Below are 922746 nucleotides of genomic sequence, written 5' to 3'. Positions count from 1 at the left end.
GCCCTCGGGCCGGCCGCCGACCACCAGGCCGGAGACCACCTCGTCCCGGCCGGTCATCTCGCCGAGCGCCCGCAGGTGCACCGCCAGCAGGTACGCCTTCACCGGCACCCCGGCCGCGCGGGCGGCCCCGGTGACCTGGTCGGTGACGGCCGCCTCCAGCGGCACCCGCCGGGTGACGGTGATCCGGGGGGCCGGGCCACCGAGCAGCAGCGGCGGTGCCGCCCCGGCGCCGTCCAGCCAGTACCGGCGGGCGGCCGGGTCGGCGAGGGCGGCCCGCTCGGCGGCCACGTAGGCGCGGAACGGCAACGCCGCCGGGGCCGGCGCGGACCGGCCAGCGCGGCGACGCTCGTGGTCGGCCAGCAGGGCGCGGACGAACGCCTCCAGGCTCCAGCCGTCGAGGACGGCGTGGTGCTCGGCGACGACCAGGGTGAACCCGTCGGCGCCCTCGTCGAGGGCGTACAGCCGGACCAACGGCGGGCGGGCCACGTCGAACGGCCGGGTCCGCTCGGTCTCGACCAGGGCGTCGACCCGGGCCCGCCGGGTCTCCTCGTCGGCCCCGGCCAGGTCGTGCACCGGCACCTCGACCGGCACGTCGGCGTGCACCAGTTGCAGCGGCTCGGCGTACCCGCCGGGGGCGAAGCCGGTGCGCAGCACCGGGTGCGCGGCCACCAGGGCGGCGAACGCGGCCCGCAGCGCGTCGGCGTCGAGCGGCGCGTCGACCCGGTGCGCGGTGACGTTGTGGTACGTCGCGGGGTCGCCGGTCAGCTCGCAGTGGTAGAGCATGCCCTGTTGCAGCGCCGTCATCGGGTACGCGTCGACCACCCCGGCCGGCAGCCGGTCCCGGTCGGCGGCGGCCAGCAGCGCGAACGCGCCGGTGTCGGGCTGCTCCCCGGCGGGCTGGCCGGCGGCGTCGGCCGCCCCGGCGTCCGGGTCGGCGAGGCTGATCTCGCCGTGCGTGACCAGCTCCCGGATCGACTGGTGGACGAAGATGTCCCGCAGCCGGAACGACAGGCCCCGCCGGTTGGCCGCGACCTGCATCTGGATGCTGCGGATCGAGTCGCCACCGAGGGCGAAGAAGCTCTCGGTCACCCCGACCGACGGCACGCCGAGCACCTCCCGCCACGCCTCGACGAGGATCTCCTCGGCCCGGTTGGCGGGGGCCACCTGCGGGCCGGTGGGCCGGCGGCCCGGCTCGGGGGCCGGTAGGGCGGCCCGGTCGAGCTTGCCGTTGCCGGTCAGCGGCAGCGCGTCGAGGACCACCACGGCGGCCGGGACCAGGTGCGCCGGCAGCCGGTCGGCCAGCCACCCGGCGAGCCGGTCCGCCAGCGGCTCGCCGCCGGCCGGTTCGGGGGCGGTGACCACCGGGCGGGGGTCGTCGGCGTACTCGGGACGCACGGCGTGCAGGGTGTACCGGTCGGTGCCGACGAGCAGGTCGTCCTGGCGGGTGACCACGTCGAAGCCGCGCTCCTCGAAGAAGGAGATCAGCTCGTCGAGGCGGCCCTCGGTGACGGTGCCGACGCCGTCGTGCACCTCCATCGCGACCTGGGCGACCAGCGGCCAGTGCCGCTCGTGCAGGCCGGCGAGCACGTCCGCCTCGGCCCGCTGCACGTCGATCTTCAGCAGGTCGATGCGCTCGGGGGCCACCTCGTCGATCACGTCGGACAGCGGCCGGACGTCCACCGTCAGCGTGTCCCCGGCGAACCGCTCCTGGAGCAGCTCGTCGACCCGGTCGAGCAGGGCGTCCCGGTCGGCCTCGCCCCGGTCCCGCTCGTTGGTCAGGAACCGCTTGATGACGGCCCGCTCGGCGTCCGGGTCGGCGTACTCGGCGTGGCCGGACATCATGGCGTAGCCCGGGTAGTAGGTGAAGCTCACCTGCCCGGGGCCGGCGGCGAGCCCGTACGGGTGCACGCTGGCCGGGACGCCGAAGGCGGCCACGTTGCGGCGCAGCACGTCGGCCACCGACGGCACCGGCTCGAACGCGTGGATGGTGGCGTCCGGGCAGACGGCGTGCACGAACAGGGAGAACATGCCGATGTTCGCGCCGACGTCGAAGACCGTGGCGCCGTGGCGCAGCACCACCCCGTCGCGCAGGTACACCTGCTGGACGAAGATCTCGTCGTACAGGTAGCGGGTCTCGTGCGGGTTGATCCCGACGACCCGGTCCACGTCGACCGTCGCGCCCGCGTCGGCCGGGGTGACGTAGCCGACCAGCCGGGTGCCGTGCCCGTCGTCGTCGCGGGCCACCACGGCGGCGTCGGCGACCCCGGGGTGCTGGCGCAGTGCGGCGGCGACCTCCCCCGGTTCGATCCGGAAACCGTTGACCTTGACCTGGTCGTCGAGCCGGCCCAGGTACGCCAGCCGCCCGTCGGCGTCGAAGCGCACCCGGTCGCCGGTGCGGTAGACCCGCTCGGCGCGACCCGACGGCAGGGGCACCGTGCCGAACCGGCGGGTGGTGGCCTCCGGGTCGCCGAGGTAGCCGTCGGCGAGCTGGGGGCCGGTGAGGCACAGCTCGCCGGCCACCCCGGGCGGCACCGGGCGGAGCTGCCCGTCGAGCACCCACGCCCCCACCCCGGGCAGCGGCCGGCCGATGGTCGGCGCGACCCCGGCGGTGATCTCGGCGGTGGTGGCGTCCACGGTGCACTCGGTCGGGCCGTACAGGTTGACCGCGCGCACCCCGGGCAGCCCGGCGAGGGCGTCCCACAGGTCGGGTGCGATCGCCTCGCCGCCGAGCAGCAGCAGCCCCGGCAGCCGGGTCCGGCCGGTGGCCACCCCGTCGGCGGCGAGCAGGATGCGAAGCTGCGACGGGGTCAGGTCGAGCACGTCGACCCGGTTCTCCGCGAGCACGGCGGCCAGCTCGGCGCCGTCGCGGCGGGCCTCCTCCGGCACCAGGTACAGGGTTCGGCCGTGGCCGAGCTGGACGAGCTGCTTGATCGAGGCGTCGAAGGTCAGCGGGGCGTTCACCGCGACCCGCGCCCCGGCCGGGGTGCCGGCGTGCACGGTGCGTTCCAGGGCGTGCGCCAGGTGGGCGGCGGCGCCGTGCGAGACCTGCACCGGGCGCGGGGCCCCGGTGGAGCCGGAGGTGAAGATGACGTACGCGGGGTCGGCCGGCCGGGGGGCGGGCACGGCGGCGGTGGCGGCGGTGGCCGCCAGCTCGGCGACGCCCACGGCCGGCACGTCCCCGACGGCCCGGTCGCCGAGCACGAGGCCGGCGTCGACCGCGCGGACCAGGCCGGCGAGCCGCCGCGCCGGGGCGGCCGGGTCCAGCGGCACGTACACCGCGCCGGCCCGCAGCACGCCGAGGAACGCGACCACGGTGTCCCGGGACCGGGTGGCCAGCACGCCGACCCGCCGGCCGCCGTGCAGGCCGCGCTCGACCAGGCCGGCGGCGACCCCGGCGGACAGTTCGCGCAGCTCCCCGAAGGTGTACGCCCCGTCGGCGGCGACCACCGCCTCGGCGTCCGGGTCGGCGGCGGCGAGCCCGTCGTCGAGCAGCTCGGCGAGGGTGCGGGTGGGCGCGTCGGACGCGCTGCCGGCGGCCTCGACCAGCCAGCCCGCCTCGGCCGCGCCGAGCAGGGCCAGCGGGGCGCCGTCGGTCAGCGCCCCGGGCAGCGTGCCGAGGACGGCGAGCAGCCCGTCGCGCAGCGCCCGGCCGCCGGTCACCCGCAGGGTCACCGCGTCCGGGCCGCACACGGCGGTCAGGTGCGGGCCGGCGGGCGGCGGTGGGACGGCGACGTCCACGGCGGTGGCGCCGAGGCCGGCCAGGGTCGACGGGTCGACGGCCGGCACGGCGGCGAAGCAGGCCACCGCGTCGGAGTCGACGCCGATCGGCTCCAGCAGGTGGAACGTCTCCTCGGCCGGGCGCTCCGCGCCGCGTACCTCGTCGAGGAGCTGCTTGGGCGCGGCCGGCAGGGGCAGGCCGAGCCGGACCGGCGCGTAGCCGCCCAGCGGCCCGACCACGGCGGCGGTCCCGTCGGCGTGCCGGCCGTCGGTCCACCGGGCGAGCACCAGCTCGGCGTCGTCGGCCCCGGCGGGCGGCTCGGCCCGGCGGGACAGGGTCAGCGCCCACGCGGCGAGCAGCAGGCTGGGCACCCCCACCCCGGCGGCCTCGGCGGCGGCGGCCAGCGGGGCGAGCGGCACATCCGTCTCCGTCGGCCCGTCGTCGGCGTCGCCGTGCGGGGCGACCAGCCGGGCGGCCGGCGCGGCGGGCGGCGCCGAGGGCTGCGCCTCCTGGCGTTCGCCGAGCTGCCACTCGGAGACGTCGAGGAACTGCAACCCGTCCGGGTCGTCGGCGCGGGGCTGCCCGGCGTACGCGGCGGCCAGGTCGGCCAGCACCAGCCGCAGGCTCGCCGGGTCGGCGAGCAGCGGGGTGGCTGCCAGCTCAAGGGTGTCGTCGGTGAGGGTCACCGACAGCTCGCCGGCCGCGCCGACGGTGACCGACCGGGCGTCGTCGACGTCCTGCAACGGCACCCGCAGGCCGGGGTGGTGCACCAGGGTCAGCCGCAGCGCCTCGTGCCGGGCGACCACCGCGTCCACGGCGGCCTGTAGGCGCGCGGCGTCCAGCGGCCGGTCCAGGCGGACCCGGGCCCGGACCAGCTCCCGCGCGCCGGTGTAGGCGAGCCGCTGGACCGGGGAGAGTCGGTAACCGTTCACACCACGCTCCGGTTGACGTAGAGGTCGGACATGGCGACCAGGATCTGCCGGTCGCCGGAGAAGGGCTCCCGGCCGTGGGTGGCGAGGAAGTTGTCCACCACCAGGACGTCGCCGCGCTGCCACGGGACGGAGACGGCGTGCTCGCGGTACAGGTCGCGGATGCCGGCGACCACCTCGTCGTCGATCGGGCTGCCGTCGCCGTGGTACGCGTTGCGGGGCAGCCCCTCCGGGCCGTACTCGCGCAGCAGGGCGGCGGCGACCTCGGCCGGCAGGTTCGAGGAGTGGAACAGGTGGGCGTGGTTGAACCACACCGTCTCGCCGGTGCGCGGGTGGGTGGCGGTGGCCTGCCGGCGGGCTCGGGTGCGCAGCCCGTCGTCGCCGAGCCAGGTGAACTCGGTCGCCGACGCGGCGCAGTACGCCTCGACCTCGGCCCGGTCGGTGGTCTGGAACGCCTCCTGCCAGGGCAGGTCCAGGTGCGGGCCGTAGTTGCGCACGTAGCACAGGCCGTCGCGGCCGAACCGCTCGCGCACCTGCGCCGGGATCCGGGGGGTCACCACCCGCTCGCTGGCCAGCGGGGTGGCCCCGCCGTCACCGGTGGCCGGCTGGGCACACCAGAAGTACAGGTGGGTCGGCCAGTTGTGCGAGTACGACATCTCGTGGTGCAGCGGGATCCACTGCTCGGCGTTGAACTCGGTGGAGGTGAACACCCGGTCGGCGACCTCGTGGCGGGGGGCGGCCCGCTCCAGGTAGCCGAGCAGGTCCGGGGTGACGGCGCGGGCGGCGCGGCTGAAGTCGTCGGCGGTGCCCACCTCGAAGCCACGGAAGAAGACCGCGCCGTACGAGTCGAGGTCGCGCAGCAGCTCGTCGCGGCGACCGGCGAGCCAGCCGGCGAGGTCGAGGTCCGGAACGGTGGCCTCGACCAGCAGCACGAACGTGTCGTCGACCAGCACCCGGCGGGTGACCGGCTCGGTGGCTGCGGAGGTCGCGCCGCGGCGGCGCGGTCCCGGCCCACTCACGACCGGTCCCCCGGCGTCGCCCCGCCCGCCGGGACGGACGCTGCCCCGGGCACGGGCGCGGCCCCGGGGGCCGACGCGGCCTCGGGGGCGGCGAACGGGTCGGACATCGCGGTGAGGATCCGCCGGGGCGGGGTGAACGGCTCCCGGCCGTGCGCGGCGAGCATGTTCTCCACCAGCAGCACGTCCCCGCGCCGCCACGGGAACGACCGGGTCTCCGCCGCGTAGGCGGCGCGCAGCTCGGCGAGCACGTCGTCGCCGATCGGGGTGCCGTCGCCGTACGCGGTCTGGTACGGCAGGTCCTCCTCGGCCAGCGCCCGGCGCAGCCCGGCGCTGACCTCCTCGGGCAGCGAGGTGACGTGGAAGAACAACGCGTGGTTGAACCAGGTGCGCTCCCCGGTGACCGGGTGCTCGCGCACCGCCGGGCGGACCTGCCGGGTGCGTAGCTGCTCGTCGCCGACCCACCGCACCTCGATCGCCGACCGGGCGCAGTACGCCTCGACCTCGGCGCGGCTGTCGGTCTGGAACGCGGTCTGCCAGGACAGGCTGATCCCGGGCAGGTAGTTGCGCTGGTAGCTGACCCCGCCCCGGCGCTCGAACTCGGCGACGGTGGCCGGGCGCAGCCGGGCCAGCACCCGCCGGCTGTCCGCCAGCGGGGTGCGCCCGCCCGCGGCCGGCTCGGTCTCGCAGAAGAACACGATCCGCAGCGGCCAGTTCAGCGTGTACGACTGCTCGTTGTGCAGCACGATCGGCTGGTCGGCGGGGTGCTCGGTGGAGGTGTAGACGCCCTCGGTCACCTCGCTGCGCGGCGAGGAGCGTTCGCCGTAGCTGAGCACGTCGCCGGAGAGGGCGGCCATCGCGGCGCGGAAGTCGGCGGCGTCGGCCACGGCGAAGCCCCGCAACAGCACGGCGGCGTGCCGGCGGGCCAGCTCGTCGACGGTGGCCCGGTTGTCGGCCAGCCAGGTCGCCAGGTCCAGGTCGGGCAGGTTGGCCTGGACGAGGACCGGCAGCGGGCCGCCGGGCCAGTCGGGACGCACGTCGACCAGGGCTCGTTCCCGGTTGCGGCGCGGGATCACCGGCGCCGACCGGAGCTGCTCAGTCATCTCTCGTTCCCCCAGGGGTCGTCGACACACTCGGCGAGGCGGCGCTGCGGGTCGGTGGCCGCCCGGCGCAGCACCTCGGTGAAGCGGCGGTGCCACGCGGTGACGCGCCCGCCGTCGAACAGGTCGGTGCGGTAGGTCCAGAGCGCTTCCAGGCCGCCCCGCCGCTCGTCCAGCCAGAGGGTCAGGTCCAGCCGGGCGGCGTCCGGCGCGAGTTCCACGCCGGCGAAGTCCAGCCCCCAGGATCCGGTCCAGGTCGCCGCCGGGGCGTTCTGCACGCCGAAGGCGACCTGGACGAGGGGGTTGCGGCGCGGGTGGCGGGCCGGGCGCAGCCGTTCCACCACGGCGTCGAACGGCACGTCCTGGCGGGCGGCGGCGGCCAGGGCGGCGTCGCGGGCCTCGGCGAGCAGGTCGGCGAAGGACCGGCCCGGCGCGGGGCGCAGCCGCAACGGCATGGTGTTGACGAAGCAGCCGATGCTCTCCTCGGCCGGCACGCTGGTCCGGCCGGCGAAGGCGGTGCCGACGAGCAGGTCGGTGCGCCCGGTCCCCACGCCGAGCAGGGTGGCGAAGGCGGCCAGGCCGACCATGTAGAGGCTGGCCCGGTGCGCCCGGGCGAGCCGCCGGACGGCGTCGGCGGTGGCGGGGTCGACCGGGACGCGCAGGCTGGCGCCGTCGGACCGGTCCAGGGCCCCCGCGCCCCGCCCTGCGGTCGGCTGCCCGGCGTCGGGGGTGGCCGGGCCGGCCGCGAGGGCGAGCAGGGTGGGCGCGCCGCGCAGCCCGGCGACGACCTCGTCGAGGGCCCGGCGGCCGGCCGGACCGGCCAGCCAGTCCCGCTGGGCCAGCGCGAAGCCGGCCGGGCCGGGCGCGGGGTGGGCCGGCCACGGGGGCCGGGGCCGGGTGACCCGCACGGCCGCCTCACGCTCGCTGTCGTAGCAGCGGCCGAGGTCACGGACCAGGACGCTGAACGACCAGTCGTCGCAGACGATGTGGTGGGCGACCAGCAGCAGCGCGAAGCGCCGCCGCCCGTCGCCGACCAGGTGGGCGCGCAGCAGCGGCCCGGCGGCCAGGTCCATCGGGATGCGGGCGCTGGTCGCGGCGATCCGGGCGACCCGCTCGGCCAGCGGCATGCCCGGCTGGGGCACCTCGATGACCAGCTCCACCTGCGGGTCGTCGTGCACCCGCTGGACCGGGCCGGCGGCGGAGCCGAGGAAGACGGTACGCAGCGCGGGGTGCCGGGCGACCACCCGGCGCAGGGCCCGGGCCAGCGCCGCCCGGTCGACGGGCCCGCGCAGCTCGACCACGTAGGACACCAGGTACGAGGTGTCGGTGGGGTCGAGCTGGTGCAGGAACCACAGCCGGCGCTGCGCCGCCGACAGCGGGGCGTCCGTGTCCCCCGTCGGCCCGGCGGCCGGCCCGTCCCCGGCGGCGGCGGCCGATCCGGCGGCGGCCCGGCCGGCGGCTGTGGTGGGGCCGGTCGCCGGTCCGTCCCCCGCCGGCCGGGCCCTCGTGGACACCGGCCGCTCCCCCGCGTCGGCGGGGCGGCGGGAGGCCGGCGGCCGGGCCGCGAGATGGGCGGCGAGGGCGGCCACCGTGGGGTGGTCGAAGAGCGCGGCCGGCGGCACCGGCACGCCGGTGACGGCGGTGAGCCGGGCCGCGCACCGCACCGCCAGCAGGGAGTCGCCGCCCAGGTCGAAGAAGTCGGCGGCCGACCCGGTGACCGGCACGCCGAGCACGTCGCGCCACACGGCGGCCACCTCGCCGGTCCGGGCACCGGCGGGATCGCGGCCGGGAGAGGGCGGGGCCACGTCGGGATCGGCCCAGGCCGGCGCGGGCAGCGCCGCCCGGTCGGTCTTGCCGCTCGGCGTGGTGGGCATCCGGTCCAGCCAGACCACCGCGGTCGGCACCATGGGGGCGGGCAGCCGCTCGCGCAGCCGGGCCGGCACGTCGTCGCGGCGCCGGCCGACCAGGTAGCCGACCAGCACCGGGTCGCCGCTCGGCCCGGTGCGCACCGCGGCGGCGGCCTCGCGTACGCCGGGCAGGGCGGCGAGGGCCGCGCCGACCTCGCCCAGCTCGATCCGGTGCCCGCGCAGCTTCACCTGGTCGTCGAGGCGGCCGAGGAACTCCAGTTGCCCGTCGGGGCGCAGCCGCACCCGGTCCCCGGTGCGGTACATCCGGTCGCCCGGGCGGAACGGGTCGTCGAGGAAGCGGGCCGCGGTCTCCTCGGGGCGGCCGAGGTAGCCCCGGGCCAGGCCGGCGCCGGCCAGGTACAACTCGCCGGGGGCGCCGGACGGCACGGGCACGCCGCCGGCGTCGAGCACGTACGTCCGGGTGTGCGGCAGCGGCCGGCCGATCGGCGGCGCTGTCCCGTCGGCGGTGATCTCCGCCCAGGTCGAGTAGGTGGTGTCCTCGGACGGGCCGTACAGGTTGAGCAGCCGGCGTACCCCGGGGCGGGCCAGGACCCGGGCGGCGAGGGCGGCGGTCAGCGGCTCGCCGGCCAGGCAGACGGTGCGCACGCCGGCCGGCAGGGCGTCGGCGGCGAGCAGTTCGCTCATCGCCGACGGGACGGTGTTGACCAGGGTGACCGGCAGCCGGGCGGCGTCCGGCGCGGCGAGCGCGAGGACGGTGTCGACCAGCACGACCCGCCCGCCCCAGCAGAGCGGCCCGAAGATCTCGAAGATCGACAGGTCGAAGCAGACGCTGGTGGCGGCGAGCATGCCGCCGAGTTCCTCGTCGGCGAAGGCGGACCGGGCCCAGTGCATGAGCACCGACGCGGAGCGGTGCTCGACGGCCACGCCCTTGGGGCGGCCGGTGGAGCCGGAGGTGTAGATCACGTAGGCCAGGTCGGACGGGTCGGCCGCGGCGTCGGGGCGGCCGGCGGGCTGGTCGGCGAGGTCGATGGCGTCCAGCGGCAGCGCCGCGTCGCCGAACCGGTCGGCGAGGCCGGAGCGGGTGAGCACCACCCGGGCGCCGGAGTCCTCGGTCATGAACGCCACCCGGGCCGGCGGGTACGCCGGGTCGAGCGGGACGTACGCCGCGCCGGCCTTGAGCACGGCGAGCAGCGCGACGACCAGGTCGACGTCGCGGGTGAGGCAGACCCCGACCCGGTCCTGCCCGGCGACGCCGCGGGCGAGCAGGGCCCGGGCCAGCCGGTTGGCCGCCTCGTCCAGTTGACGGTAGGTCAGCGAGCGGTCGCCGTGGCGCACCGCCTCCGCGTCGGGGGTCCGTTCCACCTGGGACTCGACCATCCGGTGCAGGCAGTCGACGATGACCGGGGTGCCGGAGGCGCGGGGGGTGGTGGACCGACGGACCGGTCCGGTGGGCCGGACGGAGGTGGTCACTCCCGCCCGCGATTCGTCGTACGCATGCAGCCAGACACCGAACGCCCCCCAAGGATCGTGACGGTACGTGTGCTCCGGATGACCCCTCGGCAGGTCAGCGCCTCGAGCCCTTCACGCTCTGCTACCTAAAGCGATCAATCGATCGCTCTCCGCTGAGAGATTCCACGAGCATCGACGGCACTGCCAAGAGCCCTCCCGAAATACGGGACGGTGGTGGCGAAACCCGGAACGAGCGTGCTCAGCCGCGCGCTCGGGCCGCCGGTCGCCCCCGACGCGTCCACCAGCGCCGATGCCCGCCCGCACGGCCTCCCGCCCGTCGCCGGCCGGTCCGGTCCTGTCGGGAAGACGCCATCGGCCCTGGGACCGCAATCACACCGGGCGGCGACGCCCCCAGGGCCGACGACCTGCGGGGAGGCACTGCGGGAGGCATACGACATGACGGATACGCCGCCGGGCGTGACCCGCGCCGGCCGTCCTCGCGGGACGGCGGGAACCGGCGGCGCGACGGTCGGATACCTGTCCGGGTCCGATGCCCGTCAGGTCGCCGCCGGAGGCGCGACGGCGGTGGACCGGCTGCGCCACTCGTCGGCCAGCACCGACCAGACCTCGAGGTCGACACGCCGGGCGGGCCCCGCGTACACCTGCCGCAGGGTGCCGTCGCGGCGCATGCCGAGCCGCCGCGCGACGGCGAGGCTGCGGACGTTGTCGGCGTTGGTGCGCCACTCCACCCGGTGCACGCCCCGCCGCCCCACCGCCCAGTCGACGATGACGCCGACCGCCCGGGTGACCAGGCCGCGCCCCTCCGCGGCCGGCTCCAGCCAGCAGCCCACCTCGCACACCCCGAGCACGGCGTCGAACGTCACGAACATCACCCCGCCGACCAGCACCCCGTCGAGCCAGATCCCCCAGATGCCCCCGGCGTCGCGGGCCCACAGGTCGGCGTAGCGTTGCAGCACCGCCCGGGCCGACGGCAGGTCGGTGGCCACGAAGGACGCGCCCACCCACGGCGCGATGTGCTCCCGGGCCCGGTCCAGGTTGCGCAGGAACTCCTCGGCCCGCCACGGCTCCAGCGGGCGCAGCTCGGCGTCGGCGGTCAGGGCGCGGGCGAACACCGGGCCTCCCGGGGTGGCGGACGTCAGGGGACCCGGGTAGCAGACCACAGACTGATCGCAATCGGCCACCCCGCCTCGGGTTCGACGGAACACCGACGTCGCCCTTCCCGGCAGGCGGCGGAACCGACCGGCCCGGGGCCGAGGTGCCGGCCGCCCGGACCGGGGGCGGCCCGGACGCCGACCCGCACCCGGCCGGGCGGGCGGGGCGGGGCGGGGCTGCCGGTCGGCGGGGCCGCGGGCGGACGGCTCAGTCGCGCAGCAGGTCGGCGTGGGCGGCGCGGAGCCGGGCCAGGGCCGGGTCGCTGCCGGGGACGACCCGGCGGTCGAGCTCGGCCCAGACCTCGGCGAGCGCCTCCGTGAGGGTCCGCAGCTCGGCTTCGTGCCGCCGGCTGCTCTGCCGGTGCAGCTCGTCGAGGCGGCGGGCCCACCCGGCGGTCACCGTGGCGAGCCGGTCGGCGTCGGCCCGGGCCTGCGCCGCCGTGCGGGCGGCGCAGGCGGGCACGATCGCGGCGATCGGGCGAGGGTCGCCGTCGCGGGTGACCAGCGTGACGGTGTCGGTCAGCTCGGCCATCGCGATGAGCTGGGTCAGTCGGGTGCGGGCCTCACGCAACGGCAGGGCACGCGGCGGGGTGGGCTCGTGGGCCAGGGCGGGGGCAGCCATGCGTCCATGCTGACGGCGGGGTACGACAATAAATGTCCGGCGACCGTCCACGGTGGCCCCGACCGGCCCTCTGGTCAGTCGACCAGGTACCGGGCGGGGACCGCGTCGGTCAGCCAGACCCCGTTGGCGCTGCGGTGGAAGACGTGCCCGTCCCGGGCCATCGCCGCCGCGTCGACGGTGAGCACCACGACCTGACCGCCGCGCCGCGCGCCGACCCGCCGGGCGGTCTCGACGTCCGGCGACAGGTGGACGTGGTGACGGCCGCCCCGGTCCAGCCCCGTCGCCCGGATCGAGTCGAGGGCGGCGGCGCCGGTGCCGTGGTGCAGCCGGTCGGGCGGCACGGCCGGCGGCAACCCGAGGTCCACCGGGATCGAGTGCCCCTGGTTGGCCCGGATCCGCTCGACCCCGTCGGGGCCACGCTCCACCGCGAAGCGCTGCTTGTCGTTGCCGGCGACCACCGCGTCGAGTTCGGCCCGGCCGGTCCGCAGGGCGGCGAGCAGGTCGTCGACGGGAACCCACCCCGCGCCGTCCGGCGCGAGGCCGAGGCGGTACGGCTCGTGCCGCAGCGCCCGGGAGATCCGCTTGCTCAGCTTGACCATGGCTCGGTGATCCACCCGGGCATTGTGGCGTCACCACCGCGCCGCCGCACGGAATTTCCGGGCGTCCGGCGGCAACGTGGACCCGGACCGGTGACGACGCGGCACCGGGAAGGGAGCGGCACCGCGCCGCCGGGCCGGGGCGACGGACCCGGCCCCAGAGGAAAAGGCGGTACGGGCGGCGGACGGGCTGCTAGCCTCTCGCGTTGACGCGGAACCACCACCGGGAGGCCGACCGTGCCCAGGGAGACCGGACGCACCCTCGTCGCGTCGAACAAGAAGGCCCGGCACGACTACACCATCCTCAAGACGTACGAGGCGGGGCTGGTGCTCGTCGGCACCGAGGTGAAGTCGCTGCGGGCCGGGCGGGTGTCGCTGGTCGACGCCTTCGCCCAGGAACACGACGGCGAGCTGCTACTACACGGCCTGCACATCGCCGAGTACGGCTTCGGCACCTGGACCAACCACCAGCCCCGCCGCACCCGCAAGCTGCTGCTGCACCGCGTCGAGATCGACCGGATCCTCGACCGGACGCGCGAGGGCGGGCTCACCCTGGTGCCGCTGTCGCTGTACTTCGCCGACGGCTGGGCCAAGGTCGAGCTGGCCCTGGCCAAGGGCCGCAAGTCGTACGACAAGCGGCAGGCGATCGCCGAGCGGGACGCCAACCGGGAGATCGCCCGCGAGTTCGGCCGCCGGCTCAAGGGCGCCCGCACCCGCCGCGACTGACCCGGCCCGGGCGACGCCGACCTGGGCGCGGTGGTATCAACGAACCGGAGTCGGCGGAGGAGGGGCCGTGCAGAGCTTCACCCGTACGTTCGTCCGAAACCTCGTGATCTTCACCGTCTGCGGGCTGGCGGGGCCGGTCTTCCTCGTCGTGGGTGCCCTCGGCGTCAGCGACGTCGGCTGGGGCGAGCAAGGCGTCCCGCTGGCCTTCCTCCTCACCGGCCTGGTGCTCACCCTCGCGATCCCGGTCGGCGCCTTCCTGTTCACCCGGGCGCACTACCGGGTGATCAACGACCGCGACATGGTGTACGACGCGCACCGGCGCGACGACGACAGCTTCGCCATGTGGACCCCCACCGCCCGGATCCCGATCCAGGACGGCCGGTTGGCCACGGCCGAGGTCCGCGAGGCGACGCTCGTGTCGTACGGCCAGGACTGGGAGGCGACGTACCAGAGCTACGGCGGCGACCTCGACCCCGACGAGCCCAAGCCGCGCATCCGGCTCAGGCTGTGGGTTCACCCCGAGGGCGGCGAGCCGTTCGAGTCGACGGCCACGTGGCGGGTGCCGGCCCTGTGCCTGGCGGCCGTCACCGCGGGACGACTCGTCGCCGTCACCCACCCGGGCGTCCCCGCGGAGTTCGGCATCGACTGGCCGCGCAGCGCCCTGCTGTCGGGCGCCCGGGCCTGCAAGCTGGTCGGTCTCGACGGCCGGCGCGTCGACCTGACCGGGCACCCGGATCTCCTCCTGGAGCAGATGAGAACCGCGAGGGCCACCGGCCGGATCGCCCTGGACGGCGACACGATCGACCTGCGACGCATCGACCCCGCCGCGGCGACGCGGCTCCAGAGCCTGGTCGAGCGGGCCGCAACCGGTCGACCGCAGCCCGAGCCGGTGCCGGACGGCAGGGCCAGGTGGGTGATCGACCGCCTGCCCGGAGCGGAGGGGGCGTTCGGCGGTGTCGACCGCCGGTGGGCGCGCCACGGCGGGCAGCTCGTCCGGGGCCGGTTCCTGGAGCTGCGGGGCACGGACACCTTCCAGTACGAGGGCCCGGTGCTGGAGACCGTCCTGCGGATCTTCCCGGCCGACGGCGGCACTCCGTTCGACGTCCGGAAGAAGCTGACGGTGCCGATCAACTACCTCGCGCTGCTGCACCGGACGAAGCAGCTCGTCGTGCAGGTCGGCGGGGACCGCCGGTCGTACGAGATCGACTGGGAACGCACCAACCTCGCCGCCGGGGTCAGCCCCGCCGTCGTGATCGGTCCCGACGGCCGGCAGTTCGACCTGACCGGACGGTTCGACCCCCTGCTGGCGATCATGCGGCTGCTGGTGACCCACCGCGTGGGCGTCCCCGGCACCGTGCTGGACCTGCGCGACCGCCGTCCCTCCGGCGCGGCGGCGCAGGTCATGGACGTGATCCGACGCACCCCGCTGAGCCTTCGATCGGGCTGACCCGAGGCTCGCGCTGCGAGCGGAGGACTCGAACCTCCATCGCCCGTTCCAGAGACGGGTGTGCTGCCCATTGCACCAGCTCGCAAGGGTCCCGGCCGGCGCCGGAGAGGGCGCCGGCCGGGCCGTCTCAACCCTTGACGCAGACCACCTGCTTGAGGTGGGCGACCACCTCGACCAGGTCCTCCTGCTGCGCCATCACCTCCGTGATGTCCTTGTACGCGGCGGGGATCTCGTCGACCACCCCCGCGTCCTTGCGGCACTCCACCCCGGCGGTCTGCCGCGCCAGGTCGGCCGTGCTGTACGTCCGCTTCGCCTGCCCGCGCGACATCCGCCGCCCGGCCCCGTGCGAGGCGGAGCAGTACGCGTCCGGGTTCCCCTTCCCGCGCACGATGTACGACCCGGTGCCCATCGAGCCGGGGATGATGCCGAGGTCCCCGGCGCCGGCCCGGATCGCGCCCTTGCGAGTGACCAGCACGTCCACCCCGCCGTACGTCTCCTCGGCGACGTAGTTGTGATGGCACGAGATCGGCTCCTCGAAGCGGACCTGCGGGAACTCGTCGCGGACCACGTTGCACAGCAGGGCCAGCATCACCGCCCGGTTGCGGCGGGCGTACTCCTGCGCCCACCACAGGTCCCGCCGGTACGCCTCCATCTCCGGCGTGCCGGCGAGGAAGACCGCCAGGTCCCGGTCGGGCAGCTCGGCGTTGTGCGGCAGCCGCCGCGCGATGCCGATGTGCCGCTCCGCCAGCTCCTTGCCGATGTTGCGCGACCCGGAGTGCAGCATCAGCCAGACCCGGCCGGCGTCCTGGCCGTCCTGCCCCAGGCAGACCTCGATGAAGTGGTTGCCACCGCCGAGGGTGCCCATCTGCTGCCGGGCCCGGGTCTCAAGCTGGGCCACCCGCTTGTCGAGGGTGCCGAAGCGCCCCCAGAAGTCGGTCCAGCCGCGCTGCTCCAGCCCGCGTACCCGGCGCGGGTCGACCGCGTCGTCGCGCCTGGCGAAGCCGACCGGGATGGTCGCCTCGATCGCGGACCGCAGCCCGGCGAGGTCGTCGGGCAGGTCGGCGGCGGTGAGCGAGGTCCGCACCGCCGACATGCCGCAGCCGATGTCCACGCCGACGGCCGCCGGGGAGACCGCCTGCCGCATCGCGATCACCGAGCCGACGGTGGCGCCCTTGCCGAAGTGGACATCGGGCATCACGGCGACGCCCTCGACCCAGGGCAGCGCGCCGATGTTGCGCAGCTGCCGGGCGGCCTGCTCCTCGATGGCGTACGGGTCGGTCCAGACCCGGACGGGCGCGCGGGTGCCCGCAAGCGGGGTGAATGCCATCGTGTTCTCCTTGTTCGTTCTCGTCTTTCGCGGAGCGGCTGGCCGGATTCGAACCGGCGATCTTCACCGTGGCGGGGTGACGCGCTGCCGGGCTGCGCTACAACCGCGAGGCCGACCCACCGGTGGCGGGACGGACGTGGGCGATACGTTCTGGCCGGCGGGCGGGCACCGGGGACGAAAAAGCCGCCCGGTCCCGGATTCGGGATGGGCGGCTGCGCGTGTCGCGCTGGCGCTATCCGCGCCACCACCCGAGTTGTCGGCGCTGCAACCGGCCGAGGGTCTGCCCGCCGGTGAGCAGCGGGGCACCGCCGCGCGGCGCTGGCCGCGAGGACGTGGTGCGTTTGCGCTGCGACACGGCATGCTCCCTGGATCAGCTCGGGTTGACCTTGCTCGATGACCGTAGGCGAGGGCCCACGGTGGCCGCAATGGATATTCGGCCGCCCCGGGAGAGAGCGGGCGAACCGGCGAACGAACCCGGCTCCTCTTGAGCGGGCGCGGCCAGGAGAGCGCACTACTCCTGGCCGCAGGCGCCCATTCCGCCGGCCCTACCGACGGTGACATCTCAGCACAGCCGGGATGAGTACGTCCGACGCCGCGGAGGTGGCGGCCCTCGGCGCGGTCGGGGTGGCGGTCAGGCCAGGGCGCGGTCCTCGCCGACCGGCTCGGTCACGTGGTCGAGGAAGGGAAAGCGGGCACGCAGCTCGGCGAGCCCCACGCCGGCACGCCAGGCGTCGGCGATCCGCACGACCTGGTCCAGGTCGGTGGTGTCGCCGTCGGCCCGGGACCCGTCCGATCCGGCCATGTCGATCATGAAGTAGCGGGCCTGGGACCCCAGCCCCACGCAGATCGTCCCCCGCTCGGAGGTCAGCTCGGCGCAGGTGAACCGGCTCCGCCCCTGCTCGGGAGCCTTGATCCGGCCCACGTCCACCTGACACCGGGTGGCGGTCAGGGCCAGCGCGGACGCGAGCCCACCCAGCTCGACCAGGTCGGGGTAGAGGCGCACACCCAGGGCCGTCGACACGTCGCTCATCACTGACTCCCACTTCCCTGTGACAGATCCAGCAGCGCGGACGTTACAGCCTGGTAAAGCTTTGATCTAGCCTCATGCACGCCCCAGGGCAAAAACACTCCTCCGTGGCCGGTCCCGATTGCGACGCCGCGGCGGACCGGGACGCCGCAGCGCCAGCCGCAGGACGCCGGTCCGCGCCGCGTAGCATCCACGCCCATGGCGCTGATCCGCTGCGACTTCCACTCCGAGGCGCTGGGCATGGGCACCTCGATGACCGTGCTCCTGCCCGACCCGGCCGGCTCCGGGATCGGCCTGGCCGGGCGCGCGCCGGCCGGTGACCCGCCCGTGCTGTACCTGCTGCACGGCCTCAGCGACGACGACACCGTCTGGACCCGGCGCACCGCCATCGAGCGGTACGTCGCGCCGCTCGGCCTGGCCGTGGTGATGCCGCAGGCCGGCCGCAGCTTCTACACCGACGGGGAGCACGGCAACCGGTACTGGACCTTCCTCAGCGCCGAACTGCCCGAGCTCTGCCGGTCGTTCTTCCGGCTCTCCGAGCGGCGCGAGGACACCTTCGTCGCCGGCCTGTCGATGGGCGGATACGGCGCGGTCAAGTGGGCGCTGCGCGCCCCGGGCCGGTTCGCGGCGGCAGCGAGTCTCTCCGGGGCGCTGGACTTCGCGCAGCGGCGTGACCACCCGACCAGCCCGGTGGACCCGGCCGTGTGGCACCCCGTCTTCGGCGACCGGCACGTCCCGGGCAGCGACGACGACACGATCGCGCTGCTGGAGCGCGCCGGGGACGACCTACCGGCGCTGTACGTGGCCTGCGGCACCGAGGACTTCCTGTTCGACGACAACACCCGGTTCGTCGAGACGGCGCGGCGGCGCGGCGTGCCGCTGACCGTGGACTTCTCCCCCGGCGCCCACGACTGGGCGTACTGGGACGCGAAGATCCGCGACGTGCTGGCCTGGCTGCCGCTGCGCCCGCCCAGCGGGGCGTGACGACCGGGTCCCGCAGCTGCTGCTGGGAAACGGCCCTGGCGGGGCCGGCGTCGTCCAGGAGTTCCGGGTAGCCACTCGACCGGGCGCGGCGGGGGGTCAGACGCCGACCGAGCCGTCGACGGCCTCGCGCAGGAGGTCGGCGTGGCCGTTGTGCCGGGCGTACTCGTGCATCATGTGCAGCATCACCAGGCGCAGCGACACGTCCTCGCCCCAGCGGGGGTTGTGGGCGACGACGGCCAGCGACTCGGCCTCCCGCTCGATGCGCCGGGCGTGTTCGACCTCCCGCCGCCACGCCTCGAACGCCTCGGAGCCGCTGGCGGTGCGGGCGTCGTACGCCTCCTGGTAGTCGCCGGTCGCCGACCAGACCAGCGGCACGTCCTCGCCGCCGATCACCCGGCGGAACCAGGTGCGCTCCACCTCGGCCATGTGCCGGAGCAGGCCGAGCAGGCTCAGCGTGGACGGCGGGCACGCCTGCCGGCGCAGTTCCCCGTCGGTGAGACCCTCGCACTTCATGGCCAAGGTGGCGCGGTGGAAGTCCAGGAACGCGCGCAGCATCTCGCGCTCGTCGGCGATCAGGGGCGGGCCGATCCGCTCGGTGGTCATGTCCGGGTCCTCTCGGGTCGCCGACGGCCCGGTCCCCGGGTCGGCGGAGCGGAGGCCGCCGAGGGGCGATGCTCGCCGGGCGAGCCTAGCGCCGGGGCCGCCGCCGGCGGGCGGGCAGGGCCCGCCGGGTCAGCGGGACGGGCGGGCCACGGGAAAATCGAAGTACGTCTCGGGGTACGGCTCGTCGTCGTACCGGTAGTGCCACCACTCACGCGGATAGTTGGTGAACCCGCCGTCGACCATCAGCCGCTTCAGCAGTTCGCGGTTGTCCCGGGCGGCTCCGGTGACCCGACCGTCGGCGGTGTGGGCGCGCGGGTCGAAGCAGTCGAAGCCGGTGCCCATGTCGACGCCGTTGTCCGGGAAGCGGTCGTCCTTCGGTGCGGTGCAGGCGACCAGGGGCTCGCCGGGGACGTAGGGACGTTGGCCGGGCGGCGGGTCGACGACCAGGGTCAGGTCGACGGTGCTGCCCCGGCTGTGCGCGGTGGGCGCGCCGAGGTAGCCCTCGGCGAACAGCCGCGACTTCGCCACCCCGGGGTAGAACTCGGCCTTCGCCTGCTCCTCGCCGGGACGCTTCGCCCAGGCCACGAAGTCGTCCACGGCGCGTTGCGGGCGGTAGCAGTCGTACACCTTGAGGCGGTGACCCGTGGCGCGGGCGGCCTGCTGCACCCGGCGCAGCGCCTCGGCGGCGGGCCGGGTGAGCAGGCACAGGGGCTCCCGGTAGCCGGCGATCGGCCGGCCGACGAAATTGTGCGCGGTGGCGTACCGGATGTCGGAACCGATGGTCGAGTCGATGTCGGACAGGACCACGAACCCGGCCGGCGGGGGCGGGGCGGGCGCGGGCCGCTCCGGCGCGGAACAACCCGCCAACAGCAGCGCGCCCCCGGCACCCACCCGCCCTGCGGCGGTGATCAAGAGGTTTACGTCAGGTCTGAGCCAGAATCCTGACGTAAACCTCTTGATCGACCCGCGATGGGAGCCCTCCGCCGCCATTTGTCCGTTCTAGCAGCATCAGGCACGGTTCATGGCGGACCGGTGGATTACGCTCCGGGGTGGGGTTGGCCGGGTGTCACAGCCGGCGGGCCGCCCGGCAGATCTCCACCGGCAGCGCGGGCGCGCCGTCGACCGGGGCCGGGTCCTCGGCCGTGGGGGCGATCCCGCCGGCGGCGATCCGGTCCAGGGTGGCCAGGCCGGCGGCGTCCACCTCGCCGAAGACGGTGTAGTTGGGGCGCAGCGCCGAGTTGGCGTACACCAGGAAGAACTGGCTGCCGTTGGTGTCCGGGCCGGCGTTGGCCATGGCCAGCACGCCCCGGGCGTACACCTTGCGCACGCCCGTCGGGTCCGTCGGCGCGGGCGGCAGGTCGGTGGGCAGCTCGTCGGCGTACCGGTAGCCCGGCCCGCCCGCCCCGGTGCCCGACGGGTCGCCGCACTGGAGCACGCTGAGCGTCGGGTACGCGGTGAGCCGGTGGCACGACGTACGGTCGTAGAACCGGTGCCGGACCAGGTGCAGGAAGCTCTGCACGGTGCAGGGCGCCTGCTCGCGGTCCAGGGTCAGGCCGATCGGGCCCTGGTTCGTCCGCAGCGTGACCCGTACGGTGCCGTGACCCGGCGTCCGGCGGGGGTCGGGTGGCAGCGGGACGGGCCGGGCGGCCGGCTCGTCCGGCGTCTCGGTGTACGCGCACGGGCCGGGGGTCGTCCTCGGCGGCGCGGCGGCGGCCGGGACAGCGGTGGCCGGAGCGGCCACGGCGGCCACGCCGCTGCCGCCGACCAGGGTGGTGGCGAGCAGCGCGACACCGGTGAGGCGGGACAGCGTACGCGTTCTGGGGGGATGGGCCGGGAACAGTGGGACCGGCTGCCGACGGGATGACCTCGACACGGGGCGTCCTCCTGGGCTGGTGACTCCAGAAAGATCGCAGTCTATGGATCCGGCGGTCCTCCTGTCGACGGCGACACGCGCCCACCCGACGCGGCCGACCGCGGGGACGTGCCGGCGAGCCAGACGCCGGCCACGATGGCGGCCACCGCCAGCGCCAGCACGACGATCCGCGGACCGCCCAGGGTGACGGCCTCCCGGAACGCGGTCACCCCGAGCACGACGCTCACCACCGGGTCGGCGAGGGTGAGCGCGGTCAACGGGGCGGCGATCCGGCCGCTCTGGTAGGCGCTCTGGTTGATGATCAGACCCGCCAGCGCGACCAGGGCCGCGGCGGGCAGCAGCGGATCGACGAGGAGGGCGCCGATGTCCCCGTGGAAGCCGGCGGCCAGCGCCTTGACGAGGGCGGCGGCGACGCCGTACAGGATGCCTGCGGCGAGGCCGAGCAGCGCGCCCCGGGTCGCCCCGGCCACCACCGCCGACAGCGCCAGCGCGACCGCGACGACCCCGCCCGTCCCGAGGGCCACCGCCCACCAGGCGTGCGCCGTCGGCGCCGGGACGCCCGCGCGGGGCTCGGCGGCGGCCAGGAGCACCGCCAGGCCCAGCAGCCCCGCCGTCGCGCCGAGCAGGTCCCGCCGTCCCACCCGCCGCCGGCTCCAGCCGGCCTCGACGAGGATCGCCAGGAACAGGCCGCTGGCCATCAGCGGCTGGACGAGCGTCAGCGGCCCGAACCGCAGGGCGAGCGCCTGGAGCCCCGCCCCGGCGACGTCGGGCGCCCAGCCGAGCCGCCACAGGCGGGTCCGCAGCAGCCTCAGCAGCAGCCGGGGGTCCAGCGCGGCATGCCGCCGCTGGCGTTTCGCCGCGCGCTGGTGCATCACCGTGGACACCGCGAAGCAGGACGCGGCGGCCAGGGCGCAGGCCACGGCCAGGATCGTCACACCGGGTCCCAGTGCTCGCCGAGCGGGCCCACGACCCACCCCCGGCGGCGGCACTCCGCCAGCAGCCGGGGCAGGGCGGCGAGGCTCGCCCGCCAGGCGCCGGGGGCGGTGGCGCTGTCCGCGTCGTGCAGCAGGACGGTGCCGCCGCCGGCCAGCCCGGCGGTGACGGTGCCGAAGACCGAGTCGGCGCTCGCCGTCGCCGTCCAGTCCCGGCCCCAGCAGGTCCACAGCACCGGCGCCAGCCCCAGCCGCGCGCTCGCCACCAGCGCCGGCCCGGTCAGCACCCCGTACGGTGGGCGGAAGAAGCGTGGGGGACGGCCGCTGGTGGCCTCGACGAGCGCGCGGGCCCGGGCCAGGTCCCGGTAGGTGGCCAGCGGGCCCCGGCGCAGCAGGGCGCGGTGGGTCCAGCCGTGGACGGCCACCTCGTGTCCCCCGGCGGCGATCTCCCCGGCCAGCCGGGGCGACCGGGCGAGCATCGTGCCCAGCAGGAAGAAGGTGGCCCGCACCCGGTGCTCCGCGAGCACGTCGAGGAACCGGGGGGTGGACTCGGGGTCGGGCCCGTCGTCGAAGGTCAGGGCGATCCGCCGTGGCTCGCCCGCCCCGGCGAGCCGGGGGAACAGCCGGCGACGCACCGCCGGCACCGCGGTGACCGACGGGGCGAGCTGGGCGGTGGCGAGCGCGACGGTGGCCGCGCCGACCAGCGCGGTGGACCGCCTTCGCGGCGGCCGTCCGGCGGGGGCGATCACCGCCGGCCCGTCCAGCGGATCGACGGCAGGACCGTGGCCAGCACCGCGACCGCCTCACCCACCGCGTCCAGCACCGACCTGCGGCGGTACGCCTCAGACGCGGCGACGGCCGACGGCCGGGCAGCCACCTCGGCTACCAGCCCGGCGGGGTCGGCACAGCGGGTCATCCCCCCGTCGGCGGACTCCAGGCCGGACGTGGACAGCACCCGGCGCAGGTGGTCGGCGGACGGTGCCAGCCGGGTCAGGCCGACTTCGGCCAGGATCGCGGCATTTGCCCGGCCATGACCCGGTATAGGGCGATAGGTGACCACGGGCAGTCCGCAGCTCAGCGCCTCCTGGCAGGTCAGCCCGCCCGCGTTCTCCACCACCACGTCGACGGCCCGCATCAGCGTGGGCATGTCGTCGACCCAGCCGAGGGCGTGCTGAGTGAACCGCCGCAGCCGCTGGCGCAGGGTTTCGTTGCGCCCGCAGACGACCACGGTACGCACGCCCTCGACGGCACCAACGTCCGCGACCGTCGCCTCGATGTCGCCCACCCCCCACGCCCCGGCGACGACGAGCGCCAACCGGCCCCGCTCCGGCAGGCCGAAACGCCGTCGCGCCTCGCTGCGGCTCGTCCCCGTGGCCGCCTGGAAGGCGATCGACACCAGCGGCTGGACCGTCCGGACGTCGAGGTCGGGGCCGGCCGTGCGGGGGCGGGCGTGCCGCAGGGCGCAGTAGACGTCGACGCCCGGCGCGACCCAGGTGGGGTGGATGACGAAGTCGGTGACGTAGGTGACCAGCGGGACGGCCAGCCCGCCGCTGCGACGCAGCGGCCCGAAGAGCTGGTTCGCGAACGGGTACGTGGTGACGACCGCCCGGGTGCGTGGCGGGACCGCCCGCCGGGCCCGGCCGCGCAGCGGCGTGAGCGCCCCCCGCAGCACGGCGACCACCAGCCGGGACCGGCCGGTGACGGCGAACAGCGCATCGTAGCCCCACGGAGCCCAGCGCAGGACGCCCCGGTACGCCTCCCGACACATCCACCGCACCGGGCGCGGCAGCAGGTCGAGGAAGTTCACCCGGTCCACGACGAAACCCTGGTCGGCGAGCCGGCGCGTCAGTTCAGCGGCGGCCGTGTCGTGGCCGGCGCCGACATCGGCCGACACCACGACGATCCGCCCCCGGTGCTCCGCGGTCACCGCCCGCGCTTACCCACCCGACGCGGGTTGACTCCCCCGGGCCGGGCGGACACCGCCCGGCGCCCGGGCCGCCTACTGGTGGTGTCGGCGGCGGGGACTCAGGCGCGGTGGCGTCGGCGCCGCAGGAGCGCCGTGGTGAACAGCGCGGCCACGACGACGGCAGCGGCGGCAGCCCCCACGACCACCGGCCACGACGCGGTCAGGCCGGGGCGGGCGACCCGGTCGGCGGCCACCGCCCGGGGCTCGGGCGTGGCCGCCGGGCCGACCGCCTCGGACGCCGACGGCGAGCCGTTCGCGGCCGTCTCCCCCGGGGAGACGAGGCGGCCCACCGAGGCGTCCCGGGGCAGCGAGAAGCCCCAGTCCAGCAGCGTGGCGCCCTGTTCCCAGCCGCGCATCGGGCTGGGCTCGGCCCCGACCAGGGTGACCACCAGCCGGCGTCCGCCGCGCTGCGCCGCCCCGACGTAGGTGTGCCGGGCGTAGTCGGTGAAGCCGGTCTTGCCGCCCAGCGCCCCGGGATAGCGGTAGATGAGCTGGTTCTCGTTCTGGATCTGGAAGCCCTTCTCCCGTAGCGCCGGCTGGGCGGGGATCCGGGTGCTCTCGGTCAGCGCGTACCGGCGGAAGGTGGGGTCGGCGAAGCAGACCCGGGCGATCAGCGCCAGGTCGTACACGCTGGTGAACTGGCCGGGGCCGTCCAGGCCGGAGGGGGTGACGGCGTGGGTCTGCAGGGCGCCGAGGCGCGCCGCCTCGGCGTTCATCGCCCGGACCCCGCCGGCCGCCCCGTCCGCGCCGCCGACGAGCCGGGCCAGCACGTTGGCGGCCTCGTTGCCGGACTGGAGCAGCAGCCCGAGGAAGACCGTCTCGACGGTGTAGCGACCGCCCTCCAGCAGGCCCACGGCGGAGCTGCCCGGGGCGATGTCGAGGTCGGCGTGGGTGACCGTCACCACCTGCTTCGGGTCCAGCCTCGGCAGCGCGGTCGCGGTCAGCAGCAGCTTCTGCACGCTGGCCGGGGTGGCGTACTCGTGCGGGCCGCAGCCGCCGAGCACCGTGCCGGTGTCCAGGTCGGCGACCAGCCAGGAGGTCGCGGTGACCGCCGGCGGGGCGGGCACGCCGGCCGGCACGACGAGGCCCGGGGTGGCCAGCGCGACGCCGCCCACCGCCTGCTGCCCGGGCACCGACGGCGGGGGCGTCGGCTTCGCCGAGCGCGGCACCTTCGGCGCCACCGCCCTCGGGCAGGGCACGGTCGCGGCGGCCCGGCCGGCCGGGGCGGCGCGGGCCGGGACGGCCGTCCCGACGCCGGCGAGCAGGACAGCGGCAGCGGCGGCCAGCACCGGGGCTCTCATGCCAGCACCATAACGGGCAGGATCCGGCGTCGTCGGGAGGCGCGGTCGTCCGGCGGACCGCGCCACCCGCCCTGCACCCGGCAGGGCGGCGACGATCGGGAACGGGTAGCCGCCCGTCGCAGCGCGACCGCCCGCAGCCGCCGTCCCGCTCGCCGCTCCGCCACGACGTCCGCCGCACTGCTGGCGTGCCGTTTGAGACTTCCCGGCGCTTCCACCGCCGGTGACACGGGAAACGTCGCGGGAAGCCTCAACGGGCACGTCAATGAGACAATTGAATCGGCCAGGCCCCCAAGCAGCAACCGGGCAGGGTTCCCCCTGCCCACGATCGCCCGAAGGGTACGCATGCAGCAGGCAACTCGGACCGTCGCCGACAACCACGACATGATCGAGGTACGTGGTGCCCGGGAGAACAACCTCGCGTCCGTCTCGGTGGACATCCCCAAGCGCCGCCTCACCGTCTTCACCGGCGTCTCCGGCTCCGGCAAGTCCTCGCTCGTCTTCGGCACCATCGCCGCCGAGTCGCAGCGGATGATCAACGAGACCTACAGCGCCTTCCTCCAGTCGTTCATGCCCAGCCTGGCCCGGCCGGACGTCGACTCGCTGCGCAACCTCAGCGCCGCGATCATCGTCGACCAGGAGCGGATGGGGGCGAACTCGCGCTCCACGGTGGGCACCGCCACCGACGCGTACGCCATGCTGCGCATCGTGTTCAGCCGGCTCGGGCAGCCACACGTCGGGGCGGCCGGCGCGTTCAGCTTCAACCTCCCCGAGGGGATGTGCCCCACCTGCGAGGGGCTGGGCCGGGTCTCCGACCTCGACGTGCGCGAACTCGTCGACGTCGAGCGGTCGCTCAACGACGGGGCGATCACGGTGCCGAACTTCGCGGTCGACTCCTGGTACTGGCAGTCCTTCGTCGCCTCGGGCCTGTTCGACCCCGACGTCAAGCTCCAGGACTACACGCCCCGGCAGTGGCAGGACTTCCTCCACAAGCCGGCCACCAAGATGAAGGTCGGCGGCGGCAACCTCACGTACGAGGGCCTGGTCGTCAAGGTCCGCCGGCTGTACCTGAGCAAGGACAAGGAGCCGGCCCAGCCGCACATCAGGGCGTTCGTCGAGCGGGCCGTCACGTTCACGACCTGCGCCGACTGCGACGGCGCCCGACTCAACCGGGCCGCCCTGTCCTCCCGGATCGCCGGCCGCAACATCGCCGAGTGCTCCGCGATGCAGATCAGCGACCTGGCCGGGTTCGTCCGGGGCGTCACCGACCCGTCCGTGGCGCCGCTGGTGGCCAACCTGCGCGACCTGCTGGACTCGCTCGTCGAGATCGGCCTGGGCTACCTCAGCCTGGACCGGGAGTCGGGCACCCTGTCCGGGGGCGAGGCGCAGCGGGTGAAGATGGTCCGGCACCTCGGCTCCAGCCTCACCGACGTCACGTACGTCTTCGACGAGCCGACCGTCGGGCTGCACCCGCACGACATCGCCCGGATGAACGGCCTGCTGCTGCGGCTGCGCGACAAGGGCAACACCGTGCTCGTGGTGGAGCACAAGCCGGAGACCATCGCGATCGCCGACCACGTGGTCGACCTCGGCCCGGGAGCCGGCCCGGACGGCGGCCGGGTCTGCTACCACGGAGACGTCGCCGGGCTGCGTCGCTGCGACACCCTGACCGGCCGGCACCTGGACCACCGGGCCAGCCTGCGCGAGCAGGTCCGCCCGCCCACCGGGCAGCTGCCGATCCGCGGCGCCGACCTGCACAACCTGCGCGACGTCGACGTCGACGTGCCGCTCGGGGTGCTCACGGTGGTGACCGGCGTCGCCGGCTCCGGCAAGAGCTCGCTGATCCACGGCTCGCTCCCCCGCCGTGCCGGGGTGGTGGTGGTCGACCAGTCGGCGATCCGCGGCTCCCGGCGCAGCAACCCGGCCACGTACACCGGTCTGCTCGACCCGGTCCGGGCCGCCTTCGCGAAGGCCAACGGGGTCAAGCCGGCGCTGTTCAGCGCCAACTCCGAGGGCGCCTGCCCGGCCTGCAAGGGCATCGGGGTGATCTACACGGACCTGGCCATGACGGCCGGGGTCGCCTCGACGTGCGAGCAGTGCGAGGGCCGCCGGTTCACCCCGAAGGTGCTCACGTACACCCTGCGGGGGAAGAACATCAGCGAGGTCCTCGCCATGTCGGTGACCGAGGCCCGGGACTTCTTCCCCGGCGGGCCGGCCCGGTCGGTGCTGGACCGCCTCGCCGACGTGGGTTTGAGCTACCTCAGCCTCGGCCAGCCGCTGACCACCCTCTCCGGGGGCGAGCGGCAGCGGCTCAAGCTCGCCATCCACATGGGCGAGAAGGCGCACACCTACGTGCTGGACGAGCCGACCACCGGCCTGCACCTGGCCGACGTCGACAACCTGCTGGCCCTGCTGGACCGCCTGGTGGACGCCGGCAACACGGTGGTGGTGATCGAGCACCACCAGGCGGTGATGGCGCACGCCGACTGGATCATCGACCTCGGTCCGGGCGCCGGCCACGACGGCGGCCGGGTCGTCTTCACCGGCACCCCGGCCGACCTGGTGGCGCACGGCGACACCCTGACCGCCACCCACCTGCGGGAGTACGTCGCCCACTGAGGACCGGGCCGGGTCCAGCACGCCCACGGTGGACCCGGCCCGTCCTCGACCTACCCGCGAGCGCACCGGCCGTCGCCGGGTCCTGCCAAGCCCGGTGCCCTCACCACCCGCAACCTATCGGCGGCCGGCGCGTGCCACCGTTCCGATCCGGTTGACGGCCGCGCCGAGGGCCTGCCGCGCCGCGTCGAGTTCCTGTATCGACGAAAGGAGAAGCTGACCGTTGTCCTCGTCGGCGGCGCGTGCACAGTCCTGGGCACTCTGCTCAAGCTGGGTGATGAACGTCCGCCAGTAGGACTGGGCCTCCGGGTCGGGGATGCGGAAGTAGGCGCGGGCGTCCCGCGCGACCCCGTCGAGGTCCAGGCAGTGGGAGCGCACGACGGAGCTGTCGAGCTTGGGCTTCCCGGAAGCGTCGGGCGTGGGCGCCGCCAGATATTCCGCGAAACCTTTCGATTCGGTCAGGAACCGCTCCAGGAGGTCGCGCCCGCCGTACTGCATCCAGGCGGACACCTGTCTCATCCTGACCTCGGCGGACGCCACCTGTTGGTCGGCGGCGCCCATCCGTTGCGGGGCACTGGCGTCGAATCCCGTCGAACGCTTGGGTGCGGGGTGCGTGACCTCCAGCGCGATGGCTGCCAGCGTTGCGGCGCACAGCACGCCCACACCGACGCGGCGGATGACCAGTCCGCCCCGTCGGGTAACCCGCGACGGTACGTCCGCCGTACGTCGCGCCGTCGAGCGTCGCGCCGCGCGGACTGCCGATACCCCCGCCGTCGCCACCACCGCGGCGATCACGGCGAGTACGGGGCCGGCCTTCAGCACGAACGGGATCTCCTGCCACAGCGCGCCGGCGGGGTGCCGGTCACAGGTCGCCCGGATCGTGCCGAGCAGCCCGAGGCATCCGTCCAGGGAGGCGAGGACCAGCACTCCGGCGGCACCCACCACGATCGCGGTCTGGGCGGCGATGAGCGCCAAGATCAGCCGAAAACGGCTCGCCGACACGCTCGCGACGACGGCGGCGACCATGGCCGCCGCCACGAGGGCCACGAGCACCCAGGCGAGGTAGGTCCAGACGTGGAGGACGCCGCGCTGCCCGGGCAGCGGTTGCCAGGCGTGCAGGTAGGCCAGCACGGCCACGACGGCGACCCAGCATGCCGCCGCCCCGGTCAGCAGGCCCGGCAGCAGCGTCCGCCGCAGCGGCGGCAGAGCACCCCCGGCCGCCTGCGCGTCGTCGACGGCACCGGCCGAGGCGCCGGCCGCCGAGGCGCCGGCCGGGCGGACCGTCCAGGCCAACAGCGGTACGACCCACAGGGCGGCGAGCGCCAACAGTTCGAGAGGGCGGGTGGGCAGGGTGTACAGCAGCGATCCCACCATGGCGAGCACGGACAGGGCGACGCCGTGTTCCGCGATGTCGCCGGGCGCCCGCCCCTGCTCCAGCAGTTGGCGCAGTCCCGCGCTGTCGAACGGCCACCCGTACGCGAAGAGCACGCCGTTGAGCCGCCACCACCCGAACCACGACGACAGCAGCAGACCCGCGGCCGTCAGGGTCAGGACCATGACCAGGCGGTTCGTCCGCCCCTGCCACACCCCGGCCCACAGCTGGGCGCACTGCGCGGTCCACCACGCGAACACCACTCCCACGAGCACGACCAGCAGCAGGACCTCCGGCCGGGTGGGCAGCCACTGGAGAAGCGCGAGGTCACTGATGACCACGTTGCTCGTCGCCATCCCGGCGCCCAGCCACAGCCCTGCCCGCACCCCGGAGGGCACGGCCCGCGCGGTCAGCACGGCATGGGTGACCGCCCGCCACAACACGATGCCCACCGAGCCGGTGACCAGGACCGCCGCGACGAGCGTCATCGCCTGCAGCGCCCAATCCTCGGTAAGGTCACGCGCTCCCAGGATGTCGGCGGCCTGGAAGGTGAACAGCGAGGTGGCGACCCCGGTCAGGAACATCGGCAGTGCCCGTACGCCGAACAGCGCCGCGGGATCCGCCAGCGCGTCCCGACGCAGATCCCAGCGCGGATGGGTCCGCCACAGTTCGACGAAGCGGCCGACGATCCGCCTCAGCCTGCCCCCGACCCGATCCGGTGCCGGGACCGCCCACGCTCGGGGCGCAGCACCCCAGCGCACGGCGGCGAGGTCGGCGTAGACCTCACGGCTGCGCAACACGTCCGACCGGGCCAGGTGGACCAGTCCGACCAGGACGACGGTGAGCAGGAACCCTCGGACGAACATGGGCAGCTCACCGACGAGGAACGGCGATCGCAGGGCGTTGACGAACATGGTTGTGTAGATCGCCAGGTAGGGCAGGAGCACCATGCCGACGAACACCCGCCACAGGGCGACGGTGAGGTAGGTGATCGTGACGTCGCCGTTGCGGATGTGGGCCAGCTCGTGCAGGAGCACCGCCCGGAAGCTGTCGGGGTCGGTGGTCCTGCGGGCGAGCAGGCCACCGTGCAGGCACATCGTCGGCCGGCGGTTGCGGCCGAAGACCACCGCGCCGGTCGAGGCCGCCCCCGGATCCACGACGACCCGCGGCACACGTGCCAGGCCCGCCGCCGCCGCCAGGTCCGCCAACGCGCGCAGGACCTCACCGTCCTGGTCGACCGCGGCCAGCGGGACGACCCGACCGCGCCGTGCCTTCCAGGCCGGCAGGCCGAGGAACAGTACGCCGGCGGCGACCAGCAGCCCGGCCGGCCAGGCAAGGCTCCACCAGCCCGGCACCGACTCGTAGCGGGCCACGCAGGCATCGAAGGCGTCCCCCTGGTCGAGGACGGCGGCGATGGCCGTCAGATCGCTGCTCCGGCTGGGATCCACGCCTGCGGCAAGTGAGCAGCCGTTACCGGACGAGTCACTGAACGTCCAGAGCGTGCTGTCCATCATCGATGAGCTGGCCACCACCAGCAGGGCGATCAGCAACACGAAGCGCAGGGTCGTGCCTGCGGCCACCACCCGCTCCGCGGCCCGCGCATGGGGAGTTTCGGTCACGCTGCCGTCCCCCCGTGCCCGCCACCGTCCGGGCCCGTCGCATCCCGGCAGGGCTCCTCCGGCGCGATCGTCGATGGTGGATTTCTCACGGCGGCACCTCCACACACCACGGTCCGACATGTATACCGGTTGAGCCAGGCATTGACTGTCGGCAATCCGCACAGCCCGGAGCCCGAACGGGCGCGCGAGCCCTCACCAGCGCCGGGACGCACCCCTCGGCGCGGCGGCGGTCAGCGCGGCACCCGTCGCACCCAGCGCCGCTGCCAGGGCGTCTCCACCGCCTGCGGGTGGTAGTGCTCGCGCACCCACGACACCGCCCGATCGGCCGGCAGCCCGTCGAGCACGGCGAGCGCCGCCAGCGCCGTGCCCGTCCGGCCGATCCCGCCCCGGCAGGCCACCTCCACCCGCTCCCCCGCGTACGACCGACGCAACGCCTCCCGCAGCGCGTCCAGCGCGTCGGCCCGGTCGAGCGGCACCAGGAAGTCGGGCCAGCGGATCCGCCGGTGCGCCCACGCCGGAGCCGGGCCCGGCGCGAGCAACAGCGCGAAGTCGGCGGGCGAGGCCGGATCACCGATCCGGCGTCCGCGCACCGCCGATCCGCCCGGCAGTACGACCACCCCGGCGCTGCCGGCCCATCCCGTCACCTCGTCCATGACCCCCATTCTCCAACCGGCCGGAAGGGTCCCCGGCCAGACGGGACGAAGGGGAGCAGACCGGACTGGCCGGGCGGGACCGGGCAAGATGACCGGCTCGGTGGCGCCGACAACGGGGTTTCCAGGGCGCCGGCCACCGCCATGTCGCCCGCCCACAGTTGATCGAGGCAGAGCGACGCGCGCGGGCACGGCGACGGCTCCGACGGGCGGGGACCACCGAACGACCCCGACCAGGCGTTACCCTGACACCATGCAGGGCGTAGCCTCCCCCACCTCGACCGGCGTGGCCTTCCTGGCCCGCCCGGGCCGCCCGGCCGTCGTCACCCCCACCCTGGCCGAGCTGACCGGCCCCACCCGGGGGGTCGTCGAGCTGCCCGTACACCTGATGTGGAACGCCAACCGCAGCTTCGACCTCGGCGATCCGGACGACCTGCTCTGGATGTACGAGAACGTGTTGCGCGAGACCACCCACGCGGGCGAGCTGCGGGAGCTGGTCAACGGTCACCTGCTGCGCCAGGTCTGGCCGATGCTCAACCTTCCGCGTGGGGTCCGCGCGGCGTGGGAGCACCGCCACCGGGTCCTACGGGGCGACGGGGCCCTGCGGGCGGCGTGAGCGACGCCGCCCCGCTCGACGAGTTCTACCGCGAGGTCGCCCGGGTGGCGCTGTCGGCCGCCGGCCGGCACCGGTTCGTCCTCGGCGGCGGCGTCGCGTGGGCCGCGCACGGGCTGGTCTCCCGCCCCACCGAGGACGTGGACCTGTTCGCCGACGTGGAGGGGGCCGCCGCCGCGGCGGCGGCCGGGGTGCGTACGGCGTTGGAGCACGCGGGCTTCGTGGTGGCCGACGCCGATCCGGACAGCGACCTCGCGGAGCTGTTCGCCGGGTTCGACCGGGACATGAAGGACTTCGTGGTGAGCCGGGGACCACGGCAGATCCGGCTGAGCCTGGGCCGGCTCGACCGGTACCGCAGCCCGGTGGTGATGGACCTCGGGCCGGTGATGGACGTGCGGGACCTGGTGGCGAACAAGACGGCGGCGCTGGTCAACCGGCGGGAGGTCCGGGACTTCATCGACGTGGCCGCAGCCGTCGAGCACTATCCGGTGGCGGAGCTGCTCGCCCTGGCCCGGCAGCTCGATTCCGCGCTGGACCCGGTGGACGTCCGGGCCGCGGGCCGCTACCTGGACCGCCTGCCGGACCGGCGGTTCGCCCGGTACGGGCTGGACGCGACGCAGGTGGCCCGGCTGCGGGCCCGGCTGGCCGGCTGGCCCCGCTGAGGTCCGGCACCGCCGCACACCGGCCGGCGGCCGACCCGCCGGGCGGGGCCCGGGGTCGGGACCCCGGCGGTGGCCGGCGTGTTACGCCCAGGTGGCCCGTGCCGCTGGCCGGGTGAAACATCTCGGGCCGCTGTGGCAGGAGTGACGCGGCCTCGTTATGGTGCGCAACGGCGCCTACGAGGCGCGCCCACCCCCACGGAAAGGCACCTAATGACCTCCTCCTCCGGCGCGTCGCGCCGCCAGGTGCTGGCCGTCGCCGCCGCCGCCGCGACCGCACCCCTGATCGCGGGCACGCCCGCGCGGGCGGCCGGGTCGAAGGGCCCGAAGACCTGGGACCTGACGATCCTGGGCACCTCGGACACCCACGGCAACGTCTACAACTGGGACTACTACCAGGACGCCGAGTACGACGACAGCAAGCACAACGACGTCGGCGTCGCGAAGCTGGCCACCCTGGTCAACCAGATCCGGGCCGAGCGCAGGGGCAAGGCGACCCTGGTCCTCGACTCCGGCGACACCATCCAGGGCACGCCGCTGGCCACGTACTACGCGAAGCAGGAGCCGATCACCACCACCGGTGAGACGCACCCGATGGCCAACGCGATGAACATCCTGAGGTACGACGCGGTGACGCTGGGCAACCACGAGTTCAACTACGGCCTGCCCCTGCTGGCCAAGTGGATCAAGCAGCTCGGGTTCCCGGCCCTCGCCGCGAACGCGGTCAACGAGGCGACCGGCAAGCCGGCGTACCTGCCGTACGTGATCAAGGAGGTCCGGCTCGGCGGGCCCGGCGCGCCGAAGCTGAAGGTCGGCATCCTCGGCCTGACCAACCCGGGCGTGGCGATCTGGGACAAGTCCAACGTCGAGGGCAAGCTGGTCTTCGCCGACATGGTGCAGACGGCCGCCAAGTGGGTGCCGGTCATGCGGGCGCGCGGCGCCGACGTCGTCATCGTCTCCGCGCACGGCGGCGACAGCGGCACCTCCAGCTACGGCCCGGAGCTGCCGAACGAGAACCCGTGCACGATGATCGCCGAGCAGGTCCCCGGCATCGACGCGATCCTCTTCGGCCACGCGCACAACGAGGTCGTCGAGAAGTTCGTGACGAACCCGAGGACCGGCGCTCAGGTGCTGCTCTCCGAGCCGTCCAAGTGGGGTCAGCGGCTGACCCGGATGGACTTCACCCTCACCCGGGAGCGGGGCTGCTGGAAGGTGGCCAGCAAGCACGCCACCATGCTGAACACCAACACGGTGGTCGAGGACCCGGCGGTGCTCGCGGCCGTGCGCGGCCAGCACACCAAGACCGTCACGTACGTCAACACGGTGGTCGCCCAGTCGACCGTGGAGCTGTCGGCGGCCAGGTCGCGGTACCAGGACACCCCGATCCTGGACTTCATCAACCACGTCCAGACCGAGGTCGTCACGGACGCGCTGGCCGGCACCGCGTACGCGGGGCTGCCGGTGCTGTCGATCGCGGCGCCGTTCAGCCGCACCGCCGTCTTCCCCGCCGGTGACGTGCGCATCCGCGACGTGGCCGGGCTGTACGTCTTCGACAACACCCTGGAGGCGGTGGTCCTCACCGGCGCCGAGGTGCGGGCCTACCTGGAGTACTCGGCGAAGTACTTCACCACCCTCGCAGTCGGCGCGCCGGTCGACCCGGCGACGATCAGCGACCCGGCCGTCCCGGACTACAACTACGACGTCTTCTCGGGGCTGGACTACGACATCGACATCAGCAGGCCGGTCGGCCAGCGGATCACCCGCCTGGTCCTGCCCGGCGCCGGCACCCCGGTCGCCGACGACGCGCGGTTCGTGGTCGCGGTGAACAACTACCGGCGCAGCGGCGGCGGCAACTTCCCCGGGATCGTGAAGACCCAGGTCTACAACGCGCAGCAGGAGATCCGCCAGCTCCTGATCGACTGGGCGCAGTCCCGGGGCACCATCGACCCGGCCGAGTTCTACGTGCCGAACTGGAAGCTGGTGCGCGAGGGCGTGCCGGTCTTCTGATCCTGGTCCCGCGACGGGCCGTGGGGGGTGACCATCCGCGGCCCGTCGCGGCATCCGGGCCGCCGGATCAGCCGGTGCCGGGACCGAGACGCAGGATCACCCCGCAACTCGCGCCGGCCGGCCCGGGCGAACACAGATCACCGGGTCAGGACGGCAGCCGGGCGGACCTGGCGGGCCGGCGGCAGCCGGTCCAGCAGCGCCAGCGCCGCCCGCACCGGCGCCCGGTTCAGCGTCTCGTCGAAGCTCGCCCGCCCCTGACAGAACCGGACGAACATCCGCCACCCGGCCGGGGTGGCCAGCAGCGCGTGGAAGACGTCCGGCCGGCGGGCGAACACGTCCAGCAGCCGGTGACCGGCCCGCATAGACGGCACCAGGTCCCGGTCGACGGCACGCGGATAGTCGTCCAACTCGCCTTCGACGACCGCCGCGCCGGCCAGCGCGCCGGAGCGCAGCGCGTAGCTGATCCCCTCCCGGCTCCACGGCTCCAGCAGGCCGGCCGCGTCCCCGGCCACCAGCACCCGGCCGCGGCGCAGCGGCGAGTCGTCGGCGCGGCACCGGGTCAGGTGCCCGGAGTCGTGCTCCGGGGTCGCCCCGGACAGGCCCAGCCGGTCGACGAAGTCACGCAGGTACTCCCGGGTCCGCTCCCCCTCGCCCCGGCCGGCGATCACCCCGACGGTGAGCCGGTCGCCCTTCGGGAACACCCACGCGTACGAGCCGGGGATCGCCCCCCAGTCCAGCAGCAGCCGGCCGCGCCACCGGCGCTGCTCCTCCTCGGGCACCGGAAGCTCCAGTTCCAGCCCCAGGTCCACCTGCCGGTACCGGACGCCGACGTGCCGCGCGGTCACCCCGGAGGAACCGTCCGCGCCGATCACCGTACGGGCCCGCACGGTGTCGCCGTCGGCGAGCCGCAGGCGTACCTCGTCGGGGTCCTGCTCCAGGGCGCGGACGGCGACCCGCTCGCGCACCTCGGCCCCGGCGGCGACCGCCGCGGCGCGCAGCCGGTCGTCGAACTCGTCGCGGCGCACCATCGCCACCAGGTGCCCGCCGACGTGCCGGCGGGTGAACTCGCGTCGCCCGTCCCGGGTGAACGTCACCCGGTCCACCCGGTCGTGCGCCGGCACGTCGATCCGGTCACCGACCGCCGCGAGGGAGGTGCCGATCAGGCCACCCCCACAGGTCTTGTACCGGGGGTGTGCGGCCCGCTCGACGACCAGGGTGCGCAGCCCGGCGCGCGCCGCGACGTGGGCGGCGGAGAGCCCGGCGGGGCCGCCACCGACGACAGCGAGGTCCCAGATGATCACGGATGCAGCCTAGGGTACGGCCCGGCGGAAAGCCGGGCGGCGCAGCGGGTACAGGCCGGCGGGAACCCCACGATCGGGCGGGCATCAACGGCGGGGCGGCGGGTAACCGCGCAGCGCAGTCCCGCCCCCCAGCCGGGCGGTCACGCTGAGGAGGAAGTCATGCAGCAGGTACGGCTGACGGACGTCGAGGAGCGGGTCTACCAGGCGGTGGCCGCGCTGGAGGCCCGTGGGCAGGTCCCCTATCCCGACATGATCGCGCAGGAGTCCGGGTTGCCCCAGGACCAGATCCACGCGCCGCTGCACATGCTGACCGAGAAGAACCTCCTGCACCGGGAGGACTCCCCCATGGCGGGGCTGGACTTCGGCCCGCGCTGGTGCGCCCGCCAGATGGCGTGAACCGCCGCGAGGCGTCGGTTTGCCCCCGGGGGGCCCGGGTAGCGGTCAGGGATGCGTGATCGACGGCCGACGGGGGACACCACCATGAGCCCAGGGCGGCCGGACCGGCCGGCGGACGTGGCCGGCGGGACCGGCAACGCCGACAACCGGCGGCGCTGGCAGGCTCTCGGGGTCGGCCTGGTCGCCGCCTTCATGACGCTGCTCGACGTGAGCATCGTCAACGTCGCCGTGCCGTCCATCGACCGGGCGCTCGGCGCGACCCCGAGCGACCTGCAGTGGATCCTGTCCGGGTACGCGCTCACCTTCGGCCTGATGCTGGTGCCGGCCGGACGGTTCGGCGACGCCCGGGGCCGCCGCAACGCGTTCGTCCTGGGGATCGCCCTGTTCACGCTGACCAGCGCCCTTGCCGGGCTGGCCCGCTCGCCCGGGTGGCTGATCGCCGCCCGACTGGTGCAGGGCGCTGCCGCCGGCATCGTCAACCCGCAGGTCACCGGCCTGATCCAGCAGTTGTTCCGGGGCCCCGAGCGGGGCCGGCCGTTCGGCCTGCTCGGCGCCACGATCGGCATCTCCACCGCCGTCGGCCCACTGCTGGGCGGGCTGCTGATCGAGGCGGGCGGCGAACAGCACGGCTGGCGGTGGGTCTTCTTCGTCAACGTACCGGTCGGGATCGTCGCGGTGCTGCTCGGCTGGCGGCTGCTGCCCGGCCGGCCGGCCGGCGCGGCCCGGCACCGGCTCGACCCGGTCGGGGTGCTGCTGCTCGGCGTCGGCGTGGTGCTCCTGCTGCTGCCGCTGGTCCAGCGGGAACAGTGGCGCAGCCCGTGGAAGTGGGCGCTGATCCCCGCCGGGCTGGTCGTGCTCGCCGGCTTCGGCCTCTGGGAGCGGTGGTACGCCCGGCACGAGACGCCGCTGTTCGACCTCGGGCTGTTCAGGTTCCGGTCGTACACCCTGGGGTCGCTGATCGCGACGGTCTACTTCGGCGGCTTCACCGCGATCTTCTTCGTCTTCACCCTGTACCTACAGATCGGCCTCGGCTACAGCGCGCTGGTGGCCGGCCTGGCCATCACGCCGTTCGCCCTCGGCTCGGCCGTCGCGTCCGCGCTGGGCGGGCGGATCGTCAACCGGTACGGCCGCCCACTGGTCGCCGTGGGCCTGCTCGTCGTGGTCCTCGGCCTCGGCGCGGTGGTGGTCGTGCTGCGCGGCGGCCCGCACGGGTCGGTGCCCGTGCTCACGGCGGCGCCGTTGCTGATCGCCGGGCTGGGCAGCGGCCTGGTCATCACCCCGAACCAGACCCTCACCCTGTCCCAGGTGCCGGTGGCGCAGGCGGGCGGGGGCGCGGGGATGCTCCAGACCGGCCAGCGGATCGGCGCCGCCGCCGGCATCGCGGCGGTCGGCGCGGTCTTCTTCTCGTCCCTGGCGGGCGCGGGCGGAAACTGGTCGACGGCGTTCCGGAACGCGCTGCTGCTGGCGGCCGGCATCATCGTGCTCGCCCTGATCGCCGCCCTGATCGACATTCACCGCAGCCGCCGGGCCCCCACGCCCACCACCCAGCACTGACCACCCCGCCGCAGGCCCACCCACCGGCAACGCCCCTTCCCCGAAGCGCAGACGCCGCTGGCCGGTCCCCGGGGTGTCGGGGACCGGCCAGCGACCTCTTCAGCGGTACGGGTCAGCTGTTCCAGTGTTCGGCGACGAGGTCGGCGGCCTGCTGTTCCCACTGCGCGTACGCGTCGGGGTACGCCGACACCTGCACCGTCTGCGCGGCCTCGGTCAGCGGCATGTCCCGCCACCCGTCGACCTGCTTGAGGCCCTTGAGGAACGCCAGGGTCGAGTGCTCGGGGTCGGTGATCTGCTCCGGCGAACCCCAGCCGCTGGAGGGGCGCTGCTGGAACAGGCCCAGGGAGTCGTGGTCGTTGCGGTCGCCCAGGTGGCCCAGGTTCTCCAGCTTCGACTCCTGCAACGCGGTGCCGACCGAGATGACGGCGGCGCGCTCGTCCAGGCCGGCCTTCTTCGTCGCGGCGATGATCGCCTTGACGTTGGCGGTCTGCTCACCGTCAAGCGTGATACGCGACTGCTCGCCCCGCACGCCGTGCGGGATCAGCTTGCCCTTGTCCACGCCCGGCTTGTCCACACCCGGCTTGTCGGCCTGCACGGCGACAGCGACGGGCTTGGCATCAACGGCAGTCGGGCTGGTGGTGGTGTGGTGCAGGGGACCGGCGGCCAGACCACCGGCGAACGCGAGACCAGCGATACCGAGAACGCTCTTACGCATGATCGTGTTCATGGGGGTGACTCCAATTCGGGGGTCGACACACCAACACCCCACGGGGGCAGGGCGGGCATGTGAGCACCACGTCGAGGCGCCCAAGAAGATCAAAAAGGGGGAGATCCATCCGGCACCGGCCTGCGAAGGCTCGTGGCGCCGGGTCCAGATGTAACGACCGACAGCCGGCCCGCATTCCATCCCGGTCAGCAGCACACCGCTACTCGATCGTCCGCCATGTGTAACGCCCCCACCCACCCCCATGTTCCACCCCCGCCATGCCCCCGCTCACACCCCCACCCCCGGCCTCTCGCGGTGATCAAGAGGTTTGCGTCGGCATCCGGGCACAAACCTGACGCAAACCTCTTGATCACCGCCGCCGAAGGCGGACGGACGGCGCGGGGGAGGTGCGGCCGGGGGTGGTGCGGACCGGCGGGGTGCGGGTGGGGTTTGTGGGGGCGGTGGGGCGTGTCCGGCGGGCAAGGCGGGGCGCGGACGGGTGGGGCCCGCCGTGCCCGGCGCAGGGATCAAGCCTGACCGCCCGGAGCCGGGCACGGCGGGCCCCACCCCCACCGCAACCACCCGACAACGCCGAGCCACACTCCCACCACCACTCTCAGCCGACGACGGCGAAGCCCGACCGGCGACGGCGCAGCACCGCCGACGCCGGCGAGCCACAGCCCACGACGGCGCAGCACAGCGACGACGGGCAAGCTGCGTGACGGTGCCCGCCGGGGTACAACCCGGCGGGCACCGTCACGCGGTAGCTCGGGCACTGCCCGGCTCAGGGACGGTCAGCGCGTCGACCCCATGCCGAAGCGGTGCCGACGACGCCAGGCCAGCCCGCCGAGCATCAGCACCACACCGGCACCGACCAGCCCACCACCGACGGCCAGTGGCGTGCTGATGTTGCCACCGGTCACGGGCAGCCCGCCGTTGTGCGGTGGCTTGTGGGTCGGCGTCGGCTGGTGGCGTGCGAGCACGGTCAGGGTCGCGGTGGCCGTCCTGCCCGTGCTGAGACCGACGGCCGTGAACGTGAGTCGGCCGGTGACGCTCGGCGTGTAGGGAACGGAGTATTCCCCCGCCGCGTCGGCCTGCGCCGTGAACTGCATCGGCGCCGCCGCCTGGTAGGCCACCGGAGCCATCGCGACGGTGCTGCCGTCGCTGCGGCGGGCCGGTGCCTGACCGGGCAGGCCGGCGGCGAGCGGCGACACCGACACGGTGAGCTCGACGGTCTCGTTCGGCCCGAACCCGGCACCGGTCAGGGTGACGGTCTGACCGATGACGATCGTTGACGGGTCGATCGTCAGCGCCGGGGGCTGCGGCGGGTACGGTGACGGCTGTTGTGGGCCGGACGGCGACGGTGTCGGCTGCGGCTGCGCCGCCCCCGCCGCGGTCGGCGCGGCCACGACGGCAAGGCCGACCGTGAGCGCCATGATGATGCGGGATAGCCGCATGATTGGTTCCCTCCTACTGGTCACAGTGTGGTGCGGACTTAACTTGGGTGGTCCATGGGGTGGCGGTCGGGGTGAGCCAGAGGTCGGCGTCGCCGATGCCGGTCCTGCCGGTCAGCACGTCGACCTCGAGGGTCCGGGTGGCGCCGGGGCGCACCTCGACGTTGGCGATGACGACCTGTCGCCGCCGTTCGACGCCGCTGCCGACCCGCAGGTCGGCTCCGTCGAGCCGGCTGGCGAGCACCGCGCCGCCGGCCGGGCTGTAGACGGAGACCAGGGTGCGGGCCGTGTAGGGGTCCCCAGCCAGGCCCAGGCCGAGGACGGAGGGGGAGAGCCCCTTGGCGGGGGCGGTCGAGTGGAGCGTGAAGCTCAGTCGTAGCTGCCGGCGGCCGTCGGGGCGGCACTCCCCCACGGCCAGCGTCGCCGACGGCCGCAGGTAGTAACCGAGCTTCGCGCCGCTGCCGTCGTTGAGAAACACGCCGACGGTGGGCGTGGTCTCCTGCTCGGGCAGCACCCCGCCCAACCGGTTGCCGGCGATGATCCGCTGCTCGGCCGGGTGGGCGCTCCAGAACAGGATCCGCCGCTCGTCCATGGCACGGTCCAGTGCGGACAGCAACGCCCGGGGGTTCACCTCCCGGGTGAAGAAGGTGCCGAACACCGCCGCCGCGGAGGCCGCGAAGAACTCGTCCTGCCCGGCCTGGTCCAGCCGCTGGTACGTGTCGGAGAGCAGGGTGTGCACCACCTTGTCGCCGACCAGGGTGGCGTTGCCCGGCACGGGCACCGGTCCGGTGGCCTTGAGCAGGTACGACAGCACCACCGGGTCGACCGCGAGCACCCCGTCGACCGTGCTGCCGCTGCGCTTGCGGTACATCTCCCGGAAGAGCGCGGCGGCGGTCGGGAAGTGCGGGGTCAGGTTGACGTCCGCCGGGTACGTCCCGACCAGGTCGGTGTAGAGGTTGCGGACCTCGGCGCTCACCTTCGCGGACAGGTCGAAGTGGCCCAGGCTGCTGGCGGCGGCCTGGGCGCCCATCCGGAGCCGGCCGTCCTCGGCCCGGATGACCGCGTACGCGCCGAACATGCCGCCGGTGGCGCGCAGTTCCGCCGGGTTCTGCGACACCAGCAGGTAGCTGCGCGGCCCGTCCGCGCCGAGCAGGGTCGGCAGCAGGCGGGCGGCCTGGTCGGCGGCCCGGGTCAGCGCGGCCAGCCGGCCGATCTCGGCGCGCAGGTCGGTCACGGCCTGCCGGACCTGGTCGACCAGTCCGGCGCTGGGCACGGCGGCAAGTCGGGCGTTGGTGCGCCGGACGACCTCGTCGGTGTCGGTGAGCTGGGCCGAGACGGCCCGGAGCCGGTTGACGTCCAGCCGTCCCTTGCCGGGCAGCAGGGTGGACAGGTCGGTGCGCAGCAGGGCGGGGAACGCGTCCCGGGCGAGTTCGTCGACGGCCACCGCGATCTCGCGGACCGCGGCGAGGTCGTCCCCGGCGTACGGTGCGTGCCGCCCGACCCACCAGCCCGGGTCGCCGGTGGCGGCGCGGGCGGCGGCGGCCTGCTCCTGGAGCGCGGCGAGGGTGCGGTGCGCCCGGTCGGCGTCGGCGCCGACCACCTCGGTGCTGAGCTGCCGCGCCAGCCCGGCGGCGTTGAGCAGGTGGGCCCGGGCCTGCCAGCCGCGGAAGCCGACCCAGCCGCCGCCCAGCAGGACGAGCGACCCGACGATCAGGCCGGTGAGCAGGACGCGGCGCACCCGCGCCCTGGTGCGCCGTCGGGATCTTCGCCGACGACGGTGGGGCCGCACACTGTCGCTCACACCTGCTCCCGTCAACAAAGCGGACAGAAATGACGATTCATCATTTTCTAGCACGCATCGTACAAGTCATGTCGGAGTATCGCGGTTTTTCAGGCCTGGAGTCGCGTACGAGGACTTTCCTCCGGCGAGTCCGAATCGCCGCGTCGCGCGACGACCTCGTGCAGCAACTCCTCGACCCGGTCCACCCCGCCGCGCGTGGACATGTCACGCAGGTAGGCCTCCCGGCCGCGCCGCCCCATCTCCAACCGCGCCGGGGGCGGGATGGTGGCGGCCAGCCAGAACCGGTCGGCCAGGGTGGCCCAGTCCTCCGGCGGGCAGGACAGCCCGGCCCGGGCCCGTTCCACGATCTCCACGGTGTCGCCCCCGGCGGAGGCCACCACCGGCGAGGCGGAGCTGAACGCCGCCTGGAGCTTGCCGGGGACGCTCCCGCGCAGCTCCGGCAGATCACGCAGCATCAATAGCTGGTAGTCCGCGGCGGCGTACAGGTCGGACATCTCCAGCGGCGACCGACGCGCGACGAACCGGACGTTGCGGGCCCCCAACTCCTCGGCGAGCCCCCGGACCCGCCCCTCGTCGGGGCCCGAGCCGACCAGGACCAAATCCATCGTGCCGCGCAGCGGGGCGGCGGCCCGGACCGCCGTCTCCAGGCCCTGCCGGGCGCCGATGGTGCCGGCGTACATCACCGCGCAGCGGCCGTCGCCCCGGACCAGCCGGCGGGCCTCCCTGGTCGGCTCGGCGGGGCGGAACAGCCGCTCGTCGGTCCAGTTGAGCACCACCCGCACCCGGTCCGCGTCGGCGCCACCGGCGACCACCAGGTCACGCATGGCGGGGGCGGCGACCGCGACCAGGTCGGCGCGGCGGTAGAGCCGACGGGTGGCCGCGGCGAGCCGGCCGGCCCAGGGACGGGCCACCTCCGCCGGCCCGGGCAGCTCCGGATACACGTCCTGGACGTGCAGCAGCGTCGGAACCCCACCCAGCAGGCGCAGCAGCCCGACCGCGGCGAAGGTCGCCGGCGGTAGCTGGTGGACGTACAGGGCGTCGACGCCGGCAAGCTGCCCCCGGCCGATCGTCCCGGCGCTGGCGGCGAAGGACAGCCAGCTCGCCATCCGGGCCCGGACGGAGGCGTCCCCACCGGTCCACCGCGGCACCCGGCGCACGGTCAGCCGCTCACTGCGGCTCTCGTAGCGCCACCGCTGCCGCCAGCCCGGATAGGCGTGGCCGCCCGGGTAGTCGGGAAAGCCGGTCAGCACGCGGACCTCGTGGCCGCGGGCGGCCAGCTCCTCCGCCAGGCTGCCGGGGATGAACGCCGGCTCCGGCGGGAAGTGGTACGCCAGGATGCCGATCCTCACCGGACACCCCCGCCCCGAAGGTCACCTTCCGGCGCGGCGCGGACACCCTGCGCGGTGTCGCCCGCGTACGATGCCGGCAGCGCGCCGCCCACCGGTGCCGCCTCGGCCCACACCGTCGCGGCACGGGGCCGTCCCGGCACCGCGAGGGCGCCGGGCCGCCGCGCGACCACACCGCTGGGAGAGTCTCCGATGGCCGACCGGATCCTGTTCGTCTGCCACGCCAACCTGTGCCGCTCGCCGATGGCCGAGTACCTGGCCGGTTGGCTGCTGGCGAAGCTGCCGGTCGAAGTGGCCAGCGCCGGCACGGCCGCCGTGGACGGCCGGCCGATGCATCCGTACGCGGCGCAGGTGGCCGCCGGGACCGGGCGGGATCCGGCGGCCTTCCGCAGCCGGGCGCTGACCGCCGGCCAGTTGGCCGACGCCGCGCTGGTGCTGACCGCGACCCGCCGCCAGCGGGCGGCCTGTGTGTCCCTGGCCCCCGCCGCGCTGCACCGCACCTTCACCCTGCGCCAGTTCGGTCGGCTCGCCGGGCTGGCCGACGCGCCGGACACCACGGACGCCGGGGCGCTGCGCGCGGCGACGCGGGCGGCGGCCCAGGCCCGGGGGAGATTGCAGCCGACCACCCCGGCCGAGGACGACCTCGGCGACCCGATCGGTGGCACGCCGATGGACTTCCGGCGCTGCGCGCGGGAGATCGAGCGGTCGTTGACACCGGTCGCGGCGCTCATCGACGCAGCCGGGTGAGTTCCTGCGTCGGGTCGGCGGTCTGCTCCTGACCGAAGAACCCGTTGCTGTTGGCGGTCGCCGGGGGGGCCGTCCGCTCGGCCGGGGCGGCGTGCGCGGGGGCTACGTCGATCCGGTAGCTCTCGTACTGGTCGGTCTCGGCGCGGCCGAGCTTGGCCATGTTGAGCACGCAGCCGAGCAGCCGGACGGAGACCGACTGGAGCGCCTGCGCGGCGGCGGCGACCTGGCCGCGGTCGGTGCGCCCGTACCGGCTGACCACCAGTGCCCCGTCGGCCTGGACGGCCACCACGACGCCGTCGGTGACGGTCCGCAGCGGGGCGGTGTCGATGACGACGATGTCCGCCGACTCCCGCAGCACCAGCAGCAGGTCCGCCATCGCCTTTGAGCCGAGCAGCTCGCTGGGGTTGGGCGGGACCGATCCGGCGGGCAGCACCAGCAGCGACCTGTCGCCCCACCGCTGCACCACGTCGCCGACGCTGACGTCGCCCAGCAGCACGTCGGTCAGCCCGACACTCGCCTCCAGGTTCAGGTACTCGGCCACCTTCGGGCGGCGCAGGTCGGCGTCGACCAGCGCGACCCGCCAGCCGGCCTCGGCGAGCGCGATGGCCAGGTTGCAGGAGAGGGTGGTCTTCCCCTCCCCCTGCAGCGCGCTGGTCACGGCGATAACCCGGGCCGGTTCGTGGACGTCGACGAAGCGCAGGTTCGTCCGCAGCTTGCGGACCGCCTCGGCGCGGGGCGAGTTGGCCGCGTCCCCGACGATCAGCGGCGCGGTGCGCGCGACGGGGTCGAACGGGATCTCACCGAGCAGCGGGCTGCCGGTGGCGCGCTGGAGGCCGACCGCGTCGCGCAGCCGGGTGTCGAACCGGGTCCGGAGCACGGCCAGACCGAGGCCGGCGAGCAGGCCGGCGAGCGCGCCGACGGAGAGGTTGAGCGCCGGCCTGGGCGACACCGGGGCGGAGCCGACCCGGGGTCCGCTGATCACCTCCACCTTGATCGGGGCGGCCCCTCCCCCGGCAGGGGTCTCCACCGCCTTGACCAGCTCGACGAACTGGGTGGAGACCGCCTCGGTCAGCCGCAGCGCCCGCGTCGCGTCGGTGTCGGTGACGGTGCCGCGCAGCAGGACGGTGTCGGGGATGGTGCTGGCGTTGATCCTGGCCTGCACCTCCTCCGCCGTGAGCCCCAGCGGGTTCTTCGCCACGACGCTCTGCGCCAGCCGGTCGCTCTCCAGCAGGTCGGCGTACGACTTGACGCGCTGCTGCATGAAGATGCCGCCCTGGTACGCCTCGCTGACCCCCTGGTTGGGGACGGTGACGAAGTAGGTCACCGAGGCGACGTACCGGGGCTTCGTCTGGACCGTGACCAGCGCGGCCACGCCGAGGCTCACCATGACGACGAGCAGGACCAACCACCAGCTACGTCGAACGGCCCGGAGGTAATCGCGAACGTCCATCAGCCGGGAAGCCCCCGTCCGGTCCGTGTGGTCGACATGTCAAGCACAAGAGCTCCTCAGCAGTCACGGGGCGGTCACCGGCTCCGACAGCCCCACCCAGCGCATTCGGTTCCACCGACTGTAGAGGAGGTAAGCGGTCGAAATACCACAAACAGCCCATTCAGCGAGGCATCGCCATTTAATGGGGCCACATGCATCGCCGAATCGTTCGGAACAACTGCCCCGCGACCCGGGAAGTGACGTGGCGGACGGCCGACGGGGCCGCCAGGCGGCACCGCCGGGGCCGACCCGGGGCAGGCCGGTGACCATCCCCGGCCGTGGCGCGCCCGCTCCCCCGGGTACGGCGACGGGGCGGCGGGCCACCGCCGCCGCCCCGCATCGGTGGACTCAGCGACGGCGCTCGGCCGGCTCGTCCTCCTCGGCCGGCCCGGTCTCCTCGGCCGGCTCGGTCTCCTCGCTCACCGCTTCGCTGAACGGTTCGGTGAGGTCGTCGCCCGGGACGGCCACCTGCTCGGCGAGGTCCTGCTCGTCGGGCCGGCCGCCGGGCTGCGGCTCGGGCGCGGTGGCCTCACCGGCGAAACCGTACTCGTTGGGTTCGTCGTGCCGACTCATACCGTCATCCTCCCGCTTTATCCGGATTTGCCCTTGGCGCCCACGGTAGGCCGTGATCGTCTTCGGCGCAGCGCGACCGCCACCAGGGCGACCAGTCCGGTCGCCCTGGTGGCGGATCTTCTGCCACCTCACCCCGGGCCGTTACCCGCCCCGGCAGGCGGTAGTCGGGGCTCAGTTGAGCGCGGCGACGGCCTCGAAGATGAGCCAGAGACCGCAGATGGCGAAGAGCACCGCCGCGCCGTACCGGATGGCGCGCTCCGGCAGGTGCCGGCCGAGCATCCGGCCGACGACGATCGCCAGCGCGTCTGCGGCCACCATGCCGATCGTCGAGCCCAGCCAGGTGCCGAACCAGCCGTACTTGGTGGCCAGGGTGATGGTGGCCAGCATCGTCTTGTCGCCCAGTTCGGCGAGGAAGAACGCGACGCCGACGGCGACGACGGCGGACTTGCTGCTCCGCTCGGCCTTGCGCTTCTCCTCCTCGGTGAGCTTGTCGCCGCGCAGCGTCCACGCGCCGAAGCCGAGGAACGCGAGGCCGGCGATGAGGGAGATCCAGCCGGTGGGCAGGGCGGCGCCCAGCCCGTAACCGATGGCCACCGAGGCCAGGTGGACGAGGGCGGTGGCGATCGTGATGCCGATCAGCACCGGGACCGTCTTGAACCGCGTGGCGAACGTCAGCGCCATGAGCTGGGACTTGTCGCCCAGCTCGGCGACGAAGATGACGCCGAAGCTGACGACCAGCGCGACGAGGAAACCTTCCATGACACCCTTCCCGATGGTGCCGGGCCGGGGTGTGGGGCGCCCTCGACCCGGCCGTTGTGCACAGCCTGGGTCGAAGGTCTCGCCCGCCCCACCTCAGGTGGGGCCGCGTGGCCGGATGCGGAACGCACCAGTGTGTCGACCACGACATTGGGGGCTACTCCCCTTCGCCCCGCCAGCCTAGCCGATCGGCGTGGCCGGGCCCGACGCGGGTGGACGGCGGCACCCGCGTCGGGCCCGGCCGCGTCACCCGCGCCGGGCCGGCGGGAGCGGCTCAGTCGGCGCGGGCCAGGGTGACGCCGAACCGGCCGTCGGCGTCGGTCCAGAACTCGTGGGCGGTGAAGCCGGCGGCGGCCAGCTCCGCCGCGATCCCCTCCGGGCGGAACTTCGCCGACACCTCGGTGCGCAGTTCCTCCCCCGCCGCGAACGCCACGTCCAGGTCGAGCACCCGGACCCGGTGCGGACGATCGGCGCGCAGCCGCATCTCGATCCACTCCCGCTCCGGGTCCCAGAGCGCGACGTGGGTGAACGCCTCCGGGTCGAAGTCGGCGTCCAGCTCCCGGTTGATCACCCGCAGCACGTTGCGGTTGAACTCGGCGGTCACCCCGGCCGCGTCGTCGTACGCGGGAACGATCACCGCCGGGTCCTTGACCAGGTCGGTGCCCAGGAGCAGCCAGTCGCCGGGCTCCAGGGCCGCGCGCATGGCGGCGAGGAATCCGGCCCGCTCGGCGGGGAGCAGGTTGCCGATCGTGCCGCCGAGGAAGATCACCAGTCGGCGCCCACCGGCGGGCAGCCGGTCGAGGTGCCGGGTGAAGTCCCCGACGATGCCGCGTACCCGCAGCCCGGGGTAGTCGGCGGCGATCTGCTCCGTGGACTGGCGCAGGGCGCTGACCGAGACGTCCAGCGGCACGAAGGTGCCCAGCCCGCCACGGCGGGTGAAGGCGTCCAGCAGCAGCCGGGTCTTCTCCGACGAGCCGGAGCCCAGCTCGATCAGGGTCTTCGCCCCGGTCAGCTCGGCGATCTCGCCGGCCCGCTCGGCCAGCACGGAACGCTCGGCCCGGGTCGGGTAGTACTCCGGCAGCCGGGTGATCTCCTCGAACAACTCGCTGCCCCGGGCGTCGTAGAACCACTTGGGCGGCAGCCACTTCGGCGCCGCCGTCAGCCCGGTCCGTACGTCCTCCCGCAGCCCGCGGCCGAGGTCCTGCTCCTCCAGGTAGATCTCCAACGGTTCCGCGCTCATCAGGTGTCCCTCCGTCACTCGTGTCGTGTCCCACCTGCCGCCCGGTCGGCGGTCCACCCGCCGGGCAGGGCGTCGATCCGCGCCCCAGCGGCCGTGGCCACCACCAGCCGCCCCTCCGGCACCGCCTGCCAGCCGGGCTCGTCGTCGTGCGGTTCCGAGGCCAGCAGCACCGCGCCCGGGCTGCGCCGCAGCGACAGCGCGTGACCGGCGACGCTGGCCACGACGGTCTGCCCGTCGGTGAGCAGCAGGTTGAGCCGGGATCCGGGCGCCACCGCCGCGACCTGCGTCACCGTGCCGGCGACCGCCCGTGCCGGGTCGTCCCCGGCGCGCAGCCGGTGCCGGACCAGGGCCCAGAGCAGCGCGGCGTCGGTCGGCGCGTCGAGGGTGAGCAGGTCGCGGACGGGCAGCCGGCCGGCGAGCCCGGTCACCGCGTCGGGCCAGCCGCGGACCACCCCGTTGTGGCTGAACAGCCACGGTCCCTCCGCGAACGGGGCGGCGGCCGTGTCGAGCACGGGCATGCCGACGGTGGCCGACCGGACGGCGGCCAGCACCGCGCCGCTGGTGGTGGCCGCGGCCAGCTCCGGCAGCGTCACGTCGCTCCAGATCGGCGTGCCCCGCCGATAGCGCACCGGCTCGCCGCCACCGGGCGGGTACCAGCCGACGCCGAAGCCGTCGGCGTTGACCGTCCCGCCGCCGCGCATGTCCCGGGGCGCCCAGGACTGCCGCGCCAGCGAGTGCGGCGGGTCGTACAGCAGGGCGCGCAGGCTCACCGGCGGCCCGACGTACGCCAGGTGCCGGCACATCAGGCGGCCCCGCCGCAAGGGTGCGCGGCGCCGGACGGCCGGGGCGCGGCGGCCACCGGGTGCGGTGTCACCGGGGCGACTCGTCCGGCCGGGCGTCGCGGGCGCAGCGGAAGCCGCTGAAGATCTGCCGCCGGATCGGGTAGTCCCAGTTGCGGAACGTCCCCCGGCAGGCGGCCCGGTCGGTGCCGAACGATCCGCCGCGCAGCACCCGGTGGTCGTCGCCGAAGAACACCTCCGAGTACTCCCGATAGGGGAACGCGGCGAACCCGGGGTGCCCCCGGAAGGCGCTGGCGGTCCACTCCCACACGTCGCCGACGAGCTGGTGCACCCCCAGCGGCGACGCGCCCGCCGGGTACGCGCCCACCGGCGCCGGCCACAGGTGCCGCTGCCCGAGGTTGGCGTGCTCGGCGGTCGGTTCCTCGTCGCCCCACGGGTAGCGGCGGGACCGGTCGGTGGCCGGGTCCCAGCGGGCGGCCTTCTCCCACTCGGCCTCGGTGGGCAGCCGCTTGCCGGCCCACGCGGCGTACGCCTGCGCCTCGTACCAGCAGACGTGCACCACCGGCTCGTCGGCGCGCACGGGGGACCACCGGCCGAACCGCCGGTACGCCCACCCGTCGCCGTCGCGCCGCCAGTGCAGCGGGGCGGTCAGCCCGGCCTCGGTGCGGTGCCGCCAGCCGGCCTCGCTCCACCAGCGCGGATCGTCGTAGCCGCCGTCGGCGATGAACTCGGCGTACCGGCCGTTGCCGACCGGGGCCGCGTCGATGACGTACGCGGGCAGGTGGACGGTGTGCGCGGGGCGTTCGTTGTCCAGCGCCCACGGATCGGTGGAGGTGCCCATGGTGAACCCGCCGGCCGGGACGAGGACCTCGTCGGCGACCCGGGCGCGCGGCTCCGGCGGGGGCGGGGCGTGCAGGGCCGGCGGGCCGAGGCGCAGCTGGTGGGTGGCGAGCATGGTCTCGTCGTGCTGCTGCTCGTGCTGGACGATCATGCCGAAGGCGAACCCGTCGGCGACCAGCGGCCGGTCGGTGAACGGCACCCGGTCGAGCAGGTCGTGCACCTTGTCCCGGACGGCGGCGAGGTAGGCGCGGGCCTCGGCGGGCGGCAACAGCGGCAGCGCCGGGCGGTCCCGGCGTGGCTGCTTGAACGCGTCGTACAGGTCGTCGATGTCCCGCCGGACGGGCTCGTGCCCGCCGACGTCCCGGACCAGCCAGAGTTCCTCCTGGTTACCGACGTGGGCGAGGTCCCACACCAGCGGGGACATGAGCGGCGAGTGCTGGCGCATCAGGTCGGCGTCGTCGACCGCCTCGGTGAGCAGGGCGGTGCGCGCCCGGGTGCGCTCCAGCTCGGCGGCGATCCGGTCGCGCAGCCGCTGCGTGCCGAGTTCGTGGATGGTGGTCACCTCGGTCCCCTCTCCGTGGCGGCCAGTCGCCGCCGTAGTGCGCGGGTGGTCTCGTCGTGCAGCGGGGCGGGCAGGTCGAGCCGGGGCAGGGCCGCCAGCGCCAGGTCGAGCAGGCCGGCGGCGGCGCGCGCCAGCGGGGGGTCGGCCAGCCCGTGCCGGGCCGCGGCGTCCCACCGGTCGGCCACCGGCGCGGCGACGCCCGCGGCGCGGGCCACCGTGGCGGGGTCGGCGAAGAGCGCGGCCAGCACGGCCAGCGGGAGCCGCCAGTCCGACCCGGGCTGGGCGTCCAGGTAGCGGATCTCCAGGTAGCCCCGGGGCCGGACGACCGGGAACAGGGTGCTCAGGTGGTAGTCCAGGTCGTCGGTGGTGGGCGGGCGGGGCAGCGCCCCGGCGAGCCAGTCACCGAAGGTCACCCCCGCCGGCGGGGTCCAGTCGGCGGCGTCGCCGCGCAGGCAGAGCAGCGGTGCGGCCAGCGCGTACGCCGTCCAGGCCGGCACCGGGTCGGCGTCGGGCCGGGCCGGGGACCAGACCGGCCGGGTGCGGGCGGGGTCGATGGCCAGCCAGGCCGCCATCCGGGCGGACGCCCAGCCGGTGCGCCGCCCGGCGTGCCGGCCGGCGGTGGCGAACGCGGCGAGCAGCGGCGGGCCGATCGCGTGCGCAGCCGCCCAGCGGGCCGCCACCTGGGCCGGCTCGCCGGCGTCGAGGCAGACCTGGAGGCCGGCGGTGCTGTACATCATGGTCCGGCCGGCCGGCCCACCCTGGTCGAAAACGCAGCGCATGGCGCGGTAGCGCGGGGTGTCAACGACCGGGCGCGGTGCCCGGAACGGGTCGATGCCGGTGCGGCCGAGGACCAGGCCGGCGGCCCGGAGCAGGTCGGTGAGCTGGGCGATGTCGGCGTCGGTGGCCTCGATCAGCGCGGCGACCGAGGGTCGCGGCGGGGTGGATATCTCAAGCTGGCCGCCGGGCTCCACGGTCACGGCGCTGCCGTGCCGGAGCGGTGCGGCGGGGCTGGAGTCGTCGATGGTGACGGGGCTGTGTGGCCCCAGCGCCGCCAGCAGCCGCCCCCGGTCGACGGGGAGGGCGGGGTCGGCGGCGTCGTGCACGGTCCATTCCAGTTCGACGCCGGTGTGGGTGGGTGGGCCGGTCTTGAAGCAGATCCGGGCGATGTGCCGGGCGGCGTCGGCCGCCTCCCCCAACAGGGTGTTCCGGTCCAGCTCTGGTGATGTCACCACGAGACGATTCCTCCCGCGCTGGTCGACTGACGATCGCCCCGGGCCGTGCGTGACCGTGACCGGTCGGACGTCCGCGGTGCCACCATCCTCTGTCTAGCAGACGAAATCCGCTCGCCTTGCTGTAACAGGTGTTTCGTCCCGGTCGGGTGCCCGGGGGCCGCCGACCCAGGTCAGGACGGGAGCGTCGCCCCGCCCGGGGTCTCGCCGGTCACGGCCTACGCCCCGTCTCTGTCGGGCCGGCCGGGGTAGCCGGGATGGCCGGTGGGGGCCGGCCGGAATCCGCCCGGGACAGCAGGTCCCGGCAGAAGTTCTCCACCTCGGCGGCCCCGCCGGCGGCGGCGACCAGGGGCGCGAAGCCGGGCTTCGCCAGCGCCCGCTCCCGCTGGACGGCCGACTTGGCCAGGTACGCCCGGCACAGCCCGGGCAGTTGGACGCCGGCACCCGAGTGTCCCGGGCCGGTGGTCCGGCCGGGGGCGCGGGTGTCGGCGCTCGACGCCCCGGGCCGCGCCGGGGTGGACGGGCCGACGTCGCCCGGCGTGGCGGTCGGGGCGGGGGACCTGCCGGGGTCGGATCGGGTGGGGCGGGGGGTGACGGGACCGGAGTCGGTGGGGCTGACCGGCGCGGTGGACGGCGCCGGCGGGGGCGCCGGTTCCTCCGTCCGGTCCAGGGTGCCCGCCGCGACGGCGACGCCCGCGGTGGCGGTGGCGGCCAGCGTGCCGATCCAGGCGACCGCGCCGACGGTGAGCCGACGCCGGCGGGGCGCCTGCGCCGGGGTCGGCGCCGGGGCCGCCCGGGCGGCCCGGAAGGCCGCCAGCGCCGCCTCCTCCCCGGCCAGCTCGCCGGGGCGGGTCGGTCCGGCCGCGGCGGCGAGCAGGCGGGCAAGCGGATCCCGGTCGGGACGGCCGAGGCCGGCGGTGTCCTCGCGGCCAGCGGCCGGACCCGGTCGGGACGCCGCGGCATCCCGGGCGGCGCGGGCCGCGTCGAGGAGCCGGTCCGACTCGGACCGGTCGGCGGGGCCCTGCCCGGGGCGGTCGGGTTGACGGAAGGTCATCGGTTTCCCCTCACGTCACCGTCCGCCGGCCCGACGTGCGGCGTGCCGGACGCCGACCGGTCCGCCCGGGGACGGGGCGGGGTGGCGGACGGCACCGCGGTCGGGGGCGGATCGTGACGTTGCACGAGTGCGGCGAGCCGACGCAGGCCGCGGTGGGCGGCCGTGCGTACCGCGCCGGCCCGGCGGCCCAGCACCCGGCCGGCGGTCTCGGCGTCCAGGCCGATCACCGCGCGCAGCAGCACCGCCTCGGCCTCCCGGGGCGGCAGGGTGGCGATCAGTTCGAGCGCGGCCTCGGTGCCGAGCGTCTCGCCGGCCCGCTCGGCCGTGTCGGCGTCACCGGCCAGGTCGCTGAGCGCTTGCACCGGCACCGGCACCGAGGGCCGCCGGCGCTGGCGGCGCAGATGGTCCATGGCCCGGTTCCGGGCGATGGTGACGGTCCAGGCGCGGAACTCCCCGCCGGTGAAGGTGGGCAGGTCGCGGGAGATCTGCAACCACGTCTCGGAGGCGACGTCCTCCGCCTCGGCCCCGACCAGCGCGGTCAGGTAGCGCAGCAGGCCGGGCTGGAGGCGACGGTAGAGGAACCGGAAGGCCTCCTCGTCGCCGGCCTGCGCCGCGACGACCGCCTCGTTCAGCTCACCGGCCATGGCTCCGCCGTTCCCGTCGCCCGGTCCTCGAAGACCGGCACGCACCGACCGCCGCGCACGCGACGCCGACCCGGTCCGGCGGCCGGACCTCCTCCCGCACCATCAGCCCCCCGCTGACCAGATCACGCCCGACGCCGGTACGGCGCGGACGACATGTCGGGCGCAGCACGTGGCGCAGCCGTCAGCGGACGTTCCGCGCAACCGCCGCCGGTCCCGAGCCGGGCTAACGCTAGGAGTGGGGGGTCGGGGGGACAAGTCACCGACCGCCGGAAAAAGAGTGAGAATTATCAACCCGCGCACCCGGCGAGTCGCCGTAACACATCGGGGCCGGGCCGCGCCCGCGCCCGCCCGCGCAAGGGGCAGGCGGCCGGGTGATCCAGTTCACGCAGGCCACGACCCGTCCGACCAGATCGCGTGACCGGCTGTCGCGGACCGGTCACAGGATATCCGGTGCTGCGGGCCGCCCACCGCCCGGCCGCCACGAAGGGCCCGTCCGACTGGGCCGGATCACGAGAAGTACTCCGCGCCGGCTCTGGGTACGGTAGTGCCGTGCTGTCTTCGGGAGTCGTACTCAGCGGTCGGTACCGCCTGGACGACCGTGTCGCCACCGGCGGCATGGGTGACGTCTGGCGTGCCACGGACCAGATCCTCGGCCGCCAGGTCGCGGTGAAGGTCCTGCTCCCGGCGCTGGTCTCCGACCCCGACTTCATCGCCCGGTTCCGGGCCGAGGCGCGGATCATGGCAGCCCTGCGGCACCCGGGCATCGTGCAGGTCTACGACTGCGGCGAGGACGACCTGCCCGACGGCGGGCGGGCCGACTACCTGGTCATGGAGTTCGTCGAGGGCCAGCCGTTGTCCCGGCGGATCGAGGCGGCCGGGCAACTCGACGTCGCCGAGACCATGTCGATCGTCGCCCAGGCGGCGCAGGCGCTGCACGCGGCACACGACGGCGGCATCGTGCACCGCGACGTCAAGCCGAGCAACCTGCTGGTGCAGGAGGACGGCACCGTCGTCCTGGTCGACTTCGGGGTGGCCCGGTCGGTCAACGTCACGAGCATCACCAGCGCCAACGCGGTGCCGGGCACCGCGCTCTACATGGCTCCCGAGCAGGCGGCCGGCCGGCCGGTCTCCGGGGCCACCGACATCTACGCGCTCGGCGCGGTGGCGTACTGCTGCCTGACCGGCGGGCCGCCGTTCACCGGTGACAACCCGTTGCAGGTGGCCGTCCGGCACCTCGACGACGAGCCGCCGGAGTTGCCGCGGGAGATCCCGGCGCCGGTGCGGGACCTGGTGGGCCGGGCGCTGGCGAAGGACCCGGCCGAGCGGTTCGCCACCGGAGCGGCGATGGCCGAGGCGGCGCGGGCCACCATCGCGGACGGCTCGGCGCCGACCAGCACCGTGCCGGTCCCGCTGCGCGGGGCCGCCGGCGTCGGCGTCGCCCCGGGCGCCAGCGGCACCACCCGCGACGACCTGCCACCGGTGCTGCGGCCCACCCCCTCCGCCGCCCGGCGCGGCGGGCGGCGCGGCACCCTGTTGGGCGCGATCGCGGCGGTGCTGGTGGCGCTGGCCGGCCTCGCCGCGGCCCTGGGCGCGGCGCAGAACGCGGACGCCCCCGCGACGAATTACCGGCCGACCGCCCCGGCGGCCGTGCCGACGCCGGGCGGCGACTCGGCCGCCACCGAGGAGGCCGCGGTCGACGGGGGTCGCACCGACCGGCCGGGCCCGGTCCGCTCCTCGGCCCCGGCCAGCGCCACGGCGACCCCGCAGCCGAGCGAGTCGGCCGCCCCGGGGTCGACCACGGCGAGCACGCCGACCGGCCCACCGCCGACCACGGCGAACACGCCGACCGACCCACCGCCGACCACGGCGAGCACGCCGGCGGAGCCGCCCGCCGGGAACGGGAACGGCTGACCCCACGCACCGACCGACCCCGGTCCGGATCGCCCGATCCGGCCGGGGTCGCGGCTTTCCCACTGGCCCCGTCATCCCCAAATCGGACTTTAAACGCAGATGCTCCCTTACGCTGACGAGGAGGCACGTTCCGTCGTCTACGGGAGCACGGGTGAGCGTTGAGAAGTTGGTCGTCATCGGCCAGGGGTACGTCGGCCTGCCGCTGGCCGTGCGGGCGGTCGAGGCGGGGCTGGACGTCGTCGGCCTCGACGTCGACGCCGACCGGGTCAAGCGGCTCGCCGCCGGCGAGTCCTTCGTCGAGGACATCCCGACGGACCGGCTCGGCCGGGCGCTGGGCAGCGGCCGGTACCGGCCGAGCACGGAGTACACCGAGGCCGAGGGCTTCGACGTCTGCGTGATCACCGTGCCCACCCCGCTGCGCGACGGCGTCCCCGACCTGAGCTTCGTCGAGCAGGCCGGGGTCGGCATCGGCCCGTACGTGCGGCCGGGCTGCGTGGTGGTCCTGGAGTCGACCACCTACCCGGGCACCACGGAGGAGCTGCTCCGGCCGCTGCTGGAGTCGGCCAGCGGGCTGACCAGCCCCGGCGACTTCCACCTCGGCTACAGCCCCGAGCGGATCGACCCCGGCAACCCCACCTGGAAGCTGGAGAACACCCCGAAGGTGGTCTCCGGGGTGGACGCGGCGTCCCGCGACCGGGTCGACGCGTTCTACCGGCGGCTGGTCGAGCGGACCGTGCCGGTGGACTCCACCCGGGTCGCCGAGCTGACCAAGCTGATCGAGAACACCTTCCGCCAGGTGAACATCGCGCTGATCAACGAGCTGACGATGCTCAGCCACCACCTCGACATCGACGTCTGGCAGGCGATCGAGGCGGCCGAGACCAAACCGTTCGGGTTCATGCCGTTCCGCCCCGGGCCGGGGGTCGGCGGGCACTGCCTGCCGATCGACCCGTGCTACCTGTCCTGGCAGGTCAAGCGGCGGCTGGGGCGGCAGTTCCGGTTCATCGAGCTGGCCAACGACGTCAACCACGAGATGCCCGAACACGTCACCCAACGGATCATGGGCGGGCTGAACCGGGCCGGCCGGGCGGTCAGCGGGGCCCGGCTGCTGCTGCTCGGGCTGGCGTACAAGCCGAACACCGGGGACATGCGGGACTCCCCCGCCGTCGACGTCGCGCGCCGCCTCCAGGCCCTCGGCGCCGACGTGCGCGCCGTCGAGCCGTACGCCGAGCCGCACCACGTCCCCGCCGGGGTGACCGTGGTCGGGCTGACCGAGCACGAGCTCCGCGCGGCCGACGCGGTGGTCGTGGTCACCGACCACGACTGCCTCGACTACGACCTGGTGGTGCGGCACGCCCGGTACGTCTTCGACACCCGCAACCGGTGCCACGGCCCGACCGTCGAGCGGCTCTGAGCAACGGACCGCGAGTGGTCCCCGCCCGCAGGCGGGGACCACTCGTCGTCACTCCGCGCCGAGGGACTCCACGACCGGCCGGGCCAGGGCCCGGCGGGCCGGCAGCACGGACGCGGCCAGCGCGGCGAGCACCGCCACCGCGAGGATCAACCCGAGCTGCCCCCACGGCAGCACCAGGGTGAAGTCGCCGCCGACGCGGGCGAACACCGCCATCGCCCCGGCGCTGACCCCGGTGCCGAGGAGCACCCCGAGCACCGCGCCGACCAGCGCCATCAGCACCGCCTCGACGGCGAGCATGGCCCGCATCCGACCCCGGGTCAGCCCGACCGCGCGCAGCACGGCGTTCTCCCGGGTCCGCTCCACCACGGACAGGCTCAGCGTGTTCGCGACCCCGACCAGCGCGATCACCACGGCCAGGCCGAGCAGCGCCGTGACGAACGCCAGCAGCATGTCGATCGTTCCGGTGAGCATCTTCTTGTACGCCGCCTGGTCCATCAGGTTGACCGTCGGGTAGCGGGTCACCACCGACTCGACGGCCTCCCGGGCCCGCTCGGCGGACACCCCGGAGGCCGGTTCGATCTCGACGAGGTAGCCGCGCTCGGCCGGGAACAGCCGGGCGAAGTCGGCGTCGGCCACGTCGACCACGTGGCCGACCGGGACCGGGCTGCCGGCCAGCGCCGGCCCGTCGGCGTCGACGACGGCGGCCACGGTGAACGGCCGCCCGGCCAGGGTGACGGTGTCGCCGACCGCCCAGCCCTTTGCCCGGGCCAGCTCCCGGTGCACCAGCACCCGGCCCGGCCCGAGCCGGCCCACGTCGCCGGCGTCGACCGCGCTCAGGGTGCGCCCGACCAGCGCCGGGTGGGCGGCGCGCAGCTCGATGCCGCCGGTGACCCGGCTGCGCTGCTCGTGCACGACGCCCAGCTCGGAGCGGGCGGCCAGCTCGCCGGCCAGCGTCGATGGCAGGTCCCCGCCGATGCCGGTGACCAGGAAGTCCACCCCGATCTGCTGGTCCACGGCCCGCTCGATCCCGGTCTTGACGCTGCGCGCGCCGACCACGAACGCGGACACCAGGCCGATGCCGATGACCAGGGCGGTGGCGGTGGCGGCGATCCGGCGCGGGTTGCGCACGGCGTTCGCCACCGCCAGCCCGGCGGTCGCCCCGAGCAGCAGGCGCGCCGGCACACCGAGCACCCGCACCAGCGCCGGGACCAGCACCGGGCCGAACAGCACGATGCCGAAGAAGGTGAACACCCCGCCGGCCGCGACCAGCGGCACCTGGCCGACCATCCCGGCCGCCACCAGCGCCGCCACCCCCGCGCCGAAGACGAGCGCGCCGGCGGCCAGCCGGACCCGGCCGGCCCGGCGGGTGGTCTGCACCGCCGCGTCGGTGAGCGCGGCCACCGGGGCGACCCGGGTACCCCGCCAGGCCGGCACGGCGGCGGCCCCGACGGTGAGCGCCGTGCCGAGCAGCAGACAGGTCAGCACGGCCTGCGCGGTGACCGCGAGCCCGCCACCGGAGACGGGCACGTCGAACGCGGACATCAACGCGTCCATCCCGACGGCGAGGCCGGTGCCGGCCGCCACCCCGAGGGCCGAGGCGGCCACCCCGGTCACCGCCGCCTCCAGCAGCGTCGCCCGGAACACCTGCCCCCGGGTCGCGCCGACCAGCCGCAGCAGGGCGGTGCGCCGGGTGCGCTGGGCGAGCACGATGGCGAAGGTGTTGGCGATGACGAACCCCGCCACCACCACGGCCACCGCGGCGAAGGTGAGCAGGCCCAGGTTGAACTGCTCCAGGTCATGCACGGCGTCGTCGACGGCGACGTCGAGGATCTCCTGCCGGTCCCGCACGGTCACGCCGGGACCGGTCACCGCCGCCACCCGGTCGACCAGCTCCGCAGCCGGCACGCCGGGCTCGGCGGCCACCATGATCCGCCCGTAGCCCTGCATCGCCGTGACGGCGAGGGCGTCGGAACCGGCGAGGCCGATGAACGGCCCGCCGACGTCCCGGGAGGTGCCGGCCACGTCGACCGTGCCGACCAGGGTGTACGGGCGGGCCGAGCCCCCGCTGCCGCCCACGCCGACCGGCCCGCCGAGGGTGAATCCCTCCTCGGCCACCGTCGGCGCGTCGAGGACCAGCTCGCCGGGTCGCTGCGGCAGCCGCCCGGCCACCACGTCGTACGACTGGAGGGCCGCCTCGGTGGGGATCGCGGCGAGGACGGCGAAGCCGAGCACGGGCCGGCCGTCCGAGCCGACCACTCCGGCGGTGCCGGTCAGCTCCCCGGCGGCGGCGCGCACCCCGTCGACCGCGCGCACCTTCTCCACCAGGGCGGGCGGGATCGGGTCCCGGTCGGCGTACACGGCGAGGTCGGTGTGCCGGTCGAAGACGCCGGCCCGGTCGTACGCGCCCTGCTTCATCCCGTCGGTGAAGATCAGGGTGCCGGCGACGAACGCGACGCCGAGCACCACGGCCAGCGCGGAGAGCAGCAGCCGCAGGGCGTCGGCGCGCATGGTGCGCAGGGTCAGCCGGATCACCGCCGCCCCACCGCCCCGGCGCCGGCCGGGGCCGGGTCGAGGTGGGCGAGGGCGTCGAGGACCGCCTCGGCGGTCGGCGCGGCCAGCTCGCGGACCAGCCGGCCGTCGGCGAGGAACACCACCCGGTCGGCGTGGCTGGCCGCGACGGGATCGTGGGTCACCATCACCACGGTCTGGCCGAGGGTGTCCACGGCCTCGCGGAGCAGCCGCAGCACCTCCGCGCCCGAGCGGGAGTCGAGGTTGCCGGTGGGCTCGTCGGCGAAGACCACCCACGGCTTGGTGATCAGGGCGCGGGCGACGGCGACGCGCTGCTGCTGGCCGCCGGACAGCTCGGCGGGCCGGTGCCGCAGCCGGTCGGTCAGCCCGACGGCGGCGACCACCTGGCGCAGCCAGCCCGGGTCGGGGCGGCGGCCGGCGATGGCCAGCGGCAGCACGATGTTCTCCTCGGCCGTCAGGGCGGGCAGCAGGTTGAACTTCTGGAACACGAAGCCGACCCGGTCCCGCCGCAGCAGGGTGAGCCGCTTGTCGTCGAGCCGGCCGGTGTCGGCGTCGCCGATGCGCACCGTCCCCGCGCTGGGCCGGTCGAGGCCGGCGAGGCAGTGCATCAGGGTGGACTTGCCGGAGCCGGACGGTCCCATGATGGCGGTGAACCGGCCGGCGGCGAAGTCGACGTCGACGCCGTCGAGGGCGACGACCCGGGCCTGGCCGGAGCCATACTCCTTGCGCAGGCCCCGGGCGGTGACCGCGACGCCGGCGGCGGCGAAGGCGGGAGGTGGTACGGACACGTGATGCTCCCCGTGCGGACGGTGGCTGGGACGCCTCCGACGCTATGGGCGGCGGGCACCCGCCCGCGTCCACCCGCGCGCTCGACCTGCGTGCCCCCGGAGATGCCCGAAGTCCGGTGGCCCGTACGACCTGGGTCGTACCCGCTGTCAGCCGCCGGGGGTGACCAGGCCGCTCTCGTAGGCCAGGACCACGGCCTGCACCCGGTCGCGGAGCTGGAGCTTGGCCAGGATCCGCCCGACGTGGGTCTTCACGGTCGCCTCGGCGACGTGCACCCGGCCGGCGATCTCCGCGTTGGACAGGCCCTGTGCGACCAGCAGCAGGATCTCCCGCTCCCGCTCGGTGAGCTGGGCCAGCCGGGGGTCCCCGGCCGGGCCGGGCCCGAGCTGGCCGGCGAACCGGTCCAGCAGCCGACGGGTGATCGACGGGGCGACGACCGAGTCGCCCTCGGCCACCACCCGGATCGCGGCCAGCAGTTCCTCCGGCGGGACGTTCTTCAGCAGGAAGCCGCTGGCCCCGGCCTGGAGGGCGGCGAACGCGTCGGCCTCGGTGTCGAAGGTGGTCAGCACCAGCACCCGGGGGCCGCCGGGGCGGCCGGCGCAGATCCGCCGGGTGGCCTCCACGCCGTCCATGGTCGGCATCCGGATGTCCATCACCACCACGTCGGCCTCGACCCGGCCGAGCACCCGCAGCGCGTCGGCGCCGTCGATCGCCTCGCCGACCACGGTCAGGTCGGGCTGGGAGTCCAGCACCATCCGGAACCCCGCCCGCACCAGGGCCTGGTCGTCCACGACCACCACGCGTACCGTCATGCCGCCACCTCCGTCCCGGTGCTCGACGGTAGCGGCAGCCGAACCTCGACCTGCCACCCCCCGGCCAGCCTCGGCCCGGCGGTGAGGCTGCCGTCGTACACCGTCACCCGCTCGCGCATGCCGACCAGGCCGTGGCCGCCGGAGGGCGCGGGCCGGACCGGCGGACGGCCGCGCCCGTCGTCGACGGCCCGGACCGCGACGGCGTCGGGGGTGTGGTCGAGGCTCAGCGTGACCGTCGCGCCGACCCCGGCGTGCTTGAGGGCGTTGGTCAGGGCCTCCTGCACCACCCGGTACACGGTCAGCTCCAGGCCGGGCGGCAGCGCCGGGGGCTCGCCGGTGACCCGCCAGTCGATGCGCAGCCCGGCGGCCCGGAACCGGTCCAGCAGTTCGGGCAGCTCCACCAGCGCCGGCCGCCGGTGGGTCGGCTCCCCCGACAGGCCCGAGGCCCCGACGCCGTCCGGCCCGGCCGCCACGGCGGGAGCCGCCGCCGGCTCGGGCGCGCTCGTCTCCCGCAGTACGCCCACCAGGCGCCGCATCTCCTCCAGCGCCTGCCGGCCGGTGTCGGCGACCACCCGGACCGCCTCCCGGGCGGTCTCCGGGTCCCGGTCGAACATGTACCGCGCCCCGTCGGCCTGCACGATCATCACGGCCATGCTGTGCGCCACCACGTCGTGCAGCTCGCGGGCGATCCTGGTGCGCTCCTCGGCCACCGCGGCCCGCGCCTCGGCCTCCCGCTCGCGTTCCAGGGTGGTGGCCCGCTCCTCCAGGCTGACCACGTAGAGCCGGCGGGTACGCACGTTCAGCCCCATCAGCCAGACCGCGCCGGTGACCAGGGCGAACCAGATCGCCGTGGCCCACCAGGCGACGGTGCCCTCGATCTGGAGGGCGCCCAGCACCACCCCGACGGCGGCGACGATCCCGGCGACGATGCCGTCGCGCAGCTTCTCCGCGTACTTGACCACGCTGTAGAGGGCGATCAGCACGGCGACGTCGAAGGCCAGCGGCCCCCAGCCGGCGACCACCTGGACCAGGGCGAGCACCGCGACCACCGCCGTCACCGCCGACGGGTGGGTACGCCGGAACAGCAGCACCACGGCCATCGCCGCGCCGACTCCGGTGGCCCACCAGCCGCCCCGCTGGTTGACCGCGCCGGCGAGACCGAAGAGCACCACGAAGCCGGAGACCGCCACGTCGAAGGCCACGCTGCGCAGCGGCCGGCCGAACAGTGTCCGTTTCACGGTCACCCAGCGTACGGGCCGGCGCGGGGTCGGCCGGGCCCGACCGGCCGGGGCGCGGTGGGCGCAGACGTGTGGGTGTACAGGAGCCGCGTCCGCCGCCGTTGATACGAACCCGCGCATGATTCTTCGATTCGTGTTCCCCCGTATCCGGGATTTACCACCTCCCCGGCAAATGCGGACGCCTTTTGAGCAATCGACATTCTTGAGTGTTCCGCTGTTTGTGGCCGCTGCCCTACAGTAATCGAGCGGGGCAGCCGGGAACATCAGGAACTGCCCGGACCCCACCGACCCGTCGAAAGGGAATCAGCATGAAGATCGCACGCACACGTCCGCGTCCGCGCGTGGCGCGGGTGCTGTTCGGCGCCGTACTGACCGCCATCATGGCGTTCTCCGTGGGCGGCACCGCTGCGGGCGCCGTGGAGCGCAGCGGAGACTTCGGCACTATGGCCCGCACCGACGTCTACATGAAGGACATCGCGAGCGACACCGGATACGAGCCGCACGGTGCCATCTACTCGTCGTTCTTCAACAGCCCCGACATCAAGCTCTGCCCCTACGGGATCGAGTGCGCGGCGCACACCAATCCGGTCGTCGGGTCGACCAGTTACATTTTCGTGAACCTGCGGAACAACGGCCCGTACGGTTCCGGAATCAGCAACGGCACGCTGCGCGCGTACTACACCACCTCTGGCGGCGGCGCGAACTGGCCGGCCCACTGGACGCCGATCGGCTCGAAGACCCTGCCGGTCGCCCCGGGGGTCACCACGACGTCGATCGCGTGGGACAACGTGCCCTCCCTCGGGCACTTCTGCCTCCTGCTGCGCTGGGAGTCGGCGACCGACCCGATGCTGTTCGAGGGCACCTCGTCGTCCATCAACACGCAGTACAACAACAACATCGCCTGGAAGAACGCCAACACCGTCCCGGCGTTCAGCCCCGGCTCGGTCTCGGTCCGGCCGTACGCCCTGGCGAACGCCCTGGCCGTGCCGGCCAAGTACGACCTCGCGTTCCGGCCGCTGGGCGAGCCGGTGCCGGGTGCCAAGATCGTGGCCGACCTCGGTCCCGAAATGTTCGCGCGGTGGCGGGCGGCGGGTGCGCCCGGTGAGGGCATCCAGGTGGTCGGCAACACCTCGGTACAGATCGTCGACCCGTACAAGGCGCAGATCAGGGACCTGCTGATCAACCCGAACGAGCGGCCGGTGCTGTCGCTGAGCTTCTCGACGGGCCAGACGCTGCAGAAGCCCTACACCCTCCAGGTCGTCCAGGTCGGGCCGGCCCAGGAGATCGGTGAGAAGTACGACGTCGGCGGGGTGGACTACACCTTCGATCCCAAGCGCTGACGAGAGAGACGATGGGCCGGGCGCCGGGAATCGCATCCCACGGCACCCGGCCCACCGGCGTGCCGTCGTCGGTGGGCCCCAGCCCCGACTCCGCCGGTGCGCCGGAGACCCAGGGCGCGCGGGCCGAGATCCTCCAGGGTCTACGGCAGGGTGACCGGGAGGCGGTACTGGCGCTCCGTTCCCATGGCCGTGCGCAGGTGGACCTCACCGGTGCGCAGGCCGTAGGTGACCGACCAGCGGGTGTGACCCTGCCGGACGTCGTTGAGCAGTTCCAGCGCCGCCCGGGCGTCGACCACCCCGCCGGCCTTGGTCAGCCCGGCGGCGAGCACCCCGTAGCGGTGGTCGGTGCGCCGGCGCTCCTCGGGTACGCCGACCACCGGCACGTTGGTCAGCACCTGCCAGTTCCCCTGCCCCTTGCCGACCCGCATCGCGCCGTCGACGAACTCGACCACGGCGGAGGCCCCGGTGGCGTCGGCGAGCAGGTAGTGCAACGGCGGCCCGCCCTCGAAGTCGAGGTTGTGCCGCTTGAAGACGGCGACGGCCTCGTCGACCGTGGCGGCCTGGTCGAGCACCAGCCGCAGGATGCGTACCGAGCCGACGGTGGACCTGCCCGCCGCTGGCCGGGCGGTGGCGGCGTCGTCGGCGGCCAGCCCGACGGCGAGCCCGCGCTCGTTCATCCCGTCGAAGGGCAGCAGGGGCGCGTCGAGCAGCCGGCGGTCCCCCGTCGGGTCGGCGCCGACGCCGAGGTAGGACATGTCGACCAGGGAGACCGTGGCGTACCCGTCCGGTGGGTCGGTGCGCAGCACCAGGGCCGGGTTGGCGGTCCAGTCGAAGTTGCGGGCGAACAGCGGCCGGCTCCGGTCGCCCCAGGCGGCGAAAAGCGAGCAGCCGAACGGGCTGGGCGGCGCGGCGTCGGTGCCCACGGTCGGGTCGTAGTCGCCGACGAAGGTCATCTCCCACATCGGCAGGTCGTCGACCTTGCGCAGGCTGGCCAGGGTCTGCTCGGCCTCGGCCGCGCTCTGCCGGGACCCGGACGGTGGGCCGGTCGACGGGCCGGCGGGCGTCGGCCCGGCGGCGGTGGGCTCGGGGCCGGAGCAGGCGGTGACGGCGAGCAGCAGGGCCAGGCTGGCGCCGAAGAAGGTCCTACGCATGATGCCTGAACGCTAGGTCAGCCATCGACCGTTGTCCACCATGCCGGCGGGAGCCCGCCGGACGGCGGCGGAAGTGCCTGGTCACAGGGCTGCGCCGAGCCGCCGGCGGGGCGCTGTGCGAGGATCGGCCGCCGTGGACCCTGCGGCGGGGTACGGGGCGGGCCCGGCGGGCGACCAGCAGCGGTCAGCCGACCGGCGTGTGGCGCGTGGCGCGCGGGCCGACCAACCGGCGGACCACCGGCGCGGCGTTCCACTTCGCCGCCCCGACCAGGTCCCGGGCGTGCTCCAGCATCGTGTAGTCCGGCCTGGCCAGCCCGGCGGCGACGGCCCGGTCCAGGTCGTTGCCGCACCTGCTGAGCACGCTGTCGAAGTCCCGCCGGACGGGTTCGAGCAGGTGGTAGCCGAACGAGCGGTGCAGCCGGGCGAACAGCGGCTTGTAGAGCCGGGCCCGCTCGTGCAGGCCCGACGAGTACGACATCGGGTTCTTCGGTCGACGCAGCACGTAGTCGGGCAGCACGTCGGCGAACGCCCGCCGCACGATCCACTTCTCCCGCCCCTCGCGCAGCTTCAGCTCCAGCGGCAGCCGCATCGCCAGCTCCACCACGCGCAGGTCGAGGAACGGCACCCGCGCCTCCACCCCGTGGCCCATGCTGGCCCGGTCCACCCGCTGCAACTCCGTACGGCAGAGGTTGCGGATCCGGTGCAGGAAGAGCCGGCGGGCCCGCTCGGGGCCGACCTGGTGGTACATCGGGTAGCCGCCGAACAGCTCGTCGGAGCCGTCCCCGGTGAGCACCACCTTCACCCCGAGGTCGCGGAGCCGACGGAAGATCGGCACCGAGACCACCGCGTTGATGATGTCCCCGTACTCGGTCAGCTCCGAGATCCGGATGGCCTCCCGCACCTCGGCGAGCCGGACGTCGCGGGGGCGCAGCTCGACCACCTCGTGCGGCACCCCCAGGTCGGCGGCGAGCCGCCGGGCGTACGCCACGTCCGGGCTCTCCGGAACGCCGATGGTGACCGCCACGCAGTCCGGGTGCATCTGGTGGGCGTGCACCAGGGCCAGGGAGCTGTCCAGCCCGCCGGAGAGCACCACGCCGAGGGGCAGGTCGGTGTCCACCCGCATCCGGATGCTGTCGGTGAGGGCGGCCCGGACGAGCAGGGCGGCCTCGTCCGGGTCGTCCACCACCGGCAGCCCCTCGCCCAGGGTCAGCAGGTCCACGTACGGGCGCAGCCGGACGTCGTCGCCCGGTTCGACCCAGCCGTGGTGCCCGGGGGGCACCTCGCCCACCGGCGCGCCGTGCCCCACGAGGGCCTTGACCTCGCTGGCCAGGTGCAGGCAGCCGGGCACCCGGGACCAGTACAGCGGCTTGACCCCGAGCGGGTCACGGGCCAGGTAGGCCCGCCCGGTGGCCCGCTCGACAACGACGAACGCGTACTCGCCGCGCAGCCGCCGCACCGCCTCCTCACCCCAGGCCAGGAACGCGGCGAGCAGCACCTCGGTGTCGCTCTCGGTGTCCATCGGGTGGCCGAGTCGCGTCAGCTCCGCCCGCAACTCGTGGTGGTTGAAGACCTCGCCGTTGTAGCAGAGCAGGAACCGTCCGTCGGCGGAGAGCCGGGGCTGCACGGCCCGGTCCCGGTCGACGATCCGCAGCCGGCGGGTGCCGGCGAGCAGTCCGGCCTCCCGGTGGGTCTCGGTCACCTCGCCGCGCGGGGCGAGGACGGCCAGCATCCGGCGGAAGGTGGCCGGGTCGGCCTGTGGGCCGATGCTCAACGCGATGCCGCACACGGCTCAGACCCCCATCTCGGCCTCGTACACCCGGCGGAACCGCAGCCGGGCGGCGGGCGCGAGGCACAGGTGCCAGGCCTGTCCCTCGTCGACCACGTTGAGCTCGCCGGCCTGTTGCCGGGCGAGCAGCAGGCCGGCGAGTGCGTCCCGGGCGCCGAACCGCTCGAACCAGGCCAGCTCCACGTCGGCGGCGTAGCCGAGGCAGTGCCCGCTGGGCACCATCGCGGCGTAGCCGAGGCGGCGTAGCTGGTGCTGGTGCGCGGCGCTGCGGACCAGGCTGGTCACCCACAGCGGCGGGGTGCCGGGCGGGGCGGTTCGGGCGAACTCGCGGCCGATGTCGTTGAGCAGGCCGACCACCTCGCGCCGGGCCCGGCGGAACTTCAGCCCGGCGGTGCGCGGCCGGGCGTCCGGCAGCAGCAGGCGGCACACCGCCCGCACGCCCCGGCCGACGACGGTGGCGGGCTGCTCCTGGTACCGGAAGCGGAGCAGGTCGCGGCGGCGCAGCCACTCCAGGTCGACCAGGTCGGCGCTGGCGTTCACCTCCGCGTCGGTCATGAAGGTGGGCGCGTCGCGCCACCACAGCACGTCGATGCGGGAGAGCAGGTAGATCCGGACCAGGGTGGTCAGGTCGGTGGCGGAGCTGCGCCGGTTGGGCTGGTAGCGGGCCATCTCCAGCAGCAGCGTCTCCCGGGCGCCGATGAGACCCTGCGGGGTGGCGTCGAGCACCGCGGCGATCGCCGGCTCGCGCAGGCGCTCGTCGAGCAGCACCTGTCGGGCCCCCGCCGACTCGGGTTCGGCCAGGGCACCGACCTCGATCAGCAGCTCCGCCACGGCCGCCCGGTAGGCGGCGAGGTCGGGGGCGGTGGGCGGGGCCGGCCGGCGAGCCACCCCCCGGGGCACCCGCCGGGCCGGCGTGGCGGACGCGACGGGCGGGCCGGGCTGGGGGCCGGGGCTTCGGCTGGGCACTCGCATGGTCGGGTCCTCTCTCCCGGCACGACACCGTGTCAGTTGACCTAAAAACACCGTAATCGTGAAAACTAGGGTAGGCCCGAACAATCCTCTTATATCCCCCCGAAGGGCGAGGATCACCACCTAACGGCGAGCACGGCTTGCGGGCCGGCTCCAGCCGGAACAGGGGAACCGGTCCTGCGGGCGAGGGTGGACGCTCCCGCCCGCGGCTGCCCCGCGACCAGCCCGGCCGCCACCCTCCCCGGATCGGGCTGGTGGCGCAGGGTCCGCGCCGCGCCGCCCCACCATCGCCGAGTTCGACCACCTGCGCGGCTACCGCTGACCGGGTGGAGCAGGACGGCCGGGGTGGGTGCGGCACCCCGGCCGTCCGCCCGGGCCTCGATTCCCAGCGGAAGAGGCCCTTGTCCCAGTTTCGCCGAACGCAGCCGTTCGCGCAGCCCCCTCCGGGGACTACAGAGCCGAACGGTTACGGATCGTTGCCCGGTAGGCAGGCGTCGACGGCGAGACCGAGCGCCGCGCGCCAACCAGCACCGCGCCCCCTCCGGCGCTCTCCCCGTCGCCGGCGAGCCGGTGACGGCGACCGGACGGACCGCCTCGCGGGGTGGTGCGACCGACGGTTGTGCCGGTCGCCGGAGCGGGCCGCGAGGGGTGATGAAAAGCTTGTGGCATGACCGCCGCACCGACACCGATCGACCCCACCACCCCCGGCAGCACCGACGAGGCGAACGCCTTCGCGGATCTCGGGTTGCGCGCCGAACTGCTCGGCGCCCTCTCCGCGCTCGGCTACGAGGAGCCGACGCCGATCCAGCGGGAGGCCATCCCTCCCCTGCTGGCCGGCCAGGATCTGCTGGGCCAGGCGGCCACCGGCACAGGCAAGACCGCCGCCTTCGCCCTGCCGCTGTTGCAGCGCATGCCGGACGACCGCTCCGGCGGAGACCCGGTGGCGCTGGTGCTGGTGCCCACCCGGGAGCTGGCGGTGCAGGTCTCCGAGGCGTTCCACCGGTACGGCAAGGACCTCGGCACCCGGGTGCTGCCGATCTACGGCGGGCAGCCGATCGGCCGGCAGCTTCGCGCCCTGGACCTGGGCGTGGACGTGGTGGTGGCCACCCCGGGGCGGGCGCTGGACCACATCGCCCGGGGCACCCTGCGGCTGGGCGAGCTGGCCACGGTGGTCCTCGACGAGGCCGACGAGATGCTCGACATGGGCTTCGCCGAGGACATCGAGGCGATCCTGGAGCACGCCCCGGCACAGCGGCAGACGGTGCTGTTCTCGGCGACCATGCCGTCGCGCATCGACGGGATGGCCCGCCAGCACCTGACCGACCCGGTGCGCATCCAGATCGGCCGGGAGCAGCCGGTGGCCGGCGAGGCGCCCCTGGTGCGGCAGAGCGCGTACATCGTGGCGCGGGCGCACAAGCCGGCGGCGCTGGGCCGGGTGCTGGACGTGGAGTCGCCGACCGCGGCGATCGTGTTCTGCCGCAGCCGCGAGGAGGTGGACCGACTCACCGAGACGATGAACGGCCGGGGCTACCGGGCCGAGGCGCTGCACGGCGGGATGAGCCAGGAGCAGCGGGACCGGGTGATGGGGCGGCTGCGCGCCGGCACCGCCGACCTGCTGGTGGCCACCGACGTGGCCGCCCGGGGTCTGGACGTCGAGCAGCTCACCCACGTGGTCAACTACGACGTGCCGTCGGCCCCGGAGTCGTACGTGCACCGGATCGGCCGGGTGGGCCGGGCCGGCCGCGAGGGCGTGGCGATCACCCTCGCCGAGCCGCGCGAGCACCGGATGCTCAAGACCATCGAGCGGGTGACCGGGCAACGGATCGCGATCGACAAGATCCCCACGGCGGCCGACCTGCGCACCCGGCGGCTGGAGCTGACCCAGGCGGCGCTGCGGGAGTCGCTGCTGGAGGACGACCTGGACCCGTTCCGGGTGATCGTGGAGTCGCTGTCGGACGAGTTCGACCTGGTGGAGGTCGCCCTCGCCGCGGTGAAGCTCGCCCACGAGGCCGCCTCGCCGGGCTCGGACGACGAGGAGGAGATCCCCCAGGTCGCGGTCCGTCCGCAGCGGGAGAGCCGCCCGGGGTACGAGGGTCGGGGCGGCGACCGCCGGCCGGCCCGGCCCCGGACGGGGGGCACCACGCAGGTGTTCATCGGGCTGGGCCGGCGCGCCGGGGTGCGCCCGCAGGACCTGGTGGGGGCGATCACCGGGGAGACCCGGATCAGCGGCCGGGACATCGGCTCGATCGAGATCGCCGACCGGTTCTCGCTGGTGGAGGTCCCGAACGGGGTGGCCGACGAGGTGATCGCCGGGCTGCGCGGCAGCACCATCAAGGGCCGCAAGACGACCGTACGCCGCGACCGCGACCGCCCCTGACCTCCTGACCGACTCGACGTCGATGGCCTCGCGGTTGTCCCGGTCCGGGATCCCGCACGGCCACCGACGTCGAGTCGCCCCCGCGCGACGCGGTCGCCCGGGGCAGCTCGGCACGCGTACGGGTCAGCACGCGTAGTTCTCAGGCGGCCGACAGGGTGGGACCGGTGAGGGTGTCGGCGTCGGCCGGGCGCAGTGCCAGGGCGAGCACGTCGGCGACGTCGGCGAGGGTGTGCACGGTCAGCGCCTTCCGTACCTCGGTGGGCAGGTCGTCCAGGTCCGGCTCGTTGCGGGCCGGAATGATCACCTCGGTCAGGCCGGCCCGGTGGGCGGCGAGCAGCTTCTGCTTCACCCCGCCGATGGGCAGCACCCGACCGGAGAGCGTCACCTCGCCGGTCATCCCGAACTCGGGCCGCACCGGCCGGCCGGTCACCAGCGAGGCCAGCGCCGTCACCATCGTGATGCCGGCGCTCGGCCCGTCCTTGGGCACCGCGCCCGCCGGGACGTGCAGGTGGATCCGCCGCCCGGCGAGGGCGTTCGGGTCGATGCCGAGCCGGCGTCCGTTGGAGCGCAGGTACGACAGCGCGATGTGCGCGGACTCCTTCATCACGTCGCCAAGCTGGCCGGTCAGCGTCAGCCCGGGCTCGCCCTGCATGCTGGTGGCCTCGATGAAGAGCACGTCCCCGCCCGCGCCGGTGACCGCGAGGCCGGTGGCCACGCCGGGCACCGCCGTCCGCTCCGCCGACTCCGGGGTGAACCTGGGCCGGCCCAGGTAGCGGGCCAGGTTGTCGGTCTCCACCCGCACCGGCGCCGGGTCGGTCGCCAGGGCGACCGCGACCTTGCGAAGGATCTTGGCCAGGGCCCGCTCCAACTGCCGGACACCGGCCTCCCGGGTGTACTCCCCCGCGATCCGCGCGAGGGCGTCGTCGGTGACGGTGGCCTCCTCGGCGGTCAGTCCGGCCCGCTCCCGCTGCCGGGGCAGCAGGTGGTCCCGGGCGATGGCGACCTTCTCGTCCTCGGTGTAGCCGTCCAGGGTGACCAGCTCCATCCGGTCCAGCAGCGGGCCGGGGATGCTCTCCACCACGTTGGCGGTGGCCAGGAACAGCACGTCGGACAGGTCGAGGTCGACCTCCAGGTAGTGGTCGCGGAAGGTGTGGTTCTGCGCCGGGTCGAGCACCTCCAACAGGGCGGCGGCCGGGTCGCCGGCGTAGCCGACGGCCAGCTTGTCGACCTCGTCGAGGAGCACCACCGGGTTCATCGAGCCGGCCTCGCGCAGCGCGCGGACGATCCGGCCGGGCAGCGCGCCGACGTACGTGCGGCGGTGGCCGCGGATCTCCGCCTCGTCGCGGACGCCGCCCAGGGAGACCCGGACGAAGCTGCGGCCGAGCGCCCGGGCCACGGACTCGCCGAGGCTGGTCTTGCCGACGCCGGGAGGGCCGGCGAGGGCGAGCACGGCTCCGGAGCCGCGCCCGCCGACCACGCCGAGGTTGCGCTCGGCCCGGCGGTTGCGCACCGCGAGGTACTCCAGGATGCGGTCCTTCACGTCGGCCAGGCCGGCGTGGTCGGCGTCGAGCACGGCGCGGGCCGCGGCCAGGTCGGTGTTGTCCTCGGTACGCGTGGCCCACGGCATCTCCAGCACCGTGTCCAGCCAGGTACGGATCCAGCCCGCCTCCGGGGATGCGTCGCTGGCCCGCTCCAGCTTGCCGACCTCGCGCATCGCCGCCTCGCGGACCTTCTCGGGCAGTTCGGCGGACTCGACCCGGGCCCGGTAGTCGGCGGAGCCGTCCGGCTCGTCCTCGCCGAGCTCCTTGCGGATGGCGGCGAGCTGCTGGCGGAGCAGGAACTCCCGCTGGGACCTCTCCAGTCCCTCGCGGACGTCGCTGTTGATCTGCTCGGTGACCTCCTGCTCGGCCAGGTGCTCCTTCACCCAGCCGACGAGCAGCTCCAGCCGGGCGACGACGTCCGGCGCGGCGAGCAGCTCGGTCTTCTGCGCCAGCGTGAGCCAGGGCGCGTAGCCGGCCGCGTCGGCCAGCTCGGAGAGGTCGGTCATCCGCTCCATGGCGTCGATGACCTGCCACGCCCCGCGCTGTTGGAGCACTGACGTCATCAGGGCGCGGTACTCGCGGGCGAGTTCCCGGGCCCGGCCGGCGGGGACGGGTTCGTGCAGTTCGGTCGCCTCGACCCAGAGGGCGGCACCGGGTCCGGGGACGCCGGAGCCGATCCGGGCGCGGGACAGGCCCCGGACCACGGCGGCCGGCTCGCCGCTGGGCAGCCGGCCCACCTTCTCGATGGTGGCGACCGTGCCGACGGGGCCGTACTCGCCGTCGATGCGGGGCACGGCGGAAGTACCGGAAGAGTTGCCATCGAACACCTGCTATCGCGTTGAGTTGAGCCTGACTCACTCAAGTAACAAAGCGTGCCCCTTGTTCCGTGGTGTGATCCAGGCCACCCTTCACGGTCGCTCCGACGCCGTGGAGATCGCGGGGAACCACCCGGCCCCACGGGTCGGCGCACCGGATGACGGGTGGCGGACCGAATCAGACGGCCACCCGCACGGGCCCCGGACCTGCCCAACCATGCGAGCGGCACTGGCAAATTCCACCGGTCGAGCGGGATTCCATCCCGCAGAACTCGACTCGCCGAATGCGGAACGGGGCATATTCTTGCGGAATTGCCAGTTGATAGGTCAAACTCTTAGCACACCCCGCCCCACACAAGGAGTAATTGGCGATGGCTCGGAAAGTAATCACCGTTCTGACTGACGACCTCGACGGCGGGAAGGCGGATCGCACCGTCGAGTTCAGCCTGGACGGCGTGGCGTACACCATCGATGTCTCCGACGAGAACGCCGGCACCCTGCGCAAAGCACTCGACCCCTACATCAACGCCGGCCGGCGCATCGGTCGGGGGCCGGTCGAGACCGGCCGGGCCCCCCGCCGCCCCGGCAGGGCCCAGGTCTCCGGAATGGACCGCGAGCAGAACCGGGCCATCCGGGAATGGGCCACCAACAACGGCTACGAGATTTCCGACCGCGGGCGCATCCCGGTGTCGGTCGTCGAGGCCTACAAGAACCGCTGAGCCTGCGGCGGGCCGCGATCCGGGGATCCCGGGTCGCGCGGTGGAGGCCGGCGCCCGCCGGCCCCTTTCCGGTCGCATTTCCCACGACACCGCCAGCCGGTGCCGGACCGCACCCCGACTCGGCCGAACCGCGACTCGGCCGGGTCAGCGCACCCGGCGCACCAACGGGCGGCCTGGGCCGGGCACATCCGGCCCTACGGGGGCCGCCGGTCGACGCCCGCCCCGCCGAACCGCCTCCGGGTTCGGCGGCTGGCGGGTGCTGCCGAGTATCCGGCAGGCCGCTGGACGGCACGCACGAGGCGGCGGCGCGGGTGGTCGTCCGCCGGTCCCGGGCGGACGAGATCTGCGTCACGGCGACGATTCCGCCGAAGACCGCGAGCGGGCCGACAACGGCCGGCAGCCGCTTGCTCCGCGCGATACCGGATGACCCGCCCGCCCGTGTGGACCTGCGCATCGAATTGCTCTCCTTCTCGATCCGGTAGCAGACAGGTGAGCCCACCGGACCGACGAATTCGGGTGGAACGCCTCGGCGACGATCACTGCGACGTCCGGTCGCATGGCGATGGCCGACGGTGCCCTTTCCGCACCGCCGTCCGCGCCGGCGGCGGGGTTGGGGGAAGATTCCCGTCCATTCCCGCTGGAGTACGGAGCCGGGACGGCGAGGGTTCCACCCGGATATGGGAATTCTGCGGCGACGGCCGCCCCGTGAACGGTGATCGGCAGGGGCGGGCGGTCGCGCTGCCGGCGGCCGGGCCAAAGGGTGTCGGTCCACCCGGAGGAGGCCGGTGGACGGCCCGTTCCGAGAGGCGTCAGTCCACGCAGAGGTGGTCGAATCCGAAGCCATTCCGCATTTCGTCGCGGCGCGCCCCCAGCCGACGGATGTCCCCGTCGAGCTGCTCGCGGGCCACCAGTTCCGGCTCGCCGCCGTCGAGGCCGCGCAGCCGCTCACCCACCGCCACGGCCGCGAGGTCCTCGGCGAGCCGCCCCGGGTCCACGCCGCAGGAGATGCGGTGTTCCCACACCCGCACCCGTTCCACCAGACACCGGCCAGGACGCACCTCGACCCAGCTCCAGCCCTCGGCCGGGCCGTCCGCCCAGCGTACGTGCAGGCCCCGGACGATCGGGTCGACCAGCCGCCGGGAGACGTACGCCTCGACGGCTGCCGCCCGGGCCAGGGCGCCCAGGTCGTTCACGTGCCCGCTGCGCCCGTCGGGCAGCCGGCCGACGATGTCCCGGAAGGCGACCGGCGTGACGTCGTTCGGTTCGGTGTGCCCCGGGTCCGGCCGGACGGCGTCGGCGTAGGCGCGCGCGTCGATGACGTACTCGACGATCCGCCGGCCGTGGTCGGCGGCGCGCAGGGTGGGCGAGGCGATCCGCAGCACCGCCAGGCCGACCGCCGCGCACACCGCGTCCTTCATCCGCTCGGCGCGCTGGGCCGCCGACCCGGGCGGCACCGGCGGCCCGACCTCGACGGCGAACAGCGGGCGGCCGGTGGAGGCGGCGCACACCACGTGGTCGAAGCCCTCCCGGCCGGCCGAGCTCCACTGGTGGCCGGTGACACCCGGCGGGCGACCGTACAGCAGCTCGCTGAGCCGCCGGGCGGCGTACACCGCCTGATCGCCCCGGACGAGGACCGGGCCACGGCCGGTCGACGCCGCGACGGGGCGCAGCAGGGAGCCGTCGTCACTACCGGTGCTCGTCATCCGCCTGTCCATCCGTCGGGCCGTCGACCGGGCCGAGTCTAGGCCGTCGATCATGGTTCCCACCTCGCCGGTGCCGCCGATGATCGTGTTCTCTAGGCTCATCGGGTGCCGCACAGTGGACGGGCCCCGGAGATTCTGACCAAGCGCAGCCTCGTCGCCGTCTCCCACGCCATCGAAAGCGCCGCCCTGGCCACCACCGAGGACGGGCCGCTGGTGCTGGTCGCGCTCTTCCAGCGGATGCCGTACTTCGACCGGGAACGGGCGGTCTACGAGCAGATCGCCGCCTCGGGCGCGGTGACGGTGGTGGGCGTGGTCGGTCAGCGCCCCACGGGGCTCCCCGCCGGCGTGCACGGGGTGGCCCTGGAGGAGACCGAGGACCTGGCCCGGGAGTGGAGCGTGGTCGCGTTGACCCCCCGGTTCGGCGCGGCGCTGGTCGCGTACGACCGGGCGGAGGTGGAGCCGGCGGCCACGCTGGAGTCCGGCCGGCTCTTCGACGGCCGGTGGGGGTTCCGCCGCGACGAGGCGCTGCACGAGGTCCTGCGGCTACGCGACCGGCTCGCCGACCGGCTTCCCGGCGCGGCCCGCGCGGCGGTGGACGACGTGCTGGCCCGGGTCCGCGATCTGCCCGCGACGCCCGGCGAGGCGCGCGGCGAGGCGGCGCTGCGGCTGATGTTCTCCCGCGCCGGGCGGGCGGCCCGGGCCCGCTGGACGGTCGGGTCGGGGCCGGGCGACCGCAGCCGGGGCACCGGGGCGGGAGCCGCCGAGGGCGTCGCCCCGCTGCTGGACGAGTCGGGGATGCGGCGGTGGACGGGCGCGGACGGGATCACCGCGTCGGGCACGCTGCCGGTGGCGCTGATCGGCGTCCGGGTGGACGAGCCGGCCGGCGCGCCGGAGCGCTTCGGCCGGCGCAGCGCGGCCCGCGAGGCGCAGGCGGTGATCGGGGCGGTCACCGCGCCGCTGCGCCCGGTGGACCGGGCCGTACGCCTGTCGGACCAGGAGTACCTGCTGATCCTGCCGGCGCTGACCGAGGAGCAGGCGGTGACGGTGGCCGGTCAGCTACACGAGGCGGTCGGCGGCCTGGCCCGGTCGTACCCGTTCGTCGCGTTCGCGGTGCACGCGGCGGTCACCGTGACGGCCCGGCGGCCGCTGCCCGTGGCCGACGTCCGGCACGCCGTCGGGTGGGCCGCCCGGGAGGGCGTGCCGGTGGCCCGGCTGGCCCCCGAGACGGCCGAGGCGCCGGTCGGGTGACCGCGGGCCGGCGCCCGACCCGCGATCCCCGCACGGCGGCGGGTCGCCCGCTCAGCGCCAGACCACCACCTCGGAGAGGGGTTTGCGCGTCACGGCGGGCACCGTCGCCCGCTCCGCCGGATAGCCGACGGGGACGAGCAGGTTGCCCCGCTCCTCGGGCGGGCGGTCGAGCAGCTCGTTGAGGAAGCGCATCGGGCTGGGGGTGTGGGTCAGGGTGGCCAGGCCCGCCTGGTGCAGGGCGGCGAGGAGGAAGCCGACCGCGATGCCCACCGACTCCTTGACGTAGTACGGCCGAGGCGTCCCCGGGCCGCGGTGCACCTCGAACACGACGATCACCGCGGGCGCGACCTCCAGGAAGGGCTTGCTCGCGTCGGTGCCGAGCGGGGCGAGCGCGGCCAGCCACTCCTCCGACGCGCGCCGCTCGTAGAAGAGCTGCTCCTCGGCCTCGGCGGCGACCCGCAGCCGCCGCTTCACCGCCGGGTCGGTGACCACCACGAACCGCCAGGGTTGCCGGTTCGCCCCGCTGGGCGCGGACGCGGCGGCCCGCAGGGCCTGCTCCAGCACCCCGGCCGGAATCGGCCGGTCGCTGAACTCGCGCACGGTCCGTCGGGAGATCATCGTCTGCGCGAAGTCGCGGACCCGGGGCAACGCCGCCTCGGGCGGCACGCCGTACTCGGGCGCCGGACGCATGGGAGGTGTTCCAAGGTCGTTGGGCACCGATCCATTGTGGTTCCCGACGGCGAAACCGGCTACCGGGAGAATTGGCGGACCGCGCCGTCGGGCATGATCGGCGGGGGCGCCCAATCGGTCGCCCGGGGCGAAGGGGGTACGGGGCGTGCGGGTGGTGTCCCTGGTGCCGTCGCTGACCGAGGCGGTGGCGGTGACCGCGCCACGGCTGCTGGTCGGCGCGACGGACTACTGCACCCATCCGGCCGGGCTGGACGTGGCCCGGGTCGGCGGCAGCAAGTACCCCGACCTCGACCGGGTGCGCGCGCTGCGGCCGGACCTCGTGCTGCTCAACGTCGAGGAGAACCGGAAGGCCGACGCGGAGGCGCTGCGCGCGGCCGGGGTGCCGGTGCGGGTCACCTACCCCCGTACGGTGCCCGAGGCACTGCGGGAGCTGGCGGACCTGCTCGCCGCGCTCGGCGTACCCGACGATCCGGGCTGGTTGCGGGCGGCCCGGCGGGCCTGGGCGGCGTCCGAGCCGGCACCCACCCGGCGGGCGGTCGTGCCGGTGTGGCGCCGGCCGTGGGTGGTGCTCGGTTCCGACACCTTCGCCGGCGACGTGCTGCGCCGCCTCGGGGTCGCCAACGCCTACGCCGCGCACCCCGAGCGTTACCCCCGCCCGGAGCTGGCCGAGCTGCGGAGCCGGGAACCGGACCTGGTGGTGCTGCCGGACGAGCCGTACCGGTTCACGGCCGACGACGGCCCGGAGGCGTTCCCCGGCACCCCCTGCGCGCTGCTCTCCGGCCGGCACCTCACCTGGTACGGCCCGTCACTGGCCGAGGCGCCCGCGCTGCTGGCCGGGCAGCTCGACCGGTCGGTGGTCCACCCCGGCTGACCCGCCGCGGACCGGCCGCCGGGGTGACCGCCGCCCGGGTGAATCGGGGCCGAAGGTCCCGGTCGGAAGCGGACCCATCGGCCCTGACCGGGACGCCGGTGCCGATGTCCAATGGAATTGCCACCGGGAAGCGCGGTGCGAGGCACAGGAAGGGACGTGGAGACCATGGCCGCGACGATCGAACGGACCACCGCCGGCACCGCCGCTCCGGCGGGCGGGACCACCCGGACGACCGAGACCACCCGAGAGCGGGCCACCCGGTACGTCCTGGCCGGAATCCGGATCGCCCTGGGTTGGACCTTCCTCTGGGCCTTTTTGGACAAGATGTTCGGCCTCGGCCACGGGACCGCGGCGAAGGACGCCTGGATCAACGGGGGCAGCCCCACCAAGGGCTTCCTGGCCTTCGGCACGGCCGGCCCGTTCAAGGGGTTCTACACCGGGATCGCCGGCGCGGCCTGGGCGGACTGGCTGTTCATGGCCGGCTTGGCCGCCATCGGCGTGGCCCTGCTGCTCGGCATCGGGATGCGGATCGCCGCCGTCGCCGGTGGCCTGCTGCTGGTGATGATGTGGACGGCCGTCCTGCCCCCCGCGAACAACCCCTTCATGGACGACCACCTCATCTACGCCGCGGTCCTGGTGGTCCTCGCCCTGGTCGGCGCGGGCGACACCCTCGGCCTCGGCCGGACCTGGAAGCGGCTGCCCCTCGTCCAGCAGTACGCCTGGCTGAGGTAGTCGAGCGAGCACCGGCCCCAGCGGGCGCCACCCTCCCCGGTGGCGCCCGCCGCCGTGTGCGCACGGCAGGCCCGGGACCGCCGGGCATCGGCAGATCACGATCCGGCAGGATCGACGGCGACCGCAGTAGCCCGCACCGAGCAGGAGGCGTACGCCATGGACAAGCCCGAGGTTGGCCCGATCGAGGGCGCGCCGCCCGCCGATCTCGTCATCGAGGACCTCACGGTCGGCGAGGGCCCGGAAGCCCAGCCCGGTCAGCGGGCCACCGTGCACTACGTGGGGGTGGCCCACTCGACGGGGCGCGAGTTCGACGCGTCCTGGAACCACGGCGAGCCGTTCGAGTTCCCGCTGGGCGGCGGGAGGGTCATCGCCGGCTGGGACCGGGGCGTGGTCGGCATGCGCGTCGGCGGCCGGCGCAAGCTCACGATTCCGCCGCACCTCGGATACGGCAACCAGGGCGCCGGCGGCCTCATCAAGCCGGGCGAGACCCTGGTGTTCGTCGTCGACCTGCTCGGCGTGCGCTGACCCGGGCGGGGCCGTCGGCCGGTGCCGGCGGCCCCGCCCGGCGGCAGGTCGTCAGACAGGGGCAGGTCGTCAGACACAGGCCAGCATGGGCGCGGAGGACGCCGTCGCCACGGGCACGAGCGACCCCAGGGCGCGGGCCAACGACCCCGGCACGGCCGGCTCCGGTGGGGTCACCGTCGACTCCGCAACGGCCGGCGGCTGCGGCGCGGCGGGCAGGTCGGAACCGGCCTGCGACGGCACCAGCGAGGCGGCATTCGGCGGGATTAGCGAGGCGGCGAACGGCCGAACGGGACCGACCGACGCAACCTCGGGTGCGCCGGGCCGAGGGGTCTGCGGCACCAGCCCGACCGACGGGATCACGGGCGCGCCGCGCCGACGGGCGCGCGGCGGCAGGGCCGCGACGGCGACTCGCTCGACGATGGACGAATCATCCCCCGCCGGGGCGGGGACGAGCGGCGCCAGCACGCGCGGCGCCGTCGAGGGCGGGGCCGCAGCGGTGCCGGACCGGACCGGGATGACGCGGTCCAGGCCGGTGACGTGCAGCACCCGGGCGACCATCGGGGCCGGGTCGACGAGCACCAGCTCCCCACCGCGGGCGCGGACCCGTCGGTGTGCGGCGACCAGCGCCCGGACCCCGGCCGCGGAGAGCAGCCGGACGCCCGAGAGGTCGAGCCGCAGCAGCGGCCGGGCCGGGGCGGCCCACAGCGCGGCGCGCAGCAGACCGACGGTGGCGATGTCGACCTCGCCGGTCGCCCGCATCTCCACCGCGTGGTCTCCCACGCTGACCTGCACGTGGAACCGATCGCTGCGCTGCTCCATGCCCACGAATCTAGCCCCACCCCCCGACAATTCCGCCCTGCCGAGGAGTGAGTCCGGGTACACCCAGGGTCGGACCCCGAGTCGCTCGGGGTCCACCCTGAGCAGGAGCTGCGGCAACGCCGGGCACGCCCGGCGGACCCGGGCCGACCCGGTACGGCCGGCGCCGACCCGGGCGTGGTCCCGGCGACCGCCGGGGGCGCGGGCGGGGGCCTGCGCGACACGCGCTGCGGCGGGGGCGGGCCGGCGGCGCGGGGGGTGACAATGACCCGATGGTCGTACCCCGCCCGCGCGCGCCCCGACCCATCCGGCCCGTCCGCGAGCCGGCCACCGTGCCGCCCCCGCTGACCGGGCCGTGGGCGGCCACCGACCTGCGGCTCGACGACGCGGAGCTGCTGCCGCTGGCCGAGGGCGCGCACGGCCCCGAGGACGTCGTGGTCGACCCGGACGGCCGGGTGGTCAGCGGCGACGAGGACGGCCGGCTCTGGTGGTGGCCGGCGGACGCGCCCGCGGGCACCCGTTCCCGGCTGCTGACCGAGACCGGGGGCCGGCCGCTCGGCATCGAACTCGACCCGCGCGACGGCAGTCTCGTCGTCTGCGACGCCTACCGGGGGCTGCTGCGGGTCACCCCGGACGGGGCGGTACGGGAGCTGACGGGCACCGCGCCGCCGGTGCACCTGGCCAACAACGCCACCGTCGCCCGGGACGGCACGGTTTTCTTCACCGACTCCTCCGACCGGTTCCCGCTCTCGCACTGGAAGCACGACCTGCTCGAACACCGACCCAACGGGCGGGTGCTGGCGTACCACCCGGGCACCGGGCGCACCGAGGTGGTGGCGAGCGGGCTCTACTTCCCCAACGGGGTCGCACTCACCCCGGACGAGTCCGCGCTGATTCTGGTGGAGACGACCACCCACCGGTTGCTGCGGGTCGACCTGCCCGGCGGGACGGCCACCGTCCTGGCGGACCTGCCGGCGTACCCGGACAACCTGTCCGCGGTCGGCGACGGGACGTACTGGGTCGCCCTGCCCAGCCCTCGGCTGCCCGCCGTGGAGCGGCTGCTGCCGCACCCGCGCCTGCGGCAGTTCGTGGCGCTGCTGCCCGACGCGGTCCGGCCGCAGCCGCGCCGCTACGGGCTGGTCGCGCTGGTCGACGGCGCGGGCACGGTGCTGCGTACCCTGCACGGTCCGCGCGGCGACTACTGGATGATCACCGGCGTACGTCAGCACGGCGACCGGCTCTGGCTCGGCAGCCTGACCGGCTCGGGCGTAGCCCGGGTGCCGCTCGGCTAGGACCGGGGCGGTGGCGCCCCGCGATGTGCGGGGTGTTGCGGGTTTTCGGCGCTCCGATGCCACAACATCCCGCACATCGTGATGATCTTGGGCGTGCTCTGCGGCCTGCGCCGCGTCCCCCGCGGTCCACGCCGGGGTCAGAGCCAGCCGGAGCGGCAGGTACCCGGTGAGGACGGCGACCGGTCCGCCACCGTGCGGTGGCGGACCGGTCCGGCGGTCGTTCCTCCCGTGGTCAGCCGCCGCTGGCGGAGGGGGCCGGCGCGGGTGAGCTGCCGCCGGCCACCGCGCCGGGGTGCGGCGCCGTGTGCGGGCTGGGCTTCAGCCCGGCCGGTACGGGCAGCGCGCTGCCCTTGGCGAACTCGTCCCAGTCGACGTTCCAGGCCGTCCAGCCGTTGCCGGCCTGTAGCGGCACCTCGGTGCCCTTGACGGTCACCAGGTCGCCGACCTGGGTGATCCCCATCAGCCAGTCGGCCGCCGTGGCGGAGACGTTGGCGCAGCCGTGGGAGACGTTGGTGTAGCCCTGGTCACCCTCGGACCACGGCGCCGAGTGGATGAACTCGCCGCCCCAGGTGAGTCGCTGCGCGTCGTCGACGTCGACCACGTACCCGCCGTCGGGCTCGCCGCGGGTGTCGAACGTCGTCCGCTCGTGCTTCTCCATGATCACCATCTTGCCGCTGGAGCTGGGCGTGCTCGGCTTGCCGAGGCTGACCGGGATCCGGCGGACCAGCTTGCCGTCCTGGAACACCGACATCTGCTTGGTGGCGTTGTCGATGTCCACCGCGACCTGCCGCCCGATCTTCGAGGTGGCCTTGCGGTCGGCGTCACCCACCAGCGCCTTGCCGATCGGCATCCCCTCCAGCGCCGCCCGGACGCTGATCGCGGTGCCCGGCCGCCAGAAGTCGGGCGCCCGGTAGTACACCTGGCTGCCGTCCTCCAGCCACGACCAGGTGCCCGGCTGCGGCGGGTCGGTCCTGACGAACAGCCGTTTCTGCACCTCCGCCCGCGCCTCCTTCGGCACGCCCGGCTCGAAGGCCACCGTCACCGGCATCGCGGTGCCGTACGTCTGGTTGCCCGCGAAGTAGAGAGTGCTGGTGATCGCCGGCTTCGTCGGCTTCGCCGCCGTGGTGAAGGTGGTCTTGCGGGTGGCGGTCCGGCCCCGGTCACCGGTCACCGTCACCTCGGCGGTGTACGTCCGCCCCTTCGCCAGGGTCTCGCCGGGCACCCAGCTCGACCCGTCCTCCCGGGGCTCGCCGCCCACCTGCCGGCCCTTGTCGTCGGTCAGCCGGACGGCACTGACCTTCCCGTTCGTCACGCTGGTGCCGACCTCGGCGCTGACCGGGACGTCCCGGGCCCGGTCGGCTGGCGTCAGCTCGACCGCGGGTGGTGGCGTCCCTCCCCCGGCCTCCCCGCCGCGTTCGGCGGTGCACCCGCCCAGGACCAGCGGTGTGGCTGCGACGGTCACCGCCAATAGCTTCAATCGCCGCCTCGTGTTCATATTCCGCACCCCATTCCCATTTCCCCCTTGGCCACATTCTGTACGGCGCAACGGGAGGCGCGGCGCAGCTTTCCAGGAATTACGTGAAGCAATTGTCGGCAGTTTCGGCGGAACCGGGGCGAAAGTGTTCCAGCCACCCCGGAAAGGCCCGGTGTCACGGTTCGGCCGATCCACCCCGGACGACCGTTTCGCCCCGGCCTGCACCCGGCCGGAAACCGTCCATCGCGGTCAGCGGTCCCAGTCCTGGTCGCCGTGGTTACGGTCCCACCGGCCGCCAACCGGCGGGGTGTCCAGCCGGGTGGCCGCCACGGCGTTGCCGGCCAGGTCGTTGTCCTCCACCCGGCAGGCGACGAAACTGCCCCGCTCGGTGATCCACAGACCGTGGGTCTGGGTCCGCCTGTCGTGGTTGTCCCAGACCCGGTTGCCCCGGACGGTGGCGGAGTCGAACGCCGCGTTGACCGTGATCCCGGCCCGGCACTGCGGCGCCACCGCCAGCTCGTACGCGGTGCCGGGCAGGGGGGTGTCGCCGCTCCACGCGCTGTGGGCGTCGGGGCGGACCGGGGCGAGGGTGAGTTCGTTGCCGTCGTTCGCGGCGACCACGGCGACCCGCCGGCCCACCCGGAGCACCTTGCCCCGGTGCCCGTCGTGCGGCCAGTCCGCCGTCCGGTCGACCAGCGACCGGTCGCTGTAGCGGACGGACTCCCCACTGCCCCGGTACTCGTCGGCGCACTGCCGGCCGTTGTTGCGGATCCGGTTGTTGAGCAGCACGGCGTCGGTCATCGGGCGGTCGATCCGGATGCCGTCCAGGCCGTTGCCCCAGAAGTCGTTGCTGTCGATAACCACGTCCATGGCCGTTCCCCGGTAGCCGTGTCCCAGGTCGTGCTCGTGGTACCCGTACGCCCCGTTCCCGCTGATCCGGTTGCCCCGGATCGTGTACGGCCCGGGGGTGTTGCCCATGCTGATGCCGTCGCGGATGTTGCCGTCGATGACGCAGTCGGTCAGCAGGCCGCCCCGCCCGGCGATGCCGGACGTCCCCTGCGCGGAGACGTCGTAGCCGGCCTCCAGGTTGCCGATCATGGTGCAGGCGGAGACGACCAGCCCGTCGGCGCCCCAGTCGGAGATGCCGAACCGGTTGCCCTGGCTGTGGCAGCCGATGATCCGGTAGCCGCGCGGCGTCGGCCAGGAGGGCTTCTGCAACTCCAGGAAGATGCCGTTGGTCCCGTTGCCCAGGGTGGTGCAGTTGGCGATGGTGAGCCGCTCCACGGTGCCCCAGCCGCCGATGCCGACGCCGATCCCGGCGCCGCCCATCTCCTCGCCGTTGTCCAGTCGGCCGCAGCCGACCACCACCACCCCCTCGATCAGGCTGTCCTGGAGGAAGTCGCAGCCGAGCCCCGTCGCGGCGGTGTGGTGGATGTAGAGGTTGCGGAACGTCCCGCGCACCACGTACTGGAGGCCGAGCCCCTTGGCCAGGTAGTTGTACTCGGCCATGCCCACCCCGGAGCCGTCGATCTCGAAGTCGGCGAAGGTGCAGTCGGCGATGTGCCGGTCGCGGTCGGCGCCGTGCTGGACCGTGGTCCAGTAGGCCAGCGGCGTCGGCTCGGCGCGGTTGCCCTCGTTGCTCAGCAGGAAGCGGGTCGCGCTCGGACCGGCCCCGATCAGCGACACCCCGCTGCGCCACACCGTGCCCGCGTCCCGGATGGAGTAGATACCGGGCGGGCAGTAGATCACCCGGGCCCGCCCGTCGGCGGCGTACCCGTCACCGAGGCGGTCCACCAGCGCGGACAGCGCGGGTTGGTCGTTGGTCACCCCGTCACCGCGCAGCCCGTACTCGGTGGCGTCACAGTGCAGCGGCGCTCCGGCGACGGCGGGACGGCGGTCCCGGACGGCGACGGGCAGTCCCTGGAACGGCACTCCACTCTCCTCTCGGACGGCGAACGGCGGGCGGTGCACGGCCGCGGCTCGCACGCGGACCGCCACGGACGACCGGGGACGGCCATCGGCAGCGCCGATTTCCCGGCCACCGCTCCGGAAAACGGAATGGCGCTGCTGCCGCCTTGGCGCCCCGGTCGAATCGTGCTCGATTCGGGAAACAGTTCCCTCAGTGCGTCCGAGTGGCCATTCTTGCCCCGATCGAGCACGATCTTCCGCGCCGGGACAGATCGGCGGAATTGTCGGGGCAATGCGCCGACGGGGGCTCGACACCCGTTTTCGCCGGAAAGGACGTCCTCGAACCGGGCGAGGCAGTTCGCGACGGGCGCGCCGAATGCGGTGACCGACGGCATCGGGTGCGTCCCGGCCGCCAGGGCGGCCGGAGACGCACCCGATGGGCGCGGACGCCGACCCCGTCCGGTTCGGGCGGGGTCGGCGCGGTCAGACGTTCGCCACCAGCAGGGCGGGCTGCTCGACGCAGTCGGCGACGTGCCGCAGGAAGCCGCCGGCCACCCCGCCGTCGCAGACCCGGTGGTCGAAGGTGAGGCTGAGCTGGGTCACCTTCCGCACCGCGAGCTGCCCGTCGACCACCCACGGCTTGTCCACGATCCGCCCCACTCCGAGCAGCGCCGCCTCGGGATGGTTGATGATCGGGGTGGAGCCGTCGACGCCGAACACCCCGTAGTTGTTGAGGGTGAAGGTGCCGCCGGTGAGGCGGGCCGGGGGCAGGGCGCCGGCCCGGGCCGCCGCGGTGGTCTCGGCGAGGGCCACGGACAGCTCCCGGGTGGTGAGCCGCTGGGCGTCGCGCAGGACCGGGACGAGCAGGCCCCGGTCGGTCTGCGCGGCGATGCCCAGGTGCACCCCGCGGGACTGGACGATCCGTTGCCCCTCGGTGTCCACCTGCGCGTTGAGCTGTGGGAACCGGCGCAAGCCGGTGAGGCAGATCCGGGCCAGCAGGGCCAGAATGCTCACCGGCTGGTCCGGCGTCGCGGCGTTGATCGCCCGCCGGGTCTCGACCAGCGCGGTGGCGTCCGCGTCGACCCAGATGGTCACCTCGGGGATCTCCCGCCGGCTGCGGGAGAGCTTGTCGGCGATCGCCCTGCGGATGCCGGTGAGCGGGATGATCAGGTCCTCGTCGGCCGGCCGGTCCGGCACCGGGGCGAGCCGGGGGGCCGGGGCGGCGAGCGCCGCCTCGACGTCGGCCCGGCGGACCACCCCGCCGGGGCCGGTGCCGCGCAGGGAGGCCGGGTCGATACCGTGCTCGCGGGCCAGCCTCCGGACGATCGGCGAGATGACCAGCGCCGGCCGCGGCCCGGTGCCCGCCGCCGGGGCGAGCGCGGGAGCCACGGCCGGGTGGGCCCGCACGGGGGGCGACGCCGGGGCGACGGCTACGGGGTCCGGGGCGGGCGCCGGGGCCTCGGCGGGGGTGGCCGCCGACGGTTCCGGGGCGACCGCGAGGCGGGGGCGGCGTCGCCGCCGGCCCGTCCCGCCGTGCCCCGTGCCGTACCCGATGAGGACGTTGCCGGAGCCGGCGCGCTCCTCCTCCCGGTAGGTGGCGTGCCCGGCCGGCTCGCCGCCGTCGCCGTCGGGCGGCGCGATGGTGATCAGTGGCTGGCCAACCGGGCGCGTCTCGCCGGCCGCGCCGTGCAGGGCCACGACCCGACCGGCGTACGGGCAGGGCACGTCCACGACCGCCTTGGCGGTCTCCACCTCGACGACGGTCTGGTCCACGGTCACGGTGTCGCCCACGGCGACCCGCCACTCGACGATCTCCGCCTCGGCCAGTCCCTCGCCCAGGTCCGGCAGGAGGAAGACCTGGGTACGGTCGACGGTGGTCATGCCGCGCTGCCCTGGGCCAGCCAGCGCGGGTCGGGCTGGTCGTCCCACTGGAGCCGGGCCACCGTGTCGAGCACCCGGTCCACCCCGGGCAGGTGGGTGTGTTCCAGCATCGGCGCCGGGTACGGGATGTCCAGCCCGCTGACCCGTAGCACCGGGGCGTGCAGGGCGTGGAAGCAGCGTTCCTGCACCCGGGCGGCGATCTCGGCGCCGACGCCGGCGAAGCCCTGCGCCTCCTGGATCACCACGCACCGGCCGGTCCGGCGCACCGAGGCGGTGATGGTGGCGTCGTCGAGCGGGACGATGGTGCGCACGTCCACCACCTCCAGGTCCCAGCCCTCCTCGCGGGCGGCCTCGGCGGCCTCCAGGGCGACCGGCACCGCCGGCCCGTACGCCACCAGGGTGGCGTCGCGGCCGGGGCGGCGCACGACGGCCCGGCCGAACGGCTCGGTGCGGGTGGGCAGCTCGGCCTCCGCGCTGGAGAAGTAGAGCCTCTTCGGCTCCATGAAGACCACCGGGTCGGGGTCGGCGATCGCCTCGCGCAGCAGCGAGTACGCGTCGTCGACGGTCGCCGGGGTGACCACCTTCAGGCCCGGGGTGTGCGCGTAGTACGCCTCGGACGAGTCGCAGTGGTGCTCGACCCCGCCGATACCGCCCGCGTACGGCACCCGGATGACCATGGGAACGCTGAGCGCGCCCCGGGTGCGGTTGCGCAGCTTGGCCACGTGCGAGGCGATCTGCTCGAACGCCGGGTACGCGAACGCGTCGAACTGCATCTCCACCACCGGCCGCATCCCGGACATCGCCAGGCCGACGGCGAAGCCGACGATGCCGGCCTCGGCGAGCGGGGTGTCGAAGCAGCGCTTGTCGCCGAACCGGGCCTGGAGCCCGTCGGTGATCCGGAAGACGCCGCCGAGCTTGCCGACGTCCTCGCCGAAGACGAGCACCCGGTCGTCGGAGGCCAGCGCGTCGGCGAGCGCCGCGTTGAGCGCCTTCGCCATGGTGGTGGCGGCCATCAGCGCCCGTCCTCGGGCTCGGCGGCGGCGGCCAGCTCGGTGCGGACCAGCTCGCGCTGCTCGACGAGCTGCGGGGTCGGCTCGGCGTAGACGTGGTCGAAGAGGCTGAGCGGGTCGACCGCCGGCTGGGCGTTCATCCGCGCGCGCAGGTCGGCGGCGTACGCCTCGGCCTCGTCGGCGATCGCGGCGACGGCGGCGTCGTCGAGCGCCCCCCGGGTACGCAGGTACGCCTCCAGCCGGGCGACCGGGTCGCGGTCGCGCCAGGTGTCGACCTCGGCGGCGTCGCGGTAGCGGGTGGCGTCGTCGGCGTTGGTGTGCGGCTCCATCCGGTAGGTGTGCGCCTCGACCAGGAACGGCCCCTGGCCGGAGCGGGCGTGCTCGACCGCGCGGGTCAGCACGGCGAGCACGGCCACCGGGTCGTTGCCGTCGACCTGCTCGCTGGGCACGCCGTACCCGACCCCCTTGTACGCCAGCGACGGCGCGGCGGTCTGCCGGGACAGCGGGACGCTGATGGCGTACTTGTTGTTCTGCACGAAGAACACGACGGGGGCCTTGAACACGGCGGCGAAGTTGACGCCCTCGTGGAAGTCGCCCTCGCTGGTGGCGCCGTCGCCGACGAAGGCCAGCGCGACGGTGTCCCGCCCCTGGTGGGCCTCCCCGTAGGCGAGCCCGGCGGCGTGCACGCACTGGGTCGCGAGGGGGGTGCACTGCGGGGCGGTGTGCCGCTGCGCGGGGTCGTACCCGCAGTGCCAGTCGCCGCGCAGCAGGGTGAGCACCTCGACGGGGTCGATGCCCCGGGAGACCAGCGCCATCGACTCGCGGTAGGTGGGGAAGACCCAGTCGGTGTCGCGGACGGCGAGCACGGCGCCGACCTGGCAGGCCTCCTGGCCCCGCGCGGACGGGTAGACGGCGAGCCGGCCCTGCTTGGTCAGGGCGGTGGCCTGGGTGTCGAACCGGCGGCCGACCACCATCCGGCGGTACAGCTCGCGCAGCGCCTTTACGGGCGGCTCGGGGTAGTCGGCGCGGGCCGGCAGCGGGGTGCCGTCGGGGTCGAGCAGCCGCACCGGCTCGGGCTGCGGCAGCAGGGCGGCGGCCGGGTCGGTCGTCGCCTGCTCGCCGGCGGGGGCCTTGGTGGGCTTCTTCTTGGCCGGCGGGCGGGTGCGCGGGGATGCCCTGCGGACCGCCTGGGGTGTGGTCGTCACGGCGGGGACCTCCTGGACGTGTGGTGGCCCTATGCTCCTGCTGTTGGATGATTGACTCAAGATCCATGATGAACGTGGGACGAACGGCACCGGGAAGGGCGGGAAGTGAGCCAGGAGACAAATCCGGAGCTGGGCGGGGCGCGCGGGGCGGGACGTTCGGCCGGGCCGTTGGACGAGGTCGACCGGCGCATCCTCGACGAGCTGGTCCGCGACGGCCGGATCTCCATCCGCACCCTCGCCGAGCGGGTGCACGTCTCCCGCACCAACGCGTACGCGCGGGTGGAGCGGCTGCTGCGCGACGGCGTGATCACCGGGTTCCGGGCCCGGGTCGCGCCGGAGCCAGCCGGGCTGGGCACCTCGGCGTACATCGCGCTGACCATCCAGCAGAACACCTGGCGGGAGGTGTCAGCGGAGCTGGCCCGGGTGCGCTACATCGAGCACGCGGCCCTGCTCGGCGGCGAGCACGACGTCCTCGCGCTGGTCCGGGCACCGGACAACGCCACCCTGCGGGACGTGGTGCTGGGCCGGGTGCAGAGCATCTCCGGGGTGCTGTCGACCCGGACCTGGCTGGTCTTCGAGGAGTTCGACGGCGCGCAGAGCCCCTGGGAGTGAGCCGCGCCCACCGGTTCCGCCACGCAGAGCCGGCCCGGGCGGTGGCTCGCTGGGCGGCCGGCCCGGCCGGGCGGTGGCTCAGCGTTCCGGCGGGGCCTCCAGGCCCTCCCGGTCGGCCAGCTCCAGCAGCGGCTCCAGGGAGAACCGTTGCCCGTCCAGCCCGGCGTGCGGGTCGCCGCGCTCGGCGAACCGGGCCGGCACACCGACCACGTCGAAGTCCTCCGGGCGGGCGTCGTCCAGCTCCGACCAGTCCAGCGGCGCGGAGACCAGGGCCTGCGGGGTGGGCCGGATCGAGTACGCCGAGGCCATGGTGTGGTCCCGGGACATCTGGTTGTAGTCGACGAAGACCGGTCGGTCCCGCTGGTCGCGCCACCAGGTGGTGGTGACCAGTTCCGGCAGCCGGCGCTGCATCTCGCGGCCGAGCGCCAGCACCGCCCGGCGGCAGTCGGCGAAGCTCCACCGCGGCTCGATCGACAGGTAGACGTGCAGGCCGCGCCCGCCGGTGGTCTTCGGGTACCCGGTCAGGCCCAGCTCGGCGAGGAAGGCCCGGACCTCGTGGGCGACCGGCACCACCTGGTCGAAACCGACCCCGGGCATCGGGTCGAGGTCGATGCGGAGCTGGTCGGGGCGCTCCACGTCGGCGGCGGTGACCGGCCACGGGTGGAACCGCAGGGTGCCCAGGTTGGCCGCCCAGACCACCACGGCCAGCTCGCTCGGCGCGACCTCGTCGGCCGTCCGCCCGCTGGGAAAGGTGAGGTGCGCGGTGCGGACCCAGTCGGGCGCGCCGGCCGGCAGCCGCTTCTGGTAGAACGCGTCACCCCGGTTGTCCTGCCGGGTGCCGATCCGCGCGCCCTCGAAGACGCCCTTCGGCCAGCGCTCCAGCATGGTCGGGCGGTCGCGCAGCGCGCGCAGGATCCCGTCGCCCACGGCGAGGAAGTAACGCACCACGTCCAGCTTGGTCAGGCCGCGCTCCGGGAAATACGGCTTGTCGGGGCTGGAGACGCGCACGACCCGCTCCCCGACCCGGATTTCCTGCGCCGCCGTCGCCATGCCTGACACCGTACGACGTGGCACCGACACGCGAGGGCGGGTCGGTGTCACCCGACCCCGGCGGGTCGGCCCACGATCAGGGCTTGCGGGCCACGCAGCCGTACTGCGGGACGGTGACCGGCTCCTCCCCGTCGGCCGGCCGCCATCGCGCGCAGGACACCAGGCCCGGGTCGAGCAGCTCCAGGCCGTCGAGGAACCGGGCGATCTCCGCTGCGGTGCGGGACCGGATCGGCGGGGCGGCGTTCTCGTTCCAGAACTTCATGGCCGGCACGTTCGCCTCGCCGCCCAGCTCGACGGTGGGGTGGGTGAGCGCCAGGAAGCTACCCCGCGGCATCACGTCCATCAGCCGGTGGACTATCGCCACGGCCTCCTCGGTGTCGAGCACGAAGTTGAGGATGCCCAGCATCATCACCGCCACCGGCCGGTCGAGGTCCAGCGTCCGGGCGGCGCCGGCCAGGACCGACGCCGGGTCGTGGACGTCGGCCTCCAGGTAGTCGGTGGCCCCCTCGGCGGAGCTGGTCAGCAGGGCCCGGGCGTGCACCAGCACCATCGGGTCGTTGTCGACGTAGACGATCCGGGAGTCCGGCGCGACGGCCTGCGCGACCTGGTGGGTGTTGTCGGCGCTCGGCAGGCCGGTGCCGATGTCGAGGAACTGCCGCACGCCCGCCTCGCCCGCCAGGTGCCGCACCGCGCGGGCGAGGAAGCGCCGGTCCGCCCGGGCGACCTCCTGGATGACCGGGAACATGGTGCGGACGTGCTCGCCGACCCGGCGGTCCGGCTCGAAGTTGTCCTTGCCGCCGAGCCAGTAGTTCCACACCCGGGCGTTGTGCGCCACCGACGTGTCGATGCGCTCGGCCCGTTCCCCGTCGCGGACCCCGACGTCGCCGGTCTCTGACACGAAAACTCCTCGGCTGTCGCTGATGTCCGGTCAGCGTAGCCGAGCCCGTCGCCGCGCCGCGCCGCGGCCGGACGCCCCTGGCCGCCCGCGAGGCGGCCACGCACCACCCGACCGCGGGTCCGAACAGGACGGTGAACAGGCAGGGCTTCCCAGCGGTCGGCCGGGGGGGGGATCCGGACGGTCAGGCAGGCAGGCAGGTGTGGACGGTCAGGACAGCAGCAGCACGCCGACGGCCATCAGCGGCAGCGAGACGAACAGGAAGATGCCGACCCCGGTGAGCACCCGGCCGCCGCCCGCGTCCTCGCGCTCCGGGGCGAGCCCGAACGTCGCCCGGGCCGGCAGCATGCCGATCCGGCTCAGCGTCAGGTCGCCGGTCAGCCCGAGCAGGGTGCCGACCACGATGAGCGCGATGCCGAACCGGAAGACGAAGGCGCCCCCGCTGACCGCCGTCCACACGCCCGCCACCGCGCTGACCGCCACGAGCGCGATGACGAACAGCACGAGTGCCTCCCGCAGCCCCCTGACCACCGTCATCGCTCGCTGCCCCCTCCGGACGGCCGGTCGCCGGCCTCGCATCGTCACCCCGCGCCGCCGGGCCCGCCAGCGACGCCGGTGACATTCTGCCGGTCCGGCGCCCCTCGCGCTGCCCCTGTCCTGTCCACCCTGGCCCGGGAGCGCCGGCTACGGTCCCCGCCGGCGGGGACCGGCCCGCCTGACAGTCTTTGTCTGGCCGGACGGAGGTTTGTCACGCCGCGACGAAATTCCTACGCTGGTGCTTCGGAAAGCGGGCGCCCCGTCCGCCCCCCGCCGGGACGCGCCTCCACCAGTGGCGCGGAGCCGGCGGGAACAGCCCCTGGGAGTCTGTGTGAAGAACCTCCGTCGCAAGACCCTGGCCGCCGCGTCCACCATGACGCTCGGCGTCGGTCTCGCCCTCACCGGCGGATCGGCCCCCGCGGTGGCCGCCGGCCCGGACACCACCTACCTGGTCATCGCCCCACAGGGAAGCAAGGCCGACCGGGCTGCCGCCCGGGTGGCCGCCGCCAACGGCACCGTGGTGGTCCGCTACGACCAGATCGGCGTGCTCGTCGCCCGATCCGCCAACCCGAACTTCGCCACGGACGTGAAGGGCGCCGGCGTCGAGGCGGCGGCCTCCACCGCCGGGCTCGGCACCGCCCTCGAAGAGGGCGAGACCGTGGAGGTGCCGGCGGCCGAGGTCGTCAACGCCACGGGCGACCCGACCGCCGAGCCGATGTACGGCCAGCAGTGGGACATGCCGATGATCGGCGTCCCGCAGGCCCACGCGGTCAACAACGGCCGACCGAACGTCGTCGTCGGCGTGCTGGACAGCGGCATCTCCAGCAGCCACCCCGACCTGGCCGGCCAGATCGCCAAGGACAAGAGCGCGTCCTGCGTCGGCGGTGTCGCCGACACCACCGAGGCGGCCTGGAACCCGACCTCCTCCGACCACGGCACCCACGTAGCCGGCACCATCGCCGCCGCCGTCAACGGTGTCGGCGTCACCGGTGTCGCCCCGGGCGTCAAGGTCGCCGCCGTCAAGGTGGTGAACAACGACGGCTTCATCTACCCGGAGGCCGCGGTCTGCGGGTTCATCTGGGCCGCCGAGCACGGCATGCAGCTCACCAACAACAGCTACTTCGTCGACCCGTGGGAGCTGAACTGCCGCAACGACCCGCGTCAGCGTCCGGCGTGGACCGCGATCCACCGGGCCATCCGCTACTCGCAGAGCAAGGGCGTGCTGAACGTGTCGTCCGCGGGTAACTCGAACTACAACCTCGCGGGCAAGGTCACCGACGACGGCAGCCCGAACAACGGGACGCCCGAGACTCGCCCGGACCTGGGCAACGAGTGCCGCGTCCTGCCGGCCGAGGTGCCGGGCGTGGTGACGGTGTCGGCGGTCGGCCCGACCGGGCAGAAGAGCTACTACTCGTCGTACGGCAGGGGCGTCGTCGAGGTGACGGCCCCGGGCGGCGACACCCGGTTCCGCACCCAGGGCGCCCAGTCGACCATCGCCGACGCCATCCTGTCCACCACCTTCAACACGGCGACCAAGACCAACGGTTGGGGTTACAAGCAGGGCACCTCGATGTCCTCCCCGCACGCGACCGGCGTCGCCGCCCTGGCGCTGTCGGCCCACCCGAGGATGGGGCCGGTGCAGCTGACGTTGTTCCTCCAGCTCACGGCGGTGGCACAGGCGTGTCCGGCGGGTGCGGTGTACAACCCGGTGCCGCTGATGGCGGCCGGCCCGCACGCGTACGACGCGACCTGCTCCGGCGGGAAGTCCTACAACGCGTTCTACGGTTCGGGCATGGTCAACGCGTACAACGTGGTGAAGTGACCGCCTGACCGCACGACCAGTGGTGGGGCCCGGCGCGCACGCGCCGGGCCCCACCCGTACGGTCACCGGGTCAGGCCGACCACCGTCGCCAGGTACGCCACCCCGGCCGGCGCCGGGCCGCCGCGCGCCACGTCGGCGATCACCGTACGCGCCACCGGCCGACACCGGACCTCGGCCGGCGCGGTCCGGTCGGCGTCGACCAGGGCCCGGCCGGCCCGCAGCAGGTCACCGACGTGCAGGTACGCCCGCGCGGCGTCCACCAGGTGCGCGGCCCGGTGCTCGACCGGCAGCCGCCCCCAGGTGCTCCGGCCGGTGGCCCGCTCGTGCCGGGTGACCGCCTCGCCGCCGTCGCCCAGGGCGACCGCTGCCGCCACCCGGGCCAACTCGACCGACGTGGGCCCGAAGCTGGTCCGGTGGTGGTCGTGGCCGTCGCCGACCCGCTCGGCGATCTCGGCCGCCCGGTCGGCCAACTCCCCCACGCTCCGCGCGTCGCCGCAGGAGGCGGCGGCAAGGGCGGCCTCCACCAGCAGCGTCCCGCACAGGGCGAGTTCCTGCGGCGGGGCGTCGGACGGCACCGGGGACGCGAACCGGTGTGCGGCGGCAAGTGTCGCCGTCATCGCCAACCCGCCCCGCCCCGACGCGCGCAACGCCTGCCCGAGCGGGATGGCGGCGACCGCCGCCAGCAGCGGGTCATCGCCCGCCACCGCCATCGCCCGGTCGGCGGCCAGCCACGCCACGTCGGCCTCTCCGAGCTTCACCAGCACCGACGCGGTGAGCCGGTACGCCTGCACCAGCAGATCCGCCCCGTCGTCGGCCGGGGCGGCAGCGCGGGCGCGCTGGACGTCGCCGAGCAGGCCCGGAAGCGCCCGCACCAACTGTGGATAGCCCGCGTGCTGGTACGTCAACCAGGCGTGCTCCACCCGGCGGCGCAGCTCACCCCTCGGCGGCCGTGTTCCGGGGCCGGTCCGGCAGGTGTCGTAGCGGGCCAGCGCCGCCCGAAGCCCGTCCAGCCCCTCGACGGCACCGGCCGCCCCTGCCGGCCGGGCACCCCCGCCGACCAGGACCGACGTGTCCACCCGGAGGACCTCGGCGACATCCTGGACGACGGAGAACCGGTCGAGCGTGCGGACGCCCCGCTCGACCTTGTCCACCCAACTCTTCGACTTGCCCAGCCGGTCGGCGAGCATCTGCTGGGTCATTCCGCGCCGGGCCCGCCACCGCGCGACCCGCCGACCTATCGGCAGGTCATCGCTGGTCACGACGCCACCGCCGGTCCGGCACCGCCCTGGTGGTGTCGTCCACCGGCACCCGGTCCGCCTCGGCCTGCTCCAACAGCCGCCGCTTCGCCGCCTCCCGCTCGGCGGCCTCGGCCTGCTCACTCCGGCTCGGCACCGGATCGTCACCGCGCACCTGCATCCCCACCTCCGTTGGCAGGGGCGCGGCGGCAAGCTCGTGGAAGGACCGTCACCGCCGCGCCCGGACAATGGGCGCGACGGCGACCATCCCGCTGCCGTTGGAGATGCACATCGCGCCCACTACGCAGGGTATGGCAGCGACTACCCGGCGACCGTCACCCGCTGTGTGACTACCCCGCTGCGGGGCACCTCAGATCACCCCCACCCGCTCGGCCAGGCCACGAAGGTCGGGCCGCGTCGTGGGCGTCTCCCGCACCAGCAACTCACGTACCGTCGCGCGCATCACGAGGTTCAGGCGGGAGTCCTCCGGAGACTCCCGGTCCGCCCTACCGAGCATGTGGACGGCGGCAAGATCCTCCCGGCGGATCGCGTACGCCCGCCCCAACTGAAGGTAGTGCGAGTAACGCCGCTCCACGCTGGAAAGGTCCCCCACGTCAACGCGCTCGGCCAACCGCAGCGCCTCGCCCGTCCGGGACAGCTCCAGGGTTACGGCAGCGCGGTGAATTCCCACGTTCGCCGGGCCGAAGAAGGTGCGGTGGTACGTCGTCTCTCCGGTGATCGCCGCCAGCCGGGCAGCGTCCTCGATCGCCTCCAACGCGCGCCGCTCGTCGCGCAGCCGTGCCCGCTGCACAGCCAGCAGCAGCCGCAGCGAGCCGGCGAGCGCCATGCCCGCCGGGCCACCACCGCTGGCCGCTTCCACATCTCGGATCGCGTCCTCACACATGCGAGCAGACTCTTCGGTGTGGCCTCTGTTGCTGAGCACCTGGGCAAGGTTCCAACCCGCTGCCGCCCGGTAGGCCGGATCGTCTGCGGCATGCGCCGCAGCCATCGCCCGGTCGGCGGCAAGGTACGCCACATCGGCGGCGCCCACCCGCTTCCCGAACGAGCGGACCAGCAGATAGATGTCAGCGGCGGCTCGCTCGGCATCGCGTCGCACCGCCCCGCTGGATGCGGTGAGTGTGGCCCGGGTGGTGAGGATCAGGTCTGCCAGCAGAGGTGCGGTCCGGCTGTATCGGTGCGGGCTGCCGGTCCAGGTGTCCCAGGCCCAGTTGATCGACCGACGCAGCGCGGCGATGTCCACCGGCCCGTCGAGCGTGGGAGCGTAGGCGTGCAGGGCGGCACGTACCGGCTGGACGGACTCGTGCTCGGCCTGCTCGTCCGGAAGCTGCCCGACGGGCATTCCCGTGAGTCGGTACAGGTCACGCACCCGCAGAATGCGAGCGATCTCGATCCAGTCGCCCAACGTGTTGACCGACCGCTCGCCGGATTCCCACTTACGCCATGCTGACACCGTCACGCCCTTGAGCTGCGCGGCGACCTCCTGGGTGAGCCCCGCTCGCTGACGGTAGAGCTTGATGCGCTGACCGGGGGACATTCCCGAGCTGGCGACCGGATCCATCAGGCACTCCAGGGTAGAGGGCTGGACGGCGGTCCCGCCGGTCGCTACCAAGGCCGGCAGGTTCCCACATCGGACGGTACACCTCGCCGAATGTCGGAGAGTAACGCCATACGTTCAAGAAGTAGATGAGTTGACCTTCTCGACGGCGACACGTGCCCGACGGTTGCTAGGGTCGCGCGGGTGACCGGTCTCCAGCGGCTCGACGCCCACCACGCCGCCGCGCTGCTCCGCTTCGAGCGGGAGAACCGGGCGTACTTCGCCCGGTCCGTGCCGGACCGGGGCGACGACTACTTCGCCGGCTTCGCCGCGCGGCACGCGGAGCTGCTCGCGGAGCAGGCCGCCGGGCTGCACCACTTCCACGTCCTGGTCGACGAGGACGGGGCCGTGCTGGGCCGGTTCAACCTGGTCGACGTCGCCGACGGCGGCGCGGAGCTGGGCTTCCGGGTGGCCGAGCGGGCGGCCGGGCGGGGCGTGGCGACGGACGGCGTGCGCCGCGTGGTCGAGCTGGCCCGTGCCGGGTACGGGCTGCGCCGGCTGGTCGCGTCGGCCGCGCTGGACAACGCCGGTTCGCTCGGGGTGCTGCGGCGCACCGGTTTCGTCCCGGCCGGCGAGGTGCTGCTCGACGGGCGGCCCGGGCTTCGGCACGTCCGGGAGCTGGGGGCCTGACGCGGGGCCGACGCGCCCGCGTCGCCCTCCCGGCGCCGGTTCGCCCTTCACGTCCTCGCGTCGGTGCGACAGGATGCGGAGATGCTTCCGATGCCGCGCGCGCTCCTGCTCGACTTCGGCGGCGTCCTCGCGGACGCCCCGCCCGGCTTCACGATCCCACCCGAACTGGTCCGGCGGCTGGTCGAGCTGGCCGGGGGCGCACGGTCGGCGGAGGAGGTCACCCGGGACCTGAGCGCCGCGTCCAGGGCGTACGCGCGGTGGCGGGACGACGTGGGCAACCGCGAGCGGTCGATGGAGTTGCCCCACGCGCGGGTGTGGGCCGAGTTCCTGACCCCCGACTGGCCGGCCCCGGCGCGGGAGGCCGTCGAGCGGGAGGCCACCCCGCTGGCGTACCTGTGGACGCGGCGGCCGGAGTGGGCCGTTCGTCCCGGCATCCCCGAGGTGCTGGCCGCTGCCGCGCGCGCCGGCCTGCCGATGGCGATCGTCAGCAACACCCTCTGCGGCGCCGCGCACCGGGACTTCCTGCGCGGGGTCGGCCTCGACGGGCGGTTCGCGGCGCAGTTCTACAGCGACGAGGCCGGGCCGCGCAAGCCGAACCCGGAGCTGGCCCGCCTCGCCGCGCGGGCCGTCGCCGTGCCGGTCGGCGACTGTTGGTTCGTCGGCGACAGCGTGCACCGGGACATCGTGTGCGCCCGGCGGGCCGGGGTGGGCGCGGCGGTGCTGATGCGCTCGCCGCGCACCGACGGGGAGCCCCCGCTACCGGGATTCGCCCCGGACGCCGTGGTCGACGACGGTCACGGCCTGCTCGCGCTGCTGCGGGACGCCGAGGCGGTCGCCCCGGCCGGGTGACGGCGTTTCCGCAGCTCATGTCGTTGCCGGACCAGCCGGCCGAGGAGGTCAGCCGGGCGGGGGCGGGGGGAGGATCTGGCGGAGCTGGCCGGGTGGGGTGGCGCGGGGGCGCCACTCGCGCGGGTAGCCCACCGACACCTCCTCGAAGCGCACCCCGTCGTGCCAGGTGGTACGGGGGATGTGCAGGTGGCCGTAGACGGCCGCGACGGCGTCGTAGCGCAGGTGCCAGTCGGCGGTGGCGTCGGTGCCGCACCACTGGGCGAAGATCGGATAGCGCAGGACCCGGGTCGGCTCGCGCACCAGCGGCCAGTGGCTGACCAGCACCGTCGGCAACGCCGGGTCGCGGGCGTCGAGCCGCCGGGCGGTCTCGGCGACCCGGGCCGCGCACCACGCCTGCCGGCTCGGGTACGGGTCGGGGTGCAGCAGGAACTCGTCGGTGCAGACGATCCCGGTGGCGTACGCCTCGGCGAGCGCCTCCTCGCGGGTGTCCAGCCCCTCGGGCCGCCAGCCGTAGTCGTACAGCAGGAACAGCGGCGCGACCAGCGCCGGCCCGCCGGGGCCCCGCCACACCGGGTACGGGTCCTCCGGGGTGAGCACGCCCAGGTCGCGGCAGACCCGGACGAGGTGCCGGTAGCGGGCCTCACCGCGCAGGGTGACCGGGTCGGCCGGGGGCGTCCACAGCTCGTGGTTGCCGGGCACCCAGACCACCCTGGCGAAGCGGCGGGCGAGCACGCCGAGGGCCCATTCGACGTCGGCCACACTGTCGCCCACGTCGCCCGCGACCAGCAGCCAGTCGGCCGGCGAACCGGGCCGCAGGCCCTCGACGATGGCGCGATTCTCCGCGTACCCCACGTGCAGGTCACTGATGGCGAGCAGCGCGCCGTCGTCCTCCCCCACCCGTCGATCCTACGGGAGGCCACCCCGCCCCGGCAGGCGCGGCGACGACGAGGGCGGGTGCTCGGCGCAGGGGTCACGGAGGTCGACCGGGGCGGCGGGGGCGGACCGGGTACGATCAGCACGGGCCGTGACTGGCGCGTGGGGATGGACAACCATCGGGAAGCGGTCCCGTCATGAGGACGTCTGCCGAGCGCCTGGGCCTTCCGCACGTCACCAGGAGGTCTCATGCCGTCGCCGAATGCCGAGTCCACCGCCTTCCGCAGCGCCCTTGAGGTGATCCGCGCCGTCGAGCCCCGGGTCGCCGACGCGATCGGGGCGGAGCTGGCCGACCAGCGCGAGTCGCTCAAGCTGATCGCCAGCGAGAACTACGCCTCCCCCGCCACGCTGCTGGCGATGGGCAACTGGTTCAGCGACAAGTACGCCGAGGGCACCGTCGGCCGCCGGTTCTACGCCGGCTGCCAGAACGTCGACACGGTCGAGGCGCTCGCCGCCGAGCACGCCAAGGAGCTGTTCGGCGCCGCGCACGCGTACGTGCAGCCGCACTCCGGCATCGACGCCAACCTGGTGGCGTTCTGGGCGGTGCTGGCCGACCGGGTCGAGGCGCCGGCGCTGAAGAAGGCCCAGGTACGGCAGGTCAACGACCTGACCGAGCAGGACTGGTTCACGCTGCGCCGGGAGCTGGGCAACCAGCGGATGCTCGGCATGTCCCTGGACGCGGGCGGGCACCTCACCCACGGCTTCCGGCCGAACATCTCCGGCAAGATGTTCGACCAGCGCAGCTACGGCACCGACCCGGTGACCGGGCTGGTCGACTACGACAAGGTCGCCGAGGCGGCCCGCGAGTTCAAGCCGATGATCCTGGTAGCCGGTTACTCCGCGTACCCGCGCAAGGTGAACTTCCGGATCATGCGGGAGATCGCCGACTCGGTCGGCGCGACGTTCATGGTCGACATGGCGCACTTCGCCGGCCTGGTGGCGGGCAAGGTCTTCACCGGGGACTTCGACCCGGTGCCGCACGCGCACATCGTCACCACCACCACCCACAAGTCGCTGCGCGGCCCGCGCGGCGGCATGGTGCTCTGCGGCCCGGAGCTGGCCGACCAGGTGGACCGGGGCTGCCCGATGGTGCTCGGCGGCCCGCTGCCGCACGTGATGGCTGCCAAGGCCGTCGCGCTGGCCGAGGCCCGCCGCCCCGACTTCGCCGGCTATGCCCAGCGGGTCGTCGACAACGCCCAGGCCCTCGCCGAGGGGCTGCTGCGCCGGGGCGCGAAGCTGGTCACCGGCGGCACCGACAACCACCTGGTGCTGATCGACGTCGCCGGGTACGGGCTGACCGGCCGGCAGGCCGAGCAGGCGCTGCTCGACTCGGGCATCGTCACCAACCGGAACTCCGTCCCGCAGGACCCGAACGGCGCCTGGTACACCTCGGGCATCCGGATCGGCACCCCGGCGCTGACCACCCGGGGCCTGGGCGTCGCCGAGATGGACGCCACCGCCGAGCTGATCCACACCGTGCTCGGCCGGACCACCCCCGGCTCGAACGCCGACGGCACCCCCTCGAAGGCCAAGTACGTCCTCGACCCGGCGCTGGCCGACAAGGTCAGCCGCCAGGCCACCGACCTCCTGTCGGCCTTCCCCCTCTACCCCTCGATCACCCTGGCCTGACCCACCCGACGGTCGGTGATCAAGAGGTTTGCGTCAGCGGCAGGGGCCGATCCTGACGCAAACCTCCTGATCATCGGGGCGGAGGGCCGGGGGGCTGGGGGTGTTTAGGGCAGGGGGCGCTTGAGGTGGTAGCGGTGCACCTCGGTGCTGCCCTGGATGTTGTTCACGTCCTCGGCGGCGGAGACCAACTCCCAGCCGTCCCGGCCGGCCCGGTTGAGGTGGGCGATCGCTGTGTCGCCGTACGCGGTGATGTCGGAGCGGGACCCGTCCGGGCCGTACCAGACGAACGAGACGTGGAAATTGCGTCCCTGCCCCTGGTAGCGGCGGACCAACAGCGCGTACTCCCATGCGACCATGTGGTCCATTATGGCCGGTGCGCCCGGATGACGGACGCACGGGGGGTGGCGGAACGACGACAGTACGGGGTCAGGCCAACCCCGCCCCGGCCGGCGTCCGGGCCAACTCGTCGGCGATCAGCGCGGCGAGACGGTCCAGGCCGACGTCGATCTGCGCGCAGGTGACGGCGCTGATCGACAGCCGCAGCGCGGCCACCGGGGCGGTGTCGTCGTAGAAGTGCGCCATCGGGGTCCACAGCACGCCGTACTCCTGCGCCGAGCGGCGCAGCAGCGCGTCGTCGACGGGGAACGGGACCGTCAGCACCGCGAAGAACCCGCCGGCCGGGACGTTCCAGGACACCGGGGAGGGCGCTGGAAAGCGCCGCGCCAGGCCCGCCACCAGGTGACGCAGATTGCGGGCGTACGCGGCGCGCTCCCGGGCGTTCGCCGCGACCAGGCTGCCCCCGTGGGCGAGCAGCGCGCCCCCGACCATCGCCTGGGCGATCGCCGAGGTGTTCACCGTGACCATGCTCTTGATCTTCGCGAGCTGGTCGGCGAACGGCCCGACCGTTCCGTCGGAGTCCCGGACCCGCTGGTCGGCCACCAGGTAGCCGACGCGGGCCCCGGGCAGCACGGTCTTGGCGAACGAGCCGAGGTAGACCACCCGCCGGCCGGTGTCCAGGGCCTTGAGCGTCGGCACCCGCTGCGCGCCGTCGGCGTGGAACAGCCCGTACGGGTTGTCCTCGATCAGCAGCAGGTCCTCCTCCGCGGCGAGGTCGAGCAGCCGCCGCCGGTCGGCCAGGTCGATGCTGGTCCCCGACGGGTTGGCGAAGTCCGGCATCACGTAGCAGGCGCGCGGGCGCAGCCCTTCGGCGCGGGCCCGGCGCACCTGCGCGCGCAGGTCGGTCAGGTCGATCCCGGTCGGGCCGCCGACGACCGGGCGCACCGGCAGGTCCACCAGCCGGGCCGCACCGGTGAGGCCCACGTACGTCGGGGCGACCGCGAGCAGCACGTCCCGGGGGCCGGCGCGCAGCGCCCGCAGCACCAGCAGCATCGCCTCCTGGCAGCCGACGGTCACCACGATCGACTCCGGGTCGACGGTGATCCGCTCGTCGACGGCGAGGTTGCGGGCCACCAGGTCGTGGATGATCCCCTTGGTCCGGCCGTACTGGAACAGGGTGCGGTGCACCTGCTCCGGGCCGTACCCGAGGTCGTCGACCAGGTGCGCCCGGAAGGTCTCCAGGTGCCGGTGCAGGTCGGCGACGTCGAAGAACTCCTCGTACGGCCGGCCGGCGGCCAGTGACACCGCCGCCGGGTACCGGTGGGCCACCTCGTTGAGGAAGTTCATCGAGTTCAGCGCCGGATCGTCCACCGCCGGGTGCAGGTCCGCGACGTCCAGGTCCACGTCCAGGGCCGGGTCCACCGGTCGTCCACCGTCCACGTCTCTCAGCCTCCCGTGATCGTCCGCAGGTCGCGGGCCTCGGCCGGGTCGGCACACCCGGCGAGGGTCAGCGCGTCGCGCAGCTCGGCGGCGAGCAGCGCGAACGCGGCGTCGGCGCCGGCCCGCCCGGCGACGGCCAGCGCCCACAGCAGCGGCCGGCCGACCAGCACCCCCGACGCGCCGAGCGCCAGGGCGCGCAGCACGTCGACACCGCCGCTGATCGCCCCGTCGACCAGCACCTCGCACCGGTCGCCGACGGCGGCGAGCGCCTCCGGCAGCACGGTGATCCCGGCCGGGGCCCCGTCGAGCTGCCGCCCGCCGTGGTTGGACACCACCACCGCGTCCGCGCCCGCGTCGGCGGCGAGCACCGCGTCGCGGGGGTCGAGGATGCCCTTGACCACCAGCGGCAGGTCGGTCTGCCCCCGCAGCCAACCGATGTCGGACCAGGTCAGGGCGGTGGCGAAGGCGGCGCTGGTGTGCCGGGCGACGGCGGAGGCGCCGGGGGTGCCGGCGTGCGCGAGGTCGTCGCGGCTGCCGGGGAGGTTGGCCGCGGCCACCTCCGGCGGCAGGGCGAAGCCGTTGCGCACGTCGCGCAGCCGGGGGCCGAGGATCGGCACGTCGACGGTGACCATGAGGGCGGTGCAGCCGGCCCGGTGCGCCCGGTCCACCAGCTCCCGCACCATCCCCCGGTCGCGCAGCCAGTAGAGCTGGAACCAGACCGGGCCGCCGGCCGCCGCGATCTGCTCGATGGTGGCGCTGCTCAGCGTGCTGGCCACGTAGGGCACCCCGGCCGCGTGCGCCGCCGCCGCGAGCGCCGGCTCGCCGTCGGGGTGCACCAGCCGCTGGTACGCCATCGGCGCCACCGCCACCGGCAGGGCCTGCGGCCGGCCGAGCAGCGGGGCGTCGGTGCGGGGCCGGTCGACGCCGCGCAGCATCCGGGGCAGCACGGCGATCCGGTCCAGCGCGGCCCGGTTCGCCGCGAGGGCGGTCTCGCTGCCGCTGCCGCCGGCCACGAAGTCGTACACCTCGGGCGGGAGGACGTCGCGGGCCAGGGCGGCGAAGTCGGCGAGGCTCGCCGCGAACGGCGCTCCGCCCGGCCCGGGGGCGACCGGCTCCCCCGGACCGGCGGGCGCGGGACGGGGCGGGGCCAGGTCAGCCATCGACGGCACCCGCGTCGGCGGGGACCGCCGGGGCGGTCCCGAGCCGCCCGCGCAGGAACGCGGCGGCCCGGTCCTGGGCCCGCCGGCCCGCGTCGAACACGCCCGGCATGGCGAAGAACCCGTGGATCATCCCGTCGTAGCGGGCCAGCTCGACCGGCACCCCGGCATCGCGCAGCCGGGACGCGTACCGCTCCCCCTCGTCGCGCAGCGGGTCGTACTCGGCGGTCACGACCAGGGCCGGCGGCAGGCCGGTCAGGTCCTCGGCGAGCAGCGGCGAGGCGAGCGGGTCCTCGGCGGTGGCGGGGTCGGGCAGGTAGTGCCCCCGGTACCAGGCCACCGAGTGCCGGTTGAACAGCAGCGGGTCCTGCTCGCCGGCCGGCTCGTCCCGCCCGCGCTGGTCGGTGTTCGGGTAGACCAGCAGTTGGGCGGCGAGCGTCGGCCCGCCCGCGTCCCGGGCCAGCAGGGTGACGGCGGCGGCCAGGTTGCCGCCGGCGCTGTCCCCGCCGACGGCCAGCCGGTCCGGGTCGACCCCGAACTCGTCGGCGTGCCCGGCGAGCCAGCGCACGGCGGCGTGGCAGTCGTGCACGGCCGCCGGGAACGGGTGCTCGGGGGCCAGCCGGTAGCCGACGGTCACCACCTGGCAGCCGGCGGCGTTGGCCAGCCGGCGGCAGATCCCGTCGGCGGTGTCGACGCTGCCCAGCGTCCAGCCACCGCCGAAGAAGTAGACCAGCGTGGGCAGCCGGCCCGACCCGGCCGGCCGGTGGACGCGGACCGGGAGGTCCCCGGCGGGGCCGGGGACGACCGAGTCGCGCACCTCGCGCACCGGCTCGACGTCGCCGCCGCCGGCCCGGATCGCGGCCAGGTCGGCGGCGCGGGCCTCGGCGAGGGACTGGGTGTACAACGGCGTGACGCCGGCCGCCGCGCGGGCGGCCCGGTACGCGATCACCTGCGGGTCCAGTGGCATGCCGGTCTCCTAACCGCCGGTCGTGACGAACAGTTTGTCGATACCGCGCAGGAACAGGCTGCCGCTGTAGACGGGCGTCTGGGTGATCCGCAGCTCGGGGAGGCGGGAGAAGAGCCGGGGCAGGGCCAGCCGGCCCTCCAGGCGGGACACCGCCGCGCCGAGGCAGAAGTGCAGGCCGACGCCGAAGGCCAGCGACGGTGGTCCGGCCCGGCGCGGGTCGAACCGGTCGGGGTCGGGGAAGCGGGACGGGTCCCGGTTCGCGGCGGCGATCAGCAGCATCACGTTCTCGCCCTCGGCCACCGGGACGCCGTGCAGGACCGTGTCCCGGGGCGCGGCCCGGGCCAGGAAGTGCACGGGGCTCTGCATCCGCAGCACCTCGTCGACGCAGCCCCGGGTCAGCTCGTCGTCGCCGGGCAGGGCGGTGGTCACCTCGGGGTGGTCGAGCAGCAGTGGCAGTCCGTTGCTGAACATGTAGACGGTGGTGACGAAGCTGGCGTTGAAGAGCACGATCAGGTTGCTGATCAGCTCCTCCTCGGTGAGGTCCACGTCGCCGGAGTCGAGCGCCTCGACCAGGCCGCTGATCAGGTCCTCGCCGGGGGTGCGGCGGCGGTCGGCGATCAGCTCGCGGTAGTAGGCGCGCAGCTCGGCGGCGGCGGTGTTGGCCCTGGCCAGCCGCTCCGGGGTCGCCCCGGCCACGTCCAGGAAGTCGTCGATCCAGTCCACCCGCTCTCGGTACCAGGCCAGGTCGGCCTCGGGCAGGCCGATGAACTCGGCCATCACCAGCGCGGGCATCGGGTACGCGAAGTCGGCCACGAAGTCGACCTCGGCCCCGCCGGCGCCGGCCTCGGCCATCCGGTCCAGCAGCGTGTCGGTCACCCGGGCGATCACCGGTTCCAGGGCACCCAGCCGGCGCGGGGTGAACGTCTTGGCGAACACCGCCCGCATCCGGGTGTGGTCCGGCGGGTTGATGAACATCATGGAGGACTCGAAGGTGCGCAGGATCTCGTGCTGCTCCCAGCCCGGCGGGGATTGCTTGCTCCACTCCGGATCGCGCAGCACCTGGTCGACCAGGTCGTACCCGCCGGCGACCGCGGTGACGCTGCTGTGCTCGGCGCGGTTCGGGATCTTATGGATGGGGCCCAGCTCGTGCAGGGCCGCGTAGAAGGGGTACGGGTCTTGCCGGCCCTGGTCGCTGTACAGGCCGGCGAGCAGCTCTTGGACGTCCATGGTGGTGCTTCCTCCCCAGGAATCAGCTGACGGGGCGGCGGGAGGATCACCCCCCGCCGCCCCGCCGGTGTCACAGACCGAGCAGGCGCAGCGGCACCGCGTCGGCGATCGCCTGGTTGCCCAGGTCGTTCGGGTGGATGTGGTCACCCGAGTCGTACGCCGGGAGCAGGCGGCTCGGCTGGGCCGGGTCGCGCAGCACCCGGTCGAAGTCGAGGACCCCGTCGAACTCCCGGCTGCCACGCAGGTACGCGTTGACCGCCTGGCGGGTGGCCTCCTTCTCCGGCGTCCACACCCCCTCGACGCCATGCCCCTCGTACGGGGTCAGCGTGGCCACCAGGCTGGTCAGGCCGCGGGCCTTGACCTGCTGGTTGATCTGCCGCAGCGAGGCGATGATGTTCTCGGCGGAGTCGCCGGACATCCAGATGTCGTTGATGCCCAGGTGGGTGACGACGGTCTGCACGCCGGTCTGCGGGAAGACGTCCTCGTTGAGCCGGGCCAGGCCGTTGGGGCCCAGCTCGTAGTAGCCGGGGAAGCCGCCCGTGCCGGGCTCGGTGCCCTCGTGGTTGAGCCGGTTGCCGGCCAGGCTGAGGTTGAGCACACCCGGGGTGCGCACCTCGGGACGGCCGTCGATCAGCCGGTCGGCGAGCAGGTCCGGCCAGCGCTTGTTGGCGTTGACCGAGCTGCCGTTGCCGTCGGCGATCGAGTCGCCGAGCACCACCACCGAGCCGGGGCTCTGCCGCCGCTGCACGTCCACCCCGGACAGGAACATCCAGCAGCAGTCGGGGCGGGTGGTGAAGCCGGCGCCCCCGGCGGCACCGGTGAGGTCGGTGGCGCCGATGAAGGTGGTCTGCCGGGACTGGCCGTGGAAGGTGACCGGCCCGGTCAGCACCGGGAAGTACAGCGTGACGACCAGGTCCTCCTGGTCACCGACCGGGAAGTCGATCGGGTCGCTGAGCAGCTCGGCGCCCCGGTTCATGGTGACCGACGTGGAACCGTTGAACTTCAGCTCCCGCACGCTGGCGGCGGTGACGTCCGACAGGTCCGTCGGGGTCGAGGTGTCCGGCCGGGCGACCGTGGCCCGGCCGACCTTCACGGCCTGCTCGCCGTAGACGTTGCTGAGTCGGATGCGTAGCCGCGGGCCGCCCACGGTGGTGTGCACGATCATCCGGATGCTGTGGTTGTTCAGGCCGGTGTTGGTCAGGCCGGCCGAGTTGCCCCGGGTCACCGCGGCGGCCCAGCTACCCGCCCACACGGGGTCGCCGCGGCGCTCCCCGTTGTCCGGGCCGGCGGTGGCCACCACGGCCGGGGCCCCCACGACCAGTGCCGTGGCCACGGCGGCGATCATCTGCCACCTCTTCGGGGCTTTTGTCAAGTGCCATCTTTTCGGGGTCGCCATTGAACCTCCATGTTGGCCCAGGGTCGTCCACTGACGACAGCCGCCTGGACGATGGTCCAGAAACCTAGCCGCGCCCCTGACAGGCGTCAATCAACCTGATCGACAAGATCAAATGACATCGAGGTGCGGCGGGACACCGATCGGCCCTGTGCCGGGCGGGTCCGCGCGGCCTAGGCTCGAAGGCGGCGGCGGCGCGGTCGCCGATGCGTCCCACCGTCGCCGCGTCCTGGCCCTGAGCTGCCCGGACGCCGCTCGCGGCCGGTCGTCGCGGGTGCCCCGCCGGGTCGCCACCGACCGCCGCCCAGAAGCTGATGGGGGCTGGCGATGACTGACGGTTCCGACCGACCGTCCACCTACGTGCACGAGGCGCTGGAGCTGTTCGCCGGCTTCGGTGACCGGGAGGCACTGGTGGGCGGCGGACGCCGATACTCCTATGTGGACGTCGCCGCCGAGGTGCGCGGCATGGCCGGCGCGCTCGCCCGGGGCGGGGTCCGGCCCGGCGGCGCGGTGCTGGTGATGCTCGGCAACGCGGTGGAGGGTCCGCTGCTCCAACTCGCCCTGCACCTGCTGGGCTGCCGGACGATGTGGATCGCCCCGGTCACCTCCCGCCGCGAGGTCGACGACTTCGTCCGGCTGTCGCGCCCCGAGGCGTTCGTCTACGACGCCCGCACCGGCGGCGGGTTGGGCGCGGAGATCGCCGCTGGGCTGGCCGGCGTACCGGTGCTCTGCCTCGGCCCGGGCGGCGCGGGCCCGGACCTGACCGCCGCCGACCGGGACGCGGCGGCCGGGCTGCCCGGCGACGTGCCGGAGCCGGAGTCGTTCCTCCAGACCAGCGGCACCACCGGCACCCCGAAGCTGGTGCACCACCGGGAGAGCTTCTACCGGCAGATCCTCGCCCTGGCCGCGGGCTTCCGCGCCGCCGGGGTCCCCCTGCTGCGGCACCTGTCCCACTCGCCGATGTGGCTGGCCAGCGGGCAGATCACCACGCTGGTCAACCTCTTCAGCGGGGGCGTGCTGTTCCTGCGCGAACAGTGGGACCCGGCGACGTTCATCGCCACCGTCGGCCGGGAGCGGATCAACTCGACGTTCGTCACCCCGCCGATGCTCTACGAGGTGCTCGACCATCCCGACTGCGACGGCGCGGACTTCTCCGCGATGTTCATGTTCAACGTGGGCGCCGGGCCCGCCGCGCCCGCCCGGCTGCGGCAGGCGATCGCGCGCTTCGGCCCGTGCCTGCGCATCGTGTACGGCCTCAGCGAGGCCGTCGTGATCACCGCCCAGCCGGGGCTGACCGAGGACCCGGAGCACCCGGAGCGGCTGCGCTCCTGCGGGAAGCCGTACGGTGACGTGGCCGTGGAGATCCGGGACGCCGACGGCGCGGTGCTGCCGCCGGGCACCGACGGCGAGGTGTGGGTACGCACGAAACTGAGCTTCGTCGGCTACCACGGCCAGCCCGAGCTGACCGCCGACACCCTGGTCGACGGCTGGGTGCGTACCCGCGACATCGGCCACCTGGACGCCGACGGGTACCTCTACCTCGTCGACCGGCTCCAGGATCGGATCCTCACCCGGCAGCGGAGCTGGCCGATCTACTCCCGGCCGATCGAGGACGTGCTGGCCGGTCACCCGCAGGTGCGCGCCGCCGCCGTGATCGGGGTGCCCGACGAGGTGGCCGGCGAGCTGCCGCACGCGTACGTGGTGCCGGCGCCCGGGGCGACGGTGACCGGGGCGGAGCTGATCGAGCTGGTCACCGCCGAGCTGAGCGAGACGTGGGCGCCGGGTGCGGTGGAGTTCGTCGACGCGCTGCCGCTCAACCGCTCGGCGAAGGTGGACAAGCGGGCGCTGCGCGACCGGTACGCCGCCGGCAGCCCCGCCGATCCCGTCGGCAGCCCCGCGTGACGACCGACGCCGCGCCCGAGCCCACGGTACGGGCCGACGCCGCACGGAAGGCGGACGTGCCGGACGACGCCGTACGACGGCCCGGGGTGAAGGGTCCCCGACCGCCCGGGGTGGTCGCCGCCCGGCGAGAGCTGATCACCCTGGTCGCCGCCGACCTGATCTCCAACCTGGGCAGCCGCATCTCGGTCATCGCCATCCCCTGGCTGGTGCTGACCACCACCGGCAGCCCGGCGAAGATGGGCATCGTCGCGGCGGCGGAGTTCCTGCCGTACATGCTCTCCAGCTCCCTGGCCACGCCGTGGGCGGACCGGTTCGGGGTACGACGTACCTCCATCTTCGTGGACGCCGCGAGCGCGGCGGCCATGGCGGTGGTGGCGATGACCCCGTTCCTCGGCTTCTGGGCGCTGGTCGCCCTGGTCGCGGTGGCCGGCGGGCTGCGGGGCATCGGCGACCGGGTCAAGCACGTGATGTTCCGGCCGGCGGCGCAGCGCGCCGGGGTGGAGCTGATCCGGCTCACCTCCGCCTACGACGGGCTGGCCCGGGGGGTCACCCTGTTCGGGGCGGTGATCGGCGGCCTGCTCATCGACTGGGTCGGGGTGACCCGGGCCATCTGGATCGACGCGGGCAGCTTCGCGCTCTGCGCGCTGCTGGTCGGGGTGCTCGTGCGCCCGCCGGCCGCCGACGCGCCGGCCGCGCCCCGGGAGAGCTACTTCCGGGCGCTGCGCACCGGCTTCGCCTACCTGCGCACCGACCGGGTGCTGCTGGCCATGCTGCTGGTGGTCTCCGCGCTGAACATGATGGCCGCCGCCAACACCGCCGTGTGGATCCCGGTCTGGATCCGCGACGTGCTCGGCGACCCGGCCGGCTTCGGCCTGGTGCTGGGCGTGTTCGGCGCCGGGGCGCTGCTGGGCAACGTGGCGTTCACGATGTTCGGCCCCCGGCTGCCCCGGACGCTCGTCTTCGCCGTCGGCGCGGCGCTCAGCGGCGCGCCCCGGCTGTTGACCATGGCGGTCACCGACCACCTGGTGGTGGTGCTGGTGGTGACGTTCCTGTCCGGGATCGGGATCGCCGCGGTCAACCCGCTGCTCGGCGCGGCGCTCTACGAACGGGTGCCGGACGCGTTGCAGACCCGGGTGCTCGGCATCGCCGGCTCGCTGGCGTTCGTCGGGCTGCCGGTCGGGGCGCTGCTGGGCGGCTGGTCGGTGGCCGCGCTGGGGCTCAAACCGGCGCTGCTGGTGATGGCGGTGGTGTGCGCCGCGTTGACCGTGGGGCCGCTGCTCGCCGGCCCGCTGCGGGCGGGCCGGTCGCGGCCCCGGTCGGCCCCGGCGGTCTGACCGCCGGCTCCCGGGTCGGCTCGCCCCCGTCGGCTCGCCCCGGCCGGCGACGTGATCCTCGACGGTCGTGGTGTCGACGCCCGCCCGGGGGTCGGCTAGCGTGCCGATCATGCCGTCGAGCCTGACCGAAGCGACCGATCCACACTGCCTGCGCGCCGGGGAGAGCGCGCGGCTGTTGGCCGACCACCCGTGGCGGCGGTTCGTGGTGCTCGGCGACAGCGTCGCCGAGGGGCTGTGCGAGCCGGTCCACGGGTACCCGGACGTGCAGTGGGCCGACCGGATCGCCGCCGAGCTGGACGCGGTCCGGCCCGGGCTGGCGTACCGGAACCTGGGGCTGCGCGGGCTGCGGGCGCACGAGGTCCGCGCGGCGCAACTCGGCCCGGCGGTGGAGTTCGGCCCGGACCTGGCGCTCGTGGTGTGCGGAGGCAACGACGCGTTCCGCCAGGGGTACGACGCGGACGCCGTCGACGCCGAGCTGGCCGCGATCGTCGCCGGCCTCCGGGCGGCCGGGGCGGACGTGGTCACGGTGGGCATGTTCGACGTGTCGCACAGCCCGGCGGTGCCCGCGCGGCTGCGGGAGGGCCTGGGCGAGCGGATGCGCCGGCTGTCGGCGCACACCCGTGCGCTGGGCGAGCGGCTGGGCACCCTGCACGTGCACCTGACCGACCACCCGGCGGTGGCCGACCCGGGCCTGTACAGCGGCGACGGCCGGCACGGCAGCGCCCGCAGCGACGCCATCGCCGCTGCCGAGACCATCCGCCGCCTCGGCGCCCACCTGGCCGCGACCGCCCCGCGCTGAGGACGGCGCGACCGGTCCCCGCGCGGCACACCGGGTGCGGTTGTTGTCTCGGGGCCGCAACAACCGCACCCGGGGCCGGTGGCGATCCTCAGTCGGTGAGCAGGACGCCCGTGAGCAGCACGCCGCGGGCGAGGTTGAGCACGCTCTCGCAGCCGGGGAAGCCGACCCGGGCCAGGGCGCCGGAGCCCTGCCGGCCGAACAGGTACGGGGCGAGGCTGTACGGGACGTCGGTGGTGACCGTCTCCCCCGTCTCCATCCGGACGAAGTCCATCGCCACCCGGTCGGCCGGCATGTACTCCTGGAGGATGTAGCCGCCCTCGTCGATGGCGGCGCGCAGTCCCTCCTCCCAGGCCTGCGCGTCGGTCTCCCGACCGAGGAGCACCCCGATGCCGGCGGACCCGTCGGCGGGCTTGGCCACCAGGTCGTGCTGGTCGGCCAGGGCCCGGGGCAGCTCGGCGGCGGTGAGCGCGCTGGTGCGCGGGACGTACCGGCGGATCAGCGCCTGGTCGGCCTCGGGCAGGGTGTCGACATCCTCCCAGAGCCAGGCGAAGTTGATCTTGTTGCCGAGCAGCCAGGCGGCGGAGCTGACGAACATCGGCAGGGTGCCGGCCGCGAGGGCGCCGGCCACCGCGTCCAGGCCGGCGCTGGGGTGGACCCGGTTGGGCACGAAGAGCCGGAACAGGCCGTCCACCGGGGCTCCCTCGACGACGAGCCGGCCGTCCTCGTCCAGGGTCGACAACTTGAGCTGCGCGATGACCAGGTCGATGCCGAAGTGCCGGGCCCGGTCGGCCAGCGGGGAGAGGATCCTGATGAAGTCGTCCGGGGTCTCCAGGCCGGGGTAGTCGGCGTCGAAGTCCAGCAGCAGCGCCACCCGGGCCCCGTCGGCCAGGGCCAGCTCGTCCCGGATCGCCACGAACCGCTGGTCCAGCAGGGACGGGGCGGGCCGCACCGGCAGCCCGTCGAGGATGCCCTGGTCCTGGTAGATCTTCGCGTACCGGTAGACCACCGTGTCGGCGTCGAAGCCGCCGCCGAGGCTGCTGTCGATGTTGTACTCGACGAACTTCGGCACCCCGCCGGAGATCAGCACGTCCGGCCGGTACGCGGCCAGCAGCGCCTCGGACAGCTCCTCGTCCTCGTCGAGCAGCTTCGTCTCCTCCGCCGGCACGCCGAGCAGCCGGGTCAGCTCCCCGGCGGTGCGGGCGCGCCGCTGGCACGCCTCCAGGATGAGCTGGGCGAGCCGGTCGCAGACCTCGTTCAGCTCGCGGAAGGCGTCCGCCGGCATGACCGGCGGGCGGGCCAGCCGCCACGTCTGGTTGTACGTCGCGCAGCCGTAGAAGACCTCCTTCCAGGCGGCGGCACCGGCGGTCACCATCGCCGCACGGGTCGACTCCGGCAGGTCGTTCCACGCCTGGTCCAGCCGGGGCCAGGGGTAGTTCGGATCGATCATCATCCCTCCTTGAGGGTGAGTTGGATGGCGGCGGTGAGCTGCTCGCGGCCGGGCTGCACGGCCCGGTCCAGCGCCGGGGCGAAGGGCAGCACCGCGCCGTCGGGGCGGGTGACCCGCCGGGGCGGCGCGAGCAGCCGCACCCGTTCGACCACGGTCGCGATGATCTCCCCGGCGATGCCGCAGGACCGGTTGGAGTCGTCGACCACGACCAGCCGGCCGGTGCGGGCCACGGATTCGGTGAGCCCGTCCCAGTCGAACGGGTAGAGCGTGCGGGGGTCGAAGACCTCCACGGACACCTGTCCGGCCAGCTCGTCGGCGACGGCGAGCGCGTCGTGCACCAGGTGCCCCACCGCGACCACGGTGACGTCGGCACCGGGGCGGTGCACCCGCCCCTTGCCGATCGGCACCGGGGCCAGGGTGGCGAAGTCCACGTCGGCGCGCACGTCCATCGCCCCGGCCGGGGCGAACAGCACCACCGGGTCGACGTGCCGGATCGCCGAGACCAGCAGCCCGTACGCGTCGGCCGGGGTGGCCGGGACGAGGGTGGTCACCCCGACGTGGGCGAACAGGCTGTACGGGTGGTCGGAGTGCTGCCCCGCCCACCCCGTCCGCGAGCCGGAGCCCGGGACCAGGTAGGTCACCGGCACCGCGCACTGCCCACCGGTCATCAGCGGGAACTTGTGCGCGTGGTTGACGATCTGCTCGAAGACCAGGAACAGCAGGGACGGAATCTGGAACTCCACCACCGGGCGCAGCCCGGCCAGGGCCGCCCCGGTGGCGAAGCTGGTGAACGCCTGCTCCGACAGCGGGGTGTCCAGCACCCGCTCCGGCCCGAACTTCTTCAGCAGCCCGGCGGTGACGTTCGAGGCGGCCACCCGGATGTCCTCGCCGAGCAGGAAGACCGACTCGTCGCGGGCCATCTCGTCGGCGAGCGCCCGGGTGAGCGCCTTGCGGTACGACAGCCGTGGCATCAGCCACCTCCCGTCCGGGCGACCAGCCCGCTGGCGTACAGGTGCTCCAGCGCGCCGGCCGGGTCGGGCTCGGGGCTGGCCAGGGCGAACTCCACCGCCGCGTCGAGGGTGGCCTCGACCTCGGCGTCGACGGCGGCCCGGTCGGCGTCGGCCAACCGGCCGCCCTGGATGTCGACCGGGTCCCGGGACCGGCCCCGGGCCACCTCCTCGGGCGCGCGGTAGTCGAGGCGTACCGCGTGCTCGAAGGTGTGGTGGGCGTCGAACCGGTAGGTGCGGGCCTCGATCAGCTCCGGCCCGCCGCCGGCCCGCATCCGGTCGACGGCGGCGGCAGTGGCCTCGCGTACCGTCTCGGGGTCCTGGCCGTCGACGACGGCGGCCGGCATGCCGAACGCCTCGGCCCGGCCGCCGATGGTGCCGGCCACCGCGCCGTCGACGGGCATGGTGGTGGCGTAGCCGTTGTTCTCGCAGACGAACAGCACCGGCACCCGCCAGAGCGCGGCCAGGTTGAACGCCTCCAGCAGCATCCCCTCGTTGACCGCGCCGTCGCCGAAGAAGGTCGCCCCGACGACGTCGTCGCCGCGGCGCCGCCGGGCCCACACCGCTCCGGTGAGGATCGCCCCGGCGGCGCCGACGATGGCGTTGGCGCCGAGCACCCCGACGCCGAGGTCGGCGGCGTGCATGGAGCCGCCCCGGCCCCGGTTGAGCCCGGTGACCCGGCCCAGCAGCTCGGCGAGCATCCGGGCCGGGTCGGCGCCCTTGGCGAGCACGTGGCCGTGCCCGCGGTGGGTGCCGGTCACCAGGTCGTCGGCGCGCAGCGCGGCGCAGACCCCGGCGGCGATCCCCTCCTGACCGAGGTACGGGTGGATGCCGCCGACGATCGCACCGGAGCGGACCAGCTCGATCGCCCGCTCCTCGAACCGGCGGATCAGCCGTACCGTCCGGTAGAGCCGGACGGGATCGGAGCGGGTCACGCCGGGCGCCCCTCCTTGATCGCGTTGAGGATGTCGTCCCAGAGCTGCGCCCGGGCGGCGAGCGCCATGTTGACCGTGTCGGCGCACTCCTGCCACTTGGTGTCGTCGTCGCCGCACAGGTCGGCCAGCATCTGCATGGCCATCGGGGTGTGCTGCTCCCCGTCGACCTCGATGTGCCGCTCCAGGTAGTCGACGAACTTGTGCAGCTTCTGGCTGCGCTCGTTGACCGCGACGACCTGGGTGAACATGTCGGGGATCAGGTCCTCCCGGCCGAACGCGAACGCCGCCGCCTGGCAGTGCACCGGGGTCGAGTCGATGATCTTCCAGGTGGTGCCGGCGAACGCCGCGGACGGGGCGGGCACGCCGGCCCCCACCAGCGCCTCGGTCACCGACGTGCCGTCGCGCAGCAGGTCGATCAGGGCGTCCACGGCGGTGGTGGAGGCACCGGCCTCGGCCATGCCCTGCACGTACAGCTCGAAGTGGCTGATGTAGCCCTCGCCGAGCTCGTCGCTCTCCTCGACCATCACGATGTCGTTGATCAGCCGGCGGCTGCCGGTGGGCCCGGTGGGGATCCACGGCACCGTCACGCAGGTGAGCTGCCGCTGCAACGACTTCAGCAGGGACATGAAGTCCCAGACCGCGAAGACGTGGTGCTCCATGAAGGTGACCAGCGCCTCGTGGGTGTCCAGGTTCGCGTACAGCGGGTGCTTGACCACCACGTCGCGGCGGTCGCTCACCGCCTGCTCCAGCCGCTCGATGCCCGGGTGCGTCTTGCCCCAGTCGTACCGTGACATTTTGTTCAGCCTCCCTGTTGGGCGCGGTCGCGCCAGATCACCGGGCAGTATTCGGGGTCCGCGTAGTCCGGCCGCCCGTCGTCGGTGCGACGGACCAGCACGTCGTGGTTGTACGCGGCGAGGGCGCCGTCGGAGAGCGGGAACTCCCGGTAGGCGTTCGGGCCGTCCTGCAGGTGCAGCGAGATGGCCCGGCGGGGACGGCCGCTGACGTTCGCGCCGCTGCCGTGGTAGGTGCGGCAGTGGTGGAAGCTCACATGTCCCTTGGGGATCACCATGGGGACCTTGCGGATCTCCGCCCCGTTGTGGGCGGCGTTCTCGGCCAGCATCTCCTCGAGCTGGCTGCGGTCGCGCTCGGCGAAGTGCCGCACGACGGTGTCGTCGGCGCCGATCTCCTTCCACCGGTGCGACCCGTCGACCATGGTGATGGTGCCCATCTCCTCGCCGCAGTCGTGGAACGGGATGAACGCGGTGAGCATCTCCTCCGACGACGAGGACGACCAGTAGTGCTTGTCGAAGTGCCAGGGCACGATGTTCGACGGCTCGCCGGAGATCGGCGGCTTGTAGATCAGCGTGGACTGGAACACCCGGATCTCGTCGGCCCTGGCCAGCCGGGCGGCGACCGCGCCGAGCAGCGGCTTGCGCAGGATCGCGGCGATCCCGTCGTGCTCGTAGTGGACGTAGTCGTTGTGCCGCTGCACCGGGCCCTTCGACGGGTCCCAGTACGCCAGCTTCGGCGGGCGCACCGGCAGGGTGCGGTCCCGCTCGCCGTCGTAGTAGCGGTCGGTGGCCGCCACCAGGGCGTCCACCTCGTCGTCGGTGAACACCTTCTTCGACAGGTACCAGCCGTGCTCGGCGAAGAACCGCACGTCGGACTCGGACGGCAGCAGCGCCTCCTCCTCGGCGGTCAACGCCGGCTGAAGGTCGACGGTCGTCACGCTCCCACCCCCTGTGCTGTCGCCGTGGCGGCCAGCTCTCGTTCCTTGGCCTCGTAGAGGGCCTTGATGTTGCCGCTGCCGAAGGTCAGCGCCCCACGCCGCTCGATCAGTTCGAGGAAGAGCGTGCGGCGCACGTGCATGGATTCGGTGAAGATCTGCAGGAGCTGGCCGCCGTGGTCGCGGTCGACCAGGATGCTCAGCTCGCGCAGCCGGTCCAGCGGCGCGTCGACCGGGCCGACCCGCCGTTCCAGGTCGTCGTAGTAGGCGCCGGGGGTGCCGGCGAAGCGGACCCCCCGCCCGCGCAAGGTGCCGACCGCCGTGACGATGTCGTCGGTGCGCAGCCCCAGGTGCTGCACCCCGGCCCCGGCGTGCTCGGCGAGGAACGCGTCGATCTGCCCCGGCCGGTGACTGCGGTCCGGCTCCAGCAGCACCAGGGTGACCTGCCCGGACGGGCTCTGTACCACCGTGGAGTTCATCGCCTGGCCGGCGACCTCGACGTGCTCGGTGAAGATCTGCGCGAAGCCGAAGACCCGCTCGTAGTGGGCGACGGTCTCCGCGAGCTGCCCCGGCGGCACGCAGATGGCCAGGTGGTCGATCTCGGCGAGCAGGCCGTCGTCCCCGCCGGTCGGCGGGTCCATCTCGATGGCCCCGGGCAGGAACTCGCGCCGGTCGCCCCGGCGCTGCACCAGCCGGTGCAGCACGTCGCCGAAGCCCCCCACCTCGGCGGTCACCACCTCGGCGTCCGCGCCGGTGAAGGTGGTCGGTGGGGTCACCGGCGTCGCCCCGCGGGCCACCAGCTCGGCGTACGCCCCGGCGGCGTCGTCGACCTCCAGCGCCACCACCGCGATGCCGTCGCCGTGCCGCTGCACGTACGTCGACGCCGGGTGCTGCGCGGTCAGCCCGGAGGTGAGCACCATCCGGATGTCGGCCTGGCCCAGCAGCAGCGAACGCTGCCCGGCCAGCCCGGTCTCCGGGCCGCCCTGCCCGCGTAGCCGGAACCCGACGGCGGTGCCGAAGTAGAAGGCGGCCTGCCGGGCGTCCCCCACGTAGAGTTCGATGTGATCTATAGAACGGATGTCCATTTTCCAGCCCTTCCCCATGTCCCCCCGTGACTGCCGCCCGGGCGGCGCACCGCCCGGAGTGGAACGAGCGATCACCTCCCCGGGCCGGCGACGCGCGCACCCGCACCGGTGCCGCGTCGCAGTAGCAGGCTGACGTTCTGGCCGCCGAACCCGAACGAGTTGGTCAGCGCGTGCTCCGGGGCGGCCACCCTCGGTTCCTTGCTGATGTGGTCGGCGGGGCAGGCCGGGTCCGGGTCGTCGAGGTTCCAGGTCGGGGGCAGCAGCCCCCGACCCAGCGCCAGCGCCGTGGCCGCGGCCTCCAGCACGCCGGACGCGCCGAGCAGGTGCCCGGTGAGCGCCTTGGTGGAGCTGACCGGCACCCCGCCGTCGCCGAACACCGCGGTCAGCGCGGCGGTCTCGGCGATGTCGCCGAGCTTGGTGGCCGTGCCGTGCGCGTTGACGTAGCCGATGTCGCCGGCCGTCACGCCCCCGCTGGCCAGGGCGCGGCGCATGCACTCCGCCGCCCCGGACCCGTCCGGCCGGGGCGCGGTCGGGTGGTACGCGTCGGTGTTCGCCCCGTAGCCGGCCACCTCGGCGTACCCGGTGACGCCCCGGGCGGCGGCGTGCTCGGCGCGTTCCAGCACCAGCAGCGCCGCCCCCTCGGCGAGCACGAAGCCGTTGCGCCGGGCGTCGAACGGCCGGCTCGCCTCGGCCGGGTCGGCCCAGCCCCGCGCCAGCGCCCGGGCGTTGCCGAAGGTGTCGGCGAAGGTGGGGAACAGCGGGGCCTCGCTGGCCCCGCAGACCACCACGTCGGCCTCCCCGGCCCGGATCAGCCGGACCGCGTCGGCCACCGACTGCGCGCCGGAGGCGCAGGCGGTGCCGACCGACGAGCTGTAGCCCCGGATGCCGTGGGCGATGGCGATCCGCGCCGCCGGCATGTTCGGCAGGATCCCGGTGAGCAGGTACGGGCTGACCGCCGCCCGCCCCCGGGCGGCCCGGGCCAGCACCTGGGTCTCCAGGGTGGACATCCCGCCGACCCCGCCGACGATCACCCCGATCCGGTCGGGGTCGACGTCGCGGCCCACCTCGATGCCGGCGTCGGCGAGCGCGTCGGCGGCGGCGAGCAGGGCGAGCACCACGATCCGGTCGAGCACCCGGGTCTCCGGGCCGGACGCCACCGTGCGCGGGTCGATGTCCGGCAGCAGCCCGGCCGCCTCCAGGGACTCCCGGGCGGGGTGGTCGTCGGCCGGTCGGGTCAGCCCGGACCGGCCGGTGAGCAGGGCGTCGAAGGTCTCCGCGACGCCCCGGCCGACCGGCGTGAACAGGCCCATCCCGGTGATGACGGCGGTCATGACGGTGACTCGGTCAGGTAGCGCTCACGAAGCGCGACCTTGCGCACCTTGCCGGTCACGGTGACCGGGATGTCCTCCGAGCGCACCGGCACCACCCGGCGCAGGGTGGCCCCGACGTCGGAGCCCAGCGCGGCGCGCACCGCGTCAGTGCGGTCGGCGTCCGGGTCGGCCCCGGCGGCCAGCTCCAGCAGCACGTCGGTGACGACCCGGTCGGCCTCGGCGACGATGACCACGGTGCAGTCGGTGACGTCGGGGCAGGCGGCGAGGACCCGCTCCTCGGACAGCGCGGTGAAGAACCGTCGGCCGTCACCGACCTCGACGGAGTCGACCGCCCGGTCCATGTGGTAGTACCGGCCCTCGTCGTCGGCGTACACCAGGTCGCCGGTGAGGTACCAGCCGCGCAGCCGGAACCGGTACGTGGTGGCCGAGTCGTTCCAGTAGCCCCGGAACAGCGACGGTGAGTCGATGCCGAGGTAGCCGACCTGGCCCGGGGGCAGCTCGTTGCCCTCGGCGTCGAGCACCGCGACCTTGGTGAACCGGTATGGGCGGCCCACGCAGCGGCCGTACTGGTTCGTCTCGCGGGTGTGGGTGATGTGGAACATCGAGTGGCCCATCTCGCTGGAGCCGAGGCCGTCGATGAAGACGGACCCGGGCACCCGGGTCACCCCGTGGCGGGTGACGGTGTCCCGGGAGCCGACCGCGACGAGCCGACGCACGTGCGGCTCGTGCGAGCAGTCGCCGGTGTTGAACCACAGCCGCACCGAGTCCAGGTCGTAACCGGACAGGTCGAACCGGGCCAGCTCCGCCCAGGTGACGGAGAACCCGAACACCCCGTCCGGCCGCCACCGCTGGATGGCGTCGAGCACCCGCTCCCCGCCCTGCTCGGACAGCAGGAACATCTCCGCCCGGTTGCCCAGCGCCTGGTTGACCATCAGCACGGTCGCGGTGTGCGGGGCGGGCAGCGCGTTGAGGATGCGGCCGGTGCCCTGCGCCTGCGGCATGGACAGCAGGTGCCGGGTGGCGGCGAAGAGGCTGCTGTGCGAGTGCAGCACCGCCTTCGGCACGCCGGTGGTGCCGGAGGTGTGGGTGATGACGACCGGGTCGTCCTGGTGGTGCCGGTAGTGGGCCGGGGCGGCGGCCGGGTCGCCGGCGCCGGCCTCGGCGGGGGTGCCGAGCAGCGGCGCGCCGAGGTCGTGGCCGGCCAGCAGCTCGGTGTGCGCGGCGTCGGCGAGCACGCCCGCGCCGCGCAGCCGGCGGATGTACTCGGCGGCGATCTCCGGGCGCAGCCTGCCGTTCATCAGCGCCGGGATCGCGCCGATCCGGGCCAGCGCCAGGAAGCTGAGCACCATGTCGGCGGCGGCGGTGGCCCAGACGGCGACCGGGTCGCGCGGCTTGACGCCCCGGGCGTGCAGCCAGGCCGCCCGGGCGGCGACCCGCTCGTCGAGCTGCCCCAGCGTCAGCGGGTGCTCGGCCGGGTGAGCGTCGACCGGCGTGTCGAAGGTCAGCCCCGGGCCGTCCGGGTCGGCGCCGTGCGCCAGCACCCGGGCCAGCACGTTGCCGGCGCCCAGTTCGGTGTCGGCGGCCAGCACGCCGCGCATTCCCCTGGTCCTCATCGTGTGTCTCCTCCCCCCAGCAGCACCGCGACGGCCCGGGTCCCGGGCGCCCCGCCCGGCTCCCCGGCCCGGACGCCCGCACCGGCGTCGTCGGCTGCCTGCTCGATCATGATCAACAAGGTCTCGTCGGCGTCGCCGTCGTGGCACAGCAGTTCCGCCTCGGCCGTGCCCTCGGCCAGCGGGTCCCCGGTCGGAGCCACGCAGACCACCGGGCCGCCCAGCCCCCAGCGCGCGGCGACGTGGCCGGCGACGCTGTTCGGCACGGACTGGAAGAAGAACAGCGGTCCGGGTCGCCCGCCCGCGGCGACCGCGGCGTGCAGGTGCTCGGCGCTGGCCCGGTCCCCGGCGGCGCTGACCAGCACCACGGCGGTCCGGACGCCGACCGGCTCCGGGGCCGGCCGCTCGCCGTGCCGCCGGGCGAGGCACCGGTCGGCGACGGCAGCCACGACCGGGCTGAACGCCGAGTGCACGAACCCGGGCAGGGTCGGCGGCGCGCCGTCGCCCGGCTCGGGCCAGCGGGCCTGCGCGAGCACCCGCAGGCCGGCGGCGGTCGCACCCGCGCCGGCCCGGTCGGGCTCCCCGGTCACGCCGCACCCACCAGCAGCGCGGTGTTGGCGCCGCCGAACGCGGAGTTGAGGCTCAGCGCGTAGCCGGTGGCGGCCGGGCGCGGCGCGTCGCGGATGACGTCCAGCGGGCACGCCTCGTCCGGGCCGAGCCAGCCGGCGTTGACCGGCAGCTTCCCGTGCCGCACCGCGAGCACGGTCACCACCAGCTCCAGCAGCCCGGACGCCTCCAGCGCGTGCCCGTGCAGCGCCTTCGTGGAGCTGACCGGCACCCGGCCGGCGTGCTCGCCCCAGGCCAGCCGCAGGGCCGCCGCCTCGGCGGCGTCGCTGTATCCGGTTCCGGTGGCGTTGGCGTTGACGTAGCCGATCTGCTCCGGGTCGAGCCCGGCCCGGCGCAGGGCCGCGCCGACCGCCCGGGCCAGCCCGCGCCCCTGCGGGTCGGGCTGGCAGGGGTGGTGGGCGTCGCCGGCCCGTCCCCAGCCGAGCACCGCGGCCAGCGTCGGCGCGTCCCGCCGCCGGGCCGCCTCGGCCGACTCCAGCACCACGGCGGCCACCCCGTCGCCGAGCAGCAGCCCGCGCCGGCCGGCGCTGAACGGGCGCACCGCGCCGTCGGTCGCCAGCGCCCGGCCGGCGTCGAACAGCGCGTACTGGTCGGGCTCGACCAGGTAGCCGGCGGCGACGACGACCCGGTCGACGTCGCCTCGGCCGATCAGCGCGGCGGCGTCGGCCACCGCCGTGGACGCCGACACGCAGGCGCTGGTGTAGACCCGGGGGGCGCCGGCCAGTCCGCACCGGCGGGCCAGTTCCCCGGCCAGCGCCGGCACGCCCGCCCCGCCGTGCGCGGCGAGCAGCAGCGGCGCGCCGGCCCGGGCACCGGCGTCGAGCCGGGCCGCCGCGCAGGCGACGTCCACCGCCTCGGCCAGTTCGTCGGGCAGGGCGCCGGTCTCCGGCAGGGTGGCCGCCACGCCGACCCGGCGGGCCGTGGTGTCGAAGCGGCCGACCGGCCGGAACGCCGGGGTGCCGGCGAGCACCCCGGCGAGTTGCGCCTCGGCTCCCCTGCCGAGCGCGCTGAGCGCGTGGACGCCGGTGATCCGTACGCCGGGCCGCTCAGCCATCTGCGGGAGCGGTCAGGCAGGTGTGGAACACCGCCAGGGCGTCGTCGACCGTCCGGATGCCGGCGAGCTGGTCGTCGGTGAGGTCGAGCTGGCGGTCGTAGCGCTGCTCGACGAGGTGGACCAGCCAGGCGAGTTCCATCGAGCCCACCCGGTCGGACACCTGGTCGACCGGTTTCGCGCTCATCTCGGCGAGCATCGTCAGCAGGTCAGCTCGCCCCAGGTCGGGCTGACCGGACATCAGGAGTTGCCGTCGGCCGACGCGGCGACGCGGTCGGCGATCATCGTGGTGAACTCGCCGACCGTCATCAGGGCCAGCTTCTCGGACTCGTCGTCGGCGAACTTCAGGCCGTAGCGGTCCTCGACCCGCACGGCCAGGTCGGCCAGGGCCAGCGACTCCAGGTCGACGCCGGCGGGGCCGAGGGTGGTGTCGTCGTCGATGTCGTCGACGTCGTAGTTCATGTCGGTGAGCTGCTCGATGACGAAGGCACGGACCTCGTCGCGCATGGTTAACCTCTTTCCGTGAGCCAGTCAGCGGTGCCCGGTCGGGACACCGTGTACGTGTGGTTCGGCCGTACCACCGGCGGTCGGCCGGAGGCGGCCCGGCGGCTGTTGCGGCGCGTGGGTGGCACGCTGCTCGGCCGGGCGGAGGCGGAGATCCGGGTGGGGCGCGACGCCGCCGGGCGGCCGTTCGTCCGCGCCGGTGACGCGGCCGAACTGCCGGTCAGCGTGAGTCACGCCGGCGACGCCGTGGTGGTCGCTGCCCGCCGCGCGGGCCCGGTCGGGATCGACGTGGAGGCCCGCCGGGAGCTGCCCGCGGTGGCACTGGCCCGTCGCTGGTACGCCCCGGCGGAGGCCGCCTGGCTGGCCGGCCGGCCCGCCGAGCGGCGTGCCGAGGCGTTCCTGCTGCTCTGGACGGCCAAGGAGGCGGTCGGCAAGGCGCTCGGCCGGGGGCTGCGCGACGGCGGCCTGGGCCGGCCGATGCCCCTGCCCGGCGGGCCGGGCGAACTGCTGCGCCCGGTTCCCGGGCCGGGCGGGCTGCGGGTCGGCCATCCCCGGCTGGCCGGCGACACCGCCGGTGACCCGGCCGGCGGCGCGTCCCGGACCGGCGGCCCGACGCTGTTCGACGCTGCGGCGGGGCGCGGCGCTCTGCTGCTGGCGGTGGCGGTCGACGGGCCGGTCGACGGGGTCGAGATCATCACGGACTGATTGATCAGTCAGGGTCGGGGACGCGACGGCGGGCCGCCGGAGCGGGCCGGTCACGGCGTCGCCGCCCGCAGCGCCTGGGTCGAACGGACCAGCTTGCCCGTGGTGGTGCGGGGCAGCCGGTCGAGCAGGTGCAGGGTGCGGGGCCGCTTGTAGCCCGCGAGCCGCTCGGCGATCAGCCTCTCCAGCACCTCCTCCGACAGCGGCCCGTCCGGCTGCACGTACGCGGTGATGCCGTCGTCGTAGACCACCACGGCGGCGTCGACCCCGGGCAGCCCGGCGAGGGTCGCCTCGACCTCGGTGAGGTCGACCTTCATCCCACCGACGGACACCTGGGAGTCGAGCCGGCCGCGCACGGTCACCAGACCGGTGTCCGGATCGACGGTGCCGGCGTCGCGGGTGTGCAGCCAGCCGTCGGACCAGCGGTCCGGGTCGGAGAGCCCGACGTAGGGCGACTCCGCGCAGCTCACCCACAGCTCGCCGGCGGCGGACTCACGCACCTCGATGCCGGGGGCGGGGACGATCGACGGGCGGTGCCGCCCGTGCAGATCGGTGCCGATCACCCCGACCTCGGTCATCCCGTACATGTTGCCCAGCGGCACCCCGAACCGGTCGGTGAACGCGGCGGCGACGGCGGCCGGGACCAGCTCGCCGCCGGTGGTCATCCGCTTGAGCTGCGGCAGCGGCCCGGTCCGCCGGGTGGAGGCCAGCAGTCCGATGTGGAACGGGACGCCGAGCACGGTGGCGGGGCTGTCGTCGGCGGCGACGGCGGCGAGCACCGCGTCGCCGCTGAGCCGGTCCGGCGGGACCAGCGTGATCCGGGCGTGCAGGCCGTAGAGCAGTCCACCGACGAGGCCCAGCACGTGCACCATGGACGGCAGCAGGATGATCCGCTCCCCGGGCAGCGCGACCCCGTCGATCCGGGTGTAGCGGCGCACCTCGGCGACGAGCGAGGCGGCGTGGCGGCCGATCACCTTGGACGGTCCGGTGGAGCCGGAGCTGAGCTGGATCACCGCGTGCGGGCTGCCGGCCGGCCGGTCCGAGTAGGGGGTCACGCCCTCGGTCACGTCGACGAAGATCTTCAGCGCGCCGGCGCCGCTGCGCACCGGGGTCACCACGACCTGCGGGGTGAGCCGCTCCAGGGCGCGCTCCACCTCGTGGTCGGTGAGCCGGTGGTCCAGCAGGATGGCCTGCGCGCCGCTGCGCCAGGTGGCCAGCAGGTTCACCACGTACGCCAGCGACGGCGGCAGGCGCAGCGCGGCGGCCCCGCCGGGACGCAGCCCGGCCCCGGCGAGCCGGGCCTGGGCCTCGCCGACCAGCCGGCGCAGGGTGCCCCGGTCCACCGGGTCGGGCAGCCGGAAACAAACGTCGGTCGACGGGCCGGCCAACAACACTTCGTCAACCCAGGCAGCGTCGTCTACTGTAGATTCTTCTGCCGAACGATCCATACTCACTGTGGTCTACCGCCCAGCATCGAAAAGGGCACAACGGCCCAATGTGGTGCGTCTTTCGGGGTGCTGACGGAACACTACGGCAGCCGCCGAGACCATTACTAGATGCGAATGGCTAGATCAAAAAGGTCGGCCGGCCCGATTGCCGGTCGGCCGGTTCGGGGGGCAGGATCGGCCGCGACACGGCGGCCGGCGGCAGCCTGCCCGCGTACGCCCAGCGTCCGGCGGGGGCGCGAGCCTGCCCGCCGGTAAGCGGTCCCACCGGGGCGGCAGCCTGCCCGGCCCCGGCCCCGGCCCCGTGGCGACGCGGACCCGGCATGATGGTCGGAGGGCCGCCGACGGCCCGGCACCTGCCGATCGACCGACGGGAACGGGTTGACCGTGGACGAAACGCGCCGCATCCCGATCGAGGCCGCTCTGGTCCGCCTCTGGAAGGGTCCTGGTCGACCAGATCAGCGACGTGGCGATGAGCGCGGACTGGAGCACGGTCGCCGTCACCACGCGGGACCGGACCGGCGACAACGCCCGGGTGAGCGTCCTGGACACCGCCTCGCTGCGCCCGAAGGGCCCGGTGATCGACCTGCGGCCGGAGGAACGGAACGGGGCCGTCGCCCTGGACGCGACCGGGTCGACCCTGGTGCTGTCCTGGCGACGCGACGTGCTCAGCGCCACCGCCAGCGACATCCGGAACCTGTCCACCAGCTACACCCCCGAGGTGAGCGTGTGGTCGCTGCCCGACGGGGCGCGCTCCGGCGAGCACCGCACCCACTCCGGCGAGTGGCGGGCGGCGGTGCCCCTGGGTCGGGGCCCGGACGGGCCGGTGGCGGTGCTGGACAACAGCACGATCGGCGTCGCCCTGCCGGCGGCCGGGAAGCCGCCGCCGCTGCGCCGGCTGGCGCAGACCGACACGCGCCACCATTCCGTCGACGACGTGCTGGACCGGCTCTGCGGGCTGCTGGCCGACCCGAACACCGACGACGCCGTACGCGAACTCGTGCCGGACGACGCCCACCAGGGAAAGCTGTGCCCGAGCTGAGGCGGGGCCGGTCTCGGCCACGCCCTCCGGCCCGTCCCGCGCGGGCTCCGATCACGCCAGAGCGGGCGTCTGCGCGTAGACCAGGAAGCGCAGCGACAACTCCTCCTCGCTGAAGCACTCGCGTAACGGCTGGACCAGGTCCCGGTGCTGCACGCTGCGCTCCCACGCCTCGAACGCGGCCAGGTTGACCCACTCGCTGGTGATCAACCACTGCTCCGGGTCGGCGGCCGAGCGGCACACCTGGTCCACCAGGTGCCCCGGCGTCCCCTCGGCGACCAGGTGCCGGATCGACTGGTACGCGCGGAGGAAGTCCCCCGTGCGCTCGTCCGGCACCCGGACCAGGAACACCACCCGGGCCCGCTGTTCGATCATCCGTCCGCTCCTCTCGTCACGCCGGGCTCGGCCGCCCGGCGGGGTTGTGGTGCCGGGCGGCCCGCCGCGCCGCGCAGCACCAGCGCGCTGTTGAAACCGTCGAACCCGCGGGCGCCGACGAGCGCCACCCGGGAGGCGGGCCGGCGCGGCTCGCGCAGGAAGTCCAGGTCGCAGCCGTCGGCGGGGCGGTCCGGGCCGGCGGAGGCGGGCAGCGTGTCGTGCGCGAAGGCGAGCAGCGCCGTGGCCACGTCCAGCGCCGCCCCGCCCTGGTGGGCCCGGCCGGTCAGCGGCTTCTGGGTGGTCACCGGGACTGGACGCGCCCCGAACACCGCGCGCAGCGCGTCGGCCTCGGCCCGGTCGTGGCGGGGGGTGCCCAGCGCGTCGGGCAGCACCACGTCCACGTCGTCCGGGGCGACCCCGGCCCGGTCCAGGGCCAGCCGCATCGCCCGGGCGTACTGGGCGGGGTCGCCCGCGGAGTCGGGGCCGGTGTGCGCGGCATCGTGGGTGGCCCCCCACCCGGTGACCTCCCCGTAGACCCGCGCGCCCCGGGCCAGGGCGTGCCCCAGTTCCTCCACCACGAACACCGCCCCGCCCTCCGCCGGGACGTACCCGGTGGCGTCGGCGTCGAAGGGCCGGTACGCCCGCCGCGGGTCGGCCTCCGTGCTGAGCAGCCCGGAACGTAGCTGGCAGGCCAGCGCGTACGGGCTCAGTGGGCACTCGGTGGCCCCGGCGATCACCACCGGGGTGCCCCGGCGCACGGTGCGCACCGCGTGCGCGAGGCTGTCCAGCCCGCCGGCGGACTCGCTGACCAGCACCCCGCAGGGGCCCTTGAACTGGTGGTGGATGGAGAGCTGCCCGACGCTGGCCGCGTAGAACCAGGCGATCGACTGGTAGGCCCCGACGGTGCGCGACGGGCCGCCCCAGAGCCGTTGCAGCTCCCGCTGGCCGAACAGGTTCCCGCCGGAGGAACTGGCCAGGGTGACCGCGTACCCGTACGGATCGGGGGCCCGCTCGGGCAGCCCGGCGTCGGCCAGCGCCAGCCGGGTGGCCGCGAACCCCAGGTGGGTCCACCGGTCGGTCTGCACCAACCGGCGGTTGTCCGCCCAGGTCAGCGCCTCGAAGCCGGGCACCTCACCGGCGAGCCGGGTGGGGTAGGTCGCCGGGTCGAACAGGGTGATCGGGCCGGTGCGCCGGGTCCGCGTGGACACCGTGGACCAGTGCGCGTCTGCGCCGACTCCGCTCGGGGCGACCACCCCGATGCCGGTGACCACCGCCCGGGCGGTCACCCGGCCACCGCCGGTGACAGCCGGCGGAACAGCATCGCCGACTGGAAGCCGCCGAAGCCGCTGCCCACCGACAGCGCCACGTCCACCGGCAGCTCCCGCGCCACGTTCGGCACGTAGTCCAGGTCGCACTCCGGGTCGCGGGTGCTCCAGTTGGCCGTCGGCGGCACCACCCCGTACTCGACGGCCAGGGCGCAGGCGGCCATCTCGATGGAGCCGATCGCGCCGAGCGAGTGCCCCACCATCGACTTGATGGAGCTAATCGGCACCCGGTGGGCGGCCTCGCCGAGGGCCCGTTTGAACGCCGCCGTCTCGTGCCGGTCGTTCTGCCGGGTGCCCGAGCCGTGCGCGCTGATGTAGGAGACCTGCGAGGTGTTCAGCCGGGCCTGCTTCAGGGTGGCCGAGATGGCCAGCCCCATCTCCAGCCCGTCCGGGCGCAGCCCGGTCATGTGGTAGCCGTTGCTGCGGCTGGCGTACCCGGCCAGCTCGCAGTAGACGTGCGCGCCCCGGCGGCGGGCGTGCCCGTACTCCTCCAGCACCAGCACCGCCGCGCCCTCGGCGAGGACGAACCCGTGCCGGTCGGCGTCGAACGGGCGCGAGGCGTGCGCCGGGTCGTCGTTGTCGGGGCTGGTCGCCTTGATCGCGTCGAAGGAGGCGACGGTGACCGGGGAGATCGGCGAGTCGGCCGCCCCGGCCAGCACGATGTCGGCCTCGCCGTCGGCGATGAGCTGGTGGGCGTACCCGATGGCGTCGATGCCGGAGGTGCAGCCGGTGGAGATCACCTGCGCCGGGCCGTGCAGCCCGTGCCGGCAGGCCACGTCGGCGGCCAGGCTGCTGGGGATCAGGGCCTGGTACAGGTACGGCCCGCCGCGCGCGTGGTCGACGAGCCAGCGGCTGCCGGAGTCGCTGACGGCGACGTACTCCTGTTCCAGCGCCATGGTGCCGCCGACGGCGGTGCCGAGCACCACCCCGGCGCGGTCCCGCTCGGCATCGGTCAGCTCCAGCCCGCTGTCGGCGACCGCCTCGATCGAGCACGCGAGGGCGAACTGCACGTACCGGTCGGCACGGCGCCGCTCGGCCTCGGTGAGCCCGGCGGCGACCGGGTCGAAGTCGCACTCGGCGGCGATCCGGGAGCGGAACGGCGACGGGTCGAAGAAACTGATCCGCCGCGTCGCCGTCCGCCCCTCGGTGATCGTCTTCCAGAACCGGTCCCGGGTCACGCCGCCCGGGGCGACCACCCCGATGCCGGTCACCACCGTGCGGCGCGCGGTCACGACACGCCCCGCTGTTCGACCAGTTCGGTGTCGACGTGGCCGAGCTCCGGGCGGGGCGCGAGCGGGCCCAGGTGGAACACCACCTCGGCCGGCTCGGTGCCGGTGTTGCGCAGCCGGTGGCGGACGTTGACCGGCACGAACAGGGACTCACCGGCGGCCAGCGGCACCGGCCGGCCGTCCAGGTCGACGGTGATCGCCCCGCGCGTCACGTACAGGAACTCCTCGCTGTAGGGGTGGTAGTGCTCGGCGATCCGCTCCCCCGGGGCCAGCACCGCCACCCCCATGAACCCGGAGGTGCTGCCGACCGTCTTCGGGCCGAGCAGCACCCGCAGCTCGCCGCCGCGGCGCCGGTCGGCCGGCACGTCCCGGCCGGCGACGGGCCGGTGCGCCGGTGTGCCCGCCGTGGTCCGCTGGTCGGTGGTCTCACTCATCGTCGCCTCCCGTGCTGGTGGAGCGGGTTCCGGCCGCCCGCTCGATCCGTTCCTTGATCACCGCGAGCTGGACCCGGCTGTTGGCGTTGATCCGCGCGGTCATCCCGGCGTTGTCCAACGGCGCCTGCGGGCGCATCGCGAAGTCCTGCACCCAGGTCATCCGGGTGCCGTCGGGCTCGGTGTCGTAGTGCCAGCGGATCCGCATGTACTCGAACGGGCCGGTCTCCACCCGGTGCGCCCGCACCTCGCGGTTCTCCCAGTCGGTGGTGCGTTCGCTGACCCAGCTCCACACCGTGCCGTTCTCGTCCGGGTGCATGGTCAGCCGGAACCGGACGGTGCGACCGTCACGTTCGAGGATGTCCACCGCGGCGTACTCGGTGAACAGGTCCGGCCAGTTCGCCACGTCGTTGGTCAGCTTCCAGACCAGCGGCAGGGGCGCGGCGATGACGATGCTGTTCTCGGTGTGCCCGGGCGGGTCGGTCTCCCGGGCGACCAGGTCGGCGACGGCGTCGATGCTCAGCCGCCCGGCCTCCTCCGGGATGCGCACCCGGTAGCGGTCGGCGAGCACGGCCGACAGTTCGAGCAGGGCGAGCGAGTCCATGCCGAGGTCCTCCAGGGACGCGGCCGGTTCCCGGGCCGCGGCCTCGGCGTCCAGGCCACAGTGCGCCACCAGGATGTCGGTGATCTCGGCGGTCAACGGTCGCCCGTGCGTGACGGTCATCAGTTTCTCCTCTGGTCGGGGCCGGACGGCGCGGCGCCGTCGGCGACGGCGGTGGCGACGGCGGGTGTTCCCCCACCGGCCGGTGCGGCGGGGGCACCCGGAACGCGCGGGCGGAGCCCGGCCGGGGCCACGGTCGCGGTGCCCCCGGCTCGCGGGACTCCGGTCGCGGCGGCGTGGGTGCCGGCGCCGGTGGTGGCACCCGCTGCGGGCGCGGCGCCGTCGGCTCCCCGGGCGGGGGCGCCGGTTGCCGTGGCGCCGCCGGCCGGATCGGCGGCGCACAGCAGCCGCTCGACCAGGCCGGTCGAGTAGCGACCCGCGCGGAAGGCGGCGTCGTCGAGCACCCGCCGGACGAAGGGGATGGTGGTCCGCACGCCCGGCCCGCCGATGTCGAACTCGTCGAGCGCCCGGTCCAGGCGGTCCAGCGCCAGCCCCCGCTCCGGCGCCCACACGGCGACCTTGGCCAGCAGGGAGTCGTAGTGGGGGCCGACGACGTAGCCGGGTCGGCCGTGGGTGTCCACCCGGGTGAACGGCCCCCCGGGCGGGTGGAACCGGTCCAGCCGGCCGGGGGTGGGCGCGAACCCGCGGTCCGGGTCCTCCACGTTGACCCGGCACTCCACCGCGACCCCGTGCGGGCGGACGTCGGACTGCCGCAGCCGCAGCGGCGTCCCGGCGGCGATGTGCAACTGCTCGTGCACCAGGTCGATCCCGGTGATCATCTCGGTGACCGGGTGCTCCACCTGGATCCGGCAGTTGATCTCCAGGAAGTGGAACCGGTCGGCGTCGTCCACCAGGAACTCGACCGTGCCGGCGCCGGTGAAGCCGACCTCCAGCACACCCCGCAACGCGGTCCGCGCGATGCTGTCCGCGACGGCCGCCGGCAGCGACGGGGCGGGCGCCTCCTCCACCAGCTTCTGGTGCCGCCGCTGCACCGAGCAGTCCCGGGTGCCCAGGTGCACGCCGTTGCCGTCGCCGTCGCAGAGCACCTGCACCTCGACGTGCCGCGCGTCGGTCAGGTACCGCTCGACGTACACCCGGTCGTCGCCGAAGGCGGCCTGGGCGGCGGCCCGGGTCCGCGCGTACGCCCGGGGCAGGTCGCCCGGGGTGCGTACCACGGTCATGCCGCGCCCGCCGCCGCCGGCGGCGGCCTTCACGATCACCGGGTAGCCGACCTCGGCGGCGACCTCGACGGCCCGCTGCGCCGTCGGCAGGGTCTCCACGCTGCCCGGGGGCAGCGGCAGCCCGGCCCGGCGCATCCACGCCCGCGCGGTGGCCTTGTCCGCCAGCGCGGACATCACGTGCGGCGGCGGGCCGATGAACGTGAGTCCGTTGTCGGCGCAGATCTCGGCGAAGTCGGCGTCCTCGGAGAGGAACCCGTAGCCCGGGTGCACGGCCTGCGCCCCGGTGCGCCGGGCCGCCTCGACGATCGCCGCCGCGTTGAGGTAGCTGCGCCGGGCGTCCGCCGGCCCGATCCGGACCGCCTCGTCGGCCAGCCGCACGACCGCGGAGTCGGCGTCGGCGCTGGAGTAGACGGCCACCGTGCGCACGCCCAGCTCCCGGCAGGCCCGCAGCACCCGCAGCGCGATCTCGCCCCGGTTGGCGATCAGTACCTTCTCGAACATCTCCCCACCCGACCTAGGCTGGTTCCAGCGCGACCAGCGGCTGGTCGTACTCCACCGGCGCCGCGTCGTCGGCGAGCACCGCCGTCACCCGGCCGGCCCGGTCGGCCGTGACCTCGTTCATCAGCTTCATCGCCTCGACGATCCCCACCACCTGACCGGCGCGGACCAGGTCCCCGACCGCGACGAACGGCGCGGCGCCGGGTTCCGGCGCGCGGTAGAACGTGCCGACGACCGGCGACCGCACGACGGCGCGGTCGGTCTCCCCGCCCTGCGGCGCGGGCTCGGCGCGCGGGGCGGGCGGGACGGACGTCCGCTCCACCGTCCCGTGCCACTCCACCTCCAGGGCGGCCTGCCCGCTGCTCAGCCGCACCCGGCGCACCGGGCCGGCCAGCTCGGCGACGAGGTCCCGGGCGTGCCGGCGCAGCCCCGCCAGCACCACGTCGTCGGGCATCGCCTCGGCGCTCACCGGGTGCCCCCCACCGTGACGCCCAGGCTGCCGGACCGGGCCGCGCCGTACCGGCGGAACCGCTGCCGGCGGCGGCGTACCAACGTCGCGGGCGGCACGTCGAGCAGCGGGGCCAGGTTCGCCAGCACCGCACGGCGCAGCAGTTCCCCGGCGGCCTCCGGGTCCGCGTGGGCCGCCGGCGCCGGCTCCGCCACGATGTCGTCGGCGATGCCGAGCGCGCACAGGTCCGGCGCCGTCAGCCGCAGCGCCCGGGCCGCCTGCGGGGCCGCGGAGCTGTCCGGCCAGAGGATCGCGGCACACCCCTCGGGGCTGATCACCGAGTAGACCGCGTGCTGGAGCATCAGCACCCGGTCGGCGACCGCGAGGGCCAGCGCCCCACCACTGCCGCCCTCGCCGGTGACCACCGCGACCACCGGCACCGGCAGGCTGCTCAGGGTGAGGATGTTCTCGGCGATGGCCGCCGCCTGCCCCTGCTCCTCGGCACGTATCCCGGGGTCCGCCCCGGGGGTGTCGACGAGGGTGACCACCGGCAGGCCCAGCCGGGCGGCGAGCCGCATCAGCCGCAGCGCCTTGCGGTGCCCGGCGGGGCTGGCCATCCCGAAGTTGCGGGCGACGAGTTCGGCGGTGTTGTGCCCCTTCTGGTGGCCGATGACCATCACGTGCCGGTCGCCGAGCCGGGCCAGCCCGCCGACCACGGCCGGGCAGTCGGCGCCCAGCCGGTCGCCGTGCAGCTCGACGAAGCCGTCGAACGCGGTGCCGAGGTAGTCCAGGGTGGTCGGTCGGCCCGGGTGGCGGGCCGTCCGCACCGTGTCCCACGGATCGCCCGCGCCGGCCAGGTCCCCGTCGACCCGACCCTCGTCGACCCGACCTGCCGGCGCGCCGGCGAGCCGGCCAGCCGGCGCGTCTGCCCCGGCGCGGCCGGACGGCATCTCGCTCGTGGCCCGGCCCGCCGTGACGGCGAGCCCGACACGGACGTGGCCGGCCGGCCCGGCGGCGGGCTGGCGGAGCACCAACTGCCCGGCCTCCGGCCGGCACACCGGCCGCCGGTCCGTCGCCCGCCGCTCCGCGCGGGCGCAGTGGGCCGCCGCGAGCAGCGCCAGCAGCCGCGCCCGCAGGGACCGCCGCTGCACCACCATGTCGACCTGGCCGTGCCGCAGCAGGAACTCGGCGGTCTGGAACCCCTCGGGCAGGGCCCGCCGGGTGATCTGGCGGATCACCCGGGGGCCGGCGAAGCCCATCCGCGCGCCGCTCTCGGCCAGCACCACGTCGGTGTTGGTGGCGAACGACGCCGCCACGCCCCCGTACGTCGGGTCGGTCAGCACGCTCACCGTCAGCAGCCCCGCCTCGCGCAGCGCCGCCACCGCCTGGCTCACCGTGGCCATCTGCATCAGCGACAGGGCGCCCTCCTGCATCCGCGCCCCGCCGGAGGCGGTGACCAGCACCAACGGGACGCCGTCGGCCAGCGCCCGCTCGGCGGCACGGGTGATCAGCTCGCCGACCACGCAGCCCAGGCTGCCGCCGAGGAACCGGAAGTCCATCACCGCCAGCGCCACCGGGTGGCCCCCGATCGTGGCCGTGCCGCAGACCACGGCCTCGGTCAGGCCGGTGCCGGACCGGGCCGCCACCAGCCGGTGCGGGTACGGCAGCACGTCGACGAAACCGATCGGGTCCACATCGTCCGGACGGTCCGGCAGGACGACGAAGGAGGACGGGTCCACCAGCTGACGCAGCCGCTCCGGCGCGCCGAGCCGGACGTGCGAGCCGCACTCCGGGCAGACGTCCAGGTTGCGCCGCAGCCGCTTGCGGTAGAGCAGGGCGGCGCACCCGTCGCAGCGCGACCAGAGTTGCTCGCCGCGACCGACCGTGGCGGTCACGACCGCCGCCCGGCTGCCGGGTCCCCGCGGTGGCAGCAGCCCGCCACCGGTGCCCGCCCCGGCCGCCCGGTCTCCCCCGGCCGGACCTGGCGGTCGTACGGCGGGCACGGCGACCGGTGCCGGCCCTCGGCCGGGCGCGGCAGCTCCGTCGCGCCGGGCCCGGCGAAGACCCTGGCGCACTGCTCGACGGTGGTCGGGACCACCTGGGCGACGATCATCGAATGATCCATGGACGTGCCTCCCTAGGGCGCGTGGCGGGCGTGGCCTGGCCCGTCCGTCACGCGGGACGACTGCCGTCACGGTGCGCGTGCCACCGTCACGGCGGCGTCACCACCGAACGCCGACCGGACACGATCTGTGGTGACGATGCGTTGATGCAAGCTGTGAACAATCCATGCCGGACCTTTGAGCCACCTGACGGTGGCGACAAGTTTTCGCAGTTGAGAAGCTGTCAACCAGGCGGCACGGCTCCAACCTTCCCAGACACCATGTTGACTCACCGTAATCGGTAGGGTTAACCTCCGAGAGGGCCAGCCCGGCGGTCGCGGCGCTCGGCCCGGTGCCTTGTGGAGCCACCGGCGACAGTGGCGTCCCGGGTACGCCGCGCCGGGACACACGACAGTCCGGACGAGGTCCGGTGCAGGGGGTGCCGCCGTGACCGCTGATCCGCCCACGCCGACCAGGCAGGACGATCCCTCCCCATCGGTCTCGCTGCACCTGCTCGGCGGCTTCCGCCTGCTGCACGACGGGACCCCGGTCGTCGTGCCCCGCGGGCTGCAACGGGTCCTCGCGCTGATCGGGCTGCGCCCCGGCGCAACCCGCAGCCACCTCGCCGGCCTGCTCTGGCCCGAGGCGCCCGAGGAGCGCGCCCTGTCCTCCCTGCGGACCGCGCTCTGGCGGCTGCGCCAGGACCCGTGCTGCCCGCTGGTCACCACCGGTGACACCGCACGCCTGCACCCCCGCGTCCGGCTCGACGTCGACGAGCTGACCACCACCGCCGCCCGGGTGCGCGACGGCGACGACCCGGGCACCACCAGCGCCGCCCGCACCGCCGGCCGGCACGACCTGCTGCCCGGCTGGTACGACGACTGGGTGCTGCTGGACCGGGAACGGCTGCGCCAGCTACGGCTGCACATGCTGGAACAGATGGCCCGCAACCACATCGCGGCGGGCCGGCACGGGGAGGCTCTGGAGGCCGCGCTGGAGGCGATGGCGGCGGAACCACTGCGCGAGACCCCGCACCGGCTGGTGGTCCGCATCCACCTCGCCGAGGGCAACGTGTTCGAGGCCGTGCACGCCTTCTACGCCTACCGCGACATGCTGCTGCGGGAGCTGCGCCTGGAGCCGTCCCCGGCGATGTCCGCCCTGCTGCACGACACGCTGGCGCCGATCCGGCAGGCCACCCGGCCGGCCGCGCCCGAGCCGCGCCGCGAGCCGGCCCCCCGCACCGGCCCCCGCCCGCGCTGACCCGTCACCACTTGCGCACGGACCGTGACGGCAACGTGACAGGACGGCCGGCAGGGTGGGCGGCAACGGTGCACATGGTCACCCGACCGTGATCCAGGAGCACCACCGGCGGGAGGGGTCCCATGAGTCGTCTACTGATCGTCAGCCGAATCATCCCCGGCGCGGAAGGCCGGGTGGCGCAGATCTTCGCCGAAGCCGACGCGACGGAGCTGCCGGGCCTCACCGGGGTCCGGCACCGCTCCCTGTACTGCCTGCACGACCTGTGCGTACACCTGATGGAGACCGAGGACGTCGACCCCGACGCCCTGGCCGAGGCGCGCAACCACCCGCTGTACCTCCAGGTCAACGAGCGGCTCTCCGCGCACACCTCGCCGTACCTGCCGACGTGGCGCTCACCGCGCGACGCGATGGCCGGCTGCTTCTACAACTGGGACGCCACCCCGTCGGTCAGCACCACCCGCACGGCCGGCTGACCCGGAGCCGGCCCCGTGTCCGCCAAGGGTCCACACGTACTGGTCATCGGGGCCGGCACCGGCGGCCTGTGCCTGGCCCACGGGCTGCGCCGGGCCGGCCTCTCCGTCTCGGTGTACGAACGACACACCACCCGCGCCGACGGGCTGCTCGGCTACCGCGTCGGCATCAGCCCCTCCGGCAGCAGGGCGCTGCGCGAGTGCCTGCCGCCGGAGCTGTTCGACACCTTCGTCGTCACCTGCGCCCGCGCCCCCCGCTACTTCAACGTCATCACCGAGCGACTGCGCCAGACCGCGTCGTTCGAGCTGCGACCGGACACCGACCCGGTCGACACCGAACGCTCCGTCGCCCGGATGACCCTGCGCCAGGTGCTGCTCACCGGCCTGGAGGACGTCGTCCACTTCGGCCGGACGTTCACCCGGTACGAACAACGCGACGACGGCACCGTCACCGCCCACTTCGCCGACGGCAGCAGCGCCACCGGCGACCTGCTGGTGGCCGCGGACGGCACGCACTCCGCGGTCCGCCGCCAGTACCTGCCGCACGCCGCCAGCCGGGACGCCGGGACGATCAACATCGCCACCCGGATCCCACTGACCGAGCACACCCGCGAGCTGATCCCGCAGCGCCTCCAGCAGGGCATCTCGCTGATCTTCGGCGCCGGTGGAATGATGGGTGTGCTGCACGTGATGGAGTTCAAGTGGGACCGCCACGGCGAGATCAAGCCCGGGGTCGGCGCCGCCGACACCGCGCTGTTGCGCCGCTGGCCGGGCCTGCGCCACGACACCACCCGCGACAACATCAACCTCATCGTGTGGAGCGCCACCCGCCGGTTCCCCGCCGACATCATGCGGCGGCGGGGCGGCGAACTGGTCGAGGTCGCCCAGGAACTCACCCGCGGCTGGCATCCGCGACTGCGCGAGCTGCTGGCCCGCTGCGACCCGGGCAGCGCCCTGCCGGTCAAGGTGTCCACCGCCGAGCCGGTCGCACCGTGGAAGAGCAGCACCGTCACCCTGCTCGGCGACGCGATCCACAGCATGACCCCGGGCCGTGGGGTCGGCGCGAACACCGCCCTGCGCGACGCCGCCCTGCTCACCCGGCAGATCAGGCTGGCGGCCTCCGGCGACAAGACCCTGGTGCAGGCCGTCGCCGACTACGAGGCCGAGATGATCCCGTACGGCTTCGCCCGGGTCGCCGAATCGTTGCGCAGCAGCGGCACCAGCGGCGACGACGCGCTGTACCGGCCGGTGATCGGCCGGCTCGCGCTGCTCGGGGCACGAAGCTACTTCGGCGTGAGCAGCCGGGTGCCCGCGCTGCGCCGCAGGTTCGTCGACGACTTCTACACCTACCGCGGCGAGGCCGACTGAACCAGCCGGCGTGGCCCCGGCACCGCCTGGCGGTGCCGGGGCCACCCGCCGTCCGGAGCCGTCCCGGTGCCCCCGATGGACGCCGGCGACGGCGGGGCGGGCGCCGCCCGGCGACGCGGGCGGTACGCGACGCCCGCGCACCACGTTCGGTAACCCCACCGCCACCCCCGGTGCAAAACACCCCACAAGTGCTGTAACCGCACGGACCTCCCTGTCGCCGGCCCGGCGCGTGTGCGAAGCTGCGACGGATTTTTCTCGCGACTTTTCACCAATCACGCTCACAAGAGGGAGGTTTGCCGTGCCGTCGACTTTCGGGCAATGGCTGATCGTGATCCTGGCACTGCTGCTGGGTGCGGCGGCCGGATGGGTGCTACGCGGCCGGCAGGACGCGCCGGCCACCGGTACGCCCATCGTGGCGGGCGACCCCGTCGCCGGGGTGGCCGTGGTGTCCGGCCCGGCCGCCGAGGCCACCGTCGACGCGCACCGGCCGGAGGCGACCGTCGCCCCGGCCGTGGCCCCGGCCGCCGTGGTCGACCGCCCCGCTCCGGAGACCGCCGACGCGACCCGGCCGGGCGCGGTCCTCGACGACAGCGACCCGACCGTCTTCGCCGACGACAACGCAACGCCGAAGACCGACCTGTCCGCCGGCGAGGCCCGGACGGACGACGAGGCCAGCCCGGCCGTGCCGACCACCCCGGCCCGCGCCGAGGCGGCCCCGGTCGAGGACATCCCGGTCGAGTCCGTCCCCGCGGCAGCCGCCACGGTCGAGACCACGGCTGCGGAGGCGGCTCCGGCCGAGACCGCCCCCACCGAGACCGCCCCCACCGAGACCGCCCCCACCGAGACCGTTCCCGCCGTGACCACGCCCGCCGAGGTCGGTGCCGAGGAGGTCGTTCCGGCCGAGGCCGTTCCCGTCGCGGCTCCCGCGGCTGAGGAGGCTCCGGCTCCCGCGGCTGAGGAGCCGCTGGTTCCGGCGGTTGAAGAGGCCCCGGTCCCGGCAGCCGCCAAGCCCGTCGTGCCGGCACCCCGGGCCGCCGCCGACGACGCCGAGCCGGCCCACGCTGTTCCCGGCGACGCCGCCGAGACGCCCGCCGCCGAGACGCCCGCTGCCGAGGCCCGGGACGACGTCGAATCCCGGGACGACGTCGACGGGTCCAGCCCGTCGACCCCCGACGCGGCCCCCGTTCCCGCGCCGGCAGCCGGGGCCGGAACCGCCGACGACTTCCGGCGCATCCAGGGCATCGGCCCGAAGATGGCCACCGCGCTCCAGGCGGCCGGCATCCGCACCTACCAACAGCTCGCCGACCTGGACGAGGCGGCGCTGCGGGACACCATCCGCGCCGCCGGCCTCCGCGCGGCGCCGGCCCTGGCCAGCTGGCCCCAGCAGGCCAAGGTGCTCGCGGGCGCCCCGGCCGAGGCCGACCGGGTCCTCCCCGCGCCGGTCGGTGCCGACGACGCGTCCTGACCTGCGACGCCGGGCGGTGGCTCCACGCGGGGCCGCCGGCCGGCGCGGCGCCGGCCGGCGGCCGTCAGCACCCCGGCCGACGGCGCGCTGGTTTCCGACACCATGTTCAGCCTCAGTCAGCCGGAGGCGGCGCAACCTGGCCGCCTCCGGCTGACGGTCACCGCGGGCCCCGGCAACGGTCGGCCCGGCCACTGACCGAACTCGGACACCCCTCCCACCGGGTCTGCCTCGGACGCCGTTTAGCCGATCGTCGCGGGTGGGTACAACGGGCTCACCTCGACCCACCACAACCCGGGAGGAAGCCATGCGGCGTGGCCCGTCGATTTTGGGAATCATCCTTGTCATCTGGCTCGTCATCGGCGCGATCGCCGCAGGCCAGCGTGGCTACTACAAAGGCGACGACACCAACTGCGCCGAGGCGGGCACCATCCTGGTGACCATCGTGGCCGGCCCGCTGAACTACATCGGCGCCAACCCGAAGGTCGACTGCGAGCTTCCCGAACCGTCCAAGTAGACCCGCCGTGTCCGGCCCGCGCCCCACCCCGGGGACGCGGGCCGTCGCATGTCCGCCCGTCCCCCCGGCCCGCCGTCAGCCGCCGACGTGGATGCCCGGACGGCGGGACGGGTCCGGTTCGGACTTGCGGATGATCTCCCGCACCACGGGCGGGGTGTCGCCACGGCCGAGGATCAGGTACCGCAGCAGGTGGGCGATGGGGTTCCCCTCGGACCACTCGAAGTGGGCGTGCGGGCGCACCCCGGTGGCGTCGCGCAACGCGAGCAGGATCGCCGCGATCGCGTTCGGCACGGCGGGGCTCGCCGCCCGCAGCACCCGGTATCCGCCGGCCTCCACCCCGTGCACCCGCAGCACCCGGCTGAACTCCGACGGGTCGACCACGTCGATCTCCAGGAACAGCACGTCGGCGGCTCCCGGGACCGGGTTCATGCCGCGCTGCGCGCGTTCCTTGACCCGGTACTCCTTGACCGCGCCGCTGTCGCGCCTGTTGGCGATCAGGTGCAGCCGGCCGTCGTGGGCCAGGGACTCGGCGACGAACCGGCGGGCAGCGTCGTCGAACTCGATCCGCTCGGCGCGCAGCTCGGTGGTGCGGGTGACCCGGGAGATCAGCGAGACGGCGACGATGCCGGCCACGAACATGCCGGAGATGGCGATCCCGTCCGGCTTCTCGATCACGTTCTCGGTCAGGGCGTAGATCAGCACCGCCGTGAGCACGGCGAAGCCGGCCGCGGCGGTCCGCTGGCGGGCGCGGGCCGCCGCGATGGTCACCGCCACCGCGCCGGAGACCATCATCGCCAGGATGCCGGTGGCGTACGCGCCGGCCTGGGCGTTGACGTCGGCGCGGAACGCGACGGTGATGGCGATGCTGATCAGCGTGTAGACGATCACCACCGGGCGCACCGCCCGGCCCCACTCCGGGGCCATCCCGTACGAGGGCAGGTAGCGCGGCACGATGTTGATCAGGCCGGCCATCGCGGAGGCGCCGGCGAACCAGAGGATCAGCACGCTGCTGACGTCGTAGACGGTGCCGAACCCCTCACCGAGGCGCTCGTGGGCCAGCCAGGCCAGCGCCCGCCCGTTGGCCGCGCCGCCGGGCTGGAACTCCCGCGCCGGGATCAGCACGGTGGTGACGAAGGTGGTGCCGACCAGGTACACCGACATGATCAGCGCAGCGGTGGCGAGCAGCCGGCGGGTGTTGCGGATCCGGGCGGCCAGGCGCCGGGCGGCGTCCGGGCCGTTCCCGCGTACCAGCGGCATCATGCTCACCCCGGTCTCGAAGCCGGAGAGTCCCAGCACCAGCAGCGGGAAGGCCAGCACCGCCGGGCCGACCACGTCGGCGAACCCGGTGCCCCGGGCGGTCAGCGCGGTGGCCCAGTCGCCCACCGTGCCCGGGTCGGCGGCGATCTGCGCCAGCCCCGCCACGACGATCACCGCGTTCAGCCCGAGGAACACCACGACCAGCGGGATGGCCACGGTCACCGCCTCGCTGAACCCCATCAGGAACACCCCGCCCAGGACGAGCAGCAGCACCACGGTCACCGTCACCGCCGCAAGGGCGCCGTGCGGGGCGGACGCCGGCAGGTACGGGTTCTCCAACAGGTGGACGGTGGCGTCGGCGGCCGACAGGGTGATCGTGATGATCCACGAGGTGGCGACGAAGCCGAGCAGGACGAGGACGAAGATCTTGCCGCGCCAGAACGGCAGCAGCCGCTCCAGCATCGCCACCGAGCCCTGCCCGTGCGGGCTCTCCCCGGCGACCCGCCGGTACATCGGCAGCATCCCGAACAGGGTCAGCGCCACGATCAGCAGCGTGGCCAGCGGGGACAACGCCCCGGCGGCGAGCGCCGCGATGCCGGGGAGGTACGACAGGGTGGAGAAGTAGTCCACCCCGGTCAGGCACATCACCTGCCACCAGGAGTGGGTCTTCGCCTGCGCCTCCCCGGTCTCCGGCCCGACCGGCTGCACCAGGTGCTGGAACAGCCAGCGGCGCAGCGGGCCCGCGGGCTCCTCCCGGGGGGCGGGACGCTCGACGCACGCCGGGATGGCCCCCGGGCCGGGGCCGCCGTGCCCGCCCAGGCGCGGGTCCCGGGCGGCCCGCGCGGCCGGGCTCGGCTCCCGGCCGCCCCGATCCGACCGACCCGGGTCCCGGCCGGCGTCCCCGTCGCCCGACGGGCCCCGGGGCTCGCGAGGGCTCCGGCCCGGGGCCGGCGCACGCCGGTGCTCCCGGCCCCGCCTCGGCCGCGCGCCGTCCCACCGCTCCGCCATGCCACGCCACCCCTCCACGCCCTGCTCCGACGGTAGGCGGTGCCGGCGGCGCCGCCCGCCGGAACGGTGAGGAAGGCCGGCGCAACGGCGCGGCGGACCCGGCGGGTACGTGCCGGCGGGACCGTCGACCTCGCCCGGGGACGTACTCCAGCACCCGGTGGCCCCGGTCGTCGCGGCCCAGCGGGCGGGGCCACCGGGAACCCGGCACCGCACGGGTGGGTCAGCAGCGCGTCGACCGTGTCGGCCCACGGTCCGGCCGGGCGCCGGAGGGTGTCGCCGACCCGGTCGACCCCGGCGGTGGCGTTGCCGGGCAGGGGTTCGCCGGTCGTCATCCCGCCATCCGGCCCGGGACATGGGGATGCCCCCGCGCTCCCCCCGGCAGCGCGGGGACCCCCCGTCCCGGCTACTGCAGGAACGCCCCGAGGGGCGACAGCAGCAGCCGGCCGAGCGCGGCGGCGTTGTCGTCCAGCCGTTCGCGCTCACACTCGCGGGCCTCCGGATCGTGCCGGCAGCGCCAGATCTTCTGCGCGTTGCGCCAGGCCACGTTCCGGGTGTACTCCACCAACTCGCCCTGGTACCAGTCGTCGATGTCGCCGTTGAGCATGTCGATCATGAGCTGCCAGTTGTCCAGGTAGCCCCGGCGCAGCTCCGGGATCCGCTCCGCGAAGATCTGGTTGATCTCCAGGTAGTCGTGGTGCTGCTCGCTGCCGTCGACCGGCTCGGACTCCAGGCTGTCGAACGTGGTCACCAGGGCGAACGGCAGGTCGTAGTTGATGTGGGCGTTCACCCCGGCCGCCGCCGAGGGCAGTGGCCGGGCGTCCGGGCCGCGCATCCGCCGGAACAGGCACGACCAGGCCCGCGGCGTGACCGGGCTCGACTCGGTCCAGTACCGCAGCGCGTCGAAGTAGCGGGCGGCGAACTCCACGTCGAGCCGGGCCAGGAAGACCGGGTCGGCGAAGCGGTCGTCGTACAGGCCGTTGAGCACGCTGGTGGTGATGGTCAGGTAGAGCTCGTTGAAGTCCGCGAGGGGACAGCTCCGCTCCAGCGGAGGCAGCCGGACCAGCAGGTCCTGGAGCTTGGTGAGGTGGTCGACCACCGCCGGCACGTCCGCCGGGTGGTCGGCCAGCAGGCCGACGATGTCCTGGTGTACGGGGCCCCAGACCGGTTCGTCCATGTCTCCTCCACTGTGGTCCGGGGCACCCCCCCGTGCCGCCGACGTCGGAGCACAGCCTTTCAGCCGGGACCGTGCGGCGGATCAGTAGAACGACGTATACGCAACCGACCGACGTACGTCGGCGCCTACTCGGGACGGTTGCGTAGGAAGATCGCGCTGGCCTGCACCCGGGTACGGACCTGGAGCTTGTCGAAGATGTGCGAGACGTGCACGCCGATGGTCCGCTCGCTGATGAACAGCCGCTGGCCGATCTCCTTGTTGGTCAGCCCCTCGGCCACCGCGGCGAGGACCTCGCGCTCCCGGGCGGTGAGCGCCGCCAACTCGGTGCCGGCCGGCTCGGCGTCGGCCGGGGACCGGCCCTCGACCGAGGTGCCGTGCGCCTCCAGCGGCACCCGGGCCCGGCTGGCCAGGGTACGGATCTCGGTGCTCAGCGGCACCGCGCCGAGGCCCTGGGCCACCTGGTACGCCTGGCGCAGCAGCTTGCCGGCGGTCGCCGTACGGCTGCGCCGGGCCAGCAGCGCCTCCGCCTGCCGCAGCCGCGAGTACGCCGCCGGGTACGGGTGGTGGCGCCGCTCCCACTCGGTCACCGAGCGCGCCCACAGCGCCGGGTCGCTGTTCCCGTCCAGGCGGCTCAGCTCGGCGTCGCACAGCGCCAGGAACCCGTCGACCACGTCGCGCACCGAGCGGACGGCGTGCTCGCTCTTGCGGGCCACCCGCTCGGCCACCTCGCGCAGCCGGCGTACCGCCGTCCGGTCGACCGGCACCGTGCGGGACGCGTACGCCTCGGCCTCGGCCCGCAGCCCGTGCCAGACCAGCGCGGCGAGGATGCCCACGTCGTCGGAGCGGCTCTCGGTCAGGCCCCGCTGCACCGCCTGGCGGGCCAGGTCGTGCCGGCCCTGCCACATCGCCAGGCCGGCACGCAGGGTGAGCAGCGGGATGACGTGCCGGGCGCCGCCGCCGGCCAGCACCGTGGCGACCGCCTCCAGGTCCCGGTCGGCGGCCTCGATGTCGCCGTAGCCCACCCAGAGCCGGCAGCGGGCCAGCAGCAGCTCCACGGCGTCCGCGCCGGAGGGGCGGTGCCGCAGCGCCGCCGCGACCACCTTCTCCGCCTCGGCCCACTGCCCGACCCGGAACAGCCCGTTGGTGGCGATGGCCAGCAGCCGGGTCTCGTACGTGCGGCCCAGCCCCAGCTCGGCGACCCGCTCGGCGCCCCGGCGGGCCACCACGACGCCCTCCTCCAGGATGTTCAGCGGGCCGGTGAGCAGCTCCGCCAGGTGCAGGTACGCGCACGCCACGTCCTCCGGGCGGCCGGACCGCTCGGCGGTGGCCAGGGCCTCGCGCATGACCGCCAGCCCGGCGTCCGGGTCCTCCAGGTACGCCTCGCTGAACCCCAGCGCCATGCTGGCCAGAACGACCTCGGAGACCGACCCGTCGACCTCGGCGGCCAGCTCCAGGGCCTCCCGGGCCCGGTCGCCGGCGTCGGCGTACCGGCCCAGGTGCAGCAACAGCTCGGCCAGGTGCGCGGCGGCGGCGGCCCGCTCCCGGGAGGTGCAGTCAGCCGCCGCGAGGGCCCGCCGGTACTCCGCCTCCGCCGGGGCGGACCGGCCGGCCGCGGCCAGGTAGCGGGCCCGACGGATGTGCAGCGCGCAGACCGGGGGCGCGCCGTCGGCGGTGGCCAGCTCCTCCAGCAGGGCCAGCGCCCGGGCGTGCTCGCCGCAGTGGTGCGCCGCTTCGGCGGCGTGCCGCAGCAGGTCCGCGCGGTCGACGTCGAGACTGCCGTCCACCACAGACGTCCCGGTGGCCGGGGCGTCGGCCAGTTGGAGGGCCACCGACCAGTGCCGGTGGGCCTCGGCGTAGCCGTGCAGCCGCTCCGCCTCCCCAGCGGCGGCCACCGCCGCCGGCAGGGCGCGGGCGGGCTCGCCGGCCAGCCGCCAGTGGTGCGCCAGCCGGGCCTGGTGCAGCTCCGCCGGAACCGAGGTCAGCGCCTCCGCGTACCGGCGGTGCAGGGCCGACCGCTCGGCGGGCAGCAGTTCGTGGGCCAGCACCTCGGCGACCAACCGGTGCCGCAGCCGGTACCCGTCGTCGTCGCCGACCAGCAACCGGTGCGCCACCGCCGCCCGGACCGCATCGATCAGCTCCTCCTCCGGCAACCGGGTCACCTCGGCCAGCAACCAGTGCGCCACCGGCTCCACCCCGACGGCCACCGCGTGCACCACCGCGTGCGCGGGCTCGGGCAGGGCGTCCACCCGGGCCAGGAACACCTCCCGCAGGGTGTCCGACAGCCCGTCCCGGCCCTCGCGCAGGTCCCGCGCCAACTCCTCGACCACGAACGGGTTGCCGCCGCTGCGCTGCCACACCGACTCCGCCGTCTCCGCGCCCAGCGGCCCGCCCACGATCTCCGCCGCCAACCGCTCGGTGTCCGCCCGGCCCAGCGGGGCCAGGTCGAGCACCCGCACCGACCGCAGCCGGCGCAGCTCGGTCAGCACCCGGCGCAGCGGGTGCGCGCCCTGCAACGACTCGGCCCGCACCGCCGCCAACACCGACAGTTGCAGGTCGCCCAGCCCGGCGAGCAGGTAGAGCAGCAACTGCCGGGTGCTCCGGTCGACCCACTGAAGGTCATCGAGCACGAGCACCAGCGGCCGGCCCTGGGCCACCAGGTGCAGCCCCCGCGACACCCGCTCCAGCAGGGCCCCCGCGCCGTCCGGGCCGCCGGTCTCCTCGGCGAACATCTGCAACAGCCCGCGCACCGCCGACGCCGTCCGGGCGTGCGAGGCGGTCAGGTCCGCGTCGAACCGGCGCAGCGCCTGCAACAGGGGGTGCAGCGGGGAGGCGTCGCCGATGTCGAGGCACGCGCCGGTGAGCACCAGTGCGCCGGCCGCACGCAGCCCGTCGCCCACCTCACGCAACAGCCGGGTCTTGCCCACCCCGCTCTCGCCCGTGAGGAAGACCGCCGCCGTCTGTCCCGGCCCGACGTCGTCGAGCAGCGCGGACCGCAGCGTCGCCACCTGGCCGGCACGGCCGACGAGCGGCGCGGTGTCCACATCGCTGGCCATGGCTCGCAGCCTAGTCACAGGTCCCCGGACCGTTCTACGGGTCTTTGCCGCCACTCGTACGCCTCGCGTCGACATTGCGACTAAAGGTTGCGGGGGGCCGACATACGTCGTTCTGCCGATCCCCCGACCTACCGGTGGTGGGAGTCTCCTGGGGTCGTCAGGCACCAAACGGGGGGAAGGACGGTGCGATGCCAATGTCCACGATCGTCACGGGAGCGCAGGTCACGGCACCGGCGGACTGGCCCGTGCCGGAGGAGCGGCGGACGGTCAGCGTGCTCTTCGCCGACATCGTCGGCTCGACCGCGCTGGTCGACCGGCTGGACCCGGAGGAGGTCCGGGCCCTGCAACGCGCGTACTTCGACACCGTCGCCGGGGTGCTGGCCCGGTGGGGCGGCGTGGTCGAGAAGTACGTCGGCGACGCCGTGATGGCCCTGTTCGGGGCCCGGGAGTCCGACGGCTTCGACGCGTACCGGGCGGTGCGGGCCGGGCTGGAGATCCAGCGCGCGCTGGACGGGCGGACGCTGCCCGGCGTGGCGGCCCTGCGCACCCGGGTCGGGGTCGCCACCGGCGAGGCGCTGGTGGACGTCGCCGCGGTGCGCGACGGCGCACACGGCACGGCCAGCGGCGCGGTGATCACCGCCGCCGCCCGCCTCCAGGAGCACGCACCGCCCGGCGCCGTCGTCGTCTGCGCGGCCACCCGGCGCGCCACCGCCGGCCTGATCACCTACCGCGCGCTGCCCCCGCTGACCGTCGCCGGCAAGCCCCGGCCGATGGACGTCTCGATCGCCGCCGGCCCGGCCCGCCCCGAGCAGGTCGGCCACCGTGGCCGGCTGGTCGGCCGGCGCCGCCCGCTGGCCACCGCACGGGACCAGGTGCTGCGGGCGGTACGCGAACGCAACCCGCGCTGGGTGTCGCTGGTCGGCCCGGACGGCAGCGGGCGCAGCCGGATGCTGCACGAGCTGCGCCAGGCCGTCGGCGCCGTCGACGGGACCCCGGTGCGCTGGTGCGTGGTCGCCTGCCCGCCGTGCCCGCAGCGACCGGTCGGACCCGTGGCCGACCTGCTGCGCGCGTTCGCCGGCGTACGCGCCGAGGACCCGCCGGCCACCGTCCGCCGGCGGCTGCTGGCGGCGGTGGACGGCCTGGTGCCGCCGGTGCGGGCGCTGTCCACGGCCGTGGCCCTGGAAGGGTTGCTGGACGGGTCGTTCCCGGCCGGCGCGGTGGTCTGGCAGTGGCTGCTGCTGCGTCAGGCCGCCGTGCAGCCCCTGGTGGTGGCGGTGGACGACCTGGACCGCGCCGCCCCGACGGTGACCCGGTTCCTGCGCGGCCTGTTCGCGGCGGCCGTCGCGCGGGGGCTGCCGCTGGCGGTGGTGACCACCCACCGTCCGGAGCGGGCCGACACCCGGCCGGGGCCGGCCGACCGGCGCACCGAGGTGCCGCTGCCGCCGCTGTCCCAGGTGGAGACCGGACGGCTGCTGCGCCAACTACTCGCCCGGGCCGGCCGGCCGACGGCGCTGGCGGCGCGGCTGCTGCCCCTGGTCGGCGGCCTGCCCGGGGCAGCCGAGGCGTACGCGCGGCGGGTCACCGAGGGGGCGGACCCGGCGGCGGCGCTGCCGGACCGGGTGCGCGCGAGCGCCGGCGTCCGGCTGGACGCCTGCGACGGCGCGGAGCGGGCCGCGACGATGGTGGTCGCCGCCCTGGGGCCGGCGGTCCCCGCCGCGACGGTGGACCGGGCGGTCGGCTGGGCGCCGGGGCGGGCCGAGCCGGTCCTGCGCCGGCTCGCCGGGCGCGGCCTGCTGCGGCGCGCCGCCCAGGGCGGCTGGTCCGTCGCCGATCCGGCGCTGCGCCGGGTCGCGCACGACCGGCTGCCCAGGTCGGTACGGACCGAGATCGCCCGGCGGGCCGACCGGGCGGTCCCGGCCGGGCCGCACCTGGCGTCTCGGCCGGTCGGCGCGGCTGGGCGGGCCGAGGCGGTCCCGGGTCACCCGACGGGCCCGGCGCGACCGGCCAGCGGGGCACCTGTCCACCCGATCGGCGCGCCCCCGCCCCGCCGTCGGGGCGGCCCGCCGGTGCGGACGGGGCGGTCGCCAGCCGCCCGGCTGGTCCGCACCGCGCTGCCCGGCCCCGCCGTGGCTGCCCGCCCCGCGCCCGCCGGCCCGGCCCTGGATACGCCGCGGTCCTCGCCCGCCGGCCCGCCCAGGGGTCCACGCCTCACGATCGCCGGCCCGCGCGGCGCGGCGGGGACTTCGCGGCTCGCGGTCGCCGGTCCACCCGCCCCGGCCGTCGGCCCCCGCCGCGCGGTCGCCGGTCCGCCCGGCACGACCGGGGGCCCACACCTCTCGGTCGCCGACTCGCCAGCGCCCTGTTCCCGCGCGTCGGGCGGCCCGGCGACGCCGGCCGGCCGGCCGGCGCGGGAGATCCGGCGCGAACCGGGGGACGGCCGGCCGGCCCGGCCCGATCGGCCCGGTCCCGGCGACGCCGGCCCGCCCCAGGACCGCTGGGCGCCGGTCGTCCGTCTGCGGGAGCGGGCGCTGGTGCCGGCGGCGCCCGACGGGGCAGCCAGGTCGGCGGATCCGGTGGACCGGACGGGAAGCGCCGACCGGACCGGTGCCGGGCCGGGCGACGGGGCGACGACCGCGCCGGGCGCCCCCGGGCGCACGACGACCGGCGCGGCGACGACCGGACGGACCGCAACCGGCACGGCTCCGGCCGGTGGCGCGGCGACCGTCCGGACGACGATGCGCCGGACACCGACCGGACAGGCGGCGGCCGGACGGACGACGGTTCGGACCGTGGCGACGGGCCCGACGGGGGCAGGCCGCCCGGCCCCGGGGACCGGCCCGGCTCACCTGGCGGTGGCGGCCTGAGGAAGTGTTGCGCAACCGATCGACCACCTGAGGTCATCGATCCCGGAAGCCCTGGCACCGGGAAGAGGACGTTCGGCTGGGTGGCCCGCTGTCGCCGGCTGTGCCGGGACCACCCGAGTCGGTCACCGCCACCGATCCGTCCCGGGCGTCAGCGACCGTCGAGGAAGGCGAGCACGCGTTCCCAGGTCAGCTCGGCGGCGGCCGGGTCGTGATCAGGGACGCCCGGGTCGGTGAAGAGGTGACCCGGGCCCGGGTAGCGGTACACCGAGAGGTCGGCGCCGGCGGCGGTCATCGCCCGCTGCCACGCGTCGACCTCGTCCTGCGGCTCGTACTCGTCGGGATCGGCGAGGTGCAGTTGCACCGGCAGGCCGGGCCGGACCGTCTCCGGCGGGCCGGCGATGCCGTGCAGCAGGAGCAGGGCGGCGGCGTCGGGGCGCTCGGCGAGCAGTTCGGCGGCCACCCAGACGCCGAAGGAGAAGCCGGCCAGGACCGTGTCGGGCGGCAGGTCGGCCACGGCAACCCGGGCCCGGTCGAGCACGGTCTGCTTGCCGACCTTGTCGAGCAGGGCGAACCCCGCCTCGACGGTGTCGGCGGCGGGCTCCCCGTACAGGTCGGGGGTGACGACCCGGTGCCCGGCGGCGCGGAGCCGGTCGGCGGCGGCCAGCACCGCCGGGCGCAGGCCGTAGACGGAGTGGAACAGCGCGATCTGACTCATCCCACCATCCTGACCCACGGGTCCGACATCCACCGACGGTGGGCGCTGCCCGCCGGCCCGGTGGGAGGCGTCAGCCCCGCCCGCCGCCCTCGGCGAGGGTACGGCTGCGGCCACGAAGCCCGGCGACCACCTCGCCGCCGTCACGAGTGACGGTGACGGGCCGGGGCCGAGCTGGAGCGTCCGCAGCTCGGCCACGCCGGCCCGCTCCACCGGTTCGAGTTCCTCGGGACGGGGGTCCGGTCCTGCGCAGCGCCTCCTGCGACGACGGTGGCGCGGCCGGCGGTCGCGCCGGGCGACCCGCATACCGTACGCCCGTACCGGTTGTTCCAGCAGGTGGACGCCGGGGCGACCCGCCCGGCGTGGACACCCGAGGGTCCCACTCCGTCACGCACCGGGATCGCACAATGGCGCGGAGTTACCGACTCTTGAGAGGAGCGCCCGATGACGAGCAGCGGAGTCCGCCACGAGGCATCCCCGTCCGCCCCTGCGGCCGTCCCCCGGGTGCCGCCGGCCACCCGCCGGGAGGACCTGGTCACCGTCCTGTTCGGCGCGTGCCTGACGGCCGGGGCGATGTCCGACGGTTGGGCGCACAGCAACATCGTCGAGACCATCGAGGGCTTCTTCACCCCGTGGCACGGCCTGCTCTACGCGGGTTTCGCCGCCACTGCGGCGTGGACGTTCTGGCTGGCGTACCAGCGGCGCGACGCGGCGCCCCGGTGGTGGCGGGACGGCTTCCCGGCCGGCTACCGGGTCGGCGCGATCGGCGCGGTCACCTTCCTGCTCGCCGGCCTGGCCGACCTGGCCTGGCACGAGGCCCTCGGGGTGGAGGTGGGCCTGGACGCCGCGTTCAGCCCGAGTCACCTGCTGCTGGACGCGTCGGCGGTGCTGCTGCTGACCAGCCCGCTGCGGTCCTGGTGGGCCAGCGGGGAGCAGGGCGGACGGTCGGCGACGGGGGTGGCGTCGCTGGCCCTGGGCGTGATGGCGCCGTCGATCCTGCTCACCTACGCGTCGGCGTTCCTCATCCTCGCGCCGACCCGCGCGATCGGTGCCGTCGGGACGCAGCAGACGGCGGTCCTCGGCGTCGACGCGTACCTGATCACCACACTGGTGCTGGTCGGGCCGTTCCTGCTCGCCCACCGGCGGCGGGCCACCCCGGGCGCGGGCGCGGCGCTGGCGGCCGGGGTGGCGCTGTTCGACATGGTGATGCACGAGTTCCCGATGCCGCAGGTGTGGGCCGCACTCGGGGCGGTCTGCGGCGCGGGCCTCGCCGACCTGCTGCTGCTCCGGCTGGACGCCGTCCGCGGGCGCGACGCCGCGCTGCGGCTGCCGGCCGCCGGCGCCCTGCTCGCCGGGCTGGTGGTCGCCGGGCACCTGGCGGGGCTCGCGCTGGCCGCCGGGATCGGCTGGACCCCGGAGGTGACCACCGGCGTTGTCACCCTCGCCGCGCTCCTCGGGGCCCTGCTCGGCGGCCTGGCCGCCCGGCCAACCCCGGCCGAGGTGCCCCGGCCGGGGCCGGCCGGTCCCGCCCCGGCGGGACCGGAGGCCGCCGCCCCCGGTGCGCCGGCCCCGGCGGACTCGACCCGCTGACGCCGACGGGCCGCCCACTGGACGCCACCCCGCCGGCCCGTCCCCGCCCGGACGGACCCAGGGCCAGGCCGACCCAGGGCCAGGCCGACCCAGGGCCAGGCCGACACAGGCCGGTCAGACGGTGAGCAGCGTCTTGCCGACCGTCGCCCGCTCCTCGATGGCCCGGTGCGCGTCGGCCGCCCGGTCCAGCGGGAACGTCTGCCCCACCAGCGGCGCCAGCCGGCCGGCGGCGGCGGCGTCCAGCGCCGCCAACAGGTGCCGCCGGCGGGCCGGCGCCGAGGCGGCCCGCAGTTCCACGATGCCGGTGGTCGCCACGCCCCGCTCCCGGGCCGACGCCGGGTCGGGCGCGGCGAAGCCACCGGCCGGCGCGCCGTAGGCACAGGCCCGACCGCCGGGCAGGATCAGGTCGAACGCGGCCCGGCCGTACTCCCCGCCGGCGCCGTCGAACAGCACGTCGAGGCCGCCGAGGCCGGCGCGCACCTGGTCGGTCCACCCCGGCTCGGAGTAGTCCACGACCTCCTCGGCCCCGAGCCGGCGCAGCGCGTCCCGCTTGACCGGCCCGCGGGCCGCCGCCACCACCCGGGCGCCCGCGGCGCGGGCAGCCTGGACCAGCACCGCACCCACTCCCCCGCCGGCGGCGGTGACCAGCACCCGCTCACCGGTCCGGACGCCCCCGACGAGGTCGAGCACGGCGAACGCGGTGGCCCCGTCGTGCAGCAGGGCCGCCGCGTCGCGCAGCGACACCACCGGCGGCACGGCGAGCAGACCGTCGACCGGCACGAGGGCCCGATCTAGGTAGCCGCCGCCCGGCCCGGTCCGCCCGACCACCCGCCGGCCGACCCAGCCGGGGTCGACGCCCTCACCCACCGCGGCGACCGTCCCGGCCACCCCGGCCCCCGGCCGGTACGGTGGCTGGGTCGGGAACCACGCGCCGGCCCGCCCCCCGCGGATCGCCGTATCGATCCACAGCACGTCCGCGAAGGCCACCTCGACCACCGCGTCACCCGGACCCGGCGTCGGGTCGGGTGCGTCGATCAGGGTCAGCGCCTCCGGCCCGCCGAACCGGGTCACCTCGATCACTCGCATGCCGTACCTCCAGGTCGCTCGCCGTCCACGACAGCCTCTGAGGTGAAGCATGGTTGAGGTCAACCCCCGATTGATCGACACGGTGTCAGTGACATCGGGGCATCTCGACGGCCTGATGCCGCCTTGTCATGGACCTGGAGTCGATCAGGGCGAAGCCACCAGCGCGGCGGGACCGGCGGGGCGACGTCCCGGCGGGGCGACGTCCCGGCGCGGGGATGAACCACCACCGCACCGGGACGCCTCGCCGGCCATCCGGCCGATCATCGCCCCGCCATCATCCTGCAATTGCCAATAGTTGGCAACAAGGTCTGGACGAACCCCGGACAGGTAACTAGCCTGCTCGTCATGACTCCTTACATCACCGAGGCGGCGGACCAGCTCGCCGCAACGGCGGCGGCCTTCCAGGAAAGCTGGGACCAGCAGCAGGAGGCGTTCCTGCCGGACCGGGAGGAACGCTTCGCCGCCATGCTCGACGCCGTCGACGCGGTCACCGACGCGGACGCGCCGCGCCTGCTCGACCTCGCCGGAGGCACCGGCACCATCTCCCTGCGGGCGCTGGCCCGTTTCCCCCGGGCCGAGGTGACCCTGGTCGACCTCGACCCGGCGCTGCTGGCCCTGGCCGGCGCGTCGCTGGGCGACCGGGCGAGCGTGCTGGTCGCCGACCTGGGCCGCCCCGACTGGACCGACCGGCTGCCGCACCGCGACTACGACGCGGTGCTCACCGCCACCGCCCTGCACTGGCTGCCCGCCGGCCGGCTCACCGACCTCTACGGCGAGATCCGCGACCTGCTGCGTCCGGGCGGGCTCTTCGTCAACGCCGACCGGATGCCCGACGACGCGCTGCCGGGGCTGACCGACAAGCTGACCGCCCGGGCCCGCGAGCGCCGGGCCGCCCGGTACGCCGCCGGCGCGGCCCTGTCCTGGTCCGACTGGTGGGAGCGGGCCGGCGCGGACCCGGTGCTCGGCCCACTGGTCGCGCGGCGCCAGGAGATCTACCCGACCGGACACAGTCCCGACTGGAACCCCCCGGTCTCCTGGCACCTCGACACGTTGGCCGCCGCAGGCTTCACCGAGGTCGGCACGCTGTGGCGGGGCGGCGCCGACGCGGCGGTGGCCGCCGTCCGCTGACCGGACCCGCCACCGGCGCGGCGGCCAGCCCGCCCCGGACCGCCCGGCCCACCACACCGGCGGCCCGGACTCCACCATTGACCGGTACGCGGCTACCGGGTACCCGCCGCCACGGCCGGGACTGCCCCGACGCCCCGGGCCGACCACGCCACGCACCGGCGGGCGGGGCCGGCCCGGGGGCCAGGGCTGGTGCCGACCGGGCGACCAGAGGCTGGTGCCGACCCGGGGGCCGGTGGGCCCGCCGGCGGTAGGCTCGTCCCGGCGGAGGCACGAGGGGCCGCCGTCGGGGCGGCCGTCGGGCAGCCGCGAGGTCACCCGCGACGGATTCCCGCCGGTGACGGCCGTGCTGGTGGGAGGACGAGGTGACCGGAGCGGAACCACGCCGGCTCGACCCCGACGTCGACCTGCGCGTACCCGGGGACCGGGGCGAGCTGCGGGTGCACCCGGCGGCGGCGCTCGCCGTGATCGCGGCGGGGGGTGTGCTCGGCGCGCTGGCCCGCGCGGGGCTCCAGGCCGCGTTCCCGCACCGGCCCACCGGCTTCCCGTGGGCGACGTTCACCGTCAACGTGACGGGGTGCCTGCTGATCGGGGCGTTGATGGCGGTGGTCACCGCCGGGCGGACCCGGCCGCTCACCCGGCCCTTCCTCGGCGTCGGCGTGCTGGGTGGGTTCACCACCTTCTCCACGTACGCGGTCGACGTGCGGCTGGCCGTGGCCGCCGGGGCGGCCGGCACCGCGCTGGCGTACCTGCTCGCCACCCTGGTGGCGGCGCTGGTCGCGGTGTGGCTCGGCGACGCCGCCGCCAGCCGGTTCCTGGGCCGCGCGGGCCGCGCCGCCCCGGCGGTGACGTCCGGCGGGCGGCCGGGGGCGGGTGGTTCCCGGGCGGCGGGTGGGCCGGCCCCGGCCGGGCCGGCCCGTACGGATCGGAGGGACCGGTGACCGTCCTGCTGATCGCCCTCGGCGCGGCCGTCGGGGCGCCGCTGCGCTACCTCACCGACCGGGCCGTGCAGTCCCGGCGCGGCTCGTCGTTCCCGTGGGGCACCCTGACCGTGAACGTGCTCGGCTCGCTGCTGCTCGGCGCCCTGGTCGCCGTGCCGGTCGGGCCGGCCGTCGCCGCGCTGCTCGGCACCGGCTTCTGCGGCGCGCTCACCACGTACTCGACCTTCGGCTACGAGACGCTGCGGCTGGCCCGCGACGGTTCCCGGTGGCGTGCCCTGGCCAACGCGCTGGTCAGCGTGGCCGCCGCGCTGGCCGCGGCGTCGCTCGGCTACGCGGTGACCCGCGCGCTGCGCGGCTGACCCGCCCCGGCCGAGGCGCCGGTGTCCGTGGGGGCGACGCGACCGTCGACGAGCGGCGGCGGGCCCGCCGTGTCTCCCCGTCCGACGGGCCCCGGGCCCGGGCCGGTCGTCGGGAGGGCCGCCCGTTGCGCCACGGGGCGGACGGGCGGCCCGTCCCGGTCAGCCCAGGGCGACGACCGGGCCGACCACGAAGACCGCCGGGGGCCGGATGTCCGCCCGGACCGCCAGCGCGCCCAGCTCGTCCAACCGGGAGGTCAGCGTCCGCTGGGTCGGGTGCCCCGCGTCCTGGACGACCAGCGCCGGGGTGTCCGGGGCCCGGCCGTGCTCGACCAGCACGGCGGCGATCTTGGAGATCGTGTCGACGGCCATGAGCAGCACGAGGGTGCCCCGGGCCCGGCCCAGCGCGGTCCAGTCCACCAGCGAGCCCGGGTCCCCCGGAGGCAGGTGACCGGAGACCACGGTGACGTCGTGCGCGACCCCCCGGTGGGTGACCGGCACGCCGGCCAGGGCGGGCGCGGCGACGGCGCTGCTCACCCCGGGGACGACGACCGTCTCCACCCCGGCCGCCGCGCAGGCCTGGACCTCCTCGTGGCCCCGGCCGAAGACGTACGGGTCGCCGCCCTTGAGCCGGACCACCCGGCGGCCGGCACGGGCGTGCGCGACGAGGGCGTCGTTGATGGCGTCCTGCCCCATCGACGGTCCCCGGGGGACCTTCGCCGCGTCCACCACCAGCACCCCGGGGTGCAACCCGGCCAGCAGGCCGCGCGGGGCGAGCCGGTCGGCGACCACCACGTCCGCGGCGTCGAGCAGCGCCCTGCCGCGTACGGTGATCAGGTCGTCGGGGCCGGGCCCGCCGCCGACGATGGCGACCTGCCCCGGCCGCAGGCCCCCCACCCGGTGCCGGCCGCGGCCGTCCTGCCCGTGCCCGTGGCCGTCGCCAGGACCGTGCCCGTGCTGGTGGCCGTGGTCGTGCTGGTGCCCGTGGCCGTGGTGGTGGTCGTGGTCGGGGCCGTGGCCGTGGTGACCGCCGACCGGGTCGTCGGGGTGGTCGTGCGGGGTCTGCGGCCGGCCCACCTTGTCGACGAAGCCGGGCAGCGCCACCCGGTACGCGCAGGTGTCGCAGTTCATCCGGATGTCCCCGCGCAGCGCCTCGGCGTGCCGCTGGAGCACGAGGTCGGCGAGGGCGTCGCAGTCGCCGATCAGGTCGGCGACCCGCACGTCGAGGTCGGGGTGGGCGGCGGCGAACCCGGCCGTCTGGGCGACGATCCGGTCCGGCAGCACCCCGGCGAACAGGAAGTACGGTGCGACGACGATCCGCCGCGCACCGAGCCGGCGCAGCCGGTCCAGCACGGCCGGCACCGACGGCTCGGCCAGCGAGACGAACCCCGGCTCGACGCCGGCGTAGCCGCGCCCCTCCCAGAGCAGCCGGGCCACCTTGGCGACCTCGGCGTTGGCGTCCGGGTCGGTGGAGCCCCGGCCGATCAGCGCCACCCAGGTCCCGGCCCGGTCGGCCCCGGCCAGCACGGCGTCGATCCGCTGCGCCAGCGCGTCGTGCAGCAGCGGGTGCGGGCCGAGCGGCCGGCCGTAGGCGTACCCGAACCCGGGGAAGCGCTGCTTCTCCCGGGCCAGCGCGGCCGGGATGTCGCCCTTGCCGTGGCCGGCGGCGGCGAGCACGAGGGGCAGCGCAACGAGCCGGCGGTGCCCCCGGTCGACCAGCGCGCCGACCGCGTCGGTCAGCGGCGGCCGGGACAGCTCGATGAACCCGCCCTCGACGTCGGCTACGGCGTCCCGGTGGCGGATCCGCTCGACCAACGCGGCGAACTGGGCGACCCCGGCGGCGCTGCGGGTGCCGTGCCCGACGATCAGCAGCGGGGTGCGGGCATCCCGGGTCGGCGTCATGGCTTCTCCTCAAGGTAGAGCAGGGCGTTGAGGGCGGCGGCGGCGACCGCGGAGCCGCCCTTCTCGCCGATGTTGGAGACCGCGGGCAGGCCGCTGGCCCGCAGCGCGGCCTTGGACTCGGCGGCGCCGACGAAGCCGACCGGCAGCCCCACCACGAGCGCCGGCCGGGCGGCCAGGTCGATCAGCTCGAACAGGGCGGTGGGCGCGCAGCCGACCACCCACACCGCGCCGGCACCGACCCGGTCGTACGCCAGCCGGGCAGCCGCCGCCGAGCGGGTGATCCCCGCCGCCCGGGCCAGCCCGGCGGCGGCCGGCTCGGCGATCGGGCAGACCAGTTCCAGGCCGGCGCGGGTGATCCCGGCGGCGACCATCGCCACGTCGGTGACGACGGGCGCCCCTGCCCGCAGGGCGGCCAGCCCGCCGGCCAGGGCCGCCTCGTCGCAGACCAGGTCGGTGACGTAGTCGAGGTCGGCGCTGGCGTGCACCACCCGTTCGGTGACGGCCCGGGTCAGCGGCGGCAGGCCGGTCAGGTCCACCCGGGAGCGCAGGATCGCGTACGACTGCTGCTCGATCGGGTGTACCGCGCGGCTCACCGGGACTCCCCCGTCGCGCCGGCAACCGTCGCACCGGCAGCCGTCGCACCGGCAGCCGTCGGCCCGGCCGGGTTCGCGGCGGTCCCGCCGAGCAGCGCCGTCAGCGCCGGGCCGGCCAGGTGGTGGCGCGCCGGGGGCGCGACGCTGACCGCGGTCGAACTCATCGGGCTCCTCCGGATCGTCTCGGGTTCGGTGACACGGATCGCGTCCACCGGGCAGATCTCCAGGCACTCCAGGCAGCCGGTGCACCGGTCGGCGCGGACCAGCAGCCCGGCCGGCGTCGGCCGGATCGCGTGCGTCGGGCAGGTCAGCAGGCAGGCGCCGCACCCCTGGCAGGGGCCGATCGCCACGGGCGCGACGGTCGGGTCGGTCACCTGCGCCACCGGTAGCCGCGCGGGGTGACCATCCGGCCGGCGACGACCCGGGTCTGGGTGCTGCCGACCACCACCACGCTGTACATGTCGACCACGGCCGGGTCGAGCGTGGCCAGGGTGGCCAGGTGCACCCGTTCGCCGGGCCGGCTGGCGTTGCGCACCACCCCGACCGGGGTGTCCGGCGGGCGGTGCGCGGCGAAGGTCTTCAGGGCGGCGGCGAGCTGCCAGTCCCGGGCCCGGCTGCGCGGGTTGTACAGCAGCGCCACGAAGTCCCCCTCGGCCGCGGCGGCCACCCGCCGCTCGATGACCTCCCAGGGGGTGTGCAGGTCCGACAGGCTCAGGTAGGCGTGGTCGTGGCCGAGCGGGGCGCCGAGCAGCGCCGACGCGGCGAGCGCGGCGGTCACCCCGGGCACCCCGACCACGTCGATCCGGTCGTCGGCGTGTTCCAGGGCGGGGCTGGCCATCGCGTACACCCCGGCGTCGCCGGAGCCGACCAGCGCCACGGCATACCCGGCGGCGGCCTCGGTGACGGCGGCGCGGGCCCGTTCCTCCTCCGCGCCGAGGCCGCTGGCCAGCACCCGGCTGCCGGGGCGCAGCAGGTCGCGCACCTGCTCGACGTACTGGTCGAGGCCGACGACCACGGCGGCCCGGCGCAGCTCGGCGACCGCCCGCGGGGTGCGCAGGTCGGCCGCGCCGGGGCCGAGGCCGACGATCGCCAGCCGGCCGCGCGGCGCGTGCCGGGCCACCGCGACCGTGGCCATCGCCGACGCGGTCTTCGGCGCGACCAGCGCCGCGTCGCAACGCCGGCCGGGCTCGCCGAGCAGCGCGGCGGCCTCCGCGACGCTCGGCGTGCCGACCGCCGCGCGCACCACCTCGCTGGGGTGCGGCACCTCGACCTCCGCCAGGTCCGCCGCCGGATGCGTCACCAGGGGTACGCCCAGCGCGTCGGCGGTCGACCGGATGCCCGCCTCGTCGGCCTTGATGTCGGCGCTGGCCAGGCAGCGGACGCTGGCGGGGCTCAGCCCGGCGGCGGCGAGCACCCGGTCCAGCAGGTCGCGCACCTCGGCGGCGGGCACGCCCCGGCTGCCGCCGACGCCGACCACCAGCGACGGGGGCCGCAGCACTGCGGTGCGCCCGTCGAGCGGCACCACCCGGTCGGTGACCAGCAGCCGGGGCCCGTCGGCGGGAGCGTCGGGACGGACGGTCTCCGGCAGAGCGGGCAGCGGCCACACCGCGTCGGCGACCAGCCGCACCGGCTCGCCGTCGAGGATCGCCCGGCTCACCGCGGCGAGGGCCCCCTCGACCGGCCAACCGAGGGTGTCCAGGCCGGGCAGGCCGACCGCGTCGGTGGCGGTGGTGACCACCGGCCGGGCGTCGAGCAGCGCGCCGACGTCGGCGGCGAGGGCGTTGGCGCCCCCGGCGTGCCCGCCGAGCAGCGCCACGGCGTGCCGGGCGGCCTCGTCGACCACCACGACGGCCGGGTCGGCGTGCTTGTCGCGCAGCAGCGGCGCGAGGACGCGGACCACCGCGCCGGTGGCGAGGAACGCCACCACCGCGTCGTACCCGGTGAACGCGGCGCGCAGCGCGTCGGCGGCGGTGCCGGCCTCGACGAGGCGGGCGTTCGGCCAGGCGGCGGCGACGGTCCGGGCGTGCCGGCGGCCGGCGGCGGTGGCGGCGACGAGTCCGATGCGGGGCATCTGCGCTCCTGGGCTGGCGGGTGGCGGTTCGGAAGCGGGCGGGTGGCGGTTCGGCGGCGGTGGGCGGCCCGGCGGGCGCGCGGCGGCGGCTGTCACGGGCGGTCCCCGGTGAGGACGAGAACCGGGTTGGTGGCGGCCAGCCGGACCGATCCGCCGGGCAGGTCGGCCAGCCGGGCGGCGGAGAGCTGTACGCCCTCGGCGCGGTAGCCGTGCTCGCGCAGCAGGCCCAGCGCGGGGGCCACCCGGTCCAGCGCGGCGAGGGTCGCCACCACCCGGGCGGGCCGGCGGGCCGCCACGGCGGCGAGCACGTCGAGGCCGCCGCCGCCGACGAAGGCGGCATCGGGGTCGGGCAGCCCGGCCAGCGCGACCGGGGCCGCCCCGGCGACCACCCGGACGTCCACCCGGTACGCGGCGGCGTTGCGCCGGACCAGGTCCACGGCGTCCGGGTCGCGCTCGACGGCGATCACGGCCGCGCCGAGCAGCGCGCACTCGATCCCGACCGAGCCGCTGCCCGCGCCGACGTCCCAGACGAGCCGGCCGAGGCGGGGACGCAGCCGGGCCACGGCGAGGGCCCGCACCTCCGCCTTGGTGATCATCGAGTCGCGGTGGGCGTACCCGGCCTCGGGCAGCGCCCAGCCGCCGGCCGGCGCGGCGGCCGGCTGGTTGTCGGCGCGCACCGCCCCGACCTCGTCCGGGTCGGTGGCGAGGCAGAGCAGCACGTGCGGGTCGGCCCAGGCGGTGGCGGCGGCCCGCTCCGGGGTGGTCTCGACGACCCGTTCGGCCGGGGTGCCGAGGTGCTCGGCGACGACCAGCCGGCGGCGCCAGCCGACCAGCCCCGCCCCGAGTTCGGCGGCCCCGGCGCCGGGGGCGGTGAGCACGGCGACCGCCGGCAGGGCGCGGACGGCGTTGAGCGCGGGCCGCAGGTCCCGGCCGTGCGCGCTGACCACCGCCGCACCGTCCCAGGGCAGGCCGGCGCGGGCGAACGCGGCGGCCACGCTGGACACGGCGGGCAGCACCCGCACCGGCAGTCCCTCGACGCGCAGCCGGCGGACGATGCCGAACAACCCCGGGTCCCCGCTGGCCAGCACCACCGCCGGCAGGCCGGCGGCCACGGCGGCGGCGAGCCGGTCCAGCGCGGGCGCGAGCGGGCCGAGGGTCACCGTGGCGCAGTCGTCGGGCAGTGCGGCGCAGGCGAGGTGCCGGGCCGCGCCGACGGCCAGCCGGGCCCCGGCCAGCGCGGCGAGGGCGGAGGGATGCGGCGGCGCGCCGGCCGCGTCCACCCCGACGACGGTCACCGGGGCCGCGGCCGGACGGCCGGCGGCGGCCGGGTCGGCGGCGCGGGTCACGCGGCCCACCGGCCGGAGGAGGCGACCATGTTGTCCCCGGCGAAGTCCACCATCGCCACGTCGACGGCGACGCGGTGCCCGGCGAAGCGCAGCAGTACCTGGCGGACCCGGTGGCAGAGCAGGTCCCCGGCGGGACGGAGCAGCCCGGCGGCCTCCCACAGCTCGTACGCGTGCCGCCCGGTGTTCGCCGCCGCCACCTCGGCCACCAGCGCCGGGTCCCCGCCGGCCTCGGCCGTGACCGCGCCGAGCAGGGACAGGTCCACCTTGGACCGGGTGTAGTGGGTCATCAGCACGCCGGCGGCGAGCTTGGCCAGCTTGCCGGCCATCCCGACGAAGGCCACCCCGGTCATCCCGTCGCCGACGGCGGCGGTGACCGCCGCGCCGGTGAAGTCGCCGACCTCGACGAAGCAGACCTCGGGCAGCTCGGGCAGGAGCGCGCGGGCGGCCCGCTCGGTGCGCCCGCCGGTGCACAGCACCACGGTCCGCTCCCCCTGCGCGGCCATCACGTGCACCGCCTGCACCACGCTGGCCCGCCAGGACGCCGTCGAGAAGGGCCGGACGATCCCGGTGGTGCCGAGGATGGAGATGCCGCCGAGGATGCCCAGCCGCCGGTTGGTGGTCTTGCGGGCCATCACCTCGCCGCCGGGGACGCTGATCACCACCCGGATGCCGACCTCGGTCAGGTCGACCACCTCGGCGACTGCCTGGCCGATCATGCGGCGCGGGGTTTCGTTGATCGCCGGCCCGCCGACGGCGAGCCCCAGGCCCGGCCTGGTGACCGTGCCCACGCCCGGGCCGCCGGCGAGGTCGAGGCCCGGCTCGTCGCGCCAGCCGACGGTGGCCGTGAGGTGCGCGCCGTGGGTCACGTCCGGGTCGTCGCCGGCGTCCTTGACCACCACCGCCTCGGCGCGCGCCCCGGGCAGCCGGGCGAAGTCGCACCGCTGAACGGCGAAGACCACCCGGCGGCCGGCGGGCAGGCCGATCTCGACCTCCCGCTGCGGCACGCCGGTGACCAGCGCGGTCACCGCGGCCTTGGCCGCCGCGGTGGCGCACGCGCCGGTCGTCCAGCCGGTGCGCAACGCCCGGGGCCGGACCTTCGCGGTGCGCGGCAGGTCCGGCTCACGCAGCTCCGGCTCGGGGTACGTCATCCGGCCCGCTCCGGGCCGGCGGGCTCCCCCGGCGCGGCGGGCTGCCCCGGCTCGGCGGGCTGCCCCAGCGCGGCGGCGCTCCCGCCCGGCCGGGCCTCGCCCGCGTCCGGTCGGCCGGGGTCGCCGCCGGGGCGGGCCGGGATCTCGGCCGTACCGGTCGCGCCCTCGCGGCGGCGGCGCAGCTCCGCCCGGGCGGCCGGCTCGGCCCGGCGGAAGGTGTGGAAGTGCCCCGGGTGGTAGAGGTGCGACCGGGTGCCGGTGGCGGCCAGCGCCGGCCCGACCAGGAACAGGGTGTGCTTCCAGAGCCGGTGCTCCTTGACGGTCGCCTCCAGCGTGCCGACGGTGCAGCGCACCACCAGCTCGTCCGGCCAGGTCGCCTGGTACGCCACCACCGCCGGGGTGTCCGCCGGGTAGCCGCCGGCCAGCAGCTCGGCCTGGACCTGCCCGGAGCGGGCGGCGGAGAGGAACAGCGCCATGGTGGTGCCGTGCCGGGCGAAGTCGCGGACCCGCTCACCCGCCGGCATCGGCGTCTTCCCGCCCTCCAGCCGGGTGAGGATCACCGACTGGGCGACCTCGGGTACGGTCAGCTCCCGGCCCACGAGCGCGGCGACGGCGGTGAACGAGGACACGCCGGGGACGATCTCGACGGCCAGGCCGAGGGCCCGGCACAGGTCGAGCTGCTCCTGCACCGCGCCCCACAGCGCCGGGTCGCCGGAGTGGATCCGGGCCACGGTCAGCCCCTGCGCGGCGGCCCGCTCGTAGAGCGGGCGCACCCCCTCCATCGGGAGCTGGGACGAGTCGACGATCTCGGCGTCGGGGCGGGCGTGGGCGAGCACGTCGGCGTGCACCAGGCTGGCCGCCCAGACCACCACGTCGGCCGCGCCGACGACCCGGGCGGCGCGCAGGGTGAGCAGGTCCGCCGCGCCCGGGCCGGCCCCGACGAACCACACCTTGCCCCTGGTCGTCGCCCCGGTGCTGTCCGGGTTCGCCACGCTGGTCACAGTTTTCCTCCTCGGCGGTCCCGGCGGGCCGGGACGAGCAGCGTCGACAGGTACGGCAGGTCGGTCTCGTCGGGGCGCACCGGCCCGATCCGCTCGCCGGGCAGGCCGAGCCCCCGGCCGAGCACCGCGTCGCCGAGGCGGCCCTGCCGGCGCAGCTCCCCGACCAGCTCGGGGTGCCGCCGCCAGCCCTTGTACGCGACCACGGTCCCCGGGCCGGCGAGCGCGTCGGCGAACAGCACCGGCCCGGCGGTGGCCGGCAGCAGGGTCAGCGGCTCGCGTCCCTCGCAGAGCACGGTGCCGCTGCGGGCGGCGAGGTCCTGCATGGCGGTGATCCCGGGAACGGTGCCGACCGTGACCGCCGGCCGCAGCGCGCGCACGCCCTGGGCCAGGTAGCCGAAGGTGGAGTAGACGTTGGGGTCGCCGATGGTGGCGAACGCGACCCGGGTCGCCCCGGCGTCGAACGCGTCCACCACGGCGCGGGCGGCGGCGTCCCAGGCCGCGCGGCGGCGGGCGGTGATGCCACCCCGGTCGTCGAGGGCGAACGGCAGCCGTCGCACCCGGGCAGCGTCCACGTACGACCGGACGGTCGCCTCGGCCCGCCCGCCGCCGTCGGCCACCCCCGGGTCGTCCCCGGTCCCGGCGGGGCCGGCCGGGGCGTCGGTCCGGTGCGCCATCACCGGTACGAAGACCACGTCGGCCGCCCCGAGCACCCGGACCGCCTTCACGGTCAGCAGCTCCGGGTCGCCCGGCCCGACGCCGACCCCGGTCAGCGCCGGCCGGCCCGGGTCCGCGGGGTCGGGCGGGGGGCTCACCGGCACGCCTCGACCAGGCGGCGGGCGGCGGCCGGTTGGCCGGCCCAGTGGGTGTGCAGGTAGGAGGCGTGCACCCGGCCGTCGACGAAGCCGTGCGCCGCGCCGTCCCAGCGCCAGGCCGGGATGTCGCCGTGGCCGGGGTCGGTGACGGTGCGGTGGAACTCGTGTCCGCGTACCGGCTCGCCGGCCCGGGTGACCGGGGAGTCGGCGGCGGCCACGGCGTCCCGGTAGCCGAGGGTGAGCCGGCCGGTCATCCGGGCGGTCAGGTCCAGCCGCCCGCACATCGGCGTCCCGTCCAGGGAACGGCCCAGGTAGAGCAGGCCGGCGCACTCGGCGACGACCGGCCCGTCGAAGGCGGCCAGCTCGGCGCGGAGCGCCGCGTTGCCGGCGAGGGCGTCGGCGTGCGCCTCGGGGAAGCCACCGCCGATCACCACGGCCCGGGTGCCGGCCGGCAGGCCGGGGTCGCGCAGCGGGTCGAACGGGGCCACGGTCGCGCCGGCCGCGGCGAGGAGTTCGGCCGTCTCGGCGTACGAGAAGGTGAAGGCCGGGCCGGCGGCCACCGCGACGGTCGGGGCGGTGGTCGTGGCCGGACCGCCGACGGCCGCGACCGGGTCCCAGGCCGGCGCGGTCAGCGGACCGGCGGTGCGGGCCAGGGCGAGCACCGCGTCGAGGTCCACGGTGGCGGCGACCAGGTCGGCGAGGGCGGCCACGATCGCCACGGACTCCGGGGCACGCTCGGCGACCGGGACGAGGCCGAGGTGCCGCGACGGGGCGGTGACCTCGACGGCTCGGCTGACCGCCCCGAGCACCGGCACGCCCACCTCGGCGAGCGCGGCGCGCAGCAGGCTCTCGTGCCGGGGCGAGCCGACCCGGTTGAGGATCACCCCGCCGATCCGCACGGCCGGGTCGAAGGCGCGCATGCCGAGCACCAGCGCGGCGGCGGAGCGCCCCTGGGCCGTGGTGTCGAGCACCAGCACCACGGGGGCGTCGACGAGCGCGGCGACGTGCGCGGTGGAGGCGTACCCCCGGCGGCCGACCGCGCCGTCGTGCAGGCCCATCACCCCCTCGACCACGGCGACGTCGGCGGGGGTCGGGACGGTGGCGCCGTGCCGCAGCAGCGCCGCGACCCGCTCCTCGCCGACCAGCCAGGGATCGAGGTTGCGGCCGGGCCGGCCGGCGGCGAGCCCGTGGTAGCCGGGATCGATGTAGTCGGGGCCGACCTTGTGCGGGCTGACGGTCAGGCCGCGGCGGCGCAGCGCGCCGAGCAGCCCGGTGGCCACGGTGGTCTTGCCGTGCCCGCTGGCCGGCGCGGCCACCACGATCCGGGGCAGCGCCCACGGCCCGCCCGGATCCGGCGGCCGGGTGGCGGTCGAAGCGGACGCGGGCGGCCGGGGACTGTCGGCGGCTGTCGGGGTCACCACTCGATGCCCTTCTGGCCCTTCTGGCCGGCGTCCATCGGGTGCTTGACCTTGGTCAGCTCGGCGACCAGGTCGGCGGCCTCGACCAGCCGGGGGTCGGCGTCCCGACCGGTGATCACCACGTGTTGGAAGCCGGGCCGGGCGGCCAGCGTGTCGACCACCTCGGCGACGTCGACCCAGCCCCACTTCATCGGGTAGGTGAACTCGTCGAGCACGTACAGGCCGTACCGCTGGGCGGCGAGGTCGCGTTGGATCTGCCGCCAGCCCTCCAAGGCGTCGGCGGCGTGGTCGGCCTCGCCGCCGCGCTGGATCCAGGACCAGCCCTCGCCCATCTTGTGCCAGGCCACCGGGGCACCCTGGCCGGTGCGCTCGTGCACCTCGCCGAGGGCGCGGAAGGCGTTCTCCTCCCCCACCCGCCACTTGGCGCTCTTGACGAACTGGAACACCCCGATCGACAGGCCGGCGGTCCAGGCGCGCAGCGCCAGCCCGAACGCGGCGGTCGACTTCCCCTTCATCTGCCCGGTGTGGACGATCGTCAACGGCCGATGCCGCCGCTGCCGCGTGGTCAACCCGTCGACGGGCACGTGCGAAGGCTTCCCCTGTGGCATCAGCGAACGCTCCTGTCCTGATGGTTCTCCGCGATCTTGCGGTTGCGGCCCCCGGGAACACCGCTTTCGTCCCTTTCGCCCGCCCCCAGCGGGCAAGATCGCGCAGAACGGGTGGGGTGGGGGGTGGCGAGGTGGGTCAGGAGGGGGGTGGAGGTGACGTCGGTCAGGGGGTGGTGGTCCGCGGCCAGGTGGGTGGCGAGGCGGCGGGCCAGGTGCAGGCGGACCGGGCCGGACTCGCAGTCGACGACCACGCAGGGGGCGCCGGTCGCGGCGAGCACCGCCGCCGCCCGGGCGGCCCGGTCCAGCGGGCGGTGCCCGGCGGTGGCCCGGCCGTCGGTGAGCACCAGCACCAGCGGCCGGCGGCGCGGGTCGCGCAGCCGCTCCACCCGCAGCAGGTCGGCGGCGGCGAGCAGGCCCTCGGCGAGCGGGGTACGCCCGCCGGTGGGCAGCTCGGCCAGCCGGGCGGAGGCGGCGAGCACGGACGAGGTGGCCGGCAGCAGGGTCTGCGCGCCGGCGTCCCGGAAGGCGACCACGGCGACCTTGTCCCGCCGCTGGTAGGCGTCGGTGAGCAGGGCCAGGACGGCCCCCTTGACGGCGGACATCCGCTGCTGGGCGCCCATCGAGCCGCTGGCGTCGACCACGAACAGCACGAGGTTGCCCTCGCGTCCCTCGCGGACCGCCTCGCGCAGGTCGGCCGGGCGTAGCCGCAGCGGGCCGCCGCGGCGTCCCCGGGCCGGCTGGTGCGGGGCGGCGGCCCGGATCGTCGCGGGCAGGTGCAGGGCGCCGGCCCGGCCCGCGAGCGGGGTCCGCGCCCCGGTGGTGCGGCCCCGGCCGGTGCGGGCCCGGGACCGCCGGCCGGGCACCCCGTCGCCCACGCCGGGCGCGGTGAACAGCCGGGCCTTCAACCCCGTTCGGGGTACGGCCACCGGCTGCCCGCCCGCCGAGGGCTCGCCGGGCCGACCGGGTCCGCCGGGGCGCGCGTCGGCGTGGTCGCCGGCACGGGCCGGGCCACCGCCGTCGCCGGCCGGCGCGGCGTCGCCCCGCTCGCCGGTTGCCGTGCCGCCGCCACCGGCCGGCGCGGCGTCGCCACCCACCGGGCCGGCGGGTCCCGGTCCCCCGGCGTGCTCGCGGCGCGGGTCGCCGTCGGCGGGCCGGTCGTCGTCCGGTCCGCCCCCGTCGCGGCCACCGCCACCGGGGCCGCCACCCGCCGGATCACCGGGGCCGCCCGGGCCGCCACCGGTCGGGCCGCCGGGGCCGCCGTCGTCAGTCGGGCCGCCGGGCGGGTCGGGGTCGTCGTCGCCGGCCCGCTGCAACGCCTCGTCGAGGCGCTTCTCGTCCAGCCCCGGCGTGTCGAACGGGTCCCGGCGGCGCCGGTGCGGCAGGGCGAGCCGGGCGGCCACCCGGACGTCCTCGGCGGTCACCACGGTCCGGTCCTGCCAGGCGGCGTGCGCCATCGCGGCCCGGGCGGTGACAATGTCGGCGCGCATCCCGTCGACGTCGAACGCGGCGCACACCTCGGCGATCTGCCGCAGCGCGGCGTCGGGCAGCAGCACCCGGTCGAGCCGGGCCCGGGCGGCGGCGACCCGGCGGGCCACCCGCGCGTCGTCGTCGGCCCAGCGGGCGGCGAACCCCGCCGGGTCGGCGTCGGCAGCGAGCCTGCGGCGGACCACCTCCACCCGCACCGCCGGGTCCCGGCTGGCGTTCACCTCGACGGTGAGCCCGAACCGGTCCAGTAGCTGGGGCCGCAGCTCCCCCTCCTCCGGGTTCATCGTGCCGACCAGCAGGAACCGGGCGGCGTGGCTGACCGAGACGCCCTCCCGCTCGACGTGGCTGCGGCCCATCGCGGCGGCGTCGAGGAGCAGGTCGACGAGGTGGTCGTGGAGCAGGTTGACCTCGTCGACGTAGAGCACCCCCCGGTGGGCGGCGGCGAGCAGGCCGGGCTCGAAGGCGCGTACCCCCTCGGCGAGGGCCTTCTCCAGGTCGAGCGAGCCGACCACCCGGTCCTCGGCGGCGCCGACGGGCAGCTCGACCAGTCGGGCCGGGCGGCGCTCCGCCGCCGGGGGGGCGGGGTGCGGGCCGTCGGGGCAGCCGGGGTCGGCGTCGGCCGGGTCACAGCCGAACCGGCAGCCGGCGACGTGCTCGACGGGCGGCAGCAGCGCGGCGAGGGCCCGCACGGCGGTGGACTTCGCGGTGCCCTTCTCGCCCCGCACGAGCACCCCGCCGATGGCCGGGGAGACGGCGTTGAGCAGCAGGGCGAGACGCATGTCGTCCATGCCGAGGACGGCGGAGAACGGGAACGTGGTCACTGTGCTGCCACCTCCGTTCGCGACTGCGGGGCTCGCAAACCCAGCTCACTCCTCGCGCTCATTGCCGGTCCTCCAGGTCGCCCTCACTGGTCAGGTACGTCTCACGGAGCCGGTCGAGGGTGGCCGGCTCCGGCTCGGCCCACAGCCCCCGGTCGGCGGCCTCCAGCAGCCGCTCGGTGATGCCGCGCAGCGCCCACGGGTTCGACCGCTCCAGGAAGTCCCGTGTCTCGGGGTCGAAGACGTACGCGGCGGCGAGGTGCTCGTACATCCAGTCGTCGACGACGCCGGCGGTGGCGTCGTAGCCGAACAGGTAGTCCACGGTGGCGGCCAGCTCGAACGCGCCCTTGTAGCCGTGCCGGCGCATCGCGGCGATCCACCTCGGATTGACCACCCGGGCCCGGAACACCCGCCGGGTCTCCTCGCCGAGGGTGCGGGTGCGCACGTCGTGCGGCATCGCCGAGTCCCCCACGTACGCGGCCGGGGCGGCCCCGGTGAGGTGGCGGACCATCGCCACCATCCCGCCGTGGTACTGGAAGTAGTCGTCGGAGTCGACGATGTCGTGCTCGCGGGTGTCCTGGTTCTTCACCGCCACCGCGATCCGGGCGAAGGAGCGTTCCATGTCGGCGCGGGCCTCCCGGCCGTCCAGCCCGGGGCCGTAGGCGTAGCCGCCCCAGACGGCGTACACCTCGGCGAGGTCGGCGTCGGTGCGCCAGTTCCGGGCGTCGATCAGTGGCAGCAGCCCCGCGCCGTACGCGCCGGGCTTGGAGCCGAAGATCCGGGCGGTGGAGCGCCGCTCGTCGCCGTGCTCGGCCAGGTCGGCGGCGACGTGCGCGGCGACGTAGTTGCCCTCGGCGGGCTCGTCGAGCGCGGCGACCCGGCGGACCGCGTCGTCGATCAGGGTCACCACGTGCGGGAACGCGTCGCGGAAGAACCCGGAGATGCGGACGGTGACGTCGACCCGGGGGCGGCCCAGCTCCGCCAGCGGCACCACCTCGACGCCGGTGACCCGCCGGGAACGGTCGTCCCAGGTGGGGCGGCACCCGAGCAGGGCGAGCACCTCGGCGATGTCGTCGCCCTGGGTGCGCATCGCGCTGGTGCCCCAGACGGTGAGCCCGACCGAACGCGGGTAGCCTCCGGTGTCGGCGACGTGCCGGGCCAGCAGCGAGTCCGCCAGGGCCACGCCGACGTCCCAGGCGTTGCGGGACGGGATGGCCTTCGGGTCGACGGAGTAGAAGTTCCGGCCGGTGGGCAGCACGTTGACCAGGCCCCGGGTGGGCGAGCCGGACGGCCCGGGCGGGACGAACCGGCCGTCGAGCGCGGCGAGCACCCGGTCGATCTCGTCGGTGGTCCGGTCGAGGCGGGGCACCACCTCGCGGGCGGCGAAGCGCAACACGTCGGCGGCGTCCGGGACGCTGCGGCCGACGACCTCCGCGACGATGGCGTCGACCTTGCCGGCGTCCCAGCCGAGGGTCTCCATGCCGACGACGAGCCGGCGGGCCAGCCCCTCGATCAGGTCGACGGCGTCGGCGGCGGTGCCGGCCGGGCCGTCGACCGCCTCGGTGAGCGCCGCCGGCACGGCGATCCGCTCGCCCGGCGCGGCGAGCAACGCCTGCTCGTCGAGGCCGTACGCGGCGGCGAGGGCCTGGCGCAGGCCGGGCAGGGCGCGCACGCCGCCCCACACCTGCGGGGCGCGCAGCACGGCGAGGACCAGGTTGACCCGGGCCTCCCCGGCGGGGGCGCCGCCGAGGACGTGCAGGCCGTCGCGGATCTGCACGTCCTTGACCTCGCACAGGTAGCCGTCGAGGTGCAGCACGAAGTCGTCGAAGTCGTCGGCGGCCGGCATGTCGTCGGTGTGCAGGTCGTGGTGCAGCTCGGCGGCGCGGACCAGGTCCCAGATCTGCGCCCGCACGACCGGCACCTTGACCGGGTCGAGGGCCTGCACCGTGGCGTACTCGTCGAGGAGCTGTTCCAGCTTCGCCAGGTCGCCGTACGTCTCGGCGCGGGCCATCGGCGGGACGAGGTGGTCGACGACGACGGCGTGGGCGCGGCGCTTGGCCTGGGTGCCCTCGCCGGGGTCGTTGACGATGAACGGGTACACCAGCGGCAGGTCGCCGAGGACGGCGTCCGGGGCGCAGTCGGCGGCCAGTCCGAGCCCCTTGCCGGGCAGCCACTCCAGGGTGCCGTGCTTGCCCAGGTGCACCACGGCGTCCGCGCCGAACCCGCCGTCGACGGCGGGCGCGGCCAGCCACCGGTACGCGGCCAGGTAGTGGTGGCTGGGCGGCAGGTCCGGGTCGTGGTAGATGGCGATCGGGTTCTCGCCGAAGCCGCGCGGCGGCTGGATCATCAGCAGCACGTTGCCCAGCCGCAGCCCGGCCAGCACGACGTGCCCGTCGTCGGTGTACAGCTCGCCCGGCGGCTCCCCCCAGTGCGCCACGATCCGCTCACGCAGCCCGGCGGGGAGCCGGTCGAACCAGCGCCGGTACGCCTGCGCGGGCACCCGGGCGTCGGCGGCGGCGAGCTGCTCGGGGGTGAGCCACTCGACGTCGTGCCCGCCGGCGGCGATCAGGGCGTGGATGAGGGCGTCCCCGTCGTCGGGGACGGGCCGGTCGCCGAGGTGGTAGCCGGCGTCGGCGAGGGCGGCGAGCAGCCGCACCGCCGAGGCGGGGGTGTCCAGACCGACGGCGTTGCCGACCCGGGAGTGCTTCGTCGGGTACGAGCTGAGCACCACGGCGACCCGCTTGTCGGCGTTGGGCACGTGCCGCAGCCGGGCCTGGCGCACCGCGATCCCGGCGACCCGGGCGGCCCGCTCCGGGTCGGGCTCGTAGACCGACAGCCCGTCGGCGTCGATCCGCTTGAACGAGAACGGCACGGTGACGATCCGGCCGTCGAACTCGGGGATGGCCACCTGCATCGCGGCGTCCAGCGGGGACAATCCGGCGTCGCTGCCGGCCCACTGGTCACGGGTGCTGGTCAGGCAGAGCGCCTGCACGACGGGCACGTCCAGGGCGGCGAGCGCGCCGACGTCCCAGGCGTCCTCGTCGCCCCCGCCGGAGGCGTCGGCGGCGACCGTGCCGCCGGCGGCGAGCACGGTGACGACCAGGGCGTCGCAGCGGGCGAACAGGTCCAGGGGCCCGGTGCCGGCGGCCAGCCCGCGCAGCGAGCCGCAGAAGATCGGCAACGGGGTCCCGCCGGCCGCGTCGACGGCGTGGGCGAGGGCGTCGACGAAGGCGGTGTTCCCGGCCAGGGCGTGCGCCCGGTAGAACACGATGCCGACGACCGGCCGGCCGGGCGTCGGGGGGCGGTCGCCGTGGATCCCGTACGCCGGGGTGGGGGCGGGCGGGGCGAAACCCTCGCCGGTGAGCAGCACCGTGTCGGAGAGGAACCGGGCCAGCTCGGCGAGGTTCTCCGGCCCGCCCTCGACCAGGTAGGACAGCGCCTGGGTGGCCGCGCCGGAGGCCACCGTGGAGGCCGCCATCAGCTCCGCGTCGGGCACCGCCTCGCCACCGAGGGCCACCGCCGGCACGCCGGAGGCGAGCACCGCGGCGAGGCCGTCCGGCCACGCCTGCCGGCCGCCGAGCAGCCGTACGACGGCCAGGTCGACGCCGTCGAGCAGCGCCGGCACCGCGTCGGCGGCGACCCGCGCGGGGTTGGCCAGCCGGTAGTCGGCGCCGCTGGCCCGGGCGGCGAGCAGGTCGGTGTCGGCGGTGGACAGCAGCAGGATGCGCACGAGATGCTCCGGACAGTGACGCCCGGGGTGGCGGTTCGGCCGTTCCGGGCAGCGGGTGGGCGCGGGCTCAGCGGGCACGGCGGGCCGGGAGCCGGTTCATCGGCGACGGCCGGTGAGCCGGGGGCGCGGCAGGGTACGCGCTGCGGGAGATCAGCGGTGCGCGGCGCCGGGATCCCCGGCGGACGGCGCGGCGGGCAGCACGCGGACGCCCGGCGGCGCGGCGCGGCGACGCCCGACGGTCGGCCCGGCGGTGAGCGCCCGGGCGCCGGGCCGAGCCGGCGGGGCGGCCAGGTGGGCGGCGGCCAGCCGGGCGACGCGGCGGCCGGCCGCTCCGGCGGCGGGTGGTCGGCCGGCGCCCGGCGCGGCGGCGCGGCGGCCGGCGGGCGCGGTGCCCCGCGCCGACCTATGGCGACGATGGTCGTCGATGTGCGAGACGCGACGCGTCATCGGGTCCTCCTCGGGTGTCCACGCCCTGGGGTCGTCCCGACGGCCGAAGTATCCTGGCTTCCGGATCGACGCTCACCCCCGGCCTTCCAACCGCAGACACACGGCCGTGGCGCTCGAGGGGGGATCGCTCCCCGGTGACAGTGGCGGGACCGCGCCGGAATCGCACCGGCTTCCTTCACTGCCGTCAGGCCGCGAATGCTGCCACACCGGCCCACTGCCGGTCAACGCCGCCCCTCCCGTCACCGGACACCCCCGACGCATTGACATATGTCAATTCTTATTCCCCTCGGCGGAATGCCTTTGAGTGGCGTCGGTCCATGGCTGTCGTCGGTTCTGCGGCGCGTTCACCGCCCTGCCCCCCGACCGGTCCGCCCGGCCCGCGCCGGGTGCCGGGCGGGCCGGGCCGCCGGTCGCCGACGGGCCGCCGGACAGGGGCGCTGACCTGCTGTTTCCACCCGGACTCGGCAGGCGTCGGGCGACGCGGGCGACACCGCCGGCGGCCGGCCGCGACGGTGGCAAGGCACCGTCCGGCGTCGATCGGCGCGCAATGCCGGGACCCACCCGATCGGCGTGGGCCGGCCCGCCGGTCCGGCGCGGCTCCGCACCGGCGAGGCGGGCCCGGCACCCCCCGGGACGACGCCGACGAGCCCGGCGGTGTGATCGCCGACGCGCGGCGGGGGTTCCGGGTCCCGACGGGGCGGGTGCCTGCCCGCCGGGCCGGGTCCGGGTTCAGCGCGCCCGACGCTCCGGGTGCGCCCGGTTCCAGGCCCGCATCCGCTCCGGGTACCCGGTGCGCGCGGCCTCGTACAGCGGCACCGCGTGCCGCCGGGCGATCTTCGCCGCCGCCCGGGGCGAACCGGTCCGCCGCCGGATCCACTCCCCGTCGTGGGCGATCGCCATCACGGTGGTGTCGGTCGCGGTGGTCTCCGGCTCGAGGTAGAACTCCACCCCCCGGCGGCTGGCCACGAACGCCTCCAGGGCGGCGAGGTCGTCCGGGGTCGCCTCCCGGTCGAGTTTCGTCGGGGTCCCGTCGACGGCGCGCTGTCGCCGGCTGAACCAGCCCATGCCCGGCTCCTCTCCTCGGCGTCCCCCCAGTGGAGCACCCCCGCCTGGCAACCTGCTGGGCGCGGGGTGGGAGGAACCTGACCACGGGGCCGGTGGGCCACCCCGCGCCCGGTGACGGCGTGGCGGGCGACGACCGCGGCCCGGCGGCGGGAGCGGCGGTACGACGGCCGCCCGGCGCCCTCCGGCACCGGGCCGCACCCCACGGGGCGAGCCGGGGCGGATCAGCCGGTGGGCCGCGAGCCGGCCAGCGGCCGGGTCACCGGGACCAGGGCGAGCGCGGGCAGCAGCAGGAGCGGCACCACGATCAGGGCGCGCAGCGTGCCCACCTGGTCGCCGAGCAGGCCGAGCAGCGGCGGACCGCCGAGGAACGCGGAGTAGCCGATCACCCCGACGACGCTGACCCGGGCCGGCGCCCGGTCCTCGTCGTCCGCGGCGGCGCTCAGCCCCACCGGGAAGCCGAGCGACGCGCCGAGACCCCACAGCGCGACCCCGACGATCGCGACCGGCCCGGAGCCCGCCAGCACCGCGAGGGTGGCGCCGACCCCCGCGCACAGGATCGTGCCGAGCAGCACCGGCACCCGGCCCCAGCGGTCGAGCGCCACCGTTCCGGCGGTGCGGCCGATGGTCATGCCGACCACGAAGACGCCGAAGACGGCGGCCCCGGCGGCCTCGCTCAGCCCGTACCCGTCGACGAACGCCACCGCCAGCCAGTCGTTGGCGCTGCCCTCGGTGAACGCCATCACCAGCACCAGCAGGCCGATGAGCAGGGTGCGCGGCTCCCGCCAGGCGGCGAGCAGCGAGCCGCGGCGCGCGGCGGCGTCGTCGCGGGCGGACGCCGGGTCGGCGTCACGGGCGGCCAGGAAGGAACGGGCCCCGAGCAGGGTGCCGGCGAGCACGACCGCCGCCAGCACCGTCAGGTGCGCGGCGATCGGCACCCCGACCCGGGCGGCCCCCGCGCCGAGGCCCGCGCCGGCCACCGAGCCGAGGCTCCACGCCGCGTGGAACCGAGGCAGGATCGTCCGGCCCAGCCGCCGTTCGACGGCCGTCCCCTCGATGTTCATCGCCACGTCGCAGGTGCCGGAGCCGTAGCCGAAGAGGAACAGGCCGACGGCGACGCCGGGCAGGAACCCGGCGAACCCGGCGGACATCCCGGCCACCGTCATCCCGCCCGCCACCAGCAGGACGCTGACCGCCACCGTCCGGGTCGCGCCGAGGCGCTGGGTGACCAGCCCGGCGGTCGGCATCGCCAGCAGCGCGCCCACGGACATGGCGAGCAGCAGCAGCCCGAGCCGCCCCGCGCTGAGGTCCAGCGCCTCGCGGACCGCCGGCACCCGGGAGAACCAGGAGGCGACCGCGAGGCCGTTGAGGGCGAACACGGCCGCGACGCCGTTGCGGGCGGCCAGGACCGGGCGGGGCACGCCGGCCGGCGCGTTGCCCGGATCGGCGGTCGGGGCGTCGGCGGTGCTGCTCACGGGGGTGGTTTCCTCTCCGGCGTGGGGACGTCGTCCGACTATTGGACATCCCGGTACGACAGCACCACCTGTCGACCCCACCCCTTACCGCGATCCGGACCGGTTAACCGGCGGCGGACCGGGTACCCGCCCCGGCAGCGACCGACGCGAGGCGGTGAGGACGACGTGACCGAGCCCGCCCTGCCGCACCGGGAGCCGGCGCAGGACCACCGGCACGGACGGCTGGCCGCCCGACCGGCCCCGCCGACCGGCCGGGCCCGGCGGGGGCTGACCCCGGTGACCGGTCCCGGGGGCGAGCCCCGGGCACTGGTGTACGCCCCGGACGACGCCGACGAGCGGCCGTACCGGTTGGTGCTGCTGCTGCACGGCGCCGGCGGCTCGGCCCGGCAGGGCCTGGACCTGCTGCTGCCGCTGGCCGACGCGCACCACCTGCTGCTCGTCGCGCCGCAGGCCACCGCGTCGACGTGGGACCTGATCGCCGAGGGCTTCGGGCCGGACGTACGCCGGATCGACGAACTGCTGGAGAGCGTCCTGTCCGCCCACCCGGTCGCCGACGTGGCGTTCGGCGGCTTCTCCGACGGCGCCTCGTACGCGCTGTCCCTGGGCCTGACCAACGGCGACCTGGTCCGCGCGGTGCTGGCCTTCTCCCCCGGGTTCGCCGCGCCCCTGGTCACCCGTGGCCGGCCCCGGGTGTTCGTCTCGCACGGCGCCGCCGACCCGGTGCTGCCGGCGGACATGTGCAGTCGCCGGCTGGTGCCCCGGCTGCGCGCGCTCGGCTACCCGGTCGACTACGCGGAGTTCACCGGCGGGCACGAGGTGCCTGCGGAGCTGCGCCGCCGCGCGGCGGACTGGCTCGCCGCCGCCCCCGCGTCCGGCCCGGCCTGACCGCCCGCGTCCGCGCCGGCCGGGTCACAGCGCCGGTAGGCCGAGCGCCTCGTCGACCCGACCGAGGACGGTCGCGTCGTCGTCCGCCCCGACCCCGCGCAGCAGGTCGATGGCGGTGGCCCGCACCGACCCGACGATCATGGCCAGCGGCAGGGTCTGACCGGCGGTGAACAGGCGGCCGGCGCCCCGGACCGCCTCCAGCGCGGTTGTCTCGGCGCGGGCGGCGTGCTCGTCGGCGAGGGCGTCCCGGCCGTCCAGGTCGGCGGCGAACGCCTCCCCGGCGGCGTGCATCGCGTCAGCCAGCGAGCGGATGGCGACCCCCAGACCGGGCGGGACCGGGGTGGGCAGCCGGGTTAGCGTCACCCCGGACCGGGCCAGGACCCGCACGTTGCGCACCGCGTAGTCGATCTGCCCGATGGACGCGTCGACCGAGCGCAGCCGGCCCAGGTGCCGGCGGCGGCGGACGTGCAGGGTCAGCGCCTCACCGGCGGCGAGCACCCCGGCGCGCAGCCGCTCCACGGCGGCGTCCATCCCCCGGGCCCGGTCGAGGGCGGCCAGGGCGGCGGTCGGGTCGCGCTCGTCCAGCGCGTCGGCGACCTCGCGCAGCAGCCCGGCGAGGTCCTCGAAGGTCTGCCGGAACTCGGCGGCCAGCGGGGCGAGCGGGCGCCTGGCGTCGACGAGCTGGCTGGCGACGAGGGCCACCGCCCCACCGATCAGCGCGTCGACGAACCGGAACGGGACCAGCGACTCGGTGGGCGGGGAGACCACCACCAGGTAGAGGGCCGAGACGGCGGCCTGCACCACGGAGACGCTGCTCGCGCCGACCGCCACGGCCAGCACGATGGTCAGCAGGATGACCGTGAAGACCGTCCAGCTGGTGCGCGGCCCGAGGGCCTGCACCACCACGTCGGCGACGAGCACCCCGGCGGCGACGCCGAGCACCACCTCCACCGCCCGGCGCGTCCGCTGCCCGCGGGCCTGCCCGAGGACGATCAGCGCGGCGGCCGGGGCGAAGAACGGCTGCGGGTGCCCGACCAGGCGGGTGGCCAGCACCCAGGCGACGGTCGCCGCCAGGGTGCCCTCCACCACCGGCAGCCAGCCCCGCCGGACCCGGCCGGCGGCCTCCCGCAACCAGCCCCACCGCGCCATCGCCGCCTCCTTCGCCGTCGCACCGCCCCACCATGGTGCCTCCCGGCGAACCGGGCGGCCGGGCCAGGGAGGCGGTGCTCGTCGCCGACCTGCGGTACGTGCCGAACGCGCACGCCCAGCTACTGGCCCGGCCGCAGCGCGGCGTGGTCGGGGTCGTCGTGCACGACGCCTCGGACCCGTGCTTCGCCGAGGTGACCCGGGGGCTGCAACGGGTGGCCGTCGAACGGGGCCGGCTGCTGATCATCTGCAACAGCTACCGCGACCCGAACTCGGTGCAGGCGGCCGTCACAGCGGGCGCGGGCACCGGCCGCCTCCCGCTGTGCGGGCGGGGCCCTCCTGACACACCGGGACGACAGGGCACCCGACCCGGCGTGCCGGGGCGGCGGACATCCCGCTCGCCGCCGCCCCGGCACGCCGACCCACCGCGCAACCGGCCCCGCGGCCTCATCCGGCGGCCCGGCGGGCGGCCCGGCGGTGCCGCCAGAGACGGGCCACCACCAGCACCACCAGCAGGGCCAGCAGCGCCTCCCCGCCCAGGCCGAGGCGATGCTCCAGCAGCCGGTACGAGGCTCCCGCCAGGTAGCCGAGCACCGCCACGGTCACCGCCCAGAGCACCCCGCCGCAGAGGTTGGCCAGGGTGAACGTGCCCCGTGGCACCCCGCTGAGCCCGGCGATCCCCGGCACGAGGGCGCGCAGCGCCGCCACCCAGCGGCCGAGCACCACCGCCACCGCGCCCCGGCGGCGGACCAGGTCCAGCGCCCGCCGCAGCTCCCCGGAGCGGACCAGTCGACGGGGCACGCGGGACAGCAGCCGGCGGCCGTACCGGCGGCCGATGAGGTAGCCGGTCTGGTCGCCCAGCGCCGCCCCGGCCACCGCCGCGGCGACCACCGCCCACAGCGGCAGCCGACCCGAGTGCGCGAGCACTCCGCCGACCAGCACCGCGACCTCCCCCGGCACGAACAGCCCGAGGAAGGTGGACGCCTCCAGCGCGGGAAGCAGGAAGACCAGGGCGAGCACCAGCGCGGGCGGCAACGCCACCAGCACCGCGAACACCCGGTCCACCCGACCATTCTCCCCCGCACGGCGGCGGCCGGGTGACGCCGATCGCCGTTTCCGGCCGGCCCCGACCAGCGCCGCGCACCGGGCGAGGGACTGGGCGGCCACCCCGCCGGGCCCGGTGGAGTCCATCGCGGCCGAGGGCAACTGATCATGACCCGGCTGGTGGAGCGGCCCAGCGTGCACGCCACCCCGGAGGGGACCACGGTTCGGCTGGTCGAGCGGGTGTCTGGCAGCGGCCGGCCCGCGGCGGTTGCCGTCGCAAGGCCGACGACGGGACCCACGGACGGTGAAGATCAGCTATAAGTGGTCCATGGACTTCCCGCCGTACCTGGCCACCATGCCGATGCACGCGATCACCGAGATCCACGGCGAGCCCGGCCTGTTGGAGCGGTTCCGGCTGGAGATCCGCGCGTTCGACTCCGACGCGCGGGCCCGACTCACCGCCGCCCTCGACCTGGCCGCCGAGCTGCACCGCGACGACCGGCGGGTACGCGAGCCGTACCTGAACCACCTGCTGCGGGTGGCGATCCGGCTGATGCACCACTACCAGGTGCGCGACGTGGACGTGATCGTCGCCGGCCTGCTGCACGACGCGGTGGAGGACCACCCAACGGAGCTGGCAGGCCTGACGGAGGGCCACCCGGTGGGGCCGGCGGCGGCCGGCGACCGCACGGCGGCGGCGCTGGCGGTGCTCGCCGCGCGGTTCGGCCCCCGGGTCGCACGACTGGTCGCCGCGGTCACCAACCCGGCGTACGACCCGGACCGCGACCGGCACACGCAGTACCGGGAGCACGTGGCGGCCAGCCTGGACCGGGAGCCGTGGGCCCGGGTCATCAAGGTCTCCGACTTCACCGACAACGGGGTCGGCGTGATCCACACCGTCGGCCCGAAGGTGTTCTCCTCGGCGACGAAGTACCGGCCGCTGGTGCCGGTCTTCCGCGAGCTGATCGCCCGGCCGGACACCCCGCTCGCCCCGGCGGTGAAGGCCCACATCTTCAGCCAGCTCGACCTTGCCGAGGAGCGCTTCAGCGCGATCCTCGACCATCCGGTGAGCGCCTCCTGAGGCCGGGCCCCGGTGGACCGGCACGGCGCGGCGACCGGGCACCGCCCCGGCGGGCCGGCGGCCGGGGGCCAGGAACCGGACGGCCAGCGGCAGGCGGCCGGGGCCAGGAACGCAACGGCCAGCGGTAGCCGGCCGGGGGCCGAGCGGTCAGCGGCGGGGCAGGGCGGCGACCGCCCGGCGGCGCAGGACCGGTACCCGGTCGGGGGCGTCGCGCAGCACGACCCGCAGCGGGTGCGGGGCGTCGGCGGCGGCGTCGCCGAGCAGGGTCAGCAGCAGGCCCAGGTGGCCGGGGGGCTCGTCGGCGAGCAGCTGCGTGGCGTCGTCGACCAGCAGGGTCAGCGGGCCGGCGTCGAGCAGGTCGCGCAGGCTGTCGGCAAGCGCATCCCAGTTGCGCCCGACGTACCCGGGCAGGTCCAGGACGTCGACCAGCGCCGCGAACAGGTCGGCCCGGGTGCGGGCGATCGCCGCCGGCAGCACCGCGTCCCGCGCACCGGGCCCCGGGGTGCGCTCGGTCGCCGTGACGGCCAGCCACGGCGGCAGCTCGGGCGGGTGCCCCTCGGTCATGGTGCCCTCCCCGGCGCGGGCCCGGACCCTGCGGCCCGGCCCCGCGAGGCGTCGCGTCAGAGGCGGTAGAAGTCGGTGTAGTGGTTGGGCGAGAACCACGTCGCGCCCGTGCTCCTGTTGACCACGATCCGGTACGCGTCGCGCGCGGCGCCGGAGGCGCGCGGGTAGACGTCGTACTCGTGGTACGTGGCGCCGGCGGGGAGTTGGCCCTCGTAGTTGTGGAACTGGCCGCCGGCGAAGTTGGCGAGCCCGCCGCTCCACGAGTACCAGCCCCGGCTGGTCGGGAAGCCCTTGGCGGACCAGCCGGAACGTGCGGTGCGCGCGTCCGCGCAGCGGGTCATGGTGCAGGAGCTGTGGACGGCCGCCTGGGCGGGCTCGGCCAGCGTGGGCGTCACCACGGACGGCCCCGCCAGGGCCGCGGCGACCATCGCGGTGAGCAGGGCGAGCAGGCCGATCGTGCGGCACACCCGGCCGCCGGTCGTCGTGGTGGTGGGCATCCTCGTGTCTGTCACTGTTCCTCCCCATCTCGGCGGCACCGATTTCATCGATGCACATGAGTTCCTTGCTGGGAACAGTGTCGACGCGACACCCGGCGTTGGCCAGGGTCGGCGGCGAAACTCGTCCGCACACCTCGATGAGGACCGCGCCAACTCGGGTCGGGTCGCCCGGGCGGAGCCACCCGAACCGCTGATCCCCGCCCCAGGTCCAGGTGACGGTCCAGCCGGTCAGCGCGGCGTCGCCGGGGCTGACCCGGACGGTGGCGGTGAAGCCGCCGGTCCACTGGTCAGGCACGTAGTCGATGCGGCAGCCGGCGGCTGCGGTCGCCGGGGCGGTGGGCAGGCCGACCCCGGCGAGGGCGGCGGCCAGGACCGCCGCGGCGGCGACGATCGGGGTGAGACGGGCGCGGGAGATCCTCATCGGGTTCCTTCCGGCGGGCGCGCCGCCGGAAGGGCGCGGGACGCGGGCCGACGGCGCGGGAAGCTACGGGAACGCTCGCGTGGCGACGCGCGACGGCGCGTACGCGCTGGGCCCGGCTCGGGCGGACGATCAGCCGCCGGGTCGACCGTGCGTCGACCGGGCGGCACCCCGCCCCAATCTAGTGATATCCGCCGATGTATGGCAAGGGTCGCCGGGCCCGCCCCGTACCGCGTCTCCGAATCCCACGGACCGGCAGCACCGAGTCGGCCAGCAGGCGTCTACGCCCTCGACCCGCAGGGCGGCAACTGCACGTGAGGCCCTCGGCGGTCCCCACCGGTCACTCCTCGGCCTCGAGCAACGGACGGAGCTGTTCGAGGAGTTGGGCCCGGCTGACATTCCGCGGCAGGTCCACCTTCAGGTCGATTCCGGGGCCGGTGACCGTCAGGGTCACCGAGGGGCGCGGATCCCGCAACCGCCAGTTGCGAATCGCGGCCACCAGGTCGCTCAGTTGGGGCTGCAACGCGGCGAGTGCGGCGAGGTTCGCCAGCAGGCCCGTCCCTTCGACGGCGAGGGTGATCGCCGACAGGTCACGGACGCCCTCGTACGGCAGGTCGAGTTCCTCGAAGACCTCGGCCGGCAACAGCAGTTTGACGGTGGTCATTCCTCGCCTCTCACCAGGCCCGCGATCCGCTCGCGGGCGGCTTGATCCAGTGGTTGCAGCGACGTCGACGCGACGGCGCCGCTGAAGAATCCCTGCACGTGGTGGATTCCCAGGTCGTAGATCTGCTTGAGGGTCACCGGCGCCGCCTCGTCGAACCCCTCCACGATGACGGCTCGCGGCGTGGGGGCCTGCCCGAGGTCGCTCGCGTGCCGGGACACCCGCGCCACCAGCGCGAGTTCCTCCAGCGCCATCGGATGGTGCAGCACCGCGCGGTCGACCTTGATCTGGGTCAGCGGCAGCTCCGCCATCCGGGCCAGCGAGGCGTACCCGACGCCGAAGTCGTCGACGGCGAAGCTGATCCGAAGCTCCCGGGCCAGTTCGGTGAGTCGTCGGTGGAAGTAGAGCAGCGGCTCCTGCGGCCACCGCTCCCCCGGACCGGGCTGGATCGCGTCCTGCTCGGAGATCTCCAGCGTCAGCGTTCGCGGATGCATGGCGGCCTCGGCGAGCGCCCGGCTCACCTGGTTGAGGTACGAGTCGCTGAGCAGTGAGCGGACCGCGACGTTCACCGACAGCGGCTTGGTGCCGTGCCACGGGGCGTCCGCGTCCGCGGCGGCGTACGAGTGGATCGACTTGGCGAGCAGCAGCGAGTCTCGCTCGATGATGAAGCGGTCACCCCAGACGTACGCCATCTGCAGCGCGGCGAGTGGCGCGCGAAGCTCCTTGTCGCTGCAGCGCGCGAGGGCCTCGAAGCTGTGGATGCTCACTCCGGCCGGGCGCAGGTCCAGCTCCACGACGGGCTGGAACACCATGATCATGGAGTCGACCAGCTTCTGGTAGAGGCTGAAGGCGTACTCGTACAGGTTCAGTGGCAGCCGACCGAAGGCGGTGCGCAGGGCGGTCGCCACCTGCATCTCGGCCTGTAACGGGTCGCCGAGGAGGTCCGAGTCCCACAGGGCCCGGAGCATGACGGCGAGCGGCTCGCCCATGTCGAGCAGCGCGACGGCCGGGTCGATGACGGTCAACGTGAGGATGCGATCGTCCTCGTAGGAGAGCGGAACGCAGAGCAGCCGCAGCCCGGCGTCGTTCGAGACGATGTGCCCGGGCATCGACGTGCGGTACCGGATCGCGTCGGCGGAGCTGAGTTCCAGCAGCGGTCGCAGCTCCTCCTTGTCGAAGCGGGCAGTGGAGTCGGCCACCCGGATGGCCGAGCCGGAGAACTCCACCACGGCCACGGAGCTCGCGGCCAGCGCGTGCCGGACGATCTCCACCCGCTCGGCGTGCCCGCGCTGCTGGGACCCCCGCATCGGGTGGGCCTCGGACCGGAAGACCCGACCGAGCAACTGCACGATGGAGCTGGACTGGTCCTCAAGGGGGCTCTTGCAGGGCCGGGTGGTGCTGGGGTTGGCGGGCGAACTCTGCAACCGACGCTCGTGCCGCGAGGTCGGCGGTTGGACCAGCACGGTGGTCGGGCCCCACATGTGGACGAGTTGGACCGGCGGTGGTTCGAGCCCCTGCTCGGCCACGAACGCGGCCATCTGACCGAACGACACCCGGCCCCTGTCGTCCGCGGCGCCGCCGCGAAGGGCGCTGAGCAGGTGGTAGGTCAGCACGCCGTGCCCGTACTCCTCGTTCTCCCGCGCCGCCGCACCGTTGCGGCAGGCCAGCAGCGCGCTGTGCCGGTCGACCCGGGTGCGGTAGGTCTGCATCGCCTCGGCGTGGCGCAGGTCGGCGTCGAGATAGATCCCGGCGTGGCAGCAGTCGAGGACGAGGAAGGAGGTGCCGGCGAAGGTCTCGAAGACGTCCCGCTTGAGGAAGGCCATCCGCAGGCCGTTGTCCGGCTCCCGGCGGAGGGCGTCCGGGTTGAGGTCCGCCGTGACGAGGTACGCGTCGAGCTGGGTGCTCCACTCGGGCACCAACGCGTGGCCGGCGAAGTACACGAGCAGCACGTCGGAGGGGCCGGAGTCCAACGCCATCTCGCGAAGCCCGGCCTTGATCTCACGCCAGGTCGCCTCCGCGCCGACGTACATCCTGATGTCGGCGTCGTCGAAGGTGCCGATCTCCTCGTCGAGCAGCACTCCCCGGACCGCCTGGACATCGCGTTCCGCATATCGCAGGGCAGGCAGCCGAACGTCGCTCCCGCCCTGGTTGACCCCGATCAGAACCGCCCGCCGCCGGCTCGGCGCCATGCAGAACCCCCACTGGATGATCCGCCCGCGCTGACGAGACGGAATCGGAGCAGCGCTCAGGGCGAGGTTATCGGTTTCGACGAGCGTCCTTGATCTGACGGCCGAGTCAGATACCCGTCAATGGGAAATCGGCCGGCGAGCACCCGGCCTGCCGCCCGAGCGGACGGCCGATCGGGAGACTCAGCGGGCCACGCACAGGCCCGGGGGCGGTGTGCGCGTCCACGCCCAGGTTTCCAGAGCCGCCCGGTCCACCAGCGCGATGTCGAGCTGCCGGGCCAGCCGCACGCCGTCGCCCGCCGTGAAGAAGCTGTTGGTCACGATCACGCAGAGCTGGCCCCCGTGCACCTCGCGGCAGGTCCCCGCGAAGCGCTGGATGGCGGCGCTGCCCACCCGGTTGTGCGCGCTCTGCCGCTTGCACTGCACCACCACCCGCCGCCCGTCCGGCGCGACCGCCACGACGTCCGCGCCCCGGTCCCCCGCCCCACCCGTGACCGTGACCTGCCGGAACCCCGACGCCTCCAACAGCCGGGCGAACCACCGCTCGAACTCCGGCCCGGACATCGTGTCCGTCACCGCGATCAGCCGGTCCCGCCGGGCCTGTTCAGCCCGCTGTCGTTCCTGCTCAGCCCGCTGTCGGGCCCGCTGCCTCGCCCGCGCGAGGAGCAACCCGGCGACGGCGAGGCCGACGACCGCCACCAGGAGGACCGACCAGTACGGGTGCCGCCGCACGAAGTCGACCGCCAGGACCACGAGCACCAGCGCGGGCACGCCCCAGAGGAGTGGCGCCGCGCTGCCGGACCGACCACGGCGGGCCGCCCCGCCGCCGCCACGAGCGCGCCGCCGCTTGCGGTAGTGGGCCCGGACCCGGGCACCGTCGCGGCGGATGTGGGACTTCACGTACGGCATGCGGCACCTCCGACGACGGGACACCAGCTTGCCGATCGGCGGGGACAGATTTCACGCCCCGACGCCGGTTCTGTCGGCTACCCGTCACGCCGGCACCGACCTCGTCCGTCTACGGCTCCCGCATCCAGGTCTCCGGATCGGTGACGAAGATGCCCTTGCCCTGGTGCCGCCGGATGACGCGCAACGCCTCAAGGCGCACATAGACCATCTGAATCGTGGACGTGCCGACCTTGTAGTCCACCGCCATCTGCGCGATCGGCGGCAGCTTGTCCTCGGGCTTGAGCTTGCGCGCCTTGACAGCGGCAACGATGTCGTCGGCAATGCGGATGTAGTCGGGTGTTGTAGGCATCGCGCTCCTTGCGTGGCTCGCCAATTCGATCACGAAACGCCCATGAACGACAACAGCCAGTGGTTGACTTAAACGACTAAGCCGTTACTGTTGGACCAGGGCCGCTCCTCGCGTGGCAACGAGATCGGCTCATCCCCCGATCGGGGCGGGCGCCCCCTGCCCGCCCCGATCCACCGGGCTGCTCCGCTGCCGTACCGCCGAACCGGGCTGCGGCGGCGGAGCGGGCGGGCCGTCCGTGGCCGGCGCGGACGGCCCGCCCTTCCCGACCCACCGCACGGACCCTGCACGTTTCCGTCTGCCCCGGAAAGGATCGTCGTGGCCCAGGTGTACCGAGGTGGCCAGCTCCACGGAACGGGCCAGCCGGCCCGGTTGACCCCGCACGAGGTGCGTACCCGAGCGTTCGACCCGCGTCGGCGCGGCGTCGACGCCGATCAGGTACGCGAGTTCCAGACCCGGCTGGCCGACGAGCTGACCGAGCTGTACGAGGAGGTGCGGCTGCTCGTACAGGAGAACGACCGGCTCAAGCGGGCGCTGCGCGACTGGCAGATCATGCACGCCCAGGAGTGCCGCCCGCCGGAGCCGCAGCCACCCAACCGGGGCCGCTGGTAGCGATGCACCCCTCTCCTGGCGACCTGCTGACCATCGACGGCCGCGCCTCGGTGCAGTTCGCCGGGGACCGGGCCCTCACCTTCCGCGTCGTGTCGGTGCCCGACCTGCCGACCTACCACGGCTGGATCTGGCTGACCGGTTACGTGCTCGACCATCGCGGCCTGGCCACCGCCAAACGCGAAATCTACGTCCAGCTCGCCGGCCTCCGACCCTCCGTGCCGCCGACACCGCGGTTCCGCCGGACGGCACAACGCACCGTGCGGACGGGATGACATCCACCGCACCGCGGCTCGGGCGACACGGCACAGGACTACTGTGCGGCGCGTCTCAAGTGGCACACTGTGGCCTCAGCCGACCCATGTAATGCCGATCACGAAGGGCCTGGACCGGGATGAGGCTTCATCAGTTCGCCCAAAAGGCATTCATCTTCAAGGAAGACCGCGTCCTAGTGGCACAGAAGACGTCCAAGGACCCACACAATCCCCATTGCTGGGAGGTTCCCGGCGGGCGGATGGTGTTCGGCGAGGATGTCGACGCGCACATCTGCCGCGAGGTGCGGGAGGAGACGGGCCTGGACATCATTCCCGGACAACCGTTCTACATCTGGCAATGGATCATGTCGACCGGCGGTTCCGACGCGGACCAGGTCCAGGTCGTGGCGGTCGCACGCGAGTGCGAGGCCACCGGCGATGAGATCAGCACCGACGGCCAGGAGGTCGACGACTACCTGGGTGAAGCCACCTGGATCCCCATCAACGAGTTGCTCGATCTCAACCTGATTCCCTCACTCCGGCCCGCCGCCGAGGCATTCGTCAGCCGCCGCCGAAAAGGTTGTTGACTTTCGATCCGACGCACCTGCACGTAAGCTGAGCGGACGCGAGATCACCGCACCAACACGTCAACTGATCCATCCCCTCCCATCCACCACCGGTCCACCAACCGGGGTCGGAAGGATCCGTCATGACGCCGGTCGATTGCTTCGTCTGCGCTGCCCGCTGCGAGCAGGTGCCGAGCCTTCCGTGGTACGACGTGCCGGTGCATCGCGTGCGCAGAGGCGGTGTGACCCTGGTCGGCGTTGGGGCCATAGTGCCCGGTTACCTGCTCGCCTGTCCCGAGCCACACGTTCGGTCACTCGCCGCCCTGCCCCGCTCGATGGTGGATCCCTTCCTCTCCCTGGTGGACGTCGCGGTGGCGGACCTCACGCGCGAATTCGCCTCGGTCCTGCTCTTCGAGCACGGCGGCTGCAACGCCGCTGTCCACACCTCTGCCTGCATCGATCACGCCCACCTGCACCTGTGGGCTATCGCCGGCCATGTCACGCTCACCCTGCCACGCTACTGGCAGACGTACCCCGACCTGAGGGCCTTCCTGGGCGACCCCCGACGGGCGGAGCTGCGCTCATACCTCCTGCACTCAGATCAGGGCGGCTCGATCATGGTTGGCCCGGACGTGCGTACGCCCCAGTTCTTCCGGCGGCAGGTCGCGGCACAGTTGGGGCACCCGGACGCGTGGGACTACGCCGCCTGTCCTTTCGAGCAGTGCATGAGGGACACCCGAGACAAGCTGACCGGTGCGGTCGGACACCACCATGCCGGCTGACTTCCTCAGTTCAGCCGAGATGGTCCACTGCCTGGCGGCTATCCGGGACAAGTTCCTACACGACTGCATGACGGGAACCCGGCGGCGAGTCCTGCCCGACGACGTATGCGCCAGTGGTCAGTACTTCGACCTCCCGCAGCGCACCCAACGGGGCCTGCACGGCACCGCTGCGGCGCTCCGGGTAGTCGGCGCCCAGACCGCATCCAGCGATCTCGTCCGCTCGGTCACCCGGGGAATCGTCAACTACGTACGCGACCGGGAAGGCATCGAGGTCACCCTCGCCGAGCACGACGATCGCATCAGGACCATCGTCCTCGACAAACTCCGCCACGACAGCGCGAGCACCATCAAGCAGGCCGAGTTCCTCTACGCGCTGACGTTCGTACCCAATGGCCTGGCCGAGTGCGACGACCTCAAGACCGCCTTCAGCAACCGTCTCCTGACCGGCGGGACGGACGACGGACAGGGGTGGGGTTTCATCCTCGGCCCCGACCAGGTGCCTCACCCGCTGGCGACAGCACACGCGCTCCGAGCGCTGGCTCGCAACGGGCACCCCGTCGACAGGTGGATCACCGCGACGAAGCAGGGTCTGCTGGGACGCGCGGCTCAGCCCCGACGCAACGTTCCTGAGGCCGGCGTCGACTGTTTCCTGTTGCAGGTGCTCGTCGAGACGGATGCGCTGACCGGCCGCGAGGGTCGTTTGGTCTTCGACGGGCTCTGGCGACTGTTGCGCAGGGACATGGATCGGCCCCGCGAGATCAACGTCGACTTCTTCGACGGCGACCGGCAGAATTTCGTCCGGGTCCCCTGGCAACTGCACCTGGCCACCACCGCGGCGATGCTCCGGCCGTACCGCCGCTACCTCTCCGGCGACGTGCAGCGTCCCTTGCAGCAAATCGCAGCCGATGTGCTCGAAGAACGGGGATTCCGCTACCCCGAGTCGGGTGAGCACCTGTCCACCCGGACCTACGGCATCCTCTACGACACCTTTTCGCAGCTCAGCGGGCGTACTGGCGCGCGTGGGCATCCGGACAACATCGTGCTGCGGGTCATCTCGTCCGTCGACACCCCCCTGCGGATGGGGCGTCGTCTCCTCCGGCTGACCGCCGCGCTGCTCGCCGCGATCGTGCTCGCCGCCGGGTTGTGGAGCTGGGCCGAGGAGGCCACCCGGAGCTGGTCAGACCTGGCACCGAACTTCATCTCGTCGGCAGTGCTGGCGGTGTTGAGCTATGCCGTCGGCCGTGGTGGTAATCGCTGACGTCACGGTTCACCGTTGCGTACGCAGCCGCTGTAACACCCCGTCGCGGCGGCGGTGTCGCGCCTCGACCGCCGGGTCAACCCGATCCCGGGCAAGCTGACGGAGCGCCTCGTCCCGGGCGTGGATCGCGGCCAGTTCTTCCGGGGAGTACACGCGTTCGGTCAAGGTCTGGGCCGGGGAGTATCCGTGATCCCTGAGGGACTCCGCCGCCGCTTCCTCGACGAGACTGACGAACTCCCGGTGCTCCGGGCGCCGGTACTTCCCCACGTTGTCAGCGAGGACCGGGGAGTCGAGGTTCATCCACAGAGCCGACAACCGAGGCGCACCGATCGCGTCGTCGCGGCGGTGGAAAGCCAGGGCGTCCTCCCGGAACGGGAGGCCGAGGAACGTACAGATTCGGCCCAGCTCACCTTCGGCATCGGCGACCAACGCCTCGTACCGCACTTCCCGCCAGTGGTCGGCGGGCGCCCGCTGCCGCCATCGTGCCGCAGCCGCCTGGTCCCGGGCCCACGCTCGCCCGATGACCCGGGGGTCCTTGGGGCCGATCGGTGCCGAAGCAAACGATAGGGCCACGTCCCGGGGATCGCGCACCAGGTGCATCACCCGTATGTCTGTCGCCGCTGCCTGCACGAGATCCGCGTGGTGCATGTTCTCCAAGTCCTTCGAGACCCAGTGCGTACGGCCACAGCGCGCCGCGCCGGCGTCGTAGACGGCCCGGAACACCTCGCCCAGGTCCGCTCGCCGGCAGCGCTTGAGCACGTCGCCGACCTCGGGTGGACCGTCCGGCCAGGCCAGCACGTTCACCTTGACCATGGCGAGGACGTCCTCGACGAGCCGGCCCAGGCCGAGACCGCCCGGCCCGAGGTAACTGACCGACATGGGCCGGAAGTCGGCGATGAGATGTGTGGAGGGCGGGGCGAAGACGCCGAGTTGCGCCAGCATCAGCCTGAGCATGTTCGACCCCGACCGCTGGGTTCCCACCATCTGTACGCGGACGAGGTCGGTCACGACAGGCGCTCTCGCAGCATCCTGGCCGCCTTCCGGGGCAGGAGCAGATTCAGGTACACACCGGCGCCCACTTCAACGCCCCCCGACCGTTTGATACCTCCGTGCGGGCGGTGCAGGGGCAGCAGTTCGATCCGCAGGTGGTGGCGGGATTGGTGTCCCTTCGGGGCCTGCATGATGGTGAGAAGGTACTGCGGCATGACACCGTCGTCCGAGAGACAGGCCCGCAGCGCCGCGGAGAGCGATGTGGCCAGATCGTCCACTTCGGCGAAGTTCAACCCGGACAGCGTGGGGACGTGCCGGTCGGGCACGAGAACCATCTCGAACGGTAGACGCGCGCTCGGCGGCACCGCCACCGACGTCAGGGATCCCCGATGCACCAGCAGTTCCTCGGCCTCTCCGCGAGGTGGAGGGCAGAACCGACAGTCCGCCTCGGAGACGGTGAGCCGGCGGGGCACGAATGGGAAGGCGATGAGCTGACCGTGGGGGTGGGCGACGGTCGGTCCGAAGTGGTCGCCGCGAGCTTCGAATCCGAAGACCGCCTGCACCAGAGGATCAGCCAACATGCTATCCGTACACTCGGCGATCTGGCGCAGCAGAACGGCCAGTCGCGACACGGGCTGATCGACCAGCCGGCCCAGGTGATCGCTGGTGTACAGGAAGACATCGTGCAGCCCGTAGGCCATGTGCTGGTCCGCGTCGGCGTCCCGGCGCACCACCGGAAACCGGCTCGGCATCAGGAGTGTCTCGTAGTGCTGCGGCGCCTCGACACTCCCTGGACAGAATGGACAGGACTGAGTGCTGTGCCGAGCATCGCCCAGGTCCGCCTGGGCCATGACGCCCTCTCGGCCCGGGACCTGAATCGTCCATTCCTCCTCGACCGGATTCCAGCGACCCACCGCGTGTCGGTCCACCAGGCTCTCCCATGATCAGGACGGCACTCGCCACACCCGACGCCCGTCGTCAACCAGGAGTTAGAAGAATGTCACCTGGTGTCAACGGCCGCCGCTGACCAGTCAGGTGACGACGGTGGCGCTGGGGTGGGCGTTGACGGAACGGCGGACCATCACGTGGCGGCGGGGCGGACTCCGGTCAGGCGGCGAGGGCGGCGTAGCGGCCGGCGCGGTCGAGCAGGCCGTCGTGCGTGCCGGACTCGACGATCCGACCGTGGTCGAGGACGGCGATCTGGTCGGCGTCGCGCACGGTGGAGAGCCGGTGGGCGATCGTGATCGTGGTACGTCCCCGGGACAACTCGTCGAACGCCCGCTGCACGGCGCGCTCGGTCTCGGTGTCCAGCGCGCTGGTGGCCTCGTCGAGGACCAGCACCCGGGGGTCGCGCAGCAGGGTACGGGCGATGGCGAGGCGCTGCTTCTCCCCGCCGGAGAACCGGTGCCCCCGCGAGCCGACCATGGTGTCGTACCCGTCGGGCAGGGCGACGATGAGGTCGTGGATCTGGGCGGCGCGGGCCGCGCCCTCGATCTCGGCGTCGGTGGCGTCCGGCCGGGCGTACCGCAGGTTCTCCCGCACGGTGGTGTGCAGCAGGTACGTCTCCTGGCTGACCACGCCCACGACGGCGGCCAGGTCGGTCAGCCGCAGGTCACGCAGGTCGACGCCGTCGATGGTGACCCGGCCGGCGGTGGGGTCGTGCAGGCGGCTGACCAGAGCGGCGAGGGTGCTCTTGCCCGAACCGGTGTGCCCGACCACGGCCAGGCCGGTGCCGGCCGGCACGTCGAGGGTGACCCCGGCGAGGGCGGCGGTGTCGCTGCCCGGGTACGTGAACGTGACGCCCTCGACGCGGACGTGGCCGCGGACCCGGCGCGGGTCGATCTCGACCGGCCGCTCGGGGTCGGCGACCTCGACGGGGAGGTCGAGGTACTCGAAGATCCGGGCGAACAGCGCCATCGAGGCGGTGAGCGAGACACCCACGTCGAGCAGGCCCATGAGCGGCCGGAACAGCCCGCCCTGGAGGGCGGTGAAGGCGACCAGGGTGCCGATGCTCAGCGTGCCGGCGGTCCCGGGGAGGCCGGCGCCGAGGTAGATGAGCGCGGGGATGGCGGCGAAGATGACACTCATCGAGGCCATCCGCCAGCGGCCGGCCAGGTCGGAGCGCAGTTCCAGGTCGACCAGGCGGGCCGACGAGGCGGTGAACCGGTCGACGAGCGCGGCCCCCGCGCCGAGGGTCTTGCTGAGCTGCACGCCGCTGATCGACAGCCCTTCCTCGATGGTGACGTTGAGGTCGGCCAGCTCCCGCTGCCGCTGCGCGGTGATCTCCCGCCGCATCCGGGCGACCCGGCGGGTGAGCCAGATCGACGGGGGAAGCACGACCAGGGAGATCAGCGACAGCCGCCAGGACAGCGCCGCCATGGCGACGGCGGTGGCGACGACCGTGGTGAGGTTCGACGCGACCGAGGTGGCGGTGGAGGTGACCACCGTCTGCATGCCGCCGATGTCATTGGTGATCCGGGACTGCACCTCGCCGGTGCGGGTGCGAGTGAAGAACGCGATCGACTGGCGGTGCAGGTGGGCGAAGACGTCCGTGCGCAGCCGGTGCATGACCTGCTGGCCGACGCGGGTGGAGAGCCAGGTCTGGATCACGCCGAGGGCCGCGGTCACGACCGCGACGGCGACCATGCCGAGCACCAGCCGGGCCAGCAGCGACAGGTCGCGCTCCGGCAGGGCCCGGTCGATCACGGTACGCAGCAGGAACGGCGACGCCATGGCGACGACCGAGGAGGCCACGATGATCGCGGTGACGGTGCCGAGCTGCCAGCGGTGCGGGGCGAAGAGCCGGCCGATCCGGCGCAGCGACACCTGTCGGGCCTGGGCCTTCTCGGCGGGGCTGACGGTGCGGGGATCGCCCCGGCCCGCACGATGGGTGGGGGGTGTGTCCAAGGGGGTGCCTTCCGGTGGGGAACGATGATGCTGAGGTTACCTCATCATGAGGTGACAACAGGAAATGCTGCTACGGTATTCCGGTGACCGCCGACGACCGCGCATCCGGTCCGGAGCACCCTGCCCGGGCGGGCGAGGAGAGCGCCGGAGCGGGCGAGGAGAGCGCGGGGGCGCACGAGGAGGGCCTGGCCGAGAGCTTCTGGGCCGTCGCCCGGCGGCTGCGTCACCTGTCCCGGCAGACCCTCGAACCGTGGGCGATCAACCCTGGGCACGCCCGCGCGCTGGGCGTGCTGACCCGGCACGGCCCGATGCGGCTCAGCGCGCTCGCCGAGCACCTGCGCATCGCGCCGCGCTCCACCACCGAGGTGGTCGACGGGCTGGAGGAACGAGGGCTGGTCGCCCGCCGTCCCGACCCGGCCGACCGGCGGGCCACCCTGGTCACACCGACCGCCGAGGGCACCCGGGTCGGGGCGGCGATCCGGGCGGCCCGGCACGCGGAGGCAGAGCGCCTCTTCGGCGGCCTCGGCCCGACCGACCGGGCCCACCTGGCCCGCATCCTGCGCACCCTGCGCGACTGACCGTCCCCCGGCCGGGACGGGCCGCCGCCTGGCAGGTCAGCCGGTGCGGCGGCTGGCCAGGATGGCCAGGACCTCGGCGCGCACGCGGTCCGGCTCGCCTACCAGCCTGCGGTGGGCGAAGCGGACGACGAGGATGCCGCGGGTGGCCAGCAGCGCGTCGCGGCGCAGGTCGACCTCCCGCTGCCGGGGATCACCGTGGGTGGTGGCCCCGTCCAGCTCGAAGTCGACCCGTTCCCGCTCGGCGTAGACGTCGAGGTACATGGTGCGCCCCTCGATCCGCACCCGGAACTGCCGCCGCAGACGGGGCATCGCCGGGCCGGTGAAGACGTGGTCGTGCCCCCACACCTCCAGCGGGCTGCGGCAGCCGGCGGCCAGCCGGTCCAGCAGCGCGCGCAGTGCACCACGGCGGGTGAGCCTGGGCGCCCCGGCGAGCGCCGCCTCGACCCTGGCCGGGGTGGTCAGGCCGTCGTTGACCGCTCGGATCAGCGGGGCGGGGCGGTCGACGGCTGGCAGCAGCGGCCAGGCGTCGACCAGCGCCCGTTCCAGCCGGGCGACGGTCACGCCGCGCCGGGTCACAGCGTGCGGGGGCGCCGCGACGAACCCACGCCGGTGGTGCAGCACGAGGTACGGCCGGCAGCGCAGCCCCGACCCGGCCGGCACGTCGAGGTGCACCGGCTCCCCGTCGGGTTGCCCGCGTACGCCCCAGGCGTGCAGGGCGGTGAGCCCGCCGAGCGCGCCGCGCCCGGCCCCGTACGCCAGCGCGGCGCGGTGCCGCAGCTCGGCCGGGAACCGCGCGAGAGGCGGGACGGGCGGCGACGCATCGGGCGGAAGTCGGTGCCGCGAAGGGGCGCCGGACGGGTGCGCCAGCCGAGCGTCGACGTACACGCCGGGCAGCACCCGGAGCAGCCGTCCCGCCTCGCGTGCCTGGCGCAGCACCCAGGCGGGCACCACCTGGGTCGCCAGTGACTGGGTGAGCAGCCCGTCATGGCGGTCCAGCAGTGATTCCAACTCGGCGTTCACGCCGCCGACGGTGTCCCCCGACGACCTCGGCCACAACCCGCCCTGTGGACGGCGCACCACCTGTGGACGGGCACCAGCCACTCCCCGGACCTGCTACGGAACCATGATCGGGCAACCGTGATCGTCTGCTGATTTCGGAGCCGACACGCCGGCCGGAGTCTCCGAAATCAGCAGACGATCACGGGGCGGGCACGCGGCGGGGCGAGTACGCGGCGGGGCGAGGCGGCCGAGGTGATCGCGGCGGCCGTAACTCCCCCACGTCGCCGCCAGCGACACCCCCTCCGGGAGGAAAGATGTATCGCTGAGCCAGGCGTCGATGCGTAGCTGGATCGCCCGCATCGTATAAGCCGAGTCTGATATAAAGGGCGGGTGCATGCCTTCGACGTCCTCGGCGAGCCGGTACGCCGGCGGATCCTGGAGCTGCTCGCCGAGGGCGAGCGCAGCGCCGGGGCCGTCTGCGAGGTGATCCGGGCGGAGTTCGGCATCTCCCAGCCGGCCGTGTCCCAGCACCTGAAGGTGCTGCGGGACAGCGGCTTCGCCACCGTGCGACCGCAGGGCGCCCGCCGGCTGTACGCGGTCAACCCGGAGCCGCTGCGCGAGGTCGACGACTGGCTCGGCCACTTCCGCCGGTTCTGGACGCCGCCGCTGCACGCCTTGGCCACGGAGCTGGCCCGGGGCCGCCGGGAACGCCGGCTGGCCGCCGAGGAACCCGGAGAGGACATCCCACGATGATCGACGCGACCCACCAGATCAGCACCGTGCAGCGCCGGATGGGCAGCCGGGTGCTGCCGGCCGGCAAGGCCCGGGTGCTCACCATCAGCCAGACGTACGACGCCCCGGTCGAGGACGTCTGGGACGCCTGCACCAGCCCCGAGCGCATCCCGCGCTGGTTCCTGCCGGTCAGCGGCGAGCTGCGGCTGCACGGCCGCTACCAGTTCGAGGGCAACGCCGGAGGCGTGGTGCAGCGCTGCGACCCGCCGGAGAGCTTCGCCGCCACCTGGGAGTACGGCGGCGAGGTGAGCTGGATCGAGGTGCGTCTCACCCCGGAGACCAGCGGCCGGACCCGGTTCACTCTGGAGCACGTCGCGCACGTCGACGACGTGAGCTGGGCCCACTTCGGGCCCGGCGCGACCGGCATCGGCTGGGACATGGGGCTGCTCGGGCTGGCCACGTACCTGCGCATCGGGGGCGAGGACGCCGGCATACCGGAACAGGGCGCGCAGTGGGCGGCGTCGGCCGAGGGGCGGGAGTTCATAGCGGCGAGCAGCCGGCTGTGGGCCGAGGCCGACGTGGCGGCCGGCACCGACCCGGCCGAGGCCGCCGCGGCGGCGGAACGCGTCACGGCGGCGTACACCGCCCCGGCGGGCTGACCGCCCGGCCGAAATCCGGCGGCGCGCCGTCGGGGTGACGGGGCAGACTGTCGGCCATGTCGCCTCGATCCGTCGCCGACCTGGTGGCCCTGCACGACGCCGGCGCCCCGGTGAGATACCTCCCCTTCTGGGGCCACCGGCCCCGGCGCGACGGCTCCGTCGGGCCGGGCTGCCTGAGTCAGTGGTGGCCCGCGCCGTTCACGGTGGACGGTCGGGTCTTCGACACCGCCGAGCACTGGATGATGTGGCGCAAAGCCGTCCACTTCGGCGACGACGCGGTGGCGGAGCAGGTCCTCGCCGCCGGGCACCCGCAGCGGGCCAAGGCCCTCGGCCGCCGGGTGCGCGGCTTCGACGAGGCCGTCTGGGCGGCCCACCGGTACGACGTCGTGGTGGCCGGCAGCGTGGCCAAGTTCGCCCAGCACGCGGACCTGCGCGCGTTCCTGCTGGCCACCGGCGACCGGGTGCTGGTCGAGGCGAGCCCGGTGGACCGGGTGTGGGGCGTCGGCCTGGCCGCCGATGACCCCGCCGTCGAGGATCCGGCCCGCTGGCGGGGCGACAACCTGCTCGGCTTCGCCCTGATGGACGCCCGGGCGGCCCTGCGCGCCTGACAGGCGGCGACCGGCCCGGCCCCTGGACGGGGGCCGGGCCGGCGGGCCCCGGGGCGACCGCTCGCCCCGGTCGCGCCCGCGGGTCGAGGACGGTCAGGCCGGGCGCTGGTCGAGGACGGTCAGGCCGGGCGGGGGACGAGGACGGTCAGGCCGGGCGCTTGTCGTGCGGGACGGTGACGGTGACGGAGCAGCCCACCGGGCGACCGATCTCGTCGTGGCCGGCGTACCGCAGGGTGTAGACCCGGTCCCCGCCGTTGCCGGCGCGTTCGGCGCGCAGCCGACCGGCGGTGTCCGGGGTGCCGGTGACGAACCCGGCGACGTCGGCGGCGTCACCGCCGGTGACCTCGGCCAGGGTGAAGGCGCGCGGGCCGAGCACCCCGTCGGGCAGGTCGACGGTGACGGCGACGTCGACGAGTTGGTGGTTCGGCGGCCAGAGCACGGGCCGGTCCACCGCGCAGTCCAGCTCCCTGGTGGGCACCGGCGCGGGCAGGGCGGCCACGGCGTGCCCGATCGTCGCGGTGAGTCGGCCGCCGGCCTCGTAGTACATGTGCGCGGTGCTTCCGTCGAAGTAGAACGTCGGCGCGGCCGAGCGGCCGAGGTCCGGGGCCCCGGCCAGGGAGTCGTGCACGACGCCGAGATGTACCTCGCGGTCGAAGTTCTCGCCGACGTCGACGGCGTGCATGTTGCCGTCAGCGGCGTGGAAGACCACCAGGTTGCGGCCCTGCCAGCGCAGGAAGAACGGACCGGAGGCGTTCGGCCCCTCATCGCCCTGCGGGGTGACCATGGGCTCCGGCTGGATCGCCCAGTTCCGGGCGTCGTTCGACACCGCCCAGCGGATGCGCCGGGACACCGGGCCGGTCGGGCCGGGCAGGGCGGCCGTGGGGTTGTCCATGAACAGCATCAGGTACCGGGTGCCGAGCCGGGGCACCGACTGCTCGAAGACCCGGGCGTAGGAGGTCTCCCCGCCGGTGGTGCTGTTCCGGCTGATCGCGGTGCCGCCGTAGTCGAAGTGGACGCCGTCGGTGGAGGTCGCGTACCGGGTGATCGAGTTCTCGCCGTGGAAGTAGAGGAAGAGCTTGCCCTCGCCCTCGACCCACACCGCGTGCGGTGAGGAGACGTGGCTGACCGTCGGGTAGTGCGGCAGCCAGGTGTTGCCGACCAGCGGGTTGGCCGCGTACTCGGTCCACGGGCCGTCGATCGAGTCGGAGTAGGCCAGGGAGATGCCGCCGGGCCGCTCGTGCGGGGCGTAGTACAGGTAGTACTCGCCCAGCGGGTCGGCGAAGTAGTCGGCGGCCCGGATGACGCTGGGGAAGATGAACTCGTTGGTCGGGTTGTAGGAGAGCTGGCTCTTGTCGAACGCGGTCCCCGCGTAGCTGAACCGCGGGAAGTCGACCTCCGGGCCGCTGGCGGCGGCGGGGGCGGTGCCGGTGGCGGCGACCAGCAGGCCGACGCCGGCCAGCGCGACGGCGGCGCGGCGCTGCGGGGACGCGGACAGGTGCCTCATGTCGTCTTCCTCATCTCTGCGGTGGTGGGACTCTCGTCGGCGGTGGGCGCGCCGCGGTGGGGCCTGCCTCAGGTGGTGGAGCATCCTTCGGGCGGTCGGCGCCGCGGTGCGGGTGGGGTGGGACGGCGACGCCGCCGGGCGGGCACGGGGTGCGCTCCGGCGCTCCGGCCCGCCGCCCAGCGACGTCACGCAAGGTGAACAGGGGGTGGTCGACGGGGCCGCATGCGACCCCGTCGAGGTCTGCTAATACGTATTAGCATCTATGCTTCTCCGATGTTCGCCGGCCGGCCAGCCCGCTGTCAAGGGGGCGGTTCGATCTCCGTCCGAAACGGCCGGGAGCGGCGGAGGCGCGTCGGGCCCCGCAAGCTAATGCGCATTAGTCCAGGGACTTCATCGCGAGGAAATCTCCGGGAACTCTTGACATCCCCCGGGAGCAGAGGCCAGAGTCCTCCCCAACACCGATCGCTAATACGCATTAGCACCCCCCGGAGGACTCCCCCGTGCCCTCTTCGCCGCGCCGCGTCACCCAGCGTGACATCGCCCGCCTGGCTGGCGTCAGTCAGGCCACCGTGTCCCTGGTGCTCAACAACCGCTCCGACGCCGACGTGCGGATCGCGCCGGAGACCCGGGGCCGCGTTCTGCGGGCCATCGAGGAGACCGGCTACGCCGCCGACCCGGTGGCCCGGCGGCTGGCCGCCCGGTTCAACCGGATCATCGGCGTGTTCACCTACGAGCCGGCGTTCCCCAGCGGCAGCCGGGACTTCTTCCACCCGTTCCTGCTCGGCATCGAGGAGTACGCCGAGCGCGTCGGCTGCGACCTGCTGCTGTTCACCAGCGCCCCGGTGGTCGACGGGCGGCGGCGGATCTTCCACCAGGACAACCGGCTGCGGCTGGCCGACGGCTGCCTCCTGCTCGGCCGGGAGATCGACGCCGCCGAGCTGCACCGGCTCAACCGGGACGGCTTCCCGTACGTGGCGGTCGGCCGGCGCGACGACGCCGGGGGTCCGGTGCCGTACGTGGGCGCGGACTACGCCGCGGCGGTGAGCGCCCTGACCGAGCGGGCCCTCGGCCGCGGGCACCGCCGCCTGGCCTACCTGCCGATGGGCACCAACGCCGAGTCGTCCGAGGACCGGCGACGCGGCTTCGTTGCGCACAGCGGCGCGGTGGAGAGCGCCCGGGAGCTGCCCGGCGCCGGTAGCCGCGACGTCGGGGCCGTCCTCGACGACCTGCGCGCCGACCGGACCACCGTGGTGTTCGTGGAGGACTTCGCCACGGCGGTCGCCCTGGCGCAGGCCGCCCGGCTACGCGGGCTGACGGTGCCCGGCGACCTGTCCGTGGTCACCCTCGGCGACCCCACCGTTCCGGTCCCCACCGCGCTCACCTTCACCGGCTTCCTCATCCCCCGCGAGGAGATGGGACGCCAGTCCGTCGAGCTGCTGACCTCGGTCATCGACGGCAGCGCCGACGGCGTCGGGCAGCGCCTGCTGCCGTGCGAACTGGTCGAGGGGGACACCCTCGGCGCCCCCGATCCGGCGGTCGGCCGCTCCTGAGCGGCGATCGCGCAACTGGAAGGAAGCAAGTGGTATCGATGCGTGCGGACGTCCTCGTCGTCGGCGGCGGGCTGGGCGGGGTGGCGGCGGCACTGGCCGCTCTCCGGGCCGGCCGGAGCGTCATCCTGACCGAGGAGTTCGACTGGCTCGGCGGACAGCTCACCAGCCAGGCGGTTCCCCCGGACGAGCACTCCTGGGTCGAGCAGTTCGGCGTCACCGCCAGCTACCGGGCGCTGCGCACCGGAATCCGGGACTACTACCGGCGGCACTTCCCGCTGACCGAGCGGTCCCGGGGCTGGACCGACCTGAACCCGGGGGCCGGCTGGGTCAGCCGGCTGTGCCACGAGCCCCGGGTCGCGGTGGCGGTGCTGGAGCAGATGCTGGCGCCGTACCGGGGGTCCGGGCGGCTGACCGTGCTCCAGCCGTACCGGCCGGTCTCGGCGGCCTCCGACGGCGACCGGGTGACCGGGGTGACCGTCGCGCACCGCGACCGCCCGGACGAGCTGGTCGAGCTGACCGCCCCGTACGTGCTGGACGCCACCGAGACCGGTGAGCTGCTGCCGCTGGCCGGCGTCGAGTACGTCACCGGCTTCGAGTCGCGGGAGGAGACCGGCGAGCCCAGCGCCCCGGCCCAGGCGCAGCCGATGAACATGCAGGCCGTGTCGGTCTGCTTCGCCCTGGACCACGTCGACGGCGACCACACCATCGACCGCCCGGCCGGGTACGACTTCTGGCGCGACTACAAGCCGGACTTCTGGGGCGATCGGCTGCTGTCCTGGCGTTCCCCGCACCCGCGCACGCTGGAGATCACCGAGCGCAGCTTCACCCCGAACCCGGACGACGACCCGCTGGCGGTCAACGCCGACCAGCGGCTCAACCCCGGCGACGGCAACCTGTGGACGTTCCGGCGGATCGCCGCCCGGCGCAACTTCGTCGACGGGGCGTACGGCAGCGACATCACGCTGGTGAACTGGCCGATGATCGACTACTTCGAGGGCCCGGTCATCGACGTGCCGAACGCGTCCTGGCACCTGTCGAAGGCCCGGGAGCTGTCGTACTCGGTGTTGTACTGGATGCAGACCGAGGCGCCCCGGCCCGACGGCGGCACCGGCTTCCCCGGGCTGCGGCTGCGCGGCGACGTCACCGGCAGCGCCGACGGCCTGGCCCAGGCCCCGTACATCCGCGAGTCGCGGCGCATCCGGGCCGAGTACACGGTCGTCGAGCAGGACCTGTCGCTGGCGGTGCGCGGCGCGCACGGCGCGGTCAGCTACCCCGACTCGATCGGCGTGGGCATGTACCGGATCGACCTGCACCCGTCGACCGGCGGCGACAACTACATCGACGTCGGGTCCTGCCCCTTCGAGATCCCGCTCGGCGCGCTGATCCCGCAGCGGGTGGAGAACCTGCTGCCGGCCGGCAAGAACATCGGCACCACGCACGTCACCAACGGCAGCTACCGGCTGCACCCGGTCGAGTGGAACGTCGGCGAGGTCGCCGGCCTGCTCGCCGACTTCTGTCTGGAGCGGGGCGAGTCCCCGCGCGCGGTCCGCGACACCCCCCGTCTGCTGGCCGACTTCCAGGACCGCCTTACGGCGGCCGGCGTGGAACTGCGTTGGCCGCAGATCGCGGGCTACTGAACACACCCCCGGTGAGGAGAAGACTGTGAGAGCAGGAAAGGCCCTACGTGGCGTCGCCCTGGCGCTGGCCGGCGCGCTCGCCCTGACGGCCTGCGGCGGCGGGGACGACGCCGGCGACGGCGGTCCGGCGAAGCTGCGGATGACCGTCTGGTCCGCCAACGAGGCGCACCTGAAGCTGTTCAACGAGATCGCGGACGAGTACAAGAAGTCCCACCCGGACGTGGAGTCGATCACCTTCGACCCGCTGCCGTTCGAGAACTACACCACCACGCTGACCACCCAGATCGCCGGTGGCAACGCCCCCGACCTGGCCTGGGTGTTCGAGAACTCGGCCCCCGACTTCGTGTCCTCGGGCGCGCTGCTGCCGCTGGACGAGACCCTGAAGAAGGCCGAGGGGTACGCCTACGACGACCTCTCCCCCGCCACCACGAAGCTCTGGCAGGACGGCGGCAAGCTGTACGCCTACCCGTTCTCCAACTCGCCGTTCGGCGTGTTCGTCAACACCGACATGGTCAAGAAGGCCGGGCAGAAGACGCCGGCCGAGCTGATCGCCGCCGGGCAGTGGAACTGGGAGAACGCCCTGGCCACCGCCGCGGCGTCCGCCGCGAAGTCCGGCAAGGCCGGCCTGGTGATCCGGGACTTCGACTACAAGGGCTGGGACAACCTGTCCACCTTCTTCACCGGCTGGGGCGCGCAGGCGTGGAGCGAGGACGGCAAGTCCTGCGGCTTCAACTCCCCGGAGATGGTCGCGGCGATGACCGCCCTGCACAAGGGGATCTTCACCGACAAGGCGCTGCCCGGCCCGGGTACCACGGCGGACTTCTTCGCCGGTGACGCGGCCATGACGGTCACCCAGATCTCCCGGGCGTCGCTGCTCAAGGACGACGGCTTCGGCTGGGACCTGGTGCCGCTGCCGGCCGGCCCGAAGGGCAACTACGCGGTGCTCGGCCAGGCCGGCATCGGCGTGATGAAGAAGAGCCCGCACGCCGACCAGGCGGCCGACTTCCTGGCCTTCTTCACCAGTCCCGCCAACTCGGCGAAGCTGGCCCAGTTCTTCCCGCCGCCGCGACAGTCGCTGCTGACCGCCGAGACGCTGGGCAAGACCAACCCGAAGCTCAAGCCGGAGCAGTTGCAGAAGGTCGTCATCGACGGCATCACCAGCGGCGTGGTCAAGCCGAGCCACGCCGGGCAGGCCGAGCTGAGCCAGCAGGTCCGGGCCGGGCTCGACCCGCTGTGGCAGCAGAACGCCGACGTCAAGGCGGTCCTGGACGGCGTGTGCGCCAAGATCCAGCCGCTGCTGGCGAAGTGACCGGGTCCCCGACGGACACCAGGACGGGCCCGGTCGCCAAGACCGGGCCCGCCCCGGGCCGGCCCCGCCGCCCGTGGTGGACCAGCCACCGGCGCGACCAGCTCGCCGGCTACCTGTTCGTCGCCCCGCAGTTGCTCGGCAGCATCGTGTTCGTGATCCTGCCGCTGGTCCTGGTGGTCTGGTACAGCCTGCACGAGTGGAACGTGCTCGCCGGCACGTTCGACTACGTCGGCGGGGACAACTACGCGCAGCTCGCCGAGGACACCAACCTGGGTGGGGTACTGCGGGCCACCGGGCTGTTCTCGGTCGGACTGGTGGTGTTCAACCTCGCCCTGGCGCTGCTGCTGGCCGTGCTGCTCAACCAGAAGCTGCGCGGCACCATCGTGTTCCGTACCCTGTTCTTCTCCCCCGTGGTGGTCTCCCTGGTCGCCTGGACGATCGTGTGGGGCTTCCTGCTCCAGGACAACGGCGGGATCAACGGGCTGCTCGACACGATCGGCGTGGCCGGGCCGAACTGGCTGCGCGGCGAGGGCACCGCGATGCTGTCGGTGGTCGTCGTGCAGGTGTTCAAGAACGTCGGCCTGAACATGGTGCTGTTCCTGGCCGCCCTCCAGGGCGTGCCGGCCGAGTTGTACGAGGCCGCCGAGGTGGACGGGGCCCGCCGGATGCGGCAGTTCTGGCGGATCACCGTGCCGCTGATCAGCCCGACGATCCTGCTCACCTCGATCATCACGGTGGTCGGCTCGTTGCAGGTGTTCGCGCAGATCGCCGTGCTCACCCAGGGCGGCCCGGGCACCTCGACCACGGTGCTCGTCTACTACCTCTACCAGCAGGCCTTCCAGTTCCACCACTTCGGCTACGGCGCCACCCTGTCGATCGTGCTGTTCGCGATCGTGCTCGCGTTGACCGTGCTGCAGTGGCAGATGCGCAAGAGATGGGTCTTCCATGAGTCGTGACCTGTCGCCCAGGACGAAGCTGGTGCTCTACGGGGTGCTGATGGTCCTGGCGATCCCGTTCGTCTTCCCCACCTGGTGGATGGTCACCTCGTCGCTGAAGCCGGTGGCGGACATCTTCGCCTTCCCGCCGCAGCTCTGGCCGACGGACCCGCGGCTGGAGGCGTACCAGCGGGTGTTCGAGTTGCAGCCGTTCGGGCGGCAGTATCTCAACAGCGTCTACATCGCCCTGGTGGTCACCGTGGGCACCCTCGCGGTGGCGGCGCTGGCCGGGTACGCCTTCGCCCGGATCCGGTTCCGGGGCCAGAACGTGCTGTTCCTGGTGGTGCTCGCCGGCCTGCTCATCCCGAGCGAGGTCACGATCGTGCCGCTGTTCCAGATGTTCTTCAAGCTGGGCCTGGTCGACACCCACTGGCCGCTGATCCTGGTGCCGATCTTCGGGGCGCCGAGCGTGCTGGCCACGTTCATCATGCGGCAGTTCTTCATCGCCCTGCCCGGCGAGTTGGAGGAGGCGGCCCGGGTCGACGGGCTGGGCCGGTTCGCCACCTTCTGGAAGATCGCCCTGCCGCTGTCCCGCCCCGCGCTGGGCGCGGTGGCCATCTTCACCTTCCTGCACAGCTGGAACCTCTACCTCGAACCGATCGTGTTCCTCTCCTCGCCGGAGAAGTTCACCCTGCCGCAGGCGCTGACCCAGTTCGTCGACGCGTACGGCGGGCCGATGTGGAACGTCCAGCTCGCGGCGGCGTCGATGACCGCCCTGCCGGTGCTGGCGGTGTTCGTGATCGCGCAGAAGCAGTTCGTCGAGGGCCTGGCGCACACCGGCCTGAAGGGATGACCTCCCCGGCCCGTGCCGCCGTCGGTGCCGGTGCCGGTTGCGGGCAGCGCGGCCACCCCGGTCGGGGCCGGGCGTCCGGGGCGGTAACGTGCAGCGGCATGACCGGCGCACCGTACTCCCACTGTTCCTACTGCGGCGCCGCCTATCCGGCGGGGGCCGGCTGGCCCCGGGTCTGCGCGCCCTGCGGGCACACCGTCTGGCGTAACCCGCTGCCGGTCGCGGTCGCGGTGCTGCCGGTCCGCACCGACGCCGGCCTGGGCGTGGTCGTGGTGCGCCGGGACATCGAGCCCGCGCGCGGGCTGCTCGCCCTCCCCGGCGGCTTCGTCGAGTACGGCGAGGAGTGGCGCGAGGCCCTGGTCCGGGAGCTGCGGGAGGAGACCGGGCTGGTCGCGTCGGCCGGGGACGCGGAGCTGTTCGCGGTGCACAGCGCCCCGGCCGGCGGCACCATAATGGTCTTCGGGACGCTGCCCGAGCGGGCGGCCGGGCACCTCCCGCCGTCCGCGCCGACCGAGGAGGCGACCGAGTGGCTGGTGCTCACCGAGCCCACCGAGCTGGCCTTCTCCACCCACACCCGGGTGCTCGCCGACTTCCTCGCCGCCCACCGGGACGCCTGAGAGACCGCGCCCACCGGGCAACCCTGGGCAGGGAATTCGGCACGATGCGTTAACCACAGCGCCCCGTCGGGTCAGTAGGCTGTTTCCGCTCGCTGAGATGCGTCGATGCGACCGGTCCGGCACGCCGACCCCGGAGGAAGCCGCCATGAGCCGCTGGACACCCGACCCGTCCTTCTATCCCTCGCCCCGCGACGCCGCCCGGGCCCCCGCCGAGAAGCTGGCCTACGTGGCCGCGTTCGACCGCTCGGCGGCCCGTCCCGACGCCATCGCGGTCCTCGACACCGACCCCGCCTCCCCCGGGTACGGGCGGGTGGTGGGCTGGACCGACCTGCCGCACACCGGCGACGAGCTGCACCACTTCGGGTGGAACGCGTGCAGCAGCGCGCTCTGCCCGACCGCGCCGCACCCGCACGTCGAGCGGCGCTATTTGATCGTGCCCGGGCTGCGCTCGTCGCGGGTGCACGTGTACGACACCCAGCCCGACCCGCGCGCCCCGAGGCTGGTCAAGGTGATCGGCCCGGAGGAGCTGGCGCGGCGGGCCGGCTACTCCCGGCCGCACACCGTGCACTGCGGCCCCGACGGGATCTACCTGTCCGCCCTCGGCGGCGCCGACGGCGCCGAGGGACCCGGCGGCATCGCGATCCTCGACCACACCAGCTTCGACGTCCGCCGGGCGTGGGAGGCCGACCGGGGGCCGCAGTTCCTCGCGTACGACTTCTGGTGGCACTACAACCACGACGTGCTGGTGACCAGCGAGTGGGGCACCCCGTCGATGATCGAGGACGGCATCGTCGGCGAGCTGCTGCTGGGGCGGAAGTACGGGCACGCCATCCACTTCTGGGACCTGGCGAGGCGCCGGCACGTGCAGCGGGTCGACCTCGGCGACGCGTACCAGATGCCGCTGGAGCTGCGCCCCGCGCACGACCCGACGAAGACGTACGGGTTCGTCGGCGTGGTGATCAGCGTCGAGGACCTGTCCGCCTCGATCTGGCTGTGGCACCGCGACGGCGACGCCTGGGCGGTGACCAAGGTGATCGACATCCCGGCCGAGCCGGCCGACCCGGCCGACCTGCCGGACCTGCTCAAGCCGTTCGGGGCGGTCCCGCCACTGGTCACCGACATCGACCTGTCGGTCGACGACAAGCATCTCTACGTCTCCTGCTGGGGCACCGGGGAGCTGCGCCAGTACGACGTCAGCGACCCGTTCCACCCCGTGCAGACCGGGTCGGTGCGTCTCGGCGGCATCGTGCGGCGCACCCCCCACCCCGGCTTCCCCGACGAGCCGCTCGCCGGCGGCCCGCAGATGGTCGAGATCAGCCGCGACGGCCGCCGGGTGTACGTGTCCAACTCGCTCTACGGCTCGTGGGACGACCAGTTCTACCCGGACGGGGTGGGCGCCTGGCTGGCCAAGCTGGACGTCGATCCGGACGCCGGCGGGCTCACCCCGGACCCGCGGTTCTTCCCGCGCGGGGACGAGTTCCGGGGGCTGCGGGTGCACCAGACCAGGTTGCAGGGCGGCGACGCCTCCTCCGACTCGTACTGCTTCCCGTGACCGGGGCGACCTGGCTGGCGCTGGCCGGGCTCGGCGCGTTCCACGGGCTGAACCCGGCCATGGGCTGGCTGTTCGCGGTGGGCCGGGGCCTTCAGGAACGCAGCCGGCGGATGCTGGTGACGTCGCTGCTGCCCATCGCGCTGGGCCACCTCGCCTCGGTGGGCCTGGTGGCCGCGCTGGTCAGCGCCACCAGGTCGGTCGTGGCGAGCACCACCGTGGCGGTGGTCGGCGGGCTGCTGCTGGTCGGGTTCGGGCTGTGGCAGCTACTCTCGCGGCAGCACTTCCGGTGGGCCGGGATGCGGCCGTCCAACGCGCAGCTCGCCGGGTGGTCGTTCCTGATGTCGTCGGCGCACGGCGCCGGGCTGATGCTGCTGCCGGTGCTGCTCGCCGAGCCGGTCGCGGCCGGCGGGCACGGCGGCCACGGTGGACACGCCGGGCAGTTGTCGGCCGCCCCGGTCGGCGCGCTGCCCGGACTGGCCGCCGCCGGGGTGCACACGGTGGCGATGTTCGGCGTGGCGCTGGCCGCCGCCGTGGCGGTGTACGAGGTGCTCGGCGTCGGGGTGCTGCGGCGGGCCTGGTTCAACGTGGACCGGCTGTGGGCCGGCGTGCTGGTGGTCGCGGGGGTGATCACCGTCGTGGCCGCGGTGACCTGAGCGGCGCCGGTCGGCTCGGCCGAAGGGGCCGGCGGTTCCCGCCGCGCGGCGCTGCCCCGACGGAAACTCCTACTGTTTGAATAGGAGTTTGCGTCGCCGAACCGGAGGGACCTCCCGATGCCGCACCCCCTGTCGTACGACGAAGCCGACCACGACGCCCGACGGGCCCGGCAGTGGCTGGCCGGCCGGGCCCGGGGCGCGGGCGTGTCCCGCCCCCGCCTGCTGGAGCTGGGCGCGGCGATGACCGCCCTGGCCGCCGCGGCGGACGAACGCGAGCCGGTCGCGGTCGCGGCCGACCCGGTCGGCGCCGACCCCGGGCGGGACGGCGCCGGGCCGGGCGTGGTCAAGCCGCTGCCGGACCGGCTGTTCACCCGGCACGACACCAACGCCGAGATGCGCTGGGAGGCGATGGCCGGGCAGGGGTACGTCGTGCCCACCGACCGGTTCTTCGTCCGCAACCACACCAGCACTCCGCTGATCGACCCCGACACGTGGCGGCTGAGCCTGTTCGGCGACGGCCTGCGCGGCGCGCCCACCCGGGACCGGCCGGTCGAGTTCGGCTACGACGACCTGCGCCGGCTGCCCGCCGAACGGGTCACCGCGCTGGTCGAGTGCGCCGGCAACGCCCGCCGGTTCTTCGCCGGGCAGCAGGACCGGCCCTCCCCCGGGGTGGCGTGGGGCCTGGGCGGCGTCGGGGTGGCGCACTGGCGGGGCGTGCGGCTGTCCACCGTGCTGCGGCGGGCCGGGCTGACCGGCGCGGCGGTCGACGTGATGCCGGAGGGACTGGACCCGGAGTACGTCACCGGCGGGGTGAACCTGGGCCGGGTCCGCCGGCCGCTGCCGGTCGGCAAGGCCCTCGACGACGTGCTGCTGGCGTACGAGATGAACGGCGAGCCGCTGCCGCCGGACCACGGCTTCCCGGTGCGGGTGGTGGTGCCGGGCTGGATCGGCGTCTCCTCGGTCAAGTGGGTCGGCCCGGTGGAGGTGTCGGCCGCCCCGCTGTTCTCGCCGTGGAACACCCAGCTCTACCGGATGTTCGGCCCCGGCCACCCGGACGGCGGCGGGGAGTTGGACGCGCAGTCGGTGAAGAGCGCCTTCGAACTGCCCTGGGACGCCCGGGTCCCGGCCGGCGCGGAGGTGCTGCTGCGCGGCCGGTCCTGGTCGGGCCGGGGCCCGATCCGGTCGGTGCTGGTGCACACCGGCGACGACGGCTGGCGGCCGGCCGAACTGGTCGCCGGGGACGTGGGCGGTCCGTGGCAGCGGTGGACGGCGCGCTGGCGGCCGGCGGGGCCGGGGCCGGCGACGCTGCGGGCACGGGCCACCGACGTCACCGGGGCCGGCCAGCCGGAGCGGGCCCGGCACAACGACCTCGGGTACCTCTTCGACGGCGTCGTCCGGCACCCGGTCACGGTCCGATGACCCGGCCGGCGACGTGACCGGCGGCGGCGAGGTGCCAGGTGGCGGGCGCCGACGCGACGCCGAGGCCGGGGACGAACGCGGGGCTGTCGGTGTCCGGGTAGCGCAGGCTGACCGCGTCCAGTTCGATGGCCTCGAAGCCGTCGGTCGGGCGGTCGCCGCGGGGGCCGGTCCGACTGCGGGCCCGGTCCAGGAAGTCCCGGTAGTCCTGGTAGTAGAGGGCGTCCTCGTAGAGCGAGTTGGTGGCGAACACGGCCACGCCGAGGCTGGAGCGCGCGGACTGGAGGGCGATCAGCGCGGTCGCGGCGGCGGCGAGCGCCACCATGCCGGTCAGGAGCAGGCCGGCGAGGACGGCGTACACGCCGAAGGCGGCCAGGCCCGCAGCGGACGTGCCGAGCACCCGGGTCCGGGTCTGGGTGCGGACCAGGCGCAGGTGGGCGCGCGTCTCGGTGGCCATCATCCGCCGGTATTCGCCGAGCAGGAAGTCCCCCATCTGGTACGCCCGGACCTCGGCGGCGGTGTGCCGGTTGGCCATCAGGTTGGCCAGCATCGACATTCGGCGGCGCCGGTTGATCCTGGCCAGCATCTCCAGGTACTGCCGGCGGGCGATCTTCACCGCGGTCGCCGCCTCGGGCACCGCGGCGAGCAGCAGGCAGGGCAGCAGCAGCGGCTGGATCACGGTGACCGCCGCCGCGGTGGCCAGCACCCCGACCACGCCGGTGATCAGGTCGACGGTGTGGTCGACGATCCAGGCCGCCTCGGTCACCCCGCGCTCCCGGGCCCGGTCCATCTCCTCGGCGAACCCGGCGTCGTCGAAGGCGGCCAGGTCGACGGCCGTGGTGGCCTTGAACAGCCGCAGCTCGACCTGGTAGTTGATCTGCGGGGTCAGCCGGGCCTGCGCCCAACCGGCGGCGATGGTGAGCCCACCCTTGGCCATCACGGCGGCGGCGGTCAGCGCCAGGGCCGGCAGGGCCCCCCGGATCCGGTCCGGCGTGGGGCCGGCCGCGAACAGTTCGCGCAGCACGCCGGTGGTGGCCAGCAGGCCGAGGGTGGTCATCGCCCCGGCGGCGACGTTCAGCCCGATGGAAGCGGCGGTGTCCCGGCGGCTGGTCGCCCAGGCCAGGGCGATCGCCTCCCGGACCAGCCGGGGCAGCCGACGGGCCACCGCCCAGAAGCTGGTGTGGGCGAAGTCGTTCGCGTGGTGCATCCACGCCCGGTCCTCCAGCTCGGGCAGGGTCGACGCCTCGACGCCGTCGGCCGGCGAGGTCTCGGCCGGGTCGGGATCGACCGGCGGGGGCTGGTCGGGTGATCGGCGTTGGCGGACGGCTTTCTCCACGGCCCCTCCCGGAGAGCTGGCTCCGGCTCCGGACCGCCCGCGACGGTCGGCAGCCACGGGGAGCCTACTGTCCGCGACATTCCGATGCCCCCCGTCACCGGCGTGTCGAACCCGCGTCGCAGGCGACGGTCGCCGGCCGCCCTGTCGATGACCGACCCCCGCTCAGGGCGCCCGGACGCCCCGGAAGGAACGGCTGACGAATGACCTCCAGCACCTGGCGGCGCGTGCTCGTGCTGCTGGCCCTCGCGCTGTCCGCGTTCACCTTCAACACCACCGAGAACCTGCCGATCGGCCTGCTCTCGCTGATCTCCTCCGACCTCGACGTGTCCCTGTCCTCGGTCGGCTACCTCGTCACCTGGTACGGCCTCACCGTGGCCGTGATCTCGCTGCCGATCGCGCACCTGACCCGCGGCTGGCCCCGGCGGTACGTGCTCAGCGGCGTGCTGGCCGTCATGGTGGCGGCGACCCTGGTGTCGGTCCTGGCCGACTCGTACCGGGTCCTGCTCACCGCCCGGGTGGCCACGGCGCTGGCCCAGGCGCTGTTCTGGGCGGTGCTGGCTCCGGTGGCGGTGGGACTGTTCTCCCCCGCCGTGCGGGGTCGGGTGATCGCGGTTACGTCGGTGGGCGGCTCGCTGGCCACCGTGCTCGGCGTGCCGGCCGGCACCTGGCTGGGCCAGCAGGGCGGTTGGCGCGCGCCGTTCCTGGCGCTGACCGCCCTGGGACTGGCCGCGCTGGTGGTGATCGCGGTGCTGCTGCCGACGAGCCGACCGGAGGACAGCCACGGCGCGTACGGCTCCGCCCCGCACACCGGCCGGTTCGCCATCGTGTTGGCCACCACCGCCATCTCGGTGACCGGCATGTTCGCCGGGTTCACCTACGTGGAGCGGTTCCTCACCACCGTGACCGGCTTCGCCCCGGAGACGGTGAGCGTGCTGCTGTTCGTCTTCGGCCTGGCCGGCATCGCCGGGGTGAGCGGGGTGGGCCAGCTCCTCGACCGGTTCCCGCACGGCTCGCTCGTGCTGGCGGTGGGGTTGCAGGCGGTCGCGCTGACCGGGCTGTACCTGTTCGCCGACGTCAAGGGCGCCGTGGTCGGCCTGCTCGCCCTGCTCGGCGCCTCGGCGGCCCCGGTGTTCATGGCCACCCAGGCGCGCATCCTCCAGGTCGCGCCGGGGCGGACCGAGCTGGGCTTCGCGGCGAACTCGGCGGCGTTCAACGTGGGTATCGCGGGCGGCGCGCTGATCGGCGGCCTCGCGCTGTCCACGGTGGACGCCCGGGGCACGTTCCTGGTCGGCGCGGTGCTGACCTTCGTGTCGCTGGCGATCGTGCTCGCCGAGCGGCTGTTCCCGGGCGGAGTCACCCCGGACGGGGCCACCCGGGCACCGGTGGCCCCGGCACAGGTGACCCCGGAGCGGGCGGTCGAGCCCTCCTGAGCCTGGCCGGCCGGGCGACGTGGGCCGGCGGGAAGGGAACCCCGGAGCGCCGCGGGCGCTGGCCGGGGTCCCCTTCCGTTCCGCTCAGCTCGCGGTGAGGGTGACGTCGTCGATGACGAAGCTGGTCTGTAGTGAGGCGTCCTCGACACCGGTGAACTTCAGGGTGACCGTCTGGCCGGCGTACGCGGCGGCGTTGAAGGTGCGCTGCACGTACCCGGTGGCGGCGGTGAGGTTCGAGTACGTCGCCAGGGTGGTGCTGCCCACCTGGACGGTGAGCTTGTCGTACGCCGTGGACGAGGTGGTCTCGGCGGTGTCGACGTGCAGCCAGAACGACAGGGTGTACGTGGCGCAGCCGGCCGGGACGGTCAGCGACTGGGACAGCGAGTCGGTGTGGCTGCTGCCGTACCCGTTGAGCCACGCCTTGTAGGAGCCGGAGCGGGCGGGCTGGCCCTGGTCGGTGGTGATCACCCCGGAGGACGAGGTCCAGACGGTCGCGCCGCTCTCGAAGCCGGAGTTGCCGACCACCTGGCCGCCGGCGCAGCCGCCGGTGCCGGTCACGGTGAGGGTGTACGTGGTGGTGCGGGCGACCGAGCCGGTGCCGGTGACCGTGATGGTGTACGTGCCGGTGGCCGCCGTCGAGGAGGCCGCGACGGTCATCGTGGACGAGCCGCCAGAGGTCACCGACGCCGGGCTGAACGACACGGTCACCCCGCTGGGCGCGCCGGAGGCCGACAGGGCGACGGTCTGGGCGCTACCGGAGGTGGTGGCGGTGGAGACGGTGGCGGTGGTGGACGCGCCCTGGGCGATGCTGCCGGAGGTCGGGCTCACCGCGACGGAGAAGTTGTTGGTCGGGGTGCCGGTGCCGACCGCCTGGTCCCAGATGGCGTACGCGACGCCGTCGGCGCTGCGGTTCAGCCCGGTGGCGTTGATGTTGCTGGTGGTGTCACAGGACGCGTGGTAGCAGGGGTCGTACGAGGCGTTGGCGGTGCCGCCCCACTTGCTGGCCTGCGCGCTGGTCTTGCGGGCGCTGGCCCCCATCGCGTACCCGGAGGTGGGGATGCCGGCCTGCTGGAACGAGTAGTCGTCGGAGCGGCCCTGGCCCTCGACGTTCTCCTCCGGCGCCAGGCCCAGCGAGTCCCAGTACGCCTTCAGTGGCGCGGCGGTGGTGGAGGTGACCCGGTTGATGAAGTAGCCGCCGTTGGTGGAGGCGACCATGTCGAAGTTGTAGTACCCCTTGATGTAGCCCTTCTGGGCGGCGCTGAGCGAGTTGACGTAGAACTTGGAGCCCTGTAGGCCCTGCTCCTCGCCGTTCCACCAGGCGAACCGGACCCGCTTGGTCATGGTCGGGTTCTGCTGGGCCAGCACGAGGGCGTTCTCCAGCAGGACCGAGGAGCCGGAGCCGTTGTCGTTGATGCCGGGGCCGGCGGAGACGCCGTCCAGGTGGGCGCCGAACATGATCACCTGGTCGGCCGGGCCGCCCGGCCACTCGGCGATGACGTTGTTGCCCGGGTAGGTGCAGCCGGTGCAGTTCTGCTCGGTGACCGTGTAACCGGCGGCCTGGAGCTTGCTCTTGACGTAGCTGACCGAGGCCGTGTAGCCGGCCGAGCCGGCCCGGCGGTGCCCGCCGTTGCTGGTGGCGATGCTCTGGAGCTGGGACAGGTGGGCCTGGACGTTGGTCACGGAGATGTCCGGGGCGGCCAGCGCGGCGAGCGCCGGGGCGGGGGCGGCGGCGGCCGGCAGCGTCGCCGTCGACGCCGTCAGCGCGACGGCGGCGGCGAGCGCGATGCCCGCGGTCAACGTGGTGCGTCTCATGGATGCTCCTCGGTGCAGGTCGGGGGTTTCGTGCACCTGGGCGTGACCGGGCCCCCGCGCGCGGGGGTGGGCGGCGGGGTCCGGCGGCGTCCTGAGGGGACGCCGCGACGTTCGTTCCAGGGAAGCAAACACTGACATGCGTCTATCCCCTGGTCAATATCCATTCCGGTCATACTCCCGCGCCGATCCCCCGATCCCCCGATCGCGGCGCGACGTCGAAGCTGCCCGCCGCCGCGCCGGACCGCCCACGGCGGCGTCCCGGGCCAGCCCGCCCACCCCGCTCGGAGGCGTCGACCGGGGCCTAGGCTGCTGGCCATGCTGCCACTCGATGATCCACGCTGGCCGGACCTCGACCACCGGGGCTGGTCGGCGGGCCGGGGCGGGCCGGACGCCCCGTTCGTCCCCGACGAACTGCGCCAGCTACGGGCCGACCCGACGGACCGGGGGCGGTTCAGCGACCTGTGGCCGTACCTGTGTTCCGAGGGCACCGCCTGGCCCGCCGCCTACGCCGCCGTCCCTCACCTGGTCGACATCGCCCGCCAACTCCCCGCGGCCGGACGCGACGAGTACCTCATCGTCGTCGGCCTGGTCGCCACCTGCTCAGGCGGCTACGGGCAGACCTCCGACGGTCTGCCCGACGACATCACCACCGCCTACCGGCACGCTCTGCCCGAGGCCCTGGCCCTGCTGGCCGAGACGCTGGCCGGCGCGCGGCACGACGAGACCACCACCCGGTACCTGCTCTCCGCCGTCGCGGCGCTGAAGGGTCACCCCGAACTCGCCGAGGTCCTCGACGACCTCGACACCGTCGAGTGCCCGGCCTGCGGCGAACCCGTCTTCGACGGTTCGGACGACGCGGATCCGGACGACGAGACAGCCGACCAGCCGCTCGGCTGACGCGTACCGCCGCGCCCGCCGGCCGCCGAGCGGGCGGGCGTGGCGGCGGCCGGGTGGCCCGGCGCGCGGGTCGGGGCGGTCAGGCGGTCGCGGCGGTCTGGGCCACCGCCCCGAACCGCCCCCACCCCGGACCAGCCCGCCCCGAACCGCCCCCACCCCGGCGGACCGTCCATGATCGACTCCATGTCACCGACATCGCGCCTTGCCCTGGCGCGGATACCCCCATGTCAGTGACACGGAGTCGATCATGGGCGAGGCGAGGCGGGGTTGGTCGGGTCAGTGGGCCGGGGCGAGCAGGGCCTCGACCTCGGCCGTGGTGGCGGGATACGCGGTGAGCAGGTCGGCCACCTCCGGATCGACCGCCGGACCGGGCCCGGTCGCCGGCTCGCCGATCCGCCACCCGCCGGGGCAGCCGAGCAGGTCGGCCACGGCGTCGCAGGTGGCCGGATGGCCGACGAGCAGGTCGACCACCGGACCGGCCGGGGCGGACACCGGCACGGTGGCGGGCGACGCCGCCGGTCGGGCCGTCCACGGCGGCACCCAGGCGTCCAGGGCGGGCAGGGTGGCGGGGAACGTCCGGCCGGCCTCGCGGACCAGCGTCGGCACCAGCTCGCCCGCCTGGTCGCGCAGGGTGGTGATCAGCGTCGGCAGCCAGGGCAGCAGCACCGGGTCGGGCAGCCGGGCGAACGCCGTGGACATCAGCTCGACCACGAACGGCGCCAGTCCGGGCACCGGCTCCAGGGCCTGCACGAACCCGCTGAGGTACTGCGGGAACGCCGGCACCACCAGCGGGTTGGCCAGCAGCTCCACGGCGCGGGCCCGCAGCTCGGCCAGGGGCAGCAGCCCGAGCTGGTGCTGGGCGGCCCAGTGCAGCGCGACCCGGGCCGGCGCCTCCGGCCGGGACTGCCGCACGGCCAGTTCGAGCTGGGCCCGGTCGCAGCCGAGCGCCAGCGCGAGGCTCTCCATGCTGAACAGGAAGCCCAGCATGGCGGCCACCTGCCGGACCGCCGCCTCCGCGTCGACGAACGCGGTGGGCAGCAGGGTGCAGTAGTGGGCGTACCCGGTGGTGACGAAGGCCGCGCACCAGGCCGGCAGGTCCGGCTCGGTGGCCCGGTAGTGAGCCAGCAGCCGACGGATCCGGCGCAGCACCTCGGGGGCCTCGTCGACGGTCCGCTCGGCGGCGAGCAGCTCCACGGCGCGGGCACCCAGCTCGTCGACGAGCCGGCGGCCGTCGAGCAGCAGGATCGCGTCCTCGACCGCCTCCAGCGCGACCGCCGCGGTGGCCTGCGGCCCCCACGCCCGGCGGCGCAGCCGCTGCTCGAGGACCTGCTCGACGGTGACGCCCTCGTAGCCCAGCTCGATCAGCGCGCGCTGGTGGCGGCCGAGCGCCAGGTCCCAGCTCTCCTGCGCCGAGCGCTCCCCCAGCCGCCGCTCGCCCATGATGGGGCGGACCGCGTCGCGGGGTAGCAGGTGGCGCAGCCGCCACAGCAGGTCCGAGCAGGGAGCCACGGCCGGCTGGCCGTGCAGGTCCAGCAGGGCCCGCTGGATGGTGCGTTTGTCCAGGTCCAGCCCGAGCGGGGCGAGCCGGTCGAGCACGTCGCGGGCCAGCGGCGGCAGGGCGTCGTAGCCGACCTGGCCGATCCGGTCGCCGCCGAGCAGGATCTCGCAGAGCCGACGGACGTCCCGCCGGCCCGGCACCACGTCCTTCTCGATGCAGGTCACCGCCGCGTCGGCGAAGTCGTACGGGGTGGGGCGGGCCCGGTTGCGCAGCCCGGCGAGCAGGATCGACGTCTCGAACACGGCGATCGCGTCGGCGGTGCTGGCCAGGTACCCGTTGCGCCGGGCCAGCCGGACGATGTCCACGCACCAGCCGCGCAGCTCGGCCTCGTCGAGGTCGTCGAGGACCGGCGGGCGGGCCAGGAAGCCCGACAGCCGGTCGGTCACCGGCTCGTCGGCTACCGCGGCCGGGGCGGCGGCCTTGCGGGCCCTGCCCTTCGCCGGCTTGCCGCCCTGCTGGCCGGCGAGCCGGAACGGGACCGCTCCCGAGCGGGACACCGCCTTGGCCCAGGTGGCGGCGGCGATGGACACCGAGCCGGGGGCCAGCCCGAACTGCGCCTCGATCGCCGAGTGGCTGGACGGGATCAGCCCGTACAGCCAGCGGGTGGCGGTGCGCGGGCTGATCTCGTAAGCCGCGACGTCGGGGCCGGTGCCGAACTGCGCGACGGGGCTGGCGGCGTGGAACGCGCCGCAGACGTACAGGCAGTCGGCCGGGTCGGCGCCGGAGGCGGCGAGGTGCTCCCGCATCCGGGTCCACATGTAGCGCTCGCGCTCCTCGTCGCGGTCGAGCCGCTCGGCGTCGGCCGGGCGCAGCCGCCGGAACAGGCTGCCGATCAGCACCATCACCTGGCGGTACGTCTCGTGGTCGGCGCCGACCAGGGGCTGCTCGACGTACTGGTCCCACCACTCCGACCAGTGCCGCACCTTGCCGTGGTGCAGCAGGTACGCCTCCAGCTCGGCGAAGCGGGGCCGCAGGTCGCCGATCTCCACACCGACGGCGTCGCCGTGCAGCGCCGCCTCCTCCTCGTGGGTCGCCGCCGCCTCCTCCGGCGTTCCGTCGGCGGGGCCGCCCGCCTCGCCCCGGCCCTCGGCCGGATCGCGGGGCGACCACTGGAACACGTGGTCGACCGAGCGATCCACCAGGACCAGCTCCACGCCGGGGGTCTCCAGCGCGTACGCGATGGCCTGGTACTCCGCCGACGCCTCGGTGATCGGCGCGACGACGCTCAACGGCGCCCACTCGGCCGGGAACCCGTCGAGCTTCGAGGCGAACGCCTGCACCGCCACCGGCAGCCGGCAGTTGCGCAGCTCCCCCAGCAGGGGTTGCAGGTCCTCGCACAGCTCCAGGTAGATGACCTTCGGCCGCTTCGCGCGCAGCCGGCGCACCATCGCCAGCGCGGAGGCCGGCGAGTGGTGGCAGACCGGGAAGATCTCCAGCCGCTCGCCGAGCGCCCGGTCGACGTCGTCGATCATCCCGGTGAGGATGTCGGCGAGCGCCCCCGGGCTGCCGGCGAATGCCTCGGCGGCGTCGGTGAGCTGGTCGCGCAGCCCCCGGAACGCGCCGGACGCGGCGCCGGGGGTCGGGCCGGCCGGTCGGGCCGCCGGCACGGGTGCCGGGGTCCCCCCGGGCGGCGCGGTCGTCGGGCCGGTCACGACAGGTTGGCGATCGCCTGGCGGCCACCGTCGAGGAAGCCCTCCCAGGAACCGCCGTCCTTCTTGGCCCGGGGCTCCACGACGCCGTGCAGGTACTTGTTGAGGATGGCCAGGTCCTCCGGGCTGCGCCGGGCCAGCGAGCCGACCAGCGAGCCGGCGAGGGTCTCGGCGCGCAGGGTGCGGTCGCCGAAGAACTGGCTGTGCAGGATCGCGTCCTCCAGCACGCCGATCTGCTCGGCGGTGGACAGCGCCGACTCCAGCTTCTCGTCGTCGCTGGTCGCCGACGCGGCGGCGGCCCGCAGGTCGGCGAAGCTCTGCAACAGGATGTCCAGCAGGGTGGGCGGGACGTCCAGCTCGATGCGGTGCCGGCGCAGCAGCTCCTCGGTGCGGAACCGGACGATCTCCGCCTCGCTGCGCTTGTTGGTCACCACCGGGATGCGGACGAAGTTGAACCGCCGCTTGAGCGCCGAGGAGAGGTCGTTGACGCCCCGGTCCCGGCTGTTGGCGGTGGCGATGATGGAGAAGCCGGGCCGGGCGAAGACGATGTTGTCGTCGTCCAGCTCGGGGATGGAGACGTACTTCTCCGACAGGATGGAGATCAGGGCGTCCTGCACGTCGCTGGTGGAGCGGGTCAACTCCTCGAACCGGCCGATCACCCCCTGCTCCATCGCGTTCATGATCGGCGAGGGGATCATCGACTCCCGGGACTGCCCCTTGGCGATCACCATGGAGACGTTCCACGAGTACTTGATGTGGTCCTCGGTGGTGCCGGCGGTGCCCTGGACGACCAGGGTGGAGTTGCCGCAGATCGCGGCGGCGAGCAGCTCGGCCAGCCAGCTCTTGCCGGTGCCCGGGTCGCCGATCAGCAGCAGGCCCCGGTCGGAGGCGAGGGTGACGATGGCCCGCTCGACGAAGCTGCGGTCGCCGAACCACTTCTGGGCGACCTCCCGGTCGAGCCCGTCGGCCCGCTCGGAGCCGAGCACGAACAGCCGCACCATGCGGGGGCTCAGCCGCCAGGAGAAGGGCTTGGGGTCGGTGTCGACCGACTCCAGCCAGGCCAGCTCCTCGGCGAACTTGACCTCGGCGGGGGCGCGCAACATCTCGGACATGTCAGGGGTCTCCTAGGTGAGGAAGTTCTTGAGCTCGAAGACGAGTTTGCGGATGTGGCCGGAGATGACCGGGGTGCCCAGGTCCTTCAGGCGCTGGCGGAACCAGGGGTTGACGATCTGGCTGCCGGAGCTGTTGACCGAGCCGACCGGGATGAACTTGACCCCGGAGCGGTGCACCGCCTCGATGCCGTCGAACAGCGGCTGGGAGCGGTTGAACTCGTAGAAGTCCGAGATCCAGACCATGACGGTGTTGCGCGGCTCGACGATCTTGGGCCGGGCCATGGCCATCGCCACCGGCCCGTCGTTGCCGCCGCCGAGCTTGGTGCGCAGCAGCACCTCGAACGGGTCGTGCACCCACGGGGTCAGGTCCAGCGCCCGGGTGTCGTACGCGATGAGGTGCACGTCCACCTTGGGCAGCCCGGCGAAGATGGACGCCAGGATGGTGCAGTTGACCATCGAGTCGACCATCGAGCCGGACTGGTCGACCACCACGATCAGCCGGGCCGGGGTGGTGCGCCGGGCGGTCTGCCGGTAGTAGAGCTTGTCGACGTAGAGGCGCTGGTCCTCCGGGCTCCAGTTGGTGAGGTTCTTCCAGATCGTGCGGTCCAGGTCCAGGTTGCGGAACACCCGCTTCGGCGGCACCGACCGGTCGATCGTGCCGACGCTGGTCTGCTCGACCTGGGTGCGCAGCACCTCGGCGACCTCGTCGACGTACCGCCGGATCAGCGCCTTGGCGTTGGCCAGCGCCACCCCGGACAGGTTGGACTTGTCCCGCAGTAGCTGCTCGATCAGCGACATGCTCGGGGTGAGCTTCGCGGCCAGTTTCGGGTCGGCGAGCACCTCACGCAGGTGCATCCGGCGCACCAGGTCGCCCTCCAGGCCGGCCAGCACACCGCCCAGCCCGCCGCCGGCAGCGGCCTGCCGGCGCAGCTCACCGGGCTCGCAGCCGAGCGCCCGCTCGAACCAGCCGGCGTCGGACTGCCACCGGGCGAGCTGGCTGGCGCTGACGCTGCCCCCGCCGGTGGCGAAGACGTTGAGCAGCAGCTTGGACACCAGCGCCGCCCGCCGGACCTCGGCGTGCCCCGCCGGCTCCGGCTGGTCGTCCGCCGGCTGGTCGTCCGCCGGCTGGTCGGCGGTGAGCAGGCCGTCCAGCTCGTCGGCGAGGCCGGGGAAACGCTGGACCACGGTGTCGACGGAGACCGACGGGTCCAGCAGCGCGGCCGGCAGGCCGAGGTCGTCGACGACGGCGACGCTCGCCGCCTCCAGGGACGGCTGTTCGTCGGCGGGGTCGAAGAGCCGGGCCAGCAGCCGCCAGTAGAGCACCTGCCGACGGTTGGCGTCGGGGTTCACCTGCGCGCCTCCTCCGGGCGCCTCGGGGGTCGCGGTCATCGGCGCAGCAGCCGTCCGGCGCGTTCCCGCAGCACGGCGACGGAGTCACCGGCCTTCGCCTCGGCCTTGGCGACCTTGGGGTCGGTGGGGCCCTGCGCCCAGTCGCCGTTGTGCGCGACGACCGGGGCGCGTTTGACCGTGGCCTGGACGGCGAGCGGCTGCACCGTCCACCGGCCGTCCCACCGCAGCAGCCCCAGGCAGGCCGTCGAGGCGGCGACCATGGCCGGGGTGAGCGGACCACAGGCCGGCAGCCGGTCGACGTCCACCGCGACGTGCGCCCCGTCGACGGTGAACCGGAGTCCGCCGTCGTCGCCGGTGTCGACGGCGTACCCCTCCAGCAGCACCGGCTCGGCGACGGCGACCGGGTGCCGGTGCAGCGGCGGGACCGGCGCGGCGACCGCGGCGGGCAGCAGCACCCGGGCGGTGGCGAACGGGTCGGCCGAATTGCCGACGTGGGCCTGCCCGTCGCGCCACCACAGGTCGCCGCCGGCCAGCGGCAGGTCGGTCACCTCGATGCTGCGGTGCTCGGCGAGCGCCGCCAGCAGGACCGGGTGGTCGGCGAGCAGCCGCCACAGCGCCGGCCCGACGATCGTGTCGACCTTGGCGGCGGCGACGCCGGTACGCACGAGGCGGGCCGGGCCGCCGTCGGCCGGTTCGAGGACGGCGTGCGCCTGCACCTGGACGGCGGTGGCGTGCTCGTGCACGTCGACGCCGAGCAGCAGCAGCCGCCCGGAGACGGTCTCGACACCGGCGGCGGACGGGTCGGGGACGCCGGCGGACTCCTGGGCGAGCAGCACGGCGCGGGCCCACAGGTCGGCCCAGCGGCGCACCGGCACCGCCGGCATGGTGGCGACCGGGCAGGACGCGCGCAGCTCGGCGGCCAGGCCGTCGAGGAGGACGGCCAGCCGGCGCAGCGCCGGGACGGCGAGGGTCGCCTCGACCGGCCGGCTGCCCGCCGCGACGAGGTCGTGGTCGACGCCGCGCCAGCCGGTGATGGCCAGCTCGGACAGCCAGGACCGGGCGGCGGACAGCGGGGCCACCGCCTCGGCGGGCAGCGGCCCGGCGGGCGGGGTCGGCTGCGCGGCGCGTTCCCGGCCGAGGGCGGCGTCGGCCCCGGCGAGCAGGGCGTCGTGCGCCGCGCCGAGCAGGGCGGTGCGCGCCCCGGCCAGGGCGGCCAGGTGCTCGTCGGCCAGCGACCCGGTGGTGACCTTGGCGACCGCCTCGGCGACCCGGTCGCCGAGCGGGGTGGCGGCCAGCGCGGCGGCGAGGTCGCCGAGCGCGGCGGCCTGCGCCTCGCCCACCCGGGCCAGGCCGGCGACGAGCGCGTCGTCGAGGCCGGCGACCAGGTCCAGGGCCGGGGCGAGTCCGGCCGGCGCGACGTCGCGCAACGCGGTGAGCTGGGCCCCGCGCATCAGCGTCCCGCCCCGGTCGCCGGGAACCAGTGCAGCTCGGGCAGCGGGCCGTCGGCGGCCGGCAGCTCCAGGTAGGCCAGGTGGCGCAGGAACCGGCTGAACACCACCGCCGCCGGGGTCGGCTCGTGCCGGCCGTCGAGCCGGCGGGCCAGGTCGGCGCCGGTGGTCACGCCGTCGGTGACGTCGATGCGCAGGTACCGGCCGACGCGCTCGACGCCGTACTGGAGGACGGCCTCGTCGAGCAGGGCGTGCAGGTGCTTGCACGGCGCGCCGCGCAGGCCGCCGCACGGCCGGTTGTTGTTGGTGGAGCAGTTGAAGCCGTGGCTGCCGGCGGCGATCGAGGAGACGTAGACCCGCTCGATGTCGGAACCGCTGGACACCACCCCCTGCAACCGGCCGTCCGCCAGCTCGACGAAGGGGACCTTCGCCAGCTTGCGGGGACGCACCGCGGGCAGCACCGGCGCGAGGGCGCGCCGCTCCCACGGGACGTGCTCCGTCTCCAGCACCTACGACCTCCGCACCCGGCACACCCGCGGGCGTGCCGACTCCGCGCCGACGGGGCCGGCGCACGACGAATAGGGGTGACGGGCGCGAAGACCCGCCGGAACCGGGCCCACCGGGGCGCCCGTCCTGAGAAAGATCTTGCCCCATGGGTACGACAGGAAACGCCGGCCCCGGGGGCCGGGCGTGGTGCTGCTCGCCCCGCACCGGTGCCGGCTCGACGGCGGCATCGCCCGGGTGGCCTGAGCCGACCGGGGTGCGACACGTCCCGGCTGGTGGCAATCTGGCCCGGGCGGGCCGGCCCGCGCAGTACGGTGACGGCCGCCGGTGAAGCGAGCAGGTGCGGGAGGAGAGCCGGGAATGGCCGAGGAGATCACCACCAGCGACGAGTGGCGGGCGCTGGCGGCGCACGCGGAGAAGGTCCGGGAGGCGCACCTGCGCGACCTGTTCGCCGCCGACCCGGACCGCGGTGTCCGGCTCGCCGGCGAGGTGGCGGACCTCCACGTCGACTGGAGCAAGAACCTGGTCACCGACGAGACGCTGACCCTGCTCGCCGCCCTGGCTGGGCGGGCCCGGCTGACCGACCGGATCGCCGCGATGTTCTCCGGCGCGCACGTCAACGCCACGGAGGACCGGGCGGTGCTGCACACGGCGCTGCGTCAGCCGCGGGGCGCCTCGCTGAGCGTGGACGGCCGGGACGTGGTGGCCGACGTGCACGAGGTGCTGGACCGGATGTCCGCGTTCACCGACCGGGTCCGCTGCGGACAGTGGGTCGGGCACACCGGCGAGCGGATCCGCACCGTGGTCAACATCGGCATCGGCGGCTCCGACCTCGGGCCGGTGATGGCGTACGAGGCGCTGAAGGGGTACCGGGACGCTGGGATCTCCTGCCGGTTCGTCTCCAACATCGACCCCACCGACATCGCCGAGGCCACCGCCGACCTGGACCCGGCGAGCACCCTGTTCGTGGTGGTGTCGAAGACGTTCTCCACCCAGGAGACCCTGGCCAACGCCCGGCAGGCGCGCGACTGGCTGCTGGCCGGTCTCGGCGCCGACTCCGAGGCCGTGGCCAGGCACTTCGTCGCGGTCAGCACCAACGCCGATCGGGTACGGGACTTCGGCATCGACCCGGACAACATGTTCGGCTTCTGGGACTGGGTGGGCGGCCGGTACTCCCTGCCCTCGGCCGTCGGCCTGGCGGTGATGCTGGCGGTCGGGCCGGAGCGCTTCCGTGAGCTGCTGGCCGGGTACCACGCCGTCGACGAGCACTTCCGGACCACGCCGGTGGAGCGCAACGTGCCGGCGCTGCTCGGGCTGCTCAACGTGTGGTACACGAACTTCCTGGGCGCGCAGACCCACGCGGTGCTGCCGTACTCGCAGTACCTGCACCGGTTCCCGGCGTACCTGCAACAGCTCACCATGGAGAGCAACGGCAAGTCGGTGACCCTGGACGGCACCCGGGTGTCGTACGACACCGGGGAGATCTTCTGGGGCGAGCCGGGCACCAACGGCCAGCACGCCTTCTACCAGCTCATCCATCAGGGCACCCGGCTGGTGCCGGCGGACTTCATCGGGTTCAGCCGCCCCCGGCACGACCTGGACGACATGCACGACCTGTTCATGTCGAACTTCTTCGCGCAGACCGCCGCGCTGGCCTTCGGCCGGACCCGGGAGCAGGTCGAGGCGGAGGGCACCCCGGCGGAGCTGGTGCCGCACAAGGTGATGCCGGGCAACCACCCGAGCACCTCGATCACGGCCGCCGAGCTGACCCCGGCGGTGCTCGGCCAGCTCATCGCGCTGTACGAGCACATCGTGTTCACCGAGGGCGCGATCTGGGACATCAACCCGTTCGACCAGTGGGGCGTGGAGCTGGGCAAGGTGCTGGCCAACCAGCTCGCGCCGCTGCTCACCGGGGACGAGGCCGACCTGTCCGGGCTGGACTCCTCGACCCGGGCGCTGATCGCCCGGTACCGGGCGCAGCGGCACGCCGCCGGCTGACCCGCCCCGCCCCCGCCGAGCCGGCCGACGCCCCCCGTGGCGTCGGCCGGCTCGTCCCGTTCCCGGCCCGTTCACACAGGTCGCACGGCTGGTCGCTGACTTTTGTCACCCCAACCCGTGTAACACGCATTCGGATTCGTGACTTAGTGCACTGGGGTCGGCTGGGTCCCTTCCACGAGACTCGATGCGTCGCCGGGAACGGAACCGGCCGAGATCGCGGAGGGGGCCACGGTGGACGAGCGCTACGACAACTACTGCGCCGCTGACCGGCTCTTCTACGACTCGCTCGGCAGCGCGGTCGCGCAGCCGGCCTTCGCCGCCGCCGAGCGGGAGGTGCCGGCGGGCTGGCGCCGCGAGTCGCTCGACGACTGGCTGATCCACGCCCCGCAGGGCGGCTCCCTGCCGCAGCAGGGCTGGAAGATCCACGTGTCGGCCACCCTGGCCAACGCCGAGCGGGTGCTCGACGCCGTGTGGGCGTACTGCGTGCCGCGCGGGCTGTCGTTCAAGTTCCTGCGCGGCCCGCGCACGCTGCTGCTGCGCAACTCCAAGTACGCGTCCCGCTCGGCCAGCGGCAAGTTCGTCACCATCTACCCGCGCGACGCCGCCGAGCTGGAGCTGGCCTGCAAGGAGCTCGACGCGCTGCTGGCCGGGGAGGCCGGGCCGTACGTCCTCAGCGACCTGCGCTACGGCGCCGGCCCGGTGCACGTGCGCTACGGCGGCTTCGCCCGCCGCTACTGCCTGTCCCCGGACGGGCAGGTGGTCCCGGCGATCGCCGACGGCGCCGGCACGCTGGTGCCCGACCGGCGCGACCCGGTGTTCCACCTGCCGGACTGGGTCACCCTGCCGGACTTCCTCGCCCCGCACCTGGCCGCCCGTGGCGCCACCAGCACGACCGAGGTGCCGTACCGGATCGAGAAGGTCATCCACTTCTCCAACGGCGGGGGCCTGTACGTGGGCCGGGACCTGCGCACCGACGCCGAGGTGGTGCTCAAGGAGGCCCGCCCGCACGCCGGCCTGGACGCCGACGGCACCGACGCGGTGGCCCGGCTGGACCGGGAGGCGACCGCCCTGCGCCGCCTCGCCGACCTGCCCCAGGTGCCCGCCGTGCACGACGAGTTCGCCCTCGGCGAGCACCGCTTCCTGGCCCTGGAGTTCATCGAGGGCCGGGCGCTGAACAAGGTCGTCGTCGACCGGTACCCGCTGATCGACGCCGACGCCACCGAGGCCGACCGGGCGGCGTACGCCGACTGGGCGCGCGACGTGCTGGCGCAGGTCGAGGCGATCGTCGCCGCGATCCACGAGCGCGACCTGGTCTACGGCGACCTGCACCTGTTCAACATCATGGTCCGCCCCGACGGCCGGGTGGCGCTGGTCGACTTCGAGGTCGCCGCGCCGATCGAGGGACACCGCCGGCCCGGGCTGCGCAACCAGGGGTTCGCCGCGCCCGGCGACCGGACCGGCCCGGCGGTCGACCGGTACGCCCTGGCCTGCCTGCGCCTGGCGCTGTTCCTCCCGCTGACCCAGCTCGTCCGGATCGCCCCGGACAAGGCCGCGCACCTGGCCGACGTGATCGCCGAGAGCTTTCCGGTCCCCCGACCGTGGCTGGCCGAGGCGGTCGCCGAGATCACCGGCACCGCCGCGCCCACCGCGTCCGGCCGCGCGGCCGGGTCCGGGGCCGCCGCCGACCCGCGCCGGTACGACCTGGACGACGACTGGCCCGACGTGCGACGGCGGATCGCCACCGCCATCCTGGCCAGCGCCACCCCCGACCGCGACGACCGGCTCTTCCCCGGCGACATCGCGCAGTTCCACAGCGGCGGGCTCAACCTCGCCCACGGTGCCGCCGGGGTGCTGCACGCCCTGGCCGTCAGCGGCGCGGGTCGCCGGCCGGAGCACGAGGACTGGCTGGTGCGGCGGGCCACCGCCCCCGCGTCCGGCACCCGGCTCGGCTTCTACGACGGCCTGCACGGGGTGGCGTACGCGCTGGAGCACCTGGACCGCCGGTCCGACGCCCTCGACGTGCTCGACATCTGCCTGCGCCAGTCCTGGGCCGAGCTGGACCTGAGCCTGGCCAGCGGGCTGTCCGGGATCGCCCTGAACCTCGCCGAGCTGGCCGGGCGCACCGGGGAGACCGGGCTGCGCGACGCCGCCGAGCAGGTGACGGCGGCCGTCGTCGAGCGGCTCGCCGACGACCCGGGCCCGGACGTCAGCGGCGGACGCAACCCGTACGCGGGCCTGCTGCGCGGTCGCACCGGGCCGGCGCTGCTGCTGTTGCGGCTGCACGAGCTGACCGGCGAGGCGGCCCTGCTGGACCACGCCGCCATTGCGCTGCGCCAGGACCTGCGCCGGTGTGTGGTCCGCCCGAACGGCGCGCTGGAGGTCGACGAGGGCTGGCGGACCATGCCGTATCTCGGGCAGGGCAGCGTCGGCATCGGACTGGTGCTGGACCAGTACCTGCGCCACCGCGCCGACGAGCGGTTCGCCGAGGCGAGCGCCGGGGTGCGCCGGGCCGCCCGGTCCCCGTTCTACGCCCAGTCCGGCCTCTTCGCCGGGCGGGCCGGGATCATCGGGTACCTGGCCACCCTGACCGACGACCCGGAGCAGCGCCGCGAGCTGGACGCGCAGGTGCGCCGGCTCGCCTGGCACGCCCTGCCGTACGGCGGCGGCACCGCCTTCCCCGGCGAGCAGCTCCTGCGGCTGTCCATGGACCTGGGCACCGGCGCCGCCGGGGTGCTGCTCGCGCTGGCCGCCGTGCGGCACGACGAGCCGGTGGTCCTGCCCTTCCTCGCGCCGCTGGCCGGCGCGCCGAGGCTCCCTCGCAGCGGCGAGGGCGACCGTGACCGCACGCACCACGGGAGGAGGTGATTCGACATGGCGCTCCTGGACCTCCAGGGCCTCGAGATGGCCCCGGCCGACCGCACCGGCGGCGGCTCCAGCGCGAGCCTGCTGCTCTGCGGCGACAGCTCGCTCTCCATCACGACCTGCAACTGACCGGGTCGATCCGCGGCGCCCCGGGTGGACAGACGTGTCCACCCGGGGCCGCCCGCCGTTCTAGGGGGAACCGATGCGCACGGGCGACGGGCTGTTGCGGCGGGTGGTCCGCGACGCCGGGGGGTGGACGGCCGCGCTGGCCGCGGTCACGCTGACCGGAGCTGTCGCCGAACTGCTGCTGCCGGCGGTGCTCGGCCTCGCCGTCGACGCGGCGCTGACCGGCGGCACCCGGTGGTGGCCGGCCGCCGCCTGCGCCCTGGTCGTCGTCCTGGTCGCCACCGACACCCTCGGCGACCTGGCCAGCGGGTACGGCGCCGCCCGCGCCACCGCCCGGCTCCGGGAGCGCCTGCTGCGGCACCTGTTCGCCCTCGACGTGCGCGCCGCCCGCCGGCACCCGGTCGGGGACCTGGTCGGCCGGCTGGTCGGGCAGGCCGCCGACGCCGGTCAGGCCGGCACCGCCGTCGTGCTCGGCGCAATCGCGGTGCTGCCCCCGCTGGGCAGCGTCGTCGCGCTCACCCTGATCGAACCGGTGCTCGGAGTCACCCTGCTCGCCGGGCTCGTGCTGCTGGCCGGCCTGATGCGCGCGTTCGTCACCGACGCCTCGGCGGCCACCGCCGGCTACCAGCAGGCCCTGAACTCGATCGCCGGCCGGCTGCTGGAGTCCCTGAGCGGGGCCCGGACCATCGCCGCCGCCGCGACCCGCCGCCGGGAGGAGGAACGGATCCTCGGCGCGCTGCCGGAGCTTCGCGGGCACGGCCGGCGCGGCTGGGAGCTGCTGGCCCGGGCCAGCGCCCGCACCGCCGCCGTGGCGCCGTTGCTGCAACTGAGCGTGGTCGCCGTCGGCGGCTACGCGCTGGCCGCCGGCTGGCTCACCCCCGGCCAGCTCGTCTCGGCGGTGCGCTACGCGGCCACCGGCGCCGGGCTGGGGGCGGTGCTGGCCACCCTCAACCGCCTGGTGCGCAGCCGCTCCGGCGCCGCCCGGGTCGCCGAGCTGCTGGCGTACCCGACGCCGACCGACGGCGACCGGCCGCTGCCGCCGGGTCGCGGGGCGCTGCGGCTCAGTGCGGTGAGCGTGTACGCCGACGACGGCCGGCCCGTCCTCGACGGCGTCGACCTGAGCGTCCCGGCCGGGGCCACGGTGGCCGTGGTCGGGCCGTCCGGCGCCGGCAAGTCCACCCTCGCCGCCGTCGCCGGACGGCTGCACGACCCGGACGCCGGCGAGGTCCGCCTGGACGGGGTTCCGCTGCCCCGGCTGCGCCCGGACGCCCTGCGCCGGGCCGTCGGGTACGCCTTCGACCGGCCGGCGCTGGTCGGGTCGACCGTGCACGACGCGATCGGGCTGGCGCTGCCCCCGGGCGGGGCCGCGCCGCCGGCCGACGGCTCCCCGGCCACCCCCGCCGTACGCCGGGCCGCCGAGGCGGCGGCGGTCGCCGACGTCGTCGACCGGCTGCCGGCGGGCTTCCGCACCCCGCTGGCCGACACGCCGCTGTCCGGCGGCGAGGCCCAGCGGCTCGGGCTGGCCCGGGCCTTCGCCGCGGCCGACCGGCTGCTGATCCTCGACGACGCCACGTCCAGCCTGGACACCGTCACCGAGCACCGGATCGCCCGGGCGGTGGCGGGGCGGCCGGGCGAGCGGACCCGGCTGGTGGTCACCCACCGGGTCGCCACGGCGGCGGCGGCCGACCTGGTCGCCTGGCTCGACGGCGGCCGGCTGCGCGCCCTCGCCCCGCACCGGCGGTTGTGGGCGGACCCGGCCTACCGGGCGGTCTTCCGCACCGACGGGTCCGCCGGATGAGCCGCCACGGACCCGGGACCAGCCGCCGGGGCCGCGAGCACGACCGCCGGGGTGGCCCGGGCGCGGCCCGACCCGGGGTACGGCGGGCGACCTGGGCGGCGCTGCGGGCCCGGCGGCCGGCCGTGGCGCGGCTCGCCGGCTGGTCGGTCGTCGAGGCGCTGCCGGCGCTGCTCTCCGGCGCGCTGGTCGCGCGGGCGGTCGACGGGGGCTTCCTGGCCGGCCGCCCGGGCGTGGGGCTGGGCTGGCTGGGGTTGCTCGCCGGGGCGGTGCTCGTCGGCGCGCTGGCGACCGGCCGGACGTACCGCAGCCTCGGCGCGGTGGTCGAGCCGTTCCGGGACGACCTCGCCGCCCGGGTGGTCCGGGCGGCCCTGCGGGACGCCACCCGGGCCGGCGGACGCGCGGACAGCGCCGCGGCGGCCCGGCTGACCCACCAGGTGGAGCTGGTCCGGGACACCTTCGCCGGCCTGCTGATGGTGACCCGGGGCTTCCTGTTCGCCGCCGGGGCGGCCCTGCTGGGGCTGGTCGCCCTGGACCCGGTCGTGGCGGCGCTGGTGGCCGCGCCCCTGGTCGCCGGGCTGGCCGTGTTCCTCGGCGCGCTGCCGGCGATGGCCGGGCAGCAGCGCCGGTACGTCCGCGCCGGCGAGGAGCTGGGCCGGGCCGCCGCGTCCGCGCTGTCCGGGCACCGGGACGTGCGGGCGTGCGGGGCGGCCGGGCGGGTCGTCGCCGAGGTGGGCCTTCGGGTGGCGGACCAGGCCGCCGCCGAGCGGGTCCTGGCCCGGATGTCCGCCGTACGCAGCCTCAGCCTCGGGGTGGGCGGCTGGCTGCCGCTGGCGGTGCTGCTGCTGGCCGCGCCCCGGCTGGTGGACCGGGGCCTGACCGCCGGCGCGGTGCTCGGCGCGCTGATCTACGTCTCCACCGGCCTCCAGCCCGCCCTGCACGCCCTGGTGCAGGGCGTCGGCGGCGGCGGCCTGCGCTACGTGGTCACCCTGGACCGGATCCTGCGGACCTGCCCGGACCCCGCGGACGAGCCCGCCCCGCCGCCGGGGGCCGCGCCGGCCGGCCCCGCGGACGACCGCTCACCGGCCGGGCCGGACGACGACCCACCGGCCGGTCCGGGCACGGGCACCCTGGCCGGGCCGGGCACCTCCCCGGCCGGGCCGGGCGGCGCCGAGCCGGCCGTGCGGGTGCGTGGGCTGACCTTCCGCTACGGAGCGGCGGCCCGGCCGGTGCTGGCGGACGTCACCCTGACCCTGGCCGCCGGGGAACACCTCGCCGTGGTCGGGGCGAGCGGGGCGGGCAAGTCCACCCTGGCCGCGCTGCTGTCCGGGCTGCTCGCCCCGCAGGCCGGCACGGTGCTGCTGGGCGGGGTCCCGGTGGCCGGCGCCCCGCCGGCCGCGCTGGCCCGGCTGCGGGTGGTGGTACCGCAGGAGGCGTACGTGTTCACCGGCTCGCTCGCCGACAACCTGCGCTACCTGCGCCCGGAGGCCGACGACGGCACCGTGGCGTCCGCCGTCGACGACCTCGGGGCGGGTGCGCTGACCGCCCGGCTCGGCGGGCTGGGCGGGGCGGTGACGCCGGGCGCGCTCTCCGCGGGCGAGCGGCAACTCGTCGCCGCGGTGCGGGCGTACCTGTCCCCCGCCCCGCTGGTGATCCTCGACGAGGCGACCTGTCACCTGGACCCGGCGGCCGAGGCGACGGTGGAGAACGCGTTCGCCCGCCGGCCCGGCACCCTGGTGGTGATCGCCCACCGGATCAGCTCCGCCGTCCGGGCCCGCCGGGTGCTCGTGGTCGACGGCGAGCGGCCGGTGGCCGGCACGCACGAGGAGCTGCTGGCCCGGTCGGCGACCTACCGGGAACTCGTCGGGCACTGGGACGACCGGCCCACGCCGTCCCCGGCCCCGGCCCGGCGGGGCTGACCCGGCCGCCCCGCCGCCGCGTTCCCCCGGCGGCTCGCTGGGACGTTCCCGCGTCAGATCCAGCCGGAATCGCGGGCCACCCGGACCGCCTCGACCCGGGTCCGGGCCCCGGTCTTGCGGGCGATCCGCCCGAGGTGGTTGCGGACGGTCCCCTGCGAGAGCCGCAACGACCCGGCCACCTCGGCGACCGGAGCGCCGGCGGCGGTCAGCCGCAGCACCTCGGTCTCCCGCTCGGTCAGCGGGCTGTCGGCGGCGATCGCCGCCAGCACCAGCTCGGCGTCCACCACCGACTCGCGCCGGGCGAGCCGCCGGATCCCGTCGACCACCCGGTGCGGGGCCACGTCGCTGGCCAGGATGCCGACCGTGCGGCCCGGGGAGAACACGCTGTACAGGCCCCGGGCGCGGCGGGGATCGGCGAGCACCAGCAGGGGGCACCGCTGCGCCGCCGCGCCGTCGGCGATCAGGTCGAAGTCCACCACCGCGACGTCCGGCCGGCCGGCGCGGACCGCCTGACCGACCGCGTCGCCGCGGCCCACCTCCGCCACCACGTGGATGTCCCGCTCGGCGGCGAGGACGAGCGACAACGCGCCCCGGACCAGGGCACCGTCCAGGGCGAGCAGGGTACGGATCACGACGGACCTCTCCCGAGCATCTCCATTGATCACAGACAGTCAACATTCAAACACGTAACCGACAGGTCCGCTCGGTGAGCGGGCGGGCCCGGGCACGCGCCGTGCCGGGGCCCGCCCGCGGCGGCTACAGCCAGCCGTCCCGCTGGGCCAGCCGGACCGCCTCCATCCGGTTGCGGGCGCCGGTCTTGTGCAGGATGGCCGACAGGTGGTTGCGCACCGTCCCGTGGGCCAGGAAGAGCCGACGGGCGATCTCCTTCAGCGGTAGGCCCTCGGCCGCCACCCGCAGCACCTCCAGCTCCCGGCGGGTCAGCGGGTTGGTCGGCGGGCTCAGCACGGCCACCGCGGCGGCGGGGTCGATGACCCGCTCACCGGCGGCGGCCGTCCGGACCGCGCGCACCAGCTCCGACAGGCCGGTGTCCTTGCTGACCAGGCCACGCGCGCCGGCCGCCAGGGCCGCCTCGACCAGCGGCGGGCTCCAGCGGTGGCTCATCGCCAGCACGGCCGTCCCCGGGGCCTCGGCGACCACCTTCGCCACCAGCCACGCCGACTCGGGCACGTCCGACCTCAGCTCCAGCACCAGCACCTCGGGCTGCTCCCGGCGCAGCACCTCCCACAGCTCGCCGATGCCGGCGGCATCGGCGAGCACCTCGATGTCCTCCTCGTTCGACAGCGCGGCGCACAGCGCGCTGCGCAGCAGTCCCATGTCCTCGGCCACGACGACGTGGATCACCACGTATCTCCGATCTCGGGTACGCGTCGCGCCGCCCCGAGCACCCGGCTCGACGCCGGGGACGGGTACGGGGCGCGCGGGAACGGACAGCGTCGGCCCGGAGCGGCGTCACGACGGCGGCTCCCGGGCCACGGCGGGGCACGTCGGGCGGTCGGCACGGCACGGGCCGGCGACCGCGGGACGGGCCGGGCCGGGGGCTCAGCCGGGGCGGGTGGTCACCGCCGGGGCGCGGCCGTGGACCGGAACCGACGAGAGTGTGGTGCGTTCCCGGCCACCGGCGTACGCCGGCCCGCGGGTGTCGTCGGCCGAGGTGGGCGCGGGCCCGGAGCCGGCACGGACGTCGTCGACGCGGTCGGCCGGCGGCGCCGACCGGCCGGGCCCGGCCGGCGGTTGCGCCTCGGCCGCCGTCCCGACCGGCCCGGAGGCCCGGGACCCGCCGGGGACGGCGGAGGCAGCCGTCCACCCGGGTGAGAACGCCACGGCCGGCCCGGAGGTCCTGCCGCCGACCGGGCCGGGCGACGGCGGGGCCGGCGCGGCGGGGACGGCGGGGGGCGGCGCCCCGGGCTCGACCGGGGCGCCGGGGGCCGGCGCGGGACCGGCCGGGGGGGTCGCGGGCCAGGATGGGCCCGCCGGGTCGGTCGGCGGGGCCGGCAGGCCCGGCAGCAGCGGGGTGAGCAGCTGACCGAGCAGCCCCAGGACCGGAAGCAGCACCTGCTGCGCCGCCCCGGAAACCGGGCCGGCTGCCAGCCCGGCCAGGGCGGCCGTGAGGCTACCGACGAGCCCCGGCAGGCGGGCCGCCCCGCCGCCGGCCGGGCCGGGGGCCGACGAGGCGTCGGGGACAGCGGGCCGCCCGGCCGGACGGGGGCCTGGGCGGGCCACTGCGGAGCCGGCCGGCGACAGCGCGCTGGCCCCCGCAGGACGGGCGGCGGGCGGAGCGGGCCGGGCCGGGCCGGAGGCGTCGGGCTCCGCCGGGCGGGGGGCCGCCGGCGGGCGCACCGGCGACACCGGCGACGGCCGGGCGGGCCGGTCGACGAGGCCCGGACGGGAGGCGCCGGGCCGACCATCGTCGGGGTCGCCCCGGCCGGTCCCGCCACCCTGGGGACCGGCGGGCCGGGCATGGTCGGCACGGGCGGGCAGGACGCCGTCGAGGACACGGGCCAGCGGACCGGCCGGGCGGGACGCCCCGCCGGGGCCCACCACGGCCGCGGGCCGGCCGCCGTCGTGCGCGGCGGCGGGGCCGGCGAGCAGCACGGCAGCGACGATCCCGGCGCCCGTCGCGACCAGCAGCAGCGCGATCCGCCGTACGAGCCGGGCCGTCCCCGCGACCGGGGAGGCGGTGCGGCGCGCCGACGCGGTCACCGCGGCCGGCGCGGCGCGGACAGCGGGACAGCGCACGCCGACCCTCCCCTCGAAGATGTCGACACATCGTAACGACGCCGTCACGCTCACGCGACCCCTCGCCGGTCCGCTCCTGCCGGGGCGGGCGGGAGGCCCACCCGGCCGGCTGCGGGGCGCGGTCAGCGCCCGCCGGTCGCCGGGGTGGCCAGCCGGGCGCTGACCCGGACGGTCGTGCCCTGGCCGTCGGCGCGGATCTCCAGCCCGTCGGTGAGCTGCTGGGCGAGCCACAGGCCGCGCTGGCCGACCTGGTTCGGCGCGGGGAGCGCGACCCGCACGTCGACGAGGCCGGGGCCGCCGTCGGTGATCTCACACGTCAACAGGTCGCCGCGCCGACGCAGCCGCAGTTCGCCGCTGCCCCCGCCGTGCCGGACGACGTTGGTGACCAGCTCGTGCACCGCCAGCACGAAGTCCTCCAAGGCCATGTCGGCCAGTCCGGCCGCGCCGGCCGCGGCGGCGACGGTGTGCCGCAGCGCCGTCACCTGCCCGCCGGCGATCGTCTCCACCAACAGCGTCACCCCGGTACCCGCACGGGACGCGCCGGTTGCCGAGCCGCCGCCGTCCCCCCCACCGCTGCTCATGGCCGGACCGTACACGGCCCGCGCCCGCCTGGTACGCGCCCCGGGTGGATCTTCCGGCCGGTGGCCCCACACTCAGTCGGACCGGGCCGCGGGCAGCCGGGACATCAACTGGATCTGGGCGGTGCGGGACCGTTCGATGCGGTCGGCGAGGTCGCGCACCTCGGCGCCGACCGCCGCCGGCCGGTGCGCGCGGGCCAGCGCGGCGGCTCGGCGCTGGTGGGCGGTGAGCACGGCGACGAGCACGGCGTCGAACCGGTCGGCGGGCGCGGAGCGCAGTCGGTCGAGGTCCGGGTCTGCGGTCGGCGACCCGCCGGGGTGCGCATGGTGGCTGGCATGCCCGTCGGCGTCGCCGGACGGGGTCGCGGCGGCCAGCCAACGCCGCATGGTGGCCAGTTCGTCGGCCTCGGTGGCGTCGACGGCGGCGACCAGGGTGCGCAGTTCGGCGTCGGTCACCCGGCCCGCCGCCGCGGCGGCGATCACCCGGGTCCGGTCGTGGTGGGCCACCATCGCCGTCAGGAACGGCACGTCCGCCGGGTCGGGCCGGACCGACGCGGCGGGCGGCGCGCCGGTCCCGCCGGAGGACGAGGCGGGGGCGGCGGCGGGCGCCGCGCAGCCGGCGACCGCGAGGAGCGCGGCGAGCGGGAGTGCCACGACGCGGCGGCGGGCGCCGTGGGCTGCGGTGGGTCTCATGGTGCCGTGGCCTTCCGGGCTGGGCGGGTGTGGCCCGGGACCGGGCCACACCCGGGGCGGGTCAGAGCCGGGTCCAGAGCGCCGGCACGTTCGGCGGCTCCCAGCCGGGCAGGGCGGTGTGCGGCTGGGCGCACCGGTACGTCGCGCCGCCGTAGGTGACCTGGTCACCCACCTGGTACGCCTGGCCGGCGGTCCAGGTGCCGGACGGGGCCGGGGTGGTCGGCGCGGGCGTGGTCGGGGCCGGCGTGGGGGTGCGCGTCGGCGACGGGGAGGTGGTGGGGGTGGGCGTCGGGTTGCCGCCGCCCCCGCCGATCTGGAGGTCGACGCAGGAGTAGAAGGCGTTGGCGGTGTCGGCGATGTTCCAGATGGCGAGCAGCTTCTGCCGACCCGAGAACCCGCCCAGGTTGACGCTGTGCGAGACGGTGGCGGCCGGCTGCTGCCCGTTCCCGTTGACCACGGCGACCCGGGTACCACCGATCCAGTACTCCCAGTTGCTGGTGGCGTGCCGGGCGGTGTTGGTCCAGGTGAAGGTCACCGTGCTGCCGACCGAGGTGGCCGGCCAGCCCCGGGCGTCGTCGTTGAGGACGGCGAACTGGCTGATCCCAGCGTGGCAACTGCGCAGCCCCTTCGGGCCCTCGACGCTCTGCGGCTCGTACTTGATCTGGCCGCAGTCGGGCACCCGGTTCTGGGCGCAGAGCGCCTGCCGGCTCGGCGGGCCGGAGACGTACCCGTGTGCCTGGGCGGGCACCGCGACGGCCAGCGAGGCGACGACGGCACCCGCCGACGCGAGCGGGAGGACGACTGTTCGACGCATGTGGATGCTCCTTCGGATCGAGGCGGGCGCCGGCACACCGCCGAGCTGGGGGAACGCGCCCACCGTGGGGGATGCGATGAACATAAAGTAAACATTCTTAACAGTAAATACCCCAGCCGGAAAACATCCCCGCCAGCCCCGGCGCCGACCACCTCGCCGCCACCCACGCGACGGCGCCGGCCGCGCCGGGCAGGACCCCGTCGCCCCAGGCCGCCCGGGCCGCACCGGCGCGGGCCACGTCCGACCAGGCCGCCGCAATCCATTCCGCAGCGGCAGCACATATCTCCGGTTCCGCTCCGACAAAATGTCATTGACGGCTGTTGACCGATTTGGGCGCGCCCAGCAAGTCGACAGGGGGCCAAGAAGGCTGCTTTTCCGATAGGGAAATCGTAGATATCGGGGGCGGGGGGAATCGGCAATCCGACCGCACCGGGAGAGGCACACGGAGGGTGACAACGGGTACCGCGCCCGCGGACCGCCGGCCGGGCATAGATCCAGCCCAGGAGGCTGTCCAGGCCAGGCGACCCGACAGGACGACAACCGGCGGTCACGACGGGGCGCCAACCGCAACGCCGGGCAAGCAGATTGCGAAATGCACGGGTTGACGCGCCGCACCCCCGCGACAATCATTGCTGTCACTGGACGGCGATTATCGCGATTCCGGATAGGCGACGTTTTCCCATGTCAGCGGGTTTATTCGCGACCTCCGTCGAACGCGTCGGTCGCCGTTGGTGTCCAGCCAGGAAATGCATCATCGGAACACCTGCCAGCAACGAGCGAGGAGCCCGCCGGTGAAGGGGAACGACGAAGCACCCGCGCCGCCCCGGCCACTGCCGGCGGCGCGCCACGACCGACCGACGGACCGTCTCGCCCTGCACGGGGGCGCGCCGGTCCGTGGCACTCCCTGGCCCACGTACGACAAGGGCGCCGTCTTCGTCCATCCCGAGGACGAGGAGGCGGCCTGCCGGGCCGTGCGCAGCCACCTCTACTTCCGCTACGACCACCGGCCGCAGCACGAGACGGAGTGCGGCCGGTTCGAGGACGAGCTGTGCCGCTTCTTCGGCACCCGGCACGCCCTCGCGGTGTCCAGCGGCACCGCCGCCCTCGCCCTGGCCATCATGGCCGCCCGGGTGGCCCCGGGCTCGCTGGTCGCCTGCCCCGGGTTCACCTTCGTCGCCACGCCGAGCGCCATCGTCATGGCCGGGTGCCGGCCGTTCCTGGTCGAGGTGGACCAGGATCTGCGGATGGACATCGACGACCTGCGGCGCCGCTGGGATCCCCGGATCGGCGCGATCCTCGTGGTGCACATGCGCGGTTTCGCCGCCGACGCCGAGGCGCTGGCCCGGTTCGCCGCCGAGATGGGGGTGCCGCTGATCGAGGACGCGGTGCCCGCGCTGGGCGCCGAGCTCAACGGCCGCAAGCTCGGCACGTTCGGGGCCGCCGGGGCGTTCAGCACCCAGTCCGACAAGGCGCTCAACTGCGGCGAGGGCGGCTTCCTGGTCACCGACGACCGGGAGCTGTTCGCCCGGGCGGTGGCGCTGTCCGGGGCGTACGAGGGGCGGTTGCGGCGGCACTTCCCCGACGGCGAGCCGCCCCTGACCGGCCTCGACCTGCCCCTGCTGAGCCTGCGGATGGACGAGATCCGGGCCGCGCTGCTACGCGCCGAGATGGCCCGGCTGCCGGAGCGGCTGCGGCTGTTCCACCGCAACTACGGGTACGTCGCCGACGCGCTGGCCGACCTGCCGGGCATCGCGATCCGCCGGCCGGTCGCCCCCGGGGCGTACCTCGGTGAGGCGTTCGTGTTCCGGGTGCCCGGCGGCGACGCCGGCTGGTTCGCCCGCGCGCTGTGCCGGGAGGGCGTCGACGCGCGCAACATCGGCGCCGACGACGACCTCAACGTCCGCGCGTTCTGGAACTGGCGGTTCGTGTACGACACCGACGACGTCGACGAGATCCGGGCGATGCTGCCGCGCACCGCCGGGTACCTGCGCGAGGCGGTGGACGTGCCGCTGTCGTCCAACCTGACCCTCGACGACTGCGACGACCTGGTGCGGGCGGTCCGCAAGGTGGCCGCCGCCGCGCCCGGGCCCACCGAGCCCGTCCCGGCCGCGCCCGTCCCGGCCGGGCCCGCGTCGGCCGGGACGGCGGAGCCGGTGCGCCGATGACGGCCGCAACCACCCGCACCGTGCCGCGACTGGCCCTGGTGGGTATCTTCGGCGGGCTCTTCGCCGGGTACCTCGGCCTCACCGCCGTGCTCCCGGTGCTGCCCGGCTTCCTGCGCGACCGGCACCACGCCGGGGACCTCGTGGTCGGGCTGGTCGTCACGGTGACCGCGGTGACCGCGCTGCTGGTCCGGCCGGTCGCCGGGGCGCTGGCCGACCGGTACGGCCACCGCGCCGTGATGCTCACCGGCGCCCTCGTGGTGGCCGGCGGCGGGCTGCTCTACTTCCTGCCGCTCGCGGTGCCGGTGCTGGTGGCGGTACGGCTGCTGCTCGGCGCCGGTGAGGCGGCCCTGTTCACCGCCGGGGCGGTGTGGGTGGTGGCGCTGGCCCCGCATGAGCGCCGCGGCCAGCTCATCGGCCTGTACGGGATGAGCATGTGGGGCGGCATCTCCGCCGGCACCTTCCTCGGCGCCACCCTGCAACAGGTCTCCTTCGCGGCGGTCTGGGCGCTCGCCGCCGCCGCTCCCCTGCTGGCCGCCGCCTTGGTGGCCATCGTCCCGGTCCCGCCCCGGGACCCTGCCGCCGCACCGGCGAAGGGTGGCGGCGGGCTGCTGCTGCGCCCGGCGCTGCTGCCCGGCACCGCGCTCGCCCTCGGCGCCGCCGGGTACGCCGGCCTGGCCGCGTTCGTCGTGCTGCACCTGGACGCGCGCGGGATCGGCTCCGGCGTGGTGGTGCTGAGCTGCTTCAGCGCCGTGTACGCGCTCACCCGCCTGGTCATCGGCCACCTGCCGGACAAGCTCGGCCCGCGTCGGGTGGCGGCCTGGTCGGCGGCCGGCGAGGCGGTCGGCCTGGTGATCATCGCGGTGGCCCCGAACCTGCCCGTCGCCGTGGCCGGCGGCGTGGTGACCGGCGTCGGGTTCTCCCTGCTGCACCCGTCGCTGGCGCTGATGGTGATGAACCGGGCCGAGCCGACCCGGCAGGGGGCGGCGATCGGGGCGTACACCTCGTTCTGGGACCTGGGGCTGGCGGTGTGGGGGCCGGTGACCGGCCTGGTCGCGGCGAGCCTCGACTATCCAGCGGTGTTCGGCGTCGGCGCGGCCTGCGCCGTCGCGGCGGCGGTGCTGGCGGCGTGGATCGGCCGGCCGGCGACCGGTCCCGGCACCGCCCGGCCCGCAGGACGAGAGACGGAGGCCCGGGCGGCATGAGCGACCTGACCGTGCTGTGCGTCACCGGCTGGTGCCGCAACGGCAGCACCATCATCGGCAACGTGCTCAACGAGGTGCCCGGCTTCTTCCACGTCGGCGAGCTGCACTTCCTGTGGAAGAACTCCACCGGCCGGGGCGTCAACGACCTGTGCGGCTGCGGCGCCCCGCTGACCGGCTGCGACATCTGGTCGCGGGTGCTGCCGGTCGGCCGCCCGGCGGGAACGTCGCCGGACGCGCACGCCGCGACGGTGATCGGCCGCCAGCGGTCCCGGGTGCGGACCCGGCACACCTGGCGGGTGCTGCGCCGGGGCCTGTACGACGACGAGATCCGCGCGCACGCCGACCTGATGGGCCGGGTCTACCGGGCCGCCGCCGAGCGCGCCGGGGCGCACACCATCGTGGACACCACGAAGATCCCCGGCGAGGCCGCGCTGCTGCCGTACGTCTCGGGGATCACCCCGTACTACGTGCACCTGGTCCGCGACCCGCGCGCGGTGGCGCACTCCTGGCGGGAGCCGAAGCAGTACGTCTACGCGATGTCGGCGGCGCGCAGCACCGCGTACTGGCACGGGTTCAACCTGGCCTCGGCGGCGATCACCCGGCGGTTCCCCGAGCGGTCGACGCTGCTGCGCTACGAGTCGTTCACCGCCGACCCGGCCGGCACCGTCGACGCGCTGCTGCGGCTCTGCGGGGCCGACCCGGCCGGCAACCCGGTGCGCGGGCGGACCGTCGAGCTGCGCACCAACCACACGGTGACCGGCAACCCGGACCGGTTCCGCACCGGGGTCACCGTCATCCGGGACCGCGACGACTCCTGGCGGCGCACCCTGTCCCGGGCCGACCGGCTGGCCGCGACGGCCCTGGCCCAGCCGCTGTTCGCCCGCTACGGCTACCGGTCGGCCCCGCGCGGGGCGGACCGGGTATCACCGACCAGCGGATCAGGGAGGTAACGAGCGTGGATCTCGGGCTCAGGGGACGGGTGGTCCTCGTCGCGGGCGGGTCCAGCGGGATCGGGCTGGCCTGCGCGAAGGAGTTCGCCGCCGAGGGCGCGCACGTGGCGATCTGTGGCCGCGACCCGGACCGGCTCGCCGCCGCCGAGCGGGAGCTGGCCGGGGTGGGCACCGGCCGGGTCAGCGCCACCAGCGTGGACGTCACCGACACCGACGCGGCCCGCCGCTGGGTGGACGGGGTGGCCGCCGACCTCGGCGGGGCGCACGTCCTGCTGGTCAGCGGCGGCAGCCCACCGGTCGGCACGACCGCGCTGTTCGAGGTCGCCGACTACCGGGCCGCCGTCGACCGGGTGCTGCTGCCGGCCGTCGGGCTGGCCATGGCGGCGCTGCCGCACCTGCGCGCCGCCGGATGGGGACGGCTGATCTTCGTCGCCTCCGAGACCGCGAGCGTGCCGATCGGCCCGCTGGTGCTCTCCGGGGTGACCCGGGCCGCGCTGGTCCGCTTCGCCCAGGGCCTCGCCGTCGACGTGGCCGGCGACGGGATCACCGTCAACGTGCTCGCCCCCGGCGGGGTGCGCACCCCGCCGATGGAACGGGCCGCCGCCCGGCTGGCCGGCGACGGCGACGTCGAGGAGCGGCTCGCCGCCATGGGGCACCACAACGCGCTGGGCCGGCTGGCCGACCCGGGGGAGGTCGCCGCCGTGGCCGCGTTCCTGGCCGGCGAGCGGGCCTCGTTCGTCACCGCGGGCGTGCACCTGATCGACGGCGGCGCCAGCGTCACCGGCCCGGAGCTGCCGCACCTGACCGGCGTCCGCAAGGACACCTACGCCTGACCCCTCCCCGACCCCGGCGGCGGCGACGCCGGCCGGCGGCACAGCACGAAGGAGTACGCGATGTCCACGACCAGCTCCACCTTCACCGAGCGGGACGTCTCCGAGTTCTTCGACGAGACCACCCAGACCTACCTCAGCTTCTGGGACAGCGAGGGCGTGCTGCACACCGGCTACTTCGCCGACGACGCCGACGCCGACTACCACGCCGCCGCCGACCGGACCTCCGACCTGCTCGCCACCGAGGCGGGCATCGACGCCGGCTCGACCGTGCTGGACGTGGGCTGCGGCTGCGGCAACTTCCTGCTCCGGCTCGCCGGGCAGACCGGCTGCCGGGGCGAGGGGCTGGACCTGAGCATCGAGCGGATCCGGTTCGCCCAGGCCAAGCTCGCCGAGCGCGGGACGCCGGGGATCGCCTTCCGGCACGGGTCGGCCACCGCCCTGCCGTACGAGCCGGGCAGCTTCAGCCACGTGGTCAGCCAGGACGCCCTGTTCCTGGTGCCGGACAAGCCGCGCAGCCACGCCGAGATGCACCGGGTGCTCGCCCCCGGCGGGATCCTGGCGATCACCGACTTCCTCCAGCCGACCACCGAGATCGGCGAGGCCGCCCGCCGGCACGTCTACGACCGGGTGCGCTGGAGCAGCGGCTACTCCCTCGACGGGTACGCCGGGGCGCTCACCGAGGCCGGGTTCGAGGTGCTGGCCGCCCGCAGCCTCGACGAGCACATCCGGCAGACGTACCGGGTGCTCGGCGAGACCGCCCGGCAGCGGGCGGCGTCCACCGACGACCCGGCCGCCCGGGAGTGGATCCTCGGCTTCGCCGCCTCCTGCGCGGAGATCCAGGCCGCGATCGACCGGGGCGAGTTCGGCTGGGGCATGTTCGTCGCCCGCAAGCCCGCCGCACAGTGACCGGCGCCGAGCAGCTCCCCCGTCGAGCAGTGACCGTCCGACCCGACCCCGAGGTGTGAGCCCATGCAACGAACCGACGTCATCAAGCGCACGATCGCCGAGGTCGTCGAGGACCGCAAGAAGCAGCTCTCGCCGGGGCAGGTCTTCGTCGACACCTTCGCCGCGCAGGGCTTCGACACCCGCGTCGAGTACGACGTCACCATCACCGACTCGCTGACCAGCTCCCGGCGCAAGCCGCGCTACCCGTCACGGAACGTGCTGAAGGTGGTGGACCTGTCCCGGGACCCGCAGGAGTTCTACTGGCACGAGAGCCCGGCCCGCCCGGACGACCCGACGGTCGACGGCGCCGACCTGCGCCGGGAGGCGGCCAACCACTTCCACCGCTCCCCCATCCCGCCGCTGTTCACCACGAAGGCGTGGGTGCAGGTCCCGGACGGGCTGTGGGACGACCCGACGAGCTTCGCGGAGTTCATCAACTACCGACTCGTCGTGCGGCTGGCCACCGCCGAGAACGTCACCATCCTGCGCGGCGAGGGCGGGCTGCTCACCATGCCGGACATCGCCCGGCTCACCGACCCGGGCCCGTTCGGCTCCACCATCCTGTCCGCCTGCAACGAGGTCGAGCAGAACGGCAGCACCGCCGATGGGCTGATCATCAACCCGGCGGACTACTACCGGCTGCTCGGCTCCGGCACGCTGATGCGCGACGTCGAGGACAACGGCGTGTTCATCGTCCGGACCCGGCTGGTCGACCCGGGCACCGCGATCGTCGGCGACTTCGGCCACGGCGCGCTGCTGTTCGACGCCGGCCGCTCGATGATCGGTTTCGCCGAGCCGCCGCCCGGTACGTTCGCCGAGCCCGGCCTGGCGCTGACCGCCGAGATCTACGAGCGGGTGGTGCTCAACCTGCCCACCTGCTTCTTCGTCGTGAGCGTGTAGGGCGCGGGCGATGTCGACGACGCCCGCGCCGCGCCCGCCCGGCGACGAACCCGACGTGCTGGTGGTCGGCGCGGGCATCGTCGGCCTGTTCTGCGCCTGGTTCCTGGCCCGCGACGGCCACCGGGTCACCGTCGTCGACCGGGGCGAGGTCGGCGACCCGGCGGCCTGCTCCTCGGGCAACACCGGCTTCGTCGGCACCCAGGGCTCTGCGCCGCTCGCGGAGCCCGGCGTGCCGGCCAAGGGGCTGCGCTACCTGCTGAACCCGGAGAGCCCGTTCCACATCCGGCCCCGCTGGGACCCGGCCCTGCTCGCCTGGCTCTGGCACTTCCGCCGGGTCTGCACCGAGGCCGACGCCCGGGCTGCCTTCGACGTCCTGCTGTCGCTCAAGCAGCGCAGCCTGGCCATCCTGCACGAGGTGTGCGCGGCGGGGCCGCTCGCCGACACCCTCACCGCGCGGGGCATGCTGCTGGCCTGCAAGACCTCGGAGGGCTTCGACCAGGCCCGCCGCTCGGTGCCGGCGGCGGTCGCCCGGGGAGTGCCGCTGCGGGTGCTCGAACCCGGCGAGCTGGCCCGCCTCGAACCGGGCGTCGAGTTCGACGTGGCCGGGGCGCTGCTCAACGCCGAGGGGGCCGCGCTGCGCATCCCGGCGTTCCTCGTCGAGTTCGCCCGGGTGCTGCGGGGCATGGGCGTGGACATCCGCACCGACACCGAGGTCCGCGACTTCGAGGTGGCCGGGGACCGGGTCCGGGCCGTGCGCACGAGCCGGGGGGACCTGCGCCCGGCCGAGGTGGTGATCGCCGCCGGGATCTGGTCCGTGGCCTGCGCCCGCAAGCTGGGCCTGGACCTGATGCTCCAGCCGGCCAAGGGCTACGCGGTCACCGTCGCCGCCCCGCAGACTCCGCCCCGGCTGCCGATCCTGCTCAGCGAGGGCAAGGTCGCCGTCATGCCGCTCGGCGACCGGCTGCGCCTCGCCGGCACCCTGGAGCTGACCGGGATGGACGTCTCCGTCGCACCCCGTCGGGTCGACGGCATCGCGCGCACCGTCCGGTCGTACCTGCCGGGGCTGGACACCGACCGTCGGGTGCGGGTGTGGAGCGGGCTGCGTCCCTGCACCCCGGACAGCCTGCCGCTGCTCGGCCGCGCCGGGGCGTACCGCAACGTCTGCGTGGCCGCCGGGCACGGCCACATCGGGATGGGGCTGGCGCCGGCCGGGGGGCGGCTGATCGCCCAGCTCGTCGGCGGCGTCCGCCCGGAGCTGGACCTGGCCCCCTTCGCCGTGGACCGCTGGCGGCGGCGCTTCCCGCGCCGCCGCCCGACCCCAGGGAGTACGCGATGACCGACGACGCCCCGATCGGGGTGCTCTGCCTGGACACCTCGTTCGAGAAGATCCCCGGGCACATCCGCAACCCGGCCACCTTCGACTTTCCCGTGGTGTACCGGGTGGTCGAGGGGGCGACGCCGCGGCGGCTGGTCCGCGAGGCCGACCCGACGCTGCTGGAGCCGTTCATCGCGGCGGCGAAGGACCTGGAGGCCGCCGGGGTCGCCGGCATCACCGGGGCGTGCGGCTTCCTGGTGCTGTTCCAGGCCGAGCTGGCCGCCGCCGTGTCGGTGCCGCTGTGGTCGTCCAGCCTGGTCCAGCTCCCGATGGTGCACCGGATGGTCGGGCGGCCGGTCGGGCTGCTGGTCGCCGACGAGAACGCGCTGACCCCGCGCCACCTCGCCGCGATCGGCGCGGAGTCGGTGCCGGTGCGGGTCACCGGGATGGCCGGCCAGCCGGAGTTCCGGGAGGTGATGCTGGAGGGCCGCCGCGACGCCCTGGACGCCGACCGCCTCGGCCGGGAGGTGCTCGACCGCGTCGACCGGCTCGCCGAGGCCCACCCGGACCTGGGCGCGCTGGTGATCGAGTGCACCGACCTGGTGCCGTTCGCGCACGCCATCCAGGCCCGGCTGGGGCTCCCGGTCTTCGACATCGTCACCCTGACGACGATGCTGCACGCCACGCTCACCCGCCGCCCCTACCCCCACCCCTGACCCACCCCCACCCCGCACCCCCACCCCGCATCCGCGCAATTTCACGGAAAGAGTGGTCATTCCGGCCGGGATAGCCACTCTTTCCGTGAAAGAGCGGGCGAGCGGGCGAGCGGGCGAGCGCCGGGGCCGGATCCGCGGCGGGCACCCAGCGGCGCCGCGGGTCAGGCTCGGCGCGCGTACGGGGCGATGGGGTTGGCCAGGGTGCCGGCGAACTGGAGCGCCGCCGAGGGGTCGGACAGGTCCACCATCTGCTGGTTGTTACGTAGCTGGAGCCGGTTGAGACAGGAGTGGGCGAACTCCGGGACGAACAGGTCGTAGCGGCGCAGCCGGTCGGCCAGGTGCGGGACCCGCTCGGCGTAGTCGGCCGCGCAGTCGGCGACCGTCCGCCAGAACTCCTCCTCGGTGAGCAGCCCCGCGTCGGTGAACACGACGTTGAGGTGGCGCAGGAAGCAGGAGAACACGTCGGTGAAGATCGACAGCAGCTTCTCGTCGTCGGGGATGTCAGCCCGGACGCGGTGCACCGCCTCGGGCAGGTCGGCGTCCGGGTCCATCACCACGATCTCCTCGGCGATGTCCTTGAAGACCGCCCGCTCGACCGCCCCGTCGCGCAGCACCAGGATGACGTTCTCGCCGTGCGGCATGAACGCCAGGTCGTACGCGTACAGCGAGTGCAGCAGCGGGACGAGGTACGCGTCGAGGTACCGGCGCAGCCAGACCCCCGCCGGCAGCCCCGACTCGGCGACCAGCGCCGCGGCGAACGACCCGCCGGCCGAGTCGACGTGCAGCAGCGACGCCATGGTGGCCAGTCGTCGCCCCGGCTCCAGGCCGGGGACGGGGCTCTCCCGCCACAGCGCCGCCAGCATTTTCCGGTACGGGGAGTACCGGTCGGTGGCCGCCTCGAACCGGCGGTTGCGGTACCCGATCGCGGCCCGCTCCCGCAGGATGGTCAGCCCGGTGGCCCGGAGCACCTCGTCGCGGTCGATCAGGTCGGCGAGCCAGTCGTTGATGGCCGGGGTGGCCTCCATGTACGCCGCCGACAGCCCCCGGACGAAGCCCATGTTCAGCACGGACAGCGCGGTCTTGACGTAGTGCCGTTCGGGGCGGGTGACGTTGAAGAAGGTGCGCACCGACTGCTGGGCCAGGTACTCGTCCGGGCCGGGGCCGAGCAGGACGAGGCGGCGCTCGGCCACGTCGGCGGCGAAGGTGACGGCGAGGCGGTTCCACCACTGCCACGGGTGCACGGGGAGGAACAGGTAGTCGGCCGGGTCGAGGCCGAGCCCGGTCAGCGTGGCGGCGAAGCCGGCCAGCACGTCGGCGCCCAGCTCGTCGCGCAGCAGCGCGTCGGCGTCGGTGTCGGTGGAGCAGGTGAAGGTGGTGTGGTCGCGGTGCGCGGCGAGCCAGAGCAACCGCACCGGCCGGCCGACCTCCGGGGCGTACCGGTGGTATTCGTCGATGCCGAAGCCGATCCGGCCGTTGTTGGCGACGAAGCCCGGGTGTCCCTCGGTCATCCGGGTCTCGATGGTCTGGAAGTCGGCGCGGGCCAGTTCGGCGGCGCTGATCTCCGGCCGGTCCAGCTTGTACGCCCACCCGGCCAGGGTGGAGGTGATCTCCTCCAGGTACACCGGCAGCACCTGGTCGGTGAGGCCGAGCGCGCCGCGCAGCTCCACGCACAGGTCGAGGGCGTCCAGGGGCAGCTCCGCGCCGTCGCGGCGGCGGGTGATGCTGTCCGGGTCGATCCGCCAGTGGTCGAGGGCGAGCCGGCGGGCGGCGAACCGGTAGGTCACGGCGCCGTCGTCGCTGGCCACCTCGTACTCGGCCGGCTCGCCGGGGGCGGCGGGGCCGACGGGCTCGGGGGTGAGCAGCCGCTCGTGGGCGAACTCGGCGAGCGCCTTGCGGACCAGCAGCCGGTTGGCCCGCGCCCAGGTGTCGGGGGTGAGGTGGGCGACGGCGTCCTGGGGGTCCACGATGGTCGGTCCTTCGCTGCTGGTGGGGGCTGGGCCGGTGGCGGCGGCGAACTGGGCGCGGGTGCAGAAGCTGAGCAGGGCGGTCTTGGCGGGCAGGGCGAGGGGTCCGGCGGGGACGAAGCCGACGGCGGCGTTCAGCGCGTGCACGGCCGTGTTGCGCACGTCCGGCTCGACCACCACCCGGCGGTGCGCCGGGTCGGCGAACAGCCAGTCCATGACGACGGTGATGACGGCCCGGGTGAAGCCGGGGACGGGGGCGTCGGTGGGCGCGCAGAGGAAGTGCATGCCGACGTCGCCGGGGCGGGCCGGGTAGCGGCTGGCCAGCTCGACCCGCGCCGGGTCGTACCGCTCGACGAGGAAGGCCGGCTCGCCCCGCCACAGCCCGACGAACGCGTCGTGGTGCTCCTCGGCGGCGATGCGCGCGTACTCGGCGGCGACCTGGGCCACGTCGGCGTCGGCCATCAGCCAGAACGCGGCTTTCGGGTGGGTCACCCAGGAGTGCAGCAGCGCGGCGTCGGCGACCGGGTCGAGGGTTCGCAGGGCGAAGTCGCCCAGCCGGGGGTCGGTGCGGGTGTGCACGACCTCGGTCACGCCTGCACCCCCGCCGGCACGCCGAACTCCTGGAACGCGATCCGCCGCTCGACCGGGTAGTGCTCGCGGCCGAGCAGCTCGCGGATGATGACGGCGTTGCGGTACGGGCCCATGCCCAGGTCGGGCGAGGTGACGCTGTGGGTGTGGGTGCCGCCGTTCTGGAGGAACACCCGGCCGGCGTGGTCGACGCTGTAGTCGCGGGCCACGTCGAACCGGCCGTGGGTGTCGAAGCGCAGCAGGTGACGCACCGGGGCGAGGAAGTCCGGCACCGCGTGGCGGTACCCGGTGGCCAGCACCAGGCCCTCGGTGGCCAGGGCGAACTCCCCCTCCTGCTCGACGTGGCGCAGCCCGAGGGTGTACCCGCCGGCGGCCGGGTCGTGCCGGGCGCTGGTCACCTCGGTGTTGGTGAGCAGCCGGGTGTCCACCGGCCCGGACACGCTCTTGGCGTAGAGCAGGTCGTAGATGTCGTTGATCAGATCGGCGTCGATGCCCTTGAACAGCCCCTTCTGCTCGGCCTCCAGCCGGTAGCGGGTGGGCTCGGGCAGGGCGTGGAAGTAGTCGACGTAGTCCGGGGAGGTCATCTCCAGGGTGAGCTTGGTGTATTCGAGGGGGAAGAACCGGGGCGAGCGGGTGACCCAGTTCAGCCGGTAGCCGTACGTGTCGATGTCGCCGAGCAGGTCGTGGTAGATCTCGGCGGCGCTCTGCCCGGAGCCGACCACGGTGACGCTGTTCTTCTCCCGCAGGGCGGCCCGGTGCTCCAGGTACGCCGAGGAGTGCACCACGTCGCCGCCGAGCCCGGCGCAGGCGGCCGGGACGTGCGGCGGGGTCCCGGTGCCGAGCACCAGGTGCCGGGCCCGGTGGGTGACGGTCTCGCCGGTGGCGGTGACGGTGGCGCGCACGGTGAACAGGTCGTCGGCCTCGTCGTGGGTGACGGCGGTGACCCGGTGGCCGAAGCGCACCCCCGCCAGCTTCGCCGCCGCCCACCGGCAGTACGCGTTGTACTCGCTGCGCAGCGGGTGGAACCTCTCTCGGATGTAGAACGGGTACAGCCGCCCGGACTCCTTGAGCCAGTTCAGGAAGGAGTACGGCGAGGTGGGATCGGCGAGGGTGACCAGGTCGGCCAGGAACGGGGTCTGCAACCGGACGGTCTCCAGCAGCATCCCGGGGTGCCAGTCGAAGGAGTCGCGGGCCTCCAGGAACAGGCAGTCCAGGTCGGTCAGCGGCTCGGTGAGACAGGCCAGGCCCAGGTTGTACGGGCCGAGCCCGACGGCGATGACGTCGTGGGTGGACATGGGTTCGCTCTCTGCGCGGGGGCGGGGGGTGGGCACGTTCGCGGTCAGCCGACCGGGCAGGGGGTGACGGCGGCGGTCCGCTCGTGCACGTACCGGCCGGCGTGCTCGGCGATGAGGTCGACGACGTACGCCACGTCGTCCAGCGTGGTCTCCGGGTTGAGCAGGGTGAACTTCAGGTACTGCCGGCGGTCGACCTTGGTGCCGGCGACGACGGCCGCGCCGGAGGCTGCGAGGGCCCGGCGGGCGTACCGGTTGGCGTCGTCGGCCAGCACGGCCGCCGGCCCGGTGGGCAGGTAGCGGAACACCACGGTGCTCAGCGCGGACCGGGTGACCACCTCGAAGCGGGGGTCGCCGGCGAGCAGCCGCCACGCGCCGTCGGCCCGGTCGATCACCTCGTCGAAGAGCGCGCCGACCGCGTCGGGGCCCATCATCCGCAGGGTGAGCCAGAGCTTCAGCGCGTCGAACCGGCGGGTGGTCTGGAGGCTCTTGTCGACCTGGTTGGGCAGCTGCTCCCCCGTCGCCCGGGGGGCCGGGTTCAGGTAGTCGGCGTGGTAGGTGGCGTGCCGCAGCGACCGGCCGTCGCGGACCAGCAGGGCGCTGGAGGAGACCGGCTGGAAGAAGGACTTGTGGTAGTCGACGGTCACCGAGTCGGCGCGTTCGATGCCGGCGAGCAGGTGCCGCCGGGTGGGCGAGACCAGCAGCCCGCAGCCGTACGCGGCGTCGACGTGCAGCCGGACCCCGGCGGCGGCGCACCGGTCGGCGATGGCGTCGAGGGGGTCGATGGAGCCGAAGTCGGTGGTGCCGGCGGTGGCGACGACCGCCATCACGGTGAGCCCGTCGCGGTGACAGCGGGCCAGTTCCTCGTGCAGGGCGGCGGGGCACATCCGGCGGTCGGCGTCGGTGGGCAGGGCGATCACCGCGTCGGCGTCGAGGCCGAGCAGGGTGGCCGACTTCTGCACGCTGAAGTGGCCGGCGCCGGAGGCGAGCACCCGCAGCCGGGGCAGCAGCTCGCGGCGGGACGTCGCGGTCCGGGCGCACGCCTCCTCCCGGGCCAGCAGCAGGGCCTGGAGGTTGGACTGGGTGCCGCCGCTGGTGAACACGCCGTCGGCGGCGGGGCCGAGGCCGATGCGCTGGGCCGTCCAGTCGATCAGGCGGCGCTCGATGAGGGTGCCGCCGGCGCTCTGGTCCCAGGTGTCCAGGGAGGAGTTCACGGCGGTGAGCACGGCCTCGCCAAGCAGCGCGGGGATCACCACCGGGCAGTTGAGGTGGGCCAGGTAGCGGGGGTGGTGGAAGTAGACGGCGTCGCGCAGGTACACGTCGTCCAGCTCGTCGAGGGCGGCGGCCGGGTCGGCGAGCGGGCGGTCCAGGTCCACGGCGGCGACGGTGGGGGCGAGCTCGGCCGGGGTGACGCCGGTGAACGGGCGGTCGGTGCGGGCGATCCGGGCGCTGACCCGGTCGACCCCCTCGGCCAGCACCCGCCGGTACTGCTCGGCGGTGCCGGTGGTCAACAGGTGGGCGCGGGGGTTCGCCGGAGTGCCGGTTGCGGGCGGCACGTCCGGAGCGGGACGACCCGGGATGCTCATGCGGTTCCTCGACGGTCGGTGGGACTCGGGGCCGGCGGTGCTGCGGGGGCGACCGGCCACCCCGGCGGCCGGGGCGCCGGGGGCGCTCAGGGCCACGGTCGGGCGGTCGGTGACCCCGGCGGGCGGGGCGCTCGGGGGCACGGTCAGGCCGCCGTGCCGGCGAGGGCCTCGCCGCGCAGGGCGTCCTCGGACGCGCCCCGCCGCCAGTAGCCGGAGAAGGCCACCCGGCGGCGGTCGGCGCCGCGCTCCTGCACGAGGTGCCGGCGCAGGCCGCGGACCGTGGCGGACTCCCCGGCGACCCACGCGTACGGGACGACGCCGGGCAGCCGGGCCGCGCGGACGGCGTCGCGCAGCAGCCCGGATCCGGGCGGGGTGCGGCCCCGGACCAGCCAGGTCACCTCGACCCCGGGCGGGGCGGGCAGGTCCTGGATGTCGGCGACGTGTGGGACCTCGATCCAGGCCCGGGCCCGGGCCCCGGTGGGCAGCCACTCCAGGATCGCCCCGACGGCGGGCAGCGCGGTCTCGTCGGCGGCGAGCAGCGTCCAGTCGCCGCCGGCGTCGACGGGCATTACGGGCGCGGCCTGCCCGGGGTGGGGCAGGAACAGGTTGACGCTCTGGTCGCGCCCGCCGCCGGCGAAGGCGGTGAGCTGCGGGCCGCCGAGGGTCACCCGGGTCATCGTCGGGCCGAGCCGGCGGGCGCGCACGACCTGCGCCTGGTAGAACCGGAACCGGGTGGCGACCGGGTCGAGGGTGGTGCCGGCCATCCGGTCAGCTCACCTTCTTCGCGGCGGCGATCGCCTTGGCGAGGTTCTCCAGCAGCGGGGCGGCACCGGCGTACGAGAAGCGCGGCACGGCGTCCCACGGGGTGACCTGGTTGGCCCGCACCGCCGGGAGCTGCGCCCAGGTGGGCTTCTTGGCCAGGTCGGCCGGTTGCAGGGCGGTGGCGCGGTTGTCCAGCAGGATCAGGTCGGCCGGGAACTTGCCGGCGTTCTCCCAGCTCAGGCTCTCGAAGTAGTCGCCCTGCTCCAGCTTGGTCGGCACCACGATGTCGACGCCCAGCTCGGCGAAGTACATCAGGTCGGTGCTGACCTTCGGGTTGGAGGCGTAGAACAGGTCGGGGCTGCCGGAGGCGGCCAGCACCTTGATTCCGGGGTTGGCCTTGACGGCCTGCCGGACGGACTCGGCGGCGGCCTCGAACCGGGCCTTGGCTTCGGTGACCTTCTTCGCGTTCAGGTCGGCGCCGAGGGACGCGGCCAGCTCGGCGTACCGCTCGATCGGGCGGTTCATCGGCACCCGGGCGGTGGTGATGGTGACGGTGGGGGCCAGGGCGAGGATCTTGTCGCGGCTCTCGTCGGGGACGTACCAGAAGGCGCCCGGGTCGTACATGTGGGTGACCAGCAGGTCGGGGTTGAGCGCGGCGTACCTCTCGACGCTGAACTCGCCCCAGACGTTGCCGAGCACGGTCACCTTGCCGACGTCGAGGTCCCCGGCCTGCGGCTCCTTCGAACCGTCGGCGCGGGTGGTCTCGCCGAACACCCCGACGAGCTGCGCGTCGAGTCCGAAGTCGACCAGGGCGGCGGCCACGCCGGTGAAGGCGACTACGCGCTTCGGGGTGGTGTCCCGGGTGACCTTCTCGGGCCGGTCGTCGGTGAACGACCAGGGGCCGCTGCCGGCGGCCGGCGAGGAGGCTTCGTCGTCCTTGCCGCCGCAGCCGCCGAGCAGGGCGCCGAGGGCGAGGGCGCCGCCGGCGGAGAGCAGGCCGCGGCGGGTCAGGCGCGGACGGGAAACGGGTACGGGCATGGCGGCTTCTTTCCGTTCCGGGGTGGTCCGATGACCGAGGGCGAGGTTAAGTTACCCTAACCTAAGTTGTTGTCAACAGCACCGCCGTCGATTCCCACCACACAGGAGCCCGCACTGTCCGTCATCGAACCGTCGCCGACCGCCCCCGCTCCGACGGCGACGCCCCCGCCCCGCCGGGGCCGGCCCGCGGCCCGCCTGGCCGGGCTGCTGGCCGCGTTCCTGCTGCTGGTGGCCGTGGTCGCGGTCAGCCTCGCGGTCGGCGCGAAGCAGCTCACCCTCGCCGAGGTCTGGCAGGGGCTGGTGGACCCCGACTCCCCCGCGCACGCCGTGGTACGGCAGATGCGGCTGCCGCGCACCCTGCTCGGTCTGCTCGCCGGCGCGGCGCTCGGGGTCGCGGGCGCGGTGATGCAGGCGGTCACCCGCAACCCGCTCGCCGACCCCGGGCTGCTCGGCATCAACGCCGGCGCCTCGGCGGCCGTGGCCACCGCCGCCGGGCTCTTCGGCGTCGCGGGTGTCGACGGGTACATCTGGTTCGCCCTGGCGGGCGCGGCGACCGTCACCGCCCTCGTCTACGCCGTCGGCGGCGGCCGGGGCGCCACCCCGGCCCGGCTGGCCCTCGCGGGGGCGGCGCTCAACGCGGCCCTCTACTCGTACGTCAGCGCGGTGATGCTCCTCGACGCGGCCTCGCTGGAGAAGATGCGGTTCTGGACCGTCGGCTCGCTGGCCAGCGCCGACCTGGCGACCGTGGTCCGGGTGCTGCCGTTCGCGGCGGCCGGGCTGGTGATCGCCCTGGCGGCGGCCCGGCCGCTCAACGCCCTCGCCCTCGGCGACGACCAGGCGCGGGCGCTGGGCGCCCGGCCCGCCGCCGTCCGGGCGGCCGTCGTCGTGGCGGTCACCCTGCTCTGCGGCGCCGCGACGGCCGCCTGCGGGCCGCTGGTCTTCGTCGGGCTGCTGGTGCCGCACCTGGTCCGCGTCCTGACCGGACCGGACCTGCGCTGGCTGCTGCCGGCCTGCGCGCTGCTCGCCCCGGTGCTGCTGCTCGGCGCCGACGTGGCCGGCCGGGTGCTCGGCCGCCCCGGCGAGATCCAGGTGGGCATCATGACCGCCGTGCTCGGCGGCCCGCTCTTCCTGCACCTGGTCACCCGCACCCGGGCGGTGCGGTCGTGACCGTCGTACGGGTACGCCACTGGTCCGTGCGGTTCCGGACCCGGGCACTGCTGGTGGGTCTCGGCTGCGCGCTGGCCGCGCTGGCCCTGGGCGTGCTCTCGGTCGGTGGCGGCGACTACCCGATGAGCCCCGCCGACGTGCTGCGCACCCTCACCGGGGGCGGCACCCCCGCCGAGGACTTCATCATCGGCGAGCTGCGGCTGCCCCGGCTGGTCACCGCCCTGCTGGTCGGAGCCGCGCTGGCCCTGGGCGGCGCCGTGTTCCAGTCCCTCGTGCGCAACCCGCTCGGCAGCCCCGACATCCTCGGCGTCACCCAGGGCGCCGCCACCGGGGCCCTCATCGTGGTGGTGGTCGGCGGCAGCACCCTCGCCCTGGCCGGCGCGGCCGTGGTCGGCGGCCTGGCCACCGGCCTGCTGCTGTGGGCGGTGGCCTGGGCGCGCGGCGCGCACGGCCACCGGCTGATCCTCGCCGGCATCGGCGTCGCCGCGATCCTCACCGGGGTCAACGGCTGGCTGCTGACCCGGGGGCAGCTCATGGACGCCGCCCGCGCCGTGCTCTGGCTCACCGGCAGCCTCGACGGGCGCGGCTGGGCGCAGGCCGTCCCGCTGGCCGCGACCCTGGCGGTGCTGGTCCCGGTGGTGCTGTTCGGCTGCGGACCGGCGCTGCGGATGACCGAACTGGGCGACGACACGGCCGCCGCGCTCGGCGTACCGGTGCGGGGCCTGCGCACGGTGCTGCTGGTCGCGGCGGTGCTGCTGGTCTCCGTCGCCGCCGCCGCGGCCGGGCCGGTCAACTTCGTCGCGCTCACCGCGCCGCACCTGACCCGCCGGCTGACCCGCGCACCCGGGCCGAACCTGGCCGCCGCCATGGCACTCGGCGCGGCGCTGCTGGTCGCCGCCGACCTGGTCGCCCAGCGCGCCTTCACCGGGCACCAGCTCCCCGTCGGCGTGGTCACCGGCGCGCTCGGCGGCGGCTACCTGGTGTGGCTGCTGGCCACCGAACGCAAGGCGGGCCGGCTGTGACCGGCGATCTGGAGACTGGAGTACCCCTGATGCAGCCCGGCACCCCTCGGCTCAGCGGCGACGGCCTGACCCTCGCGTACGACAAGCGGACCATCGCCGAAGGGCTCACCGTCGCCGTCCCCGACCGGTCGTTCACCGTCGTCATCGGACCGAACGCCTGCGGCAAGTCCACCCTGCTGCGCGCCCTGGCCCGGATGCTCCGGCCGGCCGCCGGCACGGTGCTGCTCGACGGGCGGGACATCCACGCCCAGCCGGCCCGCCGGGTCGCCCGGACCCTCGGGCTGCTGCCGCAGACCGCCACCGCCCCCGACGGCATCACGGTCGCCGAGCTGGTGGCGCGGGGCCGGTACCCGCACCAGGGGCTGCTGCGGCAGTGGTCCCGCGACGACGAGCGGGTGGTCGACGAGTCGATGGCCGCCACCGGCGTGGCCGACCTCGCCGACCGGCTGGTCGACGAGTTGTCCGGCGGGCAGCGGCAGCGGGTGTGGATCGCCATGGCCCTGGCCCAGCAGACCGAACTGCTGCTGCTCGACGAGCCGACCACGTTCCTCGACATCGCCCACCAGATCGAGGTGCTCGACCTGTGCGCGACGCTGCACGAGGAGCAGGGGCGCACGCTGGTCGCGGTGCTGCACGACCTCAACCAGGCCGCCCGGTACGCCAGCCACCTGATCGCGATGCGCGACGGTGCCGTGGTGGCCGCCGGGGCGCCCCGGGAGATCGTCACGGCGGAGCTGGTGGAGCGGGTGTTCGGGCTGCCCTGCCGGGTGATCGACGACCCGGAGACGGGCGGGCCGCTGGTCGTCCCGGCCGCGCGGCGAGCGACGGCGGTACGCGCCTGAGCAGGTGCTGCCCGTAACGCTTCCGGCCTCGTCGACTTCGTAGCGCCTGAAAAGGAACCCTGGCGGAGGCTGCTGGAGGAGCTGACCGAGACGGTACGCCGGGCGACGCCGGCCGGGGGCCGCGTTGGCCGGGTCCGCGCCGATCCGGTCCAGCCGCTCCCCCGGCTCGACCTCGGGCAGCGCGAAGCCTCTCGACCGCAGCCAGCCCAGCGCGTTGTCCAAACGCAGCAGCCGCCGGCGGCCAGGTGGAAGGTGCGGTCGGCCGCCGAGGGCTGCCGGGACAGGGTGACGATGGCGTCGCTGACGTCGTCCACGGGCACCAGGTCAAACGCGGCTTCCACTCCGGCGGGCGCGGCCTGGGCCTGGACGCAGCCCTTGAGCATCAGACACAGGTAGTCGCCGCACTGACAGGCACCGGTGCGGCTGTGCCCGGCGCAAGGGCCGGGCGCAGCGTGCAGCAGCCCACGGATGATCGCCGCCGCCTGATCCTGGTTGCGATCCTCGCCCGGCGCGAGGGCCGGGCGCAGCACGGCCAGCCGTTCGCCAACAAGACGCAGACCACCTCGTTGCGATCCTCGCCTGGCGCGAGGGCCGGGCGCAGCTGGCCAGACCGGAGAACGCATCCTGCCAGTCGTAGACGTTGCGATCCTCGCCCGGCGCAAGGGCCGGGCGCAGCGCCGCCGCCCGGGTCACGGTCGCGTACGAAACCCTGCTGTTGCGATCCTCGCCCGGCGCGAGGGCCGGGCGCAGCCTCTCGTCGTGGACGTAACCCCGGTCGTCGACCCGACGTTGCGATCCTCGCCCGGCGCGAGGGCCGGGCGCAGCGTGATCCACCCCCAGACGGTGGCGATCAGTCCTCGGATGTTGCGATCCTCGCCCGGCGCGAGGGCCGGGCGCAGCGTGATCCACCCCCAGACGGTGGCGATCAGTCCTCGGATGTTGCGATCCTCGCCCGGCGCGAGGGCCGGGCGCAGCACCCCAACCCCGGCTGCGACTCCGGCTGCGACGAGCAGCGTTGCGATCCTCGCCCGGCGCGAGGGCCGGGCGCAGCGTCCGGCCAGCGGGCCACCTCGCCGTCGACCTGGTAGGTGTTGCGATCCTCGCCCGGCGCGAGGGCCGGGCGCAGCGGGCGAGCGGCCCTGCAAGCGGTGCCCGCTGCCGAAGGGATTGCGATCCTCGCCCGGCGCGAGGGCCGGGCGCAGCGACCGCCGCGCGGGAGGCGAGCCTGTAGCACCTTTCCGTTGCGATCCTCGCCAGGCGCGAGGGCCGGGCGCAGCACGATCCAGGACCGGACCATCTGGCGTCACATGATGACGTTGCGATCCTCGCCCGGCGCGAGGGCCGGGCGCAGCGCCCTCGTTGCCGCGGGGCCTCTGCCGGTGCTGCTCGACGTTGCGATCCTCGCCCGGCGCGAGGGCCGGGCGCAGCCGTACTGGGCCCGGCGCGCGGGGAGCTGCTGGGCGAGGTTGCGATCCTCGCCCGGCGCGAGGGCCGGGCGCAGCCACGGCATCGGCGTCCTACGCCCCCGCCTGGTGCTCCTGGAGTTGCGATCCTCGCCCGGCGCGAGGGCCGGGCGCAGCTGGCTCCGACGATCCGCGTCCAGGGTGGCGGCTTCCCGTTGCGATCCTCGCCCGGCGCGAGGGCCGGGCGCAGCGAGGTTCGCGCCGACCTGTGCCACCTTGGCAATGACGTTGCGATCCTCGCCCGGCGCGAGGGCCGGGCGCAGCCCCATGGCTGCTCTCCGATCTCCGGTCAGGACTTGAACTTGTTGCGATCCTCGCCCGGCGCGAGGGCCGGGCGCAGCAGGTCGGTATCGACCTGATGCGGCGTGACCCGCTGGTAGTTGCGATCCTCGCCCGGCGCGAGGGCCGGGCGCAGCTCATGCTCGAAACCCGGATGCCGTCCACCAGCGAGCGCGTTGCGATCCTCGCCCGGCGCGAGGGCCGGGCGCAGCGCGTCACCAGCTGGCGGGTACGGGCGTCGACTTCGCGGTTGCGATCCTCGCCCGGCGCGAGGGCCGGGCGCAGCTGTCTGTGACGAGATGGAGCGTCGGTACGCGGAGTGGATGTTGCGATCCTCGCCCGGCGCGAGGGCCGGGCGCAGCTCGTGTGTGCTCGCCAACGCCGAGGATCTTCCCGAGGTTGCGATCCTCGCCCGGCGCGAGGGCCGGGCGCAGCGCGGCGCTTCGCCTGGTGGTCGACACGGTTGGGTCGGTGTTGCGATCCTCGCCCGGCGCGAGGGCCGGGCGCAGCTCAAGCCCTGGCGCTCCCGCCCCGGGCCCTACAGGTTGCGATCCTCGCCCGGCGCGAGGGCCGGGCGCAGCGCCAAGGCGTACGGGTACGACACCATCGGGGACGGAAAGTTGCGATCCTCGCCCGGCGCGAGGGCCGGGCGCAGCTCCCGGAGGATTGCAACCTGTTCCCCACACGAGGTGGGGCGTTGCGATCCTCGCCCGGCGCGAGGGCCGGGCGCAGCAGCGCCGGCCGCTTGAGGAATCGCCCGGCCATTCCGAGTTGCGATCCTCGCCCGGCGCGAGGGCCGGGCGCAGCTCGCGCTGCGCCCCGACGACCCCGCGCCTCCGGGTGGGGCGTTGCGATCCTCGCCCGGCGCGAGGGCCGGGCGCAGCTCCCGCGTGATGTCGCGCTGCCGGTCGCCGTGCGGGGTGTTGCGATCCTCGCCCGGCGCGAGGGCCGGGCGCAGCACCGTCGCCGGTGGGATGCCGCTGCGCCAGTCCTGGGTTGCGATCCTCGCCCGGCGCGAGGGCCGGGCGCAGCGAGGGCTTTGCCCAGGTGGCCGATCGCGAACGGAGACGTTGCGATCCTCGCCCGGCGCGAGGGCCGGGCGCAGCCCCGCCGCCGGACCTTGACCTGCCGCAGCCGCCGGTAGTTGCGATCCTCGCCCGGCGCGAGGGCCGGGCGCAGCGGGGCCGCCGGGGTAGATCCGGTAGGGGCGGTCGGCGCGTTGCGATCCTCGCCCGGCGCGAGGGCCGGGCGCAGCCCGAGCGTGTATGAGGGCCTGGTCATGGGCATCGGCGTTGCGATCCTCGCCCGGCGCGAGGGCCGGGCGCAGCGTTCGGCCGCGATCTCGTCGTGATCCACGCCATCGATGTTGCGATCCTCGCCCGGCGCGAGGGCCGGGCGCAGCACCCCGATCGCCAACGGCCCCGCCCGCAACCTGCACCGTTGCGATCCTCGCCCGGCGCGAGGGCCGGGCGCAGCCACATCCACGTCGCCGTGCTGCTCGGCGGCAACGAGCTGTTGCGATCCTCGCCCGGCGCGAGGGCCGGGCGCAGCGGCGGCTCGTACTTGCCGCACGAACACCCCAACGCCTTGGTTGCGATCCTCGCCCGGCGCGAGGGCCGGGCGCAGCGGTTCCCGAGCAGCGGAAATAGGAATCTGTCGATGCACATTCGACTCACTCGCGGTCCGTTTTATTCATCTAATCCACATTTTTCGGCTCGGAACCCCCTGGTATATCCGCGTTCACTTGGGGTTCCTAGATCACCAACGTTCCCCGCGGGTCGATCGGCCGCGGCTTGCCGAGATGCTCGACGTCGTCAAGCGCGTAAGCCGGCAGCCGGTAGATCCGGATGCTGTCCTGAGTTGGGTCGATGACTTCCTGGAGCGCGGCGACGAAGCGCACCTTGTCGGTTTCGCGGCAGACCACCTCGAACACTGACTTCTGCACGCGGTGCCCGTACGCCTCACAGATCTTGGCGACCTTGCGGAGTCGGCGTTGCCCCTGCGGGGTGACCGTCTCGACATCGTACGTGACGAGTAGATCCATGGCTCAGTTCACCATCCATGGCTGGTACGCGGCCGTGTCTCCGCGGAGGTGACGTGCGACCAGCCGGGCCTGCACGAGTGGCAGCAGCGCGGCGGGCACCTGCCGGCCGAGCTGCGTGTGTGGCCATTCGCGTTGCCGGCTCTGCTGCCAGGCACCCAGCACGGTCTTTCGTCCACTGTCTGTGAGCCGGTACGCCCCGTTTGGCAGTTCCTCAAAATCGGTCGGTGTCAGCTCTCGCCTGTTGAGCATGGTGAGCGCGAGCCGGTCGGCCAGTAGCGGCCGGAACTCTTCCATCAAGTCCAGGGCGAGAGCGGGCTTACCTGGCCGGACGGCGTGCAGGAAGCCGATGTACGGGTCGAGTCCGACTTGGTCGAGTGCGCCCTGGACAGCGACGCGCAGCATGCCGTACAGGAAGGAGAGCAGGCAGTTCAGCGGATCGGTGGGCGGTCGCTTGTTGCGCCCGGACGCCTTCCAGTCCTTGCTTTCACCGAGCAGGTATGGCACGGCGGCGAAGTAGTCGCGTGCGGCGATGCCTTCGACGCCGAGCACCTCGTTGGTGCTGGCTGCGGTGGCGAGCAGTTCAAGCCGCCCGGCCAGCAGTTCGGCGCTCGCCCGCAGCGCGGTCTGCCGGTGTCCCTTGGTGTCCCGGGCGGTGCGTAGCAACACTTGCCGCGCGTTGTGGATCTTGCCGGCGACGATGGCGATCGCGATCGGCAACTGCCGGTCCGGCGAGTCAGCGGCCCGGTGCTGGGCTTGGCGGAGCAGCGGATTGCCGTGAGTGGGGCCGACCAGGCCGGCCCGGAACCGCCCGCTGCCGGTGAGCCAGCTGACCGAGCGTCCGTCGTCGGCGCACCGCAGCAGTAGATCGTCGCTGGGTGTCACACCGCCGAACAGGACAAGGTGGTCGAGCCTGACGAGCGGCAGCAGCCGGCGGCCGGGCTGGTCGGGGTGGTACACCCGGACGGTGTCACCGTCGAGGCGCAGGCTGGTGCCGGGGGTCTGCACGTAGAGGGTGTTGAGCAGCTCAGTCACGCCACTGTCCCAATGGTCGTGGGGTCAACAGGTTGGTTGTGGCCTGCCGCCGGCCGTCGGTCAGCTCGGGCAGGCAGTCCTCGCGTAGGGAACATCGCCGGCAGCGGGCGTCGTTGCGTGCCGCCGGCAACGCCGGGTTGTCCATCAGCCGGCGTACGGCCATGGTCGCGGCCACGACCTGGTCGAGCAGGTCGGCGTCGATGGGTACGGCGTGTCTGCGCCTTTCGGCAACCGAGTAGATGTAGCCGGTCGGCACGTCGAAGCCGGCTTCGAGCAGGCAGAGTGCCTGCCCACCGAGTTGCAGCTCGGCCGGCCCGCCGGCTTTGTACCGTCCGACCTTGTACTCGACCGGTGTGGCTGTGCCCTTCTCGAACTCGACGATGTCGCAGATGCCGCGGAGGCCGTGGGTGTGGCTCCACACCGGTAGTGACCGGACCACGGTGAGGCCCCGGCGCCGCTGGATGCCGGGCAGGTCGACGGTGGTGTGGCTGAGGTCGCCGCGTACCGTCTCGACGCTTTCCGACCAGACACCCTCAACGTGGATCAGCGCGGTCTGCCGGTGGCAATAGGCATAGTGCTCCAGCGCGGACAGCGGCACCTCCCGCAGGTCGGTGCCGCCGTCCGTCGAGCGGTCGTCGGTCACAGCCAGAGGTCGACCAGCTTGGTCAGCTCGACACCGTCCGGCAGCCCGGACTCGTCGATGTCCCGGGTGTAGTCGGTGTGGGCGCGCGGCGCCTTCTCACGGCTGACTCGGTCGACCGTGATGCGTTGGGTGAGGGCAGCCGAGGGGGCGACTCCGAAGGCGTCGGGGTGGCTGAACACGTAGAGCCCGCACAGCTTCATCTCGCCCCGGGTGGCGGCCCGGTCGTGGTCGAACATCACGGTGATGGCCTGCCACAAGGCGGCCAGGTCATCGCCGGTCACGCCGGTCTTTGTGGCGCGCGGCGCGGAGTAGAACAGGTGCGCCCGGTAGAGGCCGTACGGAACGGTCCACTTGGAGCCGATCTCCGTACGCTCTCCCTTGTCGATGTCCTCCTGTCGGGTCTGCGTGACCCGGGTGATGGTGTGGTCGGTGGGCAGGATCGGATCGATGCTGCGGGCGAAGGTCAGCTGCAGCGGGCCACGGACCTGCCCGGCACCGCCGCTCTTGCCGGTGCTGAGGACCGCGCCGAACATCCGGACGTCGAAGTAGTGCTGGCAGAGCCACTGCTGGGCCGCAGCGATTTCGGCCGGGGTCGGCTTGTTGCTGACCTTTGGCGGCTTGGCGACATAGGCACCCTCGATCCGGGTGTTCAGGGCGTGGCCGGCCTCGACGAAGATGCCGTACCGGGGATCGTCGCCCCGCAGCAGCGACACCGTGTCGCGGATCTTGCGCTTGATCGCCACGTCGGTGACCAGGCCCTGTCCGCTCTCGTCGTCGGTCCGCGGCTGGTTGCCGGCGTCCGGGTCGCCGTTGGGGTTGCCGTCGCTGACGTCGAACAGCAGGACGGCGTCGTGGCGGCGGGTCGGGTCGAGGTGCGCGGCGCTCATGCGTCGTCTCCTTCGTCGTCGGTGTTCGGCGCCGCGTCGTCGGGCTCCGGGGGCAGGTCGGTCTTCTTCTTGTTCGCGGCTGCCGCGAGTCGTTCGACCCGCATCTCGGCCCGCTGCTGGTGGTAGCCGAGGATGAACTGGGCCTTGTCGGTCAGCACCGCGACGCTGGGAATCGCATCGATCTGGACAAAGAGGTCGTCGAGTCGGCGTTCGTACGCGTCCGACCACTGCGGTCGGCGGAGGGGCCCGCGCAGCCGTTTGAGCCACGCCTGCACGTTGCGGCGGCCGGAGACGATGACGACCTGCGGGTTGTCGATAGCGCGGCCGAAGTAGCGTTCGGCGAAGGTGGTGTTCAGCTTCTGGTCGGCGACCCGGAACACGGTCCGTTGCAGGTCGTCCATCACGGCGAAGATGCGGCCGGACACGTAGGCCGGCGGCTGCTTGTGCTCGACGTTCAAGGTCGGCGTCAGCCTCTCTCGTTCATGCTCGGGCAGGGTCGGGTGGCGGCGGAGAGCGAGCCGGATCAGCGCGGCGCGGGCCGGGTCGAGCCGGCCGTCGATACGGATCCGGTTGATGACGTGGTTGAGCAGTTTCGGTGGCAGTGGCCGCTTGAGCAGCGCAGCGCCGAGCAGCCCGTGGAACAGGTCTGGTGGTCGCTGTTCGCCGGAGGCACCGAACTTGGTCCAGGTCCCGGGACCTCCGTTCCGCCCGGCCTCGAACCGCCCGGCCGCCCGGGCCAACTGGGAGACCTTGACCTCCACCACCTCACCGGTCCAGGCGTCGACGATCCTGTGGTCGTCGAACCAGGCCCGGACGTTGTCCTTCACGCGACTGATCGGCTGCTCGACCCAGTCCCGGACGACCACCCGGGCGACGTTGCCACCTACGGTCACCGAGCAGTACCGGGACAGGTCGTCAACCGTCGCTTCCGTACCGCTGGCGGGGCCGGCGATCAGGTTCCGGATCTGGGCAGGGTCCAACTGCTCGACAGTCGCCCACGGGTCGAAGGTCGAGCCGCCCAGCACCCACCAGGCGAGCCGGGCATTCTGCCCGGACAGCGCGGTGCTGTGTAGCGGATCGGAGAGCAGACCGGTCAGCGCGGTCGTGAACTTGAGGCCGCAGTCGGCGCAGATCGGGGTATTGGTCAGGGACTTCTGCAGCTCGTATCCGTGCGCGGCCTCGTTCATGCTCACCAGCGACGCGTTCTGGGTAGCGCCGGGCACCCACCGCCGAGGAATCAGCTGCGGCACCGTCTTGAGCAACGGCTGCACCTGCCCGCAGACCAGACACAGGCCAGACAGCCCCGAACCCTTCCGGTCACCGGCCACCTCGGCCCAGAAACGCCGCGCCGGGCTGGTGTCCGCGGCGTAGACCCCGTCGACCCAGAAGCCGATCAGGTCTCCCCTGCTCCAATCGGACGGCGGTTGAAGCTTGCTGGCGTGCCCGCCGCGGTAGAAGGCGGCGATGGCCGGGCCCACGTCGTCAGGCTCGGCGGCAGCCCACTCTGTGATCAGGGCGCGGAAGGCGTCGTGCTGCTTCGCGACCCGCTCCGGTCTGGCCCCCTCCGACAGCCAGCCGAAGACGTACTCGCCGTTGTCGACCGCGAGCACAGGCGAGATCCCGGCGGTCCGGGTCACCGCCGGCACCAGCGAGGTTGCGCCAAACTTACGGTGCGGGTCGTCCTTGTCCGCCGTGTCGACAAGGCCACCTCGGGGTACGCCGCTCCCGTCGATCTCCAGGCTCCAGCGCACTGGTTTGCGGGCGTAGAACGCCGGGATGACGTCCTTGCTGGTGTCGGCGTACTCCACCAGCCGTTGCAGCAGCACTAGACCCCCTGGCCTTCCATCGGGAGCGCCAGCTCGATTCCCCGCTCGGGCACGTAGAGCACGCCGGCGGCGACCCGGGCGGCAAACCACTCCATCCGAGGCTGGGCGGATGTCCCGTCCCGGTGGACGGAGTGCAGCATGATGCCGATCTCCTCGTTGACGTCCGCGCGCCGGGTGTCATCCGGCCAGCCGAAATCGGCGCTGAACTCCCGAGTGCCGAGGTACGGCTGCTGGAAGCAGGCTCCCTTGCGGACCCGGCGACGAAGCTGGTCCCGGTACGCCGCGACCCGCTTGTCCGCGTGTGCGGCCAACTCGATATGGGCGTGGATCCGGTACGCGACGTCGCGCAGGCAGACGGCGTTGCGTTGATCGCGGTGCGCGGCGGTGTCGACCCGGCGGGTGCCCTTGATCGCCTCGGCGAGCGGCGCGACGTCGGAGGTCTCGTTGCGCCGAACCGAGAAGTGCCTCACGGGCTTGAGCACCTCGATCGCGACAATCTGGTACCGCATCTCCGGCTTCCAGAAGATCGATTCCAGAACGCCCACTGCGGCAGACGGGGTCATCACCGGATAGCTGACCCGCTCCACCTTCAACTCGGGCCGCGAGAACAGCGCCGCCTCACCGCTGACCTGCACCACAACTGGGAGCTCACCCTCCGCGCTCCGCCGCAGAGTCAGCCCGTTGACCACGTCGGTCGTCACAGCACAATCCCTCCCAAGATCAGAGCCATCGAACACACGATCGACAAGGCACCGAACCACGAAATCAGCGGCCCCTCGCACACCAAGTGCGAGGATGCCCGATCGGTATGACAAGAACGGCTCGACGTTGTCCATCACCGACCGACAGACCATCCAGCATCAACTAGCAAATAGACCATGCTGGACGGCGCCGACACCTTCTGTGATGCACCCAAGGTTGCGATCCTCAGCGCCAAGGCACTGCAGGCCAGTTCCACACTGACAACCCACTCAGCATAGCGAACTTCCTTGGTTGCATGGCGGTGACCGTCCGTTGTAGATTCCTCGAGCTTGGTCGGGTGCATGCCCGGCTCCGAGTTGGGCCGGCACCGTTCGCCCCCAAAAGCGACGGTCCGCTGCGCCAACAGCGGACCGCCCAGCTCCCCGCCATCCGTAAGGTCGAAGGAAACCAGATGACAGTAAGGCAGAGCCGCGCCCACAGGCCACTCGACCGAGACCGCGAACCGCAGAGATCCAGTCTTCTGCCTCTTCGCTGGGCAGTCATCGTGGGTCTCAGCGCGGCAGTCGGCATCATGGTCGGCACAGCCGAGGGCCTTCCCTTCGGCGTGCTCGCCAGTCTGATCACGGCTGGAGCACTGCACAAAATCATGAAGTGAGCAGGGCGCCAGGTGGGCGCCCACGCGCTCGCCTGACATGCCCGACCCGCCATCAGACGACGAATTGCTCCAGATTCGGGTCGAGGCTGATGCCGGTGGCGTCGTCGTACTCGCCGATCCATTCGACCAGTGCGCCCCGCCGCACCTCGTTGCCGAGGATCGGCCGCAGCAGTGCGATCACGCCGGGTCGGCGAAGCACGCTGGGGTGGATGTTCGTCGTGTACGCCTGCAGACTCCGCAGCTTCGTCGGATCCGGAACCGGTGCCTGGCGCAGTTCCACGACCAGTTGCTCCAGTTCACACCGCAGTTCAGGTGTCTCGGCCCCCTGTGGGGTCACCACGCTGATCCCGTCATCGTTGATCATCCGGAATGCCAGCTTCCGATCCCGCAGCTTGCTACTCGCGTCCATCGGCCCATCGGCAACGGTCTCGAACTCCCACCGCTGCCGAGCCTGTTGGATACATTGCCCGACATGATGGGCGTCAGCGAGATTGAGCAGGGCGTACACGTTGCGGTAGTAGCGCCCGAGCGCCTCCAGGTCGTCCGGGTCGGCCTTGTCCGGTCCGAACTGACGCCCGGTGCAGCCGACCAGGGTCTTGTACGTGGGCGGCTGTCCGCCGTCCTCCGGCGCGAACACGACCACCCGTCCACCGTCTGTCATCCGCCCCTCGCGGTTGGCTCGCCCGGCCGCCTGAAGCAGCGAGTCGGCCGGCGCGATCGCACGAAACACCACCGGAAAGTCGACGTCCACCCCGGCCTCGATCAGTTGGGTGGCCACGAGCAGGACGCGCTCACCCCTGCTGAGGCGTGCCCGCACCTCTTCAAGCACCCGTCGCCGGTGCTCCGGGCACATCCGGGTGGATAGGTGCCGGGCCACACCATCGGGCTCGGCATCATGCCAGCGGTCGTACACCACCTTCGCGTCCGCTGTCGTGTTGACCACGACGAGTGCCGACGGTTCCGAGGCGGCCTGGTCGGCGATGTCGGCCAGCGTTGGCTTCGGGTCGAGCTGCCACTCGTACCGCACTCTTCGCAGATCACTGACCAGCTTCGGGGTGTCGTGGATCAGGTCCGTGCAGGGCACGTCCTTGAACTCGTCCAGCGCCCAGAAGCTCGGCTGTGTCGCCGAGGAGAGCAGCACGGTCGCGCCGAAGTGCCGCACGAGTAGCCGGAGTCCGTCGAGGATCGGCGCGAGCATGGCGTGCGGCAGTGCCTGCACCTCGTCCAACACGATCACCGAGTTGGCCAACCGGTGCACCCGGCGCATCGCCGACGGCTTGCGGGCGTACAACGATTCGAAGAGCCGGACGAAGGTGGTGACGACGAACGGGGCGTCCCAGTTCTCGGCCGCAAGCCGCGCCCACCGGCCGGCTTGCGGGTCGTCGAAATCGGCCTGGCTGTGGTGTTCGAGGACGACCGGCTCGCCGCCCTCCTCGTCGAGCAACCGACGGTAGACGGCGGCGTTCTGTTCGGTGATGGTGAGGAACGGGACCGCCACGATTACCCGGCGCAGGCCATGCTTCTCCGCGTGCCGCAGAGCGAACCCGCCGCTCGCGAGGGTCTTCCCGGCTCCGGTCGGCGCACCGAGGCGGAACACTCCACGATCGCGCTCAGCCGCCGCGAGACAGTCCGCGTAGACCTGCTCCCGCAATCCGGCTATCGGAGTGTCGCCGCGACCGGCGAGTTCGTCGCGCCGCCGCTGTTCGAACAGCTTGTAGAGGTGGCCGAAGTCGGCGTCCGGACGCACCTGCGGGCTTGCCAGTCCCTGAAAGTGCGCGCTGGTGTCCAGGCTGTCCGCGTCGACCAGAGCGCTGTAGCACAGCCGCAACGCCATTTCGCCCACCAACGGATCCGCCCGCCAGTCCGCCGGCACGAGATGGTCGAGCCGCTCCGGCAGGTCCGGCAACAGCCCCGGCAGTTCCCGCTCGGCGGACGCCATGTTGCCCGGTTCGGCAGCCAGTTTTCCTTGGAACGCCCCACGGAGGCTGGGCGTGTCGATCAGTCCACCATGGTGGCCGAAGATCGCACCGGCGAATCCAGCGAGTCCGCGTTCATAAGCGACCCGGGTACCGAGTGACTTATGGTCGATGCCGACCGGACGGCCGGTGGGCGCGACAACAGCGAGCTTGTCCTGCCAGGCGCAGGCCGCCTTGCCCACGTCATGCAGCGCACCAAGCCAGTACGCCACTTCACCCCCACCGAACGGGCCGGCAAATCGTCGCGCCAGCTCGGCGGTGCTACGAAGATGATCGGCCAGCGAATGCCACCGGTTGCTACCAGAAGCAGGGCTGTGCGCCCAAGGAGAACCCATACCAGACAAGAACGGCCCCTACGAACGTCGCAGAATTTTCGGGATTGGAGATCAGGGCCTCGGATGGTATCGGTGGTTGCCGGTTTCGGCGGTGAAGCGCACCGAGTGACGTGGAGGATTTTCAGCCTTTGAAGGCAGGAGTCACCGTGCCTGCACCGAAGAAGTGCACTGACGAGCTGCGCCAATGCGCGGTCCGGCTCGCCTTCTAATGTCGCAAGTCGGCCATCCTCGCCCGGCCCGAGGGCCGGGCGCAGCGCAGCATGTTCACCGAATCGAAGCTTTCTTTCTCTGGTTGCGATCCTCGCCCGGCGCGAGGGCCGGGCGCAGCAGCCTCGCTGACGTTGCGGTTCCCGCACTTCAGGGCGGTTGCGATCCTCGCCCGGCGCGAGGGCCGGGCGCAGCGGCAACCCCCGCCCCCTCGCACCACCCCGACCGAGAGGTTGCGATCCTCGCCCGGCGCGAGGGCCGGGCGCAGCGCGTTCGCGCGCCCGGCGTGCTGGAAGGCGCTGAGGTCGTTGCGATCCTCGCCCGGCGCGAGGGCCGGGCGCAGCAGGTGTTTTGCGACAGCGCCCAGCAGGACGTCCCACGGGTTGCGATCCTCGCCCGGCGCGAGGGCCGGGCGCAGCTCGAGCCCGACGGTGGTCGACACACCGTCCTGATTGACGTTGCGATCCTCGCCCGGCGCGAGGGCCGGGCGCAGCAGAGCTGCCCGTGCCGGTACCGGCCGTACAGGTCGGTGTTGCGATCCTCGCCCGGCGCGAGGGCCGGGCGCAGCGATCGACAGGATCTGTGCGAGGTCGACGGGGTCCAGGCCGTTGCGATCCTCGCCCGGCGCGAGGGCCGGGCGCAGCGCGGGCCGGGCCGGGGTCCGGTGGTTGAAGTACATGTTGCGATCCTCGCCCGGCGCGAGGGCCGGGCGCAGCTTGTCGCCGCAGCAATCCGGGTGTTCGACAGCGGAATCGTTGCGATCCTCGCCCGGCGCGAGGGCCGGGCGCAGCATGTGGGATCCGTTCGCGGTGTACCTGTTCGTGATGTTGCGATCCTCGCCCGGCGCGAGGGCCGGGCGCAGCGATCTACGCCGGCGATGAGTGGGAGTGGCCGGACAGGTTGCGATCCTCGCCCGGCGCGAGGGCCGGGCGCAGCCGATGTTGCCTGACCGGTCGATGGGCCGGACGAGAGGGGTTGCGATCCTCGCCCGGCGCGAGGGCCGGGCGCAGCGTGGCTGTCCTGCGGTGTGGGGTCGCGGATTGTCCGGACGTTGCGATCCTCGCCCGGCGCGAGGGCCGGGCGCAGCCCCGGTAGGGAGCGGTCATCATGGGTGGTGCCTCTCTGTGTTGCGATCCTCGCCCGGCGCGAGGGCCGGGCGCAGCGCCCCTCGCACCCCAGCGGGTGAGCGACCCGCCGCCGGAAGGTTGCGATCCTCGCCCGGCGCGAGGGCCGGGCGCAGCCGACCAGGACGGGCGCCGGCCGTGCATCTGCGGCCGGGCGTTGCGATCCTCGCCCGGCGCGAGGGCCGGGCGCAGCGCCGACGGTCTCGCGCTCGGTATCGCGAAGGGAGCGGGGTTGCGATCCTCGCCCGGCGCGAGGGCCGGGCGCAGCTAGACGGTTAGCGGCAATGCCGCGTAGTTAGTGGTGGCGGTGGGTTGTCAAGAGGGTGTGTCGATGCGTGGGAAGCAGCGGAACTCCCGCTATAGAGGGGTTGTCCTCACAAGACACCCTTCGAGCTGGGAGTTCCGCTGCCCGAGCATTCTGTCATTCATCGCACGATCGAGGTAGCTGCGGGCCGGTTCGCGCCTGGCCATTTGGGTGAGTTGACGCAGGTCGTGCCGTTCGAGATGGTCGACGATGTCCTGGAGGCGACCGGGGCGGTGCAGTCCCGGGTGCGGGACCTGCCGTCGCGGGTGGTGGTCTATCTGCTGCTGGCCGCCGGGCTGTTCGCCGAGTGCGGCTATCGGCAGGTCTGGGCCCGGTTAACCAGCGGCCTGGACGGTCTGTCGGTGGCCGTGCCGACATCGTCGGCGTTGGCTCAGAGGGTGGTTCGGGAGCCCATGTCCGATGTGGGCTTGGTGGTTCGCTAGAGGCCCTGTTGGTAGGGGTTAGGCGGACGGTGTCGGCGGGGCGAGAGTGAACAGGCCGGCCTCGGGTTCGGTGAGGATCTGGCGGGCGACGAGGCGTTTGAGCTTGGCTCGGAGCCCTTCGGTGTTCTTCGCGGTGGTGCCGGTGCCGAGGGCGCGGCAGATGTCCTTGGCGCGCATCGGTGCGGTGGCGCCGTGGAACACGGCGAGGATCTGCTGGTAGGCGGGGCTGGCGACGGTCGGGTCAGCAGGTGCAGCCACGTCGAGATGGCCGCCCAGGCTCAGTAGCGTCTTGCGGGTGATGGCGAGTTCGGCCACGTCGGTTTCGGCCGCGGTGAGCTGGTCGGTGAGGGAGGCGATCTGCTCGCGGAGCCGATCGACGGTGATGCCGGCGGCGGTTTCGCGTTCGGTGAGCAGGTTCAGCAGCGACGGCTGGGTCACCGTTGGTGGCCCGGGTCGCGCCAGGACGTGGTGGTGGTGCCGGTCAGGCGGCGGATGAGGTTCGCCGTCGAGGCCCACCAGGTGCGTGACACCGCTGAGGCGGTTCGGCTCTCGTACTCGCGGACCAGCCGGCGGTGCAGCATCAACGTGCCGTTGGTCTGCTCCACCACCCACCGGCGGGCGATCGGCACGAACCCGGCCGTGGTGTCAGAGCGTTTGACCTGCTCGACGTCGATACCGTTGACCGCGCCGTGGATCTGCACGTCGTCTTTGAACCCGGCGTCGACCCACGCCTTGGTCACCGTCGGGGTGTGCGCCATGACGTTGTCCAGCAGTCGCACGCCGATCGCGTTGTCGGTGACCGACGCGGCGGTGACCACGACCGCGATGATCAGCCCCAGGGCGTCGACCGCGAGGCCCCGTTTACGGCCCGGGACCTTCTTCGCGGCGTCCTTGCCGGTCGTCGCGGTCGGGACGTGGTTGGCGGCCCGGATCGACTGGGTGTCCAACACCACCGCGGTCGGGTCCTCCGCCCGGCCGGCCTTCTCCCGCGCCTGACAGCGCAGCAGATCATGAATCACCTGGTCGGTGCCGTCATCGCGCCACAGGGCGAAGTAGTAGTAGGTCGCGGACTTCGGCGGCAGGTCGTGCGGCAGGTACGCCCACTGACAACCGGTCCGGTTCTGGTAGAAGATCGCGTTCACGATCTCCCGTAGCTCGTAGCGGCCCTGATGTCCCGACACTGACGGATGCCGGTCTTTCCACGCCTGCAGGAACGGTCCGACCACCGCCCACTGCTCATCGGTCAGGTCACTCGGATACGCCGCACGCTCACCCATGATCAGGCCAACGCGGCCGGAACCCCACCGGTTACGACCATGGCTCACATTCACACGCGGGCCCAAACCCACAATGGACGAAAGCTACCGAACCACCCTCTCAGGCCCGACGCCGGATCGGCGTCAAACCCCTCGCCGCGTTGTTCGCTCTGCTTACCGGGCCCGCTGCCGGCGCTGAACGGTGGCGGGGGCTGCTGGTCTGCGCGATCGACGGCACCACCATGTCGGTGCCTGACAGTCCCGCGCACCTGGCCGTCTACGGCCGGCAGACCGGTTCCCACGGCGGGTCCGGGTATCCGCTGCTGCGCCTGGTCGCGGTCGTGGCCTGCGGTTCCCGCACCGTCATCGACGCGGTCTTCGGCACGATCGGCGTCGCGGAGATCCGCTACGCGCCGCGGCTGTTCGCCTGCCTGCGACCGGGGATGCCGCTACTCGCCGACCGTAACTTCGCCGTCACAGATCTGGCCGAGCAGATTTACGCCCGCGGCGCGGACCTCCTCATCCGCTGCAAAGACAACCGGAAACTATCCACGATCCGGCGGTGCCCGGACGGCTCATGGCTGAGCAAACTGGGGAACGTCACCGTCCGGGTCATCGAAGCCGAGATCGCCGTGACCACCGGCGGAAAGCCGCATCACACCGGCCGATACCGGCTGCTCACGACCCTGACCGACCACCGCGCTTTCCCCGCCCTGGACCTGGTCGCCCTCTATCACCAGAGGTGGGAGATCGAAACGGCGTTCCTGGAACTGAAGTCCACCACTCTCGGTGGCCGAGTCCTGCGCGCTCGGACCCCCGCCGGGATCGCCCAAGAGATCTACGCCCTGCTCACCGCCTACCAAACACTGCGGCTGGCCATGACCGCCGCCACCGACAGCGACCCGGACACCGATCCGGACCGGGCCAGCTTCACCATCGCCCTCAACACCGCCCGTGACCAAGTCATCCACGCCGCAGGAGTCATCGCCGGCACCGCCATCGACCTGGTCGGAGCCATCGGCAGGGCGGTCCTCAACGACCCGCTACCCGAACGCCGCACCCGGATCAGCCCCCGCGTCGTGAAACGAGCCATCTCCAAACACCGCGCCAAAGGCGACATCGACCGCACCAACCACCAAGCCGCCATCAACATCACCATCGCGACCAGATTGACAACCAGCCCAGAACCCTAACTACGCGGCATTGCGGTTAGCGGTCAAAACGGGGGGTCGGGATTTCTGTTGCGATCCTCGCCCGGCGCGAGGGCCGGGCGCAGCTGATCCGGACCCGGCTCCGCGAGCTCTTCCAAGCCAGGTTGCGATCCTCGCCCGGCGCGAGGGCCGGGCGCAGCTCAAGTTCGAGCACGTTAGCCGAGAAGACCCGCAACGGTTGCGATCCTCGCCCGGCGCGAGGGCCGGGCGCAGCCAGCCGGCCTCACCTTCCAACTGGCCAGTACCGCAGCGTTGCGATCCTCGCCCGGCGCGAGGGCCGGGCGCAGCCGCCACCCGCTGACAGCAAAACAGCCCACCTGACCTGCGGTTGCGATCCTCGCCCGGCGCGAGGGCCGGGCGCAGCCGGGGAAGGCGGGTCGCTTGTCGTCGGGGCGTAGCGGGTTGCGATCCTCGCCCGGCGCGAGGGCCGGGCGCAGCGCGAACGGCTGCCGGTGGCGCCCAGTCGCGAAGTGATCGTTGCGATCCTCGCCCGGCGCGAGGGCCGGGCGCAGCCCGGTGGCCTCGCGGACCATCAGCCCGGCGAAACCCTTGTTGCGATCCTCGCCCGGCGCGAGGGCCGGGCGCAGCTTAACCCGTCCCGCCTCAGGATCGGAGCTCCCCCTCATGTTGCGATCCTCGCCCGGCGCGAGGGCCGGGCGCAGCCCGGTCACGGCGCGCTGATTCGCGTCGTCGTTCAGGTTGCGATCCTCGCCCGGCGCGAGGGCCGGGCGCAGCGGCGCTGCTGGGCGGTGGGCTGCTGCTGGTGGCGTGGGCGTTGCGATCCTCGCCCGGCGCGAGGGCCGGGCGCAGCCGGCGAGGGTGCCGGCCATCGCCGGATCGGTCTGGGTGTTGCGATCCTCGCCCGGCGCGAGGGCCGGGCGCAGCTCGATGATGGCGCTTCCCGACGGCATACCGATGTGGACGTTGCGATCCTCGCCCGGCGCGAGGGCCGGGCGCAGCAAGGAGCTGCGAGCGCACAAGCGCCAACAGGACGCGGTCAAGTTGCGATCCTCGCCCGGCGCGAGGGCCGGGCGCAGCCAGCGCGTCGTGGTCGGCCATACGCCGCCTGCTGACGTAGTTGCGATCCTCGCCCGGCGCGAGGGCCGGGCGCAGCGCCGCGTACGGGCAGCCGCTGGCGCACGTGCCGGCAGCGTTGCGATCCTCGCCCGGCGCGAGGGCCGGGCGCAGCGCGCCCGGGCGACGGCCATCGGGTCCGATGGCGGGGGTTGCGATCCTCGCCCGGCGCGAGGGCCGGGCGCAGCCGTCGACCCGGCGTGCGAGCAGCACCCGCTCGGCAGGTTGCGATCCTCGCCCGGCGCGAGGGCCGGGCGCAGCCGGCTACCAGTTCACGCCGAGGTATGGGCCTGATGGGGCGTTGCGATCCTCGCCCGGCGCGAGGGCCGGGCGCAGCCCGACGACACCACGATCGCTGCAGCGGCCAGCGCGGTGTTGCGATCCTCGCCCGGCGCGAGGGCCGGGCGCAGCCTGAACTACGTGCAGCAGTTGGGCTCCGGTGACTTCCGGTTGCGATCCTCGCCCGGCGCGAGGGCCGGGCGCAGCTTCCGTACGTTCCGTGCGGGGCCGGACAACGTCGACTGGTTGCGATCCTCGCCCGGCGCGAGGGCCGGGCGCAGCGGGAGGGTGGCGACGGCGGCTCGCACAAATCGCATGAGTTGCGATCCTCGCCCGGCGCGAGGGCCGGGCGCAGCCTGCGCCGCCGTCGGAGCCAGAACGGTCGCGCCGATCAGTTGCGATCCTCGCCCGGCGCGAGGGCCGGGCGCAGCCCGACCTACGCCGCAGGGTCAACGCCGCCGCCGCGAAGGTGTTGCGATCCTCGCCCGGCGCGAGGGCCGGGCGCAGCCGTTCGACCCGCGACGGAGGTGCACATGAACCGCAACCAGTTGCGATCCTCGCCAGGCGCGAGGGCCGGGCGCAGCCGGCATGCCGCCCTCGGAGCCCGGCTCCTCCGGCAGGTTGCGATCCTCGCCCGGCGCGAGGGCCGGGCGCAGCCTCGACCTGCCAAGGCAGTTCGCGGCTAACGGCCGAGATGTTGCGATCCTCGCCCGGCGCGAGGGCCGGGCGCAGCAGCCGGCCGCTGGAAGCCGGCCGTCGAGGTCCAGCCGTGTTGCGATCCTCGCCCGGCGCGAGGGCCGGGCGCAGCGTGCGCCCCGGGCCACCGCCTGACCCGCCGGCTCGACCGTTGCGATCCTCGCCCGGCGCGAGGGCCGGGCGCAGCCCGCCAAGGCCACGTTCAGCGGCCCTTCGTCGAGGTGGTTGCGATCCTCGCCCGGCGCGAGGGCCGGGCGCAGCGAGGACCGCGTCGACTGGACGATCTACTACGGCGACGTTGCGATCCTCGCCCGGCGCGAGGGCCGGGCGCAGCCCAGGGGGCCGATGGCGATGGTGAGCGGGTCCTCGCCGTTGCGATCCTCGCCCGGCGCGAGGGCCGGGCGCAGCAACTCCTCGGCCTGCGCGGTGCCGGTGGCGTGGCCGTGTTGCGATCCTCGCCCGGCGCGAGGGCCGGGCGCAGCGCCGTGTTCGGCGGCATCGGTGGTGTCTACAAGGCCGCGTTGCGATCCTCGCCCGGCGCGAGGGCCGGGCGCAGCGACGAGGGGCGTGAGCAGTAGAGCGACCTGCTTGGTGTTGCGATCCTCGCCCGGCGCGAGGGCCGGGCGCAGCGCCACCGCGAGCGGGGCGAGCACCGCGACCAGGCCGAGTTGCGATCCTCGCCCGGCGCGAGGGCCGGGCGCAGCCCCGGCCCGCATCCCCGATTACGCCGCTCGGCCAGCGGTTGCGATCCTCGCCCGGCGCGAGGGCCGGGCGCAGCGTGGGCGGCGCGCGGTGAGGGAGCACCAGGACGTGAGGTTGCGATCCTCGCCCGGCGCGAGGGCCGGGCGCAGCGCCATGGTGATCGCGCCCTCGTGGTGGGCGATCATCATGTTGCGATCCTCGCCCGGCGCGAGGGCCGGGCGCAGCGGTTCGCGAGCAGCAAAAATAGCAATCCGTTGATGCCTTTTCGACTCGCGAGCAGTCCGATTTATTCATCTAATCCAGATTTTTCGCCTCGGAACCCCCTGATGTATCCGCGTTCACTTGGGGTTCCTAGATCACCAACGCTCCCCGCGGGTCAACCGGCCGCGACTTGCCGAGATGCTCGACGTCGTTTAGCGCGTAAGCCGGCAGACGGTAGATCCGGACGCTGTCCTGGGTCGGGTCGATCACCTCCTGGAGCGCGGCCACGAAACGCACCTTGTCGGTTTCGCGGCAGACCACCACGAACACCGACTCCTGCACACGATGCCCGTACGCCTCACAGATCCTGGCAACCCTACGGAGTCGACGTTGCCCCTCCGGCGTGACCGTCTCGACATCGTACGCGACGAGTAGATCCATGGCTGGATACGCGCGCAGGTGTGGCCACCGATGTCGGCAACCCGGCCATGGTCGCCGCCACGCTGATCCTCGCGCTCTCCGTCCGCAGACAAGGGTGGCAACCTCCTTTGGAGGATCCGCCTCTGCCGCCTGCGCCTACATCAGAGGAAGGGCAGCAACGGTACGCCACTCGTACATCTGGTGGTCGCGGTGCATCTCGATCAGGTCAACCTGCCTGATAGCTACGTGAGTGGGCTGAATCTCCGCACGGCTCGTGGCCTCGATGTAGGGCAGTGCAGGCCCGCCAGCGGTGAGGTAGGCGACGCTCACATGCGGACGAAACCGGTCCGGGTCCTCACCAACCTCGTCGGGGCCCAAGACCCGGCCGATCGCCTGCCGGGTTAGGTGGCGTAGCCCGTGGATTCGCTCGGCGGGCTCGGCTGGCATCAAGATCGCCTCGTCGGCCACGACGATTGGTCCGAACTCGACCTGAAACGCTGGAAGGGCGGCCAGCAGCGAGCGAGCTTCGTCGGCGATGTCCTGGACAACGTCCAAGGCGAGTTCATCGGCGAAGCCGACACCCTGCATGGTGAGGTGCAACCATCGATCCGGGATCAGGGTGAGGCTCGGCATCCCTGCCAGAGCTGTTCGGTAGGCCGTCGCGGTGTCGCAGAGTTGTTGTTGGTACTCGAAGGTGATGTGGAAGGCGTAGAAGCGCCTGCCGACGCGCCACCCTGGACGCCACCACCAATGGTTACGGACTTCGTCTGCGTGCTGGCCCGGGGCAAGGTCAACAAGCGACATCCCGACTCCTCATACTTCGGACGGAGCATCCGGCTGAGCCGGCTCTGCCTCTATTGGGTAATCGTCGATGACGACGATCCGGTCTGCCGGCCAGACAGACTCCGACACTTCCAGGACAGTTCCGTCATCGGCCCTGGCCACGTGGATCACCTGCATGACGGGTGCACCGGTCGGCAGCTCCAGCGCGGCAGCTTCCTCTGCCGTGGGTAGGCGACAGAACCAGTGATCGCGGGCCGTTGAGTAGCGCTTGCCGCTGAGTTCCTCAATGCAGAGGAAGAGAGCCTTGGGCACCACCTCGGGCTCTTCCAAATACGTCCCGTCAGCAAGATCGATCGGGATGTAGCTCGCGCCGATCTCTTCGGGTCTGCCGGTCTCTTCGTCATGGAGATTCCGCCGTCGTACTACCACTTCAGTTCCAGCGGGTACACCCATCGCGGCAGCAATCTCACCCTGGACCTGCGCCTTCCCGGCGAACACGATTTCGTGTCGCAGGTGCGCTGTCAGTAGCTTGAGATCGCTACGAGCGCGCCCGTAGCGATGCCGAGAGAGGCGTTGCAGCCGCCGGCTCTCCCGGACAAAGGTCCCTACACCGTGGCGGGACTCAATCAATCCCTCGGCGCGAAGGACACCCATAGCGTTACGCAGGGTGATTGGACTAACCCGGAACCGTCCAGCCAGGGCCGTCTCCGCTGGCAATTGCTCGCCCGCCTGCAATTCCCCGTCACGGATGCTACGTCGCAACTTCGCCGCGATTTGAAGGTACTTCGGTGCTTTGCTGCCCAACTCGTCAGTCATCGCCGTCCCCACTCAGGTAGTCCTCTCTAGGACAACCCCTCCGCCTCACTGTACGTCCACCAATCCCCTGACGCAGACCGGCTGCTTCTTCAGGAGCCGTCAGCCATGTCCGGTGGAGGGCTTGCACACGGGCCAACCAGGACCTACGGTCCTATATAGGTCTACAGGACCTGCGGCCAGTCATCGGGGCCGATCAACAACCAGCCACGCCGAGCCGAGTCATTCCAGCGGCCGGAGAGGGCAGCGCTGTCGACAGCCCAGGACGGAGGCACATGGAACCAGGGGTAGAGCTGCCCGGACGGGCCACAGGGGAACGACTCTCCACCGGTGACCATCGGACCCGCGAGGCGGCCGGCGAGGGCGGCACGGTCTACCAGTCCAGGCGGAACCTGCTGACGCCGGCCGAGATCCGGTGGCAAGAATTCCCGATGACCAAGCTCGGTCGGCGGGGCCTCGACCCGGAGGCAGTCGGCAGGTTCCTACGTCGGGTCGAGGCCGACATGGATGTCCTGTACCAGGAGGTCGTCACCGCTCGGGACGAGGCGCGCTACCACCGGGACATCGTGACGGAGCTGCGAGCAGAGCGCCGGCGTCCCCACGAGCCGTGGCCCCAGCGGCCCCGCAACGAGTACAGGCGCCCGCCGATCTGGCCGCCCTACTCCCCTCGCCGGCAAGGCTGCCACCGTCAGCCGGAAGACGAATCGGGCGATGACTGACTACCCGGCGCTCCACGGCCCGTCGAGACCGGACTGGAACTGCCTCGTCTGCGGCGACCCCTGGCCCTGCCTGACCCGCAGGCGCCAGCTCAAGGAGCTGTGCCAGTGCAACGTCCGGACGCTCGTCCGCTACATGACCTCGTATCTGCGCGACGCCCACCAAGAGATCGGCGGCATGGGCACCGCTGAGATCACCGAGCGCTTTCTCGGATGGTGCAGCAGGCCGTTGGAGATGTGGGTCGACCAGGAGCGCAATCGGCCGGTCCGGGGAGATCAAGGCCGTCGACAACCCGGCACGGGCGACAACCAGAAGGCAGGGAGATATGGACGGCACGGATAACGGCGCCGCGCAGAGCCGGAGCGAGTGGGCCGAGGCCGCCGAGCGGGAGGCGGCGAGGCGACGCCTGTTGGAGCAGGCCGAGGCGGACCGGGTTCCGGTGGACGACACCACGAGGGCGGTGCCCGACCGGCGGTGGCGGCGTGACCACCCATGACCTGCCGATAGGACGCCGCGTCGCGCGGTTACGGGTCCGGCGGCGGATGACCCAGCAGATGCTGGCCGACCGGCTCGGCAAGTCGAAGAGCTGGGTCGACAAGGTCGAGCGGGGTGCCCGCGCCCTCGACAGGTTCACCGTCATCCGCGACCTCGCCGACGCGCTCCGCGTCGACCCGGTGGCGCTGCTCGGCCGCGACGCACGTCCGCCGGCGGCGGCCGGTGCCGCCGTGGACGGCGTCGACGGGGTGCGGGCCGCCCTCGCCCGCTACGACACCGTCCTGGCCGGACCGGGCGGCCGAACGGCACCGCCCACCGGCGAGCTGGGCCGGCGGGTGGTGCACGCCTGGCTCACCTACCAGCACGCCGACTACCCGCAACTGCTGCGGGCACTGCCGAACCTGCTCGGCGACGCCCAACGCGTCCACGCCTGCGGCGGCGGGGACGGCGCGGCGGAGCTGCTGGTGCAGGCGTACGGCATCACATCGTCGGTGCTGGTGAAGCTCGGCGAGGGTGACCTCGGCTGGCTCGCTGCCGACCGGGCCATGTCCGCCTCCACGGGCGACCCGCTGCTGGTGGCGGCGGCCACCGTGCCGCTGGGACAGGCGCTACGCGTCCTCGACCGCGCCCCGCTGGCCCTGACTGCCACGATCGCCGCCGCGCACCGCATCGCTCCCTCGGTGCCGCGCGACAGCCCGCCGCACGAGTTGGCGCTGCACGGGACGCTGCTGGTCCAGGCCGCCCTGGCCGCCGCCGCGTGCGGCGACGAACGGAGCGCACGGGAACTGGTTGACCAGGCGGCCGGCATCGCCGACGAGATCGGCGACGGCCATGACCGGCACTGGACCAGCTTCGGGCCCACGGCCGTCGAGCTGGCCCGGGTGGCGACCGCCGTCGACCTGGGTGCCGGCGACGAGGCCGTCGCCCGGCACGAGAAGGTCGTCGGCTCGGACGACTGGCGACGGTTGCCGGCCGAACACCGGGCGGCATACCTGCTCGACGCCGCCCGCGCGTACCTCCAGGTCGGTGACCCGCTCGCGGCCGGACGCGCGCTCGTCGACACGGAACGGATCGCGCCGGCCGAGGTCCGGTTACGGCCGGTGGCCCGTACGCTGATCACCGACCTGCTGCGCGGCGGACCGGTCCCGGCCGACGTCGCCCGGCTCGCCACGGCCCTCGGGATCGGGTGATCACCGCCCGCCCTCCCCCGCCCGGATCCGCAAGCGCTCCCGGCCCGCATCAGCGCTCCACTGTCTCCGGGAGCCACCCGGTCCGGGTGAAGTACCCGACACAGGTGTCGAACAGCGCTTGCGATCGCCGCAGGCTGGCAGGCTGATGGGGGCGATCGGCCACTACGCTTCGCGCTCAGTCGGGGCCATGACCGGCTGGAGCCCGTGCCCGAACGACTACCCACCTGACAGGTAGGGTGCCGCGACCACGCGAAACTCGGCACGAGAGCGTGCTCCGTGCCGAGCGGCGAGAAATCTCGTCTGCGGCAGATTCGGACGGGTCAGCCGGTGACTGTCATCGCGGCTTGTAGCTGCTCCCGGGCGTCTTCGTCGAACGCGACGAGTCGTACTCGTTGGACGCTTGTCGGAGTGGACTTGATCGTTGCCACGGCGATCCGGGCAGCTTGCTCGGGAGGGAAGCCGTACACGCCGGTGGCGATCGCCGGAAAGGCGACGGTCCGGGCGCCGATTTCGCCGGCGACTTGCAGGCTCCTCCGGTAGCAGGAGGCCAGGACGTCGGCCTCACCACGGTCGCCGCCTTCCCAGATCGGCCCGACGGTGTGGATGACGTACCGAACCGGTGGGTCGAGTTCAAACGCCGGGGTCACCATCGCGCTGCCACAACAAAATCCTGGCACACCAGGAGAGGCGAGGGAACGCGCGGGTCGGTGGTCATCGTCTCCAGAACAGCAGGTGGGTGACTCCGCTGGGGCTCGGCACTGACTCAAGGTGGAAGCGGTCGAGAAGTTCAGTGTGGCTCTCCCACAGCCGCTCGCCTCGACCGAAGTCGACGGGCGCGACGGCGATGTGCATCGTGTCGACCAGGTCGGCCTCGATGAACTCGCGGATAGTGGCGACACCGCCACCGAGGCGTACGTCCCGACCGGCGGCGGCCTCCTTTGCGCGTGCCAGCGCCTCGGCCGGGGGCGCATCGAGGAAATGGAAGGTGGTGTCAGCCAGGGTGAACGACGGGCGTTCGTGATGGGTGAGCACGAAGACCGGCGTGTGGAACGGTGGGTTGTCCCCCCACCATCCCTGCCAATCGTGGTTCTCCCAGGGGCCACGCTGGGGGCCGAACTTGTTACGACCCATGATCTCCGCCCCGATGTTGTGGTCGTAGTCGCGGGTCATGTAGTCGTCCAGGCCGCGGGTGCCGCCGGGTTCGGTGCGGTAGTGGAAGCTGGCGGTGGCGGCGCGCCAGGAGAACAGGGGGTTGGGGTCTGCGTGGCCGAAGGGCCGCTCCAGGCTCTGCCCCTCCCCGGTGCCGAACCCGTCACGCGACAAGCAGAAGCTCTGCACCCTCAACAGCTGCGGCATGTCTCCTCCTCGGGACCTGATGAGCAACTTCCGATTGCAACTTACAACCGGTTGCCGGGTGCCCGATCAATCTGACCGTCGAACTGCTGGGCGACCGATGGAGCCTGGTCGTGCTGCGGGACGCATGTTCGGCGGCCACCGGCACTTCCGTGAACTGCTCACGAACTCGATCGAAGGCATCGCGTCGAACGTCCTCGCCAGCCGCCTGTCGAAGGCCGTCCGCGCCCTGCCGACGGCGTCCTCGCCGAACTCACCCTGGCCTACGAACGCTCCCGCGCCCCCTCACGAACGACGATTCGGAGCTATGATACGGCAGCAGTTGCCCCATTTAGTTTCGTTCCCCAAGGCTGGTGACGTAGTTGCCTGGCAAAAGGTCTGCCACCCGACGACGGCCGGAGACTCAAGTCGGCGAGTCGACCCCGCGGGAGAAGTGGCTGTCGCGAACGCTCCTGACGGCCGCCGTCACAGTTGGGGTCACCGTAGTCGGCGGCGTGGGAACCGCTGCCGGCCTACAGTGGCTCGACCTCGGAGGGGACAAGCCAAAGCCGACACCGTCGGCTGCTCCCGGTGGCGATCCGATCAAAATCAACAAGGTCACCCTCGTTCCCAGGGAGAACGACAACACCTGGGTGTTTCCCGGTCTGGTTGGTGCACAGACCCTCGGGGACATCAATGACGATTTCCGTGCGTACGAGAAGAGCACCCATGAGATCATGCGCTCGTACGGAGGCGTCGAAGCTGGCGTCTCCACGGTAGAGCTGGAACTCGAAGGAAATCGCGAGAAGGACGTGCGGTTGACCAATATCGCCATCCGACCGAACTGCCGTGAGCCACTGACGGGCGCACTCTTCGACAACCGGCCGCAAGGATCTGCCGAAACCGTCCAGATTGGCTACGATCTCGACCGCGATCCCGTTTTCGCACAAGAGTCAAAGATGAACGACGGCGATCTACGGCCACAGTTGACTGGCAACTATTTTGCCAACCGGAAATACACGCTGAAGCTGGGCGAGCAGGCCACCTTTCGCCTTTCTGCCGTGACCAGCAAACAATACTGCGAATATACCTTTGAACTAGAGTACATTGTTGACGGAAAACCCGAGTCCATGGTCATCAACAATCAGGGCAAGCCGTTCCGGGTAACGGCCCTGGTCGTCCAGAAAGGCCAGCTCGACTGCCCCGCCTACCAACAGGTACACCAACCTTCAGAACGCGGCTGGACCAAGGTTCCAGCTTCCTCCCCGTGCGGCGGATGACCGAACATGCAGCGCACCTCTCTGGCTAGAATCATCTGCTTGGCGGCAGTCCTTCTCGCAACGAGCACAGCCTGTTCGGCAGGCAAAACCTCGAGCAGATCCGCGAACTCGCCAACCATCCAGCCACCGAAGGACTTTCGAGTCACCCTCCTGTCCGAGGCCACGAATATCGTCCACGGTGTCGCGATTAGCAGTAACGGCGAACGTGCCCTTACGAGTTCCGTGGAAGAAGCCGCCGATCCTCCTCACGGATCGGTGTCGCTCTGGGACCTGAGCGATCCGCTGCGGCCTCGCGCTTCCGCACTCATACCTGATCGCGGGGGCACGGCGCTCAAGGTGGCCTTGAGCGGCGACGGCAGACATGCGGTGACCACCAACCTGCGTGGAGAGTTGACTCTCTGGGACCTCTCAGACCCGTCAAACCCGACTTCCCGAAGACTGGCTGCCAAAAGGGTGACGTCACTGGCCTTGAATTACGACGGCCGCTACGCCATCTCCGGCGGCGACGAGGGCGTTCATTTCTGGGACCTCACAAACCCGAACCAGGCGCGGAAAGAAATGCTCCTGGGTGTGGGTAAATACTCCACCGACTGGTACGAGGTGGCCATAAGTGCCGACGCGAAACGCGCTCTGGTAAGTCACCAGTCCGGCAACGGCGAAGGCGGCGTGATGGTTTACGACCTGTCGAATCCGGCCAACCCGGAGGGGTATTCGCTGATACGCAACGCCGACTACTACTCCTCAAACACGGTTGCCCTCAGCGGCGACGGAAACACCGCACTCGTGGGCTACCACCACTGGACCACCTACAATAATTTCGTCACCTACTGGGACCTGCGCACGTGGGACAAGACCGAACTGAGGCCAATGACCGGATGGAAGATCACCCCTGACACCGGCGGCTCCGTCGTGCGATGGGAGATCGCGCTCAATCACGACGGAAAACGCGCACTCATCGCTCAACGCAACGACCCCGCACCCAAAGATGAGCCGAACCCTCCGCGCTCTGAGGTGCAATTGTGGGCACTTGACACCTTGACTGGCTTCCCCCGGTTCTCTCCCACCGGCTGAGGAGCCACCTCTGCTTTCGAGGAAGTTCTACGTCGCCGTGGCAAGCGACGTCGCTGGTCGCCGCCGGGCTCACCCGCGCCGCTGCGGCCCTCGCGTAGTGGCTGATCCCCCTCACCGCGCGGCTCCCGATAACCTGTCCCCTCGCCACCACCGCGGAGGCCACCGAACATAGGACGAACCGCCGGCCCAGAGCTGAGATCGAAAGCCGGCTCGACCCGGCCGACCACGAGGTCGGTCGCCTCACACGGGCCTGCGTCCGGGCCTGGCTCGCCCACGCCGAGGACCAGATCAGCACCCGCAGGACCGTTGCCCTGGTCGCCCAGCTGATGACCATCCCGGCGGTCGCCGAACTGGTCGACGCCGATACGCTCGCCCGCCACCCCGAACTCTGGCAACAACTTCCATCGGGGGCCGTCCGTCGATGGCGTGCAATGGCGGGGCCCATTGTCAATGTAGCGTTGACAGATGACACCCGAGGTGATCGAGCTGACCAGTGTCGCGGTCGACCGCGCGCGGCTGGACGAGCGCGAGCTGGAGCTGATCGACCGCGCGCGCCACGCGGGTGCGACATGGGCTCAGATCGCCGCCGCGCTCGGCCTCGGCAGCCGGCAGGCCGCGGAGCAACGCCGGCAACGCCTGGCGGCCGTACGACGGTCGCGGCGGCACGAACGGGATCTCGGGTATTCGACGCGGATCGCGGCGATACGGGGTGCGGTCCTCGACCTCCAGCGGTGGATCGACGCGGACCGGCGGTGGGATACGCGATTCGGGCGGGCGGCCCTCGTGCGGAAGACCGCGGAGGTGGCCGCCGACGCCGATCCGGGCTCGCTGTACGCGTTGGCGTCGCTTCTCGCGCTCGACCTGGCAGAAGCAGGACGCGGACGGTTGCCCGGGCCGGTGCAGGCTGTCGCGGCACGATTCGACGAGCTTCTGTCAACGAAACCTTGACAGGTCGGGAACGTATTGCCTGAATCACACTCAACATCAAGGATCTGAGTCGTCTCGACTCAACCTTGGAGGGCTCATGCGCCGGAACGCCGGCCTGTTCGTGGCGATCTCGCTGCTGTCCGGCTTCGGGAGCAGCGCCATGTCGCTGGTGGCCGGGATCTGGATCCTGGACCTCACCGGTTCCACCGGTCTCGCCGCCCTCGCCGGGCTCTGCGTGTACGCCCCGGTCCTCGCCGGCCCGTGGCTGGGAGGCCTGCTCGACCGAGCGTCGAGGCGATCGCTGGTCATGGCGGTCAACCTCGCTCTGGCCACCGTTCTGCTCAGTCTCCTCACGGTTCGGGGACCAGGTCAGACGTGGCTCATCTTCCTGGCTTCCTGCGCGTACGGCGTCAGCTACGTGCTGATCGACGCGGGCGAGACGGCGCTGCTGCCCTCCGCGCTGTCGCCTGCGGAACTCGGAGACGTCAACGGCTGGCGTTCCAGTGCCCAGGAGGGCATGAAGCTCGTGGCGCCCTTGGCCGGCGCGGGCCTCTACGCATGGCGCGGGGGTCACGCGGTCGTCCTGCTCAGCGCGGCGATGCCGGTTCTGGTTGCCATCCTGTACGCGGCCGTTCGACTGAAGCAGACGCCACCCGACCTGCCAACCGAGCAGCAACGCGGCCTGCGCGCGGGCCTCGCCGTCCTGCTCGCGCAGCGGGCGACACGCGTCACTGTCGCGCTCGCCGCCGTGTCCATCGCCATGTCCGGCTTCACGACCGCCGCCAACTACGCGATCGTCACCGGGACACTGGGCCTACCGACGACGTTCCTCGGAGTGCTGTTCAGCGCGCAGGGCGCCGGTTCCATCATCGGCGGTCTCATCGCGGGCCGGCTCATCGCCCGATGGGGCCCGGTCACCGTGGGCGTCGCCGGCACGACGCTGTTCGCCGTCAACTGCCTGGTGCGCTGCCTGCCCTGGTGGCCCGGCACGGTGGTTGCCTCGGTGGTCGCCGGCATCGGCCTGCCCTGGGCCCTGGTCGCCGCAGTGACCGCGGTGCAGACGCACACGCCGACAGCGATGCTCGGCCGAGTGGCCGGGACCGCGAACACCGCGATGTTCGGTCCTATCGTGCTGGCAATTCCCCTCGGCTCCGCCGCCGTCCAGCTCGGCGACCGCCCAACGCTTGTCGTGGCCGCCGCGTTCTGCCTGGCTTCCACAGTCGGAGTGGCCTGCCGCCCTCGAAGGCAGCGGGAAGAGGAGCGTACGTCGGCAGCGGGGCAGCCCACCGCAGAGGAACCGCACCCTGACCGAACTCAACCACCGCAGGGTGCAACCCTCGCACGTTCGCCATCCGCCATGGAGCACACCTGAACGACGTTCCAAGCCAGCTCCGGAATCGAGAGGCCATCGGCCACCGGCTCCCCTACGATCGCGTGGTGTCCCGGCCGACGTACCCGATTCGCACCGCGCGGCTCACCCTGCGTCCGATCACGCTGGACGACCTCGACGACGTGTACGCCTATCAGCGCCGACCCGACGCCGTCCGCTGGATGCTCGGCGCGGAGCCGCGCACCCGCGAGCAGTCACGGGCATCGGTGCTCGCCATGGCGGGCGAGGACGCACTACGCGCGGAGGGCGACTGCCTGACTCTCGCCGTGGCCACCGACGCCGGGGTGATCGGGACCGTGGAGCTGGTCTGGCGCAACCAACTCGACCGCACGGCCGAAATCGGGTACGTCCTGCACCCCGACCACTGGGGACGAGGGCTGGCTGCGGAAGCCGTCACGGCACTCCTGGACTGGGGGTTCGACGACTTCGGGCTGCACCGGATCTACGCCCGGTGTCACGGCCGAAACGACGCGTCCGCCCGCCTGATGGCCCGGCTCGGCATGCGCCAGGAGGCGCGCCACGTCGAGAGCTACCTGTTCCGGGGAGAGTGGGCCGACCGCCTCGTCTTCGCCGTCCTCGCCCACGAATGGCGGTCGCGGCCCAGGTAGGTCCCATCTCGGGCGTTACTCAGGGCAGTGGCTACGTATGTGCTGTCCGGAGCCGTCTACCGGCCTTGCTGTGAGGAATCCGTTGAGAGTTCGGCTGACGCACACCCGCGGTGATGACCGGCTGGGTGTGGCCGCCGAATTAGGTGGTCGAGAGCGGGGGTTACCCGTTGGTGCTGGGCGGCAGTGGCTGGCTGAGTGTGTCGGAGAAGCCGTACACCATCTCGGGGACAGTGGGGGTGCGCGACAGCGGGTTGCCGATGCGCATCAAGTGGCCCGCAGCTGCCGTAGCCGCTGTAGTTGCACAGCGGCTACGGCCCGGGGAATCTGTCAGAACGGGTTGCGGGCCCGTTTGAGTTCGCTGAACTGCGGTACTGACGACAGCAGCCGCAGCGCCTGCAGTAGCTTGTCGGCCTCAGTCCCTTCGGGTGCCGGCGACACCACCGGGCCGAAGAAGCCCGGCCCGTCGTCCAGGACCGTTACCGGACTTCCGGCCTCGTCACCGACCTGGGCCTGTGCCTCGTCGTGGCTGGCACGCACCACCGCGTCTAGCGAGGTGTCCTGAGCTGCGCCGATCAGGTCCGCCGGCAGATGCGCCGCGGTGATCGCCGCGGCCAGGGTCTCGGTGTCGGGATTGGCGTTGTCCGTGTGTAGTCGCTGGCCGAGTGCGGTGAACAGCCGGTCGACGGCGTCCTGCCCGTACTTTTGGTCGGCGGCGGCGAGGACCCGGTGGGCGCTGCGGCCGAACTCGCGCATTGGGCGGGAGTGGTGGGGGATGTCCCTGCCCTCGTTGAGGATGGCGAGGCTGAGGAATTTCCAGGTGATCGGTTCGCCGGTGCGGCTGGCCGCTTCCTTGATCCAGCGCGAGGTGCGCCAGGTGAAGGGGCACGTCGGGTCGAAGTAGAAGGTTATGGATGACATGTCGATCATCTCGCTCGTCCGGTCGGCGGCTGGTGTGCCGGCAACAATTCGGTGGTGCCCGGTGGTGGCGGCTGTCCGGTACCGCGCTGAGCCGTGAGGTGACGGCTCAACGCGGGCTGGTAGGACAGCAGCCGCGGCTCATCGCGATGCTGGTGTGGTGTCCATCTGCGGGGCCGTTGTGGCGGTGTCGCGGCCGGTGAGTGTGATCGCGGCGAGGACCGCGGCCACGCCGGCGATGCCGGCGGCGCCGAGCAGCGCGGCGGAGTACCCGTCGGTGAGGGCGGCCGGGTTACCGAGTTCGTCGGCGCCGTGGGCGGCGGCGAGCGCGGTCATGGCGGCCAAGCCGAGGGCGGAGCCGACCTGGTAGCTGGTGTTGACGATCCCGGACGCCAGGCCGCCTTCCTCAGGTCGGGCGCTGGACAGGGCGGTGCCCAGCGAGGGGATGAACGCCAGGGCCATGCCGAGGGCGGCGACCAGCGAGGCGGGCAGCACGTCGACCAGGTAGCTGCCGGTCGGGCGGATCAGCGCGAGCCAACCCAGACCGGCCGCGAGGACCGCAAGGCCGGTGACCAGGGTGGTTTTAGGGCCGAATCGGGCGATGACGCGGGGCGCGGCGACGATCATGCCGATCATGATGAGGACGGTCATCGGCAGCAGCGCGGCGCCGCTGGGGAAGGCGCTGTAGCCGAGGACCTGCTGCAGGTAGAGGTTGAGGTAGAACCACATCGGGATCCACGCCGCGCCGAGCAGCAACTGCGCGACGTTGGCGGCGGACAGGTTGCGGTTGGCGAGGATGGACAGCCGCATCAGCGGCTCGCGCCGCTTGGCCTGAATGGTCAGGAATGCAGCGAGCAGAATCGCGGCGCCGGCAAGGGTGGCCCACGTCTGGGCGGAGGTCCAGCCGACCTCCGGGGCACGGACGATGCCGTAGACGGCGGCGCCGAGCCCGGCGGTGACAGTGAGCGCGCCGGCGACATCGAGGCTGCCGTGCCGGTTGCCGCCGGCGGGCATGAGCGTCGGGGTAGCGATCAGGGCGAGCAGCGCGATGGGGATGTTGAGGTAGAACACCCATGGCCAGCTCGCGTATTCGGTGATGACGCCGCCGAGGAACACGCCGGCGGTGCCGCCGGCCGGGGCGGCCGCGCCGTACAGGGCGAGAGCCTTGGTGAGTTCAGCGGGCTTGCCGCCGAACAACATCATCAACAGCGTCAACGCGGATGGGGCGATCAGCGCTGCACCGGCGCCCTGTACAGCGCGGGCGGCGAGTTCGACTTCGACGGTGCCGGCGAGGCCAGCGGCGGCCGAGCCGGCCAGCAGGATCACCCATCCGGTGGCGAAGATGCGGCGGGCCCCGAACAGGTCGGAGAGCCGACCGCCGAGCAGCAGCAGCCCGCCGAAGGCGACGACGTAGGCGTTGAACACCCAAGACAGGTTGCCGGGTGAGAAGCCCAGGTCCTCGCGCATCCGGGGTAGGGCGACGCCGATGATCGAAGTGTCCATGATGACGATGAACTGTGCGAGGGCGATGAGCCCGAGGGCCCACCAGCGTACGGAACTGCGGGACATGACGAACCTCCTTGTACCCCTGGGGGGTATCTGTGTCGGTTGCCATTCTTACCCCCCGGGGGTATATCCCGTCAAGGAGAGTTCCGCTTTGGCATCCACGTCACACCAGCGCGGCAGCCACTTCCGAACCATACCGTAGGGGGGTAGGGTAAAGGCTGGTGATGGGAGCAGCTCATGACACACGGCTACATCAAAGACAAGGACGACTACCTCAAGCGGCTGCGCCGGGTAGAAGGCCAGATCCGCGGACTGCAGCGCATGGTCGACGACGACGCGTACTGCATCGACATCCTCACGCAGGTCTCCGCGGCCACCAAAGCCCTGGAGACGGTGGCGCTGGGACTGCTCAACGACCACCTGGCGCACTGCGTGGTCGACGCGGCGCGCGGCGGCGGCCCGGACGCCGAGGTGAAGCTGAAGGAAGCCTCCGACGCGATCGCCCGGCTCGTGCGGTCCTGAAGCCGCTCGCCGTCACCGACGTTCACCCCACCAGCGAAGGGATACTGCGATGTGCGGTACAGATGACGCTTGCACCTGCTCGACTCAGGCGTCGACCACGACGACGGCTGCGGCCACCAGGCCAGGGAACTCCCAGCAGGTGTTTCAGGTATCCGGGATGACGTGTGGCGGCTGCGCATCACAGGTCAGCAAGCAACTCGCCGAGGTACCCGGCGTCAGTGACGTCAGCGTTGACGCCGCCACGGGCACGGTCACGATCACCAGCAGCGCGCCAGTCGACGCCGACGCAGTCGCCGCGGCCGTCTCCGCGGTGGGCTACCAGCTAGTTCACTGACGTTTCCCGCGGCCACCGGCCCGGCGTGAGAATGCCTTCCACAGGCTTCTCACGGCCGGATGTGGTTGCGGCGTAGCTCTCAGCAGCTAGTCGGGACCGAGTCGGCCCATGGCCGCGGCCGGGCCTCATAGCTGATGACGGTGATGACCGCAGGCAGCGCCTCCGGGTTAGCGGTGGCCGGGTCGGCATCGACGCCGGTGCGGCCAGCGCGCGCGAACGTCTGCGCCCGGTGTACCCCGCTGGCATCCTCGAGTGTTTCCCCGATCAACAGGCCACAGCTGCCACCGTGACGGTGCCGGTGTAGGTGCCAGTCGCCAACTGCCAGTTGCCTGGCCGCCTGCCGGGCAGCTGAATCGCGCCGATACCCGTATGGGGTACTTTTGGTGGCATGGAAGAGATGATGTCGGCCGAGCCGCACGGGTATTCGGCCGGGAAGCAGGCGCTGTTGGCGCGGCTGAAGCGGGTCGAGGGGCAGGTCCGCGGGTTGCAGCGGATGGTGGAGAACGATACCTACTGCATCGACGTGCTGACCCAGATCTCCGCGGCGACCAAGGCCTTGCAGGCGGTCGCGGTCGGTCTGCTGGAGGATCATCTGCGCCATTGCGTGGTGCAGGCGGCCAAGGAAGGCAACGCCGAGGCCAAGATCAAAGAAGCGACCACGGCGATCGCCCGCCTTGTCAAATAGCGCCGCCCGCCCTCGCGAGATGCGGGACAGGCGGCGCTTGACGAATGCCCTTACTGCTGTGCGGTGATGCTGGTGAAGCGGCGCAGTCGCAAGCTGTTGCCGACTACGAACACCGATGAGAACGCCATCGCCGCTCCGGCGATCATCGGGTTGAGCAGGCCCGTCGCGGCCAGCGGCAGCGCAGCCACGTTGTAGGCGAACGCCCAGAACAGGTTGCTCTTGATGATCCGCAGGGTGCGCCGCGACAGCCGGATCGCGTCCGCCGCGGCCGTCAGGTCGCCGCGCACCAGGGTCAGGTCAGCGGCCTCGATGGCGACGTCGGTGCCGGTGCCCATCGCCAGACCCAGGTCGGCCTGGGCAAGAGCCGCAGCGTCGTTGACGCCGTCGCCGGCCATCGCCACCACCTTGCCCTGATCCTGCAGCCGCTTGACCACGTCGACCTTGTCGGCGGGCAGCACGTCCGCGATCACCTCATCGATCCCGACCTCGGCCGCGACGGCCCGGGCGACGGTGGCGTTGTCGCCGGTGAGCAGCACCGGGGTGAGGCCGAGACCACGCAACGCGGAAATCGCTTCGCGGCTGGTCGGTTTCACCGCGTCGGCGACCGCCAGGACGCCGCGTGCTTGGCCAGCCCAGCCGGCGACCACGGCGGTCTGCCCCGTCCGCTGCGCGGCCATCACCGCCTGCTCGATCTCGGCGGTGAGCGTGTAGCCGCGTTCGCGCAGCAGCTGCGGGCGACCGACCAGCAGCTCCCGATCGTCCACGGTGCCGATGACACCGAGCCCTTCCAAGTTCCTGAAGGCGGTGACCGGCGGGAGCGGCGCACGGTCGGCGCCAGCGCGGGCGATCGCCTGGGCGATCGGGTGTTCCGAGGCGGCCTCGACCGCGGCGGTCAGCCGCAGCAGCTCTTCTCGGTCCTGCCCCGGCGCCGGGATCGTGTCGACCAGGGTCATCCGGCCGGTGGTGACGGTGCCGGTCTTGTCCAGCACAATCGTGTCCACGCGGCGGGTGGACTCGAGGACTTCCGGGCCTTTGATGAGGATGCCAAGCTGGGCGCCGCGACCGGTGCCGACCAGTAGCGCGGTCGGGGTGGCCAAGCCGAGCGCGCACGGGCAGGCAATGATCAGTACGGCGACGGCGGCGGTGAACGCCGCCGTCCAGCCGCTGCCGGTGCCGACCCACCAGCCGAGGGTGCCGGCGGCGAGGGCGATGACGATCGGGACGAACACGCCAGAGACCCGGTCGGCCAATCGCTGGGCGGCGGCCTTGCCGGTCTGGGCCTGCTCGACCAGCTTGGCCATCTGCGCCAGCTGGGTGTCCGACCCGACCCGGGTTGCGCGGACGATCAGCCGGCCGCCGGCGTTGACGGTCGCGCCGACCACAGTGTCGCCTGGGCCGACCTCGACGGGTACGGACTCACCGGTCAGCATGCTCGCGTCGACGGCGGAGGTGCCGTCCTCGATCACGCCGTCGGTGGCGACCTTTTCCCCCGGCCGCACCACGAACCGGTCCTCCACCGCGAGCTGCCCGACCGGGATCCGCACCTCGGTGCCGTCGCGCAGCACGGTGACATCCTTGGCACCCATCTCCAGCAGAGCACGTAGGGCGGCGCCGGCGCGGCGCTTGGACCGGGCCTCGAAGTAGCGGCCGGCCAGGATGAACGTGGTCACGCCGGCCGCGGCCTCGAGGTAGATGTTGCCGGCGCCGTCGGTGCGGCCGATGTCGAAACTGAACGGGTGCGTCATGCCCGGGGTGCCGGCCGTGCCGAGGAACAGTGCCCACAGCGACCAGCCGAACGCCGCGAGGGTGCCCAGCGACACGAGTGTGTCCATGGTTGCAGCGCCGTGCCGCAGGTTGGTCCAGGCTGCCCGGTGGAACGGCAGCCCGCCGTAGACGACGACCGGCGCGGCCAGGGTCAGCGACGCCCACTGCCAGTAGGTGAACTGCCAGGTCGGGACCATGGCCAGGAGAATCACCGGGACGCTGAGCGCGATCGCGGTGAACAGCCGGGTTCGTAATGGGCGCAGCTCGTCGACGGGCTGGGCCTGCTCCGCCGGGTCGTCGGCGCGCTGCGGGGGTGGAGGCAGAGCGGCGGTGTAGCCCGTCTTCTCCACCGTGGAGATCAACTCTTCGGCGGTGACGCCGTCGTCGTACGCCACGGACGCCTTCTCCGTGGCGTAGTTGACGGTGGCGGTGACGCCGTCCATCCGGTTGAGCTTCTTCTCGATCCGCGACGCGCAGGAGGCGCAGGTCATGCCGCCGATCGACAACTCGATCTGGTTCGGGGCCGTTTCCAGTGGCCGCGTGATCGCCATGAGCGCTTCTCCTTACTGGTGGGTGTGGCCGTCTGCGCCGTGCCCGGACGGGCTCGGCGCCGACGAGGTGGCCGGCGTTTCGGCTGCGGGAACCGGGGTGCCGGCGACGGCGGTGAACTCGGCGGTACGCACCTTCCCGCCGTGCTGGAAGTCCAGGTAGAGCCGGTAGCCGCCGGCGGCGGGAACTTCGGTGTGGAAGACCACGTCCGGGCCGGGAGAGGTACGGCCGTCACCGGGTTCGCCGTCGGGGTGCACGTGCAGGTACGCCAGGTCGCCGTCGCGCAGTGCGACGAGATGGCCGTAGGCGCCGAGGTAGGGCTGCAGGTTGGTGACCGGTTTGCCGTCCTTGCTCACTGACAGCGTCAGTTTCGAGGAGCCGCCGGGGATGAGGTCACCGGTGAGGGTGACGGTGTACCCGTCGACGGTCGTGGAGCGTTCGGCGGCCGGTAGCGGCCGGGGTCGGTAGTCGCCGGATGCCGGCACGTCGGCGCCGAGGGTGAGACCGTCGGCGTGTCCGGCGGGCTGGAAGTCGGCGAACACCCGATACTGCCCGGCGGCGGGAACGGCGAGCGGGATCGACCAGGTGCCGTCGCTTTCCAGTTGCGGGTGGACGTGCTGGAAACCGGCCAGGTCGCGGCGCACCACGATCAGGTGCAGGTCCTTGTCGTGGTTGGTCGTGTACTTGGTGACGGGGGCGCCGTCGGGTCCGATGATCCGGAACCGGAACGGTTGCGGCGCACCGGTGGACAATTCGCTGCTGATCGGGGTGAGCCGGTAGCCGTCCTGGGTGATCTGCAGGCCAGCCGGCAGGGCGGCGGCCGGTGCGACGCTCAAGCTGGCGGCATGACCGCCATGGGCGGCAGCCGGGGCACGCGGGGTCCGGGTGGGGCCGGAAGCGTGACCGAGGCCGAGGGCAGCCGTGAACACGGCCGCCAGCCCGATCCCGAAGCCGCCGAGTTTGACAGCGTTGTTCATAACCTACCTCGCAAGTTCGTAGCCCGCCTCGTCGACGGCGGCGGCGACCGCCGCGTCGTCGAGAGGCCGGTCGCTGGTGACGGTGACCGCGCCGGAGGCCAAATCGACCTGGACGTCGGTCACGCCGGGAATCTGCCGGATTTCAGTGCTGACCGAGTTGACGCAGTGCGAGCAGGTCATCCCGATCACGGTGTAGGTATGGGTCGCCATGACGGTCTCCCTTGTCGGTTCGCGGCGCGCGGCTCTCACCCGCTCACCACACACTATACCCATACCCCCCAAGGGTATATGAGGTGAGGTGGCGGTCACATCAGCCCGGCCTGGACGCCGGCCGGCTGCGGCGCCTGGCCGATGCCCTGGATGAAGGGCCGGCCGCGCACGGGTTCGGCGAGGACCAGCGGTGGACCCTGGCGCGGGTGTCGGATCTGATCGCTCGGATGTTCCGCACCCGGTACACGCTGCGCGGCACCTCGTATCTGCTGTACCGCATCGGCTGGTCGGTGCAGGTCCCGTCGCACCGGCCCGTCGAGCGTGATGAGGAGGCGGTCACGACGTGGCGGCGGGAGGTGTGGCCGGCGGGAAAACGGTAGCGGCGCAGCGCGACGCGTGGATCTGCTTCGAGGACGAGGCCGGTCAGACGCTGCGCCCACCGAAGGCCCGTACCTGGGGCCGACGCGGCGAAACGCCGGTGATCCCGGTTTCGGGTAAGGGGTCCGGCCGGGTCTCGATCGCGGGGCTGGTCTGCGTGAAGCCGGGCCGACGCAGCCGGTTGATCTACCGCACGATCACCCATCGCGGCCGCAAGAACGAACGACGCAGCTTCGCCGAGACCGACTACATCGCTCTGCTCGACGCCGCGCACCAGCAGCTCGGCGGTCCGATCGTGCTGGTCTGGGACAACCTCAACACCCACATCAGCGCCGCGATGCGGCAAATGATCAACGGCCCGTTGCGAACGGTAGGGTTTGACCTTCCGGTAGGGGGAGCCGCGATGCTGGTCTCATGCTAGGAATTGGTGAGTTTGCAGGTCTGACCGGGCTGAGCGTGAAGGCGCTTCGCCACTATGACGAGAAGGTTGTGCTGGTCCCGACCGAGGTCGATGCCTTGTCGGGGTATCGAAGGTATGGGGAGGGTCAGGTTCGTGCTGGCGTCGTCGCGCGGGCGCTTCGTGACGCCGGAGTTCCTCTTCCGGCAGTTGCGGCGGTGGTCGCCGCCGGCGGGGCGAGCGATGCTCTGACGGAGCACCGCCGGCGGGTTCTTGAGGACCGCGCGAGCGAAGACCGCGCGTTCGCGGCTGCCGAGGAGGTGCTTCGCGCGTTGGCGGTTCCGGTTGCGGTGGATGAGCGTGAGATGGCTCGGCAACCGTTCGTCGGGCAGGTGATTTCCGTGAGCGTGGATGATGCTGAGTCGCTGTCCGACGAGGACGCCAATGCGGTGTTCGGTGGACTGTTCGAGCAGTTGCAGGCGTCCGGTCTCGGCCCGAGTGGGCAGTTCTGGACGACGCTCCGAGCAGGCGAGCGGGGAACAGTCGAGGTCGTCTGCTGCTGGCCTACGCCCACCGAGGTCGACGACGAGTGGTGCGGTCCGCAGACATTCGCCGGAGTTCTTCCGGCCCGCACCGAGTTGGTCGCGACTTGGCGACCGGCGGAGGGCGAGACGCTCCCGGACGGTCCTACACACCCGGCCGTCGTCGCGCTCTTCGACGCGATTGCCGGTCGGCAGATCGAACTGCGCGGCATGGAGGTGCGCCAGACCGTGCTTGGTCAGAGCGAAGAAGACTACGCCGTCGAGGTCTCTGTCTCCGTGGAGACGCGATGACTGCGGGCGTGGGCGGTGCTGCTGACCTTTCCGCTCTCGTGCTGCGCGGGATCGCCTGGGCCATTCTCCTGGCCGGTGTTGCCCTGATCGCCCGCGGAACAAGGACCACGGCGTAGTGGAGAGCTTCCCGTTCCGGCTCAGCGAGTTGCGCGACCGCGCCGGCCCCGACGTGATCCTCACCAAGCGGCGGGATGGCGAGGAGCACGGCTACGTCGCCACGTTCCGCACGCCCGAGGACTTCGTCCGCTACGCCGACACGGTGTGCGACGGCTGAGGGGGGGCGCACCCCAGGGTGATTGCGAAGTCGGGCGGGAGCGCTTTGATCAGGGAGTCCGGGGGGGTTCCTGGCGTGGGCGCCGCTCCACCGCAGGTATGCCTACCGGCTCCTTTGGAGCTGAGTCGAACACGACATCACCCACGCCCGTCGCGATCGGCGACCGCAGGCGAACGGCCCGGCGGGGTGGTGGGTGACGCGACGGCGGTGGCCCGACCGGCGGTGATGACGTGGACGACTCAGCTCCATAGGCGGCGTACCACGGCATCGAGCCGCCGCGCCCACGGCTCCGCCCGGGCCACGGTCCCCGGCCGACCGGGGACCGCACCCGCGACAACGCAATGACCCTGGGGCGCACCCAATCAGGTCAAGTCAACCAGATAGTGCCCGTTCGAGCGTGTTGTCCGCCCACCCGCCGCCTACCTGATGAGTAGCAAGACAACTACCCATAGTGGAGCACCTGGCGGTACCGTCGCGGGTACACGATGTACCCCACTCGGGTGAGGTGTTCCATGGTCGACCAACAGCAACCCACGCCAGGACAGCGTGTCGAACGGCTCCGTCGGGCCGTCGGCCTCTCCCGGGAACGCCTTGCCGGGCTCGCCGGGATCAGTCCGACCACTGTGAAGTTCATCGAGAACGGCCGGCGCAGCCTGACCCTGCGGGCTGCCCAGCAGCTCGCCCCGCACCTCGGCGTGCGCGATCTGGCCGATCTGTTCGGTCCATCCGTGACGCTGTCTCTGGAGGGCCGGCCGAGTCACCCTGCCGTCGACGACGTGCGGCGTGCGCTGACGGCCTGGCGCATCACAGTCAGCGGACCGGCGGATTCTCCGGACTACCTGCGCGGCGCGGTGGATTCCGCCTGGCAGACCTGGCACACCTCCCGCCACCAGCGGACCGAGGCCGGCCAGGTCCTGCCCGGCCTGCTCGACAGCGCCCAGCGGGCCGCCCGCCTGCACACCGGCGAGGATCGACGTGTCAGCCTCGCCTTGTTGGCCCAGGCGTACCATCTCGCGCAGGCGTACCTGGCCTGGCACGGCGACCGGGAGCTGTGCTGGATGACCGTGGACCGGGGGATGACCGCCGCCCTGGACGCGGATGATCCGCTGGCCATCGCCCAGTCCATCTGGTACGCCGCCCACGTCCTGCGTGCCGTCGGCCGCAGCGACGAGGCCGTGGAGCGGCTGCGGGAGGCCCGTGGACTGATCGAGCCGCTGGTCGCCGACGGGAGCCCGGAGTACGCGGAGATGCTCGCCGACCTGCACCTGTGCGCCGCGCTGACCCGGGCCCGCGCCGGTGACCAGGGCGCGTGGGCGGACTGGGACACCGCTCGGAGCGTCGTCGAGCGAGTGCTGCCCGCTGGGTACGTCGGCCTGCGCACGCGCGTTTCCCGGCCGCTGGTCGACGTGTACGCGGTGATGTGCGCCGTCGACCTCGGCAACCCCGACGAGGCCCAACGCCGGGCGCACGCCCTGGACCCGGCGTCGATCCCGTCCACCGAGCGGCGGGGCAGGCACTATGTCGAGCTGGCTCGGTCGGCGGACCTGGAAGGAGCCCGGGAGGCCACTCTGCACCTGCTCGGCCGGGCGGAGGCGACCTCACCGGAGACGGTCCGGTACTCCCCGGCCGCCCAGGACATGTTGAGCCGATTGGTCCGGGAGGCCCCGGCATCGATCCGGACCGAGGCCGTCGACCTGGCACGACGCGTGGGGGTAGCCGAGTAGGTACGGCGTGTCACCGGGTACGTGGCGTACCCCTTGGTAATTGATCCGGCACATAACGTCATGTCGCCTGGTGGCGGCAGTGAAGTAGACAGCGCACGAACCATCCCGCTGTCGCCATCGCACCGGCGCGGTCCTGATTGCCTTGCGCGCGGCGTCAGGGCCGCGCCCATCCTCTGGGCGCGGCGGTGACGGTCCTTCCCCGAGCTTCGCCGCCGCGCCCCGTTTGGGAAGGTTGCGGATGGACGGCACGGATAGCGGCTCGGCGCAGAGCCGGAGCGAGCAGGCCGAGGCCGCCGAGCGGGAGGCGGCGAGGCGGCGGCTGTTGGAGCAGGCCGAGGCGGACCGGGTACCGGTCGAGGAGACCACCCGGGCCGTACCCGACCGGAGGTGGCGTCGTGACCAGCCATGACCTCCCGATAGGCCGCCGCGTCGCGCGGCTACGGGTCCGACGGCGGATGACCCAGCAGATGCTCGCCGACCGGCTCGGCCGGTCGAAAAGCTGGGTGGACAAGGTCGAACGCGGCGTCCGCGCCCTGGACAAGGTTCCCGTCATCGCCGAAGTCGCCGCCGCTCTACGCGTCGACCCGACACTGCTGCTCGGCCGGGTCGCCTCGTCCGCCCCGGACTCGGGGACGGTCGCCGCCGGGGTGGACGGGGTGCGGGCCGCCCTCGCCCGATACGACACGGCCCCGGCCGAGCCGGGCGACCCTGCGACGACGCCGGTGGGCGAGCTGGGCGGACGGGCGGAGCACGCCTGGCTTACGTACGAGCACGCCGACTACCCGGGGCTGCTGCGGGTGCTGCCCGGCCTGCTCGGCGACGCCCGGCGCGCCCACCGCGACGGCCGAAGCGACGAGGCGGCGGGCCTGCTGGTGCAGGTGTACCGGGTCACCGCGTCGGTGCTGGTGAAGCTCGGCGAGGCCGACCTCGGCTGGCCCTGGCCGCCACGGTCCCCGCCGCGCACCGGATCGCGGCCTGCCGGTCACCCGACAGTGCGCCGGAGCTGCTGCCGCTGCGCGGGGCGCTGCTGGTCGAGGCCGCCCGCGCGTACCTCCAGATCGGCGACCCGCTCGCGGCGGGACGCGCGCTGGTCGAGGCGGAGCGAACCGCGTCGGCCGAGGTCCGGTTACGGCCGGTGGCCCGTACGCTGATCACCGACCTGCTGCGCGGCGGACCGGTCCCGGCGGACGTCGCCCAGCTCGCCACGGACCTCGGGATCGGGTGACCACCGCCCGGTGGACGCTGTGTCACTCCGATCCTCCCCCCGTCCGGATCCGCGACCGACGCACGCCGGGTCAGCGCGAGTCGTGCTGCTCCCCGCGCGCCCGCCGGTGCTCGCCGGCCGCCCGGCCGTGCGCGTGGGCGAGCAGCCGGTCGACCTCGGGGAGCCGCCGGACGCCGGGGTTGAGCACGCAGGCCCAGCCGTACGTGCCGTAGGCGGGGTGGGGCAGGATCTCGTCGCACCGGGTGAAGTCGATTCCCGACCGGTGGTCGGGGAGTTCTGCGGGCGGGTAGCCGAACCGGCGTCGGAACTCCTCGCGGCCGACGTGCACGTTGAGGCGGAAGATTCCCGGCCGGTCGAGGTGCGAGTCCTCGTCGAACCCGGGGACGTCGTGTTCCACGATGGTGGCGAACGGCCGGCGACGGTCGGACCCGACGAAGAAGAACCGGTCGCCCCAGCTCGCCTCCGGCGCACCGGACCGCTGGTCGGCCTGCACCTGCGTGACGTGCGGCAGCGCGACGATCCGCTCGACGAGTTCGGCCACGACCGGCGCCGCCCGGTCGCCGGAGGGCTCAGGCAGAGAAGTCATGACCTCTACCGTATCGTTGAACTGCCCTGTGAAGGTTTGGCGTTGTCTGCTGCTGGGAGGTCGAGCTGAAGTCTCAAACGGGAGGACGTGAGCGTTCGTACCGTCCCGCGGACCTCGCCCGGGAGCACGGCATCTCCACGCAGGCGGTCCGCAACTACGAACGCGACGGGGTGCTGCCGCTGGCCCCGCGCACGCCGAGCGGCTACCGCGCCTACTCGGCCCTGCACGCGCACGCGCTGCGCGCCTACCTCGCGCTCGTCCCGGCACACGGCTACGCGACCGCCGGCGAGATCATGCGCGCCGTCAACGCCGGCGACGTGGACACCGCACTGCGGGCGATCGACCGCAGCCACGCCCAACTGCTCCGGGACCGCGAGACGCTCGACGCCGTCGAGGCGGCTGTCGGGGTCCTGACGGCCGCCCGCGTCCCCGCCGGGGCCGTCCCGGCGGGGACGCCGGCCACGGGCCGGCCCGACCGTCCGCTGACGATCGGCCACCTCGCCCACCGGATCGGCGTTACGCCGGCCACCCTGCGCAAGTGGGAGCGGGCCGGCGTCCTCGTGCCGCGGCGCGGTCCCGGGACCGGCCACCGGCTGTACCGGGTCGACGACGTCCGCGACGCGGAGCTGGCCCACCTGCTCCGGCGCGGCGGCTACCGGCTCGACCACATCGCCACGGTCCTGCACCAGGTCCGCGCCGCCGCCGGCCCCGAGGCGTTGGCCGGCTCGCTGGAGGACTGGCGGCGGCGGCTCACCGACCGGGGGCGGGCCATGCTCACCGCCGCCGCGCGGCTCGCGGACCACCTGTCCCCGCCGGACGGTCCCCGGGGCTAGCCGATCCGGGAGACAGAACCTGGGCTGTTCCCGGCCCACAGCGCTCGGAGAGGGCGTAGCGCAGCAGCACGACGTCGCCGATCTGCCGGACCTCCGCCACCGCGGCCCGGCTGCCGGAGTGCCACGGGAACCGGCCGTCGCCGGGGAACCGGGGCGCCCGGCGGTCGCCGACGAAGAACGGCGCGACCACGAGGTGCAGTTCGTCGGCGAGCCCCCCGCCGAGGAACTGGGCGTGCACCCGCGCGCCGCCCTCCACCATCAGCCGGCGCACCCCCCTGGTGGCGAGGTCGGCGAGCACCCGGCACAGGTCGACCTGGTCGCCGACGGCCGCGACCGTGGCCAGCCCGTCGAGGCGGTGCCGGGTCTTCTCCAGCGCCGACGTGGCGCAGTAGACGATCCGGTCGGCGTCACCGACGGCGAAGAACCGGGCCGCCGGGTCGAGGTCGCCGGTGCCGGTGACGGTCACCTTCGTCGGCGACGGGGGCAGGCCGCGGGCGACCCGGGCCGCCCGGCGCTCGGCCGAGCGGATGACCAGGCGCGGGTCGTCGACCCGGACGGTGCCCGCGCCGACGAGGATCGCGTCGCACCCCGCCCGGACGTCGTCGATCCGGTCGAGGTCGGCCTCGTTGGACAGCAGCAGCCGTTGGTCGCTGGCGTCGTCGATGTACCCGTCGATCGACATGGCACAGCTGACCAGCACGTACGGCCGCTCCGGCGCTGCCGGCCCGCCGCCCGGCGCGGTCCCCGGCGACCCGGCGGAATCCGGGCCGGCCCGGTCGGATGTCGGGGGCGTCAACGGACGAACGGGAGGTCGATGGTGTGGGCGGCCCGGCCCACCTTCGCGGCCAGGTAGTCGGCGTTGACCGGGGACAGGTGCAGCCGGGTGGGCACCCGCGCGGCCACCTCGATCCCGAGCCGGCGCAGCTGCCCTTCCTTGTCCGGGTTGTTGCTGAGCAGGGCCACCCGGTCGGCGCCGAGGGCGGCCAGCATCTGGGCGGCGACGGTGTAGTCCCGCTCGTCCGCGCCGTGCCCCAGCGCCAGGTTCGCCTCGTACGTGTCCAGCCCGCCGTCCTGGAGGGCGTAGGCGTCGAGCTTGGCGTACAGGCCGATGCCGCGGCCCTCCTGGCGCAGGTAGAGCACGAGCCCGCCGGCCTCGGCGATCCGCTCGACCGCCTCGCGCAACTGGGGGCCGCAGTCGCACCGCTGGCTGCCGAACACGTCCCCGGTCAGGCACTCGCTGTGCGGGCGGACCAGCGGGGGCGGCCCGCCCGCGGCGGCCCGGTCCAGCGCGGCCGTCCAGTCGCCGAGCCCGAACGCCAGGTGCTCCCGGCCGTCGACGAGGCCGTGGAACGAGAACACCCGGGCCGCCGCGGCGTAGCCGTCGGGAAAGCGCAGCGGGACCGTGACCTGGGTACGGACGGTGGCGACGGGCAATGCTCCGGACATCGGTCTCCTTCGTCGGGCGGTCGTCCACTCACGGGTACACGCCGGGCCGGCGCGGGTGGCCGACGCGCGGATGGCGTGGTCGACGGCGGGTACGGCAGCCATCGCATCGACGGCGATGGTTAGTACCGTACCCATCGCATCCGTGGCCGGGGGGTAGGGCAGCGCCGGCCCTGGCGGGCGGACGGTTCACCGGCAGCCGACGAGCAGGTCGCGGTGGTCGACGAGGACGTCGAGCCGGCCGGCCGCCGCGTCGGCGAGGCGCCGCCGGGCGTACGCCGTGGTCGGTCCGGTCAGCTCGGGCCGCTGCTCGCGGGCGGCGCCCAGCCAGCCGGTGAACCACGCGGCGGCGAGGTCCGCCCGGTCCGGGCCGAGCCGCCAGGGGCTGGGCCGGACGTCGACGCCGACGCCGTGCCGGGCGAACGCGGCGACGCAGGCGTCGACGGCGTCCGGGCCGAGCAGGGTTCGGCCGTCGACGGTGCGCCGCTGGTGGTCGTCGAACGCGGCGGCGACCTCGGCGTCCAGCGGGTCGGCCGGGGTCAGCTCCACCCTGCCCACCACGGAGAGGGTGAGCAGGGCGGCCCGGCCGGCGCACGCCGCCACGATCCGGCCGAGCTCGTCGGCGGTGAGCATGTCCAGCAGCGCGGACGCGGTGACCAGGGACGCATCGGCGAGGTCGGCGGCGGTCAACCGGGTGAGGTCGGCCTGGCGGGTCTGCACGGTGACGGGGGCGCCGTCGGCGGCGGTGTCCACCATGGCCGACCGTGCCCGCGCCAGCAGGCCGGGGTCGCGGTCGTACAGGATCCAGTGCTGCGGGCCGGGCAGCCGGGGGGCCAGCCAGCGACCCATCGAGCCGGTGCCGGCGCCGAGATCGTGGACCACGACCGGCCGGGTGCCGGCGAGGCGGCGGCGAACCGGTTCCAGCAGGTCCGCCGCCCTGGCCGCCGCGTCGGCGGGCTCCCGCAACCGCAGCCAGCCGGCGAAGGCGTCCGCGTCCTGCCCGTCGTTCATGCCGCCAGGGGAGAGTTCGCCGCCCAGGCCGCTCGTGGAGACCTCGCCGTCGCTCATGCCGTCGCTCATGCCGTCACTCCTCTCAGGACCGCCGCGAGGGTCGCCGCGGTGGCCGCCCAGTCGGCCAGGTTGTCCCGGCGGGCGCGGGCGGCGCGGCGCAGCCGCTCCCGCAGGCCGGGGTCGCCGAGCCAGGCGCGCAGCGCGCCGGCCAGCGCGGCCGGGTCGTCGGGCGGCACCAGCAGGCCGGGCCGCTCGCCGCCGGGGGCCCGGCCCAGCGCGTCGGGCAGCCCGCCGGCATCGGTGGCCAGCACCGGGGTCCCCCGGGCGAGCGCCTCGGTGACCACCATCCCGTACGTCTCGCCGCGCGAGGCCAGCACCAGCAGATCGGCGGCGGCGTACGCGGCGGCCAGGTCGACGCCGGTACGCGGACCGACCAGCTCCACCCGGCCGGCCAGGCCGGACCCGGCGGCCTGCCGGCGCAGCCGGTCGACGTACGCCGGGTCGCGGGTCAGCGCGCCGACGCAGCGACAGCGCCAGGGCAGGTCGGCCACCGCCGCCAGGGCGGCCAGCAGCACGTCGTGCCCCTTGTGCGGGGCGACCGCCGCGACGCAGAGCAGCCGGTTGCCGACGGGCGACCCGGGGACCGGCGGGGCCGGGTCGACCCCGGGCGTGGCGACGTGCACCCGGTCGGCGGGCAGCCCGTACCGCTCGCGCAGTCGCCGTCGCGTCCACCCGCTGGTGGCGACGACGGCGGTGGCGGCGGCCAGGGCGCGCGCCTCGGTGGTGTCGCCGCGCGGCAGGTGGACCAGGACGACCAGCCGCAGCCGGCGGGCCTGCGGCTCCAGCGCCTCCGGCGCGACCGAGGCGACCAGGCCGTCGAGCAGCACGACCGCGCGGTCGGGCAGCGCCGCGAGCCGGGCGGCCAGGTCGGCCCGCTCGGCCGGGGCGGGCGCCGGCCAGCCGCCCGGCACGGCATGCTCGTGGACCCGCCAGCCGGCGTCGGCGAGCCCTCGGCAGATCCGGCGGTCGTAGTGGTTGCCGCCGCTGGGGGCGGCCGGGTCGTCGATGTCGCCGGGCAGCACCACGTGCACCTCGGCGACGCCGGCCGCCCGGGCCGTCACAGGGGCCGCTCGTAGCTGGCCCAGGCGATGTGCGACTCGTGCAGGGTGACGGTGATCCCGGCGAGCCCGCGCGCCCCCTCGCCGAGGTCCCCGGCGTGCACCCGGTCGGCGAGCCGGTCGGCCACCGTCCGGGCCAGCACCTCGGTGGTGGTGTTCACCCCGGCGAACGCGGGCTCGTCGTCGAGGTTGCGGTAGGTCAGCTCGCCGAGCACGGCGCGCAGCCGCTCGGTGGCCAGGCCGATGTCGACGACGATGCCGTCGGCGTCGAGGTCGGCCCGGCGGAACGTCGCGTCGACGACGAAGGTGGCCCCGTGCAGGCGTCGCGCCGGCCCGAAGACCTCGCCGCGGAAGCTGTGGGCGATCATCATGTGATCGCGGACGGTCACGCTGAACACGGGTCACTCTCCTAATAGGTGATGAGGTGGCAGAGCGCGGGCAGGGTGCCGGCGCTCAGTCCGGCGAGCACGTCGGGCAGCTCCGCGAAGGGTGAGCGGCCGGTGATCAGCGCGTCGAACGCGGGATCGGCGAGCAGTTCCAGGGCGAGCGCGAGCCGGTCGGCGTACGTGCGGCTGCCCCGGCGGGCCGGGGCGATGGTGCCGACCTGGCTGCTGCGCACGGTCAGCCGCCCCGAGTGGAACGCCCCGCCGAGCGACAGCCGCACCGGGCGGTCGCCGTACCAGCTCAGCTCCAGCACGGTGCCCTCCGGGGCGAGCAGGTCCAGGGCCCGCTGGAGCCCGGCGGAGCTGGCGCTGGCGTGCACCACCAGGTCGCGCCCGTCGGTGGCCGTCTCGGGGGTGGCGAACGCGACGCCGAGCGCCGAGGCGACGGCGGCCCGGGCGGGGTCGGCGTCAACCAGCTCGACCCGCACGCCGGGGAAGCGGGCCAGCAGCGCCGCGACGGCGCAGCCCACCATGCCCGCACCGACCACGGTGACCCGGTCGCCGACCAGCGGCGGGGCGTCCCAGAGGGCGTTCACCGCGGTCTCCACGGTGCCGGCCAGCACCGCGCGCGCCGCCGGCACCCCGTCCGGCACGGGCACCACGGCGGCGGCCGGCACGACGTACGCGCTCTGGTGCGGGTACAGGCAGAAGACGGTACGCCCGCGCAGCGCCGCCGGGCCCTGCTGCACCACACCGACGCTGAGGTAGCCGTACTTGACGGGGGCGGGGAAGTCGCCCTCCTGGAACGGGGCGCGCATCGCGGCGTGCTGGTCGGCGGGAACCCGGCCGGCGAACACCAGCGTCTCGGTGCCCCGGCTGACCCCGGAGTAGCGGGCCCGGACCAGCACCTCGTCGGGCCCGGGGGCGGGCAGCACCACCGGCCGGATCTCCCCCGCCCCGGGCTCACGCAGCCAGAACGCGTACGCGTCGCGGGTCACCGACATCTCCTCTGCGCCACGTCGTCCTCCTCGTTGTGCAGATCGGGCGAACCGTCGGGCCGGTCTTGCGGGTTGTGGGTGGACGGCCCGTCGACAACAGTCTCTCGATCATCGAACACGGAGGCACGGTGCGCAGGGTTCAACATGGTCCGCCGGCCGGGCTGATCGTCCAGTTCGTCCTGTTGGCGGGTCTCGGCGCGACCGTCGGCCTCGGACCCGCCGGCTGGCTCGCCGGGCTGGGTTGCCGCCGCGCCGGTGGCGCAAGGTGGTCGCCGCGGTCCAGGGCGTCGCCCTGGCGGTCGCCGCCGTCCGGCCTGCTCCCACCGGCTGCGGCGAACGTGCTGCTGGCCGGCGCGCTGGCCCTGCTGGTGGAGTCGTTCGGCCGGGACGTCGGGTGGCTGTGGCAGCGCCGACCGGACGCGGTCCGGGACGACGGCCCAGGCGCCCGACACCACGACATCGGATGGGGTCACTAAACACAGCCTTCGATCTAGTTGTACACCCCTTGCAGTGCCACTGTATGCGGCTTACACTGCTCCAACCTGTGCCGGTGTAGTCCCTGCGCCGCCGCCGCGGCGGGTATTCCGATGTAAGGAGCGCATAGTCTTGTTTCAGCATTTCAGCAAAAGAAAGCGTGCCGGCTCCATCGCCCTTGCCGCACTGACCACCCTCCTGCTCCTGGGTGGGTGCGGTGATTACACTCCGCCGTCGTCCGAGCCGCAAAAACCCGGCAGCGGGGACGGTCGTACGATGGAGAGTCTCGATCCCGAACCGCTCAACACAGAGATCGCAGCGAAGCTGCCCGAGAAAATCCGGCAGCGCGGCTACATTACGGTCGCCACCGACCCCATTTACCCGCCGTACGTCTTCTACGCCGACAACAACAAGGACATCATCGGCATGGACCCGGAGATCGGCCGGGCGATCGGTCAGGTGCTGGGCCTGGAGCTCCGGTTCGAGCAGGTGGCATGGGCGGGTGTCCTGGCCGGAGTCCAAACCCACCGATACGACATGTCACTGGTCTCGATGTTCGACACACCCGAGCGGCAGAAGCAGGTTGACTTCGTCAACTACTACAAGGACGGCTCGCAGTTGATCGTCCAGAAGGGCAACCCGCATAAGATCAACGATCTGAGGGACATCTGCGGACACAACGTCTCGGTCCTACAGGGCTCCACCATGCTGTCGCAGTTGGAGAATCTGCAGAAGGAATGCGAGAAGCAGATGCAGATCTCGATTGTGCCCTCCACCGCAGACCAGGTTATGCAAATCCAGACCAAGCGTGCTGTTGCCACCATCGCCAACGGCCTCGTGGTGAAGTACATCGCGGAAAACCAGGGTATCTCCAGCGTAGAGATTCTGGAAGGTAAGGCTTACCAGCCCGGTATCAAGGGAATGGGATTCGCCAAGGACAACGCCCAGTTGCGCGATGCGGTGCAGGCGGCCATGAACGAGGTCATCAAGAGCGGCAAGTACACGGCGATCCTTCAGCGCTGGGGCGCTCCGGCCGACTTCGCGATCCAGGAGGCCACGATCAACGGCGGGGTAGAGATCAAGTAGTTCGGGCGACAGCCGATCGATTTCTCACCACGTCATCGGGCAAGGAGCGAAGATCATGGAAAGCGTCCACACCGTGCTCGGACCGAGGGCGCCGGAGGAGTTCACGCAGGTACTGCCCCACGAGCATCTGCTGTGTGACTTCAGCCCGGTAACGGGGCAGGGTCCCCATGTCCTCAACGACCTTGAGTTGATCATCCCGGAGGTGCTGGAACTACCGGACGTCACGAGGACGTGCCTGGTAGAGGTCACTCCCGCGGATGTCGGTCGGAACCCGGCGGGACTGCGGGCCATCTCCGAGCGGACCGGGCTCTGGGTGGTGATGGGGACCGGGTGGTACCGCGAGTCGTACCACCCGCAGGAAATCGATCGGCTGTCGGTCAATGAGATCGCCGACCGGATGGTCGAGGAGTTGACCACCGGGGTTCCGGTGACCGGTCCGGCCGTTCAGGCCGGCATCATCGGGGAAATCGGTTCGGATCGGGACTACGTCAGCGCGGCCGAGGAACGGGTGTTGCGCGCGGCGGCCCGGGCGAGCAACCGTACCGGCGCCGCGGTGACCACGCACGCGTTCATGTATCCGGTTGGACTGCCGCAGCTTGCTGTAATGCTGGAGGAACGGGCGGATCCGAGCCGCATCGTCATCGGGCACGCGGACACGTACATGAACCCGGACTACCACCGTGAGTTGCTCAAGCGTGGGGTGTACGTCGAGTTCGACACCTGCGGTCGGACGCACCTGAATCCGGATGCGCGTCGAGCCGACGCGCTCGTGGCACTCATCCGGGCCGGCTGGCTGGAGCAGCTTTTGATCTCCAGCGACCGGTGCTTCCGGTCGGATCTCAAGGCGTTCGGCGGCGTCGGCTATCCCTGGGCGCTCACCGGCTTCGTGGCGTTGCTCAAGGACCGTGGGGTGAGCGCGGATGAGATTGACGTCCTCACCAGGGTCAATCCGTTGCGGATGCTGGCATGGTGAGGACGCCCCGGTTCAGTCCTGGATCACGTCGGGCGGGGTCGGCGGGCTCACCACCCAGATCACCTGAGCGGTGGTCGAACCCAGGTTCTCCGCCCGATGGGCCTGTGAGCTGTAGAACTCCATGCTGTCCCCGCCTTCGAGGATGTACTCGACCCCGTCGACCTCGAAGAGCATCCGACCGGAGATCACCATGAAGATCTCCTGGGAGTCGCCGTGGGTGTACGGCTTGGTGCCGGTGGAGGTGCCGGGAGCGAACTCGCCCACGGTCACCTCGACGGCCCGCAGTGGGGGACGGGTGACCAGGTACTTGACTGGCCCGTTCATCGACCGCAGGACGGGGCGGTCGGCCGCCCGCAACACCCCCGGCGCGGAGCTCTTGTCCTGGTCGAAAAGATCAGCCAGGGTAACGGACAGTGCCGAGGCGATCGCACGTAAAGAGTTGAGACTCGCGTTCGACTTCCCGCGCTCCAGTTGGCTCAGGAAGCTCACGCTGACGCCAGCATCTTTGGCGACTCGGCTCATCGGAAGTCGTCTGCTCTGGCGCAGCTCTCGAATGCGCTGCCCAAGGGGGTTCGGTTCCGTAGCGTCACTGTCCACGGCTGCAGACAATAGCACACTTCACAAGATGTGCAGTGGGCTGACCCCGCGTGGCGCCAGATAGAGCACGGAGTTTGCCGTGAGTTGTATCGGCTTCAATGAGTATCGGTGCGATGGGTCTCGGATCGCACAGGATTTGATGTCTCCGAGGGGATCGTAACAATGGATGTTGATACCGCAGAGCGGGCCAAAGCGAATGCCGTCGGGCCGCAGGTGCACATAATCAACCTACGGCATCGTGGTCGAAGTGTGGTGGCGATCGTTGCGTTGCTGCTGGTGGTGGCGCTAGGATATTCCTTGCTCGCCAACCCCAACATCAACTGGGACGCGGTCGGATACTACTTCACGGAGGAGTCCATCCTCCGTGGTGCATTGATGACGATTCAGCTCACCGTCCTGGCCATGCTGGTTGGCTTGGTCCTGGGTTTGATATTCGCCATCATGCGGATGTCGGAAAATCCGGTCCTCAACGGTATCGCGAACGCGTACATCTGGTTCTTCCGAGGCACCCCACAGCTGGTCCAGCTGATCTTCTGGTTCAACCTGGCGTTCCTGTTCCCGCGGATCGGCATCGGGAGCTACACGGTCGACACCAACACCGTCATGACCCCCTTCGTGGCGGCGCTGATCGGGTTGAGCCTGAACGAGGGCGCCTACATGGCCGAGATCGTCCGGGCCGGCATCCTCGGCGTTGACCCAGGTCAACGGCAGGCTGCCACCGCCATGGGTATGACCCCCACGCAGATCATGTTGCGAATCACCCTGCCCCAGGCAATGCGCTTGATCATCCCCCCGACCGGCAACCAGGCCATCGCGATGCTGAAGGTCACCTCACTGGTATCGGTTATCTCCGCGCGGGAACTGCTGACCAGCGCCCAGATCATCTACGCCAAGAACTTCTTGATCATCGAACTGCTGATCGTGGCGAGCTTCTGGTACCTCATCATCACGACGGTGGCTACGGTCGGCCAGCACTACCTGGAGAAGTGGTTCGATCCGGAAAGCGGCCGCAACGGAAGAGGTAGGTCGGCGAAGCGGTCGAGGTTGACCCAGATTTCGCGTGGACTCAAGAAGTCCACCGCGCCAACGGGAAAGGCCTAAGAAAATGAACGTCCCCACGTGGATGGTCGAGGCTCAGGGCGTTCGTAAGAACTATGGTGACCTCGAAGTGCTCAAAGGGATCGACCTGCAGATCCCACCTGGATCGGTAACCTGCCTGCTGGGTCCGTCCGGCTCCGGCAAGAGCACATTCCTGCGCTGCATCAACCATCTGGAGAAGATCGATGGTGGCCGCCTCACCGTGGACGGCCAGTGGATGGGCTACCGGCTGCTCGGCAACAAAGCCTACGAGCTTACCCCGCGCCAGCAGGCACACCAGCGCGCCGACATCGGAATGGTCTTTCAACAGTTCAACCTTTTCCCGCATCTGACGGTACTGGAAAATGTCGCGTTGGCGCCGCGAATCGTGCACAAAATCGCGCGGGAGGCGAGCGAAACAAGGGCCCGGGAACTGCTGGCCCGCGTCGGTTTGCATGACAAAACCGGGTCCTACCCCCGGCAGCTGTCCGGCGGTCAACAGCAACGGGCGGCCATCGCCCGAGCGCTGGCGTGTAAACCCAAACTCATGCTCTTCGACGAGCCGACCTCCGCGTTGGACCCGGAGCTCGTCGGTGAGGTGCTCGACGTGATGCGGGATCTGGCCAGCGGCGGGATGACGATGATCGTCGTGACGCACGAGATGACGTTCGCGCGCGAGGTGGCCGACACGATCGTGTTCATGGAGGACGGGCGGGTGGTCGAGACGGGTCCGCCTGACCAGATCTTCGGATCGGCGCACAGTGAGCGGACCCGCCGGTTCCTCACCCGCGTGCTCTGAGGAATTGGCGCAATTTCAACCGAAATGGGAACGGAGAGAAGGTTGTGACAGTGGCGTCTGAGCTCTTGACGATCGAACGGCAGCACCATGCGGGTAGTTTCTCGGCAATCAGGCAGCCGGTGCTGTCCATCGAGCCGGGCACGGGCACCCGTATCGCCTTCGAAACCAACGACGCCTCGTTCCAGCAGATGGACGAGTTCCGCGACATCAAGAAGGTCACCGCGACGAGGAACGCGGTGACCGGGCCGGTCTACGTCGAGGGAGCCGAGCCGGGCGACGTGCTGGCCGTGACGGTGCACCACATCCAGACCGCCGAGCAGGGCTGGTCGGTGTACATCCCGGGGGCCGGCGCGCTGGCCAAGCCCATGGGTGACGAACTGTGGGTGCGGCGGGTGCCGCTGCGCGACGGATACGCCTACTTGACCGACCAGGTCCGCCTGCCGATCCAGACGATGATCGGTTGCATCGGTGTCGCGCCGGCCGAGGGCGAAGCCAACACCATCATTCCTTGTTTCCGTACCGGCGGGAACTTCGACGTGCCGGACATCAAACCCGGCGCCACGCTCTACCTGCCGGTGGAAGTGGAAGGCGCGCTGCTGTCGCTGGGCGATCTGCACGCGGCGATGGCACGCGGCGAATCGTCATTTATCGGGATCGAGACCGCGGGCGTCGCCACGGTCAGCATTGACCTGATCAAGTCGTTTGAACTGGGGGCGCCCCGGATCGACACCGGTGACGAAATCATCTGCATCGGTTTGGGTGATCCGCTCCGCGAGTCGATCCGAGCCGCCTACGAGAGCCTTTTCGACTACCTGGTCGTCGAGCGGGGCTGGGACCGGCACGACGCGTACATCGTGATGAGTGCGGCGGCGCACACCGAACTCGGTGGGCCGGTCGGCTCCGAGCAGCCCGATCCGCTGCATCCGTTGCGGGCAGTCGGGGCCATCACGGTGGCCCGACTCGACAAGGCACTCGCCGACGTGCACGCCACCCGAGCACCCTGGGGTCGGGCCAGGGTGTAGTCGTAGTCGGGACAGGTAACCGGGGTCGATGCTCGATCATCGGCCCCGGTTCGTTACCGCGGTCCGCTGAACCTCGGCCGGGCGGGGCGTCGGTCACACCCGGGCGGCGGCGTCAGATGATGAAGTGGGTCCAGTAGTTCAGCCAGACCACGAACAGGGCGCCCTGGAGCAGGGCCAGGGCGGCGGTGAGCCAGTTGTCGACGGTGGCGTGGCGGGCCCACCGGGCGAGGACCAGGGCGACGGGGAACGCGGCGAGCAGGTAGCGCAGCAGGCTCTTGTACACCGGAGGCCCCATCGACAGCGGCACCAGCACCACGATCAGGGTGTAGACCAGGTAGGGCAGCTCGGCGCGGCGGAACCCGGCGACCGCCACCGCCACGACGGCCAGGGCCAACCAGACCCGCGCGGCGTCGGCGGCCGAGCCGCCGGTCAGGCCGTGGTACGCCACCCAGAGCGGGTTCTGCACCCTGATCCCCCAGCCCTGCTCCTGGGCGTGCTGGTAGGCGAACCAGTCCCCCGTCTGCCACCCGGCGACCGCCATGAAGGCGAGCCACCCGGCCGGCAGGAGCAGCAGCGGCCAGCCGAGCCGCAGGTACCGGCCGAGCGTGCGCGGGTCCAGCCGGTACGCGTGCTGGCGCAGCAGGACCAGGGCGAGCGGGACGACGACGAGGAAGCCGACCGACCGGCTCAGCGCGAGGAGGAAGCCGACGACGCCGACGAGCAGCCACCGCCGCCGCTCGGCGTGGTAGAACGCGGCGAGGGCGAGGCAGAGGAAGAGCGACTCGGTCAGCGCCGCCTGGAACAGGAACGCGGCGGGCAGCAGCAGCAGGTACCGCACGAAACGCCGGGCCGTGGTGTCGTCGCCGCAGAGCCGCTCGCCGAGCCGGTGGGCGTAGTAGAGCTGGAACAGGAACGCGACGTTGGCGACCAGCAGCAGCGCCCATGCGGTGTTCCCGCCCAGCAGCGCGGCGACCGGCCGGGCCAGGAACGGGTAGAGCAACGGAAAGGCGAACTCGCTCCACCCGCCCGTGAGCGGCAGCCGGGCCAGATGGTCGTAGAGCAGGGAGTCCCAGGCGTACCAGAGGGAGAGCCACCGGTGCGGCGACATGGCGTCCTGCTGGGCGCGCATCGTCGCCTCGGCCGTCGGGGGTGCCCCGGGAACCCCGTCCCAGGCGGTCAGCGCGGTCACGGCGACCAGCGACAGCACGAGCTTGGAGCCGACGAAGACGGCCAGCACGAACCCCCACGGCGCGGGGACCCCGGCGGCCAGCCGGGCCGCCCCCCGGCGCAGTTGCCCGGCCCGAGTCGGCCAGCCCCGTACGCCGGTCGGCCGGTCGTCGGCGTCTGCGCGCCCCTCGCTCATCTGGTGGTCCCCCGGCTCGTCCGCGACCGGCCGGGGATCCCCGCTCCGGGCCGGCTCACACCCGGCCGGCAGGTGAATTCGGCGGCGGACCGGGTAAGGGCGCTGCCTCATTCGGCAACTACGGGGGGCGGCACGGGATGGGCGCGGAACCCGGCACGGTGGTCATCGGCGCGGGCCCGGCCGGCCTGACCGCGGCGTACGAGCTGCTCCGGCACGGCGAGCCGGTGCGGGTGTACGAGGCCGACGACGTGGTCGGCGGCATCAGCCGCACGGTGGAGCGCGACGGGTGGCGCTTCGACATCGGCGGGCACCGGTTCTTCACGAAGGTGTCCCGGGTCGAGGCGTTCTGGCACGAGATCCTGCCCGACGAGGACTTCCTGCTCCGCCCCCGGATGAGCCGGATCTTCTACCGGGGCGCGCTCTACGACTACCCGCTCAACGCGCGCAACGCGCTGCGCAACCTCGGCCTGCGGGAGGCGGTGCGCTGCGTCGGGTCGTACGGCCGGGCCCGGCTGCGCCCGCCGAAGGACCAGTCGCACTTCGAGGGCTGGGTGTCGGCGCGCTTCGGCTGGCGGCTGTACTCGATCTTCTTCAAGACGTACACGGAGAAGGTCTGGGGGATGCCGGCGGACCAGTTGCAGGCCGACTGGGCGGCGCAGCGGATCAAGAACCTCTCGCTGTCCCGCGCGGTGTGGGCCGCGCTGCTGCCCCGGCGCAACCGCAAGGACGTGACCAGCCTGATCGAGGAGTTCCAGTATCCGAAGTTCGGGCCGGGGATGATGTGGGAGCGCTGCACCGAGCAGGTCCGGGCCCGCGGCGCGACGGTCAGCACCGGCACCTGGGTACGGGCGGTGCACCGCGATCCGGCCGCCCGGCGGGTGACCGGGGTGACGGTCGCAGGGCCGGACGGCGAGCGGCGGGAGGAGGCCGCGCACGTCGTCTCCTCGATGCCGATCTCCGAACTGGTGGCGGCGCTGGCCCCGCCGGCACCGGCGGAGGTGCTGGCCTGCGCCGCCGACCTGCGCTACCGGGACTTCCTGACGGTGGCGCTGGTGGTGCCGGAGGAGTTCTCGTTCCCGGACAACTGGATCTACGTGCACGACCCGACGGTGCGGGTGGGGCGGATCCAGAACTTCGGCTCCTGGTCGCCGTACCTGGTCAAGGACGGCCGGACCTGCCTGGGGCTGGAGTACTTCGTCTTCGAGGACGACGAGACGTGGCGGCGCTCCGACGAGGACCTGGTCCGGCTGGCCACCGCCGAGCTGGAGCAGCTCGGCCTGGTCACGCCCGGCGTCGTCGAGGCGGGCCACGTCGTCCGGATGCCCAAGGCGTACCCGGTGTACGACGAGCGCTACCAGCACAACGTCGACGTGATCCGGGGCTGGCTGGCCCGCGAGACGCCGAACCTGCACCCGGTCGGGCGCAACGGGATGCACCGCTACAACAACCAGGACCACTCCATGCTGACCGCGATGCTCACCGCGGAGAACATCGCCCACGGCACGACCCACGACGTCTGGTCGGTCAACGTCGAGCAGGACTACCACGAGCAACGAACGGTCGCGGGCGACGGTCGGCGGGGAACCGGCCGGGACGCCCCGGTGGTCCCGGCCCGCCCGGTGGCCCACGCCGACGGCCGGCGGGTCGCCCCCGCGCGCGCCGACCGGCCGGCGGGGGTACGCCGCTGAACCAGGCCGAAGCCGACTGGTCCAACCAGTTGACGGCTTGATGTGGTCGGGACCACACTGCACCGCATGGCCTTCGTTCCCGCCCCCCGTGCCTCCGTCTCCGATCACGTCTTCGGGCAGCTCCGTGACGCGGTGGTCGGCGGCACGTACCGGTCCGGCGACACCCTGCCCGGCGAGCGGGAGCTGGCCGCCGCCTTCGCGGTGAACCGGCACGCCGTCCGGGAGGCGCTGCGCCGGCTGCAACAGCTCGGCCTGGTCCGGGTCAGCCAGGGCGGCGCGACCCGGGTGCTGGACTGGCGGGTGCACGCGGGGCTCGACCTCGCGCTGTCCCTGGTCCGCTCCGGTGACGTCCTGCCGGTCGACACGCTGGTCCGGGACATGCTGGAGATGCGGGCCTGCATCGGCGTCGACGCGGCCCGGCTCTGCGCCGAACGGGCCGACCCGGCCACCCGCGAGACCGTCACCCGCGCCGGGCAGGAGTATGCCGGGCTCGCCCCCGACCTGCCCCGGATGGCCGAGGCCAACATCGCCCTGTGGCGGCACGTGGTGCACGGCTCGGGCAACACCGCGTACCTGCTGGCGTTCAACAGCCTGGTGGCCGGCGCGCTCGCCGTCGGCGACGTGCCGCCCGAACGGCGGGCCGCCGAACTGCTCGACGTGGCCGGGCACCGCCGGCTCGCCGAGGCGGTGGCCGCCGGGCGGGGCGCCGCCGCCGCCGAGCAGGCCCGGGCCCTGCTCACCGCCGCCCTCACCCCCACCACCGCACCCGGAAGGGAATGCCGAGCATGATCCCCGCCGTGCTCTACGCCGTACCCGCGTTCCTGCTGCTCATCGTCGTGGAGGCGCTGTCCTACCGGTTCGCCCCCGACGACGACGAACGCGGCTACGAGCTGCGCGACACCACCACGAGCCTCACCATGGGCGCCGGCAGCCAGGTGATCGGCTTCCCCTGGAAGCTGCTCACCGTCGGCCTCTACGCCGCGGTGTGGACGGCCGCGCCGGTCCAGCTCTCCCCCACCAGCGTCTGGACCTGGGTGCTGCTGTTCTTCGCCGACGACCTGGCCTACTACTGGTTCCACCGCACCCACCATGAGGTACGGCTGTTCTGGGCCGGGCACGTCGTGCACCACTCCAGCACGTTCTACAACCTGTCCACCGCGCTGCGGCAGAGCTGGACGCCGATGACCTCGCTGCCGTTCTGGCTGGCCCTGGCCCTGCTCGGCGTCCCGCCGTGGATGATCTTCCTCCAGCAGTCGGTCAGCCTGCTGTACCAGTTCTTCCTGCACACCGAGCGGGTCCGGGTGCTGCCCCGACCGATCGAGTGGCTCTTCAACACGCCGTCGCACCACCGGGTCCACCACGGCGTCAACGCCGAGTACCTGGACCGCAACTACGGCGGCATCCTCATCGTCTGGGACCGGCTGTTCGGCACCTTCGAACCGGAGCGCGCCGCCGTACGGTACGGGCTGACCAAGAACATCGGCACCTACCACCCGCTGCGGGTGGCCACCCACGAATACGGGGCGATCTGGGCCGACGTGCGGGCCGCCGCGACCTGGCGACACCGGCTCGGCCACGTGTTCGGCCGCCCCGGCTGGCAGCCCGCCCGATGAGGCGGCTCGCACCGTTCGGCGTCGTCGCCGCCGTCGAGCTGGTCGGCGTCGCGCTCGACAACGCCGTGCTCCAGTGGCTGACCAAGCCGCTGCTCGCCCCGCTGCTGCTGCTCTGGCTGCTGCGCTCCGGGCGGCGCTTCGACCTGCTCGCGCTCGGGCTGGTCTTCGCCACCGCCGGCGACGTGGCGCTGCTGCTGCCCGGCGAGCCCGCGTTCCTGGTCGGGATGGGCTGCTTCCTCGGCACCCAGGTCAGCCTGATCGTGGCGTTCACCCGGCACCGGCGGCCCCCCGTGCCGGTGGTGGCCGGCTATCTCGTGCTGTGGGCGGCGGCGAACGTCGTGCTGTGGGGTCCGCTCGGGGCGCTGCGGCTGCCGGTGCTCGGCTACAGCCTCGCCCTGTGCCTGATGGCCGCCGCGGCGGCCGGCGTGTCGACCCGCGCGGCGGCCGGTGGGGCGTTCTTCCTCGTCTCCGACCTGCTGATCGGCGTGGACGCTGCCGGGACCACCCTGCCCGGGCACGGCCTGCTCGTGATGGGCACCTACATCGCCGCGCTGCTGCTGCTCACCACGGCGTGGGCGGCGGCGGGTGGGCCCGGCACCGCGCGCCGGCCGGACCGGCGTACCGGTGCGGTCCCGGCCGCCCGGGCGGGCGACCCGGCCACGCCCTGACGCCGGTCGCCGGCCCGCCCTGGTGCGGGCGGGCCGGCGACCGGCGGGGCGAGTGCCGGGCTGCGGACCGGTCCCGGCGACGGGCCGGCGTCGGGAGCGGATCAGTCCCGGCGCCGCAACGGCCGAGCGCGGCGGGTCAGTGCCGGCGGCGGCCGTAGGCGCCGGCGGCGAGCGACACGCCGACCGCGGCGAAGATGACCTGGATCAGCAGCTCGATCCAGTCGATTCCGGCGGTGTCGTCCACCCCGAACGCGCCGGCCACGAGGGTGCCGAGGATCGCGGCGACCACGCCGATCAGCAGGGTGAGCCAGATCGGGATGTTCTGCTTGCCTGGTACGACCAGTCGACCCAGCGCGCCGATGATCAGGCCGATGATGATGGCGGTGAAGAACCCGGTTACTTCCACGGTGGGCCGTTCCTTTCGAGGGGTTGTCGCCTGCGCCCTCCACGGTGCCCCCCGCGGCCGGGCGACCAAACCGCCGACGGCCCGACGGGCGGATTCTTCACAGGACTGTCATGCTCCCGCGCGGCAACCGTCACACCCGGCGGCCGGTCCCCGGTCAGCCGGCGCAGTGGGCGTACCTGGCGGCCCGCTCGGCCAGCCACAGCCAGCGCCGCTGCGTCTCCCCGGCGGTGGCGGTGACCATGGCGAGGGCGTCCCCGCGCACGGCGGTGAGGGCCGCGCCGGTGGCGACCGGGTCGTCGAGCAGGGCCGCGCCGTCGCGGAACGCCTCGGCCTCGGCCGGGCCGCCGAACCGGGGGGCCACCTCGTCGCGCCAGAAGTCCGACCAGGCCAGCTCCGGGTCCCAGGAGAACCGGGCGTACGCCAGGTAGCTGATCTCGTTGGTCGGGTGGTACGCCGACGGCTCGGCGAAGATGGTCAGCCCCCGCATCCCGGCGGCCCCGGACCGGGTGGCCATGTCGGCGTACATCTCGGGGACCCAGGAGTGACGCTGCCGGTTCCACTGCGACCCGGCGTGGGTGCGCAGCACGCTGGTGGTGTGCGGCAGCCGGTCCACGTGCTCGGCGGTCAGCCGGTCCCGCTGCTCGTACCAGAACCCGCGGTTGACGCAGTACTGGTACGCCACGTCGTCGGGCAGGTCGGCCAGTGGCTTCTGCGCGTCCAGGTCGAAGATGTTGTCCCAGTACACCTCGACGAGGTGGCGCAGCGGCACCCCGGCCGGGCCGGTGCGGCGGGCGGTCTCCAGCAGGGTCGGGTAGACCGACCGCATCGCCTCGTAGGACCAGGAGGTGCGCTCGCCGCCGGCCCGGGCGGCGCACCGGGCGCAGGCGCAGCTTCCGTAGTCGCCGGTCTCGAAGTTGATCCCGCCGACGGGCAGGGTGTCGAGCAGCCAGTCGATGGCGTCGCGGTGCCAGGCCAGGTTGTCCGGCTGGGACGGGCAGGCGGCCATCATGTACTCGCTGGCCGGGAAGTGCAGGTCGCCGAACTCGTCGATGTCGAAGCCGACCTTCTTCGGCAGCTCGGCGGCGAGGTCGGGACGCCGGCGCAGCCAGGTGGCCAGGTTGTACCGGTGCCGGCCGTCGAAGTAGATGCCGCCGTAGGCGTTGATCCCGACCCCGGCGATGATCCGCACGCCGCGGGCGTTGGCGTACTCGCACAGGTCGCGGGCCGCCTCGACGCCGCCGTGGGCGTCGCGCAGCAGCCCGTACACGACGATCCCGCCGATCCGCTCGCGGCTGCAGAAGTCGACCAGCCGGCGGTAGTCGGCGCCGAACGCGTCGGCGGACTTCGCGTACGGGTTGAGCGCGCCGATCTCCTGCTGGCCGAGTTGCCGGGTGTCCCAGTTCGTGGAGTGGTCCCAGGTCCACAGGGTGCGCAGCGGCAGCCCGGGGGCGGCGGCGGACGCGCCGACGGGCAGGCCGGCCGGGGTGGCCGCGGCGACCAGGGCGCGGGCGGCGTACACCAGGCCGGCGAACGGGTCGCCGGTGAGCCGGATCTCGCCCCGCTCGGGCACGTCGGTCCGGTGGCCGCCCTCGGGCAGCGTCGGGTCGACGGCGAGGCGGACCGGCACGGCGTCCGGCCCGCCGTCGCCCCACGCCTCGCGCAGCAGCCCGGCGGCGAAGGGCGCGTGCTCGGCCCCGAGCACCCGCACGCCGGAGACCTGGCGGTACGACGACATCATGTCCTCCCGATGGGGTGGGCGGTGGCGGCGAGGTAGTCGACCACGTCGATCGCGGTCCACACCCCGTGCCGCCAGTAGGGGTCCTGTTCGACGAGGGCGCGGGCGGCGGGCGCGTCGGCGGCCCGCAGCACCAGCACGGAGGCGCTCAGGTCGGCGCGCGCCCCGGCGATCAGGGCGGTGCCGTCGGCGAGCAGGGCGCGCACGTGCGCCAGGTGCGCGGCCCGGTGGGGTTTGCGCCGGACGACGACGTCGGCGGCGAAGGTGGCGGTGACCAGGTAGGTCGGTTCGAATCTCACGGGTGGACTCCCCCTGCGGTGGCGGCCCGCGCGGTCCCGGCCGTCACGCCTCGGCCCCGATGGCGCCGAGCAGTCGCCGCATGGCGACCCGGTAGACGGTCTGCGGCCGGCCCGCTCCGGTGCTGACGTGCAACCCGACCTCCTCGGCGAAGCCGGCCGCGCGCAGCGCCTTGAGCAGCCGGCGGGCCGAGCGCGCCTCCACCCCGTACGCGTCGGCCAGCCCCCGGGCGGTGACCTCGTCGGGGTCCATCTGGTGCAGTGCCTCCAGCAGCCGCCGGGTGGACAGCGGCCCGATCCGGAGCTGCTCGGAGACCCGCAGCACGCCCGGGGCGGTCTCCCGCAGCCGGGGCCGCACGGCGGTCTCCCGGCTGGAGTAGACCTCCCCGTCGGGGAACACCACGTGGGTGTCGCCGCTGTGCCGGCCCAGTGCGAGGGCCTTGCGGGCGTTGTCCTCGGCGGCGGCGATGGTGGTGCCGGCACCGAAGCCGACGGCGTGCTCGACGTCGACCCCGCGCAGGGTGAGCAGGGAGGCGTGCCCGTCCCGGTGCCGGGCGATGGCGCTCTCCACGGTGCCCCGGGTGGTGGTGATCAGCAGCGTCCGGTCGTCGACGGTGGCCAGCCGGCCGCGCATCCGCTCGGCGTGCTCCAGCAGCGCCTCGCGCACCCGCAGCCGCTGCCGTTCCGCCTGGTACGGGTCCTGCGCCCGGGTGGTCGGCACACCCAGGTCGACCATCATCACGGCGATCTGGGTGGCCCGGGACTGGCGCACCTCGGCGGCGAGCCAGGCCCGGCGCAGCGCGTCGCGCACCGAGGCGCGGGTGTGCTCGACGCGCCACACCGGGACCCCGCTGTCGGCGAGGTCCCGGTGCACCGCGCCGAGGCAGGTCAGGCACGCCTCGACCGCGCCGGAGGCGTACCGCTCCCGGTGGTACGCGGTGATCTCGTCGAGGCCGGTGAAGAGCAGCCCGGAGGAGTCGGCGATCGGCAGGATCTCCGTGGGCGGGGCGACCTCGATGTCGTGGTACGTCTCGCGGACGGTCTCCGCGTCGATGGTGTCCACGCTGACCCGGGGCAGCTTCCCGCCGGTGGCCAGCAGCATCCGCGACAGCGTCCGGTACAGGTCGATGCCGGCGTGCGGGACGTAGTCGATCTCCGCCCGCAGCTCGCCGGCCGCGCTGGCGAACGCGTACGGGATGCGCCCGGTGAACAGCAGCACCTGGCACACCTCGTCCAGCTCGCGGGCCAGCTCGGGGGCCTGCTCGGGGCGGGTGTACACGCGCGTGCTCACCGCCTCCGCGCGGCCCTCCCCGGCCGCCACCTCCTGCACGAGCCGGATCGAGTCCTCCGGGCCGATGATCCCGATCACGATGCTGCCTCCACGTGGTGTCCCGCTGGCCTAGAGGGTGGGTGCTCAGCCCGTGCAGACCGTGCCGGCCAGGCCGGCGCTGGCCGGCGACGCCAGCAGCACCAGCACCGAGGCGACGTCCTCGGGGCGGCCCAGCGCTGCCTCGATCGCGGCGACCCGCCCGCCGTCGGTGCCGTTGGCCCGCGCCTCGTCCAGCGACCGTCGCATCAGCGGCGTGTCGATGTCTCCCGGGCAGAGCGCGTGCACGCGGATCCCCTGTGGACCGAGCTGTCGGGCCAGCGTGAGCGCCAGACCGTGCAACCCTCCCTTACTCGCGCCGTAGGGTACCGAGCCGGAGCCGGTCTGGACGCCCGCCTTCGACCCGACCAGCACCAGCACCCCGTCGCCGGGGCTCAGGTGCCGGGCGGCGTGCTTGGCGACCAGGAACGGGCCGGTGAGGTTGACGGCGATGACCCGCGTCCACAGCTCGACCGGCACGTCCCGCACGTCCAGGCCCTGGCCGCCCATGATCCCGGCGACGTGCAGCACGGCGTCGACCCCTCCCAGTTCGGCGGCGACGGCGTCGAGCGCCCCGGCGACCTCGGCCTCGACGGTGACGTCGACGCCCCGGGCGCAGGCGTTCGCCCCGGCGGACCGGACCTCGGCGGCGGCCTCGGCCGCGCCGGCGACGTCGGCGTCCAGCACGGCGACGGCCGCGCCGGCCGCGGCGGCGGCCCGCACGGTGGCCCGGCCGATGCCGGACGCCCCGCCGACGACGACCACCCGCCGCCCGGCCAGCAGGCCGACCGGGCGGGTTCGGCCGCCCGCGGCCGGACCGGTCGCCGGGGCGCCGCCGCTCACGCGCGGACCGTCCGGCGCACCGCGTCGGCCACGTTCGCCGCCTCGGGCACCACGACCGCCTGGAGGGCGGGCGCGGCGGGCATCGGCACGTCCGGGGCGGCCACCCGGGCGACCGGGGCGCGCAGGTCGGCGAAGCACTCGGCGGCGGCCCGGGCGGCGATCTCCGCGCCGAAGCCGCCGGTCAGGTTGGCCTCGTGGGCGACGACCAGCCGGCCGGTGCGGGCCACCGACGCGGCGACCGTGTCGAAGTCCAGCGGGTTGAGCCAGCGCAGGTCGACCACCTCGACGTCGACGCCCTCCTCGGCGAGGGTCGCGGCGGCGTCCAGGGCCGCCGACACCATCCGCGACCAGGCGACGACGGTGACGTCGGCGCCGGGCCGGACCACCCGGGCCCCTCCGATGTCCTCGACCGGGGCGTCGGTGCGCACCGGGCCCCGGGTCGGGTAGAGCATCCGGGCCTCGGCGACCACCACCGGGTCGTCGCTGACGACCGCGGTGCGCAGCATCTGGTACGCGTCGTCCGGGGTGGCCGGCAGCGCCACCCGCAGCCCGGGGGTGTGCGCGAAGTACGCCTCCGGCGAGTGCGAGTGCTGGGCGCACGCCCCGGGCGAGTAGCCCTGCTGCATCCGGATCACCAGCGGGGCCTTCCACCGGCCCGCGCTGGAGTAGTGGATGGTGGCGATCTGGTTGACGATCTGGTCCATCGCCACGAACGAGAAGTCGGCGTACATGATCTCGGCGATCGGCCGCAGCCCGGTCATCGCCGCGCCGAGGGCCATGCCGAGGAAGCCGGTCTCGGAGATCGGGGTGTCGAAGATGCGGTCGGAGCCGAACCGCTTGTGCAGCCCCTTGGTGGCGCCGAACGGCCCGCCGGGCAGCGCGACGTCCTCGCCGAAGTAGACGGTGTCGGTCCGGCTGTCCAGGGCCCAGGTGAGCGCCGCGTTGACGGCCTGGATGTAGCGCAGCGACTCAGACATAGACGTACTCCTTGGCGGTCGCCGGGTCCGGGTACGACACGGCGCGGGCGGCGGTGACGGCGGCCTCGATCTCGTCGGCGACCTCGGCGTCGATGGCGTCGAGCCGGGCGGCCAGCCCGGCGTCGGCGGCCCGGCGGATGCGGGCCAGCGGTTCGCGCTCGCGGGCGGCGGCGATCTCGCCGGCCGGGCGGTAGTGCTGCGCGTCGCCGCTGTAGTGGCCGACGAGGCGCTCGGTCATCGCCTCCACGATGGACGGCCCGGAGCCCTCGCGGGCCCGGTCCACGGCCTCGGCCACCGCCTCGGCGACGGCGTCGGGGTCGTTGCCGTCGACCACCCGGCCGGGCAGGCCGTAACCGGCGGCCCGCTCGGCGAGCTGCCGGACCCGCACCATGTCCTCGATCCGGGACATCTCGGAGTAGACGTTGTTCTCCACCACCAGCACCAGCGGCAGGTCGAGCACGGCGGCGAGGTTGAGCGCCTCGTGCACGTTGCCCTGGTTCATCGCGCCGTCGCCGATGCTGACCACCGACACCGTCCCGCTGCCGGTGCGCTGGGCGGTGAGCGCCGCGCCGGTCGCGATCGGCACCCCGGCGCCCACGATGGAGTTCTCGCCGACGAACCAGCGGCCCGGATCCGACAGGTACGGCGAGGCGGCGCGTCCGCCGCACAAGGCCGAGTCGCGGCCCATCATCTCGGCGAACAGGCCGGTGAGGTCGACGCCCCGGGCGATCGCCCAGCCGTGCCCCCGGTAGGTCGCCGTGACGTGGTCCCCGTCGCGCAGCGCCCGGCAGGCGCCGACCGGGACGGCCTCCTGGCCGTTGCACAGGTGGATCGATCCCGGGATCTCGCCAGCGTCCTTGAGGGCGGCCAGCCGCTCCTCGAACCGGCGGATCCGGGCCATCAGCCGATAGTCCTCGGGCAGCCCCATCACACCCCCTGAGATAATTGAGCCTTATTCCGGCTCGTTGGTTGAGGAGCCTAGACCAGCAGTCCAAGGCTATGGAAGAGTGCACAAGCAAGTTTGTGGCCGTTATTGGTCTCTAATTTGGGGAGCGGGCATGGAGATCGCCGAGGTGGAGTCCGTCGTACGCGGCGACGCGCACTTCGTCCAGTTGCGCACGTCGGACGGGCTGACCGGGGCCGGCCAGTCCGCCTGCTGGGGGTACCCGACGGCGGTGCACGCCGTGGTGGAGACGTTCCGGCCGTACCTGCTCGGGGCGGACCCCAACCGGATCGAGCACCACTGGCACCACCTCTACCGGATGGGGCCGTTCCGCGGCTCGGTGCTCACCGCCGCCGTCTCCGCCGTCGACCTGGCCCTGTGGGACCTGCTGGGCAAGCGGCTCGGCGTGCCGGTGTGGCAGCTGTTCGGCGGCCGGGTGCGCGACCGGATCCGGCTGCACCTGCTGCTGGGCGGCACCGGGGCGCAGGCCCTCGCGGCCCAGGCCGCCACAGCCGTCGCCGACGGCTTCACCGCCGTGAAGTTCGACCCGCTGCCGGCCGACTACGGCGACGTGTCGCTGGCCCGCCTCGTCGCCGAGACCGAGGCCACCACGGCGGCGGTGCGCGACACCGTCGGCCCGGACGTCGACCTGCTCGTCGAGCTGCACCGCAAGCTCACCCCGTTGCAGGCCACGGCCGTCGTGCCGGCGCTGGCCCGGCACCACCCGCTGCTGGTGGAGGACCCGATCCAGATCGACAGCGTGAGCAGCCAGGCCGAGGTGGCCCGCCGGGCGCTCGGCGTGCCGATGGCCAACGGGGAACGGCTGCACACCATCTGGGAGTTCAAGGAGTTGCTCGCCCAGGGCGGCGCCCAGTACGTCCGGCCCGACGTCGGGCTGGCCGGCGGGCTCAGCCACGGCCGGAAGATCGCCGCGCTGGCCGAGGCGCACCACGCGGCCGTGGTCAGCCACAACTGCCTCGGCCCGCTGCTGACCATGGCCTCGGTGCAGCTCGACACGGTCATCCCGAACTTCGTCACCCAGGAGTACTCGCCGCTGGACGACCGGCTCGCCGACGGGCCGGCGCGGGCCTGCGTCCGCCGCGAGGGCGGGTTCCTGCCGGTGCCGCAGGACCCGGGGCTGGGCGTGACGCTCGACCTGACCGACGAGACCCCGCTGGACCTGACCGGCCGGCCGCTGACCCGGATCCCGCTGCGCGCGGACGGCTCGGTCGCGTACGCGGTCTGACGGCGGGCACCGCGACGGCCCGGCGGGGAGGTTCCCGCCGGGCCGTCGCGGTGCGTTCGCGCCCGTCACGGCGGCGGGTGCCCCGGGTGGTGGAACACCGGGTACGCCCACAGCGGCTCGCCGTCGGCATCGGCGATCTCGGCGAACAGCCCGGCCAGCGACGCCGTCCACCGGGCCTGCACGTCGGAGGAGCCGGTGACCGCGCCGGCGTGGGCGTGGCCCCACCGGGTGCGCAGCACGCAGATCAGCAGCAGGTCGCGCCGGTAGATGTGGTAGTCGTAGATCCCCGCCTCGTCGAGCAACGCGGACAGCTCCGGCCACACCCGGGCGTGCCGGCGCTCGTACTCGGCCTCCGCGCCGGGGCGCAGCCGGTACAGGTGGCACACCTGCTCCCCCGGCCCGGCGCCCCCGCTCACCGGGCCCTCCGCCCGGCCGCGCAGATCGCGGCGCCGCCGGGCCGAGGGTCGATCCCGGTCACCGGCCGACCCCGGTCACTTGCCGGCCCGGTCACTTGCCGGAGCCGGCGAGCGCGCCCGAGACGAGCTGCCGCTGGAAGACGAGGTAGATGACCAGCACCGGCAGCAGGGCGACGATCAGGCCGGCGCTGACCAGCGGCACCGACACGTCGTACTGGCCGCTGAGCAGGGAGACGCCGACCATCAGCGTCTTGCTGTCCGAGCCGCCCATGATGACCAGGGGCAGCAGCAGGTCGTTCCACATCCAGACGAAGTTGAAGATGGCCAGCGCCGCGAGGGCCGGGGTGGCGATCGGGGCGAGCAGCCGGAACAGGATGGTCAGGTGCCCCGCGCCGTCGACCCGGGCCGCCTCGATCAGCTCGTCGGGCACCTGCTGGAAGTAGCCGGCGAGCTGGTACGTGCCCAGCGGCAGCCCGAACGCGGCGTACGCCAGGATCAGGCCCTGGTACTGGCCGGACATGCCCAGGTCCAGCACCGTCTGGTAGAGCGGGTAGATGATCGCCTGGCTGGGGATGGTCAGCGTCACGATGATCAGCAGGAAGACGATCTTCCCGCCGCGGAACCGCAGTTTCGTCACCGCGTACGCGACCAGCAGCGCGGCGAGCACCGACAGCACCAGCCCGCCGAGCGTGGTGATCAGCGAGTTGAGCAGCAGCCGGGGCATGTTCATCCGGCGGAACGCCTCGAGGTAGTTCTCCAGGGTGATCCCGGCCGGCAGGCCCAGCGGGTCGTGGGCGAAGCCGGCCTGCGTCTTCAGCGAGCTGACCACGGTGAACAGCAGCGGGTAGACGGCCGCGACGGCGACGACGACCAGCGCGAAGGTCAACAGGTAGCGCCCGATCCGGGCGGAGTGGCGCGGGTTCATCGCGGCTTGCGGGTCCCCTCTGTGAACATGTGCCGCACGCTGAAGATCGACAGCACGGCGACGAAGACGAACAGGGCGATGCCGATGGCCGAGCCGTAGCCGCGGTCCAGGAACTGGAAGGTGGTGAGGAAGACCAGGTACTCGGGGAGCATGGTGGCGTCGCCCGGCCCGCCCTGGGTCAGCGCGTAGATCAGTGGGAACAGCCAGATCAGCACGCCGGAGGCGCAGAGCACGCTCCAGTACGCCACGGTCGGGCGCAGCATCGGCACGACCACCGACCACAACCGCCGGAAGAACCCGGCGCCGTCGAGGTACGCCGCCTCCAGCGTCTCCTCGGGGATGGTGGCCAGGCCGGCGAGATAGGTCATCACGCCGAGCCCGAAGAAGCTCCACAGGGCGACCGCGACCAGCGAGAACAGCGCGCTGTACCGGCCGTTGAGCCACTCGATCGCCAGCGGTTGAAGGCCGACCGAGCGCAGCAGGGCGTTCAGCGGCCCGTCGGGGGCGAGGATCTGCCGGAACATGATGCCGACGACGATGGGCGCGATGGTGTACGGCACGAAGTAGACGGCCCGGAAGAACTTCCACCCCGGCGAGCGCTGGTGGATCAGCAGCGCCAGCACCAGCGGGAGCACGATCCACACCGGCAGGGTGGCCACCACCAGCAGGGCGTTGCGGAAGCTGGTGAGGACCATCGGGTCGTCGAACATCCGGGTGTAGTTGTCCGCCCCGGCGAACTCGCTGCCGCCGAACCCGCTGGACGACTCGGTGCTGGTGACCACCCCCCGCACCAGGGGCACCAGCTTGAACAGCACGGCCAGCACGAGGGCGGGCAGCACCAGCGCGGCACCGAGCCACCACTCCCGGGCCCGCCCGGGTCGTGGCGGGCGGCGGGCCGGCGCGGGCGGGGTGTCGGCTGCCACCGGCTCCGACACCGGCGCGGTGGAGATCGTCATCAGGGTCCTCCCCCGGTCGCGCCGGGCGGGGCGACACGCTGTCGCCCCGCCCGGGGTGGCTACTTGGTCTGCTTCTTCGTGGGGCTGCGCTCCAGTGCCTGCTGCATCGCCTCGGCCCACTTGTCGACGGTGAGCTGGCCGAGGGTGACCTGCTGCCAGCCGCGCGCCAGGGCGTCGGCCTCGGGGCCGGAGAGCATCACCCCGGCGTGCAGGGTCGGCTGGGCGACCAGTTCCTGGATCTTCTGGAAGGCCGGCGACGAGGGCAGCAGCGCCTTGTCGACGTTCTTGTTCAGCGGCTGGCCCTTGGCGTGCTTCACCCACAGCTCGCCGTTCTCCTTGCCGGCGAGCCAGGTGATGAACTCCAGGCCGGCCGCCTTCTTCTGGCTCCACTGGGTGACCCCGTAGACGGCGCCCTCGATGCCGGAGAACTTCTGCGCCAGCGGCGCGGCCGGGTCGACCGCCGGCCACCGGGTGACGCCGAGCTTGTCGTCGCCGAGCGCCTTGCCGAACGCGTCCCAGTTCACCGCGTCGGAGATGATGGTGCCGGCGAACGCGGCGTCGCCGCGCTGGAAGATGTCCGCCCCGTCGGGGAGCATGGTGATCGACGGGGCGTTCTTGTTGGCCCAGCCCTTGGTGGTGATCTCGGCGAGCTTCTCCAGCACCGCGACGAGCTTGGGGTCCTTCCAGGACAGCTTGCCGGCCAGCAGGGCGCGGACGTCGTCCTCGGTGAGGTAGTTGCGGGCGATCTCGGGGAAGTCCCAGTACGCCGGGAAGGTGCCGGACAGGCCGAGGGCCAGGCAGGTCTTGCCGGCCTTCTTCACCGCCTCGCAGGCGGCGCCGAACTCGTCCCAGGTCGCCGGCGGCTGCTCCGGGTCGAGCCCGGCGGCGGTCAGGACGGCCTTGTTGTAGTAGAGGACGTTGCCCTGGTACGAGAAGGGCACGCCGTAGCACGGCTTGGCGGTGTCGAAGCCCTCGCAGGCGCCGCTGTAGGTGACCAGGTCCTTGGTGATCTCGGCGGCCTTGTCGCCCAGCGGGACGTACGCGCCGCGCCGGTCGAACAGCTCCAGCCCGGCGTTGTTGGCCATCACGTCCGGCCCGGACTGCGAGGTGATGTACGGGCCCTGCACCTCGGGGTACTTGTCGAACGGGACGGACTGCATCTCCAGCTTGATGTCCGGGTGGCCCGCCTCGAAGCTGGTCTTGACCTGCTTCCAGTACTCGGTGCCGCCCGGTTCCCAGGTCAGCACCTTGAGGGTGACCGGGCCGTCGGCGGCGTCGCCGCCGCATCCGGTCAGCAGCGCGGCGGCGGCCATGCCGGCGGCGAGGGCGCCGGCCAATCTCCGTCGAAACATCGGGTAGCTCCTGTCACAAGTGGGGGCTCGGGGGGATCCGGCGGACCGCGCCGCCGGCGGTGGCGCTGTCGGCCACGGCCTCGGCGACCCGCACGACGTGCAGGCCGTCGGCGAGCGGGACGACCGCCGTCGGTGCGGTGCCGTCGACCTGGCCGAGGAAGTGCCGCAGCTCGGCGGCGAGCGCTCCGCCGCCGTCGACCGGGGAGAGGAGCCAGTCCGGCGCCTCGGTCGGCTCGCCCTGGACGAGCAACGTGGGGTGGCCGAGGTCGACGTGCGCGACCCCGTCGGTGCCGTACACCTCGACCAGGTCCGAGGTGTGGTTCGGGGTGTGTTCGGGGAGCAGGTAACTGTTGCGGATCGACGACACGACGTCGTTGGCGTGCCGCAGCTCCGCCCACACCAGGACCGGGGTGGCCGATCCGGGGCGGGTCCGGGCCGCCGCGCGGACCTCGACCACGGGCGCCCCGGCGTACCAGAGGGCCAGGTCGATGTCGTGCACGGCGGTGAGCAGCGCGGGGTGTTCGCGGGGGAAGAGCCGGCTCAGCGTCCGGGGCCGGTCGCGGCGGGACGAGACGGCGAGCACCTGGCCGAGCCGGCCGGCGCGGACCACGTCGTGCAGGGCCCGGTGCGGGGCGCTGTACCGCAGGATGTGCCCCGGCTGGCAGAGCACGCCGGTGCGCTCGGCGACGGCCACGATGGCGGCGGCGTCGATGACGGTCGCGGCCAGCGGCTTCTCCACCAGCACCGGCACCCCGGCGGTGAGCAGGTCCACGGCCACCGGGCGGTGCGCCGGGCCGGGCACGCACACCGAGGCCGCGTCGGGCGGGGCGGCGGCGAGCAGGTCGGCCACGCAGGCGTACGTCTGCGGCACCCCGTACTCGACGGCGACCCGCTGCCGGGTCGCCGCGTCCGGCTCGACCAGGGCCCGCACCGGCACGCCGAGCGACCGGTACGCGGCCAGGTGCCGGACGCCGAACGCCCCCGCGCCGACCACGGCGACCGACGGACGGCTCATGCCCCGACCGCCTCGACGGCCGAGGCGCAGGGGGCCGCGTCGACAGTGGCCAGCCGGCCGTCGAGGACGGCCCGGGTGAGGCGTTCCAGGGCGGCCACGCCCACCCCGAGGCACCGTTCGTCGACGTCGAAGGCGCCGGAGTGCAGCGGCGCGCCGCCGCGCTCGCCGGTGACCCCGAGCTTGACGTACAGGCTGGGGCCGAGCGCGCCGAGCAGGGCGAAGTCGTCGGTGGTCAGCGGGGGCGCGGTCAGGTCGGCGACCTCGACCAGGCCGGCCAGCTCGGCGTGCGCGAGGGCCACCAGCGACGCGGCGTTGCGCACCGGGGGCATCTCGTTGGCCCAGGTGAAGCGCAGGCCCAGGTCGAGCGCGGCGGCCTGCTGACGGGCGATGCGCTCGATGACCTCCTTGAGCCGCCCGCGGGTGGCCTCGTCGTGGGTACGCAGCGTGCCGGTCGCCTCCGCGCGCTCGGCGACCTGGCTCTGGCTGGCCCCGCCGGAGATCGTGCCGATGTTGAAGGCGACCAGCTCGTGGGGGTTGCGGGAGCGGGCCACCCCGGCGTGCAGCAGGTTGACGATGCCGGCCAGGCCGAGGATGGCGTCGCGGCCCAGCGCCGGGGTGGCGGCGTGCGCGGCCCGGCCGAGCACCTCGACCCGGAAGGCGTCCTTGGCCGCCATCGCGGTCACCCGGTCCACGCCGACCGCCCCGACCGGCAGGTCGGGCCAGCAGTGCAGGCCGAGGACGGCGTCGAAGCGCCGGCCGCGCAGGGCCTCGTCGGCTAGCACCGCGGCGGCGCCGGAGTCCTCGCCGAACGGGATCTCCTCGGCCGGCTGGAACAGCACGGTCACCGAGCCCCGGGCGGGCGGGTCGGCCGCGAGCCGGGCCGCGACGCCGAGCACGACGGTCATATGCACGTCGTGCCCGCAGGCGTGGCAGACCCCGGCGTTGCCCGACGCCCAGGGCACCTCCTTGGCATCCTGGACCGGATAGGCGTCCATATCGGCCCGAAGCAGAACCGAGGGTCCCGGTGCACGTCCTTCGATCTCGGCGACGAGGCCGGTGCCGGCGACTCCGGAGCAGACCCGGGCGATCGGCGCGAGCCGGCCGGCGAGAGTCGCCGCGGTCTGCCGCTCCGTGAACCGCAGCTCCGGGTACTGGTGAAGCTGCCGACGCAGCCGTACCAGATCGTCAACATCCTCGTGCGCCTGCACCACGCGGTCCACCCCTCGCCTGCGGCCGATAATCCGGACCTAATTGAGACAAGAACCTAAAGGAGGGGTCCTCCCACGTCAATGGGCCGGCCGGAATCGGTTAGGGTCCGGCCATGCCACGCGCCGACGCACACCTGCACCTGTTCGCCGACGGTTACCCGGGCCGCTACGGACGGTCCCCGGCCGGGGGCGACGAATTCGCCGTCTACCAGACGTTGCGCCGCGAACACGGCATCGACCGGGCGCTCGTGGTCGGCTACGAGGGTGAACCTGGGTTCGCCGGCAACAACGCCCACCTCGCGCGGCTCGCGGCCGAGCACGACTGGATCGCGCCGCTGGCGTACCTGCCGGCCACCGGCACGGACCGCAACGGCCTGGACCGGCTGCGGACGGCGGGCTTCGTGGGCGTCGCCGCGTACCTGCCGGACCCGGCCTCGGCCGACGCGTTCGCCGACTGGGCCGCCGGTGACGCCGGCCCGCTCAACGCCGCCGCGACGGTGGTCAGCCTCAACGCCGGGCCCGAGGCGATCGGCCGGCTCGGCCCGGCGCTGGCCGCCCTCGACGGGTGCGTGGTGCTGTTCAGCCACCTCGGCCTGCCCGGCCGGCAGCCGGCGGCGCCCACCCCGGCGGCGGCCGGGGCCCGGCTCGCCCCGCTGACCGAGCTGGCCGCGCTGCCCCACGTCGGGGTCAAGGTCTCCGGCCTGTACGCCGTCAGCGACCCCGCCCACGACCACCCGCACGCCGCCGCCCGGCCGTTCGTCGACCTGCTGCTCGACCGGTTCGGCACGCGGCGGCTGTACTGGGGCTCGGACTTCTCCCCCAGCCTGGACCACGTGTCCTTCGCGCAGACCCTGCACCCGGTCGGGCTCGACCAGCTCTCCGCCGCCGAGGCCGCCGACGTCTTCGGCGGCAACCTCCGCCGCGCCCTGGACCGCCGCTGACCGGACGGCTGCGGGGCCGACGGAGATAGGGTCGGCACCCATGCGGACGAAGCAGGAGCTGGGCGCGGCCATCCGGCGACAGCGACGGGCGGCGCTGGTGGTCAACGCCCGCTCGCGCCGGGGCCACCGGTTCTACGAACACGCCCGGACCCGGCTGACGGAGGCCGGTTTCACCCTGCTCGGCTGCTATCCGGCCGACCGGCCCGGCGAGCTGGAGCGCAGCCTGGACGACGCCCTCGCCCTCGGGCCGGACCTGCTCGTCGCGGGCGGGGGCGACGGCACGCAGAGCGCCGCCGCCCGCCTGCTCGCCCACCGCGACGTCGCGCTGGGCCTGCTGCCGCTGGGAACCACCAACAACTTCGCCCGCACCCTCGGCCTCCCGCTCGACCTCGACGCCGCCGTGGCCGTCCTGGCCGAGGGCAAGGTGATCGACGTCGACCTGGGGCTGGCCGGGGACGTGCCGTTCGCCAACCACGTCGGCGTGGGGCTGTCGGCCGACATCATGCTGCGCACGCCACCCGCGCTCAAGCGGGTCACCGGGCGGTTGGCGTACCCGGCCACCGCGCTGGCGCTGCTCGCCCGGCACCGGGCGCTGCGGGCCACCGTCCGCGCCGGGGGCGGCACCCACGAGTTCCACACCCACCAGCTCTACGTGGCCAACGGCGGCTTCCACGCCGGCCGGCCGATCACCGCCGACACCGACGCCGACGACCGGCTGCTGGTGGCGTACCCGGTCGGCGGGCCGACCCGGCGCGGGCTGCTGCGCGACACGGCCCGCAACGCCGCCACCGGCCACCGGCGCACCCTCGCCGAGACGCCGTTCCTCGCCGTGGGCGAACTCTGGCTGGAGACCGACCGACCGGCGCGCGTCGAGGTCGACGGCGAGCTGTGCGGGCAGACCCCGATCCGGATCGGCCTGGCCGCCAACGCGCTACGGGTGATGGCCCCCACCGACACCAACGACCGGTAACCCACCCCACCCCAGCGCGGTGATCAAGAGGGTTGCGTCAGGTCTGCGCCCCGAGTCCGACGTAAACCTCTCGATCACCGCGCAAGGTGCGGCCCGGCCGGGGTCGGCGGACACGCCGACCCCGGCCGGGCCGTGGGAGCGGGCAGGCCGCCCGGGCGTCAGCCCTGGGCGCCGACCGTCGCGGGGGCCGGCCAGCTACCGGTGAAGACCCCGGCGCCCGTGGCGGTGCGGGCGGCGAAGCCGAAGTACGAGTCGACCGCGGCGGCCTCGGCGGTGCTCGGGTACGGGTTGGTGCAGGAGGTGCCGGCGCTGCCGCCGGACATCAGGATGGCGCAGTTGCCGTTGTAGTTGTCCGGCAGGCCGAGGATGTGCCCGATCTCGTGGGTCATGATCCGCAGCGGGCTGTACTGCTGGGCCTGGTAGTAGTCGATGACCACGCGGCCGTTGCCGAGGCTCGTGCGCTGGGCGTACGAGCCGCCGCCGTAGGTGTAGTAGATCATCAGGTTCGAGCCGCACTGGGCCATGTTGATGTTGTTGGTGTAGTTGTTCCAGATCGTGGCGGCCTGGTTGGCGTAGCTGGCGAAGGGGCCGGCCTGACTGGTGTTGTAGCAGACGTTGCGGACGGCGGCGGATGCCGGCGCTGCCTGCACGGCGGTGAGGCCGAGCGCCGCCGTCGCGGCGGCGGCGAGGGTGGCGATGATCCGGGACACCTTGGACAGACGCATGGGTCACGCTCCACTGGGTGACGGGGTGAGCGGGGACCGGGCCAGCCTATTCATCGACATAGATCGATTGCAACGCCTCTTTTTATTTAACAATCTTTACTGATACGCTCCCGGCCATCGACGGGAGGAGATGTCATGAAACTTCGACGCGGGGCCACTGCCCTGCTGGCGGGGACGGCGCTGGTCGTCGCCACCGGGGGCCTCACCGCCACGGGCGGTCTCGCGGCGGTGGCCACCGGCCCGGCGACGGCCGCCGCCGTGGCCTGCTCCGCCCCGGGGTGGGCCGAGGGCACCAGCTATCCGGCCGGCACCCAGGTCAGCTACGCCGGCCGGCTCTACCAGGCCCTCGTGACGCACACCCCGCCGGCCGGCGCGGGTTGGAACCCCGCGGCCACGCCCTCACTGTGGAAGGACCTCGGGGCCTGCGACGGCACCCCCTCCCCCCCGCCCACCGCGACCTCGTCGCCCTCCCCCACCGCCTCGCCGACCGTGCCGCCGACGCCGACGCCGACCACGACGCCCCCGCCGGGCACCGAGACCTGCGCGCTCAAGCCGAGGCCGGCCGGCAAGGTGCTCCAGGGCTACTGGGAGAACTGGGACGGCGCGGCCAACGGCGTGCACCCGCCGCTGGGCTGGATCCCGATCACCGACTCCCGGATCACCGCCCACGGGTACAACGTGGTCACCGCCGCGTTCCCGGTGATCCGCTCCGACGGCACCGTGCTGTGGGAGGACGGCATGGACGCCACCGTGAAGGTGCCCACCCCGGCGGAGATGTGCCGGGCCAAGGCGGCCGGCCTCACCGTCCTGCTGTCCATCGGAGGCGCCACCGCCGGCATCGACCTCAACTCGGCGACCGTCGCCGACCGGTTCGTCGCCACCGTCGTGCCGATCCTCAAGCGGTACAACTTCGACGGCATCGACATCGACATCGAGACCGGCCTGACCGGCAGCGGCGACATCAACCGGCTCTCGGCGTCGCAGGCCAACCTGGTCCGCATCATCGACGGCGTGCTCGCCCAGATGCCCGCCGGCTTCGGCCTCACCATGGCGCCGGAGACCGCGTACGTCACCGGCGGCAGCGTCACCTACGGCTCGATCTGGGGCGCGTACCTGCCGATCGTCAAGAAGTACGCCGACAACGGCCGGCTGTGGTGGCTGAACATGCAGTACTACAACGGCAGCATGTACGGCTGCCACGGCGACTCGTACGCCGCCGGCACCGTGCAGGGCTTCACGGTCCAGACCGACTGCCTCAACACCGGCCTGGTCGTGCAGGGCACCACGATCCGGGTCCCGTACGACAAGCAGGTCCCCGGCCTGCCCGCCCAGCCCGGCGCCGGCGGCGGCCACCTCGCGCCGTCGGCGGTGGCGCAGGCGTGGAACACCTACGGCGGCGGCCTCAAGGGACTGATGACCTGGTCCCTGAACTGGGACGGGTCGAAGGGCTGGACGTTCGGCGACAACGTCCGGGCCCTCCAGTCCCGCTGACGCGCCCCCTAGGTGTCCGGCCCGGCGCGGGCCAGGCCGGACACCTAGGCCGGGGTGCGCGTCACTGGGACAGCTCGGCGACCTCCTCGGCGGTGAGCCGCAGGCCGGCGGGCGCCGCGCCGCGCGCCGCCGCCGGGGCGGGCACCGGGTCCGGTGGCCGGCGCCAGTGCCAGTCGGTGACCGCCTGGTACGCGGCCACGACCGACAGCAGCCGGTCCTCGCCGTACGGCAGGCCGCCGAGGACGGTGCCGATCGGCACACCCCTGGTGGTGAACCCGATCGGGAAGGCGATCTCCGGCAGGCCGAGGATGTCGAACGGCACCGGACTGGTCTGCACCACCACGTCGCAGGCCTCGAAGAGCTGGTCCAGGACGCGTTCGAGCAGCAGCAGCTTGGCCCGCTGGCCGGTGATGAACTCGTTGCCGCCCAGCAGCGCCCCCTGCAACCAGCCGGTCACCGACACCCCGAAGCCGCGCAGGTCGGTGCGCAGGTACGGCATGAACGGCTCGCTGCGCTCCGGCAGCCGGACGTTGTTGAACGCGCCGCCGGTGAGCAGCTCCCAGTCGTCGGGCAGCGGCACGTCGACCACCGTGGCGCCGGGGATCGCGGCGAGCTTCGCCAGGTACGCCTGCCGGGCCGCCGTGGTCTCCGAGGTGCCGGCGGTGAAGCCGGGCAGCACGCCGATGCGGGTCTTCCAGCGCAGCTTCAGCCGGCCGCCCTGGTACGCCGGGGTGGCCGCGTCGATCAGGTTCGGCACCTCGGGCAGGCCCTGCGTGCGCGGGTCGGCCGGGTCCTCGCCGGCCATCGCGGTGAGCATGATGGCCGCGTCCTTGGCGTCGCGGGCCAGCGGGCCGGGGTGGTCGCGGGTGTAGCTGAGCGGGATGATGCCGTGCAGCGAGACCCGGCCCATCGTCGGCTTGAGGCCGGTGAGGTTCTGCGCGTTGGACGGCGCGGTGATCGAGCCGCCGGTCTGGGTGCCGGTGCCGGCGACGGCGAGTCGCCCGGCGACGGCCGTGGCGGTGCCGGTGGACGAGCCGCCCGGATCGGTGCGGATGTCGGCCGGGGTCCACGCGTTGACCGTGGTGACCACCCCGTTCGGGGTGGTGGCCCGGGTGGTGGCCAGCGGCCCCATCTGGGTCTTGCCGAGCACGATCGCCCCGCCGGCCAGCAGCTTCGCCACCGCCGTGGCGTCGAACGGCGGCCGGAAGTCGGCGAACAGGTAGGAGTTGGCGGTGGTGGGCACCCCGGCGGTGTAGTAGTTGTCCTTCACAGCCAGCGGGATGCCGTGCAGCGCGCCCCGCCGCGGCTTCTTCGCCAGGGCGGTGGCCGCCTCGACCGCCGCCTCGGCGAGCACCAGGTTGAACGCCTGGTACGTGCCCTCATGGGTCGAGACGCGGGCCAGGTACGCCTCGACCAGCTTGGCCGGGGTCAGCTTGCCGGCGCGGATCAGCCAGGCCGCCTCGGCGACGGTGAGCTCGGTCGGGTCGGCCACCGCCTCCGGGCGGGGCTCGACGTAGGCGCGGGGCACGTCCAGCGCCGGGTTCCACCTCGCCGCCGGCAGGCGGGGTGTTCGGGCCGGGCCGGCCGCCGACGCCACGGCGGGCAGCGCGACCGCGCCGCCGACGGCCGAGGCGGCGGCCAGGGCGGCGGTGCGGGCCAGGAAGGCGCGGCGGTCGACGCCGCGGTCGACGGGGGCTGCGCTCATCACTTCCGCCATTCCGTGCTGACCGAGGGGTAGAGCATCGGCGCGGGCTGCTGGGACAGGGCCTGCGCGACGGCGGGGTCGGCGGTGCCGGCCGGCGCGGGCAGCCGGTACGCGGCGAGGGCGCCCACCGTGCCGCGCACGAAGGAGCGCAGGGAGGCCAGCACGGAGTCGCGGCCCGGCGAGCCGGTCTCCGGGTCGGCGGTGGTGCCGGGCGGAAGCTGGTCGAGGTCGATGCCGAGGGACGCGAGCCGGGCGCGGATGAAGACGTTCAGCTCGGCGTCGGTCGGTGGGGTGGGTGCCAAGGGGTGCTCCTCCTGGGTCGGAGACGATGCGCCCACTGTCGGGCTGCCACGTATCACTGGCGTAACGAGTTGATCTCGGCGCGGTGAAGCAACGCAGGTCAATGCCCTCCTGACCGGTGAAGGTACGGCCCCGACCACCCCCTTCGGACACCCTTGAGGACCGACGGGGCGGCGGGGCCGGCCGTCGGGGCAGGGTCGGGCGGCCGGCCGGCGTCCGGGCTCACCTGTCCTCAGTGGAGCGGGATCCCACCGTCACACAGATTGACAATTGTCGTTCACTTCGGTTCTCCTGAGAGGTGAGAGCGCTCTCACCCCCCATCCGTCCCGTTGACGGCCCGGCGATCCCGGGCCGGTGCCCGGTGCGCCGGGCGAGGAGGAAGCATGCGGTTCACCCGAGGGCGCGGCGGCGCCGATCCGACCGGACACCCGTACCTGCGCCGGGCCGGCGCGCTGGCCGTCGCCCTGCTGACCCTGGTGGCCAGCGGGGTGCTGGCCGGCCGCGACGCCGTTGACGCGCAGGCGGCGCCCGGCGGCCACGCCGACCACGCGTACGTGCTCAGCCCGGAGCAGGAGCGGGCCGCCCTGGAGCTCCAGCTCGCCCCGGTGCGCGGCTCGGAGTTCCGGGCCGACTGCCCGAGCAAGGGACGCGCCAACGACGACCCGATCGTCCGGCCGGGCCAGCCGGGCGCCTCGCACATGCACGAGTTCTTCGGCAACACCTCGACGAACGCGTACTCCACCCTCACCTCGCTGCGGGCCGGCGGAACGACCTGCAACCCGGTGGCCGACAGGTCCGCGTACTGGGTGCCGACGCTCTACCAGAACGGCACGGCGGTCGCGCCGCAGAGCGTCCGGATCTACTACCAGGGGCTCACCGACCGGGCGAACGTCCGGCCGTACCCCCAGGGCCTGCGGATCGTGGTCGGCAACGCCCTCGCGACCAGCCCCGACCAGAACCCGGCGGCCCGGTGGAACTGCGTCGGTATCCCCCAGGCCAGCCGCGACCTACCGGTCTGCCCGGCCGGCTCCAAGCTGGAGACGTACCTCGACTTCCCGACCTGCTGGGACGGGAGGAACCTGGACAGCGCCGACCACAAGAGCCACATGGCGTTCGGCCTGGGCGGCGTCGGCGGCACCTGCCCGGCCAGCCACCCGGTGCCCGTGCCCCGGCTGGAGTTCCTCATCACGTACGACGTGCGCGGGACCGGGCTCACGCTGGGCGGCACCCGCGACGGGGCCAACGTCACCACGGCCCCCGGCTACACCTTCCACGGCGACTTCTTCAACGCCTGGGACGAGCAGGCCCTGGCCGACCGGGTGCAGCAGTGCGTCGTCGACGGCTACATCTGCGGCAACGACGGCAAGCCCATCCAGCAGTGACCCGGCACGGCGGCGCGCGCCGACCGCGAGGCCGACGCGCACCGCCGTGTCATCCGTCAAGCGGGGACTCCCCACCGGGTCCCGCCGCCGTCGGTGTCGGCGCCCCGGGCCCCGCCCCGTGATCGGCACCGGATCGACGACAACGGGGCATCCCGATCGACCCGGACCGCGATGTCACTGACCTGAAGTCGATCAAGGCGGACGGGGCGGGCAGCCGGACGGGGGCGGGGAAGCGGGCGGGGCGACTGAGCCCCGGTCGCGCTCAGCCGCGGAAGGTGCGGTCCAGCAGGTCGAACAGGGCGACCCAGTGCCGCTCGGCGGCCCGCTCGTCGTAGGCGGCGGTGTCGGCCATGGTGAACCCGTGGGTGGCGCCGGTGTACCGCTCGGACCGGTACCGGACCCCCGCCGCGTCGAGCGCCGCCTCCAGCGTCGCGATCTGCTCGGGCGTCATGGACTGGTCCTGGTCGGCGTGGGCGAAGTACAGCTCGCCGGTCACGGAGCCGACGCCCCGGTGGGGGCTGTCCGGCGCGTCGGTGACGACCCGGCCGGCGTGGAAGCTGGCCATCGCCGCGATCCGGCCGGGATGCGCCTCGATGGCGCGCAGGGCGTTCGTACCGCCCATGCAGTAGCCGGTGACGACCACCGGGCCGGGCGCCACGTCGTCCCGGGCGGCCAGGAAGTCCAGGTACGCCGCCGCGTCCCCGGCCACCACCTCCGGGGTCAGCGCGGCGATGAGCGGCATGATCCGCGCGAAGGCCCGGCCGCGCTCCTGCGGGTCGGCCAGGCGGGAGAGGTCGAACAGCGGGGCCCGGCCGGCCCGGTGGAACAGGTTGGGCACCAGCACGACGTGCCCCCGGGAGGCGATCCGCTCGGCCATCTCGACGAGCCGGGGCCGCAGGCCGAACGCGTCCATGAAGAACAGCACGGCCGGGAACGGGCCGTCGCCGTCCGGCCGGACCAGGACCGCGTCGGCGACCCCGCCGCCCACCGGCACGTCCACCGTCGTCGTGCGCGCCACGTCATCCTCCGTCGGGTCGCCGTCAGCCCGCACCCTATCCGTCCGGGCGTCGGCCCCCGCGCCGGCCCATCGCCTCCGGCGGTCCGGTCACCCCGGGTCGCGGCGCGGGCGCGGCGGGTCGTCCCGGTCGATGCGCAGCTCCCGCTCCAACTCGGCGATGACGGCCCACAGGTCGTCCAGCCGCTGGGTGAGCGCGATCCGGTCCACCTCGTCGGGCACCCCGTCGCCGTCCTCGTCGTGGCCGGGCGCGAGCCGCTCGGTCATCTCCAGCCGGCGGGCCTCCTCCATCGAGTTGACGATGACCGCGATCAGGATGTTGAGCAGCAGGTTCACGGTGATGATGACGTAGCTGACGTAGTAGACCAGGGTCCACGGGGACAGGGCCATGCCCTGCTCGACGAGGTCCGGCAGCGTCTCCAGGGACAGCAGCACGAACAGGGTCAGCAGCGACCGCCCGATGTCGCCGTACTGCTCCGGCTGGGCCCTGCCGAAGATGAGCCAGCCGGCCATCCCGTACACGTAGAGGGTCACCCCGGCCAGCGCGAGGAAGCCGGCAACGCCTGGCAGGCTGCGCAACAGCGCCGCGACGATGGTGCGCAGCCCGGGCGAGAACCGCACCAGCCGCAGCATCCGGGCGACCCGCACGACGCGCAGCAGCGCGGAGTCGCCGTGCAGGCCGGGCAGGAAGATCGCGGCCGTCACGACGAAGTCGAAGACGTTCCAGCCGTGCCGGAAGAAGTCCTGCGGCCGGCGACCGTAGGCCAGCACCCGGACGGCGATCTCGGCGACGAAGGCGGCCCGGAAGACCCACTCCAACCATTGCAGCACCGGCCGCGCCGGCCCCAGGTCGCGGTACGTCTCGACGCCGAGCACCACCCCGTTGGCCATGATGAGCACGACGATGGCGACCTCGAAGAGCCGCGACCGGACGACCCGTAGGCACCACCCGGCCAGCCCTGGCGGCCCGGCCCGGCGCCCCGGTCGATCCTCGGTCGACGCCGGCCAGGGTACGTCGAGCATGGCCCCACCCTACCGAGGGCACCGACCGGCGACGCCGCGCCGGGACGGGCGTGCAAGCCGCGTCGAGCGATGACCGCCACCGACGGGTCAGGCCCCGCCACGAGCGCGGAGCCTGACCCACCGCAGCAGTACCGTGGGATCAGCCCCAGGTTCCGGCGTACGCCAGCCGCCAGTGCTGGTTGGTCCCACCCCAGCAGTCGCCCTGCACGACCCGGGCGCCGTGGGCGGTGCTGGCGTTCGCCACGTCCAGGCACTTGTCACTGTGCCGCGCCCGGATCTCGTAGAAGCCGTTGGAGAGCAGGACTAAACGCCAGTGCTGGTTCGTCCCGCCCCAGCAGTTGCCCTGCACGACCGGCGTGCCGTGGGCGGTGCTGGCGTTCGCCACGTCCAGGCACTTGTCGCTGTGCTGCGCCCGGATCTCGTAGTAGCCGTTCCCGACCGCGATCCACCGCCAGTGCTGGTTCGTCCCGCCCCAGCAGTTGCCCTGCACGACCGGCGTGCCGTGGGCGATGCTGGCGTTCGCCACGTCCAGACACTTGTCGCTGTGCCGCGCCCGGAACTCGTAGAAGTCGATCGCCTGGGTTCCCAGTGTCGAACTCCCCCGAGCCTGCGGCGTGCCGGCACCGGCCTGGGCTGCTCCGGCGCCGAGCAGCAGCAGGCCGCTGGCCAGGAACACACCGAGCAGCGACTCCAGCGCGACACGCAGGGTCCCCCGGCGATCGCGTGACCTGCCGGGCAGGCTTTCCGACTGTGTCTTCCCGCTTGCTTCGATCACTACAGCTCCTCACCTGTTGTGGTAATCGGACGGTGACCAGGTCGATCCAGCATCGCGGGGGCAGGTGCTGTCCGGTGGTTTCCCGGACAGCACCGGGCAGAGTCGACTCATCGCAGCGCCCCGGCCGGGAGCGTCGGCCGCGCGATCCGCGCGGTGGGCCGCGTCGCCTCGGCGCGCAGCTCCGGGCTCATGCCATCCCCCCGAGGGGACCGCCGCCTACCCGGCCGGGTCGTGGTCGGCCGCCCGCCGGGCGGCGTTGCGGATGGCGCGCAGGCGCAACAACACGTCGTCGCCGCCCCGGCCGAAGTGGTCGTGCAGCCGCCGGTACTCGGCGTACAGCGCGTCGTAGGCGCGGGCCCGACCGGGGTCGGGCCGGTACACGTCGCGGTCGGCCCGGCCCATCGCCGCCGAGGCGGCCGGCACGTCGGGGTACGCGCCCGCGGCGACCGCCGCGTGGATCGCCGAGCCCAGTGCCGGGCCCTGCGCGGAGCCGATGATGCCCAGCGGGCGGTTCGTGACGTCGGCGTAGATCTGCATCAGCAGGGTGTTGGCGGTGAGCCCTCCGGCCGCGATCAGCTCGTCGACCGGCACGCCCGCCTCGGCGTACGCCTCGATGATCATGCGGGTGCCGTACGCGGTGGACTCCAGCAGGGCACGGTAGACGTCCGGCGGCCGGGTGGCCAGGGTGAGCCCGACGATCAGCCCGCTGAGGTCGTGGTTGACCAGCGGGGAGCGGTTGCCGTTCCACCAGTCCAGCGCCACCAGGCCGTGCGCGCCGACGGGCTGGGCGGCGGCGGCAGCGGTCAGCGCCTCGTGTGAGGCGTAGCCGGCGGGGGCTGCGTGCGCCACGTACCAGCCGAAGATGTCGCCGACGGCGCTCTGGCCGGCCTCGTAGCCCCAGGAGCCGGCGCTGATCCCGCCGTCCACGACGCCGCACATGCCGGGCACCTCGGCCAGCTCGGTGGCGTTGACCATGTGGCAGGTGGAGGTGCCCATGATGACGACCAGCCGGCCCGGGTCGAGGGCCCGCGCGGCGGCGGCGGTGACATGGGCGTCGACGTTGCCCACCGCCACGGCGACGCCCTCGGGCAGGCCGGTCCACGCCGCGGCCCGCGCGGTCAGCCCGCCGGCCCGGGTCCCCAGCGGGGCGAGCGGACCATCGATCTTGGCGACGAAGTCGGCGAAGCCGGGGTGCAGGGCGGCCAGGTAGTCCCGGGACGGGTACCGGCCGTCCTGGTGGATGCCCTTGTAGCCGGCGGTGCACACGTTGCGGGTCTCGACGCCGCAGAGCTGCCAGACGATCCAGTCGGCGGCCTCGATCCACCGCTCGGCCCGGTGGTAGACCTCCGGGTCCTCCTCCAGCAGTTGCAGGCCCTTGGCGAACTGCCACTCGGCGGAGACCTTCCCGCCGTAGCGGCCGATCCACGGCTCGCCTCGGGCGTGGGCCAGGGCGTTGATCCGGTCCGCCTGGGGCTGGGCGGCGTGGTGCTTCCACAGCTTGACCCAGGCGTGTGGGCGGGTGCGCAACTCGGGCAGCTCGCACAGCGGGGTGCCGTCGGCGAGGGTGGGCAGCACCGTGCAGGCCGTGAAGTCGATGCCGACGCCGACGACGCGCCGCGGGTCGACGCCGCTGGCGGCCAGGGCGGCCGGGACGGCGTGCCGCAACACGTCGCGGTAGTCCTGCGGGTCCTGCAGGGCCCAGTCCGCCGGCAGCGCCCGCCCGTCGGCGGCGAGCGCCGAGTCCATCACGCCGTGCCGGTACTCGTGCACCGCCGTGCCCAGCTCGGCGCCGTCGCCGACGCGCACCACCAACGCCCGACCAGACAGCGTGCCGTAGTCGACACCGACGACGTACCGGTCCCCCGGCCCTGGGGAAACGCTCATGACATCCTCCGCCCACCCGCCCGCAGAAGCGTTAGCGCTCACATGCACCGCCGTCAAGATGCTGTCCGGCGGGATCTGCGGGCGGCGCCGTTCCGTCGCTTCACTCCTCGGCGCCCATCCCGGACGAAGGCGGGCCGCGCCGGGCGGAGCGACGCCGCCGGTCGATGTGCGCACTCACAAGGCGGCTCGTCGGGCGCCCCACGCGCGGCGCGACCTGGCCGGCGGGCCAGGTGCGGGCGGCCGAGGTTTTCGGAGATGTTTCGGCGGCCGGGCTGCGCTGGTGGCGGCTGCCGGGTGACCGGGGCGGCGCGGGTCCACCCGGGCCGGCCGCCGAAAGTTTCGGGATATGCTGCGGCCGGGCCGACCTCGTGAGGGAGATGCATGGAGCAGCAGCGGGCGACGCTGGCGGAGATTGCGCGCGCCGCCGGCGTGTCGATCCCCACCGTCTCGAAGGTGCTCAACGGCCGCCCCGACGTCGCGCCGGGCACCCGCCGGCGGGTGCAGACGCTGCTCGACGAGCGGGGCTACACCGCCCGCGGGACCAGTCGGCCGGCGGCCCGGGCCGGGCTGATCGACCTGGTGCTGCGGGACCTGGGCAGCCCGTGGGCGATGCAGATCATCGACGGGGTGGAGGAGTTCGCCTACCGCGCCGGGTTCGGCGTGGTCGTCTCCGCGGTGCACGGCCGGCACCGCAACCGCCCCGACCGCCGGTGGACCGAGCAGCTCGCCACCCGGCGCTGCGACGGCGTGCTGCTCGTGCTGTCCGACATCTCGACCAGCCAGCGCGGGCAACTCGACGAGCTGGGCATCCCGGTGGTGGTCATCGACCCGGCCGGGCAGCCCCAGGCGGACATCCCCTCCGTCGGCGCCACCAACTGGGCGGGCGGGCGCGCCGCCACCGAGCACCTGCTCGGCCTCGGACACCAGCGGATCGCCGTGATCGGCGGGCCGGCCGCCGTGCCGTGCAGCCGGGCCCGGGTCGACGGGTACCGCGCCGCCATGGACGCCGCCGGGCAACGGATCCCCGCCGGCTACGTCCGCGGCGCGGACTTCACCGCCCCGTCGGGCTATCGGGAGACGAACGCCCTGCTCGACCTGACCCGGCCGCCCACAGCGATCTTCACGTGCTCCGACGAGATGGCCTGGGGGGCGTACGAGGCCCTCTACGAGCGCGGGCTGCGGGTGCCCGACGACATGAGCGTCGTGGGCTTCGACGACCTGGACGCCGCGCGGTGGGCGGTGCCGCCGCTGACCACCGTCCGCCAGCCGCTGACCGAGATGGCGGGGATGGCGGCCCGGATGCTGCTCAACCTGATGGACGGCGAGGAGCTGGGCAGCAACCGCATCGAGCTGGCCACCCCGCTGATCGTCCGGCAGAGCACGCGCGCCCGCTGACCGCACGGCACGGCACCCTCCGGTCGCCGGCCGGGCAGCGGGCTTGCCCGACTTCGATGTATCGACCTGTCGCATGAAGGTTACGAACCCCGTACCACACCCCACCGCCGGGGCGCCCCCGTCCACCCCGGACGGGGCGCCGCACGCGTTCGGGTCGCCCACCGACGGCACTCCGGCACCGCCCACACCGGTGGGGTCGCCCGCCGCCGGGCGGCCCCACCGGGCGAGCCGTCAGAGCGGCTGCACGAAGTACGGGGAGACGTCGAGCCAACCGTTGCCGGCCGCGCCGCCCAACCGGCCGCTGCTGGCGGTGGACAGGGTGTACCAGGAGTCCACGTAGTCCGGGTCGTCGGTGTACCAGGAGGTCGGGATGGCGTCGAGAATGGCGCTCACCAGCGGCTGGTACGCCCCGCCGTCCACGATCACCAGCAGCGCGCCGACGATCGCCTGGACCAGGGCCTGGTAGTTGGTGTCACCGTCGTCCTCCATCATGACCACGTCGGCCAGGTTGTACTTGTACGCCGAGAAGTGCACCAGGAGCTGGTTCGGGTAGTAGGTCGTGCCGTCGTGGTCGAGGTAGGGCATCTGGACCAGGTCGACCTTGGGCTTGCCGTCGAGGCCGAACCCGGCCACCACGCTGTAGATCTCGGCAGCGCCCTTGATCCAGGGCTCCTTGTCGTCGTTGAGCCGTACCGCGTCGACCCGGGTGGCCCAGTAGCCGGACGCCGCCGTGGTCCGCGCGGTGGTCGCCGCCCGGGCGGCGGCGGTGTCGGTGACGCCCCGGCGGGCCAGTTCCCCGCGCATCAGCGCCAGGCCGGCGGACAGCGCCCGACCGGTGTCGACCTCCACCAGCAGCACCGGGCGGGCGGGGACCCGGGCGGCGTCCAGCAGCACCGGCCGGGCCCCCCGGTCGTAGGCGGTGACGCTGGTCAGGGCATCGTCGGTGGGGGTCGCCGCCACCAGCGGAACCGCGCCCCGGACCGCCGCGGCGCGCATGTCCGGGGTGGCCCAGCGCAGCCGCAGCAGCGACCCGGCCGTTGCCGGCAGGCCCTTGGCCGCGAGCACCCGCCGGTTCGCGGCCCGCGCCTCGCCGGGCAGCCCAGACGCGGCGAGCGGGACGGCGAGCAGGTCGGCCTGGCCGTCGGCGGTGGCGGCGAGGACCGCCCGGGTCGCCGCCGGGTCGGCGAGCGCCCCGGCGAGCCGGCGGGCCAGCCCGTCGGTGACCGAGAGGACGGCCCCGGCCGGGGCGGCGGTGGCCGCGGGGGCCCGGTGCTCGGGGCGGGCGTACGCGGGGCTGGCCACCGGGGCGGCCAGGACGGCCGCCGCGAGGCCGGCCGCAAGCGCGGTTCGGCGGAGGGTAGGAGTGTGCACGCGGGCTCCTCTGCTTGGTCCGACCGCCGGCTCGTGGCGACGGTGCAGAGAAGATATACATCCAGACTGTTGCACTTATCAATGAGCTGGATCGAGGTGCGGATCCGGGCCGGGCGGATGGCCCCGGGCGGATGGCCCCGGGCGCGGGCGTCAGCGGCCGGGACCCTCGCCCGCCGTCGGGGCCCGCATCGCCCGGACGGCCTCCCCCGCGTACCGGCAGGCGGCCCGCTGGCCGGCGGCGACCTCGACCAGCGCCGGGTCGACCTCGGCGCAGTCGGGACGGGCCTGCGGGCACCGGGTCCGGAACCGGCAGCCGCTGGGCGGGTCCGCCGGGCTCGGGACGTCACCGCTGAGGATGATCCGCCGGCGGTGCCGCTCCACCCGCGGATCGGCCACCGGGATGGCCGACAGCAGCGCGGCGGTGTACGGGTGGGCGGGCTCACCGTACAACTGCTCGGGCGTGCCGGTCTCCACGATCCGGCCCAGGTACATCACGGCGACCCGGTCGCTGAGGTGCTCGACGGCGGCCAGGTCGTGCGCGATGAACAGGTAGGTGAGGCCGAGGTCCCGCTGGAGCCCGCGGAGCAGGTTCATGATCTGCGCCTGCACGCTCAGGTCGAGCGAGGCGATCGGCTCGTCGAGGACGATCAGGTCGGGCTCGCCGGCCAGCGCGCGGGCGATGCCGACCCGCTGGCGTTGCCCGCCGGAGAGCTCGTGCGGGTGCCGGCCGGCGAGGTCGGCGCGCAGGCCGACCATCTCCAGCAGCTCGGCGACCCGACGGCGCCGGGCGGCGGCGGTGTCGGCGAGCCGGTGCACCACCAGCGGCTCGGCGACGCTGGCCCCGATGGTGCGGCGGGGGTCCAGCGACGCCTGCGGGTCCTGGAACACCATGGCCACCCGCCGGCGCAGGCCGCGCAGCCGGCGACGGGACCACCGCGTCACGTCCTGGCCGTCGACCCGGACCACGCCGGCCGTCGGGTCGACCAGGCGCAGCAGCGCCAGCCCCGTGGTCGACTTGCCGCTGCCCGACTCGCCGACCAGCCCGAGCGTCTCGCCCCGGCGGACGCGCAGCGACACCCCGTCGACGGCCCGGACGGGGGCGCCGCCGGGCACGGGGAACCACACCTTCAGGTCGGCCAGCTCGGCGACGGTCTCCCCCGGCCCGATGGCGGCGTCGGCGGTCATGCGTCCTCCCTGCCCGGGTAGAAGGTGCGCACCCGATGACCGGGGGCGACCGGGACCAGGGGCGGCAGCTCGTGCTCGCAGCGGGCGTCGCCGCGCACCGGGCAGCGGGGCCAGAACGCGCAGCCGGCGGGCAGGTCCAGCGGGCTCGGCGGCGCGCCCTGGATCGCCGGCAGCTCCCGGCCCCGGTGGGCCGGGTCGGGCCGGGCGGCCAGCAACGCCCGGGTGTACGGGTGCGACGGCGCGGCGAACACGGCGTCGACCGGGCCCTGCTCGACGATCCGTCCGCCGTACATCACGGCGACGGTGTCGGCGACCCCGGCGACCACCCCCAGGTCGTGGGTGATCCAGACGACGGCGGTGCCGAGCCGGCGGCGTAGGTCGGCGACCAGCTCGACGATCTGCGCCTGGGTGGTGACGTCGAGCGCGGTGGTCGGCTCGTCGGCGATCAGCAGGTCCGGCTCGCAGGACAGCGCCATCGCGATGACGACCCGCTGGCGCATCCCGCCGGAGAACTGGTGCGGGTACGCGTCCGCGCGCCGCCGCGGCGACGGGATGCCGACCAGGTCGAGCAGCTCCACCGCCCGCTCCCGGGCCTGGCGGCGGGTCATGCCCAGGTGTTCCTCGCACCCCTCGGACACCTGCCGGCCCACGGTCAGCACCGGGTTGAGCGAGGTCATCGGGTCCTGGAAGACGAAGCCGACGTGCCGGCCGCGCAGCCGGCGGCGGCGCGGCTCGGGCAGCACGGTCAGCTCCTCGCCGAGCAGCCGGACCCGGCCGGTGACCCGGGCCGCGCGGGGGGCCAGGCCGGTCGCGGCGAGCACGGTCATGCTCTTGCCGCTGCCGGACTCGCCGACCAGGGCGAGGGTCTGGCCGGCCCGCACCGACCAGTCGACGCCCGCGACCGCCCGGGCCGGGCCCCGGCGGGTGCCGATCGTCACCGTCAGGTCCTCGATAGCCAACACCGGTCCGGCGGGATCGCGGCGGGCCGGCGCGCCGGCGTGGCCTGGGCGGGTCGGCCGCCCGGTCCGGTCCCTCATGCCCTGCTCCTCCTCGCCTCGCCGACGGTGAGCTGACGCGGGTCCAGCACGTCGCGCAGCGCGTCGCCGACCAGGTTGAAGGCGAGCACGGTGAGGAAGATGGCGGCGCCGGGGAAGACACCGAGCCACCACGCCTCGGTGACGAACCCGCGCCCGTCGTAGAGCATCCGGCCCCACGCCGGATCCGGCGGCTGGATGCCGAGGCCGAGGAAGGACAGGGCCGCCTCGGACAGGATGGCGAAGGCCAGGGAGAGCGACGTCTGCACGATCAGCGGCGCGGCGATGTTGGGCAGCACGTGGCGGCGGACGATCCGCGCGTCGGACGCCCCGATCGACACCGCCGCCCGGACGAAGACCTGCTCCCGCACCGAGAGCACGCCCGCCCGGGTGACCCGGGCGAAGATCGGGGTGTAGACCACCCCGATCGCGACCATCGCGGTGAGCAGGCCCGGCCCCAGCACCGCGACGATCGCGACGGCGAGCAGCAGCACCGGGAACGCGAACAGCACGTCCATGCCGCGCATCAGGACGTTGTCCACCCAGCCCCGGTACCAGCCGGCCAGCAGCCCGACGGTGACCCCGACCAGCAGCGCGATACCGACGCTGACCAGGCCCACCTCCAGCGACACCCGGGCGGCGACGAGCACCCGGCTGAACACGTCGCGGCCCAGCTCGTCGGTGCCGAACGGATGGTCGGGGCTGGGCGGGCGGAGCATCCCGTCGACGTCGACGTCGTTGACCCCGGCCGGCGCCAGCCACCGGCCGGCCACCCCGACCACGAGCAGCAGGAGCAGCACGACCGTGCCGGCGACGGCCGGCGGATCGTGGCGCAGCGCGGACAGGGCACGGCGCGGCGTGCCGTCCGGGTGGCCGCTCACCGGACGCCGATCCGCGGGTCGAGGCGGGCGTAGAGGACGTCCACCAGCAGGTTCATCAGCAGGAACAGGGCGGCCACGAAGAGCACCGCGCCCTGGAGCACCGGGTAGTCGCGGGCCTGGACGGCGTCGTAGGTGAGCCTTCCGACGCCCGGCCAGGCGAACAGCACCTCGATCACGATCACCCCGCCGATCAGGCTGGCGAGCTGCACCGCCACCACGGTGACCACGGGGATCAGCGCGTTGCGCAGCACGTGCCGGACGACCACGATCCGGGAGCGCAGCCCCTTGGCCTCGGCGGTGCGCACGTAGTCCTCGGAGAGCACCTCCAGCACCGAGGAACGGATGAACCGGGTGAGGATCGAGGCGGTGACCAGCCCGACCGCCGCGGCCGGGAGCAGCACGTGCGATGCCCATCCCGCCGGATCCTCGGTCAGCGCCACGTATCCCGACGGCGGCAGCCAGCCGAGCACCCCGGCGAAGAGCAGGATGCCCATGATGCCCATCCAGAAGTCGGGCACCGACACCCCGAACTGGCTGAACACCCGGGCGGCGTGGTCGAGGACCGAGCCGCTGCGCACGGCGGAGAGCACGCCCAGCGGGAAGGCGACCAGCAGGGCGAGCAGCACGGCGGTCACCGCCAGGGACAGCGTGGCCGGCAGCCGCTCCAGCACGATGGTGGTGACGGGCTGGCCGCTGCGGAAGCTGACCCCGAGGTCGCCGGTCAACGCGTGGCCGACGTAGCCGACGTACTGCGCGACGAGCGGCCGGTCGAGGCCGGACCGCTCCCGCAGCGCGTCGTAGGTCTGCTGGTCGAAGCGGGTGCCGAGGGCGACCCGGACGGGGTCGCCCGGCACCAGTTGGAGCAGGAGGAAGACGACGAGCGTCACCCCCAGCAGGACGACGACCGACTGGAGCAGCCGGCGAAGGACGAAGCGCGCCATCCGAGGCTCCCGTCAGCTCACCGGACGAGGCCGACGTCGCGGAACCGGACGGCCCGGTCGGAGCGGACCTGGTACCCGGTCACCTGCTTCGACCAGCCCTGCACCACCTCGGGGTTGTACAGGTACAGGTAGCTGGCGTCGTCGACGATCTGCTTCGCGGCCTGGTCGTACGTGCGCTTGCGGGCCGCCGGGTCGGTCTCGGTCCGGCCGGCGTCGAGGAGTTTGTCGACGGCGGGGTTGCTGTACCCGTGGAAGTTGAACGTCGCGCCGGTGCGGTGCTGGGCGTAGTAGAACTCGTCCGGGTCGATGTTGCCGAGCCAGCCCAGCAGGAACGCGTCGAAGTTGCTCTTGCCCTGCTCGTCGAGCCACTGGGCGAAGTCGAGGGTACGGATCTTGACGGTGATCCCGACGTCCTTGAGCTGGGCGGCGATCACCTGGGCGGCGGCGACCGTCTCCGGGTACTCGTTGGTCACCATCAGGTCCATGGTCAGCCCGCGCACGCCGGCCTGCCCGAGCAGTTGCCGGGCCTGCGCCGGGTCGTGCCGGTACGGCGCGTACTCGTAGTACCAGGAGCTGCCCTCGGGGATCGCGGTCTGGTTGGGTTTCGCCAGGCCGAACTTGGCCGCCTTGGTGATCGCCTCACGGTCCAGGGCGAAGGCGATCGCCCGGCGCACGTTCAGGTCGTCGTACGGCTTGCGGCCCTGGTTGAGCGCCAGGTACCAGTAGTCGGTCGAGGACCGCGACTCGACGGTGACGCCGTCGCCCTGCTTCTTCAGCCCGGCGACCTGCTGGGGCGGGAGGTTGTCGGTCCACTGGACCTCGCCCCCGCGCAGGTTCTGCAGGGCCACCGTGGGGTCCTTGACGAAGGTGAAGGTGACCCCGTCCAGCTTGGGCCGGCCACCCCAGTACGCGTCGTTGCGGACCAGCTTGACTCTGTCGCCGGAGGTGTAGCCGGCCACCGCGAAGGGCCCGCTGCCGACCGGCTTGGTCTTCACCGCCCCGGACTCGACATTGGACTTCTCGACGATCGCGACGCCCTTGAACCCGCCGAGGTTGGCCAGCAGGTTCGGGGTGGGCTTGCGCAGCGCGACGACCACGGTGGTCGGGTCCGGCGCGGTCACCAACCTCACGGTCTCGAACTTGTACGCCTGGTTCAGCTTCTCGGAGATGATCCGGTTGTACGAGTAGACGACGTCCTGCGAGGTCAGCGGCGAGCCGTCGGAGAACCGCACCCCCTCGCGGAGGGTGAAGGTCCAGGTGAGCTGGTCGTCGCTGGTGGTCCAGCTCGTCGCCAGCGACGGGCCCATGCGCAGGTCCGCCCCCGGCTCGACCAGGGTGTCGTAGACGTTCTCCAGCACCTGGAAGCTGTAGTAGGCCGAGGTCCTGTGCGGGTCGAGCTGGTCCGGCTCCCCGCCGATGGCCGCGGCGAGCGTCCCCCCGGCGCCCCCGCCGCCCGGGTCACCGGTACCGCCGACGTCGACGCTCTCGCCGGAGCTGCACCCGGCTGCCGCGGTGAGCGCGAACGCGAGCACCGCGCCGGCCAACCTGGATCTGGTCATGGACCGGTCCCCCTCCCGTGGTGGACCGGACGGGTTCGGGGGCCCTCGGGGCGCCGCGATCCGTCCCGTCCACCCTCGACGGCTTCCCACCACCATGCCCGTTTCGGCCCGACTGCGAAACCTGGGGCGACGAAACCAGGGGGCGACGGAGCCGACGGCGCCCGGCGGTCAGGGCCACGGCGACCGCGAGGGCGGCCACCGCCACGGCGGTCCACGGCCGCGGATCGGTCCACAGCGGCCGGGGAACCTGCTGGGCGAGGACGAGCACGCCCATCACCACCACGAACCAGCCGAACGCCCGGCGCAGCAGGTCGGCGGGGAGCCGGCCGGCGAGCCGGCCACCGAGGACGCTGCCGGCGACGGCGGCGGCGGTCACCGCGGCGGCCAGGCCCCAGTCGACGGTGACGCTGGAGAGGTAGCCGGCCAGGCCGGCGAGGGACTTCATCGCGATGACGACCAGCGAGGTGCCGACGGCGACCGGCATCGGCAGGCCGCCGAGCAGCGCCAGGGCCGGCACCACCAGGAACCCGCCGCCCGCGCCGACGAGCCCGGTGACCAGGCCGACAACCGCCCCGTCGGCGAGCACCCGGGGCAGGGGCAGCGCGGGCGGCGCCGGCCGGTCCCCGGCGGTGCGCCGACCTCGGATCATCGCGACCGCGGTGGCGAGCATCATGCCGGCGAACCCGGTGAGCAGGACGCCGGCCGGGACGTACCCGGCGAGGCGGCCACCGGCGTACGCGCCGGCCATGCCGGCCAGACCGAAGACCAGGCCGGTGCGCCAGCGGACCCGGTGGGCGCGGGCGTGCGGCAGGACGCCCACGACGCTGGTCGCGCCGACGACGAGCAGCGAGGTGGCGATCGCCTCCTTCGCCGGCAGACCGGCGACGTAGACCAGCAGCGGCACGGCGAGGATCGACCCGCCCCCGCCCAGCAGCCCGAGGCTGACGCCGACGAGGACGGCCAGCCCGACGGTCAGCGCGAGGGTCGCCGTCACGGCCGCCGCCCGCCGGCCGCGCGCAGTCCCCGGGCGCCGCCGTCGGCGTCGCAGCGCGCGCCCCGGTTGTAGGGCAACCTGCCGAGCAGCAGGCCCATGGCGCAGGTGTTCGTCACGGCGGCGACGGTCAGCCCGGCGCCGACGAGGCCCGCGACCCACTTGAGCCCGGGCACGAACACCGAGGCGAGGACGCTGACCAGGACGATGGTGCCGGCGACGAGGCGGACCTGCCGCTCCAGGTCCCAGCGCGGACGGCCCTGCGCGACGGGGGCGTGCGCGGCCTGCCAGGCCAGCATGCCGCCGGCCAGGACCCTGAGGTTCCGCAGCCCTGCCCCGGCCAGGGCCCGCTCGGCCTGGGCGGCGCGGGCGGCGCGGGCGCCCGAACGACAGATCAGGACGACGTCCCCGTCGAGGTGGGCGCGCAGTTCCGCGCGGTGCTCGCGGAGCCGGTCGAGCGACACGTTCTCCGCGCCGGGGATGTGCAGGCTCTCGAACTCGCCGGGGGTCCGGACGTCCAGCAGGCGGGGCGACCGGCCGGACTCGATCAGCTCGCGCAGGGTGGCGGCGTCGACGGTGGCGGCGCCATTGTGCTCGGAAACGGTCATCTCTCCTCGTTCGGGCTGGGCCGCCGGACGGCGGCGGGCACGGGACACCCGGCCCGCGCCGGATCGGCGCGGGCCGGGTTGCCGGGTGGTTCACTGCGGACGGGTCCACACCGGGCGGATCGATGCCGGGCGGATCGATGCCGGGCGGGTCAGTCGGCCGGGGCCAGGGCGACGCCCGCCGCCTCGGCCCGGTCGAACCGGTCGTCGACGACGACCACCTCGCGGCCGGCGTTGGCCAACAGCGACGCGGCGACCGTGGCCCGGTAGCCGGAGCCGCAGTGCACCCAGACCGCGCCGCCGGGCACGTCGGCGAGCCGCCCCGGCAGCTCGGGCAGCGGGACGTGCACCGCGCCGTCGACGTGTCCGGCGCGCCACTCGTTGGTCATCCGGACGTCGAGGACCACGTCGGGGTCGGGCAGCCCGGCCGGGGTGCGGCCGGCACGGGCGGCGGCCAGCGCCGGGAAGTCGGCGGTACGCAGCTCGCGGAGCTGGCCCGGGCCGGCGGCCCACTGCTCGGGCTGCCCGGTGGCCTGGGCGGCGGGCCGGTCGATGCCGATGCGCACCAGTTCCCGCTGGGCGTCGGCGACCTGTTCGGGGGTCTCGGCGAGCAGGGTGATCGGGACGCCCCAATCGATCAGCCAGCCGAGCCAGGTGGACATCGGCCCGTCGAGGCCGAGGCCGACGGTGCCGGCCAGGTGCGAGGCCGCGTACGCCCTGCGGTGGCGCAGGTCGACCACCCACTCGCCGGCGGCGATCCGGTCCCGCAGCCCGGCGGCGTCGGCGCGGGCCACCGGGGTGAGGTCGACCGGCGCGGGCCCGGCGGCGTTGGTGACGCCCATGTGGGCGTAGTAGGCCGGGTACGCGTCGAGGCCGGCGAGGGTCTCGGTGACGAAGTCGTCGGCGGCGAGCCGGAGCACCGGATTGGCCGTCCTCTCCCGGCCGATGGTGGACTCGGGCGCGTCGGCCTGGCTGGCCGAACAGAAGCTGCCGAAGCCGTGGGTGGGCCACACCTGCGCGCCGTCGGGCAACAGGTCGGCCAGCCGCCGGGCCGAGGCGTGCTGGCGGTGGGCCAACTCGTGGGCGTGTCGCTGCCCGAGCAGGTCGGTGCGGCCGGTGGTGCCGAACAGCAGCGAGCCGCCGGTGAAGACGCCGACCGGCCGCCAGTCGCCGCCGGCCGCCTCGTCGAGGACGTACGACAGGTGGTGGAAGGTGTGCCCGGGGGTGGCGACCACGCGCAGCCGCAGGGTGCCGGAGACCGCGACCTCGTCACCGTCGGCCACCGGCGTCCGGTCGAAGCGGACGTCGTTGGCCGCGGCGACCAGGTGGCGCGCGCCGGTGAGCCGGGCCAGCTCCAGGCCGCCGGAGACGTAGTCGTTGTGCAGGTGCGTCTCCACCACGTGCGTGATCCGCACCCCCCGTTCCCCGGCCAGGTACAGGACCCGGTCGATGTCGCGCTGTGGGTCGACCACGATCCCGACCCGCCCGTCGGAGGCCAGGTAGCTGCGGTCGCCGAGCGAGGAGGTGGCGAGCACGGACACCTCAACGGTCACTGCGTTCTCCCTTCTCGAACCGCTATACCCCGGGGGGTATAGCGACGACACACCTCTGCGTCGGTTTCCCGAGGTGCGGTTACCCGCCAGCACCGCCACTACGCGGCAGCGCCAACCACCCCACCCCGCACCCCACCATACCCCCTGGGGTATCCCCCCGCCACCCCCGCCCACCCCACCCCGCCCCGTCTCGCCGCGCCGCGGTGGTCAAGAGGTTTGCGTCGGAACCGGGGCGCGGCCTGACGCAAACCCCTTGATCACCGTCGCCAGGCGCCGGGTGGGACGGCGTGGAGTCCGGCGGCCGGTGGTTTTGTCACACAACTGTCATGCAACTGGGAGATCCCCTCCAAAACCACGTAGCAGGGTTGCGGTTGCCCAGACGCCGCGGCGGCCCCGCACCCTCCGCCAGACGGTGACCGGCGGGTCGGGCCGACGCCACCCCGAGGCCCGGTCGACGTCCGCCGGGCCCGACCGCGGCAGCGGACAACGAGAGGAATCCGGGATGACCGTCGTACCGGACGATCACCTGATGACGCTGATCTGCGACGACTGCGGCGACAGCACCACCGGTCACGCCTGCGTGCTGCCCGACGCCGAGGTGGTCTGGACGCTGGTGTCCGAACACGGCTGGAGTGGCTCGCCCTTCGCCGTCGGCCCGCACCGCTGCCCGCCGTGCAGCATCGCCGGTTCGGAGGGCAGCCCCCAGCATGCCGGGGCACTCGGGACCGGCCAGGCCCTCGGGCTGGACCACGTCGACGACTGCGACCAGGTCACGGGCCGGGACGAGAACGCCCTACGCGCCGCGCTCGACGACACGGTCGAGTTCGACGGGCGGGCCGTCGTGGACCTGCACGGCGTGGCGCAGATCGACTCGACCGGGCTGGGCCTGCTGGTGCGGGCGCACCAGCAGGCCAGGAACCGGGGCGTCGTGCTGTGCCTCGCCGCCCCGTCCCGGTTCGTCCGCACCGTGCTGCACACGATGCGGCTCGACGGAGTGTTCCCGGTCTTCGACACCCAGCACGAGGCCCTGCTGGACCGCCCCCGACCCGCCCGCACCCCGGGGCGCTGAAGCACCTAGCCCCGGGGCGGTGAACGCCGGCCCGCCACCCCGGCGCCGGGTGGACCGCCCGGTCCGCCGGGCGCCGGGGACCACCAGGCCGGGCGGGGTACGGATCCGGTCCGGCTCAGCGGCCCTCGGGCCGTCCGGACTCCCGCTGGTAGACGTCCGGCACCCCGTCGCGGTCGAGGTCGACGGTCTCGGCCTCGTGCACCCGCCGGTACAACCGGCTGCGGCCCCGCAGGATCACCGTGGCCAGTACGGCGGCGACCAGGGAACCGGTGAGCACCGCCACCTTGACGTGGCCGTCGCGCTCGCTGCCCAGGCCGAAGGCCAGTTCCCCGATCAGCAGCGAGACGGTGAACCCGATCCCACCCAGCAGCGCCAGGCCGAGAACGTCGAGCCAGTTCAGCCCCTCGTCGAGGTCGGCCCGGGTGAACCGGGACACGAGCCAGGTCGCCAGCATGATGCCGATCGGCTTGCCGAGCACCAGGCCGACGACGATGCCGAGCGCCGCCCGGTCGGTCAGGGCGGTGGCCAGCCCGGCGAGGCCGCCGACGGTGACGCCGGCGGACAGGAACGCGAAGACCGGCACCGCGACGCCGGCCGAGAGTGGACGGAACCGGTGCTCGAAGTGCTCGGCCAGCCCCGGGCCGCCCTCCGGACCGCCGCCGGCCTCGCTGCGCAGCACCGGCACGGTGAAGGCCAGCAGCACGCCGGCGACGGTGGCGTGCACCCCGGACTCGTGCACCAGCGCCCAGGTCACCGCCGCCAATGGCAGCAGCAGCCACCAGGAACGCACCCGGCGCCGCACCAGCAGGCCGAAGACCGCCAGCGGGACCAACGCGCCCAGCAGTGGCCCGACGGCCAGGTCGGAGGTGTAGAACACGGCGATGATGACGATGGCCAGCAGGTCGTCGACCACGGCCAGGGTGAGCAGGAACGTGCGCAGCGCCGAGGGCAGGAACCGGCCGACCACGGCGAGCACGGCCAGGGCGAAGGCGATGTCGGTCGCGGTCGGGATCGCCCAGCCCTTCGCGGCCCCATCGCCGGCGATCATCCAGTAGAGGGCCGCCGGCACGAGCACCCCGCCCACTGCGGCGGCCACCGGCACCGCCGCGCGGCGCGGGTCGCGCAGGTCCCCGGCGACGAACTCGCGCTTGAGCTCCAACCCGGCGACGAAGAAGAAGATCGCCAGCAGGCCGTCGGCGGCCCAGGTGGCGAGGCTGAGGTCCAGGTGCACCGCCGCCGGGCCGAACCGGAGGTCCCGCAGCGCCTGGTACCCGTCGGACCAGGGCGAATTCGACCAGATCAGGGCCAGCAGGGCCCCGGCGAGCAGCAGCGCCCCGCCGACCGTCTCCTTGCGCAGGATCGCCGAGATGCGACTGGTCTCACCCCACGAGCGGCGGGCGAACAGGCTGGTACGGCGCCGGGGGGCGTCGGGCACAGGGGGCTCCTCGTCGGCAGGGGTCGCGTCATCCATCGCCGACCAGACTTCCCGGCACACCAGGAGTCCAACGCTATCCTGCCAGGCCCGGGGACGCGACGGCGGAGGCGGTCACCCCGCCGCCGGCTGCCCGCCGGCACCACGTCGCAGGCTGCCAGACGGGCACGACCTATACATGCTGATGGATGTACCTGAGCCGGACATGATCGGGCGCCGGGCAGCCTCGATCGGCACCCCCGCCAGTCACGTCCTCCGGAGGAACCTGTCCATGAGAACGAAGATCGGACTGCTGTGCGCCGCCCTGGCGGTCGCCGTGGCCCTGCGGGCGCGGCGAAGGCCCACCCGCCACCCGCGTCGCCCGTCCCGGGACCGAGGGCGGTGCGGGACGGCGTGCCCGTGGCTCGCCGACGGACAGGCCGTCCCGGTGCCTCGGACGGTCGTCCCGCCCCCGGCCGATCTTGTCGATCCGGACGGCCGACGCCGCCCGGCCCGGCGATCCGCCCCGGCAGCCAAGTGGCATTCGCCTTTCGCCGGTCGGGGCGGGGCCCACCGACGCTTGCGCCGGCACGGCCGGCCGATCGATGTGCCCCGCCGCCCACTACGGCAGCCTTCCTGGCGGGAACACGACTCCCCCTTCCGCGGCGCCCGCCGCCGACCCATCGTGAATGCAGCGACGGGAACGCGGGCCCAGCGGGTGTCCACAGTGGGGTCCGGGTCCCCCGTCCCGGCCCCTCCCCGGGGCCCGGGTTCCCGTCGCGCGGTCCCATCGCGACGGGAACCCGGGCCCCGGCCGGAGCGAAACGCGGTGGCCGGAGAGAAGGACGCTGGCCGGCCGCTCCGGACGGGAAGGGCCCGGCGCAGGCCTGGTCCGGGTCTCCGCCGGGTCGCGGTCCGACGGGCGACGCCCGTCAGCTCGACGCGGTGGCGGGCTCCCCGGAGCCGCCCTCACTGCCGGCGCCGACCGGCTCGACGTGCCGGTCGGCCAGATGCCGGCGCAGCGACCAGGCCACTGCCGCCACCCAGGCCAGCGCGATCGCCAGGTAGCTCGCGTACCGGACGCCGGCCGGGGCGTCGATCCAATCGCTGACCAGCAGGGTACGGACGTTGGTCAGGACGATGACCCCGCCGACGGCGGACCCGAGGACCCGGGGCGGGACCATCCGCACCAGCCAGGCGGCGATCGGCGCGGCGACCATGCCGCCGAGCAGCAGCGCGGCCACCCAGCCGAAGTTGATGTTCTCGGAACCGATCCCGACCAGGAAGCCCAGGCTGGCGGCCACCGCCACCAGGAACTCGCTGGTGTCGATCGAGCCGATCACCCGACGGGGCTCCAGCCGGCCGCTGGCCAGGATCGCGGGGGTACCGACCGGCCCCCAGCCGCCACCGCCGGTGGCGTCGACGAAGCCGGCGACCAGCCCCAGCGGCCCGAGGAAGCGCTTGCGCAGCGGCAGTCCGACGCGTCCCCGGGGCAGCCCGGAGACGGTGAACCGGACCAGCACGTACAGCCCGAGGGAGAGCAGGATCAACGACATGATCGGGGCCGCGGTCGCGGTGGAGAGGCTGGACAGGAAGGTCGCGCCGGCGAAGGCGCCGAGGGCGCCCGGCACGCCGACCCTGCGGACCACCGTCCAGTCGACGTTGCCGAACCTCCAGTGGGCTGCGCCCGAGACGAGGGTGGTGCCGATCTCGGCCAGGTGAACAGTTGCCGAGGCGCTCGCGGCGCCGGTGTTGATGGCCAGCAGCAGCGTCGTGGACGTCACGCCATACGCCATCCCGAGGCTGCCGTCGACCAGTTGCGCACCAAGGCCGACGAGGGCGAGGAGCAGGAGTTTACGCACAATAACCGCCGATCCGAAAGATGAATGGGGAAGGCAGTGCCGACGGGACGGGCCGCCGTAGGCGGTCCCGGGTCCCGGCCGGCCGGGTCTGTGCAGGGGTGCGGAGCCCGCCGGAGAAGACAGCGCGCCGGTCGTCGAACGGGGGCGCTAAGCATTCCGACAGAGGGTACAAAAACGATCGTTAAGCGAGTCGGCCCGGGTGCCGTCGAGGCCGACGTCTGACCAGAACAGAACGATTGCCGGCGGCGTCGGCCAGGGTTCCCGCCGACCGTCGTCGGTCGTTCCCGGCGCCGGCGTCAACTACCGACCAGCAAGTGACGCGGGTCACAGCGAACCCTCGCGTCGGGGCCTGCGGCGATCGCCGTCGAATCTCACCTCGCCTCCGAATGGCGCAGTTAATCGATGGGTAATAACGACTACGACATAGACACGGATCGTTGGCGTCGGCCACGCCTCAGAGCAAGACCCGTTCCACATAGTGGGACGCAGTGGGGATGAGTCGCCCACCTCGGCCGACCCCACGGGGGCGGAAAACAATTTTGTAATGAAGTAAACAATCGCCGCGCCACCCCGCTCGACGCCACTCGCGGCCAACTCGGACCGAACCTTCGGAAGTATTGCCTGGCCAACCCGACAACATGTCCCGCCGCGTGAGTAGGAAATCTTCACCTCGTCGGTCGAGTAGGTCAGATTTAACCGGGGCGTAACTGAGCGGTGCTAACTTATGACTCAGCGCGACATTGACTGCCGCGGATTCAGACGTTGATCGCCGGCGTTCGGCCGGCCGGTCCAGCCCGTCGCACCGCGATCTCCTCGCGACCGAAGTGGGAGCCTGATGAGTACTGCACCGCACACGCGCGACCTGATCATGGTTGTCAATCCCGTCGGCGTCCTCGAACCGGGCCCACGAATCACGGCCGCCGCCAGCGCCGGTGGCGGGCGGGGCATCGTCGACCTGGCCGGCGGCGACGACTGGTCGCTGCGCGCGCTCGCCCAGGCCGCGTCCTGGTCCCCCACGCCGATCGGCGTCCGGGTGCCGGCGGGGTGCCGGGCCACCCCGGACGACGTGGACCGCGCCGCGCCCGGCCGGGTGGACCTGGTGCTGGTCGAGCCGGGCAGCCCCTGGCCGCTGGCCGGGCTCACCGGCCGCTACCGGGTGCTGGTGGAGGTGACCAGCCGGGACGAGGCGCGGGCCGCGGCGGCGGCCGGCGCGCACGGGCTGGTCGCCCGTGGCATGGAGGCCGGCGGACGGGTCGGCGACCTCAGCTCGTTCGTCCTGCTCCAGCAGCTCGTCGCGGACGACGCCCTCGACCTGCCGGTCTGGGTGGCCGGCGGGATCGGCCCCCGCACCGCCGGGGCGTGCCTGGTCGGCGGTGCCGCCGGGGTGGTGCTGGACACCCAGCTCGCCCTGATGCCCGAGTCGGAGCTGCCGGCGGACGTCCGGGCCGGGATCCGGCGGATGGACGGCTCGGAGACCGTCCTGCGCGACGGGATGCGGGGAATGCGCCGGGGCGGGCCGCACGAGGAGCACTCCGAGCTGCTGCCCGTCGGTCAGGACGGGTGGCTGGCCGGGGTCTTCGCCGACCGCTGGCCGGACACGGCCGCCGCCGTCCGGGGGATCCGGGCGGCGATGCTCGACGCCGTCGACGGCCCGGACGCCGGTGAGTTGCTGCTGCCGGGCGCCCCCCTCGCGGAGACGCTCGGGGTGCGGGTGCCGGTCGCCCAGGGGCCGATGACCCGGGTCAGCGACGAGGCGTCCTTCGCCGCCGCGGTCGCCGACGACGGCGCGCTGCCGTTCCTCGCGCTCGCCCTGAACTCGGCCGACCAGTGCCGCCGGATGCTCACCGAGACCGCCGGGCTGCTCGGCGACCGCCCGTGGGGTGTCGGGGTGCTCGGCTTCGCCCCCGAGGAGCTGCGCGCCGCGCAACTGGAGGTCATCCGGGAGCTGCGTCCCGCCTGCGCGATCATCGCGGGTGGCCGGCCGCCGCAGGCCCGCGCGCTGGAGGAGCAGGGGATCAGCACCTTCCTGCACGTGCCCTCCCCCGGCCTGCTGCGGCAGTTCCTGCGCTCGGGGGCCCGCAAGTTCATCTTCGAGGGCGCCGAGTGCGGCGGTCACGTCGGACCGCGGGCCAGCTTCCCGCTGTGGGAGGCCCAACTGCTGGTGCTCGACGAGTACCTCGACACCGACCCCGCCGCGGCCGGGCAGGTGCAGGTCTTCTTCGCTGGCGGCGTGCACGACGCCCGGTCGGCGGCGATGGTCGCCACGATGGCCGCGCCGCTGGCCCGCCGGGGCGGCCGGATCGGCGTGCTGATGGGCACCGCGTACCTGTTCACCGCGGAGGCGGTGGAGCACGGCGCGGTCCAGCCGATGTTCCAGCGCGAGGCGCTCACCGCCGAGCGCACGGCGCTGCTGGAGACCGCCCCCGGGCACGCCACCCGGTGCCTGCACACCCCGTTCGTCGACGACTTCCGCCAGCTACGCGACCAGTTGCAGGGCGCGGGGGTGCAGAACCGCGAGGTGTGGGAGCAACTGGAGCTGCTCAATGTCGGGCGGCTGCGGATCGCCAGCAAGGGCCTGCGCCGCTCCGGCGAGGTCATCGAGTCCGTCGACGAGGCCGTCCAGGCCGCCGAAGGGCTGTTCATGGCCGGCCAGGTCGCGGTGCTGCGCGCCGCCCCCACCACCGTCGCGGAGCTGCACGAGGCGGTCACCACCGAGGTACGGGGCTTCCACGCCGACCGGCTCGACACGCTGCGCGCCCGGCTCGCGCCGCCGGCCGCCGGGGTCGAGGAGCCGCCCGCCCCGCTGGACATCGCCATCGTCGGCATGGCGTGCATGCTGCCGGGCTCCCCCGACCTGGACAGCTTCTGGCGCACCGTGCTCAACGGCACCGACGCGGTCACCGAGGTCCCGGCCGACCGTTGGGACACCAGCGTCTACTACGCCCCCGAGGTCGGACCGGGTCGGACCGGCCGGATCAGCGTCTCCAAGTGGGGCGGGTTCATCGAGCCGGTGCCCTTCGACGCCATCGGCTACGGCATCCCGCCGGCGGCGCTGAGCAGCATCGACCCGACCCAGCTTCTCGCCCTGGAGGTCTCCCACCGGGCGCTGGTCGACGCCGGGTACGCCTACGACGCCCCGGGCGTGGACCACTCCCGTACCGGCGTGGTCTTCGGCGCCGAGGCGGGCAGCGACATGGGCCACGCGCAGACCCTGCGCACCATGCTCCCGGCCTACCTCGGCGAGGTGCCCGAGGAGATGGAGGAGCTGCTGCCCACGGTCAGCGAGGACAGCTTCCCGGGCGTGCTGGCCAACGTGATCGCCGGCCGGGTGGCCAACCGGCTCGACCTGGGCGGGCCGAACTACACCATCGACGCCGCCTGCGCCTCCTCGCTGGCCGCGATGGACGCCGCCTGCAAGGAGCTGGCCAGCGGCGACAGCGACCTGATGATCTGCGGCGGCGCCGACCTGCACAACGGCGTCAACGACTACCTGATGTTCACCTCGGCGCACGCGCTGTCCCCCACCGGCCGGTCGCGGCCCTTCGACAGCACCGGCGACGGGATCGCCCTCGGCGAGGGGGTGGCCTGCGTCGTGCTCAAGCGGCTGGCCGACGCCGAGCGCGACGGCGACCGGATCTACGGCGTGATCAAGGGGCTCGGCGGGGCCAGCGACGGGCGGGCCCTCGGCCTGACCGCCCCGCGTCCCGAGGGGCAGCGCCGGGCGCTGGACCGGGCCTACCACCGCACCGGCATCTCACCGCGCGACGTGGGGCTGGTGGAGGCGCACGGCACCGGCACCGTGGTCGGCGACCGCACCGAACTGGAGACGCTGACCCGGATGTTCGTCGAGGCCGGCGCCGCACCGGGCGGCTGCGCACTCGGCTCGGTGAAGTCCCAGATCGGGCACACCAAGTGCGCCGCCGGGCTGGCCGGGGTGATCAAGGCGACCCTGGCGCTGTACCACGGGATCCGGCCGCCCACGATCCACCTGGAGCGTCCCAACCCGGCCTGGCACCCGCAGCAGAGCCCGTTCGTGTTCTTCACCGAGGCCCGCCCGTGGCCGGCGCCGGCCGGCGAGCGGATCGCCGGGGTCAGCGCATTCGGTTTCGGCGGCACCAACTTCCACGCGGTGCTCGGCGCGTACGCGGGCGCCCCGGAGCCCCGGCACGCGCGGCGGCTGTGGCCGGCGGAGCTGTTCTGCTTCCGCGGCGCCGACCGGGCCGCGGCCCACCAGCCGGTCCGGCAGCTCCTGGAGAGCCTCGCCGCCGACGCGGGTCGGAACCGGCCGGGCCGGCTGGCCGAGCTGGCCGCCGCGGTGGCCGCGAAGGCCGCCAACCGGTCCGGACCGACCCGGGTGGCGGTGGTGGCCCGGAGCCTGCCCGAGCTGGAGACGCTGCTGCGCCGGGCCCTCGCCGGTGAGCACGACCCGGCCCGGGGCCTGGTCCAGCCAACGGAGACCGACCCGGTGGGGCCCGGCCAGGTGGCCTTCCTCTTCCCCGGGCAGGGCAGCCAGCGCCCGGGGGCCCTCGCGGAACTGTTCGTCGCCTTCCCGGAGCTGCGGCACTACCTCGAACTCGACCGGTCCGCCGCGGAGCTGCTCTTCCCACCGACCGCGTTCGACCACGAGTCCCGGCGCGCGCAGGAGGACCGGGTGCGCGACACCAGGGTCGCCCAGCCGGTGCTGGGCATCGGCGGCCTCGCCGTCGACCACCTGCTGCGCCGCCTCGGCGTCCGGCCGGACATGACCGCCGGGCACAGCTACGGCGAACTGGTCGGCCTGTGCGTCGCCGGGGCCTTCGACGCGACCACCCTGCTGGACCTCAGCCGGGAGCGGGCGGCGGCCATCCTGGGCGCCTGCGGCGAGGACCCGGGCACCATGGCGGCGGTCAACGCCACCGCGGACGAGGTGGCGCAGGCCCTCGCGGGCGCCGGCCTGACCAGCGAGGTGGTACTGGCCAACCGGAACGCCCCGAGGCAGGTGGTGGTCTCCGGTCCGACCGCGAAGGTTCGGGCGGCGGTGGTCGCGCTCAAGGAGTCCGGGCTGTCGGCCAAGGCCATCCCGGTGGCCTGTGCCTTCCACAGCCCGGTGGTGGCCGGCGCGGTGGAGACCTTCGCCGAGGTGCTCGCCGACCGGCGGATCGCCGAGCCGCGCATCCCGGTCTGGTCCAACCTCACCGCCGCGCCGTACGCCGGCGACGCCGACCAGGTGCGCCACCACCTCGCCGAGCAGATCGGCGCGCCGGTCCGCTTCGTCGAGCAGATCGAGGCGATGTACGCCGCCGGCGCCCGCCTCTTCGTCGAGGTCGGCCCCGGCCAGGTGCTCACCCGGCTGGTACGGGCGGTGCTCGGCGACCGGCCGCACCGGGCGATCGCCGGTGAGGGTGGCCCGGCCGAGGGGCTGCGCGGATTCCTGATCTCGATCGCCGAACTCGCCTGCGCCGGCGCGCCGGTACGCCCCGACTGGCTCTTCCAGGGCCGGGTCGCGGGCGACGCCCCCGGCGCCGCACCGACCCGTCGTCCGCTGTGGACGGTCGACGGGCAGCTCGTCCGGGACCAGCACGGCGACTGCCTTCCCGGTGGCATGACCCCTCCCCGACGGATCAAGGAGCTGTCGATGACCTCAGCGAACGGCACCGCCACCGCCACCGGCAGCGGCCCCGGCGCCGACCCCGGTGTCCGGGACATCCGGGGCGAGCTGCTCAGCGAGTACCTGCGCACCACCCGGGACATGATCGCCACCCAACGGGACGTGATGCTCGCCTTCCTCGGCGACTTCGGCGGCGGGGAACGGCCCGTCTGGCAGCCCGCCGAGGCGTACCGGGTCGAGGGGTACGCGCCCGCCGCGCTGCCGCAGGAGTCGGCGCCGTCGCCCGCCCCGGCCGCGGTGCCGGCGATGGTGGCGGCGAACGGCGCAGCGGCGCTGGCCACGGCGCTCGCCCCGGCGATGCCGGTCGCCCCGGCCGTCGTCCCCGTCTCGCCCGCCGTGGGCACCATCGTCCCGACGCCCGCGCCGGCGGCTCCGGCCGGGCCGAGCGTCGCGGACTTCCAGCAGGCCATCCTCGCGGTGATCAGCGAGCGCACCGGCTACCCCGTCGACCTCATCGAGCCCGACCTCGACCTCGAAGCCGACCTGTCCATCGACTCCATCAAACGCGCCGAAGTCGCCGGCGAAGTCGCCCAACGCCTCCACCTCGCCGTCGAAGGCGACGAAAGCGAACTCGAAGACCTCGTCAAGGCCCGCACCGTCCGCGCCATGGTCACCTGGCTCGACGAGAAGATGAGCGGCAGCGTGCACGTGTCGGTCTCCACGACCGGCCCGGTCGCCGTCGCCGCCGCCCCGGCCGGAGCACCCCCGTCCGCCGGCGCCACCCTCGCCGATTTCCAGAACGCCATCCTCACCGTGATCGGCGAGCGCACCGGCTACCCCGTCGACCTCATCGAACTCGACCTCGACCTCGAAGCCGACCTGTCCATCGACTCCATCAAACGCGCCGAAGTCGCCGGCGAAGTCGCCCAACGCCTCCACCTCGCCGTCGAAGGCGACGAAAGCGAACTCGAAGACCTCGTCAAGGCCCGCACCGTCCGCGCCATGGTCACCTGGCTCGACGAGAAGCTCAACGGCGCGGTCACCGCCACGGCGACCCTCAGCGCCACGGCGACCGTCGCCGTGCCGGCCGTGATCGCCGCCGCGCCCGCCGACGCCCCGGCCGAGGTCGGGGTGGGGATCGCCCCGAAGCGGCTGGTCGCCCAGGAGAGCGTCCGCGCCGAGGAGGTCGGCGACCCGGCCACCGTGCTCACCGGCGCCCGGTTCCTGATCACCGGGGGCGGGCCGGTCGGGGCGTACCTGGCCGAGTTGCTCGGCCAGCACGGGGCCGGCGGCCAGCTCGGGGTGCTCGACAGCGAGCAGGCCGGCCAGGGCTTCGACGGGGTGCTGGTGCTCGACGGGCTGACCAACCTCGACGAGCCGCTGCTGCCGGACGTGTTCCCGCTGCTGAAGCGGGCCCTGGCGGCCGGCCCGCGCTGGCTGCTCGCCGCCGGGTCGCGGGACGCCATCGGCGCCGCCGACGGCATGCCCGGCCTGTTCCGCACGATCGCCCGCGAGTATCCGCAGCTCACCGCCCGCTTCGTCGAGGTGGACCCGGCGGCGGCGCCCGAGGCGCTGGCCCGGCAGCTCCTCGACGAGCTGGTCACCGCCTCCGACGCCCCGGTGGTCGCCCGGCGCGGATCCGACCGGTACGTCGCGGACCTGGTGCCGGTCGAGCTGGGCGCGCTGGCCGCCGGCGGCGCCGGCCCGGCCGGCGACGGGGTGGCCGAGGCCGCCGCGATCGGACTGGAGCGGGACTCGGTGGTCGTGCTGATCGGCGGGGCGCGGGGCATCACCCCGTGGTTCGCCCGGGCGCTCGCCTCGGCCAGCCGGTGCCGGATCGAGCTGGTCGGCCGTACGCCGCTGCCCGAGGGCCCGGAGGACCCGGCGCTGGCCGCGGCCGGCGACAAGGCGGCGCTGGTCGCCGCGCTGGCCCGGCAGGGGCTGCGGTCGCCGGTCGAGATCGACCGGACCGCGCAGCGGATCCTGGCCGCCCGGGAGGTGACCGCGACCATCGCCGAGCTGACCGAGCTGGGTGGTGAGGTCCGCTACCACGCCCTGGACGTGCGGGACGCGGCGGCGACCCGGCGGCTGCTGGCCGGCATCCACGCCGAGCACGGCCGCCTCGACGGCGTCGTCTACGCCGCCGGGATCATCGAGGACAAACTGATCGCCGAGAAGGACCCGGCGTCGTTCACCCGGGTCTTCGACACCAAGGTCGACGGGGCGCGGGGGTTGCTGGCCGGCCTGGACGAGTTGCCGGCCGCGCCGCGGTTCGTGGTCTTCTTCGGCAGCATCGCCGCCGCCTACGGCAACCGGGGGCAGGCCGACTACGCGGCGGCCAACGACGCCCTGGACACCATCGGCGCCCGCTACGCGGCCCGTACCGGGGTGCGCTGCCTGACCGTCCACTGGGGGCCGTGGGCCCCCGGCGCCGGCCACGGCGGCATGGTCACCGCCGAGCTGAGCCGGGAGTACGCCCGCCGCGGCATCGGCCTGATCGACCCGGAGGAGGGCGCGCTCGCCCTGCTGCGGGAGCTGGCCTGGGCCGACGCGAAGGTCACCTCGGTCGTCTACACCGCCTCCGGGTGGTGAGCGCGCCGATGCCCCGCCACGCCCCTGCCCGCACCGCACGCCGGAGGTACCGATGAGCAACGGCGCCGACGCGCCCGATCGGGTCGCCATCGTCGGGATGGCCGCCCTGATGCCCTCCGCAGGCGACCTGGAGAGCTACTGGCGCAACCTGGTCGACGGGGTGGACGCGATCACCGAGGTGCCGCCGCACCGCTGGGACGAGGAGTTCTACGACCCGGAGCAGGCGCACCGGGCGGACCGGATGTACTGCCGGCGCGGCGGCTTCGTCGACGAGTACGCCACCTTCGAGCCGCTGCGGTTCGGGGTGATGCCCGCCTCGATCGGCGACATCGAGCCGGACCAGCTGATCACGCTGGAGGTGGCCGCCGCGGCGATCGACGACGCGGGCGGCGCCGAGCGGCTGCCCGCCGGCGACCGGGTCGGCGTCATCCTGGGCCGGGGCGGCATCCTCAGCCCCGCCCAGGCCCGCTACGCCCAGCGGGTACGGATGTCCAGCCAGGTCATCGGGGTCCTGCGCGAGCTGGTGCCCGACCTCGACCCGGCCCGGCTGGAGCTGCTGCGCAGGAAGTTCGACGAGCGGCTCGGCCCGTACCAGCCGGAGGGGACGATCGGCCTGGTGCCGAACCTGGCCGCCTCCCGGGTGGCCAACCGGCTCAACCTGCGCGGCCCCGCGTACACCATCGACGCGGCCTGCGCCTCGTCGCTGATCGCCGTCGACCAGGGCGTCACCGAGCTGCTCAACGGCCGGCTGGACGCGGTGCTCGCCGGCGGCGTGCACCACGTGCACGACATCAGCTTCTGGTCGGTGTTCAACCAGCTCCGGGCGCTGTCCCGGCAGGGCGAGATCCGGCCGTTCGACGCCGCCGCCGACGGGCTGCTGATCGGCGAGGGCACCGGCGTGGTGGTGCTCAAGCGGTACGCCGACGCGGTGCGCGACGGCGACCGGGTCTACGCGGTGATCCGGGGCAGCGGGGTGTCCAGCGACGGCCGCTCGGCGAGCATGTTCAACCCGGCGGTGTCCGGGCAGGTGCTGGCCATCAGGCGGGCCTGGGAGGCCGCCGGCCTGGACCCGACCGCCCCGGACGCGCTGGGCCTGCTGGAGGCGCACGGCACCGGCACCCCGACCGGGGACGCCGCCGAGCTGACCACGGTGGCCGAGGTGTTCGGCCCGTACCGGGGCGGTCCGCGTCCGGTGATCGGCTCGGTCAAGTCGATGATCGGGCACACCATGCCGGCCGCCGGGGTCGCCGGTCTGATCAAGGCCGCGCTCGCCGTGCACCGGGGGGTGCTGCCGCCCACCCTGCACTGCGAGTCGCCCCGGGCCGAGATGGCGGCGACCCGGTTCGCCCCGATCGACAGCGCCCGGCCGTGGGAGGGCGACGGGCCGCGCCGGGCCGGGGTCAACGCGTTCGGGTTCGGCGGGATCAACGCCCACGTGATCATCGAGCAGGCGCCCGACCAGGTGGGCGAGCCGGTCGCGCCGATCACCGTCCCGGCCGCCGGCACGGTCGCCGTCGACGAGCCGGACCAGGTGCTCTGGCTGGCCGCGCCGGACCCGGCCGGGCTCGCCGGGCTGCTGGCCCGCGACGACCAGGAGGTACGCCGGCTCGGCGCCGACCTGGCCGCCCGCTCCGGCGGCGACGCGCCGGGACGGGCCCGGCTCGGGATCGTCAATCCGACGGACAAGCTGCTCGCGGTGGCCCGCAAGACGGTGGCCCGGGGGCGGGCCTGGCGGGGCGGGCGGGACATCTGGTTCAGCCCGGAGCCGCTGCTCGGCGACGGGGCGGGCAAGCTCGCCTTCGTCTTCCCCGGGCTGGAGGCGGAGTTCTCCCCGCGCACCGCCGACCTGGCCGCCCACTTCGGGCTGCCGGACCGCGAGTGGTCCGCCGCCGACCTGGGCCGGCACGGCGCCGGCCTGATCGAGGTGGGCAAGCTGCTCAACGAGGCGCTGGACCGGATCGGCGTGCGGCCCGACGCGGTCGCCGGGCACAGCATCGGCGAGTGGACCGCCGCCGCGGTCAGCGGCCAGGTCAGCACCGCGGCGATGGACGAGTTCCTGGAGCTGTTCAACGCCGACTCGGTGGAGGTCTCCGGGTACGTCTTCGCGGCCGTCGGCGCGGGCGCGGACCAGGTCACCCCGCTGCTCGGCGACTTCCCGCAGGTGGTGCTCTCGCACGACAACGCCCCGGGGCAGTCGGTGGTGAACGGGCCGGAGCCGCAGGTCGACCGCCTCGTCGAGGCGCTGCGCACCCGCAACGTCCTGTGCCAGAAGCTGCCGTTCCGTTCGGCGTTCCACACCCCCGCCTTCGCCGACGGGCTGACCTCGATCGGCGCCGCCCTGGGCCGCTGGGAGGTCCACCCGACCCGGATGCCGGTGTGGTCGGCGACCCTGCACGCGCCGTTCCCGGCCGACGAGGACGAGGTGAACCGCATCTTCGTCCGGCACATGATGGAGCCGGTCTGGTTCCGGCAGACCGTCGAGGCGATGTACGCCGCCGGGTTCCGGGTCTTCCTCCAGGTCGGCGCGGGACAGCTCGCCTCGCTGATCGGCGACAACCTGCGCGGACGCGACCACCTCGCGATGCCGGTGAACACCGCGCACCGCGGCGGGCTGAACCAGCTTCGGCGGGTGGCCACCGCGCTCTGGGTGGAGGGCGGCGCGCCGGACCTGCGGGCCCTGTCCGCGCCGGAGCGCACCCCGCCGACCACCGCCGCCGGCCCGGCGAAGCCCACCGGCAGCACCGGCCGGCGCGGGCCCCGGGTGAAGCTCGACCTGGGCGGTCCCCTGGTGCGCCTCGGCGCGGACGCGGCCGGCCTGCTCGGCCTGACCACGTCGCCGACCGCCGGGCCGGGCCCGGCGGCGACACCGTCCCCGATCACCGGCGGCGGGCAGCCCGCCCGGCCGGCCGCCGCGCCGGAGCGGGCCACCGGTCCCGGGACGTACCCGGGTCCGGCCCGGGGCGCCACCCCGGGCCGCCCGGCCGCCGCGCCGACGCCGGTCGCCCGGCCGCTCGCGCAGCCGGCCGCGCCCCGGGTCACCGCCACGCAGCACGCCGCCGCCGCACAGTCCGACGACCCGGCCACCGCGCTGGCCGCGCTGCACCGGCTCGCCGGCCAGTCCAGCGCGGCGGCGGAACTCGCGGCGCTGCTGCGGGACACCGCGCAGGGCGCGGTCAGCGTGCTGGCCGCCGCCGGCAGCGGCACGGCGGCCCCGCCCGCCGCACCGGCCCGCACCCTGCCGGCGCCGCCCGCCGCGCCGGTGGCGAACCGCCCCGCGCCACCCGGCGCCGCAGCGGGCACCGCCGCGCCCCGGGTGCCGGGGGCCCGCCGCCCGGGTCCCCGGCCGCCCGGCCCGCCGCCGCACCGCAGGCCGCCCCGGCCCGCCCGGCGCCCGCCGCGGGCGCCGGCACGGAGGTCGGCCGGATCACCCTGCGGGTCTCCCTGGAGACCATGCCGTACCTGCTGGACCACTGCTTCTTCGTGCAGCCGGACGACTGGCCGGACCCGGAGGACCGGTGGCCCGTGGTGCCGGCGACCGCCCTGGTCGCGCACATGGTGGAGGCGGTCGAGCAGTTGGTGCCCGACGTCCGGGTGGTGGCCGTGCACGACGCCAGGTTCAACAAGTGGCTGATCGCCGAGCCGGCGACGGACGTGGAGATCGTGGTGCGGTCCGCCGGGCCGAACCGGTACGCCGTCGTCTTCGCCGGGTACGCCCGGGCCACCATCGAGGTCGGCGTCGGGTACCCGACGCCGCCGCAGGTCTGGACGCACGACGCGGCCACCGAGCGACCGCCCACCCTCGGCGCCGCCGAGATGTACGCGGAGCGGCTGATGTTCCACGGCCCGCAGTTCCAGGGCGTGACGCGGGTGCACGCGCTCGGCGACATGCACGTGCGGGGCGTGGTGACCGCCCCGGTGCCGCCCGGCGCGCTGCTGGACAACGCGCTCCAGCTCATCGGCAACTGGCTGATCACCACCCAGCCGTTCCGGACGGTGGCGCTGCCGGTGGGCCTCGGGCACGTGCGGTTCTTCGGGCCGCCCCCGCCGGCCGGCCGGGCCTTCGAGTGCGTCGCCCGGGTCCGCTCCATCGACGACGGCCAGCTCGTCGCCGACACCCAGCTCAGCTTCCGGGGACGGGTGTGGGCGCAGATCGAGGGGGCGATCGACCGCCGGTTCGACAGCCACCCGCAGGCCCGGGTGGCGGAACGCTTCCCCGAGCGGCACCCGATGTCGCTGTTGCAGCCCGAGGGCTGGACGATGGCGTTCGACTGCTGGACCGACCTGGTCACCCGGGGCATGGCGGCCCGGGGCATCCTCGGCGGCGCCGCGTACGCCGACTACGAGCGGCAGCCGGCGAAGACCCGCAAGCAGTGGATGCTGGGCCGGATCGCGGCGAAGGACGCGGTGCGGGCCCGGTTGTGGGAGGACGGCCACACCGACATCTACCCGATCGAGCTGACCGTCGGCAACGACGCGGACGGCCGGCCGTGGGTGCGCGGGCGGCCCGGTCGCGGCCTCGGCGACTGCGACGTCTCGCTCGCGCACTGCGCGGAGATCGGGGTGGCGATCGCCCGGCGGCGTGCCCCCGGGGCGACCACCGGCGGTCCCGGCGTCGGCATCGACGTCGCGGAGGTCACCGACCACCCGGAGAGCACGTTCAGCTTCGCCCTCACCGACGCGGAGGCGACGCTGCTGGCGTCGCTGGCCGGCGGGGACGCGGCGGCGCGGCGGCTGTGGTTCACCCGGTTCTGGGCGGCCAAGGAGGCGGTCGGCAAGGCCGAGGGCACCGGGCTGGACGGCCGGCCACGCCGGTTCCGGGTGCGCGAGGCCGCCGACGCCGTGCTGACCGTCGAGGTCGACGGGCGCACGTACCGGGTCGGCCACCGGGACGTGGCCAACCCCGCCGACCTGCCGCCCAGGCGGTACGTCGTCGCCTGGACCTGGGGCCCGGACCCGGACCCCGCAGCCCCGCCCGGGGTGTCCCGACCGTGAACCACCAGCCGAGCATGACAGCAGGCCAGCCCACCGGATCAGAAGGAGCAACCATCATGCCCGCGGCCCAGGACAGCATCCTCGCCGAGCTCACCGAGATGATCAACGCCGTACTCGGCGACTTCGCGGAGGACCAGGCCGTCACCATGGACACCACGTTCCAGGGCGACCTGGGGATGGAGAGCATCGACGTCGTCTCGCTCGCCGGCCGGCTCCAGGCCCGCTACGGCGACACGGTCAACTTCGCCCACTTCGTCGCCAAGCTGGACCTGGAGACGGTGGGCGAGCTGCGGGTCGGGCAGCTCGTCGAGCACATCGCCACCTCGCTGGCGGGCGCGGACGCGGACGAGGTCGGGGCGGGCAGCCGGTGACCATGGTCCCGGCGAACGGGATCACGCTGCACGTGCAGCGACTCGATCCCACCGGTCCGGCCCCGGGCGGCCGGACCGGACCGACGCCGGCCGCCGTGCTCATCCACGGGATGGCCTCGGACACCATGGCGAGCTGGTACTTCACCATGGCCGAGCCGCTGGCCCGGGCGGGCTTCCCGACCGTGCTGTACGACCTGCGCGGGCACGGGCGCAGCGAGCGCCCCGCCACCGGGTACGCCCTGGACGACCTCGTCGACGACCTGGCGGCGCTGCTGGCCGGCCTGGACGTCACCGGCCCGCTGCTGCTGCTGGGCAACTCGTTCGGCGCGACGATCGCGTTCGGCTACGCCGCCCGCCACCCCGACCGGGTGGCCGGCATCGTGGCCGTCGAGTCCGCGCCGCCCACCCCGGAGTGGATGCGGCGGGTGCGGGTCCGGCTCGACCGGGTCGCCGCCCGGCTGCCGCAGCGGGGGGCCCTGGCCGAGATCGGCGTCGCCCGGGGCCGGGTCGCCGCCCGGCGGGCCGCCGAGACGGGCCGGATGCTCGCCGACACCACCCTGGCGCAGGAGCTTCCGGCCAGCCGGCTGCCGACGACCGAGGCGCTGGCCGCGATCGGGTGCCCCGTGCTCTGCGTCTACGGCGGGGCCTCCGCGGTGCGGGAGCTGGCCCCGGCGGTACGCGGGCTGCTGCCGCAGGCCCGGGTCGTCGTCCTGCCCGAGCAGCGGCACACCGTGCTGATCGACCGGCCGGAGGAGGTCCGCCGGCTCGTCTTCGCCTGGCTCGCCGAGGAGTGCTCGCTCGACGTGGCCCGATCCACCACCGCATGACAGCGCGACACCCAGGAGGTCTTTCGATGGACACCCCGATCACGGGACGGTCGATCATCATCAGCAACGGTCGGTGCGGCTCGACGCTGCTCTCCGACCTCATCCACGAGCAGCGGGACACGCTCTCGGCCCAGGAGTTCTTCATGTCGGTGGCGCCCTGGGCGCGCAGCGCCGAGGTGCTCACCGGCGCCGAGTACTGGGCGGTGCTGGCCAGCCCGAAGGCGGAACTGTCCACGCTGTTCCGGATCGGGCTGCCGCCCAAGGAGGTCCGCTACCCGGAGACCGGCCGGTGGGCGGGCCGGCTGACGGAGCTGCCCCGGATCCTGGCGATCACCCTGTCGAAGCTCACGGCCGACCCGGACGCGCTGTTCGACCAGCTCGCCGAGCGGGTCCCGGAGTTCGGCACCCAGACGGTGGCCCGGCACCACAGCGACTTCCTCGACCTGCTCGCCACCCTGACCGGCAAGAAGCGCTGGGTGGAGCGCTCCGGAGGCTCCAGCCACGTGGCGCCGTACCTGCTGAAGGGCTTCCCGGACTGCAAGATCGTCTACCTGACCCGGAACTGGGAGGACACCGCCCGGTCGATGAGCCGGCACTCGTCGTTCCAGCTCATCCAGCTCCGGGTGGAGTTCCTGGGCCGCTGCGGCCTGGACCCGTTCCGGGTCGGCCCGGGCCAGGAGGTGCCGGCGGACCTGGAACGGTTCCTGCCGGACCGGCTGACCGCCGAGGCGCTGCGGGAGCGCGGCCAGGAGATCCGGCGTTACCTCGCCCTCTGCGCGTTCATGTCCAGCCAGGCCGATCAGGCGCTGGCCGACGTGCCGCCGGAGCACCTGCTGCGGATGCGGTACGAGGACCTGGTCGCCGACCCGGTCGGCGAGCTGACGCAGCTCGGCCACTACCTGGAGTTCGAGGACGCGCCCGAGTGGGCCGGGCGGGTCGCCGGCCGGGTCGTCGCCCCGGCGCGCAGGGCGCAGCCCGCCGCCGTCTGAGCCGTCCTCCCCTGTGTCCCGCCCGCCGAGCGGGTCCGCCTCGCCGGACCCGCGCCACGGGTGTCCACCCTTCCCCGGAAAGAGAGGCAGTTGGTGAATCCACTCCGGATCTCCGCGCGGCGGCTGTTGGCCGTCGTCGCCGTACTCGGGCTCGGGCCCGTGCTGGCGGTTCCCTCGGCGGCGCTCGGCGCGCCGCTCGACGCCGCCGGCGCGGCCGGCGCGCACCCGAGCACCCCGCAGCTACTCGCGAAGGCCGCGCCGGACGAGTGCTTCGCCGGGATCGGACAGCCGTACCCGGCCGGCCCGCCCTGCGCCGCCGGACAGGCCAAGGTCAACCAGTCGTACCTGTGGGGGATGACCCGGGCCGGCAGGACACTGTGGTTCGGCACCGGGGCGAACGTCAACTGCCTGACCAGCGGAAGGGCGCTGCGCAACACCAGGCCGACGGTGAACGCCGACTGGGCCTGCGAGTACGGCGAGAGCCAGATCGCCAAGCGCAACCCGCAGCTGCCGCCCATCCTCGGCGACCACCGCCCGCCGCGCCTCTACGCGTACGACACCAGGACCAGCACGCTGACCGAGAAGACCGACCTGGTGAAGGCCGCCTCCACCGACGACGCCAACCGGCTGCAGACCACGGCCGGCATCCGGGCCGCCGGCAACTTCGGCGGGGTGGCCCTGCTGGGCGGCCCGGCGCTGGGCGAGAGCGTCAACCTGTTCGCGTTCGACACCGACACCGGCGCGTACCTGGGGTCGCGCAACCTCCCCACGTACGGCAACATCCGGCACTTCACGGTGGCCGACGGCGCGCTGTACGCCGGGGTGGGCGTCGGCGCCAACGGCGGCGAACGCGGCCACGTGCTGCGCTGGGCGGGCAGCAAGACCGACCCGTTCGCCTTCACGGTGGTGGCGAACCTGCCGGCGCAGGCTGCCGACCTGACCGTCCACGAGGGACGGGTCTTCGTCACCACCTGGCCGGGCTCGGACGACGAACTGGCCGGCCCGACGGCCGACGCCGCCGTGCCGACGAGCATCGCCGCGGTCTGGATGAGCCCGAAGCTGTCGGCGGGCGCGCCGGGGCTCAACCCCGAGGACGCCGACGGCTGGCAGCAGGTGTGGAACGTGTCCAGCTACGAGCCGGACCCGGTGGTCGCCCGCGCCTACGCCCTGGGCGGCCTGGCCTCCTACGGCGGCTACCTGTACTGGGGCACCATGCACGTGCCGATGAAGGCGACCACCGTGCACCTGGCCACGTACCCGCCGAAGGACGAGACGGCCACCCAGGCCACGATCCAGAACACCCAGCGGGCAATCAGCGTCTACCGGGGCAAGAGCTTCGGCTCCGCCCACCACCAGAAGGTCGACCTGCTCTACGGCTCGACCGAGCTGCCCGCGTACGACCCGGCGGCCAACGGCGGGGCCGGGGCCTGGGCGATGCAGTCGACGCACCAGACCCCGAAGTTCGGTCCGGCCGGCTTCGGCAACCCGTACAACAACTACACCTGGAAGATGGTCGTGGCCGGCGGGAAGCTGTACGTCGGCACCATGGACTGGAGCTACCTGGCCAAGGAGCTCGGCCAGGAGACCGCCGCCCAGCTCGGCCTGTCGCCGCAGCTCGGTGACGCGCTGGCCGAGGCGCCGCTCGATGCCGCCGCCGGCGCGCCGGCCGCCGCCGAGCGCCCGGAGGCGGTGTACGGCGGCGACCTGTACGCGTTCTCGTCGCCGAACAGGCCGGCGACGACGATCGACAACTCCGGGGTGGGCAACTACCTGAACTACGGCGTGCGCAACATGGTCACCGACGGCTCGACGCTGTACCTGGGCATGGCGAACCCGATGAACCTACGGACCGACCCGAACGACGACGTCCCCGAGGGCGGCTGGGAGCTGATCCGGCTCAGGGGCGGCTGCTGAGGCCGGGGTCGCCGGCCCGGTGACACGCCGTCGACGGGCCGGCGACCCGTGACCCTTGCCGAATCCTGGCGCGTTCCTGACATTGCTCGAACATTCCCGGGCGAAAGTGTTCATATGATGCCTTTTACCGTTTTTCGCCCCGGGGCCGGACCGGGCGGCGGCCGGCGGCCGGTCCGCCGCCAGCCGGGTCGGCCGGGGGCCGGCGCCGCGTCCCGACTCGCGGGGACGCTCGCGCTGCTCGTCGGCCTGACCTCGCTCGCCGGGTGCAGCCTCGACCGGGAGGACGCCGGGCCCACCGACGGCGGGCCCGGCCCGGCGGTCAGCGCCCAGCCCTCCGGCGGCGCGCTGCCGGCACCGGACGTGCCCGTCGGCACCTCCGAGCGCACCCTCACCGTCGACGGCCGGGAGCGTACCTACCGGCTGTACCGGCCCGCCTCCGCCGAGCTGACCGCCCCGGTCCCGCTCGTGGTCATGCTGCACGGCGCGGCCGGCACCGGCGCCCAGGCCGAGGAGTCGTACGGGTGGACCGAGCAGGCCGACAAGGGCGGCTTCGTGGTCGCCTTCCCGGACGGGCTGAACCGGGCCTGGGCCGTCGGCCCGGAGTGCTGCGGCGCGCCGGCCCGCGACGGGGTCGACGACGTCAGCTTCATCACGGAGCTGGTCGCCACGATCGGCGGCGACCTGCCGGTCGACCCGGCCCGCACGTACGTCACCGGGATCTCCAACGGCGGGCTGCTGGCGTACCGGCTGGTCTGCGACACCACGGTGTTCGCCGCGGTCGGCGCGGTGGCCACCACCCTGACCGGCCAGTGCCCCGCCCCGAAGCCGGTGTCGGTGCTGCACATCCACGGCCAGCAGGACAAGACCATGCCGTACGGCGGCGGACCGGGCCGCCGGGACAACGGCGGCACCGGCCGCAACCCGGTGAAGATCGACGGGCCGCCCACGCCGGAGCTGGCCGCCCGGTGGCGTTCCGTCGACGGCTGCGCTGAGCCGAAGGCGACCACCGACGGCCCGGTCACCCGGACGGCGGCGACCTGCGCCCAGGGGCGCGCCGTCGAGCTGATCACCATCGCCGGGGCGGGCCACCAGTGGCCGGGCGGCAAGCCCAACCCACCCCGGGCGGAGAAGCTGCTCGACCTCGATCCGCCCTCCACCGCCCTGAACGCCACCGACACCATCTGGCGGTTCTTCGCCGCCCACCCCAAGCCCGCCGGCGGCTGACCGCCGGCGCCCGCCGCCCACCGCCGGCCGGCACCGCGCAGGCGGCGGGCGGCGGCACCCCCGCACCCCCGCACCCCCGCACCCAGGACAGGAGAAGAGATGCTGCCCAGCAGAGCCGGGCCGGCCGTGGTCGAGGTCCACGATCTCGTCAAGCGCTACCCCCGCAGCGACGCGAACGCCGTGGACGGGCTGTCGTTCGCCGTCGCGCCGGGCGAGATCTTCGGCCTGTTCGGACCGAACGGGGCCGGCAAGTCCACCACCGTCGGCATCCTGACCACCCGGCTGCGGGCCACCGGCGGCCGGGCCCTGGTCGGCGGCGTCGACGTGGGCCGCGACCCGGCCACCGCCCGCGCCCAGCTCGCCGTGGTGCCCCAGCACAACAACCTGGACCGGGCGCTGACCCCCCGGCAGAACCTGGTCCACCACGCGACGTACCACGGGGTGAGCCGGCGGGAGGCGCAGGCCCGGGCCGCGGAGCTGCTGGACCGCTTCGGCCTCGCGGAGCGGGCCGACCGGCGGATCGAGGCGTACTCCGGCGGGATGGCCCAGCGGCTGATGATCGCCCGCGCGCTGACCCACGAGCCGTTGGTGCTGTTCCTCGACGAGCCGACCAACGCCCTCGACCCGCAGACCCGGCTGCTGATCTGGGGCCAGATCCGCCGGCTACGCGAGCGCGGGGTGGCGATCGTGCTGACCACCCACGCGATGAACGAGGCGGCCCGGGTGGTCGACCGGGTGGGCATCGTCGACCACGGCCGGCTGCTCACCTGCGACACCCCGGAGAACCTGGTCCGGGGCCTGGCCGGCGACGCGATCCTCGACCTCACGGTCACCCCGGCCCCCACCGACGACCCGGACGCGCTCCGCGCCGCGCTCGGCGAGCTGGACGGCGTACGCAAGGCGGAGCGGCTGGCGCTGCCCGCCGGGCCGGCGGACCGGCGGGCGGGCGCGGGTCTCCCGGGCGGCGTCCGGGCCGGGCTCGCCGGGGCCGGCGGTGGCGCCGCGCTGGCCGCGCTCGCCGCGCGGGCCGGTGGCGGCGGCCTCGCCGCCCTCGCGGGCGCGGGCCGGCTCGGGCGCAACGGCGCGGGGACGAACGGCGGGAGCCCGGCGGCCGGCGGTCGCGGCCGGCTGCGCTTCCGCCTGCACCTGGCCACCGATCCCGCCGCGCTGCTCGGCCCGGCGGTGACCGTGCTCGCCGGCCGGTCGGCGGCGGTCAACGCCGTCGACGTCGGCGAGCCCAGCCTGGAGGACGTCTTCATCGAACTCACCGGAAGGGAGCCACGGTGACCGCTCTCGACACGCCAACCCCGCTGCGACCGGCGGTCCGCCCGCGCCCCCGCCCGGGGGCGGGCCGGGTGTTCGCCGCCGTGCTGCGTCGCGACCTCATGGTCACCGGCCGGGAACTGTGGGTCATCCTGGTGCAGGTCGGGCTGACGCCGCTGTTCATGCTCTTCGTCTTCGACACCATCCTCGGCGGGCAGGGCATCGTCGGGCGCGACTTCGCCGGCCTCTTCCTGCCCGGAATCATCGCGCTGGCCGCCCTCACCACCGCGTTGCAGAGCGTGGCCCTGCCGCTGGTGAAGGAGTTCGGCTTCACGATGGAGATCGAGGACCGGCTGATGGCCCCGCTGCCGACCGGCCTCGTCGCGATCGGCAAGCTGGTGATCGCGACCGTCCGAGGGCTGCTCGCGGCCGTCCTGATCTACCCGCTCGGCGCCCTGGTGGTCGGCTCGGCGCCGTGGCGCCCGGCGGGGCTGCCCCTGGCGTTCCTGGTGGCGCTGCTCGGCGCCTGGATCGGCGGGGCGATCGGGATGGCCCTGGCCACCACCCTGCCGGTGCAGCGGATCAACGTCACCTTCTCGGTGATCCTCACCCCGATCATCTGGACCGGATGCATCCACTACCCGTGGCCGCGGCTGACGATGCCCTGGTACCAGGTCGTCACCGCCCTCAACCCGATGACGTACGTCTCGGAGGGGGTGCGGGGCGCGCTGCTGCCCGGCGTGCCGCACATCCCGGCGTGGGTGTGCCTGAGCGTGCTGACCGGGGCGGCCGTGGCGCTGACCTGGCTCAGCGTCCGCTGCTTCAGCCGCCGGGCGGTCCAGTGACCGCCCGGGTGTTTCCCCCCGGCCCCTGCGAGGAGCTGCCATGCCTGAGCTGAATCCCCCGGAATCCGACACGGCGCTCGCCCGGCGGCTCGCCGCCCGCGCCGGCGAGCTGCTGCTCTCGGTACGCGCCGCGCACGGCCACGGCGATCCCGCCGCGCTGAAGGCCGCCGGTGACCGGGCGTCCCACGACCTGCTCCGCGCCGAGCTGGCGAGGTGGCGTCCGGCCGACGCGGTGCTGTCCGAGGAGGACGAGGACTCCCGGCTGGTCGGCACCGCCGACGGGGTGTCCCGGCTGACCGCCGACCGGGTGTGGATCGTCGACCCGCTGGACGGGACGCGGGAGTTCGCCGAGGAGGGCCGCTCGGACTGGGCGGTGCACGTGGCGCTCTGGGCGCGCGACGGGACCACCCCGCACGGCCTGGTGGCCGGCGCGGTCGGGCTTGCGGCGCAGCACCGGGTGCTGGCGACCGACGCCCCTCCCCCGGGGCCGGCGACGCCCGCGCCCTCCGGCGCGTCGATCCGGTTGGCGGCCAGCCGCAGCCGTCCCCCCGCCTTCCTGACCGACCTGGCCGGCGAGGCCGGCGCCGAGCTGGTGCCGATGGGCTCGGCGGGGGCGAAGATCGCCGCGGTGGTGACCGGTGAGGTCGACGCGTACATCCACGCCGGCGGCCAGTACGAGTGGGACTCGGCCGCCCCGGTGGCGGTGGCCACGGCGGCTGGCTTCCACGCGTCCCGGATCGACGGCTCTCCGCTGGCGTACAACCAGGCCGACCCGCGCCTGCCCGACCTGCTGGTGTGCCGCCGGGAACTCGCCGCGCCGCTGCTCGCCGCGCTGCGGCGGCAGCTCACCGGCGCGGCGGTCCCCGTCGGCTCCCCCGTTCCGTCTACCCGAAAGGACTCCCGATGAGCAGCGGTTCGGCCGCGTACCAGGTCTCACACCTCGATGCCCTGGAGGCGGAGAGTGTGTTCGTGATGCGTGAGGTGGTGGCGGAGATGGAGCGGCCGGTGTTGCTGTTCTCCGGTGGTAAGGACTCGATCGTGATGTTGCGGTTGGCGCAGAAGGCGTTCGCGCCGGGGAACATTCCGTTTCCGGTGATGCATGTCGACACGGGTCACAACTTTCCGGAGGTCTTGGAGTATCGGGATCGTCGGGTGGCCGAGTTGGGTTTGCAGTTGATCGTGGCGAGTGTGCCGGAGGCGTTGGCGCGGGGGATGGTGCGGGAGGCGGCGGACGGGACGCGGAACCGGGTTCAGACGCCGGTGTTGTTGGATGCGGTGGAGAAGCATCGGTTCGATGCTTTGTTTGGTGGGGCGCGGCGGGATGAGGAGAAGGCGCGGGCGAAGGAGCGGGTGTTCTCGTTCCGGGACGAGTTTGGGCAGTGGGATCCGAAGAATCAGCGTCCGGAGTTGTGGTCGTTGTACAACGGTCGGCATCATCCGGGTGAGTCGATTCGGGTGTTTCCGTTGTCGAACTGGACCGAGTTGGATGTGTGGCACTACATCGCTCGGGAGGTGATTCCGTTGCCGTCGATCTATTTTGCGCATGAGCGTGAGGTGGTGGAGCGGGATGGGATGTTGTATGCGGTGAACGAGTTTTTTCGGCCGCGGGTGGGTGAGGAGCGGTTCAAGGCGCGGGTGCGGTATCGGACGGTGGGGGACGCGTCGTGTACGGCGGCGGTGCGGTCGGACGCGGACAGTGTGGAGTTGGTGATCGAGGAGGTGGCCGCGACGCGGGTCACCGAGCGGGGTGCCACCCGGGGTGATGATCGGGTGAGTGAGGCCGCGATGGAGGACCGTAAGCGGGAGGGTTACTTCTGATGGGCATCGACACTGTGGGCGTCGAGGTTGATGCGTCGGCTCGGCCGATGGATCTGTTGCGGTTCGCGACCGCGGGTAGCGTCGATGACGGTAAGTCGACGTTGATCGGCCGTTTGTTGTATGACACGAAGTCGTTGTTCACCGACCAGTTGGCCGCGGTGGAGGCGGTGTCGGCGGCGCGGGGGGACGAGTACACGAATCTGGCGTTGTTGACCGATGGGTTGCGGGCGGAGCGGGAGCAGGGCATCACGATCGATGTGGCGTACCGGTATTTCGCGACGCCGCGGCGGAAGTTCATCATCGCGGACACGCCGGGGCATATTCAGTACACGCGGAACATGGTGACGGGTGCGTCGACGGCGGATCTGGCGTTGATCCTGGTGGACGCGCGTAAGGGTTTGGTGGAGCAGTCGCGTAGGCATGCGTTCCTGTGTTCGTTGTTGCGGGTGCCGCACCTGGTGTTGTGTGTGAACAAGATGGACCTGGTGGACTTCGACCAGGCGGTGTTCGAGGCGATCGCGGACGAGTTCACGGCGTTCGCGGCGAAGTTGGACGTGCCGGATCTGACGGTGGTGCCGGTGTCGGCGTTGCGGGGCGACAACATCGTGTCCCGGTCGGAGAACATGCCGTGGTATGACGGGCCGTCGTTGTTGCATCATCTGGAGCGGGTGCACATCGCCTCGGACCGTAACCTGCAGGACGTGCGGTTCCCGGTGCAGTACGTGATCCGGCCGCAGTCCACGACGGTGACCGACTACCGGGGGTACGCGGGTCAGGTCGCGTCGGGGGTGTTGAAGCCCGGCGACGAGGTGATGGTGCTGCCGTCGGGGTTCACCTCCCGCATCGCCGTGGTGGAGACCGCGGACGGGCCGGTGGACGAGGCGTTCCCGCCGATGTCGGTGACGGTCCGCCTCACCGACGAGATCGACATCTCCCGCGGTGACATGATCTGCCGGCCGAACAACGCCCCCGCGGTCGCGCAGGACATCGAGGCGATGGTCTGCTGGATGGACGAGACCCGCCCGTTACAGGTCGGCGGCAAGTACGCCATCAAACACACCACCCGCACGGCCCGGGCGATCGTCCGGGGCCTGCACTACCGCCTCGACATCAACTCCCTACACCGCGACGAGACCGCCACGGAACTCCACCTGAACGAGATCGGCCGGATCAAACTACGCACCACCGTGCCCCTACTCGTGGACGACTACCACCGCAACCGCACCACCGGCGGCTTCGTCCTCATCGACGAGACCACCAACCGCACCGTAGCCGCCGCCATGACCGTCCAACGAGACTGACCCCACCCGCCCCTGAGCGGGCCGCAGATTCACGGAAAGAGTGGCTATCCCGACCCGGATAGCCACTCTTCCCGTGAATCAGGGGGGGGAAGGGAGGCAGGCCGTGACGACGTCGACGGTGCCCGGGACGACGTCGACGACCGCCATCGCGGGCCATCCCTGGACAATTACAGTTAACAAACCTAATAATTGGCCACCCGTCGATACGCCTCCGGCGGGCAACCCCCTACCGGGAGGACCGGATGCAGCGCAGATTCCGAACACCGCTCCTGGCCGTCCTGGCGGCCCTCGCCACCGCCGCCTCGGCGATCCTGACCCTCGCCACCCCGGCCCTGGCCGCCGGTCCCACGGCCGCCTTCACCAAGACCTCCGACTGGGGAACCGGCTGGGAGGGCCGCTTCACCATCACCAACGACGGCCCGAGCACCATCACCGGCTGGCAGGTCGCCTTCACGCTGCCGGCCGGCACGACGCTCGGCTCGTACTGGGACGCCACGGTGAGCAGCGTCGGCCAGCGGCACACCTTCACGAACCGGTCCTGGAACGGCGCCGTCGCCCCCGGCGCCTCGGTGTCGTTCGGCTTCCTGGCCACCGGGGCGGGCTCCCCCACCGACTGCACCCTCAACGGGGCGCCGTGCGGCGGCGGCACGCCCACCACCCCGCCCACCACGACGGCGCCCCCGACCACCGCGCCGCCCACCACCGCACCCCCGACGACCCCGCCGCCGACCACCCCGCCGGGTGGCGGGCTGCCGAAGCACGCGCTGATCGGTTACCTGCACGCCAGCTTCGCCAACGGCGCGGGCTACCTGCGGATGGCCGACGTGCCCGCCGACTGGGACATCGTCAACCTCGCCTTCGGCGAACCCACCTCGGTCACCTCCGGCGACATCCGGTTCCAGCTCTGCCCCGTCACCGAGTGCCCCACCGTCGAGACCGAGGCGGAGTTCACCGCGGCGATCCGGGCCAAGCAGCAGCAGGGCAAGAAGGTGCTGCTCTCGATCGGCGGCCAGAACGGGCAGGTGCAGCTCACCACCACAGCCGCCCGGGACACCTTCGTCCGGTCAGTGTCCGCGATCATCGACCGGTACGGCCTGAACGGCCTGGACATCGACTTCGAGGGCCACTCCCTCTACCTCAACACCGGGGACACCGACTTCCGCAACCCGACCACGCCGGTCGTGGTCAACCTGATCTCGGCGATCCGCACCCTCAAGCAGCGCTACGGGGCGGGCTTCGTGCTCACCATGGCCCCGGAGACGTTCTTCGTGCAGCTCGGCTACCAGTTCTACGGGTCAGGTCCGTGGGGCGGGCAGGACCCCAGGGCCGGGTCGTACCTGCCGGTGATCTACGCGCTGCGCGACGACCTCACCGTCCTGCACGTGCAGGACTACAACTCCGGCCCCATCGTCGGGCTGGACAACCAGTACCACACCATGGGCAGCGCGGACTTCCACATCGCGATGACCGACATGCTGCTCGCCGGCTTCCCGGTCGCCGGAAACGCCAACGCCGTCTTCCCCGCCCTACGCGAGGACCAGGTCGCCTTCGGCGCACCCTCCTCCACCAGCGCGGGCAACGGATACCTCGCCCCAGCCGGCGTACAGCAGGCGGTGACCTGCCTGGTCAAGGGCCAGAACTGCGGCGGCTACACCCCCCGCAGCGGCACCAACCCCAACTTCCGGGGCCTGATGACCTGGTCGATCAACTGGGACCGGTTCTACTCCTGGGAATTCCGGCTCAGCCACGGCCCGTTCCTGAAGGCGCTGCCCTGACCCGTCGCCCGAACAGCTCGCCCTGACCCGTCGCCGACGACATTCGCGGCGGCGGCGACCAGCGGCCCGGTCCCGGTCGACCACGACCGGGGCCGGGACCGGGCCTGCCTCCGCCCATCGCTGCCCGGCACGATGCCGGAACATCGCCCTGGCAGTCAGGATGCGAGCAGGTCCAGGACGGTGCCGAAGATGAGGGAAAGGAACGCCAACCATCTCAGCCAGATGAGCGGGCGCGGCTCGTGCAGGTCCCGTCCGACAGCCCGTTGGAGACCGCCCAACAGCCGGTGGGACAGGGTCGACAACGTCAGACGCACCCGCCACGACCAGGAGAGGGGGATGAGCAAAGCGCCGGGCACCGCAAGCCTCAGATCTTCTTTCGCGATTCCGGCAAAGAGAATGACCATCCCAATGGCCGAGCCGACAAGCGCGCCATAGCCGCCGATCTCTGCCTCTTTGGCGCGCTCGACAAGATGGCGTTCGTTCGGGGGGCGCTGCGCCTCTACCAACTCGTCGACCCTGCGCCATACGTACTCCTGCAGTTTTCCACACGTCGAGTTGCGCGGATCTGTGCAGGTGTGCTCGCGCATGACGTGGTCTATCACCTGCCGGTGGTAGGCGCGGTACGCGTCCAGGTTCAGGCCGAGCCCGTCAGGCACGCGAGCCGGCGACGCTGCCACCAGAACCACCCAGGTCACCGCCGATGTCGGGCCCGTGGCGAAGCTTCTGTTGTGGAGGAAGTCCCACCCGACCTCCTCGCGCAGGCGGACGATCTGGCGAAGCGCGCGGCGTTCGTTGGAGCGACGAAACAACAAGCTCGACCAGTTTTGCAGGGCGGTGCCGCAGCGCCGGAACCAGGCAGGGTTGAGCAGATCGAGCACGACGACTCCGCCGGCGACAAGCTGGACGGTCTTGCCCACTCGCCCCCAGATGAGCATGCTGTGTCCCCATATGACGACGTCACTGGTCGGTTTCCCGTCCAGCCACAGCCGCAGCACGTCAACGATGTCGCTCACGTTGGACCTTGACCGACGCCCCGCATGCCCAGATTGTGTCAACACGGGACAACCCCGCATGACCGGTGCCAGCCGGCACCCCGCCCACCGGCCGCTCAGCCGTGGTGGACCTCCTCGCCCAGGGCCAGCGCGTCGAGGCTGGCCCAGACCTTCTCGTACGCGGCCAGCTCCGCCGGCCGGTCGAGGTACAGCGTCCCGGTCAGCGACTCGCGGTAGACCACCGGCGGTTCGGGGTCGACCCGGATGCCGAGCGGGAAGTCCAGTAGCACGAACGAGCCCGCGATCGCGACGTCGTGCGGGCCGGCGGCGAGCGGCGCGACCCGGATCGACACGTGCGGCAGCCTGCTCGCCTCCACCAGGTGCCGGAGCTGTTCGGCCATGGCCACCGCGCCGCCCACCACCCGCAGCAGCACCGCCTCGGAGAGCACCACGTCGAACCGGGCGGCGCGGGCAGCCGCCGCCGGAGCAGACCCTGCCGCCGCAGCCGCGCCTCGACCTGGCGTTCCCGCCCGTCGCCGGTCGTGCTGGGGCGGTCCGGGCAGGTCGCCGACGCGTACGCCCGGGTCTGCAACAGCACGGGGACCAGCGACCCGGCGTGCTCGCGGAGCCGGCACGCGGCGGCCTCCAGGCCGGCCACGGCGCTGGTCGCTCCCTCACCGACTGACGGCGGTGCCGCGCGAGAACTGCGAGACCGCTACGCCGCAACCCGGCAGCTGATCGGACTGGCCGAGGAGCCTGCCTACCGGGACGAGAAGCTCGACTCCGACGGCGTCGCCTGCGGCCGGCCGCTGCCACTGCTGGACCAGCGCCTGGTCGCGGTAGTGCACGTCTTCCAGACCCCAGATGGGACCTGCTGGAGACCTGCGACCAGGACGTGGAATCGGGCCAGGTGACGACCGGGCACACCGCCGCCGCCCTGCCGGCCGAGACAGGTCTGCCCGGCCGCGCGGTGACCGCCACCATGGCACTTCCGGACGGCACGCCGTCCCCCCACGGCTACGGCTGCCTTCAGCAAAGCCGGGTGGTCCAATGCGTCGCGGTCTGGACCCGCTCGAAGGAGAACACCGCAGCCTGTTTCGAGAAGGCCATCATCGCCACCGGTGAAGGGCTACGTGCCTGAGGCGCGCCGTTCTCGGCAAGGGTCAGATTCGGGGGCTTCGAACCGGGGAAGGGTCAGTGGTGCCAGGAGCGCCACAGGGCGGCGTACGCCCCGTCGGCGCGGACCAGCTCGTCGTGGCTGCCCAGTTCGGTGATCCGGCCGTCCTCCAGCACCGCGACCCGGTCGGCGTCGTGCGCGGTGTTGAGCCGGTGCGCGATCGCGATCACGGTCCGCCCGGCGAGCACCGCCGCGAGGGCCCGCTCGGTCCGCCGGGCCGTGGTCGGGTCCAGCGCGGCGGTCGCCTCGTCGAGGATCAGCGTGTGCGGGTCGGCGAGCACCAGCCGGGCCAGCGCGAGCTGCTGGGCCTCGGCCGCGCCGAGTTGCCGGGCACCGTCGCCGAGCGGGGTGTCGAGGCCGTCGGGCAGGTCGGCGTACCAGTCTGCGCCCACGGCGACCAGCGCGGAGCGCATCTGCTCGTCGGTGGCGTCGGGTGCGGCGAAGGCAAGGTTGTCGCGCAGCGAGCCGATGAAGACGTGGTGTTCCTGGGTGACCAGGGCGATCCGGCGGCGCCGCTCGGCCGGGTCCAGGTCGACCACCGGGCAGCCGCCGATGCTCACCTCGCCCTGGCGCGGGGCGTCGATGCCGGCGAACAGCCGGGCCAGGGTCGACTTTCCCGCCCCCGACGGACCGACGACGGCCAGCCGCTCCCCGGGGCGCACCTCCAGGTCGATGCCGTGCAGGACGTCGCGGCCGTCGGCGTACGCGAAGCGCACCCCACGGGCGACGAGCCGCTGCCCCGGCGGCGCGGCGGCCGTGCCGGGCGGTTCCGGCGGCACCTGGCCGACGCCGAGCACCCGGGCGAACGACGCGATGCCGCGCTGCGCCTGCTCGGTCCACTGCAGGATCCGGTCCAGCGGGTCGATGGCCTGTTGCAGGTAGAGCGCGGCGGCGACCACCGCGCCGAGCGTCACCATCCCCCGGGACAGCAGGTACCCGCCGACGAGCAGCACGGCGGCGACCGGCAGCGGGTAGCTGGCCTCCACCACCGTGAAGAACACGGTGCGCAGCGCGAGGGTCGCCCGCCGGCTGGCCCACAGCCGGGCGATGCGGTCGGTGCCGTGGGCGATCCGGTCGTCGGCCAGGCGCAGCGCCTCGACGGTGCGGGCCCCCTCGGCGGTGGTGGTCAACGTCTCGGTCAGCTCGGCGGTGGCCGCGCCCTCGACGAGGTACGCGGAGCTGGCCCGGCGCAGGTACCAGCGGGTCACCGCGACGATCGACGGCAGCCCGGCCAGCGCGACCAGACCGAGCAGCGGGTGCAGCAGAAAAATCGCCGCGAACAGCAGCATCAGTTGCGCCGATGCGATGACCATGGTGGGCACGACGTCGCGGACGGTGGTGCCGACCGTGGACACGTCCACCGAGCTGCGGGTGGCCAGGTCGCCGGAGCCGGCTCGCTCGACGACGGAGACCGGCAGGGCGAGGGTGCGCCCGACGAACTCCTCGCGCAGCCGCGCGACGGCCCGCTCCCCGAACCGGTGGCCGGCGTACTGGGCGTACCGGGAGATCAGTGCCTGCGCCAGCACGCAGCCGGCGATCGCCAGCGCCAGCCGGTCCACGGTGGCGACGCCGGCGCCCGCGCCGACCCGGTCCACGATGCGGCCGAGCAGCCACGGCGCGGCGAGCCCGGCGACGGCGGCGGCGACGTGCAGCGCCAGCACGACGGCGACCGCGCGCCGGTCCTGGCCGACGAGGTCCCGGGTGGCCCGGCGTACGGCGGCCCGGTCCGCCACCGGCAGCCCGCTCACCGCAGTGCCCCCTCGGCCCCGGCGGACGGGTCACGGTCGGCGGCGTCGCCGTCCCGGGCCACCAGCTCCCGGTAGCGCCGGTCGCGGTCGAGCAGCTCGGGGTGGGTGCCGGTGCCGACGATCCGACCACCGCGCAGGTGGGCGACCGTGTCGGCGTGGCCGAGCAGCAGCGGCGAGGTGGTGAGCACGATCGTGGTCCGGCCGGCCCGCGCCGCCCGCAGCCGCGCGGCGATCCGCGCCTCGGTGTGCGCGTCCACGGCGGACGTCGGGTCGAGCAGGATCAGCACCTCCGGCTCGGCGAGCAGCGCCCGGGCCAGGCGGACCCGTTGCCGCTGGCCGCCGGAGAGCGTGCGGGCGCGGGCGCCGAGCGGGGTGTCGAGGCCAGCCGGCAGCGCGTCGACGATCTCCTCGGCCGACGCTGCCCGCAGGCCCGCCGTCAGCCGCGCGTCGCCGCCGGCGTGGGCCGGGTGCCCGGCGCGCCGGCCGTCGCCCGCCCGCCCCGCCCGCAGGATGTCGCGCAGCGTGCCGGCGAACAGGTAGGAGTCGTGGTCGGCGACCAGGATCCGGGCCCGCACCTCGTCGAGCGAAATCGCGGCCAGTGGCACGCCACCCCAGGTGACGCCGCCGGGGACGTACCGGCCGAGCCGGTCGGCGAGCGCGTCGGCCTCGCCGGGGTCGGCGGCGGCGACGCCGACCAGCCGGCCGGCCGGGACGGTCAGCCCGGTGGCCGGGTCGTGCAGGTCGCCGGGCCGGCGTGGGACGGTCGGGATCCCGGGTGGGCGGGCGGCGGGCACGGTGGCCGGCGGGTCGCCTTCGGGCCGGGCTGCCGGCCCGGCGTCGTCGTCGGGGACCAGGTTGAGCAGGGCGACGATCCGGCCGGCGGCGACCCGGCCCCGGATCAGCTGGTAGCTGCCCTCCAGCAGGAACCAGACCGGCACGATGAGGGTCGCCACGTAGCCGTAGACGGCGACCAGCTGCCCGATGGTGATGTCGCCGGTCACCGCCATCCGGGCGGCGAGCCACACCACGGCCGCGAGGAACAGCCCCGGGATGGCGACCGTCAGCGCGTCGATCCAGCTGTTGACCGCCCCGACCCGGTAGCCCTCGGCCAGCAGGCGCCGGGACCCGGCGGCGTAGCGGCGGGCGAACAGGCCCCGGCCGCCGACCCCGGCGAGCACCCGCAGCCCGGCCACGATGTCGCCCGCCCGGGTGGTCAGGGCGCCCTGCTGCTCCCGGTAGACCGACTCCGCCCGTTCCAGGCGGCGCAGCAGCGGCCCGACGACGAGCGCGATCGCCGGCACTCCCACCAGCACGCACAACGCGAGGAACGGGGACACCGACCACAGCACCACGGCGATGACCCCGTACGCCACGACCGCGCCCACCCCCGGCCCGGTCAGCGTCAGCACCTGCGAGGTGTAGCCGATGTCGGAGCCGCCGACGGTGGCCACCTCCCCGGCGGCGAGCCGGCGCGGCAGCACCGCGCCGATCCGGGCGAGCTGACGCAGCAGGACCGCCGCCGAGCGGGCCGTCGCGTCCTCCCGGACGAAGGTCATCGTGCGGTGCCGCATGATGCCCAGATAGGACAGGCCCACACCGGCGACGACGATGGCCGCGACCCAGAGCAGCAGGGCGGCGTCGTCGCCGGCGCGCAGCCCGTCGTCGACGGCGCGGGAGACCAGGTACGGCCGGACCGACAGCCCGATCATCCAGGCCGTGCCGAACAGGCTGCCCCGCAGCACCCGCCAGGGCTGGCAGCGGACCAGCCACCAGAGGTACCTCAGCGGCCCCCTCGCGTCCGGGACACCGGGGTCAGGATGGGGAATCTGCGGCGGCACCCGCCCACGCTACCCACCCGGCTACGCCGCGCGCAGGCCCGGTCGCGCGGCGCGGTCAGCTGGCCGGTGTGGTGAGGAGGTAGTCGTCCGCGTCCGCGCTCCACTCCAGCCGGACCGCGCCGCTGGTGGCCGCCGCCTTGCAGAACTGGAGGAAGCCTCGGTAGCCGAGCTTCTTCTCGCTGAAGTCGGGCCGGACCCGGCGGAGCTGGTTCTTCAGCCCGGACAGGGCCACCTCGCCGTCGTCGCCGGCCAGGTCCTGCACCACGGAGCGCACCAGCGCGAACGCCACCTCCCGGTCGCCGTGCTCGGGCAGCGACACCTCCGGGTCGCCCTTGGCCGGGCCCTCCGCCAGCTCGATCACCGTGTGCGCGGCGAGGTGCCGCAGCAACTCGCCGAAGGTGCGGAACCCGTAGTCGGACTCGCTGAAGGTCGGATCCTTGCGCAGCAGGGTGCGCTTCAGCGTCGAGGCGGTCACCTCGCCGCCGGAGCTGCCCTGAAGGCCGGCCACCGTCTGGGCCACCAGGACGGCGAGGGTGTCGGCGTCGCGCGCGGGCTCCTCGACCGTCGGCTGGGGCTCGGGCTCCTGCTCCACCGGCTGCGGCTCGGGGCTGGGCAGCCGCGCCGGGCGGTTGCGCCGGCTGCGGGCCGGCGGTACGTCGACGCCCTCGAGGCGGTCGTAGTAGAGGAACTCGTCGCACGCGGGCGGCAGCAGCGCCGAGGTGGACTTCTCCACGCCCACACCGATGACGCGCTTGTTCAGCTCGCGCAGCTTGTGCACCAGCGGGGTGAAGTCGCTGTCACCGGTGCAGATCACGAACGTCGAGACGTACGCGCGCTCGAAGGCCAGCTCCACGGCGTCGACGGCCATCTTGATGTCGGCGGCGTTCTTGCGGGAGGCCCCCATCCGCTGGGGCATCTCGATCAGCTCGACGTGGGACCGGGTGAGCATCCGGCGGTCCTCGTCGAAGTACGACCAGTCGGCGTACGCCCGGCGGACGACCACCCGGCCGCGCTCGGCGAGCGCGTCGGCGATGGGACGCAGGTCGAAGGCCATGCCGCCGAGGTGTTCGCGCGCGCCCAGGGCGAGGTTCTCGTAGTCGAGGAACATGGCGATCCGGTCTTCTTGATCCACGTGCGCCAGCCTACGCCCGGAACCGGGCCCACCAGCGGGTACGCGCCGTGGACCGGCCGCTCGTGTGGCGCGCCACAGCTCTGGATCCGCTGCGGCCGGACCTGCCATGATGCCGCCCGTGCCAGTGCACCCTGCTGGGGATGGGGCTCGGCGCCGCCACCGCAGCCCTCGCCGGCTGCCGCGACGTCGGCCAGGCCGGGCAACCGACGTCCGGGCCGAGCACCGGGGCGCCCCGGGGCGGGGCGGGCGGCCACCGGGGCGCCGACGCCGACCACCGGCCCGTCCGGGTCGCGGTCGCCGACGTCCTCGGCGGCCCCGTCAAACGCTGAGCCACCCGGTCCGGCGGGCCGCCTACGCCGGGACCGGCCGGATGACGGTGAACACCGCGCCCGCCGGGTCGGCGAGCGCGGCGACCCGGCCGGTCGGGACGTCGCGCGGCGGCACCAGCAGCCGGCCGCCGAGCCGACCGGCCTGCGCGGCCACGCCGTCGGGGTCGGCCACGGCGAGGTACACCATCCAGCCGGTGGGCAGCAGGGTGTCCAGCGGCAGGGGCAGCAGCAGCCGGCCGGCAACCGGCCGGCCCGCGGCGGACAGCAGGACGTAGGAGTCGTCGGGGGCGCCGGGCGGCGCGCTGGCGCGCAGCCCCAGCGCGTCGGCGTGGAACCGGTCGGCGGCGTCGGGGGCGGTCGTCATGTACTCGTACCAGCAGGGCCGCCCGGGACCGGGGGCGACGACGTGCGCGCCGGCCCGGACGCGGAAGGACCCGCCGAGCGGGTCGTGCACGTCGTCGCCGTCGAGACGCGCGCCGGCCCGCGCCGCCGCGGCGCTCACGGCCCCGGAGTCGTCCACGGCGAAGACGGTCCACCAGCGCGCCGGCGCGCCGCCGGAACGCAGCTCGGCGGCGGGCACCCCGTCCGCGAACGCGGTGCTGCCGGCGTACGTCCAGCCGAGCAGGTCGGCGTAGAAGGCGCGGGAGGCGTCGAGGTCGGCGCTGACGAGCTCGACACCCCCGGGTACCGCCGGGGTGGGGGTTGTGTGCACCTGAATCTCCAGAGGGGACGGCGGGTCGGTGTCAGGAGGATGTACCACGGCGTCGACCGGGTGCGCAGACCTGCCCGTCGTCGCGGACCGAGCCGAGCAGGATGTCCAACGGGACCGGGCGTCCCAGGTGGAAGCCCTGGCCGGCGTCGACGCCCAACCGGCGCAGCGCGGGCACCAGCGGATCCCGGTCGACCGACTCGGCGACGGTGTGCATGCCCAGCCCGTGCGCGGCGCGGACGACGGCGTCGATGAGGACCGGGTCGGCCCCGCCCTGGTCGGCCTGGCGGACGAAGTCACCAGCGATCTTGACGGTGCTGAACGGCAGGTGCTTGAGGTAGGCGAACGAGCCGAATCCGGCGCCGAAGTCGTCCAGGCTCAACCGGCAGCCGGCGTCGCGCAGCGTACGGGCCAGGTTGCGGACCGCCGCCACGTTGGTGATCGCGGCCGTCTCGGTGACCTCCAGGCCCAGCCGGCGGGCATCGACGCCGGCCGCGCGCAGCCGCCCCACCACCCAGTCGCCGAAGCCCGGCAACTCCATCGAGCGGGCGGAGATGTTGACGTCGAAGCACATTCCGGCCGCCGCGGCCGACGGTTCGGCCAGCGCCGACGTGGCGGTGCCCACCACCCACCGGTCGAGCTCGCCGATCAGGTCGTCGCGCTCCACCGTGGGCAGGAAGCCGGCCGGGGGCAACGGCGGCTGCCGGCCGTCGCGCAGCCGGATGAGCAGCTCGTGGCTGACCACCTCGCCGGTCAGCAGGTCGACGATCGGCTGGGCGTCGAGTTGCATCCGGTGCTCGTCGAGGGCGGTGCGGACCCGGGTCACCACGTTGACCCGCTGCACCGCGTGCCGGTACTGCTCCGGGAGGTACAGCCGGGCCCGGTTGCGGCCGGCGTTCTTCGCCTCGTACAGCGCGAGGTCGGCATGGGCGAGCACCACGTCCCGGGTGTCGCCGGGCTGCAGCGAGGCGGCCCCGATGCTCAGGGTGACCCGCAGCCCGGCGTCGGTCAGCGGCACCGGGGTACCCACGGCGGCGTTGCACAGCCCCTCGGCGACGGCGAGGGCGTCACCGGCCGAGGCGTCGGGCAGCACGACCGCGAACTCGTCGCCGCCCAACCTGCCGAGCACCGTGCCGGGCGGCAGGTGGCGGGCGAGCAGGCGAGCCAGCACCCGCAGCACGTCGTCGCCCACGCCGTGCCCGTGCACGTCGTTGATGTCCTTGAAGTTGTCGATGTCGATCAGCAGCAACGCGCCGGACGGCTCACCGCCCGCCACCAGCAGGTCGTCGAGGCGGGCGAGCAGGGCGCGCCGGTTCGGCAGGTCGGTCAGCGGGTCGCGCTCGGCCAGCCGGGTCAGCTCCTCCTGGGCCCGGCGCATCTCGGTGATGTCGTGGGCGGTGCCCAGGACCCGCGCCGGCGCGCCGGCGCCGTCGGTGAAGACCTCGCCGTAGCACTCGAAGACGCGCAGCGTATCGCGGTCCGCGAGGTACATGCGGTGGGTGTACGAGAACGGCCCCCCGGTACGCAGCGCCGTCTCCAGGGTCCGCTCGATCAGGGCGACGTCGTCGGGATGCAGCAGCTCGCGGTACGACGGGTAGTCCAGGGCGGTGCCCGGCGGGAAGCCGAACATCTGCAGCAGCACGTCGGACCAGACGACCGCGCCGGTCGCCACGTCCCACTCCCAGGTGCCCACCTTGGCGAGCTGCTCGATGTGGGCCAGGCGCCAGCGGTGGTTGCGCCCCTGTTCGCGCTCCTGGCGCTCGACGGTGACGTCGCGCACCTCGTACAGGCGCAGGCACTGCCCGTCGTGGTCCATGCCGTGGCAGCGCACCTGGAGCCAGCGGGCGGGGCCGGCCGCATCGGGCCAGGGGGACTCTACGGCCGGGCCGCCCGGCTCCACCTTGGTCACCGGCAGGTCCTCCGGCCGGACCCCCAACCGCCGCGCGGCCTCGTTCGACCACAGGCACCGGCCGTCGGGGCCGAGGACCATCAGGGCGGTCGAGGCGGCGTCGGCGGCGGCGGCGGGCAGAGTCCTCACCTGGTGGCCACCCCATCCCCTTGACGCGTCACGGCATCCGGACGGCACCGGCACACGGTGATCCGGCCGCGACGCGGAGTCTACCCAGGGGCGCGACCGCGGTGCTCGCCGCGCTCGCGCCCGACCGGTGCGTACGCGCCGCGTCACGCGGAGTGCGGCGCGCGGCACCGGCACCGCCAGGTCGGACGGGCCCGGTGGTCAGTCGATCGGGAGTTCGGTCAGCCTCTTGTCTCTCGATAGTCCGTCTGCTCTGTCGCGGTTCGGTCGTGCTCGGGGAAGCCGGGCGGTCGGTCGTGCGCGGGGAGACCGGGCGCCGGCGGGCGGGGCCGGCGGGTGGGACACGTCAGTGGGCGCTGGCCGTCCTCCGGCCGGCTCGCCGGCCGGCTCGCCCGCCCGCGCCGCCGGTTCCCGCCGCCCGCCTCGCGCCACCCCCGCAGCCCCGGCCCGCCCCACGCGACGGGCCGGCGGCTCGCGTCCCGCCCGGCGACCCGGCGGGCCGGGGCATCCCGCGCCGACTGACTGGTCAGGCAGGGAACCCCCTGCGCGAAGGTGCCCGACCGGCATCGGCTAGGAACATCACATGCCGCGCTACCTGCTCTTTCCCGGCCGCCACCATCTGTTGACCCGCTTCCAGGCGGAGTACCTGCGCCAGCTCGCCGGCGACGGCGACGGCGACGGCGACGGCGACGGCGACGGCGACGGCGACGGCGACGGGGCCACCGTGGTCTGGGCGGTCACCTCGGCCAACCACGAGAACACCCGGCGCAACCCGGTCCCCTACCACCGCCGGGAGGCGGCGATCGAGCGGTTCAGCGTCCTCGCCGGGCTCCGCTCGGTGGTCGTCCCGGTCTTCGACACCGCCGTGACGGACCGGTTCGCCGAGGTGACCCTGAAGAACGTGGCGGCGGCCACCGGCCTGGAGCTGACCCCGGCGGACACGATGGTCGCCTGCTCCACCCCGGAGGTGGCCGCGATGTACGAACGGCTCGGCTTCCCCATCGCCGGGGTGGAGGCCGACGTCGCGCCGGCACCCGCCCGGCCGTGGGACGTGCTCCTGCGGCTGGCCGACGGCGACCCGTCGTGGCGGGACCTCGCCCACCCCGCGACGATCGACGTGTACGCCCGCTACCGCCTCGACGACCTGGTGCGGGCGGTGGTCAACGACCCCGTCGTCGGCGACGAGGGCGGCCTGACCCCCACCCGCGACTACCGGACGTACGCCGAGGCGTTCGCCGACGCCGCGCAGCGCAAGTGGGCGGCGGTGCGCGAGCGCGTCCGGCCGGGGCGGATCGTCGACATCGGCTGCGGCGCCGGCGCCGTGCTGGAGCTGGCCGACCGGGAGCCGGCCCTGCGGGAGAGCGACCTGATCGGCGTCGAGGTGGCCCGGCACCTGTTCGAGGAGTGCGTGCACAAGAAGGCACAGGGCTTCTTCACCAACCCCAACGTCTTCTTCTACCGCCGCAACGTGCTCGGCGGGGCGGTGTTCGCGCCACGCTCGGTGGACACCACGATGACCTTCGCGCTGACCCACGAGATCTGGTCGTACGGCGACAGGATGGCCTCGCTGCGCCGGTTCGTGCAGGCCATCTACGACCACACCGTGCCCGGCGGGGTGTGGATCAACAGCGACGTGTGCGGGCCGGACGGCCAGGACCGGACGGTGCGACTGCGCCTGGCGACGGCGGACGGCACGAACCCGGCCCGGCCGCGCACCGACCTGGCGTCCCTGCCGCCGGCGGAGGCGGCGGCCCACGTCGCCGGGCTGTCGACGCGGGCCCGGCTGGACCAGTTCGCGGTCGACTGGCGGTTCCCGTTCGCGTACCGGCCGGTGGCGGAGCCGGCCGGGGCGGTGGTGGAACTGACGCTGGGCGCGGCGATGGACTTCCTGACCCGCAAGGACTACACCGACAACTGGCTGTCGGAGACCCAGGAGCAGTTCTGCGGCCTGGAGTACGCCGACTGGAAGGCGCTGCTGGCCGACGTCGGCTTCGAGGTCGACCCCGCCAGCGGGCCGTACCGCAACGACTGGATCGCCACCAACCGCCTCGACCCGGCCGCCGCCCTGTCCACCCCGGACGGCCAGCCGCTGGACTGGCCGGTCACCCACGTCCTCCTGGTCGCCCGCCGCCCGGTCAACACCTGACCCGGCCGGCCACCCGGCGGTCCCGGGCCGGCCGGTGCGGCGGATCACCCGGCCTGGCCCGGCTGCTCCCCGCCCAGCCTGGCCAGGTGGTCGGCGAGGGTCCGGCGCGGCCGGTAGCCGCGTGCGCGGGCCCGGCTGATGTCGAGCACCATGTCCCGGGCGAGCTGGTCGACGGCGTACCCGGTCAGCACCGGCGCGCGGCGGGTCAGCCGCGACCACGTGGTCGCGGCCGTGGCGGCGGCGCCGGCCAGCCCCACCGGCAGGTGCGCGAGCCGCGCCGGGGCGCCCGTCGCGGCGAGCACCCCGCGCAGCACGGCGTCGCGCGAGTACGGCCGGGCGTCGGCGACGTTGTACGGGCCGGCCGGCCACCCGGGCGCCGCCAGGACGGCGTCCACCAGGTTCTCCACCGCGGTGAGGCTGAGCCGGACGTCCGGGCCGGGCACCGGCAGCCACCCAGCCCGGCGCGCCCGCAGCAGCCGGGGCAGCAGGTGCGGGTCGCCGGGCCCGTACACGGCGCGGGGGCGCAGCACGACGGCCCCGGCCGCCAACGCGAGCCGCTCCCCGGCGGCCTTGGTGCGCCCGTATGCGGAGAGCTGCCCGTCGACCGGGTGGTCCTCGGTGACCAGGGCCGCTCCCCCGGGCCGGTAGACGCTGGCGCTGCTCACCCAGACCAGCGGCCGGCTGCCGGCGGCGTCGAGCAGCCGGGCGGTGCCGTCGATGTTGACCGCCCGGTAGGCGCGCTCGGCCGCCCGGCCGGGAACCGGGTCGCCGACCGCCGCGGCGAGGTGGACGACCAGGTCGGCGCCGGCGAGGTCGGGTAGGTCCCGGGTGGCGTCCCACGGCACGTGCCGGCCGACCGGCCCGGGTCGCCGGCCGAGGCAGCGCACCCGGGCCCCGGCGGCTGCGGCGGCCCGGGCCACGGCGGCGCCGCAGAAGCCGCTCGCGCCGGTGACCACCACCTCGGCGCCGGTGAGGTTCACCGGCCGGCCCTGACCACCAGGTGCGCCCAGCCGGGCAGCGCCGCCTGCCCGTCGGCGCGGGCCCGCACCACGACCGGCCGGTGCGGCGCCAGGGCGGCGAGGGTGTCGGCGAGTTGCGCGCGGGCCAGCCGGGCGCCCGGGCAGGAGTGCGGGCCCGCGCCGAAGACCAGCCGGGCGGTCCGGGCCGGCGCCGGCGCGGCGCAGTCCGGCCCGCCCCGGTGCGCCCCGGCGGCGTGCCGGGCGACCAGCAGCAGCCGGTCCCCGGCCCGGACCGGGCAGCCGGCCACCGTGGCGGTCCCGGCGGCGACCCGGGGCAGCACCGGGCTCGGCGCGGTGACCCGCAGCAGCTCGTCGACCAGGACGTCCCGGGTACCGGCCGCGTCGGCCCGGTCCCACAGCCGGTCGTCGGCGCACCAGGCGACCGCCCGCGGGATGCCGGACACGGTGGTGTTGACCGCGGCGAGCGCCAGCATGCCGGCCAGGCCGGCACGCTCCGGCGGCAGGTCGAGCAGCTCGGCCAGGTCGGCGACGGCCCGGCGGGCGACGCGGGCCCGGCCGGGTGGGCGCAGGCCGGGGAGCTGCTCGGCGGCGGTCGTGGCGGCGGCGTGGCGGGCCGCCGCGGCCAGCGCGACCGGGTCGGCGGCCACCCCGAGCAGCGCCGCCGTGGTGGCGCCGGCCAGTTCGGCGACCACCGGCACCAGGTCCACCGGTTCGCCGGCGCCCAGCGGGGCCAGCCGCCGCCGCAGCACCGCCGTCCAGACCGGACGCAACCGGGCCACCCCGGCGGGGCCGAGGCCGTCGGTGAGGGCGCGGCGGGCCTGCCGGTGCTCGGGGCCCTGCTGGTCGAACAGGAGCCCGTCGGTGCCGAGCCGGTGGGCGGTGCCGCCGACGGTGCCGGCGGCGGCCCGGTCCAGGGGGGCCCGGGTGAGCGCGTCGAGATAGCCGTCCGGGTCGTGCACCACCAGCGTCCGCCCCAGCCGCACCGCCGGCCAGCGTCGGGTGGCGGCGAGCAGGGTGAACAGCACCGGGTACCGCCGCAGGTAGACCCGACGGTCCCGGCGTCGTCCCCGGCTCGGCGCCGGGCTCCGCCGGCCCGCGTCGCCGCCCCCGGTGCGGCCTGCGGTCGGCTGGTCAGCCACGGGGGCCACCGCCCGCCGGGGCGCGCCGGCCGGTCGCGGCGGCGGCGAGGGTGGCTGCGGCGGCCCGGTCCGGCTTGCGGGAGCGGCCGGTGGTGGGCACCGGGGCGAAGACCAGCGAGTCGGGCCGGGCGGCACCCATTCCCGCCACGACCGGGTCGAGGGCCCGGCGCAGCCGCCGCGGGTCGGCGCCCGGCTCGGGCTCGACGACGGCGACGAGCCGTTCGTCGCCGTCCTCGGCCGGCACCCCGACCAGCACCGCCAGGTTGACCCCGGGGACGTGCAGGGCGGGCTCGTACAGGCCGGGGTAGATGTTCTCCGCGCCGCGCAGGATCATGTCCTTGCTCCGCCCGCCGAGGACGACCCGGCCGCCGTCGACCCGGGCGATGTCGCCGGTGTCCACCCAGTCGTGCGGGGCCTCACCCAGGTAGCGGTGCGCCTGGCCGGGGCCGGCGAGCAGCAGCCGCCCGTCCGGCTCGACCCGGGTCCGCACTCCCGGCAGCGGCGCCCCGACCAGGTCCCCCTCGCCGGTGAAGGCGGCCTTCTCGCCCGCCTCGACGGCGGCGGCCGGGAAGAGTTCGGTCAGCGCGTACACCCCCCACGCCTGCTCGGCGCCGGCCCGCCGGACCCGGTCGAGCAGGGCGGCGCTCACCGGCGCCGAGCCGCTGTAGAACCGGCCGGACAGCCGGGGCCGCCGGGCCAGCAGCGCCCGGAGCTGGGGCGGGGTGAGGTAGCTGGCCTGCGGACGCAGCCGGGCCACCTGCCGGGCGAGCAGCCGGGGTGACCGGGCCGGCAGGGCGACGGGGGCGCCGCTGGCCAGGGCGGGCACCAGGACGAAGAACATGCCGCCGAGCACCGGCTCGTCGGGTCGCGGCCGGACCAGGCCGGCGACGGCGCGCATCCCGGCGTCCAGCCCGGCCCGCCGGTGGACCACCGCCCGGGGGCTGCTGGTCGTGCCCGAGGTGAAGATGACGACGGCGTCGCCGTCCTGCCCGGTGTGGTCCGGCACCGGCCCCGACCGGGGGCGCAGCGCCGGGGCGCAGCCGGGCAGCCGACCGCCCACGGTACGCACCGGGCCCAGCTCGGCCAGCCGGGGCAGGGCCAGCCGGGCCCGGCCGGCCAGCGGACGCGCCCACCCGGCGACCGCCTGCGCCGCCGCGTCGGCGACGACGAGGGCGGGCCGGGCCAGGGCCAGCCGCGCGGTGAGCACCTCCGGGCCGGCGCTGGGGTCGAGCACCGCCACCCGCAGCCCGAGCCGGTGCGCGGCGAGCAGGACCGACAGCGCCCGGGGGCCGGGACGGACCGCCACCCCGAGGGTGTCCCCGGCGGTCAGCCCGTGGTGGTGCAGGGCGGCGGCGTACCCGTCGGCCAGGTCGGCCAGCTCGCCGCGGGTGGCGCGGACGCGGGGCCGGCCGGACCGGGCCGCGGTGAGCACCGCCGGTCGGTCCGGGTGGCGGCGCAGCGCGGTGGCCAGTTCGTCGAGCATCGGGGAATCGCTCTCCTGGTGGCAGGGGTGACGGTCAGCGGGGGTCCGGGGACAGCCGGCCGCTGCCCCGGTCCAGGTACCAGGCGGCGGTGCGGCGCAACCCGTACGCCCGCAGCCGGCGGGTCGAGTTCTCCACCACCATGGTCCGGTCGTGGACGATGGCGCTGGTGTGGCGGCGTACCCGGTTGAGGAACTCCCGGTCGGTCGGTGACGGGCGGCGCGGCATGCCGCCGGCGGCGAGGTAGGCGGCCGGGGTGATCGCCATGTTGTTGCCGGCGTGCATCCGGTACGGGGCCCGGTAGCCGGGGCCCCGGTGGGCGGGCCGGAGCCGGCCGAAGGTGGTGGCGGCGGCGACCAGGCCGCGGAACACGGCGCGGCCGAGCGGTCCGTGCTCGTCCCGGCGGGCCTCGATCCGGCCGCAGGCCATCGCCGCGCCGCCGGTGAGCGTGCGGCGGGCCGCGGCCACCCAGCCGGGGCGGGGCAGGCAGTCGGCGTCGGTACGGGCCAACAGCGTCGCCCCGTGCGCGATGGCGTGCCGGAAGCCGGTGTCCACGGCGGCGCCGACGCCCCGCTGCCGCTCCTCGACCAGCCGGGTCGGCACGGGTGACCGGGCGGCGAACCGGCGGACCACCTCGGCGGTGCCGTCGGTGGAGGCGTTGTCCACCACCAGCAGGGTGAAGTCGAGGTCGGTCTGCCGGGACAGCGCGTCCAGGGTGGCCCCGATCCGGGCCACCTCGTTGTAGGCGGGCACCACCACCCACAGCGCGGTCACGACTTCTCCCAGACCATGGTCATCAGGCTGACGCCGCCGCCGAGGCCGATGAACAGCACCCGGTCGCCGGGGCGCAGCCCGGCGTCGACGCGGGCGAGTTGCACGCCGAGCGTGGCGCTGGCCAGATTGCCCAGCTCGGCCACGGTGATCTCCAGCTTGTCCCGGGGTACGCCGGTCACCTCGACGAACCGGTCCAGGTAGGGCAGGGTGACCTGGTGGACCAGCACCCGGGCGTAGTCGGCCCAGTCCAGCCCGGTGCGGTGCCGGACCCGGTACAGGATGTCCGTGCCGATCTTCTCGAACACGTCGCGCAGCGCCCGCCCGTCGCCGGTGAAGTAGGTGTGCTCGTCGCCCCGGGGGTGCCGGGAGCCGCCGCCGGGGATGCCGCCCACCGTCCAGTGCTCGGACCAGGTCTCGGTGTCGACGTCGACGATCCCGCCCCGGGCGACCGGCTCCACCAGCACGGCGGCCCCGGCGTCGCCGAACGTGTAGCCGGCGAAGGCGCTGCGGGCCTGGTCGAGGTCGGTGAGCTGCCAGCGCATCGCGCGGGTCGGTGTCTCGCCGGTCACCACCAGGGCGCGCCGGGCCCGGCCGGCGAGGATGGCCGACCGGGCCAGGTCGATGCCGTTGAGGAAGCTGTTGCAGGCGTTGGTGACGTCGAGGGCGTGCGCCCGGCCGCCCAACTCCGCCTGCACGATGTGGGCGGTGGCCGGCTCGACGACGTCCCGGGTGGCGGAGGCGAACAGCAGCAGGTCCACCTCCGCCGGTTCGCGGCCGGCGGCGGCGAGCGCCTGCCGGGCGGCGCGGACCGCCAGGGTCGAGGCGTACTCCCCGTCGCCGGCCATCCGGCGGGACTCGATGCCGGTCATCCGCGACAGCAGCCCGGCCGGCAGGTCCAGGCCGCTGGCCTCGGCGATGCGACGGTGCAACTCGGCGGTCGGCACGACCTGCCCCGGCAGGCTGGTGCCGACGGCGGTGATTCCCACTCGTTCCCGGGCGGAAGGCGGCGCTGACGTGGGGGCGATCATGCGTTGAGCTTGCCCAACGCGGCCGGCGGGCGGATGAGTAGGGGTGCTCATGTTCGCCGGGTGACCGCCCGGACACGGCGCGAAACGCCGCCCGGGCCCGGCCGCGCGGTGGCGGTGGACGGGCCCGGGCGGGCGTCCGACGAAGGACTCTCCGCGACCGGGTAGCGGGATCCGCCGGCCTACCGGTAGACGGTGATCGCGACCTCGGCGCCGTACTCGATCGGCTGGGTGAGCGGCAACGTGAAGGGCTCACCCCACCACGGCGGCGGGGGCGGCGGCCGGCGCCACCACCAGTACAGCCACCACCAGAGGTCGTTGCCGCACCAGGCCGAGTACAGGTAGTCGTCGACGGCCACGAGCGCCAGCGGTCCGCCCGGCTTGGCGGCCCCGGCCGCCGTCGTCACCGACTGCTGCCACCCGCCGGCCATGTTCGTCACCACCCGGACCGCGCCGTCGGCCCCGGCGAAGAACACGTTCGACGGGCCGGCGGTGAACTGCGCCGCCGCGAGGCGGGCGCCGGCCGGGGCCGCGCCGGCAGCCGTGATCGCCACCGGCTGCCAGGGGTCGGGGAGCGGGGTGAGGGTGAAGCCCACCTGCCAGATCCGGCCGTCCAGCCCGACGACGTACGCCTGCACCCCGGAGGTGGCGGCCACGGCGACCCCGCCGCCGGGCGGCGCCAGGCCGGCCGGGCTGGCCGGGACCGTCGCCCAGGTGCCGGTGGAGGTACGCCAGACCGAGGTCAGCGCGCCGTCGGCGCCGACGAACAGTACGCCCGGCGTGCCGGACTGCCGGGTCGCGGCGACGACCGCCCCGGGCGGCACGAGGCCGGCCGCGGACACCCGCTGGGGACCGAGGCCGGGCCGCACCTGCCGGTTGTAGGAGGTGCTGTAGATCGCCCCGTCGGTGCCGGCGAAGAAGACGTGCACGTAACCGGCCGAGTCGGTCACCGCGCTCACCTGTGCGCCGGGCGGGGCGAGGCCGGCCGCCCCGTCCCGGTACACGCTGATGTTGGAGGTGGCCGAGCTGGTGACGGCGGCGACGAGCCCGCCCTGGGTGCCGATGACGAACGCGGCGACGTTGCCGTCCGGCTGCCGGGCGGCGGCGACGCCCGCCCCCGGCGGGGCGACCGGCGTGCTGCCGAACGGACTGATGCCGGCCGACGACGCCAGGTAGAGGCGCCCGTCCTGGCCGACGGTGAAGCTCACGACCTGCGACGCCGCGGCCTGCGCGGCCCGCGCGGGTGGCGCCCCGGTCGGGGTGACGGCCAGAGCCAGTGCGGCTGCGACCGCCACCACGACGCGGGGACGCCGGAAGCGGGTGGATATCACGATGTCCTCTCCGTTCGCCGGGAACCGGGAGGACAGGTTCTCGGCCCGGACGACGTCATCGCCAGAATTCGATTCAACTGGGGAGCCATCTGTGCGAACACCCAATCCGGCGCGGCGCCGCCGCCCGCCGTCCGGCGTCCCGCGGTGCGCCTCCCCCGGCGACCCGCCGCCCGTTCCCGGGCTGCGGAGCAGGGGAAACCCTGTGCCGGCACCGGCCCGCTCGGCGTCCGGCGTCCGGGAATCCGCCGGACGGGCCGCGCTTGCGTCATCGTTCAGGCTGGGGCACCGGTCGCTGTGCCGGGTCCCACCGGGCGCGGCGACCGGTGTGCGGGCGGGCTCAGGGGGTTCCCCGGGCCCCGGGGCCGAGCCTGGCCCGGACCTGTTCGGCGTCCGGGTGACCGAGCCGGTCGAGGATGTCGGCCGCCCGGCACCAGGCGGTGCCGGCGGCCCCGGGATCCCCGGCGGCGTGGCGGGTGTCGCCCAGGTGCGTCAGCGTGGTGGCCTCGAAGTAGCGCTCGCCGGCCTCCCGCCAGAGCGCGAGCGCGCGCTCGTAGCAGTCGACGGCCTCGGGGGCCTCACCGAGGTGGTGGTGCGCGTAGCCGAGGCTGTCCCAGGCGTGGGCCTCCCAGTACCGGTTGCCGGTGCGCTGCTGCTGGGCGAGGGCCCGCCGGCAGTAGTCGAGCGCCCGCCGGTGGTCCCCGAGCTGGATGTGGTACCAGCCGATGTTGTTGAGCGCGTTGCCCTGACCGGAGGCGTGGCCCGCGGCCTCGAACAGGTCGAAGGCGCGCTGCGCGTGTTCGAGGGCCTGCCGGGGCCGGCCCTGCCGTTCGGCCAGGATGCCGAGATTGAGCTGGGTCCGGGCGCTGCCGACGTGGTCGCCGAGCGCACCGTGCAGGTCGAGGGCCTGCTCCAGATGCGTACGGGCCTCGTCGTGGGCGCCCAGCCGCAGGCACGCCACGGCGCGGTTGCGGTGCGCCCGGGCCTGGCCGGTGCGGTCGCCCGCCTGCGCGGCGGCGCGCAGCGCCAACTGCTGCGCGGTGGACTGGTCCTGCCAGGCCCCCACCCGGTCGAGGTAGGTGTTGACGCTCCAGGCGAGTTGCCAGGCGTGGGTCCCGAAGCCGTTGCCGGCGGCGAGGGCGACGGCGGCGAGCAGCACCCGGTGCTCGGCGGTGAGCCAGGCCCACGCCTCGTCGCGGTCACGCAGGCCCGGCAGCGCCGCGCCGGGTTCCGCCGCCGGCAGGTCGATGTGGTCGCGGTGCCGGTACAGCAGCAGGTCCGCGGCGTGGGCGGTGTGCAGGTAGTGGTCGAGCAGCCGGCGCAGCGCGGCCCGCCGCCCGGGTTCGGGGTCGGTGGTCCGGGCCAGCTCGGCGGCGTAGGCGGCGAGGAGGTCGTGCAGGGCGTACCGGCCGGGGGTGGGCTCGGCCAGCAGGTTCGCCCGGGTCAGGGTCGCCAGCCGCCCCCGCACCCGCGCGACGGACGTGGCCGCCAGGCTGGCGGCGGCCGCGACGGAGAGATCCGGGCCCGGGTGCAGCCCGAGCAGCCGGAACAGCGCCGCCGCCGCCGGCTCCAGGCCCTGGTACGACCAGGACAGCACCGACCGGACGTCGACGGCGGCCTCCCCGCCGGCGAACCCGTCGAGGCTGCCCCGCGTGTCGTCCAGCTCGTCGGCGAGCCGGGCGAGCCGGAACTCCGGGTGGGTGGCGGCCCGCGCGGCGACGACGGCCAGGGCCAGCGGCAGTCCCGCCGACGCCGCGACGATCCGGTCCACCGCGTCCGGCTCGGCGGCCACCCGGGCCGCGCCGAGGCGTCGGGACAGCAGTTGCCGGGCCTCGGCGGCGGACAGCAGGTCCAGGGCAATCGGGTGGGCACCCTGGGCCGCGACGAGGCCCGGCAGCCGGTGCCGGCTGGTCACCACCACCAGGCAGCCCGGCGACCCGGGCAACAGCGGTCTCACCTGGTCGGTGTCGCGCGCGTTGTCCAGCAGCACCAGCATCCGCCGGCCGGCCAGCAGGCTGCGGAAGAGCCCGGCCTGGGCGGCGAGTCCGGTCGGGATCCGCTCCGGCGGCACCGCGAGCGCCTCCAGGAAGCCGCCCAGCGCCTCCGCCGGGTTCGTCGTCGTCCCGTCCGGGTCGAACCCGCGCAGGTTGACGTAGAGCTGCCCGTCCGGGAACCGGCCGGCCACCTGGTGTGCCCAGTGCACGGCGAGGGCGGTCTTGCCGACCCCCGCCGTCCCGCCGATCGCGGAGATCAGTACCGGGCCCGACGCGTCGGCCGGGTCGGCCAGCAGCGCGGTCAGCGCGGCGAGCTGGGGGGTGCGCCCCACGAAGTGCCGCGCCGCCGCGGGCAGTTGCCGGGGCACCACCCACTGTCCGGGCGTCCGCCGGTCCCGGCCGACCGCCTCGGCCGGCTGCTCGGCCCGCGCGGCCCGGGTCCGGCGGCCGAGTTCGGCCCGGGCCGCGCCGCCGAGCCGGGCGCCGGCCCGAGCGGCGTCCGCCGCCCGCAACAGGCGCCAGTGCGCGTCCTCCCACCGGGCGAGCTCCGTCAGCTCCGCCGGCAGCCGGGCGCCGATCTGCTCGGCGTGGGCGCGGCAGGCGCCGACGTACGCCACGACGAAGTCCCACTCGGGCAGGGACTTGGCGTTGAGCTTGTCGCTGAGGGTGGACCGGGCGAGCGGTCGCCCCAGCCCGGCGGCGACCGCGACCAGTGTGTTCAACGACGGTCCCCCGGCGAGCGTCCGAAGCCGCCTGAGCTCGTCGACGAACTCCACGAGCGCCTCCCGACCGGGCTCCCCCACGCCCCACCTCCCCGACGCACCGACGAGCTTCGATGAGCTGGGGTCAGGGTAGCCAATCGGGGCCGGCGCCGTCCCGACCGCCGGGGCCCGCCGAGGAATGGTCGGCCACCGCCGCCCGGCGCCCCGCCGACGGGGTCCGCCCGCCACGGTGGACGGGCCGCCGGACACGCTGCGGTCCCGGGCGGCCCGGCAGCCCGGTGGGACGGCCACTCACCGGAGGCGGCGATCGCGTCGGGACGGGCGGGCCTGCGGAACAGCGGACAGCGCGGCCCGCCCGGAGCCGCTACCGTGGACGGTGTCCCGGTGGTGTGGTGCTTCCCAGTTCCCTGACGAACCTGCTGGCGGCCCGCCCGGTGCCGCCCTGGCCCCGAGGATCCGCGATGAGTGACCAGAATGCCGGCAGTCCTTTCGTCGGGTTCGTGCTGATGGCCGGGTTCACCTCCGGCGACCCGGTCAACGGCGTGCTGTCGCGCAGCCAGGGCAAGCCCTCCTCGCACGCCTGGTTCGGCCACGAGGTGCAGGGCCGGGACGGCTACGCGCGGGTGATCTACGGCGCCCGAGCCTCGATCGTGTGCTGCACCGGCTGACCGGGGCGTCGAGCGTGCCGCTGACCGTGCCGGTGGCCAACCGCCCCGAGCCGCGCTTCGACGAGGTGGTCGGGGGGTTCGCCCACGCGCCCTGGCTCGTCGTGCCGGTCCGGGGCGCGGAGTCGTTCGACGCGCTGGTCGGGTGGACGGCGCGGGCGGCCTGGCAGGTTCTGGCCCGGCAGTCGGTGCCGTTGGCGGTGCAGAGCGAGGCGCTCGGGACGGCGTTCGTCGGCAGTCCGCCCCGGGGCTACCTGTCCATGCTGGACCTGGCCGCGCCGGATACCCCGCTGCCCCGCCACGACGAAGGAGGCCCGACATGAAACCCCAGCTTCTGCTGGTGACCCCCGGCGGACAGTGGTTCCGGGAGTACCTGCTGAGCAGCATCGCTCAGGAGTACCGGGTGCACCTGTTCTGCGACCGGGAACCGGCCTGGGATCGGGCGTACCTGCACGGCTGGACGGTGCTGGACACCCTCGACGCGGACGCCATGACCGCCGCCGCCCGCGCCGTGTCGGCCGGGGACCGCGTCGACGGGGTGCTCTGCTGGGACGAGACCCGGGTCCTGGGCGCCGCGCGGGTGGCCGAGGCGCTCGGGCTGCCGGGCGGCGACCCCGAGGTGGTGGGCCGCTGCCGGGACAAGCACCGTACCCGGCTGGCGCTGGCCGCCCGCAACGTGCCGCAGCCACGCTCGCTGCCGGTCGCCGACGTCGACGCGGCGCTGGCCGCCGGCCGGTCGACCGGCTACCCGGCCGTGTTGAAGCCCCGCGCGCTGGGCGGCAGCATCGGGGTGACGGTGGTGCGCTCGCCGGCGGAGGTGGCCGCCGGGTTCGCGATCGCCGACACCGGCCACGCCGCGCTGCCCGAGGTCCCCGCCGACGACTGGGGGATCCTGTGGGAGGAGTACGCCGACGGGCCGGAGATCAGCGTCGACGCGGCGGTGTTCCGGGGCGAGGTGCGGCCGATCTGCGTGGGCCACAAGCAGCTCGGCTTCGCGCCGTTCTGCGAGGAGGTCGGCCACCTCGTCGACGGCGCCGACCCGTTGCTGACCGATCCGGAGCTGCTCGCCGTGCTGCGGGACACCCACGCCGCACTCGGTTTCACCGACGGTATGACGCACACCGAGCTGCGGCTGACCGCCGCCGGCCCGCGGGTGATCGAAGTCAACGCGCGCATCGGCGGCGACCTGATCCCGTACCTCGGGCTGCTCGTCGGCGGGACCGACCCGGGGCTGGCGGCGGCGGCGATCGCCTGCGGCCGACAGCCGCGCCTGGTGTCGTCGGCAGCCCGGGTCGCGGCGGTCCAGTTCTTCTACCCGGAGCGCGACGACACGGTCGTCGGGTCGGTGCGCGTCGACGGTGGCCTGCCGCCCGGGGTCGACCGGTTCGTCGTGCTGGCCGAGCCGGGTGCCACGCTGTCGCCGCCGCCGCGGGGCACGATGGTGGGCCGGGTCGGCTACGCCACGGCCGTGGCCGACGACCGCCAGGAGTGCCTGTCGGCGCTGGACGCGGTGCGGGAGCGGCTGCGGATCCTGCCGCCGGGCGCCGCCTGACCCGTCCCGCGCCGGCACCGGCGCAGCGGCCGGCCGGGACGCCGGCCCCGCCGGACGATGGTGCACTGTGGACGGTCGGTGGTGCGGCGGTTTCCGGGCGGGGGCATGATTCCGTGAGCCGGCCGACCGCGCCGGCGATCCACTAGGGAGCTCGCCCATGCATCTGACTCATCCGACGAGGTGGCTGAACCGCCTGCTCGTGCTCGTCCTCGCCGCGTCCGTGCTGGCGGCGCCGGCCGGCACGGCGGCGCCCGCGCAGGCCGGCGTCCGGCTGCAGGCCGCCCCGGCGACCGACTGGACCGCCGTGCCGGGTGCGGCGGGGGCGCGGTCCGGCCCGGCGGCGGTGGTGTACGGCGGCGAGCTGCACCTGTTCGTCCGCACCACCAACGGCAAGATCAAAACCAACCGGCTCTCGCTGTCGGCGGGAACCTGGACCGGCTGGACCGCCGTGCCCGGCACGACCAACGCCGCCAGCGCCCCCGCCGCCACCGTCTACGGCGGCGAACTGCACCTGTTCGTCCGCACCACCAACGGCACGGTACGGGTCAACCGGCTCTCGCTGTCGGCGGGAACCTGGACCGGCTGGACCACCGTGCCCGGCACCACCAACGCCGCCAGCGCCCCCGCCGCCACCGTCTACGGCGGCGAACTGCACCTGTTCGTCCGCACCACCAACGGCACGGTACGGGTCAACCGGCTCTCGCTGTCGGCGGGAACCTGGACCGGCTGGACCGCCCTGCCCGGCACCACCAACGCCGCCAGCGCCCCCGCCGCCACCGTCTACGGCGGCGAACTGCACCTGTTCGTCCGCACCACCAACGGCAAGATCAAAACCAACCGGCTCTCGCTGTCGGCAGGAACCTGGACCGGCTGGACGGCCGTGCCCGGCCAGGCCGGCGCGGGCTCCGCACCCGCCGCCACCGGCTACGGCGGCGAACTGCGCCTCTTCGTCCGCGCCGCCAACGGCACGCTGCGTGCCAACCGGCTGAAGGCGGGGACCTGGTCCGGCTGGACGGCGGCACCCGGCCCGGCCGGCGCGGCCTCCGCACCCGCCGCCACCGGCTACGGCGGCGAACTGCGCCTCTTCGTCCGGGGCGCGGGGAACCGGGTCTACCAGGCGCGCGTCGACGGGTAGCGGACCCGCTGCGGGGCCGGGCGTCGTGCTGTCGCCCGAACCGGGGAGGGGTCGGTGTCCCGCCCCTCCCCGGTGTCCGGCGGGCCGACTCAGGACAGGAACTTGTCCAGGGCCGCCTCGATGGTGCCGCTGTCCGGCGCGGCGTACGACTTCATGGTGGTCTTGTTGTAGGAGATGAAGCTCGGGCAACGGGTCGCCGGCGCGCTCACGGTGCCGCCGTCGCCGATCTTCTCGGCGGTCTTCGCCGCGTAGAACGTCAGCGTGTAGCGCGAGGAGATGTAGGAGATGGTCACGGTCTTGCCCGCGCTGTCCTTGTAGTCGCACATCTTGGGCGCGCCCTCGCTGCCGTCGACGACCTTCAGGCAGCCGACCACCGACACCGTCTCGTAGTCGGCCGACTTGGCGTAGTACGGCTTGTTCGAGCTCACCGACTTCGACGACCAGGACGACGGCCGGTCGGGGGAGTTCGAGAAGGCGTAGGCCTTGGCGCCGGACGGGCCGTTGTACGGCGCCGCGTTCAGGATCGGGCTACCGTCGCAGACCGAGGACAGCTCGCTGGAGTAGCGGGCGGTCACCGCGTTGTTGTTGTTGTTCGGCTGCTCCTGCGACTCGGACTGCTGCGGCGTCGGCGAGGTGTCCGTGCCGCTCGGCTGCGGGTCGCCGGTGGGGGTCACGGGCCCGGACGCGATCGGCTTGGGGTCCTCGTCGTCCCCGCCGACGAGGAGGAACCCGATGCCGGTGCCGCACAGCGCGAGCAGCACGACCACGGCGGCGCCCACGGACAGTCCGACGATCAGACCCCGGTTCGACTTCTGCGGCGGCGGCACGGGGGCGGCGAACTGCGGCGGCTGCGGCTGGCCGTAGCCGGGGTATCCGCCCGGCTGAGCCGGCGGGGCCGGCGGCCCGCTCCACGGAGTGACGTTCGGGTCCGGCTGCCCTCCGTATGGAGGGTGACTGTGGGTCATCTGTAGCCCTTATCGCTGTCGATGGGTGCCCAGGCACAAGAACATGAACAGGGTAGTGAGCGGAGCAAAACCAGGGGACCTGCCGGTGACCGCGGCGGGCCACCGCCGACCCGGCCGGACCGCAATCCGTCACTCTGTGCGGAGACGACGAGCCGTTCCGTGTCCGACCCGGGTGCCACCGCAGGGGCGACGCAGACCCGGCGATGCCCGCTGGTAAAGGGAATCCGTCCCGTGGGAGCGTTCGCCGGGGGCCCTCGGCGGGCGGGTTGCGGGCTGTGACGAAAGTTACTGGGCCGAATGCCGCAGCGCACGCCGTCACCGCAGCCGCGCCCGCTGCCGCGCGACGCGGCGGGACGCCCCCCGACACCGGGCCCGGACCGGACCGGTGGGGGCGCCCCGGGACGTGGCGGAGAACCGGCGGGCGACCCACCTTGTACGCCACGAACAGCACGGCCACGAGCGTCAGCTCGCGCGTCGCCCGGCGCAGCGGGCCGCCCCGCCGGACGGGTGCCGCGCGCGGGGCCGGTACGGCCTCGGCAGTCTCCACAGGTCCCTCGACTCGGTCACGGCCGTGGTGGGACGGCCCTCGCTGGACGGATCAGCCCCGGATGCCCGCCCGGCGCCCCGCACAGGCCGGGGCCGCCCCCGTCGTCGGACGGCGGCGGCCCCGGTGGAGTGCGTCAGGCGCCGGCGGGCGGGCGCCTCGTCCCCGCGGCGTCGACGCTCACCTGGTCGAAGGCGGGCGCACCGTCGACGGCGTCGGCGGCGACGGCCGCCGACCTCGCCGGGTCGGGCAGGTCGAGGCTCGTGCGCAGGGCGACCGGCTTGAGCAGGAGCGCCGCGATGATGCCGACCACGGCGATGGCGGCGGAGATGAGGAAGATGTGCCCGGTGGCGTCGCCGTACGCCGCGCGGACGATGTTCTCCACGGGCGCGGGCAGGACGTCGAGGTTGAGGCTTCCTCCGCCCGCGCTGCCGGAGGCGGGGATCCCCGCGGCGGTGAGGTCGTGGGTGATCTGGTCGCTGACCCGGCGGGCGAGGATGGCGCCGAGCACGGAGACGCCGATGGTGCCGCCGAGGGACCGGAAGAACGCGACGGTGGAGCTGGCCGCGCCGATGTCCCTGAGCGCCACGGTGTTCTGCACGGCGAGGACGAGGTTCTGCATGGTCATGCCGACGCCGGTGCCGACGATGAACATGGCCGCGCCGACCAGGACCAGCGACGTCTCGTGGTCGATGGTGCCGAGCATGGCGAACCCGATGACGAGGACGACCGCTCCGAACACGATGTACGGCTTGATCTTCCCGCTCTTGGTGATCATGCGACCGGCGACGATGGACGAGCCGAGGACGCCGGCCATCATCGGAATGGTGAGCAGGCCCGCCTCGGTGGGGCTGTAGCCGCGCCCGATCTGGAAGTACTGGCCGAGGAAGACCGCGCCACCGAACATGGCCATGCCGACCGCGAGGCTGCCGAGGATCGCGAGGGCGGTGGTGCGTTCCCGGACGATGCTGAGCGGGACGACCGGCTCGGCCGCCCGCGACTCGACCCAGGTCGCCAGGGCGAGCAGGAGCACCGCGCCGCCGACCATCGCGGCGCTCTGCCAGGAGAGCCAGGCGAACGAGCTGTCGACGAACGAGATCCAGATCAGCAGCACACTGACGCCGGCGGCGATCAGGCTCGCGCCCAGATAGTCGATCTTGACGTTCTCGCGCCGGACGGTGGGCAGGCGCAGGGTGATCTGGAGCAGGAGCAGCGCGATCACGGCGACGGGCACGCCGACGAAGAAGCACCAGCGCCAGCCGAGCCAGGACGTGTCGACGATGAGACCGCCGAGCAGGGGCCCGCCGACCGTCGCGACGGCCATCACGCCACCGAGGTAGCCGTTGTACCGGCCGCGCTCGCGCGGCGGGATCATCGCCGCGATGGCGACCTGGACGAGCGCCTGCAGGCCGCCGACGCCGATGCCCTGGAACGCGCGGGCGGCGATGAGCTGGCCGGCGCTCTGCGCGAAGCCGGCGACCACCGAGCCGACCAGGAAGACGACGATGGCGACCTGCACCAGGGTCTTCTTGTTGAACAGGTCGGCCAGCTTGCCCCAGATCGGGGTGGTGGCCGTCGCGGTGAGCAGGGTGGCGGTGACCACCCAGGTGTACTGGGTCTGGGTGCCGTTCAGCGCCCCGATGATCTTCGGCAGCGCCGTCGAGACGACGGTGCCGCTCAGCATGGCGACGAAGAGCACCAGCAGCAGGCCGCTGAGTGCCTCCAGCGTCTGCCGGTGGGTCATCGGCGCGTCTGCCGCCGTCGTGGTGGGTGCGCTCATCGCGCGTCCTCCAGGTTGTCGTTGGTTGCGAGGGCGACCTCGAGGTCACGGGTGAACCGGCCGAGCGCGGCGCACAGCGCCGCCACCTCGCCGGGGGTCCAGTCGGCGAGCGCCCGCTCGAGCAGCTCGCCGTACCAGCCGTGGGCGTCGGCGAGGGCGGCCTTGCCCGCCGAGGTGACGGCCAGCCAGGTGGCCCGCCGGTCGGCCGGGTCGGCACGCCGCTCGACCAGGGCGTGCGAGACGAGCGAGGCGACGGCGCGGCTGACGGTCGACGGGTCGAGCCCGGTGCGGACGGCCAGTTCCCGGGCGTGGCAGCCGGTGGGGTGCTGGTCGAGCTGGACGAGCATGCCGACCAGGCCGAGCGGCACGGCCGGCCGGTCGTCGGCACGCCGTTGCTTGATCATCCGGATGCTCTTGAGCAGGTCGTACATCCGCATCCCGAGTTCACGGGCGGTGGTTTCCACGCCTGCCCTCCCGACGTCGATGGTTGCCGCACGCAACTATCCGCCAATCTTGCGCACAGCGCAAGATTGCGCATTGAGAAGTAAGTCACCACGGCGTAGCCTGACCACCATGGACGAGGCCGCCGGGCTCCGGGAACGCAAGAAGGCCGCCACCCGCCTCGCCCTGCACCAGGCGGCCCTGCGCCTGGCCGCCGAGGAGGGCATCGACCGGGTGACCGTCGAGGCGATCGCCGACGCCGCCAACGTCTCCCGGCGCACGTTCTCCAACTACTTCTCCAGCAAGGAGGAGGCGATCTTCCACGGCGACACCGCGCGGCTGCGCCGGATGCTGGAGCTGATCCGGGACCAGCCGACCGACGAGCGGCCGTGGACGGTGCTCAGCCGCGCGGCGGAGCGCCTCACCATCGAGGTGTACGGCGACCCGGCGCCGGGCTGGCTGGCCCAACGCCGGCGGGTGCGTGGGCACCCGGGCCTGCTCGCCCACCAGGTGGCGGCGTACACGACGGTCGAGCGGGAGCTGGCCGCGGAGCTGACGCGCCGGCTGACCGGACCGGACGCGGCGCTGCGGGCCCGGGTCCTGGCGGCGACCTGCCTGGCCACCCTGCGCGTCGCCGTCCAGCAGTGGATCGAGCACCCGGACGGTCCGCTGCTCGACACGATCCGGACCGCGCTCGCCGCGGCGGCACCCGCGCCGGACACCGCAGGCCCGGCAACCGGCCCCGGCTGACGGCCGCCCCGTCGGTGCGGGCGGGCGGGCGACGGTCAGGCCGGGGCGGGGCCCGTCCCCGACCGGCCCGTGGCCCCGACGTTCAGCGGGTCCGCCAGCAGCCTGGCGAAGGCCAGCTCGGCGGCGCCGATCAGGGCGGCGTCGCGGCCGAGCGCCGCCACCCGCAGCCGCACGTGCTCACGGAAGGCGGGCAGCGCCATGGTGTCCAGGCGGCGGCGGACGGTGTCCGCCCCGGCGGCGTAGAGGTCGCGCAGTGAGCCGCCGAACACCACCATGTCCGGATTGGCCACGTTCACGAGGTTGGCCACGCCGAAGCCGAGCCAGTCGGCGACCTGCCGCACCGCCACCTGGGCGGCGCGGTCGCCGCCGGCCGCCGCGCGCAGGGCCTCGACGACCGCCGGGAGCCCGCCCGGCTCCCGGCCGGCGTGCCGCAGCAGCGCCGCCCCACCGACCTCGGTCTCCCAGCAGCCGCGTGAGCCGCAGCCGCAGGGCAGGCCGTACGGGTTGACCACCATGTGGCCGACCTTGCCGCCGTGCCCCCGGTGGCCGACCACCAGCCGGCCGCCGACGATGATGCCGGCGCTGACCCCGAGGTCACCGTGCAGGTAGACGAGATCGTTGACGCCCACCGCCACGCCCCGGACGTGTTCGGCCACGGCGGCGATGTCGGCCAGGTCCCCGGCGACGAGGCCCGGTCCCGCGGCGAGTTCGGCCTCGAACGCGGCGCGCAGCGCCTCGTCGGGGCCGCCGATCCGGATCCTCCCGTCGGGGTCGCGGGTCGTGTCGGTCACCGCGACCGCGCCGCCCACCAGCAGCGCGTCCCCGGTGACCGCGCGCCCCATGTCGCGGACGAGGCCGGCCAGCGGGCCGACCGCGTCGAAGGCCGGCATCCCGCCGGGCCTTTCGGCCTCGCGCAGGTCGAGGATGCGACCGCCGAGGCCGACGCGGGCGGCGCGCAGCCGGTCCGCCTCGACGCTCAACGCGAACACGTACACCTGCGTCGAGCGGGGGTGCACCACCAGCGACGGTCGGCCGGCGCGGTGGGCGGCGGTCGGCGCCTCCTCGGTGACCAGCCCGGCGGCGGCGAGGTCGGCCGCGAGCGCCCCGATGGTGCTGCGGTTGAGGCCGAGCCGGCCGGTCAGCTCCGCCCGGGAGGTCGGGCCGTGCACGTGGACGTGGCGCAGGACGGCGCCGAGGTTCCGCCGGCGGGTCTCCTCCTGGGTCACGCCGGGCGTCCCCGCCGCGGGAAGCTCCGGGTCTCGGCCGACCCGCGCCTGCCCGGCCCGGCTGGGTGTCGCCACGGTCGGGCCTCCTCCCCGGGGTCGGCGTCGGCGTCGCTGCTGGACGCCGTTACGGCGAAGGGCCCCGGAAGTGAACTCCGGGACCCTTCGCCGCTGGCTACCTCGCGGTGCTCACTTGGTGAGCGGCGCGAGCTTCGGGTCGTTCGCGTAGGCCTCGGCCGCGTTGGCCTTGGTGACGGCGACCGGCGGGAGCAGGTACGTGTCGACGACCTTGCTGCCGTTGTTGTAGGACTTGGTGTCGTTCACCTCGGGCGTGTTGCCGGCCTGCAGGGCCTTGACCATGGCGATGGTCTGCTTGACCAGGTTCCGGGTGTCCTTGTTGATCGTCATGTACTGCTCGCCGTTCATGATCGACTTGACCGACTCGACCTCGGAGTCCTGGCCGGTGACGACCGGGATCGACTTGCCGGCGCCCTTGATCGAGGTGATGATCGCGCGGGCGAGGGTGTCGTTCGGGGAGAGGACGCCGTCCAGTTCCTTGTTGCCGTAGGTCGAGGTCAGCAGCTGGTCCATGCGGGCCTGCGCACCCTCGGCCTTCCAGCCCTGGATGGCGGTCTGCTTGACGTCGACCTGCTTCGAGGCGACGACGACGTTGCCCTTGTCGATCTCCGGCTTGAGCACGTCCATCGCGCCGTTGAAGAAGACCCCGGCGTTGTTGTCGTCCGGCGAGCCGGAGAAGAGCTCGATGTTGTACGGGCCGGTCGGCTTCTTGGCCTTCATGCCGTCCAGCAGGGCCTGCCCCTGGAGCTGGCCGACCTTGAAGTTGTCGAACGCCACGTAGTAGTCGAGGTCCGGGGTGTTGGTGATCAGCCGGTCGTAGGCGATGACCTTCACGCCCGCCTGGTGCGCCGCGGCGACCTGGGTCGACAGCTGCGCGGCGTCGGTCGCGCCGATGACGATGACCTTGGCACCCTTGGTGACCATGGCGGTGATCTGCGCCTGCTGGTCGGCGACCGTGGTCGACGCGCCCGCGTACTGCACGTCGCTGGAGAAGCCGGCCTCCTTCAGGCCGTTGGTGAACAGGTCACCCGCGAGGACCCAGTTCTCCGAGGTCTTGGCCGGCAGGGCCACGCCGATCAGGGAGTTGGCGGCGAAGCCCTTGGCGTTGCCGTCGGAGCCGCCACCGGGCTCCTCGTCGCGGCCGGAGCCACAGGCGGTCAGAGCCAGCGCAGCGATGGCGCCGATGGCCACCGACTTGCCGAGGAAGTTGCGCATGAGAAGTGATGCCCTTCTACGGAGGTGATACGGGAAGCGAAGGTCGGTGGGCGTCAGCCGGGCACCTTGGTACGGGCGGGCGCGTGGTCCACCTTGGGTGATGCGGTGGGAATGCCGGGTCCACGGCGGAACGAACGCGTGAGGCTGCCGATGACGGAGAACCGCCCCTGGCTCTTGTTGTAGACGTCGAGCGCGACCGCCAGCAGCAGGACCAGGCCCTTGATGATCTGGACGCGGTCGGTGCCCACGCCCAGCAGTTGCAGGCCGTTGTTGAGCACGGCCATGACCAGGCCGCCGACGATCGAGCCGCTGATGGTCCCGATGCCGCCGGAGACGGCCGCGCCACCGATGAACACCGCGGCGATCGCGTCCAGCTCCCAGCCGTTGCCGTCCTGCGGCCCGGAGGCCGCCGAACGGGCCACGAAGATCATGCCGGCCAGGGCGGCCAGGACGGACATGTTCATCATGACGAAGAAGTTGACCCGCTTGAGCTTGACGCCGGACAGCTCGGCCGCCCGGGAGTTGCCGCCCACCGCGTAGATGTGCCGGCCGCCGGCCGTGTTGCGGGTGTAGAAGGAGTACGCCAGCACCAGGGCCACCAGGATGATGCCGGAGACCGGGAAGCTGGTGCCGACGCGCCCGCTGGCGAAGCGCAGCGAGGCGAAGACGATCACGCCGATCATCACGGCCAGCCGCAGGATCGAGATCCACATCGGGGCCGGGGCGGCGTCCATCTCCCGGCGCGTCTTGCGGGCCTGGAACTCCCGCCACACCACGGCCGCGCACGCGGCCAGGCCCAGCAGCAGCGTCAGGTTGTTGTAGCCGGTGTTCGGGCCGACCTCGGGCAGGAACCCGGAGCCGATCACCCGGAAGCCCTCGGGCACCGGGATGGTGTTCGCGTTGCCGATGAACTGGTTGCCACCCCGGAACAGCAGCATGCCCGCCAGGGTGACGATGAACGCCGGCACCCCGATGTAGGCCACCCAGAAGCCCTGCCAGGCGCCGATCGCCGCGCCGATCACGAGGCCGAAGACGATGGCGAGGGGCCACGGCAGCGACCAGTCGGCCATCGCCTTGGCCACCAGGATGCCGGCGAACGCGGCGACCGAGCCGACCGACAGGTCGATGTGCCCGGCGACGATCACCATCAGCATGCCGATGGCCAGGATGAGGATGTACGAGTTCTGCTGGAACAGCGCGATCAAATTGTCCGATCGCAGGGTCAGGCCGTCGGTGAGGATCTGGAACAGGACGACGATCGCGACCAGTGTGAAGATCATCCCGAACTGGCGGGCATTGGAGGTGGTCCCTCCGAACAGGTTCTTCTGAAGGTCCTTGATACGGCTCATCGAATCTGCATCTTCTTCGTCGAGGTCATCTGCTTCATGAGGGTCTCCGGGTCCGCGTCGGCCCGGGCGATCTCGCCCGTGATGGCGCCTTCGAACACGGTGTAGATGCGGTCGCAGAGCCCGATCAGCTCAGGCAGTTCGGAGGAGATGACGACGACGCCCTTCCCCTGGTCGGCGAGCCGCTGGATGATGCCGTAGATCTCGTACTTGGCGCCCACGTCGATGCCACGGGTCGGTTCGTCGAGAATCAGCAGGTCCGGGTCCGTGAACATCCACTTCGCCAGGACGACCTTCTGCTGGTTGCCGCCGGAGAGCTTGGAGACGCCCTCGTCGACCGTCGGCGCCTTGGTCCGCAGCTCCCTGCGGTACGCCTCGGCGGCCTGGTACTGCTCGACCTCGTCGAGCACGCCGTGGTGCGAGATCTTGGACAGCTTGGCGGCCACCGTCGACGTCTTGATGTCGTCGAGCAGGTTCAGCCCGATCGCCTTGCGGTCCTCGCTGACGTACGCGAGCCCGTGGGCGATCGCGTCCGCCACCGACTTGAGCGCGATCTCCCTGCCGTCCTTGATGATCGTGCCCGACTCGTACACCCCGTAGGAGCGGCCGAAGACGCTCATGGCCAGCTCGGTGCGGCCCGCGCCCATCAGCCCGGCGAAGCCGACGATCTCGCCGCGCCGGACGACGAAGCTCTCGTTCTTGCAGACCTGACGCTCGGCGGAGATGGGATGCCGCACGGTCCAGCCGCGGACCTCGAAGAAGACCTCGCCGATCTTCGGGGTGTGGTCCGGAAAGCGGCTGCCCAGCTCGCGGCCGACCATGCCGCGCACGATCCGGTCCTCGTCGACGCCGTCGGCCCTGACGTTCAGGGTCTCGACCGTCCGGCCGTCGCGCAGGATGGTGATCTGGTCGGCGATCGCCTCGATCTCGTTCAGCTTGTGCGAGATCATGATCGAGGTGACGCCCCGGGCGCGGAAGCCGCGCAGCAGGTCCAGCAGGTGCCGGGAGTCGGCCTCGTTCAGCGCGGCGGTCGGCTCGTCCAGGATGAGCAGCTTCACGTCCTTGGCGAACGCCTTGGCGATCTCCACGAGCTGCTGCTTGCCGACCCCGATGTCCTTGATCAGGGTGTCCGGGTTCTCCGTCAGGCCGACCCGGGCCATCAGGTCCAGCGCCATCCGGTTCGCGGACTTCCAGTCGATCGCGCCCCGCCGGCGCGGCTCGTTGCCGAGAAAGATGTTCTCGGTGATCGACATGTCCGGGATGAGCGCGAGCTCCTGGTGGATGATCACGATGCCCGCGCTCTCGCTCGCGCGGATGTCGGAGAAGCGGGTCTCCGCGCCCTGGTAGACGATCCGGCCGTCGTAGGTGCCGTACGGATAGACCCCGCTGAGCACCTTCATCAGGGTGGACTTTCCCGCACCGTTCTCGCCGCAGATGGCGTGGATCTCGCCGGCGCGCACCACCAGATTGACGTCGGCGAGGGCCTTGACCCCGGGGAACTCCTTGGTGATGGAGCGCATCTCCAGGAGGATGGGCACGTCGCTCATCGTTCGCACCACCTCGCCAACGTCATGGGTGCCTCCGGAAGGGGAATGACCTTCACTCGGTTTTGTTGTTGGGGGCAACGTATTCCTGCCGAGCACCATCCGCAAGGCTCGACGAGCCCGTCGATGTAACAATCCGGTAATGCGGGGGCGGCTCGGCGCCACCCCCGCCAGCCGTCACGCCGACCCCGCCCGACCGACGCACCCACCACCGGGTGGACACCGTGGTAGTTGCACGGCAAGGTATGGACAGCTAGCTATGCGTGTGGAACAGTTGACGCGCTGCTGTCAGATCAGCACCGAGCGTTCCGAACGCCCGGCCGTGCCACCCAGTCACCCCACCCCGCGCCGGGTGTCCCCCGGCCCCTCCGACCAGGGGCCGCGCCGGGGACTCGCCACCGGGCGGAACGAACCCGTACGCCACGGCCAGGAGCGTGCCCGTGAAACCCGTGATCCACGAACTGGTGGAAGATGAGTTCACCCCCCGGGAGGTGCCCGAGTTCGGCCTGGACGAGGACGACTACGCACGGGCGCTGGACAACCTCGTGCAGGCCAACGTCGATGTCATCCCGCACACCGCCGACGGCCGGGTGCTGCTCGGCTACCGGGAGGACCTGCCGCTGCGCAACATGTTCTGGGTCTTCGGCGGCCGGATGAAGGTGGGCGAGACGCTCGCCGACAGCGCGGTTCGGGCGTTGCGGCGGGAACTCCAGCTCGACGCCGATCGGTCCCGGCTGGTCCTGAACCACACCTACAACGTCAGGTGGGGCGCCAGGAGCGTCGCCCCCGAGGAGCACGGCTTCCAGACCATGCTGACCCTGATGACGTACGAGTGCACCGACGACGAGGCCCGCTCGCTGACCCCCGCCGACCGGACCCACGGCTGGGTCCGCTGGCACTCCCGGGCGGACCTGCGGCAGCTGGAGGAGTCCGGGTCCGGCCTGCTGCACCCGTTCCTTCCCGTCGTGCTGCGCAACGCGCACCTGCTCTGACGCCGGGCCCGGCGGCGACCGGCCCGGGCGGCCGGCGACCGGTCGACCGCCGCAGGGCGTCGTCCTCCCCGGGGTGGCCGCCCCGACGCCCGGCACCCGACGAACCAGGCCGTTGGAGGCCCCTGTGATCTGCCGATCCTGTCACGCCACCGGGCTCACCGAAGTCCTCGACCTCGGCGACCAGTACCTCAGCGACTTCCGAGACGACGACTCCCGGCCGCCCCGGTGGCCGCTGGTGCTCGTGCTGTGCGAGCAGTGCGGGCTGGCCCAACTCCGCGACACCACCCCCCGCGAGCTGATGTACCACGACCGCTACGGCTTCCGGTCCGGCACCAACGAGGCGATCCGCGAGGACCTGCGGACCGTGGTGGACCACGCGCTGGACAGCCGGCCGCACGCGCGGCGGTGGCTGGACATCGCCTGCAACGACGGCACGCTGCTGTCGTTCGTGCCCGAGCGGGTGCACCGGGTCGGCGTGGACCCGGTGCGCACCTTCGCCCGGGAGTCGGGCCGGCACGCCGACCGGGTCGTGACGGACTTCTTCGACTCCCGGCACTTCCGCGCCGCGCCCGACGGGGAGTACGAGAGGTTCGACGTCGTCACCAGCGTCTCCATGTTCTACGACCTGGACGATCCGAACCACTTCGTGGCCGACGTCGCCAGGGTCCTCGCCGACGACGGGATCTGGCTGATCCAGCAGAACTACGCCCTGACCATGGTCACGCTCGGCGCGGTCGACAACGTGTGCCACGAGCACCTCACCTACTGGTCGCTGACGGCGCTGGAGAGCCTGCTGCACCGGCACGGCCTGGAGGTCAACGACGTACGGCTGTCCACCGTGAACGGCGGGTCGTTCCGCACCCTGGTCTCCCGCCGGGGCAGCCGGCCGGTCGAGGAGTCCGTGGCGCGACAGCGACGCCGCGAGGAGGAGTTCGCGCTGCACCGGCCCGAGGTCTGGCTCGGGTTCGCGGCGCGGGCGAGGAAGGCGTTCGAGAACCTGCGTCGGCTGGTCGACGAGATCAACGCCGCCGGGCAGCGCTGCTACATCTACGGCGCCAGCACCCGGGGCGGCACCATCTGGCAGGCCGCCGGCCTGGACGTGACGGACCTGCCCTTCGCCGTGGAACGCCAGGCCGCCAAGATCGGCCGCAGGATCGCCTCCATCGGCGTCCCGATCATCTCCGAGGAACAGGCGCGGTCGGACCATCCGGAGTACATGCTGGTGGCGCCGTGGTTCTTCCGGGAGGTATTCGTCGAGCGCGAACGCGCGTACCTGGAAAAGGGTGGGAAGCTGATATTCCCGTTGCCGGACCTGGAGATCGTGGGTCAGGACGGGACCTAGGCGGCCCGCTGGGGCCAACGAGGAGTTCACGTGCCACGCGCTCTCATCACGGGTGTCACCGGTCAGGACGGTCTCTATCTGGCCGAGTTGCTGATCGCCAAGGGCTACGAGGTGTTCGGTCTGGTCCGGGGCCAGAACAATCCCCGGGTCCCCCGGGTGCGGCAGATCGTCCCGTCGGTACGGCTGCTGGACGGCGACCTCCGCGACCTGCCGAGCCTGATCGGCGCCCTGGACGTCGCCCAGCCCGACGAGGTCTACAACCTGGGCGCGGTCAGCTACGTGGGGATGTCCTGGCAACAGGCCGAGCTGACGAGCGAGATCACCGGGATCGGGGTGCTGCGGATGCTGGAGGCGATCCAGATCCACACCCACAACGAGATGACCGGCGTCCGCTTCTACCAGGCGTCCAGCTCGGAGATGTTCGGCAAGGTCCGCGAGGTCCCGCAGACCGAAGCGACCCCATTCCACCCCCGCTCGCCGTACGGGGTCGCGAAGGTCTTCGGTCACTTCATGACCGTCAACTACCGCGAGTCGTACGGCGCCCACGCCTGCTCGGGGATCCTGTTCAACCACGAGAGCCCCCGGCGCGGCCACGAGTTCGTCACCCGGAAGGTGACCCGCGGCGTGGCCCGGATCGCCCTCGGCCTACAGGACAGGATCACCCTGGGCAACCTGGAGGCGCGCCGGGACTGGGGCTTCGCCGGCGACTACGTCGAGGCCATGTGGCTGATGCTCCAGCAGGACGAGCCGGACGACTACGTGATCGCCACCGGCGTCACCCACTCCGTACGCGACCTGCTCGACGTCGCCTTCCACCACGTCGGTATCGGGGACTGGGGCCGGCACGTCGCGCAGGACCCGCGCCTGTTCCGCCCCGCCGAGGTCGACCTGCTCGTCGGGGACGCGTCGAAGGCCCGGACCCGGCTCGGCTGGAAGCCCCGCAGCGACTTCCGCTCCCTGGTGGAGACGATGGTCGACGCCGACCTCGCCGAGGTGGGGCAGGAGTCGCACGGCCGGGCCGGGCGGTCACCGGACGACGTGGTGCGTCAGGCGGGCGGCCCCGGCTGACGCACCACGGAACCGTACGCCGGATCAGCGGGCGCCGCGCCCAACGCCCGGCACATCGGATCTTGACCGGCTGAAACCGCAGGTCATACGCTCCGAGCGGCCTCGATACATTTCCCGGGAAGGGAAGCGGGACAAACATGCGACCTGCTCAGCGTCGATCCAGAATGGTTCCCCCGAAACGACTCGCCAGCGCCGCCGCCATCGTAGTGCTGGCCGCGACGACGCCGCTGCTGTACGGCCCCTCGGCGGGCGCCGCCCCCCGGGTGCCCGCGTGCAGCACCGACCCGAACGCCCGGCTGGCCTCGGTGCCGAGCCCGGAGAGCTTCCTCGGCTTCCCGCTCGGCACCGGCCAGGAGCGGGTGGTCACCAACGACGAGGTCCGCGGCTACCTCGACGCCGTGGACACCGCCTCGAACCGGGTGGTCACCGGCAGCATGGGCACCAGCGTCCTCGGCCAGCCGCTGCCGTACGCGATCGTGTCCAACGAACGCAACGTGCGGCAGGGCGTGCTGAAGGACATCGCCGAGGACGTCCGCTCGCTGCGCGACCCCCGCCTGGTGACGCAGAAACTGGCCGGCCGGATCGCCGAGGCGACCCCGGCGATCGTCTGGGTCACCGCCAACGTCCACGGTGGGGAGAAGAGCGGCACCGACGCCGCCCTGAAGACCCTGTACGAGCTGGCGGCCGGGCTGTCCTGCGAGGTCGCGCAGCGCAACGACAACCTCGTCACGATCGTCGTGCCGACCCAGAACCCGGACGGCCGCGACGCCAGCCGGCGGCAGAACGAGTACGGGTTCGACATGAACCGGGACTGGTTCGCCCGCACCCAGCAGGAGACCGACGGCAAGGTCGAGCTGATGCGGCAGTACCCGCCGCAGGTGTTCGTCGACGCGCACGAGATGGGCGGCCGGCAGTACTTCTTCCCACCCAACGCCGACCCGATCCACCACGAGATCTCCGGCGAGGTGGTCGACTGGGTCAACCGGATCGGCGAGGCCAACAAGGCCGGGTTCGGGTTCAACGGCGCCTGCGGCGGCGCCGTCACCACCGAGTGCTACTTCAACTACTCCACGTACGACATGTTCTTCATGGGGTACGGCGACACGGTGCCGGCCACCGGCTTCGGCGCCGCCGGCATGACCTTCGAGAAGGGCAGCTCCTCGGCGGTCGCCGACCGGGTCCAGCAGCAGTTCCACACCCAGTGGGCGACCCTCGGCTGGGCGGCGGCGAACAAGCGGAAGGTGCTGACCGGCTACTACAAGATCTGGAAGGACGCGCTCGCCGAGGGCCGGGCCGGCACGTTGGAGCCCAACGAGGTGGTCCAGCCGACCAATACCGTGCAGTTCCCGGTGCCCGACATCACCGTGCGCTCGTACTTCCTGCTGCCCGACCGGCAGCTCGCCGACGCCCGCCGGCTGGTCGAACGGCTGCGCCGGATGGACGTCGAGGTGTACGAGGTCAGCAAGGCCCTCAAGCTGCCCACCGCCCGGGTCTTCGGCGGGCGCGCCGCGACCGACCTGACCGTGCCCGAGGGCGCCTACTGGATCCCGATGAACCAGCCGCAGAAGCACTGGATCCAGGCGATCCTGGGCGAGGACCCGTACACGCCGTTCCCGTACTTCTACGACGTGTCCTCGTGGAGCAACCCGCTGCTGATGGGGCTGCACACCGTCTGGACCGGGGCCGACGTGCGGCCCAACGCGCGACTGGTCGACAAGATCGAGAACACCGGCGGCGGCAAGACCTCGGCCGCGCCGGCGCTGAGGGGCTCCTACAGCTACGAGCTGGACTCCGCCGCGGCGGCCGAGTTCACCTTCACCCTGCTGGGCCAGGGCGTCCAACTCGTCCGCGACCTGGACACCGGCGCGGTCGGGCTGCCGGCCGCCGGCCTCACCCCCGAGCGGAACAAGCTGGCCAAGCAGCTCGGGGTGACGCTCACCCCGTACACCACGCCGGCCGCCGGGTCCCCGATCAGCCGGCCCGACGTGGGGCTGTTCCGGGGCACCGGCATCTCCACCACCTCCGGCTCGCACGGCGAGGCCCGGTACGTGCTCGGCAAGCGGTGGGGGCTCGATCTCACGCCGGTGACCACGGCCGACATCAACGACAACACGCCGGCCTTCACCGGGCGCACCGTGCTGCTCGTGCCGGACGGCAGCAGCGCCACCGGCGGGCTCACCGCCGCCGGACAGGCCAACCTGCGCAACTGGATCGCCCAGGGCCACACCTACCTCGGGCTGCGCAACGAGGGCACCCGGATGGCCCGCGCCGCCGGCCTCACCTCCAGCACCGAGAAGCCGAAGCCCAGCGGGTACACGGTGATCGGCTCGCACCTGCGGGTCGACGTGGACGGCGACAGCCCGGTCGCGCTGGGACGCCCGGCCGAGGACTTCGAGTTCAACAACAACGACCCGATTCTCGACCCGAGCACCACCGGCACGAACGTGCTCAGCTACCCGACCGGCGACACCTTCTGGTCCAACGGCTACACCGTGCAGGGTGCCGCGCTGAAGGGGACGGTCGCGCTGGTGGACGAGCCGACCGGCGCCGGCCGGGCCGTGCTGTTCGCGTTCAACCCGCTGTTCCGGGCGTACAACGAGAGCGGCCTGCACCTGGTGGCCAACGCGCTGCTCTACCCGGCCGGCGGCCGGGCGGAGCGCGCCGCGCCGCGCCGGGCCGGCGCCGTCGACCCGGCCCGCGCCGCCGCGGCGGCCGTGCCGGTGGCGGAGAACCTCGGCGGCGAGTGGCGGCCGTTCACCATCGAGGTCGCCGCCGGTGACCTCGCCCGCGCCGAGGCGGTCGTCGACCGGTTCACCGACACCGCCCGGCCATCCGTCGCGGGCGGCTCGGCCTACCTGGTGATCCCGAACCCCGAGGGGCTCCAGGTCGACGAGCACCCGTTCCTGGGCGACCTGGTGCGCACCCTGCGGGACGCGCGGATTCCGCTGCGTTCCGTGGTGGGCTGACCCGGTCCGCCGAAGGTCGTGCCGGCCGGGCCAGCAGGCCCGGCCGGCACCGCCGGGATGCAGCCGGGTTCTGGTCCCCGCCTGGCGACGCCCCTGCGGCCGGTGTCCCGCCCGTGCGGGCGGGACGCCGGCCGCCCCCCGATCAGCCGCAGAACTCGGGGAAGCTCTCGTAGCCGATCCAGTACGGGTCGAAGCCGCCGCTGGGGTAGTAGTAGACGTAGCCGCCCCACTGGATGCACTTGTCCGCCGCGTTCACGTAGACCGGGCCCGCGTAGTAGCTGTAGTTGCCCCGGTCGACGACCCAGCTACCGCCCTGCACCTTCACGCGGGCGTCCACCGGGGTCTTCACGCCCAGGTGGTTCTGCTTGAGCGTGACGACGCAGTTCTTGCCCGTGCTGCGGTTGTAGAGCACGTAGATGTAGTAGTCGCCGTCCTGCGGGTTGACGTCGAGGACGTAGTACCCCGCGCCGCAGAGCCCGGACGCGGAGTACGGGTTCTTGTCCGCCGCGTGGGCCGCGGTCGGACCGGTCAACAGGGCGGCCAGACCCACGGCGAACGCCACCACGACTGCGGCGAACCGCCGGCCCAGCACGTCGGCGAGCCTCTTCTGGCGAATGGACACGTTGTTCTCCTTCCGGACGCCGCACCGGAACGCGGCGCCCTGTCGGACTCGTTCGTACCGGCGCGGTTGATTGATCGCGTCCCCGATCGGGCCGCGCCGATCAATCCCGCCCGGACGGCCCGCCGGGAACCGCCGTCAGCGGTCGGGGTACCGGCACGCCGCCCGCCCGGCGGCGACCCGCTGGCCCGGGTCGAGAGGCCGGGTCGGGGCGGCGAGCCGGGCCCCGGCCACCCGCCGGACGTCGAGCACGTCGGTGGGCCCGTCGCCGCCCAGGCAGGCCACCGCGGCCAGCAGCACCGCACCGGCCGGCTGGACGGGCGGGTGCCGCCGGGCGGGCCGCCACTCGGCGGTGAAGGCGGGCCCCGAGGGGCCGGTCAGGGCAAGCTGGTGCCAGCGGGGCGACGCCCGGCTGTCGTCGGCGTAGTACGCGGCGAAGCCGACCACGTCCACCCGGCGGCCGGCGGCCCGCAGCCGCAGCCGGCCCCGCTCGGCGGCGCCCGCCTCGGGCGTGGGCTCGGCGGCCAGGGTGATCTCGGTGGGTGGCGTCCGTCCGCCCGGGCAGTCGACGGGGGCGGCCCCGGCCGCCGGGTTGCCGTGCACGATCCCCGAGGCCATCACCCCGCCGCCGGCCACCGTGAACCAGCGGACGTCCGGCGTACCCGACGTGGCGTCCAGCACCGTGTCGCCGAGGCAGAAGTCGGTGAAGCCGACCGGGCAGCCGGCCGGCACCATCGACAGCACCGGGGCGTCGAGGTGCGCGCCGCTGCGCACGCGTGCCCCGATGCCGTACGTCGTGCCGGTGAACCGGGCTTCCGGCCCGACGGACGGGCAGGTCACCGCGTGGGGTGCCGGCCCCGTCCCCCGGGACACCGCCGGGTCGCGTTCGGTGAGCAGCCCGACCGCCGTGGCTGCCACGGACACCACCGTGGCCGCCACGAGCACCCGCCGGGCGAGCCGACGCCGCGCCGCCGGCCCGCCGGGCGCCACCGACCCGAGGGGCCCGGACGACGACGACGGCCCGGACGACGACGGCCCGCACGACGGCACCGGCACGGCGAGCGCCTCGGCGTCGGGTGACCCGGCGGTGACGGCGGTGACGACCGGCAGGGGCTCGGGCGGCGCGAGGTCCGCCGGCACGGGATCGGGTGACCCGGAGTCGGGCGGCGGGCCGACGGCCGCGCGCAGCTCGGCGTCCAGCTCGTGCCAGCGATGCCGCCACTGCTCGGTGTCCCCGCCGCAGGCGCCCACGTACGCCAGCACCACGTCGAGGCTGGGCCGGCGCATCCCGCTCGCGGCCTCGGAGAGGGTGGTCGGGCTGTAGCCGGCGGCCCTGGCCAGCACGCGGTAGGTGGGGTTGCCGGCCGCCGCCCGGAGCATCCGCAGTTCGTGGGCGAAGCGCGGCAGCGGACCGGCCCCGAGATCGATCGGTCTTTCCTTGCGCGCCACGTCGCCCCCGTTCCCGTGTACCGGCCATGACGCGCCGGGTCCGGGCCGGCGCCGGATGGATCGTACGAAACTGCCCGTACCGCAACGGGCGCCCGGCTGGCCGTCGTGGCCCCGGGTCACGCTCCACAAGGCATCCTAGGAGGACAGTACGGATCGGGTCGGGCGTCAGGCTGGGCCCGCCGGTGTCGCGGCGCCGTCGACCGCTCGTGGTGGCTGACGCCCGGCGGTTCACCCGGGCGGGGCACGATGGGTGCATGGACATCGAGCGGGTCGACCCCGCACCCGATCGGGCGTTCCGCCGGGTGGTCCTGCGGCAGCGCTGGGAGGATCTCACCTTCCTGCACTGGGCGGTCGCGCCGGAACTCGTCGCGCCGCTGCTGCCCGCCGGCACCCGCCCGGACACCCTCGACGGGGTCACCTACGTCGGGCTGATCGGCTTCCGGATGGTCGGGCTGGGTTTCGGCCGGGGACCGGGGGTGCCGTACCTCGGCACCTTCTGGGAGACCAACGTGCGGCTCTACTCGGTCGACGGGAACGGCCGGCGCGCGGTGGTGTTCCGCTCGCTCGACGCCTCCCGGCTCGTCCCGGTGCTGGTCGCCCGGGCGACCCTGCGACTGCCGTACCTGTGGTCGGCGATGCGGCTGGACCGCGACGGCGACCGCTACACCTACCGGTGCCGGCGCCGCTGGCCCGGCCCGGCCGGCACGACCAGCCGGATGGTGGTGCGGGTGGGCGGACCGATCACCGACCCGACCCCGGTGGAACACTTCGTCACCGCCCGCTGGGCGCTGCACACCCGGGCGTACGGGCGAACCCTGCACCTGCCGAACTGGCATCCCCGTTGGCCGCTGCACCGGGCCGAACTGCTGCACCTGGACGACGACCTCGTCACCGCCGCCGGGCTGCCGGCACCGGCCGGTCCGCCGGTGAGCGTGCTGCACTCCCCCGGCGTTCCGGTCGTGTTCGGCTCTCCGGTCACCCTGCGCCGGCCCGGCTGACCGCCACGCGGGGTGGCGGCGATCAGCACGAGCCGATCCGGGCTGGACCACGCCGGGTGATCACAGAGTTCGCTGGTACTCCTCCCAGGTGAGCTTGGGGGTGACGGCGGGCCCGTCGTCGGCGCCGCGGTCGGCCAGTCCGTTCAGCCCGAGGTAGTAGTCGCCGGCCTGGTGCTGGGCGGGCGCCGACTGATCCGTGTCGGCCAGCGCGACGGCGTGCACGTGGTAGGGCCAGTTCCCCTGGCTCGGGGTGCGCAGCCAGGCGGCGAAACCGACCTGACGCAACTGCCGGACCACGGTGGTGCGGTACGTGCTGGACATTCCGTCGACCGACAGGTCCAGGACTCCGCCGCCGTCGTGGGTGCCGGCCGAAGTCGGATCGCTCGTGCTGTACGAGCCCTGCGAGATCGTCAGCTGCCGGCCGAGCAGCCGCTCGGCTTCGAGCAGCATGGCCCGGGTCCGGGTGTTCACCTGGGCGCCGCGGAAGGCGACGGCGCTGCCCGGCGTGAGCACGCGGGCCACCGTGAAACGCTGGTCACCGAGCAGCCGCAGCGACGTCTGCCCGGGCAGGCCGGTGGCGTCGAGCCCCGAGTAGCCGAGGGAACGCTGGTACGCGGCGTAGGCCGAGACGGTGCTGGTGCCGAAGTGCCCGTCCACATAGGTGCTGGCGAGCAACCCCCGGTCCCGCAGGGCCCGCTCCACGAGCAGCACGCTGTCCTTGCTGCCGGCGGTGATGGCGGTGTCGGCGCGGCGCGGGTCGATCTGCGCGGCCTTGATCAGTGCTTCCATGTCGACCTGCGGCAGCTCGGCGGCGCCGGGGGCGGGCAGGGCCTGGCCGCCGACCGCGAGGCCGACCGTCGCGGCGACGGCATAGTGGAGCAGGTGTCTTCTGGTGGGCACTGTCCCTCCGAGGCGGGTGGTGGGAGCCGTGGTCGAGGTGGCCGGCGACCCGGACACCGCCGCCGGCCGAGGTGCCGATGACCTTACCCTCGCTCGGGCCGGTCGAGGTGCCCCTCCGCGCCGGCACCCGTCGGCTACGACGCCCCCGGGCCACAGTTGTTGCTGGTACGCGTGACCGTGTACTCGGTGTCGTCGTGGGTGATGCCGGACGGCGAGCCGTCGAAGTGTGCCTCCACCTTCTGCCAGCCCCGGCGCTGCTCGTAGTGCAGATGCGGCGCCCCGGAGTTGCCGGTGCTGCCGACCCGTCCGATCTGCTCGCCCCGGGCGACCCGCTGACCGACCCGGACCAGCGGCGGTTCGAGCAGGTGGAGGTACTGCGTCTCCCACCGGCCGCCGTGGTCGATCTTCACCCAGTACCCGCCGCCCCGGCCGCGCGGGCCGTCCGGGTCGTCCGGGGTACGCCCGCCGAGGGACCCGTTGATCCCCGCCTCGGTGACCGTGCCGGCCTCGGACGCGAGCACCGGCCGTCCCCACGCCCTGCCCTCGGTGGGGAACAGGTCGACGTCGTAGTCGTCGTGGCCCGGGTAGGTGCCGAGCTGCCAGGTCTCGCCGCAGGCGACGGGGAGTTGGAAGGACGGTCGCGGGCCCGGCGGCAGCAGCAGCGGGACGACGACCGTGGCGACGGCGACGACGGCCCCCACCGCGCCGAGCGCGAGGACGGCCCGGACGATCCGGGTGCGGCGATGGCGGCGGGGGCTGGTCGGGTGGCCGGTCGTCACCGCCCCGAGCATGGCAGACGCCGGCAAGGCGCCGGCTGCCGGGTGCGGCCCGGGTCGGCCTCGCGGCACCGGCGCGACCCTCGGTACCGGGAGCTGGTGCGGGCGGAGTTCTCCACGGTCACCGCGGAGAACGTGATGAGGCGGGACGCGCTGGAGCCCACCCGCGGCAGCTACGACTGGGGGCGTACGAGCCGAGAGTTCAGCCGACCGCCGCCCCGACGGTCCGGTGGGCCGCCGCCTCGTCGCGGTGCCGCAGCACGAGGTCGGCGGCGACGGTGAGCCCGCCAGCCTGCCGCATCCGCTGGCTACACAGCTCCGCCCGTTCCCGGAACGAGTCCTCGTCCAGCAGTCGCCCGATCTTGGCGAGGATGTCCTCGACGTCCAGGGGGTCGGTGTGCTCGACGGCCAGCGCCACCCCGCTGTCGACCGCGCGCACCACCCCGTCGGGACAGTCCAGCCAGAACGGCATCACCAACTGCGGGGTGGCGAAGTGGACGGCCTCGTGGATGGCGTTGGCGGCACCGTGGTTGAAGAAGACCCGCACGTGCGGGTGGGCCAGCACCCGAAGCTGGCAGGGCAGCCACTCCTCCACCCGAAGGTTGCCCGGCAGCCGTGCCGCGGACGGGAGGAGGCGCTGCTGGGCCGCGGGCAGTTTCCAGAGCACGGCGTGCTCGGGCCCGAGCCGGTCCGCGACCTCGACGATCGTCCTCATCTGCCCCTCGGACGGTCGCATGATGGTGCCGAACCCGACGTAGACCACTGAGGGGTGGTCGTCCAGCCAGCGGTCCAGTTCGTCGTCCCGGTCGGCCGGCGGCAACTGCCTGGGCACCACCGGACCGAGCATCCGCAACTTCGCCGGAGCGGTCGGGAACGGGTACTCGAAGCCGAAGACCGTGTACGACATGAGCGCCGCGGCGTCCTCGGCGTAGAGCGCCGGCCGCATCTCCGGATTACGGAGGCCGGCCGCCTTGCGGCGGGCGATGGCGACGAGGTTCCGCCGTAGCCGGTCCGGCTCCATCAACGCCCGCACCAGCCTGCTCCGGAAGCCGGCGTTGGCCGCCTGCTGCCGGGGCGTCATCCGCGCCGGCAGCCCGGAGAACGGGGCGGGATAGCGGGGTGGCAGCAGTTCCTGGAGGAAATTGGACGGCGGTGTGGAGATGCTGACCAGGAAGGGCACCTGCCGGGTCTGTGCCGCGTCCATCGCCCAACTGGCCTGGCTGTCCACCACGGCCACCGCCGGTTGGACGTCGTCGATGACCTCCAGGCAGCGCCGGTAGAGCTGCTGGATGTAGTCGAAGTCGGTGCAGACGTCGAGGTACCGGGCGAACCTGTCCGCACGGTCACCGTTGGTCAGCGCCCGGTACGTCGCGTCGTCCCAGGTGTCCGGTGACGACTGCGGGAGGGCCGGGCCGAGCGAGACGAAAGAGACCTCGCCCAGGCCGGGCAGCCCCTCGACGTCCGCCCGGCGGTCCTCGGTCGATGCGAACCAGACGTTCCTGACGCCTCGGGCCTTCAACTCGCCCACGATCCTGAGTAACGGGTTGAACAGACCGGCGCTGTTGTAGGTGGATACCAGTACCGCGCTGCCGCGCTCGTCTCCGGTCATGAACACCGTCCCATCCGTCCTGCCCGACCTCGCCGCCCCACCCCCGAGAACGTCGTGCGGCGGGCTGATCGCGAGACGTTCAGCCAGGGGCGGGCCGGCTGTCGAGGTGTGCCGATGCGCCGTGAGGCCAGCGTGAATCCGGCCGATAGATCGCCACTCAGCGGCCTCCCGAAATCCTAACATCGTTGTATTTAGATGCGGCCATATTCGTGGCCACGAGCTGCCGGTGCGGGCTGCCGCCCACCGCACCGGCGACTCGAACTCCACCTGGCTGAAGTCCATCCCCAGGGAAACGGTCGGACCACTGTCGTTTGGGCAGAGGCGTTCCCGGCAAGTAGTTGGCGGTAGCTCAGGTGCAGGCAAGGGACAGACGGGAGCCGGCAATGGTCAAGGGTGACATCGACACGTACCACGAGGATGGGCAGTGGAAGACCCGTCCGGAGGGCAACCAGCAGGCCAGCAGCACCCATGATGCCAAGGACGAGGCGCAGGCCCGGGGGCGCGAGATGGCGGTGGACCGCGGCGTCGAGCACGTGATCAAGAAGCAGGACGGCACGATCGGGGAGAAGAACACCTACCCGCGCAGCCGCGACCCGCGGGACATCAAGGGCTGACCGCGGCTCAGGGACGGCTGAGGTCGGCACCCGGAGCGGGATCGGAAGCCCAGGTGGAGGGGGCCGGCCAACGTGGCCGACCCCCTCCCCAGGTGAGCCGGCCGCCGCCGCGCCGCCGGGTGGAGCGCGACGATCGACGATGGCTCCGGCCGGGCCCGTGGAACCTGGCTCAGGAGGCGGTCACCTTCCTGCGGGACTCCGTCCCGGTCCGCTGCCGCGCCGCCTGCGCCAGTCCTGCCGCGACGATCGCCAGTGCGACCAGCAGCGCACTGACCCACAGCGGGGACCGGTAGCCGAGCCCCGCGCCGATGGTGACGCCACCCAGCAGGGGACCGACGGTCGCACCCACGTTCAGGGCGACGGTCGCGAACGAGCCACCGAGCGACGGCGCCTCCACGGCCGCGTACAGCACCTGGGTGATCAGCGTGGAGCCGACGGCGAAGGAGAGCGCCCCCTGGACGAAGACGAGCAGGAACGCCGCGACCGGGTTGCCCGCGGTGATCGTGAACAGGAGCCAGCCGATGAGCAGGGCCGGGCCGCCGGTCACCAGGAGTCGCATCGGCCGGGCGTCCGACATCCGGCCCGCGACGGTCACCCCGACGAACGACCCCAGGCCGAAGATCGCCAGCAGTGCCGGCACCCACCCCTGGCCGTACCCGCTGACGTCGGTGACCAACAGGGCCAGGTAGGTGAAGCTGCAGAAGGTCGCGCCGTTCACGAGCGCGGCCAGGCACAGGGTAACCAGTACCCGGGGACGGCGCAGCGCCCGCAGTTCCCGCCGCGCGCTCGGCGCGGCCGGGTCCGGTGCCGTCGCCGGAACCGAGCGCAGGACCGCGAAGACGGCCGGCACCGAGAGGACGGCCACCGCCCAGAAGGCCACGCGCCAGCTCCAGAGCTGACCGAGCACGGCACCGGCCGGCACCCCCGCGACACAGGCGAGGGTGACGCCGCCGAGCAGGACGGAGGTGGCCCGGCCCTTGGCGTCCGGTCCGGCCATGCCGGCCGCCGTCGCGACGGCGACGGCCAGGAACCCGGCGGTGGCCAGGGCACCGAGGACCCGGGTGGCGAGCAGGACGCCGAAGCTGGTGGTGACGGCCCCGGCAACGTGCACGAGCATGAAGGTGATCAGGAAGACCAGCAACGCCCGGCGTCGCGGCCAGCGCAGACTGAGGATGGCCACCAGCGGCGCGCCGACGATCATGCCCGCGGCGAAGGCCGAGGTCAGCGCCCCGGCGGCCGGGACGGACACGTTCAGGTCACTGGCGATGTCCGGCACCAGGCCGGACAACATGAACTCGGACGTTCCCTGGGTAAAGACCGCCAGTCCGAGCAGGTAGATGGCGAATGGCATGACGACTCCACAACCGCGTCTGAAACGAGACAAGGCGCGGCAGGCCACCGCAACCCACGGCCGGGTGTCTGCGAGGAACGTTCATCCAGCCGTGCGCATACCGGGAGCACCGCGCGAGGACACCCCGGGAGCCGGCATCACGGACCCGGCCGGAAGGCGGAGGCGGTGAGACGGAGCGGGGAGAAACAGCCCGGGCGACGGCGGTCCGGCGGCAGGCATGGCAGAGAGGCGCACTGTCGTCGGACTCGACGACGCGTCAGCGCGACATCACCCAGCGGACGCCACCGGACGACCGGTGGCTAGCGTCTGGACGCCTCGGGGCTGGACATGGAGCCGACCCTAGCTGCCGTACGCGCGCCCGTCAAAGGCCGGGGAGCATGATGTCGAGCACCACCACGTCGTACCGGTGTTCGGTCGCGGCCGGCGCGCGCCGCGAGCTCCTCCTGGGTGAGGCCGGCCCGCCGCCGGTGCTCCCCGATCATCTCCTCAGCACCGCGCCCCTCCAGCAGCACGCCGCGACGCTCACCCCGTCGGCTAGGACTCCGCTCCGCGACTGATGCGCAGAGTCAGCACGTCGGTACGGACCGTGATGTGTCCGTGGAAGAGTGCCGCCCCGTCCGCCCCGTAGCCGATCTGGGTGGCGGTGACCAGCGGATGCCCGAGCGCCACGCCGAGCCGGGCGGTGGACTCCTCGTCGGCGAGCACGGCCGCGAGTTCGATCTCCGCCCGCCGCACCGGCATGCCGGTCGCGCTGGCCAGGAACTCGAACATGTCCAGGTCGATGCTGACCAGGCCGGACGGGTCGAGGTCCCGGCCGGCGAAGCGCAGCGGCAGATGGTCCCGGATCCAGGCCGCCGCGACCCCGTCCACGGCGAACAGCCGGTCGACCCGCCACACCGGCGAGCCCGGCTCCAGCCCGAGCACCCTGGCGCAGTCAGCCGGGCAGGTCGCCCGGCTGACCGCCGCGTCCTGGAGCGTCGGCCGGTGGCCCGAGGCGGTGATCCGGTCCCGCAGCGCGGTCACGTCACCGATCGACACGGGCACCCGCTCGCCGCCGTCGTGCACGAAGGTGCCGATCCCCCAGGTACGGGTCACCACGCCCTCGCCGGCGAGTTGGCCCAGCACCTCGCGCACGGTGGCACGGCTGACCTCCAGCCGATCGGCCAACTCCCGCTCGTTTGGCAGCTTGTCGCCCGACCGGAACTCGCTGCCGATCAGCTCCCGTAGCCGACCGTGCGCGGCCTGTAGCGCGGTCTCGCGCCGAACCATCCGCTCCACCTCTTCATTCCCCGCCGCCGGCCGTGGCGTACGGAGTTTAGTTCGTCGGGGCCCACCCGATAAATCGACCGGCAGGGCACTACCAGACCTGTTCGAGCACCCGCACGGTGTTGCCGCCGATCACCTTGGCGATCTCGTCGTCGGAGTACCCGTGGCTGACCAGCCAGCCGACGATGTTGCCGAACGCCTCGCCCGGGTTCTCCACGCCGGACACGTACTCCACCCGGGGGTGCTCCGGCCGGTTGCCGGCGTCGTGCGCGTAGTTGCCGGCGTAGGTGTTGTGCACCCCCACGTGGTTTCCGAACATCGTGTCCGGGCCGAACGTGACGTGGTCGATGCCGACCAGTTCCACGCAGTACGTGAAGTGGTCCATCACCGACTCGATCGAGTGGTGCGGGTGCTCGGCCGACAGGGTGGTGTGCGGAGCGGCCTCGATGCCGATCACGCCACCACGCTCGGCGCAGGCCCGGATCACCTCGTCCGGCTTCATCCGAGGGGTGTTCCAGACCGCGCGGGCGCCGGCGTGGGTGATGAACACCGGCACCCGGCTGGCCTCGATCACGTCCAGCGAGGTCTGGTCACCGGAGTGCGAGACGTCGATGGCGACGCCGAGCTTGTTCATCCGGTCCACCGCGCGCCGACCGAAGTGGGTCAGCCCGCCGTCGTGCCGCTCGGAGAGGCCACCGCCGAGCATGTTGGCCTGGCTGTAGGCGATGCCGAGCTGGCGGACGCCGAAGCCGTAGAGGATGTCGATCCGGTCCAGCTCGTTCTCGATCGGGCTGGCGCACTCCAGGCCCGCGACCAGCGCCAGCCGGCCGTCCTGCTTGGCGGCGTGGATGTCGGCCAGCGAGGTGGCCAGGAAGACGTGGTCCTGCTTGTAGAGGTCACTCATCCGCATCCCGAGGGCGTAGACGAGGTCGTTCCACTTCCAGCCGTTCTCGCTGGTCACGCAGGAGGCGCCGGCCATGAAGTTGTCGAACACCGCGGTCAGGCCGGAGCGGGACAGCCCCTCGTAGCCGGTGCGCTGGCGCGCGGTGCGGTTGTACGTGCGAAGCTCGCCGACGTCCTCGGGCAGGACCACCGGGTGCTCGTGCAGGGAGATCGCGACGTGCTCGGTGAGCAGTCGGGTCACCCGCGCACGCTGGGCGTCGGTCAGGCCGAGGTCGTGCTCGGGCACCCGGCCGACTTCCTGCGCCAACTCGAACACCCGGTAGTCCGAGTGCGGCTCCAGGTACGAGTAGGACCTGTGCCCGTGGTACCGGGGGGCGGGTTCTTGCAGCAAGACACTGTCTCCTTCGGGACGGTCGCCGGTCGTTCACGCGGCCAGCGGGAAGTGGCAGGCAACCGGGTGGACTCCGGCGGCCAGCGGCGGTTCGGTGGTGGCGCAGGTCTCGGTCGCCTGCCAGCAACGGGTCCGGAACCGGCAACCAGAGGGCGGGTCGACCGGGCTGGGCGGGTCACCGGCCAGCAGGATCCGCTGCCGTTGCCCGCGTCCGGCGGGCTCGGGCACCGGCACGGCCGAGAGCAACGCGCTGGTGTACGGGTGCCGGGGCGTGTCGTACAGGCTCGCCTCGGGGCCGGTCTCCACCAGCTTGCCGAGGTACATCACCGCCACCCGGTCGGAGATGTGCCGCACCACGGACAGGTCGTGGGCGATGAAGACGTACGCCACGCCCAACTCCTCCTGGAGCCGTTCCAGCAGGTTGACCACCTGGGCCTGGACCGACACGTCCAGCGCGGAGACCGGCTCGTCGCAGACGATCACGTCGGGTTGCAAAGCGAGCGCCCGGGCGATGCCGATGCGCTGGCGCTGCCCGCCGGAGAACTGGTGCGGGTAGCGGTCCAGGTGCAGGTCGGGATCGAGGCCGACCAGGTCGAGCAGGTCCCTGATCCGGTCGATCCGGCGCCGCCGGTCCAGCACGTCGGGGTGGATCTCGAAGGGCTGGAGCAGGATCTCCCGGATGGTGCGCCGCGGGTTCAGCGACGTGTACGGGTCCTGGAGCACGATCTGGATTCGCCGGCGCAGCGCGCGCAGTTCCCGACCCTTGGCCGTGTGCACCACCGACTCGCCGAAGCGCACCGCGCCGGAGGTGGGCTGTTCCAGCCCGACCAGCATCCGGGCCAGGGTGCTCTTGCCGCAGCCGGACTCGCCCACCACGCCGAGCGTCTCGCCCCGGCGCAGGTCGAAGGAGACCCCGTCGACGGCCTTGACCACGCCGCCGGAGGTGAACGGTATCCGCCCCTTGAGCGGGAAGTGCTTGACCAGGTTCTCGACCCGCAGCACCACGTCATCGCCGGGTGGCACCGAGCACCTCCTCGTGGTGGTGGCAGGCGCTGGCCCGGTTGGCGGGGAGCACCTCCAGCGGCGGCAGGACCGTCCGACACTCGTCGGTGGCCCGGGGACAGCGCAGGTGGAACGGGCAGCCGGCGGGCAGCCGGGCCGGGTTGGGCGGGGCGCCCGGGATCGCGTAGAGCACGTCGTCGCGCCGGTCCACCCGGGGCATCGAGGCGAGCAGCCCCTCGGTGTACGGATGGGCCGGGCCGTCGAAGATCTGCTCGACCGTGCCCCGCTCGACGATCCGGCCGGCGTACATCACCGCCACGTCGTCGGCGACCTCGGCCACCACCCCGAGGTCGTGGGTGATCAGCAGCAGGCCCATCCCGCTGTCCCGCTGGATCTCCGCGAGCAGCTCCATCACCTGGGCCTGCACGGTCACGTCCAGGGCGGTGGTGGGCTCGTCGGCGATCAGCAGGTCCGGTTCCAGGCAGATGGCCAGCGCGATCATGATGCGCTGCCGCATCCCGCCGGAGAACTGGTGCGGGTAGTCCCGGATCCGGTCCTTGGCGGCCGGGATCCGGACCCGGTCGACCAGTTCGACGGCCCGGCGGCGGGCGTCGGCCCTGGACATGCCGCGGCGCACCCGCAGCACCTCCATGATCTGGTGCCCGACGGTGAAGACCGGGTTGAGCGCGGCCATCGCGTCCTGGAAGACCATGCCGATCTCCTCGCCGCTGATCCGGTCCCGCTGTTTGCGCGGCAGGGTGAGCAGCTCCCGGCCGTGCAGCCGGACCGCGCCGCTGATCCGGGCCGGTGGCGTGTCGAGGATGCCCATCACCGCCTGCGCGGTGACGCTCTTGCCGGAGCCGGACTCGCCGAGGATCGCCAGGGTCTGCCCGGGGTCGACCTTGAGCGACACCCCGTTCACCGCGTTGACCGGCCCGCTCGGGCCGGGGAACGCGACCCGCAGGTCGTCGATCTCCAACAGGGTCATCGCAGCACTCCGGCCTCGGCGAGGAAGTCGCGCACCACCTGCTGGAACAGTTCGGGCTCCTCCAACTGCGGCGAGTGCCCGGACTTCTCGAAGACCACCAGCCGGCCGCCGGGGACCAGGTCCGCGATGACCTGTGAGGCCGCCACCGGGGTACGCCAGTCGTGCCGGCCCACGGTGACCAGTGTCGGGCAGGTGATCGACGGCAGCTTCGGCTTGAGGTCGTAGCGGGGCATGTTCTGCCCGAAGGCCGCGTTGTGGGTCCGGTAGTGGAACCGGGTGGCGGCCAGCTTCGCCTCGTCCTTGGCCGGGTCGTGCTGGTGGTCGTACAGCGGCAGGATGGCCCGCCAGTACTCCCGCAACTGCTCGTTGCTCTCGAACCGGCCGGTGCCGATCCGCTCGATGACCCACTCCGGGATCACCGAGCGGTCGGTGTTGCGGGCCCGCTCGACCGCGAGGTGGTCATGGGCGGTGTCCGCGGCGGTGTCCCGCAGCACCAGCGCGGAGACCCGGTCGGGGTGGGCGACGGCGTACTCCAGGGCGATGAACCCGCCGTACGAGCCGCCGGCCATGACGATCTTCTCGTAGCCGAAGTGCTCCCGGATGGCGTCCACGTCGGCCACCCACTGCTCGTGGGTGAACGGCTCGTCGTCGCTGGACTCGCCGGACCCGCGGGCGTCGAAGACGATGACCCGCATCCGGTCGGCGAACGGGCCGAACGAGCGCTTCGGCTCGTTGCGCGAGCCCAGGCCGGGCGCACCGTGGTGCACGATCATCGCCGGTGCGTCGGTCGGGCCGAACGCCTCGACGACCAGTTCCGCTCCGTTGATCTTCATCGGACCCCCTCGATGACGTTGGATGCCAGGTCGCGCGGGTAGCTGGTGAGCCGGCGCGGGCCGTCCTCCCCTACCAGGACCGTGTCGGAGATGCGGTAGCCGGCGTGGCCGGGGACGTAGACGCCCGGCTCGCTGGAGAGCAGCATGCCGGGGGCGAGCACGGTGTCGTCGCCGTCCTCGACCCACGGCGCCTCGTGGTTCTGCAACCCGATGCCGTGCCCCTGCCGGTGCCGGATGTAGTCCCCCAGCCCGTGCCCGCGCAGCACGTCCAGGCAGATCCGGTTGACCTCGGCGCAGGTCCGACCGGCGATCATCGCCTCGGTGCCGACCTCCTGCGCCTGTCGGTCGGCCTCGTAGTAGCGCACCTGCTCGGCGGTGGGTTCACCGATGACGAAGGTGCGCTCGCTCTCCACGAACCGGCTGGCCACCGCCGCGCCGAGGGAGAGGATGAGGGTGTCCCCCGGCTGGATCCGCCGACGGGTCGGCAGGCCGTGCGGCAGGGCGGAGTTCGGGCCGGCGTAGAGCAGCCCGCCGGCCAGCTTGGTGGTGTAGACGACCAGCTCGTAGTCGGCGTACATCCGGTCGGTGCCGTACCCGATCACGTGCCGGGCGATCTCGTCCTCGCGGGGCAGCGGTCCCCCGCCGGCCAGCGCCTCCTCGATCAGCGCCCGGCCGGCGCCGAGCATCTCGTCGCAGATCCGCGCGGCGGCCTCGTGGAACGGGATCTCCTCGGGGAACTTGCGCAGCCGCAGCCGGGACACCGCGTCGGTGGTCTCCAGGTTGACCCCGGCGATGGCCAGGGACAGTGCCCGGAACGCGCCGACCGAGATGCCGGCGCTCACCCCGATCCGGCGGATCGGGCCGCCGGGGCGGGACAGCGCCGCGGCGAGGGTCTGCTCGGCGGTGACCACGCCCGGGTACTCGAAGTAGCTGGCCGTGGCCACCTGGACGCCCTGCTGGGCGGCGTACTCCTCGTCGAGCCGGGGGATGACCAGCAGCGGATCCCCCGCCCGCGGCATCCAGAGGTAGACGGGGCGTTCGGTGGCGATGTAGAAGAAGCCGCTGAGGAAGGCGACGTCGGCCGGCGAGCTGGCCAGGAAGCCGTCCAGGCCACGCTCGTCGAGCGCCTCGGCGAGCCGGGTCCGGACGCTGGTGTAGAAGCTGTCGGGCAGTCGCATGGTCAGCCTCCGTTACGGCGGGGGTCGCGGGTGTCGTTGAACCGCATGCCGGCGACGGTCGCCGAGAGCACCAGCAGCAGGATCGCCAGGGACGGGAAGAGCGTCTGCCACCAGGCGATGGCGATCACGCCGCTGCGCTGGGCGTTGAGCAGGATCCGCCCCCAGGACCAGGCGTCCGGGTCACCGAGGCCGAGGAAGCTCAGGCCGGCCTCGGAGATCACCGCCCGGGAGGCGGTGAGCAGTACGCTGACGATCACCAGCGAGACGACCGCGGGCAGGATCTCCCGGGTGACGATCCGCCAGCCGGTGGCGCCGAGCACCCGGGCCCCGTCGATGTAGGGCATCGCGCTGACCACCAGGCCCTGCGACCGGATCAGCCGGGCCACCTCGGGCCAGGCGAAGAATCCGATGATCATGGTGAGCGTCCAGACGCTGGGGTTGACCACCGCGGCCAGCATGATCATCAACGGCAGGGTGGGCAGCGCCAGCATCACGTCGGTGATCACCGTGGCGACCGCGTCGATCGGGCGGAAGTAGGCCGAGGCCAGCCCGATCGCGGTACCCAGCACGATCGCGATCACCGAGGCGGCCAGGCCGATCACCAGGCTGGTCCGGGTGCCCCAGACCACCTGGGCGAAGATGTCCTGCCCGAGGTCGTCGGTGCCGAACCAGTGCGCGCCGGACGGCGATTGCAGCACGTCCGCGCCGGCACCGACCGGCTCGTCGGCGATCAGCGGCGCGAAGACCGCCATCACCACCATCACGAGCAGAACCAGCACCGACAGCGCCGCGGAGGGCTGGCGCAGGTAGCTGTACCAGGACCGCCTGACGGCGGCCGGGGCGACCGGTGGCACCGTCTGCTCGGTCAGCACGGGGGCGCTCACGGCATCCTCCCTTCACAGGTGGCGGCTTCGGGGCTCCGCTGCGCTGCACTCCTCGCGCTCACCGGGCCACATTCGTTCGCGACTGCGGGGCTCCGCTGCGCTGCACTCCTCGCGCTCACCGGGCCAACTCCGTTCGCGACTGCGGGGCTCCGCTGCGCTGCACTCCTCGCGCTCACAGTCGAATCCTTGGGTTGAGGACGGCGTAGAGCATGTCGGTCAGCGCGTTCGCGGCCACCACGGTGACGGCGAGCATGATGAACGCCCCCTGGAGCACCGGATAGTCCTGCTGCCCGACCGCCTCGAAGATCAGCCGGCCGACTCCGGGATAGGCGAAGACCGTCTCGGTGAGCACCGCGCCGCCGACCAGGGTGCCCAGTTGCAGGCCCATCAGGGTCAGCGCCGGCAGGATCGCGTTGCGCAGGCCGTGCTTCCAGACCCGACGCCGGGCCGACAGGCCCCGGGCCTGGGCGGCCCGGATGTAGTCCTCGCCGAGGACCTCGATCATGTTGGTGCGCAGGGTCAACGCGTACGGGCCGAGCTGCACCAGCACCAGCGACAGCACCGGTAGCACCAGGTGGTGCGCCAGGCTCAGGTAGGCCGCCGCACCCCGGGTGTCCGGGTCGATCGCCCCGCCGATCGGGAACCAGCCGAGCCGGGCGCCGAGGAAGACCAGCAGCAGCATGGCGACGCTGGGCACGAAGAGCGCGTGCCCGCCGATGCCGAGCGCCTGGAGCGTACGGTCCAACCACCTGCCCCGGTGCACGGCGGCGGAGACGCCGATCGGGATGCCGACGGCGATGGTGATGACGAACGCGCTGCCGGCGAGCAGCAGCGTCCAGGGCAGCCGGTCGACGATGATGTCGGCGACCGGTTGGATCTGCCGGAACGAGATGCCCAGGTTGCCCTGGAGCAGCTCACGCAGGTACGACACGTACTGCTCCCACAGCGGACGGTCCAGGCCGTACGTCTTGAGCAGCGCCGCCTGCATCTCCGGCGTCATGTCCCCCTCGACCATCAGGGACGTGGGGTCCCCCGGCAGCAGCCGGAGCAGGAAGAACGTCGAAGTGATCGCAATCCACACGGTCAGGACGGCTTTCAGTGCCCGACTGAGCACGAAACGTGCCACGGGGGACCCCTCCTTTCCTTCTTGGTTCCGGTTACTTGACCGGGGTGACCTGGGCCAGCGAGTACGCGGTGACCATGCCGAGCAGGTCCGACGGCGACGGGGCGAAGCCGGTGAACTTGCTGCCGTTGTAGGCGAACCGGAAGTTCTCCACGTACAGCGGGGTCAGGTACGCCTGGTCGTGCACGACCTTGTCGAGGTTCTTGATCTTCGCCTTGAACACCTCGGGGTCGGTGGTGCCGGCCGCCTCGTTGATCAGCTTGTCGATCTCGGTCGACTCGAGCAGGTTGTAGTTGATGCCACCCGGGTTGCTGGACAGGTAGGTGCTGCGCAGCTGGTCCATCGGGTTGTCGAACACACCCCACTGCGAGGCGTCGATGTCGTACTCGCCGCTCTTGGTGCGGGCCAGGAACGTGTTCCGCTCGACGCACTCGTTCTCCAGCTTGATGCCGGCCTTGGCCGCGCTCTCGCGGAAGAGCTGCACCACGCGGGTCATGTTCGCGTTGGACTGGTCGCACGCCACGCCGAAGGCCAGCTCGTCGAAGAAGCCGTCGTTGTTGGCGTCCTTGTAGCCCGCCGCGGTCAGCTTGGCCTTCGCCCCGGCGGGGTCGAACGCGTACGGCTTGACCTCGGTGTTGTCGTAGTCCGAGAAGATCGGCGAGATCGGCCCGGCCATCTCCTGGGCGTCGCCCTGGAGCACCGCCGAGATGATCGACTTGGTGTCGACCGACATCGACAGCGCCTGCCGGACCTCCTGGTCGGCCAGGTGCTTGTTCTTCATGTTGTAGGTGAGGTGGGCGAAGCCCAGCGCGCCGACCTTCGCCATCTTGATCTTCGAGTCACCCTCGAAGGTCTTCGCCGCCGACACCGGGACCGGGGTGCCCATCAGGTCGATGTCGCCGTTGCGCAGCGCCAGCATCATCGTGTTCACGTCCGGGTAGACCCGGTACTCGACCTTGCTGACCGCCGCCTTGCCGCCCGGGGCGAGCGGGTAGCTCTCGTTGCGCTTCATGACGTAGCGCTGGCCCTTGGTCATGCTGTCCAGCACGAACGGCCCGGCCCCGACCCAGTTCGAGTCGTTGGGGAACTTGGACAGGTCGCCGGCCGGCTCGAAGACGTGCTTCGGCACGATCGACATCCAGAACCCGACGCCCTCGGCGAACGGCGCGTACGGCTGGGAGAGCTTGAACTTGACCGTGGTCGCGTCCGGCGCCTCGATCGACTCGACCCAGGTCAGCTTCGCGGCGACGTTGCCGAGCTTGTACTTCATGATCATCTCGGCGCTGAACTTGACGTCGTCCGCGACCACCGGCTTGCCGTCGGTCCACTTGAAGTCGTCCCGCAGCACGAAGACGGCGGTCTTGCCGTCGTCCTCGTAGCGGTACTCCTTGGCCAGCTCCGGCGCCTTCTTCGCGTTCTCGTCGATCCGCAGCAGGTGCGGGTACATCGCGTTGAGAATCCACGAGTCGGTCTTGCTCAGCGACTGCAGCGGATTGAAGTTGCTCACGTCGGTGGTGGTGCCGATCCGCAGCACCGAACCGTCCGTCGAGGTGTTCGAGGACGCGTTGTCCTCGTTCAGGCCGCAGCCGGAGACACCCAGCGCGGCCACCACGCCGAGCGCGACGGCGAGCCGCCACCGCCCCTTGACTGTCTTTTTCACCAAACCTCCTGAAGAACCCGGATGATGTTGCCGCCGATGACCTTGGCGATCTCGTCGTCGGAGTAACCGTGCGTGACCAGCCACCCGGCGATGTTGCTGAAGCACTCCGCCGGGTTCTCCATGCCGCTCACGTACGGGACCCGGGGGTGGTCCACCACCCCGTGGGCCTTCCCGATCGCCAGGTGCTGGGTGAAGCTGTCGTGCAGCCCGACGTGGTCACCGAAGTTGGTGTCCGGGCCGAACGCCACGTGCTCGATGCCGACCAGTTCCACGCAGTACGTGAAGTGGTCCATCACCGACTCGATCGAGTGGTGCGGGTGCTCGGCCGACAGGGTGGTGTGCGGAGCGGCCTCGATGCCGATCACGCCACCGCGCTCGGCGCAGGCCCGGATCACCTCGTCCGGCTTCATCCGAGGGGTGTTCCAGATCGCGCGGGCGCCGGCGTGGGTGATGAACACCGGCACCCGGCTGGCCTCGATCACGTCCAGCGAGGTCTGGTCGCCGGAGTGCGAGACGTCGATGGCGATGCCGAGCTTGTTCATCCGGTCCACCGCGCGCCGGCCGAAGTGGGTCAGCCCGCCGTCGCGGTCCTCGGAGAGCCCGGATCCGAGCATGTTGGCCTGGCTGTACGCGATGCCCATCTGGCGCACGCCGAAGCCGTAGAGGATGTCGATCCGGTCCAGCTCGTTCTCGATCATCGTGGCCGCTTCCAGGCCCGCCACCAGGGCGATCTGGCCGTTGCGCTTGGCCTCGAAGATCTGTTCCAGCGTGGTCGCCACGACCACGTGGTCCTGCTTGGCGACATCGGCGAAGCGCAGGCCGATGTCGTAGATGACGTCGTCCCACTTCCAGGCGTGCTCGCTGGTCACGCAGCCGGTGCCGTTCATGAAGTTGTCGAAGACCGCCGTCATGCCCGACCGGGCCAGGCCCTCGAAGCCGAACGAGTTGCGGCCGGTGCGGTTGTAGTCACGTAGCTGCGACACGTCGGCCGGCAGGATCTTCGGGTGCTCGTGCAGCGAGATGGCCAGGTGCTCGCTGAGCAGCCGGGCCACCCGGCGGCGCTGGTCGTCGCTCAGGCCGAGGTCGTGCTCGGGCACCCGGCCGAGCTGCGGCGCGAGTTCGAAGACCTTGTAGTCAGCGTGCGGCGTCAAGTAGTCGAAGGACTGGTATCCGGCGTAGCGGGGGGCGGGTTCCTGCACTCGTCAACTCACCTCGTCGGGTTAGAGGTATGAGGCATGAGGTCTGACCTCATGCCTCGGGAGATTAGCCGAGCGACAACAACCTCCGGAATACCTCGTGACCTGACCGTTACCGGAACCAGTCAACATTCCCGCAGGTCAGGACAACTCCTGGGCGGTCACGGCAGCCCGCGCCGATCAGCCCACCCGCCGTCCACCCGACCTCCGATCCACCGAACGGCGCACCGCCGGCACCCGCACGGCACGCCACGCAACCCAGTGGTCTGACCACTTGGCTGGACAATCACCCCAACACTGTTCAGATTGCCCGACGGCGTACGTGCGGCGGCGGGCCGGCCGCTCACGCCGTGGCCGGCCGCAGGCAGCCTCGGGCCACCAGTTCGACGGTGAGGACGACGGCGACGGCCTCCACCGCCAGCAGACCGACCAGGACGAACAACTGCGTGATCCCGGCCGCGAGTGGGCTGGCCCCGCCGAGCAGCACGCCGACGAAGGCGCCGGGCAGGGTCACGAGGCCGACCGTGCGGGTCTGGTCCAGCGCCGGAATCAACGCCTGGCCGGCGGCGGGGCGACAGACCAGCAGCACCGCGTCGCGGGGCGGCAGGCCGAGGGCCAGGGCCGCCTCGACCTCGCCGCGCCGGCCGGTGAGCTCGTCGAGGGCACGTCGGCCGGCCAGTGAGGTGGCGGTCATCGCGCCGCCGATCAGGATTCCGGCGACCGGGATGACCGCGATCCCGCGCAGCGGGACCAGGCCGGCCAGCAGCAGCCCCGCGACGACGGACAGGCTTCCCACGACGATGGGCACACCGGCCCACCAGCCGCGCGCCCCACCGCCGACGCGCCGCGCGGAGGTGCCCGCCGCCACCGCGCACATCAGGACCACGAAGGCGGCGGTGGCCCACAGCGACGCCACGATGGCGGCGATCAGCAGCGACACGGCCGCCAACTGCACCGCCGCCCGGGCGGCGGCGACGGCGATCTGCCGACCGTGCCCGAGCTTTCCGACGGCGGCCACGATCGCCGCGACGGCGGTCAGCACGACCAGGGCGACGAACAGTTCGGGGCCGACCACCAGCATCGTCGAGGGCATCCGGTCAGTCTGTCGCAGCGGTTCGGGCAGCGTCGCGCCGCTCCGGCCCGGTGCGTGCGGGCACGGGTGCCGCCTGCGGCGGCGCCGGGGCGACTGTCAGGACGGGGCCTTGACCTGACCGTCGAAGGCGATGCTGCGCCACAGGTCGAACTGCCGGTCGTTGCCGATCAGGGGGTTGCCGACCAGCGCGACGGCGGCCGTCACCTCCTCGTCGTTGCGTAGCTGGCGGAAGTAGCCGGGGCCGACCAGGGCGATGCCCCGGTTGGTGGACTGGATCAACTTCATGTCGTCCTCCCACAGGTTGAGCGGCGGGGCCGGGTTGACGTAGGTCAGCGGGTTGATCCGGCGACCCGCCGGATCGATCATGTGCCAGTGCAGGTGCGGCCCGGTCGAGGAGCCCGAGCCCGGGGCACCGGCCGCGCCGCCGGACCTGCCGACGATGGCGCCCGACGCCACCGAGGTCCCGTTCGCCAGCAGGAACTGGGACAGGTGCAGGTACTGGCTGCGGTATCCGTCGGAGTGGCTGATGGTCACGGTGTGACCGCCCGTACCGTTGTTCGGGATGTTCTGGATCGTCCCTGCACCACACGCGGGTAGGTTCGTGCCGACCGGCATCGCGAAGTCGATGCCCCCGGCGGACCCCCGGTCGATGTGCTCCTGCCACCCGTCGGTGATCGGGTAGCCGCCGAACGGGTTGTAGATCACCGGCGCCGCCAGCGCGGGCGCCGACTTGAGCAGACCGCCGAGCACCACACCACCCGCCACCGCCGCCGAGCCCCGCAGCAGCTCCCTGCGGCCCACGGTCGGCAACTCGCCGTCGTCGCCGCGCTGAGACCGCGGCTCGGTGGTCGCCATGACTACCATCCCTCCTCGCCCCGGGTGGGACACGCGTCCGCCGGGGACCTCGTCGGGAGATCATCCCCGGGCCGCCACTATATCCACAACGACGGATGTCCTCAGTCCCCCGGACCGACCGAGGTCGCGGCGCCCCACACCGGGACGGCGCGCGACCCGGTGGGGCCGCCCCCGGACGTCGCCGGGCCGGCGGTCCGAGGCAACCGGCCACGCCGGCCTCCCGTGAGCGGAAACACGGGCGAAGGTGGACACTGCGGACAGCGCAGGTGACTGTCCACAATCCGACACTCGGTTCCCTGAGCGCTGCGGTGATCCAGTTACCCGCTCGGGCCGCCGATGGGCTCGTGACCTGCGCATATGGTTGCTTCATGTGGTGCGGACCGCAGGCCGGCCGCGCGACGTGGGCGGTGCGGCGGCGCCGGAGGGTGCGGCGAGCACGTGCGCACCGGCCGGCGGAGGCAGTCCCGGCTTCATGTCCCGGCACCGCGCCGGCAGCGTCGTCGCGATGGCAGGTTCGAAGATCATCGGCCGTCCGTGCGTCGACGAGGCCGCACATCAGGAAGGGAGTGTGCAATGGGGAGTTTCCGGGATCGGACCAGCAACCGGGTGTACGAGTTCGCGGTCCTCGTCACCACGCCCGTGTGCGGCCTCCTGCTGGCCATGGGTGACATCCGGCCGCAGTCGGTGGAGGTGGCGATGCCCGGCTCGATCAGGCTCTGGTGGGAGTTCGGCCTGATCGTGGTCGGCGTCGCGGGCCTGCTCGGCATGTTCTGGCCGGGGAACTGGAAACCGAGGCGCTGACCGTCCGGGACCAGCCGACCGCGTCCCAGCGCGAACTACAGGAGCTGCGGAGCACGGTGTGGGACCTGACCAGGACGCTGGAACGGTGGCGGGAAGTGATCATGGCACCAGGGGCAACCCTCCGCCGGGTGCAGTCACTCGTGGCGGAGGACCGTCGAGCACCCGGCCAGCTCCCCCACCGCCTGCCGTGAGATCGGGAAGCCGCTACGGGCCGCTGTGCACCAGCAGGGCCCAGAGTTCCGGGGAGTCCGGGTGCTCGTCGCGCAGTTCGAGCGTCACCTGGTGCAGCGCGTCCGCGGCGGCGTCGGCGGTCGGGGTGTCGGGCAACCTGCGGTAGAACGAGCGTGCCGCCTGGACGGCCACCTGGTCGACGAGCGGCCACAGACTCGCCACCACGTGCCGGAAACCGGCGAGATGGAACGCGGACGCGAGGTGGAGCACCTCGTCGGCGTACCTGCTGCCGTGGTTCGCGGTGGAGCAGGCGGACAGGTAGGCCAGCTCCGCCCGGGGCAACCGCAGGCCGCCGATGTCGGGCAGCCGGAGCGTCGCGTCGTGCAGCAGCAGTCCGCTGTCGGCCTGGGAGGACGCCTCGACGACAGCGTGGCAGGCGAAGTGCGTCCAGGTGGCCTCGGTCAGCGCGGCGAGGACCCGGTCGGTGGTGGCCTCGTCGTTGAGCAACGTCGGCCCGTCCAGCACCGTCGCCTCGTCCAGGGCACCGGGCAGCTCGGCCTGCCCGGGCGTCCGCTGCATCGCGACGGTGAGGTGGCGACGGCTTCCGGCGGGCGGCCGGTCGCGGGCCTCGCGCAGCGTCCGTAGGGACGGCACGTACGACGACACGAGGGCGTCGAGGGCGCCCGGCTGCCCGGGACGTCCGGCGGCGTGCAGCGGCAGCAACCCCAGCAGGCCGGTCGGCAACCACCACACCCGGTGTCCACCGGTCGGCCGGTCCGGCAGGGCCCGCACCACCCGGGCGACCACGGTGTCCCACAGCCAGCTCAGCACGTCGCTCACCACCTGACGCCTGCGTAGCGTGGCCGCCAGACTCGGCCCGGCGGAGACGGCGGCCAGCAGCGTGTCCACCCTGGCGACCACGTCGACCATCCGCAGGTCGGGCAGTTCCACCAGGATCGGATCGGCGTCCGCCGGCACGATGACGGCGTCGCTGCGGTGCCGGCTGGCGTTGACCAGGACGCCGTACCCGCCCGCCACGGCGGGTCGCAGGTCGACCAGCCGGGGCGCGGCCAGGAAGCCGTCCAGCCCGGGCAGGGCAGCGATCTCGGCCAGCAGGCCGTCGTAGGCCGACCACCACCGCTGACGTTCGCCGGCGGGGAAGCCCGGGGTGTTGAGCCGCTCGCACACCCACTGGAACCTGGCGGCGAGCCGTGGATCGCGCTGACGGAGGCCGTCGAGGTCGACGCGGGTGCTCGCCTGACTGGCCAGCAGGACCCCCCGGCCGCGCTCGGCGAACTCCACCGCCCCGGCGGGGTCGTCGATCACGCAGTGCGCGGCCACCCCGGCCCCGACCAGGCCGAAGTGCTCGCCGAGCCGATGCTGCTGGTCCGCCCACCCGGCTTCCCGGGGCGCGACGGACGGCAGGAACGCCGCCGCCGCGTCCAGCATCCGCACGGCGAGCCGCGGCTCGCCGACGGTCTGGGCGAGGACACCGACCGCGTGGTGGGCCGCCACCCGGTCGACCGGCGTGGCCGACGCCGCCTCGCGTACCTCCCCCGCCAGTTCCCGAAGCCGCGCCCCGTCCAGGCCGCGGCCCCCGCCACCCGCGCGCTCCTGTCCGGCGGCGCAGAGCAGGGCCACCAACCGGGACCGGCCCGGGTGGCCGCCCGGAGCCACCGCCAACGCCCGCTCGGCGAGGGCGACGGCGGCCTCGACATCCGCCGGCGACCTGGCGAACCGGTAGCGGGTCAACCGGGCCGCGGCGAGGTCCGACAGCCGCTCCGGCAGGTCGAGGTGGTCGTCCGGGGTCAGGGCCACTGCCCGCTCCCCGAGGTCGATCGCCCGGTCCAGGTCCGTTCGGCCCGGCCGCTGGGCGTGCCGGCGCAGGTAGGCGGCGGCGACCCGGGCCTGCCGGGCGGCCAGGGCGACGTCGTCGGCACCGGTGCCGGCCAGCGACCGCTCGCCGAGGTCGATCGCCCGGTCCAGATCGGCCAGCTCGTGGCTGACCCGGTTGCGTAGCTGGTACGCCTGTCCCAGAACGGACGCCCATTCCGGAGGGCAGGCCGGCGCACCGGCGGTCACCTGTTCCCCGAGCTCGATCGCTGCGGCCAGCTCGGCGAGCACCCCGGTGTGCAGGTGCCGGGTCAGCCGCACGGCCACGATCTCCATCGAGACCTGCGCCCGGTCGGGACGGTCGGCCGGGATCGCGGCGAGGGCCCACCCGAGGAGGGTCAGGGCGCGGCTCAGGTCGGCGTCCGCGCCGAGCCGGCGGTAGCGCTGGTGCAGACCCGCGGCCAGGCAGCGCAGCACGTCGGGCCGGCGGGGATGCTCGTCCTCCAACAGCGCCAGCGCCTCCTCGTTGAGTTCCACGGCCCGCCGCAGGTCGAGCAGCTCGTGGCTGCGTTCGTGCCGCCTCAGCAGGATCGCGGCGGCGCCCGCCAGGTACACGGACCGCAGCGGATCGTCGTCGGGCACCCGGGCCACGACCTGCTCGGCCAGGTCGGCCGCCCGCCACAGGTCCGCCCGGTTCCCGGACCGCTCGTAGCGGCACACCAGCGCGTCGCCGAGGTTCACCAGGACCCCGGTGCTCGCCCGCCCGCCCGGCAGGGCGGCTGCCCGTTCCGCCAGGGTCACCGCCTGTTCGAGGTCCGCCGGCTCGTCGTCCTGCCCGTAGCGTTGCCGGTGGGCCGCGCTCAGCTCCGACAACAGCGCGGCGTCGCGGCCGTCCCGGGTCGTTGCCCGGGTGAGCAGGTCGATGACCTGACGCAGGTCGGCGGGGTCCGCCCGCAACCGGTGCCGGCACCGGTAGGCCCGGGCGAGGTCGGCTTCCAGCGCGGTGGGCGGGCCGCCGTCGCGGCGCGCGAGCGCTGTCGCCTGTTCGCCCCAGGCGATGGCCTGGTCGAGGTCACACGCGGAGCCGTCGCGCTCGTGCCGGCGGCGCAGCGCCCGGCAGAGCCGGGCCAGCAGGCCGGCGCGGCGCGGGTCCCGCTGCGGCATCCTTGCGGCTGCGGGCTCCATCAGGAGGATGGCCGCGTCGAGCAGGGCCGGTTCGTGATCGGCGGCAGCGGCGTCCAGCAACGCCACCGCCGCGTCCGCCTGCTCGCCGGGCTCGGTGAACCGGCCGACCATCGGCCGCAGCTCCACCGGAACGGCCCGGACGTCGTCCGCGACCTGGTCGACGCAGAGCAGGGACCGGGCCAGGTCGACGTGACCACCGCCGTCGGGCGCATGCCGCCAGCGGTGGTAGTGGAACCAGCCCAGCTTGAGGCTCGCCCTGGCGACCCGTGCCTCGACTTCGGCGGAGGCGGTCTCCGGGTCGATCGTCCGCAGCAGCCGCCACAGGGCGGTCGCATCCCGCTCCGCCCCGGCGGAGAAGAGCGGCTTCGGGCCACCGCCATGCTGGTGGTCGGTGACCCGGTCGGCCACCAGCCAGGTGAGTTCGTCGATGAGCATCCGGGCGTCCCTAGGCCGCGTACGCCGTCACCAGCGCACGTCCAGCCGGACGACGCGGGGCGGGACGGCCGCGCCGGCGAACGCCAGCAGCGGACTGCCGTCCGGCAGAACGGCGAGGTCGACGGCGGGGGTGGGTCCCGTGTCGCCGTGGTCCAGGCCGGCGAGCAGTGCTCCCGACTCGACCTCCCAGACCCTGGTGTGCCGACCGGCCGTGGCGGCGACGACCACCCGCAGGTCGGGCAGCACCGCGAGGGCGACGTCACCGGCACCGGGCTCCGGCATGGTCAGCGTCCGTATCTCCCGACCGGTGTGCCCGTCCCAGACCCGCACCTCGGCCCCGGCGGCTGCCGCCACCCGGAACGACCGGTCGGCGAGCGTCGCCACCGCGACCGCCGGCCGGTCGCAATCGTCGTGTCCCATCGTCAGCTCGTGCAACCGGCGCCCGGTGGTGGCGTCCCAGACCTGGGCCGGGGCCACGCCCAGCGGGTCCACTCCCGCCACCACGCACAGGTGCCCGTCGGCGAGCACCGCGCTGGCTGCCGACCACACCAGATTCACGCCCGGCTCCCCCACCGTCAGCTCCTTCACCAGCGCCCGGTTCTCGACGTTCCAGACCCGGATCGTGGCGTCGTCGCCCCCGGTGACCAGCAGCGGCACCCGTCCCCGCGGGAGCGCCCAGGAGAGCGCGTTGACGGGCCGGCGGTGCGCCTCGATCTCCACCAGGGGCGCCCCGTCCCTGGTGGACCAGGCCCGCGCCAGGCCGTCCTTGCCTCCGGTCGCCAGCACCGAGGTGCCGTCGGAGAGCACGGCCATCCCGACCGACAGGACCCACTCGCTGTGGCCGGAGACCTCGACGACGCGCTTGCCGGTGCGGACGTTCCACAGCGTCGCGCCGTCGTCGTGGCCGACGGCGAGGAGTTGCCGGCCGTCGGGGAGCACCGCCAGGGCCAGGGCGTTGATGGGCGACGTCCAGTCCTCGTCCCGCCACGCCGCGACGGTGACCTCCCGGACCTCGGTCGCGTCCGGCCCCCAGTCCCGGGGCGCGGCGGTCATCGGGCCCACCACGCCGGGCGGTACCGGCGCGGGATCGGTGGTGACCGGCCACCGGGACCGGTACGGCAGATCGTACATTTCGTTGTACTCGTCGAGGTCGTCCGCCGCGAGAATGACGCCGGAATCCAGGACGCGAAGCCCTGCCGGCGGCCTGGATTTGCGGCTGACCGGCGCGTCGGGCACGTCGCTGGACCGGTACCGGAGGTCCTCGTCCGCGTTGCGGCGGACCGACTCCTCGTAGTCGGCGTCCGCCAGCTCCCGATCGGCGTGGTCGACCACCAGCCAGTCCACCCCCGCCTCACCGGCCGTCGACACCGCGTAGCGGTCCCGCCCGTGGTAGGGGTCCCGGTACCGGACCAGCTCGATGGCGCCGTCGAGAAGCGCGTGCGTCTCGGTCCGGCGCAGCGTGGTGCCCTCGTTGATCGCGCCGAGGAACCTGTCCCAGATCTGGTCGCGTCCGCGGCCCCAGCACGCGTAGAGCGAATCGTCGTCGTGGGTGGCGTAGAGCACCCGTGAACCGTCGGGCCGGCACACCGCCGAGAAGGGCGCGGGATCGACGTCGACCTGTTCCCATCGCCCGTCATGATGGCCCATCAGCCCACGGACGGCCCGCCAGGCCGCATGCCGGTCGCCGAACTCGCGCAGACCGAACCCCCGGTGCCGGACGTACCATCCGCCGCCCACGACGGTCCCGACCTGGATGTGTACCGTGCCGCCCACCGCATCCGACTCGTCGACCGCCCACTGCATGACGGCGATCCGGTGCGTGTCGTCCACGAAGAACTCGGCGCTGGGATCACTGGCCACCGAAGTGATGCTAGCGGCGGCACCGCATCCGTCCACAAGGGATGGCCCGGCGGTCCGCGCACCGGCTTTGGCGCACCGCCGCGCCAACCGATACATTCCCGCCCGTGGACGACGAGCGGGGCAGACTGATCGAACGGCGCACGTTGGCCGGACTCTGTGACGACCTGCCGGCGTTACGGGCGTACTTCGCCGCGGGAACCGAGCAGCAACGGCTGCTGCTCGCCAGCATCGAGACCGAGGCCCGGGCGCGCCGGCCGGTCGCCGGGCTGGTCGCCCAGCTGCTGGGCGCGGGCGCGACCGGAACCTCGCGCAACCTGGGCACCGGACTGCCGGGCGCGGGCCCCGGACGGGCCGACGAGGAGTCGTTCGGCTGTCCCGACCAGGCATGTGACCGGGTGGTCGCGGCCGTACCGGCCGGGCCGGCACCGCGATGCCTGCTCACCGGTGTGCCGATGAGCAGGCGATGACCGGTGAACAACTTCTTCGGGGAGCTGGCGAAGCAGCTCGCGGAGCGCTGGGTCGGTCTGCTCGCGCTACCCGGGCTGCTCTTCGTCGCCACCGCCTGGGCCGGCATCCAGCTCGGCTGGTCGCACGCCGTCGACCTGCCACTGCTGGCGTCGAGGGCGACCGGGTTCGGAGCCGCGCTGGGTAGGGCGTCCGGGCCGGCGCAGGCGCTGGCCGTGATCGGGCTGCTCCTCGCCTCCAGCGGGGTCGGTCTGACGGTCCAGGCGCTTGCCGCGCCGGTCCGGGCCGGGCTGTTGGGGCTGTGGCCGCCCGGGCTGCGCCGGGCGCGGGGGCGGCTGGCCGACGCGCGGGGCAGGCGCTGGCACCGGCTGGTGGCGAACCGGTGGGAACTGCAGAACAGGTTTCCGGCGGCCAGCCGGACACCCGCTCAGCAGGCCGAGGTCGACGAGGCGGCAGCGCGGGTCAACCGGCTCGCCCTGGCCGCGCCGACGCGACCGACCTGGATGGGTGACCGGATCGCGGCGGTGGAACAGGTCGCACTCGACCGGTACGGGTTGGACCTGCGGTTCGGCTGGTCGCGCCTGTGGCTCGTCCTGCCCGATCCCGTCCGGGCCGATCTCAGCACGGCCAACGGCCAGTTCGCCGCCACGGTGGTCACCACCGCGTGGGCGCTGCCGTACGTCGTGCTGGGGATCGTGTGGTGGCCGGCGCTGCTGATCGCGCTGGCGGTGGGGATGACCGGTTGGCTGCGGGCCAGGGCAGCCGTGGCCGACCTCGCCGACCTCAGCGAGGCCGTGCTCGACATCCACGGCCGTACGCTGGCCGTCGCGCTCGGTGTCGCACCGGCGGAGAGCACCGGGCCGCTCAGCCTGTCCGAGGGCGACGAGATCACCCGCCACGTACGCAAGGGACGCTGACCACGGGCACCGCCGGACCTCATCTGCTGGCCCGGCCCGGCGGCGATGCGGCCCGCGCGGTCCGGCAGCCGCGCGCCGTGGGCCCGCCGCTACCGCTCCTTGAGGCGGCGGTTGACCTCCTCGGAGATCCGTCGGTTCAGCTCGGCCAACCGCTCGTCGGTGTACGTGGTCAGGTCCTTCGCGTCCGGGCCGCCGTTCGCCGCCTGCTCCTGCTGCTTCTGCTGCTCCCGGCGTTGCAGTTCCTGCTCCTCCGGCGAGCCGGGGGCGGCGTACGCGCACCGGACCAGGGTGCCGTCGGCGCTCTTCAGGCAGGTCGCCTCCCGGCCGTTGATCTGGCCCCGGCCCTCCACCCGGTACCGGATGCTCTGCGCGCTGCCGAGCGTGGCGGTCCAGGTGCTGCCGCCGGTCGGCACCACCTCGAACACCTGGTCGTCGTTCCAGCAGCAGATGTCCCGGTACTCCGCCTTGATCAGGGCGACGATCGCCTGGGGTGACGACCAGGTCGGGCTGAGCCGGTGCACGGTCAGCGGGGCGAGACCGCGGCCGGAGTACCGGGTCGGCACCGTCGACACCGCCACCACCGAACTGGCCTCGCCCTGCGGGGTGAGCGGGGTGACGTACGCGCTGCCTCCGCTGCCGTCGCGGTAGCGCAGGGTGAACTCCGACTCGTTGCCCTCATTGGCGCCGTCCTCGGAGGCGTCCCAGCCGCTGCGCTCGAACCACCAGTCGGCGAACCCGCCGACGGCGGCGGTGCCCTCCCGCTGCCGGCCGGCCAGGCTGATCGGATAGGACGGTCCGGGCACCTTCGTCGTGTCGTCGGTGATCGTGACCTGCCCGGTCCGGCCGTCGTACAGCGCCAGGCCGGCCGGCCGTTCGGTCACCACCAGGATTCCGGTCTGCCGCTTCAGCGGCACCACCACGACCGGAGTGTCCCCCTGGCAGTGGACGTACGCGTCGTCGGCGGAGAACCGGACCCCGCGCCGCTCGGCGGAGATCTTCCGGCCCAGGTTGTGGGTGAACCAGCCGCCGATGCGCGCGTCGGCGGCCGACACGTCGAACTGGCACCGCTGCTGCGCCCGGCTGTTGCCGCCGAGCGGCACCTCCTGCACGAGGCCGACCTCGTAACCGGTCAACCAGCCGCGCCGCTCGACCAGGACGGCGAACCGGTCGGAGTCGGGCAGGTAGCTGACGTCGGTGATCTCGCCGGTGACGTCGCCCAGGTTGGGCGCGGCCTGTGCCTCGCCGGCCAGGTACGGCGCGCGGGCGGTCAACTCCGGGACCGGATCGCTCACCACCCGCATGGTGGTCACGTACGCCCGGTCCTGCAGGTACTCGCCGTAGACCAGCCAGAACGCCCCCAGGGCCAGCCCGACGGCGGCGCCCAGCCAGCCGAGGACCACGATCCCGCCGGCCGCCGCGGGCGTGGTCCTGCGCCGGCGAAGCCGGTGGCTGAGCAGTCGCACCAGGAGCGGCGCCCCGCCGAACAGGGCCACCAGGGCCGGCGCCACCAGCCAGGGCAGCAGTTTGCGCACCTCCCACACGAGGATGGTGGTGACGTACGAGGCATACCAGCCGACGGCGGCCAGCAGGAGAACCGGGATACCCACCCGCAGCGCACGCCCCATCGACACCCTCCTCATGACATGACGAACTTCGATCCTATTTCGACCGGTCAAGACGGCTCCGCCGGCGGGTTCGGGACGGGTGGTGGGGCCCGGCGGCTGGTCAGTCCGGGGCGCGCAGGTAGGTGAGCACGGCGACGACCCTACGGTGCCCGCTGTCGTCGGGCGGCAGGCCGAGCTTGGCGAAGATGTTCCCGATGTGCTTGCTGACGGCGCGCTCGGTGACCACGAGCTGACGGGCGATGCCCGCGTTGGTGCTGCCCCCCGCCATCAGCGTGAGCACCTCGCGCTCGCGCGGGGTGAGGCCGGCGAGTGGGCTGCGCCGGGTGGCCACGAGCTGCGCGACGACGTGCGGGTCCAGCACCGTGCCGCCGTCGGCGACCCGGCGCAACGCGTCGAGGAAGTCGTCGACCCGGGACACCCGGTCCTTGAGCAGATAGCCGATGGCGCCCTGCCCGTCGGCGAGCAGTTCGGTCGCGTAGGCGCGCTCGACGTACTGGGAGAGCAGCAGAACCGGCAGGCCCGGGTGCCGACGGCGCAGGGTCAGCGCCGCGCGTAGCCCCTCGTCGCGGAAGGTCGGCGGCAGCCGGATGTCCACGATGGCGACGTCGGGTCGCTGTTGGTCGACGGCGGCGACGATGTCGTCCGGCGTGTCCACCGCCGCCGTCACCTCGAAGCCGGCGGTGGTGAGCAGCAGGTTGAGCCCCTCCTGGAGCAGGACGTTGTCCTCGGCGATCAGGACCCGCACGGCAGCTCCGCCCGCAGCACCGTCGGCCCGCCGGTCGGGCTGCTCAGCTCCACCCGGCCGTCGAGCGCCGCGACCCGGCGCCGGATCCCGGCCAGGCCGGTGCCGGCCGACTCCCGCGCGCCGCCGACCCCGTCGTCGGTCACGCGGACCACCAGCCGGCCCGCCCGGTGCTCCACGCGCAGGTCACCGCCGCTGGCGCCACTGTGCCTGGCGATGTTGGCCAGCGCCTCGGCGACGACGAAGTACGCGGCGCTCTCCAGCGCGGCCGGCAGCCGGTCCAGCGGGGCGACCCGCACGGTCAGCGGCACGGGACAGTCGGCGGCGAGCGCGTGCACCGCGCCGGGCAGCCCCCGGTCGGCGAGGATCGGCGGGTAGATGCCCCGGACCACCCCGCGCAGCTCGGTCAGGGTTTCCTCGACGAGTGCCCGGGCCCGGCCGAGGAGCCGGTCCGCGAGTGCGGGGTCGACGGCCCGCCGGCCCTGCGCGACGCCGAGCTGGATGGCGATCGCCACCAGCCGGGCCTGGGTGCCGTCGTGCAGGTCCCGCTCGATGCGGCGCAGCTCCGCCGCGTGCGCGTCCAGCGCGCCGGCCCGGGTCGCGGAGAGTTCCGCGACCCGGCTGACGAGCCGGCTACGGGCGGACGGCGCGAACGACGCCAGCGCGGCCCGGGCGTGTGCCGCTGCGACGGCCGGGACGGCCCACCGCAGCAGCGCGAGCGCGGCGCCGGCGAGCAGCGGCGGCACCAGCAGCGCCCGGCCCCAGCTCGTGATCGGCACGACGAAGGTGAGCGGCGCGCCGGTCGGCACGGCCCACCAGATCAGCGGAGCGACCAGCCCGCCCAGCGCCAGCAGCCAGAGCAGCAGCACGCCGGCGGCGAGCGGCGGCCCGCCGACCGCGTGCACGGCGAGCCAGGCCGCACTCCGGTAGCTGGCCGGATCGCCCGCCGCGGCCCGCAGCAGGGCGGCGCGGGAGCCGACGGGCGGCCGGGGCTCGACCGGGACCGGCCTGCCCAGCAACCGGCCCGCGCGGCGACGTTCCCGGTCGGCCAGCGCACCGAGGGCGCGCAGGGCGGGCGGCAGCAGCACGACGCCGACCCCGACGAGGCTCGACGCGAGCGCCCCGGCCAGCGCGCCGAGCACACCGGCCGCGCCGATCGCGCTCGCCCCGCCGGTCAGCAGGTACCTCGTCATCCGCCAGGACCGCCGCATCGTCGTATTCTGCGCCCCTCGGCGGCGGTCCGGCAGTGTAGCCAGCTACACCCTCGACCGGGGCCGCTGCCCCATCGCCCGCCCGACCGGCCGCCCCTAGCGTCGGTGCGATGACGACCAATGACCGAAGAAGGCACTGGGGCGGCGTACTCGCGGGCGTGGTCCTGCTCGTCGCCGCCACGGGCGGGCCGGCCGCGGCACACGGGCCGGCGGCGCCGGGGTGCGCCGGCCTGCCGGCGACGGCCGCCGCGCTGCGCGGCCTGACCGGCACCCACCTGCTGGTCGGCGCGGCCATCGAGGTGTACGGCCCGAACTGCGGCCGGTGGTCCGGCAGCAGTGGCCGGGCGGACCTGCGGACCGGCCGGCCGATGCGCGCCGACGAGCGGATCCGGATCGGCAGCTCGACCAAGACGTTCACCGCGACGGTGGTGCTGCAACTCGTCGCCGAGGGCCGGCTCGCGCTGGACGCCCCGGTCGAGCGGTACCTGCCCGGCGTGGTCCGGGGCAACGGGTACGACGGTCGGCGGATCACCGTGCGCGACCTGCTGCGACACACCAGCGGCCTGCCCGACCACGTCGACGCGTTGGCCTGGGACCGGATGGACGAGTGGCGCTACCGGCACCACTCGCCGGACGAGCTGATCATGCTGGCGACGACGCTCCCGGCGCCCGGTCCCGGCTGGCACTACTCGACCACCAACTACGTGCTGGCCGGCCTGGTCGTCGAGCGGGTCACCGGGCGCGACATCGGCACGGAGATCACCCGACGGGTGCTCGTACCGCTGGGGCTGCGGGACACCTACTGGCCCGGCGACGCGGTGCGGATCCGGGGACCCCACCCGCGCGGCTACGCGCCGGCCGGGCCGGCCGACGTCCTGGGCCGGCGGGACGTCACCCGGTTCAACATGTCGTTCGGCGGTGCCGGTGGGGCGCTGGTCTCCACCCTCGCCGACCAGAACCGGTTCTTCGCCGCGCTGCTCGGCGGCCGGCTGCTGGACCCGGCGCGCCTCGCCGAGCTGACCCGGACCGTGCCGGCCGAGGAGGAACGGCTCTGGCCCAGGGCCCGCTACGGGCTCGGGATCATCTCGACGCCGCTGACCGAGTGCGGCGGGACGCTCTACTGGGGCCACGGCGGGACCACCCCGGGTTTCCGGACCCTGGGCGGGGTCACCACCGACGGCCGGCGGGCCCAGCTCGTGGTCAACGACGAACCGGTGTCGTACGAGAGCTGGCAGGCGCTCTCGACGACCCTGCACACCGCCCTGTGCGAGACCCGGTGAGCCGCCGACGGGCGGACCCGACGACGACCGAGGAGACGAACCGATGACCTGGAACGAACGGACCACCGGCCGGGTGCGGGCGGTGGCCGGACTCACCGTCGCGGGGCTCGCCGCCGTCGGGCTCACCGGCACCGCCGACCTGGCCGGCTACCAGCGACAGCGGCTGGACTGGCACGGCTGCCAGCGGGATTCGGCCGACCAGGCCGGCGCCGAGCTGGACCGGGCCGGCGCCGCCTGCACCGAGCTCACCGTGCCGCTGGACTACGCCCGCCCGGACGGTCGCCGGATCACCGTGGCGCTGTCCCGGCTGGCGGCCACCGACCCGGCCCGCCGGATCGGGGTCCTGCTGCTCAACACCGGCGGCCCCGGGGCGCCCGGGATGTCCGACGTGCTGCCGGTACGCCAGTGGATGGGCGACGTCGGGGCGAGGTTCGACCTGGTCGGGCTGGACCCCCGGTTCGTCGGCCGCAGCACCCCGCTGGACTGTGGCTGGCCCAGCGGCACCTGGACCCGCTCGGCGGGGCCGGACCGCGCCGGGTTCGACCGGCTGACCGCGTTCGAACAAGACCTGGCGGCCCGGTGTGCCCGCCGCAACGCCACGCTGCTGCCCCATGTCACCACCCGGAACACCGCCCGCGACATGGACCTGCTCCGGGCCGTCCTCGGCGAGCCGAAGCTGTCGTACCTCGGCTACTCCTACGGCACCTACCTCGGCGCGGTCTACACCCAGCTGTTCCCGGACCGCGCCGACCGGGTCGTCCTGGACAGCGCGGTCGACCCCGCCACGTACGGGGCGCGGGTGCTGCGGGAGACCGGGCCCGCCAACGAGGCCGCGCTGCGCGACTGGGCCGACTGGGCGGCCCGGCACCACGACCGGTACCGCCTGGGCAACACCGGCCCCCGGGTGCTGGCCACCGTGGACCGGATCCGCGCCGCCGCGGCCCGGAGCCCGCTGCGGGTCGGCGACTACCGGGTCGACGCGCAGGTACTGCCGTTCCTGCTGTTCAACCGGCTCAGCGACGACCGGGACGAGACGCACGCCGACCTCGCCGAGACGGTGCGGGTGCTCCGCGACGCGGCGACGTCGGGCGGGGCGGCGCCCACGGCGTCGCTGGCGGACACCCTGGCGTTCGCGCTGACCGGCGCGCAGTCGGCGACCGGCAGCGTGCAGGCCGCCATCCTCTGCGGGGACGTGCCGGTGCCCCGCGATCCCGAGCAGTACTGGCGGGAGATCCACGAGTACCGGGCGAGTGAACCCCGGTTCGGCGAGTTGACCAGGGCGATCAGCCCGTGCGCCTTCTGGCCGGAGCCGCCCCGGGAGCGACCCACCGTGGTACGCAACGACGTGCCGGCCCTGATCGTGCAGTCCACCGGGGACACCCGGACGCTCTACCGGCACGGCCAGGCCATGCACCGGGCGCTGACCGGCTCCCGGCTGCTCACCCTGCACGACGCCCGCATCCACGGCGTGTACGGCAACTACGCCGACGGGTGCGTGGACCGGGCCGTCAACGCCTACCTCGCCGACGGGGTACTGCCGGCCGCCGACCTCGGCTGTACCCGCCCTCCGGTCGGTCCCCGCGGGTAGCGGGCGCCGACCGGAGTCACGAGCTGCCGACTCCCGGCCCCGGTGGCGAACAGTGCCGGGGCCGGTCAGGCTCGGCGGCGCGCGACCAGGACGGCGTCGTGGATGGTGATGTCGCGTCCCTCGGGGTCGACCACGGCGCGTGGCCGGGCCTCGACGGCCAGCACCTGCCACGTGGTGGGGTCGAGCGAGGCCGCGACCTCCTCGCCGGTGAACATCATCTCCGGGAAGTGCATCCGGCGGGCGGTGGTGCGTAGGTCGAGCGGGTGGTGCCCGACGATCAGCAGGGTACCCCCGGGGGCCACCGCGGCGGCCAGCCGGGCGAACAGCTCCCGGCGCGCCTCGCCCGGCAGGTGCATGAACTGCGACGACACCAGGTCGTACGCGCCCTCGGCGGGCGGCTGGACGCGCAGGTCCGCGCGCGTCCACTCGATGCGGCCGGCGACCTGCGGACCAGTGGCCGCGGCGTGCGCGGCGGCCCGCTCCAGGGCGGTGCTGGAGATGTCGACCGCCGTTACCCGCCAGCCCCGTTCCGCCAGCCAGACAGCGTCGGCGCCCTCACCGCAGCCGACGTCGAGCGCCCGGCCCGGGGGCAGCTCGGTGGCGTCCGCGACGAGCTGCGGGTTCGGGCGTCCGCTCCACACCGCCGCTCGGGCGCGGTAACGCTCCTCCCAGGCGGCCTCCTCGAACATCGTGCGCACCTGGTGCCGGTAGTCGGCCACGGCGGCACGGCTCTCCTCGGCTACGAGGTCGGCGTTGATCGCCGCGCCGGCGGCCAGGCCCGCCGCGGCGGCCGTGATCACCTGGGCGCGTACGTCGGCCACGTTGCCCGCCACCCACACGCCGGGCACGGCGGTGGCCCCGGTCGGGTCGGCGGAGACCTGGCTGCCGATCACCTGCCCACCGAACTCCACCTCGACCGGCTTGATCCCCAGCGACTCCAGCACCCCGGCGCGGGCGGTGAACCGCGGCGCGACGACCACCGCGTCCAGCGCGACGACCTCGCCCGAGGCCAGCCGTACCCCGGTCAGCGTGTCGCCGGCCACCTCGAGCGCCGCGACCGGGCCGGCCACGACGGTGATCCCGCGCGCCGCGAGCCGCTCGGTCTCCTCCGCGCCGAGCGCCGTGCCGTGCAGCAACAGCAGCACGTGCGGGCTCCACTGCCGCCACAGGTCGGCCTGGTGCACGGCCGTCGGCCCGGTGGCCAGGACGCCGATGCGCCGGTCCCGGACCTCCCACCCGTGGCAGTACGGGCAGTGCAGCACGTCACGCCCCCACCGCTCGGTCATCCCCGGCACGTCGGGCAGCTCGTCGACGAGCCCGGTCGTCACCAGCAGCCGCCGCGCCCGCACGCCACGCCCGCCGTCCAGCGTCACGACGAAGCCGTCACCCTCCCGCGACGCGGCCTCGACCCGCCCGGCGACGACCTCGCCGCCGTACCGGGTCACGTCGGCCCGCCCGGCCGTCACCAGGTCGGCCGGCGGTGTGCCCTCCCGGGCCAGGTAGTTGTGCACGTGCCCGGCCGGCGCGTTGCGCGGCTGCCCGGCGTCCACCACCAGCACCGACCGCCGCGCCCGCGCCAGCGTCAACGCCCCGCTCAGCCCGGCGGCGCCGCCACCGACCACCACCACGTCGTACGTCCCGTCCACCATGTCTGTCCCTCCGCTCGTCAGGACCAACCATCCCGCGCACCCCGCCGAACCGACAAATAAAGTTGCCATTCTGGCAAACGACGAGACCGCGGCGGAGTGACCGTTCGGTGGCAACGGCAAACGGGTACGGCGGTCCCGGGTGACCGCCGTACCCGCCCGAGGGTCAGTAGCTGACCTTGACCTGCATCTGCCGCCAGGTCTGCGGGCCGACGACCCCGTCGACCGTGATCCCGCGCATCCCCTGGTACCAGCGCACCCCGGCCTCCGTCCGCGCGTCGAAGGCGCCGGTCGCCCGGCCGCACCGCCGCTCCCCCACGAACCGCTGGACGAAGGCCACGTCGGCGCCGCTCGTCCCCCGGCGCAGGGTACGCGAGCCGGGCGCCCGCCCGGGCGGCGTCGGCGCGGGCGGCGTGGTCGCCGCGCGCAGGGCGGCGACCGTCCACGGCCCCACGACGCCGTCCACCGCCAGTTTCCGGGTCTGCTGGAAGGTACGCACCCACGCCTCGGTGGCGGCCCCGAAGTCACCGTCGACGGCCAGCCTGGCGCCCAGCCGGTTGGCGACGGTCTGCAACTCGCGCACGTCGCTGCCCCGGCTGCCGCGCCGCAGCACCCGGTCACCGAGCTTCGGCACCGGCGCGGTGACGATCCCCCAGCTCCGGTCGCTCCGCTCCGCCGACGGGGTGTGGCTGACGCTGACGTGCAGGTGCTTGTCGTGCGGGTTGCTGCCGGTGTACCGGGCCGGGGCGAAGCCCCGGGTCCGGCTCCAGATCGTCCGGTCGAAGATCACGTACTGGGTGGACGGGTGCGCGATGCACTTGCGGATCACCAGCGACGGGTCGATGCCGTCCCGGTCGACGTCGAGCGCGTTGACCGAGCGGTCGTCCGCGTCCGGGTTGTGGTCGGAGGTGCCGGCCTGGTGGGCGGCGTCACCGATCCAGCCGTCCGAGGCGCGGTCCCGGTGCGGCCAGCGCCGGTCGATCTCGTCGCGCAGCAGCCGCAGCGTCGGCGCCAGGTGGTACGCCACGAGCCCGGGTGGCTCCGGCGACGGCTCCTCCTCGGCGGCGAAGAGGTCGTACTCGACCGCCTCCCCGATCCGGCTGCCCGGATCGTCGTCCTCCGGGGTCCGGTCGACGTCGACCTGATCGGTCACCGCGTACACCTCGTGCTCCTCTCTGCTGATCGCCGGTGGGGTTGTCACGCGGCGGTGGGGGTCGCCGGCGCCGGGTCGGGCGTCGGATCGGTGCCGGCCGGGGCCGGCCGGACGGTGTGCGGCGCGGCGGCGGGCACCTCGGTCACCAACGGGTCGAGGTCCGCGCGGATCGCCGAGACCTGCCAGTAGAAGGCGTGCGACGCCTTAGAGCCGTCGACGGTGCGGACCCGGAACTCGCCGGCGGTGACCCGGGACGCCGCCAGCGGCGACACCGGCTCGTCGTCGTCGAAGACCGGGGTGAGCTGGACGGTGCGGCCCTCCAGCCGGGTCAGCGCCTCGAAGTACTCGGGCAGGTCGACGGTGGCGGTCCCGTCGACGAGCCGCCCCTCGCCCCGGTAGTAGACGCCGTTCTCGGGGCCCTCCAACGCGGCGTGCACCAGCAGCCGACGGTCCGGATCGGCCGGGTCGTCGAGCGGGTGGTCGATGACGAACTGCTTGGTCCGGCCGACGATCTTGCCGGTGGCGGCCTCCAGCGAGATCGGGTACGGGCCGCCGGCCGGCCCGGCGTACATCGCCCCGGAGACGAACAGGTCGAAGGTGCTGACGCCCCCGCCGCTCCAGTCGGGAATCGAGTTCGGGCTCGTCTTCACCCCGAGCCGGCCGTTGACCTGAAGGTCACCGCCGAACAGGCCCCGCTTCTCCACCCACAGGCAGCCCGCATCCGGCTCGGAGCTGCCGCCGTGCCCGACGTACACGCCCTGGGTGTTGAGCAGGTACAGCCGCTCCGGGCCGCTCAGGTGCAGCCGGCCGGCGCCGGCGAGATAGCCCGAGGCGGGGAGGTTGACGGTCCCGCCCACCCCGAGCGCCCCCTGCACGGTCAGGTTCCCGCTGGCGCCGGTCTCCTTGACCACGGTCAGACCGGCGCCGGCCCTGACCGCCACCTGGCCGTCGCTGACCAGGCCCAGCCCGCCGCGTCCGCGTAACCGGGCGGCCCGCAGCTCCTGCACCTCCAGGTCCGCGTACGGGCGGCTGTGCAGCGGGTAGCCCAACGAGGGGGTGTCGCTGCTGCGGTCGACCAGTTCGAAGCCGCGGCCGGCCCGGAAGGAGAGCTGCCCGTGCTGGACGCCGGGCCCCCAGAAGCCCAGGCCGGCGACCACCTGGTCGGCCTGCACGACGGTGCCGTCGAGGCTGCCCAGGTGCAGCATGCTCTGGCTGATCCGCAGCCGGTCCGCGCCGGCCTGGTGGAAGGTGATCGCGTCATCGGGGTCGTTGTTGTTGCCGATCCGCAGGACGGTGTTCTCGCCGGCCGCCGCCCAGTAGCGGATGAACGCCTCGTCGCCGACCCCGCCCCCCGGGTTGCTTGGGAACTGGATCCCGGCCAGCGGCGAGTCGCCGACGGACGGCACGATCGCCCCGACCGGCACCCGCAGGCCGGCGACCAGCCGACCGGTGGTCTGCACGGTCACCACGCCCTGGCTGCGGACCACCCGGCCGAGCACGATCGCGCGCCCCGGGTCGGCCGGCGGGGCGGTGGTCAGCTCCACCCGGCCCTCCTCGGTCCACCGGGTCTCGGCGGCCACCCCGCCCTCGTCGCGCCGGTCGGTCAGCGTCTCGGAGTAGCGCAGGGTGACGTGGAACGTGCCGTCGCCGGGCGGGCTCACCCGGCGGCTGGCCGGCACGACGACGAGCAGCCCGTCGGCGTCGACGGCCGCGCCCTCGGCGACCGTGACGTCGCCCCCGGTCGCGCTGAGCTCCAGCCCGCTGACCACGCCGACCGGCTGCCGCAGCCGGGCGGTGAGGTGCTGGCGGGACAGCAGGTAGTCCACCGCCTGGGCCAGGTCGGCGGCGCGCAGGTACTGGTGGTCGTAGTACCGGGGCCGGGCCATCGGCAGCGGCACGTCGTTCTTCCAGTTGATCGTCATCGGTTTCTCCGCGCGGTTTCGTAATCGGTGGATACGGACGGGGCGGCAGGGCTCATCGGGGCTCCACGGCGTCGTAGCGCAGGCCGCTGGAGACGTCGCCGCCGGTGGGGTGCCGGGAGCAGCCGAGCCACAGGTGCACCGAGCCGTCCACGCCACGGGCCAACTGCCACCGGCGCAGCACCCGGGCCCCGGCGCGGCCGATCTCCTCCTCGGGGACGGCCAGTTCGACCACCCCGGCACCGCCGGGGCCGGGCCGCCAGTCGAGCACCCGGCTGTGTCCGAGCACCGGGGCCGGCGGCCCGTCGCGGGTCGGCTGCTGGATCGGCACCCGCCGCAGCCGCACCGCGGTCGGGTCGCCGGCCAGCGGGGTGGGCACGAGCGGCACCCAGTTCTCCGGCACGGTGGTGGCGAAGGCGTAGGACAGCTCGGGCACGACCATCGGCCGGCCGGTCGCCGGGTCGACCGGCGGCGGGTCGGGCACCGGCGGGCGGGCCGGTACGGCGGACCGGGCGACCTGCGCGCTCCGGTCGATCGCCCGGCCGGTCGCGCCGGTCACCGTACGCTCGATCGCCCAGGCCAGGTTCGCCATCTCGTCCCGGCCGAACCGGACCTCCTCGACCGGCTCGGAGTCCAGGGTGGCCGCGGCCGTCGCGGGCAGGACGAGCACGTCGGCGGGCCCGTCGGTGACGGCGCCGGACGGCCGGAACAGCGCCCAGCCCCGCCCACCGGGGGCGGGCGGCACCAGGGTCCGGGTGCCGAACGTGTCCGTGACGATCAGCGACCGGATCCGGGTGGCCGAGCCGACCGGCAGCTCCAGCGGGACGATGAAGTGGTCGTTGGCGTAGACCAGGCCGTATTCGAGCAGGAACATCCGGGCCAGGTCGCCGGCGCCCGCCCCGACCTGGCCCAGGTTGATCCGGGCGTCCTCCATCTCCCAGAACCGGGTGGCCGGCATCCCGGCGTAGCCGACCGGGGTGGGCAGGGTGATCCGGACCAGTTCCTGGTGGGCCGGCTGCGCCTGCAGGGTGTCCGCCGGCGCGTGGTCGAAGTGGTACCAGTCCAGCCGGTCACCGTCGTACTCCCGGGCGGTGAGCACCAGCTCACCGGCCGATCCGGCGGCGCCGACGGCGAACTCGTACTCCATCCGCTCCCGCTGCCAGGCGGTGCCCTCCAGCCCGGCCACGCTGATCAGCGGGTGGAAGTCGGCCGGTGGCCACGGTGGGGTCGCCGGCCGGGGGTCGACCCCCGGCGCGATGACCGTCGGTAGCTGTAGCAGGTACCCCCCGGGCGGGCCGGGCGGGCGGGGCGGCACCCCGAGCCAGGCCAGCCAGCCGGTGATCGCGGTGTGCAGCGCGCCGGCCAGCGCCGGCGGCACCGGCAGGTCGGCGTCGACCGTCCCGGCCGCGCAGGCGCGCAGCAGCAGGTCGCCGTGGGGCACCCGGCCGGCGACCACCCGCAGGTAGCCGAGCGTGCCCGCGTCGGCCGCCGACGGGGCGTCCGGGGGCACCGCGGGGATCGGGTAGCGGGCCGCGACCGCCGGGCCCAGCTCGCCGGCGCCGGCCTCGGCCAGCAGCCGCAGGAACTGCTGGCCGGTCTCCGCCGAGAGGCGCAGGTCGTCGGCGGTGGCCGCGCCCTCCCGCTCGACGAGCGCCTCCAGCGGGATGTCGGCGGGCAGCCCGATGGTGCTGCCCGAGGCGGCTCCCGGGCGGTACCGGGTGAACGGGGTCACCTCGGCGTGCACCCGGGCCACCACCGGCGAGCCGGCGTCCTCGCCGGTGAACTCGCCGAGCTGCCACTGCCGGGCGAGCAGCCACAGCGGGTCGGCGGTACGCGCCTCCAGCGCCGGGCTCAGGTCGGCCCGCCGGGTACGCGGCTCCAACCGGGTCCAGGTGGTCACCGACCCCGGCGGATCCTGCGCCGCGTCCGGGCCGCCGGCTGGCTGCCCGGCGCCCGGCGCCACCAGGTTGTCGTGCCCGAGGTGGCTCATCTGCCCTCCTGCTCACCCGGCGCGGCAGGCGCCGCGTCCGGTACGAAGTCGGTGGTGGTCGCCGCCTCGGCGACGTTGGTCGGCAGGTAGAAGGCGGGCAGGAACTGCCCGCCGGCACCGAGCGAGTCGAGGTCGGTGACCCGGGCGACGGCCAGGTCGAGGGTCTCCTCGACGGCCTGGGCGAGCCCCGCCGGCTGCCAGGTCGCGGCGCCGTCGGCGCTGACCGCCAGCAGCACCGCCTGGGCAGCGGCCCCGGCCGGCGCGTCGTACTCGAAGGTCAGTCCGGTCCGCGTCGTGGCCGCCGGCACCACCTCGGTCCACTCGTCGACGAGCAGCCCGTGCACCGGCCGGGTCGGGTCGAGGTCGCCGAGGCTGACCAGGACCAGCGAGGTCGGCTGGCTGTCCGGCCGCGGCGCGGCCTCACCGACCCACCGGTCACCGGCCTGGTACGGCAGCTGGGCGACCCGGACCCGCGCCGGCACCCGCACCGTCCCGCCCGCGCCGAGCGCGTCGGCGTAGGTCAGCACCTCCTGCAGCCGGCCGACGGCCGGGCGGACCCGGCCGTAGCGGGCCAGCCAGCGCCGTACCGGGTGGGGCGAGCCGCCCTGGAGGGCGTCGCTGGCGGCGAGCGCGGTGGTCAGCGCGACCGGGTCGGGGACCCGGCTGGCCGACAGCACCGGCATGTCGGCGCCGAGCAGGGCCCGGACCCGGGCGACGTGCAGCTCACGTCGGTCCGCCGGCGGCGCGGTCGGGTCGTCGAAGTCGGTCGCCGGCACGCAGACACAGCCGTCCAGCGGGCACGGGGGGCGTCCGCGTGCGCCGGCCACCAGCCGGCAGTGCGCGGCGACCCGGCGGGCCAGCTCGTCCCCGGCGGACCGGGCGGCCTCCGCGGCGGTGGCGGCGGCCCCGGTCCCCGGCGGCGGCGGGAGCACCCCGACGATCCCGAAGCCGGCGGCCGTGCGCAGCAGGGCACGCACGGTGGCCTCGTCCCATCCCGGGTCGTCCGGGCTGCCGGCGGCGCGCAGCCCCGCGGCGGTGTCGCGGGCGAGCTGCCACAGCTCGGTGGCCTCGTTCCGGGTCGCGTCGTCGACCTGCGCCGGCGCGTCGGAGTCGGTGCCGAGGTCGGCGGCGAGCAGTTGCCGCCCCCGGCCGAACAGGTCGCGCAGCGCCGCGACCGCGGCGAGGAACTCCGCCAGGCTGACCCGGGAGGCCGGCCAGCCGGGTGCCCGGTCGTAGTCCAGCTCCAGCCGCCAGTCGGGGGTCACCTGGGGCGGCGCGAGACGGCTCCAGGCGACCAGTTCGATGCGTCGGTCCAGGTCGGTGCCGGCCGGGGCCCCCGGGTGCGGCGGCGCGGCGAGGTGGTCCACCGCCGCCGCCTGGAGGCGGTCCAGGCTGCCCTCGACGTGGTCGGTGACGACGACGCCGTCCGGCGCGTGCCAGCGCATCCGCCAGCACACCCGGTTGGCCGGCGGCAGCAGCGCGGCGGTCAGCGCGTCGACCGCGGCGCCGATGATCCGGGGCTGCTCGGCGCGGCCGGCCGGCCAGTCCACCCGCCGGTCGGCGAACCGGGCGTCGAGGTTGAACAGCACGGCGACCCGGTGGGTGACGCTCACCCCGCTGGCCGGGGTGCGGGTGAAGTGCAGCTCGGGCGGGCTGCCGGCCGCGCCGGAGGCGACGTCCACCGCCGCGGCGGCACGGTCCATGTCGCCCACGGCGAGCTGGTGCACGCCCTCGGCGAGCAGGGCGTCGGCCACCGCGTCGGCGTGGTCGGCCAGCTCGGCGAGCACCTCGCCGACGGCGATCCGGGCGCTGCCGGGCAGCTTCGCCAGCTCGGCGGCGAGCGCGCCGGCCCGGTGCAGCCGGTGCAGCTCCAACCCGTCGGCGACGGCGGTGGAGGCGACGGCGCCGACGATGTCCGGCGGGCCGTCCCCGGGGGTCGGGTCGACCCGGTGCGCGCGGACCGGGGCCAGCCGGCGGAACAGCGGGATGTACTGGTCGAGCGGGCCGCCCGGGTGATCGTGCAGGCCCCGCTCGAAGCGGTAGCCGAGCAGTTCGCCCAGCGCCTGCCCGTCGCGCATGCCGGCGAGGAGTTGCCCGGCCAGCCGGACCCGGCGCGAGGAGAGGTCGACCGCCACCGGGTTGTCGTCGCCGCCGCCGTGCGAGCGCCACGCGCTGCGCAGCACCGCGGCGGTGACCGCCTGCGCCGGGGACGGGGCGTGCACGTGGCCGGCGCCGGCCGGGGCCGCCACGAGCTGCGCCGGCGCGGCGTTGTCCGGCACGTGCGCGGGCCGGTCGACCAGCGCGGGCGGCGGCGCCGGGCGCAGGTCGGTGAGCCAGCCGTACGCGCCGACGTGCACCCCGTCGGGCGTCCCGGCCGGCCGGGTGGCGGCCAGCCGGTCCAGCCGGGTGCTGGCCAGCGAGGTGATCCAGGCGTCCAGCCGGTGTGCGGTGAGCCCGAGGGTCCCGGCGACGTACCGGTCCAGGTCGGCCGGGTCGAGGGCGGCCGGGCCGTTCCCGGCGGGGGTCAGCCCGGTCGCCAGGTCGGCCAGCGCGTCGCGCAGTTCGCGCAGGTCGGCGGTGGCCAGCCGGTGCCGGGTGTCGTCGTCCCCGGCCGCGGCGGCGAGGTACTCGCCCACGCTGCGACCGCCGGTGCCGGGCACGGTGACCGCCAGCCGCCGGCGCAGCGTCGGGGTGACCTCGCCCGGTCGGATGTCGACCAGTTCCGGCTCGGGGATCTCGGCGGCGGCCGGCAGCCCGGCGGCCTCGGCGAGCAGGTCGGCGGCGGCCGAGTGTTCGGCGATCAGCGCCGCCCGCAGCAGCCGGTGGAACAGCGGCACCGGCCCCGCCGAGGCGGGCGCGGCCGGGATCTGGTCGCCGCGCAGGCCCACGGCGGCGAGCGCGTCGAGGTAGGCGCGGATCCGTTCGGCGCGGTCCGGGCCGGATGTGGCCACCAGCGGGGTGCCCAGCGCGAAGGCGTCCTTGGCGAAGACCGCCAGGGACAACCGGGGGTCGACCGGGCCGCCCAGGCCGAGCGCGGCCAGCAGCGCCCGGCCGGGTTCGACGACCTGTTGCCGCCAGCCCGGGCCGAGGTCCAGCCGGGCGAACCGCCACAGCCAGCTCACGTACTCGTTGCCGAGCATGCTGCGGGCGCGGACCTCCAGCGCCCGAGCGTCGGTGGCCAGAATCTCCACCATGGTCTGCTCGGGGTCGGCCAGCCCGGGCCGGATCCGGGGTGCCGGGGCGGCCAGCCAGACCTGCTGCCAGAGGTTGCGCAGCACGGTGACCGCCCGTGCCTCGGCGGGGCTGGCCGGCTGCCAGCCGCGCAGCGCCGCGACCGGCAGCAGTCCGTAGGGCTGCGCGCCGATCCGCAGGGTGGGCAACGGCCCCTCCGGGTGCAGGTGCTCGACGAAGTGGGCACGCAGCTTCCGCTGCTCGGCCGGGATGGCCACCGGCAGCAGGTGCCGCAGCATGCTGCCCGGCCCGGCCGGCCAGAGGGCCCGGCGGACCAGCCGGGCCAGCCGGCGTTCGTCCCGGTCGGCGGCGGCGGCGCGGGCCAGCGCGGTGGGCGCGTCGGGGCGTACCGCCCGGCGGCGGACGGCCGCCAGGTCCTCGGCGTCCGGCTGGGGTGGGGTGAGCGAAGCCGGGGTCGATCCGGCCGGTGCGGCGCTGAGCGGTACGGCCAGGGCCCGGCCGGCCAGGGCGGCGGCGTTCTCGACCTGCGGCCCGGTCCCGCCGGGCACCGCGTCCGTGCCGGTGACCGGGGCGACCGGGGGACGCTCGGCCACGGTGACCGTCTCGGTGTTGTTGGTCGGGGTGCCCGGCGGCAGGAAGGCCAGCCCGTCGGTGGCGGCGTGGGCCTCCAGCAGCCGGCTCAGCCGCGCCGCGGAGACGTCCGGCGCGGTGTCGGCGTCGACGCCGAAGACCAGCAGGCGGTCCACCGGTTGGGGCCGGCCGGCGCTGTCGGTGGGCACGTCGACGGCGAAGGCCATCCCGGCGGCCACCGCGGCCGGGTAGTCGACCATCCAGCGCATGCCCTCGTCGACCGGGGGCGACTCGGCGGCGCCCGCCCCGATCGGGGTCCCGGTCACCGGGGCGCCGGGCAGCACCGGGGTCGGCCCGGCGGCCAGGTCGCGGGTGACCGGCCCGGAGACGCCGGTGAACAGCGTGTTGCCGGTGGTGCGGCCCACCGCGTACCAGCGGGTCGGCAGCAGCCGGACCCGGGCCGGTTCGCACCACGGCGCCGGCCGGCGCAGCGGGTCGGGCAGCTCGCCGGTGGCGGAGTCGGGCTCCATCACCCGGGCGATCCAGCCGGCCCGGGTCGCCCCGAACCGCCGGACCAGTTCGGTCCAGGCCTCCGCGTCGGGCGGCGCCCGCAGCGGACCGTCGGCCGGGCCGGCGGCGCCGGTCGACGCCGGGTCGCCGTCTGCGGTCGGGCCGAGCCAGTACGCCCGGCCGGCCGCCATCTCGTCGTCGGTCAGCCGGGGCTCATGGCCGTCGATGTGAATCTGGTCGGGATAGACCCTGATCCGCAGGGTGGCACCGGCGAACCGGGTCTCCAGCCGGACCGGCAGCAGCGCCACCGGGTACCCGGTGGACAGCGTCCACGGGGTGCCGGTGAGCGCGTCGGACAGCGGCGGCGGGGTGGCCGGGGCGACGGGGGTGGTGCCGGCGGAGCGGCGGGGGGTGACGGTCATGGTTGGGTCTCCGGCGTGAGCAGCAGGTCACTGGCATGGCGGGCGAGCAGGACGGGCCGTTGCAGCGCCACCCGGGCCATGTCGGCGGCGTTGCGGCCGAACACCGCGCCGTCCACCGCCGTGGCCGGGAAGCCCGGCGCGTACGGGGAGAGGAACCCCGCCCCGGCGGGCAGGTGGCCCCAGTGCAGGTCGTCCCAGTGCTCGCCGGCCCAGGCGGGGGTGTCGGGCGGGTCCGACTCCGGCCAGTCGTCCGGCTCGACGTCCAGGCCGAACCGGGGCGCGGTGGGCTGTTCCCGCAGGACGAAGAAGTAGCCGGGGTCGCCGTGGTCCTGGTCGGGCGCGCCGCGGGCCTCGTCGGCGGTGTACGGGAAGCCGAACAGCAGCAGGTCCGGGGAGAGCCAGGCGTTGAAGATCGGCGGCAGGTCCAGCCCGGTCGGTTCCCGCCGCTGCGGCCCGGTCCACCGGGCCCGGCGCATGGTGACCACCGTGGACGGGAAGCGGCGCAGCACCTCGCCCCGGATGACCAGGACCAGGGACTGCTCGCCGGGGGCACCGACGGCGGTCAGGTGGCTGCCGAGCGGGCCGGTGAGCCAGGCCCCGTCGGTCAACGGCGGTATGTCGGTCAGCGGCGCGCCGGCCGACGCCGCGCCGCGGACGTCCCAGAACTGCCGGAACCAGGTCTGCCGGGGATCGGCGGGGAAGCCCCGCCACAGCATCTCCCGGCTCATCTCGTGGTTGAGCCCGACCAGGAACGCCTCGATGAACCGGGGGTTGGCGGCCAGCGCGGTCATCGTCTCCGGCGCCACCGCCGGCAGGTTCGGCACCACGTGCTCCTGGGACAGCCCGCGCAGCAGCTCGTAGCTGGGCACGTCGAAGGTGATCCCGGCGAGCAGCCGGCGCAGCGGGTCCCCGGTGTCCGGCAGCGCGTCCGCCAGGAGTCCACCGCCGACGCTCAGGCCGGCCAGCACCTCGCCGGCGACCGCGGTCTCCGGGCGGAGCGTGGCGCGCACCGCGCCGGCCGCCGGGCCGAGCGGCACCGGCTGCGGCTTCGGGTCGGCGGCCAACGCCTGGGCGGGGGCCAGCCGGTCCTGGTGGTTCGCGGCGGCGGCCATGAACCGGTCGCCCATCGTGCTCCGGGCGGCCACCAGGTCGGCCCGCAGGTCGGCGACGACCAGCGCGCACCCGCGCCCGGCGAGCGCGTCCGCCGCCCCGGGGATGTCCTGCGGCGGGCTCCAGATCACCGGCACGCCGGCGGGGTCCAGGTCGAAGCCGACCCGGGTGGTGAGGACACCGAGCCGGGAGCGGTGCGCCACCACCAGGTCGGGTCGCCGGGTGCCGCTGACGTCGACGACGGCGGCCCCCGCCGCGACGCCGGCGGCCACCTCCGCCTCGTCGCCGACCGGCAGCGGGCTGGTCCATCCGGTGTCGGCGATCCGGCCGCGCCGGTTGACACCCCGGCCGGTGAAGTACCGGGCCACCCGCTGCCCGGCGGTGTTCTCGCCGGCCACGAAGACCAGCAGGTCCGGCACCTGGTCGCCGGTCATGTCGACCACGTCGACGCTGACCGAGCTGATCGCCCGGAAGGTGTACGGGGTGGGCAGCGAGTCGGTCCAGCCCCGGGTGACCCGGCCGGCCTCGTCGAGCCCCCAGCCGACCCGGTAGTACACCCGGTTCGCGGCGGCGTCGGGGCCGCTGACGGCGTAGCCGACGACGAGTTCGGGTGACCCGTCGCCGTCCAGGTCGGCGACGGTGACGTCGACCGCGGCGGCGTGCCCGCCGACCGGGTCGGGCAGGTCGTACGGGCCGGTCCAGCCGCCGGTGGCGGCGCCGTCGGCGCCGATCCCGCTGCCCACCCAGTAGGCCAGCCGCCGGGTGCCGGGCACGCTGCCGGCCAGGACCGCCACCGCGTACAGCTGCGCCGGCCGGCCGCCGGTGGACGGCGCGGCGGTGACCGCGGTGGCCACCGCGGGCGCGCCGGTGAACGGTCCGGCCGCCGCGCCGGTGAGGCCGTTCTCCCGCAGCGCGCCGTCCTCGCCCAGGTGGTGGGCGGCCTGCGAGCGGATCCGGCTGCCGGCCCCCTCGTCGACCGTGTACGACACCAGCAGCGAGGAGAGCAGGCCGATCCGGGGCGCGAAGCGGACGTGGGCCGGGGCCGGGGCGGTGTCCGGGCCGGCGCCCCGGGGATCGGCCGGGGTGCCGTGGTCGACCCACCCGCTGCCCCGGTCGCCCCAGGAGTACGCGGCCAGCCGCCCGTCGGCGGTCCGGACGAAGACCTCGCCGTCGCGGTCGTCACCGGTGACCGGGCCGGGGCGGTGCGCCGCGATCCCGTTGGCCGGGCGGCCGATCGCCTCCCAGTGCCAGGAGTAGACCCCGGTCTCGTCGTTGCGCCACTGGTAGCGGCCGTACAGCCGCAGGTCGGCCGGGTCGCCCTCGGGGTGGGCCAGGACGAGCATTTCCGGCTCCTCGTCGTGGCCGCTGACCACGGTCTGCTGGCCCAGCGAGACGATCCGCAGGTTCTGCGGCAGCGGCGCGTGGAACGAGACCCGGCCGTGGTTGACGATCCCGCCCCAGCCGGGCACCCGGGTGACCAGCTCGCCGGTCGGGGTGAGGTAGCCGAAGCCGTAGGCCCGGGGATGGCTGATGGCGTGGTAGGCCGCCGGGGAGCCCCAGATCGGCGGCGGCAGGCCGGGACCGTCGGCGACCAGGCTCCACTGGCCGTTGTGGACGAACAGCCGCTGCGCGGAGGTGGCCACGAACACGCCGGCCGGGGTCGGGCGCGGCGAGCCCCACAACCACTCCCCGGTGGCGAGCTGCGGACGGCCCAGCGACACCCAGGTCCGGGCCACGGTGCCGAAGCGGTACAGGTCACCGCCCGGGCCGAGCATGAAGACGTCGGTGCCGCCGGCGGTGGGCCGGCTGGCCGTGCCGCCGGGTGGGCTGCCGCAGTCCGTCCACACCCAGCGGTCGCCGTCGTAGCGGCGCTCGTAGAGCCGGCTGTTCCGGGTGCGCACGTACACCCGGTCGGGGGCGACGGTGGCGCCGGAGGTGACGACCTGGGTGCCGGCCGGGGCGCCGTGGTCCCGCCAGGTCCAGGCGCCGTCGAGCCGGCGGCGTTCGAACAACCGGCCGTCGGCGGCGGCGACGAAGAACCGGTCCGGGCCGAGCAGGTCGCCACCGTTGCTGGCCAGCGTGGTGACCGGATCGTCGGCCGCGGCCGGGGCCCAGGCCGCCGGGGCCAGGGTGGCGGCGGTGTGCCACCACGGGTTCCGGGCGGCCGCCTCGATGGCGGCCCGGGTCAGCCGGGCGATGCCCTGCCCGGGCGGGACCAGGGTGTCGAAGACGACGCCGCCGACCGGCATCTTGGCCGGTGGCACCGGGCTCGCGCCGCCGGCCAGTCGCGGCAACGCCGCCGACGACGGCGCGGCGGGACGCAGCCGGCGGGCCAGCGGGCCGCGCGGACGGGCCAACCGGCGAAACGGCGCGCTGGTGGCCGCCCGGGCGCCGGCGTTGCCGTCGAGCAGCTCGTCCAGCGACTCGACCGGGGCGGCGCCGGCACCGGTCAGCCCGGTCGCGGTCGGGGCCGCGATCAGGTCGTGCACGGGCCGGGCCAGCGCGACGAGCTGGTCGTCACCGAGGGCGGTCCCCGGCGCGGCCGGGTCGACCCGCTTGGCGAACAGGGCGGCGGCGCTGTCCCGCGCGGCCTGCCCGCGCAGCAGTTGCTCGTTGACCTCGCGCAGCTCGGCGGCCCGCTGCCAGGCGGCGGCGGCCAGGTCCTCCTGGTGTTTCTGGATCACCCGGGTGCCCAGCGCCGCCGCCGCGCGGTAGCGCGGGTCGAGGTTCAGCCCGGCCAGCCACCGCGGCTCGCTCCCCGGCGGCGGCACCTGCCCCTGCCGGGTGTGGATCTCGCCGTACAGGGGTGGGGTGAACCAGTCCTCGACGTGCGCCAGCAGCTCGCTCATCCGGGCCTGCCAGGGCCCGGCGGCGGCCGGCTGCCAGCCGGTGGGGGTCATCGCGGGCGAGGCGAGCGCGCCCTCGAAGGCCAGCACGGAGCGGCCCTCCACACCGGCGGGCTCCAGGTCCGGCAGCCCGCCGCCGGCGGCGCCGATGTCCACCGGCTGCCGGCCGACGTCCGCCGGCAGGGCCCGGCCGCGCAGCCGCCGGGCCAGCGACTCGAAGTCGCCGTCCGGGCCGGTGCGGAAGGACCAGTGGTGGTAGACGGGCAGGACGATCGGGGCCTGCGGATCGGCCGCCGGGGAGCCGGGGCCCCAGGCCGGCACCAGCGGGCCGTCGTCGACCGGCAGGCCCAGCCCGGCGCGCACGCCGGCGTCGAAGGCCGGCACGACGGCGGCCAGGTAGTCGGTGTCCGGGCCCAACCGCCGGGGGCAGACCAGCCGGGACAGGGTGCGCTGCGGCTCGTCGGCGATGACGTCGGCGACGTCCTCGTGCTCCGTGACGACCAGCACCTGGGCGTGCGCCCAGGCCCAGGACTCGGCGAGGTCGGGCAGGTGCCCGACGGTGGTGCCGAGCCGGGCCAGCGGCTGCCCGGCCAGGGTGTCCAGCCGGCCCTGCGGACCCACGGGCACGACGACGAGCACCAGCCAGGGACGCAGCCGGCCCTGCGGGTCGGGCTTCGCCGGGGTGTACAGCCAGGGCAGGTCGGGCCGGTCGAACTCGACCGCCGCGAACAGCGTCACGTCGACGTTGTCCGCGCCCGGCGCGGGGTGGCTGCGGATGACCTGCTGGCCGTCGAGGCCGGTCACGTCGCCCGGTCCGTGCAGCAGTGCGGTGGTGGTGCCGACGACGTCCACCGGGTCGACCCCGGCGGGGCCGGTGCCGCGCGCGGTCACCGAGAGCGCCACCTCGGGCCGGGCGGCCGGCAGCGGCCCGGCGAGCGGGTCGGGTTCGGAGACGAGCCGGGCGACGCCGTCGCGTACCCAGGGCAGGAAGCGGAGGCCACCCATGTCAGGACACCTTCTCGGGTTCGGGCAGGACGATGGTCGGGGTGGGCACGGGGACGCTGGCCCGGCGGATCAGCCGGCCACGGTCGCCCCCGGGGGCCACCTCGGCCGCCTGGGTCGCGGTGGGCAGGGCGGCCACCGGCGGGCGGAGCCGGGCGAGGGCCGGTCGGCCCCGCCGGCCGGCGGGGCGCGGGGCGCCGCGGCCGGCCACCCAGGACGGCCCGGCGTCGCGCAGGCCGAGGCCGGCCCCGGCGAACCGGGCCGCCCCGCTGCTGCGGGTACGGGCGTTGGCGGCCGGGCCGGTGGCGGCGAACAGGGCCAGCAGCCCGCCCGGTACGGCGTCGGCGGCCGACAGCGTGGGCGCCGCCGCCGGCATCTCCCGGCCGGCGTCGTCGGGGTCGTCGACGATCACCCGGTCGTAGGCGCCGTCGCCGTCGAGCCCGGCGAAGACGGTGTCGTCGCCCGCCGGCAGGGTGGTGCGGTCGGGCAGGGCCACCTCGCGGCCGGCTTCCAGTCGTTCGAAGCCCGGGGTGAGCATCCGCTCCTCGGGGGTCAGGTCGCGGAACTGGCCGGGGGCGAAGTCGTCGAGGATCGCCTCGCCCAGGGTGCCGCGTGCCGCGTCGTCGCCGGTGCCGGCGCTGACCTCGGTGAGGGTGAACCGGTTCGGGCCACGGAGGCGGGAGGTGCCGATCCGCCGCAACTCGACGCCGAGGGGCAGGACGTTCTGGCGTACGCCGAGGGCGGCCCCCGGGGAGAGCAGCAGCGCTCCCCCGGTGTCCTCGACCGCCCGCAGGGCCACCGGTTCCGCCCCGACGGCGGTGGCCCGGACCGCCCAGGCGTCCGGGGTGGACAGGGCCTGCTGGAGCAGGTCCGCGGCGTCCACGTAGCTGGGTTCGGGCTGGTCGTTCTTCTTCCCGTCGGTCCAGTCGAGCTTGGCCGACACCTCCCACCACAGGAACTTGATCCGTGCCTCGCCCCAGGCCCGCCAGGGGCCGGGGCCGCTCACCCCGATGAACAGGCGGATGACCAGCAGCTCGGTGCCGTCGTAGGTCAGGGCGACGTACGCGCCGATCTCGGCGGTGAACCAGAACGGCTTGAACTGGAACAGCACGTCCAGCCAGGCCCGGCCGTCGAGGACGAACCCGGCCGCCTCGAACTTCATCAGCAGCTCGGCGCCGAACTGGGCGGTGTTGCTGGTGACCGCCAGGTACGCGTTGAGCTTGATCCCCTTGCCCAGCTTCAGCAGCTTGATCTCGAACCGCTTGAGCGAGGGGAAGCCGGCCGGCGGGCAGTACCTCGGGTGGAACCCGCCGATCGACATGGCGAACGACTTGTCCCCGCCCCACCGGGCCCGCAGGGCCATCTCGCCCGAGACCGGCTGGCCGAACAGGTTGGAGTCGATCAGGGCCGCGTCGAGGCTGATCTCCTTGCGGGCGACGTCGACGATGCCGACCGAGTCCAGCCGGAGCCGGCCGGCCGGCCGGAAGTCGACGACCAGTTTGCCGAGCAGCAGCACCCGGACCGGATCGGGGAACTCGACCAGCACGGCCAGGTCCGCGACGATCTGCCCGGAGAGGAAGTTCAGCCGGACCATCGCGCCGAGCACGGTGCCGGTGGGGTCGACCGGGAAGATCCGGCTGAGGGTGGCGATCACCGCCGGGGCGCGACCCACCACGTCCTCGGGGAACAGCAGAGAGTCCAGGGTTCCGGCGCGGGCGGCGTTGCGGACCTCCTCGGGGTTGCTGCGCCGGTTGTGCCCGACCACCAGGCCCAGGCCGGTGATCGAGATGCCCCAGAACAGCATCAGCCCCGGGTACCACTGGAAGGTGCCGACGACCAGCATCGAGAAGGTGTGCTCGCCGTCGGCCTCGGCCAGTCGGCTGCCGTCGGGGTTGCGGGTGTTGAGGATCGCGGTGGCCTGGAGCAGGAAGCCCCGCATCGGCGACAGTCCGTCCTTGGCGGCGATGCCCAACTGGAGGGCCCCGGCGTACATGCCGCGCGGCTCGTCGACGAAGAGGTAGCCGCCGCCGTTGACGAAGCCGTTGTCGATCCGCAGCCCCACCCCGTCCGGGGCCTTGAAGCGGGGCACCAGGTCGGCGCCGCCGAGGTTGCCGGTGCCGGCCGGCAACGCGGGCGGGAAGGTCAGGTCGGCGCGGATGCCGATGTTCTCCACGACCGCGTGCAGCGGACCGATCTCGGCCCGGACCGTGGTGGTGACGGTCAGGCCGACGCTGGCGGTGTGCGTGCTGGCCGCGAGCGCGATCCGCAGCCCCTCCAGGTGTACGCCGCGCAGCGAGAGGTGCATCGGGTAGTCGGCGGTCAGCGCGGCGGCCCCGGACAGGTGCAGGCCGGTCCGCAGCGACCAGCCGAGGCCGAGGTCGAAGCCGAACCGCAGGCCGTCGGCCGGCAGCAGCCGGGCCAGCAGGCCGTCGCCGTCGCCGGCCTTGACCACCAGTTCGGCGCGGCCGGCGGCGAGCATCAACTCGATGTCGTCGCGGCCGGTGCCCAGCGTCGCCCGGCCGCGCAGCACGAGCTGCCCGATGGCCAGGTGGGTGCCGTCGGGCGCGCCGATGACCCAGCCGGGCTGGTCCTTCGGTGCGATCCGGGCGACCTCGGCGGAGAATTTCACCGCCGGGCCGCCGCCGGCGACCGTCACCCCGGCCGAGTTGATCGCGATGGCCGGGCCGGCCCCGGCCAGGTCGGTGGCGACGTTCCAGCGACCGAACGCGCCTTCGAGGTGTGCCTCGCCGGTCGGGGCGACGATCCCGGTGAGCAGGCCGTCCCAGCAGGCCAGGGCGAGGGTGACGCCGAGGCGGAGCTGGGCGTCGGGATCGCCGTCCGCCGGGCCGGCCAGGGCGCGCGGTCCCGGCTGGCCGGCGAGCGCGGCCGGCTCCCCGCCGCCGGGCGGCCCCGCGACGGCGAACCGGACCCGGAGCAGCCCGTCGGCCAGCCGCAGCCCGGCCTCTCCCTGGTCGGGGCCGATGCCCGGCCGCACCCCGTGCGCGGCGTCCACCCCGAACGCCCGCAGCGTCGCGGCCAGCCGGGGCAGCAGCCGCGCGGCCAGCGCCTCGACGGCCTCCGGGGTGTCCCAGCCGGCGGGCGCGTACAGGCCCTTGAGGTATCCGCCGGGGTCGGCGACCAGCTCGACGAGCCGCTCCAGGTGCAGCTCGTCGCGGTGGCGGGGCAGCCGGATCGGCGCGTCGCCGGCCGGCATCGGCGGGTTCGGTGGCAGCTCGGCGCCGGGGGTGACCAGGCCGAGCAGGGTCAGCAGTGGCACCGCCCAGGGGGCCCGGCGCAGCAGGTAGGTCAGGATCAGGTGGTCGACCAGGTCGTCGGCCAACGCCTCGGGCAGGCCGTCCACCGCGGGCAGTTTCCCGCGCACGGCGGGGGGCAGCGCGCCGACCTGCCCGAACGCGGTGCCCGCGGCGGTGCCGATCTTCTTGAGCTCGGCCAGCGAGTCCGGCCGGCCACCGGCGATCGCCGCGTCCAGCGTGTCGACCGCCGTCCCGACGGTGCCGACCCATGCCTCGAACGTGTGCGCGTCGACCCCGCTGATCGCCTCCAGGTCCCAGCCCAGCGCCCGCATCAGCCGGGCCCGCCGCCACGGGTCGTACGAGCCGAGCACCGGCTCGGCCAGGGTGCGAAGCTCGCCCCAGAGCAGGGCGAGGACGTTCCGGTTCCGCTCGACGTCGTCGCTCATGCGTCCGGGTCTCCTTCACTGCGGTCGTGGTCGTGGCGTCGAGGGCTCATCCGGTCACCCGGAACAGGTCGCTGGTGTCCAGCCGCAGCGAGCCACGCTGCGGCGACAGCGTCCGGTCGGCCGCCGGCAGCGCCGCGACCGGCAACTGGTACGTCGTGCCGCCCGGCCAGGCCGGCCAGGCCCGCACCGCGGCCAGCGCGGCGGTCAGCTCGGCGTCGGCTGCGGCGACCTGGCCGATCGCGGTGAGCAGGGCGGTCTCGTGGGCGTCGGTCCAGCCGGTGGGCGGGCCGGTGAAGTCCGGCCCGAGGGTCCGGGCCACGGTCAGCACGGTGCGCAGCTCGGTGGCGGCGCGGGGCACGGTCCGCTGCTCGGGCGGCTCACCGGCGACCGGCGGTCCGAGGGCGACGAGGTGGTGGGCGCGCAACGCCTGCCAGCAGGCGAGCTGGGCCACCGCCCGCTCCGAGGTGAACAGGTCACCGACCCGGGCCCGGCGGGGCTTGCCGTCCGGGCCGGGCACGTCCGGCACCGTCACCGGGGCCGCGCCGGGCGGATCCCACGCGGTGCCGAGCAGGTCGTGCAGGCCCTGGCGGGCGAAGCGCCAGATGCTGTGCCGGACCCCCGGCTGGGTTCGCAGGCCCGTGGTGAAGCGGTGCACCCAGTGCCAGCCGCGCAGGTCGTTCAACTCGAAGACGTTCTCGATCGGCAGGCCCGCGCCGCCGGTGTGGTCGCTCAGCGTCGGCCGGGCCCGGCCGACCCGCAGTCCGGGGTAGATCAGGGCGCCGCCGTCGACCCCCCAGCCGGGCGTCGCGGACAGCCCGGCCAGCCCGCCCATGGCCTCGTACGCGTCGCGGTCGGTGGCGCGCAGCGCGGCCAGCCAGGCCCAGAGCTGGCCGGGTTCGGTGCGCCAGTCCGGCCGGGGCGGCAGGGTCACCGGCGTCGTGCGGGGCCCGTCCGCCGGCCAGCCGAACGGGCCGATCCGCAGCAGCCCCGCGTCGGTGCCGTCCAGCGCGTCGAACCAGCCGCCGGCCGAGCCGGGCCGGGTGTTCTCGGCGACCGCCCGCAGCACCTTGAAGGTGGACAGCCGGCGGCGGGCCGGGTCGGACACCGCGGGGTCGGCGCTGCCGGCGGCGACGGCCAGCGCGGCCAGCGACGGTCCGCCGGTTTCTCCCTCCCTGGGCGGGATCAGCTTCTCGGGGAGCAGTTCGACCGCCGGCTCCACCAGCGGGCCGGACCACTGCGGTGCGCCGGGCCGGCTGCTCCAGCCACCCAGCGGGATCAGCTCGGGGTGGTTGGCCGGCGCCGGCCCGGCGCCGGCCGGTCGGCCGGTCACCACCCGCGAGTAGAGCCGCTGGTCGGCCGGGTGGCCGGTGTCGGTGAACCAGACGTTGGGCATGGCGAGGTGCTGCGGGCTGCCGCCGGCGACCTGCCACGCCTCCACCACCACCGGGCAGCGCCACCGCTTGTCCAGCCAGTGCCGGACGGCGAGCTGGGTGGCCAGGTCGGCCACCCCGCTGACCGGTCCGAGATAGCGCTCGGCCTCCGGCACGTCGACCGGCACCAACCGGTCGGAGTACCGGGTGGCGGTCGCCTCGGCGGGCTCGTGGGCGACCCGGGCTGCCCGGGCGTACGTCTGGAACTCGCGCACCGCCCAGTAGGTCGTCGAGTCGAACTCGCCGGGGTTGCGCGCCGGGCGGAACCCCAACGTGGCCAGGTCGCCCTGCAACCGGGTCACCCACCGGTCGGTGACCAGGGTGGCCGGCCGGTCCGCGCCGTCGTAGTGCGCCTTGCCCCCGGGGCGGGCGTCGTGGTCGTCGGGCCGCAGCACGTAGCCGTACGGCGGCTCGGCCAGCAGGGAGCAGCCGTACGACAGGTCGATGGTGTACTTGGTCAGCGCGGCGGCCCGGTTCTCCGAGGGCAGGTGCCACCAGAGGCGCTGGGTGGCCGACTTGCGCTCGCCCGCCGGCCAGTCGAAGGTGATCTCGCCGAGGTTGTTGTGCCCGACGATCTCCTTGCCGTTGCCCCACCTGCCGAGGTATCCGTCGAGGTTGCGGGCGGCGGCCAGGTACTGCGCCAGCGCCTGCTCGCGGGGCAGCCCGGTCGGGTCGAGGACGTCCTCCGGGGCGCCGTCGCGCCGGACCGTCGGGTCGGCCTCGTCGTGGTGGGCGAACTGCACCTGGATGCTCCACTCCGGCGGGCGGCTGAGCAGCTTCAGCCGGTCGTAGTCGCTGACCGCGGGCCGGCCGGAGACCCACCACTGGGAGACGGCGTCGGCGGCCACGCTGACCTGGACCCCGGCCTGGAAGCGCCGGCCCTGCTGCTGCTCGTCCTCGTTGGCCCAACCCACCAGGTCGATCCGGCCGAGGCTGTCCAGCAACGGCACGTACCCGACGTCGTGCAGCAGGCGGGTCAGGAACACCTCGTTGCGCAACGCGCTGGACACGAAGCCGGCGATCACCCCCTCGGTGCGGTTGACCCCCTGGAAGGGGTGGGCCGGGTCGGGGCCGCAGGCGTACGGCAGCGTCGCGGAGTAGCGGATCCGCTCGGCCGAGCCGAAGTGGATGTCGCCGCCGAGCATGACGATCCGCCGACGCCGCACCCCGTCGGGGCCGGGCGGGGCGGCGGAGAGCAGCCGACCGAGGAACTTGTGGGTGGCCGCGTCGCTGGTGATCCAGGCGTCCTCGGCGTCGGCCTCGTACCGGCCGGCGAGGGCCTTCATGGCGGGCTGGGCCACCTGTTCGAGCAGCGGCATGCCGAACACGGCGACCGGTTGCGCGAGTACGGTCACCGCCTCGTCGTCCAGCACCCCGCCGCCGCTGATCATCTCGTTGAGCGGGTGGTCGGCGAGCAGCAGCCCGCCGGGGCGCCCGGCGCCGGCCGGGAACTCCCGCCAGGTGCGGGTGTCCAGGGCGACGAGCTGGTAGCGCGGCCAGGTGACCGTGAAGTGGTAGGTGAGGGCGCCGGCCGGGCGGACCGGCCGCCCGTCGGCACCGACCGCGGTGGGCAGGCCGAGGCGGTCCCGCAGCCGCTGGTCGTCCGTCGCCCCCGGGGCGGCCAGCCAGCCGCTCAGCGCGGCCAGCATCTCCCAGCCCGGCTCGCCGGCCGTCCCCTGCTCGGCGAACCGGTCCGGCGTGTTGCCCCAGGCCTGGAAGACCGCGTACGCGGCCATCGCGTTGCGCACGACGCGCCGGCCCAGCTCGGAGGAGAGCACGGCGTCGGTGACGAACTCCCGGGTCATGTTCCAGTCGTCGGTGACCTCGTGGTCGTCGGCGACCATGTAGGTGGCCACGTTGGCCAGCAGTCGGCGCACGGCGACCAGCCCGCGCTGGAAGTTCTTCAGCCGCAGGGTCTGCTCCCGCCACCGCAGGTAGCGGTGGATGATCTTCTGCTGCTGGCTGCTGGCGTCGTAGGCGCGGCCGACCAGCAGCCGGTCGTAGACGGTGTCGCCGGGCCCACCGCCCTGCGGGTCGCGCAGGATCCGGGTGTCGGCCGGGAAGACGTGCTCGAACCTCGGGTACGTCGCCGGCCAGAGCTGGTCCGACCAGACGAGCAGGTACATGCAGGCGTACTCGCGCAGCGACATCAGGTGGCTGTGGGCCTCGCCCGAGGTGAACTTCGCGTCCCGGGACAGGGTCACCGCCCGGTTGCCGGGGGTGAACAGCCGGTCGGCGGGCGGGTTGGCGGAGCCGTCGGGCAGCAGCTCCGGCGGCAGGCCCAGGGTGGCCCCGAGGCCGGGCAACTCCGGGACGGCCGGCAGCCCGTCGTGGGCGGGGACCGCGTCGTGCCCGTGCACCATGGCCAGCAGGACGTCGGCGACGTCGTCGGCGTAGATCTGGTCGCCGCCGAGCACCAGCTGGTGCGGGCGCAGCGTCGGGTCCGCGCCGGCCGCCGCGATGATCGGGTCCAGCACGGCCAGCGCGTCGTGGCCCTCGCCGTGCGGTTTGCGGCACGACCCGTGGAAGATCCGCAGCTTTCCGGGGTCCGCCGGGGGCGTCACGAAGCTGGGGTACTCGGGCGCTCCGCCCTTGGTCAGCGGGTCACCGGCGTAGCTGAGCAGCGATCGGGCGGCGGTCCTGTCGGCGGCCACCGCCCCCTCGGCCAGCAGGCTCGACCAGTTGCCGGTGGAGCCCGGGAAGGACAGGTCGTAGCCGTAGAGCCGGCCCTGTTGGAGCCCGCCGACGGCCTGGACGGTGGCCACGTACAGGTTGCCGCCGAGCCGGACCGCGGCCCGGCTGCCCGTCGCCACGGTGGCGCCCCGGGCGAAGTCCGGGCCGGGGCCCACCTCGAACACGGTGAGGGTGACGGCGCAGGCGGACCGGACGGCGACGAAGACCGCCACGCTGCCCGGATCGACCCGGCGCACGATCGGCCCACAGACAACGTGGGGTGGTCCGCCCGGAGCGTCCATCGTCGAGTTTCCTTTCGCGGTTCCACGAGCCGGATCCGGCCGGTGGGTCGGTGCGCCGCGGCGCGGGGCCGACGGGAGGTTCACCCGTCGCTGCCGGCGGCCGCGACTCGCGGCACGGTGCACGCGCCACTGTCGGACGGCCGCTGCGGTAGCGGCGCACGGCAGTCTTTCCGGCCGGCGCGCCCGTCCACCAGAGACGGGTGTCCCGGTTGGCCGGGACACCCGTCGCTCGGCCGTACGGGCAGCCGGCCCCCGGCCCGTTCGGGCGGCGGCGCTGCGGTGCAGAATGGGCGGCTGCCGTGACCCGCCGTTCCGGCGACGTGCCGGCGACGTGCCGGCCCTGCCACCCCGCGCCGTCCGTCACCGGGTGACCACCCGGCCGATCCGGCCGGGGACCGTGGGTGGACCCGGCTGGCACGGGTTGCGCCAACTTGCGAGGCTTACCGTCGTGTATGACTACGACCTGTTAGTGCTGGGCTCCGGGCCCAGTGGTCAGAAGGCCGCGATCGCCGCCGCCAAGCTCGGCAGGCGGGTCGCCGTCGTGGACCGCCGCGACATGATCGGTGGGGTGTGCATCAACACCGGCACCGTCCCCTCCAAGACGCTACGCGAGGCCGTGCTCTACCTCAGCGGCATGAGCCAGCGGGACCTGTACGGCAGCAGCTACCGGGTCAAGGAGGAGATCACGGTCAGCGACCTGGCCGCCCGGACCCAACACGTGATCAGCCGGCAGACCGACGTCATCCGCAACCAGCTCGCCCGCAACCGGGTCGCGCTGATCACCGGTACCGGACGATTCGCCGACCCGCACTCGGTCTGGGTTAACGACGGCCCCGGGTACGAGTCCAGGGTCACCTTCGACAAGGCCATCATCGCCGCGGGCACCCGCCCGGCCCGCCCGGACAGCGTCGACTTCGACGACCGCACGATCGTGGACTCCGACGGCGTCATCAACCTCCAGGCCGTACCCCGCAGCATGGTCGTGGTCGGCGCCGGCGTGATCGGCATGGAGTACGCGTCGATGTTCGCCGCGCTCGGTACGAAGGTGACCGTGGTGGAGCGCCGCGACCGGATGCTCGAGTTCTGCGACGAGGAGGTGGTCGAGTCGCTCAAGTACCACCTGCGCGACCTGTCCGTGACGTTCCGCTTCGGCGAGGAGGTCGCCGCAGTGGAGAAGCACCAGAGCGCGGCGCTGTGCGTCCTGAAGAGCGGCAAGAAGATCGTCGCGGACACGGTCATGTACTCGGCCGGCCGGCAGGGCCAGACCGACGACCTGGCCCTGGAGGCGGCCGGGTTGGCGGCCGACCGGCGCGGCCGGATCGCGGTCGACGCGAACTACCGCACCACGGTGGACCACATCTACGCGGTCGGTGACGTGATCGGCTTCCCCGCGCTGGCGTCGACGTCGATGGAGCAGGGCCGACTGGCCGCGCAACACGCCTGCGGCGAGCCGGCCCGCGAACTGCACGAGTTGCAGCCGATCGGCATCTACACCATTCCCGAGATCAGCTTCGTCGGGAAGACCGAGGAGCAGCTGACCGACAGCTCGACGCCGTTCGAGGTCGGCATCGCGCGCTACCGCGAGCTGGCCCGCGGCCAGATCGTCGGTGACTCGTACGGCCTGCTGAAACTGCTCGTCTCGCCGGACGACGGCCGCCTGCTGGGCGTGCACGTGTTCGGGACCGGCGCCACCGAGATCGTCCATATCGGACAGGCGGTCATGGGCTGCGGCGGCACGGTCGACTACCTGGTCGACACCGTCTTCAACTACCCGACACTGGCGGAGGCGTACAAGGTGGCCGCCCTGGACGCGTCCAACAAGATCCGCAACATCACCAGGATCGACGGCTAGGCCGCGTCTTTGAACGTTGATCGGGTAATCCGTCGGTTCTGGGGCAGGGTCTTTGCGTAGTCGATTGGGGTGTGTCTGACCTGGGTGTACGCCTGGGTGGAGGGTGACGCGAGGCAGGGCCATTGCATGGTCGTGGGTACGGTCCCCGGTCGGCGGGGGGATGGTGGCCCGTGCGGAACTGTGGGCGGCGGTCGATGGCGTGGGGATGGTGCCTATGGAGCTGAGTCGTTCACGTCATCACCGTCGGTCGGGCCGCCACCGTCGCGGTTACCCACCGCCCCGTCGGGTTGCTGGCGGTCGTGGCCTGCGGTCGTGGCCAGCGGTCGTGGCCAGCGGTCGTGGCCTGCGGTCGTGGCCTGCGGTCGTGGCCTGCGGTCGCCGATCGCGGCGGGCGTGGCCGATGTCGTATTCGACTCAGCTCCAAAGGCGCCGGGAAGGCGCACCTGCTGCGCAGCGGCACCCACGCCAGGAACCCCCCGGACTCCCTGACCGAAGCGCCCCCGCCCGGAATTCGCCGTCGCCGTGGGTGCTGAGGACCTGTCGGCAGGCTGTCTCCCCACGCATGAGGCTGTGGGGGTGGTGGCCGACGGGGAGAAGGATCCGGTAAAGCGCTGCGGCGGGCGACCGTGGCGCTGTCGAAGGAGACCGAGGACCCGGCCGGCCGTTCTCCTGCTGGTCGCCTGCCAAGCTGCGCGACTACCTCGTCGAGGTCGGCCACGTCACGGCGATCAGCGTCGAGACGATCCGGCGTGTCCCGCACGAACGTGGGATGTGGCAGGCCACCAAGACGTGGAAGGCCAGCCGCCTGGCGCACCGCCAACCAGCCTGGTGCGCCGCCGACCAGGCCGAACTGACCACCGGATTCGCCACCGAACCCAAGATCCGGCACCCGGACTACCCGTTCAAGGCTGCATGACGGGGCACTAGCGAAAGGCGCCCGGCCATGCCTCGGACGCCCCGCACAGGATTCACCATATGAAGGTCGACGCATTGTTCGACGTCGAACGTTGACACCCCGAAGCTCCTGTGGCAGGTTGACAAATGGCACGGGGGCGCCCACCCGCTGAAACTTCATTTCGGCGTTTCGCCGTTTCGGGGGATGCGACACTCCTGGCTTTGTCCGACCCGTAGCACGGATTACTGCCGGATCGCCGTCAGCTTCACGACGATCCGCGCGCCGAGCGGAAGGGGGCCAAAATGCGTTACCTCCACTGACACGTCGCGCTGCCGCGGCCATCCGGCGCGTCCGGACGGCCGCGGCGCCACGTGCCCGCGAAACAGCCCACCACCCCCGGAAGGGACGTCTCCTGTGGCGGACGAGGCCACTGCTGCGGTGCGTGACCCGATCTATGATCCACTGGCCCCCTCCGTGATCGCGGACCCGTACCCGTTCTATCGGAAACTCCGGGAAACGAATACGGTCCACTGGCACGAGTTCCTGGATTCCTGGGTGGTCACGGGATACGCGGAGTGCCGACAGGTGCTCGGCGACACCACGAACTTCGGCTCCGACTTCCGGCGGATCGGCGTCGAAATCCCGGACACCCAGTTGAGCGTGCAGTCACTCGATCCGCCCGAGCACGGCGCCATTCGACACCTGCTCGTTTCGGCATTGCACGAGCAGCCGCTGAGCACCGTGCGACAGCAGTTCGCGGCGATCGCCGCGCAGCACCTCGCCGAACTGTCCGGGCAGCCCGGCACCGTCGACCTGGTGAGCCGGTTCGCGCGCCCGGTCGCACTACGGACCATCACCGCCTTCCTGGGCGTGCCGCCGCCCGACGGCGCCGGGTTCGAGCAGTGGTCCAACGCGATCGTGCGGAGCATGGACGCCGGCATCGAGCCGGCCCGGGCGGAACCGGGCAACCAGGCGCGGGCGGAGCTGAGCCGGCTCGTCACGCACTGGCTGGCCGAGGCCGACGAGCGGGGCTTCGTCGGGGCGGCCCGGCGGGCCGCGCGGGCGCAGGATGTGCCGGCGGCGGTGCTGGCCAACTCGCTGCGCGCGGTGCTGCACGCCGGCTACGAGTCGGTCAGCCGACTCCTGGGCGGGGTGCTCGCCCGGCTCGTCCGGCAGCCGGAGCTGTTGGCCGGCCCGGCCACCCGGGACGCCGACGAGGCCCTGGTCGATGAGCTGATCCGGTTGGACGGCCCGGTGCAGGCCGACGCGCGGGTGTGCGTACGCGACCAGCCGGTCGGCGCGCAGTTGGTGCGGCGGGGCGACGTGCTGGTGCTGTTCATCGCGGCGGCGAACCGCGACCCGGCGGTCTTCCCCGACCCCGACGCGGTACGCCTGACCCGGCGCAGGGGCCTGCACCTGGCCTTCGGGCGGGGCGCGCACGCCTGCCTCGGCGCCGGGCTGGCGACCCTCCAGCTACGTGAGGTGCTGGGGGCGCTGCGCGCGGGCGGGCTGCGGCTCGCGCCGGCCGGCCCGGCGGCGTACGAGCCCACGGCGACCCTGCGCGGGCTGGCCGAGCTTCCCGTGTCGGTGCGCCAACCGCACCGGACTGACTGACCGTGCCCGACAACGACCGGAGGCGTTGTGCGTAGCGTGAGGGTGTTCCACAGACTGGCCGGGCTGGTCGGCGCGTTGTTGCTGGCCGGCGTCGCCCTGCCCCCGGGCGGCGCCGCCCGGGCCGCGCCGGGGTCGCTGGCCGACCGGCTGGCCGCGACCGTCACCGGCGCCGGGGTCCACCGTCACCTGGCGGCGCTCCAGCACATCGCCGACGCCAGCGGCGGCGACCGCGGCTACAACCGCGTCGGGTTCACCCGCTCGGCCCGGTACGTCAGCACCCTGCTGCGGGCCGCCGGATACCAGGTCGTGGAGCAGACCGTCCCCTACACCGACTTCGACATCAGCACCGAGCGGCTACGGGTCGACGGGGCCGGCGGCGGGGACGTACCGGTGCTGATGACCCGGTTCGCCCCGTCGACGCCGGCCGAGGGCATCGCGGCGCCCGTGGCGGCACCGATCGACGGGCGCACCGGCTGCGACCCGGCCGACTACGCCGGCGTCGACGCCGCCGGCGCGGTCGTGGTGCTCGCGCGGGCCGCCTGCGGCTACACCCGTCAGCAGCAGGTCGCCGCCGGCCTGGGGGCACGGGGGGTGCTGTTGTACTACGTCACTCCGTCCCCGGAGAACAGCTACCGGTTCCACGCCTTCGCCCCGGAGGCGTTCACGGTTCCGACCGCCTCGGTCTCCCAGCGCGACGGTGAGGCGCTGGCGCGCGCCGCGCGCGGTGACGGCGCCCGCGTGCACCTGACGCTGCGGGCCCAGGCCGTCGCCCGGACCACGGTGAACGTGCTCGCCGAGACCGCCGGCGGCGACCCGGACAACGTCGTGCTGCTCGGCGCCCACCTCGACAGCGTCCCGGAGGCGCCCGGCATCAACGACAACGGGGCGATGGCCGCCACGGTGCTGCAGGTGGCCCTGGCGCTGGCCAACCGTCAGCACGCGGTGACCAACAAGGTGCGGTTCGCCTGGTGGGGCGCGGAGGAAATGATCAACGTCGGCTCCGGGCACTACGTGGCCGCCCTCTCCGGCGACGAGCGGCGGCGCGTCGCGGCCGTGCTCAACGGGGAGCTGATCGCCTCGCCCAACTACGGTCGCTTCGTCTGGGACCCGGGGACCGGCGGCGGACACGTGCTCGCCGACCTGTTCGCCGGCTACTTCGACCGTCGGGGGCTGCCCTACGAGCGGACCGGCCCGGAGTCCGTCGGATCCGACCACCTGGCGTTCGAGGCCGTGGGCATCCCGACCGGCGGGATCGACGGCGGCAACCTCGGGGTCAAGACGCCGGCCCAGCAGGCCCGCTTCGGGGGCCTGGCCGGGCAGATGTTCGACCACTGTTACCACCAGCGCTGCGACCGGCTCGGCACCCTCAACCGGGAGGCCCTGGACACCAACGTTCCCGCCGTGGCGTGGGTGCTCGGGCGGCTGGCCGACGACGTCCGGGACGTCCGGGCGGCGACCGTCGCGCCACGCACTGCCCGGTAACGGGGCGCTCGCCCGCGTCGCGCACCCGGCGTGAGCCCTCCCGGCCGGCGCGGAGTTCGCGGGTCCTGCCGGGCGTCGCTCAGCTCGGCGGGACCACGCCGGCCCGCGTCGCGAACCGGGCGACCAGCGCCGCCCGGGAGGTGACCCCGGTCTTGCGGAACACCCGGGTCAGGTGCGACTCGACGGTCTTGACGGTCACGAACAAGCGGTCCGCGACCTCCGCGTTGCCCGCACCGGACGAGATCAGCGTGACGATCTCCCACTCGCGCCGGGTCAGCCCGAGCCGTAGGTGCGGTTCGTTGTCGGCGAGCCGGCCGGCCAGGCCACCGATCCGCCGTTGCGCGTCGACGGCGGAGCGCAGCAGTGGCTGCGAACCGGTCGTCTCGGCGATCCGGCGTACCTCGGCGAGCTGCGCCTCGGCCGGCTTCCACGCCCGCCCGTCGCCGAGCGCCCGGGCCAGCACCAGCCGGGCCGCCGCCTCGGCCGGCCGCCAGCCGAGCCCGGCGAAGGCGTCGACCGCCGCGCCGGCCAGCCGGGCCGCGGCGCCGGTGCCGTCCTGCGGATCGGCGGCTCCCGCCGTCCACGTCAGCCGCTGGTCCCACTCGGGCGGGGTAGCCGGCTCCCCGACCGGCGGGTCGGGCACCGTCCGGCCGGCTGCCGAGCCGTCCGGCTCCGGCTCCGGTGTCCACACCCGACCGGCCAGCAGGTGGCGGGCCTGGGCCAACCGGACGTACGCCAACTGTCCGGCCAGGCCCTGTTCCGCAGCGAGCCGGGCTGCCTTCGCGAGCCAGCGGGCCGCGACGTCCGGCCGGCCGTCGGCGGCGACGACGTCGGCGAGCAGGCTCGCCCAGTACGGTCTCGCGCCCGCCCCGACCTGCCCGAGATCGGGGCCACCGTAGGCCTTGACCAGCGACGCCTCCAGCGAACTCAGGTCCCCGGACTCGTAGCGCAGGCGCAACGCGAGGCGCCGGGCGATCCGGCTGAACAGGTCGCCGGCAGGTTCCCGGGCCAGCCGCCGGGCACCCTCCGCGACCGCACGGGCGGCCTGTGGCCCGTCGCGCCGCGCGACGGCGACCGCCCGGAGGCTCTCCGCGAGCAGGACCAGCGACGGCATGCCGAGTTCGGCGCCGCCGCGTGCCGCCTCGACCGCCGTCGCCTCCGCCTGGTCGAACCTGCCCTGCCGGGTGAGCAGATGGCAGCGGCCGGCGAGCAGGTACGGCACGATCGGCGCGTTTCCCGCCTGGGCGGCGATCCGCAGCGCCCGGTCGAAGTGGCGGGCCGCGTCCCGGTCCCGTTCCAGCAACAGTTCCGTCCAGGCGAACAGCCCGAGCAGGTTGAGCTGGGCGGCGAGCGCATTGTCCGGCAGCGCGTCCAGTCGCACCGCGATCTCACCCAGCCCGGGCAGCACCGCCGGAATCCCGCCCGCGTACGCGGCGCCGAACGCCTCGGTAACGCGTACCGCGAGGGTCAGCTCCGGATCCGGCGCGGCACGGTCGACGAGCGCCCGGACCCGCTCAGAGCGCAGCCGTACGTCGGGCGCGGCGCGCAGCACCCCACAGACGAGCGCCTCCACCGCCAGCGGCACGGCGACCTCGGCCGCGGCACCGGCGGTCATCCGGGACAGCTCCAGGTCGGCCAGCGCCGACGCCTCGTCGGGGTGGCCGAGGACGCGGTCCAGTTCGACGCGGGTGAGCGCCAGTCGAGCCCGGTACCCGTCGCCGGCCGGGTGCACCGCCAGCCGCTGCAACAGGTGGCGGCCTTCGGCGAGCCGACCGTCCAGGATGCAGGCACGCGCGAGTGCCAGGTCGACGTCCAGGCGCAGCGGATCGCTCTCCGGAATCAGCCGGCTGGCCGCGCCGAGCCAGCTCATCGCCCGCACCGGGGCGGTCGCCACGATCGGCTGTGCCGCGCGCAGCAGCACCCGCACCGCCGAGGTGTCGCCGGGCTGGGCACTGCGGGCGACATGCCCGGCGTAGACCCCGGGCGGGTGCTGGCGGCGGATCAACTCGTCGGCGACGGCCGCGTGCAGCCGGCGCCGCCGGCCCGGTGGGACGGCCTGGTAGACGGCCGCGCGCACCGCGGGATGCCGGAACCGCATCCGTACGTCGTCGACCGGCCCGCTGCGGAGCAGGTCCCGCTGCACCAGCCGGTCCAGCACGTCGGCGCAGCGCGACGGCTCGATGCCCGCGACGCTGGCGGCGAGCGTCTCGTCGAACTCCGCGCCGGCCACGGCGGCGACGTCGACGACCGCACGTTCCTCGGCGGTCAGGTGCGCCAGTTCCGCGACGTAGGGCACCGCCGGGCCGGTCGGTGCGGTCTCGGCCGGGTACCCGTCGTCGGCCGGGCGCAGCGACGTACGCAGGGCCAGCGCGTAGCCCGGAACGCCCTGGCTCTGCTCGTGCAGCCGCTCCGCGGCCGGCCCGGCGTCGAGGCCGGTCAACGCCTGGATCTCGGCGACCGACAGCGGGCCCAGTTCCAGGCGCTCGTGCCCGACGGCGACGCTGTCGAGGCAGATGGCGAGCTGGGGAGTGCACTGTCGGGGCCGGTAGGCCAGCACCATGACGGTGGCCGGCGGCGGATCGCGCAGCAACCGACCGAGCAGGGCGAGCGACTGCGGGTCGGCCCAGTGGGTGTCGTCGAACAGGAACGCGCGTGGCCCGCCGTCGGGGTCGAGCCGGTCGAGACCCGCCAGCACCAGCCGGTGGAGGTGGTCCGGCTCTTCCGCCGCGGCGTCGCTCGGGGCCCCCTGCGCTACCCCGACCCGGCGCAGGATCGGACGGAACAGTCCGTACGGCTGGGCCCGCTGCGTCTCGGCTCCGGTGCAGGCGATCGCGGTCACGCCGTCGGCCCGGGCCCGCCCGTTGAGGTGCGTGAGCAGGCGCGTCTTGCCGCTTCCCGGCTCGCCGGCGAACTCCAACAGGCTGCTGGCCCCCCGCCGGGCCCCGGCGAGGGCGTCGGTCCAGCCCCGAACCTGGATGTCGCGGCCGAGCAGCGTCAGCGGGGAGTCGGTCGGCGCGGATCGCGCGACGAGCGCCTGCATCGACACACCTCCCGCGCGTCGGCCGCCGGGCACCGCCTCATCGATCGGCTGCCGGGCATCCGCCGGACGGCCATCGGGGGTCGGACGGCCGGGCGCAGTCAGGGTACCCCAGGGTTTTCCCCACTGTCGGTTGAGTCTCCAGTCAGCACACTGCTTCTCGACAAGATCTACTTCCGTGAAAGGAGTGCCATGTCGGAGAAGGCAGCCACCCTGGCCGATCTCGAGGACCTGAACCTGGCTGATCTCGAGATGTCCGACCTGGAGGTGCACGCCGTGCGCGACGCGGTTGCCCTGCCGGAGACCGGCGCCTCGGCGAGCACCTCGGTTGTCTGGCAGTGGCTGGGCTACTCGTCGTGCGCCGCCGAGGTCGTCCTCCAGTAGTCGTACCGGGCCAGCACCGACCGGCGGGGTCGGCGGCGCCGGGTACCACCGACGCAGCCGGTCCCCGCCGGCACACCGCGCCTGGCCGCGACCGGCGCGTCCCGTGCCGGCCGCCGAGCGTCCCGCCGGGAAGGGAACCGTGACAATCACCAGTCAGCGCCGCGGCGCCCCGTCGCGACCGGCCCCGTCCGGCCAGGTCGCTGACGAGGTGCAGATCGCGCCGTACGTGCTGGTCCGCCTGGCCGCGGTCGAGCAGCCGGCGACCGGGCCGGCCGACCGGCGCCTACGCCGCCTCCAGGACCGGCTCGTCGACCGGCTGGTCGAGTGCCGCGCCCTCGCCCCCGGCCTGACCGACGAGTTGTACCGGATCGGCGGGCAGTCCCCGGCGGCGTACCGTCGCTCGGTCCTGCTGCCGCTGCGCCGGGACGTCCACAACGGGCGGTCCCCCGGCGCCGACGTCCTCGCCCGGCTCGACGACCTGCCCGACCGGTTGCCGGCGCTGGGCCGCTGGCTGGCCGGCCGCGCCGAGATCGACCGGTTGACCGACGCCGTCCACGCGGGATCGGATCCGGCGCTGGCGGCGCAGCGGGCGGCGCTCGCCGCGCTCTGCGGCACCGAGCCGATCGGCCGCGCGGTGGCGCTGACCAGTCCGGAACTGCTGGCGGCGGTACGCCGGACCGCCGAGCACGGTGGCGCACCGGATGCCCGCAGCCGCAAGTCCGAGCCGACCGTGCTGCGGTACGCGTTGCGCGCGACCACCAGGACCAGCCCGCTGTCCTGGTTCACCATCGTGGGCTGGGGACGCTGGCCGGCCGACCCGCCGGCATCCCCGACCGACGACCTGACACCCGCCGCCGGGGCGGCCGGCCCGGCTGGGTCGGAGCCGGTGCCGGGGCTGGACCTGTCGGCGGCGGGAGCGCCGGTGGCGGTGACCCGCCCTCCGGCCGGCCTGATCGCCAGCCTCTTCCTCGCCGGGAACGCCCACCCCGAGCGGGCGTGGCGCACCCCGCACCGGCTGGCGCCGGGCACCCGGCTGCACGACGGGCACGTCGTGTTCTACCGCGAGCATCCGGCCACCGGCGTCGACGGCACGCCGGTGATCCGGGAGGAGCGGGTGCGGATACCGCTGCGGCCCGCCCTGGCCGCCATCGTCCGGGTACTGCGCGCGGCCCCCGACGGCTACCCGCCGCAGCGGCTCGTCGCGGCGCTCACCCGGCGCTCCGACCAGCCCACCGCCGACGGGCCGCCCGCGCCGGAACCCGACCGGGCCCCGGCGGCCGATCAGCTCGCCCGACGCCTGATCGCCCAGCTCTGCGCCGAGCGGCTGCTGATCCCGGCGCCGCCGACCACCGAACACGATCCGGGGGCGTTGGCCGCGGTCGCCGACTGGCTCGGTGACACCGGCACACCCGCCGTCGCCGACCGGGTACGGCAGCTCGACCGGGACATCCGGTCGTTGGCGGACGTGGCCGCCGCCCCGCGCGGCCCGCTGCTGCGGCGGATCAGCGCCGGCTGGCAGGAGGCGCTGCACGGCCTGGACGCCGCCGCACCGCCCCAGGCGCCGGCCACCGAGGACGTCGTGCTGCCCGGCCCGGTCCGGCTGACCCGGCAGCCGGCGGACCGCGCCGACCTGACCGCGCTGACCGGCCTGGCGCTGCTCTTCGACGCCGACCAGGTGCTGCGCCGGCTGCTGCGGCACCGGTTCGTCGAACGGTACGGCCCCGGCGGGCGCTGCGCGGACCTCGGCGAGTTCTTCGCCGACGTCGGTGCCGGCCTGGGCGGGCTGCCGACGGTGGCCGCCGACGGGGCCCTGGCCGGCGCTCCGGTCGCCCTGGTCCCCGAGCTGGCCGGGCTGGCCCGGCTCCGGCAGGAGGTGACCCGGGCGGTCCGGGCCGGCGACGACGGTACGGAGACCGTCGTCCCCGCCGGGCTGGCCGCCGACGCGTTCGCCGCGCTGCCCGGCTGGTTGCGCGCCAGGCCCGTCTCGTACGCCTTCTTCGGGCAGCCCGCTCCCGACGGGGCGCTGCACCTGAACCACATCTACGGCGGCTGGGGCCGGTTCACCAGCCGGTTCCTCGACCTGTTCGCCGACGCCGGCATGCGTACGGCGGTCGCCGCGCAGCTCCGCCGGATGCTGCCCGGCCGGGTGGCCCAGTTCCGGCCGGTGCACGGCTTCAACGCCAACCTGCACCCGCTGCTGGTCGGTGCGGAGATCAGCGACGACCCCCGGCTGGGCGGGCTCGACGTCGCCGCGGTCGAGCTGGTCCACGATCCGGCAGGCGACCAGGTCCGGCTGCTCGACCCGGCCACCGGTGAGCTGCTCGACGTGCTGTACCTCGGTTTCCTCGCACCGCCGGCGCTACCGGCCCGGGTGGCCGCGCTGCTCGGGGACCTCGGCACCGGTGAGGTCGACCTCGGCCACCTGGCCGCGACCAGGACGGTGTCGGGCCCGGGCGGCGAGGCGACGATCCGCAACCGGCTGCGCTGCGGCCGGATCGTCGTCGCCCGCCGGAGCTGGCGGTTCGACGCCGGAGCCGAGGAGCGGTTCCGGGCCGGCCATCCGTCGGGCGCCGGGCCCGCCCCGGGCGACCCGGTCGTCGCAGCCGCCGAGCTGCGGGCCGCCTGGGGCCTGCCGGATCAGGTGTTCCTGAACCAGGGCGCCCGTCGGCCCGGCGGCCGGGAGCCGCAGCCCGGCCAGCCACCGCAGGACGCCCCGGGACCGGAGACCCGGACGGTGGCCGATCTCCGCCAGGCGATGACCCGGCCCAAGCCCCAGTTCGCCGACCTGGCCAGCCCGCTGCACCTGCGCTGCCTGCCCCGGTGGCTCGGCCGGATCACCGGCCCGCTGGTGGTGGAGGAGGCGCTGCCCCGCCCGGCCGGCCACGACCGTCCGCACCGGGTCGCCGAGCTGGTCGTCGAGACGTACCTCCCGGCGGTCTCCGGAGCCGGTCCCGGCCCGGTCGATCCGCGCCCCGGTCGGGGCGATCCGGCCGGATCCCCCACCGCACCGACGAACCGAGTCGAGTCACACCATGGCTGAGCCGAACCCCCCGACAGTGCCGGACGCCGCCCTGGCCCCGGCGCCGAGCACCGATGTCACGTGCTACTACCACGAGGACGTCAAGGCCCCGCTGCTGCGCACCGCGATCCTGCCGGTCGCCGACCGGCTGCGCGACGCCGGGCTCACCGTCCACCTGGAACGGCACTGGCTGCACGGCCCACACGTACGGCTGAGCCTGCGCGGGGCGGAGGCGCTGCGGGTCGCGTCCGCCGCCGAGGCCGCCGAGCGGCTGCGCGGGCATCTGGTGAGCGCGCCCTCCCGGGCCGGCCTGGACGTGGCGCAGTTGCTGCGCCGCTCCGAGGCGGCCGGCCGGGCCGAGCTGGTCCCACCGCCGTACGACCCGATCCAGCCGGACAACACGGTGCTGGTGACCGAGGGCGACCGGACCTCGCTCGCCGCGTTGCTCGGTTCGCCCGGCGCGGTCGGCTGCCGCGCCGACATCCTCGCCGAGGGGCTGCGCCCGGTCCGGGTGTCCCTCGACGAACTGGCCCGGGTCGGCGACGCCCCGGCCGCCCGGGTGGGGGTCGTGGTCACCGCGATGGCCGCGCACGCCGACACCTGGCCGGGCCGGCTGCTCTCGGGGTACCACACCTTCCTGTCCCACCTGGAGGACTTCCTCTTCGGCGAGCGGGACACCGTGCTGCGCCCGCGCTTCGCCGCCTTCGCGAGCCGGGCCGGTGACCGGTACCTGCGCCTGGTCCGCCAGGCGGCCACCCCGGACCCCGACGATCCGGTGGCGGCGGCGTGGCGGGCCTGGAGCGCGGCGTCGTGGCGGATCGCCGAGCGGGCGTACGACGCCGGCGCGCTCAGCGGGCAGCTCTCCACCGAGTTCCGGCGCCGGTCCACCTCGTTCGACGAGGCCACCGCGATCCGGTGGGACCTCGAACAACGCGGGGCCAGCGCGTACCACCGGGCGCTGGAGGCGTCGGGCTTCCAGCGGATCGCGGCGACCCGGGAGTTCCAGGTGTACCGGTTCTGCACGAACATGCTCTACCAGTTGCTGGCGCTGTGCGACGTCGCGCCGCTGGAGCGGTATCTCGGGGCCCATCTGCTCGCCGAGGCGACCCAGCAGATCCACGGCGTGGCGTGGCAGGACGCGCTCGTGGCCCGCGACGGGTGACGCCGGTGGGCGGCACGGGGGTGGTGACCCTGCGGCCGGGCAGCACGGTCCGGCCGGTCGAGGGCGGGCTGTTCGTGGGCGGCTGGCGGTCCAGCGCACTGGTCACCGCACCGCCGGTCGCCGGTGAGCTGTGGCGGCGGCTGGAGCCGCTGGTGCGCGAGGGCATCGATCCGGAGACCGCGATCGCCGGCAGGTCCGCCCGGACCGCCGCGGCGGTGCGCTGGCTGTTCGGCCTGCTCGCCGAACACGACCTGCTGGTCGACGCCCGGCTGCCGTTGGACGGGCACCCGCTGGCCGCGTACCTGGCCGGGGTGGCCGGGGACCCGGCCGGCGCGCTGGCGGCGGTGCGCCGGGCCACCGTGGCGGTCACCGGCGACCCCGGCCAGGTGCCGGCGGTACGCGCGGCGCTCCGCGCGTCCGGCGTGGCGGTCGCCGGCGACGCCGGTCCCGACGCCGACCTGACGGTACTGATCCGCACCGGGACCGGGGACGATCCGCCGAACGGCGGCGGCGAAATGCTGGCGGTGACCGTCCGGCCGGACGGCGCCCTGATCGGCCCGCCGGGACGGCCCACCCCCACCGGCCCCGGCGCACCGGCGGACCGCGTACCGGCACCGGTGGGACCGGCGCACCGGCTGCTGCCGTACCTGGTGGTGCACGAGGTGGTGCGGGCCCTCGGCGGGCTCGCCGACGACACGGCGCTGCTGCTGCGGGGCGGCACCGTCCGCCGGGTCGGGACGCCGGCGGCCGACGGCGACGGCGGCGTCGACCGGCCCGAACGGCCGGACCCGGGCGACGTCTCGGTGCTGGTCCGGGGGGACGACGGCCCGCTGGTCGAGGCGGTCCGGGCCGCCGCCCCGATCCGGTCCACCGGTACGCCACACCGCCGGCCGGGACGGGTCGTGGTCGTCGGCGCGGCACCGGACTGGCCGGTGGCCCGGCACCTCGCCGAGCAGCGCACCGCCCACGCGACCGGGGCGGCGTACCTTCCGGTGCGGGCGCGCGGGACGTCGATCGAGATCGGCCCGCTGAGCCGACCCGACACCGCCGACGACGCCTGCCTCCAGTGCGCCGACGTCCGGCGCCGGGCCACCCTCGACACGGGCGACCAGCGCGGCAGCGCGGTCGCCGCCGCGCTGGTCGCGGACGGCCGGCCGCTGCCGCTGCCGCCGTACTGGCAGCGACTCGTCGCAGCGCTGGCCGCCGGGCAGCTCACCGGCGGCGTCGATCCGCGAACCGTCGGCGTGCTGGCGGTACGGGACGGCTCGGTCACCCGCCACCTGGTCCGGCCGGTGCCGGACTGCCCGGCCTGCGCGGCGCTGCCGCCCGACTCGGCCGCCGCCGCCCGGGTCGTCCTGCACCCGCGCCCGCTGCCGGCACCGGACCGGCTGCGCCGGGGCGCACCGGACCTCGGCGTCCTGCGCGCCGAGCTGGTCGACCTGCGGTACGGGCCGGTCACCGCGGTCCACTCCGAGCGGGAGGGTCCGGTGGCGCTCGCGGCGGCCGAACTGCCGGTGCCGGGCCGCTCCGGTCGGCTCGGCGGCTACGGCCGCGCAGCCGACCACCCGACCGCGCAGGTGCTGGCGCTGCTGGAGGCGGTGGAACGGGAGGCCGGCCGGTACCCGCAGGGCCGCCGGACCACGGTGCTGGGCAGCTACCGGGAACTGGCCGCCGACGCCGTCGACCCGGCGCGGCTGGGCCTGCCGGAGCCGGACGCCGTGCGGCACCCGGCCTACCCGCTGGACCCGTACACCCCGCAGACGGTGACCTCCTGGGTGTGGGCCCACGACCTGAGCGGTGACCGGCAGGTCCTGGTGCCCGAGCACGCCGCGTACTACGGGGTGCGCCGACCCGGGGCGGGCCGGTTCCTGTTCGAGAGTTCGAGCGGCTGCGCGGTCGGGAGCTGCCTGGAGGAGGCGGTCCTGCACGCCTGCCTGGAGACGATCGAGCGGGACGCCTTCCTGCTCACCTGGTACACCGCAACGCCGCCGACCGCCCTGACCATGCCGCCGGACCTCGACCCGGTCACCCGGCACCTCGCCGACCGGATCGCGGCCGAGGGGTACACCCTGCACCTGTTCGACATCACCAGCGACGTCGGCGTACCGGTGATCTGGGCGCTGCTGACCGCGGACCGGGCCGACGCCACCGCCCGGGGCGCGACCTTCTCGGCGGCCGGGGCACACCCCGATCCGCGCCGGGCCGTCGCGGCGGCGGTCCTGGAGGCCGGCGTGAACATGGCGGTCGCGCCCAGGATGCCCCGCCCGCCCCGGGACCGGCTGATCGCCATGCTCGACGACCCGGACCAGGTGCGGGACCTGGCGGACCACGCGGCCCTGCACCTGCTCGCCGAGACCCTGCCCCGCTTCGACTTCGCGACCCGGCCGGCGGACCCGCGACCGTTCGACGCGCACTTCGCGGGCCGGCGGGATCGCTGGCGCCACCCGAACCTGACCGAGGTGCTGCGCCGGCTCGTCGACGCCATGACCGCCGCCGGGACGCCGCCGCTGGTGGTGCGGCAGACCGGCGCGGCGGAACGCCGGCTGGGGCTGACCGCCGTGAAGGTGCTCGCCCCCGGCGCCCTGCCGATGACCTTCGGGCACCTCAACCGGCGGGTGGACCTGCCCCGGTTGCGGCGGCGCTCCGGCACCGGTCCCCGTCGCCCGACACTGCCCCACCCGTTCCCGTAGCCGCCCGCCCGGCAGCCACCCCCGGTACGCACCCGTCCCGGTACGCGATCCGTACGGTCAGAGGAGTCACCACGATGAGTCGCTGGTCCGCGCTGCACGCCTACCTGCACGGCGGCGCCGAACACACCGAGACGGTGCTGCGGGAGTACGTCGTGCCGACCACCGGCGACCTGCTCGACCGGGGCGAGATCTCCTCCTGGTTCTTCGTCCGCTACTGGGAAGGCGGCCCGCACCTGCGCTGGCGGGTCGCCGACGCCTCCCCCACGACGGTGCGGCGGCTACGTGACGGGCTCGCCGAGGCGGTGGCCGCGCTGCCACCACCGGCCCGGGAGCTGCGGCCGGCCGACTGGTACGCCGGGTTCGGGACGGCGGGGACGGCCGACACCGCTGGCAGGACCGGCACGGCCGGCGGGCCGGACCTCGGCTGGCACCCGCACGGCACCGTGCTCGACCAGCCGTACCACCCGGAGGTCGACCGGTACGGCGGACCGGAAGCCATCGGGGCGGCCGAGGAGTTGTTCGCCGCGTCCAGCCGGGTCGCCGCCACGCTGCTCGACGCGGCGCCCGCCCGGCGTCGCTCGACCACGGTGGACCTGCTCTTCGGCTTCCTCGCCGCCAGCGGCCTCACCGCGCCCGAGGCGGTGCGCTTCCTGCGCGGCTACGCCAACGGGTGGTCCCTGGTGCCGGAGGCACACGGCCAGGACCTCGGCCTGGCCCTGATCGCGGCGGAACGCGACTTCCACGCCAACCCGGCCGCGTACGCCGGGCGGCGCCGGCTGATCGACGACATCGTCACCGGCCGACGCGGCGCCACCACCTCGGTCAACTTCTGGGCCGACGCGGTCACCGGGTACGCCGCGACGCTGCGGGCGCTCCAGGGACAGGGCCGGTTGCGCGGCACCGTCGCCGGCATCCTCGCGTCGCAGCTACACATGTTGCACAACCGCCTCGGGCTGAGCATCCCGGCCGAATGCCACCTGGCCTGGCTGGCGTCGTTCGCGTACGCCGAGCCGGCCGCGCACGCCGAGCCGGCCGCGCCGCAGGGCTTCCACGCCGACACCCTCGACGCGGCGGACCGGCGCTACCACGAGCGGTCGAAGTTCGTCCGGGCCCGGTGGCCGGAGCAGCACCCCCGACCGGTCGAGCCGGTCCGGCCCGACCCGGGCGCGTCGGTCGGGGCGGCGACGCTGGCCTTGCCCGAGCCGACCCCGGGTGGGCTCGGCGACGCCTCGCTGGCCGAGGTGCTGCTCGCCCGGCGGACCCGCTACGACTTCGGCCCGGGCGAGCTGGACACGGCGGAGCTGGGCCGGTTGCTGCGCTACGCGGCCGGCGAAACCGCGCCGGACCGGGGCGAGGCGGCAGCGGACGGGGAGGACGCGCCGGTGGGCGGTGCTGCGCGGCTGCTGGCGTACCCGAGCCCGGGTGGCCTGGTGACCACCCGGCTGATGGTGCTGCCCCGCCGGGTCACGGGCGTGCCGGCCGCGCTCTACCGGTACCTGCCGGAGCGACACGGCCTCCAGCGGGTGGCGGCCGATCCGGGCACCGCACGGCTGGCCCGGATCGCTCCCCAGTTCGCCGCGCCCGGCACGCCACCTGGAACCGGTGAAACCGGCGAGCCCGGCGGGCCGGCCGGAACCGGCGGACCCGGCGGAACGGGCAGGCTCGACGTCGAGGCGGTGGCGCTCTGGCTGTTCGTGGTGGCCGACCTGGACCGGGTACGGACCCGGTACGGACTGCGCGGCTACCGCTTCGCCGCCGTCGAGACCGGCCACCTCGCGCAGAACCTGCTGCTCGCCGCGACCGCCACCGGGCTCTCCGCCGCGCCGGTCGGCGGCTTCTACGACGACGAGCTGAACCACCTGCTGCTGCTCGACGGCCTCGCCTCGACCGCCTTCTACGCCATCGCCCTGGGGCGTCCAGCGTGCACACCCGTTGCTGACCTCGTCGTCCCGAACTGACGGCGAGCCGGCCGGATCGGGTGTCGTCCGAGGTCATCCGGTCTGCTGGGGATCGTTCGGGTCGGGTGTGGTCGGCTGGGTTGCTGTACTTCGCTGCTGTACTTTCTCGGCGGCGTGGAGGACGTTGCGGGCGGCGGTCGCCACCGAACAGGGCGGTGTCCGGCAGACCGGGCAACGACCGTCCGGCCCGGTCCGATGGTCGCGGAGGATCGCTCGGGCGGTGAGGATCAATCGGTTGCGGATCTGAGCCAGGGACAGGAATGGCGCGGTCATGCTCAGGTCACGCCGAGGGTGATGGCGAGCTGGATGATCGTGGCCGGGGCGTGCGGGTCGCGGGCCACCTGGGCGAGCACCTCTCGGCCGGCGGGTCGCTGGCGTACCTCGGCCGGTGCCGTGCGGTCGGCGTCGATCACCGTCCGACCGGCGGTGGCTGGGTCGTCCGCTTGGAGGTAAGCGCGGGCGGCGTCGAGCAGGTGGGCGGCGCGGTGTTCGACCGGTAGCCACCGCCAGGCGTCCCGCTTGATGGTCTTCTCGTGCCAGGCGACCGCGTCGTGTGCGTTGCCCAGTTCGAGGGCGACGGCGACCCGGGCCAGGTCAACCGCAGTCGGCCCGAACGCGGTCCGGTGGTGATCGTGGCCGTCGCCAACCCGGGCAGCCATGCCGGCGGCCTCGCCGATCAGGTCGGCGGTGGTCCGGTCGTCGCCGCCACGCGCCGCCGCCAGGGCGGCCTGCACGAGCAGCGTCCCGCACAGCGACAGTTCGGCGGGGGTGCCGTCGTCCGGGTCGGGCGGGGCGATGCGGTACGCGGCGGCCAGTGTCGCCGACATGGCGGCCCGTGCTCGCCCTGAGGCGCGGAGCACCTGGCCGAGTTGCACGGTGGCGGCGGACACCAGCAGTGGGTCGCCTGTGGCGGTGGCCATGGCCCGGTCGGCGGCCAGCCAGCCCAGGTCGGCCTCGCCGAGCTTCACCAGCAGCGATGCGGTCACCCGGTACGCCTCCACCAGCAGTGGGCGGCCCCACCCGGGGTCGTCGGCGTGGACGCGCTGCGCACCGGCCAGCAGGTCCGGCACCAGGGCGATCACCTGCGGGTACCGGGCGTGCTCGAACATGATCCACACGTGTTCGACGTTGCGGACTAACCGGTCCGCCGCCACCACGTCACGGCGGGCCACCGGCCGAGCCAGGGCGATCTCGTACGTCGACAGGGCTTCGCTAAGCCGCTCGACGCCCTCGGCCCGCTCGGTCGCAGCGGCGGGTTGGGCGTCTCGGCCGAGCAGCACGGCGGTGTCGATGCGCAGGACGGCGGCGATGTCCTGGAGGGTGGACACCTTGTTGAGAGACCGGACTCCCCGCTCGACCTTGTCGACCCAGCTCTTCGACTTGCCGAGCCGGTCGGCGAACACCTGCTGCGACAGCTTCCGCCGTCCCCGCCAGTACGCCACCCGCCGACCGACCGGCAGGAGGTCAGTGCTGTCCACGACGCCACCGCCGGTCCGGCACCGCTCGGGTCGTTTCCTCGACCGGTATCCGCTCCGCCTCGGCCTGCGCGAGAAGCCGTTGCTTCGCGGCTTCCCGTTCCGCCGCCTGGATCTGCTCGCCTCTGCCCTCGACTGGAACAGCGTCGCTCATCCCTACCTCCGCTGGGGAGGGACGCGACGGCGGGTGCTCTTGGAAGGACCGCCGCCGTCGCGCCCCGTATCGAGGGACGCGACCACAGCGGGCACCGATGCCGGTGGGTGCTCAATCGCGTCCTTGCTCGGACGGTAGAGCGGTCGACGTGACGGCAAACTAACTGTCAGTTAGATTCCGTGCGGCTCGGGATCCAACGGATCAATACCGATGCGAAGTGCGAGGTCCCGCAGCTCAGGGGAACCCCGTCGGCGGGCATCCCTGACCATCTGTCCGACGATTTCCCGCACGCTCGGCCGGGACCGCAGCTCAGCGGGTGACGCGTTGTCCGCCTCCAGGAACGCCAGGACCGCCCGGTCCTGGTCGCCAGCCGCATACCAGCCGCGTCCCGCGTCCAGGTGCAGACGGCATCGGCGGTTCGGGGTGCGGACCTGCGACCGGTCGACGCGCCGAGCCTGTTCCGGTGCTCGCTCAGGTGAGCCGTTCTCGACGGCCACACCCACCCGCCAAATCCCGCAGTTCGCCGGCGTGAACTCCATTCGCCACGGGTCGGACCCGGCCCGACGCGCGGCGTTCTCCGCCTCCGCCAAGTGCCCATCCGGGTCGCCGGTACCCAGCGAAGCGGCCGACATCGCGGAATGCAGGTGAAGCATCCCGTACCAGGTCAACGCCTCGTCGTCCCCCGTGTCGCCCAGTCGCTCCGCAGCGCTCGTAGCCACTGCCAGCGACCGCCGCCGACCGCCGTGCGTACCCGATGACAAGGCACTCTGCGCGGCAGCGAAGGCGGCGGCAGCCACCTCCGCCGGCCCAGCGAACGTCGCGGCCAGCTCAGCACGCTCCGCGTACCGCGCCGCCAAGTCGATGTAGCCGAACGGCTTGATCGCCAACACGGTGGTCACGGCGGCCCGGACGAACAGTCGCGGCCCGTCCGGGTGCCCGGAATCGGCGAGCTGCCGAGTGGCCCCGACCAGACCGGGCAGCAGCCGCGCAAGCGCCCTGTAGTCGCAGGCCATCCGGGCAGCCATCGCCTGGCCCACGGACGCATGCAGGACAACCGGGTCCAGCGAATACCCCGGCGCTTCCGGATCATCATCGAGAGCACCACGCAGTGCCGGAACAGTGGCGTAAATGGCAAGGTCATCTTCACTGCGGGGCGGGTGCGGCTGCCCGGTCAGATCGGTGACACTCACACCGAGAGCGCTCGCCAAGGCAATGAGCCGCGAACGCTTGGTGACCGGCCGTCGCCCCGACTCGATCATCGAGATGTAAGAGGCGGTCACACCTACCCGATCGGCCAGTTGCTGCTGCGTCATCCCGGCGGCGTCCCGCCAACTGGCGACGCGCAGCCCAATGTAGTCAGCCATGACTCCTCCTGCATGAGGTCGACGACTTCCGGCGTAGAGCCTGCACAACGGACGGTACGTGCGGTCACGCTTCGCGGCCAGCCCAACACCGCGCGCATGCCGCCAGGTCAGACCATCCAGCCGCCAGCCCTCCGGATGCACCGACCTCTCGCTTGTAAGTTCTGGGCGCTCCGTCCGGGCGCGTCCGTGTAGGTCTCCGACATCGGCCGCTGATCCGTAGCCCTCCGCCCCCAGTCCTCCAAGTCTTGCCCTGTTGCTGTCACCGTTGCTGCCGGCAGCAACAGGGCTGACGGCTTCGGTATGAAGCGTCGACCTGCGAGCAGGGTGCTGGCCTAGGGTGGCTATCTTCATGGCCCTCTGTCGACCGGTGTTCGTTGTGGTCGCCTGTCAGCTAATCACTGAAAGCCACCACTACAGCTCATCCTCGTCGCTCGCGGCAGTACCACCAAGCCACGAGGTCCGCGCGATCCAACGGTAAGAGAACTCGACGCCTTGCTCGACGTTCACGATGCTGCCTTCGAGGAGGTTCTCCTCTAGAGCCTCGGTCGCGGCAGCGATGGCGGCGTCGGCCGCCTGGTTGATCCGGTTAGCGTGCTGGTTGCGCTCGCCCAACTGAACGTCAAGCGTCAGACGGAGGTACTTGGGCGTCGATCCAGACATGCGTCCTCCAAGGGATGATCCACTTTCTAGCGTTCGGGCATCGTATGGGCAGCACGGCGGGGAAGATGGGGACGATCTGCCGCCCTGTCACTAACCAGACACTGGTATTGACGAGCGCAGAGCGCAGCCACAGCCAGACGTTGAAGCGGAACTTTAAACGGCCTCTCCCGTGACCTGCGGCCACCTGGTCGGCGCGCTGGTCACGCTCGCTCCTGGGCTCACGTCGTTGATGGCTGGTTGCCGACGTTTCGCGCTGTCTTGTGCCCCGTGTGCCCCCGGAGACTCCCTTGCCCAGGAAGCGGGCGCACCTCGCGGCTGTGCGGACCACGCCCTCGGCGGATCCGCGATATGGTTGTCTATGCCGTTAGCGCGTTCCGCCAACCGAATTTGGTGGCTTGGCCTGATCTCAGCGATCGTGATGACCGGGTGCGATTCCACACGCGAAATCCCATCCGAGCCCTTGCCGCCGACGTCCACCTCTGGGCAACGGCAGATAGCTCAGTCGTCTGCACCGCCTACCGCTGCGGTCTGCCCGCCGACCGCGCAGTACACGTCCCGGGATCTACAGGGTGCCGGTGACGGCGCAACGCTGTGGGCGATGCTGTTTTCGGGGATGCTGCGGACCGGCACGGAAGTCAAGGTGGCCTGGCGCATGACCGGCAGTGGCGACTTCTCGATCAGCGCCACAGGTCCCGACGGAAAGGTCGTCAAGCCTGTCTGGGGTCCCGAGCCGCATGGCGGAAGCAACTGGAATCGGCCGGGCGACGAGTGGGGCACCGGCTGGGTTTTTCCCACTCCTGGTTGCTGGACGATCAATGCGACGCGAACCAGCGGGACAGGATCCCTGTTGTTGCGGGTCGCTCAATAAGTTGGACGGTTCGGGCGCATAGGGACACCACCCCTGCCAAAAAAGGCGATCCGACGCGTGCCGTGGGGTCAGCCCGAGGCTCTCGGCGCCACGTGGTTCTGGACACTCGTCGTCGGGGCCATCGCCCTGCTGACCGCCGGCGCCCTCGGCCTCCGCCGCCAGGCCCACGCCTAGACGCCCGCTGTGCCCGAGCCGGAGCTTGGAAGATCACCGTGTGGCCGGATTCGAACCGACGACCTCTCCGTCACCGCCGCCACCGGCCGCTGGCATCGCCGGCGAACCCCTCAGCGGCCAGGTAGGTCGGCCAGCCAGCGGTCCAGGGCTGCCGGGGAGCGGAGCAGCACCACCGGCGGCCCCGACGGATCCGTCTGCCAGGCCCGCATCCGCCGGCGAGCCCGGCCGAACGCGGTGACGTGCCACACCAGGATCGATTCCCGGGACAGCACGCTGCCCAGCGACTCGCGGTTGCCGTTGCAGATCTCCTCCCCCGTCGCCAGCCGGCGCGCGGTACGGCGCAGCAGCCGCCAGAAGGAGCACCAACGCGGGTAGTCCAGGCCGACCACCAGGTCGGCGCGCGCCAGCGGCACATCCCGCCACCCGTGGTACGCCCCGTCCAGGATCCAGCGGTCCCGTCGGCAGAGCTCCTCGATCCGGCTGCGCTGCTGCGCGACCGGCACCTCGACCCAGCCGGGCTGCCAGAGCAGGTCGTCGACCGGGTACCACGGCACGCCGAGGCGCTCGGCCAGCAGCGCGGCGAGGGTGGACTTGCCGGCGCCGTACACCCCGTAGATCAGAATGCGAGACGGTGCGCTCATCGCGGCAGCGTATGCCGTCGACGCGACCGGGAGCCTGGACCGGATAGCCGGTTCCGCCGCCACGGTTCCGACTCAGGTCGCAAACCGATTGCGGCCCTGCGCCAGATGTCGCGGCGGCGCTGCCCCGGCAGGCTCTTGTCGAGGGCCTTCGGGTGACGCCCGCACGGAGTGGACGAGCCGCCGCGAACGCGGTCGCCGGCGGTCACCGGAGCAGGGGCACCAGGGAGCGGCTGAGCTGGCCGCCCGGGCGGTACACCACGCACATGATGTCGCGGTCGCCGTCGGCCCAGGTCTCCGCCGTGGGCAGGATCGGGTAGTAGTCCAGCCCGGAGGCGGCCCGGGAGGTCCACCGCCGGTCGAAGTCACCACCGCACCCGGCCCAGGCGAACGCCGCCAGCGCCGGCCGGTCCCACGGCCCGTCCGCCGCGTGCAGGAACGCGTACGACTGGTTGTCCGCGCGTTCCTCGCACGGGCGGTAGAGCACGACCACCCCACCGGCGCGTCGCGAGTGGGCGGGGTCGGTGAAGCACTCGCCACCCTCGATGTTGAGGATCCCGGTGGTCTGCGCGGTGATGAACGTGTCGTCCTTGTGGGGGGCCGCCGGGCGTGGTTCGGCGGCCGGGAACGCCGCCACCGCCAGGACGGCGGCGACCAGCGCCCAGCCCCGGTGCCGGGGCCGGGGGTGCGGCACCCTGTCCGCCGCTGTCCAGGTCATCGCAGGTCCGTTCCGTAGGTGGTGACGCGGGCGGTTCCGCGCCGCCGCATGGTAGGCCCCGCCCGTTGAACCCAAGATCGACGGCTGATGTCCGGCGCGGAACGGCCCGGTTACCCGGCGGCGAAGGCACCTGCTCTGGATCATGAGTTCACCTGGCGGCCAGCCGGATGTCGTTCCGGCTTCCACTCGCCGGCCGGTAATTCGATGGCCTGCCGCGCCACCGTCGGCGGGCGCATCCCTCCTGCTGAAGGGCTTCCTACCGTGAATTCCGGCAATAGACCCTGGATCACCATGTCGCGACGGACGAGGATCGTGGCGGCCGGCGGGGCGGCGCTGCTCGTCGGCGGCTTCGCCCTCACCCCGGCGGCGTTCGGCGACGCCGCCCCGGCCAAGTACCCGGCGGCCGAGGTCCACCGGCCGTCGCCGATGCCCGACCGGGTGGTCCTCACTCCGACCACCACTCCGGCGACCTCGCAGAAGGTGACCTGGCGGGCCGAGGCGACCACGGAGTGGGCTCAGGCGCAGATCCTCGCGGCGCCGAAGGCGCTCGGCTCCGTGACGCCGGCCACCGGTGCGGTGCGCACCGTGCCGGCGAGCTCCAGCACGTCGGTCAACACCTCGCTGGGCTACGCCTCGACGTACCACACCGTCGAGTTCACCGGGCTGAGCCCGGACACCCGTTACACCTACCGGGTCGGTGACGGCACCAACTGGAGCGAGTGGGCGGACTTCACCACCGCCGACAGCTCCCTCGATCCGTTCTCGTTCATCTACTACGGCGACGCCCAGAACTACCTCGACTCGGCCGTACCCCGGGTGTTCCGTCAGGCGTTCGCCGACCGGCCCGAGGCCAAGATGATCGTCAACGCCGGCGACCTGATCGACTCCGCGAACAGCGAGGAGCAGTGGGGTCAGTGGTTCAAGGCCGGCGGCTTCATCGACAGCCAGGTCAACAACATCTCCGTGCCGGGCAACCACGAGTACAGCGGCGGCCTCTCCTCCTTCTGGCGCCCGCAGTTCCCGTACCCGGACAACGGCCCGGGTAACCCGGAACTCAAGCAGACCGCCTACCAGGTCGACTACCAGGGCGTCCGGTTCATCGGCCTGGACACCAACCACCAGAGCAACAGCACGCTCATGGCGGCGCAGACCGCGTGGCTGGAGGGCCTGCTGCGGGACAACCCGAACAAGTGGACGGTGGTCACCTTCCACCACCCGGTCTACTCGACCACCGGCACCCGGAACAACCCGAACGTCCGCGACCAGTGGGGCCCGCTGTTCGAGAAGTACGGCGTGGACCTGGTCCTCCAGGGCCACGACCACTCGTACGGCCGAGGCAACGTCGCCGCCAAGCGCCAGTCGACCACCGTGCACAACGGTGTGGCCTACGTGGTCTCCGTCTCGGGCGGCAAGATGTACGCGCTCAACAACGGGGAGAACTGGACCGGTAACGGCGCCGAGGTCGTCAGCAAGGGCCAGAACATTCAGCTCTACCAGCTCATCGACGTCCAGGCGGACCAGATCCGGTTCGAGGCGCGGTACGCCAACGGCGAGCACCACGACGGCTTTCTGATCCGCAAGAACGCGGCCGGCGAGCGGACCGTCAACGAGCTGCGTACGCCGGAGAACACCGTCAGTGAGCAGGCCACCGTCAACCGGACCACGGTCGAGACCAAGGGCCGGGTCAAGGTCTCCGCGTACGGCTACGACCCGGGCGAGAAGGTGACCGTCTACCTGCGCAACACCAAGGCGGAGCAGGGCCGCAACGGCGTCTTCATCGGCTACCAGACCGCCGACGAGCTGGGCCGGCTCAGCTACAGCTTCGAACTGCCGCCCACCGCGAAGAAGAACTCCACCCACGTGGTCTACCTGACCAGCGACAACCAGAAGATCACCAGCCCGGTCGTCACCGTCACCAAGTAGCCCCGTCCCGGGTCGGGCCGGTCGGCATCGACCGGCCCGACCCGGAACGGTACGAGCAGGGAGAGTCACGTGAGGATCCGTACCCGGGCCCGGGCCGGCGCGCCCCGGACCGGCAGCCGGTCGGCCGGTGCGCTGCTGGCCGGCGCCGCCGCGCTCAGCGCGGCCGTCGGTCCGGCCGCACCGGCCGGCGCCCACCCGTTCGGTCCACCGTCCACCGCCGGCGTCAGCGTCGACGGAGCCCGGGTGGCGCTGGTCTGGCAGGCCGCCGAGGACGACTGGGTGGCGCTGGGCCAGTCGGTCGGCGCGTTCGAGGACCCCACCGCGGGCGCCGTCGACACCGCGTTGACCGGAGAGCAGAAGCTGCAACGCTCGGCGGCGGTGCGGGAGTACCTGCTCCGGCACGTCGACGTCCGCCAGGCCGGCCGAACCTGCGCGGAGGAGTTGCTGCCGCTGGAGCGGCTGCTGGCCGAGGGCGCGCGGTTCCGCTTCGACTGCCCGGAGCCGGTCACCGAGGTTCGGCTCACGGTCACCGCACTGACCGACCTGAATCCGGCGTACCGGACGATGGTCACCGCCCGGACCCCGATGGCGCCGGCCCAGGCGCTGTTCACCGCAACCGGGACCAGCCACGACCTGCGGGCCACCGCCACCGGCGGCGGCCGGCCCGGCGCGGTCACCGCGGTGGCTGCCGGGACCGGACTCGCAGCCGCCGGCGGCCTGGCCGTCCTGCTGGTACGGCGGCGGCGGGCGGGAGGCCGGCGGTGAACGGTCTGAACGGACTCGACGCCAGGCTGGTCACGTTCTTCGACGGCGGCGTGGTCTTCTGGCTCGCTCTGCTGGTGGCGCTCGGCGTCGGAGCGGCGCACGCCGTGGCCCCCGGTCACGGCAAGAGCATCACCGCCGCGTATCTGATCGGCACGCACGGTCGGTACCGGGACGCCGCCCGGCTCGGGGTGATCGTGGCGGTGATGCACACCTTCTCCGTGCTGATCCTCGCGCTCGCCTGGGTCGGCATCACCGGGGTCGCCGGTTTCGGCACGGAATCCATCACCGGTTGGCTCCAGGCGCTCGCCGGGGTGGTGGTGATCGGGGTGGGGGTCCAACTGACCTACCGCCACCTGACCGGCCACAGCCACGGACACAGCCACGGACACGGACACGGACACGGACACGGACACAGCCACGGACACAGCGGCGGGCACGGGCACGGCCATCTCCCCGAGCCGTCCCAGGCAGATGGACATGGACATGCTCATGGACACGATCACGAAGCCGACCACCACCAGGGGCAAGGACCACGGTCCACGTCCGACGGCACACCGACCGATCCGTGGTCCCGGCGCGGGCTTGTCGCGCTCGGCCTCTCGGGCGGGCTGCTGCCGTCGCCGTCGGCCTTCCTGGTCCTGGTCAGCGGGCTGCTCACCGGCCGGGCGCTGTACGCGGTCCTGCTCGTCACGGCGTTCGGCGTGGGGATGGCGGCGACGTTGACCGCGGTCGGTGTGCTCACCGTCCGCGGCTACGCGATGCTCGCCGGTCGCGCCCCGCGCTGGTCACTGGCCGCCACGGCGGTGGCCTGGACACCGCTCGTCGCCGGCATCGCGGTGTCCGCCGGCGGGTGCCTCTACCTGTTCGTCGCCCTGAGCGCGCTCACCGCCTGACAGCCCCTGCCCGCTGGAACCCGTGGCGCTCGGCCGCCGACCGTCGGCGGCGGCCCTCCGAGCGTCACTCATCGGCGCCGGTCCGGCCGGAGCCGTGGAGCCGTGCACCCACATCCCGCCAGCACAGAGGGGTCGCACGGGTCGGTCCCCCGGCCGGCCAGGTATGGCCGCGGCCAGGAGTACCGGACAGACGCCGGCCGTTACTGTCGTACGCGGCTGGCAGCATCACGGCATGCTGCTGACGTCCCTGGCCGAGATCGAAGGCGCGATCCGAGCGGCCTGGTCGCCGGACACCTGCGACCCGGTGGACCTGCCGCACTGGTCGAGCGCGAACCCCGCGCGCGGCCAGTGCGGCGTGACCGCCCTGCTGGTGCGCGAGCTGCTCGGCGGTGAGTTGCTGCTGGGAACCGTGCTGCGACGGGACGGCACGCGGCAGGGGGTGCACTACTGGAACCGCCTCGGCGGCGGGGTCGAGGTCGACCTCACTCGCGAGCAGTTCACCAGCGACGAGGTCGTCCAGGCTCCGGTCGTGGTCGATCCCCCACCCGGGCCGCCGGAGCGACTGCGAGACCAGCACCTGCTCCTGCGCCGTCGGGTCCTTGACTCGCTCGACATCACCCAGCCGTCGCAATCACCGGTTCCGGCGACAGCGCAGACCCGTCGCGGCCGGTAGCGGCAGCACGACCACGCCTCGACTCCTGGATTCCGCACACCATCTCGGGGAATCCACGAGTCGCCACAACGAGAAGGCCCGGCACCCCAGATGAAGATCCGTTTGGTCGAGAACGGCGAGACCAGCGCGTACCGCCCGGTTGACTCCTTCAGTTACGCACGGCTGTCGGAGATCGGTTGCCTCGACGAGGTGCTCGCCTTTGTCAGCAGGTCACGTGCGGCCAACCCCGAGGCCCGGTTTCTCTGCACGCTCGACGACCTCAACCAGTGCTGCTACACGAGCATGCACGCCGCCGGGAACGACCGGATCGAATGGCCCGCCGAATCGGTCGACTTCGACGATCCGCGCGCTGTCCACGCCTTCGAAGTGGCCCGGCTGGAGCACGTGGTCGCCCGCCTGGACGACGCGCGGTACCGAACGACCTGGGAGGCGGTCGCAGGTACGCTTCGGCCTTCGCCCGCCGACATCGCTGCCCTCGTCGCCACGAACCGGGACGCCTCCGCCGTGCTCGACGACGTCGTCTACGTGCAGCGCCTGCCCGTCAGTCGCGATGACCTGTTGTTGGCGGGGCTGCCCAACGGCTACTTCAGTTCGGATTGGGACGTCTTCCAGAACCACGCCGTCATTCGGCGGATGGAGGAGCTGCACGGGTATCGCTTCTTCGGCATCGGAGCGTCCTGGCTCGGTTTCGTGGCCGACGCACCACCGAACGCGCAGGGCGCCGCGCGGCTCATCGAGGATCTGACGGGACTCTACGGCCACGCGGGGGATGCCTCCGACGCATGGCGGGAGCTCGAATCTCTTGCCCGGCGAAGCCCGACGTTGCTGCTGTGCTACACGGAGGACTTCACCTGAAGTCGGGGCCGCCGCCGGGCCGGGGAACCGCCGGGCGGCCGCCTGGGCGTCTGGCCGCCACCGCGCAGGTCGCCCCGGCCGCCCTGACACCACGGTTCCGGGTCCGCCTCACCTGGCCGGCGTACGCGTCAGCGGCAGTATTCGGCGTGCAGTTCCGCGTAGGGGCGGCGCCCGTTCGGGTGGTCCCGGTGCCGGCCCATGCCGATCTCCACGCAGCAGTGCGTCTGCGGCATCCGCGCGGTGCGCCGGGCACTCCTCGGCCAGCGCGCGGACCTGGTCCGCCACCAGGTCGAAGGCCCTGCGGCTGCCCGTCACCGTCAGCGTGTCGGCGGCGATGTCCCACCGCAGCTGGTCACGGAAGTCCCGGTGCCAGGCCCGCCGGTGATCGGCCGCCGGTCGGGCCGGCCACGCGGCGCCCGGCAGGGTCACCGTGTGCGGCCTGCCGGGCCCGAGTCGGGCCCGGACCTGCTTCCACCGCGACGGTGGGAAGGCGAGCCGGTGGTGCAGCAGAAGCAGGTCGAGCGACCGGCCCCAGGAGCAGGCGGGCGGCGCGGCGGCGGCCCGCATCGGCAGGTGGACGAGGGTGTACGGCGACCGGGCGGCGAAGCCCCACGCCAGGGCGAACATCGTCGCGGTCCGCTTGTCCAGACAGAACTGCGCCCCGAGGCGCCCCTCGTACAGGCCGCCGAACCTCGGTGCCCGGGCGGGACGGACGACCCGCATCCGACGGCCCCCACCGGGCTCGACCTTCTCCATCACCGGCGGCCGAGCCCCGCTCGGCGACCCCGGACGCGGGATGCCTCCGGCCCGTGTGTCGGAGGCATCCCGCGTCGGGGCGACACGGAGTGGGACCTGTTCCTCGCCGCCGTCGACGGCGAGGATCAGGGCAGGCGTTCGATCAGCCAGGAGCACAGTTCCTCGGTGATCAGCGTGTGTTCCTCGTTGCGCGAGGCGACTCGGAACTCGTCGAGCTCACTCTCGCCCGGGTCGAGCGTGTCGACGGGCGTGTACAGCGCCTCCTCGGTGTCGACGTCGCGGATGGCTACGGCGCTGACGGCCGGCACGAAGCAGTGCGACCGGATGTGCGCCTGCGCGCGCATGCCCAGGTAGGTGGGCAGGGCGTTGAGGGTGTCGGCGAGGATGCCGAAGCCGTCGAGGGTGCCGCCGGGGGCGGAGCCGACGGTGGGCAGGCCGGACGTGTGAACCTGCCTCGTGTGGGTGGTCACCACCCGCAGCGCCGCGACGAGCTGGTCGTCGCCGGCGGGCTGCACGTTGAGCCTCGTACCGACGATCGCCAGCCCGAGGCCCTGCACGGCGAGCGCGCCGGCCGCGTTGCCGTTGCCGACGCCGGTGCCCACCCCGTTGGCCACGCCGATCCGGCGGGGCCGGCGGGGCCAGCCGCCCACCTCGTCCAGGGCGAGCAGGAAGTCCCGCCGGTCCTGGCTGATTGCCGGCTGGTCGTTCCACTCCGCGATGTGCCAGGCGAGCAGCTCGCGGGCGGCCGGGCTGTTCATCTGGTCGGAGAACCGGCTGTCGAGGTCCCGGATGTAGTGCGCGAACGCCTGTAGGGCGACCGGGACCGAGGCGCCCCGGTGCGGGCTGTCGTACGACCAGTACAGCGCCGTCTCGTGGTCGATGCCCTCGGACTCCAGCTTGGCCAGGGCGTACCGGGTGACCAGGCCGCCCATGCTGAACCCGCCGACCGCCAGCGGGGCGTCGCCGCGACGTTGCGCCACCGCCCGCAGCACCGCCGCCGTGGCGGCTTCGGCGTTGTCCAGGATCGACGCGCTGCGTTCCTGGAAGCCCAGCAGGACGACGTCCCGGCCGCTGTCGCGCAACGCGCTGATCAGGGCGTAGTCGCCGGACTCCAGGTAGGCCCAGGAGAACTCCAGGGTGCTGGGGCCGGAGTTGAAGCCGTCGGCCAGGATCACCGGGCGGGTCAGCACGTCGTTGCCGGTGGCGAAGTACACCCAGGCGGTGCCGCCGGGCAGGTCCCAGACCTCGTTCGGCGCGAGCGGATCGACCTTCACCTCCCTGGGGCCGGCGGCGAGGATGACGGGCCGGTTGGCTCGCAGGGCCACGGAGACCTGCGGCCCGATGTGTGCGTCACTCATGGTGCGACACCTCCACGATCGATGTTTCTCTGCGTACGCGTGGTTTCGGACGTGGTGCGTGGAGCCCGGACGCGCGGGTGCCCGGAGCGGGACTGCCGGTGCGCGTCCGCGCCATGCCTTGGGGCGTCACCGCCCACGGCGCGGGCGGCTATCCGGCGCGACTGGCGGTGGCCGTCGCGCGTCACCGGACCGGTTGGGACCGGGACCAGGTCACACGATCGCGCCACCGGGGTGGCCGGCGCCGGACCGTGGACGGTGTCGAACGTCTACCGACGCCGCAGGTGGTGCGCGGCGCGGGGCGCGGGCGGGTGGCGGCGTCGGAACCCACCGATCGCGCCGATGACGTCTGCGGTGTCCTCCATGCCCACCCTCCCCTCGCCTCACACAGAGCATCACAGCGAACACCCTCCGTCAATATGGAGACGGATGGATGACCGTAAGTTACATAAAGCATTCATAATTCACGATGTTTTCGGCCCGCTCCGTCGGGACCGGCAGGCGCCGCTGGATCCCGCCGATCCGGGATATCCACCCCGGGGCGGCGGGTCCGTCGAAGGACGATGAGGACGCCGGGCGTTCGCCGACGACCGCCGGCACGGCGGACGATGCCGCTCGATCGCCGGCACCGGCGACGATGCCACTGTGGACGGCGGAGCGTCCACGCCGCGGTGACGACGCTCGCGGTGAGCTGGACCCCGTTCGCGCCGGTGGCCTGGGTGGGGCAGCGGCTCCTGGTGGCCGCCGCACGGTCTGGTCTTCCTCGCCCCGCTGGTCTTCCCGGGCGGCCGGCTTCCGCGCCGGCGCTGGTCCCCGGTCGGGTACCTCATCGGTGCGGCAAGGCGATGTCCGGGCAGACCCGGGTGCTGATCGTGAACGATCATCCGGTGGTCCGACGTGGACTGCGGATGATGCGGGTGGCTGAGAGCTGGGCCGATGGCGACGGTGCGCAACCAGCTCTCGGCCGGGCCCGCCAAGCTCGGCGTCGGCGACCGGGGCCTGGCGTCGCGCGGCCGGCGACGCGGGGCCGGCGACGCGGGGCCGGCGACGCGGGGCCGGCGACGCGGGGCCGGCGACGCGGCCTCAGCCGGCCGCGTCGGGGTGCCCCGCCATGCCCGAGCCACCGCCGCTGCCGCCCGAGGATCCGCCGGCGACGCCCGACCCGTCGTCCTCGGTGACCAGGTCCGGTCGGACGTCGGTGTCGTCCGGGGCCGGCACGTCGGTGTCAGCCCCGACCTGCACGAGCCGGGCCTGCCCGGCCTCGTCCTCGGCGTGCTCCGGGTCGACCGGCAGCTCGCCGTCACGCGCCTGGTATCCCACCTGTCGCCTCCCCCGTCGGTGCCAGTTCGACGGCGGCGGGTGGCTACCCGCTGCGGCGACCGGGAAACCCCGGCGCGGGCACGGACGCGGTCCGGACGGGCGGGGCCGAACCCGGGCGGCGGGGGCACGACCTGGCGAGAGGCGCACCCGGCCTCCCCCTCGCGGGACCTTCCAAAATGACGCCCGGCCACACCTCGGACGTATCGCACAAGATTCACCATATGAAGGTCGACGCATTGTTCGACGTCGAACGTTGACACCCCGAAGCCCCTGTGGCAGGTTGACGAATGGCACGGGGGCGCCCACCCTCTGGAACTCTATTCCGGCGTTTCGCCGTTTCGCCGTTTCGGGGGCGCGGCACTCCTGGCCTCGTCCTACCCGTAGCACGGATTATTGCCGGATCGCCATCAGCTTCACCGACGATCCGAGCGCCGAGCGGAAGGGGGCCAAAATGCGTTACCTCCACTGACACGTCGCGTCGCCGCGGCCATCCGGCGCGTCCGGACGGCCGCGGCGCCACGTGCCCGCGAAACAGCCCACCACCCCGGAAGGGACGTCTCCCGTGGCGGACAGGTCGCTGCTGCGGCGCGTGACCCATAATTCACTGGCGCCAGTTCCTCGATTCCTGGCCCGACACAGGGTGCGCGGAGTGCCGACAGGCGCTCGGCGACCCCACTAAGGTCGACCCGAATTCCGCCGGGTCGGGTCGAAATACCGGAAACCCGGGTGAGCGCACAATCGCTTGATCCTCCGAACACGGCACCATTCGGCACCTGCTCGTTCGGCATTGCCCGAGCTTCCGCTGACCACCGGGCGACCGCAGTTCGCGGCGAGTGCCGCGCTGCCCGGCGCCCACCCGGCAGCGTCCCCGGGGCCGGGGGCGGTACTTGGTTCCACGCGCGAGAAGGGTCCGACATTGGAAGTACCGCCCGACCCCTCCCACACCGAGCGTCTCGTCGCGCTGCTGCGGGGACACGCCGTCACGCAACTCGTCGCGGCGGCGGCTCGCTTCCGGATACCCGACGTGCTGGCCGAGGACGCCCTCCCGGTCGCCGACATCGGCGCGCGGACCGGAATACCGGTGCCCGCGCTGGACCGGTACCTGCCGGCCCTGGCGGGACTCGACATCGTCCAGCGCGAGCCGGACGGTACGTACCGCGTCGCGCCGCTCGGACGGCTACTGCGATGCGAGCCTGGTTCACTTTACGGCCAGGCACTTATGGCCGGCAACGAGTACTATGGCGCCTGGCAGGAGCTGGACCACGCCCTGCTCACCGGTGAGTCGGCGTTCCACGCCCGACACGGATGCGGGCTGTGGGAGATGACGGCTCGGAAGCCGGATCTCGCGGTGGCCTTCGCCCGCACCATGCGGTGGAACTCCAACCGGGTCCTGTCCGACGTCCTCGCACTCCACGACTTCACCGACGCGCGACTCGTGGTGGACCTGGGGGCGGGCGACGCCACCCTGCTGTGCGGCGTCCTGGCCCGGTATCCAGGGGTTCGCGGGCTCGCCGTCGAACAGGGCTCGATGGCCGCACGGGCCGCGGCGACCGTGGAGGAAGCCGGCCTCAACCAGCGGTGCGGTGTGCAGACCGGCGACATCCGACGGACGGTGCCGAGCGGTGGTGACGTCTACATCCTCAAGTCGGTCATCCACAACTGGCCGGACGAAGCCGCCACGGACATCCTGCGCAACGTCCGGGACGCCATGCCGGCCGGCAGCCGACTGCTCCTGGTCGAGAACGCCCACGACGGTACGGACCCGGAAGCGGCGCTGCGGGATCTGGCGATGATGGTGCTCTTCGGCAGCCGGGACCGCACGCCCGCCGAGTACTGCGCCCTGCTCACCCGGGCCGGCTTCGCCGCTTCCACGCCAAGACGGAGCAGTTCCGGCATGTGCCTGATTCCCGCCACCGCCGACAAGCCCTGACGACGTCAGGCATGGGTCGACTGTCGCTGGGCTGCGGGTCACAGGCCAGGTCCGCGCCACCGGGCCCGAGGGACATCCGCGATTCCGGGTATCGGCAGCGGGACCGACAGTTGTCTGTGACCCTGACCGGGTGGGCACAGCAGCCGGGTGGGAGGCCGTCGAGTTGCGCGTGCACGGGGTCTCCGGCGCGGCGGCAGAGACGCTCCTCGACCACCCGATCGTGGTGCGCGTCGCCGGGGACCGGCACGCCGGCTTCTACCGGCCCCGCCCCGGCACCGGCGCGGCCGGGGGCGTCACCACGGGGGTCGCCGCCGAGGCGTACCGGTGGGGCGCCCTGACGGCCGGCGCCGCGGTGCGCAGCGCCCTGATGCTGCTGCTCCTGCCGTTCATGCTGGTCAACCTCGCGATCTGGCTGCGCCCGACGCCGACCGACCGGTTCGGCCTGCTCGGCGTGCTGTGCCGGCTGCTCGCCGGCACCCTCACCGCCGCCTTCATGCTCTCGATGATCGGGATCGCGCTGAACCTCGTCGGCTGGCAGTGCGTGCCGTACGACCAGTGCCGGGCCGGCCGTCCCTACCTGTCCTGGCTCACGGCGCTGCCGATGGGGCCCCGGCTGGCGCTGCTCGCGCTCCTCCCGCTGCTCGCGCTGCGGGTGATCTCGGCGATCGGCGCCCGGTCGGCGCGGGCGTTGGAGGGTTTCACCCCGTCGTCGCCACGGCCGGAGTCCGCCGAGACGGCGGAGGACCTGGGCGCCCCCGAGTTCTGGAACGACGAGCGGACCACGGCCTGGCTGCGTCAGATCCACGTCGGGATCGGCGCCGGCATCCTCGACGCCAGCCTGCTCGTCGCCCTCCCGGGAGGCCGGCACGGGCCGGTGGGCCCGTTGCTGTTCGGCGCCGCGGTCGGACTGGTGGGGTTCTGCGCGGCGCTGCTCTGCCTGCCGACGCTGACCAGCGGCGCACAGGCCCGCCGGGTCCGGGGCCTGCTGTGGGCGACCACCGTCGGGGTGACCGTCCTGAGCCTCGGCTACGCGGCACTCGCGCGCCAGGCCCAGCCCGTCGCCGGACAGTTGCCCGGCTACGAGGGCAGCGCCGCCGTCCTGGTCGCGGCGCAGGGCGTCCTGCTCGTCACCCTGGCCGTCGTCACGGTGGCGCGCCAGCGGGCGGTCCCGCCCGGAACCCGCCCGTTCCTGCGCGGGCTGGGCACACCCCTCGTGGCGGCGGTGGCGGTGAGCGTCGGCGCGGCCTTCACCGCCACGCTGGTGTTCCGGGTCGCCGACCAGCTCGACCGCGGCTCCATCCCCGACCCGATCCGGCCCAGCCCGCCGGGCATCGGCCCCCTGGACCCGCCGGTCGCCTACTGGTGGGCCGCGCTGGCCGGGCTCGCCGCGCTGCTGGTCGTCGCCGTGTCCGCCGCCGCCACCCTCCTGCTGAGCCGCCGGCGGCGACACTACCTGGCCGAACGCGTCATCGAGCAGGACTACCCGCAGGCGCCGCCGTACGCCGCGCCCCAGCTCCGCACGGTCCGGCAGGCCATCGCCCGGTCCCACGTCACCGAGGAACTGGGCCCGATGCTGGTCGCGTTCTTCGTGATCTCCACGCTCGGCCTGGCCACCATCGTCCTCGACCTGTTCGGGATCGGCCCCACCCAGCTCGCGGCCCGGGTCGGCGGGCAACACAACGGCACGGCGGTGCTCGCCGCCTATGTCACCGACGCCGGAATCTGGATCGTCAGCCTGCTGGTGATCGCGCTGGTGATCGTCGGTTTCCGCGCGTACCGGTCGGTCGAGACCCGACGCGTCGTGGCGGTCCTGTGGGACCTGGGCACCTTCTGGCCGCGCGCCGTCCACCCGTTCGCCCCGCCCTGCTACGCCGCCCGGGCGGTGCCCGAGCTGGCCAAGCGGGTGTCCGCGCTCGCCACGCGAGGCCCGGTGGTCCTCTCCGGGCACAGTCACGGTTCGGTCCTGGCCGTGGCCACCATCCTGCAACTGCCCCCGACCGTGCTGCACCGGGTCGCGCTGCTCACCCACGGCTCCCCGCTGCACCGCATCTACGCCCGCCTCTACCCGGCCTACTTCGGCGGGCCGACGCTGTGTGCGCTGGGCGACCGGCTCGACTGGCGGTGGCGCAACCTCTGGCGGGCCACCGACCCGATCGGCGGGCCGATCTTCCAGCACCACCGGGGCGCACCGCCACCGTGCGACCCGCCAGCGGGCGAGGCGGTCGACGTCCGGCTCCGCGACCCGCGCGCCGTGACCATCGACCCGGCGGACACCGTGCCGCCGCCCGTCGAGCGGCACTGGCCGTACCACACGCAGCCGGAGTACCAGGCGGCCGTCCGGGAGCTGATCGACCGGGCCGGCTGAGGCGGACAACCGCCGGCCTCGGGTCCGGACGGGTGCGGCGAGGCATGGCGTCGGGACGTCGGCGGGCGGGGCCGACCACCATCCATTGACAAACGTTGTTAACAATCAGAAGCTGAGAGAGCGCTCTCTTGACCCGTCCCGGCAAGCGAGGAGTTCCCGTGGGTTTCCGAAGAAAGCTGCTCAGCGTCGTCTCCGCCCTGGTCACCGCCGTCCCGGTGGCCGTGGTCGCGTCCCCCGCCCAGGCCGTCGGCCCCGCGCTGCTGCCCGTCACCGTCACCAACACCACCGGCCGCAGCGACGCCGTCCATCTGTACGTGATCGGCATCCAGCTCTCCAGCAACCGCCTCGGCTACGTCACCCGGACCGGCACGTTCATCCCCTGGTCCGGCGGGCAGAACCCGCCCTCGCCAGCACCGGACGCGTCGATCCCGGGGCCCGGCAACGGCGGCAGCACGACGATCCAGTTCCCGCGCGGCTTCTCCGGCCGCGTCTACTTCTCCCTCGGGGAGAAGCTCAGGTTCTTCCTGACCCCGAACGGGTTGGTGCAGCCCGCGCCGTGGGCGGCCGGCGACGCCAACCGCGACATCCTGTTCGACTGGAGCGAGTTCACCTACAACGACGCGGGGCTGTGGCTGAACAGCTCACAGGTCGACATGTTCGCGGTGCCGCACGCGGTCACCGTGACCGGCGCCAGCGGCGTCACCAAGCGGACCGGCGACGTCGTCAACAACGGTCGCATCGCCATCATCGACGGCATCCGGTCCCAGCCCGGCTGGGCGAACACGGTCTACACCCGATCCGACGGGACCGTGCTGCGCGTGCTCGCCCCCGGCAAGGCCGCCGGCGCGGGCCTGCTCAGCACCACCTACCTGGACTCCTACATCGCCTCGGCGTGGAACGCGTACACGACCAGAACGCTGACCGTGGTGCCGTTCGGCGACCGGCCGGACACTCGGTACTTCGGGCGGACGTCGGGCAACGTCATGACCTTCACCAACAGCGCCGGCCAGGTGGTCGCCTCCTTCAACCGGCCCTCGTCGGCGAGCGTCTGGGGCTGCGACGGTGATCTGCCCGCCCCCAACGACCAGGTGGTCGGCCCGATCTCCCGGACGCTCTGCGCGGCCCTCAACCGGGGCACGCTCGGCACCGTCGACACGCAGCCGAGCACGAACGCCGCCGAGTTCTACCGCAACAACCCGACCAACCAGTACGCCCGCGTCATCCACGCCAACATGAGCGACGGCAAGGCGTACGCCTTCGCCTTCGACGACGTCGGCGCCTTCGAGTCGCTGGTCCACGACGGCGACCCCCGCGCGGCCGGCCTGGTGCTCAGCCCGTTCGGCACGGGCGGCGGCGGGCCGGGCAACCCCGGTGGCGCCGTCCCGGTGCTGAGCAACTGGAACAACAAGTGCATCGACGTGCCCAGCTCCAACTTCGTCGACCGGGCCCCGCTACAGATGTGGACCTGCAACGGCACCAACGCCCAGAAGTGGACGTTCACCGGCAACGCCGTGCAGAGCCAGAACAACAAGTGCATGGACGTCGACGGCGGGGCTACCGGCAACGGCGCGGTGGTCCAGCTCTACACCTGCAACGGCAGCGGCGCCCAGCAGTTCACCCTGAACGCGGCCGGCGACCTGGTCAACCTCCAGGCCAACAGGTGCGTGGACATCAAGGACTGGAACGCCGGCGACGGCGCGCGGCTCCAGCTCTGGGACTGCGCCGGCAGCGCGAACCAGAAGTGGCGCAAGGGCTGACCGACCGGAGACCGAGCCGGGGGCGGGGCCGCGTGCGGCGCGGACCCGCCCCTCGCCCGGCCCGGCTCAGGTCCGCCCGGCGGTGATGCCGGGCCGGGCCCACGACACGTCGGCCCGACGGCTCGTCGCTCCCGCGCCGGGCGCTGAAGGGGTGTCCGGCGGCCCACATCGTCGACGAGACGATTGACCGGTCGTAGCCGCAGCCGCTACGGTCAGGTTCACTATCTGCGGCGTCGCGAGGAAAGCCGGTGTGAGTCCGGCGCGGTCGCGCCACTGTGAGCGGTCCCATCGTCGATGGGCCCGCGAGCCAGGACGCTCGGACGTCCGCAGCCTTGCGATGGGGACGCGTCATCCCCGGAGAGGTTCCTGATCTCATGTCGAGCTCCACTCCCGCCCAGCCGTTGGTGCGTCCCGCTGCTTCCCCACGCGTGCTGTGGGCGGCTCTGGCCGTCGTCGGCGCCCTCCTGCTCCTGGCCTACCTGGTCGCCTTCGACCAGGGCGCCGTCTCGCGCAGCGGCATGTACCTGCACGAGTTGATGCACGACGGCCGGCACCTGCTCGGTGTCCCATGTCACTGAACACCACCTCCGCCCCACCGACGTTCGTCACCGTCCTGCTCCGTGGCCTGCTCGCCGGCCTGGTCGCCGGCCTGCTCGCGGGGACGTTCGCCTACGTCGTCGGCGAACCGCGCATCGAGGCGGCCATCGCGATCGAGGAGGCGGCGACGCACGCCGCCCCCGCGGTCGGCCACGACCACCACCAGGACGAACTGGTCAGCCGGGAGGGCCAGCGCGGCGGCCTGTTCCTGGCCACCGGCCTGTTCGGGGCCGCGATGGGTGGCCTGCTGGCAACCGCGTACGCCCTGCTGCGTCGGCGCCTGCGCACCGCGGACGACGGCCGGTCCGGGCTACTGCTCGCCGGCGGCGCGCTGCTGGGCGCGGTGATCGTGCCGTTCCTGAAGTATCCGCCCAATCCTCCGGCCGTCGGCGATCCCGACACCATCAACCAGCGCACCGGCACCTACCTGCTGATGGTGGTCCTCGGCCTGGTGGCGGTCTGGGCCGGCTCGCTCGGCCATCGGTCGATCCGCCGGGGCGCGCCGCCGTGGCTTCGCGCCGGCGCGGCCGGCGGCGGGTTCCTGCTGGTCGCCGTCGTCTCCCACCTCGTGCTGCCGTCGTTCGAGGAGGTCCCCGACGACTTCCCCGCGACCCTGCTGTGGAACTTCCGGCTGGCATCCCTCGGCACCCAGGTGGTGCTCTGGACCGCGACCGGCCTGCTGTTCACCGCCCTGATGAGCCGGGGTCGGCGACCGGCGCTCGACCGCGACGCCGGGCGCCTGCCCGCTCCCGGTAGCTCGGCGTTCGACGCCGGTACTCCGGCCCACCCGTGACCGCGACCAGCCTGCGGCTGGTCGCCCACGCCCACACCGCCGCCCTGAGACGGGCGGCGTTCGGGGCGGGTGACGACAACGTGGACGAGGGCGGCCTGACGGCCGCCCTCGCCCACGCCCCCGCCGGGCCGGACCGGCGTGGACCGCTGGGACGGATCGACGCCTGCCTGACCAGCCCCGCTCCGGCGGCGGTGCAGACCGCGCACGCCATCGGCCTGCGCCCCACCGCCGAGGCCGCGCTCGCCGACTGCGACTACGGCCGCTGGGCCGGCCGGTCGGTGCGGGAGGTCGGTGACCGGCAGCCCGACGCGCTGCGGGAATGGCTGGCCGCGCCCGAGGCCGCCCCGCACGGCGGGGAATCCCTCGCCGCGCTGCGCGACCGCGTCGGAGGCTGGCTCGACAGCCAACTCGGCCGAGGCACCCGGATCGCCGCGGTGACCCACCCGATGGTCATTCGCGTGGCGATCACGCACGCGCTGGGGCTGCCCGTGGCGGCGGCGTGGCGACTGGACGTCGCACCGTTGGCGGTGATCCGGCTCAGCGGGCACGGGTCACGGTGGCAACTCCAGTTCCCCACGCCCCGGCACCCCGGGGCGACCGGGGTGGCGGCGCTCCGGTGACCGGGTCCGGGCCGGACCCGATCCGGGGCGGCTGCACCGTCACGGTCTGCCGGGACTGCTGCTGCGGCAGCACCACCAAACACCCGGAGGTCGACCACGACGCCCAGTTCCGGGCGTTGGAGCGGGCACTGTCGCCGCCGCACCAGGTGCGCGCCAGCCGCTGCCTCGACCGCTGTACGCAGTCCAACGTGATCGTGGTACATCCGACGCCGCAGGCCCGCCGCGGCGGCGCCCGACCCGTCTGGTTCGGACTCGTGGTCGACGACCAGGTCACCACCGACATCGCCGACTGGGTCCAGGCGGGAGGGCCGGGGCACGCGCCCCTGTCCGACCTGCTGGCCCTGTCGGTGATCACCGCCCCGACACCGTGACCGGGCGGACGGTCCTCCGGACTGCCCGTCGGGTGACGGCCCCGGCCGGGATCAGGTCCCCGGGTCGGCTCCGGACCGGGGACCCCGGGCGGTCCGGGCGGCGCCGCCGAACAGCACCCGGCGCACGATCGCCGGACGCAGCAGCCGATGTGGCGGGTCGACAAGGTTGAGCACCCGCAGGAAGGCGGTGCCGAGCACCGCGTCGGTGCGGGCGGCGGCGTGGAGCCGGTGCACGTACGCGTTGACGAGCCGCACCCGCACCGTCCGGCGCCCCTGCACCTCGGGAAAACGCAGATCCGTGCCGACCGCGATGGACCACGGGCCGTCGATCAGCTTGCCGGCCCCGCGGAAGAACCGCCGCCACAACCGGTCCCGGTCGCCGGCCAGCAGGGTCCGCAGCAGCAGGCCCTCGGTGGCCGCGACCGTCATCCCCTGACCGTAGACGGGGTTGAAGCCGCACAGCGCGTCGCCGAACACCAGGTAGCCGAGCGGAAAGCGGCGCAGCCGCTCGTAGCGTCGCCGGACGCTCGCCGGGTACCGCATCCGTGCCGGCGCGCCGACGGGGGTGGCCTCGCGCACCAACCGGCTGATCAGCGGCAGGCCCAGCGACTCGGCGAACCGCGCGTAGCCCTCGTCGTCCAGCGGCGGCTGCTCGCCGAGCACCCCGCTGAGGGCCACCGCGAAGCGGTCATCCTCCTGGGCGGCGACGATGCCGGTGCGCGGGCGCCCAGGGACGGCGTTGGTCAGCGCGCCGAAAAGGCCGTCGAGGTGGCGGGGGTCGCGCTCGTAGTTGCGGGTGACATAGGTGACGTCGACCGCGACCCGCTGTTCGGCCGGGGCCGGATAGCCGAGCGCGGTCAGCCACGCCGGGGTACGCGACGCCCGGCCGCAGGCGTCGACCACCAGATCGGATTCGAGCCGGTAGGGCGCCCCGTCGCGCGGCGTCACCAGGACACCGGTGATCCGGCGACGATCGTCGGTGCTCAGCAGGTCGGTCGCCTCCGCCGGCGGGCAGAGCCGGACGTTCGCCAGCTTCTCCACCCGGGCGCGCACCGTGCGCTCCAGCAGGGGGCGGCTGACCCCCACGCCGATGAGTGAGGACGGGGAACGGCGCATGGGGTAGCCGTCGTTGCACCAGTGCACCTGTCCGTTGAGGTCGACCAGGGGTGCGCCGGCCCGGTGGAGTTCGTCGCTGAGGCCGTCGAACAGCTCGTCGAGCGCCTGCCGCCCACGGGCCAGCAGGACGTGCAGCTGACGCGACTGGGGCACCCCGCGCCGGGGCTGCGCCGCATCGGGCAGGACGTCACGGTCGACGACCGTGACGGTGTCGTACACGTCGCTGAGCACCCGGGCGGCGATCAGCCCGGCCATGCTGGCGCCCAGCACCACGGCGTTGCCTGCGCGGACCATGGTCGAGACGGTAGGCGACCGCGGCGTGCCGGTCCTCTTCGAGATTGCGCACGTTGGGAAAGGCGTCGGGCGGTCCCGTCACCAGCGCGGCCGGGGTGACCCGGGTCTCCAGCCGGGGCGGGGCGGGTCAGTCGCCAGCTTCGAGGAGAAGGCGGCGCAGGAGCTGTTCGTCCTGTTCGTCGAGAGCACTGACGAAGCGCCGCAGTACCGAGGCATGGTCGGCTTCGGCCCTCAGCAGCCGGCCCATCCGGCCGGCGACGAGGGCGGGCGCGTCGGTGACGGCGGCGTAGCGGTAGGCGCGTCCATCTCGTTGGCGGGTCACCGCGTCCTTGTCGAACAGGCGGGTGAGGGTGGTCACAACAGTGCTGTACGACAGCGGCGGGGACCAGTCCAGCCTCTCGCGCACCTCGGCGGGGGTGAGTGCGCGGCCCGCGCCGACGAGCGCGGTGATGATCTCGGCTTCCAACTCGCCGGGGCGGCGGCGGTTGCCGTGCCGGTCGCTGTCGGGTTGATCGTTGGCCGCCACCGGCAAAGCCTACCGACCGCCCCGGACGCTCGCGACACCAGCAGGTCAGCTCGATGGTGGCAGACTGGCCAGGTCCTTGGATCGGAGGAGGGACATGTTCGATCACTTCGTCTGGTCTGTGGTGGTGACCCCGCTGTTGGTGCTCGCGGCGGCCCGGCTGCTGAGCGAGCGGCTCCGGCCGGGCCCGGCCGCCGTGGTCCTGGCCTGGTCGATGGCGGTCGCCGCCGGTGCCGGCCTGGTGAACGTGGCCGCCTTCGCGGTCAAGGCGGCGGCCGAGACACCCGCCGTGGCCCGTCGCCTCGACTTCTCGGACCAGGTCGTGCGGCAGGACACCGCGCATGTGCCGTGGGTGTCCTGGCTGTCCCTGCTGATGCTGGCCGTCGCGGGTGTCGCCCTCGTACGGCTGGCCCGCCGGCACCGACGGACGCAGGCGGCCCTGCGCCGGTACGCCGAGCTACCGGCGCTGGCGGGCGGGCAGTTGGTGGTCCTTGACGACGCCCGGGTCGACGCGTTCGCGGTGCCGGGCCCCCCGGATCGGATCGTGGTGACGACCGGCATGCGGGCCGTGCTCGACGACGCGCACTTCGCCGCGCTGCTGGCGCACGAGCGGGCACACCTGGCCGGGCGGCATCACCGGTTGATCCGGCTGACGCAGTTCGCCGCGGCGGCGCACCCGGTGTTCTGGTGGGAGATGCGGCGGATCGAATACCTCGTCGAGCGGGACGCCGACGAGCGGGCCGCCGTCGATGTCGGTAGCCGTCGGGTCGTCGCCCGGGCGATCGGCGCGGCGGCGCTGGCCGCCTCGGGGCGTCCGGGCCGGGCCGACGTCCTGCGCCTCACTCCGGCCGAGTCGGACGTCGCCCGGGCCGGGGCGGTGCCCCGTCGGGTGGCATCGCTGCTGCGGGACCGGTCCGGCAGCAGGTCCCGCCTGATGGCGGCCGTCCCCGCCCTGCTCGCCGCGGGTTCCGTGGTGTGGACCGGGGAGTGCGTCTACGACCTGCACGAACTCATGCGGAGTGCGCGTATCCGGATCGGGTGAGCGGGCACCGCTGGCGTGGGGAGCACCCCGGGCGGTAGCTAAGTGAGGTTAGGCTCTGCTAACTTCTACAGCCAGTAGAAGAGCCAGGGCCCGGCTCTGCCCAGCTACCCAAGGAGCACCGCCGTGCGCGCCCCCGTCCGAACTCCCCTCCTCTCGCTGGCCTGCGCCGGTCTTCTCCTGCTCGGGGCCACCGCCTGCGGCGGCGAGTCGGCGCCGACCGACGACGCCGCCGCCCCGGCTTCCGACAAGAAGATCACGCTTTACAGCGGTCGCAGCGAGTCGCTGGTCAAGCCCCTGCTGGAGAAGTTCACCCAGCAGTCCGGCATCACCGTCGAGGTCCGTTACGCCGGAACCGCGGCGATGGCCACCCAACTGCTTGAGGAGGGCGAGAAGTCACCGGCCGACGCGTTCCTCGCCCAGGACGCCGGCGCGCTCGGCGCCGTGGCCAAGAAGGGCCTGTTCGCACCGCTTCCCGCAGACGTCGTCGCCAAGGTGCCGCAGACCTACCGCGCCAGCAGCGGGCAGTGGGTGGGCGTGACCGCACGATCCCGGGTCCTGGTCTACAACCCGGACCTCGTGCCGGCCGCCCAGCTACCGGCATCGGTCTTCGACCTGACCGGCCCGGCCTGGAAGGGCAAGGTCGGCGTCGCACCGACCAACGCCTCCTTCCAGGCGTTCGTCACCGCTGTCACCGTGCAGCACGGCGAGGCCAGGGCCAAGGAGTTCCTCGCCGGGCTGAAGGCCAACGCCCCGCAGGTACGCGAGGGCAACGCCCCGATCGTGGAGGAGGTCGACGCCGGCAAGCTGGCGGTCGGGCTGGTCAACCACTACTACCTCGGTGAGATCGCCCACGAGCGCGGCACCACCCCGGAGAAGATGAAGGCCAAGCTGCACTTCTTCCCCAACGGCGACACCGGCGCACTGGTCAACGTCGCCGGGATCGGAGTGCTCAGGAAGGCGGCCCAGGATCCCGACGTGCGGACCTTCGTCGACTACCTGCTCGGCCCCGAGGCGCAGACGTACTTCGCCGAGAAGACCTACGAGTACCCGGTCGTCGGCGGGGTTCCCGCTCCGGCGTACGCCCCGGCGCTGGACACGTTGAAGGTCCCCGCGGTCGACCTGAACGAGCTCGACCGGCTTGAGGCGACCATCAACCTGATCAAGGAATCGGGGCTCGTCCCCTGAACGCTCCGTTGACCGTCGGGAGGCGAACCCGTGCCGGCGGGTCCGCCTCCCGACGGGCGTTCCGCCGCCGGCCACCGCGCCCGGTCCTGCTCGCCCTGTCGCTCGTCGCCGTCGCGGTGACCCTGATCCCCCTGGCCTACCTGGTGGTGCGCACCGGGGAGGCGGGTTGGACGCGGATCACCGAAGAGCTGCTCACCCGCCGGGTCTCCCGACTGGCGCTGCACACCCTGGGTCTGGCCACAGTGGTCACCGTCGGCTGCCTGCTGCTCGGAGTCGGCGCGGCGTTCCTGGTGGTCCGCACCAACCTGCCGATGCGGCGGCTCTTCGCGGTGCTCGCCGCGCTGCCCCTCGCGGTGCCGACCTACATCGCCGCGTTCACCTGGGTGTCGACCGTCGACGGGTTCGAGGGGTTCTGGCCGGCCGCGCTGGTACTGACACTCTGCTCGTACCCCTATGTCTTCCTGCCGGTCGCCGCCGCGCTCGCCGGCAGCGACCCGGCGCAGGAGGAGGTGTCCCGGTCACTGGGCCGGGGCGGCTGGGCGACCTTCACCGCGGTGACCCTGCGCCAGATCCGGCCCGCGCTGACCGGGGGCGGCCTCCTGGTGGCCCTGTACGTCCTCGCCGACTTCGGTGCGGTCTCCATCCTGCGCGCCGACACCTTCACCCGGGCCATCTTCATCGCCTTCGACCTCGGCTTCGACCGCACCGGCGCCCTGGTGCTGTCGCTGGTGCTGGTCGGGCTCACCGTGCTGATCCTCGCCGGGGAGACGGCGACCCGCCGACCGGGGAGACGGTACGCGTCCCTGCGCGGCGCCCGCCGGTCGCCGATGCGGATCGACCTGGGCCGGTGGGGCTGGCCCGCCGTCGGCGGCCTGACCGCGGTCGCGGTGCTCGCCCTCGGTGTCCCGGCGGCCAGCCTCGCCCGCCGGCTCGCGGAAGGCGTCTCCCGCCCCGGCGACTGGACCGAGGTGGCCACCGCGGCCGGCAACTCGCTGTCGCTCTCGCTCGCCGGCGCCGCGCTCACCATGCTGCTCGCCCTGCCGCTGGGCCTGCTCACCGCCCGGGCCCCCGGGATGATCTCCACCGTCCTGGAACGACTCAGCTACCTCAGCCACGCCCTGCCGGGGCTGGTGATCGGCCTGTCCCTGGTCTTCTTCGGGATCAACGTCGTGTACCCGCTCTACCAGAGCACCGCGTTGTTGGCGCTCGGCTACGCCGCGCTGTTCCTCCCGCTCGCCACCGCCGCCGTGACCGGCGCGGCTGCGCAGGCACCGCCGGTCCTGGAGGACGTCGCCCGGTCGCTCGGTCGCGGACCGGTGACCGTGCTGCGCACGGTCACCCTGCCACTCACCCTGCCGGGCATCGCGGCCGGTGTCGCCCTGGTCTTCCTCGCCTGCATGAAGGAGCTGCCGGCGACACTGCTGCTGCGACCCACCGGCACCGACACCCTCGCCACCGAGCTGTGGACGAACACCTCGGTGGCCGCCTATGCCGCCGCCGCGCCGTACGCGGCGTTGCTGGTCGGGCTCTCCTCGGTGCCCACCTGGCTGCTGACCGCCCGCACCGGAGTCCTGATCAAGGAGAACCAGTCGTGAGCTACCTGGAACTGCGGGCAGTGGCCAAGCGCTACGGCCCGGTGGACGCACTCACCCGGGTCGACCTGACGGTAGCGCCGGGCACCCTCACCGCCGTCCTCGGCCCGTCCGGCTGCGGCAAGACCACCCTCCTGCGCTGCGTCGCCGGCTTCGAGCACATCGACGCCGGCAGCATCACCGTCGACGGCCGCACCGTGGCCGGCGACAGCACCCACCTCGCGCCCCACCGACGCAAGGTGGCGATCGTGCCGCAGGAGAGCGCCCTCTTCCCGCACCTGTCGGTCCGGGACAACGTGGCGTACGGGCTGGACCGCGCGACCCGCCGCACCAGCCGGGTCCACGAGGTGCTGACCCTGGTCGGACTCGCCGACCACGGCGATCGAATGCCGCACCAACTCTCCGGTGGACAGCAGCAGCGGATCGCCGTCGCCCGCGCCCTGGCACCCAGGCCGGCACTGATCCTGCTCGACGAGCCGTTCAGCTCGCTGGACGCGGCGCTCCGCGCCGACCTGCGCGACGACATCCGGGCCGCGCTACGCGCCGACGGGGCCACCGCCGTTCTCGTCACCCACGACCAGGGCGAGGCCCTCTCCGTCGCCGATCAGGTGGCCGTCATGCGCGCGGGCGCCATCGTCCAGGCCGCAACCCCCGCCGACATCTACCACCATCCCACCGACCCGTGGACCGCGGCCTTCATCGGGGACGCGATCCTGCTGACCGGCCAGGTCCACGACGGGACCCTGCACACCCCACTGGGTGCGGTGCCGATCGCCCCACCACGCCCCGGCTGGTCGGCACCCACCACCACCGAGGTCGACGTCATGCTGCGCCCGGAGCAGATCCGGGTCGGCCGGGCAGGCGAGGGCGTACCGGCCACCGTCGAGACGATCGCCTTCCATGGCCACGACGCCCTGATCACGCTGCGCCTCACCGACGCCGGGACGATCACCGCCCGCGTCTTCGGCACCACCGGCCTGCCGGCCGCCGGCGCCCTGGTCGGACTACGGGTCGAGGGCACCGCGCTGACCTGGGCGACCAGGATGCCGGTCCCCGTACCGACCCCGCCCGAGCACGACCGTCGCCGACCAGTCGGGCCGCGACGGGACCGGGCGGAACCCGGGGTAGGGCACTGACCCGGCCGCCGTCGCCGGCCGCGACGGTCAGGGCGAAGTGGACAGACCTGCGACCAGCCCGAAGCCACCGCAGCAGAGCACCCCGAGCACGACCAGTGTGACGAGCAGGATGCTGTAGTTCGACCACATACCGAACTTCGTCACGTCGGTGCCGTGCCCGTCGTAGACGCGGTTGCGCCAGCCGCCGAACCGGAACGCCAGGGGATGCAGGGCCCCGGGGTGGGCGACGAGCGTGGTGGTCATGACGGGGATGCCCATGAAGTCGGTGTAGCGGACGTCATGCGGACCCGCCGGGACGGCCACGTGCCAGGTGCCCTCGCCGGGGATCGCCACCACCTGCCTGTCGACCTTGAACCGGCTGGTGGACGGGGCGGGCACGAGGTACGGCCCGCGGTTGACCGAGACGACGAGCACGGCGTGGCCCGGGGGCGGCGAGATCGGGTGCGGGTAGGCGATCAGCGGCGTGACGGCGCCGGGCATCGGCGGGTACGACGGATGAGGAGGATACGACACCGCCACATCCTGACACGGCCCCGCACCCCGGCCGGTGGCGCCTGCGGTCGGGGCCGACCGGCACGGCCCTTGCGGAGCCGTGCCGGTCGGCCCGGGCGTCAGCGCGGCAGCTCGCGCCAGGCAGGATGGTTGCCACGCCAGGCGCCGGCGAGAATGGTCGCCGACGCCCGACTGGGGCATTCCTGTACCCGGGAACGCCCGGACTCGCCGCCGATCTGTGCTTGGACGTCCCAACGCCGACCGTCGGTGCGGATGTACACGTCTCGACGCCCGCGCCGGGTCGTGTCTCCGTTCCACCAGTGCTCCTCGACCATCACCCGCCGACCGTATAGCAATTGCCCGGCAAGGGGCACGGGCACCCTGGCCGCAACGGCGCCGGAGGGCGCCCTGCGGAGGGCGATGAGGCGCGTGAGCTGGCGCTGGGGCGGACGCCCGCTGCCGCCCCAGCCGCCGGGTTCAGCGCCTGACGGCCGCCACGCTGGCGGCCACCAGGTCCGCGACGCGGTCGAACTCGCCGGCGGCGATCGCCGCGCGGGGCACCATCCAGCTTCCGCCCACGGCGAGGACCGACGGCAACGCGAGGTAGTCGGCGGTCGAGGCGGCGTCGATGCCGCCGGTCGGCACGAACGAGACCCGGCCGAACGGCGCGGACAGGGCGGACACCGCCGCGGCCCCGCCGGAGCTGCCGGCGGGGAAGAACTTGAGCACCGTGACCCCCGCGTCCAGGGCCGTCATGACCTCGGTCGCGGTGCTCGCGCCCGGCAGCACGAAGATCCCGTGCTGCTGGCACCGGCGGACGACGGCCGCGCTGAACCCGGGCGACACGACGAACCGTGCACCGGCCCGCACCGCGGCGTCCACCTGGTCGGGGGTGGTGACGGTGCCGGCGCCGACCGTGACGCCGCCGTGGGCGGCCATCCTGGCGATCGCCTCGGCCGCCGCCGGGGTACGGAAGGTGACCTCGGCGATCGGCAGGCCCCCGGTCGCCAGCGCGTCGGCCAGCGGCTCGGCCGACGCGGCGTCGTCGAGGACGACGACCGGAACCAGCCGGTACGTGCGCAGCAGCTCAGGCGTGTGCATGGTCTCCCCCTGGGGACTCGGCGGTGGTGAGGTGCACCGGGACGTCGGCCCGGCCGGTGACACCGAACTGGGCGAGAACGGCGACGCCGAGAACGGTCGCCTCCGGCTCGTCCACGAATCTCAGTCGGCGGCGGGTGGCCTCCTGGCGCAGCCGGCGCCACGTCGGCCAGCCGGCGGCCACACCGCCGACGGTGATGTCGGCGATCTCGACGGCACCGATCCGGCCCAGCCGCGCGGTCGTCGCCTCGGCCTCCACCGCGAGTCCCCGCAGCAGGCTGGCCATCGCGTGGCCGCGGGTGACGTCCATCGGCATGGCGGCGAGGCGGGCGCGGCGCAGGTCGGCCTCGATCACCGCCGGGTCGACCTGGTCGACGACGCGAGCCAGTTCCGCCCACATCGTCGCGTCGGCGACCCCGGGATAGAGCATGTCGTGCCAGGCCTGGTAGTACCGGCCGGACGGGGTGGCGCGGTGCACGAAACGCAGGCCGCCGGCCACGAAGATCCCCGTGTCGAGGCCCGGCCCGACCGGGTCGGGCAGTTCGTCGACCAGCAGCACCTGCGCCTCGGAGGTGCCGACCGACACGTAGACGTCGCCGGCGCTGCGCACGCCGGTGCCGAAGGCGCCGCACATGTGGTCGTGGCCGCCGGCGACCACGGGGACACCGGCCGGCAGCACGCCCTCGCCCGACGCGCGGCCCAGCACGGTGGCGCTGTCGACCAGGTCGGGCGGCGCCAGCGTGGCCAGGTCGAGGTCCGGCAGCACGTCCGTACGCAGCGCGCCCGCGTGGATGTCGAGCAGCCCGGTCCGCGAGGCGTGCGAGACGTTGAGGAACACCGGGGCCGTACGGTCGGCGAGCAGGTCGCGGGCGACGAAGTCGGCGAGCGAGGTGAAGGTGCGCGCCGCCGCCAGGTCGTCGGGCAGGTGCTCCGCCAGCCAGCGCAGCTTGAACACCGAGAAGGTCTCGTCCGTGCCGGCCCAGCCGCTGTCGGCGCCCAGGGCCGCCTTGGCCTGCTGGCCGTGCCGGGCGAACCAGGCGAGCACCGGCGCGGTGACGGCGCCGTCGGTGGCGAGCAGCACGACCTCCTCCCCGACCGACCCGACGCTGATCCCGGCGAGGTCGTCGGGCCGTACCGCCGGGTCGGCCAGCAGGTCGGCCAGCAGGTCGCCGACCGCCGCCGCGAGCCGCGTGGCGTCCCGCCGGCCGCCCCACGGGTCGGGGTCGACGACGGTGGGCGCGTGCCGGAGCGCGACCAGCCGGCCGGCGTCGGTGTCGTAACACCCGACCTTCGTCCGCGTGGTGCCGATGTCGACGCCGATGAACTGGCTCATCCCCGGGCCGCCGGTCCGGTCGTCCCCCTGGTCACCGTCACCGTCCCGCGCAGCCGCTCGACCAGCGCCGGGTCGACGTCGGGTGCGAGCGAGGCGGCGTTGGCGGCCCCCATCGCCGAGGCCAGGGCCAGGGCCGCCGCCGGGCTCTCCCGGCGGCCCAGGGCGACCGCGAGGCCGGCCAGGAACGAGTCACCGGAGCCGGTCGCGTTGACCGTCTCGACCACCGGCGTGTCCACCGCCAGGTCGTCGGCGCCGTCGGTCCAGACCGCCCCGTCGGTGCCGAGGGTCACCACGAAGGTGGCGCCGGTCTGCGCGTGCAGGGCGTGCGCGGCGGCCATCGTGGCGGCCCGGTCCGGCAGCGGCCGGCCCAGCACGCCGGCCAATTCCTCGGCGTTGGGTTTGACCACGAGCCGACCCGCGGGCCGGCTGGTCCGGGCGTCGTCGACGACCCGGGCGAGGGCCTCGCCGTGCGCGTCGACGAGGGCGCTCGCCCCCCGGGCGAGCGCCAGTCGGGCGATCCGGGCGTGCAGGTCGGCGGCGCAGCCCGGCGGCAGGCTGCCCGTGGCGACCACGACGTCCCCCGGGCGCACCGTCGCCTCGATTCCGGCGAGCAGTTGTTCCTGTTCGCCGGCGGTGACCTGCGGGCCGCGTTCGTTGAGCACCGTCGAGCGACCGGTGCTCCGGTCGATGACGACCGGCGTCACCCTGGTCTCACCGGCGATCCCGACGTGCCGGTCGAGCACGCCGAGGTCGCCGCAGCCGTCGCGGATCACCTGGCCGACGGCGCCGCCGACGAAGCCGTGCGCCGCGACGGTGGCGCCGAGGCGACGGGCTCCCCGACAGACGATCATGCCCTTGCCGCCGGGGAGACTGCGCACCTCGACCACCCGGTTGACCTCGAACGGCCGGAACCGCTCCACCACCTGGAGCCGGTCGAGGGCCGGGTTCGGACACACGACGTGCAGCGTGAACGCCGACATCGGACTACTCGGAGTCGATCTGGTAGAGGGCGTACAGCTCCTCGTCGCTCGCGCCCAGCACCTCGTCCTCGCGCTCGCGGAACGTCCGCACGGTGTCGCGTACCAGCTCGTCGAGCCGCTCGGGCTGCGGCGGCAGGTTCATCGCGGCGTAGGGGTTGCCGCCGGCGCCGAGCGGCTCCGCCGAGCAGTAGTTGTCGCCACGCTGGTAACCGATGGCGTACAGCGCCATGATCACCACGTCGAGGTCGAGCAGGCCGTGCCCGAGGGCCCGCCGGTTGGTGTCGGCCAGGTGCAAGTTGATCATGCGGTCGCCGTGGTCGAGGATCGTGGCGCCGATGTGCAGCTCGCCGCTGAGCATGTGGTAGAGGTCGCCGTTGACGTGCGCGATCGCCGGGTGGTCCACCAGGTCGAGCAGCCGCAGCGCCTGGGCGAAGGTGTGCACCACGCTGGTCTCCTCGGGCCGGATGGGCTCGACCGCGCCCCGGATGCCGGCGGCGGCGAAGTCGTCGGCCACGAGGCGCATGGTCTGGGCGGAGCGCTCCAGCTCGTAGGAGTCCAGGACCGTGGGCCGGCCGACCGAGCCGGCGCCGAAGAGCAGGTACGAGCCGCCGACCGCCTGGGCGAACGTCGCCTGGCGGCGGAAGTAGTCGATGGCGCGGGCCCGCACGTGTGGCAGGTTGTGGGCGAACTCCTGGTCGGGGGTGACCATGCCGCAGACGCCGGAGACGGCGATGCCGTGCTCGCCGAGCACCCGCAGCGTCTCGTCGGGCCGGTAGCCGAGGTCGGCGGAGTAGAGGTTGCCGTGCAGCTCGATGTACCGCACGTCGTTCTTCTCCAGCCGGGCCGCCGTCGCGGCCAGCTCCTCGGTGCCGAATCCCCAGTTGCTCCAGCCGAACTTCAGCCGCGGCTCGGTCGGGGTGTGGCCCCGGCGGGCCTCGACGAACGCCCGGACGACCCGCTGGTCGTGGCGGCGGAAGGGTTGAGGTTTCATGGTGCGGGTCCTTTCGGGGAGGCGGAGGTCAGGCCCGGCGGCGGACGAGCTGCTGGCGGAGGTTGCGCGGGTGCAGGTGCCCCAGGTTGCCCTGCCGCCACTGGTCGAACACCGCCGCTAGGACGATGACCAGGCCGATGCTGAGCTGCTGGAGGAACGGCGACAGGGCCAGCAGGATGAACGCGTTGCGCAGGACGCCCAGCAGGCAGGCGCCCAGGAAGGCGCCGATGATCGATCCCCGGCCGCCGGAGAGGCTGGCGCCGCCGATGACGGCCGCCGCGATGACGTCCAGTTCGTAGCCCATGCCGGCCTGGGCCTCGGCCACGCCGACCTGGGTGGAGAAGACGATCCCGGCGACGCCGGCGAGCGTGCCGATCAGGACGAAGGTGAGCACCCGGGTCCACGCCACCGGGATGCCGCCGGTCCGGGCGGCGGCGTCGTTGTCACCGATGGCGGTGACCCGCAGGCCGAAGACGGTGCGGGTGAGCAGGAACTGGCCGAGCAGGACCAGCACCAGGAAGATGACGACGCTCACCGGGACGCCCCCGAAGACCCGGCCCTGCCCGATGAAGGACAGCTCCCTCGGCATCGCCTGGGGCAGCCCGCCGGTGATGAGCTGGGTCAGTCCACGCGCGATGGACAGCATGCCGAGGGTCACGATGAACGAGCTGACCCGGCCGAGCACGACGACGGAGCCGACGGCGAAACCGCACAGCGCGCCGACGCCGATGCCCACGGCCGCGGCGACCCACGGGTTGGCCCCGCTGCCGTAGACCGAGCCGGCGGTGACCGCCGAGAGGGCCAGCACCGAGCCGACCGAGAGGTCGATCTCCTTGGCGATCAGGACGAACGTCTGCCCGACGGCGATGATGCCGACCACGACCACCGTCTGCAGGACGTTGTAGAGGTTGTCCTTGCGGAGGAAGTTCTCGTTCGCCACGCTGACGATCAGGGCCAGTACGATGATCACGCCAAGCAGGCCGGTCTCCTGGCGCTTGACGAGTGACAGGACGCCCTCCTTCCAGGAGCGCTCCTGCCTCTGGGGGGCGAGAGTGGCACTCATGCTGATCCTTCGGTCGCGCCCATGGCCGCGGCGACGATGGGCTGGGGTCCGGCGTTGTTCGGGGCATCGAGGGTCACGCGTCCACCACGGACGACGACCACGCGGTCGGCCAGCTCGACGATCTCCTCGAGTTCGGACGAGATGAACCACACCGCCAGGCCCTCGTCGTGGGCGAGTGCGCGCAGCGTCGCGTAGATCTCGGCCTTGGTGCCGACGTCGACGCCGCGCGTCGGTTCGTCGAGGATCAGCACCTTCGGCCGGGCCGCGAGGGCCCGCGCGAGCAGCACCTTCTGCTGGTTGCCGCCGGACAGCGAGGTGATGGGCGCCTCGCTGGAGGCGGCCTTGACGCCGAAGCGCCCGGTCAGCTCGCGCGCCTTCGCGCTGGTCCGGCGGGGGGAGACCCAGCCGAGCCGACCCAGGTTCGACAGCACCCTGACGGTGAGGTTGTAGCCGACGCTCTGGGCGTGGAAGACCTCGGTGCGGCGTTCCTCCGCGACGTAGGCGAGGCCGAGCCGCTGGGCCGCGCCGGGCCCGGGGATCCACACGGGCCGGCCGGCGACGCTGATGCCGCCGCCGGTCGGGCGGCGCAGCCCGATCACGGCCTCGGCGATCTCGGTACGGCCCGCGCCGACCAGCCCGGACATCCCGACGATCTCACCGCGGCGCACCGCGAAGCTGACGTCGGTGAAGCCCTCGCCAGTCAGGCCCCGCAGTTCGAGTGCCACCTCGGCCTGTTCGATCGCCCCGCTCCGGTCGGCCAGCACCTCCGCCACGACCGCCCGCTTCCGTTCGCCGGCCATCAACGCGACGGCGCGCTGCTGGTGAAGCTCGTCGGGCGGGCCGGCGGCGACGAACGTGCCGTCGCGCAGCACGATCACGTTGTCGACGATCGAGTAGACCTCGGCCAGCCGGTGGCTGACGAGGACGACCGCGACGCCCTCGTCGCGCAGCCGGGCCATCACCGCGAAGAGCCGCTCGGACTCCTCGTGCGTCAGGCTGGAGTTGGGCTCGTCGAGGAAGAGGACCTTGGGCTGGCGGGAGAGCGCCCGGACGATGTCGACCATCTGCCGGGACGCCGCGGACAGGTCGCGGCACAGCGTCGACGGGTCGGGCAGGTAGTCGGACATCTCCAGCCGGTCGAGCAGCTCACGGGCCCGCTGGACGTTCGCCCCGCGGCGGGCGGGGGCGAACCCGGAGCGCTCACCGAGGTCGTAGAGGAACAGGTTGTCGGCGATGGTCAGTTCGCTGATGAGCAGCGGTTCCTGGTTCACCACCACGACCCCGGCGGCGATCGCCTCGAGCGGGCTGGCGAAGGAGACGTCCTCGCCGTCGAGGGTCAGCCGGCCGGCGTCGGGCTGCATCTGACCCGAGCACAGGCGGATGAGGGTGGACTTGCCGGCGCCGTTCTCCCCGAGCAGTCCGGTGACCTGGCCGGCCGGGAACTCCAGCGACACGTCGCGTAGCGCCCTCACGGCGCCGAACGACTTCGTCAGGCCGGCGGCCACGAGGGCCGCCGTCCTGACGTCGTCCACATGGGTAGTCGGTTCCATGAGGTGGTGGCTTCTTCCGATCAGGAGGCGCCCGGGGCGCCGAGCGGCAGCACCGAGGGGTCGTGCTCTGCCAGGTTGTCCTTCGTGACGAAGGGGGCGGTGGCCTCCTGCTTCACCTCGGCGGGCTGCTTGCCGGTCACGGCGGCGTTGAACAGCTCGACCGCGACGTTGTAGCCCTGACCGAACGCGTCCTGACCGATCACGCCGTACATCGAGCCGTCCTTGACGGCCGCGATGTTCTCGGTGGTGATGTCGAAACCGATGACCTTCACGGTGTCCTGCTTCTTGGCGGCGGCGACCGCCTGGGCCGCGCCGAACGGGCCGCCGGCGGTGGCGTAGATGCCGACGAGGTCGGCGTTGGACTGCAGGTAGTTCTGCGCCGCCGCGAAGGTGTTGGACGCGGAGTCCTTGGCCTCGACACCCTGGCTGACCGGGGTCAGCTTCGAGCCCTTGAGCCCGTCGACGAAGCCCTGTCGGCGCTGCTCGGAGCCGGGGGCGGTGAACTGGCTGACGATGATGCCGACCTTGCCGGACTTGTCACCGGCGGCCTTGATCATCTCCTGGGCCGCGGTCTGACCGGCCTTGTACTGCTCCTGGGCGTAGTTGATGGTGCCGCCGGAGCTTCCCACGCAGTCGAAGAGGGTGTTGTAGACGCCCATCTTGATGCCCTTGGCGGACAGGTTCTTGATGTCGGCGCAGTTGCCCTCGCCGGCGATGAAGAACCCGACGCCCTGGTAGCCCTGGGCGTCGGCGGCGCGAATGGCGCTGGAGACCGTCTGCACGTCGATGTTCTCGCCCGCGACGATCCAGTCCACCTTGCCCTTGTGGGAGCCCAGCACCCGGTCGGCGTAGTCGGCGCCGGCCTTCACCGAGACCCAGTACGGGTTGTTGGCGAACCCGATCATGGCGATCTTGACCTCGGAGTCCGGAGCCTGGTCGGTGGGCGCGGGACGCCCGGCGATCGGGTCGGCCGGCTCGCCACCGCCCGAGTCGTCGGCACCGCAGGCCGTGGTGGCCAGGGTGACGGCCAGCAGTGCGGCGACGCCACGGGCCAACGTCTTGCCGCGTGTCCGGTTGGACATCTCTCCTCCAGAGGTGGTGGGGGCGTTCCCCGGGCGTTCTTCGAGGAACCAGGGGTCCGCCGAAGGGACGCCACCCGGGGCGACCCGGGGCACGTCCCTTCGGCGTTCGCTGTGGTCCCTGCACGCGTGCCGTGTGCGCAGGCCCACAAGTACGGAGCAACACTACATTTGACGGTCCAGATGTCAACGAGATGTTTCCTGAACGTTAGCTCGGCAGGCCGAGTGCCGGTAGTCGCACTACCGCTCCAAGTCTCATTTGAAGGCAGATGTCAGTTATGGCACCCCCGTTCATTCCACCAACTGAGTGAGATCGGGACTGTTTCGCTACAAACAGCGCCTCGCCGCCCCGCCGACGGATGACATCCTGATGTAACTTTGCTACAAAGTGAGCCGAGGGGCGCGCCGCACGGGTCCGCCGACCGGAGCAGGAGGAGCACGGTGACCACACCGCAACAGGGACCGGGCCTGGTCATCACCCCGAGGGGGGTGACCGGACGCACCGGTCGCTACGAGAAGAGGCTGGCCGACCTCGGCGGGCTGTTCACCGACGAGGCGGCCTTCACCGCGCGCCTGGCGACCGAGGCCGACCGGGTCATCTACCACGTTGACGAGTTCCGCCCGTCGACCGAGGCGGGCGACCTGATCACCGGGATCTCCACCCTGTCACCGGGCCGGGTCGGCACCGAGTTCCACATGACCCGCGGCCACATCCACGCCCAACACGACCGCACCGAGATCTACCACTGCCTGTCCGGCCACGGGCTGATGCTGATGGAGACCCTCGACGGCCGCACCGTCGTGACCGAGCTGCGCCCCGGCGTCGTCGCGTACGTGCCGCCGGCGCACATCCACCGCAGCGTGAACCTGGGCGACACCGACCTGGTCACGCTCTTCTGCTACCCCGCCGACGCCGGCCAGGACTACGGCATCATCGCCCGCTCCGGCGGCATGCGGCACCGGGCCGTCGCCGACGGCGACGGATGGCGACTGGAGGAGAACCGCTCCTATGTCCCCCGTTGAGATCACCGGCCACGCGTTGGCCCGCATGGTCGACATCAGCGCCGTGCAGGCCCAGCACGGCCGCGCGGACATCGAGGAACTGGCCGGCCACGCCCTGGCCGGTGACTTCGTCGCCGCCCACGTGCTGCCGTCCTGGCTGCCCGTGCTGCGTCCGCTGCTCGACGGCTCGACCACGAACGCCGGATCCCCGGTCGGCTTCCCGTCCGGCGGCACGGCCACCCCGGTCAAGGTGGCCGAGGCCCGCTGGCTGCTCGACGCCGGCGTGCAGGAGATGGACGTCGTGATGAACGTCGGGCTGGTCCGGTCCGGCGAACCGGCCGCGGCCACCCGGGACGTCGCCGCCGTGCTGGAGGCCGTCGACGGGCGCGTACCCGTCAAGGTCATCCTCGAGGTCGGCCTGCTCGACGAGAGCCAGCTACGCGACGCGGCGCGGGCCGCGGTCGACGCCGGGGCCACATCGCTGAAGACCGGTACCGGCTGGCAGTCCCAGCCGACCACGCCCGAGCACGTCCGCGTGATCCGCGAGATCGCCGGGGCGGGCCGGGAGATCAAGGCATCCGGCGGCATCCGGTCGCTGGCCCAGATCCACGCCCTGCTCGACGCCGGGGCGACCCGGTTCGGCATCAACACCGCCTACGCCGTGCGGCTGGTCGCGCAGGCCGGGGAGGTGACGCCGTGACCCCCGACGACCTGCGGCCGGCCACCCGGCCCACCATGTACTTCGTCGGCGTCAGCACCGCGTCGTCGGCGATCCACCGCGTCTTCGCGGCGTGGCGTCCCCTCCTCGGCCTGGACCGGGTCGACCTCGTCGGCATCGACGTTCCGGTCGGCGCGGAGCCGGCGGTCTACCGACGGGTCGTCGAGCACCTGCGCGACGACGAACTCTCGCGCGGCGCCCTGGTGACCACCCACAAGCTCGATCTCTACGCGTCCAGCCACGACCTGCTGCGGCAGGTCAACGACGCCGCCGCGCGGCTGCGCGAGACCAGCACACTGGTGGCCCGGGACGGCTGGATCGACGGCCTGGCCCTGGACACCATCACGAGCCAGATGGCCCTGCGGTCGATCGTCGCGGACATGGCGGGCCGGGACGTGCTGGTCATGGGGGCCGGCGGGGCCGCCCTCGCCCTCTGCGACCACTTCGCCCACCGGGCCGGCGACGACGCCCCCGGCCGGGTCGTCGTCACCGACATCGCCGACCAGCGTCTCGCCGCCATCACCGCCGACGTCGCCGCCGGCGACCCGGCGATCACCTGGCGGACCCACCGCCTCGCCCCCGGCGAGCTGCACGACGACCTGCTCGCGGGCCTCGCCCCGGGCGCGCTGGTGGTCAACGCCACCGGCATGGGCAAGGACCGGCCCGGCTCCCCGCTGAGCGACGACGCCACGTTCCCGCACGGCGGGTACGCCTGGGAGTTCAACTACCGGGGGGAACTCGGGTTCCTGCGGCAGGCCCGGGCCCGGGCCGAGGCCGACGCGCTCACCGTCGCCGACGGCTGGCGCTACTTCGTGCACGGCTGGACCCGGGCGATCGACGCCGTGTTCGACCTCGGCATCCCCACCAGCGGCCCGGACTTCGAGCGGCTGTACGACGCGGCCCAGGACGTGCGATGACGGTGCGGGCGCGCTGGCTCGGGCAGGCCGGGTTCTGGCTCACCGCCACCGGCCCCGGCGGTGCGGCGCACCTGCTCGTCGACCCGTACCTGTCGGACTCCCTGGCCCGCAAGTACGCCGGCACGACGTTCCCGCACGTCCGGATGCTCCCGCCCCCGGTCACCACGGCGGACCTTCCGCCGCTGTGCGCGGTGCTCAGCTCGCACGCCCACACCGACCACATGGACCCGGACACCCTGGTACCGCTGATGGCCGCCCAGCCTGAACTGCGGCTGGCCTGCCCCCGCGCGGTCCTCGACCAGGCGCTGCGCCGCTCCCGCGCCCCCCGGTCCCGGCTCGACGCCCTCGCCGACGGCGACCGGGTCGACTACGGGCCCTTCACGGTCACGGCGCTGCCGGCCGCCCACGAGGAACGCGTCCGGGACAGCCGCGGCGACGACCACTTCCTCGGCTACGTCGTCGAGGTCGCCGGCACCCGCGTCTACCACTCCGGCGACTGCGTGCCGTGGGACGGACAGATCGAACGGCTCGCCGCCCTGGACATCGACGTGGCGCTGCTGCCGGTCAACGGACGCGACGCGCACCGCCTCGCCCACGGCGTACCCGGAAACTTCGACTTCGCCGAGGCCGTGGCGCTCTGCGCGGCTGCCGGCATCGGCACCCTGGTGCCACATCATTGGGGCATGTTTGCCTTCAACACCGTCGATCCGGCCACCTTCGACCTCGACGCCGCCGCCCGGCGCGGCGTCACGGTCCGCGTACCCCGCCACGACGGCACCCTCGACCTGACGGTCACCCGATGAACGCCGGGACCGTGCTGGAACGCATCAACAAGGGCCTGGAGACACTGCGCCGGTCCGAACGCAAGGTCGCCGACGTCGTCCTCGCCGACCCCCACGGGGTCGTCCGGATGACGCTGGCCGAACTCGCCGAGACGGTCGGGGTCAGCCAGCCGACCATCGTCCGGTTCGCCAACGCGATCGGCTGCGACGGGTTCCACGACTTCCGCATCCAACTGGCGCAGAGCGTCGCGCTCGGCATCCCCGCGACGCAGTCGGTGATCGAGGCCCAGGACGACACCGCCACCACGGTCAGCAAGATCTTCGACTTCTCGATCACCTCGCTGGACCACGTACGGCGCCACCTCGACCTGAACGCCCTCGACCGGGCGGTGGCGGCCATCGCCGCCGCCAGCCGCGTCGTCTTCATCGGACTCGGCGCCTCGGGCATCGTGGCCATGGACGCGGAGCAGAAGTTCCCGCTGCTGGGGGTGCCGTGCTCGGCGCCGATCGACACCCACCAGCAGTTCCTCGCCGCGTCCACCAGCACGCCGTCGACGGTCCTGGTGGCCATCTCGAACACCGGCCGCACCACCTCGATCCTGGACACCGTGCGGGTCGCCCGGGAGCGGGGGGCGACCGTCGTCGGCATCACCGGCGGCCTGTCGCCGCTGGCCGAGCTGAGCGACATCGCGCTGATCGTCGAGTCCCTCGACAACACCGACGTCTACACCCCGACGATCTCGCGCCTGGCCCAGCTCGTCGTCATCGACACCATCGCCACGATGACCCTGCTGCGCCGGGGCGAGTCGGCGCTCGGCGACGTCCGCGACATGAAGACCCGGCTGGCGCAGATGCGCTCCGGGGTGCCGTACCAGGGCGGCCCCGACCGGTGGGAGGGAAGATGAGCGACGTCGCGCTCGCCTTCGACCTGGGCACCGGCGGCTGCAAGGCCGCCCTCGTCGACCTGACCGCGCGGGTCGTCGGCACCGCGTTCGCCCCCTACCCCACCACCTATCCCGCGCCGGGATGCCACGAGCAGCGCCCGACGGACTGGTGGGCGGCGGTCGTCCGCTCGTCGCGGGAGCTGCTGGCCGCCGACGCCGGCCGGCACCGCGTCGTCGCCGTGGGTTTGTCCGGCCACAGCCTGGCGATGGTGCCGGTCGACGCCGACGGCACGTCCCTGCTGGACTCGGTGCCGATCTGGTCGGACACCCGCGGGGAGGACGCGGCGGCGGCGTACTTCGCCGACACCGACGAGACCGACTGGTACGCGCGCACCGGCAACGGCTTCCCGCGCGGCATGTACACGGTGTTCAAGGCCGCGTGGCTGCGCTCCGCGCACCCGGCCGTAGCCGCCCGGACGACGCGGATCCTCGGCAGCAAGGACTGGGTCAACGCCCGGCTCACCGGCGTCCAGCGCACCGACCCGAGCTATGCCTCGGGCAGCGGCGCCTACCACCTCGGCATCCGGCGGATGCTGCCCGACGTGCTGGCGGCCCTCGGGCTGCCGGCCGACTGGTGGCCGCCCATCGTGCCGTCCACCGAGATCGTCGGCCGGCTCACCGCGGACGCCGCGACCGCCACCGGCCTACCCGCCGGGCTGCCCGTCGTGGCCGGCGGGGTCGACAACTCGTGCATGGCGCTCGGGTCGGGCCTGGACCACGCCGGTGAGGCGTACGTGTCGCTGGGATCCTCCAACTGGGTCACGGTGGCCGCGGCCGACCCGGTGCTCGACCCGGTCGGCCGGCCGTTCGTGTTCGACCACGTCCTGCCGGGCCTGTACATCTCGGCCCTGTCGACCTTCGGCGGCGGCAGCAGCCTGAGCTGGCTGGCCGCCGCGCTCGGCCGCGACGACGACCTCGACGCACTGCTCGACGAGGCCGCCGCCGTGCCGGTGGGAGCGGACGGGCTGACCTGCGTTCCCACCCTTGCCGGTGGCACCGTCGCCGAGGGCGGCGTGGACGTACGCGGCGCCTACCTGGGGCTGGGCCTCGGGCACACGCACGGCCACCTGGCCCGCGCCCTGGTCGAGGGCATCGGCTTCAGCCTGGCCGACGCCGCGCGCACGATGCTCGCCGCGGTGCCCGCCGCCCCGGAGATCACCGCGACCGGCGGTGGCGCCCGCGGCCGGCTGATGCTCCAGGTGCTCGCCGACCTCATCGGCCGGCCGATCAGTCGCCCGGCCGCCGCGCAGCACGGTGCCGCGCTCGGCGCCGCGGCCCTCGCGCTGCTCGGCACGGGGGCCTGGACGGACGCGGCGCCCCTGCGGTCGGCCCGCCGCGCGACGCTGCGCGTCGAACCGCGCCCGGACCTCGCCGCCGCCTACCACCTGCCTCGCCTCCGGTTCGACGGCGCCCGCGCCGCGACCCGGGCCCACGCCGCCGCGGCGGCGACCCCTCACCACCGCAACACGACATAGGAGAAGCAGCATGCCCCTCGCCGATCCACGCCCCACCCTCGCCGCCGCCCGCAGCGCGCGACACGGCGTCGGGGCCTTCAACGCGACCCTGCTGGAACACGCCGAGGCACTGGTCAGCGGCGCCGAGGCGGCCCGCGCGCCGCTGGTGTTGCAGATCAGCCAGAACGCGGTCCGCTACCACGGCGGCCTGCGCCCCCTCGCGCTGGCCACGCGCGCGCTCGCCGAGGCGGCGGCGGTCCCCGTCGTGCTGCACCTCGACCACGCGGAGGACGTCGACCTCGTCCACCAGGCGGTGGACCTCGGCTTCACCTCCGTCATGTTCGACGGTTCCCGACTGCCCGACGACGAGAACCGGGCCACCACCCGCCGCGTCGTCGCGCACTGCCACGCCCACGACGTCGCCGTCGAGGCGGAGATCGGTGAGGTCGGCGGCAAGGACGGCGTGCACGCCCCGGGCGTGCGGACCGACCCCGGCCAGGCCCGCCGGTTCTGGGAGGAGACCGGCGTCGACTCGCTCGCCGTCGCGGTCGGCACCTCCCACGCGATGGCGTCCCGCGACGCGGTGGTCGACCTGGAGCTGGTCACCGCCATCGCCGAGCTGGTGCCGGTGCCCCTGGTGCTGCACGGTTCCTCCGGCGTCGACGACGCGGCCCTGCAAGCCGTGGTGGCCCACGGGATGACGAAGGTCAACATCGCCACCCACCTCAACAAGGTGTTCACCCGGGTGGTGCGGGAGCGGCTCGACGCGGACCAGAAGCTGCTGGACGCGCGCAGGTACGTCGCACCGGCCCGCGCCGCCATGGCGGCGGAGGTCGAACGCCTGATCACGCTGCTCGGCCCGCAGACACCGCAGGTGCGGTCGTGACCGCGCCCCGGATCCTCGTCACCCCCCGCTCGATGTCGATCCCGGGCTCGCCCGCCGTCGAACGGCTCCGGGCCGCGGGCTTCACCGTCGTCACACCCACGCCGGGACACCAGCCGACCAGCGCGACCCTCGCCGCCGCGGTACCGGGCGTCGTCGGCTGGATCGCCGGCGTCGAGACGATCGACGCCGACGTCCTGTCCCACGCCGACGCCCTCAGGGTGATCAGCCGCAACGGCGCCGGCCGCAACGGCATCGACGGTACGGCTGCCGACGCCGCCGGCATCCAGGTGCTCACCGCCCGGGGCGCCAACGCCCAGGGCGTCGCCGAACTCGCCCTCGCGCTCACCCTCATGGGCCTGCGCGGCCTACCCGAGGCCAGCGCCGCCCTGCGCACCGGCCGCTGGGCGCGCAGCACCGGGCGGGAGGCCGCCGGGCGTACCCTCGGCGTGGTGGGTTTCGGCGCGATCGGGCGCCGGCTCGCCCACCTGGCGCGCGGCCTCGGCATGCGGGTCGTGGCGCACGACCCGTTCGTCACCGACGGCGGGGACGTGCCGCTGCTGCCGCTGGAGGACCTGCTGCGCACCAGTGAGGTCGTGTCGCTGCACGTCCCGCCGTCACCGGGCGGGCCGCTGCTCGGGGCCGCCGAACTCGCCCTGGTCCGCGACGACGTCGTCCTGCTCAACACGGCCCGGTCGAGCCTGGTCGACGAGGCGGCCCTGCTGGCGCAGTTGGAGTCCGGCCGGATCGCGCTGTACTCGGTCGACGCCTTCGACCGCGAGCCGCCGGAGCCGTCGGCCCTGCTCGCCCATCCCCGCGTGGTGCCGACGCCGCACCTGGGCGCCGCGACGGCCGAGAGCGTCCGCCGGGCGTCGGACGCGGCGGTGGACAACCTGCTCGACGCCCTCGGGGGCGGGGGCGGGGGCCACTGAACCACCCGGACGCTCGTCACCCGGCGGCGTCGGGCGATCCTGGTGACCGTCGATTCTACTTCTCGGCGATGACGCCGGGCGGGGCACCGGGCCCGGGGGTGCCCCGGTGCCCCGCCCGTCGGGCTACCGGGGGGCGCTGCCGAACGCGCTGGACAGGTACGCCCGGGAGTCCGCGATCGCGCCCTCGATGATGCGGGCCGCCTCCCGGGCCTCCTCGGGCCCGTGCCCGGCCTGCACCTGGAGCCGGAACCGGGACGACCCGGTCGGCGTGACCGGGAACTCCACCATGAACGCGAGAACCCCCCGGTCGAAGAGCAGCCGGTTCGCGGTGCGGGCGAGCTTCTCGTTGCCGATCAGCAGCGGGACGATCGGCGACGGCTCTCCCATGCAGGTCAGGCCCCGGCCGGTCAGCTCGTCGCGCAGCGCGTGGATCGCGGTGAACAGCCGGGCGCGCAGCTCGTCGCCCTCCGGGGAGCGGATGATCCGCGCGGCCTCCCGCACCACGGCGGTCTGCACCGGGGAGAGCGCGTTGGAGAAGAAGTGCGAGCCGCCGAACATCTTGATGTACTGCTTGAGGGCCGGCGAGTTCGACGCGACGAAGCCGCCGTTGGAGCAGAACGTCTTCGAGAACGCGCCCATGACGATGTCGACCTCGCCGAGCAGGTTCTGCATCCCCAGCACACCCGTACCGCCCGGCCCCATCGAGCCGAGGTCGTGCGCGACGTCGACCAGCAGGGTGGCGTCGTACTCCCGGCAGACCCGCTGGAGGGTCACCAGGTCCGGCCAGTCCGCGTCCACCGAGAAGAGGCCGTCGGTGACCACCAGGATGCCGTTGCGGGTGTCGTGCGCCCGGATGTCGACCAGGTGCTGGCGGACCGCCTCGACGTTGAGGTGCTCGTAGCGCACCACGTTGCGGGTCGCCGCCCGGGCGCCCTGCTGGAGACAGGAGTGCGCCAGCCGGTCGATCAGCACGTGGTCGGACTGGCGGACCAGGCCGACCACCGCGCCGAAGCCCGCCGCCCACCCGGTCGGGAAGAGCGTCACGTGCTCGAGCCGCACCAGGTCGCCGAGGGCCGCCTCCAGGTCGTCGGAGATCCGGGTGTTGCCGAGCACCATCGGCGAGCCCGCGCTGTGCGGGCCGTAGTCGCGCATCGCGCGGGCCGCTGCCTCCCGGATCGTCGGGTGGGTGTTGAACGACAGGTAGTCCTGCGAGTTGAAGTTGATGCCCCGGGTCCGCCGGCCCAGGTCGTTGGTGATCTGGGCGACGCTGTCCGGGGCCGCCTCCAGCACCCGGGAGTACTGCCAGGTCTCCGTTCGGCGGCGGGCCTGCACCCAGCCGTAGAAGTCCTCGGTGCGGGCGAGCAGGTTCCGGCCGGCGGGGCGGTAGAAGTCGTAGGCGTTCTTGTCCAGCGCGTACTCCTCGTCCGGGTCGACGGGATTGCGCAGGTGGGCCGGCTCCCACATCTCCGTCAGGTCCGCGACGACCTGGGCGAGTTCGCCGTCGCTCCCGGACCGGTCGAGGGTCGCGAAGTCGTCCCACGGGATGTGCGCGGCCCAGTTGCGGGTCATCTCGGAGACCTCGGCCGCGGTACGCGTCATGGTCTCGACGTCCCCGCGCTGGGCTGCGTGCAGGATCACCTCGATCAGCTCGCCGTCGTCACGCTGGTGCAGGTCGGTGGTGGTCACGGTGTCGGCTCCCTGGTGCGGCATCAGGCGAAGAGGTTCTGCTGGTACATGCGGGACGTCGCGGCGAAGTCGTCGAAGACCGGGTAGTCGGCCGAGGACTCCTTCGCGGCGTCGTTGAGCAGGAAGAGGTTGGACGCCTGGAAGAACTCCGAGACCGGCGCGACGTCGGCGTGCGTGGCGATGAACCGGTCGGTCTCCTCCTGGTTGCCGCGCAACGCGACGAACAGTTGCAGCTCGTCGTGCCGGTACGGCCGCATCTCCGCGAACGTGCAGACGTAGTCGTAGTAGGCCGCGGCGTTCTGGCTGCGGCGGCGGCCCTCGTACGCCGCCATCGACTCGTCGATCGACGTCTCCCCGGTCAGCCACCGGTCCAGGGCGGCGCTGACCAGCTCCGCGTCGCGGAAGGCGTGGGTCATGCCGATCGCGGTGCACTGGTCCTTGGCGGACTCGGCGTCGCCGACGAGCGCCCAGCCGGGCCCGTGCAGCGGCCGGAGGAAGGCCGACTGGTCCAGGGTGCCGTAGATCCGCTCCTCCCGGGTGCCCCGGGTGCGGACCGTCTCGCCCAGCTCGGGGCTGACGAAGTCCAGCGCCCGCTGGTAGTTGCCCGGCACGTCGGCGCGGAACTCCCGGGACCACTCGCTCGGCCCCCAGACCAGGACCATGTTCTGCCCGAAGTTGGTCGGCACCGCCGCGCAGCCGAGCCGGCCCCGCCGGTGGATCTGCCCGGAGCCGAGGTCGAAGCCGGACCAGTAGCTCCAGTAGGCGAACGTGCACCGGGGCCGCTCGTCGTACTTGGGCAGCTTGAGGGCGCGCGCGACGAACGAGTTCCGGCCGTCGGCGCCGATCACGATCCGGGCCCGCTCCTCGAACACCTGGCCGTCGGCTGCCCGCCCCCGCACGCCGACGACCCGGCCGTCCTCCACGATCAGCTCCCGTACCGTGGAGTTGGTGCGGACCTCGGCGCCTGCCTTGGCCGCGGCCTCGACGAGGATCTCGTCCAGCACCCGGCGGCGGACGGAGGCGTAGCTCCCCACCACGCCCGAGTCGTCGCCGTGCAGGTCCCGGAAGTGCTCGCGCAGCAGGTCCGTCGGCACCGATCCGGTCAGTCGGATGCCGTCGTTGACGATGTCGACGCTCGTGTGCGTGGGGGTGACCGCGGTGACCTGGTCCAGCAGGCCCCAGCGGTTGAGGTAGGACATCCCGTGCGGCCACAGGAAGTGCGTCGAGATGACGTCACTGGGAAACGACGACCGGTCCACCACGAGCACCCGGTGCCCTTGCCTGGCGAGCAGCAGGGCGGTGGAGGCGCCCGCGCAGCGGGCACCGACCACTATCGCGTCGTACATGATTCGCAGTTCCTCCGATGAGGGTTCGGCTGCCCCGCAGGTCGGCCTTCCGGCGCGGCAACCGACCGGTACGGCCCGGTGACCGCCCGCGAGGACGCCGGCCGAGCGGGATGAGATCGCCACCGTACACAGTGGACTGTCGGGGACCGCCGAGCGGTCGAGGTTGTTGCCCCGCGGAATATCCGCCGCTGCGCGATGTCGCCCGGGCCAGGAGCCGCCACCCACCGCCGTCCGGGTGGTCGGCCGGCCCGTCAGCGGTCCTGCGCGGGCGCGGCGATGCCCTCCTCGATCGCCAGCCGGGTCAGCTCCGGCCGCCGCCGACGCCCCGTCTTCTCCCGGATCCGGTCGAGGTGGGACCGGACGGTACGGACACTGATCATCAACGCCTCCGCGATGTCCTGGTCCCGCTCGCCGGCTGCCAGCAGCGACAGCACCTGACGTTCCCGGTCGGACAACGGCACCCGGTACAGCGGCTGCCGTCCCCGGGACGAGTCCAGCAGGATCGAGGCCAGGGTCGGCGACACGTAGGTGTTGCCGGCGGCGATCTCCCGTACCGCCCGGAGGATCTCGTCGGCGTCGGCGTCCTTGGTCAGGTAGCCGCGGGCCCCGGCGGCGATCGCCCCGAGCACGTCGGACTGGTCACCGTGCGCGGACACCACCAGCACCCGGTGGCCCATCCCGGCGACCGCGACCACCGCCGCCGCGTCGCGTGCCCCGGGCAGCCGCAGATCGAGGATCACCACTCCCCCGCCGGGCTGCCGGTACGCCGCGAACTCCTCCACCGACTTGGCGGTCACCCCGACCTGGACGTCCGGCGCGTCCCCGAGCGCGCGGACCAGCGCGGCCCGATAGAGGGGGTGGTCCTCCACCACCGACACCTCGATCGTCGGCACGCCGGTCACCGGGTCTCCCCCGCGCCGGTGGCCCGGGGGGCGGCGGGCCGCTGGGCGGCGGCCGGGTCCAGCACCGGGCCGACGGGGAACAGCGCCAGCACGGTCGGTGGCACCGGCGTGGGCCGAACCGCCCCGTACCCGAGCGCCTTGAGCGCGTCGCCGTCCGGTACCGGATGCCGCACGCCCTGGTCGGTGAGGAGGAAGACGGCGCCGAGGACGGCCTGCGGTGTCGGTCGCTCGCGCACCACCGCGGCCCGGCCGGCCGGTACGAACACCGTGTCGGCCCCCGTGCCACCACCGGCCGCCATCGGCGCCACCCCGGCCGGCACACCGGTGGCGGCGCCCAGCCTGACCACCGCCCGATCGCCGTCCACCGTCGCGCACACCGCAGCCCCTTCCTGGGGCACCTCGGCCGGCGGGGCGAGTCGGGCCGGATACCCGACGGCCGTGCCGGCCACCGGCTTCGACTGCGCCACGTCGGCCGGCGTCACCGCGATCTCCCGCGCCGCGCCGTCCGGGTAGGCCGCCCGGTTGGCCGGATTGCCGAGCACCAACGCCGCCTCGGTCTGTCCGATCGCCAGCAGCCCGTCGGCGTGGACCAGGTAGTAGCGGGCCTCGGCGCCGACGGTCGTGGCGGCGAGCACCTGGCCGACCCGGGTGCTCAGGTCACCGACCCGAGGCCCGGCGGCGCCCACCCGGGACACCGTGATCAGTCGCAGGTCCGGACCGGCGACAACCGCGCTCAGCCAGGCCCCGCTGACCGGCAACGGGCGTACCGCGTCGTAGCCGAGGGCAACCGCCGTGGCCGGGTCGGCGATGCGGTGCCGGCGCCCGGCCACCAGCGCGTGCTCGGTGCCGTCCGGGCCGGCGACCAGCAACGCGGTCGCCGCGTCCACCTCGGTGCCCACCGGCGCGACCCCGGCCAGCGCCGTGGTGACCGGCGCGGTGCCCGCCGGCCGGCCGTCGGCGATCTGCGCACAGACGGTGAACGGCCCGGTCAACAGGCGGTCCCGGCCCGGCAACGACGACGGCGCGCCGGGGATCCCGAGCGGGACGCCGCGTGGCGCACCCCCCAGCGACTTGCTCGACACCCGGCTGGTGGCGGTGCCGTCACCGCCCGCGAGCAGCCGCGCCGAGGCGTAGTTGAGCATCGGGTGCAGCAACCCGTCGGCGCCCATCACGTACGCCGCTCCGGTGTCCTTGTCGATCACCACCTGGCCGGGCTTGCGCCAGTCGGTGTTCGCGCCGGGCCGCAGGAACCCGTACACCCCGAAGCCGGCGGTCACCAGCAGGGTGACCGCCGCGCCGAGCGCACACCCGATGACCAGACGGCGACTCGGCGACACCGGGTGGTTGGCGTCACCGACCTGTAGCGCCGAGACGAGCCGGCGGCGAAGGAACTGGTAGGCCTGTAGTTGGTCGCGCTGTGTCCACATCAGTTCGTCCCCGCCATGGTGCGGTGCACGCCCGGTGCACTAGAACTACGGATACAAGGTACGGATCGCCGACGACATCGAGCCCAGGGAGCCGAGCCATGCCGACAGCCGCACCGGCCACCGCGCCGCCGATCAGTTCCACCCGGCACCGGGCTGGGCCGCCGATGCCCGTACCACCGGTGGGGCAGCGCAGCCTGCGTGGACTCGGCGTCGGCCGGCTGGTGCTCTGGCAGTGCGCGGTGCTGGGCGCGGTGGCCGCCGGTGGGCCGTCCGGCGTGGTCGGCGGCACGCTCACCGGGGTGGCAGCGGTCGTGCTGCTCGGCACCGGGGTGCGCTGGCACGGCCGGTGGCTGTCCGACTGGGTGCTGGTCCGGCACCGCTTCCGGCGTCGGTCCCGGCACGCCCGGCCGGCCCTGCCCGGCCTGCGGACCCGGACCGAGGCGGACCGGGCGGGCAACCGGATCGGGCTGGCCGGTGACGGCAGTTCGTGGAGCGCGCTGCTGCGCGTCGAACCCGACGGCGACCTCGACGACCTGCTGCGCCGGCTGCTGTCCCGCTACGACGACCCCGATCTGCCGCTGGCCGGCGCGCAACTGGTCGACTGGATCTCGCCCGGCACCGGCACCGCGGCGCGCTGGATAGCGATCCGGCTCGACCCCGAGACGGCCGCCCGGGCGGTCCGGGCCCGGGGCGGCGGCCAGACCGGGGCGGTACGTGCCGCGGGCACGGCCGCGCTGCGGCTCGCCGCCGACCTGCGGGCCGCCGGGCATCAGGTCACCACGCTCGACGGCGGTCAACTGCGCGACGCGTGGGCCGCCGTACTCGGTGTCGACTCGCGGCGCGCGGACGAACCCGGCACCGAGACCTGGCACTACTGGTCGCTGGGCATGCTGCACCAGGTCTGCTACCGACCGCGCCGAGCCGCCCGGAGCCTGACCGAGGTGGCCACGCTGCTGCGCCGGCACGCCGCCACACCGGCCCTGGTCAGCACCGTGTCGGTACGGTGGGACCGGCAACGCGGCGGCGGCACCCGCAGCACGGCGCTGGTCCGGCTCGGGGTGCCCGCCGGCCCGGCCCGGGAGGCGGTCGCCGAGGCGGTCCGGCAGGCCACCGCCGACTTCGACCGGGACCTGGTCCCGCTGGACGGGGCGCATGCCGAGGCGGCCTGGGCGACGCTGCCGCTGGCTGGCCTGCCGGTGGGTTAGCCACCCCATGCGCGTACCGCGCCGTAGATGTCGAGCACCGCGCCCGCCACCGGCACCAGACCGAGCAGCACCAGGAACTCGACCACGTCGAGCAGCCGGCCCCAGTACGGCGACGGTGTGTTGGCGGCGGCCCGGACCGCGTACGTCGCGCAGACCACTCCGGTCACCAGGAGCAGCCCGGCGAGGAGCAGCCGCGTTCCGGGTCCGCCGGCCAGGCTCGCCCGAGCCGTCAGGCCGAGCACCGACCCGGCACCGGCCAGCAACAGGGCGGCCCGCTGGCCGAGGCCGACGTAGGCGCGGGCGCGCAGCAACAGCGCTGCGCCGGCCAGACCGGCCAGCGCCCACGCCCAGCGACCGCCGCCGGACAGGAGTATCCCGACGCAACCGGCCACGATGACCGCCAAGCCCCAGAGCAGACCGGTCAGGATCCGTTCGGCGGCCTCGGTGTCCCCGACCACCTCGGGTCCGAGCGTCGGCCGCTCGTCCCGGCGGAACGCCTCCACATCGGTCGGCACCCCGGGCAACGGCAGCCGGCCGAGCCGGAGCGCGAGCATCGGCAGCGCCGGACTGGCCACCACGGCCACGCAACAGGTGACCGCCGCGACCGAGGCGGGCGAGGAGGCGGTGAGCAGGTCGGCGAGCGCGCCGAGACCACCGGCCGCGGCAGCCACCGCGGCGGCGGCGAGCCGCTGCTCCGCCACCACCACGGCGGCCGCCGCCGTGTAGAGGGTGACCGCCGTGCCGGCCAACGCCAGCCGACCCGCGGTCAACTCCATCGCCGCGCCCGGACCACCGAGCACCGCCAGCCCGCCGATCAGCGCGGCCGGTACGCCACCGGCGGCCACCGCCGCACCGAGACCTCGGTCGCCGAACGCCCGCGACATCGCCCCACCGGCGAGCAGCAGCACCAGGGCCAGGATGCCGGCGAGCAGCGCGACGGCCGACGCGGCGAGCCCGCTGAGGCCGACCGCGACCGCGACCGCGGTGAAGGCCAGCGCGGCGACCGCACCGCCGACCTTCCGGGACACCGCCGCCCGCCACACCCCGGGCCGGTCCGCGGCGGCGCTCGCGATGGCGTCCACCACGTCGTCGAAGAGCATCGGGGTGGCCCGCCGGTCGACCGTCTCCAGGTAGAGCACCTCGCCGTCGCGCACCCCGGCGCCGCTGACGGTGGCCGCGCCGTCCAGCGGCGGCCCCCCGAAGCGGCGCAGTTCCCAGCCGACCCCGCCGGCCCGGTCAGCGTTGGTGGCGAGCAGCCGGACCAACTGCGGAAGCAGCTCCGCCACCGTGCTCTGCGTCGGCAGCGACACGTCGAGACGAGCGTGTGGCGCTACCACGGTGACCCGCCGGGGGGCGAGCGCGGTGGTCACTGCTGGGCCTCGCCGAGCAGCGGGGCGTACCTCGCCTCACTGGCCGCCGCCAGCTTGGCCAGGCCGTCGTTCACCGCCTCCAGCACGAGTTGGCCGAGGGTGTGCGCGTCGTAGCGACGCAGCACCTGCGGGTCGATGGTCACCTCGGTGAACCGGCCGTCGCCCCTGAGCTTCACGGTGACGTCGCCGTTGCCGGCGTACCCGGTCAGCTCCATGGTCGTCACCGAGCGCTGGATCTCCTCGATCCGTTGTTGCTGCTCACGCACCTGGGCGAGCAGATCCTCGATCGCCGGTTCCATCTGTCGTCTTCCCTCCGGTTCACCGCCACCCGCCGGTTGCCGTCGCCTGCCGCCGGGCTACGGCCGCCGCCCCTGCACGTCGTATTGGATCGACTCACGGGTATGAGTCGCAAGGTTCCCGAGATACACGTACTGCGCGGCGGTGCTGTAGGCGTCCATGTAGTCGGCCCGGCCCGGATCAGCCCGGGCCCACCGTACGGCCTCCTCAGCAGCCGCGCCATGCAGCGCGCCAACCGGCACGGTCGGCGCCGATCCGCCGGTGCGTAGCTCGAAACTGGCGAGGTCGCCGGCCGCCGTGTAGACCGTCCCGTTGCCGGTGAGCTGCGGGTGGTGGAAGACCTCGGTGGGCAGGCCCTGCGGATGCACCAGGGCGGGCGCCTGTAGGGAACCGGTGACGACGTTGGCCGCCTGCCCGAAGGCGAAGCCGGCGAACGAGCCGACCTCCGGCAGCTTGCCGACACCGAACCCGACCACGTCCTTGACCGCGTTGGCGATCGCCACCTGCCGGGCGTACGCCTCCTGCGCCGTGCGGGTGGCCTGCTCGGCGTCCTGCACGTTGGCGTGCCAGATCGCGTTGGCGGCCGCGGCGTTGGTCAGGCCGTCCACGTTGCCGGCGTACCGGCCCGCCTGTTCCATCGGGATGGTGCCGGCGTCGGCCTGGCGCAGCAGGTACTCCTGGTACAGGTCGGCCGCCGCGTTGATCTCGTCACGGCCGTCCTGGGTGACCTGGCCGAGCATCAGCATGTGCCGGGCGTCGGTGCTGCCCAGGCGCTGCGCCGCCGGATCGGTGTCCAGGCCGTCGAGCGGCTGGGCGTACAGATCCATGTTCGGCACGGTGGCCCGGGCGATCGCCTCGGCGAAGTGCGGGTTCTCCCGCATGGCGGCCAGGGTCTGCGGGTACGACGCCGGGTCGGTGATCGTCTGGGTGAGGTTGACGTACGCACCGCGGGCCAGGTCGTGCTCGACGGGATCGGCTGTTGCGGCACCGATCCAGTCGACGACCCGGCCCGCGGTGCGGCCGTCGTCCGCCCAGCCGAAGCCGGCCAGCCGGCGCAGCGTCTCGCCGTCGCTGGCCAGCGCCGCGTCGGCGGCGTGGTTACGGGTGGACACGTCGAGCAGCGGGGTCAGCGTCGCGTCCACCCGCGACTTGTCCCAGAGCACCGCGTCGTCGGTCGACACGTAGTACCCGGGCTGGTTGGGGCTGTGCCGGGACAGGTCGTCCAGGCGCTGGGTCACGTCAGCCATCTCACCGACCCGACGCGTCACCGCGGCGGAATAGTCGGCTCCGGCCACGAGGTCCCGGTCGGCCGCGCCGGTGAGCTGGGACAACGCCTCCCACTGGGCGTAGCGGGGCACGTCCAGCCGGTTGGTGTAGACCGTCTCGCCGATCGCCCCGGTCAGCGGCGCCCGGCCCGGCACGGACGGCACCTCCTGCGTGAAGCCGAACGAGTTGGTGCCGATGTTGGTCTCGGTGGCCGCCGGGGTGTGCACCAGGTCGCGGATCGCGGCAGGCAGGTCGGCCGGGTCCTGCGAGAGGGTCAGGATGCCGTTGCCGACGGTCCGTAGCATCGCCTGCCGGTCGGCGGGGGCGAAGCCCGGGGCGGTCTCGCCGAACATGCCGAACAGGCTGGTCTGGTAGCGGTGCTCGGTGGCGTTGAGATAACCCGGCAGGTCGAACACCCGGTCGCCGAGCGCGCCGTAGAACGACGTCAGGAAGGCCTTGTCCTCGGCGGACGGTGGCTGGCCGGCGCGTACCCGGTCGGTGATCACGGCGAGTTGCGCCATGCTCTGGCGGAACTGCGCCGGCGAGACGTCCCCGGCGAGCGCGGCCAGCACCGACTCCGCGGCGAGACGTCCGTCGGCGCCGGCCGCGGCGGCCGGACCGGCGGCGCCCGCGGGGTGCGGCCCGCCGAGTTCGGTGGCGACCTGCGCCAGCACCGTACCGAGCCGGTCACACACCCCGCGCATCGCGCTCAACGCCTGTTCGCCGACGCTTCGGGCCTGGCCGAGCAGGGCGGAGACCTGGCTGCTCGGCACCGCCCGGGCGGCGGCCACCAGGATCTGGGCGTTGGCCCGGAACCGGGCGATGACCACGTCGGCGGTGCTCGCGGCGGCCTGGAGTCCGCCGGCCGCGCGGTCCAGCGCGGCGGCGTGCTGGCGCAGCCGCGCCTCGGTGCCGTCGAGCCCGGTGCTGACCCGGCCGGCGGCGGCGCCGAACGCGTCGTACGCCGAGCCGTGCCAGTGCGCCGACAGTCCGCTGCGGCGCCGGTCGAGCTCGCCGGAGACGCCCGCTGCCCGGTCGGCGATAGCCAGGTAGGAGTGGGCCACGGCCCGCAGCCCGGCCGGGTCGCCGGTGAGCTGCCGGCGGTACTCGGCGAGCACCGTGGCGTACCGGTCGAGCAGCCAGGACAGCGCGCCGGACAGATTGACGGTGCCGCCGACCAGGACGGAAGAGGCGCCGGCCACCGGTCAGTCCACCTTGACCGAGCCGTCGGCGCCGACGCTGATGTCGGCGTCGACGCTCTGCCCGCCGGAGCTGGCGGTGACCTCGATGTCGAACGCGCGTCCGGTGTCCACCGGCACCTCGACGGTCACCGTCAGGTCACCCTTGCTGGCCGTGACCGTCACCTCGTCGCCGTCGCCGTCGGCATCGGGCCCGGACGGGGCGGACGACGGCGGCCCGTCCACCGACCCGGACGGGGGGATCGGCAGGGTCTGCACCGGGCCGGTGGGCGTCGTCGTCACCGGCGTCCCACCGGAGGAGGGCGAGGACTGACCGGGTTGGACCGCGACCCACTGGTCGGTGCCGAGGGCCGAGGGCAGGTAGCTGCTCATCGAGCCACCGGTCGGGTAGCCCGAGCCGTTGAACGACGGCATGCCGTAGCCGCCGCCCAGGGCCGCCTGCCCCGCCCCGCTGGCGATGCCGGCCATCGGTGGTGGCGCGAGCACCGGGTTGCCCGCGCTCCCGGCCGGCAGCGCCGCGGCGGACGCCGAGCCACCGTCGTTGTTCTTCGAGAACAACTGCTCGACCTGGCCGACGATGGTGGCCAGGCCGGTCAGGATCTGGCCGAGGTTGGTCACTCCGATGGCGGTGAGGATGCCACCGATCCCGGTGAGGAACGCCTTGAGGATCCCGGTGGTGCTGACCGCCAGCGCCCGGCCGGCCGCCTGGGTGTAGGGGTTGGACATCAGCGCGGCGACCGTCGGGTTCACCGCGCCGACCACCGCCCGGTAGGCCGTCTGCGCGGTGGTCAGCTGCGCGGCGGCACCCTCCAGTTCCCGAACGCCGGCGAACACGGTCTCGATGATCTGCTGGAAGCTGGCAAAGGACTTGGTCAGCTTCTGCACCACGGAGTCGCTCGCCGATCCGGCGGACCACACCTCACGAAGCTGCTCGCGGGCCCGCTCCAGGTCGGCCAGGAGGGTGACCAGCCGGGCGACCCGCGCGGTCAACGCCGCAGCGTGGGCGAGGATCGCCTGCGGGTTACCGCCCACGATCGTGGGCAGCGCGACGGTGCCGGGCCCACGACCGCTGGCAGCGGCGTCCATCGCGCCCGAGTTGGGAATGTCAAACACGACGCACCTCTCTCGGCTTCACGTCGTCGGGGTTCACCACAGCGACGTCGCATCCGTCATCGGGCGGTAGACCCGGACGCGTCCGAACTCCGCCGCCGAGCCGACCGCCCCGTGGTTGTAGAGCTGGCCGTTCGCGCCGGCGACACCGATCACCGGGCCACCGTCGCCGACGAAGGGCTGCACGACCACCACGTCGCCGGGGTGTACCAGGCCGGGCACGTCCCGCCCGCTGCCCGAGTAGACCGCCAACAGGCCGACCCGTTCCTGGTTGGCCGGGCTGCGGTCGAGCCAGTCGGCGAAGTCCCGCGCGTCGCGGAAGGTCACCTCGGTCAGGGGCCGGGCCGAAAGCTCGCCGAGCCCCGCCCGGCCCAGGTAGTCCAGCACGTTGCCGACCGACCCGGGCTCCCCCGCCGCGCCCGCGCTGTCGTTGATCGCGTAGCCGGCGAGGGCGGCGCTGGGCGCCGCACCGCTGCCGGTGGACGCCCCGCCCAGCGCGGCGGCGACCGCCTGGTCCGCGTCGTCGTAGTCGTTGGCGCTGCGGTGTACCAGGTCGTTGGTCTCCTGCAGCAGTTGCAGCAGCGTCCGCATGGTGCCGACGACCTGCCCCTGCATCGCGATGTTCGCCGACGCGACCGGCGAGCCCAGCTTCGCGAACGACGTCGGTGACAGGGTGAGCCGCTCCAGCTCCAGCACCGTGCTGTACGCCTGGAGCAGAAGGCCGACGATGTTGCCGACCACTCCACGTACGGCATCCGGCCGCACGTGGTACGACGAGTTTGTCGTCATCGTTCGCACCTTCCCGCCAGATCACCCGGCCCGCGTCACACCGGGCCGGACAATTTCGACCGCGCTGGGCCGGTTCCCGGATGGTTGCGGGTCATCGTAGGTTGATGCGCGCGAGCCCTTAAACGGCAAAACTACCCACGACCTGCTCCGTCAAAGTGACCACGGGTTACCGATTCATCGGGCCGAGGAGGCACCGCCGGATGTCCGCCGACACCTTCCGCCGCCGGGCTGTACTGCCCGAACCACCACGCGGCGAGATCATGTTGCAGTCCCCGCCCGCCCTGCCCCGCGGGTCCGGCCAGGCCGGCATGCAACTGATGTTCATGCTGCCGATGATGCTCGGCATGGGTGCCATGTCGTTCGTCTACATCGGGCGGTCCGGTGGTGCGATGACCTGGGTCTTCGGCGCCCTGTACATCAGCGCCATGGCCGGCATGCTGGTGATGAGCCTGTCCCGTGGGGGCGCCTCGAAGAAGGCGCAGATCAACGACGAACGGCGCGACTATCTGCGCTACCTCGGCGGGCTGCGCGGCCAGGTCCGTGAGGTGGCGGTCCGCCAACGGGAGGCGGCCCTGGCGGCGCTGCCCGACCCGGCCGACCTGTGGTCGTTCGCCGGCACCGAGCGGCTCTGGGAACGGGCCCGCACGGATGCCGACTTCGGTCGGGTCCGGGTCGGCATCGGGCCCCAGCGGCTGGCCACCGCGCTGCGGGCGCCACAGACCGCCCCGCTGGAGGACCTCGATCCGGTGGCGTCCACCTCGCTGCGGCACTTCATCCGCACCTACGCCACCGTCGGCGAGCTGCCGGTGGCGGTGTCCCTACGCTCGTTCCGGCGGGTCACCCTGGCCGGCGACCGTCCCGAGATCCTGGCCCTCGCCCGGGCCCTGCTGGCCCACCTGGTCACCTTCCACTCCCCCGACAACCTGCGCATCGCCGCCTGCGTCGGGCCGGACCGGCAGGACGGCTGGGACTGGCTCAAGTGGCTGCCCCACGCGGTGCATCCGGGCCGGGCCGACGCCGGTGGGCCGACCCGGTTGGCCGCGCCCAGCCTCGGGGAGCTGGCCGCGCTGCTCGCCGACGATCCGGCCGACCCGGCGGCCCGCGGCCCGTTCAAGGCCGGGGCCCGGCCCGAGGCGCCGCACCTGCTGATCGTCATCGACGGAGCGGGCACGCTGCCCGATGCCGGGCTCGCCCCGCCCGGCGGCCTGGCCGGCACCACCATTCTGGAGATCGGCGGTGGGCCCGGCGGTGGCGCCGACGCGCTCGATCTGGTGATCTCCGAGGGTCGGCTCGGCATGCGCACCCCGGACGGCGTCGCCCTGGTCGGCGTGCCGGACCGGCTCAGCGTCGCCGGCGTCGAGGTGGTCGCCCGGCAGCTCACCGCGTTGCACACCGGCGCGCCGGTGGCCAGCGAGCAGCCGCTGTCCACCACCTTCGGCCTGGCCGACCTGCTCGGCATCGGCGACCCGCGCCGGCTCGACCCGGCGGTCACCTGGCGCCCCCGGTCGGCCCGGGACCGGCTGCGCATCCCGATCGGGGTGGATCCCGACGGACGCCCGGTCGACCTGGACCTCAAGGAGTCGGCCGAAGGGGGCATGGGCCCGCACGGGCTGGTCATCGGGGCCACCGGTTCCGGCAAGAGCGAGCTGCTGCGCACCCTGGTCACCGGGCTCGCCGCCACCCACTCCTCGGAGACGCTCAACCTCGCGTTGATCGACTTCAAGGGTGGCGCCACCTTCGCCGGCATGACCGGCCTGCCGCACACCTGCGCGGTGATCACCAACCTCGCGGCCGACCTGACCCTGGTCGACCGGATGGCCGACGCGCTGCGCGGCGAACTGGTCCGCCGCCAGGAACTGCTGCGGGCCGCCGGGAACCACGCCTCGGTACGCGACTACGAGCGGGCCCGGGCCGAGGGCGCACCGCTGCGACCGCTGCCCTCGCTGCTGGTGATCATCGACGAGTTCAGCGAGCTGCTCTCCAGCCGGCCCGAGTTCATCGACCTGTTCGTGATGATCGGTCGGCTCGGCCGCAGCCTCGGCGTACACCTGATGCTCGCCTCGCAACGACTTGAGGAGGGGCGGCTACGCGGCCTGGACAGCCATCTGAGCTACCGGATCGGGCTGCGTACCTTCTCCGCGGCGGAGAGCCGGGCGGTCCTCGGGGTGTCCGACGCGTACGAACTGCCGCCGGTGCCCGGCTCGGCGTACCTGAAGTGGGACACCACCACCCTGCAACGGTTCAAGGCCGCGTACGTCTCCGGCGAGCTGCCGCCCGAGCAGGTGGCCGCCGCAGCCGAGGAGATCCCGTACCGGCGGCGGGTGCTGCCGTTCGGGCTCGCCCCGCTGACGCCGGCCGAGGCGGGGCCAGCACCCGCACCGGCACCGGCGGGCGGTTCCCACCCGGCGCCGACCAACGGCGAGACCGTGCTGAGCGCCATGATCGGCCGACTGCTCGGCAACGGGCCCGCCGCGCACCAGATCTGGCTGCCGCCCCTGGCCGAACCGCCCGCCCTGGACCAGTTGCTGCCGCCACTGGGCATCGACCCGCAGCGCGGCCTGACCCCGGTGGGCTGGGCCGGCAACGGGCAGCTCACCGTGCCGCTGGCCATCGTGGACAAGCCGTTCGAGCAGCGTCGGGACCTACTGTGGGCGGAGCTGTCCGGGGCGGCCGGGCACGCGCTCGTGCTCGGCGCGCCGCAGAGCGGCAAGAGCACCCTGCTGCGTACCCTGGTGACCGCGCTGGCACTCACCCACACCCCGACCGAGGTGCAGGTGTTCGTTCTCGACTTCGGTGGCGGTGGCCTGGCCACCCTTGCCGGCCTGCCGCACGTCAGCGGCTACGCCAACCGGATGGACGCCGAGCGGGTCCGCCGGATCGTCGCCGAGCTGACCGGCCTGCTGGCCGAGCGGGAGCGGTCGTTCGCCGCGCACCGCATCGACTCGATCTCCGACTTCCGGCGCCGTCCACCGCCCAGCCCGGACGGGCGGACCTTCGGTGACGTGTTCCTCGTCGTCGACGGTTGGATGACCCTGCGCCAGGAGTTCGAGCCGCTGGACGAGTCGGTCACCACGCTCGCCGCCCGCGGCCTCGGGTTCGGTCTGCACGTCGTACTGTCGGCCAACCGGGCGATGGAGATCCGGCCGGCCCTGCGCGACCTGATCGGCACCCACGTCGAGCTGCGCCTCGGCGACCCGGCCGACTCGGCGTACGACCGGCGGGCCGCGGCCAACGTGCCGAAGGGCGCACCGGGTCGCGGGCTCACCGCCGACAAGCTGCACTTCCTCGGTGGGCTGCCGCGCATCGACGCCCGCACCACGGTCAGCGACCTGCCCGACGGCGCGAGCGACCTGGTCAAGCAGGTGGACGCGAGCTGGCACGGCCCGCGCGCTCCGCAGGTGCGGCTGCTGCCCCGGCTGGTGCCGGCCGGCGACCTGCCCGGTCCGGTTCCCGGTGACCGGCGGATCCCGATCGGGCTGGCCGAGGCGGACCTGGGACCGGCCTACCTGGACTTCGACGCCGACCCGCACTTCCTCGCCTTCGGCGACGTGGAGTCCGGCAAGACCGGGCTGCTGCGGGTGCTCGCCCAGCAGATCGCGGCCCGCTATCCGGTGACCGACGCCGCGGTCATCGTCGCCGACTACCGGCGCGGGCTGGTGGACGCGCTCACCGGTCCGCACCTGCTCGGCTACGCCGGCAGCGAGCCGGTGCTCGCCCAGCTCGTCGCCGAGGCCGCGGAGGGGCTGCGGCGACGCCTGCCCGGTCCGGAGGTGACCGCCGCCGAGCTGCGCGAGCGTAGCTGGTGGAGCGGCCCCGAGCTGTTCGTCCTCGTCGACGACTACGACCTGGTGGTGTCACCGAGCCGCAACCCACTCGCGCCCCTGCTGGACTTCCTGCCCCAGGCCAAGGACGTCGGCCTGCATCTGGTGCTCACCCGCCGCTCCGGTGGCGCCAGCCGAAGCCTGTTCGAGCCGGTCGTGCAACGGCTCCGTGACCTGGGCACACCGGGCCTGCTGCTCTCCGGCTCCCGCGACGAGGGCGCGCTGCTGGCCGACGTCAAGCCCAGCAAGCAGCCGCCCGGACGGGGGCAGTTGGTGGACCGGCGGACCGGGGTGTCGCTGGTGCAACTCGCCTGGGCGCAAACCGATCCGGCCTGATCCGGACCGGTCGGCGCCCGGGCCCGGCTGCCCCGGCGGCGGGTCCGTGTGGGTAATAGTGCCGTGTACGCGACGGGTACTTGTGCCGTACTAACGAAGGGTGACGGATGCATAGCATCCCAGCGTGTACGGCGCCGCGAGTCGGCGCGCGACTCCGCCAAGAGGAGGTGACCCGACGTGGCCAGTCCCGGATACCAGAGCGATTCCGCCGCGATGACACGAGCGGTCAGCGGGTTCGACGAAGCCGCCACCAACGCGGCTCGGAGCATGAGGGAACTGGAGAGCGAACTCGTATCGGTACTGAGCCGGTACGCCGGCAACCAGGCCACCGCTTTCTGGCAGCTACAGGGCCGGCTGCAGGAGAGCATGCGAGTTGCCTCACGGGAACTGCAGACCATGTCCGGCCTGGTCAACGAGAGCTTCCGCAACTACAACTCCGGTGACGTGGCGGCAGCCGACTCCCTGCGCGGCCTCACCGGTGCCGTGGGCGAGGGCAGCCCCGTACTCAGCCGGCTGGCCGGTGCCTAACCGCCCGGAAGGGGTGATGTGAGATGACCGCCGATGTGATCAACGTCGAATTCGCCGCGCTGCGGGCCGCCGCCGACTCGTTGCAGGTCAAGGCCCAGGCGTTGAACGGCCACATGGACCAGTTGCAGACCAGCCTGGCCCCGATCAAGCAGACCTGGTACGCCTCCGGCAGCACCGCCGGTCAGGCCGCGGAGCAGTCCGAGACGCGACTGCGCGCCGCGCTGGCCGACATCATCGCGGTGATCGGCCAGTTCTCCGGCAAGGTACACGAGGCCCACGACACCCAGCTGGCGCTGGAGAACCGGAACACCAGCTTCTTCGCCTGAGCTGGGGCGATCAGCGGCGGCGTGGGGTGGGGCGGGATCCGCCTCCACCCGACGCCGCCGCCCCGCTGACCGGCGTTGTTCTCAGCCGAGCTCCGAGACAGGAGAGCGCGACGATGTCCCACGAGGAGTCGTTCCGGGTCCACCTCGATTCGCTGCTGGCGTTCGCCCGCGAGTTGGAGGACCAGCTGGAGGCGATGCGCAAACCGACCGACGGCCTGGGCCAGTTGCGCATCCGGCCGGTCCTGCTCGGCGACTTCGGCGAGGCGGCGTCGTTGACCGACCGGCACCAGGCTGCCGCCGAACAGATGCACGAACTGCTGCACACCGTGCGGGAGGCGATCGCCTTCGCCAACGACGTGACCCGCATGATCGCGGACGGGTACGCCGACTACGACATCGGCGTCGCCACGTCCTTCCGGGCGCACGGAAGGGACTGACACGATGCCGCGTGGACGCGGTCGGGCGCATACCGACTTCAGTCAGTACAGCCATCAGGAACTCGTGCGGATGCTGCACGTCGGCAAACCGGAGTCGGTGACCGAGGCGGCGGAGGGCTGGGGAGCCGCCGGCACCGCGCTGCACGAGCGCGCCGGCGACATCGAGCGCCAGCTCCGCGAGTTCGAGCAGTGGTGGGACGGCGGCGCCGCCCGGCAGTACCAGTTGATGATCAACGACCTGACCTCGGGTATCCGGCAGGTGGCCAGCACCGCGTTCGCGGTGCGTGACCTGGCCTTCTCCTCCGCCGAGGCGCTCACCACGGCCCAGGAGGCGATGCCCGCCCCGGTCGCCGTGCCCGATCTCGCCCCCTCCGTCATCGCCGCCGCGACCACGCCCCTGGTCGTCCCCGCGGACACTCCGACCAGCACAGTCGACACGCTCCGCCAGCACCAGGCCGAGGCGATCGCCGAGGTCCGCGCCCAGCAGCAGACGCAGGCCGCCTCGAACGCGGCTCACCAGCAGGCGGTGCAGGTGATGTCCACCCTCGCCACCGAGTACGTCACCACCGAGGACGCGATGCCGATCACCCCGAGCGCCGCGTCCCGGCCGACCACCGGCGCGCCGATCGAGGAGCCGCCGCCGGTCACGCCACCCCTGCCGCTGGCACCGCAGCCCGGTGGCGATCCGCCGTCCGTACCGGACGGGACACCGGGCGACCCGGGCGCGGCACCGGGCGACCCGAACGAGCTGCCGCCGGCAACCCAACCCCGGCCGCTGTTCGGCACGATGTTCACCGCCGGGTTGGCCGCGGCCGCCGCCGCGCTCGGCGGGCGGTTCGCCACCGTCCCGCCCGGCCTGGGGGCCAAGCCGAAGGAGACGAAGAAGGAAACGCAGAAGGGCGCCGCCCCGGTGCCGACGGCCACCGACGGGGCCGGCGGCGGCGCCCGGATCTCCGGGGGCGGTGCGGGCGGCGGCGGAGTCGGCGGAGGCGGAGGCGGCGTCGACCTGTCGCCGGTGGCGAACCAGTCCTTGGCCGGCCAGAGTGGCGGCCCGACGGCGAGCGGGCTCGCCGCAGCCGCGGGGGCCGGCGCCGGGGTCGCCGCGGCGAAGGGCATGGGCGGCGGCTTCATGCCGGCGATGCCCTTCGCCCCGATGGGCGCGGGCGACGCGGCCGGCGGCCGACGTATCCCGCCCTGGCTGGTCGAGACCGAGGACGTGTGGGGCGAGCAGTCGGTGGTGACGCCGGCGGTGATCGGCGAGGAGCCTGAGTCGAACGAGCCGGGGGCCCGGTCATGGAGGTGACCACCACCGGATTCCGGGCCGTTCCGACCGCGCTGGACGCCGCGGCGGCCGAGCTGACCGGAAGCGCCGACCGGTTGGCCACCGTTCGCGGGCAGCTCACCACGCCGGCCATCGGCACCGACGCGTTCGGGTTGGTGCCGCAGTCCCAACGGGCCATGCAGGCGCACGGCAACAGCCTGCAACGAAGCAGCACCGAGCTGGAGTCGGCGGCAACGCAGACCCGGCGGTTGGCCACCGGGGTGACCGCCGCGGTCGCCAACTACCGGCGGGGCGACACCCAGGCGAGCCAGGCGTTCCGGCAGCTACTGGGCGGTGGCACCACGCTGGCCGCCGAACGGGCCGCCGCGCCTGCCGGCGCCGCCCCGTTCGGCGCCCGGATCGCGGCCAACTGTTCGGCGATCACCGCCGAGCTGACCGCCGAGCGGCAGCGCCTCGCCGGCTATCAGAACCAGCTCACCGGGGACCCGGCCGTCGACCACCGGCTGCGCGAGACCATCACCCGGTCGCAGGCGCGCATCGAACTGTACGAGAACGTCATCGCCGAACACCGCAAGATCCTCTCGTTCGACCCGTCCGGGGACGGGTCGATGGTCGAGTTGGTCGGCGACATCCACGCCGGGACCCGCGACGTCGCGGTGTTCGTCCCGGGCACCACCTCCGAGCTGGCCAACTTCGAGCGGTACCACGACGCCGCGGTCGGCTTCGTCGACGCGGCCCCCCGCCGGGACCTGGCCATGGTCGTCTGGATGGACGGTGACCTGCCGTCCAACCTGTTCCCGCAGGCCCCATCGGCCAGCTACGCCGACGAACTCGGGCCTCGACTCGCCGACTTCTCCCACCAGTTGCGGGCCGAGATCGCCGGCTCCGCCGCGGCCGGCAACGACGTGCAGGTCACCTTCGCCGGCCACTCGTACGGCGGCGCGGTGGTCGGCACCGCCGAGCAGCACGGGTTGGACGCCAACCGGATCCTGCACATCGAGTCGGCGGGCATGGGGCACCGCGTGGACGGCCCGGAGGACCTGCGTCCGGCCCAGCCCGATGTGCAGCGCTACTCGATGACCGCGCCGGGCGATCCGATCGCCTGGGTCCGGGACATCAACATCGGCAACTGGGGGCACGGGGCCGACCCCGACGAGTTCCCCGGTGTGGTCCGGCTGGAGACCGGCAACTACGCCGACGGCCGACCGCTGGAGGGCACCTCCGCGCACTCCGACGTGCTGACCTACCACAGTGACGCGTGGTGGAACATCTATCAGGTGTTCACCGGTGGTCCGCTGGTGACGGTACCGTCGGTGCCGTGACCGAGCCGATCGACTTCGCGCCACTGGCCGCCGTGGCCGGGCCGTTGCGGGCCGTGCTGGACGAGGTTGCCGCGCGGTTCGGCCCCGACGTCCGGATCAGCCGCGACGAGCAGCTCGACTGCGACCCGTTCCGGCCGGCCGGCGTGCCGAGCGAGTCGGTGCGCTGGGAGTACAACCTACGGGTTCCCGCCCCGCCCGGCGCCGCCGAGATCCTGCTGTCTGAGGTGCTGCCGCGGCTGAGCGCGGACGGTTGGCGAGCCACCGACCGCAGCGGCGAGAGCGAGGTGGCCTACCAGTTCCAGCGGGACGGGACGAACCTCGGCGTACACGTCTCCCGGGACGGCACCGGCGATGTGGTGGTGGGCGGCTCCAGCCGCTGCGTGCCGACGGAGGCGCGGTAGCACCGGCGCGCCACGGGTGGGGCCGGTCAGCCGCCGGGACGCCACCCGCGGGCCCGGCCTCGACGCGCCACCGCCGTGCCGATCCCGAGCAGCAGCGCCGCCACGAGTCCCGCCAGCACCAGCGACGGCACCCGCGGATCCACCCGGGCGCCGGGATTCGCCCGGGCCGCCGCGACCGGCTGCGCGCTCGCGCCCACGGTTCCCGGCGGATCCTCGACGCCCTCGGCGGCCACCGCCCGGTACGGGTCCACCATCCCCCAGCCGAGCTGCGGGTGGTGCCCGTCGAACGCGGTCCGGTGCGCGGTCGACTCGATCCGCCGCACCACCTCGGCGGCGCTGAGCTTCGGCCGGTACGACCGCACCAGCGCGGCCGTGCCGGCCACGTACGCCGCCGCGTAGGCGGGATCGTCGACCGTGGGTGAGTGTCCCAGCCGGCCGCCTGCTCCGGCGGAGAGGCTCAGCAGTTGTCTTCCCGGGGCGGCCACCCCGATGTGGTCCCCGGATTCGGTGGAGGCCACCGCGCCGTCCGGCCCGAACGCGCCGACCGCCAGGACCCCGGGCAGCGCGGTCGGATAGCTGGTCGCACCCCCGGTCCGCGCGCCGGACGCGGCCGGCGACACCACCACGACGTCGGCCGCGATCGCCCGCGCGGTGGCGGCCCGCAGCCCGGCGGTGATCCTGGTCGCCGGTAGCACCACGTAGATCACTCGGGCGCGGGCGGCCACCGCGAAGTCGATCGCGGCGGCGAGCCGGGCGGGGTCGACGGCCCCCTCGCCCTGTTTGGTGCTCTGGGCGTAGCGAACCGGGAGCACGGACACGCCGGGGGCCAGACCGGCGAAGGTCGTCTCGTCGTGCGGCCGGGCGGCGATCAGGCCGGCGGCGAACGTGCCTCGGCCGTCACAGTCGTCGGTGGCCCTGGCGGTGTTGGCCAGGACGTCGCGGCCGTCCTCGACCTGACCTGGACGGAACTGTGCGTTCCGGGCGTCGACGCCGGTGCCGAGCACCGCGACCCGCACCCCGGAACCCGTGCTCAGTGGCCACACCCGGCGCGGCCCGAGCAACTCCGTCGCCCACGGCGTGCCGGCGGTGTGCACCCCCACCGGCTTGGCACAGCCGGCCGGGGCGACATAGCCGGCCGGGGCGGCGGCCACCGGCAGCGCCCCGACCAGCGCGCCGACGACGCCCGCCAGCGCGCCGAGCGCGGCTCGGGAGCCGCCCGGCCCCGGCCGGGCCCCCGCCCCGGCACCGCGCCTGGGTCGGCCCAACCGGTTCATGCCGGCACCCGCAGGGTGACCCGGGTGCCACGGCCGGGCCAGGACTCCACGGTCGCCCTGCCGCCGACCTCGCGCAACCGGGCCACGATCGACTCGCGGATGCCGAACCCGGGCCGGCCGGCGACGTCGAAGCCGCAGCCATGGTCCCGGACCACCACGACCAGGGCGCTGCTCTCCTCGTCGGCGCGGACCACCGCGTCACCGATGCCGGCGTGTTTGGCCACGTTGCCCAGGGCCTCCCGCACCCCACCGAGGACCGCGTCGCGGTACGGTCCGGAGATCCGGCTGCCGGCGCCGGCGGCCACCGCCAGCTCCACCCGCAGCCCGCGTCCCGCGAGTTCCTCGGCCAGTTCGGCCAGCCCGCTGGCGAGCGGGTTGTCGTTGCCGCCGGGCTCGTCGAGCGTCCGACGCAGCCGGGCGGCCTGGACCCGGGCGGTGGCCCGTACCTCGGCGAGCTGCGCCGCCGGCGCGGTCTCATCCGCCGCGCTGTGCAGGGCGATCGCCTCCAGGCTCTGCAACACCGTGTCGTGCAGCGAGCGCAGCCACCGGATTCGCTCGGCCTCCCGACCGGCCCGGATCCCGTACGACATGGCCAGGTGCAGACCCAGCCCACAGACCACGAGCGCCGCCCACGTGACCACCACCGCCAGGCCGAGCCACCCGACCCGGCCGACGAACGTGCCCGTGTCCGCGGCGGCGCCGAACGCGGCCATCGCCAGCTGTGCCGGCGCCGACAGCAGCACCGCGAGCACGCCACCGACCAGGCCGTACGCTCCGGTCACCAGGACCACGGCACCGGCCAGGTACGGCCAGAGCACCGCGGTGTGCGGCACCACCGCACTCGCCGCCACGGTCAGGCCGTACGCCACGGCGAGGTCGACCAGCACGGCCAGGCGTACCCGTTCGAGGTCCACCGTCGACCGTCGGGAGACGGTGCCGATCGCCGCGACGTTGGCGGCCAGCAGCAGGGCCGTGACCGGCAGCAGGACGGCCGGCGCCACCGACTCCCCCCGCACCACGAGCAGGCCCAGGGCGACGGGCAGGACGCACACCCGGTATGCCAGGGCACCGAGCAGCAGGCAACGCGAGGTCTGACGACGGAGCACGGCACCGGCGGTGCCACCGACCGGAACGAGCCCCTGCGCGAAGGCCGCCGGCATCCACATCGGACGCCACGGCGGCGCCGCGATCCCCGCCGCGGCGCGGGTCAGCAGCGCGAACATCATGCCCGGCACGGCGGCACGGTCGACCGTCACGGCACTGTCGACCGTCACGGCACTGTCGGCCGTCACGGCCGCTCCCGCGCTGCGCCGACCAATGCCCACGTGTCAGCTCCTTGTCCACATCACGGACCGCGCGTCACGACTGGCCCACACGAGGATCATGGCCAGTTTTCCCGACATTTGACCTTCGAGGCAAGAGCCAAATACCGCTGCGGCGGTGAGCGAGTCGAGTGCGCCGGGTGTTCTGGCTGCCGTGGGCGGCCGTCACGCGCAGCCCCACCGGCACGGCTGCGGCGGTCAGCGTCCCCAGGCCCGCGCGCAACAGGGCCGATGGCAGTGGAAAAGGCCTCGTCGCGTCGCTGGTTGCTGGTCGACGGCGCCCACCGTTCGGCCCGCCGCGCCGAATCTCATCGACAGTGATCTCTGGCGTGCGCCGCCCCCACGTGGTAGGAATTTGCCGAATCGTGCGTCAGTTTCGAAGAATTTCACCCACAGGGAGGCTTCGATGAGGACAAGAAGGATCATGGCCGGCCTCACGGCCGCCGTCGTCGTTCTGACCGGGGCGGCCACACCGGCCTGGGCGGCCCCCACAGACGAACGGATCGTCAGCTACCGCGGCTACCGGGTGCCGGTACCGGCGGACTGGCAGATCGTCGACCTGTCCACCGACGCGCACGCATGCGTCCGGTTCGACCGACCCGCGGTCTACCTCGGCCATCCGAGCGAGGAGCCCTGGTGCCCGTCCGGGCTGGTGGGGCGCACGGCAGGACTGGTCATCGAGCCGATCGACGCCGGCACCGCCGAACGCCTCACGGCGGACACCGCCGTCACGGCCAGGGGCCGGGCGACCGCGGACACCCTGGTGTCCCGCGACGGAACGCTCCAGGTCGCGGTTCGTGACGCGGGCGTACTCGTCACGGCCCTGCACACATCGGACACGGAGTCGGTGGTCCGCCGGATCCTGACCTCCGCCACGCTCGGTCGGGGTGCCACGCCGGTTTCCCCGGACGCCGTTCGCGCGGCCTCGATGCTGCCGTCGGCGGCGTCCGGCCCGCAGCCGGGCACCTACACCGGAAAGGGCTTCGACACGTGTACCGCTCCGTCGCAGTCGACGATGGACGCCTGGCGCAACAGCTCGCCCTACCGGGCTGTCGGCGTCTACATCAGCGGCTCGAGCCGATCCTGCACCCAGGCCAATCTGACCGCGACCTGGGTGGCCAACCAGACCAGCAAGGGCTGGCACCTCATCCCCATCGAGCTCGACCGTCAGGCGCCGTGCGGCACCCGCACGCCGAAGATGTCGTACGACCCCGCCACGGCACGGTCCGAGGGTGCGACCCGGGCGACCAGCGCGGTGAACGCGGCCCAGGCGCTGGGCATCCCCGCCGGAAGCGTGCTCTACAACGACATCGAGCACTACCCGTCGACTGAGTCGTGCAAGGCGGCCGTGCTCTCCTACCTCTCCGGCTGGACCGAACGGCTCCACGGGCTCGGCTACCTCTCGGGCATGTACTCCAGCGGCTCCTCCGGCGTCCGGGATCTGTGCGGTGCCTATCACGACACCCGGTACACCCGCGTCGACCATCTCTTCTTCGGCTGGTGGAACGGCGCGGCGAACACCGACGCCGGCGACTACTGCCCGGACGGGTACTACGGCAACCGTCAGCGCATCCACCAGTACACCGGTGACAGCTACGAGACCTGGGGCGGCGTACAGATCTACATCGACCGCGACTATCTCGACGTCTCGACCGGCACCACGGAGCCACCGCAGGGGTTCAGCGTCACGGTCGACAACACCACCACGGGCCGGTTCACCGCGAGCACGAACTGGGGCACGTCGACCTATTCCAGCCAACGGCTCGGTACCGACTACCGGTTCGCCGCCCCGACCCCCGCCAGCGATGTCGCCTGGTACAGAGCGGACCTCCCGGTGACCGGCAGCTACGAGGTCTCGGTCTGGTACCCGGCCGACCCGGGCTACAACGACTCCACCCCGTACGTCGTCGCCACCACCACCGGCAACCAGACGGTGCGGGTGAACCAGCGCCTCAACGGCGGTCGGTGGGTGTCACTCGGGGTGTTCCCGCTGGCCGCAGGCGACGGCAACAAGGTGGGAGTGAGCCGGTGGTCCAGCGGCACCGGCTACGTCATCGCCGACGCGGTCCGCATCACCCGCGCCTGACCGACGGCCCGAACAGGCACCCGCGCCGCGACCGCCTCGGCCCCCCGGCCACATTTACACATAGTCAGTCTTCGATTACTATCGGCGCTCCGACCGTCCGTAGGAACGGGGTCGTCGTGATTCCACCGCGCGCACCGGCATTCGCCGCCGACGATCAACTCCGGGCCATCGAACTCTGCGACGTCGCTGGCCGTTCCCAGGTCGTCTCCTGGGACCGCGCCAGCGGTCGTCGCCGGGTCCTGACCGAGGCGCGGCACGGGGTGGACGCCTTCGACCTGGAGCCGGACGGCGGCCACGTCTGGTGGTTCGACACCGACCCGGATGGCGTGGGGCTCTGGCGACGCCAGCCGTTCGAGGGCGGGCCGGCCGCTCCCGCGTTGACCGGGGTGCCACCAGGCCGGCCGTACGGCATCGCCTTCGACCACACCGGCCGGCTGGCCGTCGTCTGTGTCGGGGACGCTGCCGAGTCCCGGCACTATCTCGGCACGCCCGGCGGCCCGGCGCACCTGCTGGCAGCCGCCCCGGGCTACGTGCCCCTGGTGGACCTGAGCGCAGACGGCACCCTGCTGGCGCTGGCCGGACGACCGGACGGGCCCACCGCGGTCACCGTGGTCCGGCTCACCGACGGCCGCACCGAGATCCTGGCCGGCGACCGGCACCGCCGGGTGTGGGCGCTGGAGTTCCGCCCGGGTCCGGGGGACGACACCGCCCTGCTGGTGGTCGTCGAGACGGGCGGCTGCTACACCGTCGGCACCTGGCGGCCGGGGCACGACCTCCGGTTGCACGAGCGGCTGTCGTTCGACACGGAGATCACCGCGCACTGGTACGTGGACGGCCGCCGGGTGCTGGTCCAGCAGGATCGGACGGGGCGCAGCCGACTCCTCCTGTCCGACCTCGTCGGAGGCGCCCCGAGCGTCCTGCCCACCCCACCCGGAACCATCCTCGATCTGGCCTGCGCGCCCGAGGGCGCGGTCCACTACGTGTGGAGCCGGGAGGCGGTGCCGCCGAGCCGGCTGGTGGTCGACCCGGCCACCGACCGGCACCCGGCACCGGCCCCGCCCGCCGCTTCCGGACGCGGCGAGGTGTGGACGCCCCAACCGTACGGCCGGATCCACAGCTTCCTGGCCACCCCGCCCGGAACCGGGCCATGGCCGGCGATCTTCCTGCTCCACGGTGGACCGTTCCTGCACGACCGGGACAGCTACGACCCACGGGTGGAGCTGCTCACCGGTGCCGGCTACGCCGTCGTGCGCACCAACTACCGGGGATCCACCGGCTACGGTCCGCGGTGGCGGCACGACTTCGGCCACCGGGTCGGCCTGGCCCAGCTGGAGGATCTCGCGGCGGTACGCCGGCACCTGGTCGACCTCGGTGTCACGGAGCCGGGGCGGGTCGGGCTGTGCGGCTACTCCTGGGGCGGCTACCTGGTCCTGCTCGCGATGGGCGTCGAGCCCGACGACTGGGCGGTCGGGCTGGCGGTCTCCCCGGTGGCCGACTACGCCACGGCCCACCGTACGACACTGCCCGCCCTGCGCGAGGCGGACGAGGAGCTCTTCGGCGGCACCCCCGCCGAGGTCCCCGACCGGTACCGGGCCGCCAACCCGATGACGTACCTGGACCGGGTCCGCGGGCCGCTGTTCGTCGCCGCCGCGACCGACGACGAACGCTGCCCGGCGGAGGCGGTCCGGCGGTACGTGGCCGCGCTGCGGGACCGGTCGGTGCCGCACGAGGTGCTCTGGTCCACCGGCGGGCACCACGGGAACGCCGCCGCCCAGACGACCGTCTTCACCGCCCTGCTCCGGTACGCCGGCACGGTGCTGCCGCCGGGCGTCCGGGCTCCGGCGCCCCTCAGCCAGGACCACCGCGACCGGCGGGGTCCGACCCCGGACCCACCGGAGGGAGGTGAATGCAATGAAGCGACGCACTGTCCGGCACGACCCGATCAGCACGGGCGAGCGGGACCGCGGCGCCGTCATCGTCAAGATGCTCCTCGATCTTGACCGGGCGGTCCCGGCCGCGCGGCCCCAGGTGAACGAGGCGCCCCGAACCACCGGCAAGTGACCCGGCAGCGGTGACGGCACGTCCACGGCATCGTTCCGGGGCATCGCTGCGCTGCCCCGGAACGATGTCCAGCCCGTCGAGAGGAGACCGGCGATGAAGGTCGTCCTGGTGCACATGCCGTGGGGATCGCTCGACGTTCCGTCGCTCGCCCTGGGCATCCTGCGTACCGCGGCCGGCAACGCCGGCCACGACGTGGAGGTCCGGTACGCCAACCTGGACTTCGTCGACTGGGTGGTGGACCGGGTCCCCTTCGGCCTGGCCGAGTACCAGTACTTCTCCGAGACGTCCTACTTCCAGGGCGCCGGGGACTGGGTGTTCGCCGGCGCGCTCTACGGCGAGCGGCGCGACTTCGCGCCGTTTCACCGGCTGCTGGCCGACGCGGGTTCGAGCCGGGCCGAGACGGAGATGACCGCCGCGCTGCACGAGCTGGTGCCCGACTTCGTGGAGACGCTGGTCGCCGAGCTGGCCGCCGCCGCGCCGGACGTCGTCGGGTTCACCAGCACCTTCCAGCAGAACACCGCCAGCCTGGCCGCCGCCCGCCTGCTCAAGCAGCGACGGCCCGCGGTGCGGACCGTGCTCGGTGGGGCCAACTGCGACGGGGCGCAGGGCGCGGCGCTGCACCGCAACTTCCCGTTCCTCGACTTCGTCGTCCGGGGCGAAGGGGAGGTGGCCTTCCCCCGCCTGCTCGACGCGCTCGGCGGCGGGGCGGACGACCTCGCGGACATCCCCGGGTTGTGCTGGCGGGACGGGACGGGCGCCGCGCGGGCCAACCCGATGTCGGCGCAACCGTTGCCGCCGGCCCGGATCGTCACCCCGGACTACACCGGCTTCGTCGAACGCCTGGACACCTCGGCGGCGGCCGAGTGGGTGGCGCCGAAGCTGGTCGTCGAAGGCTCCCGCGGCTGCTGGTGGGGCGAGAAGCACCACTGCACGTTCTGCGGTCTCAACGGCTCGTCGATGCAGTTCCGCAGCAAGAGCCCGGGTCGCTTCCTCGACGAGGTGCTGGGCCTGGCCCGCCGGCACCAACTGCTCGACTTCATCGTGGTCGACAACATCCTGGACATGGCGTACTTCGACTCGGTGCTGCTCCGGTTGGCCGAGTCGGAGTACGACGTCCGCCTGCACTTCGAGGTCAAGGCCAACCTGCGCCGGCACCACTTCCAACGGCTGGGTGCGGCCGGGGCGGTACAGGTCCAGCCGGGGGTGGAGAACCTGAGCAGCCACGTCCTGCGGCTGATGGACAAGGGCGTGACCGGCTGCCAGAACGTCCGGGCGCTGCGCGAGGCGCAGAGCGCCGGGGTGACGACGAGCTGGAACTACCTGTACGGGTTCCCCGGCGAGACGGCCGAGGACTACACCGAGGTCATCGCGCAGCTACCGGCGCTGCACCACCTCGATCCGCCGATGGGAGCGGCGCGGATCGCCATCGAGCGGTTCAGCCCGTACTTCAACCAACCGGAGCTGGGCTTCCCGGTGCTGGAGCCGGCCCCGCAGTACCGGGAGATCTACCACCTGCCCGCCGGAGAACTCGCCGACCTGGCGTACATCTTCACCACCGTCGCGCAGGGCATCGGCCGGGACGAGGCGGCGGCGCTGGACGCGGCGATCGAGCGGTGGCGGGCCGAGTACCCGGTCAGCCGGCTGACCTGCCAGGAGGTCGACGACCGGATCGTGCTGGTCAGCCGGCGCGCCGCGTACGACTGGTCGGTGTACGAGCTGACCTCGCCGGTCGAGGTCGGGCTGTTCCGGCTGCTGGAGCAGCCCCGGACGGCCGCCACGCTGGCCGCGCGGACACCCGGCGGGGCGGCGGTGGTGCGACCACTGCTCGACCGCTGGTCAGAGCTGGGCATCGTGTTCCGGGAGGGGGGCTGCTGGGTGCACACCGCCGTGGAGTCGCACAACCAGGTGCTGGCCCGGATCGACCATCACCGGGCTGCGGCGGACGCCACCGCACGCGCGGAGAGGACCGCCATGCCGTCGCAGCGGGTTGACTTCGGCGCGACCGAGATCCGGGTCGAGCTGTCCCGGGACTACGATCCGGCCGCCGCGCGGCTGCCCGGGATGGCGCTCGGCACGCGCCGGCTCGGCGGGCCGTGCGGCCCGGCGGTGGCCGGCTGGTACCGCGACGGCGCACGGCACGCGCGGCTCACCCACCCGGTGGACCTGTGCCGGGAGGCCGACGCCACCTCGGCGCGTTCCCTCGTGCTGATCCGCGAGCTGACCGCCCGCGGGGTCGCGGTGGACTGGACGGCGCGCTGCCGGGACGGGTGCCACGGCGGCGGCCTGTTCACCCACCTGCACCCGCCGGCACGGCTGGACGGGGACCCCGACGGCGCGGTCACGGCCCGCTGGCGAGAGGAGTTCTTCCTCTGCCGGTGCGTCTACCGGCGCGGACCCGGGTTCGTCGAGGTCCGCGACCGGCGCTCCGGCTCGCTGGAGGTGGTGACGATCGACGAGCCGGGTCACCTGACGGCGATCACGGCGCTGGTGGAGGGCGTCGCCGCGACGGAGGTACCGGCCGGGGTGCGCCACGACCTCGCCGGGGCGCACCTGGTCGTCGAGCAGGCCGGCCACCTGTGGTGGCTGCCGACCCGCGCCCACCGCTGGCCCTTCCCCGCCCTGATCGTCTAGCTGCCCTGATCGCGTAGCTCCCCCGACCGTGTCACCCCGAGGAGGCCCATGAGCACCGCCGAGGACGAGCTGGCGCCACCCCGGCAGGCCCCGTTCATCGTCGATCCGTACCCGACGTTGGCCCGGATCCGGGCCAACGGTCCGGTGTCGATCCTGCACAGCGACGAGGGTCTGCCCATGTGGGTGGTCGCCCGGTACCGCGACGTGCGGGCGGTGCTGGCCGACCCGAGGTTCGGCCAGGACGTCCGCCGGGCGCAGGAGCTGGCCGACGACCGGGTGGCGGGCGTGCCGCTCGGCAGCGACATGGTCCACATGCTCAACAGCGACCCGCCCGACCACACCCGGCTGCGTCGGCTGATCCACGGGTTCTTCACCGCCCGGCGGGTGGCGGCCATGCGCCCGCTGGTGGAACGGGTCACCACCACGTTGCTCGACGGGATCGCCGATCGCGACACCGTCGATCTCGTGGCGGATTTCGCCTTCCCCCTACCCATGCTGGTCATCTGCGAGTTGATCGGCTTCCCGGCGGAGGACCGGGCCGCCTACCGGAGCTGGTCCACGGCGATCCTGACCCACGGCGACGATCCGGAAGCCTTTGGTCGGGCGCTGCGGGAACTGACCGACCACATCGCCGTCGTGTTGGAGCGGCGGCGCACGGACCCCCGCGACGACCTGCTGACCGTCCTGCTCGTGGCCCGCGACCAGGGTCAGCTCACCGACGACGAGATCGTGGGCATGGTGTTCCTGCTGCTGATCGGGGGCCACGAGACGACCGTCAACCTGCTCGGCACCGCCACCCTCGCGTTGCTGCGCAACCCCGACCAGCACGCCTGGTTGCGGCAGAACCGGGCCGCGCTGCCCATGGCGGTCGACGAGTTTCTCCGCTACGAGTCCCCGGTGAGCATGGCGACCCTGCGGTTCACCACCGAGCCGGTGGACGTCGACGGGGTCGAGATTCCCGCCGGGGAACTGGTCCTGGTGTCGCTGGGCGGCGCGAACCGCGACCCCGACCGGTTCCCCGAGGCCGACCGGCTCGTCCTCGACCGGGGCGACGCCGGACACCTCGCCTTCGGCCACGGGCTGCACCGGTGCCTCGGCGCGTTTCTCGGCAAACTCGAGGGCGAGGTGGCGCTGGACGCGCTGCTGAGCCGTTTCCCGGGGCTGACGCTGGCCGGCACCGAGGCGGACCTGCGCTGGCGAAACACGATCATGCTCCGTGGGCTGGAGTCGCTGCCGGTGGCCACGCATGGCTGACTCCGCCACCCGGACCCCCCGGCGTCGGTCGGGGCCCCGGCTGAGTCTGGAGCCGCTGCGGTCCCGCGACTACCGGCTGCTCTTCGTCGCCGAGTCGGTGTCGGTCTTCGGCGACGCGTTCCACGCCGTCGCGCTGCCCTGGCTCATCTACCAGGTCGGCGGGGGCGCCCGGGAACTCGGGCTGCTGGTCGCGGTCTACGGCCTGTGCCGGCTGGCGACCACGCCGCTGGGCGGGATCCTCGCCGACCGGATCGGCCCCTGGCAGGTGATGCTGGTCTCCGACCTCGGCCGGTTGGTGTTCACCGCCGCGATCGTGGTGGCCGCCGTCGCCGGCGACCCGGATCTCGTCCTGCTCGGGGCGCTGGTCGCCGGCACCGGCCTGGGGGCCGGCCTGTTCCAGCCGGCCGCCTACGCCATCACGCCCCGGTTGCTTCCCGCCGACCAGTTGGCGGCCGGCAACGCGCTGCACAGCACCGCCGGCTTCGCCGCCGGCCTGGTCGGGCCCGGGGTCGCCGGGTTGCTCGTCGTCGCGCTCTCCCCGGGCGTCGCGTTCGGCGTTGACGCGCTCACCTTCGCGGTCTCGGCCGTATGCCTCGGGGCCATCGGGATGCACCATCGCCGGGTCGCGCCGGTCGCCCGACCCGCCGACGGGACGCCACCCCCGCCTCGGTCGACGTTCTGGCAGCTATTGCGCGGGTCCCCGCTGCTGCGGACCGTCCTGGCGGTGACCGCCGCGGCCAACCTGACCGTCGGCGGGATGATCCGGGTGGGGCTGCCCTCGCTGGCCAGCGCCGACCTGGCCGCCGGGGCGGGTGGCTTCGGTGGCCTGCTGGCCGCGTTCACCGGCGGGTCGCTGGCCGGCGGGTTCTTCACCGCCGGGTTGGCCCGGCTACGGCGGCGCGGCGCCACGGCCATGCTCTCCGGGTTGGTGATGGCCGCGGCGGTGGCGCTCGTGCCGTTCGCCGGTTACGCCGGTGCCGTCGTCGCGCTGGCCGTCGCCGGGGTCGCCAGCACCGTGACCAACGTTCTGATCATCACTGTCGTCCAGCAACACACCGCTGCCCACCTGCTCGGCCGGGTGATGAGTGCCATCCTCTTCGCGGCGTTGGGCCTCTTCCCACTGTCCGGCGTGGCGGCGGGTCTGGTGGTGGACGCGTACGGGAGCGGGGTGCTCTTCCTGGCCACCGCGGCGACGTTGGGCGCCGCCTTCAGCTTCGGCCTTTCCCGCCGCGCCCTCCGCGAGGGGTGACCGGCCCGCCGGACCGCGGCCGGCGACCATGCTTCCGGAGCCCGGGACCGGCGGACTCCAGGAACGGCGGACCGCACCGATGTCACGAACGACTCAGCTCCACAGGCGTACGGAGGGACCCGGGTCGGATCCGGCTCAGGCGAAGTCGAACACGAACGGGAAGGCCAGGACGACGAAGAGCAGCAGGTCGAAGAGGATGAGCACATCGCGCGGTCACCGGAGTCGTCAGGCGATGACCGGAAGGTGCCGCGCTGTCGGGGGAACGTTGATGCACGCCACGGGATGCCCGGCACCGCGCTGGACCAGGGCGGGCTGCTCCGCCGAGCAGGCGTCGGTGGCCTGCCAACAGCGGGTCCGGAACCGGCAGCCGCTGGGCGGGTTCACCGGACTGGGCGGGTCGCCCCGGAGCAGGATCTGCGCACGCTCGTGGTGCGGGTCCGGTACCGGCGCGGCGGACAGCAACGCCTTGGTGTACGGGTGTGCCGGACGGTCGAAGATCTCCGCCACGGTGCCGGTCTCCACCACGCTGCCGAGGTACATGACGGCGACCCGGTGCGAGATGTGCCGCACGACGGACAGGTCGTGGGCGATGAACACGTACGCCAGACCGAGGTCCCGTTGCAGCCGCCGGAGCAGGTTGATCACCTGCGCCTGGACCGACACGTCGAGCGCCGACACCGGCTCGTCACAGACCACCACCTCGGGCTGCAACGCCAGGGCACGAGCGATGCCGATCCGCTGCCGCTGGCCGCCGGAGAACTGGTGCGGGTAACGGTTGACGTGCTCGGGGTCGAGTCCGACGGTCTCCAGCAGTTCCTGGACCCGCCGCCGGCGCCGGTCGGCGCTGCCCAACTCGCCGTGCACGGCGAACGGCTCGGCGATGATCTGGCCGATCGTCATCCTCGGGTCGAGCGACGAGTACGGGTCCTGGAAGACGAACTGGATACGCCGTCGCAGGTCGCGCAACTCCCTGCCGCGCAGCCCGGCGATGTCGGTCCCCCGGTAGCGGATCTGCCCGCCGGTCGGCTGTTCCAGCCGGGTCAGCAGCTTGGCGAGGGTCGACTTGCCACAGCCGGACTCACCGACGATGCCCAGCGTCTCGCCGGCCCGGAGCTCGAAGGAGACGCCGTCGACGGCCTTGACCACACCCGCCGACCGCTTGAACAGGTTCCCCCGCCGGACCGGGAAGTGCTTGGTGAGCCCGTCGACGTCGAGCAGCACGTCGGGGGTCATGCCGCGCTCCGGCGGGGCCGGCCGATGACGAAACCGAAGTTGTACGGGTGCACCGGATGGCTGCGCGGAACCGACAGCAGGATCCCGTCGCCGGGCGACCGGTACTCCTCGAGGATGGTGAGGTCGACCGGGGAGAGCAACCGGCCGAGCAGTTCTCCCCCGGTGGTGGCGGTCAGCAGCCGGTCCTCGGTGATCTCGGGTACCAACATGCCCCCGTGCCCGGGCCGCAGGTCCCAGGCGACCTCGACGTCGGTGACCGGCCGGGGCGGTGCCGGCTCGTCGAGCATGCCCAGGTGGATCATCACCCGGCGGACACCGTCGACGTTCCGGGCGATCCAGTCGTCCTCGCTGCGGGAGCCGAAGCCGAGGCCGCCGACCTCGACGCCGATGGCGGACACCCCGGCGGCGCTGGCCGCGTCGAACACCGAGTTCGGGAACGCGACCGCGGCGTCCTCGCCCTGGATGTACGGCATGCCGAAGGCGACGGCCAGCTCCCGGCTGGCGGCCGACAGCGGGCCGGTCGCGTCGTAGAGCACGACGCCCCAGGTGGTGCCCCACGGGCCGGGGTGGAAGTCCAGCAGGTGGGTGGAGCGCTCGATGATCTGCTCGACGAGCACCTGGCCGGTCCGTCCCGTGATCGACTCGGTGTCGCGCAGGATCGCCTTGTTCATGTTGACGAAGCCGACCTGCTGGATGTCGTTGGAGTAGCGGGTGACGGTCCGCAGGGCGTACGGGTTGGCGGCCGGCACGACCACCAGGGTTCCGCGCAGCGTCGCCGGGTCGGTGCCGGCCAGCACCGCGCGCAGCACCGCGTGCGAGAACCACTCGTTGCCGTGCACCCCGGACAGCAGGGTGAGCGTCGGCCCGTCGGCGGTGCCCGACACCACGTGGACGTGGATGGCCAGCTCCGAGCCGTCCAGGTCGGTCAGCACGGGGAACCGCAGGATCTGGCGTTCCCCGGGGCGGGTTCGCAGCAGTACGCGGGAGGTCATGTCGTCACGGCCTTTCGGGGATCGACGAGGTGGTGGCGGTCTCCGGCCGGGCATCGCCGAGCGGGGTCAGGCGCAGGCACGCCGCCAGGTGGCCGGCGGTCACCGGGACGAGGTCCGGCACGGCGGCCGAGCAGTCGGGCGTGCGGATCCCGCAGCGCGGGGCGAACGCGCATCCCGCCGGCAGTGCGGTCATGCTCGGCGGGGAGCCGGGGATCGCCCACAGCTCCTCGTCGGCGGGCCGGTCGAGGCGGGGTACGGAGTCCAGCAGGCCCTGGGTGTACGGCATCGAGGGGTTGTCGAACACGTCGGCGGCGGTGCCGACCTCGACGAGCCGGCCGGCGTACATCACCGCGACCCGGTCGGCGATCTCGGCCACGATCCCGAGGTCGTGGGTGATCATCAAGATCGCCGCGCCGGTACGCTCCCGGACGGCCCGCAGCGCGGCGAGCACCTGGGCCTGCACGGTGACGTCCAGGGCGGTGGTGGGCTCGTCGGCGATGATGAGATCCGGGTCGTTGGCGATGGCCATCGCGATCACCACCCGCTGGCGCATGCCGCCCGAGAACTGGTGCGGGTAGTCGCCGAGCCGGTTACGGGCGTCCGGGATCCCGACGGTGTCCAGCAGTTCCACGGCGCGGGCCCGGGCGGCGGCCCGGGAGCAGCCCTGGTGTACGCGGACGGCCTCGGCGACCTGGTCGCCGATGGTGTGCACCGGGCTCAGCGAGGACATCGGGTCCTGGAACACCATGGCGATCCGGCTGCCCCGCAGGCGCCGGAAGTGCGGCTCGGCCAGCCCGACGAGTTCCTGGCCGGCGAAATGGATCGAGCCGCTGACGGTGGCGGTGGGCGGCAGCAGCCCCATCAGCGCCGCGGCGCTGACGGACTTGCCCGAGCCGGACTCACCGACCAGGCCGACGACCTCGCCACGGCGCAGTTCCAGGTCGAGGCGACGAACCGCGGACACGTCGCCGCTGTCGGCGGCGAACACCACCCGCAGGTCGCGGACCGACAGCAGCACGTCGTCGGGCACCGCGTCGGTGCGCTCCGCCGGCCGGGCGAGGTACCGGCGGCGGCGCGGACCCTTGGTCTGGGTCGGGTCGAGGGCGTCGCGCAGGCCGTCGCCGATGAAGTTGATGGACAGGGCGATGAGCAGGATGACCAGGCCCGGGAAGTAGAACAGCCAGGGCCGGGTGGCGACCGCGGACTGGGCGTTGGCCACCAGCAGGCCGAGGGAGGTGTCCGGCGGCTGGACGCCGAAGCCGATGAACGACAGCGCGGTCTCGGCGAGGATCGCGGTGGCGACCAGGATGGTCACCGACACGATGATCGGGGCGGCCACGTTGGGCAGGATGTGCCGCAGCATGATCCGGAGATCGGACGAGCCCAACGCCCGGGCGGCGGAGATGAACTCGCGTTCCCGCAGGCCGAGTACGACGCCGCGGACGACCCGGGCCACGCTGGTCCACATCAGCGCGGCGAGTACGGCCGCGATGAGCACCCACCCGCCGCCGCTGCCGGCGAAGTTGTGCCCGAGGACGGCGGCGACCGCGATCGTCGGCACGGTGAGGAACAGGTCCACCAGCCGCATCAGCAGTGCGTCGGTGCGTCCGCGGTAGTAGCCGGCGACGATGCCGATCACGGTGCCGACCACCGCGGCGCCGAACGCCACGGTGAGCGCGATCAGCAGCGACTGCTGGGTGCCGCGCATGACCTGGGCGAGCAGGTCGTGGCCGAGCGAGTCGGTGCCCAGCGGGTGGACCGCCGACGGTGGCTGCGAGTTGTCGGGCGTGATCTCGTCGTGGCCGTAGCGCCACAGCAGCGGGCCGACGAACGCGAACGACCCGACGAGTACGAGGGCCACCAGCGCCGCCGCGGCGAGCCGGTGCCGGCGGAACCGGGTGAGGACGCCGCGCCATGGACCGGGCGCGGCGGCGGGTGCGGACACCGGTGGCGGTTCAGCGGACACGTCGGATCCTCGGATCGAGAGCGGCGTACAGGATGTCGGCGAGCAGGTTGAACAGGACCACCGCGACCGCCGCCACGAGCAGCCACGCCATCACGGCGTTGACGTCCCGCCCGTTGATGGACTCCAGCAGGTAGTCGCCCATGCCCCGCCACTGGAAGACGGTCTCGGTGACCACCGCCCCGGCGAAGACGGCGGTGAAGTCCAGCGCGATGACCGTCACCAGTGGGGTGAGCGCCGTGCGCAGGGCGTACTTGCGCAGTACGGTGCGCCGTCGCAGGCCCTTGGCGGTGGCCAGCTTGACGTAGTCGCTGCCGAGCACGTCCAGCATCGACGAGCGCTGGAACCGGCTCCACGCGGCGAAGTTGATCAGTACCAGCGTGATGGTCGGCAGCACCAGGTGGCCGGCGAGGTCGGCGATCCGGCCGCCCAGGGTGGGCGGCGGGATCACCGAACTGTCGCCGACGGTGTAGATCAGGGTGCTGCCGGCCAGGGTGTTCAGTTCGATGCCGCCCTGCTTGAGCAGCACGGCCAGCCAGAAGGACGGCATCGCCAGGAACAGGAAGCCGGTCGAGGTGAACAGGTAGTCCAGCCAGGAGTACTGACGGACCGCGCTGACGACCCCGACCAGGATCGCCAGCACGGCCGCGATCAGCATCGCGATGAGGACGAACCGCATCGTGATGCCCAGGCGCGAGCCGATCTCCATGCCGATGTCGGCGTTGCGGTCGACCGACGGACCGAGGTCGCCCTGGACGACCCCGGTCAGCCAGTCCCAGTACCGTTGCAGCACGGGCTGGTCCAGCCCGAGCCGTGCCTCCTCGGCGGCGATCGTGTGCGGCGGCACCGGTGGCTGTCGCTCCCGGAGTTCGGCCAGCGGATCACCGGACTTGGCCACGGCCAGGAATATCAGGAACGTCGACACGAACAGCACCGGAATGGCGACGAGCAGCCGCCGCAGGGCGAAACCCACGATCTCCATGAGGAACCTTCCCGCGCCCGCTGCCGGCTAGCCTTCGCCGCCGGTGATCTTCCGGAGGCGACCCCAGTGCCAGAACGGGATCCGGAAGTCGACCTGGTCGGCCCAGCCGAAGAACTGGTCGCTGCGCAGCAGGTAGATGCAGTACCAGAACAGCGGCACCACGCTCGCGTCGCGGGCCCACACCTCCTGGAGCCGTCGGTAGTGCGCGATCCGCTCGGCCCGGTCGGTGGTCGACCGGCCGGCGACGTAGCAGGCGTCGGCGTCGGGATTGGCCAGCGCGAGGTGGTTGCGCTGCCCGCCGCCCGCCAGCCGGCTGGCGGTGATGTCCGGGTCGGGCATCATGTTCCCGCCGCTGATGGTCAGGTCGAAGTCGCCATCCCGGCCGATCTGCCGCGACCACGTCTCCGAGTCCAGCCCGGCGTACTCGACGTGCACGCCGATCGCCGCGAGGTCCTCGGTGACGCTGCGCGCCAGCCCGGCGTGGCCGTCGAAGGTGGCCATGTAGTACATCCGCAGCGACAGCCGACGTCCGTCCGCGTCGCGCGGGTAGCCGGCCTCGTCGAGCAGCTTCTCGGCCGTCGCCGCGTCGTGGCCGACCGCGGTGACGTCGCGGGCCACGGCGAAGCTGCTGCCGGGGAAGAAGTTGGCCCACGGCTCCGACCAGCCGGGCTCGGCGAAGCGTTCGAGGCGGCCGCGGTCCACGGCATGCGCGAGCGCCAACCGAAGCCGGCGGTCGGCCCACCGCTCCTGCCGGTAGTTGAAGCTCAGCAACGCGACGCCGGGACCACGCTCGCGGTACACGCTGGCGTGCGCCGAGCCCTCGGCCAGCGGCAGCCGCTTCATGGTGAGCACGTCCTGCGGCGCGAAGTGTGCCCTGCCGTCGGCGATCATGCGGACGCACTCGTCGAGGTCCGGTTCGACGACGATGGTCACCCGGTCCACGCCGGCCGGCGGCCCCCAGTACCCGTCCCAGGCCTCCAGCACGATCCGCCCGTTGGGCACCATCTCGACGAACCGGAACGGGCCGGAGCCGACCGGCTGCTGGTTGTGCGGGTTGGTCGCCCAGTCGGTGCCCTCGTACAGGTGCCTGGGCAGGATGTGGGTCGCGGCGAAGTTGCCGAGCTGGGTGAGGAACGCGGCGTTGGGCTCCTCCAGGTGGTACTCGACCAGGTGGTCGTCGAGCACCTTGATGTCGGCGATGCCGTGCAGGAACGACGCGGCGTGGTACCCGTTCGCCAGGGCGGTCAGGTGGGTGTAGGCGACGTCGTGGGCGGTGACCGGCTGGCCGTCGTGCCAGCGGGCGTGCCGGTTGAGGGTGAACCGCCAGCGCCGGGCGCCGTCGAGGCACTCCCAGTGCTCCGCCAGGTCCGGGTAGGACGCGGCGCCGCCGACCTCGGTGACGACGAGCCGGCTGAAGATGTTGTTGGCGACGAAGTAGCCGGCGCCCCCGACGAAGTTGCGGTACGACTCGTTGATCTCGGTCGTCCCGTTGGGTACGACGACGATGTACTCGTCCAAGTCATCTCCTCGGTGATTGGGGTAGGAACTGCCCCAGGTGTCCTGCGGATGGGTGGAAGGGGGGTCAGCGCACGACGGGCCGGATCCGGCCCCAGTGCCAGAACGGCACCCGGAAACCGACCTGGTCCGGCCAGCCGAAGAAGCTGTCACTGCGCAGGTAGTAGGCCGCGTACCAGAACAGCGGCACCCAGTCGACGTTGCGGGCCCAGACCCGCTGCAACTCCCGGTAGTGCTCGCCGCGCCGGTCCCGGTCGATGGTGGCCCGGGCAGCCGCGTAGCAGGCGTCGGCCTCCGGGTCGGACAGCCGGGCGTGGTTGCGCCCGCCGCCGGTCTCGAACCGGCTGGCGGTGATCTCCGGGTCGGGGACCATGTTGCCGCCGCTGATCGTGAGGTCGAACGCGGCGTCGCCGGCCACCTGGCGGGCCCAGGTCGGCGAGTCGAGCCCGGCGACCTCGACCTCCAGTCCGACGGCACGCAGGTCCTCGGCGACCGCCGCGGCGATACCGGCGTGGCCGGTGAAGTTCTTCATGTACGCCAGCCGCAGCGTCGGCCGGTCGGCGCCGGCTGACGTGATCCCGGCCGCGTCGAGCAGCCGGACCGCCTCCGCCGGGTCGAAGGCCGGTGCGGTCGCGTCATCGGCGAACGCCCAGTCCACGCTGCGCGGCAGGTAGTGGGCGTACGGCTCGGACCAGCCGGGGTCGGACAGCGGGACCAGCCGGCGGCGGTCGACCGCGTGCGCGATGGCGGCGCGGGCCCGTCGGTCGTGCCACCGGTCCTGGGTGTGGTTGAAGCCGAGTACGGCGATCCCGGGGCCGCGTTTGCGCCACACCGACGCGACCGTGCTTCCCTCGGCCAGGTGCAGCCGGGGGAAGGTGAGCACGTCCTGGACCAGGTAGTGGGCCCGCCCGTCGGCGACCTTGCGGACGGCCTCGTCGAGGTCGGGCTCGATGTCGAGGATGACCCGGTCGACCTGGGGTCGCGGCCCCCAGTAGCCGTCCCACGCCTCCAGCACCACCCGCTCGCCGGGTACGTGCTCGACGAACCGGAACGGGCCGGAGCCGACCGGCCGCTGGTTGTACGGGTTGGTCGCCCAGTCCGTGCCCTCGTACAGGTGCTTGGGCAGGATGTGGGCGAACACCAGGTTGCCCAGTTGGGCGAGGAAGCCGGCGTTGGGCTGGCGGAGCACGTACCGCAGCTCGTGCGGGCCGAGCACCTCGATGTCCTGCACGTCGTGCAGGAACGACGCGGCGTGGTAGCCGTTGGCCAGGGCGGTCAGGTGGGTGTAGGCGACGTCCTCGGCGGTCACCGGCTCGCCGTCGTGCCAGCGGGCGTGCCGGTTGAGCTGGAACCGCAGCGTACGGGCGTCGGGCGCCATCTCCCAGTGCTCGGCGAGGTCCGGATACGCCGCCGGAGATCCGGTGTCGAACACGACGAGCCGGCTGTAGATGTTGTTCGCCACGAAGTAGCCGGCCGAGCCGACGAAGTTGCGGTAGACCTCGTTGAATTCCACGGCGGGGGAAGGAACCTCGACGATGAAGTCCCGCCCGGGCCGGTGCTCGCCCGTCACTCCTTGATACCCCACTCCTGGCTGTTGTAGCTGGTGCCGAAGCGGGTCGGGTTGACCCGCACGTTGCCGAGGTCGCTGCGGTACGCGACCAGGCTCGGCGTCTGGTAGATCGGCAGGGTCACGGCCTGCTCGCTGATCCGGGTGTCGACCTTGTTCAGCAGGTTGACGACCTGCTGCGGGTCCAGGGTGCGGGCCGCGTCGGTGAGCCAGCCGTCGATCTCCTTGTCCCGGTAGCCGGTGTGGGTGCCCTTCGAGCCGAACACCGACTGCGCGGTGGCGGTGGGAATGACGTCGAGGTTGGTGCCGAAGACGATCAGGTCGAAGTCGCCGGTGTTGACCGTGGTGCCGAGGCTGTCGGTCTCCTGGAGCTGGAGCGTGATGCCGAGCTGCTTGAGCTGGTTCTGGACGAGCACCGAGGTGTCCAGCCGAACCTGGTTGCCCTTGCTGTAGCGCATCCGCAGCGCCGGTACCGGCTTGCCCTTCGGGTCGGTGAGCTGACCGTCGCCGAGCACGTAGCCGGCATCGGTGAGGATCTTTTTCGCCGCGTCGAGGTTTCCGTCGCCGAGCCCCGCCGGGGTCACGGTGTCGGCGTAGGCGTCGACGCCTTCGAGGGTCTGGCCGGGCATGAAGTTGCGGTTGCCGAGCGGCTTGGTGCCGGCCGCGAACTGGCCGATGGTCTTGTCGATGATGGCCTGCCGGCTGACCGCGGTGAAGATCGCCTTGCGCAGGGCGACGTCGGCCAGTGCCGGGTGGGCGGTGTTGATGTCCAGGTGCTCGTAGACCAGTCCGGAGGCCAGCGACGTGGTGACGTTGCTGACGCCCTTGAGCTGCTGGACGAGGTCGAGGGTGGGGCGGGGCACGACGACCTGGATCTCGTTGTTGGCCATCGCGGTGACCGCCTGCCGCTCGTCGGTGAGGATCCGGAAGACGAGTTGGTCGAGGTGCGGGCCGTCGCCGTACCACTTGGGGTTCTTCGTCATGGTGACCGACTGGTTCGGCACGTACTGGGAGATCAGGAACGGCCCGCCCGACCAGGTCGGCACCGTGCTGGTGAAGTAGTTGTTGAACGAGTTGGCCGGGTCGCCGTGCTGGGCGGCGATGTGCGCCGGCAGCAGGTGCGGGAACATCAGCCGCCACGGCTGGTAGGTGTTCTTGAACTCGACGGTGACGGTCTTGCCGTTGTCGCTGCCGGTCACCGAGGCCACCTGGTCGTACCCGGCCTGGGTGGCCGGCTCGCAGGTCGGGCACTGCTGTGGGTCCTGGACCTGCCAGGTGTACTTGAAGTCGTCGGCGGTGATCGGCGTCCCGTCCGACCAGGTGGCTTCCGGCCGGATGCGGTACTCGACGGTCTGTGGCGAGTCCTTGACGACCTTGACCTCGGTGACCAGCGCGTCGTTCTTGGCCATCGTGAAGTCGGGCTGGGAGATCATCGCGTGTGGGAGCACCGGGTTGAGGATCTGCCGGTAGCCGAAGACGTCGCCGGTGGCGTGCAGGATGTTCCAGTTCTTGACATCGACCTCGATCGAGTAGGCGAGCGTCCCGCCGTCCTTGACCTTGGCCTGGTTGGCGTCGACCTGGCCGGCCTTGATGCCGTCGCCGACGTTCTCGTCGCCCCCGCCGGTGCTGCAGGCGGCGAGTAGTAGGGGCAGCAGGGCGAACCCGGCTGTCGCCGCCCGGAGGCGGCGGTGGGGGTTGCGGTGAGACACGGATGACCTCCCGGTACGTGGACGTTCGTCGTGCTGCGCGGGATCGGGCATCAGATGGTGATGCGCTGGTACCGGGGGCCAGGCTGGCCAGCCGGCGTGGCGCCGGCATGCGCACCAGGACCAGGTGGCGTTCGTTGACCGGAGCCGATTTCCACATGGTGGATACTAGTATCCGCATCGCGCACGTCAAGTGTTCGTTCGGAGGATCTGAGTTCGGCCGGGCGGACGCTCCACCACCGGAGCCGACGGCACCTGGGTGGCGGCAGCGCGGACACCGCCGCACGGCATACGATGTGCGCCGCGCGGGCATCAGCGCAGGATCACGGCGGCACGGGAACGAGGGGGCATGGGGCGCGAAGGCGACAGCGGAGGCGGAGGCGGAGGGGTCCAGTCCGTCAAGCGAGCACTGCAGATCATGAATGTCATCGCCGACACCGGAGCACCGTGCGGGTTGTCCGAGCTGGCGACCGCCACCGGCCTGCCGATCGCCACCATCCACCGGCTACTTCGGACGCTGATCAGCGCCGGCATGTTGCGGCAGGAGCCGGACCGCCGGTACGCCCTGGGCAGCGCCCTCATCCACCTCGGCGACCAGGCCCTGACCATGATCGCCCCATTGATCCGGCCGCACCTGGCGACGCTGGTCGAGGCCCTCGGCGAGACCGCCAACGCGGCACGGCTCGAGGGAACCCACATCGTCTACCTGGCCCAGGTGGCCTCCCGACACCAGATGCGAATGTTCATCGAGGTCGGCCGGCGGGTCGAGGCGTACCGGACCGCCGTCGGCAAGGCGATGCTCGCCCAACTCGACGACCAGGTCATCGCCGACGTGTACGCCAACACCGAGTTCGTCGCGGCCACGCCGACCAGCATCACCAGCCTGGACGACCTGCTGCGGGAGTTGCGGGCGGTGCGGACGAACGGCTTCGCCGTCGACGACGGCGAACAGGAGGTCGGGGTGCGCTGTGTCGCGGTGGCCGTTCCCGGCCCACCCGGCACCCTGGCGCTGTCCGTATCGGGGCCGACCGCCCGGATCAACGACAGCCTGGTCGCCCGGGCCGTACCGCTGCTACAGCAGTCGTCGTCCATGATCGCCGCGGCCACCCGCGTCGCCCACACCGGACTGGTGGCCCCTCGGGCACACCGTTAGGCCCGACTTCCTGCGCCCCGCCCGGCCGCGGCCGGGACAGCCGGGCATCCCGCCCGGCAGCCCACGCTCGCCGGCCGGCCCCTCAGTCGTCGAGCAGCTGGTACGCCGGCAGGGTCAGGAAGTCGACGTAGCTCGCGCCGAGCGCGACCTCCTCGAACACCTCACGCGCCACCTCGTACCGGCTCGCGGCGAACCGATCCGCGCCCAGTTCGGCCCTCAGCGCGGCGATCTCCTCGGCGACCAGGCCGCGGACCAGGTCCACAGTGACCACCACGTCGGTGTCCAACACCGTCCCGGCGCGCACCCACTGCCAGACCTGCGACCGGGCGATCTCCGCCGTCGCGGCGTCCTCCATCAGGTTGAAGATGGCCACCGCGCCGGTACCGCGTAGCCACGCCTCGACGTAGCGGAGCCCGACCGCGATGTTGTTGCGCAGGCCGGCTTCGGTCACCGTGCCGGGGGTGGCCGCGATGTCGAGCAGGTCATCGGCCGTGACCTTCACGTCGTCCCGCTGACGGTCGACCTGGTTCGGCCGGTCCCCGAGGACCACGTCGAACACCTCCCGGCAGACCGCGACCAGATCCGGGTGCGCCACCCAGGAACCGTCGAAGCCGTCGCCGGCCTCGCGCTCCTTGTCCGCCCGCACCTTGGCCAGGGCCGCCCTGGTGATCTCCGGCTCGTGGCGGTTCGGGATGAAGGCCGCCATGCCGCCCATCGCCAGCGCGCCGCGCCGGTGACAGGTCGCCACGAGCAGGTCGGTGTACGACCGCATCATCGGGGCTGTCATCGTCACGGAGTTCCGGTCCGGCAGCACGAATCCGGAGCCGGCATCGCGGAAGGTCTTGATGATGCTGAAGAGGTAGTCCCACCGTCCGGCGTTCAGGCCGGAGGCGTGCTCGCGCAGCTCGAAGAGTATCTCGTCCATCTCGAACGCGGCAGTGATGGTCTCGATCAGCACGGTGGCGCGGATCGTGCCGGTGGGGATGCCGAGCGCCTGCTGCGCGTGCCGGAAGACGTCGTTCCACAGCCGGGCCTCCCGGTGGCCCTCCAGCTTCGGCAGATAGAAGTACGGTCCGCTGCCGGCCGCGATCAACCGGCGGGCGTTGTGGAAGAAGTAGAGCCCGAAATCGACCAACGCGCCGACCGCCGGCGCGCCGTCGACGAGCAGGTGCCGCTCGTCGAGGTGCCAGCCACGCGGCCTGACGACGATCGCCGGCAGCGGGTCACCGGTGAGCCGGTACTGCTTGCCCTCGGCGCTGGTGAACTCGATCCGCCGTTCGATGGCGTCGCTCAGGTTGAGCTGGCCGCCGACGACGTTCGCCCAGATCGGCGCGCTGGCGTCCTCGAAGTCGGCGAGCCACACCTGCGCACCGGAGTTCAAGGCGTTGATCGTCATCTTCCGGTCGGTCGGGCCGGTGATCTCCACCCGCCGGTCGCACAGGTCGGCCGGCGCCGGCGCGACCCGCCAGTCGGCCGCCCGGACGTCGGCCGTGTCCGGCAGGAAGTCCAGACGCCCGGTGCCGGCGATCTCGGCACGGCGGCGTACCCGGTCGGCGAGGATCCGGTCCCGGCCGGCGGCGAACCGGCGGTGCAGGTCGGCGACGAAGGCGAGCGCGTCCGGGGTGAGCACCTCCGCACCGCCCAAGACGGCCGGTCCAACGATCGTCACCGAGGCATCTGTGGCCATACCCCAACCCCTGCCTTTCGCATTGTGAATACAAATTTCCGCATAGCGGAAGTCGGTGGGTACCATATCATCAGGGCGGGCCATCCGGAACCGCCACCGACACCACGAGGGGAGCCCTGGTGCCGCAGGAACCGCCGACCGGCCGGTCCGGCGTGCAGTCCCTTCAGCGCGCCTTCGACCTGCTCGAACACCTCGCCGACGCGGGTGGCGAGATGGGGCTCTCCCAACTCGCCGCCGTCGCGGATCTCCCCCAGCCCACCATCCACCGGCTGATCAGGACCCTCGTCGAGCTGGGGTACGTGCACCAACAGCCGTCCCGTCGCTACGCCCTGGGCACCCGACTCATCCGACTCGGCGACACCGCCAACCGGCACCTCGGCCACCGGGCCCGGCCGGTACTCGCCGACCTCGTCGCGGCCACCGGCGAGACGGCCAACCTGGCGACCCTGGACGGCGACCGGGTGGTGTACCTGGCGCAGGTACCCTCACCGCACGCGATGCGGATGTTCACCGAGGTCGGCCGCAGGGTGCTGCCGCACTGCACCGGCGTGGGCAAGGCGCTGCTGGCCCAGCTACCGGCGACGGAGGCGCACGACATCCTCGCCCGTACCGGGCTGCCGGCGATGACCGAGCACACCATCACCGACCTGGCGGAGTTCGACCGCGAGCTCGACCGGGTCCGCGCGTCCGGATACGCGATCGACGAGGGCGAGCAGGAGGTGGGCGTCCGGTGCGTCGCCGCACCGGTCGTCGGCGCGCCCACGATGACCGCGCTCTCCGTCTCCGGCCCGGAAGGACGGCTGACCCGGCAGGCCGCCGAACGGATCGCACCGGTGCTGTGTTCGGCCGCGGAACGGCTCGCCGCCCACATCGCAGCCGGCAACTGACGAGCGGAGTCGCCCGGGTCTGCGATCCGCCGGGCCGGCGCATCGGCCCGGTCCGGGTTCGCACCGGCACGACGGCCGGCACCGGGCTGGCCACGCCCACGGAGCGGCTGACGGGAGATGTCACTCCAGACCCCGATCGCGTCCGGGAGCGTTTGGTGACCGTTTCGACACCTGTCCGTCGGGGGCGGACAGGTGGTTGTCTCGGTGCTGCCAAACGGAACCAAGGAAGGACCGTTCATGTCGATCTTTCGCCGCACCCCTGCCGGCACCCTCCGCACCCGCGCCGTCGCCGTGCTCGGCACCGTCGCGCTGGCCACCAGCAGCCTGGTAGGGCTCACGGCCGGTCCGGCCAACGCCATCCCGCGGACCAACTACTGCGGCGGCTCCTACGGGTTCCTGAAGTCCTGGCCCATCTCGTGGAGGGCCCAGTCCGGGGGCTACATCGACGTCTACTACAACAGCTCGAACGGCTACAACTGCGTCATCGCCCGCACGAACGACAGCGTGATCAGCAGCGCCTGGGACATCGTCGTCGCGGCCCGCAAGAGCGGCGGCACCTGGCAGGTCGACGGCGACAAGCCGGGCCAGAGCTTCACCAAGTACGCGGGGCCGCTCTACGTCTACGCCCCGAACAGCTGCATCGACATCAGTGGCAGCTTCGACACGTCCGGCGGGGGCGGGGCCACCGGCTACGACCGGGTCCACTGCGGCTGATCCGGACGGAACCGGCAGAGCCACTGGCCGATCCGACGGTGGACCGCCCCAGCCGGTGAACCCCGTCGCCCGGTCCGGCACGGCTCCTTCCCCCGTCGTTGACGATCCGGGGATGTCGTCGCCGGGCCGGGTGGCGTCGACGGACCACCGCAGGGACCCGATCAGCCGTGGTCGTACCGCCGCACCGCCTATTCTGTAGGTTCGACCCGCTGGCTTGGACACCTCAGCCACCAGCGCGTCCCGGGGGCCGGACGGCTCGGCACCCTCGGCCCGCTCCGGGTTGATCCTGTTCTGTCCTGACTGGAGGACTGGTGCTGGCTCCACTGCGGTATGGCGTGTTCCGATACCTGGCTGCTGGCCGAATGGTCAACATGCTGGGCAACGGTGTCGCTCCCATCGCGCTCGCCTTCGCCGTACTCGATCTGACCGGCTCGGTGCGTGACCTGGGGCTGGTGGTCGGCGCCAGATCGCTGGCGACCGTGCTGTTCGTGCTCTTCGGTGGGGTGGTGGCCGACCGGATTCCGCGCCGGCTGGTGCTTGTCGGCTCCAACGTGCTGGGTGCGCTGACCCAGGCGGCGGTTGCCGCCCTGGTGCTCACCGGAACGGCGACGATCCCGCTGTTGCTGACGCTCGGCGCGGCGAACGGCATCGTGAGCGCCCTGTCCCAGCCAGCCTCGGCCTCCGCGACGCCGCAGACCGTGCCGCCGGAGCTGATCCAGCAGGCCAACGCGCTCATCCGGCTCGGCATAAACGCGGGCATGATCGGCGGCGCCGCGCTCGGCGGCCTCCTCGTGGCCGCCGTCGGGCCCGGCTGGGGCCTCGCCGTCGACGCGCTCACCTTCGCTGTCGCGGCTTTGGCGTTCACCGGAGTCCGGATCACTGCCCCGCAGGCGAAGAGCGCCCGCACGGGCATCATCGCCGACCTCCAGGTGGGCTGGACCGAGTTCACCGCTCGCACCTGGGTCTGGGCCGTGGTACTCGGCTTCATGATCCTCAACGCGGCCCTCGCCGGCGGCGTGAACGTGCTCGGCCCGACCGTCGCCGACGAGACGATCGGCCGTAGCGCCTGGGGCGTGGTCCTGGCCGCACAAACCGCCGGAATGGTGGCGGGCGGATTGATCGCCCTGCGGATCCGGGTGCGCCGGCTGCTGCTGCTCGGGGTGGCCTGCATGTTCGCCGAGTCGTTCCTGCTGGTGGGGCTGGCCCTGGCGCCCACCATCGTCGTGCTGGTGGCGTCCGCACTAGCGGTCGGCGTCGCCGTCGAACAGTTCGCGGTGGCCTGGGACACGTCGATCGCACAGCACATCCCGGCCGACCGGCTGGCCCGCGTCTACTCCTACGACATGTTGGGATCCTGGGTCGCCATCCCACTCGGCCAGGTGGCGGTCGGACCACTCGCCGCGGTGATCGGCACCCGCGACACGCTGCTGCTCCTCGCCGCGCTGGTGGTGCTCGCCGTCCTCGGCATGCTGGCCAGTCGAGACGTCCGCCGGCTGCGGGCGGTGGCTCCCGCCCGCGCCGGCGACGAAGCGCAGGCCGAGCCAGCCAACGGTGGACCGGGGGACAGCGCCACCACCACGCCCACCGAACCAGCCGCCCGCGCCTGACCCGACGGCGGACCTTCCCCAAGGCCAGCCGCACCGTCCGTTCGAAGACCAGGATCAGCGGACTGCCCGGGCGATCTCCTGCCGCAGCAGCGCCGCCTCCTCGTCGCGGTCGCACAGCAGCAACACCTTGAACGGGACGCCCTTGCCGGCTGGCCGGCCGAGTGGGTTCGCCCAGTGGTGAACGGCCCGGGACAGGATCTGGAACAGTGTGTGCTGCTCCTCGGCACTGCTCGACAGCAACCAGGGCGCGTCCTCGACCACGATCAGATACCCGTCCGCGGGCAACCAGGTCAGATCACAGAGACAGTCGGACAACGCGTTCCAGTTCCAGCCGAAGTAGCCGGGAAAGAGCAGCGCTTCTGAGAACTCGTAGAAGGCGTGGCCTGCATCCGTCATCCTCGTTCCGTCAAGCCGGGCGACAACGAACCTGCCGGTTTCCGGCAGCACCGCCGCCAACTCCACCAGGGCACTGCGCGAGCAGACCTCAAGCTGATCAGTGGAGCCGTGCCACCAGTTGTCCGTCACCCAGTCCCACCCCGCTCGACGTCGTCCCACGACCTCAGCGGCCTCGCGCACGCCAGGTCGCCCAGCGCCTTCAGTGTGCCCCCAGCCTCGCTGCTGGATCCTCGACCGGCCCGACCGCTGACCTGCCGCGTGAACCCGGCGGGGCACCGAACGACTCAGCATCAACGCAGGCCCCAAGCGCCGCGGCGATCAGCTGCCCGACCATGCGAAATGCCCGAGCGCAGCGACCGCCAGGCCGAGGAAGACCACGGGGAAGGCGATGTTGTGGAACACCTGCGCCCGGACGTGGGCGAGGACGGCTCCGACGAAGAACACCACCAGCCCAACGGCAGCGGCCAGCCCGACGACCGGCCAGCCGAGCAGCCCGACCACGAGCCCCGCTACCCCCAGGCCCTCAAGAATCGCGAGGTAGGGGATCCACCTGCGTTCCAGGCCCACCTCTGCCGAGTTCTGCACCACGAACTGCGCCTGGACCGCCTTGGCGGCGACCTCGAAGGCATTGGCCAGGATGCAGCCGAGAGTCGCAATGAACAGACCGACTTCGACCCCTGCGCTCAACGGGAGTACCGCCCCAACACGGTCACCGACTGCGGGGGTACAGGCGCTTCCGCCCACCCAGCGACCTTGGCCCTGAAAGCGAGGGCCTCTTGGATCTCCAGGAGCGGATTGGTGTCCGCGTCGGCGAGCTCCAGGATCAGCAGGAACTCCGCGCCGTCCCCCACCCGCAACGCGGTGTAGTCGATGCCGGTCGGCGCCGCCTCCTCCACCGCGGCGAACAGGCGCTTAATGCCGTCTTCGACTTCCCCAATCTCCTCGGCACCGGTGCTGAATCTGACGATCTGTACGCTCATGTCTGTCTCCTCAACGGGATACGCTCGGCAGGCATCTGGTCTCTCTCACGCCTCCTGACGTCGAGCACGCTTGAAAGGTGACCTCACCCGTGGAACTCGGTGAACACTTCGAGGCGGCCCGACCCCGGCTGATGTCGCTGGCCCACCGGGTCGTGGGCTCGCATCACGACGCCGAGGACGCCGTCCAGACCGCCTGGACTCGGGTGCAGGCATCGGATGCGGCCGGCGTCACGAATCTGGAGGGCTGGTTCACCACGGTGACCGCACGCTTGTGTCTGGACCTTCTTCGGGCCCGCAAGCGACGGGGCGAACTCCCCCTGCTCGCCGATGACATCCCCAGCGAACAGATCAGCGCCGACGAGGCGTTCCTCCGCCGCGAGGAGGTTTCCAGGGCGCTGCTCGTGCTGCTCGCCGAACTCTCACCCAAACAGCGAGTGGCGTACGTCCTGCACGATCTGTTCGCTGTCCCGTTCGCGCAGGTCGCTGTCGTGCTCGACACGAACCCGGCCTCGGCGAAGAAGCTGGCCAGCCGTGCCCGGGCGAAGCTCCGCGGCGCTCAACCTGTCGAACCCGACCACCGCACAGAATCGACCGAGATCGTCGAGGCCTTCCTCGCAGCTGCAAAGGGTGGTGACATCGCACGACTCGTCACCCTGATGGCTCCCGACGCCGTCCGCGCTGCTGACATTCGCCTGCTCCCGACTGGCGCCCGAACCGAAGTCCGGGGAGCTGCGGCAATCGCACAAGAGACGAAGACATTCGTCGATCGCATCGCTGCCGCAGTTCCAGTTCTCATCGGCGGTCACCCCGGAGCGGTCATCGCACCGGGTGGACACGCGTACGCGCTCATCCGCTTCCGGGTCAACACCGGACTCGTCACCAGGATCGACATCACTCCGTACACGCCCGGCGCGATGGCACTTGCCCTGGCAGCCTGACCCACGCCACCGCGTTGACCATCGCGTACAGATCTGGGGCGGTGACGTCCACTCCCAGCCCTCCGGCCGCCGCACCGAAACCCGCTACGCGCCCCGCGTGGTCCGGCGCGGGGCGCGGAAGCGGGCGGACAACGAGCGGAGACCCCGGCCCGCTGCCGATGTCGACGGCTCAGGTTCCCGCTATCAGTGGAAACGGGACAACAGCAGCGGCTTGCCGGCACCGTCTCCGGCGTGGATCATCGCTGCGGCGCGGCCCGGCGTGCAGCCGTACTCCCGGACGAAGGCGGAGATGAAGGCGGACGGACTGGCGTACCCGATGCGACGGGCGACCTCGCCGACTGGTCGGGTAGGCAGCAGCGTCAGCGACGCGCGCAGCCGCAGCCTGGTCCGCCATTGCGAGTACGACATGCCGAACTCGCGGTCGAAGTCGCGTTGCAGCGTCTTGACGCTGACGTGCAGCCGCTCGGCCCACTCGTCGAGGCGGGTGGGGTCGCCGGGGTCGTTGGCCAGCGCCATGGCGACCGTCACCGCGACGCCGGGGCCACCGGCCTGCCGGTCGTCGGCCGGCTGGGAACGGGGGCCGAGCCCGGTCATGATCCGGCTGCGGGCCTCGGACGCGCCGCGCTCGGCGTACTCCCGGTCGGCCAGCGCCAGGACGAGTTCCGCCGCTTCGACGGCGATGTGGGCGGCACCGGCACGGAGGCCGTCGAGGGCGGCGGGCACCTCGCGCAGGCAGATCCGGTAGACGGTCTGCCGGTCCGCCGCGTGCACCTCGTGGGTCACCCCTCGGTGGACCCAGAAGACCTCGTCCGAGCCGATGAAGGCGGTGCGCCGGCCGTGGCGGGCGGAGAGGATGCCGTCAGGCGACCAGTAGAGCTGGTGCAGGAAATCCTGCCGGTTCTCACCGAACGCCATGGGGGCCGCCGAGCGGTATCTCAGGACGAGGATGCCGTCGGGCCTGCCGAGGCCGTAGCCGAACTCCTCACAGCTGACGGGATCCGCCGCGAGCGGGTCCGCGACAGTCACGCTCTGACCTCTACCCGACATGGGTTGACCTCTCGCCGACATCCCGAAAACAAAAGCAAGGCTAACCTAAGTTTGCAGCCCAGCGGGGTTGCCCCCTCCTGAAGCCCTTCGAAGGAACAGTCAATGTCCGTACGACAACACTGGCGTCCGGCCGTCGCCGCCGCCCTGGCACTCGCCGTGGTGACCGGTTGCGGATCCGGCGGTTCCGAACCCGCCACCAAGTCCGACGGCGGCTCCGGCACCCGCGTCTTCTCCGCCGACAACGGCGAGATCAAGATCCCCGCCGCCCCCGAGCGCGTGGTCGCCACCGGCTATGCGGTACCGGTCCTCATCGAGGCGGACGCCGCCCTGGTGGGGATCTCGACCTGGAAGCGCGGCCTGGCGATGATGACCGAGCAGGACCGCGCCACCTACGACCGGCTGCCCAAGGTCGCGGGCGAGGCTGCCGCCGAGACCAACTACGAGGCCATCGCCGCAGCCAAGCCGGACCTCATCGTGATCGGCGTGCCGAAGCCGGTCCTCGGCGACATCGACATGAAGCGGCTCGAGAGCATCGCGCCCGTCGTCGCGATCGGCCCCACGGTTCCCGACGCCTGGCGCGAGCTGTCCCGCCGCCAGTCCGACGCCGCCGGTCGCACCGAGCACTTCGAGACGGCCAAGAACGCGTACGAGAAGAGGGCGGGGGAGCTGAGGGCCAAGTACGGCGCCGCGCTCGCCAGCCTGAAGTTCGGGCACCTGGGCTCCTACGGCGACATCTCCAAGGGCACGTTCCACCGCGAGTTCGCCAGGTCGTGGGGCACCAACATCGCCCAGGACGTGGGCGTGACCTACTACGGCGAGGTCAAGAAGAAGGGCGGCGGCGGGCTCGACGTGACCGAGTACCCCGCGATCGAGGAACTGCCGGAGAGCCTCGGCGAGGCCGACGCCATCACGTACACCCTCCAGCCCGACGGCACCCCCGCCGAGGCGGTGAAGCAGGTGCTCGACTCCGCGCTGTGGAAGAACCTGCCCGCGGTCAGGGCCGGCCGGATGTTCCCGCTGCAGTACACGGAGGCGGCGACGTACAAGTCGGCCCTCAAGACCCTCGACTCCGTCGACAGGGCGTTCGCGCCGCTGCTCGCCCGATGACCGTCGACCGTCACGATCCGGCCACGCGGGTCGCCGCCCACCACCGCGCGGGCAGCGGCACGGCCCGGATCGGCTACCCGATCGGGGTACGGAGCATCCGGGTCGTCGCCCGGCAGCAGCTGACCCCGCGCATACTGCGGCTGACCCTCGCCGGCCCGGCCCTCGCCGGCTTCCACACCTACCAGGCCGACGACCATGTCAAGATCGTCTTTCCCGATCCGGACGGCACCCGCCGCGACCCCGTTCCGAACGGGCAGGGGATGCTCGACTGGCCACGGCCGCTGCCCACCACCCGCAAGTACACGGTTCGCCGGTACGACGCCGCCGGCCACGAGCTCGACCTGGACTTCGTGCTGCACGACGGCGGCGTCGCCTCGACCTGGGCGACCTCGGCGGCGGTGGGCGACGAGGTGACGATCGCCGGCCCGCCCGGGGCGAAGGCGTTCCCGCACCACTACGACCACTACGTCTTCGCCGTCGACAGCACCGCCCTGCCAGCCGTCGGCCGGTGGCTGGACCACTCCCCCGCCGACGTGTCGGCCCACGTCGTGGTCGAGGTCGACGACGCCGCCGAACGGGGCTACCCGCTGGCGTCGCGCGACGGGGTGACGGTGACCTGGCTGGTGCGCGAGAGCACGGGCTCGACGCTCGCGGAGGAGGTGCGGTCGCTGCGCCTGCCGGCGGGGCGGGCCTTCCTCTTCGCGGCCGGCGAGGCGACCGACATCAGGCCGCTGCGCGCCTGGAGCCGGGACGGCCTCGACTCGCTGATCACCGGGTACTGGAAACGCGGGATCGCCGGGCTTGAAGACTGACCTGTCCCGACGGGCGACCCTCCTGCTCGTGTCCGTCGCGCTGCTCGTCGTCGCGGCAGGCGCGAGCCTGGTCGTGGGCGCCCGCGCCGTCGCGGTGGCCGAGGTCTGGCGGGCGCTCACCGACTTCGCGGGCACCGCCGAGCACCTCGTCGTACGCGACATCCGGCTGCCCCGCACGATCCTCGGCGTCTGTGTCGGCGCCGCCCTCGGCGCGGCCGGGGTGCTGATCCAGTCGCTGACCCGCAACCCGCTGGCCGAGCCCGGCATCCTCGGGGTGACCGCCGGGGCCGGTTTCGCCATCAACCTGGGTGTCCTGGCGGGCGTCGCCGGGTCGCAGTCCGGGCAGCTCGTGCTCGCGGTGGCCGGCTCCGCCCTCGCCGCGGTCGTGGTCTACGCCGTCGGGCGGGACTCGCCGCTGCGGCTGGTCCTCGCCGGCGTCGCACTGAGCTGGGTCCTGATGGGCGTCTCGCTCGGCCTGCGGCTGACCTTCCCCGACGTCTTCGACCGGTACCGGTTCTGGTCGGTGGGGGCGCTGGCCGGCAGCGAGCAGACGCCGTTGGTGGTGCCCGTGCTGGTGACCGTGGCCGCCCTGGTCGCCGCGATGGCCGCGACGGGACCGCTGAACGCGCTGGCCCTCGGCGAGAACGTCGCCCACGCGCTCGGCGCCCACGTGCCGCGGATCCGGGTCGCCGTCCTGGTGCTCGTCACCCTGCTCACCGGCGTCGCCACCGCCGTCGCCGGGCCGATCGCGTTCGTCGGCCTGATGGTTCCGCACCTGGCGCGGCGGCTGGCGGTCGACTCGATTCCGTGGATCATGGCGTACTCGATGCTGCTCGGGCCGGTCCTGCTGCTCGTCGCCGACGTCGGCTCGCGGGTCCTGCTGCCCACGGGCGAGGTCCCGGTGTCGATCGTCACGGCGTTCCTGGGCGGTCCGGTGCTGATCTGGGCCGTCCGTCGCTACGGTGCGGCGGCGCTGTGAGCACGGTGACGCTGCGGGCGGGGCCGGTCGAGGTCGAGGTCGAACGACGCACCGCCGTCGTGTCGTCGGGGCTCGTCGCGGTCGCGGCGGCCCTCGCCCTGCTGGCCCTCTGTCACGGGCAGGACTGGGCCACCCCGGCGGAGGTGTACACGGCCCTGCTCCGGGGCGGCGAGTCGGCCTTCGTGATCAGGGAGTGGCGGTTGCCGAGGGTGGCCGCCGCGCTGGTCTTCGGCGCCGCCCTGGGGCTCGCCGGAGCGGTCTTCCAGAACCTGACCCGCAACGCGCTGGGCAGCCCCGACGTCATCGGCCTCGACGCGGGCGCCTACACCGGTGCGCTGGTGGCGATCACGGTGCTCAACGGCACCGCCGGGCAGCTCGCGGCGGGCTCGGTGGCGGGCGGGCTGCTGGCCGCTGCGGTCATCTACCTGCTGTCACTGGACTCCGGGCTCAGCGGCCTCCGGCTGGTCGTCATCGGGATCGCCGTCAACGCGATGCTGACCGCGCTCAACTCCTGGATCGTGCTGCGGGCCGAGATCGACGTGGCGCTCGCCGCGACCGGGTGGAACGCCGGCTCGCTCAACGGCGTCGACTGGGCCGAGGTGCGGCTCCCGTTCGCCATCATCGGCCTGCTCGTGCTGCTGCTCGTCGTGATCTCCCACGCCATGCACCAGGCGGCGCTGGGCGACGAGGTCGCCCGCACCACCGGCGTACGCCTGGGCCGGCTTCGGCTGCTGATGGTCCTGGCCGGCGTGGGCTGCACCGCGACGGTGACCGCGGTCGCCGGGCCGGTCGTGTTCATCGCCCTCGCCGCGCCCCAGATCGGCCGGCGGCTCGCCCGGGCCGCCGGCGTGCCCCTGGTGCCGGCGGCGCTGACCGGCGCGGTGCTGCTGCTGGCCGCCGACCTCGTCGCGCAGCTGCTGCTGGCGCCGGTCGCGCTGCCCGTCGGTGTGGTCACCACGGCGATCGGCGGCTGCTATCTCATCTGGCTGCTCGGCATGGAGGTGAAACGACGGTGACCAGTCGCCTGACCGCGGAGGACGTCACGCTCGGCTACGGCGAACGGGTGGTGTCGACGCGGGTGAGCCTGGCCGTCCCGGACGGCGCGTTCACGGCCATCGTGGGGCCCAACGCGTGTGGGAAGTCGACGTTGCTCAAGGCGTTCGTCCGACTGCTCACGCCGTCGTCGGGCACCGTCCGCCTCGACGGCCGGGACGTGGCCGGCCACCGCCCGAAGAGGTACGCGCGACAGGTGGCGTTCCTGCCCCAGGGCCTGGTCGCTCCGGAGAACATCGTCGTCCGGCGGCTCGTCGCCCGGGGCCGTTACCCGCACCAGTCCCTGCTCGCCACCGGATCGGCCGCCGACGAGGAGGCCGTCCGGTCGGCCATGGCGGTGGCCGGCGTCACGGACCTGGCCGAGCGGCCCGTCGAGGAGTTGTCCGGAGGGCAACGGCAACGGGTCTGGATCGCGATGGTGCTGGCGCAGGAGACGCAGTACCTGCTGCTCGACGAGCCCACCACGTTCCTCGACATCACCCACCAGTACGAGTTGCTGGCGCTCTTCGCCCGGCTGCGCGACGAGGGCCGCTCGATCGTCGCGGTCCTGCACGACATCAACCAGGCCTGCCGCTTCGCCGATCACATCGTGGCGATGAAGGACGGCCGGGTTGTCGCGCAGGGGGCACCGGCCGACGTGGTGGACGCGGCCCTCATGCAGGAGGTCTTCGGCCTGCCGAGCATCGTGATGTCGAACCCGGCGACCGGCACTCCGATGGTGGTGCCGACCGTCTAGCGTCCTACCCTCGACCTCGACCTCGACCTCGACCTCGACGTCACCGAGCCGCCGGAACTCGTCGCGCGCCTGCCGGACGCTGACCGCCCGCTACGCCCGCTGCACCCCTGACACCGGCCGGCAGCCGCCGTCCGGTGGGCTGCTCGAACCGGCGGACCGCGAGAACCAGCACGGCCAGCGTGGCGGCCAACACCGGGAACCAGCCGAGCCGGGCCAGCACCCAGTTCGCGCCCGTCGGCGCGTCCCCCATCCCGGGCAGTACGCCCACCCGGCGGGTGGCCTCGGCCACCACGACAAGTGCGGTGTGGTGCCAGCAGAAGATGCTCATCGCGCTCACGTTGAGCGCGGTGACGACCGCCCACGGGCCGGGACGGCGCAGCAGCCGCTCGAACCGGTCCCGCAGTTGCAGCGCGGCGCCGATCTGGATGAGGGCCAGCGCCGGCACCAGCAGCGACGGCGGGTTGGAGTTCGACCGGTCGCTGCCCGGAACGCTGACGATGCTGACCGGGTAGCGCGCCACCAGCAGGAGGAACGCGAACAGGGCGAGGCCGCCGGCCAGCATCGACCAGGCCGCGCGTCGGCCGAGCCGGCCGCGCGCCCAGGCGATGCCGAGCAGGTAGGCGAATCCCCAGGCGGGCAGCGTGGTCAGGTACCCGAACCAGTCGGGCACGAGATCCCGACCGGGGCCGTACCGCACCAGGTCCACCAGGGCGACCGCGCCCACGCCGGCCAGGGCCGCGCGGGTGCCGTACCGCCGGTCCAGCCGCATCAGGTACGGCGTGAGAGTGGTGATCACCGCGTAGACGGCGATGAACCACAGCGGCTGGAAGAAGAGCACCAACCAGGTACGCAGCGTGCCGCCGGGCACCCCGCCGATCCGGGCGAGCCCCAGCAGTACGGCCACGATGCCGCCCCCGACGAGTACCGGCGTGGCCAACCTGCGGAGCCGGACGCCCACCCACTCCCGGTCCGACTGGCCACGTCGCCCGGCCCGGTCCAGGCTGCGGGCGCACGAGTAGCCGCCGACCAGGAAGAAGAGACCGAGCAGTTGCAGCACCCAGGTCGCCGGGTGCAGCCACGGCAGATAGCGCATGGGGCTGTCGATCCGCAGCGCGCCGGCCGGGTCGGCGACCAGCGCCCCGACCAGCCAGTGCCCGCAGACGACTCCGAGGATCGCCAGCGCGCGCAGGCCGTCCACCACCCTGTCCCGGTCCATCCGGCCCTCCCAACTCGGTATGTCACCGACGCTAGGAATTTCCGCGGACCGAAACGATCCCGCTTGCCGCCCAATCGCTGGTGGGGCCTACCCCACCCGCAGGCGAGCAAGTCCCGTGTTGGGGGGACGGGTGGGACCAGCCCCGGCGGGTCGGCGGCCCGCCGGGGCGGGCCCGGGTCAGTTCGGCTCGCCACGCAGCATGCCGGGCCCGAACACCTCGTAGGCGATCCGCTCCACCGGTACGCCCCGGCGCAACAGGCCACCCCGGACGGTGTTCATGAACGGCAACGGCCCGCACAGGTGCACATGGGCGTCGAGGGAGAGCGGGATCAGCTCGGGGTCGACCCGGCCACCGGTCACCTCGGCGGGGACGCCGGGCAGCGTGGCGTCGGTGGTGTCCTCGTACCACAGCGTGGTGTGCAGGTTGGGCAGCGCGGCGTGCAGGCGCGGCAGGTCACCGCGCAGGGCGTGCGCCGCGCCGGCCCGGTCGGCGTGCACCATCACCACCGGGCGCCGCGGCGTGGCGACCGCCAGATGCTCCAGCGCGGCCATCGCCGGGGTCAGCCCGATGCCGGCGCTGACCAGCAGCAGCGGCCCGTCCCCGGCGACGGCGCTGACCTCGCCGAAGGGTGGGCTGAGTCGCAGCGGGCCACCGACCGCCACGTGCTCGTGCAGGTGGGTGGAGACCAGCCCGTCGGCGCCGCGTACCCGCTTGACGGCGATCCGCCAGTGGTCGGCGCCGGGGCGGCCGGCGAGGCTGTACTGGCGGATCTGCTGGCCGCGACCGCCGTCGAGGTCGACCGCGACCGAGGTGTACTGACCGGGGACGAAGGCGGGCACCGCTCCCCCGTCGTCCGGCGTCAGGGTGAACGAGACCACGTCGGTGGTCTCCTGCCGGCGGGCGGTCACCCGCCAGGGGCGCCAGACCGACTCGCCCTCGGCCAGCCCGGCGCCCGCGTAGAGCCGGGCCTCCCGGGCGACCAGCTCGCAGGCCAGCAGCCAGTAGACCTCGTCCCAGGCGGCGGCGACCTGCGGGGTGACCGCGTCGCCGAGCACCTCCCCGACGGCGGCGAGCAGGTGCCGGCCCACGATGGTGTACTGGTTCGGGGTGATGCCCAGCGAGGCGTGCTTGTGCGCGATCCGGTCCAGGACCGGCCCCCAGGGCATGGCGCTCCGGCCGGTCAGGTGCTCGGCGTATGCGACCACGGCGGCGGCCAGGGCGGCCTGCTGCGCGCCGCTCGCCTGGTTGCCCCGGTTGAACAGGTCGAGCAGCTCGGGATGCGCGTCGAACATCCGCTGGTAGAACCGGCGCGTGATGGCCTCGCCGTGCGCCCGTACGGCGGGCAGGGTTGCCGATACCACCGCTGCTGAAGGCTGGTTGAGCACGATGTTCTCCTTCTCGGTCGCCCCTTTCGGGTGTGCCCACCAAAACAGGTATCGCGGATACCTCTTTAGGGTCGAAGGTCCCGGATCGCGGGTCGCGAGGGTCACACCGGCGCTCCGCCGGCCGTAGTGCGGGGCGTACACCCGGGCTAGGGTCGGAACGTGAAGCTCAACCGGTCCACCGACATGGCGCTGCGGATCGCCATGCTCACCGCAGCCTCGGGCCGGCGGACGACGGTGGACGAGCTGGCCGAGCGGTTGGCGCTGCCCCGCAACCACGTCGCCAAGGTGGTGCAGCGGTTGCAGCACCTCGGGGTGCTGGTGACCATCCGGGGGCGCTCCGGTGGAGTGACGTTCGCCGCGGAGGCTACGGCGTACACCGTCGGGCAGGTGGTCCGGGCGTTCGAGGGGGACGGCGAGGTGGTCGACTGCGAGGCGCCGGCCTGCCCGCTGCGGGCGGCCTGCCGGCTGCGGCTGGAGCTGCGCCAGGCGCAGGAGGCGTTCCTCGCCGTCCTCGACCGGGTCAGCCTGGGCGACCTCGTCGACGGGCCGGCCGGGCCGGTGCTGCTCGCCCTCGGCCCGGCGCCCTCGCCCTGACCCCGAGGTGCCGTGGGCTGGCCGGGCCGCCGATCCGCGCCCGGGTTCTCCCCGGGCGCGGATCGGTGCGGGTTCAGCAGCCCGGTGCGACGGTGCCGGAGGAACCGGTGTGGACGAAGCCGTCGGAGACGAAGCCTCCGTCGCTGATCTTGTCCCAGATGTCGGTCCAGTATTGGTAGACGTCGCTCCAGACCCGGGTGCCCCGGGACTGGCAGATGATCCGCACCGTGGTGCCGTGGGCCACGGTGCCGACCAGGGCGTACGAGGTGCCCGGTCCGGAGCGGACGTTCAGGGGATCACCGCCGGTGTTCACCGTGCCGTGGACCCCGCCGCCGGCCTCCGCCACGCCGTCACGGGCCTCGGTCAGGTAGTTCCGGTAGGAGCCGTTGGTGTAGGTCGCCCACGCGCTCCATCCCGACCAGCCCCAGATGTCGTGGGCGGCACGGGCGTTGCAGGAGACGTCGTAGGCGCAGGCGTCGGTGACCCACGAGTGGTAGCAGTTGTTGATCTGCCAGGCGCCTCGGTCCAGCGAGCCGTTGGGACAGCCGGACGTCGGGCCGTTGTTGCCCTGCGCGCCGGCGACACACTGCGATTCCGCGAGGGCCACCGCGACCGAGATGACCAGGTTCTCGCCGGTCCAACCGGCGGCCCGGGCGGCTTCGGCGCACCGTACCGATCGGGCGGTCGCCTGGGTGGCCACACCGGCACCGCTCCCGGTGGCCCCGACCACCGAGATCCGCGCGTCGCGCGGGTCGTGCCCCGCGGCGGCGGCCGGGCCGCCGGTCGTGGCGGGACCGATCCCCAGTACGACCACCAGCGCGATCAGCCCACGGGTCATCCGGCCCATGCGTACCACCCCCGGCTGTTGTCGAGTGTCTTCATGCTGTCCCGGCTGCCGTCGGTGCCGGCGCTGGCGAAGCAGTCCCAGTTCGGGTCGGGCGCGGCGGGCGCGGCCGGGTGGGCTGTCCCGTGCCGGGTGCGCCTGTCCGGTGGGTGGGCAGGGCAGGGCAGTGGTGGCATGTGCCGCTCCTTCAGGTTGATCCGATCGGCCCCGGGGGGCGGGATCGGGCGAGGACGGGGACGGGGCCACCCGGTCGGCGCGGGCACCGACCGGGTGGTGTGTTCACGGGCCTTGTCCCTGTTCCGACCCGACCAGGCCCAGCGCGGTGCGAAGGGTCCCCGCCACGGCGGTCGTGTCGGCCAGTCGGCTCCGCCGGATCAGCAGGGCCGTGGACACCGGCCACGTGCTGTTCGCTTCGCGCATCAGTTCGGCGGTCGCGACGTCGGCCGGGCGGCCGACGCCGAGGATCCGGTCGGCGGTGGGGTCGTCGAGGACGTAGATCCAGACGCGGTACGCGCTCGGGTCGTCGGTGACGCCGGGTCCGGCCACCGCCGTGCGTTCGACCCGGTCGGGGAGTTGCGGGGCCGGGCAGCCGAACTCCAGCGCCGTCGCCGGGCTGAAGCGGGCCCTGCCGTAGGCGCTGGCCCAGTTCGGGTCCCTCCGGGCCTGGTCCAGGCCCGCGAGCAGGTCGGCGCGGACGGCCTGCGGATCGGCGCCGCCGCTGCCCGCGCCGGCCTCGACGCACATCCGCAGGGACGACCGGTTGGTGACGAGCAGCCCGTTGGTGGTGTCGAGGTGGGGGTGGCCGTCGTGGTCGTGGCCGACGTCACGGTCGAGCACCGCCACCAGGGCTGCTCCGGCTGCTCCGGCTGCCAGCGCTGACGCCAGGCAGGCCGTCAGCGTGGTCAGCAGCCGGGTCCGGACGGGAGTTCGTGCCATCGCTGCCTTCCCGGGGACGCGTCAGGCCATGACGTTCAGGACGGACTGGAAGTCGGACGGGCTGGGGTACCAGTTGGTCCAGTTGCCGCAGCCGTAGCCGACCACCGTGCTGTGCATGAGACTCGGCGGGTTGCAGCTACCGTCGTCGTCGGTGAGCCCGAAGACGTGGCCGAACTCGTGGTTGATGAAGCCGCGACCCACGTTGTCGAGGCGACCGCCCGAGCTGAAGACCAGGTAGACGTACGCCCACTGGCTGTCGTAGTGGCCCTGGGCGGCGTCCCACACCGGGTTGGCGTGCTCGACGCAGTTGTAGTAGCCGGCCGAGCCGCCGCAGCGCGCGCTCCAGTCCCAGCCGTAGTTGACCTCGATCTCGATCGTGTTGCGGGTCGAGGCCGGATACGAGCTGCAGTTGCTGTTGGTCGCCCACAGGTCGATGCGCCAGTCGCCCAGGCCGTCCCAGACCTTCCCGGCTCCCATCTCGGTCAGTGTCTGCTTGACGAACGCGCGGGCCGAGCTGTGGCTGACCTTGGACGTGTCGGTGGATTCCACGCAGAACTGCTCGTCGTTGGCGCCCGCGGACGATCCCGACGTGGCGTAGTGCATGTTGTGCAGGTGGCGGGTGGAGGACGGGTTGGGGTGTGAGGCGCGGGCCGGGCCGGCCGGCACCAGCAGCGCGGCGAGAAGCACGGCGGCCCACATCGCCGGCACCCACGCCGGCAGCCGCTCCCCGGCAGTTCGATCAGACACGGAGGATCTCCTTTCCGGTACCAGGTGCGGCGCAGCTTCCCAGCCGTCGTTCTATTTCTGGTATAGACGAACCGCTATGCTCCGGGAGCATGAGTGGTCGGCTGGCGTTCGGACTGCTCGGCCCGGTGCAGGTCTGGTCCGACGACCGGCCGGTCCCGGCCGGGCCGCCCAGGCAACGGGCGGTGCTCGCCGCGTTGCTCCTGCACGCCAACCGGGTCACCCCGGTCGAGGACATCGTCGCCCTGCTCTGGGGCGACGAGCCGCCACGCACCGCGCGGAAGAACGTCCAGCTCCACGTGTGGCGCCTGCGGCAACTGGTGGGTGACCGCCTGGCGTCGGACCCGCCCGGCTACCGCATCACCGTCAGCCCGACGGAGCTGGACGTGTCCCGGTTCGACGCCCTGCTGGAGTCCGGCCGTGCGGCGGTGCGGGCCGGCCTGACCGAGCGGGCCGCCACGCTCTACCGGTCCGCGCTCGACCTGTGGCGCGGGGCCCCGCTGGCCGACGTGGCGGGCCTGGGAGGCTTGGGCGCCAGCGTCGCCTGGCTGGACCGGCAGCGGCTGACGGCGTACGAGGAGTACGTCGACGTCGAGCTGGACCTGGGGCGACACCACGAGATGCTGGCCGTGCTCGACGAGCTCGTCGTGCGGCATCCGCTGCACGAACGCTTCGCCGAACAGCAGGTCATGACGCTGCACCACCTCGGCCGGCGCGGTGAGGCCGTCGACGCGTACCGGCGGTGCCGTCGGGCGCTGGCCGACGAGCTCAAGCTGGAACCGGGCCCGGTGCTGCGTCGCCTCGCCGAGCTGGCCGGCAAACCGGCTTCGACCGACACCCTTGCGTCCGGGCCGGCGGGTGCGGCCACCCGGCAGTTGCCGCACACCGCCGCGACGCTCGTCGGACGGGACCGGGCGCTCGCGACACTGCGTGACGCGCTGACCACCGGGCCGGGACGTCCCATGCCGCTGTGCGTCGTCAGCGGCGCGGCCGGGGTCGGCAAGTCGGCGTTGGCGGTGCAGGCGGCGCACCAGGTCGCCCGTTCGTTCCCCGACGGACAGCTCTACGTGGACCTTCGCGGCGCCACGTCCCGTATGGCCCCGGTACCGCCGCTGGAGGCACTGGGGCGCTTCCTGCGGGTGCTCGGCGTCGCCGAGACGGCGGTCCCCACCGACCTGGCCGAGGCCTCGGCCACACTCCGCTCGCTGCTGGCCGACCGGCGACTGCTGCTGGTGCTCGACAACGCACACGACGCCGCCCAGGTACGGCCCCTGATACCGGCCGGCGACGGATGCGCGGTCCTGGTGACCTCCCGGCGCAACCTCACCGACGTCGACGGTGCCACCCACCTGGAACTCGACGTGCTCGACGACGCCGACGCCGTCGAACTGCTCCGCCGGCTCGCCGGCGACACCCGGATCACCGCCGAGGCCGACACCGCGGCCCGGCTCGTCCGCCGGCTGGGCGGACTGCCCCTGGCGATCCGGATCGCCGGGGCGCGCCTGGCAGCCAGACCGAACTGGACCCTGGCGACGCTCGACGAACGCCTGCGGGACAAGCACCGCCGGCTGCACGAGCTACGCCTGGGCGACATCGCGGTACGCACCAGCTTCCTGGTCAGCTACCAGCACCTGACACATCCGCTGGCGTCCCGGCTGTTCGGGCTCATCGGCGCCGTCGACGGACCGGACATCACCTCCGCGGTGGCCGCCGCACTGCTCGACGTGGACCTACCGGACGCGCTCGACGCGCTCGACGAACTGGTCGACGCGCGCCTGCTCGACGAGCCCACGGCGAACCGGTACGCCATGCACGACCTGATCCGGCTCTTCGCCGGCGAACGCGCCGACCACGAGCCGGGACCGGACCGGGCCGCGGCCGTGCACCGGATGCTCGCCCACTACCTGGAGCGGACCCGGCACGCGTTGGGCCTGCTGCGCCCGGGCACCCGGGCACCGGCGATCACCGGCCCGGCGCACTTCGGCGACGCCGACGAGGCACTGGCCTGGCTGTCGGCCGAACGACCGAACCTGGTGGCCGCCGCCGTCCAGGCCGCCGGCTCGTCAACCACCGCGCGGATGGGCGTCGACCTGGCCGACAGCCTCTTCCTGTTCTTCGAGATGCGCGGCCACGTGGGCGAGTGGATCACCGTCGACCGGGCCGGCATCGCCGCAGCCGAGAGGCTGGGCGACCGGGTGGCGCAGGCGGGGCTGCTGCACGACCTGGCCGTGGCCTACTTCCACCTGCACCGCACCGACGAGGCGACGCGCCTGCTACGACGCAGCCTGGAGATCAGCCACGCCGCCGGCAACGACGAAGGCCAGGCCCGAGCGCTCAACCAGCTCGGTGTCCTGCACGGGATGGCCGGCGAGTACGACCGGTCGGCCGAGTGCTTCAAGAGCAGCCTGGTGCTGCGTCAACGGCTCGGCGACAGCCGCTCCTGCGCCGCGACGAAGGGCAACATCGGCATGGCGTACCGGCTCGCCGGCCGCTACGAGGAGTCGATCCGCTACTGCCGGGCGGCGGCACGCCTCGCCCGGCGCAGCGCCGCCCCCGAGATCGAGGCCAACGCGCTGGGCAACCTCGGCGAGGTGCAGTGCCTGCTCGGCCGCTACCGCTCCGCGCTGCGCTATCTGCGGCGCGGCCTGGCCGTCGCCGGCGTGCCGGTCAACGAACGCAACCGGGGCAGCATGATGGGCACCCTGGCCGACGCGTGCCTCGGCGACGGGCAGATCGGCCCGGCGATCAGCTACGCCAAGCTCGCCGTGGAGGCGATGCGCCGCGCCGACTTCCGACACGGGGAAGCGGTGGCGCTGCGCCGGCTCGGCCTGATGCTGTGTCAGCACGGTGACGTCGGACGCGGCGCCGAGCAGCTCCGACTGGCGCTGGCCATCTTCACCGAGGTGGGTGGCGTCGAGGCCGACGAGGTGCGTGCGCAGTTGCGATCCCGGGTGGGCCTCCGGCGGCGGGGGCGGGACTCTCGTCGCCGGCACGGAGGATAGCGCCTGGAGTGCGGAGCGTGACATGAGGTGTGCGACACGCCCGACACACCATCTAGTGTTGTTCATTTGCCACGACGCCCATATATGGTGTTGCTCGTAGCTGGTTCGACCACTGGTCCACCATGGTCGAGGCAAGAGGGAACCCGGTGTGAGTCCGGGGCTGCCCCGCAGCGGTGAGTGGGAACGACCGCCGTCACGAAGCACTGGACCCGAGAGGGGCTGGGAAGCGACGGCCAGTAGGAGACCGGGATGTCCGGTCGTGCCCGCGAGTCCGAAGACCTGCCAGCGCACCGCACACCGTCCGGTGTGCGGTGGTCGGAGGCCGCGCGGGACGGCCGACGCCGTTAGCCGGTCCCCACGGCGTCACCACCGTGCGGGGGGACCGGTGGCGTCTCCTGCGCGCCCGCCGATCTCGCGGAGAGGGCGTGAGGAGGGGACATGACGGCTGTGCAGCAGATCGCCGCGTCCGATCAGGAGGTGCCGGAGCAGCGCCGGCACGCGATGCGGGTCCGTAAGCGCAACGGTGACACCGAGCCGGTCGATGTCAACAAGATCGTGAGGGCGGTCGAGCGGTGGGTGGCCGACCTCGACGAGGTGGACCCGCTACGGGTCGCGACCAGGACGATCAGCGGCCTGTACGACGGTGCCACCACCGCCGAACTGGACAAGCTGTCCATCCAGACCGCCGCCGAGCTGATCGGTGAGGAGCCGCAGTATTCGAGGCTCGCGGCGCGGCTGCTGGCCGCGTACGTGGACAAGGAGGTCCGGGGGCAGGGCATCGCCAGCTTCAGCCAGTCGATTCGACACGCCTGGGACCAGGGACTGATCGGCGACGACACCGCAGCGTTCGTGGCCCGCAACGCCCGCAAGCTCGACGACGCCGTCGATCCCAACGGGGATCTGCGGTTCGAGTACTTCGGCCTACGGACCGTCGCGGACCGTTACCTGCTGCGGCATCCGGAGTCGCGGCTGGTGGTGGAGACGCCGCAGTACTGGCTGCTGCGGGTCGCCTGCGGCCTGTCCGAGACCCCCGGCGAGGCGATCGGCTTCTACCGGCTCATGTCCTCGCTGGCCTACCTGCCCAGCTCGCCGACGCTGTTCAACTCCGGCACCCGGCACACCCAGATGTCGTCGTGCTTCCTGGTGGACTCGCCGCGCGACGAGCTGGACTCGATCTACGAGCGCTATCACCAGGTGGCTCGGCTGTCGAAGTTCTCCGGAGGCATCGGCATCTCCTGGTCCCGGGTACGCGGGCGGGGTGCCCTGATCCGCGGCACCAACGGCCGGTCGAACGGGATCGTGCCGTTCCTCAAGACCCTCGACGCGGGGGTCGCAGCAGTCAACCAGGGTGGTCGACGCAAGGGCGCGGCCTGCGTCTACCTGGAGCCGTGGCACCCGGACATCGAGGAGTTCCTCGAACTGCGCGACAACACCGGCGAGGAGTCGCGCCGCACCCACAACCTCAATCTCGCCAACTGGATCCCGGACGAGTTCATGCGCCGGGTCGAGGCGGACGCCGACTGGTCGCTCATCGACCCGTCGGACGCGCCGGAGCTGCCGGACCTGTTCGGCGAGGAATTCGAGGCCGCCTACCGGGTCGCGGAGAAGAAGGCGGTCAAGACCGTCAAGGCCCGCGACCTGTACGGGCGGATGATGCGCACCCTGGCCCAGACCGGCAACGGCTGGATGACGTTCAAGGACCCGTCGAACCGGCTGTCGAACCAGACCGGCGCTCCCGGCAACACCATCCACCTGTCGAACCTGTGCACCGAGATCCTTGAGGTCAACTCCGACGACGAGACCGCGGTCTGCAACCTGGGCTCGATCAACCTCGGCGCGCACGTGGGCGCGGACGGCGTCGACTGGGACAGGCTCCGCGAGACGGTGCGTACCGCGGTCGTGTTCCTGGACCGGGTCATCGACATCAACTACTACCCCAGCGGGCAGGCCGCCGCCTCGAACCCCCGCTGGCGGCCGGTCGGGCTTGGGCTGATGGGCCTGCAGGACGCCTTCTTCGCGCTGCGGCTCCCGTTCGGCTCCGCCGAGGCTACGGAGCTGTCCACCCGCGTACAGGAGGAGATCTTCCTGACCGCGCTGGAGACCTCCACCGGGCTGGCCGAGCGATTCGGCACGCATCCCGCGTACGCCGAGACCCGCGCGGCCCGCGGGGAGCTGCACCCCGACCTGTGGGGTGTCGAACCCACCCAGACCGACCGGTGGGCCACCGTGCGGGACCGGATCGCCGCACACGGTCTGCGGAACTCGTTGCTGGTGGCGATCGCGCCAACCGCGACGATCGCGTCGATCGCGGGCTGCTACGAGTGCATCGAGCCGCAGGTCTCCAACCTGTTCAAGCGCGAGACCATGTCCGGCGAGTTCCTGCAGATCAACACCTACCTGGTACGCGAACTCAAGGCCCGCGGCCTCTGGACCGCCCCGATCCGCGAGCAGATCAAACGCGCCGAGGGCTCCGTGCAGGGCATCACCGACCTGCCCGCCGACGTCCGGGAGCTGTTCCGCACCGCCTGGGAGCTGCCGCAGCGCGCGCTGATCGACCTGGCCGCCGCCCGCGCGCCGTACATCGACCAGTCGCAGTCGCTGAACCTGTTCCTGAGCGCACCGACGATCGGCAAGCTCTCCTCGATGTACCTCTACGCCTGGAAGTCCGGGCTCAAGACCACGTACTACCTGCGCTCGCGTCCCGCGACGCGCATCCAGCAGGCCACCGTCTCCCTCGCCCCCGCCGCCACGAAGCCGCTGGCCGCCGGCCTCAAGCCGGTGGTGTCGGACGAGGAGGCCCTGGCCTGTTCCCTGGAAAACCCCGAGAGCTGTGAGGCCTGCCAGTGACCACCATTGCCGCAACCCGCACGACCGACGACGCCCACGCCGCCGGGCAGCTGCTGCTCGACCCCGGCATGGATCTGACCCTGCGCCCGATGCGCTACCCGCACTTCTTCGACCGGTTCAAGGACGCCATCAGGAACACCTGGACCGTCGAGGAGGTCGACCTGCACGCCGACCTCGCCGACCTGGCCAGGCTCTCCCCGGCCGAGCAGCACCTGGTGTCCCGGCTGGTCGCGTTCTTCGCCACCGGCGACACGATCGTCGCCAACAACCTGGTACTCAACCTCTACCAGCACATCAACTCCCCCGAGGGCCGGCTCTACCTCTCCCGGCAACTGTTCGAAGAAGCCGTGCACGTCCAGTTCTACCTGAACCTGCTCGACACCTACGTCCCCGACGAGCAGGAACGCTTCGAAGCCTTCGCCGCCGTCGAGAACATCCCGTCGATCGCCCGCAAGGCCGAGTTCTGCTTCAGGTGGATCGACTCGATCTTCGAACTACGCGAGTTGAAGACCCGCGACGACCGCAGGATGTTCCTGCTCAATTTGATCTGCTTCGCCGCCTGTATCGAGGGCCTGTTCTTCTACGGCGCCTTCGCGTACGTGTACTTCCTGCGCTCCCGCGGCGTGTTGCAGGGCCTCGCGTCCGGCACCAACTGGGTCTTCCGCGACGAGTCGATGCACATGGCGTTCGCCTTCGACGTCGTCGACACCGTCCGCGCCGAAGAACCCGACCTCTTCGACGACACCATGGTCCAGCAGGTCAGGGACATGTTGGCCGAGGCCGTCGAATGCGAGGTGCAGTTCGCCGCCGACCTGCTCGAACAGGGCGTCAGCGGGATGTCCCTGGGCGACATGCGCGAGTACCTTCAGCACGTCGCCGACCGCCGGCTCGCCCAACTCGGCATCGATCCGCTCTACGGCAGCCGCAACCCGTTCGCGTTCATGGAGTTGCAGGACGTCCAGGAGCTGTCGAACTTCTTCGAACGGCGCGTCTCGGCGTACCAGGTGGGCGTGACCGGGAGCGTCAGCTTCGACGACGAGTTCTGATCCGCTGACTGCTGTCGCTGTCCTGGGCGGCGGTGTCGCCCAGGACAGCGCGAGGCCGGGCCCGGCGAGACCGTGCTGGTCCTGCACGGTCGGGCCAGGACACACGCCGCTCCCAGTCACCCGTGCCTGGGCCGCGACCGGAACCGCAGCCCTCTCGCGCCCGACGGCTCGATAAGGTGCAGGCATGACCGGGGACAGTGCAAAGCCGCGTAAACCATGGTCGTGGAAAGACTCCGCCCTGCTCGGTGTGCTGCTCAGCATTCCCGTGGGAATGATCACCGTAGGTGTCTCCGCCGGCACCGGCAACTGGATCTTCGCGCTGTTGACGGTGCCGGTGATGGTGATCCTCTCCGTCTCGATCGGTTGGATCGCGCGGGTGGGGAGTCGGAGCAGGGGCTTCGTCGCTGCGGCCACGGTCACGGGTCTGCTGGTCGGCGCAGCGGTGGGTATCGGGTTGATCTGGTTCGGCATCTCCTTCAACCTGAATGCCTCCACCTGCGATCCCGAGAGCAGCCAATGTATGACCGTGATCGATGGGGTCGCCCGTGGCGAGTCGACGGAGTCCGTCGGGAGCCAGCAGTTCGGCAACTTCCTACTGTCTCTGGTGGCCATTCTTCCCGGCGCCGTGATCCTTGTCGGCGTGGCCAGGGGGATCGTGTCGCTCGTCCGCAAGGGTCGAGGTCGTCCCGGCGCACCCGGGCCTGACCCTGCGTAACGGCATCGGCACCTGCCGGGCGACTCCATCCCGGACATCGGCGCCACCGTCTGCGCTGCGCTGATCACTCTTCCGGCGTGCGCCGGTCAGGAAGAGGATGACCCCTCGATCACGTACCAGCACGAGCGTGCCGACTGGCCTGCGCCGGGTCGTCGATCCGCACCGTGGCGATCCACCCGGGCGGCGTCGGCGCGTCCGCCCCGATCAGCCCCGCGATCAGCCGGGCCGACTCCGGGGGCGCCGCGGGCCATGGCGTGTACCCGTCGGTGAGCACGACGATGATGTGCGGCCGGTGCCGCAGCGCCTCGTCGACCCCGACCCGCATGTCGGTGCCGCCACCTCCGGCGAGCCGCACCTCGCCGATGGTGTGCACGGCGCGTACCACGTGGACGGCGGCGTCGCAGGAAAGCACGGTGACCCGGTTGCCGCCGATGCCGACCGCCCGCAGCACCCCGCTCACCTCGGCCAGCGCCGCCGAGAGCCGGCCGTCGGACATGGAGCCCGAGGTGTCCACCACGATCGCCACCCGGGGCACCGGCTGGCGCAGCCGGGGCAGCACCACCCCGCGCAGCGCCTGGGAGCGCCGCGACGGCCGCTGGTACGTGTAGTCGACCGCGCCGCTGGCCCAGGCTGCCGCCTCCCGCACCGCGCCGGTGAGGGCCCGACGCCAGTCGACGGTGGGCTCCAGCACCGCCTCCGCCCAGCGCCGCCAGCCCGCCGGCACGCTGCCCCGGGACCGGGACGCGGAACGGATCCGCTGGGCGACGTCCCGGCGGATCGCCCCCGCCTCCACCTCACCGATCCCCTCGCCGCTGCCGTCGCCGACCTCCCACGGCCGGTCCACCCCGTGCGCGCCCGAGCCGCAGTCGTGCCCGCCCCCCACCTCCGGCGGTAGCAGGGCCAGGTAGCGCTCGAAGAGCAGCCCGGCCGGCATGCCGTAGGTCTTCGGCTCCAGTCGGCCCGGCGGCAGCGGCAGCCGGTCGGCGAGCAGGTCGTCGTTGATCTCGCAGTCCTGCGCCACGTTGACCCGGTGGTGGTCGCGGCCCCTGTCGGCGGCGAGCCGGTCGGCCCGGCTGTGGTGGTCGCGCAGCAGGTGGGCGACCTCGTGGACCCACACCGCGGCGAGTTGCGGCACCGGCAGCCCGGCCACGAAGTCCGGGTTGACGTAGCAGCGCCAGCGGCGGTCGACCCCCATCGTCGGCACTCCCCGGGACTCGACGACGGTGATGCTGTACAGCGCCGAGGCCAGGTAGGGCCGGTCCTGCGCGGCCCGGAACCGGGCCGCGAGCAGCTTCGTCCGGTCCAGCGCGCCGGTCATCAGGTCAGGCGCCCGGACAGGTGCAGCACCTCGGCGAACGCGTCGATCGCGGCGGGCACCGGCCAGGACTGCTGGCGCAGCGCGGCAAGGTCCATCGCCGCCCGCGCGGCCACGTCCGGCACGCCGGCCTGCACCGCCTTCTCCAGCACCACCCAGGCGGCCTCCCAGCGTCGCTGGTCGACCCGCCCCTGCACGGCCGAGATCACCGCGGTGAGGAAGGCGAGCTGCCGGTCGCCCCGCTCAGGCAACGCGAAGGCGGCGGGGTCGGCCAGCACCCGCTCCGGGTCCGGCAGGTCGAGGTTGTCCAGGTAGGTGACGAACTCCAGTCCGGTGCCGTCGCCGACCGCACCGACCAGGGCCAGCGACAACGCCTCCCGGCCGGTGCCGCAGCAGTGGTGGAAGGTGAGCAGCCGCAGCGCCATCTCCCAGGTGCGCGGCGACGGCCAGGCGCCGCCCCGGGCCTCCGGGTCGGTGGGCAGGTGATGGGCCAACCCGGGCCGGGCGGTGAGGAACCCGGCGACGGCGCCGCGCGCCCGGGCCAGCGCCGAGGCGGCCCGGGCCGGCTCGACCGCCGGCACCGTCACCGCCGGCCAGGTGCCGGCCAGGCCCCGCGCCACGGTGCGCGGCTCGTGCGTCCAGTGCAGGTGGACGAAGCGGTTGGCCAGCGGCGGCGTGAGGTGCCAGCCGTCGGCGGCGCTGGTCGGCGGGTTGGCCGCCGCGACGATCCGCACGGCCGCCGGCAGGTGCAGGCTGCCGACCCGGCGTTCCAGCACCACCCGCAGCAGCGCCGCCTGCACGGCCGGCGGCGCGGAGGAGAGCTCGTCGAAGAAGAGCAGCCCGGTGCCGCCCCGGGCCAGCCGGACCGCCCAGTCCGGCGGCGCCATCGGCACCCCGTCGGTGGCGGGAGAGTCGCCGACGATCGGCAGCCCGGAGAAGTCCGAGGGCTCGTGCACGCTGGCGATCACCGTCTCCAGCGGGGTGCCGAGCCCGTCGGCGAGCTGTTGCAGGGTGGCCGACTTGCCGATCCCCGGCTCGCCCCAGAGCAGCACCGGCAGGTTGGCCGCCACCGCGAGGGCCAGCGCCTCCGCCTTCGGATCGCGCACCGGTTCGGAGCGCCAGGCCCGGGTGACGGCGACCACTGCGTCGGCGGCGGCGAGCGCGGAATTCACCGGTTGATCCACTCCTCGATCACCTGGCGGACCTGGCGCGGCCCACGGTGCTCCTCGTCGTCCTCGTCGTACATCTCGGCCTTGTAGCCGGCCAGGTCGGCGACGCTGTACCCCTCGTCGTCGGAGACGGTGGGGTCGGCGCCGGCCGCCAGCAGGGCGCCGACCAGCTCCGGGGTGCCCCCGTCGCCGACCGCCACGTGCAGCGCGGTACGCCCCCGGCGATCCCGGGCCTCGACCGGGACGCCCGCGTCGACCAGCCGACCGACCAGCGCGGAATCGTCGAGGGCCCGTGCGTGGTGCAGCAGCGTTCCGCCCCGGCCGTCGGCCATCCGGGGATCGAGGCCGGCGTCCAGCAGCGCGGCCAACGCGGCGGAGCCGCCGTGCTGGACGCGTAGCAGCACCTCCCGGCGGAGCTGCCGCAACGGCCGGGGCAGCCGGTCCGTCGATCCGCGCCAGGCCGCCACCGCTGCCAGGCAGCCGGCGACCTGCCCGCCGAGGCCGCCGAGGAGCTGCTCGCGGCGGACCTCCTCCGGCGGGTGGGACACCGGGTCGAGCTTGCCCTCGCCGTGTCGCAGGGTGTGCCACTCGCCCCGGCACCGCACCGGCACCTCGCGGCGCAGGTCGACCCGGTCGCGCAGGGGTGCCGCCGGGGTGGCGGGGAAGAGCGTGGCGCGGACCAGGGGGTGCAGGTCGGCCGGGTCGAGCAGGCCATGCCGGATCAGCTCCAGGTCGACCGGTCGGGTGTGGACCGGTCCGGCGAGCGGGGTGGCGCGGTGGCGGCTGCCGCTGCGGTAGCCGATGAGCCGGGCCGTGACCGCGTGCGGCTCGCGGCGCACCTCGGCGACCAGCCGCCAGTCGTGGTGGAGCACCACCCGGTCGACGTCGTAGCGGGTGTGCAGCCGGTCCAGCTCGGGGCCGATCCCCACCGGGACCGTCGGGCCGGTCAGCGCCTTGTCGAGGCCGTGGTGGCGGCCCTCCGGCGGGGTTACGTCGAGGTCCACGCCGGCCGCCGCCCACGCGCCGACCGGGTCGCCCGCCGCGATCAGCCGGTCGAAGACCTCCGTCCGGGTCGCCGGGTCCGCCGGGTCGACCTGCGTCGGGTACGCCGCGAACGGCCGCACCGACCCGTCGGCCTCGAAGCCGGGCAGCCGCCGCGGCGTGCCGCCGTACGCCCCGCGGAGCCCGGCGACGTGCTCGGCGCTCCAGAACACCGGCGGCAGGTCCGGCCAACCGGGCTCCGTCTCGGCGGTGGCGCGCACCTCCAGCCGCATCCGCTGCGAGCCGTCCACCGTCTTCGGCAGCCGCAGCACCAGGATGGCGTCGTCGGCGCCGATGCGGCCCGCGCGGGTGGACAGCAGCCACGGCTGGCCGGTGGCGAGGCTGGTGCGCCCGCCGAGAGCCCGGGGCAGGTGCCAGCGCAGCAGGTCCGGGGCGAGCACCGCCAGGTCCGCCTCGATCAGGTCGGCCTGCCGCGCGCCGTGCGTGCGACGCACCTCGGCGAGGTCGATGTCGACGTCGATCCGGCCGGCGGCGCAGCCGGCCCGCCAGTCGCCGGCGGCGCGGGCCGCTGCGCCCGCCTCGATCATCGTCGGAGGTACGGCGTACCGGCGGACGCGCTGCCAGACGGGCAGCTCGGGAAGGACGGGCTGGTTCACCGGTAGACGCTCGCGATCGCCTGGATGTCCTCGTGGGGCAAAGGTGCGGGCTGCTCGGCGAGCAGCGCGGCGACCCGACGGCGCTGTTTGCGCGGCACCCCGCCGTTGATGCCGAGGTAGCGCAGCGTCGGGTGCCCCTCGATCGCCGCGACCAGCCGTCGTGCCCCGCGCCCGCCGATCTCGGTACGCCGCACGTCGAGCCGGCGCAGCCGGGCACCCGGCACAGCGTCGGCGAGGGCCTCCGCCCCGGCGTCGCCCACCACGTTGCCCCGGGCCCCGAGGGCCCGCTCCGACGGCGGCCGGGCCAGGTCCAGGGCCTCCCAACCGGCCAGGTGGCGGGCCAGCGCCGCGACCCCGACCGGGGTGACGCCGTTGCCGCCCAGGCCGAGCGTCATCGGCACCCCCTCGGCGAGCGCGGCCAGCGCGGTGGCCCCGTCGTCGCCGAGGTGGTTGGCGGCCAGGTAGAGCTCGCGTACCCCGGCGGCGTGGATCATCGTGCCGAGTGCGGGCACCACCTCCGGGCCGAAGCCGTTGCCGCCGAGGAAGAGCCGCTGCACCGGGAGCGGCCGGTCGGCCAGCGCCGCGGCCAGCGTGATCAGCCCGCGGGCGCTCATCCCCACGTTGACCAGATCGAGGGTACGCAGGGTCGTGTTCACCCGCAGTGCGTCGGCGAGCCGGCGCACCCCGTCGTCACCGATCGGGTTGCGCTTGAGCCAGAGCGCCCGGACCTGTTCGTCGGCTGCCAGCCGCTCGGCCAGGGCGTCGGCTCCGGTGGCGTCGATGAGGTTGCAGCCCAGATAGAGGGTGTGCAGCCGGTGGCCGGGGCGCAGCGCGTCGGCCACCGCCCGGGCCCCGGCACCGCCGAGCGCATTGGTGCCGAGCAGCAGGTGCCGGACCAGCGGGGAGTCGACCGCCGCGGCCACGATCCGGGCGGACTGCGCCGGGCCGACGCCCTGCTTGCACAGGTCGAGCCGGCCGTCGGCGCGGACCGTGCCGCGCGGGAACACCTCGGTGCCGGCGACCGGCGCGGGGGTGGCCAGGCGGCCCAGCAGCGGGTCGAAGTCGGCCGGATCGGCCAGGCCGGCGGTGGGGTCGGCGATGACCGGGCAGCGCACCGGCGTCGGATCGGTCACCACGGCACGCTCCGGTAGTCCTTGAGGAACTGGCCGCTCACCGGTGCGCCGTTGACCCCGCGCACCACCGGGTCGTAGACCCGGGCGGCACCGTCGATCACGTCGAGCGGCGGGCGGAAGCCGTGCTCGCGCTGGTGGGTCTTGCTCGGGTGCGGGCGTTCGTCGGTGACCCAGCCGGTGTCCACGCTGTTCATGTGGATCCCGCTGGTCACGTAGTCGGCGGCGACTGTGCGGACCAGCATGTTGAGCGAGGCCTTGGCCATGTTGGTGTGTGGGTGGCGGACCGTCTTGCCGGCCCGCGAGTAGCTGCCCTCCATCGCGGACACCTGCACGACGTGGCGCTGCGGGTGCGGGCTGGCCTCCAGCAGTGGGCGCAGCCGCGAGGTGAGCAGGAACGGCGCGAAGGCGTTGACCACGTGCACCTGCAACCACTCGTGCGGGGTGATGTCCGCGTCCCGGAGCACCCAGGAGTTGGCCTCCCGCAGGTCGAGCGGCTGTCCGGTCTCGTCCACCCGCCCGGCTGGGAAGTAGGCATCCAGCAGTGCCGGCAGCCCGGCCGGGTCGGGCCGGGCGGGAGCGGCGCCCACGGCGATCCGGGCGGCCGTCCCGACGAGGGGCGTCGACTCCGCCTCCCGTACCTCCCGGTGGTAGGCCGGAGGTCGCCAGAGCGTCTGGGCGGCGTTGTTGACCAGGATGTCCAGCCCGGTGAAGCGCCGGCCGACCAGCGACACGAGACCCAGGGTGGCGGGCAGGTCGAGCAGGTCGAGGCCGTGCACGTAGAGCCGGTCGGCCCAGTCGGCGGAGTCCGGCACGGCCGCGTACCGGCGGGCGGCATCGCGCGGGAAACGGGTGGTGACGATGACTCGCGCGCCGTCGCGGAGGAGCTTCAGCGCGGTGTGGAAGCCGATTTTCACCCGGCCGCCGGTGACCAGAGCGGTGCGCCCGCCGAGGTCGCACCGGGCGTGCCGGCGGGCCCGGTTCTCCCCGGCGCAGTCCGGACACATCAGGTGGTAGTCGGCGTCGACCCGGCGGTAGGCGACCTTGCAGACGTAGCAGTGGCGGTCCCGCCGGAGGGTGCCGACACTGTGGCTGTCGGAGCCGGGTTCGGCCGGGGGTGGGGTCGGGTCCGGGATCTCGGTGTGGAACCGGGTGGCCGTGGCGAGGACCGCGCGGTCGGCCGCCCGGGTGGCGGCCTCCCGCCGGGCCTTGGCCCGCTTCTTCACGCCCCGGGCGGCGGCTCCGACGGCGCGTTCGAGCGCCTGACGGGCCCGTTCGTCGAGGTCGGGCTCGTCGAGGCGGGCCAGCACGGCGAGGCAGGTCGCCAGCTCGTCCCGACCGACGGACACCCTGCCTCCTTGTTCACTGTGGGGCGAGACCGGCCGGATTCGAACCGGCGTCCTCCAGCTTGCTGTCAAGGCGCGTCGACCTCTGCGCTACGGCCTCGCCGCGCGGCAGCATAACCAACGGCACCGACAAGAGATCAACCGCGGCCGGCTTCCCGCAGCGACTGCCCCCGCGGGTGCGGCGGTGGCCGTCCGCCGCGCCGGCTCCGCGACAGCCGCGAGACCACTGACAGAGGATGTCAGGGGTAGCCCGCCAGGATTGTCGGCATGAACGACTTCGACTTCCTCGTCGGCTCCTGGAACGTGGTCAACCGCAAGCTCAAGACGCTGTTCGCCGGCAGCGACGACTGGGAGACCTTCCCCAGCAGCACGACCTGCGGGCCGATCTTCAACGGCGGAGGCAACACCGAAGAGATCATCTTCCCGACGCTCGGCAGCCGTGGCTTCACCCTGCGCCTGTTCGACGTCGAACGTAAGGAATGGTCGATCTACTGGGCGAGCAGCCGCACCGGCCTGCTCACCCCGCCGGTCGTGGGCACCTTCACCGACGGCCGCGGGGACTTCTACGGCGACGACACGCACGACGGCATCCCGATCAGGGCACACTTCATCTGGTCCGACATCACCCCCACCTCGGCGCGGTGGGAGCAGGAATTCTCCGCCGACGGCGGGCGGACCTGGGAATCCAACTGGGTAATGGAGTTCACCCGCGCGTGACCGAGCGGCTCGGCCCGCAAGGGCCGAGCCGCACCCCCGACCGTCCGCCCACCCGGTCACCGCGCCGAACCGTGAGACAGCACGAGATGCCCGGGAACACCTTCTTCACGTTCGCTCCTGCCCCCCGCGGGGTCAGACGTTGCGGCGGTACTGGCCGCCGACCTCGAAGAACGCCTCGCTGATCTGCCCGAGTGAGCAGTGGCGGGCCGCGTCCATCAGCGCGTCGAAGACGTTGCCGCCGCTGGTCGTCGCGGTCTTGAGCCGTTCCAGCGCCGCGGGGGCGACGGCGGCGTGCCGGGTGTGGAAGGCGGCCAGCCGGTCGAGTTGCGACTGCTTCTCCGCGTCGGTGCCCCGGGCCACCTCGATGGCCGGTACGGGTTTGCCGGCGTCCTCGCCGAGGAAGGTGTTGACGCCGACGATGGGCAACGAGCCGTCGTGCTTCTTGTGCTCGTAGAGCATCGACTCGTCCTGGATGCGGCCACGCTGGTACCCGGTTTCCATCGCGCCGAGGACGCCGCCGCGGTCGGCGATGCGGTCGAACTCGGCGAGCACCGCCTCCTCGACGAGGTCGGTGAGCTGGTCGACGATGTAGGAGCCCTGCAGCGCGTTCTCGGTGTCCGCGAGCCCCCACTCCGCGTCGATGATCATCTGGATGGCCAGGGCCCGGCGCACCGACTGCGCGGTCGGGGTGGTGACAGCCTCGTCGTAGGCGTTGGTGTGCAGGCTGTTGGCGTTGTCGTAGACGGCGCACAGGGCCTGCAGGGTGGTCCGGATGTCGTTGAAGTCCATCTCCTGGGCGTGCAGGGACCGGCCGGAGGTCTGCACGTGGTACTTGAGCTTCTGGGCCCGCTCGCCGGCGCCGTACTTCTCGCGCATCGCGATCGCCCAGATCCGCCGGGCCACGCGGCCGATGACCGTGTACTCGGCGTCCATGCCGTTCGAGAAGAAGAAGGACAGGTTGGGCGCGAAGTCATCGATGTTCATGCCACGGGCGAGGTACGCCTCGACGTAGGTGAAGCCGTTGGCGAGGGTGAACGCCAGCTGGCTGATCGGGTTCGCTCCTGCCTCGGCGATGTGGTAGCCGCTGATGCTGACGGAGTAGAAGTTGCGGACCTGGTGGGCGATGAACCACTCCTGCATGTCCGCCATGCAGCGCAGGGCGAACTCGGTGGAGAAAATGCAGGTGTTCTGTCCCTGGTCCTCCTTCAGGATGTCGGCCTGCACGGTCCCCCGCACCGTCGACAGCGTCCGCGCCCGGATCTGGGCGGCCTCCGCGGCGTCAGGTTCGCGCCCCTCGGCCTCGCGGAACCGGTCGAGCTGCTGGTCGACGGCCGCGTTGAAGAACATCGCCAGGATCGCCGGCGCCGGACCGTTGATGGTCATCGACACCGAGGTGGTGGGCGAGCACAGGTCGAACCCGGCGTACAGCTCGCGCATGTCGTCGACGGTGGCGATGGAGACGCCCGAGGTGCCGATCTTGCCGTAGATGTCGGGACGCCTGTCGGGGTTGCGACCGTACAGGGTCACCGAGTCGAACGCCGTGGACAGGCGGGTCGCCGGCTGGCCGGCGCTGAGCAGGTGGAAACGACGGTTCGTGCGGAACGCGTCACCCTCGCCGGCGAACATGCGGGCCGGCGCCTCCTCGGTCCGCTTGAACGGGAACACCCCGGCGGTGAAGGGGAAGTACCCGGGCAGGTTCTCACCGCGCAGGAACCGCAGCAGCTCGCCGTCGTCGCCGTCGCGGGGCAGCGCCACCCGCGGCACCTTGGTGCCCGAGAGCGTCGTGCGCGTCAGCGGGGTGCGGATCTCCTTGCCCCGGACGGTGTACACCTGCTCGTCGCCGTCGTACCGGGCGCGCAGCGCCGGCCACTGTTCCAGCAGCCGGCGCACGGCGCCGTCCAGGCCCTGCTCGGTGCGCCCCAGCAGCGCCTCGACCGACGTCGCGGCCGAGTCGCCGTCGGCCGCGAGCAGGTCCCGTGTCACGGCCAGATGCTGCCGGCGGCGGACCAGTTCCACCTGCTCGGCCGTGGTGGCGTGATAGTGGCGCACGGTCTGCGCGATGTCGGCCAGGTAGCGCTCCCGGCCGGCGGGCAGCACCGACCGCAGGCCGGTGGAGACGCGACCCCGCACGGCGGGCAGGGCGCCGGCGAGGCTCGGGAATCCGTGCTGGCCGAGGAGGTGCTTGAGGTGGTGGTACAGGGCCGTCACGCCGTCGTCGTCGAACCGGGCCGCGCTCGTGCCGAAGACCGGCATGTCCGACCACGGGGTCCCGAACCGCTCACGGTTACGCACCATCTGGCGCGCCACGTCTCGCAGCGCGTCCTCCGCGCCGCGGCGCTCGAACTTGTTGATGGCCACCACGTCAGCCAGGTCGAGCATGTCGATCTTCTCGAGTTGGCTGGGCGCACCGAACTCTGGCGTCATCACGTACAGGGACACATCGACGTGCGGCACGATCGCGGCGTCGCCCTGGCCGATGCCGGGCGTCTCGATGATGACCATGTCGTAGCCGGCGGCCTTGCACGCGGCCACGATGTCGTCGAGGTGCTCGGGCACCTGCGCCCCCGGCCGCCGGGTCGCCAGGGACCGGAAGAAGACCACCCCCGGGACGATGCTGTTCATCCGGATCCGGTCACCCAGCAACGTTCCGCCGCGGCGGCGGGTCGGGTCGACGGCCAGCACCGCCACCCGGACCTTGTCCGCACTGTCGCGGCGCAGCCGGCGTACCAGTTCGTCGGTCAGTGACGACTTGCCGGATCCGCCCGTCCCGGTGATGCCCAGCACCGGGACGGTACGCGAGGCCGCGGCGGACCGCACCGCCTCGGCCAGGTCGCCGCCGGCACCCGTCTCCAGCACGGTGATCGCTCGCGCCAGCGCGGCGTCATCCCCCGCCAGCAGGGCTTCGATGTCTGGCCGCCGGGTCGACAGGTCGACGTCGCAGTCGCGGATCAGCTCGTTGATCATGCCGGGCAGCCCCAGCCGCTGGCCGTCCTGCGGGCTGAAGATCCGAACGCCACGCTCGGCCAGGCCCGCGATCTCCTCCGGCACGATCGTCCCGCCCCCGCCGCCGAACACCTGCACGTGTGCGGCGCCCCGCTCGGCGAGGCGCTCGACCAGGTAGCCGAAGTACTCGACGTGCCCGCCCTGGTAGGACGAGACGGCGACGCCCTGCACGTCCTCCTGCAACGCCGCCGCCACCACCTCCTCCACGCTGCGGTCATGGCCGAGGTGCACGACCTCGGCGCCCTGGCTCTGCAGCAGCCGCCGCATGATCGTGATGGCCGCGTCGTGGCCGTCGAAGAGGCTCGCGGAGGTCACGAAGCGCACCGGATGCACCGGCACGTGCAGCGCGGGGGCGGGTCGGGAGGAGGACTCGGGCTGACTCATGGCACTCCTAGGCCGAGGGAGCTGACGACGAGGCGTCACCTTCCACTCGTATCGCGCGATGGCGAGCTGTGGGGCGGATCAGTCAATACACTAGGACGTCCGACTATCCGATGTCCATGCACGCTTGGACACTCTAGGATTGCCACGTGCCCGCTCCTGACCAGCTCCCCCTGGACCCGGTCGCGGAAGCGCGCCGCCACTGGGCCGCCCACGGCTGGGAGGCCGCGGCGGACGGGATGGCGGCCGTGACCTCGCTCATGCGCGCACAACAGATCGCCCTCGCCCGCGTCGAATCCGTCCTGCGGCCCTACGGGGTGACCTTCGCCCGCTACGAGGTCCTGATGCTCCTGTACTTCAGCCGCGCCGGGTCCCTGCCCATGGCGAAGATCGGCAAGCGGCTACAGGTGCATGCCACCAGCGTCACCAACGCCGTCGACCGGCTGGAATCGGCTGATCTCGTCAGGCGTACGCCCCACCCGACCGACCGGCGCGCCACGCTCGTCGAACTCCTCCCGAAGGGGCGGGAACTGGCCGCCAAGGCAACCGAGGAACTCAACGACCAGGTGTTCGCCGCGCCCGGGTTGTCGCCGGACAACGTCGCGGCCCTGGTCGAGGTGCTCGCCCAGCTACGGCACGGGGCCGGCGACTTCTGAGGGTCGAGGTGTCCGGGACGGCATGAGGCACCTCGACGGGGGTGCCCTGTCCCGGCGGGACGGACTCGGCGGGAGGCGGTGCGGCGGCAGACAGCGGGCCGGTCGGCCCAGGGCAGGTCGGTGCCAGGAGGTCGCGAAGCCGGTACGGCGCCGGGTCAGCGCCAGCCGCGCGGGTGCGGCCGGCTGCGGGCACCGCTGCCCCGGTGCGGAGTGCCGGCGGCCTCGGCGAGCACGTCGGCGAGCTGGTCGTAGCCGTCGCGCACCAGCCCGACGGTGAGCCGGACGTGATCGGTGTCCAGGGGGCTGATCTCGAACGGGGTTCCCGGGGCGACCGCGATGCCGTGCGCGGCCAGGGTCAGCATGGCGACCTGCTGGTCGGCCACGGACATCCAGAGGTTGATGCCGTCAGCGGCGGTCGCGGCCACCCCACGGGCGGCGAGCGCGGCGAGCAGGGTCCGGCGGCGGCGGGCGTACTCGTCGCGGGCGTGCTCGACCTGGGCACCGGTCGCCGGGTCGGTGAGCAGCTCCAGGAGCACCGCCTGGAGTAGCCGGCTGGACCAGCCGGGGCCGAGCATCCGCCGGTCGCTGACCGCGGTGACGAGTTCCGCCGGCCCGCCGAGGGCGGCCAGCCGAAGGTCGGGACCGTGGCTCTTGGAGAAGCTGCGGACATGGACGGTGCGCTCGGGCAGCCGCCGGCCCAGGCTCACCGGCGGCGCGCTGGCGATGTCGCCGGCGTGGTCGTCCTCGACGACGGTGACGCCGGGGTGCCGCGCCAGCACCCGGGCCAGTTCGTCGGCCCGACGCCGGGTCATGCTGACTCCGGTCGGGTTGTGCGCGCGCGGCTGGAGGTAGAGCGCGACCGGAGCACAGCTCAGGGCCTCGGCGAGCACGTCCGGGCGCAGGCCGGCAGCGTCCAGGGGCACCCCGACCACGGTCGCGCCGACCGTCTCCAACAGGTCCAGCAGCGGCGGGAAGGCCGGATTCTCGATCAGCACGTGGTCGCCGAAGCGCACCACCGAGGCGGTCACCCGGTCGATCGCGTCGAGCGCGCCGTCGACCACGGTGAGCTGCGGCGGCGGGAAGGGCCACCGCTCGCGCAGCACCGCCTCCAGCCGGGGCAGCACCGGCTCGTCCAGGTAGCTGTTGGTGAGTCGGGCGTCACCGATCCGCCCCAGGGCCGTGGTGATGCTGGGCAGCAGGTCGAAGTCGGGTACCCCGGTGGAGAGGTCGCAGGACGGCGCGGCCCCGCCGGTCGCGGCCGGGCCGGCCGGGGCGCCGACGCGGGCGCCGAGTTGCGCGTAGCGCAGGCGCCGGCGGGGCAGCGCCGGGGTACGCACGAAGGTGCCGGACCGGCCGCGGGTCTGGATCGCGCCGGCACGGGCCAGGCTGCGCCACGCCTCGCTGACCGTGGTGGGGCTGATGCCGAGCTGGCGGGCCACGTCGCGGACGGTCGGCAGGCGCGCGCCGGAGGGCAGCGTACCGGCGCTGACCAGCCGGCTGACGGCAGCGGCGATGCCCCGGGCGCTGCGGTCCTCCACGGCGCTCACGATGAGTTCGAGCATGTTACAGCTCCGAAACAATCCGTAACGATTGGCCGATTGTCCGCATAGATTTGTGTCGCTAGTGTGCTACGCGATCCGATCCCGAACAAGGTCATCGGCCGGAACCCTCGTGACCGGCCACGTAGGAGTCATGCCGCCGGTGCGCCGACGACCACAGGAAGGGGAGACCATGGCAGACGTGATCCGGGCCGCCATCGTCCAGACCAGCTGGACAGGCGACAAGGAATCGATGATCAAGGCACACGAGGAGTACGCGCGGCAGGCCGCCGCGCAGGGTGCCAAGGTCATCTGCTTCCAGGAGCTGTTCTACGGGCCGTATTTCTGCCAGGTGCAGGACAAGGCCTACTACGAGTACGCCGAGTCCATCCCCGGTCCGACGACCGAGCGGTTCCAGGCCCTCGCCGCCGAACTGGGCCTGGTGATGGTGCTGCCGATGTACGAGCAGGAGCAGCCCGGCGTGCTCTACAACACCGCCGCCGTGGTGGACGCCGACGGCAGGTACCTCGGCAAGTACCGCAAGCACCACATCCCGCAGGTCAACGGCTTCTGGGAGAAGTTCTACTTCCGCCCCGGCAACCTCGGCTTCCCGGTCTTCGACACCGCCGTCGGCAAGGTCGGCGTCTACATCTGCTACGACCGGCACTTTCCGGAGGGCTGGCGGGCACTCGGGCTGGGCGGCGCCCAGCTCGTCTTCAACCCCTCGGCGACCAGCCGGGGCCTCTCGTCCTACCTGTGGAAGCTGGAGCAGCCGGCGTCGGCGGTGGCCAACGAGTACTTCATCGGCGCGATCAACCGCACCGGGATCGAGGAACTCGGCGACAACGACTTCTACGGCACGTCCTACTTCGTCGACCCGGAGGGGAAGTTCGTCGGCGAGGTCGGCGACGCGCACCACCCGGAGCTGATCGTCCGCGACCTGGACCTGGGGCTGCTGGCCGAGGTGCGCGACCGGTGGGCCTTCTACCGGGACCGCCGCCCGGACGCGTACGAGAGCCTGGTGAAGCCGTGACCTCGCCACTGATCGAGACCGGGACGGTGCAGCTGTGAGCGTTCTGCTGATCAAGGGTGGGACGGTTGTCGGTCCCACCGGCGCGACCCCCGCCGACGTGCTGGTGGACGGCGAGACGATCGCCGCGATCTTCGCACCGGGCCGGGGCCCGCAGGACGTCGAGACCATCGACGCCACCGGCAAGTACGTCATTCCCGGCGGGGTCGACGCGCACACCCACATGGAGCTGCCGTTCGGCGGCACCTTCGCCAGCGACACCTTCGACACCGGCACCCGGGCGGCGGCGTTCGGCGGCACCACCACCATCGTCGACTTCGCGGTGCAGCGCACCGGCGAGGTGGTCCAGGACGGGCTGGCCGCCTGGCACGCCAAGGCGGCCGGCAACTGCCACGTCGACTACGCCTTCCACATGATCCTCGGCGGGTTCAACGAGGACTCGCTCAAGGCGATGGACCAACTGGTCACGACCGAGGGCATCACCAGCTTCAAGCTCTTCATGGCGTACCCGGGCGTCTTCTACAGCGACGACGGCCAGATCCTGCGGGCGATGCAGCGGGCGCGGGAGAACGGCAGCATGATCATGATGCACGCCGAGAACGGCCCGGCGATCGACGTGCTGGTCCAGCAGGCCCTCGCCCGGGGCGAGACCGACCCGATCCACCACGGGATCACCCGCCCCGAGGCGTTGGAGGCCGAGGCGACCAGCCGGGCGATCTGGTTGGCCAGCGTCGCCGCCGACTGCCCGCTCTACATCGTGCACCTCTCCGCCAGCAAGGCGCTGGAGCAGGTGGCCGCCGCCCGTGACCTGGGCCGCAACGTCTTCGCCGAGACCTGCCCGCAGTACCTCTACCTGACCCTGGAGGACCAGCTCGGCGCGCCCGGTTTCGAGGGCGCCAAGTGGGTCTGCTCCACCCCGCTGCGCCCGCGCGACGAGCCGCACCGCGCCGACCTGTGGCGGGGTCTGCGCACCAACGACCTCGCCGTGGTCTCCACCGACCACTGCCCGTTCTGCTTCAAGGACCAGAAGGAACTGGGCGTCGGGGACTTCTCGAAGATCCCCAACGGCATCGGCAGTGTCGAGCACCGGGTCGACCTGCTCTACCAGGGTGTGGTGGACGGCAAGCTGTCGCTGCAACGCTGGGTCGAGACGGTCGCCACCACCCCGGCCCGGATGTTCGGCCTCTACCCCCGCAAGGGCGTCATCGCGCCCGGCTCGGACGCCGACATCGTGCTCTACGACCCGGCGGGCCGCACCCGGATCAGTGTCGACACGCACCACATGAACATGGACCACTCGGCCTGGGAGGGTTACGAGATCGCCGGCAAGGTCGACACGGTCATCTCCCGGGGCACCGTGCTGGTCTCCGGCGACACCTACCACGGTCGGGCCGGCCACGGGCGCTACGTGCCCCGTGGGCTGTCGGACTACCTGGTCTGAGGGCGGCGAAGCGATGACGCTGGAAGCACGCGAGATCAGGCACTGGATCGACAACGTGGCCGTCGCCGGCACCGGTACCCGCCGGCTGCCGGTCTGGGACCCGGCCACCGGGCAGCAACAGGCGACCGTGGTGGCCGCCACCGCGGCGGAGACGGACGCGGCGGTGGCCAGCGCGCTGGCCGCCTTCCCGGGCTGGCGGGCGCAGTCGCTGTCCCGCCGGGCCGAGGTGATGTTCCGCTTCCGTGAGCTGGTCGACGCCAACCGCAAGGAGATCGCCGCCCTGGTCAGCCTGGAACACGGCAAGACCGTCGCGGACGCGGGCGGCGAGCTGGCCCGTGGCCTGGAGAACATCGAGTTCGCCACCGGCGCCCCGCACCTGCTCAAGGGCGGCTACAGCGAGCAGGCCGCGGGCGGGGTGGACGTCTACTCCATCCGTCAGCCGCTGGGGGTGGTCGCCGGCATCACGCCGTTCAACTTCCCGGCGATGGTGCCGATGTGGATGTTCTGCAACGCCCTGGTCTGCGGCAACACCTTCGTGCTCAAGCCGAGCGAGAAGGACCCGTCGGTCACGCTGCTGCTGGCCGACCTGTTGCGCCAGGCCGGCCTGCCCGACGGGGCGTTCAACGTCGTGCAGGGCGACCGGGAGGCGGTCGAGACGTTGATCGCCCACCCCGACGTGCAGGCGCTGAGCTTCGTCGGCTCGACCCCGGTCGCGAAGGCCGTCTACGAGGCCGGCACCCGCGCCGGCAAGCGGGTGCAGGCGCTCGGCGGGGCGAAGAACCACATGGTGGTGCTCCCGGACGCGGACGTCGACGCCGCCGCCGACGCCGCCGTCTCCGCCGGCTACGGCTCGGCCGGCGAGCGCTGCATGGCCATCTCGGTGGTCGTCGCGGTGGGCCCGGTCGCCGACCCGCTGGTCAGGGCGATCAGCGAGCGGGTCGGCCGGATCAACGTCGGCCCGGCCACCGACCCGGCCGCCGAGATGGGTCCGCTGATCAGCCGCGAGCACCGCGACCGGGTCGCCGGCTACCTCGCCGACCCCGGTGGGGCCGAGGTGGTGGTGGACGGCCGCAACGCGCCGCTCGCCGACGGGCCGGGCTTCTTCCTCGGTGCCTCGCTGGTCGACCGGGTCTCCCCCGGATCGCCGCTCTACACCGACGAGATCTTCGGCCCGGTGCTCTCGGTGGTCCGCGTCGACACGTACGAGGAGGCGCTGAAACTGGTCAACGACAACGAGTACGGCAACGGCACGGCCATCTTCACCCGGGACGGCGGCGCGGCCCGCCGCTTCCAGTACGACGTGGTCTGCGGGATGGTCGGCGTCAACGTGCCGGTGCCGGTACCGGTGGCCTACTACAGCTTCGGCGGCTGGAAGTCCTCGCTCTTCGGGGACCTGCACATGTACGGGCCCGACGGCATCCAGTTCTACACCCGATCCAAGGTGGTCACCTCCCGTTGGCCGGACCCGGCCACGTCCCAGGTCGACCTCGGCTTCCCGAAGGTGCGGTAGAGGTATGGACATCGGCGTCGTCCTACAGTGCGACCCGCCCGCCCACGACGTGGTCGAGCTGGCGAAGCAGGCCGAGGCGGCCGGCTTCAGCCACGTCTGGACGTTCGACTCGCACGTGCTCTGGCAGGAGCCGTTCGTCATCTACAGCCGGATCCTCGCCGAGACCGAGCGGGTGGTCGTCGGGCCGATGGTGACCAACCCGAGCACCCGGGACTGGACGGTCACCGCCTCGCACTTCGCGACCCTCAACGAGATGTACGGCAACCGGACGATCTGCGGGATCGGCCGGGGCGACTCGGCCGTCCGGGTGCTCGGCTCGCGGCCGACCACGCTGGCCGAGCTGCACGAGTGCGTGCGGGTGATCCGGGCGTTGGGCAACGGCGAGTCGGTGACGCTGCGCGATCGGCAGCTCCGGTTCGCCTGGGCACCACGGAGCCGGCTGGAGGTCTGGGTGGCGGCGTACGGGCCGAAGGCCCTCGCGCTGACCGGGGAGGTGGGCGACGGGTACATCCTGCAACTCGCCGACCCGGACATCGCCGCCTGGATGATCGGTGCGGTCCGGACGGCGGCCGAGCGGGCCGGGCGCGACCCGGCGGCGATCAAGTTCTGCGTCGCCGCCCCCGCCTACGTCGGCGAGGACCTGGCGCACCAGCGGGAGCAGACCCGCTGGTTCGGTGGCATGGTCGGCAATCACATCGCGGACATCGTCGAGCGCTACGGCACCGGCGGCGACGTGCCGGTCGCGTTGACCGACTACATCAAGGGGCGCAAGGGCTACGACTACGCCGAGCACGGCCGCGCCGGCAACACCCACGCGGACTTCGTACCGGACGAGGTGATCGACCGGTTCTGCCTGCTCGGGCCGGTGGAGAACCACCTCAAGCGGCTGGCCGAGCTGCGCGAGCTGGGCGTCGACCAGTTCGCCGTCTACCTGCAACACGACGCGAAGGAGTCCACCCTGGCCGCGTACGGCGAGCACGTGATCCCGGCAGTCACCCGGTGACCCGGCAGGCCCGTCGGGCGCGCAAGGCCGGGGACCGACGGAGAGCGGGCCTCCCGGCAAGACACCGTCGACCGGGATCCGACGCCCCGACCGGAAGCCTCGTCGTTGGCCGATAGGGCTCGCACCCCTGGCCCCCAGGTTGCCGGTTGGATGCCGGCCTCGCAGCGCCGGTGGCCGTCGAAGAGCGAAGGCCACCGGCGCTGCTTGCTGCCGACCGTTTCGGCTTCCCGGGACTCAAAAGGGCTGATCGAGGTGTGTGTCCGGGCTACCAACGCCACCAGAAGTAGAGGGAGTTGTTGGCCGAGCGCGCGGGCGGGGCGCCCCATCCCGCGACCCAGTTGGCTTCGTAGTAGTTCTTGTACCGCTGGTAGTAGCTACCGCTGGTCACCTGGTGCACGTTGCTGTGTTCGAGGCCCTGGTTCGCGTCGTAGCGGAGGTAGTGTCCGGCGGTCATGCCGAGCGCGGACTCGGTCGATACCGTGTCGTCGTCGTCGGAGCCGATCAACGTCCAGTCGGTGCCCTGCGCCGACTGTGGACTCTGGTAGAGCGCGTTCAGCAGCGGCGAGCCGGGAGACATCTCGGAGCACTGCCGGTAGCCGTAGGTTGCCGCGCAGAGGCTTGCCTGCGACGTGCCACGGTGCGGGGTGCCGATGGTGACGACGTCCTCGACGTAGAGGTAGGGCGGCCAGCCGCTGGCGTGCGCGGCGACGCCGGTGAGCGCCGAGCGGGCGATGAGCCCGCCCATGGAGTGCGCCATGATGTCGACCGAGATGTTGTTCTTGGAGTAGGAGCTGTAGATGTTCCAGGCCAGGAGACGGCCGAGTTCGTAGATCGAGACGTCTCGGTCGCCGTTCTCCCTGATCACCGTGTTGCAGCCGTTGTCGCCCTTGTAGAAGCTGACCGTGTGGTAGCTGCCGGTCCAGCCCCACGAGCGCATGGCGTCGGCGGTCGACTTCCAGTAGCCCTCCCAACAGTGGTGGGCGGGATCGCGGCCGAGCAGGTCGAAGGTGAAACCGGGTACGAAGTAGACGGGTTCGTTGAAACTGTCGTTGCGCGCGGGGGCGGCGTGCGCAGGCGCGCCCATGGCCACCACCCCCAGTACCGTGGTCAGGACAGCGGCCGTCGCACAGGCCAGGATCCGTTTGAGCAATGTGTACCTCCGGATGTTCGGTGGCGCGGGATTGACTTTCATCGCAGCACCGGCGCAGGAGCAGCACAACGACCCACGGCGTTCGGGTCTGTACCGAACCGACTCGAACGTCGCTGGCCCAGGAACCTACCCGCGGCTATATTGATCAACTAGGGATGGCGTCGGCACGGGAAGGTCATGTGGCTGAGCTTGTTGACGGGCTGCCGAAGCCGGATGAGATCACCAGTGCGGAGGAGTTCGTCGCCGCCCTGCGCCAGCTACGAGCCTGGTCGGATCTGACCTATCGACAGCTCGCCCGCCGGGCGGAGGCTGCCGGCGACGTCATGCCCGCCAGCACGACCGCCACGATGCTTGCCCGTTCCAGCCTGCCCAGGAGCGAGATCGTCGCGGCCTTCGTCCGGGCCTGCGGGCTCGACGAGGCGGCGACCGCCACCTGGGTCACGGTACGCAACACGCTCGCCACCACCGCCACGCGGCCGAAGGGCACAGCGTCCGCCCCGCCCGACGTACCGCAGCCGGTGCCGGACGGGTTGGCCGTGCCCGCCATGCTGCCCGCCGACATCGCCGACTTCACCGGCCGAGAGGAGCACGTGACACCACTGTGCGAGTACCTGGCGGGCGTGCGGCGTGATGGTCGGCAGCACCACGCGGCGCCGATCGCGGCGATCAGCGGCATGGGCGGTGTCGGCAAGACGACCCTCGCGGTCCACGTCGCGCACCGGCTGGCCGCCGCGTACCCCGACGGTCGGCTGTACGTGAACCTGCGCGGGGCCGAGGCGTCGCCGCTGCGCTCCGGCGACGTGCTGGCCAGGTTCCTGCGCGCGCTGGGCGTACCCAGCCAGGTGATTCCCGCGGACGAGACCGAGCGCGCCGAGCTGTACCGCACCCGCCTCGCCGACCGTCGGGTACTGCTGGTGTTGGACAACGCCGCTACCGAGAAGCAAGTCCGACCGCTACTGCCGGGCACGGCGACCTGTGCGGTCCTGCTGACCAGCCGGATCCGGCTGACGGGCATCGAGGGTGCCCGTCGCGTCGACCTCGACGTGTTCCCGCCCGCCACCGCGATCCGGCTGCTGGCCAGCGTCACCGCGGACGAGCGGGTGACGGCACAGCACGCCCAGGCGGCACAGATCGTCGGACTGTGCGGCGGGCTGCCACTGGCGGTACGCGTCGCCGGCGCACGGCTCGCCGCCCGGCCCACCTGGCAGCTCGGTCATCTGGCGGCGATGCTCGGCGACGAGCGCCGACGCCTGGACCAGTTGGCAGCCGGCGACCTGGCCGTCCGCGCATCGCTCGCGCTGAGCTATCAGGGGCTCGAACCGGAAGTACGGCGGCTGTTCCGGCTGCTCAGCCTCTTCGACCTGCCCGACTTCCCCGCCTGGTTCACCGCGGTCGTGCTCGATGCCACCCTCGAACGCGGAGTCGAGCACGCCGAGGCGCTGGTGGACGCGCAGCTACTCACCGCCGCCGGCACCGATGTCGCCGGGCAGCAGCGCTACCGCTTTCACGACCTGGTGCGACTGTTCGCCCGGGAACGCGCCTCGCTCGAGGAGACCGGCGAATCACTCGCCGGCGCACTCACCCGCGGGTTCGGTGGCTGGCTGGCCATCACCGAACGGATGGCCAAGCACATCCCGGGTCCCTGCTACGCGGCGATCGGCGGGCCCGCGCCACGTCCGTCCATGGACTGGTTGCAGCGGTCCCCGTCGTATACCGATGCGGGTCGGTGGTTCGACGCCGAACGTGCGGCGCTGCTGTCCCTGATCCGGCAGACCTGCGTGCTCGGCCTCGACGACGTGGCGTTCGATCTGGCCGGGTGCATGGAGAAGTACTTCGACGTACGCGGCATGTACAGCGACTGGGCCGACACCAACACCGAGGTCATGTCGGTGTGCCGAGCGGCGGGCAACCTGCTCGGTGAGGCGGTCATGCTGCGCGGTCTGATCGACGTGACTACCTGGACCACCGACGGCCCCGACGGCGACGCGATGTCCCGGCTGCGCGACGAGGCGTTCCGGCTACTGGGCATGTTCACCGAACTCCGACACGAGCAGGGCATGTGCGACGCCGCCGTGATGTGCTCGTGGGCGCTCACCGCCATCGGCGACCATCCTGCCGCTGCCGCCCACGCCAGCCGCGCCCTGCACCTCGCCAAGCGGTCGGATCACCCGGGCGGCCGGATCCGAGCCCGGTTGGCACTGTCGATCGTCAGTTACGAGCAGGGGCGCTTCGCCGCCGCCGCCGGTGGCCTGACCGGTGCGCTGGACGAGGCGCGGGCGTTGGGCAACCCGCGCTGGGTCGCGACCGTCCTGCAGTTTTCCGGTATCGCCCATCGCGAACTCGACGACTTCGAGCGCAGCCAACGCATGCTTCACGAGTCGCTGGGCATCTCGCGGTACTACGGCGACAGGTACACCGAGGTGTTGACGCTGCTCGCGCTGGCCCGCCTGGACCTGCGGCGCGGTGGTCCGGACGCGCGGACCACGGCCGAGGCGGCGGTGACGCTCAGTCGCGAGTACAACATGAGCCATCACCTGGCCGAGGCCCTCGCCGTGTTGGGCGAGATCGAACTGGCGGAGGACTGCCCGGCTCGGGCGATCGGTCACCTTGAGGAGTCCGTTGCGATGTGGCGGACACGCGGGTGGCATTCGATGCAGGCCGCCGCGCTCACCAGCCTCGGTAGGGCGTATGCGCACACCGAGCCGTCGGCCGCGCGACGGGCGTTCGAGGAGGCCGCCGCGATCTTCACCCGCCTCGGCGACACCGCCAGACTCGCCGGGCTCCTCCCCCACCTCCCCACCCACGACACCGACTGACGGCCGCAAGGTACGCCGATCGTATGTGCGTGGCGATCCTGGCCGCATTCCTCAGCCCTGTTCGGAACAGTACCGAACGCGTTCGGACGGCCTGAATAGTTGCCAGCGACGGCCGGTGGATGCTCTGATGACCACACTGTTTCCGGTATAGGAGACAGAGCGCGCATTGACCAATCGGGTCCGGACTTCGGCCGACGCTGCGGCTGGCCGCGACGAGGCGTGCGCCAACATCCCAGAAAGGAGTTCCCATGAAGCTGACCACCCGCCTGAAAAGGCTGTTCCTCGTGCCACTGGCCATGGTGCTCGCGAGTTCGCTCGGGCTGGCCGTCGCACCGGGCGTAGCGCACGCCGCGTCGTACGTCGCCTTCGGCGTGTTCGACGGCCACCAGACCTACGGTTTCTACGAGGGTTCGGTCGTCGTCAACGCAACGAATGTCAAGATCAACGGCAGGATACACCCGACGGGTTCGACCGCCAAAGCGTGCGTCTACGTCCACGTCGAAACGGACGTCGCAGCCTACAACAACCTGGCCGCATGCGCGTACTCCCCAAACTCCCTGACGTTCGCCACACGCACTTTCCCCTACTCCGGGAGTGCTTATTCGGTGGTGGTCACCGTGTGTTCGTTCGCACCATTCTGGGACGAGGTGATATGGCAGTGCGGCGACCCACGGGAAATCATCTGAGGAGACGGTCCGTGAATAAGATGCCCAGCCGGGTGCTGGCCACGATCTGCGCAACGGCGGTGGCCTCGACCGCCCTGGCACTGTTCCCGGGCGGGGCGGCGTTCGCCGCCGCCGATCCTGCGTGCTCAGCGGTCGCCCTGGCGCCGGTCTATTCGGGAGGAACAGTCATCGCGAGCGGCGAGGTCAACTGCCTCGACCCGAAGAAGATCTCCATGACGGTCAAGTTGCGGATGGACGGACACGACGTCTCCAGCAACAGCTATACGGCTGTGATCGCCACGTACGGCGTCTACGCCAACACCGGCGCCCCCAATCGCAGCGGTGACCAGGAGTGGTGCACCGTCGTGTCGGGCATGGGCGCCCAGGCCATGCGTTGCGAGATCGACGACTTCTGAGTTCCGGCGTACGGGAGCCGGATCGTCGTGCGCCTTCCCGGTCACGCTGCGTAAGTGTTGCTGAGGCGGTACTCGGAACCGTGCAGAGCTGACGGTGGGACCGGTTGCTACCGCAGCCGGTCCCACCGCCGCCGGTCCGGACGCCGCAGCGGGCCCCTCGGGAACAGCCGGCGCACCCGGCCTGGTCACGAACGACCGCCTGCCGAGGCGACCTGTGGCCGTCAGCTCCGGTCGGGTGTTTGGCCGAACGGGCAGACGGGCATTTGCCCTGCGGTGAGGGCGCTATCGGGAGGAGAAGCAATGCGACGCCGGATACGGCAACACGGCCTGACGATCGCGATGTTCGGCGCGTTCCTGATCTTCCTGGTGTTGCAGAGCGTCTTCGGCTGGCGCACCCACAACGAGGAACTGGCGCAGTACGGCCACCCGACCCTGTCGTACCTGGCCTACCTGGGCACCGGACACTTCGCCGAGGCGACCTTCGAGAACTGGGAGTCGGAGTTCCTGCAGATGGGCGGGTACGTGTTGTTGACGGCGTACCTGGTGCAGAAGGGCTCGTCGGAGTCCAAGCCGGAGGACCAGGACGACCGTCCGGACGATTGTCGCGAACACGCCACGGCGAACTCGCCGTGGCCGGTACGCAGCGGTGGCCTGCCGCTCGCGATCTACCGCAACAGCCTCTCCATCGCCCTGCTGATGATCTTCGCGGGTTCCTTCGCCGGTCACGTCCTTGGCGGTGTCGCCGAGTACAACGAGCAGCAGATGCTCCAGAGCGGCGCCGCTCCCATCAGCGCCTGGCAGTTCCTGGGCACCAGCGACTTCTGGTTCCAGTCGATGCAGAACTGGCAGAGTGAGTTCCTCGCCGTCGGAGCGTTGATCGTGTTGAGCATCTTCCTGCGCCAGCATGCCTCGCCCGAGTCGAAGCCCGTCACCGTCCCGCACGCCGCCACCGGCGCAAGCTGACAGGGCTGCCCGGCCGGACGCCTCGACCAGCGACGGTGCCCCGTCGAGCGGTCGCCCCGTTTGTCGGTGACCCACCAGGGAAGACACTGCTCCGCACCGCGCGAGGACGGGTTCCCGCGCCGCACGGACAGGAGGGTGACATGAGTGACCGCGAGCGACTGCACGACCTGCGCCAGCAGGCCCACAACGCCGGTATCGAGGGCAACTCGAAGATGACCGAGGAGCAGTTGCGCGAGGCCCTGCGCAAGGTTGGCAAGGGCGCCGAGCCGGAGTTGGCCAAGCGGGAGTCCCGCCGCTGACAGGTCGACGACCGAGGCCGGTACCCGGTCGGGTGCCGGCCTCGGTCGTGCTGGAGAGCGGGAACCGCGCGCCGATCAGACGACCAGATCAGGGCAACGGCACCGGCTGCGCATGACTCGGTGAGTGCTGCCCGACGGCGAAGATGAAGCCGCTTGCCACCCGGGCCGGGATTCGCGTCAGCGAGACGGTGAGATCCTGGTCGGGCACGTCGTGGTCGAACGCGGCCAGTCGGGGGGTCAGTGCCCCCAACAGGGCGACCGTGGCGGTCTCGCCGGGACACCGATGGCCGGTGCGGGGGTCGCCGCCGCCCTGTGGCACCAGGTCGAACTGACCGATCTCGCGGTCCAGGAAGCGCTCCGGCCTGAACGCGTAGGGGTCGGGCCACAGGTATGGTGAGTGGTTCTGTCCGTACAGGTCGAGCAACACGATCGAACCGGCGGTGATCGGTTCGCCCTGCCAGGAGAGATCCTTGACCGCCCGGCCGCCGACAAACGGTGCGAAGGGGTAGAACCGGCGGACCTCATGCACAAATGCCTCCGGGTACCCGGTCGCTCGACCGCGCAGGCGGTCACGAACGTCCGGCCACCGGTGCAGTGCGTGCGCGGCGAACGTGACGAACCAGCAGACCGCCACGGTGGGCCGGATGACATTGAGCAGTTCCACCGCGGCGACCCGGGCATCGAGCAACCTCCCGTCGGCCTCCCGGTAGCCGGCGACCACGTCGATCACCGAGCCCTCCTCGACAGCCAGCTCACCCCGCCGCACATCCTCGACGAGCCGGCTCAGCCAGTCCTCCCGGCGCCTGCGTGCGAGTCGGGCCCGCCAGTGCCGGGGGCCGAGGGTGGCGAACCCGTCGACCATCGCCACCAGGTCGGATGCCAGGGCGGGCACGTCGTGACCGTCCAGCGGCACACCGACCCAGGCGCACACCGCGCGGGTCAGCACCTGGCTCGTCTCCGCGAACAACTCCACCCGCTGTCGGGGCGTCCAGGAACCGGCGGTCTCGTCCCATTCCCTGATCGTCCGGTCGACCAGGCCGGCGATGCCCTCGGGGGTCAGCAGCGACACGAACATCGCCTTGCGGTGGCGGTGGATCTCCCCGTCCAGGGTGTGCACCGCGCGGTGGCCGAAGAGGGTGGCCTGCGCCGGCTCAGGAATGGCCCCGTGCCGGTGGATGTGCTTCTCGTCGTAGAAGAACCGTGCCGCTTCAGGCCCGCACAGTCCGACCGCGGGCTGGCCCATGAGCCGGGCGTGCACGACGTCACTGCCGGCGCGACGCCGGCGGTTGGGGAGCCAGCCGTAGCCTTCGAGAGCCAGCCGGAGGGTGTTGTCGAGAAGCGGGGCGCGGTTCGTGGACATGTCTGCGTCATGCCCGGGCCGGTCAGCCGCAAACCGCGACTGTCCCACCACCCCGTCTGCCCTACCGGGATGCTGCTGCCAGGCGTGCCGTGCCCGGCGCGGCGGTGAGCCGCCGCGCCGGGCAGACGATCAGCACCAGCCGTTGATCGTGCCGTTCACCCCGGTCCAGAGGTACGCGTCGGAGACCCAGCTACCGTCGCTGAGCCGGTTCCAGAGCGACGTGCTGCCGTACCGCCCGGCGTGTGAGGTTCCGTTCGCGGAGCAGAAGATGGTGACGGTGGCCCCGTCGCCAACGGATCCGAGCGCGGCGTAGCCGGTGCCGGGGCCGGCGCGCCGGGTGAGGCTCCCACCGCCGTTGGCGTCCACCACTCCCTGGTTGAAGCCGAGCGCGCCGTAGTTGTAGACGGCGCTGCCGGCCCCGGCCCAGGCCGATCCGTGCCGCGCGCCGCCCTGGTAGGCCGCGGCGCCGTTCTCGAACGCCCACTTGCCGAGGCCGTGACCGGCGATGGGGACGTACGCGCTGTTCTGCCGCAGCCCGAAGTGGACGTGCCGGCCGTAGGCGGCCCCGCCGCAGGTGACGTCGGTGCCGGTGTAGCCCAGGTACGCGCCCGCGCCGACCGCCGCCCCGTTGACCGAGATGCTGCTCCACAGGTGGTAGTAGTCGGTCGAGTAGCCCCGGTCGTGGATCACCCGGATCCAGCCCTGGCACATCGTGTACGCCGTGCCGCCCCGGGCGGCGCGGACGACCTGGTCGCCGCCGGCGAGGTCGACGGAGCTGTACGGCGACTCGCTGCCGCCCCAGCCGTGCGGACCGCTGGTGAGCGTCCAGGTCTGGCCGACCGCGAACGGCAGGGCCATCCCGGTCCGGTAGTCGCCGCCGGCGTACATGGGGGCCGGCGTGGTGTTGAAGACCTGCCGCTCCTGCTTCGACACGAGGGGCGACTCGGCGGCCAGGTCGCTGAAGTCGGCCTCGCCGTCGAACGCGACCCGCCACCGCCCGGCGTCGGCGCGCGCGATGAACACCGAGCCGGTCGGGTGGGCGTCCTCCTGGCGGGGGGCGACCGCGACGGCGGTGCCGAACGCCCACCGCCCGGCCTGCCGGCTGATCGTGACGCGGGTCTCCGGTGCCGCGACGTCACCCGTGCTGGAACGCTCGGCCTGACCGAGCAGCTTGCTGGTCACGGCCTCGGTGACGGTCGGGGGCACCGGCTTCGGCGCCGCCCCGGCGCTCGCCGGATCACCGCCGACCAGGATCCCCGCCGCCAACAGAGCCATCGGAACGCCGGCCCACCGTCGTAACTGTCGCATCGACACACCCCTCAATCGATCTGCACCTATGGGCGATGCGGTGACGATAGGTGGCGACAAAAAAAATGTCTACACCCTGGGACCGCAGCGGCGAAATTTTCTTTCGGCCGGTTTGGATCAGGTGCCGAGGGGTACGGCCGACAACGGCAGTCGACGCGGAGGGCGGTACGGGCGATGAACGGTGATCGACTCGGTGACGTGCTCGTCGGAGCGGCCGGCGATCTGGCCGGCGCGGTTGTCGATCCGCGCAGGGGATTGCGTCAGCTCCGGTCGGCGGTCTCCGGCCGGGCCCTCTTCATCATGGCGGCGGGCCTGGTCGTCGGCTACCTGCTGGCACGGTCACGAGCGCGCTCCTGACCCCCGGACGCGCATGGCTGCCGGCACGGTCGCCGGCTCCTCCAGGAGTGTGGCCGGGGTGACCGGCGCGGCTCGTGCCGGCACCCCCGCCAGGGAGGTCATGGGCGGACGGCCAGCAGCCGTTCGATCTCCGGGGCGGCCGGATGCTCCGGCGCGACGGTCAGGAAGCGTCGGAGGGTGCGCGGTGCCTCGACGGGACGCGTCCGCCGCTGGGCGAGGCCCAGCACGAGCAGGCCGTCAGCAGAGTCCGGCACGCGAGCCAGCGTTTCCGTCGCCGCCTGCGCCGCCCCGGCGGCGTCGCCTGCCCTCAGCAACGCGAAGGCCAGTCGCAGCCGGATGGTGTCGTCGGATCGGTCGCGCAGGGCCTCCCGGTACATCTGCGCGGCGGCGGCGTACCGGTCCTGCGCCTCCAGGTCGCGCGCCAGGCCCAGCGCGACCGCGACCGGATCCGCCGGCGTCGGGGTGGGCCCGGGGCGGTCGAGGCTGCGGGTGGCGACGGCTACCGACACCACGACGGCGATCAGCCCGAGCGCCGAGCATCGCCAGGCCCGACGGGCCCCGGCACCCGGCATCGCCCTGGCCGGCCGTCGCGGGGACGTCGGTGCCCTCGGGCCGTCGTCGGGCCCCGAGCGGGGCCGCAGCGTGCGTCGGGCCGCGTAGCCGGCGCCCAGCAGGGTCAGCGCGGGGACGGCCCAGAGCAGCAGTCCCCACCCACGGGCCGGCGGTTCGACCAGCACCTCAGGGCCGTAGCGCTCGACGAACCAGCGTCGGACCTCGGCGCGGCTGCGCCCCTGAGCCAACTGGTCCGACACGGCCTGCCGCATCGCTGCCGCGATCGGCGAGCGGGAATCGGCCACCGACTCGCCCTGACAGGCCGGGCAGCGCAGGTCGGCGGCGACCGAGCGGACCGGGTCGTCCCGACCGGTGCCGGCGGCCGACCGGGTCAGGCCCACGCCGGCCGCGGCGAGCAGGGCCGCGAGGGCGAGCGCCGCTGCGGCGGGGCGCCACCTCATTCGGCCAGCAGCGGCGCCACCCGCTGCTGCAGCCACTGCCGGGTGACCACCCCCCGCTGCCGGTCGACGATGCGACCGTTCCGATCCACCACGAAGGTCTCGGGCACCCCCCGGACGCCCCAGTCGACCGCCCGGGTGCCGTCCGGATCGGGTAGCACGGTCAGCCCGGTCGCGCCGGTCTCGTCGAGCAGCGCGCGGACCGCCTCGGTGCCGTCCCGGACGTTCAGCCCGACCAGCCGCAGGCCGCGCGGGGACCAGCGCTGCCCGGCGTCGACCAGCAGCGGCAGCTCGTCCCGGCACGGCCCGCACCACGAGGCGAAGACGTTGATCAGAAGCACGTGGCCACGCGCGTCGGCCAGGTCGAACCGGCCGCCGTCCAGCGTGGCGCCGGAGAGGGCCGGGGCCGGCACGGGTGCCGACCTGTCGGTGGTGTCGACGTCCGACGCCGGGGGTGACCGTAGGCCGAGGGCCACGACCACGGCGATGGCGACGGTGGCCGTGAGCACCAGCGCCGGTCCGACGGGTATCCGGCGCGGCCGTCGACCGGCGAGGCGGGTCATCTCCCGACCCGGGCGCGGGCGGCGACGGTTGCCGGGCGGGTTCCGCCGGGGGTCGTCCCGCTTCGGCGTCGCGGGCGGGCGGTGCCGATCGCCGCCCCGAGTCCCGCCACCGAGGTCAGCGCGCCGCCGGCCCAGAGCAGGCCGACGAGCGGGTTGACCGCGAGCCGCAGGGTTGCGCTGCCGCTGTCGGGCGAGACCGCGATCAGGGTGACGTAGGTGTCCCGGAGCAGTCCGGTGTCGATCGCCGGCACCGTGACGGCGGTGTCCCGGGCCGGGTGGTAACGCAGGGCCGGGGTGACGGTACGCTCCGCGCGACCCGACTCGGAGAGCCGCAGCCGAGCGCGCGCCGACATCTGGCCGGCGCCTCCCGTCCGGTCCACCCCGACCAGGCGGATGCTCGCGTCACCGACCCGCAGCGTCTCGCCGGTCCGGACGGTCCGTTCGGTCTCCCGCCCGTACGCTGAGGATCCCGCGACGCCCACCGCGACCAGGGCGATCCCGCAGTGGGCCAGCGTGCCGGCGAGCCGTCCCACCCGCTGGCCCCGCCCCGCCCGCCGCAGCCGGTCCGGCAGCTCCCCGACGAGGCCGGCGAGCACGAACGCGGCGGTGCCGAAGGCGGTGAGCGCGGGCAGGCCGGGCCGGCTGAGCAGGCCCACCACGGCGACCGTGGCCAGGGCCACGCCACCCGGTACGGCGAGACGGCGTACCGCCCGGGTCCACCCGCCGGCCCGCAGGGCCGGCGTCACGCCCATCGCCAGCAGCAGCACGATCGCCAGTGGTACCGCCGTGCGCTGGTAGTAGCCCGGGCCGACGGAGGTGCGGACGCCGGCGAGCGGGCCGGACAGCAGGGGAAAGACCGTGCCGATCAGCACCACCGCCGCGAGGGTCACCAGAAGCACCCCGTTGACCAGGACGACGGTGTTGCGGGACAGCACCGGCGACCCGGTACGACGCGCCGGCTCGGCGGTGCGCCTGCCGGTCAGGACCGTCGACGCGACGACCGCGAGCAACACGAAGCCGAACAGCACGGGCCCCAGCGGCGAGTCGGTGAAGGCGTGCACGCTGGCCACCGCGCCGGACCGGGTGAGGAACGTGCCGAGCAGCACCAGCACGAAGCTCGCGCAGGCCAGCACCCGGTTCCACCCGGCCCGGCCGGCGCCGCGACCGAGCGCGGTGTGCAGGAACGCGGTAGCGGTCAGCCAGGGCAGCAGGGAGGCGTTCTCCACCGGGTCCCACGCCCAGTAGCCGCCCCAGCCCAGCACCGCGTACGACCACCAGGCGCCGAGACCGATGCCGGCGCTCAGCGCCGCCCAGGCGGGCAACGTCCATGGCCGGGCCATCCGCAGCCAGGCGCGCCCCTGCCGGCCGGCCAGCGGCGCGGCGAGCGCGAAGGCGAACGGCACGACCAGACCGATGTAGCCGGCGTAGAGCAGGGGGGGATGTACTCCCATCGCCGGATGCTGTTGCAGCAGCGGGTTGGGCCCCGGTCCGTCGGCGGGCACCGGATCCACCGTCCGGAACGGGTTCGCGGCGAAGCAGGACAGCGCGAAGAAGAACATGGCAACCGCGCTGAGCACCGTCATCGCGTAGGCGTGCAGCCGCAGCGGGTAGCGGCGGCCGGCGAGCAGCACCGCGTAGCCGCCGAGGACCAGCAGCCAGAGCAGCAACGACCCGTCCAGGGCTGACCAGAGGCTGGTCACCGTGTAGTACAGGGGCACCTGGCGGCCACCGTTCTCCGCCACGAACCGCACGCTGAAGTCGTGCCGCAGCAGGGCCGCCTCCAGCACACCGCAGGCGACGGCGGCGGCGGCGAAGGTCGCGGCGGTGGCGAGACGGGCCGGTCGGGCCGGCGCGGAGAACAGGGCCACCCGCAGCCAGAGCAGGGCGGTCAGTACGGCGCAGAGCAGTCCGACGGTGAGACTCGCCGTGCCCAGCTCACCGAGCATCGGCCGGCTCCACCGGGGAGGTCGACGGGGCGTACTCGTTGCCGTGCCGGACCACGACGTGGTCGGAGCGGAACGTCCCGTCCACCGCCAGGCTGCCCTCGACCACCGCGCCCTCGCCCTCCCGGAACGTCCCCGTCGGAGCGCCGCGCTGCTCGACGGTGATCTCGTGTCCCCCCTCGGCGAGGCGAAACACCACCAGGTCGCCGTCGCGGCGCAGGGACCCGGGCACCACGTCCCCACCGAGGCGTACCCGTTCCCGGGCCGCTGCCGGGTCGCCGAGCACCTCGCCCGGCGTCCGGTAGTAGGTGAGGGTGTCGCGCAGCGCGCTGGTGACCAGGAGCGCGCCGGCGGCGAGGAGCACGACGGCGAGGGTGGCCCGGCCGGTGCGGCGGCGGATCATCCGACCCGGGCCGGGACGCGGTCGGGGGCGCGGGACGCGCCGGTGGTGCCACGACGTTCGAGCCGCACGGCCCGGTGCAGCAGGACGCAGAGCGCGCCGAGCGTCGCGGCGGCCACGGCGAGCAGCAGGGCGACACCCATCCGAGGGTCGATCGGCGGCCGTTGCGGGGCGAACACGGTCGCCTGCTGGTGCAGCGACCGCCACCAGACGACGGAGAAGTGCACCACCGGGACGAGCAGGAACCCGACCACGCCGGCGACTGCCGCCGAGCGGGCTACCCGATGGTCGCCTCCGTCGCGGGTGCCGGCCCGTTCGCTCATGGCGCTGCGCAGGGCCAGGTAGCCGGCGTACGCGAGCAGGAGCAGGGCGGTGCTGACCAGTCGGGGGTCCCAGGCCCACCAGGTGCCCCAGACGAGGTGCCCCCACAGCGAGCCGGTGGCGATCGTGACGACGGTCAGCGTCACGCCGATCTCCGCGCCCGCCCGGGCGAGCCGGTCCCACTGGAGGTCGCCGGTGATCAGGTAGGCCACGCCGGCGGCCAGTACGACGGCGAACGCGGCGTAGGCGACCCAGGCGGCGGGGACGTGCAGGTACATGAGTCGCTGCGCCTGGCCCTGCACCGCGTCGGGCGGGGCGAGCCAGCCGCCGGCGACCGCTGCCGCCGCCGCCAGCCCACCGGTCGTCCAGGCCATCGTGCGGCGCGCGGCGGCTGCTCGGGGAGTGTCCGCGACGAGGTCCACCGTGGAGGTTCGCATGATCTCCCTGTCCGCGCCGCAGGCGCTTGCCGGATGGATTCCTGCCCGTCCACCGTAAGCCCCCAAAGCGCGTGAACGATGCTATTCGGAATAAAGCGCCATAAACGGCTTAAAGCTCCTAGCATCGCTTCCGGTGGAGACGACAGCGGACCTGACCGTCAGCGCCGTCCGGGACACCCGGCGGCGCGGACGATCACGTCGTTCGCTGCCGATCGCGCTGTTCGGCCTGCTCCTGCTCGCCGGCTGCGCCGGCGACTCGCCCTCCGCCCTGAATCCCGCCGGCACCGGATCGGCCAGGGTGGCCGGCCTCTGGTGGCTGCTCTTCTGGATCTCCATGGCCGTCTTCGTCGAGGTCATGGCCCTGCTGATCTGGGCGCTGGTGTTCCGGCGGGGCACCGCCCGGGTACGGCACGGCCAGCCGCTGCGTTTCGTCACCATCGCTGGCGCCGGCCTGCCGCTGGTCATCCTCGTCGCCGTCTACGGGGTGGGCCTGCGCGACCTGGCCGCGCTCGGCGACGGACCCGGCCCAGAAGCGCCCACCGTCGAGGTGACCGGCCACAAGTGGTGGTGGGAGGTGCGTTACCCGGGCGCGTCCGGAGCGACCGCCAACGAGATCCACATCCCGGTGGGGGAACAGGTGCGGGTACGGCTGCGCACCGCCGACGTGCTGCACAGCTTCTGGGTGCCACAACTCATGCCCAAGACCGACCTGATCGCCGGTGAGACCCGCGAGACCTGGCTGCGGGCGGAGCGGGCCGGCAGCTACCGGGGTCAGTGCGCCGAGTACTGCGGCACCCAGCACGCCCACATGGCCTTCCTGGTCGTGGCGCAACCCCGCGCCGACTACGACGCCTGGCTGGCCCGGCTGGACGCCCCGGCCCGGGAGCCCGGCACCGACGCCGAGCGCCGCGGCCGGCAGGCGTTCGTGCAGGGCACCTGCGCCGCCTGCCACGCCGTCCGGGGCACCGGCGCCGAGGGGCGGGTGGGCCCCGACCTGTCGAACGTGGGCTCACGGTGGAGCATCGGTGCCGGGGCGGTGCCCAACGACGCCGGCCACCTCGGCGGCTGGATCGCCAACTCCCAGACGGCCAAGCCGGGCAACGCCATGCCCCCGCAGCCGATCGACGCCGCGCGGCTGCCCGACCTCATCGCCTACCTGCGGTCGCTGGAATAGGTGACAGGACATGCCCACCACCACACCGTCGCCCGCCGTCAGCCCGGCGGACCTGGCCCGGCTCACGGAACACTGGGCCGAACCGCCCTCCCTGCGGGCCTGGTTCAGCACCGTCGACCACAAGCGGATCGGCCGGCGGTACCTGGTCACCGCCGGGTTCTTCTTCGCCCTCGCCGGCCTCAGCGCCCTGGCGATGCGCACCCAACTCGCCCGGCCCGAGGCGGGCGTGGTGTCACCGCAGGAGTACAACCAGCTGTTCACCATGCACGGCACGGCGATGATCTTCCTGTTCGCCACCCCGATGCTCTTCGGCTTCGGCAACTTCCTGGTGCCGTTGATGATCGGCTCCCGGGACATGGCCTTCCCCAGGCTGAACGCGTTCGGCTACTGGGTCTTCCTGTTCGCCGGGCTGTTCATGTGGTCGAGCCTGCCCTTCGGTGCCGCGCCGAACAACGGCTGGTTCGCCTACGCACCGCTGACCGGAGAGCAGAACACTCCTGGCCTGCACATGGACGTCTACGCCCTCGGGCTGCTCTTCCTCGGCATCTCCACCACCGCCGGCGCGATCAACTTCATCGTCACCGCGCTCAAGCTACGCGCCCCCGGGATGTCGCTCAACCGGGTGCCGCTGTTCGTCTGGGCGATTGTGGCCACCGCGTTCATGGTGATCTTCGCGTTGCCGGCGCTGAACCTCGACAACGCGATGCTCTTCCTCGACCGCCGGTTCGACACCCACTTCTTCGACCCGTCCGCCGGTGGGAACGTGCTGCTCTGGCAGCACCTGTTCTGGATCTTCGGCCATCCGGACGTCTACATCATTGTCATGCCGGCGCTGGGCATCGTCTCAGCCGTGCTGCCCGCGTTCACCCGCCGCGGCGTGGTCGGCTACCCGCTGGTGGTGCTGGCCATCGTGGCGATCGCGATCATCTCGTTCGGCGTCTGGGTGCACCACATGTTCGCCACCGGGCTGCCGCAGCTGTCGTACAGCTTCTTCAGCGCGGCCAGCACCATCATCACCATCCCGTCCGGGCTCCAGATCTTCGCCTGGCTGGCCACCATGCTGCTCGGCCGGCTGGTGCTCAAGGTGCCGCTGCTGTTCGTCATCGGCTTCATCGTCACCTTCGTGCTCGGCGGCTTCACCGGCACGATGTTCGCCCTGACCGCCTTCGACCAGCAGGTCACCGACTCCTACTTCGTGGTGGCCCACTTCCACTACGTGCTGATCGGCGGAGCGGTCTTCCCGATGCTCGCCGGCATCTACTACTGGCTGCCGAAGATCACCGGCCGCATGTACGGCGAGCGGCTCGGCCGGTGGGCGTTCTGGCTGATCTTCACCGGCATGCACGTCACCTTCTTCCCGATGCACCTCTACGGCCTGTTCGGCATGCCACGCCGCGTCTACACCTACCGCAGCGAGCCCGGCTGGGACGGGTGGAACCTGGTCAGCACCGTCGGGTCGTACCTACTCGCCGTCGGGCTGCTACTCGTACTCGTCGGCGTGGTACACGCTGTGCGCCGGGGCAAACCCGCCCCGCCGGACCCGTGGAGCGGCGACAGCCTGGAATGGTCGACCCAGTCGCCGCCCGAGCCGTACAACTTCCCCGTCCTGCCCCGCGTGCACAGCCTGCACCCGACCTGGGACGAGCGGACCGCCGAGTCGACCGGCCCGGGCGCGAGCGCGGACCGCGTCCTCAGCGAGGGCCGCCGGACCCTGCTCACCAGCGAGCTGGACGCGCACCGGGAGCGGGCGGTGGAGATGCCGGAGTCGAGCCTGCAGCCGCTCCTGCTCGCCGGTGCCCTGCTGCTGTTCTTCACCTCGATGCTCCTCGCCTGGTATCCGGTGGCGGCGGTCGCCGTGCTCGTGGTGGTGGTGACCATCGCGGTGTGGCTCTGGCCACCGCGCCGCCCGGACCAGGAACTGGGGGTGACGGCATGACGGACCCGGCCGGCATCGTGACGGCCGCGACCCGCGCCGAATCGCTCAGCGCCGAACTGCCGGCCGGACGGTCCACCGGCTGGTGGGGCATGGTGATGTTCGTGGCCACCGAGGCCACCCTCTTCGCCTGCCTGCTCGGCAGCTACTACTACCTGCGCTTCCAGTACGGCCCGCAGTGGCCCCCGCCCGGCATCGAGGCTCCCAGCCTGCTCAAGCCGCTGGTGATGACGGCAGTCCTGCTGCCCAGCAGCCTGCCCATGCTCTGGGCCGAACACGGCATCCGGCGTGGCCAGCGGTGGCGGCTGCGCTCCGGACTGGCCGCCACCATGCTGCTCGGGATCACCTTCCTGGCCCTACAGGCCACCGAGTACGCCGAGAAGCTCCGGCAGTTCACCATGACCACCGACGCGTACGGCTCGCTGTTCTACCTGATCACCGGCTTCCACGGGCTGCACGTCCTGATCGGACTGACCATGATCGGCTGGCTGCTCGCCGCCTCGCTGCGCGGCGGCAGCTTCGGCGCGCACCGCCACGACCGGGTCCGCAACGCCGCCATCTACTGGCACTTCGTCGACGCCGTGTGGGCCGCCATCCTGTTCACCATCTATCTCACCCCACGCCTGTGACGACCACCCGAGCCCAATCCCGGGCCCGCCTGACCGGCGGGCTGCTGCTCTGGTACGGCGTGCTCGGCGGCGCGGTCGCCTGGGCGGTGCACCTGCTCGCCGGCTGGAGCCTCGACGAGCTCACCTGCGCTGCCGGTTCCGAACGCGTCTCCGCCGTGCCGCTCTGGCAGGCCGTCGGGCTCGCGGTGGTCGTCCCGGCCCTGGTGACCGTGGGCTCGCTGCTGGTCGCCGCCCTGGCCTGGCGGCGCACCGCCCAGGCACAGGAGGCCGGCGCGGACGACCGGGCGTTCGGCCGGGCACGGATGCTCGCCACCCTGGGGATCTGGGCCAACCTGCTCTTCCTGACCATCATCGTGCTCGGCGGGGTCGCCGTGCTGGTGCTGCCGCCATGTCAACGCTGAGCGCCGACCTCGCCCACCAGCCCGGCCCGGAAACGGTGGCCGAGGGCCTGCTGACGATGCTGGCGGTCGTCCCGGTCTGCCTGCTGGTGGCCGGCTACGGGCGGGGCGTCCAGGAGCTGTGGGCCCGCCGTGGCGCCGGCCAGATCGTGCCACCCTGGCGGGTGGCCGCGTTCGGCGTGGGGGTGCTGACGGTGCTCGCCGCCGAGCAGGGACCGGCACACGAGCTGGCGGAGTCCTCGTTCGCCGGGCACATGACCCAGCACATGCTGTTCCTGCTGGTGGCTGGCCCCCTGCTGGCGGCCGGCGGGGCGGGGCTGCCGCTGACCCTGGCCGCGCCGGTGCCGCTGCGCCGGCTGCTGGCCCGCTGGCGGGTGACGCCGGCCGTGCGCCGGCTGCGCCGCCCCACCACGTACGCCCTGCTGGCCGGGGGCGGGCAGAGCATCGTCCTGTGGTTCTGGCACCTGCCGGAGCCGTACACCGCGGCGGTGGACCACCCGGTCACGCACACCGCCGAGCACCTGTGCTTCCTGGCCGCGGCCTGGTCGTTCTGGGCACCGGTGCTCGGCCCGCCGCGGCACCGCGCACCTGCCCCGGTGGCGGTGCTGGCCCTGGTCGGCACCATGCTGCCGGCCTCGGCGCTCGGGGCGGTGCTCACCCTGGCCCCGGCGCCGGTCTATCCCGCCCGGGTGTTCGGCGCCGACCCGCTGGCCGACCAACAACTGGCTGGCCTGTTGATGTGGGCGCCGATGGACCTGGTCGTGCTGGTCGTGACGCTGACGGTGTTCCTGCGATGGCTGCGGCAACTGGACCGCGACCGGCCCGCCGGCCTGCCCCGGACCGCGACGCGCCCCGGCACCGCTGCGGTGCCGGCCAGCGCGGCAACGGAAGGAGAACGGCGATGAACGTGTCCCGTCGGATCTGGGCGCTCGGGGTGGCCCTCGCCCTCCCGCCGGCCGTGACGGTCACCGGCTGCTCCTCGGCGGCGCCCCCGCCACCACCCGAGGCCCGGGCCGGGCGGCCGGACCGGGGCGCGGAACTGATCGCCCGGTACGGCTGCGGCTCCTGCCACACCATCCCTGGCGTCGGGCGCGCCGACGGTCTGGTCGGGCCACCGCTGACCCGGTTCGGCGCCCGCTCCTACATCGCCGGTGAGCTGCCCAACAACGCCGACAACCTGCGGCGCTGGATCTCCGACCCGCACGACGTGGAGCCGGGCACCGCGATGCCCAACCTGGGCGTCGACGCGATCGACGCGCAGGACATCGCCGCCTACCTGCTCACTCTGGACTGACGGTGCGGCGACCACGCGGATCCTCAGCCAGGCCTGTCGCGCCCCGCCCGCGCCGGGCCCTCGCCGTGGGCGCGGTGCTGGTGCTCGCCGCCGGACCGGTCGCCCTCGGCGCGGCGCCGACGCCCGAGCCCACCGCCTCCCCCGGGGTGGCCGGCCCGGGCGCGGCTTCCCGGGCGGCAGACCGAGGCACTCAGCTCTACCTGGAGAACTGTGCGAGCTGCCACGGCGAGCAGGGTCAGGGCGCGCAGCGGGGACCGTCCCTGGTCGGGGTCGGCCCCGCCTCGGTCGACTTCCAGGTCGCCACGGGACGGATGCCGTTGTCGCACGAAGCGCAGCAGGCCCGCCGCAGGGAGCCGGTGTTCTCCGCCGCGGACATCGCCGCGCTGGTGGACCACGTCGCCAGCCTCAGCGGCGGAGGGCCGCAGATCCCCCGGGTCGCCCCGGGGAACCCGGTCTCCGGCCGCGAGGTCTTCGCAGCGAACTGCGCGCCCTGCCACGGGGCCACCGGCGCGGGCGCCGCCCTCACCAACGGCTGGACCGCTCCCCCGCTGTACGACGCGACCGCGGTGCAGATCGCCGAGGCGGTCCGGGTCGGCCCCGGGCTGATGCCGGTCTTCCCGAGCCAGGTTCTCGACGACCGGCAGGTCGACGACGTGACCACCTACGTGCGCCGGTTGCGCGGCGAGCGGATGGACCGGGGCGGCAACCCGCTGGACCGCCTCGGACCGCTGGCTGAGGGGCTGGTCGCCTGGCTGGCCACCCTCGGCCTGCTGGTGGCCGCCGCCCGGTGGCTGGGCCGGAGGGCCGGAGAGTGAGCACCCGGCGTCCGCCGCCTGCGGAGCGCGCCGCGAGCCGCCGGATCGTCGCCGCCTTCCTGACCGGTGCCGCCGGAGCGGTCGGCTTCGCCGTGACGTACGTGCTGGGCGGGGACACCCGGTGGGAGGGGGTCACCCTCTCGGTGGCCTTCGCCGGCCTAGCCGTGGGACTGTCCCAGTGGGGGCGGCACCTGGTGCCGACCGGTGGTTACGTCGAGGAGCACGAGGGGTTCGCCCCACCCCCGTTCGAGCAGACGATGACCACCAGGGCGCTCACCGCCCCGGACAGTCCCGTCCGGCGCCGGGGCCTGCTCGCGGCGCTCGGGCTGGCGCTGACCGCGCTCGGCGCCGCCGCGCTGTTCCCGCTGCGCTCCCTGCTGCCGTTCGACCGGGTCCGCCCGGTCCGGGCCCGCACGGACACCCCCTGGGGACCGGGCGTGCGGCTGGTCGACGCCGGCGGACGGCCGCTGCGCCCGCAGGACGTCCCCGCCGACACCATGGTCGGGGTCTTTCCCGAGGGGCACGTCGACGCCGGCGACGGCCCCGCCTTCGCGGTACGGCTCGAACCTGGGCGCTTCTCCCGGCAGCCCTCCGGCGGACACCTCGACGGGCTGGCCGTCTGGTCGCTGCTCTGCACGCACGCCGGATGCCCCGTCGGGCTCTACCTCAGGGGCACCGGGCGCCTGCTCTGCCCCTGCCACCAGTCGTCGTTCGACCTGCTCGCCGATGCCCGGCCGGTGGCCGGACCGGCCGCCCGGCCGCTGCCCGGGTTGCCGATCGAGGTCGGCCCGGACGGCTTCCTCCGCGCCGCCGGGGACTTCACCGGCCCGCCCGGCGCCGGCTTCTGGAGCCGGCCGTGATCACCGACCGGCTGGCCCGGGCACTCGACGACCGGCTGCGGCTCTCCCCGATCGCCCGCCGGGCGCTGGCGAAGGTCTTTCCCGACCATTGGTCGTTCATGCTGGGCGAACTCGCGCTCTACTCGTTCGTCGCCCTGGTACTCACCGGCGTCTACCTCACCTTCTTCTTCGAGGCCAGCAGCGCGGACCGCGTCTACCACGGCGACTACGCCCCGCTGGACGGCGCCACCACCTCCGCCGCGTACGCGTCGACGGTGCGGCTGAGCTGGGACGTCCGTGCCGGGCTGCTGATCCGGCAGACCCACCACTGGGCCGCGCTGGTCTTCGCCGCGGCGATCCTGCTGCACCTGAGCCGGATCTTCTTCACCGGGGCGTTCCGCAAGCCCCGCGAGCTGAACTGGCTGATCGGCGTGACGATGCTGGCCCTGGCGCTGGCCAACGGGTTCACCGGCTACTCCATGCCCGACGACCTGCTCTCGGGCCTGGGATTGCGGATCATCGTCTCGGTGGTGGAGTCGATCCCCCTGGTCGGCGCGTGGCTGGCGTCGCTCGCCCTCGGCGGCGAGTTCCCCTCCGACGTGATGATCCCGCGGCTGTACGTCAGCCACGTGCTGCTGGTGCCCGCCGTCCTCGTCGTCCTCATCTCCCTGCACCTGGGCATCCTGATCCGGCAGAAGCACAGCCAGTTCCCCGGCCCCGGGCGCACCGAGCACAACGTGGTCGGGTCGCGGCTGTGGCCGAGCTACACCCTGCGCTCACTGGCGCTGTTCGCCTGGGTGCTCGCGGTGCTGTTCGCCCTCGGCGGTCTGGTACAGATCAACCCGGTCTGGATGTACGGCCCGTTCCAACCGGCCCAGGCCACCTCGCCCGCGCAGCCGGACTGGTACGTCGCCTGGGGCGACGGCGCCCTGCGCCTCTTCCCGCCCTGGGAGTTCCGGATCGCCGGGCACCTGGTGCCGGCGCCGTTCCTTCCCGGCGTCGTGCTCGGCGGGGTGACCTTCCTGGCCCTCTACGCCTGGCCGTTCGCCGAACGGCTGCGGACGAAGGACCGCAGGCAGCACCATCTGCTCGACAGGCCCCGCGACCACCCGGCCCGGACGGGCATCGGGGTCGCCGCGCTGACCTTCTACGCCGTGCTCGTGGTCGCCGCCGGGGACGACATCCTCGCCCGGCTGCTCCGGCTACCCGTCTACGACCTGCTGTCCGTGCTGCGGGTGCTGGTCCTCGTCCTCCCGGTCCTGGCCGGGCTGCTCGCGTTCCTGCTCGCGCGGGCCCTGCGGCGCGGCGACGCCGCCGGCGTCGGCGCGCTCACCCGCGCCGACCTGCGCCGCTGCGCGCCCCGCCCGGCCGGGCCGTCCGAGGGCGGGGACGGCCCCGGCGGGCAGGAGACCCCGGCCGTGGACCGGCCGGGGGATCGAATCGAGATGTGGCCGGAGGGCGACGCGTGGCACTGGCGGTACCGGGACGACGCCGGACGACTCGTCGTCACCGGCAACCGGGCCGTGCTGTCGCGGCAGGAGGCGGACTCGGCCGCCCGGCTCGCGTACCCCGGGGTGGACCGGATCGTGGTGCCGGGCCCGCCCCCGGCCGCCCCGGCCGGCCCGATCCGCACCGCCCTGCGCCGCTGGGGCCGGACGATGGCCGCCGGATCGCTGCTGCTGGCGGCGATCGTCGACCGGCGGCGGGACCGACAGCGGCAGGAGCGCGAGCGGGCGGACGACACGGCGACGGCCGAGGACGCCGGCTCGTCCGGCGACGGGCGGACGTGACCCGGCCGGTGGGGCGGTCCGGCGAGCCCGCCGGAGCGCCCGGCGCCTCCACCAATCGAAGGAAGTCCGGTTGTTTCGGCAGATTGCCCGGATGACTGCCGAAACATGGGGACCGGGCAGCGAGGGCGTGGAACTCGGTCAGGAGGCGCGAGGTGCAGGAGATCGTTGGCGAAAGCCTCGCCCGACGACTGGTGGAGTGGGGAGTCGACACCGTCTTCGGGCTACCGGGTGACGGCATCAACGGCCTGATGGAGGGCTTCCGCCGGCAGCGGGAGAAGCTCACCTTCGTGCTGGTGCACCACGAGGAGGCGGCGGCCTTCATGGCCACCGGCTACGCCAAGGCCACCGGCCGGCTCGGCGTCTGCTGCGCCACCTCCGGCCCGGGTGCCATCCACCTGCTCAACGGCCTGTACGACGCCAGGCTCGACCACGTGCCGGTGCTCGCCATCACCGGCATGCAGGAGACCTCGGTGCTCGGCTCGCGCTACCAGCAGGAGGTGGACACCACGCTGCTCTACCAGGACGTGGCGGCGTACAACCTGATGGTGACCAACCCGCAGCAGATGCCGGGGGTGGTCGACATCGCCATCCGCAACGCCCTGGCCAAGCGGACCGTCGCGCACCTGAGCTTCCCCAACGATCTGCAGGTCGCCCTGGCCGGGAAGGACCCTTACCGGCACGTCAGCCCCGGCGAGCCGCCGACGAGCAGCACCGTCGTGTCGCAGCCGCCGGTGCCCGCGGCGGAGGCCGACCTGGCCCGGGCGGCGGCGGTGCTCAACACCGGCAAGAAGATCGCCATGCTGGTCGGCGTGGGCGCCCGGCATGCCCGCGACGAGGTGCTCGCGGTTGCGGAGGCGCTGGCCAGCCCGATCGTCAAGACGCTCCCCGGCAAGATGGTGGTCCCCGACGACCATCCGCTCACCACCGGCGGCCTCGGCCTGCTCGGCACCAGGCCGAGCGAGGAACTGATGGAGGAGTGCGACACCCTGCTGATGATCGGCACCTCCTTCCCGTACGGGAAATACCTGCCGTCGCCGGGGCAGGCCCGCGTCGTGCAGATCGACATCGACGCCAGCCTGATCGGCCTGCGGCTGCCGGTGGACGCGGCGGTCACCGCCGACGCCAGGCTGGCGCTACGACAACTGCTGCCGTTGCTCCAGGCCCGCACCGACCGGTCCTTCCTGGCGAAGTACCAGCAGGAGCGGGACAGGTGGCGCTCGGAAATGATCGCCCTACAGGACCCGACCCGGAACCCGATCGCGCCGCAGTACCTGATCAGTTGCGTGGACGAGGCAGCCACCTCCGACGCGATCCTCACCTGCGACTCCGGCACCATCGCCACCTGGGCCGCCCGGCACTGGACCATCCGCGGCGGCCGGGAGTTCTACCTGTCCGGCAACCTCGCCACCATGGCGCCGGGCCTGCCGTACGCGATCGCCATGCAACACGCGCACAGGGGCCGGCAGGTGATCGCCTTCGTGGGGGACGGGGGCTTCGCCATGCTGATGGCGGAGTTCCTCACCGCGGTCCGGCACGAGCTGCCCATCAAGGTGATCATCAACAACAACAACGCGTACGGCCAGATCCTGTGGGAACAGGTCATCCTCGGCTACCCCGAGTACGCCGTGCGGCACCGCCAGCCGGAGGCGGACTTCGCTGCCTGGGCCCGGGCCTGCGGCGGGTACGGCGCCAAGGTCACCGACCCCGAGGCGCTGCCCGGCGCGATCCGGGAGGCGCTGGCGCATCCCGGTGCGGCGCTGGTCGACTGCGACGTCAACCCGAACGAGCCGCCGATGCCGGGAAAGGTCAGGTACGACCAGGCGAAACACTTCACCGAGGCGTTCCTGCGCGGCCAGCCGCACCGGCTCGCCACGGTGGCGACGGTGGCTCGCGACAAGTTCACCGAGCTGCGTTCATGAGCCGGCGCCTCGGTGAGACCGGCCCCACGGGGGCTGCCCACCGGGTGATCCTGCCCGAGCCGGTGCTGCGTCCACCCGAGCCGGCGCACGACGTCGACCTGGCGGCTATCGCCGCCGACCTGCGGGCCGAGGTCGACGGGGAGGTGCGCTTCGATGCCGGTTCCCGGGCCGCGTACTCCACGGACGCCTCCAACTACCGGCAGGTACCCCTCGGGGTGGTGGTACCGCGGACGGTGGAGGCCGCCGTGGCCGCGGTCGCGGTCTGCCGCCGCCACGACGCGCCGCTGGTCTCGCGGGGCGGCGGCACCAGCCTGGCCGGCGAGTGCACCAACACCGCCGTGGTGCTGGACTGGTCGAAGTACTGCCACCGGCTGCTGGAGGTGGACGCGCGGGCCCGCACGTGTCTGGTCGAGCCCGGGATCGTGCTGGACTCGCTCAATGCCCAACTCAGGGCGACCGGCCTGGAGTACGGCCCGCGCCCGGCCACGCACAACCACTGCACCCTGGGCGGAATGCTCGGCAACAACTCCTGCGGCGCCACCGCCCAGCGCACCGGAAAGGTCGTCGACAACGTCGTCGCGCTGGAGGTGCTGCTCTACGACGGCACCCGGATGTGGGTCGGGGAGACCAGCGACGAGCAGTACGCGGAGGTTCAGCGCCGCGGCGGCCGGCAGGCGGAGATCTACCGACAGCTACGGGCGTTGCGCGACGACCACCTCGCCGACCTGCGCAGCCGGTACCCGAAGATCCCCCGGCGGGTGTCCGGCTACAACCTCGACAGCCTGCTACCGGAGCGGAACTTCCACATCGCCCAGGCCCTGGTCGGCTCGGAGGGCACCCTGGTGACGATCCTGCGGGCCCGGCTGAAGCTGGTGCCCGTGGTACCGGCCCAGTGCCTTGTCTTCCTCAGCTACCCGGACATCGCCGCCGCCGGCGACGACGTCCCCCGGATCCTGGAACACCGGCCGATCGTGCTCGAAGGCATCGACGACAAGCTGGTCGGCTTCGAACGGCGCAAGAACCTGCACCCCAGGGCGCTGCACGAGCTGCCGCCAGGCGGGGCCTGGCTGATGGTGCAGCTCGGCGGTGACACGCCGCAGCAGGCGCGGCAGGCCGCGGACCGGCTGATCGCCGCGGTGAGCCGCGACGGCGGGCCGACCGCGCACGAGTTCGTCGACGAGGCCGACGAGCAGCGGATGTGGGAGGTCCGCGACTCCGGACTCGGGGCCACCGCCCGCGTCCCGGACGCCGAGGACACCTGGCCCGGATGGGAGGACTCCGCCGTCCCGCCCGACATGCTCGGGGACTACCTGCGTGACCTGAACCAGCTCTACCAGGAGTACGGGCTGGAGCAGGCGTCGCTGTACGGTCATTTCGGGCAGGGCTGCGTACACACCCGGATCCCGTTCCGGCTGCGCACCGCCGACGGCGTACGCCAGTTCCGGTCGTTCATGCAACGCGCGGCCGACCTGGCGATCTCCTACGGCGGCTCGTTCTCCGGCGAGCACGGCGACGGGCAGGCCCGCGCCGAGCTGCTACCAAAGATGTTCGGCGACCGGCTGGCCCGCGCGTTCGGCCAGTTCAAGGCGATCTTCGACCCGGCCGACCGGATGAACCCCGGCAAGGTGATGCCGCCCTACCCGCTGGACAGTCACCTACGGCTCGGCGCCGACTACCACCACGGGGGCGTGCAGACCGTCTTCCGCTACCCGGACGATGACGGAGACTTCGGCCGTGCCGTGCTGCGCTGCGTCGGGGTCGGCAAGTGCCGCCGGCACGACGGCGGCGTGATGTGCCCCTCCTACATGGTCACCCGGGAGGAGGAGCACTCCACCCGGGGCCGAGCCCGCCTGCTGTTCGAGATGCTCGACGGCACCGCGCGCGGCGGCGTCATCGGCGACGGATGGCGCTCGGAGGCGGTACGCGACGCCCTGGACCTCTGCCTGGCGTGCAAGGGCTGCAAGGCGGACTGCCCGGTCAACGTCGACATGGCCACCTACAAGGCGGAGTTCCTGTCCCACCACTACCGGCGCAGGCTGCGGCCCCGCGCACACTACTCGATGGGCTGGCTTCCCCTGGTGGCTGCGGCGGCCGGGCTCGGGCCGCGGGTGGTCAACGCCCTGGCGCACGCGCCCGGGCTGAGCCGGATCGCCAAAACGGCCGGCGGGATCGACAGCCGCCGCGACATCCCGGTCTTTGCCACCGAGTCGTTCCAGCGGTGGTTCGCCCGGCGCACCCCGGGCGGGGACGGGGCGCGCGGCGAGGTGCTGCTGTGGCCGGACACCTTCACCAACCACTTCCATCCCGGCGTCGCGCAGGCGGCGGTCGAGGTGCTGGAGGCGGCCGGCTGGCGGGTGCGGGTGCCGCGGCAGCCTGTCTGCTGCGGTCTGACCTGGATCTCCACCGGCCAGCTCGGCATCGCCGCACAGGTGCTGCGACGCACGCTCGACGTGCTGCGACCGCATCTGCGGGCCGGCACCCGGGTGGTCGGCCTGGAGCCGAGTTGCACGGCCGTGTTCCGCGGTGACGCCCACGAGCTGTTCCCCTCCGACGAGGACGTCACCCGGCTACGGGAGCAGAGCGTCACCCTGGCCGAGCTGCTTGTCGGCCACAGCCCCGGCTGGCGCCCCCCGTCCATCGACGCGCACGCGCTGATCCAGACCCACTGCCACCAGCACGCCGTTCTCGGCACCGCCGCCGACCAGGCCGTGCTGACGGCCGCCGGAGTGCGGGCGGAGTTCCTCGACTCGGGCTGCTGCGGACTGGCCGGCAACTTCGGTTTCGAGGCTGGCCACTACGAGGTCTCCGAGGCGTGCGCCGAACGGGTGCTGCTGCCCGCGTTGCGCGACGCCGCCGACACCGACGTCATCCTGGCCGACGGGTTCAGCTGCCGGACCCAGGTCGAGCAGGGTGCCTCCGGCGGACGGACGGCGCTGCACCTCGCCGAACTGCTCCGCGCCGGCCTGCACGCCGACGAGGTTCCGGCCCGGCCCGAACGGTTCTGGGCCCGCCGGCCGCAGGCCCCCTCGCGGACCGCCCGGCTGGCCGCTGCCGGCCTGGTCGGGCTGGCCGCGCTCGCCCCGCTGGCCGGGCTCGTGGCCCGCACCGGGCGGAAGGGCCGGTGACGGTGCGTCTCACCGCGCGTGCGTACCGCGTGCCGACCGACGCGCCCGAGGGTGACGGCACCCTGGCCTGGGACAGCACCACCCTGGTGCTCGTCGAGGCCGCCGCCGAGGGCGCAACGGGCCTGGGGTGGACGTACGGCCCGACTGCGGTCGTGCCCGTGGTGGCGGAGCTGCTCGCCCCGGTGGTGGCCGACCACGACCCCGACGACGTGCCGGCCGCCTGGTCGGCGATGCGGCGGCGGCTGCGCAACGCCGGCCGGCCCGGGGTCGCCGGGCTGGCGCTCTCCGCCGCCGACTGTGCGATCTGGGACCTGAAGGCCCGCCGGCACGGCCTGCCGCTGGCCCGGCTGCTCGGCACCGCCCGCCGCCAGGTGCCCGTGTACGGCAGCGGCGGCTTCACCACCTACGACGCCGATCGACAGCATCGGCAGTTGGCCGGCTGGGTGCACGACCAGGGCATTCCCCGGGTGAAAATCAAGATCGGTGGATCGGGTGGCAGTGAGGTGCCCCGCGACCTGAGCCGGATGGCCGCCGCCCGGCGCACCATCGGCGACGCGGCCGAGCTGTACGTCGACGCCAATGGCGCCTACCAGCGCAAGCAGGCCATCCGGGTGATGCGCCGTGCCGCGGACCTCGACGTGCGCTGGTACGAGGAGCCCGTGAGCTCCGACGACCTGCCGGGGCTCGGCCTGGTCCGTGACCACGTGCTGCCCGACGTCGCGGCGGGGGAATACGGCTACGACCTGGCCTACTTCCACCGGATGGCGCCCTACGTGGACTGCCTCCAGATCGACGTCACGCGGTGCGGCGGGATCAGCGAGTTCCTCCGCGCCGCCTCGGTGGCCGCCGCCGCCGGGCTGGAGGTGTCCGCGCACTGCGCGCCGCACCAACACCTTCCGGTGGCCGCGGCCGTACCGAACCTGCGGCACGTCGAGTGGTTCCACGACCACGTCCGCATCGAGTCGATGCTTTTCGATGGTGTTGTCGGGGCCGGCGGCGGGGTTGCCCCGGTGTGTCTCGACGCGCCCGGCAACGGGCTGGCGCTGCGGGCCGCGCGGGCCGAGGCGTACCGGGTGGCATGAGACGGGAGGAAGACATCGCCGGCCGGTTGAGCGGACGGCCGACCGGTCGGCGGACGGCCGGACTCAGAAGGAGGAGGGAGCGTGCGAGTTCAGGAGGTGCACCACCAGACCCGACGAGTCCTGGTGGTGGTCTGTGACAAGGGTGAGGAGGCGGTGAGCACCATCGGCCGGGCACTGGACGCGCACGGCGTACGGTCCGGCCAGGTGAGCGCCGTCGGTGGCTTCTCCGGCGGCGAGGTCGGCTACTTCGACCGCGATCGGGGCGACTACCTCCGCATCCCGATCGGCGGGCAGGCCGAGGTGCTGTCGCTGCTCGGTGACGTGGCCGAGCGGGACGGCGAGCCTGTGCTCCACGTGCACGCCGTGCTCGGCCGGCCCGACGGCAGCACCCTCGGCGGGCATCTACTCCGCGGCGAGGTGTGGCCCACCCTGGAGGTCATCATCACCGAGGTCGGGCCCGAACTGACCAAGCGGGTCGACCCGGAGACCGGCCTCGCGCTGATCGTCGGCGCCACGCCACGCTGACCGCCACGGCGTCACGCCACGCTGACCGGTTAGGTCGCCTCGCGGGCGTTCCCGCCCGACGCGGCGTGTGACGGCCTGGTTCCCGCTCGCCACGGCGACCGTCGATGACGGCGCTGGGGCCAACTCCGACTGGTCCCGCTTCAAACGGTGGTACGCCGTGCCGCACCGATTCGACCACCACGGCGGTCACACTGACTCGCAGATCTGGCCCGCCGGCACCAGGAGCACGGGACCGCCTCGATCCACAAAGCCCAAGCCCGCCTCGACGGTCGGCTCGACGCTCAGGCGCGGACCCAGGCCAGCACACTGCGGCCGGCTCAGCGCGCGGGGTGCAGGACCGAGCGGACGCAGCCGTCCTGCTTCTTCTCGAAGATCTCGTAGCCGTGCGGGCCGTCGTCCAACGACATTGGATGGGTGGCGAGATAGCCGGGATCGATCTCGCCGTCGGCCAGCCGCTGCAACAGCATCGGAATGTAGCGCTGCGCGTGCATCTGACCCATCCGCAGCACCAGCGCCTTGTTCATCGCAGCCCCCAGCGGGAACTTGTCCACGAGGCCGCCGAACACGCCGACGATGCTCACCGTGCCGCCCTTGCGGCAGGCCAGGATCGCCTGGCGGACCGCCGTCGGCCGATCGGTCTGTAGCCGTACCGCCTGTTTGACCCGGTCGTACCCGTACGCCGCCCCGGTGCCGTGGGCCTCCATGCCGACCGCTTCGATGCAGGCGTCCGGGCCACGCCCGCCGGTCATCTCCCGCAGCGCCTCCAGCACGTCAACCTGGCGGTAGTCGACGGTTTCCACGCCCAGCCGGCCGGCGGCGGCGAGCCGGTCCGGCAACCGGTCGATGACGATCACCCGCTCCGCACCCAGCAGCTGGGCCGAACGCGCGGCCATCTGCCCCACCGCCCCGGCCCCCCAGACCGCGACCACCTCACCTCCGGAGAGCTGGCAGAAGTCCGCCGCCATCCAACCAGTGGGCATCGCGTCGGAGGCGAAGACCACCGCGTCGTCGGCCACGCCGTCCGGCACCGGGAACACGCCCACGTCCGCGAACGGCACCCGAACGTACTCGGCGTGGCTGCCCGCGAACCCGCCGGCCGCGTGGGAGTAGCCAATGATCCCGGCCGGGACGTGGCCCCACAACGTTTCCGTGACGTTGGGTTGCGGGTTGGAGTTGTCGCACAGCGAGTACTGCTCGGTGCGGCAGTACCAGCAGCCGCCGCAGGCCAGCACCGAACCGACCACGACGCGGTCGCCGGCGCGCAGCCGCCGAACCTCCGGGCCGACCTCGACCACCTCGCCCATGAACTCGTGGCCGAGGATGTCGCCCTCCCGCATCGCCGGCAGGTAACCGTTGATCAGGTGCAGGTCCGAGCCGCAGACGCTGCTCGCCCGGACCCGGATGATCGCGTCACCGGGCGTCTGAATCGTCGGCTCCGGCACCTCACGGACCGCCAGCTTCCCGACGCCCTCCCAGCACAGCGCCTTCACGGCCGCCCTCCCGTCGCCAACTTCTCCCGGACGACCCGGGTGGCCCGCTCCGCCGTCCCGCTCCGGGCCGAAGGCTCGGCCATCGTCGCCACCACCTGGCCGCACTCGATCATCGACTTGACCCGCCGCAGCACCGTCCGCAGCCGCTGATCCGGATCACGCCCACGCAGCACGGCCGCCTGGTGCCGCAGGCGGCCCTCGGGATAGCGCAGCTCCACCCGCAACTCCGTTCCCCGGTCGCCCGGGGCGGCGACCAGGGTCAGCCGGCCCTCGTGCGCCAGCGGTCCAGACTCCACCCGCCACCGAGCCACCCGGCCCGCAACCTCGACGATGACCCCCACCGGCTGCCCACCCGCACCGGCCGGGTCGCCCAAGAGGTACCGCGCGCGGCCCTCACCCAGCGGCTCAGCCGTGACGGGGCGATCGAACGCCGCCGACAACTGGTCGGGATCGCGCACCAGCTCCCAGACCGAATCCACCGGCCGGTCGACCGTCACGGCGCGGATCGTCACGTACTCACCGTCGTGGCGGATGGGCATCGATCCGCCAGGGCGATGCCGGGCGACGAGCGAAGCGCCGACGCCGGCCGCTGCCGCGGCGGCCACCAGCAGCAGTTGGGTGCCTCTGTTCATCTGTCTCTCCTGACCCTGAAATCCGCGTCCAACGGACGCCTGCCGCCCTACCCGGCTCTAGGCGCCCGAAACCGGGCACCTCGCCGTCGTAGTCGCAGACGGTCGGCTCGGCGCCTTCGCCCGGCCTCTGCCGGTGGGGCGGACGGGCCGCCGCTCACCCGGCGGGCGGCGTGGCGGTCGACGCGCCACCGGTGATCGCCAGGTGCTGGGATAAGTCAGCAGGTTGGGGGTACGGGCAGCAGATGGCTTCTTCTGACGACATGCCGCAACCGGGCCCACAGGAACAGCCCTATCCGGGCGAATCGGCCGGCATGGATCCCCGGCCGCGCGACCGGATGGCCGACTACGTCGGCCGCGACCTGCTGCGCGGTAGGCGAGCCCTGGTGACCGGCGGCGACTCGGGAATCGGGCGGGCGGTCGCGATCGCGTTCGCCAAGGAGGGCGCCGATGTCGCCGTGGCCTACCTCACCGAGGACGAAGACGCCCGACAGACCGCCGAACTGATCGAGGCCACCGGGCGCCGCTGCGTGCTCATCCCCGGCGACCTGGCCGACGCCCGGCACTGCTCCGAGGTGGTGGCCCGGACCCTAGGTGAGCTGGGCGGTCTGGATCTGCTGGTGAACAACGTCGCCTACCAGCAGAACGCCGACTCGCTGACCGAGATCTCCGAGGAACAGTGGCAGCGCACCTTCGCCGTCAACATCCACAGCTACTACCGGGTCACCAAGGCAGCACTCGACCACCTGCCGGAGACTTCCTCGATCATCAACACGGCCTCGATCAATGGCCTCAAGGGCAACAGCCATCTGATCGACTACTCGGCCACCAAGGGCGCGATCATCGCTCTCACCTACTCTCTCGCCCAGTCATTGGTCAAGAAGAGGATCCGGGTCAACTGCGTCGCCCCCGGACCGGTCTGGACCCCGCTGATCCCGGCCACCCTCCCGGGCGACAAGGTCCAGGAGTTCGGCCAGCAGGTCCCGATGGGACGCGCCGCCCAGCCTGACGAGATCGCCCCTTCCTACGTCTTCTTCGCCAGCGACCAGTTGTCGTCCTACTACACCGGCGAGGTGCTCGCCCCGATCGGCGGCGTCACCCTGCCTGGCTGACGCACCGAGCGGCCGGAGAGAACCGGCCGCCGTCGTCCGCCCGGCCAGACGATCAGGCGGGGGTAGCAAATGGCAGGCTGTCTCATCCTGCTGGATGCTCGGCCTCTGAGCGGATCCGCCTGAACATCTGGTCTGGGCTGTCGGTTCGGGCGAAGCCCCCGAAGTGGACCATGCCGAGTGTGTGCGGGCCGGCCCAGGCACAGACATCAACACGGATGCCCTTGTTCTTGCTGGTGCCGCAGCGGGCAATGCCGCCGAGTGGGCCCGGCTGCACCGGCTCCACATCGGTGACGGCTGTCAGGCCGGCGAACACGGCGTCGAGCACCGCCTCTGGGGCGGTGACGGTACCGGACACCCCGCTGAGGAGGATGAAGCGGCTGTCGTCGGGGCGGTGCACCCCGAGCCCCGGCGAGTACTTTTCCTTGACCGCCGTGTAGGCGGTGCCCACCGCGCTGGTCGGCTCACCGGCGAGGAATTCCTTGAACGCGCCCATGTTCTTTTCGGCCAGCTCGATCAGTCGTCGGTCGACCGATTCGTTCCAACTGCCGAGCAGCTTCTCTGGCTGGTCGAGTCGCATCGCTGCGGTGCTGGGGCTGGGGTTGGGGCTGGACGGAGAATCGGCGGTGGCCCGCGACTCGACGGTGTCTGCGGAACGCGAGCATCCGGCCGCCAGGACCGCCAGGACCGCCAGGACGAGAGTGCCGAATTTCGTGGCGTGGGGTGCGCCGTCGATCGGCGTTCTACTCGTCATGCTTCCTCCTGCGGTTGTCGGCGCACAATATCGCAGCCGATCTGTGTCCCGCTTCGCAAATCCCCTCGCTCGCAGGCCCAGAACGCCTGTCGCCCGCACGCGGCTCCCACCATGCCGGTGGCGTCGCCGCCAGGCGTCGGTCGAGCGCCTGCCGTGCGTCACGGGAGGTGTGGGGGCCTGCGAGTGGGGCGAGTGGTTCGCGTCCTTCGATGCCGGGTGCGGCGCAGCGTCGCCATGTGACTATGGTCGGGGCCTCGCCGTCCGGCCCGCACCGCCGTCGACCTGTCCCCCGACCGGCACCGCTTCCTGTCCGCTGGAGGTACCGTGACCACCGCACCGGATCAGACCGCCAGGGCACGGCGCGTCTGGGACAAGGCCGCGCCCAGCTACGACAGGCAGATCGCCCTTCTGGAGAAGCTCCAGTTCGGGGGCGGCCGGGAATGGCTCGGTGCCCGCGCCCGCGGCCGGACCCTCGACGTGGCCATCGGCACCGGCCGCAACCTGCCCCACTACCCGCCCGACGTCGCGGTCACCGGAATCGAACTCAGCCCCGCCATGCTCGCCATCGCCCGGCAACGGGCCGTCGACCTCGGCCGAACCGTCGACCTGCACGAAGGCGACGCCGAGCGGCTGCCCTTCGCCGCCGCCTCCTTCGACACGGCCGTCTGCGCCCTGTCACTGTGCACGATCCCCGATCCGGCCGCCGCGATCCGTGAGATGCACCGCGTCCTTATCCCCGGCGGACAGCTACTCCTACTCGACCACATCCGCAGCACCTGGCCACCCGTCTACGCCGCCCAGTGGCTGCTCGAACGGATCACCGTCCCCTCCGCCGGCGAACACTTCACCCGCCGCCAACTACCCCTGGTACAAGCGGCCGGCTTCGACATCGTCGAGGCCGAACGGCTCAAGGCCGGCACCGTGGAACGAATCCACGCGATCAAACCCGACTGACGCGCCGACCGGCCGCGCCCGGCGCGCGAGCCGACCGCCGCCGCTGACACGGGTCGGGCCCGCTCCAGATCCGGTGCCCCGACTGAAACCTCGCGGCCAGGTCAACCGGCCTGAGTTGTCCGCCACTTTGAAGGTTTCGTCTCACCGGCCTGATGTTGTCGCGGAAAAGTTTGTACCGATGGTTCAACGATACCGTTCATGGCATGACTGCTGCTATCAAAGACGCCGCCCATGTCGTCGACGCCGCTACCGTCATGGGGTTGCTCCCGGCCCGGCCGCGGCTGCTTGCCTTGGGTGAGCCGACCCACGGCGAGGATGTTCTGCTCGACCTGCGAAACGACCTCTTCCGGCAACTCGTCGAGCAGGAGGGCTACCGGGCGATCGCCATCGAGAGCGACTGCATGATGGGCCTGGTCGTGGACGACTACGTCACGTCGGGCACGGGCATCCTCGACGAGGTCATGGAGCGCGGCTTCAGCCACGGATGGGGTGCCTTCGCGGCCAACCGCGAACTGGTGCGCTGGATGCGCGCGTACAACGACGGCCGGCCCGCGTCCGAGCGGCTGCGCTTCGTCGGTTTCGACGGCCCGCTGGAGACCACCGGCGCCGCGAGCCCCCGGCAGGCCCTCACCGCACTCCACGCCTACCTCACCGCCCGGGTTGACGCCGACCTGCTTCCCTGCACCACGGAAACGCTCGACCGCCTGCTCGGCGCCGACGACCGGTGGACCGACCCCGCCTCGATGATGGAACCGTCCCGGTCCGTGGGGCAGACGCCCGAGGCCAGGCAGCTGCGGCTGCTCGCCGACGACCTGGTGGCCCTGCTCGACACGCAGACGCCACACCTGATCGCGGCGTCCGCACCGGACGACTGGGACCGGGCACGCATGTACGGTCGTACCGCCACCGGGCTGCTGCGGTACCACTTCTGGATGGCCGACGGGTCACCGAGCCGCCTGGCGCGGCTCTGCGCGCTGCGGGATTCGATGATGGCCGCCAACCTGTTCGCCATCGCCGAGCAGGGCCCGGCGCTGGTGTACGCCCACAACGGGCATCTCCAGCGGGACAAGAGCAGGATGCGGATGGGCGGCCTGCCGCTGCAATGGTGGAGCGCCGGGGCGATCGTCAGCGCCCAACTGGGCGAGGGGTACGCCTTCCTCGCCACGGCCCTCGGCACGATCCGCCACCACGGGGTGGACACCCCACCCCCGGACACCATCGAAGGGCTCCTGTACGCGCTCCCGGAGGACCGATACGTCGTCGACGCCCGCCGACTGGCCGCTGTCCTCGGCGAGGTGGCGCCCGCCTCCCGCGTGTCCCCCTGGTTCGGCTACTTCCCGCTGGACCCGGCCCACGTCGCCAGCATTGACGGGATCGTGTTCGTCAAGGACGCCCCGCCGAGCTAGTGGGGTCTGTGACCGTGCCGACCGACACCAGCGGGCCGGCGCGGACCGGTGGCCCCCGGGACCATGCCGGCACGTTCGAGCCCCGGGCCGAAACCGGACGAGTCCCACCCCTTCGCCGTGGCCCGGACCGTGCGGGTGGGAGCCGGCGCGGTCGCCGGACGTCGGGCACCGCCGGCCGGAACGCGCCGGTCGAGGGTTGCCCCAGGCTTCGGGTGACCTAGTGGTGGGTCGGATCCGGCACCGAGGCGCTGCCGAGCCGTAACCGCTCGCGTAGCCGGCGCGCTCCGGGGCCGCGGTACGCCCGCAGGGTGCTGTCGAGAGCGTCGCGCAGGTGCGGATCGGGATGGTCGGCCAGGTATGTCAGCTCCGCAGCGCCGGCCACGGCTCAACTCGTAGAGCACCTCGACGATCTCGTCGGCGGTGGTCGCCGTCCGTAGCCGCGTCATCAGCTCGCTCTTCGGCCGGGGCGGCTCGTCGTACGACCGTGCGGGCACGCCCACCCCGCCGGGCTGGCGTGCCCGCATGCCTCAGTTGGGCCAGCAGGTCACTTGAAGCGGATGAACTTGGAGAACTGGCTGTTGGTAGTTCCCACCGTCACCGTCCGGTGACTGTACGCGTCGGCGTAGAGGTAGTTGTACTCGTCGATTTCGAAGGAGCCGTTCGAATTCACGCTGGTGACGAAGGCGACGTGACCGTAGGTGCCACCGAGGCGGACCGCGATGTCACCGGCCTTCGGGCTGTTGTAGACCGGCACGCCGGCGTTCCCGGCAGCGGCGACCCACTCCTTGGCGTTGCCCCACCGCGCCTGGCCCGCGTACTGGTTGTGGAAGGCCACGCCGACCCGGCTCCGCAGCGCCCAGGCGGCGAAGCTGGTGCACTGCCCCTTGTAGAAGTTCCACGGATCGATACCCGTGGTCTGACCCTTGTACGGGTAGTCGTCCTTGGCCGGGTAGGTCGTCCCGGCAGAGATCAGCTGGTGGGAGGCGTTGTTGTTCTTGAGCGTGGCGTTCAGGTTCGCCTTGGCGCCCGGCGCGAAGTCCTGGTGGGCGTAGGAGCCGTCGTAGTCGCTGTTGTAGTAGACCCGCACCGTGTTGCCGGTGCGGTTCCACACGGAGGCGGCATTGTTCTTGATGCACAGGCCCTGGCCGTTGCCGGCGCCCTTGAACTCGTAGCAGTCCGGCTGGGTCGAGCCGTAGTCGGCCAGCGATCCGGTGTGATCGGAGATCGACCCCGCGTGGTCGCTGTTGTAGTAGTAACAGAACTCCCCGGCGTCGCAGATTCCATCGCGGGACGCCGCCTGAGCAGGCGCGGCGACCGCCAGGACGCCGAGGGTCGCGGCGAGCACGCTCGCGCCGAGGGCGCCGAGCACGCGAACGGTGATCCTGGACATGCCCACTTCCCTTCCAGGGGTATGAGACGACGGGCCCACACTACAAGCCATTGATCAATCTGCATACGCTTTTCGCGGGCCGGCCAGCCGTCGAGCTGGTCGCGGCGCGACCGGCCGGCACCCGCCCACGCTGCCGGATCGCCGGATCGCCGAGTCTCTGCCGGCCCGGGCCGACGAGGGCTGGTCGCGCTCAGGCGAAGAGTTCGCCGAGCAGCTCGGGGTCGATGGGGATGGGGGCGGGGCGGTAGGCCGGCGGCTGCGCGCCCATCAGCTCGCGTACCAGGAAGTCCCAGCTACGCTTGCGGACGTAGTGCAGGCAGTCGATGAACAGGTGCTCCGCCCCGGGCACGATGAGCAGCTCGAAGTCCTTGTCGGCGGCGATGAGCCGGTCGGCCAGCCGCAGCGTGTGGTCCGGGTGGACGTTGTCGTCCGATTCGCCGTGGATGAGCAGCAGCTTGCCGGTCAGCTGGTTCGCGATGTCGACATTGGATGCGCGGGCCCATGCCTCTGGGTTGTCCGCACCGTCGTACAGCTCCGCATAGGACGCCTGGTAGTGGCGGTGGTCGTGGACGCCGCAGAGGGCGACGCCGGCCCGGTAGACCGCGGGGAAGTCGAGCATCGCCCGCACGGTGGCGAACCCGCCGCCGGACAAGCCGAACGCGCCCACCCGGTCCAGGTCCATCCATGGCCGGGTCCGGGCCAGCTGCCGTAGCGCGGCGACATGGTCGTCCAGAGATCCCGCGTCGGCGAGGTGACCGTAGGAGGCGTCGTGAAAGGCCTTGCTCCGCCCCGGGGTGCCGCGCCCGTCCACTGCCACCACCACGAAGCCCAGCGCCGCGATGGCCTCCGCGTCGAAGCCGAACCCGCCGGGGTCGAAGCACGGGTCGACCCGGTTGACGTGCGGGCCGGGGTAGACGCTGTCCACCACCGGGTAGCGCCGGGCGGGGTCGAACCCCCTTGGCCGGTACAGCACACCGTAGATGTCCGTCACTGCGTCGGCCGCCTTGACGCGGAACCGTTCCGGCGGAGTCCAGCCGGTGGCGGTGAGCTTGCTGATGTCGGCCCGCTCCAGCTCGACCAGCACCCGCCCGGTCCAGTCGCGGACGCGGGACACCGGCGGGGTGTCGACGGTGGACGCCGAGTCGATGAAGTACTCCATGGTGTCCGGCACCGTGACGACGTGGTCCCGTTCGTCGTCGGTGACCTTGGCGAAGCCGGAGCCATCCAGGCCGACCCGGCACACCGTGCGCCGGTACGGGTCGGCGTCCACCAGCCCGGAGGCAATGAAGTACACCACCCGCTCGGTCTCGTCGACGTGCAGGATCTGCCGCACCGCCCACTGCCCGGAGGTGACCTGCCCGAGCAGCGTGCCGGTGTGCAGTTCGTACCGGTACAGGTGGCCCCAGCCGTCCCGCTGCGAGTACCAGAGCGCCTCGTCGGCCAGCACCCGCACGATCGGTGGCTCGGTCATCCACTGGTTGGGCTCCACGCGGGTGGCCCCGGTCTCGCTGAGCACGGTGGTGACCTGGCCGGTGGCCGGATCGAGGCGGTGCAGGGTGAGGGTGTGCCGGTCGCGGGGCGTGCTGAGGTAGTACACCGCCGAGCTGTCCGGGGCCCACCACGCCCACTTGATCAGGATCGGCGACAGCGCCGACATCATCAGCGGCTCCGCCTGCGCGCGGACCACCGTGCCCGACGCGATGTCGAGGACCACCAGTTCGGCGCGCGGCAACGCCTCGTCCCCGGGGTACGGGTACCGCTGGGTGCGCAGCACCGAGGCGCCGCCGTCGGCGGGCCTGGCCTCCACGAGGTGGGTCTGCCGGACACCGCGCTCATCGGTCCGATGCGTCAGCGCCTTCGTCGAGTCGGGCGACCAGGCCACGGCAGGCGGCAGGTGCGGCAGGCCGAACTTGCGCAGCAGGGTGCCGTTGCCGAGGCACTCCGGGCTGGAGCCGTACCGGTAGGCGGGCTCGCCGTCGGTGGTCAGCGCCCACTCGCGGCCGTCGGACAGCGAGCGCGCCCACAGGTCGTGCCCCCGCAGGGCCACCGCGACCTTCTTGTCGGGTGACGGCACCTCCAGCGGGTTGCCCGACGGCGGGAGCTCGGCCCGCTCGCAGGCGTAACTGTCCAGGCGGCAGCGCCAACGCCCGCCGAACGCGTCGAACTCCACGGCGTTCCCGGCCAGCTCGATGGCCCTGAACGGCAACGCCTCACGGTCGACCTGCTGCCCGGAGGCCGCGGCCAGCGCGACGGCGAGCCGGGCGTGGTCGAAGGCCGGCTCGCGGCTGCCCGCCGCCGGGTCGACCAGCACGAACCGCCTGCCGGCTCCGTTGCTCACCGCGTAACAGAATCGGGCCCCTCCGTCGATCCACTGCGGCTTGATCTTGTCGCCGACGACCAACTCGCCGGGTCGGGCGGGTCGACGGAGGAGCAGTTCCGCAGCCTGGTAGTCCTGAGTAGTGCTCATTCGTCGTGTCCTTCCTCGGTGCCGGTTTCGGGCATGGGGATGCCACGGCGACACCAGCACGGCAGGGGAAATGAGAGCGTGGGAGGCTCGGGCGAGGGCGCTGGCCGTCTCGCGAGCAGGGCGCGGTCGGGGAAGGGCGGTGCCTGGTCAGGACTCGCGGTTGAACAGACGTTTCGACCAGAGGTATCCGCCCAGCGCGATGGCGGCGCACCAGGCGAGCCCGATCCACGCGTTGTTCCCGATCGGCTTGTCCATCAGCAGGCCGCGCAGGGTCTCGATGATCGGCGTGAACGGCTGGTACTCGGCGAACCAGCGCAGAACGGCCGGCATGGAGTCGGTGGGTACGAACCCGCTGCCGAGGAAGGGCAGCAGGACGAGCGGCATGGGCAGGTTGCTCGCGGTCTCGACGCTCTTGCTCACCTGGCCGAGCGCGACGGACAACCAGACGAGTGCGAAGGTCACCGCCACCAGGAAACCGGCCGTGGCCAGCCACCCGCCCAGCCCGGCGGTGGGCCGGAAGCCGACCAGCAGCGCCACGCCGATCACGATCGCCAGGCTGAACACCGCCTGGATCATGCTGCCCAGGACATGCCCGGTCAGCACCGAGACGCGGGCGATGTGCATGGTGCGAAACCGGGTGATGATGCCTTCGGTCATGTCCATGGCGATCGAGATCGCGGTCCCCTGGACCGTGGCCGTCACGGTCATCAGGATGATCGCGGGTGCCACGTAGTTGGCGTACGCGGCGCGCCCGCCGGCCGCGCCGACGTGTGCCGCCCCGCCGAGTCCGGCGCCCAGTGTGCCGCCGAGCACGTAGACGAACAGCAGCAGGAAGACGACGGGCATCCCGACGAGCGTCACGGTCATGGACGGGTACCGCAGCATGCGCTTGAGGTTGCGGCGCAGCATCGTCGCCGAGTCGCGTAGCGGATGGAGACGGAGTCTCGCCGGAGCCGGGCCGGTGAGGGTGGAGGTGCTCATCGGGTGGTCACCTTCTCGTTGGTGTGGTTGCCGGTGAGGGCGAGGAAGACGTCGTCGAGATCGGGGGTGTGCACGGACAGTTCGTCGACCTCGATGGCCCGGTCGTCGAGCCGGCCGATCAGGGTCTTCAGCGCGCGCAGGCTGCCATCGCTGGGCACCCGCAGGGCGAGCGCGTCGTTGTCGGGCGAGGCCTGCTCCAGCACCCGCATGGCCGCGTCGAGGCCCTGCGGGTCGGCGAACCGCAGGCGGACGTGCCCACCGGGGATGCGGCGCTTCAGTTCCTCCGCGGTTCCCTCGGCGACCACCCGACCGTGGTCGATGACCGCGATCCGGTCGGCCAGCTCGTCGGCTTCCTCCAGGTACTGCGTGGTCAGGAAGATGGTGACGCCGCTGGCCACCAGGTCCCGGACGATCTGCCACATGTTGCGGCGGCTGCGCGGATCCAGTCCGGTGGTCGGCTCGTCGAGGAAGATCACTCGCGGGCTGCCGACCAGGGTCATCGCCAGGTCGAGCCGCCGCCGCATGCCCCCGGAGTAGGTCGATGCCGGCTTCCTGCCCGCCTCGGTCAGGTCGAACTGTTCGAGCAGCTGGGCGGCGCGCCGCCGGCCTTCGCCCCGGGGGAGGTGGTGCAGATCCGCCATCAGCAGCAGGTTCTCCTCGCCGGTGAGCAGGTTGTCCACCGCGGAGAACTGACCGGTGACGCCGATCGCGGCGCGCACCGCGTCCGGTTCGCGGGCGAGGTCGTGCCCGGCGACCTGGACGTCACCGGCGTCGGCACTGAGCAGAGTGGACAGAATCTTGACCGTGGTGGTCTTCCCGGCACCGTTCGCGCCGAGCAGCGAGAAGACCGTTCCCTGTCGCACGTTCAGATCGAGACCGTCGAGCACGACCTGGTCGCCGAACGACTTCCGTAGCCCGGTCGCGGCGATCGCGGGCCGGGATTGCTTGCTGGTCATGGTTTCCCTTTTCCGGAGCCGGAGGTGGATCAGGAGCGGTGGATGGTGATGTCGCCGTAGGAGGTGCGGCCACGCACCTCGACGGTCTCGTCGGCCTCGTCGGGCCGGGTGGCGTTCTCCAGCAGGTTGCGCACGTGCCCGAATGCGGTGTTCACCTCCAGCCAGGCGGCGGTGCCCGCGGCGATGCCGACATCCAGGTTGCCCATGGCGGTCCCGAGGACGACCGAGCCGCGGACCACCTCGCCGAGGCGGATGCTGCCGTTGGACGTCTTGGCGTCCACGCCGGCGCCGGCCCGCTCGACGTGGATGTCGCCGTTGGCCGCGCGCACCCGCAGGTCGCCGGTGACCGCGTCGATCGCGGTTTCGCCGTTGGAGTTCTTGACCACCGCGGTGCCCTCGACCTCGCCGATCTGGACCTTGCCGGAGCCGGTGGAGATCTCGGCGTTGCCCGTGACGCCGTCGGCCGTGACGTGACCGGCCGACGTGTCCAGGCGCAGCGGGCCGGTTCGTTCGAGCCAGAAGTTCCCGGCGGAGGTCTTGAGCCTGCACTCCCCGAGCCGCCCGGCACAGCGGACGTCGCCCACCTGCATCTCCGCGGACACCTGGGAACCGCTGGGCAGTTCGATGGACACGTCGACCGACCTGGTCTTGCGGGAGAAGTCGAAAGCACGCGCCTTCGGACCGGTCACCCGGAGCGTGCCGTTGGTGTAGTCGACACGGACCTGCTGAGCGGCCCTCACGTCGGACTCGTCGGTTTCGTCGCTCGGGCGGACCTCGACGACGGTGTCGGTCCGATCGCTCGCGGCGATCCGCACGTCGCCGACGACGCCGAGTTCGAGCGTGACGGAAATCGGTTCGGGCGTCTCGAAATTTGGCATGGTTGTCCCCGCATCATGGGTGGGTGAGCCGTCCCCGCAGGTCGGGGACGTGGTGTGAGGAAAGCGTGCGGTGCGGCTAGCGCACCCAGCCGGTGAAGCCCTGCCTGGCCCGTTTCGCGCTGCCGCGTGGCTCGGGCCGCTGCTCGCGATCGGACCGCTGCAAGGAGGCGGCGGCCGCCCGGACCAGCCAGGCGTTGACCGAGCGGCCCTCCTTGGCCGCGGCCTCCTCGACCGCGGCCTTGAGCTGCTCGGGCAGGCGTACGTTGATCCGCGCGGCGGGGCCGTCCTCGGCGATCAGCAGATCGCTGTCCGGCGCGCCGTCGACCGTAGCCGCGGTGCTCCCGGTCGCGAGTTCGAGCGGCTCGGCGGGTGGCGAGGTCACGACGAAGCTCGGATCGCGTCCGCGCAGGCGCAGTTCCACCGAACCCGGAGCCAGGTCCCGGGTGATCTCGTCGGCGGCGGCCGACAACGCGTCCAGCAGCGTCATCCGGATCGCCGACTCGAGCGACCCGGTCAGGCGCTCGACCAGCGCACGCGCCTCCTCTCCGCCGGCTTCGGCAAGCGTGGCGAACTCACGCCCGAGGTTGCTCACGTACGAGGTCAAGTCCATGGTGCCAGTTTGGCACACCGATGGCACAGACACAAGCCGTGTTGGCTCAGCAGAGGTGTCAAGGTTGGCACCACCTGGCATGTCCGGCTGAATAGGCGCAGGTCAAGGGCAGGGTGCAGACCGGGCGCGACGAGGGTCTGCTACCCGCCAATCGACGCAGCGCAGCGAGCAGGTCGAGGTGCTCGTCCAGGTCTCTGGCCCGCCCAGCGGGCAGGCCGTCAGGCTCGTGGCATTGTTCCAGCGACTCGAGTTGCACCGGCACGGTGCTGCACTATGGCTGATGTCGTCACCGTCAGCCGACACATGGAGGACCAATGGTTTCAGGTCGATCGACTGCCCCGCCGTGGGTGCCGTACGCCACAGCCATCGTGGCCGGAGTCGCGGTCGTCGCGGGGGCCTACCTGATCGTCCGGCCGGCGGCGGACGTCGGGTGCACACCGCTGGAGGTCAGCTCGTCGGTGGAGAAGGACGTGCTGCTTGGTGAGCTGGCCGAGCGATACAACAGGAGCAATCGGCGGTTCGGCGACCGCTGCGCCACCGTGACCGTCCACGGCCTCACCTCCGGTGCGGCGACGGACGCGCTGGCCGGCGATTGGGCCGTCAAGCAGCCCAACATTCCACAACCGCAGGTGTGGATGCCGACGTCGACCCTGTGGACCGGACAGTTGAAGTTGCTGGACGAGGCCGCCGGGCGCCCACCGCAGACCTCCGGGCCGTACCCGTCGATCGCGAACAGCCCGCTGGTCATCGCCATGCCGCAGCCGAAGGGCGAGCTGCTCCGACAGCAGGGTCAGCTCGGCTGGGGTGAGATCCTGGGCTCGTCCGGGCGGGCGGGCTGGGCCACCTTCGGTCGCCCCGAGTGGGGACGGTTCGCATTCGGCAAGGTCAACCCGAACCTGTCCACCTCCGGGCTGGCTGCCATCATCGCCACGTACTACGCGGCCATCAACCGGGCCAGCGACCTCACCGAGAGCGACCTGGCGAATCCGCGGGTGACCCAGTTCGTCCGCCGCATCGAGGCCAACGTGTCCCACTACAGCGACGACGTGGTGGACCTGCTGAAGAACCTCGCCGAGGCGGACCTGTCCGGCGACGGCGCGCAGGCCCCGACCGACATGAGCGCGATCGTGACGCAGGAGGAGCTGGTCTACCAGTACAACGAGGGGAAGCTGAGTCCGACCCCGGGCGAGAAGCCCAGGGTCCCGCTGGTCGCGGTGTATCCGAAGGAGGGAACGTTCAACCTTGACCACCCGTACGTGGTCCTCCCCTCGGCCAGCCCGGAGCAGCGTGACGCCGCTGCCGACTTTCTGGCCTTCCTTCAGGATTCGCCACAACAGCGCAGCTTCAGCCGGCTCGGGTTCCGCGACCACGAGCGAAACGCGTCCGCCCCGCTGGTCGCCTCCGTCGGCGGGCGCGGTGCAGTCCCGGATCTCACCTACTTCGACCCGCCGGAACCGACCGTGGTCAAGGCGATCCTCAACGGCTGGGGCACGCTGCGCAAGAAGGCGAACATCCTCGTCGCCGTCGACACGTCCGGTTCCATGAACGCCAAGATCGGTGACCGGAGCAGGTTCCAGGTGGCGACCACGGCAGCCGCCAAGGGCTTCGGCCTGTTGAACTCCGAGGACCAGGTCGGGCTCTGGTCGTTCTCCTCCGAGACGCCGCAGCGGCCGAAATCGCCCTACAGCGAAGAGGTCCGCCTGTCGGCGTTCAACCAGAAGACCCTGATCAACAAGATCAACAACCTCCATGTCGAAGGCGGCACCGCGTTGTACGCCACCGTACGGGCGGCACACCGTCACATGCTCGACCACTATGACCAGTCCCGGATCAACGCGTTGGTCGTACTGACCGACGGCAAGAACGAGTACAACAAGGACAACAAGCTCGCCAAGCTGCTTCAGGATGTCGCGCTGGATCCGGATCGGCCGGTCAAGATCTTCTGCATCGCCTTCGACGAGCAGTCCGATTTCGCGACTCTCGACCGGATCGCCAAAGCGTCCGCGGGCAAGGCGTTCGACGCCCGCGACCCGGCGAAGATCGACGACGCGTTCGTCAAGCTGGTCAGTAGCTTCTAGGGCGGCGGGACTTCTGCGGGCTCAAGGACGGTGAGGCGGTAGCGGGCTGGGGAAGCCGGGTTGGCCACCTGGTCGCCCGCTCCGCGTAGCTCCTCGGTGCCGAGCGGGTCATCGTCGTCGACCGGCTGTTCGAGCGGCTCGGCACGGCCGCTCGACTTCCTGACCGGACACCCGACCGGGGGGTTGTCCGCTGCGCGGGCGCGGCGGGCAACCCCTCGGTACGGCCTGGCCGGCCGATGACCGGCGGCGCAGCCCATGGCCGGCCACTGACCGGCGCCTCGACGGCCGGGTCCGTGGCACCCTCCTCGAAGGATGTCGGCCGGCTGGCATGCACCGCCGCCGGCCTGCGCGGGCTGCTGCGCAGGTCAGCGTGCTGCGGGCGGAATGCTCTGCTCGTACTGGAAGACGTTGTGGGGGTCGTACTTCGCCTTGATCCTGCGGAGCCGGTCGAAGTTGGGACCCCAGTAGGCGGTTTCCCACTCCGCCATTCCGATGTTCGGCACGTTGACGTAGGCGCCGTGCACGTAGGGCCGCAGTGCCTGGCTGAACTCGGCGATCCAGGCCTGGGCGATCGGGGTGATGGCGTTGCCGCTGTCCGGCTCGCCACGAGTGCCCCAGCCGGCGCCCGGCTCGGAATAGAAGAGCGCGTCGCGATGCGGAAACGCCGCGCCGCCGAAGGGTTCGCTCGATTGGGCTCCCGTGCCGAATGCCTGGGTGAAGAAATTGCTGTCATCCGAGGGGGCGTCTTCCATGAATGCGCGGATCACGCTGATCGCCTTCTTCGGGAACGGCTCGTTGGTGAACTGGGAGAAGAACTTCCAGTTCGCGGGCTCGTCCTCGGTCGGTATCTGGAATCCGGCATAGGTGTCGCCCCAGCCCCCGGTCTGCACCGTGACCTCGGGGTTGCCGACCGACAGGACCGGCCCCAGCAACTCCCGTGCCTCTGCCTCCGATCCTTCCGCGAGAACCCCGAACAGCAGGATCTGGGATTTGTGGATCTCGAGTTGGGTTCCGAGTCGGTTGTCGGCGAACGGTGCGGTGCGCTGCCAGGTGTCGAAGACCCCGTACAGGTCGTCGAGGCCGTCCCATGTTGCTTGCAGGTAGGCGACGCTCTTCAGCGAGGCCACCTTGTAGGTGAGTGAGGTGACGATCCCGAAGTTGCCGTTTCCCGCTCCGCGCAGCGCCCAGAGCAGGTCCGAGTGATTCCACGGGTCTACCTCGATCGCCTTCGCGCCGTCGGCACCCGACGCGACGACGATCTCCGCCCCTATCAGGTTGTCGCAGGCCATCCCGAGGTAGCGGGTGAGGAAGCCGAGGCCGCCGCCGAGGGTCGCACCGGACAGGCCCACGCTTCCCTCCGTTCCCGTCGTTACCGCGAGATCCTGCTTCCCGAGCGTGGTCACCGCCTCCAACTGGTTGAGCCCGGCGCCGACTGTGGCGGTGCGAGCGGCTGTGTCGATCTGGGCCGACTTCAGCTCGCTGACGTCGATCACGATGCCGTTGTCCACGTTCGACCAGCCCTCGAGGCTGTGGCGACCGCTGCGCACCCGCAGCGCGACGTTGTTCTGCCGCGCCCACGTGAGGGCGTTGACCACGTCCTGGGTCTCCTGGGCGAAGACGATGACCAGCGGATAGTGAACGAAGAGCTCGTCCCAGCCGAGGCTCGCACTCGCGTACTCGGGGTTCTGGGGACGGACGATGCGGCCGGTCAGCTTCGCCGGCGGGCACTTCGCGCTGGAGGACAGATCCGGGCCGTCGGCCGCAAGCCCCGGGGTGCCCCCGGCCATGATGCCCGGGAGAACGACCGCCCCGGCGCCAACGGCCGCCGTCGCCCTGAGCAGGTCGCGACGAGAAAGGTCGCGCATGGTCCGTGTCCTCTCGATCGGGTTACGCCAGTCTTCGAAGGCTCTCGCCTTTCATCTGGCGCGCAAACCCACGCTAATACGAGAGGCTCCGCCGAATATCTGAGAACTTGTCCCGGAACCCGGTCGGGTGATGGCGGTCTGCCTTTTGCGAAGCGGACCAGGCGTTGGTATTGGGCGACCGCCGATCCAATGGCGAACGAGCCCCGGTCGATCGCTGGTGGATCGACCGGGGCTCGTCAGGTGGTGCCGGGTCAGGCGAGGTCGAACCGGTCGAGTTCCATGACCTTGGTCCAGGCCGCGACGAAGTCGGCCACGAACTTGTCGCGCGCGTCCTGGCTGGCGTAGACCTCCGCGAGGGCCCGTAGCTGGGAGTTGGAGCCGAAGATGAGGTCGACCGCGGTGGCGGTCCACCTCACCTGATCGGTGGCCAGGTCCCGGATCTCGTACACGTGCTCGTCGGACTCCGACGCCTTCCACCGGGTGCCCGGGGAGAGCAGGTTGGTGAAGAAGTCGTTGGTGAGCACGCCGGGCCGGTCGGTGAGGACGCCGTGCCGCGTGCCGCCGACGTTTGCCTCGAGGGAGCGCAGGCCGCCGACGAGGACGGTCATCTCGGGCGCGGTCAGGTTGAGCATGTAGGCACGGTCGAGGAGCAGCACCTCCGGCTGGGTCTTCTCGCCGGGACGCAGGTAGTTGCGGAACCCGTCGGCGCGCGGCTCGAGGACCCGGAAGGACTCGACGTCGGTCTGCTCGGCAGTGGCGTCGGTGCGGCCCGGACGGAACGGCACGGTCACCTCGACGCCGGCGTCGCGCGCCGCCTTCTCGACGGCGGCCGAGCCGGCCAGCACGATCAGGTCGGCGAGCGAGATCTTCGCGCCGCCGGCGGAGTTGAACTCCCGCCGGATGCCCTCGAGGGTCTCCAGGACCGTCGCGAGCTGCTCGGGCTGGTTGACCTCCCAGCTGCGCTGCGGCTCGAGACGGATCCGCGCGCCGTTGGCGCCGCCGCGCTTGTCGGTGGACCGGTAGCTGGCGGCTGAGGCCCAGGCGGTGGCGACCAGCTGGGCGGTCGGGAGGCCGGACCCCAGGACCTTCGCCTTGAGGGCGGCGACGTCGGCGTCACCCACGAGCGCGTGGTCGACGGCCGGCACCGGGTCCTGCCACAGCTGGGGCTCCGGGACCCACGGTCCGAGGAAACGGTCGACCGGGCCCATGTCGCGGTGCAGCAGCTTGTACCAGGCCTTGGCGAACGCGAGGGCGAACTCGTCGGGATTCTCCAGGAAGCGGCGCGAGATCTTCTCGTACGTCGGGTCGACGCGCAGCGCCAGGTCGGTCGTGAGCATCGTCGGCTTGTGCTTCTTCGACGGATCGTGGGCGTCCGGGATGATCGCCTCGGCATCCTTGGCGACCCACTGCTTCGCGCCGCCGGGGCTCGTGGTGAGTTCCCACTCGTAGCCGAAGAGGATTTCGAAGAAGCGGTTGCTCCACTGCGTCGGCCGGTCGGTCCACGTCACCTCGAGACCGCTGGTGATCGTGTCCCCGCCCTTGCCGCTGCCGTACGTGCTCAGCCAGCCCAGGCCCTGCGCCTCCAGCGGGGCGGCCTCGGGCTCGAGGCCCACGTGGTCGTCGGCGACGCCGGCGCCGTGGGTCTTGCCGAAGGTGTGGCCACCGGCGATGAGGGCTACGGTCTCCTCGTCGTTCATCGCCATCCGGGCGAAGGTCTCGCGGATGAAGTACGCCGACGCGGCCGGATCCGCGTTGCCGCGGGGGCCCTCCGGGTTGACGTAGATGAGGCCCATCTCGGTCGCCCCGACGCCGGCCACCATCTCCTTCTCGGAGGCGTAGCGCTCGTCACCGAGCCAGGTGTCCTCCGGACCCCAGAAGATCTCCTCGGGCTCCCAGACGTCCTCCCGGCCGAAGCCGAAGCCGAAGGTCTTGAAGCCCATCGACTCCAGGGCGACGTTGCCGGCGAACACGAGCAGGTCGGCCCACGAGACCTGCTGGCCGTACTTCTGCTTGACCGGCCACAGCAGCCGGCGGGCCTTGTCGAGGTTGGCGTTGTCCGGCCAGCTGTTGAGCGGGGCGAACCGCTGACCGCCGTCGCCGGCGCCGCCGCGACCGTCCTCGATGCGGTAGGTGCCCGCCGCGTGCCAGCTCATCCGGATCATCAGGCCGCCGTAGTGGCCGAAGTCAGCCGGCCACCAGTCCTGCGAGGTGGTGAGGGCCTCGGTGATGTCCTGCTTGAGGGCCTCGACGTCGAGCTTGGCGAACTCCTTGGCATAGCTGAAGTTCTCCCCCAGCGGGTTGCCCTTCGACGAGTGCGCATGCAACACCGAGAGGTCGAGTTGGTTGGGCCACCAGTCCCGGTTGGTGCGCGGGCGGCCTCCGGTCCTCGGCGTCGGCGAGTCGATCGCCGGGTTCTCGCTCTCGCTGCCGTGCGCGGTCACGGAGTCGTGCGCGACCGGGCAGCCGGCCGCCGCCTTCTTGTCCACGCCCTGCGCGCTTGAGGGGGCGTTGTCCTGGGTGTTGCTCATCTGTTTCCTTCCGAACTACTGGCGGATCACTGGGAGGTGCGTTCGGTCGAACAGTCGGGGCAGGTGCCCCAGTAGACGACCTCCGCCTCGTCGACCGTGAAGCCGTGGTCGTTCGAGGCGGTGAGACAGGGAGCACGGCCGACAGCGCACTCGACGTCGGCGATCGCGCCGCAGGAGCGGCACACGACGTGGTGGTGGTTGTCCCCCACCCGGGACTCGTACCGGGCGGTCGCACCGGCAGGCTGGATGCGCCGCACCAGCCCGGCGTCGGTGAGCGCCCGCAGCACGTCGTACACCGCCTGGTGGGAGACCGTGGGCTGATCTGCCCGTACCAGCGCGATCACCGTGTCGGTGTCGACGTGCGGATGGTCGCGCAGCGCTGCGAGCACCGCCAACCGGGGTCGGGTCACGCGCAACGAGACCGCCCGAAGCTGAGTCTCGAAGTCGGACGCCACGTGTTGAATATAGTCCACTCTTCTGGAATGAATCAGGTTTTCTTTCGGCTCAACCCGCACCCCTTCGACGCGGACCCGGCCGCCCAACCGGTGGAGCAGACCCCGGGCGGCCGGGTCTGCGTCGAGGGTGAGACCACCGAGTCGCGGCACGTCCCATGCCGATGAGCTGCCACAACACCAGATCAGGCGGGTACGACTGGAGCACTAATCGGTTGGCGGCACACCGCCTGACCGCCTTACCGTGCCAGCCGTGCCCATCCATGACGACGAGATCCGAGCCACCGTCGGGCAGGTGCGCCGCCTGATGGCGGCCCAGTGCCCGCAGTGGGCCGACCTGCCCGTGACACCCCTACCCGACGAGCTGGAGGGCACCGACCACGTGCTCTTTCGGATCGGCAACGAACTCGTCGCCCGGATGCCCAAGATTGCCTGGGCGGTCGACCAGGCCGATTCTGATGCGCGGTGGCTGCCCCTGCTGGTGCCCCACCTTCCTGTGCGGATTCCAGTCCCGCTTCACGTGGGCGAGCCGGGCGCGGGGTACCCGTGGCGGTGGACCGTGGTGCCGTGGTTCGTGGGGAGCACGCCTCCCAGGCTTGGCTGCGACGACGTACCCCTGGCCCGCGATGTGGCAGCCTTCGTTCGCGCCCTGCACGGGGTGGATCCGGCCGGAGGTCCGGCCAAACCACCGGGTTCCCGCGGGTCCGCCCTGCTCCACGCCGATGAAGCCGTCCGCCGTATGCTGCCCCGGCTCGCCGAGCATGACGACGGCTTCGACGTGACCGCGGCCGAGGCGGCCTGGGACGCCTGCCTGGCTGCTCCTGACTGGCACCGGGACCCCGTCTGGATCCACGGTGACCTGCAGCCGGGCAACCTGATCACCGACTGCGGCCGGCTGACCGCGGTCATCGACTTCGGCGCACTCGGTGTCGGCGATCCGGCGCCGGACGTGGCTCCGGCGCTATGGACCTTCACCGGCGCGGCCCGGGATGCCTACCGGGAGGCAATCGAGTACGACGACGCTACCTGGCGCCGCGCCTGCGGCTGGGCCCTCGCACCGTCGCTGACCGGCATCGACTACTACCGGCATACCTTTCCACGGATGGCCGAGCACGGCCGCCGAATGGTCCGCGCAGTGATCGCCGAACTGACGTGAGTGCCACTGACAGCCGAGTGGCTGCGCGCCCAGGGGCCCCACGCACTCACTTCGATATCCGGGAAGCCGGGCACGGCCGGATGGGCGCGGGTTCCCGGCTGTTCAGCCCGGTCATCACATGCCGGCCCCGACGTCCGGCGCCCGGCGGCGCGGGGCCGGACCGCGGCGGGCTCGGGGGTCAGGGCACGGCGTTGAGCGCCGCGTGGACCGTGTCGGCGAAGCCGACGTCCCGGTTCGTGGCGCTGGCCGCGAACCGCCACGTGCCACCCGGGTACTGGCCGGTCGGCCAGGTCGTGCCGCCCGAACGCCACAGCGGCTGCCAGGCTGCCATGGCGTGACCTGAGTCGTACCAGGTGTTGTCGCCGCGCCACGCCGACGCCCACCGGTGCGCGGCGACCACCGAGAGGCCGTTGCCGGTGGTCATCGTCCAGTTCGGCAGGCCGGTCACGTCACCGGTCGGGCGGGCCGCCACCGGCGGGTCGCCGACGCTCGGTCCCGCGCCGTCGACGTTGAACGCCACCTCCCACACCCCGGCGGTGGTCGGGCCGTTGACCGACCAGGTGACGTCGCTCTGCAGGGCCGGACCGGACCACCGGGGTGCGACGGTGAGCAGCCAGTCGGCGGTCACCGGCTCGTCGCCGAACGGGATGCCGACCAGGTGCAAGCGCGAGCCGTCGGCCGACACGTCCACCCGGGCGGGTGACCCGGCCCGGTCCGTCACGTCGAACCCGCCGACCGCGAGGTAGGGGCCGGTGCCCCGGTGCGACGAGTCCAGCGCCGCCCGGTAGGCGCCGCCGCCGGCCGGGTCGAGCGCCAGGGATGCCAGCCGCGCGGACGGCCAGGTCCGCACGTCGGCCCGGAGGAAGCCGGTGGTCACCGTCCGACCTCGGGCCACCACCCCGGACGACCAGGTCAGCGGCGCCAACCACAGCCCACCCTGGCCCCAACCGGCGTGGCTGAGATACCAGTTGGCACCGTCGACCACGACCTCCGCGGCGTGCGCGTCCAGCACTGCCACCTTCTCCGCACCCTCGAACCGGATTGGGTCGCGGCTGCGGTAGACGGCGGTGCGCCGGTAGGCCGCGCCGTAGTCGGTGCCGTCGCAGCAGACGAAGAGGTAGTACCAGTCGCCCCGGCGCACCACGAACGGGGACTCGGTCTGACCGCCGGCCTGCCCGGTGCGGGACGAGGCGTACGCGATCCCCCGGGCGCTCCACGTCCGCAGGTCGGTGCTGGTCCGGTACGCCACCACGTGGTTGCCGCCGGTCGGGCTCGACGTCGCCGTGTAGTACATCACCCAGCGGTCGCCCACCCGGGTCACCATCGGGTCCCGGGCCTCCCAGCCGTCGACGAAGAGCGGGTTGGCGGAGCTGCGGGTCCAGGTGAACAGGTCGGTCGAGGTGGCCAGGTGCATCCGGTAGCTGGCCAGGTCCGGGTTTCCGGCCGCGTAGAACATGTAGTAGACGCCCTGGTCGTAGACCACGTGCGGGGCCCAGATCCACCGCTCGCCGGCCGCCGGGTCGGCGGTCAGCACCACCGGCTGCCGGGTCCACGGTCCCGTCGGCGAGGGCGCGGTGGCGTGGCCGAACGTCTTCTCATCCTGCGGGGCGCCGGGCTCCGGGTGGGTGATGGCGAAGACGTGCCACAACCCGGTGCGCTGGTCCCGGACGATGGTGTGGTCGTTGTAGTACCAGGCCGTGGACTGACCCGCGCCGGGGTCGTAGACCCGGGTGAGCGCACCCCGCACGGGCGCCTCGCCGACCAGCTCGTACGGCGTGCTGGTGACCGACGCGAGCGGCCCGACCCGGCGCAGGGTCAGCGTGTCGAGCCCGACGAACAGGCCGGCCGACGAGGCGGAGCGGCCGGTGACCGTGATGCTCAGGTGGTGGCTGCCGGCGGCGAGCGACACCGCGCCCACCGGCACCGCGCCGGTACGCTGCACGTTGGGCGCGTACCCGTCGAAGAGCTGACCGACGGCGACCCCGTCGATCGCGAAGCGCACCCGGCCGTAGTCGGGGGCACGGGTCAACACGGCGCCGATGTCGTACTGGCCTGCGGGCACTTGCGGCAGCGCGACGGTGACCGAGTCGCCGGCCCGGGCGGCCCGGAACCAGAGCTGCCGCCCCGCCGACCAGCTGACGCCGCAGCAGTCGGCCTGCGCCTGGACGGGTGCGGTTGCCGAGACCACCGGCAACGCCTCCCCCTCGCTGCGCACCGGATCGTCGTCGGCGGCGGCCGGACGCGCGGTGACGGCCGAGAGCAGCGCCGCGACCAGGGCCAGCATCGTCAGCCGGGACACCGCCCGCGCGACCGGTGACGCGTAGTGGGCGCCGAGCCCACGCAGACCGGGTGACCTCATCGTCGTCCTCCGACAAGCTGCCGCGGCTGTCGAGACGCCGACTGCCGTCGCGTCGAGACTAAGACATATGTCAATCGATACCGGCCCGCCCGGACGGCCGGCCGTTCCGGGTGACTGCGCAGGTCGATGCGGCGTCGGCAGTTCTTCCTTGACCGCCGGCGGATCCCCGCTGTGCCGGCCGAGACCAGCAGCGGGGCGGGATGCCGTTACTCGGCGACAGCGGGTACGTGCGGCGGCTCGCCGCCTGCCTTGGTGGTCGAGCCGATCTACGGGCCGGGCGGCAGGTCGTCGGGGCCGGCCAGGCCGAAACACATCCGCTCAGGTCAGGAGCCGACCGTCAGATGGCCCTCTCAGCCGCCGGCACGTTGACCGAGCCCTGTGGGGGCGCGTCGAACCGTGCCTCGAGGGACGGAAGAGTGGTCTCGCCCAGCGGACCGCCGACACCGCTCGCCATGAGCGGGCCGCGGGCGTCCTCCGCCGGGATGCCGCTGTCGTGCCGGCATCGCCGCAGGGTCAGCGTGCTCGCCGCTCCGGTCAGCGCCCCGGCCGCGAAGGCAAGGATGAGAGCCTGCCGAACGGTGGAGGTCCTCTTACGTGTCATGACTACTCCCCGGATCCAACGTGCCTGCATAGTCCTGATTGTCGGACTCGGCCGCCGAGGCCATGCAGCTAATCGACGGACTGGTATACATGTGGGCCACCCGATACGGGTCTGGGCGCCCGAAGCGCACGGGGCAGCGAGTACGCCGCACCGTCCCGGCTTGGTCCGAGACACGGGTCTCCTTGGCCAGAGACCCGGACGCTACGTGTTCCGTGTTCCGTGTTCCGTGTGGCGCTGGCGCTCGGGTGTCTCGTCGTGGTGGGCGTGGTGTTCGTACGGCTCGGGCAGTCGTGGTGGCAGGCGGCGATCGCCGCCGCAGCGGTGCTGTTCGCGCAGGCGGCGTTCCTCGGCCACAACCACCCAGATCGAACATCACCTGTCCCCCAGCATGCCCGACCGAACCTGCGCCGCGCCCAGGCACTGGTCCGCCAGTTCTGCTCCGAACACGGCATCGCCCACCACGAGACCACCCTGGCCCAGTCCTGGGCGCAGGCGCCGGGATGTGTCTGTGGGCCTTGATCCGATGTCATCACATCTCCCGGTGCTCGACAGCGGGCTCCGGGCCGTCTTCGATCCCCTCAAGTCTGGGTGTCGCCGGCCGGCGAAGGCTCGGTCGGCTAATCGTCGAGGCCACCAGGCCGCCCTTCGCGCTGCATGCCCTCAGCAAGGTTGGGTAAGCGCGGTACCTGCCCTTCGGGCAGGGATTTCAGAAGGGGGATCGGATGACGACGCGGAGTAGTTCGGGTTCGCCGCCCAGCGCCGGGGGCAAGCAGCAACAGGTGCGGGAACAGGCCACGAAGATTGGTCACGAAGCGACACAGGCTGGCGGACAGTTGGCCCATTCGGCCGCCGGGCAGGGCAAGCAGGTCGCGAGCGAGACCGGCCGGCAGGCGCGGAATCTGGCCGCTGAAGCCTCCGAGCAGTTGCGGCAACAGGCGGAGGCGCAACAGAAACGTGCTGCCGACGGCCTGCGCTCCCTCAGCGCGGAACTACAGTCGATGGCCAGCAACAGCGGCCACGACGGTGTGGCCAGCGAGGTCGTGCGGCGCGCCTCGGGTGCCGCCGAGCAGGCCGCCGGATGGCTGGAAGGACGGGAGCCAGGCGATCTCGTCAACGAGGTGCGCGACTACGCGCGCCAGCGCCCTGGCGCATTCCTCGCCGGCGCCGTCGTGGCTGGCCTGCTGGTAGGCCGGCTGACCCGCAACGTCGCCGCTGCCGGCCCCGAGGAAGGTGTCCAAGGGGAGGACCGCCGGCCCGAACCGGGCGATCGACTCGCCGGCATGCCGGCTGAGGCGCCGCCCACACATCCTGGGCCGGTGCTCGACCAAGCCACGGGGACGGCCCGTGTCCCGGACGGCGAGGTGACCCGGTGAGCGACTCCAGGCCGCCCAGTGCCAGCGCCACCGCCGAGCGGTCCCACGCCTCGATCGGCGACCTGCTCAGCGAGGTCACCCGGGACTTCTCCACCCTGGTGCGACAGGAGGTGCAACTGGCGAAGGCCGAAGTTCGCCAGGAGGCGAAGACAGCCGGCAATGTCGCCGGCATGTTCGCCGTGGCGGCGATCGCCGGCCTGCTGACCCTGTTCTTCCTGTCGAGCGCGCTGTGGTGGGGCCTGTCCAACATCATGGACCAGGGCTGGGCCGCCCTGATCGTCGGCGCGATTTGGGCGGTGATCGGAGCCGTCTTCGTCGCTCGGGCGCGTAAGCAGATGCGGCAGTTGCGCCCGCTTCCACGGACGCAACAGACCGCCCGGGAGATACCAAACGCCCTTCGTGGCCGCTGAACCGAGGCGAGAGGAGACGTCATGTCGAACGATCCCGAACAGATCCGCCAGGAGATCGAAACCACCAGGATGGAACTGAGCACCGACGTGGACGCGCTGACCTACAAGGCCAGTCCGCGACGGATGGCGACCGAACGGATCGGCCGGGCTCGGGGCCGCTTCGGCCGGATCAAGGACAGGGTGATGGGTACCGCCAGCCAGGCCCGTCATGACAGCGGCGGATCAGCCGTCGAGGCCCGTCACCGCCTGGCCGGCACTGCCCACCAGGCATCCGGCGCTGTCTCCGGTGTCGCGGACCGGGCTTCGCACGCCGCCTCGTCCGCCGCCCACCAGGCTCAGGCAGTGCCGCAGATGACGCGGGACCGGACTGAGGGCAACCCGCTCGCCGCAGGCTTGATCGCTTTTGGCGTCGGGCTGCTCGCCTCGTCACTCATCTCACCCAGCCGAACCGAGCAAAAGCTAGCCCTTCAGGCGAAACAAAAGGCGATGCAGCACTCCGGGCAGATCAAGCAGCAGGCCAGGTAGCCCACCAGGTGCAGGACAATCTCCGGCAGCCAGCGCAACAAGCCGTGCAATCGGTGCAGTCGGAAGCGGGCGAAAGCGCATCCGCGCTACGGCACCAGGGCACGGAGGCAGCCCGGGCACGTCCAGGGCCAGGTACGTGAAAGCTGGCGTTTCCCACCACCGCATGTGACAGCGCGTTCTCAGGTGGCGCAACCCAGGCCCGTTCATCCGGACCAAGGCCGCCGAGGGCCGGCCCGGTCCTCCGACGGCGACGGCAGCCGACCCCTCCCCGAAGGGCTCACCCGTGACGGGATGATCTCCGGCCCTCCGGCGGACGACCGGGCCCGCCGGGTCCACACCGGGATTCCGGCCGCCGGGCCGGCGCAGATCCGCCACAGTCCGCAGTGGCAGGACTGGTAGTACAGGGTCCCCTCGCTCGTCCGGTGCCGGGACCTGGTCTGCCAGACGTGCCCGTCGCTGTCGCTCATGCCCACAGCCTGCTGTAATGGCATTATGCATCTCAACCCTTACGGGGCAGACCCGGTACGACTCGCCGTCGACCTCGCCAACGACCCACCCGGTTCGGCGGCGGAACTGGCCCGTCGATGCCAGGCGGCCGGGGTGGTGATCGACATGCCGGTACGCGACGACGACCTCACCGTCACCCTCCGGCTGGTCGAGCAGTGGTCCGAGATCGTCGACGCCACATCGGCGGACGAGCGGGCCGCGCTGCTCAACCGGATGCTTGCCGGCGCCTCGACGTACCCCCGGCTGACCAACCACGCGGACGGGCGCTGGCACCTGCACTACCGGGACGACGGGGTGTCCCTCTCGGCCGTGCTCCGCGCTCTGATCGGTGTCGGCACCGCCCTGCACCTGACCGGCCGGGGAATGGACCGGCTGGGCCGGTGCGCCCTGGACGAATGCCGGACGATCTACGCCGACCTGTCCCGGACCGGCCGGCAGCGCTACTGCTCGCCCCGATGCGCCAACCGCGACGCGGTACGCCGGCACCGCACCCGCCACGCACCCGCGCATTGATCCGAGCGCCCCGAGCCCGACCGTCGGGAGCCGGCCGCACCGCACCGGCCGGCCGTCGACTCGGTCGGCACGGCCCGGCACTACCGCATCGACGACGCCTGCCTCGGCCGGTTCCCCTCGGCCGCCGACGTCGGCATGGGCCGACCCGCCCCCACCTGAACGGAGCCTGCTGATGGCCGGTATCACCATCCGCCCCATGGCGGCCGACGACGCCGAACGGGTCCTCGCCATCTACCAGGCGGGCCTCGACCACGGGCACGCCAGCTTCGAGACCAGCGCACCAACCTGGGCGGCGTTCGACGCCGCAAAGCTGCCCGCGCACCGCTTCGTGGCCGTCGACGGCCACGACCTCGTCCTCGGCTGGATCGCCGTCTCGCCCACCTCGACGCGCGCCGTCTACGCCGGCGTGGTGGAGCACTCCGTCTACCTCGACCCCGCCGCGCGCGGCCGAGGCGCCGGCCGGCTGCTCCTCGACGCGGTGATCGCCTCCACCGAGGTCGCCGGCATCTGGACCATCCAGTCCGGTGTCTTTCCCGAGAACACCGCCAGCCTCGCCCTGCACCAGCGCGCCGGCTTCCGAATCATCGGCACCCGCGAACGCGTCGGCCGCCACCACGGTCGATGGCGCGACGTCGTGCTGCTTGAACGGCGCAGCCCCGCCATCACCTGACCAACCCAGCCCCAGGCAGGGCAGCCGTCCACCGCCTCGTCGGCGCGCACCTACGGCGGCGGGGACGCCGACGCCCTGCCGGCGCGCGGCGCGCTCGGCTCGCGGCTGCGCGCGCACGTCGACGCCGGCCGGATCCGGCTGCTCACCGGCTTCACCGTGCACGCCCTCACCCCGGACGACGGCCGGGTGACCGTGGTCGTGCGGCGCGCCGACGGCAGCGACGAGCCGGTCACCGTGGACCGCATCGTCGGGGACCTCGGACCATTTCGCGGTGATGTCGTCCCGACATCCGCCACATGAAGGAATTCTTCGCCATCTTCGGGTCTCGTGCAAGGTCTCGACATAGATGGGTGTCGCGCTATATGGTGCGGCAACCCGGGCGGCATGATCACAGTCGCCCTTTTGTAGTCGACGAGGAGTGACGGTGACTGTTCGGAGACCCTCGCGTCGGGTGAGCCAACTGCTCGGCGGCGCGCTGATCCTGATGATCGGCCTGGCCGGCCAGCCGGCCCAGGCCGCGCCGCGGCAGGGCGCGGAGTCGCTTGCCGCCGCCTTCGACCGGGCGGCGGCCCGTTCCGACGTGCCGCGTGACCTGCTCGCCGCGCTCGGGTACGCCGAGACCCGGCTGGACGGTCACCACGGCGAGCCCAGCGCCTCCGGCGGGTACGGCGTGATGCACCTGACCAGCAACCCGAAGGTGCGGACCCTCGACGAGGCCGTGCGCCGTGCCCGACTGGACCGCACCGAACTGCGCACCCGTGACGCAGCGAACGTCGCCGGCGCGGCGGCGGTGCTCCGCTCGTACGCCGATCAGGCCGGGCTCACCGCGGCGCAGCGCGACGACGTCAACCAGTGGTACGGCTTGATCGCCCGCTACGGCGGCTCGTCGGACAAGGCCACCGCCCGGCTGTACGCCGACGCCGTGTACGACCTGCTCGCCAGCGGCTTCAACGCGACCACGGCCACCGGCCAGGTCACCGTGGCTGGCCGTCCGGTCGCACCCCGCCGGGGCGACTACGCCGACGTGGCGCCGCTGGGCACCGCCGACATGGGCATCCAGAGCACCGACTACGGCCCGGCGGCCTGGGTGCCGGCGAACCCGTCCAACTACACGGCCTCCAGCCGCGAGTCGTCGTACCCGATCAACTACATCGTCATCCACACCATGCAGGGCAGCTACGCCGGCTCGATCAGCTGGTTCCAGAACGCAGCCGCCGGCACCAGCGCGCACTACCTGCTCCGCTCCTCCGACGGCGCGGTGACCCAGATGGTGCGGGACAAGGACGTCGCCTGGCACGCCGGCAACTGGACCTACAACACCCAGTCGATCGGTCTGGAACACGAAGGCTACGTCGACAACGCCTCCTGGTACACCGACGCGATGTACCGGTCCTCGGCCGCGCTGGTACGGCACCTGTGCGACAAGTACGGCATCCCGAAGACCCGCAACAACATCATCGGTCACAACCAGGTGCCGGGCGCCACGCACACCGACCCGGGACCGAACTGGAACTGGACCTACTACATGCAACTCGTCACCGGCACCACCACGCCGCCCTCGTGGTCGACCATCGTGGACAACACCACCGCCGGCCGATTCACCGCAAGCGCCAACTGGGGCACCTCGTCGTACTCGTCGCAGCGCTACGGCGCCGACTACCGATACGCCGACCCGGTCGCGGCCAGCGACGCCGCCTGGTACAAGGTGAACATCCCGGCCACCGCCACCTACCGGGTAGAGGCCTGGTACCCGGCCGTCACCGGTTACAACACCACCACCCCATACATCGTGGTAACCAGCAACGGCAACCAGACGGTCACCGTGAACCAGACAGCCAACGGTGGTGGATGGCGCTCACTGGGCACCTTCACCCTGACCGCCGGAGACACCAACAAAGTGGGCATCAGCCGGTGGTCCGGCAGCACCGGCTACGTGATCGCCGACGCAATCCGCATCACCCGCGTCTAACGCGACAACCCCAGCAGCACAGACAAAGCGGCAACCCGGCAACAATATGGGCAGGGAAGGGTCCCCTGCCATACGGATTCCGTATGGCAGGGGACCCTTCCTGATACCGCAACGGCAGTTGCCCACGGGTAGCCGCGCCGCCGGTAGTGGCAGCTTCGGGCCTGGTGTAGACGGTGGCGTCGCCATCGGGATCAGGCCCACACCTGCTCGATGGGACGACGCTGCGTCCGCATCCATCCGCGATCAGAGCACCCGCCATGACCCGTTCGACCGGCGGCTTCGCTGCGTACTACAGAATATGGTCATGTCGCATTCTGAGCTGACCGTCGCGCGGTGGAACGAGCTGTCCGACGACTCAGCGACTCGCGTCGCGCGGGCGATCGCCGGTGACCACGACGTGGACCTGGTTGAGGTCCGCTGGCACCAGTACGCGGGCCGGCGGCAGCGGGTGGCGTTGTTCGACCGGGCAGGCCTGCGGTTCTCCCTGGTTCCCGGCGGCCGGGTGCACCTGGGCTACGACGGAGCACGCTTCGTCCCCACGCCGCAGCAGGCGGCCAGCTACGCCGAGAGCGCGGATGAGTACGGCCTGCCCGCGCTCGCCGCGTTCGTCGACGCCATGACCTCGCCCGCGCGCGTCGTAAGCCTGCCGGCGATGTTGGTCGCCGTCGAGGCGATGGACGCGTGCGCGAAGATCCTGCCGTCCGACGATCCTCGCGTCCAGCAGCTACTGCTTACCGCCAACGTCCGGCCGGGCACCACCCTGTCCATGTCCGGCGGCGGCGGCGGCGGCGGCAAACTGTCGGTGGAGTTGGACTCCGCCGGGCAGGTACGCCGGGCGCGGCTGCTGGAGCAGATCTCGTACGACGGTGCGATCCGTGAGGCGGCGACGTTGGGCCTGCGTCCGGCGAGCCCGGACGAATGGGAGTACGCCTGCGGCGCCGGCGCCGCCACGTTGTTCCGCTGGGGCGACGACAGCCCGAGCGACGGCTATCCCTACGACCACCGGACCGGGTCACATCGGGAACCGAATCTGTGGGCGCTGGCCATCGGCCAGGACTCGTATCAGCATGAATGGACTTCCGAACCGACCATCGTCTGCGGCGGTGACGGCGGCGGCGCCACCTGCGGCGGCATGGGTTTCTTCCTCGGCTGGCTCACCCTGGCGACGGCATACCGCGACGCCGGATTCGGCGCCTGGCTCAACTCCGACGACGGCTACGTCAACGAACTCCTCCTTCGGCCAGTCATCGACATCAGCTAAGCAGAACCGGCGGACGCCGTCCTCTTCCGGCGTCACGCCATGGCCCAGCTCCCCGTTTCCCGGGCCGTCGGCCATCCGCTTCTCGCGACGTGGTTTGGTCGGGCCTTTCCTGTCACTTGTCGGCGTTGATGCGCCAGGCAGTCCTCGGGTCGAGCGGGTAGGGGCGTTCCGGTGGCAGCAGCCGCTGGGCCCTGGCGTTCTGGCCGGCGCGCACGAGTGCGGCGATCTTGTGCACGGTGGGGGTGAGATCGGTCAGACCGACAACCCAGTCCTCGACATAGGTGCGGATCAACGTCCGGCCGACGCCGACCTGGATGCTGTAGTGGTTGAGCGCCGCGCCCCGCAGCGACCGTTCCGGATCCCACTGTACGTGCACGCGCGCGTTTCCGAACGCCATGCTCCAGGCGGCGGCGCTGTCGTGTATCGCTGGTTCGGGCGTGGTGAGGACGGCTTGGGCCAGCGCCTGCTCCCAGCCGGCGCGGGTGATGCGCACCGCCAGTATCCGCTCCTGGCCAGGCTTGCGACCCCAGTTGCTCCAGTGCATCAGCCACAGCAGCGACGGTTTGATCCAGGTCATGCGGGTGAACGAGAACGGCGCCACGAACCGGCCAGTCGCCAGTGCCGCCTCCGCGATCCTGGCCGGGTATGCCTGGTACACCACGATCGTGTTGCTGTCGAAGTCGGCGCGGATCTGGCGCTGCATTGGAATCGGGACCCATCTCGTCGGCTGGCGCTCTGACCCTGGCATGGTGGGCAGTGTTCCGACGAACCGATTTCCGCGGTGACGATGACCGGGCAGCGGTCCCGGGTGGCTCGCTACCGGGCGCCGCTCGACAGCGGCCCGGCGGTAGTGCTCGTCGAAGGAGGCGGGCCTCGTCGATGGGCTCCCGACGCGCCTAATCCCACCATCGCTCCATGAGGTCGACGACTCCCGCATCGAGGTAGAAGGGCCTCCGGCCGCGGTCACCGTCAGGTCCGAAGGCAACGTTGACACCCAGCGCCACGTCACGGCCGCCAACCAGGTTCAACGTGTCCGGTGCGCCGATGTACTCGTTCTCGACGTAGTACCGAAGCTGGGCCCATCGCCCCTCGATCGCGTTCCGCAGCGCCACCAGGTCCAGTGCCTCCGGGCCGTCCTCGACGCCGGACCGCAGCGCCTCGGCGAGGGTGTCGGTGAACTCGTCGCCTGCGGGAATCCTGTCGTCACCGGACGCGAAGTACATGCTCGGTTGCTTTCCCAGCAGCGACAGCGTGTGCGGCGTGCTGGACCCATCGGGCACCGGGTCGCGGGTGAAATAGCTCGAAGCGTCCTCGAAGTGCTCGCAGTCGAGGAGGACGACCTGGCGGGCCGCAGGGCTGTCCCGCACGATGTCGGCAACTGCTCGCAGCGGAATCGAATTGTCCGATCCCGGGACCGTACGGGTGAGGGCGAACTCCCTGTGTCGCAGACCGGAGCCGGCGTAGTGGAACAGCAGAACGTCCGACGCCTCCTCAGCGGCGCGCCGGACGGCGTCGAACACCTCGGCGGGATGCTGCCACGACGTGACCACCGCGACGCTCCCAGGGTGGAAAGCCATACCGGTCCTAGCGGAAGCCAACGCCTCAGCCAGCTGTGCGGTCCGTGCCGCGGGCTGAAACTCAGGCACGCGGACGGCGTCGTCGTCGCAGGCGACCAGCACGGCGCGGGACCGTTCGAGGTCCGGCAGGAGCGCATGACGTGGCTGCGGGGCAAGGGCGGGCATCCCCCCATTGTGCGCTCCGCGCCGGCCTGTCGACACGATCGTGGGCGCGCCACCTTTCAGCCACGCACGTCAGCGCTCAGCCACGGAGTGCCCGATCGGCGGCAGATCCGCCTGCCTGAAGCGCTACAAGACCGTGTCCCCGGGTGATCCGAAGGGCATCCCATCGACGGTCACCGTGTGCCGGGGTCTCGGACACGGCAGATGCCAGGGGCGGCAGCGGGACGGCGATGGTCGCTTCGACGACGGGCTTCGATCTCACCCTGCCATCATGAGCATGTCGAGAGCTGCGAAGAATGCCATCGGCCGGCCGGGGCGGATGACCTGTTCGAGGAGTACGACCCCGATACGGTCAGCGACGTCGCACTCTGCCTCGATCGTCGTGCGGACGGGGCCGTACCGGCGGGAGGAGGAGCGCGCCGAGGCGAGGATCATTTCGTCTCGGCGGAGCTGCGCCTGACGTGAGCTTGTGTGGACGACCTCGTACGTGCGTCCCTGGAGGGTCCATGTGGTGCCGGCATTACGTCGGCGGCAGGGCGCTTTCCTGCCGTTCACGAACTCGAACCGTTCACCGGTGGTCAGCGTGACCGTGACGGTGTCGGCCTGGAAGGCCAGAACCCGTGTTCGGGGCGGCCATGCCACTTTCTCTGCGCCACGGCGAGGTTCCACGACCGCGAGTTCAGCACCGTGCTCATCGAGTAACCGCAGCCGGCGCGCGTCCTCCGCGTCGAACGAGTATCCAAAGCTCAGGGGTTGCACCGCGCGCGAGTCAGTCACGCACTCATTCAAGCAGTCGGGTGGGCGGGCGCAGTGGTCTCGACCGGCTGCACCGATGAGGCATGGATGACGATGAGCGGAGGTCGACGCGGCACGCGGTGACGTCGAGGCGGCGGAGGCGGGCTACACCGACGCCCTGGACGTTGCGGCCGGTCGTTGATCTCAGCGCAGCGGCCGAGGCGCTGTGCGCAGCTCGCCGTCGCCGGGCGCACCTTCACCCAGGCGTTGGCCATGGCCTGCTGGTCGGACAACCGGAAGTTGGTCGGAGCGCACCGCGCACCAGGAGTGCGCTGCCCGCTCCCGCAGCAGGACCGCCGTAGCCAGCGGCAGCCCGGCCAGGGTCGCGATCCCGGTCCGAAGCCCAACGACTGCGCGACGAAGGTCGCCGGTGGCGCCCAAGAGCAGGGGTCGCTGTGCGTAGCGAGCCATTGACAACAACTCGGTCGACCTTCACGATACTGGCCTAGCCCGGTATTGGTCGTGCCGCAGCCGACAACGGCCGGCCCCGAAGGGAGATCGCCGTGCGTATCCCGCCCATCCGCCGCAGCCAGGCCCACGCGGCCTTGCTCACAGTGCTTGCCACCCTCACTCTCGTCGTGCCGGCCGCGCCGGTCGTGGCAGGCCCGAGTGCCGTCACCGCAGGAGCCGAAGGCCCCAAGGAGCTCATCGCACAAGGATTCGCAGACCCGGACGTGGTCCGCATCGGCCAGACGTGGTACGCCTACGCCACCAACGACTTCAGGCACCTCCCGGTGGCCAGCGCGCCCACCATCGACGGGCCGTGGCAGGTCCTCGGTGACGCGATGCCGGGCGGGCCCGGTAGCTGGGCCGTCGCCGGCAGGACCTGGGCTCCCGACGTTCAACCCAACCCTGACGGCAGTCTGACGCTCACCTACACGGCCCAGGACGCCGCCTCTGGTCGTCAGTGCATCGGCGTGGCGTTCGCGACTTCTCCGATCGGGGGGTTCGTGCCCTACGGTTCGGGGCCGCTCATCTGCCCCCTCAGCCAGGGCGGCGCGATCGACGCGAACACCTTCGTCGCACGAGACGGAACGCGCTACCTGACCTGGAAGAACGACGGCAACGCCATCAACCGGCCGTCCACGCTCTGGGTCAGCCAGGTCACCAACAACGGCACCACCCTGATCGGTCCGACGACCGCGATGCTGACCGTTCCGGCAGGCCAGATCATCGAGGCGCCGGACCTGGTCCAGCGTGACGGCAAGATGCTGCTGTTCTACTCCGGTGGGTCTTTCGCCAGTTGCGGCTACTACACGTCGTACGCCACCGCGCCGGCGGTCATCGGCCCCTGGACGCCTGCGCCGGCCGCCTTCATGACCCAGGCCAACACGGGACTCTGCGGTCCAGGTGGCGCGGACATCGTGACGGCCCAGGAGGGGCTGGGCGGCGGTGACAAGGTCGTGATGCACGCCGCGGCCACGGACGGCAGCAGGCACATGTACTCGATCAACCTCCGCTGGGTCAACGGCGTACCGGTTCAGGGCGGCAGCCGACAGTCCTCGCTCGACGGTAACGGCCTCGCCGAGATCGGGCTGATCCAGACCGACGGCCAGATCAAGGCCTGGCACAACTACAAGGGCTTCGACGCCACGCCGTACGGCGCCGCCGCGATCATCGGGACCTCCTTCACCGACCCGGCCAGAGTGCGGTTCGCCGACCTCGACGACGACGGGAAGTCCGAGCTGATCCAGATCCAGGCAGACGGCCAGATCAAAGCCTGGCACAACGACCTCGGCTTCGCCCAGATGCCGTACGGCGCCTCGGTCGTCATCGGGGCCGGATTCACCGATCCGGCCAGAGTGCGGTTCGCCGACCTCGACAACGACGGGAAGTCCGAGCTGATCCAGATCCAGGCAGACGGCCAGATCAAAGCCTGGCACAACGACCTCGGCTTCGCCGCCTCGCCGTACGGAAGGTCGGTCATCATCGCGACCGGGTTCACCGACCCGGCCCGGACGGTGTTCACCGACCTGGACGATGACGGCCGGTCCGAGATCGCCCTGATCCAGACCGACGGCCAGATCAAAGCCTGGCACAACGACGTCGGCTTCGCCGCCTCGCCGTACGGCTACACCGTCATCATCGCGATCGGGTTCACCGACCCCGCGAGGGTGCGGTTCATGGATCTCAACGACGACGGCCGGTCCGAGATCGCCCTGATCCAGACCGACGGCCAGATCAAGGCCTGGCACAACTACAAGGGCTTCGACGCCATGCCGTACGGCGTCGCCCAGATCATCGCGACCGACTTCCTCGACCCGGCCCGCACGATATTCATCTGATCCGGGCTTGGGTGACCGGCACCGGCAGTAGGGTCCTTTCGCGCCGGTTCCGCAGCGGCTCAGCGGTGGGGGTGGCGAGGTCGTCGACGCGTACGGGGGTGCGGTCGGCGTTGACGGTGGCGCGTTGGTCGGATCCAACCGCAGGGAGTTGGCCCAGGCCGCGATGCTCCAGGTCAGCCCGGGGCCCAGGGCCGACGCCGTAGACCTCGTCACCGGCCGCATCGCGGCGGGCCGGCGGGGGCGCACCAGGGTGCGGGCCTTCACCGCGCTACGGCGAGCAACCCGCAGTACCGGGTGGCCTCTACCGCACCCGCGCGGGACTTCGATAGACCGGCCGCGGATCCGTTGAGAACGGCACGAGCAGCGGGGTACGCGTCAAGCTGATCTGACTTGCCCGCCATCCGGTCGCCCGGCCCGAGCGACGCAGCCGACGGAAACAGGGAACTCGTCCGTGGTGGTTGCCATGCTGCTGCCGGTCCTTCCACTCGCACCGGGTCGGGCCGGCACGAGCCCGCGAGGGCGACGGACAAGACAGTGCTGGGTGCCTCTCGCACAGGCTCCTCCAGGGTCACCGCCTCGGCCGGTCTTGTGGCATCCCCACCGGAACCAGTCCGACAGATCCCTCGCTTGGCGACGGGTTCCGTACTCACGGTCCACGCTGTGGCTCCGGCCACCGCACGATCTTCGGTGGTCCTCACGGACCATCGGTGATCGTGCGGTGGCCGTCCTCATGCCGGCGCCACGTCCGACGCCGGAGCCACGTGACGTTGAGGATTAGCCCGTCGTGCCGACCGAGTAGTGTCGCTTGACCTCGTCGGCGGTGAGGGCGTGGTCGTAGACGGCAACCTCGTCGAGCAGCCCGGCGAGCCTGGTACCGGCGTCGTCACCACGGGCCCCCAGCTTGAGGCTTCCCGCCCCGTCGGTCGGGTTCACCTTCGTGGCGGCCGAGCCGTCGAGTCGTCCGTCGAGGTAGACCGTGATGGTCGACCCGTCGTAGACCGCGGCCACGTGATGCCACGTGTCCGGCGTGACCACCGTCTGCCCCTCGACCGACGCCAACTGCCCGGCTCCGCCCAACGTGAGGGCGTTAATTCTGCCTCCGGGCAGGACGCGCAACACGTAGCCGTTGTAGGCGGGCGCGTCGTACTTCTCGACCACGCTGTACTGCCCGCAGACGTCATTGAGATTCACCCATGCCTCAAGGGTGAACGAGCCGCTGACGCTCACCGAGGCCGAGTCCGGTACGGCGATGTGGCCGCCGGTCAGCTCTGCGGCGGTGTCCGGATCGCCCGTGAGCGCGCCTGGGCGGCCCAGTGTCACCGCGTCGGTGTAGGCGCCGCGGTTACCGGTGCCGGAGGAGTCCTCCGCGCTCGTGCCGGATTCCTCACCCAGCCGCCAGTAGCCGACCGGCTTGTCGGCCAGCACCTGCGCCGCGTAGGAGGACTGGCCGGTGACCGCCGACTGCCGACCCGTCGACGTCTGCCCGGGTGCCGAACCCGCCGGAGCCGGCGATGAGCTGCTCTGCACGGAACTCCCACCGGACTGCTGTGCACTGGACGACGGGCCGGGGTTGCCGAGCACACCCTTGACGTAGTGGGAGTCGATCTGGCCCGGGGTCAGGGCCTTGTCGTAGATCGCGACCTCGTCCAAGCCGCCGAAGAAACGGTCCGCCCCGTCGTCTCCACGGGCGCCCAGCTTGAGGCTGCCCTTGCCGTCGGTCGGCGCCTTGGCCACCGGGGTCGACGTTTGCAGTTGCCCGTCGATGTAGGTGCGCAGCGTCGTTCCGTCATACGTTGCCGCCACGTGCTGCCATCGCACCTGCTGGACGCTGCGGGGGCTGGACGCGCCGGACTGCTCATGGTCGGCGACCGTGAGCGCCTGCAGCTTGTTGCCGTTGACCAGGCGCAAGGCGTAGCCGTTGCGCGACGGCAGGCAGTCGCCGCCGTCGTACTTCTCGACGATGCCCTGCGGTCCACCCGCCGCGTCCTTGACCCACGCCTCCAGTGTGTAGGCGCCGGTGATGCTGAGCGAGGCGCTGTCCGGGATCTCGGCGTAGCCGTCGTCCAGCCGGACCGCGGTGTCGGCAGAGTCGGCGATCGCCCCTGGCTGGGACCGGCCGACACTGCCACGGTAGGCACCAGTGTTTCCGTTGCCGGAGGCATCGACCACCGGTTGGCCCTGGGCGTCATCGAGCCGCCAGTAGCCCACCGGCGCGTCCCGCTTCACCAGCGCGGCGTAGTCCGCCGGGTCCGGTCGGGCGACCCGGACCGACAGCGAGGTGGTCCGTGCCGTACCACCGGACGGTCGGGTGACCACGTCGATCCGGTAGCTCCCGGGCGCCGCATCAGTGGGGACCCGGACCGAGGTCGCGAGGTCGGACCAGGCCAGTCTCTGGTTGCTGCTCACGCGGAACGGCAGCTTCGACTGGCGGACCGTCCACCCGGCCGGAGCGCCGACCTCGACGGTGCCGTTGACCGTACGCTGCCCGAGCGCCTCGACCTCCAGGTCCAGCGCGAACGTCTCACCCGGCTCCACCAACGGACGCGGGGTCGTCACCTTCGTGGCCTCCGCGCTCGGCACGTCGGCCACCTTCGTCGCCCGGTACGTCGCCCGGACCGTAACCGCCGTCGTCGGCCGGCCGAGGTCGACCAGTTCACGCGCGGCGTCATAGGTCACCGGGCGGCCGTCGACAGTGACCCCGGTCAGCCGGTGACCGCGCGGCACGCGCAGGTGCAGCACCACGTTCGTCAGCGGCGCCCGTCCGGCGACCGCGCGCGGTGGGTCGACCCGCACGGTCAGCCGGCCGTGCTTCAGCTCCGACGAGGAGGCGAACCCGACGGTGCCGAAGGAGGTCGGCAGGTCGGCGACCTCGATCCGCTCCCCGTCCGCGAGCCAGGGCCGCGGTGTGGCCGGCGCCAGGTGCAGCCGGGTCGGCACGCCGTCGGCGTCCAGGTCCTCGCTGACCAGCAGACCGCGCACCGCCTCCAGGTAGGTGGCGTTGTTCGGCGACAACGGCGGCCAGTACTGCGACCGGTAGTACTCACCGAACTGCGGGCACGGCGAGATCGTGGCACCCTCGCCGCCGACGAAGGTGTTCGGCGTGAAGTTGTGCGCGAGCATCCCGTAGAAGCTCAGGTCGAGGCGATCGGACTCGGCATTGTCGGCCAGGAACCGCATCAGCGAGTAGCCGTACTGCTGGTCGATGCCGCTGGACTTGTATCCAGCAATCGCCGGCCACTGGTTGTGCCGGATGTTCTGGCAGACACCGGGATCGGCGGTCGACAGGTTGAACCTGGTGAGGCCGAGCAACAGCGACCCGTGCTTGTAGAGGTAGTCCCGAAGTCCGGTCGCCGTCGCGCTGCCCGGCTCGAACAGCCCGGTCGCGAGTGCGTACGGCATGATCAGGTTCCAGTAGCTGCCGAGGTAGTCGGTGGTGACCTTGTCGTACGGCTTCGACGACGCAGGGTCCAGCAGTGCGATCGGCACGAACACCGAACCGTCCGGCAACACCGTCTTCGACTTCTCCACGGCACCCAGCAGCGACGAGCGCAGGCCGGTCGCCTCGTCGAGGAACAGCTTCGCCTCGTCGGCACGGCCCATCAGCCGCAACGCGACACCGACGTCGCGCAGACCGCGCCAGACCTCGGACTGGTGGTGCAGGCCGTAGACCGGCTCCGGGATGTCGGAGGCGTAGCGGGTCTTGGCCAGCAGACCGTTCGGATCCGCGAGGCGTTGCCGCTTGAAGTCGGCGAGCCAGTCGCGGAACGTCGGTAGGTTCTCCTGCAGCAACGACCCGTCGTTGCTCTGCAGGTAGTACGTCGCCACCGTCTGCAGCTTGATCCCGCGCTCCCAGGACAGGAAGAAGCTGCCCTGGCCGCGTAGCAGCATCTCGGTGAGGTTCGCGCGGGCCTTGTCCTGGTAGCCGAAGTCGCCGAGCGAGGTGACCGTCGCCGCGATCTCCGGCACGAAGGCGAAGGACTTGTCCAGCGACTCGTAACCGTTTCCGACGGTCAGATTGAAGCCCATCACCAGGTTGTTCAGCAGCGTGCTGCGCATGGCGTCCGCGGCGTACCTCTCCGGGATCCGGACCTTGGCGCCGGCGTTGAGCTGCGCCGTCCAGTAGTCGCCGGTGCGGGACTTCGCGGCGGCGTACAGCTCGGCCGACGGACGTACGGCGGTGAGCTCGGCCGGCTCGTTCGGCACGACCAGGTAGAACTCGGCCTTCCCGCGGCTAAGGTCGGGCGTGAAGCTCAGGTCGGTCGCGGACCAGGTCGCCGCACCGCTGTACGCGACCACGGTCTTCCCATCGAGGGTCAGCCGCCCAGGCTTGGCGACGACGTCTGCCACCTTGTTGCGGCTCAGGTTGAGGCGGAGCCGCGGGTGCGCCTTCGCCGGCCCACTGACGACGAACCGGAGCATGCTGACTGCCGGGCCGCCCGGGGTGAGCTCGGTGACGAACGACTCGCGCTCGTAGCGGGCCCCGGCGGCGTCACGATATGAGTTGGCGAGGATCGGCAGGTATCCGCCGGTCAGGCGGGGGGCGCCCGACCTCGCCTCGGCCTGGCCGTAGCGCTCGGCCCCGTCCGCGCCGACGAAGAAGCGGACGCGCTGGGTCGCCCGCGAGTCCGACCATTGCGACATCAGCTCGCTGCCGTCGGCGACGTGCAGCGAGAAGTCCCGCTTCTCGGCCCACCGACTGGGGTCCGGCGCCGGATAGGTGAAGGGCAGGTAGTACCAGGGCGAGGCGGCGTCCGTCGTGCCGCCGTGGTTGGCCGGCACCAACAGCGGCTTGACGTTGGCCATCGTCGGACCGTCGGGCAGGCCGAGCAACTTCTCGCCCCAGTGGTCGGTCCCCTGGTCCAGCGCGTGGTTCACTCGGTCGACGTAGCCGTCGGGCAGGGTCAGGTCATCGCGGGAGCCGGGCTGGTCGTGAGCCGTCCGCTCGCTGGCCGCCTGCTCACGGACTGCCTGGACGCCGGCCGCCTGGACGTCCTCGGGTACCTGCGCCAGCAGGCCGGTCGCCAGCGTCACCACCGTCAGCAGCGACAGCGCCGTCCTCGATCTCGATCTCGATCTCGTGACCATTTGATCCACCTTCGTGTGGAGTACCGCACAGAATACTGGGCTAGTCCAGTAACTCTGGAGCATCCTTCTCTCCGATGTCAACACTTGGCTGGCCAGCCCTCGGCGAGGGTGCGTCACGATTGATCGGCCCTTGCGCGGACGCCTGGTGTGGACCGCCCCGGATCTTGTGGAGACTGGCTCAAGGCTGGCCGGTCGGTCGCTGAGCTGGTCCGGGACCTGGAGATCAGTGATCAGACGATCTACAACTGGCGCCGCCAGGAGCTGATCGACACCGCCCAGATGCCGGGTGTCACCTCGCACGACCAAGGGGAGTTGATGGCCGCTCGGCGGCGTGTCGCCGAGCTGGAGACCGAGCTGACCATCCACCGCCGTTCCGTGAAGATTCGCATCGAGCCCGGACCGGCAACGGGGCCCGCTGTCATGGCCACCCTGCGTAACACCGCGATCGGCTACCACCAGATCGGCGGGGAAACCAACATCGCCCGCGCCACCCGACGCGCAATCCGCGGCCCCCCACGGCATCATCACCGCCGCCACCAACAGCAATGCCAGAACGCAATGACCCTGCCACGGAGCACGGCACAACAGCGGGTGCGCGGAAATCGACTCCAGTCAGCCATTTTCCATCCTGAGTAGCGGCTGTTCTCGACGTGGTGTAGGTCGAGGACGGCCTGCACGATCGTGGCCGCGCGGCGGGAGCAGCAACGCAGCTTGGCGAGTGTTTCCCCGAGTAGTGGGGCTTCTGGTCGGGCAACCCGGTCGATCGAGATCAGCGTGCCGTCGCAGCTCGCGTACGCGAGCTTGCGGATGCGGTCCATCGCGGCAGCCAGGTCGTCGACGGCCACGGCGAGCAGGTCGACAGCCCCGTGGACGTAGCGCCAGGCAGTGGCGACGCCGTTGCCGGGCCCGGCCGCGAGGCGGGCGTAGGTGTCGCCGGTGCGCAGGTGGGCCAGGGTGCGCAGGGACTGCCGGCCGGGGCCCGGGCGCCGCCACCGGGATCGACGCTGCCGACGATGGCCGCGAATGCATCCGGGTTACTCACACCCGCCGTGACCAGCATGATCACGGTGAAAAGGACTCACTGTGGCATACTTTCCCGAATTGTGGAGTCAATGCCGGATGGAGCGCGAGAGATGAATGTGGCCGATTCCCCGAACGAGTCGCCCAACCACGACATGATGGCGGAGAAGTGGCTGTCGGTCTGGGACGAATTGCACTCTTTCGAGGCGGACGGTCTTGTCGGGGGCGATGACACCCGACCGCGCTCTTATGTCGTCAGCATGTTCCCCTATCCTTCCGGCGACCTGCACATGGGCCACGCCGAGGTGTACTCCATCAGCGATGCAATTGCCCGCTACCTGCGGATGAGCGGCTTCAACGTCCTCAACCCGATCGGCTGGGACTCCCTCGGCCTGCCCGCCGAGAACGCCGCCTTCAAGCGCTCACTCGACCCCCGCGGATGGACCTATTCCAACATCGTTGTGCAGGCCGAGTCGTTCCGGCGACTGGGCATCTCGTTCGACTGGCGCACCCGCCTGCACACCTCGGATCCGTCCTACTACCGGTGGAACCAGTGGCTGTTCATCCGCATGTTCGAGGCCGGCCTCGCCTTCCGTAAGGAGGCGGCGGTCAACTGGTGCCCCAATGACCTCACCGTGCTCGCCAACGAGCAGGTCATCGGCGGGCGGTGCGAGCGCTGCGGCGCCGACGTCGTGCAGCGGGCCCTGACCCAGTGGTTCTTCCGCACCAGCGCGTACGCGCAGCGCATGCTCGACGACATGGCCCTGCTCGAAGGGTCCTGGCCGGCCGAGATCCTCGCGATGCAGCGCAACTGGATCGGCCGGTCGGTGGGCGCCCACATCGACTTCGCGGTCGGCTCCCGGACCGAGCCGGTCCGCGTCTTCACCACGCGCCCCGACACCCTGTTCGGCGCGACGTTCTTCGTGGTCGCCGTGGACTCGGCGCTCGCTGAGGAACTGTGCTCGCCGGAGCAGCGCGACGAGTTCGAGCGCTACCGCGCGCAGACCGCGACGGCAACCGAGATCGAACGACTGGCTACCGACCGGCCGAAGACTGGCGTCTTCCTCGGCCGGCACGCCGTCAACCCGATCAACGGGGAGCGCATCCCGGTCTACGCGGCCGACTACGTGCTCGCCGAATATGGTACGGGCGCCATCATGGCGGTGCCCGCACACGATCAGCGCGATCTCGACTTCGCCCGCGCGCTCGGCCTGCCGGTGCGCGTAGTCATCGAGACCGGCGCGGCGGACCCGGCCGAGACCGGTGTGGCCGCGGAGGGACCGGGCTTGCTGGTCAACTCCGGCCGATTCGACGGGTCGACGGTCGCTGACGGCGCAGCGGCCGTCATCGCCGCGCTAGAGGAGGCGGGCGCCGGCACGTCCGCCGTCACCTATCGGCTGCGCGACTGGCTGCTCTCGCGCCAGCGGTACTGGGGCACGCCGATCCCGATCATCCACTGCCCCGACTGCGGCCTCGTGCCGGTGCCGGATCAGGACCTCCCCTTGGAGTTGCCCACCGAGGGCTACCAGCTGCGCCCCGACGGCGGACGGTCGCCGTTGCAGAGCGCCGAGGACTGGGTACGCGTGCCGTGCCCGCAATGCGGCGGGCCAGCCGCCCGGGACACCGACACGATGGACACGTTCGTGGACTCGTCGTGGTATTTCCTGCGCTACCCGAACCCCGACTACACCGACGGCCCGTTCGACCCGGCCGGAGTGGCCCGATGGCTGCCCGTCGCCGAGTACATCGGCGGCAAGGAGCACGCGACCGGCCACCTGATGTACGCCCGCTTCATGACCAAGGCCCTGTACGACCTCGGCCTGGTGCCGTTCGTCGAGCCGTTCGCCAAGCTGATCAGCCAGGGCCAGGTGATCATGAATGGCAAGGCCATGAGCAAGACTCTGGGCAACCTGGTCGTGCTGCAGGAGCAGATCGCGCAACACGGGCCCGACGCCGTTCGCGTCACGATGCTGTTCGCCGGCCCCCCGGAGGACGACATCGACTGGGCCGACGTCTCGCTGACCGGATCAGTCAAGTGGCTCCGCCGCGTGCTGCGGCTGGCCGACGACGTCGCCACGGTGCCCGCCGGCGGCCCCGGCGACCAGGAACTGCGCCGCGCCGCACACCGGCTGGTCGCAGCGGCGACCGACGCCATGGACCATCGACGCCTCAACGTCGCCATCGCCCGGTTGATGGAGCTGACGAACCTGCTGCGCAAGGCGATCGACACCACGCCCGGCCCTGCCGACCCCGTCGTGCGGCAGAGCGCGGAGGCGCTGGTGCGGATGCTGTCGTGCTTCGCACCGTTCACGGCCGAGGAGGGCTGGCAGCGGCTGGGCCACGAGCCCTCGGTCGCCACCACGTCCTGGCCGCAGGCCGATCCCGACCTGCTGACGCAGCAGACGACGACCTGCGTCTTCCAGGTGGACGGCAAGGTGCGGGACACGGCCGAGGTGTCCACCGCCATCTCAGAGGACGAGCTGCGCGAACTCGCCCTGGCCTCGCCGCACGTACGCCGGGCCATCGGGGAGGCGCCGATCACCAAGGTCATCGTCCGGGCGCCACGGATCACGAACGTCGTCACCCGCGGCTGACCTAGGGGCCGGTGTCGACGTCAGCGTGGGCACCTGAGCTGCCCTGACGGAAATGGGTGAGGTCTCCGGTAGATGGTTCAGCGACCAAGCAGAACCTGAAGCCGGAGGCCTCGTGGCCACCCTAGCGGTGACGGGGCGGTTCGACCTGACCGATGTGCAGTGGGCGGCGCTGGAGCCGTTGCTGCCTGTGGGTAAGCGGCCAGGCCGACCGCCGTGATGGAGTGGGAGGCAGGTGGGCTTGCCCCCTGCTCCGTAGCGGGTGACAGTCATCGGCCGAACACCTTCCGCACCGCGTCGGCCAGCCGGACCCGACGCTCCTGCCGCGGTGCGGGTGGCCGGCCCCCCTACTTGTCGAACCAGAACACGGACGCACCGAGCGCTCCGGCAGGCCGCCGCGTGAGGCACGTCGTGCTCCCGCAGGACCACGGATCGTGTGAGGACAGCACGCCCCAGCGCCAGCTCGGCGTTCTCCGCCCGCAACCGCGTCAACTCCGTCCGCTCGTCTTCGGACACCCCACCAGCGGCTGCGGCTTCCCCTCGGGCCAGGCGGCTTCTCTTCACCCCGTTCGCGAGTGTGCCGTCGTTGATCCCCAGGTCACGAGCTGTCTGCGCGATCGACTTGCCGGTCTCCCCCACGATCCGCACCGCACCGCACCAACGCGGAAATCCGGATCGAACTGCCGTCTCGTTTCAGCCATGAACCTCTATCCCTCAGGTCCTGGCCGCCACGCTACGCGGGGAACCGCAGCCAGAGCGAGCATGGCGTGACGGCCTGGTTCCACTTGCGCCAGTGGGATCGCTGCTGCTGGGGTGGGTGTGGATCAAGTCGGCGAGGTGGTTCAGCGCCCGGGTGGACAGCGCGATCAAGGACGGGTAAGACAGCAACGAGCCTCCCGGCGGGGGCACCCTTCTTGGTCGATTGCTTGTCTTACCGGGAGCCTCACCTCAGCCCCACATCAGGGTCCCCGAGCCTCCTCCACCTGCACAACTAGTTGGAAAAACCTCACTGTCCGTATTCCAGATCGGCTCCATCACCGTGGCTCGTCCGGCGCCGCTACCCATGCCCGCCGCGAGACGAATGGCCAGCACGGCTGGGAATGTGCCGTTTAAGCGGTGGACCCGATTTTACCCACCTTTGAGAGAGACGGTGGCACATGAAAATGGTTGAACGAGGTCTGACGAACACCGAGTCAGTCGGCCAACGGATCCAGGCACTTCGACTTCGCGCCGGTTTGACGCAGCAGCAGCTCGCTTCGAAAGCCAACATCAGCCTGGGTGGACTGCGTGATCTCGAGCAGCACCGGGTCAGCCGACCGAGGGCAAACACATTGTACAGCATCGCGTCCGTGCTAGGGTTGTCGCCCGCTGAGGCGCGTGACCTGATCCAGGTCGGCCAGGACTATCCGCTGCTGGCCAGAGATTTGCAGATCAGGGTGCTGGGAATCCTGTCCGTCCGGGTCGACGGCATGTCGGTGACTTTCGGTTCGGAACCCCGGCGCATCCTGCTTGGCATGCTCGCCCTTTCGCCACGCGTGCCGGTCAGCATCGAGGCGCTGGTCGAGCAGGTGTACGGGCGCAGGCCCCCGCCGAAGGCGGGCGAGCTCGTGCGGTCCCAGGTGTCCCGTCTGCGGCGCAAGCTGCAGTCCACCCAGTCACCGGCGCGAACCAGTGACGTGCTGGTTTCGGCGGGCGGCGGGTACATGCTCACAGCCGATCACAGCCAGCTCGACCACCTTGCGTTCGAGCGTCTGGTGTCCCGTGCCCGCCGTGACCGGGACGCCGGGCGGCTGGAAGAGGCGTTCACCGTGTACCAGCAGGCGATCGGCTTGTGGCGCGGCCAGACGCTGGAGGACCTGCCGATGCTGCAGGTCCAGTCCGCGGTTGCGGCGCTGAACAGGCACCAGGAAATGGCCATCCTCGAGTACGCTGCCACGGCAAGCGCTCTGAACCGCCACGATGACGTGCTACCGGTGCTGTACCGGCTCATCGAGGCCAACCCGTTGCACGAGCCGGCGCACGCCCGGCTGATGGTCGCCCTCGCCGGGAGCGGACAGCAAGCCGCGGCGCTGCACGTGTTCATCGGGCTACGTGACCGGCTGGCCGGTGAGCTGGGGCTGGACCCCAGTCCTGACTTGCGTGACCTGCACCAGTCGATCCTGCGTGGCGAACTCGATGGTGTGAGCAACTTGCCATACTTGCCCTCGGCGCCTTCCAGGCAGACGGCCTTCACCGCACGGCCTGTGCCGACTCAGTTGCCGACCGCACCGCGCGGTTTCGTCGGCCGCGCCGAGTCCATCGCGCGGCTCGATGCCATCCTTACCGACGACCAGCACTCGACCGCGATAACGAGTGTGGCCATCTCCGGCACGGCAGGCGTGGGCAAGAGCGCACTCGCGGTGCATTGGGCCCGGCGCGTCGTGGAGCAGTTCCCTGACGGGCATCTGTACGCGAACCTCGGTGGGTTCGGTCCGGAGGCGGAGCCGGTGCCGCCGAGCGAGGTCCTGCCTGGCTTCATCGAGGCGCTCGGGGGCAGGCCCGAGCGTGTTCCCGCCGGACTCGCCGACCGGGCCAGCGCGTACCGCAGTCTGCTGGCGGGCAAACGGGTGCTCGTGGTGCTCGACAACGCCCGTGACGCCGACCAGGTCCGTCCGCTCCTGCCCGGCTCTCCGGGGTGTCACATCGTGGTGACGAGCCGTGATCCGCTGCTCGGGCTCGTCGCCACGGAAGCCACTCATCCGCTGAAACTCGACCTGCTGACCACAACCGAGGCGCGGGCGTTGTTGAGCACGCGGCTGGGAGCCGACCGGCTGGCGGCCGAGCCGCAGGCGACGGACCAACTGATCGCCCGGTGCGCTCAGCTGCCGCTCGCGCTGGCCGTGGTCGGTGCCAAGGCCGCCATCAACCCCACGCATCCCTTGGCCGCGCTGGCCGGTGAACTGGCGGATGGACGGATCCTGGACGCACTGCACGACGGCGACGCGTCGACCGATCTGCGAACGGTGTTCTCCTGGTCCTACCGCAATCTCAGTTCGGGAGCGGCGCGGTTGTTCGTCGAGCTGGGAGCGCGTTCACAGACGGAGATCGACCTTCCTGCCGTGGCCGCGGTCGCCGGTGGGTCCACGGATCACGTCCGCCGGTCGCTGGACGAACTCGTCCGTGCTCACCTGATCACGGAAGTCCTGCCTCGGCGGTACAGCATGCACACCCTGCTGCACGCGTACGCCGCCGAGTTGGCCGATGGCGCTCGGCTACGGGCGTGACGGCCGCGCGTCGAACGTGGCGGCAACTCCCGTAGTCGACCCGCCTACCGGCCGCGCCGATGGGCTTGACCAGCGCTGTTGGCCGGTACGGGTGATCGCGGTTATGTCCGCGTTCGGCCACGCACGCACACGATCATGAAACGCGTCAGTTCGATCACCGCGGTGGAAATCTCCACCGCCAGCGACCTACGCCGTGGAGGCCATGTGGACGTCAACTCCAGTCCCGCACCCGCACGTCCGCTTGGCGGATCGGGGCTCGCCGTCTTCCCCGTCGGCCTCGGGTGCATGGGCATGTCGCAGGACTACGGACCAGCCGACGACAACGAATCTCTTGCCACCGTCCGGCATGCGCTCGATCTCGGCGTGACGTTGATCGACACGTCCATGAGCTACGGCGCCGGTGACAACGAACGCCTCGTCGGCCAGGCCATCGCCGGCCGGCGGGACGAGGTGGTGCTGGCGACGAAGTTCGGCATCCTGCGGGAGGAGCGGGACGGTCCGGCACGGGTCTCGGCGCGGCCGGAGGACGTCGCCCGGTTCTGCGAGGCGTCGCTGTCCAGGTTGAACGTCGAGCACATCGACTTGTACTACCTGCACCGGGTGGATCCCGACGTGCCGATCGAGGAGACCGTCGGTGCGATGGGTGAACTGGTCAGCAAAGGAAAGGTGCGGTATCTCGGGGTCTCGGAGATCGGGCCGGAGGACCTCAAGCGCGCCGCTGCCACTCACCCGATCGCCGCGTTGCAGTACGAATGGTCCCTGTGGTGGCGCGACCCCGAGGACGACGTGGTGCCCGCCGCACGCGAACTCGGCATCGGGCTCGTCCCGTACAGCCCGCTCGGCCGGGGCTTCCTGACCGGCAACGACCTGCGGGCGGCGGATCTGACGGCCGGGGACGACCGTCATCTGGACCCGCGCCTGCATGGTGAGCACCTGGAGCGCAACCGCGCCGCCCTCGCGGACATGCGTGAGCTCGCGGCGGAGTCCGGCGTCACGCCTGCGCAACTCGCGCTCGCCTGGCTGCTGGCTCAAGGCGATGACATCGTGCCGATTCCCGGTACCCGCAGCCGGAATCGGGTCGCCGAGAACGTCAGGGCGGCGGCGCTGTCGTTGTCGGACACGGATCTGGCACGCCTGGAAGCCGTGGCGTCGCGGTCGGCGTGGTCCGGAGACCGGCAGACCTTCGCACCGCACCGCACGAGCCGGAGGGCCGCCGGAACGGAAGAGACCGTTGAGGGAACACAGCATGACAGTTGAAGTAGTGGAAACCGGTGGATCACGTCCGGTCGTCGAGAACCGGCGGACAAGTCCGGTGTGGTGCCACACGGAGTGGGATCCACTGGAAGAGGTGATCGTCGGAATTGTCGACGAGGCGCACTTCCCGCCTTGGCACGCCGCGCTTCCACCGGTGTTGCCTGCCGATCAGCACGACACCTTCCGGCGCGACGCGGGCAAGCCGTTTCCACCGGAGGCGGTCGCGGCGGCCAACCAGGAGCTCGACGAGTTCGTGCACATCCTGGAAAGCGAAGGGGTGACAGTCCGGCGGCCGGAGCCCATTCCCCAGAACGTCCCGTATCGCACCCTCGACTGGTCCAGCACAGGCATGTACGCGGCAATGCCGCGCGACGTCCTGCTGGTGGTCGGCGACGAGATCATCGAATGCCCGACCGCGTGGCGCTCCCGCTATTTCGAGACCCTCGCCTACCGGCCACTGCTCAAGGAGTACTTCCGGGGCGGTGCGAGGTGGAGCGCGGGTCCGAAGCCGGAGCTGAAGGACGAGCAGTACGACTCCACCTGGGCCGATCCGGGCGAGGACGGGCCACGGCGGCTGGTGGTGACCGAGTTCGAGCCGACCTTCGACGCGGCCGACTTCACGCGGTGCGGGCGCGACATCATCGCCCAGATGAGCAATGTCACCAACGCGTTCGGTATCGAATGGCTGAGCAGGCACCTCGGTGACGACTACCGGATCCATGTCTTCGAGTTCGACGACGCTCATCCGATGCACATCGACGCGACGCTGGTCCCCATGGCACCCGGCAAGGTGCTGATCAATCCGGAGCGGGTCCGGCGGGTGCCGGACCTGTTCAAGGGCTGGGACGTCATCCACGCGCCGAAGCCGATCATCCCGGACTCGCACCCGTTGTACATGACCAGCAAGTGGATCAACATGAACATCCTGATGCTGGACGAGGAACGGGTGGTCGTCGAGCGCCAGGACGAACCGATGATCTCGCTGCTGAAGAACTTTGGCTTCACGCCGATTCCGTGCAACTTTCGCAATTTCAACAGCTTTGGCGGCTCATTCCACTGTGCCACGTTGGACGTGCGCCGCCGGGGCGCTCTGCGATCGTACTTCTAGGAGGCCACGTGCGGGTGTGGAAAAACGCGCCGAAGGACGCGTTACTGCTCGGGTTCAGCGTGGCGCAGTTGGTTGTCATGCTGTGGCTGGCCACCGCGTGGGACGACGCGTCTCTCCCGTGGAAAGTCGTCTCGACGGCGGGCATCGCCGTGCTGATCTCCTACAACATCATCGTGGTGAGCCACTTGTTCACCCATGTGCCGTGGTTCGTGTCGGCACGGTTGAACGCGATGGTGTCGCTGATGAATTCGATCAACATCGGGCAGTCGGTGCAGGCGTACCAACTCACGCATGTACGCAACCACCACCGTTTCAACAACGATCAGATCGGACAGGACGGCGCGACGAAAGACCTCACGTCCACCTATCGCGACGGAAAGGACGGCGAACACACGCCGCTCCTGCGCTACGCGGTCGGGGGCGCGCTGAGCAGCCTGGCGAGCCGTGGCCGGGAGCTGTCCTATGTATACCGCCTGTGGCGAGTCGGCGACAACGAGGACGACCTGCTGTCACTCGCTTCCCGCCGCGAACCCCGGCGTGGCAGGGAACTGCTCCAGATACGTGCCGACCGGGCCGCGCACTGTCTGTCTCTCGTGCTGTTCGCGGGCATTTCGTGGCAGTGGGCTCTGCTGTCGTACCTGCCCGCGTTCTTCCTGGCGCTGACGATGGTGAACGTGCAGAACTACTACCGGCACTACGGGGCGGACCCCGATGATCGGGCGGCGGACTCGGTGAGCCACTACAGCCGCCTGTACAACAAGTTGACGTTCAACGACGGGTATCACCAGGAGCACCACCTCAGCCCGAACTCCCACTGGTCACAGTTGCCCGCGGTGCGAGAGAGGTTCCGCGACCGGCTTGACGGCAGAACACGCATCGTCAGCCCGGTGCCCGCGATGCTCGGTTTCCTCCATACCCGCCGCTCGCTGCTGCACCACGCCGGTGCAGGCGAGCAACGATGATCGCGACCGAGAACGGAGAAACCCGTGGACTACAACGCGACGGTGCCTCGGATCACGGGCAGTGCCCTGCCGCGTGACGGGTTTCGGGTGCACGAGACAGTCCGCGACGTGGACGTCGACGCCGTGTTCGACGTTCTGCGCGGCGATCTGGCCGCGTACCGGGTGCGGAACTTCGTTGGTCCCGCGGATTGCGCACGGATAGTCGAGAACTTCTGGGTCTCCGGCATGCGGACGCCACGGTATGGCGACGGTGAGGACGGCGTGGAAGGCTACATCGTCGGCGCCTCGCACATCGAAGTGACCACCGACGAGTACCTGTCCGAGGCCGCGCGGGTCGCGGACGCGGTGGCCGATCTCTATCGGAAGGCGACCAACCCGGTCGCCGGCTTCCGCGACCGTCTCGCCGGACAGGGCATGGTGCAGCGGGTCCGGGCGGCCACGCACAACGGCCGCGTCGCCGGTGACTCCAAGGCTGTGTGCTGGAACAAGACCGGCGCCTATCTGCTGATGCCGCACGACGATCTGGCTCAGCTCAGCGATCCGCTCCAGGCGGGTTTCGAGGTCCAGACCGTGCGGCGCGTAATGGCGGTGAACGTCTACCCGTACGTCCCTGTGGGAACAGGTCAGATCAAGCTGTGGAACCTTGAGCCTGATGATCCCAGCAGGGACCGCTTGGGGCTCACCCACAGCGGCTTTCCCTATCCGCCCGAACTGCTTGACGACTTTCCCAGCGTCGTGGTCCCTGCCGAAACCGGGGATCTGTGTGTCATCAACGGGAATCTCGTGCACGCGGTCCTCGGCGGATTGACTCCGGAGAGCGGCAGGCGTCTGCTGCTGACCTGCTTCACGGGCCTGACCGGGGACAACGAGCTCATCTGGTGGACCTGATGCACCGAGGAGGCAATTGTGCCTGACCCGACACAGCCCAGCGATGGTGCGCGGGACCTGGAGCGCTCGGCCAAGCTGAAGCGACTGATCAACGTCCGGTTACGGGCCACCGAGCAGGACTCCATGCGACGGCGGAACCCGGACTGCCCGGTGGCTTCCTATGCCCAGGAACGACTCTGGCTGACGGAACAGTTGATCGACGAGCACTCCGCGTACAACGTGCACCACGCGTTCTGCCTGCGCGGGCCGGTGAACGCCGTGGCGCTGGAACGCGCGGTCACCGAGGTCGTCCGGCGTCACGCCGTGCTCCGCACCGTATTCACCGAGCGGGACGGCGAGCTGGAGCTGAGCACGAAGACGGACTCCTGGCTGGACTTCGAGTACCGCGACCTCGTTGGGCACGATGGTGGTGCCGAAGAACTGTCACGGTTGGTCGATGGTTCTGCCTTTGGTGTGTTCGACCTGCGGGTCGGACCGTTGGTGCGCGGCCTGTTGGTACGGGTGGGTGTTGAGGAGTTCGCTTTCGTCTTCGTGGCCCATCACATCGTGGTCGACGGATGGTCGATGGGCGTCTTGTGGGACGAGTTGTCCCATGCGTACCGCGCGGCGGCCGGCGGCGAAGTCCCGGGTCTTCCGGAGGTGTCGCTGGAATACTCGGACTTCGCGTCGTGGCAACGGGAGTGGCTCGAAAGCGGTGTCGCAGAGCGACAGTTGGCGTACTGGCGGGAGCGGCTGGCCGGGTTGGTCACCACCGAGATCCCGGGGGATCGGTCTCGTCCGGTGGTGGGTTCCGGTCGGGGCGGCGTGGTGGATTTTGTGTTGCCGGAGGTGGTGGCCCGACGGTTGCGGGGTGTGGCGCGCGACTGCGGCGCGACGTTGTTCATGGTGATGCTGGCCGGCTGGTATGGGGTGTTGACGCGGTGGTGTGGGACGACCGACGTGGCCGTGGGCACTCCGGTCGCGGGCCGGAGCCGGGTAGAGCTTGAGCGGATGGTGGGGTTCTTCGTCAACACGTTGGTGCTGCGGGTAGATCTGGCTGGCGATCCGCGTTTCAGCGATCTGGTGAGGCGAGTGCGCGACGTGGCCGTGAGTGCGTACGCGCATCAGGATGTGCCGTTCGAGCGGCTGGTGGAACAGTTGGTCCGTCGACGCGAACCGGGCCGTACGCCCTTCTTCCAGGTGATGTTCTCGGTGGAGGACGGCGAGCCGGACGTTCCGCGATTGCCGGGCATAGCGGTGACCCCGATGCCACTGGGCGTCGACACCGCCAAGTTCGACCTCGGCGTCGGCGTACGAGTCGACGGCGACCGGATCATCGGCACCATCAACTACTCCGCGGACCTGTTCGACCGCGACACCGCACAACGCCTTGCCGCCCACTACACGACGTTGCTCACGGCAGCCGCCGCGTCACCCGGAGCACCGTTGAGTGCTCTTGGTCTTCTCTCGGCCGACGAGCGCGACCACCTGATCCAGCTCGGCACCGGTCCGGAAGCCGCCGAGACGCTGCCGTATCTGCATGAGGTCATCGCGGCACAAGCCCGCCGTGACGGTGAGTCGGTGGCCGTGGTCTGGGACGGCGGCGAACTGACGTACCGCGAGCTGGATCGTCAGGTCGAAGCCGTGCGCGAGTCGTTGGGCGACAACGGGATCGGGCCGGAGTCCGTGGTGGGCATCCTGATGGAACGTTCGCCCGCGGTCATTGTCTCGATGATCGCCGTCCTGGCGGCTGGTGGCGCGTTCGTCCTGATCGATCCGGCGTATCCGGTCAACCGGATAGAACGCATCGTGACTCTGTCCGGAGCCGAGGCCGTGGTGGTACGGGATGGCGTCCGGGCCGACGGACCACCCGCCTCGGTGACCGTGATCGACTTCGACTCGGCGGCGAACCGGCCTGTCGATCCCTCCGCGCGGACGGCAGGGCAACGTGCCGCGGATCCGGACACCCTGGCGTACCTCGCCTTCACGTCCGGCTCGACTGGTGAGCCCAAGGGCGTGATGATCACCCATCGGGGACTGTCCGGCATGATGCTGGACGTCTGCGACCGGCTGGAACTGACCCCACGTGACACCATGGGCGCCATCGCGTCCCAGGCGTCCGATGTGGTGATCGTGGAGCTGCTGGCTCCGTTGACGTGTGGCGCGCGGGTGGCCGTGCTGTCCCGTGAGGTCGCCGCGGACGGCGACCAGTTCGCGGCGGCGATCGATCGGTACCGGGTCACGGTCACGCACGCCTCCCCCGCGACCTCGTCGCTGCTCCCCGACGGGTGGAACTCCGCCGAACTGCGCATTTCCTCCGGTGGTGCGACGTTGCCCGGCGATCTCGCCCAGCGGCTGGTTCCGCGGGTGCACACGTTGTGGAACGTCTATGGCCCGGCCGAGGCCACCGTCTACACGACAATGCACACGGTGAAGGACAGCGCACCTGGCGTCCGGGTGCCCATCGGCCGTCCGATCCGGGGCGCCACGGTGCGGATCCTGGACGATCACGGCCAGTTGACGCCCATCAGCGTGCAGGGCGAGCTCGTCATCGGTGGACTCGGTGTGGCACGGGGCTATGTCGGCAGGCCAGGTCTCACCGCCGAACGTTTCGTGCCGGATCCCTATGGGCCGCCCGGCTCACGCGTGTACCGCACCGGCGACCTCGCGTCCTGGTCAGCAGACGGATCGCTGATGTACGGCGGCAGGCAGGACCACCAGGTCCAGCTCCACGGACACCGGGTCGAACTGGGCGAGATCGAAGCCGCATTGTCCGCGCATCCCGCTGTCGCCCATGCGGTGGTGGCCGTACGCGGCGAGGAACGGGATCCCGAACTGGCCGGATACGTGGTCTGGCAGCCAGGATCGCGGGCGGCCTGGTCGGAACTCCGCGCCCACCTACGGGTGACCCTGCCCGATCACATGGTTCCCACCGTGTTCGCGACACTGGACCGTCTCCCGCTGACGCCGACCGGCAAGGTGGACCGGGCGGCGCTTCCCGACGTCGTGCGCAACCGGCCCGAGCGGACCTACGTCCCGCCCCGCGACGACATCGGAAAACTGGTCGCCGGCGTGTGGGAACGGGAACTCGAGGTCGACCGGGTGGGGCTCGACGACGACTTCTTCGAGCTCGGCGGGCACTCCCTGCGGGCGGCCAGGGTGGTGTCGAGGCTCCGGCAGACGCTGCGGATCGAGCTGGCGATGAAAACACTCTTCGAGTTCCCGGTGCTGGCCGGATTCGTCGACGCCGTCAAGGGCGCGGGCCGAGAAGCACAGTCGGAGATACCCAAGCGCCCCGACGACGTCCAGGCCAGGCTTTCCGCGTCGCAGCTGCGACTCTGGTTCCTCTACAACCTGGACCCGAACCGTCGCGACTACAACAGTTACGTCGCGTTGCGACTGTCCGGAGCGCTCGACGAGCAGGCTTTCGCCGACTCTCTGTCGTATCTCGTCACCCGTCACGAGATCCTCCGTTCACGCATCCACGGCCGGGACGACAACCCGTCGCTGATCACCTTGCCACCGGGCTCCTTCCGCACCGAGGTGGTCGACCTGAGCGGAGTCGAACCCGAGCGGCTGGACGCGGACCTGTCGCGGCTGGTCGACGGCTGCGCTTTCGACGTGTTCGACCTGCGGGCCGGGCCACTGGTGCGGGGTCTCCTGGTACGTACAGGCGTTGAGGACTTCGTCTTCGTCTTCGCGGCGCATCATGTGGCGGTCGACGCCTGGTCGATGGAGATCCTGTGGGATGAGTTGTCGCGGGTGTACGGGGTGGTGGCTGACGGCGGGGTGCCGGATCTGCCGGACGTGTCGGTGCGGTACTCGGATTTCGCCTACTGGCAGCGGGACTGGTTGGACAGCGGGGTCGCCGAACGGCAGCTGGCGTACTGGCGGGGGCAGCTGGCCGGATTGGTGACGGCACGAGTCCCGGCCGACCGGCCCCGCCCGATCACGGATTCCGGCCGGGGCGGCGTGGTGGATTTCTCCGTGCCGGACGTCGTGGCCGCACGTCTGCGCGGGGTGGCCCGCGAATGCGGGGCAACGCTGTTCATGGTGATGCTGGCCGGATGGTGTGGAGTATTGGCACGGTGGTGCGGGACGACCGACGTGGCCGTGGGCACTCCGGTCGCGGGCCGCAACCGGGTGGAGATCGAGCGGACGGTGGGGTTCTTCGTCAACACGCTGGTGTTGCGAATGGACCTGTCCGGCGATCCGGATTTCACCGAGCTGGTCAGGAGGGCACGAGACGTGGCGCTGGACGCGTACGCCAACCAGGACGTCCCGTTCGAGCGGTTGGTCGAGCGGCTCACTCCACGACGGGAACCGGGCCGCACACCCTTCTTCCAAGTGATGTTCTCCGCCGCGGAAGGCGGACCGAGCGTTCCTGAGCTGCCTGGCCTGAAGGTGAGCCCCATGCCACTGGGCGCTGAGCCTGCCAAGTTCGACCTCGCCGTCGGCGTCCGAATCGACGACGGCCGGATCGCAGGCGCCATCACCTACTCCGCCGACCTGTTCGATCACGGAACCGCACGACGGCTCGCCGACCACTACACGACTTTGCTCACGGCAGCAGCCGCGGCGCCCAACAAGCCGCTGAACGCTTTCCACGGCACCCCAGCACCTTCTTCCGCGGAACCGATGTGATCAGGATGGAGAGCAGTCATGGCCGAGCTGGACGGATCGCCGATCGAGGCCGATTCCGATGTGATCGCTCGGGCCAACAGCACACGAGTCGACTTTCCTGACGGCGACTCGGCCCTCCACGCGCTGTTCTACTCGTGGGCCGACCGGGCACCGGAGCTGCCCGCGATCGTTCACCCCGGCGGGGAGCTGACCTACCGCGAGGTCGGCGATCAGGCCGAAGCCTTGGCCAACGCGCTCATCGCACGCGGGGTGGAACCCGGCGACATCGTCGCCATCGTCCTGCGGAAGGGCTGGGAGCAGGTGGTCGCGGCGCTGGCCACGCTGCGTGCGGGCGCTGTCTTCGTGCCCATCGATCCGGATTTTCCGGCGGCACGGATCACACACCTGCTCCAGCACTCGGAAGCGCGCTGCGTGATCACCCACGCGGATGTGGACGAACGCCTGCGCTGGCCGGAGAACGTCCGGCGGGTTCGCATCGACGAACAACGGCCGGGCGACAATCCGGTGTCACCTGTCGCCACGGCGCCCGATGACCTGGCGTACATCATCTACACCTCCGGGTCGACCGGTGCGCCGAAGGGTGTGATGATCACTCACCGGGGCGCGGTGAACACCATTCTCGACATCAATTCCCGGTTCGAGGTCCGTCCTGGCGACCGGGTGATCGCGGTGTCCTCCTTCACGTTCGATCTGGCCATCTACGACATCTTCGGCACTCTCGGTGCCGGGGCGACCATCGTCTTCCCGCCGCACACCGCGGTGCCGGACGCGGCGGTCTGGCTGGACACGATCAGCAGACACGGCGTGACCATCTGGAACTCCGTGCCCGCGTTGATGGACATGGTGACGGAACTGGCACGAAGCCGAGGCGGCGATGCGGCGGCACTGCCCGCACTGCGTCTGGTGCTGCTGAGTGGCGACTGGCTGCCGCTGCCGCTGCCGGACCGGATTCGTGCGCTGGCCCCGGACGCACTGGTGGTGAGCGCGGGCGGCGCAACCGAAGGGTCCATCTGGTCCATTCTCTATCCGATCGGTGAGGTGGCGCCGGACTGGCGCAGCATTCCGTACGGAAGACCGATGGCCAACCAGAGGTTCTACGTCATGGACCCCGACCGCAAGCCCTGCCCGATCGGTGTGGCGGGCGAACTGCATATTGGCGGCACCGGAGTGAGCGCCGGGTACTGGCGTGATCCGGATCGCACGGCGGCGAGCTTCGTCACCGACTTTCGCACCGGCGACGCCCTCTACCGAACCGGAGACCTCGGCCGCTACCTGCCCGACGGAAACATAGAGTTCCTCGGGCGCAAGGACTTCCAGGTCAAGATCCAGGGCTTCCGGGTCGAACTGGGCGAGGTGGAGTTCGCGCTGCGCGGGCATCCGGACGTGAAGGACGCCGTCGCCGTGGCCCGTCCCGATCCCGCGGGCGACCGCCGCCTCTTTGCCTACGTGACCACCAGTTCGGAGGATCTCGACGGTGATCACCTGCGGGAGTTCCTCCGTGAGAAGGTGCCGCGCTACATGGTCCCGGATGTGGTGTCCATCCTGGTCGCCCTGCCCCTCACGACCAGTGGCAAGGTCGACCGTGCCGCGCTCCCGGAACCGGCGCCGCGGTCGGATAGCCGCAGCGGCCCAAGGACGCCGGAATCGCCCATCGAGGAAGTCCTCGTGAGCCTGTGGGAGGACGTTCTCGGCGTGACCGTTTTCGACACCGAGGCGAACTTCTTCGAATCGGGCGGGAACTCCCTGGGCGCCATGCGGCTCATCGCCGCGGTCAACGCCGTGCTCGGCGTGGAAGTGGCGGTCACGCAGGTATTCGAGGCGCCGACCATCCGGGAGTTCTGTTCCGTACTTGCGCAGGACGAGCCGACATGGCGGAAGGTCACCGCGACGGCGGAACAGCTCCTACAGGAGGTTTCGATGTCCAGCGACACCGCCGCGCGGACATGACCGGAGGAAACACTGTGGGAGAAGGGCCAGCCGCCGCCTCGGTCGGTGAGTGGACCGGTGGCATACCCGCCCGGATCAAGGCGTGCGCGACGCGTACGCCCGACGCACCCGCCGTCCTGTTCGACGGCGTTTCGTGGACGTACCAACGGCTCGGTGAAACCGCGGACCGCATCACGCGCCAGCTCCAACGGCACGGTGCCGGACCTGGCACGTTCGTTGCCGTACAGCTGGATCGTTCTCCCTGGCTCGTCGCGACGATACTGGCGGTGTGGCAATCGGGAGCGGCTGTCGTGCCACTCGACTCCGACCAGCCACTCGATCGGTTGCGGCGCATGCTGTCGACCGATCCGCCGCGTCTCGGAGTGACCGATCACCGGCAGGCGGAGCTTCCCGAGGTGACAACGTGGCTCGACCTCGCTGCCATGTTGTCCGCGCAGGACGATCCCGCCATCGGTAGCCCGCCGTCGGTCCAGCCGGACGACATCGCCTACGTCTACTTCACCTCGGGTTCCAGCGGAACACCCAAGGGAATCGCAGGCATGCACGGCTGCGTGCTGAACTACTTCGACAATCTGTGCCTTGAGCGGTACATCGACGCTGACGACCTGGTGGTCCAGCTCGCCGCGGTCTCGTTCGACGCGTCGCTGCGCGACATGTTCTTCCCGCTCACGGTAGGTGCCCGCACCGTGATCACGCCGAAAGGCGGCCGGGACGCCGCTGCGGCGTTGCGGGTGATCGTGGACGCCGGTGTGACCGCCGTCCTCGCGGTCGTGCCCTCGCTGGTGCGTGAACTCGTCCGGGAGGCGGACAGGCTGGACACCACCGTTCCAGCGGTTCGGGTGATCCTGGTCAGCGGGGAGAAGCTGCACCACGCGGATGTCGCCGCGTTGCGGCGCGTCTTCGTGAACGCGAAGATCGTCAACATGTACGGGCCAAGCGAATGCACGATGACGGCCACCGCGTATGAGATACCCGGGGAGACGATCGGCACCGACGTGCCGATCGGGCAGCCGATCACCGGTGTGTCCGTACAGCTACTCGACCGGTTGCTGAATCTGGTCCCGGTCGGTCAATCCGGGGAGGTGTACATCGGCGGAGCGGGGCTGACCCAAGGGTACTGGCATCGCCCCGGCATCACCGCGGAACGCTTCGTGCCGAATCCCTTCGGCCGCCCAGGCGAGCGGATGTACCGCACGGGCGATACGGCACGGGTGGGTGCGGACGGATTTCTGGAGTTCCTTGGCAGGACGGACAACCAGGTCAAGATTCGCGGCCAGCGCGTGGAACTCGGCGAGGTCGAGGCCGCCTTGTCCGCCCTGCCCGCGGTCAGGGAAGCGGCGTGCCGGGTATGGGACGCCACGCTTGTGGCCTACGTGGCCTGGTCGGACACGACCCCGCAGCCGACCATCGGCGATCTGCGGGCAAGCTTGGCCAGCGCACTGCCGGACCACTCGATACCAACGACGTTCGTGTCGATGGACGCCCTGCCTCACAACCGAACCGGCAAGCTCGATCGTCAGGCACTGCCCGAACCTCCGGCGGAACGGTCCGCGCTGCTCGATGCGCCCACCGCCGCGAGCGATCCGCTTGAGGATGCCCTGATCACGGTCTGGACCGAGGTGCTGGACGCGACCGTGGTGGGCATCCACGACAGCTTCTTCGACCTCGGTGGGCACTCCCTGCTCGCCATGCGCCTGGCCGCCCGGATCTCCGACGTGCTGGGCACCGAGATACCCCTGCGGGCGGTGTTCGACGCGCCGACCGTGGCGGCCATGGCCGAGTTCGTCGGGCGGACGATCGGCGACCGCACCCGTACGCCCGTGTGTCCGTCGCCGGACGGCAGTCCACGGCTTTCGCCGTCCCAGTCGCACATCTGGCACGTCGACCGCCACCTCGCCCCCGGCAACGCCTGCTACAACGTGGCGGGCATCTTCCGTATTTGTGGTGACCTGGACATCGCCGCACTCACCGACGCCATCACGGAGATCGTCCGCCGCCACGAAGCGCTCCGCACGGTGTTCCCCGACCTGGACGGCGAACCGACGGTCCGCCTGCACCCACCCGCACCGACCGCCCTGTCCGTTGACGATCTCGGTACCGAGCCGCAAAGCACGTTGACCGAGCGCATCCACGCCGTGGTGCAACGGGGTTTCGATCTCGCGAACGGACCACTGTGGCGGACCGGTCTGATCCGCCTGTCCCGTCAGGAGCACGTCTTCTTCCTGGTGGCGCACCACATCGTGTTCGACGGTCACTCGATGGGGAACTACTACCGAGAGTTGACCGAGTTGTATCGGGCATTCTCGTCCGGGCTGCCGTCGCCGCTGACCCCCGTGCCACTTCAGTACCCGGACTTCGCCACCTGGCAGCGTGCGCAACTCGAAGCGGGGACCTGGGATTCCGACATCACCTACTGGCGCAACCAGTTGGCCGAAGCGGTTCCGCTGATCAGGCTGCCGGACGGGTACCCCTTCACCGAGGACCGGTATCAGCGCCGACGGCACCGCGCGAAACCGCTGGGTGAGCAACGAACCCGGAACTTGCTGCGGCTGGCAGCCCGCTCCCAGGCAACGCCGTCCATGCTGCTGATGGCCGTGTTCCAGGCCGCGTTGTTCCTTGCTTTCGGCCAGGAGGCTTTCCACGTCGCGACGCCGGTGGCGAACCGTGCTCGTCCCGAGCGCAAGGACATGATCGGCTTCGTGGCGAACACACTGCTGATACGCGCCGACGTCACGGCGGATCTGACGTTGCCCGAACTGTTGGCGCGGGTCCGGGCCAGTCTGCTCGACGGTTTCGCGCACGCCGAGCCGCCACTGGAGAGTCTGCGCGGCAGCCTGGCGGAGTTCACTTCGGACGTTCACCTCGCACAGGCGCTGTTCAACATGCAGGAAGCGCCCGACGACGGCGACGGGATTCCCGGGCTCACGATCACCCCGGTCGATCCGCCCGACGCCTGGTCGCGCTATCCGATCGCACTGTTCGTCACCCAGCGCCCCTCGGACATCGATCTGCACTTCGTGTACGACAGCGTGCTGTTCGACCCGGAATGGGCGGATTCGACCGTGCGAACTGTCGACCGGCTGATCGATTCCGTGCTCGACGGCGACGGCGACGACAACCGCGCCGACCTACCGATTTCCGTGTTCTCGAAGGACTCATGATGGACGCGACCCCCAGCGCACCTGGCACGCGTGTGGCAGGACGAAGCCAGTACTCGCTGTACGCGGTGCTGACCGCACACGGCGTCTCACTCGCCGGCAACTCGATGACCTATCTCGCGGTGCCGTGGTTCGTGCTCGAGACGACGGGAAGTGCCACGCAGACGGGCATCGCGGCGGCGGCGTCGTTCCTGCCGATCCTGCTGTCCATGACATTCGGCGGCGTCCTGGTCGACCGAATCGGCTACCGCCGGGCGAGCGTCATCGCCGACCTCTTCGGCGCGGCGATGGTGGCTCTGATCCCGCTCCTGCACATCGCGGGTATGCTGACGTTCCCGACGCTGCTCGCCCTCGTCTTCCTCGGGGCCGCTTTCGACGTACCGGGCAACGCCGCACGCGAGGCATTGTTGCCCGCGTTGGCGCAACGGTCCGGAATGAGCATCGAACGGGCGTCGAGCGTGCTGGAGGTGGTCGAACGCGGGGCGCGAATGGCTGGTGCTCCGCTTGCCGGTGTCCTGATAGCGCTGATCGGTCCGGTCAACGTGTTGCTGGTGGACGCGGGAACCTTCGTGCTGGCGGCGTTGATCGTCGCCGTTTCCGGAGCGCCGCGGTCCAAACCCGCCGCGACCAGGGAATCCTATCTGGCGGGCCTGCTGCAGGGTTTTACCTTCCTGTGGCGGGATCGGTTGCTGCGCTCGATCGCGTTGCTCCTGGCCGTGACGAACATGCTCGATGTGGCCTACGTCAGCGTGGTGCTACCGGTGTATGGCGATGAGGTGCTGTCGGGTGCGGGCGCAGTCGGCCTGCTCATCGGCACCTCGGCGGTCGCCGGAGTTGCCGGTGGTATCGCCTTTGGCGCCGTGGCCCATCGGCTGCCCCGCAGGCTGCTTTTCACCGTGGTCTTCATGCTGGTCGGGCTGCCCCGCTGTCTCGTGCTTGCCGCGGAACCCGCCCTGCCGTTGATCTTCATAGTGGTCGCGGCGACCGGGTTCTGCGCCGGGATGATCAATCCGATCCTGCGCACCGCGCAGTACCACCGGATTCCGGAGAACATGCGTGCCCGGGGGCTGGGCGCGATATCCGCCGCAGCCTTCGCGATGGTTCCACTCGGCCCGATCGTCGGAGGCGGTCTCATCTCCTACGCCGGCCTGACCGGCACCCTCCTCATCTTCGCCTGCGTCTACGCGGTGGCGACGTTCAGCCTCGTGCCCTTCAAAGTGTGGCGGGAAATAGATGCGACACCGAGCGGGTCACGAACGGATCCGCAGGAGAAGCAGTGAAGCGATGCCGGGTCTGAACAATGGCACCGGCATCCGGACCGCTCCGGTCGCCGGGATCGTCGGCGGCCTCGGGCCGCTGGCCGGAGCTCACCTGTACGAGCGGTTCGTCCGGTTGACCTCAGCCGAGACGGACCAGGGTCACTTCTCCGCCGTCCTGCTCAGTTGGCCGTTTCCCAGCCGGATCGGGCATCTCAGTGGGGTGCCCGGTGTCGAATCGCCTCTCCCCCACCTGGTCGCGGCGACCAGGTCCCTGCAGTCACTCGGATGCACAGTGCTGGCACTCGCTTCGGCGACAACACACGCCTACCGCGTGGACATCCAGGAGCGGACCGGCGCCACCATCGTCGATGGGCTGCGGGCGGCCACGCGGGAACTGTCCGTCCGCGGTGCCACCCGGTGCGTGGTGTTCTGCACGTCACCGACTCGGCGGCAACGCCTGTACGAACCTTCGTGGCCGGACGATGTCGAGCTGCACTACCCGACGAGCGCGGAGCAGGAAACCCTGGACCGGCTCATCACCGCGGTGAAGAGCGGCCGGACCGGTCCGGCCGAGGTGAACGTTCTCGACGAGCTCATCCGCCGCTACCGCGGACGTGGGTTCACCTCCCTGCTCGGGTGCACCGAGCTACCGCTGCTGTGGACGCCGGACGGACCGGACGCCACAGTCGTATCGATTACCGACGCGATCGCAGCGGCAGCGATTGCCGCGATCAGTGCGGCCTTTCATCGTGACGGGCCTGTTCACGGTACGTGCGGAGAGGCTTTGCCGGCATAGGACGAGGCTCCCGGTGAGGCAGCGGTCGACCAAGGTCCGATGCCCCAACCGGGAGCCTCGCTGTGCTGTCTCACCCGGCCGCGGTCGCACTGTTGGGCCTCGCCTCGCCTCGCCCACCCTGCCCGGCGCAGTGCACGACCTGACCGCCGCCCGCACCGGCCCCGGCTGTCCCGCCGCCGAAAGACCGTCAACCGCCACCGCGATCGTCCAGGCCATCCTCGCCCTACCTCACGTCCAGGCCAGCCCAAACACACGATGAAAAGTGCTCAGAATAGCACGGATAAATCAAAAGGCGTGAGTCGATGCGTGAATCCACAAACACTTTTAGCTTCATCACTGCCAGGTCACTACGTAGGGCGTGATGCTCATCACTACCACTCATGTCGATCTGAATCTAAGATCGATCACCAACGTCTCCGGCTCGATGCGAGCAGGCCGGACGCCAATCTGTGACCACGGAGCGCCCCGGACCGTTCTTGCTTATCACCGATTCCTGCGCTTCTCGGGCACACTACCCCTGACCAGCCATTGATGGACGACGGCACATTCGATTGGTCGGCCAAGGTGTGCGGCCAATCGGCAGGAGTCGGCCTTGCACAGGCGAATTCACGTCCCGTAGCCGTCCTGCTTGACACCGGACGCGCCCGCCGGCGGGCCCACCGCCCAGCAAACCCTGATCCAGCTACAAGTAAGGGTTGAACCTCATGCCCAGCAGTGATCTCGAGAGCCAGCTGCCCGACCTGTCGGATCCCGAGCTCTACCGGGCCGTCGACCCGGTACCCCTGTGGACGATGCTCCGAGCACAAACCCCCGTGTTCTACACGCCGGTCAGCGATCGGGGTGCGTTCTGGTCCGTCCTGGAGCATGAGCCCGCCACCCGGGTCCTGACCGACCCGTCGACGTTCGTCTCCGGGAAGGGGATGCGTCTCGGCAGCGATCAGCCCGCTGCGGAGGCCGCGGCCGGCAAGATGCTCATCGTCACCGACCCGCCCCGACACGGCGCGATCAAGCGGATCATCAACTCGACGTACACACCCCGGACGGTGGCACGGCTGCGGGACACGATGCGAGAGGTGGTGACGGAGGCTTTGGACCTGGCCTACGACCAGGACGTCTGCGACTTCACCGACGTGGCGGCACGATTGCCGGTGGCGGTCATCTGCGACATGCTCGGCGTACCGAAAAGTGACTGGGACCTGATGCTGCGGCTGACCGCGACCGCTTTCGGGAACGATCCGCACACCAGCGTCGAGCAGATGAGGGAGGCGTACACCGACATTTTCCTCTACTACGACGACCTGGCCAAACAGCGCCGACGAAGCCCGGGCAACGACGTGACCAGCGCGCTGGTCAACGGGCAGATCGACGGAGCGCCGCTGACCGACGAGGAGGTGTTCCTCAACTGCACCGGTCTCCTCTCGGGGGGCAATGAGACGACCCGGCACGGCACCGTTGGTGGACTCCTGGCGCTGATCGACAATCCAGACTCGTGGCGAGCACTCCAGGTCGACAGGAGCTACGTGCCGTCCGCGGTCCAGGAGATCCTGCGATACGCCAGCCCGGTGCTGCACGTACGCCGGACCGCGGTGCGGGACACCGAGATCGGCGGCCACGCCATCAGCAGCGGCGACCAGCTGGCCGTGTGGCTGCCGGCGGTGAACCGCGATCCCAAAGCCTTCGTCGATCCGGAGACGTTCGACATCACACGCTCACCGAACCGTCACTTCTCCTTCGGCCACGGCCCCCACTTCTGCCTCGGTGGTCCACTGGCGGTCACCGAGATGGAGGTGTTCTTCGAGGAACTGGTCCGTCGCACGGACCATGCCGAACTGGCCGGCCAACCGCAGCGCCTCACCTCCAATCTAGTCTGGGGATTCGAATCGATGCCGGTCCGTCTCGTGCCACGGTAAAGGCACCCAGCGGTTCTCGAACGCCCCCCGCACCCGCCCCGACTGTGCCGCCGTCAGAGGACCGTCAACCGACACCACGCCAGGATCCGCGCCGTCGGCGGGCTCAGTGACCTGGCAGCGGGCGGTAACCGACTGCGGTAATCAGTTCAGCGATCGTCACGTCGGTGTCGGTGACGATCATGTGCAGAACCGAGGTGACACACCTCTCGACGTCCTCGATCATGGCCGGGCTGTATTTGCTCCGGTCGTACTGCATCTCGAATTCGTACGGTGTCCCACCGTTGACGATCAGGCTGAGCGGGTAGTTGTTCATCTCGCGAACCCGCAGAGTTCGCGCGGACATGCCGCCCAGCGCGGTCCGGACCGGATCGTCGACCGGGTAGTTCCCGACCACCACGATGCTGTCGAACAGTGACTGCCGCGGCGGAATCTCGCTCCATGCGGTGATGTCCGCCAGTGAGGTCTGTTCGGACGGCATCCGGGTCCAGTCCGTCTGCACCTCCCGCAGCCAGTCGTCGAGCCGTTGATCACCACGTCCCAGCCGGACGCGGACCGGGAGCGTGTTGATGAACAGGCCGATCATCCGCTCCATCCCGGGCATGTCGGCCCGGCCGGACACAGTGGCCCCGAACACCACGTCGGTGGCGTTCGTGTACCGGCTCAGCATCAGCGACCAACTGACTTGGAACAGCGTGCTGGGGGTGATACGCAGGCGTCGCGCGCAGTCCTGCACCGCGTTGGACAACTCTGCCGGAAGCTCCCGGTGGTGAACGCCGTACCCGGTGACGTCGGACGGCTCAACGGGCAACCTCGTCGGTTCGGTGAACCCCGCGAGGTAGTTCCGCCAGTACCTCTCGTCCGCGCCTGCCTTCCGAGCACCCTGCCATTCGATGAAGTCCCGGAACGGACGGCGGGCCGGCAGCCGCAACTCCGCACCGGCGACCAGAGCCTGATACACGGCCAGCGCGTCGCCGATGAGCATGGTGATGCTCCAGCCGTCGAACAGGATGTGGTGTGTTTCCACCAGGATGCGCCAGTTCGCGGGACCGCTCTTGATCAGAGTGACACGGGCGATCGGGGCTCGTTCGAGGTCGAAGGTGTTCCGCCTGCCCTCGTCGAGCAGGTCTTCCAGTGCCGACCGCTGTTGCGCGTGATCCCGGTCCGACCAGTCCAGATGCGTGACCGGGAGGTGCACGTCGCGCTCGACCACCTGGAGCGCCGGATACACGGCTTTCCACGTGAACCGGGTACGCAGCATGGCGGTCCTGCGGGTCACCTCCTGCCAGGCCTGAGCCATCGCGTGCGCGTCGATGTCACCGAGTTCCCAGCTCGCCTGCGTCAGGTACACGTCGGCGTTGGCCGCGGTGAGCGTGTGGAACAGGATGCCCGTCTGCAACGTGGACAACGGATAGATGTCCTCGATGCCACGGTAGGAGCCGAAAAGCCGCTTCAGGTCCGCGGTGGACAGGCCGGTGAGCGGGTAGTCCGACGCCGTGCGCCCTCCGCTGTCCGGCAGGCGGCAGAACTCGGTGATCCGTTCCAACGCCCTGGTGAAGTCACCGGCGATGCCTTCGATGCGGCTCCGGTCGTAGACGTTGCGATCGTACGACCAGTGCACGACGAGGCGCCCGTCCTGGATCCGGGCATACGCTTCGATCGGGTAGGTACGCGGCCGGCTCGGTGCGTTTCCAGCCCGCAGCGGATCCGGTACCTGGCGGACCAGGGCGTCCCCGCCAGAGGGGGTGTCGATCCGGCCGAGGTAGTTGAACAGGACTTCGGCTTGCGGCAGATCGTCGATGCGGTGTTCGTCCGCGCGGACGTGCCGCAGCAGGCCGAGGCCGATGCCGCGGCGGGGAACCGCGCGCAATGTCTCCTTCACCGCGATCAGGCAACCACCGACGTCGGCGGGGTCGGGCAGGTCCAGGTAGACCGGAAAGACCGAGGTGAACCAGCCGACGGTCCTGGTGAGGTCGACGTCGTCGAAGAGCGGTTCCCTGCCGTGGCCCTCCAGATCCACCAACAGCCGTGGCGAACCGGTCCAGGTGCCGAACGCCAGCGCCAACGCGGTCATCAGCACGTCGTTGACCTGGGTCCGGTAGGCGTCGGGCACCTCCTCGATCAGGGCACGAGTGGTGTCGCGGGACACCACGGAGTCGAACTGCTCCACGTCGCCGTACGTGCTTCGATCGGAGGTCACCACGCCGTCACGAGGCAGGGACGGCAGCTCGCGGGGAACCATCGAGCGCCAATGGCGTGCCTCATCGGCCAGTTCGGGAGATCCGGCCAGATCGTGCAGGCGTCCAGCCCACGTCTGGAAGGAGGTGGTCTTGGCGGGCAGCACCGGGTCGGTCCGGCCGTCGAGAAGCTGACGGCACACCGAATCGAAATCCTCGATCAGGATGCGCCACGAGACGGCGTCCACGCAGAGGTGGTGGATGATCACCAGCAGCACCGGCCTGGCGCCGTGACGTTCCAGGTACACCGCTCGCACCATCCGGCCCGCCACCGGGTCGAGGGATTCGGCCGCCCTTGTCGCGTAGTCGTCCAGCAGGACGCCGACGTCCAGGTCGTCGACAGTGTGCCGGACCAGCCGCTCCTCCGGCCGGTACGCCTCCACAGCCTGGGTCCAGGCCGCGCCGTCGAATGCCAATCTCGTCCTGAGCACGTCATGGTGCCGCACCAGGTGGTCGATGGCGGTGTCGATGATCTCGGCGGGTAGGTCCGCGGTGATCTCCAACGCCAGGTACTGCGTCTGGTAGTCCCGGCGGGGGTCCCCGACCGACACGAAGGAACGCTGGATCGGGGTGAGGTGCACCGGCCCGGTGACCTCGCCCTGCTCGGCCAGGCACCCGGCCACGTTCTCGTCGTCCGCCTCGGTTGCGACCGCGGCCAGTTCGGCAAGGCTCTGGTGCTGGAAGAGCTGGTTGGGGTGCAGCCGCAGCCCGGAAGCCGCAGCCAGTGACGTGACCTCGATCGCACGGATCGAGTCACCGCCGAGCGCGAAGAAGTTGTCGTGCACGCCCACCTCGTCCAGGCGCAACACTGTCTGCCACACCTCGCCCAGTACCCGTTCCACCTGGGTGCGCGCCGCGACCAACGTCGGACGGTCGGACGAAACGGTGGACAGCGGCAGTGCGGCCACGTCCACCTTGCCATTGCGGTTGAGGGGCAGAGAATCGAGGACGACGAACGCCGACGGCACCAGATAGCTCGGCAAGCGACCCGACAGGTCGGCACGCAGTGCCGCGGACAACCGGCCGGGGTCCGCCGTGTCGTGCGGGACCACGTAGGCCACCAGTCGCTTGTCACCAGACGGATCTTGCCTCGCCACCACGATCGCCTGGCGAACGGCGGGATCGGCCGTCAGGTGGCTCTGGATCTCGCCGGGCTCGATCCGGACGCCACGGATCTTCACCTGATGGTCGGTGCGGCCGAGGAACTCCAGCGTCCCGTCGGGAAGCCAGCGGACGAGGTCGCCCGTGCGGTACATCCGGCTGCCGGGTGCGCCGAAAGGGTTGGGCAGGAAGCGTTCGGCGGTCATGCCCGGCTGGTTGAGATAGCCACGAGCGAGTTGGACACCCGCGAGGTAGAGCTCACCGGCCGCACCTTGCGGAACGGGGCTCCCGGCGGCGTCGAGAACGTACAACCGGGTGTTCCACACCGCGCGACCAAGCGAGGCCTTCTCTGCTCCTGGCCGTAGGGTGCACCCGGTGACCTGGATAGCGGCCTCGGCTGGGCCGTACTGGTTGTGCAGCACGGCATCGAAGGTCCGGTGGAAACGGTTCACCAGGTCCGTGGTGATGGCCTCGCCACCGCAGATCACCAGACGCAGTCTCGCGCATTCCGCGGCTGCGGGCTCGGCGACGAAGAACCGCAGCATGGACGGCACGAAATGTGCGACGGTGATTCGCGTGTCCCTGATCAGCTCGGCGAGGTATTTCGGATTTCCTTGCTCACCGGGCCGGGCCAGCACCACCGCGGCTCCGGTGCAGAGCGGCCAGAAAATCTCCCACACGGACACGTCGAAGCCGAACGGTGCCTTCTGCAGCACACGGTCCTCTGCGGACAGACCGTGTTCGGCCTGCAACCAGGTGAGGTAGTTGATGACGCCCTCATGCGGCGTGACAACACACTTGGGACGGCCGGTGGAGCCCGACGTGTGAATGGCGTACGCGAGGCTCTCCGGAGCGGTGGTGCCGACCGGTGGCGTGGTGGGGTACTTCTCGGTGATGGCCCAGTCGCGTTCGAAGACGTAGGTCCCGATGCCGTCCACCGCGGGAACCGTGGTCTGCTGGGCCCGGGTGATCAGCATCGCCGCACCGGCGTCGGTGAGCAGCGAAGCCAGCCGGTCGACGGGCTGGTCCGGGTCGAGCGCCAGGTAGACGCCACCAGCCTTGAGGACGGCGAGGACGGCGATGACGACCTCGGCGGACCGCTCGATGCAGACACCGATCGTCGACTCGGTCTCGGCGCCGAGCGCCCGTAGGTGATGGGCCAGTGCGTTGGCGCGGTTGTCGAGTTCTCGATAGGTCAGCCGGCGGTCCTCGGCGATCACCGCGATCGCGTCCGGAGTACGTTCTGCTTGCGCCTGCACGAGTTCGTGCAGGCAGCGCCCACCCGCACCCGGCCGGTCGGTGTCGTTCCACTCCTCCAGGACACGGACGCGCTCCCGATCGGCGAACACCGGCAGTTCGGACAGCCTGCTGTCCGGGCGGGCCACGATTCCGTCGAGCAGGGCGGCGAAATTGTCGGCGAACCGCTCGATGGTGGGCTTGTCATACAGATCGGTCGAGTACTCGATCTGGCCGACGAAATCCCGACCGATTTCGCTGAACATGATGGAAAAGTCGAATTTGCTCGTGCGCGTCGCGACGGGCAGGGACTCGACGTGCAGGCCGGGCAAGGTCAGGTCGTCGCCGTGTACGGAGGTTCGCCCCGCCGAAGGAACCCGGGCCGAATCAAGGTTCTGCGGTTCGTAGACCTGGAAGTTGACCTGGGCCAACGGTTGCACGCTCAGATTGCGCGTCGGCTGCAGTTCGTTCACCAGCTTCTCGAACGGCAGTTCCTGGTGGTCGTAGGCGTCGAGCGCGGTGTGGCGTACCCGCCTGACGAGTTCGGTGAACGGTGGATCACCGGCCAGATCGGTTCTGAGCACCAGGTTGTTGACGAAGAAGCCGATCAGCGGCTCCAGTTCGACGTGGCCACGGCCGACGACCGGAGAGCCGACGACGATGTCGGTCTCGCCGCAGTACCGGGAAAGCTGCACCTTGAACGCGGCCAGCAGCACCATGAACAACGTCGCGTCCTGTGCCGCGGCGACTGACCGCAACAGCGCCAGAATCGGCTCGGGCACGGTGAAGACGTGCTCCGCACCGCCGAAGGACGGCACGGCACGGTGTTGCCGATCCGCGGGCAGGGTGAGCATCTGGGGTGCGCCGCTCAGTCGGTCGCTCCAGTGGGTGAGTTCCCGCCGCAGGCGTTCGCCGGACATCGTCCGGCGCTGCCAGACGGCGAAATCCGCGTACTGCACGGCGAGTTCCGGCAAGGTCGGCGAGGCCCCGTCGCGTGCCGCGGCGTACAACGTGGTGATCTCCCGGAACATCACACCGAGCGACCACGTGTCGGTCACGATGTGGTGCAGCGTGATCAGCAGGACGTGGTCGTCGGCGGCCAGTTCGATCAGTTTGAGCCGGAGCAACGGGCCGGCTTCCAGGTCGAAAGGAACCCTGGCCTCGGCCATGGCCAGGCGGACGGCTTCGGTTTCCCTGTCCGGCATCCCGGCCAGACTCACTGCCGGGATATCGACAGGACGGGATGTGCCGATCACTTGAACGGGGGTTCCCGCACGTACGGCGAAGGTGGTCCGCAACGCCTCATGGCGGGCGACCACGCCCGTGAACGCCTTCCGCAAGGCGGAGCGGTCCAGTGGGCCGCGCAGCCGGTAGGCCAATGGCGCGTTGTACAGACAGCGGTCAGGCAGCAGGCGGTCGAGGGTCCACAGCCGTTGCTGGGCGAACGAGAGCGGCAGGTCCGCGGTCCGGTCGGCCGGGGTGATCCGATTCGAGTGGCCCTCCCGGGTGAGCATGAGATCCAGCAGTCGCTGTCTGTTCGCGACCGATCGAGCTTGTGGAACTGCGCTCATCCTGCGATGCCCTCGCTTCCGACGCCGCGTGAGGCGGACTTACCAGGTTCGGTGCCCACTATGGCTCTGCCTGCTGGTACGGCATCGACACGTTCGTGGTCGGCCGACTGCGATGACACCGCTGGTCGGACACGTTGCCATTGGTGTCCAAGGGACTGCTACGGGTCGAGTACGGGGATAGCGGCGACGGTCCGGGCGGCACCCCGCCGATCGTCCGGCACGCGAGCATCCAGCCACGCCGCTATCCCCCGCCGCCCGGACACGCATTCCGTAGGCTACCCGTACCCAATCCGGCACAGGTCGCGATCACCAGGAGATACCGACGCCTGCGCCGTTGATCTCGGTGACCTTTGCGCGTCGGTGCCACACCAAGCGCGCGATCCACTATGGGCGAGCAGCGAAACCACGCGAAAGAGACCGTGATGCGTATGCCCGTCGACGAAGACCCCGGCCTGCCCGTACTGGCCCCCGAGGAGTACCACCGCCAGGTCGTCGAGTGGAACGCGACCGAGGTAGCACGGCCCGTCACCCTGGTCCATGTCCAGGTCGCGGCACAAGCCGCAGAGCGCCCGGACGCGGTCGCCGTGACCAACGGAACACGGTCGCTGACCTACGCGGATCTCGACGCCGACGCCGGCCGGCTGGCCCGTTGTCTTCGTGAGGCAGGCGTGGTCCCGGAGGTCGCGGTGGCGATCTGCCTGCCGCGCTCGATCGAGCTGGTCATCGCCATGCTGGCCGTGTTCAAGGCGGGCGGCACCTACGTACCACTGGATCCGGAGCACCCCGACGCACGCCTCGAGTACATGCTGACGGACTGCGGCGCTCCCGTCCTGATCACCACGGACGACGTTCGTGCACGGCTCTCCGTCCCCGAGTGCGTGCGAGTCCTCCGCCCGGACGCCCGAGGCATTGATCCGGTCGATGCTCCGGTGGATCCGGGCAATCTGGCGTACGTCATCTACACGTCCGGATCGACGGGACGGCCGAAGGGTGTGGCGGTCGCGCACGCGGGTCTCGCCAATCTGGTGGCGTGGCACCTGGATTCGTACCGGATCGGCGACACCGACCGCGTCGGACAGTGTGCTGCCGTCGGGTTCGACGCGTCGGTGTGGGAGATCTGGCCCGCACTGGCCGCCGGAGCCACCCTGCACATCGCCGGGGACGACGAGCGGCTGCGGCCGGACCTGCTGCTGAACTGGTTGGCGGACAACCGGATCACGGTCACGTTCCTGCCGACTCCGCTCGCCGCGGAGGTCGTGAAACTGCCGTCGCCGCCAGGCTTGGTGCTGCGCGCGCTACTCACCGGCGGTGACAGGCTCGGCGAGCGACCTCGATCCGACACCGGATACGAGCTGATCAACCACTACGGACCGACCGAGGCCAGCGTGGTCACCACGGCCGGTGTCGTCCCGTGGCGCACCGGTTCGTGGCGGGCACCCTCGATCGGACGGCCGATCGACAACGTACGCACCTACATCCTGGACCACGCCTTGCGGCCGGTCGCCATAGGTGTTTCCGGTGAACTGCACATCGCCGGAACGAGCCTCGCCCGTGGGTATGTCGACAGCCCGGGTCTGACCGCCGAGCGGTTCGTTCCCGATCCGTTCGCCACTCGGCCGGGTGAGCGGATGTACCGCACCGGAGATCTCGCCCGCTACCGCCCCGACGGTGCGATCGAGTTCGTCGGGCGAATCGACAGTCAGGTCAGCATTCGCGGTGTCCGCATCGAGACCGGCGAGATCGAAGCCAGGCTCAGGGAACACCTGGCAGTGGCCGAGGCCGTGGTCGCCGCGCGCGTCGACGAGCGTGAGAACACCTACCTCGTCGGCTATGTCACTCCTGCGACGGGCGGGGCGATCGACGTCGACGCCGTACGCGAACACCTGGTGAATCACCTGCCGGGCCAGATGGTTCCGGCGGTCCTCGTCCCGCTGCGACGGTTTCCCGTCACGTCGAACGGCAAGATAGACGTCGGCAATCTTCCTGTTCCGGAGTCATCCGGTGTCGAGACGCCACGGGATCCGCTTGAGGATCTGGTCGCCGCGATCTGGGCTCTGGTGCTGGACCTGCCGGAGCCTGGCCAGATCGACGTCCATGCGAACTTCCTGACGCTGGGCGGGCATTCTCTGCGCGCGCATCAGGTGATCGCTCGCGTCAACGCGACCTTCGACATCGACCTGTCCGCGCGTGCCCTGTTCGGCGCTCCCACGATCGCGTCGTTCGCCGACGTGGTCCGTCACGCCGGCACGCCAGGGCGGATCGAGACCGTCACCCGGCTGGCCCGTCAGGTCGACGAGATGTCCGACGACGAGATCGAACGGCTGCTCGCCGAGCATTCGACCGTGGACCACCCCTCTGCCAAAGGATGGAAAGGAGAGCAGGCAGATGAACTCAACCGAGGATGACGACCAGTCGTATCTCGTCGTCGTGAACGACGAGGAGCAGTACTCGATCTGGCCGGAGGGCCGGGAAATTCCGGCTGGCTGGAAGCCGGTGGGTACGGCCCGTTCGAAGCAGGACTGTCTCGCCCACATCGAAACGGTATGGACCGACATGCGGCCGCGCAGCCTGCGTGAGCGCATGGCGAGTTCCTGAGCAGGCTGGGCATTCGATGGTACGTGGGTTGTGAGGCGTGAAGTGACCGAAATTCCATCGAAGGCGTCCGTTGTGATCATCGGCGGCGGAGTCATCGGAGTCAGCGCCGCGTACCACCTGGCCGCCGCCGGAGTGCGCGACGTCGTGCTGATCGAGCGCGGTGCTCTCGGGTCCGGATCCACCTGCCGCGCGGCGGGCGGAGTCCGCGCCCAGTTCTCCGACCGCGTCAACATCGAGCTGGCGACGCGCAGTCTCGAGACGTACGAACGTTTCGGTGAACGCTTCGGCCAGGACATCGACCTGCGGCAGGTGGGTTACCTGTTCCTGCTGGACCAGCCGGAAACCGTGGCCGAGTTCGAGTCGGCCGTCGCCGTGCAGAACGACCTCGGCGTGCCCAGCCGGATGATCTCGGTCGCCGAGGCGCGGCGTCTGTCGCCGTTGATCGGCACCGACGGGCTTCTGGCGGCGGTGTACTCGCCGACGGACGGACACTGCACCCCCGAATCGGTGGTGCTCGGGTTCGCCACCACGGCCCGCAGGCTCGGTGCGCGGCTGGTCACCAACTGTGCTGCGACCGGTATCGAGTACGACGGGGATCGGATCATCGCGGTCAGCACCGAGGGCGGCCGGATCGAAACCGACACGGTCATCTGCGCGGCTGGTGCCTGGTCTCGCGAAGTGGGCGCATGGGCCGGTGTCGACCTGCCTGTCGTCCCGTTGCGGCGGCAGATCGTGCTCACCGAGCCGATGAACGGCCTCGATCCGGCGACACCTTTCACCATCGACTTCGGCACCGCCTTCTACTTCCGCGCCGAGGGTGCCGGACTGCTGCTGGGAATGTCCGACCCGGACGAGAAGCCCGGATTCAACACGAACCGGTCGGAGAGCTGGTTGGCGGGTGTCGCCGCGGCCGTGCAGCGAAGGGCACCCGCGCTCGCGAGTGTGGGTCTCACCACGGGCTGGGCAGGCCTCTACGAGATGACTCCTGATCACAACGCGCTGATCGGGACCGCCGGCGACGGCCGATTCCTCTACGCCGCCGGGTTTTCCGGGCACGGCTTCATGATGGGCCCCGCCGTCGGCGAGGTTCTGCGTGACCTCTGCCTGCAGCGGCCGACCTTCACCGACATCAGCGGCTTCCACGCGGGCCGGTTCACCGGCGCCGCAGGCCGTCCCGAATTGAACGTCGTGTGACCACCAACGAGGAGGTTGGAATGACTGACAGCACCGGCCGCGCACCGCGGCGCATTTCGATTTTCGACACGACCTTGCGGGACGGTGAGCAGGCCCCGCGCAACGCGATGAGTCCGCGGACGAAACTCGACCTCGCCCTGCGGATCGAGGCACTCGGCGTCGACGCCGTCGAAGCCGGATTCCCTGCCTCGTCGGCAAAGGACGTCGAGGCCACCCGGCTGATCTCCGAGGCACTCACCACCGCGCGGGTGGCGACCTTGTGCCGGGCGGCCCGCGGTGACGTCGAAGCGGCGGTCGAGGCGGCGGGCACGAAGAACCACCAGTTGCAGGTCATCGCCACCGCCAGCGAGATCCACCTCGAGCACAAACGTGGCATCACCCGCGACACCGCCTTGCGCGAGCTGTACGACGCCATCTCGCTGGCCTCCTCGCTCGGCGTTCCGTTCATCACCCTGGCGATGGAGGATTCCAGCCGCGGTTCACTCGACCTCCTGCGTGCCACCGTCGAGACCGCGCTGGAGGCCGGTGCGACCCAGGTCGGTGTCGGGGACACGATGGGGTGTGTGACACCGGCCGAGTTCGGCGAGCTGGTCGCGACGGTCCGGGAGTGGGCACCGGCATCGGCGAGCCTCACCGTGCACTGCCACAACGACTTCGGACTCGCACTGGCCAACACCATGGCGGCCGTCGAGGCGGGCGCGGACGAGGTCCAGGTGACGCTGGGCGGCATCGGCGAACGTGCCGGCAACACGGCACTCGAGGAGGTCGTCGGCCTGCTGGCGTACAAGAGTGAGGTCTACGGGGCCACGACCGACGTCAAGACCGAGGGGATGTACGAGGTCTACTCGGCGATCCGCGCGGCGATCGGACTCGAAGAGCCACGCAACAAGGCGCTGTTCGGCACGTACGCCTTTGCCACCGCGGCGGGCATGCACCAGCAGGGGATGCTGCAGAACCCGTTGACCTACGAGTACGTCGAGCCGGGCCGGTTCGGCCGTGAGTCGCAACTGCTGGTGGCCCGCCACTCCGGCCGCGCGGTGCTGCGGCACGTCGCCGCACAGGCCAAGCTCGACCTTCACGACGACATGGTCGACTCGCTGTACGAGAAGTACGTCAACGGTCGTGCCGACGGCGACTGCGTCGAGCTGGGTGTCCTGCGTGAGGAGATCCTCGCCGAGATGGCGAACACCGCGGAGTCGGCCCGATGACCGGTAGGACGCTGGCCGAAAAGCTGTGGCAGCGCCACGTCGTCCGCGAACTGGACGAACGGACCGATCTGCTCTACATCGACCTGCATCTGATCCACGAAGTGTCGTCGCCCCAGGCGTTCGAAGGTCTCCGGCTGTCCGGCCGCCGGGTCCGTCGCCCGGAACTGACGCTCGCGGTCGAGGACCACAACGTGCCGACCCACTCGCTGACCATCGCCGACGACGCGAGCCGGGCGCAGATCGACGCGTTGCGCGGCAACTGCGCCGAGCACGACATCGAGCTGTACTCGATCGGTGACGCCAGCCAGGGCATCGTGCACGTCGTCGGTCCCGAACTCGGCCTGGTACAGCCCGGAATGCTGGTGGTGTGCGGCGACAGCCACACGTCGACCCACGGCGCCCTTGGCGCACTCGCCTTCGGCGTGGGAACCAGCGACGTCGAGCACGTGCTCGCCACGCAGACACTCGCGGTCGCCCGCCCCCGGACCATGGCGGTCGAGTTCACCGGGCTGCCCCCGGCGGGAACCGAGGCGAAGGACATCATCCTCGCGGTCATCGGCGCCATCGGTACCAACGGTGCCCAGGGCTTCCTCATCGAGTACCGCGGTGAGGCGGTGCGTTCGATGTCCATGGAAGGCCGGATGACCATGTGCAACATGAGCATCGAGGCTGGTGCGCGTGCCGGGATGATCGCCCCGGACGACAACACGCTCGCCTATCTGCGGGACCGGCCCTACGCGCCGTCCGGTGCGGCCTGGCAGGACGCGGTGTCGGACTGGGAGACGCTGGTGACCGACGACCCGGACGCCTTCGACCGAGTGGTCCGGATCGACCTGGCCGAGCTCAGCCCGCACGTCACGTGGGGAACCAATCCCGGGCACGCCCTTCCGCTCGACGCGGCGGTGCCCTCGCCCGAGTCGTTCACCGATCCGGTCGAGCGGGCCAGCGCCGAGCGCGCGCTCGAGTACATGGACCTCCGGCCGGGCACCCGGATGCGTGACATCCCGATCGACACGGTGTTCATCGGTTCGTGCACGAACGGGCGGATCGAGGATCTACGGGCGGCGGGCGAGATCCTGCGTGGCCGCCGGGTCAAACCCGGTGTCCGGATGCTCGTGGTCCCGGGCTCCGGCCGGGTACGCGTCCAGGCCGAGCAGGAGGGCCTGCACGAGGTCTTCAAGGCGGCGGGTGCCGAGTGGCGCCTGCCCGGCTGCTCGATGTGCCTCGGCATGAACTCGGACCGGATCTCCGGCAACAACCGGGTGGCGTCCACGTCGAACCGGAACTTCGAGGGGCGCCAGGGTGGCAGGGCCCGTACCCATCTGGTCTCACCCGCCGTCGCGGCGGCAACAGCGGTGACCGGCAGGCTCGCCGCCCCACACGATCTGGTCTGAGAGTAGGCAATGGAACCGTTTTCCTCGCACACCGGCCGGACAGTGGTGCTCCGGCGCAGCAACGTCGACACCGATCAGATCATCCCGGCCGAGTTCGGCAAGCGGATTTCGCGGCACGGCCTTTCTGACGCCCTGTTCGCGCGGTGGCGAAAGGACCCCGCCTTCATCCTCAACTCCAAGGAACACGAAGGCGCGACGGTACTGATCGCGGACACGAACTTCGGCACCGGAAGCTCGCGCGAGCAAGCGGTCTGGGCGCTGCGCGAGTGGGGATTCGCGGTGGTCGTCTCGACCCGGTTCGGCGACATCTTCCACCGCAACGCACTACGCAACGGCCTGCTGGCGGTCGTCCTGCCGGACGAAGCCGTCGCGTCGCTGATGGACCGCGCCGAAGCCGATCCAGCCTTCGAGATCAGTGTCGACCTGACGAAGTGCGAAGTGGCCGCTGGCCAGGACCGTTGGTCGTTCAGCATCGACGAACGGGCACGCTGGCTGCTGCTCAACGGACTCGACACCATCGAAGTGACGCTGCGCGACGCGGCGGACATCGCAGACTACGAGCGGAGCCGGCCATCGTGGCTGCCCGAGATCCCGCGGGGCAGTGGATCAACGCAAGCCAGGGCGGGCACGCGGTGACAGGCGGTGCGCCCATGGCCACCGGGACGCGTCGCCTGGCCCGAATACCCGCCGACGGCCTCAGCGAGTTGATCGAGGCGGGCCGCAGGATGGGTGCGGTGGACCTCGCGCTGGGCAGCCCCGGATGGCCACGGCCGCCGAAGGCGATGATCGACCAGGCGTGCGCCGCGCTGCGGGACGGAAACAACCAGTACGGCGACATGCGTGGCAACGGGGAGCTCCGGGCGGCGTTGGGCCAGTCGTTCCGGACACCGGCCGATCCGGACACCGAGCTCACCATCACGGTGGGAGCGGCCGAAGGGCTGGCTGTCGCGATGCTCGGCGTCCTCGATCCGGGTGACGAGATCGTCGTGTTCGAGCCGTTCTTCGAGCCCTATCTCGTCTCGATCGCAACGGCGTCGGCCGTGCCGAGATTCGTCCGGGTCCGGCCGCCGGACTGGCGGTGGGACGCCACGGCACTCGCCGCCGCGATCGGTCCCCGTACCAAGGCGATTCTGGTGAACACGCCGAACAATCCCACTGGCCATGTGCTGGAGGAAGACGAGTGGGCGGTCATCGCGGAACTGTGTGAGCGGCACGATCTGCTGGTCATTTCCGACGAGGTGTACGCCTCATATGTCTACGACGGCGGACAGCACATCTCGGCGGCGGACGTGCCGGGACTGCGAGACCGAGCGATCGTGGTCGGCAGTTTCTCGAAGAGCCACGCCATCAGTGGCTGGAGAATCGGCTTCCTCCGTGCCGCCCCCGCACTCACCCGTGCGTTGCGCAGCATCCACATCGGCCTGACGGGCGGGGCTCCGGTGCCCCTGCAACAGGCCGTGGCCCGGTCCGGACTGGTTGACGGGCAAGACTGGGATCCACGGCCGGATCTTCAGCAGCTGCGGGACAAGGCGGTGCGTATCTTCCGCGGTGTGGGGTTACGCTGCACGTCTCCTCGGGGCGGTTGTTATGTCGTCGCCGAACTCGGGCCATACGGCCGAGAGGATTGCCGGTCCTTCGTTCGCAGGCTCGCGATCGACCTAGGTGTGCTCCTCGCGCCGGGGCAGCTATTTCTGTCCGACCGGACATCGGATTCCGGCTTCGTTCGTATCGCGTTCAACAAACCGCACGCATATCTCGACACCGCGCAGGGGCGGCTGGCGACCCTGGAGCCCAAGCGGTGACGGCTACGTTTATGAGGAGATCACAGTGACGGTGATCGCTGTTGTACCTGGTGACGGAATCGGACCAGAGGTGACGGACGAGGCCGTCAAGGTCCTCGATGAACTGGGGCTCGGACTCGACTTCGACCACCTCGACGAGGTCAACGCCACCACGTTCCGGAAAACCGGGGCAGGCCTGTCCCCGGAGGACTTCGAACGGATACGGTCCGCGAAATCGGTGCTGTTCGGTGCCATCGGCGCTCCCGGCATCAACAATTCGGAGTACGGCCGGGGCGTGCTGATCAAGATGCGTTTCGAGCTCGACCTGTACGTGAACCATCGGCCAGCGTTTCTGTGGGACGCCCGGCTGAGCCCCCTGCGGGACGAACGTCGCAGGAACGTCGACTGCGTCATCGTGCGAGAAAACTCCGAAGGATTGTATGTCGGCGTCGGCGGCAGGGTGCGTGCCGACACACCGGACGAGATCGCGATCGACGAGGAGGTCAACACCTACCGCGGTGTCTCACGCGTGCTCGACTACGCGTTGTCGATAGCGCGAAAGTCGGTGTGCCTCGTGGACAAGTCGAACGCCGTTCCCAATGGCGGGAAACTGTGGCAGCGTTGTTGGCGCGAGGCGATCGAACGGCGTCCCGACATCGACTGTTCCCACCTGTACGTGGACGCGGCGGCGATGAAACTGATCGCCGACCCGTCAGTGTTCGACGTCATCGTGACCAACAATTCCTACGGTGACATTCTGAGCGACCTCACCGCCCAGTTGGCCGGTGGCCTCGGCATGGCGGCATCAGCGAACCTCAACCCAAAGACCGGATTCGGCGTGTACGAACCGGTCCACGGCAGCGCACCGGACATCGCGGGGCAGGGAAAGGCGAACCCCGTTGGAGCGATCCTCAGCGCCGCGCTCCTCTGTGAGGGAATCGGCCTCTCCGAGGCTGCACTGGCGATCCGTGGAGCGGTTTCGACGGCGGTGTCAGCAGGGCGCTGCACGCCCGACATCGGTGGCTCGTTGAGCACCCAGGAGGCTGGTGCCGCCATTCGCGCCGAACTTCGGTAACACCCACGGCGAAGCCAAGCGGGCTCAGGAGTCGGCCGCGCCGAGTGCTCGGCGGCTGTCCTGATAGACCTGCTCGGCTTCGCCGGGAGTGTCGCCTATCGCGGTGATTCCCAGTTTGCCGTACACGCATGCGGCACCCAGCAGGTGCAGGACCGCGCCAGTACCGCGGCGCGGGTCGAAGGCGTTGGCGCCCAAGCGGTCGATGATGTCGGCGGGGCGGCAGCCGCGGAAATGGGGAACCCACAGGTGATCCGTGCCGACGTAGGCCTTGGCGCGCCCGCCGTCGACAACCTGGCCAGTGGCGCCGTCAACGCAACCGCCGGTCACGAGCAACGTCGTACCGAACGGGTGCGTTGTGCCGCCGACCCGCAGGTTGGTCTCGCACAACAGGATTTCCCATCCACCACGCTCGACGGCCAGGAAATCCAGGCTGAACACGCCAATGACACCACGTGCGGACAAGGCGTCCACGACGCGTTGGGCGGCGGCGCGCAGCGCTGGTCGATACCGGCTGTCCGCCGGGGACCGGCATCCCACGTAGACCATCCCGTCGAGGACCTGGTCCTGGGTGACGATCACCTCGGGCGTTCCGTCCGGGGTGATGCTGGCGAACGTGCTCGGCGAGCGCAGACCCGGTGTCGTGAGGTACCACTCCGCGGTCGCGCCCCGCGCGGAGATCTTTGCCGCGAACGACGTCCAGGTCTCGTCCGGTGCGGTGAACCTGATCCGGGCCTGGGCCAGGCGTCCGTTCGGCATGGCTTCGACGATGGCGTTGCCAAGGCCTCCGTATCCGTCGTCCAGCTTCAGCATGACCGGGCCGTCCGCGACCAGTCGAGCCACGACGGCCTCCGCCTCCCCGACGCTGGCCAGCCCCCCGGCGCCAGGGACCGTAGCGACGCGAGCGCCTTCTGCGATCGCCCGGCTGCCGGATTTCGTCCCCAGAGCGGCCAGCCGCGCAGGCGCGCCGTACAGCGGAAGGCCAGTGATCTCCGACAGCCGCTCCTCGTGTTCGGTCACGACAAAGGGAAACAGCCAGGCATCGGTGCCCGCCGCCGGCGCGATCTCGTGGCACATCGCGGGGTCGGCGAGGATCCTGTGCGTCAACGGGCACAGTTCGGTGTTCTCGGCCAGGCCCACCGGCATCATCCGCAGCCGGGCACGGGCGCCCGCCGGATCGGGCAGGAAGCTCAGGTAGTAGTCGACGACCTCGGCGTCGACGGGCACCGAGGACAGGAAGATCACGGAGACGGCGGGCTCGCGCAACATGAGCAGGAGGAACAGAAGTCGCTCCTCGTAGCGGGCATAGCCCTCGATGTGCGCCAACTCCCCCGGCGAGAGGGTGAGGGAGGGAAGCACGACCACTGTTCCACCCGTGGGTGTGAACATCGGCAGTCGCGGGTGTCTTCTGGCGAACTCCAGACGAATCTCCTCGGCGGAGGCACCGCGGGCGCGCGGTGTCGTCATGACCAGATCGCCAGATTCCCACCGGTCGTGATGCCGATGAACATGGCGACCGACACCCTGCGCCCGTCCTGCCCGCCTGCCACGGAGTGGTAGAAGCGCGGGTTGAAAACGAGAGCGTCGCCCGGCTCCGGTCGCACCGTCACCGACTGGACGCCCGCCACCACCTCGCTGTCATAGCCGAAGCCGATCCGGGCCGCCTCGTCCGTGGGCTCCCAGGTGCGGCGCCAGATGGTGGTTTCACCCCCGACGGACGGCATCATCAGGTAGACGTTGATCGCCAGTTGGGCGACGAGCTTCTGGTCGAACAGCCCGCGCGGGAATTCCCGTGCCACGTCGTCGAAGTGGACCCGCAGCCCACCGTTCGACTCGCGGATCGTGCCAGCCATGACCGGGCGACCCGCTATCCGGGCCGCCTCCGGCGGCCCGCCCCACACCTCGCCGAGCCCCTCCAGGCAGATCCGGAGCGGATCGGGGTCCAGGTCGGCCGCCGCCCACGCCGTGCGCGCCGACTCGACGTGCGTCCAGTAGCCGGGATCGAGCTGGCCATCGGCGACGAAGTCGTTGACCGTCGGGCCGAACCGCAGCACAGGCGGGTTGACCCGTTTCGAGTTGACCGAGCTCAACGGCATCCGGTCCACCAGCCCGGCCAGATCCGCCCGCAGTTCGGCGGGCAGGAACGCGCGGGCGTGCACGCAGGCAAGGGTTCCTGTGGCCAGCCGAACCAGATGATCCTTGGTCAGCCCGGTCACGACCTCCTCGCTGAATAGCGGATCATCGGCTGTCACGGAGAGAGTCATGGTCGTCGTCCCATCGGCTCGGTGCGAGAGCGGTGACTTGATGTTGACCGTTGCCGACGTCCGTTCGTGGACAGGTTCATGGCACATCGCCGCCCGCATCGTCCCTGGCCGTGCCAGGTCCGGCAGTCGGCTGACTGGCGTGGTACTGCTCTCGTATGCCGCTGTGGTGACGCCGGATGCGCCGGTAAGGCGGGTGGGCGGTGCGCACGTCGCGGTGTCGTCAGCGGCCTCGTGCAGCGGCAGGTCGACCAAACTTCCTGCGTTCTGCCGGTGAAGGGTGATCACGCCGGAGGTGCCTTGGTCAGTCCACGGGCAGACGGGGTGGGCTTGCGCCACGGATGAACTGGTCGGCAGCGGCGACCTCAGCCGTAGACGCGGTCCGCCGCTGCGCGCCTGTGTGGGTGAAGCTGTACGCCGACAGGGCCGTGGTCCGGGGCGCGAGCCGGCCAACCCGGCGGGGCGTACCGATCCCTTTCCGAACAGTTCCGAACAGGCGTACTCCTTGCCCGTGCCCCCGCACCTGATTCATGGTTGACGCCAGTGCCGCGGCGGTAGTGGGGATCTGAACCAACCGCACGATTCCGGCTTACGCCGTTCCGGCGGAATTCGACTTTCGCCGGGTAGAAGGCGACCGGTGGCGACGGCAACGCCCTTCAGAGGAGAGCTTGATGAATGCCCGAACCGGCCAACCTGTCGGCAACACTGTTGTCGCCGAGCCCGACCGCCGTCGCAGTCTCCGCCGCCTCCTCTGCTTCAGTTTCGATGCCACCACCGACGATCCACCTGCCAAGGGCGTGGTCCGGCACATGACCGGCTTCGGCCGCGCCGCCGGCGATTCCGTGGGTGCGTACGTCTACGTCAACCGGCTGCGACCGGGAGTCGTCCACCGGTGCGAGGGGGCGCCCTGCCCGGTCCGTAACCGGGCAGGGAAAGGCGCGTTTCACTACGACGGTGCGCAGCGCCAGTGACCGAAGTCGCCGGTGCGCGACCAGACATCCCGCGCCGCCCCAATGCTCCAGTCCGGATCCAACGCGGTCCGGCGGTCGACGCCGAGCCGGGACAACTCCATGTCGCTGAACTGGAACAGCCCCCAGCGCCGCGATCCGTCCGCGAGAACCTCGATACGGTACGGGTCCAGCCCGGACAGGCACCGCGCCAACCGCACCGCCCCGGCCGGGTCTTCCGGGAAGGTTTCCCGCAGTCGACTGCTGATCCGGTCCTCCGGCCAACTGGCCGGCACCATCGGGTCGCCCGACAGCTCGTCGAGCAACCGCCCGTCCACCGTGCCGCTGACCGGCAGGCCACCCAGCGCCTGGAAGGCCATCACCCGGCTGGCGGTATCCGGGCCGAACCAGCCGTCCACCGGTACGCGCAGCCCACCAGCCACCAGCCGCTCCTGGAGATCCAGCACGCAGGGGCCGTACATGCCCTGCCGCAGGACTAGCGGGCAGCCATCGGTCGAGGCGGCGTTCCTGCCGTCACCGTCGGCGTGCGACAGCAGCGCCCCGGACGCGCCGACGGCCAGCGCGCCCACCAGCGCGCCCACCAGCACGAGCACCCCCAGCCGCAGCCGTCGACGGGCCGGCCGGCTGGCCCGGTCCGCCTCGGCTGGTGCCTGCTGCGGCTCGGCCGGGTCGACGGCCGCGAGCCCAGCGTCGGGAGACGTCGGGTCGGGGTCCGTCGGCTGGCTGTCCCCTCGCGCTGGCTCGCCCAGTCGCGCCTCGATGTCACGCCGCAACCCGACCCACCGCTCGATGTCCCCGGCCGGCATACCGCACCCGACCAGCAGCGCCACGACGGTCCGCTCCCGGGGCAGGGTAGTCCGCCCCAGCATCGTGGCGAGGGTGCTCGGCGGCAGCCAGTGCCCGGCAGCCGAGGACCGCCGGGAGATCTCCCGGTAGGTCAGGCCGGAACACCGCCGTACCTTTCCGAGCAGCACGACGTACTCCCCCGCCGTGGCGGCCTGTGGCACCGGATCCCGGGCAGAGTCATCCATCAAATCCCCCGCGTCGTCGATGTGGTCGGGCTCGGCCCGGTGCCGGGCCGAGCCCGTCGGGCCGTACACCGTCAGCGGTGCGGCCATCGGTGAACGACGCTAGACAAGCGGGTCGGCGGGGACAATCCCATGGTCGGGACGATGCCATGTCCGGGCAGCTCAATGCGGCTTGTCCGAGTCCTTGTCCGACCATCTCGGACAGCCGCTCGGCGGCGACTTGCCCCGGCACGTCGGGTGTCTGGAGAATCGGGCGATGACCACGGGGGAGCTTCGACCGGACGAGGCGGCCGACCCGGCCGAGTTCGTCGACATGCTGCGCCGGCTCAAGGACCGGTCCCGCCTGACGTACCGACAACTGGAGCAGCGCGCGGCTGCGGCCGGTGACGTGCTGGCCCGCAGCACCGCCGCCGATGTCCTGCGCCGGTCCACTCTGCCGCGACCCGAGGTGCTGGCCGCGTTCGTCCGCGCCTGCGGCGGGGAGGATCACGTGGAGGTATGGCTGCGGGCGCGGGACCGCCTCGCCGCCAGCGCACTCGCCCCGTACGATCCGATGCCGACCACGCCTCCGCCGGAACCGCCACCGGCCGATGCCACCGCAGGCGACGCGAGCACGAAAGTACGACGATCCGGCGCGGCGGGTCGGCGCTGGTTCGCGCGGCCCGCGCCGCTGGCCCTGCTCATCGTCGGCGTCCTGCTGGCCGCACTCGGCGTCGGCGCCTGGATCCGTCGCCCCGACGCTGGGCAGCGGCCGGCGGCAGAGCGCGCCGGTGCGGCCACCTCGGCGAGCGGCAGCGCCGGCGCCTCGGCCAGGCCGAGCGGCGGCCGGAGTCAGATCCGCCCCGTCCGCTCCCCGCAGCTCTGCATCTCTGAGGGGCGTGACCGCAGCGGCCGGTACCGCAGCGAGATCGCGGTCCAGCGTCCCTGCGCCGGTGCTACCCCACCGGAAACCTACCTGGAGCCGGTGGCCGACGGCCTGTACATCATCAAGTGGGACCACCCGGTGCAGGGGTTGGGCTGCCTCACCGTCCGCTTGGAGGATCCCGGCCGAAACCTGATCGAGCCCTGGAAGGACTGCCGCAGCGACCTCTGGCCCCAACTGTTCCGCTTCGAGCCGACCGGATCTACGCCGACCGCCTACCGCCTCCGCCCGGCGGGCAGCGACTTGTGCATGGGCATCCGGGACGATGACACCGAGGTGCTGGCCGAGGCGGCGGTCGAGCCGTGCACCGGTGGAGCGGACCAGGTGTTCCTGGTCGATTCGCTGCCCGAAGGTTGATGGCCCACGCGGTCCGGCCGGTTGCCGCTCCTCAACAGCCGCCGACGGGCAACCGGGGCACCGGCCAGGACAGGTAGGGCTGCCCTGTCCCGGCGCGGGGTACGAGCTGCGCCCTCAACCCGAAGAAGGCATGGCCTTCTGTTGGTCGTCCGACGGACGCACCGTGCACCCCCGCGACGGGCGGTGTGGCCGAGCGCTTCGGCGGCGTGCCGAAGTCTGCCCATGGCTCGGTCAGGCCTTCTCGAAGGTGACGCCCTGCCGGTCGATCGCCACCTGCTTCTCCACCACGGTGCCGATTTCTGTGGTGTACCAGCAGAAGAACGGCGTCGGGCCGAAGGGGAACACGGCCTGTTCGGGCATCGCGGCGTCGCACATCGCGGTGCCCGGCCGGGCGTTGTTGTTGCCTGCTTCGTTGATCCACAGCCAGCCCACGTTCCTCTGGGACAGCACGCCGACCGAGGCGACGGCGGACCAGGTCAGGTACTGGTCGGCGATCGACACGGTCACGTCCATGGGCACCGCGAGATCGTCGAACTTTACCGTGCACCTCGCCTTCACGTTGCCGGTGATGAACTTCTTGTTGCAGGTCACAGACGTGTGCGCCGGCGCGCCGGCCTGGTTCAGCACCTGTTGTTGCAGCTTGTACATGACTTCCGCGTGCGGTGTACCGGGCTTGCCGTAGTCCGTGGGCGTGGCGGGGCCGTCGGCGGTGTACGGGTGGGTGCTCGACACCAGCCGCCCGGGCCGGGGCGGCGCGGCCGGCGACGAGGAAGGCGCGGTCGCGGCCGGGTCGGGACCCGAGCAGGCGGCGAGGGCAAGAAGCAGCAGCAGTCCGATGCTCGCACGGGAAAGGCGCATCTAATCAGGGTATCGACAAACACCACCATGACCGGCGAGGCCGGCCGCAGGTGCGGCGTTTTCTGGGGGGTGGCTGGTGCGCCGCGGGCGAGACGGCGGGTCATGGGTTCCGTCGACCTCCACGTGCGGGGTGGGTGGTGTAGTCGGGGAGAAGCCGGCGTTGAACGTCCGGTCGTGGACCTGCCCGTGCGGGGCCAGTCAGGACCGGGATGTCAACGCGGCGATGCCGGCACCGCGCCGGGAAGCGGTAACCCACCGTCGGCGCCCCGAGTTCCGCGGCGACCCGGGCCACCGCAGCCTCGACACCGACCGCGTCGGTGACATCGACGCCGACCGCCAGGGCGCGACCGCCGCCGGACTCGATCGCGTCGACGACCGGTCCGCAGCCGGCCTCGTCGAGGTCGAGGACCGCGACGGAGAAGCCGTCGGCGGCGAGCCGCCGGGCGATGGCCGCACCGATGCCCCGGGCTGCCCCGGTCACGATCGCGGTACGTCTGCTGGTGCTGCTCATGTCGTCTCCCGTAACGCTCTGGTCCTGCCGGCGGACACGCTCGTCAGGCGGTTGTGGTGAAGGCGTCGGCGAGTACGTCCATCGCCTCGGCGAGAAGATCCTCGGAGATCACCAGCGGCGGCAGGAACCGGAGCACGTTGCCGTAGCTGCCGCAGGTGAGCGTCAGTACGCCCTGCGCGTGGCAGTGCTTGGACACGGCCGCCGCCCGGGCCGGGTCCGGCGTACGCCCGTCGTCGCGGACGAGTTCTACGGCGATCATCGCGCCCCGGCCGCGGATGTCCCCGATCGCCGGGTGCTCGTGGGCGATCTCCCTCAGCCGGCCGACCATCAGCTCGCCCAGCCGCCGAGCAGCGGAGTTCAGGTCCCGGCTCCGCATGACCTCGATCGCGCCGAGCGCGGCGGCGCAGGCGACCGGGTTGCCGCCGTACGTGCCGCCGAGCCCACCGCCGTGCACCGAGTCCATGATCTCGGCGCGGCCGGTGACCGCAGCCAGCGGAAGACCTCCCGCGATCCCCTTCGCGGTCGTGATCAGGTCCGGCACGACGCCCTCGTGGTCGCAGGCGAACCAGTCTCCGGTGCGGCAGAACCCGGTCTGGATCTCGTCGGCGACGAAGACGACGCCGCTTTCGCGCGCCCAGTCGGCGAGTCGGGGGAGGAATCCCTCGGCCGGAACGATGAATCCACCCTCGCCGAGGATCGGCTCGATCACGACGCAGGCGACATTCCCGGAACCGACCTGCCGCTCGATCCGGTCGATCGCCTGCTCGGCCGCCTCGACGCCGGAGAGGTCGTCCCGGAAGCGGTAGGAGACGGGGGCCCGGTGGACCTCGGCGGCGAACGGTCCGAAGCCCTGCTTGTACGGCATGTTCTTCGCCGTCATCGCCATGGTCAGGTTGGTACGGCCGTGGTAGGCGTGGTCGAAGACCACGACCGCGTCCCGACCCGTGAAGGTACGGGCGATCTTGATGGCGTTCTCCACCGCCTCCGCCCCAGAGTTGAGCAGGACGGACTTCTTCGCGTGGGCACCAGGGGTCAGCTCCGCGAGCTGCTCGCAGACATCGACGTACCCGTCGTAGGAAGTGACCATGAAGCAGGTGTGCGTGAACAACCGCGCCTGCGCGGCGACCCGGTCGGCGACCTCCGGGGCCGCGTTGCCGACACCGGTCACGGCGATGCCCGAGGCGAGGTCGATCAGCGAGTTGCCGTCCACGTCGCGCAGCACCCCGCCGCCGGCGGCCTCGATGAACACCGGCAGCGTGGTGCCTACGCCGTCGGCGACGAGACGCCGGCGGCGGGCAGCACGTTCCCGTGAGGCCGGGCCGGGGATGTCGGTGACGACGCGGCGCTGCTGGGGAAGGTCTGGGCCTCCGGAGATCCTGTTCGGCATGTCGGCAAATGTAGGTAGCCGGGCGGGGCGCCGCGTCGGGCGCTGAGTACAAGTTGCGAAACGGCTCTTATACAGTCTGCACAACAGTTCGTGGGAGGGGGAACATGCCGGTCACCCTCGACGCCCTGCTCGCACACCCGGACCTGGGTCTGCGGATGCTGACCAGCCCGGGGCCGGAGGGCGCCGCCCTCCAGGTACCCATCCGCTGGGCGGCCACCAGTGAACTCGACGATCCCACGCCGTATCTACAGGGCGGCGAGCTGCTGCTGACCACCGGCCTACGCCTGCCCCCGGACCGGGCGGGCGTCAACGCGTACCTCGGCCGCCTGCTCGACGCCGACGTGGTCGCGCTCGGCTACGGCGTCGGACTCGTCACGGACACGGTGCCGGCGCTGCTCGTCCACGTCGCCCGGGAACGGGGCCTGCCCCTCATCGAGGTCGACCAGCCGACCCCGTTCATCGCCATCAGCAAGGCGGTCTCCGACCTCCTCACCGCCGAGCGGTACGCGGAGGTGGAACGCGGGTTCGCCGGCCAGCAGGCACTGACCCGCGCGGCGGTCACCGGGCATGCCCCGGGAGTGGTCAGCCGGCTCGCGGCGACCCTCGGCGGCTGGGCGGCCCTCCTCAGTCCCGGCGGCAAGATCCGGCACGTCTCGCCCGCTGGCGCGCGCCCCTGCGCCGCCGGGCTCGCCGACGAGGTGGGCCGGCTGCGGGGACGGCGGCACGCCGCGCTCTCCCTGGTCCACGGGACTTCCCACGTCGTGGTCCACCCATTGTCGCCCGCCACTGCCGGCCACGCTCCCGGCCGCGGCTTCCTCGCCGTGGGCATGGACCGCCCGCTGGGCGCCACCGACCAGTCCCTGATCAACGTCGCGACCGCCCTGCTCTCCTTCGACCTGGAGCAGACGAAGGTCGGGGAGGTGACGGCGCGTTCGGCGGCGCTGCTACGCCTGCTGCTCGACGGGGGCCAGCCGGACGAGGAGATCCTCGTCGGGCTCGGTGCGGCGCTGCTCACCAATGAGCGACTGCACGTCACGGCACTCACCGGCCCACCGGACGTCCTCGATGAACTGCTGCTCGACCTGATCGCCCGGCTCGACGACCACGTGTTCGCGGCCGTCGTCGGCGGTGACCTCCTGGCGGTCACCGCCGACCAGCGGGACCAGGACATCCTGCTGGCCAGGATTCCGGACGACGGGCGCGTCGCGGCGGGCACCAGCGTCGGATCCAGCGCTGCGGGGCTGGCTCAGGCCATCCACCAGGCTCGCCAGGCGGCGGCGACCGCCCGCCACCTGATGCCACCCGTCCTCGACTACAGCCAGGTCCGGCGCACCAGCGCGGTCGGCCTGGTGGACCTGCCCGCGCTGTCCGCGTACGCGGACAGTCTGCTCGGCCCACTCGACGAGTACGCGCGAGCAACCGGGATCGACCTGGTGGGGTCGCTGGCGGCGTGGCTCGGACAGCACGGGCAGTACGACCCGGCGGCCGCCTCGCTCCGGATCCACCGGCACACCCTCAGATACCGGGTGCAGAAGGCGGCGGCACTGCTCGGGCGCGACCTCTCCTCCGTCGACGCCAGGATGGAGCTGTGGTTCGCGATCACCGCGCGGCAGCGGACGCTGTCCACACCGACCAAGTGACCACGCCAGCAGTGCCACTTCGTACAACGGCGACGCCCCCTGCCCGCGCGTACCTTCCAGCCATGACCGAACCGCTGCCGTTGTGGATCGCCGGAACCGCGGTCCACGGCGAGACGACACTAGAGGTGCGCCACCCCTACGACGGCCGCCCGGTGGCGTGCACGACCTACGCCACCGACGCCCAGACCGAACGGGCGGTGGCCGCCGCCGACGCCGTCCGCCGGGAAGCGGCCACGCTTCCGATCCATGTGCGTGCCGAGGCACTGGCCGCGACGAGTCGCGTGCTCGCCGAGCGGGCCGAGGAACTCGCCCGGCTGATCACCGCCGAGAGCGGCAAGCCAGTGCAGTGGGCGCGGGCCGAGGTCGGCCGCGCCGTTTCGGTGTTCCGGGTGGCCGCGGAGTCAACCCGGACCTGGTCCGGTGAGGTGATGCGGCTGGACACCGACGGGTCCGCCGAGGGGCGGCTGGCCTACGTCCGCCGCGTACCCAAGGGGCCGGTGCTGGCCATCACCCCGTTCAACTTCCCGTTGAACCTGGTCGCGCACAAGGTGGCACCGGCGATCGCGGTGGGCGCCCCCGTCGTCGTCAAGCCGGCGCCCAAGACGCCGCTGTCGGCGCTGCTACTCGGCGAGATCATCGCTGCGGTCGGGCTGCCGGCCGGCATGGTGAGCGTGCTCAACGTGCCCGACGACCGGGTCGGCACGCTGGTCGGCGACACGCGCCTACCGGTCGTCTCGTTCACCGGCTCCGGTCCGGTCGGCGCGGCGATCGCGGCCTCGGTACCGCACAAGCACGTCGTCCTCGAGTTGGGCGGAAACGCCGCGGCCTACGTCAGCGCCGACTACGGCGGCGACGCCGACCTTGACTGGGCGGCGCGGCGGATCGCCACCTTCGCCAACTACCAGGCCGGCCAGTCCTGCATCGGAGTGCAGCGCGTCTACGCCGACGCGCAGGTGTACGAGCCGCTGAAGGAACGCCTCGTGGCGGCGGTGGCGGCGCTGCGCACCGGCGACCCGAATGACGAACAGACCCAGGTCGGCCCGCTGATCAACCGCGAGGCGGCCGAACGGGTCGAGTCCTGGGTGGCCGACGCCGTGACGGCGGGGGCCCGGCTGCTCACCGGCGGGAGCCGGACCGGAACGACGTACGCACCGACGATCCTGGAGGATGATCCGGCGAACGCGAGGGTCGTCCGCGAGGAGATCTTCGGCCCGGTCCTCGTGCTGCAACTGGTCGACGGGGCCGACGACGCGTTCCGGCGGATCAACGATTCGAGGTTCGGTCTTCAGGCGGGTGTCTTCACCCACGACCTCCAGCTCGCGTTCCGCGCACATCGCGACCTCGAGGTCGGCGGCGTCATCATCGGCGACGTGCCGTCATTTCGGGCGGATCAGATGCCGTACGGCGGTGTCAAGGAATCGGGGGTCGGCCGGGAGGGGGTCCGGTACGCCATGGCGGACTACACCCACGAACGGGTCATGGTCCTCACCGGGATCGACCTCTGACGCCCGGCGGGAGCCGTTCCGGGCGTGCTGGTGGTCGGACCGGGGCCATGGTCAGTTCGTGGGGATGAGGTCCGCGAGCAGTTTCTCGATCCGGGTCTTGATCTCGTCGCGGATCGGGCGCACGGCCTCGACGCCCTTGCCGGCCGGGTCTTCGAGTTTCCAGTCCTCGTAGCGTTTGCCGGGGAAGACGGGGCAGGCGTCGCCGCAGCCCATGGTGATCACGACGTCGGAGGCTTCGACGGTGTCGTATTCGAGGAGCCTGGGGGTCTGGTCGGTGATGTCGATGCCGACTTCGCGCATGGCTTCGACGGCGGCGGGGTTGATGGTCTCGGCGGGTGCGGAGCCGGCGGAGCGGACCTCGACGCGGCCGGCGGCGAGGTGACGTAGCCAGCCGGCGGCCAGCTGGGAGCGGCCGGCGTTGTGCACACAGACGAACAGGACGCTGGGCTTGTCGGGCACGAGGATTTTCCTTATCGGTCGGTGAGGTCGGCAAGCAGGGCCCGTACGCGGGTGTCGATGTCGTCACGCACGGCGCGTAGCACGTCGTCGGTCAGCGGCGGCATCTGGTTCATGACCGGCCCCCAGAGGTCGTGGCGGCCCGAGGAGAGCTCGCGGCCGGGAACAGGCGCCGGCGTAGGGCGAGGCTGACGTAGACCAGGGCGACCAGCACGGGTACCTCGATGAGCGGGCCGACGACACCGGCGAGGGCCTGGCCGCTGGTGACGCCGAACGTGCCGATGGCGACGGCGATGGCCAGCTCGAAGTTGTTGCCGGCGGCGGTGAACGCGAGGGTGGTGGTGCGCTCGTAGTTCAGGCCGATGGTCCGGCCGAAGGCGTAGGAGCCGGCCCACATGACCGCGAAGTAGACCAGCAGCGGCACGGCGATCAGCACGACGTCCCACGGCTGCGACGTGATGGCGTCACCCTGCAGGGCAAACAGGATGACGATGGTGAACAGCAGCCCGTACAGGGCGACCGGCCCGATCTTCGGCAGGAAACGGCTCTCGTACCAGGTGCGACCCCTGGCTCTCTCGCCAAGGCGGCGGGTGAGGTAGCCGGCGAGCAGGGGGATGCCGAGGAAGATCAGCACGTTGACCGCGATGTCCCACCCAGACACCTGCAACTGCGCGCCGGACAGATTGAGCCAGTCCGGCAGCACGGACAGGTAGAACCAGCCCAGCAGGCCGAAGGCGAGGACCTGGAACACGGAGTTGAGGGCGACGAGGACAGCGGCGGCTTCGCGGTCGCCGCAGGCCAGGTCATTCCAGATGATGACCATGGCGATGCAGCGGGCCAGGCCGACGATGATCAGGCCGGTGCGGTACTCGGCGTGGTCGGCGAGGAAGATCCAGGCGAGGGCGAACATCAGGGCCGGGCCGAGGACCCAGTTGAGCAGCAGCGAGGACAGCAGCAGCCGACGATCGCCGGTGACGGTGTCGAGCCGGTCGTAACGGACCTTGGCCAGCACCGGATACATCATGACGAGCAGGCCGAGCGCGATCGGCAGGGAGATCCCGCCGATCCTGACTGCTTCCAGGACGGTGTTCAGGCCGGGGATGAGTCGGCCGAGCAGCAGGCCGGCAGCCATGGCCAGACCAATCCACAGCGGGAGCAACTGGTCGAGGCGCGACAGCCGCGCGACGACCGTCGGCGATGCGTCGCCGACGGTGGCGGTGTTCGTCATGTCAGCAGGTCCTGAAGTTCTCGGAGTGGGCCCGGGCCTGCGCGGCGAGGTCGGCCAGGTGCAGTGCCGCACCCTGCAGGGCGTCCGGGACGAGCCGGTAGTAGGTGAAGCGGCCGCGTGGCTCGGCAGTCACGACGCCAGCTTCGCGAAGCAGCTTGAGGTGCCCGGACACGTTGGGCTGCTTCGCGCCGGTGTCCGCGACCAGGTGCGACGTCGTTGCCGGGCCGGCGGCGAGGCTCCGCACGATCTGCGCCCGTAGCGGGTCTCCCAACAACCGCACCACATCAGAATTAGCTGATATCAGCGCACCCTGATTCAAGTCGGGATGAGTTGCCAACGAGGAGGCGCCGGAAGCCGCAGACGCGGCTCCGGGCGGCGTGGCGGCGTTGCTGGTCAGCAGGTTGCCGAGCAGGTTCAGCGCCTCTGTGCGCACCCAGTAGTAGACCCAGGTGCCGCGGCGTTCGCAGTCGACCATGCCGGTCTCGCGCAGCACCCGCAGGTGATGCGAGATGGTCGCCCCGGTGAGTTCGAAGGCATCGGTCAGATCGCAGACGCAGATCTCCGTGGTAGCGGCGATGAGCGACAGCAGCCGCAGCCTGACCGGGTCGCCCAACGCCTTGAACAGCGGCGCCAACTCGCCGGCGGCCTGTGGCGCGAGAGCCTGCACCGACAGGGGAGGGCAGCAGCCCTGCGCCCCCGTGGTGTCCGGCACGGGAAGAACCGACATGCGCCTAGCTTGACAGGCGTCTAACCGAGATGCAAGGTGGGCTATCCGGTTCGACGAGAATCGAGACACCGATCAGTCGGGGTTGATACCCCTGGACCTGAAACGGGTCACAACCGTCGACCAGCCTGCGTGATCGACCCGGGCGTCGTGTCCGGCGACACGTGTTTGCCCACGCCAGGAACCAGGGAGAGTCGTCTGATGAGCAAGGACCAGACCGCCGCACCGTGCTGCGGCCCCGCCCAGGCCGCCGAGCAGGCCGACGCCTGCTGCGCCCCGGGCACGAAGACCGAGGCGATCGACGCGGGCGCGAGCTGCTGCGGCACCAGCAACGCATCAGCCACAGCTGATGACACGGTGCCGGCCCAGCCGGCCGGGGTGGCCGGTCGGGCCGGGCGGGTCGACGGGCCGCACCCGGTCGTGGTCATCGGCGCCGGTCCGGTGGGGCTGGCCGCAGCGGCACACCTGCACGAGCGGGGACTACCGTTCACCGTGCTGGAGGCCGGGCCGTCGGCGGGGGCAGCCGTGGCAGCGTGGGGGCACGTACGGTTGTTCTCGCCGTGGCGGTACAACATCGACCACGCCGCCCGCCGCCTGCTGGAGGCCGCCGGTTGGGCCGCCCCCGACGCCGACGTGCTGCCCACCGGTGCCGACCTGGTCGAGGCGTACCTTCAGCCGCTGGCGAAGCTGCCGCAGGTCGCGCCGTACATCCGCTATGACGCCCCGGTTGTGGCGATCGGCCGCGTCGGCGTGGACCGGGTCAAGACCGCCGGCCGCGAGAACGCGCCGTTCGTCGTCCGGCTCGCCACCGGCGAGGACGTGCTCGCCGCGGCGGTGATCGACGCCTCCGGCACCTGGCGCACCCCGAACGTGCTCGGCGCCAACGGGCTTGCCGCGCACGGCGAGACCGACCCGCAGAGCACGGCGCTGATCGACGGCGCGTTGCCCGACGTGTTCGGCGCCGACCGTGACCGGTTCGCCGGCCGACACACCGTCGTCGTCGGCGCGGGGCACTCCGCCGCGAACACGCTGCTCGCGCTCGCCGAGCTGGCCGAGCAGGAGCCGGGCACGACCATCACCTGGGCCACCCGTGGCGGTTCCGTCGACCGTGCGCTCGGCGGCGGGGACGCCGACGCGCTGCCCGGCCGCGGCGCGCTGGGCACCGGGACCAAGCTGCTCGTCGACTCTGGGCGCGTCCGGTTGGTCACCGGCTTCGCCGTACACGCCGTCACCGCCATCGACGGGCACGCCGAGCTGACCGCCCTCGACGGGCGCACGCTGGTCGCCGACCGGATCGTCGCCGCCACCGGCTTCCGTCCCGACCACACCATCGCCGCCGAGCTGCGCCTCGACCTCGATCCCGCGCTGGGATGCACCCGGACGCTGGCACCGCTGATCGATCCGAACGAGCACTCCTGCGGCACCGTGCGCCCGCACGGCGTCGACGAACTCACCCAGCCGGAGCCCGGCTACTTTGCCGTCGGCATGAAGTCCTACGGCCGCGCCCCGACCTTCCTGATGGCCACCGGCTACGAGCAGGTCCGCTCGATCACCGCAGCCCTCGCCGGAGACTGGACGGCCGCCCGCGACGTGCAGCTCGACCTCCCCGAAACCGGCGTCTGCTCCTCCACCCAGGGCTACCAGGCGATGCTCGACGACGCCGCCGGCCGCTTCGGCCTCGCCCCGGACGTCCCGAACCAGCTCATCTCCGCAGCCCTACGCCACCTGCCCACCGCAGGCACCATCGCCGCCGCCACCCGCGCCGCCGCCGACGAACTCGGCATCGACCCCGACATCGCGCTGCAACTCGCCTCCCTCGCCGGTAACCAGTTCGACACCATCGGCCAGGGCACGGCAGCCGCCGGTCTCCCGCGCGCCGAACTCGGCCTAGTCAACGTCTCCTCCTCCGGCGGCGGCTGCTGCGGGTGACCACCAGCCCCACCACCGACGTCCCCGCCGGCCACACCAGCGTCGGCGGGGACCGCCGCGGACGGACCACGGTCGCCGCGCTCGCCATCACCCAGACCATCGGCTACGGCACCCTCTACTACGCCTTCGCCGTCCTGCTCAACCCACTCGCCGCCGACCTGCACACCAGCACCACGGCGGTCACCGGGGCGTTCACCGCCAGCGTCCTCGTCGGCGCCGTCCTGGCAGTGCCGGTCGGTCGGTGGCTCGACCGCCACGGCGGCCGGGCCCTGATGGCCGCAGGCTCCGCGGCCGGAGTGCTGCTCCTGCTGCTGTTCAGCCGGGTCGACCAGCTGTGGCAGCTCTACGCGGTGCAGGTCGGCATGGGGGCCGCCTGCGCCGCCAGCCTCTACGAAGCCGCGTTCGCCGTCGTCATCGCCCTCACCAGCCCCGAACGCCGCGCGGGCTCCCTGCTTGCCGTCACCGTCGTCGCCGGCTTCGCCAGCACGGTGTTCCTGCCGCTGACCGGGTGGCTGGTCGACGCCCACGGCTGGCGCACCGCCCTGCTCGCACTGGCCGCCCTTCAGACGGTGACTGTGCCACTGCACGCCCTGCTGGTGCGCCGGCCCGCGCACCCCGTCCGGCCCCGGCACGATGCGGCGGCGAGCAACGGGGCGATACGGGGGGCGCTGGCCGACCGCGGATTCTGGCTGCTCGCACTCGGGTTCACCGCCCACACCGCCGCCATCAGCGCCCTCGCCGTCCACCTCATCGCGGCTCTCGTCTCGTGGGGCCACCGGCCGGCCTTCGCCGCCGCCATCGCCGGGCTGCTCGGCGTGCTGTCCGTCGCCGGACGCCTCCTCACCACCGGTCTGCAACGCCGTCACCGCACCACCACCATCACCGCCGCCGTCTTCGCCGTCCAAGCAGCCGCCGCACTGCTGTTGCCCATCGTCGGCACCACCACCGGCGGCGCGATCGGCGCCGTCATCGGCTTCGGCCTCGGCTTCGGTGTCGCCACCATCGCCAAACCCGTGCTCCTCGCCGAACGTTACGACACCGGCCGCTACGCCACCCTCGCCGGTATCCTCGTCGTCCCCATGACCCTCGCCAAAGCCGCCGGCCCCCTCGCGGCGGCCGCCCTGCAGGCCACCACCGGCAGCTACGCCCCGGTTCTGGCCGCAGTCGCGAGCTGCTGCGCTGTCGCGGCCGTCGCCATCGCCGCAGTCATCTCCCGACCGGCGGCCAGTCGCCACGCCAGGCCGTCCTGACGCGACGGCCGGAGGGGTGCCGGTGCCGAGATCGGTGGACGAGCTACCGGGACGGCGGACCGCCGCCTCGATCACCTACCGACTACGAACGATCAACGGTGCAGGCTCTGGAGGCCCGAACCGCATAACCGAGCCCTCCACACTTCCAAGGGATCGACACCTGGACGTTACCGCCGTGACGTGCAGGGGCAGAAGACGACCGGACGGGTCGGCCGGGGCACCGGGACCGGCACCTGGGCCGACCTGTCCACGTAGCTGGTCGTTGTCACATGACGTGTATGAAGGTGGACCAGCCGTGTCCGATCTTGACCGGAGTACCGAGACCGGCACCGCTGTGCGGGTAGTACCAGAGATTCCCGCTCGAATCGACACCCAGAACGTCAGCGGCGCCATCACCGCTCCAGTCCGCAGCCATCACGTGCTTGAAGGTCGCCCAACCGTGCCCGATCTTGACCGGAGTACCGAGACCGGCACCGCTGTGCGGGTAGTACCAGAGATTCCCGCTCGAATCGACACCCAGAACGTCAGCGGCGCCATCACCGCTCCAGTCCGCAGCCATCACGTGCTGGAAGGTCGACCAGCCATTGCCGATCTTGACCGGAGTACCGAGACCGGCACCGCTGTGCGGGTAGTACCAGAGATTCCCGCTCGAATCGACACCCAGAACGTCAGCGGCGCCATCACCGCTCCAGTCCGCAGCCATCACGTGCTTGAAGGTCGCCCAGCCATGCCCGAGCTGCGTGTAGCCGGACAGCCCATAGCTGTTGTTCGGGTAGTACAACAGTCTCCCGGAGGAGTCGACACCCAGGATGTCGGCGGCGCCGTCACCGCTCCAGTCCGCGGCCATCACGTGCCGGAAGGTCGACCAGCCGTGCCCGATCTTGACCGGGCTGCTGAGGCCGGCACCATTGTGGGGGTAGTACCAGAAGTCACCGTCGGCAGCGACCCCCAGAACATCGGCGGCACCGTCACCACTGAAGTCGGACACCCGTTCGCCGTCAGCCCCCGGCAGGCCGGCCGACAGCCTGTTCTGGCTCACCGGTGCGGTACCGGTGGGATAGTTGGTGCCGACCTCCACCGCATTGGGGATTTCGCGGCTCAGCTGCGAGTCGCAGTAGACGACATTCCAGTGCAGGTGCGGACCGGTCACGTTTCCAGTGGCGCCGGAGGCGCCGATATGCTGCCCCTGGGCCACCCGTTGTCCTTTGTTGACGATGGTGGCGCTGAGATGGGCGTACTGAGAGCAGCGATTGTTGCCGTGGTCGATTAGGGCGATGATGCCGCCACCGGTGCTCCATCCCTCGTAGTAGACGGTGCCGGCCGCCGAGGCGACGATCGGGGTGCCTTGCGGCATGGCGAAGTCAACGGCATGGCGGTTATAGGCGTCGTTGTGGGAGTAGCCGCTCCCGGGGGTCTGGGTAATGGTGTACGCGTATCCGGCCCGGTAAGGCAGCTTGAACGGCGCACCGCTGCCGGCATGTGCGAACTCCGGGGAAACCATTGTTCCGAGCCCGGCGACAAGCACAGCCAAGCTGGCTGCAATACTGCGACGCAAATGGGCCTCCTCGTATATTGGGCGGGGCGGAACGTTGACCTTGTGGGTACACGCCCATACGCGACTGACTATCGGGCGAACGTTCCGGCCCAGAGCATGTCCCAACGAGACCGAGACTGTCAAGAACGCCAATGAGCCATTTTAATCGTAACTGCGCCGTTCACGATGGGTTCCGGGGCTCTGAGATCGATGAGGGCGAGACTCCAGGCAAGCGGGCCGCCACCTCTCGCAACGGACCGTGACTCGAAGACTCCGCGTGCGGGGTGTTCAGGGCTGGTAGGCGGGCGTTCGGCCGTTCTCCTCGGCCCGCTGCCGTACCGCCGGAAGCGAACTGCGGTTCTCGTGCAGCGCGAGCAGCACCACCGAGGCCAGGACCAGCACCAGGCCGGTCCACTGGCTCGCGCCCAGTCGCCCGTCGAGCAGGGCGAGTCCGACCACGGCGGCCGTCAGTGGGAAGGCCAGTTCGGCCAGGGTCGCGTTCGACGCGGGCGTGCGCCGCAGGGCGTGGTAGTACAGCGACAGGGCGAGCAGGCCCGGTACGGCCGCAAGCAGCGCCAGCCGGGGTACCAGCTCCACCGGAACCGTGACCGGTGTCCAGGTCGCCGCAGCGAAGGTGGCGAGGGTGACCAGCCCGACGGTGAACCGCAGCGTGGTGATGTGCAGGAAGGACAGTTCGGCACTGACCATCCGGCCGAGGACGGTGCCGGCCGCCCAGAGGGCTGCGGCCCCGGTGGCCAGCGCGGCGGCGGCCAGGCCGCGAGGTTGCACCCCCAGCGGGTCGGGGAAGGCCAACAGCCAGGCGCCGACGACCGCGGGCACCGCGAAGAGGGGGAATCGTCGGCTCACCCGCTCCCCCAGCAACGCGGCGGCCAGGACGATCGCCAGCGCCGGTTGCAGCTTCTGCAACACCTGCGGCGTGATCGGGTCGCCCAGCCGGAACGCGGCGGTGAAGAGCGTTGTGGCCAGCGCCGAGGAGCCGGCCCCGATCACCAGCACGGCCAGCTTCGTCCGCACGGAGGAACGGAGGAGCGAGCGTACGGCCGGGATCAGCCAGGGCGACACCAGGAGCACGAGGACGACGTGTTCGGCCAGGACCACGCTCAGCGCCGGAAGCTGCCGGGAGAGCGGTTCCCGCAGCAGGCCCGAGAAGCCCCAGAGGCTGGCGGCGACGGCGACCAGCCACGTGCGGTCGCCGGAGGCCCGGCTGGCGAGCAGGGTCATCGTGTCCTCTCCGAGACGCGGGTACCGAACCGTTGATCAGTATCAGGCAACCGACCGGGTCGGCCGGTTCGCGGTCGGCACCGATGACCCGGCCCACGAGCGGGTCGCCCCGCCGAGCCGGTCCATCCCGAGCGAGCGCAGGTGGGCGACGGTGTCCACGTCCCGCCGCAGCCCAGGCGCGGTCACCGGGAGATCGTGGTATCCGTCGGCGAGGAACCGGCGGCGCGAGTCGGCGCCGAGGAAGGGCCGGAACTCGCCGGGCACGGTGAGGGTCACCATGGTGGTCCCGGTGCCGTCGTCGTCCGAGACGATGGCCCGTGGGTGGGATCCGGCTGCCGCCAGTACCGCGTCGTAGTCCGTGGGCCGTGCTCCGGCGAGATCGGCCATGGCGACGGCCAGCCGCGCGTCGGGGAGCGCCTCCCCGGCGATGGTGAGCGCGTCGAGAACCTCCCGGTTGAGGTCCGGCCCACGGGTGCTGCCGGCGACCACGGCACCGGTGGACAACGCCGCGCCGACCACCTCCGGGTCGGTCGCGGCGACGACGACGGCGCGCACCCGACGGGCCCGGATCAGCTCGCCGACGACGTCGAGCAGCATCGCCCGGGCCAGCCCGCGCCGTTGCGCGGGGTCGAGGCCGACGCAGCGGGTCTTGGCCGCCGTGAATGACTTGGCCGGTACGACCACCACCCACGAGCCGTCCGTCATGCGTCGGGTTCCATCCTGGTCAGCCGCCCGTACAGCTCGGGTCGCCGGTCGCGGAGGAAGGGGCGTCGACGGCGGGCGAGGTCGACCAGGCTGAGGTCGACCTCGGCCACCGCCACGTCGTCCCGGTCGTCGGCGGCCTGGGCGAGCACGCCGCCGTCGGGGCCGTAGACCGCGCTGAGCCCGAAGTAGTCCTTCACACCTTCGGTGCCGACCCGGTTGGCGCAGATCACGAAGAGGCCGTTGAACACCGCGTGGGCGCGCAGCTCCAGCTGGAACACCTCACGCATCGGGGCGCTCGCCGAGGCGACGGGAACGCAGAGCACCGATCCGCCGCGCAGGGCGACCACCCGGCTCAGCTCGGGGAAGTGCCGCTCGTAGCAGATGATGGTGCCGACGCCGGTCTCACCGGTCTGGACCACCTCCGGCTCGGCGCCGCCCGGTTGGAAGTAGAACTTCTCCGGGAAGCCGTTGGAGAACGGCAGGTGCGACTTGCGGTACACCGACCTGAGTTCGCCGTCGACGTAGGTGCAGGCGGTGTTGTGGTACACCCCCGGCACCTGCCCCGCCTCGAAGATCGACGAGATGACGGTCATCCGGTGCCGCTTCGACCGCTCGGCCGCCATCCGGTTGGACGGGCCGTCGAGTCCCTCGGCGTACCGGAAGTAGTCGAGGTCGGGCTCCGGTTGGACGAACGGCACCGCGAACAGCTCCGGCAGCAGCAGGATCCGGGCATCCTGAGCGGCGGCGTCGTCGATCAGGTCGGCGGCCCGGCCGATCGTCTCTGCCCGGTCGTCGGTGGCACGAAGTTGCAGGGCTGCGAGTTTCACGCGGGGACCTTTCCGACCGCCGGGGCCAGGCCGGTGAGGGCCAGCCCGGAACGGGTCTTGTACCGCTTGTTCACACTGATCAGGACTGCGGTCAGGGGTTCCAGTTGGCGGGCCAGCCGCAGCCGGCCGGCGTCGAGGCCACGGCCGCCGGTCACGTCGGCGGCGAGGGCCATCACCTTCTCCTTGGCGGCGACGTCGTCCCCGCAGACCAGGACGTCCTCGTGGCTCAGGTCCGCCTCCGGGTCGAGCAGGAGGGGGGCGGCCAGGTGGTGGAACGCGCCGACCACGGTGGCCGAGGCGACGATTCCGGCGGCCTCCTCGGCGCCGCTGCCGGCCGAGACGGTACGGCCGTACGGCCCGAACCGGTCGAAGCTGAGCGGGTTGACGCAGCTGACGACGAGTTTGCCGGCCAACGCCGGCACCAGGCTGGTCACCAGTTGGGCGTGTCCGTCGTACGGCACGGCGAGCAGCACGATGCCTGCGCTCTCCGCAGCCGCCAGGTTCGTCGCACCGGTGATCCGGGCACCGACGGCGAGCCGGGACAGTTCCTCGGCGGCGGCCGTGGCCCGCTGAATGTCGCGTGAGCCGAGGACGACCTCGTGTCCGGCACGCGCCAGGCGGTAGCCCAGCCCCCGGCCCTGCGGGCCGGTGCCACCGACCACGGCGATGCGGGTGGAATGGCTCTCGGTCATCGGGTCACCCCTTCGCGGCCTGGGCGAGCCGGGTGAGGGTCTGCTCCTTGTCGCCCAGGGTGGAGATGATCGGGCAGCGCACCCCGGCCTCGTGGTACGACTGCAGCTTCTGGAAGGCGTCGTCGGTGGAGCCGCAGGCGGTGACGTTCTGCACCAGGCTGTTGGGGACCAGCCGCATCGCCCGCTTGATGTCCTCCGGCGTCGCGGGCCAGCCGGCGATCTCCTGCAACCGGTCGACGAGTTCGCGCTCGACCCCGCAGTGCTCGGCGATGTGCGGCTGCTGGCAGAGGTAGAGGGTGAGGAATGCCTTGCACGCGTCGATGGCCTCCTGCGGGTCGTCGTCGTTGACGCTGCACGACACGATCTGGGTCAGGTCGATGCCGTCGCGGCCGTCGGTCCGCTTGGCCACCCCCCGCTCGATCGCGGCACGGGCGCCGACCATGTACGACGGGGGGAGCAGGAAGTCCATGTGCACGCCGTCGCTGATCTCACCGGCGAGTTCGAGCATCCGGGGGCCGACCGCGCCGATGTAGATCGGGATGTCGACCGGCTTGTTCTCGCGGTACATGCTGTCGAAGCGCACGTCCGTCATCTGCACGAACTCGCCGTCGAAGGAGACGACCTCGTTGCGGAAGAAGGTCTGCAGGACGGTGATGTACTCGCGCATCGATTTGATGGGCTTGGACAGTGGCTGGCCGACCTTCGTCGCCAGCGGCTCCCACCAGGCGCCGATGCCCAGGATCGCCCGGCCCGGCGCGACCTCGTCCAGGGTCTTGAAGGTGACCGCCATCAGGGCCGCGTTGCGGCTCTTGTTGTTGACGACGCCGGTGCCGATCTTCACGTTCCTCGTCCGGCTCGCGATGATCGCCGCCGGGACGATGCCGTCGCGGGCGAGTCGTCCCTCGGCGACCCACACGGACTCGAACCCGTTCTGGTCGGCGAACTCGGCCTGCCAGTAGGTCTGCTCCAGGCTGAGTCGCTCACCGACGTGGATACCCAGGGGAAGTTTCATCTCGGTGTCAGCTCCGCTCGGTCGTGGTGGAGGGTGCGATTCGGTAGGTCAGGGTTGGCGCGGCGCGGCGCGGGTCAGGAAGGTTCCCCGGCCGGGGGTGGCGTGCCGGAGGCCGTCCGCGTCGACCAGGTGCTCGCCGCGGGAGAAGACGTGCACCGGTTTGCCGGTCACCCGCATGCCCTCGTAGATGTTGTAGTCGGTACGCATGTGCGAGCCCGCCGCCGTGATCACGTGGTCGGCTGCCGGATCCCAGATCACCAGGTCGGCGTCTGCCCCGACGGCGACGATCCCCTTCTGCGGGAAGAGGCCGAACAGCTTGGCCGGCCGGGTGGCGACCAGGTCCACGAAGCGGCACGGGTCGATCAGTCCGCCGGCCACCCCGGCCTGCCAGAGGACCATCAGCCGGTCCTCGATGCCCGGGACGCCGTTGGGCACCTTCGGGAAGTAGCCGGGGCTGCGCATCTTCTGCGGCGGCAGGTCGTCGGGCTGGTGCAGGCAGAAGCCGGCGTGGTCGGTGGCGACGGTGGAGAGGGCACCGGTGGCGAGCATCCGCCACAGGCCGTCCTGGTTGCTGCGTTCCCGGATCGGCGGGGAGCAGATGTACGCGGCGGCCCGCTCGCCGAGGTCGGCGTAGTCCTCGTAGGCCACGACCAGGTACTGGGGGCAGGTCTCGCCCCACACCTGCGACCCGGCGGAGCGGGCCCGGCTGATCTCGTCGGCCGCCGCCGTGCTGGAGACGTGCACCACGTACAGCGGTATGCCGATGGTGTCGGCGAGCACGACGGCCCGGTGCACCGCCTCGGCCTCGGAGTCGTGCCCGTGTGCCCGTAGGTGGAAGCTCTCGGCGGTCCGGCCGCTGTCCACCAGGCGCCGGACCTCGCGGGCGACCATGTGTCCGTTCTCGGCGTGCACCATCGGCAGTACGCCGAGCTCGCGCGCCAGCTCGAAGCCGTCGAGCAGTTCGTCGTCCTCGACCATCTGGCCCGGGTAGGCCATGAAGAACTTCCAGCTGGTGGCGCCCTCGCCGACCAGCCGGCGCAGGTCGTCGAGGACGTCCGGCTGGGCGGCACGGGGCGGCACGATGGCGTGCAGGCCCACGTCGATCACGGCCTTGGCCGCCGCCGCGTCCCGCCGCCGCAGGTAGGTGTCGTACAGCGACCGGTCCGGCTCCTTCTTGACGAAGTCGAGGACGGTGGTCGTGCCGCCGTACACGGCCGCGACGGTCCCGGTGTGGAAGTCGTCGGCGGTGTGGGTGCTGAACCCGTCGACCGGGTACTCCAGGTGGGTGTGCGCGTCGATGCCGCCGGGCATGACCAGCTTCCCGGTCGCGTCGACGACGTGGTCGGCGGTCCACTCCGGCCCGGCACCGAGGGCGACGATCCGGCCGTCCCGCACCAGCACGTCGGCGCGGACCGCCGCATCGGCGTTGACGACCGTGCCGTTGGTGATCAGCGTCGTCGGCATGCCTACCTCTCCTTCCGTGGTGGGTTCCCACCCGTCGCGCCGTTGGTCAGCCCTGGTAGTGCTCGTCGGCGAGGGACAGCACCTCGTCGAGGACACCGAGCCCGAGATCGATCTCCTCGGCGTTGATCACCAGTGGCGGGGTCAGCCGCAGGACGTTGAAGTTGGCGGTCAGGTAGACGCCCTGCTGCATCGCGGCCTTGAGCAGCCGGCTGACCGGGGCCGCCGCCGGACCCTTGGCGTTGAACGGGACGAGCGGCTCCCGGGTGTCGCGGTTGCGTACCAGCTCGACGCCGTAGAACAGCCCCCGGCCCCGGATGTCGCCGATGCTCGGGTGGCACTCCGCCAGCCTGGCCAGGCCGGCACCGAGCCGCTGCCCCATCGCCCGCGCGTTCTCCACCACGCCCTCGTCCTGCATGATCCGCAGGGACGCCACGCCGGAGGCGCAGGCGAGCGGGTGCCCGGCGTAGGTCAGTCCGCCCCAGAACATGTGGTCCCGCAACCAGTCGGAGATCCGGGCGGAGACCGTCATCGCCCCGAGGGGGACGTAGCCGGAGTTCAGTCCCTTCGCGGTGGTGAGAATGTCCGGCACGACGTCCCAGTGGTCGCAGGCGAACCACTCACCGGTACGGCCGAAGCCCGCCATCACCTCGTCGAAGATGAGCAGGATGCCGTACCGGTCGCAGACCTCCCGCAGCGACCGCAGGTACCCGTCCGGCGGGTAGAGCAGCCCGTTCGTGCCGGTGACCGGCTCGACGATCACCGCGGCGACGGTCTCCGGGTTCTCGTACTGGAGGATCTCCTCCAGGTGCGGGCCGCCGGAGCAGACCGGGCACGGGTCGGGGTGCCCGGCCGGGCACCGGTAGGTATAGGGGTCGAGCATCCGCACCACGCCGGTCATCCCCGGCTCCGCCGCCCACCGGCGCGGGTCGCCGGTGAGCGACATCGCGCCCGCCGTGGCGCCGTGGTACGAGCGGTAGCGGGCGATGATCTTCTGCCGGCCGGTGACGTGCCGGGCCAGCCGGACGGCGTTCTCGTTGGCCGCCGCCCCGCCGGTGGTGAAGAAGCTCATCTTCAGGTCACCGGGGGTGAGCCCGGCCAGCAGCTCGGCCAGCTCGGCCCGGGAACGCTCGGCGAAGCCGGGCCCGATGTAGCAGAGCTGCTCGGCCTGGGCGCGGATCGCATCGACCAGTCGGGGGTGCTGGTGACCCAGGTTCAGGTTGACCAGTTGCGACTGGAAGTCGAGGTACCGGCGGCCGTCGTAGTCCCAGAACCAGGAACCGGATCCGCCGGCCACGGGGATGGGGTCGAGCGCGCCCTGCACCGACCAGGAGTGGATGACGTACTCCTTGTCGATCTCCTTGAGCCGCTGGCTGGTCCAGGTGGTGGTGTCGGTGATGGTCATCGGCTGGCTCCGTCCCGTCGAGCGCTGGGGTCAGTTGCTCTTCAGCTCGGCGCCGAAGGCGGCGAGGCGGGCCAGCGGGCGTCCGGCGTTCGACGCGGCGCAGACCACGAGGATCTCCCGGGGCCGGGGTACGTCGGCCACCTGGAGGGTCACCGTCTGGTGGTGCGAGCGGGTCTTGGCGTCCAGCTTGTGCTTGAGCGGGATGTCGATGGGGCTGCCGGGCAGGCCGACCTTCTCGGCGGCGGGCAGCAGTTCGGTGCCGCCGGCCGCGCCGCGGAAGACGTTGCCGAAGCGGAGGTTGTGGATCAGCGCCGAGCCGTGCTCGACCTCGCCGTCGATACCGACGAGCGCCGCCTTGCCGAACGCCTCGACCTCCTCGCCAAGCAGTTCCACGCAGGCGGGGCCGACCAGGTTGCCGATCTCCTCGCCGATCTCGTCGGCCAGGGTGACCAGGTCCTGGACGTACTCGCTGGGGTAGGGATTCTCGATGACCACGCCAGCGAAGGCGACCCGGTGCACCGGCTGCACCGGCCTGCCGTTCTCCAGCCGCGTCTCTTCGAGGTGACGGATCAGCTTGCGAACCCGGATGCTCACGATCACTCCTTAGTGGTTCATTGAATGAACCATCGGTTCATATCTTGGCTCTACGGCAATAGCGAGTCAATAGCCTTCGAGAACGGATCCCGGTGCTCGGGACACCGGCGTGCCGCCGACCCCGCAGGTCACAAGGGACGGCGGGACCGGTTCAGCTCATCGCCCGTAGAGGTCGGTCCGCCGATCGGCCAACGGCTGGTTGAACGGATTGTGCAACCGTTCGGCCCGCGAGCCGATCAGGTCCACCTCGGCCAGCACGAGTTCCTCCCGGTCCGGGCTCGCCGGGCCGGCGATCGGCCAACCGTCGGGTCCGACGAGGACGGACCGGCCGACGAACGCCTGCCCCCGCTCGACTCCGATCCGGCTGACCCCGGCGACGTAGCACTGGTTGGAGTGCGCCCCGGTCATGCACATGAGGTTCGCCATCGCCGGGACGGCCTCGGGCTGCCCGGGCACCGGCACCCAGTTCGAGGGCAACACCACCAGGTCGGCGCCCTGCAACGCCGCGCTGCGGAACGTCTCCGGGAACCACGCGTCGTAGCAGATCCCGATCCCGATCCGACCCAGCGGCGTGTCGAAGACCGGGAAGCCGTCACTGTTGCGGTCGTAGATCTCCTTCTCGTCGTTCCACAGATGGGCCTTGCGGAAGGTTCCGACGTGGCCGGTGGGGCCGAGCAGCACCGCCGCGTTGTAGACCCGGTCCCCGTCCCGCTCGGTCACCCCACCCACGATCCACACGTCCAGCTCGGCGGCGAGCCGCGCCCAGGCGGCGACCGTGGGACCGTCGGGCACCGGCTGCGCGTGCCGCGCGGCTTCCGTCCGATCGGCGAAGACGTACCCCGCCGAGGCCGCCTCGGGCAGCACCACGAGTCGGGCCCCGCGGTCCGCCGCCTCCCGGATCCAGAACGACGTCCTGGCGATGTTCGCCGGGATGTCGCCGAAGACCGGCTCCAGTTGGACCCCGGCGAGCAGGAACCCGGTCACCACGACGCCCGCAGCGCCGCGTACTTGATGTTCAGGTACTCGTCGATGCCGACCTTCCCGCCTTCGCGCCCGAGACCGGACTGCTTGACACCGCCGAAGGGCGCCGCCGGGTTGGAGATGACGCCCTGGTTGAGCCCCACCATCCCGCTCTCCAGCCGCTCGGTCACCCGCAGGCCACGGCCGAAGTTCTCGGTGAAGACGTAGGCGGCCAGGCCGTACTCCGAGGCGTTGGCCATGCCGAGCGCCTCGTCCTCGTCGTCGAAGGCCACGACCGGGGCGACCGGGCCGAAGATCTCCTCCCGGACGCACCGGGCGCCGTCGGGCACCCCGGACAGCACGGTCGGCGCGAAGAAGTGGCCCTCCCCCGCGATCGGCCCGCCGCCGGTGACGACCCCCGCGCCCGCCTGCGTCGCGTCGGCGACCAACTCGGCGACCGACGCCACCGCGGCCCGGTCGATGAGCGGCCCCACGTCGGTCGACGGGTCCAGCCCGTGCCCGACGCGCAGCCCACCGAGGCGCTCGGCCAGCGCTTCGACGAACCGCGGCGCCACCGACCGCTGCACGTAGAAACGGTTCGCGGCGGTGCACGCCTCACCGACGTTGCGCATCTTCGCCTGGACGGCCCCCTCGACCGCCAAGTCGAGGTCGGCGTCGTCGAAGACGATGAACGGCGCGTTCCCGCCCAGCTCCATCGACGTACGCAGCACCCGCTCGGCGGACTGGGCGAGCAGGGTCCGGCCGACCGCGGTCGAACCGGTGAACGACAGCTTGCGCAGCCGCTCGTCGGTGAGCAGAGCCGAGGTGACCCGGCCGGCCTGCGAGGTGGTGAGCACGTTGACCACGCCACGCGGCAGACCGGCCTGCTCCAGGATCTCGACCAGCGCCAGCATCGACAGTGGAGTCTGCTTGGCCGGCTTGACCACGACGGTGCAGCCGGCCGCCAGGGCGGGACCGATCTTGCGGGTGCCCATCGCCATCGGGAAGTTCCACGGGGTCACCAGCAGGCAGGGTCCGACCGGCTGCCGCATGACCACGACACGGGAGTTTCCGGCCGGTGCGGTGAGATAGCCGCCGTCGATCCGGACGGCCTCCTCGGCGAACCAGCGGAGAAACTCCGCGGCGTAGCTGACCTCGGCCTGCGACTCGGCGAACGCCTTGCCCATCTCCAGGGTCATCATCCGGGCCAGATCGTCCCGGCGCTCGATGATCAGGTCGAACGCGCGACGCAGCACCTCCCCCCGTTCCCGGGGCGGGGTGGCAGCCCAGCCGGACTGGGCCCGGGTGGCGGCGGCCAGGGCGTCCAGCCCGTCGGCGATCGAGGCGTCCGCCACCTCGGCGATCGTCGCCCCCGTGGCCGGGTCCTCCACGGCGAGGACGACACCGTCCCGGCCCGCGCGCCACTCACCGTCGACGTACAGGCCCTTGGGAGTCTTGTCGACCACGGTCATCGCCGCCGCCAACGCCTCGGCGGGTACGGCCATTGCTACCTCCTTCACCGCAGGCGTCGCCATGGGCGAGCCGGTACGGTCCGTGAGTGCCCTAGTGTCTGGCGAAGGCACTCGGAATATCGATGTCAGCATTGCTCAGCAGGTCGGTGAGCTGTCGGGCAGCCTTGATCACCGACTCCGCCATGGTGTCGATGCGGTCGCGGGTGATCCGGTAGGTGGGCCCGCCGATCCACACCGCGTACGGCGTGTTCGCGCGCAGCCGCACCGGTGCGGCGACCGACGCCGCACCGACCTCCAACTCGTCGTACGCGAAGGCGAACCCCCGGTTCCGCACCTCCTCCAGCGAGCCCATGAAGGACTCCAGGTCCCCCACCTCCGGCGGGGCGTGCTCGGCGAACTCCTCGGTGAAGTCGGCCCGCACCGATTCCGAGCTCAGCGCCGCCAGCAGCACCTTCCCGGTGGAGGTCGCCCACACCGGCTGGGTACGGGGTACCGGCTTGAGCGTCTGCCCGATCAGCGACGGCCCCGGCACCTGGGCGACGACCATCACCTTCGGCGGCAACAGCACGTCGAAGCCCGCGGTCTCCCTGGTCTCCTCGGCCAGGTTCCGCAGCACCTCCCGCATGTGGCCGTAGGCGCCACCACCGTCGAGCAGGCCGCCCACGATGGAGAGCAGTCCGAGCGACACCCGGTAGCGACGGGTCACCGGATCGAGGGTGAGCCAGCTCTCCCGCTCCAGCACGCTGAGCACTCGGTAGCAGGTGGCCTTGGGGATGCCCGCCTCCCGGGCCACCTCGCTGAGTCCGACCCCTTCGGGGTGCGCCGCCACGGCCCGCAGGAGCCAGATCGTGCGTCGCACCAGCCCCGCCTCACTGGGCGCCATCGCTACCTCCATCAATCGCCATCGGCCGTGAGATACGGCCCACATCTTGGCAGACGTCACTGGCTGCGGGCGGGTGCCGAACGGCGGGCGCCGCCCGGCACACGCCGCTCGCCTACTTCCCGCCTTCGGTGATCGTCACGGTCTGCGGTTTGTAGGAGTTGCCGTTGACGTCGAAGCCGTCGGCCTTGAGTCCGTCGTTCGCGCGCTGCGACAGATCGGTCCGGAAAGCGTCCTTGTCCGGCGCGGTTTTGAGGACGCCACCACCGATCGCGATCTTGATCGTCTGGTCCCAGGCCGCCTGGTCCATCATTCCCACGCCGTTGCTGGCCGGCCAGATCAGCTTGTTGATCTCGTTGAGCATCCAGGTCTGGTGCCCCTGCCCCAGCGCGCTGCCGTTGTCGAGCACGATGTCGACGCAGCCGGCCAGGTCGTCGCGGCAGAAACCCCAGCCGCGGTAGGTCGCCTTCAGGAACTTCACCGCCGTGTCCTGGTTGGCCTGCTCCCCCAGCCAGTCACCACGGGCGTAGATGCCGTCCTCCAGGCTGGTGTAGCCGGCGTCCTGGAGGCTGATCGCCGAGAAGTCCGACGGCTGGTAGAGCTTCCCGGTCGCCGGGTTCTTGGTCTCCAGCAGCTGGGCGTACTCGTTGTAGGTCTTGGCCTGGGCGGCGTCGATCTCCCGACGGAGCAGCAGCGACATGTCGAAGGGTTGCTGGATGATCTCGGCGTCGCGTTTCGGGTCGACGCCGGCGTCCTTCATCGCCGCGAACAGCACGAGTTCGTTGCCGTACCCCCAGCTCCCGACCTTCTTGCCCTTCAGGTCGGTCAGCGACTTGATGCCGGAGTCGGCCCAGGCGACCTGGAGGTACGCGCCCCGCTGGAACACCTGGCCGATGTTCACCAGGTTCGCGCCCTGCGCTCGGGTCACCATCGTCTTGGTGACGTGGCTGACCGCGAACTCGGCGTTGCCGGCGGAGAGCACCTGCTGGGGGACGATGTTGACGCCACCCTCCTGGATCGTGACGTCGAGACACTCCTCGGCGTAGTAACCCTTCTCCCTGGCCGCGTAGTAGCCGGCGAACTGGGCCTGGGCGACCCACTGGAGCACCACCCGGACCTTGGTCGTCGACTCGCAGTTCTTGGCAGCCTCGGCTGCGGACTCGCTCGGGGTGTCGGACATGCCACCGCAGGCCGAGGTGGCGAGCAGGGCGGCGGTGAGGGCGGCGGCGATTGTGGTGGGGCGGCTCCTCCGCGAGGTCCGCCATAGTTGCAGGGCCATTCTGACTCCAAAAGATCGTGGTGGCCCGTGGCTCACGAGTCGCTGTCGTGCAGGGACTCGTGCCAGGGCATCAGGAGGCGTTCCAACAGAGACGTGACACCGAACAGCAGCAGGCCGAGCGCGCTGGCCACGGCGATCCCCGCCCAGGCGAACTCGAAGCGGGGCAGGGCCGCCTGATAGGCGATGTACACCCCGAGCGCGTTGCTCGGTCCACCGAAGTACTCGGTCACGATCACGCCGATCACGGCGAGCGTGCTGCCGAGCTTGAGCGCGTTGAACAGGTACGGCAACGCGTTGGGCAACCGCAGCATGAGCGCCACCTGTCGAGGTTGCGCCGCGAGCGATTGCATGATCTCCAGGTGTAGGGATGAGACCTGGAGAAGTCCCCTGGTGGTGTTGACCAGGACCGGGAAGAAGACCATCACCGCGGCCACGCCTGCCTTGGACATCAGGTTGGTGACCCCGAACCAGTTGTTGAAGATCGGCGCGAGGGCCACGATCGGGGCACAGTTGATGACCACGGCCGCGGTCAGCACCGGACCGGACACGCCCGGGAACCGGCTGAGCGCCAACGCCACCGCGACCCCCGCCACCGCGCCGAGGACCAGGCCGAGGAGCACCTCCTGCACGGTGACCACCGACGCCGACATGATCGTGCCGAACTCGGCCCGAAACGCCGACGAGATGCCGGTCGGTGCCGGCACGATGAACGACGGAACGTCGAAGACGGTCACCACAAGCTGCCACGAGCCGAGGATCACCAGCGCGGTGAGGACGACCGGGAGGAACCGGCCCACCGCCGTCCGGACTCCGGCACCGGGCGAGGTGCCCCGCGCGAGCTGCGTCGTACTCATCGCGCCGCCTGCTCGGCCGGGACGCCGTGCAGCACCGTACGCACCTCGGTGACCTTGGCGAAGAACGCGTCGGTGGTCCGGGTCGCCGCCGTGCGCGGGTACGGCAGGTCGACGTCGATGCTGGCGGCGATGCGTCCGGGACGCGCGGACATCACGACGATCCGCGACGACAGGAACACCGCCTCGGAGATGCTGTGGGTGACGAAGACGACGGTGGTCCGGGTATCCGACCAGATCCGCAGCAGCTCGCCCTGCAACCGCTCGCGGTTCATCTCGTCGAGCGCACCCAGCGGCTCGTCCATGAAAAGGATCTCCGGGTCCGCCGACAGCGCGCGGGCGATCGCCACCCGCTGCTGCATGCCACCGGAGAGCTGCCAGGGAAAGTGCCGGGCGAAGTCGGAGAGCCGGACCAGGTCCAGCATCTCGTGGGCCTTGGCCCGCCGGGTCTGCTTGTCCACCCCGGCCACCTGCAACGGCAGCTCGACGTTGCGCTGCACGGTACGCCACTCGAAGAGGCCGGCCTGCTGGAAGACCATGCCGTAGTCCCGGTCCGTCCGGGCCGCGCCCGGCGTCTTGCCGTTCAGTGACACCGTGCCGTCGGTCGGCTCGGTCAGGTCCGCCAAGATCCGCAACAGGGTGCTCTTGCCGCAGCCACTCGGGCCCAACAGGGAAACGAACTCGCCCCGCCTGATCGACAGGTCGATGTCCTCGAGCGCGGTCACCGTACGGTTCCCGCCGGTGAACTGCTTGGTGACGCCTCGCACGGAAATGATCGCGGCCTCAGACATCAGCATCTCTCCAGGTGTTGTTGAGACGGAAGGGATGTTCACCGGGTGTGCCGGTGCCGGAGCGCCACGCGCTCGATGAGTGCCAGGGACTGCACGAAGACGATGCCGGCCGCCGCCGCGACCAGGACGGCCGCGTACAACTTCTCCGGCCCGTTGGAGTAGTAGTAGGCGAAGGTGAGGATCGCCCGGCCGATGCCCCGGCCGGTGCCCGCGGACAGCTCGCCCACGATCGCGCCCACCACGCTCGCGGTGGCCGCGAGCCGGAGCCCGGCGAACACGAAGGGCAGCGCCGCCGGGATCCGCAGCCACCCCAGGACCTGCCAGCGGCCCGCGCCCACGCTGCGCATGAACTCCAGTTGGACCTTCGGCGGTGACTTCAGGCCCCGCAGGGTGTTGATGGTGACCGGGAAGAACGCGAGGTAGGCGGCGATACCGGTCACCGCCACCCAGGGTGGTGCGCCGGCCTTCCCACCCCAGATCACGATCATCGGCGCGATCGCCACCAGGGGAACCGTCTGCGACGCCACCAGCCAGGGCATCAACCCCTTGCTGAGCGGCACCACGTGAAGGAAGAGGACCGCCAGCAGCAGGCCGAGCGACGAGCCCGCCACCAGACCGTAGAACGCCTCGCGGAGCGTCACGCCGGTCTCGCCGAGGAGATAGCTGCCCAGCACCATCGGGTCGCCCCGCCGGGCCGGCTCGACCAGGGCGCCGAGGATCGACCAGACGTGCGGCATCGAGAGATCGTCGGTGGCGACCGGGAAGGCGATCTTGGTGCCGGGCACGACATCGTCGACGGCGCGGCCCAGCGCCTTGTAGCCCTCCCACAGGCCGGCGAGCACCGCCACGACCAGTGCGGCCCCGGCGGCGTTGTGCACACGTTTCCTCGTGGCGGACAGGCGCTCGGATCGGCGCGGTGTTGCCCGGTCCGCCTGCCCGGCCGGTCCGCCCTCGGCGGCCACCGAGGTGGTGGCGGTTCTTGTCGCGGTCATGCAGGCACTCTCCGAATCCCTCGGAAGCGTCGTCTGGCGTGAGATCCGTCGGCCGAACCCCGGCGCATCGGATCACTGAGTGAACTGGTGGTTCACCATAGGAGCGTGACCGAGGCCACGTCAACGGTTGCCCACGACCTGAATCACGATCTAGGAGACGGTCGCCGACGCGACCCACCTGCGGATACCCCGATCCAGGTCAAGACAGCCGACTCCACCGCCAACCGGAAGCGCCGCCACGACCCGGTGCTCCGGCGGCCAGGACCCATTCGTCGCCGAGTGTGCCGATGGTCGGGTCGTCGCGGTCGGAGCGCAGTACGAGCCGCAGCAGCCCGTGTCGGCGTGGTGGCCGACGATCACGGCGCCGTCGGTGAGCCGGGCGCCGACGAACCTGGCCAGCAGGTCCGGGTGGCGTGCCGGGCCACCCGGACCTGCCCGCGCGGTCACCTCAACCTGATCTGCGGCAGCCACCTCGACGCCGACCTGCGCAAACCGGGCGGACCGGTTGGTCTGCCGCCAGAGGCGGAAAGTGCTCACGCCTCCGATCGTTTGCAGCACTCGGACGCGGGACCCAGCATCAGATCCGTCCGGTCGGACAGCCCAGGGCGCACTTGCCGCCGCAGATGAGGACGTTCGAGCGAGTGACGCCAGGCACAGTCACCATGATGCACACTTGCCACCTGAATGGATGGCGCTGGGATGTGCCGCCCGCTGGCTACAGTGGCTGACTGGAATCTGCGTCACGAAGGGGAGACTGTGGAGGCACGCATCGTGATCGTCGGCTCGGATACCGACCGAGTCGCGCTGTGGGACTGGCTCAGTGGCGACCGCGACCTGCGGGGGCTGGTCCGGCGGGACACCGTCCCGAGAGCCGGCGAGATGGGCGGTGAGATCGAATACGTGGTCAGCGCCGTCATCGGCGCCGGTGCGGTGTGGGCCGCCCTGGCTAAGACGCTGTCCATCTGGCTCATGCAGCGGCGCTCCGATGTGACCATCACGATTACCGGCCCGGGCGGCCGCAAGACACATGTCTCCACGAAGCGCACCAAGGATCCCGAGGCGGTCATCCGAGAGGTGCTCGACGCGACCACCGAGCAACAGTGATCCGCCTCCCGGATCCGGCTCGCTCCTATGCCATCCTGGTCGGTGTCTGGTCCTACGATGCGGACGCCGTCTTGGACCTGCCCGCCGTCGAGAACAATCTCGCCACGTTACGGGCGGTCCTCACCGACTCCGACGGGACTGCACTGCCCCCAGAACGCTGCATCGTCATTCGCAACCCGCGCGACGCGCGAACGGTGTTCCGGCAGCTGAAGAAGTACGCTACTTCCGCCGAGGACACTCTGCTGTTCTACTTCGCCGGCCACGGCTTCACCGGCGACCGCAACGAGCTGTACCTGAGCTTGGCCGAGACGCATCCGGACGAGTTGCCGGTCAGCGCCATCGCATATGACGTGGTCCGCCAACTGGTCAAGGAGAGCCCGGCTCGGAACCGGATCGTCGTGCTGGACACCTGTTTCTCTGGGCTGGCCGTGCAGGACATGGCGGGCGGCACGACAGCTGCGGTGCTCGGCCAGGTCGGCATCGAAGGCACCTACATCCTCACCGCCACCGAGCGCAATGCCCCGGCTCTCGCCCCTGCTGGTGCCAGATATACGGCGTTCACCGGTGAGCTGCTCCGTCTGCTCGTCGGCGGTGTGCCCGACGGCCCGAACCTGCTCACGTTTAGCGAGATCTATCGGCACCTGTATGCCAGCATGGTCGCCAGGGGTCTGCCGGTCCCAGGCCAGCGGGGAACCGGCACGATCGACCAGCTGGCTCTCACCCGCAACGGATGGCAGCACCGGGCCGAAACGAGGCAAGCCCAGCAGAGGCGGACCGAACCGCACCGGGCAGGCGCGGGCGGACTGCAGATTCGCCGGGTGGTCTTCGACGGCATTGTGGCGCACTGTCTCGCGGTCCATCCGATGACTGCATGCGGGCTGGTCGCCGGCCCGATGGGGTCGGACAGAGCGGAGCGGTTCATCCCCATGTGGAACGCCTCGGCGTCCGAAACCTTCTATGAGTTTGATGGGGCACAGCAGCTGGCCGTCTGGCGGGAGATGGAAAACAACAACGAGGACGCGGTGGCGATTTACTACTCGCATACCGCCACCAAGGCGTATCCGGCCCGGACGACCACCGCGTTCGCCTTGGCCGACGCCCACTACATCATCGTGTCGACCCGCGATCCTGACGCCGTCGAGTTCCGCTCATTCCGGATCAGGGACGGCGTCGTAACCGAGGAGTCAGTCGACGTCATCTGATTTCACCTGGGTGGAGGCAGCCAACTGCTGCCCGATCGGTGCGGCGTGCAGCATCCGCTGCTGGCGCGGGCGGATGACGGCGGCTCCGCTGCCCTCAGCGCCGGGCGCCGCCCGGTCGGCCTCGGCCGGTCCCGGAGGCCCGGTGACCGACGCGCGGAGCCTGTACCACCGAGGAGTTGCCCGCCCCGGGCCGGAAGTCCCGCGCCGCGCCAGCAACCATCTCGTCGGGATCGCGACCGAGCGCCTGCCGGATGTGCGGCGGGACCACGTCCGACGTCGCCATCGCCATCCGCACCTGCACCGAGCGGTCGTCAACCAGGCGTCGCAGATCCGCCTCGGTCAACTCGACCGCGAGCACCAGCGCGACGCGGACGTCCACCACTGGATCCTGGGCAAGTGCGCTGCGCTGGGCGGTGGTGGTCCGCGGGTTGCGGGCGAGCCCCTTGCGCACGCGCACGGTGCGATCGGCCATCAGAGCGGCGATCACATCGGGGTCGTGGGTGTGGGTGGCGAGTCGTTCCCGCACCTCGGGTGAGACGTCGTCGACCAGCCGCGCGGCCAGTTCGGGCGCCAGTTCGCGCGACTCCGCGAGGAGACCGCGAAGCTCCTTGTCGGGAGCCTCCGCCATCACCCGGCGAACCGACTCGTCGCAGGCCGGGTTGCCGGCGACCGCCCAGCGGACCCACCGGTCGGCGTCCTTGACGAGTCGCAGGAGATTGGCGATCGAGGTCGAGGGGTTTCTCGCCACGGCCTCCCGGACAAGACGATCATGGTCCCGGGTCAGCGGCCGCAGTGCCTGCGCGGGCGCGTCGATGCGGCTCGCGACCGCCTTACGGACCAAGGGCGACGGGTCGGACGCCAGGTCGATGAGGGTCAACTGTGGCGTTGTGGGGTCCTGCGCGAGGGCGAGCCGCACGTCGACACTGCCACCCGTCGCACCGTCCGCGGCGGCACCTGACCCACTGCGACGGTTGGGCCCGCCGACGTCCTGCTGGTTCCCCATGGGCGCCATCATCTCACGGGCCGACCGGGGAACCGCGAGCCCTCGCCAGCGCACTGGTGGTGGCCGAAGCGCCACTTCCGCGGATCCCCGGCAGGTCGACACCGACAGGCGGCTCCCGCAGAGAATGCCGTCCACGGCACCGTGTCGTCGTCCACCAGGTATCCCACGGGCGCGCCGGCACGCCAGTTGCGGATCCCAGGCCGAGGATGGCAGTGGCAGTGGAACTCGGGCCTGGCCCGCGCCCTCGCGAAGCTCACCCAGCTTGCCTGGAGTCAACGGCTGGCGCGCGGCGCCCCCGGTCAGTCCGCAGCGGGCGGTTCGTCGCCGACCGCGAGGGCGCGCAGCGGAACGGGCTTGACCGGCGCCTGCGCGGTGAACGCCCCGACCTGCTCCGGCCCCCGGCCGGTCAGCGTGGAGATGAGCTGGCAGAGGCCCGGCTGGCAGGACCGCCCCTGGCACAGGCCCATCCCGGCGCGGGTCACCAGCTTCACCGCGTTCGCGGTGCCGAGGTGCGGATTGGCGCGCAGCGCGCGGCGCACGTCGCCGGCCCGCACCTCCTCGCACCGGCAGAGCACGGTGTCGTCGGTGACCAGGCTGCCCAGGGCCGCCCGGTCCGGCGCGAACCGGTCGAGCACCTGCGTGATGAAACGTCGTCGGCGGCGCAGCTCCCGGCGGACCGGGCGGGCCAGCGTGACGGCCCGGTGCTCGTCGAGCAGCCCCAGGTCGCGCAGCACGCCGAGGGCGGCGAGCCGGCCCTCGACCTCCGCCTGCTCGGCACCCGCGACGCCGGTCAGCTCGCCGGCCACCGCGATCTGAGGCACCGAGGTCCGCAGCCACTCGTCGTGCCGGACCACCCAGCCGCCCGCGGGGGAATCCCAGGTCACCGCGCAACCGGCCTGCCGGGCCAGCTCGACGGAGGGGACGAAGCCGTACCCCAGCGCCAGCACGTCGCAGGGCACGTCCCGGTCGGTCCCGGGCGCCGGCAGCCCGGTGGGGCCGACCTCGGCGAGGGTCACCGTGGTCAGGTCAGGGTCGCCGGCGGCGCGGCGGACCACCGTGCCGAACCGGACCGGCACGCCCGCCCGTCGCAGGACGCGCAGCGCGCCGACGCCCTCGGCGATCTTGCCTCCCGCGCCCGCCGCGGCGGCCAGCCCGGCCGGTCCGGGCAGCAGGTCGCGGCGGCGTTGGATCAGCGCGACCTCGACCACCCGGGCGCCGGCCCGGACCAGTTGGGCGGCCACCACCAGCAGCAGCGGGTGCCCCCCGGCCAGCACGAACCGGCCGCCCGGCAGCAGGCCCTGCGCCTTGACGAACGTCTGCACCCCGCCCGCGGTGAGCACTCCCGGCAGGGTCCAGCCCGGAAACGGCACCGGCAGGTCGTACGCGCCGGCGGTGAGCAGCACCGCCCGGGGTTCGAGCAGGCGAACACCGACCGGACCGTGCGTGGCGACCCGGTAGCGGCCCGGCGGGGGCTGGTCGCCCGCGTACCCGTCGAGGCCGGCCCGGGTGCCGAGGACGCCCCACACCGTGGTGTCGGCGAGCCAGCGGACGCCGGGAGCGGCGGTGGCCTCGGCCAGCAGCGCCCGACCGGCGGGGGACGATCCGGCCGGCGGGGTGAACCCGGCCGGCGGCTGGCGGTAGATCTGCCCGCCCGGCTGCTCCTGCTCGTCGACGACGGTGACGGCGGCGCCATGCCGGCCGAGGGTGGCGGCGGCGGCCAGCCCGGCCGGGCCAGCGCCGACCACCACCACGTCGGGCGCGCTCACCGGGGCACCGCCGTGCGGACCCGCAGGTCGGCCCGTACCCGGATCAGGCAGGAGCGCTGGCAGGGCACGTCGTCCACCGTGACGACGCACTCGAAGCAGATCCCCATGTTGCAGTAGGGCGCCCGGCGGGCGCCGCCGCGGGTGGTGCCGACGGCCCGTTCACCAGCGGCGAGCAGCGCGGTGGCCAGCGACTCGCCCGGGTGGGCGGGAACGGTCCGCCCGTCCACCTCGATGGTGACCGGCTCGGGTCGGTCCATCGGGGTGCGCCTCGGCGCGTCCGGAGGATTCGACGGGCGGTGTTCAGACAAAGTTCAGCGCTCCGAAACGGGAGGGTGAGTAGTCCTCGATCGACCGGTCGGTCTCGCCGGTCACGACCATGCGGGCGAGGAGCCGGGCGTAGGTGAGGCCGAGGGTGAAGGCCGAGCCGCCGGTGGCGACGAACAGTCCGGGCCGGCGCGGGACCGCGCCGAGCAGCGGCAGGTGGTCCGGGGTGAGCGTGGTCATGCCCGTCCACGTCCGGATCACCGGCAGGTCGAACACCGCCGGGACCACCCGGGCGGCGTCGGCGTTGCCGACCAGCGACTCGTACCGCAACTCCGGGTTGGTCTCCAGGTCGACCTGTCCGGCCCGGCTGACCAGCTTGGCCGGCCACCCGCCACCGATCAGCACGTTGCCGTCCTCGGTCTGCTTCATCGACAGCCGCCGGCCGACGTGCTGGATCAGGTGCGGCAGGAACGGCCGGCTGCGGGCGGTGGCGCTCATCGTCAGCCCGACCGGGAAGACCGGCAGCCGGACGTCGGCCATCGCGGCCAGCTCGGCGGTCCAGACCCCGCCGGCGAGCACCACCGTGTCGGCCAGGCGGGTCTCCCCGGCGGTGTCCCCGGGCCCGGTCCCGGTGCGCAGTTCCCAGTGCCGGCCGCGCCGGTGCAGCCCGGTGACCCGGCAGCCGGTGCGCAGCACGGCGCCGTACCGGCCGGCGGCCCGGGCCAGCGCCGGGGTGACCAGTCGGGGGTTGGCCTTGCCCTCGCCGGGCACGTGACCGGCGGCGAGCACGGTGTCCGCCAGGTACGGCGCGAACCGGCGCAGCTCCGGGCCGGAGAGCACGGCGACGTCGAGACCGTACTCGCGTTCCAGGGCCGCCTTCCGGTCCAGCACGGCGATCTCCGCCGGGGTCTCGGCGAGCATCAGCCCGCCGGTACGGGACACCCCGCACCGCTCACCGAGCTCGTCCTCGACGGTGGCCCAGGCCCGCATGGCATCCAGGTGCAGCGGGAGCGCACGGGCCGCCGCGCGGGCCGCGTCGTCGCCGTGCTCGACCATCCGGAACTCCAGCTGAAAGTGCAGGCTGCCCGCGTTCTGCCCGGAGGCGTGCCGGTTGACCTGGTCCTTCTCGACGAGCAGGACCCGGTTGCCGGCGCGGGCCAGGTGCCAGGCGGTCGCGCAGCCGAGCAGACCGCCGCCGATGACCGCCGTGTCGTACGAAGTCATGGGAGCAGGTCGAGCTGGGTCATGGTGGCCCGGACGCGGTCCTGTTCGGCGGGGGTCAGCGGGAGCAGCGGCGCGCGGACGTGCCCGGCCGGTACGCCGCGCAGGGTGAGCGCGTACTTCATGATCGCCTGCGCGTTGCCGAACCGGGCGCCGTAGTCCGGCCCGAACCAGTCCTCCATGATCACCCGGTCGCGGGCGCCGAGGACCCGGGCCCGGTCGAGGTCCCCGGCGCGCAGGGCGCGGAAGAAGTCGGGGTGGTCGGCGCCAAGCACGGCGCCGGCTCCCATCAGCCCGTCGCCACCGATCGTGGTCATCAACTCGATGCCGACCTCGTTGGTGGGGATGCCGAAGTAGCGCACGCGGTGGCGCAGGGCGACGAGGCTACGGACGAATCCGCCGAAGTCCGGGGTGGAGTTCTTGACCGCCACCACGGTGTCCAGCCCGCTCAGCTCCGACAGCAGGTCGGCGTCCAGGTCGACGCCGGTGCCGCGGGGCCAGTTGTAGACGCAGAGCGGCATGTCCACCGCCTCCGAGACGGCCCGGTAGAAGGCCACGATCTCCGACCGGGTGGGCACCACGTACGGCGGCGGGGTGAGCAGGATGCCGTGCAGGCCTGCGTCCCGGGCGGCCTCGGCGTGCCGGATCGCCTCCGCGGGCGTGTACGCGTTGCAGCCGCCGAGCACCGTGAGGCGGTCGCCGACCCGTTCGGCGGCCGTCCGGAACAGCGCGGCGCGTTCCTGTTCGGTGAGGCTGAACCACTCGCCCGTGGTACCGCCGACGATCACCCCGTGCAGCCGCTCGGCGGCGAGCCAGTCCAGTTGGACGCGCCAGGCGGCGAGGTCCAGTTCGCCGGTGGCGGTGAACGGGGTGGTGACGGCCGGGAGGTAGCCGAACCAGTCGACGCTGTCACGGTCCATTTCGGGTCCTTTCGACGGGCGGCGTCGTACCGCCCACGTGCGCGACGCGGGCCGGGTGACGTGCCGGGGTGGGTCAGGGGGTCGGCGGGGTGACCGCGATGACGAGCCGGGCGCGCTGGTCGCTGGCGTTGCGGTAGAGGTGGGGCAGCCGGGAGTCGAAGGTGATCGCCTCGCCGGTCTTCAGGACGTACTTCTCGCCACCGATCTCGGCGACGATCTCGCCGGTGACGGCGATCGCGCACTCGGTCGAGGGGTGGGCCCACGGCTCGCCGGAGCTGGCGTCGCCGGGTGCCAGCTCGGCTTCGAGCACCTCCAGGTCGCCCCGCCCCGGGGTGAGCCGGTCGTAGGCGATCTGCCCCGGAGGGGCGGCGAGCCGGGTCCGCGAACCGGGACGGCTGATGTGCACCAGCGGCGCGTCCGGCTCGGAGAACAGCGCCGCGATGGAGGTGTCGAAGACCTTGGCGAGCTTACGGAGGGTGGCCAGGCTGGGGTCCGTGGCGCCGTTCTCGATCTGGCTGAGCAGGGCGGGTGAGACGTCGGCCGCAGCCGCGAGCTGGCGCAGCGTGAGGGAGTGCTGCTGGCGCAGGTCGCGGAGCTGGTCACCGAGCATGCGTCTTCCTCGTTCCAACAGTGTGACTAGAAATGTTTGACGTAACTATACGCGGTTGTCTAGCATGGTCAAACACAATGCGAACGTGTTTGGCGTAACTAGACAAGCCGCGCTGAGGAACGAACCGGACAGGAGTCCCGTCCGGATACATCCAACCTCATGACGGTGTACGGGCGAAGGCCCGCAAGCCGCCCATTGGTTGGCACCGGCGGCCCCGGCCGCAGCGTCACCGGTGACGCCGGGCGCGACAACCCAAGAGCCCGTCCCGCGCGGGCCGGCCCATTCGAAGGTAGGAACAGCATGTCGGTGTCCCCTCGCCGGCTCCGCGTCGGAGCGATCGCTCTGGCTGCGCTGGCCATAGCCTCCAGCACCGCGTGCAGCGCGGGCGGCAGCGGAGGAAACGGTAACGGCGGTTCGGCCAAGACCCTCACCGTCAACACCTCGTTCGTCCTCAAGACCCTCGACCCCGGCCGGATCTACGAGGCCACCGGGCTCACGGCCGTGCACTCCCTCTACGACACCCTGCTGACCTTCAAGGGCTCGGACGTCGGCAAGCCGGTCCCGGCGCTGGCCGAGTCGTACGAGGCCTCCGCCGACGCGAAGACCTTTACCTTCAAGCTCCGCGAGGGGGTGAAGTTCTCCGACGGCAGCCCGCTGACCGCCGACGACGTGGTCTTCTCCCTCAACCGGCTGAAGAACGTCAAGGCCAGCCCGGCGGTCATGGTCAGCGGCCTCACGGTCGCCAAGACCGACGACCGGACCGTGGTGGTCACCTCGGCGACCGCCGACCCGAACATCCCGGTGGTGTTGGCCATGCCCTCGACCGGGGTGGTCAACTCCAAGGTTGCCAAGGAGCACGGCGCGACGGACGGCCCCGACGCCGCGAAGAGCGACACCGCGCAGCAGTACCTCGACAAGAACTCCATCGGCAGCGGCCCGTACGTGCTGAAGTCGTACGACCCGTCGGCGCAGGTGGTGCTGGAGGCCAACCCCAACTACTGGGGCACCAAGCCCGAGTTCGGCCGCGTCGTGCTGCGCAACATGGACGTGCAGACCCAGAAGCTGACCATGCAGCGGGCCGGCGGCTCGGAGATCGCGCTGGACATCTCCGGCAAGCTCCTGGAGGGGCTGCCGGACACGCTGAAGACCTCCGCCATGCAGGACACCGTCTACTTCCTCTTCCTCAACGCCGACCCGGCCGTCTCGCCGGTGACCTCGAACCAGAAGTTCAACCAGGCACTGCGCGCCTCCATCGACTACCAGGGCATCGCCGGGCTGTACGGCAAGGGCGCCGCCCCCGGCGCAGGGCTGGTGGCCCCGGCCTACCCGGGCACACTGCCCGCCGGCGAGGAGTCGAAGCGTGACGTGGCGAAGGCCAAGGCGTTGCTCGCCGAGGCGGGGCTGACCAACCCCAAGGTCAAGTTCAACTACCCGGCCATCACCTACAAGGGGGTCGACCTGGGCACGGTGGCCACCAAGGTGCAGGGCGACGCCGCCGAGGCCGGCATCAAGCTGGAGCTGACCCCGCAGCCGCTGACCACGTTCCTCGACGAGATGCGTACGGGCAAGATGGCCCTCGGGTTCACCCCGCAGAGCCTGAACTACCCGGTCGCCGACTCGCTGATCAACAACATGTCCCCCGGCCAGGCCACCGCGCTGCGCTCGGGCTGGACGGTGGAGCGGGCCGACCCGGCCGTCGTGGCCGCCGGCAAGAAGGTCACCGAGACCCTCGACCTGGCTGCCCGGGCCACCGCCATGCAGGAGTGGCAGCGGGCGATGAACGCCGCCTCGCCCTACATCGTCCTGGCCAACAACTCCTCCACCGTCGTAGCCAGCGGCGACCTGACCGGCACCGACTACACCGCTGCGGGCTGGCAGGTCGACCTGGCCGCCGTCGGCCGGGAGTAGAGCACCTCATGACGACGACAGTCGACGACGCCGAGCCGGGCGCGGTCACCACGACCGCGTCCCGGCCCCGGCCGCGCCGGGCGCTGCTGGTGTTCCTGGCCAAGCGGGTGGCGATCACGGCCGGGCTGCTGCTGGGCGTCACGATCGTGACGTTCGGCCTGGTGACCGTGGTGCCCGGTGACCCGGTCACCGCCAACCTCTCCGACCAGGCACTCAACGACCCCGCCACGGTGGCCGCGTTCCGTGAGAAGTGGGGCCTGGACCAGCCGCTGTACGTGCAGTACCTGCAGTACCTCGGCAACCTGTTCCGGGGCGACCTCGGCATCTCCCAGCAGACCGGCCGGACCGTGACGGAGGACCTGTTCCAGTACGTGCCGGCGACCATGGAACTGGCCATCCCCACCATGGTGCTGGCGCTGCTGATCGGCACCGGGATCGGCATGCTCGCCGCCGTGCGCAACGGCCGGATCACCGACCAGCTGATCCGGGTCGGCGCGCTGCTCGGCCTGTCCACCCCGCCGTTCTGGCTGTCGCTCGTCGTGCTCTACGTCTTCTTCTACCAGCTCGGCCTGGCACCCAGCGGGGGCCGGCTCTCCACCGACTTCAGCCCGCCGCCGACGGTGACCGGCATGTACACGGTCGACGCCGCCCTCGCCGGCCAGTGGGACGTGGCCTGGGACGCCGCCCAGCACCTGGTCCTGCCGGTGCTCGTGCTGACCAGCCTGACCGTGGCGATGCTGGTCCGGTTCGTCCGCTCGTCCATGCTGGAGGTGCTCCAGCAGGACTACATCCGGGCCGCGTACGCCAAGGGCCTGCCCACCCGGGTGGTGTTCCGCCGGCACCTGCTGCGGGCCGGGCTGGTCCCGGTGATCACCGTCTCCGGTCTGGCCTTCGCCTCGCTGCTCTCCGGCACGGTGCTGGTGGAGAACATCTTCGGCTGGCCGGGCCTCGGCCAGTACGCGTACCGCAGCGCGACGGCGCTGGACCTGCCCGCGATCCTCGGCGTCAGCCTGTTCGTGGCGCTGGTCTACACGCTGGTCAACCTCACGGTCGACCTGCTGTACGGGCTCATCGACCCGAGGATCCGGCTGTCATGACCACACTCGCACCCGACCCCGTGGCGCCCGACCCGAAGGCGACCGACGCGCTGGCCCGGCGCCGGTTGCTGGGCCGGCTGCGCGGTCGCTCGACCGGGCGGCCCATCTGGCGGCAGCCGATCGCCGTGGCGGCCCTGGTCATCCTCGGCGGGTGGCTGCTGATGGCACTGTTCGCCCCGGTCGTCGCGCCGTACGACCCGTTGGCGCAGAGCCCGGACGCGTACGCCCCGCCGTCGGGCACGCACTGGTTCGGCACCGACTCCCTCGGCCGGGACGTGTTCAGCCGGGTGATCCACGGCTCCCGCCTGTCGATCCCGCTCGCGCTCGCCATCGTCTCCCTCGCCCTGCTGATCGGCGGCCTGCTCGGCCTGGTCGCCGGCTACGTGGGACGGTTCGTCGACGAGGCGCTGATGCGCCTGACGGACCTGGTCTTCGCGTTCCCGCAGATCATCCTGGCGATGGCGGTGACCGCCGCGTTCGGGCCCAGCACCCGCAACGCCGTCCTCGCGCTGGTCATCGTCTCCTGGCCGGTCTACGCCCGGGTCATCCGCAGCGCCGTGCTGACCATGCGCGGCGAGGACTACCTCAGCGCCGCCCGGCTGCTCGGCATCGGGCCGGTCCGCGCGCTGCGCCGCGACGTCCTGCCCAACAGCGTGGGGCCGGCGATCGTGCTGGCCACCCTGGAGCTCGGCAACGCCGTGCTGCTGCTGTCCGCGCTGTCCTTCCTCGGCCTCGGCCCCCGCCCGCCGGCCGCCGAGTGGGGCTCGATGGTGGCGCTCGGCTCGCAGGACCTCTCCATGTGGTGGGTCAGCGTGTTCCCCGGCCTGGCCATCCTCACCGTGGTGATGGCCTTCAACGTGCTCGGCGACGCGCTGCGCGACCGGATCGACCCCCGCTACGCGAAGGGACGTTGACAATGCCACCCCTGCTCGAGGTCGACTCCCTGGCCGTCACCCTGCCCGGCCCCACGGGGCCGCTGCCGATCCTGCACGACGTGTCGTTCACCGTCGGTGAGGGCGAGATGGTCGGCATCGCGGGAGAGAGCGGGTGCGGCAAGAGCCTCACCGCGCAGACCCTGCTCGGGCTGCTGCCCGCCGGCGCCAAGGTCACCGGGTCGGCCCGGTTCGCCGGGACCGAACTGCTCAGCCTGGACACCAGGCGCTGGCAGAAGGTGCGCGGCGCCGGAATCGCGATGGTCTTCCAGGACCCCACCGCGGCGCTGCACCCGATGCTCACGGTGGGCCGGCAACTGACCGAACACATGCGGGTCCACCTGGGCCTGGACCGGCGGGCGGCGGACCGGCGGGCGGTGGAACTGCTCGACCAGGTCCGCATCCCCGACCCGCAGCGGGCGGTGCGGGCATACCCACACCAGTTCTCCGGCGGCATGCGGCAGCGGGCGGCCATCGCGATCGCCCTCGCCGCCCGCCCCCGGCTGCTGATCGCCGACGAGCCGACCACCGCGCTCGACGTGACGGTGCAGGCCGGCATCCTCGCGCTGCTGGACCAGTTGCGCGCCGAGACCGGGTTGGCCGTCGCCTTCATCACCCACGACCTCGGGGTGCTCAGCGCGCTCACCACCCGCGGGTACGTCTTCTACGCCGGGCGGGTGGTGGAGACCGGCCCCACCGGAGCGCTGCTCACCGCGCCGCGCCACCCGTACACGGCCGCGCTGCTCGGCGCCCGCCCGCACGGCACCCAGGCCGTCGGCACGCTGCGTCCCATCCCGGGTGGGCCGCCGGCACCGGGGCAGGCGCCGCCCGGATGTCCGTTCCAACCCCGGTGCGGGTACGCCGAGCCGTCCTGCGGCACCGCGCCTCCCCCGCTGTCCCCGGCCGGCACCGACCGGTCGGTGGCCTGCGTGGTCCGTCCGCACCTGGAGGTGGCGGCATGAACGAGCCGGTCGGGTCAGGCAACCTGCTCGAGATCAGCGACGTCGAGGTGGAGTACAGGCCGCGCGGCCGGGGGCCGGTCCGGGCCGTGGCCGGGGTGAGCCTGGAGGTGGCGCCCGGCCAGATCGTCGGCCTGGTCGGCGAGTCCGGCTGCGGCAAGTCGTCGCTGGCCCGGGTGGCGGTCGGGCTGGCCGCGCCGAGCGCCGGGACGATCCGGTTCGCCGGCCGCCCGGTCACCCCGCTCGGCTGGCGGCGCCGGCCGGTGCCGGAGATCGGGCTCCAGATGGTCTTCCAGAATCCGTACGCGTCGCTGAACCCCCGGCGCACCATCGGCACCCAACTCCTCGACGGGGTGCCGGACACGGTGACCGGCGCCGCCCGCCGGGCGAGGGTCGCCGACCTGCTGGACCGGGTCGGCATGCCGGCCGGGGCCGCGGAGCGGTACCCGCACCAGTTCTCCGGCGGCCAGCGGCAGCGGCTCGCGATCGCCCGGGCGCTGGCGCCGGAACCCCGGATGATCATCGCGGACGAGCCGGTCACCGCACTGGACGCGTCGTCGCAGGCGCAGGTGGTCAACCTGCTCGTCGGGCTGGTCCGGGACCTGGACATGGGCATGCTGTTCATCTCCCACGACCTGTCCCTGGTGCACGAGATCGCCGACGTCACGGCCGTGATGTACCTGGGCCGGATCGTCGAGACCGCACCCACCCGCCAGCTGTGGCGCTCGCCCCGGCACCCGTACAGCCGGGCGTTGATCGACGCGGTGCCGCAGATCGGCCCGCACCCGCAACTGCCCAGGACGCTCGCCGGGGAGGTGCCCGACCCGGCGCAGGCGCCGGTCGGGTGCCGGTTCCGGCCGCGTTGCCCGCACGCCTTCGGGCCGTGCGGCGAGCAGCCGCCCACGCTCGATCTCGGCGACCGCAACGCCGCCTGCTGGCTCAACGACCCCACGGTGGCGCCGACCACCGTGCCCGCCGCGTAGAGGACACCGCATGCACATCCCCACCGAACAGGTCCTGGTCAACCTCGCGCTCTACGACGGCGTACGGGACGACGTCCAGCGCGACAGCGGCATCTGGGTCGGTGCCGACGGCACGATCCGCGCGGTCGGGCCGGTCGACGACGTCCTCGCCGAGGCGGGCGGCGCCCGGGTGGTCGACCTGCACGGCGACCACGTCATGCCCGGCCTGACCAACATGCACGTCCACCTGTCGCTCGGCCTGCCCGGCCACCTCGGCGACGAGGTGCACCGGTCGAACCTCGCCGAGTTGGTGCTGCTGATGGCCGACTCGGCGCGCCGGACCCTGCACTCCGGCGTCACCACCGCCCGGCTCGTCGGCGAGAGCCGGTACGCCGACTTCGCCCTGCGCAAGGGGATCGAACGCGGCGCGGTGGACGGCCCGCGGATCTTCACCGCCGGGCACGCCCTGTGCTGCACCGGGGGACACGGCTGGGAGGCCGACGCGCTGGAGGCCGACGGGGCGGACGGCTTCCGCCGGCTCACCCGGCAGCAGATCCGGGCCGGCGCCGACCTGATCAAGGTGTGCATCTCCGGCGGGATCGCCGGCCAGTTCGAGTCGATCGACACCCCGCAACTGCTCGACGACGAGCTGGCGGCGGTGATCCGGGTGGCGCACGACTGGGGACGCAAGGTCACCGCGCACGCCGGCCCGGCCGAGTCGGTGCGCCGGGCCGTGGAACTCGGGCTGGACTGCGTCGAGCACGGCTACGAGCTGACCGACGAGGTGACCCGGCTGATGGCCGAGCGGAACGTCTGGTACGTCCCGACCATCGTGGTCAGCCGCTGCGAGCAGTTCTTCCGCGACTCCGGCGTGCCGGGCTGGCTGATGGACCGCGCCCTGGCCGCCGGGCCCCGACACTGGGAGAGCCTCCAGCACGCCATCCGCAACGGGGTGCCGATCGCGCTGGGCAGCGACATGCCGCCACACGCCGGCTACGACGAGACGACCGCGACCGTGCGCGAGCTGGAGTTCATGGTGGACGCCGGGATGCCCGTCGCCGACGCCCTGAAGTCCGCCACCATCCGCCCCGCGCAGTGGCTGGGCCAGGCCGACACGCTCGGCAGCGTCGAGGTGGGCAAGCACGCCGACCTGCTGGTCCTGCGCGACGATCCCACCCGCTCGGTGTCCGCGCTGCGCACCCTGCACACGGTGCTCAAGGGTGGCGTCGGGTACCGCGACGACCACGGCCGCCTCGGCGTCGCCCGATGACGACGATCACCGAGGTCGCCGACCGGTACCTCGACGCGCTCGCCGGGCTGGATCCGGAGGCCGCCGAGGCGGCGGGTCGTACGCCCGACTCGCACTTCGCGGACCTCTCCCCCGACGGCTTCGCCGCCCGCGCGGAGCTGGCCCGCGGCACCGCCACGGCGGCGGCCGGCGCCGGTGTCGACGGCACGTCGCAGCGGGCCCTCGCCGGCGCCCTGCTCGACCGGCTGGCCAGCGAGGTCGACCTCTACGACGCGGGCTTCACCACCCGGCTGCTCGCCCCGCTGGCGACGCCGGTGCACCTGGTCCGGCAGGTCTTCGACAACCTGCCCCGCAACACCGCGCAGGACTGGGCGGTCGTCGCCGCGCACCTGCGCCGGGTGCCCACGGCCCTCGGCCAGTACGCCGAGACGCTGCGCTGGTCGGCCCAGCGGGGACGCCTGGTGGCGCGCCGGCAGGTGCTGGCCGTCGCCGACCAGTGCACCGCCTGGGTCACCTCCGACGACTTCTACGGCCGGCTGGTGGCCGGGGGTCCGGAAGGGCCGCTGGCCGGGGAACTGGCCGCCGGGGCCCGCTCGGCCACCGCCGCGACGGCGGACTTCGCCGCGTTCCTGCGCACCGAGCTGGCGCCACGGGCCACCGACGTCGACGGCGTCGGTCGCGACCTGTACGCCGTCACCGCGCGCAGCTTCCTCGGCGCGACCGTCGACCTGGACGAGCTGTACGCGTACGGCTGGGAGGAGCTGGCCCGGACCGCCGCCGAGCAGCGGGCGGTCGCCGCCGAGCTCGGGTACCCGGACGTGGCGGGCGCACGGGCCGGGCTGGACGCCGACCCCGCCGGCCGGGTGCCGGTCGGGCCCGACCTGGAGGAGTGGCTGCGGGAACGCACCGAGCGGCTCACCGACGCCCTGGACGGCCCGCACTTCGACATCCCGGCCGCCACCCGCCGGGTGGTGTGCCGAATCAGCCCCGCCGCCTCCGGGGTCATGTACTACACCCCGCCCGACGCCGGGTTGACCCGCCCGGGCGGAATCTGGTGGTCGACGCCCCCCGGCGAGTCGACGGTGCCGGTGTGGCGGCACGTCGGGACGCTCTGCCACGAGGGGCTGCCCGGGCACCACCTCCAGCACGCAATCACCCTCACCGCCGCCGACCTGCACCCGTGGCAGCGGTCGCTGTGCCAGGTCCACGGGTACGCCGAGGGCTGGGCGCACTACGCCGAACGCCTCGCCGACGAGCTCGGCCTCTACGCCGGTCCCGCCGAGCGGCTCGGGATGCTCGACGGGCAGATGTGGCGCGCCGCCCGGGTGGTCATCGACCTCGGCCTGCACCTGGACGTGCCGATCCCGGCCGGGACCGGCTTCACCGACGCGCGCCGGTGGACCCCCGAGCTGGCCGTGGACTTCCTCGTCCGCGTCGCCGGGCTGGACGCGGCGACCGCGCGGTTCGAGGTCGACCGGTACCTCGGCTGGCCGGCGCAGGCGCTGGCCTTCAAGGCCGGGGCGCGGCTCTGGCAGCAGGCCCGCCGGGAGGTCGAACGGCGCGAGGGCGCCGCGTTCGACCGCAAGCGGTTCCACCACCGGGCACTGCGGCTCGGGCCGATGGGGCTCGACCCGCTGCGCGCCCGCCTCGCCGAGCTCTCCTGATCCCCGACACCCCCGTCCGCCCCGACCGGAAGCGAGCCCCGATGACCGTTGACGATCTCACCGCCGCCATCACCGACATGTACCGGTCGTTGGGGGACCGGGCGGCGTTCGACGCCCGGCTGCACCCCGAACTGACGATCTGGGAGTCCGACGCGCCCGACCTGCTGGACGGTCTGGCCGCCCTGGACGACCTGCGGGATCGCCGGGCGGCGACCCGGGGACCGGCCGCGCCCCCGACCTCGGTCGCCCCCGAGCAGTTCCGGGCCGAGGCGTGGGAGGACACGGGCCTGGTCCGCTACGTCCTGCGGGCCCGGTACGCGACCGGGCGGCCGGACGACTGTTTCCGGGTGACGGACGTGCTGCGCCGCGACGAGCGAGGCTGGCGGATCGTGCACCACCACGCGGAAGCCCTCCGGTGAACGCCGAGGAAACCGGTCGCCGACCTCCCATGACCTCCAAACGCGTCGCGAGCATCGACACGCGCTGAAGCAACTGCTCGGTGCCCGGCCCACCGGCGAACCAGCGCAGGATCACAGCATAGTTCAGACTTTACTTAATTAAGCTGATGCTGACATAGTTCGTGGGTGCACGCGTTCGATGTCCTCGGCGACCCGGTGCGACGCCGAATACTGGAGCTACTCGCCGACGGAGAGCAGGCCGCCGGGGCCGTCAGCGAGGTCATCCGGGCAGAGTTCGGCATCTCGCCACCTGCGGTGTCGCAGCACCTGCGAGTGCTGAGGGAGTGGGGTTTCGTCACCGTCCGTCCGGACGGCACGCGGCGCCTCTATGCGGTGGAGGCAGCGCCTCTGCAGGAGGTCGACATCTGGCTGGAGCGCTTCCGGCAGTTCTGGAGTCAGCGCCTGGACGCGTTGACCACCGAACTCGCCCGCGGCAGACGCCACCAGCGCGACAACCGTGGGTTCGCTGCCGGGACATCGGATCGTCGTCAGGAAGCCGAGTCCGTTAGCGAGGAGGAAACGTGATCGAGGGCGACCTGCGGGTCGGCGGCACGTTCCAGCTCAAGGACAACGCCGGCGGCGGCATCCTGCGCTGCGAGGAACCCCGTCTGATCAAGGTGACCTGGGTCCTCGGCGAAGGCATGCCGACCGAGGTCGAGGTGCGCCTGGCGACCGGCGACGACGGCCGCACCGTCTTCGAGCTGGAGCACGCCTCACCCGCCCAGATCGTCGACGAACTCGTGCGCAGCTACGGTCCCGGTGGCACGATCGGAATCGGCTGTGGCTGGGACCTCGCGCTACTCGGCCTCGACCTCTTCCTGCACGGCGGCGTGAGGTTCGACCCCGCCACGTGGCAGGACACCCCCGAGGGAAAGGAATTCGCCATCCGCAGCTGCCACGCCTGGGGGCCCGCGATCCAGGCTGCCTGGGGAACCAGTGCCGACGACATCGCCGCGGCCATCGCGTTCGTGGTGCAGCACTTCGCCCCCGAAACCAGCGGCGACCGCTGATGACCCGCGGGCGAACACCGGATGGCACCCGCTGCGCGAGTGATCCACGTGATAGGCAGGAGGCTGAGGTGACTGAGACGACGGCGGCCGAGGTGATGGCCGAGCTGGCCGCGCTTGAGGACCCGAAGACGCGCAAGGTGAACGAGAAACACGGTGACGATCACGGTGTGCACCTCAGCAAGCTGCGCGCGCTCGCGAAGCGGCTGAAGACGCAGCAGGAACTCGCGCGCCAACTCTGGGAGACGGATGACACCGCGGCGAGGCTGCTGGCGATCCTGATCTGCCGTCCGAAGGCGTTCGAGCGTGACGAGTTGGACGTCATGTTGCGCGAGGCGCGCACACCCAAGGTGCATGGCTGGCTCGTGAACTACGTGGTGAAGAAGAACCCGCACTCCGAACAGCTGCGCCTGGCCTGGTTCTCCGATCCGGATCCAGTGGTCGCGAGTGCCGGCTGGGCGCTGACCACCGAACGCGTGACGAAGAAGCCCGAGGGCCTCGACCTCGCGGGGCTGCTTGACACCATCGAGGCGCAGATGAGAGACGCCCCGGACCGCCTGCAGTGGGCGATGAACGAGTGCCTGGGTCATATCGGGATCGAGCACGCCGAGTACAGTGCCCGCGCAATCGACATCGGTGAGCGCCTGGAAGTGCTCAAGGACTACCCGACTCCCCCGGGCTGCACGTCTCCGTTCGCGCCCATCTGGATCGCCGAGATGCTGCGCCGACAGCACGACAAGTAGGCAGTTTCCTGTCCACGCGCGTGCCGCTACCCGTCCGGGGCCTGCCGGCGCACCCGGACCCCGTAGCCCGGCCGGGTGGTCTCCCGCTCCTGCCAGCCGACCCGGTCCGACCACCACCGGCGCAGCGCCAGGCCGGCGGTCCGTGGTCGCGGACCACAAACCACACCTCGGCGATCGCCGCCGCGTGCGCGACGGGCCGTTCAAGCGGTTTCGACGATCCGGTTCTCCCAGGCCCAGACGGCGATCTCGGTGCGGTTGCGCAGGCCGAGTTTCGTTTGGATGGTCGAGACGTGGCTTTTGACCGTACTGAGGGAGATGAACAGTTCGGCCCCGATCTCCAGGTTGGTGCGACCGCGTGCAATCTCCCGGACCACCTCGACTTCGCGTTCGGACAACGACGGCAGCGACTTGTCGGGTTCTGGTTTCGGCGTGGTCAGGTGGCGTAGCAGCCGGACGGTGATCGACGGGGAGACGAGCGCGTCGCCGTTGTGGGCGGCGCGTACCGCCTCGACGAGCAGGGCCGGGCCGGCGTCCTTGAGGATGAAGCCGGCCGCGCCGCCGTGCAACGCGCCGTACACGTATTCGTCGAGGTCGAACGTGGTGACCACGATGACCCGCATCGGGTTGGGTACCCGGGGCCCGGCCAGTGCCCGGGTCACCTCGATGCCGTCGAGCCGGGGCATCCGGATGTCCACCAGGCAGACGTCGGGACGCAGTTGGCGGGCCTGCGCGATCGCGTCGACACCGTCTGCCGCCTCGGCGATGACGCTGATGTCCGGCTGGTCTTCGAGGATGAGCTTCAGGCCGCTACGGATCATCGCCTGGTCGTCGGCGAGCAGTACGCGGATCGTCATCGTGACCGCCCGTCGTGGATGGGCAGGGTGGCCAGAACCGACCAGCCTGCGTCGGGGCGGGGGCCGGTGTGCAGCGTACCGCCGAGGGTTTCGACGCGCTCGCGCATGCCGATGAGGCCGTACCCGCCGCGGTGCGCGGCGCGGGCGGGGCCCGGTGCCGCGTCGTCGACCACTTCGACCGTGACGCCGGAGGGGTTCTGGTCGACGGTGACGGTGACGCCGTAGGCGTGCGGCGCGTGGCGGGCCACGTTCGTCAGCGCCTCCCGGACGATCCGGTACACGGTGCTCGTCACCTCCGGTGGCCAAGCGGCGCTCTCGTCCGGTACCCGTAGGCGCACCGGTGGGCCTTGCCGGTCGAAGCGCTCGACGAGCACGCCGAGCTGCTCCTGCCCTGCCGAGGCGGGTGGCGCGTCCTCGGCATCGCGGAGCAGGCCGACCACGCGGCGCATGGCGCGCAGCGCCTCGGTGCCGGCGGCCTCGATCGCGGTCATCGACTCGGCCACCTGACCCGGGTTCTTGCGCGCGACGACGTGGGCGGCCTGCGCCTGGATCAGCATGCCGGTGATGTGGTGGGCCACCACGTCGTGCAGTTCCCGGGCCAGCTCCAGCCGCTCGTCGCGGCGTACTTTCTCCGCGGTGGCCGCCGCCCGGTCGTCCAGCAGCCGCAGCGCCAGCCCGACCGCGACCGCGCCGAGCCAGGCCGCGACGTTCATCGCCACGACCCCCGAGGCGCCCGAGGACTGCGGCCGGGCGGCGAGATAGGCGCCGCCGATGACTGCGAGCCCTCCGGCGGCGAGCGCACCAGCCGGTACGGCAGGCAGCGCGCGCACCGCCGACCCGACGAGTACGGCGAGCGCCAGCGCCATGGCCGGTCCCGGCTCGGTCGGGAGGTGGAACACCCGGGCCGCCGCGACGGCCAGCCCAGCGATCCCGAGACCGGCGACAGCCGCCCACGCCCGTTGCCGCCGCCGTACCAGCGCCAGCACACAGACCACGACGGCGGCGGCAGCACCGGCGATCCAGTACCGGGTGCCCCACGTCTGCGCGATCGCCGCAGCCTCAATGACGATCGCGGCGAGGAAGACCATGGCGAGTCCCGCCGTGGCCGCGACCCCGAACAGCCGGTCCCAGATGCTCACCCTGTTCAACTTACGAGTCCCGCCCGGCCGTGCGCAGACTGATCCCGAGCGCCACGGCGACCAGCCAGGTGACCGTGTTCACGACGGTCACCACGGTGAAGCCCGCCGCGTCCGGAAGCGCGGTCAGCCAGGTACCCACCACCACCGCGAACCCGCCCGCCGCAACGGCCGCGGCGCGCGGTCCCGGCAGCGTCCGGATCCCCGAACCGACGAGTACGGCCAGCGCCAGTGCGGTGACCGGTCCCGGCTCCTGCGGCAGGTCGGCGACCCCGGCCACCACGATCGCCACCGCCGCGACCGCGAGTCCTCCCGCCACCGGCCAGGTCCGCTGCGGCCCGCGCAGCAGCGCGAGCAGCCCTGTCACCGCCCCGGCCACGCAGTCGAACAGCCAATAGAGCCCGCCCCAACTGTCCGCGACCAGATACGCCGTGAGCCCGAGTACGGTGACGAAGACCAGCCCGAGTACGGCGTTCACTGCCGTTCGGTGTGTCGTGTTCATGCCGACGACGCTAGGAAATCGCCGGCCCACGCGAACCGGCCAAAAGTAGGGTCGTCCGCGTACCGGCCCCTGCCTTGGACCGATGCCCGGCCCGCCCGCCGTTCGCAGGATTGGCCCATGGAAACACCACTCGTGCTGCACGCCGAGCAACTGACCAAGCGGTACGGCCGCCGCACGGCACTAACCGACTGTGACCTGAGAATCCCGCGCGGGCATGTCGTCGGGCTGGTCGGTCCGAACGGCGCCGGCAAGTCCACACTCCTCCAACTCGCCTGCGGCCTGATCGCACCGACCGCGGGTACGTTGTCCGTGCTCGGGTCCAGACCGGCAGCCAACGCGGCGCACCTGGCCCGGGTCGGCTTCGTCGCCCAGGACACTCCGGTGTACGCCTCGTTCAGCGTCGCCGACCACCTGAGGATGGGTGCCTGGCTGAACCCGTCCTGGGACCCGGCGCTGGCCAAGCGGCGCATCGCCGAGGTCGGCCTGGACCCGGCGCAGAAGGCGGGCCGGCTCTCCGGCGGCCAGCGCGCGCAGCTCGCGTTGGCCATCGCCGCCGCGAAACGACCCGAGCTGCTCATCTTCGACGAGCCCGCCGCCGCGCTGGATCCCCTGGCGCGCATGGGCTTCATGCGGAGTCTCATGGAGTTCGTGGTAGAACTCGGCGCCAGTGCCGTGCTCTCCTCGCACCTGTTGAGCGATGTCGAGCAGGTCTGTAACTACCTCGTCGTACTCTGCGACTCGCGCATCCAGGTCGCCGGTCCGGTACGGGATCTGCTCGCCTCGCACCACAGGATCGCTGGCGATCCGGCCAGGATGGCCGCCGGGGTCGAGGTTGTCTGGGCGGAGCGTGGCCACGCCCTGGTCCGGGGCGATGCGGCGGTACGGGACGGTGCGGCGGCCCGGGACGCCGAGCCGGTCACGCTGGAGGAACTGGTCCTCGCCTACCTGTCGCGGGCCGCCGGAGCCGGTGCCGCGCCCCGCGCGAGTGCGGCGGTGGCGCGATGATCAGGATGAGCTTGCGGCAGTTCCGGATCCAGGCGCTCGTCGGAGCGATCCTGCTGGTCGTGGCCGCCATCTACCTGGTGCGCCTCGGCGCGGACATCCGTGCCGTGCGGGACACCTCCCAGCTTCCGATCCAGTACGGGCAGACGATGCTGTTCCTCGCCGCCGGTTTCGGTCTGGTACCCGCGCTCATCGGTGCGTTCTGGGGCGCGCCGCTCATCGCTCGGGAACTGGAGACCGGTACCCATCGGCTGGTGTGGAACCAGAGTGTGCCCCGCCGCCGCTGGCTCGCGGTCAAGCTGATGGTGCTCGGCCTTGCCAGCATGGCCGTCGCCGGTACGCTCAGCGCGCTGTTGACGTGGGCGGCGGTTCCGGTCGACCAGGTGGCCGGCGACCGGTTCAGCGCGATCCTGTTCGGCGCGCGTGGTGTCGCGCCCATCGGGTACGCCGTCTTCGGCTTCACGTTCGGCTCCGTCACCGGGCTGCTGGTCCGCCGCACCCTGCCGGCGATGGCGATGGTGTTCCTAGCCGTGATCGCGGTCCAGTTCGCCGTGCCGAACCTGCTGCGACCGCACTACCTGCCCGCCGAGCGGGTCACCGTACCGATGAGTGCCGACACCATCAACCAAGCCCGGGCGCTGGGCAGCATCACCGGTGGGCCGGTCGTCGGAGGGGTAGAGATAGCGGACTCCTGGGTCACGGATACCAGTAAGCTCCTGACACCTGACGGCCGGCAACTGTCCGACGCCGCGTTCAACGAGTGTTTCAACAACGCCCCGGAGACTGGCGCCAGCGGCAGGTTCGGTGACACCGCGGTGTGTCTCGGCAAGCTCGACCTCCACGTCGACCTGGCCTACCAGCCCAACGGGCGCTTCTGGCCCTTCCAATGGATCGAACTGGCGTTGTATCTCGCGTTCAGCGCGCTGCTCGCGGCGGCCGGCCTGTGGCGCGTTGCGGGCGTAAGGGCGCCGTGACGAAAGCGCCGTGGCATGGCTATCTTGGGCCGGGTGGACGGAGTGATCGTTGAGGCGGGCTCAGCGCCAGGTGTTTTCGTGGCGACCGATCCGTTGGGACGGCACGTCGCCACCCTCGCCGGTGGCGTGTTGACCGTGCACGACCTGGCCCGCGAATTGACCGGCGTCGTGTCGCAACCCATGCCGCCGCCGCGCCACGTCACGGTCCATCCCAGCGGAACGTCGATCGCGGTGCTGTCCGAGCCTTGGAAACTCGAGGTGTGGCGCCATGGTGAACGGGAGCGGGCCGTCCCCATCGAGGCCTGCGACTGGCTCGCCTACACCGCCGGTGGTGCGCACCTGCTGCTCGGCGTGGCGGGTGAGCCGGCGCGGCTGCACCTGCACGATGCGGTCACGCTCGACCGGCTTGATACCAGCGGGCCGCTGCATCTGGACGTGAATCCGTTGGCCGGATGGGGTGAGGGTGTCGAGGTCACGCACGCCGCGTCGGCCGTGGGCTTCGCCGCGAACGTTGGAGACGATCCGCAGGTCCTCGCCGTCGCCGAGGTCCGCGACGGCCGGCTGCGGGTGCACGGCGCGGAGACCGGCCAGGTGTACGCGCGGCACCTCCCCGGCGAACGCGTCAACGGCATCGGGCTCAGCGAGCATGAGCTGTTTGCGCTCGACGACGATGGGATCGTCACCGCGTTCGCCTGGCAGGCGCCGGAGGTTACCCGCCGGTGGGTCGCCAGCGGCACAGAGCTGTTCGACGACGAGGATCTGCAGTTGGGCGGTGCGGTGTTCACGCGTGACGGCATCGTGACGCTGGATGTCGTACGGGACAACGAACTCGTCGCCCTCGCGCTGGTCGATGCCGCGTCGGGGCGGCGCACCGGGCTGCTGGCCCCGTCAACGCACTGGCGGAACGAGCACGCCATCCTCGACAACGGCTTCCTACGGCGCACCATCGACGACCGGACCTGGTTCGCCCGCGTGTGCTGACCAAGTGGGGCAACTGGACCTCGTCCGGCTCGGCGACGGCATCGACCAGACGATCATCCGCGCCTACGGTCTCCGACCTGGGCTGACTGACAGAGGGAAAGGGTGGGCCCGGGTCGTCGACCCGGGCCCACCCTTGTCACGCCACCGGGCGGATACGTCCCCAGTGCCACCAGGGCACGGAGTAACCGAGCTGATCGGCCCAGCCGAAGAACTTCTCGCTGCGCGGGTAGTACATCCCGTACCAGAAGAGCGGGACCCATTCGATGTCCCGGGCCCACACCTGCTGCAACTGCTGGTAGTGCTCGCGGCGCTCCTCCCGGGTGTCCGCGCGGCGCGCGGCCAGGTAGGCGGCGTCCACGTCGGGGTTGCGGTGCAGTCCCATGTTGTTCTGCCCACCGGAGGAGTACTTCGTCGCGGTGATCTCCGGGTCGGGTTCCATCGAACCACCGACGATGATCAGGTCGAAGTCATGTGCCTTGCGAACCTGACGGGACCAGTCCTCCGAGGCCAGACCGTCGAAGGACACCTCGAAGCCGACCTCGCCGAGCTGGCGGGCGATCAGTTCGGCCAGCGGCCGGTGACCGTGGAACATGTCCATGTAGAACATGGTCAGCCGGCCCCGTACGCCCGACGCGTCCGCGGTGACCCCGGCGTCGTCGAGCAGGGCGCGGGCCCGCTCCACGTCGTGGCCGGGCGCCTTGGCCTCCCGGTTCAACGCCCACGACGTGCCCAGCAGGTAGTGGTCCCAGGCCTGGGAGACGCCCGGATCGCCCAGCTCGGCGATCTCGTCCCGGTTGACCGCGTACGCCACCGCCTCCCGGACCCGCTGGTCCTGCCAGAGCGCACGGCCGTGGTTGAAGTCCAGCAACGCCATGCCCGGCCCCTGCCGCGTGAAGATGTCCACCCCCGACACGCCTTCGACCAGGTGCAGGCGGTCCCGGGTGAGGGTGTCCTGCGGAACGATGTGGGCTTCGCCGCGGGCGACCATCCGCACGCATTCATCCCGGTCCGGGACGATCTTCAGGATCAGCCGGTCGATCTCCGGCTGCGGCCCCCAGTGGTTCTTGACCGCTTCCATGACGATGTGCTCGCCGGGAATCCACTCCGCCAGTCGGAACGGCCCCGAGCCCACCGGCTTCAGATTGTGCGGGTTGGTCGCCCAGTCGGTGCCCTCGTAGAGGTGCCGGGGCAGGATGTGCGCGAAGATGAAGTTACCGAGCAGGACCAGGAAACCGGCATTCGCGGTGTGCAGGTGATAGTCGACGGTATGGTCGTCGACCGCGACGATCGTCTCCACGTCCTTGAGGAACATCGCCCCCTGATAGCCCATCTTCATGGCGTGCAGGTGGGTGTAGACCACGTCGTGCGCGGTCAACGGCGTGCCGTCCTGCCAGCGGGCCGCCTGGTTCAGGTGGAACCGCCACCGACGCGAGCCGTCCAACTGCTCCCAGTGGGTGGCCAGATCCGGGAACGGGTTGATCTCGTACCACTCGTTCAGCACGACCCGGTTGTAGATGTTGTTGCAGGCAAGATAGCCGGCACTGCCGGTTACATTGCGGTAGACATCATTGAACTCAACTGCGTCGTGTGGCGTGGCCACCACAAAATCTACTGGCATACGCGCCTCTTTCTATCCTGAAAGAAAATGACAGGAATGGGCTTGCCGGGACTGATCGCTATAGGAGGTCACCGTGCGCACACGGCGGCAGGTTGTCGGTCTCCGTCGGCCACCGGCGTTGCAGGAACCGGGGCTTGGCCCGTTCGATCCGTGGGTCGGGCACTGGCACCGCGGCGAGCAGTTCCCGGGTGTAGGGGTGCCGGGCCTCGGTGATCACCTGGCGGGTCGGGCCCAACTCGACCATCTGGCCGCCGTACATCACGCCCACCCGCTGGGAGATCTCGGCGACCACCGCCAGGTCATGCGCGACGAAAAGGTAGGAGACCCCGCGCTCCCGCTGCAACTCCCTGAGCAGGCTCAGGATCTCCGCCTGGACCGAGACGTCCAGCGCCGACACCGGTTCGTCGAGCACGATCAGTTTCGGGTTCAGGGCCAGCGCACGGGCGATCGCGATGCGTTGCCGCTGGCCGCCGGAGAACTCGTGCGGAAACTTCCGCAACCCGGTGACCGGTAGGCGTACCTGGTCGAGCAGGGTCCGGGCCTTCTGGGCGTTGGCCGCCAGGCCGTGGATCTGCGCCGGCTCCGCGAGGATGTCCGCCACCGTCATCCGGGGATCCAATGACGTGTACGGGTCCTGGAAGACCACCGAGATCTCCCGCTGCAGTGCGAGGTCGCTCCTGCCCTTGCGTTGGGAGACGTCCCGGCCCAGGAAGAGCACCTGCCCCGAGGTCGGCTGTTGCAACCCGAGAATGGTGCGTAACAGGGTGGTCTTCCCCGAACCCGATTCGCCGACGATGCCGAGGGTCTCGGCGGAACCGACCGAGAAGGAGACCGCGCAGAGGGCGTGCACGACCGCCTGTCCACGTCGCCGGGCCGCCCTCGGTGCCCGGAAGTGCTTGACCAGATCGGTAACCCGCAACAGCTCGGTCGCCGGCGGCTCCGGCGTGGCCGCACCGGCCCGCGTCTGCCCGCTCATGGCCTCTCCACCGAACTGTCCGTGCTGATCCTCGGCGCCAGAGACAGCAGCTTTCTTGTGTATTCGGAGCGCGGATTGTCAAAGAGCGAGAACACGTCCTGCTCTTCGACGATGTCGCCTTGATACATGACGGCGACCCGGTCCGCGATGCCGGCGACCAGGGCCAGGTCGTGGGTGATGAAGAGCATCGCCGCGCCGGTGCGCTCCCGGGCCATAGCGAGAGTGGCCATCACCTGGGCCTGCACCGTGACATCCAGGGCGGTGGTCGGTTCATCGGCGATGATCAGATCCGGGTCGTGCACCATGGCCAGGGCGATCGCGACTCGTTGCCGCATGCCGCCGGAGAGCTGATGTGGATACTGATCGAGCCGCGCCTGCGCATCCTTGATTGCCACGCTCTCCATCAGCTCGGCCGCGCGCCGACGGGCCTCCGTCCGGTTGACCGCGCTGGTCAACCGCATCGAGTCCGCGAACTGGGTGGCGATGGTGAGCACCGGATTGAGCGTGGTCGACGGGTCCTGGAGGATCATCGCGATCCGCCGGCCCCGGTATTCCCGCCACTGCTCAAAGCTCAGATCGGTGAGCTCATTACCGGCGAAGACCACCGAACCGGTGCCGACCGCGTTGGTCGGCAGCAGCCCCACCACGGAGAGCCCGGTGAGCGACTTGCCTGAGCCGGACTCGCCGACCAGGGCCAGCACCTCACCCGACTTGATCTCCAGGTTGATCGGCTTCACCGCCGTCTGCGGGCCGAACCGCACCGACAGGTCCCGGACCGTCAGCAGCGCCGCAGGTTGCGATGCCTGCGCCTGCTTCTCCCTGGTACCGGTACGCCTGCTCCGAGCCGTACGCCGAGGGGTGGTCAACGGGTTGTCCGGCGCGGACTTCGGGTTGAAGGCCTCCCGCAGTCCTTCCCCGACATAGTTGACCGACAGCACGATCGTAATGATCAACAACCCGGGGAAGTAGAAGAGCCACGGCCGGGTCAGTACCGCCGACTGGGCGTTGGCCACCAGCAGGCCCAGCGAGGTGTCCGGTGGCTGTACACCGAATCCGAGGAAGGAGAGGCTGCTCTCGGCCAGGATGGCCACACCGAACATCAGCGTGCCGGCCACCACGATGTGGTCGGAGACGTTGGGCACCAGGTGCCGGAACATGATCCGGGTCGAACTGGCTCCCATCACCCGGGCCGCGTCGACGAAGGCCAACTCACGCAGGCTCAGTACGACGCCCCGGACCAGCCGGGCCACCGAGGTCCACATCAGCGAGCCGAGGACCATCGCCAGTCCGAGCCAGGAGACTCCCCGGCCGGCGACCAGCGAGCCCAGGAACGCGGCCAACGCCAGGGTGGGGAGGGTGAGCACCAGATCGACGGCCCGCATCACCGTGGCGTCGACAAGACTGCCGAAATAGCCGGCCACCACCCCCAGGACCACACCGATGAGACTGGCGATGATGGTGACCGAGAACGCAATCAGCAACGACTGCTGCATGCCCCGCAGGACCAGGGCCAACAGGTCCCGACCGAGGGTGTCGGTGCCCATCGGGTGTGCCAGCGACGGCGACTGGGAGAGGTCCGGTGTGATCTCGGCATGGTCGTACGGCCAGAGCATCGGCAGGAAGATCGCCGTCAGGATGACGACGAACAACACACAGAGCGCACTCATTCCCACCTTGTGCCGAACGAACCTACCGAAGGTGACCGCCAGCTTGCCGGCTCCCGCCTCACCCATCGGATCGGGCGACGGCACCGGATCAACCAGCAGCGCCGGTTCTTTGAGCAGGTCAGGATTTGGCATAGCGCACCCGCGGATCCACCAGTCCGTACAGGATGTCGGCGATCAGATTGAACAGAACCACCGCGGTCGCCGCGATGAGCAACCAGGCGAGTACGGCGTTCGTGTCCCGCAAGGCGATCGACTCCAACAGGAAGCCCCCCATGCCACGCCACTGGAAGACCGTTTCGGTGATCACCGCTCCGGAGAAGACAACCGGGAGGTCCAGCGCGACGATCGTCACGATCGGGATCAGCGCCGGACGGACGACGTACGAGCCGATGATCCGACGCCGGGAGAGTCCCTTGAGTACGGCGAACCGGACGTGGTCACCGGCCAGCCCCTCCGCGACCGCGGCCCGCTGATAGCGGCTCCAGGTCGCGAAGTGCGTCAGGGCCAGCACGATCGTCGGCAGGACCATATGCCCGGCGATGTCGGCGACCAGCGGGAGGAATTCCCTCGGTGCGGGCACCGAGACCGCCCCAACCGTGTAGAAGGTCTGGTAGCCGGTCGCGTTGTTGAACGCGATCCCCCACTGCTTCAGCAGCACCGCCAGCCAGAACGACGGCAGCGCCAGCAGGATGAACGCGCTGGGGGTCAGGATCAGATCCGGCCAGCGCCGCTGGTGGAGCGCGGAGACCGTACCGGCGAGCAGGGAGAGCACGAGCGCGATGATGATGGCCAGGATCACTAGTCGTAGGGTGACCCCGACCCGGCTGCCCAACTCCACCCCGATATCCCGGGTGGCGATGGTCGACGGGCCGAAATCTCCGGTGACGAGGCCCTGTAGCCAGGACAGATAGCGCACCGGCAGTGGGTCGGTGAGACCCAGCCTGGCCTCCTCGGCTGCGATCACCGACCCCGGGACCGGCGGCTGCCGGTCCCGGAGCTCAGCCAGCGGATCACCCGAGACCGAGATCACAGTAAAGATCACGATGGAGGCGAGCAGCAAGACCAGGACGGCGCTTGCCAGCCGTCTAAAGATCAGCTGAACCATTCCCCAGCTCCTCCTTCCCTCGGGTAGATCCGCATTCAGATCACCACGTGTCTCTGGCTAGACCGGACGGATCCGGCCCCAGTGCCACCAGGGCACCGAGTAACCGACCTGGTCCGCCCAGCCGAAGAACTCCCGGCTACGGGCGAAGTACGTGCCGTACCAGAACAGGGGCACCCATTCGGTGTCCCGGGCCCAGACCTCCTGCAGCCGCTTGTAGTGCTCGCCGCGCTCGGCGAGCGTGCCCGCCGTACGGGCGGCGAGGTAGGCGGCGTCCACGTCCGGGTTGTGGTGCTGGGCCATGTTGCCCTGCCCACCGCTGGAGTACTTCGGGGCGGTGATCTCCGGGTCGGGCGCCATCGAGCCACCCACGATGATCAGGTCGAAGTCGTGTTCCGCGCCGACGCGCCGGGCCCAGTCCGGCGAACTCAACCCCTCGAAGCTGACCTCGAAGCCGATCTCGGCAAGCTGACGGACCATCATCTCCGCCAACGGCTTGTGGCCGTGGAAGCTGTCCATGTAGAACATTGACAGCCTGGCCCGCACACCGGAGGCGTCAGCGGTGACGCCGGCCTCGTCGAGCAGGGCGCGGGCCTTCGCCAGGTCGTGGCCGGGTGCCTTGGCGTCCGGGTTGAACGCCCACTGCACCGAGCCCAGCAGGTAGTGGTCCCAGGCCTGGGAGACGCCCGGATCGCCCAGCTCGGCGATCTCGTCCCGGTTGACCGCGTACGCCACCGCCTCCCGGACCCGCTGGTCCTGCCAGAGCGCACGGCCGTGGTTGAAGTCCAGCAACGCCATGCCCGGCCCCTGATCGGTCATCAGTTCGACATCCGCCGTCGCGCCATCGAGCAGATAGAGCCGGTCCCGGGTCAGGGTGTCCTGCGGGAAGAAGTGCGCTTCGCCGCGGGCGACCATCCGTACGCATTCATCCCGGTCCGGGACGATCTTCAGGATCAGCCGGTCGATCTCCGGCTGCGGCCCCCAGTGGTTCTTGACCGCTTCCATGACGATGTGCTCGCCGGGAATCCACTCCGCCAGCCGGAACGGCCCCGAGCCCACCGGCTTCAGATTGTGCGGGTTGGTCGCCCAGTCGGTGCCCTCGTAGAGGTGCCGGGGCAGGATGTGGGTGAAGATGAAGTTGCCGAGCAGGACCAGGAAACCGGCGTTCGCGGTGTGCAGGTGATAGTCGACGGTATGGTCGTCGACCGCGACGATCGTCTCCACATCCTTGAGAAACCGGCTACCGGTGTAGCCCATCTTCATGGCGTGCAGATGGGTGTAGACCACGTCGTGCGCGGTCAACGGCGTGCCGTCCTGCCAGCGGGCCGCCTGGTTCAGGTGGAACCGCCACCGACGCGAGCCGTCCAACTGCTCCCAGTGGGTGGCCAGATCCGGGAACGGGTTGATCTCGAACCACTCGTTCAGCACGACCCGGTTGTAGATGTTGTTACAGGCGATGTACCCGGCACTCGCGGTGGTGTTCCGGTAGACATCGTTGAACTCGACTGCGTCATGCGGCGTGGCCACCACAAAGTCGATAGTCATGTTTTCCTCTCCTGGCGCTGTTGCGCGGTTACTTGCGCAGGCCCCAGTGCTCGACGTTCATGGTCGTGCCGTACTTGCTCGGGTTGATGAAGATGTTCGCGAACTTGTCCGAATAGGCGGCCATCTGCGGGCTGGCGAAGAGCGGCAGCACCACACCGTCGGCCATCAGGACCCGGTCGACCTGGTTCATCAAATCGACCCGCTTGGCCGGGTCGAGCTCGGTCGAGGCCGCCTCGAAGAGCCGGTCCGCCTCGGTTGACGAGTAGCCGAACGAGCGGGCCCCACCGGTGCCGTACCACTGCTGCATGGAGAGCGCGCCAAGGTCGAGGGCGGTGCCGGTGGCCATCAGGTCGAAGCTGCCCGACCGCAGTGCCGGCGAGTAGCGCGCACCATCCGCCGCGTCGATGACGACGGCGATACCCAGATCCTTGAGCTGGGACTGGGTGATCTGGGCCAGCTCCATGCGCAGCACGTCGGTGGATAGGGTCAGCATGGTCAGGTCACGCAGCGGCTTGCCGTCGGGGAGCATCAGCTTGCCGTTGGTCAGCTTGTATCCGGCCTGCTCAAGAATTCCGAGCGCGGCCTTGGTGTCACCCTTGCCGATGTTGAGCGCGTCGATGTTCTCCTGATAGGCGGCGATGTCACCCACCTTCTGCCCGGGGACGTACACGCTGCTCTTCATGGTGGTCAGCTCCGGCGCGTACTGGCCGACGGTGCGCTTGCGCATGTCGTCCAGGTTGAGCCGGGTGGAGATCGCCTTACGCAGCGCCGCGTCGGCCATCACGTCGCCGGTGGTCTTCATCCCGAGGTGGAAGTAGGTGAGCGTCGAGCCGAGCCGCATCGTCGTACCGCTCATCGCCTTGACCTGGGTGACCGTGTCGAGCGTCGGGTTCTGGTAGACCAGGTCGATCTCGCCGTTCTGCAGGGCGGTGATCTGTGCGCCCTGGCCGGAGATGTAACGGGTGGTGATGGTGTCCAGATGCGCCGGGTCGCCGTACCACTTGGGGTTCTTGACCATCGTCATCGAGACGCCGTCCTGAACCTCCTTGATGATGTACGGCCCGCCCGAGACCTTCGGCGCGTTCTTGCCGAAGCCCTCGTTGAAGGAGGCCGCAAGATTCCCGTAGGTGTCGGCCACGTGCGCCGGCAGGATGTAGTTGAACAGCGCCTGCCACTCGGAGAACGGCTTCGAGTAGGTCATCGTCACCGTCTTGCCGTCACTGCTCGTCTGCACGGAGTCGATCAGTGAGTAGCCCTCGGTGAAGGCCGCCTTACACTCGGCGCACTTCTCCGGATCCTGCACGGCCTGGGTGTATTCGAAGTCCTTGCCGGAGATGGGGGTGCCATCAGACCAGACGGCCTTCTGCTGGATCTTGTACTTGATCGTCATCGGAGCGGTGCTGACCACCTCGGCGGATTCCAGGAGCGCCGCGTTGAGCACGACACTGGTATCCGGGTTGGTCAGGAACGGATGCGGATAGAACGGCCACTGCTGCTGACGCTGGCCGGTGGTGTCCCCGGCTGCAGACAGCGGGTTCCAGTCCACGATCGGGCTGGTGGCCGCGAGGGTCATCGTCCCACCGTCCGCCACCTCACTGGCAGAGCTCGGAGCATTCGACGAATTGTCATCGGAGATCTTCGTGCAGCCGGCGGCCAAAGCGGCTAGCGCGATAACGGCCACGAGGCTTCGAGAGGCTTTCACAGCACACGATCCTCTAACTCAGGGGTGAGCGAATACCAGCGTTTTACGCTGATTGAGCGGTATGCGATGTCGCGGGGGGTCGCGACACGGGACGGCTGCCAGGGTGGCTGGACTCCGCGGCCGGGCCTGCGTCACCGCAGGTCAACACCCATGAAGCTAAGTTCGAGTTATGTTCTGGTCAACAGCAATATGTCCATGGACACATTGGGTGACGGCTGGCGGCGCTGAGCCCGGGCACCGCAGTCGGCGCTGGGCTTCCCTCGGGTGATTCGATACGCTCCGGGCCTCGGTGCCGCCGCGCGAATCCGTCATCCCATCAGCGCACCCTGCCGTCTGCCGGCAGGCAGAAGCGGTGCACCATGCGGAGGACACCAGACGTGACACCACCAGCACCCTTGGACGGCCAGCGATGCATGCAACTCATCCAGGCACGCCTCACCCTGCGGACAAGCAACGCCCTGGCACACGCCATCCTCGACCTGATCGCCTCCGGCGAACTGCCCGCCCAGTCCCAACTTCCCACCGTACGGGACCTGGCCGGCGGGCTGGGGATGAGCAAGTCAGCAGTCGCGCAGGCCTGGAGCACGCTCAGTACGCGGCACGTCATCGAGACCCGGCGTCGCGGCGGGACCCTTGTCCTCGGACCACCGCAACCGCCCAGGGCGCGGCGGTTCGACAGCATGATCCGCACATCCTTACTTACGCATACCGATTTGGGGAACCTACGGACCGATGACCTGCCGCCGCCGGATCTGACCGCCGCACTGCAGTACGCATTGGGCAACCCGTCCCTGCACAACACTTTCGCTGAACCGATGACCGCAGAACTGGCGGCGGCGGTGAAACCACGCTGGCCGACCGGGGCGACCCACTTCCTCGCCACCCATGGCATCGTCGACGCGATCGAACTGGCCCTCACCTCGGTGGCTCGCCCAGGCGACCGGGTGATAATCGAATCTCCCACCCAGGCACGGGTCCTCGACATTCTGGAATCCATCGGTGCGACGGCTATTCCCATCGACTACCGACACGACGGACCAGACCTTGAACAGTTGCGGGTCGCGTTGATCAGCAAGCCGAGCGCGATGATCTATCAGCCCAACGGAAACTCCCCCTCCGCCCGGTCGGTCGACGACCGGTGGATCGAGGCTGCGGCAGAATTGCTCAAGGACGAGACGTTTCCCATATTCGAAACGTCCCAAACATCCCTGATGAGACCCCACCAACGGTCCCTGGCGACACATCTGCCCGCCCGGGTTGTCCACATGCAGAGCTACAACTTCTTTTTCGGAGCCGATCTGCGCGTCGCCGCAGTCGGCGGAGCAGCGGAGTACATCGATATGATGTCGCTGCGACTCACCTACTCCTCCCGCTGGGTCAGTCGAATCCTGCAACTCGCGCTGGCGTTCCAACTGACCAACGAGGAATCCGTTCGGCACACGAACGCTTTCATCGCAGAGTGCAAGCGTAGACATGCCGAGTTCAGTCAGTCCCTGATCGAGCACGGATTTGCTCTCGAAACATCCGATGGCCCAAGTATCTGGTTACCCGTTCCCGACGAACACTCGGTCTGCACCCGGCTGAGCAGAGACGGCATCGTGGTCCACCCCGGTCGCTTCTTCCACGCCGAGCCGACCAGGCAGCAGCATGTGCACATCAACGGCACGGCATTGGGCGGTGGCACGCAGGAGATGGCCAAGATGATCGCTCAAGCCTGCCAGATGCCCACCAGGCTCAACCGGCTCAGCACCACCGGCATGGAAATCTGACCGTCGGACCCGTGGACCTTGTCCTGACGCCGGTGTCGAACCGGCCTGGCGCCTGGGCTGGTTGAGTGCAGCCGTATTCCTCACGGCGACGCATGCGGCATTGCCCACTTCGGTGCCCAGGTCTTGGCGTCATGGTGGTGGCGTTGCATAGCGCGGATGCAGTTGCGGAGTGCGGCCAGGCCAGGGTGTGGATTGTCGCGGTGCCAGATCAGCGAGTGCGGGTAGACCGGCGTCGGTTCGCGGACCGGTATGCGCCGCAGGTCGTAGTCGGCCGGCCAGAGCAACCGGACCTGCTCGCCGGTGAGGCTGGCCAGAGTCGAGGAGTCCGCAAGCATGTCCAGCAGGTGGTCAGTGCCGAAGTTGGGGCCGACCCGCTCGATGGTGAGCCCGAACGCGGCAGCGAGATCGTCGTAGTAGGCGGCCCATTCGGTTCCAGGGACGATACCGGGTATCCAGATCCGGTGCCCGACGAGATCGGCGGGCGTGACCGCGCGAGCGGCGGCCAGTTGGTGGGTCGGTCCGGTAAGCAGTTCATGGGGATCGTCCAAGACCCGCGCTGCCGTGACGCCATCCCGTAGTTGCTGTTCGGGCGCGGTGACGGCCCGGAATGAGGCGTCGATTGCTCCGGATCTAATAGCGGCGATAGCCGCGTCGACATCGGTGTCGATGAGAGTCACGACGTCGAGCTCGATGTCAGGGTGCGCCCGGTGGAAATTGCGCAGGAGCGCTGCTGGTCCGATCCGATGGTTGAGCACGTCGATGCGCAGCGCGCGACGCCCGGGACGCACGGCGGCAACGGCACGTGCTTCGACTCGGAGAAGCTTGCGCGCGTGCGGAAGAAACGCCTGCCCGTCGACGGTGAGCTGGGCGCCGCGAGAGGTGCGGCTGAGCAGCGCCACGCCGAGGTCCTTCTCCAGCATGGCGATGCGCTTGGAGACGGCCTGCTGGCTGATGCCGAGCCGGGCCGCGGCCTCGCTGAAGTAGCGCTCCTCGGTGACCGCCACGAAGGCGCGGACCTCGCCGACATCAAGATCCGCCGCAGCCCCGTCCACAACTGTTGGTTGTGGTTCTTCGGTGTGTTGGTTGTTGGACAACCGCGCCTGCTCTCGGGTCGAATGCTCGGATCGAGGGCGATCCTACAACCAGGGAGTGTGGTAGTCAGTGGGGTCCTTCGTGCATCTTCACGTGCACACCGAGTACAGCATGCTCGACGGGGCGGCCAAGGTGGGCCTGCTGATGGAGGAGGTGGCCCGGCAGGGGATGCCGGCCGTGGCGATGAGTGACCACGGCAACGTGCACGGGGCGTACGAGTTCTACCAGACGGCCCGCAAGGCAGGGATCAAACCGGTCATCGGCATCGAGGCCTACGTCGCTCCCGCCTCGCGCTATCGCCGGCAGCCGGTGTACTACAGCGACAACCTCGCGATGCGCCGGTCCGACGACGAAACCGGCGAGGGCGGTGACGTCTCCGGGCGGGGCCTGTACACGCACATGACGATGTGGGCGGGCGACGCTCAGGGCCTGCGGAACCTGTTCCGACTCCAGTCGCGGGCCTGGCTGGAGGGCCACGTCCAGAGGTACCCGCGGATGGACGACGAGCTGCTCGCCGAGCACGGCCAGGGCATCATCGCCACCACCGGCTGCCCGTCCGGTGAGGTGCAGACCAGGCTGCGCCTCGGCCAGTACGACCGGGCCGTCGAGGCTGCCGCGCGGTACCGCGACATCTTCGGCAGGGACAACTACTTCCTGGAGTTGATGGACCACGGCCTAGCCATCGAGCGCCGGGTCCGCAGCGAACTGCTCAAGCTCGGCAAGGAACTAGACCTGCCGCCGCTGGCCACCAATGACTCGCACTACGTCACCGAGAGCCAGGCCCCGGCACACGACGCGCTGCTGTGCGTCGGCACCGGGAAGCGGCTCGCCGACGTCGACCGGTTCCGGTTCGGCGGCAGCGGCTACTACCTCAAGTCTGCCGGACAGATGCGGGCGCTGTGGGACGGTGAGGTACCCGGTGCCTGCGACAACACGCTGCTGATCGCCGAGCGAACCGGCGACTACGGGAAGGTGTTCGCCCACCGGGACCTGACCCCTCGCTTTCCCGTCCCAGAGGGCGAGAGCGAGTCCAGCTGGCTGCGCAAGGAGACCCTGCAGGGGGCACGCCGTCGCTACGGCGAGCACCCGCCGCAGGAGGTGCTGGACCGCATCGACTACGAGTTGTCGGTCATCGGCGCCATGGGCTTTCCCGGCTACTTCCTGGTGGTCGCCGACATCTGCCGGTACGCCCGCGAGCACGGCATCGGCCTGGGTCCCGGCCGCGGCTCGGCCACCGGCTCGATCGTCGCCTACTGCACCGGGATCACCCAGCTCGACCCGATCGAGCACAAGCTGATCTTCGAACGGTTCCTCAACCCCGAGCGCGTCACCATGCCGGACGTCGACCTCGACTTCGACGACCGACGGCGCGACGAAATGATCGACTACGTCACCCGCAGGTACGGCGAGGACCGGGTCTGCCAGATCGTCACGTTCAGCACCATCAAGGCCAAGGCCGCCGCCAAGGACGCGTGCCGGGTGCTCGGCCTGCCGTACGCCCTGGGGGACCGCATCACCAAGGCGTTCCCGGCGGCGGACGGCGGCAAGGAGATCCCGCTGGCCGCCATTCACGACGAGCACCACCCCCGGCACGGCGAAGCGGCCGAGCTGCGCCAGATGTACGAGCAGGACCCGGACGTCAAACGGGTGATCGACACCGCGGTCGGCCTGGAGGGCCTCACCCGGGGCACCGGCGTGCACGCCGCTGGCGTGATCCTCTCCAGCGAGCCCCTGGTCGACGTGATCCCGCTGGTCAAGCCGAAGGCCGGCGGGCCGGTGATCACCGGCTTCCCCTTCACCCAGGCTGAGGACATGGGCCTGTTGAAGATGGACTTCCTCGGCCTGCGCAACCTCACCGTGATCGGCGACGCGATCGCCAACGTCCGCGCCAACAAGGGCATCGACATCGACATCCTCGACGTCCCGCTCGACGACGCCAGGACCTACGAGCTGCTGGCACGCGGCGACACCCTCGGGGTCTTTCAACTGGACAGCGGCGGTATGCGAGTTCTGCTGAAGCTCATGCAGCCCAGCACATTTACCGACATCGCCGCGGTGAACGCGCTGTACCGGCCCGGCCCGATGGAGATGAACGCCCACACCAACTACGCCCTGCGCAAGACCGGCAAGCAGTCGGTCGAACCGATCCATCCCGAACTCGAGACGGTGCTCGAACCCATCCTCGGTGACACCTACCACCTGGTCGTCTTCCAGGAGCAGGTCATGGCCATTGCACAGCAGCTCGCCGGGTACTCCCTCGGCGCCGCCGACCTGCTGCGCCGCGCCATGGGCAAGAAGAAGAAAGAGGTCCTGGACGCCGAATGGGATCGCTTCTCCGCCGGGATGCGCACGCGTGGCTTCTCTGACAAGGCGATCAAGGCGGTCTGGGACGTGCTGGTCCCGTTCAGCGGCTACGGCTTCAACAAGTCGCACACCGCAGGGTATGGCTTGGTCTCCTACTGGACCGCGTACCTCAAAGCCAACCACCCCCAGGAGTACCTCGCCGCGCTGCTCACCTCGGTCGGCGACGACAAGGACAAGATGGCCGTCTACCTGTCGGACTGTCGGCGCCTGGGCATCAGGGTGCTGCCGCCGGACGTCAACGCCAGCCGGTTGGACTTCGCCGCTGTCGGCTCCGACATCCGGTTCGGCTTGGGCGCCGTACGCAACGTCGGAGCCGGCGTCGTGGACGCCATCATCACCACACGCGAGACCAAGGGCCCGTACACGGACTTCAACGACTTCCTCGCCAAGGTCCCATCCACCGTCTGCAACAAGCGGGTCATCGAATCACTGGCGAAGGCGGGCGCGTTCGACAGCCTGGGGCACCACCGCAAAGCCCTGGTCAGCGTACACGAGCAGGCCGTCGACGCGGTCGTCGACGTCAAGCGCAACGAAGCCCACGGCCAGCACTCGCTGTTCGGCGAGACCGCCCAGAGCGCCACCTTCTCGATCACGATCCCACCGGGAGAGTGGGACAGGGCCACCCTCCTCGCCTTCGAACGCGAGATGCTCGGCCTGTACGTCTCCAGCCACCCGCTCGACGGCGCCGAACACGTACTGTGCGCCAACCGCGACACCACCATCGCCGACCTGCTCACCACTGGGCGGCCGGACCGGGCGACCCGGGTCAGCGGCATCATCTCTGGCCTGCACCGCAAGGTCACCAAGCAGGGCAACCCGTGGGCGATCGTCACCCTCGAAGACCACGACGCCGCCGTGGAGTGTCTGATCTTCCCCAAGACCTACGCCCTGTACGGCGACACGCTGACCCAGGACCGGGTCGTCTCCGTACGGGGCCGGATCAACGTACGCGACGAGACGATAAGCCTCTACGGCGAGGAGATCACGCTGCTCGACGTCTCCCGGGCGAACAGCGAGCCACCCGTGGTGATCGCGCTCCAGGCGAACCAGGTGAGCCCGCGACTCGTGCAGGATCTCAAACACATCCTGACCACCCATCCAGGCCGGGCACCCGTACACGTGCGCCTGGACCGGCACGGCGCCCGGAGCCTGCTGTTGAACCTCAAGCCCTTCCGGGTCACTCCAGAACCGGCGTTCTACGGGGACGTCAAGGCGCTACTCGGCCCGGACGCGATCGGACGCGCATGACCCGTGACCTGCCGTGCCACCGATGCGGCACCGACAACGTCCTGGCCGTCCTGCGCCTTCCCGGCACCTGTACGAACGCGTCCGGGAACCGGTACCCGGTCGTCCATGAGCTTCACCTGTGCGTCCGCTGCGACGCAGACAATCCCCTCGCCGGCCCGGTCGTCGGGTACCTCACCGCCGACGAGGGCAGACAGACGGAAAACGTAGCTCAGCTCGCGCGGGATCTGCTCCGCTGGATCGATCAGGCCCGACCGGCGAGACCGGACGAGGATGCACTCGAAGCCGAGGTCGACGCCTGGTACCGCGGCGAGCTGTGACCGATCGCCTCGACCTCCTTGCGGACGGCCTCGGCGAGGTTTTGCCACAGATGCCAGCGGTCCGCGACCTGCAACGCCTCGCGAAGTCGTCCACCCCGAGCACCCTGGGCACCCGCCGCACGGGCAGCGGCTCACCCCGGGCTGGCCGGCGACGGGCAGGTGCTCCCGGCGTAGGCGAAGAGGGAGTCGGTCACACTCACCCGGATCGATCTGCGCCGGAACATCGAGTCGGTATTGACGATCGGGGCCGAGGCTAGCGGGTCCGGGTGCACCGGGCAGGCATCGATGCGGTCGAGCAGCCACACCCGCTGCCCGCTCGGGCCGGTGCCCGGGCTGAAGGACAGGCTCAGGGCGGTGGTGCCGATGTACCGCGGCACCGGCACCTCCTCTGGTGGCCGGGTCAGGCAGGACGGGGTCGTCTCGACCACCCGGACGTCGATCACCGTGACGCCGCCCGGCGCGACGCTCACCCGCACCGTCGAGCGCTGCGGACGCACCTCGATACGCTGCGGGTCGTCCCAGAAGCCCGTCGGTGGCCCGGAAGCCTCCGGCGTGGGCGTGGGCGGGTCGGTCGGCAGCACCGCCCGGCAGGACCGGACGGCCCGGTTCGCCGCGCGCAGGGCGGCGGCGTGGTCGTCGTCGCGGTGCAGCGCGCTGAGGTACGGCCCGACGTCGCCGCCGGGGACCTGAGCGCCGAGCAGGACGAACAGCCGGTCCAGGTAGGCGTCGACCAACGCCGGGCCCGGGCGGACCTCGTCGGCCGGTATCGAGAGCAGGTGCCGCAGCCCCACCGGGCAACGGCTGGCGAAGGCCGGCATGTTGATCACCATGGCCGCGGCGGAGATCGGGTCGTTGCAGGCCCGTTCGAACAGGGCCCGCTCGTCCTGGCGCCGCTGCTGCTCCAGCGAGTCGGTCCGCCGCTCGATGTACCAGGTGGCCGTCGAGGCCAGGCCGAGAAGGACGGCGGTGAGCACGGCGGCGATCGGCCGGGCGGGCCGGCCGCCCGGGTGACCGGCGCGGGGGCCGGGCGGGGTGTCTCCGGCGTCGGCGGTGCGGCCTGCGTCATCCATGCCCGGAACCCCCTCCTCGTCGCGCCCAGAGTAGCCAGGGCCCGCGACCGGGGCCCCGGCTAAGCGTGACGCCGACGCCGTCCCCGGCGGCGGCCAGGAGCACCTCGCCGTCCGTCTCCACGTCTGACGGCGCGAAGAAGGTCAAGGGACGCAACCGGCACATCGCTTCCGACACCCTCGGCTTGCTGCTGGCGGTAGTCGTCACTGCCGCGTCGGTGCCGGACTCCACCGCCGGCCGGCACCTGCTCGACACCCATGTCCGCGGACCATCCGACCGTGGTCAAGGCATGGGTCGACGGCGGTCACAACACGGCCGTACTGTGCGCACGGCGCCGGGCTCGGCATCGACGTCGAACGCGTACCCCGCCAGCCGGGAAGGGCACCAGGCCCGACGCCGGTGTCGGCGGCCGCGCCGCCATCCACGACCTGCAAGAAGTCTTCAATGCGATCCTCTACGTCAACCGCATCGGCATCGCCTGGCGCTACTGTGGCCACGAGGGGCGCGCGACAACGGACACCTATGATGGGCGGATGGCGCGGACACAGGGCACCACGTTCCCGCAGGTGGTGACCTACGACGGACTGCCCAGGGCTGCGGGCGGTGCGCACTCGCTTCGCGCCAAGCATCCTGATGAGGCATTCCAGCGCCTGCAGAGCTTCGCCAATGCCTGCACCGAACCGGTGTCGTCAGCATCGTGGGCGTTCGAGATCTTTGCAGGCGGACCGCCTGCGTCGACCGAGCAGCTGGTAGCGCTCGCCACCGAGCGCTTCGGCGGACCCCGCTACCGTGCGCAAACCCACACGGAATGGAACGTTCGACCCGAATCCGTGAACCACGCGCTCGCTGCCCTCATCGCCGTCGGCCCCGACGCGGTCACGACCCACGGACGTTCCCTGGCCGCGCTGACCTACAACACGCCCGTGCGCCTCATCGACCCGGACGCCCACGCCCCGTACCCCGATATCACTCCCGACGCCTTCGGCCGCTTCGCCGTGGACGGGTACGGCCGGCTTCTGGGCGACTCAGGCATACGCGCAACCCTCGGCACCGCAGCATCCTCACTCTCCCTGTGGTTCAACCTGCCCGACGACCAACGGCTGTCCCCCGGTGCTCGTCATCTACAAAGCCATCTCCCGTTCAAGCTGTCCGCGAAACACTGGCGCCTCTGGCGCCCCACCCGGAGCGGCGACTCCTACCACGCCACCAAGATTCCCTCGCCCGTACACGACCGGGCCTGAACCACACCGAAACACCCTCTTATGGCGTCGGTCATCATCGAAGGCATGGTCGATACAAGCCAAGAGAACATCATCGCGATCTGTCGGGGCCAGTTGCGCGCCCAGTTGAACGCCGAACCGGAAGATCTCACCCGTGCGCTGCGGGAGACGTTCCGATGGGCAGCCTGGATCCGTGGGCAACATCCGATCAGTCCGCACCGAACCCGGGCCGGCTCGATCGCGCACTATGACGACGAGGGTGGTCTACGGGTCTTCGGCAAGATTGCCCAGCCGCTGATCGCCGTTTTGAGCTTCGCGTTCGGCGAGGCAGGCGAGGCACTCGAGGCGGCCACGGCCATTGACCCGGCCGAGGTCCTTCAGCAAGACCGGTGCTTGGTGCTTCCGCGCGCCCGGCGGTTCCGGGAGCTGTGCGCACGTCCCGTAGCCGATTACGACGTCCTCAGCGGCTGGGCTGCCGTCCAGTTGACCGCGGCGGTCCGGGCGGACGCGGGGATGGTGCGGGTCGAGGACGCCTCCGTCCTGCGACCCGGCCGGGGCTACCAGCTGCGCCGCGAGACCGTCACCCTCGATCCCTCTTGGCGCCCACCCGCCTGGACCGGGGTTCCGGTGCCGGGCGTCGTGCCCTTGGTCGCGCCCCTGACCGAAGGGCATCCTGAGGGGACCATCCTGACGGATGTGCCACCGGTGGTGCCGGAGGCCCTGATCGACTACGCGCGAGCGCTTCTGACGAACTGGGCACTGACCCGGGAATTAGAACTCGCCGACCCTGACCCGGACACGGCGCTCAACACCGGCACCCGCTACCTACATCCCCGAGAGGTCGCCGCCCGACTCGTGGACCAGGCAGAAGAGCGCCTCCGCCGCACCGTGCACGAGCCCTGAGTCAGCTCCTGCCGGTCAGGATGCGCCGGGCGCGCTCCAAGGCGCCAGGCGGATCGAGCTGGGCGCGGAGCCCGAGCAGATATCCGGCCGCGCTGGTGCGTCGCTCACCTGCGGACTCACGGGCCGAACGGACAGCCGTGAAGGCCTGGATGGCGAGCATTCCGCCGGCGCCGATCACCGGCGAGAGATGCAGGGCATGTGCGGCAAGGGCCGCCACCGTCGGCAGCTCCAGGGACTTCAGGCCGAACATCGCCCTGATCGGCTCCAGGCCGAGGGCTCGTAGGCCCTGTTCGAGTTCCCGGATCGAGCCGCTCAGGTCCAACTCGACCATCGCGGCCAGCCGCGCCCTGAGGATCTCGGGATCCTCGATGCCGTCCAGCCGCGCAAACTCCTCCGCCAGGCCGGTCAGGTGCGCACGGAACGCGTCGAACTCGGCGGCCAACGTCCGCCGCGCCCGGACGATGTCCTGAGCGGACACCTGTTCCAGGCCGGCGGGCAGCACGGACCGCAGCGCCGCGCAGGCATACAGCACCGAGCTGCCAGACGAGGAGGCGCCGGGCGGCCGGGCGTTCACCAGCGCCGCGCCCAACTCCCGCACCGTCCAGTCCTCGGGCAGAGCGAACAGCCGCGGATCGTGCGTCACTGGCAGCAGCTGGTTGGCCCGGGCGATCCGCTGCGCCAAGGCACAGGAGTACACGGCCACCAGGTGCGGGTGCATACCCACCCATCGCGCGTCGTCCCGCAGCCCTGTCAGGGGATCGAAGCGTGCCCTCGTCCCGAGCCCGAGATCGCACAGCAGCTCGATGAGCGCCCTGTCGCCCAGTTGGCTGGCGTGGATCCACGCGAAACGCGTCTCGTCCTGAAACCATGGGTTCTGGCTTTCTATCCCAAAGCCACCGCCTCCCGGGTAGTCAGGGAGCAGGTAGCGCTCCAGAGCGTCGGCGTCTTGCTGAACGAACTCCCCGAACTCCCGCGCCGTGCTCGCGGCCTGCGGACCCGGGTCGACGTCGAGGAGGAAGTCGAGCTCGGCGCGCAGCACAGTGGCGGTCTCCGAGTCGCGCACCGGATAGCCCGGCGGTCGGATCCGCGCGACCTGCGGCAGGTAGAGGGCCGCCGCCTTCAGCCAGGTGTCGTCCCGGACGTGAAAGTACGGGTAGTACAGCCCGATGTCGCTCATCCGCATCCCTGCCGGCCGCCGGTCGATTGTCCACCATGTATGAGGATCCCACGGAATCGGTGACCATCGGCGTCGGCCGGCGACGTGCCGGGCGACGACATCGGCTTCCTCGCCCCCAGCTTCCCTGCCCCGGGTCGCCACGACGCTGGGTGCCGCGCTTGGGCCGGACTGGACGGCCGAGGCCCTGGACGCGGGTACGCCCCGCCCGATCCCGGCCCCTGCTGGTCGAGCCCCGCGACCCGGTGGCGTACCTGCGCGCCGTCGGTGGGGCATTGACCGGTTGAGACCGCCAGTGATTCCGAAAGTGATGGACAGCCGCGTCAGAGGGTACGGCCGAGCAGTTGGCCGGGCCAGCCGTCGACGACGAAGGTCGAGATCCGCTCGTAGCCACAGGACTCGTAGAAGCGGACCAGGGCTCCAGTACCGCCGCCGTAGCAGTCCACTCGTAGGCGGCTGACGCCTGCGGCGCGGGCCTGGTCGTCGGCAAGGGCGAGCAGACGTCGTCCGACGCCCTTCGCTCGTGGATCACGTGAGCCGATGACGAGCCGGACGTAGACCTCGGGGTCGGTCGCCGGAGGGACATACGGCATGGCGTCGCCGAGCACGAGCGCCCCGCACACGCCCAGCTCGGCGTGCTCCGTGACCCAGGCACCCGGGAGCGCGCACGCTTCCGTGACGCGCTCGATCTGGCGTTCCTGCGTCGACCAGGGTTCGGTGCCCCACTGTTCGTCGTTGCCGATGCTCACGAACCACGCGATCACGTCGTCGAAGAGGCGGAGCACCGCAGGGACGTCCTCGGGCGTCGCACGGCGGAAGGTGAAATTCATCGATATCTCCATGGTGAGTGGTCAGATGGGTCGGGAGCGTCGAGCTCACCTGCAGACGGGAAGGCAACACACCGACGCACTGATCAGAACGCTTTCCCGAGCGTCATGGATCGACTGGCGGTGGTCAACGTGCGAAGCTCAGCCGATCGCCGGCCTCCCATTCGCGTTCGGTCGCTGGTTGCGACCCCCAGTGGCCGCTCGAGTTCCACCACCAGCGAGCCGTCCGGTGCCCGTGCGCGTGCGGCAGCCCGACGGCCGCCGTCACCTGCTCCTCCGCGCCGCTGGCCAACCATCCCGGAAGCGTCTCCTCCCGCGTCGCGAGGACCTGACGTGGCTCACGAGTGGGATAGGTTTTCAGAGGCTGATGGCGTGTTCGATGAACTGGCCGCAGTCGCGGAAGCCCAAGCGGTGGTAGACGGGTTGGCCGTCCGCAGATGCTTGTAGGACGGCGGTCCGATAGTCGTGGTCGCGGGCGGTGTGCAAGGCGGCGAGGGTGATGGCGCCGCCGTAGCCGCGTCGGCGGTGGGTGGCCAGGGTGGCGATGTTGTAGATCCCTGCGACCCCCGCGTGGAGGAAGACCTCCGCCGAGCAAACCGGCCGGCCATTCACGTAACCGACCAGGTAGCGGGCCGGACAGTCGGCGGCGAGTGCATGCTCCGCGGCCAGGGCGAAGAAGTGTCGGACGGTGGCGGCGGGCGGATCCCAGTTCCCGGCCAGGACCGTGGCGTACTCGGCGAGGCCTTCGGGCGTCGTCACGAGGCGGATGTCGAGCCCGGCGGCGTTCTGCGGTGGCGGGACCTCGTCCAGGGGCGCCCACATGGCCGCCTCCCGTTCGGATGCTTCAAAGCCTGCGGCGGCCAGCCGGGTGGACAGATCCGCCGGAGTCGAGGCCGGGCCCACCCACCACGAGAACGGGCGGCCGCCGGCGGTCAGCTTCCGGGCGGTGTCGGCGATGCGTGCATCGGCGCTGGCCCGGCTGAAACGGGCCAGGGCGACGATGTTGAAGGTGTCGTCGCCCAGCCCACTGTCCGCGACCAGGAGGTCGTCCGCGTCGGTAACCGCCATGCCCGCGATGTGTCGATGCAGGTGACACGCGTGCTCGGCCAGGTTCTGCTCCATCCTGACCAGGAGATCACCATCGTCCAAAACCGGGTACTCCACCTCGCCCATAGCGCTTGATTCCATCACCCGGAGGCTGGGACCGCCTCTGATTTAAATCGTTCTCGATTACGCGGGCTGCGGCGACTGCCGGCCGCGGTGCTGGCGACGTCCGGAGCGTCTAGGAACCACGGATCGTGGCGGCTGCCCGACGGAGCTGGGTTGTCCGCGCGGGGGCGGGCGAAGCGGGAGGCGGTGCGGTGGCAGGCGGCCAGGTGGTTCGCGCAACGGCACCCCGTACCTGCTGCACCGGATCGGCTGGTCGGTGCAGGTGCCGCAACCTCGCCGTCCGAGGCGTCGACCACCTACTCGCGATCGTCCGCAACCGCCTCACGCGGATCCAGTATCGACCCGACCTGCTCGACAGCTTCCTGACCCACACCGGCCTGGCCCTCGAACCCGACACAACCTGACCATTCAAGATCTGTAGCGGTCGCCTGTCGCCCGCCGATCAGCCGCGCTGGGGTGACAGACGCAGCTCGCGACCCGGCCAGCGGGAGCGCAGCCAGCGGTCGTGGCTGGCGACCGCGATCGCGCCGGGTCCCGTGGCCAGAGCCTCCTCCAGCTCGTCGCAGAGCCGCGGCGAGAGGTGGTTGGTCGGCTCGTCGAGCAGCAGCAGCTGGGGCGGGTCGGCCACCAGCAGCGCCAGGGCGAGCCGGCGCCGCTGGCCGACCGAGAGTTGCCCGACCGGCCGGTCCAGGTCCGCGGAGCCGAGCAGCCCGAGCGAGAGCAGCGGTACGGACTCGGCGCGCTCGGCACCGAGCGCCACCTCGTAGGTCTCCCGCGCGGTGCGGCCCGGCCGGTCGAACAGGGTGTCCTGGGCGAGCAGGCCGACCCGCAGGTTACGCCGTCGGCGCAGCTCACCGGTGGCGTGCAGTCGGCCGGCCAGCACCGCGAGCAGTGTCGACTTTCCCGTCCCGTTCGGCCCGGTGATCAGTAGCCGGTCGGTGGCCGGGACGTCCAGCCGGTCGAGCGCGAGCCGGCCGGGTACGCGGATGTCCCGCAAGGACACCAGGATCCCGTCTGCGGCGGTGCTGGCCAGCGTGGTGACCCGGAACCGGAGCGGTTCCGGCGGCTGGCCGACCTGCTCACGTTCCAGCTCGTCGAGGCGGCGGGCGGCGTTGCGCACACGTCGTGAGATCTGGTTCTGTACCCGCCCGGCGGTGTGGCCGTAGCCCATCTTCTCGTTGTCGCGCCGGGCGCGCCCCGGTGCGACCTCGTGCGCGGTCACCTCGACGGAGCGGTGCAGTTCGGCGAGTTCCTCCTGCTCCTCAATGAAGCGGCGCTGCCAGCGTTCTCGCTCCGCCCGTTTGGCGGCCTGGTAGTCGGTGTAGTTGCCGCCGTAGCGGGTCGGGCCGTCCAGGGCCGGATCGAGGTCGATCAGATCCGTGCAGACCGCGTCGAGGAACGCCCGGTCGTGGCTTGCCACCACCACGACCCCGGGCAGGCCACGCAGCTGCTCCTCGAGGAAGGCCGCGGCGTCGTCGTCGAGGTGGTTGGTGGGCTCGTCGAGCAGCAGCGCCGTGGGGCGCCGTACCAGGAGGGCGGCCAACGCGACCCGGCTGCGCTGCCCGCCCGACAGGGATGCGATCGGGCGCTCGCGTGGGAGCGCCCCGAGGCCGAGACCGGCCAGTACCATCTCGGCGCGCCGGTCGGCGTCCCAGGCGTCGCTGGCCTGCGCGCGGTCGAGCCGATCGCCGTACGCGGCGAGCAGGTCGGCGTACTCCGGCGCGTCCTGCGGGGTGTCGGCCAGCGCGCCGCTGAGCCGGTCCAGCTCGGCGAGATCCTCACGGGCCTCGCGCAGCGCCCCGTCGAACACGGCGGCGATCGTGGCGGCCGGCTCGAAGGGCATCTCCTGGTGCAGGAACCCCAGCTCCGGTGGGCGGACGACGGTACCGGCGTCGGGCTCGTCCGCCCCCGCGAGCAGCCGCAACAGGGTGGACTTGCCGGTACCGTTCTCGCCGATCAGCCCGATCCGCTGCCCGGGCGCGGCGGTGAGGGAGACGCCGTCGAGCACCCGGCGGGTACCGAGGGTGCGGACCAGATCGTGGGCGAGCAGGGCAAACTTGGACATGAGGCACACACCATCATGGAGATCGTCTTCGGCCCGCCGGCCAGTGCCGCCTACGGGGCGTGGGGAAGGGTCAGGGGCTCACCGGCACCGGTGTGGCTCCACGTCGGACCGCCCCGCAAACCGGGGCGGCCCGAGGCGGGTCAGTCGACGTCCGGGGGGCCGGTCTCCAGCAGGCGCCCCTCGGCGAGCCGCAGCCAGCGGTTGACCTTGATCTCCGCGAGGAACCGCTCGTCGTGGCTGACCACCAGTAACGCTCCCTCGTAGGCGTTGAGCGCGCTCTCCAGCTGACCGACGCTGACCAGGTCGAGGTTGTTGGTCGGCTCGTCGAGCAGAAGTAGTTGCGGCGCGGGCTCGGCGCCCAGGACGCAGGCCAGGGTGGCGCGCAGCCGTTCGCCGCCGGAGAGCACCCCGACCGGCAGGTGGGCCCGGGGGCCGCGGAACAGGAAGCGGGCGAGCAGATTCATCCGCTGCGAGTCCGGCGTCTCCGGCGCGAACGCGGCCAGGTTCTCCGCCACCGTACGGTCCAGGTCCAGCAGGTCCAGCCGCTGGGACAGGTACGCGATGCGGCCATCGGCCCGCTTGATCTGGCCGTCCTCGGGTTCCAGATCGCCGTTGATCAACCGCAGCAGGGTGGACTTGCCGGCGCCGTTGGGGCCGAGCAGGGCGATCCGCTCCGGCCCCCGGATCGTCAGGTCGACGCCGTCGGCGGCGAAGAGGGACCGCTCGCCGTAACGGACGTGCATCCGTTCACCGGTGAAGAGCGTGCGTCCGGCCGGTACGTTGGTGCCGGGCAGCACCAGCGAGATCTTCTGCTCGTTGCGCAGCGCGCGCCCCGCCTCGTCGAGCCGGGCTTTGGCGTCGTTGACCCGCGAGGAGTGCATCTCGTTCGCCTTGCCCGCGGACTCCTGGGCGTCCCGCTTCATGGTACCGGCGAAGATCTTCGGCAGGCCGGCGTTCTTGAGGTTGCGAGAGGCGTTACTGGCTCGCCGTGCCGCCCGCTCGCGGGCCTCCTGCAGCTCCCGCTTCTCCCGCTTAAGCTCCTGCTCGGCGTTGCGGACGTTCTTCTCCGCCACCTCCTGCGCGGCGCGCACCGCCACCTCGTACTCGGTGAAGTTCCCGCCGTAGAACCGCAACTCGCCGCGGTCGAGTTCGGCGATGCGGTCCATCCGGTCCAGCAGTGCCCGGTCGTGGCTGACCAGCAGCAGGCAGCCGTTCCACTGCGCCAGCACGTCGTAAAGCTTGTGCCGGGCCTCGAGGTCGAGATTGTTGGTCGGCTCGTCCAGCAGTAGCACGTCAGGCCGCTTCAACAGCTGCGCCGCCAAGCCGAGGGAGACGACCTGGCCGCCGCTGAGGGTGTCCAGGCGCCGGCCGAAGGCGAGGTCGCCGAGGCCGAGCCGGTCCAGCTGGGCGCGGGTCCGCTCCTCGATGTCCCAGTCGTTGCCGATCGTGGTGAAGTGTTCCTCGCCGGCGTCTCCGGACTCGATGGCATGTAGTGCCCGGATCAGCGGAGCGATCTCCAGAACCTCGGCCACGGTCAGGTCGCCGACCAGCGGCAGACTCTGCGGGAGGTAGCCGAGCACCCCCTGGACCGAGACGGACCCGGCGGTGGGCCGGTACTCGTTGGCGATCAACTTGAGCAGCGTGCTCTTACCGGCACCGTTCGGCGCGACCAGCCCGGTACGGCCGCCACCGATCGTGAACGAGAGGTTCTGGAAGACCGGGGTGTCATCCGGCCAGGAGAAGGTCAGGTTCGAGCAGACGATGAAAGAATCGGACATCGGGAAACAACCTCGGATGTGAGGGCAGGCGACCGCAGCCGCCCGACAGGGGACATGGTCTCGAATAGCGACGACACGACCACGGCAACGGCGCTCATAGGCGCGGGCCGGTGGCCGATCACATGTCCGGTCTCACCCGGAGATGTCGTCGTCACCCACCATGTCTCGTCTCCCATGCTTGTCTGATCATCCATGTGCAGATCGTTCGCGATCTACCGTAGCACCGGCGGCACTCGGCCCGCCGGGCGAAGCCCAGGTAGTTGGCGGGTGGCGGAAGTGTGCGCTCGCAATACGGTACGAGATCAATCACACACGAGCGGGCGGGGACACGTGATCTGGCACTACGGGCTGTGCACCGGTGCGATCGATCAAGGTTGCCCGCGCATGTACGCCGACCCCACCCAGGACCCGAGGATGCAGCAGTGACCAGCACTCTTCGTACGGGCAACACTGACAGTGAGCGAGGACGGCCGATGGCGCAGGTGGACACGGCGGAGACCGGGCAGGGCGGCATCCGCCGGGATACCGGCTCCGGGACCTGGCGCGCGGGCATCCGCCGGGCGATCCGCGTCGGCTCCCGGCCGGGGCCCTGGAAGCGCGGCCTGGTGCTCGCGGCGCTGGCGCTGCTGCTGGGCCTGTTCATGCTGCTGCACGCGAAGATCCCGAACCGGATCGGGAACCTCGGCAGCCTGGCGGAGACCTTCCTGCCGTGGTTCGGCCTGTTCATCCCGGTGCTGCTGGCCGGGGCGCTCTGGCGCCGCTCCGCCTCCGCGGTGGCCGCGCTGCTGCTGCCGGTCATGGTGTGGCTGAACCTCTTCGGCGGGCTGCTCAGCGACAAGTCCCACCCGGGCAGCGACCTCACCGTGGCCAGCCACAACGTCGGCGCCGACAACCCCGACCCGGCCGGCACCGCCCGCGACCTGGCCGCCTCCGGCGCGGACGTGCTGGCCCTGCAGGAGATGACCGAGCAGGCCCGGGACACGTACGAGAAGGAGCTGGCGAAGGCGTACCCGTACCACACGGTGCAGGGCACGGTCGGGCTGTGGAGCAAGCTGCCGCTGTCGGACACCCAGCCGGTCGACATCAAGATGGACTACGGGCCGCTGGCGGACACCAAGCCGGTCGACATCAAGATGGCCTACACCCGGGCGCTGCGCACCACGGTGGCCACGGACCAGGGGCCGCTGGCGGTGTATGTGGCCCACCTGGGGTCCGTACGGGTGAATCCCAGGGCGGGCTTCTGGACGGACTCGCGGGACAGAGGGGCACAGGCGCTCGGCAAGGCCATCGCCGCCGAGCAGAACGAGCGCGTGGTGCTGCTCGGCGACCTGAACGGCACCATGGACGACCGCGCGTTCGCCGACATCACCTCGCAACTGCACTCGGCCCAGGACGCGGCCGGGGACGGCTTCGGCTTCAGCTGGCCGGCAAAGTTCCCGGTGGCGCGGATCGACCAGATCCTGGTCAGAGGCGTGGAGCCGGAGATCTCGTGGATGCTGCCGGCCACCGGCAGCGACCACCTGTCGGTGGCGGCCGGAATCAGCTGGTGAACACCGCCAGCCACGGCAGGCTTGCGAACTCGTTCCGCATCAGGTGGCGCTCACTGCGGAACTGGCGGGCCTCTGGCGGCGCGACCCGCAGGATCACCGGCTCCGCCCGCCCGGGCCCAGGGTGAGGCGGTAGGCGTTGTTGTACATACCCGTGCCCAGCCCGACAGCGGGCACGGGCGTGGCGTCGCCTCCGAAGGCCCGTCGGCAGACCTTCCCGATCTCCTCCGCGGTCAGTGGCTGCTGGAACGCCTCCGCGCGGCCCGCTCAACCGGCTGGAGGTCCATGCCGCTCAGGATGCCCCGCCCGGAGGCTGTTCGTCACATACACCGCGTACGGCGGTACCGCGGCACAGCGGCCGCCCTGGTCCCGCTACATCCGGCGCCGGTTTGCTATCGCGCGGACCAGCATGACCACCCAGCCGACTGCGGCAACCGCGCCGGCCACGGCGAGCCCGGTGAACAGCAGCCAACTGTTGCCGCCCCGGGCGGCGAAGACCCCCCTGCGGGCGCCGGTGTCGCGGGCCGCCACGACGGCCCCCGACGTCAGCCCATCCGGCTCGCCGTAGACGATGACGTCGTTGCGCGGCGTTCCGTCCCCGTCCGGAACGAAGTCGCCGTGCCAAGTGCAGGCGCGGCCGCACTCCTCGTATCGCGCAGTGAATGTGCCCGCCACGCCGTCACCGGACCTCGCCCGCCAGGCCGGGGCAACGTCGGGTGCGGCAACGGCCAGCCCGACGAGGGCGAGGACGGGAAGCCCAATCCACAGCAGGAACTTCATCCCCCAGCCAGCCGGTCCGTCAGCCACGAGCACACCGTAACGAGGCCGGGCAAGCTGTGCTGTCACAGGTACTCACCGTCGCGCCGCCGCCCAGTGGCCAGCCGCCCCGTGTTCCCCGCATGCTCCCTGCGCCGCCCCAGCCGTCAGCGCGATGCCTCGTGGTGGTTCTGAGGTCGCCCGACCTACTGGAAGCACCGTTGTTCCCGAGCCGCCGTACTCCTTTGGCCGCCAGTCGCGACAGCCGAAGGGTTGTTCGAACTGACGTCCTCCGCACACGATCACCCCACCCCGGCGCGTGCGGCGGCCAGAGCCGTGGCTGCGGCGCGGTCCGCCGCCTCGTCGTCCAACGCTTCCCCGGTGTTGAGCAGGGCGTAGTACAGGGGCGCGGAGACGTTGGCGATGACGCGGCCGGGGTCGGTCCCGTGGGGCAGTTCGCCGCGTCCCATGGCGTCGGTGACGCAGCCGGCCCAATCGTCGATGCGTACGGCGTAGAAGCGGTGTAGCGCCTGGGCTGCCTGTTCGTTGCAGAGCGAGGCGGCGATCAGGGCCTTGAAGAGACGTCCTTGGCGGGGGTCGGTCAGGGTTTTGACGACCAGTCGCGCGTTCTCCTGGAGATCCTTGTCCACGCTGCCGGTTCGGGCGCGGGGCAGGGACTGTTCGGCCATGTGGTCGAGAAGGTCGGCGGCGAGTGCGCCGGGGGTGCCCCAGCGGCGGTAGACGGTGGTCTTTCCCACGCCTGCGATGCGGGCGATCTCGGCGAGGTCCAGGGCGTCGAACCCCTTCCCGGCGAGGGTGTCACCGGCGGCTTGCAGGACGGCTTCGCGGACGCGGGCGGTACGTCCGCCGGGGCGGATGCTGCCGGGCTGGGGTGCGGTGGCCATCGGGTTGACTCCTTCCCCACAAGGGCCCGTATCGGGACTCGGGTTCCCTTAAGGCGGCGCTCGGTGCTACGATTCCCATCGTAACGGAACGGAAGAACCGTTTAGACGGGTGGGCTGCCCCCGCATCACCGACGACGCCTCGCGCAACGACTGCTGTCGGCTCACGTCGGCAGACCCGGAAGAAAGTTCCTGTCATGTCCCCCACCAAGCCCGCCCGTGGGCGCTGTCACGCCGCCTCCCGCTGCCGATGCCTTCCCGCCGCAGCTGACCGGCCGTCTCAAGGTGGTCAGCGTGGACTACCGGCTCGCGCCACGGCACCGACACCCGAGCGCCATGCAGGACGTCCTTACCGCCCTCGCCAGGGGACAGACCACGCGGCGGGAGCGCCTGTCGCGGTGGGCGGCGACAGCGCTGGCGGCACACTCGCTGTCCCGCTAACGGCACCTCTCTGTGCCAAGTCGTTGGCAGCAGAGAGGTGCCGTTATCCACAGACCCTGAGTTAGTTGGTTTCGCTTCCTTCTTGGCGGGTGGGCCGGTGTTCGTCCTGGCCGCGTGGGCGTCGTAGTGACTCTGCCCAGCGGCCCCGCTACGGGTACGTCGCCGTCTCAGATGAGCCCGTGGGCGAGCATCGCCTCGGCGACGAGCCGGAAGCCGTCGATGTTGGCTCCGGCGACGTAGTTGCCCGGCATGCCGTACTCGTCGGCGGTGGCGTAGCAGCGGGCGTGGATGGTCCGCATGATCTCCCGCAGCCGCTGCTCAGAATGGGTGAAGGTCCACGAGTCGCGGCTGGCGTTCTGCTGCATTTCCAGCGCGCTGGCCGCGACTCCACCGGCGTTGGCCGCCTTACCGGGCGCGAACCGCACCCCGGCCTCGGCGAAACCCCGCACCGCCTCCGGCGTGGTGGGCATGTTGGCCCCCTCCACCACGATGGTGCAGCCACCCGCGATCAGGGTGAGCGCGTCGGCGGCGGTGAGCTCGTTCTGCGTCGCGCAGGGAATCGCCACCTGGCAGGGCACCTCCCAGACCCGGCGACCCGCGACGAACGCGGCGTGCGGGCGGGCGTCGACATACTCGGCGATCCGTGCCCGGCGGACCTCCTTGACCTGCTTGAGCACGTCGACGTTGATGCCCTTCTCGTCGCGTATGTAGCCGGAGGAGTCCGAGCATGCCACCACGGTGCCACCGAGCTGATGCACCTTCTCAATCGCGTAGACCGCCACGTTGCCCGAGCCGGAAACCACCACCCGCTTTCCGTCGAGGCTGTCACCGCCGTCGGCGCGTAGCATCTCCTCGGCGAAGAACACCGCACCGTAGCCGGTAGCCTCCCGGCGCACCTGGGCACCGCCGTAACTGAGGCCCTTGCCGGTCAGCACCCCGGACTCGTACCGGTTGGTGATCCGCTTGTACTGCCCGAACAGGTAGCCGATCTCCCGGCCACCCACTCCGATGTCGCCGGCCGGCACGTCCGTGTACTCGCCGATATGCCGGTACAACTCGGTCATGAACGACTGGCAGAACCGCATCACCTCCCGGTCGGAGCGGCCCTTGGGGTCGAAGTCCGACCCACCCTTGCCGCCACCGATCGGCATCCCAGTCAACGCGTTCTTGAACAATTGTTCAAAACCGAGGAACTTCACGATCCCCAGATAGACCGACGGGTGGAAGCGAAGACCTCCCTTGTACGGGCCCAGGGCACTGTTGAACTCCACCCGGAAGCCGCGGTTGATGTGGACCTCACCGCGATCGTCCTCCCATGGCACCCGGAAGATGACCTGCCGCTCCGGCTCGCAGATCCGCTCAATAATCTTCGCCTCGGCGTACTCAGGATGCCTCTCCAAGGCCGGCACGACACTGTCGAGCACCTCCCGCACCGACTGATGGAACTCGTCCTCGCCAGGGTTACGCCGCACCACCGAAGTGAAGATCGACTCTAGCTTGTCCTGTGCCGACACATGAACTCCTCGATGCGCAAACATGGCCGGTTTGCCGCGCGCGTTGGGCGACCCGCAGGTCACCTACACCGCCACGACCACGCCAAGATCACAATGTCACTGTCGGAAGCAACCGTCGAGGTACGGCAACGTCGGCGTATTGAGCGAGAAGCTCCGGCAGGACGAGAGCCTCTCACGGACCTCGTCCCTGACAGCCCTCGTCGTGGTTCAGTGTGACATCCCCGCTACTGGTCCCGTTCCCAACGGTGCCGTTTGGCGAGGTGACGGCGCCGCCGATACGCGCCACGGCCTGCCGCGGAGTTGCTGGCCGGGGTATCGGACGGCCGGCCGTCGCGGGGCCGGGACCATCCGGCTGGTCGTCCTGACGCTCGCTATGGCGACGGCGGCGGGGGTGAGTAGCTATGCATCGGGTCGACGATCTGGCGGGTCTTGCCCCAACGTCGACCCGCAGGCCCTCGACTCGGCGATTGGAACGTGGGCCGCAAGCCGGTGGCTGGCGGCGACACCGCGCCTGCCGGACACGACGATGCCGCTGGACGAGCGACGCGCCCTGCTCATGTTCGCGCGCTACGGCAGTGACACCACCGACGACCAAAGGCTCACCGCCGAAAACACCCCAACCTGGCGATACGACCAAACCCACATAGCCGGCAAAATACGCGCTGAGACGTCCTCTAACAACTCCTAACTTAATGATGTTGGGCGTAACCGGTGGACGTGAGGATCGTTCTGTCTGAACGTGAGGAGGGGTGAGCAGCCGCCGTGGATCGTCTCGGACGAACTGTGGGCTGAGATCGCGCCGCTGCTGCCACCCCGTCCGCCCCGGCGGCATCGGTTCCCGGGCCGCAAGCCGCTGGATGACCGCAAGGTGTTGTGCGGCATCCTGTTCGTGCTCTACACCGCGATCCCGTGGGAGTACCTGCCCCAAGAGCTGGGCTTCGGCTCAGGAATGACCTGCTGGCGCAGGCTGCGGGACTGGAACGACGCCGGCGTCTGGCAACAACTACACGAGATCCTGCTCGGCAAACTCCGGGCCGCTGGGCAACTCGACATGTCCCGGGCGGTGATCGACGGCTCCCACATCCGGGCGCTCAAGGGCGGCCCAAAACAGGTCCGAGCCCGGTCGACCGCCGCAAGCCAGGCTCGAAACACCACGTCATCACCGACGCGGGCGGCATCCCCCTCGCCGCGACCCTGACCGGCGGCAACCGCCACGACGTCACCCAGCTCATACCCCTGGTCGACAAAGTCCCACGGGTAAGGGGCATCCGCGGTCGACCCCGGCAACGACCGGAGCGGATCTACGCCGACCGGGGCTACGACTACGACTGCTACCGCCGCCAGCTACGGGCCAAGGGCATCACCCCGGTCATCGCCCGACGCGGCGTCGACCACGGCTCCGGCCTCGGCGCCCGACGGTGGGTCGTCGAGCAGACCATCGCACTACTGCACTGGTTCCGCCGCCTACGCATCCGCTGGGAGATCCGCGACGACATCCACGAAGCCTTCCTCACCCTCGCCTGCGCCATCATCTGCTGGCGCCGACTACAACGCTCAAAGAGTTAGGAGTTGTAAATAGCACTGCTACCGCAGGTCCTCACAACGGGAAAGCCGGGCCTGTGCATGACGCCAAAGTGCTGTTGCGCGCTGGCTACTGACTCGCACCCCCGGATAGGTGCACGCAGTGACTCACATCGCCGCCAGGGCGGGCGATGTGCAAGAGGTGGCTCGGCTGGTAGCCGCAGGCGCAGTCGTGGACGCCCGGCAACTACCGTATGTATACGCCGTTGCACATCGCCGCCGGGATGGCGGCGTCCGAGGTCGTCGCGGTGCTGCTGGCCACCGGCGCGGACGCCGGGGCCCTTTCGACATTCAAGACCACACCGCTGCATGAGGTGGCCCGCGGTGGAGTTGGCGCTGCCACCGATGCTCCACTTGAGATCATCGACAGGCTCCTCGCCGCTGGCTGCCCGATCAACGCTGTGGACAGCACCGGACGCACCGCGCTGTGGCATACGGCGGCCACCGGTACCGCACCGTGGCCAGCCGAGCAACAGGCCGCCCGCTGCCGCGTCCTACAGCGCCTGCTCGATCGAGGCGCTGATCCCAGCATCGCAGCGCGCGGCACGCAAGGCCGGCCGATCGACGCGGCTCGGGGATTGCACCAAGCCAAGAAGTATCGGATCGAGTGGGCCCAGGGCGCGGCGCTGCTGGAAGACCACGGCCAATGAGCGGATCGATTCTCGGTCGGTGAACTGGGTCGTCGACGGCTGCATGCACAGGTGCTGGCCTGGTGGGACCAGGCGCCCGACGCACGCTCATCGGCAGATGCGTGCAGTTCCGAGTGGCGGTGCCGACGACCTCAACCGTCACACACCGTTATTTAACGCAGGCAAGATCATCGTCAGGTGGGGCCAGTTATGGCCGTCCTCGTGGACGGCGGGAAGCCGAGCCGAGCTCAGCCGCTCCGCCTTCTGACTGCCTCGCCGTACCGGCGGGTGGCTACGCCCACTCCCCTGCGAAAAGCGGCTCGACCGGGCGATCCCGGCGTCCGATCCGCAGGTCCCCGAAGATCGTGCTCCGCGCCGCCCGTTCGACCTCCGCGTCCAGGTCGATCCGTAGCTCCTCGGAGGCGTCGTGGGCCGCGCCGACGAGGACGAGTTCGGTGCCGGCATGGTCGAGGAAGTTCGGCGGGTCGAGCGGGGCGAAACGACGGCCGTGGAACTTCCCCTGCAGCTGGGCGGGCAGTTTGACCTTCTGGTCCCCGCGCAGCCCGACCCTGGGCGGGGAGGGTGCTTGCGGGTTCTTCACCGTGATGATGTAGCTCGCCTCCGGCTCGATGCTCAGCTCGTGCTGCGGCGCTCCGAGGCGCAGCGGGAGTTCGAGTTCGTACGCCAGATGGGTGTGGTCGTCGTGCCGGGCGATCACGTACGCCCCCTCCGCCACCGGCCGGGCCGGCGGCTGCTCCCGTCCGCCGCGGGTCTTTGTCCGGTACGCGCGCGCCTGGAGGGCCTTGTGCAACTGCTCGGGCCGGTCCACCACCTCGTCGACGAACGCCCAGAAGCGGTCGTGCTGGTCGATTCCGGGCAGGCGCTTGCGCCCGACCACGAGCAGCCGCAGGTGTCGTCCCCGCCACGGGTGCATCACGACCAGCAGCCGCTGCACCTCCTCCAGCGAGTCGACGTGCTCCTCCTCCACCCGTGGCCGGTAGAGGAAGTAGATGTCCCCGTCTTCAAGTACCTCCGCCATCCGTGCCGGGTACCCGCAACCACGGCCGGGCAACGCCGGCTCCGCACACAAGCCTCCGCACCGATCCTTCCCAGAAACAGGGGTGCGGAGACCCAGACCATCAGGTAGGCGAGTACGGACCGGCAAGGCCATGCCGAGTCGCCCAACCGCATCCAGAGCAGTGACCCACCGGTTTGCGGCGCGTCGGCCAGGGTAGCCCCAGGCAGCGAGTTGCCGCGACGAGGAGACGTGGATGCAACGCGGGTGGCCGGCGGTCCAGCCCAGCCTGATCACGGGAGGCCTCTTCCATGGTCCAGAGGTTGCGCCCAGGCGTTTGGCGGATCTCCGAACATTCTCGCGTCTCCACCGCGGAGCTCTTCTTCGACGTGGTGTTCGTCTTCGCGTTCATTCAGGTCACCACGCTGATGACCGCCGGCAAGGGTGGGCTCGGTGTCGTGCACGGGCTGCTTGTCCTGACCCTGCTCTGGTGGTTGTGGTCGCTCTTCGCCTGGCTGAGCAACCGGGTACGGGCAAACTTCGGCCTGGCCAGGCTCACCCTGCTGGCGACAACGCCGGTGTTGTTCGTGCTGGCGGCTATCACGCTGGACGCGTTCAGGGATGTTCCCGGCGGCGTGGCAGCCCCTGTCGGGTTCGTTGGCTGCTACGCCACAGTCCGGCTTCTGTACCTGGGACTACGCTGGTACGCCACGCCGAGCCTGCGGGGCCACGAGATCGTGTCGCTCACCGTGCCGGCGCTCGCCGCCATCGGCCTACTGCTCAGCGCCGCGTTGCTGCCGCTGGGCGGGCTCGGCAGCACGACAACGCTGGCCGGCCAGATAGCCCTGTGGGTACTGGCCATCAGCATCGACTACGGCACCGGGATGGCGCTACCCGTGCGTCGGCAGATCTTCTCCGCCCGGCACTGGGCCGAGCGACACAACCTGATCATCATCCTGGCCTTAGGCGAGGTGCTGGTGTCGATCGGCGTCACCGGCAGCTACCTGCACACCACAGCGAGCTTCCTCATCGCCTCGGCGCTCGCCGCCGTCATCGCCTGCTCCCTCGAATGGATCTACTTCGACCTCTCCGCGCTCGTCGGAGAGCACGCACTGCGCACCGCCGACCCGCTCCACCGGGTACGACTCGCCCGGGACGCCTACACCTACCTGCACCTACCCATGATCGCAGGGATCATCCTGCTCTCCCTCGGACTGAAACACACGCCCGGCCTCATCGAGACCGCCAACTCATACAACCGCGGCGATCCGCTCGACCGGACCGGCCGGTACGCGATGTACGGCGGCGTCGCCCTGTTCCTGCTCGCCCACGCCGCGTTCCACGGGCGGCTAGGTCACGGCATCCTCATCGTCATCTGGCCCCGACTCGGCGCCGCCGCACTCCTGCTGGCCCTACTGCCGGTCACCGCCTGGCTGCCCGCTCTGCAGGCCCTAGCCGGCCTTGCCGGGGTCTGCCTGGTGACGGCTGTCACCGAGTTCCTAATCAGTCGCCGGCACCGGTGGCGACTGCGCCAGACGCTCTTCGAAGAGGCGGAGGGCGAACTCACAGCCAGAGGCAACAGCGACTCGGGCGGAGGGGCTATCCCGTAGGAGCTGACGCGGGCCGCCACCGGAACGCGTCGCTGACCATCAACCGAAGCATCGAAGATGCTTGACAGACCTCGACGCAGCCTGGCTTGAATGCGCCTCCATGATCTACGTCCACGTAGAGGTGACCCGGCAGTCCCAGCGGTCGACCACAGACAAGCTCGGTTATCTGTTCGATGCCTGACGTAGGGGCCACCAAAAGGAGTCAGGGCCGGTCTGAACGACCGGCCCTGAGGGTGTTACTGCTGGTGCGCCGCCAGGGACTCGAACCCCGAACCCGCGGATTAACTACCTGTACGGCCTGTCCTCGCAGGACTTCGTGCCCGCCCTGGAGCAGTTCCTGGGCACCAGCGCCGGGCTGTCCGCGGCCACGATCACCCGGCTCACCGTGCAGTGGCAGGACGAGGCCCGCGCCTTCAACGGGCGGGACCTGTCGGCGGCCGACTACGTATACGTGTGGGCCGACGGCGTGCACCTCAACGTGCGCCTCGACGAGGCGAAACTGTGCCTGCTCGTCGTGGTCGGGGTGCGCGTCGACGGCCGCAAGGAACTCATCGCACTGGCCGAGGGCTACCGTGAGTCGGCCGGCTCGTGGGCCGACCTGCTACGCGACTGCAAGCGGCGCGGCATGCGCGCCCCGGTCCTCGCCGTCGGCGACGGTGCGCTCGGGTTCTGGAACGCGCTACGTGAGGTGTTCCCCGAGACACGGGAACAGCGCTGCTGGTTCCACAAGATCGGCAACGTTCTCGCCGCCCTCCCGAAATCGGCGCATCCCGGGGCGAAGAAGGCCCTCGCGGAGATCTGGAACGCCGAGGACCGTGACCACGCCCGCCGCGCCGTGGCCGCGTTCAAGCTCGCCTACGGGGCGAAGTTCGGCAAGGCCGTCGCCAAGGTCGTCGACGACCTCGACGAACTCCTCGCGTTCTACGACTTCCCGGCTGAGCACTGGGTGCATCTGCGCACCACCAACCCGATCGAGTCGACCTTCGCCACGGTCCGGCACCGCACCAAGGTCACCAAGGGGCCCGGCTCGAAGGCCGCCGGCCTCGCGATGGCGTTCAAGCTCATCGAAGCCGCCCAGCAGCGGTGGCGAGCGGTCAACGCACCGCACCTGGTCGCCCTGGTCCGCGCCGGCGCCCGCTTCGAACGCGGCAAACTCGTCGAACGACCCGCCGCCGAGCCCGTCACGAGCACGGCCACGGCTGCCTAATCAAGATTTCCCATCCACAAGTCTTGACTATTGCTCACCTGGCCGTCGCTGGCGGGGGCTGCGCCGACGAGCAGCCACCGAGCAACCGGACGTCCACAGGGGACGAAGAAGCAGAGAGCCTGATCGGGCCGACTGATGCCGATGGCGTTGTCGCTGGCGCTGGCGGCGGTGACGATGACGGCGAGGAGTAGGCCGAGGGTGTCGGTGATGATGCCGCGTTTGCGGCCGACGGTTTTCTTCCCGGCGTCGGTGCCCTGTGTGGACAGTGGGACGTTGGTGGAGGTTTTCACACTCTGGCTGTCCATGATGGATGCCGTGGGTTGGGTCTTGCGGCGGTGGTGGTCGCGGACGAGGCCGGTGAGCTGGTAGTTGAGCTCGGTGAAGATGCCTTCCTTGCTCCAGGCGGCGAAGTAGCCGTAGACCGTCGCGTGGGGATAGGCTCGCCGTTCGGTCATGGTGCAGGAGTACGGCAGCCGGGTGCCGGCTCGACGGACGTCATGTCCGTCGATGTCGGGGTGAAAGTGAGCCAGACACGATCGCGGGGTGAAGTGCTCCGATTCCGGTCAGGGTTGAGTCAGCCGCAATGTGTTCTTTCCGGATCGGGTCGGACATCTTGCGCTACCGAAGTTGAGGCGCGAATCGGTCCCTACTGGCGCGAAGGTGAAACAAACGTCCAGTTAGACAGTTCCCGGTTGGCGCAGCGTCTGCTCGTCGATGCCGAGGTGCCGCGCCATGGCCTGGCGCCCTGTTGTGGTGAAGGTGACCGCACGGCTGGTGCCGATACGAGTGATCCAGCCGGCGGTGAACGCGTGCCGGCACAGGGCGGCGCCGACCGTGCCAGCCAGGTGAGGACGACGGACGGTGAAGTCCAGGCAGGCGCGTAGCACCGGTCGACGGCTGTCGCCGGTGTCGGGTAGGGCGATGCCGAGATCTTCCAGCCAGGTCAGTCCGTCGGTGGTCAGCGCCAGGCCGTGACGCCAGGTCAGCAGACCCTGATGGGTCATGGCCTCAGCGACAGCCACCGCGACGGTGCCGGCCAGGTGGTCGTAGCACGTTCGCGCATGCGCCAGCGCGCGATCGCGGTGCACGCCGGACAGCGACCGCGCCGGCGCCGGATGGTGCCCGGCCGCGGCGGCCACCGCCTCGATCAGCGAGGCGGTGTGCGCGTCGGCCAGCTGCAGGTAACGGTGCCGGCCCTGACGATGCTGCACCAGCAGGCCGGCGGCGACGAGCCGATCGGCGTGCTGGCTCAGCGTCGATACCGCCACCCGGGCGTGGCGGGCCAGCTCACCGAGGGTCCAGGCGCGGCCATCAAACAGTGCCAGGCACACCGTCGCACGGGTGTGGTCGGCCAGCAACGCCGCCCAGCTGGCCACCGCCGCGGCCGCGCTCCCGGAATCCATCCGCCAATCATGACGCACCGACGTTTCGGCGACCACCGAAGTATCCCGGCCCTACCGTCGACGACCATGACGACCCTCAGCGACCCGGCGGCCACCACGCACGTGACGATCAACCCGAAGATCTTGTACTTCGGTACCCCGGTGGTACTGCTGAGCACCGAGAACGACGACGGCAGCGCCAACCTGGCCCCCATGTCCTCGGCCTGGGCACTCGGCCACACCATCGTGCTCGGCCTGGGGACCGACGGGTGCAGCGGGCACAACCTCACCGCACGCCCGGACATGGTCGTCAACCTGCCGGCCGCGCACCAGTGGCAGGCGGTCGAACGACTCGCGCCGCTGACCGGCCGACACCCGGTACCGGCAAGCAAAAGTGACCGTTTCCGCCACGAACCAGCGAAGTTCACCGCCGCCGGCCTGCGCCCACAACCCTCGGTGCGCGTACGCCCACCACGAGTGGCCGACTGCCCTCTGCAGTTGGAGGCGCGCACCACCGCAATCCACACCGCTGCCGACGGCGACTTCTTCATCATCGAGGCCCAAGTGCTAGCCGTACACGCCGACGCACGCATCGTCGTAGCCGACACCGGCCACATCGACCCCGGCGCCTGGAACCCACTGATCTACAACTTCCGTCACTACTTCGGCCTCGGTGAACAGCTCGGGCACAGCTTCCGCTCCGAAACCCCCACCAGTAACCCCGGCGGGTCACGGCCTAACGAATCGGACTGAGATAACACGAAGCCGCCCGCCGCAGCCGTGCTCGCCGCGGCCGACGCTGGCGAAGAAGGCGCCCGGCGGCGCGGTCGCGCGCCCGCCGTGCTGCCTCCTGACCTGGACGCCGTGCTGGCCCTCTACGTCGGCCAGCTGGACATGGTGACGATGTTCGGCGCCGACACCCGCCGCGCCTACACCCCCGAGTCCGCGGATGCCTCGCCTGGCTCGCCGTACTTTTACCGACCTATTGCCGCTTTCCGGCGTACTCCGATCGCCCTACCGGTCAAGATCGGGTGCTTGGATCTGCCGCAGACCGCGCCCAGGGGCAGTGGCGACCCGAAGGCAGCATTCGGACAGTTCTGATGTCCCACATCGCCGGCAGACATCACCCGCGCGGTGCGGCCACTGCCAGCCGGTGTGGTCCTGGACGGGGAACTGGTGGTGTGGCAGCACGAGCCGACGAATTTCGCCCTGCTGCAACGACGGGTCACCGCAGGGACCGGCCTGCTCCGGATGGCCCGGGAGCATGCCGCGCACTACGTCGTGTGCGAGCTGTTGGCCGATGCGGAGGGGGCGCTCATGGATGCGCCGCCGGCGCGGCGTCGGGCGCGTCTCGCCGACGTCCTCGCCGGCGCGGCGCCGCAGCTCACCCTCAGCCCGCACACCACCGATGCCGATGAGGCGGCCGACTGGTTGGCCACCTGGACCGCGGCAGGGATCGAGGGGGTCGTCGCGAAGCGCTCGACATCCCCGGGTGCTCCGGCCCCGGCTCCAGCCGTCGGCGGAGGCCGCCGCGCCGAATCACCCGATTCAGTGAATGCCCTCGTCACCTACCGGCAACGCGCACTTACGGCTCCCCGAGGGGATTGGCTAGACCGGAGTGACCGCGTGCCGGAGCCGGTGTCGCGTGCCGGCGACGGAGGTGAGCATCGTGCAGAGCCAGTGCCCGAGCGCCGTGTTCAACGGTGCCGAGGCGATCGCGGATGCGATCCTGTACGAGGGCTACCTGCTCTACCCGTATCGGCGTTCCTCGGCCAAGAACCGGGTCCGCTGGCAGTTCGGTGTCCTCGTGCCCCCCGCCTGGGGTGAGGCCCACGGCCTGGTCGACAGCAGCGTTGCGGGCTCGGCCGAGTCGTCCTGGCAGCAGACCGAATGCCTGATGGAGGCGCCGGAGACGGCGGTCGTCCGGATCCGGTTACGGTTCCTGCACCTGCAAGGCAAGGTGACCGAGCTACGCACGACCGACGGTGGGTACCGGCCGGTCGACCGGATCGAGGCCGGTGGCCGTACGGAGCTCAGCTTCGACGAGGCGGTGCCGCGGGAGTTCGACATCGAGGCACCGGTCGGCGACCTACGGCGTGGCCGACGCCTCGACGTCTACGTGCCCGGCGGCGAGGACGTCGAGCTGTTGGCCGACGAGCGGGGCAGGCCGGTCGGGCGGGTGGTACGCCGGCGATGGCCGTTGTCCGCCTCGGTCGCCGTCTCCGCCGTCCCGTCCCCGGCGCCGTTCCGGTTGCTGCGGCTCGGGCTGCGCGTCGAGAACACGGACCGAACGACACCGGCGGACAGCCCTCGGGATGAGGCGTTGCGCTGCTGCCTGATCGCGGCGCACACGCTGACCACCGTCAGCCAGGGGCGATTCCTGTCCCTGCTCGACCCGCCCGAATGGGCGGCACAGGCCGCGCGGGAGTGCCGCAACGTGCACACGTTCCCGGTGCTCGCCGGCGCGTCCGGCACTTCTGAGGTCGTTCTCTCCTCGCCCATCATCCTCTACGACCACCCTCGGATCGCGCCGGAAAGCCCCGGTGACCTGCACGACGCGACCGAGATCGACGAAATTCTCTCGCTTCGCACCCTCACCCTCTCCGATGCGGAGAAACGGGAGGCCCGGGCCACCGACCCCCGCGCCGCCGCGATCCTCGACCGCGTCGACGCGATGCCGCCCGAGGTACTCGAACGGTTGCACGGCGCGATTCGGTCCTTGGAGCCCGTCCACCGGCCGGGCGATTCCGCCACCGGGCCGGAACGACCCCGGCGGGGGTTCGACACCGATGCGGAAATCGCGCCGGACCCGGAGACCGTCCTCGTCGCGGGCACCCGGCTGTCGCGGGGCAGCCGGGTCCGGTTACGACCCCGGCGGCGCGGCACCGACGCGCACGACATGTTCCTGGAGGGCCGTACCGGCCGGGTGGAGCAGGTGCTGCTCGACATCGACGGGTCGCGGTTCCTAGCCGTGACCGTGGACGACGACCCGGGCGCCGAGCTGCACCAGTGGTACGGGCGCCTGCGTCACTTCCGCCCGGAAGAGGTGGAGCCGCTGGCCGGCGAGGTGGAGGCGCGATGAACAGCGACGGCAACGGTCGGATCCTCGTCGCCGGCATCGGCAACATCTTCCTCGCGGATGACGCCTTCGGCGTGGAGGTCGTGCAGCGCCTCCGGGACGCCGTCCTACCCGCGGGGGTGGATGTGTCCGATTACGGGATACGCGGGATGCACCTGGCCTACGATCTGCTGGACGGGCACCACGACGTGCTTGTCATGGTGGACGCGTTGCCGCTGGACGAGGCCCCTGGGACGCTGGCCGTCCTCGAGGTGGACCTCGACGACCCCGGCTGGGCACTGCGGCCGGCGGACGTACTGGAGGCGCCGGCCGCCGACGGTCACGGCATGGATCCGGAGTCGGTGCTGCGCCTGCTGCGCGGTCTGGGCGGCAGCGTTGGCCGGATCCTCGTGGTGGGTTGCCAACCCGCTGTCCTCGACGAGCGTATGGGGTTGTCGGCTCCGCTCGCCGCCGCGGTCGACCAGGCGGTCCGGATGGTGGTCGAAATCGTCCACGAGGAATCCGCGCGGCTCCACACCGCACCCAAGCGGCAGGAGAGCCCGCGGCGAACGGCAGGCGAGAGGGGGGTGACCGCCGATGCATGAGACAGGTCTGTCCGAGGCGATCGTGGCGGCGGTGGTCCGCCGGGCCGCCGGGCGCCGGGTCACCGGTCTGCGGGTGCGGATCGGCGGTCACGCGGTTGACCGTGATGTCGTTACGCAGGGCATCCAGGTGGCCGCGGTGGGCACGGTGGTCGCGGACGCCGCCCTTGATCTGGTGCTGGAGCCGATGACGGTGCGGTGTCATGACTGTGGTCGTAACGCGCGGGTCGACGACCACCTCGCGATGGTGGCCTGCCCCGGCTGCGGGGGCGTCGACGTCGAGGTCACCGGCAGCGACGACGTCGTCCTGGAGTCCATCACGCTGGACGGCGTCGCGTCGGGAGCGCGCTGATGGACGCCACCGAGTTGCTGCGGCACGACCACCGCGTGGTGGAGCAGCTGTTCCGGGACTACCGTGCAGCGGCATCGGACGCGCAACGGCGGGGCGTGGTGGAGATCCTCGTCCGCGAACTGTCGAAGCACGCCGCGGTCGAGGAGGTCCTCCTCTATCCGTTCGCCGCGAAGGTGCTGGCCGATCCGCGGGTGGTCGACCGGCATCTCGCCGGGCACCGGCCGATCAAGGAGCTGCTCCTCGAACTCGACCGCTGCCGGGCCGGCGATCGCGCACAGGACGAGCTGATGGAGCTGCTGGCGTCCGCCGTCGCTCGGCACGTGCGGGACGACGAGAACGAACTCATGCCGCTGCTCTGCGACCGGGCCGACAAGCAGTCCCTCCGCGAGCTGGGCCAGGAAATCGACCAGGGCAAGCAGCGGGCCCCGACACGCCCGCACCCGCATGCACCGGAAGAGCCCCCGCCGCTGGCCTTCGTGGCGCCGCTGGCGGCCAGCTACGACCGGCTGCGGGATCGGATGCAAGGGAGGCCACGCACATGACGCAGAGCATCGGCGACACCGGTGCGGTGATCCCGCACGAGACCGGGTTCGACGAGGTCACCGTCCTCTGGATCTCCGAGGGCATGAGTTGCGACGGAGACTCCGTGTCCATGACGGCCTCCGGTCAGCCGGCGATCGAGGACATCGTTCTCGGGCTCGTTCCCGGCCTGCCCAAGGTCAACCTGCACAACAAGGTGTTGTCGCCGGCGGCCGGCGGCGAGGAGTTCCTGGCGCCGTACCGCCGGGCGGCCCGTGGGGAGATGACCGAGCCGTTCATCCTCGTCATCGAGGGGTCCATCCCGAACGAGAACATCAACGGCGAGGGGTACTGGACGTCGTTCGGTAATGACGAGACGACCGGCGAGCCGCTGACCCTGAACTGGTGGATCGACCAGTTGGCGCCCAAGGCGTGGGCGGTCGTGGCGGCCGGCACGTGCGCGACGTACGGCGGCATCCACGCCATGGCGGGTAACCCGACGGGGTGCATGGGCCTGGCGGACTATCTCGGGTGGGACTTCCGGTCCCAGGGTGGCTTGCCGATCGTCAACGTACCCGGCTGCCCGATCCAGCCGGAGAACTTCATGGAGACCCTGACCTGGGTGCTCTACCACGCCGCCGGCTCGGCTCCGCCCCCGCCGCTGGACCACATGCTGCGGCCGCAGTGGCTGTTCGGCAAGACCGTGCACGAGGGCTGCGACCGGGCCGCCTACTACGAGCAGGCCGACTTCGCCAAGGACTACAACTCGCCCAAGTGCCAGGTGAAGATCGGCTGCTGGGGGCCGGTCATCAACTGCAACGTCCCGAAACGTGGCTGGATGGGCGGCGTGGGTGGCTGCCCCAACGTCGGCGGCATCTGCATCGGCTGCACCATGCCGGGATTCCCCGACAAGTTCATGCCGTTCATGGACATGCCGCCCGGCGGCAGCCTGTCCACGTTGCTCATCAAGCCGTACGGCGCCCTGATCCGCCGCCTGCGCGGCATCACCAACGTCACCGCCAACCGGGAACCGAAGTGGCACCACAACGGTCCGGAGCTCACCAGCGGCTACAACCCCCGGTGGCGCCCGTACGCCGCGGCAGATCCCCGGCGACAGGCGGCAATCGAAAGGAACCAACCGTGACAGCGACCGAAGCCAAGAAGGCCGCCGGCCAGAAACCCGGCGAACTGGTGGAGATGGCGTGGGATCCGATCACCCGGATCATCGGCAACCTCGGCGTCTACACGAAGATCGACTTCGCGAACCGGGTGGTCGCCGAGTGCCACACCACGTCGTCGCTGTTCCGCGGCTACTCGGTTTTCATGAAGGGAAAGGACCCGCGCGACGCCGGCTTCATCACCAGCCGGATCTGCGGCATCTGCGGCGACAACCACACGACCTGCTCCGTCTACGCGCAGAACATGGCGTACGGCATCAAGACCCCACCCCTGGCTGAGTGGATCATCAATCTCGGCGAGGCCGCCGAGTACATGTTCGACCACACCCTCTTCCAGGACAATCTCGTCTTCGTCGACTTCTGCGAGGCGATGGTCAAACAGACCAACCCGAGCGTGCTCGCCCGCGCCGAGAAGACCGCCGCACCGGGCCGGGACGTCCACGGCTACCGGACGATCGCCGACATCATGCGGGCCTACAACCCGTTCGAGGGCGAGGTCTACAAGGAGGCGCTGAAGGTCAGCCGGACGACCCGGGAGATGTTCTGCCTGATGGAGGGCCGACACGTCCACCCGTCGACGGTCTATCCCGGTGGCGTCGGCACCATGCCCCAGCCGACGCTGTTCACCGACTACCTGAGCCGGTTGATCAGCATCATGGACTTCGTCAAGAAGGCCATCGCCCTGAACGACGACATCTTCGACTTCTGGTACGAGGCGCTGCCCGGCTACGAGGAGGTCGGCCGCCGCCGGGTCCTGCTCGGCTGCTGGGGCGCGTTCCAGAATCCGGACGTCGTCGACTACCGGTACGAGACCATGACGAACTGGGGGCGGGCGATGCACGTCACGCCCGGCATCGTCGTCGACGGCAAGCTGCTCACCACCGACCTGGTCGACATCAACCTCGGCATCCGGATCCTGCTCGGCAGCTCGTACTACAAGGACTGGGTCGGCGAGGAGGAGCCGTTCGTCAGCCACGACCCGCTCGGCAACCCGGTCGACATCCGCCATCCCTGGAACCAGACCACCCTCCCCGATCCACAGAAGCGCGACTTCGGCGACAAGTACAGCTGGGTGATGAGCCCCCGCTGGTTCGACAAGAGCAGCGGAGAGCACCTCGCGCTGGACACCGGCGGCGGCTGCTTCGCCCGGCTGTACACCACGGCGCTGGCGAAGATGGTCGACACCCCGTACGTCAAGTCGACCGGACACAGCGTGCTGATCACGCTGCCGAAGAGCCAGCGGCTGCCCGAGACGACGTTGGAGTGGAAGATCCCGCGCTGGTCGAACGCGCTGGAGCGGGACCGCTCGCGGGCCTACTTCATCGCGTACGCCGCGGCGATGTCGCTGCACTTCCTGGAGCGGGCGATGGAGCGGATGCGCGGCGGCGACATGCGGGTCTTCACCGAGTTCGACGTGCCGGACGACGCCATCGGCTGCGGCTTCCACGAGGCCGTCCGGGGCGCGCTGTCGCATCACCTCGTGATCAGGGACCGCAAGATCGCCAACTACCATCCGTACCCGCCGACGCCGTGGAACGGCAGTCCCCGCGACAGCTACGGCACACCCGGTCCGTACGAGGACGCGATCCAGAACACCCCCATCTTCGAGGAGAACGGGCCGGACAACTTCAAGGGTGTGGACATCATGCGGGCGGTACGCAGCTTCGATCCCTGCCTGCCGTGCGGGGTGCACATGTACGTCGGCGGGGGGCGCACCCTCAAAAAGATCCACTCGCCGATGTTCGGCGCCTCCCATGGCTGATCAGCCGGACGTCCAGCGGCTCGACGACGGGGCCGTCGAGCCTCGGCTGGCCCACCTGGACGCCGTGCTCGCCCAGCTCGAGCAGACCCCGGGCCGCACCGCCGAGCTGGCGCTGGACGCCGTCGAGATCCTGACCGAGGTGTACGGCGAGGCGCTGGCCCGCGTCATCGACCTCGCCGCCGGCAGCCCCCGCGTGCTCGACCGCCTCACCGACGACGAGCTGCTGCGGCACCTGCTGCTGTTGCACCGCATCCACCCGGATCCGCTCGACCGGCGGGTGGCCCGGGCGGTGGACGACCTCCGGCCACAGCTGCGCACGCAGGGCGCCGAGATCGCGCTGGTCGGTGTCCAGGACGAGGTGGCCAGGATCAGCCTGTCGGCGAGTTCGTGCGGCGGTGGCGGCGCAGCGCTGCGGGACCAGGTCCGGGAGTTGGTGTTGACGTTCGCCCCGGAGCTGTCCGGGGTCGACGTGGTGACGCCGGCGCCGGCGCCGGCGCTGATCCCGGTCGCCACCTTGTGGCAGCGCCCAGACCGGACCGATGAGCCATCGACGAACGAGGGGCGAGCTGCGGGGTCGCTCGCGGTGGGTGGCACGACATGACGACGGGCGCCCTGCAGCGGGCGATCCGCCGCGCGCGGCAGCGCGCGGCCTCGGTCGAGCGCTGCGGCATGTGCGCCGGGCCGGTCGGCCCGGAGCACCGGCACGTGTGGGACGACCAGGACGGGGAGCTGATGTGCGCCTGCACGCCGTGCTCTCTGCTCTTCGAACGGGAGTCGGCCGGCGGCGGCCGGTACCAGCTCGTCCCCACCCGCGGCAGACGGTTGTCGGGCCTGTCCGCCGACGAACTCGGCGTGCCGGTCGGTCTGGTGTTCTTCGTCAAGCAGCGTGACGGCCGCGTGCTCGGGCACTACCCGAGCCCGCTCGGCACCACGGAGTCGGAGATCGATGCCGGTGCCTGGCAGGCCGTCGAGGCGCGATCACCTGAGCTGGCCGGGCTGCTGCCACAGGTCGAGGCGTTCCTGGTGTGGACGGGCAACCTGCGCGGCGCCGGCCAACAGTGGGTGGTGCCGGTTGACGACTGCTTCCGGCTCGTCGCGCTCATCCGCCGGCACTGGACGGGCATGTCGGGGGGAAGCGCGGTGTGGCGGGAGATTCCCCGGTTCTTCGACGATCTCGGCCGACGACATGGTCGGCCGTCAGGCGACGACTGATGGAGGAGGCGGGTATGGGCGAGATCCGGGTGGGCGATCCCGACGTCGAACTCGACGCCCCGGCGCACACCAAGGGTGTGGAGGAGGGCAACTCGCGGCGGAGGAGGCAGTCGGGCCATCACGATGACGGGACGGTGGACGCCCACCGTTCGACCGGCATCCGGCCCGATCAGCACGGCCCGATCCTGCCGATCATGCCGAACCTGCCGCCGGGCTGACCGGGGCGGAAGGAGGTGAGCTGTGCGGAAGCTGTTGGTGCTGCTGGCCGGCGTGGCCGTCGCCGGGGTGTTCTGGAAGGAACTTCCCGCGCTGCGACGCTACATCAAGATCGAGAAAATGTGACCGGAGAGGACGAGTAGGCCGATGTGTCTTGGGATCCCGGGCGAGATCGTCGAGATCAAGGCCGGCCGCGACGACCTGGCCATCGTCGACGTCGTGGGCGTGCGGCGGGCGATCAACATCGGCCTGCTCGGTCCGGACCAGATCGGTATCGGCGACTGGGTGCTCGTCCATGTCGGCTTCGCCATGTCGAAGATCGACGAGGCCGAGGCGGCCGCCACGTTGGCCATGTTGACCGGTCTCGGACAGGCGTACACCGACGAGCTGCAGGCGCTCGCCGAATCCGACATCAGTTAGGGAAGACGACATGCGTTTCGTCGACGAGTACCGCGACGCGGACAAGGCCCAGGCGTTGGCCACCCAGATCGCCGCGTTGTGCGAGCCGGGACGGCAGTACAAGTTCATGGAGGTCTGCGGCGGCCACACGCACACCATCTACAAGCACGGAATCGAGGACTACCTGCCGGAGAGCGTCTCGCTGGTGCACGGTCCGGGCTGCCCGGTCTGCGTCATCCCGATGGGCCGGGTGGACGACGCCATCGCCATCGCCAACGAGCCGGGCGTCATCATGACCGCGTTCGGCGACATGATGCGGGTCCCGGGTGGGAGCGGCTCGTTCCTGGACGCCAAGGCGGCCGGTGCGGACATCCGAATGGTGTACTCGCCGCTGGACGCGCTGAAGATCGCGCGGACCAACCCGGACCGCAAGGTGGTCTTCATGGCGATCGGGTTCGAGACCACCTCGCCGTCGACCGCCATGACCGTGCTGCGGGCGGCCGCCGAGGGCATCAGGAACTTCTCGGTCTTCTGCAACCACGTCACGATCCTTCCGGCGATCAAGGCGATCCTCGACTCACCGGACCTGCGTCTCGACGGCTTCCTCGGGCCGGGGCACGTCTCCACCGTCATCGGCTGCCGGCCGTACGAGTTCATCGCCCGGGACTACGGCAAGCCGCTGGTGTGCGCCGGGTTCGAACCGTTGGATCTGCTGCAGTCGGTCCACCTGCTGCTCAAGCAGCTCGCCGACGGGCGCTGCGAGGTGGAGAACCAGTACACCCGGGTGGTGCCGTGGGACGGCAACCTGCGGGCGTTGGAGGCGATCGGCCAGGTCATGCAGCTACGACCGTACTTCGAGTGGCGTGGCCTCGGCTTCATCTCACACTCCGCCCTGCGGATGCGGGACGAGTACGCGGCGTACGACGCCGAGCGGCTCTTCGACGTACCCGGGGTGCGGGTGGCGGACCCGAAGGCCTGCCAGTGCGGCGAAGTCCTCAAGGGGGTGCTCAAGCCCTGGGAGTGCAAGGTGTTCGGCACCGCGTGCACACCGGAGACGCCCATCGGCACGTGCATGGTCTCCTCGGAGGGCGCGTGCGCGGCTTACTACAACTTCGGCCGCTTCACGAGGCAGCGGCTCGCGGAGACGACGAGGGTATGACGACCGAACGCACCGCCGGATGGGCCGAGCGCGCGGTGGCCGAAGCCGAAGCGACGACCGAGCGTACGCCGGGAATTCTCTCGCCGGAGCAGCAGGTGTTGCAGCGCATCGAACGGGCCCGTCGGCGCGCGCCGAGGATCAGGGAGAGCCGGATCACGCTCGCGCACGGCGCGGGCGGGAAGGCGACGCACAGCCTGATCGAAGGGCTGTTCGTCGAGGCGTTCCGCAACCCGGCGCTGGAGGCGCTCGACGACGGCGCGGTGCTCTCCGTGGGCGCCGGCCGGGTGGCCTTCACCACCGACTCGTACGTGGTGTCGCCGCTGTTCTTCCCGGGCGGGGACATCGGCGATCTCGCCGTCAACGGCACCGTCAACGACCTGGCGGTCAGCGGGGCCCGTCCGCTGTATCTGGCGGCCGGGTTCATCCTGGAGGAGGGCTTCCCCGTCGCCGACCTGCGACGGATCACCGCCTCCATGGCCGTCGCGGCGGAGCACGCCGGGGTCCAGGTGGTCACCGGCGACACGAAGGTGGTGCAACGTGGCAAGGCCGACGGCTGCTACATCAACACCGCGGGCGTCGGCGTGCTGGAGCGGCCGGTGAGCCTGGGCGCCCCGCACGTCCGCCCCGGTGACGCGGTCGTCGTCTCCGGGCCGATCGGCGACCACGGCGTGACGATCATGCTCGCCCGGGGCGAGCTCGACATCGCCGCCGACATCGTCTCGGACACCGCGGCGCTGCATGGGCTGGTGGACTCCCTGCTGGACGCGGCTCCCGGGGTGCGGCTGCTGCGCGATGCCACCCGGGGCGGCGTGGCGACGATCCTCAACGAGGTGGCGCAGGCGGCCCAGGTCGCGGTCGTCGTCGACGAATCCTCGGTGCCGGTGCGTCCCGCCGTGACCGGCGCGTGCGAGCTGCTCGGCATCGACCCGCTCTACGTGGCGTGCGAGGGACGCCTGGTGGCGGTGGTGGACGGTACGCAGGCCGAGGTGGCGGTGGCGGCGCTGCGCGGCCACCCGCTCGGCGACGGTGCGGCGGTCATCGGTCGCGTCGCCGCCGACCCGCCCGGGATGGTGCTGCTCCGCACGGCGTTCGGTGGCACCAGGGTGGTCGACATGCTGGTCGGGGACCCGCTCCCCCGCATCTGCTGACGGCTGTTCCCGCCTCAGCCGTCGGGCACAGCCCGGGCCGCGGCCACCACGGCCTGGCCGAGGGAGATCCCGCCGTCGTTGGGCGGCACCCGCGAGTGCACGAGTACCCGGAAGCCGGCCTGCTCCAGCCCGCCCACCACCCGTTCGAGCAGCAGCACGTTCTGGAAGACACCCCCGGAGAGCGCGACCGTGGCCAGGCCGGTGCTCTCCCGGACGGCGCCGGCCGCCCGTACCACGGCGTCCGCCAGGCCGTGGTGAAAGCGCGCGGCGATCCGGCTGGGATCCACCTTGGCGAGCAGGTCGTCAACGACACAGCGGACCAGCCCGCGTCCGGCGTCCCGGAGCGGGACCGGACCGGCTGCCTCGACCCGGTAGCCGCCCCGCTCGTCGGGGTCGGCCCGCTGCTCCAGGGCGATCGCGGCCTGTCCCTCGTACGTGACGCGGTCGTGCAGGCCGAGGATCGCCGAGACGGCGTCGAACAGCCGGCCCGCGCTGGAGGTACGCGGCGAGTTGGTCCCGGTCCGCGCCAGCCCCACCACCGCGGGCCAGTGCCGCTCGTGGCGGAGCAGAACCGGCAGGTCGGGCACGGCGTCGCCGTAGATCTCGTCGAGGTAGGCCGCCGCCATCCGCCACGGCTCGTGCACTGCGGCGGCCCCGCCCGGCATCGGCACCGCGCCCAGGTGGCCGACCCGCTCGAACCCGGTCAGGTCCGCGGCGAGCAGCTCGCCTCCCCAGAGGGTGCCGTCCGGGCCGTACCCGAGACCGTCGAAGGCGACGCCGATCACCGGTCCGGGGTCGGCGTTGTCGGCCAGGCAGGACGCGATGTGGGCGTGGTGGTGCTGAACGCCGAGCAGCTCGACGTCCTCACGCTGTAGCGCGTACTTCGTGGACAGGTACTCGGGATGCAGGTCGTGGGCGACGATCTCCGGCCGGACGTCGAAGAGCCGGGTGAAGTGCGCGATCCCGTCGGTGAACGCCCGCAGGGTCTCGTAGTTCTCCAGGTCGCCGATGTGGTGCGAGACGAACGCACGCCGGCCCTTCGCCACGCAGAACGTGTTCTTCAACTCCGCCCCGCAGGCCAGCACGGGGCGGTCGAACCGCCACGGGAGGGTGAGCGGCGCGGGCACGTACCCACGGGAGCGCCGTACCGGCAGTTCACGGCCCCGGAACACGCGGACCACCGAGTCATCGGTCCGGACGTGGATGCGCCGGTCGTGCGTCAGGAACCCGTCGGCGATCCGCGCCAGCCGCCGACGGGCGTCGCCGTCGCGGTGGGCGATCGGTTCGTCGGAGACGTTGCCGCTGGTCAGCACGATCGGCATGCCGAGCCGGGCGAGCAGCAGATGGTGCAGCGGGGTGTACGGCAGCATCACGCCCAGCTCGCGGTTGCCCGGGGCCACCGACGCGGCGACCGGGGCGTCAGCGCGCCGGGGCAACAGCACCACGGGACGGCGGACGCCGGTGAGCACCGGCTCGGCCGCCGGCGCCACGTCGACCAGGGTGCGCGCCGCCCGCAGGTCGGCCGCCATCAGAGCGAACGGCTTCTCCTCGCGATGCTTGCGGGCACGCAGCGTCGAGACGGTCCGGTCGTGGTCGGCCCGGGTGGCCAGGTGGTAGCCGCCGAGACCCTTGACCGCGACGATCAGGCCGTCCCGCAGCCACCGTACGGCGGTGCCCAGGGGATCGCCGGACAGCGGGTCGCCGGCGGCGTCGACGAACCGGAGGCCGGGACCGCACGCCGGACAGCACACCGGCTCGGCGTGGAACCGGCGGTCGCCGGGATCGGCGTACTCGGCGGCGCAGTCGGAGCAGAGCGCGAACTCGGCCATCGTGGTGGTGCGGCGGTCGTACGGCACGTCCTCGACGATGGTGAACCGCGGGCCGCAGTTGGTGCAGTTCGTGAACGGGTAGCCGTGGCGCCGGTCCGTCGGGGCGGACATCTCCGCGAGGCAGTCCGCGCAGGTGGCGGTGTCCGGGGAGATCAACGCCTCCCGGCCGGCACCGGTGACGCTGGTGACGATGACGAAGCCGGGTCGGCCGGTCGGCGGGACCGCCTCGGTGGTCAGCCGCTCGACCTGGGCCAGGGTCGGTGCCCGCCGGCTGAGGTCGGCCACGAAGGCGGCCAGCCGGGCCGCGTCCCCTTCGGCCTCGACGAAGACCCCGGCGGTGTCGTTGCCGACGAACCCGGCCAGGTCGTACCCGGTGGCCAGCGCGTACACGAACGGCCGGAAGCCGACCCCCTGCACGATGCCCTCGACGCGGACGTGCACCCGGTGCACGCTGGCGAGATCCACGGCAGCCGTCAGCGTTCGTCGGCCAGCGCCTGCTGGGTGAGTTCCCAGAGCACGTGGTAGACCGTCGTCTGCGCCTCCTGGACCCGGTGCACCGATGCCGACGGCACCACGAACAGGTGGTCGACGGCCTCGGACTCCGCCATCCGGCCGCCGTCGTATCCGGCGATCCCGACCGTGACCATGCCCCGCCGGGCCGCCTCCTCGAACGCCCGCAGGACGTTGTTCGAACCGCCGCTCGTGGACAGCCCCACCGCGATGTCCCCGGCCCGGCCGAACGCCGCCAACTGTCGGGCGAAGACCACCTCGAACCCCACGTCGTTGGAGAGCGCCGTGATCAGGGCGACGTCGTGGGTCAGCGAAATGGCCGGCAGCGGGCGGGCGGCCTTCGGCGGGTTCAGGAACAGTTGCGTGACGTCCTGGGCGTCCGTACTGCTGCCGCCGTTGCCGAACGAGAACAGCGTGCCGCCGGCGCGGAACGCTTCGGCGCACCGGCGGGCGCAGTCGAGCAGACGCTGCCCGTGCTCGGCGACCAGGGATTCGCGGAGGGCGACGATCTCCGCCGACTTCTCCGCGGTGGACCTCGCCACCGCGGCGAGCACCGCGTCCACGTCGGTCGGCCGGGCGTCGAGGAACGGGTAGAGGGCTCCGATCGCGCCCTCGACCCGGGCGCTCACGGGTTCTGCTCCACGACAGCGATGGCCTCTTTGGCGTGCACCAGCACGACGTCGCCCGGTCCCGCCTCGACGAGAGCCACGCTGACCTCCTCCGGTCCGGCGTCCGTGTCGACCAGGGCCAGCCCGTCGGCCGTCAGTTCGCGTACCCGGACGGCGACCGCCATGTCCGAGCACGTGATGCAGACCCCGTCGTGGCAGTCGGGCCCGGTCCGGGCTGCCTGCTGACCGGGCGGAACGGGTCTCGGATTCACCGGACCACCGCCGGCTCCAGCAGTCCGGGCTGTTCGAAGAACACATGCACCAACTCCCACAGGATGTGATAGATCGTCACGTGCACCTCCTTGACGATGCACGGGTCGTCGGAGCGGGCGACGACGGCATGGTCGGCGATCGCATCCCGGGCGATGTCACCGCCGTCCCCGCCGAGGAGCCCGACGGTGAGGAGACCGAGGTCGCGGGCCGCCACGAGGCCGCGGCGGACGTTGGCGCACCGGCCGTCGACGGACAGTCCGAGCGCGATGTCCTCCGGGGCGGCGAGCAGGCGCAGCTGAGCGGCGAACACCTCGTCGAAGCCCGCCGTCCGGGAGATCCCGGTGAGGGTCGCGGCGTCGTTCGTCAGCGAGATCGCGGGCAGCGCCCGCTTTCCCACGATGACCGGGTGGACGAACTCCACCACGACGTGCTGGGCATCGGTTGCCGGCCCTCCGTTGCCGAAAACGATCAGCTTTCCGCCGCGATGGAAGCGTAGAGCCATCTCGTAGCAGGCCTGCGCGATCCGCACGGCGTCGCCGGCGAGGGCCTCCCCCGGCGCCACCCGACGGGCGAACGCCCGCTGGACGGCAGGAAACACGGGCGAATGCAATTGGTTCTGCAACTGGTTCTCCGTTCAGCGTCGGAGAGCGGCATACGGATGAGGCGCGCCCCCGCGGTCCCGTGAAGGCGTCCGCCGAACGCTGCAGGCAGGCACTGATGACCTGATCGAGTTGCGGCCAGGCGAGCGACGCGCCATCGCCTTGAGGCGCTCGATCAGGTCGTAGTCGTGACCGGGCAGCTCGAAGATCAGGAGCAGGAGAAACGGATGCAGCAGGCCGCGCAGCTCGCGTCCGGCATGTCAGCCCCCTTCCTCGGCGGAACGCACCGCTCCCCTGAAGCAAAACATGCCTTTACCTCCCAAAGGTGTCGATTGGCGGATTTGGGGGATCTGAGCCGGACCCCAAGGTGCTGTCTCGCTAACGGTGTTTCCGGCGATCTTGGTTAGTAGGTTTCAGCGGCCGGGAAGCGGTCGCGGGCGGGATGCGCCGAGTCTTGGACGGCCTTGGATCTGATGCTGGTGTGCGGCTGCGGCTCAGATGCCGCACGAGGCCGTAGCGCCTCCGCCGGAGAGCAGGTCGCTTCGGGACCAGCCCGACACGCCGGTCGCGCGGTTGTGCAGGTAGGTCCAGCGGGCGCCGTCGTGCCCGGTCGTCCAGCAGCGGAACGTCACGGTCTGACCGGGCTGGCCCTGGCCGCGTGAGGTGCAGTCGGAGCCGGGCCCGGTGCGGATGTTGATGCCGGTCCCGGCGAACGTGCCGTTGACCTGCGGCTCGAAGCTGGCGATCCCCTGCGGGCAGGACGCTTGGGCCGGAGCGGCGACCGCCAGCACGGCGGCGCTGCCCAACATTACGGCGGCGATCGAAATTCGTGCGAGTCTCATGCGGACCTCTCTTGACGATGTGACGGAACTCTTGCCCACGAGCGCATGATTTCCTTCTCAGTGCTGTCGCCTCGGATAAGCCGACCTCCTGAGACGAGACTGCCCGCCGCATCCACATCTGTCGTTGTGACTGGGTGCACAGGTGTTTAGTCTCCGTGCACGGTCGGGAGCTGCTGGCGAAACTCGGTGGGCGATTGGCCGTAACGGGCGCGGAACGCCTGGCTGAAATGCGCGGCGCTGGTGAATCCCCACCGGGCGGCGATCGCGTTGATCGTGCGGCCGGCGAGCCGGGGTTCGGCGAGGTCGCGGCGGCACCGATCGAGGCGCTGTACGCGGATCCAGCCGGCGACCGTGTGCTCCTCCTGCTGGAACAGCTTGTGGAGGTAGCGCACGGAGATGTGGTGCGCTGCCGCGATCACGTTCGGGGTCAGGTCCGGGTTACCGAGATGGTCGCGGATGAAGGCGTGGATGCGGGCGGTCAGCGCCCGCTGGCGCGTGTCCGCGGGGACGACCTTCTGGATGTCCAGCGCGTCGGCCAACGCCGTGATCAGCACGTCGAGCGTCAGGGTGGCCAGACGCGCGGTCTCGGCCGGGGTCAGTTCGTCCATCTGGTCGGCGAGCTGCAGCAGAAAACGCGACGACAACGCGCCGACGCCGCGGGCGCCGGGAATGCGGACGGCGCTCAGTTCACGCAGTTCCTGGGGAGGAAACGGCAGCAGAGCACGTGGGAAACGCAGGAGCAGCATCCGGCTCGTCGAATCGTCCGGCCGGAGTTCGGCCACGTACGGACGCGAGGTGTCGTAGAGCACGAGATCCCCGGTGCCGAACTCCGCGCGTCTGCCGTCCTGCGTCAGCGTGCCGCTGCCACTGACCGTGCAGCTCACTTTGAACACTTCCGGGTCGGCCTGCCGGATCAGCCGGGGCGTGCGGCGCACCGAGTGCGCCATCGTCGTCATCAGGGTCGCCTGCACCGGGCCGAACTCGCTGATGCCGACCCGCGCCTCGAATCCGGTTTCCGCCTGCCGTTCCCGGGCCAGGTCGTACGGTACCCAGAGCTTCGCGCTGACCTCGCGCCAGAAGGCGAACCGGTCGCCCGGCGAGACGTCGGCGGTGCTGACAACGTCCATCGACCAACCATAGTGACCAACACGGGCGAGCCCATCCAATTGAGCCCGTCCAACGGCCACGTCGAAGGCGCCGAAGCCCCATTCTGCTGGCGGACCGGCGGCCAACCGCCCAGGGACCTCACGTATACCGCGCGGTCCGATCGGCGCCCACTGCTCGTCGGTGCCATCGCTGGGGATCGCACGTCCGACGGTAACCGGTTACAGTCCTCGAACCGGATCAACCACGACCGCCAGGAGGTACCCGGTGACGAACGCCAGCCGACCCGAGTCGTCCGACGCCCGGACCGATTGGGAAGCCCGCATCGCCCGTCGCAGCGACGAAGGCGGCACGGCCGCGCTACCCGACCTGCCACCGCCGGCCGGGCTGACCGCCACCCCCGGCCACGGACACGTCCGCCTCTCCTGGCAGCCCGTCGACGGCGCGGTCGGCTACCTGGTGCATCGCGCAACGCTGGACGACGACCGGGTGTCCGGGCCGTTCACCCCGGTGGACCACCTCGGCGGAGACGTGCTTTCCGTTCCCGACACCTGGTGCGTCGACACCACCGGCACCCCGGGCGAACGGTACGCGTACGCCGTGGCCGCCGTACCCGAGGTGACCGTGATCGGCGCGCTGAGCGACCCGGTCCCGGCGGCCGCCCTGCCGGCCGGCGGCGACCCGCCCACCGTCACGCTGCACCTCGACTCGGACGCCGCAGGCGCCACCTTGCACCGGCCCTGGCAGCCGATGATCGGCAGCGAGCGGCTGTCCCAACTGCTCTGCCGGGACCGCTCCGGCGGCCGGGAGATCGGCACCGAACTGCTGGCCGCCCTCCGCCGGGTACGCGACGAGATCGGCGTGACCACCGTACGGGCGCACTCGATCCTGCACGACGACCTCGGCGTCTACCGCGAGGTCGACGGCGAGCCGGTGTACGACTTCAGCCGGGTGGACCAGGTCTACGACCTGCTCCTGGGCATCGGAATGACGCCGGTGGTGGAGATCGGGTTCATGCCCCGCGACCTGGCCAGCGACCCGGACCGCACCGTCTTCGCCTACCGCGGCATCATCTCTCCGCCGCGCGACTGGGACCGGTGGTCCGGGCTGGTTCGGGCGCTGGTGGCCCACCTGCTGGAACGGTACGGCGAGCAGGTGCTCGGTTGGGACTTCGAGGTGTGGAACGAGGCCAACCTGGAGGTCTTCTGGTCCGGCAGCCGGGAGGAGTGGATGCGGCTGTACGACGTGACCGCCCGCGCCGTCAAAGACGTCGACCCGCGCATCCCGGTCGGCGGCCCGTCCTCGGCGGCCGCCGGCTGGGTGGATGCGCTGCTGGAGCACGCCGCCCGATCCGGGGCGCCGGTCGACTTCGTCTCCACCCACACATACGGCAGCCCGCCACTGGACCTGCGGCCCACGCTGGCCCGGCTCGGCTTCCCGGACGCGCGGATCCTGTGGACCGAGTGGGGCGTCACCCCGACCCACTTCCACCCGGTCAACGACGGCACCTCGGCCGGCACCTTCCTGCTCACCGGCATGCGGTCGGCCGCCGGCAGGGTCGACGCGCTGTCCTACTGGGTGGCCAGCGACCACTTCGAGGAACTCGGCCGGCCGCCGAGGCTGCTGCACGGCGGGTTCGGGCTGCTCACCGTCGGCGGCATCGCCAAGCCGCGGTACCACGCGCTGCGCATGCTCGCCCAGCTCGGCGAGACCGAACTGCCGGTACGGGCCACCGGCGACGGCGCCGACGGCCTGGTACAGACCTGGGCCAGCCGGCGCGCGGACGGGAGCCTCGCCGTGCTGCTCTGGGTGTCCACCCTCGACCAAAGCAAGTGGGACGGGGATCCGGCGCTGGCCCGGCGGATCCGGCTGGTCATCGACCATGCCGCCGGGCGGCCGGCGCTCGTCACCCGGCTGGACCGGGAGCACGGCGACATCACCACGCTCGCGGACCGGCTGGGCGTCGCCGACTGGCCGACCGACGAGCAGTGGGCGGCCCTACGCGCCGCTGACCAGCTCACGGCGAATAGGGTGCACCCGGACGTTGAGGACGGGGCCGCGGTGATCGAGCTGACCCTGCCGCAACCCGGGGCGGTGCTGGTCGAGGTCTCCGGGGCCTGAGGGCGGGCCCGGGCAGCAGGGCCTTGGCGGCGTCGCCGTCGATGAGCCGGCCGTCGACGGGTTGGCCGGGCACGCTCGTGCAGTTCCTCGCAGACCGTACTTCCGGAAGTAGGCCCCCAGCCGGTGGCTGAGGGCCTACTTCCCGGATCGAGCGTGACCAGGGCCTTTGCCTAACCGAACGACGCGCGCCCCATGGCACGATCCACGGGTCAGACAGGTGCCTACACCTGCGCCACGATGCCACTCGCCGTCATGAACCGGCCCCGCGCAGCTGCGGAAGGTCCTGGTTGGCCGGAACGTTGAACGTCTCCTGGGCGATCAGTGGGCGGATCCGGCGTTCGAACTGCGGCGAGACGAACGCGTGGCGGACGAGGTCGTTGGCGAGCTCGTTGCCGAGCGCCCCCATGATCATGGCCTGGTCGAGCGAGAGGTACCGCTTGGCCACGGTGCCGCTGCCGACCGCAATCGCGTCGTAGAAGCCGCCGGGGCCGTACGAGTCGAAGTTGGCCTTGAGCCGGGAGAGGTTGTCGACGACCGCTCCCTTGGCGTACGGGAGCGCGAGGAACGCCGCGTGCGGGGTCACCACGCCGTCGCCGTAGTCGGGGTCCGGGCCGGCCGGGCGGCAGTCGCCGAACCCGGCGTCGTACTTCGAGCGCTCCATGTCGGACGGGTAGCCGTCGGTGTCCATGCCCATCGCGTCGACACCCCAGGCCATGTAACCGCCGGCCGGGTCGCTGGCCGGGGAGAAGCCCCAGTAACCGTACCGGGCGTCATTCATCCCGTGCTCGATCTGGCCGGCGACCGTCGCGGGGTGGTTGCGGCCCCAGCTGTTGGGTGCCCACCTTGCTTCGGGCACGAACAGGTCGGGCATCAGCGCCTCGAACATGTCGCCGCCCCAGCTGGGTACGAACTGGATGCCGCGGTACTGGTACGCGCCCTCGTACACCGGAACGCCCTCGTAGGTGGTGTCGAAGCCGACCGGCTGCATCTCGTGCCAGCTCCAGTCGCAGGTGGCCGGCAGGGTGCGCATCGTGTTGTAGTAGGCCTTTGGCGGGATCTGGCCCATCGCGATGCCGAGGTACGTCGCGATGCGCGGTTCGGTGACGGTGATGTCGTAGTGGTTGCAGGTGAACCAGACGCCGTCGCGCTGCCGCGAGCATCCCGGGGGCGGCGCGTCCCAGAAGCCGCCGGCGATCAGGCCGCTGGCCCCGGACGGGGTCGCCGCCGCCGGGTTGTAGTAGAAGCCGAAGTTCATCTTCCGCAGGATCGCGTCGGCCTTGCCGCGCAGCTCCGGCACGGCGCCCTTGACCACGTTGAGCGCGGCCGCGAGCCAGCCGTTGTCCACGCTGGACAGGAACGGGTAGACGGTGCTGCCGTTGTCGGGCCAGACCGTGACGACCGAGCCGTCCCGCGGGTCGTACCAGTTGTAATACATGCCCGACGCGGTGTGGTGCCTGAGCCGGGCGAGCGTGTCGAGAGTCTTGGCGATCCGGTCGCGGCCTTCCGCCCTGGAGATAATGCCGAGCTCGCGGGCGACCACCGCGGACCACATGTAGCCGCCGATGTTGGTGGGGGACGTGTAGGTGGCGCGGCCGCCGGCGGCCAGGTCACCGGTGATGTTGTCGGCGACCAGGCCGGTGCCGGGGTCGGTCATGGCGACCATCGACCGCCACGTGTCCTTGGCATAGCCGAGCAGGGCCCGGTCGGCGCCGCGCTCGTCGGGTGCCGCGACGGCGGTCGAGCCGCCTGCCAGCACGAGCGCCAGCGCGAGGAGCGGTGCGAAAAGGCGTCGCATGGGTCTCCTTGTCTCGTTCCGGGGATGGACTACTTGATTCCGGTGGTCGCGATGCCGCGCAGGAAATGCCGCTGGAGGAGCAGGAACACGATGAGCACCGGAAGCACGACGACGACCGCTCCCGAGAGCAGCAGACCGTAGTTGATGCGGTTCTGGCCGACGCTGTAGAGCGCGAGGGCGACCGGCAACGTGTACTTGTCCTCCGTGGTGGCGACCACGAGGGGCCACAGGAAGTTGTTCCAGGAACCGAGGAACGTGAGGATCCCGAGGGTGGCCAGTGCCGGCCGGCACAGCGGAAGCACCACCCGCCAGAAGATCCGGAACTCGCCGGCGCCGTCGACCCGGGCCGCCTCGATGAGGTCGTCGGGGATCGACAGGAGAAACTGCCGCATGAGGAACACGCCGAACGGTCCGACGAGGAACGGCAGGATCAGACCGGTGTACGTGTTGGTCAGGCCCATGTTGCTGACCAGCACGAACTGCGGGACGAAGGTCACCATGCCGGGCACCATGAGCATGCCGAGCACGGCCAGGAAGAGCACTCGCCTGCCGGGGTACCGCAGCTTTGCCAGCGCGTACCCGACGAGCGAGCAGAACAGCAGGTTACCGGCCGTGACCAGGGTCGCGACCAGCGCCGAGTTGAAGAAGTAGAGCGGGAAGTCCAGCCGGGAGAACAGCTCGCGGAAGTTGTCGAGCGTGAAGGTCTCGGGCCACCAGGTCGGCGGCACCTGGCGGATCTCCCGTTCCGGCTTGACCGACGAGAGCGCCATCCAGACGAACGGTCCGGCCACGGCAAGCAGCCCGAGGACCAGGACGACGTAGAGCACGGTCTTGGCGACCCGGTCACGGGTACGCAAGGCGGCGTCCTTTGCGACCATCGTCAGTTCCTCTCCCCTAGCAGGCGGAACTGCACGACCGACAGCGCCACGATCGCCAGGAAGAGCACGTAGCTGGCGGCGGCCGCGTAGCCGTAGTTGCCGAAGCCGAACTGGTTGTAGATGTGGAACGACACCGACAGCGTCGAGGAGAGCGGACCGCCCTGCGTCATGACGAACGGCTCCTCGAAGAGCTGGAGGTAGCCGATGCCGGTGATCACCCCGCCGAAGAGCAGCGTCGGCCGCAGCATCGGCAGGGTGACGTTGCGGAACTGCTGCCACCGCGTCGCGCCGTCGAGCGTCGCCGCCTCGTAGAGGTCGGCCGGCACCGCCTGGAGTCCGGCCAGGAAGATCACCATCAGGAAGCCGAAGTTGCGCCACGCCGCCATGACGATCAGCGACGGCAGCGCGAGCCTGGTGTCGAACAGCCAGCTCGGCCCGTCGATCCCGACCAGTCGCAGCAGGTTGTTGACCAGCCCGATCTCGGGGTCGAGCAGGAAGCGCCAGACCACCGCGATCGCCACGATGCTGGTCACGACCGGCAGGTAGAAACCGACCCGGAACAGCGCGCGGAAGCGGACGAGCCCGGAGTTGAGCGCCGTCGCCGCGGCCAGCGCCAGCACCATGGTCAGCGGCACCCCGACGACGACGAAGACCAGCGTGTTGACCGACGACCGCAGGAACAGGTCGTCGGAGAACAGGCGGGTGTAGTTGTCGATGCCGACGACGTTGACGGCGAGCGGGTTGCGCAGGTCGGTGGAGCGCAGATCGGTGAAGCTCATGACCAGCGACGCCACCACCGGCAGCGCCATGAACACGAGGAACAACACGGTGAAGGGCGCGGAGAAGGCCCAGCCGGTCAGCGCCCGCCGCAGGCGTTGACGCCGCCGGACCGACCCGGCGGGCCGGTCGGTGCTGGTCGCCCCGGCCGGTCGCGCCGGTGCCGTCGCCGGGGAGGCGCCGGTCATGTCAGCTCCCGGTCCCGATGGCGCTCGCCTGCTGCTGGATCGCCTTCGCGGTCGCGGCCGGGTCGGCGTTCTGCTTGCACAGCTTCTCGACCTCGAGGTCGAACGCGGCCGCGATCTGCTCCCAGGTCGTGATCGCCGGCGGTGCCTTGGCACTCTTGAGCTGCTGGCCGAACACGGTCAGGAGGGTGTCGCCGGTGAGCGTCGGGTCGTTCCAGGCCGACTGCACGGAGGGCAGGTCCTTGACCGCCTGGTACCACTTGACCTGCACCTCGGGCTTGCTCAGCCACTGCACGAACTTCCAGCCACCGGCACGGTTCTTGGCGTCCTTGAAGACCGCGAGGTTGCTGCCGCCGATGAACGAGGTCGACGACTTCTTCGTCGGCATCTGCGCGACCGCGTACTTGTCCTTGAAGCCGGCGCCGCCCTGATCCTCGACGATGCCCATGTGCCACGGGCCGGAGATGAACGCGCCGATCTCACCCTTGACGAAGCCGGGCTCGAGCGAGCCGTCCGGCAGCGCGGTCGGGGACAGGCCCTCCTTGTAGAAGGACTGGTAGTAGGCAAGCGCCTCGGTCATCTCCGGGGTGTCGAAGCTCAGCTTGTCTGCGCTGGCCACGTCGGCGCCGTTGGACCAGGCGAACGGCATAACCGACTGCCAACTGCCGGTCTTGCCGGGCTGGAGGTTGAGGCCCCACTTGGCGCCGGCCTTCTCCTTCATGCCCTTGGCCATGGCCTTGAGGTCGTCCCATGTCTTCGGGCCGCCCGGGAACCCGGCCTTGGCTGCCATGTCCTTGCGGTAGTAGATCAGCCGGGTCTCGACGTACCACGGGACGCCGTACGAGGTGCTGTCGACGATCGTGGTGTCCCAGGCGCCGGGGAAGAAGTCGTCTTTCTTGATCAGATCCGACGGGGTCGGGTCGAGCGCGCCGGTCTTGGCGAACTCGCCCTGCCAGGTGGTACCGATCATCGACACGTCCGGCGTCTGCTTCGCGGCGATGGCGCTCGCGATCTTCTGGTGCGCCGCGTCCCAGGGCACCGCCGTCACGGAGACCTTGGCGTCGGGGTTCTCGGTGGAGAACTCCTTCGCGAACTCGGCGAGCTTCTCACCTTCGGTGCCCATCGCCCAGACGGTGATGTCCCCGCTCGCCTTGCCTGCGCCGACAGATTTCGCCTCTTCCTGGCCGCCGCCCGAGTCACGGCCACAACCGGCCAGCGCGACCGACGCGGCCAAGACGATCCCCGCCGCAGCGGCTAACCGCCTGCTTCTCATGTCGTACCTCCAGGGGTTGGTGGTTTTCAGGGTGTGAGCTGTTACCTGCCGGTGCCTCCGGTCGGGGGCGCCGGGCAGCCGCAACTGCGGCGCAGGACGAGTTCGGTGGGCAGCACGAGACCGCCCCCAGGGATGTCGCCGGGCCGGCCGGCGGCACGCAGGATCAGCCGGGCCGCCTCGGCGGCCAACTCGCGTACGGGTTGCCGGACGGTGGTCAGTGCGGGGGCGACGAGAGCGGCGACCGGCACGTCGTCGAAGCCGGTGATGATCAGGTCCTGCGGCACCCGCAAGCCTCGGCCGAGCGCGCCGACCAGCACGCCGAGGGCGGTCTCGTCGTTGGCGCAGACCACCCCGGCGGGCCGGGGTGTTTCGCCGCCCAGCAACTGGTCGGCGGCGAGCACCCCGTCGGCCTGCTGCATGCTGACCGCGACCGGCTCGGCGGGCGGCTCGATGCCGAGGTCGTGGTGCGCCCGCCGGAAGGCGGCCCAGCGTTCACTGACGTCGGGCGAGCCCGCCGGGGTGCCGACGAAGACCAGGTCGCGCAGGTCGTGGTCGGCGAGCAGGTGCCGGGTGAGCGCCAGCATGCTGCCGACGTTGTCGGCGCGTACCGAGGGGATGTCGCCGGGCCCCTCGCCGGCGACCACCACCACGGGGACCAGCTTGGCGAGCCGGAGCAGCGCCTCGTCGGAGATGGTGCCGCCCATGACGGCGACACCGTCCACCCGGCGGCCCATTTCCAGCACCTGGTCGTCGGAGTCGGAGCGCAGGTGCGTGCAGAGGATGTGCACGCTGGCCCGGGACGGCACCGCCTCCGACTCGAAGCCCTGGATCAGTTCGGTGAAGTAGGGGCCGGACAGGCCGGGGAAGACCAGGCCGAGGGCGCCGTGCCGGCCCGCGGCCAGGGCCCGACCGAGGTGGTCGGGGCGATATCCGTGCTTCTCGATCGCGTCCAGCACCCGGCGGCGCATCTCCTCGGAGACCTGGCCGGTGCCGTTGGAGACCCGGGAGACGGTGGCCACGGAGACGCCGGCGAGCTTCGCTATCTCGCGAACCGTCATGCGGCTGTTGCTCATCGCTCCCTCGATCCGTAACGTGCGGTTAACAGAAACCGGTTTCAGCCGACCATAGGCAGCCGAGACGAAGTTCACAAGTCTCTGATCCACAATCTCCCGTGTGAGGAGCTCTGCCCCATATGACAGAAGTGCTACTCCGGGATCGCAGGATCCTCGTCGACGGCCGGCCCGAGCTGCTGCTCGCCGGCGAGGTGCACTACTTCCGCCTCGCCCGGGCCGATTGGGCGGACCGGCTCGACCAGCTCCGCGACTGCGGAGGCGACACCGTCGCCACCTACGTGCCGTGGCTGTGGCACGAACTCCCCGACCGCTCGGCCGACCTGACCGGGCGCACCCACGAGCAACGCGACCTGGCCGGCTTCCTCGACCTCGCGCACCAGCACGGGCTGCGGGCCGTGGTCCGCCCCGGCCCGTTCATCATGGCCGAGCTCAAGAACGAGGGCATCCCCTACCGGGTGTACGACGAGCACCCCCACCTGCTCCCCACCACCTGGGACGGCGCACCGGTCAGCACCCGCACCATCGACTACCTGGCGCCCGAGTTCCTCGCCGCGGCCGACGGCTGGTACGCCCAGGTGATGCCACTGATCGCGGAGCGCCTCGCACCGCGCGGCGGCCCCGTGGTGGCGGTCCAACTGGACAACGAAATCGGGATGCTGTCCTGGGTGACCAACTCCCCCGACCTCACCGACGGCCTCTGCGCCGACCTGGCACGCTGGGCCGTCGAACGGTACGGCACGGACACCGCCGCGGCGCGGATCGGCGCCGACCCGGCCGATCCGGCGGCGTGGTCTGCCGCGCTGCGTACCCCGGTCGAGGAACGCTCCCTGGCGCTGCACGACGACCTCGGGCGCTACATGCGGGACCGCTACCGCCGGTACGTGACGGCGCTGCGGACCAGCGCCGAGCGATACGGGGTGACCGGGGTGCCGTTCCTGGTCAACGTGCACGGCACCGGCGGCGGGCGGGGGCGCACCTTCCCGATCGGGATCAGCCAGCTCATGGAGTCGTACCGTGGGCAGCCGCAGCTCACCTCCGGCTCGGACTACTACCTCGGCGACCTCACCGTCACCAACGTCGCCGACCTGTACGTGTCCAACGCGTTCCTGGCCGCGGCGCACGACGGCGACCAGCCGCTGACCTGCCTGGAGTTCGAGGCCGGCAACGGCGACTACGGCGAGGACCTGTCGACGCTGTACCCGCCCGAGGCTATCGACCTAAAAACCCGACTCTGCGTGGCGCAGGGCAACCGGCTGCTCAACCTCTACCTGTTCGCCGGCGGTCACAACCCGCCCCTGGCCGAGCCGGTCAGCGACGGCAACGATCGGATCGCGTTCACCGGCGAGCGGCACGGCTTCGCCGCCCCGGTCGACCCGGAGGGCCGCCTCAACCCGACGTACCCCGCAGCCCGACGGGCGCTACACGCCGTACGCGGGGTAGCCGACCTGCTCGCCGACGGCGACGAGGAACACGACGGGTTCGCCCTCGGATTCGTACCCGACCACTACCTGACCGAGTACCACCACCCGGCGTCCAGCAACCGGGCGGAGCAGGTCGCCGAGCTGGAACGGTTCCGCGGCATGGGCGCGCGGGACGTGCTGGCGCGGGCGCTGCTGCTCGCCGGCTACTCGTTCCCCGCAGTGGACCTGCAGACTCCGGCACCGGGCGGCGCAGCGCAGGTGCCGGGCGGCACGCCGCCGGTGGTGGTGCTGGCCACCGCCCCCACCCTCGGTTCGCACGTTCAGCAGCGGCTGGTCGACCACCTGCGGGCCGGCGGCCGGCTGCTGCTGCACGGACCGCTGCCCACCCGCGACCACGACGGCACACCGTGCACCCTGCTGGCCGACGCGCTCGGGCTGCGGGCGGACGGCTGGCTGGAGGGCGGCCCGCACTACTTCCCATCGGTGGTGGGCCGCGGCTGGGCGGCCGGCCCCGCCGAGGTCCGGGGCGGCTACGCCCAACTGCTCACCGGGTCCGGTGAACGGCTGCTCATTGAGGTCGGCTCCGGCCGGGCTTGCGGCGTCGAGGTGACCGTGGGCGCCGGCCGGGTCGTGGTGATCGCCACCGACTACCCGTGCCACCTGGACTTCTGGCGAGCAGCGCTGGACCGGCTCGGGGTGCGGCCTCGGCTCCGACACGACGCAGGCGCACCCGGGCTGCTGCTCACCTCAACCGTGGACCGGTCCGGCCAGCGGCTGCTTCACCTGGTCAACGTCGCGCCGTCGGCGATCGAGTTCGGCCTGTGGCATCGGGACGAGCCGGTACTGTCCGGCCGGCGGCTGCGGATCGGCGCCCGCGCCGGGCTAATGCTGCCTGCCGGAATCCGCGTCGGGCCGGCCACGCTGCTGGAGAGCAGCTGCGAACTGGTGGCCCGGAACGGCTCGGAGGTGCTACTCCAGCCGACCCAGGCCGAGGATGTCGCTGTCTTCGCCACCGACCGGCCGGTACACGCCGACCGGGGCGAGGTGACCGTCGCCGATGGTCGGGCCACCCTGACCGTCCGGGCCCCGGATGGCGAACCGGTCCGGGTCAGCATCGGCTGACCGCCCGGTGAGTTGGCCGCGCCGCCCCGGCTGGAACTGGGGTAGGCATGATCCCGCGCCCGATGGTGGCGTCGATGTCGGACCCGATCGTTAGGCTGCGGTAGCAGGTCAGCTCAGGTCGGGCGATCTGCGCCGCGCCGCCGCCGCGGGCGTGGCCGGCGCGAAGTCAAGGAGGTCGGCGATGGCCAGCCCCGGTGTTACAGGTCTTGAGGAGCTGGTCGACGCCGTCGACTTGGTCGTTGACGCCGCGCGCGCCGAGTCCTTCGATTCGGTGCAGGCGTACCGGTCAGCGATCGCCGAGGTCCGGACGGCCGCCGCGGCGTACTACAGCGGGCCGGGCCTGGTTATGGATGATGCGACCTACGACGCATTGTTGGCGCGGGTCGCCGCGACCGAGGTCGCCCGCCCGGAGTGGAAGGCCGACGACTCCCCGACGGAGGTGGTCGCGGCCGGCGGCGGTGTGATCGGCGACGTCGAGCACAGCTCGCCGATGCTCAGCCTGGACAACGTGTTCGACGAGGAGACGCTGCGCAAGTGGGCCGTCCGGCTGGAGCGGCTGCTGGGCCGGCCAGTCGGTGGGTACACGGTCGAGCCGAAGATCGACGGCCTGGCGGTCGCTGCCCGGTACGTTGACGGGCGGCTGACCATGGTCGCCACCCGCGGTGACGGGCGGTCCGGTGAGAATGTAACCGGGCAGGCCCGGCGGGCGGTCGGGTTGCCTGCCCGCCTGGCGGAGCCGTTGACCGTGGAAGTACGCGGCGAGGTGTTCATGACCGACGCCGACTTCGCCGCCGCCAACGTGTTGCGTACCGGTCACGGCGAGCCGGTGTTCGCGCACCCGCGCAGCGCCGCAGCCGGCACCCTGCGTGCGCAGGACCGCGCCTACGACGCGCCGCTGTCGTTTCTGGCCTACGCCGTACACGGCCTCGACGGCGCTGACGGTGAGCCGGTGCCGCACTCGGTCGCGATGGCCCACGTCGGGCGGCTCGGCGTCGCGACGACCGCGACCTCGGCGGCCGGAATGTCGCTGTGCGTGAGCGTCGACGAGGTCATCACCGCGGTGGATGCTCTGCGCACCCGCCGCGGGGAGCTGGGGTTCGGGGTGGACGGGGCGGTCATCAAGGCCGACCAGCCCGCCGACCGGGACCGGGCCGGCTTCTCCAGCCGGGCACCGCGGTGGGGCATCGCCTACAAGTTCCCCGCCGACACCCGCACCACCCGGCTTCTGCGCATCGAGGTCCAGGTCGGCCGCACCGGCGTGATCACCCCGGTCGCTGTGCTCGAACCGGTCGTCGTCGATGGCGTCACCGTCGCCTCCGCCACTCTGCACAACTTCGACGACCTGGTCCGCCGCAACGTCCGCGCCGGCGACACCGTGTTCGTGCGCCGCGCCGGCGACGTCATCCCCGAGGTCATCGGTGCCAAGCTTGACGACCGGCCGGCCGACGCCGCGCCGTTCGAACCCCCGACGGTCTGTCCCCGCTGCGGCGGCGATGTCGACCGCTCGCAGAAGCGATGGCGTTGTACCCGCGGTCGGGCCTGCGGTGCGCACGAGTCCCTCGCCTACTACGCCGCCCGCGACTCGATGGACATCGAAGGACTCGGCGACAAGATCATCAACTTGCTGGTGGCAGCCAAGCTCGTGACCGACCCGGCCGACCTGTACGACCTCGACGTGCCCACCCTCGCCGCGCTCGACCGGATGGGCGAGATCTCCGCCGGCAAACTGGTAGCCAACATCCAGGCATCGAAGGACCGGCCGTTGTCGCGAGTGCTGACCGGCCTCGGGGTACGGATGACCGGCCGGTCCATGTCCCGGCGGCTGGCCCGACACTCCGGCACCATGCAGGCCCTGCTCGACGCCAGTGTCGACGACCTCCAACAGGTCGAGGGCGTCGGCCCGGAACGCGCTGCCACCATCGCCGCCGAGCTGGTCGAGCTGACCAGCGTGATCAACAAACTCGCCGCGCGTGGGGTGAACATGACCGAACCCGGCGCCCCGGCCGTCGCCGCCCCGGCCCCGGACGGCGCAGCCGCCCGTCCTCTCCCGCTACAGAAGCCCGACGGAACCCGGATGACCGTCGTCGTGACCGGCACCGTCCCAGGCCTGACCCGCAACGAGGGCAACGAGGCCGTCGAAACGCTCGGCGGGAAGTCCTCCGGATCGGTGTCCAAACGCACCGACATGGTCGTCGTCGGCGACGGTGCCGGCACGAAAGCCGACAAGGCCGAGCAACTCGGCATCCGGATCCTGCCCGCCGACCAGTTCGCCGCCCTCCTACACGCCCACACCACCGGGGACATCGACACCATCGGCAGGATCCTCGCCTGAGCCGAACCGTCGATCTCACACGCTGCCCAGAACGCGTCCGCTTGCCCCCGTTCGGATCGCTGTCTGGAAGGACTTGGCCCAGGCGATGACCGGGGGCCATGTTCGTTCAGCGCTCGAACAGGTTTGACTGTCGCGCTGGCACCTGATCGGTGCTCACCGAATCATGCGTGGGGCGCGTGGTCAACTGGCCCGAGATCCGCGATGACCGCGAAGCGGTGGAGGCGGTGCACTTGGCAGCGATCGCGGCGGGGTGGTCTTCTGTCACTGACAGGTCTCGCAATCCCCGCGTTCGGGCCGCACGGCGGCTGGCAGGGCCCGAAGGAGGCCGCCCCGCTGCGGCAGCCGCCCGACCTGAGGTAGGCAGCGGCGCTCACGCCAGGAGGCGGGCCGGCCGGCACGGCGGGCCCGCCTCCTGGCGCATCACCGCGGCTCCGCGCGGGGATGATCATGCGTCCCCGCGCGGAACCGGTCAGGCCGCCGGCCGGTCAGGCGTCTACGATCGGGCTGGTGCCCAGGCGGACGTTGTCGATCGCCCAGTACCAGTTGTTGCCCGCATTGAAGATCCGGAAGTTGACCTTCGCTGACGTGGCCCCGGCCGGGACGGGGCAGGAGAGCCGGACGAGCCGGTTCTCCTGGTCCTGGCCGTAGTTCGTGTTCCCGGAGGTGGCGCTGCTGTAGTGCAGCAGTTGGACCTTGTCGCCGGAGTCGAACTGGACGGTGACCTCGGCCTCCTGCGGGCTCTCCTGCCGGTAGTGGGAGTCGAAGCCCAGGTGGAGGGTGGAGGTGCCCGACGGGATGGCCAGCGCCGGGGTGGTCAGGGTCGAGTCGAACCGGCCCCGGCCGGACGGGCTGCCGGTGTCGTCCCAGTCGTCGGGGTCGGCGACCGCGACGACGCCGAGGGACCGGCTGAAGTTGGGGCGGTTCTGCCCGCCGGGGAACCAGAACTGCTTGGACAGGAAGGTCCAGCCCTGCAGCTCCCGGGTGCCCTGCGGCATGGCCGGCGCGTTGGTGACCGTCCAGCCCTCGGGGGTGGTCCGGGTCCAGCCGAGCAGGCCGGGCCGGCTGAGGTCGGCCGCCGGGGCGAGCGCGGGGACGACGGACTCGAAGTCCTCCGCGAGCAGGTAGCCGGTCATGACGGGCCCGGTCCTGGCGGACAGGGACGTGGTCGCCTGCTGGACGCTGCCGCTCAGATTCGCCGTGACGGTCGCCTTGAGGCTGCCGGAGGTGCGTGCGGCCGAGGCGGGTGCGACGACGTCCCACTCCATGCGGGCGGAGGAGCAGGCCGGAACGGCCGCCGGCGCGTCGCCCCTGGGGGTGGCGGTCCAGCCGGTCGGGAGGGCCAGCGTGGCGGCCAGGCCGGTGAGCGGGGTGCCGCCGGCGTTGGTGACGGTGGCGGTCACGGTGACCGGCCTGCCTGGCGAGAGCACGGTGCCGTCGGTGCCGGGCGAGCTCGCTGGACCGGTCAGCGAGACGCTCATCGCAGGGGCGACCCGGGAGCGGACACGTGCGTCGGCGAGCCTCAGCAGGCCGTTGCTGTCGCCGTGGGCGGCGACCACCAGGCTGCCCGCGGTGGCGTTCGGGGCGGGCGTGACGGTGAAGCGCACATTGGCGGAGTCCCCGGCGGCGACCACCGGCGGCACCGCGGCGGTTCGCTCGACCGTCCAGCCGGAGGGGGCGAGCAGGGCGACCGAGAGCCGGTCGAGCTTTGCGTCGGCCTGGTTCCGCACGGTGACGACAACATCGGCCGGGTTGCCCTGCACGAACGGCGTGTCCAGGGAGGGCAGCGGCTCCGGCAGGGTGATCGTCGTGGCCAGCGCCGGGGCGGTACCGGTCGCCGGGTCGGTGACGCCGGGCCTGCCGTCGGCCAGGCGGCTGGTCATCCGGCGCAGGAACGCCGGGTCCCCCTGGTCGACGACCACGACGTCGTACCAGCCGTGGTCGGGGAGGCGGATCGGCACTGTTTGGGTCTCGCCGGGCGCGAGGGTGACGGTCTGGACATGGTCACCGGGGTTACGCGGGTAGACCGACTCGCCGACGAGGAGCGTGCGGGTGGCTGCGGAGGGGTTGACGCACCGGACCTTCACCTGGCCGGGGACAGCCTGCTCGACCAGGTACGCCTCGGCACCCACACCGGTACCGCGCAGCTCCCAGACGGACCAGCCAGGGCCACTGACCTGCAGGTCGTAGCCGTCGGCGCCGTACCCGACCGTGTTGTCGGCGGTCCCGCCTGCGGAGACCGTCCAGGCGCGCGGGGCGGTGCCGTCACCGGGGTAGGCGGTGAACGTTGCGGCGGTGGTGCCCGTGTTGTCGAGCCGGAGGCGGACGCCGGAGCCGGTGACGTCGGCCCGCAGGGACAGCCGGTACGGAGAGGGGCGCGTCGGGCGGGTGCCGGCCTCCTGCTCCGGGAGCGACTGGTTCTTCGGCGGTACCGGGTTCCAGCGGCCGACCGCCGACGGCACCCGGCCGGGCTGTTCCACCTTGGGCTGCGCGTATCTGCGGTTGAAGTCGAAGGCGGAGGTCAGGTCGCCGAACACGCTGCGGCGCCAGGCGCTGATGTTGGGCTCCTGGACACCCATCCACTTCTCCAGGAATCGGATGACCGAGGTGTGGTCGAACGCCTCCGAGCAGACGAAACCGCCGACCGTCCACGGCGAGACGACCGTCATCGGCACCCGCGGGCCGGGGCCGACCGGGAGGCCGTTGAACCAGTCGTCGCTGTTGCCGGAGTCCGGTCGGGGCGCGACCGGGGCGGGCACGTGGTCGAAGTAGCCGTCGTTCTCGTCGAAGTTGATGAACAAAGCCGTCTTCGACCAGGTCTTCGGGTCGCTCGCGATGGCGTCGAGGATGTCGTAGATGAGGTTGGCGCTGCCGACCGGGGTGGAGGAGCTGGGGTGCTCGGAGAGCGCCGCCGTCGGAACCAGCCAACTCACCTTCGGCAGAGTGCCGTTCTTGATGTCGGACCTGATCCGCTGGACGAGGGTGTCCGGCTCGGAGCGGTAGGCACCCCGCATGAACAGCTGGCGTTCCGCCTCGGTCAGCGAGTCGACGCCCTGCTGGAACTGGGCCAGCGCGGCCTTCCGCTGGTCCGCGGTCTTGCCCCACAGGCCGTCGTAGAACTGCTCGGTGGTGGAGTACCGGCCGCTGACCTTGGACAGAATCTTCCGGCCGATCTCCTTCCAGGGCCGGAAGTACTCCACCGCGTTGTCGGTAAAGTTGTCCCACTCCTGGTAGATCTGCCAGGAGACGCCGGCGGCCTCCAGGCGTTCGGGGTATGTCGTCCAGTCGTAGCCCGCGTGGGTGTAGGAGTACGCGGCGTTGGTGACAGCCCGGTTGACGCCGTCCGGCTCGTAGCCGGTCGTGCCGGTCCACAGGTAGTTGCGGTTGGGGTTGGTCGAGCCGTAGACCGAGCAGAAATAGGCGTCGCAGATGGTGAAACGGTCGGCCAGCTCGTACTGGAGGGGAATGTCGCGCCGGTCGTAGAAGGCCATGGTGCTCTGGCCCTTGGCCGTGGCCCAGTCGTTCCACCAGCCGTTCGCCCGGGCCCGGTTGGCGTCGGAGAAGCCGTGCGGAAGCGAGCCGAGGTACTGGATGTCGCTCTCGGGGCGGCCGGCGTCGACCGCCGCCTGCCGGGCCGAGAACGGCAGGACCTCGCCACCGCCGGACAACGGCTGCTCGAAGGCGGTGGCCCCGGTGGGCAGTCGCAGCGGCACACGGTCGCCGAAGCCGCGCACGCCCCTGAGGGTGCCGTAGTAGTTGTCGAAGGAACGGTTCTCCTGCATCAGGATGATGACGTGTTCAATCGCATCCATACCACCGGAGGGCAGCGGCGCGGCCATCGCCTTCAGCAGTGACGGGGGCAGCAAAGAGAGTGCGGTGCCACCAGCGATGGCGCCGAGAATCCTGCGGCGGGAGATATCAGACATGGAGCGGAGAGTAGGTCGCTCCAGTAGCACAACATAACCCTGAGGAACGAATCTTCGTTGACTGTTCATCATCAACATCGAACCGTTCCGTCGTGCAGCCACGTTCTCCGTCGCACCCGTCCTTCGGGACGAAGGCGTATGACGTGAGGTTCCGGGCCTCGGCAGAAGGTATGAGCCTCGCGTACCTCCATGCCGTCAGGCAGGACGAGCCGGGTCGGCTCACCGGCGGGTGTCACCGTGGCGGCGTCGATCTGAACCGGGGTCACCAGGTCGTAGTCGGGTCCGTAACCCCGGATGAACGCGCCGATGGTGCCGTCGGTCAACAGGGCCTGCGCGCCGCGGTAGGGGGCCTGGCCGTGGCCGGTTGGCGTGTCGCCGGTGACGGAGACGAGGTGGAACGGGGTGTAGGCGCAGGTCCAGAAGACGCGGCGGGACTTCGCGGCGGCCGGAGCATCCCGCGCAGCCGTTTCGGTTCAGCCTTCGCCAGGTGTCCCTGGCACAGGCCGAGACTGCGTCGCCCGCGATCCCGCGTGTGCGACCCACCGTGATCTCCTGGCACGACGCCATGCCGAGGGGTGCGTGTGGAAGGAGGCCAACGCGCCCGGCGGCAGGGGCCTGGTGCCCGTGACAGCATGATTCCGCTCGGTGGCGGCACGGTGAACCGAAACGGGCTCGACGGCAGATCGCGCTGATGGGAGCATCGGTGCGTGATACCACTGCGGATCATCAGAGGTGATGCAACCAGTCCTCAGGCCAGTGGACCAAAGATCATCGCCCACATTTGCAACGACCTCGGCGGGTGGGGCAAGGGCTTCGTTCTGGCGGTCTCCCGTCGGTGGCCGGAACCCGAACCTGCCTATCGGCGGTGGCACCGTGAACGCTCCGGCAATGACTTCGGCCTTGGCGCTACCCAGTTGATTCAGGTCCGGCCCGACACCTGGGTGGCCAACATGGTCGCCCAGCGCGGCATCCGCACCGGCAGCGGTGGGCCGCCGATCCGATACGACGCCGTCGAGCGCTGCCTGACCACCGTCGCCGCGCACGCCGCGCGGCTGTCCGCTACTGTCCACATGCCCCGCATCGGTTGCGGCCTGGCTGGTGGCCGGTGGGAGCGCATCGAACCGCTCGTCATCGCGACCTTGTGTGACAGCGACATCGCTACCACCGTCTACGACCACGATTGATCGATCGACACAACGCCGGGTAACACGCTGACGGCGGAGATCCGGACCGCGGTCGACCATCCGCGACGCCGGCTGATGGCGAACCGCACCAGGCGACTCGCGAAGGCACCACACTCGCCTCCACTCAGTCGAGACAGAACTCGTTGCCCTCGATGTCCTGCATCACGATGCACGACTCGTTTTCGCCATCGGCACGCAGTAGTCGCACGCGTACCGCGCCGAGCGCGACCAGTCGTGCGCATTCGGCCTCAAGTACGGCCAGGCGCTCTTCACCCACGAGCCCGGTACCGACCCGCACGTCAAGATGCAGCCGATTCTTGACGACCTTGCCTTCGGGAACGCGCTGGAAGTACAGTCGCGGGCCTACACCTGAGGGATCAATGCATGCGAACGCCGAACCCTGTCGCTCAGGCGGCAGCGCGCGATCGAAATCGTCCCAGGTAGCAAACCCCTCCGGTGGCGGCGGTACGACGTACCCCAACACCTCGCACCAGAAACGAGCGACGCGCTCAGGTTCTGCGCAGTCGAAGGTGACTTGGATCTGCTTGACCGACGCCATCGGTCCACCATAGCGGCGGGGTCCTTCGTCGTCTCCCCGGGTTCGCCGCTGGCTGGGCTGTGGCGCATGTGGCCAACGCTTGAGATGAGCGTCGCCGACGAGTCGTACCTGGGCCGCCGGGCTGCCCTGGCGCGATTGGCGAAACCGTCAGCGGGCACACTTCGCGCAGGTACCGAAGATCTCCAATGTGTGGCCGACGTCGGTGAAGCCGTGCTGAGCGACCAACTGGTCGGCCCACCGCTCCACGGCGGGGCCGGCGACCTCCACCGTTCGTCCGCAGTCGCGGCAGACCTGTCGGCCGCCGCCCGTCGGCCGCCTCCGACGTCACTATCACACCGCTGGGGCTGGGCTGGTGTTCTGCCGGGGCGACGTGCTCCGGTGGTCCGCCGGCGGGCGTACGGTGACCGCCTGGCGGACCCTGGACCTGCGCACCCTGACCTGAGCCGGGCGGTGCCCCCGGCCGGTCAGACGTTCACGTGGAAGTGCACCGCGAAGTAGCCGGTGTTCGCCGTGGAGTTGGACGCCTCCACGCCGACCCACCCGTGGAACGTCCCCGTGTCGCCGATCACCTGGAGCTGCGGCTTGCGGTGCGAACCACCGGTGTAGCAGGTGCTCGACGTCAGGCAGGTGCACCAGTGCTCGTAGAAGTTCCGCCGGCCCGCTCCCGCGAGGTAGTAGCGGATCGGGGCGGAGGTCGCGCCGTTCGGGCAGGACGAACAGGTGGCGGTCGGGGGGCTGAGCCAGCTCAGGCAGTTCCCGTTGCATCGGGCAAACGACCGGAAGTCCATCCCGCTGGGGCCGGCGGCACCGGTGCTTCCGCTGTAGCCGGCGTACCGGCCGGTGTACTGGGCCAGCGGGATGTTGCTGACCGGCGTGTACGCGTCGTTCGAGGCGGAACTGCCGAAGCCCCAGCCGACGGTGACCCCGTAGTTGGAGCTAACGAAGTCGAGCCGGGCCAGGTCGCTGGCGGGCTGGCTGACCGCCCAGGTTTCCTGGACGCCCCCGCTCCAGCTGATGGTGATGCTGTCACCGGAGTTGGTGTACGTGCCGCTCAGGGACTTCACGACGCCACCGGGCTGGAACCCGGTGGCCGTCCGCACCTCGCAGTCGTGGCCGGTGCAGCCGGTCGTCCGGACGCCCGTGCCGGCGGCCCCGACGACGGTGGCCCGGTTCCAGTACCAGAAGCTCTCGGTCACCGTGCCGTCGCCGAAGAAGTAGTAGGTCGCCAGCCGGACCCAGACCGCACCGGTGGCGGGCGCGCCGGCGGCGGGCATGGCCCCGAGCGCGACGCTGTAGATGCGCCGTCCGCCGGGGTAGTCCACCGCCTGCGCGGGCGCCGGCAGGACGACCGCTCCCATGGTCAGCGCCAGCAGCGCGGCGGCGAGATACCGCCAGGTGATCCTCCGTCGACGACCCATACGTCACTCCCTTATCTGACCGACCGGCCGACATAACGTACCTGATCGATACCGACCGGATGGCCCCGCGGCGCGGGACGCCCAGGGAAGCCACGCCGGGTCAGGGCCGAACGGGTCGGGCCGACGTTCCAGGAGTTCGTGCAGGTCTGCTGGATGGTCTCCCGGACCTCCTCGACCGCCGTGCGATGGCCTGGATCGCCATCCCCTCCGACCGCCTCAATCTGTGGCAGCCTCGGATAGGCGTCTAATGCCTTCGGCCATCTGAGCTTCGGTGGCGGCACCGTAGGAGAAGCGCAGGAATGGTGCGGGTGGTTCGTCTACGAAGAAGTGTCGCCCATCACCAATGAGCACTCCGGCCTGATACGCGGTGGCCGATAGTTCTTGGGTACTAGTTCCCTGAGGCAGCCTGACCCAGAGGTGGATGCCACCTTGCGGAACGCTCGGAATGCGGATGCTCGGCATTGCCGACTGAATCATGGACACAAGTGCGTCGCGCCTCGTGGTGAGCTCTGCGCGCAGGCGCTTCAGGTGGCGGGGCCAGACGTTAGAGGTCAGAAGACCATGCGCGATCTCCTGCACGATCGGCGCAACGCACAGATCGTCAGCCGTACGGGAGGCGCGCAGGCGTTCTCCAGCAGGGCCTCGGGCGATGACCGCGCCAAGGCGGAGGCCTGGCGAGGCCGGTTTTGACAGGGTGAAGATCGATACGACGTGCCCGTGGGGGTCTTCAGTAAATAGCGGCGCGGGGGTCTGCCCCTCGAAGCCGAGGTGTCTTGCCCAGTCGTCTTCGATGATGAACGCCCCGTATCGTGTGGCAAGTTCGATCACCTGCGTCCGGCGTTCGGCACTCAGCACCGCGCCGGTCGGGTTCGCGTAGCTGGGTTGGATATAGATCACGCGGGCTTTGGTGCGTTCGAGTTCATCTGCGAGGCGGTCAACCATGATCCCGTTTGCGTCTGCTGGTACTGAGGCAAGTTCCAGCCCGGCGCTTTGCGCTGCAAGGATCGCACCGGGGTAGCTCGGGCTCTCCGTGATGACTGTCGCACCTGGTTCGGCAAGGGTGCGCATTGCGAAGACGAGCCCTTGCTGACCACCGGAAACAACGAGTACATCGTTCGGGTCGGCTCGGTATTCAGCGGCAAGGATGCGGCGCAGTTCCGGTGATCCTGCTGGGGGCGTCATCATCCATGCGCGGCTGCTCTTCGCGGCGCGCGAGCCGATCCGGTGCAGTTCTTCGCTCGGCACAAGTTCAGGGGCGAGGTATCCCCAAGAGAGTGGGATGTGATCGGGGGTGCCGTAGCCGCCGAGCCGGGAGGCGCGGTTGGCGTCGACTCTGGCCCGGTCGAGCGCCTGCGATTGCCATGAGTAGTCCGGTTCGGACAGTTGGCCCCTGTTTGCCACGAACGTACCGCGTCCGGGCTCGGCACGCACCAGCCCTAACGCGGTGAGCTCCGAGAGAGCGGCGGAGACCGTGGCCGCGCTTGCCTGGAACTCTTTAGAGAGCTCCCGCACCCCAGGCAGCTTTGCTCCGGCACTTGAAGTCTCGATCCGCTCCCGCAGGCGTGCTGCGATCTCGGATGCTCTGTTACCATTGGACATGAAGCTAGTAGATAACGTTACTCAGATTTTTGCAAGGCCGTTACCTTCCAAGTCTCGGGTCGATTTGGCGGTGCGGCGATGAGCCGGGGCACTTCCGTGCTGCGGGATGTCTCGGCTTCAGCAGTGGTGGCAGGGTTTCTGTCGGCTCTCATCAACTTCGCGGGCCCGTTCCTGATCGTCCTCGAAGCAACACGAGCCGCGGGTCTCAATGAAGCGCAGACCGCCTCGTGGGTATGGGCGCTGTCGATCGGTAACGGCGTATGCAGCATCGCGCTGAGCCTCTTCACCCACATACCCGTGATCGTCGCCTGGTCGACGCCCGGTGCGGCACTACTGATTGCGTCGCTTGGGGGCTTCTCCTTCGCTGAAGCGGTCGGCGCATTCCTTGTCGCCTCAGTTGCGGCGGCGGTCGTCGGCTACACCGGCTGGTTTGGGTGGCTGCTGGCCAGGGTGCCCGGCCCCGTGCTGAAGCCTCGACAGAGCCAGACCGATCCGGTCTCGGAACGAACGGAGATTGCAAGGCCAAGTAGCGAAGATGAGGCATCTGCCTCAGCACTCATTCAGTCACCAACTTTCAACCTCAGATAGGAGCAATTTATGGCAACGAAAACAAGTCCGACAATCCGACCGCTCGCCCCGGCTGACGAGAACCGCTGGCGCGAACTCTTCCGCGCGTACCGCGAGTTCTACAAGCTGCCCGAGTCCGAAGAAGTCGTCTCCCGTGCGTGGGGATGGTTCATGGACCCGCGCCACGAGTGCAAGGCACTCATCGCAGAGGTCGACGGCGAAATCCTCGGTTTCGCCCACCACCGCCGTTTTTCGTCCCCATACACCGGCACTACCGGCATCTTCCTCGATGACCTCTTCACCACGCCTGCGGCTCGCGGCAAGGGCGTCGGCCGCGGGCTGATCGGACGCCTCACAGACATGGCCCATGCCGAGGGCCGTGGTGTCGTGCAATGGGTCACCGCAGAGGACAACCTGCAGGCTCAGGCGCTCTACAACACTCTCGCCAAGCGCACCAGCTGGGTCACCTACGAAGCCGAGCCAACTGAGCGATAGACGAAACGATGTGTTCCACACTGACGCACCTCCGAGTCAGAGCGCGACGACTCCGAGCCGCCAAACAGTACTGCTGTTGAGCGAAAGGTGCGGTGATGACCGTGACCATGGCGAGTACGACCGACGCACGCAAGCCTGCGCCTGGGGCTGCTTATGGCTGCGTCAGATTCGTATTCGTCCGTGGCGGAACACTGATTCTCGATACCGGCCGCAACAAACCGCTATTCGCCCAGAGCAAGCGATGTGGTTCTCGTTGCGGCCGGTATCGAATTGCGGTCGGTATCGAACTCGGGCTCATTCCTGAAGGCGTAGCTCTTTTGACTACCTTGTACGTCGTTCCGGACTACCTCATTGAGCATCTGTTCCGGCAGCACCTCCACCTGATCCCCGACCGTGTTGTATAATTCCGAGGTGTGGCAGCCGGCGGTCGACGCATGGACGAACGGCCTTGTCCTACCGAGAGAAGAACGATGGATTGCGGTGAGCCGCGGTGCGTCCGGCGATTTGCAGGTGTGGGGCAGCAGACGGGTTCGCGGTTGGCGATCACTGCGCAGTACGGGTGGGTGGTCCCTACGGATCGGTTGGGCCCCGTGATGTCAGACGATGGCCGCAATGACCGGCTCTACGCGCTGTTGATGTGCCGGGACCGCCGCAATGTTGACCTTGACCGTGCCGATGCAAAGCCGTTGTTCGATCGGATACTCGCACTGCGTGGCCCGGTAGGCCCCGACACCATCTATGGCTTTGTCCCGGCCTTGGGTCTCGGCGGGGCGCTGCGTCCCGACCGGGCAGGGATCTTCGACGGACCCGTCCGTCTGGAGCTGCTCGCCGAGCTCTCCGAGCGTCGCATCGTGGACAAAGAAGACCTCCTGCACATGTGGATCGGTCAGTGACCGGCCCAGGCGCTGCCGACGACCGGACGGCAACTGAGCACCACCGAGCACGGCCGCGGCTCACCGGCGTGCGCCCGCCGAACAGCCAACAAGGCCAGCGTTGACGGTGTGGCGGCCAGTGCGGGCCACCGACACGGGCCTGAATGGACGTGCCGCGCGCCTACTTACCAGTGACCCGACCGACGATGCGGGATGGCCGGCCGATCTGCCGGCCGGTACGACGGAAGTGGTCATCGTCGAGGACACTCCCAGCCCGACAGCCACTCTGAAAGTGCAGACCAGCGGGGACGCCGCACCGAAGAATGTGCGGGTTAGGTTTGACCAGCTCGCTGTACGCGATGCGTTCACAGAAGGGTGACTGCGGCGTCAATGGGACTGATTCAGATCACGGTCGTCGGACTGGCTGTACTTCTGCGACTGACAGCTTTCGGCTGGTTCGCCATCATCGCGATCATCATGAGCGCCATATCGCTCGGCATCGTGCCCGCGATTGTGCTGGGGCCGCTGATCTACGCCGGATTCTCCGCGCCACAGTCTGCATGGCCCCTGCTCATCGCGGCCGACGTCCTGCTCCTGGTGTGTGCGTTGACTTTCGAAGACGGCGGCGACAACACATCCGCAAGTCCGCTGCAGGCGCTCACCGGCAGTCGTGGACTGTCCGGTCGCGCCACGGACAGAGCGTTCCGGTTCTGCGGCATCGCCTACCTACTAACCCTGCCGGCACTGGTGATCTGGACAATTGCCGGTTAGATGGTGCCGTCTTAAGTGGATGTTCCAGACTACGATCGCAGCTGAGCGGGCGTCTTCGCTTGTGAACTCGCGAGCATAGAGCAGTTCTTCGGCCAGGATCCGCTGGTAGCGCTCCGCCGTGCCGTTGTGCCGCGGGGTGTATGGCTTGGTCTTCTGATGTCCTGTTTGGATGCCGACGATGCGAGCGAAGTCTCCTGATCGGTAGCACGGCACCGTTGTCGGTGACGACGCGGTGGATATGGGTGATGCCGTGGGCGGCGAACCAGGCTCTGGCTCGGGCGAGGAACGCCGCAGCGGTCACTCCTGTCCCGGCGCGCAGGGTGCACCCTCGGTGGCCTTGACCGTTGTGCCTCGCGCCGGGCTGCTCAGCGCGCTGGATCTGGTCGACCCGGCCGGCGACGCGGTGCGCGTCGGCTCGCAGTGACGCCGCCGTGCCGACGTCACCAGTGAATCGTGCTCCTCCTTCTGGACGATCGGGCCTGATGATTTGTCCGATCGGGCCGCCGGAGCCCCTCCCAAGGGTGCATACGGGCCCAATACTGGTGCGCTACGCTCCATCCTCTCCGGACCGTGCGGTGTCCGATGAGGAGCATATGGTTGCCCTACCCGGCCCGCCGAAGGCCAGCCACGACACCCGGCGACGGCCAGTGCATCCATTCCACCAATTAGCTATCGCGTTCTTTCCTGCCATTCGACAGACGTTGCACAAACGGTCTCGGAATACCCATCTAGATCACAGCTGCGTAAACGCGACCGACAATGTTCCTCTCGCCGCGAAGACCGCGTATCGTGCCGCTTCATGTCATCGTTACTGCCCGCCGCATCGGCCCCGTGTCGCTGCATCGGGGTGCTACCAAGGCGCTGACCGACCTCGACTCCCGCTGACCCCCACCGGCCGGACCCGGCAACCGCGCCGGGCCCTGCCCGGCCCACCTCCATCCATGTCCCGGAGGCCCGCGTGCCCCAGCCAGGCAGCCCCGACGTACGCCGGCACAGCCTGCCCACCAACCGGACCAACCGGCTGTGGTCGGTGCGTATGCAACTGATCGCGCCGATCCTCGTTGCCACGGTCGGCCTGGTCGTCCTCGGTACGCTCCACACCCGGACCGCGCTGGCCGCCACCGCCGACGCAGAGCGGGCGCGGGTGCTTGCCGGCACGGCCACCGCGACCGTGCGGCTGGTGCACGAGGTCGAGCGGGAACTAGCCGAGACCGTCGCCCTGCGCCGGCGCGGCGGCAGCGCCGGCCGGCGCCTGGTTGATGCGCAGCGCCAGCGGGTCGACGCGGCGGCCGACCGGTACCGGGCCGCCCGGGACAACGCCCGGCGGGCCGCCCCCGCGCTGGACGGCGTGCTGGACGGAGCAGACGGGCAGCTGGCGCAGCTCGACGGCGCCCGGGAGGTGGCGCTCGGCGATCGACCCGCCGACCACCAGTACGCGGGCCTCGTCGAGACGCTGCTCGGAGTCGCCGACGCGCTTCCCGCGCAGCTGCGCGACGCCGGTCTGGCCAACGCGGCCCGCGAGGTGGCAGCGGTGGCTGCTCAGGAGCACTTCGCCGCCCTGGAGCGGGACCTGCTGCGGGCCATCTTCAGCCGGGACGCGCTGGAGCCGGGCGAGCTGGCCCGCGCCGCGTGGCTACGCGGGGCGAAGGAACAGCGGCAGGCCGAGTTCTCCCGGATCGCCAGCCCGGCCTCGTCGGCCACGTACCGGCGGCTGCTGGACGGCCAGGACGTCGCCACGGCCCGCCGGATTCACGACGACGTCCTGGCGGCCGACGCGACGCCGGCCGCATGGAAGGCCGACGCGGACGCCTGGTACGTGGCGCAGAGCGGGGTGATTCGCCGGTACAACCTCGTCAGCCGGAATCTGTCGATGCAGTTGGACCGGCGGGCGGGCGAGTTGGCCGGCGACGCGCGGCGGGAGGCCGTGCTCAGCGCCGGAGTGACCCTGGCCGTGGCACTGCTCTCTTTTGGTGCCGCGGTTCTGCTCGCGGTGCACACCAGTCGTCGGCTGCGCCGGCTGCGGGTCGCGGCGTTGACCATGGCCAACCGGGAGCTGCCGGACCGGATTTCCGCGATCGCCACTGGCGCGGCGGCCGAGAAACGGCACGCCGGGCCCGACGGCGATGTCGAGGCTCCGTCGGCGCTCGACGTGACCGCCGGCATCGCCCGCGGACGCGACGAGATCGCCCAGGTAGCGGACGCGTTCGACACCGTCAACCGGTCCGCGTTGCGGCTGGCCGGGCAGCAGGCGGAGCTGCGGATCGATGTAACCCGGATGGCGGAGACGTTGGCCCGACGCATCCGCACCCTGATCACCCGGCAGTTGCGCCTCCTCGACGAGTTCGAGCAGGACGAGACCGACCCGGATGTGCTGGACCGGCTTTTCGCCCTGGACCACCTGGCAGCCCGGTTGCGGCGTAACGGCGAGAACCTGCTGGTGCTGGCCGGCGGCGAGCCGGGCCGGGGAAAACTCCGCGCGCATCTGATCACCGAGGTGGTGACGGCGGCGGCCGGCGAGATCGAGGAGTACACCCGGGTCGAGGCGGATCTGCCTGCGGTGGCCGTCGACGCCTCCGTCGTCGGCAACCTGGTCCACCTACTGGCGGAGCTACTGGAGAACGCGACCGCGTACTCGCCGCCGCACGCGCTGGTGCGGGTCGACGGACGCCGCACCGTCGACGGCCTGCTGCTGCGGGTCCACGACCGAGGCATCGGGATCGGCGACAGCCGGCTCGCCGAGATCAACGGGCGGCTGCGCAACCCGGGCCCGCTGTCCAGCGCTGCTGCCGGGAGCATGGGCCTGCACGTGGTCGCCCACCTGGCCGCCCGGCACGACATCCGGGTCTCGCTACACAGCGTCGGCCCGGGCACTACGGCCACCGTCGAGGTGCCCGAGAGTGCCCTCACCCTAGTCGAGAAGGCGGCCTCCCTGGCCGGCCCGGCCTCGCCCGTCCGGCACACCGGGACTTCGGCCGCGCCGGCCGACTGGTTTTCTCCCGGCCGTACCCCCACGGTGCCGCCCGCGCCGGACGCCGACCCGCCGACCGGGGTCTCACCGCTGCCTCGCCGTGCCCACGGCGGCCCGTCGGATCCCCCGCCGCTCGCCGGGCAGAAGGCCCGCCGGACGCCGACCGACCTGCTGGACCCGGAACTGGTCCGGGCCCGGCTCTCCGCACTGGCTGCGGGCGTCGCGAGCGCGACGCGCCGGGCCCCGCAGAACGACCACTCCAGGAGAAACCCATGATTCCGCAGACCGGCGCCGGCCTCGACTGGCTGTTGGCCAGCTTCGCCACCCAGGTGCCCGACGTCGCCCACGCCCTCGCGGTCTCCGGCGATGGCCTCAAGCTGGCCGCGTCCCCGGGCTTGACCCTCGACCAGGCGGACCACCTGGCCGCTGTGATCAGTGGCCTGGCCAGCCTGACCGTTGGCGCCGCACGCTTCATGAACTCCGGCCGGGTACGCCAGCAGATCGTCGACATGGACGGCGGGGTGCTGCTGGTCATGGCGGTCGGCGACCGGGCGCTGATCGGCGTACTGGCCGCGCCCGGCTGCGACCTCGGCCAAGTCGGCTACGAGACGGCCACACTAGTGCAACGGGTGGCCGAGTCCCTCGAACCGGCACCCCGGTCATGACCCGCCGCCCGCAGCCGGCCACGCGGCGCCCCGGCATGGCATGGATCGCCCTGGCCCGCCCACAGTCCGGGCTCCGACGTGCCAGCCGGGCGGCGGTCGCACTCGCCCTAGTGACAGCGCTGCTGACCGCCGGCTGCGGCCGGGACCCCGGACCGGAGCCGGAGCCGTGGCACGAGGGGCGGATCTTCCTCGCCACCGGCAACACCACCGGCGTCTACTACCAGTTCGGCGGCGGGTACGCCGACCTGATCAGCCGGAACCTCCCCGGCTACGAGGCGCGCGCCGAACCGACCGGTGCCTCGGGCGAGAACATCACCCGGATCACCGGCGGCGACATGGAGATCGGTTTCAGCCAGCTGGACACGGCGGCGGACGCCAACGCCGGACGCGGCGCGTTCCAGGGCCGCCCGCAGCAGGTACGCGCCCTCGCCCGGGTGTACAGCGACTACATGCACGTACTCGTGCGCGCCGACGCTGAAGTCGCCACCCTGTCCGACCTACAGGGCATGCGGGTCTCCACCGGCTCCCCGCGGTCGGGCACCGACGTCATCGCCGGCCGACTGCTCGCCGCCGCGGGCCTGGAGCCGGAGAGGGGCATCCGGCGGGCGAGGCTCTCATTGCCGGACACGGCGTCCAGGATGCGGGCCGGCACCCTGGACGCGATGTTCTTCGCCGGCGGGCTGCCCACGCCGGGCATCACCGACCTGCTCACCGCCGCGCCCGGCAGGTTCCGGTTCCTGCCGATCGCCGACCTGATCAAGCCACTGACCGCTGCGTACGGGCCGGTCTACACCGCCGCCGACCTGCCGAAGGAGGCGTACGGCACGCCGACGGCCGTGCCGACGGTGACCGTGGCGAACCTGATCCTGGTCGGTGCGGACATGCCCGACGAACTGGCGTACGACCTGACAGCGCTGCTCTTCGCGCACCAGGCAGAACTGGGGGCAGTGCACCCGGAGGGGCGCAACTTCAACCGGAGCAGCGCGGCCAACACCGACCCAGTGCCACTACACCCCGGGGCGTCCCAGTTCTATCGAGGCGAATGATGTTATACCTGCTCAGTTCGCTCGATGAGCCCACGCTTGTCCAGCCGCGGTGCTTGACGATCCGAGACAAGGCCGCGCTGGCACGACAGCGTCACTCGAATCGGTTGTAATCGATGAATCGGCCCGGCCGACGTACCGCTGCCGGTCGGACGGCTCGACGTACACGGCGTCCTTGGTAAGCAGTCCGCCGCAGTCTGCGGATCCCCCGTGCTCCATGCTGGTGCGATGGTCTCCAGCAGGACAGGCTTGAGGCGCTAATCCGAGGCGCTCCCAGCCCCTGCGACATCCAATCCCCCGGGTCACACACCGTGCACAAACTGTAGGACTACATTTCTAACTGACCGTGCTGGAAGACGCCGGCCTGCTGGTGCGCGAACCGGATCGGCTGCGGAGCGGACGTAGCAGCTAACGGATCACCGAACCGCTCATCACCTTACGTTCTCCGTCGAGGCTGATCCCGACCACCACGTAGACGGGACTCGTAGTTCGGCCGTACCTCCGCGACCATCCGCACCGCCCGCTCCCGCAACTCCTGCGGATACGGCTTCGTTCCTGCCATCTCTCGATCCTTCCCAAGCAGGGAAGCATCTACAAGATCCGGGGCGGGTTCAACCCGACGCTGAAACCTGGCAGGGACGAACTGCTCGCAGGTGAGGAACTCGTCACGGAAGCGGCCGTTGAACGATTCACGGATCCCGTTCTGCCATGGTGATGCGGGGTCGATGTAGGCCGGGTCGACGCCGCTGTGCCGGCATCAGTCGGTCAGGGCGTGGGCGGTCAGGTCGGGGCCGTTGTCCATCCGGATGTGCTCCGGTCGCCGACCCGCCGCGCGCTCACCTCGTCGAGGACGGCGATCGCGGCGTCGGCGGTGAACGAGTGGGCCGCTCGGGTGGCCAGGGCTTCGCGGGTGTATTCGTCGACGATGTTGACCGGCCGGTCCCGCGGATACCTCAACCCCACTTAACTTCGGAGAGCCACAATGACTCGTGACGTTTGTCATCTCGCCGGTGACGCTTGTTTCTACTGACTGCTGCACAGGTGCGCGAGCGTTGAAGTATGAATACGTGGACCGATGAACCGCAGCAGCCCAAGCCCCGTCAGCGGAGTCTCGCGGCCGATCTGATGAGCCTCGGCCCGGCATCGACGCCGGGTCGGGAGTTCTTGGCCGCGATCTTGCAGATAGGTGCGGTCGCGCTGTTGGTGTTCGTGATCTTCCCCGACCGCCTGCCGGAGCTTCAGCGGTGGGGCCTGCTGGCCGCGACGGCGATGTACTTCGTGATCCGGGTGGCGGCGGGGCTGCCGAAGTGGCGTTGCCGCCGGTAGGCCCTGGTTACACCCAGCCCTCGTTCCACGCGATCCGCGCGGCCTGCACGCGGGTGTCCGCGCCGAGTTTGGTCATGGCCGTGGAGATGTAATTGCGGACGGTGCCGGGTGCGAGGTGGGTGCGTTCGGCGATGACGCGGATCGTCGCACCGTCGAGGGATTCGCGGAGCACGTCGAGCTCGCGGTCGGTGAGCGGGCAGTTGCTCTCGGAGAGAGCCGCCGTCGCGACCGCTCCGTCCACGTACCGACCGCCCTGCGCAACCTGCCGGAGGATGCTGGGAAGCTCTTTCACGGAGGTCGCCTTGGTAACGAACGCGGACACTCCGGAGTCGAGCGCTCGGCGGAGCACGGCCGGGCGGGCGTGGCGGGTGAGGAGGATCACGCGCGTGTCGGGAACCACGGCACGGATCGCTGCCGCTGCTTCGACGCCGTCCTTTTCGGGCATCTCCAGGTCGAGCACGGCGACATCGGGGCGGGCACGCCGTACGAGGTCCACGGCTTCGGCGCCGTTGTCGGCCGTGCCGACGATGTCGATGTCGGGTTCCAGGGCGAGGAGCGTCATGATCGCTTCCCGGAGCAGGAGTTCGTCGTCGGCGAGGACGATGCGGATCGGCGTCATGGGCGGGGTCGGATTCATGGGAGGATTCCTTCCTCGACGGGGAGCCAGGCCGTGAGCGTTGCGCCGTTCGTAGCGACGAAGGAGAATTCGCCGCCGGCCGCGCGGTAGCGTTCACGAAGCGTCGCAAGGCCGGTGCCTGGTGAGCGGACGATGTGCAGGGCGGCGGGGCCGGAGTCCGAGACGACGAGCTGTACCCCGTCCCGTCCGCCCCGGGTGCTGGCCGTGACGTCGATGATGCAGGAGGCGGCGCGGGTGTGTTTCAGGATGTTCGTGATGGCCTCGCGGACGGTGAGGCCGAGCAGGCGGTCCTGCTCGCCGGTAAGCTGCCCGATGTGTTTCACCGTCCGGGTGACGGTGATGCTGGCGGCTTCGAGGACGCGGGCGGCGTTGGCGATCTCCTCGGTCAGGGTGACCTCGCGGTAGGCGTGCACGACCCGGTGCAGTTCGTCTAGCGCGTCGGCGGCGATGGTCTGTACGCGCTGGGCGTGCTGGGCGGCCGCGCCGTATCGTTCGGTTGCGATGAGCCGGGTGACCAGTTCCGCTTCGACGGTGATGAGGCCGAGGTGCTGGCCCTGGATGTCGTGGAGGTCGCCGGCGAACCGCTTACGCTCGGTCGCGACGGCCCGTTCGGCTTCGAGACCGCGCAGGTCGTCGAGCTCGATCGCGAGCGTGTAGATCGAGTCCTGCCCGAGTACCCCGAGCGCGAGCAGCGCGGCGACGCCCAGGGTGAGCCGGTTCCATTCGGCGCCGGTTCCGGTGGCGAGTGCTGCGGTGATGATCGCGCAGAACGCGGTTGCGCCGAAAAGCCGGGCGATGCCGGACCAGAACGAGCCGCCGGCGATCGCTCGCAACGCCCACGCGAGTGGAATCGCCGCAATCGACACGGCGCTACCCGTGTCCGGCAGCAGGATCACCACCGCGAGCGCGGCGGCCAGCACCAACACGCCCAGCGAGACACGGCGCGACCTGCCCGCCACGGCCCGAACCAATCGGTGCGACAGCGCGAGATCAACGGCCACCAGCAGCGAGCCGAGGGCCGCGACGACGGCGCTCAACACCACCGTCGCGACGGTGACCCCGAGCGGGCTGGGCGTGAGGGTGAGGGCGACGACCGGTGCGACGACCGAGGCGAGCGCGAGGATCGCGTGCGTGGAGTGCACGTACACGGAGATCGCACGAAATCGGTCGCGACCGTAGGCCTTCATCGCTCCTCCTTCGCGCGGCTCTCCCTGTGGTGTTCTCGAGTATCGGGTCAGTTTCGGCGTTCCCAGCGGAACGTGCGCCACGCGATGATGCTCAGCACAGCGATCCAAACGGTCATGATCGCAAGATCCAAAAATACGGCCGCGAGGTCTGAGGACTGCGCCCACCATCCTGCCGTCGTCAGGTGTGCGTTCGACACCAGCGGCACCAGGCGAAGCCCGGCGCTCCCGAGACCATCGCCCACCGATGGGAGCACGGCGACGGCGCCCATAGTGGCAACGAACAGCGGCAGCATCGTCCACTGCGCCTTCTCCGGCGTCGCGGTGAACGCGCTCGTCACCATCCCCGCGAGAACTGCGATCAGTATGCCCAACAGCGCCGAGACCGCGACAAGGAACGGGCTCTGCGGTGGCGGGGAGCCGAGCAGCACGAGGCCGGCGAGCACGACGACCACCTGGAACGCACCAACAACGAGCGGCGGCGTGAGAAGGCCCGCGACGATCCCGAAGCCAGGCAGCGCGGTCGTCCGCAGCCGCTTCAACGCGAGAGTGTGCCGCCTCGCGGTGAGGGTATTCAGCGAGACGAAGTAGACCGTGATGCACTGGGTCGCGATCATGTTTCGGCCGGCGATCTGCGCCCACACGCTGGGATTGTCGGAGGTCTCGGCGATCGCGGTGATCGCGAGGAGACCCGCCGGGAGCAGGAGAGTCAGCGCGAGCATCACCGGCTGGCGGAGGAACACCCGCAGCTCGGCTGCCATCAGCGCGCGCACGAGCCGGCCCGGTGCCTTCCGGTGCGTCGTAACAGGGTGGGATGTGGCAGCGGTCATCGTTCCGCCTTTCCGGTGATGAGCGAGGGCATCTCGAAGAAGACCTCTTCGAGCGAGGCCGGGGCGCAGCGGAACTGGCCCAGCCGCAAGTCGTTCGCGCGGGCCCAGTCAATGACCGCAGCCACGTCGTCCTGCAACTCAGGGGTGTGGATCGTGATCGACCAGCCATGACGCTCGGAGTCGTGCGTGGAAGCGCCGATCGGGGTCTGCGCGACCTCGCCGGCGACGAGCCCCCAGAGCTCAGACAACGCCATCGACGTGGCAGGGGTGTCGAACGTGATACGGGCCGGGATCGCCGCCAGTACTTCCGACATTGAACCTTCGACGGCGGTCCGGCCACGGTCGAGGATCGTCACCGAGTCGGCGAGGTTCTGCGCCTCATCGAGGTAGTGGGTGGTGAGCAGCACGGTTGTGCCGCGATCGTTCAGGTCGCGGATGATTGACCACATCGTGCGCCGCGATTGCGGGTCCAAGCCGGTCGTCGGCTCGTCCAGCACCACCAGCTCGGGGTCGCCCCACAACGCCATCGCGAAATCGAGGCGGCGCCGCTCGCCGCCTGAGAGCACTGCGACCGGTACCTTCCGCCGGTGCGCGAGGCCTACGAGGTCGAGCACCCGCTCGACCTGGTCCTCGCGAACGCTCACCCCTTTCCAGAGTGAGAGCTGATCGGAGACGGTCATCTCGTCCACCAGCCCGGACTCCTGGAGCATCGTCCCCGTCCGCCCCGCAACATCACTGCGCCGCCGCCACGGATCGGCCCCGAACACACGGATCTCGCCGGACTCCGGTCGCCGGAACCCCTGGATCGTCTCCAACAGGGTCGTCTTGCCGGCCCCGTTCGTGCCGAGCAATGCGTGAATCCCGCCGCGCGGGACGGTCAGGCTCACGCCGTCGACCGCGAGGAAATCCCCGTAAGCGCAGGACGCAGACCGGACCTCGACCACGGCGGGACGGGAAGAGACGGGGAGAGCTGAATCAGGCATGCCCCCACGATGTCGGACACCTCGATCCGCGCCCAGTAACGCTCGTCACCGACGTCGTGACATTTGTCAGCAGACGGGACATGGGCCGCCACACCTGCCACGAGCACGGGCGCCTAGCGTCAGAGCCCACGACCCTCCGCCGAGCCCGCGAGAGATTCCCTCCGAGTCGATGACGGACTCCGTGGAGGGCTCACGATCGGAGGTGCGTTAACCGCAATGCCGCGTAGTTAGGGCGGTGGGTCGGTGATACTCGGGAGTTCTACGCGACGGCCTATCAGGCCGGGGTGCTCGCGGGCGACGGGCGCCACTTCTTGGTCGACGAACCGCCCGCACCGTTTATCCGGTTCTCTTACGGTGCCGCCGCCGAGTCCCAGATCGTTGAAGGCGTCAGGCGGCTTGCTGAGATCGGTGCCGTGTAGCGGCCGAGCGTGACCAACCAGCGCCACAGCTTCTCGTCGCGCGCTCGGACGACCGAGGACAGCATTCGAAGGGCGTTGATAGGCTCGAGCGTGTCAGGAGCCCGGGGTACTTCTCTGGAGGCAACGCGAGGCCGTGGACTCCTGAATCTGCAGATGGGGGACGGAGAGTGCGTACGCTCGTGAATCGGCTCAGGACCGCTGCGGTGACGGGGACACTGTTCCTCGGGACGATCGCGCTCACCGCGTGTGCAAGCGTCGCAGGCAGCGGAGGGGACATGGCGCCGCCTGCGGCATCGCCGGCATCGGCCACCGATACCCAGGCAGGCACGGGTCCGCGCGATCTCTCCCAGGGCGGCCGCTGCGAGGACGGCGAGAACATCACGATCCAGGCCGACGACGCTACGCCCGTCATCGAAGGCAACTGCGGGACCGTGACCATCGAGGCAAACAACGCCTCCGGCAACATCGCAGCCGCGACCACGGTAACCATTCGCGGCACGGACAGCATGCTGCTCGGCGAGAAATGGGGCACCGCCACCATCACCGGTCGCGGATCGGGCGTCAACGTCGATGAGATCGCCACGCTCACGGTCACCGCCGACGACGCGAAGGTCACGAACCGGCGCACGCAGACGGCGACCATCGACGGCAGCAGGGCCACTGTCAACACCGACAGCATCGACCGGCTCACTATCAACGGCAGTGGCTCCACGGTCATCGCCTCCGGCGCGCTCACCGCCCTCGAAGTCCACGGCAACGACAACACCATCACCTGGTCCGATGGAGCCCAGGCCCCGACTGCGGACACCGGTACCGGAAACCGCTACACCCGATAGTGTGCTATCGCGGCCAGTGCCTGGCCCGCCAGCAGGCCACCATCGTGCTCGGTACGGTGCTGCGCCGGCTGCCCGATCTCGCGCTGGCCCAAGCCGCTGGAGGAGGTGCGGCGCGCTGACCTGGCATACCCCGGGGCCTGGACGAACTGCCGGTTGGCTTCACGCCCGTCGTCGCGTCCTGTGCCGCGCCGGTGGGTCAAACGGCGTAGCGGGCGGCAAGGTCGACCACCTGGCGGGCGGCGGCCACCATCGCCCGATCGGCGAACCGCCCGTCGGGCAGCACCACGGTGCCGGAGTCGCGGTGCTGCGCCTCGGCGACCGCTGCGAGCAGTTCCCGGGCGCGGGCCACCTCACGGTCGGCCGGGCGGAACGCCTCGGCGATCACCGGAAGCTGCTGCGGGTGGATGGCCGCCCGGCCGAGAAAGCCGAGCCGCCGGCCGGCCACGCAGGAGGCGGCCAGCCCGGCGAGGTCGGCGACGTTCGCGTACACCGACATGGCCGGCGGCGGCAGCCCGGCCGCGCGAGCCGCGACCACAATCCGGCCGCGGGACCAGAGCAGGCCGTCGTCGGAGGCGACACCCAGGTCGGAGCGGAGGTCGGCCTCGCCGAGGCCGAGCGAGGCCACCGCCGGGTGCGCTGCGGCGATCCGGTATGCAGACTCCAGCCCGACGGCGGACTCGATCAGCGGATGCAGCAGGGTGCCGACGCGGGCGGCGACGGCGACGACGGTCGCCGGGTGCTCCACCTTGGGCAGGCGCAGCCCGGCCAGCCCCGGCCGGCCGGCGACGGCGGCCAAGTCGGCGTCGACGTCCGGGCCGGTCAGCTCGTTGACCCGGACCTGGACGGGCACCAGCGGCGGGTCGGCGAGGAACTCGGCGACCGCGTCCCGGGCGTACGCCTTGCGACCGGCGGCGACCGCGTCCTCCAAGTCGATGATGACCGCGTCGGCGCCTGCGGCGACCGCCTTGGCGAACCGGTCGGGCCGGTCGCCGGGCACGTAGAGCCAGGTAAGCAGCATCAGATCACCCCGTGCTCGCGCAGCGCGGCCAACTCGTCGATGGTCAGGCCAAGCGCGCCGAACACCACGTCGGTGTCCTGGCCGTGGCGGCGGCCGGCGTGCCGGATCTCCCCCGGGCTGTCCGACATCCGGAACGGCACGTTCTGCATCCGTACCTCCCCCAACTCCTCGTCGGGGATGGTGACCACGGTGCCCAGCGCCGCGTACTGCGGGTCGGCGACGATGTCCCGCACGTCGTAGACGGGGGCCACGGCGGCCTGGGCCGCCTCGAACACGGCCACCACCTCGTCGCGGTCCCGCTTCGACACCCAGGCGCCGACCGCCGCGTCGAGTTCCTCGGCGTGCGCGGCCCGGCCGCTGCCGGTACCGAACCACGGCTCGTCGACCAGGTCCGGGCGACCGACGAGCCGGACCACCCGCTCGGCGATGTTCTGCGCGCTGGTGGACACGGCCACCCACCGCCCGTCGGCGCACTTGTAGGTGTTGCGCGGCGCGTTGTTGTTGGACCGGTTGCCCAGTCGCGGCTGCACGTAACCGAGCTGGTCGTACCAGGTGATCTGCGGGCCGAGCATCGCCATGATCGGTTCGATGATGGCCAGGTCGACCATCTGGCCTCGGCCGGTCAGGTCGCGGCTGCGCAGGGCCAGCATGACCGCGTACGCGGCGGCGAGCGCGGTGACCGAGTCGGCCAGCCCGAACGGGGGCAGGGTCGGCGGCCCATCGGGCTCCCCGGTGGCCGCCGCGAAGCCGCTCATCGCCTCGGCGAGGGTGCCGAATCCGGGCCGCAGCGCGTACGGGCCGACCTGTCCGAAGCCGCTGATCCGGGCGATCACCAGCCGCGGGTTGACCGCGTGCAGCTCGTCCGGCCCGAGGCCCCAGCGTTCCAGGGTGCCGGGGCGGAAGTTCTCCACCAGCACGTCGGCGTCGGCGAGCAGCCGGCGCAGCAGCTCCGCGCCTTCCGGCCGGGAGAGGTTGAGCGTGACGGTCCGCTTGTTGCGGCCGAGCACCTTCCACCACAGGCCGACGCCGTCCCTGGCGGGGCCGTGCCCCCGGGACGGGTCGGGCTTGGCCGGGTGCTCCACCTTGACCACGTCGGCGCCGAAGTCGCCGAGGAACGCGGCGGCCAGCGGGCCGGCGAACAGGGTGGCCAGGTCGACGACCTTGACGCCGTGCAGCGGTCCGGTCGTGGTCATGGCGTTCCCTTCGCCGGGTCGACGGCGGCCAGGAACACGTCCCCGTTGCCGAGCGCGGCGCCGCCGTCGGGGGTGCCGGCGGTGCGGCCGCTGACCAGCAGCCGGCCGTCGGGTCCGAGGGTGGCGTAGACGTTCTCCTCGCCGAACGGGTCGGCCGCGTCGTCGCGGGCCGTGCCGTACTGGGCGACGGCGACCTGCCGGCCCTTGCCGTCGAGGCGCAGGGTGAGCACGTCCACGCCGCCGGCCGGCACGCCGAGGGTGCTGCCGGTGAAGCCGACCACCGCGACGGTTCCGTCGGCGAGGGCCAGCACGTCGGTGCCGGCGTCCGCGCCGCGCCCGCCGGTGACGGTCCGCCAGCGCTGCGCGCCCTTGGCCGTGTACGCCACGGTCAGCACGTCGCCGGCGCTGGCCCCGGTGGCGACCACCTGGCCGCCGCCGGTGACGGTGACGCCGCCGAGCAGGTCGTCGCCCGTGCCGCCGGCGACGGTGAGCCAGTCGCGGGTGCCGTCCGGGGTGAACCGGGCGAGCCAGCCGTCGGCGCCGCCGAGCGGCGTGGTCCCGGGCAGCGCGCCGGAGGTGCCGCCGGCCACGTAGACGCCGTTCGCGTCGGCCGCGACGGCATACGCCTTGTCCTCGCCGGTGCCACCGAACTGCCGGGTCCAGGCCAGCGTTCCGTCCGGGGCGATCCGGGCGAGCACGGCGTCCTTGTCGCCAGCGGTGGTCCCGCCGAACGCGCCGCTGGTGTAGCCCGCGACGTACGCGCCGCCGTCGGGGGCTGCGGTGATCGCGTAGAACCGGTCGGCCTTGGCGGGGTCGCCGGCCTGGGTGAGCCAGGCCCGCTGCCCGGTGGCCGTCAGCTTCGCCACGAACGCGTCGTCGGCGGGGCTGCCCGGGTGCCGGCCATCGAGGTCGCCGCGGGTGTACCCGGCGGTGAGCACGCCGCCGTCGGGCAGCGGCACGGTCCCGTAGAGCCGGTCGTTGGCGGCGGTGCCGAACTGGCTGGTCCAGCGGACCGTGCGCCGGTCGGCGGCGAGCCGGGTGACCACGGCGTCGAGGCCGCCGGCGTACGGCTGGCCGGCGACGGCGGCGGAGGCCGCGTAGCCGAGGGTGACGTCGCCGTCGGGGTGGGCGGCGACCCCGCCGGCCCAGTCGGCGCCGGCGGTGCCGTGCAGCGGGGCGGGCAGCCCGGCCGGCGGGGTGACGCTGAGCGTGGCGGCCAGGTGCTTCAGGCCGTCGACGAACGCGGGCCGCCAGACGTCCCAGTCGTGCCCGCCGTCGAGCACGCGGAACTCGGCGGCGACGCCGTCTGCGCGGCGCACCGTGTTGTAGAGGGTGGCAGCCTCGTAGTCGAGGTCGTGCGCGGCGTCGGCCGGGCCGGGGTTGGCCCACTCGTCGTCGCCGACCGCGATGAACATCCGCACCGGCGACTCGGCGTCGAGGCCGGGGAGCAGGGCCGGGTAGTTCAGCCGCTGGTAGACCTCGTCGGAGAAGGGCTTGTCGCCGTCGCCGAACGCGCCGAACTCGCGGGCCGAGGAGTCGGCCGGCGGCAGCGGCCGGTAGACGGCGGGGCTGAGCACCAGCGCGTTGGCGAAGAGGTCCTGGTGGGCGAGGGCGTAACGCAGCGCGCCGGCACCGCCCATCGAGTAGCCGCCGACCAGCCGGGCGTTCCGGTGGGCGGCGGTGCGGTAGGTGGCGTCGACGTGCGCGACCAGGTCCCGGGTGAGCGCGGTCTCCACCGGCCGACCCGGGCGGTCGGCGCCCGTGTACGCGGAGTCGACGTACCAGTTGCCGCGCTCGCTCCACGGCGCGTCGGGCAGGACGGCGATCACCGGCGGCACCTCGCCGTCGGCGACGAGCCGGTCCAGGTCGCTCTTCACCCGGGTCCACGCCTGCATGGTGTCGCCGCGCCCGTGCAGCAGGTAGAGCACCGGGTAGCGGGTGCCGGCGTTCGCCGCGTCGGCGTAGCCGTCCGGCAGGTAGACGGTGTAGTCGATGCCGGTGCCGAGGGCCGGCGAGGGGGCCGTGGCGGTGGTGAGGGTGCCGGACCGCTCCTTCCCGGCGACGGCGGTCTCCGGCGCGAGGCCGGCGAGCCCGATCGCGGTCAGCAGGGCGACCAGGGCGGCGCCGGGGCGCCAGGGTCTTCTCATCGGAGGGCTCCTTCGGGCAGGTCGGCGGCGCAGCGGAAGCTGATCGAGGTGGAGCGGGTGAGGCCGGCGCCGGTGAGCAGCAGCTTCACCGACACGTCGGGCGGCTGGGGGCCTCCGTCGAGGTACCAGTCGGAGTCCTCCGCCCGGTAGGCGCAGCCGCCCTTGAGGATGACGAACCGGGTGCGCCCGTCGGAGTGCTCGCTCTCGGTCAGGTTCCACACCAGCGGCGCCCGCCGGACCAGCAGGCCCGCCTCGGCGGCCACCTGCCACTCGTCCTCGGTGGGCAGCCGCAGCCCGGCCCAGTCGGCGTACGCCCGGGCGTCGGCGAGGTCGACCCCGGTGACCGGGGCGTCGGCGGGGCCCTGGCCGGCGGTGAACCGCTCCGGCCGGACGGGCCGGTGACCGGTGGCGGCGAGGAAGCGGGCGTACTGGCCGTGGGTGACCTCGTGGGTGTCGATGGCGAAGCGGCCGAGCCGGACCTGGCGCCGCAGCGTGCCGGTGTGGTGCAGGCGAGGCGGCAGCGGCTTCCACTCGTCGACGTACGGGGCCTCGCCGTAGAGGCCGGTCTCCCGGACCCGGTGGTGCACGGTCAGCTCGTGCCGCCCACCCTCGACGGTCACCATGCCGTCGGGCGGGGCGGCGAGGGGCGACCACGGGGTGCGGGAGCGTACGGCGGCGCGGGCCGGGAAGGACGGGTCCCCGGTCGGCGGCTCGTGCCGGAGCGCCGGGGTGTCGGTGGCGACCACGGCGGCGATCGCCCCGGCGGGCAGCGGCCCGCCGACCGCGACCCGGCCGTCCTCGAGTTCGGTTACGGTCAGCTCCGTGCCGGTGACCAGGTCGACGAAGCGCCCCGGCCGGGGCTCGGTGAGCAGCCAGGGGCCGTCGTGGTCGGCGCCGCGGTTGACCACCGTCCACAGCGGCTGGTTGTCGTGGGTCCACCGGGACGCGTACACCTGGCCGGCGCCGGGGTGGTCGGCGAGCGGGACCCAGTCCTCGGCGCGCAACCACGCGGCGTGGCTGGCCTGCACCCGGCGCATGGCCCGCAGCACGGCCTTGTCCCGCTCGTTCCAGCCGACCCAGACGCCGAAGACGCTCTCCCAGACCAGCACGCCGCAGCCGTTGAGCCAGGCCGAGTGCAGCTCGTCGAGGTGGTCGCGGTGCCAGCGGCGGGTGTGGTGCAGGACGTGCCGGCGTTCGAACCACTTGGCCCGCAGCACACCTGGGGTGTCCGAGTCGGCGAACCACTGCGCCCAGGACATGGCGTGGTCTTCGATCCGGGCCAGCGGCACCCGGCTCTCTCCCTCCAGGACCACGCCGGGGCGAACCGCGTCGAGCGCCTTGCGCAGCTCGCCGGCGCCCTCCTTGAGGGTGTCCAGGAAGACGCCGTCGACGCCGAGCCGGTCGGCCAGCGCCGCGACCTCCTCGGCGTCGGCGCCCGGCTCCCGCCTCGTGCCGGTGTCCCACGGGTTGTAGTCGACGAACACCCGGACTCCGGCGGCCTGGAACGCGCGCACCACGTCGGGCAGTTCGGGCACGTCGCGGTACCAGTCGAACTGATTGCGCTCGTCCAGCCCGATCACCGGGTACGCGTGCCAGAGCACCACCCCGTCGAAGCCGCCGAAGTCGCGCCGCGCCGCGTCGAGGAACGCCTCCACGGTGAACTCGCCGCGGTCGTGGTCGTACAGCGTCTCGTCCCAGAGCCAGGCCAGGCAGACGGTGAAGCAGTCGCCGGCGATCTCGTCGTAGTGCGCGCCGGTGTAGCCGAGCCGGGCGCGGGCGTCGGCCCGCCACCGGGTGAGCTGCTCCCGCCAGGCGGGCCAGTCGGCGGGGGCGGCGGGGGCGGCGAAGACCTTCGCCTCGTCCAGGGTGGTCAGGTCGGCGTGCGCGCCGAGCGGCACCTCGGTGGGCCGGTCGATCGGCCGGGGCACGTACGGGTTGAAGCTCACTCGACCCCTCCATAGGTGGCGGCGGACAGCGCGTCGATGGCGGCCCGCTCGGGCAGGGCGGTGGACGCGCCGGGGCGCTCGGCACAGGCCGCGCCAGCGGCGCACGCCCAGCGCAGCACGGCCGTGGCGGTGTCCCCGGTCAGCCCGCCACGCTCGGCCAGGGCGACCGCGAGCGCGCCGGTGAACGCGTCGCCGGCGGCCGTGGTGTCCACCGCGTCGATCTTCGGGGCCGGCACCTCGATCCGGGCGCCGTCCCGGTCGGCGTAGGCGGCGCCGCGCGCGCCGAGGGTGAGCACCACCCGGGGCACCAGGCCGACCAGGGTGTCGAGCAGCGCCGCCGGCTCGTCGGTGAACACCCCGGCGACGACCGCGGCCTCGTGCTCGTTGACCACCAGCACGTCGACCAGGTCGAGCAGTTCGGTGGGGAGCGGCCGGGCCGGGGCGGCGTTGAGCACCACGGCGGCGCCGCCCGCGCGGGCCCAGCCGGCGGCCCGGGTGACCTCCGACAGCGGCACCTCCAGTTGCAGCAGCAGCACGTCGGCCGCGGCCACCGCGGCCCGCTCGGTGTCGTCGAGGGTCAGCGCGGCGTTCGCGCCGGGGGCCACCACGATGCAGTTCTCGGCCGCGTGGTCGACGGCGATCAGCGCGACCCCGGAGGGCCCGTCGACGGTGCGCAGGCCGCGCAGGTCGACACCGGCGGCGGCCAGGTTGTCCCGCAGCAGCCCGCCGAACCCGTCGCCGCCGACCGCGCCGACGAAGGCGCAGTCCGCGCCGGCCCGGGCGGCGGCGACCGCCTGGTTGGCGCCCTTGCCGCCGGGCACCATCCGGAAGTCGTCGCCGAGCACCGTCTCGCCGGGGCGGGGCAGGTGCGGCGTGGTGACCACCAGGTCCAGGTTGGCGCTGCCGACCACCACCACCTGGGCGCTCATGCCAGGTTCCCGTGGACCAGGGTGAGGGTACGGTCGGCCAACTCGTCGAACCCGATGCCATCGAAGCCGGCGATGCTGCTGGCCAGCCGGTTGCGCAGCGGCGCGACCCAGCGCCCCGGCAGCCGGGCGGCGCCGGCGAGCGCCCCGGTGACCGCGCCGACGGTGGCGCCGTTGGAGTCGGTGTCCCAGCCGCCGGCGACCACCGCGCAGATGGACTGTTCCAGGTCGCCCCGCCCGTACGCCAGGGCCGCCGCGACCAGGGCTGCGTTGTTGCGGACGTGCACCCAGTGCAGGTGACCGTGCCGCGCGTGGAGGGTGTCCACGATGCTCTCCCAGTCGTCGCCGGCCCCGAGGGCGCGCGCCTCCCGGATGGCGGCGGTGAACCGGCTGCCAGGGGGCAGCACCGACTCGCCCGCGTCCAGCACCGCGTCGACGTCGCCGGCCACCGGCGCCGCCGCCGCAAGGGCAGCCACCCAGATCGCCCCGTACGCCCCGGCCCGGACGTGGCTGACGGCGGCGTCGCGCCAGGCGGCCTCGGCGGCCCGGTCGGGGCGGCCGGGGTTGGTCCAGCCGTACACGTCGGCGCGGATCTGCGCGCCGATCCACTCCCGGAACGGGTTCTGTCGGCGGGCGGTGTCCGGTGGGGTGAGGCCGAGCAGCAGGTTGCGGTAGGCGACCCGCTCGGCCGTGAAGACCCGCCCGGCGGGCAGCCAGTCCAGCCAGGCCTGCGCCACGTCGGCGCTGGTGAAGCCGGAGCCGTGGGTCTCCAGGACGCGCAGCGCCAGCAGGGCGAAGTTGAGGTCGTCGTCCTCGGGCATGCCGGCGATGTTCTCGGCCAGGCTGGTCGGTGCGCTGCGCCGGTTCCACGGCCAGCGGGCGGCCACGTCGGCCGGCAGCCCCCGCGCGGTGAACCAGTCGCGCAGCGGCCACCGGCCGGTGGCGGAGAGGATCTCCCGGATCCCGTGGCGGGGGATCTTCTCCACCGGCTTGCCGAGCAGGCAGCCGGCCGCCCGGCCGAGCCAGGCGCCGTGCAGCCGGTCCCGCTCGACGGTGGTCGGCAGGTCCCAGGCGCCCGGCCAGGTCTTGCGGACCGCGTCGAGGTCGTCGGGCTCGTCCGCGCCGTCGGGGCCGGGCAGCGCGTCGGCGGCGTCGAGCAGGTCGACGGCGAGGGCCCGCAGTTCCGGCGGGGCCGGCACCGGCGAGGCCCCGCTGACCGGGGCGGTGACGTCGCCGCCGGCCGCCGCCCAGCGGTCGGCGAGGGCGGTGACGTCGCGGCCCTCGTCGCGGCTGGCGGCCAGTTCGTGCGGCAGCAGGTCCTCCGGCTGCACCCAGGTCAGCCGGAGCCCGCGGGTCGGCGTCCCGGCAGCGCTCATGCCAGCCCGCCGAACCGCTCGGCGCGCCGGGCGAAGCGGTCCCGGTCGCGGTCGAACACCTCGGTGGCCACCCCGGCGAGGACCCGGGCGGGCTCGACCAGGTCGGTGCGGGACGCCTCCGCGACCACGTCCGACCACTCGGCCGGCACCGCCGCCGCGCCGCCGAGCGCACCGGCGATGGCGCCGGCCATGGTGGCGGTGGAGTCGGCGTCCCGGCCGTAGTTGACCGAGCCGAGCACGGCCGCCCGGTAGTCGCCGCCGGCCACCACCAGCATGCCGAGCGCCACCGGCAGTTCCTCGATGGCGTGCAGCCGGCTCGGGCGGCGGGCGCCCAGGCCGGGGCTGCGGTACTCCTCCCCCACCGTGTCGTAGGGGGCCACCGCGGCGCGCAGCGCCGGGATGGCGGCCTTCCAGTCATCGTGCCCGCGGGCCTCCTTGACCACCGCGTCGACGGCGGCGCGGGTGCCGTCGCGGGCCAGGTCGAGGGTGGCCGCGACGACGTCGTCGACGCTCGCGCCGGGGGCCGCGGCGGCGGCCACCGCGGCGGCGAAGACCGCCGCGGCCTCCCGGCCGTAGCTGTGCTGGTGCGCCCCGGCGATCTCCACGGCCTCGGCGTACGCCCCGGCCGGGTCGCCGGCGTTGACGATGCCGACCGGGGCCATGTACATGGCGGCGCCGCAGTTCACGATGTTGCCCACGCCCGCCTCGCGCGGGTCGGCGTGGGCGTGGTGCAGGCGGGTGACCAGCCACCGCTCGGCCGCGGCCAGGCGGTGGAAGGTCACCCCCTCCCGCTCCAGGTCCGGGATGTACACCACCCGCTCGATCAGGTCGGGGACGAGCAGTTCCACCACGTCGTACGCGTCGAGGTGGTCCCGCTTGGCCGCGTACGCCCGGACCAGGGCGTGGGTCATCAACGTGTCGTCGGTGATGTGCCCGTCGCCCTTGTGGTAAGGCGCGAGTGGCCGCGCGGTGGCCCAGTCGGCGTGGTACGGGGGGACGATCCCCTCGACCCAGCCGCCGAAGCGGGCGCGGATCTGCTCCGGAAGGGCCGTCTCGGTGGCTCCGCCGAGGGCGTCGCCCACCGCGGCGCCGACCAGGCAGCCGACCGACGTGTCGAGCAAGAGTGACATGGTTACCTCAGAACCTGCTTGCCACCGTTGACCAGCTGCGTGCCGAGCTGGTCCAGGGTGATCTTGTTGGCGAAGTACTGCTGGAGAGCCGGGGTGGCGTACTTGGTCTTCCACTCCGGGTAGCCGGAGGCCTTCTGGAACGGGGCGACGGTCAGGTCGGCGGCGCTGTCCGCGGCGACGTCCCAACCCTGCTTGCCGCCGGTGGCCTTGACCAGCTCCTCGTTGGCCTGCTTGCCGGTGGGCACCAGCCAGTCACCCTTGGCCAGCGCGGCCATGTTGGTCGGGTTGAGGAACCACTCCAGGAACTGCGCGGCCTGCTTCTTGTGCTTGCTGTCCTCGGCGACGGACAGGGTCTGCGGGTTGGCGGCCTGCTTGGTGGAGAGGCCCTTGATCGGCGGGAGGGTCACCCACTCGAAGCCGGCGGGGGCCTGCTCGACCATCTGCTGGCGCAGCGAGACCGAGCCGGGGAGCATGGCGTACTTGCCGCCGAAGAAGCCGGGCAGGGTGTCCGCGCCGCTCATGCCCAGCGCCTCCGGGGAGGCGGACTTGCTGGTGTAGAGCATGTCGTGGATCCGCTTCGGCACCTCCTTCTCGGCGTCGCCGACCTTGACCTCGGTCTTGCCGCCGTCGGTGTAGAAGAACTTGCCGTCGTAGTTGAGCGCCAGGTTCAGCACCCGGTTGGTGGGCGACTTGAGCGCCCAGGCGGCGCCGTACTGGCCCGGCTTGGTGAGCTTCTGGGCGTTGGCCTGGAACTCGTCCCAGGTCCAGCCGCCGTCGGCGGGCGGGACGGCGATGCCGGCGGCGTCGAGCAGCTTCTTGTTGGCGATGACGACCTGCGACTCCAGCAGGAACGGCACGCCGGTGACCTTGCCGTCGAAGGTGGCGGTGTCCCAGACGCCCGGGTCGATCTGGCCCTTGAAGTCGTCGCCGAGCAGCTTGGAGAGGTCGGTCAGGTGGCCCTGCTTGCTGAACTCGCCGATGGCGGAGGCCTCGTAGTGCACGATGTCGGCGACGTCGCCGCCCTCGAACGAGGTGACCAGCTGGTCGTGGATCGAGTTCCAGTCACCCTGGACGTACTCGACCTGGATGTCCGGGTGCTCGCTGTTCCACTTGGCGACCAGGTCCTTGTTGGCCTGCAGCGACTCCTTCTGCCAGGCGAGGCTGAGGAAGCGCAGCTTGGCCGGGCCGGACGAGTTCTCGTCCTCGCCGCCGCCGTCACCGCACGCGGTGAGGGCGCCGAGCCCGACGACCGCGACCGCGGTGGCCGCGGCGAGTCGACGGAATCTGCTACGGAGCATGGGGGGATTCCTCCTTGGTGGTGGTTGGGGGATGTGGTCAGCCCTTGACCGCGCCGGCGAGCGACCCGGACGAGAGGCGGCGTTGCATGACCGCGAAGAAGATCAGGCTGGGCAGGGTGGCCAGCAGCGAACCGGCCGCCAGCGGACCCAGGCGGGCGGTGCCCTCGATGCCGACGAACCGGGCCAGGGCGACCGGCAGGGTCGCCAGCTCGGGGGTCTTGACCAGCACCAGGGCGAAGAAGAACTCGTTCCAGGCGGAGATGAAGGAGAACAGCGCGGTGGCCACGATGCCCGGGGCGAGCAGCGGGAAGACCACCCGGCGCAGCACCTGGAGCCGGCTGGCGCCGTCGACGCTGGCCGCCTCCTCCAGCTCGCGGGGGATGTTGCGGACGAAGCCCTGGAGCATCCACAGGGCGAACGGCAGCGCCCAGACCACGTAGATCAGCACCAGCCCGGCGTGCGTGTTGGCCAGCCCGACCTGCCGCAGGATCAGGAAGATCGGGATGATCAGCAGCACGAACGGGAACAGCTGCGACAGCAGCACCCAGCCCAGCGCGACGGTGCCGAGCTTGGTCCGGAACCGCGCGAGGGCGTACGAGGCGGGCAGCGCGACCAGTACGGTGAGCACCGCCGAGGCGAGCGACACCTGGAGGCTGTTCAGCGCGGCCCGGCCGAGCTGCTGCTCGGTGAAGGCCTGCACGAAGTTCTGCACGGTGGGGTTGCTCGGGATGAGCGTGGGGTGCAGCTGCACCAGCTCGCGCGGCGGCTTGAACGCGGTGGAGAGCAGCCAGACCAGCGGGAACCCGAGGAAGATCAGGTAGCCGGTCAGCGCGACGTACTGGAGCGTCCGCCCGGTGCGGCTCGGCTTTCCGAACATGTCAGTTCGCCTCCCTCAACCGGCGACGCAGGTAGACCGCGAGCAGCGCGACGATGATCACGACCATGACGTTGCCGAGGGCGGCGGCGTAGCCGTAGTTGCCGTAGCGGAACGCCTCCTCGTAGGCGAAGAGCATCGGCAGCATGGTCTTGCCGCCCGGCCCGCCCGCGGTGAGCACGTAGACCAGGCCGAACGAGTTGAAGTTCCAGATGAAGTCCAGCGAGGTGATCGCCACGACGACCGGCGCGATGGCGGGCAGCGTGACGTTGCGGAACCGGTGCCAGGTGGAGGCCCCGTCCACCGCGGCCGCCTCGTGCAGCTCCCGCGGCACGCCCTGCAGGCCGGCCAGGAGGACGACGGTGGTCTGCGGCATGCCGGCCCAGACGCCGACGAGGATGACCGCGGGCAGGGCGGTGCTGAAGTCGCCGAGCCAGTTGGTGCGCAGCCCGTCGGCGCCGACCCGGTGGAAGAACTCGTTCAGCAGGCCGGCGTCCGGGTGGTAGACCAGCTTCCAGAGGATGCCGACGACCACGGGCGGCATCGCCCAGGGCACCACGGCCAGCACCCGGGCCACACCGCGGAAGCGCAGCTGCTGGTTGAGCAGCAGGGCCAGGCCGAGGGCGAGCACGAACTGGAGCACGGTCACCCCGACCGCCCAGAGCAGGCCGATCTTGAACGAGTTCCAGAACAGCTCGTCGCCGAGCAGTTCCCGGTAGTTGGCCAGCCCGGTGAAGCTGATCTCGACGTTGCGCCCGGCCCGGGCGTCGGTGAAGCCGAGGTAGATGCCGCGCACCAGCGGGAAGACCGACAGCACCACGATGGGCAGCAGCGACGGGAGCAGCAGCAGGTAGATGCCGAGCCGGTCGGAGCGGGACCGGGCTCTGCGGGGCCCGTCGGCGCGGGCGACGTCGGGCCGTTCGGCCACGGTGGTCATGCCGTCACCTCCGGAATACGCGGCGCGGGCGCCGGCTCGGCCGGCGCGGGGACGAACGGCGTCGCGGCGCTGGAGGCGCGCACGGCGAGGCTGGGGGCGACCTGCTCGCGGCGCGGCGGCAGGGTCGGGTCGGCGATGCGCTGGAGCAGCAGTTCGGCGGCGCGGCGACCGCGCTCGGCCGAGCCGAGGGAGACGCTGGAGAGCTGGGGGAACATCATCCGGGCCAGCTCGGTGTCGTCCATGCCGACGACCGCCACGTCCTCGGGGACGCGCCGGCCGGCGGCCAGCAGGGCGTGCAGCGCGCCGACGGCGATCAGGTCGTTGGCGCAGACCAGCGCGTCGGGCTCGGCGCGGGCCAGCAGGCGCTCGGTGGCGGCCCGGCCAGCCGCGTACCGGAAGTCGCCGACCTCGACGAGGCGCTCGTCGAGCGCGATGCCGTGCCCGGCGAGGGCGGCCCGGAAGCCGGCGTCACGGGCCGCGCCGGGCACCGTGTCCAGCGGGCCGTTGACGAAGCCGATCCGCCGCCGCCCGGCCGCGACCAGGTGGTCGACGGCCAGCCCCACGCCGGTACGCGAGTCGGTGCGGACGTTGTCCACCGGCGCGTCGGCGGCGAGCTGGCCGATCACGACCACCGGCACCGGGCTGTCGACCAGCGCGGCGAGGTGGTTGTCGGTGACCCGGATCGGGGAGATGATCATCCCGTCGACGTAGCGATGCGCGAGCCGGCGCAGCAGCGCGGTCTCGTTGGCGATCTGCCCGCCGGTGGCGTGCACCAGCAGTTGCCGCCCGGAGGCGGCGACCACCGACTCGATGGCCCGCATCATCTCGACGTAGACCGGGTTTCCGATGTCCTCGACGGCGAGCGCGACCAGGCCGGTGCGCTGCGACTGGAGCGAGCGGGCGATGGCGTTGGGCACGTACCCGACCTCGGCCGCCGCCGCGCGGACCTTGCGGATGGTCTCCGGGCTGCCGCCGACACCGTTGAGCACGCGAGAGGCGGATGCGATGGAAACACCGGCGCGGGCGGCGACGGTGTGAACAGTAGGCCGGCCGTCGACCGACTCCGGTAAACGTTTACGACCCACGCCCCGCACCCCCACCTGTCTGCTGTAAACGTTTCCGGGAGTCTCCGCCCGAGTTGACGGTCAGGTCAAGAGCTCGTTACGAAAACGTTTCCCACCGCGCCGACCTGGGCGATCCGGCACAGCCGCCACACCGGGCAACCTGCCGGGTGTCTCACCCCATCTCTGCTGGTCCGCTCCCGTTACGACGACACCGCCACCCGGCCTTGCGGAGCTGCTGCAGATACTGGCTGGGTAGGGCAATTGCGCCGAGCAACGCATACCAGCAGCGATCGAGACATCCCAGACACTGCTCGTCACGTGCCTGCGCCACCGGGCGGCGGGTCTCCGCGGTCAACCCCATGGCCATCGCTCGATACCGCGGAGGCGTCTTCCACCCCATCGCCCGGGTCCTGCTCGCTGTGGCACCCATACCCGAACAGGCCGCGAAACCTACCCGAGTCCAACTGCGATCACCGCTGAAGCAAGCCGGCCACAAGAAACCCCATCGACACCGATGTGGAGCACCGCACTACGTGCTCCGCAAAGTGCGGCAACTGCCAGGCGATGGGCCGCCAGTCTCCGGCACACCGGGATCGTCGCTGACCAACGGCACCCGGATCACCGAGGACGGCTCGCCCTCGGTGTAGTACTCGTCGGTGTCCTCGTCGCGGGGATAGGCGAGGTAGTGGTAGGCCCGCCGTTGGGTGCTGTCGTGCACGTCGAAACCGATGCGCTCCGCGCCGTACTCGTCGTGGTCGAGCGCGACGAACGCATGCGAGACCAGGCTCGCACCTTCAGCGAGCTGTACTACGAGGTCGGCGAGTTGACCATAGTCGCCACCACTGGGCAACCCACTCGATCCGGTACCGGCCGTCCGCAATTCACCCGATCCTCGCTGCGCTGCCCGTAGCCGGCACCGCACATCGCGTCCGCTTCGGCGCACATCAACGCCTGGGTGAACGCTTTGATCACGAGACCGTCGCCGGCGGCCGGTTCGACACCGACCGCGAGGGCTACACGGCGATGAGGAAGTACGCCAGACAGTGGCCGAACCGGGTCTGGGCGATCGAGGGCTGCCAGGGCATCGGCCGGCACATCGCCAACCGGCTACTGGCCGACGGCGAGCAGATCGTCGACGTGCCACCGAAGCTGTCCGCCAGGGCGCGGGTATTCGCCACCGGGCAGGGCCGCAAGGCTACGACGCACAGGTTAAAGATCACGTTAACCGTCTCGTGGTGCGCGACCGCTCAACGCTGACACCGCCGATCGATCTCGGCGAGGACTCGGTCTGCGTGCGGGCGTAACTGGGTCGTCAGCTCGTACCCGGAGATCCTGCCAGCGCTTCTCGGACATCCTTACCGGCACCGGGTGCTTAAGGCGCGGCCACCACGACCTCGGCGACGTTCCCGCTGTAGCAGGTGGTGGTGGCGATGTTCGGGGCGGAAACCGGGTAGGCACCGTAGACGACGTAAGTTACGCCGGTCTGGAGGTTGCGGCACTGGATCTGCACCCGGTAGCTACCGGTGTCACACTGGACGCTGCCCCGACCGTAGTAGTGCTTGATGCCCTCGTGGACCCACTCCATCCATGAAGCGCAGCCGGTGACACCGGTGCCCGGCGGATCCTGCACGGCGTACACCTGCTCCGCGACGTTCCCGCTGTAGCACGTGGTGGTGGCGGTGCTCGGGGCGTTGACGACCTCGGTGCCGTAGACCACGTAGCCCACGCCAGTCTGAGCGTTGCGGCACTGGATCTTCACCCGGTAGCTACCGGTGTCACACTGGACCCTGCCCCGACCGTAGTAGTGGCTACTGCCCTCGTGGACCCACTCCATCCATGGTGCGCAGCCGGTGACACCGGTGCCCGGCGGATCCTGCACGGCGTACACCTTCTCCGCGACGTTCCCGCTGTAGCACGTGGTGGTGGCGGTGCTCGGGGCGTTGACGACCTCGGTGCCGTAAACCACGTAGCCCACGCCAGTCTGAGCGTTGCGGCACTGGATCTTCACCTTGTAGCGCCCGGTCGAGCAGGTCACCTTGCCGCGGCCCTGGTAGTAGCTGTTTCCCTCGACGACCCATTCGATCGAGGTGGTGCAACCGGTAGGTTCGGACAGTGTGGACCCGACAGCGAGGGCGACAGGCTCCGCTGCCGGGGCCGCCTCGGCGGGAGCCGTCAGAGCAGACAGGCCGAGAAGGGCCGCAGCGAGCGTCGCGAGGGTACGCCTGAACATGACAGTCTCCTGATGGCCGTGGGGTCACAGCTTTCGTCGCGGAATAGCCATGCTAGAGAAATTATCGATGCCCGTCGAGATTCTGGACCGGGTTGACGCGGATCAGGGCCGAGGTGCGCGCACGAACGCCACGGCCAAAACTCCGATAAGACGGTGGCTGCCCTTCCCCTCGTAGCCTGGAGCGGAAAGTCGACGCCATACTCGGCGCCCATGTTGGTTACCTCGAACGGCTAGGCGGGCGGCGGCACCGGGGTCAGCGCGTACCGCGGAATCCGCGTAGCGCGGCCTGGGCACCCGCCTGGAAGCGGGTGTGCGCGCCGAGATCCGCCATCAGGGCCGCGATGCGCCGCTGCACCGTACGGTGGCTAAGCCCCAACTGCCGGGCGATGGCCTCGTCGGTGAGTCCGGAGAGCAGGAGCGTGACCAGCCGCTGTTGACCGGTGGCGGCGAAGGACCGGTGTTCCAGCGGCTGCGGGTTGGTGGGCGAGGGCAACTTCAACGCCCGCTGCCACAACCCGTCGAAGAGCTTGATCAACGCGTCAAGCAGCGCCGACGGACGTACGATGATCACCGCATCGCCCTGGCCCGCCGGCCGCCCCGGCACCGGCACGACGGCCAGCCGGTCGTCCACCAGGGAGAGGCGCACCGGCACCTGGGTGAGGACCCGTGTCTGCTGCCCGGCCCGGATCAGGTCCTCCATCACGGTCAGCGAGCCCGGATGGTCCAGGGACGACCGGTCGTAGATCGTCCGGCAGGTCAGGCCACGGCGCAGCAGGTCAGCGGCACCGGTGGCGGCGTCCTCCCCGTCCGGGTACGGCGGCTTGTCCAGCCGGCACACCTCGCGGCGGGCCACCCGGTGGATCTGCGCCAACCGCGAACGCACCGCCGCCTCGCCGGTGACCAGCTCGACCACGGCCGCACCGCGTTCCCGCGGCCGGTCCTGATAGGCCGCGTCGAGCACGGACAGGTGCCGGCGGGCGGCGTTGAGCTGGCCCTCCTGGTCGAGCAGCAGGCTCTGGAACGCCACCGAGGGCGCGACGGCGGCGTACCGGAGCGGCCCGTCAGGTACCACGCTGACCAGGCCCCGGCGTTCCAGCGCCGCGAGCACGTAGTCGATCCGCTCGGCGCCCCGCCGCACCCCGGCCAGTTCCTCCGGCGTGGCGCTGGGCCGGTCGACCAGGAACTCGTAGACGGCCTGCTCGGCCGGAGCCAATCCGAGCACCGCCATCGGGTCGGTGTCATCTCGCGACATCGGTGCCACCACCTCCCCTGGCCGGAGCCACAGCCTCGCCAGGGCCGACCGGATCCGCGGCCACACCGGACCGGGCCGGGCCCGGGGCCGCACCGGACCGCTGCCCGGTGTCCGGGGCCGGCAGGTCATCGGTGGCCAGCCAACCCCGGACGACCGCCTGGAAGCCGGCCTGGAACCGGGTGGCGGCGTCCAGCCGGTCCAGCAACGCGTGCATCCGGTTACGGATCGTCCGGTCGCTGATGTCGAGCTGGCCGGCGATCTCCTGATCGGTCAGCCCTGCCACGAGGAGCGGGAGCAACCGCGCCTCGGCGGCGGACGGACCTGTGGCGGACGGATACGGCTGGCCCGGTCCCGAGCGCAACGGCAGGGCCCGCTCCCAGTAGACCTCGAACAACGCGGAGAGCGCCGACACCAGCACCGGATCGTGGACGATCAGCCGGGACTCCACATCGGCCGGCTGGTGCAGCGGCAGGACCGCCAGTGTGTCGTCGATCAGTGTCATCTTCACCGGGATGTCGGTGAGCCGGGCCTCCTCACCGGCGGCGATGCCGGCTTCCAGGTCGGCTAGCCGGCCGGGCACCTCCAGGCTGCGCCGGTCGTACAGGATCCGGTACCGGATGCCCTGGCGCAGCTGGTCGACCTCCACGTCGTCTAATGCCGCCGGATTGGCCGCCGGGTACGGCGGCCCGTCGCAGGCCCGGATCTGCTTACGCGCGCTGCGCTGGGCCTCCGCGCCCCGACGCACGATCGCGTCCCGGCCGTGGACTACCTCGACCAGCTCGTCCGCCTCCTGGTGGGTGACCTGGTTGAACCGGCTGTCCAGGTCGGCGACGTGCCGGGAGGCGTCGGCCAGCGCCCGGACGTGCGCGCCGATCAGCGCCTCCAGTGCGGCCCCCGGCGGCCGGGCCGACCAGCGTACGGGCTCTCCGGGCAGCCGGGAGACCAGGCCGAGTTCGTGCAGCCGGACCAGCGCCCGGGCGGAGTCCAGACGGCCACCCCGGTCGGACCCGCGACCGAGGCTGTCATCGATCTCCGCTGACGTCATCGCCGACCCGCGCACCAAGTGTTCGTAGATCTCCTGTTCGGCGGAGGTCAGGCCGAGTACCTGCAGCACACTTTGATCTTGCCATGGATCGGCTTCCGGTTTACGTCGCTGACGTGTTTAGGAAGGTCACTGCGGCTTCCGATCGACGACAGCCACTTGCCATGATCTCTATACGGCCAGCTCAACGTCCTACCCGGACCCCGTGACCGCCCGAGCCGGTGCCACCCGCACCTATCCGGGCCCCGTGACCGTCGGCCCGATACCACCCGCCCCTACCCGGCTCCGTGCTCGTCGAAACCGGTGCTGCCCACTCCCCGTTCCCGTCCCGAGTTCCGTTCCCGTCCGGCTTCCGGGCGATCATCTGGAGGAAAACCGATGAGACGACAGTGGTCCGGCAAGGCCCGGACCGGCGCGGCAGCCATCGGCGGCGTCATCGCCGTCGCCCTGGTTAGCCCCACCACCCCTGTCACCGCCGCGCCCCTGCCCGAGACACCCACCGCGTCGCCACGGTCGGAGACCGTGGTCACCCGGCACACCGTCACGCTGCTGACCGGCGACGTGGTGCTGCTGGAGAAGACCGCCGACGGCCGGCAGCTGGCCTCGGTACGGCCACCGACCGACCGGCAGCAGATCTCGTACCAGACCAGGCAGATCGACGGTCACGCGTACGTGATCCCCAGCGACGCGATACCGCTGCTCGCCGACGGCACGCTCGACGAGCGGCTCTTCGACATCACGCAGCTGGTCGAGTACGGCTACGACGACTCACGGCACGCCTCCACGCCACTGATCGTGCAGTACGCACCGAGCCTGTCGGCGAGGGCACGCACGGCGGACCTGCCCGGCACCACCCGCACCTTCACCCTGGAGAGCGTCAACGCGACCGCGGTGCAGGGGAAGAAGGCGGAGGCGAAATCCCTGTGGACCGCGCTGACCGGCACCCCCACCGGGCCGGCCGAGGACGGGGCCGGCGCCGCCTCCCGGGCCCCGGCCAACGCCGCGACCGGCGCAATCGAACGGATCTGGCTGGACGGCCAGGCGAAGGTCAGCCTCGCCGAAAGCGTCCCGCAGATCGGGGCGCCGGAGGCCTGGGCCGGTGGCCATGACGGCACCGGTGTCACGGTCGCCGTGCTGGACACCGGCATCGACACCACCCACCCGGACCTGGCCGGCAAGGTGGTGGCCGCGCAGAACTTCTCCGCCGACAGCGACACGGTCGACCACCACGGCCACGGTACGCACGTGGCGTCGACGGTGGCCGGCACCGGAGCCGCCTCGGGCGGTACGCGCAAGGGCGTGGCGCCGGGGGCCAAGCTGATCAGCGCCAAGGTGCTCGACACCGCCGGCAACGGCTTCGACTCCGGAATCATCGAGGGCATGGAGTGGGCCGCCGCCCAGGGCGCCAAGGTGCTGAACATGAGCCTGGGCACCAACGCGCCCAGCGACGGCAACGACCCGCTGACGCAGGCGGTCGACGCAATCAGCCGGTCCACCGGAGCGCTGTTCGTGATCGCGGCCGGCAACATCGGCCCGGGTGAGTCGACGATCGGCAGCCCGGGCTGGGCCGACGAGGCGCTGACCGTGGGTGCGGTGAACAAGGAGGACGGCCTGGCCTCGTTCTCCAGCCGTGGGCCACGGCTGGGTGACTACGGCATCAAGCCGGACGTCACCGCCCCCGGGGTGGGCATCGTCGCGGCGCGGGCCAGCGGCACCGCCATGGGCACCGTGATCGACGACCAGCACACCCAGGCCAACGGCACGTCGATGGCAAGCCCGCACGTCGCGGGCGCGGCGGCGATCCTGGCCCAGCAGCATCCGGACTACACCAACCGGCAGCTCAAGGACCTGCTGATCTCGACGGCCAAGGCCCAGGACGACACCGTCCACCGGCAGGGCAGCGGCCGGGTCGACCTCGCCCGCGCCCACCGGCAGCCGGTGTACGCCAGCCCGGGAACCCTGAACCTCGGGTACTTCACCTACCCGCACAGCGACCACCAGCCGGTGACCAGAACGGTGACCTACCACAACGACGGCGCGACCGAGCTGACCTTCACGCTGTCCCTGTCGGTCCAGGGCAAGAAGGGTACGCCGGCTCCGGACGGCCTGTTCACCGTCAGCCAGCCGACCGTGACGGTGCCGGCCGGTGGCACGGCGTCGGTCGACGTCACCGTGGCTCCGGCCCGGGGCACGGTCGACCTCTACGGCGGCCACCTGGTCGCCGCCGCCGGTGACACGGTGGTACGCACCTCGGTCGGCGCGTACCTCGAAGAGGAGCTGTACACGATCACCGCTCCGGCGATCGCGCACGACGGCCGGCAGGCCGACGGCATCAGCCAGGTCGAGTTGTGGAGCCCGACCAGGGGATTCGAGACCAAGTACTACCAGGGTGGCACCGTCCCGACGTTCCGGGTGCCGGTCGGCACCTACAGCCTGATGGGCTACATCTTCACGATGGACGCCCCCAACCGCGTCTCCCTCGGTCTGTCAGTGGTCGGCGATCCGCAACTGGAGGTCACCGGGGACACCACGGTCACCCTCGACGCCCGAAAGGCGAAGGAGATAACCGTCAAGACCCCGAAGCCGACCTCGGCCAACGGGCTCCGGTTGAGCTACTACCGCCAGATCGGCGAGGTCTACTTCGACAGCTCGTTCCTCCTGTCGGAGCCCTTCGGCGAGGCGTACGCCGCGCCGACCGAGGCGGTGACCGAGGGCATGTTCGAGTTCGCCAGCAAGTGGAGCCTGATCGCCCCACCGATCACGATGAGCGTCGTCGCACCGGAACGGATCCCGCTCGACCCGCTGTTCATGATCGCCTCGCCACGGGTGGACGGCAGACACCGGGTGCCGGTGGTCCACGCCGGTTTCGGGTCACCGGATGAGTACACCGGGCTCGACGTGCGCGGCAAGCTCGCCCTCGTCCAACGGGGCAACGGCATCAGCTTCGTCGACAAGGTCCGCAACGCGGCGAATGCCGGGGCGGCGGCGGTGATCGTGTTCAACAACGTGCCGGGGCTGCTCTACGCCTCGGCCGGCGAGCCGGGGCAGGTGGCGATCCCGGCGTTCACCCTCGACGAGGAGCCTGGTCTCGATCTGGTCGAGCGGCTCGCCGCCGGCCCGGTGACCATCGAGTACTCCGGCACCGCGCTCAGCGACTACGTCTACGACCTGATGCTGCCGAACAAGCAGCGGATCGCGAGCAACCAGACCTACGTCATCAACGAGCGGAACACGGCACGGATCGACGCGGAGTACCGGGCCAACGGTGACCCCGTTCTCGGCGCCGACCTCCAGCACGCGCTGCGCCCGTACAACAACTTCCTGATGGGCTTCATCCGTGCGCTGCCGCGCCCGCTGAAGCGGACCGAGTGGGTCAGTGCCGACCCGGACATCCGGTGGCAGCACCAGGCCTGGGCCAGCTCCCCGTTCGACGGGGAGTTCACCAGCATCCCGACCTCGTACCGGCCGGGCAGCCGGTCCAGCCAGACCTGGTTCGGGCAGGTACTCCGGCCGGGCTTCCCGGCCGGGCTGACCGGGTGGGAGAACTTCGGTACGCCCGCCTACCGGGAGGGCGACACGTTCAACATCCGGGTCTTCCCGTACGTCGATTCGGCCCAGCACTACGCGTCGGCGTGGGCGGGTGACACCGTCAGCACCAAGCTCTACCGGGGCGACGAGCTGGTGGCCGAGAGCAGCAGCTACCCGGCGGGCACCTTCCCGGCCGCGCCGGGGTCGGCCACCTACCGGCTGACCCTGGAGCAGCAACGCTCCGCCGCGTGGTGGCAGTACTCCACCAACATCAACACCACGTGGACGTTCCGCTCGGCGACTCCCGCCTCGGGCCGGCAGCTACTCCCCCTGCTCCAGGCCGACCACCACGTGGATCTCGACCGTCGGAACCGGACGGCCAAACGGCAGCACAACTTCACCCTCACGGTCGGGCACCAGCCCGGCGTCGACGGCCCGAAGATCAAGACTGTGCAGGGCTGGGCGTCCTTCGACGACGGCGCCACCTGGCAGGCGGTCGACCTCGTCCAACTCGGCAACGGCAAGCACCTGGCCAAGCTGCGGCACCCGGCGCCGGAGAACGTGGAAGCAGTCTCCCTGCGGATCAAGGCCAGCGACACCGCGGGCAACGGCATCGACCAGACGATCATCCGCGCCTACGGTCTCTGACCTGGGCTGACTGACAGAGGGCAAGGGTGGGCCCGGGTCGTCGACCCGGCCCACCCTTGTCTTCCACAACAGCCTGCCTGCCACGGCCGGGGACGTTCCGGTGGTTCGTCGGGCCCGTGAACCGCGTTCGTGTCGCCATGCCCGGCGAACCTCGTACCGTCGGGCCAGGTGAACCTGCGGCGTCCCGCTCTCCACGGCGAAGCGGCACAGCGCGTACACCGGGTCCAACGGATCATTCACCCGGTCCACCGCCCGGTACGGCAAGGTCAGCACGGAGGCTCGCCGGCTGAGCTCACCCCTCGGTTGCGATTGCCGCGATGGCGGCGTGCGGCCGATGAGTGCCTTCGCTGGGTCGCTGCAGGCGCTCAACCTCCGTGAAGCCGGCTCGCGTCAGTCGCTCGGAGAACTCGTCGACGGGCCAGCGATAGGCGGTCACGACCTTGTGGTCGAAGGCGGCGACCTCGTCACCTACGAAGAGACCAAGCACTAACATTCCGGCCGGGGCCATTGCTCGCCGGAACTCAGCGAGCACGCCGTCGAGATTCTGCGGCGAGAGATGGATCAACGAGCCCCAGGCCAGGATGCCGGCGATGGAGTGGTTGGCAACGGCGAGATGCTCCATCGATCCGAGTTGGTAGCTACCGCCCGGGTGGGCCGCCTGCGCATGGGCGATGAACTCGGGGACCATGTCGATTCCCGTTGCGTCGACGCCGAGCGAGCGAAGGTAACCGGTGATATGGCCGGGCCCGCAGCCCAGATCGAGCACCGGGCCAGGTCGGTCCGCCAGATGTCGCCCGATGAAGGCGAGGTCGTCGGCGTGTACCTGCTGGCTTGTACCGAACAGCTCGATGTAGAGCTCTGCGACGGACGCATATGCCTGCCGAACCTGCTCCATGTTCATCACGTGACTTTATGGGCTCTCGGAGTGGCAGAGCAGGCCCGGTACCAGCGCGGGGAAGCACGTCGATTCTTACGGTGCCCGCATCCGGCGATCCGAGCACATGGTCAAATGCGCCCTTCTGCCGCATACCGCTCGCGGTGACTGGCGGCGCCGCAACAACGAGTTCCTGACCTTCCTCAAGCAGGCCGCCAAGGCCCACCCCCGGGTCAACCTGCACGTCGTCTACGACAACCACGCCACCCACAACCACCCGAACGTCAAAGCCTGGCTCGCCAGGCACCCCCGCATCACCCCGTGCTTCACCCCGACCAGCGCGTCCTGAGGCTTGGGGGTGGATCACCAGGAGCTTGAGTTCCGCGACGCGACGGGACGGCTGCCGCGTGGACCGCGACGCTGCCGACCCACGAATTGAACTCCCGCACCGGCGGGTGTTCGACATCGCCGACGAACACGCCGTTGGACCAACCACCCACCGGCGGATCGGCTGCGAGAATCAGGAGATGGGCGACAGTCAGCACAGCGCCAGTCGCGCCTCGGCGGACGCCGACTTCGTGGAGTGGAACTTCTCCATCATGGCGGAGTCCTCCCCGTGGTCGGTGGAGCAGGGGATGACCCAACTGCTCGCCCACCAGAACGCGGAAGGCTTCGAGCGACCCCTGCCCGACGCGGTGCAGGCCGACGCCCGCGTCATCCACGAACTGGGCCGACGGCGCACACCGACCGCCGTCGCGGCGTTACGCGCCTACCAGGCGATGAGCACGGTCGACACCCAACGCGACCTCGCCCGGTCGAACGCCGACCAACTCGTACGACACGGGCTGCCCGAGCCACCCTGGGCTAACACCATCGGCCGGGTACGGGTCGACGGCTGCTGGTGGGCGCACGACCAGTTCGACGAGACCGCCATCGTGCTCTGCGCGTTCTCCTACGACGGCACACACGAACACGCCATCCTGACCATGATCGACCGCGCCCTCGGCAGCGGCCTGTTCAGGGAACTCACCCTCAGCACACAGGTCGGCCCCCTGCTGGACGTCCTGCGCCGCGCCGAGGAAGACCCGGAGGGTCTCGTCCACGAGCCGCTCGACCCCGCGTACGCCCGGCGGCTGATCGAAGACGCCGCCGCCACCTCCGACGAACTGTTCGAAGACCAGCGGTACAAGCCCACACCAAGGCCTGCGGCGTACCGAAAGATGCGTGCGCTGACCCTGGCACGCGCCCGGGTGCTCAGCGACGCCGCCGCCCCACCAGACCCCCTCCCCGACAGCGTCGAACTCGCCCTCCTCAAGCGGTCCTTCCTCGCCTCCGCTGCCGCATCCACACTCCCCGAGACCGACACGACGAGGCAGGCCCTTGACCTGCTCCTCGCACAGATCATCGACCAGACCGCCAGTCACCCCCTCCACCTCGGCCCACGCCGGACCACCGCCGTCCTCGGCCTACCAACCCTCACCACCGACCAGATCCACAACCCAGACATCGGCCAGATCCTCCCCGACGTCGCCGACGCCTGGATCTCCTGGACCGCCACCGAGCGCGGCCTTTCCCGCGACGCCACCGAACGCCTCGAACACGCCACACGGCAAACCCGCACACCAGAACGCTCCACCACCACCGAAGGCAACGAGACAACCTGAGAACACAGCGACGGCATGTCAGCATGTCGGCAATTGGTCAGCGATCTCCGGACTGCCGCCCGTGGGCCCTTCGCCTCGCAGGGGTAATGGCGAGCTGCTCGCCGACTATGCGGCTCGCGCGAAGTAGCACATTAACCCGTACCAGGCTGTCGCAGCCCACGGTCACCCCGACAGCGGCAGCCAGCCGTGCGCCAGCACCCCCCGGGCCAACGCGAGCCCGATCCGGGTGAGCCCCTGGGTGAGGCGGGCATGAGCAGTGGTCAAGCCGTCGACCTGCTCGACAAAGGTACCCGTTGGGCAACTACGGCTACCGGCGGCGGAACCGCCGCACCCGGACCTGGAGCAGTACAGCTACCCACCAACCGTCATGTCGCGTAGTCGCCGCAGATAACGGCCATGAACCCGACTCGACGGCTGCCGGCAGCTACCGCATCGCGCCGTCGCTGACCGGAGCCGGCGGCACAGCACGACGGCGTGCTGGCACTGCTCAACACGGTCGATCAGCAGTGCGGGCAGATGAGGCAGCATCTGCTCCACAAAGAACACGCCGAGCACGATCAAGGGGTGGCGCGTCGAACGGCCGCGACCGTCCACATCACAAGATCGGCGACAGAACCTGAATCGGCGAAGTCGAGCATGCTGAACCCTCAGCTCCTGCCGTCTCGTGTCCAGATCATGACGTCGTTCGCACGGGAATGGTCGCTGCTCCACCGACGGAACAAGCGGACTGTCGTCGTGTCGGAACGGAACCACCGCTCGTACGGCCCCGAGGCTTCGGCTACCACGTGAAGCCCATCGGCCTGGTCGTGCAGCAGCTCTCCGGTGCGGCTGGGCACCCAGTCCTCCAAGAGGCCGCCCCTGGTCGACCAGATGGTGGCCTCCCCACACGTGGGCGAAAACGTCCGAATCATAGCCAAGAACCTGCTCGGACTCACCCACTGGAACCGCGGATCGGAAACCACACCCCCACAGGTGGCCTTGCCCACACCGCGTCGAAATCAAGATCAAGTCATCCGTGGAAGGGGCAAGCTTCATGACGAGCCCTCTCGACCCCGCCGTCGCCGTCGCACTGGAGCAGGCCACAGGGCACGGCCCTCCGTGGACGCACATCGATGGCTTGGGTATACCACCGCTCGGCGAGGGCGAACACGTCGTACTTTGGCGTCGCTTCGGCATCGAGTAGGACGGCCACCACCCGGGCGGCGTAGAAGCCGTCGAAGGCGTACGCGAGCCGTCTGAGCGCGTGGGTGCCCGCCGAGGGTTGTGCGATCCGGCGGCTCGCGTCGGCTACCCGCTGGTGCCAGATCCGGCGGCCTGACGGCGCTCACATCAAGAACAGTCGTCATGGATGAATCGACCATTAATGCCTGAGGTAGGTCTGGCAGGGCGCAGCCGATCGCGACACTCATGTTCGCCCTGCTAGGACCAGCCGAGGGATGCGTCGACGGCCTCCCGAGCTACTGGTGCTTGCTGACGTAGGCGAAGAAGAACAGCATCAGGATCAAACCGAACCAGAAGTTCCAGATCGAGTTCAGGCGGTAGTAGCCGCGTACCGGCTTCCCGCCTCGCTTGTGACGACTGACGAGCGGCATGACGCCTCCGTGATCAGCTCGCTACTGTACGGCACGAATGAATATCACACGGTGCTGACAACATCCCGCGCGTCCGACAGCCGGTAGCACGCGCCGAAGATCCAGCAGCAGGGCTCAGTGGCCAGCTACGGGGTGACCAGGGTCCACGCGCTGACCACGCCCAGCAGCATCAGAGCGGGCACGACCAGCAGCAGCTCGGCCGCCGAGCGGGGTGAGATGACGCTTCGTGGTGACCGCTGGGGTGCGGGCGGAGCGGGAGGTGCGTCGAGGTTAGATGTGCCGGTGATCGTTCATGACGTAGTCCGTGCCTTGCCGGACATCCAGGTGCTTCGCGAGCGGTGTCGCGCGTTGGCGATGCTGGACGCGATCATGAGTCCGGAGTGGGAGTCGCGGTACTACTCGTTTGATTCGCGCTGGGCACCGGATGAGCAGATGGCGTCGATGCGAACTGGGTCCGGCGACGTGTGGTCGATCATGTTCTCGCCGGCCGGTGCGTTCATCCGTGGCTTCGATCACGAGTCGCCGATGAGCTCGGCAGGCAACGATGACGAGCTGTGGCCCGGACTGGTCGACACCGTGCCGGAGGTCTTCTCCGCCTATGTCGACGAACCGGCGTGTAGCGGTCGAGCCTGGCCTGGGGTGGGCCGCGCGGGTCAGGCTCTCGTTTCTCGTGCGCTCGAGGAAACTCGAACCCCTGACCGCTGGCCGTCCGTCGTGTGCGCTGGCGCGCCCCCGCTACAGTGCGGGCACATCGACGGAAAGGAAGCGCGCGAATGCGTCGCAAGCTCGTCCCTGTGGTGGCGCTCTCCATGGCCTGCCTGCTGGCGGTCACCACCGCCTGCTCCACGGGCAACCGGAAGAAGCGGAACCGGTCCGCCGACCGGCCCGCCGGCACCGCCGCGAAGCGGGACGACGTCGACGCCGCACCCGCGACCGCCCGGGCCACCCCGACCCCCCGCCGCACCGGCGACCAGCTCACCTGCCCCGGACTGCGCAACACCCGGATCGGCAGCAGCAGGGTCCGTTACCGCGGGTACGCCGCCCCGATCCGCCTCTCCGCCGGCCGCTGGTCTGACCGGAACGGCACGACCGTGGAGTTGCAGCGGCCGTGCGCCGTCGGCGACCTCGACGGCGACGGTGCGGGCGACGCGATCGGCGTGGTCATGCTCGACGGCGGCGGCACAGGCCGCTTCTTCACCCTCGCCGCCTGGCGCAACGTCAAGGGTGAGCCGGACTACCAGGCCCAGGTCGACCTCGGCGACCGTACGCCGGTGGAGAGCGTCAGCGTACGCGGCGGCAGGGCGACGGTTGTCTACCTGACCCGGCCCGCAGACAGCTCGATGGCGGAGCTGAGCATCCGGCGTACCGCCGTCTACCAGCTCAGGGGCACGACGCTGGCCGAACTGAGCCACACCGACGCCCGGGTGGCCGGAGCGTCCGGCGACGGGGACTCCGCCGACTCCGGCACCGCGCCGGACTCCCCCTACTCCCCCACCCGCACGCGCAGGCCCCGTTCCCGCTGACGTTCCGCCGGTGGTCGTTCCCCCAAGGCCGCGTCGGCCGATCCGTCGGCGCGGGCTCCGGCCGGGACGAGCATGCGCCAGCTCAGCCTGGGACCGGTCGGTGGACCGGTGGCCTCGGTAGCCGTATCGATCCGGTGGACGGGCAATCCTGCTGACTCACCTCGCCGAGGCAGCCCCACCCGGAGGCTGGAGGGCGCTCGAAGTACTGGACCGGCTGCGACGGGATGGCCTCAGTGGTGAACGTGCCGGTGCTCGGGATGCGTTGCTCGTGGAAACCGGCCGTGTCGGTGTAGGAGACGACGATGTGCCACTCGCAGGTGTGGGTGGACACCTGTGGCAGGCGGCCACCGCACGATCTGATGTGGTGTCCGCAACGCACAGACGATCACGCGGTGGCCATCTCGCGTCCACCCCGGTTCACCAGCAAGATCTCAAACGGCGGCTGCCGTACTAGTACCAACGCCGTTCAGTTAGGCGGTTGGTGTGGGCGTCAAGGGTCGGGGATGACGACGTCGATGTTGGTGGTGGCTTGATACAGCAACGGCGGTTGATCTTCGCAAACAACTGGGGACGATCAGCCGCCGATAGAACGCGCGGGGCCGATCGATGTCCCGGACGATCAGCAGGTGCGTGAGCAGCCGCCCCGTCCTCGGGCTCGAAGTAGTCAGGTGTCTCGTCTGCCATCACCGCTCCCCTGGGTAGAAGCATCGGTTACGCGGGTGGCGGGCGGCGAACCGCGGGCGCCGCAACGAACGGCGGACCATACTGGCACGGTGGAGGAGGACCTCGTCGAACTACTGGCCTCGACCGGAGTCACCTGCCGGTTGTTTGTCGAGCAGACGCGAGGCCCATACCACCGAGCTGTGCATCCCGAGCGTCGGGAGATCACCGAGGACCGCGATGGTCTCCCACTGCGCCTCGGACTACGCCTACTGGCGGCGGACGCCACCACCCCCCTCGCGGACGTCCTCGTCGAGGTCTGGCAGGCCGACCACGTAGGCCGATACTCCGGCTTCCAGCCATTTGAAGCGAGGCCGGGACAGGTGGTCACCTCGGAGTCGGTGCCGCACGATGTGATCGCCGCCGGTGAGACGTACCTGCGGGGCAGCCAGCGCA

At 72.5% G+C, this 922746-nt stretch carries 743 protein-coding genes, 3 tRNA genes, 33 pseudogenes, 3 CRISPR repeat arrays and 4 riboswitches (2 of these 786 running past the window's edge); of the genes and pseudogenes, 349 read left to right on the top strand and 430 right to left on the bottom strand.

Annotated features, from left to right (window positions below):
* From OOK41_RS17950 to OOK41_RS17920, 7 genes are all read right to left on the bottom strand, one after another.
* Window positions 1-4650: the 5' portion of a non-ribosomal peptide synthetase gene (locus OOK41_RS17950; protein WP_266266026.1), read on the bottom strand. It extends 690 nt beyond the left edge of the window; 4650 of the gene's 5340 nt are visible here — the first part of the coding sequence; the start codon lies at window positions 4648-4650; its stop codon lies off the left edge, out of view.
* Window positions 4647-5666 carry a TauD/TfdA family dioxygenase gene (locus tag OOK41_RS17945; RefSeq protein WP_266266025.1) on the bottom strand — a complete coding sequence of 340 codons (1020 nt, stop codon included), beginning with the start codon at window positions 5664-5666 and terminating at the stop codon, window positions 4647-4649. Before OOK41_RS17945 ends, OOK41_RS17950 begins: the two co-directional genes overlap by 4 nt.
* The gene (locus tag OOK41_RS17940) at window positions 5663-6766 is read right to left on the bottom strand and encodes a TauD/TfdA family dioxygenase (protein WP_266266024.1); all 1104 of its coding nucleotides are present in this window, start codon (window positions 6764-6766) and stop codon (window positions 5663-5665) included. Before OOK41_RS17940 ends, OOK41_RS17945 begins: the two co-directional genes overlap by 4 nt.
* Window positions 6763-10101, bottom strand: a complete 3339-nt coding sequence (locus tag OOK41_RS17935) for an amino acid adenylation domain-containing protein (RefSeq protein ID WP_266266023.1) — start codon at window positions 10099-10101, stop codon at window positions 6763-6765. Before OOK41_RS17935 ends, OOK41_RS17940 begins: the two co-directional genes overlap by 4 nt.
* Window positions 10102-10637: 536 nt before the next feature.
* Entirely contained in the window at window positions 10638-11213 is a 576-nt protein-coding gene (locus OOK41_RS17930) for a GNAT family N-acetyltransferase (protein WP_266266022.1), read from the bottom strand.
* A gap of 247 nt (window positions 11214-11460) precedes the next feature.
* On the bottom strand, window positions 11461-11874 hold the full coding sequence (locus tag OOK41_RS17925; RefSeq protein WP_117669123.1) for a type II toxin-antitoxin system Phd/YefM family antitoxin: 414 nt from the start codon (window positions 11872-11874) through the stop codon (window positions 11461-11463).
* Between the two features lie 74 nt (window positions 11875-11948).
* Complete coding sequence (locus tag OOK41_RS17920) at window positions 11949-12488, bottom strand: RNA 2'-phosphotransferase (protein WP_266266021.1); 540 nt, start codon at window positions 12486-12488, stop codon at window positions 11949-11951.
* A 219-nt stretch (window positions 12489-12707) separates the two neighbouring features.
* On the opposite strand from OOK41_RS17920, the gene smpB reads away from it, so the two are divergent.
* Together smpB and OOK41_RS17910 are read left to right on the top strand one after the other, a co-directional pair.
* The gene (smpB, locus tag OOK41_RS17915; RefSeq protein ID WP_117669125.1) at window positions 12708-13196 is read left to right on the top strand and encodes an SsrA-binding protein SmpB; all 489 of its coding nucleotides are present in this window, start codon (window positions 12708-12710) and stop codon (window positions 13194-13196) included.
* Between the two features lie 67 nt (window positions 13197-13263).
* Window positions 13264-14643 (top strand): hypothetical protein, encoded by a 1380-nt coding sequence (locus tag OOK41_RS17910; protein WP_266266020.1) that lies wholly within the window; start codon window positions 13264-13266, stop codon window positions 14641-14643.
* Window positions 14644-14656: 13 nt separating this feature from the next.
* On the opposite strand, the gene OOK41_RS17905 is transcribed toward OOK41_RS17910, so the two are convergent.
* From OOK41_RS17905 to OOK41_RS17890, 4 genes are all read right to left on the bottom strand, one after another.
* Window positions 14657-14728: transfer RNA gene (locus OOK41_RS17905), tRNA-Gln, on the bottom strand.
* Window positions 14729-14770: 42 nt separating this feature from the next.
* Window positions 14771-15970: an RtcB family protein gene (locus tag OOK41_RS17900; RefSeq protein WP_266266019.1), complete on the bottom strand. Its 1200-nt coding sequence runs from the start codon at window positions 15968-15970 to the stop codon at window positions 14771-14773.
* A gap of 33 nt (window positions 15971-16003) precedes the next feature.
* A tRNA-Gly gene (locus OOK41_RS17895) sits at window positions 16004-16077 on the bottom strand.
* Window positions 16078-16601: 524 nt separating this feature from the next.
* Complete coding sequence (locus tag OOK41_RS17890) at window positions 16602-17000, bottom strand: hypothetical protein (RefSeq protein ID WP_266266018.1); 399 nt, start codon at window positions 16998-17000, stop codon at window positions 16602-16604.
* 195 nt (window positions 17001-17195) lie between these two features.
* On the opposite strand from OOK41_RS17890, the gene OOK41_RS17885 reads away from it, so the two are divergent.
* Window positions 17196-17981, top strand: a complete 786-nt coding sequence (locus tag OOK41_RS17885; RefSeq protein ID WP_266266017.1) for an alpha/beta hydrolase family protein — start codon at window positions 17196-17198, stop codon at window positions 17979-17981.
* A 96-nt stretch (window positions 17982-18077) separates the two neighbouring features.
* On the opposite strand, the gene OOK41_RS17880 is transcribed toward OOK41_RS17885, so the two are convergent.
* From OOK41_RS17880 to OOK41_RS17850, 7 genes are all read right to left on the bottom strand, one after another.
* Complete coding sequence (locus OOK41_RS17880) at window positions 18078-18584, bottom strand: DinB family protein (RefSeq protein WP_266266016.1); 507 nt, start codon at window positions 18582-18584, stop codon at window positions 18078-18080.
* A gap of 129 nt (window positions 18585-18713) precedes the next feature.
* On the bottom strand, window positions 18714-19496 hold the full coding sequence (locus tag OOK41_RS17875) for a M15 family metallopeptidase (RefSeq protein ID WP_266266015.1): 783 nt from the start codon (window positions 19494-19496) through the stop codon (window positions 18714-18716).
* A gap of 154 nt (window positions 19497-19650) precedes the next feature.
* Window positions 19651-20457 (bottom strand): peptidylprolyl isomerase, encoded by an 807-nt coding sequence (locus OOK41_RS17870; protein ID WP_266266014.1) that lies wholly within the window; start codon window positions 20455-20457, stop codon window positions 19651-19653.
* A gap of 41 nt (window positions 20458-20498) precedes the next feature.
* Window positions 20499-21392 carry a DMT family transporter gene (locus tag OOK41_RS17865; protein WP_266266013.1) on the bottom strand — a complete coding sequence of 298 codons (894 nt, stop codon included), beginning with the start codon at window positions 21390-21392 and terminating at the stop codon, window positions 20499-20501.
* Complete coding sequence (locus OOK41_RS17860; RefSeq protein ID WP_117669163.1) at window positions 21389-22093, bottom strand: polysaccharide deacetylase family protein; 705 nt, start codon at window positions 22091-22093, stop codon at window positions 21389-21391. The genes OOK41_RS17865 and OOK41_RS17860 overlap by 4 nt, the downstream gene beginning before the upstream one ends.
* Before the next feature lie 41 nt (window positions 22094-22134).
* Window positions 22135-23316, bottom strand: coding sequence for a glycosyltransferase (locus tag OOK41_RS17855; protein ID WP_117669133.1), 1182 nt, complete (start codon window positions 23314-23316; stop codon window positions 22135-22137).
* 98 nt (window positions 23317-23414) lie between these two features.
* A complete protein-coding gene (locus OOK41_RS17850; protein ID WP_266266012.1) occupies window positions 23415-24656 on the bottom strand; it encodes a D-alanyl-D-alanine carboxypeptidase family protein in 1242 nt (413 codons plus the stop codon).
* Between the two features lie 342 nt (window positions 24657-24998).
* On the opposite strand from OOK41_RS17850, the gene OOK41_RS17845 reads away from it, so the two are divergent.
* Window positions 24999-27272, top strand: a complete 2274-nt coding sequence (locus OOK41_RS17845) for an excinuclease ABC subunit UvrA (RefSeq protein WP_266266011.1) — start codon at window positions 24999-25001, stop codon at window positions 27270-27272.
* 114 nt (window positions 27273-27386) lie between these two features.
* Here OOK41_RS17845 and OOK41_RS17840 read toward each other — a convergent pair whose 3' ends face one another.
* Complete coding sequence (locus tag OOK41_RS17840) at window positions 27387-30260, bottom strand: M56 family metallopeptidase (RefSeq protein ID WP_266266010.1); 2874 nt, start codon at window positions 30258-30260, stop codon at window positions 27387-27389.
* A 230-nt stretch (window positions 30261-30490) separates the two neighbouring features.
* Entirely contained in the window at window positions 30491-30913 is a 423-nt protein-coding gene (locus OOK41_RS17835) for a protein-tyrosine phosphatase family protein (RefSeq protein ID WP_117669164.1), read from the bottom strand.
* A gap of 250 nt (window positions 30914-31163) precedes the next feature.
* Here OOK41_RS17835 and OOK41_RS17830 point away from each other — a divergent pair, with 250 nt between their 5' ends.
* The 3 genes from OOK41_RS17830 (at window position 31164) to OOK41_RS17820 (ending at window position 34189) form a co-directional block, all read left to right on the top strand.
* Complete coding sequence (locus tag OOK41_RS17830; protein WP_266266009.1) at window positions 31164-31526, top strand: hypothetical protein; 363 nt, start codon at window positions 31164-31166, stop codon at window positions 31524-31526.
* On the top strand, window positions 31523-32185 hold the full coding sequence (locus tag OOK41_RS17825; RefSeq protein ID WP_117669137.1) for a nucleotidyl transferase AbiEii/AbiGii toxin family protein: 663 nt from the start codon (window positions 31523-31525) through the stop codon (window positions 32183-32185). Before OOK41_RS17830 ends, OOK41_RS17825 begins: the two co-directional genes overlap by 4 nt.
* A 210-nt stretch (window positions 32186-32395) precedes the next feature.
* A complete protein-coding gene (locus OOK41_RS17820; protein ID WP_266266008.1) occupies window positions 32396-34189 on the top strand; it encodes a bifunctional UDP-sugar hydrolase/5'-nucleotidase in 1794 nt (597 codons plus the stop codon).
* A gap of 137 nt (window positions 34190-34326) precedes the next feature.
* Here OOK41_RS17820 and OOK41_RS17815 read toward each other — a convergent pair whose 3' ends face one another.
* Window positions 34327-35490, bottom strand: a complete 1164-nt coding sequence (locus OOK41_RS17815) for a geranylgeranyl reductase family protein (protein WP_266266007.1) — start codon at window positions 35488-35490, stop codon at window positions 34327-34329.
* A gap of 159 nt (window positions 35491-35649) precedes the next feature.
* Here OOK41_RS17815 and OOK41_RS17810 point away from each other — a divergent pair, with 159 nt between their 5' ends.
* Window positions 35650-35886 carry a hypothetical protein gene (locus tag OOK41_RS17810; RefSeq protein WP_117669140.1) on the top strand — a complete coding sequence of 79 codons (237 nt, stop codon included), beginning with the start codon at window positions 35650-35652 and terminating at the stop codon, window positions 35884-35886.
* Window positions 35887-35970: 84 nt separating this feature from the next.
* Window positions 35971-37440, top strand: a complete 1470-nt coding sequence (locus OOK41_RS17805) for an MFS transporter (protein ID WP_266266006.1) — start codon at window positions 35971-35973, stop codon at window positions 37438-37440.
* 112 nt (window positions 37441-37552) lie between these two features.
* Here OOK41_RS17805 and OOK41_RS17800 read toward each other — a convergent pair whose 3' ends face one another.
* The 4 genes from OOK41_RS17800 to OOK41_RS17785 form a co-directional block, all read right to left on the bottom strand.
* Complete coding sequence (locus tag OOK41_RS17800; RefSeq protein ID WP_266266005.1) at window positions 37553-38167, bottom strand: hypothetical protein; 615 nt, start codon at window positions 38165-38167, stop codon at window positions 37553-37555.
* A gap of 773 nt (window positions 38168-38940) precedes the next feature.
* Entirely contained in the window at window positions 38941-39603 is a 663-nt protein-coding gene (locus OOK41_RS17795; protein ID WP_266266004.1) for a hypothetical protein, read from the bottom strand.
* Window positions 39604-39616: 13 nt separating this feature from the next.
* Complete coding sequence (locus OOK41_RS17790; protein WP_266266003.1) at window positions 39617-41338, bottom strand: DUF4012 domain-containing protein; 1722 nt, start codon at window positions 41336-41338, stop codon at window positions 39617-39619.
* A 152-nt stretch (window positions 41339-41490) separates the two neighbouring features.
* Window positions 41491-42750: a glycosyltransferase family 4 protein gene (locus tag OOK41_RS17785; RefSeq protein WP_266266002.1), complete on the bottom strand. Its 1260-nt coding sequence runs from the start codon at window positions 42748-42750 to the stop codon at window positions 41491-41493.
* 189 nt (window positions 42751-42939) lie between these two features.
* Here OOK41_RS17785 and OOK41_RS17780 point away from each other — a divergent pair, with 189 nt between their 5' ends.
* Window positions 42940-43494, top strand: coding sequence for a low molecular weight phosphatase family protein (locus OOK41_RS17780; protein WP_266266001.1), 555 nt, complete (start codon window positions 42940-42942; stop codon window positions 43492-43494).
* Here the strand turns inward: OOK41_RS17780 and OOK41_RS17775 are convergent.
* From OOK41_RS17775 to OOK41_RS17735, 9 genes are all read right to left on the bottom strand, one after another.
* On the bottom strand, window positions 43475-44944 hold the full coding sequence (locus tag OOK41_RS17775; RefSeq protein ID WP_266266000.1) for a polysaccharide biosynthesis tyrosine autokinase: 1470 nt from the start codon (window positions 44942-44944) through the stop codon (window positions 43475-43477). The two genes, OOK41_RS17780 and OOK41_RS17775, sit on opposite strands and share 20 nt — an antisense overlap.
* 387 nt (window positions 44945-45331) lie before the next feature.
* Window positions 45332-45556 carry a hypothetical protein gene (locus OOK41_RS17770; RefSeq protein ID WP_117669148.1) on the bottom strand — a complete coding sequence of 75 codons (225 nt, stop codon included), beginning with the start codon at window positions 45554-45556 and terminating at the stop codon, window positions 45332-45334.
* Between the two features lie 171 nt (window positions 45557-45727).
* A complete protein-coding gene (locus tag OOK41_RS17765) occupies window positions 45728-46315 on the bottom strand; it encodes a TMEM165/GDT1 family protein (protein ID WP_266265999.1) in 588 nt (195 codons plus the stop codon).
* A 271-nt stretch (window positions 46316-46586) separates the two neighbouring features.
* A complete protein-coding gene (gene egtD / locus OOK41_RS17760; RefSeq protein WP_266265998.1) occupies window positions 46587-47552 on the bottom strand; it encodes an L-histidine N(alpha)-methyltransferase in 966 nt (321 codons plus the stop codon).
* Window positions 47553-47566: 14 nt separating this feature from the next.
* Window positions 47567-48355: an ergothioneine biosynthesis protein EgtC gene (gene egtC, locus OOK41_RS17755; protein ID WP_117669150.1), complete on the bottom strand. Its 789-nt coding sequence runs from the start codon at window positions 48353-48355 to the stop codon at window positions 47567-47569.
* 67 nt (window positions 48356-48422) lie between these two features.
* Window positions 48423-49754 (bottom strand): ergothioneine biosynthesis protein EgtB, encoded by a 1332-nt coding sequence (gene egtB / locus OOK41_RS17750; RefSeq protein ID WP_266265997.1) that lies wholly within the window; start codon window positions 49752-49754, stop codon window positions 48423-48425.
* Window positions 49751-50986, bottom strand: coding sequence for an ergothioneine biosynthesis glutamate--cysteine ligase EgtA (gene egtA, locus OOK41_RS17745; protein WP_266265996.1), 1236 nt, complete (start codon window positions 50984-50986; stop codon window positions 49751-49753). Before egtA ends, egtB begins: the two co-directional genes overlap by 4 nt.
* A 208-nt stretch (window positions 50987-51194) precedes the next feature.
* Complete coding sequence (locus tag OOK41_RS17740) at window positions 51195-52037, bottom strand: hypothetical protein (RefSeq protein ID WP_266265995.1); 843 nt, start codon at window positions 52035-52037, stop codon at window positions 51195-51197.
* Window positions 52034-52681 (bottom strand): RNA polymerase sigma factor, encoded by a 648-nt coding sequence (locus OOK41_RS17735; RefSeq protein WP_117669155.1) that lies wholly within the window; start codon window positions 52679-52681, stop codon window positions 52034-52036. Before OOK41_RS17735 ends, OOK41_RS17740 begins: the two co-directional genes overlap by 4 nt.
* Window positions 52682-53230: 549 nt before the next feature.
* Between OOK41_RS17735 and OOK41_RS17730 the strand changes: the two genes are divergently transcribed.
* Window positions 53231-54592, top strand: coding sequence for a serine/threonine-protein kinase (locus OOK41_RS17730; RefSeq protein ID WP_266265994.1), 1362 nt, complete (start codon window positions 53231-53233; stop codon window positions 54590-54592).
* Between the two features lie 151 nt (window positions 54593-54743).
* Window positions 54744-56006, top strand: a complete 1263-nt coding sequence (locus OOK41_RS17725; RefSeq protein WP_266265993.1) for a nucleotide sugar dehydrogenase — start codon at window positions 54744-54746, stop codon at window positions 56004-56006.
* A gap of 48 nt (window positions 56007-56054) precedes the next feature.
* Here OOK41_RS17725 and OOK41_RS17720 read toward each other — a convergent pair whose 3' ends face one another.
* From OOK41_RS17720 to OOK41_RS17705, 4 genes are all read right to left on the bottom strand, one after another.
* Entirely contained in the window at window positions 56055-58538 is a 2484-nt protein-coding gene (locus tag OOK41_RS17720) for an ABC transporter permease (RefSeq protein WP_266265992.1), read from the bottom strand.
* Window positions 58535-59323: an ABC transporter ATP-binding protein gene (locus OOK41_RS17715; protein ID WP_266265991.1), complete on the bottom strand. Its 789-nt coding sequence runs from the start codon at window positions 59321-59323 to the stop codon at window positions 58535-58537. The genes OOK41_RS17720 and OOK41_RS17715 overlap by 4 nt, the downstream gene beginning before the upstream one ends.
* A 147-nt stretch (window positions 59324-59470) precedes the next feature.
* The gene (locus tag OOK41_RS17710) at window positions 59471-60133 is read right to left on the bottom strand and encodes a response regulator transcription factor (protein WP_117669170.1); all 663 of its coding nucleotides are present in this window, start codon (window positions 60131-60133) and stop codon (window positions 59471-59473) included.
* Complete coding sequence (locus OOK41_RS17705) at window positions 60130-61377, bottom strand: sensor histidine kinase (protein ID WP_266265990.1); 1248 nt, start codon at window positions 61375-61377, stop codon at window positions 60130-60132. Before OOK41_RS17705 ends, OOK41_RS17710 begins: the two co-directional genes overlap by 4 nt.
* Window positions 61378-61679: 302 nt before the next feature.
* Between OOK41_RS17705 and OOK41_RS17700 the strand changes: the two genes are divergently transcribed.
* Window positions 61680-62711: a hypothetical protein gene (locus tag OOK41_RS17700; RefSeq protein ID WP_128763598.1), complete on the top strand. Its 1032-nt coding sequence runs from the start codon at window positions 61680-61682 to the stop codon at window positions 62709-62711.
* Between the two features lie 140 nt (window positions 62712-62851).
* On the opposite strand, the gene OOK41_RS17695 is transcribed toward OOK41_RS17700, so the two are convergent.
* The 3 genes from OOK41_RS17695 to OOK41_RS17685 form a co-directional block, all read right to left on the bottom strand.
* Window positions 62852-63862, bottom strand: coding sequence for a linear amide C-N hydrolase (locus OOK41_RS17695; RefSeq protein WP_117669173.1), 1011 nt, complete (start codon window positions 63860-63862; stop codon window positions 62852-62854).
* Between the two features lie 184 nt (window positions 63863-64046).
* The gene (locus OOK41_RS17690; RefSeq protein WP_117669174.1) at window positions 64047-65648 is read right to left on the bottom strand and encodes an asparagine synthetase B; all 1602 of its coding nucleotides are present in this window, start codon (window positions 65646-65648) and stop codon (window positions 64047-64049) included.
* A 3-nt stretch (window positions 65649-65651) separates the two neighbouring features.
* Window positions 65652-66620, bottom strand: coding sequence for a hypothetical protein (locus OOK41_RS17685; RefSeq protein ID WP_266265989.1), 969 nt, complete (start codon window positions 66618-66620; stop codon window positions 65652-65654).
* Between the two features lie 664 nt (window positions 66621-67284).
* Here OOK41_RS17685 and OOK41_RS17680 point away from each other — a divergent pair.
* Entirely contained in the window at window positions 67285-68994 is a 1710-nt protein-coding gene (locus OOK41_RS17680) for a DEAD/DEAH box helicase (protein ID WP_117669176.1), read from the top strand.
* A 139-nt stretch (window positions 68995-69133) separates the two neighbouring features.
* Here OOK41_RS17680 and lon read toward each other — a convergent pair.
* Window positions 69134-71332: pseudogene (gene lon, locus OOK41_RS17675) on the bottom strand (endopeptidase La); the annotation flags it as partial.
* A 389-nt stretch (window positions 71333-71721) separates the two neighbouring features.
* On the opposite strand from lon, the gene OOK41_RS17670 reads away from it, so the two are divergent.
* Window positions 71722-72069 carry an Lsr2 family protein gene (locus tag OOK41_RS17670; RefSeq protein ID WP_117669178.1) on the top strand — a complete coding sequence of 116 codons (348 nt, stop codon included), beginning with the start codon at window positions 71722-71724 and terminating at the stop codon, window positions 72067-72069.
* A gap of 809 nt (window positions 72070-72878) precedes the next feature.
* On the opposite strand, the gene OOK41_RS17665 is transcribed toward OOK41_RS17670, so the two are convergent.
* Window positions 72879-73772, bottom strand: coding sequence for a DUF2726 domain-containing protein (locus OOK41_RS17665; RefSeq protein ID WP_266265988.1), 894 nt, complete (start codon window positions 73770-73772; stop codon window positions 72879-72881).
* A gap of 105 nt (window positions 73773-73877) precedes the next feature.
* Between OOK41_RS17665 and OOK41_RS17660 the strand changes: the two genes are divergently transcribed.
* The gene (locus OOK41_RS17660) at window positions 73878-75020 is read left to right on the top strand and encodes a DICT sensory domain-containing protein (protein ID WP_266265987.1); all 1143 of its coding nucleotides are present in this window, start codon (window positions 73878-73880) and stop codon (window positions 75018-75020) included.
* A 51-nt stretch (window positions 75021-75071) separates the two neighbouring features.
* Here OOK41_RS17660 and OOK41_RS17655 read toward each other — a convergent pair whose 3' ends face one another.
* On the bottom strand, window positions 75072-75710 hold the full coding sequence (locus OOK41_RS17655; RefSeq protein ID WP_266265986.1) for a nitroreductase family protein: 639 nt from the start codon (window positions 75708-75710) through the stop codon (window positions 75072-75074).
* Window positions 75711-75855: 145 nt separating this feature from the next.
* On the opposite strand from OOK41_RS17655, the gene OOK41_RS17650 reads away from it, so the two are divergent.
* The 3 genes from OOK41_RS17650 to OOK41_RS17640 all read left to right on the top strand — a co-directional run bounded on the left by OOK41_RS17650 (window position 75856) and on the right by OOK41_RS17640 (window position 77838).
* Window positions 75856-76581 (top strand): helical backbone metal receptor, encoded by a 726-nt coding sequence (locus OOK41_RS17650; protein WP_266265985.1) that lies wholly within the window; start codon window positions 75856-75858, stop codon window positions 76579-76581.
* 156 nt (window positions 76582-76737) lie between these two features.
* A complete protein-coding gene (locus tag OOK41_RS17645; RefSeq protein ID WP_266265984.1) occupies window positions 76738-77313 on the top strand; it encodes a DoxX family membrane protein in 576 nt (191 codons plus the stop codon).
* Between the two features lie 156 nt (window positions 77314-77469).
* Window positions 77470-77838 (top strand): FKBP-type peptidyl-prolyl cis-trans isomerase, encoded by a 369-nt coding sequence (locus tag OOK41_RS17640; RefSeq protein WP_266265983.1) that lies wholly within the window; start codon window positions 77470-77472, stop codon window positions 77836-77838.
* A gap of 507 nt (window positions 77839-78345) precedes the next feature.
* On the opposite strand, the pseudogene OOK41_RS31930 reads toward OOK41_RS17640, so the two are convergent.
* A pseudogene (locus OOK41_RS31930) lies at window positions 78346-78657 on the bottom strand (STAS domain-containing protein); the annotation flags it as partial.
* A gap of 269 nt (window positions 78658-78926) precedes the next feature.
* On the opposite strand from OOK41_RS31930, the gene OOK41_RS17630 reads away from it, so the two are divergent.
* Window positions 78927-79946, top strand: coding sequence for an SMP-30/gluconolactonase/LRE family protein (locus OOK41_RS17630; protein ID WP_266265981.1), 1020 nt, complete (start codon window positions 78927-78929; stop codon window positions 79944-79946).
* Between the two features lie 232 nt (window positions 79947-80178).
* On the opposite strand, the gene OOK41_RS17625 is transcribed toward OOK41_RS17630, so the two are convergent.
* The 5 genes from OOK41_RS17625 to pdhA all read right to left on the bottom strand — a co-directional run bounded on the left by OOK41_RS17625 (window position 80179) and on the right by pdhA (window position 87457).
* The gene (locus OOK41_RS17625) at window positions 80179-81441 is read right to left on the bottom strand and encodes an Ig-like domain-containing protein (RefSeq protein ID WP_266265980.1); all 1263 of its coding nucleotides are present in this window, start codon (window positions 81439-81441) and stop codon (window positions 80179-80181) included.
* Between the two features lie 228 nt (window positions 81442-81669).
* Window positions 81670-83352, bottom strand: coding sequence for a right-handed parallel beta-helix repeat-containing protein (locus OOK41_RS17620; RefSeq protein ID WP_266265979.1), 1683 nt, complete (start codon window positions 83350-83352; stop codon window positions 81670-81672).
* Window positions 83353-83811: 459 nt separating this feature from the next.
* Complete coding sequence (locus OOK41_RS17615; RefSeq protein ID WP_266265978.1) at window positions 83812-85209, bottom strand: dihydrolipoamide acetyltransferase family protein; 1398 nt, start codon at window positions 85207-85209, stop codon at window positions 83812-83814.
* Window positions 85206-86222 carry an alpha-ketoacid dehydrogenase subunit beta gene (locus OOK41_RS17610; protein WP_266265977.1) on the bottom strand — a complete coding sequence of 339 codons (1017 nt, stop codon included), beginning with the start codon at window positions 86220-86222 and terminating at the stop codon, window positions 85206-85208. The genes OOK41_RS17615 and OOK41_RS17610 overlap by 4 nt, the downstream gene beginning before the upstream one ends.
* Complete coding sequence (pdhA, locus tag OOK41_RS17605) at window positions 86222-87457, bottom strand: pyruvate dehydrogenase (acetyl-transferring) E1 component subunit alpha (protein WP_266267861.1); 1236 nt, start codon at window positions 87455-87457, stop codon at window positions 86222-86224. Before pdhA ends, OOK41_RS17610 begins: the two co-directional genes overlap by 1 nt.
* Window positions 87458-87529: 72 nt before the next feature.
* Between pdhA and OOK41_RS17600 the strand changes: the two genes are divergently transcribed.
* Complete coding sequence (locus OOK41_RS17600; protein ID WP_117669188.1) at window positions 87530-88036, top strand: Lrp/AsnC family transcriptional regulator; 507 nt, start codon at window positions 87530-87532, stop codon at window positions 88034-88036.
* 78 nt (window positions 88037-88114) lie between these two features.
* Here the strand turns inward: OOK41_RS17600 and OOK41_RS17595 are convergent, their stop codons facing one another.
* The 3 genes from OOK41_RS17595 to OOK41_RS17585 form a co-directional block, all read right to left on the bottom strand.
* On the bottom strand, window positions 88115-89086 hold the full coding sequence (locus tag OOK41_RS17595) for a DNA polymerase domain-containing protein (RefSeq protein ID WP_266265976.1): 972 nt from the start codon (window positions 89084-89086) through the stop codon (window positions 88115-88117).
* A gap of 76 nt (window positions 89087-89162) precedes the next feature.
* Window positions 89163-89984: an SAM-dependent methyltransferase gene (locus OOK41_RS17590; protein ID WP_117669190.1), complete on the bottom strand. Its 822-nt coding sequence runs from the start codon at window positions 89982-89984 to the stop codon at window positions 89163-89165.
* 207 nt (window positions 89985-90191) lie between these two features.
* Entirely contained in the window at window positions 90192-90518 is a 327-nt protein-coding gene (locus OOK41_RS17585; protein WP_117669191.1) for a hypothetical protein, read from the bottom strand.
* A 331-nt stretch (window positions 90519-90849) separates the two neighbouring features.
* Between OOK41_RS17585 and OOK41_RS17580 the strand changes: the two genes are divergently transcribed.
* Window positions 90850-92340 (top strand): S8 family serine peptidase, encoded by a 1491-nt coding sequence (locus OOK41_RS17580; RefSeq protein ID WP_117669192.1) that lies wholly within the window; start codon window positions 90850-90852, stop codon window positions 92338-92340.
* Window positions 92341-92402: 62 nt separating this feature from the next.
* Here the strand turns inward: OOK41_RS17580 and OOK41_RS17575 are convergent, their stop codons facing one another.
* From OOK41_RS17575 to OOK41_RS17565, 3 genes are all read right to left on the bottom strand, one after another.
* Complete coding sequence (locus OOK41_RS17575) at window positions 92403-93539, bottom strand: helix-turn-helix transcriptional regulator (RefSeq protein WP_323136263.1); 1137 nt, start codon at window positions 93537-93539, stop codon at window positions 92403-92405.
* Between the two features lie 46 nt (window positions 93540-93585).
* Window positions 93586-93756 (bottom strand): hypothetical protein, encoded by a 171-nt coding sequence (locus OOK41_RS17570; RefSeq protein WP_165878145.1) that lies wholly within the window; start codon window positions 93754-93756, stop codon window positions 93586-93588.
* Window positions 93757-93945: 189 nt separating this feature from the next.
* Window positions 93946-95154: a helix-turn-helix transcriptional regulator gene (locus OOK41_RS17565; RefSeq protein WP_266265974.1), complete on the bottom strand. Its 1209-nt coding sequence runs from the start codon at window positions 95152-95154 to the stop codon at window positions 93946-93948.
* A gap of 180 nt (window positions 95155-95334) precedes the next feature.
* Between OOK41_RS17565 and OOK41_RS17560 the strand changes: the two genes are divergently transcribed.
* Both OOK41_RS17560 and OOK41_RS17555 read left to right on the top strand, forming a co-directional pair.
* Window positions 95335-95820: a GNAT family N-acetyltransferase gene (locus tag OOK41_RS17560; protein ID WP_266265973.1), complete on the top strand. Its 486-nt coding sequence runs from the start codon at window positions 95335-95337 to the stop codon at window positions 95818-95820.
* 81 nt (window positions 95821-95901) lie between these two features.
* Window positions 95902-96669 (top strand): HAD family hydrolase, encoded by a 768-nt coding sequence (locus tag OOK41_RS17555; RefSeq protein ID WP_266265972.1) that lies wholly within the window; start codon window positions 95902-95904, stop codon window positions 96667-96669.
* Between the two features lie 48 nt (window positions 96670-96717).
* Here the strand turns inward: OOK41_RS17555 and OOK41_RS17550 are convergent, their stop codons facing one another.
* On the bottom strand, window positions 96718-97566 hold the full coding sequence (locus OOK41_RS17550; protein ID WP_117669197.1) for a metallophosphoesterase: 849 nt from the start codon (window positions 97564-97566) through the stop codon (window positions 96718-96720).
* A gap of 117 nt (window positions 97567-97683) precedes the next feature.
* Window positions 97684-97773: riboswitch (ZMP/ZTP riboswitch) on the top strand.
* A gap of 18 nt (window positions 97774-97791) precedes the next feature.
* On the opposite strand from OOK41_RS17550, the gene OOK41_RS17545 reads away from it, so the two are divergent.
* On the top strand, window positions 97792-99231 hold the full coding sequence (locus OOK41_RS17545; RefSeq protein ID WP_266265971.1) for a glycine hydroxymethyltransferase: 1440 nt from the start codon (window positions 97792-97794) through the stop codon (window positions 99229-99231).
* Window positions 99232-99335: 104 nt separating this feature from the next.
* Here the strand turns inward: OOK41_RS17545 and OOK41_RS17540 are convergent, their stop codons facing one another.
* From OOK41_RS17540 to OOK41_RS17515, 6 genes are all read right to left on the bottom strand, one after another.
* Window positions 99336-99596 (bottom strand): hypothetical protein, encoded by a 261-nt coding sequence (locus OOK41_RS17540; protein WP_117669199.1) that lies wholly within the window; start codon window positions 99594-99596, stop codon window positions 99336-99338.
* 61 nt (window positions 99597-99657) lie between these two features.
* A complete protein-coding gene (locus tag OOK41_RS17535) occupies window positions 99658-101016 on the bottom strand; it encodes a PLP-dependent aminotransferase family protein (protein ID WP_266267860.1) in 1359 nt (452 codons plus the stop codon).
* On the bottom strand, window positions 101013-102167 hold the full coding sequence (locus tag OOK41_RS17530; protein WP_266265970.1) for an alpha-hydroxy acid oxidase: 1155 nt from the start codon (window positions 102165-102167) through the stop codon (window positions 101013-101015). Before OOK41_RS17530 ends, OOK41_RS17535 begins: the two co-directional genes overlap by 4 nt.
* A complete protein-coding gene (locus OOK41_RS17525; protein ID WP_266265969.1) occupies window positions 102160-103131 on the bottom strand; it encodes an alpha/beta hydrolase in 972 nt (323 codons plus the stop codon). The genes OOK41_RS17530 and OOK41_RS17525 overlap by 8 nt, the downstream gene beginning before the upstream one ends.
* A 9-nt stretch (window positions 103132-103140) precedes the next feature.
* Entirely contained in the window at window positions 103141-104358 is a 1218-nt protein-coding gene (locus OOK41_RS17520; protein WP_266265968.1) for a cytochrome P450, read from the bottom strand.
* Window positions 104359-104428: 70 nt separating this feature from the next.
* Complete coding sequence (locus tag OOK41_RS17515; RefSeq protein WP_266267858.1) at window positions 104429-105700, bottom strand: SGNH/GDSL hydrolase family protein; 1272 nt, start codon at window positions 105698-105700, stop codon at window positions 104429-104431.
* Window positions 105701-106078: 378 nt separating this feature from the next.
* Between OOK41_RS17515 and OOK41_RS17510 the strand changes: the two genes are divergently transcribed.
* The 3 genes from OOK41_RS17510 to OOK41_RS17500 all read left to right on the top strand — a co-directional run bounded on the left by OOK41_RS17510 (window position 106079) and on the right by OOK41_RS17500 (window position 109786).
* Complete coding sequence (locus OOK41_RS17510) at window positions 106079-107653, top strand: class I adenylate-forming enzyme family protein (RefSeq protein WP_266265967.1); 1575 nt, start codon at window positions 106079-106081, stop codon at window positions 107651-107653.
* A gap of 110 nt (window positions 107654-107763) precedes the next feature.
* On the top strand, window positions 107764-108987 hold the full coding sequence (locus OOK41_RS17505; protein WP_117669311.1) for an MFS transporter: 1224 nt from the start codon (window positions 107764-107766) through the stop codon (window positions 108985-108987).
* Window positions 108988-109096: 109 nt separating this feature from the next.
* A complete protein-coding gene (locus OOK41_RS17500) occupies window positions 109097-109786 on the top strand; it encodes an SGNH/GDSL hydrolase family protein (RefSeq protein WP_266265966.1) in 690 nt (229 codons plus the stop codon).
* Window positions 109787-109874: 88 nt separating this feature from the next.
* Here the strand turns inward: OOK41_RS17500 and OOK41_RS17495 are convergent, their stop codons facing one another.
* The 12 genes from OOK41_RS17495 to OOK41_RS17440 form a co-directional block, all read right to left on the bottom strand.
* Window positions 109875-111233: a hypothetical protein gene (locus tag OOK41_RS17495; protein ID WP_266265965.1), complete on the bottom strand. Its 1359-nt coding sequence runs from the start codon at window positions 111231-111233 to the stop codon at window positions 109875-109877.
* A complete protein-coding gene (locus OOK41_RS17490) occupies window positions 111233-112204 on the bottom strand; it encodes an alpha-ketoacid dehydrogenase subunit beta (protein ID WP_266265964.1) in 972 nt (323 codons plus the stop codon). Before OOK41_RS17490 ends, OOK41_RS17495 begins: the two co-directional genes overlap by 1 nt.
* On the bottom strand, window positions 112204-113175 hold the full coding sequence (locus OOK41_RS17485) for a thiamine pyrophosphate-dependent dehydrogenase E1 component subunit alpha (protein ID WP_266265963.1): 972 nt from the start codon (window positions 113173-113175) through the stop codon (window positions 112204-112206). Before OOK41_RS17485 ends, OOK41_RS17490 begins: the two co-directional genes overlap by 1 nt.
* Window positions 113172-113969 (bottom strand): DUF3050 domain-containing protein, encoded by a 798-nt coding sequence (locus tag OOK41_RS17480; RefSeq protein ID WP_266265962.1) that lies wholly within the window; start codon window positions 113967-113969, stop codon window positions 113172-113174. Before OOK41_RS17480 ends, OOK41_RS17485 begins: the two co-directional genes overlap by 4 nt.
* A gap of 5 nt (window positions 113970-113974) precedes the next feature.
* A complete protein-coding gene (locus OOK41_RS17475; RefSeq protein ID WP_266265961.1) occupies window positions 113975-114904 on the bottom strand; it encodes a phytanoyl-CoA dioxygenase family protein in 930 nt (309 codons plus the stop codon).
* Window positions 114901-115986 (bottom strand): 4-hydroxyphenylpyruvate dioxygenase, encoded by a 1086-nt coding sequence (hppD, locus tag OOK41_RS17470; RefSeq protein ID WP_117669207.1) that lies wholly within the window; start codon window positions 115984-115986, stop codon window positions 114901-114903. The genes OOK41_RS17475 and hppD overlap by 4 nt, the downstream gene beginning before the upstream one ends.
* A 71-nt stretch (window positions 115987-116057) precedes the next feature.
* A complete protein-coding gene (locus OOK41_RS17465; protein WP_266265960.1) occupies window positions 116058-117317 on the bottom strand; it encodes a beta-ketoacyl synthase in 1260 nt (419 codons plus the stop codon).
* Window positions 117314-118930 (bottom strand): class I adenylate-forming enzyme family protein, encoded by a 1617-nt coding sequence (locus tag OOK41_RS17460; RefSeq protein WP_266265959.1) that lies wholly within the window; start codon window positions 118928-118930, stop codon window positions 117314-117316. Before OOK41_RS17460 ends, OOK41_RS17465 begins: the two co-directional genes overlap by 4 nt.
* Entirely contained in the window at window positions 118927-119517 is a 591-nt protein-coding gene (locus OOK41_RS17455) for a beta-ketoacyl synthase chain length factor (RefSeq protein WP_266265958.1), read from the bottom strand. The genes OOK41_RS17460 and OOK41_RS17455 overlap by 4 nt, the downstream gene beginning before the upstream one ends.
* On the bottom strand, window positions 119514-120608 hold the full coding sequence (locus OOK41_RS17450) for a beta-ketoacyl synthase (RefSeq protein WP_117669210.1): 1095 nt from the start codon (window positions 120606-120608) through the stop codon (window positions 119514-119516). The genes OOK41_RS17455 and OOK41_RS17450 overlap by 4 nt, the downstream gene beginning before the upstream one ends.
* Window positions 120601-120846, bottom strand: a complete 246-nt coding sequence (locus OOK41_RS17445) for an acyl carrier protein (protein WP_117669211.1) — start codon at window positions 120844-120846, stop codon at window positions 120601-120603. The genes OOK41_RS17450 and OOK41_RS17445 overlap by 8 nt, the downstream gene beginning before the upstream one ends.
* Window positions 120846-121112: a phosphopantetheine-binding protein gene (locus tag OOK41_RS17440; protein WP_117669212.1), complete on the bottom strand. Its 267-nt coding sequence runs from the start codon at window positions 121110-121112 to the stop codon at window positions 120846-120848. Before OOK41_RS17440 ends, OOK41_RS17445 begins: the two co-directional genes overlap by 1 nt.
* Before the next feature lie 15 nt (window positions 121113-121127).
* Here OOK41_RS17440 and OOK41_RS17435 point away from each other — a divergent pair, with 15 nt between their 5' ends.
* Entirely contained in the window at window positions 121128-121814 is a 687-nt protein-coding gene (locus tag OOK41_RS17435; protein WP_117669213.1) for a 4'-phosphopantetheinyl transferase superfamily protein, read from the top strand.
* 50 nt (window positions 121815-121864) lie between these two features.
* On the opposite strand, the gene OOK41_RS17430 is transcribed toward OOK41_RS17435, so the two are convergent.
* Window positions 121865-123265, bottom strand: a complete 1401-nt coding sequence (locus OOK41_RS17430; protein ID WP_266265957.1) for a class I adenylate-forming enzyme family protein — start codon at window positions 123263-123265, stop codon at window positions 121865-121867.
* 463 nt (window positions 123266-123728) lie between these two features.
* Between OOK41_RS17430 and OOK41_RS17425 the strand changes: the two genes are divergently transcribed.
* Window positions 123729-124298 carry a hypothetical protein gene (locus OOK41_RS17425; protein WP_266265956.1) on the top strand — a complete coding sequence of 190 codons (570 nt, stop codon included), beginning with the start codon at window positions 123729-123731 and terminating at the stop codon, window positions 124296-124298.
* 51 nt (window positions 124299-124349) lie between these two features.
* Here the strand turns inward: OOK41_RS17425 and OOK41_RS17420 are convergent, their stop codons facing one another.
* The 10 genes and pseudogenes from OOK41_RS17420 to OOK41_RS17380 all read right to left on the bottom strand — a co-directional run bounded on the left by OOK41_RS17420 (window position 124350) and on the right by OOK41_RS17380 (window position 132568).
* Entirely contained in the window at window positions 124350-124670 is a 321-nt protein-coding gene (locus OOK41_RS17420) for an antibiotic biosynthesis monooxygenase (RefSeq protein ID WP_266265955.1), read from the bottom strand.
* Window positions 124667-125956, bottom strand: coding sequence for a beta-ketoacyl synthase N-terminal-like domain-containing protein (locus OOK41_RS17415; RefSeq protein WP_266265954.1), 1290 nt, complete (start codon window positions 125954-125956; stop codon window positions 124667-124669). Before OOK41_RS17415 ends, OOK41_RS17420 begins: the two co-directional genes overlap by 4 nt.
* On the bottom strand, window positions 125953-127227 hold the full coding sequence (locus OOK41_RS17410) for a beta-ketoacyl synthase (RefSeq protein WP_266265953.1): 1275 nt from the start codon (window positions 127225-127227) through the stop codon (window positions 125953-125955). The genes OOK41_RS17415 and OOK41_RS17410 overlap by 4 nt, the downstream gene beginning before the upstream one ends.
* Window positions 127224-127658, bottom strand: coding sequence for a cupin domain-containing protein (locus OOK41_RS17405; RefSeq protein WP_266265952.1), 435 nt, complete (start codon window positions 127656-127658; stop codon window positions 127224-127226). The genes OOK41_RS17410 and OOK41_RS17405 overlap by 4 nt, the downstream gene beginning before the upstream one ends.
* Window positions 127651-128379: an SRPBCC family protein gene (locus OOK41_RS17400; protein WP_117669220.1), complete on the bottom strand. Its 729-nt coding sequence runs from the start codon at window positions 128377-128379 to the stop codon at window positions 127651-127653. The genes OOK41_RS17405 and OOK41_RS17400 overlap by 8 nt, the downstream gene beginning before the upstream one ends.
* A 278-nt stretch (window positions 128380-128657) precedes the next feature.
* Window positions 128658-129998, bottom strand: a pseudogene (locus OOK41_RS17395) (acetyl/propionyl/methylcrotonyl-CoA carboxylase subunit alpha); the annotation flags it as partial.
* A gap of 13 nt (window positions 129999-130011) precedes the next feature.
* A complete protein-coding gene (accB, locus tag OOK41_RS17390; RefSeq protein WP_266267856.1) occupies window positions 130012-130449 on the bottom strand; it encodes an acetyl-CoA carboxylase biotin carboxyl carrier protein in 438 nt (145 codons plus the stop codon).
* 11 nt (window positions 130450-130460) lie between these two features.
* A pseudogene (locus OOK41_RS31925) lies at window positions 130461-131273 on the bottom strand (acetyl-CoA carboxylase carboxyltransferase subunit alpha); the annotation flags it as partial.
* Between the two features lie 270 nt (window positions 131274-131543).
* A pseudogene (accD, locus tag OOK41_RS31920) lies at window positions 131544-132338 on the bottom strand (acetyl-CoA carboxylase, carboxyltransferase subunit beta); the annotation flags it as partial.
* On the bottom strand, window positions 132335-132568 hold the full coding sequence (locus tag OOK41_RS17380; RefSeq protein WP_266265950.1) for a hypothetical protein: 234 nt from the start codon (window positions 132566-132568) through the stop codon (window positions 132335-132337). The pseudogene accD and the gene OOK41_RS17380, both read right to left, overlap by 4 nt.
* A 424-nt stretch (window positions 132569-132992) precedes the next feature.
* Between OOK41_RS17380 and OOK41_RS17375 the strand changes: the two genes are divergently transcribed.
* From OOK41_RS17375 to OOK41_RS17355, 5 genes and pseudogenes are all read left to right on the top strand, one after another.
* Window positions 132993-133805, top strand: coding sequence for a BTAD domain-containing putative transcriptional regulator (locus OOK41_RS17375; RefSeq protein WP_266265949.1), 813 nt, complete (start codon window positions 132993-132995; stop codon window positions 133803-133805).
* 122 nt (window positions 133806-133927) lie between these two features.
* On the top strand, window positions 133928-134278 hold the full coding sequence (locus OOK41_RS17370; protein WP_117669224.1) for a TcmI family type II polyketide cyclase: 351 nt from the start codon (window positions 133928-133930) through the stop codon (window positions 134276-134278).
* 15 nt (window positions 134279-134293) lie between these two features.
* Window positions 134294-135643 carry an NAD(P)/FAD-dependent oxidoreductase gene (locus tag OOK41_RS17365; protein ID WP_266265948.1) on the top strand — a complete coding sequence of 450 codons (1350 nt, stop codon included), beginning with the start codon at window positions 134294-134296 and terminating at the stop codon, window positions 135641-135643.
* A gap of 1216 nt (window positions 135644-136859) precedes the next feature.
* Window positions 136860-137108 (top strand): annotated as a pseudogene (locus OOK41_RS17360) (helix-hairpin-helix domain-containing protein); the annotation flags it as partial.
* 304 nt (window positions 137109-137412) lie between these two features.
* A complete protein-coding gene (locus OOK41_RS17355; RefSeq protein ID WP_117669226.1) occupies window positions 137413-137622 on the top strand; it encodes a hypothetical protein in 210 nt (69 codons plus the stop codon).
* Window positions 137623-137697: 75 nt separating this feature from the next.
* Here the strand turns inward: OOK41_RS17355 and OOK41_RS17350 are convergent, their stop codons facing one another.
* The 3 genes from OOK41_RS17350 to OOK41_RS17340 all read right to left on the bottom strand — a co-directional run bounded on the left by OOK41_RS17350 (window position 137698) and on the right by OOK41_RS17340 (window position 144114).
* Window positions 137698-139887 carry an amino acid transporter gene (locus OOK41_RS17350; RefSeq protein WP_266265947.1) on the bottom strand — a complete coding sequence of 730 codons (2190 nt, stop codon included), beginning with the start codon at window positions 139885-139887 and terminating at the stop codon, window positions 137698-137700.
* Between the two features lie 403 nt (window positions 139888-140290).
* Window positions 140291-141061 (bottom strand): DUF5995 family protein, encoded by a 771-nt coding sequence (locus OOK41_RS17345; protein WP_117669227.1) that lies wholly within the window; start codon window positions 141059-141061, stop codon window positions 140291-140293.
* A 125-nt stretch (window positions 141062-141186) separates the two neighbouring features.
* Window positions 141187-144114 carry a helix-turn-helix transcriptional regulator gene (locus OOK41_RS17340; RefSeq protein WP_266265946.1) on the bottom strand — a complete coding sequence of 976 codons (2928 nt, stop codon included), beginning with the start codon at window positions 144112-144114 and terminating at the stop codon, window positions 141187-141189.
* Between the two features lie 188 nt (window positions 144115-144302).
* Between OOK41_RS17340 and OOK41_RS17335 the strand changes: the two genes are divergently transcribed.
* Window positions 144303-146978 carry an adenylate/guanylate cyclase domain-containing protein gene (locus OOK41_RS17335; RefSeq protein WP_266265945.1) on the top strand — a complete coding sequence of 892 codons (2676 nt, stop codon included), beginning with the start codon at window positions 144303-144305 and terminating at the stop codon, window positions 146976-146978.
* 148 nt (window positions 146979-147126) lie between these two features.
* On the opposite strand, the gene OOK41_RS17330 is transcribed toward OOK41_RS17335, so the two are convergent.
* Window positions 147127-147693, bottom strand: a complete 567-nt coding sequence (locus tag OOK41_RS17330) for a dienelactone hydrolase family protein (protein WP_117669229.1) — start codon at window positions 147691-147693, stop codon at window positions 147127-147129.
* Window positions 147694-148134: 441 nt separating this feature from the next.
* Between OOK41_RS17330 and OOK41_RS17325 the strand changes: the two genes are divergently transcribed.
* Window positions 148135-149280 (top strand): hypothetical protein, encoded by a 1146-nt coding sequence (locus tag OOK41_RS17325; protein WP_266265944.1) that lies wholly within the window; start codon window positions 148135-148137, stop codon window positions 149278-149280.
* A 114-nt stretch (window positions 149281-149394) separates the two neighbouring features.
* Here the strand turns inward: OOK41_RS17325 and OOK41_RS17320 are convergent, their stop codons facing one another.
* Entirely contained in the window at window positions 149395-150366 is a 972-nt protein-coding gene (locus OOK41_RS17320; RefSeq protein ID WP_266265943.1) for a zinc-binding dehydrogenase, read from the bottom strand.
* Window positions 150367-150711: 345 nt separating this feature from the next.
* Here OOK41_RS17320 and OOK41_RS17315 point away from each other — a divergent pair, with 345 nt between their 5' ends.
* The 3 genes and pseudogenes from OOK41_RS17315 (at window position 150712) to crcB (ending at window position 152791) form a co-directional block, all read left to right on the top strand.
* Window positions 150712-151494: a trans-aconitate 2-methyltransferase gene (locus OOK41_RS17315; RefSeq protein ID WP_117669232.1), complete on the top strand. Its 783-nt coding sequence runs from the start codon at window positions 150712-150714 to the stop codon at window positions 151492-151494.
* Between the two features lie 362 nt (window positions 151495-151856).
* A pseudogene (locus tag OOK41_RS17310) lies at window positions 151857-152285 on the top strand (CrcB family protein); the annotation flags it as partial.
* A 143-nt stretch (window positions 152286-152428) separates the two neighbouring features.
* A complete protein-coding gene (gene crcB / locus OOK41_RS17305) occupies window positions 152429-152791 on the top strand; it encodes a fluoride efflux transporter CrcB (protein ID WP_117669234.1) in 363 nt (120 codons plus the stop codon).
* 159 nt (window positions 152792-152950) lie between these two features.
* Here the strand turns inward: crcB and cobA are convergent, their stop codons facing one another.
* The 15 genes and pseudogenes from cobA to OOK41_RS17230 form a co-directional block, all read right to left on the bottom strand.
* On the bottom strand, window positions 152951-154690 hold the full coding sequence (gene cobA / locus OOK41_RS17300; protein ID WP_266265941.1) for a uroporphyrinogen-III C-methyltransferase: 1740 nt from the start codon (window positions 154688-154690) through the stop codon (window positions 152951-152953).
* Window positions 154687-155283: a precorrin-8X methylmutase gene (locus OOK41_RS17295; protein ID WP_117669236.1), complete on the bottom strand. Its 597-nt coding sequence runs from the start codon at window positions 155281-155283 to the stop codon at window positions 154687-154689. The genes cobA and OOK41_RS17295 overlap by 4 nt, the downstream gene beginning before the upstream one ends.
* A 197-nt stretch (window positions 155284-155480) precedes the next feature.
* Window positions 155481-155666: pseudogene (locus OOK41_RS17290) on the bottom strand (4Fe-4S binding protein); the annotation flags it as partial.
* Window positions 155654-157354: a precorrin-3B C(17)-methyltransferase gene (gene cobJ / locus OOK41_RS17285; protein WP_266265940.1), complete on the bottom strand. Its 1701-nt coding sequence runs from the start codon at window positions 157352-157354 to the stop codon at window positions 155654-155656. The gene cobJ and the pseudogene OOK41_RS17290, both read right to left, overlap by 13 nt.
* 92 nt (window positions 157355-157446) lie before the next feature.
* Window positions 157447-158700 carry a precorrin-6y C5,15-methyltransferase (decarboxylating) subunit CbiE gene (gene cbiE / locus OOK41_RS17280; protein WP_266265939.1) on the bottom strand — a complete coding sequence of 418 codons (1254 nt, stop codon included), beginning with the start codon at window positions 158698-158700 and terminating at the stop codon, window positions 157447-157449.
* On the bottom strand, window positions 158697-159848 hold the full coding sequence (locus OOK41_RS17275) for a cobalt-precorrin-5B (C(1))-methyltransferase (RefSeq protein ID WP_117669240.1): 1152 nt from the start codon (window positions 159846-159848) through the stop codon (window positions 158697-158699). The genes cbiE and OOK41_RS17275 overlap by 4 nt, the downstream gene beginning before the upstream one ends.
* Window positions 159845-160798, bottom strand: a complete 954-nt coding sequence (cobM, locus tag OOK41_RS17270) for a precorrin-4 C(11)-methyltransferase (RefSeq protein ID WP_266267854.1) — start codon at window positions 160796-160798, stop codon at window positions 159845-159847. Before cobM ends, OOK41_RS17275 begins: the two co-directional genes overlap by 4 nt.
* A 47-nt stretch (window positions 160799-160845) precedes the next feature.
* Window positions 160846-161619: a precorrin-2 C(20)-methyltransferase gene (gene cobI, locus OOK41_RS17265; RefSeq protein WP_266267853.1), complete on the bottom strand. Its 774-nt coding sequence runs from the start codon at window positions 161617-161619 to the stop codon at window positions 160846-160848.
* 38 nt (window positions 161620-161657) lie between these two features.
* A complete protein-coding gene (locus OOK41_RS17260; protein WP_266267852.1) occupies window positions 161658-162992 on the bottom strand; it encodes a cobyrinate a,c-diamide synthase in 1335 nt (444 codons plus the stop codon).
* An 83-nt stretch (window positions 162993-163075) separates the two neighbouring features.
* Window positions 163076-163687, bottom strand: coding sequence for a cob(I)yrinic acid a,c-diamide adenosyltransferase (cobO, locus tag OOK41_RS17255; protein ID WP_117669241.1), 612 nt, complete (start codon window positions 163685-163687; stop codon window positions 163076-163078).
* 122 nt (window positions 163688-163809) lie between these two features.
* Window positions 163810-165960, bottom strand: a pseudogene (locus OOK41_RS17250) (VWA domain-containing protein); the annotation flags it as partial.
* A 91-nt stretch (window positions 165961-166051) separates the two neighbouring features.
* Window positions 166052-169720 carry a cobaltochelatase subunit CobN gene (cobN, locus tag OOK41_RS17245; RefSeq protein ID WP_266265938.1) on the bottom strand — a complete coding sequence of 1223 codons (3669 nt, stop codon included), beginning with the start codon at window positions 169718-169720 and terminating at the stop codon, window positions 166052-166054.
* Between the two features lie 150 nt (window positions 169721-169870).
* Complete coding sequence (locus OOK41_RS17240) at window positions 169871-170167, bottom strand: hypothetical protein (protein ID WP_266265937.1); 297 nt, start codon at window positions 170165-170167, stop codon at window positions 169871-169873.
* 46 nt (window positions 170168-170213) lie between these two features.
* Window positions 170214-170343: riboswitch (cobalamin riboswitch) on the bottom strand.
* 553 nt (window positions 170344-170896) lie between these two features.
* Window positions 170897-171232: a hypothetical protein gene (locus OOK41_RS17235; protein ID WP_117669244.1), complete on the bottom strand. Its 336-nt coding sequence runs from the start codon at window positions 171230-171232 to the stop codon at window positions 170897-170899.
* 221 nt (window positions 171233-171453) lie between these two features.
* On the bottom strand, window positions 171454-172704 hold the full coding sequence (locus OOK41_RS17230; RefSeq protein WP_266265936.1) for an MFS transporter: 1251 nt from the start codon (window positions 172702-172704) through the stop codon (window positions 171454-171456).
* Window positions 172705-172869: 165 nt separating this feature from the next.
* On the opposite strand from OOK41_RS17230, the gene OOK41_RS17225 reads away from it, so the two are divergent.
* Complete coding sequence (locus tag OOK41_RS17225; RefSeq protein WP_266265935.1) at window positions 172870-173589, top strand: alpha/beta hydrolase; 720 nt, start codon at window positions 172870-172872, stop codon at window positions 173587-173589.
* Between the two features lie 24 nt (window positions 173590-173613).
* Here OOK41_RS17225 and OOK41_RS17220 read toward each other — a convergent pair whose 3' ends face one another.
* Window positions 173614-174738, bottom strand: a complete 1125-nt coding sequence (locus tag OOK41_RS17220) for an aromatic acid exporter family protein (protein WP_266265934.1) — start codon at window positions 174736-174738, stop codon at window positions 173614-173616.
* 80 nt (window positions 174739-174818) lie between these two features.
* Between OOK41_RS17220 and OOK41_RS17215 the strand changes: the two are divergent.
* A pseudogene (locus tag OOK41_RS17215) lies at window positions 174819-175004 on the top strand (LacI family transcriptional regulator); the annotation flags it as partial.
* A 178-nt stretch (window positions 175005-175182) separates the two neighbouring features.
* On the opposite strand, the gene OOK41_RS17210 reads toward OOK41_RS17215, so the two are convergent.
* Entirely contained in the window at window positions 175183-175800 is a 618-nt protein-coding gene (locus OOK41_RS17210) for a DedA family protein (protein WP_266265933.1), read from the bottom strand.
* Window positions 175801-176107: 307 nt separating this feature from the next.
* Here OOK41_RS17210 and OOK41_RS17205 point away from each other — a divergent pair, with 307 nt between their 5' ends.
* Complete coding sequence (locus tag OOK41_RS17205; protein WP_266267851.1) at window positions 176108-176860, top strand: HD domain-containing protein; 753 nt, start codon at window positions 176108-176110, stop codon at window positions 176858-176860.
* Window positions 176861-177007: 147 nt separating this feature from the next.
* Here the strand turns inward: OOK41_RS17205 and OOK41_RS17200 are convergent, their stop codons facing one another.
* The 6 genes from OOK41_RS17200 to OOK41_RS17175 form a co-directional block, all read right to left on the bottom strand.
* Window positions 177008-177424, bottom strand: a complete 417-nt coding sequence (locus tag OOK41_RS17200; RefSeq protein WP_266265932.1) for a barstar family protein — start codon at window positions 177422-177424, stop codon at window positions 177008-177010.
* A 56-nt stretch (window positions 177425-177480) separates the two neighbouring features.
* The gene (locus tag OOK41_RS17195; RefSeq protein WP_266267850.1) at window positions 177481-177921 is read right to left on the bottom strand and encodes a ribonuclease domain-containing protein; all 441 of its coding nucleotides are present in this window, start codon (window positions 177919-177921) and stop codon (window positions 177481-177483) included.
* 758 nt (window positions 177922-178679) lie between these two features.
* Window positions 178680-179003 carry a hypothetical protein gene (locus OOK41_RS17190; protein WP_266265931.1) on the bottom strand — a complete coding sequence of 108 codons (324 nt, stop codon included), beginning with the start codon at window positions 179001-179003 and terminating at the stop codon, window positions 178680-178682.
* Window positions 179000-181189, bottom strand: a complete 2190-nt coding sequence (locus tag OOK41_RS17185; protein WP_266265930.1) for an EAL domain-containing protein — start codon at window positions 181187-181189, stop codon at window positions 179000-179002. Before OOK41_RS17185 ends, OOK41_RS17190 begins: the two co-directional genes overlap by 4 nt.
* A 180-nt stretch (window positions 181190-181369) precedes the next feature.
* The gene (locus tag OOK41_RS17180; protein ID WP_266265929.1) at window positions 181370-182095 is read right to left on the bottom strand and encodes a restriction endonuclease; all 726 of its coding nucleotides are present in this window, start codon (window positions 182093-182095) and stop codon (window positions 181370-181372) included.
* 109 nt (window positions 182096-182204) lie between these two features.
* Window positions 182205-182444 carry a winged helix-turn-helix domain-containing protein gene (locus tag OOK41_RS17175; RefSeq protein ID WP_266265928.1) on the bottom strand — a complete coding sequence of 80 codons (240 nt, stop codon included), beginning with the start codon at window positions 182442-182444 and terminating at the stop codon, window positions 182205-182207.
* A 315-nt stretch (window positions 182445-182759) separates the two neighbouring features.
* On the opposite strand from OOK41_RS17175, the gene OOK41_RS17170 reads away from it, so the two are divergent.
* From OOK41_RS17170 to OOK41_RS17150, 5 genes are all read left to right on the top strand, one after another.
* Window positions 182760-183053, top strand: coding sequence for a DivIVA domain-containing protein (locus tag OOK41_RS17170; RefSeq protein WP_266265927.1), 294 nt, complete (start codon window positions 182760-182762; stop codon window positions 183051-183053).
* A 2-nt stretch (window positions 183054-183055) separates the two neighbouring features.
* Window positions 183056-183325 (top strand): hypothetical protein, encoded by a 270-nt coding sequence (locus OOK41_RS17165; protein ID WP_266265926.1) that lies wholly within the window; start codon window positions 183056-183058, stop codon window positions 183323-183325.
* A 119-nt stretch (window positions 183326-183444) separates the two neighbouring features.
* Complete coding sequence (locus OOK41_RS17160) at window positions 183445-183891, top strand: NUDIX domain-containing protein (RefSeq protein ID WP_266265925.1); 447 nt, start codon at window positions 183445-183447, stop codon at window positions 183889-183891.
* A gap of 122 nt (window positions 183892-184013) precedes the next feature.
* On the top strand, window positions 184014-184652 hold the full coding sequence (locus OOK41_RS17155; protein WP_266265924.1) for a hypothetical protein: 639 nt from the start codon (window positions 184014-184016) through the stop codon (window positions 184650-184652).
* Entirely contained in the window at window positions 184642-185910 is a 1269-nt protein-coding gene (locus tag OOK41_RS17150) for a hypothetical protein (protein WP_266265923.1), read from the top strand. Before OOK41_RS17155 ends, OOK41_RS17150 begins: the two co-directional genes overlap by 11 nt.
* Window positions 185911-185919: 9 nt before the next feature.
* On the opposite strand, the gene OOK41_RS17145 is transcribed toward OOK41_RS17150, so the two are convergent.
* The 3 genes from OOK41_RS17145 to OOK41_RS17135 all read right to left on the bottom strand — a co-directional run bounded on the left by OOK41_RS17145 (window position 185920) and on the right by OOK41_RS17135 (window position 189807).
* Entirely contained in the window at window positions 185920-186894 is a 975-nt protein-coding gene (locus tag OOK41_RS17145) for a sulfotransferase (protein WP_266267849.1), read from the bottom strand.
* Window positions 186895-186914: 20 nt separating this feature from the next.
* Complete coding sequence (locus OOK41_RS17140) at window positions 186915-187829, bottom strand: hypothetical protein (protein WP_266265922.1); 915 nt, start codon at window positions 187827-187829, stop codon at window positions 186915-186917.
* A gap of 178 nt (window positions 187830-188007) precedes the next feature.
* Window positions 188008-189807, bottom strand: coding sequence for an ABC transporter ATP-binding protein (locus OOK41_RS17135; protein ID WP_323136173.1), 1800 nt, complete (start codon window positions 189805-189807; stop codon window positions 188008-188010).
* A gap of 185 nt (window positions 189808-189992) precedes the next feature.
* Between OOK41_RS17135 and OOK41_RS17130 the strand changes: the two genes are divergently transcribed.
* Window positions 189993-190385, top strand: a complete 393-nt coding sequence (locus OOK41_RS17130) for a MarR family winged helix-turn-helix transcriptional regulator (protein WP_117669327.1) — start codon at window positions 189993-189995, stop codon at window positions 190383-190385.
* 36 nt (window positions 190386-190421) lie between these two features.
* On the opposite strand, the gene OOK41_RS17125 is transcribed toward OOK41_RS17130, so the two are convergent.
* Window positions 190422-191405, bottom strand: a complete 984-nt coding sequence (locus OOK41_RS17125) for a DUF559 domain-containing protein (RefSeq protein ID WP_266265921.1) — start codon at window positions 191403-191405, stop codon at window positions 190422-190424.
* Window positions 191406-191774: 369 nt separating this feature from the next.
* On the opposite strand from OOK41_RS17125, the gene OOK41_RS17120 reads away from it, so the two are divergent.
* Genes OOK41_RS17120 through OOK41_RS17110 form a run of 3 tightly spaced genes read left to right on the top strand, consistent with a single transcriptional unit; the run spans window position 191775 to window position 193383 of the window.
* A complete protein-coding gene (locus OOK41_RS17120; RefSeq protein WP_117669261.1) occupies window positions 191775-192137 on the top strand; it encodes a helix-turn-helix transcriptional regulator in 363 nt (120 codons plus the stop codon).
* Window positions 192134-192775 (top strand): SRPBCC family protein, encoded by a 642-nt coding sequence (locus OOK41_RS17115; protein ID WP_266265920.1) that lies wholly within the window; start codon window positions 192134-192136, stop codon window positions 192773-192775. The genes OOK41_RS17120 and OOK41_RS17115 overlap by 4 nt, the downstream gene beginning before the upstream one ends.
* Before the next feature lie 56 nt (window positions 192776-192831).
* Window positions 192832-193383, top strand: coding sequence for an NADAR family protein (locus tag OOK41_RS17110; RefSeq protein WP_117669263.1), 552 nt, complete (start codon window positions 192832-192834; stop codon window positions 193381-193383).
* A 145-nt stretch (window positions 193384-193528) separates the two neighbouring features.
* Here the strand turns inward: OOK41_RS17110 and OOK41_RS17105 are convergent, their stop codons facing one another.
* Complete coding sequence (locus tag OOK41_RS17105; RefSeq protein WP_266265919.1) at window positions 193529-194887, bottom strand: hypothetical protein; 1359 nt, start codon at window positions 194885-194887, stop codon at window positions 193529-193531.
* Window positions 194888-195387: 500 nt separating this feature from the next.
* On the opposite strand from OOK41_RS17105, the gene OOK41_RS17100 reads away from it, so the two are divergent.
* From OOK41_RS17100 to OOK41_RS17060, 9 genes are all read left to right on the top strand, one after another.
* Window positions 195388-196437: a LacI family DNA-binding transcriptional regulator gene (locus tag OOK41_RS17100; protein ID WP_266265918.1), complete on the top strand. Its 1050-nt coding sequence runs from the start codon at window positions 195388-195390 to the stop codon at window positions 196435-196437.
* Window positions 196438-196475: 38 nt separating this feature from the next.
* Entirely contained in the window at window positions 196476-198074 is a 1599-nt protein-coding gene (locus OOK41_RS17095; protein ID WP_117669265.1) for an FAD-dependent oxidoreductase, read from the top strand.
* Window positions 198075-198099: 25 nt separating this feature from the next.
* Window positions 198100-199383, top strand: coding sequence for a sugar ABC transporter substrate-binding protein (locus OOK41_RS17090; RefSeq protein WP_266265917.1), 1284 nt, complete (start codon window positions 198100-198102; stop codon window positions 199381-199383).
* Window positions 199380-200339 (top strand): carbohydrate ABC transporter permease, encoded by a 960-nt coding sequence (locus tag OOK41_RS17085; RefSeq protein WP_117669267.1) that lies wholly within the window; start codon window positions 199380-199382, stop codon window positions 200337-200339. Before OOK41_RS17090 ends, OOK41_RS17085 begins: the two co-directional genes overlap by 4 nt.
* A complete protein-coding gene (locus tag OOK41_RS17080) occupies window positions 200329-201171 on the top strand; it encodes a carbohydrate ABC transporter permease (protein ID WP_117669268.1) in 843 nt (280 codons plus the stop codon). Before OOK41_RS17085 ends, OOK41_RS17080 begins: the two co-directional genes overlap by 11 nt.
* A gap of 98 nt (window positions 201172-201269) precedes the next feature.
* A complete protein-coding gene (locus OOK41_RS17075; RefSeq protein ID WP_266265916.1) occupies window positions 201270-201785 on the top strand; it encodes an NUDIX domain-containing protein in 516 nt (171 codons plus the stop codon).
* A 145-nt stretch (window positions 201786-201930) separates the two neighbouring features.
* On the top strand, window positions 201931-203337 hold the full coding sequence (locus tag OOK41_RS17070; protein WP_117669270.1) for a selenium-binding family protein: 1407 nt from the start codon (window positions 201931-201933) through the stop codon (window positions 203335-203337).
* The gene (locus OOK41_RS17065) at window positions 203334-203990 is read left to right on the top strand and encodes a hypothetical protein (RefSeq protein WP_117669271.1); all 657 of its coding nucleotides are present in this window, start codon (window positions 203334-203336) and stop codon (window positions 203988-203990) included. Before OOK41_RS17070 ends, OOK41_RS17065 begins: the two co-directional genes overlap by 4 nt.
* A gap of 117 nt (window positions 203991-204107) precedes the next feature.
* Window positions 204108-205409 carry a sulfite oxidase gene (locus OOK41_RS17060; protein WP_117669272.1) on the top strand — a complete coding sequence of 434 codons (1302 nt, stop codon included), beginning with the start codon at window positions 204108-204110 and terminating at the stop codon, window positions 205407-205409.
* On the opposite strand, the gene OOK41_RS17055 is transcribed toward OOK41_RS17060, so the two are convergent.
* Window positions 205396-206742 carry a hypothetical protein gene (locus OOK41_RS17055; RefSeq protein WP_266265915.1) on the bottom strand — a complete coding sequence of 449 codons (1347 nt, stop codon included), beginning with the start codon at window positions 206740-206742 and terminating at the stop codon, window positions 205396-205398. The genes OOK41_RS17060 and OOK41_RS17055 overlap by 14 nt on opposite strands.
* A gap of 200 nt (window positions 206743-206942) precedes the next feature.
* On the opposite strand from OOK41_RS17055, the gene OOK41_RS17050 reads away from it, so the two are divergent.
* Window positions 206943-208172: an MFS transporter gene (locus tag OOK41_RS17050; RefSeq protein WP_266265914.1), complete on the top strand. Its 1230-nt coding sequence runs from the start codon at window positions 206943-206945 to the stop codon at window positions 208170-208172.
* Window positions 208173-208256: 84 nt separating this feature from the next.
* On the opposite strand, the gene OOK41_RS17045 is transcribed toward OOK41_RS17050, so the two are convergent.
* Window positions 208257-209984, bottom strand: a complete 1728-nt coding sequence (locus tag OOK41_RS17045) for a M28 family peptidase (RefSeq protein ID WP_266265913.1) — start codon at window positions 209982-209984, stop codon at window positions 208257-208259.
* 315 nt (window positions 209985-210299) lie between these two features.
* Between OOK41_RS17045 and OOK41_RS17040 the strand changes: the two genes are divergently transcribed.
* Window positions 210300-210881 carry a hypothetical protein gene (locus OOK41_RS17040; RefSeq protein WP_266265912.1) on the top strand — a complete coding sequence of 194 codons (582 nt, stop codon included), beginning with the start codon at window positions 210300-210302 and terminating at the stop codon, window positions 210879-210881.
* Window positions 210882-211157: 276 nt separating this feature from the next.
* Here OOK41_RS17040 and OOK41_RS17035 read toward each other — a convergent pair whose 3' ends face one another.
* From OOK41_RS17035 to OOK41_RS17015, 5 genes are read right to left on the bottom strand one after another with little or no spacing between them, the layout of a single operon-like run.
* The gene (locus tag OOK41_RS17035; RefSeq protein WP_266267847.1) at window positions 211158-214046 is read right to left on the bottom strand and encodes a DUF5682 family protein; all 2889 of its coding nucleotides are present in this window, start codon (window positions 214044-214046) and stop codon (window positions 211158-211160) included.
* A 41-nt stretch (window positions 214047-214087) separates the two neighbouring features.
* The gene (locus tag OOK41_RS17030; protein ID WP_266265911.1) at window positions 214088-215200 is read right to left on the bottom strand and encodes an AAA family ATPase; all 1113 of its coding nucleotides are present in this window, start codon (window positions 215198-215200) and stop codon (window positions 214088-214090) included.
* A 12-nt stretch (window positions 215201-215212) separates the two neighbouring features.
* Window positions 215213-216589, bottom strand: coding sequence for a VWA domain-containing protein (locus OOK41_RS17025; protein ID WP_266265910.1), 1377 nt, complete (start codon window positions 216587-216589; stop codon window positions 215213-215215).
* Entirely contained in the window at window positions 216586-218001 is a 1416-nt protein-coding gene (locus OOK41_RS17020) for a hypothetical protein (RefSeq protein ID WP_266265909.1), read from the bottom strand. Before OOK41_RS17020 ends, OOK41_RS17025 begins: the two co-directional genes overlap by 4 nt.
* Window positions 218001-218459, bottom strand: a complete 459-nt coding sequence (locus OOK41_RS17015; protein WP_207892782.1) for a hypothetical protein — start codon at window positions 218457-218459, stop codon at window positions 218001-218003. Before OOK41_RS17015 ends, OOK41_RS17020 begins: the two co-directional genes overlap by 1 nt.
* Before the next feature lie 403 nt (window positions 218460-218862).
* Here OOK41_RS17015 and pgi point away from each other — a divergent pair, with 403 nt between their 5' ends.
* The 5 genes from pgi to OOK41_RS16990 all read left to right on the top strand — a co-directional run bounded on the left by pgi (window position 218863) and on the right by OOK41_RS16990 (window position 227202).
* Window positions 218863-220500, top strand: a complete 1638-nt coding sequence (gene pgi / locus OOK41_RS17010) for a glucose-6-phosphate isomerase (RefSeq protein ID WP_266265908.1) — start codon at window positions 218863-218865, stop codon at window positions 220498-220500.
* A gap of 231 nt (window positions 220501-220731) precedes the next feature.
* On the top strand, window positions 220732-223365 hold the full coding sequence (gene lanKC, locus OOK41_RS17005; protein ID WP_266265907.1) for a class III lanthionine synthetase LanKC: 2634 nt from the start codon (window positions 220732-220734) through the stop codon (window positions 223363-223365).
* 6 nt (window positions 223366-223371) lie between these two features.
* Window positions 223372-223491: a SapB/AmfS family lanthipeptide gene (locus OOK41_RS17000; protein ID WP_117669281.1), complete on the top strand. Its 120-nt coding sequence runs from the start codon at window positions 223372-223374 to the stop codon at window positions 223489-223491.
* Window positions 223492-223564: 73 nt separating this feature from the next.
* Window positions 223565-225286 (top strand): ABC transporter ATP-binding protein, encoded by a 1722-nt coding sequence (locus OOK41_RS16995; protein WP_266265906.1) that lies wholly within the window; start codon window positions 223565-223567, stop codon window positions 225284-225286.
* Complete coding sequence (locus OOK41_RS16990; protein WP_266265905.1) at window positions 225283-227202, top strand: ATP-binding cassette domain-containing protein; 1920 nt, start codon at window positions 225283-225285, stop codon at window positions 227200-227202. The genes OOK41_RS16995 and OOK41_RS16990 overlap by 4 nt, the downstream gene beginning before the upstream one ends.
* 53 nt (window positions 227203-227255) lie before the next feature.
* On the opposite strand, the gene OOK41_RS16985 is transcribed toward OOK41_RS16990, so the two are convergent.
* From OOK41_RS16985 to OOK41_RS16960, 6 genes are all read right to left on the bottom strand, one after another.
* Window positions 227256-227834 carry a response regulator transcription factor gene (locus tag OOK41_RS16985; protein WP_266265904.1) on the bottom strand — a complete coding sequence of 193 codons (579 nt, stop codon included), beginning with the start codon at window positions 227832-227834 and terminating at the stop codon, window positions 227256-227258.
* Window positions 227835-227958: 124 nt separating this feature from the next.
* Window positions 227959-228564, bottom strand: coding sequence for a response regulator transcription factor (locus OOK41_RS16980; RefSeq protein ID WP_266265903.1), 606 nt, complete (start codon window positions 228562-228564; stop codon window positions 227959-227961).
* Window positions 228565-228762: 198 nt separating this feature from the next.
* Entirely contained in the window at window positions 228763-229959 is a 1197-nt protein-coding gene (locus tag OOK41_RS16975; RefSeq protein WP_266265902.1) for a hypothetical protein, read from the bottom strand.
* 122 nt (window positions 229960-230081) lie between these two features.
* Window positions 230082-230540, bottom strand: coding sequence for an ATP-binding protein (locus tag OOK41_RS16970; RefSeq protein WP_117669287.1), 459 nt, complete (start codon window positions 230538-230540; stop codon window positions 230082-230084).
* A 72-nt stretch (window positions 230541-230612) separates the two neighbouring features.
* Window positions 230613-231230 (bottom strand): DUF305 domain-containing protein, encoded by a 618-nt coding sequence (locus tag OOK41_RS16965; RefSeq protein ID WP_266265901.1) that lies wholly within the window; start codon window positions 231228-231230, stop codon window positions 230613-230615.
* Between the two features lie 61 nt (window positions 231231-231291).
* A complete protein-coding gene (locus OOK41_RS16960) occupies window positions 231292-232044 on the bottom strand; it encodes a lytic polysaccharide monooxygenase (RefSeq protein ID WP_117669289.1) in 753 nt (250 codons plus the stop codon).
* A 791-nt stretch (window positions 232045-232835) separates the two neighbouring features.
* Between OOK41_RS16960 and OOK41_RS16955 the strand changes: the two genes are divergently transcribed.
* The 8 genes from OOK41_RS16955 (at window position 232836) to OOK41_RS16920 (ending at window position 241070) form a co-directional block, all read left to right on the top strand.
* Window positions 232836-234209: a DegT/DnrJ/EryC1/StrS aminotransferase family protein gene (locus OOK41_RS16955; protein ID WP_266265900.1), complete on the top strand. Its 1374-nt coding sequence runs from the start codon at window positions 232836-232838 to the stop codon at window positions 234207-234209.
* Entirely contained in the window at window positions 234206-235411 is a 1206-nt protein-coding gene (locus OOK41_RS16950) for an MFS transporter (protein ID WP_266265899.1), read from the top strand. Before OOK41_RS16955 ends, OOK41_RS16950 begins: the two co-directional genes overlap by 4 nt.
* Window positions 235408-236361, top strand: coding sequence for a sulfotransferase (locus OOK41_RS16945; RefSeq protein ID WP_266265898.1), 954 nt, complete (start codon window positions 235408-235410; stop codon window positions 236359-236361). Before OOK41_RS16950 ends, OOK41_RS16945 begins: the two co-directional genes overlap by 4 nt.
* A gap of 5 nt (window positions 236362-236366) precedes the next feature.
* Window positions 236367-237194 (top strand): SDR family NAD(P)-dependent oxidoreductase, encoded by an 828-nt coding sequence (locus tag OOK41_RS16940; protein WP_266265897.1) that lies wholly within the window; start codon window positions 236367-236369, stop codon window positions 237192-237194.
* 60 nt (window positions 237195-237254) lie between these two features.
* On the top strand, window positions 237255-238100 hold the full coding sequence (locus tag OOK41_RS16935) for a class I SAM-dependent methyltransferase (RefSeq protein ID WP_266265896.1): 846 nt from the start codon (window positions 237255-237257) through the stop codon (window positions 238098-238100).
* Window positions 238101-238163: 63 nt separating this feature from the next.
* Window positions 238164-239039 (top strand): family 3 encapsulin nanocompartment shell protein, encoded by an 876-nt coding sequence (locus OOK41_RS16930; protein ID WP_266265895.1) that lies wholly within the window; start codon window positions 238164-238166, stop codon window positions 239037-239039.
* A gap of 10 nt (window positions 239040-239049) precedes the next feature.
* Window positions 239050-240375 (top strand): FAD-binding oxidoreductase, encoded by a 1326-nt coding sequence (locus tag OOK41_RS16925; protein WP_266265894.1) that lies wholly within the window; start codon window positions 239050-239052, stop codon window positions 240373-240375.
* Window positions 240372-241070 (top strand): aspartate/glutamate racemase family protein, encoded by a 699-nt coding sequence (locus tag OOK41_RS16920; RefSeq protein WP_266265893.1) that lies wholly within the window; start codon window positions 240372-240374, stop codon window positions 241068-241070. Before OOK41_RS16925 ends, OOK41_RS16920 begins: the two co-directional genes overlap by 4 nt.
* Before the next feature lie 161 nt (window positions 241071-241231).
* Here the strand turns inward: OOK41_RS16920 and OOK41_RS16915 are convergent, their stop codons facing one another.
* The 5 genes from OOK41_RS16915 to OOK41_RS16890 all read right to left on the bottom strand — a co-directional run bounded on the left by OOK41_RS16915 (window position 241232) and on the right by OOK41_RS16890 (window position 248300).
* Window positions 241232-243625 carry a GNAT family N-acetyltransferase gene (locus OOK41_RS16915; protein ID WP_323136172.1) on the bottom strand — a complete coding sequence of 798 codons (2394 nt, stop codon included), beginning with the start codon at window positions 243623-243625 and terminating at the stop codon, window positions 241232-241234.
* Complete coding sequence (locus OOK41_RS16905; protein ID WP_266265892.1) at window positions 243622-244917, bottom strand: lysine N(6)-hydroxylase/L-ornithine N(5)-oxygenase family protein; 1296 nt, start codon at window positions 244915-244917, stop codon at window positions 243622-243624. The genes OOK41_RS16915 and OOK41_RS16905 overlap by 4 nt, the downstream gene beginning before the upstream one ends.
* A gap of 44 nt (window positions 244918-244961) precedes the next feature.
* Window positions 244962-246500: an aspartate aminotransferase family protein gene (locus tag OOK41_RS16900; protein WP_266265891.1), complete on the bottom strand. Its 1539-nt coding sequence runs from the start codon at window positions 246498-246500 to the stop codon at window positions 244962-244964.
* A 143-nt stretch (window positions 246501-246643) separates the two neighbouring features.
* Window positions 246644-247264, bottom strand: a complete 621-nt coding sequence (locus OOK41_RS16895; protein WP_266265890.1) for a siderophore-interacting protein — start codon at window positions 247262-247264, stop codon at window positions 246644-246646.
* 4 nt (window positions 247265-247268) lie between these two features.
* Window positions 247269-248300 (bottom strand): ABC transporter substrate-binding protein, encoded by a 1032-nt coding sequence (locus OOK41_RS16890; RefSeq protein WP_266265889.1) that lies wholly within the window; start codon window positions 248298-248300, stop codon window positions 247269-247271.
* Window positions 248301-248366: 66 nt separating this feature from the next.
* Between OOK41_RS16890 and OOK41_RS16885 the strand changes: the two genes are divergently transcribed.
* Genes OOK41_RS16885 through OOK41_RS16875 form a run of 3 tightly spaced genes read left to right on the top strand, consistent with a single transcriptional unit; the run spans window position 248367 to window position 251331 of the window.
* A complete protein-coding gene (locus OOK41_RS16885) occupies window positions 248367-249467 on the top strand; it encodes an iron ABC transporter permease (RefSeq protein ID WP_266265888.1) in 1101 nt (366 codons plus the stop codon).
* Complete coding sequence (locus OOK41_RS16880; RefSeq protein WP_266265887.1) at window positions 249464-250489, top strand: iron chelate uptake ABC transporter family permease subunit; 1026 nt, start codon at window positions 249464-249466, stop codon at window positions 250487-250489. Before OOK41_RS16885 ends, OOK41_RS16880 begins: the two co-directional genes overlap by 4 nt.
* 29 nt (window positions 250490-250518) lie before the next feature.
* Entirely contained in the window at window positions 250519-251331 is an 813-nt protein-coding gene (locus tag OOK41_RS16875) for an ABC transporter ATP-binding protein (RefSeq protein ID WP_266265886.1), read from the top strand.
* Between the two features lie 415 nt (window positions 251332-251746).
* Window positions 251747-254700: direct repeats of the CRISPR family, unit length 37 nt; unit sequence GTTGCGATCCTCGCCCGGCGCGAGGGCCGGGCGCAGC.
* 126 nt (window positions 254701-254826) lie between these two features.
* Here the strand turns inward: OOK41_RS16875 and cas2 (OOK41_RS16870) are convergent.
* The 7 genes from cas2 (OOK41_RS16870) to cas3 form a co-directional block, all read right to left on the bottom strand.
* Entirely contained in the window at window positions 254827-255117 is a 291-nt protein-coding gene (gene cas2, locus OOK41_RS16870; protein ID WP_117671779.1) for a CRISPR-associated endonuclease Cas2, read from the bottom strand.
* A 3-nt stretch (window positions 255118-255120) separates the two neighbouring features.
* Window positions 255121-256149 carry a type I-C CRISPR-associated endonuclease Cas1c gene (gene cas1c, locus OOK41_RS16865; protein ID WP_266265885.1) on the bottom strand — a complete coding sequence of 343 codons (1029 nt, stop codon included), beginning with the start codon at window positions 256147-256149 and terminating at the stop codon, window positions 255121-255123.
* Window positions 256142-256792 (bottom strand): CRISPR-associated protein Cas4, encoded by a 651-nt coding sequence (cas4, locus tag OOK41_RS16860; protein WP_266265884.1) that lies wholly within the window; start codon window positions 256790-256792, stop codon window positions 256142-256144. The genes cas1c and cas4 overlap by 8 nt, the downstream gene beginning before the upstream one ends.
* Window positions 256789-257679 (bottom strand): type I-C CRISPR-associated protein Cas7/Csd2, encoded by an 891-nt coding sequence (gene cas7c, locus OOK41_RS16855; protein WP_266265883.1) that lies wholly within the window; start codon window positions 257677-257679, stop codon window positions 256789-256791. Before cas7c ends, cas4 begins: the two co-directional genes overlap by 4 nt.
* Entirely contained in the window at window positions 257676-259505 is a 1830-nt protein-coding gene (gene cas8c, locus OOK41_RS16850) for a type I-C CRISPR-associated protein Cas8c/Csd1 (RefSeq protein WP_266265882.1), read from the bottom strand. Before cas8c ends, cas7c begins: the two co-directional genes overlap by 4 nt.
* Complete coding sequence (gene cas5c, locus OOK41_RS16845) at window positions 259505-260194, bottom strand: type I-C CRISPR-associated protein Cas5c (RefSeq protein ID WP_117671931.1); 690 nt, start codon at window positions 260192-260194, stop codon at window positions 259505-259507. Before cas5c ends, cas8c begins: the two co-directional genes overlap by 1 nt.
* Window positions 260195-260914: 720 nt before the next feature.
* Entirely contained in the window at window positions 260915-263173 is a 2259-nt protein-coding gene (cas3, locus tag OOK41_RS16840) for a CRISPR-associated helicase Cas3' (RefSeq protein WP_266267845.1), read from the bottom strand.
* A 218-nt stretch (window positions 263174-263391) separates the two neighbouring features.
* Window positions 263392-264772: a CRISPR direct-repeat array (repeat unit 37 nt; unit sequence GTTGCGATCCTCGCCCGGCGCGAGGGCCGGGCGCAGC).
* A 203-nt stretch (window positions 264773-264975) separates the two neighbouring features.
* Here cas3 and OOK41_RS16835 point away from each other — a divergent pair.
* Window positions 264976-265251: a transposase domain-containing protein gene (locus OOK41_RS16835; RefSeq protein WP_266265881.1), complete on the top strand. Its 276-nt coding sequence runs from the start codon at window positions 264976-264978 to the stop codon at window positions 265249-265251.
* 18 nt (window positions 265252-265269) lie between these two features.
* Here the strand turns inward: OOK41_RS16835 and OOK41_RS16830 are convergent, their stop codons facing one another.
* Complete coding sequence (locus tag OOK41_RS16830) at window positions 265270-265689, bottom strand: hypothetical protein (RefSeq protein ID WP_266262982.1); 420 nt, start codon at window positions 265687-265689, stop codon at window positions 265270-265272.
* Window positions 265686-266528, bottom strand: a complete 843-nt coding sequence (locus OOK41_RS16825; protein ID WP_266262981.1) for an IS5 family transposase — start codon at window positions 266526-266528, stop codon at window positions 265686-265688. Before OOK41_RS16825 ends, OOK41_RS16830 begins: the two co-directional genes overlap by 4 nt.
* Window positions 266529-266629: 101 nt before the next feature.
* On the opposite strand from OOK41_RS16825, the pseudogene OOK41_RS16820 reads away from it, so the two are divergent.
* A pseudogene (locus tag OOK41_RS16820) lies at window positions 266630-267700 on the top strand (IS4 family transposase); the annotation flags it as partial.
* A 47-nt stretch (window positions 267701-267747) separates the two neighbouring features.
* Window positions 267748-270694: direct repeats of the CRISPR family, unit length 37 nt; unit sequence GTTGCGATCCTCGCCCGGCGCGAGGGCCGGGCGCAGC.
* A gap of 126 nt (window positions 270695-270820) precedes the next feature.
* Here the strand turns inward: OOK41_RS16820 and cas2 (OOK41_RS16815) are convergent.
* The 3 genes from cas2 (OOK41_RS16815) to OOK41_RS16805 form a co-directional block, all read right to left on the bottom strand.
* Window positions 270821-271111 (bottom strand): CRISPR-associated endonuclease Cas2, encoded by a 291-nt coding sequence (gene cas2 / locus OOK41_RS16815; protein ID WP_117671793.1) that lies wholly within the window; start codon window positions 271109-271111, stop codon window positions 270821-270823.
* 135 nt (window positions 271112-271246) lie between these two features.
* Window positions 271247-271894 carry a 2'-5' RNA ligase family protein gene (locus OOK41_RS16810; protein ID WP_117671795.1) on the bottom strand — a complete coding sequence of 216 codons (648 nt, stop codon included), beginning with the start codon at window positions 271892-271894 and terminating at the stop codon, window positions 271247-271249.
* A gap of 9 nt (window positions 271895-271903) precedes the next feature.
* A complete protein-coding gene (locus OOK41_RS16805) occupies window positions 271904-272689 on the bottom strand; it encodes a GntR family transcriptional regulator (protein WP_128763664.1) in 786 nt (261 codons plus the stop codon).
* Between the two features lie 272 nt (window positions 272690-272961).
* Between OOK41_RS16805 and OOK41_RS16800 the strand changes: the two genes are divergently transcribed.
* Genes OOK41_RS16800 through OOK41_RS16785 form a run of 4 tightly spaced genes read left to right on the top strand, consistent with a single transcriptional unit; the run spans window position 272962 to window position 275088 of the window.
* Window positions 272962-273405 (top strand): DivIVA domain-containing protein, encoded by a 444-nt coding sequence (locus tag OOK41_RS16800; protein WP_266265880.1) that lies wholly within the window; start codon window positions 272962-272964, stop codon window positions 273403-273405.
* Complete coding sequence (locus OOK41_RS16795; RefSeq protein ID WP_266265879.1) at window positions 273398-273745, top strand: hypothetical protein; 348 nt, start codon at window positions 273398-273400, stop codon at window positions 273743-273745. Before OOK41_RS16800 ends, OOK41_RS16795 begins: the two co-directional genes overlap by 8 nt.
* Window positions 273729-273899 carry a hypothetical protein gene (locus tag OOK41_RS16790; protein WP_266265878.1) on the top strand — a complete coding sequence of 57 codons (171 nt, stop codon included), beginning with the start codon at window positions 273729-273731 and terminating at the stop codon, window positions 273897-273899. The genes OOK41_RS16795 and OOK41_RS16790 overlap by 17 nt, the downstream gene beginning before the upstream one ends.
* The gene (locus OOK41_RS16785; RefSeq protein WP_266265877.1) at window positions 273886-275088 is read left to right on the top strand and encodes a helix-turn-helix domain-containing protein; all 1203 of its coding nucleotides are present in this window, start codon (window positions 273886-273888) and stop codon (window positions 275086-275088) included. Before OOK41_RS16790 ends, OOK41_RS16785 begins: the two co-directional genes overlap by 14 nt.
* Window positions 275089-275408: 320 nt before the next feature.
* Here OOK41_RS16785 and OOK41_RS16780 read toward each other — a convergent pair.
* A pseudogene (locus OOK41_RS16780) lies at window positions 275409-275747 on the bottom strand (macro domain-containing protein); the annotation flags it as partial.
* Between the two features lie 52 nt (window positions 275748-275799).
* Complete coding sequence (locus OOK41_RS16775) at window positions 275800-276444, bottom strand: dihydrofolate reductase family protein (protein WP_266265876.1); 645 nt, start codon at window positions 276442-276444, stop codon at window positions 275800-275802.
* A gap of 491 nt (window positions 276445-276935) precedes the next feature.
* Between OOK41_RS16775 and OOK41_RS16770 the strand changes: the two genes are divergently transcribed.
* The 5 genes from OOK41_RS16770 to OOK41_RS16750 all read left to right on the top strand — a co-directional run bounded on the left by OOK41_RS16770 (window position 276936) and on the right by OOK41_RS16750 (window position 281696).
* A complete protein-coding gene (locus OOK41_RS16770) occupies window positions 276936-277700 on the top strand; it encodes a hypothetical protein (protein ID WP_266265875.1) in 765 nt (254 codons plus the stop codon).
* A 222-nt stretch (window positions 277701-277922) separates the two neighbouring features.
* On the top strand, window positions 277923-278771 hold the full coding sequence (locus OOK41_RS16765; protein WP_266265874.1) for an LVIVD repeat-containing protein: 849 nt from the start codon (window positions 277923-277925) through the stop codon (window positions 278769-278771).
* A gap of 465 nt (window positions 278772-279236) precedes the next feature.
* The gene (locus OOK41_RS16760; RefSeq protein WP_266265873.1) at window positions 279237-279719 is read left to right on the top strand and encodes a hypothetical protein; all 483 of its coding nucleotides are present in this window, start codon (window positions 279237-279239) and stop codon (window positions 279717-279719) included.
* 76 nt (window positions 279720-279795) lie between these two features.
* Window positions 279796-281070 carry an MFS transporter gene (locus OOK41_RS16755; protein ID WP_266265872.1) on the top strand — a complete coding sequence of 425 codons (1275 nt, stop codon included), beginning with the start codon at window positions 279796-279798 and terminating at the stop codon, window positions 281068-281070.
* A gap of 65 nt (window positions 281071-281135) precedes the next feature.
* Window positions 281136-281696, top strand: a complete 561-nt coding sequence (locus tag OOK41_RS16750) for a GNAT family N-acetyltransferase (protein ID WP_266265871.1) — start codon at window positions 281136-281138, stop codon at window positions 281694-281696.
* Window positions 281697-282023: 327 nt separating this feature from the next.
* Here the strand turns inward: OOK41_RS16750 and OOK41_RS16745 are convergent, their stop codons facing one another.
* Complete coding sequence (locus OOK41_RS16745; protein ID WP_266265870.1) at window positions 282024-282623, bottom strand: DsbA family protein; 600 nt, start codon at window positions 282621-282623, stop codon at window positions 282024-282026.
* Window positions 282624-282752: 129 nt separating this feature from the next.
* Window positions 282753-284180: an MFS transporter gene (locus OOK41_RS16740; RefSeq protein ID WP_266265869.1), complete on the bottom strand. Its 1428-nt coding sequence runs from the start codon at window positions 284178-284180 to the stop codon at window positions 282753-282755.
* 174 nt (window positions 284181-284354) lie between these two features.
* Here OOK41_RS16740 and OOK41_RS16735 point away from each other — a divergent pair, with 174 nt between their 5' ends.
* The 3 genes from OOK41_RS16735 (at window position 284355) to OOK41_RS16725 (ending at window position 285658) form a co-directional block, all read left to right on the top strand.
* The gene (locus OOK41_RS16735) at window positions 284355-284639 is read left to right on the top strand and encodes a metal-sensitive transcriptional regulator (protein WP_266265868.1); all 285 of its coding nucleotides are present in this window, start codon (window positions 284355-284357) and stop codon (window positions 284637-284639) included.
* Window positions 284640-284688: 49 nt separating this feature from the next.
* Window positions 284689-284973 carry a heavy-metal-associated domain-containing protein gene (locus OOK41_RS16730; protein ID WP_323136171.1) on the top strand — a complete coding sequence of 95 codons (285 nt, stop codon included), beginning with the start codon at window positions 284689-284691 and terminating at the stop codon, window positions 284971-284973.
* Window positions 284974-285373: 400 nt separating this feature from the next.
* Window positions 285374-285658 carry a metal-sensitive transcriptional regulator gene (locus tag OOK41_RS16725; RefSeq protein WP_117671824.1) on the top strand — a complete coding sequence of 95 codons (285 nt, stop codon included), beginning with the start codon at window positions 285374-285376 and terminating at the stop codon, window positions 285656-285658.
* 50 nt (window positions 285659-285708) lie between these two features.
* Here OOK41_RS16725 and OOK41_RS16720 read toward each other — a convergent pair whose 3' ends face one another.
* The 3 genes from OOK41_RS16720 to OOK41_RS16710 form a co-directional block, all read right to left on the bottom strand.
* The gene (locus tag OOK41_RS16720) at window positions 285709-287973 is read right to left on the bottom strand and encodes a cation-translocating P-type ATPase (protein WP_266265866.1); all 2265 of its coding nucleotides are present in this window, start codon (window positions 287971-287973) and stop codon (window positions 285709-285711) included.
* A gap of 12 nt (window positions 287974-287985) precedes the next feature.
* Window positions 287986-288807, bottom strand: a complete 822-nt coding sequence (locus tag OOK41_RS16715; RefSeq protein ID WP_323136170.1) for a hypothetical protein — start codon at window positions 288805-288807, stop codon at window positions 287986-287988.
* A gap of 144 nt (window positions 288808-288951) precedes the next feature.
* Window positions 288952-289158: a heavy-metal-associated domain-containing protein gene (locus OOK41_RS16710; protein WP_117671830.1), complete on the bottom strand. Its 207-nt coding sequence runs from the start codon at window positions 289156-289158 to the stop codon at window positions 288952-288954.
* Window positions 289159-289241: 83 nt separating this feature from the next.
* Here OOK41_RS16710 and OOK41_RS16705 point away from each other — a divergent pair, with 83 nt between their 5' ends.
* The 7 genes from OOK41_RS16705 to OOK41_RS16675 all read left to right on the top strand — a co-directional run bounded on the left by OOK41_RS16705 (window position 289242) and on the right by OOK41_RS16675 (window position 293915).
* Entirely contained in the window at window positions 289242-289538 is a 297-nt protein-coding gene (locus OOK41_RS16705) for a winged helix-turn-helix domain-containing protein (RefSeq protein WP_266265864.1), read from the top strand.
* A complete protein-coding gene (locus OOK41_RS16700) occupies window positions 289502-289957 on the top strand; it encodes a transposase (protein WP_243640050.1) in 456 nt (151 codons plus the stop codon). Before OOK41_RS16705 ends, OOK41_RS16700 begins: the two co-directional genes overlap by 37 nt.
* The gene (locus tag OOK41_RS16695; RefSeq protein ID WP_266265863.1) at window positions 289951-290766 is read left to right on the top strand and encodes a MerR family DNA-binding transcriptional regulator; all 816 of its coding nucleotides are present in this window, start codon (window positions 289951-289953) and stop codon (window positions 290764-290766) included. Before OOK41_RS16700 ends, OOK41_RS16695 begins: the two co-directional genes overlap by 7 nt.
* A gap of 115 nt (window positions 290767-290881) precedes the next feature.
* Window positions 290882-291040: a hypothetical protein gene (locus OOK41_RS16690; RefSeq protein WP_266265862.1), complete on the top strand. Its 159-nt coding sequence runs from the start codon at window positions 290882-290884 to the stop codon at window positions 291038-291040.
* Window positions 291041-291552: 512 nt separating this feature from the next.
* Entirely contained in the window at window positions 291553-292764 is a 1212-nt protein-coding gene (locus tag OOK41_RS16685; protein WP_266265861.1) for a helix-turn-helix transcriptional regulator, read from the top strand.
* Window positions 292765-293002: 238 nt separating this feature from the next.
* Window positions 293003-293173: a hypothetical protein gene (locus tag OOK41_RS16680; protein ID WP_266265860.1), complete on the top strand. Its 171-nt coding sequence runs from the start codon at window positions 293003-293005 to the stop codon at window positions 293171-293173.
* On the top strand, window positions 293160-293915 hold the full coding sequence (locus OOK41_RS16675; protein ID WP_266265859.1) for a helix-turn-helix domain-containing protein: 756 nt from the start codon (window positions 293160-293162) through the stop codon (window positions 293913-293915). Before OOK41_RS16680 ends, OOK41_RS16675 begins: the two co-directional genes overlap by 14 nt.
* 144 nt (window positions 293916-294059) lie before the next feature.
* Here the strand turns inward: OOK41_RS16675 and OOK41_RS16670 are convergent.
* Window positions 294060-294527: pseudogene (locus tag OOK41_RS16670) on the bottom strand (DUF6194 family protein); the annotation flags it as partial.
* 113 nt (window positions 294528-294640) lie between these two features.
* On the opposite strand from OOK41_RS16670, the gene OOK41_RS16665 reads away from it, so the two are divergent.
* On the top strand, window positions 294641-295408 hold the full coding sequence (locus OOK41_RS16665) for a TioE family transcriptional regulator (RefSeq protein ID WP_266267844.1): 768 nt from the start codon (window positions 294641-294643) through the stop codon (window positions 295406-295408).
* Between the two features lie 28 nt (window positions 295409-295436).
* Here OOK41_RS16665 and OOK41_RS16660 read toward each other — a convergent pair.
* From OOK41_RS16660 to OOK41_RS16635, 6 genes and pseudogenes are all read right to left on the bottom strand, one after another.
* Window positions 295437-296108, bottom strand: a pseudogene (locus tag OOK41_RS16660) (RibD family protein); the annotation flags it as partial.
* Window positions 296109-296200: 92 nt separating this feature from the next.
* Window positions 296201-296854, bottom strand: a complete 654-nt coding sequence (ribA, locus tag OOK41_RS16655) for a GTP cyclohydrolase II (RefSeq protein ID WP_266265858.1) — start codon at window positions 296852-296854, stop codon at window positions 296201-296203.
* Window positions 296855-297040: 186 nt separating this feature from the next.
* Complete coding sequence (locus tag OOK41_RS16650) at window positions 297041-297862, bottom strand: class I SAM-dependent methyltransferase (RefSeq protein ID WP_266267843.1); 822 nt, start codon at window positions 297860-297862, stop codon at window positions 297041-297043.
* A gap of 65 nt (window positions 297863-297927) precedes the next feature.
* Window positions 297928-298983: a glycosyltransferase family 4 protein gene (locus tag OOK41_RS16645; protein ID WP_266265857.1), complete on the bottom strand. Its 1056-nt coding sequence runs from the start codon at window positions 298981-298983 to the stop codon at window positions 297928-297930.
* Window positions 298980-299378: a 6-carboxytetrahydropterin synthase gene (locus OOK41_RS16640; RefSeq protein ID WP_117671843.1), complete on the bottom strand. Its 399-nt coding sequence runs from the start codon at window positions 299376-299378 to the stop codon at window positions 298980-298982. The genes OOK41_RS16645 and OOK41_RS16640 overlap by 4 nt, the downstream gene beginning before the upstream one ends.
* Window positions 299379-299389: 11 nt before the next feature.
* Entirely contained in the window at window positions 299390-300361 is a 972-nt protein-coding gene (locus OOK41_RS16635; RefSeq protein ID WP_266265856.1) for a zinc-binding alcohol dehydrogenase, read from the bottom strand.
* A 128-nt stretch (window positions 300362-300489) separates the two neighbouring features.
* Here OOK41_RS16635 and OOK41_RS16630 point away from each other — a divergent pair, with 128 nt between their 5' ends.
* From OOK41_RS16630 to OOK41_RS16620, 3 genes are all read left to right on the top strand, one after another.
* A complete protein-coding gene (locus OOK41_RS16630) occupies window positions 300490-300837 on the top strand; it encodes a hypothetical protein (RefSeq protein WP_266265855.1) in 348 nt (115 codons plus the stop codon).
* Between the two features lie 130 nt (window positions 300838-300967).
* The gene (locus tag OOK41_RS16625; protein ID WP_128763667.1) at window positions 300968-301921 is read left to right on the top strand and encodes an ABC transporter substrate-binding protein; all 954 of its coding nucleotides are present in this window, start codon (window positions 300968-300970) and stop codon (window positions 301919-301921) included.
* Between the two features lie 55 nt (window positions 301922-301976).
* A complete protein-coding gene (locus tag OOK41_RS16620) occupies window positions 301977-302894 on the top strand; it encodes a phosphotriesterase (protein WP_266265854.1) in 918 nt (305 codons plus the stop codon).
* 12 nt (window positions 302895-302906) lie between these two features.
* On the opposite strand, the gene OOK41_RS16615 is transcribed toward OOK41_RS16620, so the two are convergent.
* Window positions 302907-303491 carry a helix-turn-helix domain-containing protein gene (locus tag OOK41_RS16615; protein ID WP_256371557.1) on the bottom strand — a complete coding sequence of 195 codons (585 nt, stop codon included), beginning with the start codon at window positions 303489-303491 and terminating at the stop codon, window positions 302907-302909.
* A gap of 162 nt (window positions 303492-303653) precedes the next feature.
* On the opposite strand from OOK41_RS16615, the gene OOK41_RS16610 reads away from it, so the two are divergent.
* The 3 genes from OOK41_RS16610 to OOK41_RS16600 are packed head-to-tail and all read left to right on the top strand — an operon-like array spanning window position 303654 to window position 306389.
* The gene (locus tag OOK41_RS16610; protein WP_266265853.1) at window positions 303654-304592 is read left to right on the top strand and encodes an amino acid ABC transporter permease; all 939 of its coding nucleotides are present in this window, start codon (window positions 303654-303656) and stop codon (window positions 304590-304592) included.
* Between the two features lie 22 nt (window positions 304593-304614).
* Window positions 304615-305367, top strand: a complete 753-nt coding sequence (locus OOK41_RS16605) for an amino acid ABC transporter ATP-binding protein (RefSeq protein WP_266265852.1) — start codon at window positions 304615-304617, stop codon at window positions 305365-305367.
* Window positions 305368-305417: 50 nt separating this feature from the next.
* Window positions 305418-306389 carry an acetamidase/formamidase family protein gene (locus tag OOK41_RS16600; RefSeq protein ID WP_117671857.1) on the top strand — a complete coding sequence of 324 codons (972 nt, stop codon included), beginning with the start codon at window positions 305418-305420 and terminating at the stop codon, window positions 306387-306389.
* 112 nt (window positions 306390-306501) lie between these two features.
* On the opposite strand, the gene OOK41_RS16595 is transcribed toward OOK41_RS16600, so the two are convergent.
* On the bottom strand, window positions 306502-307752 hold the full coding sequence (locus OOK41_RS16595; protein ID WP_266265851.1) for a hypothetical protein: 1251 nt from the start codon (window positions 307750-307752) through the stop codon (window positions 306502-306504).
* A 137-nt stretch (window positions 307753-307889) separates the two neighbouring features.
* Between OOK41_RS16595 and OOK41_RS16590 the strand changes: the two genes are divergently transcribed.
* From OOK41_RS16590 to OOK41_RS16575, 4 genes are all read left to right on the top strand, one after another.
* Complete coding sequence (locus OOK41_RS16590; protein WP_266265850.1) at window positions 307890-309440, top strand: NAD(P)/FAD-dependent oxidoreductase; 1551 nt, start codon at window positions 307890-307892, stop codon at window positions 309438-309440.
* 66 nt (window positions 309441-309506) lie between these two features.
* Window positions 309507-310229, top strand: coding sequence for a FadR/GntR family transcriptional regulator (locus OOK41_RS16585; protein WP_266265849.1), 723 nt, complete (start codon window positions 309507-309509; stop codon window positions 310227-310229).
* Window positions 310226-311053: a sterol desaturase family protein gene (locus tag OOK41_RS16580; RefSeq protein WP_266265848.1), complete on the top strand. Its 828-nt coding sequence runs from the start codon at window positions 310226-310228 to the stop codon at window positions 311051-311053. Before OOK41_RS16585 ends, OOK41_RS16580 begins: the two co-directional genes overlap by 4 nt.
* Complete coding sequence (locus OOK41_RS16575) at window positions 311050-311721, top strand: lysoplasmalogenase (protein WP_266265847.1); 672 nt, start codon at window positions 311050-311052, stop codon at window positions 311719-311721. The genes OOK41_RS16580 and OOK41_RS16575 overlap by 4 nt, the downstream gene beginning before the upstream one ends.
* 136 nt (window positions 311722-311857) lie before the next feature.
* Here OOK41_RS16575 and OOK41_RS16570 read toward each other — a convergent pair whose 3' ends face one another.
* The 7 genes from OOK41_RS16570 to OOK41_RS16540 all read right to left on the bottom strand — a co-directional run bounded on the left by OOK41_RS16570 (window position 311858) and on the right by OOK41_RS16540 (window position 318272).
* Window positions 311858-312127, bottom strand: a complete 270-nt coding sequence (locus tag OOK41_RS16570; RefSeq protein WP_117671865.1) for a GlsB/YeaQ/YmgE family stress response membrane protein — start codon at window positions 312125-312127, stop codon at window positions 311858-311860.
* 154 nt (window positions 312128-312281) lie between these two features.
* Complete coding sequence (locus tag OOK41_RS16565; RefSeq protein ID WP_266265846.1) at window positions 312282-313862, bottom strand: hypothetical protein; 1581 nt, start codon at window positions 313860-313862, stop codon at window positions 312282-312284.
* Entirely contained in the window at window positions 313862-314161 is a 300-nt protein-coding gene (locus OOK41_RS16560; protein WP_266265845.1) for a YciI family protein, read from the bottom strand. The genes OOK41_RS16565 and OOK41_RS16560 overlap by 1 nt, the downstream gene beginning before the upstream one ends.
* 43 nt (window positions 314162-314204) lie before the next feature.
* Window positions 314205-315527, bottom strand: a complete 1323-nt coding sequence (locus OOK41_RS16555) for a hypothetical protein (protein WP_117671871.1) — start codon at window positions 315525-315527, stop codon at window positions 314205-314207.
* A 45-nt stretch (window positions 315528-315572) separates the two neighbouring features.
* Window positions 315573-316367 (bottom strand): SDR family NAD(P)-dependent oxidoreductase, encoded by a 795-nt coding sequence (locus OOK41_RS16550; RefSeq protein WP_266265844.1) that lies wholly within the window; start codon window positions 316365-316367, stop codon window positions 315573-315575.
* Window positions 316364-317344: an alpha-ketoacid dehydrogenase subunit beta gene (locus OOK41_RS16545; RefSeq protein ID WP_266265843.1), complete on the bottom strand. Its 981-nt coding sequence runs from the start codon at window positions 317342-317344 to the stop codon at window positions 316364-316366. Before OOK41_RS16545 ends, OOK41_RS16550 begins: the two co-directional genes overlap by 4 nt.
* Window positions 317337-318272: a thiamine pyrophosphate-dependent dehydrogenase E1 component subunit alpha gene (locus OOK41_RS16540; RefSeq protein ID WP_266265842.1), complete on the bottom strand. Its 936-nt coding sequence runs from the start codon at window positions 318270-318272 to the stop codon at window positions 317337-317339. Before OOK41_RS16540 ends, OOK41_RS16545 begins: the two co-directional genes overlap by 8 nt.
* A 130-nt stretch (window positions 318273-318402) precedes the next feature.
* Between OOK41_RS16540 and OOK41_RS16535 the strand changes: the two genes are divergently transcribed.
* A complete protein-coding gene (locus OOK41_RS16535) occupies window positions 318403-319533 on the top strand; it encodes a mandelate racemase/muconate lactonizing enzyme family protein (RefSeq protein ID WP_266265841.1) in 1131 nt (376 codons plus the stop codon).
* A 65-nt stretch (window positions 319534-319598) separates the two neighbouring features.
* Here OOK41_RS16535 and OOK41_RS16530 read toward each other — a convergent pair whose 3' ends face one another.
* The 6 genes from OOK41_RS16530 to OOK41_RS16505 form a co-directional block, all read right to left on the bottom strand.
* Complete coding sequence (locus OOK41_RS16530; protein ID WP_207892877.1) at window positions 319599-319949, bottom strand: L-rhamnose mutarotase; 351 nt, start codon at window positions 319947-319949, stop codon at window positions 319599-319601.
* Between the two features lie 91 nt (window positions 319950-320040).
* Window positions 320041-320874: a carbohydrate ABC transporter permease gene (locus OOK41_RS16525; RefSeq protein ID WP_117671881.1), complete on the bottom strand. Its 834-nt coding sequence runs from the start codon at window positions 320872-320874 to the stop codon at window positions 320041-320043.
* A complete protein-coding gene (locus OOK41_RS16520; protein WP_117671883.1) occupies window positions 320871-321830 on the bottom strand; it encodes a carbohydrate ABC transporter permease in 960 nt (319 codons plus the stop codon). The genes OOK41_RS16525 and OOK41_RS16520 overlap by 4 nt, the downstream gene beginning before the upstream one ends.
* 59 nt (window positions 321831-321889) lie before the next feature.
* Window positions 321890-323182, bottom strand: a complete 1293-nt coding sequence (locus OOK41_RS16515; protein WP_266265840.1) for an ABC transporter substrate-binding protein — start codon at window positions 323180-323182, stop codon at window positions 321890-321892.
* Window positions 323183-323195: 13 nt separating this feature from the next.
* On the bottom strand, window positions 323196-324197 hold the full coding sequence (locus OOK41_RS16510; protein WP_266265839.1) for a Gfo/Idh/MocA family protein: 1002 nt from the start codon (window positions 324195-324197) through the stop codon (window positions 323196-323198).
* The gene (locus OOK41_RS16505) at window positions 324194-325408 is read right to left on the bottom strand and encodes a M20 family metallopeptidase (protein WP_266265838.1); all 1215 of its coding nucleotides are present in this window, start codon (window positions 325406-325408) and stop codon (window positions 324194-324196) included. Before OOK41_RS16505 ends, OOK41_RS16510 begins: the two co-directional genes overlap by 4 nt.
* Window positions 325409-325518: 110 nt before the next feature.
* Here OOK41_RS16505 and OOK41_RS16500 point away from each other — a divergent pair, with 110 nt between their 5' ends.
* Complete coding sequence (locus tag OOK41_RS16500) at window positions 325519-326346, top strand: amidohydrolase (RefSeq protein ID WP_117671889.1); 828 nt, start codon at window positions 325519-325521, stop codon at window positions 326344-326346.
* Between the two features lie 40 nt (window positions 326347-326386).
* Entirely contained in the window at window positions 326387-327316 is a 930-nt protein-coding gene (locus OOK41_RS16495; protein WP_266265837.1) for a diacylglycerol kinase family protein, read from the top strand.
* 158 nt (window positions 327317-327474) lie between these two features.
* On the opposite strand, the gene OOK41_RS16490 is transcribed toward OOK41_RS16495, so the two are convergent.
* Window positions 327475-328041 (bottom strand): snapalysin family zinc-dependent metalloprotease, encoded by a 567-nt coding sequence (locus OOK41_RS16490; protein ID WP_117671893.1) that lies wholly within the window; start codon window positions 328039-328041, stop codon window positions 327475-327477.
* A gap of 135 nt (window positions 328042-328176) precedes the next feature.
* Here OOK41_RS16490 and OOK41_RS16485 point away from each other — a divergent pair, with 135 nt between their 5' ends.
* The gene (locus OOK41_RS16485) at window positions 328177-329532 is read left to right on the top strand and encodes a glycosyl hydrolase family 18 protein (RefSeq protein ID WP_266265836.1); all 1356 of its coding nucleotides are present in this window, start codon (window positions 328177-328179) and stop codon (window positions 329530-329532) included.
* 61 nt (window positions 329533-329593) lie between these two features.
* Here the strand turns inward: OOK41_RS16485 and OOK41_RS16480 are convergent, their stop codons facing one another.
* Both OOK41_RS16480 and OOK41_RS16475 read right to left on the bottom strand, forming a co-directional pair.
* Window positions 329594-331237, bottom strand: a complete 1644-nt coding sequence (locus OOK41_RS16480; RefSeq protein ID WP_266265834.1) for an amidase — start codon at window positions 331235-331237, stop codon at window positions 329594-329596.
* Window positions 331237-331539, bottom strand: coding sequence for a hypothetical protein (locus OOK41_RS16475; RefSeq protein ID WP_266265832.1), 303 nt, complete (start codon window positions 331537-331539; stop codon window positions 331237-331239). The genes OOK41_RS16480 and OOK41_RS16475 overlap by 1 nt, the downstream gene beginning before the upstream one ends.
* A gap of 381 nt (window positions 331540-331920) precedes the next feature.
* Here OOK41_RS16475 and OOK41_RS16470 point away from each other — a divergent pair, with 381 nt between their 5' ends.
* The gene (locus tag OOK41_RS16470) at window positions 331921-332919 is read left to right on the top strand and encodes a DUF1996 domain-containing protein (RefSeq protein ID WP_266265830.1); all 999 of its coding nucleotides are present in this window, start codon (window positions 331921-331923) and stop codon (window positions 332917-332919) included.
* Window positions 332920-333181: 262 nt separating this feature from the next.
* On the opposite strand, the gene OOK41_RS16465 is transcribed toward OOK41_RS16470, so the two are convergent.
* From OOK41_RS16465 to araB, 4 genes are all read right to left on the bottom strand, one after another.
* The gene (locus OOK41_RS16465; protein ID WP_266265828.1) at window positions 333182-333937 is read right to left on the bottom strand and encodes a dienelactone hydrolase family protein; all 756 of its coding nucleotides are present in this window, start codon (window positions 333935-333937) and stop codon (window positions 333182-333184) included.
* A gap of 87 nt (window positions 333938-334024) precedes the next feature.
* Window positions 334025-334957 (bottom strand): ion transporter, encoded by a 933-nt coding sequence (locus OOK41_RS16460; protein ID WP_266265827.1) that lies wholly within the window; start codon window positions 334955-334957, stop codon window positions 334025-334027.
* Window positions 334958-335096: 139 nt separating this feature from the next.
* A complete protein-coding gene (locus OOK41_RS16455) occupies window positions 335097-335732 on the bottom strand; it encodes an RICIN domain-containing protein (protein WP_266265825.1) in 636 nt (211 codons plus the stop codon).
* A gap of 216 nt (window positions 335733-335948) precedes the next feature.
* Window positions 335949-337616: a ribulokinase gene (araB, locus tag OOK41_RS16450; protein ID WP_266265823.1), complete on the bottom strand. Its 1668-nt coding sequence runs from the start codon at window positions 337614-337616 to the stop codon at window positions 335949-335951.
* 381 nt (window positions 337617-337997) lie between these two features.
* Between araB and OOK41_RS16445 the strand changes: the two genes are divergently transcribed.
* Window positions 337998-339011, top strand: coding sequence for a LacI family DNA-binding transcriptional regulator (locus tag OOK41_RS16445; RefSeq protein ID WP_117671909.1), 1014 nt, complete (start codon window positions 337998-338000; stop codon window positions 339009-339011).
* 231 nt (window positions 339012-339242) lie between these two features.
* On the opposite strand, the gene OOK41_RS16440 is transcribed toward OOK41_RS16445, so the two are convergent.
* From OOK41_RS16440 to OOK41_RS16400, 9 genes and pseudogenes are all read right to left on the bottom strand, one after another.
* Window positions 339243-340382 (bottom strand): DUF3103 family protein, encoded by a 1140-nt coding sequence (locus tag OOK41_RS16440; protein ID WP_266265821.1) that lies wholly within the window; start codon window positions 340380-340382, stop codon window positions 339243-339245.
* 150 nt (window positions 340383-340532) lie between these two features.
* Window positions 340533-341567, bottom strand: coding sequence for an ABC transporter ATP-binding protein (locus tag OOK41_RS16435; protein ID WP_266265819.1), 1035 nt, complete (start codon window positions 341565-341567; stop codon window positions 340533-340535).
* On the bottom strand, window positions 341564-342604 hold the full coding sequence (locus OOK41_RS16430; protein ID WP_266265817.1) for an ABC transporter ATP-binding protein: 1041 nt from the start codon (window positions 342602-342604) through the stop codon (window positions 341564-341566). Before OOK41_RS16430 ends, OOK41_RS16435 begins: the two co-directional genes overlap by 4 nt.
* Complete coding sequence (locus OOK41_RS16425; RefSeq protein ID WP_266265815.1) at window positions 342601-343482, bottom strand: ABC transporter permease; 882 nt, start codon at window positions 343480-343482, stop codon at window positions 342601-342603. The genes OOK41_RS16430 and OOK41_RS16425 overlap by 4 nt, the downstream gene beginning before the upstream one ends.
* Window positions 343479-344423: an ABC transporter permease gene (locus OOK41_RS16420; RefSeq protein ID WP_117671917.1), complete on the bottom strand. Its 945-nt coding sequence runs from the start codon at window positions 344421-344423 to the stop codon at window positions 343479-343481. The genes OOK41_RS16425 and OOK41_RS16420 overlap by 4 nt, the downstream gene beginning before the upstream one ends.
* 17 nt (window positions 344424-344440) lie before the next feature.
* Window positions 344441-345982: an ABC transporter substrate-binding protein gene (locus OOK41_RS16415; RefSeq protein WP_266265814.1), complete on the bottom strand. Its 1542-nt coding sequence runs from the start codon at window positions 345980-345982 to the stop codon at window positions 344441-344443.
* Between the two features lie 169 nt (window positions 345983-346151).
* A pseudogene (locus tag OOK41_RS16410) lies at window positions 346152-346976 on the bottom strand (sulfite exporter TauE/SafE family protein); the annotation flags it as partial.
* Entirely contained in the window at window positions 346973-347581 is a 609-nt protein-coding gene (locus OOK41_RS16405; RefSeq protein ID WP_266265812.1) for a rhodanese-like domain-containing protein, read from the bottom strand. The pseudogene OOK41_RS16410 and the gene OOK41_RS16405, both read right to left, overlap by 4 nt.
* Before the next feature lie 149 nt (window positions 347582-347730).
* A complete protein-coding gene (locus OOK41_RS16400; protein ID WP_266265810.1) occupies window positions 347731-349131 on the bottom strand; it encodes an MBL fold metallo-hydrolase in 1401 nt (466 codons plus the stop codon).
* Window positions 349132-349633: 502 nt separating this feature from the next.
* Between OOK41_RS16400 and OOK41_RS16395 the strand changes: the two genes are divergently transcribed.
* Window positions 349634-350200, top strand: coding sequence for an STAS domain-containing protein (locus tag OOK41_RS16395; RefSeq protein WP_266265809.1), 567 nt, complete (start codon window positions 349634-349636; stop codon window positions 350198-350200).
* Between the two features lie 115 nt (window positions 350201-350315).
* On the opposite strand, the gene nhaA is transcribed toward OOK41_RS16395, so the two are convergent.
* Both nhaA and OOK41_RS16385 read right to left on the bottom strand, forming a co-directional pair.
* Entirely contained in the window at window positions 350316-351671 is a 1356-nt protein-coding gene (gene nhaA / locus OOK41_RS16390) for a Na+/H+ antiporter NhaA (RefSeq protein WP_243640061.1), read from the bottom strand.
* An 872-nt stretch (window positions 351672-352543) separates the two neighbouring features.
* Entirely contained in the window at window positions 352544-353473 is a 930-nt protein-coding gene (locus tag OOK41_RS16385) for a sulfite exporter TauE/SafE family protein (protein ID WP_266265808.1), read from the bottom strand.
* A gap of 835 nt (window positions 353474-354308) precedes the next feature.
* On the opposite strand from OOK41_RS16385, the gene OOK41_RS16380 reads away from it, so the two are divergent.
* The 14 genes from OOK41_RS16380 to OOK41_RS16315 all read left to right on the top strand — a co-directional run bounded on the left by OOK41_RS16380 (window position 354309) and on the right by OOK41_RS16315 (window position 378971).
* On the top strand, window positions 354309-361652 hold the full coding sequence (locus OOK41_RS16380) for a type I polyketide synthase (RefSeq protein WP_266265806.1): 7344 nt from the start codon (window positions 354309-354311) through the stop codon (window positions 361650-361652).
* A gap of 52 nt (window positions 361653-361704) precedes the next feature.
* A complete protein-coding gene (locus tag OOK41_RS16375; protein WP_323136169.1) occupies window positions 361705-365283 on the top strand; it encodes a beta-ketoacyl synthase N-terminal-like domain-containing protein in 3579 nt (1192 codons plus the stop codon).
* Window positions 365205-366644, top strand: a complete 1440-nt coding sequence (locus OOK41_RS16370; protein WP_323136261.1) for a polyketide synthase dehydratase domain-containing protein — start codon at window positions 365205-365207, stop codon at window positions 366642-366644. Before OOK41_RS16375 ends, OOK41_RS16370 begins: the two co-directional genes overlap by 79 nt.
* A 56-nt stretch (window positions 366645-366700) precedes the next feature.
* Entirely contained in the window at window positions 366701-367015 is a 315-nt protein-coding gene (locus OOK41_RS16365) for an acyl carrier protein (RefSeq protein ID WP_117671966.1), read from the top strand.
* 2 nt (window positions 367016-367017) lie between these two features.
* Window positions 367018-367842, top strand: coding sequence for an alpha/beta fold hydrolase (locus OOK41_RS16360; protein WP_243640070.1), 825 nt, complete (start codon window positions 367018-367020; stop codon window positions 367840-367842).
* Window positions 367843-367868: 26 nt separating this feature from the next.
* Window positions 367869-368831: a sulfotransferase domain-containing protein gene (locus OOK41_RS16355; RefSeq protein WP_117671970.1), complete on the top strand. Its 963-nt coding sequence runs from the start codon at window positions 367869-367871 to the stop codon at window positions 368829-368831.
* A 93-nt stretch (window positions 368832-368924) separates the two neighbouring features.
* Window positions 368925-370745, top strand: a complete 1821-nt coding sequence (locus tag OOK41_RS16350) for a hypothetical protein (protein ID WP_266267842.1) — start codon at window positions 368925-368927, stop codon at window positions 370743-370745.
* A 117-nt stretch (window positions 370746-370862) separates the two neighbouring features.
* Window positions 370863-371969 carry a PHB depolymerase family esterase gene (locus OOK41_RS16345; protein WP_266265801.1) on the top strand — a complete coding sequence of 369 codons (1107 nt, stop codon included), beginning with the start codon at window positions 370863-370865 and terminating at the stop codon, window positions 371967-371969.
* Window positions 371970-372068: 99 nt separating this feature from the next.
* A complete protein-coding gene (locus OOK41_RS16340; RefSeq protein WP_266265800.1) occupies window positions 372069-373256 on the top strand; it encodes an ABC transporter ATP-binding protein in 1188 nt (395 codons plus the stop codon).
* Window positions 373253-374077: an ABC transporter permease gene (locus OOK41_RS16335; protein ID WP_243640069.1), complete on the top strand. Its 825-nt coding sequence runs from the start codon at window positions 373253-373255 to the stop codon at window positions 374075-374077. The genes OOK41_RS16340 and OOK41_RS16335 overlap by 4 nt, the downstream gene beginning before the upstream one ends.
* A 40-nt stretch (window positions 374078-374117) precedes the next feature.
* Entirely contained in the window at window positions 374118-374984 is an 867-nt protein-coding gene (locus OOK41_RS16330) for an inositol monophosphatase family protein (RefSeq protein ID WP_266265798.1), read from the top strand.
* Window positions 374981-375895: a sulfate adenylyltransferase subunit CysD gene (gene cysD / locus OOK41_RS16325; RefSeq protein ID WP_266265797.1), complete on the top strand. Its 915-nt coding sequence runs from the start codon at window positions 374981-374983 to the stop codon at window positions 375893-375895. The genes OOK41_RS16330 and cysD overlap by 4 nt, the downstream gene beginning before the upstream one ends.
* A complete protein-coding gene (locus OOK41_RS16320; protein ID WP_266265795.1) occupies window positions 375895-377196 on the top strand; it encodes a sulfate adenylyltransferase subunit 1 in 1302 nt (433 codons plus the stop codon). Before cysD ends, OOK41_RS16320 begins: the two co-directional genes overlap by 1 nt.
* Window positions 377197-377438: 242 nt before the next feature.
* Window positions 377439-378971, top strand: coding sequence for a chitinase (locus OOK41_RS16315; RefSeq protein ID WP_266265793.1), 1533 nt, complete (start codon window positions 377439-377441; stop codon window positions 378969-378971).
* A 155-nt stretch (window positions 378972-379126) separates the two neighbouring features.
* Here the strand turns inward: OOK41_RS16315 and OOK41_RS16310 are convergent, their stop codons facing one another.
* The 3 genes and pseudogenes from OOK41_RS16310 to OOK41_RS32085 all read right to left on the bottom strand — a co-directional run.
* Window positions 379127-379984 carry a hypothetical protein gene (locus OOK41_RS16310; RefSeq protein WP_266265791.1) on the bottom strand — a complete coding sequence of 286 codons (858 nt, stop codon included), beginning with the start codon at window positions 379982-379984 and terminating at the stop codon, window positions 379127-379129.
* Between the two features lie 95 nt (window positions 379985-380079).
* Window positions 380080-380526 (bottom strand): DUF5753 domain-containing protein, encoded by a 447-nt coding sequence (locus OOK41_RS16305; protein ID WP_353962217.1) that lies wholly within the window; start codon window positions 380524-380526, stop codon window positions 380080-380082.
* A pseudogene (locus tag OOK41_RS32085) lies at window positions 380502-380621 on the bottom strand (Scr1 family TA system antitoxin-like transcriptional regulator); the annotation flags it as partial. The gene OOK41_RS16305 and the pseudogene OOK41_RS32085, both read right to left, overlap by 25 nt.
* 252 nt (window positions 380622-380873) lie before the next feature.
* On the opposite strand from OOK41_RS32085, the gene OOK41_RS16300 reads away from it, so the two are divergent.
* Window positions 380874-381104, top strand: coding sequence for a hypothetical protein (locus OOK41_RS16300; RefSeq protein ID WP_266265790.1), 231 nt, complete (start codon window positions 380874-380876; stop codon window positions 381102-381104).
* Between the two features lie 53 nt (window positions 381105-381157).
* On the opposite strand, the gene OOK41_RS16295 is transcribed toward OOK41_RS16300, so the two are convergent.
* The 3 genes from OOK41_RS16295 to OOK41_RS16285 all read right to left on the bottom strand — a co-directional run bounded on the left by OOK41_RS16295 (window position 381158) and on the right by OOK41_RS16285 (window position 385858).
* Window positions 381158-382888: an ABC transporter ATP-binding protein gene (locus tag OOK41_RS16295; protein WP_266265789.1), complete on the bottom strand. Its 1731-nt coding sequence runs from the start codon at window positions 382886-382888 to the stop codon at window positions 381158-381160.
* Complete coding sequence (locus OOK41_RS16290; protein WP_266267841.1) at window positions 382885-384630, bottom strand: ABC transporter ATP-binding protein; 1746 nt, start codon at window positions 384628-384630, stop codon at window positions 382885-382887. The genes OOK41_RS16295 and OOK41_RS16290 overlap by 4 nt, the downstream gene beginning before the upstream one ends.
* A 151-nt stretch (window positions 384631-384781) precedes the next feature.
* Entirely contained in the window at window positions 384782-385858 is a 1077-nt protein-coding gene (locus tag OOK41_RS16285; protein ID WP_117669995.1) for an NYN domain-containing protein, read from the bottom strand.
* A gap of 140 nt (window positions 385859-385998) precedes the next feature.
* Between OOK41_RS16285 and OOK41_RS16280 the strand changes: the two genes are divergently transcribed.
* Window positions 385999-386187 carry a hypothetical protein gene (locus tag OOK41_RS16280; protein ID WP_266265786.1) on the top strand — a complete coding sequence of 63 codons (189 nt, stop codon included), beginning with the start codon at window positions 385999-386001 and terminating at the stop codon, window positions 386185-386187.
* Window positions 386188-386209: 22 nt separating this feature from the next.
* On the opposite strand, the gene OOK41_RS16275 is transcribed toward OOK41_RS16280, so the two are convergent.
* Together OOK41_RS16275 and OOK41_RS16270 are read right to left on the bottom strand one after the other, a co-directional pair.
* The gene (locus OOK41_RS16275) at window positions 386210-386899 is read right to left on the bottom strand and encodes a VOC family protein (protein WP_266265785.1); all 690 of its coding nucleotides are present in this window, start codon (window positions 386897-386899) and stop codon (window positions 386210-386212) included.
* Window positions 386900-386930: 31 nt separating this feature from the next.
* On the bottom strand, window positions 386931-388934 hold the full coding sequence (locus OOK41_RS16270) for a bifunctional diguanylate cyclase/phosphodiesterase (RefSeq protein WP_266265784.1): 2004 nt from the start codon (window positions 388932-388934) through the stop codon (window positions 386931-386933).
* 580 nt (window positions 388935-389514) lie between these two features.
* On the opposite strand from OOK41_RS16270, the gene OOK41_RS16265 reads away from it, so the two are divergent.
* Entirely contained in the window at window positions 389515-391077 is a 1563-nt protein-coding gene (locus OOK41_RS16265; protein ID WP_266265782.1) for a class I SAM-dependent methyltransferase, read from the top strand.
* A gap of 44 nt (window positions 391078-391121) precedes the next feature.
* Here the strand turns inward: OOK41_RS16265 and OOK41_RS16260 are convergent, their stop codons facing one another.
* From OOK41_RS16260 to OOK41_RS16230, 7 genes are all read right to left on the bottom strand, one after another.
* A complete protein-coding gene (locus OOK41_RS16260; RefSeq protein WP_243639857.1) occupies window positions 391122-392057 on the bottom strand; it encodes an NAD(P)-dependent oxidoreductase in 936 nt (311 codons plus the stop codon).
* Window positions 392054-393196, bottom strand: a complete 1143-nt coding sequence (locus OOK41_RS16255; RefSeq protein ID WP_266265781.1) for a cytochrome P450 — start codon at window positions 393194-393196, stop codon at window positions 392054-392056. The genes OOK41_RS16260 and OOK41_RS16255 overlap by 4 nt, the downstream gene beginning before the upstream one ends.
* Window positions 393189-394679 carry a class I adenylate-forming enzyme family protein gene (locus tag OOK41_RS16250; RefSeq protein WP_266265780.1) on the bottom strand — a complete coding sequence of 497 codons (1491 nt, stop codon included), beginning with the start codon at window positions 394677-394679 and terminating at the stop codon, window positions 393189-393191. The genes OOK41_RS16255 and OOK41_RS16250 overlap by 8 nt, the downstream gene beginning before the upstream one ends.
* A 34-nt stretch (window positions 394680-394713) precedes the next feature.
* Entirely contained in the window at window positions 394714-395451 is a 738-nt protein-coding gene (locus tag OOK41_RS16245; RefSeq protein ID WP_207892806.1) for a glycosyltransferase family A protein, read from the bottom strand.
* Window positions 395448-396479, bottom strand: coding sequence for a 3-oxoacyl-ACP synthase III family protein (locus OOK41_RS16240; RefSeq protein WP_266265779.1), 1032 nt, complete (start codon window positions 396477-396479; stop codon window positions 395448-395450). The genes OOK41_RS16245 and OOK41_RS16240 overlap by 4 nt, the downstream gene beginning before the upstream one ends.
* A gap of 179 nt (window positions 396480-396658) precedes the next feature.
* Window positions 396659-397807, bottom strand: coding sequence for a hypothetical protein (locus OOK41_RS16235; RefSeq protein WP_266265777.1), 1149 nt, complete (start codon window positions 397805-397807; stop codon window positions 396659-396661).
* A 337-nt stretch (window positions 397808-398144) separates the two neighbouring features.
* On the bottom strand, window positions 398145-400601 hold the full coding sequence (locus tag OOK41_RS16230) for a tetratricopeptide repeat protein (RefSeq protein WP_266265776.1): 2457 nt from the start codon (window positions 400599-400601) through the stop codon (window positions 398145-398147).
* Between the two features lie 380 nt (window positions 400602-400981).
* Here OOK41_RS16230 and OOK41_RS16225 point away from each other — a divergent pair, with 380 nt between their 5' ends.
* The 4 genes from OOK41_RS16225 (at window position 400982) to OOK41_RS16210 (ending at window position 403872) form a co-directional block, all read left to right on the top strand.
* Window positions 400982-401188 carry a hypothetical protein gene (locus tag OOK41_RS16225; RefSeq protein ID WP_266265775.1) on the top strand — a complete coding sequence of 69 codons (207 nt, stop codon included), beginning with the start codon at window positions 400982-400984 and terminating at the stop codon, window positions 401186-401188.
* Entirely contained in the window at window positions 401173-401508 is a 336-nt protein-coding gene (locus tag OOK41_RS16220) for a hypothetical protein (protein ID WP_266265774.1), read from the top strand. Before OOK41_RS16225 ends, OOK41_RS16220 begins: the two co-directional genes overlap by 16 nt.
* Entirely contained in the window at window positions 401505-402737 is a 1233-nt protein-coding gene (locus tag OOK41_RS16215; RefSeq protein ID WP_266265773.1) for an ATP-grasp domain-containing protein, read from the top strand. Before OOK41_RS16220 ends, OOK41_RS16215 begins: the two co-directional genes overlap by 4 nt.
* A gap of 157 nt (window positions 402738-402894) precedes the next feature.
* Window positions 402895-403872 carry a hypothetical protein gene (locus tag OOK41_RS16210; protein ID WP_266265772.1) on the top strand — a complete coding sequence of 326 codons (978 nt, stop codon included), beginning with the start codon at window positions 402895-402897 and terminating at the stop codon, window positions 403870-403872.
* An 89-nt stretch (window positions 403873-403961) separates the two neighbouring features.
* Here the strand turns inward: OOK41_RS16210 and OOK41_RS16205 are convergent, their stop codons facing one another.
* From OOK41_RS16205 to OOK41_RS16195, 3 genes are all read right to left on the bottom strand, one after another.
* Window positions 403962-404651, bottom strand: a complete 690-nt coding sequence (locus OOK41_RS16205) for a hypothetical protein (protein WP_243639864.1) — start codon at window positions 404649-404651, stop codon at window positions 403962-403964.
* A gap of 866 nt (window positions 404652-405517) precedes the next feature.
* Window positions 405518-407161, bottom strand: coding sequence for an MDR family MFS transporter (locus OOK41_RS16200; protein ID WP_117669820.1), 1644 nt, complete (start codon window positions 407159-407161; stop codon window positions 405518-405520).
* Window positions 407158-407625, bottom strand: a complete 468-nt coding sequence (locus OOK41_RS16195) for a MarR family winged helix-turn-helix transcriptional regulator (protein WP_243639865.1) — start codon at window positions 407623-407625, stop codon at window positions 407158-407160. Before OOK41_RS16195 ends, OOK41_RS16200 begins: the two co-directional genes overlap by 4 nt.
* 109 nt (window positions 407626-407734) lie before the next feature.
* Here OOK41_RS16195 and OOK41_RS16190 point away from each other — a divergent pair, with 109 nt between their 5' ends.
* Entirely contained in the window at window positions 407735-408352 is a 618-nt protein-coding gene (locus OOK41_RS16190) for a TetR/AcrR family transcriptional regulator (RefSeq protein WP_117669821.1), read from the top strand.
* 35 nt (window positions 408353-408387) lie between these two features.
* Here the strand turns inward: OOK41_RS16190 and OOK41_RS16185 are convergent, their stop codons facing one another.
* The 4 genes from OOK41_RS16185 to mmsA all read right to left on the bottom strand — a co-directional run bounded on the left by OOK41_RS16185 (window position 408388) and on the right by mmsA (window position 413761).
* Complete coding sequence (locus OOK41_RS16185) at window positions 408388-409653, bottom strand: ROK family protein (RefSeq protein WP_266265769.1); 1266 nt, start codon at window positions 409651-409653, stop codon at window positions 408388-408390.
* Window positions 409654-409764: 111 nt separating this feature from the next.
* Window positions 409765-410868 (bottom strand): sugar-binding protein, encoded by a 1104-nt coding sequence (locus OOK41_RS16180; RefSeq protein WP_117669823.1) that lies wholly within the window; start codon window positions 410866-410868, stop codon window positions 409765-409767.
* A 53-nt stretch (window positions 410869-410921) separates the two neighbouring features.
* Window positions 410922-412217: a multiple monosaccharide ABC transporter permease gene (gene mmsB / locus OOK41_RS16175; protein WP_266265766.1), complete on the bottom strand. Its 1296-nt coding sequence runs from the start codon at window positions 412215-412217 to the stop codon at window positions 410922-410924.
* Window positions 412214-413761, bottom strand: a complete 1548-nt coding sequence (mmsA, locus tag OOK41_RS16170) for a multiple monosaccharide ABC transporter ATP-binding protein (RefSeq protein WP_266265764.1) — start codon at window positions 413759-413761, stop codon at window positions 412214-412216. The genes mmsB and mmsA overlap by 4 nt, the downstream gene beginning before the upstream one ends.
* Before the next feature lie 437 nt (window positions 413762-414198).
* Here mmsA and OOK41_RS16165 point away from each other — a divergent pair, with 437 nt between their 5' ends.
* From OOK41_RS16165 to OOK41_RS16150, 4 genes are all read left to right on the top strand, one after another.
* Window positions 414199-414750, top strand: a complete 552-nt coding sequence (locus tag OOK41_RS16165) for an NUDIX domain-containing protein (RefSeq protein ID WP_266265763.1) — start codon at window positions 414199-414201, stop codon at window positions 414748-414750.
* A gap of 124 nt (window positions 414751-414874) precedes the next feature.
* Window positions 414875-416092 (top strand): class I SAM-dependent methyltransferase, encoded by a 1218-nt coding sequence (locus OOK41_RS16160; protein ID WP_266265761.1) that lies wholly within the window; start codon window positions 414875-414877, stop codon window positions 416090-416092.
* Between the two features lie 30 nt (window positions 416093-416122).
* A complete protein-coding gene (gene gmd, locus OOK41_RS16155) occupies window positions 416123-417160 on the top strand; it encodes a GDP-mannose 4,6-dehydratase (protein WP_266265759.1) in 1038 nt (345 codons plus the stop codon).
* A 164-nt stretch (window positions 417161-417324) separates the two neighbouring features.
* Window positions 417325-420126, top strand: a complete 2802-nt coding sequence (locus OOK41_RS16150) for a M14 family zinc carboxypeptidase (protein WP_266265757.1) — start codon at window positions 417325-417327, stop codon at window positions 420124-420126.
* Window positions 420127-420268: 142 nt separating this feature from the next.
* Here the strand turns inward: OOK41_RS16150 and OOK41_RS16145 are convergent, their stop codons facing one another.
* Both OOK41_RS16145 and OOK41_RS16140 read right to left on the bottom strand, forming a co-directional pair.
* Entirely contained in the window at window positions 420269-420748 is a 480-nt protein-coding gene (locus OOK41_RS16145; RefSeq protein ID WP_117669830.1) for a hypothetical protein, read from the bottom strand.
* 135 nt (window positions 420749-420883) lie between these two features.
* Complete coding sequence (locus OOK41_RS16140) at window positions 420884-422194, bottom strand: helix-turn-helix transcriptional regulator (RefSeq protein WP_266265756.1); 1311 nt, start codon at window positions 422192-422194, stop codon at window positions 420884-420886.
* A gap of 254 nt (window positions 422195-422448) precedes the next feature.
* Here OOK41_RS16140 and OOK41_RS16135 point away from each other — a divergent pair, with 254 nt between their 5' ends.
* Window positions 422449-423192, top strand: a complete 744-nt coding sequence (locus OOK41_RS16135; RefSeq protein WP_266265755.1) for a YqjF family protein — start codon at window positions 422449-422451, stop codon at window positions 423190-423192.
* A 60-nt stretch (window positions 423193-423252) separates the two neighbouring features.
* Here the strand turns inward: OOK41_RS16135 and OOK41_RS16130 are convergent, their stop codons facing one another.
* Window positions 423253-424092, bottom strand: coding sequence for a peptidoglycan-binding domain-containing protein (locus tag OOK41_RS16130; RefSeq protein ID WP_266265754.1), 840 nt, complete (start codon window positions 424090-424092; stop codon window positions 423253-423255).
* A gap of 134 nt (window positions 424093-424226) precedes the next feature.
* Window positions 424227-424883 (bottom strand): M23 family metallopeptidase, encoded by a 657-nt coding sequence (locus OOK41_RS16125; protein WP_266265753.1) that lies wholly within the window; start codon window positions 424881-424883, stop codon window positions 424227-424229.
* Here OOK41_RS16125 and OOK41_RS32080 point away from each other — a divergent pair.
* Window positions 424836-425150, top strand: a complete 315-nt coding sequence (locus tag OOK41_RS32080) for an endo-1,4-beta-xylanase (protein ID WP_353962206.1) — start codon at window positions 424836-424838, stop codon at window positions 425148-425150. The two genes, OOK41_RS16125 and OOK41_RS32080, sit on opposite strands and share 48 nt — an antisense overlap.
* On the opposite strand, the gene OOK41_RS16120 is transcribed toward OOK41_RS32080, so the two are convergent.
* Complete coding sequence (locus OOK41_RS16120) at window positions 425071-426477, bottom strand: glycosyltransferase (protein WP_266267840.1); 1407 nt, start codon at window positions 426475-426477, stop codon at window positions 425071-425073. The two genes, OOK41_RS32080 and OOK41_RS16120, sit on opposite strands and share 80 nt — an antisense overlap.
* A gap of 383 nt (window positions 426478-426860) precedes the next feature.
* Here OOK41_RS16120 and OOK41_RS16115 point away from each other — a divergent pair, with 383 nt between their 5' ends.
* The gene (locus OOK41_RS16115) at window positions 426861-427091 is read left to right on the top strand and encodes a DUF2188 domain-containing protein (RefSeq protein ID WP_117669836.1); all 231 of its coding nucleotides are present in this window, start codon (window positions 426861-426863) and stop codon (window positions 427089-427091) included.
* A gap of 169 nt (window positions 427092-427260) precedes the next feature.
* Here the strand turns inward: OOK41_RS16115 and OOK41_RS16110 are convergent, their stop codons facing one another.
* The 13 genes from OOK41_RS16110 to OOK41_RS16050 form a co-directional block, all read right to left on the bottom strand.
* A complete protein-coding gene (locus OOK41_RS16110) occupies window positions 427261-428442 on the bottom strand; it encodes a Cmx/CmrA family chloramphenicol efflux MFS transporter (RefSeq protein ID WP_266265750.1) in 1182 nt (393 codons plus the stop codon).
* 534 nt (window positions 428443-428976) lie between these two features.
* Window positions 428977-429711, bottom strand: a complete 735-nt coding sequence (locus OOK41_RS16105; RefSeq protein WP_266265748.1) for a GntR family transcriptional regulator — start codon at window positions 429709-429711, stop codon at window positions 428977-428979.
* Window positions 429712-429799: 88 nt separating this feature from the next.
* Window positions 429800-431002 carry a dipeptidase gene (locus tag OOK41_RS16100; protein ID WP_266265746.1) on the bottom strand — a complete coding sequence of 401 codons (1203 nt, stop codon included), beginning with the start codon at window positions 431000-431002 and terminating at the stop codon, window positions 429800-429802.
* A gap of 33 nt (window positions 431003-431035) precedes the next feature.
* Window positions 431036-432025, bottom strand: coding sequence for an ABC transporter ATP-binding protein (locus OOK41_RS16095; RefSeq protein WP_243639871.1), 990 nt, complete (start codon window positions 432023-432025; stop codon window positions 431036-431038).
* Window positions 432009-432992, bottom strand: coding sequence for an ABC transporter ATP-binding protein (locus OOK41_RS16090; protein ID WP_117669840.1), 984 nt, complete (start codon window positions 432990-432992; stop codon window positions 432009-432011). Before OOK41_RS16090 ends, OOK41_RS16095 begins: the two co-directional genes overlap by 17 nt.
* Window positions 432989-433825, bottom strand: a complete 837-nt coding sequence (locus OOK41_RS16085) for an alpha/beta fold hydrolase (RefSeq protein ID WP_266265745.1) — start codon at window positions 433823-433825, stop codon at window positions 432989-432991. Before OOK41_RS16085 ends, OOK41_RS16090 begins: the two co-directional genes overlap by 4 nt.
* Window positions 433822-435003, bottom strand: a complete 1182-nt coding sequence (locus tag OOK41_RS16080) for a Xaa-Pro peptidase family protein (RefSeq protein WP_266265744.1) — start codon at window positions 435001-435003, stop codon at window positions 433822-433824. The genes OOK41_RS16085 and OOK41_RS16080 overlap by 4 nt, the downstream gene beginning before the upstream one ends.
* Window positions 435004-435005: 2 nt before the next feature.
* Complete coding sequence (locus OOK41_RS16075; protein WP_243639873.1) at window positions 435006-435887, bottom strand: ABC transporter permease; 882 nt, start codon at window positions 435885-435887, stop codon at window positions 435006-435008.
* A 172-nt stretch (window positions 435888-436059) separates the two neighbouring features.
* Window positions 436060-437013 (bottom strand): ABC transporter permease, encoded by a 954-nt coding sequence (locus OOK41_RS16070; RefSeq protein WP_117669843.1) that lies wholly within the window; start codon window positions 437011-437013, stop codon window positions 436060-436062.
* A 31-nt stretch (window positions 437014-437044) separates the two neighbouring features.
* A complete protein-coding gene (locus OOK41_RS16065; protein ID WP_266265742.1) occupies window positions 437045-438670 on the bottom strand; it encodes an ABC transporter substrate-binding protein in 1626 nt (541 codons plus the stop codon).
* The gene (locus OOK41_RS16060; RefSeq protein ID WP_266265741.1) at window positions 438667-439869 is read right to left on the bottom strand and encodes a dipeptidase; all 1203 of its coding nucleotides are present in this window, start codon (window positions 439867-439869) and stop codon (window positions 438667-438669) included. Before OOK41_RS16060 ends, OOK41_RS16065 begins: the two co-directional genes overlap by 4 nt.
* Before the next feature lie 340 nt (window positions 439870-440209).
* Window positions 440210-440959 (bottom strand): ABC transporter permease, encoded by a 750-nt coding sequence (locus OOK41_RS16055; protein WP_266265740.1) that lies wholly within the window; start codon window positions 440957-440959, stop codon window positions 440210-440212.
* 96 nt (window positions 440960-441055) lie between these two features.
* Complete coding sequence (locus OOK41_RS16050; protein WP_117669847.1) at window positions 441056-441814, bottom strand: M23 family metallopeptidase; 759 nt, start codon at window positions 441812-441814, stop codon at window positions 441056-441058.
* 573 nt (window positions 441815-442387) lie between these two features.
* Here OOK41_RS16050 and OOK41_RS16045 point away from each other — a divergent pair.
* The gene (locus OOK41_RS16045; RefSeq protein ID WP_117669848.1) at window positions 442388-442615 is read left to right on the top strand and encodes a hypothetical protein; all 228 of its coding nucleotides are present in this window, start codon (window positions 442388-442390) and stop codon (window positions 442613-442615) included.
* 204 nt (window positions 442616-442819) lie between these two features.
* On the opposite strand, the gene OOK41_RS16040 is transcribed toward OOK41_RS16045, so the two are convergent.
* Window positions 442820-446239 carry a CHAT domain-containing protein gene (locus OOK41_RS16040; RefSeq protein ID WP_266265738.1) on the bottom strand — a complete coding sequence of 1140 codons (3420 nt, stop codon included), beginning with the start codon at window positions 446237-446239 and terminating at the stop codon, window positions 442820-442822.
* Between the two features lie 27 nt (window positions 446240-446266).
* Window positions 446267-448099, bottom strand: a complete 1833-nt coding sequence (locus OOK41_RS16035) for a WD40 repeat domain-containing protein (protein ID WP_266265737.1) — start codon at window positions 448097-448099, stop codon at window positions 446267-446269.
* 104 nt (window positions 448100-448203) lie between these two features.
* On the opposite strand from OOK41_RS16035, the gene OOK41_RS16030 reads away from it, so the two are divergent.
* Together OOK41_RS16030 and OOK41_RS16025 are read left to right on the top strand one after the other, a co-directional pair.
* A complete protein-coding gene (locus OOK41_RS16030; RefSeq protein WP_266265735.1) occupies window positions 448204-448566 on the top strand; it encodes a hypothetical protein in 363 nt (120 codons plus the stop codon).
* A 3-nt stretch (window positions 448567-448569) separates the two neighbouring features.
* Window positions 448570-449481, top strand: coding sequence for a hypothetical protein (locus OOK41_RS16025; protein ID WP_266265733.1), 912 nt, complete (start codon window positions 448570-448572; stop codon window positions 449479-449481).
* Window positions 449482-449570: 89 nt separating this feature from the next.
* Here OOK41_RS16025 and OOK41_RS16020 read toward each other — a convergent pair whose 3' ends face one another.
* The 3 genes from OOK41_RS16020 to OOK41_RS16010 form a co-directional block, all read right to left on the bottom strand.
* Complete coding sequence (locus tag OOK41_RS16020) at window positions 449571-451106, bottom strand: hypothetical protein (RefSeq protein WP_117669851.1); 1536 nt, start codon at window positions 451104-451106, stop codon at window positions 449571-449573.
* A 100-nt stretch (window positions 451107-451206) separates the two neighbouring features.
* Window positions 451207-451851, bottom strand: a complete 645-nt coding sequence (locus tag OOK41_RS16015; protein WP_117669852.1) for a response regulator transcription factor — start codon at window positions 451849-451851, stop codon at window positions 451207-451209.
* Window positions 451839-453059, bottom strand: coding sequence for a sensor domain-containing protein (locus OOK41_RS16010; protein WP_266265731.1), 1221 nt, complete (start codon window positions 453057-453059; stop codon window positions 451839-451841). The genes OOK41_RS16015 and OOK41_RS16010 overlap by 13 nt, the downstream gene beginning before the upstream one ends.
* Before the next feature lie 110 nt (window positions 453060-453169).
* Here OOK41_RS16010 and OOK41_RS16005 point away from each other — a divergent pair, with 110 nt between their 5' ends.
* Together OOK41_RS16005 and OOK41_RS16000 are read left to right on the top strand one after the other, a co-directional pair.
* Window positions 453170-454339 carry a serine hydrolase gene (locus tag OOK41_RS16005; RefSeq protein ID WP_266265730.1) on the top strand — a complete coding sequence of 390 codons (1170 nt, stop codon included), beginning with the start codon at window positions 453170-453172 and terminating at the stop codon, window positions 454337-454339.
* A 43-nt stretch (window positions 454340-454382) separates the two neighbouring features.
* Complete coding sequence (locus OOK41_RS16000) at window positions 454383-455927, top strand: alpha/beta fold hydrolase (RefSeq protein WP_266265729.1); 1545 nt, start codon at window positions 454383-454385, stop codon at window positions 455925-455927.
* A 65-nt stretch (window positions 455928-455992) separates the two neighbouring features.
* Here the strand turns inward: OOK41_RS16000 and OOK41_RS15995 are convergent, their stop codons facing one another.
* From OOK41_RS15995 to OOK41_RS15960, 8 genes are all read right to left on the bottom strand, one after another.
* Window positions 455993-457573 carry a bifunctional NAD(P)/FAD-dependent oxidoreductase/class I SAM-dependent methyltransferase gene (locus OOK41_RS15995; RefSeq protein ID WP_165878185.1) on the bottom strand — a complete coding sequence of 527 codons (1581 nt, stop codon included), beginning with the start codon at window positions 457571-457573 and terminating at the stop codon, window positions 455993-455995.
* Window positions 457574-457739: 166 nt separating this feature from the next.
* Entirely contained in the window at window positions 457740-458726 is a 987-nt protein-coding gene (locus tag OOK41_RS15990; protein WP_266265727.1) for a peptidoglycan-binding protein, read from the bottom strand.
* A 44-nt stretch (window positions 458727-458770) separates the two neighbouring features.
* A complete protein-coding gene (locus OOK41_RS15985) occupies window positions 458771-460648 on the bottom strand; it encodes a hypothetical protein (RefSeq protein ID WP_266265726.1) in 1878 nt (625 codons plus the stop codon).
* Between the two features lie 52 nt (window positions 460649-460700).
* The gene (locus OOK41_RS15980; protein ID WP_266265725.1) at window positions 460701-462635 is read right to left on the bottom strand and encodes a hypothetical protein; all 1935 of its coding nucleotides are present in this window, start codon (window positions 462633-462635) and stop codon (window positions 460701-460703) included.
* A complete protein-coding gene (locus tag OOK41_RS15975) occupies window positions 462632-467329 on the bottom strand; it encodes a hypothetical protein (RefSeq protein ID WP_266265724.1) in 4698 nt (1565 codons plus the stop codon). Before OOK41_RS15975 ends, OOK41_RS15980 begins: the two co-directional genes overlap by 4 nt.
* Window positions 467326-472290 (bottom strand): VCBS repeat-containing protein, encoded by a 4965-nt coding sequence (locus OOK41_RS15970; protein ID WP_266265723.1) that lies wholly within the window; start codon window positions 472288-472290, stop codon window positions 467326-467328. Before OOK41_RS15970 ends, OOK41_RS15975 begins: the two co-directional genes overlap by 4 nt.
* Window position 472291: 1 nt before the next feature.
* Window positions 472292-475987 (bottom strand): DUF6603 domain-containing protein, encoded by a 3696-nt coding sequence (locus OOK41_RS15965; protein WP_266265722.1) that lies wholly within the window; start codon window positions 475985-475987, stop codon window positions 472292-472294.
* A 46-nt stretch (window positions 475988-476033) separates the two neighbouring features.
* Entirely contained in the window at window positions 476034-480392 is a 4359-nt protein-coding gene (locus OOK41_RS15960) for a peptidoglycan-binding domain-containing protein (RefSeq protein ID WP_266265721.1), read from the bottom strand.
* Between the two features lie 448 nt (window positions 480393-480840).
* Between OOK41_RS15960 and sthA the strand changes: the two genes are divergently transcribed.
* From sthA to OOK41_RS15940, 4 genes are all read left to right on the top strand, one after another.
* Window positions 480841-482244 carry a Si-specific NAD(P)(+) transhydrogenase gene (gene sthA / locus OOK41_RS15955; RefSeq protein WP_117669864.1) on the top strand — a complete coding sequence of 468 codons (1404 nt, stop codon included), beginning with the start codon at window positions 480841-480843 and terminating at the stop codon, window positions 482242-482244.
* Between the two features lie 769 nt (window positions 482245-483013).
* The gene (locus tag OOK41_RS15950) at window positions 483014-483160 is read left to right on the top strand and encodes a hypothetical protein (RefSeq protein ID WP_243639876.1); all 147 of its coding nucleotides are present in this window, start codon (window positions 483014-483016) and stop codon (window positions 483158-483160) included.
* 534 nt (window positions 483161-483694) lie between these two features.
* Entirely contained in the window at window positions 483695-484753 is a 1059-nt protein-coding gene (locus OOK41_RS15945; protein WP_266265719.1) for a cytochrome P450, read from the top strand.
* Between the two features lie 42 nt (window positions 484754-484795).
* Window positions 484796-486235, top strand: coding sequence for a M28 family peptidase (locus OOK41_RS15940; RefSeq protein WP_266265717.1), 1440 nt, complete (start codon window positions 484796-484798; stop codon window positions 486233-486235).
* Between the two features lie 79 nt (window positions 486236-486314).
* On the opposite strand, the gene OOK41_RS15935 is transcribed toward OOK41_RS15940, so the two are convergent.
* Window positions 486315-489275, bottom strand: coding sequence for a helix-turn-helix transcriptional regulator (locus OOK41_RS15935; RefSeq protein ID WP_266265716.1), 2961 nt, complete (start codon window positions 489273-489275; stop codon window positions 486315-486317).
* A gap of 189 nt (window positions 489276-489464) precedes the next feature.
* Between OOK41_RS15935 and OOK41_RS15930 the strand changes: the two genes are divergently transcribed.
* The 5 genes from OOK41_RS15930 to OOK41_RS15910 all read left to right on the top strand — a co-directional run bounded on the left by OOK41_RS15930 (window position 489465) and on the right by OOK41_RS15910 (window position 498485).
* On the top strand, window positions 489465-489656 hold the full coding sequence (locus OOK41_RS15930; protein WP_128763620.1) for a thiazolylpeptide-type bacteriocin: 192 nt from the start codon (window positions 489465-489467) through the stop codon (window positions 489654-489656).
* Window positions 489657-489795: 139 nt separating this feature from the next.
* Complete coding sequence (locus tag OOK41_RS15925) at window positions 489796-492696, top strand: lantibiotic dehydratase (RefSeq protein ID WP_266265714.1); 2901 nt, start codon at window positions 489796-489798, stop codon at window positions 492694-492696.
* A complete protein-coding gene (locus OOK41_RS15920; protein WP_117669869.1) occupies window positions 492689-493837 on the top strand; it encodes a lantibiotic dehydratase C-terminal domain-containing protein in 1149 nt (382 codons plus the stop codon). The genes OOK41_RS15925 and OOK41_RS15920 overlap by 8 nt, the downstream gene beginning before the upstream one ends.
* 5 nt (window positions 493838-493842) lie before the next feature.
* Window positions 493843-496527, top strand: coding sequence for a TOMM precursor leader peptide-binding protein (locus OOK41_RS15915; protein ID WP_266265712.1), 2685 nt, complete (start codon window positions 493843-493845; stop codon window positions 496525-496527).
* A 74-nt stretch (window positions 496528-496601) separates the two neighbouring features.
* The gene (locus tag OOK41_RS15910; protein ID WP_266265710.1) at window positions 496602-498485 is read left to right on the top strand and encodes a thiopeptide-type bacteriocin biosynthesis protein; all 1884 of its coding nucleotides are present in this window, start codon (window positions 496602-496604) and stop codon (window positions 498483-498485) included.
* Window positions 498486-498760: 275 nt separating this feature from the next.
* Here OOK41_RS15910 and OOK41_RS15905 read toward each other — a convergent pair whose 3' ends face one another.
* From OOK41_RS15905 to OOK41_RS15895, 3 genes are all read right to left on the bottom strand, one after another.
* Window positions 498761-499963, bottom strand: a complete 1203-nt coding sequence (locus OOK41_RS15905) for a helix-turn-helix domain-containing protein (RefSeq protein ID WP_266265709.1) — start codon at window positions 499961-499963, stop codon at window positions 498761-498763.
* 321 nt (window positions 499964-500284) lie between these two features.
* Window positions 500285-501478 (bottom strand): helix-turn-helix domain-containing protein, encoded by a 1194-nt coding sequence (locus OOK41_RS15900; RefSeq protein WP_266265707.1) that lies wholly within the window; start codon window positions 501476-501478, stop codon window positions 500285-500287.
* Window positions 501479-501889: 411 nt separating this feature from the next.
* Window positions 501890-502138, bottom strand: coding sequence for a hypothetical protein (locus OOK41_RS15895; protein WP_266265705.1), 249 nt, complete (start codon window positions 502136-502138; stop codon window positions 501890-501892).
* A 598-nt stretch (window positions 502139-502736) separates the two neighbouring features.
* Here OOK41_RS15895 and OOK41_RS15890 point away from each other — a divergent pair.
* Complete coding sequence (locus OOK41_RS15890; protein ID WP_266265704.1) at window positions 502737-503006, top strand: hypothetical protein; 270 nt, start codon at window positions 502737-502739, stop codon at window positions 503004-503006.
* 284 nt (window positions 503007-503290) lie between these two features.
* Here OOK41_RS15890 and OOK41_RS15885 read toward each other — a convergent pair whose 3' ends face one another.
* Together OOK41_RS15885 and OOK41_RS15880 are read right to left on the bottom strand one after the other, a co-directional pair.
* The gene (locus OOK41_RS15885) at window positions 503291-503821 is read right to left on the bottom strand and encodes an adenylate kinase (protein ID WP_266265703.1); all 531 of its coding nucleotides are present in this window, start codon (window positions 503819-503821) and stop codon (window positions 503291-503293) included.
* Window positions 503822-504023: 202 nt separating this feature from the next.
* A complete protein-coding gene (locus OOK41_RS15880; protein WP_266265702.1) occupies window positions 504024-504536 on the bottom strand; it encodes a hypothetical protein in 513 nt (170 codons plus the stop codon).
* A 291-nt stretch (window positions 504537-504827) separates the two neighbouring features.
* Here OOK41_RS15880 and OOK41_RS15875 point away from each other — a divergent pair, with 291 nt between their 5' ends.
* From OOK41_RS15875 to OOK41_RS15855, 5 genes are all read left to right on the top strand, one after another.
* On the top strand, window positions 504828-506459 hold the full coding sequence (locus OOK41_RS15875; protein ID WP_266265701.1) for a metallophosphoesterase family protein: 1632 nt from the start codon (window positions 504828-504830) through the stop codon (window positions 506457-506459).
* 69 nt (window positions 506460-506528) lie between these two features.
* Window positions 506529-507224: a hypothetical protein gene (locus OOK41_RS15870; protein ID WP_117669886.1), complete on the top strand. Its 696-nt coding sequence runs from the start codon at window positions 506529-506531 to the stop codon at window positions 507222-507224.
* Window positions 507221-508117, top strand: a complete 897-nt coding sequence (locus OOK41_RS15865) for a hypothetical protein (protein WP_266265699.1) — start codon at window positions 507221-507223, stop codon at window positions 508115-508117. Before OOK41_RS15870 ends, OOK41_RS15865 begins: the two co-directional genes overlap by 4 nt.
* Before the next feature lie 232 nt (window positions 508118-508349).
* The gene (locus OOK41_RS15860) at window positions 508350-508790 is read left to right on the top strand and encodes a hypothetical protein (protein WP_266265697.1); all 441 of its coding nucleotides are present in this window, start codon (window positions 508350-508352) and stop codon (window positions 508788-508790) included.
* A gap of 90 nt (window positions 508791-508880) precedes the next feature.
* Window positions 508881-509645, top strand: a complete 765-nt coding sequence (locus OOK41_RS15855; RefSeq protein ID WP_266265695.1) for a hypothetical protein — start codon at window positions 508881-508883, stop codon at window positions 509643-509645.
* 108 nt (window positions 509646-509753) lie between these two features.
* Here the strand turns inward: OOK41_RS15855 and OOK41_RS15850 are convergent, their stop codons facing one another.
* From OOK41_RS15850 to OOK41_RS15840, 3 genes are all read right to left on the bottom strand, one after another.
* Window positions 509754-510368 carry a hypothetical protein gene (locus tag OOK41_RS15850; protein WP_266265693.1) on the bottom strand — a complete coding sequence of 205 codons (615 nt, stop codon included), beginning with the start codon at window positions 510366-510368 and terminating at the stop codon, window positions 509754-509756.
* A 158-nt stretch (window positions 510369-510526) separates the two neighbouring features.
* Window positions 510527-511759, bottom strand: a complete 1233-nt coding sequence (locus OOK41_RS15845) for a triacylglycerol lipase (RefSeq protein ID WP_266265691.1) — start codon at window positions 511757-511759, stop codon at window positions 510527-510529.
* Window positions 511760-512839: 1080 nt separating this feature from the next.
* Window positions 512840-513076 carry a preprotein translocase YidC gene (locus OOK41_RS15840; protein ID WP_117669896.1) on the bottom strand — a complete coding sequence of 79 codons (237 nt, stop codon included), beginning with the start codon at window positions 513074-513076 and terminating at the stop codon, window positions 512840-512842.
* Window positions 513077-513992: 916 nt separating this feature from the next.
* Between OOK41_RS15840 and OOK41_RS15835 the strand changes: the two genes are divergently transcribed.
* From OOK41_RS15835 to OOK41_RS15805, 7 genes are all read left to right on the top strand, one after another.
* Window positions 513993-515006, top strand: coding sequence for a methyltransferase (locus OOK41_RS15835; protein ID WP_266265689.1), 1014 nt, complete (start codon window positions 513993-513995; stop codon window positions 515004-515006).
* A 130-nt stretch (window positions 515007-515136) separates the two neighbouring features.
* Window positions 515137-517371: a hypothetical protein gene (locus OOK41_RS15830; RefSeq protein WP_266265687.1), complete on the top strand. Its 2235-nt coding sequence runs from the start codon at window positions 515137-515139 to the stop codon at window positions 517369-517371.
* 158 nt (window positions 517372-517529) lie between these two features.
* The gene (locus tag OOK41_RS15825) at window positions 517530-519128 is read left to right on the top strand and encodes a beta-1,3-glucanase family protein (protein ID WP_266265686.1); all 1599 of its coding nucleotides are present in this window, start codon (window positions 517530-517532) and stop codon (window positions 519126-519128) included.
* 244 nt (window positions 519129-519372) lie between these two features.
* Window positions 519373-519441, top strand: a riboswitch (cobalamin riboswitch).
* Between the two features lie 61 nt (window positions 519442-519502).
* On the top strand, window positions 519503-519706 hold the full coding sequence (locus tag OOK41_RS15820; RefSeq protein ID WP_266265684.1) for a CbtB-domain containing protein: 204 nt from the start codon (window positions 519503-519505) through the stop codon (window positions 519704-519706).
* Window positions 519697-520518 carry a CbtA family protein gene (locus OOK41_RS15815; protein ID WP_266265683.1) on the top strand — a complete coding sequence of 274 codons (822 nt, stop codon included), beginning with the start codon at window positions 519697-519699 and terminating at the stop codon, window positions 520516-520518. Before OOK41_RS15820 ends, OOK41_RS15815 begins: the two co-directional genes overlap by 10 nt.
* A complete protein-coding gene (locus tag OOK41_RS15810; RefSeq protein ID WP_266265682.1) occupies window positions 520515-521138 on the top strand; it encodes a histidine phosphatase family protein in 624 nt (207 codons plus the stop codon). The genes OOK41_RS15815 and OOK41_RS15810 overlap by 4 nt, the downstream gene beginning before the upstream one ends.
* Complete coding sequence (locus OOK41_RS15805; RefSeq protein ID WP_266265681.1) at window positions 521135-521509, top strand: hypothetical protein; 375 nt, start codon at window positions 521135-521137, stop codon at window positions 521507-521509. The genes OOK41_RS15810 and OOK41_RS15805 overlap by 4 nt, the downstream gene beginning before the upstream one ends.
* A 51-nt stretch (window positions 521510-521560) precedes the next feature.
* Here the strand turns inward: OOK41_RS15805 and OOK41_RS15800 are convergent, their stop codons facing one another.
* Both OOK41_RS15800 and OOK41_RS15795 read right to left on the bottom strand, forming a co-directional pair.
* Window positions 521561-522919, bottom strand: a complete 1359-nt coding sequence (locus tag OOK41_RS15800) for an NAD(P)/FAD-dependent oxidoreductase (RefSeq protein WP_266265680.1) — start codon at window positions 522917-522919, stop codon at window positions 521561-521563.
* A 127-nt stretch (window positions 522920-523046) separates the two neighbouring features.
* Window positions 523047-523445 (bottom strand): BlaI/MecI/CopY family transcriptional regulator, encoded by a 399-nt coding sequence (locus tag OOK41_RS15795; protein ID WP_117669912.1) that lies wholly within the window; start codon window positions 523443-523445, stop codon window positions 523047-523049.
* A gap of 94 nt (window positions 523446-523539) precedes the next feature.
* Here OOK41_RS15795 and OOK41_RS15790 point away from each other — a divergent pair, with 94 nt between their 5' ends.
* From OOK41_RS15790 to OOK41_RS15775, 4 genes are all read left to right on the top strand, one after another.
* Complete coding sequence (locus tag OOK41_RS15790) at window positions 523540-524484, top strand: M56 family metallopeptidase (protein ID WP_117669914.1); 945 nt, start codon at window positions 523540-523542, stop codon at window positions 524482-524484.
* 123 nt (window positions 524485-524607) lie between these two features.
* Window positions 524608-525669, top strand: a complete 1062-nt coding sequence (locus OOK41_RS15785; RefSeq protein ID WP_266265678.1) for an iron ABC transporter substrate-binding protein — start codon at window positions 524608-524610, stop codon at window positions 525667-525669.
* A gap of 86 nt (window positions 525670-525755) precedes the next feature.
* The gene (locus tag OOK41_RS15780; RefSeq protein WP_266267839.1) at window positions 525756-527264 is read left to right on the top strand and encodes an iron ABC transporter permease; all 1509 of its coding nucleotides are present in this window, start codon (window positions 525756-525758) and stop codon (window positions 527262-527264) included.
* Window positions 527261-528397, top strand: a complete 1137-nt coding sequence (locus OOK41_RS15775) for an ABC transporter ATP-binding protein (RefSeq protein ID WP_266265676.1) — start codon at window positions 527261-527263, stop codon at window positions 528395-528397. The genes OOK41_RS15780 and OOK41_RS15775 overlap by 4 nt, the downstream gene beginning before the upstream one ends.
* A gap of 27 nt (window positions 528398-528424) precedes the next feature.
* On the opposite strand, the gene OOK41_RS15770 is transcribed toward OOK41_RS15775, so the two are convergent.
* The 8 genes from OOK41_RS15770 to OOK41_RS15735 all read right to left on the bottom strand — a co-directional run bounded on the left by OOK41_RS15770 (window position 528425) and on the right by OOK41_RS15735 (window position 536986).
* Complete coding sequence (locus OOK41_RS15770) at window positions 528425-528910, bottom strand: hypothetical protein (RefSeq protein ID WP_266265674.1); 486 nt, start codon at window positions 528908-528910, stop codon at window positions 528425-528427.
* Window positions 528911-529366: 456 nt separating this feature from the next.
* Entirely contained in the window at window positions 529367-529990 is a 624-nt protein-coding gene (gene eda, locus OOK41_RS15765; protein ID WP_266265672.1) for a bifunctional 4-hydroxy-2-oxoglutarate aldolase/2-dehydro-3-deoxy-phosphogluconate aldolase, read from the bottom strand.
* The gene (locus tag OOK41_RS15760) at window positions 529977-531320 is read right to left on the bottom strand and encodes an L-fuculokinase (protein ID WP_266265670.1); all 1344 of its coding nucleotides are present in this window, start codon (window positions 531318-531320) and stop codon (window positions 529977-529979) included. Before OOK41_RS15760 ends, eda begins: the two co-directional genes overlap by 14 nt.
* The gene (locus OOK41_RS15755; protein ID WP_266265669.1) at window positions 531317-532300 is read right to left on the bottom strand and encodes a 1-phosphofructokinase family hexose kinase; all 984 of its coding nucleotides are present in this window, start codon (window positions 532298-532300) and stop codon (window positions 531317-531319) included. The genes OOK41_RS15760 and OOK41_RS15755 overlap by 4 nt, the downstream gene beginning before the upstream one ends.
* Before the next feature lie 4 nt (window positions 532301-532304).
* Entirely contained in the window at window positions 532305-533291 is a 987-nt protein-coding gene (locus OOK41_RS15750; RefSeq protein ID WP_266265668.1) for a sugar phosphate isomerase/epimerase, read from the bottom strand.
* A gap of 28 nt (window positions 533292-533319) precedes the next feature.
* Window positions 533320-534354 carry an ABC transporter permease gene (locus tag OOK41_RS15745; protein ID WP_266265666.1) on the bottom strand — a complete coding sequence of 345 codons (1035 nt, stop codon included), beginning with the start codon at window positions 534352-534354 and terminating at the stop codon, window positions 533320-533322.
* Entirely contained in the window at window positions 534351-535904 is a 1554-nt protein-coding gene (locus OOK41_RS15740) for a sugar ABC transporter ATP-binding protein (RefSeq protein ID WP_266265664.1), read from the bottom strand. Before OOK41_RS15740 ends, OOK41_RS15745 begins: the two co-directional genes overlap by 4 nt.
* 20 nt (window positions 535905-535924) lie before the next feature.
* Window positions 535925-536986: a sugar ABC transporter substrate-binding protein gene (locus tag OOK41_RS15735; RefSeq protein ID WP_266265663.1), complete on the bottom strand. Its 1062-nt coding sequence runs from the start codon at window positions 536984-536986 to the stop codon at window positions 535925-535927.
* Window positions 536987-537424: 438 nt separating this feature from the next.
* Here OOK41_RS15735 and OOK41_RS15730 point away from each other — a divergent pair, with 438 nt between their 5' ends.
* The 8 genes from OOK41_RS15730 to OOK41_RS15695 are packed head-to-tail and all read left to right on the top strand — an operon-like array spanning window position 537425 to window position 544615.
* Entirely contained in the window at window positions 537425-538006 is a 582-nt protein-coding gene (locus tag OOK41_RS15730; RefSeq protein WP_266265662.1) for a glucose-6-phosphate isomerase family protein, read from the top strand.
* Window positions 537993-538685, top strand: coding sequence for a deoxyribose-phosphate aldolase (deoC, locus tag OOK41_RS15725; protein ID WP_266265661.1), 693 nt, complete (start codon window positions 537993-537995; stop codon window positions 538683-538685). The genes OOK41_RS15730 and deoC overlap by 14 nt, the downstream gene beginning before the upstream one ends.
* Window positions 538682-539620 (top strand): hypothetical protein, encoded by a 939-nt coding sequence (locus OOK41_RS15720; RefSeq protein ID WP_266265659.1) that lies wholly within the window; start codon window positions 538682-538684, stop codon window positions 539618-539620. Before deoC ends, OOK41_RS15720 begins: the two co-directional genes overlap by 4 nt.
* Window positions 539617-540423: an MBL fold metallo-hydrolase gene (locus tag OOK41_RS15715; protein WP_266265658.1), complete on the top strand. Its 807-nt coding sequence runs from the start codon at window positions 539617-539619 to the stop codon at window positions 540421-540423. Before OOK41_RS15720 ends, OOK41_RS15715 begins: the two co-directional genes overlap by 4 nt.
* Window positions 540420-541307 carry a MurR/RpiR family transcriptional regulator gene (locus tag OOK41_RS15710; RefSeq protein WP_266265656.1) on the top strand — a complete coding sequence of 296 codons (888 nt, stop codon included), beginning with the start codon at window positions 540420-540422 and terminating at the stop codon, window positions 541305-541307. The genes OOK41_RS15715 and OOK41_RS15710 overlap by 4 nt, the downstream gene beginning before the upstream one ends.
* Complete coding sequence (locus tag OOK41_RS15705) at window positions 541304-542821, top strand: FGGY-family carbohydrate kinase (RefSeq protein ID WP_266265655.1); 1518 nt, start codon at window positions 541304-541306, stop codon at window positions 542819-542821. Before OOK41_RS15710 ends, OOK41_RS15705 begins: the two co-directional genes overlap by 4 nt.
* A 10-nt stretch (window positions 542822-542831) precedes the next feature.
* Window positions 542832-543686, top strand: a complete 855-nt coding sequence (locus OOK41_RS15700; protein WP_266265654.1) for a class II fructose-bisphosphate aldolase — start codon at window positions 542832-542834, stop codon at window positions 543684-543686.
* Window positions 543683-544615: a phosphoglycerate dehydrogenase gene (locus OOK41_RS15695; protein WP_266265653.1), complete on the top strand. Its 933-nt coding sequence runs from the start codon at window positions 543683-543685 to the stop codon at window positions 544613-544615. The genes OOK41_RS15700 and OOK41_RS15695 overlap by 4 nt, the downstream gene beginning before the upstream one ends.
* Before the next feature lie 123 nt (window positions 544616-544738).
* Here OOK41_RS15695 and OOK41_RS15690 read toward each other — a convergent pair whose 3' ends face one another.
* The 4 genes from OOK41_RS15690 to eccB all read right to left on the bottom strand — a co-directional run bounded on the left by OOK41_RS15690 (window position 544739) and on the right by eccB (window position 549976).
* The gene (locus tag OOK41_RS15690; protein WP_266265651.1) at window positions 544739-546301 is read right to left on the bottom strand and encodes an aminotransferase class I/II-fold pyridoxal phosphate-dependent enzyme; all 1563 of its coding nucleotides are present in this window, start codon (window positions 546299-546301) and stop codon (window positions 544739-544741) included.
* 23 nt (window positions 546302-546324) lie between these two features.
* A complete protein-coding gene (locus tag OOK41_RS15685; protein ID WP_266265649.1) occupies window positions 546325-547647 on the bottom strand; it encodes an NAD(P)/FAD-dependent oxidoreductase in 1323 nt (440 codons plus the stop codon).
* Between the two features lie 251 nt (window positions 547648-547898).
* Complete coding sequence (locus tag OOK41_RS15680; RefSeq protein WP_117669926.1) at window positions 547899-548549, bottom strand: response regulator transcription factor; 651 nt, start codon at window positions 548547-548549, stop codon at window positions 547899-547901.
* Window positions 548546-549976 carry a type VII secretion protein EccB gene (gene eccB, locus OOK41_RS15675; protein ID WP_266265648.1) on the bottom strand — a complete coding sequence of 477 codons (1431 nt, stop codon included), beginning with the start codon at window positions 549974-549976 and terminating at the stop codon, window positions 548546-548548. Before eccB ends, OOK41_RS15680 begins: the two co-directional genes overlap by 4 nt.
* 98 nt (window positions 549977-550074) lie before the next feature.
* On the opposite strand from eccB, the gene OOK41_RS15670 reads away from it, so the two are divergent.
* Window positions 550075-551181, top strand: coding sequence for a type VII secretion protein EccE (locus tag OOK41_RS15670; protein WP_266265647.1), 1107 nt, complete (start codon window positions 550075-550077; stop codon window positions 551179-551181).
* Here the strand turns inward: OOK41_RS15670 and eccD are convergent.
* The 5 genes from eccD to OOK41_RS15645 are packed head-to-tail and all read right to left on the bottom strand — an operon-like array spanning window position 551178 to window position 557212.
* The gene (gene eccD / locus OOK41_RS15665; protein WP_266267838.1) at window positions 551178-552518 is read right to left on the bottom strand and encodes a type VII secretion integral membrane protein EccD; all 1341 of its coding nucleotides are present in this window, start codon (window positions 552516-552518) and stop codon (window positions 551178-551180) included. The genes OOK41_RS15670 and eccD overlap by 4 nt on opposite strands.
* Window positions 552519-552547: 29 nt before the next feature.
* Entirely contained in the window at window positions 552548-552850 is a 303-nt protein-coding gene (locus OOK41_RS15660) for a YbaB/EbfC family nucleoid-associated protein (protein WP_117669934.1), read from the bottom strand.
* A 57-nt stretch (window positions 552851-552907) separates the two neighbouring features.
* Window positions 552908-555316 (bottom strand): WXG100 family type VII secretion target, encoded by a 2409-nt coding sequence (locus tag OOK41_RS15655; RefSeq protein WP_266265645.1) that lies wholly within the window; start codon window positions 555314-555316, stop codon window positions 552908-552910.
* A 3-nt stretch (window positions 555317-555319) separates the two neighbouring features.
* Entirely contained in the window at window positions 555320-556426 is a 1107-nt protein-coding gene (locus tag OOK41_RS15650) for a hypothetical protein (RefSeq protein ID WP_266265643.1), read from the bottom strand.
* A gap of 33 nt (window positions 556427-556459) precedes the next feature.
* On the bottom strand, window positions 556460-557212 hold the full coding sequence (locus OOK41_RS15645) for a WXG100 family type VII secretion target (RefSeq protein WP_207892814.1): 753 nt from the start codon (window positions 557210-557212) through the stop codon (window positions 556460-556462).
* A 200-nt stretch (window positions 557213-557412) separates the two neighbouring features.
* Here OOK41_RS15645 and eccCa point away from each other — a divergent pair, with 200 nt between their 5' ends.
* The 7 genes from eccCa (at window position 557413) to OOK41_RS15610 (ending at window position 565665) form a co-directional block, all read left to right on the top strand.
* Entirely contained in the window at window positions 557413-561369 is a 3957-nt protein-coding gene (eccCa, locus tag OOK41_RS15640; RefSeq protein WP_266265642.1) for a type VII secretion protein EccCa, read from the top strand.
* Window positions 561370-561546: 177 nt separating this feature from the next.
* Window positions 561547-561897 (top strand): WXG100 family type VII secretion target, encoded by a 351-nt coding sequence (locus OOK41_RS15635; RefSeq protein WP_207892815.1) that lies wholly within the window; start codon window positions 561547-561549, stop codon window positions 561895-561897.
* A gap of 23 nt (window positions 561898-561920) precedes the next feature.
* Complete coding sequence (locus OOK41_RS15630) at window positions 561921-562223, top strand: WXG100 family type VII secretion target (protein WP_117669944.1); 303 nt, start codon at window positions 561921-561923, stop codon at window positions 562221-562223.
* 113 nt (window positions 562224-562336) lie between these two features.
* A complete protein-coding gene (locus tag OOK41_RS15625; RefSeq protein ID WP_117669946.1) occupies window positions 562337-562660 on the top strand; it encodes a hypothetical protein in 324 nt (107 codons plus the stop codon).
* Window positions 562661-562724: 64 nt separating this feature from the next.
* Complete coding sequence (locus OOK41_RS15620; protein WP_266265640.1) at window positions 562725-563963, top strand: hypothetical protein; 1239 nt, start codon at window positions 562725-562727, stop codon at window positions 563961-563963.
* The gene (locus tag OOK41_RS15615) at window positions 563960-565264 is read left to right on the top strand and encodes an alpha/beta hydrolase (RefSeq protein ID WP_266265639.1); all 1305 of its coding nucleotides are present in this window, start codon (window positions 563960-563962) and stop codon (window positions 565262-565264) included. The genes OOK41_RS15620 and OOK41_RS15615 overlap by 4 nt, the downstream gene beginning before the upstream one ends.
* Complete coding sequence (locus tag OOK41_RS15610) at window positions 565261-565665, top strand: hypothetical protein (protein WP_117669952.1); 405 nt, start codon at window positions 565261-565263, stop codon at window positions 565663-565665. Before OOK41_RS15615 ends, OOK41_RS15610 begins: the two co-directional genes overlap by 4 nt.
* A 26-nt stretch (window positions 565666-565691) precedes the next feature.
* Here OOK41_RS15610 and OOK41_RS15605 read toward each other — a convergent pair whose 3' ends face one another.
* Together OOK41_RS15605 and OOK41_RS15600 are read right to left on the bottom strand one after the other, a co-directional pair.
* The gene (locus OOK41_RS15605) at window positions 565692-566939 is read right to left on the bottom strand and encodes a S8 family serine peptidase (protein ID WP_266265637.1); all 1248 of its coding nucleotides are present in this window, start codon (window positions 566937-566939) and stop codon (window positions 565692-565694) included.
* On the bottom strand, window positions 566936-568231 hold the full coding sequence (locus OOK41_RS15600) for a sensor histidine kinase (RefSeq protein WP_266265636.1): 1296 nt from the start codon (window positions 568229-568231) through the stop codon (window positions 566936-566938). The genes OOK41_RS15605 and OOK41_RS15600 overlap by 4 nt, the downstream gene beginning before the upstream one ends.
* Window positions 568232-568667: 436 nt before the next feature.
* On the opposite strand from OOK41_RS15600, the gene OOK41_RS15595 reads away from it, so the two are divergent.
* The 6 genes and pseudogenes from OOK41_RS15595 (at window position 568668) to OOK41_RS15575 (ending at window position 577542) form a co-directional block, all read left to right on the top strand.
* Window positions 568668-570347, top strand: coding sequence for a glycoside hydrolase domain-containing protein (locus tag OOK41_RS15595; protein WP_266265635.1), 1680 nt, complete (start codon window positions 568668-568670; stop codon window positions 570345-570347).
* Window positions 570348-570463: 116 nt separating this feature from the next.
* Entirely contained in the window at window positions 570464-572347 is a 1884-nt protein-coding gene (locus tag OOK41_RS15590; protein WP_266265633.1) for a prolyl oligopeptidase family serine peptidase, read from the top strand.
* A gap of 154 nt (window positions 572348-572501) precedes the next feature.
* Window positions 572502-574349 (top strand): annotated as a pseudogene (locus tag OOK41_RS15585) (RiPP maturation radical SAM C-methyltransferase); the annotation flags it as partial.
* 30 nt (window positions 574350-574379) lie between these two features.
* On the top strand, window positions 574380-575039 hold the full coding sequence (locus OOK41_RS31915; protein WP_117669964.1) for a DUF5825 family protein: 660 nt from the start codon (window positions 574380-574382) through the stop codon (window positions 575037-575039).
* 48 nt (window positions 575040-575087) lie between these two features.
* Window positions 575088-576293: a cytochrome P450 gene (locus tag OOK41_RS15580; RefSeq protein ID WP_266265630.1), complete on the top strand. Its 1206-nt coding sequence runs from the start codon at window positions 575088-575090 to the stop codon at window positions 576291-576293.
* Window positions 576286-577542: an MFS transporter gene (locus OOK41_RS15575; protein ID WP_266265629.1), complete on the top strand. Its 1257-nt coding sequence runs from the start codon at window positions 576286-576288 to the stop codon at window positions 577540-577542. The genes OOK41_RS15580 and OOK41_RS15575 overlap by 8 nt, the downstream gene beginning before the upstream one ends.
* 225 nt (window positions 577543-577767) lie before the next feature.
* Here OOK41_RS15575 and OOK41_RS15570 read toward each other — a convergent pair whose 3' ends face one another.
* The 7 genes from OOK41_RS15570 to OOK41_RS15540 form a co-directional block, all read right to left on the bottom strand.
* Window positions 577768-578775 (bottom strand): ABC transporter ATP-binding protein, encoded by a 1008-nt coding sequence (locus OOK41_RS15570; protein WP_266265628.1) that lies wholly within the window; start codon window positions 578773-578775, stop codon window positions 577768-577770.
* Window positions 578772-579767 carry a succinylglutamate desuccinylase/aspartoacylase family protein gene (locus tag OOK41_RS15565; RefSeq protein WP_266265627.1) on the bottom strand — a complete coding sequence of 332 codons (996 nt, stop codon included), beginning with the start codon at window positions 579765-579767 and terminating at the stop codon, window positions 578772-578774. The genes OOK41_RS15570 and OOK41_RS15565 overlap by 4 nt, the downstream gene beginning before the upstream one ends.
* 4 nt (window positions 579768-579771) lie before the next feature.
* Complete coding sequence (locus OOK41_RS15560) at window positions 579772-581733, bottom strand: dipeptide/oligopeptide/nickel ABC transporter permease/ATP-binding protein (protein WP_266265626.1); 1962 nt, start codon at window positions 581731-581733, stop codon at window positions 579772-579774.
* A complete protein-coding gene (locus OOK41_RS15555; protein WP_243639883.1) occupies window positions 581723-582712 on the bottom strand; it encodes an ABC transporter permease in 990 nt (329 codons plus the stop codon). Before OOK41_RS15555 ends, OOK41_RS15560 begins: the two co-directional genes overlap by 11 nt.
* A gap of 27 nt (window positions 582713-582739) precedes the next feature.
* Window positions 582740-584230, bottom strand: a complete 1491-nt coding sequence (locus OOK41_RS15550; RefSeq protein WP_266265624.1) for an ABC transporter substrate-binding protein — start codon at window positions 584228-584230, stop codon at window positions 582740-582742.
* A 64-nt stretch (window positions 584231-584294) separates the two neighbouring features.
* Complete coding sequence (locus tag OOK41_RS15545) at window positions 584295-585740, bottom strand: ABC transporter substrate-binding protein (RefSeq protein WP_266265623.1); 1446 nt, start codon at window positions 585738-585740, stop codon at window positions 584295-584297.
* Window positions 585741-585793: 53 nt separating this feature from the next.
* The gene (locus tag OOK41_RS15540; protein ID WP_266265622.1) at window positions 585794-587503 is read right to left on the bottom strand and encodes an ABC transporter family substrate-binding protein; all 1710 of its coding nucleotides are present in this window, start codon (window positions 587501-587503) and stop codon (window positions 585794-585796) included.
* Window positions 587504-587849: 346 nt separating this feature from the next.
* Between OOK41_RS15540 and OOK41_RS15535 the strand changes: the two genes are divergently transcribed.
* On the top strand, window positions 587850-588653 hold the full coding sequence (locus tag OOK41_RS15535) for an IclR family transcriptional regulator (protein WP_266265620.1): 804 nt from the start codon (window positions 587850-587852) through the stop codon (window positions 588651-588653).
* Between the two features lie 82 nt (window positions 588654-588735).
* On the opposite strand, the gene aceB is transcribed toward OOK41_RS15535, so the two are convergent.
* The gene (gene aceB / locus OOK41_RS15530) at window positions 588736-590340 is read right to left on the bottom strand and encodes a malate synthase A (protein WP_323136168.1); all 1605 of its coding nucleotides are present in this window, start codon (window positions 590338-590340) and stop codon (window positions 588736-588738) included.
* A gap of 119 nt (window positions 590341-590459) precedes the next feature.
* Between aceB and OOK41_RS15525 the strand changes: the two genes are divergently transcribed.
* From OOK41_RS15525 to OOK41_RS15515, 3 genes are all read left to right on the top strand, one after another.
* A complete protein-coding gene (locus OOK41_RS15525) occupies window positions 590460-591227 on the top strand; it encodes an IclR family transcriptional regulator (RefSeq protein ID WP_305792076.1) in 768 nt (255 codons plus the stop codon).
* Window positions 591228-591464: 237 nt separating this feature from the next.
* On the top strand, window positions 591465-591941 hold the full coding sequence (locus OOK41_RS15520) for a hypothetical protein (RefSeq protein WP_266265618.1): 477 nt from the start codon (window positions 591465-591467) through the stop codon (window positions 591939-591941).
* A gap of 311 nt (window positions 591942-592252) precedes the next feature.
* Window positions 592253-593548, top strand: a complete 1296-nt coding sequence (locus tag OOK41_RS15515; RefSeq protein ID WP_266265616.1) for an MFS transporter — start codon at window positions 592253-592255, stop codon at window positions 593546-593548.
* A gap of 54 nt (window positions 593549-593602) precedes the next feature.
* On the opposite strand, the gene OOK41_RS15510 is transcribed toward OOK41_RS15515, so the two are convergent.
* From OOK41_RS15510 to OOK41_RS15500, 3 genes are all read right to left on the bottom strand, one after another.
* On the bottom strand, window positions 593603-594073 hold the full coding sequence (locus tag OOK41_RS15510) for a barstar family protein (RefSeq protein ID WP_266265615.1): 471 nt from the start codon (window positions 594071-594073) through the stop codon (window positions 593603-593605).
* Window positions 594074-594262: 189 nt separating this feature from the next.
* A complete protein-coding gene (locus OOK41_RS15505; RefSeq protein WP_266265614.1) occupies window positions 594263-594631 on the bottom strand; it encodes a DoxX family protein in 369 nt (122 codons plus the stop codon).
* On the bottom strand, window positions 594628-594924 hold the full coding sequence (locus OOK41_RS15500; protein ID WP_266265613.1) for a hypothetical protein: 297 nt from the start codon (window positions 594922-594924) through the stop codon (window positions 594628-594630). The genes OOK41_RS15505 and OOK41_RS15500 overlap by 4 nt, the downstream gene beginning before the upstream one ends.
* A gap of 89 nt (window positions 594925-595013) precedes the next feature.
* Here OOK41_RS15500 and OOK41_RS15495 point away from each other — a divergent pair, with 89 nt between their 5' ends.
* On the top strand, window positions 595014-595862 hold the full coding sequence (locus OOK41_RS15495) for a sigma-70 family RNA polymerase sigma factor (protein WP_266265612.1): 849 nt from the start codon (window positions 595014-595016) through the stop codon (window positions 595860-595862).
* A 183-nt stretch (window positions 595863-596045) separates the two neighbouring features.
* On the opposite strand, the gene OOK41_RS15490 is transcribed toward OOK41_RS15495, so the two are convergent.
* Window positions 596046-596888, bottom strand: a complete 843-nt coding sequence (locus tag OOK41_RS15490) for an AraC family transcriptional regulator (protein WP_266265611.1) — start codon at window positions 596886-596888, stop codon at window positions 596046-596048.
* Window positions 596889-597011: 123 nt separating this feature from the next.
* Here OOK41_RS15490 and OOK41_RS15485 point away from each other — a divergent pair, with 123 nt between their 5' ends.
* From OOK41_RS15485 to OOK41_RS15465, 5 genes are read left to right on the top strand one after another with little or no spacing between them, the layout of a single operon-like run.
* On the top strand, window positions 597012-598016 hold the full coding sequence (locus tag OOK41_RS15485; protein ID WP_266265609.1) for an ABC transporter substrate-binding protein: 1005 nt from the start codon (window positions 597012-597014) through the stop codon (window positions 598014-598016).
* Window positions 598013-598828, top strand: a complete 816-nt coding sequence (locus OOK41_RS15480; RefSeq protein WP_117670311.1) for a siderophore-interacting protein — start codon at window positions 598013-598015, stop codon at window positions 598826-598828. The genes OOK41_RS15485 and OOK41_RS15480 overlap by 4 nt, the downstream gene beginning before the upstream one ends.
* Window positions 598818-599807 carry an iron ABC transporter permease gene (locus OOK41_RS15475; protein ID WP_266265608.1) on the top strand — a complete coding sequence of 330 codons (990 nt, stop codon included), beginning with the start codon at window positions 598818-598820 and terminating at the stop codon, window positions 599805-599807. The genes OOK41_RS15480 and OOK41_RS15475 overlap by 11 nt, the downstream gene beginning before the upstream one ends.
* On the top strand, window positions 599804-600823 hold the full coding sequence (locus OOK41_RS15470; RefSeq protein ID WP_266265607.1) for an iron chelate uptake ABC transporter family permease subunit: 1020 nt from the start codon (window positions 599804-599806) through the stop codon (window positions 600821-600823). The genes OOK41_RS15475 and OOK41_RS15470 overlap by 4 nt, the downstream gene beginning before the upstream one ends.
* A complete protein-coding gene (locus OOK41_RS15465; RefSeq protein WP_266265605.1) occupies window positions 600820-601596 on the top strand; it encodes an ABC transporter ATP-binding protein in 777 nt (258 codons plus the stop codon). The genes OOK41_RS15470 and OOK41_RS15465 overlap by 4 nt, the downstream gene beginning before the upstream one ends.
* A 40-nt stretch (window positions 601597-601636) precedes the next feature.
* Here the strand turns inward: OOK41_RS15465 and OOK41_RS15460 are convergent, their stop codons facing one another.
* Window positions 601637-602812 carry an acyltransferase gene (locus tag OOK41_RS15460; protein ID WP_117670303.1) on the bottom strand — a complete coding sequence of 392 codons (1176 nt, stop codon included), beginning with the start codon at window positions 602810-602812 and terminating at the stop codon, window positions 601637-601639.
* Window positions 602813-602989: 177 nt separating this feature from the next.
* Entirely contained in the window at window positions 602990-604198 is a 1209-nt protein-coding gene (locus OOK41_RS15455) for a globin domain-containing protein (RefSeq protein ID WP_266265604.1), read from the bottom strand.
* 159 nt (window positions 604199-604357) lie between these two features.
* Between OOK41_RS15455 and OOK41_RS15450 the strand changes: the two genes are divergently transcribed.
* Window positions 604358-604792 (top strand): Rrf2 family transcriptional regulator, encoded by a 435-nt coding sequence (locus OOK41_RS15450; RefSeq protein WP_266265602.1) that lies wholly within the window; start codon window positions 604358-604360, stop codon window positions 604790-604792.
* A gap of 73 nt (window positions 604793-604865) precedes the next feature.
* On the opposite strand, the gene OOK41_RS15445 is transcribed toward OOK41_RS15450, so the two are convergent.
* From OOK41_RS15445 to OOK41_RS15430, 4 genes are all read right to left on the bottom strand, one after another.
* On the bottom strand, window positions 604866-605630 hold the full coding sequence (locus OOK41_RS15445; protein ID WP_266265601.1) for an SH3 domain-containing protein: 765 nt from the start codon (window positions 605628-605630) through the stop codon (window positions 604866-604868).
* Window positions 605627-605812 (bottom strand): hypothetical protein, encoded by a 186-nt coding sequence (locus OOK41_RS15440; RefSeq protein ID WP_266265600.1) that lies wholly within the window; start codon window positions 605810-605812, stop codon window positions 605627-605629. The genes OOK41_RS15445 and OOK41_RS15440 overlap by 4 nt, the downstream gene beginning before the upstream one ends.
* Window positions 605813-605915: 103 nt before the next feature.
* Window positions 605916-606572 carry a hypothetical protein gene (locus tag OOK41_RS15435; protein ID WP_266265599.1) on the bottom strand — a complete coding sequence of 219 codons (657 nt, stop codon included), beginning with the start codon at window positions 606570-606572 and terminating at the stop codon, window positions 605916-605918.
* A gap of 21 nt (window positions 606573-606593) precedes the next feature.
* Complete coding sequence (locus tag OOK41_RS15430; RefSeq protein WP_266265598.1) at window positions 606594-607319, bottom strand: hypothetical protein; 726 nt, start codon at window positions 607317-607319, stop codon at window positions 606594-606596.
* A gap of 89 nt (window positions 607320-607408) precedes the next feature.
* Here OOK41_RS15430 and OOK41_RS15425 point away from each other — a divergent pair, with 89 nt between their 5' ends.
* The 4 genes from OOK41_RS15425 (at window position 607409) to OOK41_RS15410 (ending at window position 614926) form a co-directional block, all read left to right on the top strand.
* Window positions 607409-610318, top strand: coding sequence for a BTAD domain-containing putative transcriptional regulator (locus OOK41_RS15425; protein WP_266265597.1), 2910 nt, complete (start codon window positions 607409-607411; stop codon window positions 610316-610318).
* Window positions 610319-610402: 84 nt separating this feature from the next.
* Window positions 610403-610620, top strand: a riboswitch (cobalamin riboswitch).
* A gap of 136 nt (window positions 610621-610756) precedes the next feature.
* Complete coding sequence (locus tag OOK41_RS15420; protein WP_266265595.1) at window positions 610757-613165, top strand: ribonucleoside-diphosphate reductase subunit alpha; 2409 nt, start codon at window positions 610757-610759, stop codon at window positions 613163-613165.
* A gap of 68 nt (window positions 613166-613233) precedes the next feature.
* Window positions 613234-614211 (top strand): ribonucleotide-diphosphate reductase subunit beta, encoded by a 978-nt coding sequence (locus OOK41_RS15415; protein ID WP_243639919.1) that lies wholly within the window; start codon window positions 613234-613236, stop codon window positions 614209-614211.
* A gap of 184 nt (window positions 614212-614395) precedes the next feature.
* Window positions 614396-614926, top strand: a complete 531-nt coding sequence (locus tag OOK41_RS15410) for a hypothetical protein (RefSeq protein WP_128763643.1) — start codon at window positions 614396-614398, stop codon at window positions 614924-614926.
* 109 nt (window positions 614927-615035) lie between these two features.
* Here OOK41_RS15410 and OOK41_RS15405 read toward each other — a convergent pair whose 3' ends face one another.
* From OOK41_RS15405 to OOK41_RS15380, 6 genes are all read right to left on the bottom strand, one after another.
* Window positions 615036-616244 (bottom strand): VWA-like domain-containing protein, encoded by a 1209-nt coding sequence (locus OOK41_RS15405; RefSeq protein ID WP_266265594.1) that lies wholly within the window; start codon window positions 616242-616244, stop codon window positions 615036-615038.
* Complete coding sequence (locus OOK41_RS15400) at window positions 616244-617383, bottom strand: AAA family ATPase (RefSeq protein ID WP_266267837.1); 1140 nt, start codon at window positions 617381-617383, stop codon at window positions 616244-616246. The genes OOK41_RS15405 and OOK41_RS15400 overlap by 1 nt, the downstream gene beginning before the upstream one ends.
* Before the next feature lie 26 nt (window positions 617384-617409).
* The gene (locus tag OOK41_RS15395) at window positions 617410-619068 is read right to left on the bottom strand and encodes an ankyrin repeat domain-containing protein (RefSeq protein ID WP_266265593.1); all 1659 of its coding nucleotides are present in this window, start codon (window positions 619066-619068) and stop codon (window positions 617410-617412) included.
* Complete coding sequence (locus tag OOK41_RS15390; protein ID WP_266265592.1) at window positions 619065-620201, bottom strand: gala protein; 1137 nt, start codon at window positions 620199-620201, stop codon at window positions 619065-619067. The genes OOK41_RS15395 and OOK41_RS15390 overlap by 4 nt, the downstream gene beginning before the upstream one ends.
* Window positions 620198-621547 carry an SDR family NAD(P)-dependent oxidoreductase gene (locus OOK41_RS15385; RefSeq protein WP_266265590.1) on the bottom strand — a complete coding sequence of 450 codons (1350 nt, stop codon included), beginning with the start codon at window positions 621545-621547 and terminating at the stop codon, window positions 620198-620200. The genes OOK41_RS15390 and OOK41_RS15385 overlap by 4 nt, the downstream gene beginning before the upstream one ends.
* A 24-nt stretch (window positions 621548-621571) precedes the next feature.
* Window positions 621572-621644, bottom strand: a tRNA-OTHER gene (locus OOK41_RS15380).
* A 167-nt stretch (window positions 621645-621811) separates the two neighbouring features.
* Here OOK41_RS15380 and OOK41_RS15375 point away from each other — a divergent pair.
* A complete protein-coding gene (locus OOK41_RS15375; RefSeq protein ID WP_266265589.1) occupies window positions 621812-622261 on the top strand; it encodes a hypothetical protein in 450 nt (149 codons plus the stop codon).
* 132 nt (window positions 622262-622393) lie between these two features.
* Here the strand turns inward: OOK41_RS15375 and icmF are convergent, their stop codons facing one another.
* Window positions 622394-625648 (bottom strand): fused isobutyryl-CoA mutase/GTPase IcmF, encoded by a 3255-nt coding sequence (gene icmF / locus OOK41_RS15370; RefSeq protein WP_266265588.1) that lies wholly within the window; start codon window positions 625646-625648, stop codon window positions 622394-622396.
* A gap of 146 nt (window positions 625649-625794) precedes the next feature.
* Between icmF and OOK41_RS15365 the strand changes: the two genes are divergently transcribed.
* A complete protein-coding gene (locus tag OOK41_RS15365; RefSeq protein ID WP_266265587.1) occupies window positions 625795-626301 on the top strand; it encodes a MarR family transcriptional regulator in 507 nt (168 codons plus the stop codon).
* Between the two features lie 155 nt (window positions 626302-626456).
* On the opposite strand, the gene OOK41_RS15360 is transcribed toward OOK41_RS15365, so the two are convergent.
* The gene (locus OOK41_RS15360) at window positions 626457-627863 is read right to left on the bottom strand and encodes a PLP-dependent aminotransferase family protein (RefSeq protein ID WP_266265586.1); all 1407 of its coding nucleotides are present in this window, start codon (window positions 627861-627863) and stop codon (window positions 626457-626459) included.
* A 169-nt stretch (window positions 627864-628032) separates the two neighbouring features.
* Here OOK41_RS15360 and OOK41_RS15355 point away from each other — a divergent pair, with 169 nt between their 5' ends.
* The 4 genes from OOK41_RS15355 to OOK41_RS15340 are packed head-to-tail and all read left to right on the top strand — an operon-like array spanning window position 628033 to window position 632823.
* A complete protein-coding gene (locus tag OOK41_RS15355) occupies window positions 628033-628872 on the top strand; it encodes a nitrilase-related carbon-nitrogen hydrolase (protein WP_117670278.1) in 840 nt (279 codons plus the stop codon).
* A gap of 34 nt (window positions 628873-628906) precedes the next feature.
* Window positions 628907-630310 carry a dihydropyrimidinase gene (gene hydA / locus OOK41_RS15350; RefSeq protein ID WP_266265585.1) on the top strand — a complete coding sequence of 468 codons (1404 nt, stop codon included), beginning with the start codon at window positions 628907-628909 and terminating at the stop codon, window positions 630308-630310.
* A gap of 13 nt (window positions 630311-630323) precedes the next feature.
* Complete coding sequence (locus OOK41_RS15345; RefSeq protein ID WP_266265584.1) at window positions 630324-631820, top strand: CoA-acylating methylmalonate-semialdehyde dehydrogenase; 1497 nt, start codon at window positions 630324-630326, stop codon at window positions 631818-631820.
* A 4-nt stretch (window positions 631821-631824) separates the two neighbouring features.
* Window positions 631825-632823 carry a TIGR03842 family LLM class F420-dependent oxidoreductase gene (locus OOK41_RS15340; RefSeq protein WP_117670275.1) on the top strand — a complete coding sequence of 333 codons (999 nt, stop codon included), beginning with the start codon at window positions 631825-631827 and terminating at the stop codon, window positions 632821-632823.
* Between the two features lie 265 nt (window positions 632824-633088).
* On the opposite strand, the gene OOK41_RS15335 is transcribed toward OOK41_RS15340, so the two are convergent.
* Entirely contained in the window at window positions 633089-633907 is an 819-nt protein-coding gene (locus OOK41_RS15335; protein ID WP_165878195.1) for a triacylglycerol lipase, read from the bottom strand.
* Window positions 633908-634152: 245 nt separating this feature from the next.
* Between OOK41_RS15335 and OOK41_RS15330 the strand changes: the two genes are divergently transcribed.
* From OOK41_RS15330 to OOK41_RS15310, 5 genes are all read left to right on the top strand, one after another.
* The gene (locus tag OOK41_RS15330; RefSeq protein WP_266265582.1) at window positions 634153-636789 is read left to right on the top strand and encodes an NB-ARC domain-containing protein; all 2637 of its coding nucleotides are present in this window, start codon (window positions 634153-634155) and stop codon (window positions 636787-636789) included.
* Window positions 636790-637037: 248 nt separating this feature from the next.
* The gene (locus tag OOK41_RS15325; protein WP_117670269.1) at window positions 637038-637475 is read left to right on the top strand and encodes a hypothetical protein; all 438 of its coding nucleotides are present in this window, start codon (window positions 637038-637040) and stop codon (window positions 637473-637475) included.
* Window positions 637476-637507: 32 nt separating this feature from the next.
* Window positions 637508-637870 (top strand): hypothetical protein, encoded by a 363-nt coding sequence (locus tag OOK41_RS15320; protein WP_266265581.1) that lies wholly within the window; start codon window positions 637508-637510, stop codon window positions 637868-637870.
* A 300-nt stretch (window positions 637871-638170) separates the two neighbouring features.
* Complete coding sequence (locus tag OOK41_RS15315) at window positions 638171-638833, top strand: DUF6766 family protein (RefSeq protein WP_266265580.1); 663 nt, start codon at window positions 638171-638173, stop codon at window positions 638831-638833.
* A gap of 140 nt (window positions 638834-638973) precedes the next feature.
* Window positions 638974-639132, top strand: coding sequence for a hypothetical protein (locus tag OOK41_RS15310; RefSeq protein ID WP_165878193.1), 159 nt, complete (start codon window positions 638974-638976; stop codon window positions 639130-639132).
* A gap of 88 nt (window positions 639133-639220) precedes the next feature.
* On the opposite strand, the gene OOK41_RS15305 is transcribed toward OOK41_RS15310, so the two are convergent.
* Window positions 639221-640492 (bottom strand): cytochrome P450, encoded by a 1272-nt coding sequence (locus OOK41_RS15305; protein WP_266265578.1) that lies wholly within the window; start codon window positions 640490-640492, stop codon window positions 639221-639223.
* Between the two features lie 129 nt (window positions 640493-640621).
* On the bottom strand, window positions 640622-641758 hold the full coding sequence (locus OOK41_RS15300) for a peptidoglycan DD-metalloendopeptidase family protein (RefSeq protein WP_266265576.1): 1137 nt from the start codon (window positions 641756-641758) through the stop codon (window positions 640622-640624).
* A 216-nt stretch (window positions 641759-641974) separates the two neighbouring features.
* Between OOK41_RS15300 and OOK41_RS15295 the strand changes: the two genes are divergently transcribed.
* A complete protein-coding gene (locus OOK41_RS15295) occupies window positions 641975-642157 on the top strand; it encodes a hypothetical protein (RefSeq protein ID WP_266265575.1) in 183 nt (60 codons plus the stop codon).
* A gap of 98 nt (window positions 642158-642255) precedes the next feature.
* Here OOK41_RS15295 and OOK41_RS15290 read toward each other — a convergent pair whose 3' ends face one another.
* The 5 genes from OOK41_RS15290 to ccsA are packed head-to-tail and all read right to left on the bottom strand — an operon-like array spanning window position 642256 to window position 646831.
* Window positions 642256-643170, bottom strand: coding sequence for a cytochrome c-type biogenesis protein CcmH (locus OOK41_RS15290; RefSeq protein ID WP_266265573.1), 915 nt, complete (start codon window positions 643168-643170; stop codon window positions 642256-642258).
* Window positions 643167-643730, bottom strand: a complete 564-nt coding sequence (locus tag OOK41_RS15285; RefSeq protein WP_266265572.1) for a redoxin domain-containing protein — start codon at window positions 643728-643730, stop codon at window positions 643167-643169. The genes OOK41_RS15290 and OOK41_RS15285 overlap by 4 nt, the downstream gene beginning before the upstream one ends.
* Window positions 643727-645676, bottom strand: a complete 1950-nt coding sequence (locus OOK41_RS15280; protein WP_266265571.1) for a heme lyase CcmF/NrfE family subunit — start codon at window positions 645674-645676, stop codon at window positions 643727-643729. The genes OOK41_RS15285 and OOK41_RS15280 overlap by 4 nt, the downstream gene beginning before the upstream one ends.
* A complete protein-coding gene (locus OOK41_RS15275; RefSeq protein WP_117670251.1) occupies window positions 645666-646076 on the bottom strand; it encodes a cytochrome c maturation protein CcmE in 411 nt (136 codons plus the stop codon). Before OOK41_RS15275 ends, OOK41_RS15280 begins: the two co-directional genes overlap by 11 nt.
* Complete coding sequence (gene ccsA / locus OOK41_RS15270; protein ID WP_207892830.1) at window positions 646073-646831, bottom strand: cytochrome c biogenesis protein CcsA; 759 nt, start codon at window positions 646829-646831, stop codon at window positions 646073-646075. Before ccsA ends, OOK41_RS15275 begins: the two co-directional genes overlap by 4 nt.
* Before the next feature lie 133 nt (window positions 646832-646964).
* Between ccsA and coxB the strand changes: the two genes are divergently transcribed.
* The 13 genes from coxB (at window position 646965) to OOK41_RS15205 (ending at window position 662354) form a co-directional block, all read left to right on the top strand.
* Complete coding sequence (gene coxB / locus OOK41_RS15265; protein WP_266265569.1) at window positions 646965-648005, top strand: cytochrome c oxidase subunit II; 1041 nt, start codon at window positions 646965-646967, stop codon at window positions 648003-648005.
* 10 nt (window positions 648006-648015) lie between these two features.
* Entirely contained in the window at window positions 648016-649941 is a 1926-nt protein-coding gene (gene ctaD, locus OOK41_RS15260) for a cytochrome c oxidase subunit I (protein WP_266265568.1), read from the top strand.
* Window positions 649938-650567 carry a heme-copper oxidase subunit III gene (locus OOK41_RS15255; protein ID WP_117670243.1) on the top strand — a complete coding sequence of 210 codons (630 nt, stop codon included), beginning with the start codon at window positions 649938-649940 and terminating at the stop codon, window positions 650565-650567. The genes ctaD and OOK41_RS15255 overlap by 4 nt, the downstream gene beginning before the upstream one ends.
* Complete coding sequence (locus OOK41_RS15250; protein ID WP_266265567.1) at window positions 650564-650968, top strand: hypothetical protein; 405 nt, start codon at window positions 650564-650566, stop codon at window positions 650966-650968. Before OOK41_RS15255 ends, OOK41_RS15250 begins: the two co-directional genes overlap by 4 nt.
* Complete coding sequence (locus OOK41_RS15245; protein WP_266265565.1) at window positions 650956-651870, top strand: cytochrome c oxidase assembly protein; 915 nt, start codon at window positions 650956-650958, stop codon at window positions 651868-651870. Before OOK41_RS15250 ends, OOK41_RS15245 begins: the two co-directional genes overlap by 13 nt.
* On the top strand, window positions 651867-652259 hold the full coding sequence (locus tag OOK41_RS15240) for a cytochrome c family protein (protein WP_117670238.1): 393 nt from the start codon (window positions 651867-651869) through the stop codon (window positions 652257-652259). Before OOK41_RS15245 ends, OOK41_RS15240 begins: the two co-directional genes overlap by 4 nt.
* Before the next feature lie 65 nt (window positions 652260-652324).
* Window positions 652325-653074, top strand: a complete 750-nt coding sequence (locus OOK41_RS15235) for a c-type cytochrome (RefSeq protein WP_266265562.1) — start codon at window positions 652325-652327, stop codon at window positions 653072-653074.
* A complete protein-coding gene (locus OOK41_RS15230) occupies window positions 653071-653934 on the top strand; it encodes a ubiquinol-cytochrome c reductase iron-sulfur subunit (protein ID WP_266265560.1) in 864 nt (287 codons plus the stop codon). Before OOK41_RS15235 ends, OOK41_RS15230 begins: the two co-directional genes overlap by 4 nt.
* Window positions 653931-655703: a cytochrome bc complex cytochrome b subunit gene (locus OOK41_RS15225; protein ID WP_266265559.1), complete on the top strand. Its 1773-nt coding sequence runs from the start codon at window positions 653931-653933 to the stop codon at window positions 655701-655703. Before OOK41_RS15230 ends, OOK41_RS15225 begins: the two co-directional genes overlap by 4 nt.
* A 152-nt stretch (window positions 655704-655855) precedes the next feature.
* Window positions 655856-657622 (top strand): thiamine pyrophosphate-dependent enzyme, encoded by a 1767-nt coding sequence (locus OOK41_RS15220; protein ID WP_266265558.1) that lies wholly within the window; start codon window positions 655856-655858, stop codon window positions 657620-657622.
* Window positions 657619-660747, top strand: coding sequence for an FAD-binding and (Fe-S)-binding domain-containing protein (locus OOK41_RS15215; RefSeq protein ID WP_266265556.1), 3129 nt, complete (start codon window positions 657619-657621; stop codon window positions 660745-660747). The genes OOK41_RS15220 and OOK41_RS15215 overlap by 4 nt, the downstream gene beginning before the upstream one ends.
* Window positions 660744-661829 (top strand): enolase C-terminal domain-like protein, encoded by a 1086-nt coding sequence (locus OOK41_RS15210; RefSeq protein ID WP_266265553.1) that lies wholly within the window; start codon window positions 660744-660746, stop codon window positions 661827-661829. The genes OOK41_RS15215 and OOK41_RS15210 overlap by 4 nt, the downstream gene beginning before the upstream one ends.
* Before the next feature lie 81 nt (window positions 661830-661910).
* Window positions 661911-662354: a PPC domain-containing DNA-binding protein gene (locus tag OOK41_RS15205; RefSeq protein ID WP_117670227.1), complete on the top strand. Its 444-nt coding sequence runs from the start codon at window positions 661911-661913 to the stop codon at window positions 662352-662354.
* A 317-nt stretch (window positions 662355-662671) separates the two neighbouring features.
* Here OOK41_RS15205 and OOK41_RS15200 read toward each other — a convergent pair whose 3' ends face one another.
* A complete protein-coding gene (locus OOK41_RS15200) occupies window positions 662672-663844 on the bottom strand; it encodes a zinc-dependent alcohol dehydrogenase (RefSeq protein ID WP_266265550.1) in 1173 nt (390 codons plus the stop codon).
* A complete protein-coding gene (locus OOK41_RS15195; RefSeq protein ID WP_266265548.1) occupies window positions 663841-664476 on the bottom strand; it encodes a cyclase in 636 nt (211 codons plus the stop codon). The genes OOK41_RS15200 and OOK41_RS15195 overlap by 4 nt, the downstream gene beginning before the upstream one ends.
* Window positions 664477-664718: 242 nt before the next feature.
* On the opposite strand from OOK41_RS15195, the gene OOK41_RS15190 reads away from it, so the two are divergent.
* Window positions 664719-665585, top strand: a complete 867-nt coding sequence (locus tag OOK41_RS15190) for an SDR family oxidoreductase (protein ID WP_266265546.1) — start codon at window positions 664719-664721, stop codon at window positions 665583-665585.
* A gap of 82 nt (window positions 665586-665667) precedes the next feature.
* Here the strand turns inward: OOK41_RS15190 and OOK41_RS15185 are convergent, their stop codons facing one another.
* Complete coding sequence (locus tag OOK41_RS15185) at window positions 665668-666336, bottom strand: hypothetical protein (RefSeq protein WP_266265545.1); 669 nt, start codon at window positions 666334-666336, stop codon at window positions 665668-665670.
* Between the two features lie 324 nt (window positions 666337-666660).
* Between OOK41_RS15185 and OOK41_RS15180 the strand changes: the two genes are divergently transcribed.
* Together OOK41_RS15180 and OOK41_RS15175 are read left to right on the top strand one after the other, a co-directional pair.
* Window positions 666661-667290, top strand: coding sequence for a class I SAM-dependent methyltransferase (locus tag OOK41_RS15180; RefSeq protein ID WP_266265543.1), 630 nt, complete (start codon window positions 666661-666663; stop codon window positions 667288-667290).
* A 203-nt stretch (window positions 667291-667493) separates the two neighbouring features.
* Complete coding sequence (locus tag OOK41_RS15175; protein ID WP_266265540.1) at window positions 667494-668696, top strand: erythromycin esterase family protein; 1203 nt, start codon at window positions 667494-667496, stop codon at window positions 668694-668696.
* 217 nt (window positions 668697-668913) lie between these two features.
* Here the strand turns inward: OOK41_RS15175 and OOK41_RS15170 are convergent, their stop codons facing one another.
* From OOK41_RS15170 to OOK41_RS15140, 7 genes are all read right to left on the bottom strand, one after another.
* The gene (locus OOK41_RS15170; RefSeq protein WP_266265538.1) at window positions 668914-669078 is read right to left on the bottom strand and encodes a hypothetical protein; all 165 of its coding nucleotides are present in this window, start codon (window positions 669076-669078) and stop codon (window positions 668914-668916) included.
* A gap of 162 nt (window positions 669079-669240) precedes the next feature.
* Complete coding sequence (locus tag OOK41_RS15165; RefSeq protein ID WP_266265536.1) at window positions 669241-670086, bottom strand: CHAP domain-containing protein; 846 nt, start codon at window positions 670084-670086, stop codon at window positions 669241-669243.
* Between the two features lie 190 nt (window positions 670087-670276).
* Window positions 670277-672553, bottom strand: a complete 2277-nt coding sequence (locus OOK41_RS15160) for a DPP IV N-terminal domain-containing protein (RefSeq protein ID WP_266265534.1) — start codon at window positions 672551-672553, stop codon at window positions 670277-670279.
* Window positions 672554-672700: 147 nt separating this feature from the next.
* On the bottom strand, window positions 672701-673534 hold the full coding sequence (locus tag OOK41_RS15155) for an ABC transporter permease (RefSeq protein ID WP_117670216.1): 834 nt from the start codon (window positions 673532-673534) through the stop codon (window positions 672701-672703).
* Window positions 673531-674490 carry an ATP-binding cassette domain-containing protein gene (locus OOK41_RS15150; protein WP_266265530.1) on the bottom strand — a complete coding sequence of 320 codons (960 nt, stop codon included), beginning with the start codon at window positions 674488-674490 and terminating at the stop codon, window positions 673531-673533. Before OOK41_RS15150 ends, OOK41_RS15155 begins: the two co-directional genes overlap by 4 nt.
* A gap of 29 nt (window positions 674491-674519) precedes the next feature.
* Window positions 674520-675368, bottom strand: a complete 849-nt coding sequence (locus OOK41_RS15145; protein ID WP_266265529.1) for a DUF4097 family beta strand repeat-containing protein — start codon at window positions 675366-675368, stop codon at window positions 674520-674522.
* Between the two features lie 76 nt (window positions 675369-675444).
* Complete coding sequence (locus OOK41_RS15140; RefSeq protein WP_266265527.1) at window positions 675445-675960, bottom strand: YlcI/YnfO family protein; 516 nt, start codon at window positions 675958-675960, stop codon at window positions 675445-675447.
* A gap of 332 nt (window positions 675961-676292) precedes the next feature.
* On the opposite strand from OOK41_RS15140, the gene OOK41_RS15135 reads away from it, so the two are divergent.
* Window positions 676293-678056 carry an extracellular solute-binding protein gene (locus OOK41_RS15135; RefSeq protein ID WP_266265525.1) on the top strand — a complete coding sequence of 588 codons (1764 nt, stop codon included), beginning with the start codon at window positions 676293-676295 and terminating at the stop codon, window positions 678054-678056.
* A gap of 365 nt (window positions 678057-678421) precedes the next feature.
* Here the strand turns inward: OOK41_RS15135 and OOK41_RS15130 are convergent, their stop codons facing one another.
* The 3 genes from OOK41_RS15130 to OOK41_RS15120 form a co-directional block, all read right to left on the bottom strand.
* The gene (locus OOK41_RS15130; protein WP_117670207.1) at window positions 678422-679921 is read right to left on the bottom strand and encodes an FAD-binding oxidoreductase; all 1500 of its coding nucleotides are present in this window, start codon (window positions 679919-679921) and stop codon (window positions 678422-678424) included.
* 251 nt (window positions 679922-680172) lie between these two features.
* Window positions 680173-682449 (bottom strand): catalase/peroxidase HPI, encoded by a 2277-nt coding sequence (gene katG, locus OOK41_RS15125; protein WP_266265522.1) that lies wholly within the window; start codon window positions 682447-682449, stop codon window positions 680173-680175.
* Between the two features lie 26 nt (window positions 682450-682475).
* Complete coding sequence (locus tag OOK41_RS15120; RefSeq protein ID WP_117670201.1) at window positions 682476-682904, bottom strand: Fur family transcriptional regulator; 429 nt, start codon at window positions 682902-682904, stop codon at window positions 682476-682478.
* Between the two features lie 292 nt (window positions 682905-683196).
* Between OOK41_RS15120 and OOK41_RS15115 the strand changes: the two genes are divergently transcribed.
* Window positions 683197-684057: an aminoglycoside phosphotransferase family protein gene (locus OOK41_RS15115; RefSeq protein ID WP_266265520.1), complete on the top strand. Its 861-nt coding sequence runs from the start codon at window positions 683197-683199 to the stop codon at window positions 684055-684057.
* Window positions 684058-684235: 178 nt separating this feature from the next.
* On the opposite strand, the gene OOK41_RS15110 is transcribed toward OOK41_RS15115, so the two are convergent.
* The gene (locus tag OOK41_RS15110; protein ID WP_266265517.1) at window positions 684236-686416 is read right to left on the bottom strand and encodes a family 43 glycosylhydrolase; all 2181 of its coding nucleotides are present in this window, start codon (window positions 686414-686416) and stop codon (window positions 684236-684238) included.
* A gap of 337 nt (window positions 686417-686753) precedes the next feature.
* Window positions 686754-687017 (bottom strand): hypothetical protein, encoded by a 264-nt coding sequence (locus tag OOK41_RS15105; RefSeq protein WP_266265516.1) that lies wholly within the window; start codon window positions 687015-687017, stop codon window positions 686754-686756.
* Window positions 687018-687245: 228 nt separating this feature from the next.
* Here OOK41_RS15105 and OOK41_RS15100 point away from each other — a divergent pair, with 228 nt between their 5' ends.
* From OOK41_RS15100 to OOK41_RS15060, 9 genes and pseudogenes are all read left to right on the top strand, one after another.
* Complete coding sequence (locus OOK41_RS15100) at window positions 687246-687536, top strand: hypothetical protein (protein WP_266265514.1); 291 nt, start codon at window positions 687246-687248, stop codon at window positions 687534-687536.
* A 203-nt stretch (window positions 687537-687739) separates the two neighbouring features.
* Window positions 687740-688390: a hypothetical protein gene (locus tag OOK41_RS15095; protein WP_266265511.1), complete on the top strand. Its 651-nt coding sequence runs from the start codon at window positions 687740-687742 to the stop codon at window positions 688388-688390.
* Window positions 688387-688800 carry a phage holin family protein gene (locus OOK41_RS15090; protein ID WP_266265509.1) on the top strand — a complete coding sequence of 138 codons (414 nt, stop codon included), beginning with the start codon at window positions 688387-688389 and terminating at the stop codon, window positions 688798-688800. The genes OOK41_RS15095 and OOK41_RS15090 overlap by 4 nt, the downstream gene beginning before the upstream one ends.
* Window positions 688801-688821: 21 nt before the next feature.
* Window positions 688822-689325 (top strand): DUF3618 domain-containing protein, encoded by a 504-nt coding sequence (locus OOK41_RS15085; protein ID WP_266265507.1) that lies wholly within the window; start codon window positions 688822-688824, stop codon window positions 689323-689325.
* 492 nt (window positions 689326-689817) lie between these two features.
* On the top strand, window positions 689818-690345 hold the full coding sequence (locus tag OOK41_RS15080) for a CGNR zinc finger domain-containing protein (RefSeq protein WP_266265505.1): 528 nt from the start codon (window positions 689818-689820) through the stop codon (window positions 690343-690345).
* 54 nt (window positions 690346-690399) lie between these two features.
* Window positions 690400-690504, top strand: a pseudogene (locus tag OOK41_RS15075) (transcriptional regulator); the annotation flags it as partial.
* A gap of 13 nt (window positions 690505-690517) precedes the next feature.
* Window positions 690518-691015, top strand: coding sequence for a GNAT family N-acetyltransferase (locus OOK41_RS15070; RefSeq protein WP_266265503.1), 498 nt, complete (start codon window positions 690518-690520; stop codon window positions 691013-691015).
* 1048 nt (window positions 691016-692063) lie between these two features.
* Window positions 692064-692984, top strand: coding sequence for an N-acetylmuramoyl-L-alanine amidase (locus tag OOK41_RS15065; protein ID WP_266267836.1), 921 nt, complete (start codon window positions 692064-692066; stop codon window positions 692982-692984).
* Between the two features lie 304 nt (window positions 692985-693288).
* Window positions 693289-694245 (top strand): hypothetical protein, encoded by a 957-nt coding sequence (locus OOK41_RS15060; protein WP_266265501.1) that lies wholly within the window; start codon window positions 693289-693291, stop codon window positions 694243-694245.
* A 112-nt stretch (window positions 694246-694357) separates the two neighbouring features.
* Here OOK41_RS15060 and OOK41_RS15055 read toward each other — a convergent pair whose 3' ends face one another.
* The 3 genes from OOK41_RS15055 to OOK41_RS15045 all read right to left on the bottom strand — a co-directional run bounded on the left by OOK41_RS15055 (window position 694358) and on the right by OOK41_RS15045 (window position 696761).
* Window positions 694358-694948, bottom strand: a complete 591-nt coding sequence (locus OOK41_RS15055; RefSeq protein ID WP_266265500.1) for a DUF4291 domain-containing protein — start codon at window positions 694946-694948, stop codon at window positions 694358-694360.
* 193 nt (window positions 694949-695141) lie between these two features.
* Complete coding sequence (locus OOK41_RS15050; protein ID WP_266265498.1) at window positions 695142-695987, bottom strand: hypothetical protein; 846 nt, start codon at window positions 695985-695987, stop codon at window positions 695142-695144.
* Between the two features lie 255 nt (window positions 695988-696242).
* Window positions 696243-696761, bottom strand: coding sequence for a hypothetical protein (locus tag OOK41_RS15045; RefSeq protein ID WP_266265497.1), 519 nt, complete (start codon window positions 696759-696761; stop codon window positions 696243-696245).
* A gap of 521 nt (window positions 696762-697282) precedes the next feature.
* Between OOK41_RS15045 and OOK41_RS15040 the strand changes: the two genes are divergently transcribed.
* The gene (locus OOK41_RS15040) at window positions 697283-699064 is read left to right on the top strand and encodes a family 43 glycosylhydrolase (protein ID WP_323136167.1); all 1782 of its coding nucleotides are present in this window, start codon (window positions 697283-697285) and stop codon (window positions 699062-699064) included.
* A gap of 774 nt (window positions 699065-699838) precedes the next feature.
* On the opposite strand, the gene OOK41_RS15035 is transcribed toward OOK41_RS15040, so the two are convergent.
* Complete coding sequence (locus OOK41_RS15035) at window positions 699839-704149, bottom strand: LamG-like jellyroll fold domain-containing protein (RefSeq protein WP_266265495.1); 4311 nt, start codon at window positions 704147-704149, stop codon at window positions 699839-699841.
* Window positions 704150-704296: 147 nt separating this feature from the next.
* Here OOK41_RS15035 and OOK41_RS15030 point away from each other — a divergent pair, with 147 nt between their 5' ends.
* Window positions 704297-704785: a transposase gene (locus OOK41_RS15030; protein WP_266265493.1), complete on the top strand. Its 489-nt coding sequence runs from the start codon at window positions 704297-704299 to the stop codon at window positions 704783-704785.
* 82 nt (window positions 704786-704867) lie between these two features.
* On the opposite strand, the pseudogene OOK41_RS15025 reads toward OOK41_RS15030, so the two are convergent.
* Window positions 704868-705174 (bottom strand): annotated as a pseudogene (locus OOK41_RS15025) (transposase family protein); the annotation flags it as partial.
* A 33-nt stretch (window positions 705175-705207) separates the two neighbouring features.
* Between OOK41_RS15025 and leuS the strand changes: the two are divergent.
* The 13 genes and pseudogenes from leuS to OOK41_RS14960 all read left to right on the top strand — a co-directional run bounded on the left by leuS (window position 705208) and on the right by OOK41_RS14960 (window position 728928).
* Window positions 705208-707763 (top strand): leucine--tRNA ligase, encoded by a 2556-nt coding sequence (gene leuS / locus OOK41_RS15020; protein WP_266267834.1) that lies wholly within the window; start codon window positions 705208-705210, stop codon window positions 707761-707763.
* 1154 nt (window positions 707764-708917) lie between these two features.
* A pseudogene (locus tag OOK41_RS15015) lies at window positions 708918-709085 on the top strand (helix-turn-helix domain-containing protein); the annotation flags it as partial.
* Window positions 709086-709091: 6 nt separating this feature from the next.
* Window positions 709092-711023, top strand: coding sequence for an AfsR/SARP family transcriptional regulator (locus tag OOK41_RS15010; protein WP_266267833.1), 1932 nt, complete (start codon window positions 709092-709094; stop codon window positions 711021-711023).
* A 135-nt stretch (window positions 711024-711158) separates the two neighbouring features.
* A complete protein-coding gene (locus OOK41_RS15005) occupies window positions 711159-712280 on the top strand; it encodes an aldo/keto reductase (RefSeq protein ID WP_117670148.1) in 1122 nt (373 codons plus the stop codon).
* The gene (locus OOK41_RS15000) at window positions 712270-713385 is read left to right on the top strand and encodes an amidinotransferase (RefSeq protein ID WP_266265489.1); all 1116 of its coding nucleotides are present in this window, start codon (window positions 712270-712272) and stop codon (window positions 713383-713385) included. The genes OOK41_RS15005 and OOK41_RS15000 overlap by 11 nt, the downstream gene beginning before the upstream one ends.
* A gap of 8 nt (window positions 713386-713393) precedes the next feature.
* Window positions 713394-714347, top strand: a complete 954-nt coding sequence (locus OOK41_RS14995; protein ID WP_266265486.1) for a fatty acid desaturase — start codon at window positions 713394-713396, stop codon at window positions 714345-714347.
* Between the two features lie 24 nt (window positions 714348-714371).
* Window positions 714372-715235 carry a hypothetical protein gene (locus OOK41_RS14990; RefSeq protein ID WP_266265485.1) on the top strand — a complete coding sequence of 288 codons (864 nt, stop codon included), beginning with the start codon at window positions 714372-714374 and terminating at the stop codon, window positions 715233-715235.
* Between the two features lie 18 nt (window positions 715236-715253).
* Window positions 715254-719858 (top strand): non-ribosomal peptide synthetase, encoded by a 4605-nt coding sequence (locus OOK41_RS14985; protein WP_266265483.1) that lies wholly within the window; start codon window positions 715254-715256, stop codon window positions 719856-719858.
* Window positions 719859-719876: 18 nt separating this feature from the next.
* Window positions 719877-721805 (top strand): amino acid adenylation domain-containing protein, encoded by a 1929-nt coding sequence (locus OOK41_RS14980; RefSeq protein WP_266265481.1) that lies wholly within the window; start codon window positions 719877-719879, stop codon window positions 721803-721805.
* Window positions 721727-724966, top strand: a complete 3240-nt coding sequence (locus tag OOK41_RS14975; protein ID WP_266265479.1) for an amino acid adenylation domain-containing protein — start codon at window positions 721727-721729, stop codon at window positions 724964-724966. Before OOK41_RS14980 ends, OOK41_RS14975 begins: the two co-directional genes overlap by 79 nt.
* Entirely contained in the window at window positions 724966-726243 is a 1278-nt protein-coding gene (locus tag OOK41_RS14970) for an MFS transporter (RefSeq protein WP_266265476.1), read from the top strand. Before OOK41_RS14975 ends, OOK41_RS14970 begins: the two co-directional genes overlap by 1 nt.
* Before the next feature lie 4 nt (window positions 726244-726247).
* The gene (locus OOK41_RS14965; RefSeq protein WP_117670138.1) at window positions 726248-727018 is read left to right on the top strand and encodes an aspartate/glutamate racemase family protein; all 771 of its coding nucleotides are present in this window, start codon (window positions 726248-726250) and stop codon (window positions 727016-727018) included.
* 920 nt (window positions 727019-727938) lie between these two features.
* Complete coding sequence (locus tag OOK41_RS14960) at window positions 727939-728928, top strand: cytochrome P450 (RefSeq protein WP_266265474.1); 990 nt, start codon at window positions 727939-727941, stop codon at window positions 728926-728928.
* A gap of 103 nt (window positions 728929-729031) precedes the next feature.
* Here OOK41_RS14960 and OOK41_RS14955 read toward each other — a convergent pair whose 3' ends face one another.
* Window positions 729032-735013, bottom strand: coding sequence for a non-ribosomal peptide synthetase (locus tag OOK41_RS14955; RefSeq protein WP_266265471.1), 5982 nt, complete (start codon window positions 735011-735013; stop codon window positions 729032-729034).
* 479 nt (window positions 735014-735492) lie between these two features.
* On the opposite strand from OOK41_RS14955, the gene OOK41_RS14950 reads away from it, so the two are divergent.
* From OOK41_RS14950 to OOK41_RS14915, 8 genes are all read left to right on the top strand, one after another.
* On the top strand, window positions 735493-737475 hold the full coding sequence (locus OOK41_RS14950) for a non-ribosomal peptide synthetase (protein WP_266265468.1): 1983 nt from the start codon (window positions 735493-735495) through the stop codon (window positions 737473-737475).
* Window positions 737456-737665: an MbtH family NRPS accessory protein gene (locus tag OOK41_RS14945; RefSeq protein ID WP_117670130.1), complete on the top strand. Its 210-nt coding sequence runs from the start codon at window positions 737456-737458 to the stop codon at window positions 737663-737665. The genes OOK41_RS14950 and OOK41_RS14945 overlap by 20 nt, the downstream gene beginning before the upstream one ends.
* 72 nt (window positions 737666-737737) lie before the next feature.
* The gene (locus OOK41_RS14940; protein ID WP_266265466.1) at window positions 737738-738859 is read left to right on the top strand and encodes an FAD-binding oxidoreductase; all 1122 of its coding nucleotides are present in this window, start codon (window positions 737738-737740) and stop codon (window positions 738857-738859) included.
* Window positions 738856-740067 (top strand): LeuA family protein, encoded by a 1212-nt coding sequence (locus OOK41_RS14935; protein ID WP_266265464.1) that lies wholly within the window; start codon window positions 738856-738858, stop codon window positions 740065-740067. Before OOK41_RS14940 ends, OOK41_RS14935 begins: the two co-directional genes overlap by 4 nt.
* A complete protein-coding gene (leuC, locus tag OOK41_RS14930) occupies window positions 740064-741461 on the top strand; it encodes a 3-isopropylmalate dehydratase large subunit (RefSeq protein WP_117670128.1) in 1398 nt (465 codons plus the stop codon). The genes OOK41_RS14935 and leuC overlap by 4 nt, the downstream gene beginning before the upstream one ends.
* 9 nt (window positions 741462-741470) lie before the next feature.
* Window positions 741471-742097: a 3-isopropylmalate dehydratase small subunit gene (gene leuD, locus OOK41_RS14925; protein ID WP_266265460.1), complete on the top strand. Its 627-nt coding sequence runs from the start codon at window positions 741471-741473 to the stop codon at window positions 742095-742097.
* 14 nt (window positions 742098-742111) lie between these two features.
* Entirely contained in the window at window positions 742112-743263 is a 1152-nt protein-coding gene (locus OOK41_RS14920) for a pyridoxal phosphate-dependent aminotransferase (RefSeq protein WP_266265458.1), read from the top strand.
* 25 nt (window positions 743264-743288) lie between these two features.
* Window positions 743289-744317: an isocitrate/isopropylmalate dehydrogenase family protein gene (locus OOK41_RS14915; protein ID WP_266265456.1), complete on the top strand. Its 1029-nt coding sequence runs from the start codon at window positions 743289-743291 to the stop codon at window positions 744315-744317.
* Window positions 744318-744341: 24 nt separating this feature from the next.
* Here OOK41_RS14915 and OOK41_RS14910 read toward each other — a convergent pair whose 3' ends face one another.
* Together OOK41_RS14910 and OOK41_RS14905 are read right to left on the bottom strand one after the other, a co-directional pair.
* Window positions 744342-745781, bottom strand: coding sequence for a peptide ligase PGM1-related protein (locus tag OOK41_RS14910; protein ID WP_266265454.1), 1440 nt, complete (start codon window positions 745779-745781; stop codon window positions 744342-744344).
* Window positions 745778-746863 (bottom strand): hypothetical protein, encoded by a 1086-nt coding sequence (locus OOK41_RS14905; RefSeq protein WP_266265453.1) that lies wholly within the window; start codon window positions 746861-746863, stop codon window positions 745778-745780. The genes OOK41_RS14910 and OOK41_RS14905 overlap by 4 nt, the downstream gene beginning before the upstream one ends.
* 383 nt (window positions 746864-747246) lie before the next feature.
* On the opposite strand from OOK41_RS14905, the gene OOK41_RS14900 reads away from it, so the two are divergent.
* Complete coding sequence (locus OOK41_RS14900; RefSeq protein ID WP_266265452.1) at window positions 747247-747546, top strand: hypothetical protein; 300 nt, start codon at window positions 747247-747249, stop codon at window positions 747544-747546.
* On the opposite strand, the gene OOK41_RS14895 is transcribed toward OOK41_RS14900, so the two are convergent.
* The gene (locus tag OOK41_RS14895) at window positions 747522-748661 is read right to left on the bottom strand and encodes a peptidoglycan-binding protein (protein WP_266265451.1); all 1140 of its coding nucleotides are present in this window, start codon (window positions 748659-748661) and stop codon (window positions 747522-747524) included. The genes OOK41_RS14900 and OOK41_RS14895 overlap by 25 nt on opposite strands.
* A gap of 166 nt (window positions 748662-748827) precedes the next feature.
* Here OOK41_RS14895 and OOK41_RS14890 point away from each other — a divergent pair, with 166 nt between their 5' ends.
* The gene (locus OOK41_RS14890) at window positions 748828-749850 is read left to right on the top strand and encodes an RICIN domain-containing protein (RefSeq protein ID WP_266265450.1); all 1023 of its coding nucleotides are present in this window, start codon (window positions 748828-748830) and stop codon (window positions 749848-749850) included.
* 231 nt (window positions 749851-750081) lie between these two features.
* On the opposite strand, the gene OOK41_RS14885 is transcribed toward OOK41_RS14890, so the two are convergent.
* On the bottom strand, window positions 750082-750708 hold the full coding sequence (locus OOK41_RS14885; RefSeq protein ID WP_117670112.1) for a hypothetical protein: 627 nt from the start codon (window positions 750706-750708) through the stop codon (window positions 750082-750084).
* 76 nt (window positions 750709-750784) lie between these two features.
* Here OOK41_RS14885 and OOK41_RS32075 point away from each other — a divergent pair.
* Window positions 750785-750880 (top strand): annotated as a pseudogene (locus OOK41_RS32075) (hypothetical protein); the annotation flags it as partial.
* Window positions 750881-750961: 81 nt separating this feature from the next.
* On the opposite strand, the pseudogene OOK41_RS14880 reads toward OOK41_RS32075, so the two are convergent.
* Both OOK41_RS14880 and gabT read right to left on the bottom strand, forming a co-directional pair.
* Window positions 750962-751219, bottom strand: a pseudogene (locus tag OOK41_RS14880) (SDR family NAD(P)-dependent oxidoreductase); the annotation flags it as partial.
* A gap of 43 nt (window positions 751220-751262) precedes the next feature.
* Window positions 751263-752606 (bottom strand): 4-aminobutyrate--2-oxoglutarate transaminase, encoded by a 1344-nt coding sequence (gene gabT, locus OOK41_RS14875; protein WP_266265448.1) that lies wholly within the window; start codon window positions 752604-752606, stop codon window positions 751263-751265.
* 104 nt (window positions 752607-752710) lie between these two features.
* On the opposite strand from gabT, the gene OOK41_RS14870 reads away from it, so the two are divergent.
* Both OOK41_RS14870 and OOK41_RS14865 read left to right on the top strand, forming a co-directional pair.
* Window positions 752711-754246 carry a PucR family transcriptional regulator gene (locus OOK41_RS14870; protein WP_266265447.1) on the top strand — a complete coding sequence of 512 codons (1536 nt, stop codon included), beginning with the start codon at window positions 752711-752713 and terminating at the stop codon, window positions 754244-754246.
* Window positions 754247-754308: 62 nt separating this feature from the next.
* Window positions 754309-755751, top strand: a complete 1443-nt coding sequence (locus OOK41_RS14865; protein WP_266265445.1) for an aldehyde dehydrogenase family protein — start codon at window positions 754309-754311, stop codon at window positions 755749-755751.
* A 51-nt stretch (window positions 755752-755802) separates the two neighbouring features.
* Here OOK41_RS14865 and OOK41_RS14860 read toward each other — a convergent pair whose 3' ends face one another.
* From OOK41_RS14860 to OOK41_RS14845, 4 genes and pseudogenes are all read right to left on the bottom strand, one after another.
* Window positions 755803-756210, bottom strand: coding sequence for an arsenate reductase ArsC (locus OOK41_RS14860; RefSeq protein WP_266265444.1), 408 nt, complete (start codon window positions 756208-756210; stop codon window positions 755803-755805).
* 109 nt (window positions 756211-756319) lie between these two features.
* A complete protein-coding gene (gene arsB, locus OOK41_RS14855; RefSeq protein WP_266265443.1) occupies window positions 756320-757435 on the bottom strand; it encodes an ACR3 family arsenite efflux transporter in 1116 nt (371 codons plus the stop codon).
* A 1-nt stretch (window position 757436) separates the two neighbouring features.
* Entirely contained in the window at window positions 757437-757715 is a 279-nt protein-coding gene (locus OOK41_RS14850) for a helix-turn-helix transcriptional regulator (protein WP_256371546.1), read from the bottom strand.
* A 144-nt stretch (window positions 757716-757859) separates the two neighbouring features.
* Window positions 757860-758162: pseudogene (locus tag OOK41_RS14845) on the bottom strand (ArsR/SmtB family transcription factor); the annotation flags it as partial.
* Window positions 758163-758360: 198 nt separating this feature from the next.
* Between OOK41_RS14845 and OOK41_RS14840 the strand changes: the two are divergent.
* Both OOK41_RS14840 and OOK41_RS14835 read left to right on the top strand, forming a co-directional pair.
* Entirely contained in the window at window positions 758361-760088 is a 1728-nt protein-coding gene (locus OOK41_RS14840) for an FAD-dependent oxidoreductase (RefSeq protein WP_266265442.1), read from the top strand.
* A complete protein-coding gene (locus OOK41_RS14835) occupies window positions 760085-761338 on the top strand; it encodes an MFS transporter (protein ID WP_266265441.1) in 1254 nt (417 codons plus the stop codon). The genes OOK41_RS14840 and OOK41_RS14835 overlap by 4 nt, the downstream gene beginning before the upstream one ends.
* Before the next feature lie 265 nt (window positions 761339-761603).
* On the opposite strand, the gene OOK41_RS14830 is transcribed toward OOK41_RS14835, so the two are convergent.
* The 17 genes from OOK41_RS14830 to OOK41_RS14750 all read right to left on the bottom strand — a co-directional run bounded on the left by OOK41_RS14830 (window position 761604) and on the right by OOK41_RS14750 (window position 778572).
* A complete protein-coding gene (locus tag OOK41_RS14830; RefSeq protein WP_266265440.1) occupies window positions 761604-762893 on the bottom strand; it encodes a VCBS repeat domain-containing M23 family metallopeptidase in 1290 nt (429 codons plus the stop codon).
* Window positions 762894-763160: 267 nt separating this feature from the next.
* Window positions 763161-764114: a DMT family transporter gene (locus OOK41_RS14825; RefSeq protein ID WP_266265437.1), complete on the bottom strand. Its 954-nt coding sequence runs from the start codon at window positions 764112-764114 to the stop codon at window positions 763161-763163.
* Between the two features lie 42 nt (window positions 764115-764156).
* Window positions 764157-764819: a 2-phospho-L-lactate guanylyltransferase gene (gene cofC, locus OOK41_RS14820; RefSeq protein ID WP_266265435.1), complete on the bottom strand. Its 663-nt coding sequence runs from the start codon at window positions 764817-764819 to the stop codon at window positions 764157-764159.
* The gene (locus OOK41_RS14815) at window positions 764816-765646 is read right to left on the bottom strand and encodes a carbon-nitrogen hydrolase family protein (protein WP_117670058.1); all 831 of its coding nucleotides are present in this window, start codon (window positions 765644-765646) and stop codon (window positions 764816-764818) included. Before OOK41_RS14815 ends, cofC begins: the two co-directional genes overlap by 4 nt.
* Complete coding sequence (gene npdG, locus OOK41_RS14810) at window positions 765643-766338, bottom strand: NADPH-dependent F420 reductase (RefSeq protein WP_266265432.1); 696 nt, start codon at window positions 766336-766338, stop codon at window positions 765643-765645. The genes OOK41_RS14815 and npdG overlap by 4 nt, the downstream gene beginning before the upstream one ends.
* A gap of 4 nt (window positions 766339-766342) precedes the next feature.
* Window positions 766343-767350, bottom strand: coding sequence for an LLM class flavin-dependent oxidoreductase (locus OOK41_RS14805; protein ID WP_117670056.1), 1008 nt, complete (start codon window positions 767348-767350; stop codon window positions 766343-766345).
* 48 nt (window positions 767351-767398) lie between these two features.
* Window positions 767399-768814, bottom strand: a complete 1416-nt coding sequence (gene hydA / locus OOK41_RS14800) for a dihydropyrimidinase (RefSeq protein ID WP_117670054.1) — start codon at window positions 768812-768814, stop codon at window positions 767399-767401.
* Between the two features lie 46 nt (window positions 768815-768860).
* Window positions 768861-770216 carry an aminotransferase class III-fold pyridoxal phosphate-dependent enzyme gene (locus OOK41_RS14795; RefSeq protein WP_266265427.1) on the bottom strand — a complete coding sequence of 452 codons (1356 nt, stop codon included), beginning with the start codon at window positions 770214-770216 and terminating at the stop codon, window positions 768861-768863.
* Between the two features lie 30 nt (window positions 770217-770246).
* On the bottom strand, window positions 770247-770810 hold the full coding sequence (locus OOK41_RS14790) for an amino acid synthesis family protein (protein ID WP_266265424.1): 564 nt from the start codon (window positions 770808-770810) through the stop codon (window positions 770247-770249).
* Between the two features lie 156 nt (window positions 770811-770966).
* The gene (locus OOK41_RS14785) at window positions 770967-771797 is read right to left on the bottom strand and encodes a nitrilase family protein (protein WP_266265421.1); all 831 of its coding nucleotides are present in this window, start codon (window positions 771795-771797) and stop codon (window positions 770967-770969) included.
* The gene (locus tag OOK41_RS14780) at window positions 771791-773275 is read right to left on the bottom strand and encodes an NAD-dependent succinate-semialdehyde dehydrogenase (protein WP_266265419.1); all 1485 of its coding nucleotides are present in this window, start codon (window positions 773273-773275) and stop codon (window positions 771791-771793) included. Before OOK41_RS14780 ends, OOK41_RS14785 begins: the two co-directional genes overlap by 7 nt.
* Before the next feature lie 58 nt (window positions 773276-773333).
* Entirely contained in the window at window positions 773334-774125 is a 792-nt protein-coding gene (locus tag OOK41_RS14775; RefSeq protein WP_165878186.1) for an IclR family transcriptional regulator, read from the bottom strand.
* 112 nt (window positions 774126-774237) lie between these two features.
* On the bottom strand, window positions 774238-775401 hold the full coding sequence (locus tag OOK41_RS14770) for an ABC transporter substrate-binding protein (protein ID WP_266265416.1): 1164 nt from the start codon (window positions 775399-775401) through the stop codon (window positions 774238-774240).
* A 32-nt stretch (window positions 775402-775433) separates the two neighbouring features.
* On the bottom strand, window positions 775434-776255 hold the full coding sequence (locus OOK41_RS14765) for an ABC transporter permease (RefSeq protein WP_117670044.1): 822 nt from the start codon (window positions 776253-776255) through the stop codon (window positions 775434-775436).
* Window positions 776252-777043, bottom strand: coding sequence for an ABC transporter ATP-binding protein (locus tag OOK41_RS14760; RefSeq protein WP_207892820.1), 792 nt, complete (start codon window positions 777041-777043; stop codon window positions 776252-776254). Before OOK41_RS14760 ends, OOK41_RS14765 begins: the two co-directional genes overlap by 4 nt.
* Window positions 777044-777081: 38 nt before the next feature.
* Window positions 777082-778035 carry an ABC transporter permease gene (locus tag OOK41_RS14755; protein WP_266265412.1) on the bottom strand — a complete coding sequence of 318 codons (954 nt, stop codon included), beginning with the start codon at window positions 778033-778035 and terminating at the stop codon, window positions 777082-777084.
* A gap of 150 nt (window positions 778036-778185) precedes the next feature.
* Complete coding sequence (locus OOK41_RS14750) at window positions 778186-778572, bottom strand: hypothetical protein (protein WP_266265410.1); 387 nt, start codon at window positions 778570-778572, stop codon at window positions 778186-778188.
* A 219-nt stretch (window positions 778573-778791) separates the two neighbouring features.
* Between OOK41_RS14750 and OOK41_RS14745 the strand changes: the two genes are divergently transcribed.
* Together OOK41_RS14745 and OOK41_RS32070 are read left to right on the top strand one after the other, a co-directional pair.
* Window positions 778792-779139, top strand: coding sequence for a hypothetical protein (locus OOK41_RS14745; protein ID WP_266265409.1), 348 nt, complete (start codon window positions 778792-778794; stop codon window positions 779137-779139).
* Window positions 779136-780341, top strand: coding sequence for a Mov34/MPN/PAD-1 family protein (locus OOK41_RS32070; RefSeq protein WP_353962205.1), 1206 nt, complete (start codon window positions 779136-779138; stop codon window positions 780339-780341). Before OOK41_RS14745 ends, OOK41_RS32070 begins: the two co-directional genes overlap by 4 nt.
* A 94-nt stretch (window positions 780342-780435) precedes the next feature.
* Here OOK41_RS32070 and OOK41_RS14730 read toward each other — a convergent pair whose 3' ends face one another.
* The 6 genes from OOK41_RS14730 to OOK41_RS14705 all read right to left on the bottom strand — a co-directional run bounded on the left by OOK41_RS14730 (window position 780436) and on the right by OOK41_RS14705 (window position 786125).
* Complete coding sequence (locus OOK41_RS14730) at window positions 780436-781257, bottom strand: hypothetical protein (RefSeq protein ID WP_266265408.1); 822 nt, start codon at window positions 781255-781257, stop codon at window positions 780436-780438.
* 386 nt (window positions 781258-781643) lie between these two features.
* Window positions 781644-783110 (bottom strand): NAD(P)/FAD-dependent oxidoreductase, encoded by a 1467-nt coding sequence (locus OOK41_RS14725; protein ID WP_266265407.1) that lies wholly within the window; start codon window positions 783108-783110, stop codon window positions 781644-781646.
* Entirely contained in the window at window positions 783107-783367 is a 261-nt protein-coding gene (locus OOK41_RS14720; RefSeq protein WP_266265406.1) for a (2Fe-2S)-binding protein, read from the bottom strand. The genes OOK41_RS14725 and OOK41_RS14720 overlap by 4 nt, the downstream gene beginning before the upstream one ends.
* A 43-nt stretch (window positions 783368-783410) precedes the next feature.
* Window positions 783411-784598, bottom strand: a complete 1188-nt coding sequence (locus OOK41_RS14715) for an FAD-binding oxidoreductase (RefSeq protein ID WP_266265403.1) — start codon at window positions 784596-784598, stop codon at window positions 783411-783413.
* Window positions 784595-785515: a dihydrodipicolinate synthase family protein gene (locus OOK41_RS14710; RefSeq protein ID WP_117672173.1), complete on the bottom strand. Its 921-nt coding sequence runs from the start codon at window positions 785513-785515 to the stop codon at window positions 784595-784597. The genes OOK41_RS14715 and OOK41_RS14710 overlap by 4 nt, the downstream gene beginning before the upstream one ends.
* Before the next feature lie 73 nt (window positions 785516-785588).
* Window positions 785589-786125 (bottom strand): helix-turn-helix domain-containing protein, encoded by a 537-nt coding sequence (locus tag OOK41_RS14705; protein ID WP_117672175.1) that lies wholly within the window; start codon window positions 786123-786125, stop codon window positions 785589-785591.
* Window positions 786126-786425: 300 nt separating this feature from the next.
* Here OOK41_RS14705 and OOK41_RS14700 point away from each other — a divergent pair, with 300 nt between their 5' ends.
* From OOK41_RS14700 to OOK41_RS14650, 11 genes are all read left to right on the top strand, one after another.
* Window positions 786426-788033: an ABC transporter substrate-binding protein gene (locus OOK41_RS14700; protein WP_117672177.1), complete on the top strand. Its 1608-nt coding sequence runs from the start codon at window positions 786426-786428 to the stop codon at window positions 788031-788033.
* A gap of 8 nt (window positions 788034-788041) precedes the next feature.
* Window positions 788042-789130, top strand: a complete 1089-nt coding sequence (locus OOK41_RS14695; protein WP_266265400.1) for an ABC transporter permease — start codon at window positions 788042-788044, stop codon at window positions 789128-789130.
* Window positions 789127-790044 carry an ABC transporter permease gene (locus OOK41_RS14690; protein WP_117672179.1) on the top strand — a complete coding sequence of 306 codons (918 nt, stop codon included), beginning with the start codon at window positions 789127-789129 and terminating at the stop codon, window positions 790042-790044. The genes OOK41_RS14695 and OOK41_RS14690 overlap by 4 nt, the downstream gene beginning before the upstream one ends.
* Before the next feature lie 2 nt (window positions 790045-790046).
* Complete coding sequence (locus OOK41_RS14685; protein ID WP_266265397.1) at window positions 790047-791024, top strand: ABC transporter ATP-binding protein; 978 nt, start codon at window positions 790047-790049, stop codon at window positions 791022-791024.
* A complete protein-coding gene (locus OOK41_RS14680) occupies window positions 791021-792004 on the top strand; it encodes an ABC transporter ATP-binding protein (RefSeq protein WP_266265395.1) in 984 nt (327 codons plus the stop codon). Before OOK41_RS14685 ends, OOK41_RS14680 begins: the two co-directional genes overlap by 4 nt.
* 10 nt (window positions 792005-792014) lie before the next feature.
* Window positions 792015-793253 (top strand): amidohydrolase family protein, encoded by a 1239-nt coding sequence (locus OOK41_RS14675; RefSeq protein WP_266265394.1) that lies wholly within the window; start codon window positions 792015-792017, stop codon window positions 793251-793253.
* Window positions 793250-794896: a DUF885 domain-containing protein gene (locus tag OOK41_RS14670; protein WP_266265392.1), complete on the top strand. Its 1647-nt coding sequence runs from the start codon at window positions 793250-793252 to the stop codon at window positions 794894-794896. The genes OOK41_RS14675 and OOK41_RS14670 overlap by 4 nt, the downstream gene beginning before the upstream one ends.
* A 41-nt stretch (window positions 794897-794937) precedes the next feature.
* On the top strand, window positions 794938-795315 hold the full coding sequence (locus tag OOK41_RS14665) for a nuclear transport factor 2 family protein (RefSeq protein ID WP_266265390.1): 378 nt from the start codon (window positions 794938-794940) through the stop codon (window positions 795313-795315).
* Between the two features lie 165 nt (window positions 795316-795480).
* Window positions 795481-795879, top strand: coding sequence for a helix-turn-helix transcriptional regulator (locus OOK41_RS14660; RefSeq protein ID WP_266265387.1), 399 nt, complete (start codon window positions 795481-795483; stop codon window positions 795877-795879).
* Entirely contained in the window at window positions 795876-796364 is a 489-nt protein-coding gene (locus OOK41_RS14655) for an SRPBCC domain-containing protein (RefSeq protein ID WP_266265386.1), read from the top strand. Before OOK41_RS14660 ends, OOK41_RS14655 begins: the two co-directional genes overlap by 4 nt.
* Window positions 796365-796432: 68 nt before the next feature.
* A complete protein-coding gene (locus tag OOK41_RS14650) occupies window positions 796433-797104 on the top strand; it encodes a DNA alkylation repair protein (RefSeq protein WP_243640088.1) in 672 nt (223 codons plus the stop codon).
* A 200-nt stretch (window positions 797105-797304) separates the two neighbouring features.
* Here OOK41_RS14650 and OOK41_RS14645 read toward each other — a convergent pair whose 3' ends face one another.
* Genes OOK41_RS14645 through OOK41_RS14635 form a run of 3 tightly spaced genes read right to left on the bottom strand, consistent with a single transcriptional unit; the run spans window position 797305 to window position 799596 of the window.
* Window positions 797305-797958 carry a response regulator transcription factor gene (locus OOK41_RS14645; RefSeq protein ID WP_117672196.1) on the bottom strand — a complete coding sequence of 218 codons (654 nt, stop codon included), beginning with the start codon at window positions 797956-797958 and terminating at the stop codon, window positions 797305-797307.
* The gene (locus OOK41_RS14640) at window positions 797955-799097 is read right to left on the bottom strand and encodes a sensor histidine kinase (RefSeq protein WP_266265383.1); all 1143 of its coding nucleotides are present in this window, start codon (window positions 799095-799097) and stop codon (window positions 797955-797957) included. Before OOK41_RS14640 ends, OOK41_RS14645 begins: the two co-directional genes overlap by 4 nt.
* Before the next feature lie 10 nt (window positions 799098-799107).
* Window positions 799108-799596 carry a hypothetical protein gene (locus tag OOK41_RS14635; RefSeq protein ID WP_266265381.1) on the bottom strand — a complete coding sequence of 163 codons (489 nt, stop codon included), beginning with the start codon at window positions 799594-799596 and terminating at the stop codon, window positions 799108-799110.
* 117 nt (window positions 799597-799713) lie between these two features.
* Here OOK41_RS14635 and OOK41_RS14630 point away from each other — a divergent pair, with 117 nt between their 5' ends.
* The 3 genes from OOK41_RS14630 (at window position 799714) to OOK41_RS14620 (ending at window position 802553) form a co-directional block, all read left to right on the top strand.
* Entirely contained in the window at window positions 799714-800601 is an 888-nt protein-coding gene (locus tag OOK41_RS14630) for an ABC transporter ATP-binding protein (RefSeq protein WP_266265379.1), read from the top strand.
* A gap of 5 nt (window positions 800602-800606) precedes the next feature.
* Window positions 800607-801572 carry an ABC transporter permease subunit gene (locus OOK41_RS14625; protein WP_266267832.1) on the top strand — a complete coding sequence of 322 codons (966 nt, stop codon included), beginning with the start codon at window positions 800607-800609 and terminating at the stop codon, window positions 801570-801572.
* 78 nt (window positions 801573-801650) lie between these two features.
* Window positions 801651-802553 (top strand): hypothetical protein, encoded by a 903-nt coding sequence (locus OOK41_RS14620; protein ID WP_266265378.1) that lies wholly within the window; start codon window positions 801651-801653, stop codon window positions 802551-802553.
* A 136-nt stretch (window positions 802554-802689) separates the two neighbouring features.
* On the opposite strand, the gene OOK41_RS14615 is transcribed toward OOK41_RS14620, so the two are convergent.
* From OOK41_RS14615 to OOK41_RS14590, 6 genes are read right to left on the bottom strand one after another with little or no spacing between them, the layout of a single operon-like run.
* Window positions 802690-804171, bottom strand: coding sequence for an ABC transporter substrate-binding protein (locus OOK41_RS14615; protein WP_266265375.1), 1482 nt, complete (start codon window positions 804169-804171; stop codon window positions 802690-802692).
* Window positions 804172-804229: 58 nt separating this feature from the next.
* Window positions 804230-805147 (bottom strand): ATP-binding cassette domain-containing protein, encoded by a 918-nt coding sequence (locus tag OOK41_RS14610; protein WP_266265372.1) that lies wholly within the window; start codon window positions 805145-805147, stop codon window positions 804230-804232.
* Complete coding sequence (locus OOK41_RS14605) at window positions 805144-806946, bottom strand: dipeptide/oligopeptide/nickel ABC transporter permease/ATP-binding protein (RefSeq protein WP_266265369.1); 1803 nt, start codon at window positions 806944-806946, stop codon at window positions 805144-805146. The genes OOK41_RS14610 and OOK41_RS14605 overlap by 4 nt, the downstream gene beginning before the upstream one ends.
* Complete coding sequence (locus OOK41_RS14600; RefSeq protein WP_266265367.1) at window positions 806933-807919, bottom strand: ABC transporter permease; 987 nt, start codon at window positions 807917-807919, stop codon at window positions 806933-806935. The genes OOK41_RS14605 and OOK41_RS14600 overlap by 14 nt, the downstream gene beginning before the upstream one ends.
* Window positions 807920-807976: 57 nt before the next feature.
* Window positions 807977-809461 carry an ABC transporter substrate-binding protein gene (locus OOK41_RS14595; protein ID WP_266265365.1) on the bottom strand — a complete coding sequence of 495 codons (1485 nt, stop codon included), beginning with the start codon at window positions 809459-809461 and terminating at the stop codon, window positions 807977-807979.
* 28 nt (window positions 809462-809489) lie between these two features.
* Window positions 809490-811034, bottom strand: coding sequence for an ABC transporter family substrate-binding protein (locus OOK41_RS14590; protein WP_117672216.1), 1545 nt, complete (start codon window positions 811032-811034; stop codon window positions 809490-809492).
* A gap of 542 nt (window positions 811035-811576) precedes the next feature.
* Between OOK41_RS14590 and OOK41_RS14585 the strand changes: the two genes are divergently transcribed.
* Window positions 811577-812932: an aminotransferase class I/II-fold pyridoxal phosphate-dependent enzyme gene (locus OOK41_RS14585; RefSeq protein WP_266265362.1), complete on the top strand. Its 1356-nt coding sequence runs from the start codon at window positions 811577-811579 to the stop codon at window positions 812930-812932.
* Between the two features lie 80 nt (window positions 812933-813012).
* Here OOK41_RS14585 and OOK41_RS14580 read toward each other — a convergent pair whose 3' ends face one another.
* Window positions 813013-814026 (bottom strand): LysR family transcriptional regulator, encoded by a 1014-nt coding sequence (locus OOK41_RS14580; RefSeq protein ID WP_266265360.1) that lies wholly within the window; start codon window positions 814024-814026, stop codon window positions 813013-813015.
* 67 nt (window positions 814027-814093) lie between these two features.
* On the opposite strand from OOK41_RS14580, the gene dnaE reads away from it, so the two are divergent.
* Complete coding sequence (gene dnaE, locus OOK41_RS14575; protein WP_266265358.1) at window positions 814094-817636, top strand: DNA polymerase III subunit alpha; 3543 nt, start codon at window positions 814094-814096, stop codon at window positions 817634-817636.
* On the top strand, window positions 817633-817953 hold the full coding sequence (locus OOK41_RS14570; protein ID WP_266265357.1) for a DUF6300 family protein: 321 nt from the start codon (window positions 817633-817635) through the stop codon (window positions 817951-817953). Before dnaE ends, OOK41_RS14570 begins: the two co-directional genes overlap by 4 nt.
* A gap of 131 nt (window positions 817954-818084) precedes the next feature.
* Here the strand turns inward: OOK41_RS14570 and OOK41_RS14565 are convergent, their stop codons facing one another.
* Window positions 818085-819023 carry a hypothetical protein gene (locus tag OOK41_RS14565; protein WP_266265356.1) on the bottom strand — a complete coding sequence of 313 codons (939 nt, stop codon included), beginning with the start codon at window positions 819021-819023 and terminating at the stop codon, window positions 818085-818087.
* Window positions 819024-819148: 125 nt separating this feature from the next.
* On the opposite strand from OOK41_RS14565, the pseudogene OOK41_RS14560 reads away from it, so the two are divergent.
* The 3 genes and pseudogenes from OOK41_RS14560 to OOK41_RS14550 all read left to right on the top strand — a co-directional run.
* A pseudogene (locus OOK41_RS14560) lies at window positions 819149-819247 on the top strand (IS5/IS1182 family transposase); the annotation flags it as partial.
* A 52-nt stretch (window positions 819248-819299) separates the two neighbouring features.
* Window positions 819300-819521: pseudogene (locus tag OOK41_RS31910) on the top strand (hypothetical protein); the annotation flags it as partial.
* A gap of 762 nt (window positions 819522-820283) precedes the next feature.
* Window positions 820284-821144, top strand: a complete 861-nt coding sequence (locus tag OOK41_RS14550) for a hypothetical protein (RefSeq protein WP_266265353.1) — start codon at window positions 820284-820286, stop codon at window positions 821142-821144.
* 1 nt (window position 821145) lies between these two features.
* On the opposite strand, the gene OOK41_RS14545 is transcribed toward OOK41_RS14550, so the two are convergent.
* The 5 genes from OOK41_RS14545 to abc-f all read right to left on the bottom strand — a co-directional run bounded on the left by OOK41_RS14545 (window position 821146) and on the right by abc-f (window position 828158).
* The gene (locus OOK41_RS14545; RefSeq protein WP_266265351.1) at window positions 821146-822321 is read right to left on the bottom strand and encodes a DUF6236 family protein; all 1176 of its coding nucleotides are present in this window, start codon (window positions 822319-822321) and stop codon (window positions 821146-821148) included.
* Between the two features lie 320 nt (window positions 822322-822641).
* Entirely contained in the window at window positions 822642-823148 is a 507-nt protein-coding gene (locus OOK41_RS14540) for a GNAT family N-acetyltransferase (protein WP_207892890.1), read from the bottom strand.
* A 354-nt stretch (window positions 823149-823502) separates the two neighbouring features.
* Entirely contained in the window at window positions 823503-824318 is an 816-nt protein-coding gene (locus tag OOK41_RS14535) for a GNAT family N-acetyltransferase (protein WP_266265348.1), read from the bottom strand.
* 439 nt (window positions 824319-824757) lie between these two features.
* A complete protein-coding gene (locus tag OOK41_RS14530; protein ID WP_266265347.1) occupies window positions 824758-826380 on the bottom strand; it encodes an ABC-F family ATP-binding cassette domain-containing protein in 1623 nt (540 codons plus the stop codon).
* A 140-nt stretch (window positions 826381-826520) separates the two neighbouring features.
* A complete protein-coding gene (gene abc-f / locus OOK41_RS14525) occupies window positions 826521-828158 on the bottom strand; it encodes a ribosomal protection-like ABC-F family protein (RefSeq protein ID WP_266265346.1) in 1638 nt (545 codons plus the stop codon).
* A 473-nt stretch (window positions 828159-828631) separates the two neighbouring features.
* On the opposite strand from abc-f, the gene OOK41_RS14520 reads away from it, so the two are divergent.
* Window positions 828632-829708 carry an endonuclease/exonuclease/phosphatase family protein gene (locus OOK41_RS14520; RefSeq protein ID WP_266265344.1) on the top strand — a complete coding sequence of 359 codons (1077 nt, stop codon included), beginning with the start codon at window positions 828632-828634 and terminating at the stop codon, window positions 829706-829708.
* 369 nt (window positions 829709-830077) lie between these two features.
* Here OOK41_RS14520 and OOK41_RS14515 read toward each other — a convergent pair whose 3' ends face one another.
* Window positions 830078-830512: a hypothetical protein gene (locus OOK41_RS14515; protein ID WP_266265342.1), complete on the bottom strand. Its 435-nt coding sequence runs from the start codon at window positions 830510-830512 to the stop codon at window positions 830078-830080.
* A gap of 251 nt (window positions 830513-830763) precedes the next feature.
* On the bottom strand, window positions 830764-831366 hold the full coding sequence (locus tag OOK41_RS14510; protein ID WP_266265341.1) for a TetR/AcrR family transcriptional regulator: 603 nt from the start codon (window positions 831364-831366) through the stop codon (window positions 830764-830766).
* Between the two features lie 216 nt (window positions 831367-831582).
* Between OOK41_RS14510 and OOK41_RS32065 the strand changes: the two genes are divergently transcribed.
* Window positions 831583-831804 carry an alpha/beta hydrolase fold domain-containing protein gene (locus OOK41_RS32065; protein WP_353962204.1) on the top strand — a complete coding sequence of 74 codons (222 nt, stop codon included), beginning with the start codon at window positions 831583-831585 and terminating at the stop codon, window positions 831802-831804.
* Window positions 831805-831971: 167 nt separating this feature from the next.
* Here OOK41_RS32065 and gdhA read toward each other — a convergent pair whose 3' ends face one another.
* Window positions 831972-833318 (bottom strand): NADP-specific glutamate dehydrogenase, encoded by a 1347-nt coding sequence (gene gdhA / locus OOK41_RS14505; protein ID WP_266265339.1) that lies wholly within the window; start codon window positions 833316-833318, stop codon window positions 831972-831974.
* 766 nt (window positions 833319-834084) lie between these two features.
* Here gdhA and OOK41_RS14500 point away from each other — a divergent pair.
* Window positions 834085-834884 (top strand): IS5 family transposase gene (locus OOK41_RS14500; protein WP_266267830.1). Its coding sequence is split into 2 segments (ribosomal slippage): window positions 834085-834421 and window positions 834421-834884, totalling 801 coding nucleotides; the frame shifts between segments, so codons are not numbered across the junction.
* A 209-nt stretch (window positions 834885-835093) separates the two neighbouring features.
* Window positions 835094-835549 carry an ankyrin repeat domain-containing protein gene (locus OOK41_RS14495; protein ID WP_266265336.1) on the top strand — a complete coding sequence of 152 codons (456 nt, stop codon included), beginning with the start codon at window positions 835094-835096 and terminating at the stop codon, window positions 835547-835549.
* A gap of 271 nt (window positions 835550-835820) precedes the next feature.
* Here OOK41_RS14495 and OOK41_RS14490 read toward each other — a convergent pair whose 3' ends face one another.
* Complete coding sequence (locus OOK41_RS14490) at window positions 835821-836567, bottom strand: hypothetical protein (protein WP_266265334.1); 747 nt, start codon at window positions 836565-836567, stop codon at window positions 835821-835823.
* A 299-nt stretch (window positions 836568-836866) separates the two neighbouring features.
* Here OOK41_RS14490 and OOK41_RS14485 point away from each other — a divergent pair, with 299 nt between their 5' ends.
* Together OOK41_RS14485 and OOK41_RS14480 are read left to right on the top strand one after the other, a co-directional pair.
* Entirely contained in the window at window positions 836867-838153 is a 1287-nt protein-coding gene (locus tag OOK41_RS14485) for a low temperature requirement protein A (RefSeq protein ID WP_266265332.1), read from the top strand.
* 286 nt (window positions 838154-838439) lie between these two features.
* A pseudogene (locus tag OOK41_RS14480) lies at window positions 838440-839360 on the top strand (IS256 family transposase); the annotation flags it as partial.
* 116 nt (window positions 839361-839476) lie between these two features.
* Here the strand turns inward: OOK41_RS14480 and OOK41_RS14475 are convergent.
* Together OOK41_RS14475 and OOK41_RS14470 are read right to left on the bottom strand one after the other, a co-directional pair.
* Window positions 839477-839797 (bottom strand): annotated as a pseudogene (locus OOK41_RS14475) (transposase); the annotation flags it as partial.
* Window positions 839798-840037: 240 nt separating this feature from the next.
* Entirely contained in the window at window positions 840038-840763 is a 726-nt protein-coding gene (locus OOK41_RS14470; RefSeq protein WP_266267828.1) for a helix-turn-helix transcriptional regulator, read from the bottom strand.
* Between the two features lie 66 nt (window positions 840764-840829).
* On the opposite strand from OOK41_RS14470, the gene OOK41_RS14465 reads away from it, so the two are divergent.
* The 15 genes and pseudogenes from OOK41_RS14465 (at window position 840830) to hypE (ending at window position 852347) form a co-directional block, all read left to right on the top strand.
* Window positions 840830-841495, top strand: a complete 666-nt coding sequence (locus tag OOK41_RS14465) for a flavin reductase family protein (RefSeq protein ID WP_266265331.1) — start codon at window positions 840830-840832, stop codon at window positions 841493-841495.
* Between the two features lie 111 nt (window positions 841496-841606).
* On the top strand, window positions 841607-841843 hold the full coding sequence (locus OOK41_RS14460) for a hypothetical protein (RefSeq protein WP_266265329.1): 237 nt from the start codon (window positions 841607-841609) through the stop codon (window positions 841841-841843).
* Window positions 841844-841876: 33 nt separating this feature from the next.
* Window positions 841877-842218, top strand: a pseudogene (locus tag OOK41_RS32060) (ATP-dependent DNA ligase); the annotation flags it as partial.
* A gap of 193 nt (window positions 842219-842411) precedes the next feature.
* Window positions 842412-843824 carry a hypothetical protein gene (locus OOK41_RS14455; protein WP_266265327.1) on the top strand — a complete coding sequence of 471 codons (1413 nt, stop codon included), beginning with the start codon at window positions 842412-842414 and terminating at the stop codon, window positions 843822-843824.
* Window positions 843821-844405: a hydrogenase maturation protease gene (locus tag OOK41_RS14450; protein WP_266265326.1), complete on the top strand. Its 585-nt coding sequence runs from the start codon at window positions 843821-843823 to the stop codon at window positions 844403-844405. Before OOK41_RS14455 ends, OOK41_RS14450 begins: the two co-directional genes overlap by 4 nt.
* Entirely contained in the window at window positions 844398-844754 is a 357-nt protein-coding gene (locus OOK41_RS14445) for a hydrogenase maturation nickel metallochaperone HypA (RefSeq protein ID WP_165878251.1), read from the top strand. The genes OOK41_RS14450 and OOK41_RS14445 overlap by 8 nt, the downstream gene beginning before the upstream one ends.
* Entirely contained in the window at window positions 844754-845296 is a 543-nt protein-coding gene (locus OOK41_RS14440; RefSeq protein WP_266265324.1) for a hemerythrin domain-containing protein, read from the top strand. The genes OOK41_RS14445 and OOK41_RS14440 overlap by 1 nt, the downstream gene beginning before the upstream one ends.
* Window positions 845293-846417 carry a hydrogenase expression protein HypE gene (locus OOK41_RS14435; RefSeq protein WP_117672274.1) on the top strand — a complete coding sequence of 375 codons (1125 nt, stop codon included), beginning with the start codon at window positions 845293-845295 and terminating at the stop codon, window positions 846415-846417. The genes OOK41_RS14440 and OOK41_RS14435 overlap by 4 nt, the downstream gene beginning before the upstream one ends.
* Window positions 846414-848213 (top strand): nickel-dependent hydrogenase large subunit, encoded by a 1800-nt coding sequence (locus tag OOK41_RS14430; RefSeq protein ID WP_266265323.1) that lies wholly within the window; start codon window positions 846414-846416, stop codon window positions 848211-848213. The genes OOK41_RS14435 and OOK41_RS14430 overlap by 4 nt, the downstream gene beginning before the upstream one ends.
* The gene (locus OOK41_RS14425) at window positions 848206-848814 is read left to right on the top strand and encodes a NifU family protein (RefSeq protein ID WP_117672278.1); all 609 of its coding nucleotides are present in this window, start codon (window positions 848206-848208) and stop codon (window positions 848812-848814) included. The genes OOK41_RS14430 and OOK41_RS14425 overlap by 8 nt, the downstream gene beginning before the upstream one ends.
* Window positions 848811-849425 carry a DUF5947 family protein gene (locus tag OOK41_RS14420; RefSeq protein ID WP_117672281.1) on the top strand — a complete coding sequence of 205 codons (615 nt, stop codon included), beginning with the start codon at window positions 848811-848813 and terminating at the stop codon, window positions 849423-849425. Before OOK41_RS14425 ends, OOK41_RS14420 begins: the two co-directional genes overlap by 4 nt.
* A gap of 14 nt (window positions 849426-849439) precedes the next feature.
* Window positions 849440-849643, top strand: a complete 204-nt coding sequence (locus OOK41_RS14415; RefSeq protein ID WP_117672283.1) for a hypothetical protein — start codon at window positions 849440-849442, stop codon at window positions 849641-849643.
* Between the two features lie 145 nt (window positions 849644-849788).
* Complete coding sequence (locus OOK41_RS14410) at window positions 849789-850061, top strand: HypC/HybG/HupF family hydrogenase formation chaperone (protein ID WP_117672285.1); 273 nt, start codon at window positions 849789-849791, stop codon at window positions 850059-850061.
* Window positions 850062-850071: 10 nt separating this feature from the next.
* Window positions 850072-851199: a hydrogenase formation protein HypD gene (gene hypD, locus OOK41_RS14405; protein WP_266265319.1), complete on the top strand. Its 1128-nt coding sequence runs from the start codon at window positions 850072-850074 to the stop codon at window positions 851197-851199.
* The gene (gene hypE / locus OOK41_RS14400) at window positions 851196-852347 is read left to right on the top strand and encodes a hydrogenase expression/formation protein HypE (RefSeq protein WP_266265317.1); all 1152 of its coding nucleotides are present in this window, start codon (window positions 851196-851198) and stop codon (window positions 852345-852347) included. Before hypD ends, hypE begins: the two co-directional genes overlap by 4 nt.
* A gap of 14 nt (window positions 852348-852361) precedes the next feature.
* Here the strand turns inward: hypE and hypF are convergent, their stop codons facing one another.
* The 6 genes from hypF to OOK41_RS14370 form a co-directional block, all read right to left on the bottom strand.
* Window positions 852362-854641, bottom strand: coding sequence for a carbamoyltransferase HypF (hypF, locus tag OOK41_RS14395; protein WP_266265316.1), 2280 nt, complete (start codon window positions 854639-854641; stop codon window positions 852362-852364).
* Window positions 854642-854649: 8 nt separating this feature from the next.
* On the bottom strand, window positions 854650-855315 hold the full coding sequence (locus tag OOK41_RS14390; protein WP_266265314.1) for an SIS domain-containing protein: 666 nt from the start codon (window positions 855313-855315) through the stop codon (window positions 854650-854652).
* Window positions 855312-855479: a HypC/HybG/HupF family hydrogenase formation chaperone gene (locus OOK41_RS14385; protein ID WP_266265312.1), complete on the bottom strand. Its 168-nt coding sequence runs from the start codon at window positions 855477-855479 to the stop codon at window positions 855312-855314. The genes OOK41_RS14390 and OOK41_RS14385 overlap by 4 nt, the downstream gene beginning before the upstream one ends.
* Window positions 855480-855562: 83 nt before the next feature.
* Window positions 855563-856165 (bottom strand): SIS domain-containing protein, encoded by a 603-nt coding sequence (locus OOK41_RS14380; RefSeq protein WP_207892895.1) that lies wholly within the window; start codon window positions 856163-856165, stop codon window positions 855563-855565.
* A 495-nt stretch (window positions 856166-856660) separates the two neighbouring features.
* Window positions 856661-857008: an SH3 domain-containing protein gene (locus OOK41_RS14375; RefSeq protein ID WP_266265309.1), complete on the bottom strand. Its 348-nt coding sequence runs from the start codon at window positions 857006-857008 to the stop codon at window positions 856661-856663.
* 146 nt (window positions 857009-857154) lie between these two features.
* Complete coding sequence (locus OOK41_RS14370) at window positions 857155-858135, bottom strand: helix-turn-helix domain-containing protein (RefSeq protein ID WP_266265307.1); 981 nt, start codon at window positions 858133-858135, stop codon at window positions 857155-857157.
* 244 nt (window positions 858136-858379) lie between these two features.
* Between OOK41_RS14370 and OOK41_RS14365 the strand changes: the two genes are divergently transcribed.
* Window positions 858380-860233, top strand: coding sequence for a xylan 1,4-beta-xylosidase (locus OOK41_RS14365; RefSeq protein ID WP_266265305.1), 1854 nt, complete (start codon window positions 858380-858382; stop codon window positions 860231-860233).
* A 250-nt stretch (window positions 860234-860483) separates the two neighbouring features.
* Here OOK41_RS14365 and OOK41_RS14360 read toward each other — a convergent pair whose 3' ends face one another.
* The 5 genes from OOK41_RS14360 to OOK41_RS14340 all read right to left on the bottom strand — a co-directional run bounded on the left by OOK41_RS14360 (window position 860484) and on the right by OOK41_RS14340 (window position 866214).
* Window positions 860484-862028: a glucoamylase family protein gene (locus tag OOK41_RS14360; protein WP_266265303.1), complete on the bottom strand. Its 1545-nt coding sequence runs from the start codon at window positions 862026-862028 to the stop codon at window positions 860484-860486.
* A gap of 29 nt (window positions 862029-862057) precedes the next feature.
* Window positions 862058-862906, bottom strand: coding sequence for a carbohydrate ABC transporter permease (locus OOK41_RS14355; RefSeq protein WP_266265301.1), 849 nt, complete (start codon window positions 862904-862906; stop codon window positions 862058-862060).
* A gap of 2 nt (window positions 862907-862908) precedes the next feature.
* Window positions 862909-863871, bottom strand: a complete 963-nt coding sequence (locus tag OOK41_RS14350; RefSeq protein WP_117672304.1) for a carbohydrate ABC transporter permease — start codon at window positions 863869-863871, stop codon at window positions 862909-862911.
* Window position 863872: 1 nt separating this feature from the next.
* The gene (locus OOK41_RS14345; protein WP_266265299.1) at window positions 863873-864991 is read right to left on the bottom strand and encodes a sugar ABC transporter substrate-binding protein; all 1119 of its coding nucleotides are present in this window, start codon (window positions 864989-864991) and stop codon (window positions 863873-863875) included.
* Between the two features lie 191 nt (window positions 864992-865182).
* Window positions 865183-866214: a LacI family DNA-binding transcriptional regulator gene (locus OOK41_RS14340; RefSeq protein ID WP_266265297.1), complete on the bottom strand. Its 1032-nt coding sequence runs from the start codon at window positions 866212-866214 to the stop codon at window positions 865183-865185.
* Between the two features lie 119 nt (window positions 866215-866333).
* Here OOK41_RS14340 and OOK41_RS14335 point away from each other — a divergent pair, with 119 nt between their 5' ends.
* Window positions 866334-868757, top strand: a complete 2424-nt coding sequence (locus OOK41_RS14335) for a beta-galactosidase (RefSeq protein WP_266265294.1) — start codon at window positions 866334-866336, stop codon at window positions 868755-868757.
* A 181-nt stretch (window positions 868758-868938) separates the two neighbouring features.
* A complete protein-coding gene (ligA, locus tag OOK41_RS14330) occupies window positions 868939-871089 on the top strand; it encodes an NAD-dependent DNA ligase LigA (RefSeq protein WP_266265292.1) in 2151 nt (716 codons plus the stop codon).
* 485 nt (window positions 871090-871574) lie between these two features.
* Here ligA and OOK41_RS14325 read toward each other — a convergent pair whose 3' ends face one another.
* Window positions 871575-875012 (bottom strand): phosphocholine-specific phospholipase C, encoded by a 3438-nt coding sequence (locus OOK41_RS14325; protein ID WP_266265289.1) that lies wholly within the window; start codon window positions 875010-875012, stop codon window positions 871575-871577.
* Between the two features lie 707 nt (window positions 875013-875719).
* Here OOK41_RS14325 and OOK41_RS14320 point away from each other — a divergent pair.
* Entirely contained in the window at window positions 875720-876196 is a 477-nt protein-coding gene (locus OOK41_RS14320; RefSeq protein WP_266265288.1) for a macro domain-containing protein, read from the top strand.
* A gap of 124 nt (window positions 876197-876320) precedes the next feature.
* On the opposite strand, the gene OOK41_RS14315 is transcribed toward OOK41_RS14320, so the two are convergent.
* The 4 genes and pseudogenes from OOK41_RS14315 to OOK41_RS14300 all read right to left on the bottom strand — a co-directional run bounded on the left by OOK41_RS14315 (window position 876321) and on the right by OOK41_RS14300 (window position 879772).
* Window positions 876321-876755, bottom strand: a complete 435-nt coding sequence (locus OOK41_RS14315; RefSeq protein ID WP_117673473.1) for a VOC family protein — start codon at window positions 876753-876755, stop codon at window positions 876321-876323.
* A 147-nt stretch (window positions 876756-876902) separates the two neighbouring features.
* Window positions 876903-877046 (bottom strand): annotated as a pseudogene (locus OOK41_RS14310) (transcriptional repressor); the annotation flags it as partial.
* 173 nt (window positions 877047-877219) lie between these two features.
* A complete protein-coding gene (locus OOK41_RS14305) occupies window positions 877220-878173 on the bottom strand; it encodes a hypothetical protein (RefSeq protein WP_266265284.1) in 954 nt (317 codons plus the stop codon).
* A 216-nt stretch (window positions 878174-878389) separates the two neighbouring features.
* Entirely contained in the window at window positions 878390-879772 is a 1383-nt protein-coding gene (locus OOK41_RS14300; RefSeq protein ID WP_117673477.1) for a PLP-dependent aminotransferase family protein, read from the bottom strand.
* 78 nt (window positions 879773-879850) lie between these two features.
* Between OOK41_RS14300 and OOK41_RS14295 the strand changes: the two genes are divergently transcribed.
* The 6 genes from OOK41_RS14295 to OOK41_RS14275 all read left to right on the top strand — a co-directional run bounded on the left by OOK41_RS14295 (window position 879851) and on the right by OOK41_RS14275 (window position 882477).
* Window positions 879851-880360: a benzoate/H(+) symporter BenE family transporter gene (locus OOK41_RS14295; RefSeq protein ID WP_266265281.1), complete on the top strand. Its 510-nt coding sequence runs from the start codon at window positions 879851-879853 to the stop codon at window positions 880358-880360.
* 9 nt (window positions 880361-880369) lie between these two features.
* On the top strand, window positions 880370-880834 hold the full coding sequence (locus tag OOK41_RS14290; RefSeq protein ID WP_117673479.1) for a GNAT family N-acetyltransferase: 465 nt from the start codon (window positions 880370-880372) through the stop codon (window positions 880832-880834).
* Window positions 880835-880929: 95 nt separating this feature from the next.
* On the top strand, window positions 880930-881238 hold the full coding sequence (locus tag OOK41_RS14285) for a hypothetical protein (RefSeq protein WP_266265280.1): 309 nt from the start codon (window positions 880930-880932) through the stop codon (window positions 881236-881238).
* The gene (locus OOK41_RS32055; RefSeq protein ID WP_353962203.1) at window positions 881228-881428 is read left to right on the top strand and encodes a GAD-like domain-containing protein; all 201 of its coding nucleotides are present in this window, start codon (window positions 881228-881230) and stop codon (window positions 881426-881428) included. Before OOK41_RS14285 ends, OOK41_RS32055 begins: the two co-directional genes overlap by 11 nt.
* The gene (locus OOK41_RS14280) at window positions 881428-881727 is read left to right on the top strand and encodes a T6SS immunity protein Tdi1 domain-containing protein (protein WP_266267827.1); all 300 of its coding nucleotides are present in this window, start codon (window positions 881428-881430) and stop codon (window positions 881725-881727) included. The genes OOK41_RS32055 and OOK41_RS14280 overlap by 1 nt, the downstream gene beginning before the upstream one ends.
* Window positions 881728-882096: 369 nt before the next feature.
* Window positions 882097-882477, top strand: a complete 381-nt coding sequence (locus OOK41_RS14275) for a hypothetical protein (protein WP_266265277.1) — start codon at window positions 882097-882099, stop codon at window positions 882475-882477.
* Between the two features lie 24 nt (window positions 882478-882501).
* Here OOK41_RS14275 and OOK41_RS14270 read toward each other — a convergent pair.
* Window positions 882502-882766, bottom strand: a pseudogene (locus OOK41_RS14270) (IS481 family transposase); the annotation flags it as partial.
* Window positions 882767-883435: 669 nt separating this feature from the next.
* Between OOK41_RS14270 and OOK41_RS14265 the strand changes: the two are divergent.
* From OOK41_RS14265 to OOK41_RS14255, 3 genes are read left to right on the top strand one after another with little or no spacing between them, the layout of a single operon-like run.
* The gene (locus OOK41_RS14265) at window positions 883436-885721 is read left to right on the top strand and encodes a nitrate- and nitrite sensing domain-containing protein (RefSeq protein WP_266265276.1); all 2286 of its coding nucleotides are present in this window, start codon (window positions 883436-883438) and stop codon (window positions 885719-885721) included.
* A complete protein-coding gene (locus OOK41_RS14260; RefSeq protein ID WP_117673485.1) occupies window positions 885718-886110 on the top strand; it encodes a roadblock/LC7 domain-containing protein in 393 nt (130 codons plus the stop codon). Before OOK41_RS14265 ends, OOK41_RS14260 begins: the two co-directional genes overlap by 4 nt.
* The gene (locus tag OOK41_RS14255) at window positions 886107-887156 is read left to right on the top strand and encodes a TAXI family TRAP transporter solute-binding subunit (RefSeq protein WP_323136166.1); all 1050 of its coding nucleotides are present in this window, start codon (window positions 886107-886109) and stop codon (window positions 887154-887156) included. The genes OOK41_RS14260 and OOK41_RS14255 overlap by 4 nt, the downstream gene beginning before the upstream one ends.
* A gap of 433 nt (window positions 887157-887589) precedes the next feature.
* On the opposite strand, the pseudogene OOK41_RS32050 reads toward OOK41_RS14255, so the two are convergent.
* Together OOK41_RS32050 and OOK41_RS14250 are read right to left on the bottom strand one after the other, a co-directional pair.
* Window positions 887590-887886: pseudogene (locus OOK41_RS32050) on the bottom strand (integrase core domain-containing protein); the annotation flags it as partial.
* 47 nt (window positions 887887-887933) lie between these two features.
* Window positions 887934-888110, bottom strand: a complete 177-nt coding sequence (locus OOK41_RS14250) for a hypothetical protein (RefSeq protein WP_266265272.1) — start codon at window positions 888108-888110, stop codon at window positions 887934-887936.
* A gap of 102 nt (window positions 888111-888212) precedes the next feature.
* Here OOK41_RS14250 and OOK41_RS14245 point away from each other — a divergent pair, with 102 nt between their 5' ends.
* The gene (locus OOK41_RS14245; RefSeq protein WP_117673488.1) at window positions 888213-888479 is read left to right on the top strand and encodes a hypothetical protein; all 267 of its coding nucleotides are present in this window, start codon (window positions 888213-888215) and stop codon (window positions 888477-888479) included.
* A gap of 7 nt (window positions 888480-888486) precedes the next feature.
* Here OOK41_RS14245 and OOK41_RS14240 read toward each other — a convergent pair whose 3' ends face one another.
* From OOK41_RS14240 to OOK41_RS14225, 4 genes are read right to left on the bottom strand one after another with little or no spacing between them, the layout of a single operon-like run.
* Window positions 888487-889116 carry a DNA-binding response regulator gene (locus tag OOK41_RS14240; protein ID WP_243640290.1) on the bottom strand — a complete coding sequence of 210 codons (630 nt, stop codon included), beginning with the start codon at window positions 889114-889116 and terminating at the stop codon, window positions 888487-888489.
* On the bottom strand, window positions 889113-890303 hold the full coding sequence (locus tag OOK41_RS14235) for a sensor histidine kinase (protein ID WP_266265267.1): 1191 nt from the start codon (window positions 890301-890303) through the stop codon (window positions 889113-889115). The genes OOK41_RS14240 and OOK41_RS14235 overlap by 4 nt, the downstream gene beginning before the upstream one ends.
* Window positions 890304-890350: 47 nt before the next feature.
* Window positions 890351-891130, bottom strand: a complete 780-nt coding sequence (locus OOK41_RS14230; RefSeq protein WP_266265265.1) for a hypothetical protein — start codon at window positions 891128-891130, stop codon at window positions 890351-890353.
* Window positions 891127-892074, bottom strand: coding sequence for an ABC transporter ATP-binding protein (locus OOK41_RS14225; protein WP_266265263.1), 948 nt, complete (start codon window positions 892072-892074; stop codon window positions 891127-891129). The genes OOK41_RS14230 and OOK41_RS14225 overlap by 4 nt, the downstream gene beginning before the upstream one ends.
* A gap of 625 nt (window positions 892075-892699) precedes the next feature.
* Here OOK41_RS14225 and OOK41_RS14220 point away from each other — a divergent pair.
* Window positions 892700-893368: a DUF3060 domain-containing protein gene (locus OOK41_RS14220; RefSeq protein WP_266265261.1), complete on the top strand. Its 669-nt coding sequence runs from the start codon at window positions 892700-892702 to the stop codon at window positions 893366-893368.
* Window positions 893369-893564: 196 nt separating this feature from the next.
* On the opposite strand, the gene OOK41_RS14215 is transcribed toward OOK41_RS14220, so the two are convergent.
* The 16 genes from OOK41_RS14215 to OOK41_RS14140 form a co-directional block, all read right to left on the bottom strand.
* Window positions 893565-894386, bottom strand: coding sequence for a CoA ester lyase (locus OOK41_RS14215; protein WP_117673309.1), 822 nt, complete (start codon window positions 894384-894386; stop codon window positions 893565-893567).
* Window positions 894386-895579: a CaiB/BaiF CoA-transferase family protein gene (locus tag OOK41_RS14210; RefSeq protein ID WP_266265259.1), complete on the bottom strand. Its 1194-nt coding sequence runs from the start codon at window positions 895577-895579 to the stop codon at window positions 894386-894388. The genes OOK41_RS14215 and OOK41_RS14210 overlap by 1 nt, the downstream gene beginning before the upstream one ends.
* Window positions 895576-897726, bottom strand: a complete 2151-nt coding sequence (locus tag OOK41_RS14205; RefSeq protein ID WP_266265257.1) for an alpha/beta hydrolase-fold protein — start codon at window positions 897724-897726, stop codon at window positions 895576-895578. Before OOK41_RS14205 ends, OOK41_RS14210 begins: the two co-directional genes overlap by 4 nt.
* Window positions 897723-899672: an SUMF1/EgtB/PvdO family nonheme iron enzyme gene (locus tag OOK41_RS14200; protein WP_266265255.1), complete on the bottom strand. Its 1950-nt coding sequence runs from the start codon at window positions 899670-899672 to the stop codon at window positions 897723-897725. Before OOK41_RS14200 ends, OOK41_RS14205 begins: the two co-directional genes overlap by 4 nt.
* Window positions 899669-900601, bottom strand: coding sequence for a PfkB family carbohydrate kinase (locus OOK41_RS14195; protein ID WP_266265254.1), 933 nt, complete (start codon window positions 900599-900601; stop codon window positions 899669-899671). The genes OOK41_RS14200 and OOK41_RS14195 overlap by 4 nt, the downstream gene beginning before the upstream one ends.
* Entirely contained in the window at window positions 900598-901974 is a 1377-nt protein-coding gene (locus OOK41_RS14190; protein WP_266265252.1) for an ADP-ribosylglycohydrolase family protein, read from the bottom strand. Before OOK41_RS14190 ends, OOK41_RS14195 begins: the two co-directional genes overlap by 4 nt.
* The gene (locus tag OOK41_RS14185) at window positions 901971-903104 is read right to left on the bottom strand and encodes an ADP-ribosylglycohydrolase family protein (RefSeq protein WP_266265249.1); all 1134 of its coding nucleotides are present in this window, start codon (window positions 903102-903104) and stop codon (window positions 901971-901973) included. The genes OOK41_RS14190 and OOK41_RS14185 overlap by 4 nt, the downstream gene beginning before the upstream one ends.
* Before the next feature lie 2 nt (window positions 903105-903106).
* Entirely contained in the window at window positions 903107-904402 is a 1296-nt protein-coding gene (locus OOK41_RS14180) for an ABC transporter substrate-binding protein (RefSeq protein WP_266265247.1), read from the bottom strand.
* 37 nt (window positions 904403-904439) lie between these two features.
* Window positions 904440-905279 (bottom strand): carbohydrate ABC transporter permease, encoded by an 840-nt coding sequence (locus OOK41_RS14175; protein WP_091258304.1) that lies wholly within the window; start codon window positions 905277-905279, stop codon window positions 904440-904442.
* 1 nt (window position 905280) lies between these two features.
* Window positions 905281-906213 (bottom strand): carbohydrate ABC transporter permease, encoded by a 933-nt coding sequence (locus OOK41_RS14170; RefSeq protein WP_266265240.1) that lies wholly within the window; start codon window positions 906211-906213, stop codon window positions 905281-905283.
* Entirely contained in the window at window positions 906210-907298 is a 1089-nt protein-coding gene (locus OOK41_RS14165) for a LacI family DNA-binding transcriptional regulator (protein WP_266265239.1), read from the bottom strand. Before OOK41_RS14165 ends, OOK41_RS14170 begins: the two co-directional genes overlap by 4 nt.
* A 508-nt stretch (window positions 907299-907806) precedes the next feature.
* Entirely contained in the window at window positions 907807-908127 is a 321-nt protein-coding gene (locus tag OOK41_RS14160) for a hypothetical protein (protein ID WP_266265236.1), read from the bottom strand.
* Between the two features lie 163 nt (window positions 908128-908290).
* Window positions 908291-908455 carry a hypothetical protein gene (locus tag OOK41_RS14155; RefSeq protein ID WP_266265234.1) on the bottom strand — a complete coding sequence of 55 codons (165 nt, stop codon included), beginning with the start codon at window positions 908453-908455 and terminating at the stop codon, window positions 908291-908293.
* A 194-nt stretch (window positions 908456-908649) separates the two neighbouring features.
* Complete coding sequence (locus OOK41_RS14150) at window positions 908650-909507, bottom strand: hypothetical protein (RefSeq protein WP_266265232.1); 858 nt, start codon at window positions 909505-909507, stop codon at window positions 908650-908652.
* A 253-nt stretch (window positions 909508-909760) separates the two neighbouring features.
* Window positions 909761-910759 carry a LuxR family transcriptional regulator gene (locus OOK41_RS14145; protein WP_266265231.1) on the bottom strand — a complete coding sequence of 333 codons (999 nt, stop codon included), beginning with the start codon at window positions 910757-910759 and terminating at the stop codon, window positions 909761-909763.
* Window positions 910746-911873 (bottom strand): LuxR family transcriptional regulator, encoded by a 1128-nt coding sequence (locus OOK41_RS14140; RefSeq protein WP_266265229.1) that lies wholly within the window; start codon window positions 911871-911873, stop codon window positions 910746-910748. The genes OOK41_RS14145 and OOK41_RS14140 overlap by 14 nt, the downstream gene beginning before the upstream one ends.
* Window positions 911874-912179: 306 nt before the next feature.
* Here OOK41_RS14140 and OOK41_RS14135 point away from each other — a divergent pair, with 306 nt between their 5' ends.
* A complete protein-coding gene (locus OOK41_RS14135) occupies window positions 912180-915977 on the top strand; it encodes a S8 family serine peptidase (RefSeq protein WP_266265227.1) in 3798 nt (1265 codons plus the stop codon).
* Between the two features lie 292 nt (window positions 915978-916269).
* Here the strand turns inward: OOK41_RS14135 and OOK41_RS14130 are convergent, their stop codons facing one another.
* Window positions 916270-916878, bottom strand: a complete 609-nt coding sequence (locus tag OOK41_RS14130) for a bifunctional 2-polyprenyl-6-hydroxyphenol methylase/3-demethylubiquinol 3-O-methyltransferase UbiG (RefSeq protein ID WP_266265225.1) — start codon at window positions 916876-916878, stop codon at window positions 916270-916272.
* A 211-nt stretch (window positions 916879-917089) separates the two neighbouring features.
* On the opposite strand from OOK41_RS14130, the pseudogene OOK41_RS14125 reads away from it, so the two are divergent.
* From OOK41_RS14125 to OOK41_RS14115, 3 genes and pseudogenes are all read left to right on the top strand, one after another.
* A pseudogene (locus OOK41_RS14125) lies at window positions 917090-917197 on the top strand (IS630 family transposase); the annotation flags it as partial.
* Between the two features lie 181 nt (window positions 917198-917378).
* Window positions 917379-918515, top strand: a complete 1137-nt coding sequence (locus tag OOK41_RS14120) for a hypothetical protein (protein WP_266265223.1) — start codon at window positions 917379-917381, stop codon at window positions 918513-918515.
* Window positions 918516-918989: 474 nt separating this feature from the next.
* On the top strand, window positions 918990-919304 hold the full coding sequence (locus OOK41_RS14115; protein WP_266265220.1) for a hypothetical protein: 315 nt from the start codon (window positions 918990-918992) through the stop codon (window positions 919302-919304).
* 668 nt (window positions 919305-919972) lie between these two features.
* On the opposite strand, the gene OOK41_RS14110 is transcribed toward OOK41_RS14115, so the two are convergent.
* Window positions 919973-920107, bottom strand: coding sequence for a hypothetical protein (locus OOK41_RS14110; RefSeq protein WP_266265218.1), 135 nt, complete (start codon window positions 920105-920107; stop codon window positions 919973-919975).
* Between the two features lie 276 nt (window positions 920108-920383).
* Between OOK41_RS14110 and OOK41_RS14105 the strand changes: the two are divergent.
* The 3 genes and pseudogenes from OOK41_RS14105 to OOK41_RS14095 all read left to right on the top strand — a co-directional run.
* A pseudogene (locus OOK41_RS14105) lies at window positions 920384-920722 on the top strand (hypothetical protein); the annotation flags it as partial.
* 158 nt (window positions 920723-920880) lie between these two features.
* Window positions 920881-921630, top strand: a complete 750-nt coding sequence (locus OOK41_RS14100) for a hypothetical protein (protein ID WP_128763715.1) — start codon at window positions 920881-920883, stop codon at window positions 921628-921630.
* A gap of 863 nt (window positions 921631-922493) precedes the next feature.
* A protein-coding gene (locus tag OOK41_RS14095) for a hypothetical protein (RefSeq protein WP_266265215.1) crosses the window boundary here: on the top strand, window positions 922494-922746 show its start. The gene runs 350 nt beyond the window's last position; 253 of the gene's 603 nt are visible here — the first part of the coding sequence; the start codon lies at window positions 922494-922496; its stop codon lies beyond the right edge, outside the window.

Origin of the sequence: Micromonospora sp. NBC_01655 (assembly GCF_026339755.1) — a bacterium.
Classification (GTDB): domain Bacteria; phylum Actinomycetota; class Actinomycetes; order Mycobacteriales; family Micromonosporaceae; genus Micromonospora.
This window is presented reverse-complemented; position numbering and strand designations above follow the sequence as displayed.

Bases quoted from the DNA above. Each gene is read 5' to 3' on its own strand.
- OOK41_RS17940 (WP_266266024.1), bottom strand. From the start codon at position 6,766: ATGACTGAGCAGCTCCGGTCGGCGCCGGTGATCCCGCGCCGCAACCGG.
- OOK41_RS17925 (WP_117669123.1), bottom strand. From the start codon at position 11,874: ATGGCTGCCCCCGCCCTGGCCCACGAGCCCACCCCGCCGCGTGCCCTG.
- OOK41_RS17900 (WP_266266019.1), bottom strand. From the start codon at position 15,970: ATGGCATTCACCCCGCTTGCGGGCACCCGCGCGCCCGTCCGGGTCTGG.
- OOK41_RS17890 (WP_266266018.1), bottom strand. From the start codon at position 17,000: ATGAGCGACGTGTCGACGGCCCTGGGTGTGCGCCTCTACCCCGACCTG.
- OOK41_RS17885 (WP_266266017.1), top strand. From the start codon at position 17,196: ATGGCGCTGATCCGCTGCGACTTCCACTCCGAGGCGCTGGGCATGGGC.
- OOK41_RS17880 (WP_266266016.1), bottom strand. From the start codon at position 18,584: ATGACCACCGAGCGGATCGGCCCGCCCCTGATCGCCGACGAGCGCGAG.
- OOK41_RS17850 (WP_266266012.1), bottom strand. From the start codon at position 24,656: ATGAGAGCCCCGGTGCTGGCCGCCGCTGCCGCTGTCCTGCTCGCCGGC.
- OOK41_RS17845 (WP_266266011.1), top strand. From the start codon at position 24,999: ATGCAGCAGGCAACTCGGACCGTCGCCGACAACCACGACATGATCGAG.
- OOK41_RS17835 (WP_117669164.1), bottom strand. From the start codon at position 30,913: ATGGACGAGGTGACGGGATGGGCCGGCAGCGCCGGGGTGGTCGTACTG.
- OOK41_RS17830 (WP_266266009.1), top strand. From the start codon at position 31,164: ATGCAGGGCGTAGCCTCCCCCACCTCGACCGGCGTGGCCTTCCTGGCC.
- OOK41_RS17820 (WP_266266008.1), top strand. From the start codon at position 32,396: ATGACCTCCTCCTCCGGCGCGTCGCGCCGCCAGGTGCTGGCCGTCGCC.
- OOK41_RS17810 (WP_117669140.1), top strand. From the start codon at position 35,650: ATGCAGCAGGTACGGCTGACGGACGTCGAGGAGCGGGTCTACCAGGCG.
- OOK41_RS17805 (WP_266266006.1), top strand. From the start codon at position 35,971: ATGAGCCCAGGGCGGCCGGACCGGCCGGCGGACGTGGCCGGCGGGACC.
- OOK41_RS17800 (WP_266266005.1), bottom strand. From the start codon at position 38,167: ATGAACACGATCATGCGTAAGAGCGTTCTCGGTATCGCTGGTCTCGCG.
- OOK41_RS17795 (WP_266266004.1), bottom strand. From the start codon at position 39,603: ATGCGGCTATCCCGCATCATCATGGCGCTCACGGTCGGCCTTGCCGTC.
- OOK41_RS17780 (WP_266266001.1), top strand. From the start codon at position 42,940: ATGGCCGACCGGATCCTGTTCGTCTGCCACGCCAACCTGTGCCGCTCG.
- OOK41_RS17775 (WP_266266000.1), bottom strand. From the start codon at position 44,944: ATGGACGTTCGCGATTACCTCCGGGCCGTTCGACGTAGCTGGTGGTTG.
- OOK41_RS17770 (WP_117669148.1), bottom strand. From the start codon at position 45,556: ATGAGTCGGCACGACGAACCCAACGAGTACGGTTTCGCCGGTGAGGCC.
- OOK41_RS17765 (WP_266265999.1), bottom strand. From the start codon at position 46,315: ATGGAAGGTTTCCTCGTCGCGCTGGTCGTCAGCTTCGGCGTCATCTTC.
- egtD (WP_266265998.1), bottom strand. From the start codon at position 47,552: ATGAGCGCGGAACCGTTGGAGATCTACCTGGAGGAGCAGGACCTCGGC.
- egtC (WP_117669150.1), bottom strand. From the start codon at position 48,355: ATGTGCCGGCACCTGGCGTACGTCGGGCCGCCGGTGAGCCTGCGCGCC.
- OOK41_RS17740 (WP_266265995.1), bottom strand. From the start codon at position 52,037: ATGACCTTCCGTCAACCCGACCGCCCCGGGCAGGGCCCCGCCGACCGG.
- OOK41_RS17735 (WP_117669155.1), bottom strand. From the start codon at position 52,681: ATGGCCGGTGAGCTGAACGAGGCGGTCGTCGCGGCGCAGGCCGGCGAC.
- OOK41_RS17710 (WP_117669170.1), bottom strand. From the start codon at position 60,133: ATGACGGTACGCGTGGTGGTCGTGGACGACCAGGCCCTGGTGCGGGCG.
- OOK41_RS17700 (WP_128763598.1), top strand. From the start codon at position 61,680: ATGAAGATCGCACGCACACGTCCGCGTCCGCGCGTGGCGCGGGTGCTG.
- OOK41_RS17695 (WP_117669173.1), bottom strand. From the start codon at position 63,862: ATGCGTAGGACCTTCTTCGGCGCCAGCCTGGCCCTGCTGCTCGCCGTC.
- OOK41_RS17685 (WP_266265989.1), bottom strand. From the start codon at position 66,620: ATGCGAGTGCCCAGCCGAAGCCCCGGCCCCCAGCCCGGCCCGCCCGTC.
- OOK41_RS17680 (WP_117669176.1), top strand. From the start codon at position 67,285: ATGACCGCCGCACCGACACCGATCGACCCCACCACCCCCGGCAGCACC.
- OOK41_RS17670 (WP_117669178.1), top strand. From the start codon at position 71,722: ATGGCTCGGAAAGTAATCACCGTTCTGACTGACGACCTCGACGGCGGG.
- OOK41_RS17665 (WP_266265988.1), bottom strand. From the start codon at position 73,772: ATGACGAGCACCGGTAGTGACGACGGCTCCCTGCTGCGCCCCGTCGCG.
- OOK41_RS17655 (WP_266265986.1), bottom strand. From the start codon at position 75,710: ATGCGTCCGGCGCCCGAGTACGGCGTGCCGCCCGAGGCGGCGTTGCCC.
- OOK41_RS17640 (WP_266265983.1), top strand. From the start codon at position 77,470: ATGGACAAGCCCGAGGTTGGCCCGATCGAGGGCGCGCCGCCCGCCGAT.
- OOK41_RS17630 (WP_266265981.1), top strand. From the start codon at position 78,927: ATGGTCGTACCCCGCCCGCGCGCGCCCCGACCCATCCGGCCCGTCCGC.
- OOK41_RS17625 (WP_266265980.1), bottom strand. From the start codon at position 81,441: ATGAACACGAGGCGGCGATTGAAGCTATTGGCGGTGACCGTCGCAGCC.
- OOK41_RS17615 (WP_266265978.1), bottom strand. From the start codon at position 85,209: ATGACCACCGTCGACCGTACCCAGGTCTTCCTCCTGCCGGACCTGGGC.
- OOK41_RS17610 (WP_266265977.1), bottom strand. From the start codon at position 86,222: ATGGCCGCCACCACCATGGCGAAGGCGCTCAACGCGGCGCTCGCCGAC.
- OOK41_RS17595 (WP_266265976.1), bottom strand. From the start codon at position 89,086: ATGGCGACGGCGGCGCAGGAAATCCGGGTCGGGGAGCGGGTCGTGCGC.
- OOK41_RS17585 (WP_117669191.1), bottom strand. From the start codon at position 90,518: ATGACGGTGGTCAGGGGGCTGCGGGAGGCACTCGTGCTGTTCGTCATC.
- OOK41_RS17575 (WP_323136263.1), bottom strand. From the start codon at position 93,539: ATGACCCAGCAGATGCTCGCCGACCGGCTGGGCAAGTCGAAGAGTTGG.
- OOK41_RS17570 (WP_165878145.1), bottom strand. From the start codon at position 93,756: ATGCAGGTGCGCGGTGACGATCCGGTGCCGAGCCGGAGTGAGCAGGCC.
- OOK41_RS17565 (WP_266265974.1), bottom strand. From the start codon at position 95,154: ATGGATCCGGTCGCCAGCTCGGGAATGTCCCCCGGTCAGCGCATCAAG.
- OOK41_RS17555 (WP_266265972.1), top strand. From the start codon at position 95,902: ATGCTTCCGATGCCGCGCGCGCTCCTGCTCGACTTCGGCGGCGTCCTC.
- OOK41_RS17545 (WP_266265971.1), top strand. From the start codon at position 97,792: ATGCCGTCGCCGAATGCCGAGTCCACCGCCTTCCGCAGCGCCCTTGAG.
- OOK41_RS17540 (WP_117669199.1), bottom strand. From the start codon at position 99,596: ATGGACCACATGGTCGCATGGGAGTACGCGCTGTTGGTCCGCCGCTAC.
- OOK41_RS17530 (WP_266265970.1), bottom strand. From the start codon at position 102,167: ATGGCTGACCTGGCCCCGCCCCGTCCCGCGCCCGCCGGTCCGGGGGAG.
- OOK41_RS17525 (WP_266265969.1), bottom strand. From the start codon at position 103,131: ATGCCACTGGACCCGCAGGTGATCGCGTACCGGGCCGCCCGCGCGGCG.
- OOK41_RS17520 (WP_266265968.1), bottom strand. From the start codon at position 104,358: ATGGACGTCCAAGAGCTGCTCGCCGGCCTGTACAGCGACCAGGGCCGG.
- OOK41_RS17510 (WP_266265967.1), top strand. From the start codon at position 106,079: ATGACTGACGGTTCCGACCGACCGTCCACCTACGTGCACGAGGCGCTG.
- OOK41_RS17500 (WP_266265966.1), top strand. From the start codon at position 109,097: ATGCCGTCGAGCCTGACCGAAGCGACCGATCCACACTGCCTGCGCGCC.
- OOK41_RS17495 (WP_266265965.1), bottom strand. From the start codon at position 111,233: ATGATCGATCCGAACTACCCCTGGCCCCGGCTGGACCAGGCGTGGAAC.
- OOK41_RS17490 (WP_266265964.1), bottom strand. From the start codon at position 112,204: ATGCCACGGCTGTCGTACCGCAAGGCGCTCACCCGGGCGCTCGCCGAC.
- OOK41_RS17480 (WP_266265962.1), bottom strand. From the start codon at position 113,969: ATGTCACGGTACGACTGGGGCAAGACGCACCCGGGCATCGAGCGGCTG.
- hppD (WP_117669207.1), bottom strand. From the start codon at position 115,986: ATGGACATCCGTTCTATAGATCACATCGAACTCTACGTGGGGGACGCC.
- OOK41_RS17465 (WP_266265960.1), bottom strand. From the start codon at position 117,317: ATGACCGCCGTCATCACCGGGATGGGCCTGTTCACGCCGGTCGGCCGG.
- OOK41_RS17460 (WP_266265959.1), bottom strand. From the start codon at position 118,930: ATGAGGACCAGGGGAATGCGCGGCGTGCTGGCCGCCGACACCGAACTG.
- OOK41_RS17450 (WP_117669210.1), bottom strand. From the start codon at position 120,608: ATGGCTGAGCGGCCCGGCGTACGGATCACCGGCGTCCACGCGCTCAGC.
- OOK41_RS17445 (WP_117669211.1), bottom strand. From the start codon at position 120,846: ATGTCCGGTCAGCCCGACCTGGGGCGAGCTGACCTGCTGACGATGCTC.
- OOK41_RS17440 (WP_117669212.1), bottom strand. From the start codon at position 121,112: ATGCGCGACGAGGTCCGTGCCTTCGTCATCGAGCAGCTCACCGACATG.
- OOK41_RS17425 (WP_266265956.1), top strand. From the start codon at position 123,729: ATGAGCGCGGACTGGAGCACGGTCGCCGTCACCACGCGGGACCGGACC.
- OOK41_RS17420 (WP_266265955.1), bottom strand. From the start codon at position 124,670: ATGATCGAACAGCGGGCCCGGGTGGTGTTCCTGGTCCGGGTGCCGGAC.
- OOK41_RS17405 (WP_266265952.1), bottom strand. From the start codon at position 127,658: ATGAGTGAGACCACCGACCAGCGGACCACGGCGGGCACACCGGCGCAC.
- OOK41_RS17400 (WP_117669220.1), bottom strand. From the start codon at position 128,379: ATGACCGTCACGCACGGGCGACCGTTGACCGCCGAGATCACCGACATC.
- accB (WP_266267856.1), bottom strand. From the start codon at position 130,449: ATGCCCGACGACGTGGTGCTGGCGGGGCTGCGCCGGCACGCCCGGGAC.
- OOK41_RS17380 (WP_266265950.1), bottom strand. From the start codon at position 132,568: ATGGATCATTCGATGATCGTCGCCCAGGTGGTCCCGACCACCGTCGAG.
- OOK41_RS17370 (WP_117669224.1), top strand. From the start codon at position 133,928: ATGAGTCGTCTACTGATCGTCAGCCGAATCATCCCCGGCGCGGAAGGC.
- OOK41_RS17355 (WP_117669226.1), top strand. From the start codon at position 137,413: ATGCGGCGTGGCCCGTCGATTTTGGGAATCATCCTTGTCATCTGGCTC.
- OOK41_RS17350 (WP_266265947.1), bottom strand. From the start codon at position 139,887: ATGGCGGAGCGGTGGGACGGCGCGCGGCCGAGGCGGGGCCGGGAGCAC.
- OOK41_RS17345 (WP_117669227.1), bottom strand. From the start codon at position 141,061: ATGGACGAACCGGTCTGGGGCCCCGTACACCAGGACATCGTCGGCCTG.
- OOK41_RS17340 (WP_266265946.1), bottom strand. From the start codon at position 144,114: ATGGCCAGCGATGTGGACACCGCGCCGCTCGTCGGCCGTGCCGGCCAG.
- OOK41_RS17335 (WP_266265945.1), top strand. From the start codon at position 144,303: ATGCCAATGTCCACGATCGTCACGGGAGCGCAGGTCACGGCACCGGCG.
- OOK41_RS17330 (WP_117669229.1), bottom strand. From the start codon at position 147,693: ATGAGTCAGATCGCGCTGTTCCACTCCGTCTACGGCCTGCGCCCGGCG.
- OOK41_RS17325 (WP_266265944.1), top strand. From the start codon at position 148,135: ATGACGAGCAGCGGAGTCCGCCACGAGGCATCCCCGTCCGCCCCTGCG.
- OOK41_RS17320 (WP_266265943.1), bottom strand. From the start codon at position 150,366: ATGCGAGTGATCGAGGTGACCCGGTTCGGCGGGCCGGAGGCGCTGACC.
- OOK41_RS17315 (WP_117669232.1), top strand. From the start codon at position 150,712: ATGACTCCTTACATCACCGAGGCGGCGGACCAGCTCGCCGCAACGGCG.
- cobA (WP_266265941.1), bottom strand. From the start codon at position 154,690: ATGACGCCGACCCGGGATGCCCGCACCCCGCTGCTGATCGTCGGGCAC.
- cobJ (WP_266265940.1), bottom strand. From the start codon at position 157,354: ATGCCCCGCATCGGACTCGTCGCCGCCACCGCCGCCGGCCGCCGGCAC.
- OOK41_RS17275 (WP_117669240.1), bottom strand. From the start codon at position 159,848: ATGACGTACCCCGAGCCGGAGCTGCGTGAGCCGGACCTGCCGCGCACC.
- cobO (WP_117669241.1), bottom strand. From the start codon at position 163,687: ATGCCACAGGGGAAGCCTTCGCACGTGCCCGTCGACGGGTTGACCACG.
- OOK41_RS17240 (WP_266265937.1), bottom strand. From the start codon at position 170,167: ATGACGCGTCGCGTCTCGCACATCGACGACCATCGTCGCCATAGGTCG.
- OOK41_RS17235 (WP_117669244.1), bottom strand. From the start codon at position 171,232: ATGGGCTGGTTCAGCCGGCGACAGCGCGCCGTCGACGGGACCCCGACG.
- OOK41_RS17220 (WP_266265934.1), bottom strand. From the start codon at position 174,738: ATGGCGCGGTGGGGCTGGTTGCGGGAGGCCGCCGGCCGGGTCCGGCGG.
- OOK41_RS17205 (WP_266267851.1), top strand. From the start codon at position 176,108: ATGGACTTCCCGCCGTACCTGGCCACCATGCCGATGCACGCGATCACC.
- OOK41_RS17200 (WP_266265932.1), bottom strand. From the start codon at position 177,424: ATGACCGAGGGGCACCCGCCCGAGCTGCCGCCGTGGCTGGCCGTCACG.
- OOK41_RS17195 (WP_266267850.1), bottom strand. From the start codon at position 177,921: ATGCCCACCACCACGACGACCGGCGGCCGGGTGTGCCGCACGATCGGC.
- OOK41_RS17190 (WP_266265931.1), bottom strand. From the start codon at position 179,003: ATGACCACCGTCAAACTGCTGTTGCCGGCCGAGGTCTTCGAGGAACTC.
- OOK41_RS17185 (WP_266265930.1), bottom strand. From the start codon at position 181,189: ATGGCGCCGAGCCGGCGGCGGGCGGTTCTGATCGGGGTCAACCAGGGC.
- OOK41_RS17180 (WP_266265929.1), bottom strand. From the start codon at position 182,095: ATGCCGTACGTGAAGTCCCACATCCGCCGCGACGGTGCCCGGGTCCGG.
- OOK41_RS17175 (WP_266265928.1), bottom strand. From the start codon at position 182,444: ATGCCTACAACACCCGACTACATCCGCATTGCCGACGACATCGTTGCC.
- OOK41_RS17165 (WP_266265926.1), top strand. From the start codon at position 183,056: ATGCACCCCTCTCCTGGCGACCTGCTGACCATCGACGGCCGCGCCTCG.
- OOK41_RS17160 (WP_266265925.1), top strand. From the start codon at position 183,445: ATGAGGCTTCATCAGTTCGCCCAAAAGGCATTCATCTTCAAGGAAGAC.
- OOK41_RS17155 (WP_266265924.1), top strand. From the start codon at position 184,014: ATGACGCCGGTCGATTGCTTCGTCTGCGCTGCCCGCTGCGAGCAGGTG.
- OOK41_RS17150 (WP_266265923.1), top strand. From the start codon at position 184,642: ATGCCGGCTGACTTCCTCAGTTCAGCCGAGATGGTCCACTGCCTGGCG.
- OOK41_RS17145 (WP_266267849.1), bottom strand. From the start codon at position 186,894: ATGGTGGGAACCCAGCGGTCGGGGTCGAACATGCTCAGGCTGATGCTG.
- OOK41_RS17115 (WP_266265920.1), top strand. From the start codon at position 192,134: ATGATCGACGCGACCCACCAGATCAGCACCGTGCAGCGCCGGATGGGC.
- OOK41_RS17110 (WP_117669263.1), top strand. From the start codon at position 192,832: ATGTCGCCTCGATCCGTCGCCGACCTGGTGGCCCTGCACGACGCCGGC.
- OOK41_RS17105 (WP_266265919.1), bottom strand. From the start codon at position 194,887: ATGAGGCACCTGTCCGCGTCCCCGCAGCGCCGCGCCGCCGTCGCGCTG.
- OOK41_RS17095 (WP_117669265.1), top strand. From the start codon at position 196,476: ATGCGTGCGGACGTCCTCGTCGTCGGCGGCGGGCTGGGCGGGGTGGCG.
- OOK41_RS17080 (WP_117669268.1), top strand. From the start codon at position 200,329: ATGAGTCGTGACCTGTCGCCCAGGACGAAGCTGGTGCTCTACGGGGTG.
- OOK41_RS17075 (WP_266265916.1), top strand. From the start codon at position 201,270: ATGACCGGCGCACCGTACTCCCACTGTTCCTACTGCGGCGCCGCCTAT.
- OOK41_RS17070 (WP_117669270.1), top strand. From the start codon at position 201,931: ATGAGCCGCTGGACACCCGACCCGTCCTTCTATCCCTCGCCCCGCGAC.
- OOK41_RS17060 (WP_117669272.1), top strand. From the start codon at position 204,108: ATGCCGCACCCCCTGTCGTACGACGAAGCCGACCACGACGCCCGACGG.
- OOK41_RS17050 (WP_266265914.1), top strand. From the start codon at position 206,943: ATGACCTCCAGCACCTGGCGGCGCGTGCTCGTGCTGCTGGCCCTCGCG.
- OOK41_RS17045 (WP_266265913.1), bottom strand. From the start codon at position 209,984: ATGAGACGCACCACGTTGACCGCGGGCATCGCGCTCGCCGCCGCCGTC.
- OOK41_RS17040 (WP_266265912.1), top strand. From the start codon at position 210,300: ATGCTGCCACTCGATGATCCACGCTGGCCGGACCTCGACCACCGGGGC.
- OOK41_RS17030 (WP_266265911.1), bottom strand. From the start codon at position 215,200: ATGTCCGAGATGTTGCGCGCCCCCGCCGAGGTCAAGTTCGCCGAGGAG.
- OOK41_RS17025 (WP_266265910.1), bottom strand. From the start codon at position 216,589: ATGACCGCGACCCCCGAGGCGCCCGGAGGAGGCGCGCAGGTGAACCCC.
- OOK41_RS17020 (WP_266265909.1), bottom strand. From the start codon at position 218,001: ATGCGCGGGGCCCAGCTCACCGCGTTGCGCGACGTCGCGCCGGCCGGA.
- pgi (WP_266265908.1), top strand. From the start codon at position 218,863: ATGGCCGAGGAGATCACCACCAGCGACGAGTGGCGGGCGCTGGCGGCG.
- OOK41_RS17000 (WP_117669281.1), top strand. From the start codon at position 223,372: ATGGCGCTCCTGGACCTCCAGGGCCTCGAGATGGCCCCGGCCGACCGC.
- OOK41_RS16995 (WP_266265906.1), top strand. From the start codon at position 223,565: ATGCGCACGGGCGACGGGCTGTTGCGGCGGGTGGTCCGCGACGCCGGG.
- OOK41_RS16990 (WP_266265905.1), top strand. From the start codon at position 225,283: ATGAGCCGCCACGGACCCGGGACCAGCCGCCGGGGCCGCGAGCACGAC.
- OOK41_RS16970 (WP_117669287.1), bottom strand. From the start codon at position 230,540: ATGAGCAGCGGTGGGGGGGACGGCGGCGGCTCGGCAACCGGCGCGTCC.
- OOK41_RS16965 (WP_266265901.1), bottom strand. From the start codon at position 231,230: ATGAGACCCACCGCAGCCCACGGCGCCCGCCGCCGCGTCGTGGCACTC.
- OOK41_RS16960 (WP_117669289.1), bottom strand. From the start codon at position 232,044: ATGCGTCGAACAGTCGTCCTCCCGCTCGCGTCGGCGGGTGCCGTCGTC.
- OOK41_RS16950 (WP_266265899.1), top strand. From the start codon at position 234,206: ATGACGGCCGCAACCACCCGCACCGTGCCGCGACTGGCCCTGGTGGGT.
- OOK41_RS16945 (WP_266265898.1), top strand. From the start codon at position 235,408: ATGAGCGACCTGACCGTGCTGTGCGTCACCGGCTGGTGCCGCAACGGC.
- OOK41_RS16935 (WP_266265896.1), top strand. From the start codon at position 237,255: ATGTCCACGACCAGCTCCACCTTCACCGAGCGGGACGTCTCCGAGTTC.
- OOK41_RS16930 (WP_266265895.1), top strand. From the start codon at position 238,164: ATGCAACGAACCGACGTCATCAAGCGCACGATCGCCGAGGTCGTCGAG.
- OOK41_RS16925 (WP_266265894.1), top strand. From the start codon at position 239,050: ATGTCGACGACGCCCGCGCCGCGCCCGCCCGGCGACGAACCCGACGTG.
- OOK41_RS16920 (WP_266265893.1), top strand. From the start codon at position 240,372: ATGACCGACGACGCCCCGATCGGGGTGCTCTGCCTGGACACCTCGTTC.
- OOK41_RS16905 (WP_266265892.1), bottom strand. From the start codon at position 244,917: ATGTCCACCCACGACGTCATCGCCGTCGGGCTCGGCCCGTACAACCTG.
- OOK41_RS16900 (WP_266265891.1), bottom strand. From the start codon at position 246,500: ATGAGCATCCCGGGTCGTCCCGCTCCGGACGTGCCGCCCGCAACCGGC.
- OOK41_RS16895 (WP_266265890.1), bottom strand. From the start codon at position 247,264: ATGGCCGGCACCACCCTCGACCCGGTCGCCACCCGGTTCCGGTTCTAC.
- OOK41_RS16890 (WP_266265889.1), bottom strand. From the start codon at position 248,300: ATGCCCGTACCCGTTTCCCGTCCGCGCCTGACCCGCCGCGGCCTGCTC.
- OOK41_RS16875 (WP_266265886.1), top strand. From the start codon at position 250,519: ATGCAGCCCGGCACCCCTCGGCTCAGCGGCGACGGCCTGACCCTCGCG.
- cas2 (WP_117671779.1), bottom strand. From the start codon at position 255,117: ATGGATCTACTCGTCACGTACGATGTCGAGACGGTCACCCCGCAGGGG.
- cas7c (WP_266265883.1), bottom strand. From the start codon at position 257,679: ATGAGCGCCGCGCACCTCGACCCGACCCGCCGCCACGACGCCGTCCTG.
- cas3 (WP_266267845.1), bottom strand. From the start codon at position 263,173: ATGGGTTCTCCTTGGGCGCACAGCCCTGCTTCTGGTAGCAACCGGTGG.
- OOK41_RS16825 (WP_266262981.1), bottom strand. From the start codon at position 266,528: ATGGGTGAGCGTGCGGCGTATCCGAGTGACCTGACCGATGAGCAGTGG.
- cas2 (WP_117671793.1), bottom strand. From the start codon at position 271,111: ATGGATCTACTCGTCGCGTACGATGTCGAGACGGTCACGCCGGAGGGG.
- OOK41_RS16810 (WP_117671795.1), bottom strand. From the start codon at position 271,894: ATGTCGCTTGTTGACCTTGCCCCGGGCCAGCACGCAGACGAAGTCCGT.
- OOK41_RS16805 (WP_128763664.1), bottom strand. From the start codon at position 272,689: ATGACTGACGAGTTGGGCAGCAAAGCACCGAAGTACCTTCAAATCGCG.
- OOK41_RS16800 (WP_266265880.1), top strand. From the start codon at position 272,962: ATGGAACCAGGGGTAGAGCTGCCCGGACGGGCCACAGGGGAACGACTC.
- OOK41_RS16795 (WP_266265879.1), top strand. From the start codon at position 273,398: ATGACTGACTACCCGGCGCTCCACGGCCCGTCGAGACCGGACTGGAAC.
- OOK41_RS16790 (WP_266265878.1), top strand. From the start codon at position 273,729: ATGGACGGCACGGATAACGGCGCCGCGCAGAGCCGGAGCGAGTGGGCC.
- OOK41_RS16775 (WP_266265876.1), bottom strand. From the start codon at position 276,444: ATGCCGCAGCTGTTGAGGGTGCAGAGCTTCTGCTTGTCGCGTGACGGG.
- OOK41_RS16760 (WP_266265873.1), top strand. From the start codon at position 279,237: ATGACACCCGAGGTGATCGAGCTGACCAGTGTCGCGGTCGACCGCGCG.
- OOK41_RS16755 (WP_266265872.1), top strand. From the start codon at position 279,796: ATGCGCCGGAACGCCGGCCTGTTCGTGGCGATCTCGCTGCTGTCCGGC.
- OOK41_RS16745 (WP_266265870.1), bottom strand. From the start codon at position 282,623: ATGATCGACATGTCATCCATAACCTTCTACTTCGACCCGACGTGCCCC.
- OOK41_RS16740 (WP_266265869.1), bottom strand. From the start codon at position 284,180: ATGTCCCGCAGTTCCGTACGCTGGTGGGCCCTCGGGCTCATCGCCCTC.
- OOK41_RS16735 (WP_266265868.1), top strand. From the start codon at position 284,355: ATGACACACGGCTACATCAAAGACAAGGACGACTACCTCAAGCGGCTG.
- OOK41_RS16730 (WP_323136171.1), top strand. From the start codon at position 284,689: ATGTGCGGTACAGATGACGCTTGCACCTGCTCGACTCAGGCGTCGACC.
- OOK41_RS16725 (WP_117671824.1), top strand. From the start codon at position 285,374: ATGTCGGCCGAGCCGCACGGGTATTCGGCCGGGAAGCAGGCGCTGTTG.
- OOK41_RS16720 (WP_266265866.1), bottom strand. From the start codon at position 287,973: ATGGCGATCACGCGGCCACTGGAAACGGCCCCGAACCAGATCGAGTTG.
- OOK41_RS16710 (WP_117671830.1), bottom strand. From the start codon at position 289,158: ATGGCGACCCATACCTACACCGTGATCGGGATGACCTGCTCGCACTGC.
- OOK41_RS16695 (WP_266265863.1), top strand. From the start codon at position 289,951: ATGCTAGGAATTGGTGAGTTTGCAGGTCTGACCGGGCTGAGCGTGAAG.
- OOK41_RS16685 (WP_266265861.1), top strand. From the start codon at position 291,553: ATGGTCGACCAACAGCAACCCACGCCAGGACAGCGTGTCGAACGGCTC.
- OOK41_RS16680 (WP_266265860.1), top strand. From the start codon at position 293,003: ATGGACGGCACGGATAGCGGCTCGGCGCAGAGCCGGAGCGAGCAGGCC.
- ribA (WP_266265858.1), bottom strand. From the start codon at position 296,854: ATGTCCGGAGCATTGCCCGTCGCCACCGTCCGTACCCAGGTCACGGTC.
- OOK41_RS16650 (WP_266267843.1), bottom strand. From the start codon at position 297,862: ATGAACGACGGGCAGGACGCGGACGCCTTCGCCGGCTGGCTGCGGTTG.
- OOK41_RS16620 (WP_266265854.1), top strand. From the start codon at position 301,977: ATGGAAAGCGTCCACACCGTGCTCGGACCGAGGGCGCCGGAGGAGTTC.
- OOK41_RS16610 (WP_266265853.1), top strand. From the start codon at position 303,654: ATGGATGTTGATACCGCAGAGCGGGCCAAAGCGAATGCCGTCGGGCCG.
- OOK41_RS16605 (WP_266265852.1), top strand. From the start codon at position 304,615: ATGGTCGAGGCTCAGGGCGTTCGTAAGAACTATGGTGACCTCGAAGTG.
- OOK41_RS16595 (WP_266265851.1), bottom strand. From the start codon at position 307,752: ATGAGCGAGGGGCGCGCAGACGCCGACGACCGGCCGACCGGCGTACGG.
- OOK41_RS16590 (WP_266265850.1), top strand. From the start codon at position 307,890: ATGGGCGCGGAACCCGGCACGGTGGTCATCGGCGCGGGCCCGGCCGGC.
- OOK41_RS16585 (WP_266265849.1), top strand. From the start codon at position 309,507: ATGGCCTTCGTTCCCGCCCCCCGTGCCTCCGTCTCCGATCACGTCTTC.
- OOK41_RS16580 (WP_266265848.1), top strand. From the start codon at position 310,226: ATGATCCCCGCCGTGCTCTACGCCGTACCCGCGTTCCTGCTGCTCATC.
- OOK41_RS16575 (WP_266265847.1), top strand. From the start codon at position 311,050: ATGAGGCGGCTCGCACCGTTCGGCGTCGTCGCCGCCGTCGAGCTGGTC.
- OOK41_RS16565 (WP_266265846.1), bottom strand. From the start codon at position 313,862: ATGTCGTCGTACCGCCAGGTCTCCGGCGTGCGGGTGCTCGGGGCCGAG.
- OOK41_RS16545 (WP_266265843.1), bottom strand. From the start codon at position 317,344: ATGTCTGAGTCGCTGCGCTACATCCAGGCCGTCAACGCGGCGCTCACC.
- OOK41_RS16540 (WP_266265842.1), bottom strand. From the start codon at position 318,272: ATGGGGCTGCCCGAGGACTATCGGCTGATGGCCCGGATCCGCCGGTTC.
- OOK41_RS16535 (WP_266265841.1), top strand. From the start codon at position 318,403: ATGGAGATCGCCGAGGTGGAGTCCGTCGTACGCGGCGACGCGCACTTC.
- OOK41_RS16525 (WP_117671881.1), bottom strand. From the start codon at position 320,874: ATGAACCCGCGCCACTCCGCCCGGATCGGGCGCTACCTGTTGACCTTC.
- OOK41_RS16520 (WP_117671883.1), bottom strand. From the start codon at position 321,830: ATGACGATCTCCACCGCGCCGGTGTCGGAGCCGGTGGCAGCCGACACC.
- OOK41_RS16515 (WP_266265840.1), bottom strand. From the start codon at position 323,182: ATGTTTCGACGGAGATTGGCCGGCGCCCTCGCCGCCGGCATGGCCGCC.
- OOK41_RS16510 (WP_266265839.1), bottom strand. From the start codon at position 324,197: ATGAGCCGTCCGTCGGTCGCCGTGGTCGGCGCGGGGGCGTTCGGCGTC.
- OOK41_RS16500 (WP_117671889.1), top strand. From the start codon at position 325,519: ATGCCACGCGCCGACGCACACCTGCACCTGTTCGCCGACGGTTACCCG.
- OOK41_RS16495 (WP_266265837.1), top strand. From the start codon at position 326,387: ATGCGGACGAAGCAGGAGCTGGGCGCGGCCATCCGGCGACAGCGACGG.
- OOK41_RS16490 (WP_117671893.1), bottom strand. From the start codon at position 328,041: ATGCGTCTGTCCAAGGTGTCCCGGATCATCGCCACCCTCGCCGCCGCC.
- OOK41_RS16485 (WP_266265836.1), top strand. From the start codon at position 328,177: ATGAAACTTCGACGCGGGGCCACTGCCCTGCTGGCGGGGACGGCGCTG.
- OOK41_RS16480 (WP_266265834.1), bottom strand. From the start codon at position 331,237: ATGAGCGCAGCCCCCGTCGACCGCGGCGTCGACCGCCGCGCCTTCCTG.
- OOK41_RS16470 (WP_266265830.1), top strand. From the start codon at position 331,921: ATGCGGTTCACCCGAGGGCGCGGCGGCGCCGATCCGACCGGACACCCG.
- OOK41_RS16460 (WP_266265827.1), bottom strand. From the start codon at position 334,957: ATGCTCGACGTACCCTGGCCGGCGTCGACCGAGGATCGACCGGGGCGC.
- araB (WP_266265823.1), bottom strand. From the start codon at position 337,616: ATGAGCGTTTCCCCAGGGCCGGGGGACCGGTACGTCGTCGGTGTCGAC.
- OOK41_RS16445 (WP_117671909.1), top strand. From the start codon at position 337,998: ATGGAGCAGCAGCGGGCGACGCTGGCGGAGATTGCGCGCGCCGCCGGC.
- OOK41_RS16435 (WP_266265819.1), bottom strand. From the start codon at position 341,567: ATGACCGCCGACGCCGCCATCGGGCCGGGGGAGACCGTCGCCGAGCTG.
- OOK41_RS16430 (WP_266265817.1), bottom strand. From the start codon at position 342,604: ATGAGGGACCGGACCGGGCGGCCGACCCGCCCAGGCCACGCCGGCGCG.
- OOK41_RS16420 (WP_117671917.1), bottom strand. From the start codon at position 344,423: ATGGCGCGCTTCGTCCTTCGCCGGCTGCTCCAGTCGGTCGTCGTCCTG.
- OOK41_RS16415 (WP_266265814.1), bottom strand. From the start codon at position 345,982: ATGACCAGATCCAGGTTGGCCGGCGCGGTGCTCGCGTTCGCGCTCACC.
- OOK41_RS16405 (WP_266265812.1), bottom strand. From the start codon at position 347,581: ATGACCGTTTCCGAGCACAATGGCGCCGCCACCGTCGACGCCGCCACC.
- OOK41_RS16395 (WP_266265809.1), top strand. From the start codon at position 349,634: ATGACCGTCGTACCGGACGATCACCTGATGACGCTGATCTGCGACGAC.
- nhaA (WP_243640061.1), bottom strand. From the start codon at position 351,671: ATGGATGACGCGACCCCTGCCGACGAGGAGCCCCCTGTGCCCGACGCC.
- OOK41_RS16380 (WP_266265806.1), top strand. From the start codon at position 354,309: ATGAGTACTGCACCGCACACGCGCGACCTGATCATGGTTGTCAATCCC.
- OOK41_RS16375 (WP_323136169.1), top strand. From the start codon at position 361,705: ATGAGCAACGGCGCCGACGCGCCCGATCGGGTCGCCATCGTCGGGATG.
- OOK41_RS16370 (WP_323136261.1), top strand. From the start codon at position 365,205: ATGGTGGAGGCGGTCGAGCAGTTGGTGCCCGACGTCCGGGTGGTGGCC.
- OOK41_RS16365 (WP_117671966.1), top strand. From the start codon at position 366,701: ATGCCCGCGGCCCAGGACAGCATCCTCGCCGAGCTCACCGAGATGATC.
- OOK41_RS16360 (WP_243640070.1), top strand. From the start codon at position 367,018: ATGGTCCCGGCGAACGGGATCACGCTGCACGTGCAGCGACTCGATCCC.
- OOK41_RS16355 (WP_117671970.1), top strand. From the start codon at position 367,869: ATGGACACCCCGATCACGGGACGGTCGATCATCATCAGCAACGGTCGG.
- OOK41_RS16345 (WP_266265801.1), top strand. From the start codon at position 370,863: ATGCCTTTTACCGTTTTTCGCCCCGGGGCCGGACCGGGCGGCGGCCGG.
- OOK41_RS16340 (WP_266265800.1), top strand. From the start codon at position 372,069: ATGCTGCCCAGCAGAGCCGGGCCGGCCGTGGTCGAGGTCCACGATCTC.
- OOK41_RS16330 (WP_266265798.1), top strand. From the start codon at position 374,118: ATGCCTGAGCTGAATCCCCCGGAATCCGACACGGCGCTCGCCCGGCGG.
- cysD (WP_266265797.1), top strand. From the start codon at position 374,981: ATGAGCAGCGGTTCGGCCGCGTACCAGGTCTCACACCTCGATGCCCTG.
- OOK41_RS16320 (WP_266265795.1), top strand. From the start codon at position 375,895: ATGGGCATCGACACTGTGGGCGTCGAGGTTGATGCGTCGGCTCGGCCG.
- OOK41_RS16315 (WP_266265793.1), top strand. From the start codon at position 377,439: ATGCAGCGCAGATTCCGAACACCGCTCCTGGCCGTCCTGGCGGCCCTC.
- OOK41_RS16280 (WP_266265786.1), top strand. From the start codon at position 385,999: ATGGGGCTCGGCGCCGCCACCGCAGCCCTCGCCGGCTGCCGCGACGTC.
- OOK41_RS16265 (WP_266265782.1), top strand. From the start codon at position 389,515: ATGCCGCGCTACCTGCTCTTTCCCGGCCGCCACCATCTGTTGACCCGC.
- OOK41_RS16250 (WP_266265780.1), bottom strand. From the start codon at position 394,679: ATGCTCGACGAACTGGCCACCGCGCTGCGCCGCCACCCGGACCGACCG.
- OOK41_RS16240 (WP_266265779.1), bottom strand. From the start codon at position 396,479: ATGATCGCCCCCACGTCAGCGCCGCCTTCCGCCCGGGAACGAGTGGGA.
- OOK41_RS16225 (WP_266265775.1), top strand. From the start codon at position 400,982: ATGAGTGACCAGAATGCCGGCAGTCCTTTCGTCGGGTTCGTGCTGATG.
- OOK41_RS16215 (WP_266265773.1), top strand. From the start codon at position 401,505: ATGAAACCCCAGCTTCTGCTGGTGACCCCCGGCGGACAGTGGTTCCGG.
- OOK41_RS16210 (WP_266265772.1), top strand. From the start codon at position 402,895: ATGCATCTGACTCATCCGACGAGGTGGCTGAACCGCCTGCTCGTGCTC.
- OOK41_RS16200 (WP_117669820.1), bottom strand. From the start codon at position 407,161: ATGAGCGCACCCACCACGACGGCGGCAGACGCGCCGATGACCCACCGG.
- OOK41_RS16190 (WP_117669821.1), top strand. From the start codon at position 407,735: ATGGACGAGGCCGCCGGGCTCCGGGAACGCAAGAAGGCCGCCACCCGC.
- OOK41_RS16180 (WP_117669823.1), bottom strand. From the start codon at position 410,868: ATGCGCAACTTCCTCGGCAAGTCGGTGGCCATCGGCGCCATCGCTGCG.
- mmsB (WP_266265766.1), bottom strand. From the start codon at position 412,217: ATGAGCCGTATCAAGGACCTTCAGAAGAACCTGTTCGGAGGGACCACC.
- mmsA (WP_266265764.1), bottom strand. From the start codon at position 413,761: ATGAGCGACGTGCCCATCCTCCTGGAGATGCGCTCCATCACCAAGGAG.
- OOK41_RS16150 (WP_266265757.1), top strand. From the start codon at position 417,325: ATGGTTCCCCCGAAACGACTCGCCAGCGCCGCCGCCATCGTAGTGCTG.
- OOK41_RS16135 (WP_266265755.1), top strand. From the start codon at position 422,449: ATGGACATCGAGCGGGTCGACCCCGCACCCGATCGGGCGTTCCGCCGG.
- OOK41_RS32080 (WP_353962206.1), top strand. From the start codon at position 424,836: ATGGCGGCGGGGGCTGGTCGGGTGGCCGGTCGTCACCGCCCCGAGCAT.
- OOK41_RS16125 (WP_266265753.1), bottom strand. From the start codon at position 424,883: ATGCTCGGGGCGGTGACGACCGGCCACCCGACCAGCCCCCGCCGCCAT.
- OOK41_RS16120 (WP_266267840.1), bottom strand. From the start codon at position 426,477: ATGACCGGAGACGAGCGCGGCAGCGCGGTACTGGTATCCACCTACAAC.
- OOK41_RS16115 (WP_117669836.1), top strand. From the start codon at position 426,861: ATGGTCAAGGGTGACATCGACACGTACCACGAGGATGGGCAGTGGAAG.
- OOK41_RS16110 (WP_266265750.1), bottom strand. From the start codon at position 428,442: ATGCCATTCGCCATCTACCTGCTCGGACTGGCGGTCTTTACCCAGGGA.
- OOK41_RS16105 (WP_266265748.1), bottom strand. From the start codon at position 429,711: ATGGTTCGGCGCGAGACCGCGCTACAGGCCGCGCACGGTCGGCTACGG.
- OOK41_RS16090 (WP_117669840.1), bottom strand. From the start codon at position 432,992: ATGACCCTGTTGGAGATCGACGACCTGCGGGTCGCGTTCCCCGGCCCG.
- OOK41_RS16085 (WP_266265745.1), bottom strand. From the start codon at position 433,825: ATGAAGATCAACGGAGCGGAACTGGTCGTCGAGGCGTTCGGCCCGACC.
- OOK41_RS16080 (WP_266265744.1), bottom strand. From the start codon at position 435,003: ATGCGACTGCCCGACAGCTTCTACACCAGCGTCCGGACCCGGCTCGCC.
- OOK41_RS16055 (WP_266265740.1), bottom strand. From the start codon at position 440,959: ATGCCCTCGACGATGCTGGTGGTCGGCCCCGAACTGTTCGTCGCCCTG.
- OOK41_RS16050 (WP_117669847.1), bottom strand. From the start codon at position 441,814: ATGGCGACCACCGAGCCGCGGTCTCAGCGCGGCGACGACGGCGAGTTG.
- OOK41_RS16045 (WP_117669848.1), top strand. From the start codon at position 442,388: ATGGGGAGTTTCCGGGATCGGACCAGCAACCGGGTGTACGAGTTCGCG.
- OOK41_RS16040 (WP_266265738.1), bottom strand. From the start codon at position 446,239: ATGCTCATCGACGAACTCACCTGGCTGGTGGCCGACCGGGTCACCGAC.
- OOK41_RS16020 (WP_117669851.1), bottom strand. From the start codon at position 451,106: ATGGGGCGTGCGCTGCGGGTGGGTATCCCGGTTCTCCTGCTGGCCGCC.
- OOK41_RS16010 (WP_266265731.1), bottom strand. From the start codon at position 453,059: ATGCGGCGGTCCTGGCGGATGACGAGGTACCTGCTGACCGGCGGGGCG.
- OOK41_RS16005 (WP_266265730.1), top strand. From the start codon at position 453,170: ATGACGACCAATGACCGAAGAAGGCACTGGGGCGGCGTACTCGCGGGC.
- OOK41_RS16000 (WP_266265729.1), top strand. From the start codon at position 454,383: ATGACCTGGAACGAACGGACCACCGGCCGGGTGCGGGCGGTGGCCGGA.
- OOK41_RS15985 (WP_266265726.1), bottom strand. From the start codon at position 460,648: ATGACGATCAACTGGAAGAACGACGTGCCGCTGCCGATGGCCCGGCCC.
- OOK41_RS15980 (WP_266265725.1), bottom strand. From the start codon at position 462,635: ATGAGCCACCTCGGGCACGACAACCTGGTGGCGCCGGGCGCCGGGCAG.
- OOK41_RS15975 (WP_266265724.1), bottom strand. From the start codon at position 467,329: ATGACCGTCACCCCCCGCCGCTCCGCCGGCACCACCCCCGTCGCCCCG.
- OOK41_RS15970 (WP_266265723.1), bottom strand. From the start codon at position 472,290: ATGGGTGGCCTCCGCTTCCTGCCCTGGGTACGCGACGGCGTCGCCCGG.
- OOK41_RS15965 (WP_266265722.1), bottom strand. From the start codon at position 475,987: ATGAGCGACGACGTCGAGCGGAACCGGAACGTCCTCGCCCTGCTCTGG.
- OOK41_RS15960 (WP_266265721.1), bottom strand. From the start codon at position 480,392: ATGGACGCTCCGGGCGGACCACCCCACGTTGTCTGTGGGCCGATCGTG.
- OOK41_RS15950 (WP_243639876.1), top strand. From the start codon at position 483,014: ATGTGGCAGGCCACCAAGACGTGGAAGGCCAGCCGCCTGGCGCACCGC.
- OOK41_RS15935 (WP_266265716.1), bottom strand. From the start codon at position 489,275: ATGCAGGCGCTCGTCGCGCGATCCGCGCCGACCGACTCCCCGCTGACG.
- OOK41_RS15930 (WP_128763620.1), top strand. From the start codon at position 489,465: ATGTCGGAGAAGGCAGCCACCCTGGCCGATCTCGAGGACCTGAACCTG.
- OOK41_RS15920 (WP_117669869.1), top strand. From the start codon at position 492,689: ATGGCTGAGCCGAACCCCCCGACAGTGCCGGACGCCGCCCTGGCCCCG.
- OOK41_RS15910 (WP_266265710.1), top strand. From the start codon at position 496,602: ATGAGTCGCTGGTCCGCGCTGCACGCCTACCTGCACGGCGGCGCCGAA.
- OOK41_RS15900 (WP_266265707.1), bottom strand. From the start codon at position 501,478: ATGGCTGACTACATTGGGCTGCGCGTCGCCAGTTGGCGGGACGCCGCC.
- OOK41_RS15895 (WP_266265705.1), bottom strand. From the start codon at position 502,138: ATGTCTGGATCGACGCCCAAGTACCTCCGTCTGACGCTTGACGTTCAG.
- OOK41_RS15890 (WP_266265704.1), top strand. From the start codon at position 502,737: ATGCTGTTTTCGGGGATGCTGCGGACCGGCACGGAAGTCAAGGTGGCC.
- OOK41_RS15885 (WP_266265703.1), bottom strand. From the start codon at position 503,821: ATGAGCGCACCGTCTCGCATTCTGATCTACGGGGTGTACGGCGCCGGC.
- OOK41_RS15880 (WP_266265702.1), bottom strand. From the start codon at position 504,536: ATGACCTGGACAGCGGCGGACAGGGTGCCGCACCCCCGGCCCCGGCAC.
- OOK41_RS15875 (WP_266265701.1), top strand. From the start codon at position 504,828: ATGTCGCGACGGACGAGGATCGTGGCGGCCGGCGGGGCGGCGCTGCTC.
- OOK41_RS15860 (WP_266265697.1), top strand. From the start codon at position 508,350: ATGCTGCTGACGTCCCTGGCCGAGATCGAAGGCGCGATCCGAGCGGCC.
- OOK41_RS15855 (WP_266265695.1), top strand. From the start codon at position 508,881: ATGAAGATCCGTTTGGTCGAGAACGGCGAGACCAGCGCGTACCGCCCG.
- OOK41_RS15850 (WP_266265693.1), bottom strand. From the start codon at position 510,368: ATGCGGGTCGTCCGTCCCGCCCGGGCACCGAGGTTCGGCGGCCTGTAC.
- OOK41_RS15845 (WP_266265691.1), bottom strand. From the start codon at position 511,759: ATGAGTGACGCACACATCGGGCCGCAGGTCTCCGTGGCCCTGCGAGCC.
- OOK41_RS15820 (WP_266265684.1), top strand. From the start codon at position 519,503: ATGTCGAGCTCCACTCCCGCCCAGCCGTTGGTGCGTCCCGCTGCTTCC.
- OOK41_RS15815 (WP_266265683.1), top strand. From the start codon at position 519,697: ATGTCACTGAACACCACCTCCGCCCCACCGACGTTCGTCACCGTCCTG.
- OOK41_RS15800 (WP_266265680.1), bottom strand. From the start codon at position 522,919: ATGGTCCGCGCAGGCAACGCCGTGGTGCTGGGCGCCAGCATGGCCGGG.
- OOK41_RS15790 (WP_117669914.1), top strand. From the start codon at position 523,540: ATGTTCGATCACTTCGTCTGGTCTGTGGTGGTGACCCCGCTGTTGGTG.
- eda (WP_266265672.1), bottom strand. From the start codon at position 529,990: ATGCACACGCCTGAGCTGCTGCGCACGTACCGGCTGGTTCCGGTCGTC.
- OOK41_RS15760 (WP_266265670.1), bottom strand. From the start codon at position 531,320: ATGAGCCAGTTCATCGGCGTCGACATCGGCACCACGCGGACGAAGGTC.
- OOK41_RS15755 (WP_266265669.1), bottom strand. From the start codon at position 532,300: ATGTCGGCGTTCACGCTGCACGTCGTGTGTCCGAACCCGGCCCTCGAC.
- OOK41_RS15750 (WP_266265668.1), bottom strand. From the start codon at position 533,291: ATGAAACCTCAACCCTTCCGCCGCCACGACCAGCGGGTCGTCCGGGCG.
- OOK41_RS15745 (WP_266265666.1), bottom strand. From the start codon at position 534,354: ATGAGTGCCACTCTCGCCCCCCAGAGGCAGGAGCGCTCCTGGAAGGAG.
- OOK41_RS15740 (WP_266265664.1), bottom strand. From the start codon at position 535,904: ATGGAACCGACTACCCATGTGGACGACGTCAGGACGGCGGCCCTCGTG.
- OOK41_RS15735 (WP_266265663.1), bottom strand. From the start codon at position 536,986: ATGTCCAACCGGACACGCGGCAAGACGTTGGCCCGTGGCGTCGCCGCA.
- deoC (WP_266265661.1), top strand. From the start codon at position 537,993: ATGTCCCCCGTTGAGATCACCGGCCACGCGTTGGCCCGCATGGTCGAC.
- OOK41_RS15715 (WP_266265658.1), top strand. From the start codon at position 539,617: ATGACGGTGCGGGCGCGCTGGCTCGGGCAGGCCGGGTTCTGGCTCACC.
- OOK41_RS15710 (WP_266265656.1), top strand. From the start codon at position 540,420: ATGAACGCCGGGACCGTGCTGGAACGCATCAACAAGGGCCTGGAGACA.
- OOK41_RS15705 (WP_266265655.1), top strand. From the start codon at position 541,304: ATGAGCGACGTCGCGCTCGCCTTCGACCTGGGCACCGGCGGCTGCAAG.
- OOK41_RS15700 (WP_266265654.1), top strand. From the start codon at position 542,832: ATGCCCCTCGCCGATCCACGCCCCACCCTCGCCGCCGCCCGCAGCGCG.
- OOK41_RS15685 (WP_266265649.1), bottom strand. From the start codon at position 547,647: ATGTACGACGCGATAGTGGTCGGTGCCCGCTGCGCGGGCGCCTCCACC.
- eccB (WP_266265648.1), bottom strand. From the start codon at position 549,976: ATGTGGACACAGCGCGACCAACTACAGGCCTACCAGTTCCTTCGCCGC.
- OOK41_RS15670 (WP_266265647.1), top strand. From the start codon at position 550,075: ATGCCGACAGCCGCACCGGCCACCGCGCCGCCGATCAGTTCCACCCGG.
- OOK41_RS15660 (WP_117669934.1), bottom strand. From the start codon at position 552,850: ATGGAACCGGCGATCGAGGATCTGCTCGCCCAGGTGCGTGAGCAGCAA.
- OOK41_RS15645 (WP_207892814.1), bottom strand. From the start codon at position 557,212: ATGACGACAAACTCGTCGTACCACGTGCGGCCGGATGCCGTACGTGGA.
- eccCa (WP_266265642.1), top strand. From the start codon at position 557,413: ATGTCCGCCGACACCTTCCGCCGCCGGGCTGTACTGCCCGAACCACCA.
- OOK41_RS15630 (WP_117669944.1), top strand. From the start codon at position 561,921: ATGACCGCCGATGTGATCAACGTCGAATTCGCCGCGCTGCGGGCCGCC.
- OOK41_RS15625 (WP_117669946.1), top strand. From the start codon at position 562,337: ATGTCCCACGAGGAGTCGTTCCGGGTCCACCTCGATTCGCTGCTGGCG.
- OOK41_RS15605 (WP_266265637.1), bottom strand. From the start codon at position 566,939: ATGAACCGGTTGGGCCGACCCAGGCGCGGTGCCGGGGCGGGGGCCCGG.
- OOK41_RS15595 (WP_266265635.1), top strand. From the start codon at position 568,668: ATGAGGACAAGAAGGATCATGGCCGGCCTCACGGCCGCCGTCGTCGTT.
- OOK41_RS31915 (WP_117669964.1), top strand. From the start codon at position 574,380: ATGCCGTCGCAGCGGGTTGACTTCGGCGCGACCGAGATCCGGGTCGAG.
- OOK41_RS15580 (WP_266265630.1), top strand. From the start codon at position 575,088: ATGAGCACCGCCGAGGACGAGCTGGCGCCACCCCGGCAGGCCCCGTTC.
- OOK41_RS15575 (WP_266265629.1), top strand. From the start codon at position 576,286: ATGGCTGACTCCGCCACCCGGACCCCCCGGCGTCGGTCGGGGCCCCGG.
- OOK41_RS15570 (WP_266265628.1), bottom strand. From the start codon at position 578,775: ATGACCCCCGACGTGCTGCTCGACGTCGACGGGCTCACCAAGCACTTC.
- OOK41_RS15565 (WP_266265627.1), bottom strand. From the start codon at position 579,767: ATGACCTCCCGCGTACTGCTGCGAACCCGCCCCGGGGAACGCCAGATC.
- OOK41_RS15555 (WP_243639883.1), bottom strand. From the start codon at position 582,712: ATGGAGATCGTGGGTTTCGCCCTGCGGCGGCTGCTCGTCGCCATTCCG.
- OOK41_RS15535 (WP_266265620.1), top strand. From the start codon at position 587,850: ATGGGGCGCGAAGGCGACAGCGGAGGCGGAGGCGGAGGGGTCCAGTCC.
- aceB (WP_323136168.1), bottom strand. From the start codon at position 590,340: ATGGCCACAGATGCCTCGGTGACGATCGTTGGACCGGCCGTCTTGGGC.
- OOK41_RS15520 (WP_266265618.1), top strand. From the start codon at position 591,465: ATGTCGATCTTTCGCCGCACCCCTGCCGGCACCCTCCGCACCCGCGCC.
- OOK41_RS15500 (WP_266265613.1), bottom strand. From the start codon at position 594,924: ATGAGCGTACAGATCGTCAGATTCAGCACCGGTGCCGAGGAGATTGGG.
- OOK41_RS15485 (WP_266265609.1), top strand. From the start codon at position 597,012: ATGTCCGTACGACAACACTGGCGTCCGGCCGTCGCCGCCGCCCTGGCA.
- OOK41_RS15480 (WP_117670311.1), top strand. From the start codon at position 598,013: ATGACCGTCGACCGTCACGATCCGGCCACGCGGGTCGCCGCCCACCAC.
- OOK41_RS15460 (WP_117670303.1), bottom strand. From the start codon at position 602,812: ATGGACCGGGACAGGGTGGTGGACGGCCTGCGCGCGCTGGCGATCCTC.
- OOK41_RS15445 (WP_266265601.1), bottom strand. From the start codon at position 605,630: ATGACCCGTGGGCTGATCGCGCTGGTGGTCGTACTGGGGATCGGTCCC.
- OOK41_RS15440 (WP_266265600.1), bottom strand. From the start codon at position 605,812: ATGCCACCACTGCCCTGCCCTGCCCACCCACCGGACAGGCGCACCCGG.
- OOK41_RS15435 (WP_266265599.1), bottom strand. From the start codon at position 606,572: ATGGCACGAACTCCCGTCCGGACCCGGCTGCTGACCACGCTGACGGCC.
- OOK41_RS15425 (WP_266265597.1), top strand. From the start codon at position 607,409: ATGAGTGGTCGGCTGGCGTTCGGACTGCTCGGCCCGGTGCAGGTCTGG.
- OOK41_RS15420 (WP_266265595.1), top strand. From the start codon at position 610,757: ATGACGGCTGTGCAGCAGATCGCCGCGTCCGATCAGGAGGTGCCGGAG.
- OOK41_RS15415 (WP_243639919.1), top strand. From the start codon at position 613,234: ATGGATCTGACCCTGCGCCCGATGCGCTACCCGCACTTCTTCGACCGG.
- OOK41_RS15410 (WP_128763643.1), top strand. From the start codon at position 614,396: ATGACCGGGGACAGTGCAAAGCCGCGTAAACCATGGTCGTGGAAAGAC.
- OOK41_RS15405 (WP_266265594.1), bottom strand. From the start codon at position 616,244: ATGACCGGCGCGCTGGACCGGACGAAGCTGCTCGCGGCCCGGTTCCGG.
- OOK41_RS15375 (WP_266265589.1), top strand. From the start codon at position 621,812: ATGAACGACTTCGACTTCCTCGTCGGCTCCTGGAACGTGGTCAACCGC.
- icmF (WP_266265588.1), bottom strand. From the start codon at position 625,648: ATGAGTCAGCCCGAGTCCTCCTCCCGACCCGCCCCCGCGCTGCACGTG.
- OOK41_RS15360 (WP_266265586.1), bottom strand. From the start codon at position 627,863: ATGCTCGAACTCATCGTGAGCGCCGTGGAGGACCGCAGCGCCCGGGGC.
- OOK41_RS15355 (WP_117670278.1), top strand. From the start codon at position 628,033: ATGGCAGACGTGATCCGGGCCGCCATCGTCCAGACCAGCTGGACAGGC.
- OOK41_RS15345 (WP_266265584.1), top strand. From the start codon at position 630,324: ATGACGCTGGAAGCACGCGAGATCAGGCACTGGATCGACAACGTGGCC.
- OOK41_RS15340 (WP_117670275.1), top strand. From the start codon at position 631,825: ATGGACATCGGCGTCGTCCTACAGTGCGACCCGCCCGCCCACGACGTG.
- OOK41_RS15335 (WP_165878195.1), bottom strand. From the start codon at position 633,907: ATGGGCGCGCCTGCGCACGCCGCCCCCGCGCGCAACGACAGTTTCAAC.
- OOK41_RS15325 (WP_117670269.1), top strand. From the start codon at position 637,038: ATGAAGCTGACCACCCGCCTGAAAAGGCTGTTCCTCGTGCCACTGGCC.
- OOK41_RS15315 (WP_266265580.1), top strand. From the start codon at position 638,171: ATGCGACGCCGGATACGGCAACACGGCCTGACGATCGCGATGTTCGGC.
- OOK41_RS15310 (WP_165878193.1), top strand. From the start codon at position 638,974: ATGAGTGACCGCGAGCGACTGCACGACCTGCGCCAGCAGGCCCACAAC.
- OOK41_RS15305 (WP_266265578.1), bottom strand. From the start codon at position 640,492: ATGTCCACGAACCGCGCCCCGCTTCTCGACAACACCCTCCGGCTGGCT.
- OOK41_RS15295 (WP_266265575.1), top strand. From the start codon at position 641,975: ATGAACGGTGATCGACTCGGTGACGTGCTCGTCGGAGCGGCCGGCGAT.
- OOK41_RS15290 (WP_266265573.1), bottom strand. From the start codon at position 643,170: ATGAGGTGGCGCCCCGCCGCAGCGGCGCTCGCCCTCGCGGCCCTGCTC.
- OOK41_RS15285 (WP_266265572.1), bottom strand. From the start codon at position 643,730: ATGACCCGCCTCGCCGGTCGACGGCCGCGCCGGATACCCGTCGGACCG.
- OOK41_RS15280 (WP_266265571.1), bottom strand. From the start codon at position 645,676: ATGCTCGGTGAGCTGGGCACGGCGAGTCTCACCGTCGGACTGCTCTGC.
- OOK41_RS15275 (WP_117670251.1), bottom strand. From the start codon at position 646,076: ATGATCCGCCGCCGCACCGGCCGGGCCACCCTCGCCGTCGTGCTCCTC.
- ccsA (WP_207892830.1), bottom strand. From the start codon at position 646,831: ATGCGAACCTCCACGGTGGACCTCGTCGCGGACACTCCCCGAGCAGCC.
- ctaD (WP_266265568.1), top strand. From the start codon at position 648,016: ATGCCCACCACCACACCGTCGCCCGCCGTCAGCCCGGCGGACCTGGCC.
- OOK41_RS15255 (WP_117670243.1), top strand. From the start codon at position 649,938: ATGACGGACCCGGCCGGCATCGTGACGGCCGCGACCCGCGCCGAATCG.
- OOK41_RS15245 (WP_266265565.1), top strand. From the start codon at position 650,956: ATGTCAACGCTGAGCGCCGACCTCGCCCACCAGCCCGGCCCGGAAACG.
- OOK41_RS15240 (WP_117670238.1), top strand. From the start codon at position 651,867: ATGAACGTGTCCCGTCGGATCTGGGCGCTCGGGGTGGCCCTCGCCCTC.
- OOK41_RS15215 (WP_266265556.1), top strand. From the start codon at position 657,619: ATGAGCCGGCGCCTCGGTGAGACCGGCCCCACGGGGGCTGCCCACCGG.
- OOK41_RS15195 (WP_266265548.1), bottom strand. From the start codon at position 664,476: ATGAACAGAGGCACCCAACTGCTGCTGGTGGCCGCCGCGGCAGCGGCC.
- OOK41_RS15190 (WP_266265546.1), top strand. From the start codon at position 664,719: ATGGCTTCTTCTGACGACATGCCGCAACCGGGCCCACAGGAACAGCCC.
- OOK41_RS15185 (WP_266265545.1), bottom strand. From the start codon at position 666,336: ATGACGAGTAGAACGCCGATCGACGGCGCACCCCACGCCACGAAATTC.
- OOK41_RS15175 (WP_266265540.1), top strand. From the start codon at position 667,494: ATGACTGCTGCTATCAAAGACGCCGCCCATGTCGTCGACGCCGCTACC.
- OOK41_RS15165 (WP_266265536.1), bottom strand. From the start codon at position 670,086: ATGTCCAGGATCACCGTTCGCGTGCTCGGCGCCCTCGGCGCGAGCGTG.
- OOK41_RS15160 (WP_266265534.1), bottom strand. From the start codon at position 672,553: ATGAGCACTACTCAGGACTACCAGGCTGCGGAACTGCTCCTCCGTCGA.
- OOK41_RS15155 (WP_117670216.1), bottom strand. From the start codon at position 673,534: ATGAGCACCTCCACCCTCACCGGCCCGGCTCCGGCGAGACTCCGTCTC.
- OOK41_RS15150 (WP_266265530.1), bottom strand. From the start codon at position 674,490: ATGACCAGCAAGCAATCCCGGCCCGCGATCGCCGCGACCGGGCTACGG.
- OOK41_RS15145 (WP_266265529.1), bottom strand. From the start codon at position 675,368: ATGCCAAATTTCGAGACGCCCGAACCGATTTCCGTCACGCTCGAACTC.
- OOK41_RS15135 (WP_266265525.1), top strand. From the start codon at position 676,293: ATGGTTTCAGGTCGATCGACTGCCCCGCCGTGGGTGCCGTACGCCACA.
- OOK41_RS15130 (WP_117670207.1), bottom strand. From the start codon at position 679,921: ATGCGCGACCTTTCTCGTCGCGACCTGCTCAGGGCGACGGCGGCCGTT.
- katG (WP_266265522.1), bottom strand. From the start codon at position 682,449: ATGAGCAACACCCAGGACAACGCCCCCTCAAGCGCGCAGGGCGTGGAC.
- OOK41_RS15110 (WP_266265517.1), bottom strand. From the start codon at position 686,416: ATGAGGTCACCCGGTCTGCGTGGGCTCGGCGCCCACTACGCGTCACCG.
- OOK41_RS15105 (WP_266265516.1), bottom strand. From the start codon at position 687,017: ATGACACGTAAGAGGACCTCCACCGTTCGGCAGGCTCTCATCCTTGCC.
- OOK41_RS15095 (WP_266265511.1), top strand. From the start codon at position 687,740: ATGACGACGCGGAGTAGTTCGGGTTCGCCGCCCAGCGCCGGGGGCAAG.
- OOK41_RS15085 (WP_266265507.1), top strand. From the start codon at position 688,822: ATGTCGAACGATCCCGAACAGATCCGCCAGGAGATCGAAACCACCAGG.
- OOK41_RS15080 (WP_266265505.1), top strand. From the start codon at position 689,818: ATGCATCTCAACCCTTACGGGGCAGACCCGGTACGACTCGCCGTCGAC.
- OOK41_RS15070 (WP_266265503.1), top strand. From the start codon at position 690,518: ATGGCCGGTATCACCATCCGCCCCATGGCGGCCGACGACGCCGAACGG.
- OOK41_RS15065 (WP_266267836.1), top strand. From the start codon at position 692,064: ATGGGCATCCAGAGCACCGACTACGGCCCGGCGGCCTGGGTGCCGGCG.
- OOK41_RS15060 (WP_266265501.1), top strand. From the start codon at position 693,289: ATGTCGCATTCTGAGCTGACCGTCGCGCGGTGGAACGAGCTGTCCGAC.
- OOK41_RS15055 (WP_266265500.1), bottom strand. From the start codon at position 694,948: ATGCAGCGCCAGATCCGCGCCGACTTCGACAGCAACACGATCGTGGTG.
- OOK41_RS15050 (WP_266265498.1), bottom strand. From the start codon at position 695,987: ATGCCCGCCCTTGCCCCGCAGCCACGTCATGCGCTCCTGCCGGACCTC.
- OOK41_RS15035 (WP_266265495.1), bottom strand. From the start codon at position 704,149: ATGGTCACGAGATCGAGATCGAGATCGAGGACGGCGCTGTCGCTGCTG.
- leuS (WP_266267834.1), top strand. From the start codon at position 705,208: ATGATCACGGTGAAAAGGACTCACTGTGGCATACTTTCCCGAATTGTG.
- OOK41_RS15005 (WP_117670148.1), top strand. From the start codon at position 711,159: ATGAAACGCGTCAGTTCGATCACCGCGGTGGAAATCTCCACCGCCAGC.
- OOK41_RS15000 (WP_266265489.1), top strand. From the start codon at position 712,270: ATGACAGTTGAAGTAGTGGAAACCGGTGGATCACGTCCGGTCGTCGAG.
- OOK41_RS14980 (WP_266265481.1), top strand. From the start codon at position 719,877: ATGGCCGAGCTGGACGGATCGCCGATCGAGGCCGATTCCGATGTGATC.
- OOK41_RS14975 (WP_266265479.1), top strand. From the start codon at position 721,727: ATGGCGGAAGGTCACCGCGACGGCGGAACAGCTCCTACAGGAGGTTTC.
- OOK41_RS14970 (WP_266265476.1), top strand. From the start codon at position 724,966: ATGGACGCGACCCCCAGCGCACCTGGCACGCGTGTGGCAGGACGAAGC.
- OOK41_RS14965 (WP_117670138.1), top strand. From the start codon at position 726,248: ATGCCGGGTCTGAACAATGGCACCGGCATCCGGACCGCTCCGGTCGCC.
- OOK41_RS14960 (WP_266265474.1), top strand. From the start codon at position 727,939: ATGCGTCTCGGCAGCGATCAGCCCGCTGCGGAGGCCGCGGCCGGCAAG.
- OOK41_RS14955 (WP_266265471.1), bottom strand. From the start codon at position 735,013: ATGCTCACCCGGGAGGGCCACTCGAATCGGATCACCCCGGCCGACCGG.
- OOK41_RS14950 (WP_266265468.1), top strand. From the start codon at position 735,493: ATGCGTATGCCCGTCGACGAAGACCCCGGCCTGCCCGTACTGGCCCCC.
- OOK41_RS14945 (WP_117670130.1), top strand. From the start codon at position 737,456: ATGAACTCAACCGAGGATGACGACCAGTCGTATCTCGTCGTCGTGAAC.
- leuC (WP_117670128.1), top strand. From the start codon at position 740,064: ATGACCGGTAGGACGCTGGCCGAAAAGCTGTGGCAGCGCCACGTCGTC.
- leuD (WP_266265460.1), top strand. From the start codon at position 741,471: ATGGAACCGTTTTCCTCGCACACCGGCCGGACAGTGGTGCTCCGGCGC.
- OOK41_RS14920 (WP_266265458.1), top strand. From the start codon at position 742,112: ATGGCCACCGGGACGCGTCGCCTGGCCCGAATACCCGCCGACGGCCTC.
- OOK41_RS14910 (WP_266265454.1), bottom strand. From the start codon at position 745,781: ATGACGACACCGCGCGCCCGCGGTGCCTCCGCCGAGGAGATTCGTCTG.
- OOK41_RS14900 (WP_266265452.1), top strand. From the start codon at position 747,247: ATGAATGCCCGAACCGGCCAACCTGTCGGCAACACTGTTGTCGCCGAG.
- OOK41_RS14895 (WP_266265451.1), bottom strand. From the start codon at position 748,661: ATGGCCGCACCGCTGACGGTGTACGGCCCGACGGGCTCGGCCCGGCAC.
- OOK41_RS14890 (WP_266265450.1), top strand. From the start codon at position 748,828: ATGACCACGGGGGAGCTTCGACCGGACGAGGCGGCCGACCCGGCCGAG.
- OOK41_RS14885 (WP_117670112.1), bottom strand. From the start codon at position 750,708: ATGCGCCTTTCCCGTGCGAGCATCGGACTGCTGCTGCTTCTTGCCCTC.
- gabT (WP_266265448.1), bottom strand. From the start codon at position 752,606: ATGCCGAACAGGATCTCCGGAGGCCCAGACCTTCCCCAGCAGCGCCGC.
- OOK41_RS14870 (WP_266265447.1), top strand. From the start codon at position 752,711: ATGCCGGTCACCCTCGACGCCCTGCTCGCACACCCGGACCTGGGTCTG.
- OOK41_RS14865 (WP_266265445.1), top strand. From the start codon at position 754,309: ATGACCGAACCGCTGCCGTTGTGGATCGCCGGAACCGCGGTCCACGGC.
- arsB (WP_266265443.1), bottom strand. From the start codon at position 757,435: ATGACGAACACCGCCACCGTCGGCGACGCATCGCCGACGGTCGTCGCG.
- OOK41_RS14840 (WP_266265442.1), top strand. From the start codon at position 758,361: ATGAGCAAGGACCAGACCGCCGCACCGTGCTGCGGCCCCGCCCAGGCC.
- OOK41_RS14825 (WP_266265437.1), bottom strand. From the start codon at position 764,114: ATGACCCTGCTCGCCAGCCGGGCCTCCGGCGACCGCACGTGGCTGGTC.
- cofC (WP_266265435.1), bottom strand. From the start codon at position 764,819: ATGACGGACGGCTCGTGGGTGGTGGTCGTACCGGCCAAGTCATTCACG.
- npdG (WP_266265432.1), bottom strand. From the start codon at position 766,338: ATGACCGAGAGCCATTCCACCCGCATCGCCGTGGTCGGTGGCACCGGC.
- OOK41_RS14805 (WP_117670056.1), bottom strand. From the start codon at position 767,350: ATGAAACTTCCCCTGGGTATCCACGTCGGTGAGCGACTCAGCCTGGAG.
- hydA (WP_117670054.1), bottom strand. From the start codon at position 768,814: ATGCCGACGACGCTGATCACCAACGGCACGGTCGTCAACGCCGATGCG.
- OOK41_RS14795 (WP_266265427.1), bottom strand. From the start codon at position 770,216: ATGACCATCACCGACACCACCACCTGGACCAGCCAGCGGCTCAAGGAG.
- OOK41_RS14780 (WP_266265419.1), bottom strand. From the start codon at position 773,275: ATGGCCGTACCCGCCGAGGCGTTGGCGGCGGCGATGACCGTGGTCGAC.
- OOK41_RS14775 (WP_165878186.1), bottom strand. From the start codon at position 774,125: ATGGCGCCCAGTGAGGCGGGGCTGGTGCGACGCACGATCTGGCTCCTG.
- OOK41_RS14770 (WP_266265416.1), bottom strand. From the start codon at position 775,401: ATGGCCCTGCAACTATGGCGGACCTCGCGGAGGAGCCGCCCCACCACA.
- OOK41_RS14765 (WP_117670044.1), bottom strand. From the start codon at position 776,255: ATGAGTACGACGCAGCTCGCGCGGGGCACCTCGCCCGGTGCCGGAGTC.
- OOK41_RS14760 (WP_207892820.1), bottom strand. From the start codon at position 777,043: ATGTCTGAGGCCGCGATCATTTCCGTGCGAGGCGTCACCAAGCAGTTC.
- OOK41_RS14755 (WP_266265412.1), bottom strand. From the start codon at position 778,035: ATGACCGCGACAAGAACCGCCACCACCTCGGTGGCCGCCGAGGGCGGA.
- OOK41_RS14720 (WP_266265406.1), bottom strand. From the start codon at position 783,367: ATGGACCGACCCGAGCCGGTCACCATCGAGGTGGACGGGCGGACCGTT.
- OOK41_RS14715 (WP_266265403.1), bottom strand. From the start codon at position 784,598: ATGACTTCGTACGACACGGCGGTCATCGGCGGCGGTCTGCTCGGCTGC.
- OOK41_RS14710 (WP_117672173.1), bottom strand. From the start codon at position 785,515: ATGGACCGTGACAGCGTCGACTGGTTCGGCTACCTCCCGGCCGTCACC.
- OOK41_RS14705 (WP_117672175.1), bottom strand. From the start codon at position 786,125: ATGCTCGGTGACCAGCTCCGCGACCTGCGCCAGCAGCACTCCCTCACG.
- OOK41_RS14700 (WP_117672177.1), top strand. From the start codon at position 786,426: ATGTCGGTGTCCCCTCGCCGGCTCCGCGTCGGAGCGATCGCTCTGGCT.
- OOK41_RS14695 (WP_266265400.1), top strand. From the start codon at position 788,042: ATGACGACGACAGTCGACGACGCCGAGCCGGGCGCGGTCACCACGACC.
- OOK41_RS14690 (WP_117672179.1), top strand. From the start codon at position 789,127: ATGACCACACTCGCACCCGACCCCGTGGCGCCCGACCCGAAGGCGACC.
- OOK41_RS14685 (WP_266265397.1), top strand. From the start codon at position 790,047: ATGCCACCCCTGCTCGAGGTCGACTCCCTGGCCGTCACCCTGCCCGGC.
- OOK41_RS14680 (WP_266265395.1), top strand. From the start codon at position 791,021: ATGAACGAGCCGGTCGGGTCAGGCAACCTGCTCGAGATCAGCGACGTC.
- OOK41_RS14675 (WP_266265394.1), top strand. From the start codon at position 792,015: ATGCACATCCCCACCGAACAGGTCCTGGTCAACCTCGCGCTCTACGAC.
- OOK41_RS14670 (WP_266265392.1), top strand. From the start codon at position 793,250: ATGACGACGATCACCGAGGTCGCCGACCGGTACCTCGACGCGCTCGCC.
- OOK41_RS14665 (WP_266265390.1), top strand. From the start codon at position 794,938: ATGACCGTTGACGATCTCACCGCCGCCATCACCGACATGTACCGGTCG.
- OOK41_RS14645 (WP_117672196.1), bottom strand. From the start codon at position 797,958: ATGACGATCCGCGTACTGCTCGCCGACGACCAGGCGATGATCCGTAGC.
- OOK41_RS14635 (WP_266265381.1), bottom strand. From the start codon at position 799,596: ATGAACACGACACACCGAACGGCAGTGAACGCCGTACTCGGGCTGGTC.
- OOK41_RS14630 (WP_266265379.1), top strand. From the start codon at position 799,714: ATGGAAACACCACTCGTGCTGCACGCCGAGCAACTGACCAAGCGGTAC.
- OOK41_RS14625 (WP_266267832.1), top strand. From the start codon at position 800,607: ATGAGCTTGCGGCAGTTCCGGATCCAGGCGCTCGTCGGAGCGATCCTG.
- OOK41_RS14615 (WP_266265375.1), bottom strand. From the start codon at position 804,171: ATGCCAGTAGATTTTGTGGTGGCCACGCCACACGACGCAGTTGAGTTC.
- OOK41_RS14610 (WP_266265372.1), bottom strand. From the start codon at position 805,147: ATGAGCGGGCAGACGCGGGCCGGTGCGGCCACGCCGGAGCCGCCGGCG.
- OOK41_RS14605 (WP_266265369.1), bottom strand. From the start codon at position 806,946: ATGCCAAATCCTGACCTGCTCAAAGAACCGGCGCTGCTGGTTGATCCG.
- OOK41_RS14600 (WP_266265367.1), bottom strand. From the start codon at position 807,919: ATGGTTCAGCTGATCTTTAGACGGCTGGCAAGCGCCGTCCTGGTCTTG.
- OOK41_RS14595 (WP_266265365.1), bottom strand. From the start codon at position 809,461: ATGACTATCGACTTTGTGGTGGCCACGCCGCATGACGCAGTCGAGTTC.
- OOK41_RS14590 (WP_117672216.1), bottom strand. From the start codon at position 811,034: ATGACCCTCGCGGCCACCAGCCCGATCGTGGACTGGAACCCGCTGTCT.
- OOK41_RS14585 (WP_266265362.1), top strand. From the start codon at position 811,577: ATGCAACTCATCCAGGCACGCCTCACCCTGCGGACAAGCAACGCCCTG.
- OOK41_RS14570 (WP_266265357.1), top strand. From the start codon at position 817,633: ATGACCCGTGACCTGCCGTGCCACCGATGCGGCACCGACAACGTCCTG.
- OOK41_RS14565 (WP_266265356.1), bottom strand. From the start codon at position 819,023: ATGGATGACGCAGGCCGCACCGCCGACGCCGGAGACACCCCGCCCGGC.
- OOK41_RS14550 (WP_266265353.1), top strand. From the start codon at position 820,284: ATGGCGTCGGTCATCATCGAAGGCATGGTCGATACAAGCCAAGAGAAC.
- OOK41_RS14545 (WP_266265351.1), bottom strand. From the start codon at position 822,321: ATGAGCGACATCGGGCTGTACTACCCGTACTTTCACGTCCGGGACGAC.
- OOK41_RS14540 (WP_207892890.1), bottom strand. From the start codon at position 823,148: ATGAATTTCACCTTCCGCCGTGCGACGCCCGAGGACGTCCCTGCGGTG.
- OOK41_RS14535 (WP_266265348.1), bottom strand. From the start codon at position 824,318: ATGGGCGAGGTGGAGTACCCGGTTTTGGACGATGGTGATCTCCTGGTC.
- OOK41_RS14530 (WP_266265347.1), bottom strand. From the start codon at position 826,380: ATGTCCAAGTTTGCCCTGCTCGCCCACGATCTGGTCCGCACCCTCGGT.
- abc-f (WP_266265346.1), bottom strand. From the start codon at position 828,158: ATGTCCGATTCTTTCATCGTCTGCTCGAACCTGACCTTCTCCTGGCCG.
- OOK41_RS14520 (WP_266265344.1), top strand. From the start codon at position 828,632: ATGGCGCAGGTGGACACGGCGGAGACCGGGCAGGGCGGCATCCGCCGG.
- OOK41_RS14510 (WP_266265341.1), bottom strand. From the start codon at position 831,366: ATGGCCACCGCACCCCAGCCCGGCAGCATCCGCCCCGGCGGACGTACC.
- OOK41_RS14495 (WP_266265336.1), top strand. From the start codon at position 835,094: ATGTATACGCCGTTGCACATCGCCGCCGGGATGGCGGCGTCCGAGGTC.
- OOK41_RS14490 (WP_266265334.1), bottom strand. From the start codon at position 836,567: ATGGCGGAGGTACTTGAAGACGGGGACATCTACTTCCTCTACCGGCCA.
- OOK41_RS14470 (WP_266267828.1), bottom strand. From the start codon at position 840,763: ATGGATTCCGGGAGCGCGGCCGCGGCGGTGGCCAGCTGGGCGGCGTTG.
- OOK41_RS14465 (WP_266265331.1), top strand. From the start codon at position 840,830: ATGACGACCCTCAGCGACCCGGCGGCCACCACGCACGTGACGATCAAC.
- OOK41_RS14450 (WP_266265326.1), top strand. From the start codon at position 843,821: ATGAACAGCGACGGCAACGGTCGGATCCTCGTCGCCGGCATCGGCAAC.
- OOK41_RS14445 (WP_165878251.1), top strand. From the start codon at position 844,398: ATGCATGAGACAGGTCTGTCCGAGGCGATCGTGGCGGCGGTGGTCCGC.
- OOK41_RS14440 (WP_266265324.1), top strand. From the start codon at position 844,754: ATGGACGCCACCGAGTTGCTGCGGCACGACCACCGCGTGGTGGAGCAG.
- OOK41_RS14435 (WP_117672274.1), top strand. From the start codon at position 845,293: ATGACGCAGAGCATCGGCGACACCGGTGCGGTGATCCCGCACGAGACC.
- OOK41_RS14425 (WP_117672278.1), top strand. From the start codon at position 848,206: ATGGCTGATCAGCCGGACGTCCAGCGGCTCGACGACGGGGCCGTCGAG.
- OOK41_RS14420 (WP_117672281.1), top strand. From the start codon at position 848,811: ATGACGACGGGCGCCCTGCAGCGGGCGATCCGCCGCGCGCGGCAGCGC.
- OOK41_RS14415 (WP_117672283.1), top strand. From the start codon at position 849,440: ATGGGCGAGATCCGGGTGGGCGATCCCGACGTCGAACTCGACGCCCCG.
- OOK41_RS14410 (WP_117672285.1), top strand. From the start codon at position 849,789: ATGTGTCTTGGGATCCCGGGCGAGATCGTCGAGATCAAGGCCGGCCGC.
- hypD (WP_266265319.1), top strand. From the start codon at position 850,072: ATGCGTTTCGTCGACGAGTACCGCGACGCGGACAAGGCCCAGGCGTTG.
- hypE (WP_266265317.1), top strand. From the start codon at position 851,196: ATGACGACCGAACGCACCGCCGGATGGGCCGAGCGCGCGGTGGCCGAA.
- OOK41_RS14385 (WP_266265312.1), bottom strand. From the start codon at position 855,479: ATGGCGGTCGCCGTCCGGGTACGCGAACTGACGGCCGACGGGCTGGCC.
- OOK41_RS14375 (WP_266265309.1), bottom strand. From the start codon at position 857,008: ATGAGACTCGCACGAATTTCGATCGCCGCCGTAATGTTGGGCAGCGCC.
- OOK41_RS14370 (WP_266265307.1), bottom strand. From the start codon at position 858,135: ATGGACGTTGTCAGCACCGCCGACGTCTCGCCGGGCGACCGGTTCGCC.
- OOK41_RS14360 (WP_266265303.1), bottom strand. From the start codon at position 862,028: ATGCGACGCCTTTTCGCACCGCTCCTCGCGCTGGCGCTCGTGCTGGCA.
- OOK41_RS14355 (WP_266265301.1), bottom strand. From the start codon at position 862,906: ATGGTCGCAAAGGACGCCGCCTTGCGTACCCGTGACCGGGTCGCCAAG.
- OOK41_RS14350 (WP_117672304.1), bottom strand. From the start codon at position 863,871: ATGACCGGCGCCTCCCCGGCGACGGCACCGGCGCGACCGGCCGGGGCG.
- OOK41_RS14345 (WP_266265299.1), bottom strand. From the start codon at position 864,991: ATGGGCACCGAAGGTGAGAAGCTCGCCGAGTTCGCGAAGGAGTTCTCC.
- OOK41_RS14340 (WP_266265297.1), bottom strand. From the start codon at position 866,214: ATGAGCAACAGCCGCATGACGGTTCGCGAGATAGCGAAGCTCGCCGGC.
- OOK41_RS14335 (WP_266265294.1), top strand. From the start codon at position 866,334: ATGACAGAAGTGCTACTCCGGGATCGCAGGATCCTCGTCGACGGCCGG.
- ligA (WP_266265292.1), top strand. From the start codon at position 868,939: ATGGCCAGCCCCGGTGTTACAGGTCTTGAGGAGCTGGTCGACGCCGTC.
- OOK41_RS14325 (WP_266265289.1), bottom strand. From the start codon at position 875,012: ATGTCTGATATCTCCCGCCGCAGGATTCTCGGCGCCATCGCTGGTGGC.
- OOK41_RS14315 (WP_117673473.1), bottom strand. From the start codon at position 876,755: ATGGCGTCGGTCAAGCAGATCCAAGTCACCTTCGACTGCGCAGAACCT.
- OOK41_RS14305 (WP_266265284.1), bottom strand. From the start codon at position 878,173: ATGGGTCGTCGACGGAGGATCACCTGGCGGTATCTCGCCGCCGCGCTG.
- OOK41_RS14300 (WP_117673477.1), bottom strand. From the start codon at position 879,772: ATGTCCAATGGTAACAGAGCATCCGAGATCGCAGCACGCCTGCGGGAG.
- OOK41_RS14295 (WP_266265281.1), top strand. From the start codon at position 879,851: ATGAGCCGGGGCACTTCCGTGCTGCGGGATGTCTCGGCTTCAGCAGTG.
- OOK41_RS14290 (WP_117673479.1), top strand. From the start codon at position 880,370: ATGGCAACGAAAACAAGTCCGACAATCCGACCGCTCGCCCCGGCTGAC.
- OOK41_RS14285 (WP_266265280.1), top strand. From the start codon at position 880,930: ATGACCGTGACCATGGCGAGTACGACCGACGCACGCAAGCCTGCGCCT.
- OOK41_RS14280 (WP_266267827.1), top strand. From the start codon at position 881,428: ATGTCAGACGATGGCCGCAATGACCGGCTCTACGCGCTGTTGATGTGC.
- OOK41_RS14275 (WP_266265277.1), top strand. From the start codon at position 882,097: ATGGGACTGATTCAGATCACGGTCGTCGGACTGGCTGTACTTCTGCGA.
- OOK41_RS14260 (WP_117673485.1), top strand. From the start codon at position 885,718: ATGATTCCGCAGACCGGCGCCGGCCTCGACTGGCTGTTGGCCAGCTTC.
- OOK41_RS14255 (WP_323136166.1), top strand. From the start codon at position 886,107: ATGACCCGCCGCCCGCAGCCGGCCACGCGGCGCCCCGGCATGGCATGG.
- OOK41_RS14245 (WP_117673488.1), top strand. From the start codon at position 888,213: ATGAATACGTGGACCGATGAACCGCAGCAGCCCAAGCCCCGTCAGCGG.
- OOK41_RS14240 (WP_243640290.1), bottom strand. From the start codon at position 889,116: ATGAATCCGACCCCGCCCATGACGCCGATCCGCATCGTCCTCGCCGAC.
- OOK41_RS14235 (WP_266265267.1), bottom strand. From the start codon at position 890,303: ATGAAGGCCTACGGTCGCGACCGATTTCGTGCGATCTCCGTGTACGTG.
- OOK41_RS14230 (WP_266265265.1), bottom strand. From the start codon at position 891,130: ATGACCGCTGCCACATCCCACCCTGTTACGACGCACCGGAAGGCACCG.
- OOK41_RS14215 (WP_117673309.1), bottom strand. From the start codon at position 894,386: ATGCTGCTTACCTGGCTCTACGTGCCCGGCGACCGGCCCGACCGGTTC.
- OOK41_RS14210 (WP_266265259.1), bottom strand. From the start codon at position 895,579: ATGACCACGACCGGACCGCTGCACGGCGTCAAGGTCGTCGACCTGGCC.
- OOK41_RS14205 (WP_266265257.1), bottom strand. From the start codon at position 897,726: ATGAGAAGACCCTGGCGCCCCGGCGCCGCCCTGGTCGCCCTGCTGACC.
- OOK41_RS14195 (WP_266265254.1), bottom strand. From the start codon at position 900,601: ATGAGCGCCCAGGTGGTGGTGGTCGGCAGCGCCAACCTGGACCTGGTG.
- OOK41_RS14190 (WP_266265252.1), bottom strand. From the start codon at position 901,974: ATGAGCGCTGCCGGGACGCCGACCCGCGGGCTCCGGCTGACCTGGGTG.
- OOK41_RS14185 (WP_266265249.1), bottom strand. From the start codon at position 903,104: ATGTCACTCTTGCTCGACACGTCGGTCGGCTGCCTGGTCGGCGCCGCG.
- OOK41_RS14180 (WP_266265247.1), bottom strand. From the start codon at position 904,402: ATGCTCCGTAGCAGATTCCGTCGACTCGCCGCGGCCACCGCGGTCGCG.
- OOK41_RS14175 (WP_091258304.1), bottom strand. From the start codon at position 905,279: ATGTTCGGAAAGCCGAGCCGCACCGGGCGGACGCTCCAGTACGTCGCG.
- OOK41_RS14170 (WP_266265240.1), bottom strand. From the start codon at position 906,213: ATGACCACCGTGGCCGAACGGCCCGACGTCGCCCGCGCCGACGGGCCC.
- OOK41_RS14150 (WP_266265232.1), bottom strand. From the start codon at position 909,507: ATGTTCAGGCGTACCCTCGCGACGCTCGCTGCGGCCCTTCTCGGCCTG.
- OOK41_RS14145 (WP_266265231.1), bottom strand. From the start codon at position 910,759: ATGTCGCGAGATGACACCGACCCGATGGCGGTGCTCGGATTGGCTCCG.
- OOK41_RS14135 (WP_266265227.1), top strand. From the start codon at position 912,180: ATGAGACGACAGTGGTCCGGCAAGGCCCGGACCGGCGCGGCAGCCATC.
- OOK41_RS14130 (WP_266265225.1), bottom strand. From the start codon at position 916,878: ATGAACATGGAGCAGGTTCGGCAGGCATATGCGTCCGTCGCAGAGCTC.
- OOK41_RS14120 (WP_266265223.1), top strand. From the start codon at position 917,379: ATGGGCGACAGTCAGCACAGCGCCAGTCGCGCCTCGGCGGACGCCGAC.
- OOK41_RS14110 (WP_266265218.1), bottom strand. From the start codon at position 920,107: ATGCCGCTCGTCAGTCGTCACAAGCGAGGCGGGAAGCCGGTACGCGGC.
- OOK41_RS14100 (WP_128763715.1), top strand. From the start codon at position 920,881: ATGCGTCGCAAGCTCGTCCCTGTGGTGGCGCTCTCCATGGCCTGCCTG.